Origin of the sequence: Cognaticolwellia mytili (assembly GCF_002104475.1) — a bacterium.
In the GTDB taxonomy this organism is placed as follows: domain Bacteria; phylum Pseudomonadota; class Gammaproteobacteria; order Enterobacterales; family Alteromonadaceae; genus Cognaticolwellia; species Cognaticolwellia mytili.
Genome location: NZ_NBOF01000001.1, coordinates 1 through 922,746, shown reverse-complemented (window position 1 = coordinate 922,746; position 922,746 = coordinate 1). Strand labels below are relative to the sequence as shown.

772 protein-coding genes, 4 tRNA genes, 1 rRNA gene, 5 pseudogenes and 3 riboswitches (1 of these 785 only partly in view) are annotated in these 922,746 nt (G+C 37.8%); of the genes and pseudogenes, 362 read left to right on the top strand and 420 right to left on the bottom strand.

Going from position 1 to position 922,746, the window contains the following annotated elements:
• A protein-coding gene (locus B7C41_RS03900; RefSeq protein WP_143764277.1) for a LysR family transcriptional regulator crosses the window boundary here: on the bottom strand, window positions 1-651 show its 5' portion. 267 nt of this gene lie to the left of the window's left edge; the window shows 651 of its 918 coding nt (coding positions 1-651); its start codon is at window positions 649-651; the stop codon falls past the left edge of the window.
• Window positions 652-723: 72 nt separating this feature from the next.
• On the opposite strand from B7C41_RS03900, the gene B7C41_RS03895 reads away from it, so the two are divergent.
• Together B7C41_RS03895 and B7C41_RS03890 are read left to right on the top strand one after the other, a co-directional pair.
• A complete protein-coding gene (locus tag B7C41_RS03895; RefSeq protein WP_158089077.1) occupies window positions 724-1,782 on the top strand; it encodes an NAD(P)/FAD-dependent oxidoreductase in 1,059 nt (352 codons plus the stop codon).
• A 51-nt stretch (window positions 1,783-1,833) separates the two neighbouring features.
• Window positions 1,834-2,688 (top strand): pirin family protein, encoded by an 855-nt coding sequence (locus B7C41_RS03890; RefSeq protein ID WP_085297472.1) that lies wholly within the window; start codon window positions 1,834-1,836, stop codon window positions 2,686-2,688.
• 128 nt (window positions 2,689-2,816) lie between these two features.
• On the opposite strand, the gene B7C41_RS03885 is transcribed toward B7C41_RS03890, so the two are convergent.
• Complete coding sequence (locus B7C41_RS03885) at window positions 2,817-3,281, bottom strand: Lrp/AsnC family transcriptional regulator (RefSeq protein ID WP_085297471.1); 465 nt, start codon at window positions 3,279-3,281, stop codon at window positions 2,817-2,819.
• Between the two features lie 151 nt (window positions 3,282-3,432).
• Here B7C41_RS03885 and B7C41_RS03880 point away from each other — a divergent pair, with 151 nt between their 5' ends.
• Window positions 3,433-4,395, top strand: a complete 963-nt coding sequence (locus tag B7C41_RS03880) for a hypothetical protein (RefSeq protein WP_085297470.1) — start codon at window positions 3,433-3,435, stop codon at window positions 4,393-4,395.
• Window positions 4,396-4,574: 179 nt separating this feature from the next.
• Here B7C41_RS03880 and B7C41_RS03875 read toward each other — a convergent pair whose 3' ends face one another.
• Both B7C41_RS03875 and B7C41_RS03870 read right to left on the bottom strand, forming a co-directional pair.
• Window positions 4,575-5,456, bottom strand: a complete 882-nt coding sequence (locus B7C41_RS03875) for an alpha/beta fold hydrolase (protein ID WP_085297469.1) — start codon at window positions 5,454-5,456, stop codon at window positions 4,575-4,577.
• A gap of 159 nt (window positions 5,457-5,615) precedes the next feature.
• Window positions 5,616-6,515 carry a LysR family transcriptional regulator gene (locus B7C41_RS03870; RefSeq protein WP_085297468.1) on the bottom strand — a complete coding sequence of 300 codons (900 nt, stop codon included), beginning with the start codon at window positions 6,513-6,515 and terminating at the stop codon, window positions 5,616-5,618.
• Between the two features lie 184 nt (window positions 6,516-6,699).
• Between B7C41_RS03870 and B7C41_RS03865 the strand changes: the two genes are divergently transcribed.
• The gene (locus B7C41_RS03865) at window positions 6,700-7,677 is read left to right on the top strand and encodes a zinc-dependent alcohol dehydrogenase family protein (protein ID WP_085297467.1); all 978 of its coding nucleotides are present in this window, start codon (window positions 6,700-6,702) and stop codon (window positions 7,675-7,677) included.
• Here B7C41_RS03865 and B7C41_RS20125 read toward each other — a convergent pair.
• Window positions 7,674-7,847, bottom strand: a complete 174-nt coding sequence (locus B7C41_RS20125) for a hypothetical protein (protein ID WP_158089076.1) — start codon at window positions 7,845-7,847, stop codon at window positions 7,674-7,676. The genes B7C41_RS03865 and B7C41_RS20125 overlap by 4 nt on opposite strands.
• 256 nt (window positions 7,848-8,103) lie before the next feature.
• Between B7C41_RS20125 and B7C41_RS03860 the strand changes: the two genes are divergently transcribed.
• On the top strand, window positions 8,104-9,747 hold the full coding sequence (locus B7C41_RS03860; RefSeq protein ID WP_085297466.1) for a B12-binding domain-containing radical SAM protein: 1,644 nt from the start codon (window positions 8,104-8,106) through the stop codon (window positions 9,745-9,747).
• A gap of 92 nt (window positions 9,748-9,839) precedes the next feature.
• On the opposite strand, the gene B7C41_RS03855 is transcribed toward B7C41_RS03860, so the two are convergent.
• On the bottom strand, window positions 9,840-11,945 hold the full coding sequence (locus B7C41_RS03855) for a S9 family peptidase (RefSeq protein ID WP_085297465.1): 2,106 nt from the start codon (window positions 11,943-11,945) through the stop codon (window positions 9,840-9,842).
• A gap of 211 nt (window positions 11,946-12,156) precedes the next feature.
• Between B7C41_RS03855 and yiaY the strand changes: the two genes are divergently transcribed.
• Complete coding sequence (gene yiaY, locus B7C41_RS03850; RefSeq protein ID WP_085297464.1) at window positions 12,157-13,305, top strand: L-threonine dehydrogenase; 1,149 nt, start codon at window positions 12,157-12,159, stop codon at window positions 13,303-13,305.
• Window positions 13,306-13,525: 220 nt separating this feature from the next.
• Entirely contained in the window at window positions 13,526-13,975 is a 450-nt protein-coding gene (locus B7C41_RS03845) for an SMI1/KNR4 family protein (RefSeq protein WP_085297702.1), read from the top strand.
• 51 nt (window positions 13,976-14,026) lie between these two features.
• Here the strand turns inward: B7C41_RS03845 and B7C41_RS03840 are convergent, their stop codons facing one another.
• Window positions 14,027-14,935: a LysR family transcriptional regulator gene (locus B7C41_RS03840; protein ID WP_085297463.1), complete on the bottom strand. Its 909-nt coding sequence runs from the start codon at window positions 14,933-14,935 to the stop codon at window positions 14,027-14,029.
• Window positions 14,936-15,042: 107 nt separating this feature from the next.
• Here B7C41_RS03840 and B7C41_RS03835 point away from each other — a divergent pair, with 107 nt between their 5' ends.
• From B7C41_RS03835 to B7C41_RS03805, 7 genes are all read left to right on the top strand, one after another.
• Window positions 15,043-15,876: a CmcJ/NvfI family oxidoreductase gene (locus B7C41_RS03835; RefSeq protein WP_085297462.1), complete on the top strand. Its 834-nt coding sequence runs from the start codon at window positions 15,043-15,045 to the stop codon at window positions 15,874-15,876.
• Window positions 15,877-16,019: 143 nt separating this feature from the next.
• A complete protein-coding gene (locus B7C41_RS03830; protein WP_085297461.1) occupies window positions 16,020-17,141 on the top strand; it encodes an alkene reductase in 1,122 nt (373 codons plus the stop codon).
• A gap of 370 nt (window positions 17,142-17,511) precedes the next feature.
• A complete protein-coding gene (locus B7C41_RS03825; RefSeq protein ID WP_085297460.1) occupies window positions 17,512-17,961 on the top strand; it encodes a GyrI-like domain-containing protein in 450 nt (149 codons plus the stop codon).
• A 10-nt stretch (window positions 17,962-17,971) separates the two neighbouring features.
• On the top strand, window positions 17,972-18,352 hold the full coding sequence (locus B7C41_RS03820; protein ID WP_085297459.1) for a hypothetical protein: 381 nt from the start codon (window positions 17,972-17,974) through the stop codon (window positions 18,350-18,352).
• Window positions 18,353-18,381: 29 nt separating this feature from the next.
• Window positions 18,382-18,702 (top strand): cupin domain-containing protein, encoded by a 321-nt coding sequence (locus B7C41_RS03815; RefSeq protein ID WP_085297458.1) that lies wholly within the window; start codon window positions 18,382-18,384, stop codon window positions 18,700-18,702.
• A gap of 437 nt (window positions 18,703-19,139) precedes the next feature.
• A complete protein-coding gene (locus B7C41_RS03810; protein WP_085297457.1) occupies window positions 19,140-19,298 on the top strand; it encodes a DUF3012 domain-containing protein in 159 nt (52 codons plus the stop codon).
• A 172-nt stretch (window positions 19,299-19,470) separates the two neighbouring features.
• On the top strand, window positions 19,471-20,361 hold the full coding sequence (locus tag B7C41_RS03805; protein ID WP_085297456.1) for a radical SAM protein: 891 nt from the start codon (window positions 19,471-19,473) through the stop codon (window positions 20,359-20,361).
• Between the two features lie 41 nt (window positions 20,362-20,402).
• On the opposite strand, the gene B7C41_RS03800 is transcribed toward B7C41_RS03805, so the two are convergent.
• A complete protein-coding gene (locus B7C41_RS03800; protein WP_085297455.1) occupies window positions 20,403-21,158 on the bottom strand; it encodes an ABC transporter permease in 756 nt (251 codons plus the stop codon).
• A 275-nt stretch (window positions 21,159-21,433) separates the two neighbouring features.
• Here B7C41_RS03800 and B7C41_RS03795 point away from each other — a divergent pair, with 275 nt between their 5' ends.
• The 8 genes from B7C41_RS03795 to B7C41_RS03760 all read left to right on the top strand — a co-directional run bounded on the left by B7C41_RS03795 (window position 21,434) and on the right by B7C41_RS03760 (window position 30,655).
• On the top strand, window positions 21,434-21,838 hold the full coding sequence (locus tag B7C41_RS03795; protein WP_085297454.1) for a hypothetical protein: 405 nt from the start codon (window positions 21,434-21,436) through the stop codon (window positions 21,836-21,838).
• Window positions 21,839-21,929: 91 nt separating this feature from the next.
• On the top strand, window positions 21,930-22,268 hold the full coding sequence (locus tag B7C41_RS03790; protein ID WP_085297453.1) for a hypothetical protein: 339 nt from the start codon (window positions 21,930-21,932) through the stop codon (window positions 22,266-22,268).
• 254 nt (window positions 22,269-22,522) lie between these two features.
• Window positions 22,523-23,725, top strand: coding sequence for a TolC family protein (locus B7C41_RS03785; RefSeq protein ID WP_158089075.1), 1,203 nt, complete (start codon window positions 22,523-22,525; stop codon window positions 23,723-23,725).
• 12 nt (window positions 23,726-23,737) lie between these two features.
• Window positions 23,738-24,976 carry an efflux RND transporter periplasmic adaptor subunit gene (locus B7C41_RS03780; protein ID WP_085297452.1) on the top strand — a complete coding sequence of 413 codons (1,239 nt, stop codon included), beginning with the start codon at window positions 23,738-23,740 and terminating at the stop codon, window positions 24,974-24,976.
• A 9-nt stretch (window positions 24,977-24,985) separates the two neighbouring features.
• Window positions 24,986-28,132, top strand: coding sequence for an efflux RND transporter permease subunit (locus tag B7C41_RS03775; RefSeq protein WP_085297451.1), 3,147 nt, complete (start codon window positions 24,986-24,988; stop codon window positions 28,130-28,132).
• A gap of 338 nt (window positions 28,133-28,470) precedes the next feature.
• Window positions 28,471-28,830, top strand: coding sequence for a DUF6488 family protein (locus B7C41_RS03770; protein WP_085297450.1), 360 nt, complete (start codon window positions 28,471-28,473; stop codon window positions 28,828-28,830).
• 493 nt (window positions 28,831-29,323) lie between these two features.
• A complete protein-coding gene (locus B7C41_RS03765; protein ID WP_085297700.1) occupies window positions 29,324-30,007 on the top strand; it encodes a HupE/UreJ family protein in 684 nt (227 codons plus the stop codon).
• A 111-nt stretch (window positions 30,008-30,118) separates the two neighbouring features.
• A complete protein-coding gene (locus B7C41_RS03760; RefSeq protein WP_085297449.1) occupies window positions 30,119-30,655 on the top strand; it encodes a hypothetical protein in 537 nt (178 codons plus the stop codon).
• Window positions 30,656-30,722: 67 nt separating this feature from the next.
• Here the strand turns inward: B7C41_RS03760 and B7C41_RS03755 are convergent, their stop codons facing one another.
• On the bottom strand, window positions 30,723-32,186 hold the full coding sequence (locus tag B7C41_RS03755; RefSeq protein WP_085297448.1) for an MATE family efflux transporter: 1,464 nt from the start codon (window positions 32,184-32,186) through the stop codon (window positions 30,723-30,725).
• A 264-nt stretch (window positions 32,187-32,450) separates the two neighbouring features.
• Here B7C41_RS03755 and B7C41_RS03750 point away from each other — a divergent pair.
• Window positions 32,451-32,541: transfer RNA gene (locus tag B7C41_RS03750), tRNA-Ser, on the top strand.
• Window positions 32,542-32,943: 402 nt separating this feature from the next.
• On the opposite strand, the gene B7C41_RS20120 is transcribed toward B7C41_RS03750, so the two are convergent.
• Window positions 32,944-33,111 (bottom strand): hypothetical protein, encoded by a 168-nt coding sequence (locus B7C41_RS20120; RefSeq protein WP_158089074.1) that lies wholly within the window; start codon window positions 33,109-33,111, stop codon window positions 32,944-32,946.
• A gap of 681 nt (window positions 33,112-33,792) precedes the next feature.
• On the opposite strand from B7C41_RS20120, the gene B7C41_RS03740 reads away from it, so the two are divergent.
• Complete coding sequence (locus tag B7C41_RS03740; protein WP_085297446.1) at window positions 33,793-34,110, top strand: hypothetical protein; 318 nt, start codon at window positions 33,793-33,795, stop codon at window positions 34,108-34,110.
• Window positions 34,111-34,202: 92 nt separating this feature from the next.
• Here B7C41_RS03740 and deoD read toward each other — a convergent pair whose 3' ends face one another.
• The 3 genes from deoD to add form a co-directional block, all read right to left on the bottom strand.
• On the bottom strand, window positions 34,203-34,907 hold the full coding sequence (deoD, locus tag B7C41_RS03735) for a purine-nucleoside phosphorylase (RefSeq protein WP_085297445.1): 705 nt from the start codon (window positions 34,905-34,907) through the stop codon (window positions 34,203-34,205).
• A 124-nt stretch (window positions 34,908-35,031) separates the two neighbouring features.
• A complete protein-coding gene (locus tag B7C41_RS03730; protein ID WP_085297444.1) occupies window positions 35,032-35,202 on the bottom strand; it encodes a XapX domain-containing protein in 171 nt (56 codons plus the stop codon).
• Window positions 35,203-35,521: 319 nt separating this feature from the next.
• Window positions 35,522-36,526 (bottom strand): adenosine deaminase, encoded by a 1,005-nt coding sequence (gene add / locus B7C41_RS03725; RefSeq protein ID WP_085297443.1) that lies wholly within the window; start codon window positions 36,524-36,526, stop codon window positions 35,522-35,524.
• A gap of 229 nt (window positions 36,527-36,755) precedes the next feature.
• Between add and aroG the strand changes: the two genes are divergently transcribed.
• The 14 genes from aroG to B7C41_RS03655 all read left to right on the top strand — a co-directional run bounded on the left by aroG (window position 36,756) and on the right by B7C41_RS03655 (window position 56,934).
• Complete coding sequence (gene aroG / locus B7C41_RS03720) at window positions 36,756-37,811, top strand: 3-deoxy-7-phosphoheptulonate synthase AroG (protein WP_085297442.1); 1,056 nt, start codon at window positions 36,756-36,758, stop codon at window positions 37,809-37,811.
• Window positions 37,812-38,016: 205 nt separating this feature from the next.
• A complete protein-coding gene (imuA, locus tag B7C41_RS03715) occupies window positions 38,017-38,784 on the top strand; it encodes a translesion DNA synthesis-associated protein ImuA (RefSeq protein ID WP_085297441.1) in 768 nt (255 codons plus the stop codon).
• 40 nt (window positions 38,785-38,824) lie between these two features.
• Window positions 38,825-40,423 (top strand): Y-family DNA polymerase, encoded by a 1,599-nt coding sequence (locus B7C41_RS03710; protein WP_085297440.1) that lies wholly within the window; start codon window positions 38,825-38,827, stop codon window positions 40,421-40,423.
• A gap of 57 nt (window positions 40,424-40,480) precedes the next feature.
• Window positions 40,481-43,591 carry an error-prone DNA polymerase gene (locus tag B7C41_RS03705; RefSeq protein ID WP_085297439.1) on the top strand — a complete coding sequence of 1,037 codons (3,111 nt, stop codon included), beginning with the start codon at window positions 40,481-40,483 and terminating at the stop codon, window positions 43,589-43,591.
• A gap of 235 nt (window positions 43,592-43,826) precedes the next feature.
• A complete protein-coding gene (locus B7C41_RS03700; protein ID WP_085297438.1) occupies window positions 43,827-45,293 on the top strand; it encodes an efflux transporter outer membrane subunit in 1,467 nt (488 codons plus the stop codon).
• The gene (locus B7C41_RS03695; protein WP_085297437.1) at window positions 45,293-46,627 is read left to right on the top strand and encodes an efflux RND transporter periplasmic adaptor subunit; all 1,335 of its coding nucleotides are present in this window, start codon (window positions 45,293-45,295) and stop codon (window positions 46,625-46,627) included. Before B7C41_RS03700 ends, B7C41_RS03695 begins: the two co-directional genes overlap by 1 nt.
• Window positions 46,624-49,722 carry an efflux RND transporter permease subunit gene (locus tag B7C41_RS03690; protein ID WP_085297436.1) on the top strand — a complete coding sequence of 1,033 codons (3,099 nt, stop codon included), beginning with the start codon at window positions 46,624-46,626 and terminating at the stop codon, window positions 49,720-49,722. Before B7C41_RS03695 ends, B7C41_RS03690 begins: the two co-directional genes overlap by 4 nt.
• A 108-nt stretch (window positions 49,723-49,830) precedes the next feature.
• Window positions 49,831-50,199, top strand: coding sequence for an HIT domain-containing protein (locus tag B7C41_RS03685; protein ID WP_085297435.1), 369 nt, complete (start codon window positions 49,831-49,833; stop codon window positions 50,197-50,199).
• Between the two features lie 110 nt (window positions 50,200-50,309).
• A riboswitch (TPP riboswitch) is annotated at window positions 50,310-50,444 on the top strand.
• A 136-nt stretch (window positions 50,445-50,580) separates the two neighbouring features.
• Window positions 50,581-52,716 (top strand): TonB-dependent receptor, encoded by a 2,136-nt coding sequence (locus B7C41_RS03680; protein ID WP_085297434.1) that lies wholly within the window; start codon window positions 50,581-50,583, stop codon window positions 52,714-52,716.
• Between the two features lie 86 nt (window positions 52,717-52,802).
• Window positions 52,803-53,069 (top strand): hypothetical protein, encoded by a 267-nt coding sequence (locus tag B7C41_RS03675; protein ID WP_085297433.1) that lies wholly within the window; start codon window positions 52,803-52,805, stop codon window positions 53,067-53,069.
• Window positions 53,069-53,767: a nicotinamide riboside transporter PnuC gene (gene pnuC, locus B7C41_RS03670; protein ID WP_085297432.1), complete on the top strand. Its 699-nt coding sequence runs from the start codon at window positions 53,069-53,071 to the stop codon at window positions 53,765-53,767. The genes B7C41_RS03675 and pnuC overlap by 1 nt, the downstream gene beginning before the upstream one ends.
• A 55-nt stretch (window positions 53,768-53,822) precedes the next feature.
• Window positions 53,823-54,944, top strand: a complete 1,122-nt coding sequence (locus B7C41_RS03665; protein WP_085297431.1) for a phosphotransferase — start codon at window positions 53,823-53,825, stop codon at window positions 54,942-54,944.
• A 95-nt stretch (window positions 54,945-55,039) separates the two neighbouring features.
• Window positions 55,040-56,113, top strand: coding sequence for a sensor histidine kinase (locus B7C41_RS03660; RefSeq protein ID WP_085297430.1), 1,074 nt, complete (start codon window positions 55,040-55,042; stop codon window positions 56,111-56,113).
• The gene (locus B7C41_RS03655) at window positions 56,110-56,934 is read left to right on the top strand and encodes a LytR/AlgR family response regulator transcription factor (RefSeq protein ID WP_085297429.1); all 825 of its coding nucleotides are present in this window, start codon (window positions 56,110-56,112) and stop codon (window positions 56,932-56,934) included. Before B7C41_RS03660 ends, B7C41_RS03655 begins: the two co-directional genes overlap by 4 nt.
• Window positions 56,935-57,059: 125 nt before the next feature.
• On the opposite strand, the gene B7C41_RS03650 is transcribed toward B7C41_RS03655, so the two are convergent.
• Window positions 57,060-58,145 carry an NADP-dependent oxidoreductase gene (locus tag B7C41_RS03650; protein WP_085297428.1) on the bottom strand — a complete coding sequence of 362 codons (1,086 nt, stop codon included), beginning with the start codon at window positions 58,143-58,145 and terminating at the stop codon, window positions 57,060-57,062.
• A gap of 98 nt (window positions 58,146-58,243) precedes the next feature.
• A complete protein-coding gene (locus B7C41_RS03645; protein WP_085297427.1) occupies window positions 58,244-58,945 on the bottom strand; it encodes a type 1 glutamine amidotransferase domain-containing protein in 702 nt (233 codons plus the stop codon).
• Window positions 58,946-59,140: 195 nt separating this feature from the next.
• On the opposite strand from B7C41_RS03645, the gene B7C41_RS03640 reads away from it, so the two are divergent.
• Together B7C41_RS03640 and B7C41_RS03635 are read left to right on the top strand one after the other, a co-directional pair.
• Complete coding sequence (locus B7C41_RS03640; protein ID WP_085297426.1) at window positions 59,141-60,061, top strand: LysR family transcriptional regulator; 921 nt, start codon at window positions 59,141-59,143, stop codon at window positions 60,059-60,061.
• A 276-nt stretch (window positions 60,062-60,337) separates the two neighbouring features.
• Complete coding sequence (locus B7C41_RS03635; RefSeq protein ID WP_085297425.1) at window positions 60,338-62,356, top strand: HAMP domain-containing methyl-accepting chemotaxis protein; 2,019 nt, start codon at window positions 60,338-60,340, stop codon at window positions 62,354-62,356.
• A 191-nt stretch (window positions 62,357-62,547) separates the two neighbouring features.
• Here the strand turns inward: B7C41_RS03635 and B7C41_RS03630 are convergent, their stop codons facing one another.
• The 3 genes from B7C41_RS03630 to B7C41_RS03620 form a co-directional block, all read right to left on the bottom strand.
• Window positions 62,548-63,576, bottom strand: a complete 1,029-nt coding sequence (locus tag B7C41_RS03630; RefSeq protein WP_085297424.1) for an ATP-dependent 6-phosphofructokinase — start codon at window positions 63,574-63,576, stop codon at window positions 62,548-62,550.
• Between the two features lie 650 nt (window positions 63,577-64,226).
• Entirely contained in the window at window positions 64,227-65,681 is a 1,455-nt protein-coding gene (pyk, locus tag B7C41_RS03625) for a pyruvate kinase (RefSeq protein ID WP_085297423.1), read from the bottom strand.
• A 79-nt stretch (window positions 65,682-65,760) separates the two neighbouring features.
• On the bottom strand, window positions 65,761-66,609 hold the full coding sequence (locus B7C41_RS03620) for a MurR/RpiR family transcriptional regulator (protein ID WP_085297422.1): 849 nt from the start codon (window positions 66,607-66,609) through the stop codon (window positions 65,761-65,763).
• 338 nt (window positions 66,610-66,947) lie between these two features.
• On the opposite strand from B7C41_RS03620, the gene zwf reads away from it, so the two are divergent.
• From zwf to B7C41_RS03595, 5 genes are read left to right on the top strand one after another with little or no spacing between them, the layout of a single operon-like run.
• Window positions 66,948-68,417 carry a glucose-6-phosphate dehydrogenase gene (zwf, locus tag B7C41_RS03615; protein ID WP_085297421.1) on the top strand — a complete coding sequence of 490 codons (1,470 nt, stop codon included), beginning with the start codon at window positions 66,948-66,950 and terminating at the stop codon, window positions 68,415-68,417.
• Window positions 68,417-69,106, top strand: a complete 690-nt coding sequence (gene pgl / locus B7C41_RS03610) for a 6-phosphogluconolactonase (protein WP_085297420.1) — start codon at window positions 68,417-68,419, stop codon at window positions 69,104-69,106. Before zwf ends, pgl begins: the two co-directional genes overlap by 1 nt.
• Before the next feature lie 3 nt (window positions 69,107-69,109).
• Window positions 69,110-70,954 (top strand): phosphogluconate dehydratase, encoded by a 1,845-nt coding sequence (gene edd / locus B7C41_RS03605; protein WP_085297699.1) that lies wholly within the window; start codon window positions 69,110-69,112, stop codon window positions 70,952-70,954.
• A 2-nt stretch (window positions 70,955-70,956) separates the two neighbouring features.
• Window positions 70,957-71,934 carry a glucokinase gene (locus tag B7C41_RS03600; RefSeq protein WP_085297419.1) on the top strand — a complete coding sequence of 326 codons (978 nt, stop codon included), beginning with the start codon at window positions 70,957-70,959 and terminating at the stop codon, window positions 71,932-71,934.
• 18 nt (window positions 71,935-71,952) lie between these two features.
• A complete protein-coding gene (locus B7C41_RS03595; protein ID WP_085297418.1) occupies window positions 71,953-72,600 on the top strand; it encodes a bifunctional 4-hydroxy-2-oxoglutarate aldolase/2-dehydro-3-deoxy-phosphogluconate aldolase in 648 nt (215 codons plus the stop codon).
• Window positions 72,601-72,703: 103 nt separating this feature from the next.
• Here the strand turns inward: B7C41_RS03595 and B7C41_RS20495 are convergent, their stop codons facing one another.
• On the bottom strand, window positions 72,704-72,832 hold the full coding sequence (locus B7C41_RS20495; RefSeq protein WP_268875392.1) for a hypothetical protein: 129 nt from the start codon (window positions 72,830-72,832) through the stop codon (window positions 72,704-72,706).
• A gap of 171 nt (window positions 72,833-73,003) precedes the next feature.
• A complete protein-coding gene (gene gap / locus B7C41_RS03590; RefSeq protein ID WP_085297417.1) occupies window positions 73,004-74,002 on the bottom strand; it encodes a type I glyceraldehyde-3-phosphate dehydrogenase in 999 nt (332 codons plus the stop codon).
• A 244-nt stretch (window positions 74,003-74,246) separates the two neighbouring features.
• Between gap and gndA the strand changes: the two genes are divergently transcribed.
• Entirely contained in the window at window positions 74,247-75,776 is a 1,530-nt protein-coding gene (gndA, locus tag B7C41_RS03585; RefSeq protein WP_085297416.1) for an NADP-dependent phosphogluconate dehydrogenase, read from the top strand.
• Window positions 75,777-75,853: 77 nt separating this feature from the next.
• Here gndA and B7C41_RS03580 read toward each other — a convergent pair whose 3' ends face one another.
• A complete protein-coding gene (locus B7C41_RS03580; RefSeq protein WP_085297415.1) occupies window positions 75,854-76,657 on the bottom strand; it encodes a DUF2989 domain-containing protein in 804 nt (267 codons plus the stop codon).
• Between the two features lie 153 nt (window positions 76,658-76,810).
• Here B7C41_RS03580 and B7C41_RS03575 point away from each other — a divergent pair, with 153 nt between their 5' ends.
• The gene (locus B7C41_RS03575) at window positions 76,811-78,259 is read left to right on the top strand and encodes a glyceraldehyde-3-phosphate dehydrogenase (RefSeq protein WP_085297414.1); all 1,449 of its coding nucleotides are present in this window, start codon (window positions 76,811-76,813) and stop codon (window positions 78,257-78,259) included.
• Between the two features lie 139 nt (window positions 78,260-78,398).
• Here the strand turns inward: B7C41_RS03575 and B7C41_RS03570 are convergent, their stop codons facing one another.
• The 6 genes from B7C41_RS03570 to B7C41_RS03545 form a co-directional block, all read right to left on the bottom strand.
• Window positions 78,399-78,731 carry a TusE/DsrC/DsvC family sulfur relay protein gene (locus tag B7C41_RS03570; RefSeq protein WP_143764274.1) on the bottom strand — a complete coding sequence of 111 codons (333 nt, stop codon included), beginning with the start codon at window positions 78,729-78,731 and terminating at the stop codon, window positions 78,399-78,401.
• Window positions 78,728-79,024 carry a sulfurtransferase complex subunit TusB gene (tusB, locus tag B7C41_RS03565; RefSeq protein WP_085297412.1) on the bottom strand — a complete coding sequence of 99 codons (297 nt, stop codon included), beginning with the start codon at window positions 79,022-79,024 and terminating at the stop codon, window positions 78,728-78,730. The genes B7C41_RS03570 and tusB overlap by 4 nt, the downstream gene beginning before the upstream one ends.
• A 7-nt stretch (window positions 79,025-79,031) precedes the next feature.
• Complete coding sequence (tusC, locus tag B7C41_RS03560) at window positions 79,032-79,421, bottom strand: sulfurtransferase complex subunit TusC (RefSeq protein WP_085297411.1); 390 nt, start codon at window positions 79,419-79,421, stop codon at window positions 79,032-79,034.
• Window positions 79,421-79,798, bottom strand: coding sequence for a sulfurtransferase complex subunit TusD (tusD, locus tag B7C41_RS03555; protein ID WP_085297410.1), 378 nt, complete (start codon window positions 79,796-79,798; stop codon window positions 79,421-79,423). Before tusD ends, tusC begins: the two co-directional genes overlap by 1 nt.
• Before the next feature lie 135 nt (window positions 79,799-79,933).
• The gene (locus B7C41_RS03550) at window positions 79,934-80,599 is read right to left on the bottom strand and encodes a Bax inhibitor-1/YccA family protein (protein WP_085297409.1); all 666 of its coding nucleotides are present in this window, start codon (window positions 80,597-80,599) and stop codon (window positions 79,934-79,936) included.
• 174 nt (window positions 80,600-80,773) lie between these two features.
• Complete coding sequence (locus B7C41_RS03545) at window positions 80,774-81,370, bottom strand: DNA-3-methyladenine glycosylase I (RefSeq protein WP_085297408.1); 597 nt, start codon at window positions 81,368-81,370, stop codon at window positions 80,774-80,776.
• Window positions 81,371-81,532: 162 nt separating this feature from the next.
• On the opposite strand from B7C41_RS03545, the gene B7C41_RS03540 reads away from it, so the two are divergent.
• Window positions 81,533-81,623: transfer RNA gene (locus B7C41_RS03540), tRNA-Ser, on the top strand.
• Window positions 81,624-82,006: 383 nt separating this feature from the next.
• Here the strand turns inward: B7C41_RS03540 and B7C41_RS03535 are convergent.
• A complete protein-coding gene (locus B7C41_RS03535) occupies window positions 82,007-82,189 on the bottom strand; it encodes a hypothetical protein (RefSeq protein ID WP_085297407.1) in 183 nt (60 codons plus the stop codon).
• A gap of 451 nt (window positions 82,190-82,640) precedes the next feature.
• On the opposite strand from B7C41_RS03535, the gene B7C41_RS03530 reads away from it, so the two are divergent.
• From B7C41_RS03530 to B7C41_RS03515, 4 genes are all read left to right on the top strand, one after another.
• Window positions 82,641-84,524, top strand: a complete 1,884-nt coding sequence (locus B7C41_RS03530; protein ID WP_085297406.1) for a class I SAM-dependent methyltransferase — start codon at window positions 82,641-82,643, stop codon at window positions 84,522-84,524.
• Window positions 84,525-84,899: 375 nt separating this feature from the next.
• Entirely contained in the window at window positions 84,900-86,252 is a 1,353-nt protein-coding gene (locus B7C41_RS03525) for a hypothetical protein (protein WP_143764273.1), read from the top strand.
• A gap of 312 nt (window positions 86,253-86,564) precedes the next feature.
• Complete coding sequence (locus B7C41_RS03520; RefSeq protein ID WP_085297404.1) at window positions 86,565-88,712, top strand: NACHT domain-containing protein; 2,148 nt, start codon at window positions 86,565-86,567, stop codon at window positions 88,710-88,712.
• A gap of 1 nt (window position 88,713) precedes the next feature.
• Complete coding sequence (locus B7C41_RS03515; RefSeq protein WP_085297403.1) at window positions 88,714-89,592, top strand: RelA/SpoT domain-containing protein; 879 nt, start codon at window positions 88,714-88,716, stop codon at window positions 89,590-89,592.
• A gap of 93 nt (window positions 89,593-89,685) precedes the next feature.
• Here the strand turns inward: B7C41_RS03515 and B7C41_RS03510 are convergent, their stop codons facing one another.
• Together B7C41_RS03510 and B7C41_RS03505 are read right to left on the bottom strand one after the other, a co-directional pair.
• Window positions 89,686-91,656 carry a DEAD/DEAH box helicase gene (locus B7C41_RS03510; protein ID WP_085297402.1) on the bottom strand — a complete coding sequence of 657 codons (1,971 nt, stop codon included), beginning with the start codon at window positions 91,654-91,656 and terminating at the stop codon, window positions 89,686-89,688.
• 237 nt (window positions 91,657-91,893) lie between these two features.
• On the bottom strand, window positions 91,894-92,631 hold the full coding sequence (locus B7C41_RS03505; protein WP_085297401.1) for an AraC family transcriptional regulator: 738 nt from the start codon (window positions 92,629-92,631) through the stop codon (window positions 91,894-91,896).
• A gap of 145 nt (window positions 92,632-92,776) precedes the next feature.
• On the opposite strand from B7C41_RS03505, the gene B7C41_RS03500 reads away from it, so the two are divergent.
• From B7C41_RS03500 to B7C41_RS03470, 7 genes are read left to right on the top strand one after another with little or no spacing between them, the layout of a single operon-like run.
• Window positions 92,777-93,958 carry a Gfo/Idh/MocA family protein gene (locus B7C41_RS03500; RefSeq protein ID WP_407919550.1) on the top strand — a complete coding sequence of 394 codons (1,182 nt, stop codon included), beginning with the start codon at window positions 92,777-92,779 and terminating at the stop codon, window positions 93,956-93,958.
• Window position 93,959: 1 nt separating this feature from the next.
• Window positions 93,960-95,018, top strand: coding sequence for a sugar phosphate isomerase/epimerase family protein (locus tag B7C41_RS03495; protein ID WP_085297400.1), 1,059 nt, complete (start codon window positions 93,960-93,962; stop codon window positions 95,016-95,018).
• 47 nt (window positions 95,019-95,065) lie between these two features.
• A complete protein-coding gene (locus tag B7C41_RS03490; RefSeq protein WP_085297399.1) occupies window positions 95,066-96,301 on the top strand; it encodes an MFS transporter in 1,236 nt (411 codons plus the stop codon).
• Window positions 96,302-96,326: 25 nt separating this feature from the next.
• Complete coding sequence (locus B7C41_RS03485; RefSeq protein WP_085297398.1) at window positions 96,327-97,184, top strand: sugar phosphate isomerase/epimerase family protein; 858 nt, start codon at window positions 96,327-96,329, stop codon at window positions 97,182-97,184.
• Window positions 97,185-97,206: 22 nt separating this feature from the next.
• On the top strand, window positions 97,207-97,932 hold the full coding sequence (locus B7C41_RS03480; RefSeq protein WP_085297397.1) for a 3-keto-disaccharide hydrolase: 726 nt from the start codon (window positions 97,207-97,209) through the stop codon (window positions 97,930-97,932).
• Between the two features lie 14 nt (window positions 97,933-97,946).
• The gene (locus B7C41_RS03475; protein WP_085297396.1) at window positions 97,947-99,629 is read left to right on the top strand and encodes a GMC family oxidoreductase; all 1,683 of its coding nucleotides are present in this window, start codon (window positions 97,947-97,949) and stop codon (window positions 99,627-99,629) included.
• 2 nt (window positions 99,630-99,631) lie between these two features.
• Complete coding sequence (locus tag B7C41_RS03470) at window positions 99,632-100,393, top strand: gluconate 2-dehydrogenase subunit 3 family protein (RefSeq protein WP_085297395.1); 762 nt, start codon at window positions 99,632-99,634, stop codon at window positions 100,391-100,393.
• Window positions 100,394-100,721: 328 nt separating this feature from the next.
• Here B7C41_RS03470 and B7C41_RS03465 read toward each other — a convergent pair.
• A pseudogene (locus B7C41_RS03465) lies at window positions 100,722-101,036 on the bottom strand (DEAD/DEAH box helicase); the annotation flags it as partial.
• A gap of 273 nt (window positions 101,037-101,309) precedes the next feature.
• On the opposite strand from B7C41_RS03465, the gene B7C41_RS03460 reads away from it, so the two are divergent.
• The 3 genes from B7C41_RS03460 to putA all read left to right on the top strand — a co-directional run bounded on the left by B7C41_RS03460 (window position 101,310) and on the right by putA (window position 107,725).
• Window positions 101,310-101,789, top strand: coding sequence for a hypothetical protein (locus B7C41_RS03460; RefSeq protein WP_085297393.1), 480 nt, complete (start codon window positions 101,310-101,312; stop codon window positions 101,787-101,789).
• Window positions 101,790-102,191: 402 nt separating this feature from the next.
• The gene (locus tag B7C41_RS03455) at window positions 102,192-103,481 is read left to right on the top strand and encodes a DEAD/DEAH box helicase (RefSeq protein ID WP_085297392.1); all 1,290 of its coding nucleotides are present in this window, start codon (window positions 102,192-102,194) and stop codon (window positions 103,479-103,481) included.
• A gap of 419 nt (window positions 103,482-103,900) precedes the next feature.
• Window positions 103,901-107,725 carry a bifunctional proline dehydrogenase/L-glutamate gamma-semialdehyde dehydrogenase PutA gene (gene putA, locus B7C41_RS03450; protein ID WP_085297391.1) on the top strand — a complete coding sequence of 1,275 codons (3,825 nt, stop codon included), beginning with the start codon at window positions 103,901-103,903 and terminating at the stop codon, window positions 107,723-107,725.
• Between the two features lie 107 nt (window positions 107,726-107,832).
• Here putA and B7C41_RS03445 read toward each other — a convergent pair whose 3' ends face one another.
• The 4 genes from B7C41_RS03445 to B7C41_RS03430 all read right to left on the bottom strand — a co-directional run bounded on the left by B7C41_RS03445 (window position 107,833) and on the right by B7C41_RS03430 (window position 112,363).
• On the bottom strand, window positions 107,833-109,851 hold the full coding sequence (locus tag B7C41_RS03445) for an alpha/beta fold hydrolase (protein WP_085297390.1): 2,019 nt from the start codon (window positions 109,849-109,851) through the stop codon (window positions 107,833-107,835).
• Between the two features lie 276 nt (window positions 109,852-110,127).
• A tRNA-Pro gene (locus B7C41_RS03440) sits at window positions 110,128-110,204 on the bottom strand.
• 109 nt (window positions 110,205-110,313) lie between these two features.
• Complete coding sequence (locus B7C41_RS03435) at window positions 110,314-112,005, bottom strand: DUF3413 domain-containing protein (RefSeq protein ID WP_085297389.1); 1,692 nt, start codon at window positions 112,003-112,005, stop codon at window positions 110,314-110,316.
• Between the two features lie 136 nt (window positions 112,006-112,141).
• Entirely contained in the window at window positions 112,142-112,363 is a 222-nt protein-coding gene (locus B7C41_RS03430; protein WP_085297388.1) for a YejL family protein, read from the bottom strand.
• A gap of 80 nt (window positions 112,364-112,443) precedes the next feature.
• Here B7C41_RS03430 and yejK point away from each other — a divergent pair, with 80 nt between their 5' ends.
• The 5 genes from yejK to B7C41_RS03405 all read left to right on the top strand — a co-directional run bounded on the left by yejK (window position 112,444) and on the right by B7C41_RS03405 (window position 117,171).
• Window positions 112,444-113,541 carry a nucleoid-associated protein YejK gene (yejK, locus tag B7C41_RS03425; RefSeq protein ID WP_085297387.1) on the top strand — a complete coding sequence of 366 codons (1,098 nt, stop codon included), beginning with the start codon at window positions 112,444-112,446 and terminating at the stop codon, window positions 113,539-113,541.
• 96 nt (window positions 113,542-113,637) lie between these two features.
• A complete protein-coding gene (gene pyrC / locus B7C41_RS03420) occupies window positions 113,638-114,666 on the top strand; it encodes a dihydroorotase (protein ID WP_085297386.1) in 1,029 nt (342 codons plus the stop codon).
• A 13-nt stretch (window positions 114,667-114,679) separates the two neighbouring features.
• Window positions 114,680-115,561 carry a 6-carboxytetrahydropterin synthase gene (locus B7C41_RS03415; protein WP_085297385.1) on the top strand — a complete coding sequence of 294 codons (882 nt, stop codon included), beginning with the start codon at window positions 114,680-114,682 and terminating at the stop codon, window positions 115,559-115,561.
• Window positions 115,554-116,384, top strand: coding sequence for a M23 family metallopeptidase (locus B7C41_RS03410; RefSeq protein ID WP_085297384.1), 831 nt, complete (start codon window positions 115,554-115,556; stop codon window positions 116,382-116,384). The genes B7C41_RS03415 and B7C41_RS03410 overlap by 8 nt, the downstream gene beginning before the upstream one ends.
• Before the next feature lie 31 nt (window positions 116,385-116,415).
• Window positions 116,416-117,171: a substrate-binding periplasmic protein gene (locus B7C41_RS03405; RefSeq protein WP_085297383.1), complete on the top strand. Its 756-nt coding sequence runs from the start codon at window positions 116,416-116,418 to the stop codon at window positions 117,169-117,171.
• A gap of 94 nt (window positions 117,172-117,265) precedes the next feature.
• On the opposite strand, the gene B7C41_RS03400 is transcribed toward B7C41_RS03405, so the two are convergent.
• Both B7C41_RS03400 and B7C41_RS03395 read right to left on the bottom strand, forming a co-directional pair.
• Window positions 117,266-118,429, bottom strand: coding sequence for a murein transglycosylase domain-containing protein (locus B7C41_RS03400; protein ID WP_085297382.1), 1,164 nt, complete (start codon window positions 118,427-118,429; stop codon window positions 117,266-117,268).
• Between the two features lie 130 nt (window positions 118,430-118,559).
• Entirely contained in the window at window positions 118,560-119,321 is a 762-nt protein-coding gene (locus B7C41_RS03395; RefSeq protein ID WP_235839587.1) for an isocitrate lyase/PEP mutase family protein, read from the bottom strand.
• A 176-nt stretch (window positions 119,322-119,497) separates the two neighbouring features.
• On the opposite strand from B7C41_RS03395, the gene B7C41_RS03390 reads away from it, so the two are divergent.
• Window positions 119,498-120,412, top strand: coding sequence for a LysR substrate-binding domain-containing protein (locus B7C41_RS03390; protein WP_085297380.1), 915 nt, complete (start codon window positions 119,498-119,500; stop codon window positions 120,410-120,412).
• 49 nt (window positions 120,413-120,461) lie between these two features.
• Here B7C41_RS03390 and B7C41_RS03385 read toward each other — a convergent pair whose 3' ends face one another.
• The 6 genes from B7C41_RS03385 to B7C41_RS03360 all read right to left on the bottom strand — a co-directional run bounded on the left by B7C41_RS03385 (window position 120,462) and on the right by B7C41_RS03360 (window position 128,872).
• Window positions 120,462-121,370 carry a DMT family transporter gene (locus B7C41_RS03385; protein ID WP_211279481.1) on the bottom strand — a complete coding sequence of 303 codons (909 nt, stop codon included), beginning with the start codon at window positions 121,368-121,370 and terminating at the stop codon, window positions 120,462-120,464.
• A gap of 128 nt (window positions 121,371-121,498) precedes the next feature.
• Window positions 121,499-122,830 (bottom strand): sensor histidine kinase, encoded by a 1,332-nt coding sequence (locus tag B7C41_RS03380; RefSeq protein ID WP_143764272.1) that lies wholly within the window; start codon window positions 122,828-122,830, stop codon window positions 121,499-121,501.
• Window position 122,831: 1 nt separating this feature from the next.
• The gene (locus tag B7C41_RS03375; protein WP_085297378.1) at window positions 122,832-124,238 is read right to left on the bottom strand and encodes a sigma-54-dependent transcriptional regulator; all 1,407 of its coding nucleotides are present in this window, start codon (window positions 124,236-124,238) and stop codon (window positions 122,832-122,834) included.
• A 151-nt stretch (window positions 124,239-124,389) separates the two neighbouring features.
• Window positions 124,390-126,810 carry an ABC transporter permease gene (locus tag B7C41_RS03370; protein WP_085297377.1) on the bottom strand — a complete coding sequence of 807 codons (2,421 nt, stop codon included), beginning with the start codon at window positions 126,808-126,810 and terminating at the stop codon, window positions 124,390-124,392.
• 11 nt (window positions 126,811-126,821) lie between these two features.
• Window positions 126,822-127,535 carry an ABC transporter ATP-binding protein gene (locus B7C41_RS03365; RefSeq protein WP_085297376.1) on the bottom strand — a complete coding sequence of 238 codons (714 nt, stop codon included), beginning with the start codon at window positions 127,533-127,535 and terminating at the stop codon, window positions 126,822-126,824.
• 80 nt (window positions 127,536-127,615) lie between these two features.
• Window positions 127,616-128,872, bottom strand: coding sequence for an efflux RND transporter periplasmic adaptor subunit (locus B7C41_RS03360; RefSeq protein ID WP_085297375.1), 1,257 nt, complete (start codon window positions 128,870-128,872; stop codon window positions 127,616-127,618).
• Window positions 128,873-129,406: 534 nt separating this feature from the next.
• Between B7C41_RS03360 and B7C41_RS03355 the strand changes: the two genes are divergently transcribed.
• Entirely contained in the window at window positions 129,407-130,411 is a 1,005-nt protein-coding gene (locus B7C41_RS03355; protein ID WP_143764271.1) for a HEPN domain-containing protein, read from the top strand.
• Window positions 130,412-130,904: 493 nt separating this feature from the next.
• On the opposite strand, the gene B7C41_RS03350 is transcribed toward B7C41_RS03355, so the two are convergent.
• A complete protein-coding gene (locus tag B7C41_RS03350) occupies window positions 130,905-131,561 on the bottom strand; it encodes a nitroreductase family protein (protein WP_085297373.1) in 657 nt (218 codons plus the stop codon).
• A 428-nt stretch (window positions 131,562-131,989) separates the two neighbouring features.
• On the opposite strand from B7C41_RS03350, the gene B7C41_RS03345 reads away from it, so the two are divergent.
• From B7C41_RS03345 to tehB, 5 genes are all read left to right on the top strand, one after another.
• The gene (locus B7C41_RS03345) at window positions 131,990-132,592 is read left to right on the top strand and encodes a flavin reductase family protein (RefSeq protein WP_085297372.1); all 603 of its coding nucleotides are present in this window, start codon (window positions 131,990-131,992) and stop codon (window positions 132,590-132,592) included.
• Between the two features lie 179 nt (window positions 132,593-132,771).
• Complete coding sequence (locus B7C41_RS03340; protein WP_085297371.1) at window positions 132,772-133,173, top strand: NUDIX hydrolase; 402 nt, start codon at window positions 132,772-132,774, stop codon at window positions 133,171-133,173.
• Between the two features lie 240 nt (window positions 133,174-133,413).
• Window positions 133,414-135,657, top strand: a complete 2,244-nt coding sequence (locus B7C41_RS03335) for a TonB-dependent siderophore receptor (protein ID WP_235839586.1) — start codon at window positions 133,414-133,416, stop codon at window positions 135,655-135,657.
• Window positions 135,658-135,728: 71 nt separating this feature from the next.
• Window positions 135,729-136,931: a PepSY-associated TM helix domain-containing protein gene (locus B7C41_RS03330; protein WP_085297369.1), complete on the top strand. Its 1,203-nt coding sequence runs from the start codon at window positions 135,729-135,731 to the stop codon at window positions 136,929-136,931.
• 155 nt (window positions 136,932-137,086) lie between these two features.
• Entirely contained in the window at window positions 137,087-137,653 is a 567-nt protein-coding gene (gene tehB / locus B7C41_RS03325; RefSeq protein ID WP_085297368.1) for a tellurite resistance methyltransferase TehB, read from the top strand.
• Between the two features lie 110 nt (window positions 137,654-137,763).
• Here the strand turns inward: tehB and B7C41_RS03320 are convergent, their stop codons facing one another.
• Window positions 137,764-139,866: a dipeptidyl-peptidase 3 family protein gene (locus B7C41_RS03320; RefSeq protein WP_085297367.1), complete on the bottom strand. Its 2,103-nt coding sequence runs from the start codon at window positions 139,864-139,866 to the stop codon at window positions 137,764-137,766.
• 210 nt (window positions 139,867-140,076) lie between these two features.
• Complete coding sequence (locus tag B7C41_RS03315) at window positions 140,077-140,718, bottom strand: pseudouridine synthase (protein WP_085297366.1); 642 nt, start codon at window positions 140,716-140,718, stop codon at window positions 140,077-140,079.
• A 269-nt stretch (window positions 140,719-140,987) separates the two neighbouring features.
• Here B7C41_RS03315 and B7C41_RS03310 point away from each other — a divergent pair, with 269 nt between their 5' ends.
• The 10 genes from B7C41_RS03310 (at window position 140,988) to B7C41_RS03265 (ending at window position 153,958) form a co-directional block, all read left to right on the top strand.
• Window positions 140,988-141,323 (top strand): hypothetical protein, encoded by a 336-nt coding sequence (locus B7C41_RS03310; RefSeq protein WP_085297365.1) that lies wholly within the window; start codon window positions 140,988-140,990, stop codon window positions 141,321-141,323.
• Window positions 141,313-141,588, top strand: coding sequence for a hypothetical protein (locus B7C41_RS03305; protein ID WP_085297364.1), 276 nt, complete (start codon window positions 141,313-141,315; stop codon window positions 141,586-141,588). Before B7C41_RS03310 ends, B7C41_RS03305 begins: the two co-directional genes overlap by 11 nt.
• Complete coding sequence (locus B7C41_RS03300; RefSeq protein ID WP_085297363.1) at window positions 141,585-143,216, top strand: PepSY-associated TM helix domain-containing protein; 1,632 nt, start codon at window positions 141,585-141,587, stop codon at window positions 143,214-143,216. The genes B7C41_RS03305 and B7C41_RS03300 overlap by 4 nt, the downstream gene beginning before the upstream one ends.
• A gap of 155 nt (window positions 143,217-143,371) precedes the next feature.
• Window positions 143,372-145,651 carry a TonB-dependent receptor gene (locus B7C41_RS03295; protein WP_085297362.1) on the top strand — a complete coding sequence of 760 codons (2,280 nt, stop codon included), beginning with the start codon at window positions 143,372-143,374 and terminating at the stop codon, window positions 145,649-145,651.
• Window positions 145,652-146,112: 461 nt separating this feature from the next.
• Entirely contained in the window at window positions 146,113-146,724 is a 612-nt protein-coding gene (locus B7C41_RS03290) for a cold shock domain-containing protein (protein WP_085297361.1), read from the top strand.
• Between the two features lie 250 nt (window positions 146,725-146,974).
• Window positions 146,975-148,768 carry an anti-phage dCTP deaminase gene (locus B7C41_RS03285; protein ID WP_085297360.1) on the top strand — a complete coding sequence of 598 codons (1,794 nt, stop codon included), beginning with the start codon at window positions 146,975-146,977 and terminating at the stop codon, window positions 148,766-148,768.
• 15 nt (window positions 148,769-148,783) lie between these two features.
• On the top strand, window positions 148,784-149,611 hold the full coding sequence (locus tag B7C41_RS03280) for a hypothetical protein (RefSeq protein ID WP_085297359.1): 828 nt from the start codon (window positions 148,784-148,786) through the stop codon (window positions 149,609-149,611).
• Entirely contained in the window at window positions 149,608-150,402 is a 795-nt protein-coding gene (locus B7C41_RS03275; RefSeq protein WP_085297358.1) for an FRG domain-containing protein, read from the top strand. Before B7C41_RS03280 ends, B7C41_RS03275 begins: the two co-directional genes overlap by 4 nt.
• 340 nt (window positions 150,403-150,742) lie before the next feature.
• A complete protein-coding gene (locus B7C41_RS03270) occupies window positions 150,743-151,984 on the top strand; it encodes a tyrosine-type recombinase/integrase (RefSeq protein ID WP_085297357.1) in 1,242 nt (413 codons plus the stop codon).
• A gap of 126 nt (window positions 151,985-152,110) precedes the next feature.
• Entirely contained in the window at window positions 152,111-153,958 is a 1,848-nt protein-coding gene (locus tag B7C41_RS03265) for a monovalent cation:proton antiporter-2 (CPA2) family protein (protein ID WP_085297356.1), read from the top strand.
• Between the two features lie 125 nt (window positions 153,959-154,083).
• Here B7C41_RS03265 and B7C41_RS03260 read toward each other — a convergent pair whose 3' ends face one another.
• Window positions 154,084-154,734: a DUF3313 domain-containing protein gene (locus tag B7C41_RS03260; RefSeq protein WP_085297355.1), complete on the bottom strand. Its 651-nt coding sequence runs from the start codon at window positions 154,732-154,734 to the stop codon at window positions 154,084-154,086.
• A gap of 159 nt (window positions 154,735-154,893) precedes the next feature.
• Window positions 154,894-155,463 carry a hypothetical protein gene (locus tag B7C41_RS03255; protein WP_085297354.1) on the bottom strand — a complete coding sequence of 190 codons (570 nt, stop codon included), beginning with the start codon at window positions 155,461-155,463 and terminating at the stop codon, window positions 154,894-154,896.
• Window positions 155,464-155,657: 194 nt separating this feature from the next.
• Here B7C41_RS03255 and yghU point away from each other — a divergent pair, with 194 nt between their 5' ends.
• Window positions 155,658-156,530: a glutathione-dependent disulfide-bond oxidoreductase gene (gene yghU, locus B7C41_RS03250; RefSeq protein ID WP_085297353.1), complete on the top strand. Its 873-nt coding sequence runs from the start codon at window positions 155,658-155,660 to the stop codon at window positions 156,528-156,530.
• 73 nt (window positions 156,531-156,603) lie between these two features.
• Here yghU and B7C41_RS03245 read toward each other — a convergent pair whose 3' ends face one another.
• The 6 genes from B7C41_RS03245 to B7C41_RS03220 all read right to left on the bottom strand — a co-directional run bounded on the left by B7C41_RS03245 (window position 156,604) and on the right by B7C41_RS03220 (window position 162,722).
• Window positions 156,604-157,815 (bottom strand): EAL and HDOD domain-containing protein, encoded by a 1,212-nt coding sequence (locus B7C41_RS03245; protein WP_085297352.1) that lies wholly within the window; start codon window positions 157,813-157,815, stop codon window positions 156,604-156,606.
• Between the two features lie 133 nt (window positions 157,816-157,948).
• The gene (locus B7C41_RS03240) at window positions 157,949-158,374 is read right to left on the bottom strand and encodes a hypothetical protein (RefSeq protein ID WP_143764270.1); all 426 of its coding nucleotides are present in this window, start codon (window positions 158,372-158,374) and stop codon (window positions 157,949-157,951) included.
• Between the two features lie 46 nt (window positions 158,375-158,420).
• Window positions 158,421-159,617, bottom strand: a complete 1,197-nt coding sequence (locus B7C41_RS03235) for an alkaline phosphatase family protein (protein WP_085297350.1) — start codon at window positions 159,615-159,617, stop codon at window positions 158,421-158,423.
• 275 nt (window positions 159,618-159,892) lie between these two features.
• On the bottom strand, window positions 159,893-160,450 hold the full coding sequence (locus B7C41_RS03230) for a phosphoribosyltransferase (RefSeq protein WP_085297349.1): 558 nt from the start codon (window positions 160,448-160,450) through the stop codon (window positions 159,893-159,895).
• 85 nt (window positions 160,451-160,535) lie between these two features.
• Window positions 160,536-161,495, bottom strand: coding sequence for a M20/M25/M40 family metallo-hydrolase (locus B7C41_RS03225; RefSeq protein ID WP_085297348.1), 960 nt, complete (start codon window positions 161,493-161,495; stop codon window positions 160,536-160,538).
• Window positions 161,496-161,504: 9 nt separating this feature from the next.
• On the bottom strand, window positions 161,505-162,722 hold the full coding sequence (locus tag B7C41_RS03220) for a tetratricopeptide repeat protein (protein ID WP_085297347.1): 1,218 nt from the start codon (window positions 162,720-162,722) through the stop codon (window positions 161,505-161,507).
• A 425-nt stretch (window positions 162,723-163,147) separates the two neighbouring features.
• On the opposite strand from B7C41_RS03220, the gene B7C41_RS03215 reads away from it, so the two are divergent.
• The 3 genes from B7C41_RS03215 to pepE all read left to right on the top strand — a co-directional run bounded on the left by B7C41_RS03215 (window position 163,148) and on the right by pepE (window position 166,019).
• A complete protein-coding gene (locus tag B7C41_RS03215; RefSeq protein ID WP_085297346.1) occupies window positions 163,148-163,951 on the top strand; it encodes a hypothetical protein in 804 nt (267 codons plus the stop codon).
• A 714-nt stretch (window positions 163,952-164,665) separates the two neighbouring features.
• Entirely contained in the window at window positions 164,666-165,070 is a 405-nt protein-coding gene (locus B7C41_RS03210) for a type II toxin-antitoxin system HicB family antitoxin (RefSeq protein ID WP_085297345.1), read from the top strand.
• A 232-nt stretch (window positions 165,071-165,302) separates the two neighbouring features.
• Window positions 165,303-166,019 (top strand): dipeptidase PepE, encoded by a 717-nt coding sequence (pepE, locus tag B7C41_RS03205; protein WP_085297696.1) that lies wholly within the window; start codon window positions 165,303-165,305, stop codon window positions 166,017-166,019.
• A 22-nt stretch (window positions 166,020-166,041) separates the two neighbouring features.
• Here the strand turns inward: pepE and bioD are convergent, their stop codons facing one another.
• Genes bioD through bioB form a run of 4 tightly spaced genes read right to left on the bottom strand, consistent with a single transcriptional unit; the run spans window position 166,042 to window position 169,765 of the window.
• On the bottom strand, window positions 166,042-166,719 hold the full coding sequence (gene bioD, locus B7C41_RS03200) for a dethiobiotin synthase (RefSeq protein ID WP_085297344.1): 678 nt from the start codon (window positions 166,717-166,719) through the stop codon (window positions 166,042-166,044).
• Between the two features lie 41 nt (window positions 166,720-166,760).
• Complete coding sequence (gene bioC / locus B7C41_RS03195; RefSeq protein ID WP_085297343.1) at window positions 166,761-167,546, bottom strand: malonyl-ACP O-methyltransferase BioC; 786 nt, start codon at window positions 167,544-167,546, stop codon at window positions 166,761-166,763.
• On the bottom strand, window positions 167,546-168,703 hold the full coding sequence (locus B7C41_RS03190; protein ID WP_085297342.1) for an aminotransferase class I/II-fold pyridoxal phosphate-dependent enzyme: 1,158 nt from the start codon (window positions 168,701-168,703) through the stop codon (window positions 167,546-167,548). The genes bioC and B7C41_RS03190 overlap by 1 nt, the downstream gene beginning before the upstream one ends.
• A 6-nt stretch (window positions 168,704-168,709) precedes the next feature.
• Window positions 168,710-169,765: a biotin synthase BioB gene (gene bioB / locus B7C41_RS03185; protein WP_085297341.1), complete on the bottom strand. Its 1,056-nt coding sequence runs from the start codon at window positions 169,763-169,765 to the stop codon at window positions 168,710-168,712.
• Between the two features lie 100 nt (window positions 169,766-169,865).
• On the opposite strand from bioB, the gene bioA reads away from it, so the two are divergent.
• Window positions 169,866-171,170 carry an adenosylmethionine--8-amino-7-oxononanoate transaminase gene (gene bioA, locus B7C41_RS03180; RefSeq protein ID WP_085297695.1) on the top strand — a complete coding sequence of 435 codons (1,305 nt, stop codon included), beginning with the start codon at window positions 169,866-169,868 and terminating at the stop codon, window positions 171,168-171,170.
• A 6-nt stretch (window positions 171,171-171,176) separates the two neighbouring features.
• On the opposite strand, the gene B7C41_RS03175 is transcribed toward bioA, so the two are convergent.
• Complete coding sequence (locus tag B7C41_RS03175) at window positions 171,177-171,554, bottom strand: hypothetical protein (RefSeq protein ID WP_085297340.1); 378 nt, start codon at window positions 171,552-171,554, stop codon at window positions 171,177-171,179.
• A 146-nt stretch (window positions 171,555-171,700) separates the two neighbouring features.
• Here B7C41_RS03175 and asnS point away from each other — a divergent pair, with 146 nt between their 5' ends.
• Window positions 171,701-173,101 (top strand): asparagine--tRNA ligase, encoded by a 1,401-nt coding sequence (asnS, locus tag B7C41_RS03170; protein WP_085297339.1) that lies wholly within the window; start codon window positions 171,701-171,703, stop codon window positions 173,099-173,101.
• A 111-nt stretch (window positions 173,102-173,212) separates the two neighbouring features.
• On the opposite strand, the gene B7C41_RS03165 is transcribed toward asnS, so the two are convergent.
• Entirely contained in the window at window positions 173,213-173,761 is a 549-nt protein-coding gene (locus B7C41_RS03165; RefSeq protein WP_085297338.1) for an NAD(P)H nitroreductase, read from the bottom strand.
• 381 nt (window positions 173,762-174,142) lie between these two features.
• Between B7C41_RS03165 and sppA the strand changes: the two genes are divergently transcribed.
• The gene (sppA, locus tag B7C41_RS03160; protein ID WP_085297337.1) at window positions 174,143-176,005 is read left to right on the top strand and encodes a signal peptide peptidase SppA; all 1,863 of its coding nucleotides are present in this window, start codon (window positions 174,143-174,145) and stop codon (window positions 176,003-176,005) included.
• A 433-nt stretch (window positions 176,006-176,438) separates the two neighbouring features.
• The gene (gene ansA / locus B7C41_RS03155) at window positions 176,439-177,449 is read left to right on the top strand and encodes an asparaginase (protein ID WP_085297336.1); all 1,011 of its coding nucleotides are present in this window, start codon (window positions 176,439-176,441) and stop codon (window positions 177,447-177,449) included.
• 198 nt (window positions 177,450-177,647) lie between these two features.
• Here the strand turns inward: ansA and B7C41_RS03150 are convergent, their stop codons facing one another.
• From B7C41_RS03150 to lrp, 12 genes are all read right to left on the bottom strand, one after another.
• The gene (locus tag B7C41_RS03150) at window positions 177,648-180,509 is read right to left on the bottom strand and encodes a HEAT repeat domain-containing protein (protein ID WP_085297335.1); all 2,862 of its coding nucleotides are present in this window, start codon (window positions 180,507-180,509) and stop codon (window positions 177,648-177,650) included.
• Window positions 180,506-180,790, bottom strand: coding sequence for a YeaC family protein (locus tag B7C41_RS03145; protein WP_085297334.1), 285 nt, complete (start codon window positions 180,788-180,790; stop codon window positions 180,506-180,508). The genes B7C41_RS03150 and B7C41_RS03145 overlap by 4 nt, the downstream gene beginning before the upstream one ends.
• Window positions 180,791-180,815: 25 nt before the next feature.
• Window positions 180,816-181,145, bottom strand: coding sequence for a hypothetical protein (locus B7C41_RS03140; protein WP_085297333.1), 330 nt, complete (start codon window positions 181,143-181,145; stop codon window positions 180,816-180,818).
• Window positions 181,146-181,222: 77 nt separating this feature from the next.
• The gene (locus B7C41_RS03135) at window positions 181,223-182,719 is read right to left on the bottom strand and encodes an alanine/glycine:cation symporter family protein (RefSeq protein ID WP_085297332.1); all 1,497 of its coding nucleotides are present in this window, start codon (window positions 182,717-182,719) and stop codon (window positions 181,223-181,225) included.
• A 127-nt stretch (window positions 182,720-182,846) separates the two neighbouring features.
• Window positions 182,847-183,974 carry a M14 family metallopeptidase gene (locus B7C41_RS03130; RefSeq protein WP_085297330.1) on the bottom strand — a complete coding sequence of 376 codons (1,128 nt, stop codon included), beginning with the start codon at window positions 183,972-183,974 and terminating at the stop codon, window positions 182,847-182,849.
• 65 nt (window positions 183,975-184,039) lie between these two features.
• Window positions 184,040-184,447, bottom strand: coding sequence for a TlpA family protein disulfide reductase (locus B7C41_RS03125; RefSeq protein ID WP_235839585.1), 408 nt, complete (start codon window positions 184,445-184,447; stop codon window positions 184,040-184,042).
• Between the two features lie 451 nt (window positions 184,448-184,898).
• Window positions 184,899-186,179 carry a serine--tRNA ligase gene (gene serS / locus B7C41_RS03115; RefSeq protein WP_085297328.1) on the bottom strand — a complete coding sequence of 427 codons (1,281 nt, stop codon included), beginning with the start codon at window positions 186,177-186,179 and terminating at the stop codon, window positions 184,899-184,901.
• A 26-nt stretch (window positions 186,180-186,205) separates the two neighbouring features.
• On the bottom strand, window positions 186,206-186,607 hold the full coding sequence (crcB, locus tag B7C41_RS03110) for a fluoride efflux transporter CrcB (RefSeq protein WP_211279480.1): 402 nt from the start codon (window positions 186,605-186,607) through the stop codon (window positions 186,206-186,208).
• Window positions 186,600-187,955 (bottom strand): replication-associated recombination protein A, encoded by a 1,356-nt coding sequence (locus tag B7C41_RS03105; protein ID WP_085297327.1) that lies wholly within the window; start codon window positions 187,953-187,955, stop codon window positions 186,600-186,602. The genes crcB and B7C41_RS03105 overlap by 8 nt, the downstream gene beginning before the upstream one ends.
• Window positions 187,942-188,667, bottom strand: a complete 726-nt coding sequence (gene lolA, locus B7C41_RS03100; protein WP_085297326.1) for an outer membrane lipoprotein chaperone LolA — start codon at window positions 188,665-188,667, stop codon at window positions 187,942-187,944. Before lolA ends, B7C41_RS03105 begins: the two co-directional genes overlap by 14 nt.
• Window positions 188,668-188,671: 4 nt before the next feature.
• Complete coding sequence (locus B7C41_RS03095) at window positions 188,672-191,149, bottom strand: DNA translocase FtsK (protein ID WP_085297324.1); 2,478 nt, start codon at window positions 191,147-191,149, stop codon at window positions 188,672-188,674.
• A 150-nt stretch (window positions 191,150-191,299) separates the two neighbouring features.
• Window positions 191,300-191,782, bottom strand: coding sequence for a leucine-responsive transcriptional regulator Lrp (lrp, locus tag B7C41_RS03090; RefSeq protein WP_085297322.1), 483 nt, complete (start codon window positions 191,780-191,782; stop codon window positions 191,300-191,302).
• A gap of 123 nt (window positions 191,783-191,905) precedes the next feature.
• Between lrp and ald the strand changes: the two genes are divergently transcribed.
• From ald to aat, 3 genes are all read left to right on the top strand, one after another.
• The gene (gene ald, locus B7C41_RS03085) at window positions 191,906-193,027 is read left to right on the top strand and encodes an alanine dehydrogenase (RefSeq protein WP_085297320.1); all 1,122 of its coding nucleotides are present in this window, start codon (window positions 191,906-191,908) and stop codon (window positions 193,025-193,027) included.
• A gap of 261 nt (window positions 193,028-193,288) precedes the next feature.
• The gene (gene trxB / locus B7C41_RS03080) at window positions 193,289-194,248 is read left to right on the top strand and encodes a thioredoxin-disulfide reductase (RefSeq protein ID WP_085297318.1); all 960 of its coding nucleotides are present in this window, start codon (window positions 193,289-193,291) and stop codon (window positions 194,246-194,248) included.
• A gap of 3 nt (window positions 194,249-194,251) precedes the next feature.
• Entirely contained in the window at window positions 194,252-194,980 is a 729-nt protein-coding gene (gene aat / locus B7C41_RS03075) for a leucyl/phenylalanyl-tRNA--protein transferase (RefSeq protein ID WP_085297317.1), read from the top strand.
• On the opposite strand, the gene B7C41_RS03070 is transcribed toward aat, so the two are convergent.
• Window positions 194,977-196,104, bottom strand: a complete 1,128-nt coding sequence (locus tag B7C41_RS03070; RefSeq protein WP_085297315.1) for a GGDEF domain-containing protein — start codon at window positions 196,102-196,104, stop codon at window positions 194,977-194,979. The genes aat and B7C41_RS03070 overlap by 4 nt on opposite strands.
• A 223-nt stretch (window positions 196,105-196,327) precedes the next feature.
• Between B7C41_RS03070 and B7C41_RS03065 the strand changes: the two genes are divergently transcribed.
• Together B7C41_RS03065 and infA are read left to right on the top strand one after the other, a co-directional pair.
• On the top strand, window positions 196,328-197,029 hold the full coding sequence (locus B7C41_RS03065) for an arginyltransferase (protein WP_085297313.1): 702 nt from the start codon (window positions 196,328-196,330) through the stop codon (window positions 197,027-197,029).
• An 84-nt stretch (window positions 197,030-197,113) separates the two neighbouring features.
• On the top strand, window positions 197,114-197,332 hold the full coding sequence (gene infA, locus B7C41_RS03060; RefSeq protein WP_011043571.1) for a translation initiation factor IF-1: 219 nt from the start codon (window positions 197,114-197,116) through the stop codon (window positions 197,330-197,332).
• A gap of 128 nt (window positions 197,333-197,460) precedes the next feature.
• Here the strand turns inward: infA and clpA are convergent, their stop codons facing one another.
• Both clpA and clpS read right to left on the bottom strand, forming a co-directional pair.
• Window positions 197,461-199,713 carry an ATP-dependent Clp protease ATP-binding subunit ClpA gene (gene clpA, locus B7C41_RS03055; RefSeq protein ID WP_085297311.1) on the bottom strand — a complete coding sequence of 751 codons (2,253 nt, stop codon included), beginning with the start codon at window positions 199,711-199,713 and terminating at the stop codon, window positions 197,461-197,463.
• Between the two features lie 28 nt (window positions 199,714-199,741).
• Complete coding sequence (gene clpS, locus B7C41_RS03050; protein ID WP_085297310.1) at window positions 199,742-200,062, bottom strand: ATP-dependent Clp protease adapter ClpS; 321 nt, start codon at window positions 200,060-200,062, stop codon at window positions 199,742-199,744.
• Window positions 200,063-200,264: 202 nt separating this feature from the next.
• Here clpS and cspD point away from each other — a divergent pair, with 202 nt between their 5' ends.
• The gene (gene cspD, locus B7C41_RS03045) at window positions 200,265-200,486 is read left to right on the top strand and encodes a cold shock domain-containing protein CspD (protein WP_085297309.1); all 222 of its coding nucleotides are present in this window, start codon (window positions 200,265-200,267) and stop codon (window positions 200,484-200,486) included.
• Between the two features lie 88 nt (window positions 200,487-200,574).
• On the opposite strand, the gene icd is transcribed toward cspD, so the two are convergent.
• Both icd and B7C41_RS03035 read right to left on the bottom strand, forming a co-directional pair.
• On the bottom strand, window positions 200,575-201,825 hold the full coding sequence (icd, locus tag B7C41_RS03040; RefSeq protein WP_085297308.1) for an NADP-dependent isocitrate dehydrogenase: 1,251 nt from the start codon (window positions 201,823-201,825) through the stop codon (window positions 200,575-200,577).
• Between the two features lie 271 nt (window positions 201,826-202,096).
• A complete protein-coding gene (locus B7C41_RS03035) occupies window positions 202,097-204,328 on the bottom strand; it encodes an NADP-dependent isocitrate dehydrogenase (RefSeq protein WP_085297306.1) in 2,232 nt (743 codons plus the stop codon).
• A gap of 178 nt (window positions 204,329-204,506) precedes the next feature.
• On the opposite strand from B7C41_RS03035, the gene B7C41_RS03030 reads away from it, so the two are divergent.
• From B7C41_RS03030 to B7C41_RS03000, 7 genes are all read left to right on the top strand, one after another.
• Window positions 204,507-205,118, top strand: coding sequence for a pseudouridine synthase (locus B7C41_RS03030; protein ID WP_085297692.1), 612 nt, complete (start codon window positions 204,507-204,509; stop codon window positions 205,116-205,118).
• Entirely contained in the window at window positions 205,111-205,635 is a 525-nt protein-coding gene (locus tag B7C41_RS03025) for an NUDIX hydrolase (RefSeq protein WP_085297305.1), read from the top strand. Before B7C41_RS03030 ends, B7C41_RS03025 begins: the two co-directional genes overlap by 8 nt.
• A gap of 64 nt (window positions 205,636-205,699) precedes the next feature.
• Window positions 205,700-206,845 (top strand): tRNA 2-thiouridine(34) synthase MnmA, encoded by a 1,146-nt coding sequence (gene mnmA, locus B7C41_RS03020; RefSeq protein WP_085297303.1) that lies wholly within the window; start codon window positions 205,700-205,702, stop codon window positions 206,843-206,845.
• A gap of 12 nt (window positions 206,846-206,857) precedes the next feature.
• On the top strand, window positions 206,858-207,481 hold the full coding sequence (gene hflD, locus B7C41_RS03015) for a high frequency lysogenization protein HflD (protein WP_085297302.1): 624 nt from the start codon (window positions 206,858-206,860) through the stop codon (window positions 207,479-207,481).
• Window positions 207,482-207,502: 21 nt separating this feature from the next.
• On the top strand, window positions 207,503-208,873 hold the full coding sequence (purB, locus tag B7C41_RS03010; RefSeq protein ID WP_085297300.1) for an adenylosuccinate lyase: 1,371 nt from the start codon (window positions 207,503-207,505) through the stop codon (window positions 208,871-208,873).
• Between the two features lie 105 nt (window positions 208,874-208,978).
• A complete protein-coding gene (locus B7C41_RS03005; protein ID WP_085297299.1) occupies window positions 208,979-210,124 on the top strand; it encodes a cupin domain-containing protein in 1,146 nt (381 codons plus the stop codon).
• A gap of 6 nt (window positions 210,125-210,130) precedes the next feature.
• On the top strand, window positions 210,131-210,592 hold the full coding sequence (locus B7C41_RS03000) for a GNAT family N-acetyltransferase (protein ID WP_085297297.1): 462 nt from the start codon (window positions 210,131-210,133) through the stop codon (window positions 210,590-210,592).
• 28 nt (window positions 210,593-210,620) lie between these two features.
• Here B7C41_RS03000 and B7C41_RS02995 read toward each other — a convergent pair whose 3' ends face one another.
• A complete protein-coding gene (locus B7C41_RS02995; RefSeq protein WP_235839584.1) occupies window positions 210,621-211,022 on the bottom strand; it encodes a DUF4826 family protein in 402 nt (133 codons plus the stop codon).
• A 206-nt stretch (window positions 211,023-211,228) separates the two neighbouring features.
• On the opposite strand from B7C41_RS02995, the gene B7C41_RS02990 reads away from it, so the two are divergent.
• Window positions 211,229-212,281, top strand: a complete 1,053-nt coding sequence (locus B7C41_RS02990) for a Leu/Phe/Val dehydrogenase (protein ID WP_085297294.1) — start codon at window positions 211,229-211,231, stop codon at window positions 212,279-212,281.
• Window positions 212,282-212,690: 409 nt separating this feature from the next.
• On the opposite strand, the gene B7C41_RS02985 is transcribed toward B7C41_RS02990, so the two are convergent.
• The 10 genes from B7C41_RS02985 to gyrA form a co-directional block, all read right to left on the bottom strand.
• A complete protein-coding gene (locus tag B7C41_RS02985; RefSeq protein ID WP_085297292.1) occupies window positions 212,691-212,993 on the bottom strand; it encodes a ComEA family DNA-binding protein in 303 nt (100 codons plus the stop codon).
• A gap of 145 nt (window positions 212,994-213,138) precedes the next feature.
• Window positions 213,139-213,834, bottom strand: coding sequence for an orotidine-5'-phosphate decarboxylase (pyrF, locus tag B7C41_RS02980; RefSeq protein WP_085297289.1), 696 nt, complete (start codon window positions 213,832-213,834; stop codon window positions 213,139-213,141).
• Window positions 213,835-213,959: 125 nt separating this feature from the next.
• Window positions 213,960-215,129 (bottom strand): lipopolysaccharide assembly protein LapB, encoded by a 1,170-nt coding sequence (lapB, locus tag B7C41_RS02975; protein ID WP_085297287.1) that lies wholly within the window; start codon window positions 215,127-215,129, stop codon window positions 213,960-213,962.
• 1 nt (window position 215,130) lies between these two features.
• Entirely contained in the window at window positions 215,131-215,382 is a 252-nt protein-coding gene (locus B7C41_RS02970; protein WP_085297285.1) for a lipopolysaccharide assembly protein LapA domain-containing protein, read from the bottom strand.
• A gap of 70 nt (window positions 215,383-215,452) precedes the next feature.
• Window positions 215,453-215,740 carry an integration host factor subunit beta gene (ihfB, locus tag B7C41_RS02965; protein ID WP_085297283.1) on the bottom strand — a complete coding sequence of 96 codons (288 nt, stop codon included), beginning with the start codon at window positions 215,738-215,740 and terminating at the stop codon, window positions 215,453-215,455.
• Window positions 215,741-215,837: 97 nt separating this feature from the next.
• The gene (gene rpsA / locus B7C41_RS02960) at window positions 215,838-217,508 is read right to left on the bottom strand and encodes a 30S ribosomal protein S1 (protein WP_085297281.1); all 1,671 of its coding nucleotides are present in this window, start codon (window positions 217,506-217,508) and stop codon (window positions 215,838-215,840) included.
• Window positions 217,509-217,630: 122 nt separating this feature from the next.
• Entirely contained in the window at window positions 217,631-218,311 is a 681-nt protein-coding gene (gene cmk, locus B7C41_RS02955; protein WP_085297279.1) for a (d)CMP kinase, read from the bottom strand.
• Between the two features lie 86 nt (window positions 218,312-218,397).
• A complete protein-coding gene (gene aroA, locus B7C41_RS02950; protein WP_085297277.1) occupies window positions 218,398-219,678 on the bottom strand; it encodes a 3-phosphoshikimate 1-carboxyvinyltransferase in 1,281 nt (426 codons plus the stop codon).
• 1 nt (window position 219,679) lies between these two features.
• Complete coding sequence (gene serC, locus B7C41_RS02945) at window positions 219,680-220,765, bottom strand: 3-phosphoserine/phosphohydroxythreonine transaminase (protein WP_085297275.1); 1,086 nt, start codon at window positions 220,763-220,765, stop codon at window positions 219,680-219,682.
• A 323-nt stretch (window positions 220,766-221,088) separates the two neighbouring features.
• Window positions 221,089-223,815, bottom strand: a complete 2,727-nt coding sequence (gene gyrA, locus B7C41_RS02940; protein ID WP_085297273.1) for a DNA topoisomerase (ATP-hydrolyzing) subunit A — start codon at window positions 223,813-223,815, stop codon at window positions 221,089-221,091.
• A gap of 478 nt (window positions 223,816-224,293) precedes the next feature.
• Between gyrA and ubiG the strand changes: the two genes are divergently transcribed.
• From ubiG to yfaE, 5 genes are all read left to right on the top strand, one after another.
• The gene (ubiG, locus tag B7C41_RS02935) at window positions 224,294-225,001 is read left to right on the top strand and encodes a bifunctional 2-polyprenyl-6-hydroxyphenol methylase/3-demethylubiquinol 3-O-methyltransferase UbiG (protein ID WP_085297271.1); all 708 of its coding nucleotides are present in this window, start codon (window positions 224,294-224,296) and stop codon (window positions 224,999-225,001) included.
• A 98-nt stretch (window positions 225,002-225,099) separates the two neighbouring features.
• Complete coding sequence (locus B7C41_RS02930) at window positions 225,100-225,777, top strand: HAD family hydrolase (protein WP_085297269.1); 678 nt, start codon at window positions 225,100-225,102, stop codon at window positions 225,775-225,777.
• Window positions 225,778-226,479: 702 nt separating this feature from the next.
• Window positions 226,480-228,753: a class 1a ribonucleoside-diphosphate reductase subunit alpha gene (nrdA, locus tag B7C41_RS02925; RefSeq protein ID WP_085297267.1), complete on the top strand. Its 2,274-nt coding sequence runs from the start codon at window positions 226,480-226,482 to the stop codon at window positions 228,751-228,753.
• Between the two features lie 137 nt (window positions 228,754-228,890).
• A complete protein-coding gene (gene nrdB, locus B7C41_RS02920; RefSeq protein WP_085297265.1) occupies window positions 228,891-230,021 on the top strand; it encodes a class Ia ribonucleoside-diphosphate reductase subunit beta in 1,131 nt (376 codons plus the stop codon).
• Window positions 230,022-230,087: 66 nt separating this feature from the next.
• Window positions 230,088-230,405, top strand: coding sequence for a class I ribonucleotide reductase maintenance protein YfaE (gene yfaE / locus B7C41_RS02915; RefSeq protein WP_085297263.1), 318 nt, complete (start codon window positions 230,088-230,090; stop codon window positions 230,403-230,405).
• A 419-nt stretch (window positions 230,406-230,824) separates the two neighbouring features.
• On the opposite strand, the gene ydiJ is transcribed toward yfaE, so the two are convergent.
• A complete protein-coding gene (ydiJ, locus tag B7C41_RS02910) occupies window positions 230,825-233,896 on the bottom strand; it encodes a D-2-hydroxyglutarate dehydrogenase YdiJ (protein ID WP_085297261.1) in 3,072 nt (1,023 codons plus the stop codon).
• Between the two features lie 156 nt (window positions 233,897-234,052).
• Complete coding sequence (gene ppsA, locus B7C41_RS02905) at window positions 234,053-236,431, bottom strand: phosphoenolpyruvate synthase (RefSeq protein ID WP_085297690.1); 2,379 nt, start codon at window positions 236,429-236,431, stop codon at window positions 234,053-234,055.
• A 219-nt stretch (window positions 236,432-236,650) separates the two neighbouring features.
• Here ppsA and ppsR point away from each other — a divergent pair, with 219 nt between their 5' ends.
• Both ppsR and B7C41_RS02895 read left to right on the top strand, forming a co-directional pair.
• On the top strand, window positions 236,651-237,460 hold the full coding sequence (gene ppsR / locus B7C41_RS02900) for a posphoenolpyruvate synthetase regulatory kinase/phosphorylase PpsR (protein ID WP_085297260.1): 810 nt from the start codon (window positions 236,651-236,653) through the stop codon (window positions 237,458-237,460).
• A gap of 131 nt (window positions 237,461-237,591) precedes the next feature.
• Window positions 237,592-238,641: a 3-deoxy-7-phosphoheptulonate synthase gene (locus B7C41_RS02895; RefSeq protein WP_085297258.1), complete on the top strand. Its 1,050-nt coding sequence runs from the start codon at window positions 237,592-237,594 to the stop codon at window positions 238,639-238,641.
• A gap of 203 nt (window positions 238,642-238,844) precedes the next feature.
• Here the strand turns inward: B7C41_RS02895 and B7C41_RS02890 are convergent, their stop codons facing one another.
• Both B7C41_RS02890 and B7C41_RS02885 read right to left on the bottom strand, forming a co-directional pair.
• Window positions 238,845-241,106 carry a TonB-dependent receptor gene (locus B7C41_RS02890; protein WP_085297257.1) on the bottom strand — a complete coding sequence of 754 codons (2,262 nt, stop codon included), beginning with the start codon at window positions 241,104-241,106 and terminating at the stop codon, window positions 238,845-238,847.
• A 100-nt stretch (window positions 241,107-241,206) separates the two neighbouring features.
• On the bottom strand, window positions 241,207-242,418 hold the full coding sequence (locus tag B7C41_RS02885) for a phosphopentomutase (RefSeq protein WP_085297255.1): 1,212 nt from the start codon (window positions 242,416-242,418) through the stop codon (window positions 241,207-241,209).
• Between the two features lie 286 nt (window positions 242,419-242,704).
• On the opposite strand from B7C41_RS02885, the gene udk reads away from it, so the two are divergent.
• The 4 genes from udk to B7C41_RS02865 all read left to right on the top strand — a co-directional run bounded on the left by udk (window position 242,705) and on the right by B7C41_RS02865 (window position 246,149).
• The gene (gene udk, locus B7C41_RS02880) at window positions 242,705-243,346 is read left to right on the top strand and encodes a uridine kinase (RefSeq protein WP_085297252.1); all 642 of its coding nucleotides are present in this window, start codon (window positions 242,705-242,707) and stop codon (window positions 243,344-243,346) included.
• Between the two features lie 66 nt (window positions 243,347-243,412).
• Window positions 243,413-244,657 carry a NupC/NupG family nucleoside CNT transporter gene (locus B7C41_RS02875; protein WP_085297251.1) on the top strand — a complete coding sequence of 415 codons (1,245 nt, stop codon included), beginning with the start codon at window positions 243,413-243,415 and terminating at the stop codon, window positions 244,655-244,657.
• An 89-nt stretch (window positions 244,658-244,746) separates the two neighbouring features.
• Window positions 244,747-245,520 (top strand): deoxyribose-phosphate aldolase, encoded by a 774-nt coding sequence (gene deoC, locus B7C41_RS02870; RefSeq protein WP_085297250.1) that lies wholly within the window; start codon window positions 244,747-244,749, stop codon window positions 245,518-245,520.
• A gap of 53 nt (window positions 245,521-245,573) precedes the next feature.
• On the top strand, window positions 245,574-246,149 hold the full coding sequence (locus B7C41_RS02865) for a thymidine kinase (protein WP_085297248.1): 576 nt from the start codon (window positions 245,574-245,576) through the stop codon (window positions 246,147-246,149).
• 207 nt (window positions 246,150-246,356) lie between these two features.
• Here the strand turns inward: B7C41_RS02865 and deoA are convergent, their stop codons facing one another.
• From deoA to B7C41_RS02850, 3 genes are all read right to left on the bottom strand, one after another.
• Entirely contained in the window at window positions 246,357-247,673 is a 1,317-nt protein-coding gene (gene deoA / locus B7C41_RS02860) for a thymidine phosphorylase (protein ID WP_085297246.1), read from the bottom strand.
• A gap of 12 nt (window positions 247,674-247,685) precedes the next feature.
• Window positions 247,686-248,105 (bottom strand): cytidine deaminase, encoded by a 420-nt coding sequence (locus B7C41_RS02855; RefSeq protein ID WP_085297244.1) that lies wholly within the window; start codon window positions 248,103-248,105, stop codon window positions 247,686-247,688.
• Between the two features lie 181 nt (window positions 248,106-248,286).
• A complete protein-coding gene (locus B7C41_RS02850; protein ID WP_235839583.1) occupies window positions 248,287-251,397 on the bottom strand; it encodes a TonB-dependent receptor in 3,111 nt (1,036 codons plus the stop codon).
• A gap of 679 nt (window positions 251,398-252,076) precedes the next feature.
• Here B7C41_RS02850 and B7C41_RS02845 point away from each other — a divergent pair.
• The 3 genes from B7C41_RS02845 (at window position 252,077) to B7C41_RS02835 (ending at window position 255,419) form a co-directional block, all read left to right on the top strand.
• Window positions 252,077-252,709, top strand: coding sequence for a TetR/AcrR family transcriptional regulator (locus tag B7C41_RS02845; protein WP_085297240.1), 633 nt, complete (start codon window positions 252,077-252,079; stop codon window positions 252,707-252,709).
• Between the two features lie 94 nt (window positions 252,710-252,803).
• Window positions 252,804-253,952, top strand: coding sequence for an endonuclease/exonuclease/phosphatase family protein (locus B7C41_RS02840; RefSeq protein ID WP_085297238.1), 1,149 nt, complete (start codon window positions 252,804-252,806; stop codon window positions 253,950-253,952).
• Between the two features lie 84 nt (window positions 253,953-254,036).
• Window positions 254,037-255,419, top strand: coding sequence for an alkaline phosphatase (locus B7C41_RS02835; RefSeq protein ID WP_085297237.1), 1,383 nt, complete (start codon window positions 254,037-254,039; stop codon window positions 255,417-255,419).
• Window positions 255,420-255,511: 92 nt separating this feature from the next.
• On the opposite strand, the gene B7C41_RS02830 is transcribed toward B7C41_RS02835, so the two are convergent.
• The 3 genes from B7C41_RS02830 to B7C41_RS02820 all read right to left on the bottom strand — a co-directional run bounded on the left by B7C41_RS02830 (window position 255,512) and on the right by B7C41_RS02820 (window position 258,316).
• Window positions 255,512-256,687, bottom strand: coding sequence for a cystathionine beta-lyase (locus B7C41_RS02830; protein ID WP_085297235.1), 1,176 nt, complete (start codon window positions 256,685-256,687; stop codon window positions 255,512-255,514).
• A gap of 383 nt (window positions 256,688-257,070) precedes the next feature.
• Window positions 257,071-257,718, bottom strand: a complete 648-nt coding sequence (locus B7C41_RS02825; protein WP_085297233.1) for a glutathione S-transferase family protein — start codon at window positions 257,716-257,718, stop codon at window positions 257,071-257,073.
• A gap of 52 nt (window positions 257,719-257,770) precedes the next feature.
• Entirely contained in the window at window positions 257,771-258,316 is a 546-nt protein-coding gene (locus B7C41_RS02820) for a cysteine hydrolase family protein (protein WP_085297231.1), read from the bottom strand.
• A 182-nt stretch (window positions 258,317-258,498) separates the two neighbouring features.
• Between B7C41_RS02820 and B7C41_RS02815 the strand changes: the two genes are divergently transcribed.
• Window positions 258,499-259,413 (top strand): GlxA family transcriptional regulator, encoded by a 915-nt coding sequence (locus tag B7C41_RS02815; protein ID WP_085297230.1) that lies wholly within the window; start codon window positions 258,499-258,501, stop codon window positions 259,411-259,413.
• Window positions 259,414-259,617: 204 nt separating this feature from the next.
• Here the strand turns inward: B7C41_RS02815 and B7C41_RS02810 are convergent, their stop codons facing one another.
• A complete protein-coding gene (locus B7C41_RS02810) occupies window positions 259,618-261,957 on the bottom strand; it encodes a CocE/NonD family hydrolase (RefSeq protein WP_085297228.1) in 2,340 nt (779 codons plus the stop codon).
• A gap of 189 nt (window positions 261,958-262,146) precedes the next feature.
• On the opposite strand from B7C41_RS02810, the gene B7C41_RS02805 reads away from it, so the two are divergent.
• Both B7C41_RS02805 and B7C41_RS02800 read left to right on the top strand, forming a co-directional pair.
• Window positions 262,147-264,246, top strand: a complete 2,100-nt coding sequence (locus B7C41_RS02805; RefSeq protein WP_085297227.1) for a winged helix-turn-helix domain-containing protein — start codon at window positions 262,147-262,149, stop codon at window positions 264,244-264,246.
• A 434-nt stretch (window positions 264,247-264,680) separates the two neighbouring features.
• Complete coding sequence (locus B7C41_RS02800; RefSeq protein WP_085297226.1) at window positions 264,681-265,607, top strand: hypothetical protein; 927 nt, start codon at window positions 264,681-264,683, stop codon at window positions 265,605-265,607.
• A gap of 48 nt (window positions 265,608-265,655) precedes the next feature.
• On the opposite strand, the gene B7C41_RS02795 is transcribed toward B7C41_RS02800, so the two are convergent.
• Window positions 265,656-268,148, bottom strand: a complete 2,493-nt coding sequence (locus tag B7C41_RS02795) for a DNA polymerase II (protein WP_085297689.1) — start codon at window positions 268,146-268,148, stop codon at window positions 265,656-265,658.
• Window positions 268,149-268,254: 106 nt separating this feature from the next.
• On the opposite strand from B7C41_RS02795, the gene dinG reads away from it, so the two are divergent.
• Complete coding sequence (dinG, locus tag B7C41_RS02790) at window positions 268,255-270,357, top strand: ATP-dependent DNA helicase DinG (protein ID WP_085297225.1); 2,103 nt, start codon at window positions 268,255-268,257, stop codon at window positions 270,355-270,357.
• Window positions 270,358-270,438: 81 nt separating this feature from the next.
• Here the strand turns inward: dinG and B7C41_RS02785 are convergent, their stop codons facing one another.
• Window positions 270,439-270,639 carry a hypothetical protein gene (locus tag B7C41_RS02785; RefSeq protein WP_085297224.1) on the bottom strand — a complete coding sequence of 67 codons (201 nt, stop codon included), beginning with the start codon at window positions 270,637-270,639 and terminating at the stop codon, window positions 270,439-270,441.
• A 110-nt stretch (window positions 270,640-270,749) separates the two neighbouring features.
• Here B7C41_RS02785 and B7C41_RS02780 point away from each other — a divergent pair, with 110 nt between their 5' ends.
• The gene (locus B7C41_RS02780; protein WP_143764268.1) at window positions 270,750-271,619 is read left to right on the top strand and encodes a LysR family transcriptional regulator; all 870 of its coding nucleotides are present in this window, start codon (window positions 270,750-270,752) and stop codon (window positions 271,617-271,619) included.
• A 36-nt stretch (window positions 271,620-271,655) separates the two neighbouring features.
• On the opposite strand, the gene B7C41_RS02775 is transcribed toward B7C41_RS02780, so the two are convergent.
• The 5 genes from B7C41_RS02775 to pdsO all read right to left on the bottom strand — a co-directional run bounded on the left by B7C41_RS02775 (window position 271,656) and on the right by pdsO (window position 274,797).
• Window positions 271,656-272,168 (bottom strand): hypothetical protein, encoded by a 513-nt coding sequence (locus tag B7C41_RS02775; RefSeq protein ID WP_085297222.1) that lies wholly within the window; start codon window positions 272,166-272,168, stop codon window positions 271,656-271,658.
• A gap of 179 nt (window positions 272,169-272,347) precedes the next feature.
• Complete coding sequence (locus B7C41_RS02770) at window positions 272,348-272,719, bottom strand: VOC family protein (protein WP_085297221.1); 372 nt, start codon at window positions 272,717-272,719, stop codon at window positions 272,348-272,350.
• A gap of 178 nt (window positions 272,720-272,897) precedes the next feature.
• Window positions 272,898-273,056 carry a YqaE/Pmp3 family membrane protein gene (locus B7C41_RS02765; protein ID WP_085297220.1) on the bottom strand — a complete coding sequence of 53 codons (159 nt, stop codon included), beginning with the start codon at window positions 273,054-273,056 and terminating at the stop codon, window positions 272,898-272,900.
• Between the two features lie 94 nt (window positions 273,057-273,150).
• On the bottom strand, window positions 273,151-273,690 hold the full coding sequence (locus tag B7C41_RS02760) for a DUF924 family protein (protein ID WP_085297219.1): 540 nt from the start codon (window positions 273,688-273,690) through the stop codon (window positions 273,151-273,153).
• Between the two features lie 225 nt (window positions 273,691-273,915).
• Window positions 273,916-274,797: a sortase-associated OmpA-like protein PdsO gene (gene pdsO, locus B7C41_RS02755; RefSeq protein ID WP_085297218.1), complete on the bottom strand. Its 882-nt coding sequence runs from the start codon at window positions 274,795-274,797 to the stop codon at window positions 273,916-273,918.
• A gap of 316 nt (window positions 274,798-275,113) precedes the next feature.
• Here pdsO and pdsR point away from each other — a divergent pair, with 316 nt between their 5' ends.
• From pdsR to B7C41_RS02715, 8 genes are all read left to right on the top strand, one after another.
• Window positions 275,114-275,839 (top strand): proteobacterial dedicated sortase system response regulator, encoded by a 726-nt coding sequence (gene pdsR / locus B7C41_RS02750; protein WP_085297217.1) that lies wholly within the window; start codon window positions 275,114-275,116, stop codon window positions 275,837-275,839.
• 12 nt (window positions 275,840-275,851) lie between these two features.
• A complete protein-coding gene (gene pdsS / locus B7C41_RS02745; protein WP_085297216.1) occupies window positions 275,852-278,074 on the top strand; it encodes a proteobacterial dedicated sortase system histidine kinase in 2,223 nt (740 codons plus the stop codon).
• A 133-nt stretch (window positions 278,075-278,207) separates the two neighbouring features.
• A complete protein-coding gene (locus B7C41_RS02740; protein WP_085297215.1) occupies window positions 278,208-278,627 on the top strand; it encodes a hypothetical protein in 420 nt (139 codons plus the stop codon).
• A gap of 192 nt (window positions 278,628-278,819) precedes the next feature.
• On the top strand, window positions 278,820-280,649 hold the full coding sequence (gene secD, locus B7C41_RS02735) for a protein translocase subunit SecD (RefSeq protein ID WP_085297688.1): 1,830 nt from the start codon (window positions 278,820-278,822) through the stop codon (window positions 280,647-280,649).
• A complete protein-coding gene (gene secF / locus B7C41_RS02730; protein WP_085297214.1) occupies window positions 280,646-281,566 on the top strand; it encodes a protein translocase subunit SecF in 921 nt (306 codons plus the stop codon). Before secD ends, secF begins: the two co-directional genes overlap by 4 nt.
• A gap of 324 nt (window positions 281,567-281,890) precedes the next feature.
• Window positions 281,891-282,505 (top strand): ATP-binding cassette domain-containing protein, encoded by a 615-nt coding sequence (locus B7C41_RS02725; RefSeq protein ID WP_158089073.1) that lies wholly within the window; start codon window positions 281,891-281,893, stop codon window positions 282,503-282,505.
• A complete protein-coding gene (locus B7C41_RS02720) occupies window positions 282,502-283,605 on the top strand; it encodes a DUF6136 family protein (RefSeq protein WP_085297212.1) in 1,104 nt (367 codons plus the stop codon). The genes B7C41_RS02725 and B7C41_RS02720 overlap by 4 nt, the downstream gene beginning before the upstream one ends.
• A 284-nt stretch (window positions 283,606-283,889) precedes the next feature.
• Complete coding sequence (locus B7C41_RS02715) at window positions 283,890-285,317, top strand: M28 family peptidase (protein WP_085297211.1); 1,428 nt, start codon at window positions 283,890-283,892, stop codon at window positions 285,315-285,317.
• A gap of 177 nt (window positions 285,318-285,494) precedes the next feature.
• Here the strand turns inward: B7C41_RS02715 and queE are convergent, their stop codons facing one another.
• A complete protein-coding gene (gene queE, locus B7C41_RS02710) occupies window positions 285,495-286,169 on the bottom strand; it encodes a 7-carboxy-7-deazaguanine synthase QueE (protein ID WP_085297210.1) in 675 nt (224 codons plus the stop codon).
• Window positions 286,170-286,238: 69 nt separating this feature from the next.
• Between queE and queC the strand changes: the two genes are divergently transcribed.
• Complete coding sequence (gene queC / locus B7C41_RS02705) at window positions 286,239-286,898, top strand: 7-cyano-7-deazaguanine synthase QueC (RefSeq protein ID WP_085297209.1); 660 nt, start codon at window positions 286,239-286,241, stop codon at window positions 286,896-286,898.
• A gap of 246 nt (window positions 286,899-287,144) precedes the next feature.
• On the opposite strand, the gene lysC is transcribed toward queC, so the two are convergent.
• Window positions 287,145-288,521, bottom strand: a complete 1,377-nt coding sequence (gene lysC, locus B7C41_RS02700) for a lysine-sensitive aspartokinase 3 (RefSeq protein WP_085297208.1) — start codon at window positions 288,519-288,521, stop codon at window positions 287,145-287,147.
• The gene (locus B7C41_RS20490; protein WP_268875390.1) at window positions 288,512-288,643 is read right to left on the bottom strand and encodes a hypothetical protein; all 132 of its coding nucleotides are present in this window, start codon (window positions 288,641-288,643) and stop codon (window positions 288,512-288,514) included. The genes lysC and B7C41_RS20490 overlap by 10 nt, the downstream gene beginning before the upstream one ends.
• Window positions 288,644-288,783: 140 nt before the next feature.
• Window positions 288,784-288,977, bottom strand: a riboswitch (Lysine riboswitch).
• Between the two features lie 332 nt (window positions 288,978-289,309).
• Here B7C41_RS20490 and B7C41_RS02695 point away from each other — a divergent pair.
• Together B7C41_RS02695 and B7C41_RS02690 are read left to right on the top strand one after the other, a co-directional pair.
• Window positions 289,310-290,185: a helix-turn-helix domain-containing protein gene (locus B7C41_RS02695; RefSeq protein WP_085297207.1), complete on the top strand. Its 876-nt coding sequence runs from the start codon at window positions 289,310-289,312 to the stop codon at window positions 290,183-290,185.
• Between the two features lie 88 nt (window positions 290,186-290,273).
• Window positions 290,274-291,137 carry a nuclear transport factor 2 family protein gene (locus B7C41_RS02690; protein WP_085297206.1) on the top strand — a complete coding sequence of 288 codons (864 nt, stop codon included), beginning with the start codon at window positions 290,274-290,276 and terminating at the stop codon, window positions 291,135-291,137.
• Window positions 291,138-291,270: 133 nt separating this feature from the next.
• Here B7C41_RS02690 and B7C41_RS02685 read toward each other — a convergent pair whose 3' ends face one another.
• Window positions 291,271-291,759 carry a helix-turn-helix transcriptional regulator gene (locus B7C41_RS02685; RefSeq protein ID WP_085297205.1) on the bottom strand — a complete coding sequence of 163 codons (489 nt, stop codon included), beginning with the start codon at window positions 291,757-291,759 and terminating at the stop codon, window positions 291,271-291,273.
• Between the two features lie 159 nt (window positions 291,760-291,918).
• On the opposite strand from B7C41_RS02685, the gene B7C41_RS20115 reads away from it, so the two are divergent.
• The 5 genes from B7C41_RS20115 to B7C41_RS02660 are packed head-to-tail and all read left to right on the top strand — an operon-like array spanning window position 291,919 to window position 297,525.
• Window positions 291,919-292,995, top strand: coding sequence for a hypothetical protein (locus tag B7C41_RS20115; RefSeq protein ID WP_085297204.1), 1,077 nt, complete (start codon window positions 291,919-291,921; stop codon window positions 292,993-292,995).
• Window positions 292,996-296,070 carry an efflux RND transporter permease subunit gene (locus tag B7C41_RS02675; RefSeq protein WP_085297203.1) on the top strand — a complete coding sequence of 1,025 codons (3,075 nt, stop codon included), beginning with the start codon at window positions 292,996-292,998 and terminating at the stop codon, window positions 296,068-296,070.
• Window positions 296,063-296,365, top strand: coding sequence for a DUF3240 family protein (locus B7C41_RS02670; protein ID WP_085297202.1), 303 nt, complete (start codon window positions 296,063-296,065; stop codon window positions 296,363-296,365). The genes B7C41_RS02675 and B7C41_RS02670 overlap by 8 nt, the downstream gene beginning before the upstream one ends.
• 29 nt (window positions 296,366-296,394) lie before the next feature.
• Window positions 296,395-297,108, top strand: a complete 714-nt coding sequence (locus B7C41_RS02665) for a cytochrome b/b6 domain-containing protein (protein ID WP_085297201.1) — start codon at window positions 296,395-296,397, stop codon at window positions 297,106-297,108.
• Window positions 297,109-297,111: 3 nt separating this feature from the next.
• A complete protein-coding gene (locus B7C41_RS02660) occupies window positions 297,112-297,525 on the top strand; it encodes a hypothetical protein (protein ID WP_085297200.1) in 414 nt (137 codons plus the stop codon).
• Between the two features lie 69 nt (window positions 297,526-297,594).
• On the opposite strand, the gene B7C41_RS02655 is transcribed toward B7C41_RS02660, so the two are convergent.
• The 14 genes and pseudogenes from B7C41_RS02655 to B7C41_RS02595 form a co-directional block, all read right to left on the bottom strand.
• On the bottom strand, window positions 297,595-297,834 hold the full coding sequence (locus tag B7C41_RS02655; protein WP_085297199.1) for a thioredoxin family protein: 240 nt from the start codon (window positions 297,832-297,834) through the stop codon (window positions 297,595-297,597).
• A gap of 21 nt (window positions 297,835-297,855) precedes the next feature.
• The gene (locus B7C41_RS02650; protein ID WP_085297198.1) at window positions 297,856-298,845 is read right to left on the bottom strand and encodes a permease; all 990 of its coding nucleotides are present in this window, start codon (window positions 298,843-298,845) and stop codon (window positions 297,856-297,858) included.
• A gap of 164 nt (window positions 298,846-299,009) precedes the next feature.
• Window positions 299,010-300,236, bottom strand: coding sequence for a ferredoxin reductase family protein (locus tag B7C41_RS02645; protein WP_211279479.1), 1,227 nt, complete (start codon window positions 300,234-300,236; stop codon window positions 299,010-299,012).
• A 558-nt stretch (window positions 300,237-300,794) separates the two neighbouring features.
• Window positions 300,795-300,944, bottom strand: a pseudogene (locus B7C41_RS20650) (DUF1275 domain-containing protein); the annotation flags it as partial.
• Between the two features lie 177 nt (window positions 300,945-301,121).
• Window positions 301,122-301,817 carry a hypothetical protein gene (locus B7C41_RS02640; protein WP_085297196.1) on the bottom strand — a complete coding sequence of 232 codons (696 nt, stop codon included), beginning with the start codon at window positions 301,815-301,817 and terminating at the stop codon, window positions 301,122-301,124.
• A gap of 1 nt (window position 301,818) precedes the next feature.
• On the bottom strand, window positions 301,819-302,610 hold the full coding sequence (locus B7C41_RS02635) for an FTR1 family protein (protein WP_085297195.1): 792 nt from the start codon (window positions 302,608-302,610) through the stop codon (window positions 301,819-301,821).
• Complete coding sequence (locus tag B7C41_RS02630; RefSeq protein ID WP_085297194.1) at window positions 302,600-302,947, bottom strand: cupredoxin domain-containing protein; 348 nt, start codon at window positions 302,945-302,947, stop codon at window positions 302,600-302,602. Before B7C41_RS02630 ends, B7C41_RS02635 begins: the two co-directional genes overlap by 11 nt.
• Complete coding sequence (locus B7C41_RS02625) at window positions 302,940-304,253, bottom strand: ATP-binding protein (RefSeq protein WP_085297193.1); 1,314 nt, start codon at window positions 304,251-304,253, stop codon at window positions 302,940-302,942. The genes B7C41_RS02630 and B7C41_RS02625 overlap by 8 nt, the downstream gene beginning before the upstream one ends.
• Entirely contained in the window at window positions 304,254-304,913 is a 660-nt protein-coding gene (locus tag B7C41_RS02620) for a response regulator (RefSeq protein WP_085297192.1), read from the bottom strand.
• A 203-nt stretch (window positions 304,914-305,116) separates the two neighbouring features.
• Complete coding sequence (locus B7C41_RS02615; RefSeq protein ID WP_085297191.1) at window positions 305,117-305,773, bottom strand: tetratricopeptide repeat protein; 657 nt, start codon at window positions 305,771-305,773, stop codon at window positions 305,117-305,119.
• The gene (locus B7C41_RS02610) at window positions 305,760-306,557 is read right to left on the bottom strand and encodes an SDR family oxidoreductase (protein WP_085297190.1); all 798 of its coding nucleotides are present in this window, start codon (window positions 306,555-306,557) and stop codon (window positions 305,760-305,762) included. Before B7C41_RS02610 ends, B7C41_RS02615 begins: the two co-directional genes overlap by 14 nt.
• Entirely contained in the window at window positions 306,541-307,236 is a 696-nt protein-coding gene (locus B7C41_RS02605) for a TenA family transcriptional regulator (RefSeq protein WP_085297189.1), read from the bottom strand. The genes B7C41_RS02610 and B7C41_RS02605 overlap by 17 nt, the downstream gene beginning before the upstream one ends.
• Window positions 307,233-308,693, bottom strand: a complete 1,461-nt coding sequence (locus B7C41_RS02600; RefSeq protein ID WP_085297188.1) for an AMP-binding protein — start codon at window positions 308,691-308,693, stop codon at window positions 307,233-307,235. The genes B7C41_RS02605 and B7C41_RS02600 overlap by 4 nt, the downstream gene beginning before the upstream one ends.
• The gene (locus B7C41_RS02595) at window positions 308,693-309,373 is read right to left on the bottom strand and encodes a thermostable hemolysin (RefSeq protein ID WP_085297187.1); all 681 of its coding nucleotides are present in this window, start codon (window positions 309,371-309,373) and stop codon (window positions 308,693-308,695) included. Before B7C41_RS02595 ends, B7C41_RS02600 begins: the two co-directional genes overlap by 1 nt.
• Window positions 309,374-309,605: 232 nt before the next feature.
• Here B7C41_RS02595 and B7C41_RS02590 point away from each other — a divergent pair, with 232 nt between their 5' ends.
• Window positions 309,606-310,364, top strand: a complete 759-nt coding sequence (locus B7C41_RS02590) for an ElyC/SanA/YdcF family protein (protein WP_085297186.1) — start codon at window positions 309,606-309,608, stop codon at window positions 310,362-310,364.
• 172 nt (window positions 310,365-310,536) lie between these two features.
• Here B7C41_RS02590 and B7C41_RS02585 read toward each other — a convergent pair whose 3' ends face one another.
• Window positions 310,537-311,295 carry a Nif3-like dinuclear metal center hexameric protein gene (locus B7C41_RS02585; protein ID WP_085297185.1) on the bottom strand — a complete coding sequence of 253 codons (759 nt, stop codon included), beginning with the start codon at window positions 311,293-311,295 and terminating at the stop codon, window positions 310,537-310,539.
• 69 nt (window positions 311,296-311,364) lie between these two features.
• Window positions 311,365-312,120: a class I SAM-dependent methyltransferase gene (locus B7C41_RS02580; RefSeq protein WP_085297184.1), complete on the bottom strand. Its 756-nt coding sequence runs from the start codon at window positions 312,118-312,120 to the stop codon at window positions 311,365-311,367.
• 59 nt (window positions 312,121-312,179) lie between these two features.
• Here B7C41_RS02580 and gloB point away from each other — a divergent pair, with 59 nt between their 5' ends.
• Window positions 312,180-312,989 carry a hydroxyacylglutathione hydrolase gene (gloB, locus tag B7C41_RS02575; protein ID WP_143764267.1) on the top strand — a complete coding sequence of 270 codons (810 nt, stop codon included), beginning with the start codon at window positions 312,180-312,182 and terminating at the stop codon, window positions 312,987-312,989.
• A gap of 78 nt (window positions 312,990-313,067) precedes the next feature.
• Window positions 313,068-314,720, top strand: a complete 1,653-nt coding sequence (locus B7C41_RS02570; RefSeq protein WP_085297183.1) for a LysM peptidoglycan-binding domain-containing protein — start codon at window positions 313,068-313,070, stop codon at window positions 314,718-314,720.
• A 91-nt stretch (window positions 314,721-314,811) separates the two neighbouring features.
• Here B7C41_RS02570 and B7C41_RS02565 read toward each other — a convergent pair whose 3' ends face one another.
• Both B7C41_RS02565 and B7C41_RS02560 read right to left on the bottom strand, forming a co-directional pair.
• A complete protein-coding gene (locus tag B7C41_RS02565; protein WP_085297182.1) occupies window positions 314,812-315,999 on the bottom strand; it encodes a hypothetical protein in 1,188 nt (395 codons plus the stop codon).
• 155 nt (window positions 316,000-316,154) lie between these two features.
• A complete protein-coding gene (locus tag B7C41_RS02560; RefSeq protein WP_085297181.1) occupies window positions 316,155-316,637 on the bottom strand; it encodes a hypothetical protein in 483 nt (160 codons plus the stop codon).
• 157 nt (window positions 316,638-316,794) lie between these two features.
• Between B7C41_RS02560 and B7C41_RS02555 the strand changes: the two genes are divergently transcribed.
• The 3 genes from B7C41_RS02555 to B7C41_RS02545 all read left to right on the top strand — a co-directional run bounded on the left by B7C41_RS02555 (window position 316,795) and on the right by B7C41_RS02545 (window position 320,635).
• Window positions 316,795-317,670, top strand: a complete 876-nt coding sequence (locus B7C41_RS02555) for a LysR family transcriptional regulator (RefSeq protein ID WP_085297180.1) — start codon at window positions 316,795-316,797, stop codon at window positions 317,668-317,670.
• Window positions 317,671-318,014: 344 nt separating this feature from the next.
• Window positions 318,015-319,679, top strand: a complete 1,665-nt coding sequence (gene asnB / locus B7C41_RS02550) for an asparagine synthase B (protein ID WP_085297179.1) — start codon at window positions 318,015-318,017, stop codon at window positions 319,677-319,679.
• A gap of 170 nt (window positions 319,680-319,849) precedes the next feature.
• Window positions 319,850-320,635, top strand: a complete 786-nt coding sequence (locus B7C41_RS02545; protein ID WP_085297178.1) for a coiled-coil domain-containing protein — start codon at window positions 319,850-319,852, stop codon at window positions 320,633-320,635.
• 240 nt (window positions 320,636-320,875) lie between these two features.
• Here B7C41_RS02545 and pyrD read toward each other — a convergent pair whose 3' ends face one another.
• The 20 genes from pyrD to B7C41_RS02445 all read right to left on the bottom strand — a co-directional run bounded on the left by pyrD (window position 320,876) and on the right by B7C41_RS02445 (window position 351,456).
• Window positions 320,876-321,886: a quinone-dependent dihydroorotate dehydrogenase gene (gene pyrD / locus B7C41_RS02540; RefSeq protein ID WP_085297177.1), complete on the bottom strand. Its 1,011-nt coding sequence runs from the start codon at window positions 321,884-321,886 to the stop codon at window positions 320,876-320,878.
• 116 nt (window positions 321,887-322,002) lie between these two features.
• Window positions 322,003-326,844, bottom strand: a complete 4,842-nt coding sequence (locus tag B7C41_RS02535) for an NAD-glutamate dehydrogenase (RefSeq protein ID WP_085297176.1) — start codon at window positions 326,842-326,844, stop codon at window positions 322,003-322,005.
• Window positions 326,845-327,091: 247 nt separating this feature from the next.
• Entirely contained in the window at window positions 327,092-329,440 is a 2,349-nt protein-coding gene (locus B7C41_RS02530) for an efflux RND transporter permease subunit (protein WP_085297175.1), read from the bottom strand.
• A gap of 5 nt (window positions 329,441-329,445) precedes the next feature.
• Window positions 329,446-330,447 (bottom strand): WD40/YVTN/BNR-like repeat-containing protein, encoded by a 1,002-nt coding sequence (locus B7C41_RS02525; RefSeq protein ID WP_085297174.1) that lies wholly within the window; start codon window positions 330,445-330,447, stop codon window positions 329,446-329,448.
• 218 nt (window positions 330,448-330,665) lie between these two features.
• Window positions 330,666-332,054 (bottom strand): DUF1329 domain-containing protein, encoded by a 1,389-nt coding sequence (locus B7C41_RS02520; RefSeq protein WP_085297173.1) that lies wholly within the window; start codon window positions 332,052-332,054, stop codon window positions 330,666-330,668.
• Window positions 332,055-332,076: 22 nt separating this feature from the next.
• Window positions 332,077-334,170, bottom strand: coding sequence for a DUF1302 domain-containing protein (locus tag B7C41_RS02515; protein ID WP_085297172.1), 2,094 nt, complete (start codon window positions 334,168-334,170; stop codon window positions 332,077-332,079).
• Between the two features lie 307 nt (window positions 334,171-334,477).
• Complete coding sequence (locus tag B7C41_RS02510; protein WP_085297171.1) at window positions 334,478-334,693, bottom strand: DUF2835 domain-containing protein; 216 nt, start codon at window positions 334,691-334,693, stop codon at window positions 334,478-334,480.
• A gap of 9 nt (window positions 334,694-334,702) precedes the next feature.
• A complete protein-coding gene (pepN, locus tag B7C41_RS02505; protein WP_085297170.1) occupies window positions 334,703-337,258 on the bottom strand; it encodes an aminopeptidase N in 2,556 nt (851 codons plus the stop codon).
• 112 nt (window positions 337,259-337,370) lie between these two features.
• Window positions 337,371-338,828: a Na+/H+ antiporter NhaC gene (gene nhaC / locus B7C41_RS02500; protein WP_085297169.1), complete on the bottom strand. Its 1,458-nt coding sequence runs from the start codon at window positions 338,826-338,828 to the stop codon at window positions 337,371-337,373.
• A gap of 242 nt (window positions 338,829-339,070) precedes the next feature.
• Complete coding sequence (gene prc, locus B7C41_RS02495; protein WP_085297168.1) at window positions 339,071-341,107, bottom strand: carboxy terminal-processing peptidase; 2,037 nt, start codon at window positions 341,105-341,107, stop codon at window positions 339,071-339,073.
• 15 nt (window positions 341,108-341,122) lie between these two features.
• Window positions 341,123-341,848 carry an RNA chaperone ProQ gene (gene proQ, locus B7C41_RS02490; protein ID WP_085297167.1) on the bottom strand — a complete coding sequence of 242 codons (726 nt, stop codon included), beginning with the start codon at window positions 341,846-341,848 and terminating at the stop codon, window positions 341,123-341,125.
• Window positions 341,849-341,869: 21 nt separating this feature from the next.
• Window positions 341,870-342,157: a hypothetical protein gene (locus B7C41_RS02485; RefSeq protein ID WP_085297166.1), complete on the bottom strand. Its 288-nt coding sequence runs from the start codon at window positions 342,155-342,157 to the stop codon at window positions 341,870-341,872.
• Complete coding sequence (locus B7C41_RS02480) at window positions 342,157-342,633, bottom strand: GAF domain-containing protein (RefSeq protein ID WP_085297165.1); 477 nt, start codon at window positions 342,631-342,633, stop codon at window positions 342,157-342,159. Before B7C41_RS02480 ends, B7C41_RS02485 begins: the two co-directional genes overlap by 1 nt.
• Window positions 342,634-342,727: 94 nt before the next feature.
• Window positions 342,728-343,522 (bottom strand): SIMPL domain-containing protein, encoded by a 795-nt coding sequence (locus B7C41_RS02475; protein WP_085297164.1) that lies wholly within the window; start codon window positions 343,520-343,522, stop codon window positions 342,728-342,730.
• A gap of 40 nt (window positions 343,523-343,562) precedes the next feature.
• The gene (locus B7C41_RS02470) at window positions 343,563-344,210 is read right to left on the bottom strand and encodes a DUF2057 family protein (RefSeq protein WP_085297163.1); all 648 of its coding nucleotides are present in this window, start codon (window positions 344,208-344,210) and stop codon (window positions 343,563-343,565) included.
• Between the two features lie 219 nt (window positions 344,211-344,429).
• Entirely contained in the window at window positions 344,430-345,608 is a 1,179-nt protein-coding gene (gene prpF, locus B7C41_RS02465; protein WP_085297162.1) for a 2-methylaconitate cis-trans isomerase PrpF, read from the bottom strand.
• A 181-nt stretch (window positions 345,609-345,789) separates the two neighbouring features.
• On the bottom strand, window positions 345,790-348,393 hold the full coding sequence (gene acnD / locus B7C41_RS02460; RefSeq protein WP_085297161.1) for a Fe/S-dependent 2-methylisocitrate dehydratase AcnD: 2,604 nt from the start codon (window positions 348,391-348,393) through the stop codon (window positions 345,790-345,792).
• Between the two features lie 179 nt (window positions 348,394-348,572).
• Complete coding sequence (gene prpC / locus B7C41_RS02455) at window positions 348,573-349,712, bottom strand: bifunctional 2-methylcitrate synthase/citrate synthase (protein ID WP_085297160.1); 1,140 nt, start codon at window positions 349,710-349,712, stop codon at window positions 348,573-348,575.
• A 91-nt stretch (window positions 349,713-349,803) separates the two neighbouring features.
• Window positions 349,804-350,709 carry a methylisocitrate lyase gene (prpB, locus tag B7C41_RS02450; RefSeq protein WP_085297159.1) on the bottom strand — a complete coding sequence of 302 codons (906 nt, stop codon included), beginning with the start codon at window positions 350,707-350,709 and terminating at the stop codon, window positions 349,804-349,806.
• 66 nt (window positions 350,710-350,775) lie between these two features.
• Window positions 350,776-351,456 (bottom strand): GntR family transcriptional regulator, encoded by a 681-nt coding sequence (locus B7C41_RS02445; protein ID WP_085297158.1) that lies wholly within the window; start codon window positions 351,454-351,456, stop codon window positions 350,776-350,778.
• A 542-nt stretch (window positions 351,457-351,998) separates the two neighbouring features.
• Here B7C41_RS02445 and B7C41_RS20110 point away from each other — a divergent pair.
• Window positions 351,999-352,253 (top strand): hypothetical protein, encoded by a 255-nt coding sequence (locus tag B7C41_RS20110; protein WP_158089072.1) that lies wholly within the window; start codon window positions 351,999-352,001, stop codon window positions 352,251-352,253.
• A 53-nt stretch (window positions 352,254-352,306) separates the two neighbouring features.
• Here B7C41_RS20110 and B7C41_RS02440 read toward each other — a convergent pair whose 3' ends face one another.
• The 15 genes from B7C41_RS02440 to yceD all read right to left on the bottom strand — a co-directional run bounded on the left by B7C41_RS02440 (window position 352,307) and on the right by yceD (window position 365,550).
• On the bottom strand, window positions 352,307-353,200 hold the full coding sequence (locus B7C41_RS02440; RefSeq protein WP_085297157.1) for a hypothetical protein: 894 nt from the start codon (window positions 353,198-353,200) through the stop codon (window positions 352,307-352,309).
• Window positions 353,201-353,496: 296 nt separating this feature from the next.
• Complete coding sequence (locus B7C41_RS02435) at window positions 353,497-354,726, bottom strand: nucleoside recognition domain-containing protein (protein WP_085297156.1); 1,230 nt, start codon at window positions 354,724-354,726, stop codon at window positions 353,497-353,499.
• A 548-nt stretch (window positions 354,727-355,274) separates the two neighbouring features.
• Entirely contained in the window at window positions 355,275-356,051 is a 777-nt protein-coding gene (locus B7C41_RS02430) for a TatD family hydrolase (protein WP_085297155.1), read from the bottom strand.
• A gap of 116 nt (window positions 356,052-356,167) precedes the next feature.
• Window positions 356,168-356,494 carry a PilZ domain-containing protein gene (locus B7C41_RS02425; RefSeq protein WP_085297154.1) on the bottom strand — a complete coding sequence of 109 codons (327 nt, stop codon included), beginning with the start codon at window positions 356,492-356,494 and terminating at the stop codon, window positions 356,168-356,170.
• A gap of 2 nt (window positions 356,495-356,496) precedes the next feature.
• Window positions 356,497-357,465 (bottom strand): DNA polymerase III subunit, encoded by a 969-nt coding sequence (locus B7C41_RS02420; RefSeq protein ID WP_085297153.1) that lies wholly within the window; start codon window positions 357,463-357,465, stop codon window positions 356,497-356,499.
• 2 nt (window positions 357,466-357,467) lie between these two features.
• Window positions 357,468-358,103 (bottom strand): dTMP kinase, encoded by a 636-nt coding sequence (gene tmk / locus B7C41_RS02415; RefSeq protein WP_085297152.1) that lies wholly within the window; start codon window positions 358,101-358,103, stop codon window positions 357,468-357,470.
• 51 nt (window positions 358,104-358,154) lie between these two features.
• Window positions 358,155-359,255, bottom strand: a complete 1,101-nt coding sequence (gene mltG / locus B7C41_RS02410) for an endolytic transglycosylase MltG (protein ID WP_143764266.1) — start codon at window positions 359,253-359,255, stop codon at window positions 358,155-358,157.
• 11 nt (window positions 359,256-359,266) lie between these two features.
• A complete protein-coding gene (gene pabC, locus B7C41_RS02405) occupies window positions 359,267-360,079 on the bottom strand; it encodes an aminodeoxychorismate lyase (protein ID WP_085297151.1) in 813 nt (270 codons plus the stop codon).
• 121 nt (window positions 360,080-360,200) lie between these two features.
• Window positions 360,201-361,433: a beta-ketoacyl-ACP synthase II gene (gene fabF, locus B7C41_RS02400; RefSeq protein WP_085297150.1), complete on the bottom strand. Its 1,233-nt coding sequence runs from the start codon at window positions 361,431-361,433 to the stop codon at window positions 360,201-360,203.
• 167 nt (window positions 361,434-361,600) lie between these two features.
• Window positions 361,601-361,834: an acyl carrier protein gene (acpP, locus tag B7C41_RS02395; protein ID WP_085297149.1), complete on the bottom strand. Its 234-nt coding sequence runs from the start codon at window positions 361,832-361,834 to the stop codon at window positions 361,601-361,603.
• A 161-nt stretch (window positions 361,835-361,995) separates the two neighbouring features.
• Entirely contained in the window at window positions 361,996-362,730 is a 735-nt protein-coding gene (gene fabG / locus B7C41_RS02390) for a 3-oxoacyl-ACP reductase FabG (RefSeq protein WP_085297148.1), read from the bottom strand.
• Between the two features lie 5 nt (window positions 362,731-362,735).
• The gene (fabD, locus tag B7C41_RS02385) at window positions 362,736-363,671 is read right to left on the bottom strand and encodes an ACP S-malonyltransferase (RefSeq protein WP_085297147.1); all 936 of its coding nucleotides are present in this window, start codon (window positions 363,669-363,671) and stop codon (window positions 362,736-362,738) included.
• Window positions 363,672-363,782: 111 nt separating this feature from the next.
• On the bottom strand, window positions 363,783-364,817 hold the full coding sequence (plsX, locus tag B7C41_RS02380) for a phosphate acyltransferase PlsX (RefSeq protein ID WP_268875396.1): 1,035 nt from the start codon (window positions 364,815-364,817) through the stop codon (window positions 363,783-363,785).
• 9 nt (window positions 364,818-364,826) lie between these two features.
• Window positions 364,827-364,997, bottom strand: coding sequence for a 50S ribosomal protein L32 (gene rpmF, locus B7C41_RS02375; protein WP_077286058.1), 171 nt, complete (start codon window positions 364,995-364,997; stop codon window positions 364,827-364,829).
• Between the two features lie 40 nt (window positions 364,998-365,037).
• Window positions 365,038-365,550: a 23S rRNA accumulation protein YceD gene (gene yceD / locus B7C41_RS02370; RefSeq protein WP_085297146.1), complete on the bottom strand. Its 513-nt coding sequence runs from the start codon at window positions 365,548-365,550 to the stop codon at window positions 365,038-365,040.
• A gap of 119 nt (window positions 365,551-365,669) precedes the next feature.
• Here yceD and B7C41_RS02365 point away from each other — a divergent pair, with 119 nt between their 5' ends.
• Complete coding sequence (locus B7C41_RS02365; RefSeq protein WP_085297145.1) at window positions 365,670-366,272, top strand: Maf family protein; 603 nt, start codon at window positions 365,670-365,672, stop codon at window positions 366,270-366,272.
• Window positions 366,273-366,427: 155 nt separating this feature from the next.
• On the opposite strand, the gene B7C41_RS02360 is transcribed toward B7C41_RS02365, so the two are convergent.
• Together B7C41_RS02360 and rluC are read right to left on the bottom strand one after the other, a co-directional pair.
• Window positions 366,428-367,093, bottom strand: coding sequence for an HAD-IA family hydrolase (locus B7C41_RS02360; RefSeq protein ID WP_085297144.1), 666 nt, complete (start codon window positions 367,091-367,093; stop codon window positions 366,428-366,430).
• A gap of 20 nt (window positions 367,094-367,113) precedes the next feature.
• Window positions 367,114-368,073 carry a 23S rRNA pseudouridine(955/2504/2580) synthase RluC gene (gene rluC / locus B7C41_RS02355; protein ID WP_085297143.1) on the bottom strand — a complete coding sequence of 320 codons (960 nt, stop codon included), beginning with the start codon at window positions 368,071-368,073 and terminating at the stop codon, window positions 367,114-367,116.
• A 648-nt stretch (window positions 368,074-368,721) separates the two neighbouring features.
• Between rluC and rne the strand changes: the two genes are divergently transcribed.
• Complete coding sequence (gene rne, locus B7C41_RS02350; RefSeq protein ID WP_211279478.1) at window positions 368,722-371,817, top strand: ribonuclease E; 3,096 nt, start codon at window positions 368,722-368,724, stop codon at window positions 371,815-371,817.
• A gap of 188 nt (window positions 371,818-372,005) precedes the next feature.
• Here the strand turns inward: rne and B7C41_RS02345 are convergent, their stop codons facing one another.
• From B7C41_RS02345 to B7C41_RS02310, 8 genes are all read right to left on the bottom strand, one after another.
• Window positions 372,006-372,485: a low molecular weight protein-tyrosine-phosphatase gene (locus tag B7C41_RS02345; protein WP_235839582.1), complete on the bottom strand. Its 480-nt coding sequence runs from the start codon at window positions 372,483-372,485 to the stop codon at window positions 372,006-372,008.
• Between the two features lie 410 nt (window positions 372,486-372,895).
• Window positions 372,896-375,958, bottom strand: coding sequence for an efflux RND transporter permease subunit (locus tag B7C41_RS02340; protein WP_085297142.1), 3,063 nt, complete (start codon window positions 375,956-375,958; stop codon window positions 372,896-372,898).
• Window positions 375,958-377,073 carry an efflux RND transporter periplasmic adaptor subunit gene (locus tag B7C41_RS02335; protein ID WP_085297141.1) on the bottom strand — a complete coding sequence of 372 codons (1,116 nt, stop codon included), beginning with the start codon at window positions 377,071-377,073 and terminating at the stop codon, window positions 375,958-375,960. The genes B7C41_RS02340 and B7C41_RS02335 overlap by 1 nt, the downstream gene beginning before the upstream one ends.
• A 146-nt stretch (window positions 377,074-377,219) precedes the next feature.
• Entirely contained in the window at window positions 377,220-378,050 is an 831-nt protein-coding gene (locus B7C41_RS02330; protein WP_085297140.1) for a TonB family protein, read from the bottom strand.
• A complete protein-coding gene (locus B7C41_RS02325) occupies window positions 378,047-378,460 on the bottom strand; it encodes a biopolymer transporter ExbD (RefSeq protein WP_085297139.1) in 414 nt (137 codons plus the stop codon). The genes B7C41_RS02330 and B7C41_RS02325 overlap by 4 nt, the downstream gene beginning before the upstream one ends.
• Complete coding sequence (locus B7C41_RS02320) at window positions 378,447-378,851, bottom strand: ExbD/TolR family protein (RefSeq protein WP_085297138.1); 405 nt, start codon at window positions 378,849-378,851, stop codon at window positions 378,447-378,449. The genes B7C41_RS02325 and B7C41_RS02320 overlap by 14 nt, the downstream gene beginning before the upstream one ends.
• Window positions 378,852-378,860: 9 nt before the next feature.
• A complete protein-coding gene (locus tag B7C41_RS02315) occupies window positions 378,861-379,472 on the bottom strand; it encodes a MotA/TolQ/ExbB proton channel family protein (RefSeq protein WP_085297137.1) in 612 nt (203 codons plus the stop codon).
• Window positions 379,473-379,593: 121 nt separating this feature from the next.
• Entirely contained in the window at window positions 379,594-380,265 is a 672-nt protein-coding gene (locus tag B7C41_RS02310) for a response regulator transcription factor (protein ID WP_085297136.1), read from the bottom strand.
• Window positions 380,266-380,415: 150 nt separating this feature from the next.
• Here B7C41_RS02310 and B7C41_RS02305 point away from each other — a divergent pair, with 150 nt between their 5' ends.
• Both B7C41_RS02305 and B7C41_RS02300 read left to right on the top strand, forming a co-directional pair.
• Window positions 380,416-380,949, top strand: a complete 534-nt coding sequence (locus tag B7C41_RS02305; RefSeq protein WP_085297135.1) for a PepSY-associated TM helix domain-containing protein — start codon at window positions 380,416-380,418, stop codon at window positions 380,947-380,949.
• Between the two features lie 4 nt (window positions 380,950-380,953).
• Window positions 380,954-381,442 (top strand): DUF2271 domain-containing protein, encoded by a 489-nt coding sequence (locus B7C41_RS02300; protein WP_085297134.1) that lies wholly within the window; start codon window positions 380,954-380,956, stop codon window positions 381,440-381,442.
• Here the strand turns inward: B7C41_RS02300 and B7C41_RS02295 are convergent.
• Window positions 381,426-381,662, bottom strand: a complete 237-nt coding sequence (locus tag B7C41_RS02295; RefSeq protein ID WP_085297133.1) for a DUF2798 domain-containing protein — start codon at window positions 381,660-381,662, stop codon at window positions 381,426-381,428. The genes B7C41_RS02300 and B7C41_RS02295 overlap by 17 nt on opposite strands.
• A gap of 135 nt (window positions 381,663-381,797) precedes the next feature.
• On the opposite strand from B7C41_RS02295, the gene B7C41_RS02290 reads away from it, so the two are divergent.
• Window positions 381,798-382,601 carry a DUF4198 domain-containing protein gene (locus tag B7C41_RS02290; protein ID WP_085297132.1) on the top strand — a complete coding sequence of 268 codons (804 nt, stop codon included), beginning with the start codon at window positions 381,798-381,800 and terminating at the stop codon, window positions 382,599-382,601.
• A 277-nt stretch (window positions 382,602-382,878) separates the two neighbouring features.
• A complete protein-coding gene (locus B7C41_RS02285) occupies window positions 382,879-384,927 on the top strand; it encodes a TonB-dependent receptor domain-containing protein (RefSeq protein WP_085297131.1) in 2,049 nt (682 codons plus the stop codon).
• Between the two features lie 105 nt (window positions 384,928-385,032).
• Here the strand turns inward: B7C41_RS02285 and B7C41_RS02280 are convergent, their stop codons facing one another.
• Window positions 385,033-385,755: a type 2 periplasmic-binding domain-containing protein gene (locus B7C41_RS02280; protein ID WP_158089071.1), complete on the bottom strand. Its 723-nt coding sequence runs from the start codon at window positions 385,753-385,755 to the stop codon at window positions 385,033-385,035.
• A 122-nt stretch (window positions 385,756-385,877) separates the two neighbouring features.
• Window positions 385,878-386,780 (bottom strand): porin, encoded by a 903-nt coding sequence (locus B7C41_RS02275; RefSeq protein WP_085297129.1) that lies wholly within the window; start codon window positions 386,778-386,780, stop codon window positions 385,878-385,880.
• A 265-nt stretch (window positions 386,781-387,045) separates the two neighbouring features.
• On the opposite strand from B7C41_RS02275, the gene B7C41_RS20485 reads away from it, so the two are divergent.
• Window positions 387,046-387,174 carry a hypothetical protein gene (locus tag B7C41_RS20485; protein WP_268875389.1) on the top strand — a complete coding sequence of 43 codons (129 nt, stop codon included), beginning with the start codon at window positions 387,046-387,048 and terminating at the stop codon, window positions 387,172-387,174.
• A gap of 34 nt (window positions 387,175-387,208) precedes the next feature.
• Here the strand turns inward: B7C41_RS20485 and B7C41_RS02270 are convergent, their stop codons facing one another.
• From B7C41_RS02270 to B7C41_RS20020, 4 genes are all read right to left on the bottom strand, one after another.
• Window positions 387,209-387,478: a DUF3325 domain-containing protein gene (locus tag B7C41_RS02270; RefSeq protein WP_085297128.1), complete on the bottom strand. Its 270-nt coding sequence runs from the start codon at window positions 387,476-387,478 to the stop codon at window positions 387,209-387,211.
• Complete coding sequence (locus tag B7C41_RS02265) at window positions 387,472-388,986, bottom strand: PepSY-associated TM helix domain-containing protein (protein WP_085297127.1); 1,515 nt, start codon at window positions 388,984-388,986, stop codon at window positions 387,472-387,474. Before B7C41_RS02265 ends, B7C41_RS02270 begins: the two co-directional genes overlap by 7 nt.
• Window positions 388,980-389,276: a hypothetical protein gene (locus B7C41_RS02260; protein WP_085297126.1), complete on the bottom strand. Its 297-nt coding sequence runs from the start codon at window positions 389,274-389,276 to the stop codon at window positions 388,980-388,982. The genes B7C41_RS02265 and B7C41_RS02260 overlap by 7 nt, the downstream gene beginning before the upstream one ends.
• A gap of 291 nt (window positions 389,277-389,567) precedes the next feature.
• On the bottom strand, window positions 389,568-389,816 hold the full coding sequence (locus B7C41_RS20020) for a hypothetical protein (RefSeq protein ID WP_143764265.1): 249 nt from the start codon (window positions 389,814-389,816) through the stop codon (window positions 389,568-389,570).
• A 617-nt stretch (window positions 389,817-390,433) separates the two neighbouring features.
• Between B7C41_RS20020 and B7C41_RS02255 the strand changes: the two genes are divergently transcribed.
• Together B7C41_RS02255 and B7C41_RS20645 are read left to right on the top strand one after the other, a co-directional pair.
• Window positions 390,434-391,402, top strand: coding sequence for a c-type cytochrome (locus B7C41_RS02255; protein WP_085297125.1), 969 nt, complete (start codon window positions 390,434-390,436; stop codon window positions 391,400-391,402).
• Between the two features lie 110 nt (window positions 391,403-391,512).
• Window positions 391,513-391,832, top strand: a pseudogene (locus tag B7C41_RS20645) (TMEM175 family protein).
• A gap of 333 nt (window positions 391,833-392,165) precedes the next feature.
• On the opposite strand, the gene B7C41_RS02235 reads toward B7C41_RS20645, so the two are convergent.
• Both B7C41_RS02235 and B7C41_RS02230 read right to left on the bottom strand, forming a co-directional pair.
• The gene (locus tag B7C41_RS02235; protein ID WP_158089070.1) at window positions 392,166-393,239 is read right to left on the bottom strand and encodes a cytochrome-c peroxidase; all 1,074 of its coding nucleotides are present in this window, start codon (window positions 393,237-393,239) and stop codon (window positions 392,166-392,168) included.
• A gap of 146 nt (window positions 393,240-393,385) precedes the next feature.
• Window positions 393,386-393,760, bottom strand: coding sequence for a GtrA family protein (locus B7C41_RS02230; protein WP_085297121.1), 375 nt, complete (start codon window positions 393,758-393,760; stop codon window positions 393,386-393,388).
• Between the two features lie 134 nt (window positions 393,761-393,894).
• Between B7C41_RS02230 and B7C41_RS02225 the strand changes: the two genes are divergently transcribed.
• The 5 genes from B7C41_RS02225 (at window position 393,895) to B7C41_RS02205 (ending at window position 399,903) form a co-directional block, all read left to right on the top strand.
• On the top strand, window positions 393,895-394,893 hold the full coding sequence (locus B7C41_RS02225) for a glycosyltransferase family 2 protein (protein WP_085297120.1): 999 nt from the start codon (window positions 393,895-393,897) through the stop codon (window positions 394,891-394,893).
• Window positions 394,886-396,319 carry an ArnT family glycosyltransferase gene (locus tag B7C41_RS02220; protein WP_085297119.1) on the top strand — a complete coding sequence of 478 codons (1,434 nt, stop codon included), beginning with the start codon at window positions 394,886-394,888 and terminating at the stop codon, window positions 396,317-396,319. Before B7C41_RS02225 ends, B7C41_RS02220 begins: the two co-directional genes overlap by 8 nt.
• A gap of 24 nt (window positions 396,320-396,343) precedes the next feature.
• Entirely contained in the window at window positions 396,344-397,018 is a 675-nt protein-coding gene (locus B7C41_RS02215) for a response regulator transcription factor (RefSeq protein WP_085297118.1), read from the top strand.
• A complete protein-coding gene (locus B7C41_RS02210; RefSeq protein WP_085297117.1) occupies window positions 397,015-398,274 on the top strand; it encodes a sensor histidine kinase in 1,260 nt (419 codons plus the stop codon). The genes B7C41_RS02215 and B7C41_RS02210 overlap by 4 nt, the downstream gene beginning before the upstream one ends.
• Before the next feature lie 171 nt (window positions 398,275-398,445).
• Entirely contained in the window at window positions 398,446-399,903 is a 1,458-nt protein-coding gene (locus tag B7C41_RS02205) for an NAD-dependent succinate-semialdehyde dehydrogenase (protein WP_085297116.1), read from the top strand.
• Window positions 399,904-400,015: 112 nt separating this feature from the next.
• Here B7C41_RS02205 and B7C41_RS02200 read toward each other — a convergent pair whose 3' ends face one another.
• A complete protein-coding gene (locus B7C41_RS02200) occupies window positions 400,016-401,260 on the bottom strand; it encodes a bifunctional alpha/beta hydrolase/OsmC family protein (protein ID WP_085297115.1) in 1,245 nt (414 codons plus the stop codon).
• A gap of 238 nt (window positions 401,261-401,498) precedes the next feature.
• Between B7C41_RS02200 and B7C41_RS02195 the strand changes: the two genes are divergently transcribed.
• From B7C41_RS02195 to B7C41_RS20635, 7 genes are all read left to right on the top strand, one after another.
• A complete protein-coding gene (locus tag B7C41_RS02195; protein WP_085297114.1) occupies window positions 401,499-402,719 on the top strand; it encodes a M24 family metallopeptidase in 1,221 nt (406 codons plus the stop codon).
• A gap of 155 nt (window positions 402,720-402,874) precedes the next feature.
• Window positions 402,875-403,426, top strand: coding sequence for a septation protein A (locus B7C41_RS02190; protein WP_085297113.1), 552 nt, complete (start codon window positions 402,875-402,877; stop codon window positions 403,424-403,426).
• Window positions 403,427-403,478: 52 nt separating this feature from the next.
• Entirely contained in the window at window positions 403,479-403,781 is a 303-nt protein-coding gene (locus B7C41_RS02185; protein ID WP_085297112.1) for a YciI family protein, read from the top strand.
• 40 nt (window positions 403,782-403,821) lie between these two features.
• Window positions 403,822-404,226 carry a lysozyme inhibitor LprI family protein gene (locus B7C41_RS02180; protein WP_143764264.1) on the top strand — a complete coding sequence of 135 codons (405 nt, stop codon included), beginning with the start codon at window positions 403,822-403,824 and terminating at the stop codon, window positions 404,224-404,226.
• A 126-nt stretch (window positions 404,227-404,352) separates the two neighbouring features.
• Window positions 404,353-404,844 carry a kelch repeat-containing protein gene (locus tag B7C41_RS20640; RefSeq protein WP_407919549.1) on the top strand — a complete coding sequence of 164 codons (492 nt, stop codon included), beginning with the start codon at window positions 404,353-404,355 and terminating at the stop codon, window positions 404,842-404,844.
• Between the two features lie 24 nt (window positions 404,845-404,868).
• Window positions 404,869-404,991: a Kelch repeat-containing protein gene (locus tag B7C41_RS02170; RefSeq protein WP_085297110.1), complete on the top strand. Its 123-nt coding sequence runs from the start codon at window positions 404,869-404,871 to the stop codon at window positions 404,989-404,991.
• Window positions 404,992-405,018: 27 nt separating this feature from the next.
• The gene (locus B7C41_RS20635; RefSeq protein ID WP_143764299.1) at window positions 405,019-405,258 is read left to right on the top strand and encodes a Kelch repeat-containing protein; all 240 of its coding nucleotides are present in this window, start codon (window positions 405,019-405,021) and stop codon (window positions 405,256-405,258) included.
• A 15-nt stretch (window positions 405,259-405,273) separates the two neighbouring features.
• Here B7C41_RS20635 and B7C41_RS02165 read toward each other — a convergent pair whose 3' ends face one another.
• A complete protein-coding gene (locus B7C41_RS02165) occupies window positions 405,274-406,089 on the bottom strand; it encodes a lipoprotein intramolecular transacylase Lit (RefSeq protein ID WP_085297109.1) in 816 nt (271 codons plus the stop codon).
• Between the two features lie 521 nt (window positions 406,090-406,610).
• Window positions 406,611-406,802, bottom strand: coding sequence for a hypothetical protein (locus tag B7C41_RS02160; RefSeq protein WP_085297108.1), 192 nt, complete (start codon window positions 406,800-406,802; stop codon window positions 406,611-406,613).
• A 140-nt stretch (window positions 406,803-406,942) separates the two neighbouring features.
• Here B7C41_RS02160 and B7C41_RS02155 point away from each other — a divergent pair, with 140 nt between their 5' ends.
• Together B7C41_RS02155 and B7C41_RS02150 are read left to right on the top strand one after the other, a co-directional pair.
• Window positions 406,943-407,398 carry a hypothetical protein gene (locus B7C41_RS02155; RefSeq protein WP_085297107.1) on the top strand — a complete coding sequence of 152 codons (456 nt, stop codon included), beginning with the start codon at window positions 406,943-406,945 and terminating at the stop codon, window positions 407,396-407,398.
• Window positions 407,399-407,495: 97 nt separating this feature from the next.
• Entirely contained in the window at window positions 407,496-407,984 is a 489-nt protein-coding gene (locus B7C41_RS02150; RefSeq protein ID WP_085297106.1) for a YchJ family protein, read from the top strand.
• 66 nt (window positions 407,985-408,050) lie between these two features.
• On the opposite strand, the gene B7C41_RS02145 is transcribed toward B7C41_RS02150, so the two are convergent.
• From B7C41_RS02145 to B7C41_RS02135, 3 genes are all read right to left on the bottom strand, one after another.
• Complete coding sequence (locus B7C41_RS02145; RefSeq protein ID WP_235839581.1) at window positions 408,051-408,584, bottom strand: VC2046/SO_2500 family protein; 534 nt, start codon at window positions 408,582-408,584, stop codon at window positions 408,051-408,053.
• Window positions 408,585-408,707: 123 nt separating this feature from the next.
• Window positions 408,708-409,964, bottom strand: a complete 1,257-nt coding sequence (locus tag B7C41_RS02140) for an ATP-binding protein (protein ID WP_235839580.1) — start codon at window positions 409,962-409,964, stop codon at window positions 408,708-408,710.
• 112 nt (window positions 409,965-410,076) lie between these two features.
• Window positions 410,077-410,793: a response regulator gene (locus B7C41_RS02135; protein ID WP_085297103.1), complete on the bottom strand. Its 717-nt coding sequence runs from the start codon at window positions 410,791-410,793 to the stop codon at window positions 410,077-410,079.
• Window positions 410,794-411,206: 413 nt separating this feature from the next.
• Here B7C41_RS02135 and B7C41_RS02130 point away from each other — a divergent pair, with 413 nt between their 5' ends.
• The 3 genes from B7C41_RS02130 (at window position 411,207) to rlmA (ending at window position 414,611) form a co-directional block, all read left to right on the top strand.
• Window positions 411,207-412,460, top strand: coding sequence for an MFS transporter (locus B7C41_RS02130; RefSeq protein ID WP_085297102.1), 1,254 nt, complete (start codon window positions 411,207-411,209; stop codon window positions 412,458-412,460).
• A 411-nt stretch (window positions 412,461-412,871) separates the two neighbouring features.
• Complete coding sequence (xthA, locus tag B7C41_RS02125; protein ID WP_085297101.1) at window positions 412,872-413,681, top strand: exodeoxyribonuclease III; 810 nt, start codon at window positions 412,872-412,874, stop codon at window positions 413,679-413,681.
• Between the two features lie 108 nt (window positions 413,682-413,789).
• The gene (rlmA, locus tag B7C41_RS02120) at window positions 413,790-414,611 is read left to right on the top strand and encodes a 23S rRNA (guanine(745)-N(1))-methyltransferase (protein WP_211279477.1); all 822 of its coding nucleotides are present in this window, start codon (window positions 413,790-413,792) and stop codon (window positions 414,609-414,611) included.
• A 20-nt stretch (window positions 414,612-414,631) separates the two neighbouring features.
• On the opposite strand, the gene yfbV is transcribed toward rlmA, so the two are convergent.
• Window positions 414,632-415,057, bottom strand: coding sequence for a terminus macrodomain insulation protein YfbV (yfbV, locus tag B7C41_RS02115; protein ID WP_085297100.1), 426 nt, complete (start codon window positions 415,055-415,057; stop codon window positions 414,632-414,634).
• A gap of 170 nt (window positions 415,058-415,227) precedes the next feature.
• Between yfbV and B7C41_RS02110 the strand changes: the two genes are divergently transcribed.
• The 7 genes from B7C41_RS02110 to B7C41_RS02080 all read left to right on the top strand — a co-directional run bounded on the left by B7C41_RS02110 (window position 415,228) and on the right by B7C41_RS02080 (window position 421,939).
• On the top strand, window positions 415,228-416,430 hold the full coding sequence (locus B7C41_RS02110; RefSeq protein WP_085297099.1) for an acetate kinase: 1,203 nt from the start codon (window positions 415,228-415,230) through the stop codon (window positions 416,428-416,430).
• Between the two features lie 2 nt (window positions 416,431-416,432).
• Window positions 416,433-418,541, top strand: a complete 2,109-nt coding sequence (gene pta / locus B7C41_RS02105; protein WP_085297098.1) for a phosphate acetyltransferase — start codon at window positions 416,433-416,435, stop codon at window positions 418,539-418,541.
• Between the two features lie 466 nt (window positions 418,542-419,007).
• Window positions 419,008-419,388: an ACT domain-containing protein gene (locus B7C41_RS02100; RefSeq protein ID WP_085297097.1), complete on the top strand. Its 381-nt coding sequence runs from the start codon at window positions 419,008-419,010 to the stop codon at window positions 419,386-419,388.
• A gap of 13 nt (window positions 419,389-419,401) precedes the next feature.
• Entirely contained in the window at window positions 419,402-419,746 is a 345-nt protein-coding gene (locus tag B7C41_RS02095) for an ArsC family reductase (protein WP_085297096.1), read from the top strand.
• 33 nt (window positions 419,747-419,779) lie between these two features.
• Window positions 419,780-420,928 carry a succinyl-diaminopimelate desuccinylase gene (gene dapE, locus B7C41_RS02090; RefSeq protein ID WP_085297095.1) on the top strand — a complete coding sequence of 383 codons (1,149 nt, stop codon included), beginning with the start codon at window positions 419,780-419,782 and terminating at the stop codon, window positions 420,926-420,928.
• A gap of 10 nt (window positions 420,929-420,938) precedes the next feature.
• Window positions 420,939-421,622: a M15 family metallopeptidase gene (locus tag B7C41_RS02085; protein WP_085297094.1), complete on the top strand. Its 684-nt coding sequence runs from the start codon at window positions 420,939-420,941 to the stop codon at window positions 421,620-421,622.
• Between the two features lie 86 nt (window positions 421,623-421,708).
• Complete coding sequence (locus B7C41_RS02080; protein ID WP_085297093.1) at window positions 421,709-421,939, top strand: hypothetical protein; 231 nt, start codon at window positions 421,709-421,711, stop codon at window positions 421,937-421,939.
• Window positions 421,940-421,998: 59 nt separating this feature from the next.
• On the opposite strand, the gene bamC is transcribed toward B7C41_RS02080, so the two are convergent.
• The gene (gene bamC, locus B7C41_RS02075) at window positions 421,999-423,084 is read right to left on the bottom strand and encodes an outer membrane protein assembly factor BamC (protein ID WP_085297092.1); all 1,086 of its coding nucleotides are present in this window, start codon (window positions 423,082-423,084) and stop codon (window positions 421,999-422,001) included.
• A 369-nt stretch (window positions 423,085-423,453) separates the two neighbouring features.
• Between bamC and B7C41_RS02070 the strand changes: the two genes are divergently transcribed.
• Together B7C41_RS02070 and bcp are read left to right on the top strand one after the other, a co-directional pair.
• Window positions 423,454-423,981 (top strand): glycine cleavage system protein R, encoded by a 528-nt coding sequence (locus tag B7C41_RS02070; RefSeq protein ID WP_085297091.1) that lies wholly within the window; start codon window positions 423,454-423,456, stop codon window positions 423,979-423,981.
• A gap of 94 nt (window positions 423,982-424,075) precedes the next feature.
• On the top strand, window positions 424,076-424,546 hold the full coding sequence (gene bcp / locus B7C41_RS02065; protein ID WP_085297090.1) for a thioredoxin-dependent thiol peroxidase: 471 nt from the start codon (window positions 424,076-424,078) through the stop codon (window positions 424,544-424,546).
• A gap of 607 nt (window positions 424,547-425,153) precedes the next feature.
• On the opposite strand, the gene B7C41_RS02060 is transcribed toward bcp, so the two are convergent.
• The 11 genes from B7C41_RS02060 to B7C41_RS02010 form a co-directional block, all read right to left on the bottom strand.
• On the bottom strand, window positions 425,154-426,761 hold the full coding sequence (locus B7C41_RS02060) for a cytochrome D1 domain-containing protein (protein ID WP_143764263.1): 1,608 nt from the start codon (window positions 426,759-426,761) through the stop codon (window positions 425,154-425,156).
• A gap of 61 nt (window positions 426,762-426,822) precedes the next feature.
• Window positions 426,823-427,725, bottom strand: a complete 903-nt coding sequence (gene cobA / locus B7C41_RS02055) for a uroporphyrinogen-III C-methyltransferase (RefSeq protein ID WP_235839579.1) — start codon at window positions 427,723-427,725, stop codon at window positions 426,823-426,825.
• A 132-nt stretch (window positions 427,726-427,857) separates the two neighbouring features.
• The gene (gene nirJ / locus B7C41_RS02050) at window positions 427,858-429,054 is read right to left on the bottom strand and encodes a heme d1 biosynthesis radical SAM protein NirJ (protein ID WP_085297089.1); all 1,197 of its coding nucleotides are present in this window, start codon (window positions 429,052-429,054) and stop codon (window positions 427,858-427,860) included.
• Window positions 429,055-429,128: 74 nt separating this feature from the next.
• The gene (gene ahbB, locus B7C41_RS02045; protein WP_085297088.1) at window positions 429,129-429,674 is read right to left on the bottom strand and encodes a siroheme decarboxylase subunit beta; all 546 of its coding nucleotides are present in this window, start codon (window positions 429,672-429,674) and stop codon (window positions 429,129-429,131) included.
• Entirely contained in the window at window positions 429,649-430,134 is a 486-nt protein-coding gene (locus tag B7C41_RS02040) for an Lrp/AsnC family transcriptional regulator (protein ID WP_085297087.1), read from the bottom strand. Before B7C41_RS02040 ends, ahbB (B7C41_RS02045) begins: the two co-directional genes overlap by 26 nt.
• Complete coding sequence (gene ahbB / locus B7C41_RS02035) at window positions 430,127-430,702, bottom strand: siroheme decarboxylase subunit beta (protein WP_158089069.1); 576 nt, start codon at window positions 430,700-430,702, stop codon at window positions 430,127-430,129. The genes B7C41_RS02040 and ahbB (B7C41_RS02035) overlap by 8 nt, the downstream gene beginning before the upstream one ends.
• 1 nt (window position 430,703) lies before the next feature.
• Window positions 430,704-431,186, bottom strand: coding sequence for an Lrp/AsnC family transcriptional regulator (locus B7C41_RS02030; protein ID WP_085297086.1), 483 nt, complete (start codon window positions 431,184-431,186; stop codon window positions 430,704-430,706).
• A gap of 2 nt (window positions 431,187-431,188) precedes the next feature.
• A complete protein-coding gene (locus B7C41_RS02025) occupies window positions 431,189-432,433 on the bottom strand; it encodes a cytochrome D1 domain-containing protein (protein WP_085297085.1) in 1,245 nt (414 codons plus the stop codon).
• A complete protein-coding gene (locus B7C41_RS02020; protein ID WP_235839578.1) occupies window positions 432,417-432,770 on the bottom strand; it encodes a c-type cytochrome in 354 nt (117 codons plus the stop codon). The genes B7C41_RS02025 and B7C41_RS02020 overlap by 17 nt, the downstream gene beginning before the upstream one ends.
• Window positions 432,771-433,677: 907 nt before the next feature.
• Complete coding sequence (locus tag B7C41_RS02015; protein WP_085297084.1) at window positions 433,678-434,751, bottom strand: AI-2E family transporter; 1,074 nt, start codon at window positions 434,749-434,751, stop codon at window positions 433,678-433,680.
• 5 nt (window positions 434,752-434,756) lie between these two features.
• Window positions 434,757-434,981, bottom strand: a complete 225-nt coding sequence (locus B7C41_RS02010) for a sulfurtransferase TusA family protein (RefSeq protein ID WP_085297083.1) — start codon at window positions 434,979-434,981, stop codon at window positions 434,757-434,759.
• 123 nt (window positions 434,982-435,104) lie between these two features.
• On the opposite strand from B7C41_RS02010, the gene B7C41_RS02005 reads away from it, so the two are divergent.
• The 5 genes from B7C41_RS02005 to B7C41_RS01985 all read left to right on the top strand — a co-directional run bounded on the left by B7C41_RS02005 (window position 435,105) and on the right by B7C41_RS01985 (window position 440,606).
• Window positions 435,105-435,740 carry a hypothetical protein gene (locus B7C41_RS02005; protein ID WP_085297082.1) on the top strand — a complete coding sequence of 212 codons (636 nt, stop codon included), beginning with the start codon at window positions 435,105-435,107 and terminating at the stop codon, window positions 435,738-435,740.
• Window position 435,741: 1 nt separating this feature from the next.
• Complete coding sequence (bepA, locus tag B7C41_RS02000) at window positions 435,742-437,199, top strand: beta-barrel assembly-enhancing protease (RefSeq protein WP_235839577.1); 1,458 nt, start codon at window positions 435,742-435,744, stop codon at window positions 437,197-437,199.
• A gap of 43 nt (window positions 437,200-437,242) precedes the next feature.
• The gene (gene arsC / locus B7C41_RS01995; RefSeq protein ID WP_085297080.1) at window positions 437,243-437,590 is read left to right on the top strand and encodes an arsenate reductase (glutaredoxin); all 348 of its coding nucleotides are present in this window, start codon (window positions 437,243-437,245) and stop codon (window positions 437,588-437,590) included.
• 8 nt (window positions 437,591-437,598) lie between these two features.
• The gene (locus B7C41_RS01990) at window positions 437,599-437,991 is read left to right on the top strand and encodes a DUF2069 domain-containing protein (RefSeq protein WP_085297079.1); all 393 of its coding nucleotides are present in this window, start codon (window positions 437,599-437,601) and stop codon (window positions 437,989-437,991) included.
• A 668-nt stretch (window positions 437,992-438,659) separates the two neighbouring features.
• A complete protein-coding gene (locus tag B7C41_RS01985; protein WP_085297078.1) occupies window positions 438,660-440,606 on the top strand; it encodes a hypothetical protein in 1,947 nt (648 codons plus the stop codon).
• Window positions 440,607-440,643: 37 nt separating this feature from the next.
• Here B7C41_RS01985 and hda read toward each other — a convergent pair whose 3' ends face one another.
• Complete coding sequence (hda, locus tag B7C41_RS01980) at window positions 440,644-441,369, bottom strand: DnaA regulatory inactivator Hda (RefSeq protein ID WP_085297077.1); 726 nt, start codon at window positions 441,367-441,369, stop codon at window positions 440,644-440,646.
• Window positions 441,366-442,463 (bottom strand): DUF2066 domain-containing protein, encoded by a 1,098-nt coding sequence (locus B7C41_RS01975; RefSeq protein WP_268875395.1) that lies wholly within the window; start codon window positions 442,461-442,463, stop codon window positions 441,366-441,368. The genes hda and B7C41_RS01975 overlap by 4 nt, the downstream gene beginning before the upstream one ends.
• Before the next feature lie 209 nt (window positions 442,464-442,672).
• On the opposite strand from B7C41_RS01975, the gene purM reads away from it, so the two are divergent.
• The 3 genes from purM to B7C41_RS01960 are packed head-to-tail and all read left to right on the top strand — an operon-like array spanning window position 442,673 to window position 445,161.
• A complete protein-coding gene (purM, locus tag B7C41_RS01970; protein WP_085297075.1) occupies window positions 442,673-443,719 on the top strand; it encodes a phosphoribosylformylglycinamidine cyclo-ligase in 1,047 nt (348 codons plus the stop codon).
• Window positions 443,720-443,725: 6 nt separating this feature from the next.
• A complete protein-coding gene (purN, locus tag B7C41_RS01965) occupies window positions 443,726-444,370 on the top strand; it encodes a phosphoribosylglycinamide formyltransferase (RefSeq protein ID WP_085297074.1) in 645 nt (214 codons plus the stop codon).
• Window positions 444,371-444,393: 23 nt separating this feature from the next.
• A complete protein-coding gene (locus tag B7C41_RS01960) occupies window positions 444,394-445,161 on the top strand; it encodes a DUF3108 domain-containing protein (protein WP_085297073.1) in 768 nt (255 codons plus the stop codon).
• A 71-nt stretch (window positions 445,162-445,232) separates the two neighbouring features.
• On the opposite strand, the gene B7C41_RS01955 is transcribed toward B7C41_RS01960, so the two are convergent.
• Window positions 445,233-446,033, bottom strand: coding sequence for a class II glutamine amidotransferase (locus B7C41_RS01955; protein ID WP_085297072.1), 801 nt, complete (start codon window positions 446,031-446,033; stop codon window positions 445,233-445,235).
• A gap of 150 nt (window positions 446,034-446,183) precedes the next feature.
• On the opposite strand from B7C41_RS01955, the gene fadE reads away from it, so the two are divergent.
• The 3 genes from fadE (at window position 446,184) to B7C41_RS01940 (ending at window position 451,789) form a co-directional block, all read left to right on the top strand.
• Complete coding sequence (gene fadE / locus B7C41_RS01950) at window positions 446,184-448,601, top strand: acyl-CoA dehydrogenase FadE (protein ID WP_085297071.1); 2,418 nt, start codon at window positions 446,184-446,186, stop codon at window positions 448,599-448,601.
• A gap of 698 nt (window positions 448,602-449,299) precedes the next feature.
• Window positions 449,300-450,667: an aldehyde dehydrogenase family protein gene (locus tag B7C41_RS01945; protein ID WP_143764262.1), complete on the top strand. Its 1,368-nt coding sequence runs from the start codon at window positions 449,300-449,302 to the stop codon at window positions 450,665-450,667.
• Between the two features lie 69 nt (window positions 450,668-450,736).
• A complete protein-coding gene (locus tag B7C41_RS01940; RefSeq protein WP_085297070.1) occupies window positions 450,737-451,789 on the top strand; it encodes an aldo/keto reductase in 1,053 nt (350 codons plus the stop codon).
• A gap of 54 nt (window positions 451,790-451,843) precedes the next feature.
• On the opposite strand, the gene B7C41_RS01935 is transcribed toward B7C41_RS01940, so the two are convergent.
• The 5 genes from B7C41_RS01935 to B7C41_RS01915 form a co-directional block, all read right to left on the bottom strand.
• A complete protein-coding gene (locus B7C41_RS01935) occupies window positions 451,844-452,242 on the bottom strand; it encodes a DUF1801 domain-containing protein (RefSeq protein ID WP_085297069.1) in 399 nt (132 codons plus the stop codon).
• A 57-nt stretch (window positions 452,243-452,299) separates the two neighbouring features.
• Window positions 452,300-452,665, bottom strand: a complete 366-nt coding sequence (locus tag B7C41_RS01930) for a DUF3703 domain-containing protein (RefSeq protein ID WP_085297068.1) — start codon at window positions 452,663-452,665, stop codon at window positions 452,300-452,302.
• A gap of 252 nt (window positions 452,666-452,917) precedes the next feature.
• Entirely contained in the window at window positions 452,918-454,738 is a 1,821-nt protein-coding gene (locus tag B7C41_RS01925; protein ID WP_085297067.1) for an acyl-CoA dehydrogenase C-terminal domain-containing protein, read from the bottom strand.
• A 458-nt stretch (window positions 454,739-455,196) separates the two neighbouring features.
• Window positions 455,197-455,325 (bottom strand): hypothetical protein, encoded by a 129-nt coding sequence (locus tag B7C41_RS20565; RefSeq protein WP_328590752.1) that lies wholly within the window; start codon window positions 455,323-455,325, stop codon window positions 455,197-455,199.
• Between the two features lie 82 nt (window positions 455,326-455,407).
• Window positions 455,408-455,920: a hypothetical protein gene (locus B7C41_RS01915; protein ID WP_085297066.1), complete on the bottom strand. Its 513-nt coding sequence runs from the start codon at window positions 455,918-455,920 to the stop codon at window positions 455,408-455,410.
• A 438-nt stretch (window positions 455,921-456,358) separates the two neighbouring features.
• Here B7C41_RS01915 and B7C41_RS01910 point away from each other — a divergent pair, with 438 nt between their 5' ends.
• Window positions 456,359-457,090 (top strand): hypothetical protein, encoded by a 732-nt coding sequence (locus B7C41_RS01910; protein WP_085297065.1) that lies wholly within the window; start codon window positions 456,359-456,361, stop codon window positions 457,088-457,090.
• A 144-nt stretch (window positions 457,091-457,234) separates the two neighbouring features.
• Here the strand turns inward: B7C41_RS01910 and B7C41_RS01905 are convergent, their stop codons facing one another.
• From B7C41_RS01905 to B7C41_RS01875, 7 genes are all read right to left on the bottom strand, one after another.
• Window positions 457,235-457,777, bottom strand: a complete 543-nt coding sequence (locus B7C41_RS01905; RefSeq protein WP_085297064.1) for a GNAT family N-acetyltransferase — start codon at window positions 457,775-457,777, stop codon at window positions 457,235-457,237.
• Between the two features lie 132 nt (window positions 457,778-457,909).
• Entirely contained in the window at window positions 457,910-459,265 is a 1,356-nt protein-coding gene (locus B7C41_RS01900; RefSeq protein ID WP_085297063.1) for a M20/M25/M40 family metallo-hydrolase, read from the bottom strand.
• A gap of 130 nt (window positions 459,266-459,395) precedes the next feature.
• Window positions 459,396-459,812 carry a hypothetical protein gene (locus B7C41_RS01895; protein WP_143764297.1) on the bottom strand — a complete coding sequence of 139 codons (417 nt, stop codon included), beginning with the start codon at window positions 459,810-459,812 and terminating at the stop codon, window positions 459,396-459,398.
• 592 nt (window positions 459,813-460,404) lie between these two features.
• Entirely contained in the window at window positions 460,405-460,584 is a 180-nt protein-coding gene (locus B7C41_RS01890; RefSeq protein WP_085297062.1) for a DUF3545 family protein, read from the bottom strand.
• Window positions 460,585-460,812: 228 nt separating this feature from the next.
• Window positions 460,813-461,703: a cation diffusion facilitator family transporter gene (locus tag B7C41_RS01885; protein WP_085297061.1), complete on the bottom strand. Its 891-nt coding sequence runs from the start codon at window positions 461,701-461,703 to the stop codon at window positions 460,813-460,815.
• Window positions 461,704-461,878: 175 nt separating this feature from the next.
• Complete coding sequence (locus tag B7C41_RS01880; protein WP_085297060.1) at window positions 461,879-463,183, bottom strand: inosine/guanosine kinase; 1,305 nt, start codon at window positions 463,181-463,183, stop codon at window positions 461,879-461,881.
• Window positions 463,184-463,421: 238 nt separating this feature from the next.
• Window positions 463,422-464,303 carry a LysR substrate-binding domain-containing protein gene (locus tag B7C41_RS01875; RefSeq protein ID WP_158089067.1) on the bottom strand — a complete coding sequence of 294 codons (882 nt, stop codon included), beginning with the start codon at window positions 464,301-464,303 and terminating at the stop codon, window positions 463,422-463,424.
• 114 nt (window positions 464,304-464,417) lie between these two features.
• Between B7C41_RS01875 and B7C41_RS01870 the strand changes: the two genes are divergently transcribed.
• The 3 genes from B7C41_RS01870 to B7C41_RS01860 all read left to right on the top strand — a co-directional run bounded on the left by B7C41_RS01870 (window position 464,418) and on the right by B7C41_RS01860 (window position 467,067).
• Window positions 464,418-464,753, top strand: a complete 336-nt coding sequence (locus tag B7C41_RS01870) for a hypothetical protein (RefSeq protein WP_085297058.1) — start codon at window positions 464,418-464,420, stop codon at window positions 464,751-464,753.
• Between the two features lie 265 nt (window positions 464,754-465,018).
• Window positions 465,019-465,597 (top strand): DUF5610 domain-containing protein, encoded by a 579-nt coding sequence (locus tag B7C41_RS01865; protein ID WP_085297057.1) that lies wholly within the window; start codon window positions 465,019-465,021, stop codon window positions 465,595-465,597.
• Between the two features lie 537 nt (window positions 465,598-466,134).
• Window positions 466,135-467,067 (top strand): DHH family phosphoesterase, encoded by a 933-nt coding sequence (locus B7C41_RS01860; RefSeq protein ID WP_085297056.1) that lies wholly within the window; start codon window positions 466,135-466,137, stop codon window positions 467,065-467,067.
• 113 nt (window positions 467,068-467,180) lie between these two features.
• Here B7C41_RS01860 and B7C41_RS01855 read toward each other — a convergent pair whose 3' ends face one another.
• The 12 genes from B7C41_RS01855 to sdhC all read right to left on the bottom strand — a co-directional run bounded on the left by B7C41_RS01855 (window position 467,181) and on the right by sdhC (window position 480,808).
• Window positions 467,181-467,885: a porin gene (locus tag B7C41_RS01855; RefSeq protein ID WP_085297055.1), complete on the bottom strand. Its 705-nt coding sequence runs from the start codon at window positions 467,883-467,885 to the stop codon at window positions 467,181-467,183.
• 391 nt (window positions 467,886-468,276) lie between these two features.
• Window positions 468,277-468,600 carry a ribonuclease E inhibitor RraB gene (locus tag B7C41_RS01850; RefSeq protein WP_085297674.1) on the bottom strand — a complete coding sequence of 108 codons (324 nt, stop codon included), beginning with the start codon at window positions 468,598-468,600 and terminating at the stop codon, window positions 468,277-468,279.
• A gap of 1,344 nt (window positions 468,601-469,944) precedes the next feature.
• Window positions 469,945-470,349, bottom strand: a complete 405-nt coding sequence (locus tag B7C41_RS01835; RefSeq protein ID WP_085297052.1) for a hypothetical protein — start codon at window positions 470,347-470,349, stop codon at window positions 469,945-469,947.
• The gene (locus tag B7C41_RS01830; protein WP_085297051.1) at window positions 470,339-470,836 is read right to left on the bottom strand and encodes a hypothetical protein; all 498 of its coding nucleotides are present in this window, start codon (window positions 470,834-470,836) and stop codon (window positions 470,339-470,341) included. The genes B7C41_RS01835 and B7C41_RS01830 overlap by 11 nt, the downstream gene beginning before the upstream one ends.
• 110 nt (window positions 470,837-470,946) lie before the next feature.
• Window positions 470,947-471,819, bottom strand: a complete 873-nt coding sequence (gene sucD / locus B7C41_RS01825) for a succinate--CoA ligase subunit alpha (RefSeq protein WP_085297050.1) — start codon at window positions 471,817-471,819, stop codon at window positions 470,947-470,949.
• Complete coding sequence (gene sucC, locus B7C41_RS01820; RefSeq protein WP_085297049.1) at window positions 471,819-472,985, bottom strand: ADP-forming succinate--CoA ligase subunit beta; 1,167 nt, start codon at window positions 472,983-472,985, stop codon at window positions 471,819-471,821. Before sucC ends, sucD begins: the two co-directional genes overlap by 1 nt.
• A 178-nt stretch (window positions 472,986-473,163) precedes the next feature.
• Window positions 473,164-474,657, bottom strand: a complete 1,494-nt coding sequence (gene odhB / locus B7C41_RS01815) for a 2-oxoglutarate dehydrogenase complex dihydrolipoyllysine-residue succinyltransferase (RefSeq protein WP_085297048.1) — start codon at window positions 474,655-474,657, stop codon at window positions 473,164-473,166.
• A 51-nt stretch (window positions 474,658-474,708) separates the two neighbouring features.
• Entirely contained in the window at window positions 474,709-477,513 is a 2,805-nt protein-coding gene (locus B7C41_RS01810; RefSeq protein ID WP_085297047.1) for a 2-oxoglutarate dehydrogenase E1 component, read from the bottom strand.
• Between the two features lie 88 nt (window positions 477,514-477,601).
• Window positions 477,602-478,312, bottom strand: a complete 711-nt coding sequence (locus B7C41_RS01805; RefSeq protein WP_085297046.1) for a succinate dehydrogenase iron-sulfur subunit — start codon at window positions 478,310-478,312, stop codon at window positions 477,602-477,604.
• A gap of 10 nt (window positions 478,313-478,322) precedes the next feature.
• Window positions 478,323-480,092, bottom strand: coding sequence for a succinate dehydrogenase flavoprotein subunit (sdhA, locus tag B7C41_RS01800; protein ID WP_085297045.1), 1,770 nt, complete (start codon window positions 480,090-480,092; stop codon window positions 478,323-478,325).
• Window positions 480,093-480,440 carry a succinate dehydrogenase, hydrophobic membrane anchor protein gene (gene sdhD, locus B7C41_RS01795; RefSeq protein WP_085297044.1) on the bottom strand — a complete coding sequence of 116 codons (348 nt, stop codon included), beginning with the start codon at window positions 480,438-480,440 and terminating at the stop codon, window positions 480,093-480,095.
• A complete protein-coding gene (gene sdhC / locus B7C41_RS01790; protein ID WP_085297043.1) occupies window positions 480,434-480,808 on the bottom strand; it encodes a succinate dehydrogenase, cytochrome b556 subunit in 375 nt (124 codons plus the stop codon). Before sdhC ends, sdhD begins: the two co-directional genes overlap by 7 nt.
• Window positions 480,809-481,212: 404 nt before the next feature.
• Between sdhC and B7C41_RS01785 the strand changes: the two genes are divergently transcribed.
• Together B7C41_RS01785 and B7C41_RS01780 are read left to right on the top strand one after the other, a co-directional pair.
• Entirely contained in the window at window positions 481,213-482,499 is a 1,287-nt protein-coding gene (locus tag B7C41_RS01785) for a citrate synthase (protein WP_085297042.1), read from the top strand.
• A 150-nt stretch (window positions 482,500-482,649) separates the two neighbouring features.
• Window positions 482,650-484,164, top strand: coding sequence for a hybrid sensor histidine kinase/response regulator (locus tag B7C41_RS01780; RefSeq protein WP_085297041.1), 1,515 nt, complete (start codon window positions 482,650-482,652; stop codon window positions 484,162-484,164).
• Window positions 484,165-484,177: 13 nt separating this feature from the next.
• Here the strand turns inward: B7C41_RS01780 and B7C41_RS01775 are convergent, their stop codons facing one another.
• On the bottom strand, window positions 484,178-485,164 hold the full coding sequence (locus B7C41_RS01775) for a GlxA family transcriptional regulator (protein ID WP_085297040.1): 987 nt from the start codon (window positions 485,162-485,164) through the stop codon (window positions 484,178-484,180).
• A 458-nt stretch (window positions 485,165-485,622) separates the two neighbouring features.
• On the opposite strand from B7C41_RS01775, the gene tcdA reads away from it, so the two are divergent.
• A complete protein-coding gene (tcdA, locus tag B7C41_RS01765) occupies window positions 485,623-486,426 on the top strand; it encodes a tRNA cyclic N6-threonylcarbamoyladenosine(37) synthase TcdA (protein WP_085297673.1) in 804 nt (267 codons plus the stop codon).
• A gap of 26 nt (window positions 486,427-486,452) precedes the next feature.
• Here tcdA and B7C41_RS01760 read toward each other — a convergent pair whose 3' ends face one another.
• Window positions 486,453-488,174, bottom strand: a complete 1,722-nt coding sequence (locus B7C41_RS01760) for a SufS family cysteine desulfurase (protein WP_085297038.1) — start codon at window positions 488,172-488,174, stop codon at window positions 486,453-486,455.
• A gap of 183 nt (window positions 488,175-488,357) precedes the next feature.
• On the opposite strand from B7C41_RS01760, the gene B7C41_RS01755 reads away from it, so the two are divergent.
• Complete coding sequence (locus B7C41_RS01755) at window positions 488,358-488,597, top strand: hypothetical protein (protein ID WP_085297037.1); 240 nt, start codon at window positions 488,358-488,360, stop codon at window positions 488,595-488,597.
• 120 nt (window positions 488,598-488,717) lie between these two features.
• On the opposite strand, the gene B7C41_RS01750 is transcribed toward B7C41_RS01755, so the two are convergent.
• The 12 genes from B7C41_RS01750 to rimP all read right to left on the bottom strand — a co-directional run bounded on the left by B7C41_RS01750 (window position 488,718) and on the right by rimP (window position 502,789).
• Entirely contained in the window at window positions 488,718-490,121 is a 1,404-nt protein-coding gene (locus B7C41_RS01750) for a tetratricopeptide repeat protein (protein ID WP_085297036.1), read from the bottom strand.
• 30 nt (window positions 490,122-490,151) lie between these two features.
• Window positions 490,152-491,132, bottom strand: a complete 981-nt coding sequence (gene nlpI / locus B7C41_RS01745) for a lipoprotein NlpI (protein ID WP_235839576.1) — start codon at window positions 491,130-491,132, stop codon at window positions 490,152-490,154.
• Window positions 491,133-491,263: 131 nt separating this feature from the next.
• The gene (gene pnp, locus B7C41_RS01740; RefSeq protein WP_085297034.1) at window positions 491,264-493,387 is read right to left on the bottom strand and encodes a polyribonucleotide nucleotidyltransferase; all 2,124 of its coding nucleotides are present in this window, start codon (window positions 493,385-493,387) and stop codon (window positions 491,264-491,266) included.
• A 317-nt stretch (window positions 493,388-493,704) separates the two neighbouring features.
• The gene (locus B7C41_RS01735) at window positions 493,705-495,015 is read right to left on the bottom strand and encodes a hypothetical protein (RefSeq protein WP_085297033.1); all 1,311 of its coding nucleotides are present in this window, start codon (window positions 495,013-495,015) and stop codon (window positions 493,705-493,707) included.
• A 98-nt stretch (window positions 495,016-495,113) separates the two neighbouring features.
• A complete protein-coding gene (locus tag B7C41_RS01730) occupies window positions 495,114-495,374 on the bottom strand; it encodes a DUF2249 domain-containing protein (RefSeq protein WP_085297032.1) in 261 nt (86 codons plus the stop codon).
• A gap of 12 nt (window positions 495,375-495,386) precedes the next feature.
• Entirely contained in the window at window positions 495,387-495,839 is a 453-nt protein-coding gene (locus B7C41_RS01725) for a hemerythrin domain-containing protein (RefSeq protein WP_085297031.1), read from the bottom strand.
• A 290-nt stretch (window positions 495,840-496,129) separates the two neighbouring features.
• On the bottom strand, window positions 496,130-496,399 hold the full coding sequence (gene rpsO, locus B7C41_RS01720; protein WP_085297030.1) for a 30S ribosomal protein S15: 270 nt from the start codon (window positions 496,397-496,399) through the stop codon (window positions 496,130-496,132).
• 158 nt (window positions 496,400-496,557) lie between these two features.
• Window positions 496,558-497,505 carry a tRNA pseudouridine(55) synthase TruB gene (gene truB / locus B7C41_RS01715; protein WP_085297029.1) on the bottom strand — a complete coding sequence of 316 codons (948 nt, stop codon included), beginning with the start codon at window positions 497,503-497,505 and terminating at the stop codon, window positions 496,558-496,560.
• A gap of 2 nt (window positions 497,506-497,507) precedes the next feature.
• The gene (gene rbfA / locus B7C41_RS01710) at window positions 497,508-497,924 is read right to left on the bottom strand and encodes a 30S ribosome-binding factor RbfA (RefSeq protein WP_085297028.1); all 417 of its coding nucleotides are present in this window, start codon (window positions 497,922-497,924) and stop codon (window positions 497,508-497,510) included.
• A gap of 172 nt (window positions 497,925-498,096) precedes the next feature.
• Entirely contained in the window at window positions 498,097-500,781 is a 2,685-nt protein-coding gene (gene infB / locus B7C41_RS01705) for a translation initiation factor IF-2 (RefSeq protein ID WP_085297027.1), read from the bottom strand.
• Between the two features lie 21 nt (window positions 500,782-500,802).
• The gene (gene nusA, locus B7C41_RS01700; protein ID WP_085297026.1) at window positions 500,803-502,299 is read right to left on the bottom strand and encodes a transcription termination factor NusA; all 1,497 of its coding nucleotides are present in this window, start codon (window positions 502,297-502,299) and stop codon (window positions 500,803-500,805) included.
• Between the two features lie 28 nt (window positions 502,300-502,327).
• A complete protein-coding gene (gene rimP / locus B7C41_RS01695) occupies window positions 502,328-502,789 on the bottom strand; it encodes a ribosome maturation factor RimP (protein ID WP_085297025.1) in 462 nt (153 codons plus the stop codon).
• Window positions 502,790-503,576: 787 nt separating this feature from the next.
• On the opposite strand from rimP, the gene rsxA reads away from it, so the two are divergent.
• The 27 genes and pseudogenes from rsxA (at window position 503,577) to B7C41_RS01560 (ending at window position 527,297) form a co-directional block, all read left to right on the top strand.
• Window positions 503,577-504,158: an electron transport complex subunit RsxA gene (gene rsxA / locus B7C41_RS01690; RefSeq protein WP_085297024.1), complete on the top strand. Its 582-nt coding sequence runs from the start codon at window positions 503,577-503,579 to the stop codon at window positions 504,156-504,158.
• A complete protein-coding gene (gene rsxB / locus B7C41_RS01685; protein WP_085297023.1) occupies window positions 504,158-504,712 on the top strand; it encodes an electron transport complex subunit RsxB in 555 nt (184 codons plus the stop codon). The genes rsxA and rsxB overlap by 1 nt, the downstream gene beginning before the upstream one ends.
• An 11-nt stretch (window positions 504,713-504,723) precedes the next feature.
• Window positions 504,724-507,201, top strand: coding sequence for an electron transport complex subunit RsxC (gene rsxC / locus B7C41_RS01680; RefSeq protein WP_235839575.1), 2,478 nt, complete (start codon window positions 504,724-504,726; stop codon window positions 507,199-507,201).
• Between the two features lie 9 nt (window positions 507,202-507,210).
• Complete coding sequence (gene rsxD / locus B7C41_RS01675) at window positions 507,211-508,275, top strand: electron transport complex subunit RsxD (RefSeq protein WP_085297021.1); 1,065 nt, start codon at window positions 507,211-507,213, stop codon at window positions 508,273-508,275.
• Window positions 508,275-508,913, top strand: coding sequence for an electron transport complex subunit RsxG (rsxG, locus tag B7C41_RS01670; RefSeq protein WP_085297020.1), 639 nt, complete (start codon window positions 508,275-508,277; stop codon window positions 508,911-508,913). Before rsxD ends, rsxG begins: the two co-directional genes overlap by 1 nt.
• The gene (locus B7C41_RS01665) at window positions 508,913-509,617 is read left to right on the top strand and encodes an electron transport complex subunit E (protein ID WP_085297019.1); all 705 of its coding nucleotides are present in this window, start codon (window positions 508,913-508,915) and stop codon (window positions 509,615-509,617) included. Before rsxG ends, B7C41_RS01665 begins: the two co-directional genes overlap by 1 nt.
• An 85-nt stretch (window positions 509,618-509,702) precedes the next feature.
• On the top strand, window positions 509,703-510,362 hold the full coding sequence (nth, locus tag B7C41_RS01660) for an endonuclease III (RefSeq protein ID WP_085297018.1): 660 nt from the start codon (window positions 509,703-509,705) through the stop codon (window positions 510,360-510,362).
• A gap of 563 nt (window positions 510,363-510,925) precedes the next feature.
• Window positions 510,926-511,807, top strand: a complete 882-nt coding sequence (locus B7C41_RS01655) for an FRG domain-containing protein (protein ID WP_085297017.1) — start codon at window positions 510,926-510,928, stop codon at window positions 511,805-511,807.
• Window positions 511,808-511,925: 118 nt separating this feature from the next.
• Window positions 511,926-512,324, top strand: a complete 399-nt coding sequence (locus tag B7C41_RS01650; protein ID WP_085297016.1) for a hypothetical protein — start codon at window positions 511,926-511,928, stop codon at window positions 512,322-512,324.
• A gap of 549 nt (window positions 512,325-512,873) precedes the next feature.
• Window positions 512,874-514,127, top strand: a complete 1,254-nt coding sequence (locus B7C41_RS01645) for an AAA family ATPase (protein ID WP_085297015.1) — start codon at window positions 512,874-512,876, stop codon at window positions 514,125-514,127.
• Entirely contained in the window at window positions 514,120-514,869 is a 750-nt protein-coding gene (locus B7C41_RS01640; RefSeq protein ID WP_085297014.1) for an HNH endonuclease family protein, read from the top strand. Before B7C41_RS01645 ends, B7C41_RS01640 begins: the two co-directional genes overlap by 8 nt.
• Before the next feature lie 122 nt (window positions 514,870-514,991).
• Entirely contained in the window at window positions 514,992-515,936 is a 945-nt protein-coding gene (locus B7C41_RS01635; protein WP_211279476.1) for a putative phage abortive infection protein, read from the top strand.
• Between the two features lie 510 nt (window positions 515,937-516,446).
• Window positions 516,447-516,734 carry a hypothetical protein gene (locus B7C41_RS01625; protein ID WP_085297012.1) on the top strand — a complete coding sequence of 96 codons (288 nt, stop codon included), beginning with the start codon at window positions 516,447-516,449 and terminating at the stop codon, window positions 516,732-516,734.
• 124 nt (window positions 516,735-516,858) lie between these two features.
• Window positions 516,859-517,386 (top strand): hypothetical protein, encoded by a 528-nt coding sequence (locus tag B7C41_RS01620; protein ID WP_143764261.1) that lies wholly within the window; start codon window positions 516,859-516,861, stop codon window positions 517,384-517,386.
• 116 nt (window positions 517,387-517,502) lie between these two features.
• Complete coding sequence (locus B7C41_RS01615) at window positions 517,503-517,850, top strand: DUF6404 family protein (protein ID WP_085297010.1); 348 nt, start codon at window positions 517,503-517,505, stop codon at window positions 517,848-517,850.
• 77 nt (window positions 517,851-517,927) lie between these two features.
• A protein-coding gene (locus B7C41_RS01610) for an IS3 family transposase (RefSeq protein WP_143764260.1) occupies window positions 517,928-519,120 on the top strand; the annotation gives its coding sequence in 2 pieces (ribosomal slippage) (window positions 517,928-518,233 and window positions 518,236-519,120; 1,191 coding nt in all).
• Window positions 519,121-519,266: 146 nt separating this feature from the next.
• Complete coding sequence (locus tag B7C41_RS20105) at window positions 519,267-519,419, top strand: hypothetical protein (protein ID WP_158089066.1); 153 nt, start codon at window positions 519,267-519,269, stop codon at window positions 519,417-519,419.
• Between the two features lie 93 nt (window positions 519,420-519,512).
• Window positions 519,513-521,021: a serine hydrolase domain-containing protein gene (locus B7C41_RS01600; protein ID WP_085297008.1), complete on the top strand. Its 1,509-nt coding sequence runs from the start codon at window positions 519,513-519,515 to the stop codon at window positions 521,019-521,021.
• Window positions 521,022-521,176: 155 nt separating this feature from the next.
• Window positions 521,177-522,379: a dipeptidase gene (locus tag B7C41_RS01595; RefSeq protein ID WP_085297007.1), complete on the top strand. Its 1,203-nt coding sequence runs from the start codon at window positions 521,177-521,179 to the stop codon at window positions 522,377-522,379.
• A 73-nt stretch (window positions 522,380-522,452) separates the two neighbouring features.
• A pseudogene (locus B7C41_RS01590) lies at window positions 522,453-523,643 on the top strand (IS3 family transposase).
• A gap of 152 nt (window positions 523,644-523,795) precedes the next feature.
• Window positions 523,796-524,245: a hypothetical protein gene (locus B7C41_RS01585; protein ID WP_085297006.1), complete on the top strand. Its 450-nt coding sequence runs from the start codon at window positions 523,796-523,798 to the stop codon at window positions 524,243-524,245.
• Between the two features lie 160 nt (window positions 524,246-524,405).
• Window positions 524,406-524,774 (top strand): hypothetical protein, encoded by a 369-nt coding sequence (locus B7C41_RS01580; RefSeq protein ID WP_085297005.1) that lies wholly within the window; start codon window positions 524,406-524,408, stop codon window positions 524,772-524,774.
• A 32-nt stretch (window positions 524,775-524,806) separates the two neighbouring features.
• Complete coding sequence (locus B7C41_RS01575) at window positions 524,807-525,154, top strand: hypothetical protein (RefSeq protein ID WP_085297004.1); 348 nt, start codon at window positions 524,807-524,809, stop codon at window positions 525,152-525,154.
• A gap of 133 nt (window positions 525,155-525,287) precedes the next feature.
• On the top strand, window positions 525,288-525,635 hold the full coding sequence (locus B7C41_RS01570; RefSeq protein WP_085297003.1) for a DUF6559 family protein: 348 nt from the start codon (window positions 525,288-525,290) through the stop codon (window positions 525,633-525,635).
• Window positions 525,636-525,749: 114 nt separating this feature from the next.
• Complete coding sequence (locus tag B7C41_RS01565; protein ID WP_085297002.1) at window positions 525,750-526,493, top strand: HEPN domain-containing protein; 744 nt, start codon at window positions 525,750-525,752, stop codon at window positions 526,491-526,493.
• 73 nt (window positions 526,494-526,566) lie between these two features.
• Window positions 526,567-526,695, top strand: a pseudogene (locus tag B7C41_RS20010) (IS3-like element ISCps9 family transposase); the annotation flags it as partial.
• A 182-nt stretch (window positions 526,696-526,877) separates the two neighbouring features.
• Complete coding sequence (locus B7C41_RS01560) at window positions 526,878-527,297, top strand: VOC family protein (RefSeq protein ID WP_085297001.1); 420 nt, start codon at window positions 526,878-526,880, stop codon at window positions 527,295-527,297.
• A gap of 174 nt (window positions 527,298-527,471) precedes the next feature.
• Here the strand turns inward: B7C41_RS01560 and B7C41_RS01555 are convergent, their stop codons facing one another.
• The gene (locus tag B7C41_RS01555; protein WP_085297000.1) at window positions 527,472-528,602 is read right to left on the bottom strand and encodes a pyridoxal-phosphate-dependent aminotransferase family protein; all 1,131 of its coding nucleotides are present in this window, start codon (window positions 528,600-528,602) and stop codon (window positions 527,472-527,474) included.
• Between the two features lie 257 nt (window positions 528,603-528,859).
• On the opposite strand from B7C41_RS01555, the gene B7C41_RS01550 reads away from it, so the two are divergent.
• Complete coding sequence (locus tag B7C41_RS01550; protein ID WP_085296999.1) at window positions 528,860-529,393, top strand: YaeQ family protein; 534 nt, start codon at window positions 528,860-528,862, stop codon at window positions 529,391-529,393.
• 105 nt (window positions 529,394-529,498) lie between these two features.
• Window positions 529,499-530,848: a M28 family metallopeptidase gene (locus tag B7C41_RS01545; protein ID WP_235839574.1), complete on the top strand. Its 1,350-nt coding sequence runs from the start codon at window positions 529,499-529,501 to the stop codon at window positions 530,846-530,848.
• A 106-nt stretch (window positions 530,849-530,954) separates the two neighbouring features.
• Here the strand turns inward: B7C41_RS01545 and B7C41_RS01540 are convergent, their stop codons facing one another.
• The gene (locus B7C41_RS01540) at window positions 530,955-531,410 is read right to left on the bottom strand and encodes a GNAT family N-acetyltransferase (protein ID WP_085296998.1); all 456 of its coding nucleotides are present in this window, start codon (window positions 531,408-531,410) and stop codon (window positions 530,955-530,957) included.
• Window positions 531,411-531,660: 250 nt separating this feature from the next.
• On the opposite strand from B7C41_RS01540, the gene B7C41_RS01535 reads away from it, so the two are divergent.
• Window positions 531,661-533,511, top strand: a complete 1,851-nt coding sequence (locus B7C41_RS01535; protein ID WP_085296997.1) for a DUF885 domain-containing protein — start codon at window positions 531,661-531,663, stop codon at window positions 533,509-533,511.
• 145 nt (window positions 533,512-533,656) lie between these two features.
• Here the strand turns inward: B7C41_RS01535 and B7C41_RS01530 are convergent, their stop codons facing one another.
• Window positions 533,657-534,547, bottom strand: a complete 891-nt coding sequence (locus tag B7C41_RS01530) for a DMT family transporter (RefSeq protein ID WP_085296996.1) — start codon at window positions 534,545-534,547, stop codon at window positions 533,657-533,659.
• A 787-nt stretch (window positions 534,548-535,334) separates the two neighbouring features.
• Here B7C41_RS01530 and betI point away from each other — a divergent pair.
• The 6 genes from betI (at window position 535,335) to B7C41_RS01500 (ending at window position 542,961) form a co-directional block, all read left to right on the top strand.
• Window positions 535,335-535,901, top strand: coding sequence for a transcriptional regulator BetI (gene betI, locus B7C41_RS01525; RefSeq protein WP_085296995.1), 567 nt, complete (start codon window positions 535,335-535,337; stop codon window positions 535,899-535,901).
• A gap of 14 nt (window positions 535,902-535,915) precedes the next feature.
• On the top strand, window positions 535,916-537,379 hold the full coding sequence (gene betB / locus B7C41_RS01520; protein WP_085296994.1) for a betaine-aldehyde dehydrogenase: 1,464 nt from the start codon (window positions 535,916-535,918) through the stop codon (window positions 537,377-537,379).
• A 78-nt stretch (window positions 537,380-537,457) separates the two neighbouring features.
• Window positions 537,458-539,116, top strand: a complete 1,659-nt coding sequence (betA, locus tag B7C41_RS01515) for a choline dehydrogenase (protein ID WP_085296993.1) — start codon at window positions 537,458-537,460, stop codon at window positions 539,114-539,116.
• A gap of 194 nt (window positions 539,117-539,310) precedes the next feature.
• Window positions 539,311-540,528 carry a choline transporter gene (locus B7C41_RS01510; protein ID WP_085296992.1) on the top strand — a complete coding sequence of 406 codons (1,218 nt, stop codon included), beginning with the start codon at window positions 539,311-539,313 and terminating at the stop codon, window positions 540,526-540,528.
• Window positions 540,529-540,575: 47 nt separating this feature from the next.
• Complete coding sequence (locus B7C41_RS01505; RefSeq protein ID WP_085296991.1) at window positions 540,576-541,280, top strand: TorF family putative porin; 705 nt, start codon at window positions 540,576-540,578, stop codon at window positions 541,278-541,280.
• Between the two features lie 358 nt (window positions 541,281-541,638).
• The gene (locus tag B7C41_RS01500; RefSeq protein ID WP_143764259.1) at window positions 541,639-542,961 is read left to right on the top strand and encodes an aspartate aminotransferase family protein; all 1,323 of its coding nucleotides are present in this window, start codon (window positions 541,639-541,641) and stop codon (window positions 542,959-542,961) included.
• Between the two features lie 205 nt (window positions 542,962-543,166).
• Here the strand turns inward: B7C41_RS01500 and B7C41_RS01495 are convergent, their stop codons facing one another.
• The 20 genes from B7C41_RS01495 to rpsB form a co-directional block, all read right to left on the bottom strand.
• On the bottom strand, window positions 543,167-543,736 hold the full coding sequence (locus B7C41_RS01495) for a PhnA domain-containing protein (RefSeq protein WP_085296989.1): 570 nt from the start codon (window positions 543,734-543,736) through the stop codon (window positions 543,167-543,169).
• Window positions 543,737-543,926: 190 nt separating this feature from the next.
• Window positions 543,927-545,117, bottom strand: coding sequence for a dicarboxylate/amino acid:cation symporter (locus B7C41_RS01490; RefSeq protein ID WP_085296988.1), 1,191 nt, complete (start codon window positions 545,115-545,117; stop codon window positions 543,927-543,929).
• A gap of 82 nt (window positions 545,118-545,199) precedes the next feature.
• Window positions 545,200-546,582, bottom strand: coding sequence for a tRNA lysidine(34) synthetase TilS (gene tilS / locus B7C41_RS01485; RefSeq protein ID WP_085297671.1), 1,383 nt, complete (start codon window positions 546,580-546,582; stop codon window positions 545,200-545,202).
• Window positions 546,583-546,629: 47 nt separating this feature from the next.
• Entirely contained in the window at window positions 546,630-547,586 is a 957-nt protein-coding gene (accA, locus tag B7C41_RS01480) for an acetyl-CoA carboxylase carboxyl transferase subunit alpha (protein WP_085296987.1), read from the bottom strand.
• Between the two features lie 52 nt (window positions 547,587-547,638).
• Window positions 547,639-551,211, bottom strand: coding sequence for a DNA polymerase III subunit alpha (gene dnaE, locus B7C41_RS01475; protein ID WP_085296986.1), 3,573 nt, complete (start codon window positions 551,209-551,211; stop codon window positions 547,639-547,641).
• Window positions 551,212-551,219: 8 nt separating this feature from the next.
• Entirely contained in the window at window positions 551,220-551,870 is a 651-nt protein-coding gene (rnhB, locus tag B7C41_RS01470; RefSeq protein WP_085296985.1) for a ribonuclease HII, read from the bottom strand.
• An 18-nt stretch (window positions 551,871-551,888) separates the two neighbouring features.
• Window positions 551,889-553,055 (bottom strand): lipid-A-disaccharide synthase, encoded by a 1,167-nt coding sequence (gene lpxB / locus B7C41_RS01465; RefSeq protein ID WP_085297670.1) that lies wholly within the window; start codon window positions 553,053-553,055, stop codon window positions 551,889-551,891.
• A gap of 46 nt (window positions 553,056-553,101) precedes the next feature.
• On the bottom strand, window positions 553,102-553,884 hold the full coding sequence (gene lpxA / locus B7C41_RS01460) for an acyl-ACP--UDP-N-acetylglucosamine O-acyltransferase (protein WP_211279488.1): 783 nt from the start codon (window positions 553,882-553,884) through the stop codon (window positions 553,102-553,104).
• A gap of 1 nt (window position 553,885) precedes the next feature.
• Window positions 553,886-554,338 carry a 3-hydroxyacyl-ACP dehydratase FabZ gene (fabZ, locus tag B7C41_RS01455; RefSeq protein WP_085296984.1) on the bottom strand — a complete coding sequence of 151 codons (453 nt, stop codon included), beginning with the start codon at window positions 554,336-554,338 and terminating at the stop codon, window positions 553,886-553,888.
• Between the two features lie 36 nt (window positions 554,339-554,374).
• A complete protein-coding gene (gene lpxD / locus B7C41_RS01450; RefSeq protein ID WP_085296983.1) occupies window positions 554,375-555,403 on the bottom strand; it encodes a UDP-3-O-(3-hydroxymyristoyl)glucosamine N-acyltransferase in 1,029 nt (342 codons plus the stop codon).
• Window positions 555,404-555,571: 168 nt separating this feature from the next.
• The gene (locus B7C41_RS01445) at window positions 555,572-556,090 is read right to left on the bottom strand and encodes an OmpH family outer membrane protein (RefSeq protein ID WP_085296982.1); all 519 of its coding nucleotides are present in this window, start codon (window positions 556,088-556,090) and stop codon (window positions 555,572-555,574) included.
• A 141-nt stretch (window positions 556,091-556,231) separates the two neighbouring features.
• Window positions 556,232-558,706: an outer membrane protein assembly factor BamA gene (gene bamA, locus B7C41_RS01440; RefSeq protein ID WP_085296981.1), complete on the bottom strand. Its 2,475-nt coding sequence runs from the start codon at window positions 558,704-558,706 to the stop codon at window positions 556,232-556,234.
• A 27-nt stretch (window positions 558,707-558,733) separates the two neighbouring features.
• The gene (gene rseP, locus B7C41_RS01435; protein WP_085296980.1) at window positions 558,734-560,089 is read right to left on the bottom strand and encodes a sigma E protease regulator RseP; all 1,356 of its coding nucleotides are present in this window, start codon (window positions 560,087-560,089) and stop codon (window positions 558,734-558,736) included.
• Window positions 560,090-560,098: 9 nt separating this feature from the next.
• On the bottom strand, window positions 560,099-561,316 hold the full coding sequence (gene ispC / locus B7C41_RS01430) for a 1-deoxy-D-xylulose-5-phosphate reductoisomerase (RefSeq protein WP_085296979.1): 1,218 nt from the start codon (window positions 561,314-561,316) through the stop codon (window positions 560,099-560,101).
• Window positions 561,317-561,321: 5 nt separating this feature from the next.
• A complete protein-coding gene (locus B7C41_RS01425) occupies window positions 561,322-562,188 on the bottom strand; it encodes a phosphatidate cytidylyltransferase (RefSeq protein ID WP_085296978.1) in 867 nt (288 codons plus the stop codon).
• A gap of 32 nt (window positions 562,189-562,220) precedes the next feature.
• Window positions 562,221-562,985, bottom strand: coding sequence for an isoprenyl transferase (locus B7C41_RS01420; RefSeq protein WP_085296977.1), 765 nt, complete (start codon window positions 562,983-562,985; stop codon window positions 562,221-562,223).
• Between the two features lie 99 nt (window positions 562,986-563,084).
• A complete protein-coding gene (gene frr, locus B7C41_RS01415; protein WP_085296976.1) occupies window positions 563,085-563,642 on the bottom strand; it encodes a ribosome recycling factor in 558 nt (185 codons plus the stop codon).
• Between the two features lie 19 nt (window positions 563,643-563,661).
• The gene (gene pyrH / locus B7C41_RS01410) at window positions 563,662-564,402 is read right to left on the bottom strand and encodes a UMP kinase (protein WP_085296975.1); all 741 of its coding nucleotides are present in this window, start codon (window positions 564,400-564,402) and stop codon (window positions 563,662-563,664) included.
• A gap of 274 nt (window positions 564,403-564,676) precedes the next feature.
• Window positions 564,677-565,513 carry a translation elongation factor Ts gene (tsf, locus tag B7C41_RS01405; protein ID WP_085296974.1) on the bottom strand — a complete coding sequence of 279 codons (837 nt, stop codon included), beginning with the start codon at window positions 565,511-565,513 and terminating at the stop codon, window positions 564,677-564,679.
• Window positions 565,514-565,607: 94 nt separating this feature from the next.
• Window positions 565,608-566,336, bottom strand: a complete 729-nt coding sequence (rpsB, locus tag B7C41_RS01400; RefSeq protein WP_085296973.1) for a 30S ribosomal protein S2 — start codon at window positions 566,334-566,336, stop codon at window positions 565,608-565,610.
• A gap of 362 nt (window positions 566,337-566,698) precedes the next feature.
• Between rpsB and B7C41_RS01395 the strand changes: the two genes are divergently transcribed.
• From B7C41_RS01395 to B7C41_RS01375, 5 genes are all read left to right on the top strand, one after another.
• Window positions 566,699-567,325, top strand: a complete 627-nt coding sequence (locus B7C41_RS01395; protein WP_085296972.1) for a hypothetical protein — start codon at window positions 566,699-566,701, stop codon at window positions 567,323-567,325.
• A 268-nt stretch (window positions 567,326-567,593) separates the two neighbouring features.
• A complete protein-coding gene (gene map, locus B7C41_RS01390) occupies window positions 567,594-568,382 on the top strand; it encodes a type I methionyl aminopeptidase (protein ID WP_085296971.1) in 789 nt (262 codons plus the stop codon).
• Window positions 568,383-568,482: 100 nt separating this feature from the next.
• On the top strand, window positions 568,483-571,107 hold the full coding sequence (glnD, locus tag B7C41_RS01385) for a [protein-PII] uridylyltransferase (RefSeq protein WP_085296970.1): 2,625 nt from the start codon (window positions 568,483-568,485) through the stop codon (window positions 571,105-571,107).
• Between the two features lie 32 nt (window positions 571,108-571,139).
• Window positions 571,140-571,970, top strand: coding sequence for a 2,3,4,5-tetrahydropyridine-2,6-dicarboxylate N-succinyltransferase (gene dapD / locus B7C41_RS01380; protein WP_085296969.1), 831 nt, complete (start codon window positions 571,140-571,142; stop codon window positions 571,968-571,970).
• A gap of 329 nt (window positions 571,971-572,299) precedes the next feature.
• Window positions 572,300-572,629 (top strand): hypothetical protein, encoded by a 330-nt coding sequence (locus B7C41_RS01375; protein ID WP_085296968.1) that lies wholly within the window; start codon window positions 572,300-572,302, stop codon window positions 572,627-572,629.
• 88 nt (window positions 572,630-572,717) lie between these two features.
• Here B7C41_RS01375 and truC read toward each other — a convergent pair whose 3' ends face one another.
• A complete protein-coding gene (gene truC, locus B7C41_RS01370) occupies window positions 572,718-573,485 on the bottom strand; it encodes a tRNA pseudouridine(65) synthase TruC (protein ID WP_085296967.1) in 768 nt (255 codons plus the stop codon).
• Window positions 573,486-573,950: 465 nt separating this feature from the next.
• Between truC and B7C41_RS01365 the strand changes: the two genes are divergently transcribed.
• From B7C41_RS01365 to B7C41_RS01355, 3 genes are all read left to right on the top strand, one after another.
• Window positions 573,951-574,991: a DUF3549 family protein gene (locus B7C41_RS01365; RefSeq protein ID WP_085296966.1), complete on the top strand. Its 1,041-nt coding sequence runs from the start codon at window positions 573,951-573,953 to the stop codon at window positions 574,989-574,991.
• An 8-nt stretch (window positions 574,992-574,999) separates the two neighbouring features.
• The gene (locus B7C41_RS01360; RefSeq protein ID WP_085296965.1) at window positions 575,000-575,302 is read left to right on the top strand and encodes a DUF3301 domain-containing protein; all 303 of its coding nucleotides are present in this window, start codon (window positions 575,000-575,002) and stop codon (window positions 575,300-575,302) included.
• Window positions 575,303-576,039: 737 nt separating this feature from the next.
• Window positions 576,040-577,176, top strand: coding sequence for a hypothetical protein (locus B7C41_RS01355; protein WP_143764258.1), 1,137 nt, complete (start codon window positions 576,040-576,042; stop codon window positions 577,174-577,176).
• A 760-nt stretch (window positions 577,177-577,936) separates the two neighbouring features.
• Here the strand turns inward: B7C41_RS01355 and B7C41_RS01350 are convergent.
• From B7C41_RS01350 to B7C41_RS01330, 5 genes are all read right to left on the bottom strand, one after another.
• Window positions 577,937-578,782 carry an ABC transporter six-transmembrane domain-containing protein gene (locus B7C41_RS01350; RefSeq protein WP_085296963.1) on the bottom strand — a complete coding sequence of 282 codons (846 nt, stop codon included), beginning with the start codon at window positions 578,780-578,782 and terminating at the stop codon, window positions 577,937-577,939.
• Between the two features lie 54 nt (window positions 578,783-578,836).
• A complete protein-coding gene (locus tag B7C41_RS01345) occupies window positions 578,837-580,045 on the bottom strand; it encodes a B12-binding domain-containing radical SAM protein (RefSeq protein WP_085296962.1) in 1,209 nt (402 codons plus the stop codon).
• A 119-nt stretch (window positions 580,046-580,164) separates the two neighbouring features.
• A complete protein-coding gene (locus tag B7C41_RS01340; RefSeq protein ID WP_211279475.1) occupies window positions 580,165-580,347 on the bottom strand; it encodes a hypothetical protein in 183 nt (60 codons plus the stop codon).
• Between the two features lie 16 nt (window positions 580,348-580,363).
• Window positions 580,364-580,588, bottom strand: coding sequence for a hypothetical protein (locus B7C41_RS01335; RefSeq protein ID WP_085296961.1), 225 nt, complete (start codon window positions 580,586-580,588; stop codon window positions 580,364-580,366).
• A gap of 1,096 nt (window positions 580,589-581,684) precedes the next feature.
• Complete coding sequence (locus B7C41_RS01330) at window positions 581,685-582,152, bottom strand: hypothetical protein (protein WP_085296960.1); 468 nt, start codon at window positions 582,150-582,152, stop codon at window positions 581,685-581,687.
• Between the two features lie 233 nt (window positions 582,153-582,385).
• Here B7C41_RS01330 and B7C41_RS01325 point away from each other — a divergent pair, with 233 nt between their 5' ends.
• Window positions 582,386-582,703 (top strand): hypothetical protein, encoded by a 318-nt coding sequence (locus tag B7C41_RS01325; RefSeq protein WP_085296959.1) that lies wholly within the window; start codon window positions 582,386-582,388, stop codon window positions 582,701-582,703.
• 336 nt (window positions 582,704-583,039) lie between these two features.
• On the opposite strand, the gene B7C41_RS01320 is transcribed toward B7C41_RS01325, so the two are convergent.
• The 3 genes from B7C41_RS01320 to B7C41_RS01310 form a co-directional block, all read right to left on the bottom strand.
• Window positions 583,040-583,690, bottom strand: a complete 651-nt coding sequence (locus tag B7C41_RS01320; RefSeq protein ID WP_085296958.1) for a GNAT family N-acetyltransferase — start codon at window positions 583,688-583,690, stop codon at window positions 583,040-583,042.
• Between the two features lie 286 nt (window positions 583,691-583,976).
• Entirely contained in the window at window positions 583,977-584,786 is an 810-nt protein-coding gene (locus tag B7C41_RS01315) for a choice-of-anchor H family protein (protein ID WP_085296957.1), read from the bottom strand.
• Window positions 584,787-584,902: 116 nt separating this feature from the next.
• Entirely contained in the window at window positions 584,903-585,109 is a 207-nt protein-coding gene (locus B7C41_RS01310) for a hypothetical protein (protein ID WP_085296956.1), read from the bottom strand.
• A gap of 164 nt (window positions 585,110-585,273) precedes the next feature.
• On the opposite strand from B7C41_RS01310, the gene B7C41_RS01305 reads away from it, so the two are divergent.
• The 4 genes from B7C41_RS01305 to B7C41_RS01290 all read left to right on the top strand — a co-directional run bounded on the left by B7C41_RS01305 (window position 585,274) and on the right by B7C41_RS01290 (window position 589,483).
• Complete coding sequence (locus tag B7C41_RS01305; RefSeq protein WP_085296955.1) at window positions 585,274-585,585, top strand: PepSY domain-containing protein; 312 nt, start codon at window positions 585,274-585,276, stop codon at window positions 585,583-585,585.
• Window positions 585,586-585,588: 3 nt separating this feature from the next.
• Window positions 585,589-586,263 carry a response regulator transcription factor gene (locus B7C41_RS01300; protein WP_085296954.1) on the top strand — a complete coding sequence of 225 codons (675 nt, stop codon included), beginning with the start codon at window positions 585,589-585,591 and terminating at the stop codon, window positions 586,261-586,263.
• A gap of 115 nt (window positions 586,264-586,378) precedes the next feature.
• The gene (locus B7C41_RS01295; RefSeq protein ID WP_085297667.1) at window positions 586,379-587,704 is read left to right on the top strand and encodes an ATP-binding protein; all 1,326 of its coding nucleotides are present in this window, start codon (window positions 586,379-586,381) and stop codon (window positions 587,702-587,704) included.
• Window positions 587,705-587,977: 273 nt separating this feature from the next.
• The gene (locus tag B7C41_RS01290) at window positions 587,978-589,483 is read left to right on the top strand and encodes a DUF3300 domain-containing protein (RefSeq protein ID WP_085296953.1); all 1,506 of its coding nucleotides are present in this window, start codon (window positions 587,978-587,980) and stop codon (window positions 589,481-589,483) included.
• Window positions 589,484-589,607: 124 nt separating this feature from the next.
• Here B7C41_RS01290 and B7C41_RS01285 read toward each other — a convergent pair whose 3' ends face one another.
• Entirely contained in the window at window positions 589,608-589,964 is a 357-nt protein-coding gene (locus B7C41_RS01285; protein ID WP_085296952.1) for a DUF3192 domain-containing protein, read from the bottom strand.
• A gap of 174 nt (window positions 589,965-590,138) precedes the next feature.
• On the opposite strand from B7C41_RS01285, the gene B7C41_RS01280 reads away from it, so the two are divergent.
• On the top strand, window positions 590,139-590,456 hold the full coding sequence (locus B7C41_RS01280) for a hypothetical protein (RefSeq protein ID WP_085296951.1): 318 nt from the start codon (window positions 590,139-590,141) through the stop codon (window positions 590,454-590,456).
• Between the two features lie 93 nt (window positions 590,457-590,549).
• On the opposite strand, the gene syd is transcribed toward B7C41_RS01280, so the two are convergent.
• Window positions 590,550-591,140 carry a SecY-interacting protein gene (syd, locus tag B7C41_RS01275; protein ID WP_085296950.1) on the bottom strand — a complete coding sequence of 197 codons (591 nt, stop codon included), beginning with the start codon at window positions 591,138-591,140 and terminating at the stop codon, window positions 590,550-590,552.
• Window positions 591,141-591,215: 75 nt separating this feature from the next.
• On the opposite strand from syd, the gene queF reads away from it, so the two are divergent.
• The 6 genes from queF (at window position 591,216) to B7C41_RS01245 (ending at window position 597,914) form a co-directional block, all read left to right on the top strand.
• Window positions 591,216-592,067, top strand: coding sequence for an NADPH-dependent 7-cyano-7-deazaguanine reductase QueF (gene queF, locus B7C41_RS01270; RefSeq protein ID WP_085296949.1), 852 nt, complete (start codon window positions 591,216-591,218; stop codon window positions 592,065-592,067).
• 183 nt (window positions 592,068-592,250) lie between these two features.
• Window positions 592,251-593,885 carry a GGDEF domain-containing protein gene (locus tag B7C41_RS01265; protein WP_085296948.1) on the top strand — a complete coding sequence of 545 codons (1,635 nt, stop codon included), beginning with the start codon at window positions 592,251-592,253 and terminating at the stop codon, window positions 593,883-593,885.
• Window positions 593,886-593,906: 21 nt separating this feature from the next.
• On the top strand, window positions 593,907-595,253 hold the full coding sequence (gene ppnN, locus B7C41_RS01260) for a nucleotide 5'-monophosphate nucleosidase PpnN (RefSeq protein WP_085296947.1): 1,347 nt from the start codon (window positions 593,907-593,909) through the stop codon (window positions 595,251-595,253).
• 5 nt (window positions 595,254-595,258) lie between these two features.
• On the top strand, window positions 595,259-596,080 hold the full coding sequence (gene xni / locus B7C41_RS01255) for a flap endonuclease Xni (RefSeq protein WP_085296946.1): 822 nt from the start codon (window positions 595,259-595,261) through the stop codon (window positions 596,078-596,080).
• Between the two features lie 145 nt (window positions 596,081-596,225).
• On the top strand, window positions 596,226-596,603 hold the full coding sequence (locus tag B7C41_RS01250) for a DUF3192 domain-containing protein (RefSeq protein WP_085296945.1): 378 nt from the start codon (window positions 596,226-596,228) through the stop codon (window positions 596,601-596,603).
• Between the two features lie 303 nt (window positions 596,604-596,906).
• Complete coding sequence (locus tag B7C41_RS01245; RefSeq protein ID WP_085296944.1) at window positions 596,907-597,914, top strand: isocitrate dehydrogenase; 1,008 nt, start codon at window positions 596,907-596,909, stop codon at window positions 597,912-597,914.
• A 178-nt stretch (window positions 597,915-598,092) separates the two neighbouring features.
• Here the strand turns inward: B7C41_RS01245 and rlmM are convergent, their stop codons facing one another.
• Genes rlmM through B7C41_RS01225 form a run of 4 tightly spaced genes read right to left on the bottom strand, consistent with a single transcriptional unit; the run spans window position 598,093 to window position 601,241 of the window.
• A complete protein-coding gene (gene rlmM, locus B7C41_RS01240; RefSeq protein ID WP_085296943.1) occupies window positions 598,093-599,247 on the bottom strand; it encodes a 23S rRNA (cytidine(2498)-2'-O)-methyltransferase RlmM in 1,155 nt (384 codons plus the stop codon).
• Window positions 599,248-599,252: 5 nt separating this feature from the next.
• Complete coding sequence (locus B7C41_RS01235) at window positions 599,253-599,654, bottom strand: DUF423 domain-containing protein (protein ID WP_085296942.1); 402 nt, start codon at window positions 599,652-599,654, stop codon at window positions 599,253-599,255.
• Window positions 599,641-600,324, bottom strand: coding sequence for an alpha/beta family hydrolase (locus tag B7C41_RS01230; RefSeq protein ID WP_085296941.1), 684 nt, complete (start codon window positions 600,322-600,324; stop codon window positions 599,641-599,643). The genes B7C41_RS01235 and B7C41_RS01230 overlap by 14 nt, the downstream gene beginning before the upstream one ends.
• Window positions 600,324-601,241, bottom strand: coding sequence for a transcriptional regulator GcvA (locus B7C41_RS01225; protein WP_085296940.1), 918 nt, complete (start codon window positions 601,239-601,241; stop codon window positions 600,324-600,326). Before B7C41_RS01225 ends, B7C41_RS01230 begins: the two co-directional genes overlap by 1 nt.
• A gap of 283 nt (window positions 601,242-601,524) precedes the next feature.
• Between B7C41_RS01225 and B7C41_RS01220 the strand changes: the two genes are divergently transcribed.
• Window positions 601,525-601,791, top strand: coding sequence for a hypothetical protein (locus B7C41_RS01220; protein WP_085296939.1), 267 nt, complete (start codon window positions 601,525-601,527; stop codon window positions 601,789-601,791).
• Window positions 601,792-601,919: 128 nt separating this feature from the next.
• On the opposite strand, the gene tmpT is transcribed toward B7C41_RS01220, so the two are convergent.
• The 3 genes from tmpT to B7C41_RS01205 all read right to left on the bottom strand — a co-directional run bounded on the left by tmpT (window position 601,920) and on the right by B7C41_RS01205 (window position 606,290).
• Complete coding sequence (gene tmpT, locus B7C41_RS01215; RefSeq protein ID WP_085296938.1) at window positions 601,920-602,573, bottom strand: thiopurine S-methyltransferase; 654 nt, start codon at window positions 602,571-602,573, stop codon at window positions 601,920-601,922.
• 66 nt (window positions 602,574-602,639) lie between these two features.
• Entirely contained in the window at window positions 602,640-603,692 is a 1,053-nt protein-coding gene (gene sohB / locus B7C41_RS01210) for a protease SohB (RefSeq protein WP_085296937.1), read from the bottom strand.
• Between the two features lie 189 nt (window positions 603,693-603,881).
• A complete protein-coding gene (locus B7C41_RS01205) occupies window positions 603,882-606,290 on the bottom strand; it encodes a VolA/Pla-1 family phospholipase (protein ID WP_085296936.1) in 2,409 nt (802 codons plus the stop codon).
• Between the two features lie 279 nt (window positions 606,291-606,569).
• Between B7C41_RS01205 and B7C41_RS01200 the strand changes: the two genes are divergently transcribed.
• Window positions 606,570-607,307: a YciK family oxidoreductase gene (locus B7C41_RS01200; RefSeq protein WP_085296935.1), complete on the top strand. Its 738-nt coding sequence runs from the start codon at window positions 606,570-606,572 to the stop codon at window positions 607,305-607,307.
• Window positions 607,308-607,424: 117 nt separating this feature from the next.
• On the opposite strand, the gene fadD is transcribed toward B7C41_RS01200, so the two are convergent.
• The 7 genes from fadD to B7C41_RS01165 all read right to left on the bottom strand — a co-directional run bounded on the left by fadD (window position 607,425) and on the right by B7C41_RS01165 (window position 614,684).
• Entirely contained in the window at window positions 607,425-609,080 is a 1,656-nt protein-coding gene (gene fadD / locus B7C41_RS01195; RefSeq protein ID WP_085296934.1) for a long-chain-fatty-acid--CoA ligase FadD, read from the bottom strand.
• Window positions 609,081-609,249: 169 nt separating this feature from the next.
• Window positions 609,250-610,101, bottom strand: coding sequence for an alpha/beta fold hydrolase (locus tag B7C41_RS01190; protein ID WP_085296933.1), 852 nt, complete (start codon window positions 610,099-610,101; stop codon window positions 609,250-609,252).
• A 123-nt stretch (window positions 610,102-610,224) separates the two neighbouring features.
• On the bottom strand, window positions 610,225-610,914 hold the full coding sequence (locus B7C41_RS01185) for a M50 family metallopeptidase (RefSeq protein ID WP_235839573.1): 690 nt from the start codon (window positions 610,912-610,914) through the stop codon (window positions 610,225-610,227).
• Entirely contained in the window at window positions 610,907-611,287 is a 381-nt protein-coding gene (locus tag B7C41_RS01180) for a hypothetical protein (protein WP_085296931.1), read from the bottom strand. Before B7C41_RS01180 ends, B7C41_RS01185 begins: the two co-directional genes overlap by 8 nt.
• A 151-nt stretch (window positions 611,288-611,438) precedes the next feature.
• Window positions 611,439-612,128 (bottom strand): tRNA (adenosine(37)-N6)-threonylcarbamoyltransferase complex dimerization subunit type 1 TsaB, encoded by a 690-nt coding sequence (tsaB, locus tag B7C41_RS01175; RefSeq protein WP_085296930.1) that lies wholly within the window; start codon window positions 612,126-612,128, stop codon window positions 611,439-611,441.
• 137 nt (window positions 612,129-612,265) lie between these two features.
• Window positions 612,266-614,209: an ATP-dependent DNA helicase gene (locus B7C41_RS01170; protein WP_085296929.1), complete on the bottom strand. Its 1,944-nt coding sequence runs from the start codon at window positions 614,207-614,209 to the stop codon at window positions 612,266-612,268.
• A gap of 139 nt (window positions 614,210-614,348) precedes the next feature.
• Window positions 614,349-614,684 (bottom strand): hypothetical protein, encoded by a 336-nt coding sequence (locus tag B7C41_RS01165; protein ID WP_085296928.1) that lies wholly within the window; start codon window positions 614,682-614,684, stop codon window positions 614,349-614,351.
• Window positions 614,685-615,250: 566 nt separating this feature from the next.
• On the opposite strand from B7C41_RS01165, the gene hisG reads away from it, so the two are divergent.
• The 11 genes from hisG (at window position 615,251) to B7C41_RS01110 (ending at window position 626,463) form a co-directional block, all read left to right on the top strand.
• A complete protein-coding gene (hisG, locus tag B7C41_RS01160) occupies window positions 615,251-616,150 on the top strand; it encodes an ATP phosphoribosyltransferase (protein ID WP_085296927.1) in 900 nt (299 codons plus the stop codon).
• Window positions 616,151-616,188: 38 nt separating this feature from the next.
• Entirely contained in the window at window positions 616,189-617,550 is a 1,362-nt protein-coding gene (gene hisD / locus B7C41_RS01155) for a histidinol dehydrogenase (protein WP_085296926.1), read from the top strand.
• On the top strand, window positions 617,547-618,671 hold the full coding sequence (gene hisC, locus B7C41_RS01150) for a histidinol-phosphate transaminase (protein ID WP_085296925.1): 1,125 nt from the start codon (window positions 617,547-617,549) through the stop codon (window positions 618,669-618,671). Before hisD ends, hisC begins: the two co-directional genes overlap by 4 nt.
• Window positions 618,668-619,738 (top strand): bifunctional histidinol-phosphatase/imidazoleglycerol-phosphate dehydratase HisB, encoded by a 1,071-nt coding sequence (gene hisB, locus B7C41_RS01145; RefSeq protein ID WP_085296924.1) that lies wholly within the window; start codon window positions 618,668-618,670, stop codon window positions 619,736-619,738. Before hisC ends, hisB begins: the two co-directional genes overlap by 4 nt.
• Window positions 619,707-620,378, top strand: a complete 672-nt coding sequence (gene hisH / locus B7C41_RS01140) for an imidazole glycerol phosphate synthase subunit HisH (RefSeq protein ID WP_085296923.1) — start codon at window positions 619,707-619,709, stop codon at window positions 620,376-620,378. Before hisB ends, hisH begins: the two co-directional genes overlap by 32 nt.
• Before the next feature lie 3 nt (window positions 620,379-620,381).
• The gene (gene hisA, locus B7C41_RS01135) at window positions 620,382-621,119 is read left to right on the top strand and encodes a 1-(5-phosphoribosyl)-5-[(5-phosphoribosylamino)methylideneamino]imidazole-4-carboxamide isomerase (protein WP_085296922.1); all 738 of its coding nucleotides are present in this window, start codon (window positions 620,382-620,384) and stop codon (window positions 621,117-621,119) included.
• Window positions 621,101-621,889: an imidazole glycerol phosphate synthase subunit HisF gene (hisF, locus tag B7C41_RS01130; RefSeq protein ID WP_085296921.1), complete on the top strand. Its 789-nt coding sequence runs from the start codon at window positions 621,101-621,103 to the stop codon at window positions 621,887-621,889. Before hisA ends, hisF begins: the two co-directional genes overlap by 19 nt.
• Complete coding sequence (gene hisIE, locus B7C41_RS01125; protein ID WP_085296920.1) at window positions 621,883-622,506, top strand: bifunctional phosphoribosyl-AMP cyclohydrolase/phosphoribosyl-ATP diphosphatase HisIE; 624 nt, start codon at window positions 621,883-621,885, stop codon at window positions 622,504-622,506. The genes hisF and hisIE overlap by 7 nt, the downstream gene beginning before the upstream one ends.
• 328 nt (window positions 622,507-622,834) lie before the next feature.
• A complete protein-coding gene (locus tag B7C41_RS01120) occupies window positions 622,835-623,128 on the top strand; it encodes a hypothetical protein (RefSeq protein ID WP_085296919.1) in 294 nt (97 codons plus the stop codon).
• 485 nt (window positions 623,129-623,613) lie between these two features.
• Window positions 623,614-625,902: a putative bifunctional diguanylate cyclase/phosphodiesterase gene (locus B7C41_RS01115; protein ID WP_085296918.1), complete on the top strand. Its 2,289-nt coding sequence runs from the start codon at window positions 623,614-623,616 to the stop codon at window positions 625,900-625,902.
• Between the two features lie 96 nt (window positions 625,903-625,998).
• Window positions 625,999-626,463, top strand: coding sequence for a GNAT family N-acetyltransferase (locus B7C41_RS01110; protein ID WP_085296917.1), 465 nt, complete (start codon window positions 625,999-626,001; stop codon window positions 626,461-626,463).
• Between the two features lie 67 nt (window positions 626,464-626,530).
• On the opposite strand, the gene B7C41_RS01105 is transcribed toward B7C41_RS01110, so the two are convergent.
• Window positions 626,531-626,935, bottom strand: coding sequence for an MAPEG family protein (locus B7C41_RS01105; protein ID WP_235839571.1), 405 nt, complete (start codon window positions 626,933-626,935; stop codon window positions 626,531-626,533).
• 400 nt (window positions 626,936-627,335) lie between these two features.
• Here B7C41_RS01105 and B7C41_RS01100 point away from each other — a divergent pair, with 400 nt between their 5' ends.
• Window positions 627,336-630,464, top strand: a complete 3,129-nt coding sequence (locus B7C41_RS01100) for an EAL domain-containing protein (protein ID WP_158089065.1) — start codon at window positions 627,336-627,338, stop codon at window positions 630,462-630,464.
• Between the two features lie 307 nt (window positions 630,465-630,771).
• On the opposite strand, the gene adk is transcribed toward B7C41_RS01100, so the two are convergent.
• Together adk and htpG are read right to left on the bottom strand one after the other, a co-directional pair.
• Window positions 630,772-631,416 (bottom strand): adenylate kinase, encoded by a 645-nt coding sequence (adk, locus tag B7C41_RS01095; RefSeq protein WP_085296915.1) that lies wholly within the window; start codon window positions 631,414-631,416, stop codon window positions 630,772-630,774.
• Between the two features lie 162 nt (window positions 631,417-631,578).
• Window positions 631,579-633,540: a molecular chaperone HtpG gene (gene htpG / locus B7C41_RS01090; RefSeq protein ID WP_085296914.1), complete on the bottom strand. Its 1,962-nt coding sequence runs from the start codon at window positions 633,538-633,540 to the stop codon at window positions 631,579-631,581.
• A gap of 314 nt (window positions 633,541-633,854) precedes the next feature.
• On the opposite strand from htpG, the gene B7C41_RS01085 reads away from it, so the two are divergent.
• Window positions 633,855-635,045 carry a YbfB/YjiJ family MFS transporter gene (locus tag B7C41_RS01085; protein ID WP_085296913.1) on the top strand — a complete coding sequence of 397 codons (1,191 nt, stop codon included), beginning with the start codon at window positions 633,855-633,857 and terminating at the stop codon, window positions 635,043-635,045.
• Window positions 635,046-635,418: 373 nt separating this feature from the next.
• Here the strand turns inward: B7C41_RS01085 and B7C41_RS01080 are convergent, their stop codons facing one another.
• The 3 genes from B7C41_RS01080 to recR all read right to left on the bottom strand — a co-directional run bounded on the left by B7C41_RS01080 (window position 635,419) and on the right by recR (window position 638,207).
• A complete protein-coding gene (locus tag B7C41_RS01080) occupies window positions 635,419-636,192 on the bottom strand; it encodes a substrate-binding periplasmic protein (RefSeq protein ID WP_085296912.1) in 774 nt (257 codons plus the stop codon).
• A gap of 249 nt (window positions 636,193-636,441) precedes the next feature.
• Entirely contained in the window at window positions 636,442-637,494 is a 1,053-nt protein-coding gene (locus B7C41_RS01075; protein WP_085297665.1) for an MBL fold metallo-hydrolase, read from the bottom strand.
• Between the two features lie 107 nt (window positions 637,495-637,601).
• Window positions 637,602-638,207 carry a recombination mediator RecR gene (recR, locus tag B7C41_RS01070; RefSeq protein WP_085296911.1) on the bottom strand — a complete coding sequence of 202 codons (606 nt, stop codon included), beginning with the start codon at window positions 638,205-638,207 and terminating at the stop codon, window positions 637,602-637,604.
• Between the two features lie 216 nt (window positions 638,208-638,423).
• Between recR and B7C41_RS01065 the strand changes: the two genes are divergently transcribed.
• From B7C41_RS01065 to B7C41_RS01035, 7 genes are all read left to right on the top strand, one after another.
• Window positions 638,424-639,686, top strand: coding sequence for an MFS transporter (locus B7C41_RS01065; protein ID WP_085296910.1), 1,263 nt, complete (start codon window positions 638,424-638,426; stop codon window positions 639,684-639,686).
• Window positions 639,687-639,691: 5 nt separating this feature from the next.
• Entirely contained in the window at window positions 639,692-640,240 is a 549-nt protein-coding gene (gene def, locus B7C41_RS01060) for a peptide deformylase (protein ID WP_085296909.1), read from the top strand.
• Between the two features lie 206 nt (window positions 640,241-640,446).
• Window positions 640,447-641,949 (top strand): MFS transporter, encoded by a 1,503-nt coding sequence (locus B7C41_RS01055; protein ID WP_085296908.1) that lies wholly within the window; start codon window positions 640,447-640,449, stop codon window positions 641,947-641,949.
• 436 nt (window positions 641,950-642,385) lie between these two features.
• Entirely contained in the window at window positions 642,386-643,606 is a 1,221-nt protein-coding gene (locus B7C41_RS01050) for an EAL and HDOD domain-containing protein (RefSeq protein ID WP_085296907.1), read from the top strand.
• 678 nt (window positions 643,607-644,284) lie between these two features.
• A complete protein-coding gene (locus tag B7C41_RS01045; RefSeq protein ID WP_085296906.1) occupies window positions 644,285-644,689 on the top strand; it encodes a GNAT family N-acetyltransferase in 405 nt (134 codons plus the stop codon).
• 39 nt (window positions 644,690-644,728) lie between these two features.
• Window positions 644,729-644,932, top strand: coding sequence for a DUF3565 domain-containing protein (locus tag B7C41_RS01040; protein WP_085296905.1), 204 nt, complete (start codon window positions 644,729-644,731; stop codon window positions 644,930-644,932).
• Between the two features lie 40 nt (window positions 644,933-644,972).
• Window positions 644,973-645,566, top strand: coding sequence for a LysE family translocator (locus tag B7C41_RS01035; protein ID WP_085296904.1), 594 nt, complete (start codon window positions 644,973-644,975; stop codon window positions 645,564-645,566).
• 67 nt (window positions 645,567-645,633) lie between these two features.
• On the opposite strand, the gene B7C41_RS01030 is transcribed toward B7C41_RS01035, so the two are convergent.
• On the bottom strand, window positions 645,634-646,656 hold the full coding sequence (locus B7C41_RS01030) for a LacI family DNA-binding transcriptional regulator (RefSeq protein WP_085296903.1): 1,023 nt from the start codon (window positions 646,654-646,656) through the stop codon (window positions 645,634-645,636).
• A 546-nt stretch (window positions 646,657-647,202) separates the two neighbouring features.
• Here B7C41_RS01030 and B7C41_RS01025 point away from each other — a divergent pair.
• From B7C41_RS01025 to B7C41_RS00995, 7 genes are all read left to right on the top strand, one after another.
• On the top strand, window positions 647,203-649,710 hold the full coding sequence (locus B7C41_RS01025) for a glycogen/starch/alpha-glucan phosphorylase (RefSeq protein ID WP_085296902.1): 2,508 nt from the start codon (window positions 647,203-647,205) through the stop codon (window positions 649,708-649,710).
• 90 nt (window positions 649,711-649,800) lie between these two features.
• Window positions 649,801-652,074 carry a 1,4-alpha-glucan branching protein GlgB gene (glgB, locus tag B7C41_RS01020; protein ID WP_085296901.1) on the top strand — a complete coding sequence of 758 codons (2,274 nt, stop codon included), beginning with the start codon at window positions 649,801-649,803 and terminating at the stop codon, window positions 652,072-652,074.
• A gap of 4 nt (window positions 652,075-652,078) precedes the next feature.
• Window positions 652,079-654,430, top strand: a complete 2,352-nt coding sequence (gene glgX, locus B7C41_RS01015; RefSeq protein WP_143764257.1) for a glycogen debranching protein GlgX — start codon at window positions 652,079-652,081, stop codon at window positions 654,428-654,430.
• A 1-nt stretch (window position 654,431) separates the two neighbouring features.
• Complete coding sequence (malQ, locus tag B7C41_RS01010) at window positions 654,432-656,597, top strand: 4-alpha-glucanotransferase (protein ID WP_085296900.1); 2,166 nt, start codon at window positions 654,432-654,434, stop codon at window positions 656,595-656,597.
• Between the two features lie 29 nt (window positions 656,598-656,626).
• Window positions 656,627-658,462, top strand: a complete 1,836-nt coding sequence (locus B7C41_RS01005) for an alpha-amylase family glycosyl hydrolase (RefSeq protein ID WP_085296899.1) — start codon at window positions 656,627-656,629, stop codon at window positions 658,460-658,462.
• Between the two features lie 443 nt (window positions 658,463-658,905).
• On the top strand, window positions 658,906-661,182 hold the full coding sequence (locus B7C41_RS01000; protein WP_085296898.1) for a collagenase: 2,277 nt from the start codon (window positions 658,906-658,908) through the stop codon (window positions 661,180-661,182).
• A gap of 119 nt (window positions 661,183-661,301) precedes the next feature.
• Window positions 661,302-661,823, top strand: a complete 522-nt coding sequence (locus tag B7C41_RS00995; RefSeq protein ID WP_085296897.1) for a GNAT family N-acetyltransferase — start codon at window positions 661,302-661,304, stop codon at window positions 661,821-661,823.
• Window positions 661,824-661,918: 95 nt separating this feature from the next.
• On the opposite strand, the gene B7C41_RS00990 is transcribed toward B7C41_RS00995, so the two are convergent.
• Entirely contained in the window at window positions 661,919-662,623 is a 705-nt protein-coding gene (locus B7C41_RS00990; RefSeq protein ID WP_085296896.1) for a glutathione S-transferase, read from the bottom strand.
• Between the two features lie 116 nt (window positions 662,624-662,739).
• Between B7C41_RS00990 and B7C41_RS00985 the strand changes: the two genes are divergently transcribed.
• A complete protein-coding gene (locus B7C41_RS00985; protein WP_085296895.1) occupies window positions 662,740-665,040 on the top strand; it encodes a peptidase U32 family protein in 2,301 nt (766 codons plus the stop codon).
• 91 nt (window positions 665,041-665,131) lie between these two features.
• Here the strand turns inward: B7C41_RS00985 and B7C41_RS00980 are convergent, their stop codons facing one another.
• The 7 genes from B7C41_RS00980 to B7C41_RS00950 all read right to left on the bottom strand — a co-directional run bounded on the left by B7C41_RS00980 (window position 665,132) and on the right by B7C41_RS00950 (window position 676,487).
• On the bottom strand, window positions 665,132-665,491 hold the full coding sequence (locus B7C41_RS00980) for a VOC family protein (protein ID WP_085296894.1): 360 nt from the start codon (window positions 665,489-665,491) through the stop codon (window positions 665,132-665,134).
• A 312-nt stretch (window positions 665,492-665,803) separates the two neighbouring features.
• Window positions 665,804-666,826, bottom strand: a complete 1,023-nt coding sequence (locus B7C41_RS00975; RefSeq protein ID WP_085296893.1) for a patatin-like phospholipase family protein — start codon at window positions 666,824-666,826, stop codon at window positions 665,804-665,806.
• Between the two features lie 278 nt (window positions 666,827-667,104).
• Complete coding sequence (locus tag B7C41_RS00970) at window positions 667,105-668,025, bottom strand: aldo/keto reductase (protein WP_085296892.1); 921 nt, start codon at window positions 668,023-668,025, stop codon at window positions 667,105-667,107.
• A 69-nt stretch (window positions 668,026-668,094) separates the two neighbouring features.
• On the bottom strand, window positions 668,095-670,089 hold the full coding sequence (locus tag B7C41_RS00965; RefSeq protein WP_085296891.1) for a vanadium-dependent haloperoxidase: 1,995 nt from the start codon (window positions 670,087-670,089) through the stop codon (window positions 668,095-668,097).
• A 69-nt stretch (window positions 670,090-670,158) separates the two neighbouring features.
• A complete protein-coding gene (locus B7C41_RS00960; protein ID WP_085296890.1) occupies window positions 670,159-671,856 on the bottom strand; it encodes a CRTAC1 family protein in 1,698 nt (565 codons plus the stop codon).
• On the bottom strand, window positions 671,846-673,390 hold the full coding sequence (locus B7C41_RS00955) for a tryptophan halogenase family protein (RefSeq protein WP_085296889.1): 1,545 nt from the start codon (window positions 673,388-673,390) through the stop codon (window positions 671,846-671,848). Before B7C41_RS00955 ends, B7C41_RS00960 begins: the two co-directional genes overlap by 11 nt.
• Before the next feature lie 121 nt (window positions 673,391-673,511).
• Window positions 673,512-676,487, bottom strand: coding sequence for a TonB-dependent receptor (locus B7C41_RS00950; protein WP_085296888.1), 2,976 nt, complete (start codon window positions 676,485-676,487; stop codon window positions 673,512-673,514).
• Between the two features lie 531 nt (window positions 676,488-677,018).
• Between B7C41_RS00950 and B7C41_RS00945 the strand changes: the two genes are divergently transcribed.
• Window positions 677,019-679,154 carry a pullulanase-associated domain-containing protein gene (locus tag B7C41_RS00945; protein WP_158089064.1) on the top strand — a complete coding sequence of 712 codons (2,136 nt, stop codon included), beginning with the start codon at window positions 677,019-677,021 and terminating at the stop codon, window positions 679,152-679,154.
• 245 nt (window positions 679,155-679,399) lie between these two features.
• A complete protein-coding gene (locus B7C41_RS00940) occupies window positions 679,400-683,596 on the top strand; it encodes an alpha-1,6-glucosidase domain-containing protein (RefSeq protein ID WP_085296886.1) in 4,197 nt (1,398 codons plus the stop codon).
• A 322-nt stretch (window positions 683,597-683,918) separates the two neighbouring features.
• On the opposite strand, the gene B7C41_RS00935 is transcribed toward B7C41_RS00940, so the two are convergent.
• The 3 genes from B7C41_RS00935 to B7C41_RS00925 are packed head-to-tail and all read right to left on the bottom strand — an operon-like array spanning window position 683,919 to window position 687,933.
• Entirely contained in the window at window positions 683,919-686,339 is a 2,421-nt protein-coding gene (locus B7C41_RS00935; protein ID WP_085296885.1) for a putative bifunctional diguanylate cyclase/phosphodiesterase, read from the bottom strand.
• Between the two features lie 3 nt (window positions 686,340-686,342).
• A complete protein-coding gene (locus tag B7C41_RS00930) occupies window positions 686,343-687,512 on the bottom strand; it encodes a hypothetical protein (RefSeq protein ID WP_085296884.1) in 1,170 nt (389 codons plus the stop codon).
• Window positions 687,493-687,933, bottom strand: coding sequence for a hypothetical protein (locus B7C41_RS00925; protein ID WP_085296883.1), 441 nt, complete (start codon window positions 687,931-687,933; stop codon window positions 687,493-687,495). The genes B7C41_RS00930 and B7C41_RS00925 overlap by 20 nt, the downstream gene beginning before the upstream one ends.
• 807 nt (window positions 687,934-688,740) lie before the next feature.
• On the opposite strand from B7C41_RS00925, the gene B7C41_RS00920 reads away from it, so the two are divergent.
• From B7C41_RS00920 to B7C41_RS00905, 4 genes are all read left to right on the top strand, one after another.
• Window positions 688,741-690,786 (top strand): glycoside hydrolase family 97 protein, encoded by a 2,046-nt coding sequence (locus B7C41_RS00920; protein WP_085296882.1) that lies wholly within the window; start codon window positions 688,741-688,743, stop codon window positions 690,784-690,786.
• A 460-nt stretch (window positions 690,787-691,246) separates the two neighbouring features.
• Window positions 691,247-692,278: a hypothetical protein gene (locus B7C41_RS00915; protein WP_085296881.1), complete on the top strand. Its 1,032-nt coding sequence runs from the start codon at window positions 691,247-691,249 to the stop codon at window positions 692,276-692,278.
• A gap of 71 nt (window positions 692,279-692,349) precedes the next feature.
• Complete coding sequence (gene lgt, locus B7C41_RS00910; protein WP_085296880.1) at window positions 692,350-693,138, top strand: prolipoprotein diacylglyceryl transferase; 789 nt, start codon at window positions 692,350-692,352, stop codon at window positions 693,136-693,138.
• Between the two features lie 45 nt (window positions 693,139-693,183).
• Complete coding sequence (locus B7C41_RS00905; RefSeq protein WP_085296879.1) at window positions 693,184-693,996, top strand: ribonuclease H family protein; 813 nt, start codon at window positions 693,184-693,186, stop codon at window positions 693,994-693,996.
• Between the two features lie 86 nt (window positions 693,997-694,082).
• On the opposite strand, the gene B7C41_RS00900 is transcribed toward B7C41_RS00905, so the two are convergent.
• Window positions 694,083-694,832 (bottom strand): peroxiredoxin-like family protein, encoded by a 750-nt coding sequence (locus tag B7C41_RS00900; protein ID WP_085296878.1) that lies wholly within the window; start codon window positions 694,830-694,832, stop codon window positions 694,083-694,085.
• Between the two features lie 166 nt (window positions 694,833-694,998).
• On the opposite strand from B7C41_RS00900, the gene yegD reads away from it, so the two are divergent.
• From yegD to B7C41_RS00880, 4 genes are all read left to right on the top strand, one after another.
• The gene (yegD, locus tag B7C41_RS00895; RefSeq protein WP_085296877.1) at window positions 694,999-696,357 is read left to right on the top strand and encodes a molecular chaperone; all 1,359 of its coding nucleotides are present in this window, start codon (window positions 694,999-695,001) and stop codon (window positions 696,355-696,357) included.
• A 122-nt stretch (window positions 696,358-696,479) separates the two neighbouring features.
• A complete protein-coding gene (locus tag B7C41_RS20560; protein ID WP_085296876.1) occupies window positions 696,480-696,989 on the top strand; it encodes a type II secretion system protein in 510 nt (169 codons plus the stop codon).
• A 21-nt stretch (window positions 696,990-697,010) separates the two neighbouring features.
• Window positions 697,011-697,991, top strand: coding sequence for an SEL1-like repeat protein (locus tag B7C41_RS00885; RefSeq protein WP_085296875.1), 981 nt, complete (start codon window positions 697,011-697,013; stop codon window positions 697,989-697,991).
• On the top strand, window positions 697,966-698,715 hold the full coding sequence (locus tag B7C41_RS00880; protein WP_085296874.1) for an NAD-dependent epimerase/dehydratase family protein: 750 nt from the start codon (window positions 697,966-697,968) through the stop codon (window positions 698,713-698,715). The genes B7C41_RS00885 and B7C41_RS00880 overlap by 26 nt, the downstream gene beginning before the upstream one ends.
• Here the strand turns inward: B7C41_RS00880 and B7C41_RS00875 are convergent.
• Window positions 698,684-699,175 (bottom strand): GNAT family N-acetyltransferase, encoded by a 492-nt coding sequence (locus B7C41_RS00875; protein ID WP_085296873.1) that lies wholly within the window; start codon window positions 699,173-699,175, stop codon window positions 698,684-698,686. The genes B7C41_RS00880 and B7C41_RS00875 overlap by 32 nt on opposite strands.
• 66 nt (window positions 699,176-699,241) lie before the next feature.
• Window positions 699,242-700,135 (bottom strand): LysR family transcriptional regulator ArgP, encoded by an 894-nt coding sequence (locus tag B7C41_RS00870; protein ID WP_085296872.1) that lies wholly within the window; start codon window positions 700,133-700,135, stop codon window positions 699,242-699,244.
• Window positions 700,136-700,444: 309 nt separating this feature from the next.
• On the opposite strand from B7C41_RS00870, the gene B7C41_RS00865 reads away from it, so the two are divergent.
• Window positions 700,445-701,056 (top strand): LysE/ArgO family amino acid transporter, encoded by a 612-nt coding sequence (locus tag B7C41_RS00865; protein ID WP_085296871.1) that lies wholly within the window; start codon window positions 700,445-700,447, stop codon window positions 701,054-701,056.
• Window positions 701,057-701,225: 169 nt separating this feature from the next.
• Here B7C41_RS00865 and B7C41_RS00860 read toward each other — a convergent pair whose 3' ends face one another.
• Window positions 701,226-703,046 carry a tetratricopeptide repeat-containing diguanylate cyclase gene (locus tag B7C41_RS00860; protein WP_158089063.1) on the bottom strand — a complete coding sequence of 607 codons (1,821 nt, stop codon included), beginning with the start codon at window positions 703,044-703,046 and terminating at the stop codon, window positions 701,226-701,228.
• Window positions 703,047-703,351: 305 nt separating this feature from the next.
• Window positions 703,352-703,657: a putative signal transducing protein gene (locus tag B7C41_RS00855; RefSeq protein WP_085296869.1), complete on the bottom strand. Its 306-nt coding sequence runs from the start codon at window positions 703,655-703,657 to the stop codon at window positions 703,352-703,354.
• A gap of 257 nt (window positions 703,658-703,914) precedes the next feature.
• Here B7C41_RS00855 and B7C41_RS00850 point away from each other — a divergent pair, with 257 nt between their 5' ends.
• Window positions 703,915-705,288, top strand: a complete 1,374-nt coding sequence (locus B7C41_RS00850; RefSeq protein ID WP_085296868.1) for a hypothetical protein — start codon at window positions 703,915-703,917, stop codon at window positions 705,286-705,288.
• A gap of 8 nt (window positions 705,289-705,296) precedes the next feature.
• Here the strand turns inward: B7C41_RS00850 and B7C41_RS00845 are convergent, their stop codons facing one another.
• Together B7C41_RS00845 and B7C41_RS00840 are read right to left on the bottom strand one after the other, a co-directional pair.
• The gene (locus tag B7C41_RS00845; RefSeq protein WP_085296867.1) at window positions 705,297-706,190 is read right to left on the bottom strand and encodes an alpha/beta fold hydrolase; all 894 of its coding nucleotides are present in this window, start codon (window positions 706,188-706,190) and stop codon (window positions 705,297-705,299) included.
• Between the two features lie 177 nt (window positions 706,191-706,367).
• Window positions 706,368-707,204, bottom strand: a complete 837-nt coding sequence (locus B7C41_RS00840) for an MBL fold metallo-hydrolase (RefSeq protein WP_085296866.1) — start codon at window positions 707,202-707,204, stop codon at window positions 706,368-706,370.
• Between the two features lie 281 nt (window positions 707,205-707,485).
• Between B7C41_RS00840 and B7C41_RS00835 the strand changes: the two genes are divergently transcribed.
• On the top strand, window positions 707,486-707,749 hold the full coding sequence (locus B7C41_RS00835; RefSeq protein ID WP_085296865.1) for a CBU_0592 family membrane protein: 264 nt from the start codon (window positions 707,486-707,488) through the stop codon (window positions 707,747-707,749).
• A 209-nt stretch (window positions 707,750-707,958) separates the two neighbouring features.
• Window positions 707,959-709,128: a hypothetical protein gene (locus tag B7C41_RS00830; RefSeq protein WP_085297663.1), complete on the top strand. Its 1,170-nt coding sequence runs from the start codon at window positions 707,959-707,961 to the stop codon at window positions 709,126-709,128.
• 85 nt (window positions 709,129-709,213) lie between these two features.
• Here the strand turns inward: B7C41_RS00830 and B7C41_RS00825 are convergent, their stop codons facing one another.
• Complete coding sequence (locus B7C41_RS00825) at window positions 709,214-709,444, bottom strand: hypothetical protein (protein WP_085296864.1); 231 nt, start codon at window positions 709,442-709,444, stop codon at window positions 709,214-709,216.
• 196 nt (window positions 709,445-709,640) lie between these two features.
• Here B7C41_RS00825 and B7C41_RS00820 point away from each other — a divergent pair, with 196 nt between their 5' ends.
• Together B7C41_RS00820 and B7C41_RS00815 are read left to right on the top strand one after the other, a co-directional pair.
• On the top strand, window positions 709,641-711,476 hold the full coding sequence (locus B7C41_RS00820; protein ID WP_085296863.1) for a GNAT family N-acetyltransferase: 1,836 nt from the start codon (window positions 709,641-709,643) through the stop codon (window positions 711,474-711,476).
• A 48-nt stretch (window positions 711,477-711,524) separates the two neighbouring features.
• The gene (locus tag B7C41_RS00815; protein WP_085296862.1) at window positions 711,525-712,448 is read left to right on the top strand and encodes a histone deacetylase family protein; all 924 of its coding nucleotides are present in this window, start codon (window positions 711,525-711,527) and stop codon (window positions 712,446-712,448) included.
• An 83-nt stretch (window positions 712,449-712,531) separates the two neighbouring features.
• Here the strand turns inward: B7C41_RS00815 and B7C41_RS00810 are convergent, their stop codons facing one another.
• The gene (locus tag B7C41_RS00810) at window positions 712,532-712,828 is read right to left on the bottom strand and encodes a DUF6172 family protein (protein ID WP_085296861.1); all 297 of its coding nucleotides are present in this window, start codon (window positions 712,826-712,828) and stop codon (window positions 712,532-712,534) included.
• A gap of 292 nt (window positions 712,829-713,120) precedes the next feature.
• Here B7C41_RS00810 and B7C41_RS00805 point away from each other — a divergent pair, with 292 nt between their 5' ends.
• Entirely contained in the window at window positions 713,121-713,930 is an 810-nt protein-coding gene (locus tag B7C41_RS00805) for a transporter substrate-binding domain-containing protein (protein ID WP_085296860.1), read from the top strand.
• 293 nt (window positions 713,931-714,223) lie between these two features.
• On the opposite strand, the gene hpf is transcribed toward B7C41_RS00805, so the two are convergent.
• From hpf to B7C41_RS00785, 4 genes are all read right to left on the bottom strand, one after another.
• Complete coding sequence (hpf, locus tag B7C41_RS00800; protein WP_085296859.1) at window positions 714,224-714,559, bottom strand: ribosome hibernation-promoting factor, HPF/YfiA family; 336 nt, start codon at window positions 714,557-714,559, stop codon at window positions 714,224-714,226.
• Between the two features lie 145 nt (window positions 714,560-714,704).
• A complete protein-coding gene (locus B7C41_RS00795) occupies window positions 714,705-715,655 on the bottom strand; it encodes a DUF808 domain-containing protein (RefSeq protein WP_085296858.1) in 951 nt (316 codons plus the stop codon).
• 73 nt (window positions 715,656-715,728) lie between these two features.
• Complete coding sequence (locus tag B7C41_RS00790; RefSeq protein ID WP_085297662.1) at window positions 715,729-716,073, bottom strand: YajD family HNH nuclease; 345 nt, start codon at window positions 716,071-716,073, stop codon at window positions 715,729-715,731.
• A gap of 115 nt (window positions 716,074-716,188) precedes the next feature.
• Window positions 716,189-717,103 carry a LysR family transcriptional regulator gene (locus B7C41_RS00785; RefSeq protein ID WP_085296857.1) on the bottom strand — a complete coding sequence of 305 codons (915 nt, stop codon included), beginning with the start codon at window positions 717,101-717,103 and terminating at the stop codon, window positions 716,189-716,191.
• Between the two features lie 120 nt (window positions 717,104-717,223).
• On the opposite strand from B7C41_RS00785, the gene B7C41_RS00780 reads away from it, so the two are divergent.
• Window positions 717,224-717,943 (top strand): SDR family oxidoreductase, encoded by a 720-nt coding sequence (locus tag B7C41_RS00780; RefSeq protein WP_085296856.1) that lies wholly within the window; start codon window positions 717,224-717,226, stop codon window positions 717,941-717,943.
• Window positions 717,944-718,139: 196 nt separating this feature from the next.
• The gene (locus tag B7C41_RS00775) at window positions 718,140-718,673 is read left to right on the top strand and encodes an Mpo1 family 2-hydroxy fatty acid dioxygenase (RefSeq protein WP_085296855.1); all 534 of its coding nucleotides are present in this window, start codon (window positions 718,140-718,142) and stop codon (window positions 718,671-718,673) included.
• A 233-nt stretch (window positions 718,674-718,906) separates the two neighbouring features.
• Here B7C41_RS00775 and B7C41_RS00770 read toward each other — a convergent pair whose 3' ends face one another.
• The 8 genes from B7C41_RS00770 to B7C41_RS00735 all read right to left on the bottom strand — a co-directional run bounded on the left by B7C41_RS00770 (window position 718,907) and on the right by B7C41_RS00735 (window position 735,214).
• Window positions 718,907-721,105 carry a bifunctional diguanylate cyclase/phosphodiesterase gene (locus B7C41_RS00770; protein ID WP_158089062.1) on the bottom strand — a complete coding sequence of 733 codons (2,199 nt, stop codon included), beginning with the start codon at window positions 721,103-721,105 and terminating at the stop codon, window positions 718,907-718,909.
• 58 nt (window positions 721,106-721,163) lie between these two features.
• Window positions 721,164-723,143, bottom strand: coding sequence for a methyl-accepting chemotaxis protein (locus B7C41_RS00765; protein WP_085296853.1), 1,980 nt, complete (start codon window positions 723,141-723,143; stop codon window positions 721,164-721,166).
• Between the two features lie 349 nt (window positions 723,144-723,492).
• On the bottom strand, window positions 723,493-724,935 hold the full coding sequence (locus B7C41_RS00760) for an alanine/glycine:cation symporter family protein (RefSeq protein ID WP_085296852.1): 1,443 nt from the start codon (window positions 724,933-724,935) through the stop codon (window positions 723,493-723,495).
• Window positions 724,936-725,227: 292 nt separating this feature from the next.
• Entirely contained in the window at window positions 725,228-728,395 is a 3,168-nt protein-coding gene (locus B7C41_RS00755; RefSeq protein WP_085296851.1) for an efflux RND transporter permease subunit, read from the bottom strand.
• 38 nt (window positions 728,396-728,433) lie between these two features.
• On the bottom strand, window positions 728,434-729,684 hold the full coding sequence (locus B7C41_RS00750; protein WP_211279486.1) for an efflux RND transporter periplasmic adaptor subunit: 1,251 nt from the start codon (window positions 729,682-729,684) through the stop codon (window positions 728,434-728,436).
• Between the two features lie 301 nt (window positions 729,685-729,985).
• A complete protein-coding gene (locus B7C41_RS00745) occupies window positions 729,986-730,336 on the bottom strand; it encodes a hypothetical protein (protein WP_085296849.1) in 351 nt (116 codons plus the stop codon).
• A 370-nt stretch (window positions 730,337-730,706) separates the two neighbouring features.
• Window positions 730,707-733,238 carry a glycoside hydrolase family 31 protein gene (locus B7C41_RS00740; protein ID WP_085296848.1) on the bottom strand — a complete coding sequence of 844 codons (2,532 nt, stop codon included), beginning with the start codon at window positions 733,236-733,238 and terminating at the stop codon, window positions 730,707-730,709.
• Window positions 733,238-735,214, bottom strand: a complete 1,977-nt coding sequence (locus tag B7C41_RS00735) for an alpha-amylase family glycosyl hydrolase (protein ID WP_085296847.1) — start codon at window positions 735,212-735,214, stop codon at window positions 733,238-733,240. Before B7C41_RS00735 ends, B7C41_RS00740 begins: the two co-directional genes overlap by 1 nt.
• 307 nt (window positions 735,215-735,521) lie before the next feature.
• On the opposite strand from B7C41_RS00735, the gene B7C41_RS00730 reads away from it, so the two are divergent.
• Window positions 735,522-736,358, top strand: coding sequence for a DUF417 family protein (locus B7C41_RS00730; protein WP_085296846.1), 837 nt, complete (start codon window positions 735,522-735,524; stop codon window positions 736,356-736,358).
• Window positions 736,359-736,411: 53 nt separating this feature from the next.
• Here B7C41_RS00730 and B7C41_RS00725 read toward each other — a convergent pair whose 3' ends face one another.
• From B7C41_RS00725 to B7C41_RS00710, 4 genes are all read right to left on the bottom strand, one after another.
• Window positions 736,412-737,623, bottom strand: a complete 1,212-nt coding sequence (locus B7C41_RS00725) for a lipocalin-like domain-containing protein (RefSeq protein ID WP_235839569.1) — start codon at window positions 737,621-737,623, stop codon at window positions 736,412-736,414.
• Window positions 737,620-740,175, bottom strand: a complete 2,556-nt coding sequence (locus B7C41_RS00720) for an ABC transporter permease (RefSeq protein WP_085297660.1) — start codon at window positions 740,173-740,175, stop codon at window positions 737,620-737,622. The genes B7C41_RS00725 and B7C41_RS00720 overlap by 4 nt, the downstream gene beginning before the upstream one ends.
• Window positions 740,176-740,179: 4 nt before the next feature.
• On the bottom strand, window positions 740,180-740,848 hold the full coding sequence (locus B7C41_RS00715) for an ABC transporter ATP-binding protein (protein WP_085296845.1): 669 nt from the start codon (window positions 740,846-740,848) through the stop codon (window positions 740,180-740,182).
• Between the two features lie 79 nt (window positions 740,849-740,927).
• Window positions 740,928-741,512, bottom strand: a complete 585-nt coding sequence (locus tag B7C41_RS00710; protein WP_085296844.1) for a TetR/AcrR family transcriptional regulator — start codon at window positions 741,510-741,512, stop codon at window positions 740,928-740,930.
• A 139-nt stretch (window positions 741,513-741,651) separates the two neighbouring features.
• Between B7C41_RS00710 and B7C41_RS00705 the strand changes: the two genes are divergently transcribed.
• Window positions 741,652-742,695, top strand: coding sequence for an alkene reductase (locus B7C41_RS00705; protein ID WP_085296843.1), 1,044 nt, complete (start codon window positions 741,652-741,654; stop codon window positions 742,693-742,695).
• Between the two features lie 77 nt (window positions 742,696-742,772).
• Here B7C41_RS00705 and B7C41_RS20220 read toward each other — a convergent pair whose 3' ends face one another.
• Window positions 742,773-742,922 (bottom strand): hypothetical protein, encoded by a 150-nt coding sequence (locus B7C41_RS20220; protein ID WP_169712423.1) that lies wholly within the window; start codon window positions 742,920-742,922, stop codon window positions 742,773-742,775.
• Between the two features lie 274 nt (window positions 742,923-743,196).
• Here B7C41_RS20220 and B7C41_RS00700 point away from each other — a divergent pair, with 274 nt between their 5' ends.
• Window positions 743,197-743,712: an NUDIX hydrolase gene (locus tag B7C41_RS00700; RefSeq protein WP_085296842.1), complete on the top strand. Its 516-nt coding sequence runs from the start codon at window positions 743,197-743,199 to the stop codon at window positions 743,710-743,712.
• Window positions 743,713-743,889: 177 nt separating this feature from the next.
• Window positions 743,890-744,621, top strand: a complete 732-nt coding sequence (locus tag B7C41_RS00695) for an EAL domain-containing protein (RefSeq protein ID WP_085296841.1) — start codon at window positions 743,890-743,892, stop codon at window positions 744,619-744,621.
• Window positions 744,622-744,867: 246 nt separating this feature from the next.
• Here the strand turns inward: B7C41_RS00695 and B7C41_RS00690 are convergent, their stop codons facing one another.
• The 10 genes from B7C41_RS00690 to B7C41_RS00645 all read right to left on the bottom strand — a co-directional run bounded on the left by B7C41_RS00690 (window position 744,868) and on the right by B7C41_RS00645 (window position 753,192).
• Complete coding sequence (locus B7C41_RS00690; protein ID WP_085296840.1) at window positions 744,868-745,059, bottom strand: hypothetical protein; 192 nt, start codon at window positions 745,057-745,059, stop codon at window positions 744,868-744,870.
• A gap of 11 nt (window positions 745,060-745,070) precedes the next feature.
• A complete protein-coding gene (locus B7C41_RS00685; RefSeq protein ID WP_085296839.1) occupies window positions 745,071-746,909 on the bottom strand; it encodes a nitric oxide reductase activation protein NorD in 1,839 nt (612 codons plus the stop codon).
• 161 nt (window positions 746,910-747,070) lie between these two features.
• On the bottom strand, window positions 747,071-747,361 hold the full coding sequence (locus B7C41_RS00680) for a hypothetical protein (RefSeq protein WP_085296838.1): 291 nt from the start codon (window positions 747,359-747,361) through the stop codon (window positions 747,071-747,073).
• Window positions 747,362-747,492: 131 nt separating this feature from the next.
• Window positions 747,493-748,881 carry a cbb3-type cytochrome c oxidase subunit I gene (locus B7C41_RS00675; RefSeq protein WP_085296837.1) on the bottom strand — a complete coding sequence of 463 codons (1,389 nt, stop codon included), beginning with the start codon at window positions 748,879-748,881 and terminating at the stop codon, window positions 747,493-747,495.
• Window positions 748,882-748,885: 4 nt separating this feature from the next.
• The gene (locus tag B7C41_RS00670; protein WP_085296836.1) at window positions 748,886-749,326 is read right to left on the bottom strand and encodes a c-type cytochrome; all 441 of its coding nucleotides are present in this window, start codon (window positions 749,324-749,326) and stop codon (window positions 748,886-748,888) included.
• A 486-nt stretch (window positions 749,327-749,812) separates the two neighbouring features.
• Entirely contained in the window at window positions 749,813-750,079 is a 267-nt protein-coding gene (locus B7C41_RS00665; RefSeq protein ID WP_085296835.1) for a cytochrome C oxidase subunit IV family protein, read from the bottom strand.
• 69 nt (window positions 750,080-750,148) lie between these two features.
• A complete protein-coding gene (locus tag B7C41_RS00660) occupies window positions 750,149-750,781 on the bottom strand; it encodes a cytochrome c oxidase subunit 3 family protein (RefSeq protein WP_235839568.1) in 633 nt (210 codons plus the stop codon).
• Window positions 750,774-751,592 carry a CbbQ/NirQ/NorQ/GpvN family protein gene (locus B7C41_RS00655; protein ID WP_085296834.1) on the bottom strand — a complete coding sequence of 273 codons (819 nt, stop codon included), beginning with the start codon at window positions 751,590-751,592 and terminating at the stop codon, window positions 750,774-750,776. Before B7C41_RS00655 ends, B7C41_RS00660 begins: the two co-directional genes overlap by 8 nt.
• Before the next feature lie 211 nt (window positions 751,593-751,803).
• Window positions 751,804-752,121 (bottom strand): cupredoxin domain-containing protein, encoded by a 318-nt coding sequence (locus tag B7C41_RS00650; protein ID WP_085296833.1) that lies wholly within the window; start codon window positions 752,119-752,121, stop codon window positions 751,804-751,806.
• Window positions 752,122-752,274: 153 nt separating this feature from the next.
• The gene (locus B7C41_RS00645) at window positions 752,275-753,192 is read right to left on the bottom strand and encodes an MBL fold metallo-hydrolase (protein WP_235839567.1); all 918 of its coding nucleotides are present in this window, start codon (window positions 753,190-753,192) and stop codon (window positions 752,275-752,277) included.
• 233 nt (window positions 753,193-753,425) lie between these two features.
• On the opposite strand from B7C41_RS00645, the gene B7C41_RS00640 reads away from it, so the two are divergent.
• On the top strand, window positions 753,426-754,133 hold the full coding sequence (locus B7C41_RS00640; RefSeq protein ID WP_085296832.1) for an MOSC domain-containing protein: 708 nt from the start codon (window positions 753,426-753,428) through the stop codon (window positions 754,131-754,133).
• Here B7C41_RS00640 and B7C41_RS00635 read toward each other — a convergent pair.
• A complete protein-coding gene (locus B7C41_RS00635; protein ID WP_085297657.1) occupies window positions 754,130-754,684 on the bottom strand; it encodes a MarR family winged helix-turn-helix transcriptional regulator in 555 nt (184 codons plus the stop codon). The two genes, B7C41_RS00640 and B7C41_RS00635, sit on opposite strands and share 4 nt — an antisense overlap.
• 128 nt (window positions 754,685-754,812) lie before the next feature.
• On the opposite strand from B7C41_RS00635, the gene B7C41_RS00630 reads away from it, so the two are divergent.
• The 3 genes from B7C41_RS00630 (at window position 754,813) to B7C41_RS20555 (ending at window position 756,233) form a co-directional block, all read left to right on the top strand.
• Window positions 754,813-755,559, top strand: a complete 747-nt coding sequence (locus B7C41_RS00630) for a hypothetical protein (RefSeq protein WP_085296831.1) — start codon at window positions 754,813-754,815, stop codon at window positions 755,557-755,559.
• A gap of 306 nt (window positions 755,560-755,865) precedes the next feature.
• Window positions 755,866-756,093, top strand: coding sequence for a DUF2024 family protein (locus tag B7C41_RS00625; RefSeq protein ID WP_085296830.1), 228 nt, complete (start codon window positions 755,866-755,868; stop codon window positions 756,091-756,093).
• A gap of 38 nt (window positions 756,094-756,131) precedes the next feature.
• Complete coding sequence (locus tag B7C41_RS20555; protein ID WP_211279474.1) at window positions 756,132-756,233, top strand: Rho-binding antiterminator; 102 nt, start codon at window positions 756,132-756,134, stop codon at window positions 756,231-756,233.
• A gap of 349 nt (window positions 756,234-756,582) precedes the next feature.
• On the opposite strand, the gene B7C41_RS00615 is transcribed toward B7C41_RS20555, so the two are convergent.
• The 4 genes from B7C41_RS00615 to B7C41_RS00600 form a co-directional block, all read right to left on the bottom strand.
• Window positions 756,583-757,509, bottom strand: a complete 927-nt coding sequence (locus B7C41_RS00615) for a DMT family transporter (RefSeq protein ID WP_085296829.1) — start codon at window positions 757,507-757,509, stop codon at window positions 756,583-756,585.
• A gap of 101 nt (window positions 757,510-757,610) precedes the next feature.
• Window positions 757,611-758,318 (bottom strand): helix-turn-helix domain-containing protein, encoded by a 708-nt coding sequence (locus B7C41_RS00610; protein ID WP_085296828.1) that lies wholly within the window; start codon window positions 758,316-758,318, stop codon window positions 757,611-757,613.
• A 166-nt stretch (window positions 758,319-758,484) separates the two neighbouring features.
• Entirely contained in the window at window positions 758,485-759,108 is a 624-nt protein-coding gene (locus B7C41_RS00605) for a tyrosine-type recombinase/integrase (protein WP_085296827.1), read from the bottom strand.
• A gap of 217 nt (window positions 759,109-759,325) precedes the next feature.
• Window positions 759,326-761,566, bottom strand: a complete 2,241-nt coding sequence (locus B7C41_RS00600) for a winged helix-turn-helix domain-containing protein (protein ID WP_085296826.1) — start codon at window positions 761,564-761,566, stop codon at window positions 759,326-759,328.
• A gap of 620 nt (window positions 761,567-762,186) precedes the next feature.
• Here B7C41_RS00600 and B7C41_RS00595 point away from each other — a divergent pair.
• Window positions 762,187-763,410, top strand: a complete 1,224-nt coding sequence (locus B7C41_RS00595) for an alpha/beta hydrolase-fold protein (protein ID WP_085296825.1) — start codon at window positions 762,187-762,189, stop codon at window positions 763,408-763,410.
• A gap of 502 nt (window positions 763,411-763,912) precedes the next feature.
• Here the strand turns inward: B7C41_RS00595 and pdxR are convergent.
• Window positions 763,913-765,376, bottom strand: a complete 1,464-nt coding sequence (gene pdxR, locus B7C41_RS00590) for a MocR-like pyridoxine biosynthesis transcription factor PdxR (protein WP_085297656.1) — start codon at window positions 765,374-765,376, stop codon at window positions 763,913-763,915.
• A 115-nt stretch (window positions 765,377-765,491) separates the two neighbouring features.
• Here pdxR and B7C41_RS00585 point away from each other — a divergent pair, with 115 nt between their 5' ends.
• Entirely contained in the window at window positions 765,492-766,268 is a 777-nt protein-coding gene (locus B7C41_RS00585; RefSeq protein ID WP_085296824.1) for an aldolase, read from the top strand.
• Between the two features lie 9 nt (window positions 766,269-766,277).
• Complete coding sequence (locus tag B7C41_RS00580; protein WP_085296823.1) at window positions 766,278-767,165, top strand: dihydrodipicolinate synthase family protein; 888 nt, start codon at window positions 766,278-766,280, stop codon at window positions 767,163-767,165.
• Window positions 767,166-767,288: 123 nt separating this feature from the next.
• Here B7C41_RS00580 and B7C41_RS00575 read toward each other — a convergent pair whose 3' ends face one another.
• Both B7C41_RS00575 and B7C41_RS00570 read right to left on the bottom strand, forming a co-directional pair.
• On the bottom strand, window positions 767,289-769,082 hold the full coding sequence (locus B7C41_RS00575) for a NapC/NirT family cytochrome c (protein ID WP_085297655.1): 1,794 nt from the start codon (window positions 769,080-769,082) through the stop codon (window positions 767,289-767,291).
• A 111-nt stretch (window positions 769,083-769,193) separates the two neighbouring features.
• Window positions 769,194-770,822: a cytochrome D1 domain-containing protein gene (locus B7C41_RS00570; protein WP_085296822.1), complete on the bottom strand. Its 1,629-nt coding sequence runs from the start codon at window positions 770,820-770,822 to the stop codon at window positions 769,194-769,196.
• Window positions 770,823-771,241: 419 nt separating this feature from the next.
• Between B7C41_RS00570 and B7C41_RS00565 the strand changes: the two genes are divergently transcribed.
• The gene (locus B7C41_RS00565) at window positions 771,242-771,808 is read left to right on the top strand and encodes a bacteriohemerythrin (RefSeq protein WP_085296821.1); all 567 of its coding nucleotides are present in this window, start codon (window positions 771,242-771,244) and stop codon (window positions 771,806-771,808) included.
• A gap of 1,434 nt (window positions 771,809-773,242) precedes the next feature.
• On the opposite strand, the gene B7C41_RS00560 is transcribed toward B7C41_RS00565, so the two are convergent.
• The 8 genes from B7C41_RS00560 to rlmE all read right to left on the bottom strand — a co-directional run bounded on the left by B7C41_RS00560 (window position 773,243) and on the right by rlmE (window position 780,253).
• A complete protein-coding gene (locus B7C41_RS00560) occupies window positions 773,243-773,494 on the bottom strand; it encodes a hypothetical protein (RefSeq protein ID WP_085296820.1) in 252 nt (83 codons plus the stop codon).
• Window positions 773,495-773,737: 243 nt separating this feature from the next.
• Window positions 773,738-773,822: transfer RNA gene (locus B7C41_RS00555), tRNA-Leu, on the bottom strand.
• 77 nt (window positions 773,823-773,899) lie between these two features.
• Window positions 773,900-774,295: a preprotein translocase subunit SecG gene (secG, locus tag B7C41_RS00550; protein WP_085296819.1), complete on the bottom strand. Its 396-nt coding sequence runs from the start codon at window positions 774,293-774,295 to the stop codon at window positions 773,900-773,902.
• Window positions 774,296-774,299: 4 nt separating this feature from the next.
• Window positions 774,300-775,067 (bottom strand): triose-phosphate isomerase, encoded by a 768-nt coding sequence (tpiA, locus tag B7C41_RS00545; protein ID WP_085296818.1) that lies wholly within the window; start codon window positions 775,065-775,067, stop codon window positions 774,300-774,302.
• Between the two features lie 126 nt (window positions 775,068-775,193).
• Complete coding sequence (gene glmM, locus B7C41_RS00540; RefSeq protein WP_085296817.1) at window positions 775,194-776,531, bottom strand: phosphoglucosamine mutase; 1,338 nt, start codon at window positions 776,529-776,531, stop codon at window positions 775,194-775,196.
• A 58-nt stretch (window positions 776,532-776,589) separates the two neighbouring features.
• Complete coding sequence (folP, locus tag B7C41_RS00535; protein ID WP_085297654.1) at window positions 776,590-777,378, bottom strand: dihydropteroate synthase; 789 nt, start codon at window positions 777,376-777,378, stop codon at window positions 776,590-776,592.
• A 228-nt stretch (window positions 777,379-777,606) separates the two neighbouring features.
• On the bottom strand, window positions 777,607-779,565 hold the full coding sequence (gene ftsH, locus B7C41_RS00530) for an ATP-dependent zinc metalloprotease FtsH (protein WP_085296816.1): 1,959 nt from the start codon (window positions 779,563-779,565) through the stop codon (window positions 777,607-777,609).
• 58 nt (window positions 779,566-779,623) lie between these two features.
• A complete protein-coding gene (gene rlmE / locus B7C41_RS00525) occupies window positions 779,624-780,253 on the bottom strand; it encodes a 23S rRNA (uridine(2552)-2'-O)-methyltransferase RlmE (protein WP_085296815.1) in 630 nt (209 codons plus the stop codon).
• A gap of 213 nt (window positions 780,254-780,466) precedes the next feature.
• Here rlmE and yhbY point away from each other — a divergent pair, with 213 nt between their 5' ends.
• Both yhbY and B7C41_RS00515 read left to right on the top strand, forming a co-directional pair.
• Window positions 780,467-780,763 carry a ribosome assembly RNA-binding protein YhbY gene (gene yhbY, locus B7C41_RS00520; RefSeq protein ID WP_085296814.1) on the top strand — a complete coding sequence of 99 codons (297 nt, stop codon included), beginning with the start codon at window positions 780,467-780,469 and terminating at the stop codon, window positions 780,761-780,763.
• 324 nt (window positions 780,764-781,087) lie between these two features.
• Window positions 781,088-781,432, top strand: coding sequence for a rhodanese-like domain-containing protein (locus tag B7C41_RS00515; RefSeq protein ID WP_085296813.1), 345 nt, complete (start codon window positions 781,088-781,090; stop codon window positions 781,430-781,432).
• Between the two features lie 64 nt (window positions 781,433-781,496).
• Here B7C41_RS00515 and greA read toward each other — a convergent pair whose 3' ends face one another.
• The 8 genes from greA to B7C41_RS00475 form a co-directional block, all read right to left on the bottom strand.
• Window positions 781,497-781,973: a transcription elongation factor GreA gene (greA, locus tag B7C41_RS00510; protein WP_085296812.1), complete on the bottom strand. Its 477-nt coding sequence runs from the start codon at window positions 781,971-781,973 to the stop codon at window positions 781,497-781,499.
• A gap of 159 nt (window positions 781,974-782,132) precedes the next feature.
• Window positions 782,133-785,351 (bottom strand): carbamoyl-phosphate synthase large subunit, encoded by a 3,219-nt coding sequence (carB, locus tag B7C41_RS00505; RefSeq protein ID WP_085296811.1) that lies wholly within the window; start codon window positions 785,349-785,351, stop codon window positions 782,133-782,135.
• A 29-nt stretch (window positions 785,352-785,380) separates the two neighbouring features.
• The gene (carA, locus tag B7C41_RS00500) at window positions 785,381-786,514 is read right to left on the bottom strand and encodes a glutamine-hydrolyzing carbamoyl-phosphate synthase small subunit (protein WP_085296810.1); all 1,134 of its coding nucleotides are present in this window, start codon (window positions 786,512-786,514) and stop codon (window positions 785,381-785,383) included.
• Between the two features lie 299 nt (window positions 786,515-786,813).
• Window positions 786,814-787,620, bottom strand: a complete 807-nt coding sequence (gene dapB / locus B7C41_RS00495; protein WP_085296809.1) for a 4-hydroxy-tetrahydrodipicolinate reductase — start codon at window positions 787,618-787,620, stop codon at window positions 786,814-786,816.
• Window positions 787,621-787,645: 25 nt separating this feature from the next.
• Window positions 787,646-788,074, bottom strand: coding sequence for a hypothetical protein (locus B7C41_RS00490; protein WP_085296808.1), 429 nt, complete (start codon window positions 788,072-788,074; stop codon window positions 787,646-787,648).
• A gap of 141 nt (window positions 788,075-788,215) precedes the next feature.
• Window positions 788,216-788,839, bottom strand: a complete 624-nt coding sequence (locus tag B7C41_RS00485; protein ID WP_085296807.1) for an FKBP-type peptidyl-prolyl cis-trans isomerase — start codon at window positions 788,837-788,839, stop codon at window positions 788,216-788,218.
• A 164-nt stretch (window positions 788,840-789,003) separates the two neighbouring features.
• Window positions 789,004-790,020, bottom strand: a complete 1,017-nt coding sequence (locus B7C41_RS00480) for a ketopantoate reductase family protein (RefSeq protein WP_085296806.1) — start codon at window positions 790,018-790,020, stop codon at window positions 789,004-789,006.
• 627 nt (window positions 790,021-790,647) lie between these two features.
• Window positions 790,648-792,342, bottom strand: coding sequence for a hypothetical protein (locus tag B7C41_RS00475; protein WP_085296805.1), 1,695 nt, complete (start codon window positions 792,340-792,342; stop codon window positions 790,648-790,650).
• 559 nt (window positions 792,343-792,901) lie between these two features.
• On the opposite strand from B7C41_RS00475, the gene B7C41_RS20360 reads away from it, so the two are divergent.
• Entirely contained in the window at window positions 792,902-793,579 is a 678-nt protein-coding gene (locus B7C41_RS20360; protein WP_235839566.1) for a PEP-CTERM sorting domain-containing protein, read from the top strand.
• Between the two features lie 382 nt (window positions 793,580-793,961).
• On the opposite strand, the gene B7C41_RS00465 is transcribed toward B7C41_RS20360, so the two are convergent.
• The 3 genes from B7C41_RS00465 to B7C41_RS00455 all read right to left on the bottom strand — a co-directional run bounded on the left by B7C41_RS00465 (window position 793,962) and on the right by B7C41_RS00455 (window position 795,848).
• Window positions 793,962-794,357 (bottom strand): universal stress protein, encoded by a 396-nt coding sequence (locus B7C41_RS00465; RefSeq protein WP_085296804.1) that lies wholly within the window; start codon window positions 794,355-794,357, stop codon window positions 793,962-793,964.
• A 392-nt stretch (window positions 794,358-794,749) separates the two neighbouring features.
• Window positions 794,750-795,400, bottom strand: coding sequence for a DsbA family protein (locus B7C41_RS00460; RefSeq protein WP_085296803.1), 651 nt, complete (start codon window positions 795,398-795,400; stop codon window positions 794,750-794,752).
• On the bottom strand, window positions 795,393-795,848 hold the full coding sequence (locus B7C41_RS00455) for a disulfide bond formation protein B (RefSeq protein ID WP_085296802.1): 456 nt from the start codon (window positions 795,846-795,848) through the stop codon (window positions 795,393-795,395). The genes B7C41_RS00460 and B7C41_RS00455 overlap by 8 nt, the downstream gene beginning before the upstream one ends.
• 430 nt (window positions 795,849-796,278) lie before the next feature.
• On the opposite strand from B7C41_RS00455, the gene B7C41_RS00450 reads away from it, so the two are divergent.
• Window positions 796,279-797,628, top strand: a complete 1,350-nt coding sequence (locus B7C41_RS00450; RefSeq protein WP_085296801.1) for a Na+/H+ antiporter NhaC family protein — start codon at window positions 796,279-796,281, stop codon at window positions 797,626-797,628.
• A gap of 79 nt (window positions 797,629-797,707) precedes the next feature.
• Here B7C41_RS00450 and B7C41_RS00445 read toward each other — a convergent pair whose 3' ends face one another.
• The 3 genes from B7C41_RS00445 to B7C41_RS00435 form a co-directional block, all read right to left on the bottom strand.
• Complete coding sequence (locus B7C41_RS00445) at window positions 797,708-800,203, bottom strand: ABC transporter permease (protein ID WP_085296800.1); 2,496 nt, start codon at window positions 800,201-800,203, stop codon at window positions 797,708-797,710.
• 26 nt (window positions 800,204-800,229) lie between these two features.
• The gene (locus B7C41_RS00440; RefSeq protein ID WP_085296799.1) at window positions 800,230-800,910 is read right to left on the bottom strand and encodes an ABC transporter ATP-binding protein; all 681 of its coding nucleotides are present in this window, start codon (window positions 800,908-800,910) and stop codon (window positions 800,230-800,232) included.
• 81 nt (window positions 800,911-800,991) lie between these two features.
• Entirely contained in the window at window positions 800,992-802,341 is a 1,350-nt protein-coding gene (locus B7C41_RS00435) for an efflux RND transporter periplasmic adaptor subunit (protein ID WP_158089061.1), read from the bottom strand.
• Window positions 802,342-802,599: 258 nt separating this feature from the next.
• Between B7C41_RS00435 and B7C41_RS00430 the strand changes: the two genes are divergently transcribed.
• Together B7C41_RS00430 and B7C41_RS00425 are read left to right on the top strand one after the other, a co-directional pair.
• Window positions 802,600-804,066: a sigma-54-dependent transcriptional regulator gene (locus B7C41_RS00430; protein WP_235839565.1), complete on the top strand. Its 1,467-nt coding sequence runs from the start codon at window positions 802,600-802,602 to the stop codon at window positions 804,064-804,066.
• Window positions 804,056-805,477 carry a sensor histidine kinase gene (locus B7C41_RS00425; RefSeq protein ID WP_085296797.1) on the top strand — a complete coding sequence of 474 codons (1,422 nt, stop codon included), beginning with the start codon at window positions 804,056-804,058 and terminating at the stop codon, window positions 805,475-805,477. The genes B7C41_RS00430 and B7C41_RS00425 overlap by 11 nt, the downstream gene beginning before the upstream one ends.
• A 50-nt stretch (window positions 805,478-805,527) precedes the next feature.
• Here the strand turns inward: B7C41_RS00425 and B7C41_RS00420 are convergent, their stop codons facing one another.
• The 12 genes from B7C41_RS00420 to B7C41_RS00365 all read right to left on the bottom strand — a co-directional run bounded on the left by B7C41_RS00420 (window position 805,528) and on the right by B7C41_RS00365 (window position 819,798).
• Window positions 805,528-806,844 carry a sensor histidine kinase gene (locus B7C41_RS00420; protein ID WP_085296796.1) on the bottom strand — a complete coding sequence of 439 codons (1,317 nt, stop codon included), beginning with the start codon at window positions 806,842-806,844 and terminating at the stop codon, window positions 805,528-805,530.
• Window positions 806,828-808,180 carry a sigma-54-dependent transcriptional regulator gene (locus tag B7C41_RS00415; protein ID WP_085296795.1) on the bottom strand — a complete coding sequence of 451 codons (1,353 nt, stop codon included), beginning with the start codon at window positions 808,178-808,180 and terminating at the stop codon, window positions 806,828-806,830. Before B7C41_RS00415 ends, B7C41_RS00420 begins: the two co-directional genes overlap by 17 nt.
• A 134-nt stretch (window positions 808,181-808,314) precedes the next feature.
• Window positions 808,315-810,732 carry an ABC transporter permease gene (locus tag B7C41_RS00410; protein ID WP_085296794.1) on the bottom strand — a complete coding sequence of 806 codons (2,418 nt, stop codon included), beginning with the start codon at window positions 810,730-810,732 and terminating at the stop codon, window positions 808,315-808,317.
• The gene (locus B7C41_RS00405) at window positions 810,729-811,451 is read right to left on the bottom strand and encodes an ABC transporter ATP-binding protein (protein WP_085296793.1); all 723 of its coding nucleotides are present in this window, start codon (window positions 811,449-811,451) and stop codon (window positions 810,729-810,731) included. The genes B7C41_RS00410 and B7C41_RS00405 overlap by 4 nt, the downstream gene beginning before the upstream one ends.
• A 13-nt stretch (window positions 811,452-811,464) precedes the next feature.
• Window positions 811,465-812,712 carry an efflux RND transporter periplasmic adaptor subunit gene (locus B7C41_RS00400; protein ID WP_085296792.1) on the bottom strand — a complete coding sequence of 416 codons (1,248 nt, stop codon included), beginning with the start codon at window positions 812,710-812,712 and terminating at the stop codon, window positions 811,465-811,467.
• A gap of 544 nt (window positions 812,713-813,256) precedes the next feature.
• The gene (locus B7C41_RS00395; RefSeq protein WP_085296791.1) at window positions 813,257-813,823 is read right to left on the bottom strand and encodes a YdeI/OmpD-associated family protein; all 567 of its coding nucleotides are present in this window, start codon (window positions 813,821-813,823) and stop codon (window positions 813,257-813,259) included.
• Window positions 813,824-814,373: 550 nt separating this feature from the next.
• Window positions 814,374-815,168, bottom strand: a complete 795-nt coding sequence (locus tag B7C41_RS00390; RefSeq protein ID WP_085296790.1) for a M48 family metallopeptidase — start codon at window positions 815,166-815,168, stop codon at window positions 814,374-814,376.
• A 98-nt stretch (window positions 815,169-815,266) separates the two neighbouring features.
• The gene (locus B7C41_RS00385) at window positions 815,267-816,748 is read right to left on the bottom strand and encodes a sensor histidine kinase (protein WP_085296789.1); all 1,482 of its coding nucleotides are present in this window, start codon (window positions 816,746-816,748) and stop codon (window positions 815,267-815,269) included.
• A complete protein-coding gene (locus B7C41_RS00380; protein WP_235839564.1) occupies window positions 816,745-817,470 on the bottom strand; it encodes a response regulator transcription factor in 726 nt (241 codons plus the stop codon). Before B7C41_RS00380 ends, B7C41_RS00385 begins: the two co-directional genes overlap by 4 nt.
• 101 nt (window positions 817,471-817,571) lie before the next feature.
• Window positions 817,572-818,306 (bottom strand): spondin domain-containing protein, encoded by a 735-nt coding sequence (locus tag B7C41_RS00375; protein ID WP_085296787.1) that lies wholly within the window; start codon window positions 818,304-818,306, stop codon window positions 817,572-817,574.
• Between the two features lie 9 nt (window positions 818,307-818,315).
• Window positions 818,316-819,014: a spondin domain-containing protein gene (locus B7C41_RS00370; RefSeq protein WP_085296786.1), complete on the bottom strand. Its 699-nt coding sequence runs from the start codon at window positions 819,012-819,014 to the stop codon at window positions 818,316-818,318.
• A 115-nt stretch (window positions 819,015-819,129) separates the two neighbouring features.
• Window positions 819,130-819,798 (bottom strand): hypothetical protein, encoded by a 669-nt coding sequence (locus B7C41_RS00365; RefSeq protein ID WP_085296785.1) that lies wholly within the window; start codon window positions 819,796-819,798, stop codon window positions 819,130-819,132.
• Between the two features lie 169 nt (window positions 819,799-819,967).
• Between B7C41_RS00365 and B7C41_RS00360 the strand changes: the two genes are divergently transcribed.
• Window positions 819,968-820,339, top strand: a complete 372-nt coding sequence (locus B7C41_RS00360; protein WP_085296784.1) for a hypothetical protein — start codon at window positions 819,968-819,970, stop codon at window positions 820,337-820,339.
• A 31-nt stretch (window positions 820,340-820,370) separates the two neighbouring features.
• Here B7C41_RS00360 and B7C41_RS00355 read toward each other — a convergent pair whose 3' ends face one another.
• From B7C41_RS00355 to smc, 4 genes are all read right to left on the bottom strand, one after another.
• Window positions 820,371-820,694 (bottom strand): DUF3392 domain-containing protein, encoded by a 324-nt coding sequence (locus B7C41_RS00355; RefSeq protein WP_085296783.1) that lies wholly within the window; start codon window positions 820,692-820,694, stop codon window positions 820,371-820,373.
• A 130-nt stretch (window positions 820,695-820,824) separates the two neighbouring features.
• Window positions 820,825-822,870 carry an NAD-dependent DNA ligase LigA gene (ligA, locus tag B7C41_RS00350; RefSeq protein ID WP_085296782.1) on the bottom strand — a complete coding sequence of 682 codons (2,046 nt, stop codon included), beginning with the start codon at window positions 822,868-822,870 and terminating at the stop codon, window positions 820,825-820,827.
• A gap of 105 nt (window positions 822,871-822,975) precedes the next feature.
• A complete protein-coding gene (gene zipA, locus B7C41_RS00345) occupies window positions 822,976-824,118 on the bottom strand; it encodes a cell division protein ZipA (RefSeq protein WP_085296781.1) in 1,143 nt (380 codons plus the stop codon).
• Between the two features lie 27 nt (window positions 824,119-824,145).
• On the bottom strand, window positions 824,146-827,640 hold the full coding sequence (gene smc / locus B7C41_RS00340) for a chromosome segregation protein SMC (RefSeq protein ID WP_085296780.1): 3,495 nt from the start codon (window positions 827,638-827,640) through the stop codon (window positions 824,146-824,148).
• A 218-nt stretch (window positions 827,641-827,858) separates the two neighbouring features.
• Here smc and cysZ point away from each other — a divergent pair, with 218 nt between their 5' ends.
• Complete coding sequence (gene cysZ / locus B7C41_RS00335; protein WP_085296779.1) at window positions 827,859-828,614, top strand: sulfate transporter CysZ; 756 nt, start codon at window positions 827,859-827,861, stop codon at window positions 828,612-828,614.
• 551 nt (window positions 828,615-829,165) lie between these two features.
• Here cysZ and B7C41_RS00330 read toward each other — a convergent pair.
• Together B7C41_RS00330 and B7C41_RS00325 are read right to left on the bottom strand one after the other, a co-directional pair.
• Entirely contained in the window at window positions 829,166-831,025 is a 1,860-nt protein-coding gene (locus tag B7C41_RS00330) for a M1 family metallopeptidase (RefSeq protein WP_085296778.1), read from the bottom strand.
• Between the two features lie 81 nt (window positions 831,026-831,106).
• A complete protein-coding gene (locus tag B7C41_RS00325) occupies window positions 831,107-831,973 on the bottom strand; it encodes a flagellar protein MotY (RefSeq protein ID WP_085296777.1) in 867 nt (288 codons plus the stop codon).
• Between the two features lie 194 nt (window positions 831,974-832,167).
• On the opposite strand from B7C41_RS00325, the gene rnt reads away from it, so the two are divergent.
• Window positions 832,168-832,845, top strand: a complete 678-nt coding sequence (gene rnt / locus B7C41_RS00320; RefSeq protein ID WP_085296776.1) for a ribonuclease T — start codon at window positions 832,168-832,170, stop codon at window positions 832,843-832,845.
• A 45-nt stretch (window positions 832,846-832,890) separates the two neighbouring features.
• On the opposite strand, the gene B7C41_RS00315 is transcribed toward rnt, so the two are convergent.
• From B7C41_RS00315 to B7C41_RS00305, 3 genes are all read right to left on the bottom strand, one after another.
• Window positions 832,891-833,265: a hypothetical protein gene (locus B7C41_RS00315; protein WP_085296775.1), complete on the bottom strand. Its 375-nt coding sequence runs from the start codon at window positions 833,263-833,265 to the stop codon at window positions 832,891-832,893.
• Between the two features lie 413 nt (window positions 833,266-833,678).
• Window positions 833,679-834,284, bottom strand: a complete 606-nt coding sequence (locus tag B7C41_RS00310) for a peroxiredoxin (protein ID WP_085296774.1) — start codon at window positions 834,282-834,284, stop codon at window positions 833,679-833,681.
• Between the two features lie 84 nt (window positions 834,285-834,368).
• The gene (locus tag B7C41_RS00305; RefSeq protein ID WP_085296773.1) at window positions 834,369-834,710 is read right to left on the bottom strand and encodes a Grx4 family monothiol glutaredoxin; all 342 of its coding nucleotides are present in this window, start codon (window positions 834,708-834,710) and stop codon (window positions 834,369-834,371) included.
• Window positions 834,711-834,970: 260 nt separating this feature from the next.
• On the opposite strand from B7C41_RS00305, the gene B7C41_RS00300 reads away from it, so the two are divergent.
• The 4 genes from B7C41_RS00300 to B7C41_RS00285 all read left to right on the top strand — a co-directional run bounded on the left by B7C41_RS00300 (window position 834,971) and on the right by B7C41_RS00285 (window position 840,655).
• Window positions 834,971-835,552, top strand: coding sequence for a Fe-Mn family superoxide dismutase (locus tag B7C41_RS00300; protein WP_085296772.1), 582 nt, complete (start codon window positions 834,971-834,973; stop codon window positions 835,550-835,552).
• Between the two features lie 298 nt (window positions 835,553-835,850).
• A complete protein-coding gene (locus B7C41_RS00295; RefSeq protein ID WP_085296771.1) occupies window positions 835,851-837,785 on the top strand; it encodes a PrkA family serine protein kinase in 1,935 nt (644 codons plus the stop codon).
• A 42-nt stretch (window positions 837,786-837,827) separates the two neighbouring features.
• A complete protein-coding gene (locus B7C41_RS00290; RefSeq protein ID WP_085296770.1) occupies window positions 837,828-839,105 on the top strand; it encodes a YeaH/YhbH family protein in 1,278 nt (425 codons plus the stop codon).
• 23 nt (window positions 839,106-839,128) lie between these two features.
• Window positions 839,129-840,655 (top strand): SpoVR family protein, encoded by a 1,527-nt coding sequence (locus B7C41_RS00285; RefSeq protein ID WP_085296769.1) that lies wholly within the window; start codon window positions 839,129-839,131, stop codon window positions 840,653-840,655.
• Between the two features lie 124 nt (window positions 840,656-840,779).
• On the opposite strand, the gene fadR is transcribed toward B7C41_RS00285, so the two are convergent.
• Window positions 840,780-841,490, bottom strand: coding sequence for a fatty acid metabolism transcriptional regulator FadR (gene fadR / locus B7C41_RS00280; protein ID WP_085296768.1), 711 nt, complete (start codon window positions 841,488-841,490; stop codon window positions 840,780-840,782).
• A gap of 380 nt (window positions 841,491-841,870) precedes the next feature.
• On the opposite strand from fadR, the gene nhaB reads away from it, so the two are divergent.
• Both nhaB and dsbB read left to right on the top strand, forming a co-directional pair.
• A complete protein-coding gene (gene nhaB / locus B7C41_RS00275) occupies window positions 841,871-843,460 on the top strand; it encodes a sodium/proton antiporter NhaB (RefSeq protein ID WP_085296767.1) in 1,590 nt (529 codons plus the stop codon).
• Between the two features lie 140 nt (window positions 843,461-843,600).
• On the top strand, window positions 843,601-844,119 hold the full coding sequence (gene dsbB / locus B7C41_RS00270) for a disulfide bond formation protein DsbB (RefSeq protein WP_085296766.1): 519 nt from the start codon (window positions 843,601-843,603) through the stop codon (window positions 844,117-844,119).
• Between the two features lie 225 nt (window positions 844,120-844,344).
• On the opposite strand, the gene B7C41_RS00265 is transcribed toward dsbB, so the two are convergent.
• From B7C41_RS00265 to B7C41_RS00255, 3 genes are all read right to left on the bottom strand, one after another.
• Window positions 844,345-845,721, bottom strand: coding sequence for an SLC13 family permease (locus B7C41_RS00265; RefSeq protein ID WP_085296765.1), 1,377 nt, complete (start codon window positions 845,719-845,721; stop codon window positions 844,345-844,347).
• A gap of 70 nt (window positions 845,722-845,791) precedes the next feature.
• Window positions 845,792-846,811 carry a beta-N-acetylhexosaminidase gene (gene nagZ, locus B7C41_RS00260; RefSeq protein WP_085296764.1) on the bottom strand — a complete coding sequence of 340 codons (1,020 nt, stop codon included), beginning with the start codon at window positions 846,809-846,811 and terminating at the stop codon, window positions 845,792-845,794.
• A 189-nt stretch (window positions 846,812-847,000) separates the two neighbouring features.
• Window positions 847,001-847,627, bottom strand: a complete 627-nt coding sequence (locus B7C41_RS00255; RefSeq protein WP_085296763.1) for a TetR/AcrR family transcriptional regulator — start codon at window positions 847,625-847,627, stop codon at window positions 847,001-847,003.
• Window positions 847,628-848,401: 774 nt separating this feature from the next.
• Here B7C41_RS00255 and B7C41_RS00250 point away from each other — a divergent pair.
• Both B7C41_RS00250 and B7C41_RS00245 read left to right on the top strand, forming a co-directional pair.
• A complete protein-coding gene (locus tag B7C41_RS00250) occupies window positions 848,402-850,246 on the top strand; it encodes a M2 family metallopeptidase (RefSeq protein WP_085296762.1) in 1,845 nt (614 codons plus the stop codon).
• A gap of 354 nt (window positions 850,247-850,600) precedes the next feature.
• Window positions 850,601-851,251, top strand: a complete 651-nt coding sequence (locus tag B7C41_RS00245; protein ID WP_085296761.1) for a LiaF domain-containing protein — start codon at window positions 850,601-850,603, stop codon at window positions 851,249-851,251.
• Window positions 851,252-851,394: 143 nt separating this feature from the next.
• Here B7C41_RS00245 and B7C41_RS00240 read toward each other — a convergent pair whose 3' ends face one another.
• On the bottom strand, window positions 851,395-852,615 hold the full coding sequence (locus B7C41_RS00240; protein WP_085296760.1) for an Nramp family divalent metal transporter: 1,221 nt from the start codon (window positions 852,613-852,615) through the stop codon (window positions 851,395-851,397).
• A 215-nt stretch (window positions 852,616-852,830) separates the two neighbouring features.
• Between B7C41_RS00240 and B7C41_RS00235 the strand changes: the two genes are divergently transcribed.
• Entirely contained in the window at window positions 852,831-853,334 is a 504-nt protein-coding gene (locus B7C41_RS00235) for a MarR family winged helix-turn-helix transcriptional regulator (protein ID WP_085296759.1), read from the top strand.
• Here the strand turns inward: B7C41_RS00235 and B7C41_RS00230 are convergent.
• On the bottom strand, window positions 853,331-855,283 hold the full coding sequence (locus B7C41_RS00230; RefSeq protein WP_085296758.1) for a BCCT family transporter: 1,953 nt from the start codon (window positions 855,281-855,283) through the stop codon (window positions 853,331-853,333). The two genes, B7C41_RS00235 and B7C41_RS00230, sit on opposite strands and share 4 nt — an antisense overlap.
• 223 nt (window positions 855,284-855,506) lie before the next feature.
• On the opposite strand from B7C41_RS00230, the gene B7C41_RS00225 reads away from it, so the two are divergent.
• From B7C41_RS00225 to B7C41_RS00200, 5 genes are all read left to right on the top strand, one after another.
• Complete coding sequence (locus B7C41_RS00225) at window positions 855,507-858,161, top strand: TonB-dependent receptor (protein WP_085296757.1); 2,655 nt, start codon at window positions 855,507-855,509, stop codon at window positions 858,159-858,161.
• A 130-nt stretch (window positions 858,162-858,291) separates the two neighbouring features.
• Window positions 858,292-860,301, top strand: a complete 2,010-nt coding sequence (locus B7C41_RS00220) for a tetratricopeptide repeat-containing sulfotransferase family protein (RefSeq protein WP_328590750.1) — start codon at window positions 858,292-858,294, stop codon at window positions 860,299-860,301.
• Between the two features lie 452 nt (window positions 860,302-860,753).
• Window positions 860,754-861,158 carry a helix-turn-helix transcriptional regulator gene (locus B7C41_RS00210; protein ID WP_085296754.1) on the top strand — a complete coding sequence of 135 codons (405 nt, stop codon included), beginning with the start codon at window positions 860,754-860,756 and terminating at the stop codon, window positions 861,156-861,158.
• A gap of 113 nt (window positions 861,159-861,271) precedes the next feature.
• Window positions 861,272-861,808 (top strand): DUF4199 domain-containing protein, encoded by a 537-nt coding sequence (locus B7C41_RS00205; RefSeq protein WP_085296753.1) that lies wholly within the window; start codon window positions 861,272-861,274, stop codon window positions 861,806-861,808.
• Window positions 861,805-862,140: a DUF1801 domain-containing protein gene (locus tag B7C41_RS00200; RefSeq protein ID WP_211279473.1), complete on the top strand. Its 336-nt coding sequence runs from the start codon at window positions 861,805-861,807 to the stop codon at window positions 862,138-862,140. Before B7C41_RS00205 ends, B7C41_RS00200 begins: the two co-directional genes overlap by 4 nt.
• A gap of 298 nt (window positions 862,141-862,438) precedes the next feature.
• On the opposite strand, the gene B7C41_RS00195 is transcribed toward B7C41_RS00200, so the two are convergent.
• On the bottom strand, window positions 862,439-869,587 hold the full coding sequence (locus B7C41_RS00195) for a pentapeptide repeat-containing protein (RefSeq protein ID WP_158089060.1): 7,149 nt from the start codon (window positions 869,585-869,587) through the stop codon (window positions 862,439-862,441).
• A 285-nt stretch (window positions 869,588-869,872) separates the two neighbouring features.
• Here B7C41_RS00195 and B7C41_RS00190 point away from each other — a divergent pair, with 285 nt between their 5' ends.
• A complete protein-coding gene (locus B7C41_RS00190) occupies window positions 869,873-870,436 on the top strand; it encodes an ECF-type sigma factor (RefSeq protein WP_085296751.1) in 564 nt (187 codons plus the stop codon).
• A complete protein-coding gene (locus B7C41_RS00185) occupies window positions 870,433-873,228 on the top strand; it encodes a serine/threonine-protein kinase (protein ID WP_085296750.1) in 2,796 nt (931 codons plus the stop codon). Before B7C41_RS00190 ends, B7C41_RS00185 begins: the two co-directional genes overlap by 4 nt.
• A gap of 413 nt (window positions 873,229-873,641) precedes the next feature.
• Here the strand turns inward: B7C41_RS00185 and B7C41_RS00180 are convergent, their stop codons facing one another.
• Window positions 873,642-874,463, bottom strand: a complete 822-nt coding sequence (locus B7C41_RS00180) for a cupin domain-containing protein (protein ID WP_085296749.1) — start codon at window positions 874,461-874,463, stop codon at window positions 873,642-873,644.
• Window positions 874,464-874,578: 115 nt separating this feature from the next.
• Here B7C41_RS00180 and B7C41_RS00175 point away from each other — a divergent pair, with 115 nt between their 5' ends.
• The 6 genes from B7C41_RS00175 to B7C41_RS00150 all read left to right on the top strand — a co-directional run bounded on the left by B7C41_RS00175 (window position 874,579) and on the right by B7C41_RS00150 (window position 878,071).
• On the top strand, window positions 874,579-875,046 hold the full coding sequence (locus tag B7C41_RS00175) for a YHS domain-containing (seleno)protein (protein WP_085296748.1): 468 nt from the start codon (window positions 874,579-874,581) through the stop codon (window positions 875,044-875,046).
• 83 nt (window positions 875,047-875,129) lie between these two features.
• Window positions 875,130-875,447, top strand: a complete 318-nt coding sequence (gene trxA / locus B7C41_RS00170; protein WP_085296747.1) for a thioredoxin — start codon at window positions 875,130-875,132, stop codon at window positions 875,445-875,447.
• Window positions 875,448-875,462: 15 nt separating this feature from the next.
• Complete coding sequence (locus B7C41_RS00165) at window positions 875,463-875,750, top strand: BufA1 family periplasmic bufferin-type metallophore (RefSeq protein ID WP_085296746.1); 288 nt, start codon at window positions 875,463-875,465, stop codon at window positions 875,748-875,750.
• Between the two features lie 53 nt (window positions 875,751-875,803).
• Window positions 875,804-876,775 carry a DUF692 domain-containing protein gene (locus B7C41_RS00160; protein ID WP_085296745.1) on the top strand — a complete coding sequence of 324 codons (972 nt, stop codon included), beginning with the start codon at window positions 875,804-875,806 and terminating at the stop codon, window positions 876,773-876,775.
• Complete coding sequence (locus B7C41_RS00155) at window positions 876,765-877,583, top strand: HvfC/BufC N-terminal domain-containing protein (protein ID WP_085296744.1); 819 nt, start codon at window positions 876,765-876,767, stop codon at window positions 877,581-877,583. Before B7C41_RS00160 ends, B7C41_RS00155 begins: the two co-directional genes overlap by 11 nt.
• 47 nt (window positions 877,584-877,630) lie before the next feature.
• The gene (locus B7C41_RS00150; protein ID WP_143764254.1) at window positions 877,631-878,071 is read left to right on the top strand and encodes a DoxX family protein; all 441 of its coding nucleotides are present in this window, start codon (window positions 877,631-877,633) and stop codon (window positions 878,069-878,071) included.
• 163 nt (window positions 878,072-878,234) lie between these two features.
• Here B7C41_RS00150 and B7C41_RS00145 read toward each other — a convergent pair whose 3' ends face one another.
• The 4 genes from B7C41_RS00145 to B7C41_RS00130 all read right to left on the bottom strand — a co-directional run bounded on the left by B7C41_RS00145 (window position 878,235) and on the right by B7C41_RS00130 (window position 883,806).
• On the bottom strand, window positions 878,235-878,810 hold the full coding sequence (locus B7C41_RS00145; RefSeq protein WP_085296743.1) for a YceI family protein: 576 nt from the start codon (window positions 878,808-878,810) through the stop codon (window positions 878,235-878,237).
• A gap of 108 nt (window positions 878,811-878,918) precedes the next feature.
• Window positions 878,919-879,467: a cytochrome b gene (locus B7C41_RS00140; protein WP_085296742.1), complete on the bottom strand. Its 549-nt coding sequence runs from the start codon at window positions 879,465-879,467 to the stop codon at window positions 878,919-878,921.
• A 249-nt stretch (window positions 879,468-879,716) separates the two neighbouring features.
• Window positions 879,717-882,758: an efflux RND transporter permease subunit gene (locus B7C41_RS00135; RefSeq protein ID WP_085296741.1), complete on the bottom strand. Its 3,042-nt coding sequence runs from the start codon at window positions 882,756-882,758 to the stop codon at window positions 879,717-879,719.
• 1 nt (window position 882,759) lies between these two features.
• A complete protein-coding gene (locus tag B7C41_RS00130) occupies window positions 882,760-883,806 on the bottom strand; it encodes an efflux RND transporter periplasmic adaptor subunit (RefSeq protein WP_085296740.1) in 1,047 nt (348 codons plus the stop codon).
• A 151-nt stretch (window positions 883,807-883,957) separates the two neighbouring features.
• On the opposite strand from B7C41_RS00130, the gene B7C41_RS00125 reads away from it, so the two are divergent.
• Window positions 883,958-884,530 carry a TetR/AcrR family transcriptional regulator gene (locus tag B7C41_RS00125; protein ID WP_085296739.1) on the top strand — a complete coding sequence of 191 codons (573 nt, stop codon included), beginning with the start codon at window positions 883,958-883,960 and terminating at the stop codon, window positions 884,528-884,530.
• A 36-nt stretch (window positions 884,531-884,566) separates the two neighbouring features.
• Here the strand turns inward: B7C41_RS00125 and B7C41_RS00120 are convergent, their stop codons facing one another.
• Window positions 884,567-885,460, bottom strand: coding sequence for a LysR family transcriptional regulator (locus B7C41_RS00120; RefSeq protein WP_085296738.1), 894 nt, complete (start codon window positions 885,458-885,460; stop codon window positions 884,567-884,569).
• Window positions 885,461-885,720: 260 nt separating this feature from the next.
• Here B7C41_RS00120 and pgi point away from each other — a divergent pair, with 260 nt between their 5' ends.
• On the top strand, window positions 885,721-887,364 hold the full coding sequence (pgi, locus tag B7C41_RS00115; protein ID WP_085296737.1) for a glucose-6-phosphate isomerase: 1,644 nt from the start codon (window positions 885,721-885,723) through the stop codon (window positions 887,362-887,364).
• A 535-nt stretch (window positions 887,365-887,899) separates the two neighbouring features.
• Here the strand turns inward: pgi and B7C41_RS00110 are convergent.
• Window positions 887,900-888,748 carry a DUF417 family protein gene (locus tag B7C41_RS00110; protein WP_085296736.1) on the bottom strand — a complete coding sequence of 283 codons (849 nt, stop codon included), beginning with the start codon at window positions 888,746-888,748 and terminating at the stop codon, window positions 887,900-887,902.
• Between the two features lie 906 nt (window positions 888,749-889,654).
• On the opposite strand from B7C41_RS00110, the gene B7C41_RS00105 reads away from it, so the two are divergent.
• The 4 genes from B7C41_RS00105 (at window position 889,655) to B7C41_RS00090 (ending at window position 898,439) form a co-directional block, all read left to right on the top strand.
• Entirely contained in the window at window positions 889,655-890,107 is a 453-nt protein-coding gene (locus B7C41_RS00105) for a M48 metallopeptidase family protein (protein WP_235839563.1), read from the top strand.
• A gap of 521 nt (window positions 890,108-890,628) precedes the next feature.
• On the top strand, window positions 890,629-891,738 hold the full coding sequence (locus B7C41_RS00100) for an efflux RND transporter periplasmic adaptor subunit (RefSeq protein WP_085296734.1): 1,110 nt from the start codon (window positions 890,629-890,631) through the stop codon (window positions 891,736-891,738).
• A 3-nt stretch (window positions 891,739-891,741) separates the two neighbouring features.
• On the top strand, window positions 891,742-894,891 hold the full coding sequence (locus B7C41_RS00095) for an efflux RND transporter permease subunit (RefSeq protein ID WP_085296733.1): 3,150 nt from the start codon (window positions 891,742-891,744) through the stop codon (window positions 894,889-894,891).
• A gap of 509 nt (window positions 894,892-895,400) precedes the next feature.
• The gene (locus B7C41_RS00090) at window positions 895,401-898,439 is read left to right on the top strand and encodes a hybrid sensor histidine kinase/response regulator transcription factor (RefSeq protein ID WP_085296732.1); all 3,039 of its coding nucleotides are present in this window, start codon (window positions 895,401-895,403) and stop codon (window positions 898,437-898,439) included.
• Here B7C41_RS00090 and B7C41_RS00085 read toward each other — a convergent pair.
• Window positions 898,431-901,502, bottom strand: a complete 3,072-nt coding sequence (locus tag B7C41_RS00085) for a ligand-binding sensor domain-containing protein (protein WP_085297649.1) — start codon at window positions 901,500-901,502, stop codon at window positions 898,431-898,433. The two genes, B7C41_RS00090 and B7C41_RS00085, sit on opposite strands and share 9 nt — an antisense overlap.
• 190 nt (window positions 901,503-901,692) lie before the next feature.
• Window positions 901,693-903,378: a S8 family peptidase gene (locus B7C41_RS00080; RefSeq protein WP_085296731.1), complete on the bottom strand. Its 1,686-nt coding sequence runs from the start codon at window positions 903,376-903,378 to the stop codon at window positions 901,693-901,695.
• Between the two features lie 643 nt (window positions 903,379-904,021).
• Here B7C41_RS00080 and B7C41_RS20550 point away from each other — a divergent pair.
• Both B7C41_RS20550 and bluB read left to right on the top strand, forming a co-directional pair.
• A complete protein-coding gene (locus tag B7C41_RS20550; RefSeq protein WP_085296730.1) occupies window positions 904,022-906,451 on the top strand; it encodes a S8 family serine peptidase in 2,430 nt (809 codons plus the stop codon).
• A 193-nt stretch (window positions 906,452-906,644) separates the two neighbouring features.
• Window positions 906,645-906,907: riboswitch (cobalamin riboswitch) on the top strand.
• A gap of 42 nt (window positions 906,908-906,949) precedes the next feature.
• Window positions 906,950-907,744 carry a 5,6-dimethylbenzimidazole synthase gene (bluB, locus tag B7C41_RS00070; protein ID WP_085296729.1) on the top strand — a complete coding sequence of 265 codons (795 nt, stop codon included), beginning with the start codon at window positions 906,950-906,952 and terminating at the stop codon, window positions 907,742-907,744.
• Window positions 907,745-907,790: 46 nt separating this feature from the next.
• Here bluB and B7C41_RS00065 read toward each other — a convergent pair whose 3' ends face one another.
• Entirely contained in the window at window positions 907,791-908,792 is a 1,002-nt protein-coding gene (locus B7C41_RS00065) for a GGDEF domain-containing protein (protein ID WP_085296728.1), read from the bottom strand.
• 325 nt (window positions 908,793-909,117) lie between these two features.
• On the opposite strand from B7C41_RS00065, the gene B7C41_RS00060 reads away from it, so the two are divergent.
• Entirely contained in the window at window positions 909,118-911,277 is a 2,160-nt protein-coding gene (locus tag B7C41_RS00060; protein WP_085296727.1) for a S46 family peptidase, read from the top strand.
• 237 nt (window positions 911,278-911,514) lie between these two features.
• On the top strand, window positions 911,515-912,219 hold the full coding sequence (locus tag B7C41_RS00055; RefSeq protein ID WP_085296726.1) for a substrate-binding periplasmic protein: 705 nt from the start codon (window positions 911,515-911,517) through the stop codon (window positions 912,217-912,219).
• A gap of 1,013 nt (window positions 912,220-913,232) precedes the next feature.
• Here the strand turns inward: B7C41_RS00055 and B7C41_RS00045 are convergent.
• The 5 genes from B7C41_RS00045 to B7C41_RS00030 all read right to left on the bottom strand — a co-directional run bounded on the left by B7C41_RS00045 (window position 913,233) and on the right by B7C41_RS00030 (window position 917,854).
• The gene (locus B7C41_RS00045) at window positions 913,233-914,396 is read right to left on the bottom strand and encodes a helix-turn-helix transcriptional regulator (RefSeq protein ID WP_085296724.1); all 1,164 of its coding nucleotides are present in this window, start codon (window positions 914,394-914,396) and stop codon (window positions 913,233-913,235) included.
• Between the two features lie 182 nt (window positions 914,397-914,578).
• Window positions 914,579-914,767, bottom strand: coding sequence for a hypothetical protein (locus tag B7C41_RS20005; RefSeq protein ID WP_143764253.1), 189 nt, complete (start codon window positions 914,765-914,767; stop codon window positions 914,579-914,581).
• Window positions 914,768-915,264: 497 nt separating this feature from the next.
• Window positions 915,265-915,951 (bottom strand): DUF4386 domain-containing protein, encoded by a 687-nt coding sequence (locus B7C41_RS00040; RefSeq protein WP_085296723.1) that lies wholly within the window; start codon window positions 915,949-915,951, stop codon window positions 915,265-915,267.
• A 266-nt stretch (window positions 915,952-916,217) separates the two neighbouring features.
• Complete coding sequence (locus tag B7C41_RS00035; protein ID WP_085296722.1) at window positions 916,218-917,111, bottom strand: DUF2306 domain-containing protein; 894 nt, start codon at window positions 917,109-917,111, stop codon at window positions 916,218-916,220.
• Window positions 917,112-917,503: 392 nt separating this feature from the next.
• Entirely contained in the window at window positions 917,504-917,854 is a 351-nt protein-coding gene (locus B7C41_RS00030) for a hypothetical protein (protein WP_085296721.1), read from the bottom strand.
• A gap of 314 nt (window positions 917,855-918,168) precedes the next feature.
• On the opposite strand from B7C41_RS00030, the gene B7C41_RS00025 reads away from it, so the two are divergent.
• Window positions 918,169-919,233: a tetratricopeptide repeat protein gene (locus B7C41_RS00025; RefSeq protein ID WP_085296720.1), complete on the top strand. Its 1,065-nt coding sequence runs from the start codon at window positions 918,169-918,171 to the stop codon at window positions 919,231-919,233.
• 169 nt (window positions 919,234-919,402) lie between these two features.
• Here B7C41_RS00025 and B7C41_RS00020 read toward each other — a convergent pair whose 3' ends face one another.
• The gene (locus B7C41_RS00020; protein WP_085296719.1) at window positions 919,403-919,720 is read right to left on the bottom strand and encodes a VF530 family protein; all 318 of its coding nucleotides are present in this window, start codon (window positions 919,718-919,720) and stop codon (window positions 919,403-919,405) included.
• 284 nt (window positions 919,721-920,004) lie between these two features.
• On the opposite strand from B7C41_RS00020, the gene B7C41_RS00015 reads away from it, so the two are divergent.
• Window positions 920,005-920,373: an RNA-binding S4 domain-containing protein gene (locus tag B7C41_RS00015; RefSeq protein WP_085296718.1), complete on the top strand. Its 369-nt coding sequence runs from the start codon at window positions 920,005-920,007 to the stop codon at window positions 920,371-920,373.
• A 224-nt stretch (window positions 920,374-920,597) separates the two neighbouring features.
• Here the strand turns inward: B7C41_RS00015 and B7C41_RS00010 are convergent, their stop codons facing one another.
• Window positions 920,598-921,812 carry a DEAD/DEAH box helicase gene (locus tag B7C41_RS00010; protein ID WP_085296717.1) on the bottom strand — a complete coding sequence of 405 codons (1,215 nt, stop codon included), beginning with the start codon at window positions 921,810-921,812 and terminating at the stop codon, window positions 920,598-920,600.
• Between the two features lie 714 nt (window positions 921,813-922,526).
• Window positions 922,527-922,641 (bottom strand): 5S ribosomal RNA (rrf, locus tag B7C41_RS00005).
• Between the last annotated feature and the right edge of the window lie 105 nt (window positions 922,642-922,746).

The following is a 922,746-nucleotide window of genomic DNA, read 5'->3' as shown; positions in this document are numbered from 1 at the left end:
TATCCATTCATTCCATGGGATATGCGCTAACCTTTCCGAATTAGCGACAAACTTGTGCTTATTAAAATTTTCCGGTGTAGGAAGCCCATGCATATCGATATATTTTTGATGAGCGCACAGAACCAATTCAATTTTCATAAACGGAATAACAATATTATCTAAGGTATTTGGCTTTTCGCCAGTACGTATTGCTAGATCAGCCTCGCCATATTCAAGATCATACTTTCTTATGTCGCCAATAATTTCAAACTTAACTTGTGGGTAGAGTGCTTGGTACTTTGTTATCGCTGGAAATATCAGTTGTGCTAACTCATTAATACAAGTGACTTTGAGCGTTCCTTCTAAAACATCTTCCTTACTTTTGGCTTTATTGGCAAATTGAGTCAGCTGAACATCCGTTATTTCACCTAGTCGCATAACTTCTAAACCAGCTTCTGTTGGAATGTACCCTTTGTCATTTCTTTGAAATAACTTAACACCTAAGCTTTCTTCTAGTACATCAATTTGGCGCATGACTGTCGAGCGATGTATACCCAAATCTTCTGCTGTGGCACTTAGTGTGCCGAATTTTGCCAGTCGATAAGCCGTTTTAAACTCTGTCCATTTGTCCATATAACCACCGTGTTGCGTATTTGCGCATATGTGTACCATATTCACTCATTCAAAGCATTATAGCAACAATTTAATATGGACCTATTACTTAGATTGAAAGCAGGAATGACGATGAAAACACAAGTACTTATTATTGGTGGTGGTTTTGCTGGTGTAGCAACAGCGCAAAAACTTGAAAAACAGGGTATTGAAACGACCCTTGTTGATAGAAAAGATTACTTCGAAGTGACTTATGCCGTATTGAGAGATGTCGCTGCGCCAGAGAAAACTAATGGACAAGCACGTCAATATTATCAAGATATTTTGAAAGGTAACTTTATACAAAGCGGCGTTAAAACATTAAATAAAACCACAGCTTTGTTAGAAAATGGTGACACCGTACGTTTTGAGAAAGTTGTTATTGCTTCTGGCTCTAGATATCCGAGTTTACCTCTTGCAAAGTCTTTAGAATCAACTCAGTTAACAACCCGTGTTGAAGAGCTTAAAAGCCATAATAGTAAGTTACGCTCAGCTTCTCATGTACTCATTATTGGTGGTGGCGTTGTAGGTGTTGAGCTTGCGGGTGAAATTGCTTACGCAATGCCTAAAACGAAAGTAACACTTGCACATAACAGCGATACTTTACTCAATGGCTTTAAAGAAAAAGCACAGAATAAGGCATTAAAACAGTTAACTGACTTAGGTGTTATTGTTGAGTTTAATACCCGCTATAAAGAAAATGATGAAGTCTATACTGATGAAAACTCGGGGAGATATATTAACCCTGATGTTGCATTTGTTGCCATTGGCACTATGCCAAATAACGATTTTTTACAGCAAAATTTTTCCCATATTCTTAATGAAAAAGGCTTAGTTAACGTTGACAGTAATCTTGCGGTTGACGGTCAACCAAATTTTTACGCCATTGGAGATATAGCAGATGTAGGTGAAGCAAAACTAGGCTATTTAGCGCTAGAGCAGGGCAAGTATCTTGGCAAAGCGCTGGGAAAAACATTTAAAGGTAAGCCAACTAAAGCGTATAAAAGAAATCCATTTATGGCCTTGGTACCGACAGGACAGAAGACTGGCGTAGTACAGCTTCCTTTTATGGTGTCAACATGGAAAGGATTGGTAAACATGAAACAAAAAGATTTGTTTATCAGCAAAACCTATAAAGAATTCGCAAAATAACCTTCCATTTATTCAGTTTTCTAGTTATCAGTGAAATAGAGGAATACAGCAATGAAACACTTTGAATCAATAATATCTTCAGTATCTCATGCAATGGGATCTTTTTCCGTAAACAGGGTTATGCCACAACAAGCAATGACACCCGTTGGTGCATTTGTATTCCTTGACCATTTTGATATTCGTGCAACGCCTGAGCAGCTGCCAAAACCGGATGGTAAACTTGCTCATCCGCACAGAGGAATTGCGACGCTAACGTATTTGTTAACAGGTGAAATTACCCACATAGATAGTTATGGGCATAAGGGAACGGTTGATTCAGGAGGTGTTCAATGGATGAAAGCAGGCAAGGGCATAATTCATGATGAGTGGGCTAAACCTATCGACAATAAACTTATTGGATTGCAATTTTGGTTAAACCTTAGTGCAAAAGGAAAAGCTGAAAGCCCTGCGTATAAAGCCATATCGAGTGAGCAGTTGCCGGTTGTTAACATTGGACAATTAGGCAGTATATTAAAGGTTATTATCGGTAAATATAAAAATAGTAGCTCTGATATACCAGTAGAGTCACGACAGTCGTTATTTCATCTTAGTTTAAAATCTGGTGATAAAATTCATTTAGCGCTTAATGAAAACGATCAATATGCGGCATTTCTAGCTGATGGGTTAATAGAAATTTCAGGCGAAGAGTTGCAAGCTTCACAGCAAGGCTTTTTAAGAAATGGCGTTAAAGCCGTTTCAATCGTAGCAAAAGAAGATAGCGAACTATTTGTTTATGGTGGTGAAAAGTACCAAGAGCCTATTGTCTCTGGTGGCCCATTTATCATGAATAGTGAGCAAGAAATGGCAACAGCTTTTAAAGACTATCAACAGGGAAAATATCGGGCAATAGACTACAGTGCAATTTAGTCAACGAGCTGAGACTAAGCAGTTTTAATTATAAAGGCTGCTTTGTCAGAAGAGCTGTTTATTTCACGATGCATTCAGTCTAACTCTTTGCTTGCACGCCGATAAAGGATGTTATATTTGATCAATTGCTATTCCGTTAACTCAATCTCAGTACTAAACTTTACTGTTCGTAAAGACACTGAACTATGGAACTTACGGATATTTAAATCAGTATGCAAAACACGCTCGACAAAATGCTCATAACCTTGAATGTCTTTCACCTTTACTACCAACATAAAGTCGTAGTTGCCTGAAATTTGGTAGCATTGCGTTACTTCAGGGGCTTCTAATATCGATTTTCTGAACACTTGATAAATGTCGGCCCTGTCTCGCTCCATTTCTACAGATACAATTAAGGTCATGGCATTGCCTGCCAGTTCAGGATTGATGATGGATACATCACCAACGATAACTTTTTCTTCTCTCAGTCGCTTTACACGTTTTAAACATGCGGGAGGGGATAAGCCAACCAATTCTGCCAATTCAAGGTTTGGAATGCGATTATTTTTTTGCAAAATGATTAATATTTTTTTATCAATTCGATCTGTTTTCATAATTTCTATTTATGTTGTTTTTATGTCTTTATATTTCTTTATTGTCCATAAATAACAAATTTTACACGTCAATACTATCAAAAAAGAAAATCTTAATGTTTCGTTTGTATGTAAAATTAGCCCATAAAACTCACGTAAGTGGAATAAGTAAATGCAAGCTGTTCAAATATTTTTTAAGGAATTAACACGAGATATTTTCGATGTTACTTTTACTCTCTTCAAGATAATGATCCCTATCATCATTATTATCAAAGTCATCGAAGAAATGGGCGGTATAGTGCTACTAAGTGAGTGGCTCAGCCCAATTATGGAATTAGTCGGCTTACCCAAAGAACTCGGCTTAGTTTGGGCGACGACTATGCTAACCAACATATACGCCGGTTTGATTGTTTTCGTTAATCTAGACATGCCGCTAACGGTTGCTCAGGTATCGATACTAGGTAGCATGATGCTCCTTGCTCATTCTTTACCAATTGAAACTGCGATTGCTACGAAAGCCGGTGTTAACCTTTTCGCTACACTTGTTATTCGAATTGGGGGAAGCTTGTTACTTGCTTGGTTATTAAACATCAGCTACCAATTTGGTGATTTTTTGAACCAGCCAGCAATAACGCTATGGCAAGTTGAAACTTCCGTTGATACTGGTTATTTAGGCTGGGGCCTGGAACAAATCAAAAATTTCGGAGTGATTTTTGTCGTTATAGCAGCTTTATTATTTGCACTTAAATTATTGAAGATTTTAGGTGTAGAGAAGTTGATGGCTATATTACTTAGACCGTTATTGAAAATTTTAGGTATTAGTAAAGAAGCCACTAACCTGACCATTATCGGTATTACTTTGGGCTTATCTTTTGGTGGCGGCTTATTAATTGGCGAAGCGAAACGGGGTCATATTGCAGCACGAGATGTTTTTACCGCGATAATGCTGCTTAACCTACTTCATAGCCTGATAGAAGATACCTTGCTTATCATGCTGATTGGTGCTGATTTCTACACTATTTTCTGGGGACGATTAGTGTTTTCGGTATTAGTTGTGGCACTTGTTGCACAACTTACTAAACGCTTAGACGACCAGTTCTGCAAACGTTACTTTTATCGAAGTGTCGCTCAGTAATTTGCAAATACTTAGTGATTGAAGGCAATTGAAAGAGTAGTCACTTATTAATGATTAACTGAGCATATTTAAACTCGAACTTAGGTGTAAATTTATTACTTATTATATGCTCTAATGCGTGATGTATAGGCTAGTGTTATCGCCAGCGAAATGACTGAACTTATTGGTTATATTTCTGATTAATAAGGTTTTACTTGCTTGAGAATATATTTAATTTCTTTTACTACTGCATTAGGTTCGTAGTAATAAATATTATGTTCACTGGTATTAGCAAAGCGAATTTTACGATTAACAGACAAGTTATGCATATCATCAATAGCCTTTTTATACATGGTTTTCATTCTATCCCAAACCATCGGGTGCCAATTTTTTGGTGATTCTCCACCATTCCAAATACCATCTTTAGCCCATAGCAGTACAAAAGGTTTTTCCCCAAAATCGTTACTGTTTTTTATTAACTTGGCGGTCGCACTTAAATTTATTTTTTCAGGGTTTTGTGATGGATTATTCCAACTCGCCAATTCTGCAATTCGCCTTTCTTCGAAAGTTTTAGTGTAGTGTTCTTCATTTTTATTCCATTTGGCCATGTTGTTATAAAACATGCCATATTGAGAGGGATCTACAAGCAAAATACCTTTAACTTCATCAGAATATAAATGGTTAAAAAGTTTAATCGGGTACGAGCCAAACGAATGACCAACCATGATATATGGCGGTGAGATGTTCGCAGAGTTTAATAATGAATGAAGCTGTGAAACTGCTATATTTAAATCATAGTCATTAGTAAAAGCGTCACTCTTGCCAGTATTTGCTCGGTCGTAGACACAGATTCTATTTTTTCTATGCACAGTTTGGATTACTTCTTCCCACTTTCCGTTTGAACCAGCTCCACCAAAACCAGAATGCACGATAATTGTAGGAGAGCCAACGCCATAACATGCTAAATATAATTCCACACTATCCGCTTTAAATTTTCCACTAATAGTTGGTGTCAGCTTCTCCTGACTAAAAGCCAAAGAGGTTGTACAAAAAATAAACAGGGTAATGATAAAACTTTTCATGTAATTTCCTTCTGTTTTATGCTGTGATTACAACTGTAATGATAAAGATTACAGTTGTAATTCTTGTTGTCAATATTTGTTTTTTTCATCGCCTGCTTAATGAGCTTAATTAGGCTTTATTTGAATTATATGGACTATTGGGCATATATAAGCACATCACTAAATATCAAGCCCAACGATATGCTCAGCTAAAAAATCTAAGAAAACTCGCGTTTTTGGCGAGATCAGATCTCGTTTCAAATAAATGGCGTAGGTTGCACTGAGTTCTTCGTAAGGGCTGAAAACATGTTCAGGCATTACTTGGATTATCGTGCCATCGGCTAACTCGTTCTTAATCGCCCAAAAGGGCATTAATGCTAGTCCGCTACCATTTAGCACCAGTTGCTTTTGACCGTTTACCGAGTTAACTGAAATTGTTTTATTTATAATTAGTCTAGTTCTTTCTTTAGCCATTAAATACCAATCTTTCCAACGTGAATAACCGTATCGAATACATTGATGGTCTACTAAGTCTTCAGGAGTATGAGGTGTACCGTTACTAACTAAATACTGTGGGCTGGCGCATAATAAAAAGTTATTAAAAGCTAATCGCTTTGCAATCATCGTTGAATCAGGTAATCGACCACTACGAATGGCGATATCAATATTCTCTTCGACAAGGTCGACAACGCGCTCGGTTAGCTCTAGTTTTATATCAATATCGGGGTACAACGACATAAACTTGGCAATAAGTGGCAGCACAACACTTTCGCCAAACCCTACGGTCATGCTTATTTTAAGTTTACCGCTTGGCTTTTCTTGTAAATCATTAACGACTCTTTTGGCTTCGTCAAACTCAGATACAATGCGCTGAGAAAACTCATAGTATTTGTAACCAGCTTCAGTTAGCCCTGTGTTTCTCGTGGTTTTATTCAAAAGGCGAACGCCAAGCTCCTGTTCAAGAGTAGCTAGCTGCCGAGAAATAGAAGAGGGCTGCACATCAAATATTCTGCTGGCCTGTGAGATGCTACCCGTCTCTACCACGCAGTTAAAATACAATAACCGATTCAGTGAACTCATTATTTTCCTATATAGCCTTGCTGTTAACTAAATTTACATTCGTATTACGTTAAATTTAACTTGGTGTTGCTTAAAAGGCAAAGGTAATTTGCTATTTAGGTTGTTGGTTGCTCTATTGGCATGTAATAGAATGGCCCCACTGAAACGAATTATCAAATCAACAGAGAAATAAAGAGTAAATATTATGAAAGCAATGATCATTAAAGAAATTGGCAGCACAGATGTTTTTCAATTGGCGGAGAAAGCAAAACCTGTTGCTAAACCAGGCCATATGGTTGTAGAAGTAAAAGCAAGCAGTGTAAACCCGATTGATACTATGCTTCGCTCAGTTGAGTTGCCTTGGTCAAATAACTTACCAGAGGTACTACACGGTGATGTTGCAGGCATTGTTACTGAAATAGGCACAGACGTTACCGACTTTAACGTTGGCGATGAAGTTTACGGTATGGCTGGTGGTGTTAATGGTGTCGATGGCGCTTTGGCTGAGTTTATGTTGGTTGACGCTCGATTAATGGCCCAAAAACCAAAAACATTAACAATGAAGCAAGCTGCAGCACTACCGTTAGTTGCCATTACTTCATATGAAGCACTTGTTGAAAAAATGAATGTTCAACCAGGTGATAATGTACTTGTTCATGGCGCAACAGGCGGCGTTGGTCACATTGCGGTTCAGTTGGCAAAAGCGCTCGGTGCCAATGTAACTTCAACTTACTCTCCAGCTAATGAAGCATTAGCTAAAACAGTGGGTGCAGATAACTTAGTTGATTACACCTCAGAATCTGTTTCAGACTACGTACGGGCATATACTGACGGTGTTGGTTTTGACAAAGTTTTTGATACAGTTGCAGGTGATAATATAGAAAAATCATTTGAAGCAGCTAAGTTCAATGGCCATGTAGCAACGATTTTACCGATTGCTGATCCACTACAAATCGCGCTTAAAAGCTTATCGTTTCATAGCATTCTAATGCTTATTCCATTATGCCATGGCATTAATCATTCATCACACGGCCGTATTCTTACTGAGATTGCCGCGCTTGTTGATGCCGGTAAGATTATCCCGATTCTTGATGAACGTAGTTTCTCAATATGGGAAGTAGCTAAAGCACATGATTTACTAACGTCAGGTAAAGCGGTAGGGAAGATAACCTTAACTGCCTAAGCTTTTGCTTTTACAGGCGCTAAATGATTGTTAGCGCTTTTTTCAATGATTATTTGATAATTGAAGTGATAGTGTTGGCATGGATTAATATCGTTTGGCTCAGCACCAGTTGATAAATTAAAAAGCAAAGTGCTAGGTGCTGACTTACCGGTAAAACATTCTAAAGCCATGTTAATAAATTGCTTTTATTAAATTTAGGAGTGTCAATTAACAGCATATATAGAATCGACTCAGCTTGCACAACAGTGTATTGCTAAATATTATTTTAGTCAGTATTAATGCATCTAGTATAAGGGGGTATTTTTTATAAGTTTCTGAGCAATGTTTATTTTACTTCGCTGAAATAAGATTACTGAATAACCTCAGAAATCACAGTATAATTCTGGTAATAGCGCGATAAATATTTAAAGGTAGTTAAAGTTTCGTATGATAGAGCAAAAGCATTATTCTGAATTAGCCATTAAGCAGATCCCCCTAACTGAAGATAGTTTGCGAAACTCGATGAAAAGTGAGCCAGTAAAAGAGCGTTCAGTTGTTAATCATGAAATAGATCAAGCAGCACCTAAAATTGTGCTTGCGACACTAAATGCTAGGTACTTTCATACCAGTTTTGGCTTACGTTACCTTTATGCTAATTTAAGTGAGTTACAGCAATTTTGTGAAATTAAAGAGTTTATCATTCAAACTCGTGCCATTGATATTGTTGAGCAAATTTTAGCCGAAAAACCTGATATTGTCGGCTTTGGCGTTTATATCTGGAATATTGTTGAAACTACTGATGTGGTTAGCTTATTAAAAGTGATCGCGCCTGAAATCAAAATTGTTTTAGGTGGGCCTGAAGTGAGTTATGAAACTGAGCAGCAAGCCATTGTTGCCAGTGCCGATTATGTTTTAACTGGTCCGGCAGATTTAAGTTTTTATCAACTGTGTAAAGACATTATCAACAATATGCCACCAGATAAAAAAGTACTGAATTCCAAACCTGTTGAACTGAAAGAACTAGCTTCACCTTATCAGTATTATACTGATGAAGATTTACAACAGCGTTTGCTTTATGTTGAAGCGTCACGCGGTTGCCCATTTAAGTGTGAATTTTGCTTATCGTCGTTGGATAAAAATTCGGTACCATTTGAAATAGAATTATTCCTTGAGCAAATGGAAGTTCTCTACCAACGTGGCGCGCGTAATTTTAAATTTATTGATAGAACCTTTAATTTAAACATTAACACCACCATGCGAATCATGCAGTTTTTTTTAGACAGAATGACTGATGATCTTTATTTGCATTTTGAAGTTGTGCCGGATCATTTACCGAGAAAACTAAAAGAGTTATTGGCTCAGTTTCCTGATGGGAGCTTACAGTTTGAAATTGGTATTCAAACCTTTAACATTGAAGTACAAAAGAATATCAGCCGTAAGCAAAACAATGCTAAGTCAAAGGAGAATTTACTGTGGTTAAGGGATAACACGTCGGCCCATATTCATGCTGATCTTATTTTTGGTTTACCTGGCGAAACCTTCGAGACCTTCAAAGATAGCTTCAACCAACTTTATCATTGTCGCCCACATGAAATTCAAATGGGTATTTTGAAGCGTTTGAAGGGTAGCCCAATCATTAGACACACTGAAGCGTTTGATCTGCGTTTTAATCCGTTGCCACCTTTTAATATACTTAGTACAGATAGGGTCAGCTTTGCAACCATGCAACGTATTAATCGCTTTGCACGTTATTGGGATATGATTGGCAATTCCGGGCGCTTTAAATACGCCTTACCACATATATTGTCAGATGAACCATTCGATAACTTTATGGCGATTACAGAGTGGATTTTTAATAAAACAGGACAAATTCATAAAATTAGTCTGAAAAAGCAATTTGAGCTTATCTCGCAAGCCGTAGAAGCGTTATATCCAGAAAAGCATCAGCTAGTGATTAAAAAAATTGCAGAAGATTATGAGGCCGCAAAATTAAAAAGTTTGTTTAGTAGCTTAAATCTTTACGCTGTTTCGCAAGTCAAAGCCGTCAGTAAAAATAAGGCATTAAAGCGCCAGCAACAACATATGAGTTAACAAGAAATAAATCAATAAGCTATTCACAAGTGTAGTTTTAAAACTTGTGAATAGTGCTTTGTAGGTTTACCATCGTTAATGGTTTGGGCGCTTTATTCGTTTAACAACGAGATAAAGAAGCTCATTTCTAAGGCTTTTTCTTTTAAACTTTTAAAGCGCCCTGATGCACCACCATGGCCAGCATCCATATCAGTCTTAAATAATAGTAAGTTATCATCAGTTTTAAACTCACGCATTTTTGCTACCCATTTCATCGGTTCAAAGTATTGTACTTGTGAGTCGTGCAGCCCAGTCGTAACCAAAATATTAGGGTAGGTTTGGCAACTGATATTATCGTATGGTGAATAAGCTAAAATATCTTGATAAGCTTTAGCTTCATTCGGATTACCCCATTCATCATATTCATTGGTGGTGAGGGGAATGGTTTCATCTAGCATAGTGGTTAACACATCTAGAAATGGTACATGCGCGCCAATACCCAGGTATAGCTCTGGTGCTTGGTTTATCACTGCGCCCATCAGTAAGCCGCCAGCACTGCCGCCGGTGGCAAATATTTTATCTTTAGCGCCGTAACCTTGCTCTACTAATGCTTTTGTAACATCAATAAAGTCATTAAAAGTATTCTGTTTATATGCCATTTTGCCAGTGTCGTACCAGTGTCGTCCTAGCATTTCTGAGCCACGAACATGAGCGATAACGTAGACAAAACCCCTGTCAAGTAAGCTTAACGTTCCACTTGAAAAATTAGGATCTATGGTGACGCCGTAGGCACCGTAACCGTATTGAAGTAGAGGATTAACGTTATCTTTTTTAAAGCTATCGCTTCGATAAACAAGTGATACAGGCACTTCTACGCCATCGCGTGCAGTAATAAATAAGCGCTCTGATTGATAATTATCTTTATTAAAACCACCTAATACTTTTTGCTGCTTTAGTAGTTTTCGCTCACCTGTTGCTAAGTCAAACTCAAATAAAGATCCTGGTGTTGTTAAGCTTGAATAATATAACCTTGCGATGGTACTGCTCGGCTCTGGATTATCGTCAAGACAAGCAAAGTAACATGGATCATCAAAGGATAAGGGATACTGTTGACCAGAATTTTCACCAACAGTGGTATGAACAATAAAACGTATTTGACCATGCTCACGCTCGGTTACTACAATGAAATTTTTGAATAGTTCAATACCTTCAAGTAATACATCTTTTCTGTGTGGCACAACTTCTTGCCAGTTGTTGATATCGTTAATCTGATCAAGCGCAACTTTCATTACCTGAAAATTTTTAGCTTGGTAGTTAGTGACAATATAGAAATAATTTCCCATTTTGTCTGCGTGATATTCATGTTGCTCTCGATAAGGTAGTAGTTCAATAAAATCGCCATCAGCTTTATCAGCGCTGAGTACTAAGTAATGCGTTGATTCAGTGGCGTGTAAGCAAATATAAATTTGTGAGTCATCTCTGCTCTTATCTAAACTAATATAAAAACTATGATCCTCTTCTTCATAAACCAACACGTCATCAGCTTGTGGTGAGCCTAATTTATGACGATAAACTTGTGTGCCTAATAACGTTTCAAGATCTTTCTTGACATAAAATACAGTTTTATTATCGTTGGCCCAAACCACTTGTCCTTCAGTTTCCTCAAGGACATCGGTTAAATAAGCATCTTGTGTATCAGAAGGTTGGTTTAAGTCTTTAAAAAAGATGCTGTAAATGCGACGGCTGTCAGTATCTTCCGATATTGACATTATTTGATCATTAGGGCTGAGTGATAAATCACCTAAATCATAAAACTCATGGCCTTTTGCGCGTTCATTAACATCTAATAGCAAAGTTTTATTGTTGCCAGAAAAGCTTGTTGCTCGGTAATAATTTGAAAACTCTTGCTCACCACTTATTTCACTGTGATACCAGTATTTACCGTCTTTGGTTGGCACAGAATTATCGTCCTTAACAATTCTACTTTTAAGCTCATTGAAAAGTAATTCTTGCAAAGATTCTTGCTCGGCTAGTACCGCATCGGCATAATTATTCTCATCATTGAGGTGCGCTAGTACTTGTTTGTCACTACGCTGATCATCGCGCATCCAATAATAATTGTCCACTCGTTGGTGATCATGCTTGGTCATTTTATGTGGGATTTTCTTCGCTATTGGCGCAGTAATGTTGTTGTTTGATGAGCGTAAAGATGCTGGCACTAAGTACTCCTATTTGAATGATGTTGCAATTAAAGTTCAGGATAAATTTTAATATGTAAGTTTATCGATTTTTGGCAATTTTAGTTAGTTATTTTTGCTAAAAACAAACCTAGGTACAGGTTTGCAATTTAATGTTCGAGCCATGCTTTAGATCAAACTTTTTATCAATTCATCATGTTAAAAAATAACTAACTAATTAAAGGAGAACATCATGAGTTCAACATTTTATATGCCATCTTTAAACGTCATGGGCAGCGGTAGCGTAGCAGAAGCGATTAACTATATAAAAGAGCAAGGATTTAAGCAGGGATTAGTTGTTAGCGATGAAGTATTAAATAAAATTGGAGTAGTAAAAAACTTCACTGATTTACTGGATAAAGCACAAATTAGTAGTATCGTATTTGATAAAGCACAGCCTAACCCAACAGTGGGCAATGTTAATGATGGCTTAGCGCTACTAAAACAACATGATTGTGATTTTGTTGTCTCTTTAGGCGGCGGCTCGCCGCATGATTGCGCTAAAGGTATTGCCTTAGTTGCCAGTAATGGTGGGAAAGTTGCTGATTATGAAGGGGTTGATCAATCTAGAAAACCGCAACTGCCATTAATAGCTATTAATACGACTGCAGGTACAGCATCGGAAATGACACGTTTTGCGATTATTACGGATGAAAAACGTCACGTAAAAATGGCCATTGTTGATAAACATACCACGCCAGTATTATCTGTTAATGATCCCTCTTTAATGGCGGGTATGCCAGCTTCATTAACGGCTGCCACTGGTATGGACGCATTAACGCATGCGATTGAAGCATATGTTTCTACCGCTGCAACACCTATTACCGATGCAGTGGCATTAAAAGCTATTGAGCTTATTCAAGAAAATTTATTGACAGCGGTCGATAATGGCGAAAATATTGTTGCAAGAGAACAGATGGCTTATGCCCAATTTATGGCCGGAATGGCATTTAATAATGCCTCATTAGGTTATGTTCACGCGATGGCTCACCAGTTAGGAGGTTTTTATGACTTACCGCATGGCGTTTGTAATGCCGTGTTATTGCCACACGTACAGCGTTACAACGCACGAGTATGTCCTAAACGTTTAAAAGATATAGCTCGCAGTATGGGCGTTGATGTGCTTTCCATGTCAGCAGAGCAGGGGGCAAATGCTGCCATTAGCGCTATTGAAAAGTTAGCTAAGCAAGTCGGTATTCCTGCGGGCTTAGAAGTTTTAGGTGTTAAAGTTGATGATATTTCATTATTGGCTGATAACGCTTTAAAAGATGTTTGTGGCCTAACTAACCCTAAACAAGCAAGCCACGAAGAAATCTGTCAAATTTTCCTTGCTGCGATGTAGACCTAAGCAAGCAGGAATGTCGTGAGATATGACTTATAGATAAAAACTTAAAGCAGGCCTGTTACGAAAATAACAGGCTTTTCATTTGTTAGTTTTACTACAACCATCTATTGATGGCCATATTATTCATACAATATGGCCTATTTCAAAGTGTTTTAAGCTAATATATGTCAGTATTTATGCGGGCATACATCCCTTAATTTATTTTCAAGGTTACTTAATGAACAGTATTGATTTATTTGTAAAAAACTGGGGTAGTAAAAACGCTATGGTGCCTATTAATAGCAATGATATTGCCGAGCTCGAAGCTAAATTTGAAGCCGTATTACCAGATGCTTATAAATATTTATTAACCACTTATGGCTTGGTGCACTCGCCCAATGTATTAACCAGAATTTGTGACTTAGGTGTTGATGTTTCTGAGGTACAAGATTTTTTAAGTTTGGATGACGTATTTTCATTATCTAAACTTTATGAAATGACGGGAATGGAACAAGGCCATATTTTGTTTGCCTCTGACTGTAAGGGCAACATGTTTTGTTTTAAACTCAGCAACTGTAGAGCCGAGCACGAAGATTCACCTGTATGGTTTTTTAACCAGGGATTATGTACTGTGCAAAAGGTCTCAGACTCTTTTTCGCAATGGCTCGATGAATTTAATAATCTTTAAGTGGTCAATTGTGCCGCTTCAAAAACACTTGTTTTAAAGGCGAATAACTCACTAGTCACTTACCTCAGCAGCGCAGAAAGTACTATCCAATAAACTTAATAGCCATTGATGTAATGGATTGTTGTTTGAACGCGGATGCCAGGCAACAATAACATCGAACTTTGGTGGGTTTTGCTCGAGCTCAATCGGTACTAATTTAGGGTCAGGTAATAGTCTTGATGGCAAAAAGGCAATGGTGTTGGTTGCGTCAATAATGGCTGATGCTGCAGAGAAGCTTGGCACTGACATTAGTATATTTCTTTTTATGCCTTTTTTGCCAAACCAAGAATCGTGTGAGCCTTTTAAATTAGGCCTTGAAGGTGAAATAACAATTTGTGGCAGCTGCGCTATTTCTAGTAAGCTGTATTTCTTACCACGATAAATTGAATGCTGTCCCGTTACACAAACATGGTGATCTTCAAATAAACGTTTGTTCGGATAGTTTTCAGGAATAAATTCAGGGAAGGTGAATACCAGATCAAGTTCGCCCGTTACCATCAATTGGTTTAAATTATCTGATTCAAAATCCCTGATGATAACCTTCAAGTTCGGCGCTAAGTTATTTACTTGTGTTAGTAGCATCGGCAGAATAGTGACAAGCGCATAGTCTGAGGAACTTATCTGTAATATTCCTGAAAGCTCGGCAGGGTTAAACTTTTCACCGGTTATTAAAGTGTCGATATCTGCCAGTATTTGATTTACCTGATGCTCCATGTTTTCTGCAACTTGCGTAGGAATAACGCCATTACTGGTGCGTATAAACATTTCATCATCAAAACTATGTCGCAATTTTTTCAGTTGTTCACTAATCGCCTGTTGAGTTAAGCCCATAATATTAGCGACTTTCGACAAGTTTCTTTCTTGTAGCAATAACTGTAAAACCCGCAGTTGTTTAATGTCCAGTCGATGGATACCACTCATTTTTGTATCTCTAACAAGTTTATATTGTTTTTAATTGTATTGAAGAGAGCTTAGCATACATCCCATCAAGTTTATCCGTTATTTACCGAGCTTAATTGGGAGTTAATATGTTTTTGAAGTCAGCAGAGCAGCATCAGTTAGCAATTACCGCTGAAATTAATTACATCAAAGCAAATACTCAAGCGACCTTTGATTTATCCACCATCAAAAAAAGTGCCGATAAACTTACCGAGCAAGTCGATAAACGCATGGTGGATATCGTCAATGCTCGATTATTAACAAAAGTGCCAACACTAAATGAAGATGGCTTTGGCTTGGTTGCCAATGAATACCAAGTAACTGACTATTTTGATGACGCAGCCGTAAGCACTGAACTTTACCCGCAACTTATTAAACACCTAACTAATTTAACGCATGCCAGTCAGGGCATGGTATTTGACCATACGATTCGCTCGGTTGAAGATACGCTTAATCGCAGTGAAAAACGTTCGCCAATTCATACAGTACATAACGATTATATTGCGAGTTCAGCAAAAAATCGTTTGGATATTGAACTGGACAAACAAGGCCTCAAAGCCAGTGACTATCGTCATTATCAATTTGTTAATACCTGGATACCGTTAGTTGATGTAGTTTTAGATAGCCCACTTGCTTTTGTCGATGCTCGCACAGTTTCTGCAACGCAATCGCATGTGCTGCAGGTTGCATATCCTGATCGGATTGGTGAAATAGAAGGCTTTAGCTATAACCCAGAAAATCGCTGGTTTTACTTTCCCAAAATGACCTCAAAAGAGCAGCTTAATTTTAAAGTGTTTGATAGTGACGAAAGCAATAGCGTGAAGAGAATTCCGCATAGTGCTTTCTCACTACCTTCAGCAAATAAAATCTTAGAGAGGCGAGTCAGCATTGAGCTGAGAACTATTTTGCTATTCAGTGAGTAAGCCAAACTAACAAAGCTAAGAAAAGTTAAAAAGTAATTTGCCACATGAGTGGTGCTAACAATGTTGTATAGCGGTATCTGCATTGGAACTAATTTATTAATTACCGCGTTGATGATATTAACTTTATTTTGGAGCAGTAACACATGACATTTTCCCCACTATTTAAGCCAACAGCGCTTGGCCCTTACACCCTTAAAAACCGTATTGTATTACCACCATTAACCCGCTCTAGAAGTTCACAACCGGGTAATATTCCTAATGAGTTGATGGCTAATTACTATTCGCAACGTGCAGGCGCTGGTTTTATGGTAACGGAAGGCACGCAAATTGAACCAAGAGGGCAAGGCTATGCATGGACGCCTGGTATTCATAGTGCAGAGCAAGTAGAAGGCTGGAAGCAAGTAACAAAAGCGGTGCATGATCAAGGCAGTATTATTTTTTGTCAGTTATGGCATGTTGGCCGTGTTTCTCATACGTCATTACAACCAGACCAAGCAGCACCTGTTGGACCATCGGCAATAAAAGCTGATGCGGTTAAAGTGTTTATTGAAACTGCCCCTGAGCAAGGTGCATTGGCTGATCCAAGCGAACCACGTGCATTATCAACACGTGAGGTTGAAGAACTCGTGCAAATGTACAAGCAAGCGGCAATAAATGCTAAAGAAGCAGGTTTTGACGGTGTTGAATTACATTGCGCCAATGGATACTTAGTCAATCAGTTTATCTCTGAACATACTAATGACAGAACCGATAAATATGGTGGTAGTTTAGAGAATCGTTTACGGTTTTTAAAAGAAATTACCCAAGCAGTTGCAGAGGTGATGGGCGCCGACAAAGTAGGCGTAAGATTCGCACCATTATTCGAAAGTACTGATGAAGTGCGGGTTTATTTAGGTTTAGTCGAAAGCGATCCACATGCAACTTACATAGCAGCGATTAAAACACTCAATGATATTGGCATTGCTTATTTATCACTTGCTGAAGCTGATTGGGATAATGCTCCTGACTTGCCAGAAGGCTTTTACAAAGCAGTAAGAAATACTTTTGATGGCTTAGTGATGTATGCGGGTAAGTACACTCCTGAAAAAGCTTTGAAAATTTTAACGGAAGGTAATGGTGACATCTTTGGCTTTGGTCGCCCATTCATTGCCAACCCTGATTTACCAGAACGTATTAAAAATCAATGGTCATTAAATGATGTTGACCCAACAAGCATGTATGGCGGTACAGATAAAGGTTATACTGATTATCCTGTTTACGGGTAGCAAATTTAAAGTAGGGTGCGAGTTGAATTAGCGCGCGCCCAACGTATAGAAAGTAAACCAAACTAACCAAGTGTGATTGATATATTTCCCCTGCGTATTTTTAATATGTTTAAAAATAAAACTTCACGCTAACACTCTCCAAATGCTTTTATGGATCCCCCATTTTACAACTTGAAGGTTATCTTGAATAACAAGAATACTTTGTATTGGCCGGCAATAAACACTCAAATTGTGAAAATACTTTACAAATCGCAGTCTAATTTATTACTTTTATTTTGAAATTGTATGGATTACATTTTCTTTTGAAGTAATAATTACCTTTCAGTTATCCGTAGTACTTTCGTTAACTATCAACAACAAGGATTGTTAAATGCTGTTAAAAGACTTTCAGAGCACTAACATTTTGGGTTTGTCTATTCGAACATCAAACCAAGATGAAATGATACCCTCAGAAGCTAAAATAGGTGATTTATGGGCTCAGTTTTATAGTGAGTATGGAGGTAAGTTAACTGAAAAATCTAACGTTTATGGGGTATATACTGACTATGCGTCTGACTTTAATGGCCAGTATAGTGTTTATGCTGCCGCGGATACGTTGGATGCCAGTGATGAATTAATAGCATTAACCTTAAGTGCGGGCAAGTATTTGGTTTTTTCTGCGCAAGGTGAAATTCCAGGTTCAGTGATAGCACTTTGGAAGCATATTTGGCACTATTTTAGTAGTGGTGAAACTGCTCACGAACGTGCTTACACGACTGACTTTGAACATTTTAAAAGTGCGACATCGGTCGATATTTATATTGCACTAAAAGAAACCTAAAGGTAATAATATGAACAATAAAATAAAAACTACATGTGCTATTGCTTTTTTAGTATTAAGCAGTTTTTCAGCAAGTGCTGCAACAGAGCAACATGGAGCTTTTAAAACCGATAGCTCAGAGCAGGTATGGAATAGCGAGCAAAATATCTGGGTAACACCTGAACAATTTTGGCAAAACTTTACCACCAGCAAAGGAGGCCTAACTTGGCCGAAAAGTCGAGATTATCCGCTTTATAGCAAAGTAAATGAGCATGATACTTTTTTAGTCGAACTTGACTCAGGCGTTTGTTTAATGGAGTTTTTTCATGGCCGATGGCGCCGTGCAAATGATGTTCAGCGTTGGGATGATAAATTTAATTCCTATGGTGGTTGTGAAAAGGTGTTTGAATAATTTACCTAATATGTAATTAAGGAAGATAAATGGCTGGTCAGTATCCAAATAAAATAAAGCAGTTGCCAATATTTGATGGCAAATTTGACGCTTATAAACTTGCAGCAAAAGACAGTGATGTCTTATTTGCATCTTATCCAACGGGTAGTGAAATAGCGGCGCATACACATGATACTGATAATCATGGTGTAATTACCCGTGGCGAACTGATTTTAACTATGAATGGTGAAACGCAGCGTATTAAAACAGGGCAGTGGTATCATGTGCCTGCAAATGTTGAGCATAGTGCGAGATTTGAACAAGAAACCGATGAAATAGAATTTTGGTTTCATCAACCTTCTGAATTATAGGCACTTTGATTTAACGTTTTTATAGTTATGATATTTAAGATAAATAACCTTAATCATGCTTTGGTATTATTAGTGGTTTGGACTGTTAGTTATTAATTTTTTGGTATATAGTTTTTTAGTTCATTTTCCAATATAGCAATGTAATCGAAGATACTAAAAATATTATTTTTGCTAAACTATTGGATGAAATATTATTATATGGTGGTTAGCATCGGCTTTACCTTGTTAGTTAATGAAGTGAATAACAAAGCTAAATACTTTTTATATAGCTTATCTTTTTGACTTTTAACGTCAGGGTGTTATGCAATAGTGATGCGCTTATAAAGCCAACAGTGTTGGCAGGACGTTTTTAAACGCGAACGGAAATATTCTGAGTCCAATGTTTTTAATATGATAAGTCTTTGAAATAAAAATAAATATCTACAAAAGGAAGAAAAATGAAAAAACTATCATTAGTAGTCATGTCCATTGTGTTGTTAAGTGCATGTGCACCAGAAATTGGCAGTGAAGATTGGTGTACACAATTAAAAGAAAAGCCAAAGGGTGATTGGACAGCAACTGAAGCTAAAGACTTTGCCAAACATTGTATTTTTTAATGATTGATTGTTAACCGTTAAAGCTAAGAAAGTTCAACAAGATTAGACCGGTAAACTTAACTAAGTTTTACCGGTTTTTTTAACCCTTTCATCCAACATTAGCCAAGCTAGTAGAAATTAAGGTTGATATAATAGCGCCTTGTCTTTTTGCTCATTGCTGGAATTTATCATTATGTACCCATTAAGTTATACCGAACCTGTATTTAGGCCGCCAAGCGAATGGAAAAGCCTTATTTTACAGGTTACTAACGGTTGTTCGTGGAATAAATGTACTTTCTGCGATATGTACACCAGCGACAATAAAAAATTCAAACCTAAGAAACCCGAGCTAATAGAGCAAGAGCTTGTGACTATTGCTGAATCCAATCTACCTGTTGGTCGGGTGTTTTTAGCTGATGGCGATGCCATGATGTTGCCATTTAATCGTTTGAAAGAAATACTCTTGTTGATAAAGCAATACTTTCCACAAGTGACTCGTATTTCAAGCTATTGCTTACCGCGTAATTTAACCAATAAAACTGTAGAGCAATTAACAGAGCTTCGTGCGCTTGGTTTATCACTGCTTTATGTTGGTTGTGAAAGCGGTGATGATGAAGTTTTAAACTTAATTGAAAAAGGTGAAAGTTATCAAAGTTCGTTAGTCGCGCTAACAAAAATTAAGCAAGCGGGTATGAAGTCTTCGGTTATGATCCTTAATGGCTTGGGCGGCCCAAAGCTTTCAAAACAACATGCGATTAACTCCGCTCGTTTAATGAATGAAGCTCAGCCTGATTTTCTCTCAACCTTAGTGGTTTCCTTTCCTTTAGGTGAAGAACGCTTTGCCAGTAACTTTAATGGTGATTATCGGCAGTTAAATCAACAAGAACTGTTCCAAGAAATGTCGACTTTATTGCAAGCTTTGGAGTTAGATAAAACCATATTTCGCTCTGATCATGCTTCAAATTATTTAGTGCTAAAAGGCATACTAGGTAAAGACAAGCAACAGTTACTTGATAAGGTAAATATGGCCATTACCCAACCACAGCAAATACCGCTTAGACAAGAGTGGCAACGTGGTTTGTAGAAGCCCTTTATAACGGGAAACTTCACGACCAAGGCCGGTGTTCAATCACTTTGTTTTTTAATAATGTTGGTAATGTCTTTTTCAGATAGTAATAAAAACACCACCGCTGAAAGTATAGCTGACGCGAAAATCATACACATAACGATGATTTGATATCGAGCGGCTATGAGCGGTGAAACGCCAGATAAAATTTGTCCTGTCATCATGCCTGGCAATGACACTAAACCAACCGCGAACAATGAATTAATCACAGGAATAGTCGCCGCATTTAAGGCGTTGTTACGGGCTGATTGGTAGGTTGTTGTTTTAGATAACTTAGGCGGTAACTGAGATGAAAGTTCAGAAAAAATACGCTCAGCAGACAAGCTAACACTATTCATGGCATTAGCAAAGATCATCCCAGCTAACGGAATAATAACTTGTGGTTGATACCAAGGAGTCAACCCCAAAGCACCTTGGCTGATCACCAATAATGTAAAACCTCCACCAAGCAATATAGCAATGAAGCCGTGTTTTATTAATATTATGCGGTATTTTTCTAATGTCCTTAGAGCTATCCAGCTTGAAATACTCACCATAGATAATAAAATTATGCCGATAAGCCAAGGGCTATCTGAATAGAAAATGTAGCTCAGGACATAACCTATCAACAGTAACTGAACTAACATCCGCGCTAAAGCATAGCCTGCTTGCTTGATGTTTAGTGACCATAAATAAATGAAGAACAGGGCAACAATCACTGGGATAAAAGCGATAGCAAGATCAACTAAACTGAGTACTTGTAGGTTATCGTTCATGAAGACTTAGATTAATGTTTTTATATGCTTGTAATCATATCAAACCGAGTCATGAATTAATTCGTATGGCGTAATTTATTACCAACTTAAACTGAAAATTAACTAATAAATTTACAGTTTAACCGATGAAATTATCTATAAGTGATGGACAATTGAAAATTACTCTGGTTAAATGGCGCGGTTCAAATCGTGGTTAGTTAGCTATTTTGCTAACGTTACTACTAAATTGTCTTTAATTTGGTTTTATTTTGATAAACAAAAAAACGTTTTCCAACATGGCTTTAAGCCAGGTGCGCCCAACGTTTACATTAACGATTATGTTAATGATGTTTGTTTGCCAAATTTTTGCCACTTTTGCAAGTGCCTCTGTGCAATACGCAAGTAGTGATCACCCTTTAGGTGATCAAATTGCTCATCATCATAGCCATAATCATGCTGATGAACACCATCACGACCGAGATAATACAATCACTGAACTTTCAGTTAGTGAAGGTATAGATGTGAGTGAAAATGATTCTGAGCATGAACATGAACAGAATAACCATTCGCACTTATCTTTTTTTCCGCCAGTTGATAATAGTTTAGCTTCTAATGCTGTCATTGCTGACGTGATTGATAATATCCACAGTAAATACCCTAACTGTAAATACGCACCACCTATACCGCCTCCGAGTGTATAACTTCCCCAAACTGATCAATTAATTTATTTATTAATCAATTTATTCAATAGTTAAGTCTATAGCTTTATCTGTTGAACATTGGAGTTATACCGTGAAAATTTACCACAAAGCTGTTTTATCAGCGGTTGGTTTTTGCCTGTACGCTAACTTAAGCTCAATAAGTTTCGCGCAGTCATTAGAACCGACAATACCCACAGCTGCACCTGAAAATATTTTGCTTGAATCGGCATTAGCAATACAAGCCAATTTGACACCTGAGCCTGAACTCGATATCGAAAACGATTTCGATCGTGGGCAAATTAGCGGTGTTAATCGGGTACAAACCATCGTGACTTTACGTCAAATCATTGCAATGGGCGCTAAACGTCAAGGTCAATTTGAGCTTGTCAGCTCGAAAGACCCTTACAGCCCACGAGAATATATTAATTAAATTGATCGATAGTCTTTAGATTCACTGTTTTTCTTGTTGTCTTAAAAAGAACATTCTAAAGCACTAGATAATTGATTTTTATTTCTTACAAAACAGATAACTAATAGCTTTTGTAGGCAAGTAACGTCATACAACATTAAAAGTATGTCGTTAATTAATAATATTAAATTGGAAATATAATGATGAAAATTAAGAATAACTTATTTTACCTGATGAAAAGAGTAAATTCGAAGAGCGTTTGTAAGCTAAGTATCATGAGCTTACTTATTACTTCTCTAAATACCTTTGCACAACAGGTTGTTACCTTTGAAAATGCTATAGGGCTGAGCCTAAAGCAACACCCAGATCTAAAGTCTTATGTCTACATGAAGCAAGCTTCAGTAGGAATGATAGAGCAAGCGGGCATATCTAGTCCGATGGCCTTAAATGTTGAAGTCGAAGATGTTGTAGGTACAGGGCGCTATTCGGGCATTTCAGGTATGCAAACGACACTGAGTATTTCTTGGTTGCTCGAACAATCTATTATTGAATCAAGAGTGAATGTTGCGAATAAACAAGCGAATATCATTGAATTTAAAAGGGAAGTTAAAGCATTAGATGTTGCGGCTGAAACGGCAAAAATATTTATAACGCTTTTATCTCAAATGGAACAAGTTAAATTAGCAAAACTTGCAAAAGTTCAGTCTCAAAAAGTACTGGTGAAATTGGCCGCTCGTGTTAAAGCGGGTAAACAAAATATCATCGATGAGCTAAGAGCCAAGGCAGATGTTTCTAAAAAAACATTGATAGTGGAAGATTTGGAACATGAAATTGAAGCGAGTAAATCTCAACTAGCAGCGCAGTGGCAAGGAGAAAATGAGTTTATTGTCGATGGTTCTCTACTTGACATTCCTACGATAATTGAGGTTGAAGCTGCGTATGAAAAATTAACATCGAACCCTAAATTCAAAGTTTTCACCTCTCAGCAGCGAATTACTACATCTGAGATTGAATTAGCTAAAGCAAATCAAAAACCTGTTTGGTCAGTTAATACGGGGATCAGAAGAAACGAAGCTGTTGATGACTTTGCTTTTACGGCTGGTGTTTCCATTCCGTTTGGAACAAAAAATATCAATAGAGGCCAAATCATGGCCTTGCAAGCGAAACAAAATCAAGGTTTTGCAGAGACTGATGCTTGGCTTAAACGTATTTCCACCCAGCTTTTATTACTGACGCACAAGCTTAAACATAACCGTCATGTTATTGAAGGACTTTCCATTGAAACAATACCCCTGTTAGAACAAGCAAGTATTAAAGCAGGGGAGGCTTATAGCATTGGCAGTTATCGATACTCTGATTGGTATATTGTTCAACAAGAGCTCGTTGCATCACAAAAAGAATTAATTGCTGCGTATACCAACATCCATTTATTAAATATTGAGTTAGAACGTTTAACTGGCTCATCAATTTCTATGTAAGCGAGAAAAATTATGAAACTTAAATCAATTGTTACGGCTTTTTTAATTGGCCAATTATCTATCATATCTGCTTCATATAGCCCAATAGTTGCTGCGCAATCTGCTGATGAATTAGTTAAAAACGAGGTAGAGAAAGGGCCAAATAATGGCCGTATGTTACGTGACGGAGATTTTTCTATTGAACTTGCCATTTTCGAAGATGGTGTTGCTCCAGAATTTAGAGTTTTTGCGAGCAATGGCACCAAGGAATTAGCACCAGAAGATGTGAAAGTAACGGTTAAATTGTCACGCTTGGGTGGTGTCATAGATGATATTGGATTTTTCAATGAAAATAATTACTTACGCGGAGATATGGAAATTTACGAACCACACTCTTTCCAAGTCACTTTGACTGCTAAATACGGCAACGAAACACATCAATGGTCTTACGATAATTTCGAAGGCCGTACAGCGATAAACGATGATATTGCTGATGCGATGTTAATAAAAACAGAGTCGGTTAACAGCCAGGTTTTTAATGAAACGTTGAAAGTTTATGGGAAATTGAAAATAGCCCCTAATGCCGTTAGAAATATTAGTGCAAGGTTTCCAGGGGAAATAAAAAGGCTTCATGCCGTACTTGGGCAGCGAGTCAAAAAAGGCCAACTTCTCATGACTGTAGAGGGTAATGAAAGCCTTCAGAAGTATAAGATTTATGCGCCTATTAATGGCTTGGTAACCAAGCAAGATGTTGGTGTAGGAGAGCAAACGAATGATAGAACACTGTTAACAATTACCAATACTGACATGCTAATCGCAGAATTGAGTGTGTTCCCAATGGATCAGAAAAAAGTGAAATTAGGTGCCTCGGTTAATATTTCAATACCAGGTACTGAAAAAGTTATTACAACACAATTATTTGATGCACTTTTCGATGTTACTAAAGAGCAAGCCAAATTATTTCGTGCTGAAGTACCAAATCCCGATGGTTCACTTAGAGCTGGTCAATTTCTATCAGCCGAAATTTTGATAGATGAATATAAAGTCCCTTTAGCTGTTAAAGCTGATGGCTTGCAGTCCTTTCGTGATTTCACTGTCGTCTATGCAAAAGTGAATGAAGAATATGAAGTAAGAATGTTGGACTTAGGTAGAAAAGTAGGCCCATGGGTTGAAGTCCTAGGTGGCATATCTGAGGGGACTGAATACGTGGCTAAGAACAGTTATATCATCAAAGCCGATATTGATAAATCTGGCGCGTCACACGATCACTAAGGAAGTAGTATGTTGGAATCAATTTTAAAATTTTCTATCGAGCGGAGTAAGTTAATACTTGTATTTGTATTAGCAATTACAGTGCTTGGACTATGGAACTTTACGAAGTTACCTATAGATGCCGTACCCGATATCACGAATGTGCAGGTAATAATTAATACAGAAGCTGCTGGTTATACACCTTTAGAGGTAGAACAAAGGGTCACATATCCATTGGAAACAGCTTTGGCTGGTGTTCCTGGTTTGGTCAGTACTCGTTCAGTATCTAGGTATGGGTTGTCTCAGGTGATTGCCATTTTTACAGATGACACAGATATCTATTTTGCACGACAACTTATCGGTGAAAAGTTAACTGCTGCTGTCGCTGAATTGCCTTCTGGATTATCACCCGTTCTTGGACCTATTTCGACGGGGTTAGGTGAAATATTCATGTTCACTGTTGATGCCGAAGAAGGTGCAAAAAATAAAGATGGGAGCGAGATCACGGCAACAGATTTAAGAACAGTCCATGATTGGGTTATAAGGCCGCAATTAATTCAGGTTGAAGGCGTTGTTGAAGTCAATCCAATTGGTGGTTTTAAAAGGGAGATATTAATAGCGATAAAGCCAGAAAAGCTGTTAACGCATGGGGTAAGTCAACAAGACGTTATTTCTGCGATTAGTACACATAACCAGAATCGTGGTGCTGGTTTCATCGAAAAAAATGGTGCTCAATGGCTTGTACGTATTCCCGGACAAGTTAAGAATGTTGAATCTTTAGGCAATATTCCAATTGCGACTAATTCAGGTCAATACTTAAAAGTAAAAGATGTTGCCCAAGTTAAAGAAGGTAAAGAGCTTCGTACAGGTGCGGCAACTCAAGATGGTCATGAAGTAGTTCTCAGTACTGTATTTATGCTGATAGGAGAGAATAGTCAAAAAGTTGCAAAAGGTGTCGGTGAAAAGCTTGCTGAAATAAATGCAAGCCTACCTCCCGGTATAATAGCTAATGCAGTATACGATCGAACAAATCTCGTTAATAAAACATTAGACACAGTAAAAATGAACCTGATTGAAGGTGCTGTTTTAGTCATTGTTATATTGTTTCTCGTCTTAGGTAACTTTAGAGCGGCCTTACTTACTGCGGCCGTAATTCCTTTCGCTATGCTGATGACTGTCACGGGAATGGTTCAGACTAAAACTAGTGCAAATTTAATGAGTTTAGGTGCATTAGATTTTGGTCTTCTTGTCGATGGTGCAATTATTATTGTTGAAAATTGTATGCGAAGACTAAGTCAAGCTTCGAATGGAAAAGTTATTCCTGTCAAAGAAAGATTAGCTTTAGTTTTTAGTGCAACACGTGAAGTTATTCGCCCGGCATTATTCGGTGTATTTATTATCACGGTTGTCTATTTACCTATTTTTGCTTTATCTGGCGTTGAGGGAAAAATGTTCCATCCGATGGCGATTACCGTTGTTATCGCATTGGTAAGCTCTATGTTTTTATCAATAACATTTGTTCCTGCTGCTATTGCCTTAATGTTCAAAGGTCCAGTAGTAGAGAAAGAAAATATTATTATGAAAACCAGTGAGTCTTTATATAAACCGGTTTTATCTTTTGTACTGAAAGCTCGTTGGTTAGTCGTTGTGATTGCATTTTCGCTAGTAATCATCGCTGGTGTAATGGGCAGTAAATTAGGTAGTGAATTCGTACCTAATCTAGACGAAGGGGATATTGCCATGCATGCACTTAGGATCCCTGGAACATCACTTTCACAATCGGTTGAAATGCAAAAGGTTTTAGAAGCGAAAATTAAAGAACTACCTGAAGTTGAATTGGTTTTTGCCAAGGCCGGTACAGCAGATGTTGCTACAGATGCGGTTCCACCCAGTGTGGCAGATAACTTTATTATGCTTAAACCGCGTGATGAGTGGCCAGATCCTAACAAGACAAAAGACCAATTTGTAAGTGAACTTGAGGCTATGGTAACGCCCATACCTGGAAACCGTTACGAATTTTTGCAGCCGATTCAAATGCGATTCAATGAACTACTGGCAGGAGTCCGTTCTGAACTGGCAATAAAAGTGTTTGGCGATGATTTTGATACGCTTGCTAGTTTAGGCTCAAAGCTTGAGAAAGCAATTGAAGGTGTCGATGGTATTCGCGATATCCAAGTTGAACAGATAAAGGGGTTACCTATTCTTACCGTCGTGCCGAATGATGAAAAACTAGCGATATACGGCATTACAAAAGCTGATTTTCAGGAACAAGTAGGCGTAGCTATTGGGGGAGAAACGGTTGGTAAGTTTTATCAAGGCGATAAAAGATTTGATATTACCGTTCGTTTACCTGAAATAGAACGCAATGATGTTGACAATTATGGGCAATTTACTATCGCTTTACCTGACGGTGGCTATGTTCCTTTACAAGAATTAGCCTCTATTGAAATGATTAAAGGCGCTAATCAAGTAAATCGAGAAAACGGAAAACGTAGAGTCGTTGTTACAGCTAATGTTCGTGGTCGAGATCTAGGTAGTTTTGTTGGTGATGTTAAGAAATCAATCGAAAGTAAAGTTGATATGCCAGCAGGGTACTGGATTGAATATGGCGGCACTTACCAAAAATTACAATCGGCTTCACAGCGACTAAGCATAGTTGTGCCTATCACACTGGTGTTAATTATCGGTTTGTTGTTACTTGCTCTTGGTTCATTCAAAGACTCAATGATTATATTTACAGGGATACCGTTAGCATTAACGGGAGGTATATTTGCCTTAATCTTAAGAGACATCCCTTTTTCAATTTCTGCCGCGGTAGGTTTTATTGCCTTGTCAGGTATCGCAATATTGAATGGTCTTGTCATGGTTTCTTTCATCCGAGATCTTCGTAAAGAAAACTTCGGACTCGATGAAGCAATTACTAAAGGTGCATTAACTCGCTTACGCCCTGTAATAACCACTGCTTTAGTTGCCTCCCTTGGATTTATTCCAATGGCGTTTAATACCGGCATTGGATCTGAGGTTCAAAGGCCACTCGCTACTGTTGTCATTGGTGGTGTTATTTCATCAACGATATTGACGTTATTTGTGCTTCCTGCTCTTTATCGCTTGTTACATTCAAGAGGCACTAAAATTTCAGAAGAAAAAGGCGTTTATTCACTTGAAACAAAGGGATAAGGATTAGGGGAATTTAAGCCAACGTATTTGCTGTATCCCTTACTCATGCCATGTGTGAAGGCTCCTGTAGAAGCCTTCACACACGAAGTCGGACAATATACAAAATATTCCGGCAGGTCAGGGATTAAGCACGAGTTGGCAATGAACAAACCCAGCAAAATAGTATATGAACGAATAAAGGGCTGAGAAGAACAATATGTTGATTTACGCAGCGATCTTACAGGAGGTATAACGGATTATTTTTAGTCAGATACGGGTATTCAAGTACAACTGATTTTTATTGGTGGCTATACCATTGAAAGTCTCAAACAATTAATTCAATCAAAGAAAGGTAAAATATGAACATTTTTAAAAAAATCATTTTAATCTCAACATTAGCTATGTCAGCTACAACGCTTGCGCATTCAGATGACCATGGGAAAATTAGTGCTGATAAAGTGATATCAATCGCCCAAAAATCAGCAAAGATGCTTACTTTTAAAGATCATGGGATGTCTGTTGGCAAGATAGATAAATCGTGGAACGATCTAGCTAAAGCGCAGTTTAGAATCGTTGAAGAAAGGAAATCTAATTTCATCGTAAAAGCAATTAACACCAAAACGAAAAAGACACTTTATTTTAACATTAGTAAAAATGGCGAAGTTAAAGACGTAAAAGACGGCAGGGCTTTTAATGATGGTCACGGTCATTCACATTAGTTTCTAAAACTTCTTAATTTAAGAGAAATTTCTAAACATTAGCTTTAACACAAGTATGTGGTTGTTAGTTATTTTATAGTACATTGGTTGATCCAGCAGCGATTAATCGTTGTACTATTTTGGTTGATAACACCATTGCCATTATACAAAAAATATTTTTGGAAGGTGCTGTGATGCGATTTGTTTTAGTTAGATAATTTTAAAATTGAATTTATCACCAAATGTTTATTCCATTTAGTACGTTACTGGCGATATCAAGTATGGTGATTAATCATGTTTCTAAAAACTTAATGAGTTTGTGTGCTATCAGCATTAACGAGGTTATTTTTGCTAACGAGCTTAGCGTATGAATTGACGCATAAAAAATAATATAACGCGTGCCATTAATTATTCTCAAGTTGATTGGATATATATGGCACGCTTAGTGATAAATTTTAACTGTAGAGAAATGTAAAATGAAAACAGTACCAAGGAGTACTAAGTGAATAATGTTATGAAAAACGCAATACTTTTACTGTTAATGATAACGGGATTTTTTGCCTCGTTTTCGTTAATGGCACATGGTGTTGATGATGCCACTAAACAGTTTTTAGAAGCTAACCAAGGCGCAGCAATATTTCCGTTTATTTATATCGGCGCAAAACATATGGTGACAGGTTACGATCACTTGTTGTTTTTAGTGGGCGTGATCTTCTTTTTGTTTCGCAGTAAAGATGTCGTTATCTACGTCAGCTTATTTACGCTAGGCCATAGTTTAACCTTACTTTACGGCGTATTTAGTAATATTCAAATCAATGCCTATTTAATTGACGCCATTATCGGTTTGTCAGTGGTATATAAAGGTTTTGATAATTTAGGTGGCTTTAAACGCCTACTGGGTTATCAGCCTAATACTAAATTAGCGGTGATGATATTTGGTTTATTTCACGGCTTTGGTTTAGCAACAAAAATTCAAGAGTTTAAGCTACCTGAAGACGGCCTAGTGACCAATATATTGTCATTTAACATAGGTGTAGAAATAGGGCAATTTTTAGCACTTGGTATGGTGTTAATCATACTGAGCTTTTGGCGTAGACATCGCAGTTACTTAAGTTTTGCAACATTAACTAACACTGCCCTGATGAGTGCTGGTTTTATGTTAATCGGCTTACAACTTACTGGATATTTTATTAGTTAAGCGCTATCAGAATTGGCTCAGCTAATTGAGCCGAACAAAATACATAAACTCATTAAAATTAGTTCTTAAATAAGAGCTAAAAAACCAAATAAGACTTAAATAGGATTTTTCATGAACGATTATAATGTTCCCGTACATTCAACCCGTACACTAATTAAAGCTGGCATTATTGCTGTCATTATCGCATCACTGGTATTGATAACTTGCATTTTACCGGCTGAATATAATATTGACCCAACAGGTGTTGGTAAAGCGCTTGGCTTAACCGCTATTGCCGAAGCGTCAGAAAAACCACCTACCTTAAATATCGACCGCGGAGTACAAGAAAAAGCGCTTCGCACTGATAATGTTGAAATTATAATTCCAGCAGGTAAAGGCTTGGAATATAAACTATACATGGACAAATACGCCCATGTTGAATACGAATGGACCACCGATGGTGCTGAGCTTTACTTTGATTTTCATGGCGAGCCAGAAGGTGATACTACTGGTTATTTTGAAAGTTTTGCCATTACAACATCAAACAATATGAAAGGCTCGCTTACTACGCCATTTAAAGGCGTGCATGGCTGGTATTGGAAAAATAAAAGCGACAAGCCCGTTGTTGTGTCGTTAACCATGAAAGGTTTTTACACCATTAAAGGCTAGGTTTCCATCTGAAACATAAGCCGCTAACCTTGTTCGAATGGTTTAGCGGCTTTTTTTTGTTATGTGCTTATTCGCTTTCTTTAGGTTCTATAAACGTGGCATCGTTTAACAGCGCTTCCTGACAGTCATTTGCTTCTTGGCAATCAATGCTTTCATTAATACTTGGCTCGTGAATGGGAACTTCTTCGGCATACACACCTTTTGTTCGCCATTTCCCAGTTTGCCAACGTTTCAAGGCAATAAAACCACGCATACATTCATCTATGCTGGTTGCCACCCAAATACCGACTAAACCGTAGGCAAAGTGAAGCCCAAAAAGCCAAGCCAAAGGCAGGGCGATAAACCACATAATAATAAAGCCGGCAGTTGAAACATATTTGGCATCGCCAGAGGCTCGAAGTGACGCACCAACAATGAGATTAAAACTACGACCAAACTCTCCAACAATAGCAACTAATAGTATAAGCTTACCCATTGCCCAAATATCAGTATTGCTAGTAAACATGGCAAACCAATGATCAGAAAATATTAATAACACAAATACAAAGAACATAGCGCCAACAATGCCGAGCTTTATGCCTGACATCAACTGGTTATGGGCATCTTCAAAACGTTTGGCACCAATATAATGTGCCACTTTTATTTGCACGCCAGAGCTAATGGCAAAGCCGTATAAAATAGCGGTAAATAGTAAGTTAAAGCTATAAATGCGTGTTGCTAGTGCTAATTCCCCCATGGTTACGACCATTACTGTCATTAAGATTTGGGTAAACTGCCAAGACATAGGCTCTAAAACCGATGGCGTGGCAATTTTGAGAATGGGAGCCGCGTCTTTCTTGAAAAACGTCCAACTACTCGGTAACGAAATTTTAATTTTTAAATGCTTAGCAATAATCGTTAAGGTGAAGCATAGACTAATGACCCAAGCCGTAACCGAAGCGTAGGCAACACCTTGTACGCCAAGAGCAGGGAAACCAAACTTGCCATCAATGAGTAAGTAGTTAAAAAGTATGTTCACTACCGTCATCACGGCGGTTGACCACATGTTCCAGTGGGTTTTCCCTTGCGATGTCAGAACCGCTGCAGCAGCAAATCGAATGGCTAGCACCCAAGTACCCATGCCAATGGTGTGTAAATAGATACTTGCCATACCTGCCATGTCATCTTTAAGCCCCATCCATTGGGTAAAGTCTGTGGCAAATAGCGTCATGAGTATGGTTAACAAAATACCGACGAACAACAGTATTACAAAAAGCACGCCATAGGTTGTTGCCAGTTTGCTATGATCGCCTGCGCCTATACGTTGGGCTGCAACACTACTACCACCTTGATGCAAAGTAGAGTAGAGCGCAAAGGCGATACCTAAAATTGGCATAATGGCACCGATAGATGCAGCGGCAGAGTCTGATATGCGGCTTAAAAACCAAGCATCAGTCACATTGATCATAAAAATAAAAAATAGATCAATAAAAATTGGCCAAGTTAAACTGAATAAACTTCGATCAGCGACTGACTGACTAGATTTAGGCACAATATTTCCTCGAAAATTAACGACATGAAAGTATAACAGTTGATCGGCGCATTGTTATTACATACGAATGTTTCAATATGTAAGGGCCGTGTTCAGTGGTATCTGTTGATGAAATGAGGATAATATCACCTATTTGCTGTTTTAATCAGCAAACAGTAAGAAAAATGAAATAAAATGGCAATTATTGCAAATTAGCACTTTACAAACAGCCGCACAGTATTTAATATTCGCCTCGTTCTGAAGCAGCAATGCTTTTTAACTTCAGGTGAGATGGCTGAGTGGTCGAAAGCACCGGTCTTGAAAACCGGCAAGGGTTTGTAGCCCTTCTAGAGTTCAAATCTCTATCTCACCGCCACATTAAGAAAAGCCCGTTAATTCAAAAGAATTAACGGGCTTTTTGCTTTCTAAGAATTGAAAATGTTCAGAAATTAGGGAGCGCAGCGCAGTACCTTGTTGTAGAGTTCAAATCTCTAGCCCAAGTTTTTATTACACTCTTGTGAAAACCACATAACACCACCCTTGAAGTTAACCACCACATTGATATGAAAATGGGCGCTTCATTAGAGGTGCCCATTTTTGTTTTAGAAATAGCATGAATCATACCCATGCTTGATCCAACAATAGTTAGTTGTTCAGATGAAACATTTGTCCTTTCTACAACTGTTTTGAATAATGACTTTGTTAGCGTCGTCTCGTCAGAAAAGAGAACTCTTTTAACAATCTCTATGAATAAATTTAGTTTTTGTCTCCAAACTATTCAAATAGATAGTTGAGATTTTTGAGATATTTTATTCAACTCATTCTTTAAAGTTTTCCGTTTACGTTTTAAATCTTCTATTCGTTCTTCCAAATCCTTGTCAATTGCAGTTTCTTCTGTGCTTAGCATTAGAAATAATATTTTTATTTGTGGTTTTGTTTCGGCCAATTGACCTTCTTTAGATAGCCTTAATCTATTGCTCCTTGAAACTTTTGCTTGAGTATGTTCTTTACAGTATCGCAAATGTCATTCAAATATCCCTTATTAATGAATTTTGTAGAGATGTTTTACAATCCTAAAAAGCGTCACTCACATACAGGCTGTGTTTCACCTGCTAAATTTGAGGCAGCGTACTTTTCTGAATTACAAACTGTCTAGTGAAATCCGGGAAGTTCACTTTCAATAAATTAAGCATATTGAATGTTTATTTGAAATAGATCAAAGTGTTCATTATCTCTTTGAATTAACAATAATATTTTAGAGACTTTATAGTAATTGATACTTATAATCGAAATGTAATAGGTTATGAAATTAGCGAGTAAGTGAGACTATGCTTACTACTTATACTTTACAATGGAAGTATTAAGTTAACTGTATAAAAGGTTAGGCGCTTAAGCCATCTATCTTTCATGAAAAACTGCCAATGTATTTTAGGACAGAGCATAGTAAGTATTTATGTAACTGTATCACTATATTTTTTACTTAAAAAACTACAGGGCAAAAAGTAATGAAAATTTACTTTCATTACTAGGAAGGATTATGGTAAAAATAGTTAGTGCTACGATATTGAGACTATAGTAATTTCAAATCGAAAACACATTTTAAAATAATAATTAAAAGGGGCAAATTATGAAGCTTAAAGCATTACTAATAGGATCACTTACGTTAACTTTTTTATCGTTATCAGTTAACGCGAATGATGATATGACGACATATTCGACAGAAGGCTATTGTCTTATTAAGAAGTCCGGTGAATCAACAGGTCTATTAAAAGCATATGCTAAAAAGCTAGGGGTTACGCCAAGTCAGTCTGCATGTAAAGTTTTTAACGAGTTTGTTATGAAATCTCAGCCTAAAGATTGGGATTATAAGGGGGGGAAGCCATATCCTGGTAGCGCACTTCGCTTAAGCCCATCACAAATTAAAAAATTGAAAGCATCACGATAAAATAATCTTAGGTTCATCATTGAAACTTTATTTTTCAATGAATATTAATAGCTTATAATATTACGAAAATATTATAAGCTATTTTTTTATGCTTATAGCAAGCTATCTAATGTTAGCTCCATCATATCTTTGAATGTTGTTTCTCGTTCATCAGCAGTTGTTTGCTCACCAGTTTTAATATGGTCACTTACCGTTAATACCGTCAATGCTTTTTTACCGTATTCTGCGGCAACGCCATATAAGCCAGCAGCTTCCATTTCCACAGCTAAAATGCCGTACTTTTCCATTAAAGCAAACATTTCAGGTTGTGGTGTATAGAATAAATCAGCAGTGAAAATATTACCCACACGTACAGCTTTACCTGTTTTTTCTGCCGTTGTTACTACTTTGTGTAGTAAATCGAAATCAGCGGTTGCTGCGAAGTCATAACCATTAAAGCGTGAACGGTTAACATTTGAGTCAGTACTAGCTGACATACCAATAACGATATCACGAATGTTGATATCGTCGCGTACTGCGCCACAAGAGCCAATACGAATAATGCTTTCTACGCCGTAATCTTTGTATAATTCTGTAGCATAGATGGAAATTGAGGGTACGCCCATGCCTGAACCCATTACTGAAACAGGTTTGCCTTTATACGTTCCGGTGTAACCGAACATATTACGTACGCGAGTGACGCACTTTGCGTCATCAAGAAAAGTTTCTGCGATATATTTCGCACGTAGTGGATCGCCGGGCATTAGAACCGTTTTTGCGAAATCACCAGTGTTTGCTTCTATATGTGCTGTTGCCATGAGTGTTAACCTTTTTTAGTGGTGTTCAATCACAGTAAGTTTCTAGCCGTTTCCAAATGGAATTACTTTAGACGCTATCAAGGATTTTTTACTGATATGTATGTTAAATTTTTAAAATATAATTCTAACTGAAAAAGCGCTCGATAATCCAGTGATAACCGATGCCACCTAAGTAAATGCCGAAAATACCCGCAATACCAGATAAAACTGGTGGAGCAGGTATTGGTAGTTTCAATAGTGAAAATATCAAGCCAACAATAATACCTGTTATTGTCGCAATAATGACTTCGAACATATGTTCTCCTAATTGTAGTTAATTTGTTATTTTAACCCAATAGCTATACCCAAGCCACTTGAAGATGCAGTTTCAGAGCTAAGCTAGGAAATCAGGGTAAGGCGCAGTACGAAGGTAATGGTTATTCCCTTATCAAGTGCTGCAACGCTGAACTGTTTTTCTAGCTTGGCTCCCGTCGGGCAAGGCGAGAAAGGGTCATCTCCGGCGTTATTGATTTTGACAATGGAACAACCATTCTCTTCAATCAATGCCTTGATGCTGCCCCTTTCTCGACTTGCTGAACCCTGTATTTTAAGGTGGTTTGGGTATATCAATAGCTCTAGCTGTTATTTAATACTTTTTGTTTTAATGCTGATTTTTCACTATCAGATAAGAAGCTAGCCTTGAGCGAGTTCTCTTGTAATTGCTGAATATCTTTATCAGAAAAGCCGAGTGTCTTACGGGCAACAAGGAATTCATTTTTTAATTCTATCCCTTGCACACCAGGATCATCTGTATTTAAACAAACTAATAAACCTTGCTTGAGGAAGTGTTTAATTGGGTGTTGTGATAAATCTTTTATCGTGCCTGTTTGAAAGTTTGAGGTTAGACAAGACTCAATGGCAATATTATGCTCACGCATATAATCCATTAGCTTTTCATCTTTATGACAAGCTACGCCATGGCCAATACGTTGTGCGTGCAATTGGTTTATTGCTTGCCATATACTTTCAGGGCCTGCTGCTTCACCAGCATGAACGGTAATATTGAGATCAGCTTGTCGTACTTGTTTAAAGTGTTCGATAAAAAGTTCGCCAGGGTAGTTATACTCGTCACCAGCTAAATCAACACCAATAAGATGTTGCTTATGCGTTAATAGGGCATTTAGCTCCGCTTGGCATTTCTCAATACCAAAAGTACGACTTAAAATACCGATAAGATTAATTTTCACATCGTAAACTTTACAAGCTGCATTTACGCCGTCAATTACCGCGGCAACAACATCAGCAACCACCAAATTATTCTTCATCGCCATGTAATAAGGTGAAAAGCGCAATTCAGCATAGTGAATGCCGGCATTGAAAGCATCTTCAACATTTTCAAAGGCAATGCGCTTACAATCGTCTAATGTTTTAAGTACTGCAACACCCCAATCAAGCTTACTGAGAAATGCGAGTAAGTCACTTTCACTTCCTTGAATTTGTACATGAGGAATAAAGGCTTCGAAGTTAGTCTCAGGTAAAGCAATATTATGCTCTTGTGCTAACGACCAGATAGTTTTAGGGCGGATATTACCATCTAAATGACGGTGTAAATCAATTAAGGGTAAAGAGGGATGAGTCATGAGAATGGCAACCTATATGAATATGTCTAATAAAAAATACGACCAAAGCACTATAGAATATACCTACTTATGTTTCTTTGATGTCGAATAATTTTATTATACCGCTTTTTTCGTATTATATGTTGCTATTAGCGTCAGAACACTGATAAATTAAATGCGGGACTAATCATCTAGGTGTCTAGACGTAAATATTAAATAAAAACTATTCGTAGTATAAAGAGAAAAAATTATGGTTGATCAAACCGACGACGTTCGTATTAATAAAATCAAAGAGCTTTTACCTCCTATCGCGCTACTTGAGCGATTTCCTTCATCAGAACAAGCTACAAAGTCGGTTTTTGCTGGTAGACAAGCCATCAGTAATATTTTTAATAATCAAGATGACCGCCTACTTGTTGTTATCGGCCCATGTTCAATACATGATCCTAAAGCGGCGTTAGAGTATGGCGAGCGCTTAGCTAAAATGCGCGTTAAATATCAAGACACACTAGAAATTGTAATGCGTGTCTATTTTGAAAAACCAAGAACAACGGTTGGTTGGAAAGGGCTTATCAATGACCCTTATATGGATAACAGCTTTAAGCTCAATGATGGTTTACGTATTGGACGTAAATTGTTGCTTGATTTGAACAATCTTGGCTTGCCTACTGCAGGTGAGTTTTTAGATATGATCACACCACAGTACATGGCTGATTTTATGTGTTGGGGCGCTATTGGTGCGCGCACGACAGAAAGCCAAGTACATCGCGAACTGGCTTCAGGTTTGTCTTGCCCTGTTGGCTTTAAAAATGGTACTGACGGTACGATTAAAGTAGCTATTGACGCTATTGGTGCTGCCAGCGCTTCACATCACTTCTTATCAGTAACAAAGTATGGTCATTCAGCTATTGTTGAAACGACAGGTAATGAAGATTGCCATATTATTTTACGTGGTGGTAAAACAACAAATTTTGATGCTGATAGCGTTAAAAGTGTTACCCAGCAATTAGACAAGTCAGGTTTGAACACTAATATCATGATTGACTTTAGTCATGCCAATAGCAGTAAGAAATTTGAAAATCAAATGCTAGTTTGCCGTGATGTTTGCCAACAAATGAGTGATGGCAATCATAATATCTTTGGCGTTATGGTAGAAAGCCACTTAGTTGAAGGACGTCAAAACTTAGTTGATGGTAAAGCTGCAACCTACGGACAAAGCGTTACAGATGCTTGTATTGGCTGGCAAGATACTGAAACGTTATTGGCTGAACTTGAACAAGCGGTTATTCAACGTCGAGAAAAATAACCGTTGAAGTGGAAATATAAAAAGATAAAGCAGGCAGTTAGCCTGCTTTTTTATTATCTAAAATATTAATTTTATCAATCAACTAGTTAAATTCTAATCAATATAATGCCTATATCACTAAGTTTTATGTGTTGTTACATTGTTAATTTTTCACAACCTCACTATACTGTATAAAAGTACAGTATAGTGAGGTTGTGTGACTATTATGAATAAAATGCTTAAACAATTGCATCACCAAGGCAAGATTTGGTCAGCTGACCAAGTTAAAAATGTTGTTGAAACAATTGATAGTGGTTACCAAGAATTAAACCAGCACCTCAATGGTGGCCTACCTCGCCAGGGTGTTATAGAAGTACAAACCATTAATGGTATTGGTGAGCTAAGGCTATTTCTGCCTTATTTACTTAACTTGCTACATGCAGATTTAGCGCAACAGCAGCAAAGCCGACAAATTGTTTTTATTGCGCCACCAGCACAAGTAAATGCCTTAATGTTATTACAAGCATCTATTCCACTTGATAACTTGTTGATTATTTCATCACAAAAACCTGAAGAGTCATTATGGGCAGCAGAGCAATGCTTAAAAAGTGGCTGTTGTTTCGCTGTATTGTTGTGGCAACAACTATTAGCAGTGCATCAGGTTAAACGTTTAAAACAGGCTGCAGTAACAGGTAGTGCAGTACAAATAATTTTCCGCTCTCCACATAGTGTTGATTTAGCCTTACCTGTTTCATTATCTGTAGCACTAGAGGCACGACCAACAGGTATAAAAGTAAAAGTTAAAAAGCAGCTAGGTGGTTGGCCTTGTAAGCCTTTTGTTGTCAACATGCACAAGCAATGGCCAAGTTTAACAAGCGCTACCGATAGTACTAGTGATGGGGTTATAAGCAATGTTGTAGTGCCACTATCTAGTCGACAGCGGTTTAAACATGTAGCTAAAACGACAAATACTCAGCGTATTAGCGCTAACTAGTACTGCTTGGCTTATCTTGTTTTATGATTAAGTTTTACTGATGCTTTGGTTATATATTGATTTTCCGTCTTTACAGCTTGATTGCTTGCAGGGTGATACGCCTGTATCGACAGTAACAGAAAGAAATTACAGCAATGACCAAGCTATTGTTATTGTCGATAGTAAAAAAAATTGTATTGTTCAGTTGAATGAAAGCGCGAGGGCAAAAGGGATTCAACAGGGCATGGGACTAGGCATGGCGGTATCTCTGACTCATGAGCTTTGTGTTGTGCCATATCAAATGGCAGAAGAAGAGGCTTATTTGCTGACACTGGCAGAGCAGCTTTACAGCGTTACCGCTAGCATAGCGCTATTTCCACCCCATGGTTTAGCGCTTAAAGTGGGCGATATGTTGCAGCTTTATCAGCACTTAACTGCATATATTAAAACAATAAATACCGTACTTTCATCTTTTAACCTTAAGACGAACCTTGCCTGTGACTATAGCGTTATGTCAGCGCAATTACTTGCTTGTGCAGGTGTTAATTTGATCACCACAGATCAAAATATTATGAGCAAGAAAAGTGCTTGTTTAAGCATTGAACAGCTATTTATTACCGATAAAGCGAAAAATAGCCTTGCGCGTTTAGGGATTAAAACATTAGCGCAGTTGCAGGCATTACCGGTAAAAGAATTAACTAAGCGCTTAGACAGTACCACTATGGAGTATTTAGCTCAGTTAAAAGGGCAAACGGATAAATCATTACAATTTTATCAGCCGAAACATCTGTTTGAGCATAGTGTTGAATTGCTATACGAAATGATTAACCTTGATCTTTTGCTCCAACCTATTAAGCAACTGTTGGCATTATTAGAAGTATTTTTACTGCGTCGCGATTACGTTTGCCTACAACTTGAATTCCACTTATATCATCGTATTGACGGGATCAGTCATGTCTTACAGCAGTCATTAGTGATTAACAGTGCTACAGGAGAGTATTTGTCGGCTCAATGGTTGAAGTTAGTAAGCTTAAAGCTCAGCAGTATCAAATTACTTGCCCCTATCACTAAAGTGAACTTACTTGTTCAGCATTTTCAGTCAAATACTGGCGAGATCAATGATATTTTTTTAGGTAAAAGAGGGCAGTTATCATTTGCACAACTCGCCTCGTTATTGGCCAATAAGTTAGGCAATGAAAAAGTGTTGCGTTTGCAGCAAGGTAATGATCATAGAGCGGAGTTAGCATCATGTTATCGACCTTTTATTAATTGTTCGACAAACAAAGTTGATAGAAATAACAATAACACTGGGAAAACTATCAGCAAGAAAATTGATGCGCGTCATACTGATAGCAGTGCTACTTACTCTGTTGATAAACAACTACTAAGACCGAGCTTTATTTTAGCTGAGCCTGAACTATTACTATCCAATATTCGTGTTTTACATGGTCCTGAACGTATATCTACTGCTTGGTGGGAGCAATCAAAAGATAAAGCAACAATACAAAGTTTTAATGGCGAAGCGACGGATGGCAATGAGCCGATTGCTGAACATGGTTACCAACGTGACTACTTTGTGGCGAAAAATACCCAAGGACAATGCTGTTGGGTATATAGAGAGTTAAACAATCAATGGTACATTCATGGCTACTTTTCATAAAATAATAATCTGCAACCCCCTAACAGTTCGTCATATATTAGTTGTGCGTCGCCTTTAATGAGTTACGCAGAGCTTTATTGCCAATCTAATTTCTCTTTTCTACAAGGGGCTTCTCATCCAGAAGAGCTTATTCTGCAAGCCGATAAACTTGGTTATAGTGCACTTGCCATTACCGATGAATGCTCAGTAGCTGGGGTAGTGCGAGCCTACCGTGAAATAAAAGATAAAAAATTAGCCATTAAACTGATTGTTGGTGCAAGTTTTCAGTTAGAAGATGGACTAAAACTGATATTACTAGCACCAAACCGACAGGGTTATGCTGAGTTATGCCGTGTTATCACCAATGCAAGAAGGCGATGTGAAAAAGGTCATTATCAATTTACTTACTGGGATTTACACTCTATTAAACACTGTTTTGTACTTTGGCTACCTAGCGGTGAATTGGAAAAAGATCAGCAAGATATTACGATATTATTACGCTACCATCGAGCCCGATTGTCATTAGCATACACACGTTTTCTACATAGCAATGAAGTTATTTTCAAACAACACTGCCAACGTTTGGCCAAGCAATTTCAGCTGAATATAGTTGCCTGTGGTGGGGTGTTAATGCACGTTGCTCAGCGGCAAAAACTGCAAGATATATTAACCACAATACGACATGGGAAAATGCTCAAAGACATGGGCGTTTTACTTGAGAGAAACGCTGAAAAGTCTCTCAGACCGATAAAAAAAATACTAAAAATTTACCCGAATGATTATATTGTTGCCAGTATTGAACTAGCGAACCAATGTCAGTTCTGTTTATCGAGTTTACGATATGAATACCCTAAAGAGCTTGTTGCTAAAGGTTTTTCTGCCATTGAATATTTAAAAGAACTAGTAATAAAAGGTATCGCGTTACGTTTTCGTGATGGAATAGCGAGTAATATTCAAGCAATTATCGATAAAGAGCTAGTGCTTATTGAAGAACAAGGCTACGAGTACTTTTTCCTCACCATCTACGACATAGTTCAGTACGCAAAATCGAAAAAAATACTGTATCAAGGGCGAGGCTCAGCTGCTAATTCTATTGTCTGTTATTGCTTAGAAATCACCTCAGTTGACCCTAGGCAAATATCGGTATTGTTTGAGCGTTTTATTTCAAAAGAAAGAAACGAACCACCAGATATTGATGTTGATTTTGAACACCAACGCCGAGAAGAAATCTTTCAATATATTTATCAAAAATATGGTCGTGAGCATGCAGCGTTAGCAGCAACTGTGATCACTTATCGATTAAAAAGCGCCATTCGAGAGGTTGGCAAAGCTTTCGGTTTTAATGAGACACAACTGAGTTTTTTCATCAAAAATATTAATCGTCGCCAAAGTAAAGTTAGCTGGCGAGAACAAGTGTATGAATTGGGCTTAAACAAAGGTAGTTATCAAGCACAGTTATTTATTCAACTTGTTGATGAAATCATTGGTTTTCCACGACACTTATCGCAACATGTTGGTGGTTTTATTATTTCATCAGGTCCGTTATATGAGCTTGTACCAGTAGAAAATTCCGCCATGGCCGAACGTACGGTTATTCAATGGGATAAAAGTGACTTAGAAACCTTAGGTTTATTAAAGGTTGATGTGCTAGCTTTGGGCATGTTAACGGCAATTCGTCGTGCGTTTAGCTATATTAAACAACATTATCAACAACAGCTAACTATTGCTGACATCACCCGTTTACCTAAAGATCCACAAGTTTATAAAATGTTACAGCAAGCAGATACCGTCGGCGTATTTCAAATAGAGTCACGCGCGCAAATGAGTATGTTGCCTCGGCTTAAACCCGAATGTTACTACGACTTAGTGGTGCAAATTGCCATTGTAAGACCTGGGCCGATCCAAGGTGATATGGTACACCCGTATTTACGCCGTCGAGCAGGGCTTGAGCCCGTGGAATATCCATCTGAGGCGATTAAAAGTGTGTTGAGTCGAACACTTGGTGTGCCGATATTCCAAGAACAAGTGATCAAAATTGCCATGGTTGCTGCAGGTTTTAGCGGTGGTGAAGCAGATCAGTTACGCCGAGCAATGGCGAAATGGCAACGTAATGGCGAATTAAGCCAGTTTCGTAACAAGTTAATATCAGGAATGAAAGCCAGAGGTTACCAAGAGAGTTTTGCAGAACGTATTTATCAGCAAATTTGTGGTTTTGGTGAGTATGGCTTTCCTGAATCTCATTCTGCTAGCTTTGCTGTGCTAGCTTATGTGTCTGCTTGGCTAAAATACTATTATCCTGCTGCTTTTTATAATGGGTTGCTTAATAGCTACCCGATGGGTTTTTATTCCCGATCACAATTAATACAAGACGCACAACGACATGGTATTACCATTAATGAAATCGACATTAATCAATCATCGTTAGAGCATCAAATGCGTTACGAGAAAAAGTCTAATAGTTACACCATTCAGTTAGGCTTGAACATGGTTAAAGGTTTGTCCGATAAAAGTGCCCAGCAATTGCTTGCGCAAAGGCCGAAGCAGGGCTACCAAGACTTTGCTACATTAATGAAAAAAGCCTTAAGGCGTGATGATGTCAACCTACTTGCTAGCGCGAATGCTTTACAATCATTAGCCGATAATCGTTATCAAGCGCGTTGGCAACTAATGGATTCAGAGCACAGTTTACCTTTGTGGCAAGCTGCCAACGAGAACGTAATACAGCAGCCAGCACAAAGTGAGTTTAGCTTTACACCTAGCGCAATGGATAACTTAATTGAAGACTATGCTAGTACTGGCGTGAGCGTAACCCAGCACCCCATTGCTTTGCTATTAGCTGATAGTGGGCAACAAGCCTATATTGGCCGTTATACTTTAGCACATGACTTAGTCAATATTGCCGGACAAACCGTGGTATCTGTTATTGGTTTAGTTACTGGCCGCCAAAGTCCTGGTACAGCATCAGGTGTGACCTTTGTGACTTTAGAAGATCATACGGGGAATTGTAATGTCGTGGTATGGCAAGCGACAGCGAATGCACAAAAAACTGCTTTTTTAACCGCTAAAATATTAAAAGTGACGGGTATTCTTGAGCGAGAAGGTGATGTTATTCACATTATTGCTGGTCGTTTGCTCGATCTCACTGATCGCATTAATGGACTCGACTGTAAATCAAGAAACTTTCATTAGTCGCTGTTCTTGTTAATGAAATTGTTATTAATCGTAAAAAAATAACCATTCACCGCAGTAAATCAAAAACAATGTAAAGCAGTGTAAAGAACGTTGTTTGCCTTAATAGCGAACAATATTATAGTTAACAGAGATGTAGTGGTGTAGTGAGTATAAATTTGAACATTCGTTGTAATAATAACAAACGAAAAAAGCAATTGGGCAAGGTAAAACGCTTAGCCAAGGAAAAATCAGCATGTTAAGAGTAAATAGAAGTGCTATTGCTATGGCTGTACTAACCGCAGTCCTCAGTGCATGTAGAGCGCCCAGTGGTTTGTCGTCAAAAAATCCTAGCGTAAACATAGCGCAGAATAGCCCAGATGTTTGGCAAACAGAGCAAACAAAAAATAGTCAGCAAAATACTGTGGTAGATGGCTGGTTAAAAAGTTTTAATGACCCCGCGCTCGAACAAATGATTGCATACGCTTTATCACATAATTATCAATTACGTGCTGACAGTATCAACCTTGAAATTGCTAAAGAGCGTTTGCAAGTTAGTGAAGCAACTGACTTTCCTGAATTGTCACTGGCAATTGGTAATTCAAGACGTAAGCAGGTATCCGCTAGTACGGTAAATTATCAAACTGATGCCGACATTAGCGTCGATTTACGTTATGAAATTGACTTGTGGGGCAAACTGTCTGATGAGCAAAATCAAAGCCGTTTAAACTATGCTGCGGCACAAGCTACTTATCAACAAAGCACTTTGACCCTAGTTACCAATATTAGCAAAGCTTGGTTTGATTTAACGCAAGCACAACAACTGCTTATGCTGTATCAAGAACGTGCCGAAAACTTACAGCGCAACCTTGCAATGATCCAATCATCTTATCAATTAGGTTTGAACGATGCTCTAGATGTTTATTTAACTAAAAATAATGTAAATCAGGAGCTTGCTAGAGTTGCTCAGCAAGAGCAAACGGTAAAACTGCAAAGCCGGGCTTTAGAACTGTTATTAGGTGATTACCCTTATGCGCAGAAAGCAGCAAAGCAAAACCTACCTTTTATTGATAGCGATATTGAATTAGGTATACCGGCTCAGTTGCTAGCGCGCCGTAGCGATATTCAAGCAAGTTGGTTTGAATTAATGGCATTAGATGCTGGTTTGGCGGTTGCACATAAACAACGTTTCCCAAGTTTTAACCTGAATGCAAGTGTTAGCGACAATGGCACAGAGCTAAGTGACTTACTTGACGGTGGCTCACTTGCTTGGTCGTTAATAGGCAACATCACTACGCCATTGTTTAACGCGGGGCGCTTGGAATCATTAGAGCAGCAAGCCAAATTAACTGTTCAACAAAAAGAGCAGCAATACTTACAACAGGTTTATCAAGCTTTTGCCGATGTTGAAAATAGTATTAGTGCACGAGAGTCATTAACCAAGCGTTATGCTTACTATGGTAAAGCGCAAGAAAATGCATTGGCGGCAGAAAAACTGTCATTTGATCAGTATTTACGCGGCTTAGTAACCTACACCACGGTATTGGAATCACAGCGTCGTTCTTTTGATGCGCAAACTACCGTGATCCAACTCACTAATCAGTTATTACAAAATCGTATTGAAATTTATAGCGCTTTAGGTGGTGACTATCTTAGCCCCGTAAGCCAACCAGAAAGCATAGCGTCTGTATCGTCAACTAACCGCACAAGTTTGGAAAAGTAATGTCACCTAAAATAAAAAAAATTCTTCCTGTTATTGTTTTATCTTCACTGGTATTTGCGGCTTATATTGTTAGTAGTAATCCGCCATCAACAAAACGTGGGCGTCCAAGCACTGCACCACAATTGAATGTGCAAGTACAAAAGCTTACTCGTGCGGATCTTGCTGTCACCATTAGTAGCTACGGTACGATTAAACCTCGCACGCAAAGTATATTGTTGCCACAGGTTTCAGGGCAAATTATCAAAATTAGTCCGAAGTTTCGTGAAGGTGGCTTTTTTGAACAGGGCGATGTGCTAGTACAATTAGATCAACGTGACTTGCTAGCAGAAGTAAAAATTTCTCAAGCAAGTTTATTTAGTGCCAAGCAAAGCTTAAGTGAAGAGCAAGCGCGCGTAGAACAAGCAAAGCAAGACTGGCAACGCTTGGGTAACAGTGAAGATGCACCAGATCTAGTTTTACGTAAACCTCAGCTTTTAGCGGCACAAGCAATAGTTTATTCAGCTGAGGCGGGTTTAGCAAAAGCTGAATTAGCACTAGAGCGCAGTAATATTGTTGCGCCATATACCGGGCGAATATTAAGTAAATCAGTTGATGTTGGTCAAGTGGTTAGTGTTGGTACCGAGCTGGCTGAAATTTATGCGGTTGATTATGTCGAAATTCGTTTGCCGCTGAAAAACAAAGATTTACCTTACATGGTATTACCTGAAAATAGTCGTTTTCAAGATGAAAGTGTTAATCAGCAACCAGCGGTTACCATTCACTCAGATTTATCGGTACGTCAAAGTTGGTATGGCAAAGTTGTTCGTACTGAAGGTGCATTTGATCAAGACTCACAACAGTTATTTGTTGTCGCACAAATTGATGATCCCTACGGCAAAAATGAAAATGGTGGGTTACCACTTAAAATTGGCCAATATGTTAGCGCTGAAATCAAGGGTAAAGTCATTGAAAAAGTATTAACTATTCCTAATAAAGCCATTTATCAGGGCAGTTATGTCTATGTTGTAGAAGGCAATATACTTAAGCGGAAAAATATTACCATTGCTTGGCAAAATGATGATGTAGCGGTAATACAAGATGGCTTAGAAGCACAACAGTTATTAGTTTTGACACCGTTAGGGCAAGTGACATCAGGCACCATTGTTAGTATTAGCAGCATGGACGGTAAATCGGTAAACATGCAAGCCTCGGGTCAAAAGGGCTCTAAGAAGGGGACAAAAAAAGGCGAAAATAAAGCCCGCAAAAATGGCAAGCAAGGTGAATCACGTAAGCCACTAAATGCGGACCAAGAAAAATCATCGCAAACGGCTAGCAATAATGGAGTTGAGTCATGATCGCCTGGTTTGCTAAAAATCATGTCGCCGCTAATTTATTAATGATCACCATTTTATTGGCTGGCGTATTTTCCATTAAAAGCAGTATTCCGTTAGAGGTATTTCCATCATTTGAGTCTGAAATTGTTAATGTTACCGTAGCATTACGAGGCTCTACGCCTGAAGACGCTGAGCAAGGTGTCGCTATTCGTATTGAAGAGGCAGTACAAGACTTACAGGGTATTGAAAAAATCACCAGTACCTCAGTGGAAGGGGCTGCAACCGTTCGTATTGAGGCTGATGCTGCTACTGATGTGCGTGACTTATTGGCTGATATCAAAAGTAGAGTTGATGCGATAAACACCTTTCCAGTCGATGCTGAGAAACCAGTAATTGCCATTGCTCAGCGTATTCGTGATGTTATTTCAGTCACTATCGCCTCTGACTATGGCGAAAAAGAAATTCGCGAATTTGCTGAACAAGTACGTGACGACTTATTACGCTTACCACAAGTTACCCAAGTGGCACTTGACGCGGTGCGTGATTATGAAATCAGTATTGATGTTAACCAAAGTAAGCTTGAACAATACCAATTAACGCTTTCTGAAATATCAACAGCAATTAGCAATAGCTCAATTGATATTTCTGCCGGTAATGTTCGCACCGATGGTGGTGATGTTTTAGTACGTAATATTGGCCAAGCTTACCGCAAAGATGAATTTGAGAAAGTGGTAATAAAAACCAATACCGATGGCACTTTTTTATATCTTGAAGATATTGCTCAGGTAAATGATGGCTTTGAAGAAACACCATTAAGAGCCCGTTTTAATGGTCAACAAGGTGCTTTAATTGATGTTTTTCGTATTGGTAGCCAAAGTGCAATAGATGTTGCTGACGCAGTAAAGAATTATATTGATAATCGCCAAGAAACCTTACCTGAAGGTTTTGTTTTAAGTTATTGGGATGATGACTCTGAAATCGTAAAAAGTCGTTTAAATACATTGATAACCAATGCCTTACAAGGTGGTTTCTTAGTATTGATATTGCTGACTTTGTTTTTACGTCCTTCCATTGCCTTTTGGGTTTCTATCGGTATTCCTGTCAGTTTCATGGGGGCATTTATTGTTATGCCGTTTTTTGATATTTCAATTAATATCATGAGCTTATTTGGTTTTATATTAGTACTGGGGATAGTGGTTGATGATGCCATTGTCACCGGAGAAAACATCTATCGTCATACCCAAACCGCATCAAGCGGCATAGAAGCAGCAATTAAAGGTACAGAAGAAGTCGCAACACCCGTTACCTTTGGTATTTTAACAACTGTGGCGGCGTTTATGCCGTTAGCTTTTATTGAAGGTCAGCGAGGGGCATTATTTGCGCAAATTCCAGTCATCGTTATTCCGGTGCTTTTATTTAGTTTAATTGAATCAAAGTTTGTTTTGCCGTCGCATTTAAAATCATTACGTTTACGTAGTGAAAGCACTAAACAATCTAAGTTTAGCGCTTGGCAACAACGTTTTGCTGATGGCTTCGAAGCTTCAATTTTACGTTATTACAAGCCGTTATTATCATTAGCTATTCGTAACCGTTTAACCACTATTGCCTTATTTGTTGGCGTGTTCATTTTAATTTTAGCTTTCATTACCAGTGGTTGGACACGCTTTGTTTTCTTCCCTCGTATTGCCAGTGAAACTGCTCGTGGCAACGTCACTATGCCGGTTGGAACTAGTTTTGATGTCGTTGATGCTTATGTTGAAAAAATGTCTAATGCGGCGAAAACCTTGCAAGATAAGTATCGTGACGATAAGGGCGACAGTATTATTTTGAATACCTTAGCGATTACCAGCCAAGAAAAAGGCCGAGTACGCTTTGAAATACTACCTGCTGATCAAAATGAATCTGGTATAGGTACCGCACAACTTGTTAAAGAATGGCGAGAATTGATAGGACCATTACCTGGCGCTGAGAATTTAACTTTTAGGGCTGAATTTGGTCGTGGTGGTGATCCTATTGATATTCAGTTATCCGCAACTGATTTACAAACCTTAGAGCAAGTGGCTAGCGAAGTAAAAGAACGCATAAGAACTTATCCAACGGCCTTTGAAATTGCTGATAGTTTGTCTGATGGTAAAGAAGAACTACAAATAGAACTGACCGAGCAAGGTTATGCCATGGGAATGAGTAATTCATGGATAACGCGGCAGGTACGAGATGCCTATTTTGGCTCACAAATTCAGCGTATTCAACGTGGGCGAGATGACGTGCGTGTTATGCTGCGCTTTCCTTTGTCTGAACGACAATCGATTGCCAAGCTTAATGACATGCTAATTAATACGCCAACAGGTGGAAAAGTACCGTTATCACATGTCGCGACATTAAAACCGGGTAAAAGTCCGTCAGCGATCAAACGGATAGATAGGTACAGGACGGTTAATGTCACAGCTGATGTTGATAAGAACGCGACTAATATGACTACGCTCAATGCCGATTTAAATCAGTTTTTGACCGAGTTAATGAGTAAGTATCCGGGGGTGTCTTATACCTTAGAAGGGGAAGCGCGTGAGCAAGCTGACTCTTTTAATAGCCTTGCTTGGGGCTTAGTATTTGTTTTCTTTATTATTTACTGTTTATTAGCAATACCATTTAAATCTTACTTACAACCGATAATTGTTATGTCAGTTATTCCGTTTGGCGCGATAGGAGCCATTATTGGTCATTGGATCATGGGTATGGACTTAACTATCATGAGTTTACTTGGTTTGATGGCACTTATTGGTGTAGTGGTAAATGACAGCTTAGTATTGGTGGACTTTATCAATGGCAAAGTTCGCGCGGGAGAGAAGGTATTTGATGCGGTATTAATTGCGGCACAATCGCGTTTTCGTCCGGTAATGCTAACTTCATTAACCACCTTTATTGGTTTAATGCCACTATTGTTTGAAAAAGCGACACAAGCACAGTTCTTGATACCAATGGCGGTATCGCTTGGCTTTGGCATTATCTTCGCGACTTTTATCACCTTGATATTAGTGCCAGTAAACTACTTATTAGTTGAAGATGTTAAGAACATAACAACCCGTGGCAAGGACAAGCTAGTCACTCAACTAAGCTAAGCTATTTTCATGGTAGTATTATTAAAGCGAATGGCATTTTTCGTTGTCATTCGCTTAACAATCGTTAAACTATCAAGTAAATACCAATGATCATATAAAGGCTAAACCATGGCTGATAACAACACTCCAGAAGAAACAATATTTTCCAAGATTATTCGCCAAGAAATCCCTGCACCATTACTTTTTCAAGATGAACTTGTAAGTGCTTTTCGTGATATTACCCCGCAAGCGAAAAGTCATATTTTGATTGTACCGAATAAACTTATTCCAACGGTTAATGATATTGAAGAAGAAGACGAACTCACCATAGGTCGTATGTTTACAGTAGCGAGAAAGCTAGCCAAAGAAGAGGGCATTGCAGAGGATGGTTACCGTTTGATCATGAACTGTAATAAGCACGGCGGCCAAGAGGTTTACCACATCCATATGCATTTAATTGGTGGTCAGCCATTAGGGCGTATGCTAAATCCTAAATAGTCTAAACGCTGAATAAGTAATTAAAACCTTAATCTAAAAACCAAATATAACTTATAGCGTAAAATTAAATGTTTACGCTGTACTTTTAAATAAATATTGTTAGTATGCACACCGAAACCAAGGGGTGCCTTAAAATCGACAACGATTTAAAGGCTGAGATGCGCTGTCATTAATGAATGTGACATAGCGAACCCTTAGAACCTGAACCGGATAGTACCGGCGTAGGAATGGTTACGCTAATTGCATACCATTCTGTAAAATTGTCTTTTGCCGTTTAGCGTATGCTGACAATGACAATTCTACAGATTGCCAGTGAACAGCTATCTAACTTCTCCATGCCGGATCCCATAACGTATTCTTGACCGAATTTATGAGATCATAATGAAAATTTCTAAATCTGCTATTTCAATAGCAATTACCACCTACTTAGCATCTTTTAACAGCTTTTCACAAAATAATACCGCAGATGAGCTTGAGCATATCACTGTAAGCTCAAGCTTTACTAAACAGTCTTTAGCTCAAGTTCCTACTAGTATTGCCGTTATTGACCAGCAAAAAATTGATGATCAAGCTATTCAGCATTTTGAAGAGTTGATCAGTAGCGTTGCAAATCTAAATTTCTCTGGCGGTACGTCTCGTCCTAAATATTTGCAAATTAGAGGTGTCGGTGAACGTTCTGAATATCGAGGTGCACCGAACTCATCAGTAGGCTTTATTGTTGATGATATCGATCTTTCTGGTTTAGGTATGGCTGCTTCGATGTACGACGTACAACAAGTGGAAGTATTGAGAGGTCCACAGGGAGCTCGTTTTGGTGCAAATGCTTTAGCAGGCTTAGTGTATATTAAATCAAATGATCCAAGCCAAACACCAGAGTATGGATTCAAAGCAAGTCTAGGCAATGATGACTTAATTGATATTGCAGGTTACAGCTCAGGAGCAATTAACGACAAACTTAGTTATCGTATTTCACTAGAGCAGCACCAACAAAATGGTTATAGAGACAATACATATTTAAGTAGAGATGACACCAACGCTATTGATGAGTTTTCAGGTAAGTTTAAATTACGTTATATCGCCACTGATGATCTAACGGTAGACTTTACCTATTTGTTTGCAGATAACGATAATGGTTTTGATGCGTGGACACTTGATAACAATGGTTTTAATACCATTACCGATGATCCTGGTGTTGATAAACAAAAATCTCACGGCTCAGCACTAAAGTTTACTTATGACGGGTTATCTTTTGCACAGCTAACGGCAATCAGTAGCTATACCACCACTAAACATCAACATGCTTATGATGGTGATTGGGCAAATACTGATTACTGGGCAAGCAAGTCTTGCGAAGATGATGACGGTGCTGTTCCATGTGAATATAGTTATTTGTGGGATAAACAGGCTGACCGTGATGTTTGGTCGCAAGAATTTAGGTTAACTTCTAATGACTCATCACGCATTTTCTCCAATACAACCGCGTGGTTACTAGGTGCTTATATTAGTAAACTAGACGAAAGTAATGATTTAGATTCATCGTATAATGGTTGGCCAGATGAAATTCTAGACTCGACATATTCAGCTAATAATTACGCTATATTCACACAGCTGGATAGTATCTTAGATTATGGTCATCAACTTTCGGTTGGGCTTAGAGTCGAAAAACGCAAAACTGAATATTCAGACAGTGCAGGAGATGAGTTCGATCCTTCTGAAACTATGTGGGGCGGTCATATCGCATTAAGTAAAGCGATTAACAGTCAACACGCTGCTTATATTAGAATAGCCCGAGGCTATAAAGCTGGCGGTTTTAATATGGGTTTACCAGAACAATTAAGTCAATTTAAAGAGTTTGATACTGAAACGTTAATGAATTATGAATTAGGGCTTAAATCTACTATGTTAGACAGTGCATTAACTAGTCGTTTAGCTATATTTTATATGGATAGAAAAGACCAACAAGTTAATGCCTCACAGCAAAATCCTGATAAACCTCAGCAGTTTACAATATATACAGCCAATGCAACGAGCTCAAATAGCTATGGATTAGAGTTAGAGCTAAATTATCAGGTCACTAATAATTTATCAATAGACTCTACCATCGGTTATTTGAAAGCGACTTACGATGATTATGCGTATATGGATAAGTACGGCACCAGTATTGATATTTCAGGCCGAGAGCTTGCACATGCCCCTAATTACACTTTTAGTTTAGGGACAACTTATCGCAATGATGCAGGATTTATTGCTAATATAAACTGGTCAGGCAAAGATGAGTTTTATTTCTCTGATAGTCATGCTGAAAAATCGGCGAGTTCAAACTTACTTAATGCAAAAGTTGGCTATGAGATTAATGATTGGTCGATATCATTGTGGGCAAGGAACATAACCGATGAAAAAGTTGCAACGCGTGGCTTTTTCTTTGGTAATGAACCTGATCAAGGTTGGGCTGCTAAAAAGTATTTGCGCTATGGCGCGCCAAGACAAGTTGGTGTGACACTAGATTATAATTTTTAATAACGTAGAACATTAAACAGCACTTTACTCAAATGACTTTGAGTAAAGTGCTTTATTAATAAATAAAATTTACCAAGAGTATCGATATGAAAATATCAATTGAAATTAGTTTATATCCATTAGCAGAAGAAAAATTTAAAACTGAAATTTGGGCTTTTATTAAACGTTTACGTTTAGTGGAAGGACTAAATGTTGTTACTAATGGTATGAGTACACAGGTTTTTGGTGATTATGACTTAGCTACAAGTCATGTAATGGCTGAAATAAAGCACGTACATCAGACCTTAAATGCTGCAGTATTTGTTTGTAAGTTTATTGGCGGTGATCGCTCAGTTGTTGAAGCAGAGTCGTAATGGCAAGCTCAATCAGTGCCACTACTGAAATTGTTACTTATTTCACAACACTACCAGTATTAGAGCTTATTGCAGTAGTCGCTTCACTGCTATACGTGGTTTTAGCAGCAAAAGGTAACCTTTGGTGCTGGCCGGCAGCAATACTAAGTACCGTGTTATATACCGTTATTTTTTATGATGTATATTTATGGATGGACAGTGCATTACAGCTCTATTATTTATTAATGGCGGTGTATGGTTGGTTATGCTGGCGTAAAAATACTGTTGCTAGTAATCTCGAAAATAATGATACTTTAGCGCCCAGAACCAACAGTAAAGAACTGCTTTATAGCCAATGGACGCTGCAACGTCATAGCGTCATGATTCTTGCTCTGTCAGTACTGTCAATCGTATTAGGTTGGTTAATGGCGACATATACACCAACACATTTTCCGTATCTTGATAGCGCGACAACCGTATTTGCGATATTTGCGACTTATTTATTAACACAGAAGGTGTTAGAAAATTGGCTTTATTTTGTCGTTATCGATGTTGTTTCAATTTATCTCTATATCGAGAAAGGCTTAACTCCAACAGCTGCTTTATTCGCTTGTTATGTGATATTAGCAAGTTACGGTTATTGGCAGTGGCGTAAACTGTATTTACAGCAGCAACAAAGCGCTGTGAACGACAGTGATATTTCGCCCGTTCTCGGCTAAAAGAGAAGTTTAATGGTACTGCTTACGATGGTATTACTGATGAGTACGTACTGAAATGGTGACTGACTTAACTTCAGATGTTTATGAGCAATATAAGCCGCTTATAAAAAATTTATGTTTATTGCCTTGTTTTGCCAGTAGAAGCATTAACAGTGTAGCAGTTATTGATTCAGGGCTAAGTCAGTCATGTTTTCGTGTACAGGTTGATGAACATCAGTATTTTGCTAAGCATATCACAAGTGGTGCTACTGAAATTTTAGCAAATAAGCTTGCAGCTGATAGTGGTGTTGCTCCCAAGCTTATTTACGCTGAAGATGATTGGTTGATCAGTGAGTTCCTCTCTGGCGAGCTATTGGAAAATACTCAACTTAGTGAAGATGAACAATTAACGGTTATATTATCATTACTGACGAAATGTCATTGGTTACCTTTTTCTTCTAACAACTTCACTAGCCAAATCACAAATACCAAGTCTGCTAATACTTTAGCAAATCATTCTGCTTCAGTTCTTCCACGCTTAGAAATAGAGCAAACTATCTCGCAGTTATTTCAAGAGTTATCAAATCAACAACCGGATGTTTTAAACCAGCAAATGTCGTTAACTGAAATTAATTGTTTAATGGCAACAACTGAATCAGTGTTGAAAGAACTTACTCAAATAAGACAAGAAGTAGGGCAGAGTAATGAGGTGTTTTGTCATGGTGATGTAAACTTCAGCAACGTAATTAAGCTCGAAAATAGCACCACTAATAATGCTGACTTTCGTTACCAATTGATTGATTTCGAATGCGCTTGTATTGCCCCGATTGAGTATGAATTGGGTATGATGATGGCAGTTAATGAAATTGAAGTCAGTAAAACTAAGTGGGTGATAACGCAGTACACGGCTGAGCAAAATCGTCAGCAATACTCGCGAAGTAGTAGTGATATTTGTCCCGATAACCAGCAAGCAAATCATTCTGAAATTGTCGACAATCTAGAACAAATGATGACTTTTCCACGTGAAATCATCGCCAAGATGGTTACGTGTTACTATATTTTGTCATTAATTATTAATGGGTTATGGTATCTTTTTAAGTTTCATAAATGTCAGGGTGAAAAATACAAGGAATTAGCAAATAAACAGTTTTTACTACTGGCAAAGCAACATCCTGAGACAGATATTGTTATAAAGTAAATGAGATAAGGTGCTGAAATCTTACGATTAGTGGTAGTGCGAGAATGACTTGCATAGCGCATAATTAGCTTAATAGAGTTTACTGGCTGTCATGTGTGAATTGGAAAGAATTTATAGAAAATAGAAATCGCTTATTCTGGTTGGTGCATACCGCTGGTTGGTGTGGTTTTGCCTTGGTACATTACTTAGGTTCATTGCTACATGATTTGCGTGATATCTTTTTAGTAATTATTTTGCTTAATGCTTACGCGGGTTGGTTGTTTACCATTCCGCTTAGATATATCTATCGTCGCATCTGGAATTTTACTCCGTTAAAAATTGCCATTGTAGTGATACTCACCTCATATTGTACCGGTGTGTTTTGGCAAATTATTAAAAATATTAATTATTGGGAAATATATAAACACGGTTACCGTCCAGACTTCATTCTTTTTTATACCAAAAATAGTTTGCTATCTTTTTTCATTATTCTTAGTTGGAGTGGACTGTACTTTGGTACTAAATACTATCAAATGTTACAAAAAGAAAAGCAAAATGTATTACGTGCGAATACTGTTGCCCATCAAGCTCAATTAAAAATGTTGCGCTATCAGTTAAACCCTCATTTTCTGTTTAATACTTTAAACGCAATATCGACACTTATTCTGGTTAAAGAAAACAAAACAGCGAATGGTATGGTAACAAAATTAAGTGAATTTTTGCGTTATTCATTAGATAAAGACCCAATGAAGAAAGTAACGCTTGATAATGAACTACAGGCCTTAAGGCTGTATCTAGATATTGAAAAGGTGCGCTTTGAAGAACGTTTGCAAGTTAGTTTTAATATTGCTAGTGATTGTAACTTAGCATTGGTACCTAGCATGATATTGCAACCTTTAGCTGAAAATTCGATTAAACACGCTATTGCTGTACAAGAGGAAGGTGGGGAAATCAATGTTTCGGTACACCGTTTCGGTAATGATTTATTGATTGAGCTGTCCGATAATGGTCCCGGAGCGGAAATAACTAATGGTAACTTATTCAGAGAAAATGGTGTCGGTTTGGTCAATACACGAGAACGACTGCATGCACTCTATCAGGATGATTTTTCATTAGTTGTTGCCAACAATGTACCTACTGGTGTTAAGATAAGTATACGAATGCCATACGACATTGGAAGCAAGATATGAGCAAAAAGCTCACAACAGTTATTGTTGACGATGAGCCACTAGCAAGAAAAGGCTTAGTGGTTCGTCTTGAAGATCACAAAGATATCGATATTATCGCGCAATGTACTAATGGCCGAGAAGCATTAGAAGCTGTTCGTGCCTATCAGCCTGATCTTATTTTTCTTGATATTCAAATGCCGGGTTTAAATGGTTTTGAAGTGGTTGAAGCAATTGTTGAACAAGGCTTGCAACTACCAATGGTGGTATTTGTTACTGCATTTGATCAATATGCCATGCAAGCATTTGAAGTACACGCACAAGATTACTTGCTTAAACCAGCTGATGATCAGCGTTTAGCACAAACCTTAGATAAAATCAGACAAAGTCTTAGTAGTGAAGTGAACGCCATTCATAAGTCTAAACTAGTGCGCTTAGTTAGTGACGTTACCGGAAATGATTGTGACAAAATACTACAAGAGTTAGACAACAATGAACCTGTTAGTATTTCTAGTTATTCTGACGTATTAGCGATTAAAGATGCCGGCGAAGTTAGCAGGGTGCCAGTAAAAGATATCTTATGGATTGATGCCGCTGGTGATTATATGTGCGTGCATACACAAAGCAGTACTCATATTCTACGTAAAACCATGAAACAACTAGAGGAAGTATTAGATCCTCGACAGTTCTTGCGTAGTCATCGCTCTACCATCGTAAATAAAAACTACATTGATAAATTTTGCAGCCAACTAAATGGTGAATACTATTTAGTAATGTCTAACGGCAAAGAATTGAAAGTTAGCCGCAGTTATAAAGATAAAGTGAAAAAGGCTGTAGTTGCATAGCGGTTTAGTTGCTTAGCATTCGTGCCGTAGTGTTATCATAATGTTATGAAATGAACATATAAAAGGTAAACAATGTGTTTACCTTTTTTTGTCTCTGGCGTTAGCACTTAACGGTTAAAACCGTATTAAGTTAACTCTAAAGGACCTACTTCAACCACAAGTTTACCGAAGTTTTCACCTTTTAATAAGCCGATGAAAGCATTAGATGCTTGCTCTAAACCTATTACTTTATCCTCACGGTGAATAATTTTTCCTTCAGCAAGCCACTGGCCCATCGCTTGGCTAAATTCGTTATAACGATGACCATAGTCATCAAATACGATAAAACCTTGCATTTTTATGCGCTTAACCAGTAATAATCCCATTAGTGATGATAATCTATCTGGTCCTGTTGGCAGCTCAGTGGCATTGTATTGTGAAATTAATCCACATAGCGGCACACGTGCACAGGCATTTAGTAATGGCATAACAGCGTCAAATACTGCGCCGCCAACGTTCTCAAAATATACATCAATACCATCAGGACATTGTTCGGCCAATTGTTGTGCTAAATTGCTACTTTTATGATTCACACAAACATCAAAACCTAAGGTGTCCGTCACGTAATGACACTTTTCTTCGCTACCAGCAATACCAATAACGCGGCAACCTTGTAATTTAGCAATTTGACCTACTAAACTGCCTACTGCGCCACTGGCTGCTGCAACCACAACAGTTTCACCTGCTTTAGGCGCGCCAATGTCAAGCAAGCCCATATATGCTGTTAATCCTGGCATACCCAATACGCCAAGGGCATATGACGGTGACGTCAACTCTTTTGGTAATTTTAACAACTCTACGCCATCTGAAATGGCATAATCTTGCCAGCCGGTATAAGCAACTACTAAATCGCCAACTTGAAAATTGTCATTACGTGACTCTTCCACTCGACACACTGCACCGCCAACCATTACTTCACCAATGGCTACCGGCTCTGCATATGATTTTGCATCACTCATACGGCCACGCATGTAAGGGTCTAATGAGAGGTAAACCGTTCGTAGTAAGACTTCACCTTGGCTTGGTAATGGAATTGCTGTTTCAACTAAACTAAAATTTTCTGCCGTAGGTGCGCCGACAGGGCGAGAAGCTAAGGTAAACTGGCGATTTTTTTGTTTATTTTGTTGTAATATTGAAGAAAGATTTAAATCGGTATTTGCGTTCGAGGTCATTTAATTATTCCAAATAATGGCTTAATGATTAATCAAACCTAGCAGATAAATTTATACAATGATTTTCTGCTAGGTTATTTGTTTTCTCGTATTAATTTTTACGCTAGTTTGTTGATCAAACGGTTAGCTACTTCACTAGAGCTTGCAGGGTTTTGACCACTGATGATTAAGCCATCTTCAACAGCAAACGGTGCCCAATCCTGACCTTTATGATAGTCAGCACCTTGCTTAATTAACTCATCTTCAAGTAAAAATGGCACGATGTTCGTTAGCTGTACTGCATCTTCTTCACTGTTAGTGAAACCTGCAATTTTTTTGCCTTTAACTATCGCAGTACCGTTACTGTCTTTTACCTTAAGTAATACTGCTGTGGCATGACAAACAACGGCTACAGGTTTGTTTTGCTCGATAAATGCTGAGATCAAGTTGATTGAGTCTTGGTTGTCAGTTAAATCCCAAAGTGGACCATGACCGCCAGGATAGAAAACGGCAGCGTATTCATTAGCATCAATAAGGTTTAATTTTGTCGTTGTTGCCAATACTTGCTGGCTTTGTTCATCACTTTCAAAACGGCGAGTTGCATCAGTTTGAAAGTCTGCTTCAGCACTTTTAGGATCTAATGGTGGTTGTCCGCCTAATGGCGAAGCCAATGTTACGGTAAAACCGGCATCAATTAATTGATAATAAGGCGCGGCAAATTCTTCTAACCAAAAGCCTGTTTTTTCGCCAGTATTACCTAGTTTATCGTGCGAGGTTAATACCATTAATACTTGCGTGTTTTGTCTTTTTGTCGCATTCATTTTAATTTTCCTATGCAATTTTATTATCGTACTTATTGATGTCATTGCTTGATGACTTCAGTCTATGGGAAATATTATATGCCTATACAGTTTTAATACAATGCAGATTAATTTGATAACTTTGTTCTAATTATTGATACAATAGAGTGCAAATGTTTATTTTTGAATAAACTCGTTTTGATAAAGGTGATGTAAGTGGATATTTCTTTTGAACAGCTAAAAAGTATGGTGGTTTTTTCTCAAGTGGTTGAACAAGGAAGTTTTAGTGCCGCGGCTAAGCATATTGGACTTTCACGAGCCGTTGTTAGTTATCACATTAAAAAACTTGAAAAACAGTTAGGTATTACGCTCTTAAATCGTTCCACGCGCTCTATTATGTTAACGCAAGCTGGTAGTGATTATTATCAACGTTGCAGAATTATTGCTGAGCAAGCAAGTGCGGCTAACCAGCAAATCGAAAATGTGAAAAATGAACCTGAAGGGTTGCTAAAAATTACTTGTCCGGTCAGCGTTGGGTTACATACGATAGTACCGGCATTGGATAAGTTTCGGAAGTTGTACCCCAAAATTGAACTCGACCTAATGTTAACTGATGAAGTGGTTAATATTGTCAAAGAAGGTATTGATCTTGCTATACGAGGCGCGCCATTAGCCGATTCAAATTTACAGGCCAGAAAACTAGCGGTGTTAGAAACATGCTTATGCGGTTCGCCGGATTATTTTGAGCGTTATGGTCGGCCAACAACACCAAGTGAATTAGTTGAACACACTTGGGTTATTTATAAATTAACCAGTAATAAACTGATATTAGAAAAAGCAGGGCGATCTCATACCATTGAAGTTAAGGGGGCCATAGCAACTAATAATGCTTCAGCACGCACCGCATTTGTTGAAGGAGGACAAGGTTTAGGACGTATTCCAACCTATGATGCTTGGCCAAAAATTAAAGCTGGGCGCTTACAATCTGTGTTAGATGATTATCAGTTAAAGGCAATCAATGTTTTTGGTGTTTTCCCCCCAGGGGCTGCCAGCTCGAAAAAGCTACGTTTATTAATTGACTTTTTGATTCAATTTTTTGCACAACAGCAAGTTAAGTTAACTGATAAGTCTAGTTAACCAATGAAACTCTTTTTAATTGCTAATTTACTGTTAGTGGCAATAATTTATTTTTTTGCACTAAACTGTTATTAATATCGAAAACATTTAGCAATAGATAATGATTTTTGATAGCTACTTGTTTGATTTAACGAGTGAATAAAAATTTCAACTAGACCACATATACGGTGACATCAATGGAAGCTTTAACTCAAGCTGTTATGAGGTAATACCTACAATAGTAAAGCTAGTTTATTAAAAGGAAAATGGAATGATATTGATATTAGGAGTAAATGGATGATTTTAACCATTGGAAAAAAATTAGGGTTTTCATTTGGCATAATTCTAGTACTTATGATTATATCTGCTGTAGTTACTTATTCACTTATTGATGATAACGAAGAAATACAAGACCAAGTTATCAATTTACGTATGAAAACAGTACTTCTAGGTAAAGACGTTATTAATGGCGTCAATCAGTCACTTGCCGGTTTACGTGGTTATATTATTTTGGGCAATGACCCAAAAAAAGCGCTAGCGATGAAAGAAGCCAGAAAGTCAGCTTGGATTGCGATTGAAAAGGCGATTAAAGAGTTCGATATTCTTGCAAAAAGCTGGACAGATCCTACTAATGTTAAACATTTACAAGATATTAAATTAGCGCTTGAAGCATTTAAAATTGCTCAGCAAGAAATAGAAAGTATTTCACATACGGATCGTAATATTGCTTCTTATCAGTTACTGCTCACCGATGCCGCACCAAGAGCGGACCAAATGCTTACCCATATTACTAATATTATCGATGAAGAAAGCTTTTTAGAAGCGACAACGGCTAGGAAGTCACTACTTAAAAATCTTGCTGACATTCGAGGCTCTTTTGCCGTGGGCACAGCTAATATTCGTGCTTATTTATTATCAGGTGAGGATGTTTTTAAAAATAAATTTGAAGCCAAATGGCAGATAAATCAACAACGAGTTGATACTATTAACGAAAATCAAGTATTACTATTTACACCTAGCCAGAATAAATCATGGACGGAATTTATTAATGTTCGTAATGAATTTATCGATCTACCGGCACAAATGTTTAACTTGCGTAGCCGTGATGATTGGAATACAGCCAATTATTGGCTGGGCACTAAAGCTGCACCAAGAGCCATAGAAATTTTATCTTCACTAGAGAGAATGAAAAACTCACAAGATCAATTGCTTAAGAATGATATTGAAAAAGAAGCAAACTTGGTCGAAACACTAAAATCTACTTTAATATTCATTACGTTGGTATCACTATTACTTGGTATTATTTGTTCAGTTATATTTAGCCGAAACTTACTAACTCGTTTAGACAACATATTAACGCGAGCTAAAAGCATAGCTGAGGGTGATATGTCAGGTGAAGTGTTAAAAGTTAAGGGTAATGATGAGTTAAGTGATTTGACTAAGGCGATTAACCAGATGTCAGGTTCATTATTGCAATTAGTGAAAAAAACAGCTGATTCAATGGCAGAAGCCTCTAAAGGAACCACAAAAATTTTGATTGCTAATCAGACAATGGCCTCAGGTGTGAACGATCAAACAGCGCAGATAGAGCAGATAGCCACAGCAATTGAAGAACTTTCAAACTCATCACTAGAAGTTGCGAATAATTGTGTTGATGCTTCGGACAGTTCATCAGCCGCTTTGAGGTTAGTGAAATCAGGTGGCGCAATTGTCAAAGAAACACTGGTTCAAATGGTTTCAATTAAGGACGCGTTTAATAGCAGTTCATCAGCGATTACTTCTTTAAGTACGCAAAGTAAGGAAATTGAAGATATTTTAAGTGTCATTAAGAGCATTGCTGATCAAACTAATTTGTTGGCACTTAATGCAGCAATTGAAGCGGCAAGAGCTGGGGAGCAAGGTAGAGGTTTTGCCGTTGTTGCTGATGAAGTACGCCAATTGGCAAAGAGAACGACTGATGCAACCGCTGAAGTAGAAGAGGCTGTTGAATCAATACGCCGAGAAACGGAACAAGCTGTAACCATGATGGCGGACGGAGGGACCAAAGTTGAACGGGGTGTTGATATGACTAATGAAGCAGCATCATCATTGAATAATATCATTGGTAGTGTTGATATTATGGTTGAAAAGATACAAGCAATAGCTGCTACAGCTGAAGAACAAAGTATGACAATCGCAGAGGTTGCTAAAAATACAGAAAATGTTTCCACCGTTTCGCAACAGGTAGAAAGTGGTATTAGCAATGTCGTCAGTTTATCTACTAATGTGACTCAAGAAACTGAGAGTAAAGCGAAAGAGTTATTAGCAATGGTTTAATGAAGGCAGCAACTCATCATAAGCTGATATTAGAAAATTCAAATTATTCTAATATCAGCCGAGTTAATTGTAAGTTAAGCATGGTGGCTACTTAAAAATACTAATATTTATCAATTCAAAGCAAGTCCTTTTCTATCTGCGTTTAAATCAATTTGCTTACTCTGCTAGATTAATTTGAGCGAGTACCTAAATCAACACTGACGCTGCGCTGTTAATGCTAGAATACTTTCTTGTGCTTGTATCAAACTATCACTAACACCTTGTTGATGTTGTATCGCAACAAATAACGGCACATGAGTGATAGTGTTATTACATTCGGCGATCATAATACTTGATTGATCATCAATTAACGCTTGCACAGCTGCTACGCCCATTTTTGTTGCTAAAATTCGGTCTTTAGCAACCGGTGAGCCGCCACGTTGAATATGACCCAGTATACAAGCGGTACAATCAATGTTAGCTACTGTTTGTAATTGCTGAGCCAGAGTTGAAGCACCGCCTTGCCATAAGTTTTCTGCAATAACAATAATATAACTTGCATGTCGTTCAGCTTGTGCTTGTTTAATTTCCTTCACAAGCGCTTTAAGCTTGTGTGCTTCATTATCGACAGCATTACCTTTTGATGGAAAATTTTCAAAAGATATAACCTGTTCGGCGGCGCACGCTATACCAACATTAAAGGTAATGTGGCCGCTATGTCGTCCCATGAGCTCAACAATAAAAATACGTTCAAATGCTTCAGCGGTATCACGTATTTTGTCTATCGCTTCAATAGCGGTATTAATCGCTGTTGAAAAGCCTATAGTGAAGTCTGTACCATCAATATCATTATCAATGGTACCAGGAATACCGATCACCTTTCCTGGCCAGTGCTCATTAAGCGCAAGCAAACCGGTAAAAGAGCCATCACCGCCAATGACAATGAGTGCGTCTAATTTGTTTTTCAATAATGTTGATGCAGCTTGCTCCAAGCCTAATGGTTCTTGCATAGCGGGGCAGCGAGCACTTTTTAATATCGTCCCTCCTTTATGAATGATATTATCCACGCTTTTAAGTGTTAGTGGCATGAAGTTGTCTTCAATTAAGCCATTAAAACCAGCAATAAAGCCAAACACTTCTATTTTGTAATGATGGGCGGCAACGACAATTGCTCTAATTGCTGCATTCATGCCGGGGGCGTCACCACCGCTGGTTAAAATACCAATCCGTTGAATAGTCATATTTATTTGCTCATTAAGGGGGAGTAGTTTAAAGCTTTAGTTAAAATAACAGTCATTTATCTGAAGGTGAATTAATTTTATAGTAAAACTGTTTATTTTAATGCAAGTCGAGCACTGTCACTTATATTGATTCAATCAGCAACAAATAAACCTCTGTCATTCTACTCTTTGAGTATCAAAAAAGAATCTATTGCTGAAAGTAGGTATAAAGGTCACAGCCTGAATTTAGCTAGAAAAAACATAAAAATACGAAAAGTTACATAAACGGTTTAAGATTTAGGTTATTTTATTAGTAAGGAACCTGAACTCTGGGTAAGCAATATTACTCAACATGCGCTTTTGTTCCATTATCTGTATTAAGATATTGATAAACAAACTATTATTTATCAATGCCTCGCCTTGACAATCGGATAAAACATTGATGGTACATACGGTTACTTTTATCTTTGAGAAATTTTTGTAATAACACATAGGTTATTGATTTTAAAGAAAATAAAGTGCTTATTGCCTAGGGGGGCAGGTTGATAAATAATGACTATAACAATTAGCACAATTCTAACAAGTAAATTGCTTAATATAATTGACTAAAAAATTAAAAAGGTAGCTTGATGCTACCTTTTTTAACAAATATATATCTGATTTTTTAATGATTAAGCAAAATGCTTTTTAGTTAAAGTTAGTACCTTTAACGTATTGGTTGCACCAACAGTTTCCATTAAATCACCGTGAGTGAACATCACTTTATCGCCAACACTTAATTCAGAGTCTTTTGCTACTGCAACTAGAACGTCTTGTGCCATCGCTTCAGCATTATCAATGCCTGTAGAATCAAAAGAAACAGGATAAACGCCGCGATAAATAGCGGTTTTAGTTAATGTTTTGGCATGGCGGGATAATGAATAGATTGGTAAACCAGAAGAAATTCGCGACATGATTTTACTAGTGTGGCCAGACTCTGTTAAAGCAATAATGGCTTTAACGCCATCTAAATGGTTTGCTGCATACATAGCTGACATCGCAATGGTTTCAGAAACTTCAGCAAAGGTCATTTCAACGCGGTGCTTTGATGTGGTGACTGAGCTTTGTTGCTCTGCACCAATACAAACATTTGCCATGGCTGTGACCGTTTCAACAGGGTATTTACCGGCCGCTGTTTCCGCAGATAGCATGACGGCATCAGTGCCATCTAAGACCGCATTGGCAACATCCATCACTTCTGCACGTGTAGGCATTGGTTGCTCAATCATGGTTTCCATCATTTGAGTTGCGGTAATAACCACACGGTTTAACTGACGACTACGAGCAATAATATGCTTTTGTTTACCAACTAAAGCGGCGTCACCAATCTCGACACCTAAATCACCACGAGCAACCATAACAACGTCGGAGGCAAGAATGATACCGTCTAAAACCTTATCGTCATTTACCGCTTCAGCTCGTTCAATTTTTGAAACTAAACGAGCATCACAACCGGCTTCTTGAGCAAGTAAGCGAGCTTCGCGCATATCAGCAGCATCACGCGGGAAAGATACAGCAAGAAAGTCGACATCGATTTTAGCGGCAAGCTTAATATCTTCTTTATCTTTAGCGGTAAGAGCAGGAGCCGTTAAACCACCACCTTGACGATTAATGCCTTTGTTATTGGACAAAGGTCCGCCAACAGTGACTTCAGTAAATACCGATTGACCTTCCGTTTTAAGTACTCGCAATTGTACGCGGCCATCGTCAAGTAATAAAATGTCACCAGCAATAACATCTTGTGGTAATTTCTTATAATCAATGCCTACTTTTTCTTGGCAACCTTCGCCTTTAGCTAAGTTTGCATCTAGTTCAAACTTGTCGCCAATAGCTAACTTAATAGGGCCATTTTTAAAGGTTGAAACCCGAATTTTAGGGCCTTGTAAATCACCTAAAATACCAACATAAACACCAAGCTCTTGTGATATTTCACGAACAGCTGTCGCGCGGTCAATATGATCTTGTGGGATACCATGAGAGAAGTTTAATCTAACAACATTTACACCGGCTGCTAGTACTTGTTTTAATATCTTTCTATCGTCAGTTGCTGGACCTAAAGTCGCAACAATTTTGGTTCTTCTAGGCATCTTAATCCTTAAATTTATTCTATTTATTACTAATGTTATGTGTCTATTTAACTATCGTCACTTTGAACAATGTCAGCATTTATTCTTTTCTTTCAAAGCGTGAACTGCGCAGGCTATCTTTTACTTTTTTCAAGTTATCTCTAAATTTAGTGCCTCGACGTAATGTAAACCCTGTAGCCAAACAATCAATTAATGTGAGTTGTGCAATACGTGACGCCATTGGCATATATAAATCAGTATCTTCAGCGACTTCAACAGAAAGTACGATATTACATTCTTTCGCTAACGGTGTGCCTGCCGTAGTAATACCAATAACGGTGGCATCGTTTTCACGGGCTAAACTGGCAACATCAACTAAAGACTTCGTTCTCCCTGTATGTGAGATAACCACAACAACATCACCTTGTCGGCTATTTATAGCACTCATACGTTGCATTAATATGTCATCGAAATAAACGACAGGAACATTAAAACGGAAAAACTTGTTTTGTGCATCGTGAGCAACAACAGCAGAAGCTCCTAAACCAAAGAAAGAAATTTTATTGGCTTGTGTTAATAAGTCGACTGAACGATTAATTGTAGAAGTATCTAAACTTTTACGGGCAAGCTCTAAGTTAGCCATGGTTGATTCAAAGATTTTTGCTGTATATTCTTCAGCCGAATCATTTTCATCAACATGACGATTAACATAAGGTGTACCATTAGCTAAACTTTGTGCAAGATGCAATTTAAAGTCAGGGTAACCCTTAGTATCAAGACGTCGACAAAAGCGGTTTACCGTAGGCTCACTGATATTAGCTTGTTTAGCTAATGCAGCAATGCTAGCGTGAATCACGGTTCCAGGTGACGATAATATAACTTCAGCCACCTTACGTTCAGATTTGCTGAAAGTATCTAATTCGTTGGTGATCTTTTCTAATATATTCATTACGTTTAAGCCCTAGTACATTGCTTAGTTGATACTTATTGGTATCAAATTAAAGAATGCTGTAATTTATTTTCTGTAAAAATACAGTAAATATGAAAATTTATTTCATATTTTACGTTAATATAAATCAAAAGCGTTAGATTTTGCAAACCTTTAATATTTTTTTGCCATAAAGTTGCCTTCTAGCTCCTGTTATTAATTAAATCACATTAAATGTAGTAATATTACAAAAAGTACTTTACTGATGCTGCTATAGCAGATAAATTAGCCTTAAATGTAGTTTAGTTACACTGAAACTAATTTAAAAATAAGTTAAAAAATAATTGAGTAGATAAGATATGAATAACATCGATTGCCCAGCTGCTAGTGAAATCGTTATTTTTGGTGCCCTCGGGGATTTATCACGCCGTAAACTTTTGCCGTCTTTATATCAGCTAGAATTAGCTGGTTTATTAACGGATGATACTCGTATTGTGGGTGTCGCACGAAATGACATAACACTTGAGCAATTCGCACAACAGATAAATGACGGTTTAAATGAGTTTATTCCTGAAACGTTAGATACAGACGCTGTGACTAAGTTTTTAGCGCGACTAGTTTATCAACAACTCGACTTTAAAAATATTACCGCTTATAGCGAACTAGCAACAACATTAGCATCTGAAAAAACGCCTCGTGTTTATTACTTTTCGACTCCTCCAGCTATATATGGCGATATCAGTGAAGGCTTAAAATCGGCCAAACTCATAAGAGATAATGATCGCGTTGTCATGGAAAAGCCAATTGGACACTGTCTAGAATCATCAAAAGTGATTAATGACCAAGTTTCTCAATACTTTAACGAAAATCAAATCTATCGTATTGACCATTATTTGGGAAAAGAAACAGTTCTTAATCTATTAGTGCTACGTTTTGCTAACTCATTATTTACCAATAATTGGGACCGAAACAGTATTGATCATGTACAAATTACTGTTGCAGAAAGCGTTGGTATTGAAGGTCGTTGGGGCTTTTATGATGAAGCCGGACAAATGCGCGATATGGTGCAAAACCATTTACTGCAAATTCTTTCGTTGTTAGCTATGGAGCCACCAGCTGATTTAAGTGCTGATAGTGTGCGTGATGAAAAATTAAAAGTCATCAAGGCATTAAAGCCTATTACGCGCCAAAATGTTAAAGAAAAAACGGTTCGCGGACAGTATGCTGACGGTTACCTTAACGGCTTAGCCGTGCCGGGTTATTCAAATGAAGAAGGTGCTAATGCTAATAGCGGTACTGAAACTTTTGTCGCAATAAAAGCTGAAATTGATAACTGGCGTTGGGCAGGGGTACCATTTTATTTGCGTACCGGTAAACGTATGCCGAAAAAACACAGTGAAATAGTGGTGCATTTTAAGCAACAGCCACATAACATTTTTAGTGAAAGTTATGCCGACTTACCATCAAATAAATTAACTATTCGACTACAGCCCGATGAAGGCGTTGAATTGGAGATGATGAATAAAATACCTGGTATTGCTTCACAAATGCAAATTCATGAAAACAAGTTAGATTTAAGTTTTTCAAAAGCTTATGACAATCAGCGGGTCGTTGATGCCTATGAGCGCCTATTACTTGAAGTGATTAATGGTAATCAATCATTATTTGTTCGTCGTGATGAAGTTGAAGCCGCATGGCAGTGGGCTGATGGCATTATTGCAGCATGGCAATCAACCAATGAAGCACCTAAACCTTATGCGGCAGGATCATGGGGACCAGTTTCTTCTATCTCTTTAATCGCCCGCGATGATCGACAGTGGGTAGAATAATGTATCAAATTAATGAATTCGAACAACGCCAATTACTAGATGAAGCATTGGCTGACAAAGTTGCTGATATTTTGGCTAGTGCGGTTAAGCAAAACGGTAAAGCCAGCATTGCAGTATCAGGTGGTTCAACGCCTAAGGGTTTCTTTAATGCTTTATCAAAAAAAATATTGCCATGGCAGTCAATCACAATAACTCTTGCTGATGAACGTTGGGTTGATATCGACTCTGCTGATAGTAACACCAAACTAGTGCATGAAAACTTGCTACAAAATGAGGCGATGAAAGCAAAATTCTTTCATTTAAAGCAAGGCGCAGAATTAACTACGGAAACCCTAGTTGATTTAAATATGGCTGCTAAGCAGCTATTGCCATTAGATGTGCTTATTTTGGGCATGGGTGAAGATGGCCATACTGCTTCTTTATTCCCATGCAGTGACGAGATAGATAGCTGTTTGTCACTTGATAGCCCTGCGTTATTAAAGGTAGTGCCAAAAACAGCACCGCATCAACGTATAACCTTTAGCTTTGCAGCATTAGCACAAAGTGAGCATACGATTTTACATATCAGTGGTAGTAATAAAAAGCAGGTAATAGCAAGAGCCATCGACGGGCAAACTGTTAAAGAAATGCCTATTCGCGCTTTTTTACACGCCGCAGATGTTAATACACAAATTTATTGGGCCGAGTAAATGATGAAAAAAGAAATATTACAGATCACTCAGCGGATCATTGAGAGAAGTAAAAATACACGTAAAGCTTATTTGGAAAAAATTTCGGCAGCGAAATCAACTACAGTACATCGTGCAAGTTTATCCTGTGGTAACTTAGCACATGGCTTCGCGGCCTGTGGTAAAGATGATAAAGCAACCTTACGTGGCGTAAATCATTCTGATGTTGCAATTATTTCTGCATACAACGATATGCTTTCAGCGCATCAACCGTACCAAACATACCCAGATATTATTAAAGCGGCTGTTAGAGACACTGGCGGTGTTGCCCAATTTGCCGGCGGTGTACCAGCCATGTGCGATGGCGTGACACAAGGTCAGCCAGGTATGGATTTGAGCTTAATGAGCCGTGATGTTATTGCGATGTCGAGCGCTGTTGCGTTATCGCATAACATGTTTGATGGTGCGTTAATGTTAGGGATTTGCGATAAAATCGTCCCAGGTTTGATGATTGCCAGCATGACCTTTGGCCATTTGCCAACGGTTTTCGTTCCTGCAGGCCCAATGCCGTCAGGTATTCCGAATAAAGAAAAAGCGCGTGTACGTCAGCAATTTGCTAAAGGTGAAATTGGTGAAGATGAGTTATTAGAAGCCGAATCTGCTTCATATCACAGTGCGGGTACTTGTACTTTCTTCGGCACTGCTAACTCAAACCAATTAGTAGTTGAAGTGATGGGGCTACATTTACCTGGCGCTTCATTTGTCGCACCTAACACTCAATTACGTGAAGAACTCACCAAAGCCGCTGCTCGCCAAGTCACACGCTTAACTTTGCAATCAGGAAATTATACCCCTGTGGGTAAAATGATTGATGAACGTTCTATCGTTAATGCGATTGTTGCATTGCTAGCGACAGGTGGGTCAACAAATTTGACTATGCACATTATCGCCTTTGCTAAAGCGGCCGGTATTATTGTTAATTTCCAAGACTTTAATGATCTATCTGACGCGGTACCATTATTAACGCGTATTTACCCCAATGGTCATGCTGATATCAACCACTTCCAAGAAGCCGGTGGTATGGCACTATTATTTAAAGAGCTCATTGATGCGGGTCTAGTACACGAAGACGTTGATACGATTTGTGGTCGCGGCCTAGCACGTTATACACAAAAGCCTGTACTTGAAAACGGTGAGCTGAAATGGGTTGATGGCGCAACAGTCTCTGGTGATGATGAAGTGATCACGACGGTTGATAAGCCATTTAAAACGGATGGTGGTTTAAAGGTGTTAAAAGGCAATTTAGGGACCTCAGTGCTAAAAACGTCGTCTTTGCGTGAAGGAAGTTTTGTTATCAAAGCTCCTGCAGTCGTCTTTGAAGATCAGCATGAACTAGAAGAAGCGTTTAAAGCGGGTGAGTTAGAGAAAGACTTTATCGCCGTTGTGCGCTTTCAAGGGCCCAAAGCTCGTGGTATGCCAGAACTACATAAATTAACGCCACCATTAGGCGTGTTGCAAGATAAAGGTTTTAAAGTTGCCTTAGTGACTGACGGTAGAATGTCTGGTGCATCCGGTAAAGTACCTGCTGCCATTCACTTATGTCCTGAAGCATTAGATGGTGGTTTGATCGCTAAAATAAAAACAGGTGACATGATGTTACTTGATGGTGAAAGTGGCGAGCTAACATTATTAGTTGAAGATAATGAATTAACCCAGCGCATCAATGCCAAGTTTCAGGTAAACGGTCATCATCAAGGCATGGGGCGTGAGTTATTTGGCTTTATGAGACGTAACCTTAGCTCTGCAGAAACAGGCGCTTGTTCATTATTTGATGATAGCATTGAGAGCACAATCGTAGGTGAGGTTTAGCCATGGTAAATAGTGCAGTGAATATTATTGCTGACATCGGTGGCACCAATATGCGTGTTGCACAAACCAATGAGCAAGACGCTATCTTTAATGTGGAGATATACGCTTGTGCAGATTATGTCGGTTTGGCAGAAGTCCTATCGGACTTTATAACTCGTCATCAGCTGCAGGGTAAGCAAATAAGTGCTTGTTTAGCAATTGCATGTCCGGTTGATAAAGACTTAATTGCTATGACTAATTTACCCTGGCAATTCTCTCAGCAAAAATTAAAAGTGCAATTGCGATTGCATGAACTTGTTTTGATTAATGATTTTACTGCTATTGCCCATGCTATTCCGCAACTCGACAATAGCCAGAAAATTCAAGTAGGCACCGGCCATGTTATTGCCGACAAACCTATTTCAATTTGCGGTCCGGGTACAGGGTTAGGTGTGGCTAATTTAGTCGCATTAAACCATGGTTGGTTAAGTTTAAGTGGTGAAGGTGGTCATGTTGATTTTGCTCCAATTGATCAACAAGAAATTAAAATATTAAATTTTTTGCTCACTAAATATAACCATGTTTCTTATGAGCAACTGTTATCAGGTCTAGGCTTAGAACAAATTTATCAAGCACTTAGCTTTATTCAAAATGGCGTAGCCTCAGAGTTAACTGCCAAAGAAATTACGACGAAAGGTTTAGCCAAAACTTGTGAGTTATGTGCTGAAACCATTGCACAATTCTGCCGTGTATTAGGTAGTTTTGCCGGTAATTTAGCTTTAACGCTTGGCAGCTATGGCGGAGTGTATATCGCAGGTGGCATTGTCCCGCGCTTTATTGAATATTTCGAAAGTAGTGATTTTAGAGCAAGGTTTGAGGCTAAAGGGCGTATGTCAGGTTTTAATCAGCCGATAGCTACTTTTGTTGTTACCGAAGAACAGCCAGGTTTAATGGGCGCTGCTGCGTATCTTAAACAATTAAATACAGTTGAAAAACACTAAAGAGTATTAAGAGGGAATATGACGTTATCAAATAATTGGCAAGTACAGCCAAGCGACCTTTTTGCCATGGGTCCAATTGTACCTGTGTTGGTGATTAAAGATGTTAAAGATGCATTACCGATCGCAGAAGCTCTATTAGCGGCAGATATTAAAGTACTGGAAGTGACTTTACGAACACCAGCAGCACTAGATGTTATTAGTACGATTGCAAAACACTTACCAGAAGCGGTAGTGGGCGCAGGTACAGTGACAAATCGCGAATTATTGCAACGTTCAGCCGATGCAGGTGCTAAATTTGCTATTAGCCCAGGTTTAACGAAAGACTTATTACAAGCGGGTAAAGAGGGCAATACTGCTCTGATCCCTGGTATTTCATCTATTTCAGAATTGATGGATGGTATAGATTTCGGCTATGATCACTTGAAGTTTTTCCCTGCTGAAGCATCGGGAGGCGTAAAGGCTATACAGTCTATCAGTGGGCCGTTTCCGGACATTAAGTTTTGTCCAACTGGCGGTATCAACCTAAATAATGTACGTGATTATCTGGCATTGCCTAATGTTGCATGTTGTGGTGGCTCATGGCTTGTATCGGATGAAATTGTTCAAAATGGCAACTGGCAAGAAGTGACTCGCTTAGCTAAGCAAGTGCTAAACCACGTAAAATAACTGTAATGGTGTGATTGTCTAGTTTAATTACATGGCAATTTATGACATATATTTAATAAAAATCAGGCTTTTGACTGATTTTTTTATGCCTAAAATTTAATAATTACATAGCTAGTGGACCTAATGTGGTGATTTTTATAAGGCGAGCGTGTAATTCAACCTTTAATTTTTGTTGCTTTCTTTCATTAAAGTATGGAAAACGACCAACTCGGCGGTTGTTTCGTAATTTCAATGATGAAAGTCCCTAATATATTCGTTTAAAAGCTAAACACTTGCTAGCACACATATAAACATGAAGTTTACTTGGACGCAGAAATAAAGAAATAGACATAAAAAAGCCAGAAATTAATCTGGCTTATGCTAAGTGCTGCTTTAACTGTTAGTACTTAACTTCGTAAAGTGCCTACTGTGCGGTAACGTAACTTGCTAAATCTAATATCTTGTTAGAGTAACCAATTTCATTATCGTACCATGACACAACTTTAACGAAAGTATCTGTAAGGGCAATACCTGCTGTTGCATCAAACACGGATGTGCAACGCTCACCAACAAAGTCGTTAGATACGACGGCATCTTCTGTATAGCCAAGAATACCCTTTAACTCATTGCCTGATGCGGCTTTCATTGCAGCACAAATTTCATCATAGCTAGCGGGTTTTTCTAGGTTAACCGTTAAATCGACTACAGAAACATTTGGTGTTGGTACACGAAATGCCATACCGGTTAATTTACCGTTTAGTGCCGGGATAACTTTACCTACCGCTTTAGCTGCACCTGTTGACGATGGGATAATATTTTGTCCTGCACCACGACCACCGCGCCAGTCTTTAGCGGACGGACTATCGACAGTTTTTTGTGTTGCTGTAGTTGCATGTACAGTGGTCATCAAACCATCTTGAATACCCCAATTATCATTTAACACTTTTGCAATAGGTGCTAAACAGTTGGTTGTACAAGATGCATTGGAAACAATGTCCTGCCCTGCATATTCAGTGTGATTCACACCCATTACAAACATTGGTGTATCATCTTTAGATGGCGCTGAAAGTACAACCTTCTTGGCACCAGCAGTGATGTGTTTACGAGCTGATTCATCTGTTAAGAATAAGCCTGTTGATTCCACAACAACATCAACCTCTGCTTCGTTCCATTTTAAATTTAGCGGGTCACGCTCAGCGCTAACTCGTACATTTTTTCCGTTAACAACCAAGTGACCATCAACAACGTCAACAGTGCCATTAAAACGGCCATGAGTAGAGTCATATTTAAGCATATAAGCAATATAATCAACGTCTATAAGATCATTAATTGCTACAACTTCAACATCATCTCTGGCAAATGCTTCTCTAAATACGAATCGGCCGATACGACCAAAACCGTTAATTCCAACTCTAATTGTCATAATCAAACCTCAAATATAATTATGTAGTAAAATTACATCATTTTTAGTAAATTACAAGTAATAAATCCACGGAATAGAATAAATGTTGATTTAAGACTTGTTTTATTACGTATTGTTACTAAAATACCGGCTATTAAGCCAGACAACAAAAAATGTTGGTATACTCGGCACTTTAAATACGCATTTATTCACCTTAGTCAAGTTGGATCATCTGCACTTTACCTTTATATAATGTGGACTTTTTATGACACAGCACAACAACTTATGTGATATTGGCTTTATCGGTTTAGGCGTCATGGGTAAAAATCTCGTACTTAACCTTGCTGATAATGGTTTTAGTATTGCCGCTTTTGATCTTGATATTGCCAAAGTAGAAGATGCTATCGCGCAAGACAAAACAGAAAGTGGTTCATCAACAGCGCGAGTTATTGGCTGCTCTTCTTATACCGAGCTATTATCGTGTTTAAAACCACCGCATTTAATTGTTTTATCTGTTCCTGCCGGTGCTCCTGTTGATCAAGTCTGTGAAAACCTGATAGGCGCTGGTATTCAACCTGACGACATAGTTATTGATACAGGTAATAGCTTATGGGTTGATACCGTTGCACGTGAGAAAAAGTATAAAAACAATTTTATTCTTTTCTCTTCAGCGGTATCTGGTGGTGAAGTGGGTGCGCGTTTTGGTCCAGCGCTTATGCCAAGTGGCTCACCATATGCGTGGACAAGAATTAAACCTATTTGGCAAGCGATTGCCGCAAAGGTTGATGCTGAGACGGGCAAGCCTATTGAGCGTACCAAACCTGGCGATGTGGTTACTGAAGGCGAGCCATGTGCAGCTTATATTGGTCCTGCTGGTGCGGGTCATTATGTAAAAATGGTACATAACGGTATTGAATATGCAGATATGCAAATTATTTGTGAAGCTTATCAAATGTTACGCGATGGTTTAGGGCTAGACAGTTCAGCAATAGCCGATATATTTGAGAAGTGGAATAATGGCCCATTAGATAGCTATTTAATGGAAATATCTGTTGAGGTATTACGCCATAAAGTTGGAGATGACAATACACCACTGGTTGATTTAATTTTAGATAAAGCAGGGCAAAAGGGGACAGGGTTATGGACTGCCATGAGCAGTTTAGAGCTAGGCACACCAGCGCCCACTATTGCACAAGCAGTTTATGCGCGCTCTATCTCGTCATTTAAAGACTTACGTGTGCACGCCTCATCGGTATTGTCTGGCCCTGAAGCACAAAGCTTTTCTGAACAAGAAAAAACAGATTTTACTGACCAGCTGCAAGATGCTATTTACTGTGCAAAAATTTGTGCCTATGCACAAGGTTTTCAATTAATGAAATTAGCGGAAAAAGAGCATAACTGGCAATTAGACTTTGCTAGTATTGCTAAAATTTGGCGGGCAGGTTGCATTATTCGCGCAGTGTTTTTACAGTCAATCACCCAAGCGTTTGAGCGTAATCCCGAACTTGATAATTTATTGCTTGATGATTTTTTCGCTGAACAGTTATGTAAGCACCAATTAAACTGGCGCAAGGCAGTTTCAAACTCTGCTTTAATGGGTATTCCAACGGGCGCTATATCTTCAGCGCTATCCTACTACGACTCGATGCGCTGCGCGGTATTACCGGCAAACTTATTGCAAGGCCAGCGAGACTTCTTTGGTGCACATACTTTTGAACGGGTTGATAAACCTGTTGGTAAGAAGTTTCATGTTAATTGGTCAAGCAATAAACGTGATCTGAATGAAATTGGCTAGAGAGTTAATGTAGCTAGAAAATTAAATATTAAAAAGGCAGCTAAGGCTGCCTTTTTAATATTTACCAACAATAAAGCTTAAGTATGAGGTGAGACAAATGTCCCTGTGCTAATTTTATTGAGAGTGGCATCAGCTACTTTATTAAGTAAGTCCCCATTTAAGCCATAACCTTCAATATAATTTTTTAATGTTTTATCACTAATTTCAGTGTCTTCTGGCGCATATGTGTGCAATATTTTCGACCAAACATAGGCTTGTTTATATTCTTTTCTGTCAGCAAATATACTGGCGATTGACTTAAATATTTCCGTATCTAACTTAGCTTCATTGGGATAAAGCTCTAATGCATGATAAAGCAATTTTAATGTTTTAGTTGGGTCACGTTTAGCATAATAGCTAGCCAAATTAACTTGTCGGTTTGGTCGTTCTAATAGCTCACTACCTTCTAGGGCTACAAATTTATCAAGTGAGGCCTCGTTTAAATAACGTGACCAATGATAATAAAGTAAATCTGGGTGTTCAGAATCACGTGTGGCAAGTGATATAGCTTTGATTTGATCACGAGCTTTAAAAACATTATTAGTTCGAATCGTTTTTTTTATTTTAAGTTTGATATGCTCAATCATTGAAGCGTGATGCATACATTTCTCATAACCTTCATAAGCAATAAGTTGTTGGTATTTATTACCGTCACTGGCTTCAAGTTTGTGATCTAAGTTAGCAAAACCAACAACAGTACGTTCTCGTTTACACCAAGTGTCTTCTTGAAATTCTTTACATATTTCGGGGTGTTGTTGACATAGCTCAGCAAAATTAGGTCCGTTATCGCAAGCCATTAAAGTGAAAAAAGGTAAAAAAGTCGCTAATTTATAAAAATTCATCTTATTCTCTATATATCCCTGAAAAATTTTTGTAACTGGTGGCGAAATAATTCATGTTAGATTACAATATGCGCCGCATTTAGTTATTAGTACTTATATTCTTTATAATATAATAACCCATCGTTCAATTGACTGAAATAAAAGGTTTACGCAATGACTTCTCATCTTGAGGAACAATATCAATCTAGCTGGCAAGAACGTCAAACATTCGCTGAAAACATGCAGCCGATCATCGGACAACTATTTAGAAATAACGGTATCGAAATTTCTATTTATGGTCGCCCGCTAGTAAATGCTTCTGCTATTGACATAATTAAAGCACATAAATCTGTAGCTTTACATGAAGAAAATAAATTACGTTTGCGTGAGAGCTTTCCATTCGTTAAAGCATTAGCAAATATGTCATTAGCTCCTGCGCGTATTGATGTAGGTAAACTGGCTCATCGTTACTTATATCAAGGTGAAGCAAACGGTGTTTCAATTGAACAATTCTTAGAAAAAGAATTAGCGACAATTTCAAAAAATGATGATGCTATCGAATCTAAAGATGTTGTACTTTATGGTTTTGGTCGTATTGGTCGTTTATTAGCGCGTTTACTTATTGAACGTGCTGGTCCAAGCTCAACATTAAATTTACGTGCAATTGTTGTGCGCCCAGGTAAAGAAGGTGACTTAGCAAAACGTGCTAGCTTACTTCGTCGTGACTCGGTTCACGGTGCATTCAACGGTAGCATTACTATCGATGAAGAGAACAATGTAATAAAAGCTAATGGTGCTTTCATTCAAGTTATCTATGCAAAATCACCTGCTGATATTGATTACACGTCATATGGCATTAATGACGCATTAGTAGTTGATAATACAGGTATCTGGAGTGATGAAGATGGTTTAGGCCAACATTTACAATCTAAAGGTGTTGCTAAAGTATTGCTTACGGCACCTGCGAAGGGCGACATTAAAAATATCGTTTATGGCGTGAATGAAGATATGATTCTAGCTGATGATAAAATTGTATCAGCAGCAAGTTGTACAACTAACGCAATTACACCTGTACTTAAAGCATTGAATGATGAATTTGGTATTCGTAACGGTCACGTGGAAACAGTTCACTCTTATACCAATGACCAAAACTTAATTGATAACTATCATCCTTCGCCACGTCGTGGTCGTAGTGCGCCATTAAATATGGTTATTAGTACGACTGGTGCAGCAAAAGCAGTAGCAAAAGCGTTACCAGAATTGAAAGGTTTGTTAACAGGTAATGCGATTCGTGTTCCGACACCAAACGTTTCAATGGCTATCATGAACTTGAATTTGAAAAAAGAGACTGATAAAGAAGCGTTGAACGATTACTTACGTAACATCTCTTTACACTCTAAGTTACAAAACCAAGTTGATTACACAGCATCTACTGAAATTGTATCTACTGATTTAGTTGGTTCACGTTACGCTGGTGTTGTTGATTCACAAGCAACGATTGTTGATGGTGATCGTGCTGTACTATACGTATGGTATGACAACGAGTTTGGTTATAGCTGTCAAGTGGTACGTGTAATGCTAGAAATGGCAGGTATTCAAGTACCAACATTGCCATTAAAATAATTCAGCTTTTGTAAGTACTGAATTTTTAAAAGCGCTTATCTTTTAGATTAGCGCTTTTTTTGTGCCTGTTTTTATAAAGTAATAATATTTAGTCAGTATTAGATATGGGTAGCCTTGTACGAAAAGGCCCAAGCATAAATTAAATACATCGTGCTGGTTTAGGCAAACCCGCATACTTTGTTGCTTGTTTAGCTGGGCCCTCTTTAAAAAGTCGATACAAATAGCGACTGCTGGCTTTTTCTTCACCAAATTCCGCTTTCATGGCTTTCGTTAACGCACGAATAGCAGGTGACGTGTTGTAAGTGAGGTAAAATTCTCTAACAAAGCGAATTACTTCCCAATGGGCTTCACTAAGTTCTATTTCATCTGTTTGTGCCAATAACACGGCAACATCTTCATTCCACAAGGTGAAATCAAGTAAGTAGCCCTGTTTGTCGGTGGCTAACGTTTCATTGTTATAGTTAATTGTCATGACCAAGTAATCGAATTGTCGTGGCTAAAAAGTAGTTCAAGCACGTCATCTAAGGTACTTGAAACAAAGGAAGTGTTACTTGTTTTTTGTGCTCGGGCGCTGGCATGTAGGCTAATAAAATATACCTTTAACGCGGGTTGTTTTACTAACGCAGCAAGTAACAAGGGGTGATTTAAATTATAACAGCCATCATCCATTAGCAAAATGCTGTCTTGTGGTAAATTCATGCTTAAGCATTGCATTAATGCGCTGCTACTAAAGCCTGAGTTTCTAATAATATGTAACATTGCCATAGTAAAACTAAAACCTATATATCACGTTGTGTTGGTGTAAACGCTGGCTAAACGCTTCGTTTGCTAATACTTGAACATTATCAATATGAAAATTCGCCATTAAATTACGCTCCGTTAACGACTGTTGGCAAACATATATATTTTCAATGTCATAAAACTCAAGGGCAGAGAATGTTTTTAAATAGTCTTTAATCTCGATTGCCGAGGCATTTTGCTCCCCGATCACCTGAAATACCCCATCACCGATAAAAAACAGCGAGGTTGCTTGTTCATAAGAGCCAAATATTAATGCCGCGTCTAAGGCTTCTTTACCATCAGCGCTGGAAAAGGGGGCTTGAGTATTGACTATCGCGATAGTTTTATCGGTTTGTTTTTCTTCATAGATTGCTGCTGACATTATAATTGCACCACACGTTCTGCCTTGCTAGTTAATTCAACTAGCTCGCCTAATCCTGAAACGATAAAAGCTTTGTCGATATTTGAGTTTTCGTTGTTACTAAGCTCATCAGTTAAACCACGCTTTTCTGCTGCGCTAACACATAAATGTAGGGGCACATGGTATTCGTTACTAAGCTGTTGCCAGTGTTGCAATGCTTGGTATTCGTCATTGGGGATTGATAAATGCTTGGCGGCATTTAACACACCGTCTTGATAAAAGAACACACCAACAATAGCGACGTCTTTATCAATAGCACGTTTAACTAAGTTAATTGCAGTGGTTGTTAAATTGCTGTTTGGCGGGGTGGTTACCACTAAAGCCAAAGTGTTTTGCATAGTCTGCCTTGCGTCACGCTACATCAGTTAAATTTAGGTAATAAAAAAGCCTCAATATTGAGGCTTTATATTTTATACGTAAAGTATAAACAATTACTAATCACATTACGTGATTTTTAACTGTTAAGAGCAAAATTAGTCATCGCCGCCTAAAACGCCTAAAAGGCTTAATAAGTGTACGAAGATATTATAAATATTCAAGTATAGAGAAACAGTTGCACGAATGTAGTTTGTTTCACCACCGTGAATAATACGGCTTGTATCAAATAGAATCAAACCAGACATGATCATAATAATTGCAGCACTAATCGCTAATGAAAGTGCCGGGATTTGGAAGAAGATGTTCGCAACCATGGCAATAAGTGCAACGATTAAACCTACCATTAAAAAGCCGCCCATAAATGAGAAGTCTTTTTTGCTCGTTAATGCGTAACCAGAAAGTGCAAAGAAAATTAATGCTGTGCCGCCTAATGCTTGCATGATTAATGACGGACCGCCAGGCATTGCCGCATAGTGGTTAAGCATTGGACCTAAAGAGGCACCCATTAAACCAGTGAAAGCAAAAATCCAAAAAATACCACTCGCTTTATCGGCATTTTTATTTACAACAAATAATAAACCGAAAGAAACTAAGGTCATTACTAAGGCAGCCATATGAGACAAGCCCATCGCCATAGAAACACCAGCAGTTACGGCACTAAACGCCAAAGTCATTGAAAGTAACATATAGGTGTTTTTCAATACCTTGTTAATCTCAATCGCTGAACTTCTACTAGCATTTAAACTAATATTTGATTGCATAAAATTTCCTCTAAGTATGCTAATTATATTTTTTAGATGTGGGCAAATGTTAAAAGTTCAAGGTTAAATTAAACATTAAACACTTGTTTACCACTTATTAGTGATAATTAATCATAAACCACAATGACATATTATGGCACGCTATTTTTTTAATTACTATCACAAAGGCTACATTTAACCTTGTTGAAATTCATCAATAATTTGTGAGCGTTTGTAACAGTCATGACTGTGATCATTAATCATTCCACAAGCCTGCATGTGTGCATAACAAATAGTAGAGCCGACAAACTTAAAGCCGCGCTTTTTTAAATCTTTACTCCACGCATCAGATTCTTTCGAGGTGGCGGGGTAGTCTTCAAGCGTTGTCCAATTGTTTACAATCGTTTTATGATTAACGAAACCCCACATGTAATTACTAAAACTACCGAATTCCTTTTGAATGCTGATAAATAGCTTTGCATTATTAATAGCGGCGTTAATTTTACCTCTGTGGCGAATAATACCAACATCAAGTAGTAGCTCTTCTACTTTTTCTTCTGTAAACAGTGCCACCTTTTCAACATCAAAATTTTCAAAAGCAGCTCGGTAACCATCACGACGCTTTAAAATGGTATACCAACTTAAACCTGCTTGTGCAGATTCAAGTGTTAAATATTCAAATAGTTTCTGATCATCAAAAACAGGCACACCCCATTCATCATCATGATAAGCAACATAATCTGGTTTTGTGATATCTAACCAAGGACAACGACAAATTTCTTTTTCACTCACAAACATTCCTTAAACACAGAAAACAACCATATTTGTTTAAATAAATGACAAATTGTTGTTTTTTTTAGCAAACAAACTTTTTTATAGAATAAATGCTTTACAAGAGAAGATCGAGCCTTTAATATCCGCCTCGTTCTCAAGCAGCAATGCCTTAGAACTTCAGGTGAGATGGCTGAGTGGTCGAAAGCACCGGTCTTGAAAACCGGCAAGGGTTTGTAGCCCTTCTAGAGTTCAAATCTCTATCTCACCGCCACATTAAGAAAAGCCCGTTAATTCGAAAGAATTAACGGGCTTTTTGCTTTCTAAGAATTGAAAATGTTCAGGGGGAGGTGTTGCAGCGCAGTACCTTGTTGTAGAGTTCAAATCTCTGTCTCCAGGCGTTTATCACATCCTTGTGAAAACCACATGACTTCATCCCTGACGTTAACCGGCACATAAAAAAACCGCTAATCGAAAGGTTAGCGTTTTTTTTGCTTTCTAGCGTTTAAATATTAAAACAGTTTTATTTGCACAATGTTTTTTTGTTTGTTACCAAATTCCGTGATCAACCCTAACAATAATCCATCTCTTACATGCTTTAAATATGAAGAAATTAAGGTGAGTATCCACGTTAACCCCATTGTTTAATTAAATAGCTTAGAATTTTCGCTCTTCTCCATCTTCAAGTTTAGGGATGAAAAGTGCTAAAACGATAACGGCTGAGATAACGCCACCGGCTATATAACCGAAGCGCTCTAGGCTAACGCCTTCAATGCCATATGCATGATAGAACAGAAATGCTGCCAAGCAAGCTACCACGATGGCTATAAATATTTTCATAATGTATCCTTAAGTTTTACTGCTATTTACCGCCACATACTACTAAATTTAGGCTTATTAGCCACCTTTGTTTTCATGAACGAAAGAGCTGATATTAAATTTGAAAGAAATAGAATTTATTGAAGTAATCGCCAATTTATCAGGTCACCCACAATAATCTGTTAACTATGTACTGCTCCATTTATTTTAATACCATGCTCAGGAGGTAAGGTGAGTGTCCACGTTAAATTTCAAGACAAGCCAATCTCTATAAATATGTTGTTTTATTTTCTAAATCTAATCTAGAGGATGATAAAGTATATAATGTGTTTAATAAGACGTTACTTATCAATTGATTTTTATAGGTTTATTCAATAGAACAATCGTACAATTCATTGACAAAAAACAATAATCATTAGATTATATTGTGGCAAAATGCAGTGTACAAATATTTAAGCGAAGGAATACGCAATTGTCACCAAACTTCTATAATGTAAATGCCACAGAATTAGCACAGCAATACCTTTCAAAATCATTTGATGAAGTACACCAAAGCTGGTCTCAATTCCTTCCCTCTATTATAGAAAATCCCAATGCTCGCATTCTTGATTTAGGTGCGGGCTCTGGCAGAGATGCTAAATACCTTGCAGAATTAGCCGCTAAAACTCATAACACAAAAAACAATATTCAAGTTTTTGCTGCCGAGCCAGCAAAAGAGCTATCTACCCTTGGGAAAAGTACTACCCAATTCTTAAAGGTAAAATGGCTAGAAGACTCACTACCGGCATTACATAACATTACTAAACAAGAAGTCAGTTTTGATTTAATATTACTTAGTGCCGTTTGGATGCATATACCATCAAGTGATCGCGCACGTTCAATTCGTAAACTTGCCAATATTCTCAAGCCTGGCGGTAAATTAGTTGTTTCTCTACGCCACGGACAAACTAATGAAGAATGTAAGCAACGTAAAATGCATGCTGTTTGTGCTGATGAATTAAAGCAGTTAGCAACCGATGTTGGCTTATTTACTAAGCTAGAAACACTAAAAGAAGAAGATAAGCTCGGAAGAAATCACGTTTCTTGGCAAACTGTAGTATTGCAGATGCCTGATGATGGCTCTGGTGCTTTTCCATTTATTCGCCACGTAGCAATTAATGATGGTAAGTCGGCAACACATAAACTTGCTTTGTTAAGAGTTCTGCTCCGTATTGCGGATGGCCACCCTGGTGCTGTATTACGACGAGAGTCTTCACCATTAGGCGACCGGGTTATTTTACCTGTAGGATTAGTTGCGCTTTATTGGTGTCATCAATATAAAGATTTAATTGATAAACATAATATATTTCAGAGACCGGGTAATGATCCAAACATGGGATTCATGAAACCTAATGGCTGGCATAAGTTAACACATCGTACAGCGTCAGATTATCGCATTGGTAATTTATTTGTTGGCGATGATGCAGTATCACTACATAAAACAATTTCGGCAGCTGTAAGTAATATTAAAAGCATGCCTTGTCGCTTCATAACATTAGCTAATAGCGATGCAACGGTATTTGAAGTTGCTAGTAAGACAGTTAAAGCTAAAGACAGTATTTTTCTTGATTTGCAAACACTCGAACAATGGGGTGAATTTTCACTGCCAGAATCAACATGGCTGGCTTTTAATCGCTACGCTTGTTGGATAGAGCCTGTACTCGTTAGTGAATGGGTAAAAACAATGGCGAATTATACTGGTAATAGCCAATATAAATCCCCTGAAAATCAATATCACTTACATCAAGCATTAAATTGGGAAGAGCCTAAACGTACAACAACCGAAGTTCGTAACCGCTTTGAGCAACTTAAAAAGCAACAGTCTAACAGTGAACTAATGCAATGTGTATGGTCGGCAAAATCATTAAAGCAGAATTACGATATAGATCACAGCATGCCTTTTGCTCGTTGGCCTAATAATGATCTTTGGAATTTACTGCCGACAGACTGCAAAATTAACAATCAGAAAAGCGATAGATTACCGACTGAGCATAAGCTGATTGAATCGAAGGCACGCATTCAACATTGGTGGCAAGAGGCTTGGTTGAATGACTCAACGGCAACGAACAAACAAAGTAGAACCCCAAAATCTAAAAAATTAGAAATAAACGAGCAGCCAATGAGCTACAGAATAAGTACACAATATTTTGTTACTCCAACAGATAGTAATCAATCGCAATATAAACGCTTTTTCGCAGAAGCGAATATTGCTTTGCCGGGGTTAAATTCAGCTAATGAATCAATTGATGATTTGTTTGAAGCTTTGGTGATGCAGCGAGGAAGATTAAAAGAAATGCAGCAGTTGAGAGAATGGTGAATAAAGCATTAATAGGGTTTAGCATGACACCCACTGTAAATGGTTCAAAAATTGAAAAATCTATCAAGTGTTAATACATGTCATGCCGTGACATGTATTTTTCTTATCAACTATGCGATATTCATTTTTAGTTTGAATGAATGTTAAATAACGACAAGAGTAGAGCAAATGAAAATTTATAAAATAGACGTCTTTAATTAACTATGGATTTCTTCATTTATCTTAATACGATGCTCAGGAATTAAGGTGAGTGTCTACGTTAAATTTTTTATTACTCGTTACTTTTAAGAAAAGTAACTCTATACGCATGATAAGGAACATCGTTTAGTGAAAAGGGTTATTTATATTTTTTGGATGTTAACTTTAGTTAGCATCATGATTTTTTCTGTTTTTATTTTAACGGCTGATCGGGCCTATGTTGATAAATATGTTACGGCTAAGCGCAAGAGTACCGCGCCTTTGTACTTAAAAGTAAATTCAACAGACCCAGCAACGCACCAACTTAAAAATGGAGAAAATGTCAAGTATCAGTATTTAAGTACTTCAGGTAATTGGATGTATGTGAAGTTTAAAGAAAAAATATTAACGACCAAAACAACTGGCGTGTACCCAAGCTATTTTCATTATAAATCTTACATTATTGCGAGTGGTAAGCTCTATTTAGCCTTACTCACTTGCTTCATTTTATTTGTAATAACGTCTTTTAAATTTAGTATTAGAAAAAAGGTCTTTTTAAGAGTAAAGCGACGGTTAGACGATACGCTATCAGAAGTTAAACAGGCCAAACAACAACTACACAACCATAAACAACGATTAAATCAAAGTACCGATAACCTTCTTCATGCTAAGTCTAGCAATAGGGCATTAGTAGATGAAAAGTCACAACTTAGTAATGACAATAAACGGATACAAAAAGCATTCAATACAGTGAACGATAGCTTAAAAATAGCGGCAGCTAAAAATAAGAAGCTGATCAGCATAAATGGTCAACTTAGTGAAGAAATTGGCATTGCTAAGCAACAATTGATTGAAGCTAAAATGGTTAAACAGCAACTTATTAATAAGCTTAAAAATGAATTAGATGAATTTTATAAAAAAGAAAGTGCTATAAAATATGAACCCACTTTACATGAAATGAAAGCATCAGAAAAACGTTTAATCAGCCAATTAGATAAACAAGTTGCTGAGGGTAAAATCTTTGGTGTTGATTTTAAACATAAGCATTATGAAAGCATATTAAAAGGGCGCCAGTTTGAGATATACATCGCGACATGGCTGACAAAAGAATTGGGCTTCGAAATTGAAGAGTGGACACCTGATAAGGGGGTTGATCAAGATATTACAGTTAAACAAAACTTAAACCCAGATTTGATTGTTTCCAATCATAGCGGTGATATGTTTGCCATTGAATGTAAATATCGAGGAAAATTTAGCGTTATCGAAGACGTTAGTGAGTCTGTTCGTTGGAGCTATATGTATCAGGGGTGTCGTTACAGAGACTTTCAAAAAGAAAAAAATCATCCTGTTTATGTCGCGTTAGGTGTTGCTGGTCCAGCAGATAAGCCAGATATGGTCGCTATGATGCCAATAAAGCCTCTGATTTCTAATTCTAGCGGAACTATTTTCCCCGGTGAAACTAAAAAGCAATTTGTTATTACTAAACAAAAAATAAAAGCGCTTGATGAAATGAAATCTACACTGTTTTCTCAATGTGAGCCCGTATTGTAATCATTAAATAAGATCCAGAATACGTGTCATGCCGTGACATGTTTTTTTCTTATCAACTATGCGATATTCATTTTTAGTTTGAATAAATGTTAAATAACGATAAGAATACGGTAAATGAAAGTTTATAAAATAGACGTTTATAGTTAAGTGTGAATTTCTCCATTTATCTTAATACGATGCTCAGGAATTAAGGTGAGTGTCCACGTTAAATTGTTGTAAAATGATTAAAAGAGACTTGTCTTTGTTATTTTCTGAGCCTTTAATCCACAGCCTCTTACCTAAAAAGTAGCTTACGCTACATGGAAAATTAATATGTCATTGGAATCGTCACAAATCATCGAAAAATACAGGAAATATGGGTTTGAATACAAAAAGAATTATTCAAATAACTCTTACCTCACTTTTACTTTCAAATCAGGTTTTTTTCATAATGCTGAGGTTGTTCAGTTAGGGAATGATCCAGATGATAAGCAGGCTATAAATAAAAAAATTGACAGCTTAATGGATTTAGGGGTTTCTGTTAAAACTAAAACTTATCAATCTTTTGAGGAAATTGAAAAAAGTTTATTCGAAGGATTTTTTGATGTATCTAGTTGGAAGGAAAGAATTCAAGGCGAATATGACGAATACGTCAGTGGTATTTTAAAGTCACTACCTGAAGGTGATAATGAATATAGTTATATTAACGCACCTTATGATACTCATAGCAGTCCTATTAAATGTGATGGAGATATAATCTCTGACATATTAACTAACGTTGGAAATGATGGTGCCCAATTAATTCTTGTTGAAGCTCCTGCAGGGTTTGGTAAAACATGTACTTCTTATGAATTGATTAAAACTTTAATTAACAAAGACGGATATCCAATACCCTTTTTCACTGAATTCTCTAGGGATCGTCAGGCTAAAATTTTTAGCCATGTTTTTATACGTGAAGTTGATCGTGCTTTTAATCAAGTAAAGTCTCATGTGGTGGAATATGAATTAAAAAATGGTCGAGTGATAATGGTGCTTGATGGCTTTGATGAGCTTTTAAGCGATACAGCAACAAAAGATGATATAGATAATTATGAAAATGCTGAACCGATGCTTGAGACTATTAGTGATTTGCTCAGCGGTAATGCGAAAATAATTATCACTTCTAGACGTTCTGCAATGTTCGATGGTGCTGTTTTCAATGAATGGGTGGAGAAATATGAGGATAAGTTTAAATTCAGAAGGTTTCGTTTAAATTCTCCTCGTATAGAAGATTGGTTAAGCTTTTCTCGTCGTGAACAGCTAATCAACTGTGGTATTAAAATCGAGAAACTTTCAAATCCAGTATTATTAGCCTATTTGAGATCTTTAACTGATGATAGTTTCTCTAATCTTTGTAAAACACCTAATTTAATAGTCGAACATTACTTTTCGGCAATGCTTGAGCGCGAGCAGAATAGGCAAGATTTATTGATGCCTCCTGAAAAGCAATCATTGTTGTTAACTAAGCTTGCTAGTGATATGTGTTCTAAAGATTACACATCTGATCAAAAAGAAAAAGTTGTTGATTTCTTTAAAAGTGAATGTGGCTTATTACTTGAAGATACTAGGAAGTTATATTCAGCTAAAAATCGTCCAACCATAGATTCATTAGCAAACACTCTTGCTACACATGCTTTTTTTGATAGAAGTAATCAAGGGGATGGACGGATTGAATTTATCAATGAGTTCGTGTTCGGAAATTATATCGCTCAGGATATTTTAACATCTACTAGCGAATGGATAGCTAGTGACGAAAGGTTTGTAGAGCCCGCAATGTCTTCATTTGAGCCTAGAACAAAAGAAAATAGGTTCGCTTTATGGAATAAACTAAAACCTATGAGTGAATTTTTATCAGAATCTGACCGTTTTAAATATGAAATAAAAATGCTTGCAGGGGTGACGAGTAATAAGTTTAGCGATACATCTATAAATTCTATCGATATCAACAATATTGATTTCTTCGATACTGTCTGCGTGAACAACATTTCTTTTAGTAATTGTAGTTTTTCAAATGTTACTTTTTATGTAGATAATATTAAGAATATTACTTTAATAAGCTGTAAATTTTATGATTGTGTTGTGGTTGGTGAATTTAAAAATAGTGATTTATTTATTTTTCTTAACTGCGTGGACAATAATGGCTTTATCCATGAAATTGAAAACCAAAGTGTTGATGATTCTGATGATGGCATAAACCCATTGGCGAAGTGTATATTTGAAAAGTTCTGGAATGTGGGATCAAACAGTTTTGATCGGTTACATATACCGTTATCTAGTATTTATAAGTCGTTACAAGCACAAGGCTATAATAAGAGAGAAATAACAAAAGAGATAAAAATATTAAAAAAAGTCAATTACTTAGCTAATGCTTCTGACGGTGGGTACATTGCAATAGATAAATCAAGATTAACTGACATCAAAGTTCTTTTAGGGAGAGTTTAGTATGAAATATAGTCCTGAAACTTTTGCTAAAAAAATAGAGAACGATATTAAAAATGCATTAGATCAAATGGGTATAATGTTTAGGATTTTTTCACGCGTTAAAGATAGCAACTCATTAGATAAGAAAATAAAGTCTGATCCAAAATACGGGACTACATGTAAAATTCAAGATTTGATAGGTGTTAGGATAGTTTTATATTTTGCTGATGATGTTAAGGTTGTCCATGATGTTATTTCAAAATGTTATTCTGAAAGAAAAAAAGATGCCAGTATTGATGATTTAAATCCTGAAACATTTAAACCTGTTAGGTATAACTTAGTATATGATATTCCGAAGAGTCAAAATATTACATTAAAGTCAGGCGTGCTTGATTTTGTTGATCTGACTTTTGAATTGCAAATACGTACTGTTTTATCTGAAGGTTGGCATGAAGTCGAGCATGATTTTAGATATAAATATCAAGATGATTGGAATGACTACCCTGACGAATCTAGAAAATTAAATGGTGTTTATGCATCGTTAGAAACTAATGAGTGGACAATGGTTCAAATCTTTGAAGGGATTTCATACGGTCATTATAAGAGCCAACAATGGGAGCCGATGTTACGACAAAAGTTAAGAGTAAGAATGCCCAACGTAGCGTTAAAAGGTGAGTTTGTTAAGCTGTTTAATTGTGATAATGAATTAGCTAAAAGTTTTTTCAGGCTTGACCGTGCAGCTTTAATCTCGGAATTACATAGGCAGAATTTTGGTTATCCGTTGCGTATAAATAATATAATAATGTTTGCCAATATTGTATTTATTAGAAATGAGGCCATTTTGGATGTTACTCCAGAGGAGTTTATTGAAGAGTATGAACCCTATGTAGCGGTAAAATAGTCGAAAATTAGCAGCGTAGAAGTTATTCTGCCACCATAATGTATTTTGGCTAGACACTCACTTATAATTTTATTTTGCATCTAGCCATTAAATTTACTTAAGCTCATTGGCTTTTCGGTATTTACCTTGATAGTCAAAAAGTCTGTCTTTGATACGCCAGTAGAACTTTTGTTTTCTGGCAATAACAAAGTCAGGGCACGGCAATATGTTAGCTAACTTTAATGCTTGTTCAAGCGTAGTTACTTCAAACGATTCAGTAGCGCCCAATTGAACACTAATTTTAGCGCTGAGGCGTTTAGCAAAAATGGCATTGAACGCTTTAACTTGATTCGGCTTAGCGAAGTCAAAAGACTCGGTAAGCTCAGCGCCTTCCTCATCATGGTAAGTAATTTTTAACTTATCAGCGCCTTTATCAGCTCTCGCATCACCGAGATTATTACTGACCTTGCCATTCACTCTGGTTAAATTAAGACCAGCACAGCGAATAATTTTTGAATCTTTAAGTTTCAGTGCCTTTTTTAACATATCATCGGGGTCAACCAATACTTCAAGGCACTGTAAACAGTTACGAGCCGCTATGTCATTTTCACCACCGCAATGTGGACATTCTTTAAATACAAAACGATAGTCACATTGACGCTGGCTTTCTACTAAGTATGCTTGCTCTTCACTGCCAGCATCGACGAGGCCTTTGCATCGTCGGCCGTAGTGTTCCACTAAATAACCGGCATCGTCACAAATGCCCCAAAATATATTGGGAAATTCACAACTTGGGCAAACCACTTGCACCGGCTGACTTTTACTGTTCGGCTTTTTTTCACCAACTTCGGGATGATAGAGATCAAAATCATTACCGGTATAGTCAATTACTAAGCAATCTTTTTTGTTATCACTCAAACGTAAACCACGACCGATGATTTGTTGGTAGAGACTCACTGATTGTGTTGGACGTAATATGGCAATCATGTCGACATGGGGCGCATCAAACCCCGTGGTTAATACAGAAACATTTACCAGGTATTTAATGTCTTTACGCTTGAATGCTTTAATTAACTTATCGCGTTCAGTGTTGTCGGTAGCGCCGGTAATTAACGCACTCAGTTTGGCAGGTAAATAACTAAAGACTTCCTTTGCATGCTCAACGGTAGCGGCAAACACCATAATACCTTGGCGTTTATCGCCTAACTCAATGACTTGCTCAATAATGCTTTGCGTCACCCGGGGATTTTTGTTTAATAGGTGATTCATATCCGTAGGACTATATTCGCCAGAGGCGTTTGCTCGCAGACTACTAAAATCATAGTGCTCTATGGTGGCATCGACTAAATTGGGCTCGGTTAAATATTTACGTTTAATTAAGTTACCAATGGGGAGTTCATAAATACAGTGCTCAAAAGGTCGTTTTTCTTCACTTCGCATAAAACCACGATAATGTTTTTTATAAATCCAGCCCATGCCTAAACGATAAGGGGTTGCGGTTAAACCTAGTAATTTTACTTCAGGATTAACTTGCATCAGTTTTTCAATGATTTGTTGATACTGATTACTATTGGACTGCTTGCTTGCACTTTCTTGTGATTGCTCTTTATTTTCTTCTTTAGAGCCGTTTTGAGAACCGTTTTTGGATTCGACTTTAGTTTTATCTTTAGATTTTTCATTAGCTTGTTCATTAGACATGTCAGCGCTAGCTAAGTTAACTCTATGACATTCGTCAATAATAATTAAAGAGTAGGGCTCATTAAAGTCTTCTAGATTGCGGGCTGCCGATTGTATGCTGGCGAACGTGACTTGGTGCTGAGTTTCTTTAAGTTTTAATCCGGCAGAATAAATACCGGCGGTAACACCATAGGTTTCATATTTTTGATGATTTTGCTCGACCAATTCTTTCACATGGGTGAGTACCAGTATTTTTCGTTTTGCCAAGCGAGCAAGCTCGGCAATGACCAAACTTTTACCTGAGCCAGTAGGTAATACAATCACCGCAGATTCGTTGGTTTTTCGAAAGTGTTTCAGCACCGCAGAAACGGCTTCTTGTTGATAATCTCTAAGTTGAAAAACTGCCACGCAGTGCTGCCGCCTTATCGGGAACTAAAAACAGGCATAATAGCAAAATTGCGGATAAGTCCAAAATTTAAAACAAACTTTAGGCCTTCTATTTAGAGTTCAAATCGCTATTTCAATTCGATTTTTGATAAATTCGTTGTAAGGTTTAGTCTTTTTCAAAGATGCTCTCTATCCTAAAAAGTATTAATATTAACAAATAACTATTTTACAATTACCGAAGAAACATGGATAAAGTGCCTATAAATGAATATTGTTACGTCTGAAATCTGAAGGCAGTTCACCGAAGAATAAGCGGAACTGCTTACTGAAATAACTATGATCACTAAAGCCGGTTTCGTCACCAACTTGCGAGATAGGCATATTGGTTTCTATCAGTAGCTTTCGTGCGTTCTCAAGCCTTACTTCATTGATAAACTGTTTCGGTGTTTTAGCTAAGTATTTTTTGAAACGTCTTTCTAAAGCACTTACCGACAAATAGGCGACTTCAGCAAGTTCTTCAATCGTAAAAGGATGCTGAAAATTCTGTCGAATATAATCAACAGGTGCTTTTACTGCATCAACATTTGACAAAGCTTTGGCTTGTTTTTCTAAATGACGAGTAATGCCATAAGTACCAATAATATCGCCATTTTCATTGGTAATCGCGCGCTTTGATGTGGCATACCAAGCGGTATCTCCCGATTGAGTCATATTCATTTCTAATCGCTCAGTAACATTTTTACCCGCTAATACTTTCTCATCATCTCTGATAAATTGCTGTGCGATGTGGGCTGGGGAAAAATCATAATCTGTTTTACCTATAATCTTCTCTATGCCTTTAACACCTTTGTGCTCTATAAATGTCTGGTTTGCATGTATAAAATTATGTGAGTTATCTTTAATCCAAAAAAGCACATCAGGTAATAGATCAAACATGCGGATCAATTGTTCAACCCCCATCTGATTTACAAAACTATCAAAATTTTTATCGTTCATTTCAACTCTATTTTATATTTTTGCACTCGACTAAAAAATCAAACGCCGAATTTGTTGCATTAGAAACCGATTTATTAATAACACAGTTTTTAGATAAACCCCTATAGTATTTGTGAGTATTAATTTAAGTGTGTTGAGTTTCATGATGAAAAAAGTTCGTATGGGTATGGTTGGCGGTGGGAAAAACGCCTTTATTGGCGCGGTTCACCGTATTGCTGCGTTTATAGATGGTGAAATAGAATTGGTCTGTGGTGCGTTTAGTTCAGATGAAGCACGAAGTAAGTCTTCAGGCTTGTCGCTTTATTTGCCTGAGAATCGTTGTTATGCCAGCTATGATGAAATGTTCGAAACTGAAGCCTCATTACCCAAAACACAACGAATGGAGTTTGTCGTTATTGTTACGCCAAATTATCTGCATTTCCCTATTGCCAAAGCAGCAATAGAAAATGGTTTTCATGTGCTGAGTGACAAACCTGCTACGTTAAATTTACCTGAAGCTTTAGCGTTAGCAAGCTTAATTAAGCGCCATGAATGCCTTTACGGATTAACGCATACCTACAATGGTTATCCTCTAATCAAGCAAGCTAAGCACTTAATTGAAAAAGGCGATTTGGGCAATATTGTTAAAGTGGTTGTCGAATATAGCCAGGGCTGGTTGGCGTCAAAAAATGACGAACAAAGTAAGCAAGCTAGCTGGCGTTTAGACCCTGAAAAGTCAGGTGTTAGCTGTTGTATGGGCGATATAGGGGGGCATGCCGCTAATTTAGCCGAATATGTTTCTGGCTTACAAATAACTGATGTATGTGCTGACTTAACCTCAACTATAGTAGGGCGAACCTTAGACGATGATGGCACTGTTATGCTTAAATTATCTAATGGTGCTAAAGGCGTTTTATTAGCTAGCCAAATATCACTTGGCGATGAGAACAACTTAAAGCTTCGTATTTACGGTGATAAAAAAAGTATTGAATGGTCACAGCTTGAGCCTAATACGTTATGGCTGAAATCTAACACCGAAGCAACATTGCAAATTCGTGCGGGTGTCGGCGAAATGTGTATTGAGGCACAGCGGGCAATGCGCACACCAGCGGGACATCCTGAAGGTTACCTTGAAGCATTTGCCAATATCTATCAGAATTTTGTTGCTCAGATCAGAGCGCATAATAATGGTGAGCAAAGTGATAACGCTACTTTTGATGTACCTGGAATCGAGGAAGCTGTGCGTGGTATGGCATTTATTGAGAATGTCGTGATGGCGAGTCAATCAGATCTAAAGTGGCACCCTTTTGCTTTAGATCTAAATCAAAACCTTCCGGAGCAAAACTAAGATGACACAAATAAAAGGGCCCGGGATTTTTCTCGCACAATTTGTCCAAGACCAAGCACCGTTCAATAATTTAAATAATATTTGTCAGTGGGTGGCGAGTTTAGGTTACAAATCCGTACAGATCCCAACATGGGATAAACGATTATTTGATTTAACACTGGCCTATGAAAGCCAAACTTACTGTGAAGAAGTTCAAGGCGTTGTCAGTGAAGCTGGCCTTGAAATAAGTGAGTTATCAACGCATTTACAGGGGCAGTTAGTGGCTGTTCATCCGGCTTACGATAAGCAGTTTGACGGTTTTGCTGTTGATGAAGTAAAGAATAACCCACAAGCCAGAATGGAGTGGGCAATAGAACAAGTAGGTATGGCAGCAAAGGTCAGTGCTAATTTTGGTTTGAAAGCACATGCCACTTTCTCTGGAGCGTTACTTTGGCAAACTATTTACCCTTGGCCGCAACGCCCTCTAGGGCTAATAGAAGATGGTTTTGCTGAACTGGCAAAACGCTGGTTACCATTATTAGATAAATTTGAAGATGCGGGGGTTGATGTTTGTTACGAACTTCACCCGGGTGAAGACTTACATGACGGCGTGACGTTTGAACGCTTTCTTGAGGCTACTGGAAATCATCCACGGGCTAACATTTTATATGACCCTAGCCATTTTGTTTTACAACAACTTGATTACTTAGCTTTTATTGATATTTATCATGAGCGCATTAAAGCTTTTCATGTTAAAGACGCTGAATTTAGGCCTAATGGACGCAGTGGTGTGTATGGCGGGTATCAAGATTGGCAAAACCGACCTGGACGTTTTCGTTCTTTAGGCGATGGTCAAATAGACTTTAAGCAAATTTTTAGTAAGTTGACGCAGTATGGTTTTGACGGGTGGGCGGTGCTTGAATGGGAGTGCTGCTTGAAACACTCTGATGATGGTGCAAAAGAAGGAGCTCCCTTTATTACCAACCATTTAATTAGAACACCAGAACATGCTTTTGATGACTTTGTTTCAAGTGATGAAAACCCTTTATTGAACCGTAAAATTTTAGGACTTGAGCTTTAAGGTTGATAAAACTAGAAGCGCTTAAATGGAAACAGGAACAGGAAATTATGACAGCAGAAATCAATAAAAATAGGCTGTTTATTGCTAGCTGTTTAGCATTAACAGTAACGGCAATGACTTTTGCAATTAGAGCCGGAATTTTAGGGCAACTGAGCCAAAATTTTGCTTTATCGGATACCGAGTTGGGTTGGATAAATGCTATGGCATTTTTAGGTTTCCCCATTGCTACTATGTTTGGAGGCTTACTTTATAATTTTTTAGGTGCTAAAAAATTAGTCCTTATTGCCTTTGTTGGTCATATTATTGGTTTGCTCTTAACCATGTCTGCTGAGGGCTTTTGGACATTACTCATTTCCAGCTTTTTTATTGGTTTTGCCAATGGTGCAGTCGAGGCGGGGTGTAACCCGTTAATTACCGATATGTATCATAAAAACAAAACAACCATGCTTAATCGTTTTCATGTCTGGTTTCCAGGTGGCATTGTCATCGGAGCGTTAATTTCTAAAACCATGACTGATATGAGTTTTGGTTGGCAAGCACAAATCGCCATTATGCTTATTCCAACAGTAATTTATGGTTATTTAATTCTGAGTCAGAAATTCCCGATAAGTGAAAATGTTGAAACCTCAACAGGTACAAATATTAAAGCACTTTTCTCGCCGTTATTTTTATTTATGGCCTTTTGTATGACCTTAACAGCAACAAGTGAATTAGGTACACAACAATGGATTGAACGTATTCTTGGCGCATCTGGTGCTTCACCAATGCTAATAATGGCAATGATCACAGGTGTTATGGCAGTAGGACGATATTTTGCAGGGCCAATAATCACTAAGTTTAATCCTGCTGGCGTACTGCTTTATTCTGCCATTGTTACCACTTTAGGTATTTATTCGATGAGTATAGCGACTGGTAATATGGTCTATGTTTCAGCTTTATTATTTGCGCTTGGTGTTACTTATTTTTGGCCAACTATGATTGGCTTTGTTGCTGAAAATATTCCGCAATCGGGTGCATTAGGCATGTCGATGTTAGGCGGAGCAGGGATGTTTGCCGTGAGTATGTGGAACCCAGTTGTTGGTGGCTGGATTGATAACGCACGCCAACAAGCATTAGCGGTAAATAGTACCCCTGAAGTAGCTGAGCTCGCGGCAGGTCAAGCGACATTGGCGAATTTGAGTCTGTTTCCATTGGTACTTGTTTTTGCTTTTATTGGACTTGTTCTATTTATGAGAAAACAACGTTTACAGCAAAGTGCGGCTGTATGGCACCAAATAAAATAATAAAAATCTAACGAAGAGCTCAACTATGAAAATATTCACCATATTAATGTCGGCATTATTAGCCTTTTCACCGATATGTTTTTCTAAAAACATCGTACAGAACAAATTATTAATGCCTAAAATAAGTGTGCAACTTTGGTCGTTAAAAGACGATGTAAAAGCTGACTTTAAAGGCACATTAAAGCAATTGGCAGGGATGGGGTTTTCTGGGGTTGAGTTTGCAAATGAATTCGGAGAGTTTTCGGGTGATCCTCAACGCATAAAAGCAGTACTCGATACCTTTGGTCTAGAGGGCAGCGGTGCTCACCTTTCATTTGAGCAGCTAAACGAAGATAACTTTGCTGAAACCGTCAAATTTTATCAAATACTCGGTGTCGATATACTTATTGTTCCTTGGGACGAACGTGCTTGGCACCCTCAAGGCATAAAAGATGTTGTTACTCTACTTAACAAACTGTCTAAAAGGCTGGCGCCGTTGAACATGAAAGTTGGGTTTCATAACCACCAACATGAATTTAATGCTTATAAAGGTTCTACCTATTGGGATTATTTAGCTAAAAATACAGTTAAAGACGTTATTCTCCAACAAGATGTGGGTTGGACAACCTTCGCAGGGAAAGACCCTGTTGATTATGTAAAACGTTATCCACAAAGAACGCTAACTACTCATTATAAAGCTTTATACCCAGAAGATACCCAAGGTAAGTTGCCGATTATTGGTCAAGATACGATTGATTGGTTAACGTTATCAAAAACAAATATTACTGTTGGTGGCACACTTTGGTTTGTTATCGAACAAGAAGAATACCCTAATGATTTAACGCCATTACAGGCAGTAGAACAATCAAAAATCGGTTTAGATAGCATTCTTAAACAACTTTAATTTACTTTAAAAGAGTCAATAAATGAATAAATTAACCTTTTCGAAAAAGTCAGTATTTAGTGTTATTAAAACAAGTTTTCTGTTGTTTTTTATTAGCACACCCATATTAGCTTCTGCCCATGATAATACGCTGACTAAAGAAGAAAAGTCTCAAGGTTGGCAGTTACTCTTTAATGGTAAAGATATGTCGCAATGGCGTAACTTCAAAAAAGAAACAATTAGTAATAAGTGGCAAGTGCAACAAGGCGAAATGAGGCTTAGCGAGAAAGGTGCTGGCGACATTCTAACTAAAGAAAAGTATGAAAATTTTGATTTTACCTTAGATTGGAAAATATCAATAGCGGGTAATAGCGGTATTTTTATTATGGCTGACGAAAGCGGAAGCCAAATATATTCCCATGCCGTAGAAGTGCAAATTCTTGATAATGAACGCCATAGCGATAACAAACTCGCTTCTCATTTGTCAGGTTCTATTTATGACATTACCGCATCGCCTGTGAAGTCTCATAAGCCTGCGGGTGAATGGAATACTGTACGTATTCGTATGTTTAATAAATCACTTAAAGTTTGGCAAAACGATGTACTCACTGCCGATGTTGTTGTCGGTAGTGAAAAGTGGCAGCAACTTGTTGCAAAAAGTAAATTTAAAAATTGGCAAGGCTTTGCCTTAACAGACGTAGGTCATATTGGTTTGCAAGACCATAACGATACAGTTGCTTTCAAAAATATAAAAATAAAAACGTTATAGCGTAGGGATAAACAATGAAAGATTTTTATTATGAAGTAGTGGTCGTTGGCTCTGGAGCTGGCGGCGCAATGGCTGCATATACGTTAGCCAAAGCAGGTCATAAAGTTTTAATGTTAGAAGCAGGTCGAGACTATGACCCTAAAACTGAAACGCCGATGTTTAAAACAAATGCTCAAGCACCATTAATGGGCGCAGGCAATGTTGATAAAGACTTCGGTTTTTATGACGCCACGGTTGATGGCGGCTGGACAGTGCCTAATGAGCCTTATACCACCGGTGAAAATTCAGATTTTATGTGGTGGCGCGCACGCATGTTAGGCGGACGAACTAACCATTGGGGAAGATATTCATTACGTTTTAGTGAACATGACTTTAAAGGAAAAACTCGAGACGGTTTAGGTGCCGATTGGCCATTTGAATACGAAGAGTTAGCGCCTTGGTACGATAAAACAGAAACACTTGTGGGGATTTGTGGCACCAATACCGGTTTAGACGATATGCCTGATTCTGCAGAAGGCGTTTTACAACCGCCACCCAAAGCGCGTGTCCCAGAACTTTTAGTCGCAGCTGCAGCTAAAAAATTAGGCATTGCCACCGCGCCAATGCACAGGGCCGTTTTAACTAGACCTAAAGATAACAGGCAGGCATGTTTTTATGCGACACCTTGTGGTCATGGTTGTTCAATTGGTGCAGCTTTTCAAACGACTACGTCATTACTGCCCATGGCAAAGGCGACCGGTAATTTAAAAATTATTACTGATGCTATGGTTCGAATGGTCGATGTTGATGAAAATGGTCAAGCTAACGCGTTAACTTACGTCGATAAAAAAACGGGCAAGGATATTAAGCTAGCGGCCAAAGTTATTATTTTAGCGGCAAGTGCATGTGAATCAGCAAGATTATTATTGAACTCTAAAAATGCTCATCATCCAAATGGTTTAGCTAATTCTAGCGGTCAAGTCGGCAGGAACTTAATGGACTCAACCGGCACAGGTGTTGGGGCTCATATTCCTGCGCTTGAAGGTCGTCCTATTTATAATGAAGACGGACATACTGCAAACCACTTATTTATTCCTTGGTGGGGACATAAACAACACGCTAAAGGTGAACTCGATTTTCCTCGTGGTTATCACTTTGAAATAGGCAGTGGTTTTAGAGCTCCAGGCTCTGGTGTTAGTGGTAACTTGCAAGGTTATGGTAAAGAGCTTAAAGACCAAGCCAAGCAATATTATGGCGCTGGCGTCTATTTAGCACTGCGTGGTGAAATGCTACCTAATGAACATTGTTATATGGAAATTGACGACAAGGTCACTGATAAATGGGGCATACCCGTTGCTAAGTTTCATTGGAAGTGGGCTGATCACGAACTTAAACAAGTCGAACATGGCTTAAAAACCGCAAGAAAGATATTGGAAACCATGGGAGCAACTTTTACCAGTCCTTTGCCGAGTGCAGATAAAGCTATTTTAAAAGGTGGCCAAATTATTCATGAAGTGGGTAGTACTCGCATGGGCGAGTCGCCTAAAGATTCGGTTACTAACCAATATGGCCAAACATGGGATTGTAAAAATGTCTTTGTGATGGACGCGGGTGTTTTTGCTTCTAATCCTCATAAGAATTGCACCCTTACTATTATGACGTTAGCCATGAGAAATGCTTCTTGGCTAGCAACTCAACTCAGTAAAGGAGCACTGTAATCATGGCTAAGATAATTAAAGAAAAGAATGATGTTCAATACAAATCTACGATTACTCGCCGTGAGTCATTAAAATGGTTAGGTATTTTATCTGCTAGTGCGTTATTACCTTCTCTGGTCGGTTGTGAAGATAGTGATAGTACGAGCACGATAGCTAATGCGGTAGGTGATTCAATAAAAGGTCACTGGCCTGATTTAACGTTGCCGCCGATAACGGTGAAAGGTTATGGTAAAGATCCCAGTATGATCATTCCGCCTAAATCACCTTGGCCTAAAACATTAACGGCCGAACAACTCACCTTAGTTGCGGTACTTGCTGATATTTTAGTCCCTCGAGAGGGTGATGTACCTTCAGCAACTGAAGTTAATGTTCCCGATGTGATTGATGAATGGGCTAGTGCGCCTTATGAAAGGCAGCAAGGTGATCGTTTAACCATATTGTCTACTTTGGTTTGGCTTAATGATGAAGCCCAGTTAAGGTTTACTCAAACTTTTGTTGCGTTGTCACCTATAGAACAACTCAACATAGTGGATGATATCGCTTATCAAAAAGATGATTTAGCTGAAGAGTTTATCCGAATTGCTCGAGCATTTAGTCGATTTAGAAAGTTGGTTTTAGCTGCTTTCTTTTGTACTCCAGAAGGTACTAAAGATTTGGGTTACTTGGGGAATGTCCCTATTGCAGGTGATTACCCTGGTCCTACCGATGAAGCGATGGTTCATCTAAATCAAACGTTAGAGCAATTGGGTTTAACACAGGCTTAACTTTGAAATGAATTTAAGTTGAATATATCTAGTTAGTATTTATTAATTATAAATAGATAGTGCGAGCTATTCAGTTATAGTCATTGTTATGTCCATACTAATTGTAGTGGTTAAGCTAAATTGGCCACTATTTTTTGTGTTTATATGCTGCTTTGGGGCGTTACCAAGATAGAATGTTTATTCTAAAACTAGTAAGTAGCCATTAATAATTTTCCGAATATTGTTAACCTTTATTGTGATTATATTGACTTGTATGAGAGTTCTTTATTTGGAATGTAAGAACTAACTAATTGATTATTATCGCTTAGGTGTAGATTTTGAAACTGGCGTTGGCCTTTAGAAGAAGTTTGCCAACGATGGCAAATACTCTATCATTTAACTGTTTTAGTTTTAATCCTGCAGAATAAATACCGGCGCTAACGCCATAGGTTTCATATTTTTGATGATTTTGCTCGACCAATTCTTTCACATGGGTGAGTACCAGTATTTTTCGTTTTGCCAAGCGAGCAAGCTCGGCAATGACCAAACTTTTACCTGAGCCGGTAGGTAATACAATTACCGCAGATTCGTCGGTTTTTCGAAAGTGTTTCAGCACTGAAGAAACGGCTTCTTGTTGATAATCTCTAAGTTGAAAAGCTGCCACGCAGTGCTGCTACCTTATAGGGAAAGCGGTCATAATAACAATGTTAGGGCTTTTTTGCTTTTCAAAATTTAAATTTTTATATCAATACAGTATTGATTTTGTTTCATGATGGCCTTCAACTTAGGCCGCTTTAGTAGATGTTTGATGAGTATCTAGACAAACAAAAATGTGTTACGTTTCATCATGCTATCCCGTTATTAGGCCCCATTTCGTCTATATGACTAAATCAAAACACCTAATATAACTATTTTTAACTTTAAAAGGATAATTAAAGTGTTACACAGCCTTGAATCAGAACAAGTAAATACAAAGTTTTCAATCACGTTAAATAAGCTTGTTCTATTGGTTTGTTTATTTGTGGTTGCCTATTTTGTCTATGGAAAATATGCATTTTATAAGGTAGAGCAAGCAGAAGCTTCCATTTTGATTTTGACCCCCAAAGTGAATGATATTTACTTTTTAGACATGAGGCTAATCGGTGATGTACTCAAAAGTAAGCATAAATATAGATTAGCTAAGGTAGTCAATGTTACTGATGATACTGTGGCGATAGTTTATGGAAGGGTTACCTACCAATGGCAAAATGCTGTGGTAAATAGTATTAAATTTGATGATGTGAATAACTATGATTATTTCAAATTGATACCTGATTACCTATCTTTTAGTAAAATTAAGGAAATGCGAAATAATGAAGCTATTTACTTAGTTAAACGACCGATTAAAAATAAAATCTACGGCGGCTTTGTTAACTAAAATCCAATCGGCTTTGTATTCTAGTAAAGCGCTATGTCAGGCTACTTGATATTTATGCAAACTATTCATCAACAAAAAGGACTTTTATGAAGGAATCTATTAACGAGTTAAAGAGTGAGTTTAAAGCTAAACTCCTATTTTGGAAGAATATTCAAAGTATGAAAGTTAAAATAGCGCTGTTATTTTTGTTTATATCTTTAATCGCACTTAAACTTTTTACTACAGTCTTAACTTTTGACTGGCTAGTAGGCTTATTTAATTAATTTGATGCGCTAGGTTAACTCTGAAATTGCATCTTCGAAGGGAAGGGGTATAAAAGCTTTTGTCGATTTTACTAACTTAACACAGCATAAATACGGTAAAATACTCAGCCATAATTTTAGCTTTGAGCTCTTTATATTAATGACCACTGTCACAACACCTGCAAGCTTTACAGAACTTGGCCTAATTCCTCCTTTATTAGCACGATTAGCTGAGCTGGAATATCAGCAGCCAACGCCGATTCAAGCGCAAGCTATTCCAAGCGTTATCGCTGGGCGTGACTTAATTGCTGGAGCAAATACGGGGTCAGGTAAAACGGCAACATTTGCGCTGCCTTTATTGCAGCAATTACATACTGAAAAGTCATCAGGTAATAGTGTTAGCAAAGGTAACTATGTTACTGGCTTGGTTTTGGTACCAACTCGTGAACTGGCTAAACAAGTTGCCGACAGTATTAAATCTTATGCTGTGCATTTTAATGGTGCAATTAAAACACTTGCAGTTTTTGGTGGAGTATCAGCAAATACACAAATGCTAGCATTACGTGGTGGCACTGATATTTTGGTGGCGACGCCAGGTCGACTGCTTGATTTGATTTCAAGCAATGCGATTAAGCTTGATAAAGTGAACACATTAGTACTCGATGAAGCTGACAGAATGTTAAGTTTAGGCTTTACTGAAGAGCTATCACAGCTGCTAGCATTAACGCCAAAGAAAAAACAAACCTTACTGTTTTCTGCAACTTTTCCAGAGCAAGTAAAAGCCTTAACGCAAGAATTACTCAATAACCCGATTGAAATACAATTACAAAGTAGCGACACCAGTACCTTAGTGCAGCGAGTTTTTACCGTTAATAAAGGTGAGAAAACCGCATTGTTAGCTTTTTTGATTAAACAACATCAATGGCGACAAGTACTTATTTTTGTTAATGCTAAAAATAGCTGTGAGCATTTAGCAGCTAAGCTTTCTAAACGTGGAATTACTGCAGAAGTATTTCATGGTGATAAAGGCCAAGGCGCTCGTAGCCGAGTTCTTGAAGAGTTTAAAGCCGGCGAAATTGATGTGTTAATTGCCACTGACATTGCGGCCCGTGGTCTTGATATTGAAAAGTTACCTGTTGTGATTAATTTTGACTTACCAAGAAGCCCGTCAGACTACATGCATCGAATTGGCCGAAGTGGCCGTGCTGGTGAAGTTGGCTTGGCATTATCGTTAATTGATTATGAAGACTATCATCATTTTAGTGTTATCGAAAAGAAGAACAAAATTCGCTTAGAACGAGAGCAAATAGAAGGCTTTGAAGTTGATGATAGTATCAGTGAAGAATACTTAGCCGCAACTAAGCCAATGGCAAAACCTGAGGGCAGCGGTAAGAAAAAGCGTAAAAACAAAACCTCAGTCAATGCAGATATTTGGTTGCAAAACTCTTAGTCAGCATAATTAGCAGCTACAAACATAGCAAAGTAGAGTCACGAATAGCTGTTGACTCTGTTTTGCTATGAAATTTTTACCAAATTCCACACACCAAACTTCAAATAACTTTCCTAAATAACCCGCTATTATTACAGCATCGTATCCATAATCCGCATCCATTTAGCTTACCTAGTGTATAAAAATGGCCTGTTAGACTTTGTTACTAATGTAATTAAACGGTAAATAAATCTACGTTAATTGTATGAAAGTCAGCTTGTCGTGAATAATATGTTGTCTTGAAGCAATATATTCTGTTTAAAGGCAATATTTAAGTAGGACATTCTGTAGCGTTTGAATTAATATGCGCGAATAATTTTTATTGTAATTAACTTTGAATGGTTTTGAATACTATTTCATCTTATTTTTAGGGCAAGCACATGCTTTTTAATGGTTCTTTTATTACTGACTGTCCAATTCGTCAGAAAATTCGTGAATTTTATCGTATTGATGAGAATATAGCCGTAGATCATATTCTCCCTTTAGCAGAAGTTAATGTTAGTGCCAGGAGTAGGGCTTGGGAAAGAGCTCGAAAAATGGTATTACAAATTCGTCAAGACCAAGCCGGTAACGGCGCAATAGATGCTTTATTAAAAGAATACTCGCTTTCAAGTGAAGAAGGTGTGGTATTAATGTGTTTGGCCGAAGCTTTACTACGCGTGCCAGATAAACATACCCAAGATGCGTTAATTCGCGACAAAATATCTCAAGGCCAGTGGAGCACTCATTTAGGTGGCAGCGATTCATTATTCGTTAATGCTTCTTCGTGGGGACTTCTAATTACTGGCTCTATGGTAAATTATGCCGACAATCGCAAGCAAGATAGCTTCGGGTTATTAAAAAGAACTATCGGGCGTTTAGGTGAACCCGTTATTCGTAAATCAATGAACTATGCCATGAAAATTATGGGGCAGCAGTTTGTTATGGGCGAAACTATTACCGCTGCAACCGAACGTGCCGCCACGAAAGAGCAACAAGGTTATGTTTATTCTTACGACATGCTTGGTGAAGGTGCTCGTACCATGGCTGATGCTGAGCGCTATTTAAAATCTTACCAAGATGCCATTGTTACTATTGGTAATGCAGCTGTTGTTTCAGGTAAAAACGATCCACGTAAAGTACCGGGTATTTCAGTAAAACTTTCGGCTATTCATCCTCGGTATGAATTTACTCACAAAGAACGTGTAATGGCTGAAATAGTGCCAAAACTTAAAGCACTTTGTTTGCAAGCAAAACACTATAATATTGGTTTAACGGTTGATGCAGAAGAGTCTGAGCGATTAGACATTTCGCTTGATGTTATTGAAGCGGTATTTAGTGATAGCGAACTAGCAGGTTGGAATGGTTTTGGTATTGCGTTACAAGCTTACCAAAAACGTGCTATTTTTGTTGTTGATTGGTTACGTGAATTAACCGTTCGTGTCGACCGAAAAATGATGGTTCGCTTAGTAAAAGGCGCATATTGGGATAGTGAAATTAAAAATGCCCAAAAAGACGGCCATCAGCATTTTCCTGTTTTTACGCGTAAGTCATCAACTGATGTTTCTTACCATGCCTGTGCGAATAAATTATTAGATTACAGAGATACTATTTATCCGCAATTTGCTACCCATAATGCTTATACGGCGGCAACTATTGTAGAGCTTGCGGGTGATGATAAAGAAGGTTTTGAATTCCAGTGTCTACACGGCATGGGTGACTCTTTGTACGATCAAATTGTTAGCAATGAACGGATTCAATGTCGTATATACGCGCCCGTTGGCCAACATGAAGACTTATTAGCATATTTAGTCCGTCGTTTATTAGAAAATGGCGCTAACTCTTCTTTTGTTAATGCTATTGTTGATGAATCTCAGCCAGTTGAATCTTTACTTGAAGACCCAGTTGAGAAAACGCAGCGTTTAAAAGATAAGTACAACAAGCAAATAACCAAACCTATCGCCTTATATTATGGCGAAGATGGTGCTGACCGCGATAACTCTAAAGGTTTAGATTTAACCGATATTAATGCTATTACTCCGTTAAAAGCATCATTAGATAACTGGTTTGTTGATAACTTACTGAATAAGAATGAATTGCCAGAGGGTACTAGCGCCGTTAAGAACCCAGCCAATCATAGTGAAATTATCGGCTTTCATAAGCATCACGATAAAGACGACATGCTTGCGATGATAGATACCGCAGAAACGGCATTTGCCACTTGGTCGAAAACACCGGTATCTGATCGCGCTGATTTATTATGCCGTGTTGCTGATATTCTTGAGCGTCATACTGACGAACTTATTGCGTTATGTATTAAGGAAGCGGGAAAAATTGCTCAAGATGGCGTTGATGAAGTACGTGAAGCAGTTGATTTTTGTCGTTATTATGCCCAGCGCGCTATTGAATTAGCAGAAGACGAACGTGTAGAAGCTCGTGGTGTAGTGTTATGTATTAGCCCTTGGAATTTCCCATTAGCGATATTTTTAGGACAAGTTGCTGCTGCTATTGCAACGGGTAATACCGTACTAGCCAAACCTGCTGAGCAAACTAGTTTAATCGCTTTACGCACCATTGAATTAATGAAATCTGTTGGTTTACCTGAAGGCGTTGTGCAAGCAGTTATTGCTAGAGGTAGCCAAGTAGGTAGTGTGATCATTCCTGATGAGCGTATTCAAACAGTAATGTTTACCGGCTCTACTGAAACAGGTACGGTAATTTCGCAGACCTTGGCTGAACGTGGCGGTGACCAAGTGCCATTGATTGCGGAAACCGGTGGTCAAAACTGTATGATAGTTGACTCTACCGCTTTGCCTGAGCAAGTAGTTGATGATGTTATTTCTTCAGGTTTTCAATCAGCAGGTCAACGTTGTTCTGCATTACGGGTATTGTTTTTACAAGAAGATATCGCTGATAATGTTATTACCATGCTTAAAGGTGCATTAGCAGAATTACATGTTGGCAACCCTGCAAAATTAAGTACTGATGTAGGTCCGGTTATTGATCAAAAGGCGTTAGATGCACTTAATGCTCATAGCGAGTATATGAAAACCAATGGCCAACTCTTGTATCAATGTAATATCTCAGAGGAAGTAGCAGACAATGAACACTTTTTCTTCGCGCCGAGGTTATATGAAATTAGTGATATCAGCGTACTAAAACAAGAAGTTTTTGGCCCTTGTGTTCATGTAGTACGTTTTAAAGGCAGTGACATAGAGCAAGTGGTTGATAAAATTAATGGTACTGGTTTTGGTTTAACCATGGGTATTCATACCCGTATTGAACACCGTGCTTTTGACTTAGCCAAGCTTTCACGCGCAGGTAATGTTTATATCAATCGTAATATGATTGGCGCAATTGTTGGCGTACAACCTTTTGGTGGTCGTGGCCTTTCGGGTACAGGCCCTAAAGCGGGTGGTCCGAACTATTTAACACGATTAGTTAAAGAAAAAGCCACACCAGATGCTGAGCAATTTAACTTGCAACCATCGCATTTAAAAGCCTTAGTTTGTGATGAAAAATCACGAGCTGAAGCAATAACGGTGATGGAAAACGCCAGTAATGCTGAGAAAAACTGGCGTTTAACAGATTTAAATACCCGTATTTCTAGTGTGCGTCAGTTGTTAGCAAAAATTGCTCACGTTGATATTGTTGACGACTTAGCTGATGATTTAACGCTGACGTTAACAGCAGCGCGTTCGCAATTAATCGATATTGAAAAACGTTTGAAAAAGCCGAAAGTATTACCAGGGCCAACAGGTGAATCTAATATTATTTATCTGGAAAACCGTGGTAATGTTATCTGTTTCGTTGATAAAAATTCGACCTTTCACTTTTGGGTACTTTCAATTGTTACCGCACTAGCAACAGGTAATACCGTTGTCACCGTGGTTTCTGATTTGTTTTATGATGAAGCATTAGCCTTTAGAGATAAGTTTATTGCTACAGGTGAAGATAAAAACGTTTTCCAAGTAGCAAGACTGCGCCATTTATCAACAATGTTAGCTCACCCAACGTTATCGGGTGTGGTTGTTGATAGTCAGTGTGATCGTAAGCATTATATTAGTGAAGAATTAGCCCAACGAAAAGGTGCTATTTTACCGGTGATAAGCTCAGAATATATGGATAATTTAATTCAACGCTTAATAACCGAAAAAACCATTAGTATTGATACTACGGCATCGGGCGGTAACACGTCATTGATGACTTTAGTGGAAGAAGACTAACGGCTTAATTGACGTTAACATTTAAAAAGCCGAGCATCGCAAGATACTCGGCTTTTTAGTAAAAGACTTAGTGGTTTGTTTCTAACCTATAAGCTATCACTATGTGTCTAGTCCGTTAAAATATTATACTGAACGATTTCTTCAGCTGTCATCCAGTGGATACTGTCAGCAGGTGCTGCTTCTAAGGTATACCAATAAAAATCAGTAGGAATGCCGATAACCCTATAATAATCTAGGTATTTAACATGCTCTTGATGATCTCTTGGATAATCAAGCGCAGCTTTTCCGCTACCGTCACTCCATGAATGAACGCCTAATCTAGCACCTGTATCAATTGTACGTTTAGTACCAGCTAAAAACATATCGGTACCGCCAGAAGCGACCATGCCGTCGGCAGGGATATGCGTGGCAATACCGCGATTTCTGATTTCTAACGACGCTTTCAAATTAATGTCATCATCCATAGACCCTGGAACATTTTGCATCACAATCGTTTTAATTTGTGGGTATTTAGTTAAAAATTCTCGCATTACATCTAAAGTATCTGAGCCAATAACACCATTCATATAAACAGTATCCGCACTGTCATCATTATCTTTAAAAGTGAAATTCGCAGATGCTTCTTGATCATCATTGGCATAAATTAATTTAGGAATAGCGGCTACACAACTGCTATCAACTGATTGACTAGGCGAAGTTAAAAATTCATCAGCTAAACTCTCAAAACATTCAGAGCCTGTGAATAACTGCCCGTGTCCACCTTGTGGATTAGTGATGTTTTGTGAGTTAGGCATGTTTTTAGCCACTAATGCTCCCCAAGATGCAGGTGTTTGTGTATCTTGCAAGCCATTAAGAATTAATACAGGCAAGCTGCTACTAACGGCTTGTGTTTCAATATCGTTTGCGGCACCAACATTCCACGCTTTACATGAAGCGGCATCAAAGCCCATGTGGAACATCCCATTGACAGCGAGTTGTGTACTGGCTGACCAACCTTCACTGTTATCGCCAACTAAATCGGTAACGTTAAGAAATGGATATTCTTCTGCACAGACCGTTGATAAACCCATAGCAACGTAAAATTGATCTTCTTCTTGCTCATCACTTTGTTCTTGCTCGTCACTTTGTTCAGACATTAAATCATCTAAGGCAGATGCATATTTACTGATGTCCTCATTAACGGCTACTAAGTAATTGATGATCACAGGCTCTGCAGAAAGGTTGAGTAAGTTTTGGATGAACACTCGACTTTCTTCGATCATATTTTCATTATGCATACGAGCGATAATATCTTCTATAGTCGTTTTGAAATCATCAGCAGGGCAGCTATCTGTATTGTTACAATTCTCAATTATTTGATTTAGCTGTTCATAGTTCGCCCATGGTGTATCTGAAATACCATTTACTTCTATTGGAAACACACCATCTAAAATAACACTACGTACACCCGTGCTATTTTCGCGCATGATAGTTGCGGCTAAACGTGTGCCATAAGATATACCATATAAATTCCACTCAGATATGGCTAGTGCTTCTCTTAACTTAATAATATCTAGGGCATTATGTACACTATGATAGGCATTTAAATCAACGCCTGAACTTTCTAATCGAGTTTTACATGCGGCCACTTGCGCAGGCGTACCAGCTTCACCAGTATATTCAGTGCAAAGCAGTGCCGGTTTAGAATAGCCTGTACCACGTTGATCTACTAAAAATACATCTCTTTCATTAATAAAAGTACCTGACTCAATAATTTGAGCAATGCTTGAATTTCCGCTGCCACCAGGACCACCCTGAAGGAAAACAATTGGATCCAATTTTTTATTTGCCGACGTAGAAGCTAATTTTATTACTGCTATTTCAATATTTTTCGTTGAAGCAGGTTGGTCGTATATAGCATGCTTTTCTGGCACAGTAAGAAAACCACAACTCGAGCCTGCAGTTAATAAGGCTAACTGAGATGAAGAAAGCATGCTGTTACATTCGATTGATTTATACGCACTAGTGGGCGGAACAACCGGTGGTGTAATCGTAGGTTCTTTTTTTGAACTAGAGCTGCCACATGCTGTAAGGATACTTACGGCCATTATTGCTGAAACGATAAGTGCTGGGTTTCTTTGTACCATTGAACTTTCCCTTTGTTTTAATTCATTCATAAACTTGGGGGGCATTCTACTGTTGGTTATAGTTCAAATCTGCGGCTTTAGTTTTTATAAAGTGTTAGTTTTGTATTGAGGAGTGTGAGATTTTGTAAATACTGTTATTTGAACGTACTATGATAGAAATTTATGACTTGTTTATTCAAATAGATACTTTGCTTAGCTGTATGAAAGTAAGACACAAAAAAACCACTTGAACAATTATTGAGTTGTTACTAAGTGGCTAATTTATAATGCTTAATTTGGTCGGAGTAGCAAGATTCGAACTTGCGACCTCACGTCCCCCAGACGCACGCGCTACCAAGCTGCGCTATACCCCGAAACATAAGTTTAATGGGGATAAAACTTATGTTAGATATACTAATGATTTATCAACTGAATGCAATAAAATGCAGTTAAAAAACCATTTTATTGCAGCTAAGTGGTTAATTATTGTGCTTTATTTGCTTGTTCACTAAATTGCTTAATAAAATGCACACCATCAATCATCAGTGGAAAATCAGTTTTTGCGGTAATCGGGGCCGCAAGTTGAATTGAGTAGCTTTGAAAATTACCATTTTGGTCGATAAACATTGATTTGTCTTTGTTAAACACCACAATGCCATCATCCATGGTATTAGCAATAATACGGTCTTTATTTAAGCGTTGAATATCAGTGCCGTTACTGTAATAGCTAACGTCAATATCACAAGCTAACCAACGTTTAATAAGCGTTGGCTGTACGTCCATGTGACTGGTGAGCTTATTGACAGATTTATTCTTGTCCGTAGGAATTACTAATAGCGCAGGTTTGATAGATAAACTTGTCTCTGCACTTTGATTACCAATAGAGCTGATCCAAAGAATATCTTTTTGTTGTTTCTTATTCTGCGCTGACATTAATGCGTCCAAGAATAATTCAAATTGATAGCTGTTCTTACCCTTGAAATAAAACACGTGTAAGCCTGGAACACGACTATTTAGCTTGTCTGCAAAAATTAAGCTAGAGATATCATTGAGCTTGGTTGGTGTTGGAAATAGTGTATTAATCGGGTTTGAAAGTGCAGGTTCACTTTCACTATTAGTTTTACTATCGCCAATAACGGTAAAGGTTTTGGCTAAGTTTTTCTTGTCAATTATTTGTAATAACAGTGGTGAAGTGTTTTGTGCTAAAACATCAGCTTTATAAATGCTTGGTAAACTATAAAACAAGTTAAACCATGCATCTTTAGGTAACGCGTTATCAATGTGGTTATCAAGCGAAAGCCTGCCAAGATTGACTCTCTGCTTTATTTTGTCTAATTGTTGGCTAGTTAGTGTCTCGTCGGTTAACACCATAAATACCGACTGTGTTAGTGCTATATTATTCGGACACTGACCTTGGTAAGTTGGATATTTGGGTATTAAATCAGTAAAAGCGAGTGGGCTAGTACGGCGAGCCATATAGTCAACCTCATCAAACATTCCATACTTGGTAAGTAGGGTTTTGGCAGTTGATGGATACGATAATGGTAGTACAGTATCTTGACGTAATACATCGTATTCTAAGTTGGCATCTGCCCAAATGTGAACGATATGGCTAAAGAAGAAAAATACCACTAAAGGCACAACAACAAAACGAGCAAAGATTGTTTTTTGTAATGTTTTAAGATGCTTCCATGCGTAGTTAGAAGCGATCAATTCAAATGATAATATAACAAGCCAAAGTACTAGACTGACAAACCAAAATATTCGACTGTTCTGCTGAATTTCATTGCTTATTAATTCTAAAATTGGCGCGCTTGAAGAAATATTTAAATGGTATCCCAAACGCGAATAAATGAAGGCGTCGAGTAACAGCAGTAATAGTTCTGCGGTAAAAATAATGGAAGCGACAACCCGTATAAAGCGTGTATGGGGAAACAACAAAGTGATCGGAAACAATATCAGCACAAAACTCATAAAGGTTAAAAAGGCCATATGGCTTAACCATGTGGTGACTAAATAAGTTTGGCCGAGCAAGGTTTCCGGCATAGATTCATTAAAGACATAAATTGACGATAGTAAAATCGCAGCAATTATGTTGAAAAATGTAAACCAGTGGCTCCAACTAACGAGCTGCAATAGGCGCTTACTATAGGGTTTTGATTCAAATGAAACCATTGCGTCTTAAAATTCTCTTATTATTGTTTATAATTGTCACTTTCTACTGCTAGATAATACTTATATTGCTGTAATCATTCAAATTGCACTTTTCCCTAGGGAAAATTATGCATTTTAAATGACTACGATATAGGTTTTATTTAGATTTTTGTATAGATTGTTTTAATGCACTGGTAAAATTGTCTACTATTGCTTCACGTCTTGACTCTGGCACATTATTATTAATAATTTCTGTCAGGGTATTTCCTAGGCACATCAGCGCTAGATCAGGGGTTGCAGACTCTTTTACGAGTACGTCATGCAAATCTTGGATAATTTTTTCTACACGTTCGTTGGAATACTTGGATACAATAGGCATCTTAAACACTTAATTGGTAATTGAATAAACTAATGTTAAGTTTATCAAATGCCCGAACAATATAATACTGACCTTTATCTATGAGCTTAATTATTTCGAACATTGCACTGCATTTTTTAACTAAAAAAGAAGAAACTGGTGAAGTTGTACTCAGGTTAGGTCCTGAAAATGTTGCGGCTAGCAGTAAAATAGAAAATTTTGTTGATGCCTTACACAAAATTTATAACAGCAAAGGCAGTAAAGCATACGGTCATTTTTCTTCGATGCCTGCAGAAGGCGAAAGTGCCCGTTTTGTTGATATTATGGAAAGTTACTTAGGCGATGTGCAAAGTTTCTATCAATTTAGCAGTCAAGCCGCTAACTTGCTTAAAAATGAAATTGAAAAGTACGACCTAGCCGAAACAGGCTATTTAATTATTTGTCACTATGAATATATGGGCGGTCGCTACTTGCTAGCAGCGGTTATACCTATTTCTGAACATTATTCAGTCGACGGCGAACTCAATATTTCTGCCGATCAACATCTTGATACTAATAAGTTGCAATTAGCGGCGCGTATTGATTTGTTTGATTATCAAGATAATGCTGAAGGTAATCGTTATATTTCTTTCATTAAGGGTAGAGCCGGTCGAAAAGTGTCTGACTTTTTCTTAGACTTTTTAAGTTGTGAAGAAGGCTTGAACTCCAAAGAGCAAACGCAAACCTTAGTGCAAGCCGTTGAAGATTATGTTGCTGTTAACCAGTTTGATGCCAACGAGAAGCAGCAAACACGTAAAGAGCTATTAACTTATTGTAAAGAGCAAAAAGAGTCTGCCCAAGATGTTTCATTGCAAGAAATTGGTAATGTCATTAAGTCAGAAGAAAGTGGCTCAGATTTTTATAAATTTTGCCAAGAGCAGTCGTACCCGATTGAAGAATCTTTTCCTCATGACCAAGCGGTAGTGAACAAAGTTACTAAATATGCCGGTTATGGTAATGGTATTAGCTTGAGCTTTGAGCGTAGTCACTTTGGACAAGACGTGGTTTACAATCCATCTAACGAAAGTATTACTATCTTTAAAGTGCCGCCAAATTTAAAAGATCAACTATTAGCGTTAATTGAAAGCAATGCTAAACAGGCTAGTCAAAGCCAAGCAGCTATAACGTCAAGCAGTGAAGAATCAGAAGACGAATTCTAGCTTCGCTGTGCAATAGCTATAACAGTGAGCTTGCATATATAAACAAATTGCCCAATAAGGGTAATCGAAAATGAACAGATTTAATTAGGAAGTATAATGACCACATTAACAATTACTCGTCCAGACGACTGGCATGTACATTTGCGCGATGGCGCGGCATTAAATACCACAGTACCTGATATTAGCCGTTATTTTGCCCGCGCTATTGTTATGCCAAATCTTGTACCACCGGTAACTAATGCTGAATTAGCTCGTGAGTATCATCAACGTATTATGGCCGCGAGCCCAAGCAAACAATTTCAACCGTTAATGGTTTTGTATTTAACTGACCAAACAACTGCAGAAGATATTAAAGCTGCAAAAGCATCTGGCATTGTTTACGCCGCGAAACTTTATCCTGCCGGTGCCACAACAAATTCATCTTCTGGTGTCACCAGCGTTGATAATATCGCGCCAGTATTAGCTGCAATGGAAGAAGAAAATATGCCGTTGTTGATCCACGGTGAAGTAACAGATCACGATGTCGACATTTTCGATCGTGAAGCGGTATTTATTGATACTATTTTACGTCCGTTAGTAGCGAAGTACTCAACGTTAAAAATCGTTCTAGAACATATTACCACTAAAAACGCGGTAGACTTTGTTAAAGCCGCTGGTGATAACGTTGCTGCAACGATCACTGTTCACCATTTATTATTTAACCGTAACCATATGTTGGTTGGCGGTATTCGTCCACATTATTTCTGTTTACCGATTTTAAAACGCAATATTCATCAGCAGGCACTTATTGAAGCAGCAACTAGTGGTAGTGAAAAGTTCTTTTTGGGCACAGACTCTGCTCCGCATCCACAACATGCAAAAGAATCTGCTTGTGGTTGTGCTGGTTCATACACGGCACATGCCGCTATTGAACTTTATGCTGAAGCATTTGAAGCTGCTGGAGCGCTTGATAAGCTTGAAGCCTTTGCTAGTTTAAATGGTCCTAAATTTTATAATTTACCGGTTAACACTGACAAAATCACTTTAGTGAAAGAAGAATGGCCAGTACCTGCGACGATGGCGTTTGGTAATGATGAAGTTGTACCAATTCGAGCAAACGAAAGTATTGCTTGGCAAGTGAAATAGTAGGTGGCGTTAAATGCAATTATTTGTAAATGATTTAACCGTTATTGACTTCTCTTACTGTTGTCCGGATCGCGGTATTGTTGGTGAAAGCTGGATAGTCGATGTATTACTCGACGGTAGTTTAAATGAAATGAGCATGGTGCTTGATTTTGCCGTTGTAAAAAAGCAAATTAAAGCCATTATTGATGAAGCTGTTGATCATAAACTGCTTTTACCTATGCAAGATGATTCAGTTAACGTAAGTGATTCAGATGCACGCGAAGGGCATGAATATGTAAATTTTAGATCGAAATTAGGTGATTACTTTTTACAATCACCTCTTTGTGCCTTTGCTAAAATTGCTGCTAAGCAGATTGATATTGCGTCGGTAACCAAGCATCTTACAACCATCATATTGGCTGAGTTGCCAGAAAACGTTCAGGGCTTAACACTAAACTTACGACCTGAAATAATCGACGGTGCTTATTATCACTATACTCATGGTTTAAAACTACATGACGGTAATTGCCAACGTATTGCTCATGGTCATCGCTCAAAAATTCATATTTATAAAAATGGCCAACGCTCGGCAACATTAGAGCAAGATTGGAGTACACGCTGGCAGGACATTTATTTAGCAAGTGAAGCTGATCGCATTGCGCTTGTTGATATTGAACTATCAAATGACGCTAAAGCTAATTTGACACCCGATCACCAATTATTTTCTTATTTCGCGCCACAAGGACGTTTTGATATTGCCGTACCTAGTAAAATTTTAGACGTAGTTGATTGTGACTCTACCGTTGAATTACTTGCCGACTTTATTGTTCGTCAACTGAAACAACAATCGCCAAATGATGAATTTAAAGTAGTTGCATTCGAGGGTGTTGCAAAAGGAGCTATTGCTAATGGTTAAAAAGTTTTCATTATTATTTTTAGGGGCATTGCTTGCCTCTTTATTAATCTTGCAGCCTTTGTCTGCCAAAGAGCAACTTACTGAGCAATTTTTTCAAGGGGCTTTAATTGTTGGAAAAACAGCGCCGGAAAATAAAGTCATGCTTAATGGCAAGGCCATCAAAGTATCAAGCACAGGTGATTATGCGCTAGGTTTTAGCCGAGATGAAAAAAACAATAGTGAATTAGTGATTACTAAACCTGATGGATCGCAAGAAAAACAGTTACTTAAACCGTTAAAACGTGAATATAACATTCAGAAAGTGACGGGTATTTCTAAAAAAATAATGAACCCTAACAAAAAGGCCAATATTCGTGCAGGGGAAGATAATAAGAAAATATCAGCAGCACGAAAAGTTGATAGTGATTTAACTGCCTTTGCACAAGGTTTTATTGCGCCAATTGAAGGCACTATTACCGGTGTATATGGCAGTCAGCGTTATTATAATGGTGTACCTAAACGACCACACTACGGTTTAGATTATGCTGGTAAAAAAGGCGATCCGGTTAAAGCACCTGCTGATGGTACTATATTAATGTACGTGCCTGATATGTTTTATTCTGGCGGTACGATGATAATCGACCACGGTCATGGAGTTAGCTCAACATTTTTGCATTTAAGCGACTCTTATGTCAAAGTTGGTGATAAAGTAACCAAAGGGCAATTGGTTGCAGCCGTCGGTTCCAGTGGCAGGGCAACAGGCCCACATCTAGATTGGCGCATAAATTGGTTTAATATGAGATTAGACCCCGCATTAGTATTAAAATTAAAGCCTTTAAAATGATATAACTTGTAAAGGCGATTACGGACAGTTAATGAAATATATCCTTCTCGTCTTTTGTTTAATATTGATTTCTCCTACTTATGCAAAAAAATTGCATGTCGGTTGGGAAATTTGGTATCCCTATATTTCTAGAAATAATCAGCAACAGCTAGTCGGCTTAGATGTAGAAATTTTAAACGCTATTTTAGTAAAAGTCGGCTACACATCAGAATACACTGAACTACCTTGGAAGCGACACTTACATTACCTTAAAACCGGTGAAATAGATGTTGCTATGGGAGCTTCAATTAGCGAGGAGAGACTACGGTATGCTGTGTTTACCCAACCATACCGTAAAGAAACTATTAAGCTATTTGTAAAAACTGGTAGCAAAGATAAGATTAAATTGACCACATTATCAGATATATCGAAAAGCGATTATATGATTGGTGCTGAAAGTGGTTACTATTATGGTAATGAGTATCAAGCGCTAATGAAAGCTGCAGAGTTTCGAGAGCATATTATTGAAGTGAACGATATTGAAGAAAATGTGACTTTATTATTAAAAGGGCATATTGATGGTTTTTTAGTAGCCCCTGCAACCGCAAAAGCATTTTCTAGCAAATATCAAATGAAGGGGGAATTTGAACAACATACGTTAAAAATTTACCAAGCAGATATTCATATTATGTTCAGTAAAAAATCCGTTAAGCCTGAAATTATAGAAGTAATTGATAATGCTATTAGTGAATTAAAGCAATCAGGTGAATTGGATAAAATTATTGAAAAATGGTATCAGTTAAACTAAATGAAAAGTGGCGTTAATAAACAGTAAATTACTACCTATTACCCAAGCTGCCTAAAAACGCAGCAGGGTATATTGTCTAGAGCCAATCGCTCATTTATAAATACTCTTTTTCAGCTTTAGTGACTTTCTCCAAATAACGACGAGATTCTGCTTTTGGGTGTTTATTGGTTAACAAATAATAAACATCTTTAGGTGCTTTATCATTAATGACATTCATCGCTGTTTGTCGATTACTATGGAAGGTTTTTAATACATTACCAGCACCGCCGTTATAGGCCGAAATAATGGAATAATGTCGGCTAGTGTTGTTTTTTACGGCTTTCAAATAATTATTATTGAGAATATGTAAATAGGCTGAGCCAATATCAATATTAAATGCTGGGTCAAAAAGTTGTTGCTTGGTTGGCATGCCTTTTTTCTTTTTAATACGTTGATAAACATCAGCTCCAGCAGTTTTAGGCACAACTTGCATTAAACCGTAGGCATTAGCACTGCTGACAGCAAAAGGGTTAAAACTGCTTTCAGTTTCAATGATACCGTATATCAGCTGTGGTGATAGTCGATAACGTTTAGCGGCGGCAAGTACATAACGACTGTATTTTTCTTCTCGTAAATGTTGATGTTTTTCAACCATTTTAATGCGCACAGCATAAATTTTTTTTTGGTTTTTACTATATTTTTGTAAATTGAATTCCGTTAAATACTTTGAAAACCGGTTAGCACGCCATTGGTATTGAATTGGCTGATTATCGCGATCAAGTACTTGTAGGTACAAATAAGGCTTTCCTGATAATTGTGGGGCATCACTGGAAAAAATATCGGTTTTTTGAGGATCTGATGTTGATAACAATGTTGTTACTATTGCTTGCTGTAAATTATGTATAGTTTTAGCCGGGGAGCTATCTGCTAATGTTTCAACTAAAATTGAGCCTTTTTCAAAATCAACAATTGCCCGTGCCTTATATTCATTGGTGTATTTGACTAATTTTTTATTGTTAGATACTTTAGGTTTAGCTTCGCCCCAAACATCATTGATGTGCTTACTTAATTCTTTGAGTAAATCTTTGATGTTATTAACGTCTTGTTGAGCCAATTGTTTGGTTTTTACGGTTTGTTGAGCAATGCTAATAAGATCGGGATTATTAGCATTAATTTGTTTAATTAAAGTCTCTGCGCTGCGAATTGACGCTAGGTTTGGCGTGCTCTTACAACTCGTTAAACTAATAACAACAAGTAATAGCATTACTTTTTTCAACATAAAACAATACCCTACAACGTACTTAACAATATTGCATTGTATAGACTTGCCCGTTAATAATAAATACGACAGTAAATATATAAAACGTCGAATGAATTAGCTTTGTTTCGCAGTACACTCATTATTACGGTTAATTAAATACGGGCGAAAAGCAGTTTTTATTAACTATGTTTTTTAACGTTACTTCAAAGTCGTTTTGTAGCTTATCAAATAAAAAATTACCCATACTGATACGCTTTATACCGAGTGTTGATAACGTGTTAAAATCAGGTAAGTCAGGCATACACATAACATTTACTGGCAGTTTGGTTGCACTGACAACGGCTTGAATATCATCCACAGCGGTAATGCAGGGCACGAACAGACCGTCCGCTCCAGCGCTTTGATATAAACTCGCACGTTTTTGTGTTTCTACTAAGGCATTTTCTTGCGCAAGTAAAAAGGTATCAGTTCTAACATTAATGAATATATTGATTTTTCCTTTTGTTAGTTGTTGCCTAACCTTTGATAAATAATCAGCAAATATTTCGGCATTTAATAGTGTACGTGCGCCAGTGACTTTACTATCTTCGAGGTTAACACCAACAACACCAGCTTCCGTCAGTGCTTTTATATAGTTTGCGGTCGTTAGAGGGTCATCACTGTATCCTGCTTCTATATCAACAGTTAGCGGCAGGTCGCAACAAGCAACTATGCGCTTAACAATAAACAATACCTCTTCAAAAGACATTCCTTCACCATCTTCATAACCTAGCATGTTTGCAATAGCGGCGCTTGAGGTACCAATGGCATTAAAACCTAACTTTTCTGCTGTTTTTGCACTAGCAACATCCCACACATTACAAATGACTAAAGCTGTCGCTTGTTGGTGCAAAGCACTAAATTTGTTCACATTCACATTCATATTATTGTTCTCATGTTTTTAAATAGGTTAAAAGTCGATGCTACTAGCACTTGTGGACATTTTGATCTGACTCATCGACAAAAACCAGTGATAAAAATAGATTTGTAATATAAGCTGAGCTTATAATAGTTTTGTTGTAATTTTTTATATTGGCTGAGTGTTCTATGAATAAAGAGTTAAAAAACTTAAATTTATTACGTAGTTTTGAATGTGCGGCTCGCCATCAAAGCTATAGTAAGGCTGCGTCAGAATTATGTATTTCACAAGCCGCTGTTAGCCAACAAATGCGGCAATTAGAAGCTTTGCTTGATAGTCAGCTATTTATTAGAAAAGATAAGAAAATGCTGCTTAGCCAAAAAGGAAAAACTTTGTTTCAAGCTTCAGAGCAAGCATTCCATATTCTACAAAAGAGTATCAATGCAATAACACAAGAGGGTATTGCTGGTAGTTTAACGATCACTTCAACCCAAGCTTTTATCGCTTTGTGGCTGATGCCAAAACTGCATAAATTTTCTGCGCTGTATCCTGAAATTGAAATTAGGGTGACAACATCGCCTGGTTTTGAAGATCTAAAACAACAGCACATTGACCTTGCGGTTCGTTTTGGTACCACTGTTGAGAAGAATACACCACCAGGATATAGCTGTGAATATTTTGGTGAAGACCCTGTATATCCAGTATGCTCAGCGCAGCTTGCGAAAAAATTGAATTTCAATCAACCCGCCGATTTATTGCAAACTTGGCTTGTCAGTTTAGAAAATCCTGGCCTATATAATTGGCCATCTTGGTTCGAAAATTGCGGTATGAGCTCATACCAAGAGCATCAACGTTGGACTAAAGTTCACAGTACTGACATGGCATTAAATGCCGTATCAAATGGCCATGGTTTTACATTGGCAGCCCGTTATTTATGTATTGAACAACTCAAATCAGGAACGCTTGTTAAACCCATAAACATTGCACACCCAGAAGTGGTTAAGCGCTATTTAGTTTTTGATGCTAATTCGGCAAAAATAGCGCGACTTAATATTTTTATAAAATGGTTAAAGGCAGAGATGGCAGCCAATGATCACCAGTAAAAAATAAAAGAACGGTAAATCTAAAAACAGCTTTCATATAAAGCCGTATTTATGTCTTCTTTGGGGCTATTCGAACAAAATAATATCGACCCAAAATTACCATTAACATACCGCCAAGTACCAATGCCGAAGCCTCTACTAAACGTAAGGTAATAACTTCACTAGTAAAAACCACACCGCCAATAGCCGCTATTATTGGCACAAATAACTGAACAACTGCAGCTTGCGTGACAGAAAGCCCGCTAAGTGCGATATACCAAATGAAATAACCTATTCCAGATGCTAAAGCGCCTGACAATACTGCAAGAATAATTCCTGTTGATGTTATATGGCTATTATTAAAGCCAAAGAAGAGTAAAGCTAATAGCAGCGGTACCGTGCGAAGAAAGTTAAAAGCAGTGTCATTGAGCGGGTTTTTAGAAGCTCTTCCAACCAGTGTATAAAATCCCCAAGCCATGCCAGAAATACTCATTAGCATAAAGCCAACCAGTGATGGAGTGGTTAAGTCAGGTAAGATTAAATAAACAAAACCAGCAAAGGCAATGGCTAACCCTAACCATTCTGTTAAATGCAGTTTATTACCGAAAACAACACTCGCTATGATCATGGTGATTTGAACGGCACCAAACAATATCAGTGCGCCCGTACCGGTATCTAAAGACAGATAACCGAATGAAAATGCGATCGCGTAGGTAAATAACATCGCTGCGGCTAGCCAACTTCCCTTTGATTCATTATTTGACTTTAATTTAACATTTGACGTGTCTTTATTAGTTTTATTGCTCAACTGCATCAAGGCGAATAAAACAACGATACCTGAGAGTATGCGTATAACGGTAAAGCTGCCCGCATCAATAGAATTATCACCTAAAGCTAATCGACATAGTACGGAATTAGCGGCAAAAGCCAGCAGGGCGAAAACAGTACTTGTGATAATTTTTAACGGATTATTGGTCAAGTAAAAAGGTACCTTTTGTGGAAAGGCTGCTGAATTAGCCAGTGAATATTACGAAGTATAATTGTACGTTTATATTGACCTTGTAAAACCACCAAAAAGTTCAGTACTTTATTGTAGAGGGAATATCGCTAATGAGATAAGGGTAGTTTAAGCGTAACTTTACAACCTTGCTTATTTAACCGATTAGTCAGCGACAATTCTCCGTTGTGTGCCTCAACTATCTGTCGGCAAAACACTAAACCGATACCAGAGCCTTGCTTTTTAGTGGTATAAAAGGGCACAAACATATTAGTGTCATTAGCAATACCGACACCATCATCGGTAATGGTCATAACGAGCAAACTATTCTCAACCTGCCAGCTAATCACTATTTCACCTGCAGTACCGGCTGCTTTTATCGCTTCAACGGCGTTCTTCATTAAGTTAATTAACACCTGTTCAATTTGTACCGCATCAATAAATAAGGTTAAATCTTGGCTAGTTGCTACGGTAATCGTGTTTTTATGAAAAAGTTTCGTTACCTTTTCAACTAAACTTTTCAGTGATGAGGGGTGTTTTTTGGGTTTAGGTAAATGAGATATTTGCTTGTAGCTGTTAACAAATTCTTTTAGGTTATTGCTGCGCTGCGCAATAATGCCAAGCCCTTCAAGTAAATCTTCTTTGTGTTCTTGAATATTTTCATGCTTATCTAAAAATCGCTTAAGTGTTTGACTAATTGAGTTAATTGGCGATAGTGAATTGTTAATTTCATGACTTAACACTCGCACTAAGCTTTGCCAGGCATTTTGTTCTTCACTACGTAGCATATTACTGACATTGGTAATGAAAAATAATTTTCGTTGTTTTCCTTCTTCACGAAATTCTTCCATATGAATGTTAAATTTACCGTATTGGCCAGAAAAACTTAACGGCATAACTTTATTTTCGCCACATTCAAGCACTGCAAGTTGTGCAAGTTGAATATTCAATTCATTTTCATCTGTTTTTATCTCGGCTAATTGCAGCAGTTTTTTGGCCGCAGGGTTAAAAAACATCAACTCATTATTATCATTGAGTGCAATAATGGCCACATCAATATGATCTATAACCGTGCGCAACAGCAATTGACTTTCAACTGATTCAAGTCGTTGTTTATTAAGTCTTTCTGCTAGGGTGTTGATTGCTATTATTAACTCTTTTAATGCTAAGTCATGATTTCCAGCATGGGCGCGTAAGGTGTAATCTCCTTGAATCATAGCTTCAAGAATATTACTTAAGCTACGAAATTGATAAGCAGATTTTCGATGAATTTGACTATGACAAAACACTATACTGATGCTCGATAACAACACAGTTAATAGAACGATGTAAATTGAAATATCAGCGTAGATCATCAACCCTACAGTTAAAAAAAACAAAGGTAATGAAGCTATCAAAGATAAGCGCGTTAATTGGCTTTCAAATGATTTTTTATTAGACAATTTATTTTTCAAATTGGTTTTGTATCTTATCTAATCTACGGTAAAAGGCACTTCGGCTCAATCCTAACGATTTTGCAGCTTTGAGTGCATTGCCGTTAAAGTGAGTCAAACGTTTATCAATGATATCAAGTTCAATTTCTTCTAAAGAGGCTAATGACGCATGTTCTGTTAATTTAATATCATTTTGTTTTTCAGCTTTTGATTGTTTACTTTTCATTAGCTCAGCAGGTAAACCTAAGTCTGATACTGCAATGGTAGCATTTTGGCAAAGTATCAGTGCACGCTCAATAACATGGCTTAATTCTCTTATATTACCTGGCCAACTGTATGTCATTAGTGCATTTTTTGCCTCTTGCGATAAACTGATTTCATTTAAGCGATGATTCATTAAAAATGATTTAGCAAGCGGAATAATATCCTCAACTCTATCGCGCAGCGGTGGAATTTCTATCGCAATGGTATTAATACGATAAAACAAATCTTTTCTGAATTTCCCGTCTGCCACGGCTTCAGTTAAATTTGCATTGGTGGCCGATATTAAACGTACATTCACCAACTGAGTTTTATTTGCTCCAACTTTTTCAAATTCACGGTCTTCTAGTACCCGTAACAATTTTGCTTGCTGGGAGTATGGGGTATTGGCTATTTCATCCAAAAATAAGGTGCCATTATCAGCTAATTCAAAACGGCCAATCCGATTTGCTTTGGCGTCGGTGAATGCACCTTTAATATGGCCAAACATTTCGCTTTCGAACAAAGTTTCAGTGACCGAGCCCATATTCACTGAAATTTGTTCGTTACCAGCACGCTGCGAATGTTGGTGAATATAGCGCGCAAACATGCTTTTTCCAGTGCCATTTTCACCCGTAAGCAATATATTAGCGTTACTTTTGGCTACATGTTGAATGATACTCATCGTTTGTTTCATTGCTGGCGATTTTGTGATTACGTCACCGTCAAATTCTTTATTGATTTGTTGTTGTAATAAATTATTTTGCTGGCTGAGTTGCTGCGATTTTTTCTCTACACTAGCAAGCTTTAGCAAGTTATTAATAATTGCGATAAGGCGGTCAATATCCCACGGTTTTTGAATGAAATCGTTAGCGCCATGTTGCATGGTCGTCACGGCGACATCAATGGTCGCCCAGCCTGTCATCACTACTACAGGTACTTGTTCATCAAGTTTTCTGATCGCAGCGATTAACTGTATGCCCTCATCACCAGATGTAGTATCACGGGTAAAATTCAAGTCTGTTAGGACCAGGTCAATACTTTCCTTTGCCAAAAGTGCTGTCGCTGCTTGCGGTGTTTGAGCAAGTTTAATAGCAAATCCTTCACTACTTAGTAGCATTTTCAGTGCCGCTAAAATATCTTGGTCATCATCAATGAGTAAAATAGTTTGTTTCATTACTAAATATATTTACCTTAAAATCAATGAACTGCATGCTAACAAGTTAATAAATATGTAATGTATCATTGATCAACTCGTTAGCGTTACTACGTAATCCTACCAAATACTTTTATTGCCATGGACATTTTTAAGCCACAGTATTAAAGATTTATTGATAGTGTAATGCCTGACTTGGCTCTACTATCAGTGCTCTTTGTGTCGGCAAGTATGTTGCCAATAACACAACGCTACCTACAAGTATTGTCATCAATGTTGCAATAATAATTAATACTGAATGATCAGTACCAAACATTTGCGACATGCCAAAGCCCATAAAGCCACCAGCCAATAAACCAGGAATGCCTCCCCACAATAATAACTTAAGTCCAGCCAATAAGAATTCTTTTGTGATAAGTTGCTCATCTGCACCTAATGCGCGTTTTATCCCTATTTCATGTGTTCTTTGGTTAATAGTATTCGACATTACGCCATATATACCACTTGCCGCAAGTACAACAGCCGCTAGTGCAAATAATGCCGTCAAATTACTAATAAAGGTAATAGGCGCTGTAATACGTTCAACACTTTGCTGATAGGTTTCTATTTTAAAAGATGGTAATTCAGCATCGATACTTGCCATTGTTTTTCTTAATGTTTTAGTTGCTAATGCTTGACTAGCTGTCATTTTCATCGCGATGGTTAATTTGTTTCTAGGCGCTTGGGTAAACGGCCTATATACACTAGGGAAGTTCTGGGTTTCTCGTTCGCCATGTAAAGTTGTTTCAACAACACCGACAATAGTAAGCCAATCAATATTGTTATCACTGCTTACTGTGCGAACACGTTTCCCTATTGCAGAGGTTTCATTAAAGTATTTTATGGCAAAGCTTTCGGTAACAATAACTGATTTTTTATCTAAACCGTCATCGCCACTATTGAAATAGCGACCTTGCTTGAGTTCTACGCCTAATTTATCTAAGCTTCCTGGCATAACAGCAACGTAGTTCATCACTGGATAACTAAGAGCCGATTGTTCAGTGTATTCGAAACCATCAATCGCAAATGAAGTTTCATAACTAAAATTACCAGGCAGGGCAGATGCAATAATTACTTCGCCAATACCTGTACTATTTTCTATAAGTGATGTTAGCGTTTTAACAAACTGAACTTGCTCTTGCTCAGATGGGTATTTCGAATTTGGCAGTACCACACTGGCATTGAGAATGTTTTTTGTTTCTGCACCAATGTCCGCACGGCTTTGAGTGTATGAGGCAAATACCATCACGGCGGCAGCAATAAGCACGGTCATTGAAATGAATATTTCACTGATAACCAACATTTTATTTACGCGACCAGACTTTTTACTTAATGCACCGCGGGTTCCATCACGTAATACGGCATTAAAATCGCCGCCTGAATTCTTCCAAGCAGGTAGTAGGCCGGTTACAATGATGGTAGAAAAAACGATGATGAAAAAAAGCGTAATGGTGTAGCTGTCTAAGCCGAATTTCCACCAAAATGCCGGAGGATCAGTAAAGAATGTTGCTACAATTGTTTCTGTTACTTCTAAGCCCCAAGCCATCACTAATAGACCAATAATTCCGCCTAAACTACAAATAATAATGCTCTCCCATAGCATTTGGCTAATTAGTCGTGAGCGCGGAGCACCAAGTGCAACCCTTATTGCTGTTTCTTTACTGCGCTCTACCGCACGAGACAATAGCAAATTTCCGACATTAATCGATGCTAAAATAAGGATTAATATAGCAACGATATGCATCGTGTATATCACTGGTTGACCATCGCTGGCACCTGAACCGGGAATAGAAACCGCGTATGCACTAAGGCCATTATTGGTTTCAGGATACTGCTGTTTGATACGTTGCATCACAAGATTTAACTGACCGTCAATATCGGCTATTGAATTGCCATCAACAATATGCGCTAAACCATGTACTGAATTGGCATCTTTTCGTGATATTTGCGCAACATTTTCTGTATTGGGTAGCCAAAGTTGGGCAATGTTTGGGAAGAAGTAATCTTCTGGCATAACGCCAATAACACGGTAGTTTTCGCCATTTAAACGCATTAGTTTATCGATAACGTTATCATTACCGGCAAATTGGTTTTGCCAAATATCATAACCTATGACCACGACCTTTTCGGCGCCTGCATTACTTTCAGCTTGATTATAAGAGCGACCAAGTAATGGCTTGACGCGTGTTAAAGCAAACATGTTTGGCTCAGAAATAATGGCTGGGAATCTTCTAGCACCATCTTTAGATGACACGATAACATCGGTATTGTAATAGCTACTAAATTCAGACAAGCCGTTAACGTTGTTTTTGATCTCATTAAAGTCGTGCAGTGATAATTTTTCGTTATCATGTGTACCGTTTACCGAGGCATTTATCACGACTAATGACGCACCGTCTTCAAAGGGGAGATCTTTATATAAAATAGTATTAAAGAATGAAAACATGTAAACGCTGACCCCTATACCTACGGCCATAACTAATGTGGTTAGTACGGTAAAGGCTGGCTTTTTTGACAATAATCTAAAGGCGTAGTTTATATCTTGAATGATCATGGTTATGCCCCCTATGCTGCTTCAACGCTATTTTTACTGGTACTTTTGTCTGAAACTATTTGCCCATCGAGGATGTCAATATTTCTATCAGCTCGTTCAGCCGATCTAGGGTCATGCGTCACCATACAGATGGTGGCGCCTTCAGCATGTAAAGATGCTAACAATGCCATAACTGCTTGAGCATTTTCTGAATCTAAGTTCCCCGTTGGTTCATCGGCTAGTATTATTGAAGGATCACCTGCAATAGCACGTGCAACAGCAACACGTTGTTGTTGGCCGCCTGATAATTGTGAAGGGAAATGCTTAGCTCTATGGGCCATATTGACTTTCTCTAAGGCGTTTTTAACCATCTCCTTACGTTGTACTTTTGTTAGATCGTGACGATAGGTGAGTGGTAGCTCAACGTTTTCCTCTACGTCTAAATCACTGATCAAATTAAAAGACTGAAAAATAAAGCCAATTTCTTTATTACGAATATGTGCACGTTGTTTTTTTGAGATAGAAGAAACATCATGTGTTGATAAAATATACTGGCCAGATGTGGAAGTGTCTAATAAACCAAGTAGCGATAATAATGTTGACTTGCCACAACCAGAAGGACCCGATATTGAAACATATTCACCTTTGTTAATGGTCAGTGATATATTACTTAAGGCATGTGTTTCCACCTCATCAGTAAAAAATATTTTTTTAATATTATCTAATTTTATTAATGTGTTAGTCATAATTTATTCCTTCGATGAACCATTAAATACTGTCTGTTTACGCTGCGAACTTCAAATTTTTTATTTGAGTAGTTGTTAAATTAGTTTATTCGGACTTTTTGATAGCTTTCCCATGTACTCGGGTCTGAAACAATAATCTTATCCCCGACTGACAAGCCTTCTAAAATTTGTATTTTATTTACTGAACCTTTACCTAGCTTCACTGGGATCCTTTGTGCGAAACTACCATCAGTCGACATTTTATATAGCGGCGCGACACTTTGACTTTGTGCAAATAAAGGCCGGTTAACAAAAAGAGTATTCGATATTTCAGTAATTTTAATTTCGCCATCAACAGTCAAATCAGGGCGTGCATCGCGAGGTAGTGTTTCGCTAAAGCTGACATCTACTTGTACATTACCGTTAACAACAGCGGGATCGATTCTAGTCACGATCCCCTGAATTTTATTATTACGAGTGTCGATAACAACACGTTGATCAATAGCTACATCTTGAATATGTAACTCTGGAATTTGTAGCTCAGCAATCAGCGAGTTTTGTGCTGCAAGCTTTGCAATATTAGCGCCCATACTAATACGTTGGCCAGCCTCAATAGGCACATCTTGTACTACGCTGTCTATGCTGGCGTACACCGTCAAGCTATTAACTTGTTGCTGGGCGCGTTCTAAGGTTTTTGACATTTTTTTGATACGAGCGGTGAGGGCATTATGTTGTGCTTGTGTATTCTCTAGCATCGAGTTTAATACGTCTTGTTGAATTTCCCAACGCTGCTTTAACTGAATAGTTTCAAGTCGAGTTTGTTCAAAATCAATTTTAGAAACAGCGCCCGTACCTTGCGTAAATAGCTCATTGTGGGCCTCTTGCTTTAATTTGCTGCTTTCATAATTTAGCTTAGCATTTATCATTAACGACTTTTGCAGCAACAAGGCTGTTTTTTGCGCAACCTTTTCAGCTTTGCTTTCAGCAACTTGTGCCTCTAGCTCCCATTTGGTTTCTTCTAATAATTGTTGCAGGCGTGGATTACTAAGTTCAGCAATTAAATCGCCTTTTTTTACTAACTTACCTGGCTTTACAATAATACGATCAACGCGTGCATCAACATTTGCCGACAACCACTGAATATTTTCTGGTACCAGTATGCCACTACCTCGCACTGAAACGGTGAAGTCGCCACGTTTAACTTCGTCAATAATAACGATACTCTTACTAATAGCAAAACCGGCTTGAGTGAATGTAAATAAATACTTTATGACAAATATTGATATCACCAAAACGGGTAACAAATACCAATAACGTTTCAAGATAGTGTTACTTGGCTTTTTAATTGTAATATCCAATAGGGCTTCCCGTTACATGAGTAGTATATATTTGTAGAGGCTATTGCAGATGATGTGCCAAGTAGAAAAGTCATTGATTTATATGTTAATTACTGAAGTTTTAGCCTGTTTCTCTTTAAGCATCCCATTTTTGGGAAAGCGAAAAAAAATGATCTTCCCATCAATGGGACAATTTATATGCTTAATTGTTGTAGAGGAGGTATGTGACTACACATAATTATTGAGGTTAATCATCATTGATGATTGTTAGTTTTTAAAGGAATACCGCCAAGATAATATTTTTGAAACGACGACTTTACAGTCATAATATCTGAGACTCAATCAGTAATATTTAGGAACACTTTGTGCGCTAAGTGGAAGCTGGCAACTCGTTAATTCTGAGGTCCGCTTCAAGTTCATTGATGCCATTGCTGTTTTAATAATTAAGGGCAACTGTAGCGGTTAGGAGTCATTTCTGTAATGTGATAGGGCCTTGGAAGAGACAGTGCAGTGCACTACAATATTTGAAGTTGACATAAAGTTGGATTTAATTGCATGGAGAATATTATGGTACGCAAGGATCAGCAATATACACTAGTCGTTCCATTTCAAATAATGCTGGGCGATAAGCTGAGTAATGTAGACCGTGATGGGGTCGAATTGAACTTACCTAGTGGTCGAACTATAAAGCTTAGAAATTATGGCAATTCTTGTGACATCACAACGAGCGGCTTTGAATCAGTTCAGGTAGCTGAAAAGCATTTCAACTCTGTTCTGCTCTATATCTATTGGCTATCTCTGACTACAAATTTTAAAGTTTCAATTAATAAAAGTTTTCAAAAGCCATATTACCCAAAAGACCCAGAAAAAGCCTATGAAAACCACTTTCTAAGAAAGGGTGGCCGAATAGATGCCATGGTCTGTAATTTGGAACCGTATGCTATAGAGACAGGGTCCAAAGTATCAATGATGCACGGACATCCTGCTAATATTACGCTTGGGCACGGTACTGAAAAGATGTTCAAAGCATTAAACGAGCTCGACTTGGGTGAATCGGAAACTCTGATTTGTTCAGATGAGAAGTTGATGCTTGCACTAGAGTTATATAATAATCTTACTGAAGAAAAGACCTTAGCATCCAAATTTCTGCAAATGAACTCTGTCGTTGAATCTTTACTTGAGCCGAAGGGGAAACCTGAGCAGATACTAAAAATAATTAAAAATTTCGATGGTCAAATCGATGAAGCTATCGAATCGGCTAAGAATGATCATAAAGGTATTGAGCAACTTAAGGGATTTAAGCAAGGGTTGGGGAGCATGAGGAAGGAGTCTATCAGAAGTAGCTTAGCAGCTTTAACGGAACAAGCATTCGATATTTTGGGTAAGTCGGATGGCGATCAATATGGAATAAAATGCAAAAAAGCATATGATGTTCGGAGTCACTTGGTTCACAATGGGTCTGTAGATCAAAGTAAACTTAGTGTCGCGTATAACGATTTAAAAGAGGTTGTTGAATCAATTTTGAGAGCTAAAGTTTTACATTATTCCAAGTTCAATTAGGGCACATGAATAAAAGCCTGACTTCATAAATACTTACTATCCTTATTGAATTCGGCGAGAGTAGTAGTCCACCAATATTTACTATGTGTTAATGCCTAAAATTCAGTTCGACTTTAATTAGCGGCCTCTATTGAATGTAAGTTCAACCGATCAACGCAGCGCATTGAAGTCATACCTAAACCTTTAGCGAATGACAGCGATGGTGGCTAAGCGGACTATTTATTGCTGTGAATTCAAGGCGAAATTAGGTTTCGAATGTGGCAACAGTGCCCATAAAAGATCAATCTCATTTGGTGCGTGCTAGTCTCAAACATTATGCGCAGTCACAGATATTTGAGAAGATAGGTTTGAAGAATAAGTTGAAACTAATAGGATGATACTTTTAATAAATGGCCGGGGTCATGTTTAAACTTGCAGAGCTAAAAAACACCTTAACGTACTTACTTATTACAAAGTGAGTACGTTAAGCGTATATAGCGATAACTGCAGTAGTTTATAAAACTTGGATTACTTGCTCGGCTGGCAGGCGAGATTTAGGTAGTTTAGCGTTATAGTCTTCAGTTTTGTCGTGGTAGCCAAGTACCAGAGCAACATCACATACATAACCATCAAGTTCTTCTGCAAAAATTTCACCGATAAGTTCAGCATCAACGCCTTCCATAGGAGTCGAATCAATACCTAAGCGCGCTGCTGAATGCATTGTGTTGCCTAAAGCGATGTATGTTTGTGCTCTAGTCCATGCGGCGTTATTGCCATCTTCGCCAGTATTTAAGTCAACAAAAGCGTAACCACCAAAGGCTTGTTCACGATTCTCTTGTTGTGTACGACCATTCTTAATATCAGCATCAATCACTTGTCCGTAACTTTCACGGGTATATTTAGGGTTATGTGCAAATAAAACAGTGTGCGAAGCAGCTTTAATATGTGGCTGATTAAATTGGAATTTATTCGCAAAAGTATCGTGCATACGCTGTTTCGCTGCGTCGGACTCTATCACGATAAACTTCCAAGGTTGCGAGTTAATCGACGATGGAGAAAGGCGCATTGCTTCATAAATTACTGCTAAGTTTTTTTGAGAGATACGTTTAGTAGCATCGTAACGTTTGGCCGTGTGGCGTGTTTCTAAATCATTAATAATTGGGTGTGTCATAATTCTATCCGTTAAATTGGTGTTTTCAACAATGATGATTATTTTGAGTCAATTTTCGTAGAAACCAACCCTTCTAAAAATACTTGTTGTAAATTAAAAGTTAGTAAACTTTGTTATATTCAGTTTCAACAATGTAAACATAATGCGTAGTTTACTCATTCTGATACATCATAAAGTTATAAATTGTAATGATGCTTGCTTGATAGGTATTTTATGACAATATTACGACGACAATAAACAGCAGTTGCTTTGAATCATTATCAAATATTTTTAGATAATGATAGCTTACTCCGTTTCATTAACCGCAATAAATTTTTATATTTATTATACGATACATATACTTATGCTATATTCCTAATATATTGTTCGTACGATGTTATCGGCAGAACTTATACCAATTGGTATTAGCAAGATTAAATGGAAAGTTCATGATTTTTGATGTTTCAGCACTAGAAAACCAAAGTAAATATCGTCTACTCAATGGTGGTATTACACCTAGGCCTATTGCATGGATCAGTACCCGTTCAAAAAAGGGAGTTGATAACTTAGCGCCTTATTCCTTTTTCACCGTGGCGAGTTGTAATCCTCCTGTACTGCTTTACACCCAAGTAACACCAAGAAGTGGACTTGATAAAGACACCCTAAAAAACTTAGTTGAAACGGGGGAATGTGTCGTCAATATAGTAAACACTGATTTGTTAGAGAAGATGAACATAACCAGTGCAAACCTTCAAATTGATGAAAGTGAATTTGATTTTGCTAACGTTGAAGGTTGTGCAAGTCATAAAGTAACGCCAAAATCCGTTAACGGCTCTCCCATTCGTTACGAATGTACTTTAAGAGAAGTAATACCGGTTAGTAACTTACCAACAGGCGGCACCATTGTGCTTTTAGATGTGAATTATATTTACGTACGTAATGATTTAGTTGAAAATGACAATATTAATCAACAGTTGATTGATTCTGTTGGTAAAATGGGTGGTGACCACTTTAGCTTAACCTCAAAGACTGTTGAGCTTAATCGCCCTTAAATAACCTGCTGTTATTGACTGAACACTGCTAATAGCGTTTAAACTTGCAGTGGTGATTGCCTCAACAGTTTACCTTCATCAATCAGTAAGAGTTAAAGATAAAAACAGCACTACATAACTTGTTAGAAATATTGTAAAGCAATAAATAATAAAAAACAGTTGAACAAAAAGGAACATTTGTGAGTAAAGAAATTGATAAATTGGCATGGTTATATATTCGAGACGGCAAACTCTTAAGTGCTCGCTCGAAAAATAAAACGCTTTTCTATATCCCTGGTGGTAAGCGCGAATTAGGTGAGTCAGATGAACAAGCACTAGTGCGTGAAATTAAAGAAGAGATTTCTGTCGATTTGATCCCTAGTACCATCAAATATGCAGGGACATTTAGCGCACCAGCAGATGGCAAAAGTATTGATACCATTGTTAAGTTAACCTGTTATTTTGCCGAGTTTAAAGGAGAGCTTTGCTCTGACGCCGAAATAGAAGAAATTGATTTTATAAGTTATGAAAATAGAGCGCTTTGTTCTCTTGGTTCTATTAAAGTGATGGGCTGGCTAAAAAGTCAGAACTTAATATGCTAGAGGAAGAGCTTATTTTAATTGCAATAATTGCTGGAAAGCTAATACAGTTCGCTACTTCATAGTTAATCCATGTGACTAGTATTGACTAACTTCTCTATAAAAATCATTTACTAAGTTCACGTTCTTTTAGCTGGTTTATCCTTCACGCAAATAAGCCAGTATTGCAAATGAGAATAAGTTGCATTAAGATGTGCGCAAATTTTAATGACAATAATTCTCATTATCAATCTAAGGAAAGTCGTGAACGTTAAATCAGTAAATTTACTCTATAAAAAGTCTTTATTAGTCTTAGCTATTTCATCAAGTCTTGCCACTCCTGTTTTTGCACAAAATAGTGTAACAAAAGAAAATGCTGAAGAAGAAATAGAGGTTATCACGGTCAAAGGGCGAGCAGCGCAATTTTATTTTGTTGACGAAGCAACTATGGCAACAAAAACACCGACTCGCTACATGGATTTACCACAATCAGTGCAAGTATTAAGCAATGAACTCATGCTTGATCAGGCTGTTAGGCAAACAACAGATCTTTATCGTTCAATTTCAGGGGTCACGCAGTTTAGTTATTCTGGCATTAATGCCCGTGGTTTCCGCCAAGATCAAGTGAGATATGATGGCGTTCAAGGTGACCCTTATTCTGGTTTTTCTATTCCGCAGTTATTCAATATCGAACGTGTAGAAGTGTTAAAAGGTCCTACAGGCATGCTTTACGGAGCTGGACAGCCTGGTGGATTACTTAATTATGTAACTAAAAAACCTAAATTCGAACAAGCGACAGAGTTTGCCGTATTTACGGGCAACGACAGTTTGTTCGGCGCTAGTGCAGAAACCACAGGCGTGCTTAATAAAGATGAAACTCTTGCGTATCGTGTTGGGGGGTTTCATCAAAGTAAAGACGGCTTCCGCAATAACGCCGATGAAAAAAACACATTACTTTCTGCTGGTTTAACTTGGTTACCTAATGATAAAACTGAATTAGTTTTTCAATATGATTATATCGATCAAGACTTAGGTGCGCATCGTTTACGTGGCGTGCCCGTTGATGATAACGGAAATTTTTTAACTGATATTAGCTACAACGCAAATGAAAAGTCAGACTTTCAACGCCTAGAAGCGGATGTTTTTCAAGTTACGTCGAATATAGAATTGGCGGATAACTTCACTAATACCACAGTGATAAGAACATTAAGCAATGAGCGTGATCAGCAGTATCATGAAAATGCGGGTTTAGTCGGTGATCTTGACCCGGCAGTCAAAGCCGCGTCTTTACCATTGTTAACCGCATTAGGATTTCCTGCGCAAGACACTGCAATGCTGCGCCAATTCCGTGATCAAAAACGTAAAAATGACGAATGGAGTATCACCACAGACTTCGTCTATGAAGCAACACTTTCAGGCTTAGAGCATACCTTATTATTTGGTGCTGATTATGCTGAAGTCGAAACTGAATTTCATAACAAATTTAGCGACTTAACAAGAACAACAAATGCAAATAATTTTGCAGATCCAAGACAAATATTTGATGCTTCTATTCATGTGCAAACTATAGACATTCTAAACCCAGTTTATGGGGTTTCTGATAGCAGTACATACAAAATATTTGACCGTGGTATTACTGAAACGAAGAGCACACGTTTAGGTGTTTACGTGCAAGACCAAATTAGAATTAATGAACAATGGATCGCTATTGCGGGTGCACGTTTTGATCGCTTTGAAGACGAAGACGTTACCAACAATCAAAAAGTGGATGATGATAAAATTAGTCCACGACTTGGCGCCATTTATCAACCGAATGAAAACATGTCGATATTTGCCAATAGAGCAGAAGGCTTCAACCCGCAAAGGTTATCGAGTCAACCAGATATTGGGGAAATTTTTGATCCAGAAACTAGTATACAGCATGAAATTGGCATTAAAAATATTTGGTTAGATGGCAGTATCACGACAACTTTTGCCACTTACCACATCGTAAAAGAAGACGTTAAAGTTGCTAACCCTAGCTTTATAGAAGGTAGTGATCGTCCGGCACAAGTTCAAATTGGTGAAGTTACCAGTAAAGGCATCGAAATTGACGTTGTAGGTGATATCACCGAGCAATGGACAGCTATGATTAACTACGCATATAACGATGCAACGATTACAGGCGGCAATCCTGATGATATTAGAAATTCAATTGGTGATGAATTTGCCAATGCGCCAGACCATACCTTAGGACTATGGACACGTTACGAATTACCAAGCCTAAATTCTTCTTTTGCTATCGGTTTTGATTTTGTTGATGATCGTTTAAGTTTAGATGGTCAAAAAGTGAAGTCTTATACAACTTGGGATGCAAGCTGGCAAACACGAATTGATGATTTCCATGTTCAGCTGAACTTAAAAAACATCTTCGATAAAGAATATGCAACCAGTGGTTTTAATAAGCGCAACGGTCATTTTCCGGGTGAGCCACGCAGCATTTTATTACAAGTAAGTTATTCCTTGTAATTTCTTACCGCTAAATTAACAACAGGCCTCAATGAGTTGAGGCCTTTTCACTTTCTTTAAAACGATAAGTTATGAATAAACAACAGTGGTATGCTTGGCACAGTGTCGCCGGTATTAAGTTATCAATTTTAATTTGTTTTATATTGATCACGGGCACCTTAGCTGTGGTATCGCATGAGCTTGACTGGGCAACGAATCAAGCCAAACGCGTGTTTCCTACTGTAGAATCATCAAAAATTAACTGGTCACTGGTTTATCAATCAGCCCGCCAACGCCAAACTGACCATGTTATTACGACCATTAATGCCCCCATCGATAATTGGTTTGCTGTTGAAGTCATACGTATCAATGACGATGAACAACGTTACCGGCAATTTTTCCATCCAGAAACCGGAGAATATCAAGGAGAAGGGCGCTGGTATAACTGGCAACGTTTTTTCCGTATGACTCACCGACACCTTATGATGCCGACCATTATTGGTACAACCATTGTTTGTATTGTGGGGCTGTTGATGTTTTTTTCATTAATATCAGGCTTCTTTCTGATCCCTAAATGGTGGAAAAAGTTTTTTGTAAAACCAAGAACTGGCAATAGCAAAACATTTTGGAACGACTGCCATCGCTTATTTGGTTTATGGTCAAGTTGGCTTCTGCTTGTTGTTTGTTTAACTGGAGTTTGGTATTTAGTTGAAATTTGGGGATTAAATGCTAGCTTTCCAGAACAAGTTGACACTATAACAACAGAAAACCAGCCTATTGTTATACCAAGTCAACAGGTATTTAATACTATGGTTACGAGTGTAGCTCGCCACCATGACATGGCAATAAAACAAATTATTTTACCCAGTAAGCGCCGCAATGCGGTTATCATACAAGGGCAAAACGATACAATGCTTGTACGTGACCGAGCAAATAACCTTGTATTTAATCCCGTTAATGGTGAAGTGTTATCAAAACGCTTTGCACAAGATCAATCTATCCATATACGTATATCCGAAGCCGCAGACCCGTTACATTTTGGCGTTTTCTACGGTATTTCTACAAAAATACTGTACTTTTTTTTCGGTATTGTACTCAGTGCTTTAGCGGTATCTGGTACATATTTATATGGTTTAAGACATGCTAAATTACACCGAGAAGAACTACGGCGTATTAAAAAAAGTTGGCAAGCGGCATACAAAGGCATGTCATTTGGGAAGTGGTTATCGATATTATTGATACTGATTTCAATCGTGATAACCATTATCCTGTTTAACCATTTTGCTTTGATTTAATGGTTATTGGCCCAATCTTAATAGATGTCTTAAAAAACATAGTTTGCTAAGTTAATACTTAGCTTCAAATAGTAAGTGCTGTTGATATGGGTCAAGTTGAATCTATAAGTTAGTAGTAAGATAATCACCCATATTTCAAAACCTAAGTAGTTACCATGATAGTTGATCTAAATAGTCGTTACGGCTTAAATCCAGCCCACAGTGAAGTTGTTGAAGCGTGCAAAGTTATTCAGCCGTGTACCACCCTAGATATGGGCTGTTCAAATGGACGTAATGCACTATATCTTGGCCAACATGGGTTTAACGTTACCGGTATAGACGCTAACCCCGGTGCCATTGATGTGCTACAAAGCATTATTAATGACGAGGCACTGAGTAATATTAAGGCGCAAGTATACGATATTAACAATGCCAATCTTAGCGATAACTATGGCTTTATTTCGTGTACTGTTACATTAATGTTTATCGACCCATCTCGTATTGATGCGGTTATTGCTGATATGCAAAACGCTACTTTAGCGGGCGGTTATAACCTCATCGTTTGCGCCATGAATACCGAAGAACATCCATGCCCAGCGCCGTTCCCGTTTACCTTAAAAGCAGGGCAGTTGAGTGAAGCTTATCAAGGTTGGGAAATGATTAAATACAATGAAGATGTCGGCACTATGCACAATGGCGCAAAATTACAGTTTGCTACCATGTTGGCGAGAAAGCCTAGCTAATAGCACCAAAGCTAAAATATAAAATTAAGAAAATAAAAAGGCGTGAGTTATTTACAGAATATCTCACGCCTTTATTATAAAGCTCAAAAACTAGATGAGTTTAATTGCTATTAATTTATTGCAGGCAATAAACCATAATCCTTTGAATACTCTAGCATTTGCTCTTGAAAATTATCCGGGTAACTGATGGTAACATCAATTATTTTTCCATCAGCTTTACCATTTTCATAAACCGCTTCAAGTTTTGGATTAATGAAACCTGAAAATGGCGCAAGATTTAACTTTTCAAATCGATTAAGCACTTCTTGATGTAACTTAACATCAACTTTAACGGCATAATTTTCGATTAACGCTTGGCCGGCAGCAAAATCACCTTCTGATTTGATACGTTGTAATTCACGTAATAATTCACCAAATAAAGTCCGTAACCTATTATAATCATTTATAACAAAATAAGTTTTCCCGTCACGTACTCTTTTTTCAATAACATTATCTTTGGCGCCTTTTTCAAAAGCCCAACTTGCGACTAATTGACGATTGCGCATATGCGCTTCTTCAATTTGTTCACCCATTTTAAGGCGATTCAATTGCACCATCAATCCGTTACGAATATAACTGTCATAACTGGCTTTGCCAACTTCAATGCTTGGCATAATGCCCATATCAACTAACTTGTTATCCAAAAGATAATAGAGACCAACCAAATCAGCACGGCCTTCTTCAAGTGCAGAAGCATATTGCTTTAACGTTTCTTTTGGCGTACCTACACCAGCATTAATTTGCCCTGAAGCATGTCCTATCACTTCATGTAAATCCGTGTGTAAATGAGAAGCTAACGGACCAAACTCTTTCGCTCGATTAAGCTCTGCTTCATCCCAAACAAACTCAGATAAAGAGCCACCTTTAACATGGTCATACGCATCAACAATATTAGTCAAGCTTACCGATTTTGAGCCATGCTCAGCGCGTATCCAGTTAGCATTAGGTAAGTTGATACCAATAGGGGTTGATGGTGACGCATCACCTGACTCAATCACCACGGTAATTGCTTTACCTGTTATACCTTTAACTTCTTTCTTTTTATGCGACTCAATAAGTGGCGAGTTATCTTCAAACCATTGCGCTTGATCAGCAATAGCTGAAATAACTTTTGTTGCGTGATGATCTTTTACTGACACCACAGATTCAAATGAACCACGATAGCCTAAAGGATCGTCATAAACTTCAATAAAGCCATTAACAACGTCAACGTCTGAATTAATATCTTTAACCCAGGCAATTGAGTATTCATCAAAGTCTTTCAAATCACCAGAGCGGAAATATTTTGCTAATAAAGTTAATGCCTTCTTTTGCTGTTCATTTTCAGCAACGGTGGCTGCTTTATCTAACCAATGTACAATCTCGCTGATAGACTTGTCGTACATACCGCCAACTTTCCATACTTGTTCAACAAGTTGGCCATCTTTTTTGACTAGTTTTGAGTTTAATCCCCATGAAACAGGGCGTTTATCATCTGCATTTTTTTTATTTTTATAAAAATCAATAACTTCTTCTTCAGTCACGTCTTCATAGTAGTTAACCGATGATGCCACAACGTTATCAATGTTAGCTGATTGGTCAACCATTTTTCTGGCAATGTTGCTATCAAACAAAATAGTTGTTAATTGCGTCACTAATTGCTCAGCGGTTTGATTTTCAGCTAAGGGTAAGTTGCCTTTATCTGCAACATTCGTGACATAGTCGTTAAAAGATTTCGCTAAAAACTCAGGCATAATTTTACCTGACATATAATGATGGTGAATACCGTTAGAAAACCAAACTCGCTTGGTGTACTCATTGAATTTTTTAAATTCTTCAGTACTTCTATCACCTGAATAATCACGTATAACCGCTTCAAGTGTTTGACGAATAGTTAAGTTGAACTTGTAGTTTTGATCCCAAGTAATATCACGGCCAGAAAGGGCCGCTTTATATAAGTAAAACAACAGCTCTTTGGTCTCTAATGGTAAATCTTCAAAACCAGGCACTTGGTAACGTAAAACGCGAATATCAGCAAAGCGCTCTGCTTGCCATTTAAATGAAGTTGCTTCAGAGGTTGAAGACGCTGAACTTTCATGGCTTACTTGTGGAGTTTCTACTTTAGCTTCTTGCTCAGAACATGCTGAGAAAATAAATACAGCGCTTAAAGCAACTGCAATTTTGGTTAATTTCATTTTTAATATTCCAGATTTCCTTAGAGGGACTTCTAAGGTTTTTTTATTAGTTTCTTATTAATACTCTGAGTGCAGTACTAAATTAACGGTAAAAGGTTAACAGCTTATCTCAGTGATGTGTAGAGGCAGAGAAATCAGCATTGGGCAGGCCTAGCGTATGTTTCATTTAAAATAATGAGTATATTTAGCTGAGTACCAGTTCAACTCTGTTTAACTTTGATCATTACTATTAAGTGCAGCGTCTAAACTAGGTAGCGTAATAACGTCACCAGCAATTAAGCTATCGATATGAATGTCGCCAATGCGAACTCTTACCAGCCTTAATGTCGCAAATCCGACAGCAGCGGTCATTTTTCTTATCTGACGATTTTTTCCTTCACAAAGTGTGATGGAAACCCAGCTAGTAGGCCCGTGCTTTGGATCACGAATTTTACGACCACGAGAGGGCAGTTCAGGCTCTTCGTCCAGCTTGAACGCTTTACAAGGCAGAGTTTGATATTTAGTGCCTTTGATACCAATATCAACACCATTTTTTAGTTTTAACATTGCCTCTTCAGTGATCTCGCCATCAACTTGCGCGTAGTATTCTTTTTCTATGCCTTTATCTCTGACTTTGTAGCTCATCATACCGTCTGTTGTCAGTAATAATAAGCCTTCGGAGTCGTGATCTAATCGGCCAATCGCCATCGTTTTATCAGGAAAGTTGAATAGCTCGCCTAGTAGATGTTTCTTCTTTCGTGATTCCGGTACAAATTGGCTTAAAAAACCATAGGGCTTAAATATTTTGAAATGCTGATGATTTTGGCTCGGCTCAATGAGCGCTGCTAAACTGTTTTGACTAGTAATGGGCATTAAACATAGCTTGAACGTAAGTCTGGATGGTAGCGCATTATACAGCGAAAGGTAGTATGGGCAAGGTGCGCGGTCTCTGTAGGAGGGGGGTGATCGAGTAATATAGATATACTAAGTTTTGATTCCGTGAATATCTAATGAACCTACATTTTAAGATATTTTTTTACCTATTAATGCAAATGATAGTGCTTATCGTTAACATTAACACTTCTCTTTGTTGAGAGGATCTATTAACATTCCGTTATTATTTATTTTACAAAATATATTTCATGAGTTTTTTGATTAATATTGCTGCACTTTGTTTATGTTGGTTCGGTAGTGCCAGTGCATATGCCTCATCTGAACGACAAATGGTTTTGTCGAAACCAATTTCTAAAAATGTTGGCTGGTCATTATTCTGTATCAGTATGATTGCTGCATTTATATTGTTGCTAAACCTGCATCATTGGTTATCAGCCATGTTGATTCTTATCGTAATGGTCATGTTGGTTTGGATTTTACTTTCCTTGGCTATGCCATATTTCCCACACCAAAGAAAAACGCTAATTTTCGGCACGGTTATGACTTTAATCACGGCGCTGATCGGAGGTTTTTATGTGGTTTGAATCATTATGGTCGAAAACTTTTATAGGTCTGTTTCTTGGATTTTTTCTGAGTATGAGCCTGTTCATGAATATTGGCTTTATCGTTCCGCTAGCAAAGGATGTTTTTTTGTTTATCGCAGTCATCGGTGGATTTACGGTATGGAGTGCACTGATTAGCTGGTTTTATTGTGTTCAATCAATTAAAAGGCCGGCCTTGATTTGTCTGGCTAGTTTTTTAGTTACGGCGTTGATTAATGCTTGGTTTTATATTCAGGAGGGCGTATGAAGTCTGAAACATTGAAGAATGCGCTAAATGCCCATGGTTGGGTAGGTTTAATTATTTCATTACCACTCTTTATCGTATTTTGGGCTGGTGCAATCACTTTTTTTCAACCGGAGTTAGAGCAATGGGCTACGTTGCCTTATTACAATATTGATACCGAAGCGAAAACACGTGGTGATTTTATTGATTACAATAACTTGGTTGAAGAGCAAATAAAAATTCATGGTGTTTTGCCCGGCGAACGAATTTCATTGCTTTTTCCAAATGAAAAATCACCTTTTTTGAAGATGTATTTTCCTGTACCTGTAGTATCTGAAAAGCAGTTTGAAAAAGAAAATATTGTAGAGCAACCAATTGAAGCCAAGAAAGTAAAAAAGAAATATCTTGGCCTCCTGATTGACCCATACAGTGGTGAAGTATTCACTGAGCATAGCCCGTTTGAATTTGCTCATTTTTTGTATGAATTACATTACAACCTGCAGCTGCCACAGGGTTTGTATATTGTTGGTATTATTACTTTATTTTTTTTCGTGATCACCATTACTGGTGTTGTTGTTCAGCTTAAGAAAATAGTTAAAAACTTTTTCTTGTATCGAAAAGATCAAACAACACGCTCACAAATGACTGATATGCACAATGTGATTGGCGTGATAAGCCTGCCATATGCCATCATGTATGCGCTTTCAGGCGTTATATTAAATTTACTGATTTTGGTGCAAATACCTAGTGTATTAGTACTTTACAAAGGCGATTTAAATGGCGTGACCCAAGATGCGGGCTTTTATACCCATAAAAGTGAAGCTAGCGATGAATCAATAAAAATGCCTGATCTTAAAGCCTTTGCTGATAGCCTTTCACAAAAACACCAAGCCGACATTACCCAGCTTAATATTTATGCCTATGGTGACAAAAATGCCGTATTGCAATTTAGGGGATTCTATAACAACGGCTTTCATAAATCGTTTTCACGCTTCTATCAAGTATCGACAAATAGCTATCCCGAAAGTATGAATCTACCTGAAGATAATGTTTTCGCAGAAGGTTTGCAAATGCTGTATTCCATGCACTTTGCCAACTATGCCGGTACAGATATGCGTTTGATTTATTTTGTATTGGCCATCGCATTTTGCTCCATGATAATCGCCGGTAATGTTTTATGGGTAGTTAAGCGTCAAAAGAAAAATGAATACCCAAAAACGCTTGCCTTTACTCGTGGCGCAACGCTTGGTGGCTGTATTGGCGTAATAACCGCAACATCTATTTGTTTTTTTCTAGAGCGAAGCTTGCCTGAGGCACTAAATGAAAGAGAGCACGTTATTGAATATGCTTTTGGCATAATACTTTTGCTATCGACTATTGCAGGTTTTTTCGTTAATAAATTACGTCCTTTCATTGGCTATAACTTGATAGCAAGTGGCGCTTTTCTGTGCGCCACCGTTGTTTTTGAGTGGTCTGTATTTGGTCAGAAAATGGCGTTGATGATAGGAAATGGTTATTGGATGGTTGGTTGTGTAAGTGCAGGAATGGCTTTGATTGCCGTGCTGCTTTTATGGATAGGGTTTAAAACCCTGAAATATGTCAAATCTGAAGAACTCACCATAATCGATAAAACAGATAAGGCACTGGCCTAAGGTTATTTTTAGCGGCGGTGGCTAACCGTCGCTATAGATAGTTGTGCCTGAGTAGATAAGTGGTCATATCACATTTCACTTAAATAACAGTTACGTACCTAGATAAATAATTAGAATTAACTTTAATAAACATAAAAACTTAAGAGAAAATAATAATGAAGATTTTTGCTAAAAGTGGCTTGGCAATTGCCGTAAGCCTTGCGTGTTTTTCTGCTTCAGCAGAGCAAATGAGTGCAGATGATAACGAGGTAGAGCGTATTGTTGTTACAGGACAAAAAATTGCCAATACACTGCAAGAAACCAAAGAAAGTGTTGTTGTTTTCACTGAAGAATTACTTGAAGAGCGCAACTTAGATAATTTAACTGATGTTTTCTTACAAACGCCAGGGGTTAGCGGCAGCCAGTTTGGTTTTCGTATTCGAGGTGTCAGAAATAGCGATGGTGCTTCACTGCCAAACCGTGGCGATTTAGCCTCGGTTGTTGTTGATGGCGTAACGCTGTCTGGTTGGGTAAAGAGTGAAGCCGCAGGGCAACTTTGGGATGTAAACCAAGTTGAAATACTTCGTGGTCCTCAGTCAACTAACCTTGGGCGTAATGCGCTAGCTGGTGCTGTAGTAATTAATACCGCAGATCCAACATTTGAAAATGAAGGAAAAATTCGACTTGGTTTTGGCGAATATGACAGACAAGAAATCAAAGGTGTTGCTAACTTCAACATAGTTGACGATGTTTCGGCAATACGTTTTGCCGTAGAGCAAAATAAGTCTGATGGTTATGTTAACAATATTACCCGCGATGAAGATGATTATGGTCATGCCAATAGCAATGTTTACCGCGTGAAATGGTTGTATCAACCAGGAGATAACTTTAAAGCTGTTTTCTCTTATCAACGTATTGAAAGTGAATACGGTAGCTCACGTACTTTTTTGCTTGATGGTTACAACAAAGAAGACCGTGTTACCACAGCAGATGCTGATGCAATTTTTGACACTGACGCCGATTTATTCTCACTAAATATTGACTATGATATTAATGACAATTGGTCACTAAAAAGTATATCTGCTTACCAAAGTGGTGAGCGGGTTCGATTTAATGATTCAGACCAAACCTTGCGAACGGTAGAAGATGGTGGCGGAATCGTTAACCGACAAAGCGAAGATAATAATTGGTCGCAAGAATTTCGCTTTAATTATGAAGGCGAGGGCATACGTGGTAGTTCAGGTTTGTATTTCTCAGGCATTGAAGCAAAACGTAACCAAACGAATACCATCAACTTTAACTTACCTGTTTTATTTGACGGATTTATACCGGGGTTAGGTGCTGTGCTAACAACAACAGCAGTATTACCTGTTGCACTTTACGAACCTTTTTTCCCAACAGTTAATTACGGAAAGACTAACGTAGATACATCAACTTGGGCAATATTTTCTGAATGGGAATTTGACTTAAGCGAACAATGGATACTAAATGCGGGTCTTCGTTACGATAACGAAAAGCAAGAATATTTAACCGCTTCAAGTACTGACAGCACTTATACACTGCCACAAATGGGTGGCCCATTTGGCAGCATCGACTTAGGTGGCGGCACGACCATTGATCAGGTCATATTTTTAATTAACTCTCAGTTAACAGGATTAGTTAACGAAGTACCAGAAACAAATAAAAGTGAAGATTTCAGTAATTTACTTCCTCACGCAGGCATAACGTATAAATGGAACGATGATGTATCAACCAGCTTTTTTGTTAAGAAAAGCTACCGTTCTGGCGGCTCAGAGCTGACATTATTAAATGGTATCAATAACTTCGATGCAGAAGAACTATGGAACTATGAAGCATCACTTCGTGCTGTTGTTTTAGAGGGTAAAGGTGTATTTAACGCCAATGTTTACTACAGCGATTGGACTGATCAGCAAGTTGCTATTAGAGAGCCAGGCACAACGAATGATTCGTTTACGATGACAGTGAATGCCGGAGAGTCTACTTTATCAGGCGCTGAAGTTAGTTTTAGTTATGAAATAAATGACAATTTTGATTTATACACTGGGTTCGCTATTTCTCGTACTGAATACGATAACTTTGTATCGCCAGATGGTTCGCAAGACTTTAGCGGCAGTGATTTTAGATTTGCTCCTGAAGAAACTGGTGTTGTTGGGCTAAGTTATGCAAACGATGATGGTTTTTTTGGTAATGTAAATGTTACGTACACAGGCGCTTCATACTCTAATGTAGAAAACACACGTGAAATGGATAGCTACACTTTAGTAAACCTAAACGGCGGCTATGAACTCGACCAAATGAAATTAGAAGTTTACGTTCGAAACTTAACTGACGAGTTATATGATTTAAACAACAATATTACCTCATCAGATGGTACGGCAGGTGTAAGACTTGGCGCACCAAGAGAAGCCGGGGCTAGAATTACCTACTCATTTTAATCTCTTAGTATAGTTTCTTATCGTAGTTTTAACCCTGCTAAGTATTTAGCAGGGTTAATGTAAGCATTAAACGAAACTTACCAATGTTTTCACAAGCCAATCATAAAGCCGATCAACAAGCTTAAATAAGCCAGTTCCTTCTAAGTGTTACTAATCGAGTTAATTGAGAGTTATGTATGGTAACTTTTTGGTGTGCCAAAAGTATTTGAGATAGGTGCAAACAGAACAATATGCACTCCATCACAACAGGTCTTTTCATATTCAATGGGTCATAACGCTATAAACCCAATAGAAATGAACCTACCTAATTCAATTGGTTTAACTAATGTGGTTTAAAGCATGATACAAAACAAACTTTCATAAATTAACCTTATTTCAACGCTACCTAAGTAACTGTTATTATGAAATATTAGGTTAGTATATTAATATGTAATTTAAATGACACTTGCAATGGAACTGTGATGCATAAAGGACAACTAAAAAACTGGATAGATGGTAAAGGCTTTGGCTTCATTGAATCGAGTGAGCTTAATCAAGATATCTTTATTCATATCTCTGCCTTAAGAACCATGAGTCGAAAGCCTAAAGTAGGTGATTTCATCTATTTTGAGGTGGAAAAGCAGGGCAATGGTAAATCTAGAGCCATTAACTGCCGCATTGAAGGGGTTGCTGTTAAACCAGAAAAACATAAATCTCGCCATAAGCCAAGAATAGATAGAAACACTTCAGCGCCTAAAAATAAATTTGTTTTACTGATTATGATCATAGGTATTGGAGCTTTTAGTTATCAACGCCTAGGTTTATCGCCAACAAGGACACCAATTCAGCAAACACCCAGCATAACAGTACCTAACACTATACCGAGTGAACCGTTATCAAATCGTGCTTTTTCGGATACAAATGCAGATATTGATACAAATTCTCAGTTCTCGTGTGATGGCAGACAATATTGTAGCCAAATGACATCTCGCGCAGAAGCCGTGTATTTTATTAATCATTGTCCAAATACAAAAATGGATGGCGATAGAGATGGTATTCCTTGTGAAAATGACACAAGATTTCGAAAACAATGATATTTATCAAACAAAAATACAATTAATAACTTCTGCCTATTGAAGTGGCTTTTATTTAGGAACATACTTAACAATTGATAAGTATAGACTTTTTTATTTGTATGCTAATTTATAATCCCTCAACAGTTTATTAAACTTGGTTGTTTCAAATTACAGGGCAATCGAAGTAGTAAATATTTCCAAACAAGAAATCATATAAACATGCGTTGTTCAAAATGCAGTTTGATAAAATTAAGGCATTAAAAAGTATATGGAAAATACAAATTTGATCTCAAATTTATTAGGCGAACGTAGTAACTTCATACTAATTGGCTTAACCGGTCGTACTGGCTCTGGCTGCACTACAACAGCTAACTTATTAAGTGATGAGTTACAGTCCCCTACAGTTAATGAGGTTAACTATAACAATCAAACGTACTTTACGGGTATGGACACTAAACGCTATGAGATTGTTAGAAAGTATGCTGTTGAAAACAATGAACCTTTCAAAATAATAAAAATCAGTGAACTTATTAGTGCTCAAATTTTAAACCTTGAAGTAGATGATTTTAAAAATTTTATTAAGTCGGTAATTAATAAAGATTTACATCAGAAATTAGACGCAGTATTGAAGAAGTCTGAATTCACAAAAAGTCAGAAAGCCTTTAAAAATCTATCGAAAGAGTGTGATTTCTTTGTACATGGTACAAGTACTCTAGATCATGATCTAAAAGACTTAGATATATCGAAATGGTTTGGAGTGATTAAAACATTTACTTTGAAATTAAAAGAAGTGTTAAAGTCAGACTTAGCTAATAGCTACGTTCCTATCTATCAAGGTGTAGGGGACTCCATACGTAGAACAACCAAAATTATTCCTAATTATCGGGAGCAGCCATTTGAACCACAGGGCTTGTTTTCATTACCTAGAATGGTCAACAGACTCGTTAAGTTTTATCGTTATAAAGACAAAAAAGATAATAAAAAAACCTATATCGCGGTTGATACGATTCGTAACCCATACGAAGCAAAATATTTCAAAGATCGTTATGCTGCGTTTTATCTTGTTTCTATTAATGCACCAACCGATGATCGGAAGAAATATTTACAAGATAAGTATAAATTCACCGTTGATCAAATAAATGAAATTGATAAGCATGAGTCAGGTAAGTTTCCTGATGACAAAAATGAGTATAAATGTGGTGCATGTGAACAAGAAATTAAAGCTAAATCAGCATACGATAAATACGATGAACTTATTATTTCCAATGTAAAAAAATGTATTGAGATATCTGATATTCATATATTTAATCCAAGAAATGAAGCACAAAATCATAATGTTTTAAAATCTCAATTAGCTTGGTATTTAAGCTTAATCAAACATCCAGGACTAGTAACGCCGACCCCCCAAGAGCGTGTTATGCAAATAGCTTTTACTGCCAAAATGAATTCGGGTTGTATTTCAAGACAAGTAGGTGCGGTCGTAACCGATGTTCATTATTCAATAAAATCAGTTGGTTGGAATGATGTAGCCAAGGGCCAAGTTCCTTGTAATTTACGCTCTTTGGAAGACTTGGAAAATTTTTCTAGTGACACTACATACAGTAAATATGAGCGAAATAATGAAAAATTCAGGAAGCAAGCTGCAACAGAATTAATCAAAATTAAAGATCTAGGAAAGAAGGGACGTAATTTGGCATATTGTTTTAAATCAATTCAAAACACAATTGATAATGAAAAAAATCAAGTACACACCCGCTCATTACATGCAGAAGAAAATGCATTTTTACAATTAGCTAAATATGGTGGTGTTGGTATAGAGGGCGGAAAGCTATTTACAACTGCTAGTCCTTGTGAATTATGTGCTAAAAAAGCATATCAACTAGGAATTAAAGAAATTGTGTATATTGACCCATACCCAGGTTTAGCTATTGAGCACATTATCTCTATAGGTGTAAATCCTCCTAAATTAATTCAATTTAGAGGGGCTGTTGGTAAAGCATATCATCAGTTATATGAACCTTTAATGCCTTATAAAGACGAACTAGATTATTTATCAAGCTAACAGGAAGTAATCATTTTGGGACTAAAAGAATATCATCTATACAGAGCAAAATTTATTAAACCAGCTCAATTACCGTTATTGGCTGAAAATAAGACATCTGCTCAACTATTTTTGGACTCTATTAATGATAAACCAGAGTTTACATTAAACGCATTTAGTGAATGGCATTTAGGTAATGTTCATTATCTTGATGAGTTTTCAGGATCTTTTGCAGTAGGAAAAACAACCACAACTACAGTTGAAAGATTTGATAAAGAGACCGGAAATTTTATTGACCAATTAGATGATTCAAGCCCTTATACGGTCATTATTTTTGATTCAAGTATTGGATTACTTGGTATAGCAAAGAAGTCAAAACTAGCGCCAGATGCTAGTGTTATAAGTCGAAGAGTTGTAGATCTTCTTTCTTCAACGGATACAATAATTAATGCAGGAGTGGAAGTTAGAATAGACGTAATACCAGACCCTTTAGACTTTATTGAAAAATTAAGGGGAGCATATTCAATTAGAAAATTTAAGGCTACTTTCACAGGGCCAAACCCTGTTGATGCAGATGAGTTGTTTCAAAAACCTTTATCTGTGTATGCTCAACAGATGGGAGCAGTATCTGGAACTCTTGAAGTCACAGGTGATACTTTGAATGAAAAGGTTGCTGAATTAGTTGCAAAATCTTCTGCGGCCACTGGTAATACGGCATCCGCAACAGTTGTTCCTATCGAAGGTAAAAAGGCAAAAAATATTAAGATGAAAGGAGAAGCTGTAGTAGTAAATGTAGAAGAGGGGGCTGAAATTAGTGAAATTTTGGAACAAATGAAAGATGAATATTCTAGGGTACGAGGATGATCAAAGAAATTAGTATAACGTCCTCTGATGAATTAATCAGATCTTTGAATGAACTCCCCAATAACTATATATATCGTGGCCACGCTGATGCTAATTGGAAATTGGAATCAACTCTTGAACGTACTTTAGGAGGCAGTTGGACAAACGATAAAGCTGGTCAGTTTGAGGAACATTACCTAAACCTTTTTAAGTCAAAGTATCATATTTATAATAAAAGCGAACATAAACCAAAAAGTAAATTAGCTTGGTTGTCTATTATGCAACATTATGGTGTACCTACAAGATTGATCGACTTCACTGAAAGTCCATATGTAGCGCTGTATTTTGCACTAGAGGCTTACAATCCATTAACTAAATTAGATTTAGCCATATATGCTATAGATTACAGTTCAATAATGAAATCCTCTCTACAGAAGATTAGAGCTTATGATTCAGAGTTTAAAAAGACTGAAAGTGAAATAGTTGGCAGGCAGGATGAGCTATTTGACGAGGTTGTTGATCGGTTTTCGTATGATGTAATCTGGATTACTGAACCTTTGGAGTTAAATGCAAGAATTGATCGACAATCTGGTACATTTTTAATTGCAGGAAATAAAGACGTAAAAATTGAAAACCTTTTATTAGAAGATATTTATTCTGACACCAATATTTTGAAATTTAATATTCCTTTTATTTTATATGAAAATATTTATGCATTACTTCGTAAGATGAACATAAATGCTAAAACAATTTACGGTGACTTAGGAGGTCTAGCCAAATCTATTAGAATGGATATGCAGGTTCACGTATAAGACCAACGCTTCAGGTCTAATAAAGTTAAAGGGGAAATATAACACTACTTGAAAAATCAATAGGTTAGTCATGAAAAACTAATTTTTATATACGCAGTGTTAACAATAATTTTTCTTTTTTCAAAGAATACTTATTAACTTCATTATATCAATAAGTACAAACGCCAGTTAAGAGTAGAGCCGATCCAGTGTTAAAGTTCGAATGACAATAGACGACAAGGTAAGCGCTCTCCCTATCAATACACCCCACTATGTCCGATACTCTTCAGTATTGGACATAGCGTATATGATGCATTAAACTAACTTCATTCCAATATTGATACTCAGAATTAAAAATAATATGTCGTTAAATAAGCCTTTTCCTTTATTCCCACCATACGTTGATTTGTGTGAATTCGATCTTGAAGATTATCCTGAACTAAATGAATTGTTCTCTGCAAACGAACCTTGGTGGCTTGAGCAATTTAACTGGGGAAAAGTTTTTCTTACTTATATAGGTCGAAATAAATCTGAGCATACTTATGACCGTTTTAGAAATGACGTTGAACGTTTTCTTTTATGGGCGTTTATCGAAAAGCAAAAACCTATCGATCAATTACGTAAATCTGACTTTCTAGAATATGCTGACTTTTGTTGGCAGCCACCAGTTCATTGGATTGGTACGTCAAATCAAGAACGCTTTAGGATCACCCATGGTTATTCATCAGCTAACGAACATTGGTTTCCATTTAAAATTCAAGCGCCTAAAAGTCTAAAATCTCAATATGTTGTAGACAAGAAAAAATATCGTCCATCGCAGCAAACGCTGACATCAATGTTTACCGCTATTATCGCATTCTATAATTACTTAATGTCTGAAGATTATTGCGTTGGTAATCCTGCACAAATTGCTAAAAAAGATTGTCGTCACTTTATCATTGACTCACAAGTTAAAGAAATCAAACGCTTAACCGCTAGCCAATGGCAATATGTTTTAGATACCGCTGTAGAAATGGCTGATGAGAACCCTGTTTTTGAACGTAATTTATTCGTTATTGCTGCCTTAAAAACCCTATTTTTAAGGATTTCTGAGCTGTCTGAACGACCAAATTGGTCTCCTGTTATGAGCAACTTTTGGCAAGATGAGGATGAAAACTGGTGGCTGAAAGTGTTTGGCAAAAGTAGAAAACTGCGTGATATTACTGTGCCTATCGATTTTCTGCCATTTTTAGAGCGTTATCGTACTTCTCGTGGTTTATTGGGTTTACCAGCAAGTAATGAAAACTCGATTCTGGTTGAAAAAGTACGTGGTCAAGGCGGCATGACTTCACGCCATTTACGGCGTTTAGTGCAAAGCGTCTTCGACCAAGCTTATGAAAACATGAGAATATCTGAAAGCGCTAACAAGGCATTAAAGCTAAAGGAAGCCTCTTCACATTGGTTAAGACATACCGGTGCAAGTATGGAAATTGAACGTGGGCGCCCTCTTAAAGATATTTCTGAGGATTTGGGTCATGCCAGTATGGCAACAACTGATACCGTTTATGTGCAAAGTGAAAACAAAAAACGTGCAGAAAGTGGTAAACGCCGTAAAGTTGATTAACCTTATTACCAGATAAATACACTATACTGATAGTGCTTCCTGGCTAACTATTGCTTGGCAAGCACAACAGAATTAATTAGATAAAAATCAAATAAATAATAAGTAAAACAAACAACTAGGAACACTATGTTAGAAAGTGCTTTAATTTACCTTGCTGCAGCAATAGTTGCTGTGCCAATTGCCAAACGTTTGGGGCTTGGCTCTGTATTAGGCTATTTGTTAGCTGGAATTTTAATTGGGCCATTTTTATTTGGCTTAGTTGGTGACCAAACAGATACCATGCATTTTGCAGAATTCGGTGTCGTGATGATGCTATTTTTAGTCGGTTTAGAGCTACATCCTTCACGTTTATGGAAACTTAGACACTCGATTATTGGTTTAGGTGGACTGCAAGTCACCCTTTCAACATTGCTAATATTTGCCGCTTGTTTGTACATTTTGGATTTAAGATGGCAAACATCAATGGCAATAGGTTTGATGTTAGCGCTTTCATCTACGGCGATTGTGTTACAGACACTAGCGGAAAAAGGTTGGATTAAACAAGAAGCTGGGCAAAACGCTTTTTCGGTTTTGCTATTTCAAGACATTGCGGTCATCCCTATTCTCGCGCTTTTACCGCTTATGGCCTTTGCTGATTTGTCTGCTACGGCAAGCGATCAAAGCCATGGTAATTGGGTGGAACATTTTCCCGTATATGGCCAAGTACTGATTTCTGTTACCGTTATTGCGGCAATTATTTTAGCCGGTAAATATGTTTCAGCACCCGTATTTAGATATATAGCTGATACTCGATTACGTGAGCTCTTTACCGTATTTGCCTTATTTTTAGTGATCACCATTGCAGTATTGATGCAAAAAATAGGACTATCTCCGGCCTTAGGTACTTTTTTAGCCGGTGTCGTTTTAGCAGAAAGTGACTTTAGGCATGAGTTAGAAGCAGACATTGAACCATTTAAAGGCTTATTACTTGGTTTATTCTTCATTACTGTTGGCGCATCGATTGATTTTCAATTATTTGCCGAACAATTTAGCAGTATCATTTCCTTAGTCATTGGCCTCATAGTAATTAAAGCGATTGTGCTTTACTTCCTCGCTACCTTGTTTAAGTTGCCCGGTAAGCAAAAGTACTTATTTACTTTAGCATTAGCGCAAGGTGGTGAATTTGCATTTGTTTTACTTTCATTAACTACGTCATTACAAATACTTGATGATACGCAAACTAAATTTACGACCTTAGTTGTCGCTATGTCTATGTTGCTATCACCACTATTGTTAATTTTCTACGACAAAGTTATTGATAGAAAAGCAACGGCTGACAATGCTTATGAATCAAGTGAAGAAATAGAGTCTACAACTCAAGTGATCATTGCTGGGTACGGACGCTTTGGGCAGATAATCGGTCGTCTATTAGCTGCTCAGGGTTATCATTTATCAATTTTGGATCACAGCCCTAGCCAAATAGAATTACTGAAACGCTTTGGTAATAAAGTTTATTACGGGGATGCTTCAAGGCAAGACTTATTAGAAGCTGCTGGTGCAAACGAAGCTCGACTTCTAGTCATTGCCATTGATGATGCCGATAAAATTATTGAGCTGTCGAAGCTTGCACAAAAACATTTTCCAAATTTAAGAATAGTCGCTCGAGCGAGAGATAGACGCCATGCTTATGAGTTGATGAGTATCGGGGTTACTGCTTTTAAACGTGAAACTTTTGATTCCGCATTAAACCTTGGGATAGAAGCATTAAAGCTATTGGGTAATGATGATAAAACGGCTGAGCGTGCGGGTACATTATTTTCTGATCATGATCACGAGTCAATGAACTTACTGGCTGAACTTTGGGGTGACGACCATAGCTATGGCGTGGCAGTTAAACAGCGTAAAGAAGATCTTCAATTAGTTTTAGCTAAGGATAAAGCCGAATTAGCCAAGCTTAATACCTGTCATGGTGAAAACTGTGAAGAGCATAATTAAGCTAAACACTTACATTGAATTAGTATTGACGCTAATCATTTAAATTAAGACAAAATTAGATATAAAAAAGGCAGCCTTTTTGTGGCTGCCTTTTTATTTAACACCCTGTGTTAAAATAGAATTAATTACTCGTCATAAATACTAGCGACTTGTTGCTGAAAAAATTCTAACCAATCGTCCAGCAAACCATTAACGTCTTCTTGAGTGATTTCTTCATTATCTGACTGACCACTAATGCCTTTTCTTAATACCTCACCTTTAAGGATATTATCACCATCGAATAATTGTGCTTCTAAATAAATAGCAGCAACGGCATCACGTCGATCGGTGGCAGACTTTATTAAAGTTCTCGCTATAGCAATGGGCAAAACATATTGGTGTGCTTTTAACTGTTCAGTTTCTGATGTTATTGCTGTTATTGCCGGTTTTATCGTTAGTACGCCAGGACCAGGCGCTGTGGCTAAACGACCTATTTTTGATAACCGATCACTAAATCCATTATTTAAATATTCTGTAATTTTTTTAGCTTGTTCAGTATTAACTTGTTCGTTTACGTTAAAACCAGGCAGTAACTCTATCGGTGCCATATAAATTTTATCGTACTGCTTTAAATCGCCTGATAGCCAACGCATTGCTGTTTCATCTTCAAGCGGTTGCAGTTTTTCATAATGACTCAAATATCCGCTCAACTTCATTTCTTCTACAACTAACTTATGCTGAGTTGTACAAGCACTTAGTAATAAACTCGCGGCAATTGAAAATAATGCAACCTTCATAAAAATTCCTTTATTGTGGGCAATTTAAAATCCTAATGGATATAAAAATATTGGCACACATAGTCGTTATGTCAAACATAGTTTAGCTTTTATAGAAAATTAAACGGTTGAATCTTCGTTACTTTTCAGTAATTTTTTGTATCTACAATGCCTCAAAATTTAGTCATTGTTTTGAGGACACTTGGCTTCAAGTGATCTGCTATCGCAAACATAACTTTGTTCAAGTCTACTCTGCCACAATGAAATTTCTTCTAAAGAATATTTATCCTGCCAAATTTTTTGAATGTGATAAAGGCTATCATTTCCTTGAATAAGCAAGTGTAGAATTTTTGCTTCACTGCCATTCTTTCTTAAACAGGTTGTTTGCCAAAATTCTTTTGGATAATTTGTGTCGATAGTTGAGTTGATGGTTTCACTACTAAAATTGATACAAGACTCAATACCCGGTTTGTCGATAATATTTCGAAAGTATTTGTTATTGTGTTTTTCTTTTGGTGTGACACTAACAACGTAAGAGCTCTTAAAACCAAGCGCGGGGTGTTGCCACATTCTAGAATGATAATGCGCTTGGTTTTCAATAATGACTTTCCAGCCAGCAAGAAAACCCGTGTATGGAGTAATAAGGTTTTCTCCCAAAAATACTTGCGGCGTGTGACTAACATTTGTACAGCCAAGTAGCGATGTTAGTAAGCCAAATAGCGTTAAGCGCTTTACATTATCAATGATCATGAAAAATACATTACCTTATACGAATTATTATTTTATCACTTGCCAATATATTCTTTTTTAAATTGCTTTCATACACTTATCATCTAACTGATAGCTACGTGCTCTTAAAATTACTGTTAAAGCCCTCGCGTTTTTTACTCTTTAGGCTTAACGTAGCTATTCATGTAATATTTTAATAATTATAGGAAAATCCCATGAGTGCTGATAATTCATATATTCCACCCAAAGTATGGCAATGGAATACAAGCAATGGCGGGAACTGGGCAAGTATCAATCGGCCTATTTCAGGCCCTACTCACGATAACGCGTTACCAAAAGGGAAGCATCCTTTCCAGCTACATTCGCTCGCAACCCCTAATGGGGTAAAAGTTACGATTATGCTGGAGGAGTTACTAGCCCTGGGTTTCGATGAGGCTGAGTATGACGCTTTTTTAATTGATATTAGTAAAGGAGAACAGTTTGCTAGCGGGTTTGTTGATATTAACCCCAATTCTAAAATTCCCGCACTGTTGGACCAAAGTAATGAACAACCCATTCGCTTATTTGAATCAGGCTCCATTTTGTTGCACTTAGCTGAGAAGTTTAATGCGTTAATACCCAAGGGCGAAAAACGAGCAGAGTGTATGTCGTGGCTATTTTGGCAAATGGGCAGTGCACCTTATTTAGGTGGTGGCTTTGGGCATTTTTATGCTTATGCTCCGGAAAAAATAGAGTACTGTATTGATAGGTTTTCAATGGAGGTTAAAAGGCAGCTAGATGTTTTAGATAAACATCTAGCAAATAATGAATACATTTGTGGAGATGAATATAGCATCGCTGATGTTGCAATATGGCCTTGGTATGGCGCACTTGTGTTAAATAGATTATACGATGCTGCAGAATTTTTAGATGCCGGCTCATACAAAAACTTGATACGTTGGGCTAACCAACTGGACCAACGCCCGGCAATTAAACGTGGTGTGATGGTTAATAAAACGTGGGGAGATTTATCAACTCAACTGCATGAGCGTCATGATGCTAGTGACTTTTTAAAGCGTACACAAGACAAGCTTGAGTTAGAAAATTAAATTAAGCGTAGGTTTTTATTGATAAAATAAAGGAGTATTTAAGTACTCCTTTATTTATATTCATTCAAGTAATTTAAATCCCTAAAGATTTACACCAGTTGCTCGCCTGAACAAATTCTTTATGAATAAAATTTGCATCTAGCCCATAAACATCAATTAATTGTTGGATGTTCTCACCATGACCTGTGATGTAGTTTGTGGTTAAATCTAATAACTCACCAAGTAAACCACTATGATTGACTAAAGCTTCTTCAATTGGCTTGGCTAATGGCATTGTTTTGAGTATTTCATCCATTGGCATACTCAAAAGCACTTCAACGGTACTGAGTAACCCTGTAATAAATGCTAAGTCACTAATTTCTAAAAAAGCACTTTCTTTCGCCAAACTTGACATCAGCTTAGCCGTGATAAGTGATTGCTTAGACACTTCACTATTTTTATCTGATGTAAGTTTTGATAGCGCCAAAATAGTAACGTATTGCTTGAGTTTATCTTCACCTAAGTAGGCAGCCGCTTGCTTTAATGATGTAACTTCAATACGAGTACCCGTGGCAACATTATTGACTAGCTTTAAAAAACCGACGGTTAAATTGACATCATGACTGATAATCTCGGCGATATGGTCAAAATCTAATGGCTTATTAAAGGTTTCACTGATCAAATGTAACATCTGTGATTTTATTGGAGATAGTGTTTGCCCTCTAATTATTTCTGGCTCGTGATAAAAATAACCTTGATAATAATTAAAACCAACTTCTGCTAGTGATTGTAACTGATAATTTGTTTCAACTTTTTCAGCAATTAATTTGATATTAAAAGATTTCAAACGCTCCAGTACCGGCCTTAAGCGTTTAGCATTAGTGACTTCAATATCGATTTTTATCATTGAAATATAAGGGAATAGTACATCCCACTTTTTATCTAAGTCATACTCGGTTAATGCAACCTGATAACCATTTTCATGATAATACTTAACAATTTTCAATAAACGTTCTGTTACTGATTTATGACCAACCAACTCGATAACAATTGACGATTTATCGAACATTAATGGGTACTTATTAATCAAGCATTTTTCAGTAAAATTGATAAAAGCGAGTTTTCCTAAACTAATAGACTGAATATCACCTTGAAAATGATTTTGTATCACTAGCTTAGAACTAGCAATATCTTGATCTATCTCAGGAAATCTATTTTCTGGACTATCCCTAAACAACAATTCATAACCTATAGTTTGATTGTTACGGTCCAGTATGGCCTGACGTGCTATGTAGCTTAATTCCATGGCAAAACTTCAATTTTATTCTTTAATTTAAAACATACCTTATTATGCATGTTAATGAAAAGTTATTTAAGGTAAATTTAATAATATTTTCGCTCAACAAGCAAAGTAAAAAATAGGTATGAGCACTCAAAAATCAGCACTGTAAATTTATACTACTGCTTTCAATATATAAGGTGTCACCGTAATTTACATTTTTAATATAAGGTGCTAATACTTCTAGTTGATTGTGTGGATGAAAGTGTGCAACTTTTGTTGCTATTTGAGGTTGATAAATCAAGGCTTGATAAGCGATATTTTTGTAAAATAATTGGCAAGTGAAAAACTTGAAGTCTTCTGCAGGAACTGATGAATGCCACTTTACCTTTTGAAAATAAAAGGTTGGCTGGGATAACGATATTTTTTGACAATCAAAGTGAATATTAAGTGTTGCAGGAAAAAAACCTGTCAGGCTTAAGCCTAACGCTTCAAAATAAGGTATTTGTGCATTAACAGTACCATTAGGAAATAAGGAGTTTTTGGTTAATCCTGAAGCAACTTGATAGCCTTTTACTAAGCTCACTTGGTATTTCCCCATAAATCCCCTTTTCTTCCAGGTTAAAAGTATTTTATTTACGGACAATCTCGTCTGCTATTTGATAAGTGCCATCAATATTGTCTACATCTTTTAAACCCAATGCACGGGTAATAATAGGCAACACATTAACGTTATTAAAAGCATCTATTTGTACATTTTTTTTAAATGATGGCCCTGTCGCAATAAAAATCGCATCGAGATCTCGTTGTGATTTAGGGTCATAACCATGAGTTTCTGGGTCAATATGACTACGGCCTTTATCGAAGATATATGACATTTCAGCATCAATAATTGCATTAGGTATGGAAGGGCCGTCGGTGTTTAACTGCCAATGCGCGGGAAAATTAGGGTGTTGATATATCTGGTAGCCCTTTTGCTCTTCTTGCTGGCTTTGAAAAAGTGTTAAGCTTTCTTGTAGTTTTTGATTATTGTCGCTATACAAATAAAGCTGCGTCGAGCCATTAATAACTTTAACATCATCAATTTGCATATTTTTCCACTTGATCACATGTTTTTTATCTATTTTAGTCATACCGTGATCAGAAACGATAACCAAGTTAACCTGGCCAGAAAATTCAGTATTAATTTGCTCAACAAATTCAGCTAACAAATTATCAAGTTCAGTTATTGCTTGAATAAGCTCTGGTGAGTTTTCACCAAAATCGTGGCCTGCATCATCAATACTGGCAAAATATCCAGTAATGAAGTTTGGTCGCTCAGCGGCGGGCAAACGTAACCAATTTAATATCTGGTCAAAGCGTGTTTTATTAGGTGTGGAGTGCTTATAAGGATAATAGTAACTTGCGGTTTTATTTTCTCTTGATGTTTCTGATTCTGGCCAAAAATATACTGCGGATTTATTGCCTTGTCGTTCATTAATATGCCAAAGGGGATCTGCAGTTAACCAGCGAGCATCGTTCTTCCCAGCGCCGAGCTTATATTTTTCGTTAATATCTCGATTAAAAAAGCTGTTATGTACGATGCCATGGTTAGCAGGATATTGTCCGGTTATTATACTTAAATGGTTTGGAAAGGTTTTACTGGGGAAAACTGGTAACAGTGCTTTTGCACTTGTACCTTGCTCAACCAAGCTATTTAATGCTTTAGGTTGATAAGTTTCTAAATAACGCTGTGCAAAACCGTCAATAGACAATAAAACTAATGGTGTTTTAGCCGAAGTAAAGGCTGAAAAGAGGCAACAAAAAAGTAAACCTGTACTGATTTTCATGCAATATGACCGTTTAATATGCTTTTAAAAGCGTAACATAATGCATTAATTGTTTTTGTACAAGTTAGCTGATCTAAACACTGGGTAAACAGTATTTGCTCATTGTTAAAACCCAGAAGAATAGCATGCTATTAATTAACTTGTATATCAAGCACTCAGTATCAACAACGCAAGTATCGCCACTATTATCTTGCGATTACTTAATCGTTTAGTGGGTAAAAAAATAGCGCACCATTTACAGCGTGCGCTATTTTCTATCTAATTAAAGTTAAAGGTTAAACAAACAAATCTAAAATATTAGCTAAATCTTTTTTACCATCAGTGATTTCTTCTGGCGTTAAGCCTGATAATTCATGAGGGAAAACTAACCATTCTGAAGATTCATGGACATAATAATCAGGAACTAAATCAACCTTAGAGTTTTGAGGTTTATACCATGGGCATGCAATACGCACATCTGTTGGCATATTGTTGCGGCTTAACTTTTTCAATTGAGTTATTAATGCTTCAATACTGCGACCAGAATCAAAAACGTCATCAACGATTAGTAAACCGTCATCAGCATTAGCATTTTCAATAATATAATGTAATCCGTGAACTTTGATTTCTTTGCTTTGCTGATTAATACCATAATAAGACGAAGTACGAACGGCAATATGATCCGTTTCTACTTTTTTAAAATCAAAATATTCTTGCACTGCAATACCAATGGGCGCACCACCTCGCCATATTCCAACAATAAATTGTGGTCTGAAACCGTCTTCATATACTTTCGCTGCCACACGAAATGAATCTTCAAGCAATTCCTGCGCTGTTATAAATCGCTTTTCCATTGATGAGCTAACCTTAGTTTTATATTTAATCGTGGTGGCTATTATAACGTATTTTTCTTTGTTCTGAGTAGCCTAGCGAACTTTTTTATAGATTTCGATCAAGGAAGATGATTTGCTGATAAATGCTATCAACAGCTTTGATAAAAAAGGGATGATTGATGTTGTCATAAGTATCTGATGTTTTATGGTAATTATTATGTGTTCCAACACCAAAATAAATGAAAGGAATGCCTTGTTGATAGAAAGCACCATGATCACTGGCCATTTGCCACTTTATCTTGTTATCTGGGTGATTAAAGCCCTGCCTAAAGCCTTTTTTAATTCTAATCAAGGCGTGCTGCTGATTGACAGTGTATGCGGATAGTTGATTGGCGTTAAGTATGGTATCTAAGTCATAGCTTATGTAACGCAGTTTTTTTGTATGCTTATTGCCTGCAATCATATCAATATTAATATTTAGTATAATATTGCCCAGTATGTTCTGGTTTTGCTCAACAAACGCTTTTGCTCCCTTTAAGTTGGCTTCTTCGCCATCAGTAAACAATAAAATAACGCTATAACGTAAGGGCATTGTTTTCAAAATTTGTGCATAGTGTAATAAGGCTGCAGTACCAGAAGCATTATCATCGGCGCCGTTAAATACTCTTTTACCACGGCCACCAAGATGGTCAAAATGCGCACTTAAGACAATAAACTTATCAGAATATTCAGAGCCCGGTATTAAAGCGACAACATTATTTCCTTGCGTTGATTTTAATATCCCATCGATCGAAAAAGGTGCAAGATAACTTTCTCCAAATGGTAATACCCCCTTTTCAGCAAGTTGCTCTACAAGGTAACTTTGAGCTAACTTATTGCCATAACTGCCAACTTTTCGGCCTTGTAAACGATCAGAAGATAGGTATTTAAGGTGTTGCAGTAAACTAGGTTTTACTGCAACACCAGCCTGAGGTACTTTGCTAAAATCCTCGGTTACAATATTTCGATTTGAACAAGCCATTACCACCTGTATTAAGACAAAACACGAGATCTTTTTAAAGTTCATATATTATTGTTATCCTTTGATTTTTCTTAACATATTTAACTTTGTAATATATTGTTGGTCAATCTGTTTGATACGATTTTTGGCAATCGCTTTTTTCATGTAATTTTGTGATTTTTCTATATCATCTAACATATAATAAATTTTTGCTAAACCAAAATAGAATTCATGGACATTTTTATTTAGTTGTATTGCCTTACGGTAATGATGTATCGCTTGGTGATAATCACCTTTATAAAACTTTTCATCACCAAGTAAAGCATAGTAATAGGGATTATTGGCTCTTTTTCGCATAATAAAAGCATCCAATTGTTTGGCTTGCTCATAATCACCATTACGATGTAAAAGTAAACTCAAGTTAGACATTGAGGTTAAGTTATTGTCGTTAATACTAATGGCGTATTGATATGTTTCAATTGCGATTTTTTCATGGCCGTTAAAACGGTATAAGATCCCTAAATTCCCCCACGCAGATGAAAAGGTGGCATCTATTTTCGTTGCAGCCTTTAAATATGCATAAGCGGTAATATAATCTCCATTTACCATAGCATTAGCGCCTTTATTATTATAAAACATAGCGATAACTCGATTTTTGCTGATAATTTTTTTAGGGAAAGTTTTTTTTAAGACAAAAGGGTCAAAGTCGATTTCAGCTATACTTCGCTCAAAAAAAACAACTTTATTAGGGGAACTTTTCTCCATTACACGTAAATTAACATGCCCTGTCAGCATATTCATTCTGCCATTACGCATCCAGTATTCTGGTATTTTGACACTTTGAAAAACTACATCTAAGTCCGAAGCTTTGGCAATGGCATAAGCCATAATAGTTAAGGATAAACAATTAGCTTCTTTGTTTTGATACGCTCGTGAAGCGATGACATTAGCGCCCTTATTATAAGTTAAGTTGAGTTGTTCAGGGCTAAAGAAATATTTGAGTAGTTTTTTTGCTTTTTTATGGTTGCTTGATTCGCGAGTTAACTCCTTGGCAACCATAGCTTTCATGTCACTATCTAATTCAAAAATTGACTTTTCACTCTCTACTTCCACACTAGCAAAATTTTTAAACTGCTCATCTAGGTATATCGGCTCAACTTTTATTAATTTTTGTTGATATCCTGAAGTTGATTGGCAACCTGTTAACGATATTAAAGTCAGGCTGATAGTAATTATCATGATAATAAAATTCATAAATACTCCTACAATGCAAAACTTGATATATTTAAGCATAATAGGAATTGTTCAAATCAAGATCTTTTTTTGAGAGTATTAATAAAAGATTACAATTTAAACGGACTTCTATTAGGCTGTACCTTCCATACTAAGTACTAGCGAAACGATGGTTTTTTCGGGTAATACTTACCACTTTAATGCCGCAATAACTTTTACAGCGAAGACTATATTTTTTTGTCTATAAAAACATTTCGTGCCATCACAGTAGTCAACATACGTTCGTTTTTATAGCATTAGGAAATGTAAATTATGATATAACTGGTTACGCGATACCGCATAACTCGCAACATCGTTCCAGTAAAGTATTGAATAGTGTGGATAAATACCCATTAAGCGATCAACCATTGGAATGTTGTAGAAGTTGAGCTAAATTAGTATCTAGATAATTAAATGCTAATTTATCGTTAATAAAGGATTTGCTTTTGAAAACTAAAAAACTCTTTTTGTCATCACTTATACTAATTACGGCATGCAACTCCTCAACTTCATCAACGAGCTCTCCCCCAACTAGCCCTCCTCAAGTTAGTTATGATTTTTCGAATAGTACAAATCTTTCAATTCCAATTAATTCAGATAAACAAAAGTATAAAGTTCTACTTTTCGGCAATAGCCACATTTCAGGTCTCGAACAGATAATAGAAAAATTAATTACAATCGGTTTGCCTGAAAAATCGATTGAGCTTACCAGTGCATCAAGCCAATTATATTTAAAAGAGCGGCTTTACGATGGATCATCATTAAACACTTTACAAAACACTGATTGGACTCATGTTATTTTTCAAGCACAGAAATATTCACAAAGTGGCACTGTAGATTATCCAATTGATGGCACAAAAAAGTGGCTGCAACTTACCAAGGAGCAAAATGCGACACCTATTTTATTTCCAGAACACCCACAACAAGGAAATGCGGTCGAGGGAATAATGGTCCATAATATTCATACTCGTATCGCTGAGCAAGAGTCTAGTTGCGTAGCGCCTATAGGGTTAACATGGAATGAAGCTTTAATGCTTAAACCGACGCTGCAGTTACATAATGCTGATGGTAACCATGCATCAATGGTTGGTCGTTTTTTATCTTCACTTGTTTTCTATGAAGTTATTACGGGCAGCTCTGCCGACCTACTACCTTATATTGAAAGTATTGATTTAGACGTCGAATCACAAGATTTTCTTGGTCAAATTGCTTCACAAATTATCGCAGAAAACCCTGCTTGTCAGTATTAAATTGACTCAAGATTCAGCAAAGCGAAAAAGAGCTAACACTATGACGCTGAATAACTAGCGTAATTGTTATTGGCAATTGCTTCAAAATTGCTCTATCGCCTGAATTAATTCGGGCGCACTTAAAAATCAATAATGCCGAAGGTTGATTTCCCCGCATGAATTTCATAACACTCAATGAACTACTGTGATTATAGAAAATATCTCCCTAGACTATTTCAGCTCTAAAAATTAAAGCAGTAAAATAGAGCCTGTCGTTTTTCATGTCATGCGCTAAAGTTTGGTGCCATTAAATGGCGAGTAGCCATCAAAGGTACTTCTTCGAGATTATTAGAAACCAAGAATATCATCAACAGTTACTTTACCAATTGCCCTCAAATAGCCTCCACTTTTATTAGCTTAAAGTAAATCATACTCACTGTCGCAATAACCCCTACAACCCCATGCAGAAGCCGTATACTAAACCACTGATAATAAACACTTTAAATACAAACAAAAGTTTTAAAAATAATAACTCCCTTAATAATAACACGATAAAAAATAGTGAATGTTCACAAACTCAAAAAATAAGAGTTACAAGGGTTATAGAAAATACTTTATCCGGAGTTACTGGAGTCCATGATCACGAGATCTAGGACACCCGGGAGTTATTAACAATCTTTACTTTTGGGGGTATAAGAGTTACAGTTGATATAGATGAAAATTGAGGCAAACATCATGCAGTATCCTGTTCAGGCGATAAATAATATTGAAGAAAAAGGCTATATTCTTTCTGTAATTGACCTACCTGGTTGCCAGGTAAAAGCACTTACGCTAGACGAAGGATTAGCCAAACTTAATGAAGCAATGGCCGCACACTTAAGTGTTTTAGTGGAGTATGGTGAACCAATTCCGCCAGCAAAATCGATAGAAGAGCATATGCTGGTGGCAAATCAGCCAACAGTCATTTGGGCATTATTAGAGTTCGATATCATTCCCTACATGGGGAAGAGTCATAAAATCAATGTTACCTTGCCAGAGCTTTTGATAAAAAAAATTGATGATCGGGTGGCTAAATCGGCCCAATACAACACACGCTCTGGCTTCATTGCTAATGCATGTATAGCAGAGCTTGCAAAATAATTTGTCAACGGCTGCTCATTTTCAGGTAAAATATATATGCCCAAGTTACGTGAAAATACAGTTTTAGAGTTAATCTAGGAAATCAGAGCAAGAACAAGCACGTAGGTAATGAAATTGTCAGTTTATTCAATTAATACCTTGTGAATACCCCTTTCTCTACTTGCTGAATCGAGTCTTTTCAGGTGCCTTGGTTATACTCATAACGAAATACTCTTAAGGTAAGAATGTGACCATTAAAAATGCAAATCTGCTATTACTTAGCAGTTCACGAGTTGGTGATACAAAATATTTAGAACACGCTTTAAATATGATTAAAGCTAAGCTTAACGGTGTCACTGATTTACTCTTTGTCCCCTACGCTGGTGTCACCGTGAATTATGATGAATATACGCAAACGGTACAAAATGCTTTAAATACAATTGATGTGAAAGTTACCGGCATTCATCAATATGACGATCCTATTGCTGCAGTAAATAATGCTCAGGCCATTGCTGTAGGTGGCGGTAATACCTTCCACTTATTACATCAATTATATAAACAAAATTTGATTCCAGCGATACAAAGTAAAGTAGCAACTGGAATGCCTTATATTGGTTGGAGTGCAGGCTCAAACATTGCTGGTTTGTCAATTAGAACTACCAATGATATGCCAATTATTGAACCAGAAAGTTTTACCGCATTAAATCTTGTTGATTTTCAACTCAACCCTCATTACACAGATTACAACCCTCCTGGCCATAATGGTGAAACAAGAGCACAACGTTTAGCAGAATTTATGGTTTTAAATCCCAAGACACCAATTGTTGCGATTGTTGAAGGTACAGCATTAGACATTGCTGACAATAGCCTTCGTTTGACTTGTGATAATGGCAGTAATTCAGGCTACATTTTTAAGGGTGGCCATAAATCAACAATCACGACAGAAGATAATTTGAACGATTTATTATAATTTTTTGCAGACACAGATAAACCTAAAGTAACGCAGTTAAAATAGTAAGATCTATTTTCTGCGCTGCTTTTGCTATATCAGGTTCAAAACCTAATTCGGCCAACTTAGGCATGGGTAATAAAGTAGTAAGCTCTGCCATATTCTCTGTTAAGTACGGCATATCTTCTTGGCAATTTGCTACCCAGCCAACGCATGCCAAACCGTCGGCGATTATAGATTGATAGGTTAAAACGGCATGGTTTAAACAACCTAGTTTCATATTAACTACTAAGATAACTTGTTGTTTTGTCAATTGTGCAAAATCAGAAAGGAACTTACCGTTTCCTAAAGGTAATCGCCACCCGCCGGCCCCCTCACAAATGAGTATATCCGCGCCAAACTTACAGATTTCTTCATAACCTTTTTCAATACTTGTAAGAGAGATTTCTCTTTGTTCTTTAGCTGCGGCAATGTGTGGCGCGATCGCAGGTTCAAAAGCTATTGGATTAACTTGCTCAATTGTTTGCTGACAGTTCGACTGCATTTGTAGTAGCTTTGCGTCTTCATTGACTAAAACACCATTAATTCGCTCGCAGCCTGCTGATATTGGCTTATAAACCGCTACTTTTTTATTTTCTGCAATAAAAGCATTTATCAACGCTTGTGCAACATAGGTTTTTCCTGCATCAGTATCAGTTGCGGTAACAAATAATTTTAACATCGTTGAATATTCACTTAATCATGATTCTAGAATTAATAAAGCTAGCTACTTAACTTCACCACTAAACCAGAAAAAACCTTATAGGTTGCTGGATAAATGCCACTTGGCTCTTGGAAATCTTGATAGCTTGTGGTCATTTTTTTCCATTTTTCTTTACCTGCAAGCCCTTTCCCCTGTTTTTTAGGAACATGGCTAGCTCCTAAGCCTTTTAATTCGTGAGCTAGATGTAAAACATTTTCATATTCTAGGATTATATCTTCGGCTTTATCGTTCAGTAACTTTCTATCATTGCCATTAAGTAATGAGCGAACTTCTTGTACGGGTTTAAAATCAATTACGTGTTTATCGTTATCTACTTGCGCCCACGAAGATTTAAGTTCAAATAAGGTGCCATCAACTAAAGTACTAAAGATGAATAGGCCACCAGGCTTTAATACTCGCATCACTTCATCAAGCACAAGATCTAAAGGGTCACACCATTGGATCATCAAGTTGGAATAAATAAAATCTACGCTGTTATCTTGCAATGGTATTTTATAAGCGTCAGCCTCAAGCCAATGAATCGAAGAGTTTCGACTATCTTTGGCAAAATTCAGCATTTTATTAGAAATATCTAAGCCAATGACTTGTTGATATCTACTTGCCAATAGGTCAGTAAAAAAACCTGTGCCTGAACCTAGGTCTAAAACACTTAAGTCGTTTCTATTCGGTAACCAAGGCATTAAATGTTTACCACAATATCGTTGCAAGCGTGCTGATATATCATAAGAAGCACTAGCCGAGCCAAACGACCTTGCTATTTTGTAGCGACTACTCAATTCGGACATTAAGCTATAACCTCATTAATACAATTAGCTAGGTAATTGATATCTTTAGCATTGTGACTAGATGTTATCGTAACGCGTAACCGAGAGCTATTTATTGGAACGGTTGGCGGACGTATTGCCGTTAGCCATATCCCTTTCTCTCGCAATTTTTGACAAACATTTAGTGTTGAAGTCTCATCACCTATAACAATGGCATGTATTGATGATGCACTTTGAATTAATTTTACTTTATTACTAAGTTTTGACATTAATAATAGGCTCAACTCTTGAATTTTTATCCGCCGCCAATGCTCTTTTTGAGCTAACTCTATGCTCTTTTTTGTTGCCCAGGCTAATGCAGGAGAAATTGCCGTCGAATAAACATAGTGCCGTGAGAAATTAATCAAGTAATCTGCTAATGACTCATCACAGGCAACAAACGCTCCGCTTGTTGCTAAGGCTTTACCAAAAGTTGCCATTACGACATCTACTTCAGTATTAGCACTACTACCTTGTCCCTTTTCACCTACTACGCCAATACTATGTGCGTCGTCTAAATAAAGCATTGCTTGGTGTTGTTTAGCAATTTGGGCTAACGATGAAACCTTAGCTTGGTCGCCATCCATACTAAAAACACCTTCTGAAACAATAATATTATTAGTTTCTTCTGCAGAAGTGTTCGTTTGACTTTTACTGAGTAAACGCGAGAGTTGGGCAGTATCGTTATGTAAAAAGCGTTTAATTTTCGCATCGCTTGCTAATGCTCCATCAATTAAAGACGCATGACTCAGTTTATCTAAATATATATGACAGGTTTTATTACCTAAAACTTGCATCATTGCAGTATTCGCTGAAAAACCACTAGCAAAGAGTAAACACTTGGGCTTGTTCAACCATTCACAAATATCATTTTCTAGTGATTGATGCGCATAGGAGTATCCGGTGATTAAACTTGAGCCGCTAGCACAAGTACCAAAACGTTCAGCGCCCTCTTGCAGCGCCTTATTTATCTCGCGGTGGTGATTTAAACCCAAATAATCATTAGATGAGAAATTTAGATACTGCTTACCATTGATGGTAACTTCACGGCCACTTTGCTCAGCAACACATTGACGCGCTCGATATCGAGCACGTGCTTTTTGTTGCTTAATGTCGTGCTTTAAAAACTCAAACGTCATTGCTATTTAGTTAACAGCGTTGTAAAAAAGATCGCTATTTTGCTGATCAATAACCGCCGTAGTCAATCGCTGTTCATCGTCATCTGAACCGGCAATGGTTTCAGTGTTAATGCCTAAGCGTTTGAATAACATCATATCTTTATTCGCTTCAGGATTACCTGTGGTTAATAATTTACAACCGTAGAATATTGAATTCGCGCCCGCTAAAAAGCACATAGATTGCATTTGTTCATTCATTGCATCACGACCTGCTGATAAACGTACATGGCTTTTTGGCATCATAATGCGTGCTACAGCAATACAGCGAATAAATTCAAAATGATCTAAATCTGCAACATCAGATAATGGTGTACCTTCGATTTTCACTAACATGTTAATTGGTACACTTTCTGGTTGTGGAGAAAGGTTCGCTAATTGAGCAAGTAGTGACGCACGGTCTTTACTTTCTTCACCTAAACCAACAATACCGCCACTACACACTTTCATACCGGAACTTCGTACATTAGATAAAGTATCTAATCGGTCTTGGTAAGTGCGTGTAGTAATTATTTGGTTGTAATGCTCTGGAGATGTATCTAAGTTATGGTTGTAATAATCGAGCCCAGCATCTTGCAATTCATCTGCTTGCTCTGAAGATAACATGCCGAGTGTCATACAAGTTTCTAACCCCATGGCTTTTACGCCTTTTACCATTTCTACAACATGTGGCATGTCGCGAGCTTTAGGGTTACGCCAGCCAGCGCCCATACAAAAGCGGGTTGAGCCTTGATCTTTAGCTACCTGTGCAGCTTCTAATACTTTTTCAATCTCCATCAAACGTTCTTTATCGATATCTGTTTTATAACGAGAGCTTTGTGAACAGTACTTACAATCTTCTGGACATGCCCCAGTTTTAATCGATAACAAAGTACTAACTTGTACTTCATTCGGATTGAAGTTTTCACGATGAATAACTTGTGCTTTGAACATCAGATCATTAAATGGCATATCAAACAAAGCTTTCACTTCGTGAGCTTGCCAATTGTGACGAATTTCGCTTTGGTTTAATGTCTGCTGGGTCATAGTATTTCGCTCGTTTTGAAAATTGCATCTAATAATATTAACGGGTAGTCTATGCACCAACACCAAGATGTCAACTAATTTACCTACTCAAGCCTTACATATGAACAAAAAACAAACAGAATTACTCGAATTTGATAAAAATCACGTTTGGCACCCATATACCTCTATGTCGAACCCACTACCTTCCTACTTAGTAGAGTCAGCAAATGGCGTGCATATTACGCTAGCTAGTGGCGAAAAAATTGTTGATGGTATGTCTTCATGGTGGTCAGTTTTACACGGTTATAATCATCCGGAACTAAATAACGCCTTGCTCAAACAAACAGAAAAATTTGCTCATGTTATGTTTGGTGGTTTAACTCATCAACCCGCAGTCGATTTATCTAAAACGCTAATAGAAATAACACCAAGTGGTTTAAATAAGGTATTCCTCAGTGATAGCGGCTCGGTTGCTGTGGAAGTGGCGTTGAAAATGTCGTTGCAGTATTGGCACAGCAGAGGTAAAGCTGAGAAACATAAAATATTGACCGTTAAAAATGGCTACCACGGTGATACTTTCGCCGCGATGTCGGTTTGTGACCCTATTAATGGTATGCATCAATTATTTGAGTCAGTTTTGATGAAGAATATTTTTGCTCCTGCACCGAAAACAGCCTTTAATGAAAAATGGGATGCCTCAGAGCTTGATGAGTTAACCTATTTATTTAAACAACACCACCATGAAATAGCAGCCTTTATTATTGAACCTATAGTTCAAGGTGCTGGCGGTATGCGTATTTATCACCCTGAGTACTTAAAAGCGTGCCGTTCATTATGCAATGAATATAATGTATTACTAATAGCCGATGAAATTGCTACCGGCTTAGGACGAACAGGAAAATTATTTGCCTGTGAATGGGCTGATATAAGTCCTGATATTATCTGTCTAGGAAAAACATTAACCGGCGGCTACATGACACTAGCTGCAACTTTATGTACTGACGAAATAGCAAATACCATTAGTGACGGTGAAGCTGGTTGTTTTATGCACGGGCCAACCTTTATGGGTAATCCATTAGCTTGTGCAGTTGCTAATGCTAGCTTAGCAATTTTAAAGCGTGATCAATGGCAACAACAAATAGCCGACATAGCATTATTATTTAAAGAACAGTTACTGCCACTAAAACAGCATAAACGCGTAAGCAGCACACGTGTGTTAGGCGGTATTGGTGTGGTAGAAGCGACACAAAATGTTGATATGGCGGTGATCCAAAAACGCTTTGTTGAACTAGGTGTTTGGATCCGCCCTTTTGGCAAGCTAATTTACATTATGCCGCCATTTGTTAGCAAAACTGAAGACTTAGTACTTTTGGTTAACGCCATTACGAATGTACTAAATGACGACAGTTGCTTTAAGTGCGACTAAACTTAATCAGTCCACTTTAACTACCGATATCTGTACTAAGACAAAACTTATCCAAGCGATGGTAATGACAAGTAGTAGTAAAATATTAAAATGCTTGCCATCGTTTTTACGTCGACTACGATATTTATCTAGAATTAAACATAAATAGCTGCTTAGTGCGCTTAACCATAAAATAATGTAAAGATAACCCGTTAGAGGTGTTAACCAGAATTTTCTAATTTCGATGTCTCGATACCGCAGATAGCCATAGTCAGCTTCAGGCGCCGCGTAATATGACACTATAAGTGCAAAAGCGAATAAACCCCAACCAATAATTGCCAATGTTCTCACCGTATAAGTCCATATATCAGTCGAACTTCTTCGCTCTTTTTTCAGTATATTCATATATTACTCGGCCTTTTATCGCTAATTTTCAATTTTTCCTTTTATATAGACCGGATTTAGCAACTTTTACTTGTTAAACCTTATAAGCAAGGTAACATATCAATCCTTAAAAACTGAGCACATTTTGACAGAAAAGAGGTTTGTAAATGTCAGTCATTGCAATTACTGATATCTTGGCAGGAAAACATCCTGTTAATGAATCAATTACTATCCACGGTTGGATCCGAACACGTCGCGATTCAAAAGCCGGTATTTCATTTTTAGCTATACATGACGGTTCATGTTTTGATGCTATTCAAGCAATTGCTCCGAGTAATTTAGATAATTATCAGACTGATGTATTAAAGCTTACTACGGGTGCAGCGGTAAAAGTTACCGGCATTTTGGTTGAGTCTCCTGGTAAAGGTCAATCGTTTGAACTTCAAGCAGAACAAGTTGAAGTATTAGGTTTAGTTGAAGACCCTGATACTTACCCTATGGCAGCTAAACGTCATAGTATAGAATTTTTACGTGAACAAGCACATTTACGTCCGCGCACGAATATTGGCGGCGCAGTAACACGTGTTCGCAATACTTTGGCACAAGCAGTACACCGTTTCTTACATAGCAAAGGTTACTTTTGGATCAGCACACCATTAATTACCGGTAGTGATTGTGAAGGCGCAGGCGAAATGTTTCGCGTAAGTACCCTTGATATGGAAAACTTACCATTAAATGATCAAGGCAAAGTTGATTACGACCAAGACTTTTTCGGTAAAGAAACATTCTTAACGGTTTCAGGTCAATTGAATGTTGAAACTTATTGTTGTGCCCTTTCTAAAGTTTATACTTTTGGTCCAACATTCCGTGCTGAAAACTCAAATACTACTCGCCATTTAGCTGAGTTTTGGATGATCGAGCCAGAAATTGCTTTTGCCGATTTAGCTGATGCTGCAGACCTTGCAGAAGAAATGCTTAAGTATGTTTTCCAAGCGGTACTTGATGAACGTGCTGACGACATGGCTTTTTTCCAACAACGTGTAGATAAAACTGTTGTTGATCGTTTAAATTCAGTGATTAATAACGACTTTGTGCGTTTAGATTATACTGATGCAATCACCATTTTAGAAAACTGTGGTAAGAAGTTTGAGAACAAAGTCGCTTGGGGCGTAGATTTAAACTCTGAGCACGAACGTTATTTAGCTGAAGAACATTTTAATGGTCCAGTAGTTTTACAAAACTACCCGAAAGATATTAAGTCTTTCTACATGCGCCTAAATGATGACGGTAAAACTGTTGCTGCAATGGATATTTTAGCACCAGGCATTGGCGAAATCATCGGTGGTAGCCAACGTGAAGAACGTTTAGATGTTTTAGATAAGCGTTTAGCTGAAATGAATTTAGATCCGGCTGACTACAGCTGGTATCGTGACTTACGTCGTTACGGCACAGTACCTCATTCTGGTTTTGGCTTAGGTTTTGAACGTTTAGTGGCTTATGCAACAGGCATGCAAAACGTTCGTGACGTGATCCCATTTCCAAGAACACCAAACAACGCTGCATTTTAGTTCGCCGATTTTGTGTAGAACTTAATCCAAAAAAAGCCCTCAATTGAGGGCTTTTTTATGTCTACAATATAGTTAATTTCACGACAGAGCTGTGGGTAATGCCAATTTGACTTATAAATAAGTGACAAAATCTTCCGGTGACTTACTCACTTTCAATGGTAATTCCTTTGCTTTGTCACCTATATATAAAAAGCCTACAATCTCTTCATGCAAAGCAATATTCAAACGCTCTTTCACTAATGGATGATAACTCATTTCACCTGTACGCCACATCGCACCTAGGCCTAAACTCGTCGCGGCCATTTGCATTGCATAAGCAGCACAACCTGCAGAAACCAGTTGTTCTTGTTTTGGCACTTTAGGGTGTTGCTGAAACTTGGTACTAATAACAATAATTAAAGGAGCGCGAAACGGCATTTTTGCAGCTTTTTCAGTTTTTGTCTCATCTGCACCGTCACTTACCACTGCAGATTTAAATGCTTTACTCAATTTTGTTAAGCCATCACCTTTTATCACAGTAAAATACCAAGGAATTAGTCCTGCATGGTCTGGCACACGCATTCCAGCCTTGAGAATATTATTAATAGTCTCTTCATTAGGCGCTAATCCTTGCAGATGAGGATTTGATTGACGAGTATGTAAAAACTCTAAAACATTCATAAAACGATAATTCCCTTTTAATTCAAATTAAGATATTGATTTCTACAATGGAATAACCACTATCTTTAATCAATACTTGGAGCTACCCCTTTTCGGCTTTCTAAAGCTTGCATTTTCAAATGACATGGGTGTAGTTACTTAATAGCGGATACATTAACATTTTTTAGTGATAAAAATCACAGGTGAATAGCTGTTTTTTATGAATTGTTTAAAACAGTTATCTATCTCTCTATTAACAAAATATTGAAGCGGTATTTTTCTCATGAAACTAATACCCCTTATACATCAGACAAAAATATTTACATTTTCCACTACTTTAGCAAGAGAATATTAAGTAGCATATACCTATCTAACTCTAAAATAACCAAACGATGAAGTTTTATGAAAGAAAATAGAGGTACGTTTGCCAGAATAACCTTAGGTTTATTCAGTTTGTTAAACACGTCACGAAAAATAATTGTCAATTTAGTATTTTTCACTGTGCTGTTATTAATATTTATTGCAATTTCTAGCGACCAAGAAAATATTACCGTTAAGCAAGGTTCAGCTCTTGTACTAAATTTACGTGGCGATATAGTTGAACAAAAATATGAAATTGATCCTATGGATGCTTTTATCAATGAAGCATTAGACCAACCAGAAAAAGCGCCTGAAGTTTTATTATCTGATGTGCTTAGCGTCATTGAACACGCTAAGAACGATGATCGTATTTCAATGTTGGTGCTAGATCTTAAAAAGATGCAAGGGTCTGGCCTTACCAAACTTAAAGATATCGCTCAAGCATTAGTTGAATTTAAGGAAAATGATAAAAAAATTATTGCTATTGGTGAACAATACAGCCAAAACCAATATTATTTAGCAAGTTATGCTGATGAAATATGGTTAAATCCAAAAGGCTGGATGTTACTTGATGGCTATGGCCGTTATCAGCTTTACTTTAAGTCCGCATTAGAAAAGCTTTCAATTAGCCAACATATATTTCGTGTTGGTACTTATAAATCTGCTGTTGAACCATACATACGTGATGACATGTCAGACGCCGCTAAAGAAGCGAACCACCTTTGGCTGAATGATTTATGGCAGCAATATAAAACTGATGTTGCGCTTCAGCGTAAATTTGCAATCAGTAACTTCGACGAAGACGTTAATGTACTAGTCGCTAAATTAAAAGCTGCTGATGGTAATGTTGCAGAATATGCATTGCAAAATAACTGGGTCGACGATTTAAAAACCCGTGCGCAAATAAGTAAAGACCTTATTGAACTCGTTGGCAGTGATGGTGATGATAGCTACAACCAGGTTTCATTTAATGATTACTTAACAACGATAACACCAGAGTTTGTGCCTGAAAGTATGAATACTGAAAAAGTAGCCATTATTGTTGCCAAAGGCACTATTTTAAATGGTAACCAGAAACCAGGTGCAATAGGTGGAAGAAGTACAGCTGCTCTTTTACGTCAAGCACGAGAAGACAGCAATGTTAAAGCCGTGGTACTGCGAGTTGATAGCCCTGGCGGCAGCGCATACGCATCTGAAGTAATACGACAAGAAGTTGAATTACTTAAAAAAGCGGGTAAACCAGTAGTTGCCTCTATGGGAACCTATGCTGCTTCAGGTGGTTATTGGATTTCAGCGCCGGCAGACAAGATATATGCATCGCCTACTACAATCACTGGCTCTATCGGTATTTTTGGCTTTTTCATGACCTTTGAAAATACGTTAAGCAAGCTAGGTATTTATACTGATGGTGTTGGTACAACTGACATTGCAGGCTTTGGCTTAACAAGAGAATTAACACCAGGTATGGCAAGCATCGTACAACTTAATATTGAACGTGGTTACCGTGATTTTATTGAGCTAGTTGCTGAAAACCGCGACATGAATACCGCACAAGTTGATGCAATTGCCCAAGGCCGAGTTTGGTCTGGTAAAAAAGCAAAAGAACTTGGCTTAGTTGATGAACTAGGTAATTTAGATGACGCTGTAAATGCCGCCGCAGAACTTGCCAGCTTAACTGACTTTGAAACCCTTTTAATTGAAAAAGAAAAAAGCAACAGAGCACAGTTTTTACAAAACTTATTGGGACAAGCATCCGTATTATTCGGTGACTCTACAGAGCCGGTTTACAATGAAAATAGTTTGACCAAAGTGATCACTAAATTATCTTCTGAGTTGAAACAAATAGCTGAGCTGAATGATCCTCAAGGAATTTATTCTTTTTGTTTAGCCTGTGAAGTTGAGTAATCATCTAGATTAATCTCCTTCGCGGATGATGAAAACAAGCAAAGCCTCGATAATTCGGGGCTTTTTCTTGCCTTAAATTAACCAATCTACAACTACTTAACCTGAACTCGGGATAATGAGAATGAAAAACACAACTATTTCAAAGCATTATCAAAACTTAATTTACAGTAGTGGTATTTACGTCTAGTTCAAGGCGTTTGAGTGTGCCCAATAACAAGTTATTGGTAACTTGAACAACGTAGAAATAGGCTTTAATAGCGCTGCTGTAGCATTTTGCTTATCCCGAGTTCAGGTTACTTAGCCTCTAAAAAACTTAAAGGGAAATGTATATTTTAGCTAGCTTGTTAGTATGCCCTTTGTGTTACAATCCAATTTTACGCTTCTAGGCTTGAAGCTAAGAGTAACTCAGGCCATTTACCATAAGATTCTTACGATGAGAAAACGCATTTATATTGCCTACACAGGCGGTACCATTGGTATGAAACCCAGTGAAGATGGCTATATTCCACAAAAGCAGCATTTAACAGACGCTATTATGAAAATGCCTGATTTCCATCGTCAGGAAATGCCAGAGTTTACCATTAATGAATATCAGCCATTAATTGACTCATCAAATATGTCGCCAGCTGATTGGCAAAGAATCGCAAATGATATAAAAGAACATTACCAAGAGTATGATGGCTTTGTGGTATTACACGGCACAGATACCATGGCATACACCAGTTCAGCCTTATCGTTTATGTTGGAGAATTTAACTAAACCTGTGATCGTTACGGGCTCTCAAATTCCATTAAGCCAACTAAGATCAGACGGGCAAGAAAACTTATTAAATTCGCTCTACATTGCGGCCAACTTTCCCATTGCTGAAGTCGGCTTATATTTTAATAATAAATTGTTTCGCGGAAACCGCAGCATTAAAGCCTATGCTGACGGTTTCAATGCCTTTGACTCACCAAATATGGCACCACTTTTAGAAGCTGGCATTAATATTAAATTGGTTCAAGGGGAAATATCACAAGCAAATGAAGAGCCATTAAAACTCGCGGACATTACGCCTCAGCCTATTGGTGTGGTGCATTTATACCCAGGAATTTCGACTGAGCTAATAAAAAACATTATCAAGCAACCTGTAAAAGCACTAATCATTCGTAGTTACGGCGTAGGTAATGCTCCACAAGATAAAGACTTGCTAGAGTGTTTAAAAGAAGCCAATGAAAATGGTATTGTGGTAGTAAACTGTAGCCAATGTATAAAAGGCACAGTGAATATGAAAGGTTATGCTACGGGTAACGCCTTAAGTAAAATTGGCGTGATCAGCGGTAATGATATGACTTTAGAAGCAACGCTAACTAAGTTACATTACTTGCTAAGTAAAAATTATTCACAAGCAAAGATTTGTCAGTTGTTACAAGAAAATTTACGTGGTGAACTGACGCTAAACTAGTGTATTTGTAAGATAAATGATCTTTGAGTTGTTTACATAGTTTCCTTAACAATTAGTTTAACTATTAATTATTAAGGGCTTACATTGATTTTAAACACTATTTTAGATGAATGTAGTAGCGAAAAATTAGTCACTAATATAAAAAGCCAGCAATAAACATTGAGTTTATTGCTGGCTTTTTCAATATATATTCAATAACTAATTGACAAATATAGCTTTAATTCGTTGTAGTAAACTAACATCTGCTTGCTCAAGTTTACCTAGCATTAGCCATTGGTTAAATTTAGCCGGTAGGTCGATGGTATTACCAGAAGACATTTGTTCTTGCATAAGGTTTACCTGCACCGTCATGCGCTTTTGTTGCAACGCTTTCGGTGAAGGTACGCCAGATAATATTTCTAATTCCAATGTTAATTCATCACGACTAACTGGTTTATCTTTATTATCAAGTTCTTGTAATTTCTTTTGCCAGAACGTAGTTAACTCAGAAAAAATCTCGTGTGACGTAAAACTAATACCGCTGACTAAACTCTCTTCTATGACGTTAAATATATTTGTCCATTGTTGCTTTTCAAGCGTAACTTTTAATTTAGCAATTTTATCAGTACATAACTTTTCTTTTTGGTCGATCAGATTTTCTAAGTTTGTAATTTTAGGTTTTTGTTGTTTAACACTTTGTTTTAACGACTGTAGTGCTTGATCAAATTCTTGTAGTGCGGGTAAGTTGTCTGCGTGTTCAAATTCTTTTTCAAGTGTTTCAAATGCTAGTTCAAATTCAGCAAGCCTAATTGAACTGGCATTTTTTGCTACAGCATTTTGTTGTTCACGTTTAGAAAAAATTTCATCATTTATTTTTCTGAAATTTTGCCATAATTTATTTTCAACTTTACTACCTGCATAACCTGTATCACGCCATTGTGATTGCAATAACTTTACTTGTGTCACGGCTAAATAAACATCTTCTTCAAGCAATAATTTTTCAGCATTTTTAATAAACGAAAGTTTTAATTGCTTATTGTCATTGTGAAATTTTCTAATAGATGATTTAACTGGCTGTAACGCTTCATTAAATTCAGTGTTAATTGCTCGAAAAATATTGCGATCGACCTGCCCCGAATTTTGCCAAAGTTTGATTAGTTTATTCAATTCATTATCAAATAATTTAAAATCGACAACCGCTTCTTGATTATTTGCTTGTGAAGTAACTAAACTCTCTGATAATTTTTTAGCCTGCGTTAACAATGATTGACGAGAAACTAAGTGTTGTTCACGTAACTTTTCTTGTTCAGCAAAGTATAAACGACATGGTGCAAAAGCGGTTTCACAAAGCTGATTGAATTCGTAATTTAAACCCTTCTCTGCATCATCATCTGCATGGCCTAAACTGTTCCAAGTTTTTCGATAGTGTTTAACTTTTTCAGCTTGTTCATTTGGATTATCCAATGGCGTTTCAACAATTGCTTTTATCTCAGTCAACAATTGTTGCTTACGAGGTGTGGCAATATAATGTTCCCAATCCGCTAATTCAGCGATTTTTTCATTAACGCTATCAAATTCTCGCTGTAAACGCAGTTGTTGTTGCTCTGACAATGATGCAAAAAGATGTTTGGCTTTTTTGAAAACACCGAAGGCGGCATTATATTTACCACCAGCAATAAGACGTTTAACATCATTAATTTTCTTTTGCGTTGCTGAAAACTCTTGTTTTTGAGTTTGTTGCAATGGTTTTAATGCTTGACGCCAATTATTTTGAATTTCTTTTGAAGCATTCTTAATTGAATCAGGCAATGTACCCGCAGATTGCTTTTCAGCATCTTTCCAATTTTTTAGCCATTCTTGATAGGTTGGTAAACGTTCATTCATCTCTTCAACATTAGTCGGTAATGCTAATTGAGATACTTTTGAAATAAGCTGAGTTGCTTCGCTTACTGATTTTGCTATTTCAGGTAACCGCTGTAACTTTTGTTGCTGCTGGCAAATTTTAGCAATAAAATCATTTTGCTCACTTTGAATTAATGGTGAAGCAATAATTTCGCTAGTTAATTTATCAAATACTGTTTGATACTGTTGCTCGTCAACCTCTTCATTTTCAAAAATGCTGGTAGACAATGTTTGATCAACAATAGCTAAAGTTTTATCAAAATGAATACGACACTGCTGTTTATCTTCCTCTAATCTACGACCAAGTTCAGCTTGGGCAAACTGCTCAGCTTTAACAGCAAATATTTTTGATAAATTAGTCGCAATAGTTTGCTGTTTATTGGTGAACTCTTCACTCACCGTCATTTCCAAGCAAGAAAAATCTTCAGTCAGTGCTTGCCACTCACTTTCAAGGCTCTTACGCTTATCAAGATAAACGGCATAATCACGCTGATCTTTCAATGCCTGTAGCTTAGCTAAAACCAAATTAACTTTTTTGCTTAAAATGATTGGTTGCTCAAGTGCAAATTTCAGTGCAGAAATTTTTCCTTCTATTTGACTGCTAATTTCATTATTAACAGCTTTTTTCTTCAATTTTTCTAAGGTATCGAGATCATGTACTTTATTAACAATGTACTGTTGAACTTCTACACTTTGCTTTTGATTAAATAAATTGATTAATAACTGAGGCTTTAAGTTTGCCGTTGTCGTTTTTTCAATGGCTGATGGTTTAGTGGCAATTTTTTCAAACAAAGCGATAATCAAATTCGCTTGCTCAGTCTGTTTTAACCAGTTTTCGAATAATGCGTAATGGTTATAGCCCGCAATGTAATTTAATTTTTCTTGCTCAGAAACTTTAACATCGTCTTGATCTGTTAAGATTGCTTCAACTTTCTTCTGGGCATATTGTTTTACTTTTGGCATCGAGTTTTCTTGGCTTTGTGTTAACCAAGTTTGAAAAGAGCCAAGTTTAATTAACGCTGCACGTCTTACATTTTCGTTATCATCATGCATTGCAAGTTGTGAAATAATTTCAAGTTGCTCAGGCTCGTCAATCGACAAACTACTGGTAATAGCTTCTACGCGTACAACACTGTCTTTATGTTGCCATTTCTTTTTTAAAAACTTGGAAAAAATCATAGATTAGAAAACCTAGCAATATCGTTGCTATCTTTAGCTACAGGGAAATCTGAACGTAGTTCACTTTTTGTTTTAATTATCATTTCACCACGAGGTCCAATGGAAAGCGTTTGATCTGAGTCTAGATGCTTAGATTGATAAGCCATCGTGATTTGTACGGCAGATAATTGTTGCTCTTTATCTACTGAAGTACCTTCAGGCCACTTGCCTGTTTCAGCTGCACATTTTAAACGTAAATACATTTCTTCTGACATATTGTCGACTAACTCAATGATATCCATGAAAATCTCTTTTAAATAAATTTGATTACTTACGACTACGTTTGACTAATAGAAGTCTGACACGTGTGACAATATATAAAATAAAGCCAACAACTGCACTGGTAATTGAGCCAACGTATTCCCATGTGCCAGGTTGAGCGTTTTGCCAATATAAATAAAGGAAACCACCACAAAATAATAACATGGCGATAAAAGAATGATTCATTAGCTGCTGTGATTTTTCAACCGCGCTAACTTTTTTTAATAATGCCAATTTATCGGCATCGAGCCCCGCTAGCTCCAACTGACAATGCGTACATTTTTTCGCTTTATCGGATATTTTCTTCTGACAACCCGGGCAATTAATTACAGCCATATATTTCCCTTTTTTTCGATGCTTTATTTTACCTAAAAAAAACGCCCTTGCGGGCGTTTTTTTAAAGTAAATGGTATTTATTTTTTGTTTTTCTGCTCAATTCTATCTTCCCAGAAATCAGCTTTTTCAATTCCAAGCTTTTTCGGGTCAAAAGTAAAGTTTTCAACACCCGCTTTCTGCTGACTTTCATAATCTTTCAATGCTTTAATAGCAGGCTTAGCCATAAAGAATATTGCGATAATAGCAAAAATATTCAACCATGCCATCAAACCAACACCAATATCACCCATGCCCCATGCCGCGCTTGGCTGTGCAACGGTACCGTAAAATACCGCAGACATAATGATCACTTTAAGCACAAATCTCAGAGCAGGTACCTTAATGGTTCTATTAATGTAGGACACATTATTTTCAGCAATGAAGTAATAAGCTAGCACTGTTGTAAAAGCAAAGAAGAATAACGCTACGGCAATGAATGGCTTACCAACGCCAGTTAATACACTGTCTACAGCAATTTGAGTAAAAGCGGGACCATTAATAACTACGTCACTGGCTAAGTTACTAACAATCATGCTAGTTGAACCTTCAGGCATTACGTTGTAAGAGTTGGTGATCAGAATCATAAATGCGGTCGCAGAACAAACAAATAAAGTATCAATGTAAACAGAAAATGCTTGCACTAACCCTTGCTGCGCAGGATGGTCAACTTCAGCTGCAGCTGCAGCATGAGGACCTGTACCTTGACCTGCTTCGTTAGAATATACACCACGCTTAACACCCCAACCAATTGCAGCGCCAAAACCCGCCATCGGCGTGAAAGCATCTGATATAATCAACATAAATACATCTGGTAGCATATCAATATGTAGCGCAATAATTGTACAAGCAATGATGATATAAGCTAATGCCATAAATGGCACTACAATTTGGGTAAAGTTAGCAATACGCTTAACGCCGCCAAATATAATGAAGCCAAGTAATAAAACGATAAATGTAGCGGTATACACTTTAGTTAATGGTAAGTCACCCATAAAAGAGCTAACTGAACCACCAGCACCAAATACATTTACCATTGCATCACCAATGCCATTTGATTGCACAACTGGTAATAATACACCACAGGCAAGAATTGTCGCTAATGCAAATGTCCATGCATACCATTTTTGTCCTAATGCTTTCTCTATATAGTAAGCTGGACCACCACGATATTGGCCATCTTCTTCTTCTTTATAAATTTGTGCATTAGTTGATTCAATATAAGCCGTTGCAGCGCCTAAAAATGCGACAATCCACATCCAAAATACTGCGCCTGGACCACCAAAACCGATAGCGGCAGCAACACCTGCAATATTACCAGTACCGACACGCCCAGAGAGAGAAACCGCTAATGCTTGAAATGATGAAATTCCTTTTTCTGAACTTTTTCCTGACAGTAATAGTCGGAACATTTCACGAAAATGACGCACTTGCACAAAACGCGTTAAAATCGAAAAAAATACACCTGTTCCTAAACAAAGATAAATTAAATATGGGCTCCAAATATAGCCATTAATGTTATTTACAATTTCCTGCACGCTAGACTCCTAATAATTATTATTTTTTTAAAGTTAAATTTGCGTTGTAAAGCCATATATTCACCAAGTAACCTGAACTTTTAGTAAAAAAGTACAAAGTCGCTCAGTGAATGTATATTCTTATTTTCTATCGTAAATCATCAACAACATGATAAATAGCCGTTAAGAAGTCACGCCCGAATAAGCTACTACGTTCATCAGACCAACCAACACTATAATCAGGCAATAAGTCATTATCTTTAAAGGGCATTTCTACTGTGTAAGATAAGCACTTAAATTGCTCGCCAACCCAATTCGCACAAACCGTCAAGTTAGCTTGGCCCGCTTCATCCTTATCATAACCTTTGTCATCTTGAAATTCTGGTGTAATAGCAAGAAGTACATTTTTGAACTTTTCTTCAAGTGCTTTATGACGTTCGTCATATGAAGGAATGCCTTCACAGCCAGCAACAAAGTTAAATGGTAGCGCTTCATCTCCATGAATATCAAGTAGCATATCAACGCCTGTTGCAAGCATTTTTTCGCGTACAAGATAAACTTCAGGGCTATTTTCCATTGATGGAGTTTGCCATTCACGATTCAAATTAGCACCATTAGCGTTGGTACGTAAATGACCACGAGCAGAGCCGTCTGGATTCATATTTGGCACTAGATAAAATACGGCGCTGTTAAGTAGAGAGCGCGCAACACCATCATCTTCATCTAATAAACGGTCGATAAAACCTTCCATAAACCATTCAGCCATTGATTCACCTGGGTGTTGGCGAGCAGTTATCCAGATAATTTTTTTACCTTCGCCCTCTTCACCGACTTTTAACACTGACATATCACGGCCATCAAGGGTTTGTCCCAAAACTTGCAGCTGACAGTCAATATCTAATTGTGCGCTATGAATTAAGTCTTGATGACGTTCATAGCTATAAGGTGCAAAATAGGCGAAATAAGTGGAATCATGCTCTGGTGTGAAGGTGATGGTTAGGTTTGTGCCATCAAACTCTGTCGGTACACGGAACCAGTGTTGACGGTCATAAGAAGCGACAGCTTGGTAATTTTCCCAGCCTTCTACATAAGCTGACTTACCCGCATTATTTAAATGCATAATATGCTCGGTATGGTCTGTATTGTGAAGTTTAAAGTGGAACCATTGATAAAACTCTGAATTACGATCTTTTTTAATTGCTAGTTGAATATCTGCCGGGTTTTGTGCTGAGATGACATCAATATTACCTGAGTCAAAATTTGCTGAAATTTGCATAAGACTATCTGCTCACTATTGTTTCGATAGCCATAGTGTACACAAACATGCATTAGATCAGAAGTCTAAAAACTCCTTAAATACAAGCCTATTTCCGAAGAATAGCCGAGAGAACGTGCAATTATCGTATTTTCTTCATCCAAAACATAATAACTTGGGTAACCCATGACTTTATAGTCACTTTTAACGGTTTCATTTCCGAGCGCTATTGGAAAAGTTAATTGATGATTCATGGTAAATTCTTTCACTTGCTCAACATCGACAAAATCTAAAGCAACCGCAATAACTTCCACATTAGGTGTTTTTTGATAAACATCTTGCAGGTTATCTATGCTCAAATTGCACACTTGGCACCAAGGTGCAAAAAAATAGACAATAGTTTTTTTACCATCGGCCTCTAAACTAATGTCACTATTCATAATTGTTTTCAATTGGTGTTTCGCGGGCACAACATCTCCACTTGACGATAGCATGCTAGTTTCTCTCAACATGGAAACGCTATTAAAAATAAATAAGAAAACAATTAGTTGTATTAAAATACTGCGTAGCAAAATGAAACTCTTCCTAATTAATTACGCTATAGCTATTAAGACCTGATAAGTTATTTTTTCATTCGCTGAAATAATGAAAAACTTTCTCATTGGGCGCTATATATTTAAATCATAAGGCTATATTTCCCTAATTATGAAACCTGGTTATATCACTGAATTATTGACGCCAAGGAAACTTAGCGAGTATACCTACATGGCACAAGTTAATTTTTTACCAACTTTAGCAATTGCGTTATGTTGTTCTTCGATTATTTTAAACGGTATATTTAATATGCTTTTTTGTTGTCGACAAAGCGATTATACGCTAGAAAAAATCGTAAAAAAAATCCAATACCTAAGTATTGGATTTGTTTATCAAATTAACGCAGAACGCTTAGCTGATGTTAGTACAACCTTTCATGTAAGGCTGTAAAACTGTTGGTATGTTAACGCTACCATTGGCTTGTTGGTAGTTTTCTAACACGGCAACAAGTGTACGTCCTACTGCTAAACCTGAACCATTTAATGTATGAACTAATTCTGGTTTATTGGTTTCACTGCTGCGATATCTTGCTTGCATTCTACGCGCTTGGAAATCACCCATGTTTGAACAAGACGAAATTTCACGGTAAGTGTTTTGTGCTGGTAGCCACACTTCGATATCAAAAGTTTTAGTGGCGCTAAAACCGATATCACCCGTACATAAAGTAACCGTACGGTAAGGCAATTCTAATTTTTCAAGAATTGTTTCTGCGTGACCTGTTAGGTCTTCAAGTGCTTTAAATGAATCTTCTGGTTTAACGATTTGTACCATTTCAACTTTATCAAACTGGTGTTGACGAATAAGACCGCGAATATCACGACCGTATGAGCCGGCTTCACTACGAAAACATGGTGTGTGTGCACACATTTTAATCGGTAGTTCTTGCTCTTCAACAATTTCGTCACGCACTAGGTTAGTTAGTGGTACTTCTGCTGTCGGAATTAACGAGAATTTTTTACTGTTTAAATCAGTATGGAATAAGTCTTCACCAAATTTTGGTAACTGACCTGTGCCGTATAATGAGTCTTGGTTGACTAAATACGGTACGTACATTTCTTGGTAGCCATGTTCTTCACTGTGCACGTCAAGCATAAATTGCGCTAGAGCTCTGTGAAGTTTAGCGATTTGTCCGCGCATTACCGCAAATCGTGTTCCGGCTAGCTTAGCACCACTTTCAAAGTCGATGCCTTTATCTAAACCTAAACCAAGATCAACATGGTCTTTAATTTCAAAATCAAACTCACGTGGCGTACCCCAACGTTTAATTTCTACATTGTCGTCTTCACTCGCGCCAGCAGGTACTGATTCATGGATCATGTTTGGAATAGCAGCGGCAATATTTTCAATTTTCGCTAAAACTTCATTTTGCGCTTCTTTAGCTGCTTCTAACTCGTCGCCTAATTTACTCACTTCTGCAAGCAATGGCTGAATGTCTTCACCGCGAGCTTTTGCTTGTCCTATAGACTTAGAGCGAGTGTTACGCTGACTTTGCAAGTCTTGCGTTTTCATTTGAATCGCTTTACGTTGCTCTTCCAACTCAACCAATTGAGCGGTGTCTAACGTGTAGCCTCTTTTAGCAAGTTCAGTTGCGGTGTTTTCTATGTCTGTTCTAAGTAGTTTTGGATCAAGCATGATATGTCACGTGTTTTCTTTATTATTTACTTGTTAAAAATAGATACAATAAACATACCTAATGCTGCTGCGAAAATACACAAGCTAACATTAAGTAATATGTTTACTGACGCTTTTATTACATCACCCTGTTGAATTAACAATAAGGTGTCTAATGAGAATGTTGAAAAGGTAGTAAAAGCACCTAAAAAACCGATACCGATAAGCGTTCTGTGAACACCGACCTCAATTACACCTTGCTCAATTAGCCCATATAGTGCTCCCATGATAAGGGAGCCGGAAATATTAACCGCCAGCGTCGCAAAAGGGAATCCTTTTCCGAGCCAATTTAAAATTAATTGTGAAATATAAAAGCGAGAGCTAGCACCAACGGCTCCGCCTAGGGCAACTAATAGATAAAGTGAGAAATTGCTCATAGTATTAGTCATATCGACGATTGGCACTCTGTTGGTCTAATTGGTTTAAGTAATTCAATTTATCACGCAGTTGTTTTTCTAAGCCACGATCAGTTGGTTGATACAATACGGTATTAGCAATATCTTCTGGAAAGTAATTTTCACCCGCCGCAAACCCGCCAGTTTCATCATGAGCATAGCGATATTCACTGCCGTGACCTAGCTCTTTAGTGATGGCACTAGTGGAGTTTTTCAAATGAATTGGTACGTCTAAATCACTAGTGGCTTTTGCCAGTACTTTGGCCTGACTAAATGCACTATAAACTGCATTGCTTTTTGGCGCTAATGCCATATAAACAGCAGCTTGTGCAATAGCACGTTCTCCTTCACTTGGGCCAACACGTTGGAAGGTATCCCAAGCATTAATAGCGAGTTGCATAGCACGTGGATCAGCATTACCAATGTCTTCACTGGCAATAGCTAATAAACGACGAGCAACATATAACGCATCACCACCGCCAGTCAAAATACGTGCATACCAGTACAAAGCTGCATCTGGATTTGAACCACGAACCGATTTATGAAAAGCGCTGATCAAATCATAAAAGGCATCACCACCTTTATCATAAAGGGCAATTTTATTACCCGCAATTTGAATTAGTTGCTCTTTATTTAAGATTTGTTTGTTATCAATAGTTGGTGATATCTCTAAACAATTTTCCAAAAGGTTTAGTAGACGTCTAGCGTCACCGTTGGCAAGTGCGATTAATTGCTTTTTGGTTTCCACAGAAACTTCAACTGCAACCTTGCTATTTTCTTTTTGGTAATTAAGCGCCCTTGCTAGTACATTATTTAGGTTTTCTTCACTGAGTTTTTTTAAGGTATAAACTCGTGCTCGCGATAAAATAGCTTGGTTAAGTTCAAAAGCAGGGTTTTCGGTGGTGGCACCGATAAAAATTATGGTTCCGTCTTCAATGTGCGGTAAGAAAGCGTCTTGCTGACTTTTATTAAAACGATGTACCTCATCAACAAACAATACTGTTCTGCGCTGTTGGTGAATGGCCCGATCTTTGGCATTATCGATTGCTTGACGAATTTCTTTAATGCCAGATGTTACTGCCGAGACACGTTCAATATCGGCATTGGCATGGTTGGCAATTATTTCTGCAATGGTAGTTTTACCTGTTCCCGGCGGACCCCAAAAAATAATGGAGTGTACTTTGCCTTGCTCAATGGCTAAAGGTAAAGGCATGCCTTTAGCAAGGATATGTTCTTGACCTTCATATTCAGCAAGCGACTTTGGCCGTAGTTTAGCGGCTAAAGGCTTAAAGGTATCGTTTTCGGCAAATGCTAAATCAAGCGAGCCATTAACGTTGGTCATCTAAATAAACACCTTCAGGTACGGTAAACTTAAATAAATCTGTATTCGTTTCATTATCATGCTCTGACAATGAAATAATACTTAATTGCCCTGTTGCATCAAGAATGTTGAAAGCAATTAATTTTTCACTAGTATTTTTCTCTTCAGCACTATCATTATTTTCAAATGTTAGTTCTAACGATTTAACACGAGAGTTGTCACTACTTGCTTGAATTAAATAGCGGTTATCAGCTAGTTGACTGACATTATAATCTTGCCAAAGCTTTGGGTCGTTATTAGTGATCAATAAAATGGGCGTATTAGCGATAGCGCTTTCTAACGTATAAACACTGACTTGTTCTACGAAAGGGTCGTAAAACCATAAGTTACTGCCATCAGAAACAATTAATGACTCATCCGGTAATTTAGTTTCCCAGTTAACTAAGTTGGGTTTACTCACCGATAACTGCCCACTACCCTGTTGTAATTCGTTTCCGCTTTCATCAAATATTTTTTGACTAAACTTTGCACTGAAAAAATCTATTTTTGCTAACTTTGACATTAAGTCAGTTTTGCTATTACTTTCATTTATTTGAGTTGTACTCATGACAGTGTTTTGGGCAACAACATTGTCTACAGTAACACTATTTTCAGCAAAACTAGAAGTTGATAATACGGTATTAAATAATGTTGCGATAACAACACTACGCTTTACCAAGTTCACTTTTGACATTTACTTATTCCTTAATTGGTGGTGGTGCTAAAACTTCTCGAGCACCATTATTACCCGGTCTACTTACGACACCGTGTAATTCCATTTGTTCAACTATACGAGCGGAGCGGTTATAGCCAATTCTAAATTTACGTTGGATGCTGGAAATAGATACACGGCGGCTTTCAGTAACAAAAGCTAGTGCTTCGTCATATAAGGTATCAAGCTCTTCTTCGCCACTACCTTCTGCTTGCTCGCCTGGTAATAAAATTTCTTGCTCAGTATCACCCGATAATATCTCTTCAATATAATTTGGCTCAGCACGAGACTTCCAATCGCTCACTACGGCGTGCACTTCATGATCATCAACAAACGCGCCGTGTACTCGAATAGGAACCGCTTCTCCGGGAGCTAAGTAGAACATATCTCCCATACCGAGTAATTGTTCAGCGCCTTGCTGATCAAGTATAATTCTTGATTCTATGCGAGACTGTACTCTCAATGCCATACGCGTTGGAATATTAGCTTTAATTAAACCAGTAATAACATCAGCTGAGGGACGCTGTGTCGCAAGTATTAAATGGATACCCGCAGCACGGGCTTTCTGTGCAATTCGCGCTATCAGCTCTTCAACTTTTTTACCAACAATCATCATCATGTCGGCAAACTCATCAACGATAATAACAATTGATGGCAATTTCTCTAACGTTGGAGGCGTTTGAGTGAAGGCATCACTTGGCTGCCATAGCGGGTCTATCATCGGCTCACCATCAGCAATCGCTTGAAGTACTTTATCGTTATAACCTTTTAAATTACGAACGCCCAGTTTCGACATCAACTGATAACGACGTTCCATTTCACCGACGCACCAACGCAACGCATTGGCTGCCTCTTTCATATCAGTAACGACTTCTGAAAGTAAGTGTGGGATGCCATCGTATACCGAAAGCTCAACTTGCTTAGGGTCAATCATGATCATGCGTACATCTTCAGGTGAAGATTTATATAAAATACTGACAATCATGGTATTTACCGCAACAGATTTACCTGAGCCTGTAGTACCGGCAACTAATAAGTGCGGCATTTTAGCCAGGTCGGCAATAACTGGTTCACCCGATATATCACTACCAATTGCCATGGCTAAATTAGACTTTGATTGCGCAAATTTATCGTGCGATACCACATCGGAGAAGAAAACAGTTTCGCGATGTTTATTTGGCAATTCAATGCCAATAACCGATTTACCTTCAATAACTTCGACAACACGAACACTTTTTGCCGACAATGAACGCGCTAAATCTTTTGATAAGTTAGTTATTTTGCTAACTTTAACACCTGGCGCTAAGTTTAATTCAAAACGGGTAATAACTGGGCCAGGAAAAACATCGACCACTTCAGCTTTAATACCAAATTCAATCAGCTTTGCTTCTACTAAACGAGAAACTTTATCAAGTTGCTCTTGATCGATTGGGTTTTTAACACGATCTGCTCTGTCTAATAAGTCCAATGATGGCATGTCAACATAATTAGGCTCTACAGGTTTGTCTTTTTCAAGTTGCTGATAAATTTTGTCATGTAAGGTAGTAGGTTCATCTACAACTATCTTTTCAACAGGCTCAAATGCGGCAGCTATCTCTTCGTCGCTTACATGCTCTTGTACATTTATCGCTAAAGGCTCGCCCATAAGTTCATCAATATCGACAAAAGGTTCACGTTCACGGCTATTGTAAGCACTGTCGTCTTCACTTTGAGCGAATAGGCTTTCATGCTCTTCTTCACTTAGTGCAGCCAATGCTTCTCTAACTTCTTCTGGCTCTTGTTCAAATGCAATGTAGTGGTCAGTCGCTGCTTTATCAGTGGACTGATTATCAACATCATTACTTTCAATAGCAGCAATATTATTTGATAATTCACAATCGCTATTCTCCACAACCTCATTATCTTTCGGTTTTTTCTCTATACCACTGCCCAAGTGCCGCTTGATAAATGCAGGCAATGCAATCAAATATTCTAATGCAGCTATTGTGTATTCACCGATTCTGTCGATAGTTTTAAGTAATGACACACCTGTGAGTAACACAAAACCTGAGCCACAAAAAGTTACAAACAGTAGTGTACTGCCAACAAAGGATAAATAAGGTAATAGAGAGTTACTTAGTACGTCACCTAAAATGCCACCAGCAGAAAAATAAAACACATCATCAAAGTTCATACTGGCAATGGACGTAATACCAATATAGAACAGTATAAAACCAATAAATTTTAAACCTAAGGTCAAGTAATCTAATTGAATTAAACGGTGATACTTTTGAAACAGTAACCAACCGGTAACAGCAATAACAAACGGTAAGCTGTAGGCAATCAAACCAAATAAGTTTAGTAGCAAATCGGAAAGGTATGCACCTATTGCACCACCTAAGTTTCTAACAGATGTTTGATAACCTGTTTGCGACCAGCCTGGATCAGCCGGATCGAAGCTAAATAACGCCAGCATAATGAACATAGCGAAAACGCAAGACACTAATAGTCCTGCTTCGAGAAGGCGCTGAACGCCGTTTAACTTGGGAGATGGTGAAGACAAATGCGCACTCTCGTGAAAAATATCATTATAGTGGAGCTAAAATACCAAACATTAGCGATGAATTAAACGTTATTAACGTTTAATTGGTAAGTGATTCGCGGACTTAACTTCTTCCATAACAACATAAGTTCTGCTTTCGCTCACTGCAGGCAGCCTAAGTAACGTGTCGCCAAGCAATTCTCGGTAGGCAGCCATATCTGCTACACGTGTTTTCAATAAAAAATCAAAGTCGCCAGAAACCAAGTGGCATTCTTGTATAACATCTAAGTCGTGCACTGCTTTGGAAAAGTCATTAAATACATCTGGGCTAGTTTTAGTTAATGTGATCTCTACAATCACCAGTAGCGCGGCTTCAAGTTTATGTGGGTTTAATATCGCTTGATATCCTAAAATATAATCTTCTGCCTCAAGCTTCTTTACTCTTTCTAAACAAGGCGTTGCGCTTAACCCAACACGTTTAGACAATTCTATATTGGATAAGCGGCCATTTTTTTGTAATTCGACTAAAATGTTTCTATCAATTCGATCAATTTTTTTAGATGCTGACGAAGTCACTTATATATATCACTATTTAAATCAACTTTGACAGGATTATATCCTAACAATAAAGCAATAACGACAGGTTAATCCGTAAAAAACTCACTATACTAGTTTCATATTTTTGAGGAGAGATATATTATGATTATTGGCGTACCAAAAGAAATAAAAAACCACGAATACCGCATTGGTTTAACTCCAGCAGGTGTTAAAGAGCTTGTTGTAAATGGCCATAGCGTTATCGTAGAAAATAATGGTGGTGCTTCAATCGGTTTTGATAATGAGCAATACATTACTGCCGGTGCAAAAATCATCGATTCTGCAGCAGAGATATTTGCTACAGCTGAGATGATTATTAAAGTTAAAGAGCCACAACCTATTGAATGTAAAATGCTTCGCCCGGGCCAAGTATTATTTACTTACTTACATTTAGCACCAGATCCACAACAAACTGAATTATTAGTAGCATCAGGCGCAACTTGTATTGCTTATGAAACCGTTACTCAAAACGGTGGCGGTTTACCGCTTTTAGCACCTATGTCTGAGGTTGCTGGCCGTATGTCTATTCAAGCAGGCGCACATGCTCTAGAAAAAGCACAAGGTGGTTTAGGCGCATTATTGGGCGGTGTTCCTGGCGTAGCTCCTGCGAAAGTACTAATCGTTGGTGGTGGTGTTGTTGGTACTCAAGCGGCACGTATGGCTGTGGGCATGGGCGCTGATGTAACTGTTTTAGACCGTTCATTACCACGTCTGCGTCAACTTGATACTGAATTTGATGGTCGATTGAAAACCGTTTATTCCACTGCTGATGCAATGGACCAACTTATTATTGAAGCTGATTTAGTTGTTGGTGCGGTATTAATTCCAGGTGCAGCGGCGCCGAAATTAGTCACAGCACAGCATATTAAAATGATGAAGAAAGGTGCGGTAATCGTTGATGTTGCAATCGATCAAGGTGGTTGTTTTGAGACTTCAAAAGCCACAACGCACCAAGATCCAACTTACGTTGTTGATGATGTTGTACATTACTGCGTGGCTAACATGCCAGGTGGTGTTGCAAGAACATCAACAATGGCGCTAACAAACGCAACAATGCCGTTTACAGTAACTTTAGCAAATAAAGGTGCTAAGCAAGCGATGCTTGATGATGCTCACCTTATGGCGGGTTTAAACGTTTTAGGTGGCAAAATAACTTATAAGCCTGTTGCTGATGTATTGGGTTACGAATACGTACCTGCAGAAGATGCTATTGCCACTCTGTAAGAACATAAAAAATTAAACATTAGAAACCGTTATCGAATAGATGGCGGTTTTTTTATCTCTTAAATAAATCGAATACAACAGTGGTAAAAGCGCTAATTACCATTTATCAGTATGATCCTAAGGCTATTTTGTAACTTTAAGCTTGCAGTTTTGTGAAATAAGTAATTATTTATAATTATTTCTTTGTTGCTCTCTTGAGATAATCCCTTAGAATCCCAACCATTAAAAACATCAATATATTTTTCTTTTTTGGAGTAGTTCATGAGCGAAGCAAGACATTGCCCGTTACTCATCTTGGGTTCAGGCCCTGCTGGTTATACAGCCGCTGTTTATGCAGCACGTGCAAATTTAAAACCTGTAATGATCACAGGTTTACAACAAGGTGGCCAATTGACTACCACTACTGAAGTAGAAAACTGGCCAGGCGATGCTGACGACTTAACGGGTCCAGCATTAATGGAGCGTATGCAAAAGCATGCTGAAAAGTTTGATACTGAAATTATTTTCGATCACATCAATGAGGTTGATTTTAGTGAAAAGCCTTACAAACTAAAAGGCGACTCTGGCAACTTTACTTGTGACGCGTTAATCATTTGTACAGGTGCATCGGCACAATACCTAGGTCTACCTTCTGAAGAAGCCTTTATGGGTAAGGGTGTTTCTGCTTGTGCTACTTGTGACGGTTTTTTCTACCGTAACCAAAAAGTTGCTGTCGTTGGTGGTGGTAATACGGCTGTTGAAGAAGCGCTTTACCTTTCAAACATTGCTTCAGAAGTCCATTTAGTTCACCGTCGTGACACTTTCCGCTCAGAAAAGATTTTAACTAAGCGTTTAATGGACAAAGTTGCTAACGGCAACATCATATTACACCTAGATCGCACTTTAGATGAAGTGTTAGGCGACAATATGGGTGTTACAGGCCTTCGTCTTAAAGACATGAAATCTGATGCTACCGAAGAGTTAGAAGTAATGGGAGTATTTATTGCCATCGGTCATAAACCAAATACTGATATTTTCAAAGACCAATTAGACATGAAAGACGGTTACCTTACGATCCAAAGTGGTACGAATGGTAATGCAACACAAACTAACGTTGAAGGTATTTATGCTGCTGGTGATGTTGCCGACCATATTTATCGTCAAGCGATTACTTCTGCAGGTGCAGGTTGTATGGCTGCATTAGATGCAGAGCGCTACCTTGATGCGCAAGGCAGCAAGTAATATATGAATGGTGCTATCCCGTGGTTATCATTGGATAGCACTACCTTCCCCGATTTATCAACAGCATTAACTGATCCTAATGGCTTACTTGCCTTTGGCGATGATTTAACCCCGAAAAGAATATTTCAAGCCTACCAACAAGGTATTTTTCCTTGGTTTAGCGATGGTGATCCTGTTATGTGGTGGAGTCCTGATCCTCGAGCTATCATTGATATTAGCCAACTAAAAATTAATAAAACCTTAAACAAAGTCTTAAAAAGGCAAGAGTTTACCGTTACGGTAAATAAAAGTTTTCTCCAAGTCATCGAATACTGTGCAGATGCCCCCTTTCGCACTGAAGAAACCTGGATTGTGCAACCTATGCTAACCGCATACAAGACACTGCATCATGAAGGTAAAGCCCATTCTATTGAAGTTTGGCTTGAAAGCGAATTGGTTGGTGGTTTGTACGGTGTGGCAGTCAATGGCTATTTTTCCGGAGAATCAATGTTTTACACTCATAGTAATGCGTCTAAAGTAGCGTTAGTTTATTTGGCAAAGCTACTGAAATCAGTTAACGTGAATCTAATTGATTGCCAAATGTTGAACCCTTTTCTTGCTTCAATGGGCTGTGTTGAGATTTCAAGAGCGCAATTTATAAAGCAGCAGCTACAAGCTAAAAGTATCCAAATGCCCAAAGATTTCTGGTTGCCTAGGCAATTAACCTTGTTTAACTCGGGACGCCAGAGTTAGTTAACGTTTGAATTCTTGACATTCAACTGGCTCTCATTCGACAATATAACACTGCCATTTCTACCTTTAGACTTTGCTTGATAAAGTGCCTTATCTGCGCGGGCATAAATTGAGGTTTCATTGTCCTCAGATTTAAATATTACGCCACCAATACTAACGGTTAACGTTTTAGCAACTGATGAATTTGGATGAATAATAGCTGCGTCAGCAATTGATTGATGTATACGTTGGCAAATTTTATTTGCAGTATATAAGTCAACATCGGGTACTAATATCGCAAACTCTTCTCCACCTAACCGCGCTACAATGTCAGTTTCTCTCTGAAAACTATCAGTGAGTATTTTTGCAATATTAACCAAGCACTTATCACCCTCAGGGTGACCAAAACTATCGTTATATTGCTTAAAATAGTCGACATCGAGAATGAGTAATGTAAAACCTAAATTGAAACGTTTTGCACTCGCCAATAATGAAGCTAATGCTAACCTAAAGCCTTTTCTGTTCTGAATTTGAGTTAAGTCATCAATAATACTGAGTCGCTGTAACTGGCGCTTTAACATCTCATTTTTAATCACATGATACTGGCCTTTAGTTAATAATTTTCGAATCGTTAACATGAACAAGAACAGTAAAACAGGAAACTTACTAAAGGAAATAAACAAATCAAATGTTGTTAGCTGCATTTGTAACTGTAGTAAGGCGAATGCCGTAGCAAAAGCAATAGAAGATAATAGCAACAAAGATATATTGGAGTAGTTAGCGAGAAGAGAGCATATAAAAGCAATGATAAGTACATCTACTGCAGATCCAGCTTCTCCCCATTGGTCATGGATAATAAAGGCAATACCTAGCCAAGCGATAGTCAACATCACCGATGATAAATAAAAATTAATAAAACGATATTTATTCGTTCGAAGATATATACATGAAATAATAATACTTAGGCCAATGACTATAAATGCGAACATAGCGGCACTACTAAGTGGCTGACTTTCTATATTCAAATAAAGTGTGACAATAGCATGAAAAAATATTACTAAAATCAACATCCATTGAATACTGGATTTATTGACTGTATGTTGAATTTCTTTGGAATATTCTTTCCATTCTGCAGATTTTTTCAAAGAATATCATCCGTAGATTAACCTAACTTAATTATATCTTAAAATATTTAGGTTCGTTAAAAAGTTGTATGTTTATTGATATCTAACAAAGAATTACACATCGAGCATTTTTATAAGCAACTAATTCAATTAACCGTTAAAATTGTTATAGTTAAGGTGTAGTTTATCAACTTAACTATAACAATATATTTCAGTAGCTTAAGAACATAGATTAAGGTAAACAATGAATTCCAATTATAAATTTGGTGTTACACAATCTTTTCAGTGCAATTATTTAGACGATCAATATGAACGTCTGTTAATTGCTGTAGATCCCATTTTGCATGATAGTGAACATTATAGTTGGTTGATGCACCAAGGCTTTAGACGTAGCGGCAATGATATTTATCGTCCACACTGTTTGTCTTGTCAAGCCTGCCAATCTCTGAGAGTACTGGTAGCTAACTTCACTCCTTCAAAAAGTCAAAAGCGTTTATTAAAACGTAGTCAAAGTTTTGTGGTCAAACTAAGTGATAACGTTAAAAGCAGCTATTACCCACTATACGAAAAATATATTAACGAAGTTCATACAGACGGCAGCATGTTTCCTGCATCACCAGAGCAGTTTCGAAGTTTTACAGAAAATGACGTTACCGAACAAATTTATATAGAGATATGGCATGGTGAAGAGTTGATCAGTGTTGCCGTCACTGATGACATTCCCAATGCCTTATCGGCCGTATATACTTTTTATCACCCTGCGTATAGAAAGTATGGCTTAGGCGTGTTGTCAATTCTTAAACAAATTGATATTTCCCATCAGTTGTCTCGTGATTTTCTTTACTTGGGGTACCAAATAAATGACTGTGAAAAAATGAATTATAAAAACCGCTATAAACCACACCAAATTTTAATAGAAAACCAGTGGAATACCGTAAATAAATAACACTATAGCTTTACATTAGGCCTGCAATTCGGCATTATCTGCGCAGCTTTTTATTTACGCATTACTTTAGAGGTTTAGCGCCCAATGGCGAAAGAAGAAAATATTGAAATGCAAGGTACTGTTTTAGATACTTTGCCAAATACTATGTTCCGTGTTGAATTAGAAAATGGCCATGTCGTTACCGCTCATATTTCTGGAAAAATGCGCAAGAACTACATCCGTATTTTGACTGGCGATAAAGTCACAGTTGAGTTAACTCCTTACGACTTGTCTAAAGGCCGTATTATCTTCCGTGCTAGATAAAAAATAACTCATTTTTAAAAAACGCTTTAATTAGCGTTTTTTTATATCTAAAATACAGAGGAAGCTGTTAGTTTATTCAATAAAAAAGCCGAGTCATACTCGGCTTTTTCACATTCAAAGTTCAAAATTTAGTGTTCAACTAACTCCTTTTTAGGTTCATAGTTAATTACTAGCTTCTCTTTCTTGACAGCAACTTTAGCAACACCGCCCTTAGCTAACTCACCAAACAATAGTTCATTAGCGAGTGGTTTCTTCAGTTGTTCTTGAATTAATCGAGCCATAGGTCGTGCGCCCATCGCTTTATCATATCCATGGATTGCCATCCATTTCTTAGCACCTTTAGTAACTTCTAACGATACGCCCTTCTCATCAAGTTGTACTTGTAACTCAACAATAAACTTATCTACCACTTGTTGAAGTACATCATTATCTAGGTGATTAAACCAAACAATATTATCTAAGCGGTTACGAAACTCTGGCGAGAATACTTTATTGATTTCTTCCATTGCATCTAAGCTGTTATCTTGCTGCTTAAAGCCAATCGACTGTTTCGTGGTGTGTGCAACACCTGCATTCGTTGTTAACACTAATATAATATTTCTAAAATCAGCTTTTCGGCCATTATTATCAGTTAAGGTCCCGTGATCCATTACTTGTAATAGAATGTTATAAACATCCTCATGTGCTTTTTCAATTTCATCTAATAACACCACAGCATGTGGGTTTTTAATTACCGCATCGGTTAATAACCCACCTTGCTCGTACCCAACATAACCAGGTGGTGCACCAATTAAGCGGCTAACAGCATGTTTTTCCATATACTCTGACATGTCGTAGCGTAACAACTCCACGCCTAACACTTTCGCTAATTGTTGTGTCACTTCTGTTTTACCCACTCCTGTCGGCCCGGCAAAAATAAAAGAACCAACCGGTTTACGTTCATTACCTAAACCAGCACGAGACAAACGAATAACTGAAGATAATTCATCAATAGCATGATCTTGACCAAACACTACTAACTTCAAGTTTCTATCTAATGTCTTTAAACTATCAATTTCAGTTGAAGAAACTGATTTTTCTGGAATACGGGCAATTTTAGCAACAAGATTTTCAATATCAGTATTGCTAATTATTTTTTTTCTTTTTGATGGCTCAATTAATTGCTGACGAGCACCCGCTTCATCAATAACGTCAATCGCTTTATCAGGTAAAAAACGTTCATTAATATACTTTGCTGATAACTGAGCCGCCGCGCGTAATGCTTGATTAGAATAACGAATGCCATGATGAGCTTCATACTTATCTTTTAAACCATGTAATATTTTTGTTGTATCATCAACACTAGGCTCAACGACATCAATTTTTTGAAACCTTCGAGCTAAAGCGCGATCTTTTTCAAAAATACTTTGGTATTCTTGATAGGTTGTTGAGCCTAAACAGCGTAATTTCCCTGAGGAAAGTAAAGGCTTAAGCAAGTTAGATGCATCCATCATGCCGCCAGATGCAGCACCTGCCCCTATAATGGTATGTATTTCATCGATAAATAATATTGCATTACCATCTTGCTCTAATTCTTTTAACAAGGCTTTGAAACGTTTTTCAAAATCACCTCTATATTTAGTACCTGCGAGTAATGCCCCCATATCAAGTGAGTAAATTGTCGCATTACGTAAAAATTCAGGTGCATCATCAGATATTGCCAAATTGGCTAAACCTTCTGCGATTGCTGTTTTACCAACACCGGCTTCGCCAACGTATAGAGGATTATTTTTACGACGACGGCTCAAGACCTGTAAGGTACGTTCAAGCTCACTATCTCGCCCTATTAGTGGGTCAATGTTACCTTTTAATGCTTCTTCGTTAAGATTAGTAGAAAAGTTCTCAATGGTACGAGGCTCTTCTTCACTTGTTTGTGCTTGTTCTTCACTATTAGCGTTGTTTTGCTCTATTTTTGCAATGCCGTGAGAAATAAAATTAACAATATCTAATCGGCTAATATCTGACTTTTTCAAAAAGTAAGCCGCTTGTGATTCCTGCTCACTAAAAATAGCGACCAAAACATTCGCGCCATTTACTTCACTTTTGCCTGATGATTGAACATGAAATACTGCCCGCTGCAATACGCGTTGAAAGCCTAATGTAGGCTGAGTTTCTCGCTCTTCTTCACCTGTTGGAATAACAGGGGTCGTTTCAGCAATAAAAGCTAACAACTCTTTTTTTAGCTTGACCATATCCGCACCACAAGCATGTAGAGCATCAATGGATGAAGGGTTGTCTAAAAGCGCCAATAATAAATGTTCAACCGTCATAAATTCATGGCGAGACTCTTTAGCCTGACGAAAAGCCACATTTAACGATACTTCTAAATCTTTATTTAGCATAGGTTACTCCAATTAAAATCTTGCGTAATTACGCTTTTTCCATTGTGCATTTTAGGGGGTGCTCGTTGCTGATCGCGTAACTTAAGACTTGATCAACTTTAGTTTCTGCTACCTCAGCAGTATAAGTACCACATCGCCCTTTTCCTTTGTAATGAACTGCTAACATTACGTCAGTTGCTTGCTCTGAATCCATATTAAAAAACTTACACAGTACATCGATAACAAAATCCATTGGCGTATAATCGTCATTTAGTAAAACAACGTCATACATTGGAGGTTTCTGATGCTTCTCAATAGTCTCATCATCAAGTACCGCTTGGTCATCTACTAACTCTTTCCATTTACTCATAATTCTATATTAGTCTGTCAGTCAAATTTTTGCTTTAAGATTTGAAAAAATAATAAGGTTAAATTGCCACTTTTCTCTTGACTATTCTGTTTTATTATCTACGATTTACTTCAGTGGGCATTTTTTACCCACCTATAATGAAAACTGTATGCTTTAGGGAAAGCATACCTAATTACCGATGATTTTAGAAGGATGTTGAAGTATGGCTCACGGTACAGTGAAGTGGTTTAATAATGCAAAAGGGTTTGGTTTTATTCGTCCAGAGGATGGTGGTGAAGATATATTTGCTCATTACTCTACAATTCAGATGGAAGGATACCGTACTTTAAAAGCCGGGCAAGACGTAAACTACGAATTAAATGCAGGACCAAAAGGTCATCATGCGGCAAGCATTACCCCATCAGAATTAGAAGCAGAAGATTAATTAAAAAAATTCTTTTTGGCGTAAAATAAAAAACACAGTATTGCGACTGTGTTTTTTTATGCTAAACGAATATCAAACAGTTTTTATTTTACATATGCTCAATAATACAATCACCAAACTCAGAACAAGTAACCAAAGTTGCATCATCCATTAAACGTTCGAAGTCATAAGTAACAGTTTTTGCGTTAATTGCACCTGACATGCCTTTTAATAGCAGGTTAGCAGCTTCAGTCCACCCCATATGGCGCAACATCATTTCCGCTGATAAAATAACTGAACCAGGATTAACTTTATTAAGTCCTGCATATTTAGGCGCAGTACCGTGTGTAGCTTCAAAAATTGCTACTTCATCATTTAAATTAGCACCTGGTGCAATACCAATGCCGCCTACTTGCGCAGCTAAAGCATCTGATAAATAATCACCATTAAGGTTTAGCGTCGCAATAACACTATATTCTGCTGGGCGTAATAATATTTGTTGCAGCATAGCATCAGCAATAACGTCCTTAATAATAATTTCTTTACCCGTTTTAGGATTTTTTAAGCTACACCAAGGTCCACCATTTAATAAATCAGCACCAAATTCTTCTCGAGCAAGCTCATAACCCCAATCTTTAAATGCTCCTTCGGTAAACTTCATAATATTACCTTTGTGCACTAAGGTTACCGATTCTCGATCATTATCAATAGCATATTGAATAGCTTGTCGCACTAATCGTTGTGTGCCCTCTTTCGAGACAGGTTTAATACCAATGCCACAATTCTCTTCAAAGCGGATTTTGGTTACGCCCATTTCTTGCGTTAAAAAGTTAATCATTTTTTTTGCTTGATCAGTGCCCGCTTGATATTCAATACCAGCATAAATATCTTCTGAATTTTCACGAAAAATAACCATATCAACTTCACTAGGCTTTTTAACTGGGCTTGGCACCCCTGTAAACCATTGCACTGGTCGTTGGCAAACATACAAATCTAAAATTTGTCTCAAGGCAACATTCAGTGAGCGCATACCACCACCTACTGGCGTAGTTAACGGCCCTTTAATGCCTACCTTATATTCTTTAAACATTGCCAAGGTTTCATCAGGCAACCAAGTTTCAGAGTCATACATTTGTGTTGCTTTTTCACCAGCATAAACTTCCATCCAATGAATTTTTTTATCACTACCATAAGCTTCAGTAACAGCAGCATCAACAACTTTCATCATTGGCGGTGTTACATCAACACCGATACCATCACCTTCAATAAAAGGAATAATTGGGTTGTTTGGCACATTTAAAATACCATCAACAAAGGTGATTTTATCACCTGCACTAGGAATTTTTACATGGTTCGGCATCTGACGTCTCCAAATTTACTAATGAAAATAGCCGTTTGCTAGTTTCTTTCTCATTTAAACTAAATGAAAAAGAGCAAAGACACTAATACTTAAAAGGTGATAGTCAATATCACTGCTATGAATAATTAAAACGGGTGTTTTAATTATTTGCAAATTTTTATGACTCTATTTTTAAATTAATTTATAAATGAATAGGCTTTTCCAGTTAAAACCTTAAATTTTAGGCAAAAAAAAGCTAGGCATAAGCCTAGCTCTTAATAATTAGTCTAATCTATAACAAGCTAGACAAAATAGTGTTTAACGTTTCACTTGGACGCATCGCTTTAGCGGCTAGCGCTGCATCAGCAAAATAGTAACCATTGATATCCATGCTAGGACCTTGTGCAGCGTTTAATTCTTCAACAATTTTAGCTTCTTGCTTAGTTAATGCTTGAGCAATCGCAACAAAGCTAGATTTTAAGCTTTCATCGTTAGTTTGCTCTGCAAGCGCTTGTGCCCAGTACATTGCTAAATAGAAGTGAGAACCACGGTTATCTAATTCACCAACACGACGTGACGGTGACTTGTTCTCTTGTAAAAACTTAGCCGTTGCGCTATCAAGCGTATCAGCTAAAACTTGTGCTTTAGCATTACCGGTATTAACACTTAAATGTTCAAGTGAAGCCGCTAACGCAAGAAACTCACCTAAAGAATCCCAACGTAAGTGGTTTTCTTTTTCGAATTGTTGTACATGCTTAGGCGCTGAGCCACCAGCACCTGTTTCAAATAAACCACCACCATTCATAAGTGGTACAATTGAAAGCATTTTTGCACTTGTACCTAATTCTAAAATTGGGAACAAGTCAGTAAGGTAATCACGTAAAACGTTACCTGTTACTGAAATAGTATCTTCGCCTTTAGCTACACGAGCTAAAGTAAATTCACACGCAGCAACCGGCGCCATAATTTTAATATCTAAACCAGTTGTATCGTGATCAGCAAGATAAGTATTTACTTTCTTGATCATCTGAGCATCGTGGCCACGATTTTCATCTAACCAAAATATTGCTGGTGTATTGCTAGCTTTAGCACGTGTTACGGCTAATTTAACCCAGTCTTGAATTGGAGCGTCTTTTGCTTGACACATTCTCCAAATATCACCTTCGGCAACAGCATGTTCAATTAACGTTTCGCCATTGTCATTAACAACGCGCATTGTACCTTCACCTGTCATAGTGAATGTTTTGTCATGCGAACCATATTCTTCAGCTTTTTGCGCCATCAAACCAACGTTAGGTACTGTACCCATTGTTGTTGGGTTAAATGCACCATTTTCACGACAAAAATCTACAACAGCAGAAAAGACACCTGCGTAATTACGATCAGGGATCATAAATTTAGTTTCTTTTTGCGTTCCATCCGGTGCCCACATCATACCCGAAGCACGTAATGCCGCTGGCATAGAAGCATCAATAATAACATCGCTTGGTACGTGTAAATTCGTAATGCCTTTATCAGAATCAACCATAGCTAATTCAGGACGAGTTGCGTATACCGCTTGAATATCAGCTTCAATTTCTGCTTTTTTCTCTGCCGATAAACGAGCGATTTTAGCGTAAACATCACCAATACCATTATTAGCATCAACACCTAGTTGGTCAAATGTAGCGCCGTGTTTAGCAAAAACGTCTTTGTAGAAAACTTTAACTGCGTGACCAAACATAATTGGATCAGATACTTTCATCATGGTTGCTTTAAGGTGCAACGATAACAAAACATCTTCAGATTTTGCTTTTTCTGTTTCAGAGGCAAAAAACTCAACAAGGGCTTTTTTGCTCATTACAGATGCATCAATAACTTCTTGGTCTAATAATGCTAAATGTTCTTTTAATAAAGTCACTTCGCCATTTTGAGCAACGTATTCAATTTTAACGTTCGTGGCACCGTTAATCGTAACGGATTTCTCGCTACCGTAAAAATCGCCAGATTGCATATGTGCAACGTGCGATTTTGTTGTTGGTGACCATGCGCCCATAGAATGAGGGTTGTTACGAGCATATTGCTTTACAGAGCCCGGAGCACGACGGTCTGAGTTACCTTCACGTAAGACCGGGTTTACTGCAGAGCCTAAAACTTTTGCATAAGTCAGTTTAATTGACTCTTCTGCTTCGTTTTGTGGCTCTTCAGGAAAGTCTGGTAAGTTATAACCTTTAGCTTGAAGTTCTTTAATTACCGCTTGTAACTGCGGGATTGACGCAGAAATGTTAGGTAACTTAATGATGTTAGCTTCAGGTGTTTTGGCTAATTCGCCTAACTCAGCCAAAGCATCATCCATTCTTTGCTCTGGTGTTAAGTATTTTGGAAAATTAGAGATGATACGACCGGCCAATGAAATATCGCGTGTTTCAACAGCAATAGCAGAAGAAGCTGTAAATGCTTTAACGATTGGTAAAAAAGAATGCGTTGCTAAAGCTGGCGCTTCATCGGTAATAGTGTAAATAATTTTTGATGTATCTGTGCTCATTTAAAATCCTTTGCTGATTTGCTATTAATCGATAAAATGAATAACTACGCAATTAGAATAACTATTCATTTTATCGATAAAAAAATATTTTTGCGCGCGCATAGTATCGGAATTCAAAGCGCATTAAAATAGATGAATTATCGACGAGTAAAAATCAACAAGGCAGAAAATTGTGACAATTAAGCAAAATCAGGCGTTTGCGCGCAATAATAAGCGAAAGCCTATAAAGGTACGACCAGTTAACTTTAAAGTCGAAGTTGTGCTTTTTAACAAGCCTTTTGATGTTTTAAGCCAATTTACTGATGATCAAAACCGAAAAACCTTAAAAGATTACATCGACGTAAAAGATGTTTATGCTGCTGGCCGCCTTGACCGCGATAGCGAAGGATTATTGCTACTAACTAATGATGGTAAACTTCAACATAAATTAGCGAACCCAAGTCAAAAAACAAATAAAACCTACTGGGCGCAAGTTGAAGGAGTGCCTACTGATTTAGATATTAATGCACTTTGCCAAGGTGTCGAATTAAAAGACGGCATGACCAAACCCGCGAAGGTCAGCATAATTTCTGAGCCAAAAATATGGCCACGCACCCCTCCTATTCGTGAACGCGCAGCAATTCCCACTACTTGGTTAGAAATCACCATTCAAGAAGGTCGAAATAGACAAGTGAGGCGTATGACCGCCCATATTGGCTTCCCTACCCTTAGGTTAATTCGTTATCGCATAGGACAATGGACGATAGATGGCATTGAGAATGGCCGTTATAAAAGGTTAAGCAATGTCTAAATCAACATTTAGTAACGATATCGAAATCGACAAAACGCTTGATAAGCAAGAAATTAATTCACATGGCAGTGATCAGTTCAAGCCTAATACAACTGTCGCCGTTGTGGTGGCTTATCAAAATAAATTTCTCCTAGTAGAAGAATTAGAGCATGGAAAAACGGTCTACAACCAACCTGCTGGGCACTTAGAGAGTAATGAAAGCTTAATTAGCGCTATTGAGCGTGAACTAAAAGAAGAAACTGGAATTTCAAAATCGCCAGAATACCTTTGCGGTATCTACTATTATTACCGCGCTGCTATCAATCTCTATTATTTGAGATTTTGCTTTGTTATAGAATTAGATACTATCTTAGCCACACAACCTGAAGACGATGAAATCATCGCTTGTCACTGGTTAACCTTGGCTGAAATTAAAGAAAAATCAGCGCAATTACGTAGTCCTTTGGTATTAGAATGTATTGAAGACTACCTTGAAGGAAAAAAAATACCATTAAGTCACTTAAAATCTAATCTTTAATCTATCATCGTGATAATTGACCGTGCTATAATTTCGCGCCATTTTCCATTGTAATGTAGTTGTAATGACCTCTAACAAACATGTAAATATTAACTCAACAGAGCCTAACGAAAAATTGCCACAAGATACGAAAGTTATTGTTGGTATGTCGGGAGGTGTTGATTCATCCGTTTCTGCTTATTTATTACTAGAACAAGGCTATCAGGTTGAAGGCTTGTTCATGAAAAACTGGGAAGAAGATGACAACGATGAGTATTGTGCAGCGGCAGAAGATTTAGCCGATGCGCAAAGTGTTTGTGAAAAATTAGGCATAAAACTACATACTATAAATTTTGCTACTGAGTATTGGGATAATGTTTTTGAGTATTTCCTTGCTGAATACAAAGCAGGTAGAACACCTAATCCTGATATTATGTGCAACAAAGAAATTAAGTTTAAAGCTTTCTTAGAATTTGCTTGTGAAGACTTAGAGGCTGATTACATTGCTACAGGTCATTACGTACAACGCAGATTCAGTGATGATAAATGGCAAATGATCCGCGGTTTAGATAGCAACAAAGATCAAAGCTACTTTCTATATACTTTAAGCCATGAGCAAGTTGGCAGAACCTTATTTCCCGTTGGTCACATTGAAAAGCCAGAGGTTCGTGCTATTGCTGAAAAAGCTAATCTCATCACGCATAATAAAAAAGACAGCACAGGCATCTGTTTTATTGGCGAACGTAAGTTTAAAGACTTTCTTGGTAAATATTTACCAGCGCAACCTGGCGTTATCGAAACAGCCGAAGGTGAAGCGATTGGTGAACACGATGGCTTGATGTACCACACATTAGGACAACGTAAAGGCTTACGTATTGGCGGCTTAGCTAATGCTGGTGAAGAGCCTTGGTACGTAGTTGAAAAAGATTTAATTCGTAATGTGTTAATTGTTGGTCAAGGTCATAATCACCCTCGCCTATTTTCTAAGGGCTTAATTGCAAATCAATTGCACTTAGTTGACCGATTAGACGTTACCACGCCAATTACTTGTACGGTGAAAACACGCTATCGCCAAGAAGATGTTGCTTGTAATTTATCACCGATGGCTAATGGTGAATACTTAGTGATGTTTACTGAGCCGCAAAGTTCAGTAACACCTGGGCAATCAGTGGTTTTTTATCAAGATGAAGTTTGCCTCGGTGGCGGCATCATCAACTCTCTTATTCGGTAGCTTAAGAAATTCATGAATAGTATTGAAAAACAAACAATAACGATGGCAGCAATTTGCCAAGTTGCAGCATTAGTGCAAAAAATTGCTCGTAACGGTAGCGGTGTCGATAGTGAGCTACAGGTCATGCTAGAAAGCATTGTTGTCACTTCGCCAGATAATACCTTAGAAGTTTATGGTAACGACATCGCCAACCTTAAAATGGGTTTAAACGCACTCGTTGAACAACTAGGTAACCAAACTAAACAAAAAGATCCAGAGCTAACTCGCTACGTTGTCAGTTTACTGGGTTTAGAGCGACGCCTTGCTAACAAGCGAAACCAGCTTTCTTTGCTTGGTGAACGCATTGAGCAATGTCAGCGACAGCTGGCTCATTACGATATTACTAGCGATACCCTTATTGCTAGTTTAGCAAGCATTTATAGTGATTTACTCAGCCCTATTGGCACGCCGATACAAGTTGCGGGGGAACCAGAGCGACTTAAACAAACGAATAACCAGCATAAAATTAGAGCCCTATTACTTGCCGGTATTCGCTCAAGCGTGTTGTGGCGTCAAGTCGGTGGTAAACGAAGAAATATTTTATTTGGTCGCAGCAAAATGGTTGCTTGCGCCCAACAACTACTTAAACGAATTTAATAATAACTTCAGGAATATACTATGGAACTTTCAGCATTAAGTGCAATATCACCGGTTGACGGTCGTTATGGCAGTAAAGTTAAAGCATTACGCCCTATTTTTAGTGAGTTTGGCTTAATTAAATACCGTGTCACAGTTGAAGTACGTTGGTTACAAAAATTAGCAGCCACTGCCGAGATTAATGAAGTTCCAGCATTTTCTGCTCAAGCAAATGCACTATTAGACGCTATTGTTGCTGATTTTTCTGAAGCCGAAGCACAGAAAATCAAAGATATTGAAGCAACAACTAACCATGATGTAAAAGCGGTTGAATACTTCCTGAAAGAAAAAATTGCAGATAATGCAGAATTAAACGCCATTACTGAATTTATTCACTTTGCTTGTACCTCAGAAGACATTAACAACCTTTCACACGGTTTAATGCTTGCAGAATGTCGTGAAGAGGTTTTACTTCCTATGATCGATGACATTCTTGCTGATATCAAAACGCTAGCCGTTGAATATAAAAATATTCCAATGATGTGTCGTACTCATGGCCAACCCGCTTCTCCAAGTACACTTGGTAAAGAAATGGCTAATGTTTACATTCGTTTAAAACGTCAACGTCAGCAAATTGCACAAGTTGAAATGTTAGGTAAAATTAATGGTGCTGTTGGTAACTACAACGCTCATCTATCTGCATACCCTGAAGTCGATTGGCATGGTTTTGCTAACGAATTTGTTAACTCTTTAGGCTTAACTTTTAATGCATTTACTACGCAAATTGAACCGCATGACTATATTGCTGAACTTTTTGATGCTATCGCACGCTTCAATACCATCCTTATCGATTTTGATCGTGATGTTTGGGGCTATATTGCACTAGGTCATTTTAAACAAAAAACTATTGCTGGCGAAATTGGCTCTTCAACAATGCCACATAAAGTTAACCCAATTGACTTTGAAAACTCTGAAGGTAACCTAGGCATTGCTAATGCCTTATTTACTCATTTAGCACAGAAACTACCTATTTCTCGCTGGCAGCGTGACCTTACCGATTCTACGGTTTTACGTAATTTAGGTGTAGGTTTTGCACATGCGTTAATTGCTTATCAAGCAACACGCAAAGGTATTAGTAAACTACAAGTGAACGAAGAAAACTTACTCGCTGAATTAAATTCAAACTGGGAAGTGCTTGCAGAGCCTATTCAAACAGTTATGCGCCGTTACGGCATCGAAAAGCCATACGAGAAATTGAAAGACTTAACGCGTGGTAAACGTGTAGATGGTGATTCAATGCGTGAATTTATCATGAACTTAGATTTACCAGATGCAGCTAAAGCGCAGCTTTGTGAAATGACACCAGCATCTTACATTGGTCGTGCAGTTTCATTTATTAATGAACTAGACTAACAACACACCAACTGTGTAACAAAAAGGGAACCGTAATGGCTCCCTTTTTTATTTAGCACTATCATAACAAACAATTTTAAACGCTTTATCTTGCAAGGCCAAAATATGAACATTGAATCATTACATTGGGGTGAATTAAGCCCGGAAACTTTTCTCGCAGAATATTGGCAGAAGAAGCCACTACTCATCAAACAAGCCTTCAAAAATTTTCAAGACACTATTCCTGCAGACGAGTTAGCCGGTTTAGCGATGGAAGGTGAAATAGAATCGAGAATTGTCAGTAATGATGGCAATAATAATTGGCAAGTCGATCACGGGCCTTTTACAGACTTTGCTCAATATGGCGAAGCAAACTGGACTTTATTAGTACAAGCGGTAAATAACTGGTCACGCCCAACTAACGCCTTGCTGGCACCATTCTCTTTTATTCCGCGCTGGCGCATTGACGATGTTATGGTGAGCTTTTCAACGCCTAATGGCGGTGTTGGTGCGCATTTAGATCAATACGATGTATTTATTATTCAAGGCAGTGGTAAAAGAAGATGGCAAGTCGGCGCACCTAACAGCGAGTTAATAACTCTACTGCCGCACCCAGATCTTAAACAAGTGTCAGCATTTGAGCCGTTAATTGATGAAGTGACAGAAGCCGGCGATTTACTCTATATTCCACCAAACCATCCGCATAACGGCGTATCAATAGAAAATTCGGTTAACTTCTCTATTGGTTTTCAGGCACCGTCAAGTCAAGAGTTATGGTCGAGTTTTGCGGATAAACTAATAGATAACAATTTAGGTGAGCAACGTTTTAGTGATTCAACACGTAAAACTACCACTACGAGTACCTTGATCAGCAAAGACGATCAACAACAACTAAAAGCTTTTATGTTAGAGCAGCTTGAAAATACAGAGATGTTTGAACAGTTTATTGGCCAGTACCTAACGCAAAGTCATCATGCGCTAGAATTATTAATGCCCGTAAATGATATTGATGAAGAAAAGCTTATTGATATTCTATCAGAGCCAGAGATCCGTTTCATGCCAGTATCTGGCTTAAAAGCGGCTATTACACAAACAACACTCTTCTTAAATGGCGATAGTTTTCCTATAACTGCGAAAATCTTACCTTTAGCTGAATTATTGGCGCAGCAAACGCCTTTGACCACTGAGCAAGTAAAAAGTTTCAATACAAGTTTGAAAAATAGTCAGTTGTTAACTAGTGTTTTAAATAAGGGTTATTGGTATATAGAATAGAGAGCAATGTCATACACAGTGAGCAGAGTACAATGGGAGCAAGCAGCTCCCTTATTAAAAAACGTAAGAGAACAAGTTTTTGTCTGTGAATGGCGTATTCCAAAAAACGTCGAATTTGATCAAAAAGACCGTTACGCTTTTCATGTCCTCGCTTGTAAAGATATAAGTCAAGAGCCTATCGGTACTGGACGCATTCTATCAACGGGCGAAATTAGCCGTGTTGCAGTATTAAAGTCGTGCCGTAAAGACGAAGTTGATAAAGTGATTTTACAAGCGCTTTTTACTATAGCAAGAGAGATGAGTCTAAAAGAAATATTTATTTATAGCCCTTTAGACTCGATAGCTTATTTTAGAAAATTTAATTTTAATACCGCCGGAGCAGTATTTATGGAAGCTGGCTTGCCAAAACAAAAAATGATTTGCCCACTCGATAATGCAAGCCTCGCTAAGTACTACTTAAGCCACTAAATAATCCTTAACTTCTGCATTTTATCGCCTAAACCCAAAGCTCATCTTTGCTATAAAGCTCGTAAAGTCCCTCTGCTCTGCCAATCAAGAACTTTCCATAATTTACTTGCTCTTGATTATCACTCGCTAATAGGCCATCTGCTTGTACCTGCCATTTAAAAGAAAAGTGCCTTAACACATCGCGAGCAGGTTCATTTTCCGCTAATGCTAAATGATCAGTAGGTAAATCTCCGGTGATAACCCATACTTTGGTTTTATCAAGTAAATTTATTTTCCAAACAGCCATAGTAGGCACTAAATAACGACTTTCAGTGTCAGCAACACTTTCAGTTACTAAACCTTTTTCAGCAAGATATTTAGTGGCTTTCATATACTGTTCTCTTGTCCACTTTTGGAGTTCTTCTTGCGTCATGACTTTTTTGTTTTTCATTTTTATTATCTTTTTTGTTAATTATATTAATGGGATGTTAACTTTGGAAAGCTGTATGAATTAATTCACAGTATATTTCAAATTTATTTATGGCTGCACTGGCGAACCACCTCCCTAGATGGTATTGTGCCGAGCAAATTATTACAACCTCTGTTCAATAAAAATTTTACATTGGACAGTTTCTATCATCATTGGAGATTACGATAGTGGCCGTTTTTGATTTAGTTGATTTTGATAACCATGAGCAAGTCGTTTATTGCAGCGACAGCGCATCAGGATTGAAAGCAATCATTGCAGTGCATAGCACAGCGTTAGGACCAGCAGCTGGCGGTTGTCGCTTTTGGGATTACGCAAGCGACGAAGCAGCATTGAAAGACGTTTTACGTTTATCTAAAGGCATGACCTACAAAAATGCGATGGCTGGTTTGAAATTAGGCGGCGGTAAAGGTGTCATTATTGGTGACCCTAAAAACTTAAAGTCAGACAGCTTATTCAAGGCGTTTGGTACTGCTGTGAATAACTTAAATGGTCGTTATTATACTGCTGAAGATGTTAATATCACTACAGGTGATATGGCAATGGTAAACCAAAATACAGAGTTTGTTTCTGGCCTTGAAGGAAAAAGTGGCAATCCAGGTCCATTTACCGCTTTAGGTACGTTTTTGGGCATTAAAGCCGCTGTCAAATTTAAGCTAGGTAAGGATGACTTAACTGGTATTAAAGTAGCAGTGCAAGGCCTTGGTAGCGTTGGTTATTCTCTTTGTGAAAAGTTACATAACGCCGGTGCTGAATTGGTTGTTACTGACATCAATCAGGTAGCGCTAGATAAAGCGGCATCAGAGTTAAATGCTACTGTTGTTGGCTTAGATGAAATATATAATCAAGATGTCGATGTATTCTCTCCGTGTGCACTTGGTGCCTCTATTGATGACAATAGTATTGCTCAACTAAAAGCAGTAATTATTGCTGGTTGTGCAAACAATCAGTTAGCAGAAGCTCGCCATGATCAAGTATTACAGGAAAAAGGAATTTTATACGCACCTGATTATGTTATTAATGCTGGTGGTATTATTAATGTAGCATTAGAAATTTATCCTGAACCATACTGTGCTGATAGCGCTACAAAGCTAGTTGAAAAAATTTATCATACTTTAATGAATATTTTTGAAACTGCCGTAGATAAAAATATGCCAACGGGTTTTATTTCAGATCAAATGGCACGTGATATTATTACGAACGGTCACATTCACAATAGCTAAGTAGGGTATAGATTATCTAGATACTGAATAAATAAAAAACCATATAAAAATCCCCCTATCTATTGAAAGTGCTATCTTTTATATGGTTGCTATGAGTAAAAATGAATCTAAGATCATGAGAAATTCAAAAACAGAGATATTAATTAAAGTTCGTGTCCTAATATTACAACTGAAATACCATTGTGTCAGACACAAATTTCCAATTCAGTAATATCACATTCCCATATTTCTGGGAGCGACCGTACATTTTAACCAAGACGCGGTTAAATTAGTGTGATTGGTCACGTGGAATAAGCATATTACTCAGGTGATTCAATCATGATTGTTTAAAATTTTAGTCAAAAAAAGCCAGTCAAATGACTGGCTTTTTTACACCTAAGCTTCTACAACTAAATTTTTCGATAAAGTCTTATAGCTTAATTTTTTCCCTATTCTGTTTTAGCATCTTTTCACCTATACCTTTAACATTAAGCAAATCATCAACGGAGTTAAATTCACCATGTAACTCACGATAAGCGATAATTGCCTGAGCTTTTTTTTCTCCAATACCTTTTAATAAAATTAAGCTTTCAATGTCAGCGTTATTTATATTAACAATTTGTGTTTCTAGAGGAGAAATGACGTCTGGCGTTTCGTTTAATGCTACAGCACGAAGCGGTAATGACATTAGAGTAAATAAGATGATGAGAAAATAACAAATATGCTTTTTCATTTTACCTTCCTTCTAATAATTAATATCCATATAAGTGAACTATCATTGATAATAATTCACTCTATTAGGTTTAGAAGTTTTACTTTTATTTGTCAAACAAACACAATAAAAAGCGATTTATTTGACAAATAATTTTAGCAAAAAATTAACTTATTGATTGGTTAATTTCTTGCAGTACAATATGAGGGCTTTCTGCTTTCGTTATAGGGCGACCAATTACAAGATAATCAACACCGACATCAACAGCTTCACGCGGTGTCATAATACGCTTTTGATCATCGGCATTAGTACCTACAGGACGTATGCCAGGCGTGACAAGGTTAAAATCTTTCCCTAGCAACTGCTTTAAAGATTGTGCTTCCATTGCCGAACAAACTACACCGTCTAAACCAGCTTTTTTAGTCAACAGCGCTAAGTGTTGCACTTGTTCAGCGGGTGACTTAGTGATACCTAAGCCAATAAGATCGTCTTCACTCATACTGGTTAAAACGGTAACAGCAATCAATAATGGCGCTTTATCACCGTACGGTACTAAAGCTTCTTTGGCTTTTTCCATCATTTTAAGGCCACCCGAAGCGTGAACATTTACCATCCAAACGCCTAAGTCAGCAGCAGCTTTTACGGCCTTGGCAACTGTATTAGGAATATCATGGAATTTTAAATCGAGAAAAACATCAAAATCACGCTGAACTAATTCTTTCACAAATTCTGGGCCAAAGTGGGTGAACATTTCTTTGCCAACTTTTAATCGACACTCACTCGGTTGAATCTTATCTACAAAAGATAATGCCTCATCTTTGTTATCAAAATCTAAGGCGACTACAACTTTTGCATCTCTCATGCTGTTTTCCTTAATAGGTAAATATTTAAAATAATAATCTTTTGCGATATATGCGCTAAGTGCTTGATGATTACATGTGCCTTATATGATTAGAGCACATGCAAATTTTATTTTATAATGCAGGCTTATTCACCGTCTAAGCCACGCACAGGTTTAAGTTGTTCCCAGTCATGACAAGATGGACAAGACCAATAATGAGTACCTGAATTAAAACCACACGTTCTACAACTATAACGATGTTTAACGTTTAAGTAAGCTGAGACCAGTTCGCGAATCACTTCTAAATTCTCAGAAGTATTTTCGGATTCACTATCAGTCATTTGCATTTTAACAAAATGTTTAAAGCCACGGATTGTTGGTCGACGTTTCAAAGCTGTTAAAATAAAGGTCTTCGCGTGGCTAACCCCTTTAGCTTTCTCTACATGACTTAAATACTTAATCAGTGCACTAGTGCTGCCCGTTTCGTCATAAACTTTTCTGATAAACTTAAAAAATTCAGCTTCTGCATCAAGTGCTTTATAGCAAAGAAACATTTTTTCAATAACGTCAGGGAAAAATTCTTTATCCTGCTCATAAATAGCCTTATAACATTGGCAGGCTTCATTATATTGCTGATGATTTTCATAAATTTGTGCCATCAACCAATTTGCTCGTGATGAATTTTGATCATGACTTAGCGCCTGTTCCAACAGTTCTATCACTTCAATAAATTCATCTTTTTCTAACGCAAGAGAGGCAAGCTCACAATAGAAATTGGCTAAGCTGTGTAGCAGTTTTTTATCACGAGTTTTAACAATCGCCTTCTTTAACACTATGCCCTGTTGCCAATCTTTTGTGGATTGATAAATTTGCATTAAAGAGGTTAATGACTTCAAGCCATAGATTTTAGATTTAAGGAGTTTATGGAACATAGCTTCAGCACGGTCATACAAACCAGCACTGAGAAAATCTTTTGCAAGCTCAAATACTGCCTGCTGCTTTGCACTATTAGGTAAGTGCTTTTGGCGCACTAAATGCTCGTGTACTTTTAAAGCTCTATCGAGTTCGCCACGACGTCTAAAAAGGTTTGCCATGGCAAAATGTGCTTCTACGGTATCATCTTCTACTTTCAACGCTTCAAGTAAGTAGTCTATTGCTTTATCTTGTTGATTCGATAATAAGTAATTTAGACCTGTAGAATATTTAATGGATAGCTCTTGCGTAGCAGAGTGATCGTTTTGCTTAACGCTGTTGCGCCCCATAAACCAACCATAGCCCATGGCTACAGGTAACAATAAAAATAATAACCCTAGCATACTAAAATTTCTTCTCAGCAGTCGGTTGACTATTTTTTGTAGGCTTTATCATGCGTAGTAATTTCCAAAATAAAGAAAATAATAACCCCAGCACAAAGCCTATTGAGGTAAATATGCTCACTGCAGCCGCAACGGAAAGATTAGTTTTTGCAATCAAATAATTTAATGTCAGTACTTGATCATTTTGACTGCCGAAAATAAACGCAATGGCAAGTAAGATAAGAAAAAGGATAATAGTAATATAAAGGCGCATAGTGGTTCATCCAAAACAACACAAAAAAAAGGCATGCTGATAGCATGCCGTTTATTCACTAACTCTGCAATTACGCGATTGAAAGATTTACTCTTTCACGTAACTCTTTACCAGGTTTAAAATGCGGAACATACTTTCCGTCAAGTTCAACTGACTCGCCAGTTTTTGGGTTCCGTCCCACGCGTGGAGCACGATAATGCAACGAAAAGCTGCCAAAACCTCTAATTTCAATACGCTCACCTTTTGACAAAGTTTGCGCCATCATTTCAAGAATTTCTTTAATAGCTTCTTCAACATCTTTTGCAGATAAATGATTTAATTTCTCTGCTAATCTTTCAATGAGTTCTGATTTGGTCATTTGACCTCCAGTGTTCACTATAGCTTCGCGCCATCGGATTTTACATTTAAAGAAGAACCGCAGAAAGCAGTTCTTCTTCACTTGGTATTGCTATGAATTAAAGCTTAGCGTTTTTAAACGCTTCAGCCATTGCACTCAAACCAGAAGTATCTTCTGCTGGAGCTTGGTTCAATGTATCCATAGCTTCACGTTCGTCAGCTTGGTCTTTAGCTTTGATTGATAAGCTAATAGTGCGGTTCTTGCGATCTACACCAACAAACTTAGTTTCAACGCTATCGCCTACAGATAATTCAGTAGTCGCATCTTCGATACGCTCACGTGAAATATCAGCTACACGAAGGTAACCTTCAACGCTATCAGCTAATTCAATTTTAGCGCCTTTCGCGTCTACTTCAATAACCTTACCTGTAACAATAGCACCTTTTTTGTTATCTGCAAGGTATTGATTAAACGGATCATCTTCAGTTTGTTTAACACCTAAAGAGATACGCTCGCGCTCTGGGTCAACTTGTAATACAACAGCTGAGATTTCATCACCTTTCTTGTATTCACGAACAGCTTCTTCACCGCCAGCCCATGAAATATCAGATAAGTGAACAAGACCATCAATGCCGCCGTCAAGACCAATGAAGATACCGAAGTCAGTGATTGACTTGATCTTACCTGATACTTTATCACCTTTGTTGAAGTTCTTAGCAAACTCTTCCCAAGGGTTAGGGATACATTGTTTAAGGCCAAGAGAAATACGACGACGTTCTTCGTCAATTTCAAGAACCATAACTTCAACAGTGTCACCCAAGTTAACAACTTTAGATGGGTGGATGTTTTTGTTAGTCCAATCCATTTCAGAAACGTGAACAAGACCTTCAACGCCTTCTTGGATCTCAACGAAACAACCGTAGTCAGTTAAGTTAGTTACGCGACCAGAAAGTTTAGCACCTTCAGGGTAACGCTTAGCGATAGCAACCCATGGATCTTCGCCTAACTGCTTCATACCTAGAGATACACGAGTACGCTCACGATCGAATTTCAATACTTTAACTTGAATTTCATCACCAACATTTACGATTTCACTTGGGTGCTTAACACGTTTCCAAGCCATATCTGTGATGTGAAGTAGGCCGTCAATGCCGCCTAAGTCTACGAATGCACCGTAGTCAGTAAGGTTCTTAACGATACCTTTAACTTCAATGCCTTCAGCAAGAGAAGCTAATAGTTCATCACGTTCAACACTGCTTTCTGATTCGATAACAGCACGACGAGATACAACTACGTTATTACGCTTTTGATCAAGCTTAATAACTTTAAATTCTAAATCTTTACCTTCAAGGTGAGTAGTGTCACGGATAGGACGAACATCTACTAATGAACCAGGTAAGAAAGCACGGATATTGCTAACTTCAACTGTGAAACCACCTTTAACTTTACCGTTGATAACACCGATAATAGTTTCTTTTTCTTCATATGCTTTTTCAAGCACTTGCCATGCTTCATGACGTTTTGCTTTTTCACGAGAAAGAATAGTCTCACCGAAACCATCATCAGTCGCGTCTAACGCTACATCAATTTCATCACCAACACTTACTTCAACTTCACCAGTCGCGCTTTTAAACTGATCAATAGAAATAACTGATTCAGATTTTAAGCCAGCGTCAACTAATACGTTGTCTTTGTTTACGGCAACTACAGTCCCTTTAATGATTGAACCAGGGCGAGTTTCGATTGTTTTTAAACTTTCTTCAAAAAGTTCTGCAAAATTTTCAGTCATAATTTGTCTATGAGCTCAGAGTTAATCCAATCAACTTACATGTTTCATGGGGTTGTTAATAAGACCTAACGCATCCTTACTTTAGGTTATTTTTAAGCATTATTGCTTAGTTAATTTCAACTTTACATTAGTTTTTCATTACTAAATGAAAGGATTTTGCTGACCACTTCATCAATAGAAAGATCAGTAGAATCAATAACCAATGCTCCTTCTGCAGGGACAAGCGGCGCCACCTTACGGTTTTGATCTCGCTCATCTCTTTGACGTATGTCATCCAAAAGGCGCCCGATTTTAACATCAAAGCCCTTTTCTTTCAACTGATTAAATCTTCTTTGCGCTCTTTCTTCTGCGCTAGCGGTCAAAAATACTTTTACTGGTGCATCAATAAAGACAACAGTCCCCATGTCACGACCATCAGCCACTAAACCAGGAGTAACCTTAAAAGCACGTTGACGTCTTAATAACGCTTCACGAACGCGTGGAAAAGCCGCAACTTGAGACGCAAGTGCGCCAACTTCTTCAGTGCGAATGGCATTTGACACATCCTCACCTTCTAAAATGACTTTACCTTCACCTTCACTACAAATTTGAAACTGTACATCCAAATGCGCTGCAATAGGTAATAATGATTCTTCATCATCTACCGCTATATTATGGTGCTCAGCTGCTACAGCAAGCACACGGTAAATAGCGCCACTGTCGAGTAAGTGCCAGCCTAATTGTTCAGCTACTATACGCGCAACAGTTCCTTTACCCGCACCGCTTGGTCCATCAATCGTAATGACTGGAATGCTTTCCTGCATACATCTTTCCCCTAAAATCAAAAATCGGCGGCATTATACGGGATTTATCGTTCAAAATCGCGTAAAAAAATTATTCTGTAACAACTTTAACAAGAGACTTGCGATAGCTTCTCAAAATAATCAGGGAATGTTTTAGCCGTACACTTTGGATCATTAATAGTGACAGGTGTATCACTTAATGCGACAAGCGAGAAACACATGGCAACTCGATGATCATTATATGTATCAATTTCTGCATGATTCAAAGTCGCTGGCGGTGTTACCGAAATATAATCTTCACCTTCGATAACCGTTGCACCAACCTTTCTCAGCTCAGTTGCCATCGCCGTTAAGCGATCGGTTTCTTTTACTCGCCAATTGTAAATATTTCGAATAGTCGTTGTGCCTTGGGCAAACAAAGCTGTTGTTGCTATTGTCATCGCTGCATCTGGAATATGGTTCATATCCATATCTACCGCAGTAAGAGGCTTACCAATAACAGTTATAGATTCATCATGCCAAATAACTTTTGCACCCATTTTTTCAAGTACATCAGCAAAGTGCTTGTCGCCCTGAACGCTCAGCTTACCAACGCCGTGTACCGTGACTTTTCCGCCTTTTATCGCCCCTGCAGCTAAGAAATATGATGCAGAAGAAGCATCTCCTTCCACCATATACTTTTCGACAGCTTCGTAAGATTGGTTACCTTGAACATTAAATGATTGATAATCATTATTTTGCACCTTAACACCAAACCTTGCCATTATATCGAGTGTAATATCGATATATGGTTTAGAAACTAACTCACCGTTAATTTCGATATTGGTGTCTGTTTTCAGTAATGGAGATACCATCAAAATAGCGGTTAAGAATTGACTTGAAATAGAACCATCTATTTTTACTGTGCTTCCAGTTAGTGCCCTGCCGTTAATTTTAACTGGTGGGTAATCTTTATTTTCCAAATATTGAATATCAGCATTAAGCTGAGCTAGCGCATCCACTAAATGACCAATTGGTCTTTCTTTCATTCTTGGCTCGCCAGTTAAAACAAACTCGCCTTCACTAGCAGCAAGCGCCGCACATAAAGGACGCATTGCTGTACCAGCATTTCCTAGGTATAACTCTAACGTTTCGTTAGTACTAAAAAATCCGTTATTACCAACAACCGTACATTCCGTACCACAAGTACTTAAGCTATATTGAATGCCCAGACTTTTTAAGGCGTCTAGCATATGGTTAATATCGTCACTCACTAGCAAGTTAGTAATTTTAGTTTCACCATTAGCAAGTGCCGCGATTAACAACGCGCGATTAGATAAACTCTTTGAGCCTGGTAAAAATATTTCGCCATTAATTTTATCTATTGGGTTTAAAGTTAATTGTTCCATATTATTTAGTTCCTGCTGCGAATTTTTTCATAAAGTCGACTAATGCTTGCACACCTTCAATTGGCATTGCGTTATAAATGCTGGCACGCATTCCACCAACCATTCGGTGGCCTTTAAGTGCAGTTAGCCCTTGTGTTTGTGCTTGTGCTAAAAAGTCAGCAGAAAATTCATCATTGTTTAGCCAAAATGGTACATTCATTAAGCTTCTGTTCTCTGGAACAATCGAATTTTGATAAAAATCACTTTGATCAATATAGTCATACAATAACTGTGCTTTTTCGGCATTAATTTCAGCGATAGCACTAACACCACCTTTTGCAAGTAACCATTCAAAAACAAGTCCAGCAAGATACCAAGCATATGTAGGAGGTGTGTTATACATAGAGCCATTTTTTGCCAATACTTGGTAATTCATAATAGATGGCGTATCAATATGCGCTTTACCTAACAAATCTTCTCGTACAATCACTAATGTTAAACCTGAAGGTCCGATATTTTTCTGTGCACCCGCATAAATAAGTCCAAATTTACTGACATCAAATTCACGCGATAAAATCGTTGATGACATATCAGCCACTAGAGGAACATCACCAGTATCTGGCACCTGAAAAATTTCGATACCGTCAACAGTTTCATTAGGGCAATAGTGCACATAAGCGGCGTCTTGACTGATCGGCCACTCGTTGCTTGGCTTTACACGTTGAGTGCCATCACTGTTATCAATAACGTTAACAGCATTAATATTACCGTAATGACTTGCTTCTTCTGCGGCGGACTTAGACCAAGCGCCTGTTACGATGTAATCAGCTTTTTTAGTCTCGCCTAGTAGGTTTAACGCAATAGCTGAAAACTGGCCGCGACCTCCGCCATGACAAAAAAGTACTTTATAATTTTCAGGAATAGCCATGAGGTTGCGCAAATTAGCTTCCGCTTTCTCAGCAACAGCAACAAATTCTTTACTACGATGGCTAAGCTCCATCACTGAACTGCCGGTATCAGCAAAGTTTAAAAATTCACTTTGCGCCTTTTTCATTACGTCAACAGGTAACATTGCCGGACCTGCGCAAAAATTATAAACACTAGACATTTAACATTACACCCTTCTTCAATTAACTTGCTATGTCGGTTTTGCCCTATTTTTGTCAATACCAACCTACGAATTCACTAACACTAACGTTTATACCCATGTTTCTGGGTATATAATTATCAAATATTTTTATTATTATCGTTTCGTTTTACAAACTTAGTTACCGTTACCACAGCATACCAATTTAACTTTACGCATCAATTCTTAAATAAACTTTGATATAACTATTTTTACCCAATGCCATTAGGCTTTTCTCTTACTTAATATAAATTTCACTCATAAAAAAAGGCGGTAAAAACCGCCTTTTATTATGTTAACAACGGTTACTCAGGAGCATCGTCATCGTTGAGCGTTGAATCATCACTCTCAACATCAGTTTCTGGCGCATCAGTTTGCTCGCCTTCTACTGCTTGAGTTGGAGTTTCCACGCCATTTTCGTCTTCTTCAAATACTTCTGGCTCTTCAATTTCATCAATACGTTGTAAGGCAACTACATGCTCACCTTCAACAGTACGAATAATTCGAACACCTTGAGTATTACGACCAATAACACTTACTTCACCAACACGAGTACGAACTAAAGTACCGTTATCAGTAATAAGCATAATTTCGTCTTGCTCTTCAACTTGCACTGCGCCAACAACTGGACCGTTACGCTCACTGACTTTAATTGAAACAACACCTTTGGTTGCTCGACTTTTTGCAGGGTACTCATCTAAAGCAGTACGCTTACCATAGCCATTTTCAGTAATTGTTAAAATTGGACCATCGTTTTTAGGGACAATAAGTGAAACCACTTTTTGATCACCTTCTAACTTAATACCGCGAACACCCGTACCAGTACGACCAATAGGTTTCAATGCCCAAAGTTGTTCGCCCGTTTCAGGATCAATCTTTATTTCACCTGTTTCGCTATCACGTTTCTTCTCGTTAAAACGGACAACTTTACCAGCATCAGAGAACAACATAATGTCGTTGTTACCATCAGTAATATCAACGCCGATTAACGTATCGTCATCACGTAGGTTCAAGGCAATAATGCCGTTTGCACGTTGGTTCTTATAAGCCGTTAACGCTGTTTTCTTCACAGTACCAGACGCCGTTGCCATGATGATGAATTTATCTTCTTCATATTCACGTACTGGTAAAATTGCGGTAATACGTTCACCTTCTTCAAGCGGTAATATATTAACAATTGGACGACCACGAGCAGTACGACTAGCCAATGGTAATTGGAACACTTTCAACCAGTACAGTTTACCGCGATCTGAGAAACATAAAATCGTATCATGGGTATTAGCAATCAATAAACGTTCGATGAAATCTTCTTCTTTCATCTTAGTCGCTGCTTTACCTTTACCACCACGGCGTTGTGCTTGGTAATCACTTAATACTTGATATTTAACGTAACCTTCATGCGAAAGTGTTACCACAACATCTTCTTCAGTGATTAAATCTTCCATCGATAAATCATGTGAAGCATTGGTTATTTCAGTGCGACGTTCATCACCAAACTCATCACGAATAACTTCAAGCTCTTCACGAATAACTTCCATTAAACGTGCAGGTGTCGCTAAGATATAAAGTAACTCAGCAATCACTTCTAATAACGCTTTGTATTCACTTAAGATCTTCTCGTGCTCTAGACCCGTTAACTTATGTAAACGTAAATCTAGAATCGCTTGTGCTTGTGGCGGTGTTAAGAAATATTGACCATCACGAATACCAAACTCTTCTTCAACCCATTCAGGGCGGGCAGCGTCATCACCAGCAGCAGCTAGCATGTCAGAAACTAAACCTAAGTCCCAGCCACGTGATAACAATTGTTCTTTTGCTTCACTTGGTGTTGGTGAATTCTTAATTAACGCGATGATAGGGTCAATATTAGAAAGTGCTATCGATAAACCTTCCAATAAATGTGCACGTTCACGGGCTTTACGTAATTCAAATATTGTTCTACGTGTAACGACTTCACGACGATGCAAAATAAAAGCATCAAGCATTTCACGTAGGTTGAATAGTTTTGGTTGGCCGTTAGTTAACGCAACCATATTCAAACCAAAAGACACTTGCATTTGGGTTAGCTTATATAAATTATTTAAAATAACTTCGCCAACTTCGCCGCGCTTAACCTCGATAACCATACGCATGCCGTCTTTATCAGACTCATCACGTAGTGCAGAAATACCTTCAAGGCGTTTCTCTTTTACCAAATCAGCCATTTTTTCAATCAAACGGGCTTTGTTAACTTGGTATGGTAATTCGTGAACAACAATAGTTTCTTTGCCAGACTTGTCATCAACTTCAATTGACGCACGGGCACGAATTTTAATTTTTCCGCGACCAGTTAAGTAAGCTTCTTGAATACCCGCACGGCCACTAATAATACCGGCAGTTGGGAAATCAGGGCCTGGAATATATTCAAGTAATTCTTCAAAACCTATTTCTTCGTTATCAATAACGGCTAAACAGCCATTAATAACTTCAGTTAGGTTATGTGGCGGAATGTTCGTCGCCATACCAACTGCAATACCTGAGGTACCATTAACTAATAAGTTAGGGATACGTGTCGGCATAACTGCTGGTATCATTTCCGTGCCGTCATAGTTGGCAACGTAATCAACAGTTTCTTTATCTAAATCGGCTAAAATTGAATGAGCGATTTTCGACATTCTAATTTCGGTGTAACGCATTGCTGCCGCTGAGTCGCCATCAACAGAACCAAAGTTACCTTGGCCGTCAACAAGCATATAGCGTAATGAAAATGGCTGTGCCATACGAACAATTGTGTCATAAACAGCAGTATCACCATGAGGGTGATACTTACCGATAACATCACCAACGACACGTGCTGATTTTTTATACGGCTTATTAAAGTCGTTACCTAAAACATTCATCGCAAAAAGTACGCGACGATGCACTGGTTTTAAGCCATCACGTACATCTGGTAATGCACGACCTACAATTACACTCATTGCGTAATCTAAATAGGAGCTTTTTAGCTCATCCTCAATATTGACAGGAGCAATATTATTCGCTAAATCGGTCATAAATTGATGGTATCCCTTAAGGTAAATCTAATTCAAAAAAATTCGAAATTATTATTTTTAATTAACATGGCATACTAACATAAATAATTGTCATGCCCTATCGCTTTATATTACTTCATTTTGCCGTTAAAAAGGCAAAGTTTCAAGCCCCGGCTACTATTTACCTAATAGTCAACTATATGGCTGTTTTCATAGGTATTTATCTTCATAAATTAGGTGAAAAAGATATTCATAAAAAGTCATTGTTCGCATTTTGAACATATGTCACGTTTAAGCGTTTATTTTATCGACATTATTTTGCCTAAAAGCACTAGTTCCGCACACTAAAGCCCTGCTTATATATAAGCAAAGATAAAAAGAACACTAAAAATACAGCTGCATTTCACTTTTATTTAAGTTGAATCAATTTTCACGCTAGGCTTGCTGTAATTATTGGTTTAGAATCGCCAACATAAACAAGACAAATAATGATAAAGCCATGTCCAATTCTCTAAATGTTAATCAAGACGAAATCGCAAAATTTGAACAAGTTGCCAGCCAATGGTGGGAACTAGATGGTGACTTTAAACCGTTACATCAAATTAACCCGTTACGTCGTCAATTCATTTGTCAACATGTTGGTGACATATTCGATAAAGAAATAATCGATGTTGGTTGTGGTGGCGGAATTTTAGCTGAAAGCTTAGCGCAGCTAGGCGCGAAAGTGACCGGCATTGATATGGGGCAAGAGCCTTTAAATGTAGCTAAATTACATGCGTTAGAAGCGGGTGTTAATGTTGATTACCTTAAAATCACAGCCGAAGAACAAGCACAACAACATCCAGAGCATTATGATGTAGTCACTTGTATGGAAATGCTTGAGCATGTGCCAGACCCCGCTTCAATCGTTAATGCCTGCGCACATATGGTAAAACCAGGTGGTTATGTTTTCTTTTCTACCTTAAATAAATCATTAAAAGCTTACTTATTAGCGATAGTAGCCGCCGAGAAGGTATTTAAACTTGTGCCAAATGGAACACATGATCATAAAAGTTTCATTCGCCCTTCTACGCTTATTTCATGGGCTGAGTCTTTCGACTTAAAGTGTATCGATGCTGCGGGTATTCACTACAATCCAATCACTGAAAATCATAAGCTAACCTCATCACTTGATGTTAACTATATACTTTGCTGTCAACGCCTTTAAGCTAACTAAATTGACTAAATACGCGTCGAAATGTAACTGGCTTACGTTGGCGCTACTCCCCTTGCTAAATTATCACCATAACAAAATCGAGCGATATTATGCCCAACGCTAGTAACTTAACAAATCACCTTGCCGCGGTTCTTTTTGATTTAGACGGTACATTATTAGATACCGCTGATGATTTAGGCGCCGCGTTAAATTACGTATTGGCAAAGTACAATAAACCGGCCGTTGCCGCTAAATATTATCGTCCAATAGCTTCAGATGGCGCATTAGGCTTATTAAGCTTAGGCTTTGGCGAAGATATTGCGCAGTATGACTATGAAAGCTTACGCCAACAGTTTCTAGACTATTACGAACAAAATATTGCAGACCATACTTGCCTTTATCCTGGCGTTGCAGAACTTTTACAACAGTTAGAAGATAATAATATCCCTTGGGGCATAATTACCAATAAACCTGAAGGCTTAACCAAAACATTAATGCCGTATTATCCAGAATTTGCAAACTGTGCTGTAATGGTCGGCGGTGATACCCTAGTAAAACGTAAACCTGATCCTGAGCCAATATTATACGCTTGTCAGAAAATCAATGTTGATAATCAGCATTGTTTCTATGTCGGTGATGCCCTGCGTGACATTCAAGCAGGTAATAGCGCATTAATGAAAACTTTTATTGCCAATTGGGGCTATATTTTAGCTGATGAAAATTGTCAGGCTTGGCAAGCAGATCACATCATTAATACACCAACTGATTTACTCACTTTTATAAAGTAAATTTTGCAACTAGCACAAAAAGATACGTTATTATTCGTTGTGCTAGTTCTCTATCAGAATTACTCACACACCACTTTTTATTAGTGGATAACAAAACAATTTAGACAGTTCTATCCTTAGCAAAATGAATATTATTTACTTTATAGTATCATCAACTAAAAATTATCATTTATCGTTGATGAAATCTTAAATTTAATAGGCTTGTTTTATTAAGGATCACAATGTGATCCTTAAGCGATGATAAAATAATCACTCGTCAATTACTTTGTTTAAGATTTGGACAAAAAACATAAACCATTGAGTTTTATTGTTTTTTATTTTTATATTACCTTTGGCGATATAAATCGTCAAAATTCACCTAAAATAATTTAGTACTTAAAAAAAAGTAAAAATAAATGAAAATAAGCGTTGCGTTTTTGAAAAATCAAAATAAAAAAGCGCTACTAAGTTAGTTGTTACTAACAGAACTTTCTCTCCTAAAAAAGCAACTAAAATTCAACATTTTTTAACACTTGCATTGTAGTGAAAACCTCACTATCTTGTGTTTAGTTTTTCAAACCCCCCAATATATAGTGCATTTTTCATTCATTGCTTTTTGAATGTTATACGATTCATCTCGTATAATTACGCTCTTGGGGGTATTAATAATATAAACACCTATTTCCGGGTGGTTAAAACAATAAATAGATTTACAGGTCTTTCATGAATAACAACCTTTTTGTTACAAAACGTAATGGCTCAAAAGAACCTATCGACTTAGAAAAAATCCATAAGGTAATTGCTTGGGCTGCTGAAGGCCTAGACAATGTTTCGGTATCTCAAGTTGAATTAAAGTCACATATACAATTTTATGATGGAATTAAAACCGGCGACATTCATGAAACGATCATTAAGTCTGCTGCTGATTTAATCTCGGAAGAAACACCTGATTATCAATACTTATCTGCACGGTTGGCAATATTCCATCTACGTAAAAAAGCTTATGGTCAATTTGAACCCCCTAAGTTATACCCACATGTAGTAAATTTAATTGAAGCAGGTAAATACGATCAACATTTATTAACTGATTATACTGCTGAAGAATTTGAACAATTAGAAGGTTTCTTAGATCACCGTCGTGACTTAGATTTCAGCTACGCAGCGGTAAAACAGTTAGAAGGTAAATATCTGGTTCAAAATCGTGTAACTGGTGAAATCTACGAAAGTGCACAATTTCTTTATATTTTAGTCGCAGCATGCTTATTTGCAAAATATCCAAAGGAAACACGTTTAGATTATGTAAAAGGCTTTTATAACGCCATTTCTACATTTAAGCTTTCTCTGCCAACACCAATAATGGCTGGTGTACGTACCCCAACACGTCAATTCTCTTCTTGTGTGTTGATTGAATGTGGCGATAGCTTAGATTCAATTAATGCAACATCAAGTTCAATTGTTAAGTATGTTTCTCAACGTGCTGGTATTGGTATTAATGCGGGCCGCATTCGTGCTTTAGGTAGTACAATTAGAAATGGTGAAGCATTTCATACCGGTTGCATTCCATTTTATAAATTATTTCAAACAGCCGTTAAAAGTTGTTCACAAGGTGGCGTTCGGGGTGGTGCAGCTACCCTATTCTATCCACTTTGGCATTTAGAAGTTGAAAGCTTACTGGTACTTAAAAACAATCGTGGTGTTGAAGAAAACCGCGTACGTCATTTAGATTACGGTGTACAGTTTAACAAGTTAATGTACCAACGCCTGATCAAAGGTGAATCAATTACCTTATTTAGCCCAAGTGATGTACCTGGCTTGTACGATGCTTTTTTTGAAGATCAAGACAAGTTTGAAGAGCTTTACGTTAAATACGAAGCAGATGATTCAATTCGTAAGAAGCGCATTAAGGCCATTGAATTATTTACTTTGTTTGCTCAAGAGCGTGCAAGTACAGGTCGTATTTACCTACAGAACGTTGATCACTGTAATACCCATTCTCCGTTTGAACCAACAGTTGCGCCAATTCGTCAAAGTAACTTATGTTTGGAAATAGCACTGCCAACTAAGCCGATGGAAGATGTAAATGATCCTAACGGTGAGATTGCGCTTTGTACCTTATCAGCTTTTAACTTAGGCGCTATCGATAGTTTAGACGAGTTAGATGAGTTAGCAGATTTAGCAGTACGAGCTCTTGATAGCTTATTAGACTATCAAGATTACCCCGTTCCTGCAGCGTATAACGCAACCATGGGACGTCGTACACTCGGTATAGGTGTTATTAACTACGCTTATTATTTAGCTAAAAATGGTGTTTTCTATTCAAATGGCAGTGCCAACAACTTAACACATAGAACTTTTGAAGCGATTCAATTCTATTTGTTAAAAGCGTCAAACCAATTAGCTATTGAGCAAGGTGCTTGTCCTAAGTTTAACGAAACGCGTTTATCTCAAGGCATTTTACCTATCGATACTTACAAGAAAGAAATCGATAAAATTACTGGTGAAGCATTACACTTAGATTGGGAATCTTTACGCACTAGTATTAAAGAGCACGGCGTTAGAAACTCAACCGTATCAGCATTAATGCCGTCAGAAACTTCATCGCAAATTTCTAATGCGACCAATGGTATTGAGCCACCTCGTGGCTTGATCAGCATCAAAGCCAGTAAAGATGGCGTATTAAAGCAAGTAGTGCCTGAGTATCAACGCTTAAAGGACAACTACGAATTACTGTGGAATATTCCAAGTAATGAGGGTTATTTGCAATTAGTTGGTATAATGCAGAAATTTATTGATCAAACTATTTCAGCTAACACCAACTACGACCCTGCGCGCTTTGAAGGGGGTAAAGTGCCTATCAAGCAAGTGCTAAAAGATATTTTAACAGCATACAAATTAGGCGTTAAGACCATGTATTACCACAACACACGTGATGGTGCAGCTGATAGCCAAGTTGAAATTGAAGATGATAGTTGTGCAGGCGGAGCTTGTAAAATTTAACATCTGCAAAGAGGGAAACAATCAGTTTTCCTCTTTTTTTGCATTATATTGCAAAACTAAAACTTATAACAATTAGTTTACTAACCACTAAAGTGACGAAATATAGCTATCAATAGCAGTATTTCCAGGAGATATAAATGTCGTACACCACGTTTAACCAAACACCTAACAACGCTTTGTTAGAGCCAATGTTTTTGGGAAACAGTGTTAATGTTGCACGATACGATCAACAGCGTTTTATCGCGTTTGAAAAATTGATAGAAAAACAGCTATCTTTTTTTTGGCGGCCAGAGGAGATTGATGTTTCAAAAGATCGTGCTGACTGGCAGAGTTTAACCAACTCTGAAAAACATATTTTTATTTCTAATTTAAAATATCAAACATTACTTGACTCAATGGCTGCTCGCTCTGTGAACGCGGTATTACTACCATTAGTATCATTACCTGAAGTTGAAACTTGGGTTGAGACTTGGGCATTTAGTGAAACCATTCACTCTCGTTCATATACTCACATTCTGCGTAACTTGTTTACTGATCCAAGCGAAGTTTTTGACGATATCATGGTTAACCCTGCGATATTGAAACGCGCTTCAAGCATCGCTAAATATTTTGACGCCGTTATTATCACCACCCAATTATTACAGTCACAAGGGGCTGGTAGCTACGAAGTTGATGGTGAAACTATTGAAGTGAGTGAGCGTAAACTAAAAGAGCGCTTATTCTTAGCCATTTGCTCAGTAAATGCTTTAGAAGCCATTCGTTTCTACGTAAGTTTTGCTTGTTCATTTGCCTTTGCAGAACGTGAATTACTTGAAGGCAATGCAAAAATCATCAAACTAATTGCTCGTGACGAAGCTCTGCACTTAACCGGTACTCAACATATATTGAATAATTGGATGTCAGGCAAAGATGATCCTGAAATGCAAGAAATTGCGACGGAGTTGCGTGAAGAAGGTAAACAAATCTTCATGGATGTAGTTGAACAAGAAAAAGAATGGGCTGATTATTTATTTAAAGATGGCTCAATGATTGGTCTTAATGCTGCCATCTTGAAACAATACATTGAATACACGAGTAATCAACGTATGGCAGCAATCGGGTTTGATGCACCGTTTGATATTAAGAGTAATCCATTACCATGGATGAACGCATACTTAGTGAGTGACAATGTTCAAGTAGCGCCACAAGAAACTGAAATATCAAGCTACCTTGTTGGCCAAGTTGATTCATCAGTATCAAGTGATGACTTTGACGACTTCGATTTATAATCGTTTGTTAGTTATATCAAAAATATGATTATTATTAGTCTATTTAAGTTTTTCGGATAATTTATTATGCCGAAAGATTTAAATAGTGCTGATGAAGAAAAAATTGACTTAGCCAGAAAAGAAAAATCTATCATTAAAATCTCTGTTGCCAACCAAGAAATTATCTACTTAGACTCTCATCGTAACCTATTAGAGTGTCTGGAGTCAGCAGACGTTGAAGTGCATTACCACTGCCGTGATGGCTACTGCGGCGCTTGCCGTGTTGCACTAAAAAGCGGAGAAATAAACTACCCACAAGGCGAGCCACTCGCTTTTATTGGTGATGGTGAAATTCTGCCTTGTTGTTGTATCCCCTGCAACGATATCACCATTGAGGTCGACTAAAGCACGACTCTCCAAGTACCCCTTAGAATTAACTCAACCTCTGAAATTAAGCATAGTTTTTTATACCTATAAATTTTAGTGTTTTTTGTAAAGTTAACTCAATAATCCCCTGACGTATCGCATCCAACTCTCACATAACATACTTCAACCATAGACGGCATAAATACATTTAGAAGTGATGTAAACCATGATCAGTTAGAATAGCTGAACCTGCGGCATTACCTAACTACAGGCAAAACAACGATGAACTGCGGGCTATTTATCACTATTTTAACTATCTGCTAGTTCAAGGTCTTTAAGTTTGCCCAATAACAAGTTACCGGCAACTTGAACAACGTAAGAATAGACTTTAATAGCGCTGCTATAGCATTTTGCTTATTACTAGCTTAGCTTAATGATTCTAGTGCAAAATCGTATAACTAATTAAGCGCATTTAATAATGCCTGAACTGGATGTAAAGTGACTTTATTATCTAAGCGTTTTATTTGGCTACGACAAGAATATCCAGTTACTAATATTTGCTCTGTAGCTAATTCACTTACTTTATTCTTCCAGCTCATGTCGTAAAGTGCTTTAGAGTTATCTAAGTTTACTTTTTCATGACCGTACGTTCCCGCCATTCCGCAGCAACCGACTGAAACATTGGTTAATGACAAACCAAAGTGTGCAAAAATTCCTTTCCATTGCCCTTCACTACCAGGCAATGCCGTTTTCTCAGTACAATGCGCAAAAAGTTTATAAGATATTGATTTCGCTATTTCAGTTTCATTCTCTGCCTTATTTTGATGATCGAGAATAGTAATTAGCCATTCATGGGCAAGCTCTACGCTAAATTTACCTCTGCTATCACCTAATATTTGGCAATACTCATCGCGGTAACATAAAGCTAATGACGCATCTAAGCCAATCATAGGTATGTTTAATTCATGCACCTTGTTAAGAAAATCTGCTGTCGATTTAGCCGTTTTCGCAAATTTTGCTAAGAAACCTTTTACATGCTGTGGCTTACCATTGGGTTTAAACGGCAACAATATTGGCTGAAACCCTAGTTTTTTAACAAGCAACATAAAATCCTCAACTACTTTTGCATCATAAAAGGACGTAAAAGGATCTTGAACGACTAATACACTTTTAGCACGCTCTTGCGAAGTCATTTTATGTAGTTGCGTTAAATCGAAAGTAGCAAATTGATGCTGCTGAGCTCTTTCAGCTAAGGTTGGAATAGATAACAAAGGTGTATCAACATAGCCAATGGTGGCACGAGATAATTTATTATAAATATTCGAGTTTAGAACACTATTTACAAACTTAGGTGCTTTTGCCATTATCGGCGTCATCACTTCAACATTCGCGACTAAATGATCTTTAGCGGGCCTAAAATATCTTGAGTGATAAAGGTTAATAAATCGGGCTCTAAAATCGGGTACATCCACTTTAATTGGACACTGACTTGCGCAAGCTTTACAAGCTAAACACCCTTGCATAGCTTCCATCACTTCATGAGAAAAATCATCATTTTCCTGTGCTGAATTTGAGCTGTTAAAACTGTTTTTTACTTTATCTAGTAAGCGTTTTACTGACCAATGCTGAATATCTTGCTCTAAAGCAAGAATATCTACACCTTTAACCTCGACAAGCCTTAACCACTCTCTCATCAATCCTGCTCTACCTTTCGGGGAATGACGACGGTCACGCGTAACCTTACTTGAAGGACACATAGGACTATTTACGTCATAATTAAAGCATAAGCCGTTGCCATTACAATCAAGCGCCGATTTAAAAGAGTCCTTAACGGTAATTGGGATTTGCCGGTCATAAAAACCGCGTTTTTTATCATCAACGGAAACTAAATTTTCTGTCGATTTATATGGCGTACAAATTTTTCCTGGGTTCATTTTATTTAGTGGGTCAAACGCCGCTTTGATTTTTCTTAATTCGGTAAATAGCGCATCACCAAAAAATTCAGGTCCGTATTCACTACGATAACCTTTGCCATGTTCACCCCACATCAAACCGCCGTATTTAGCGGTTAACGCGACAACTTTATCAGATATTTCTCGCAGTAAAACTTCTTGCTCTGGATCACACATATCTAGTGCAGGTCTTACGTGTAAAACACCGGCATCAACATGGCCAAACATACCGTAATGTAAACCATAACCGTCCAGTAGTTCTCTAAATTCAGCGATAAAGTCAGCCAAGTTTTCTGGTGGCACAGCAGTATCTTCAGCAAACGCTAAAGGCTTTTTGCTGCCTTTGGTGTTCCCCAGTAAACCCACGGCTTTTTTACGCATGGTATAAAGTTTTGCAATGCTGCCTAGATCAGAAGTAACTTGATAACCGATAACCCCCCTACCGTTTGCAATATCTTCATCAAGCACAGCACAAAGGTCGTTTACCTGCTGAGCAACGGCTTCTATACTTTCACCGTTATACTCAACCATATTGATGCCATCCATGACAGCACCTTCAACATCTTGCAACATATCGCTAACTAATTGCCAAACAATATCCTGTTTAGCTAAGTTCAGTACTTTACTGTCAATGGTTTCAACAGAAGTCGCTTTTGCTTTAACTAACGATGGAGAATGACGTAGTGCAGAATCAAAACTGTCATATTTAATATTGATCAGTGTTTTAGCATTGGCGATTGGTGTTAAATTTAGTTTTGCTTCACAAACAAAGGCTAAAGAGCCTTCAGAGCCAGTAATGATGCGGCTTAAATCGACCTGAGTTAAATCAGCGTTAAAAATATTTTCTAAATCATAACCGGTTAAAAAGCGATTTAAACGTGGAAATTTTTCAAGAATAAGTTCGCGGTTATCGCGGCAAGAGCTCAGCACTTGCTGCATTAATTTTGCCACCGTGCTTTCTTGCGTTGCTAATATCTCTGCTTCTGCCATCGACATAGGTGAAGTGATTAACATTTCGCCATTAGCCAATACACTTTCTAGCCCAAGAACATGATCTGAGGTTTTACCGTAAACCAAAGAGCCTTGTCCAGAGGCGTCAGTATTGATCATACCGCCTACTGTCGCTCTATTACTAGTTGATAAATCTGGAGAAAAGAAGAAACCATGAGGCTTAAGATAATCATTAAGTTGGTCTTTAATAACACCGGCTTCAACACGCACCCAGTTTTCTTCTACGTTTATCTCCAATATGCGATTCATGTATTTAGATAAATCAACCACAATACCTGGCGTCAAACTTTGGCCGTTGGTACCTGTTCCTCCACCACGGGCACTAAATTTAATGTCATTAAAGCGTGTTTCAGCGCCAAGTGCAGTGATCAATTGAATGTCTTGCTTACTGCGCGGATGCAGCACTAATTGCGGTAATTGCTGATAAATACTGTTATCTGTGGCGTGTGCTAGTCGCGCGCTATATTGAAAATTAACGTCACCACTAAAACGTTTTGTTGCCAAAACTTTAGCGTACTCTTGATACAACGGGGAAACGAGCTCTTGCGGGGCTAACCTAGGTAACATGAATGAAATTTTCTATTAGCAAATATGGTGCAAACATTATATCACGGCAATGTAACATTTTGCTCTGTTAACAAAAAAAGCCTAAGAACTTTTTTATCATGATAATGATAAAAAGCACCTAGGCTTATTGACGACAAAAATTAGCGATATGGTTAACTATTTTTTGTTATGTTGCTCTGCTAAATATAACCAAGTTGGTAATACGGTATCAGGGTTAAGTGAAAGGCTTTCAATACCTTGTTCAACTAACCATGCGGCGAAATCTTCATGATCTGATGGACCTTGACCACAAATGCCAACATATTTACCACGCGCCTTACAGGCTTTAATGGCCATCTCTAATAACAATTTAATTGCTGGATCACGTTCGTCAAATAAATGAGCAACTAAACCAGAATCACGATCTAACCCTAAGGTTAATTGTGTTAAATCGTTTGAGCCAATAGAGAAGCCATCGAAGTAATCTAAGAATTGGTCAGCAAGTAACGCATTAGACGGTAGTTCACACATCATAATAATGCGTAAGCCATTTTCACCACGTTTTAAGCCATGCTCGGCAAGAATATCAATGACGGCAGCTGCTTCTTCTAACGTACGTACGAATGGGATCATGATTTCGACATGCGTCATGTCCATATCGTTGCGAACACGTTTTATCGCTTCACACTCAAGTGCAAAGCAATCTCTAAAGTCTTTAGAAATATAACGTGATGCTCCACGGTAGCCAATCATCGGATTTTCTTCTTCCGGCTCAAATGCTTCACCGCCAACTAAATTAGCATACTCGTTAGATTTAAAATCTGACATGCGCACAATAACTTTTTCTGGTGCGTATGCAGCTGCTAACGTTGAAATACCTTCAGTTAATTTAGCAATGTAAAACTCGATTGGGCTTTCATAACCGGCGATAATATCTCGAATTTCATCTTGTAAATCAGCAGGCTGATCGTCGAAATTTAATAATGCTTTAGGATGCACACCGATCATTTTATTAATAATAAATTCAAGTCGTGCTAAACCAATACCGGCATGTGGTAAACGAGCAAAAGCAAAAGCTCGGTCTGGGTTACCAACATTCATCATTATTTTTAATGGTAAATCAGGCATTGAATCTACTTCAGACGTTGTTACGGTAAAGTCCAACTTACCTTGATAAATAAAACCAGTATCACCTTCAGCACATGAAACGGTAATTTCATCACCGTTGGCAATTTTACTGGTTGCATCGCCACAACCAACAACGGCTGGAATACCCATTTCACGAGCAATGATAGCTGCGTGACAAGTACGGCCACCACGGTTAGTCACAATCGCAGAAGCACGCTTCATGATAGGCTCCCAATCAGGGTCTGTCATGTCAGTAACTAATACGTCACCCGGTAGAATTTTGTCCATTTCATCTAATGAAGATAAAACTTTCGCTTCACCACTACCAATTTTGTGACCAATTGAGCGACCTTCACAAACAATATCTGCTGTTGCTTGTAATTGAAATTGTTCCATTACATTAGCATTTTCACGACTTTTTACTGTTTCTGGACGTGCTTGTACAATATAAAGCTTACCGTCTAAGCCGTCTTTAGCCCATTCGATATCCATTGCACGGCCGTAATGCTTTTCAATCACTACCGCTTGTTTGGCTAATTCTTCAACTTCATTATCGGTTAAAGAGAAAGTATCTGATTGTGCTTGTTCAATATCAACAATCTCAACCTGTTTGCCGTGTTCTTGAGTGTCAGCGTAAATCATTTTAATTGCTTTACTACCGATATTTCGGCGAACAACCGCTGGCTTACTTTTAGCTAATGTAGGTTTATGAACATAGAATTCATCAGGGTTAACTGCGCCCTGCACGACCATTTCACCTAAACCATAGCTTGAAGTAATAAACACTACATCTTCAAAACCTGATTCTGTATCAATCGAGAACATTACGCCACTAGATGAAATATCGCTACGCACCATACGCTGAATACCAGCAGATAAAGCGACACCGCGATGGTCATAGCCTTGGTGAACACGATAAGAAATAGCACGGTCATTAAATAAAGAAGCAAAAACGTGCTTAATCGCAATCATTACTGCGTCTAAACCACGTACGTTAAGAAAAGTTTCTTGTTGGCCAGCGAAAGAAGCATCTGGCATATCTTCAGCGGTTGCTGATGAACGAACAGCAAAAGAAGCATCATCAGCAAAATTACCCGCTAAGGTTGCATATGCTTGCTCTATAGATTGCTGCATTTCAGGAAGAAATGGCGTATCAATAACCCACTGGCGAATTTTATGTCCACATTCAGCTAAAGCATTAACGTCATCAACATCTAAATCATCTAATAAAATATAGATTTTATCGTTCAGACCGCTTTGTTCGAGAAATTCATTGAAGGCAAACGAAGTAGTAGCAAACCCACCCGGCACCTGTACACCCATATTTGAAAGATTTGAAATCATTTCGCCTAATGATGCATTTTTACCACCTACGCGGTCAACATCATTCATGCCTAAATCTTCATACCAAAGTACATTTTCTTGCACGACAACTTCTCCATTCGCAATAAAAGAATTTAAGAAAAGTATTTTAACGTCTGAGTAACAAAACAAATCTAAAATAACTTTCTTAAATCTTTTATCGAAGGCACCTAACATTTAATAGTAGTTTTCGCGTCGAAGACATTTTACACTGCTAACCTCTAAACTAAAGCACTATTTGAAAGTTTTCATATTTCATTACAGAATAATATTATAGGACTCATTATGCGGGCAGCGTTTTATATATCTGACGGCACGGCCATCACTTCTGAAGTTTTTGGTCATGCCCTGTTATCACTTTTCCCTACAGAATTCGAACACGATACCATTTCATTTGTTGAAACCGAAGAAAAAGCCCTAGAAGCTTGCGCACGCATCAATAAGGCAGCAAAGCGAACCGGTGAGCCACCGTTAGTATTTCATACTTTTGTTAACCCTGAAATACGAGAAATAATAGATGGTTGTGATGGTATAATCTATAATTTTCTTGAACACTTTATCGCCCCGCTTGAGCAACAACTAGACCTTAAAGCCAAACCTAAAGCCCATAGAACACATAGTATTCATGAAAATAGCTATGACTATCGTATTGATGCCGTCAACTACTCACTTGCGAATGATGATGGTTCAAACGTAACTAATTATGAGCATGCTGATGTTATTTTGGTTGGTGTTTCTCGCTCGGGTAAAACACCAACATCACTCTACCTTGCACTACAATATGGTATAAAAGCGGCAAACTATCCGTTTACCGATGATGATATGGACGAATTGAAGTTACCGACATTTCTAAAAATGCATAAAAAGAAAATTTTTGGTTTAACCATAGATGCACAACGTTTAGTTGATATTCGAGACGGCAGAATGGCTAATACAAAATATTCATCGGCACGACAATGTCGTATGGAAGTGCGCGAAGTAGAAAAGCTTTATAAGAAAGAAAAAATTCCTTTTTTAAATACCACAAAGCTTTCGGTCGAGGAAATTACTGCAAAAATATTGTCTAAAACAGGTCTTCAGCGCTATAAGTATTAACTTATGACAAATTAGTTGCAGAAAAAATCAGAAAGCGGTTCACTTAGCTGATTATATTCGTTATGTTAGCGCGATATTATTATTGCGCTGCATATAGATAGATATGCAAGCTAACCAGCATTTGATAGCACATGACCATAAAAACAGATGAATTTAGAACCACGCTAATTGAAAATTTAGTTTCTCCTGCTGAACTTGCCCAGCAAATACCGCTTGACGATGAAACCGCTAGTTTTATTATTAAGAGTCGCAAAGACATCGAAGCGGTTATAAACGGCGAAGACAAGCGTTTGCTCGTTATTATCGGCCCTTGTTCAATACACGACACAGACGCGGCCATAGATTACGCTAAAAAATTAAAAGTATTACATGAAAAGTACGCTGATGAATTACTCATCGTTATGCGTGTCTACTTTGAAAAGCCCCGCACAACCGTAGGCTGGAAAGGTTTAATCAGCGATCCCGATTTAGACAAATCATTTCGTGTTGCCAAAGGCTTAGACTTAGCACGTAATTTATTAATGAAAATTAACAAATTAGGTTTACCAGCGGGCACTGAGTTTTTAGATATGGTAACGGGCCAGTATATTTCTGACTTGATCAGTTGGGGCGCTATTGGCGCGCGTACTACTGAAAGTCAAGTTCACAGAGAACTCGCTTCTGCACTGTCATGCCCTGTTGGTTTTAAAAATGGCACTGATGGTAATATACAAATCGCTGTTGATGCTATTAAGGCATCAAGCGTACCACACGTGCTTTATTCCCCAGATAAAAGCGGTCAAATGTGTATTTATCAAACGCATGGTAACCCCTATGCCCATGTTATTTTACGCGGTGGTAAAGTACCTAATTATCATGCAGATGATGTGCAAGGTATTTGCGCTTCACTTACCAAGGCTAACTTACCTAAAAAGGTTATGATTGACTGTAGCCATGGCAATAGTTTCAAAGATCATAATAAACAGATTAATGTTGCTCGCTCACTTGCTACGCAAATTGAAAATGGCGATGAGTCAATTTTCGGCGTAATGATCGAAAGTTTCTTAGTCGAAGGCAATCAAAAAGTGATACCTGAGCAACCGTTGATATATGGACAAAGTATTACTGATGCTTGCATCAACTTAGATACCAGTGAAGAAGTGCTAAGCGTATTAGCCAAAGCGATTAAATCAAGAATGTAATTAAATATCTACCGTGTTGATAAATTAAGAACAAATAAAAGCCGGTTATCAATTTGATAACCGGCTTTTTTATGTTCAGGAAGAACGGTATGCCACGATCACATGGATGTGAAATAGTGGCGATGTTCAGGAAGAACGGTATGCCACGATAACACGGATGTGAAATAGTGGCGATGTTCAGGGGACTTCTATTAAATTAGGCTTTAAAAGAAGTTAGCTTTAAACTCTACACCCCAAAAGCGAGGTTCATTAACATAACCAGTTAGATTGTTAAAATCGATTGCACCTGTTAGTTGCTCTTCATCGGTAATGTTACGACCAAATAAAGCTACTTCATATTCAGCGTCATCACCGAACCACTCGTAACCTACCCGTACGCCACCTTCTAACAATGCATCACCTTTAAATTCAGTAGATTCATACAAGAAGAAGTTAACTTCACTACGGTAAGACCAATCGGTATAGAAATATAGCTCGCCGTCTGCAACTTCTTTAGTCCAACGCGCACTAATATTACTGATCCACTCAGGTGATTGTGGTAATGAATTACCATCAATAATTGCTAAACCGTCTGCATTTAACGGGTCTGTGACGGTACAACCACCACCACAGCCGGGTACTGCGACACTGCTATCTTTTAATTCAGTGTGGTTATAGCTCACACTAGCAGCAATAACAAAATCAGCCGTTAGAAAGTACTCTGAATCCAATTCAAAACCATAGCCGACTGATTTATCTGCATTCAATAGGCTAGCAACGTTACCGGTGCCACCAACAGCAGTGAGCTGCTGATCTTTAACTTCGTAATAGTATACTGAACCGTCTACACGCGCTGTATTTTCTAAAAATACAGATTTAAATCCTGTTTCTACTGAATCTACAGTTTCTGAATCAGCTGTGGTTGAGTTTGCAGAGAATAGTAAGCTACGACCTTGAATACTTGGGGCGCGGTAACCACGAGCTATACGAGCATAAATATTTGTTTCATCATTCAATTTATATGATGCACTTAAGTCACCGCTAACTTGTGAATCTTCAACATCATTACTTTCAGTAAAACCCGGTGCGCCAAATGGTGATTGAACTAATTCTCCGTCCCATTTTCGTTCGTCATCTGAGTAACGTAAACCACCATTGATGCTTAATTCTTCTGATACTTGATAATCAAGTGAAGCAAATACTGCCCAAGCAGTCGTCTCCATATTTTGAATAGCTAGGCCATTTGGTGCGCCATTAGCCAAAGTATCAAAGCTTAAGTTATTGATGGTTAGGTCTTCATCGAATAAAAAGAAACCAAATTGATAATCAAAATCACCTAGATCATTGCTAGCAATGCGTATTTCTTGAGTTGATTGTTTGTGGTCTGGCATTTTTGCGCCAGTCTCTGAAGGGAATGGTATAAAACCTGGCCCCATGTAATCTGGCAAAAATGCTGCACCATAACCGCCATCTATGTCACCTACTGAAAACATTTCAGCAGACTCATGACCTGTGATTGACGTTAATGTATGGCTGCCAAAATCATATTCAATTTTTAAACTCGCACCCTTCATATCAACTGTTTGGTTGTTACGACTGGCAGCATCATGAAATACTGTTTCACGATCAAAATCATCAACTAAATCATTTGTGCCTGGCTTGATAATATTAGCCCTAAAAACACGAGCATCTGCTTCTGCATCTCTAAAATGATAGTTAAACAACGCTGAAAAATCGTCATTTGGTTCCCATAACAATTGCAAACGAGCAGCAGTTTCGCCATAGCCACCTAATTGATCATTTTGCTCAAAGCCGGGAGCTTTATTATCAATCCAGTCATCACGGTCTTGCTGTAATAATGAAAAACGAGCAGATAAGGTATCAGTTAAACCACCACCAACAGCCAGACGAAAATCTGTAGAGCCAAAACTGCCGTATGAGCCAGAAACTGTTGCGTCAAAATCTTGTGTTGGCTTTTTAGACTGCACCTTGACAATACCTGCCGGTGTATTACGACCAAACAAAGTACCTTGTGGACCACGCAAAACTTCTACGCGCTCAATATCAAACATTGGCATGCCTTTCGTTAAGGCATTTTCTAGTACGACATCATCATAGATAAGAGAAACAGGTTGTGATGCTAATAGATCGAAATCTGTATTGCCTAAACCACGAATGTAAAAGCGCGGGAAGGTACGGCCAAAAGAGGATTCGATTAGCAAGCTTGGTACTTTAGCAGACAAAGATCTGACATCCATGCCTGAAGAGCCCAATACTTCCAATTTTTTAGGGGTTAACGCTGAAACTGAAATAGGTACATCTTTAACGTTTTCTGTACGTTTACGTGCCGTAACTTCGATAACTTCGATGCCAACAACTTTATCAGCATTCTCTTGCGCAATTGCCGAGCCAGAAACGCTAGCAACAGACGCAAAAATAGCCGCGTTTACACAAAGTGCAAGCGACGTTTTTTTAAAAACATTCATTAAGTACTCTCCCAAGAACTGTTTATGTTTTGTGTGGAAACTTTTGCTACTTAAATTGCGCACAAGATTGTGCACAATTTTTCATCAAATATTCAACTTCCTATAAGTCAAGATCGGCGAGAAAGCTTTTGCCATAAGGCATCTTGTTTAATTTAAACAAATCTGCAATCGTCTGACCTATATCTGCAAAGGTATTTCTTTCGCCAATATTAACAGATCGTATCTGCTTATGAAATGTTACAACCGGAACATATTCACGTGTATGATCATTGCCATGCCAAGTAGGGTCACATCCATGATCCGCGGTTAAAAATAATACATCGTCATCATTCATCACCGCAGTAACTTCAGCTAAGCGCTCATCGAAGTTTTCTAATGCTAAAGCAAAGCCAATAGGGTCACGACGATGGCCATAATCTTGATCAAAATTGACTAAGTTAGTAAATATTAAACTATTATCTTGTGCGGTATGAATATGTGCAATTGTGGCATCTACTAAAGCATCAATACCCGTAGCTTTAGTTTTTTCACTAATCCCTTGATGAGCATATATATCGGCAATTTTACCAATACTAATAACATGACCACCAGCTTGGGTTAATGCATCTAATACCGTCGGCGCTGGAGGCAAAATAGAATAATCTCGACGATTTCCCGTTCGCTCAAAGTCTTCCGGGCTTTCACCTACAAAAGGCCTAGCAATAACACGGCCTATATTCATATCGCTAAGTAATTCACGTACGGTTTCACAATATTTATATAAGTTATCTAAACCAAAATGTTCTTCATGGGCTGCAATTTGAAAAACACTATCAGCAGACGTGTAACAAATAGGTAAGCCTGTTTTAATGTGTTCTTGGCCTAAACTATTGATAATGTCAGTGCCTGAAGCATGACAATCACCTAAAATTCCGTCAAAACCTGTTTTTTTATTAATTTTTTCTACCAGCTCAACTGGAAATGCCTTTCCGCCTTTAGGAAAATAACCCCAATCGAATAATACTGGCACGCCCATCATTTCCCAATGACCGCTTGGAGTATCTTTCCCTGTGCTAATTTCTGCAGCATAGCCATAAGCACCTTGTTCTGGCTTTTGCTCTACAATAGGAAAGCTACCCTTGCCCGCCTCAAAAGCAGCTTGAACTAAACCCATTTTTGCAAGGTTAGGCAGGTTAATTGCGCGTTTTTCTTGCTGGTAGAATGCTTTAGACAAGTTGGCAAAAGTATTGGCTGTAACATCACCAAAATCTGCAGCATCAGGCGCATGCCCAATACCAAAACCGTCGATTACTAAAACTATTGCTCTTGCCATGATACTTTCCCATATTTTTATAAATGCATTTTAACAAACTTTTTTGAATTTTCCTCGATATACTCGATAAAATTCATGACCAATTGGTCAACATGTGATACTTTACCAAGCAATAAATTATAGACAACTGATATTTTGTAAATATTTAACATTTCCTTAAAGTGGTTAAGGTGAAAGTTATTAATTTCAGTATAATTGTTCCATAATATGACGTGATACTTTGGCGAGCTAAAGTATCACGTTCAATAACCCTAAATATTAACCACACATTTTAAGGCTCTTTGTTTTGCAAACCAATAAACCGACAATTATTGCGGTAACTGGTGCGTCAGCATCCGGAAAATCCCTTTTTGCGCAAACTATTTACGATGAACTTCTTCCTGAACTTGGCCCTGGCGGCATTTCTATAATCAAAGAAGATTCCTACTATAAAAGCCAATCTCACCTTTCGATGGAGGATCGGGTTAAGACTAATTACGATCACCCTAGTGCATTTGAGCATAGTTTATTAACCGAACATTTGAGCGCCCTTAGTAGTGGCGATAGTGTGGATATACCGACTTATTGCTATAAAACACATACTCGTTTAGAGGAAACATTACATTTATCATCAACATCAATAATTCTAGTTGAAGGTATTTTATTGTTTTCAAACGAAGAGTTACGCAATAAATTCGATATTAAAATTTATATTGATACACCACTAGATATTTGTTTAGTTCGCCGTATAAGTCGCGATACAGTTGAGCGTTCACGTAGCATTGAATCGATTACACAGCAGTACTTAACAACAGTCCGCCCTATGTATCATCAATATATTGAACCCAATAAGCCGTTTGCTGATGTTGTGGTAACACGCGGTGGTAAAAATAGAATGGCTATTGAAATGCTAAAAGCAAAAATTCGTCAAATAATGCAAAGAAAATAATAATACTTTTAAGCGAAAGAACTTTAAAAATATAATAACGATAACAAAGTGAATTATGAGGTAAGTATGGATTTAAGTGCACTTCGAGGCGTCATGGGCATTATTGCCCTATTGGTTATTGCCTTCTTATTGTCAAAAGATCGTAAAGCAATTAATTGGCGTACCGTTGGATTTGCATTTTCTTTGCAAATTTTACTTGGAGCCTTTGTACTTTATGTGCCATTTGGCAAAGATGTTTTAGGTTCGGTAACCAATGGCGTTCAACAAGTTATTGACAGTGCTAAAGCCGGAATAAACTTTTTGTTTGGTGGTTTAGGCACTGATGCAATGTTTAGCAACGGAGTTGGCTTTGTTTTCGCTGTTCGCGTACTGCCAGTCATTATCTTTTTCTCTTCACTTATTGCTGTCCTTTACTATTTAGGCATTATGCAATGGGTAGTTAAAATTATCGGTGGTGGTTTACAGAAACTATTAAAAACCTCAAAACCAGAATCATTGTCAGCAACAGCCAATATTTTTGTTGGTCAAACGGAAGCGCCACTCGTTATTCGTCCCTATATTGCTAGAATGAGTCAATCAGAATTATTCGCCATTATGGTTGGCGGTTTAGCTTCGGTTGCAGGTTCAATACTTGCTGGTTACGCTGGTTTAGGCGTGAAGCTTGAATACCTTATTGCCGCGTCGTTTATGGCAGCACCTGGCGGCTTATTAATGGCAAAGTTATTAATTCCAGAAACCGAAGAAATTAATGATGACTACAGTGATGTTGAAATGGCTCAAGAAGGTGAAAAACCGGCCAACGTTATTGATGCAGCAGCCTCTGGCGCTGCTTCAGGTTTAAAGCTTGCAGTCAATGTTGGCGCTATGTTACTCGCTTTTATTGCGATAATTGCCCTACTAAACTCCATGGTATCTGGTTTTGGTAATTTATTAGGCTTTGAAGGCATTACCATTGAATGGATGCTTGGCTATATTTTCGCGCCATTCGCTTTTCTAATCGGCGTTCCTTTTGAGGAAATGCTACAAGCGGGCAGCTTTATTGGTCAAAAAGTTGTGGTAAATGAGTTTTTTGCTTACGTAAACTTTGTTGAAATTAAAGATACTTTATCACCTGTAACACAGGCCATTATCACTTTCGCGTTATGTGGTTTTGCTAACTTATCTTCTATTGCCATTTTATTAGGCGGAATCGGTTCTATGGCACCAAATCGTCGTCCTGACATTGCACGCTTAGGCATGAAAGCTATGTTAGCAGCAACAATGGCAAACTTAATGAGTGCTGCTATTGCTGGTGTATTTGTTAGCTTGTAAACCAGCTAACAGCCATTAAAACAACGATAGCCCACTCAAATTGATTGGGCTATTTTTTAAAATCTACTTTTATTAATACGAGGCTTATCATGAGTACAATAGAAACCTATGCGCAACGCGCGCTTGAAATGATGGACTTAACCAGTTTAACCGATAGTGAAAGTGCGGCAGATATTATTGCGCTTTGCCAAAATGCAAAGTCACCTAAAGGTAACACCGCTGCTATTTGTATCTTCCCTCGTTTTATTCCTTTAGCTAAGAAAACATTAGTTAGCCAAGGTACACCAGAAGTAAAAATAGCCACAGTAACAAACTTTCCTCACGGTAACGACGATTTAGAAATTGCGGTAGCAGAAACAAAAGCTGCTGTTGCTTACGGCGCTGATGAAGTAGACGTAGTATTTCCATATCAAGCATTAATCAATGGTAATGAGAGTATCGGTTTTGAATTGGTTAAAGCTTGTAAGCTTGCTTGTCCGAAACACGTAAAATTAAAAGTTATTATTGAAAGCGGCGAATTAAAAACTGATGCATTAATTACCCAAGCGAGTGAGATTTCTATCGCAGCAGGTGCTGACTTTATCAAAACATCAACGGGTAAAGTAACAGTGAATGCGACTCCTGAAACTGCTAGATTAATGTTAACTGTTATCAAAAACAACAACACCGATGTTGGTTTTAAACCAGCAGGTGGCGTTAAAAATGCTGAAGATGCTGCGGTATATTTAGACTTGGCAAGTGAAATTTTAGGTACTGATTGGGCGAATAAAAATAACTTTAGATTTGGTGCAAGTAGCTTGTTAACTAATTTACTTAACACCTTAGGTGCAAGTGATAAAACAGCAGATCCGGCAAGTTACTAAGCTATATATTCAGAAAAATATACCCATAAAATAATAATAAGGTTTTATAAAGCATGGCACAGTTATACTTTTACTATTCAACGATGAATGCCGGTAAATCTACCCATTTATTACAGTCTTCTTATAACTACCGTGAGCGTGACTTAAATACCTTATTATTTACTGCAAAAATCGATGACAGATTTGCTGAAGGTAAAGTATCATCGAGACTAGGTATTCATGCCGATGCACAATTATTTGATGAAGAGACAAATGTATTTCATCAAGTTAAAACGCATATTGAAAGAAATAAACTGGCTTGTATATTAATTGATGAAGCACAATTTTTAACTAAACAGCAAGTTAAAGAGCTTACTGATATTGTTGATGAACTTAAGATACCAGTTTTGGCTTACGGTATACGTACCGATTTTCTTGGAGAAACCTTTGGTGGTAGTGCTGCCCTTCTTGCTTGGGCTGATAAGCTTGTTGAGCTAAAAACTATTTGCCATTGCGGTAAGAAAGCCAATTTTGTTATTCGTTGTGACGCTGATGGTAATGCAGTTAAAGGCGGTGAACAAATCGAAGTCGGTGGTAACGAGCGCTATGAATCACTTTGTAGACGTCACTTTAAAGCACTCGTTTGGTAAAACTAGCTTCGCTTTAGCAAAGTTCAGCTACACCCAAGCCACTTGGAAATGCTGTTTGGGTATACATATTGTTAAAAAGGGATGACATCAGTCATCCCTTTTTATTTATCTTCTTTATTCGCTAGCTTGTTATACAACTCTACCAAGAAATTTAAGTGCTACAGCGAACACCTAATATTGCTAACTCACTAAACGAATAAAGAGGAATTAGGCTGTTATCGTTTGATAGATAACAGGTTGTTCTTCTACTGGCTGGCTGTTAATCGCCAAAGCAGCAAGGTATTGTTCACTGGCTAATTTTGCTGAATCTTCATCTCTAGCGTGTAATCTTGCAACTACATCACCACGATTCACTAATGTACCAATGGGTAGTATTCTATCAAAACCGACACTGTGATCGATTTTTTGACCGTTAGCGGTACGACCGCCTTTCAAGCCAACAACAGACATACCAATATCGCGAGTTTGCATTCCAACAATATAACCATGGTCTGGTGCAATCACATCAACAATTACGTTAGCGCGTTGCATAGCAGCCCATGGGTCTTCCATAAAGTCACTTGGGCCACCTAGTGCATGTATCATTTTACCAAAAATTTCTGCCGCTTCGCCAGAAGCTAACACAGCATCAATTTTTTTCATCGCTACAGTTTCATTTTCCGCAACTTTTGCACTGACTAGCATAGCCTTTGCCAGCGAAACAACAACAGCATGTAAACGTGGCTCACGTAAAGTACCATTTAAATATTTTACTGTTTCTGCCATCTCTAAGGCATTACCAGCAGTAGCACCTAATACCTGATTCATGTCAGTAATAATTGCTTGTGTTGGAACACCTGAGCCATTGGCAACATTAACAATACTTTGCGCTAACGCTCTTGCATCATCAATGTTTGACATCATGGCACCATTGCCGACTTTAACATCCATCACTAAAGAATCTAAGCCCGCAGCTAACTTCTTTGACAATATCGACGCTGTGATCAAAGGAATTGATTCAACCGTTGCCGTAATGTCACGTATACCATATAGGCGTTTATCCGCGGGAGCCAAGTTATCTGTTTGTGAAATAATCGCAACACCTAGGTCTTTAACTATACGTTTAAAATCACCAATACTTGGTTGAACATTAAAACCAGCAATACTTTCTAATTTATCCGAAGTACCGCCAGTATGCCCTAAACCACGGCCTGAAATCATCGGCACATAAGCACCACAAGCAGCAACAATAGCTGCAAGCATAAAGCTGACTTTATCACCAACACCACCTGTTGAATGCTTATCAACAATTGGACCATCTAACTCAGGCCAACTTAATACGTCACCGGAGTTTTTCATTGCTGAAGTGAAGTCAATAATCTCAGAGGTTTGCATCCCCTTTTGAAATATTGCCATTGCCATTGAACCAACTTGAGCATCATTAAAATTCTTTGTTACTAAACCATCGACAAAGTATTGTATTTGTTCTTGGGAGAGTGAACCACCGTTACGTTTGGTGCGAATAATTTCTTGTGGTAGTAACATTAATTTTTATCCTTATCGTTCAAGTAAGTCTTTTGGCGTAAAGGCGTCAGGCAATAATTCGCTAACAGTCCATTCCTTAGTATCATTATTATGATTAACAGCTTTAACAAGTGCATCTGGCGCTAAAAATTCTGCAATCACTTGTCGACATGCGCCACACGGTGGGGTTAATTTTTCTTGATTGGTATAAATAACAATTGCGGAAAACTCTTGCTCACCGGCAATAACACCTTGCGCCAAACAATTACGCTCTGCACAGACGGTTAAACCATAGGAAGCATTTTCAACGTTACAGCCCTTTACAACGTTACCACTTGCTGTTAATGCAGCGGCGCCTACGTGAAAATTACTATAAGGGGCGTAAGCTTTAGCAAAACCATCTTTCGCTGCTTCAACAAGTTCGGTTATTTTATTATTTTCAATCTTTGACATTATTAAACCCTTTAACTGACCAAATGGTCAACTTATGCATATCCTAATGAATTAGTGTTACAAATGCAACCTAAGAATTATAAACACGCTAGTTTATAATTCTTAAGAAACCAATATATTCCAAGCGCTCAAAAAAAAAGCCAACATTAAATGTTGGCTTTTTGGGTACTTATTAACTTATTTAGAACTTGTAGCTAACACCTACTTTTACGCGCCATGTTGAATCAGCTGCATAAAATTTATCAGTACTAGTTGTAGGATCTGCATACTGATATTTTCTCGTTTCTGGGTCAATAGTAAATTCTACCAACTCAGACGTGCCAAAATCATTTCCGTAAACTTTACCCTTACTGTGGTCAATCATGTTAAGGAAGTTATCAACGGTAAAATAAACAACTGCTTTATGATCTTGAGAAAACCCAGGAATTTCTTGACGAACACTCAAATCAAGTGTAGTTACCCAAGGTGTGGTTATCACGCCTTTAGGTAAATAACCACCTGCATATCTATCTAAACCAAGTGCGTTAATATTGTTGTAGAAATCAATTCTATCTTGCTCAGATGCAAACGTAACATTTTGATCATCTTGCGTTGGTATATAAGGTAAGAATGAATCATTAGTTGTACCAGGGCTCAATAAACCGTATGGGTCGCTTAAGCCACCTTCACGATTTCCGTCAGCGAAATAGGTTACTGGACGGCCAGAGCGACGTTCAAAGAACATATTAATACTGGTTTTATAACCGGCAAAAAATTCTTTTTCATAACCGAGGTTTACTACAAATCTATGCTCTGTTTCATAACTAGAACGACCTACTAGCGCTTCATTACGGTTAATTGTTGGATTAAAACCGTAGTTACTACTCGCTGTTGAACTACCACTTGCATGAGAGTCTGTGATGTCTTGATTAGTATATGACGTAGTCATACTTACACCACTATCCCAGTTTTTGCTTAATACTAAACTTAATACTTTTGAACGTCCGTCACTATCAGCATTCGTTAGCATTAAATCTTTTGTGCGGCCAGTTGGGTCATCATAAATTATTCTGCCGCCATCTGCGGTAGTGCCATCTTCATTGCCTGTTAGTGTTACATCTTTCCAAAACGCAGTATTTTCAGCTTTCTTATATAAATACTCTGCACTAAAGAAATAGTCATTGCCTAACATTGGGATATCAAAGCGATAATCCATAGCAATTTGGTAACGCCAATCAGATGGGATCTCAAAGTTTGGATCGCTAAAGTTAGTACCAGTAAATTCGGTAGAATTAGCTACGGCATCCATATCTTCTTGGCGTGGACCAGAAATATCAGTATTTTCAAATGCGCCATTCAAAAATACGTCACCAATACCAACACCTGGATTAGAATAAGCATTTGAAATCCAAACAGTAGGTTGTCCGCCAGCGAAACGACCGAAACCACCTCGGATAACTAATTCATCAGTTGCATCCCAGTTAAAGCCAAAACGCGGTAATACAATATCTAAACCATCAAGGTTTTCAGTATTATTATAACCCGTACGGTCATACATTTGTTCATTAAACTTAGGCTTATCATCAGAAGATAGGCGTTCGTAACGAATACCAAAGTTCAATGTTAGCTCATCGGAAAATGCCCATTCATCTTGAATATAAAGTGAATGTTCATCACGGACAAATTCAGCAGCTGCATCATTTGGGTTTAAACTAGTTGCATTTTTATAAATAATACGTTCAGCAATTTTATTTTCAAAATCTTCAATACTACCAAATACGTAATCACCTTTGGTATTTTGTAAGAATAAGTTAAAAATATCCAAACGTTTAAATTGATAACCTGCGGTAATACTATGATCACCTACTAAATAATCTGCATCAAATGCAGTGATAAAGGTTTTCTTATGCAAATCATTTGAATGACGAGAGTGATCAGCACCGATCGCAATATCGCCTGACTCAGCTTTAATCACGGTATCAGAGAAGTTACCTAACGATGCTTGTGTCGTTGGGTTATCTAAGTAAGTCATACTAAATTGCGTTGATAAATCATCATTCCAATCAGAATAAACTTTAAACGCATAGTTATTTAATTCTTCAGTACGGTTGTACCAGTGAGATGAAAGTCTCAGCTCTCGACCACTAGTTGACTGGTTGCGAGTACTATTACCTTTAGAAAACTGATATGTAAATGCTGCACGATGATCATCGTTAATATTCCAATCTAGCTTCAACAATATTTTTTCATCATCAACTGTCGGCGCAGAATTCCAGTCACCGGCATCAAGGCCATAAACTTCTTGAGCTATTCTCTGTACAGCAGCAACGTCAGCTGAATTAGCATTTGCACCGTTGACAACATTTGCATCACTTGGACCCCACTCTACAGGAGATGTAGCATCATAGTACTCATAAGATGCAAAGAAAAATAGTTCATCTTCAATGATTGCGCCACCTAAAGTGCCGCCAAATGTTGTTTCATCAAACTCTAAAGTTTGCTTGTTGCCATCATCATTAGGCTTTCCAGCTAGGCCATCATTCTGTGTTTCATAGAAAAATGAACCTGATAATTCATTGGTACCAGATTTAGTAACAGCGTTTATTTTTGCACCTTGGAATCCGCTATCTTTTGCATTAAATGGCGTAACATCAATTGTTACCTGCTCAATAGCATCAAGAGAAATTGGAGAGCGTGTTGTTGGGTAACCATTAGCATTCAAACCAAAATCATCATTTTGCCCAATACCATCAACACTGATGCTGTTGAAGCGAGGGTTTGTACCTGCAACACTCAATTGGCCATTTACAGGAGAAAGAACCGCTAAAGGATTATTACGAACAATATCTTTAATATCACGATCAAAGCTTGGAGAGTTAGTAATATCTTCAGAGCCAAAATAACTATTGCTACCGATATTACCTTGTAAAATACGACTGCCTGTTACTGAAATTCTCTCAATAGCTTCTTTAGGATCAAGTTGCACATTTAATTTAAATGTATTACCCAATGTTAAATAAACATCATTGTAAGTGTTCGCGCCGTCTTTGCCAGTGACCGTGACTTTGTAAGGGCCACCTACACGCAAACCACGACTAGAAAAAGCACCAGAATCGTTTGTCGTTGTTATTGTTTTTCTGCCAGACGGTAAATGTACTATTTCAACTTTAGCATTTACTGAGCTTTCACCCGCCGGATTTAAGATGCTACCTCGTATAGCTGAAGAGGTATCATCAGCCATAGCTGATGCAGACAAACCAAGCGCAATTACAACTGCGCCGGCGATATTAGAGAGACGATGATTTTTCATCATTTAGTTCCTTGGTAGAAGTTTATTTATGTTTTATAAATTGTTTAATTTTAGTTTCACTTAATTACTTTTAATCTAGTTATTATTTTTTTAAGTGTATTTCAGCGGAAATTAGACCAGAATTTTATTACATTTTCATTACAAACTTTTACAGCCTTGATTTTATCAAGTTCTGTTTTTTATCAAAATAAAACAACCAAACAAAAACAACACAACATAATCAAATAAAAACAAAGACTTAAATTAAAACGTCAAATAATTATAAAAAATCAATATAACATTATGTGCTTCATATATAGATAACTATAACAAAAAATCATTAAAACAAACCATTTGGTCAGGATAAAACCTTGTATGCTTCAATGGCCTTTTTTAAAGGTCTATAAAAAAACAATTTTATTAACCAAGTACACATACTTAATAAAAATGGCTGTATAGATTACAATAGCAACATAGAAAATGTATTAAAACAGTGTCTTATACCGAAAATTGACTTAAACTCGCCATTTTAGGACGAACAAGAAATGATTTTTTGGATATAAAATAGGTTTTTATTCGAAAAATTGATTAGAATCGAAATTCTAAATATTACTACTAAGACTAAAATATAGTACGTTCAATAAATGTAACATTAGTGTAATAGAATAAAACCAAATAGAAATAAAAATGAAAGGTTATTAGTGTGAGTAACAATACAACAAATGATAAACAAGGAAGCATCAGAGTGCGTAGTGAAGCCGTCATTTTAGCGGCTGCTCAAAAAGAATTTATTCTGCAAGGTTATAAAGGTGCTACCGTACAGTCTATAGCTGACTCAGCCGGTTTGCCAAAAGCCAATGTGCTTTATTATTTTAAAAATAAAGAAAATATTTATCATGCTGTGCTGCAATTAACGTTAGACACTTGGGATCAAGGCATTGGCGACATCGATAGTAGCGACGGTCCAGTTGTAGCTATTGAAAAGTTTATTGCAGCTAAAGTAAAAATGTCTTTTGAACATCCACAAGCTTCCAAAATTTATGCGTTAGAAATTATTCAAGGGGCATTACATTTAAAAGAGTTTGCCCGCACTTATTTACGACAATGGGTACGAGAAAAAGCAAAACTATTCCAAGTATGGATCGATAATGGCGAAATGGTGAATGTTGATCCCGTTAAATTAATATTTCTTATATGGTCTTCTACTCAACATTACGCTGATTTTGAACAACAAATATTAACCATAATGAACCGTGCTGATTATGAAGAAGATGATGTTACGCAAGTAACCGATTTTTTAACGGATTTCATTTTACGTGGCTGCGGCCTAAAATAACTACGGTTTAAAATAAGGAAAACACGTGCGATTGTTCACCACGCTTTTTGTAAGCACATTTGTAACAACTCTATTATTAACATCTGGATGCAATATGGCGAGTTCAAAAACTTCAATTCCATCGAAACTCCGTATTGCGACATTTAATGTCAGTATGGAAGCGCTTAACTACTTACCTGCTGAGCAAAACCAGAATACAAAAGTGACAGGTGATGAATTAGCACTGGCATTAAAAAGTAATCGTCAACAAATAAAAAATATTGCGGAAATCATTCAACGAGTAAACCCTGATATTATATTATTGAATGAATTTGATCGTTCTGATAACTCGCACCAATCATTAAAGCATTTTATCAAAAATTATTTGAATAAATCTCAAAATGGCAACACAGCTGTCAACTATCCATACTTTTATCAAGGGCCGGTTAATACCGGTGTTCCAACAAAGTACGACTTAAACAATGATAACAAAGCAGGCACTTTGCCAAATGATGCTTATGGCTTTGGCCATTTTCCTGGTCATTTTGCTATGGCATTGCTATCTAAATATCCTATCGATGAAGAAAAGATCAGAACCTTCCAGTTATTTAAGTGGCAAGATATGCCTAATGCGTTAGTGCCTGTTGATCCTGAAACAAGCAAGCCGTGGTATAGTGAAAATGCATGGAATAATTTTCGTTTATCTTCAAAGTCACATTGGGATATCCCCGTTAACATTAATGGCAATGAACTCCATGTTTTAGCTAGTCACCCTACACCGCCAGTGTTTGATGGCCCTGAAGATAGAAATGGCAAACGAAATTTTGATGAGCTGCGCTTCTGGATAGATTACTTAACACCAAGCGCTGCCAGCTACATTTATGATGATAACAAACAACATGGTGGTTTAGCACAAGATCAAGCCTTTGTTATTCTTGGCGATTTAAATGCCGATGCTATCGACGGCAACGCGATTAAATCTGGAATTCATCGTTTAACACATCACCCACGTGTTATTGATCCGCTGCCAGAAAGTGAAGGTGGAAAATATCATAGAATAGACAACCCGAATGCAAAAAATCATACCGCGTTTTGGGGTATGCGAGCCGATTACGTTTTACCTGCTAAAGCACAAATGTCAGTACTCGACTCAGGCATATTTTGGCCAAAAGTTGATGAAGATGAGTTTCGTTTAATCAAAAATCGTGCAGCGTCATCTGACCATCGCTTAGTATGGGTTGATGTTGAGTTGAAAAGTAAATAGTCACCATTTTCCAATTTGTAGAGCCTATTAAGCACTCGTCAGTGAAAGGCGCTATTAAATATTAATTTTACCGGACAAAAAAAGATGAAAAAATTCGTTCCTAGTATATTAGCCAGCATGATGGTCATGTCATGTAGTCAACTATCAACTAACGATAGCAATGAATTAATCGCAAAAGATAATACACCTAAAAACATTATTATGATCGTCGGCGATGGCATGGGACCAGCCTATACAACGGCCTACCGCTATTTTCATGACGACCCGACAACAGCCCAAGTAGAGCAAACAGTTTTTGATCGTCACTTAGTCGGTAGCGCTAGTACGTACCCAGCAAGAGTATCTGGGTATGTCACTGATTCAGCAGCTGGTGCAACTGCACTGGCAACCGCAACTAAATCATATAATGGTGCTATCGGTGTTGATGTCGATAAAAAGCCGGTTGAATCTGTGCTTGTATGGGCAAAAAAGCAAGGCAAAAAAACAGGTATGGTGGTTACATCACAAATTAACCATGCAACGCCAGCATCATATTTAGCTCACAACGAAAGTAGACATAATTACAATCAAATTGCTGATAACTTTTTAGCTGCACACGACAATATCGACGTTATGTTAGGTGGCGGTTGGCAGTACTTTATTCGTGAAGATAAAAACCTTGTTGAAGAGTTCAAAACACAAGGCTTTAACTATGTTGACAATTACAACCAGCTAACACAGTTACCACCTGGTGAAAAAGTATTAGGCTTATTTGCCGATAGCGGCTTACCTTGGGCGTTAGATGATAGTAATAAGCATCGACTATCTACAATGACTAAAGCAGCTGTTAGCCAGTTAGAAAACAAAAATGGCTTTTTTATGTTGGTTGAAGCGAGTCAAATTGACTGGGGTGGTCATGGTAATGATATTGCAGCTGCAATGGCGGAAATGGACGATTTAGCTAAAACATTAGAATTTTTAGAAGGTTATGTTAAAGAGAATCCTGATACCTTAGTAGTATTAACCGCTGATCATAGCACTGGTGGTTTCACGCTCGGCAGAGACGGTGACTATTTATGGCAACCTGATGTACTAAGAACGATGACTATGTCGCCTTCAGCGATTGCTAAAAACTTAACTAAAAACTCAATAACAATTTCATATGTTAATGAAATGCTGAATTTTACTATCACTGACAGCGAGCTTGAAGCGTTGAAAAAAAATAAAGCATCTGCGCAAAAATTATTAGCTGAGTTTAAACAATCAACTAAAAAGAAAGGTAAGAAAGCACCTTCGGTTGAAAAAGCCTTACATATGAATATCAATCACATCATAGATCAACGTACCGTGACAGGTTGGACAACATTTGGTCATACCGCCGTTGACGTACCTGTTTTTGCTATCGGTAAACAAAAAGAATTATTTCAAGGTTTAAGTGATAACACCGAAATTGCTGACAAAATATTTTATTTATTAGGTAAAAGTTAATAGCCGTTCGCACCTAAAAAACACAATAAAACGCCAAATAAGACTTCATTATTCGGCGTTTTTCGTTTATTGAATATTAACTCACCACAAGACTAATCTAGTACTTCGTTAAAGCGCTGAAAACCTTGCTCAAGATCGTTAATGAGATCACCTACATTTTCTAAACCAACATGCAAACGTATAAGAGGGAATTGATACGACCACTGCGTTGCCGAGCGCATATTATTAACATTAGCAATACCAAGAATTAAGCTTTCAAAGCCGCCCCATGAATAGCCCATTTTAAAATGATCCATACCATCCAAAAATGCCGTTAACGCCGCGGAATTGCCTCTATTCAAAACAAAAGAGAACAAACCATTTGAACCGGTAAAGTCACGTTCGAAGACTTCATGTCCAGGGCAAGAAGGTAATGCGGGATGAAGGATAGTTTCCACTTCTGGTCGTGTAGACAACCATTGTGCAACTTTCAATGCACTCGTTTGATGTTGCTGTAAACGCACACTCAAGGTTCTGATACCGCGCATGGCTAGATACAAATCATCTGGTGAAGTGCACTGCCCCATAATGTAACTACTTTCTCGTAATTGCGGCCAATATTTTTCTGTTGCTGTTGCAGTACCTAGCATCACATCCGAATGACCAACAATATATTTAGTCGCTGCTTGAATAGAAACATCAACCCCATGATCAAAAGGCTGGAAATTCACGCCTGCTGACCAAGTATTATCTAACATCACAACACAATCATGATTATGTGCTACTTCTGCAATTGCAGGTACATCTTGAACTTCCATGGTAATTGAGCCCGGAGATTCAAGAAAAATCACTCGAGTATTTGACTGAATTAACGCTTCAATACCACGACCAATAAGTGGGTCGTAATAAGTTGTTTCTATGCCTAACTTAGCCAGTATTTTGTCACAATAATCTCGTGTCGGCTCATACGCGGTATCAACCATTAAAATATGATCACCCGTTTTAACAAAAGCTAAAATAGCATTGGTAATAGCGGCAGTGCCTGAAGGATATACTGCACAACCAGCACCGCCTTCTAACTCTGTCATAGCGTCACTAAAGGCAAAAGAAGTTGAGGTGCCACGGCGACCATAAAACAAGACTTGATTGGCTTTATTCGCTGTTGCGTGCTTCATTTCTTTAACAGAATTAAATACCACCGTTGAAGCACGTTCTACAGGAGGGTTTACCACGCCGCGAGTCCACTGGCTTTTACGACCAGCATTAATGATTTTTGTTTCTTTTTTCATTTGCACGCATCCCACAGTCAAAACTTAGTAAAAGGTAAACATATTTACTACAGCTTACATAAATTCACTTTAATTTGGCTATCTAGCCATCCATAATCTTTTATAGCTTGAATCAATACAAGAAGCACGCTTTTTTTTGCCATGACATAGTGTTATTTGATATTACGAGTAATTTATTCAAACTATCTGAAGTTACATATTGAGCGTTAAGCCAGAACATTAGATCAAGACGCAATGCAAAACTAATAATTATTTTCAGCACCAGCTCCGATGCATTCTACTAATATCCCACATCCTTGTGAGAATATAGCAAGTATTTGATGTATCATTTTTCTAGCCTAGCTCTCTTAGAGCAAAGCGATAAAAAGTAAAATAGTTTTAAGTTATTCAGGGATAATTTGCTGATCCATAGCTAAATCTTTAGCGCGATCGCTTTCAATTAACGCTTTAATTTTTGGTCGCGCTAACATTCGCTCACTATAAACGTGCAAATGAGTGTAACTAGAAGCATCAAGTTTTGCATTTTTGACCAAAACAAAAAACCACGTTAGATAAGCATCTGCTGCAGAAAATGTATCGCCTAATAAAAACTCACGATCGGCTAAGTGATTATTAAGTACTGCAAAACGCTCTGGCGCTAAACACCTGACTTTGTTTTTTACCTCATCAGTCGCTTCTGGATAAAACACTACACGAAATATTTGTTTGTGTAGTTCAGTAGCACAAAACCCTAACCATCGAACTAATTGAAAATAATCCTTATCTTCAGGACCTCTATAAAAGCCCTGCTTTGTTGACTGAGATTGCAGCCATAAAAGCACGGTAGCGGTTTCTGTTAATAATTCACCTGCGGGTAAAATCATGGTACTGACTTGCCCTAGCGGATTAATATCAAGTAGCGAACTACCATCTTCAAATAGTTTTGTGCGTAAATTAACATAATTAATGTCTAGTGCTACATCGCCTTCTGCTGCGGCAATGCGAGCAGCTAATGAACAAGTTAAAGGTGCATGCATTAAGGTTGCCGTCATATAATATCCTTACTAAATTAGATAACTTTAGGGTAAAAGTACGTTGTTTTACTTACGAAATATATTGTGCTGTAGTCGTTATGTTTGCATAGGCAAAACCAAGTGCACTTAAATATGCATGATGAACATCTTTTGCAGATACTTCATGACCGTTATGCTCTAACGCTTTTGCCGCACAAGCATCTCCAATAAGTGTAACTGCATAACCAAAGTCAGCTGCAGCACGTGTTGCAGCATCAATACACATATGTGTCATGGCACCGATAATGGTTAATTGTGCAATATTATGATCATCAAGTATTTGCTTGAGATTAGTTTCATGAAATGAGTTAACTTGGTGTTTTAAAACCGTTAACTCTCCTTCAATAGGCGCTAATGTTTGATGAATATTAGCCCCTTCAGAGCCGGCAATGAAAAAAGGTGCATCGTCATTTAAAAACTCATGGCGTACATGAATGATTAAGCTATTATCAGCGCGGTGCTTTAATAAAACTTGCTTAGCATTCGCTGCTGCTTGGTTAATATTATCTAGTGGCCATTTGCCTTGGCTAAAATAGTCATTTTGAAAGTCGATTACGATTAATGCTTGAGTGCTCATGTTTCACCTAGTGGGTTCAAATAAATATGACACAATTATAAGGGTCGAGATAAATTCGACCATTGTCATATATGACATATTTCAGGTAAAATTTGACAAACATTGAAATGACGTAATAATCAATGTCGTCACTTATGGCTTTCTTTCTATGATATTTAGTCACAATAATAAAAGATAATGAAATGCAAAAAACACCTGTCATAGCCATTCTGGCCTATAGCAACGCACAAAAAGCGGCAATATATGGCTTAACTGATTTACTTGAAACCGCCGCTAAGTTTCAATTAGAAGATAAAAATAGACAAGAATTTACAGTTTGTCAGCTTGAAGAGCCTGACGAAGAACAATATTTAGCGATCATTATTCCGCCAAGTTTAGGTCCAGAGCAAAGCCAACAATCTAAAGCTGCGTTAGTAACTTGGTTAACTCAGCAACACCAACAAGGCGCAATTATTTGCTCTGTGTGTGCTGGAGCCTTTTTACTTGCACAGACCGGCTTACTGAATAATAGAGCCGCAACAACCCATTGGGCGCTTAGCGAAAAATTTAGCCAAAGTTTTCCTGCTGTATTATTAGACAGTGATAAGTTGCTAATAGACGAAGGGGATATTATGACCGCCGGTGGTTTAATGGCTTGGGTTGATTTAGGTTTACGATTGGTTGATAGATTTATTAGTACCAGCATAATGCAACAAACAGCACGCTACTTCTTGGTTGATCCTGGGGGTAGAGAGCAACGCTTTTATCGCACATTTTCACCCGCTTTACACCACGGCGATCAAGCAATTTTAGGCATTCAACATTGGTTACAGCAACATAGCAGTACCAAGTTCACCATGGCAAATTTGGCAGAAAAGATTAACTTAACTGAACGAACGTTTTTACGACGATTTTTTAAAGCAACAAAACTAAACCCATCAGAATATCTGCAGTTTCTACGTGTTGGCAAAGCAAGAAGCTTAATGGAGTCGAGCACTTTCTCGGTTGACGAAATTGCCTGGCAAGTAGGCTACCAGGACTCTAGCGCTTTTAGGCGCATTTTCCATAAAACAATGGGTTTAACACCAAGAGAATATCGTAAGCGTTTTATGCCATGAGTCGACTATGGGCACTGTTCAATGAACCCACATATGTATTTGGCACTGCCTTGATGATGTTTAAAATTGAGTTGCCATTGTTAAACCGTTTTTAACGCTTATATATCAAGAAAGCATAAATTCCCATGAAATATGAGTAAAGAAGGTCAGAAGTCTCTGGCCTTCTTATCATCACTTTTACACTTGACTTACGATAGTATGAAATTAACCATGCCAAGGTTTAAGCGGTATATTAATTTGACTATCACTAAACCATTTAACCTCTAACGGTACTCCTGCGTCTGCAACTGTTTCCTCACTGACGTCTTTCCCAGTGCCCATATTAACCTGCGCGCCGGAGTTCTTATTCACGTTTAGTACAATCACCAAACGACTACCCTTTCCGATTAGTTTGGCCGTTACGGTACTATTAATAATCGGCACTGTGGTTTTTTTATTTGGCGTGAGTAACGCTCGCTTACTCATATCATTGGCATAACTGGCACGACTAATATAGCGAGCCAGTTTAAATGTTTCACCATTGGGTTTTAGTTCATAAAACTTAAAGCCAATATCAACATCTTTTTTATTGATTGCCAAAGAAAAATTGCCCGTAATTGCACCGGCTAGCTCTTGTGCTTTATCAAAGGGCTTTGTGGTAAAGATTAAACCATTCGGTTCCTGTAACTTTTGCTTTATTACTTGCCAAGAATATTCATTATGCTGATTTTTTCTATCACTCATATCTACCGTCAGCTTAATGAAGTCTGATGCGTTTTGTTTATTGGTGGTTAGCTGATAATGCTTATCTTCATTTTGTTTATTACCTAAATGATAAGTCACAAACGCTTGATTAAGTGCTGACAACGACGCTTTATGCTGCCAGGTGTTACTGCCCATCAATTGGTAATTAACTCTATCTTTTAATAGCTTAGGTTTTGCTTTTTTGAACAGGACATGATCAAACCATGCAAAGGTGATTTCTTTGGTATCTTTTTCTAGTGCAACTTCGTCTAATTGATAATTGCTATGATGTGAGCGTGGAATGCCTTGTGCGGTGCCATGACCGTACGGACCAATTAATAACGTATGATCAGCATTTTCATTAAATTTTACATGATTAGTTAAAAAATCAATAGCTGAAATTGAAGCGCCAAAATACCCCGTAATGGTTAGTACGGGAATATTTATTTTCTTATAGTCATGTTCATAAGGCACCATTGACTGATAATAATCATCATAACTGGGATGTGACAACCATTTTTGAAACCAGGGGTTAGGTGTGCCTTCAATTTTATCTATATCTTTAAAAGCTCTACCACTTTTAAACAGTTCATTATAAGTGTTTTTCCAATGCTGCCAATCAGCATATACCGAATGATCCATAGTTTTATTGTTAGTAACATGAAATGCCCACTGGTAGTTAGGCGTGATGAAAATATTATTTTCAACCGGTAAACCGGTCATTAAATTGGCCGCTTCATAAGGAACAATAGTTTTTAATGCGGGATGCATATATTTAGCTGCGGCCCACTGAGTGAATCCGAGATAGCTACCGCCATACATAGCTACTCGCCCATCACTCCATGACTGCTTTGAAATCCAATCAATCACAGCAGTCGCGTCTGCCCCGTCATACTCCCAAGGGATAATTTCATCTGTGCTTCGTCCTTTACCACGGGTATTGGCAACAACGCCAATATAACCATGAGAAGCTGCATGCATCGCTTCTTTAATCTCCCACTCTTCATCAGCGTATATTGAAAACTGAAATGCTGTTGGACGTTTTTTTGTGTTACCTTTTTTTCTCACCACAATCGCCGAAATAGTAGCGCCATCAGGCGTTTTAATGAGTACATCCGACATCACCAAATAACGACTATTTTGCTCTGCACTAACCAAAGGTCTCGCTATAGGTAAAACATGCTCATAAACTTTATACAACTGATAATTTGCCAGTAAATTAATTGCTTGTTCAACAGTTAAACTTTCGTGTTTTTTGTAGCTTTTGAATAGTCCAAGCATATAATCTTGTCCCATCGGTAATGACCAACCTAACGTATTGCTAACTTTATGTAGCCGTTCTCCAGTGATCCCTTCAAGCGATTTACTAGCAAAAAACGCTAGCTTTTGTTTAAGTACCTGTTCATCTTGGCCTTGAAATTCAACCTGTGCCTTAGTAAATAAACTGTAATGATAAAAGTTTATGGGATAGTTGTTTTTATTTATTAGCGTTAGCACCTTATCGCTTTGACCGAGCAAAGAGCTGAGCGCAATCTTGTTACTGTCACTTGTTTTAATCGCTGCCTCATAATCAATTTGATTTGCAATAGCTAATAACTGTTGCTTAAGCTTTGTTGATTGCATTAATGTAATTACGTCTTGCTTGTTTTCTACTTTGCTCGTTTTTAGTATTTCTGGTGTACTGTATGTTGCTGACGCTGGCTTTAATTCGACAAACCCTTTTGCTTGTATTTGGCTGAAAAATGGTACAAGTATTAATAGCGATAAGGGTATTAATCTTATTTGCCTGATAGTTTTGCAACCTCGTTGAGTTAATGTCATGTCTTATTTCCCTTAGTATGTGTTCTAACGTTGTTTGGTAAATATCAATTTCTGACTGCAATGGTAAATTTTGTCTGCGGTGATGTAGTGACAACGTAGTGATTTATCGTGACTTTTGATGACTAAACCTTGGGAATATGTTAATTTTTAGCGACTTACTGGGGTTTTATAAGATTTTGTAGAAAAATAATGCATTGGCAAATAGAAGAGTTTGTTTTTAGCGAAAAACAGCAAAACCTCACATCGGCGGAGCATGTTCAACAACTCGAGCCTATGGTTGTGGAGTTGTTAGCTTATTTTTGCCGTAACAATAATCAAATAATCAGTCGTGATCAGTTAATCGAACATGTTTGGGCAGGACGCGTGATCACAGATAACGCTGTTAGTAAGGTGGTAACCAAGCTACGTAAGCATCTTAATGACGATGCCAAAAAGCCAAAATTCATTGCCACTTTTCCTAAGAAAGGCTACAAATTTGTCGCGTCAGCAACTTCTTTTAATAAGCTCGAAATTGCTGAAAACCCTATATCGGCTGATGAAAACACAACTTCTTCAGATTTAAAACAGTGTGAAGTAAACAAGCTAAAAAGTAATAAAAAGCTTATCAATAGAAATATTTTAATCTCCTGTTTACTCTTTCTATTTGTACTTATCACTGCCACTACTTGGCAACTCAGCCATGATGAGCCTGAAACTTTTACCCAAGTTAAAGCATTAACACGTGACTCTGGACGAGAGTCCAAACCACAAGTGTCACCAAACGGGCAATATTTAGCTTATATTGAATTTCGTGATAAAAAAATGCGTCAATGGATCAAAGATTTAAATAGTCAAAACAGTATTGAAGTGAATCATGGCAAGGCTAATAATATCTGGGTAGATTCAGCATCTTGGAATAGTGATGGCAGCAAAATAGTGTATTTAGTCACCAATACAACTTCCTGTCGTTATTTCATTCGTGAATTTAAAGCCATGAAGCTGGGTAAGCCTACGTTGCTACACAATTGTACATCTGGAAGTTACGGTAAAATAGCGTATACCCACGATGATAACAAAGTAGTGTTTAGCGAAAATGAAGGCAGAAATACTGCATTTACCTTATTTGAAATGAACTTAACCACAAGAGTTAAACGCAGGCTAAACCAACCTAAATTATTTCTAGGAGGTAATAGCCAATTCGATCTACACCCAAATCAAAACAAATTATTAATATCATCACCCGATAGGCAAATATGGGAAGGCTTTTACGCGCTTGACTTAGATACTGATGAATTAAAATTACTCTTTAAACAAGACGCTTTTATTTGCTGTGGCCGATGGTCTCATAATGGTGAACGCGTGGTGTTGATGGGAGAGCATCCTGCCAATCAATTAGTGAGCTTTGACTTAACAGGCAACGATAAACGTATTATTTATACCGGTAGCGAACAAGTAAGCGTGCCAGAAAGACATTCCAACGGAAGGGATTATTTATTCCCTATTGTGCTGTTGAACCAAAATGTAAATTATTTTAATTTTGAATCCACAACTTCAACTTTAACGGCTCACAGTTCAGTTGATGACCGCTTAGCAACGTTTGCCCATCACAATAATCAGCTATTGGCCTATATCAGCTTAAGTTCTGGAACAGAGGAAGTATGGTTAACGGATACTGAAGGCAAGCATCAGAAAAAGCTCACCAGCTTTAACGACAGTCGTCATTATATTGATTTACTTTGGTCATACAATGGTGACAACTTGTTAGGCGTAACCCTCAATGAAATTCATTTGATTAGCAAGAAAGCAGGTCATGCTCAAACGCTTAAAATACCACAAGTAGAAATTCGTGGTGTCTCTTGGAAAAACGATCATACGGTGTCTTATAGTATTAAAAGCAATAGTCGCTGGCATGTTCAATATTATGATATTGAAACACACCAAGTAAAAGATGAATTAGGTGATTGGCAATATATTCGCTATAGCCAACAAAAAAGCGACATTATTTGGCAAAATAAAGGCAATAAATTATATTATGGCTCGGTGCCGATAGAAATTATTGATGGTCAATTATTACAAGCGGACCTAATGAATGGCCGAACATTTAATCTTAAAAAATCGCAATCGAAATGGGCATGGACAAGCCGAATTAATGATAAATATCAATTGATGTTAAAAAATAGTGTCGACCTAAAGGCTACAGAAATTGCAAAGTCAGATAGTTTCCATTTCGATATATCGAATCATGGAGTGCTGTTTCAAACGCAAGAATTTTTAGCCGCTGATATTTATCAAACTGTGAGTAGTCATTAAATTTGGCAATATACTTGCTAGTCATTGATAAACCTAATAATTTCCACTGTGTATCTCATGAACATGGACTTCATCAGTATTCATAATTTTGCATATTGGATGCAGTCCTTTAAAGTAGTGCCTTAAAATCATTAGCAACATATTAAGGGTACATAGCCTTAATATGTTGCTAATGATTGTCGACTGACATGTTTCCTACTGTAGGCTTTTCTTCTAACTCGTTTATAACAAACTTATACAAAGCTCATGTTTAACAACTACATTCTGAGCATAGAATAAATGTCTTGTTATTTTACATATCGTGTATTCTTATCTTGTTTTTTTTGTTAATTTAACCTATTCCATTGATTATAATGACTTTATTTTTATGGGAATAGTTCTTGCATTTTGTAATAAGAAATCTATTCTTGAATACGTTAAAATGAGGTGTTTTCATGTTAAGAAGATCTTTTGTTACTTTCTTACTATATACTTTTTCTTCAATTAGCTACGCTAGTGTTATTACGGCCCCTCAAGCATGTAATATTGAAAATGCCCAATTAACTTCAATAACTTCAGTATTAGATACCGATAATCCTAAAGCTGAATTGTTAAGCTCTCAGCATAGTGCTACCGGTTGTGCTGGTGTGTTTTATGGTGCAAACGATGACCCATTATCATCTCCTTTTCTTAATATAGGTCAATTGGGTGATGGATTATTAAATGGGGGTAATGATTTTTTAACCGGTATGGAGTTCATTGAAACAAGTGATTTACAAGATGTTGATGGTATAGATGGTAAAAACGATCCAGGTTGGATTAGACTAGCTCATTTTGATGCTGAAGATAGCGATAATAGTGCTTCAGGGATAACCTATGATACAGCGGGCCCTATAGCCAATAATCTAGAATATCCAGAACTAGTATTAGACATTGGCGATCTTCTAACATTGGGGTTAACTTGTAGTAATGGCGGTTTAGGTGATTGTAAGCAATTAAGTTGGACATTAGCTACTAATGCTTTGATTATACCTACAGTTCAGCAACTATTAGGAAATGCAACATTCGATCATCTAGCTTTTTCAGTGAAAGCCGGCAATAGATTCGCTGTTTATGATTTCAATTTTAATGATATTTTTCAAGATGAGCCTTTGTTAAACTTCCAAACTCCTTATATTTTAAGTGGCTCTATATCCACTAATGATTTTATTAATAGCTATGACAAAAAAACTGGTAACCCCAAAAGTTTTGCTGGAATTTCACATTTAAATGTATGGGCGAGAGATCCTGCCAACAATTCAGTTCAAGTTACAGAACCCTCATCTTTTGCAATACTATTATTAGGGATGATTGCTTTCACATCTCGACGGTTTATAAAATAGGTCATTCACAAAATCAATTAGTTAAGCCTAAGGTATTATACATTAGGCTTAACTAAACAATCCCATTTGCTTACTAGTAATAGAGTCAAAGTCTTTACCAATAAAAGGTAATATATCGTTCGCTATAGGTTTGAGTTGCTTTTCAACATAAAAATCATAATCTAATGTACTTTCGCTAAATTCTAGCGGTTGAACGCCATCAAGTGTTATGACATAACGAATGGTTCTTCTATGCTCGTATTTTGGCGCTAACCCACTTTCTTTCAGCTTATTATTAGCAATTAAGGCGGCTCTAATATGCGGAGGTGTATTTACGTAGTCGGCAAGTTTGCGCCTAATTTTTTTCTGATAAATTAACTTGGTGTCATATAAACCTGCTTTTAGTTCGTTCACAACTTTAACAATGTACTCATCAATCGGCTGATCATTAAAAATCAGTCGGTATAGCTCTTGTTGAAAATCTTTACTAATCTCTGTCCAATCACTTCGCACCGTTTCTAAGCCTTTAAATGTCAGCTTATCACCGACAAGGCCGGCGTATCGCTTCTTAGTGCCAATACTTTTTATTCCTCTACTAATTTCTTGACCACGCACCGTTGGCATTAAAAATTTACTAAAGTGTGTTTCAAATTCGATTTCAAGTTCGCTAACAATATCAAACTGCTCTTTAAGCGTACTTTGCCATTTATTATTAATAAAATCCTGCAAGGTTTTGCCCAAGGCTTTACTCGACGCTATTGTTTGATCATCGCCAATATGGACAAATATTGAATCGGTATCGCCATAAATGACTTGATAGCCTTTTGCTTCAATCCACATTGAAGTGGTTTTTAAAATGCTATGGCTACGCTTAGTAATTGAACCTGACAAACGAGGATCAAAAAATCGACAGCCTGTTGAGCCTAAAATGCCATAAAAGGAATTCATAATAATTTTAATTGCTTGCGACAAAGCCGCATTGTTATCTTTTTTCGCTTTGTCGCGCTCTTTCCACAGCTCAGTGATGATATTAGGTAAAAAATGTTGCTCTCTTGAAAAATAAGCGCCATCAAAGCCTTCTATCGCAGTTTCTGGAAACTTTAAGCCTTCAATCAACCCCATAGGGTCAATATTGAAACAACGAATAATACTGGGATATAGGCTTTTAAAGTCTAATACCAAAACATTGTTGTAAAGGCCTGGCGTCGAGTCCATGACAAAGCCACCAGGAGACTCAAAACCTTGGTCGCCATCGCCCATATTCGGCGCCACATAGCCACTGCGATGCAACTTAGGCAAGTATAAATTATTAAAAGCTGCCACTGAGCCGCCGACTCTATCAATGGCTAAGCCAGTAAGTTGTGCTCTTAACATCGCAAATTCGAGTAATTGTGTATGTTCAAAAATCAATGAAACTAAACGGCAATCTTCAAGGTTATATATGGCGAGTGCAGTTTTATTGTGATGAAAGTTGTCAGTTATTTCCTGCACTCTATTTTCAACGTCAGAGACTTTTTTGCCTAAGCCTAATAAGGTATTGGCGACATTATCAAGCGAAAAGCTCGGAAAACTGTAAGTGGCTGATTTTAATAAATCGATACCATCAAGCACCACACGGCCATTAATTTCAATAAATAGCTGTTCACTGGCCTTATTTTTTCGCCAATGTGGTGATTTGCCATCTCGGCCGATCGAAAATTCAATCCCATGTAAATCATAACGCTTTTGCAGTAAGTTAAAATCAAAGTTGATAACATTCCAACCAATTACAATATCGGGGTCATGTTGTCTAAACCAATTTAACAAGCTCAGCAGTAATTCTTGCTCGTTTGCTTGCCAAATTATTTCTATCTCTGCACCAACACCCTTTTGGGCTTTTTGCTCACGTGCGACTTCTTCAGCACTGGCAATCATTAACACTTGTTGGCAAGTGTTGCTATATAAGCCAAGAGAGTACAAATCGCCAGACATTGAACATTCTATATCTAGCGAAACGACGTTGAGTTTAATATCATTTTGCTGTGCTTTATCAATACGCTTGCATTTAACTTGTTCAAAACGTTGATAACCTACTTCAGCTTGTTGGTGTTTCGTTTCAATTGATGAATGCTTTGCTGCAACACTGTTGCCGGTGAACATCAGATCAGCAGTAATAAAACGTTCCATTAAAAATCGCTCATCGGGACGAAAGTCATCTTCGTAGCACTTTATACCATTACTTTTCAGCGCCTCCCTTGCCTGATAAAACTCTCGCAAAGTTGAAAAATAGACGGCAGTAACCGCTACTTGGTTGAACGCCTTAAGCGAAACCGGTTTTATCTCCGCTGCTTCTAACTTTTGATTAGAAAGAATAGCTTCAATTTTATCAACTGCCGGATTCTCTACAAAAAGCACCACACGTTCATGATTAACAATAAGTTCTACAGGACCATTTGGTGTTTTTAGCCACAAAGTTATTTCCAATTTATTACCGCGATCGCGAACGGAACGCGTAAGAATAAATCCACGAAAGGAATTAGCGACACTTGTTTTTTCGGCGACAACTTGTGAAGAAATTTGCATTAAACGACTAATACCCGATGGATTAATTAGTATAATTAAACCTAACAAACTGTTAATATATACAGCAGTGTAAATCATCTGTTCCCGATAGGAAACCAAAGCCGCGATGTTAAGCGATAAAATTAAGCAAGTGATCCGTGCTTCCTACAAAAGCATAGGTGAAAACTTAACCAACTTTAACCCACGTAAGCAACAAACATTCTTAATTGCTGAAATAGCTAAAACCCTTGCCGGAGAATATGACAAGCAGCGCAAAATTATTACCATTGAAGCTGGTACCGGTACCGGAAAATCTTTAGCCTATGCTTTAGGGTCAATTCCATTAGCAATAAGTCGCGATAAAAAAGTGTGTATTGCAACAGCGACCGTGGCATTGCAAGAGCAATTAGTCGACAAAGATTTACCTTTCTTAAAAAAGCACAGCGGCCTTGATTTTAATTTCACCTTGGCAAAAGGTCGGCAACGTTATGTTTGTCGACAAAAATTAGCTCAAGCGGTAGCCAATGATGACAGCCCACAAGTAGGTTTTACTTTCGCTGAAAAACCGCAAGCGCATGATATAAGAATGCTCAATAATATGCATAAAGCGCTAACCGATAACTCATGGTCTGGCGATATAGACTCTTGGCCTGATCCGGTTAATCACAGTATTTGGCAACAAATACAGGCCGACAAACATAGCTGTTTAAAGCATTTATCCGATCACACTCATTGCCCATTTCACAAAGCAAGAGAGACCATGGAAGCTGCCGATGTGCTCGTGGTAAACCATAGTTTATTACTTGCTGACTTAGAGCTAGGCGGTGGTAGAATATTACCCAGCCCTGAAGATACTTTTTACATAATTGACGAAGCACATCACCTACCAAAGGTTACGCGTGACCACTCCAGTGCAAGCCTAACCATCAAGGGAGCCATTGATTGGCTTGGAAAGTTGCAAGAAACCGGTGATAAAATTGCAAAGTTAGTAAAATCGAACAGTGCAATATCTCCGTCGATAAAATTAGCTGATGATTGCCAAGATATTCTTGTTGATATGCAAAAGGTGCTGGCTTTTATTGACAATAATCGCAGTATATATTTTCACGAATCTGCAGCAAATAACAGCAAGAATCAAACACCTTTGTACCGCTATGAAAATGGTGTTATTCCACCAACGCTAAAGAATTGGGCAGAAGATTTAAGCGAAAGCTCAAAGAAATCTTTAAGCCATTTAAATAAGCTTTATAACTTATTAATGGAATCGGTGAAGGATGGTGAAACCCAAATGTTTTTAGCTGAACCACTGTTAGCCGAAGCGGGATTTATGATTCAGCGGCTAGAAAATTTTAATGCGCTTTGGTTGTTATATGCTAAAACCGATAGCGAAAAAGGTGCCCCAATGGCACGTTGGATGGAACAATTAGAAGGTAAACGCAGCGACTTTTTACTTTGCGCTTCACCGATTGAAGTGGGTTTTGCCTTAGAAGATATGCTGTGGTCAAAATGTGAAGGTGCCGTATTGTGTTCGGCAACTATTTTAGCACTTAATTCATTTGACCATTTTCGCCGACAAGCTGGTTTGCGAACCGATGATGGTAGCCAATATCTAAAAGTCGACTCACCATTCGACTATCAGAACAATGCCCAACTCATTATTCCTAAAATGCAGTATGAACCCAGTGCTGATCAATTTACTGACGAGCTTATCGAAAAACTGCCAACCATGCTTAAACGCGGTAAAGCAAGCTTAGTGTTGTTTTCATCTTATTGGCAAATGGACAAGGTTGTAACTGCCCTGCGCGAAAAAACTAAACTGAGCTTTTTAGTACAAGGCGAACAATCGCGACAAAAAATTATAGAAACGCACAAAGCATTATGTGACAAAGAGCAGGAAAGCATTATCTTTGGTACCCAAAGTTTCTCGGAAGGATTAGATTTACCCGGTGAATACTTAACCAACGTTATTATTACCAAACTACCTTTTTCAGTGCCTTCTTCTCCGGTTGAAGAAGCACAGGCTGAGTATATAACGGCTAAAGGCGGTAATCCTTTTATGTCGATTTCAGTACCAGAAACCTCGAAAAAATTGATCCAAGCAACCGGACGATTACTCAGAAATGAGAAAGATTTCGGCTTCGTGACCTTAATGGACAAGCGCGTTGTCAGTAAACGTTACGGCAAAGACTTATTAAACTCTCTTCCGCCATTTAAACGAGTGATAGAGTAATTTTTATACCTTCAGTTTTCATAATCTTATCGATGTTTTTTAGTTACATTTTACCAATAAAAAAATTTATTCAAGCTACTGTTAGTGCTCTATACCCAAACCACTTGAAAATGCAGGATTCAGCAAGTCGAAAAGGGTTAGCACCAAGGCATTGATTGAAAGGAATGGTTGTTCCATTGTTAAAATCAATAACGCCGGAGATGACCCTTTATCGCCTTGCCCTGCGGGAGCTAAGCTAGAAAACCAGTGCAGCGTTGCGGCACTTGATAAGGGAATAACCATTATCTGCGTGCCGTGCCTTGCTCTGATTTCCTAGCTTAACTCTGAAACTGCATTTTCAAGTGGCTTGGGTATATAATAGCGAAAGTGCTATTAGCTGTTTAGGTAAAAAAATGGAAAACTGGGATGATTACCGTCTTATTTTAGCGCTGCACCGTGGAAAGACATTAAGAAATGCAGCGCAACAACTAACGTTAAACCACAGTACCGTTTCACGTCGTCTCGCTAGCTTAAATCAAAAGTATGGTTCAGATATATTTGATTTAAGCCCTAAAGGATATGTACTGACTGCTTTAGGACAGAGTTTACTGCTATCAGCAGAAAAAATTGAACAATTTGCTTTTAATGATAATCGGCTTAAACGCGCGCATCAACCGGACTTAACAGGGGAAATAAACCTTTCAATTCCCCCTGCGATTGGACAGTACTTATTGCTTGATGAGTTACATAGTTTTCAACAGCAATATCCGCAAATAACACTTAACGTGCAAACTTCGTATCAAATAGTCAATTTGGATAGATGCGAGGCAGACGTAGTGATTAGAGTGTCCAACCAACCGAGCGAGCACTTAGTAGGACATAGGTTATTTCCGATTATATTAAGTTACTATGCCAGTAAGCAGTATTTAATGGATAACTCTATTGATGATTATCAATGGATAACAAGTACGGCAAATTTAACACCAAGTTGGATTGAACAATCGCCTTATCCTACGGCAAATATTGCCATGAGAATTGAAGACCTTGTTCTGCGTCATCATGCTGCAGCGCAAGGCCAGGGCATAATATTAGGCGCATGTTATATTGCTGATTCAATGGCAAACCTTCAACGTATCGATAATAAAAAAACCTTTCCACATCAAGATATTTGGGTATTAACTCATCCTGATTTAAAACAAATTCCTCGTATTAAGTTATTAATGACCTTTTTAACAAAAGCTTTGAGAGCAAAAGAAAAGCTAATTAATGGAACATTAACCTAAAACGCCAGTCATCTAACAATGATAAAGAAAAGTTGACTAACTCTTAGGTAAAAAACTAACGGTACTTTCTGGCTTATGTAAGGCAAATGCGGTTATCTCCCACCCTTTTGGATTTTTATTAAGAAAGTACGTTGCGCCAGCACGATCATACACCTCGCCATTTGCTAAATACCGAACGGCAACATTGCTTGCTAACGCGATGTTTTCAGCTAAAAGTTTAATTTCTACTTTTTCCCAAGCGACTTTGTTAACACCTTTTTCTTTAAGACCGTTTAAAAAGCCAGTAACACCTTTGTTCATACTTTCAGGTGTCAATATCACAGGTTTACCACCAGTCATTAGCATAATTTGATCTGCATAAAGTACAGGAGACTGCTTTAATTTCTGATTTGTTATGAAGTGGTTATACTTAGTCATGTAGCTGTTGAATAGTTGCTGAACTTTCGATTTTTCATCAACAACACTATCGTTTGTCGATTCATTTGCAGCAGTGCTATAGCTAGCAATCAGCATGCTTAAAGGTAGTAAAAATAATAATGGTGAATTCAAAATTTATCCTTAATTGATATCAAGTTACTTGGTGTCAATTACATTATCATCGGAAAATTTTGCTGTCGTGGATTAAAAACTTTACTCGGTGTTGCAAGAATGCAACACCGAGTAAACTAATGGAATATGTTGAAACATTTCAAAAAAATTTAATGCTTTATAAAATTTGAATATTAACGTTATCGATGTTGGTCAATAAGAATAGCGTTACCATCAGGGTCTACAAATGAAAAGCTTGCAGGCCCTTGCTCGCCTTCTATGGTTTTATGGGTGACTTCAATGCCTTGTTGCTCTACCTGTGCCAGTAACTCTCTAACATCAGTAAACTTATCTACGTTGCCCGCACTTTGATCCCAACCAGGATTGAAGGTCAGTATATTTCCCTCAAACATACCCTGAAAAAGGCCGATATTGGTTGCCCCGTTTTTCATAATCAAATAGTTATGCGCCATTTCACCAGCAAAAACACTGAAACCTAGTTTCTGATAAAAATCTCTTGATTTTTCTAAGTCTTTTACCGCTAAGCTTACTGAAAAGCAATCTAGTTTCATCGTCTTGTCCTCATAATTGGCCGTTATTGACAAATAAAAATGCCAAATCGGTCTTTAAAAATGAAAATCCCATTGTAAGTATCATTATTACAATGGGAATTAAATATGCATGGTTTACTGCGCTGTAAAGATTATTAAGTGCTATGCACTATCTTAAAAGCATCAAAAGCTAATTTTTTTACTTTGTGATCAACCATATAGCGTGTAACACACCGGGTATAAAGAACAGAAAACATAAAATAATATTGATCAATAAATCTTTTCCTACACCAGATTTTAAGAACACCGCGACTGGCGGCAACAAAATCGCAAGAATGATATGTACTAACTTATTCATATAGACTTCCTTTTTTAATTGTTTTTTGGGTATTTATATGAAAAACGAATTGTATTTCATCCTCTTAATTATTAGCACAAATGACGATTTTTGCTTAAAAAGAAGAATCAGGCTGTTGTAAAAACACTAGCTCTTCCGCACTAGACTCGCGCGATAAAATGACATTTCGATGTGGATATCGGCCAAATTTAGTAATGATGTCTTGATGTTTTATTTCAAATGCTAAATTAGATGCATTACCTAATTTGCTATATAGCTTCAGAGCTTCTTGATGAATAATAGCTGACTCGCTGTGCATATAGGGTAAATACATAAAACTACGCCTATTTTCAGCAATATCTTGATCTTCTTGCCGTGATACGGCTTCTTGTGCCAAAACTAATGCAAGTGTATCGCAAGCAAAGGCCTTTGCATTATCACGAAAAATATTACGAGAAAATTGATCTAATACAATTATTTCTGCCAATCGCCCTTCTGCAGTTGCACGCCACGGGTATAACTCACCACGATTGGCACGCTGATGAATATCTAAGAACCGTTTTCGTATTTCTTGATCAAACGCTTCATCTTTAACCCACCATTGTACAGGTGATATTTCATTAAACCAAAAATCAATAACCACTTTATAATCCATACACATTCTCTATTGTTAAACTGACCTTTCTTAGCTTAGGTTAACTCATTCATTAAAGTCTAGTGTGATTAAAGCGTATAAATTAAGCAAAAAAAACCAAGGCGGGAGACCTTGGCTTTATATTCAATGTAAATTCAATATTACTGGTAATACTTAATTTTTTTAATGGCGATACACCTCCTTTATTCTAAATACAATAATCTACGAGTTAAATTTAAAAAATACCTAGAAGTTGTTTGCCATCTGCGCACTATCATCATTGAGAGGTGTGCTTACTACAGCTTCATTTTTAAGCTTAATTACCACTCGACGGTCGTAAAAACTGACTTCTTTGTCATTTGAAGCAACCACAGGTTGCTGCTCGCCGAAAGCATATAGGTTAATTCGGTCTGCTCTAACTCCTTGGTCAATCAAAGCGCTTTTAACCGCGTTGATGCGTGCTAATGAAAGCGCTTGGTTTAATTCATCACTTCCTTGTTTATCGGTATAGCCAGAAAGATCTATGGTTAACTCAGGTGACTGTTTTACAATACTGACTAAGGCTGTTAGTTGTTCTTGATAGTGATCTTTAATTTCACTAGAGCCAGTTGAAAATTGTAAACTCATCAATAAGTTTTGTGCTTGTAATAAGCTTGTGGTTTGATAGCTTTTTTCTAAAGCAAGTAACTGGCGTTGATATGCTTGTTCCGTATGTGCAATTTTATCCTGATAAGCAACTAATGCTGTTTCATTACTTTGTTTTTCTTCTTGATAAGCGACTGAAAGTGTTTCAATTTCATCTTCGGCATTGATGTTTTTTGCAATAAAATTGCCCGCTAAGCCAGTAATGAATGCCCCGGCTGGACCGCCAAAAATTGCCCCAATAACCATACCTGTGCCAAAGCCAATTTCTTCATTAAGTTGCGCATCTTTTTCTTGAGTAGTTTTCTCTTGTTGCGAGCTCTCCTGCCAATCATTATTTTGCGTATTAGCAAATGCCGGCGAGATTGATAAAACTGAGATTAAAGCGGCACTGATAAATGTATGTGCCAAAGGCTTTTTGTTTGCAGTTTTCATCACTTTGCCTGAATGAGTTAGTTTATTGTTTGTGAATAATTGAGTAGTCATAATATTTCCTCTAATTTAACGTTGTTTTTAAAAGTCATTTCAAAAAATAAAAACAGATAAGAATATTTACTTCATTGGTTAGCGGCATCTTTCGATTGAGCTTCTTATTCGGTATTTCTTTTCGTTCTTCTTTTCGCCTTTCTTTTTGATGAAGCTATTAAACCGCAGGAAAACGACCACTTACCGACGCAAATATGGCAATTCACTGAACAAATGTGGCAACATTATGGCAATTGCAACAATTAGCAGCATCGCTGTGATTTATTCGATATGATGCAAGCGAAAATGACCATTGATAACAAGGTAACTAACAAAAATGTCAAAACGGATCGCGATTGTTGAAGATGATGCCGCAATTAGAGAAAACTATGCAGATGCTTTACGTTTACAGGGCTATCAGGTACAAACTTATCCTAATAAAGCCACAGCAATGCAGGCATTTGCTTTACGCTTACCCCATTTAGCGATATTAGATATAGGTTTAGAGCATGAATACGATGCCGGCTTTGAAATATGTCAATGGTTAAGAACTATGTCGAATACCTTACCAATTATATTTTTAACCGCACGCGATAGCGATGTTGATACCGTTTCAGGCTTAAGAATTGGCGCTGATGATTACTTAACTAAAGACATTAGCCTGCCACATTTAGCCGCGCGCATAGCCGCGTTATTTCGTCGACAAGACGCTTTAGGGAAACCTCAACAAACTGATCACTTACTAAAACTTGGCGCGTTAACGATAGACAGCCAACGTATGACGGTAGAGTGGAATGAACAGATGGTTGATTTAACTATTACTGAATTTTGGATGCTTTATGCCTTGGCAAAACACCCCGGTCATGTCAAAAACAGAAGTCAGCTAATGCAAGACTCAAAAATCTATGTTGATGACTCTACTATCACCTCACATATAAAACGTATACGGAAGAAATTCAACCGTTTAGACGCTAATTTTAATTGTATCGATACTGTCTATGGCATGGGTTATCGATGGAATCAAAATCCGGTGCAAAATGAAGCAGAACAACTAGGTAAATAACGAGTAATAACGATGAAATGGCGCTTTGGCTTAAGAAGTAAATTACTTCTCTTATCAGGATTTCTATTTACCATCCCGTGGTTTGGCTACCAATATGTTTGGGAAATGGAAAAATACCTGCGCTACGGCCAAGAGCAAACCATTATAGGCACTGCGAGAGCACTTGCCACCGCCATGCATGAACGGGCGAATTTATTTAATAATCAAGCAAGTTTTCTACCCAGTGTCGAAAAAGGCAAAGATTTGTACAGCTATGGCCTTTCAGCCCCCATACAACTTGACGGTTTAAATAATGACTGGCCAGACTTTGCTAACAAAGCACATTTTTATCAGCAAAATAATCAACTATATACCCAATTACCGCCTGAGCAATTATCAATAAACTTTACTGCAGCGGTAGGTACTTACGGTAAATACCTCTACTTATACTTTTCGATAATAGACAACGAAGTCATTTACCGTAATAGTAACGCACGTAGCATAGTTAATAACGATCACTTAGAATTGGCTTTTATCAATCCCGACGGAGTTTTTAGTCGATTTATCATCAGCAATAAGACCACAGGTTGGATAGATGCCTACCGTATTACTGATGTTCAAAGCGACATTCCTGTGCCAGCAACACAAATTCAAGGTCATTGGCGTGATACTAGTCAAGGCTACAATGTCGAAATCCGTATTCCATTAACCGAATTTAACGACCATATCGCTTTTGCTGTACATGATGTTGACCGCCCTTTAGGTAATGTTATTGCGTCATTAGGCTCAGCAGATCCGAGCTCAGCAGAAACCTTAGGGACAATTTTGGTACCCTCGCCTGAAATTGAACGTATTGTTAAAGGCATGAGTTATACCAACTCCAGTATTTGGGTGGTTGACCAACACCACAGAGTATTAGCAAAAACGGGGGACATTAAGCAAGCCAGCGGCGTGTGGAATAAGCGTGTTAATAACAACGAAAGTGATGCTTCATCAGATAACTTTATCTTAAATGCTTTGATGCGTACTTGGTATAGCATTGAAAGAAATTGGCTAAAACCGTTCTACGAAAAAATACTGACTCAACCACCACGTAACTTTATTGACCAATTGTATGATTCTGAAAACTTAACCGGCAAACATATTGAAAGTGCATTAAGTGGCGAGCCAATGTCGCAATGGCGTTTATCAACCGATCAACAAGCCGTTGTGTTATCTGCCGCTTACCCTATTTTTATTGATGAAAGCGTTAAAGGTGTGGTGATCGTTGAAGAAACCACAAACGGTATACGCACTTTAAGAAATCAAGCACTTGAGAAACTATTTAGTTCGATACTCAGCATTATGCTCTTAGGCGCTTTAGCATTTTTCCTTTTTGCTTCACGCATATCTAATCGTATTAGAACCTTGAGCAATCAAGCTGAGATGGCCATTGACGAACATGGCCGCATTAGTGGTAATGTTGATACATCAACCACTAATGATGAAATTGGTGATTTATCACGAAGCTTTGCTACAGCAGTAAATCGTCTCGGTCAATACAATCATTATCTAGAGAATATGTCTTCAAGACTTTCCCATGAATTACGAACTCCGATTGCTGTGGTGCGTACCTCATTAGAAACCTTGGCAATGCAGCATCAAAGTCTCAGTAATAATGAAAGTCACGATACAACGGCGTTATCAGAAGAAAATCCTTACTTAACGCGAGCACAGCGCGGTGTTGAACGACTCAGCCTTATTCTAACCAATATGAACGAAGCCACCAGAATTGAGCAAATCCTGCAAAATACAGACAAAAGCCAATTTGATATCGGTGAAGTTATCAATGGTTGTATGCAAGGCTATCAGTTGATTTATAAGGACATTGACTTTACTTGCACTGATATTCCAGAAGGAAAGTATCAACTTATCGGTTCACCTGAGCATATCGCACAACTACTTGATAAAGTCATCGCCAACGCGGTTGAATTTTGTGATGATCAAAAAGTTCAGCTGGAATTTAGCTCTACTACACAAGAATGCTGCATTACAATTAAAAACAATGGTGAGTTATTACCTGAGCAAATGAGTGAGCAACTTTTTGATTCTATGGTGTCGATTAGGCAAAAACATAACAATGAGCAGCCGCATTTGGGCTTAGGATTATATATTGCTCGTTTAATTTGTCAGTTTCATCATGGCTCGATAAAAGCTATTAACAATACGCTAAAACAAGGGGTTGACGTGAAAATCAGCTTACCGTTAATTAAGTAGCCACTCAGTCACCGTAATTTCGAAGTCTCAGTTTGGTATTTACTCACTTAATTTATACTAAAATAAGTAAAGCTGTTGAAATATAGACAAAGCCCCCTATATCATTGGGTATCTTAAAGAAGTGTTTGTTCTTATGTGGCGTCAATTAGCAGTAATGTTATTTGTTTTAGTAGTAGCTCACACAGCTAGCGCTTTGCCGATCCCCGATGCTTTTAATGATGGATATTCAACTCATACTAAAAATTCTCAAATTGAGCAGCAAACAACTTCAATTTTTGATGACGTAGAGCCAAAAGATTTATTTAATCTTCAAAGGCTAAATCGGATCAGCCCGGCTTTATTCAATGCAGAAATACAAACCACACCAAACTATGTCTTAGTCGTCGAGTTTTTTAAAGTTAAGCTTACCGCTGGCTTGTATAAAAACTTAATCAATCCACCGTTAATAACGCCTTGGTTTGAACAATTAAGCCATAAAAATAATTCATCTCGACTTTCTGGCTGGAAAGACGGCAACTTTTTATATTCATCTAGCACTACATACCACAGTTAATTCATTAAAAGCAGTTCAATAAAACAATAACGTTTTAGCTTTTGGACTGTAAAAATCAACTATTTACCTTTTTCAATACCAATATTAATCCATTGGTTACTTGTCGTATTTGCTATTTTTTAATTGGCTTTTTCAATGGATTTTCACATTAAAAAAGCAATTTACGACAAGTCTTTATGTAGAGATTTTATAATGAATTCACGTACAACTACCCAAGAAAAAAATGTGAAATGGCAAAACATTGTCATTATTTTCATCTTGCTATTTATGCTTGTAAGCGCCTTACCAAACTTATATACCGACAAGATGAATATCCGCCTTGTCAACAACAACGCTCAAAGCGAAGCAATAGCTCCCCAAGATATTAATGCTTTGCTCGCCAACAAAAATATTACTGTTGAGGGAATTAAAACATCAACGAGTGGCACAACCATTACCTTGAAAAATAAAACCGATCAACATGCTATAGAAAAACTGTTAACAAAAAACTATGGTGATGATTATACCGTTGAAAGTTCAATAAGAAATGATTCACCAGCATGGTTAACGTCATTAAACGGCAAGCCGATAAAATTAGGCTTAGATCTTAGTGGTGGTGTGTTATTTGTACTCGATGTTGATACTGAACGTGCATTATCCGACAGGTTAAAAGGCATCGCTTTAGATATTAAATCTATCGCAATAGAAAACAGAATTCGACTAGGCAAAGTATCACAGCCCAACAACCATTCAATCATCATTGATTTTTCTTCTGCTAAACAAGCGGCTAATGAACAGTTATTAACAAAAATTAATAGCAACTACCCTGAACTTACTGAAAAAAAATTGGCTGAAAATAAAATTGTTTTGAGTTTTAGCTCACAGGAACAAACTAAGTTTCGCCAAGAAATCATGAAACAAACGCTTAAAACCATGCGCGGCCGCATCGAAGAATTAGGCATCACGGAAGCGGTTACTCAAAAACAAGGTAAAAATAGAATTCGTATTGAATTACCTGGTGTGCATGATCCTGAAGAAGCAAAAAAGATTATTGGCGCTACCGCCTCATTAGACTTTTATCAATTGGCAGAGAATGCTAGAGCCGCAGGTATTTTACAAATGAGTGACAAAAATGGTCGTAAACTCAAAATGAATAGTCAGGTGATATTTTCTGGTGCCAATATTAAAAACGCTCGCTCAGGTCAAGATGAAATGGGTATGCCGTTAGTTAATCTAACGTTGGATGCTGTTGGCGGTAAAAAGATGTCGCTTTTTTCCAAGAAAAATGTCGGTAAGCCCATGGTTACCGTATTCTCTGAATTTTATCGTAATACTCAAGATGAAATGGTGAAGAAGAGTAAGGTGATTAATGTTGCCACTATTCAACAACACTTAGGCTCACAATTTAGCATTACCAATATGTCGAGCCTTCAAGATGCACAAGAGCTAGCGTTATTGTTACGTGCAGGTTCATTAACGGCTCCTGTAACCATTGTAAAACAACGCAGTATTGAAGCAACACTTGGTGTTGATAATATAGACAACGGCATTAAAGCATTAACCATAGGTATTACTTTTACTTTGTTATTTATGGTTTTTTGGTATCGAGCGTTAGGTGTTATCGCTAACATTGCCTTGGCATTAAATTTGGTCAGTTTACTTGGCTTAATGTCATTATTACCTGGCGCTGTACTGACACTTCCCGGCATTGCGGGCTTAGTGCTAACAGTAGGTATGGCGGTTGATACCAACGTACTTATTTTCGAGCGGATAAAAGAAGAATTAAAACGTGGTCGCAAAGTAATTTCTGCCATTGAATTGGGTTATAAAAGTGCATTTTCAACTATTTTAGATGCCAATATCACCACCATGATCACCGGTATTATTCTCTATTCCATCGGCTATGGTCCAGTAAAAGGCTTTGCCATCATTTTATGCTTGGGCATTTTAACCAGTATGTTTACCGGTGTTTTTGTTTCAAAAGCACTGACCAATTTATCTATTCGAGAAAACAAGTCACAGCTACTTGGAGTTAACCTATGAACAATTTCCTATTAAATCAAAGCCAAGCATTAAGTAAGTTTCGCATGATTAGCTTCTATTTTGCTGCAGTGCTTGTGCTATTTTCATTATTCGGACTCTTTAGTCACGGACTTAACCTTGGTTTAGACTTTACCGGTGGTTACCTGACAGAATTCTCGACACAAGAATCGCTTAGCCAAAAGAAAATGACTGCGCTATTAACCTCATATTTACCTGATACCTTTGGGTTGTCTTCCGCTGAAAATGGTACACATTGGAGCGTACAACAAGTTGATAATGATACCAGCTTAAAAGGAAAAGCATGGTTAGCAGAGTTTTCCCAACAAAGTGGCTTAACCATTACACCACAAGATGCTATTTATATCGGTAGTCAGGTAGGTGAAGAGCTAATTAACCAAGGTGGCTTGGCATTATTAACCGCGGTGATCGTGATACTGTTCTATCTATCGTTTAGGTTTGAATGGCGCTTGGCTGCGGGCTCAGTCATTGCTCTTTTTCATGACGTTATTATTGTACTTGGGCTATTTGCTTGGTTCGGCATTTCATTTGATTTAACTATTCTAGCGAGCCTACTCGCCATTATTGGTTATTCATTAAATGACTCCATTATTGTCGGTGACAAAATACGAGAAATCATGAAAAGAAATCATGAAAAAAATATAGAAAACATTATTAATTTAGCGATAAAAGCCACCATAGTGCGAACATTAATCACCTCAGGCACGACGCTTGCGACAATATTAGCCATTTACTTTTTTGCAGGGGAATCATTAACGGGCTTTGCTATCGCGCTATTTTGTGGAATTTTAGTGGGTACGTTTTCATCCATTGCTATTTCGGCAACGGTACCGCAGCTACTGGGCTTAACGGCTGATTATTACAACAAAAAAGAGCAAGAGGTTTGTCAGTTACCTTAATTATTTTTAACAGTTAACTTCTGACTTGAATACACCTATTTGTCAATAAATAGGTGTATTCACTAGAGCTATTTTGGCGCTAAACATCTCATTTTTTACCAACAAAACATTTCATTATTATGATTAATCTGTAAATTTTGCCTTCGAACAACCATAGCTAATAAAATAAATATTAAACCATGTAACAATCAAACCACTGATAAATAAAGTTAACCTACAACCATAGAGTATAATTACACTCCCTCTCCTTTACATATTTAAACATTGCAGATAGTGGCTTTATTTTGCATAGTGCGCTTGTCACTTTTAGCTTTAGGAAGTTTTTTGCTTAGATTCAAATCTGTTTCAAAGTTTTATCAAAAGAATGTAGTACTTCATAACCTGACCTGCAATTTTGATGCTAAAAGATATTGTATTGTTGGTCCTAACGGCTGTGGCAAAACGACCATGTTAATGCTGGCTGCTGGATTAGAGGCAATAAGTGCAGGACAAGTTACTTTTAATGGTGAACCTGTCAATTTAACCACTACTAAGCGACAGTTAGGTATTTCATCAGACAAGCTAGTACTACCCGACTTTTTAACAGCGCAACAGTTGCTGGATTTTCATTGTTCACAACACAACTGCTCCTTCCCTAGTAACATCATTAACCACTTAGAGTTTACTGCCCACTTAACGACTCAAGTTTCCGCTTTATCGTTAGGTAGTTTGAAAAAAATATCGCTGCTTCTAGCCTTAGCGCATCAGCCAAAATGCTTACTGCTTGATGAACCAACTACTGGACTAGATAAAAATAGCCGAGCATGGATACTTGATTACCTCGACGACTATCAAGGACAAGTGATCGTTATAAGTCATGAAAAAGTATTTACCGAAAACTCAAATTACCAGCAAGTAGCACTCTTGGAATTAAATCAAGCGAGTAGTATCACTTTATGACTAAATATCTGCTACTAAGAGGACAGATTTATTATCATGAGTTAAAACAAATGTTGCCTTCTGTTGGACAGTTGCTGGCATTTTTATTATCAATATTGTACTTGGCTATTTCAGCAGCCATATTAACGGCCTTAATATCATTGAGTGTTATTGCGGATCTAAACACCTCATTTGAGCAACGAATTATCTATCAATGGAGTTATTTCCTGCTGCTTTATTTTTTAATTCGCATACAAAAAAGCGCTATTTTAGGTTTGAAGCACCGATACTATTTAGCGAGCTTACCGATATCGCCGAAGTTAAAACATGCGAATACCATATTGTTGACGCTCATTGCCGGTAACTTACCCTTATTAGCGCCAATATTCTTATTATCCTTTATTCCTGACTGGGTTACTTTCGGCAGCCAATTACATTTCCCACTTTTTGCTTTGTCAGTATTGCTTATTGCTTGGCTCAGCCTTAAAAATAACACCTTACCTTGGTTAAGCTTATTGTTGACGCCGTTCGTACTTTTGTTCGCGTTCAAAGCATATACAGTGAGCGCGGTGGCCCTCAATAGCTCAATAATACTGTTATTGTTGATAGAAATTTATTATGAGCCTTTGTCTTTCCTTTCGAACGTATCTTGGAAAGTTAAGTATTACTGGCAAATTCGTTGGATTGCGATAATGAAAGTACCTGAAAATATTCTGATCCGAATATTCTTTTGTGGACTGCTTATTGGCCTAACCGCATACGTGCAGTATAAAATGGGCCAGACAGCTAACGGATATATACAAATATTATTTTGCTGGGTTTTAGCAATATTGATAGGGTCTTATCAATTTGATAATGAAGAGTTTTATCAAGATTACGCATATTATTTAGCTAGTTTATTAAATCAATTTCGTGTGCGTTATTGTTTAGATATTCTACCCGGAATGCTGATTGCATTAATCTCTTGTTTAGCCATGTACTTATGGCTAAATTTTTCAATAAAAATGATCGTGTTATTACCACTAGGTGTTTTGCTGACCATGATAAGTGTTAGTAAATTCCATCGAAATTTCTTTATTCCTCCAAGCCTATTTTATGCTGTTTTTATGTGGATAGAGTAGCAGTGACTTTTATTCAGGAATTATCACCAAAGTAAAACATGCTGTTAGTCAAAACCCGGCGAATGCTGCTATAAATATTTTGACACCGCGCAATACATTTCAATGTAAGTGTAATAATGACCTTGTCACTGAGAAAATAAAATTTCATCACATAGCTTTTGTTTTTTATAAATTCAAAAGTGAGTTGAACTGAAATATTAATAGGATAGACGGACTCGCCAGCATAACTAAATATGATAATCTTTTAGTTGAATTATAATAACAATCAATATTAGGCTGGCATTATGTTTAACCCTTTTGATAAACCAAATAATAAATCACTTCATTCATTTCCCCGAAAGATACTTGGTGTGGTTTGCGTACTTGCCACTTCTCTACCTGTATATGCTTCTACAACCGTTGTGCCACCAAATGAGCAATTAGTATTACGCGAAATACAAAAAAAAGTCAGCGCAGCAAGACTTAAAGCCGATGTCACAACATTAGTCGGTTTTGGCACAAGACACACATTGTCAGAAACAAAATCAACCACCCAGGGTATAGGCGCTGCACGTCGTTGGATTAAGTCAGAATTCGATAAAATTTCAGCACAATGTGGTGGTTGTTTAGAAGTTATCTATCAAAAACAAACATTCTCAGAAGAAAAGCGCATTCCAGAGCCGACTGAAGTGGTTAATGTTATTGCTATTCAACGCGGTCAATTAGATCCAAATCGCTATATCGTGATGTCTGGCGATATAGATTCGAGAGTGACAGACCCGCTTAACTTTACCAGTGCATCTCCAGGCGCTAACGATAATGCCTCGGGCGTTGGTGGAGTCATTGAAGCTGCACGAGTATTGTCACAGCATAAATTTGCAGGAACAGTGGTTTATGCCGCATTATCGGGTGAAGAACAAGGGCTATTTGGCGGAAAAATAATGGCAGGTATTGCCAAAAAAGAAGGTTGGCGAGTTGAAGCCGTTATCAACAATGACATGATTGGTAATATTTCAGGGATTAACGGCGTTATCAACAATACAACGGCAAGAGTATTCTCTGAAGGTGTTCGCTATGTTGAAACATCAGAAGAAGCTAGAAAACGTAGATTTACCGGTGGTGAAGTTGACTCCCCTTCACGAAACGTTGCTCGCTATATTGATCAAATAGCCGATCAATACATACCTAATTTAGACGTTATGATGGTATACAGGTTAGATAGATTTGGACGAGGTGGTCATCACCGTCCATTTAATGCCGTTGGATATCCTGCAGTACGCATTATGGAAACCAATGAGCACTATGATCGCCAACATCAAGATATTCGCACCGAAAACGGCCGAGAGTATGGCGATGTGCTTTCTGGTGTCGACTTTGACTTTACGGCTAAATTAACCTCATTAAATGCCGTTACTATGGCCGCGATGGCTTGGGCGCCACCACCACCAGCACAAACTGAAATTTCAGGTGCTGTTAAAGCATCAACGACACTAAAATGGCAACGCCCTGCTGGCAGCATGGCAAAAAACTTGGCGGGTTATCGAGTGCATTGGCGACTAACCACTGAGCCAACATGGACACACAGTCAATACGTTGGTGATGTCACTGAATTTGAATTAAAGAATATTGTTATTGATAACTATTTCTTTGGTGTTAGCAGCGTGGCTAAAGATGGTTTTGAAAGCCCTGTGGTCTTTCCTGGTCCAGCGGGCTCTTTTGGTGGTTATAAGTAGTTCTTTAAATACACTAAAAGGGTTAAATTAATTAAAAATATAAATGAAATAGTTGTGTTTCAATTCTTACTCAGCGATGGGTAAGAATTGAGGCAAAAATATCAGCACTAACCACTAACAAGTTTATCTACATAACCGCACTAAACCACTTCCTTGATTAAACTACGCGTTATAGAACTATTCAATACCAATATATTTATGCACCTGCACCGACAAACGCCAGTTGTTTTCAATACAAGTGGCAATGGCAAGTTCTGTCGCTCGCTGTTTTTGACTTATTGGTTGCAAGTATACTTGTTTATTTTCTACCTTAAATCTTGTTAATAAGGCTTTAAGGTCGTCAATATGTTGCTCGGTACCAACAGGATGCTTAATTTCATTAGCACGTTCCATTGCACTGGCTAAAATATCGTAACCGCCGCGCATATTAACTTTTGGTGAAACTGTCACCCAACAATCATCAGAGACACGAATTTCAAAGGTGCCAGAAGTTTCGACCTGGCAACTATAGCCTTTCGCTTCAAAGTATTTACACAACTCGGTTAAGTCAACCATACAAGGCTCACCACCCGTAATAACAATGTGCTTAGCTTTAAAGCCTTGCTGTGCGAATACATTAGCAATATCGTCAAGTGATAAATTTGACCATTGCTCAGTTTCTTCAGACTTATCGACTAACTGCTGACTGTTAATTTCAAGTTCAGGGTGAATTTCCCAAGTATGCTTGGTATCACACCATGAGCAGCCAACGGGGCAACCTTGTAAGCGAAGAAAAATCGAAGGTTGGCCAGTAAAAGAGCCCTCACCTTGTAGGGTTTCAAACAATTCATTTATTTTATAACGTGTGGTCATTACTTTAATGCTTAGATAATTTCGAGTAGAATGCGCAAGATTTCATTATACCCCAAGAGATAGATAAATATGAGTAATAAAGTTGTGGTAATTTTTTCCGGCGGCATGGATTCCTTCACTGTGCTTAATCGCGCCCTAAAAGACGGTAAAGAAGTTTATGCCTTAACTTTTGATTATGGCCAGAAACATGTGAAAGAAATAGCCTGTGCCAGCAAAGTGTGTACACAACTTGGCGTTGCTCATAAAGTTATTGATATTTCGGCTATTAACCAATTACTTGCTGGTTCTTCTTTAACAGATGATATTGAAATACCAGAAGGTCATTACGAAGCTGAAAGCATGAAATCGACCGTTGTGCCAAATCGTAATATGATTTTACTATCACTTGCGGTTGGTTATGCTGTTTCAGTTAACGCTTCACAAGTGTATTACGGCGCGCACTCTGGCGACCATGCTATTTACCCTGATTGTCGTCCTGAGTTCGTTATGAAAATGAATGACGTGTGTAAAATTGCTAATTATGAAGCGGTAGAAATATTTAGCCCGTACCTAAGCGTAACTAAAACTGATATTTTAACTGACGGTTTAGAAATGGGTTTACGTTACGATGATACATGGACTTGTTATAACGGTCGTGAAAAAGCGTGTGGAAAATGTGGTGCTTGCCAAGAGCGCTTAGAAGCATTTGCTGATAATAATACGACAGATCCTTTAGCTTACGAAGCATAACTAATAGCGCAATATATAGAAATATTGACCATATATGCTCTTAACTTCCATGTGAGCGCATTATACCGTACATCCTGTACATACACGCTCCTGTGCATCCATGCACTCGCGCTATACCGTACATCCTGTACATACACGCTCCTGTGCATCCATGCACTCGCGCTATACCGTACATCCTGTACATAAAAAAGGGACAATCAATGTCCCTTTTGTGTTTTTATAATGGTAATAAATAACTCAAACGTTTTAATGACTAAATAAGGTCTCGTGTAAACGTTCTACCACTTGGTTGGCGTCTTCTTCAGGAACAAGAAAACACAAATTATGTTCACTTGCGCCGTGGCAAATCATACGAATATTGAAATCATTAACCTTATCAAAAATACTGCTGCCAACCCCTTTCGTGCCATGAATTTTATTACCGATCACCGCAATTAAACTCAGACCATGCTCAACACTCACCTCACACAGCTGTTCTAACTCTTCCACAACCGCTTTTGTTAATAATGCTTGCGTTGAACCTAACGGATTATCAAAGGTTAAGGCTACACTAATTTCACTGGTGGTGATCAAATCAACACTTAATTGGTGTTTAGCTAATACGGTAAATACTTTCGCTAGAAAACCACTGGCATGTAACATTTCAGGGCTTTTCACGGTAACGAGTGTTTGCTCACGACGTAAGGCTATTGAGCGATACGTTGGGTTAGAATCTACTTGGCGCTGAATGCGAGTACCGCCGGCATCAGGCTCTTTACTCGAACCAACAAACACCGGAATATCTTGACGCATCGCCGGTATAAGCGTGGCAGGATGCAATATTTTAGCGCCAAAAGTCGCCATTTCAGCTGCTTCACCAAAACTAATTTCATTAATTGAACGCGCTTGGTCAGTAATACGAGGATCGGTCGTAAAAATACCAACAACATCAGTCCAAATACTTAAATTACTGGCTTGAATAGCTTCAGCTAACAATGCTGCACTATAATCTGAGCCGCCTCGACCTAACGTCGTGGTATTTCCTTGTTCATCACTACCAATAAAGCCTTGCGTTACAATCACTTTATTAGCCAGTTGTGGTAAAAGCAGTGCTTGGGCATTCGCTGATAACTGTGCTAAATCAACCTGTGCTTTACCGTATAAGTCATCAGTTTTCATCACTTGGCGAGCATCAAAGTAATGACCATTAGCGCCAACACTTTGTAGCACTTGCGCAAAAATACGCGAGCTCATTTGCTCACCAAAACTGAGTATTTCATCACTATTTTGTAAGCAATGTTGACCCGCTTGTTGCTGTGCACAATGCGCTAAAGCTTTTAAAAGCTTATTTATTTCAGTATCGAGCACTTGATGACAAGCCAAATGGTGCGTAATAGCAAACTGAATTCTGCCAATATCTGCGATAATATCTTCACGTTCTTGCTCTGGAACATTTTCTTGACTGAGCCTAACTAAATGATTGGTTACACCCGCGCTAGCAGATACCACAACCAAACGGTTACGACTGTCTTTTTTAATGATTTCTGCACAGCGAAGCATTGCTTGAAAGTCGGCAACACTGGTGCCGCCAAATTTTGCGACGGTAATTTCATTCGCGCTTGCTTGATTAACCACTACTGACATGCAAGTTCTCCATGATCTTGAGATTGAAATAATGTCTGTGCAAAACTGACTTGGTCGTTGTATACAGATGATGCTGCGACAGCAATTGAGTCACAACGATTTACTTGATGAGATACTAACATAAAAATTCTCCCTAATAGCTTACTGACCGTCTATTTAATTAAAATAAGCTGAGTAAATTAAGCTAATAAAAAACAGGAAGAGCATGACTGAGCGTAGAGTGAATAACAGCTGAGAAAGGTGATTATTCAGGCGATACTTTTCAGCCAGAAGCTCTCCACCCAAATCTAAAAAGCTCTTTGCTTTCTAGCGGTGACAGCCCTAAGGATTCAGCCCTAGCGACCGAATGTGATATGCCACCCATATCAACATTCTCGGCAATTGTCCCCATTAGTAACCGTTGACGGATGTGGATCCTCAAGTTACCTACCTGGCAATTGCACCTCTTCTGGTGAGTAAAATAGTATATTTATTCAATAGCTTTTATCTGCCGTTACTACCAAGCCGATATAATTATTGAGTAAAAGTTCTAATTTACTGCGCTGTTATTAAAACCCATTTAATTAGTAAGGTCAATAGACTTTTAGATGTCTAAAGTGATTATTTACAATAAAGGATTTAGAGTGAGTGTCCGATTAATGTAATTCAAATGAAATAGAATATTCATTGGTGCAATGTACATTCAACTCAGTTAATTTACAGTCACCTCAGTAAAAGTTAATTTTACTATACAAAAATAACTTATTATTTTAATAATGAGTTATTCAGACAAGTTTATAAATTTATTCATGAAAATACCAAAAATTAAATTTAGCCCTAAACATCACAAAGATATTGGCATAGAAATAATTGAATTATCGGAAATATATGAACGTTCAGATAGTGAAAAAATAAGTTTTCTGGCAAAACCCCACCAAATACAATTTAATAATTTGTTGTATATAACACAAGGGGTTGGTGAACATTTTATTGATTTTAACACATATAGTATTCAAGCAGGGAGTGTAGTATTCATTAATAAAAGTCAAATACATGCTTTTGATTTGGTAAATAAGCCACAAGGAAAGGTGATTATTTTTACTGATGAACTTCTTGATACTATTTTATCAACAATGAAAACAACTTCATTTACCTCTAACTATTTACTCGCCTCTTATAGCCCTACTTTTACCCTGACACATAACATGAAAGAAACTTGCGATGTATTGTTAGCTGAAATTGAAAAAGAGTACCAATTGATAGCGCCTAATCTCAGTTTTTTACATTTTTTATTTTCTGCTGTACTGACTAAGCTTACGAACGCACGACCACAATCTTATAAGCAGTGTATCAGCGCATCTCGTGCTAAAAAATTTAATCAATTTATAAGATTACTAGAAAAAAATTACACCATGACACGTGATGCAAAAAAATATGCGGAGATGCTTAATATGACTTATAAATCGCTTAACCAAATATGCAAGCTAGCGAGTAATCAAACAACAAAGCAGTTAATTGATGCTCACACCATTTTAGAAGCTAAACGGAAGCTGACTATTGAAGGTATTCGTATTCAGCAACTTGCTGATAACTTAGGTTTCGATGAAGTCACTAATTTCGTGAAATACTTCAAAAAAAATGCACTGATGACCCCTTCACAATTCAAAAAATATAGTAAAGGTTAGATATTTACCATTTTCTCGCTTTGATTCACCTGAATACTTATTAGACATGGATTCATAATACCTTCATCAAATTTCTAAGGGGAAAGTTATGAAAAAAAGCCTTTTAACTACTATGTTAGCCGGGTTATTAACAATAACGGCTTGCAACTCAACGACAATTAATTCGGAGAAAAGTATGAACTTATCAAATAAAGAAAAAGCAGTTGCCTTGCTTAACAGTATAGAAACGGGTGACCAAGCCGTCGTTGGTTATATTAATCCAGCAAAGTACACGCAACATAACTTAGCGGTAGGTGATGGTCTAGCGGGGTTTGGTGCCGTTTTACAAGCCTTACCTAAAAACAGTGCTAAGGTGAATGTCATTCGATCATTTAGTGATGGTGATTATGTTTTCACCCACACAGATTACAATTTTTTCGGCCCTAAAATTGGTTTTGATTTATTCAAATTCAAAGATGGTTTAATTGTAGAGCATTGGGATAATCTTGATGAAAAATCAACTACACCAAACCCTAGTGGACGTACTCAGATTGATGGCCCAACGGCAGTTCAGGATTTAGATAAAACAATAGAAAACAAAGCGCTAGTAGCAGATTTTGTAGACACTATTTTAGTGAAAGGTCAATTTGATAAATTAACCTCATATTTTGATGGCGATAATTATCATCAGCACAATACTATGATCGCTGACGGATTATCAGGCTTAGGTCAAGCATTAGAAGCGATGGCAAAAGATGGAATAAAAATGATTTATACCGCCAACCATAAAGTACTAGGCGAAGGTAACTTTGTTTTAAGTATAAGCGAGGGTGCTTTCGCCGATAAACCAACCTCATTCTATGATTTATTCCGTCTTAAAAATGGAAAAATCGTTGAACATTGGGATGTAATGGAAACCATTATCCCTAAAGAAGAATGGAAAAATACTAATGGTAAATTTGGTAATTTATAATTAATGACTTCTGTTTTTTTAAAGAATGTATCGTCTTTATCAACGCGATACATTCTTTTACTGTTTAATAAATAAGAGATGAATAACGAGAATTAATATTATGGTGCTTACGGCACTATTCAAAACAAATAACTTACATAAAGTCTTCTAGAAACCATGCAGCGAATTCATGCCTTCCTTCAACATTGGCCTTACTATAAATAACAGACGCTTGCTGCCTAACCGTTTTTTCTTTGGTATTTCTTACGCCACTTATTTCTTTAAAACTTAGCCCTTTTAACAGTAACATCGCGACTTCTCGTTCACTTGGTGTAAGCGACCATTTTTTAAATTGTTCGTGAATAACTTCGCTATATGCGTGGCGAGCACTTTTCATTTCGTCAGAAATATTTCTAAATTTATCATCTGAAACGAGTAACTCTTGTTTTAATCTTGAGATATCAGATGTTCGTGCACTGATATCTCTAATTAAAAATAATGCACCAACACCTGAGACTAAAACAATCAAACTTTCAGAGAAAATATGCCAGACCGGAACACCTAAAGAGATATCAGTAAGGACATCGAAAAAATTTAAACACATTATAACGAGCAAAACTATTGCTATTAACTTGTCTCTCATTAAAACCTCATTTTTCAATCACATAAAATAACAATAGACATATGTACCATAGTATAAAAATAGTCATAAAAGTAAATAAAGCTGGCTTATGTCCAATGATTTAACTGCATTTAAAAGTAATCATTAAAGCATAAAACCATTTTGCAATGACTCAATCATATGATGCTAAATATTTTAAAAAAAACATCCATAATCATTAACCGTAAATATACACTATTTTATTTTTTAGTGGTTATCCTAACTCAAATTTATCAAGTAAATGCTGCCAGTGATGTGAAAATGGTTGAGCTTTCGTCATTGGGTTCTTTTGAAACTAAGTTTTCAGCAGTAAAAAAAGTTGCTTTAATGAAAGGTCAAATCTTGATAGGTGAAGTTGCTTACATGCCAGGCAAAAATTTTTCTGTAACATTTCCATTTGATGTACAACAAGTTAGTTATTTAGTAACGAATGGTAGCTTAGTCAATCAAGGGGATAAAATTGCATTGGTTGAAGGTTATGATGTGCATCACTTCATCGATAATTATGAATCATCAAAAACTCTGCTAGCTATCCAAAAAAAGCACTTTCAAACGAATAAGCAGTATTTTGAAAATAAAACCCTTAAAAGCTCACAATGGATAGAAATAACAAAAAGCTACTATGAAGCCAAACTAAATTTTGAACACCTTCGGCATCTAATGTCTTTTTTGCATATTGATAAAAATGAACAGATTAGTCTTATCAGTCCTAAAAACGGAATAATACAGATACCAAAATTAATGACCAGTAAATTATCTGGTGGGCTTGCCTTTGATGTATTAAGCCCCGAGGACATTAAAGTTAAAGTGACTTCCCCACTGTTATTATCATCTAATTTATCCCATCTTGAAATTAGCCCTACGTGCACACTCAGTGTGAAATATATTGAAAGAATTGCAGATAAATTCCATCAAAGGTTATGGACAGAGCCGACAACAACAAACTGTAAATTAACCTTAGGCCAATCCATAAAAGTTACTCCAATTCAAAGTATTGATGGCTATACAATTGCCAAGTCAGCCATTTTTGAATTTGAAAACAAAAATTATATTGCGATCAAAGTTAACGCAGCCCTTTCATTAGTTCCAATCAACCTTATTGGGACAAGTGAAGAAGGGTATATTTTTACTACAGTAGAGAATATTGATGCCAAACAAGCACTGATCAGCTCTGTCAGCATTCTTCAGGGAAGTTTGCTTAGTTTAGGAGCTGAGTAAATGTTAAACCTCCTCATTAAGTTTTCCCTTACACAACGCTTATTTGTCAGTATTTTTACTGCGCTAGCGATGTTCATTGGTGTTAAGTCATGGTTGGAAATACCTGTTGATGCCTTTCCTGAAATATCACCTACTCAAGTTAAAATAGTGCTTAAACTACCCGGCATGAATGCTTTAGAAATAGAATCTCAAGTGACGCGTATTATTGAGACTGAATTACTGGGTATACCCGCTCAAGAAATGCTTCGTTCCACAACAAAGTACTCTATTACAGATATCACCATCGACTTTAAAGATGGAACTGATATTTACTGGGCAAGACAACAAGTAAATGAGCGATTAGTTAATATTCTCCCCACACTTCCTGCAAATATAACTGGCGGTATGGCTCCGATGAGTACGCCATTAAGTGAAGTGTTTATGTTCACCATCGACCACCCTACATTATCACTGACAGAAAAAAGAGAATTACTTGATTGGCAAATTCGCCCTTTGCTCAGAACAGTACCGGGCGTCGCTGACGTAAATAGCCTAGGTGGTTTCGTAAAAACCTATGAAATAGTACCTGATATTTTATTAATGCAACAATACGACATATCTTTTGAGGAGATTGAGTCTGTCATTACGGGCACCAATCAAAATGGGGGAATTGGACGTATCGTGAAAGGAAACGATACATTAATCCTGAGAACAGAAGGTAAATTTGCCAACATCGATGCGATTAAAAACACGGTGATAAAGAGCGTTGATAATAAGGTATTACGACTTCATGATATTGCAAAAATTCAGATAGGTAGCCTAACAAGGTATGGTGCCGTCACTAAAGATGGCAAGGAAGCAACACAAGGGTTAATAATAGCGCTAAAAAATAGCAATACCGCACAGGTTATTACTGAAGTAAAAAACAAACTTAAAGTGATAGAAGCGTCATTACCTCAAGGCACTAAAATTAACGTTTTTTATGATAGGTCAAACTTAATTGATACCGCGATTAGCACAATAACAAGCGCATTAGGCCAAGCTGTTATTCTAGTTATCGTTTTATTGGCTATTTTTCTTGGAGATATTCGCTCTTCTTTAGTAGTTTCTCTGTCACTACCAATGGCGGCACTAATGACATTTATTCTAATGAAGCAGTTCAATTTATCTGCAAATTTAATGAGTCTTGGAGGGCTCGTAATTGCTATAGGTATGTTGGTAGATTCTTCCGTGGTTATTGTCGAAAATATCGTAAACAGACTAGCCAGTAATCAACACTTGCCTAGGTTACATGTCATTTTCAGAGCATGTAAAGAAGTGGCAATGCCTGTATTTTCTGGCACGATAATAATAATAATAGTATTTTCGCCTCTATTGATGCTTTCAGGTTTGGAAGGAAAACTATTCACTCCTGTCGCACTTACGATTGTTTTTGCGATGCTAAGTGCATTGATTTTGTCACTGACTATTATTCCAATACTCGCCTCTTTGTTATTAAAAAATGAAGCGATTAAACCACCTAAACTTGTTGTGATTTTACAAAACTTCTATGCAAGCACATTATCTAAAGCGACTAATAAGCCTGGAATTTTAGTTTCATTATCATTTAGTGTCTTAATTATTAGTCTTATACTTTTCCAAAGTCTCGGCAAGAGTTTTATGCCAGTACTTGATGAAGGTGACATTATTGTTCAACTTGAGAAATCACCCAGTATCTCATTAGCTTCATCTGTGAATATTGATGAACAAGTTGAAACGACGCTACTGAAAAATATTCCTGAAATAGTACAAATTGTTGCCCGTACAGGCTCTGATGAACTTGGCCTTGATCCTATGGGGTTAAATGAAACAGATGTATTTATGGAGCTTGCAGCCAAAAGTGAATGGCGTTTCGACACTAAACAAGAGCTGATTGAAGATATTCGTAAAACACTCGTTAAATTTCCAGGAATGAATGTAGGTTTCACCCAACCAATCCAAATGAGAGTGTCTGAAATGTTAACCGGTAGCACTGGCGATGTTTCTATTAAAGTTTTTGGCAATAACATTTCGACCCTTGCTGCTTTAGTTGAAAAAATTGCCACGTTAGCCAATAAAACTCAAGGAGCTTCTGACGTACAAATGGCAATCATTGAAGGTGGCAAGTATGTAAACATAAAACTCATTTCAGAAATTGCCAGTCAATTTGGTTTATCAACTCAGCAACTAAGCCGCTACTTAACATCACAACTTGAAGGACTACAAACCTCTTCTTTACTTGAAGGTAACCGTTCTATCCCCATTGTTTTTAATGGTGCAAAAAGTAACGCATCAAATTACGGTGAAATATCTTCTATTAGCGCATTAAAGAAAAAACTTATTCTTATGCCTGATAATACGTTATTGCCACTTGAGCAAATTGCTGAAATTACTTTTAAAACAGGTCCTCTGCTCATTGAAAGAGAGAAAGGTAATCGATTTGCCTCAGTAAGTGCTAATGTTATTAATCGTGATGTCGTTAGCTTCGTAGAGGAATTAAACGCTAAAATCAACGCGACTATTAAGCTACCACCGGGTTACACTTTATCTTTTGGTGGTGAATTTGAAAGCCAGCAAAGAGCGACAAGAAATTTATTAATACTCATTCCCATCGCCCTTTTATTAATCTTTATTATTTTATTCACTACCTTTAATTCAACGGCTAAATCAGCACTAATTATTGCAAATATTCCCTTTGCTTTGATGGGCGGAATTATTGCTTTGTATCTTAGTAAAGAATATTTATCAGTACCCGCTTCAGTTGGCTTTATCGCTTTACTCGGTGTTGCAGTGTTAAACGGCATCGTCATGATAAGTTACTTTGAACAAACTAAGTTATCCTCAAGCAACTTAATCAAACGTGTTATTGATGGGGCAAATCGACGGTTAAGACCTGTTTTGATGACCGCCACAACCGCCATGTTTGGATTACTACCTTTAGCTTTTGCAACAGGCCCTGGTGCTGAAATTCAGAAACCGTTAGCCATTGTTGTCATCGGTGGCTTAATAACGTCAACGATTACTACGCTATATCTGTTGCCTATATTTTACTGTTGGTTGGAGAAAAAAAATGACTGAAGAACTACTTTTCACCTTGAATGTACCAACAAGCCTGAAAGATGAAATAGTTGATAAGTTGATTAGCTTGCCAAACATCACTGGTTTTAACTTAACAAAGATGAATGGCTACAGCAAAGAGCACAGCTTATACGACATATCAGAGCAGGTTGAAGGATATAGAACATTTTATCAATTTGAAGTGCTTATCGCTTCGCATGAAGTTAATAGCCTTAAAACGAGTCTTAAGCCCATTTGCCAATATGCAAAGCTAAGATATTGGTTAACTCCAGTAGTAGACAGTGGACACTTTTAATATAATTTACGATAAAAGAGATTATTGATATGAGCATTGAACGTAAGCAAGTTTTTGTCTGGAGTCGTAATATACGCCTATTTCATTGGGTCAATGTAATCGCTATAACATTACTCATCTTTATAGGGTTAGTCATTTTAAATGGAAAGTTATTTGGTGTTAGTACTGATGGGAAGATTCTTTTAAAGACAATACACGTAATTGTCGGCTATGTATTTGCAATCAATTTACTCTTTAGATTGATTATTGGCTTCATAGGAAATACACATGAGCGTTGGAGCAAAGTATTACCTTTCGGTAAGGGGTTCTTAAAAGCGTTAGCTGATTTTAAACAACACAAAAAATCGACCTATAAAGGACATAACCCCGTAGGTAAACTGATGGTTTTAGCATTATTATCGCTAATGTCTATTCAAATGATTTCAGGTTTGGTGATTGCCGGTACCGACATTTATTACCCTCCTTTTGGCAACTACTTTTCACAAAGCATTGCCATAGATAAGCAAAACATTGATGTTATTAAGCCTTATTCGAAAATTAATGTTGATGAAGCAGCCTATAAAGCAATGCGAGAGATCAGAAAACCATTTATTACGGCTCATGTTTATGCATTTTATGGACTATTTTTTCTGATCCCATTGCACATTTTAGGTGTCATTGTAGCGGAAAGAAGAGAAAAGTCAGCTTTAGTCTCAGCCATGATCACAGGCTACAAACACCTGCCAAATGATAAGGAAGACTAGCTTATGAAGATAAGTCAATTATGTGTGATAGCTTTACTCATTACTCTTTCTGGTTGTGCAGGAATACCTGTGGAGACCAACATCCTCAACCAAAACAATCAAACATGGAAGCTAGAAACGGTCAACAGCCATTATAAAGATGGGATTTTAACGGTTAGTGGTTATATGAAAGCATCGAAACGTTTTGGCAATCGAAAAGGTCATATCGACATCATTGCGTATTCGCCAGACAACCAGATTATTTTTGAAAAATCAGCTACGTTAAGCAAAAAAGTGTTCCGTATAGGCAGCGATTATTTTTCACTAAAATACGAAATTGACCTTCCCTTAACGGCAAGAGTAACCGTTGAATATCATCACCAAAAGGAGATTCATGACTCATTCAGTTTAAGGGGGCTTCAAACCCCATACTTATAAAAATGATTAAGCGTAAAAGTCACAATTTCTATTTCTGGAATAGCATAGCGAAATATATTCAACTGACTTTTACTCTTCCTGCAGCCATACCTCAATTTCTTGACGATGAGGAATAGAGCCGCTATGTACATTAACTTCATCAATAATTACAGCAGGAGTGCTCATTACGCCATACTCCATAATGACCTCAGGATCAGTTTCTTTAATAATATTTATATCTATATTTAATTCGTCCGCTATTTTTGAAATAGCTTCAAGCGTTTTAGTACACTTTGCACAACCGGTACCTAATACTTTAATTATTTTCATAGTTTTTCCTTAAATTATTGCCTAAATAAATGGGGTTAGATAATTAAAAAACCAACCAATTAACGTGAATGCAACGAGCAGAAGTACAAAAAGTATTGCCAGTAATCGCCACTGCATAACTTGTTTTAATAAAATAAATTCAGGGAAACTAGCGGCAACCGTACTCATACAAAAAGCGAGTGTTGTACCAATAGGAAGTCCTTGTTTAATTAAACTTTCCATCACAGGAATTACCCCTGTAGCGTTAGAATATAAAGGGATACCTAGTAATACGGCAGCAGGCACTGACCACCATTGACCATTACCTAAGTGCTCTTCAATCCAACCCTCGGGGACAAAGCCATGTAATGTGGCTCCTAACCCAACGCCAATAATCACCCATTTCCATACTCGGCCAAAAATCTCTAACATTTCTTCTTTGGCAAAGGTATGTCGCTGTTTTAAAGATAAGATTTTAACTTGCTTAGCTTGAACAACAGAAGAGTTTTTACCTCGCTTTAACGCTTTGGCAGCAAAAGATTGTAACCAACGTTCCGCTTTAATAGCATCAAGAAATACACCACCTAACACCCCTACTGACATACCAACAACAACGTACAGTAAAGTAAATTTCCAGCCTAATAAACTCAATAGTAACAGGACCGCCACTTCATTAATCAACGGTGATGTTATGAGAAATGACATGGTTATGCCAACAGGAATACCTGCTGACGTGAAACCTAAAAATACAGGAATGCTGGAACATGAACAAAACGGCGTTATTGCGCCAAAACTAGACCCTAATAGATAACCAACCCCCTTATGCTTGCCTGCTAAGTAATCACGAACACGTTCTACATTCATTGAAGCTCTTATCAAGGCAATCGCGTAAATCATCACTAACAATAAAAAGAAAATCTTAGTAGTATCTTCAATAAAGAAATGAAGCGCATCACCTAACTTAGTTTCTTTCGACAAGCCGAAAATATCTACAACTAACCATGTGGCTAAATCAGTAAACATCTCAAACATAGCTTTCTCCAAACCGGTATTGTTTTCAGTTAAAGGCACAAGCAAAATAAAAAAACACTTACAAATTCAATTGGTTACACAAGCTTCAGTTAAGAACTTAGTAACTAAAAACCCTTCAACTCTCTTTTCAAACAACTAGCTATTAGCAGGTTGTGAAATGTTCACTACCTCATATCAAACAGCTCATAATGAAAGTTTTCATTGGCAATACCTTTATTCATGAAGTCTTGACGTAATGCTTTACCAAAATTTTTGGGACCACAAAACCAAATAGTGGAGTTTTCCCAATCATCTACTTGCCTACATATTTGCTCTGTATTTAATAACCCGTCTTTATTCGCGACTAAAACATGAAGCCTTACCCCTGCCATCTTTGAAGACTTTTTAAGTGCATTAATAAAAGATTCGTCTGGTTCATTAGTGCTGTAAAACAAATCTATACATTGGCCAACTTGACTATCATGCTTACTTGTTGATAAGGCCTCAATACGCGCGATAAATGGTGTAATACCGATGCCCCCTGCAACCCAAATTTGCCGAGTGCTACCTGTACTAAAATCGAACTGTCCATAAGGACCTTCAATTTCAACTTTATCTCCTGTTTGTAAAACACTCGGTAGCCTTCTTGTATAGTCTCCGAGACCTTTTATAAGAAATTCAATCCTAGCATCGTTGTTCCACGCTGATGAAATCGTAAAAGGATGAGGCCCTTCTTCTTTATCAAAAGTAACAAAAGCGAATTGGCCCGCCTCATGTCCATTCCAGCTATTTTGAATGTCAATACTGAGATTAAGCACTCTATTGTCACTGTGATAGTGTATTTTATTTATGCTGCCCACGGCACGTCGAGAAACACCAATTTTTCGTGATAACGACAGGAATGCGCCAATAGTCCCACCGAGCATTAACAACACTAACAACGAAGCGATAACCTCTCCCCAATAATTAGATTTCATTAATATAATCGAGTGAAAAACTAAAAATAGATAAATAACAGCGATAAACCGATGAGTTTTAAAGAAGTATCGGTACGGAAACCATTTAACCAATGCTAAAATCATAAAGAGTATCACGGCATAAAATGCCCATTCACCAATGGATTCAGCAAGACCGTGCTGTTCTTTAAAGTAGCGTAAAATGGTGATTGTTTCTTCATGCGATCTGTGACGAGCAGGCTTATTCATTAAGCCCCAACCAACTAACCACTTCGGTACCATTACCCATAGATAATGTAAAACTGAAAAAATGAGTCCGGTGATCCCCAACCATTTATGTAGACGGTATGTTTTATCAAGCCCACCAAGTTTAGCTTCGATTATAAGAGGACGAGTTGCCAATATCATACCAATGCTCATAACAGCAATTGCCATAATACCGGTGTAACTGATCATGGATTTTCTCAGAGAAAAAAACTTATATGACGACCATAAGATTGGATCAGCAAGGAGCCACAATAGAGTCAGGCTGAGTAGAATGATAAAATAGCTTAATTTAATGTTTTTCATATTGATAATACCTTTCTGCGAAATGTAAAACAGAGGTTGTATTAGCTTCGTTACTCCATAGTAAATTTAAATTTTTTATCAAATTTACTATGTGTAATAAAATGTGAAAACACTGAGCTTCACATCGACTAGAATTGGTTCTTCAATATAATTTTATCCGGTACAACCGTGTGATTCTTTGATCGAAAGCTTGTTTTATAAAACAAAAAATGATTGTATACTTTTCGTTTAATGCCTCTTTAAACTACCTGCTTGAGAGTTATCAATAGAATAAGCTAACGCAAGTAAAGAATCACTAGTAAGGAATTAAATCGAACTGACAATAAATACTGCTTCTAAATAAAGTAACCCCGCGTGATTACGTCCTTATTTTAAAGCGTCACTGCATAAAAAAAGCCAAAAATATAATCGCAAATTAAAAAACTAATGAAAACTTTAGTTAGAAAACCCTATATCAAGAATTGTCGCTGTGTCAGATAAATGTGAAATTAATTGGTGTTTAAAATCTAATAATCCGATGGAATTTATAAGTCCTGCAACTAAAGCAAGAATGAATGCTCCATATTCCATCCAACGCAGTAATTTAGAAATCACGAAAAACCTAGAAATAGTAATGCCACAATAAGAGGTTAAAATAGTTGGTTAGCATCATTAATCTGCGAGCACTAAGCAACGACCTAGCGCTATGCTCGTAAAAACCTTAACGATAGAAGCTTACAGGTATTGATTATATTTCGATAAACTACAAATCATCATAGCGATACAATTAGGTTAAAACTCATACTCTAACGTAACTCTGAAGCTGTGATCTTTACCAGAGCTGGATAACTCACTAATAAATCCAGCTTCCCATTTGAGTTGTTTTTGACCATCAAAACGCTGAATGCCCATAAAAGCAGGACCGATGCCAAAATATCCTTCTCCGGTATATAGCTCAATTGCGGGTTGTACTTGAGGTAACCAGCGGTAACGATACTTCAGTCTAAACTCGGTTTCAAATTCTTCTTGCAGATTGTCACCCCATTCATATATACCAAACAGGTTCATCGTAAGACTCGTTCGACCGAACTCTTTCTCGAATATAATCCCTGTTGTAACTTCCCAATCATTGCTAGCATGATTTTTTTCAACCTCAAATAACATGCCCCAGTCAGCCCAAAGCTCGCCTTGCTCTGTCATCATCCAACGAATTTCTATTTCATAAGCTTGTAAGCCGAAATCATCAGTTTCTGTTTTCTCTCCGATTAGATAACCTTCAACCATAACTGTGTCACTAATAGAATGACCATAAGCTATTCGTTGACCAATTAAACTATTAGCATCTGTTTGCCTAGACATTAACCGCCATTCGAACTCCCGTTCATTAGGAAGGACATAGGGATGATAAACTTTATCAACAACCATGCCGTCCGCTAGCACCTTAGTTGAAAATAGTATTAATATTATAGAAAGCATCCTAGAGCACATGCTATTTCTCCTTAATCTGATCAACTGGACATTGACGCTTTAATAAAACAAAAATAAAATAACTGAGAAATAAAAGTAAACTCACAGCGTATAACACCACAAACTCAAATGACGGGCTCGCTTCGTAGCCAAAAAGTGTATTGAGCATGTGTCCATACTCCGAACTGTCTTTGATTATGTTAGTACTATCCCAAAGTGCTCCGCTACTTTGAATAATATCCACTTGTTGTAACAAGTTAACAATCTGGCTGATATGACCAGATAAAAATAAGCTCCAAATAAAATAAATGATAAAAAGCTTACCTTTCTTAACAAACCAAAGCATTGAAAAATACATTAAAGCACTGAAGCTTAGGCAAATTCCAAAACCTATGACTAGACCCACGATAATATTTCGTATCGATTCACTATTAACGATATAACTATCAAGAAAAACGATAAACTGACTTGCATTGACGACGGTGAATAACACAATTGCCATAATGATTAAGTTACATTGAAACTTGGTTAATTTATTTTGAGTTACCAAGTAAGAGCTACTAAATAATAAGCAAAAATATATCAGTAACAATTCAATAGACTGTATAACTTCTATACCAACACCACCGAATAATTCGCTCATAGTAGGCATAAAATGAAAGGTAGCAAAAACACCGACAAAGCTCAGAACAAGAGCAGTAAACAATCTGTTTTTAGATAAAACACTGGGTGCAACACTGGTATTAAGTAAGCACAGTAAAATGAAAATTGGCAATAAATCTTTAATAAATAAGATAACGATATTAATTAGCATTATTTACCTCAACGATAATCATTCCCCGTGCTGTTCCTGGATTATATTCACCAAAGTATTCATACTGGCCGGAAGAAAGTGGACCGATAAATATCGTGGTTTTTTTATTTGGAAATAATACTTTTTCTCTATTTAAATCAAAGCTATCGAATTCTTCAGCCGTTTTGTCTTTATTATAAATGATCAGTTTTACTTTTTCATTGACGGGAATGGTTAACTCAGAAGGAGTGAAAATATTATTTTCTAATGTTAAATGATATTGTGTGGTGTTAGCCGAAAGCTTTTGCGATACAAAACACAAAAATATACACAACAAATAATAAATATATTTAAGCATTGTTAAAATCCAACGACATGACTTTAGGTAATGTTATAGCAACCTTTAATCCACCTAAGTCTGAAGCCATTAACTGAATATTTCCCTCATGTAAGTCAACAATATGTTTAACGATAGAAAGCCCTAAACCACTACCTGTTTCAGAGTGCTGCTTTACCCGATAAAAACGAAGAAATACTTTATCTAAATGCTCTTTGGTTATTCCAACCCCTGAGTCTTCAACTATGACCTGTACATCATGCTGATGTTCTTTTATAGCTATGTTGATATTAGTGCCGTTCCCACTGTATTTGATGGCATTTTTGAGTAAATTATCAAAAAGGACTTCAAGAGAGAATTTATCCCCTAGTAATGATATAGGTTTTGCTTCTAGTGACACAGTTTGCTGTGCTAACTCTATTTGATCATAGTTTTCACTGATAACACTTTGAAGAAGTTCTCTTAATGCTAATGTAGTTTTACTCTCGCTAAAGCTTTCTGGCGTCGTTCTATTAAGCGCTATAATTTGCTCTATTACATGCGCCATTCTAATAGTATTATTATGCAGTTCATTGATATGGTGACGTTCAATACTATTGTTTTCAAAAGCAGTTTTAATATTATGTGCGGTTATTTTAAGTACACTTATCGGTGTTCTCAACTCGTGGGCCGCATCACTTGAGAGTCTTTTTTCTCGCTCAAAAGCATTGGTTAACCTTTCAAACAGACTATTCAATGTTTGCTCTATTGGTTTTAGTTCTGTCGAATTTTCTTTAACCTGAATAGCGGTTAAATCATTAGCACTCTTTTCTTGCAGTTGTTTCGATAAGGTATGCAGAGGTTTTAAGCTCCTGTTGATTGCAAAAAAAACTAGTAACCCTATCAGTGGAATCGCATACACAATTGGCAATATTGCCTCTAACAAAACCTCTTCAACTGACTCTAGTCGTTGTTCTACCGGTTGTGCAACAACAACTTTAGCACTACCTTCCACCAAAACAAATACACGCCACCTTTTCCCCAAAAAACTACTATCACTATAACCTTTATTATTTTTTGTAATATGCTTATCCGGTGAGTTATGACTTTTTAAACTTAACTTATTGTCTATCCAAATTTGATACGCAAAAATAGAATGTAAAACAACATTAGTAGAAGATTGTTTGATAGGGCTATGCAATAACGCAATAGCAAAAGAGCGCATTTCTTCGTCAAAAACATGATTGAGTTTGGCTTTACTGGCTTTATATCCCTGTAAGGCTGCACCAAAAGATGCCAAGGTCACAACGGATAAAATAACGATCAATAAATACCGTTGAATGCTCATTTACACCTTACTCACAACATATCCAACACCCCTAACCGTTTTGATAAAGCTATTAGGTAATTTTTTTCTTATGTTGCTGACGTGCACTTCTATGGTATTTGACGCAACTTCTTCTCCCCATTCATAAAGACTGGTTTCTAACTGTTCTTTCGATTGAATACGGCCCAGATTTTCTAATAGCGCTTTTAAAATCATATATTCACGTCGAGAAAAGCTCTGCATTGAGTCATTAACAGAAACAGTATGTGCTTGAGTATCAAGTGCAACATTATTATGAGAGATAACTGATGACGAGTGCGTGCCTAACCTTCTTTCGATTACCCTTAACCGAGCAAAGAGTTCTTCTAAACTAAAAGGTTTGGCTAAATAATCATCGGCCCCGAGATCGAGCCCTTGTACTTTATTTTCAATACCATCTCTTGCTGTTAAGATTAAAATAGGCAGGCTTTTATCGATTTTCTTGGCTTGTGTTAAAACCTCAAGACCATCAATGTCAGGTAAGCCTAAGTCAAGTATTACAACATCAAAGTCACCACTTTTAATCGCCAGCACGCCCTCTTTGCCATTAAAAACAAGATCAGCACTATGGCCATCATTTCTTAATGATTCCCGTAGGCCATTAGCCAGATGAACATCATCTTCAATCAGTAATAATCTCATATCTCAATCAATTCCTGTATATTTGTAGAGATACTCTACCGTATAGACCAATGGAATATATTCTGCTCTTTAAGAAAGTCTTCCACATTAAAGCCTTAAAGTAATGCTAGTGTTGCTAGAATCTAGCTTGAATACATTTAGGTGCAGCGGCCGTAATGGAGTTTAACGGAAGAAAACCCCATTACGTACTAAAAATTTAATTTCTACCGCTTTAATTTTTTCTCAACTTTAGTCAATAAGGTTGAGACTTCCTCTCGTCGATATTGGTCTGCTAATGGTCTTGATGCTCGTTTTGGTGCGTTTTTAGCTTTCAACAAATGCTCATTAGCTAACTTATATTCCCCGTCATCAAACATTAATTCCCCATAGAAGTAATTCGGGTCTATGCCATCAGGATTTAGTTTTAGGGCTTTTTCCAATAAATTCTTAGCATCATCATCGTCACCAAAGGCTATAGGCCAACCAGGTACTTTATGGTACAAGACGCCTAAGCTGGTATAAGCAGAGCCGAGTAAAACAGCGTCGTCAATTTCAAGGGCTTTTTCAAATGATTTTTTGGCTTTTTTGGCTAAAGATAAAGCCCCTAAGCCCCCCTTAGCTCCGGCATAGCTAGATTGAACTATCCCCTGCCAAACCCAAGCTTCTGCCCTTTGAGGAAATAAGTAAACTAATGAGCTTGTTTGCTTTTCTAATTGTTCAAAGTTCTCCTCTTGAGTATTACCCGATAATTCATAATTCACCTTAGCCCAGCTATGCTGAATTGAAAGTAGTTGCTTTTCAAAACTCTCTTTTGATTGAGCATAAACACTCATTGACCCTATGCAGATTGCGAGTATTGAAATATATTTAACTAAGTTCATGACTTTTCTCCTCTGTAAACTTTAATATCGTTGGCAGGCTATTTTTCATAGATAAATCAACTAATTCAGGAAATACACCATTTAAGCGCGCAAAAAACTTTTCAGGCCAGCCAATAAAACGTCTATTTTTTTTTCCTTCAAGCAAATAAATCAACTCCTTTGCAACCATTTCTGGTGAATCAATTTTACTCCCTAATGCTTTATTCATCCCGATGACGTTATTAGAATTAATACTTGTATCTGTTGCTCTAGGAGCCAAATAACAAATTCTAGTATTTGTGTTGGCAACCTCTCGACTGAGTGCTTCAGAGAAACCTTTAAGACCAAACTTACTTGCACAATATAAGCTATACCCAGGAAAACCAATTGAGCCAAGCGTTGAGCCGACATTAATAATTGTCGACTTTTGCACACTTCTTTTGTTGAGGAACGCATGCGTTATTTGCATTGTACTCAAAAGGTTAGTCGTCAATACGTTGTTAATATCGTTATCGGATACTTGATTAAATGTCGAAAAATTTGATATCCCAGCATTATTAATAAGTACGCTAGCCTCTTCATTATGAAAAGATTTAGCAATTAAATTGGCTCTATCGGCATCATTCGCTATATCACATGTAATCAGTTGATATTCGCCTGGAATTTGATTTCCTAACATCTTTAGCTTATCTATATTTCTGCCCACTAAAACCAATGGATAACCTTTCTCTGATAACTGTTTAGCTATTGCTTGGCCAATGCCGCCAGTAGCTCCAGTTAATATGCATTTAGGCAACTTTTTCATGATCTCTCCTTGGAAACGCTGGTATAGAAGTTTGGCAATCTAATGTACGGAAAATATTGCTATACAGTAGGTAAAATTTCTTTGCACTTTCAACAATAATATCTTGTTCATCCTTATCGGTAATTTTCGACATAAGCCGTTCAAAAAACTCAACATGCTCAATATCAAGAGCGCCATGAGATTTGAGATAGCTAAAAGCCTTGTCAGGTAAAGACAATGCCTGACCTATCGCTGAAGCTGCATTATCAGCCATCGCAATACTTGTGCCTTCAAGCACATGTACCATGCCAAAGAAGCACAAAGGGTTAATTCTTTGAATAGCATCATATGCGTATGACACCATTAGTTCAGTGGCATACGAAGGTTTGCTATTTCTAACCGCCTCCTTATCTGATCCACTAACTGCAATGTCATTTAATATCCACTCTTGGTGACCGAGCTCTTCTTCGATGTATTCGGCTACAGCCTCGCGTAACCACTCTTTATTTTCAGGCAACTTTGCACCTACTAACATGAGTAATGGCACTGTATGCTTAACGTGATGGTAAGCCTGAGATAAGAACTCAACATAATCATGTAACTCAATTTCACCTTTAAAACACCGGTTAATAATAGGGGAAGAAAGTAGATACTCTTTTTCTGCTTGTGTTTCAGTTAATAAACGTTGATATAAGTTCATGACAGCTCCAAATTAGCCTTAGATTGTTTATAGATAGTTGAAATTTCTTTTTGAAAGCGCTTTTCTATTGCATGACGTTTAGGGCGTCCATTTGTCGTAAATAGTCCATCTTCAACGTTCATCGCTGACTGTAAATTCACTTGGTATTTGACTTGTGCATAACCCGGCAATCCTTTGTTTACTTGTGCCATGACCTGATCTATATCACGCTCTGGCATATTACGATTTAAAGGAACAAGAATAGCGATACAAAACGGCTTATCATCTCCTAACACCACTGCCTGTTGAAAAAATCCCAAGGACATAATTTCAGACTCAATCCATTCAGGTGATATATTGCGACCATATGAATTAATAATAATATTTTTTTTACGACCGATAATTTCAATAGTGTCGTTGGTAAGCTTTGCAATATCGCCTGTGTTTACTTTAGTGGGATACCAAGTATTTTCGTCGTTGATGTAACCAAGAAAAACATTACCTTCTACCACTAACTCCTCATCAACTATTGCGACAGAAACGTGCGAAAGTACTTGTCCACAAGAGTGAGCAACCTTATGGTTGCGTTTGTTAATACTAACGACTGAGCCACACTCAGATAAACCATAGCCCTGATACACAGGCAGCCCTAGCGCTCTAGCTTGTAAAATAAGTGTTTCAGATACTCTGCTGCCCCCTACCGCAATAAACTCAAGTTCTGCAGGAGCTGTCCAGCCCTTACTAAGCCCTATGATAAGCACTTGCAGCAATTCAGGTACAAGAATTAAACTTTGAGGCTGCACTCGTGAAATAGCGCTGAGAAAGCTATCTATATTAAATAACTCTGCACCATCAAATCCGAGTTCTTCACTATCTAATAGCCAAACAGTTCCACCTGCGATTAACGGTGCATAAATACCTGCTACGTTTTCAAGTAATGTTGATAATGAAAGTAAACAAAGGTGAATTGGAGATTGGATATCAACCGCCTCTACTATTGCATGCGCCACATTGACTTGATTTTCGCTACTTAAGCAAACGCCTTTAGGCTGACCTGTAGTCCCAGAAGTAAAAGTCACTTTAGTTGTCCCTTTAGGCAACTTACGAGGTCTTTCTAATGCAACAATGTATGCTGACAAAGACGAAAATGGGGATTGAATCTCTGTATAGAAAGAAAGCTGTTCATTTGAAATGACAACATCAGGCCTTACGCTACTTATTAGTTCATCAATTTGAAATTCAGAGAAAAATGGCGGTACAGGTGTAAATACAATATTCGCTTTTTGGCAAGCTAAATCAATAAAAACCCATTCAGCTTGGTTACCACATCGTAAAGCAACTGACTGTATTTTATGGTTTTTCAACCATTGTGAAAACTGCTCTATGTTGAAAATAAGTTCTTCATAAGTAAATGAGTCATCAGTTGTTCTAATAGCTATTTGCTGTTTAGGATGCTGGTTTATTATTTTCATCATCATTAACTTGCTCCTAAACTTTTGGATACATTGGCTATATCTTTATCTAAGCCTTGAAATAATTTCTGATAATAAGGTTGGCTATCGATTACTCGAGCAACTTCTGCCAAAGACAATGCAACGACTTTAGGAGATGTTTCATAGTAACTCCCCCATTCGTCACCTGATTCGTTTAGTAGTTCAGCGTCCGCATCACAAATATATTGACAATTAATACCGGCCTTAGAAATAATCCCTATGACTATTTCTGTACCGGAAAACACCATATATTTAAAGCCTAAACAAAATAATGCTATCGCAGTGACAAGAAATAAAGGAACGGTAAAGCGCTTTGAATTGCTATATAAGCTGCCAATTTCTACTATATCGTTACGTTGAATATGCTGAGATTTAAATAAATCTAATTCATTAATCGGTACATCTAAATATTGCTCAATAAATAAAGGCGAAGACGCTGATCTTATGCCTAAAGCAGCCTTGAGCTTGCCTTCGCTAACCGATAATAAAAAAGGCATCGCGATTGATATATTCGCTTTATATGATTTTTGATAACCGTGCCGAATGAATGATTCAACTTCTGCTCTTCCTTCTTTGTTTTCTGAAAAAACATCCATGGTCAACGTTTGGGTTTTGTTGAACGACGCTGCTGTCGTAGCAGTGTTGTTGTATATTAGATTTAACATATTAGCGCCTCATTCAATGTCTATGAGGAAACTATAAATGAGTTTACTTAACGCAAACTTAAGATAAATTTTTAAATGGCTGTTTATTTCTAGTAACCACCACACTGATAATAAACACTAAAAATATTATTATCTAACTGAAGCGCTGCGATTAAATTTTCGTGTAGCATGCAAGTTAACTTGTTATCATTTAAAGGATAATTTTTAAAACTACAGTATTGTTGGATTGTTTATGGATTTATTTCTGCTCAAGAAAATCATTGGTTTACTTGTCATGCCACTTAGCGTGGTGATGATACTATTGCTCGTTGCTATTTTATTTTACCGTAAGCGCACTAAATTAAGCTTCAGTGCTCTACTTTCTGCTACTATGATTTTGTTTGTGAGTTCATTCCCACCAGCTTCAGATACTTTTATGGCACCGCTGGAAGATAGTTATCCTGCATTTACCCGCAGTAGCGATCCTGTTGATTATATTATCGTGTTAGGCTGCGCTCATACGACAGTTCATAGTTTACCCGTAACAAGCCAGTTAAAGGCCTGTTCGTTAGAACGTTTAGTCGAAGCGATACGTATCTATCAAATTCACCCGGAAGCACGTATTATTACCTCAGGTTATGCTGGTGGTGATGAAACTTCCAATGCTGAAAAAGTTAAACAAGCAGCGATATTATTGGGCGTACCGGCACATAAAATTATTACCGAAAACTTTCCGCAAGATACAGAAGAAGAAGCTGAATTAATAGCGCCAAGAGTTCGTAACAAGAATGTGGTGCTCATCACTAACGCAAATCACCTGCCACGTGCAATGAAGTATTTCGAAATGCAAGGTGTAAACGCTATTCCTGCCCCAGCAAGCCCATGGGTAAAAGAAGATAATAATAGAACCTGGCAATACTATGTGCCAAATGCCAATAAACTAAAACAAACTTCAATAGCATGGTATGAAACATTAGGCCAAACGGTTCAGTGGTTTAAAGGCTGGCTATAACACAACGCTAATATAGCCTTAACTCTGGTTAATATAATTAAAACTAAGAGAAAATCACAAATAACCATTTATGATTATCTTTTTAATATTTTGAATTGGTCGTTATTTGATTAATGCTAGCTATTAAACACTAAGTGAATGTTGGCGCGTTATCGACATTCTCTTAGTTAAGTTAGGCAGGGTTATCAATATCAATAAATTTAGCGGTCACTGGCAAGTTTTCATTGACGTGCTGTGCCAATGCCTTGGCACCATAGCGCTCTGTTGCATGATGACCCGCACAATAAAAATGAATATCCATTTCTCTAGCAACGTGTGTCGTTTGCTCAGAGACTTCACCACTTATGAAAGCATCTATACCTAATTCAGCAGCGAGTTCAATATAACCTTGACCACCACCGCTGCACCATGCCACCGTTTTAATGGCTTTATTCGATGGTGCGGCAATATGTAAACATGAACGATTAAGTTGTTCACTAATGCGCTGTTGTAATGCCTCGCTTGAAAGTGCAGAACTAAAATCACCGCGTACAGGCACACTTAATGCGTTACCAACTTCCAGTGGTGCAACATTTTCTATATCAAATAATTTTGCTAGTTGTGCGTTGTTGCCTAAGATTGGGTGAATATCTAACGGTAAATGATAGGCAAATAGGTTAATGTCATGTGCAAGCAAAGCTTTAATACGCTTATGCTTCATGCCACGGATAACATAACTTTCATTTTTCCAAAAAAAACCATGATGAACCACTAAGGCATCAGCTTTTTCTGCAATCGCTCGCTCTATGAGTTCCTGTGTTGCTGTCACGCCAGTTATCACTTTAGTGATATTTTCACCTCCTTGAATTTGTAAACCATTGGGACAAAAGTCTTTTATCTGCTCAGGTTTTAATAAAGTATTGAGATAATTTTCAAATTCATGACGTTGCATGTTTTCTTTTCACCTATTATTGGAATTATTAATTTACGTTTATTATATACTGGCGATACCAGTACAACGTTATTGTTTATGATTTTTCTTGTTAGAAGAGTTCATTGTAGGCACTTTCACCGGTTCAAAACGCGGTCTCAGTTGCCACTTTGCTTTAATCGGCGTTAAAGGGAGCACGCGTTTTTTGGCCACAATAACATAAACAGAGCCTAAGCTTGGAAAATAACGTGCAGCTAACTTTCGCCACTGGCTACTGATCATTCCTTCGCTGTATTGGCCTGATAACGACGAATGTAAAAAACGGTGGTCGAGCTGTATTTCAAAACCCATCAAATGTAACCAGTCTTTAACCCGCATTGGCGAAAACAGCCTTTCATTCCAAGGCGTTTGTTTACGTCTATAAGGGATAAACTTATTTAAGCCCACTAAACTAAAGGGATTAAAGCCTGTGATGACCAAGTAGCCATTAGGAATCAACACTCTATTTGCTTCACGTACTACGTGATGTGGGTCGAGCGAAAATTCTAAAGCGTGCGCTAAAACACAAACATCAACACTGTGCTCTAATAAAGGTAGGTCATCAACTTCAGCAACAATATCACCGCCTTCTGGCTGATTTGTTAAGGTTAATTGATGTTTTATAGGACTTGATGAACTGTCTATTTCGCCACTTAATGAGCCCAGCTTTAGCAAATGATAACCGAAAAACTTTGGCCACCACGATGACAAAACTTGATCGATATTTTTTACTATCAATTCACCATTAGGAAGAGCTTGCCATGACTTTGGTAGATCAGGGTGCCTAAACGCTAGTGCCGGTTTCATAGTTTAAACTTGAAAAAAAGTGGGTATAATCATTCTTTCAGTATACTCAGGAGCCGCACATGCTGCAAAGTCAAACCACCTCTAATATGCAAGTTTCGATGATAAAAGCCTTTTCCGACAATTACATCTGGGCAATTTCATCAAGTAACAGTAATGCATTAGCAATAGTCGACCCTGGCGATGCAGACGTTTGTATTAAATTTATTGAGCAAAGCAAGAAACAACTCAGCAGCATCTTAATCACTCACCACCATAGTGATCATGTCGGCGGTATTGAAAAGCTACTACAATATTGTCAAGAAAAAGCATGGCCATTAACTATTTATGGCCCTGAAAATGAAAAGATCCCGCACTGTGATATTAAATTGAATGGTCACTCAGTTGTTAGACTAGACGATTTAGCGCTGGAATTTTCTGTTATTGATTTGCCTGGCCATACTAGTGGCCATATTGCTTACTTAGCGCAAGACAACCTGTTTTGTGGCGATACGCTATTTTCAGGCGGCTGTGGCCGCTTATTTGAAGGTACGCCTTCACAAATGTTAACTTCATTAGAAAAATTAATGGCGCTACCAGAGAAAACCCATATTTATTGTGCACATGAATACACTCAAGCTAACTTAGATTTTGCGTTAACGGTTGAGCCTAGTAATAGTGAACTGGTTTTTTATTATAACCAAGTAATACAAAAACGTGCTGAAGGCATAGCAACCATTCCAACGTCAATGTTACAAGAGAAAATGATCAACCCATTCTTACGGTGTGATAAAAAAAGTTTAATGGAAAGTGCCAGTGAGTTTAGTGGTGAAACAATAATAGATCCCTTATCTGCTTTTACCGTTATTAGAGCATGGAAAGATAATTTCTAATGGCTTTTCAAAGCGAAATCTTGAATAAGCTTGCTAAATAAGTAACACTGGCGGCAAGTAAATCTAAATAGAACATTCATGAAGTATATATCGTTATCAATTGCAGCTGCCCTGATGTTATCCGGCTGCCAATCAACATTGAGTCAAAATAAGCCAGAAAGCCCTGAGATCCGACAAGAAGAACAAACCCCAATCGATATTGCATCGGCTATTGAAATTAACCAAGCGCTGCTAGCAGATGAAGCCATTGATGTTATTCATCCTGTAGAAGATGTTAGTATCGATCTCGGTAACGAGATAAAAGAAAGCTATTTAACTGATGATGTTTGGCAAAGAATTCGCAGTCAGCTGAATTTTCAGATCCCAGAAAATCGCCGTATCACGAGCCAACGAAATTGGTTTGTTAAGCACCCTGACTATTTAACCCGTGTGGGGAAACGTGCCGCGCCTTTTTTGTATTATATTGTTCAAGAGCTAGAAGCGAACAATATGCCATTGGAAATCGCTTTATTACCTATTGTTGAAAGTGCGTTTGACCCGTTCGCTTATTCTCACGGTCGAGCATCGGGTATGTGGCAGTTTGTGCCAGGCACAGGTAAACGTTTTGGCATGAAACAAAACTGGTGGTACGACGGACGACGTGATGTTGTCGCTTCCACCCAAGGCGCTATCAAATATTTAAAATATCTAAATAAATTTTTTGACGGCGACTGGATGTTAGCACTGGCCGCTTATAATTCAGGTGAAGGTCGGGTTCAACGCGCCGTACGAAACAACAAGAAGAAAAACCTTCCTACCGACTTTTGGTCTTTAGATTTACCGAAAGAAACACGTGCTTATGTACCAAAATTATTAGCCCTAGCTGATATTGTCAAACGTAGTGATGAATTAAAAATTCAACTACATAAAATTGATAACAAAGCCGTTTTAACAAAAGTTGATATTGTCTCGCAATTAGATTTAGCTAAAGCCGCAGGTCTTGCCAACTTGACGCTAACAGAGCTACAACGCCTTAACCCGGGCTTTAATCGTTGGGCTACCGATCCCAATGGGCCACACTATTTATTATTGCCTAACCATAAAGTGGAGCCATTCAAATTAGCATTAGCCAAACTTGAAAAGAAAGACAGGTTAACTTGGCAGCGATACAAAATTAAAAATGGTGATAATTTAGGTTTAATAGCGAAAAAGTTTAATACCGAAATTGCGCTGATCCAACAAATAAATAAAGTACGAGGTAATCAAATAAGAGCAGGGAAATTTTTACTCATTCCCGTTGCAACTGCATCTTTAGACAGCTACATTTTATCGCAAGACCAACGCTTAGCAAAAACGCAAAATCGTGAATTAGCGGGTACAAAGCGTATTCATATTGTTAAGTCTGGCGATACCATATGGGACTTGAGCCGCAGCTATAATGTATCAATGCGTAATATTGCCAAGTGGAATGGTATGGCGCCAAGAGATACCATTAAGCCTGGTCAAAAGTTAGTTATTTGGCAAAAATCTGCCGTTAATAAAATAGCAAATAAGCAGGCGATTCCCAATACACAAGCCATTATACGTAACATTACATATCGTGTTCGCAAAGGTGACTCTTTTGCACGTATTGCGAACAAGTTTAATGTCACCATCACTGAAATCGAGCGTTGGAATAGTCTAAAACGTAATAAATATCTACAACCTGGGCAAAAATTAAAGTTGTCGGTTGATGTAACAGATAATATCTAACCTTTACTTTAGATAATAAAAAAAGGGCTAATTAACTTAGCCCTTTTTTTATACACGAATTAAAATATTGATCGTAATGCTATTCATATACTTATAACTTAGTAACACCTTGAGTGATTATGTTCTTCGTTTGATTAACGATATCCATAAGTATCTGTTGATCAAATGATTTAATTCTAGGGGTATGAATATGCCCGACAGGTAATAACGGGTTATACTTTTCTCTAAGTAAAATACTGCGGTAAGATATTTCATTAGAAAGGTAACCACCTCCAGAGCCACTAACAGAAGTTTTGTTCTCTATCTCTGCTAATGATTGTGCCGGATATGATTTATCTAATGTACTAATGTTCCTATTATCATTAACTTGATACTTACCTTCCCCTTTTTGCATTGCAACAATAGGCAAGCTGAATTCAACAAATTCAGGTCCGTTTAAATCAGATGATTTAAACTTTGGTAATAATGGCGTGCTTTTTGTCGCACCAGTAAATACATTCAAGTTATCAGGTGCTTTAGCGCTTCGACGTAATGCTGGATAACGCTCTAAATCAAAATTTTCTCTACCCATACTAACAGTAATCACCATATCAATATCTTTGCCTGCTATATACGGTGTTAGTAGTTCTTCTATCATACCTTGATCAAAGTCAGCAAAGCGAACAGGAACAATTAATACTTCAACTTCAGCAGTTTTCCCTGCAACACTTAGCACCATATCATCTAGCGATAATGCTACCACGCCAGAAGGGTTACTTTGGTCAATATGTCGATCGAGGAAAAAAGGGTCGAAGCCTGTGATTAGAATTTTTTTGTCAGTTTTTTTATCAAATATCACATCACTTTGACCACGAGACAATAATTCAAATTGCCATAGCAATTGGTATTGCTGATCAACAGCTAACTTGGCGAACCCCTCAGATGAGCGTAATATTTTACTCATCTGTAACCGTGACCAGTATAGTGGACGGTCGTCATAATCAGCCAACTCAATAAAGGATTTTTTAGCATCAAGCCAAAGTCCTTGCCCATGTTGTAATATTAACCGAGTAAGCATAGCAATATTGTTCGCCTGTTGTACTTGTTGCTCAAATAACTTGGTTCTCGTAGCTAAGCGCGCTGCGACATCTGGTATTGCCGCAAGTGCCATTGGTATACGTAACTCCTCCACTGTCTTTTGATTATATTCTAATGCTTCAGTAAAGCCATAAGGACTGAACACAAGTGACAAGGCGAGAGTAAGCGGCTTCAATTTACTGATTTTAAAAATGTTTGCCATAGGACCTCTTAGCGTTTTCTATAGTTGTATGATAAGCATTAAGTCACTAACACCGACTCTTTAATTTGATAATAATATAAGTAAAACATTAACTTCTTTTCTAGTTTAACTGCTTATTAAACTTCAAACTAAATTATTTTAAAATTAATAAATATTTAAAGTTCTGTAACCGTATATTTAACGGATACAATCTTCCAGCTTGATTCAGTTCTCACTAAATCCCACGCTTCTGTACCAAACGCTTTCTTTACACCATTTCTATGATCACTATATTGAAAATACACATTGCCAAGGTAACCATCTGTTTCAATTTTTATATCCCAAATTTTTTCCTCTTGCGCCTCAGTCTCCGAAATCATTTTTTCTGGTGGTCCATATTTTCCAAAGTTTACCGTGCGCGGAAAATTGGCTTTTTTCTTGCGCTTATTCATCACCATTTCATCACTAAAGACGGCAATCCACGGTGTATTTTCACTATAAAAAAGTGATTTGAATAATCTTTTGTCTTTCTCAATGATAGCGAGTCTAAAGCTTTCAATAACTTCTCTAATTTCCTTTTTAAAGTCAGTATTACCATCTCTTGCGGTTGCTGGCATACAGTACGCTAAAACAATAATCGCTATATAACTAAATTTCATCTCTTCTCCATTGTATGATTTCTAAGGTTTACTTTTCAAATAAATGAGACAACACTCATCGGCCAGTAGCCATAAGTTCAGTACAAATTTACAGTACTCTACACATGTAATAAAATGATATTAATTTATCTTCCCATGAATAAAACTAATATCAATTATGAGTAAATTACCATCACTAAAATCAGTACAAGTATTCGAAGCAGCAGCAAGGCATTTAAGTTTTAGTTTGGCCGCGAAAGAGCTTTATGTTACTCAGAGTGCGGTTAGCCACCAAATAAAATCACTAGAGAGCCACCTTGGTAAGAGCTTGTTCACCAGAGCTAATAATTCTGTTGTCTTAACGCAGTATGGTGATATCTATTTTTCGGTGATCAGAGACAGCTTTAGCCGCATACAAACAGTTACAGATCACCTCATGGATAATAAAGAAATAAAATTAAGAATTGTCGCCCAATCATCATTCGCAGTGAGTTGGTTGGCCTCAAGAATTTCTTCTTTTAAAAATGAACATCCTAATATTGAATTAACCTTGTCAATGGCAACTAGTGCTGAACACTACGAGCCTTCAGAATACGACATTAGCATTGGCACTTGGCCTACGCCTGAAAATTATAAGAGCCAATTAATACGTCAGGAACGCTGGTATCCTGTTCTGACAACAAAGCTTAGTGGGCAAATAAACAATCAAGATCCATATTCAATTCTAGCACTGCCACTTTGGAGCTCGGAAAACGGTCAAGACTGGAAATTGTGGATGCAAGAGCAGAAACTCGACCCATCAATAAACCTTGATATTATGCACTTAAGCCACACCTTACTCGCAGGAAGAGCAGCCTTAGATGGCCTGAGAGTGGCGCTATCTTGCGATTTTATTGTCTCTGATGATATTGAACGAGGTGATTTAATTGCGGTAAAAGAATTGAGTTATAGCCCTTCATGGGGAAATTATTATATTCACTATCATGCTGGTAGCCATTACATCAATAAAATAGAGAAATTCATTACTTGGCTAATGAAGCTGTGTAATAAATAAAATGACATCCACATTTAGCGTTACTATTACCACTCCTTTCATAAACGATGTATAACTAACATAGTATGTAAAACAACCAGGCAAACTCGCTAATGGTTAATTCATGCGCCGCGAAAAGGCAAATTTATATTTGCCCTTTAATTTGTCTTTTTTTCTTTTAGAGTAAAAATTCTATTGATTTTTTATCAAATGCTGTCAAAGTGTTTGGGCTGTGTTTATTTACCAACCGCTAACAGTTACTTGTCAATGGTTGAATAATATACAAGCGCACTTGTACTTCACATTGTCAAAAGAGTATAAGTTAACAATTTGTCATTTTTCAAATATAAAGGGGTAGCACTTCAATGTGTTCGATTTTTTGTATATTAGATATTAAAACCGGTGCAGATGCACTACGTCCAAAAGCATTAGAATATTCTCGTTTACTTCGCCATCGTGGTCCTGATTGGTCCGGTATATACAACAATGACCATGCCATATTAGTGCATGAACGTTTAGCCATTGTTGATACTGAGCATGGTGCACAACCATTGTATAACAGCGATAAATCATTAGTTTTAGCCGTTAACGGTGAAATTTATAATCATAAACCACTCGCTAGCCAACATACGCCTGATTATCAATTTCAAACAGCCTCAGATTGCGAAATTATTATTCCAATGTTTGAAAAGTTTGGTAGCGACTTTGTCGATAAATTACAGGGTATGTTCGCCTTTTGTTTATATGATGCTGCCGATAATAGTTACTTAATAGCCCGTGATCATATGGGAATTATCCCACTTTACACTGGCTATGATGAGGAAGGAAACTTCTACGTTGCTTCTGAAATGAAAGCACTGATGCCAATTTGTAAAACAGTTGAAGAGTTTCCACCGGGCCATGTTCTTGAAAGCAAAGATGGCAAGCTAAAAAAATACTATAACCGTAACTGGCAAAAATTTTCAGCAATTAAAGATAATAACACTAGCAAAGAAAAGTTACGTGAAGCACTAGAAGATTCAGTTAAAAGCCACTTAATGACTGATGTTCCTTACGGTGTGTTACTTTCAGGCGGTTTAGATTCTTCATTAATTTCGGCTATTACACAAAAGTTTGCGGCTAGACGCATTGAAGAGAACGATCTATCTGAAGCATGGTGGCCAAAAGTACATTCTTTTGCATGTGGTTTAGCTGGCTCTCCAGACTTAGTTGCAGCTCAAACTGTTGCTGACAGTATTGGGACTATTCATCACAGTGTCGTGTTTACTGAGCAAGAAGGCATTGATGCCTTAAAAGAAGTGATTTATCACTTGGAAACTTATGATGTTACGACTATTCGTGCATCTACTCCAATGTATTTAATGGCTCGTAAAATTAAAGCCATGGGTATTAAGATGGTACTTTCTGGTGAAGGTGCTGACGAGATATTTGGCGGTTATTTATATTTTCATAAAGCGCCAAATGCTCAAGAGTTTCATGAAGAATTATTACGTAAATTAGATCGTTTACATAAGTTTGATTGTCTTCGCGCCAACAAATCTATGTCAGCGTGGGGCATTGAAGCACGCGTACCATTTTTAGATAAAAACTTTATGGATGTTGCCATGCGCATCAACCCAGAAGACAAAATGTGTGGTAATGGAAAGATGGAAAAAGCCATTTTACGTGAGTCTTTCGAAGGTTACCTACCTAAAGAAATATTATGGCGTCAAAAGGAGCAGTTTTCTGACGGCGTGGGTTATTCTTGGATAGATGGCTTAAAAAGCTACGTAGAATCACAAGTGAGCGATCAACAACTTGCCAGTGCAAACTTTAAGTTCCCCATAAATACACCTGATAGCAAAGAAGCATACTTTTATCGTTGCGTTTTTGAAGAGAAGTTTCCATTAACCTCTGCAGCTGATTGCGTTATAGGTGGTAAGTCTGTTGCTTGTAGCACGCAAGAAGCTTTGGCTTGGGATGAGAGCTTCCAAAATAACGCCGACCCTTCAGGCCGAGCAGTATTAAGTGTTCATAATGAGAGTTATTAATCTCTGATATCTGATGATGTAGTCTCACTAAAGTTACAATATTAACGAGACAATGCAGAAAAATAATAAAAACCGGCTAATTTTGTCGGTTTTTTTGTACAATATTTTCTAAATATTATACAGTTACAGTCTTTATATTTTATCTATTTCATTGTTAATAGGACACTCTCTTGTCAAATCGTGTAGAACCTGAAATTCCCACTATTACCTTAGATCATGACCAAGTAAAATCGGCGCGTGTAAATACTACAAATTCTAAAAAAATAGATAATGCTAAGCCAACTGAGAATATCGCTAAAGCGTCAACATCTATTGCTACTTCTCTATTATTGTTCATGTCATATTTGGCATTAGCGGGTGGCGGTTGGTACTTTTATCAACAACAACTTAAATTAACTAGCGCTTTGAATGGTAGTGACCAAAGAATTCAGCAGCTTGAAAATCAACTCTCCGCTACTGGCGAAGAGATGGGCGAGTCAACCGTTGCGTTAAAAGTAAAATTAGAAGCCATAAGCGAGAAAACTGAGTTATTGCTAACAGAAATGGACAAGTTGTGGGCATCTGCCTGGCGTAAAAACCAAAAAGAGATAAAAGAATTAAATTCTCAAAGTAAAAAAATAGCGTCACAACAAAGTAAAAATACTAACGCGGTTAAAGCACAAGTGGCGGCAACAAACGAATTAAACGATAAAATTACTGCCACTGAATTTTCAGTTGATGCAGTATCAGAGCAAATTGTTGCAGCCAATGCCATAAAAGATCAAATCAATAAGCTAGCATCACAATTTAATACCTTAGACGCAAATTCAAAAACTCGTGATAAACAACAAATGATCACAGCGACAAGTATTAATGAATTCGATACGAGCCTGCAGCTAATGCTTGAGCGTCTAGAAACGGTTGAAGCAAGAGTAGCGAAACGTCAGAAAATATCATCGACCGTAATAAAACCTTAACCTGTGATTCTGCGCACCACCACGATCATGTGAATGCGGCATACCGTATATCCAGTGCATCCATGCACCCGCGACATACCGTACATCCTGTACATACACGCTCCAGTGCATCCATGCACCCGCGACATACCGTACATCCTGTACATAAAAAACGGTAATCACTAAATATGACTACCGTTTTTATTTATTTAAAGCTTACTAGTCGATGTGTAACTAAGTGTAAAATTTTATACAAGGCTCTTATAAAGATTTTACAATATCTTGAACTAGTTCAGGCCCTTGGTAAATAAAACCGGTGTAAACTTGTACTAATTTAGCCCCTGCAGCAATTTTTTCTTGCGCATCTTTACCAGAAGCAATACCGCCAACACCAATAATTGGCAGTTTGTTATCTAATGCTGTGGCAAGTAATTGAATAACCTTAGTACTTTGCTCTTTCACCGGCGCACCACTTAAACCACCTTGCTCGTCACCAAACCGTAAATGAGCAACTTTATCACGTGCCAACGTGGTATTCGTCGCAATAACGCCATCAATATTATTAGCAATTAAACATTCTGCAATAGAGCTAACCTCTTCTGCGGTCAAGTCTGGAGCAATTTTTACAGCAACGGGAACATATTTACCATGTTGCTCAGCTAAAGAGGTCTGCTCAGCTTTTAATGCTGACAATAGTTCGTTTAACGCCTCACCATACTGTAATGAGCGTAAGCCTGGGGTATTAGGTGATGAGATATTTACGGTAATGTACGTCGCATGGTCATAAACTTTGCGCATACAGTGAATATAATCATCTTTGGCATCTTCATCAGGCGTATCTTTATTTTTACCAATATTAATCCCCAATACACCATTAAATTTCGCTTTGATGACTTGATCAACTAAGTAATCAACACCCTTATTATTAAAACCCATACGATTAATAATGGCATTAGCTTCTGGTAATCTGAATATTCGCGGCTTTTCATTTCCTGGTTGTGGCCGTGGCGTTACCGTGCCCACTTCAACAAAACCAAAGCCCATTGCTTCAAAGGCTTTAATACATTCGCCGTTTTTGTCGAGCCCTGCAGCTAGGCCAACAGGGTTAGGAAATTTAATTCCCATAATTTCTACTGGTTTGTTAGGTACGTTTTGTTTGTAAAGTAAATTAAGTGGTGTTGCTCCCGTCGCTTTAAAGCTTTTTACCGTTAACTCATGAATAGCTTCAGGATCGAATTTGAAAAATACTTTACGTATAGCTGAGTAAAACATAATACCTCTTTAACTAAGTTTAAATACCGTGCTACCCACGCGTTATAACTAAATCGCAATGGCCAGCACATTTTTACGACAAAAAAATCCCCGCTCATTGGCGGGGATCTTAACACCTATTCTACGGTGTCGCAGTGTAAGCTTAATAACATTAACTCTCTGAGTGCAACAGAGAACTTTGCAAACTCATGAGTTTGACCAATTCTAAAATCAGCCAAAATATGCTGCCAACGCTCTAGCGGCTGAGTACTAGCGGCGAACCAATTCTCCAGCATTTCGTTTACATCGGTAGAGTTTTTATTACTACCTAAAATAACTAAAGTCAGTGAGCGTTGTTGCCAATCAAGCTCTTCTCTAAAGGAAGCTCTGGCAAGCGCTTGCCAATGGTTCGATACTGGCTGAGACGTTATTTGATCTAAGAACCAATGTAAGTCTAGTTTTGCACCAAGTTGGAAGTAAAGCTCAGTGACTAACTCGATAGAATGGTTATCAGACTGAGCAATCTCAGCTAGATCCATTGCAGAGAATAAAGTACTTAGTAGTGAAATCCTCAACGCCACTGATGCCGGAGCACCTGCTTTGATAAGATCATCTTCAACACGTTTTAGCTGTGCTGCTTCTTCGTCAACCATAAATTTCGTAATGTTGCTCGACAATGCGGCAAAAGTACCATGGTAAAACTCAATTGACTGAGCAATATTAAGCGCTTTGTTACGGTGACGTAAGAACCAACGTGTTGCACGACGAACTGTACGACGTAATTGGAATAACATCTCTGTTTGAATTGACGTAGATATTTTATTATCTAAGTCACTAATTTGAGTCCAAATATCAGATAATTCAAAAACCGCACAAGACATTGAATAGCAAGTGGTAATTTCAGCGGTTGTGGCGCCAGTTTCTTCTTTCATACGGTTGACAAAGTTAAAGCCCATATCGTTGCCAATATTATTAGCTAATTTAGTAGCAATAATTTCTGCACGTAGTGGGTGATCTTGCATCTGCTCAGTGTACTTATCTTGCAACTGCTGAGGAAAAGCTTCAATTAATAAACTTTGATAATACTCATTGTCGGTAATTTCAGGACAAACGAGTTCTTCTTTCAAAACCATTTTACTATAAGCAAGTAGCACGGAAAGCTCAGGACGAGTTAAGCCTTTGCCTGATGCTAAACGCTCAGCAATCTCTTCATCACTTGGAATAAATTCTAACGTTCTATCTAACTGACCAGAACGCTCCAAAGCAGTAATAAAGCGTGCTTGTTCTTTAAGCTGACTACCACCACGTAGCTCAGTAATAGAAAGTGAATGTGTTTGACGGTAACAATCATCAATTACAATATCACCAACTTCATCGGTCATATCATAAAGAATTTTATTACGTTGCTTAACAGTTAAATCCCCACTGCGAACTAAACCATTCAACAATATTTTAATGTTAACTTCATTATCCGAACAATCAACACCACCCGCGTTATCTACTGCATCAGTATTAATTCGACCACCTTTAGCGCCAAATTCAATACGACCCATTTGTGTTAAGCCTAAATTACCACCTTCACCAACAACTTTAGCGTTTAACTCAGCACCGTTAATACGTAACGCATCGTTTGCTCTGTCGCCTACTTCAAGGTGAGATTCTTTAGAGCCTTTAACATAAGTACCAATACCGCCGTTCCATAACAGATCGACTTGCATTTTTAATAGTGCTTGCATTAAATCAATGGGGGACATGCTTTGTTTTTGCGTGCCAATCATTTTTTTGATTTGTGGCGTCAGTTTAATTGATTTTGCATGGCGGCTAAAAATAGCACCACCTTCAGAAATTAGCGCTTTATTGTAATCTTCCCACGTACAGCCTGGTAAATTAAATAAACGCTCACGTTCTACGTACGAACTTGCAGCATCTGGATTTGGGTCAATAAAGATATGCATATGGTTAAATGCAGCTTGTAAACGAATATGCTTTGATAGCAACATGCCATTACCAAAGACATCACCCGCCATATCGCCAATAGCAATACAAGTAAAGTCAGTTGTTTGACAATCAATATCCATTTCACGAAAATGGCGTTTCACTGACTCCCAAGCACCTTTTGCGGTAATGCCCATGGCTTTATGGTCATAGCCCACACTGCCACCTGAAGCAAAGGCATCACCCATCCAGAAGTTGTATTCTTCTGAAATAGCATTTGCAACATCTGAAAAAGTAGCGGTACCTTTATCGGCTGCTACAACTAGGTAGGCGTCATCTTCATCTAAACGAACAACGTTTTCTGGTGGCACAATTTCACCGTCAACAATGTTATCAGTGATATCTAATAAGCCACGAATAAAGGTTCTATAACACTCTTTACCTGCTTCGAAAATTTCATTTCTATCACCTTTAGGTAATTGTTTACAAACAAAGCCACCTTTAGCGCCAACCGGAACAATAACAGTATTTTTAACTTGTTGCGCTTTAACTAAGCCAAGTACCTCTGTTCTGAAATCTTCACGACGGTCAGACCAACGTAAGCCACCACGCGCAACTTTACCACCACGTAAATGCACGCCTTCTACTTGCGGAGAATAAACAAAGATTTCAAATGCCGGTACAGGCAATGGCACATCAGCAATTTGTGAAGGCAATATTTTAAAAGAAATATATGACTTCTCTCCGGTTACTGGATGCGGTTGGAAATAGTTAGTACGAATAGTGGCATTGATCATTTCAACAAAACGGCGAATAATGCGATCATCGTCTAGGTTAGCGACCTTGTCTAGTGACGTTTCAATACTCGCTAATAATTTCTCAATTACTTTCTCACCAGTTTTTACCTTCGGAGAGAAGCGCTTATTAAATAATGTAATAAGCAGCTCAGCAATACTTGGGTAACGAGCAAAAGTATCTTCGATATAACTTTGACTGAATGTACCACCAATTTGACGCTCATATTTTGAGAATGCACGTAAAATTGATACTTCACGGCCACCAAGCTCAGCCCCTAAAATTAGACGGTTAAAACCATCATCTTCTAACTTCCCGGCCCAAACTTTAGCAAAAGCGTCTTGGAATAAACTTTGCACAACTTCAAGATTAAATTTGCCAGTACCTGTTAGTAACATTGAGAAGTCTAAAATCCAGCAAACCTCACCACTTAATGTTCTAATCGCATACGGGCTTTCACCAATAACACGTAAACCAAAGTTTTCTAACATTGGTAAAACATCAGATAAATGTAATGGTTCACCAGCATGGAACAATTTCAATTTAACGAAACGGCTATCTGCATCTTCTTCTTGTGGTTGGTAGAACAACATTTCAAGTTGATTATCAGCAGTCAAAGCTTCTAATTTTTCAATATCAACAATGGCTGTACCCGGTAAAACTTCATCTTTATAAGCTTGAGGAAAGCTAGCGTACTTACGGCTTAATGCTTTACCTTTTGCTTCACCTTTATGCGAATTTAACGCATTGGCTAAATTATCATCCCAACTACGTGCGGCATGATTCAAATTCTTTTCAATTTCTTTCACATTAATGTCTGCTTTTGTCGAGTTAACTCTTACTATATAGTGCGTTCGTGCTTGCGCAGATTCTGAGAAATAAGTCGTAAACTCTACTTCCTCTGTACTTCCTAACGCTTCTTGTAGTAGTTTTTGCGTATTAATACGTAAAGCCGTGTTATAACGCTCACGCGGCACATATACCATACAAGAATAAAAACGGTTAAAAGAATCCCGGCGCATAAATAGGCCCGAATAATCACGTTCTTGCATTTGGAAAATACCCATCACATTATGCAATAGTTCAGCTGGTGAGCTTTGTAAAATCTCATCTCTTGGGTAAGTTTCAAGAATATTGATTAGTGCTTTATACGCATGTGTGCCTTTAGCATAACCAGAGTCATTACAAACACCGGCTACCTTTGATTTAATCAATGGTAAATTTAAGGCGCTGTTGGTGTAATACGCCGAGCCAAACAAACCAACAAAGCGCTCTTCACCAATAACGTTACCCTTGTCATCAAAGCGTTTTACACCGATGTAATCAAGGTGCGCTGGGCGATGTACACGAGATTTAGCATTAGTTTTAGTTAAAATAAGTAAATTATCACCTAAAGCAATTTCACGTGCAGATTCACTTAAACCAGATATTAAACGTTCTTTTGTGCCATCATATTGATTCATCAAGCCTAGACTCGACTCAACATCAGCAGATAATGCCATATCACCTTCTAAGGTTTTAACATGATATGAGCGATGACCTAACAAGGTAAAATTATCGTCTAGCATCCACTCTAGGAAACTCACACTTTCCTTTTGCTCTGCTTTTGAGCAAGGTAATTTAGCCTTTTTAGCTTCTTCAATAACACTACGCAAACGCTCTTGCATTGGTTTCCAGTCAGATACTGTCACGGCAATATCACTAACAACTGAATGTAATTCTTTCGTAATATTTTCTAGCACTGCAGCGTCGTTTTGACGGTCGATTTCTATAAAGAAAACGGTTTCTACGGATGTAGATTTAAATGAATGATCAACAGCTGCAGATAGCTGAGTAATATTTTTACTTTTATCGCGAATAATTTTAATTGGCGAATTTAACATTAGATGTGGAGTCAGGTTTAGTCGGCTTAGAGCAATACGCACAGAGTCGACTAAAAAAGGCATATCGCGCACAATAATTTCAATTATGGTATGACTTGATTTCCAACCATTTTTTGAGATTTGTGGATTAAACACTTTAATAACAGGTTTATCGTCTTGATGATCGCTCAATGTATTCCACAAGCTTAACGTTGCGCCATACATATCACTATCGTTTCTATGATCTAAATCTAAGGTTGAAATGTTGTTATAAAGCAACTCTGCAAATTGATTAACAAGAGGAGCTGTTGTCGCTGGAACTTTTTGTTGTATTAATTGTGCTACGTTCGAAAGTATCACTGAAGGTAAACCGTCTACTAACGCCATGCCTTTTTCCTTTTTGGATAAAACGCTTGAAATAATTGGAATCTTTTTAGTCTTTTTAATCAGAATAGACTATTACGGCAATTTTATTAATAAACTTAAGCGATTGCGAGTACTATTTTAGATATATTACTTTAAAAACTGTGCTTTTATGTAACTCTTTTGATTACAAATAAGTGTTTATTCATTAGTTATAAATAGAAAATGACCTTTCGGTCATTTTCTTGTTTATTTATGCATAAAATGTTTTTTAATCATTGTCAGTTTTTTTTTGCTCCGGCCAAAGAAATGCAGCTATAGCAGGTAGTACCAGTACAGCAGCAATCATATTAACCAAAAACATAAAGGTTAATAAAATCCCCATATCTACTTGAAACTTCAAATCAGAGAAAAACCAAGTTGATACACCAATAGCCAAAGTCACACCGGTAATCAACACTGCGCTGCCACGTTCTTTTAAAGCGTCAAAATACGCACTTTGCACGCTTGCGCCATTGCGTAATTTAACACTCATAGTCGAAAGGATATAAATACCATAATCGACACCAATACCCACACCTAAAGCAATTACGGGTAATGTAGATACAGTTAAGCCGATATTAAGCTCAGTCATTAACCATTGCGCTAAGGTCGAAACAACATATAGGGGCACAACAACAGCAATAGTAGCTCTTAAACTTCTAAAACTTAGTAAGCAGAGAATTATAACCGCACCATAGACATATAACATCATAGGAATTTGAGCAGCCTCTACAGCTTCATTCGTTGCTGCCATAACGCCAACAGGCCCAGAAGCTAATTTAAAGCTTAAGTCGTCGTTATCTAATTCAGCAGCAACTAATTTAGCCGCATCAACAACGCGATTAATAGTTTCTGCTTTATGGTCTTGTAAAAACAAAATAACAGGCATAACACTACAGTCATTATTTAATAAACCACTTGATGATGGCACGCGAGCAATTGATTGCACCAACGTTTGTTGATTACGTGATAATGCGCGCCACTTTGGGTTCCCTTCGTTATAGCCTGCATTCACAAGTTTTGCGATTGAAGCTAAGCTAACCGTTGACTGTACTCCTTCAATATTTTCCATGCGCCACTGAAATCTATCAATAACATCCATATGTTCATAATAAGTACAAGCATCTGCAGTAGTTTCAATAATCACAGACATATAATCGACACTGATAGCATACTTATCAGTGATCAAGAAAGTGTCTTGGTTATAGCGAGAGGTCTCGTGCAATGAGGGAGCACCTGCATGCAACTCACCTATTTTCATCTCTTGTGCTTTTTGATAACCAACGGCATAAAGTATTGCCGTGGCAATTAAGATGACCAAAGCGACTTTACGCGTGGCAAAAGCAGACATAAAATGCCATACACCATCGCCATTTTCGGCGCGAGTGTCACTTTGGCTTTTGACACTCTCATCTTTAGTATCTCTAGGGACATGGATATAAGAAACTAATAATGGTAGTAATATCAAGTTTGTTAGAATTATCATGGCAACACCAAGTGATGCCGTAATAGCCAACTCACGGATAATACCAATATCGATTGATAATAAGGTCAGAAACCCGACAGTATCAGATAATAAGGCTATACCACCAGGAACTAATAATACCCGAAAACTTAATTGTGCCGCTTCTTTGCTAGTTTTGCCATTATTAACCATTTTCGATATGGAGTTAATCATTTGAACACCATGACTGACGCCAATCGCAAAGACTAAAAATGGTACCAAAATAGACATTGGATCTAAACCAAAACCAATGGTTGATAACATGCCTAATTGCCAAACTACAGCAACCAAAGAACAAGTGATCGGTAATATCGTAAGGGCAATTGAGCGACAGAACCAAAATACCATTAAGGTAGTAATCGCAATCGCAATACCAAAAAACGTGACAACCCCTTTCGCACCTTGTGCTACATCACCAACCATTTTTGTAAAACCGATGATGTGAACTGAAATATTGCCTTGTTCGAACTCGCCACGAATATCGTTTTCAAATTGCTCAGCAAGCACGATGCTATCAAGCTTTTCACCGGTATTAGGGTCAATTTCCATTAACGATGTTTTCACCATCGAACAGCTATAATCATCTGCGACGATACTACCGACAATACCCGCTTTTTCAATATTACCTTTGACTACCGACAAACCACGTTCATCTGGCTTGAAATCGGCAGGAATTACAGGACCACCAGCAAAACCATCTTCAACAATTTCAACAAAACGGGTGCTCGGCGAAAATAAAGACTTCACCTGAATACGGTCAACGCCTGGAATAAAAAACAGTTTGTCATGCACACCTTTTAAGGCAGTAAAAAATTCTGGGTTAAATATATTACCGCTACTATCACAGACTGAAATCAAAACATTATTTGCACCACCGAAATTTGCTCGATGCTTTAAATAAGTTTTCATGTAACTATGGTTAAGCGGTATGTGCTTAGTAAATGCGGCATCAAGCTTAATTTGAGTTGCTTGAAATAGTAAAAAAACGCTAGTTAGGGCAAAAAATATCAGTACCATTAAACGGCGACGGAAAAGTGTTGCTTCGACAACATTTATAAAAAAATTCAATTTCATGAGCGTTACTTCGTTACGTTAATATTTTTGATGCCAACATCTGACACAGCGATTATTTTATTGTTAAACCAAACACCGCTAATCAAGGCTTTCCCATCTTTTTGCGGATGCTCAACAAATGTTACCCCATCATCTCGGCTTTCTAACAACACACCGTTATTGCCAAGAATAAAAATACGCTGATCATTAGTTAATATTATACTGCTCAGCAACGCAGTAACCGCACTATTACTTACCTGCCAAGAGCTATCACCTTTTGCGCTGCGAAAAATGTTACCGCGAAGCCCTGCAACAAGAGCAGTCCCGGTGTTAGTAAGACTAATATCATAAAACGAGCCAGGATATATTTCATCGAACTGTTGCCACGTAACGCCAAAATCATCGCTTTTAGCAATCAAACCGATTTCGCCAACCATATATAGATTGTCGCCATTTGCGAACATGCGGTTAAAGTGCGGTAAAATACTGCTTTGTTCATCTAAGAAGGCTACTTCATCTTCTAGTTTTAGTTCAGCTAAATATTCTTGATCTTCAGGAAAGAGGAACTCATTATGATATTCTATTGCCCAATGCTGGCCGCCATCAGTAGTGCGATAAAATAAACCATAAGCACCAATGGCAATACCATTATTTTTATCAGTAAAAAGTATATCTAATAGTGGTTTTTGCACTTGTGGTAAATATTGCTGTATTTGCCATGTTTCTCCACCATCTTTAGAGGCTAATATAGTGGCGTCATGCCCCACTGCCCAACCATGAGTTTCATCAAGAAAAAAAACTGCTGTTAGGGTTGATTGTACAGGTACATTGGCTTGTTGCCACTGCACACCGTCGACAGATAAAAGAATATGACCACGTTCACCAACGGCAACTAACTTGGATTGCGCTATATTGGTAATATCAAGTAAAAGTGACTGGCTTGCTAACGGGGCTTGTCGCGCGCTAAGCAGTTGAGCATGAACAACATTGCTACAAAGAAAAATGATTAAAATAACGAGAAGACGCATAAGTTAGGATATTAGCTCCATGAATTCTACCTTTGAGGACACGCCTCAATAAGATATCGATGTTTAGGAAAAGTTTAACGCGATAAATGCGCATCAATACCATAAATGTTTATGTCTTTTTAGCTTAGCTAAAAAATACAGTAATGAAAATTCTAATTGTTTGAAGACTTTGTAAAAAAAACGGCTAGCATTTGCCAGCCGTTTTTAAAGTGATTAGCTTATCTTCGGCCTTCACGACGCAATGCCGAAGAGGTAAAGTTTACATCCTTCAACGCTGCCGAGAAATCATACATTTTCGCTTCATTATCTAAGCCCATTGCAATATAACGACGAGACTGTAAATCATGAAAAACTTCCAGTGTTGACCATTGCGTAGGTACTTCATAGTAATTAATACCATGGGCAACACCAACACGGTATAACTCATCACGGTTATCATAAATATCTGTTACCGCAACTTGCCAGCTATCTTCATCAATATAAAAAACACGTTTCTTATAAGTATGACGGGTGTCTGATTTCAAGCTCGCTTCAACAACCCAAACACGGTGTTTTTCATAGCGTACTAAGTCAGGGTTAATATGGCCTGGTTGCAAAATTTGATCATATTTCAAGTTATCGCTATGTAAACGGTAATCATTGTAAGGGATCAGTAGTTCCTGCTTACCTTTAAGTTTCCATGTATAACGATTTGGTGCGCCGTTAAACATATCAAAATCATCTGTAGTCCTTAAACCATCCGAAGCTGTACCAGGTGCGTCATAGGCAACATTAGGTGCACGACGGACACGACGTTGACCAGTGTTATAAGTCCATGCTTGACGAGGGGTTTTTATCTGGTCCATCGTCTCATGAACTAATAATGCCGTACCAGCCAAACGAGCTGGTTCGGTAACTTTTTGCTTAAACTTAAACAAAATGTTGGTTTTTTGTAAGTCTTCAGCTTTAACGCCCTTTACACCATATGGGATCAATAGTTGATCATCAAAGCCCATATAAGTGTAGTCACCTGATGCAGTGGGTGCTGCTTGGCCCCCCTCCCGGATAATTTTTTCACCGCGATAGCGAAGAATATGATTCCAAATTGCCTCTAAGCCATCCTTTGGGATAGGGAATGGTACGCCAACTGCCGCTTCAATAATTCCATTTCCGTCCTGAACCAATTCAGATTTAGTCGCATTATCAAGTGTTGCTTGATAAACATGTTCTGGATATGAAGCTGAACGACGTGACTGATATACGTCCATTTTATAACTATCAGGGTAAGTCTCAAATAACTTGACTTGTCCCGGTGTTAATAACGCTTTATATTCTGCTAAATTTTTTGCCGTAATAGTGTAAAGAACTTTATCGCCAGTAAACGGGTCAATATGATGATCGCCAACTGTGTAACCTGCAGGAGCTGACGTAATACCCCCTGTCCATTCTGGAATTGATCCGTCTGCATTCGCAGCACGTACAGCGCCAAATGGTGTCAACTCTGTTTTCAGTTTAGCTGCTTCTTCTGTACTAATTTTCGCAGAAGCAACCGTTGACGTTAACGCTACAGTCACCGCCATTGATACCAGCGTGGCTTTTTTAAATGAATTTTTTAATAAATTTCTCATGACAATAATCCTCAAACCTGTCTTATATAGAATACTTAATGTTAAAAGACACGTAATCGCGATCTTCCAATTTATTAGTTGTTCCTACACCACCAAAAAAGCTGTTGTAGTTTATGTCTGCCGACCAACGACTTTGATAGTCAAAATTTACACCAAGCGACATTGACTTTCTATCTTCTACGAACAAAAACAATGGATCTGGAGTAATACCATTAACGTCATGTGAAAATACAATTTTTGGTGAAATATTAATTCCAGCGAAGACATTGCTATAATCTAATTTACCGACAAAGCGATAACCCCAGGCAAATGCACTTGGAAATGGGTTGCTTTCAACGCCATCTTGTATCGCAATATTTAATCCTGAACGATTATTAGAAACACCACCACTTCTATCAGTACCCGGTCCATTTAAACGTAAAACATCTTGATCAGGCATGTCGCGAATATCAATACCACCGACTTCAAGTAGTGTCGTTAATTGACCAGCACCAAATGAAGGTCCCCATAAATGAGTTAAAGTTACTTGCGCTTGTAAGGTATCAGAAAGAATAAAACCATTAGCTCTTGAGCCACCTGGGAATATATCCATCTGTGAAATTCCATTAAGATCATCACGACCTTGATCATTGGCTAACTGCTGAGGCATTGCCGCAAACAGTAATTCAACATCATCAATTTGTAATGGCTCATCTTGACGGAATGTCACTTCACCTGCTACTGATGTAGTACCAATCGCCGTGTTAAAGCTCAACGCATAAAGTTTTATATCTTCAACATAGTCGAGCTCAACACGAGAAAATGCACTCAAATTAGTATAGTTTTGCTCTGTAATCTGATTATTCACGATATAACCAAGATCACCACCTAACTCTCCGGTAGTTAGTAAATCCCCTACTAGTGCTTGTGTGGAAAAGTCAGCCGTTATACCCGAGAAAACTGGGCGTCGACTATGATAATTCATGTGATATAGACTAATTTCTGTATCATTTAATTCTGGTAAGAACCAAGATAAACGCAAACCATATTGGCCACCATCATCAGGTTCATTTTCAGCGCCAGCTTCTCTTAAAGTGACTTTTGCCGGAAAAGCACCTAAATAAGAAGATGCCGCATTGGCTAAAGAAACTGTACCATTTGCAATATCACTTCGGAATGCATTTAAATGCTGGATCATTCCATCAAGATCCATATCTGGATTGCCGGAAAAACCAAGTTGAACATTATTATACTGCCCACCATCACCAGCAAAATCATTGCTTGAAAAATAACTACCTGGTGCTGGTAATACTGTCTTTTCCCAGCTGTACTGATAAAACATTTCAACATTAAAGTTTTCAGTAACACCTAAAGAAGCCCAAACCGCCCCAAAAGGAATAAAAGCTTCTTTTAATTCAGAGCCTGGCGCTTTTAAACGAGCAACATCAATTGGATTAAGTTCACTTATGCCATGAGAAATTAAGGTGCTTTCGCCCCAACTAATCACTTGTTGCCCAACACGCACTGAAAATGGCATTTCACCAATATCAAAATCACCATAAACAAAAGCATCTAACAAGCGAATATCACGACACAGTTGATCACGCGCTTCATCGTCACGACATGGATCATTAACCTTGCCCGTACTAGGGTTAGCCCAAGCTCGGTCATTGTCCATCATTTCAAAATCATAAAAATACATGCCACGAGCAAAAAAGCCTAAATTTTCGTAACGCACGTCTAACTCATGAGAGCCTTTAATTAATTTTGAGAAGCTTTCACCAGCATCGTAATTTAAATTGCCATTGTCACCATTAGTAGAATAGCTGCCAGCACCATTCCAAACCGTCGCATTGTTTGGCGTTGGATTTGGGTTTAGGCTTGTTGCATATGGACTATATTGGCTAAAATCAAAGCCATTATTCACATTATTCGATTTACCTGTATTGTCATTCCAATTACGATTTTCCACACGCCAGCTCGAGCCTGCTGAAAATGTTGAATCGAAGCTAATATCAAACTTTCCTAATTCAAAGTTTTTTGCTTGAGCACTAGCGCCTGCCAATGTCATCATTGCGGCTGCAATACTCAAAGCCAAAGGCTTTTTATAAAAACCGTTACGAAGGTTTTGTTTCATTTGTATCTCCCCTGGTGCTATTTGCATTTTTATTTTTATAAATCCATGTAAATGGTATGAAACAATAATTACATCATTTCTACTATGAGGCAAGTGCTAAAACATCACTTAAAGCCCTTTATTTTAAAGACTTGAATGAAGTCATCTGATGAGAGGAAACCCCTGTTTTAAACTTACGTTTAAAACAGGGGTTTCTAATAAGGTGAAAGTAGCAGATCGTGAACAAAATTAACCGTCGTAATAACATCGGCGAATGATTGTAATTAAAAAATAATGGTCTGACCACTGTTTAAAGCAAAGGCTCTAATTAAGCGATTTTATCCAAAGATAAAAACTTGTTATCTCGTGTTTGTAGACAAAACTGCCCTCTTATACCACTAGAAGTTAAATAGCCTCGTAAATGCATTGCTGGAAATTCTACCCTTATGCCTTCGTTAGAAACAACAATAATACTTTGAGCTTTTCCTTGGTAATAAGGCAAATATTCCTGGCTCGTCATATTAATACCAAAATAATATTTCATTACACTACCCTAACCGGCCAATGCGGCATCTAACTTTTCTTTTAAATCTTTTGATAAGTTTTCTTGTTTAGATAAATCAACAAGTAAAGTTTTAATCATTTTTTGTCGCTTTTGATCCAATGACGAAAACTGAATTAATGGCGTGATCATTCGAGATGCTACTTGTGGGTTGATAATATTAAGTAGTTTTATTTGTTCTATTAAAAACTGATATCCACGCCCACTACTACAATGAAAATAGCGCGGATTATTCATGGTAAACGCACCAATCAATGACCGAGCTCTGTTTGGATTATTTAACGTAAATAATGGATGTTTAATTAATTTTGCCAAATTGGCATAAATAGTCTCATCACATACACTCGCTTGAATGGAAAACCATTTGTCCATAACTAATGCTGTAGAATTCCATTTCTGTTCAAAATCAGCCATCATAATGGTAAAACTCTCTGCGTTACCTTTAGCAGCACTATTTAACGCTGCTAAACTGTCAGTCATGTTGGTAGCATTTTGATATTGCTCAGCTAATAGGCTCTGTTGCGGTGCTAACGTTGTCAAATAAGACAAACAGATATTTTTTAACGCACGTTGGCCAATAGCTTTGCCATCATTAGCAAACTCTTGTTGAATATTTTGCTGATAGTGCTGTAAAAACAAAGCTTCTAGCTCAGTGGCTAAACCGAGTTTCACTTTATCAATAGCGTCTAACAATGCTATTGGATCTACTTCTTCAATGCTGTCAGCTAACTCACTAAAACTAGGTAAAGTTAACTGCTCGGCTTTAAATGCCGCAGAAGCATCGCTATGAAGTATATTTCGAACCGCATCAATCAAGTTACTTGGCAACGTTAACTCAGGCGCTGCCATAACTCGTTTAATGTAAGTTGATAATAACGTTTGACCTGCATCCCATTGACAGAATTCATCATCAGCATGGTTCATGATGGTTTCTAAGTCTTGATCAGACTGTGAAAGTTGACTTTTTACTGGCGCCGTAAAGCCTGTTAATAATGCTAATACTGGTTTGCGTGCAAAGCCTTGAAATGACCAAGTTTGCTTCTGTTCAGTTAATTGCAATAAATGCGCTGCACTTTTTTTCGATTCAACACTAATAAGCTCAATACCGATAGGGATATGCAATGCGGTGTTTTCACCGTTACTCTGCGTGATTGATATTTGATAGGTATTGCTATCAGCATCAAAGCTTTCTTCAACATTAAGCTGAGGTGTGCCCGCTTGTTCATACCAGCCTTTAAATTTCGTTAAATCGACAGCCGAGGCATCAGCCATGGCATTGATAAAATCATCACACGTCACTGCCATGCCATCAAAACGCTCAAAATAAAGGTCAATACCTTTTCTGAATTTTTCAGCTCCTAATAGCGTATGGATCATACGAATAACTTCTGCGCCCTTTTCATATACAGTTAAGGTGTAAAAATTGTTCATTTCCAAGACTTTCTCTGGCCGTATTGGATGAGCCATTGGTCCGGCATCTTCCGCAAACTGCATCGAACGTAATACTCGAACATTTTGAATACGAGTAACAACAGCAGAATGCATGTCAGCACTAAACTGTTGGTCACGAAAAACCGTTAATCCTTCTTTTAAGCTCAATTGAAACCAATCTCGGCAAGTTACTCGGTTACCTGTCCAGTTATGAAAATACTCATGAGCAATAACCGCTTCGACATTAAAGTAGTCGGTATCAGTAGCGCTTTTTTCATCCGCTAAAACAAACTTGCTATTAAATACATTTAGCCCTTTATTTTCCATTGCGCCCATATTAAAAAAGTCGACAGCGACAATCATATAAATATCGAGGTCATACTCTAGACCAAAGGTTTCTTCGTCCCATGCCATAGAATGCTTTAACGACGCCATCGCATGATGAGCTTTATCAAGGTTACCTTTATCAACAAATATTTCTAAAGCAACATTTCGTGCTGAACAAGTACGAAAACTATCCGTTAATACATCAAAATCACCTGCAACGAGAGCAAATAGGTAGCTAGGTTTCGGAAATGGGTCATGCCATTGAACAAAGTGCTGACCATTGGCTAAATCGCCTGCTGCCACTTTATTGCCATTAGATAATAAGTAAGGGAATTTTGCTTTATCAGCAATAACTTTAGTGGTGAACGTTGCCATAACATCAGGACGATCAAGGTAGTAGCTTATACGTCTAAAACCTTCTGCTTCACATTGCGTGCAATAGGCATCACCTGACTTAAACAAGCCTTCAAGTGCCGTATTTTCAATAGGATTTAACTCAGTCACTATTTCTAATAAGAATTCAGCATCAGCTACATTGATGGTAAGTGACATATCATTGACTTGATAATCATCATCACTTAATAGTGCTTTATTCAACGAAACTGATAATAACTTTAAATGCTCACCATCTAAAATTAAAGGTGCATCGCTGGGTTGTTTTTTCGAGATCTGCATCCGATTAATAACACGAGTTTTGTGCTCGTTAAGCTCAAAGGTTAATTCAACCGTGGAAATAGAAAAATTTGATTCGCTGTAGTCAGCCAAATAGCGTGGGGTAAAATCACTCATGAAAATCCTTAACAAGGTACTTTTATTATTATTGCAACAGAACAGCAATAATAGAAATTAAAAAGCCTGTGGTAAACAGGCTTTATGAATATTTATTAATTTTGAAAATATTTTAGTTATTTGTCACTATTTTTTTAATTTTAAAGCCCATATAACCGTAAACAATCGCTATTACCGGATTGATCAGGTTAAAAAAACAGTAAAATATGTAGTCATAGGATGTTAATGCTAAAGCACCAAACATAAATGCACCACAGGTGTTCCAAGGAATTAATGGCGATGTTATGGTACCAGAATCTTCCAGTGTTCTACTTAAAAGAACAGGGTGTAACCCTCGTTTTTCATATTCTTCTTTATACATACGACCAGGCATAACTATCGCCATATATTGATCGGCTGTAATTAAGTTTGTGCCGATACAAGTAGCAGCAGTACTTGCTATTAAACTACCTGTTGATTTAGCTGCTGCTAGAATTGACTCAACGAATTTTTTTAGCATACCTAAGTGCTCTAACATCGCACCAAAACTCAATGCGCTGATCACAAGCCAAATAGTATTTAGCATACCTGACATCCCACCTCGACTAAGTAATTCGTCAATTTCTGGATTACCAGTTTCTACAACAACGCCATCAAAAAACGCTGTCCAAACAACCATAATAATTGCTTGTGTTGACTCTGCACCGTCTTTAACCATGGTAAGAATTAGTTCTTGTTGAAAAGCTACAGCCCATATTGCACCGATAATAGCGCCAATTGCGACAGCTGGCAACGCAGGCATTTTCTTATAAGCTAGCATAAGCAAGATTAGCAATGGAATTAAGTTTAATACAGATATATTGTATGTATCTTCTAACGTATTTGTTAACAATAAGATGCTATCCGTATTACCGACTTCGGTTGATGAATGATCAAAGCCAATTATAAGAAACAAAATCAGTGCGATAGTAATCGATGGAATTGTCGTCCATAACATATAGCGAATATGCTCAAATAGCTCACTACCAGCTACAGCAGGTGCTAAGTTAGTTGTTTCTGATAATGGTGATAATTTATCACCAAAGTAAGCTCCTGAAATCACCGCACCGGCCGTAACCGAAGCAGATAACTCAAACCCTCCAGATATTCCAATAAAAGCAACACCAACAGTAGCAGCCGTAGTCCACGAACTCCCAATGCTCATAGCAACAATACCGCATACCATACAAGCAGCCGCATAAAACCAGCTCGGGTCTATAACCTTTAAACCATAGTAGACCATTGTTGGTACTGTACCCGATAAGAGCCAAGTACCAATCAACGAGCCTACTGCTAACAAAATAAGAATTGCGCCTAGTGAAATTGATATCCCATGAACTATCGCTTTTTCCATTTCATGCCAAGTATGCCCATTTTTCAGCCCGATAATCGCCGCAACACCAGTTGCTAATAACAAAGCAATTTGGTTAGGACCCGAAGAAGAACTATCACCAAAAAAAGTAACCGCTGCCACTAATAAAAAAATCAGAACAAAAATTGGAATGAGTGAATCCAACATTGAAGGTTGTCGAATGGTTTGAGTTTCAGACATAGAGAAATTTACACCTTATTATCTTAGTTATTATAGTTATGATGTTTTTCGTGTTAGTTAACATGCCGACTGTTGACAAATTGTGCAAGTTTTATCTTTAGAGCAACAACTAAGTAGCCTTTATTTACAAGGCATACAAGAATAATTATGCAAAAATTGTAATTAAAAATTATCGACAATTTTATAATTAACACAATAAAAAACCACCCTTGGGTGGTTCTTATTAATTAGTTCAAATTAATTTATTTTTTTGCTACTTTACCTAGTGAAACTAAATCAAAAGTAATTTTAGCTGTTTCATCTAGAAATGGATCTAGTGCTTCCAAATCTTCTGGTAAATTATCTAGATCGGCTACTTTTTCTTTACCCATTAAGGTCAAACGTTCATTAGCACGAGCTAATTGTTTCGTTTTACGTTCTTCCCTTTTAGCTTTTCTTTTTGCTAGGTTAAGCGAAATCGTTTTATCATCTTTCTCTGCTTTATATTCTTCGATATCTGATAGCAAATAATTAAACTCTTGATTTTCTACAACACGAGAGCTATGTAAAGAGTTTAGATAGTTTAAATCTTGGCTAATATCATTAAGTTTATTATAGCGAGCTTTTGGTATTTGATCCCACGGCAAAGCATTCTCTTCTTTACTTTCGCCCCAGTCAGCAGGATCTACAGCTGATGGAAATTCAATATCAGGTAATACGCCGCGATGTTGAGTACTGCCACCATTAATGCGATAAAATTTTGCGATCGTAAACTGAATACTACCAAACGGGTTTTCATACAAATCATAGACACGACCTAAACCACGATGTTGTTGAACAGTGCCTTTACCAAACGTATGTTCACCAACGATAACGCCACGTCCATAATCTTGAATCGCCGCCGAAAATATTTCTGACGCAGAAGCACTATAGCGATCAACCATTACCGTTAACGGTCCTTCGTAAAAGCTAACGCCGTCTTTATCACTGTTTACTTGTACTCGGTTTGCGCCATCACGCACCTGAACTACAGGACCTTTATCGATAAACAAACCTGTTAACAGTGTCGCTTCTGTTAATGAACCACCACCATTCCCACGTAAATCAACAATAATGCCTTCAACGTTTTCTTCTTTAAGTTTAGCGATTTCTAATTTAACATCACGTGAAAGGTTATTGTAAAAACTAGGAATAGTAATCACACCTAACTTCTTACTATTCTCATCACCCTTCTTGTCGAAATAAACTTCAGATTTAGCAGCACGGTCTTCAAGTTTAATCGTGTCACGAACAATCGAAACTATCTTAATGCTGCTGTCGTCTTCAGACTCTGCACCTAGTATTTGTAAACGAACTTTACTGCCTTTTGGACCTTTAATAAGTTCTACTACATCATCAAGGCGCCAGCCAATAACATCAACAAAGTCTTTTTCATCTTGTGAAACGCCAACAATACGATCTTTGGGCTTTAATTCATTTGATTTATCAGCAGGTCCACCGGAAACTACACTTTGAATAACAGTATAATCTTCTTCAGCACGTAGTACTGCACCAATACCTTCTAATGATAAATTCATTTCCATTTGGAAACGTTCAGCATTACGTGGCGATAAATACGAAGTATGAGGCTCAACAACACGGGCAAAACTGTTCATCACAACTTGAAATACATCTTCACTTTCACTTTGCTTTAAGCGTTTAATAGCATAACGATAACGTTTACCAAGTACTTCTTGAATTTTAGGCCACTCTTTACCTGCTAAGGTTAAGTTCAGCGCATCATATTTAACTTTTTGGCGCCATAATTTATTTAACTCATCGACAGATACAGCACGCTCAGCATCTTCTCGGTCAAAATTATATGACTCTTCAAGTTCGAAATTAAATGGGTCTTTGTTTTCTAATAGACTTAATGCAAATTCATAACGCTCCAAGCGACGTTGTAAATTCAGATTATAAATTTTATAGGCAATATCTAATTTACCGCGAGCAATAACGGTATCAAAATCATCACGATACTGTTCAAAGCCTTGAACGTCAGCAGCAAGAAATACATTACGTGCATAATCAAGCTGTTTAATATAACGATCAAAAATTTGTTCTGATAAACTATCGTCTATCTTAATTTTTTTGTAATGCGCACGCGTAAATTGTGCCGTAATTCGCTTTGTAGATGTTGCATGCTGGCTCTCAGGAGCCAGTATAGGAAGCGTTAAATTTTCTTCCTTGGTTTCGGCAAAAGCCATCAAACCGGAAATTGATAATGACACTGCAATAGCTATACGACAAAATTTATGCATACACATACTCCAAATTTATTCAGTAAATATATTTTTAACTTGTGTTTTGACAACCATACCAGAATTTAATTGCACACTAACATCATTACCTGAAACTTCGGTAATCACAGCATCCATTGATGACTGTCCAAGCTGTACTTTAATATGCTTGCCAACAACAACATTACTTGTTTCGACAGGCTTAAGTTTAACAACGGCTTTCGGTGCACGTTTAGCTGATTTAACCGCATTAAACTTTTCTTTACGACTATTATCTGTAGAGTCTTTCTTTACAGGTTTAGTTCCCTTATTAGCATTACCTTTATAAGGTTTTTTCGCAATTTTGTCTTTAGTGTTTTTGTTACCAAATTTTTCTTGGCTTTCTTTTAAGGTTTTGCTCGCATAATCAGCTTGTTCCTGATCTATTTCCGCAGAGTCATTACCGTCAATATCAATTCGAAAACTTCCTAATTTAATCGCTTTCAAATAACGCCAGCTGCTGGTGTAGTGTCTTAACGCTTGACGTAAACGTGTTTTACTCACCGTTTCGTCTTCGGCTAATTTTTCAGCAAGATCTTGAAAAATACCAATTTTAAGTGGTTTTGCATGACCTTCTGTTGAAAAGCAAGCCGGAAATTTCTCAGCTAAATAAGCGATAATTTCCTTCGTACTAATACGCTTAACTTCAACTTCAGCACTTTCTGTTGTTTCTACAGGTGCTTGTGCGGCGATTTTTACTTCACTTTCTGTTTTAGATTCCATAAATACAACTTTTAAAAATTTTTAATTTTGCTCTGAAAGATATTGCTCTCGATTTTCCAACAAATGTCGGCACCAATCATATATATCTTCACTTTCAATTTCAGCTAAGGCTTCTTGCCCTATCCACGTATCCCACACCAAAGCAAGCAATTGCTCTAAGATCTCTGGCGCAATATCTTCTTCAGCTAAGTCATAAACGGTATGATAAATTTCGTTAATACGCTCAGCAACAACTTCTTCTTGACCATCCCAGTCACCAACGACGGCTTCTGAAACTAAATAGTCATGAATGACAACAATCTCTTTCATTAGTTTACCACGCCATGCTTGATCATGGTATTTTCAAATAAACTAATTATCTTTTCTAAGCCTACTTGGTCATCACTATCAAAGCGATTAAATGCAGTACTGTCAATGTCAAGTACTGCCATCACTTTACCATTTAATGTTAATGGAATAACTATTTCTGCATTACTAGTCGCATCACAAGCAATATGACCATCAAACGCATGCACATCATCAATACGTTGAGTAACATTATCACTTACCGCTGTACCACAAACCCCTCGACCAATAGGTATACGAATACAGGCGACTTTACCTTGAAATGGTCCAAGTACCAGTTCATTATCGACCAAACGATAGAAACCTACCCAATTAACTTGTGTTAATTGCTCAAATAATAGAGCACTCACATTTGCCATATTGGCAATGACGTCAGGCTCATCGCTGATTAATGCTTCTACTTGAGTGTATAATTCTTGATAAAAGGTATTTTTAGTCATTAATAATACTGCCAAAGATAAAAACGCATAACATACCTTGATAGTACAATAAATTAAAGTGCTATCGACAGCAATTCATCATTATATAACGAATTTATCGCGGTTTAATCGAAAATAGTACTTTCACTTGTGCATTTACCGTCCGTTCGTCGCTTTGTAGTTCATTATTTCTATGGTTTTTCAGTTTATCTGCATTGCCATTAAAATAATTTTTATCAACAGTCATTTCTTGCACAGCAATGACCCCTGCTAAGGAAATATCAAGATGATTAACCATCTTCTTAGCTTTAAATTTAGCATCGGCCAAGGCATTATTGAGCGCTTGCTGGTAAAGCAGTTGATATTCTGCATGAGAAATATCCATAGTATTAACGTCATTCACGCCAATTTTCATTAGATAATCGATTAAACGTTGATAAGCATTAATGTCATTAACACTAACAATCATGCGTTGGCTTCCTGTTATAACAACGATACTAGTATGGTGTTTATTCTGCCGGTTATCTAATTTAGGGTTTAGCTTAGTATTAATTTTCACAGGTCGTTCATTAGGTAGTCGAGTGAGAAATTCAACATCATCAATAGTGCTACTTAGGGCAGGATAAGTAACTTTTAATACAACTGAATTCGTCGCCTCTATGTTAATGTTACTTCCATGTTTACCGGCAAACTGCCTAATTAATTTTATCTTTTGTTCGACGTCTTGCCCTATTTTTACCGCACTAACACCACGTTCATTGACTAGAATATCAAGTGAATGAGTGGTTGTTTGTAGCTCTACTTGCCCAGAGCCTATGACTTCGATTCCATTTTCGGGCAATTGCTGTTGAAAACCCCCACCATAAACCATTGAATTAAATAGAAATAATAAAACAATATATAAACGCATAATTCACTCCTATTTGTTCGCTTTCAAGGTTTGTAAACAGCTATTGCTGTGCCGAAATATAATGGAGAAAAGCTTCTTTCTCAGCTTTATTAGCTTTGTTCCATAAGCACTTTAATCGCTCAATGCTTGATACTTTATGTGCTTGCTGCCTATTATCAGAACATTTTTCCTTGAGCATATTATGCTTATTTATTGTTTGGCTATTCGCAATAACACTCTCATTTAACTTTGCTGATTTATTATTATGGGTCAGCTTTACAAACTGACCTTGTGCATTAAATTTGATTAATGATTGGTTAACACTAGCAATTTCTTTTCCACTTTCCATTAATAATTTAACTTTAGGATTTTTAGCAAACGCTTTTGCTTGGCTCAACTCCTCTATCCTAGGGGTAACGGCCATAATTTTATTTTTAGCATTCAATAATTCATTTAAGGTAAATAAGACAACAAATGGCTTAGACTTAACTTTTGTATGATCATCGTCACCTTCAAATAAATCTTGGTACTTTAGTACGACAACTTGATTTCCAGTAGAGAATTCAATCTGGGTTTCACGAGCAAAAAAATGGCTTGATTGCTCAATACCATTAACGCTGAGTACAGTAATATTTTCAGGAAAAATGATGACATTGGCACTAACGTTAAATGACATTAAACAAATCAAAAATAAAAGTATTGAACGCATATGAGGCCTTAATTAAATTTTTAATAAATATATTCAAGCCAAATAGACTTAAAATCGCTTAGAATGTTTCTATAATAATGGCTAAAAAGACACTTTACTTGCTTTATTAACAGAACATGATGAAAAAAAAGCGCAAACACAGTTACTAGTTGTTCACGCTTAAAATTTATAGGATCTGTTGATGTCTATAGACAGGCTTTAAAAGGATATTTAATACGTTCAAAAAGAATCACCAGGAATACGTACCCAGCCTTCCATCAATACACGGGCGCTTCGGCTCATACTTACTTTTTTAACTGTCCAGTTATCATTAATACACTCAGCTTCTGCACCAACTTTTAATATGCCCGAAGGGTGACCAAAAGTAACATTGTCTTTATCGCCTCCACCTGCTACTACATTAACTAATGTACCTGGAATAGTCGCAGCTGTGCCAATGGCAACCGCAGCAGTCCCCATCATAGCATGGTGTAATTTCCCCATCGATAACGCACGAACATGTAAATCAATTTCACCTACAGCAATGTCTTTACCACTAGAAGAAGTATAAGCTTGTGCTGGTGCAACAAATGCCACTTTCGGTGTATGTTGACGAGATACTGCTTCAGAAATATCTTTAATTAAGCCCATTTTTATAGCGCCGTAGGCACGAATGGTTTCAAAACGTGTTAATGCTACTTCATCACCATTTATAGCTTCTTGCAATTCAGTTCCAGTATATCCAATCTCATCTGCATTTAAGAAAATAGTAGGAATACCCGCCGTAATCATAGTTGCTTTGAATGTACCAATATCAGGTACAACAAGATCATCAACCAAATTTCCCGTAGGGAACATTGCTTCACTTGGATCAACCGGTGCTACGAAATCAACTTGTACTTCAGCTGCAGGAAACGTTACGCCGTCAAGTTCAAAATCGCCAGTTTCTTGCACTTCACCGTTTGTGACTGGTACATGGGCAATAATAGTTTTACTGATATTCTTTTGCCAAATACGCACTTCACAAATGCCATTTTCTGGTATTCTATCTGCATCAACTAATCCTGAGCTGATAGCAAAAGAGCCTACCGCAGCAGTAAGGTTGCCACAGTTACCACTCCAATCAACAAACGCTTTATCAATAGCCACTTGACCAAATAAGTAATCAACATCGTGATCTGCTTGTTCTGATTTAGCTAGAATGACCGTTTTACTGGTACTTGAAGTAGCGCCGCCCATACCATCGGTTTGTTTACCATACGGATCTGGACTGCCAATAACACGTAATAACATATTATCGCGTGCTTCACCGGGCACCTGACAACGTTCTGGTAAATCCGTTAAATTAAAAAATACACCTTTCGACGTACCACCACGAATATACGTAGCAGGAATTTTTACTTGAGGAACATTAGACATTGAACACCTCTGAATTTTTCAATAAAAAAGCAGTAAGTTATTATTTGACTTACTGCTTTATAAATAATTGCACATAATCTATTTGCTTAAAGCAGGGTTTTAGCTTTAGTTCAAGGCAGAAGCGCGGAGTTGACGAACGTCAATGAGCACTTCTAACGATGAAATAAGGCTAAAAAGCCATTTAAGCATTAGATTTCAAGAAATCTGTTGCAAACTTTTGAAGAACCCCACCACCGTTGTACACGGTAACTTCTTCAGCTGTATCTAAACGACACTTCACAGGAATTTCAACAACGTCGCCATTCTTACGTGTCATTACAACTGTCATCGCACCACCTGGTGCTGTAGTACCGATAACGTCATAAGTTTCAGTACCGTCAATGCCGTAAGTATTACGTGTATCACCCTGGGTAAATTCAAGAGGTAATACACCCATACCAATTAGGTTAGTACGGTGAATACGCTCAAACCCCTCTGAAACGATAACTTCAACACCTGCTAAACGAACACCCTTTGCTGCCCAGTCACGTGATGAACCTTGACCGTAATCAGCACCAGCGATGATGATTAATGGCTGCTTGCGGTCCATGTAAGTTTCGATAGCTTCCCACATACGAGACTCAGTTCCTTCAGGCTCGATACGCGCTAATGAACCTTGCTTAACTTCACCATTTGCGTCACGACACATTTCGTTGAACAATTTCGGGTTAGCGAATGTTGCACGTTGCGTAGTTTCATGATCGCCACGATGCGTTGCGTATGAGTTAAAGTCTTCATGCGGTACCCCCATTTTATCAAGGTAAGCACCTGAAGCACTGTTTAACTGAATTGCGTTACTTGGAGATAAATGGTCGGTTGTGATGTTGTCACCAAGTACCGCTAACGGACGCATACCTTTCATAGTACGCTCACCCGCAAGCGCTCCTTCCCAGTATGGAGGACGGCGGATATAAGTACTCTTAAGGTCCCAGTCGTATAATGGACTTTCAGCAGGCTCAAACGCACCTAAATCAAACATTGGCGTGTAGATTTTTTTAAATTGCTCAGGTTTTACTGCAGAAGCAACAATTGCATCGATTTCTTCATCTGATGGCCAAATATCTTTCAAGGTAATGTCGTTACCGTTCTGGTCTTGACCAAGCACGTCTTTTTCGATATCAAAACGCATAGTACCAGCAAGTGCATAAGCAACTACTAATGGTGGCGATGCTAAGAAAGCTTGCTTGGCATGTGGATGAATACGACCATCAAAGTTACGGTTACCAGATAATACAGCCGTTGAATATAAATCACGGTCAATAATTTCTTGTTGTATTTTCGGATCTAATGCACCCGACATACCGTTACACGTAGTACATGCATAACCAACAATACCAAAGCCTAGTTTTTCCATTTCAGATAATAAACCCGCTTCTTCTAGGTAAAGTTTTGCAACTTTTGAACCTGGTGCAAATGAGGACTTAACCCATGGCTTACGAACTAAACCTAACTCATTTGCACGTTTTGCAACTAAACCTGCTGCAACTACGTTGCGAGGATTAGAAGTATTAGTACAAGAAGTGATTGCAGCAATGATAACTGCGCCGTCTGGCATTTCGCCATTAGCTTCCTGTGCTTTGCACTCTTCTAAGTTTTTAGCGATGTCTTTAGATGCCAAGTCAGCTGTCGCTAAGCGACGATGCGGGTTAGATGGACCTGCTAAATTACGACATACCGTTGATAAATCAAACTCAATAACACGTGGGTATTGTGCTTCAACTAAATCACTCGCCCATAAACCAGTGTGTTTTGCGTAAGTTTCAACTAATTGAACTTGTTCTGGCTCACGACCGGTAAGCTTCAAGTAGTCAATGGTTTGTTGATCGATATAGAACATACCTGCAGATGCACCGTATTCTGGTGTCATATTTGAGATAGTTGCACGGTCACCAATGGTTAAATCTTTAGTGCCTTCACCGAAGAATTCTAAATATGAAGACACAACTTTTTCGTTACGTAAGAACTCTGTTATCGCAAGCACCATATCAGTTGCTGTGATGCCTGGTGCACGTTTACCCGTTAACTTAACACCAATAATATCAGGTAATCGCATCATTGATGGACGACCAAGCATGACTGTTTCAGCTTCTAAGCCGCCAACACCTATTGCAATAACACCTAAAGCATCAACATGTGGTGTGTGAGAGTCAGTACCAACACAAGTATCCGGGTAAGCAACACCATCACGTGCTTGAATAACCGGTGACATTTTCTCTAAGTTGATTTGGTGCATAATGCCGTTACCGGCAGGAATGACATCAACATTTTTAAAGGCTGTTTTGCTCCACTCAATAAATTTAAAACGGTCTTTGTTACGACGGTCTTCAATATCACGGTTTTTCTGAAAGGCGTCGGAGTCAAAACCCGGCGCTTCCACAGCAAGAGAGTGATCAACAATTAACTGTGTTGGCACAACAGGGTTAACTTTAGACGGATCGCCACCTTGGTCAGCAATTGCATCACGAAGACCAGCTAAATCAACTAAGGCGGTTTGACCTAAAATATCATGACAAACAACACGTGCTGGGTACCATGGAAAATCAAGATCTTGCTTAACGTTGATAAGTTGTTTTAATGAATCGGTTAATGCTACAGGATCACATTTACGTACTAATTGCTCTGCTAATACACGTGATGTATAAGGTAGTTTTGCGTAACTGCCTGGGGTAATGGCTTCAACGGCTTCACGCGTATCAAAGAAATCAATATTGGCGCCTGGAAGCGGCTTACGGTAATCATAATTCATCATTTATTCCACATTATTTTTACGACAAAGGCGAATTTCAAAAAATGAATCCGCCTTTGTATATTAAGTAAACTCAAGACGAAGGGAGTTGGCTTTAGTTCAAGGCAGATGAAGCGACGCATAGTGTACTATGCGAGCTAACATCTAACGCAGAAATCAAGTCAAATACCAAGTCTCTCCTAACGTTCTGAGATCGCATTAACCTTACGTGGTTCAGCACCGGTATAGTCAGCCGAAGGACGTATAATACGGTTATTAACGCGTTGTTCCATTACATGCGCTGCCCAACCCGTTAAACGTGAACAGACAAATATTGGTGTGAACAACTTAGTTGGAATGCCCATATAGTTATAAGTAGATGCATGGAAGAAATCAGCGTTACAGAATAATTTTTTCGTGTCCCACATAAATTCTTCACACGCGACAGATATATCGTATAAAGAGGTATTACCATTTTCAGCGGCTAATTTTTCAGACCATGCTTTGATAACAACATTACGAGGATCAGAGGTACGGTAAATGGCGTGGCCAAAACCCATAATTTTTTCTTTACGTTCAAGCATACCCGCCATCTGCTCTTTAGCGTCAGCTGGAGATTTGAACTTAAGGATCATATCCATTGCTGCTTCGTTTGCGCCACCATGAAGTGGTCCACGTAAAGTTCCAATCGCACCCGTAATACATGAGAACATGTCTGATAACGTAGATGCACAAACACGTGCTGTAAACGTCGAAGCGTTAAATTCATGCTCAGCATATAAGATTAAAGAAACATCCATAACACGTTTGTGTTGCTCTGAAGGCTCTGCTTGATTTAATAAACGTAAGAAGTGACCACCTAATGAGTCTTCATCAGTCATACAGTCAATTTCAACACCTTCGTGTGAAAACTTATACCAGTAACACATGATTGCAGGGAAAGCGGCTAATAAACGGTTTGCCGCATGACGTTCTTCAGAAAAATCATTTTCTGGTTCAATATTACCTAACATTGAACAGCCTGTACGCATAACGTCCATAGGATGTGTTTCTTTAGGAATAAGTTTTAACGCTGTTTTTACCGCTTCAGGTAAATCACGCATCGCTTTTAATTCAATTTTATAAGCGTCTAATTGCGTTTGGTTCGGTAATTCACCGTTAAAAAGTAAGTAAGCCACTTCTTCAAATGTTGAATTTTCTGCAAGATCGGCAACATCGTAACCACAGTAAGTTAAACCTGAACCTGATTTGCCCACGGTACATAACTTAGTTTCACCTGCACTTTGGCCACGTAAACCTGCACCACCAATCTTTTTCTCAGAAACGCTTTTATCACTCATTGTATTTTCCTCAAATTTGTCATTATTTTTTAATCGCTCAAAATATTGCTGAGTAACTAAATTTATTTTTATTTGTCTCGCACTTTATGTGCTATTTATTTTTACCTTCAGAAAAAAGCACATCAAGCTTTTGCTCATAGTCGTGATAACCAAGGTAGTCGTATAAATCCATACGTGTTTGCATATTATCGATTTCTGCTTTTTGGTCGCCATCCGCTAATAAAGTTTTATAAACAGATTCAGCAGCTTTGTTCATTGCTCTAAATGCTGATAATGGATAAAGCACCATCGCACAACCCCATTCTCCTAACTGCTCTTTATTCCATAATTCCGTTTGACCGAACTCAGTAATGTTGGCAAGTACAGGTACATCTAATGCTTGTGTAAAAGCTCTGTAGTGCTCCTCAGTTTTAACCGCTTCAGCGAAAATACCATCAGCGCCTGCTGCTACATAAGCTTTAGCACGTTCAAGTGCCGCTGCTAAACCTTCTTGAGCAAACGCATCTGTGCGCGCCATAATGAAGAAATCAGGGTCTATACGTGCATCAACAGCAGCGCGAATACGATCAGCCATTTCGTCTGTTGAAACAATTTCTTTGTTTGGACGATGACCACAGCGTTTTTGTGCAACTTGATCTTCAATATGCACCGCTGCAGCACCGGCTTTTTCCATATCACGAATAGTTTTTGCAATATTGAATGCGCCACCCCAACCGGTATCAATATCAACTAATAACGGTAAACTTGAAGCTGAAGTAATACGAGCAACATCTGCAATCACATCATTAAGTGATGTCATGCCTAAATCAGGTAAACCATAAGAAGCATTCGCCACACCACCGCCAGACAGATAAATAGCTTGATGTCCTAACTGTTCAGCCATCATTGCGCAGTAGGCATTAATAGTACCTACAACTTGTAAAGGCTTGTTATTTTCTAATGCTTGGCGAAACTTAGCGCCAGGAGACAGGTTATTTGAAGATAAATTTGTAGACATATCGTTGTCCTTTTAAAATGATAAATGTTGTAATAAATTAATTAAAACGTTCTATATATTCTGACGTTATAATTGCTGACTAATCTTGTTTTCAATGTTTTTTCTTGACGCGGCGATATGTCGCCTCATTAGCATTTCAGCTAATTCACCATCCCTGTCAGCGATAGCATCGATAATGCGCGAATGCTCATCAAAGGCTTTAGTCGCACGCGGACTGTTCATGCCAAACTGGCATCGGTACATACGAACAAGGTGATATAATTGCCCACATAAAATGTTGATTAATTGTTGATTATGACTGCCTAAAATGACTTTATAATGAAAGTCTAAATCGCCTTCTTCTTGATAATAAGAAACTCCATCACGTAAAGCCTTAGAATTTGCGTGCTGTGCAAGCATCGCTTTCATTTCTATAATTTCATCATCAGTCATGTTGTGTGCCGCTTGTCGACATGCCATACCTTCAAGTGCTTCTCGCACTATATAAATTTCTAACAAGCCGGCAATTGAACATTCAACTACACGTGAACCGACATTGGCTTTTCGCTCAATTAAATGACATTTCTCAAGACGATTTAGCGCTTCTCGCAATGTTGAACGACTAATTTGATAGTGCTTTGCTAGCTCGGGCTCACTGATTTTACTGCCAGCTTTTATCGTGCCTTCAACAATAGCATGTAGCATTTGATCAAATACTTTATCTGCGGTAGTCACTACCGCTTGTGTGGTGGGGTTATCCAAAGCCATAATTGTCGACACATTTGAAAATACTGAAGCAATAATAGCGTTTTACAGCAAATAGTCAATGCACCAACCTAAATATTGTCGACAATATTAATTAGACATTAGTCGTAATAAAGCGCATAAAATACCCACTTAAGATAACAAATAGCAATAATAAAATGGCAATAACCGTTTGTAATGTAATGAGAATAACTAATATTCTATTCACTGGACTAATATTTTTCCCTCTAAGATGCAGTATTTCACCTACCTCAAGGAAACATTTTTGCAATAAAGTCCAATATGAGTAACAAGGGGAGCGTAGGCTGCTCAGTTCACTCAGCGTGCGTAATTTGACATATCTTCTATTGCTAAGCTGTATGTGAATTCATACCAAATAAAGTAACTTTGCCATTTTATAGATTCGGAGCCAGTAGCTGTATTTATACATAGGGGTATTGCTCTCGTCATGACCGAGATTGTTCAATGTGCCAAGATAAATAATTAATAGTACACCCACTCTAAATTGAACAATACTAGCTTTTGTACTAGGCCAAATTCGCACTATGATTTCATCTCGTGACTTATGGTCTCCCAAAAGGAAGCAACAAATCAGTTTAGTGAAAACGTCTTATTACCATTGTGTTCGATGGGCTTTTTTATATGGTGAAGATAAACTGCATTTTCTCACACAAGTGTTCATCATTGATGTTTGTGTCTATGCGGTAACGAGCCACCATTACTATGTAGTGTTATTTATTGATGAAGTGAAAACGAAGCAATGGAATCTGCAAGAGGTACTTGAGCGATGGTACAGATAAAACCCCCTTACAATGAAGGGGACTTTTCAAAAAATCAAAGTATAGCTAATAAACTAATCACTATTTTCTTCATTAGGAAATAAGGCTTTATTAATCAACGTTCGTAATTGCAGCCAAGCCGTAATTTCATCGGTGATTTTTTCATTGCCAAAATCATAAGCTTCTAATAGATCATCCAAATGCTGTTTCGTCGCAAGTAAATATTGTTCACTATTATGATTAATAGTTTCAACTTCTTTAGCCGAGGAGTTATAACAATAAGATGTACGACACAGTGCCAAGGCTTTTTCGAATTGCTCAACAGCGTTATTAACAATTGCTATCGTCGTGCTACTTTCTGATGTCAAAAGCTGTTCAAGCGTTGTTAACCAGTACTTGTTATTAATAAGTTCGAATTTGAAGAAGTGGGTATTTTTTTTCGCAAGCGCTCTGGTGGTGGCTTCCAATAGAGCAATGTTAATTTTGCTCTGCTCGGCAAGTTGCTCGATTTTTATCTCGTTGTCAACGGTTGTGGCAATCAATTGACAGCCAGGTTTTATCGCTTGAAAACCACTGCCACCTTCCATTTTTATTAACTTAAAAGTGTAATCAGCCGCGAGGCTATTTAATGAAAATGATGACCTTTCATCACTATCACGCGTACCTGCAAGATTCCCGGTTGAAACAATATTGCCATCTCGGCTAAGTTGGTACTGAAAACTTAATGGCCGCATAGATTGACACTGAAAATTAACCTCTAAACTTGGGCTTTTTACGGTGTTATTGTTTTCAGGCAAACTGAATGTATATTCGCGGTCAGGTAAAGTACAAGGTGGAATATAACGTACACCTTGAGTTGTTTCTCTAGACTGACAATGTTCTTGAACATCAAACAATACTTTTGATTCGGCATTGGCAGGGTTTATTGTTAGCAGAGTTGCGCTTAGCGCGGCAAAAAATAACTTCATTACTATTCCTTTAGTAGGTGTCACTTAAACTTAAATAAATCTGAAAAGATAATCGTTCATTTATTCTACGAAACGCTAGCTTAACAAACAACATAACCAAGTGGCGAGTTATTTTTGTAACCAATTGTAATAATTCAACAATCCCATAAATTTGTGATGGAGGTAACCTATTTGGTCATCGCTTTTATTCAATATAAGGGCATGTAAATAGGCCTATATAGTTCCCTGCTGTGATAAGCATGGGCTTATCACAGACAGAACGCCAAGATGAGTAAACGCCGCCATGTTAAAAACAACTAACCAAAAAACCAATAACACACCCCAATTGCGGCACTAATACCAGCAAAGTCGGCAATAAGGCCACAAGCTAAAGCATGACGACTGTAACGTATTCCCACTGAGCCGAAATACACCGCCAAGACATAAAAAGTAGTTTCTGTCGAGCCTTGAACAATAGAAGCTAATCGTCCGGCAAAAGAGTCCGCACCATGGGTACTCATGGTTTCAATCATCATAGCTCTAGCACCTGAACCACTCAACGGATTCATAAACGCGGTAGGTAAGGCATCAACAAATCTTGTATCAGCATTAAAATAAGTAACCACCGTTCTAATCGCTTCAACGATAAGATCTAATGCGCCACTTGCCCTAAATACGCCAATCGCACACAGCATAGCTAATAAATAAGGGATGAGTTTTATACTGGTTTCAAAACCCTGTTTTGCCCCTTCGATAAAGCTGTCATAAACATTTACTTGCCGCTTTAACGCGAAGAAAATAAAACTTATCAAGGTTGAAAAAATTAATAAGTTGCCCATCAAAGACGACTGCTGCGCTAATAAGTCGGCACTTAACGTGGCAAAATATGCTGCGACACCACCAATTAAAGCAATACCAGCAGAAAGATAAAGCATAACAGTTTGTTGGTAGAGTTTTATTTTTTGCACAAAAGCAACGGCAAATAAACCTGCAAGTGTTGATGCCGTTGTCGCTAATAAAATCGGTACAAAAACATCGGTTGGGTTTAATGCACCTTGCTGAGCACGATAGACAAAAACGGTTATGGGAAATAAGGTTACAGAAGAGGTATTTAACACCAAAAATAATATTTGTGCGTTAGTTGCTGTATTTTTATTGGTATTAAGCGATTGTAAGTCTTGCATCGCTTTTAATCCCAGCGGAGTCGCTGCATTGTCCAAACCAAGAAAATTGGCCGATAAGTTCATGGTCATCGAACCAATGGCTGGATGACCTTTTGGCACACCTGGCATTAATCGCGTAAATAACGGCGAAATTATTTGAGCCAGCTTATCAATAATACCGGCATGCTCAGCAATTTTCATCATACCAAGCCAAAAGCTCAACACACCAATTAAACCAATCGCAATATCAACGGTCACTTTTGACATATCAAAAATAGCATTGACGATTTGCTCAAAAACTAATACCTGATCAAAGACTAACCATTGTATTAGCGCAGAAATAAAGGCAACAAAGAAAAAACCACTCCAAATACGACTTAACAAACCTACTCTCTTATATACCCAAGTCACTTAAATATGCAATTTCAGACATCTTCAGATGGCTTGGGAATAACAATTAATGTATTTTTATTATAAAAATATCATGACACACAAAACTATTATTGCCTAGCTAACGACCGCTACCAACCTGTAAGAAAACTGTGCAAAAGCAGTAGACAAGCGGTGGGTAATATTTTCAACATATCAATATCATCAAACAAAAATCCATTCTAAATTCTTATTTTTCAATATCATAGTTATTATAGAAATATTTTTGCATTTAATTAAGCTTACACTACACTTAATTCTACAGGTTACTTATCAACCTGTTGCTCGCAATATATAACTCTACCGCTAGTCAGTAGAGTAATTTTTAAAGTAGTTTAGATTTTACTGGTTATCGTTAATTTTATTTGACAGTTTATTAGCGCAGGCTCATCTCCTTTTGAGCCATCCCCTGAGCCCAAAATCAGCAGTGATTTTGGGCTATTTTTATGCCTTTATTCTAAATAACCTACTAATAACCTTCCCAGTAAATGCTCTAGTAAATATTACGCTTTAGTTTGCGCAAATAAGCGATGGAAGTTATCAGTTGATTGCTTAGCAATTTCAGCAACAGATGTGCCGCGAATACTAGCAAGGTGCTTAGCTACTTCAACAACATAGGCTGGTTGGTTTTGTTTACCTCGATGTGGCACTGGCGCAAGATAAGGCGCATCAGTTTCAATAAGGAATCGATCAGCAGGTACTTTCTTTGCCACTTCCCTCAATGCACTGGCATTTTTAAAGGTGACGATACCTGAGAATGAAATATAAAACCCCATAGCGATTGCTTGCTCTGCCATTTCCCAACTTTCGGTAAAACAGTGTAATATGCCGCCAACATTTTCTGCATGCTCTTCACGTAATATTGCTAACGTATCTTCCTGAGCATCTCGAGTATGAATAATTAATGGCTTGTTCAATTGATTGGCGACACGTACGTGTTTACGAAAAGAATCTAATTGAACTTGCTTAGTTTCTGGTGCGTAAAAATAATCTAAGCCTGTTTCACCAATAGCAACAACCCTTGGATTTGTCGCCAATTCCTGCAATTGCTCTGGGTTTATTTCATCATCTTGATTTAGCGGGTGTGCACCACAGGTTAGCCAAACATTGTCATACTTAGCTGTTTTCTCAGCCATTGCAGGAAATTCTTCTAGCGTCACACTGACGCATAAAAGTGTGTTGACGTTATTTTCAAGTGCCGCGTTAACGACGTTATCTAAATTATTATCAAATTCTTCAAGTTTTAATCTATCTAAATGACAATGGGAATCTATAAACACAAGGTTACTCCACACGAAAGTGTTATTTTATTATACAATTTTTATTTTTAGCGTTTTATCTAATGATGAAGACCAGATTAGCCAGTACTACCGTCAGAAAATATATCGCTATTTTCTTACATTGATAAGGTGGGATCAGAAGAGTTAAGTAAACGACCAATAGCTTTATCTATTTGACTGCGAATATTATCTGGGTCACTAATAAAGCTGACGCCAATGCCCGCCGGCGTACCGCTTTGTACACCAATTGGCGTGATCCAAGACACTTTACCAATAACCTCCGAAGATTCTAAAGAGTCTGGCAGTATCACAATTAATTTTACATCAGTTGCCAATTCAATCGGCTCAGTGGTACGTATAAACAACCCGCCCTTTTTCATAAAAGGCATATAGGATTGATACAAATCACGATCGGTAATAAATTCAAGCCTGATATTTTCCAAAACTAGTCCCCTGCACTATAAACTATGCGGCTGATATCAACCAAAAGCTTCTCACTTAAAAATTGTCGGTTCACTTGTACTAGTGTTTTCAATTTCATATTCGCAGTTTGTATTAAACGATATATTTGCCAAAGTTGCTCAGCATCTAAGTTAATTTCTACACCACTTGATTTAGTCATGCTCCAACGCCATTGCTCACGTGTTAAATCGACAATAACTTTCTCAAACCAGCGCATCGCGTTGCTGTTATCAACCAGTGCTTTAAGTAATTCAGCCCGGTGCGCATGATAGCATAGGTACTGTTTGATATTATTACGAAATGTTTGAAAGTCGTTGGCAACACTTGCATCAGACAATTCACTATAATGACTAAGGTTAGCAAATAAATCAGATTTTTTCTGATTGTCTTGTAAGCTAGCCTGTTGACCATCATCTGTAGAAAATGCTGCGAATAGGTTTTCGCCCATCGGCGGACGTATTTTAAACTGCTGACATCGGCTTATGATAGTTGGCAACAAGGTTTCAGCGCTATTGGTTGTTAATATAATAAAACTATTAACTGTTGGCTCTTCTAAAGTTTTCAATAAGGCGTTAGCTGCTGAAACAGTCATGGTATCAGCTTGTTTAACCCAAGCAGTTTTCGCAGTGCCAATATGCGCTGTTTTCTCAAAAAACTGGCTGAGTTTGCGAACCTCATCAACACCTATCGTCGCTTTATCTGTACTTAGAGTTATATGATCAGGATAACTATTACTGGCAGACAATTTACAAGCTTTACATTGCTTACAAGCATGCAATATATTTAGATCATCAACATAATAGTGCTGACATAGCAAAATCTGAGTTAACCACAAAGCAAGCTCTTCATGCCCTGCACCTTTTACACCAGAAAACAACAAAGCATGCGGCAACTTGTTCGATTGTACTTGCCTTGAAAGCTGTTGCTGAGTTGTTTTTAGCCATGCTTGCATGATTAGCCTTGCTCTTTTGCTATGAAACTTTCTACGGTACGAGCGACATCTTTATGCACTTTGCCCATTGTCTGACTAGCATCAATAATATCAGTGCTTTCTGAGGCTGTTGCCAATTCAAGGTACTTATTTCGTACTCGCTCAAAAAACTCAATTTTTTCTAATTCGATACGATCAAGTTCACCACGTGCTTGCGCTCGACCTAAACCTAATTCGGGTGCAAGGTCTAAATAAACCGTTAAATCTGGTGTAAATCCTTTCAGGGTAACATCAGCAATCGCATTCATTATTTCATCATCAAATTGTCGACCACCACCTTGGTATGCACGAGAAGATAAATCATGACGATCGCCAATCACCCAAGTACCTTGTTCTAATGCTGGTAATATTCTATTTGCTAAAAGTTGGCTGCGACTTGCATACATTAGCAATAACTCAGTTTCTTGCGTTAAGACTTCATCATGGCTAGCAGATTTAACAATATCACGTAATGATTCGGCCAACGGCGTACCACCCGGTTCTCGGGTTTTTATATAAGCAATACCATGCTTTTCTAATACTGCTTCAATAACGCTAATTGCTGAAGATTTGCCAGCACCTTCAATGCCCTCGACAACAATAAACTGACCTTTTTTCATGGTTAAATGTTCCAAAATACTTTGATTAAACGTTAAATTTAAATACTAAAATTACTTTTTCTTACGCAGATAATCAGTCACCGCGCGATTATGATCGGCTAAGTTAGTCGAAAATATGTGTTCGCCGTTACCGTTACTAACAAAATACAAGAACTCTGTTGTTGCAGGTGAAAATGCAGCATCTAAGGCATTTTTACCCGGCATTGCGATCGGCGTAGGCGTTAGTCCTTTAATTTTTCGGGTATTGTACGGCGTTTTACCTCGAAGGTGCTTATATTTAATATCGCCATAGTAGTGCTCACCTAAACCATAGATTACCGTTGGGTCGGTTTGTAAGCGCATTTTTTTATGGAGTCTGTTGACAAAAACCGAGGCAATTATTTCATGTTCAGCATACTTGCCACTTTCTTTTTCAATAATCGACGCCATCGTTAGTGCTTCATGCTTCGTTTTATAAGGCAAGTTGGTATTACGCTTTTGCCAGCGTTTATCAAGTTCTTGCAGCATTTTATTATGTGCCCTGCTAAGAATGGCAATATCTGAGTCGCCCAGCGAGAAAGCATAAGTATCAGGGTAGAAGTAACCTTCAGGGTTTTTACTTGTAATGTTAAATTGTTGAGCAAGTATAGCTAGCGCCTGCATCTTTTCGTCATTATTGACAAAAGAAACAGAAAATTCATTCGCGACGCCTTCATTGAAAACAGCCGGTAATTTATGGGTTATATTTTTAGTTTTTGCGAGTAGTTCAAGCCATTGCTTTATTGATGTTCCTTCGATAAAAGTAATACTAAATTGGTGCTCTTTTCCAGCGACAACCGTTTTCAGTAAATCAATAAGCGATGTTTCAGGTATAACTTGATAAGTACCTGACTTTATGTTTGCAAGTTCTGCATTAAAGCGCACATAATTGCGTAGCCAAAAGCGATTTTCGATCCAACCTTTTTGGACCAATTGTTTTGAAAATTGATTAAACGAACTGCCTTTTTCAATAGTAATAAGTTCAATTTTTTCAACTGCCATCGCTTGCTGAATTTTCGTTTGTGCGGTATACACTAAAGTAATAATGGCAATACTAGTTACCACAAACATAACTGCAACAAATGCCAGTATTGTACGGATGATTTTTGGTAAGCTTTGCATAGATATCGTCATGTATTGGGTAATCAACTATCGAAGGTTAAGCATTGTTTTTGAATATCTTCTACCAAGGAAATATCTAATACTTTTAAGTTAAAGATTTTGACTGGCACTATACCTAAAATAGCATTACTAATAAACATAGCGTCGATATTATCTATATCCGTTAGCCTATAGTCTCCTACCAAAACATCTGGATTCAAATTCATAATTCGCGTGCGCATTATCCCTGAAACGCCAGCACTGGCTAATGAAGGTGTATGCCATTGTCCATTTTTTTGCCAGAAGACATTAGCGCTGCAGCATTCGGTAATATTGTCATTAATATCTGTAACCAATAAGTCATCTTCTGAGCGTTGGTCTAGTTCCTTCCTCAATAACACTTGCTCTAATCGATTTAAGTGCTTTAAGCCGGCTAACATAGGATTGACACCTAATTGCTGCTTACTAATGCCAACGGTGATGCCGTGTTTTTGCCATTGATCATAAAAGTTTGGGTAGTCATGACGGCTAATAATAACTTGTGCTTGGTTAGCGCCAAGTCGTGAATATCCGCGCCCACCACTGCCACAAGTCACAATGACTTTCACAACACCTTTGTTGACATCTTTACTCACTTGGCACATTTTCTCGGCAATTGAGCTGGTATTAATGTCAGGCAAGCCTAGTCTTTGGCTCTGCAGTGTTAAGCGAGCTAAGTGCTGCTCTAACATAACAACTTTGCCGTCAAGGACTAACGCGGTGGTAAAGCAGCCATCACCATACGCTAAACCACGGTCGTAAATTGAAATAACATCGAGTGCTTGTTCATCAACAAAACTTAAGGTCATAATTTCCATAAAAAAAACCTGAATACTTAGGTTAAGTATTCAGGCTTAATGCGGTTAGTTCAAGTGGTATTACAACAAATTTCACATTTATTAGAATAAACAAGCAATAGTAATTGCCACTATACGTTCATTAAACTTTTTTAAAGATTAATGAACCATTAGTGCCACCAAAACCAAATGAATTACAAAGTGCATACTCTAAGTTCACATCACGCGCTGTATGCGCAATATAATCGAGATCACAACCTTCATCAGGGTTATCTAAGTTAATGGTTGGTGGAACTGCATTATTCACTAAAGCTTGGATACTAAAGATTGCTTCTACCGCGCCTGCCGCACCTAACAAATGACCAGTCATTGACTTAGTCGACCCGACCATAACGCTATTTGCTAAGTCGCCAAATACAGATTTCACCGCATTCGTTTCAGCAATATCACCGGCAGGTGTTGATGTACCATGAGCATTAATATAACCAATTTTAGCAATATCAACTTTAGCATCGTTAATGGCATTTTTCATTGCCAACGCTGCGCCTGCACCATCAGCAGGTGGTGACGTCATATGATACGCATCGCCACTCATGCCAAAGCCTGCAAGCTCTGCATAAATGTTGGCGCCACGAGCCTTCGCATGTTCATACTCTTCAAGTACAAGTACCCCTGCACCGTCGCCTAAAACAAAGCCGTCTCGGTCTTTATCCCAAGGACGAGACGCTTGTTGTGGTGCGTCATTACGGGTTGACATTGCACGTGCTGCGCCAAAGCCTCCCATACCTAACGTTGTTGAGGCTTTTTCTGCACCACCAGCAACCATGGCATCAGCGTCACCGTATGCAATCATACGTGCTGCGTGGCCAATGTTATGTACACCACTCGTACAAGCAGTAACAATAGAAATATTAGGGCCTTTCATACCAAACATAATTGATAAGTGACCTGCTATCATATTAATAATGGTAGAAGGTACAAAAAATGGTGACAGCTTGCGCGGACCACTTTTTAATAACTTAGTATGATTTTCTTCAATTAGACCTAAACCACCAATACCCGAACCAACGGCAACGCCGATACGCTGAGCATTTTCTTCTGTGATTTCTAGACCTGAGTCTTTAACAGCTTGCACACCAGCTGCAACGCCATATTGAATAAATAGATCCATTTTTTTGGCTTCTTTACGAGCCATGTAATCTTGTGCATCAAAATCTTTTACTAAACCTGCAAAGCGCGTTGGATACAATGAAGTATCAAAATGCGTAATGTCAGAAATACCACTTTGTCCAAGTAGTAGGTTTTGCCAGGTTGATTCAGGGCTGTTGCCTAAAGGGCTAAGCATGCCAAGACCGGTAACTACAACGCGTCTCATGAGATGTGCTGCCTCCGATAGGGTAGAATAAGAGAAGGTGTTTTATATCAGCGTACTTAACGCTTAGTTTAACTTAGGTTAAGTGTTAGCTTATCAATATTTTAAAACGGTAAAAACAAATCAGGCGGTAATTAAACCGCCTGAAATCAACAACGTTCGTTTACTTATTACTGGTTAGCAGTAACGTAATCGATTGCAGCTTGAACTGTAGTGATTTTCTCAGCTTCTTCATCTGGAATTTCAGTATCAAATTCTTCTTCTAACGCCATTACTAATTCAACAGTGTCTAACGAGTCAGCACCTAAGTCGTCAACAAATGAAGCTTCAACTTTTACTTCGTCTTCGCTTACACCAAGTTGCTCAATAGTAATTTTTTTAACGCGTTCTATGATAGTACTCATTTTTTTTCCTTTACTAGAAAATACAATTTTTCAGAATTGTATGTAGTTTATTCGTCATGAGCCAACCATGCAAGCTTCTAATTTTACTTTTTTGCTGGTCGAACCTGTGACAGTTTATTATTTGTTCGAATTTAATACAACACCCAAATGAGCGAGTATGATTAAACCATATACATGCCGCCATTTACGTGTAATGTTTCACCCGTAATGTAAGCTGCTGAGTCTGATGCTAAAAAAGCAACTGCATTGGCAATTTCTTCTGGCTTACCTAAACGGTTAGCAGGAACTTGCGCAAATATACCTTCTTTTTGCTCATCAGTTAATGTTTGAGTCATGTCCGTATCAATAAAACCTGGAGATACAGTATTAACAGTAATACCACGAGACGCTACTTCACGCGCTAATGACTTAGTGAAACCAATTAAGCCCGCTTTAGCTGTTGCATAGTTAACTTGACCAGCATTACCCATAGTCCCGACAACAGAGCCAATATTAATAATGCGACCGTGGCGTTTCTTCATCATTGAACGAAGAACCGCTTTACTAATCTTAAATACTGATGAAAGATTGGTATCAATGATATCGTTCCATTCGTCATTTTTCATTCGCATCATCAAATTATCGCGTGTGATACCGGCATTATTCACCAAAATATCAACTGCACCGTGCTTTTCTTTGATTAAATCAAACATTGCACTAATGGAATCATCATCAGTTACATTAAGCACTAAACCGCAATCTGCGCCCAAGTATTCACTGATATTAGCAGCACCATGCTCTGATGTTGCTGTACCGATAACTGTTCCGCCTAATTCTTTTAGTTGTGTTGCAATAGCTTTACCTATGCCACGACTAGCTCCGGTCACTAAAATGACCTTTCCTTCTAATGAAAACATATCTTTTACTCTACTGATTCTAATGCTTTGGTTAATGACGCACTGTCATTAACAGATTGACAACTAATGGTTTTGTCGATGCGCTTTAACAGACCTTGTAATACTTTACCTGGGCCCGCTTCAATTACTTGCTCAACACCGTTTTGTGCTAAATACTGAATGGTTTCAGTCCAACGTACTGGACTATATAATTGCTTTATTAAAGCAGTTTTAATTGCTTGCGCCGAACTTTCAATGGCAACATCAACATTATTAACCACTGAAATATTTGGCGTATTAAAGGTAATATTATTAAATTCTTCAGCTAACTTATCAGCAGCATCCTTCATTAATGCACAATGCGAAGGCACACTCACAGGTAAAGGCAACGCTCTTTTAGCGCCTGCTTCTTTACATAACTCACCAGCACGCTCAACTGCCGCTTTATTACCAGCAATAACAACTTGTCCTGGAGAGTTAAAGTTAACTGCAGAAACCACTTCTCCCTGCGCTGCTTGAGCACAAGCTTCAATAATTTTATCATCCGCCAAGCCGATGATAGCGTACATAGCACCAGTTCCTGCAGGAACTGAAGCTTGCATAAATTCGCCACGTTTTTCTACTAATTTAACCGCATCAGCCAGAGAAAACACACCAGCACACACTAGTGCAGAATACTCACCTAAACTATGTCCGGCTAAAATAGTAGGTTTTACAGATGAAGATGCTTGCCACAAGCGCCATATAGCAACACTAGCTGTCAATAAAGCGGGTTGTGTGAAGTTTGTTTGGTTTAACTTTTCAACAGGCCCCTGCTGAACTAATTGCCACAAATCGTAACCCAAAGCATCAGATGCTTCAGAAAATGTATTTTGCACTACTTCGTGATCAGAAAAATCCGCTAGCATCGCTAGTGACTGTGATCCTTGACCAGGAAAGACAAACGCTAAATTGTTTTGCATTGTTAGACCCAAATTATTGTAATATTTTGTGTTTGTGCAACATAGGTAATTAAAACACCTATGTCGTCATAATTTTTCCAGCTAGTTTAAACATGTGGCGATAAAGTAAAACTAATCTTTATGGCAGAAACTATGTTCAAGCTGGTCTTTAATTTTCGCTGGAACTTGTCTTTCGATCTCTGTCACAGCTTCTGTAATCGCGGTATAAAAAGCAGTAACATTTGCGTTACCGTGACTTTTCACCACAATACCGCGCAATCCTATCAAACTTGCACCGTTATACTGGTCGGGGTTCATGGGTTTAAACAGTTTTTTTATTGTACCAGACAGTAGTTTGCCCATAATTTGAGCTAAAAAATGTTTTTTGATGATTTCTTGCAACTGCTTATAAACCATTCTTGCCACACCTTCACAGGTTTTTAATGCAACATTACCGACAAAACCGTCACAAACAATAACATCAGCTTTATTAGTAAAAATATCATTACCTTCAATAAAACCGATATAGTTGATGTTTTCGTTAGCTAATAAATAACTAGCCGTTTGCTTGATGTGATCACTACCCTTGTTATCTTCCTCACCCATATTCAACAATGCCACTTTAGGGCGCTCAATACCATCCACCTCTTTCGCCATCACAGAGCCCATTATGGCAAACTGATATAAGACACTAGAGTCGCAAAATACATTGGCACCTAAGTCCAACATAAAGACATGTTGCTTAGGTTTATTGGTTGGTAAAGCAGAAATTAACGCGGGGCGTTCAACACCAGGTAAAGTTTTTAAAACAAAGTGAGCCATAGAGAATAGTGCGCCAGTATTACCCGCACTAACACAAGCTTGTGCTTGACCATCATGTACTAAATCCAATGCTTTTCGCATTGATGATTTCTTTTTATGACGTAAGGCAAAAATTGGCTTATCATCCATCGCAACAATTTCAGTTGTTGGATAAATAGTTATTCTTGGATGAGGATAAATTTGTGATTTTTCTAATGCTTCGACAATGACGGACTCGTCACCACAAAGTAATAAATGTAGATTAGGTAAATTCGCTACTGCTAGAATTGCAGCAGGAAGTGTTACATGGGGGCCTTGATCGCCCCCCATAACATCTAACGCTATGGTTAGATTAATCAAAAGAATCGTTACAGATTACTTATTGATTACTTTAACACCTTTGTAAAAGCCGTCAGCTGTTACATGGTGGCGACGGTGAGTTTCACCAGATACTGGATCTGTTGATAAATGCGTTGCCGTTACTGCGTCATGTGAACGGCGCATGCCACGTCTTGAACGAGACTTTTTGCTCTTTTGAACTGCCATTGCCTACTCCTAAAAAATTCGGTTGTTTAGTTAAAATTAACTATTTAAGTTTTTTCAATACATCAAATGGGTTCGGTTTTTCTAGCTCTTCCGGCAACTCGCCCCAAACACTATCAGCTGGAGACTGACAATCTTTAATTGAGTGCCTTGGAATTAGAGGAATCGCAAGTAAAAACTCGTCTTCCACTAATTCTAGCAAGTTAACTTCGCCATTTTCATCTAATTCAATTGCGTCATAATATGACGGCAACTCAGCTTCAGCTTCTTCGTCTTTCACTGGACTAAAAGTAAAACTCACTTCTAGTGCCAAATCAAACTCATCAGTACATCGCTGACAAATCAATGCAACCGTTGCCGATGCAGTGCCTGATACTACTACCAAACCCTGTTCATCCACACCAAAATTAACATTCACTTGGACTTGCTCACATTGTGCATCACACACAGCAAGCAATCTATTCATCCCAGATACTTCAAAGTATCCGTCACACACTAACTTTCGTTGTGCGCTTCTAGATGGGTCTATCGTTATCGGGAGTTTAAGATTTTTCATAAGGCGCGCATAATAAAGTGCCTACCGTCTTGTGTCAAAAGAAAAATAGCTAAATTTGTTTAAAAATTCAATATAGCCCATATATTAACTGCAATCTGTTTATATTTTGAGTGATATTAATGAAAAAACTAATTTTAGGCTCTACCTCCCCTTTCCGTAAAGAAATTTTAGCAAAACTTAATCTTCCTTTCGATTGTGCGAAGCCAAATATTGATGAAACCGCATTTGAAAATGAATCACCTGTCGAGTTAGTCGAGCGTTTAGCGATTGAAAAAGCTAAAGCTGTTGCTAATGAACATTCTGACGCGCTCATCATAGGTTCAGATCAAGTCGCCTTGTGTGATGGTGAAATATTAGGGAAGCCCCATAACTTTGAAAATGCCGTTAAGCAATTAGAAAAGTTTAGTAATAAAACCGTAGTCTTTTATACTGGCCTATGTGTTTATGACAGCGGCCTAGATTATACCACAGCATTAATTGAACCTTTCTTAGTGCACTTTAAAGAACTTTCATATGCAGAGATAGAAAACTACCTACACGCAGAACAGCCTTACAACTGTGCCGGTAGTTTTAAAAGCGAGGGCTTAGGTATTTGCTTATTTGAAAAGCTAGAAGGTAATGACCCAAATACACTAATCGGCTTACCACTTATTAAACTTGTAGAGCTTTTAAAGCAGCATGGTGTTGATGTACTTGCTGAACAAAGTAATACGATCATGTAATAGGAAGGGTAAGGCTGTTATAAAATTTATAAGAAAAATATTGGTACTTATATTAGTAGATATATAAGTACCAAACTAGATTAAAGCTAAACACTTAAAATAAGAGTTGCTATAAAGAATAGTATTCTTTAGCCATAACAAGACAAGGAATAATATTAAATGCTAAATAAACTTTGAATCTCAGCTAAAGAATCAACAATCGCTTTTGGCTGATATAACGCTAATACGTCTTTATCGTGCACACCATAAGTAACACCAATACTCGCAACACCGGCATTACGCGCCATTTCTAAATCATAACTAGTATCACCTATCATAATAGCTTTATCGGCTGACACTGATAATTCTGATAATATACTCAGTAACATTTCTGGCTCAGGTTTAGACAGCGCTTCATCAGCGCAACGTGAGGTGTGGAAAAAATGTTTGGTTGCACTTATCTCCCATACTCGCTCTAAACCATTTCGTCCTTTACCTGTTGCAACGGCTAATAACTTGTCACAACCGCGTAACTCAGTTAATAATTCAACCGCATTATTAAATAACGGCGTTGGCGTTTTATCTTCAATTGTATAGTGGTGTTTATATTGTGTGATAAGCGCTTCTGCTTGTTGTGCGCTACAACTTGGAAACAATATCTTGATAGCCTTAGGTAAACTTAAGCCAATAATATTTTTGATCTCTTCAACATCAGGTACACTCAACTCGCTTTTTTTTGCTGCAGCTTGCATACAAGAAACAATGCGAGCAACGGAATCCATTAAGGTGCCGTCCCAATCAAAAATAATCAGTTTATAGTCTTTCAGGTTAATTTCATTCATAGGTTGATTCAGAGCTCTTATCAATTATCAGCTTTAGTTAACTTGGTCAGTAATTTTTCTAATGATGGCTCTAAAGGTGCTTCTATTTTGATACGTTCGTCGCTTAAAGGATGAGTGAATTCGATACTCGCTGCATGTAAAAATAAACGTTTCAAGCCAAGACTTTTCATTTCTACGTCAAAATCTTCATGGCCATATTTTGCATCACAAGCAATAGAATGGCCTTTAGTTTGACAATGAACACGAATTTGATGCGTACGACCCGTTACCGGGAAAGCTCTGACTAATGTGGCATTCTTATAATGTTGCAGTACTCGAAAGCGCGTTTCAGACTCTTTACCATCAACGTTATCTACGACAACAACGCGCTCACCAGATTTTAAATCATTTTTCCGTAAGCCTTCAGTAACACGAGTGAGCTTTGTCGACCAACGCCCCTTTACTAAGGCATGATAAAACTTTTGCACGGTTTTACTTCTTAATTGCTCGTGTAAATGCCGTAATGCAGAGCGTTTTTTCGCTACCACTAAACAACCAGACGTGTCGCGATCAAGGCGATGCACAAGTTCCAGCATTCGAGCGTCAGGGCGTAATGCTCTTAACGCTTCAATTAATCCAAAACTTAAACCGCTACCACCATGCACAGCCATACCAGACGGCTTATTGATAACGATGAGTCGCTCATCTTCAAACAATATTTGCTTTTCTAGATTAGCAACAACATTTAATTGTGTTGAAACAGTATTGGTATTTTCAGAAACACGAATAGGTGCTACGCGAATAATATCTTCATCGACAAGCTTATATTCTGGCTTTTTACGTTTTTTGTTAACGCGAATCTCACCTTTTCTTAATAAACGATAAATCATGCTTTTCGGCACACCTTTAAGCGTTTTAACAAGAAAATTATCGATGCGTTGTCCAGCATCTTCGCTATCTATAGTAATGAATCTAACTTGGGGTTTTGGGGTGTCGGTCATAAGTATTATACAAAGAACTTTAATTGTTCGGAGTTTAACATATTTTTTCTGCATTTCGCGCAATTAAAACATGGATTTAATTGGCTTATCTGAAAATAAAGTGTGATAATAGCGTGGTTACCGCTATATTTTAGCCGTAATGATTAAAAAGGATGCTTTAAGCGAAACGTAAGAGGCAAAATGCGGCCACGTTAATATGAGACAGTTTGATAACACTCTATGGAGAGATCAACGTCGAGATATTAAAAGTAAGGCCTATTGCGAAATTGACGCGTGTAACTTGTCAAAAACACCGCATGAACATATTGTCCAGCGCAATAAAGCGATTATGTAATTAAACAGAAAAATTAAGTCAAATTTTCTACCGTTAAATTATTAGAAAACACGATAAAACTATCGAACTAAAATTAACGAGAAGCTTAATTTTCTGTTGCGCACAGCACACTCGCTGAGCACATGAAGAATCAATTTCACTGTGGTGTATACACCGCAGTTATATTAGACAATCAGAATTTTTAACAGCTTGCTGCGTATATGGCGTAGGAAGATTGACACCCGTGAGGCTGACAAAATGCTGTTACCAGAGCGATAGATTACTTTGTGTTCTAAGCAATGGTGTGTTGTGACTAAAAATGAGTCACACAAACTATGAAACGTATGTTAATTAATGCTACCCAATCAGAAGAATTGCGCGTAGCACTTGTTGATGGTCAACAGCTTTACGATTTAGATATCGAAAGCCCTGGTCACGAACAAAAAAAATCAAATATCTATAAAGCTAAAATCACTCGTATTGAACCTTCTTTAGAAGCGGCATTCGTTGATTACGGCGCTGATCGTCACGGTTTCTTACCAATGAAAGAAATCGCGCGCGAATACTTTCCTAAAGGTTATAGCTTCCAAGGTCGTCCAAATATCAAAGAAGTATTGCATGAAGGCCAAGAGGTTATCGTGCAAATTGATAAGGAAGAACGTGGCCAAAAAGGCGCGGCATTAACAACCTTTATCAGCCTAGCTGGCAGCTACTTAGTTCTTATGCCAAACAACCCTCGCGCTGGTGGCATTTCGCGCCGTATCGAAGGTGATGAGCGTACTGACTTAAAAGCTTCATTAAGCAAACTAACGTTACCTAAAGGTATGGGACTTATTGTTCGTACCGCTGGTGTTGGTAAAGAATATGAGGAACTTGAATGGGATTTAAACGTACTACTACACCACTGGAATGCAATTTCAGAAGCTGCAGCTAGTCGCCCTGCACCCTTTCTAATTCATCAAGAAACTAACGTAATTTTACGCGCTATTCGTGACTATTTACGTCGTGATATTGGTGAAGTACTAATTGACCGTCCAAAAACGTTTGAAAGTGTTAAAAAGCATATTGAAATCGTTCGTCCTGACTTCTTAAGTAAAGTTAAACTTTACAATAATGACGTACCGTTATTCACTCATTACCAAATTGAAACGCAAATAGAATCAGCCTTTCAACGTGAAGTACGCCTTCCTTCTGGTGGTTCAATTGTAATTGATCCTACAGAAGCAATGACCTCAATTGATATTAACTCTGCCCGCGCAACTAAAGGTAGTGATATTGAAGAAACGGCATTTAATACTAACTTAGAAGCTGCAGAAGAAATTGCACGTCAATTACGTTTACGTGATTTAGGCGGTTTAGTGGTTATCGATTTCATCGATATGACTCCTGTACGTCACCAACGTGAAGTAGAAAATAGAATGCGTGATGCTGTTCGTCAAGACAGAGCCCGTATTCAATTAGGCCGTATCTCTCGTTTCGGTTTACTTGAAATGTCACGCCAGCGTTTACGTCCTTCAATAGGCGAAACAAGTCAAAGTGTTTGTCCTCGTTGTAGTGGTACAGGTCACGTTCGCGGTGTTGAATCATTAGCATTATCAGTGTTACGTTTAATGGAAGAAGAAGCCATTAAAGACAACACTCAACAAGTACAAGCTCAAGTACCAGTGCCTGTTGCTACCTACTTATTAAATGAAAAGCGTCGCTCAGTTTTTCATATCGAGAAGCATCACAGTGTAAATATTCTGATTATTCCTAATCCGAATATGGTAACCCCTCAGTATGAAGTCATTCGAGTAAGAAAAGACGAAAGTATTGAAGAAGCTAGCTATGACGTTGCAGTTAAGCAATCTGCACCTGAAGAAGCAGTTATGCCTAAGTTCGATAAAGAAGCTAGTAAACGTGATGAACCTCTTCTACAGGGTATGTCTTCACCTAAACAAGCAGCAAAACAGCCTACTGCCAAGCCACAAGCAAAAGTTGAAACTCCAGTAACAAAAAGTTTATTTTCAGGTATTGTTACTTGGATTAAATCTCTTTTTGCTGCAGAAGAAGAAGTGAAAACTGTTGCACCTAAAGCACCAGAGCGTAACAAACCGAAAAGTGGTGAACGTCGTCCTCAACGTAGTCGTCAAGGACAGCGTAGGAATAACCGTAATGATTCTCGTAATGAAAACCGCAATGACAATCGTAACGACTCTCGCAACGATAAGCGTAAATCACAAGAAGTAACTAATGAGGCAAAAGATAATAAGCAGAATAAATCGACTAAACCTCAAAAAGAACGTGTTCAAAAACCTAAAGAAGAAAAGGTTGCAGAACGTCGTCAACGTCGTAATAATCGCAAAAAAGTGCGCATAAATAACGGTGAAAAAGTTGTAGCTAATACAGCTGAAAAAGCACCAGTAAATGAAAACAAAGCTGTTGAGCGTTCAGCAAAAGAGAAAGTCACCATTGTTGAAAATACTGCTGTTGAGACTTCTCCTGTTGAAGCTAATGTTGCGGACAACAATAATGTTGACCAAACTGCTAAGACGAAAGATGAACAACGCCCAAGAAGCCGCCGTTCTCCACGCCATATGCGAGCACACGGTCAACGCCGTCGTCAAAACGCAGATGCCGTAGAAGCAAATCCGGAAATTACAGAAGATCCGGTAACAGCTCGTTACCCTGACAAAAAGACAGTTAAACCTCAGGATACAGTAGTAGAAACTCAAGCTCCTGTGGAAACCATTACGCCTGCACCTGCAATTGAGAAAGTGGAAGTAGCAGAAGCGGCTGTCGTAACAGAAACTACTACTGTAGCAGAAGCGGCTGTCGTAACAGAAACTACTACTGTAGCAGAAGCGGCTCTTGTAGTAGAAGCAGTTAACGAAGTTCAGCAAAACTTACCTTTTGATGAACCTGAAGTAGCTAAACCTGTTATATCAGAAACTAAGAACGCCGAAACTGTTACTAGTGAAGCAGTTCCTGTTGAAGCCGCTCCTAGTGTTGCAGTCGAAGCAGAAGTTGTTGAAACTGTTGTTGAAGTTAAAGTGGAGCCTGAAGCTAAAGTAGAGCCTAAAGTACTGGTCGCTGAAAAAGCACCAGAGCAGCCAGTTCAAGTGACAGAAAGCAATTCAGAAGTAGCTACAATAGAGGCTTCAAATGAAGCACCTAAAGTAAAAACTAAAAAGTCTGAAGAGCAACCGAAAAAAGTACGTGCTAAAGAGAAAAACATTAAACGTAAAGTGAAAGCTGCGTCTAAGAAAGCTCCAGGGAAATCATCAGCGCCAATGGCTAAACCAGAAACGATAATTAGCAGTGGTATTATCCCTAAAGAATTTGTTGCAAGTGAACAACGTGTTACTCACAGCAAGTCAAATAAATTAGCGTCAATGGCACATGCAACTAGTCGTCACTCAGCAGGAGCAACTAAGCCAAATATGGATTAGTTTAACCTGCACTGCTAACAAGTTGTTTAAGCAAATAACTTGTTAGACAAACACTAAAAAGCCAATTGCATCATACAATTGGCTTTTTTATTATGTTGTGTTTTTTAATCTGTGGAGGATAACGATTAGTGTAAAAGGATGATCGGCTTAAACAATTAGTACTGTTATTTTACGAGTTGCATACGCAGTTAACTTGTTAAACGTTTTATTAAGCCTTCACTTGCATCTTCAACTAAATCTAAAACGTACTGGAAACCACGCGCACCACCATAATAAGGGTCAGGAACCTCTGAATCTTCAAAGTTTTCAGCATAATCCAAAAATAACCGGACTTTATCACTATAGCCCTTTGGAGCAACTTTCATTAAATCTTTAACGTTTCGTTCATCCATCGCTAAAATCAGATCGAATTTTTCAAAGTCTTTAACTGTCACTTTCCGTGCTTTCATATTATCAAACGAATACCCTCGAGCAATACCAGCCTTTTGCGCTCGATGGTCAGGTTTCTCACGTACGTGTGAGCCTACTGTGCCTGCTGAATCTAATGTTAGCGACAATGCCTTGGATTTTTGACGAAATACCGCCTCCGCGCTTGGAGAGCGACAGATATTGCCCATACAAACAAAAAGAATGCTATTAATTTCTTTTAAACTCAATTCATTAGACATAACTGCACCTTATTTTACATGTGAATATTTACGCTTTGTATAGTAAGAAAATAAATCGCTTACATTATTATTTTTAGGAATTTTACGGCACTATTTTGAGTTATTTTGTCAAGAAGGTAAAGTCCAGCTTACGATAGACAGCTCCTTATAATCAAATTGTTAAATAACGCTAACTGACCATTGAGCTCCAACGAAACTAAATTCATTACAGTATGTAAATAATTTGGCTCTAATGGTCTGGACTTCTTTTAGCTCTTAAGGCAGAAAATTACTCAATAAAATGTACTGACTCGAGTTCAACTCCGTAATAACAATAAAGCTTGAGGTATTAGGAGCTAGCGCTGTTTTATATTAATTTCATAAATTAAAAAAATGGATATAGAGCCGATGGCAAGCGAAATAGCAGCTTACTACTTTTTCGCTTGCTCAGACAAAGTAAACATCGCAGGGCTAAGTATTAAGATGGTTGCCATCGAGAATACCGAACCAAAGCTTAAACTTATCACCATAGGCACTAAATACAAGGCCTGAGTCGATGTTTCAAACAACATGGGAAACAAACCCGCAGCGGTAGTTACTGCGGTTAATACGACCGGGCGAAAACGATTTAAAGCGCCTTCTATGACTGCATTTTTATAATCCATGCCCTCTTTGCGCAAGGCTTTGATTTTAAGTAGCATAACGAACGAGCCATTGATGACTAAACCAGATAGCGCAATCATGCCAAATAAGCTCATTACACTAAACGAATACCCCATAACAATATGCCCTAACATAGCCGCCGCTAAACAAAACGGGATAATAAGCAGTACGAGAATAGCATCAATATAGTTTCTAAATATTATCGCTAACATGGCAAAAATAAGCGCGAATGCTAGGCCTATCCCCTTAATTATTTCTGAATTAACTTTTGACTCAATACGTGCAGCGCCACCTAGCTCTACGTCAAGCTCAGGGTATTTTGCACTTAAATTGCTTAATAAGTTTTCTTCAACCGTCGTCAGTATCAGTGATGCACTCGCCACTTGGCGCAATATGCTGGCAGTAACTTCCACTAACTGGATACCGTCAACACGGTTAATGCTCGTGGCGGCCTTAGTGGTGGAAATGTCGGCAACTTGTGCTAACTCAACACTGTCGCCATTAGGCGCGGTGATGATGAGTTGGCTGAGCTGATTAGCATAGTATTGCTCGCTTCTTTGCATCATCACTCTTACTTTAACCTCATCTCCGGCCACTATTTGTCGAATGGCTTCGCCACCAAAAAAGCGTAAGCGAATTTGCTCGCCTAAATTGTCAGAGGTAAAACCAAGACTTTTACCTAAAGGTGTTGGCGTAAGATTATATTGCAGCTTACCGTCCATTAATGCGCTATCAATATCAGTAACGCCTGATAATCTATTTAGGCCATCCATTAATTCATTAGCGGCTAAGGTTAATATTTCTGAATTTTCATGTCCTAGTTCAATCACTAGCTCTTTGCCGCCACCTGGGCCTACTTGGTAGTCAAAGAAAATTGATTTTACGCCCGGCACTTCACCTATATGAGTGCGCCATGCGTTAACAAATTCTTTGGCGGTAAAAGCACGTTGGTCATCAGGCACAATCATAAAGGTTGACGAGCCACTGCTTGAACCAATATCTTGCATGCGAAACTTATAATCGTTTTCTCCGTTTAGACTGGCAATGGCTTCAATACCAGCGCGTTCAATATAATTAATAATACTGATTTTATCTTTTAACGGCGCACCGGTGGGGAACTCCACTTCAGCATCAATACGTGTTGATTCAATTTTAGGGACAAAGCTTGAATCAACTCGGCCACTATACACCCATGAAAAAACTAAAGTAGACAGTGATAAAAAGATGATGATGACGGTAATAGGGTTCTGGCAACTGGTGCGTAACCACCGGGCATAAAACGCACTTTTAAAGTGGTCAAAGCGTTTAAAGCAATAAGCTTGAATTTTCGTTATCGCACCAAAACGCATCGGCTTATCAATATGTCTTAAATGCAAAGGTAGTATTAATAGTGCTTCAATAAGTGAGACGATAAAAATGGCAAAAATAAGCAAGGTCATGGGTTTATACATAACACCAAGTTCACCCGGCACATAAAGTAGTGGAATAAAGGCAATAATATTGGTGGCCACTGAAAAAACGACAGGTAAGGTCATTTCTTTTACGCCATCTTTTAGCGCAATATTCATGGCAATGCCTTGCTGAACTTTCAGGTAAATGTTTTCAGCCACTATTACCGCGTCATCAACCAATATTCCTATAGTGATGACAAAAGCAAATAGTGTCACCATGTTAATGGGAATATCAAGTATTGGCATCAGCCCTAGGGTGCCAACAATCGAAATAGGTATACCCATGCTGACCCAAAAAGCTAACCTTAAATCGAGAAATAGTGATAACACTAAGATCACCAACAAGATGCCAATAAGACCATTACTGGTCAGTAAATTAATGCGCTGACCAAAAGGCTCTGACTCATCTTGCAATATAGTTAAGGTTAAACCTGCGGGAATTTCTGCTTGGTAGTCCGCGATAAATGCTTGAATATCTTTACTGATATCCATCGGCTTACTGCTTTTATTTTGATAAACCTTAAGCTCTAATCCTGGCTCACTGTTGACTTGAAATGGTCGTATTTGCCCCTGAAAACTGTCACTAATGGTAGCAATTTCAGCTAAGGTCACACGATTGCCATTGCCGTCATTAATGATATCTATATCTGTAAATTGTTCGCTTAGTTCTTTTCGACCTAGCGTACGAATTAAAATTTCACCACCTTGCGTATTAATGCTGCCTGCGGGTATATCGGTCACCGAAGCTTTAACTTTCGATAATACTTGCGATAATGTCAGTTGATATTGGCGTAACTTCTCCTGATTAAGTTCGATAACGATTTCAGGAGAGCGCGCACCTTGAATGCTGATTTTGGCTAAATCGAGTTCATCTAACATGCTTTGCTTTAACTGCGAGGCTTCACGGTAGAGCACTAATTCTGAGAGGTCACCATGGAGTCCAATTTCTACAATACTGTCGAGCTCTTCAACAAAAGTAATGGTTGGATTTTCCATTTCAGCGGGAAAGCTGTTAATACCATCAATACTGTTTTTAACTTGTGACAAGATGGTATCAGGATTAACACCTTCAATTAACTCCAAAGTGATACGAGCCGAGCCTTCATAGGCATCGGCACTTATTCGGTCAATATTCGGATTGTCTCTTAATTGATGCTCAATACTTAATACGATACCTTGCTCGATATCTTTAGGCGTAGCACCGGGATAACTTGCTTTGATTAAAATCTCATTAATCTGAAAAGAAGGACTACTTTCTTGATTGATGCTATTAAAAGACAGTAAGCCAAGAATAATTATGCCAAAAGTTAATAAGCTTGAAGCAATAGGGTTATCAATCATCCAGATAGAAGGTGCTGATAACATGCTTTTTTTGGTCATTATAAAATCCCCGTCACGATATTCGCAAGCATACCTTCTTGTGCCCCTGCTATTGCACTGGTAACGACGGTGTCACCTTTAGCAATATTGTTATTAACAATTGCACTACGCTCATCTTGCCAAATAACGGTTGCGGCTCTTGCTGATAACTTTTTGTCTTGGTCTACAACCCAAAACATTCCGTTGTCAATTGCGCTAAGCGGTATTTTTAGGGTGTTTTTTTGCGGTGTTAACTGTAAATCGACCGTAATAAATTCATCTAGAATAAAAACCCCATCGTGATTTTCTATGCTTAAGTAAACTTGTCTTAATTGGCTATTCGCGTATAAGTTTGGCGACACCTCTGACACTGCGGCTTGGCGCTTTTGCTTATTTTGACCGATAGCGGCAACCTGTTGCCCTACCGTTAGCATACTCGCAACATCATTAGGCACAGGGAGTGAAACACGTAGCGGTGAAAGTTGTACTAATTCACCAATACTATCGCCCTTATTAACAAAGCTACCCAGATAAATTGTTTTTGCTAATACGGTATAGGTGCCATTACTGACAACCTTGCATCTTTTTAAGTCTCTCATAGCAAGATTTACATTATTTTGGGCAATCGTGACGTTTGCTTTTGCAGTGGCTAACTGTGGCTCTCGTAACATAAGTGACTTTTGCAATACGCTATTATCACTAAATTCACTTTCAATACGCAGATACTCTTGCTTGGCAACCTTTTGCTCACCCAATTCAACTTGTAAATTTGCTTGCGCTATTTTTAACTCGCTATTTTTTTGATTTAATTTGAATAAATAGTCTCTATCATCAATTTCATAAATCAGCTCACCTTTTTTAAGTTGACTACCGGCAATAAAAGCTTGGTTAACATAAATAACTTCACCTTCAATTTGCGAAGTTAATGACAATTTTTGCACTGACTCTGTTCGGCCAAATACCTGATAAGAAGGCACGAAACTTTGAGGTTCAACATCAATAACACTCACTGATAAGACTTTTTCTGTTTGTGGTGATAACGCTTGTGTGGGTGCTGTTGTGAGGATCACGGTGGCAAGTACCAGCGTTAATACAACAATACATGCAGTTAATGGCTTTAAACTATAGTTTTTCATGATAATTTCCGTATTTCCTCGAGGACAGATGTTGTTGCTAATGTTATTTTTATTGTTAATTTAATGCAGTAGGGGTCTAAATTATGTCAATTAGACATAAGCAGATATATATGACCTATATTGAGCGTATATTTATTGCGCTACGGCTAGCCAAATTGATAATTGACATCTAATATCACCGTTTTAGGAAATTGATCCCTTATTGCCGCTGGCGCTACGTTAAACCTGAGTTTTGAAAGTAACACTTTGACACTTTTATTAATGTAGCGACTTTTACATGTTTTGATGATTTTAGATTCAGATACATGGCCGTCAGCATCAATAACAAAGCTAATAGTGACGTTGCCTTGATGCCGTCTTATTTTTGCCTCTTTAGGGTAGCGCTTTTGCTTGGCAATATAATTGCGTACTTGCGCCATATAATCCTGCATAGCTGATTCCACACCAGCACGTTGTAAGCTTGCAGCACTACTGGTATTTTGAACAATAGCGGGGATTGACGATGGCTGGCTATTATTTTCAATACTGGTCGGTTTATTGCTTTTTGCTAAGTCTTTATCATGAGGCTTTTTATCGTCATTATGCTTAACCTGCGCTATCTCTATATTTTTTTTAGCTGTAGGCTTCTTTTTTACGATTGGTTTTGCTTCCGGTTTTTTTACGGGTACAGCAGCTAAACGTTTCACTGGTTTTTTCGGCTTAACTACAGGTTTAACCATTGGTTTAGGTATAAGTTTAGGCGCTTCAGGCTCAGGGGGGGTACTTACAGTTTTAGGCGGCGTATTTTGTTGGTTTTTTTTAGTATTAGCACTTGGCGGCGGGCTTGAAAAGGTCAACTTCATATCAACAACTTGCAAAGTCTGCTGATTTTTTCTTCCGCCACGATCCATTTCTTCGCAAAAGATCACATTAAAATAAAGCGCACAAACTAAGGCTGTCACACCGGTCGCAATAGGTTTTGGCCGCCAATTCATCATTCACCCTCTTTTGTAGGAAGTGATAGTTGCGTTACTAACTTGAAGTTCTTAACACCCGCTTTACTGAGCTCTTTAGCAATTTTTTCTAGCGCCCCTGTGGTTATCTCGCTATCAGCGAGTATTGACAGCTCTGCCCTATCGTGAAAAGTATCTGCTAATGCGGAAAGAGCCATGACATTTTTTTGATAAGTTAACTCACCGTCTTTACTGACAAAAAGCCACTTGTCTTGCGAGTTATCTTTATGCGCTAAAGGATTTTCTTTTGACTGGTTAGGTATTGAAACCCCAGTAATCGGCGTGGCAATATGTGCAGAGACCATAAAAAATATCAATAATAAAAAGATAATATTAATTAGCGGTAACATGGGTTCAATAACCGGCGCTGCGGTGACTGTTTTAGTTAACTTCATAGCCAATAAATTCACTGTTAATTTTTTTAATACCCAAACGTGATAAACGTTCTTTAACGTTAATAAATGTTTGCAAGCTTATATTTGCTTCTGGCATTAATAACACCTCAGCAACCTTATTATTTTGCAAATAAACCGCTAATTCTTGCTGCCGCATACTGACACTATTTACCTGATAGCTGATTGCACTTTGGTTATTAATGATACGAATACTGACGCTGTCACTAGCGGTATTTGAAGCCTCTCCTGCAACACTGAGCGGCATGCTTTGCTGTTGTAGCTGCATGAATTGGCTAACTAACATAAAGAAAATCAATAAGATAAATACCACATCAATCAATGGCGTTAAACTGACTATCGGTGAGTTTTTAGGTTTTTCTGACAGTTTCATATGTGTTGATTACCACTGAACTCTGATCGATATCTCTGTTAATACCGTTTCAATTTGACGTTGTGCTTTGGCTAACATGCGCTCATAAAGGTGCCACAGAGATAATGCCGGTAAGGCAACAATAAGGCCTGCTGCGGTTGTTAATAACGCTTGGGATATACCCGCCGACAAAATACTTGGATCAACTTGCATACCTGAACTTTTTAACTGGTCAAAAGCGTTTATCATGCCAAGTACTGTACCTAAAAGCCCCAGTAGAGGGGCAGTCATACTGATCACTTCAAGGGCTTTTAACCCACCACGCATTTGTTCTATTTTATTGGTAGCGTATTGCTCCATCACCACTTCAAAATCATCTTTGTTGCCATGATTTTTTGACTGTATCAGCGCATAGTTTGTGATCTCATTTAAAAGGTATACATCACTGTGTTTTTCGCTATGAGTTTGCAACAGTGTTCCGGTATTCAATCTTTCTAACCACAGCGTGTAGTAACGGCTATTAGCGACGCCAAACCAGATAAACTGTGCCAGTTTATAAGTGGCAATTGATACTGAAATGACAGAAAGTGCGATCAGCACCCATAAGCTCCATCCGCCTTGGTCTACCCATTGAGGGATCATATTATCTCCTGATAAATATACTTTGTTTTGTTGTGATGATATTCATAAATCTTTGTTATCAGACTTATTTTTAAATACTAACAGCCTAAGGAAGTTGGCCTGAAAAAGTCAGTTTCATTTGTTAAATTTGATGAATGAGGTGATATCCTTGCCCATAAACCGTATCAATAACAGGCTGTCGAAAAGGTTTTTCGAGTGCCATACGTAATCGATAAATATGTGTTCTCAAAGGAGAGCTTGCCGGTGAGTCTTCTCCCCAAATTTCTTGTTCAAGCATTTGGCGAGATACAACATTGGGGTAATGTTGAACAAGTACTTTTAAAATATTCATTTGTAAGAAATGCAGTTTGACGGTGATTTCATTACAAGTAACGGTTCTTAAATTATAGTCAATTTCAATATTTGCTACGATTTGCTTACCGATATCCCGGCGTGGTCCACGTAACGATAAAGCCTTAATTCTGCAATGTAGCTCTTCATTTGACAGCGGCTTAACAATAAAGTCATCAGCGCCCGCTCTAAAAGCTGCTATTTTGTCTTGCACAACATCTTCTTCGCCAAGAAATATAATCGGTGTGCTAATAAAAAGTTCATTACGGATTTTATGACATAGCATTAAGCTATGTAGTTTAGGGATTTGGTTATTTATAATAATAACATCATATTTATTTTTCGATGCCAGTTCAAAACCAGCAATGCCATTAAAGGCGAAGTCAACCTCAACATGATGAGTCGACAAATAGCTACCAATTAATTCGGCACTATTCGAGTTGTTTTCAATGAGCAAGATCATATCTAAATGCAAACAATTATCAATATTAATACTGTTTGATTATAATACTTAGTGCGATGTCTAATAAATGTCAACCTGCTATGATCTAGTCAAATTGATCATTGGGTGAATTTGTTAATGCTATAGTGCGCTTTTTAATTAGTAAGCACGATGAAAATAAAGAATAAACACCTTCGTAAAATCCATATTTATTGCTCCTTGTTTTGTTGCACCTTATTATTAATTTTTTCATTAACGGGGATCACACTAAATCATCGTTCAACATTCGAAGGAAAGCCAAGTCAAACTCTTAATGAACATAAGCTTGACGCTATTAATAAAGCTACAATTAGCGTAGCTTTAAGCATTAATAACATTTCACTCAATGATGATGAACTTAAACGTTTAATATCAATGCAAGAGCTGTCTCTAGCAAGCCCAGGGAAAAGACTTGAAGTATATATAGAAGATAAAAAATTGTTTATTGAAGCGAGTGACTTTGGTTTTATCAGTCAACTAAATGAACTGCATCAAGGACGTTATACCAGTGTTATTTGGACAGTCGTTTCTGATTTAACTGCACTCATTTTTATATTTATTGCCGTCACTGGCGTTTGGTTAAGCTTAAGAGACAATAAACAACGCCGTAATTATTTATATTTTTTATCAGTAAGTCTAATTACCTTTATATTATTCATGGAGTAAAGCATTGAGAACAACACCGAGTTTATGCATCATTTTATTATCTGCAATACTGCTTAATGGCAAGTTATCAGCTAAAGAGCACGCTTTGATACAACAGAAGGTCATTGTTCAGATCGAACTTCCTGCTTTTGAGAAAAAACACCAAAATCCTTACTTCGCCCTTTGGTTAAGTAGAGCAAACAATGAAAATAAAGCCTTAGTCGTCGTAAGACAAAAAGTAAAATGGTTAAGAGATTTAAAAAAGTTTTGGCGTAGTATTGCCCGAGAAAATCGTGCTGAGAGTGATGCGGTGACCGGAGCAACAAACAAAAAAAAGAAATTTAACTATGAGTTTATCCTTGACGAACCTTGGGATAGCATATCCCTTGAAGTGGCAAGGGAACATGGTAAAAAGGAAGTAATAAGTCTGCCTATATCAATCGAAAAGAAATGTTCAACCGGTAAGCTTGAAATAGAAAATATTTGTGTGCAAATAACTAACCATCAACGTTAGGTAATATTTTTTTGACTAGGTATTGTACAACAGGGCGCATAAAAAATGCCGTAGGGAAAGCGATTGGCCAACCAAATTTAAAAGCATTAAGCCACGCAAGTAAAAAGGTGCTGTCAATCGCGCTAGCATGTGCAGCGCTAATGCTGCCGCTCATGACCAATGCCATAAGAAATGACATTAACCCAGCATTCAGTAATTTAAATTTTAATTGATTACTCATTTTTATCTTTAGGTAAGTTATCTATAACACCATCATAAATAGTACAGTGTCTAAAACTTGTCATGAAAAAGTGACAATTAAGTGACTACCTTTGAGTAATAATGAAAATTACTATTATTTAAAGGAAGTCATTTAATGAAAAAAGTTATATTAGCTAGTATGTTAGCCACCACTTGTGCATCTGTTCACGCTCACGACATCTGGATAAAAGCCGATACTCATGAAATTAATAGCGAAGAACAAAAAGTATTTGCGTTAGATGTATCTCGTTCAGGCCAAGCATATGTTGCTGAATCAAATCATGAAGTTAAGAGTCTTAAAATGACTTCACCAAAAGGTACATCAACAACGTTAAATGCTGATTATTCAGGTAAGGTCAAAGAAGTTTTTGAAGTAGAGTTTAAGGAATCTGGTACTTATCATTTCGAAAGCCCAATGACACAAGTATTTCTTTCATTCTATTTTGATGAAGCGGGCAAAGAGCATAAAATTAGAATGCCAAAAACGGAATATCATACCTTACCTAAAGGTTCTAAGCCTGAGAAAACCGTAGAAAAGAGAATAATTACAGAAACATACGTTACCTACAATGGTTTTAGCGACGTAAAGCAAACCAGTAAAGATGGTTTACAAATTGTATTAATGCAACACCCTAACAAATTAAGAGCAGGAAAGCCGTTTAGCTTTAAGCTTACTTATAATGGCCAACCTATACCAGAAGCTGAAGTTGCGTTGAAAAGCCTAAATGAATTTTATTACCAAGACAGCGATAAAGTTGAAGTTAACTTAACAGCAAAAGATAAAGGCCTGGTTACTTTTAATGCAAAGTATCCAGGACGCTATCTAATAGGTGTTGAATTTGAGGAAGAGCTTAAAAATGATGCTAAAGCTGATTTTAGATCGATTGAAAAATTCTTAACATTTGAGATCACTCAATAATCACAATGTAAAGTCCAAATAGGCGTGGGCTATGTTAGCCCGCGTCATCCCCTTCTTACGCTAAGTACCAATATTAACAAATCTGCTTATAGCGATTAAATTAATTCTTCTCCTTTTTTAATGCTAATCCTCTAGTTATCCTTTTTTCTCATGCAGAAATAGCTCATATACGGCATGTTTTTGGAAACTTTCCCCTCTAAATACATCCATGTGACAATTAGAACACATACTCTAAAGTATAATAGTTCTCATTTGCAACACCATTTAGGGAATTCACATGAAAACATCAAAAGTATCATTAGCTGTTTGCTTAGCTTTGAGCAGTCAATTAGCGATAGCAGCAGACGAAGATAAATACTTACTTGATAGCATTACTGTTATTGCAAGTGACTCAGAAGAAAGTAAACAAGATTCCGTTAGAGCGCCGCAAGCAACTTCAACGGTTAATGAAGCAACAATTAAAAACATGGCAAGCAAGAACGTGCCTGCTGCGTTACGTATTATTCCAAATGTTGATATTTTGGGTGGCCCAACGCCAACCAGTGAAAACATTTCAATTCGTGGTTTGCCGCAATCGCACGCTTATGTGGCTATTGATGGTATTTATCAAAGTTACTATGCAACTAAAAAAGGCAGTTGGCAATTAAACCCTAACTTTGTTAAAAACATCAAGGTTACGGCTGGCCCTACTTCAGGTGCTGCTGCGGGTAAAATAACGATTGAAACGCTTTCTGCACTTGATTTATTAAAAAATGATGAAACTTTTGGCGCTAAAGTTGATTTAGGTTACCGCAGTAACAATGCACAAAAAGATTACGGCTTATCTTTGTACGGTAAAGCAGATACGCTTGATTACTTAGTTGCAGGCCAAACAAGTGATCGCGATGGCTACGAAATAGGTGGCGGCGGCGTTAATGAAAGAACGCGTGGCGACCAAACGTCTGGCCTTATTAAAGTAGGTAACCAATTCAGTGCCGATCAACGTTTAGTATTTACCTTAAACTATGATGATAGCCGCTCTTTTCAAGTAAGAAACGATATTGGTTTCCGTGACTCTAAGTATACTGGTAGCTCATTAGTGTGGACTGACGCGGCAAGTAATAATGATTTAGTCGATTTACAAGCATCACTGTACTTAAACAATGTTGATTCATTCACGTGGGAAGATGAAGGAGACAACGAAGAAGGTATTCAAGATATTCAAGATGAGAGCTGGGGTTATAGCGTAGGTAACAATTCATTAACTGACTTTGGTTTATTACACTACGGTACTTCAGGTCACTTTACAACGCATACTGGCGCAATAATTAAAAGTGATTCTACCACAGGTGAAATCATTGAAGATGAAAGCGCGGCTAGTGAAGCATCAAGTAAAACCCGTAAACTTGCTGGTTGGGTTAACCTTCAACTACCTGTTGGTGAATCGTTTGAAGTGATCCCTGGCATTCGTTATGACTCATTTTATGTTGAGTCATCAAATGCTATTGGTTTAGATGGTGAAGCATTATTAAGAGATGGCCGTACTGAAACGCGTACCTCTAAATCACTAAATGTTATTTATAACGCCACTGATGAAATCAAATTCTTTGCTTCATATGCAGAAGCGATTAATAACCCTCGTGATGGTGAGTTATTTACCTCAGGCCGTGGCTTTAAGCCTAACCCAGAGTTAAAGTCTGAACGTGCTGATAACAAAGAGCTAGGTGTAGTTTTTGATTACCAAAGTGTTTTTGCGAATAACGATTCTTTAGTAACACGATTCAATATCTTCCAAAATGATATCAAAGACTTTATTACTGATATCTACAGTGTTGATTGGCCAGATGGTGAAAAAGTTAATATTGGTCAAGCGAAATTAAAAGGCTTTGAGATAACATCAAGTTATTTACTAGGTGATTTCGACTTCTCTGCTAGCTACGGTAGAACTCGCGGTACAGATACCAATACAGGTTGGTATTTACAAAGCATGCCATCTGATAAGATTAACCTTGTCAGTAACTACACAGTCAACGAGGAGTTAATTATTGGTACTAGTGCAACATTTTCATTCACACATAATAATGTACCGACAGAGCAACTTATTGAAGGTGGTGGCAGCGAAACAATTCCAGCTGAAGGCTCAGAATCTTGGTTTACCATGGATATTTTCGGTACTTACGAGCCGAAAGCTGTTGACGGCCTAACGGTTAAACTATCTGCAACAAATCTATTTGATCAAAGCTATGCACGACGCCTTGAATATGAAAGAAATGGCGATCTTAGCAATCCGATTGAGTTTTATGAAGAAGGTCGTAGTGTTAACTTAAATGTAAGTTATGCGTTCTAGTTTGTTAACATAACAATATTTCATAAATGACCACTGTTTTAGTTACTTTTTAACAGTGGTCATTAATTTTCAACAGCTGTTCATCCCTCTTTTTATATTCATTTCTTATGCTGGATTTCGTAAAATACAGTCTTTAACATTCGCATTAAATATAATTAGAAACTCTGGATTACGTTGAATAAACGCTTGCGAAAAAAACACATATTGTGTTCTTTTATATGCTTGGGCTATCGTGTAACGACTATTTTGCTGATCGGTATTGTAATCATTTAAACTTTCTTTTGACGCTAGCACCTTGTGCAATCTGCCTAGATTTAACATAGTAAAAAGTGCGCGTTGATCGTTAACTTCATGTATTTCTATCGCTTGCTTTTTAGCCCATCGAAAAGCATTGGTTCCTCTAACAGCTCCTACCTTTATATGATTAAGTAAACCTTCGCTAAAGTCATGATTTTTAAGTGATACCCAACATATATAACCTTCATTGATTGCCTGTGATTTAACAAAACTCAGTTCTCGTTTCGCATTGCTCGAGCCAGGAAAGAAGCCTTGCACTATATTTTCTTTCACACTAGCTTGTGCCCTTAACCAGGGATACTCCATAATTTCAACGTTATAATTCATCTTTTTCAATGAACAAATAACACGCTTATATACATGTTCTGACGATTTAGCAATATTATAAGGAGAGTGAGTTCGCATCGCTAACTTGATGGTTTTAAAGCCAGTATCAGCATATACATTTACGCAAGGAAAAAGGCTCGCAAACAACATAAAACTCAATAGAGTTTGTACAACTATCTGCTTACCCCCGAATAATATAAACATGACTTTACCTAAAACTGTCGTGATAATGATATTTAAAATAACAACTATAGCACTCCTGTCATTCATTTAAAGAGGATTTCGACTTAGTGCTTGCAACAATATTAAAACCAGTGAGCAAGGCCTCAACCTAGACTATGCTTGGACTTTTTATGCGCATTTTCAGTTCGTGAGGTATAAAAAAAATATAAGGTCGTTGCCTCGGCGAGTTTGTGATCCCAACCTAATGAAAACAGTTCGCGCCCTTTGGATAAAGTGTCGGAGGCAGCAAATTGAACTTTAAACTTATGGTCTTCAAATCGGTATGAAAAACTAACCATATAGCCACTTGATGTATGATAATTTTCAGTCGACTTTTGCCATAACATTCCCAATTGCATTGCTTGTAAACTGTATTGCAACGTCAGTCGAGTATTGTCTATTCCTGCGATATTTATATCGTTTGCAAGTCCTAAGAAAAGCCCTTGGTCAAGATAAGTGAAAGCAATAGAGCTTGGTTGAGCAGACGAGTGGCTGTTGTTTTTTTTAGCGCTTGCCATCATATTAAATTGCAGACGACCAAAATATGCTGGTGAAATGTAATGAGCCGTATTATTTAATCTCTGATCACCTGTGAATGCGTGCTTAATATCGCCATCAAGCGAATTAAACAAATCAACTTTATTTTGTGACACTTTTAACGAAGTATTTTTTCGACCTATCAAGAAGCTCCCCCAGTTGCCTTTTATACCGACATATTGATCACGCGATTTTACCTTCTTATCGGCTCTTCCTGTCATATCGACTTTCCAGCCAAAATGATAAAAAAAGCTCAGCTCCTCTGTCACGACTTTTTGACTTTTCAAACCCAAGCGTGATCCATGACTTCTGGTTTGCCATACACTTTGTGGCTTATTTTCATCGTTAATATGGCTATGACTGAGATTGATTTTTGCAAAAAAGATCGAATCATCACTTTGGCATTGTGCAATATGCGGCAAAAATAATAGCAATAATGCGTAAAAAACATTGTTTAAGCCAAGTCGCATGCATCTACTTTTGTCATGTGGATTACTTATTTAGCATAGCATTTAACCGTGCTACTATTATTTTATCGGCCCTATTTGGGCTAAATAGCTCTTCTAGCAATTAAAAAGCTCCCGCCAGCAATTTCGCTTGATCTAAAGTAACAACCTTAGAACACGTAAAATAATAGCGGTAGCCAAACTAGTTGAATAGGAAAAGCGAGGAAGCTAGCACAAGATGATAAATTGCATCTTCAAGTGGGACGGAGATAATTCCAGCAGCCCTCATATGTCTAAGCGACTTGAAGTTCAACGTTCAAACCGCTTGGAATTGAATTATACCCACGGCGTATTAATGACGATATTATCTAGCCAATACTACAAAATAATATCAGCTAGTATTAATGTTACCGCTTAGCCAGTTTATCTATCATTTATATCCAGTTTAAAAGTTAACGCTTAACGTTTCTAACACTATGCAGCCCAGCAACGATGACAATGTTAAGACCTAGCAGTAAAGTCCAATACACTATCATTAGTGGCCGCGGAGATAACTCTGTTAATAACACTATTGAAAGCGCTAAGAACAACCACCCAGTGACGGTTAACATTCTATCTTCACGTACACTGAGCACGCGTTTAAAAAAACTCTTAAAGTGCTTATGCATAGCCAATGATAAACTTATCAGGCCAATTAATTGCACAACATACATCATTAACATTGTTGCTTACCTTTTAGGTAACGGTAGATACTTGTACATAGTATGCCGGTAGTAATAAAGATCAGATTGACACTTAAGTAATTAATATTAGCATGACTCAAAGCCTGCATAATAAAGCGTGAATCAATCAAAAAGTCTGCTATAGGTAAGGCAAAAAAACCAATGGCTAATATCAATAATAACGGTTGGTATTTACCTCGAGTTTCACCGATATTACTATACGCTATCACCGTAAGCCAAATGCTAAAAAACGCCACTAACTCTAGTATGTCACGATCTTCAGTCTGAGCAGGAATTAATCGGTTAGCATAGAAATAGGCCATTATTGCCAGCGGTAATCCCACTAACACACTCACATTTAGTCGTTCGACTAGTGCATGACCGCGATGGATGTTTTTTACTTTTTCAAGCCGTTTTGTTAGCCAGAGAATTAACCCTGATGCAATTAAAAATGTCCCTGCTGAGCCCATTAAAAATAAAATGAAGCGCATCAACACGGGTGCATATTCAGCTTCATGTAGCCCTGTTAACACGCGTTCAAAAGCCAATGAAAAGTTATCATTGTCATCATAACTCGCCAATAATTCACCGCTGTTTGCTGAAAACACTAATTCCTTGGCTTTATTCGTTAAGGTATTTTCATCGAGGCTGATAACAGAAATAACACCCGCTTTATCAAATGGATAAGTAAATAAAATTTCTTTAATTTTACCTTCCCCCCAATGCTCATTAACCACAGCAACTATCACACTAAAATCAGTAATAGGCTTAGCCACTATGCCTGATGGCTTAGGATCCTGCAGGCGCGCTGATATCGCGGAAGTAAGCTCACGCTTACCTTTATCAAAGTGATATTCCATGCTCCAAGGCGTAACTGTATCATTGTTCATGACGACGCCACTAAAACAAATAATAGAGAAAAAAGGCAGAGTAATAATCCCAACAACGGCATGGACATCACTAAGCGCTTGCGATAATCGTTTGAAGCGCATAGTAAAAAAATCTTTGAAAAAACGACGATGAGTGAATATTCCGCTAAACAGTGCTACTAACATAAACATGGCGACGATAACCACGATAACTTTACCGACATCATCAAGTAACAGTGTGTAATGAATGTCTGTAAAAAAATCAGCACCTTCAGTCTCTCGCGGCGTTATGCTTTCTAAAGTGTCAACGTCTAGCACCATGACAGTACGAGTACGCCTACTTCCACGCCCCGTACGATCAGCCATACTGATTTTAAATTCATTACTTCGGGCAAAAGGAAGCTTAATACTCCAATGCTTTTTATCCTGTCCATTAACATGTAATAAAGCTAACGCTTGATTCACATGATCTGGCGCAGAAGCTTTGCTACCATATTCAGGCTGCATCCACTGCGTGATTTCTGTATTATAAAAACTAAGAGTCCCGGTTAAAAAAACAGTAAAGCAGAGCCAACCAAGTACTAAACTTGAGTAGGTGTGCAGCCAGATCATTGTACGTCTAAAGTCGCTCTTTACCATTGAAGCAGGCTCCCACTAATTAGTACAGCATAAATCAAGCTATTGATTACAAAAAAGATAAAGACATTCCGCCACGCACGTTGCGGGCTACTAGCACAAAAGGCTAAAACGGCAAAGGTGATGTAGATAAAGTAACTCAGGTTGGTCGCCAACAATACCGCTTCACTTTTAGGTAAAGCAAATAAAAACGCGATTATTGTGGCAAGAGAAAAACTACTGATAACACAGCACATATAACCGCCTACTATTGCAGCAAGCGTACGAACGGCAATATTTTTTTGATAATTCATATTACGTCTTATAAAAGGTCAATTGTAAATCAAAGGTCAATTATAAAAGGTCTAATGTGTCACAATTATCACAATCGCTAAGTAATGTTATACAGAAAAATAACAAAAAAACGAAATGACCTTAATGGTCATCTCGCTCGTATGTTACTGCTGTACTTAAAAGTTGTAACTTACATTAATGTCCATAGAACGTGGCTCACTCGGTAAAATATCAACATAGCGCATTCCCGCTTGCGCATGATTTGCATCAAGTAAATTACGCATACTTAACGTGGCGGTTATGTTATCAACCTAATAACGAGCACCAATATCAAATTCAACATATGAAGGTAAGGTTAAGCCTTTAGTGTGATCACTACCGCCGCCAACGTTGCGTTCGCCTTCATAACGAACACCTAAATTTAAACTCAAATTCGTGTCATATTGATATTCGTTAAACAAGGCGATGGCATTTTTAGGTGTACCACTTACCTGCTGACCTAAATATTGTCCCTGTGTATAGCTTGCATAGACATTGCCGATGAAGTAATAGCAATACAAAGAGAAGATAATTTAAATAGCGGGGTGTGACTCGTTGATTTTACATTCAACATAGCGGCCTCAGTTAGTGTAAGTTAATAAAGTAACTTCGTAGAAAAATTAAGAAGTTACGTAGCGGCATTATTGAATTTCCACAATACTTACAAATATTGAAAGCGACTCCCGCCAAAAATAGTGCGAATGCCCATTGTTGTCATTAGCACTATTAAGATGTTTTTTAATTCAACAATAGAATAAGCAAAAAAACTCTCAACCTATTGATATTTAATTATATATTTTAATTTTCTTGTCACATTACAAGACATAAACATGATGATTTCAGCATAATGTAATCACCATTGTTAATGATTAATTATAACCAAACGCAAAAATTAGTGTAAAGGTGTAATAAAAATCACATCGAGTTGTATCGCTATTTAATTCATTAAAAGTTTAAATGTTAATCGCGATAAATTTTCAGAAACAAAATATTTTGATGTTTATTCTCACCGGTATTGCTCATTGGCTTAAGCCAATTGCTATTATCTGTTTTAAGCATTAACTTTGTAGTAGACATTTAAATGACATTGTTTAGCGTATTGTCTATATAAGAATTAATAAAAGTAGGTAAATTATTTATGAGTATGCACAAAATATATGGTGGGCTGATGCTAGGCGCTATGTTGACCTCCTCTGTATACGCAGATAATAAAATATTGGGCGCACCTTCGTGGTCTACGCCCGAGCGTGGTGTAAGTTTAGAAAGTAGCGCTGTCGTTAAAGCGAATGCAACAACTTCATTCAACGTTGTTGGCAGTTCACAGCATTATACGCAGCAAGAAATTGATGATAAATTTAGTGCACCAGATTGGTTCCCAAGCCAACACGAAGCAATGCCGAGTATTGTTAAATCAGGTAAAGCTCCAAAGGTATGGGCTTGTGCCTCTTGTCACTTAGCTTCAGGGGCTGGTCACCCTGAGTCAGCAACTCTTTCAGGGCTTAGCAGCCAATATATTCAATCACAGATGAATGCCTTTTCTGATGGTACACGACTTGACTATTCAGGTCATATGAACCGTATGTCTGCCGTATTAACAAAAGATGAAATAACAGCCGTGAGCGATTGGTTTGCAACTCTTACTTCCAAAAAAGTGACTGACGTAGTTGAGGTGGCACAGGTGCCAAAAACCTACCTTGATGATACCCGTATGCGACTCAAAGGGTTACCAGCTGAAATGGAAGACATTGCCGGTAGAATTATTGAAATTCCTGCTGATTTAGAGAAAGTAAAAAAGCGTCACCCTGAAAGTAGCTTCATTAGCTATGTACCCCAAGGTAGCATAGCGCGTGGTAAAAACTTGGTAACAACAGGTGGAGGAAAAACTATTCCGTGTGCAAGTTGCCATGGTGCAGATTTAACTGGCAGTACTATTGGCCCTGCAATAACTGGAAATTTTGCCAGTTATACCGTGCGCCAACTGCATGGTTTTAAAGGCGGCACTCGCAAAGGTGGACAATCTGCGCTTATGCTCGGTGTCGTTGGCGCATTAACCGATAATGATATTGTTGATATTTCAGCTTACCTGACGTCGCTACCGGTAAATTAAACACAAGGTCAACAATGGATGAAGCAATCACGGATAAGTAGTTTAATATCACAGCCACCTAATTAGTCACTACTTCTCGGTGAGCATATTCATCAAACAAACGAAACTGGATATTTTATAATTGTTCGCATAAGTTAAATAAGAGATACGATGAAAAGTTCAAGATTAGAGCATTTAACGATGCCGTAATTGCTATTATTACCATCATGGTATTAGAGTTTGATTTACCAAAAGAACCAACAATAGCAGGTTTGATGAGCATACTGTCGGTAATACTAGGTTATTTGATGAGTTTTTATACATAGGTAGTTATTGGAATAACCATCAGCACCTTTTTCAAGGCACAAAGGTTATTAATGGCAAGGTGTTATGGGCAAATCTTAACTTCCTTTTTTGGCTATCGCTACTTCCGTTTTTACTATATGGTTAGAAGGCGGAACAGAAGCTGTACCACTGGCCGCTTATGGTTTCACCTCATTGATGTGCGGTATTTCATCGCCTTTTTTTCGATTGTGTATCATGCACGTAAATAGCTATGAAAGACAAGAGTGTAAAAGAATAAAAGCCGCCATCTCAATCATTACTTATTTTGTCGCTATTGTTTGCTCTTTTTACGCACCTTTCATTGCCATGCTATGCTATGTATCAGTACCATTAATGTGGTTAAAACCCAGTGATGAGATACCGCTAGCTGTACAAAATAACAATTAGACATGTTAAGTTGCGACTCCTCTTTAAGTAGCAACTTATTCGTTACCTTAATTTAGTCGATATCTCCGCCTACCGTTAAACCGCTAGGAACAATGCCAGGTTTTCCTTGGTATACATTATTACTATCAAGTGTTCTTAAGAATACTTGAATATCATTAAAGTCATCATCATCGATATCGACCTCAATATCACCTCTGTTTTCATAAGCAGCAATAGCATCGATTAATCTCGCACTTGATCCATCATGCATATAGGGGGCTGTCGCAGATATATTTCTTAAGCTCGGCGTACGAACGACGACATCATCAATGATAGCTTCCCCCAGATGTATTTCATTATCAGACAGCATTGGGCCAGAATGACAGCGAGCACAACCACCATCAATAAACTTATTGAGACCGATTATTTCTTGCTGATTAAAAGCCGCTTGATTACCCGCCATAAAGTCATCGAATCGAGTATTCGGAGTAATAATTTTCCGTTCAAAACTCGCAAGCGCTTTTGCGATATTTTGACTATTGATGGCGTCACTTGTGGTAAATGCTTGCTCGAATAATTCTACATATTCGGGTACAGCTTGCAGCCTAGCTACTATCTCTGCCATGATATCTTGCTCGTCAATATTGTAACCGAGCATTTCAACTGGGTTTTTAATCGGCCCAACCGCTTGCTCTTCTAAGGTACTCGCTCTTAAGTCCCAGAAATAACCTCCTGATATAAAGTCATCAGTCAAATCAGTGTTACCCACACCAGTAAATGCAACATTCATAATCGTAGGAGAATGAATAGGAGTTACTTCTTGTCCATATCTTGCTGGCCCCAACCCAATACCATCAGAGCCGATAGAGAATGCTCTGCCATCAGCCCAACCAAAATCAGGATGATGGCATGAAGCACATGAAGTGTTTTTATCGCCAGAAAGTAAAGGGTCCCAAAACAATAACTCACCAAGTTGCTCTCTTGCTTTATTATAAGGATTACTATTCGGGTAAATTGATACGGTAGGCAATGGAGTAAATATTGCTGAGTAGTCTCTTATCTGATTATCAGCACCTACTCCGCCTCCTCCACAACTAACAATACTGATGCATACAATGGGAGCTAGAGAGAATTTTAATAGTTTCATAAGCGAATACCTCATTATTTTAAATCGGAAAATGCTCACTCGATGATGAGTTAAGCAATAAGATTTTGGCTAAGGTCTTGTCTATAAAGTGTCTAAGCTATATGAAGTTTCATATCAGAGTCTGCTATTTAAAGAGATAATAATGGTTAGTTTTGATTGTTGACAAAAACAAATCGATTGGCAAAAAAATAATTACTGAACAAACCGGCAATAATGCCGAAACAAAATGCTACCGGCATAGCAATATGATCTTTTGTGCTCCAAAATATGATTAAGTTTATTCCGCCAGAAAAGTGCGCAATTAGCATATGCTTGTACCATTGGTATATAACATCTGTAAATTGCTGATGCTTATAAGTGTAAATACGATTACCAAACCAAGTAACGCTAACAGCTATCCAAAATGATAGTAATCTAGCCAACATTATATTGTTCGTTACTTCATTTAACAGTAAAAAAAATATGCTATCAACTACGAACCCTAAACCACCTATCAAACAAAACTTTTTAAATTGTTGCATAACTGCCTAAACCAAAAATCATCATATTGAACAGAGTCTACCTAGACTGTGGTCTACAAATTGTCACTTCACATTGACTTTTTTTAGACCTTACTGATTTTAAACTAGTTGCGGAATAAATTTTGGAGATATAAATGCAACTTGTAAACCCACAGCTATCCATAAAAAATGAAATAACTTTAAGTATCATTGTCCCAGTTTACAATGAGCAGGAAATGCTACCTGTATTTCACCATCATTTAGCAAAAGTATTAAGTACTCAACCAGAGTCCACTTTTGAGATCGTTTATATTAATGATGGTAGTACTGATAACAGCTGGAATACCATGCTTAATTTAACCAGTCATTACGCCAACATTGAATGTATAAATTTAAGCCGAAACTTTGGCAAAGAAGCGGCAATGACCGCTGGAATTGATCATGCGAAAGGCCAAGTAATTATTTTATTGGATGCTGATTTACAAGATCCCCCTGAACTCATTCCTAAAATGTTAGCTGCATGGCGTCAAGGTTTTGATGTGGTCAATATGAAACGTAGCACAAGGTTAGGAGAGTCTAAGTTTAAACGCTGGTCAGCGCATGTTTATTATCGCTTACTTGACTATTTATCTGATGTGCCACTTCAAAAAGATGTCGGTGACTTCAGATTAATTAGTCGACGAGTAATAGAAGATATCAAACAACTGTCAGAACGAAGTCGCTACATGAAAGGTATTCTTTCTTGGCCTGGTTATAAACAAACCACGATTAGTTTTGAGCGTCCAGAGCGAGTTGCCGGTGAAACTAAGTGGTCATTTATACAATTGGTTAAATTAGGATTATCTGGCATTACCGCATTTAGTGTAAAGCCCTTAAGGATTGCTACTTGGGCTGGTGCGCTCATTTCAGCTTCTGCTTTTCTATACGGATTTTGGATCGTAGTTAAAACGCTTATTTTTGGTGAAGTCGTCGCCGGCTATCCTTCTATGATGTTAATTCAATTATTTTTAGGTGGCGTACAACTACTAGCCATAGGTATCTTAGGCGAATATGTCGGCCGTATTTATGCAGAAGCCAAAGCGCGTCCAATATACTTAATTATGGATAAAGAAAAAAGCAGTATGATCAATTCAATGGAAAAGAAACATGGTTAATGTAAATAACAATGAGGTACCAAGCTCACTATTATACTGGGCGGCTTTACTTATTTTGTCTTTAATTGCTACGCGTTTAATTTCGCTAGGGTTATTCCCACTCTACGATACAACAGAAGCAAGATATAGTGAAATAGCGCGTATAATGCTGGAAACAAATAATTGGGTAACCCCTCAGTTTGATTACAACATTCCCTTTTGGGGTAAGCCCCCCTTTCAAACATGGATAAGTGCGTTGAGTTTTTCTTGGCTCGGTATTAACGAATTCAGTGCGCGTTTGCCACACTTCATCTGTGGCTTAATAACATGTGCCTTAATTTTTCGTTTTACTCAGTCGTTAACCAATAAAAACACCGCTATTTATGCCTTGTTAATCATTACCTCAAGCCTTGGATTTATTCTAGCTATTGGCATGGTCATGACGGATAGTGCTCTATTAATGGCAAATACTTTAGCTATGGTCAGCTATTGGCAGTGTTACAGTAAAAGCGATAAGATATTTTATGGGCATTTATTTTTTTTCGCTTTAGCCTTAGGCATGTTGATTAAAGGCCCTGTCGCGATTGTGTTTATTGTTTTATCTTTACTTTGTTGGAGCTTATGGCAAGGCAATTTTAAAGAAGCAATAAAACGATTACCTTGGTTAACTGGCATGTGCTTATTTCTGTTATTGACCCTACCTTGGTATATCTGGGCTGAAATTCGTACACCAGGATTTATAGAGTACTTTATTCTTGGTGAGCATATACAACGCTTTCTTGTTTCAGGTTGGCAAGGTGACTTATACGGCACTGCACATGTAAAACCTAGAGGCATAATTTGGTTATATTGGCTAATTTGTGCCAGTCCATGGTCGTTTGTTGCATTAAGCCTGCTAGTGAAAAAATATCGTGGTATTGAATTGCCTCACAACCCAAGCCGAATATTAGGCATTAATAAATATTTAATTTGTTGGATGATATCGCCATTATTACTTTTTACTATGGCTGGTAATATTTTACCTATTTATGTACTTCCAGGTTTTAGTGCTTTAGCTGTTCTCGTTGCCATAAATAGCAATTGGACGAGGACAAGTAACTATTTTGCATTAATTTCATTAGTACTATTAGGCATCGTTATCGTAATATTAAATTCTGGTGCAATGGACAAAAAAACGGAAGCTAAATTACTTGGCGTTGATCGTAGCTTTTCGCAGAATAGTCAGCTTTATTATTGGAATAAACGACCATTTAGTGCACAATTTTACTCCAAAGGTCAAGCGCAATTACTTAATAGTACTGATGAGCTACAACGGATGTTAACAGCTAATGAAAGGTTTTTAATTGCCATCAAAAACAATGAGTTTGACAACTTGAAAAATATGTTAGCAACCGCCTGTGTACTTAAAAAACAGACTGAAGTACGAATGCTGTTACAGTGTAATTAAATTATTAATATAAGAGGCTTTATTTTGAAAATTCTCCTAGTAGAAGATTGCCAGAATGTCGCAGAAGTTATTTTTGATTATTTTGAAGCGTCTGATATCAGTTTAGACTACGCGGCTACCGGCACCTTAGGGTTGGCATTAGCCCAGTCACAAAAATTTGACTGTATTATTCTCGATATCATGTTGCCTGGAATGGATGGGCTTAGTGTTTGTCAGCAACTTAGATCAGAGGGAAATAACACCCCAATTATAATGCTAACGGCTCGAGATACAGATAGTGATATGTTGTCTGGACTTCGCCAAGGCGCTGATGACTATATTATCAAACCTTTTAATTTAGAAGTATTGGAAGCTCGTATTCATAGTCTTATTCGTCGCAATTCTGGTACGGGCTTTGTCAACCAAATAACCTCTGGCCCTATTATGCTAGATATAAACACTCATCAGGTTTGGCGCGGTAAAAATGAATTAAAACTAACCCCCATTGGTTTTAAAATACTAAAAATTTTAGTGCATAAGGCACCTAATGTGGTCTCCCGTCAAGAAATCGAAGATGTACTTTGGCCTGATGATCTGCCAGACCAAGATATATTGCGCAAGCATGTTTATCAGCTTCGTAACAAGGTAGATACTCCATTTACTGAAAATATTATAGAAACAGTTCCTAAACTCGGTTACCGATTGGCTGTACAACAATGATTAATACCAAACCGATGAGTAGTAAAATAATCCAAGTCTATTTGCGTGGCATAATAGTCTTATTAATCTTTTATGGTGCAATTTTCTATCACACAATTTTATATACCGAAAATCAAAATAGCGAGCGACGATTGGCACTAGTGGCACCATATCACTTTAAGCTATTCAGCCAGAGTAGTGCAGGAGAAATCAAGATTGATCCTATGCTGACAATTTACGATCAATACGACATATTACCTTCATTAATTAAACGAAGGCTAAATAAAGATTGGCAAGGTAGTATCAGTTTTCATTTTGAAGATGATAGTGAATACGGTGTCTATGCTCAGCAAGTGATGACCAAAAAAGGATTAGCTATTGCATATGCAATAGAAGATGTAGATGCCATTGAATGGGATGATATGAGCTTCGCTCTCTTTCAATTGGTAATATTTTCCCTTGCTTTACTTATTTTCGTAATTTCCGTTATTGTCAGTATTAAAATGGCAAGACGCATCAGTGAGCCATTTTCAAACTTAACTGAGCAGTTAAAAAATAATAATGAAAGCTATGCGCCCTTATCTCTTGATGGAGAATTATCACTTGAGCTAGTACAAATGCTCACAGGCATCAATACTTATCGCAGTAGAATTCAAGATGCCTTCATAAGAGAAAAAGCGTTCACACGTTATGTAAGTCATGAATTACGGACGCCAATGACTGTAATTCGTGGCGCTATTAGCGTCCTACGTTTGCAAAAAAACGAAAAAGCCGAAAAACAGTATAACCGTATTGATGTTGCAATTGTTGAAATGGAGCAGCTAATTCATACTTTCCTCTTACTAGCGAGAGATGAGAACCTATTAGGTTTGAACACTACTGTATCAGATGAATACATTAGCAACTTATTAATCGATATTGAGCCGACAATACAAGCCAATCAAGTTAAATTTCATCAACAAGTCCAATGTGAATTTAATCTAAGTGCCCAACCTTTGCTTTTTTCTGCAATAATTAAAAATTTATTAAAAAATGCTGTTAATTGCACCGTAGGAGGAAATGTTGATTTATTCATTTCTCCTCAAAGAATTGATGTCATTGATAATGGCGTAGGCCTTGACGCAAAACCTCGTGGCTATGAAGGATTTGGCATAGGCCTTAATATTGTTCGTGATATTTGTGAAAAATATCAATGGCAATTTAGTATTGAAAATAATTCAGGTGACGGTTGCACAGCATCAGTGATTTTTAATTTTATTAACGATGAAAACAGTTAGTTTTATACTATTTTTGCTTTAGAGTTATATAAAATACTTACCCTAACTGTTATATGACTACCAGTAATTTTTAAAACAATGTTAAAGCGAAAAAGTTGATTTACATCAGCAATTTTATAACCTACTAGTATAAAACCCGCCTCTCTTTGTCGCAGGATTAAGGAAAATATTTTGTATAAAATTAAAGACCAAGCATTGATAAAAACCTGTTCATATATTGCGGGTAATTGGCAAAGCAGTCAGACATCATTTGACGTATTGAACCCAGCCACAGGCGAAACAGTTGCGCAGGTAAGTGATGCTAGTGTTGAAGAAGCTACACTTGCAGTTGCCGCAGCCAACAAAGCTTTTAAAGCTTGGTCAGCGTTGCCAGCACACGAGCGAGCGAAGCTTTTACGCAATTGGTTTAATTTAATGATGGAACATCAAGATGATCTTGCTCGTATACTGACGCTTGAGCAAGGCAAGCCTTTAGCTGAAGCAAAGGGTGAAATTGCCTATGGCGCTGGTTTTATTGAATGGTTTGCTGAAGAAGGCAAACGTGTTTATGGTGATACCATACCAAGTCTATCACCTAATCAAAAAGTAATTGTTACTAAACAAGCCGTTGGTGTCGTTGCCTCGATTACGCCATGGAATTTCCCCAATGCCATGATCACCCGTAAAGCTGCCGCAGCACTTGCTGCTGGTTGTACTTTTGTTGTTCGTCCTGCGACTCAAACCCCATTATCTGCATTAGCGATGGCAGAATTAGCAGAGCGTGCAGGCATTCCTGCGGGTGTGTTTAACGTAGTAGTTGGGGAAGACGCTGTTGGTATTGGCCAAGTACTTACTACTCACCCTGATATCGCCAAATTTACCTTTACCGGCTCAACCGCGGTAGGAAAAATTCTTATCAAACAATGTGCTTCAACGGTTAAGAAAGTTTCTATGGAGCTAGGTGGCAACGCGCCTTTCATTGTTTTTAATGATGCGGACATTGATGAAGCAGTTAAAGGCGCAATAATTTCTAAATATAGAAATGCTGGCCAAACTTGTGTTTGCACCAACCGTATTTTTGTTCAAAAAGAGGTACTGGCAAGCTTTACTGAAAGATTTGCTGTCGCGGTTAAAAATTTACAAGTTGGCAATGGCATAGAAGACGACATACAAATAGGCCCAATGATTTCTAGCACTGCTGTCGACGGCGTTATAAAACTGGTCGATGATTCTATTAGCCAAGGCGCTATTTTACATACCGGAGGCAATCGACACCATGCGGGCAGCCATTTTTATCAACCAACAGTATTAACCAATGTAACACCCGATATGTCCGTAGCACGTAATGAGATATTTGGCCCCGTTTCACCAATTATCTCTTTTGATAGTGAAGATGAAGTGATTGCCATGGCAAACAACACCGAATATGGCTTAGCTGCTTATTTTTATGCTCGTGATATTGGCCGCGTATGGCGTGTTGCCCAAGCCCTTGAATATGGCATGATAGGTATTAATGAAAGTATCATATCAAATGTTGCTGCACCATTTGGCGGCGTAAAGCAATCTGGCAGTGGCAGAGAAGGCTCAAAATACGGCTTGGACGATTACTTAGAAATTAAATATCTTTGTATGGGTGGCATTAGTCAATAAAGAATCACTAAGTAATACCAAATAGATGAGTAAAGAGGCTAATTATATAAGCGAATACTCTAATCAGAACATTCGCTGTGTTTTATTTTATGGCTTTAGTTATAAAATAAAGCTAGTTAAGCAACTGACTAACTACGGTGACATTATTATGTAGCGTTTTATGTACAGGACATTTGTCAGCAATTTCTAAAAATCGTGCTTTTTGAGCTATATCTAATTCTCCTTCATAACTAATTTCTCGCACTATCGCTTCAATACCATCACTTTGATTTTCACACTGCTGACAGTCTTGCTGATAATTTCGACTATGTGTCAACTCAACTTTAATATGCTTAATGGGTAAATTTTTACGTACAGCATACATGCGTAATGTCATTGCCGTGCATGCCCCTAATCCGGCAAGCAAATGTTCATAAGGATCGGGGCCCATATTATTGCCACCAACATTTGTCGGTTCATCAGCAAGCCAATAATGACTATTGGTACTAACATGTTGAGTGAACTTATGGTTCTTCTCTTCGACTAGCACATGCCCTTTCGCAACATTATTTTTAACTCCAGTAGTGTTTTCACTGTCGGTATGATTTGAAGCAACATGATTTTCCTGAGAGTCAATATAACGCCCTGACCACGCGGCAATAACATCAGCAGCGTACTCCGCATCACGTTTGTTAGTTAGTAGATGATCGGCATCATCTAAACTAACAAAGCTTTTTGGATGTAAGGCTGCTTGATATATTTTTTCGGCTTCACTTATTTTTACCGTACTATCGATTGGCGAATGCATAACTAAAAGCGCTTTTCTTAACTGTCCGATATGACTGGTATCATAACGTTTAATATCATCTAAAAATTGCTTTTCTATCGTAAACACACGTCCCGCTAAATTAACTTCCGCTTTGCCATTTTGTTCTATATCGTCAAGTTGTAAGGCAAAGTTATGAGCAACATGTGCAGCATCTGATGGTGCACCAATGGTGACTACCGCCATTGCTTCTTCAACGTGTTGAGCAACACCCAATACAGCGGCGCCACCTAAGCTATGACCTATTAGCAATCGAGGCGCTTTATATTCTGTGCGAAGAAAGTCAGCAGCCGCAATTAAATCCTGAATATTTGATGAGAAATTACTATTAGCAAAGTCACCATCGCTATTACCTAACCCCGTAAAATCAAATCTTAATACCGCGATGCCCTTACTGACCAACGCCCGACTAATACGTGATGCCGCGGCAATGTCTTTGCCACAAGTAAAGCAATGAGCGAATAGGGCATAAAACTTAACATCCGACTCAGGACTTTCAAGTAAGCCACTTAATTTATGTTCTCCGCTAACAAATTCTACTTTTTCGCGCATATAAAAAGATCCTTAATTGTAAATTATAGTAATAATTTGGCTTGTCTTACGTAGTTTCATATCTGACCGACAAGCTATGAGATAAATTTCCTTATTATCATTCTAGGCTACATTAATCGAGCCAAGGTTTTACTTAGATAACAAATTAATCCAACGAAATTGAATTAATCACTTACTTTTTACAGGTTTTTGTATAAAATATACAACTTAGCTTTTTAAGTACTTTAAAGGAACAAATATGACCATAGGTGTTGGCGGCTCTACCGCAGAAGTTGAACTAAATAAATTAGTCAATATGACTCAAAACGTGCAGGCAATCAGTCAGGCTGAATTCAACCAACGTATTGCCAAAGCACAAGCCATCATGGTTGAGAATAATATTGCTGCCACCTATGTAAATGCCGGAACTAATCTCGCTTATTTTACGGGTACTCGTTGGTACGCTAGCGAGCGTATGGTAGGTGCTATTATCCCAAAAGAAGGAGATATAACATATATCAGTCCTTTCTTTGAAGTAAGCACTTTAAGTCAATACATGACTATTAAGGGTGATATTAAAGGCTGGCAAGAACACGAAAGTCCTTATCAACTATTTAAAGAAGCTTTAAACGATTACGGTATTCATTCAGGTACAGTGGCGATAGACGAGTCTACCGCTTTCTTTGTTGCTGACGGTATTAAAAACGCAGCACCTGAATTTGAATTAATTGATGCAAAAGCGATAACCGCAGGCTGTCGCGCCATAAAATCTGATGCTGAAATAGCTTTATTACAACAAGCAAAAGATATGACTATTGAAGTACATAAAGCGGTTGCTCGCATTTTGCGTGTTGGTATTTCCACCCAAGAAGTGACTAACTTTATCGATCAAGCGCACCGCACAGTGGGCGCTCCTGCTGGCTCATATTTTTGTATCGTACTTTTTGGTGAAGACTCTTCTTATCCACATGGTGTTAAATCACCAAAAGTACTGGAAGAAGACGATATTGTATTAATTGATACTGGTTGTCAGATTGAGGGATATAACTCAGACATTACCCGCACTTATGTTTACGGCGAGCCAAATCAACGCCAACGTGATATGTGGTTAGTTGAAAAATTAGCGCAAAAAGCCGCTTTCGATGCTGCTAACATTGGTGTGCCTTGTGGTGATGTAGATGTAGCGGCAAGAGATTATTTGGCAAGTCAACATATGGGGCCAGATTATGAAACGCCTGGTTGTCCACATAGAACGGGTCATGGTATTGGTTTAGACATTCATGAATGGCCGTATTTAGTGCGCAGTGATAGAACGCCACTAGCAAAAGGCATGTGTTTCTCAAATGAGCCAATGCTGGTGCTACCAAATGAGTTTGGTGTTCGTTTGGAGGATCACTTCTACATGACAGATTCTGGTGCTAAATGGTTTACAGAGCCTTCTTATTCTATTGATGACCCATTTGGTTACGAGCAAGTTTAAGCCAAATTAAGGGCGTTAAACATATCTAAAGCCAGTATTAACTGACTTACTAACACTGGCTTTTAAAAACTATTACACTTTTCATTGTTAAATAGTTTGGCGTATGGCCTAGCTTTGGATAGAATTCAGTTATTGTAATTTTAGAACTTGAACCTATGCATGCTTTTTTAGAATATATCCCTTTAGTCATTTTTTTTGTTTTCTATAAATTTGCCGATATTTATTGGGCGACAGGTTCACTGATTGTTGCCTCAGCCATTCAAATTTCTTATTACTTAATAAAAAAGCAACCAGTACCCAAAAGAAATCTTGTTTTCTTTGGCCTAATTGCTGTTTTTGGCGGCCTGACTATCTATTTACACGACGATACATTCTTAAAGTGGAAGGTCACTATTATTCAAGGCTTTTTCGCCATTGCACTTATTGTTAGTCAAAAACTATTTAATAAAAACATAATCAAAGAGTTTTTAGGTGAAGCACTAACCTTACCAGAAGAAATTTGGAATAAACTTAATCTTTCTTGGGCAATATTTTTTGCTACTTGCGGTCTACTTAATTGGTATATTGCTTTTAACTTTAGCTTAGAGACTTGGGTTAATTTTAAAGTATTCGGTTTAACGGCATTAACCTTTGTTTTTGCTATTGGTTCAGTATTATCTTTACACAAATACATGCCAGATGACCCAGAAGAAGAAAAGAAAGAATAACTGACCACGTACCATTCGTCGTTTTTAATAAAAGAATAATATTGGAATTAAAATGCTTTATCTTGTTTATAGTGAAGATGTAGAAAATAGCTTAGCCCTTCGATTAAGTGTGCGTGAAAACCATTTAGCTCGATTAAAAGATCTGCAAGCACAAGGGCGTTTAATTGTTGCTGGCCCTTGCCCTGCTATTGATAGCGAAAACCCAGGTGACGCTGGATTTACTGGCTCGCTTATTATCGCCGAATTTGATAGTTTAACTGATGCAAAAAATTGGGCTGACCAAGATCCATATATTGCAGCAGGTGTTTATAAAAACGTTACTGTTAAACCCTATAAAAAAGTACTTCCGGCATAAGTTTCGGTATTCACTTTTCCATAAGAACTCATGGCTAGCAATGATTAAAAAAACTCATATAAAATATTTTTTACCGCTATCTTTGATGCTATCTAGCCCTGTTTTGGCTAAGAACACCATCGAAATGTGCGAAATGAACATGACAACGACAGCAGATATATCACAATGTTTAGACGGTATCAAAGCGAAGAAAGATCGTGAACTACAAACTTGGGTAAATAATCAATCATTTATCTTACAAGAGCTATCCGCTGATACTGGTAGGCATGCTGCACTTAATATGTTTAAACGTTCGCAACGCAACTTTATTAGTTATCGCGAAAATAACTGTCGTTGGCAATACTTAGCTGTTTCACCAGGTACTGGCGCTGCTGCAGCCTTTAAAAAGTGCTTTATCATGCTGACCCAAGACCGTATTGACGAGCTAGCTAGCCTAAGTAAATAATTTTTTGTTATTAAGGCATTTTACAATGATAAGTGCCTTAGCATTTAATTAACCTAATAAATAGCTTCATAATTTAACGGAATAAATTAATGTCAGTGCATAAAAATAATCTCTTAATCTCTTTTTATCCTGGTTACGCTTACCCTTTCAGGTTGTGCAACTCAGCCTGTCGCTGGTACTAACTCTTTTTCCTTAAAAACAGCGCGCTATGGTCATGCTGCGGTCAACGACGGTAATAAAATATATGTTATTGCCGGCTCTAATAAAGCTAACTTTCTTTCAGGCATCGAAATTATTGCCCCTAAAACCAAAGAAATTCAGGTCCTAGCAGATAAGATTATTCCAAGACGCTACTTTTCTGCAGTCTGGGATGGTCATCACTCCATATATATCATTGGTGGCATTAGTCTTCAAAATAAGCAGTATAAATACGAAGATCGAGTGGAAATATTTAATACTCAAACACATGAAGTAACTTTGGGAAAAAACATCCCCGTGTCAGCAAGAATAAATACAGCCGTTTTTTCAAATAAGAGGATATTCGTTTTAGGTGGCGCCCACCCTAAAAATAGAAAGTTAACCGCAACATCTTTGATTGCTATGTTAGACATAAAGTAGAATAAATGGATACGAACAGCTGATATGCCAACAGCTAAAACAACTAAAGCGGTTGTTAGAAACGGTTTAATTTATGTTGTTGGCGGCTACGATAGAAGCTCTTCGCTTAATGTCTTTGAACGCTTTGACCCAAAAACTAACCACTAGCAATCTCTTGCGCCACTTCCTGTTAACATTAGTGCTCATTCCGTTAGCCTAGTACACAATAAGTTATTAGTTTTTGGTGACTATACTAATTTAAGCTCAGTTTACGCCTATGACTTCAACACTGAGCAATGGCAAAAGCTTAATGTAAACTATAAAGCTAGTCGCCATAATGCAACCACAACAGTAAGTGACATGACCTACGTTATCGGCAGAAATATTGGTGGTAGTGGCCCATATCTCGATTATATCCAGCAATTCAAACTATAGAGGCTGCTTATAGCATTAACTACGTTGAAAGCGGGTAACTATGGCATCAATTCCAGCAGCTAATAACAAGGCTATAATCAAAAGTTGTCCAGCAATTGCTGAAAATATGTCAGGTGCTTTCATAATAGTTGCCATCAATGAATCTTTATAATAAAAAAACCATTGATGATCAGCAGGAAAAATTACGGTATGCAAATAATAAAACAGCGATGTAAACCCCCACAGGGATAAAACAATAACAGTAACTAGACACAATAATAACACCGCAATCAGCTTGTGTTTTCCTGTCGGTAATGTCGTCACTAAAGCAATCACTAGACCAAATTTCGATGGTTCACCTTTAGCCAATTTAGTGTTCGAAATATCGCTTTTGCGATTGACATAAGAATAACTCAATAGTTGCTTACGGGTATAAATTGCTAATAAAAACAATAGCAGTAATAAGTTACTCAACCATAGCTGGCTCACTTTATCTAGCAAGTTGGCCACGTCTTGCAAATGCACTACTTCGCTATCCGTTAATAAGCGGCGTATGTGTCCCGCTGAATTTAGATAACTAATACGATCAAGCCCCTCCCCTTGTCGGTGGATAGCTTGAACAATATCAGAAAACTTTTCTTGATGTAAACGAGCGTTTTCGACAGGAAAATCACGCTTACCATAAGTATTCTTGACAACATTTTTTTTGATCGTGGCATCAATTTGTAAGTTTTGGTACCAAAAACCATAAAAAAAATTGACCGATTTGCTTAACTGCCAACTTACTCCTAACGAAAAAGTAAGGAGTGAAAGTGCAAATAGCAACCAAAGTAACTGCTTTATTATTTTCATAAATAAATTCAATTCCAACACATTAATCAGTAGTACTCATATTCAATTAGTATATATAAGATGGTTTATTATTAATGTTTAACTGCTGCTCCAGAATCGCTGTATCGAATTCAGAATTGGCTAATGTCGCTGATATACCATCTTCAATATAACAACAGAGTCCCATATATTGATGACAACTGTAATGCTTTCATCGGCGAAAAATTATTTCCAATCAATAAAATTGTATCTCGTTATTTTATAATTGATCAACAGAGATTTAGTGTGGATTTACTACCATCGACATGATTTGTCATTATTAATCCACAATAAGCAACAATATGGTTACTATTGCTCTTCGCATACGTTTTTTGTAATAGATTAATTTTAATACTAGCTAAGCAGAATTAGCAAGGTCAGGTTGCCCAAAACAAGTGAAACTCTAATGCTACTAGCGTTAAAGTTGCATTCTCTAAGCGTTTTAGAATAGCAGCCATACTGAAACTAACATTATAGAGATGAGTATATACGGAGGTAATTGACTACTTATTTATTGTTTCCATTTGTATAACATTGTTCAACATATTTACTTCTTCATTAATATCGGCAAGCGCATACCTCAACCTCGTTAATGTTTCATGTGAACAACGATCACTTAAAACTATTGACTGAATATCATCCAATGAATTTTTCGCCTCAGTCACACTTATATTAATAGCCCCTTTCGGCTTCATTTACTCAAACTCCATTTTAATTAAGTAATTTTACAATATAGACCATGAAATTTTGATTACAAAAAATATTTCACATAATGCTTGAAATAACACCATAACCGATATACTGTACATCTATACAGTATATCGAGATAAATACTATGATCAACATTAACAAAGTAAATTTAAAACCAAATAACAAAAACTTAGTTGAATTTCTATGGGAAAAGCCACCTTTATCTGTTAATAAAAAACAGTGGTGTAATATTATTAACGTGGAAGATTCACTGGATTTATCTAAAGAATATCAAAATATTTGTCAAAACCATTACACCGACAACAAATGGATTTTGATGATTAATCCCGAAAATGAATCTTTAGATCAGCTTGCAGACATGGGTAAAATTGACCCAGCGAAAATATTGAAAGTGAATGCTAATAAAGTAAGTGTTAATTTTGAGCACATAAAAAAAGCATTATTGAAAGGTAATTGCTCCGCGTTAATTTTATCGAACGCACAATTTAACCAAGCTGAATTAAATGAACTTTCAAGCTGTGCAGCTTTAGGGAAAACACAATGTATTTTGCTGCAACAAGTCACTGAGAAAATGCATTAATTGTGCCTATTATACTTATAGACGAATCGGTATAAAATTTAAAAAGCTATCGTGGGCTGTGATAGACTCACCTTTTCATATTTTATAAGGTGTCTACATGCTATGTCCATGTGGCTCAGAGCAAGCGTTTAATCAATGCTGCGAAAAAATAATTACTGGAAATAGTAATGCCAATTCCCCAGAGCAACTTATGCGTTCTCGTTATTCCGCCTATGCAACAAATCAAGCAGAATATATTTTTCATACTTATGCGGATATCAGTAGAAAAACTCAAACTATTGACGACATTGCACAATGGGCTAATGAAACCAAATGGTTGAAACTCGTTATTCATCATGCCAGTAATTTTCAACACGACTTATTAGAAAATAATAGTGCTCAAGTAGGATTTTCTGCATATTATTCTCACCAAGATCAAATTTTCCACATGCGAGAAAACTCCAACTTTATTATGGAGCATAACCAGTGGCGTTACTTAGATGGTGACGTTTCAGAGAGTTCTACAATTGATAAGCCTACGCGCAATCAACACTGTTTTTGCGGTAGTACGAGGAAATTCAAGCAATGTTGTGCAAAAGCTTTTTAGTAAAAATTTCGTTGAATGACCGCTTTAGAGCGGATAGCAGTATTAGCTATAAGGAAAGTATTGATATTAAGCGTACGCTTCCATTAGCGGTGCTTTAACAATAGTTGTTTGTACTGCACTTAGCCAAGCATTAACATTAAAGTCAGCTCTAGGCGCTTTTTTCTCTAGTGTTTGTTCATTGTACTTTTGTTGACAATATAAACTGGTATTAGTCAGTACTTGCTGATCAATATGCTTTACATTATCGCGAAATGCCAATGCTTTAGGGTTAAGCGTGTTGGTTAAACGCAAATGTTCTAACTGTTGCTTTTCAATCAATTCTGCTTGGTTAAATGATGCTAATTCTGCAACATCATTTAATGCTAAAGGCGCTTCATCAGGGAGTTGAAACTCTTTTCTAAGTTGTTCCGTTGAAGTATTTTTTTCGGCAACTTGCGAAAGTGGTAATTTAAATTGGCTATGAGCTCTAACGTCATCTGTTAGCATGGCTAGCATAAGTGAGAAATCAGAACGACGCTGATTATGAACACTTTCATTAAGCTGTTCGCCTAATTGAAGTTCATGTATCAGAATGTCATTTGATAATACGTCTAAAGCCAAAATTTTCTACTTATTTACCACTAGTGTAATAAGTATCGGCATAAAATTATTATTCTTTAGTAAAAAAACTAAAATAAAGTGAGTTTATCTAGACTTTACAATGGTCTGGCTAATTTTTAATCGCTAGACCATCACATGCTTCATTGGCCAAGAAAGAATAAAGCATGAACCACCATTTTCACAGTCAACCACAGAAGCACTACCGCCGTGCCATGCCATGATTCTACATACAATGGCTAAACCTAAACCAAAGCCACCTGTCTCACGGTTTCTTGAAGCATCACCACGAGAGAAGGCATCAAATATCGTACATTTAAAGTCATCACAAACACCGTCACCGTTATCAGACACTCGAATTTGACAATGATCTTCACTTTTAACAATAGCGATATCTATTTCGCCATTGCCGTATTTGATCGCATTAGAAATATAATTATTTAGCGCTCGGCTGATAAAGTGCCGGTCAACATCAACCTTACACTCGCCGATGGTATTATTAATACTAATTTTTTGTTCAAATTGTTGATAATTATTAACTTGATGCTGCACTATTTCAACAAGGGATTCTTGCGAAAAATTAAGCTCTGGCTTGTCATTATCAAAACTAGCGTAAATAAGCATTTCACTGATTAACTGTTCTAATTCACAAATATCTTGGCTGATAGCATTACAATATTTTGCTTGCTTTGTTTTATCGTCAGTACACGCTAGCATTTGTAAAGCAAATTTAGAGCGTGCTAATGGTGTTCTCAGTTCATGCGCGACTGCGGTAGATAATTCTTTATGTGCATCAATTAAACGCTTAATTCGGCCGGCCATTGAATTAAAAGCAGTAAACATTGGTGCTGTCATGTTTGACCTAGCCTTTGGCGCAACGACATCAAAACTATCTTTACCAAACTCAACCGCACTTTTTCTAAGTAAATCTAAATCTCGAGACAGAGGACGTAGCCAAAAGAATAGTAAACATGCCAAACTTGCTAATAAAACAACGCGAACCAAGGCCTCAGCTCTTGGTCGAGTTGGCATTTTTACAGGTCCGAGTACAATAACGGCAGAAGCGCTTTCAATACGATGATGAATGTTTACATTATCTTCATCATAATAAATATGAGTATTTTCTTCACTAATAACATCATGATTGCGATGACTTACCTTATTTACTTCCTGCTCCGACATTAACTCTAGTGGCATTTGCCATTGTTCAGCAGCACCTGCAATAATTTCTTCCCATTCATCATTCGGATGCTTTTCTAAATAGTTAGAAAGCGCAAACAACATACTTTTATAACCAGTATATGATTCGATATCTTGTTCAAGATAAGAGCTCCAAACTTCATCAAGCATCCAAGAGAATACGATAAAGATGGATATTATCAAAAAGTATAAACTAAAAAAGGAACGTCCGAGTTTCATCAAAAAGCCTAGAGAATAAAATTAAAAGCTGACGAGTAGCACTTACCAACCGCCAATTTAAAAGGAAAGCTAAGAGTTAATTCCACGCATCAGGGACAAATAAGTAACCTTGGCCCCAAATTGTTTTAATACGAAATGGAGTCTCATTACTGTCATGAAGCTTTTTACGAAGTCGAGAGATACGCACATCAACACTTCTATCCATACCATCATACTCACGACCGACAACGGCTTTATAGATATAATCACGATTTTGTACTTCACCAGCTCTGCTAGCAAGCAACCAAAGTAAATCAAATTCTTGGCTAGTTAGATCAATATTTTCGCCATGTAAAGTAACTTGCCTTGAACCACGACTAATATGTAATTCACCACACTCAATTTCAGCATTTTCTTTACCGTCGGTAGGTAACTGACCTCGACGTAATAATGCATTGACTCTAGCGAGTAATACACGCGGTTCAACTGGTTTAATAACGTAATCATCAGCACCAATTTCCAAACCTAATACTTGATCAAAGTCAGTGCCTTTTGCTGTTAGCATTAAGATTGGGCCTTTAAATGCAGGACGTAAATCTTTACATACTGCAAAGCCATCTTTGCCTGGCAACATAATATCTAGAATAATTAAGTCAGGTGTAAACTTTTCAACACGCTTTTCGACAGTATCACCTCTAAACTCTTGTTTAACGTGATAACCCTCACTTTCTAAAAATTCAGAGACTAAATCCGACAACTGACGGTCGTCCTCTACGAGTAAAACCTTCTTAACTGATGATTTACTATCTGACATAATTTGCTCCTACATTATTACACTGTTACTACAGCTATTTCATGGCTCTGCTCACAATATGACTGCGATGACATCACATCAATAACAACATCCATCAAATGTATAATTTGCTTTGATGTTTGTTAGCTTAAAATGTTTATTGTTAATTAACAACGCCATGTACAAGGTGTTACCTCAATAGTACAACTTATTACCCACAAATTACACTTAATTACATACAAGCTAACAAACTGAGTTTTATTGTGTTTTTAAAACTTACAAAGAAAAAATTCGCATAAAACTATGAATAAACTCATACATATATAAAGCAAAAACTTTACATAACTATAAGAATAACTCATGATATATGCTTGTGATTTAAATCAAATTAAGAAATGTAACCCCAGCTCGCTAGGGTATAAGTTATCGACAACATGAGCTTTTCAACTATCAATAACAAAAACACGCCCAAAAAAACAAAAGGTAATGAATCAAAAGCTAAGCAGGCTTTATTTGCCGTTATGCTTGTTGTGCTATTTAGTAGCGCAGGTATTGCCTTGCCCTACCCAGTGTTAGCCCCCATATTTCTTAATGAAGTTAATGCCTTAACAACTTTCGCCAATATACCGAGTAAATTATTATTGGGAATCATATTAGCAATTTTTCCTTTAGGGGTTATTTTAGGTAGTTCGTTTATTGGCGCAGCCTCCGGGCTTTATGGCAGAAAGAAAACATTAGTCATCACCCTAGTATTAACTGCTGTTAGTTATGTATTATCAGCTTTTGCGGTATTAGCTGAAAATTTTTTGTTATTTACGTTAGCCAGATTTATTACTGGTATTTTTTCTGGCAATATCAGCATTGCCAAGGCTGTAGCAGTAGATTTGTCACCAACACTCGACAAAACCTACACCTTCAACTTAGTTAACGCCACGGGCTATTTGGGCTGGCTATTAGGGCCACTAGCAGGTGGATTACTCGCGATTTACGGCCTTGATGTTATATTCTATCTTGCAGCATTTGCCATTGTTGTCGCACTTATTTGTGTTGCCAAATTACTACAACCCGACAAGTTGAAAAACTCAACGCCGACACTAAAATTTTCAACGTTGTTTGCTAGCCAGAACTCTTTTGCTCTATTAGCTAATAAAGACATTAGACATATCTTTCTTATCTATTTACTGGCCACTTTAGGCTTAAATGCCTATTACGAATTTTATCCTGTGTGGCTAGTCGAAAAATTTGATTTTTCTAGTTTATCTATCGGCTACATTACGGTTGTTTTGACACTGTTTATGACCATGACTAGCGTGTTTTTTGTCAAACAGTTAAAGTTTATATTCGGTTTGAAAAAAGGGGCAATTTCCGGCATGTTATTAATGGCGTTGCTCTTTGCGCTACACCCAATATTATCAGTGAACAGCGTTTGGCCTATTTATGCGCTAACGGGAATTGCTATTGCCATTTTCAACGGCTTATTACCGGTTTATATTTCAGAGCAATATGCAGATATAGAACAAGGACAGTTAATGGGGTTAATCACCACCACTTTTAGCTTAGCCAACGTTATTATTGCGCTAGTTGGTAGTTTATTAGCACTGATAGCTGCGCACTGGGCGATTATTTTTGGCGCTATATTACTTATTATCGCTGCAATTGATTTTCACTTCAGCCAAAAAGAGCATTAGTTTACGGCTGCTATAGAAAATTAGCCAATAAGCCATTTTCTTTCTAGCCACAAAAACGTTAAAGACAGTAATAATATTAACTACGAATAGCGTTTTTTATCTCTTGGTATTGAGCCATTGCCGTTGTTTTTATAGCAGAAAAAGTGTTAAAGCTACTATTTCTTATGCTAAGTCATTGATAATACCACCTCTATATCGACTTTCAATTTCACACTTATTCATTCCCAAATAACCTGAAGATGAAGGCCTAGAAAAGAAATTCAGCGCTGCAGCACTAGATAAAGAAACGACCATAACCTTCTTATTGTGCCTTGCGCTGACTTTCTAGCTTAGCCTTGAAACTGCATCTTCAAGTGGCTTGGGTATATAACTTCTGTTAGCATTAGCGCAAAATAATTATTGAGTTAGCACATGAAAATCATCTCTTTTAATATTAACGGCCTACGTGCCCGCTTACACCAGCTTCAAGCCATTATTGATAAACATGAACCTGACATTATTGGCCTGCAAGAAATAAAGGTTCATGATGATGCATTTCCACTAGCTGACGTGGAAGCAATGGGCTATCACGTCTGTTTTCATGGGCAAAAAGCACATTACGGTGTGGCTATGCTGTGTAAAAATCCTGCTGATGTGGTGATTAAAGGTTTTCCAACCGATGATGATGAAGCGCAAAAGCGCATGGTGATGGTACAAACCACAGACGAAAATGGTGATAAAGTTACCGTGCTTAATGGTTACTTCCCACAAGGCGATAATATTAACCATGAGACTAAATACCCTTATAAACGCCAGTTTTATAAAGACTTAATGCAATACTTAAATGAAAACCATACGCCTGACGAAAACGTTGTTGTCATGGGTGATATCAATATTTCTCCAACAGAATTAGATATAGGCATTGGCGAGTCAAACCGTAAGCGCTGGTTAAAAACGGGCAAATGTAGTTTCCAGCCAGAGGAGCGTGAATGGTTAGCAACATTAATGGATTGGGGTTTTAAAGATACTTTTAGAGAGTTACACCCAACACGCGAAGAAAGGTATTCATGGTTTGATTATCGCTCACGTGGTTTTGATGATAATCGTGGTTTACGTATTGATGTTGTACTAGCAACAAAGAGCTTTGCTAGTCGTTGTATCGAGTCAGATATCGACTATGAACTAAGAGGCATAGAAAAGCCGTCTGATCATGCACCAATATGGTCAACGTTTAAGTCTTAAACATAAATAACTACTAACTTTAGTTACGCTTAAGCTTAATTGGGACTTGTGCCCTTTTAAGCTTAAACAGCTAACAATCTTTGAATTCAACTAACATTACTGATAACTATGACTGCTCTGCACTACACATGCCCACTTTGCAATTTGTCACTTGTTGCCCAAGAAAAACTATACCGCTGTGAAAACAACCATAGTTTTGATCTCGCCAAAGAAAATTATCTCAACTTATTACCAGTGCAATTTAAGCATTCTAAAAACCCTGGTGATAATAAAGCGATGGTAAATGCCAGACGCGAGTTCTTAGAAAAAGGTTACTATCAGCCTTTAGTGGATAAAATTGTTGCACTCTATAAATCAACAATGATTGATAGTGATTTGCCAAGTACCATATTAGATGCGGGGTGTGGCGAAGGTTATTATACTCACCAACACAGTTGTGCTAAAAATACCGTGTACGGTGTTGATATTGCCAAAGAAGCGATTAAAAAAGCAGGAAAGAAATATAAAGAATGTCATTTCAGTGTTGCAACATTGTCAAAGTTGCCTTTTGCTGAACAGCAATTTTCTTGGATATACTCGGTGTATGCGCCAATTTTAGAAAACGAGTTTACTCGAGTTCTGGCTAAAGATGGATATTTACTAACAGTTACACCAGCTAAGCAACATTTAATGCAATTGAAACAGTGCATTTATAATGACGCTAAAGAACATGATGAAGAAAAATTACCTATTGAACACTTAACCTTAGTACATCAAGAAAGTGTTTCTTATGCTATGAACTTGCAAAGTGGTGAAGACACCTTAAACCTGTTATCGATGACGCCATTTGCATTTAAAGCCAGTGAAGCCGTAAAAGCAACACTCGCTAAAACGAATGACTTTACTTGTCAGGCAGATTTTTTGATCAGGCTTTATCAAAAGCCAAGGTAATAGATTTAAAACGTTTAGTGTCAGTTGTGATTATTTTGAAAAGTTAAATTTAGTAAGCTCGCTAAATCTAAATAACGTGGTCTTTGCGTTGATAGTTTTACCTCACCACCACTTTGATTAACTTTAGCAACACTTTCTTTGTACCAACTCGCTAGCGCCGGAGGCAAAAACTTATCTGCCTTTACGCCCATAAACATCAACGCTTGTAGCGGAAAACTTAAGATACAAAGGCTATACAATAGTGCTTGCGGTAAAACGGTCATTGAGCCTAAGTACAATTGAATTACAAAGCAGAACGCGGCTAATCCTGGCATAACTTGGCAAACCAAACGGCTCATTTTAACCGCTTGGTAGTCGACAAAATACTGATCCAATTCAGCTCGCACAGGCCATAAATGCATATACTTTCGACCAAGCTTAATAATTTCGAATACAGATAGTTTCATAGGCGACACACTACAACAAGGTTTAGTTAAAAGATAGCACAAACTTATGCCTAGCTAATTAAAATGAGCTGAGTTAATTACATTTTATTGCACAACATCAACACTTTTAGTAATTTATTAGATTATAATGAGTATCATTAAGATATTGTAAACACGGCGTTTTGTTAATTATGAAAAATAATTTTATTTTAGTTTTAAATTGTGGCAGTTCATCGCTGAAATTTTCTTTGATCAATCCTGAAAACGGTGAAACGTTACTATCAGGTTTAGCTGAACGATTGCTATCCGAACAAGCGATCATCAAAATTAAGCATAATGGTAAAAAAGAACAGCAATCAATTTCATCTCCTTTTGATCATCAAGCCGCTATTCAGTGTTTGGTTACTCACCTCAGTGAACATCAATTAATTGCTTGTATCTCTGCGATCGGACATCGTGTTGTCCATGGTGGCGAGACTTATTACCAGCCAACATTGATAAATACTGATGTTAAAGCCACTATTGAAAAGCTTGCTCGCTTAGCTCCTTTGCATAACCCTGCCAATTTAACTGGAATTTCAGCAGCTGAAGCCGCATTTCCGACATTACCACAAGTTGCTATTTTCGATACTGCATTTCATCAGGCCATGCCTGAAAAAGCCTTTATTTACGGCATTCCGTATAAATTATATAAAGAGCATGGCATTAGGCGTTATGGCTTTCATGGTACCAGTCACTACTTTGTTGCACAGCAAGCAGCAAAAATGCTACATAAACCTTTAGAGCAATGCAGTTTCATCAGTGCTCATTTGGGTAATGGCTGCAGTGTTGCTGCAATTAAAGACGGAAAAAGTGTTGATACCAGTTTAGGTATGACGCCGCTTGAAGGTGTTATGATGGGCACACGCAGCGGTGATGTTGATCCAGGTATTATTTTCCACTTAGTAAACCAACTTAATTACACGGTTGAAGAAGTTGATACCATGCTAAACAAACAAAGTGGGTTATTAGGTGTATCACAACTGAGCAATGACTGCCGTACGATCGAAACAGCCTATTTAGAAGATAACAACCCACAAGCCGCGCTTGCATTGGATGTATTTTGTTACCGTATAGCTAAGTCAATTGCTTCATTTACTGCCAGTTTAACACAATTAGACGGTATTATTTTTACCGGTGGCATTGGCGAAAACTCAGATATTATCCGTGAAAAGATTCTTTCACAATTAATTCTGCTGAACTTTAAAATCGATGTAGATGCTAATATTACCAATCGCTTTGGTAAGTCTGGCCGTATTACCCTTGAAGGCTCGCGCGCTGCTTTGGTGATTGCCACCAATGAAGAGTGGGTTATTGCCGAACAAACCTTTGAATTATTGAATCAGGAGCCCTAGTCATGGCACATCGTATCATGTTAATTCCCGCAGGCTTTGGTGTGGGATTAAGTAGTATTGCTTTAGGTCTAGTTCACGCTTGTCAGCAAAAAGGCATCAATGTTGGCCACTTTAAGCCTATTTCGCAGCCGGCTCGCAATGTTCGCTCACAAGCAGGAAAACTTGCCCACACGCCAACATCTGACTCTATAGCACTATCCTATGTTGAGCAGCAAATTGGCGATGGACATCATGACATTGTATTAGAGCAAATTGTTGAGAACTTTAATCTTATTGATAAAGCACATGATGTGGTTATTATCGAAGGTTTAATTCCAACAACACGGCAACCTTACGCCGGTCGTATCAACCGTGATGTAGCGCAAGCCTTATCAGCAGAAATTGTTTTAGTTGCCGCACAAGACAATGACTCGGTAGAAGAGTTTGAAGATCGCATAGAAATGAGCGCAGAAACATTTGGCGGCATTAAAAACCCTAAGTTAATCGGTTGTATCGTTAATAAAATTAATTCGCCTGATAAAGATGAGTTTGGTTTATTGCCTCGAGAAAATGAATTTAATCAAGAATTTGATTTAACACCTCTTATCAACTTGTCTATTTTTAAAAACAGACATTTCGATTTGCTTGGCACTGTGCCATGGGAAATGGATTTAATTGCTCCTCGTGTCTTAGATATAGCAAATTACTTAAATGCTGACATCATCAACAGTGGTGATATGGAGCATCGACGCATTCGCAGTATTAGTTTTTGTGCCCGAAGTGTTGGTAACTTAATGAGTCATTTACAACCAAGTCGTTTAATTGTAACTCCTGGGGATCGTACGGACATTATTATTGCTACTTGTTTGTCTGCACTCAATGGGACTAAGGTTTCGGCTTTAGTCTTAACTAATGGCTACGTACCAAACGACAATATACTGAGTCTTTGCCAACAAGCATTAGATGCTGGCCTTCCTGTGATCTCAGTGCCTTGGGATACTTGGCAAACCTCGCGCTATTTAATGAGTTTTAACCCTGAAATACCGCAAGATGATGTTCAACGCCAAGACAAAGTAAAAGAATATGTTGCTGATAACTTATCGAGCGATTGGCTGACATTATTGAGTAGCAAAGCAACAATTACTGACAAAATGTCGCCGCCAGCCTTCAGACATAAGTTGACCGAATTGGCCCGACAAGCTAACAAATTAATTGTTTTGCCTGAAGGCACCGATATTCGTACAATTAAAGCAGCAGCAATTTGTGTTGAACGTAACATTGCCCGCTGCCAGTTAATTGGGGAAAAAGAAACAATTTTGCGCATTGCAGAGCAACAAGGAATTAATTTGCCTGCAGGTTTGTTAATTACAGATCCTGATAATATTCGCGATAACTATGTAGCGCCTATGGTTGAACTTAGAAAAGCAAAAGGTTTAACAGAAGTTGTCGCCAAGCAAGAATTAAAAGATAACGTTGCTCTTGGTACGATGATGTTGCAACTAGGGCAAGTTGACGGCTTAGTTTCTGGAGCAGTAAATACTACTGCCAATACTATTCGTCCGGCTTTACAATTGATCAAAACTGCAGAGGGTAGCTCACTCGTTTCGTCTATTTTCTTTATGTTATTGCCGGATCAAGTACTGATATATGGTGATTGTGCGATTAACCCTGAACCAAATGCTGAACAACTCGCTGATATTGCCATTCAATCTGCTGATTCTGCCATTAAATTTGGTATCGAGCCTAAAGTTGCCATGATCAGTTATAGCACCGGAACCTCAGGTTTTGGTGCTGATGTTGAAAAAGTAGCCGCCGCAACGAAAATTGCACAAGCGAAAAGACCGGACTTGATTATTGACGGGCCATTACAATACGATGCGGCTATTATGGAAAATGTTGCACGTAAAAAAGCGCCTGATAGCCCTGTCGCTGGTCAAGCAAATGTCTTTGTATTTCCAGATCTTAATACAGGTAATACAACGTATAAAGCCGTTCAACGTTCAGCTGACTTGGTCAGTATTGGTCCTATGCTGCAAGGTATGCGTAAACCTGTTAATGATCTTTCTCGTGGCGCGCTAGTTGATGATATCGTTTACACCATCGCATTGACTGCAATTCAGTCACATATGTAATTGAAAGATCTAAAAGTGCGTATTAATGAAGATTTCTTTAAATGATAAAGAGATCTTCGGTTAGATTTAATGTCAAATATATATTTTTGTACATTATCTAATTATTACTGTCGAAAACTTAGGGTGGCACTTTTTAACCAATGTAAAAAACACTTTTAATACATTAACTTAAATAGTTAAACAATAGTTGCACACAATGATATCCACAGCTTATGTGGATATCATTTATTAACCACTAAATGACTTAACTCGCTACTATATCGCGCTATAACCGATATAAAGCTATAAATATACTTCTAATATAATCATATTGCAGCCAAGAGCATGTTATTACTGGTTTACCAGAATATTAATTAATATACTCTATATAAAACATCAGTTTTTATCATAACGTTAAGTGCTAGAGTTCCTTTCCTTTAAACGCTATAGTAGCGAAATCATCTATTAACAATAGGTAACTTTAATTATGAGTACTTTAACTCTACGCCGTTTAAGTGAAACATTTGCTATTCATAGTCTACAACGTGAAAGTTCAGTACCTGATGCAGTATTTAACGCGCCGATATTTTTCCTAGCAAAAACTTATGACGAAATATCAATTGTGCTACCTGAGCATATTGAAATAGACAGTGAAGAAGTTGAAAATGGTTGGCAAGCTTTTGAAGTGGTTGGCCCATTGGACTTCACTTTGACGGGTATTATGTCGAATATTTCAACCGTATTGGCAAATGAGAAAATAAGTATATTTGCTATTTCCACTTTTGATACTGACTATGTTTTAGTAAAATCTGATAAGTTTGAAGAAGCGAAAGCCGCCCTCATAAAAAATAATTACCAAGTAATTTAATTCTGGACACCTAATGACAATAATCTACGGCATCAACAACTGCGACACAGTTAAAAAAACACAAAAATGGTTAACTGCTAATAATGTTAACTACACATTCCATGATTTTAGAAAAGATGGTTTTTCAGACACCTTATTAACTCAATTCTTTGAGTTAATTGACTGGAATGATTTACTTAACAAGCGCAGTACTACTTTTAGAAATTTAGACGAAAGCATGAAAAATAATCTTACAAAAGAAACTGTATTCAAAGCTATGTTAGAGCAACCAACATTAATCAAACGCCCAGTACTAATCAAAGATGGCAAATTAACCGTTGGTTTTAAAGCTGATAATTACCAAGTAATATTTAATTAAACTTAACAAGACCTCGAGTATAAGATAGCAATAATGACAATTCATCCTGACCAAACTATCGCACTAACCGAAGCACTTATTAATCGCCCTTCAGTAACACCTGAAGATTGTGGTTGCCAAGAAATGATGGCTGAACGCCTAGTTAACCATGGTTTTAATAATGAGACTATGGTATTTGAAGACACCACCAATTTATGGGCACGGCGTGGTAAATCCGGGCCAGTGTTTTGTTTTGCCGGTCATACTGATGTAGTGCCAGCGGGTAATTTAGAATTATGGCAAACACCGCCTTTTCAAGCGACAATTAAAGATGGCATGCTTTATGGTCGTGGTGCTGCAGATATGAAAGGTAGTCTAGCTGCGATGATTATTGCCACCGAACGTTTTGTTACCGACTACCCTGATCATAATGGCTCGATTGCTTTTTTGATCACCAGTGATGAAGAAGGTCCCTTTATTAATGGTACCACCCGGGTGATCGACACCTTAGAAGCTCGTAATGAAAAGATAGACTATTGTATTGTTGGTGAACCTTCTAGTACTAAGCAACTCGGCGATGTAGTAAAAAATGGTCGACGTGGTTCAATTTCTGGCGAGCTTCGTATTCATGGTAAGCAAGGCCACGTTGCATATCCAGATCATGTCATTAACCCTATTCATAGCGCCATGCCGGTATTAGCAGAGCTAAGTCAGTTACATTGGGACGACGGTAATGACTATTTTCCACCAACAAGCTTTCAACTATCAAATATTCAATCAGGTACAGGTGCAACTAATGTCGTACCAGGTGATTTAACCGCATCGTTTAATTTGCGATATAGTACTGAATTAACTGCCCAAATGATTGTAAATAAGGTTGAAGCCTTGCTAACCCAACACCAACTTGATTATGACATTAGTTGGATTTTTAATGGCCAACCATTCATTACAGAGCCAGGGACATTAGTCGATTCAGTCACTAAAGCGATTGCAAAGTGTAGTGGTATTAAAACTCACTTATCAACGAGTGGCGGCACTTCTGATGGGCGCTTTATTGCACCTACAGGCGCGCAAGTTATTGAATTAGGCCCATGTAATGCAACCATTCATCAAGTAAACGAAAGTGTTTGCGTCAATCATTTGATCACCTTAACGGATGTTTATTATCAAACATTGGTCAATGTCTTAACGACTGATAGGTAATTGCAAAATAATGACAGAGCTTGAAAAAATATTAACCGGCCAAAGTCATCAGCATATCTATTGGCTCAGTGATAATGTTGGCATTCATCATGATATGCTGCGTGACTATAAATCAATGCAAGCTGCAGCAAAAGCAGAAAATATTGAGCTAAAAATTGCCAGTGGCTTTCGTGATTTCTCACGGCAATTAGCGATTTGGAACAATAAGTTCATTGGTAGAGCTACCGTAAAAGATCAGCAAGGTAACTCAGTGAGTTTATCAGCACTAAACGATAAAGAAAAAATCCACGCCATTATGTTGTTTTCAGCATTACCGGGAGCAAGTCGTCACCATTGGGGTTGCGACATTGATGTCTATGCGCCCAATTTATTAGCTATTGAGCAAACGTTACAGCTAGAGCCATGGGAGTATCAAGCAGCAGGTCCATTATATCCATTAGCACTTTGGCTAACAGAAAACGCAAATAAGTTTGGTTTCTACTTTCCCTATAATAAATTTCGTGGTGGTGTAGCTGCTGAGCCTTGGCATTTATCCTATCAACCTATCGCAAAGCAATATCAGCATCAGCACAGCGAAACATTGTTAGCCCACACAATTGCCAACAGTGACATCCAAGGTAAAATAGAACTATTACGCTCATTACCTAACCTTTATCAACGCTATATCTGCAATGTGGCAAGTTATCAAGCATAATACTTCTAAATTAGATCATTAGTTTGTTATTATTAAGCTTAGAATTAAGTGCTGTTTGCAAAGAAAGTAAAACGGAGAAGTGTTAGATGGGTAGTATATTAAACGAGAGTTGGGTGGCCCCAGCTATTATCATTATCGCGTTGGTCATATTGATTGGGAACTTAAGTACCTTTCAAAAAAGTGCAAAAACACCATTGCGTAAAAAAGGTTTAAATGACTTAAAAGAAACATTACCACGTTCAAATAAATCAGAGCCAAAAATGGCAAGCTTCTCTTCAAAATCTCAACAAATAAGTAAAACAAAAAACTCCGATTAACGGAGTTTTCAAAGTAAGTTACTAGCTACCGCATGTGCTATAAAGCACTGTAATTAGAACTAAAATACGTCTTTAAACGATAAACCAGGTCCAATTACATCGAATATATTTTCTAAAGTACTCTTAGGTAATGCGACGTTTTGAGCATCATAAATAGTAACTGATGATTTTTCGCCTAACGCTTCAAGCTTAAACTGGTATTTACCGTTAGGCAAATCGGCGACTGGTAAGTCGTCCCCCCAAATACTATCCCAAAGACTAGATTCTGGCTGAACATAATCAACAAAGTAAACTTTATCTGTTTCATTGAGATCTTCGATATTAAAGCCATGATCTTCAAAAAATAGCGGTAAATTAGACCATAATAAATCTGCACTAATTTCGACAATATATGTCGCTTCAGCTTTACTATTCTCACCTAAAGAAACGAACTGTTGATTGGCACGTAATAAACGATTTTCTTGCTGCTGCAAACGGTACTGATAATCAACTTGTGAAATGACTTCGTTGAGCATGTTCATCTCAGCACGTTGCTGATCAATTACATCTATTGTTTTACTACCGCCATCTTCATCTGTTTTTAAGTACTCAATCAACTCAACTTTTAACGCAGCACTACGACCATGGGATTTATCTTCAAGTGTAAAACGGAAACGAATGCTTTCTGACATAGATACCGCTTTAAAAGGCCAAGTACCTTCCTCAACTTCATTATGGTACCAATCTGATTCATAAACTCGCCCAAGCTTATCGATTCTTTTTAATGCTACATTGTCGGCAAGTAATTGTGCATTCAAAGCATCTACGATAAAGATCTTTAGATCATTATCTTCAAGCACTTGATCAAACCAAACTTTCGCTTGTGCAGAGCCATTTTCTACACGTGTGGAGGCCGCAACTGGCAACACTAGAGAAGGAGCTCGAACATCAACATCTGCACCAACAGGGCCAGCTTTATTAATTTTATCAGTAATAGCAAAAGTTTTTGCCCGAAATGGTTGTTCTAACCCAGCGGGTATTGCTAATGCTTTTGCTTCTTTTTGATTTGCGTACTCAAAATCGCCTACTGCTTGCTTATTATTAATAGTACCGCAACTTGCTACTGCAACACTTAATAATGAAAAATAAAATATCTTGCGATTCATTAACACTCCCGAGGATACAAACCTGAATCTTATAAATGTAATTTTGCTTTTGGTTATTTTTGATTAACACTACTAAATAGCATTATATTACTGACAATTTTTATTCACTAAAAAACGTTATAAAAACTGCCAAAAAATCGATAACGCCAAATTTGATTACTTAAGCTTGACTAAGTTCCCTAAAATTTGGCTCATTAGGAAAAACAACAGCGACAACACCAAATTAATTAGCGCCCCATGGTACTTGCCTGAAAATATAAACACAAGATACACGAGCCTTTTTATCAAAAAAAATCAAAGTAATTAGTGGGTTTTTAAATAATGAATATACGTTACAATAATGCCTCTGCATGGAAACTAGGTTTGTAAATGAGTGAGTATTTAGTATTAACAGCGATGGGACCGGACCGCACAGGAAGTGTTAGTGAATTAACCAAACTTGCCAGTGAATGCGGCTGTAACATTGTTGATAGTAGAATGGCAATTTTTGGCTTGGAGTTTACGCTAATCATGCTACTTAACGGTTCGAATAAAGCTATTTACCAGTTGGAAAGTAAACTGCCTATTGTCGCTCATGAACTTGAATTAATCACCATGATGAAAAGAACCTCTGGTTATCACGAGCGTGACTTTGTCCATCATTACCAGGCTAATTATGCCGGAATAGATCAGCCAGGTATATTAAAGGCCGTAACCGCTTTCTTTGCTACCCGTAATATTGATATATCGTCATTAAAGTCTGAAATTGATCAAGAAACTAATCATATGAGCGCAGCAGTGTTAATCGCTTTACGTGAAAACACGAGTATAACGCAATTAGAAGCTGACTTTGTCGAGTTATGTGAGCAGTTTGATGTGCAAGGTTGTCTTAAAAGCGTGCAATCGAATTTATTTTAGTCTGAAATTGTGTAATAAAAATCTAGCTGACGTCGAAGCTAAGCTACTGTAATAATTATAGTAAAATTTAAAATAATAATAAGGGAAATATCGTATGTTAGAAATAGGTAAACCAACACCACAATTCACCTTACAAGATCAAAACGGTGTTGTAGTTGCACTCGACTCATTTAAAGGAAAAAAGGTTCTCATCTACTTTTATCCACGAGCTTCTACCCCAGGCTGCACCGTACAAGCTTGTGCACTAAGAGATACAAAATCAGAACTCGATGCATTGAATGTGGTTGTGCTAGGTATAAGCCCTGATACACCAAAAAAGTTAACTAACTTTATCAATAAGCAAGAGCTAAATTTCACCCTATTATCAGATGAAGATCACGCGACTTGTGAAGCTTATAATGTTTGGCAACTTAAAAAGTTCATGGGCCGTGAAAATATGGGAGTGGTAAGAACATCATTTCTTATTGATGAAAATGGTAATTTGGCTCATATTTTTAATAAATTTAAAACTAAAGACCATCATCAAGTAGTTCTAGATGTATTAAATGACCAGAACTCTGAGTAAACTACACTTATTCAATATTTTATTTTCACCTATTCTCAGCGTTAAAGTGTCGATAAATAACATACACAGTTAAAGCTAACTTTAAGGTTGATCGCGGCATAGTTAAAGTTGTCGCTTTTTTATATCTGAAACCTCGTATCAGTGAATATTTTAGTTTAAAAATTAGTAGCTTGATACAAAGCAAGATGATTCTTTCCTCGGTTTTAATTAAGCAGATTAGGGGCTTTTGATCTTTATTTAATAATTAAGCTGTGAGATAAAGTCGGTTTAATTAAGGCAAAAGTGGTGTAATTTAGTCACCTAAATCAACTATTTTCAACACAAAGTAAAACGACTTTAGCCTCAACCCTTAGGCAATGCTTTTTAACGCTAGCTGCATTAGAATTTCATTTATTTGGAGCAACTAAACCTCGTTCATTCTGCTTTACTAACCTTAATAGCAGCCTATTGCCGAGAATATAAACAAAGATCAACAATCTCTAATATAAGACCGAAGTATAACTTGGCTCACATTCATTATTCGTTATAAAAACAACAAACAAAAAAAGACTTAACATGATGATTATTAAGTCTTTTTATAGTAATACTATTAACTTATATAAAACGATTAGTGGCTAGTGCCCTTTTCATAGTTAATTTTATTAAAAACATTATATTTACCTGAAGGTTTTTTCATCGGCAAACGTTTAATTTCTTCTAGGGTATTAGCATCGTAAATAACGACTGCGCCGTCTTTGTCCCAAATACTTAATAATACGTACTTGCCGTCTTTTGTGAACTCAACATGCGCTGCGGTTTTATTTTCCACTGGTGCTAAGGTTTTCACAATTTCTAAGGTACTTTTATTAATAACATGTACTTTGTTTTTATTCGGACCAAAGAAAACATCAACCCAAGCATAAGGTGAGTTACTATGGCTACGCATAAAGAAACCTGGACCTAGTGTTTCAATTTCTTTGATCACTTTCCAATTATCCATATCAATAACGGTAACAAGCCCTTCTTTAATATTCGGTGATGCGAAAACCGTTTTCCCTTGATACTGCCAGGTAATGCCTGAGCCCAAATGCGGCATACCTGCCATTGGAATTGTCGCCACTTTCTTTTTAGCGTCAAGGTTAATCACTTGCCCTGTGTGACTGTCACGCGATGCACCAATTAAATTAATATATTCTGGGTCAAAGAAAAAATCATCTAAGAAATCAGAGGTGCGAATACGTCGAACAGGAAATGAATCTGTGACTTTCCAATTTTCTACTTTTCCTTCACCGCTGTCTTTACGGTAGTCATGCGCCCACCCTTTAAAAACCTCAACACCACCTTTATCGCTATATGGAATTTCCCAAACTTCTTTGACATCTTTTAATGCAACAATAAAACTGTGACGTGGTGGCGCATTATAAACGGCACTCACTCGTGAGCTAACACCATCACTATCTATCGTATCAATGGACTTGATTGGCGATAAGTCTTTAGTATCTAAAATAACGACATTATTCGGTAAGTAATTGCCAATAATGGCATATTTACCATCTGATGATATGGCTATATTTCGGGTATTAATACCAGCACGCACTTCTGAAACAACTTTCATGTTGTAAATATCGTATTTGCTTATCCAACCATCACGCGAGGCAAAGTAAACGTATCGGCCATCAGGTGAATATTTAGGACCTCCATGCAATGCAAAGCGGGTTTTAAAGCGTGTTATCGGTTCAAAAGTATCACCATTTAGTAAAGTAGCTGAATGATCTCCTAATTCGACAACGATAAACAAATTCATCAAGTCAGCTTCAAATAATGGCTTATCTGACAGTTCACTTTGATCAAAATACTGAATGTTACTCGTATTAATGTCAGCCATTGACCATTGCAGCTTCATTTTCGGTTTAGTGTAAATATAATCAACTAACTGTTGAGTTTGCTCTGCATCTAACTTCTGACTAAATGCTGGCATTTGCGTGGCTACACGACCATTTTGGATAACCTTAACAGCTTTATTTTTACGTAACCTTGATAGATTTTCAGGAAACAATGCCGGTCCCATAGCGCCCATTCGACCAACACCGTGACAACTTTGACAATGTTCTTCATAAAGCGCTTCACCGCTTTGTTCTTGTGCGCCGGCAACCAAAGAGAGTAACAGTAATGAAGAGACAAATATTCCCTTCATTACATTAGGTAATTGGTTTACTAAGCTAAATTTTTTTTCCATGACACGTTCACACTTAATACTTTGCAAATAAATGGTTAGAGCAACCCTAACGCAACTTAACCTAACCCGCTTTTGCTGATAACTGCATTTGCGTCTGATAATCTTTAGCATCCAAAAACCCTGGTTTTGCTAAAGTGCTATCAGTAAGTTGGTTGACAACATCACCGATAACAATCAAGGTTGGCGGCGTTATATTATGCTCTTCAACTAACGCTGCTAATGTCGAAATGTCGCCACGGAAAATTTGCTGCTCAGGCTGTGTACCTTTACGAATTAATGCTGCCGGTGTAGTCGCTGCTCGGCCATGTTTGATTAACTGTTCAGCAATACTTGGCAAGGTATTAATACCCATATAGAACACAACCGTTTGTGAGGCGCAGCTTAAGCTCTGCCAAGGTAAATTAAGTTGACCGTCATTTTGCATGTGGCCAGTAATAAAAGTACAGCCTTGCGCTACACCGCGATGCGTTAATGGAATGCCTGCATACGTTGTACAGCCAGATGCAGCGGTAATACCAGGACAAACATGGCAACTAACCCCATGTTGTAATAAAAATTCAGCTTCTTCACCACCACGACCGAAAATGAAAGGATCCCCACCTTTTAGGCGTAATACTTTGCGCCCTTGTTGTGCATACTGCACCAACAACTCATTGATTTTACCTTGCGGTACACAGTGTTTAGCTTGCTCTTTACCCACGTAGAAACGTTCACAATCATCGGGTAAAAGTGCCATGATTTCATCGCTAACTAAGCGGTCATAAATAGCAACATCAGCTTGTTCAATAAAACGTAAAGCACGTATTGTCAGCAATTCTGCATCGCCTGGCCCTGAGCCTACTAACGCAACTTCACCAGCTTGTAAAAAAGATTTTTTAGTTAACTTACTTAATACATCGGTGCTCATTTGCTTTCCATTAAATACTTTTTGATTAGATACTTTTTCATTAGATAATTGTGTCATTTTATACATTACCTTGTCAGCTATTGTTCAATTATAGAACGTTAACTACTAAACTTATAAATTATATTTCAATAACTTAACTTTTTTTGAACTAAGTTATTTGTGAATAGTGTTCATCTACAATGGTTTTTATTAAACAGCTACAAACGGAATCTCTGCGCTTTGTCTAACAGTGCTTTGCACGCCAATTTCAGCATCTGTTAGATAACATCCAGGATCTTCTGCCCAAGCATCTTTTGATTGCGCAAAAGCTCTGGTGCGAGTATTACCACCACAAATATTAAGGTACTGACATTTTGCACAGCGACCTTTTACTGGCCGCGGGCTTTGTCTAAAGCCTAACATTAGAGGATCTTGCGTATCACGCCAAACATCAGAAAACTTTTCCGTTTTCACATTACCAATAGGATGATTCCACCAGTATGTGTCAGGATGAATGGTGCCGGTATTGTCAATATTTGCAACATTAATGCCACTAGAATTACCACCCCAATTTATTAGTCGCTGTTTTAAATTAGCAATTCTTTCTGGGTACTTATCACCAAACCTTTTTTCAACCCATTGCAATAAAAATGGCCCATCAGCGTCATTATTCCCTGTAACAAAGTCTGTATCTATACCTTTGGAAATATGAGACCAAGCGCGCTCATATAACATTTCCATTGCGTCTTTAGTCATTTTAAATACGGCATCGTTCTCTGCGTTTCGCTTACCACGTCCGGAGTAATTCAAATGAGATAGGTAGAATTTATCAACTTTGTACTCTTCCATTAAGTCAAGCATAGCGGGTAAGTCAGCAAAATTATCATGTGTTAAACACAAACGCATACCCACTTTAATTCCTGCTGCTTTGCACAGTTTCAGTGCATTCATTGATTGTTTAAAGCTGCCCTTTTGTTGGCGAAATTCATCATGAAACTCTTCTAAACCATCGATACTGATACCGACATATTGATAATCAGCTGCTTTAATTTGCTCAATGTTCGATTCATCAATGAGCGTGCCATTGGTTGACAACGCAACATAGAAACCTTTTGATTTAGCATATGCCGTAATTTCAAATATGTCCGGACGCATTAACGGCTCGCCGCCAGATAAAATTAGCACTGGAACGTTTGCTACTTTTAAATCATCAATGGTTGCTTTAATTTCTTCAGTGTTTAATTCATCCTTGAAATCCATATCTAGCGATGTTGAATAGCAGTGTTTACAGCGTAAATTACAGCGTCGGATCAAATTCCAAATAACTACGGGTCCGGGCATTTTGTGGGCTTTATTAGCCGGTAAATCATCATGGAATGTTTTTAATAATTGTGAAATTCTAAACATCGGCTTTGATCCTTATAAGTTCTCATTGCAGCTATTGCGCAGCAAGAACAAAAATTTTAATTTTTTAATTATAGCTAGCGCTTTAAACGCAAGCCTGTTTTCTTCAATATCTCTGTACTGGTTAACATATCACTGCTTTGAAACTGACACGCTTGATCTGTGTCATCATTCCTAACCTCCAATATATTTTCGAGTAAATCTTTGATTTGGGTCCTATATTGCTGAACTTCCAGCTCAGTTTTTCCATGCACCATGGCAAATAAATTATAGTTCCACTGCGGTAAATGTCTTGGTCGCAAATAGCAGTGACTAACAAAAGGTAATTGCCCAACAACCTTGCCAAATTCACTAACATGCTCATCTTTTACATCCCAAACCGTCATTCCATTAAAGCGATAGCCCAATTTATAATGATTTGGTACCGCTGCAATTCGGCGAATAATGCCTCGTTCTTTCAAGTCGGTCGTCATAGCGAGTACTTCTGCCACAGATATTTTCAACTGCTCGGCAACATGCTGATATGGCCGTGAAACAATAGGTAAACCTGATTGAGTCAATAAGACATACTGACGCTCTAAAGGCGATAACTGTGCGCTAGGCTGGGAGGTATAATTGGACATAGAATTCTTCTAATTTTGGCGTATTAAGAACAGGCAATGAGGTTTTTTTCTCGATATTATCAATCACTTGATTTACTTCAGCTTCAGACTCAGCTCCCACGACAAACCACATGTTAAAATCATGAGTTCTACGATAATTGTGCGCAACTTCGTCAAAGCTATTCACTTGTTCAGTCACTTCTTCAAAGCGGTCTTCCGGTACTGCTAATGCCGCTAAGGTAAATGCACCGCCTAAACATACCGCATCAAACATTGGGCCAAATCGAGTTAATACCTTACTGGTCATTAAATGATTTAAGCGTTCGATAACTTCGTCTTCACTGCTATTTAATTGCTCAGCGATTTCCAAAAAAGGTCGTTCAGCAATCGGTAAACCACGCTGTAATAAGTTAATCAACTTTTTATCTAATTCACTTAACTCAGCCAATGCTGTCCTTGAATGACGTGATGATTTATCCATTAGTAAGACCTTTTTTCCCGTAACGAGCACCTTGCTGTTTATACGCTTTAAAACTAAATAAAATATCTTTTTCAATGTTTTGTAGCGAAAACTTCTCAACCATGGCTTCAATTTGAGCTAAAACTATGCTGCGTTCTGTACCGTGGATCATGCAAAACAAATTGTAAGGCCAATGCGGTAATCGGCGTGGACGTCGATAACACAAGGATACCTCAGAACAGCTAGAAAACATTGCTGCAACACTAGATACTTTCTCATCAGGAATATTCCATACCACCATGGCATTAGCCTTGTAACCTAATTGACGATGTTTAACGACTAAACCAAAACGTTTGACTAAACCGTCCGTTTGCCAATATTCAATTTGCGATAACACTTGTGCTTCTGTAGCTAATATTTTCTCAGCAATAGCTAAATAAGGCTGCGCTACATGTGGTAAACCACATTCTAAAATTGTGCGCAGTTTTTGCTGTTGCAAAGGTGATAATTGCTCAGCGATAGACTCATCTCGTCTACTTTCACAGCTATAACTTTCTTGTGGCTTATGTTGGCTAGATAGTTGACTCATTTTAATGGCTACCTAGTTGATGCTGAGAAAAGTTGATGTTGAAGGCTAAATCGATGTGATATGAAGCTTCCATTGGCAATACCAACACTTGATAGCCGGTCAACTGTTCAATTTTCGTTATCACTTGGGCTAATGCATCATCATCACTCGCCGTCACGACAAACCATAAATTATAACTGTGCTCTCTGGCATAGTTATGATTGACTTGCTCAAATTGATTAACAATTTCAGCTATTTCATCTAACAACTCAGCTGGTACCGCTAATGCTGCCAAGGTACTAGACCCAGCTTTTTTATGGTTAAAAACTGGTCCAATACGAGACAATATGCCTGCCTCATCTAATTTAAAAATGGCAGAGAGTACTTCCGATTCGGAGCTATTAAGCTCTTCTGCAATCACTTTATAAGGCTGTGAACAGAGCGGGAAACCTTTCTGATATTGGTTAATAATATTTTGCTCTAACGTAGATAATGAAATAGTCATTATTACAATCCTATTTGATGCGCACGATTAGTGAAGAAAATACCACTCGGGCTTTTCACTTGTAACTTATCAATCAAAGTTTGCGTTGCCGTATCGTATACATGCACTTCGTTATTATCACGTACTGAAATCCAGACATTTTCACCGCGTGGTGTGAATTCCATATGCAAAACAGCAGGCCCTGGTGTTAATGTTTTAACTAACTCAAAGGTTTCAGTATTAAATACTTGAATAGTATTATTATCAGGGAAAGCGAAGTTTACCCAAATTTGACGATTATCAGGCTGCGCCATGACAAAAATAGGCTGGCTATGCGCTTTAATCTCTGTGACTTGTAACCAAGTATTTGTATCAACTACCAACACACTATGCTTACCGACCGCCGGTAAAAAGGCATAATCTCCAGCCATTGCCCAACCTTCTAAATGTGGCATTTTGTAAACCGGTAATTTTTTATCACCTTTACCGTAGTTGGGTAAAATACGTTGAACGCCCTTTTCAAGATGCCATAAGTCTAATTTAGCTAAACCATCCTCACCAAATAAACCCGCAATATAAAAACGGCCGTCAGGGCTGATCAAACCATCATACGGAAACAAACCGATATCTTTAAACTTCGTAAGTTCCATTTCCGGTTTAGAAAAATCAGCAATCCAAATCTCATGGCTGTCAAACAAGCTAAAAACAAATTTTTGTCCCGGAGCATCAACTAAACCAACCACCTTAGAACGAACAGGACTGCCATCTTCATTCTTTGCTTTATTAACTAATACTGTACTGTCTATTGTTGCGACTAATTCTAAGGTATCACTATTAAAAACCTTCACGCCGCCTGGGGTATAATTAGAAACAGCAATAAGTTTCCCGTCCTGGCTAATTGCGCCACCAATGCTATTACCTGATTGCATTACACGGTTATCAATTTTATCTTTTAGCATGTCTATTTTAGTCAAACCGCCGTCGCGACCAAAAACATAGGCATAACGTTCATCTCGAGAATAAACAATAGAGGCATGCGACAAGTCACCTAACCCATCTATCTCACTCAACATAGTGTTATGACTGTGGTTTACAATTTGAACTTGCGACGTTGCTCTTTCAATCACAACACCAAGATCTCCCGTTGCTCTTAACGGCGATGTAGTCAATTGCTCATTTTGATGCTGAGCTGTAATATTTGACTGTGAGCATGCGCTGACAAACATCGACAACGCCATTGCCGCGAGCACCTTATTTAGATTGATCATGTGATTCGATACCTTGTTGTAATTGTTGACTGATCCACAATGCTTCTTGCTCCGTCAATATTGACTTCCATTCTGGCATTGCTGTGCCTGGGCGACCAAATAGTATGGTATTTTTAATTGCTGCCAGGGGTAATTTATTCATCGCTTTTGGTAAAAGTGTTGGGCCAAGTCCACCTTTAAGTGTCATGCCATGGCAAGAGCCACAATCTTGTTTCACCATATGAATAAGCTGCGTTTCACGATCAGAAGTTAACTCCGCCGCCTTTAAAGAGAAACTACAATTGAGCACTAATATAGTCCCCAACATTGTGATTAAAGTTTGTTTTACAATTGTCATGCTTTACCCTTATTAGCACCTTTTTTACAATCTAATATTGGCATAAATGTGATAATTTGCTTTGATTTAAATCACATTATGCAAATATTAGAATAATTACATGATGCAATTCGAAATATTAATACTCATACAAAACAAAAAGATAGCTTAACAAAACTCTAATTCTAAACGATTCTCATTCATCAACTTTCAAAAAAATCAGCAAGTAAGGCTAACTGCCAAAAATATTAGTGATAGTAAAAAAGTAGTATGAAATTGAATGTGCTTTACAAATAAAAAATAACGAGAGGGGTTGGAATATAATTATCAGATTCTGGTGATCTTTCGATATTGCTTTTGCAGCGATTTATTGCCCACATGAAATTAGGTACTTAGCCTTAGTAGAATGTAAAAGCTGTAAGCAGTATTTATTTAGAATGACGAGGAAATGTTATTTTTTATTGTTCAGCTGAGAGATAAATTCAACTTAATTAGGGCGAAAATAGTATAATTTAGTCATCTAAACTAACTATTTTCAACACAAAATAAGGAGACTTTAGTCTCAGCCTTTGGACAACGGCTGAAAACATAAACAAAGCTCAGCAGCCCCTAGATGAAGTTTGAAATAAATGTAGCGTAAAATTCGGATGATGAAATTTAGTGTAAAACTAATTTTTCGGAATTAAGTTCAGCGTAATATGGATGGTAACGATTTTCAAAAATTCAGCCCTATTGGATAAAATTCTTGGAATTTAGCCTTCCCGATTGACTTAACTTTGTATACTCAAGCTTGGTATTGGTATTGGTATTGGTATTTAAAGCTTAATAGAAAACTTTGTCTTATCTTGCATCAAACAGTTTTATTTGCGACAGACGACTTAATCACATTAAGTCGTCTTCGAGAGTAAACGAAATATCTAATCACGCATTAATCGACTGTTATAACATCATGTTGCGTTGTAGTTGACCAAGCATTCAGTACAGCCTTAACCAACGTTGCTAATGGTATGGCAAAAAATACCCCCCAAAAACCCCATAAACCGCCAAACAATATTACCGCAATAATAATAGTGACAGGATGTAAGTTAACCGCTTCAGAGAACAGCAAAGGAACTAAAAGATTACCATCTAAAGCTTGAATAATACCATAAGCCAACATTACATAGCCAAATTCTGCCGTTGTGCCAAACTGAAATAACGCTACCAGTAATACGGGTAATGTAACAATTGTTGCGCCAACATAAGGTACTAATACAGATAAACCAACTAGTACACCTAGCAATACCGGGTAATTCAAACCTAAAGCAATAAACGCAATGGTTGAGGCAGTGCCAATAATAGTAATTTCTATTAGCTTACCGCGAATATAGTTCATGATTTGTTGATTCATTTCATTACCGACTTGCTTAGCCATACGACGATCATTCGGTAAAAATTGACGGAAGCTATTAAACAATGCGTCTTTATCTTTTAAGAAGAAAAATACCATCAACGGCACAAGAATTAAATAAATTAACAAAGCAACGACATCAGAAATAGAATTCAATGATGCCTTTAAAGCGACTTGGCCCCACTCAATAAACTTATCATTAACTAGCGTAATCACTTCACCAATTTGCTCTGCACTAACTATCTCAGGGTATTTTTCAGGCAATGCAAGTAAATAAGTATGCCCTTGTCCCACCATTTGCGGTACTTCCTGAAATAAATTGCTACTTTGTTGCCAAATAACAGGCATTAATCCCAAGATACCCAGTAATGAGAAGCCAACAAAGGCAGAAACGACAATCACAACTGAAAGTGAGCGTGATAAACCTAATAAGCTTAATTTGTTAACCGGTAAGTCAAGTAAAAAAGCAATCGCAACCGCAACAAATACCGGCATCAATAAATTACTAAAGAAATATACGAATAAAAACGTGCAAATTAAAATAACCAACAAGGTTACCGCATTGGGATCTGAAAAGTTTCTTTTATACCAATCACTGAACAGTGTAACCATAATTTCTATTTTTCCAATTTGATCATCAATTCGATAGTTTGTTCGTTCATTTTACGCTGTTCAAAATAAAATCCTTGTTTCGTTAACAATTTAGGAATATCTTTTTTAGAACCAATATCGCAAATTCGCATCAAACAACTATCATCGGGTGTCATTTTTCTTAATAGCAAGCGTAAATTCACCAATGGAACAGGACATTTATCTTGCGTGGCATCATATTCATAGAGCATAAATAAAAATATAGACAGTGCTTTAGTTTAATTATCTAATTTGCGACAATTGATTACAATGCCATAGTGAAATTCTTTTATACTATTTACTATAAAACTACTTATCTAAAATAAAGAGGTTGAATGAGCGAACTTTCTGATAATCCAAATCTTAAGGAAATTAACGCCTACAAGAAAAAATTAAACTGGGGTGATATACCGAACATTTATCACTTGGCCGCTAGCTCTTTGGGTGACATTGATGGCATCTTGACTCACGGTTTTGATAGCGCCTATAAACAGATACTCAACAAAAATAATTGGAACATAGAGCTTTTAAATGGTGAGAAAAAAATTACCGGTGAGATTATCGTCTCTGAAAAGCCGAAGATATCGCTACGCCACATTTACGATGAACAAAATTATGAATTGCATTGCTATCCAATAATTAAAGATGAACGTGCCATTATTGCGCACCGTAATAATCCTGATTGTCCATTTACAAAATGGATACCAGAAATAATGCAAATGCTCTTTAGAGTGAACTCTTTGATACCATTTATTGTCTATACCTTTCAAAATGGCGATAAAGCAGATTTTGCTCTCATGCGTTATGCAAATGCAAGAGTTGAGCAGTTAATCGAACAATTGAGCCAGTCCTTTGATATAGTTGAAATAAAAGGCTACTCTGTAGCCGAGTTTTGTAAAGAATTATATCGTAACCGCCCACACTTTCATCTCACTGAACTGTTGGATGAATCTGAAGAAATGGAAGATTAATTTGCTCAACTTGAAACCATTGGTTCTTTCTTGTGCTTTATCTACGTTAATAGCAACAAACGCGTTGGCAGCTGAAATTTCAAGTGACAAAAATAAACTTCCTGAAATTGGCTCAGCCGGTTTCAGTGTTTTGTCAATTGAAAAAGAACGCCAAATTGGCGGCGAAATGATGCGCCAGATTCGCGCCTCTCAACCGGTATTAAATGATCCTGTTTTAACTGAGTACATAAATGATCTCGGTAATCGTATGGTACGTAACGCGAATGATGTGAACTACAGTTTCGAGTTTTTTGTAATACAAAACGAAGAATTAAATGCCTTTGCATTTTTTGGTGGCCATATTGCTGTTCATAGTGGCTTAATCACTACGACTAAAACTGAAAGTGAACTGGCATCGGTTATCGCACATGAAATTTCGCATGTAACACAACGACACTTGGCAAGACGTCTTGAAGCACAAAGTAAATCTCAACCCTTGGCTATGGCAGGATTAATTTCGAGCGTATTGCTAGCTTTGGTAAATCCTAGTGTCGGTATTGCGGCCTTGAGTACAACAATGGCTGCATCAAAACAAGCCGGAATAAATTATACTAGAGGTAATGAGAAAGAAGCAGACCGAGTCGGTATCATGCTATTAGCTAATAGTGGTTTCAACCCTCAAGGTGCGCCTGATTTTTTTGCAACCATGGCAGCTAAATATCGTTACAAATCTAAGCCTCCAGCAATGCTATTAACACATCCATTGCCAGAATCTCGTATTTCTGATGCTAGATTAAGAGCACAAAGCTTATCACCACGGCCACTAGCGCCAAATTTACAGTTCGAACTTGCCAAAGCTCGCATTAAAGCTAGGTATGAAAGCGATGCCTTAAGAAACATTACTTATTTTGAAGATATATTGAATAAAAAACGCTATGCCGTAGAATCAGCGGCAAAATATGGTTTAGCTCTGGCTCATTATGAAAATAAAGATTATCAGTTTGCTATTACACTGCTTAGTGAGTTACTAGCGCAAGATGATAAAAATCTATTTTATGTCGATGCACTAACTGACGCTTACATTTCAGTAAAAGCGTTTGATAAAGCCATAAGTATGCTAGCTGAGCTAAACCTACTTATGCCTAACAACCAAGTAGTCACACTTAATTATGCTAACGTCTTACAAGAAGCGGCCAAGTTAAGTGAAGCAGAAGTCGTACTACAAGACTTCATAACGTTAAACCCTCGAAATTTTATTGCCCATGATTTATTAACTACTGTTTATCGCAAGCAAAATAAAAAAGCTCTGATGCATGCTAGTAAGGCAGAGGTTTTTGCCTTGTTAGGTGCCTACCCTAAAGCCGTAGATGAGTTACAAACTGGCTATAATTTCGTCGAAGAAAATCCGTTATTGAAAAAACGGATGAAAGGTCGAATATTACAATTACAAGCACAGCAAGAAAAACTAAAGCGTTTATAAACTAGATACGAAAATCAAACTACAAATTTACTAAGAGAAAAGCATGTTAACAATTTACCACAACCCTCGCTGTTCAAAAAGCCGTCAAACATTGGCGCTAATAGAAGAAAATAAGCAAGAAGTAACTATCGTGGAGTATTTAAAAACGCCACTTAATAAAGCAACAATTGAACAGCTATTAGCACTGTTATCACTTTCTCCTAGGGCAATGATGCGTACAAAAGAAAGTGAATATAGCGAACAAAATTTGGCGACAGCTGATGATGCCACATTAATTGCCGCGATGGTTACAACACCAAAACTTATCGAGCGCCCTATTGTGTCAGATGGTAGAAATGCCATTATAGGTCGTCCGCCAGAGAACGTTCTTTCGCTTATCAACAAAAAGTAATTGCCAAAATGACGAACAAACAGATATTTTCAACCACACAATTGAAAAAAATAACATTATTTGGCTACTTTTCGTTATTAATTTTTATGCCCGTATGGCTGATATTGATCACTGAAGACCGTGCATTATCAATACCATTAACATTAGCTATGTTTACACTACCATTATTATTCCCATTAAAAGGTTTGCTGCAAGGGAATCCATATACCTATGCATGGTCTAACTTCATTGTGATGATTTACTTTCTTCATAGTTTGACCACGATTTGGGTATCTGTTAATGAAAGACACTGGGCATTACTCGAGTTTACTTTTGCAACAATCATGTTTATCGCTGGTAGCTACTATGCAAAATATCGTGGCCAAGAACTAGGCTTAAGTATTCGTAAAAAGAAAGAATAATACCAATTAAATTAATTTACAGCTCACTTGATTGAGCAATGCTCTTCAATATAACTATCAATCTATAGCACTAATTAATAGTGAATTACCTAGTTAGTGCTAATTTTCCTTCTTAATACTTAATTATACTCATGTTACTTAGAAATTAAGTTTTAAAGTTAAGTTAGCATCGAAAAGCTTCGCCTCTGAACACTAGGTTCTATTGTTCTTTAAAAATTGTTTTTGCAACGAGTTGTTGGATACTCATACAATTTCGTTTCCTTGTTGTTTAGTTACTCTACATAGAAGGGTAATAACGATGTAAAATTTCCGACAAACACTGTTCGAATGATTCGGCTAAAAGCTCTTTACTCTTTATTGCCTAAATGGACGTAGGTACAAGCGTGAGTAGGATGCAGAAATTGTGAATAGTGTTTGCTTAAAGTGACTAGGCTGCACTACACACCACTAGCCCCGATTAAAACACTTTATTCTCGTTAACTAAAGCGAACAAAATACAACCACAAAAGTTCAACAGACCCTACACATCAAAAATATCCCGCTTTACTCTCTCAACAAAATTGTATACAACTAAGGTTAAGGACTAATATAAGAATCTTTAACAATTTTTATGAACTTAATTAAACTTATGATGGTCAATTAATAAAATGGAAATCATAGAGGCTTAAATGAATAATATGCTATTTACGACCCGCAATATTTTTTTTGCATCCTCACTTTTACTTTTACAAGCTTGTGGCGGGGGAAGTGGCAATAGTGTAGATTCAACCCCAAGTGATTTTACTCCTAATGCCATAAATACCGGCATCATCTCTTTTGACAAAGAAATAAAAACGTCACAACCGGTTGATTTATTTATTTATTTTCCAGATGATAATCTCAGTAATATTCATTGGACACAAACCGCTGGGAGCAATGTTACTTTTCATGCAGGAACATCCAAGGGGATTGCCTTTACGCCTGAGGTAGCTGGGGAATACAGCTTTCAGGTGAGTTTTACACGTAATGGTGTAAGCGAACAATTAACTCACAGTTTCAGTGTTAGTAATGAAGTTAGCAAAATAGGCGCTCGTCTAGGCCATGCAACACTTGAAGGTAGTGATGTTTCATTGCGTGTCAGTTTAGCTAATAGCACAATCAGATATAATAGTATTAAGTGGCAACAAATATCAGGTCCGACGGTTACTTTTACTGAGCCAACCGATGGCAATAGCGCCATCTTCTTTAATGCTCCCGCAGTCAATGCCGATAGTTTTGTCGAATTTAAAGTTAGCGCTTCAGATGGTAGCAGTAGCTATAATGATATGGTCACTATACTCATTGAAGATGCAGCGACTATTATAGCTGATGAAAACATTGCTTATGGTAACCGCTTAGCACGTGTATTCCCGTTCAAGGCTAACTCCCCTTACGCAGACGTATTAACAAAGTGTATTTACGATAATACAATAGATTTTCGTTCGACTTGCCGTCTAAATGAATTGCCGTTAATTGCCCAAGACACAACAAACCCAAAAATTGACGACATCATGAACCGCGTTTTAGTTTCACATCAATGGATGGGAGAAAGGTTTCAAGCGTTTTTACAAGACAACGATAGCCACGGTGATTTTAAAAATTTATTACGGGCAACAACCGCGATTGTTATCTCATACGACATTCGTCCCTCTTATTATTGGGCAGTAACTGGTGCTATACATTTAGATCCAAGTAACCTTTGGCTCACCCCTGAAGAAAGAGACACAATTAACCAAGCACCAGATTTCAGAGCTTCATATGGTGACAGTTTGAACTTTGTCATGCCATGGCGCTATGTAAAAAATAATAGTTATGCAAATTTTTTCTATCCAGAGGATGTCAGAATAGGCCGCGACGCAGCTGATGGTGTTCATGAATTAGCGGCTTTGATGTACCATGAATTAGCTCATGCTAACGACTACTTTCCACAAAGTGTTTGGGCTAGCTTAAATCGAAACGATCGTATTCTCGATGCTGTTGAGCGACAACAAAAGACGGGAGGGATTCAGTCAGATAAATTAGCCACAGCATTACCATTAAACGGTACTGAAATGTACCGACTTGCGCAAGTACGCTACCAAGGTGATACAGCAACTGCTACAGAGAAAAATTATAGTCCTAGCGATGTAGCAGGTTTTTTTAGCCCTGAGCACTCACCACACTTTTATAATTACTCAAGTCTGCGCGAAGACTATGCCATGTTATTCGACGAGCTGATGATGAAGGTGCGCTTCGATGTAGATCGAGATATTGCTATTACTAATCAACCGCAAAGTGCAGCAGAAGAATACATAGTTGAATGGGGCCAGCGTGGACGTATTGGTGAAAACAATATAAAACCACGAGTTGATTATGTTACCCGACGAATATTGCCAGAATTTACCACAGTCAATGAAGCCATTAATAATTTGGCCACGCCAATAATAATGCAAAATGGTAAAACTTGGGCTGAAAACCTTACAATTAGTCCTGTAAGTAAAAAAGCAACTAATAAGGATGCTAATGAGTCGCCACTAAACCGAACTATTCATTATCGAATTAATGCTGATGGCGAAGTGTTTTATGAAAAACCAATGCCATTAAAGCTAGGTAGATAGAGTAACGTCAATATTACGTTAAGTTCCTCTATAGAATTTAATTGAAAAGAATATCTTTAACAAAAGGAATAGTGATACGTCGCTGTTCCCTAATGGAAGCTTGATCTAGTTGTTCGAGTGCGGCAAGTAAGCTGGTCATATCACGTGATAATCGATTAATTAGAAAGCTTGCGACATCGTCACTTATAAATAAACCACGTTGCTGCGCGCGATATTGCAAAGCGAAAGACTTTTCTTTATCTGTTAACGGTTTAAGTTGCTCAGTTAGGCCCCAACTTAAACGAGAAACCAAGTCTGGCAAAGTGATTTTCAATTCTGCAACACTCTGGTCACCGGTAATAATTAAACATTTATTTTGTTCAATCATACGGTTATATAGATCAAAAACAGCTTGTTGCCATTCTATATTGCCCGCAATCAGTTGAATGTCATCAAGGCACACTAAATCGATATTTTCTAGCCCTTCAAGCACGTCAACCGACAGTTGGGTTAACTCTGAAAACGATAAACAAAGACTCGTAGCACCTAAAGTGTCGGCATACACACAACTTGCGTGTAATAAATGACTTTTGCCCACTCCCATAAGACCAAATAAATATAAGCTGTGTACTTTTTTATTGTGCTCTGGTGCCGACTCAGAAATATGCTCTAAATAATGTTGCAGCTGCTGCACTACCAATTGATTACTTTCACTTTGAAAGCTAGCAAAGGTTTCATCATCAGGCAGCTGAACAGATAAGGTTAATTGGGATACTTTTTTCACTTTGTTCCCCAATAAAAAACTGCAATTTGATCTTTACTCACTGGGGCGGCTAGAGGATCAATATAGCGATTTAATTCTTCGCTTAACTTTAATGAAGCTAATAAGGCTTGTTGTGAGCCAATAAGTGATAATTTAAAACGACGATTGCTCCCTTGTACTCCCACTAGTTGCACTGATTCAACCGCTGACAATTCACTCAGGAAATCGGATACGGCAATTAACTCATCTAATGATTCAATATTAGCGACATCCATTTGAAATTCATTGCTATTAGTCGTCGACAAGGCATATTGTTGATAAATAATATCGGTGATATCCGCTAATGCTTTGTTCAACATTAACAAAATATCATCACCTTGATACTGCTCGCTAAATATTTGTGAATGCTGCTCTTGGGCATCTGCCATCAAGCTCCAATCCAAAACTAAAGGCTTAGTTTGACAAAGTGGTTGGCACGCGCTGTTTTCATCTTGCTCAAGCATTACACTATTGCTTGAAATTCTCAGTACTACCACTGCTTCAGCTAAATAACGCGTCGACGCTTGAGCAACAGGATGAGCAAAGCGCCCCCATACATCTGTGATAGTTAGCGCCGATAAATCGGTTAAATCCATAATTGGCATTATTAATGGTAAGCCACGTTTTTGTGAAAAATCATCAATCGCTTTAGGTATCAAAGAGTTTGATGTTGACGAAAGCAACTTGCGCTCAAATCCGTCTTCTTCGACGACCCAAATCATCACTTGCGGACGTAAACGCCCCCAAATGGCTAAATCACTTTGTTTAAATAAACTGTTAATTTTCTCTTCATTAAAAGAAACATTTAAATAAGTCACATTATCACTACGAAGGTATTGGTATTGGTTAACGTACTCATTGTAATTTCTTATTGCTTGAGAAATTAAAGGGTGCTCAATTTTCTTGCCACCAATTTTCATAATGACACCGCCAAGCGCTTTTTTAAGTGCTTTATTACGATCGCTTGCTGATTGCGAGGTCACTAGAACTTTCGCACTGTATAAGTTTCCTACTTCGATAGCGTTAATTCTAAACGACAGTATAAAAATTAATAAAATCAGACAATTTCTGAACATATATGGCTTTAACAAGTGTTTCATAATGAAGATCTTATCATAATGTTACTGATTTTTATCACTTATAAAAAATAATTTCTTTTAAAGATTTTCAGCGCGTCTTTGCACTGGTAGAATATGCGCGATTATTATATTCCTAAGCCACTTGAAAGTAACAGGGCAAGTGGCTTAGGAATATAATCTACTTAACTAAATAATTGAGGTTTCCCGTGAGCGAAGAAAAACAGTCTTTAAGCTATAAAGATGCTGGCGTTGATATAGATGCAGGTAATGCCCTAGTTGAAAATATTAAAGGTGCGGTAAAACGCACTACTCGCCCAGAGGTTATGGGCGGGCTAGGTGGTTTTGGCTCAATCTGTCAACTTCCAACGGGTTATAAAGAGCCTGTACTTGTTGCAGGCACTGATGGCGTAGGTACAAAATTACGTTTAGCTATAGATTTAAAAAAGCACGACACTGTTGGCATCGATTTAGTGGCAATGTGTGTTAATGACTTAATCGTTCAAGGTGCTGAGCCACTATTTTTCCTTGATTATTACGCAACTGATAAACTTGACGTTGACGTAGCTTCTGCTGTTGTTTCAGGTATTGCTGATGGTTGTGTACTTTCAGGCTGCGCTTTAGTGGGTGGTGAAACTGCAGAAATGCCAGGTATGTACCACAAGGGCGATTACGATATTGCAGGTTTCTGTGTTGGTGTAGCAGAAAAATCTCGTGTTATCGACGGAACAAAAGTTGCAGCCGGTGACCAACTTATTGCCTTAGCTTCTTCTGGTGCTCATTCAAACGGTTTTTCTTTAATTCGTAAAGTATTAGAAGTTAACAACACTGACACCAACGAATTATTAAATGGTAAATCAATTGGTGACCATTTAATCGAACCAACTAAAATATATGTTAAATCAGTACTAGAGCTGCTTAAACAAGTTGATGTTCATGCATTATCACATATTACGGGTGGTGGCTTCTGGGAAAACATCCCTCGTGTTTTACCTGAAAGTGCTCAAGCAATTGTTGATGGTAATAGCTGGCAGTGGCCGGAAATATTTAACTGGTTACAAGAAAACGGCAACATCACGACACATGAAATGTACCGCACCTTTAACTGTGGTGTTGGTATGATCATCGTTGTTCCAGCGGATGCTGTAACGCAGAGTATTGATATTTTAACTGCTCACGGTGAAAATGCTTGGCATATTGGTGAAATTGCTGACCTACAAGCTGGCCAAGAACAAGTTATTATCAATAAAGGTTAATTAACCATGCGAAGCCGAATTGTAGTACTCATTTCCGGCGGCGGCACAAACTTACAGGCGATTATTGACGCCTGTAAGCAAGAAAACTATGGCGGTGAAATTGTCGCCGTAGTTTCTAATAAAGCTGACGCATATGGATTAACACGAGCACAAGATGCAGATATTGCAACCGCAGTGCTCTCACATAAAGACTTCGATAGCCGTGAAGATTACGATAGTGCTCTCATCACTGAGATTAATCACTATCAACCTGATCTTGTCGTGCTTGCTGGCTTTATGCGTATATTAACACCTAAGTTTGTGCAAACTTACCGAGGTCGTTTAATCAATATACACCCTTCTCTTCTACCTAAATACCAAGGATTACATACTCATCAGCGAGCAATTGACGCTGGCGATAGTGAGCATGGTGTTAGCGTTCATTTTGTTACTGAGGAACTTGACGGCGGTCCGGTGGTCTTACAAGCTAAAGTGCCAGTATTCCCTGAAGACACTGCTGAAGACCTTGCGCAACGCGTTCACCAACAAGAACACCGCATTTACCCACTTGTGGTCAATTGGTGTTGTAGTAAACGTGTCACCATGACTGGTGAAAATGCAATGTTTGATGGTCTGATTTTACCAATTTCAGGGTATGCTAGCGAAGAATAGACCTTATTTTTAGAGAATTTTATATGTTGAAATCATTACCTTATGTCACATTGTTAGCTTCTACTTTAACATTGTTAAGTTCCATATCTTTTGCTCAGGCAACAGATCAAACAAGCAAGGTAATGGTTCCTGCATTTAATGCAAATTACACTATTTTACGCAGCTCTAAATCCGTAGGTAAAGCCACACGTAAACTTAGTTATTTAGACAATGGTATGGCGAAATATAGTTACCATACTGATATTGAGTGGTTAATTTTTTCGGATACGCGTGATGAAACCTCTACTGTTAAGCTTAACGGTAATAAAGTTACACCAAAAAACTATGTTTTCAAGCGTGAAGGTACTGGTCGAGACAAGTACTATGAGTGGAGTTACGACACTGCTAACGGTACTGCAACTGATGAAAAGAAGAACAAAACTAAAACCATAGATTTTCCTGATAACATTCAAGACTCACTAAGCTATCACCTACAACATCGCCTTAACTTAATAAGTAAACCTGAACAAAAGCAATTTGTTTATCCTGTCATAAAATCATCTGGCTCACTGAAAAATTACGTCTATCAATATGATGGCGAAGAAGAAATCATGCTGCCATATGGTTTGGTAAAAACAGTTAAATTTAAGCGTGAAGTGGTTGAGAAAAAGCGTATTACTTATGCGTGGTTTGCTCCTGAGCTTGATTATCTTTTAGTAAAACTTTATCAAATCAAAGGTGATGTTGAACAATTTGAAGCTCAGTTAGAATCTGTAGATATTATTGACACTAAAGAATCTGCTAGCAAATAGCACCACCTAAAAAATATGCTTTCATCAACGAGGTAAAACAGTTTAACTACAAACCACTTTACCTCAGCATTTTATTTTATTGTGGCTTCATCAAGCCGGCTTTCACAAATCAATTGTCCTTTGCTAAACAGTAAACCTTCTCCTGGATGCATTTTTTCCCAAGTCTCATCATCAGTTAACGGTTGAGTTGCAATCACAGTAACTATATCGTTCTCGGTTGTTTCTTGCTCGAAATTCACCACCATTTCAGCATCAATCAAGCTTGCCTTACCAAATGGCGCACGTCGCGTTAAATAGTGTAATTTATTAGCACAATAAACAAATAAATTATCACCATCGGTGAGTAATAAATTAAATACGCCTAACTTATTAATTTCTCTACATTGCTCAACAATATAATCAAACAGTACTTCTGTGTTTGGCTCTTCACCATCAAACTTCAACAATAATTGGTCTAATAACCAACAAAAGGCATGTTCACTATCCGTTTCGCCTACAGGTAGATGATATTTTACTTTTAATTTATCTTTAAAATCAGCTAACTGACCATTATGCGCGTAAGTCCAATTTTTACCCCACATCGGTCGAATAAACGGATGAGTGTTCACTAATGAAATTTCGCCTGAGTTAGCTTGTCGGATATGACAAACAACCGTTTCACTTTTAATAGGGTAGTCTGTTACGAGTTTTGCAATCGGTGAATGTGCACTAGGCAGTGGGTCTTTAAAGCTACGACAGCCCTTACCTTCATAGAAAGTTATTCCCCAACCATCTTTATGCGGCCCAGTATTACCACCACGCTGCATTAAGCCACTAAAACTAAAACAAATATCTGTTGGTACATTGGCACTCATCGCCATTAATTCACACACGTTCTAAACTCCAAAACAAAGTGCACTATACTGTGGAAAGAAATCAGTAATAAATAATTTGAAATTATCTATTAGACGATTTAAGCTTAACACATCAATCTGGTCTGACCTCAACGTATTTACGCTAAACAATAACATTAAGGAAAATTTGTGGACTACTTAACTTGGGCATTAATTGCCATCGCATTATGCGGTTTTATGGCCTATTCAAGGGCCTCGCTTACATCATTTACCATCGCCTTTACTCTACTTATGGTCGCGGGAACATTTTTTAATGTTGTCTCTTTTTTCTCATGGTTAGTATTTGCCGTTATTGCTATTCCGTTAAATGTTAGCGATATACGCAAACAGTACATCACTAAACCGCTGCTGACTATGTTCAAGGGTATTATGCCAGAAATGTCAAAGACCGAACAAGAAGCAATTGACGCGGGAACCACTTGGTTTGAAGCAGAGTTATTTCGTGGAACACCCGATTGGAAAAAACTGCACAATTATCCTAAACCTCGTCTTAACGCCGAAGAACAAGCTTTCCTAGATGGCCCTGTAGAAGAAGTTTGTCGCATGACAGACGATTGGCAAACAACCCATGAGCTTGCGGATTTATCACCTGAGGTATGGCAGTATTTAAAAGATAATAAATTCTTTGCTATGATCATTAAAAAGCAATATGGCGGATTAGAGTTTTGTGCCTATGCTCAATCACGTGTTTTACAAAAGCTTTCTAGTGTTAGTAGCGTATTGTCATCAACCGTTGGTGTACCAAATTCATTGGGCCCTGGTGAATTACTACAACACTATGGTACTAAAGAACAGCAAGATCACTACCTGCCAAGGTTAGTTAAAGGTGACGAAATTCCGTGTTTTGCCTTAACAAGCCCTGAAGCAGGTTCAGATGCCGGCGCTATTCCCGATTTCGGCATTGTTTGTCGTGGTGAGTTTAACGGAGAAGAAGTATTAGGCATGCGCCTAACATGGAATAAGCGTTATATTACCTTAGCACCTGTTGCGACCGTATTAGGCTTAGCCTTTAAACTGCAAGATCCTGATCACTTGCTAGGCGAACAGGAAGACTTAGGTATTACATGTGCCTTAATACCAACTGATATTGATGGTGTAATTACTGGCCGCCGACACTTTCCACTGAACGTACCCTTTCAAAATGGTCCAACCCAAGGTGATGGTGTATTTGTGCCTTTAGACTTCATTATTGGTGGTCCAGAAATGGCTGGTCAAGGCTGGCGCATGCTCGTTGAATGTTTATCGGTAGGTCGTGCAATCACACTGCCATCAAATAGTGCTGGCGGTATTAAGTCACTAGCTTTAGCAACCGGTGCATACAGTAGAATTCGTCGTCAATTTAAAATATCTATCGGTAAAATGGAAGGTGTTGAAGAAGCACTGGCGAGAATTGGTGGTAATGCATACTTGATGGACGCCGTCACAACGATGTCAACTGGTGCTATCGATTTAGGTGAAAAACCAAGTGTGATTTCAGCTATTTCAAAATACCACTTAACCGAAAAAATGCGCAACTGTGTTGCCGATGCGATGGATATTCATGGCGGTAAAGGGGTTTGTATGGGACCGGGCAACTATATAGCTCGCGGTTACCAAGGTGCACCCGTTGCTATAACGGTAGAAGGTGCGAATATTCTTACCCGTAGTATGATTATTTACGGCCAAGGTGCTATTCGTTGTCATCCGTATGTTTTAGCTGAATTGTCTGCTGCAAGTAACAAAGATGAACAGCAAGCATTGAACGATTTCGACCATGCTCTGTTTGGCCATGTCGGTTTCGCTATTAGTAATATCTGTCGTAGTGTTTGGTTCTCATTCACTGGCAGTTACGCGCTTAGCGCACCTTACAACGATGAAACTAGACGTTACTATCAGTTAATGACCCGTTTTAGCTCTAACTTAGCGATGCTATCAGATATTGCAATGTTGACACTAGGCGGAGACTTAAAGCGCCGTGAACGTATTTCTGCTCGCCTCGGCGATATTTTAAGCTTCTTATATTTAGCCTCTGCAACATTAAAACGTTATAACGACGAAGGTCGCCAAAGTGCTGATTTACCTTTTTTACAGTGGGCACTTGAAGACAGCCTTTATAATATTCAGCAAGCAATCAGTGAATTGATTAGTAACTTTCCGAATAAGGTAGTTGCAAAAATGCTAACAGCAATCATTTTACCGTTAGGTTGTAATTTGAAAAAACCATCGGATGCTACCGATCATAAAGTGGCTAAATTAATGCAATATCATAATGAGAGCCGTACTCGTTTAGGCCAAGGTCAGTATTTAACCAGAGAGCCTGAAAACGTATTGGGGCAATTAGAGCAAACGCTTGAAGATATTATCGCTTGTGAACCTATTTTTGATAAGGTTTGTCGTGAGCTAGGCGAACGACTACCATTCTATAACCTTGATATAGTTGCAGAAAAAGGTTTATCGGCCAATATTATTAGTCAAGAAGAAGCTGATTTATTAATTACGACGGAAGTGAAAAGAAAAGTGACTATTAATGTTGATGATTTCGATTCGGACTATTTAAAGGCTGGCTAAACTGCATTTTCAAGTAAATTGGCTCAGATACCTCATCATTGTTCCATATTATGCTGAGGTATTTTTTTACCCTCCTCTAACTGTAATCTAGCCATTTGAGTATATATTTATCTAGTCTATCTAACCTGAACTATTCATAGTAAGTGTTTGATACAAAACCGGAATAAAAACTTAGACAATAAAATAAATACTATAACAAGGTAAATGCCACTGCAATCACCATCACTGCTTAGCTTTATGCACTTATAAGCCAACATTTTTATGAATAGTGAGCATTTTTTGACCCTAATAAGTACTAACGTCAGCAATAACCGTCAACAACTGTTCGTATAGCAACAATTATTTAGTGAAACTTTAGTAACACCTGCGCTAGATTTTATCGCCAAGCAGCACCAATTAGCGCAATTAAAACCTTGTCTACAGCTATGTCAGTATTTCACTCAAGATGATATTGAGATAAATGCTGAAATATTATTAAATCAAGTCCGACAGGTGACTTACCAACAACTATCAACAGATAACAAACGTGCCAGCAGCCACATTCGTCGTATTATAAACCAAATTTTAACCGTTGTTATTAGGATAAAGCCATAGTAATTAAAGCTTTGTACTAACTTAGTAAATGGGGTAGATTAAGTCATCCGACCACAAATACCAAATGGGTTATTCCTGTTGGTATGCCCAACTAAGGAGTCTTGATGGATTTTAGCGAACAATTAATCAAGCATCAGCAATTTTTTAACCGTAATTGTACCCGTGACATCACATGGCGAAAACAGCAGCTTCAGCAAATAAAAAACTTGGTCATAGAAAATGAGCAAGCTTTTCTCGACGCTCTTGCCAGTGACTTAGGTAAGCCAGCACAAGAAGCTTGGATCACTGAAGTTTCTTATGTTACCGGTGATGTCGATCATGTTTGCAAAAGCTTAAATAATTGGGCAAAAAAACGCCGTGTTGCTACGCCAATAGTGGCACAGCCTGGTCGTTCATATATCCAGCCAGAGCCACAGGGAACCGTATTAATTATTGGCGCATGGAATTATCCAATGCAATTAATACTTGCGCCTTTAGTTGCCGTTATTGCTGCAGGTAATTGTGCTATCGTCAAGCCTTCTGAACTTGCACCTGCCACTTCTGAGTTGTTAGCAAAACTTATCCCACAATACTTAGATTCACAGGCCATCTCCGTTGTTGAAGGTGCTGTTGAAGAAACCTCAGCTCTGCTATCGCTGCCATTTGATCATATTATGTATACTGGAAATGGTCAGGTAGCACGTATTGTAATGACTGCAGCGGCAAAAAATTTAACGCCCGTAACTTTAGAGCTTGGTGGTAAAAGTCCTGTTTATGTTGACAAAAGTGCTGATATCACAATAACAGCGCAACGTATTGCTTGGGGGAAATGGATGAATGCAGGGCAAACTTGTATTGCTCCTGATTATATTCTTACTTCCGCTGATATGGTTGCACCACTTGTTGAAGCGTTAAAAAAACAAATTGAAAACATGTTTGGTAAAAACCCTAAAGAAAGTAAAAGTTATGGCCGTATTGTTAACACTCGCCATACTCAACGAATTAGCCAATATATTGCCGATATTGCCGTTGAAGTCGGTGGTGACGTTGATCTTGAAGATAAATACATTGCCCCAACCATTGTTATTAACCCACCATTAGATAGCGCTTTAATGACAGATGAAATATTTGGTGCGATATTGCCTATCATTACTATTGATAGTTTTGATGACGTGAAGCGTTTTGTTAAAGAACGTGACAAGCCTTTATCTTCATATATTTTCAGTAAAAATAAAGAGCAATGTCAAAGTTGGGTCAATGAAATAAGTTCGGGCAGCCAATGTATTAATGACGTTATTATGTTTAATGCCGTACCTGAATTGCCTTTTGGTGGCATAGGCCCAAGCGGTATGGGGCAATATAGTGGCAAAGCAGGCTTTGATAACTTTAGCCATTTGAAGTCTGTACTAACACGACCGTTTGTTAAAGATTTACCTGTTAGATTTGCCCCTTATAGTAAAATGAAATTTAAATTTCTAAGATGGATACGATAAAGTAAATGTTAAATGTTAAATGTTAAATGTTAAATGTTAAGTTAATAATAGTGGCCTGAGGTTAAGCTGATGAAGTATGTAAGATTAGGGTGCAGCTCGTTGAAGGTGTCTCGCATCTGTTTAGGCAGTATGACCTGGGGCCTGCAAAACAATCAAGCAGATGCTAATGCACAACTTGATTATGCACAAGCACAGGGCGTTAACTTTATTGATACCGCTGAAATGTATGCTGTACCGCCTTCGGCTGAAACCTATGGTAAGACTGAAGTTATTATCGGCAATTGGCTTAACGCTAATCCTTCTCGAAGAGAAAATATTGTTTTAGCGTCAAAAATTTCCGGTCCTGGATTTTCTTATATTCGTGATGGTAGCAAGATTTCAGGCGCCAATGTTATTACCGCTGTAGAAGCGTCACTAAAACGCTTAAAAACTGATTATATTGATTTATACCAATTACATTGGCCGAATCGTCAGTCCCCACACTTTGGTAATCATTGGCCAAATGATAGCAATTACACGCAAGTTAATGCAGTGCAGCAAAACGAAGAAATGCTCGATATTTTGCAAGGGTTAGATAATTGCGTAAAAGCCGGAAAAATTCGCTATTGTGGTTTATCTGACGATACCCCTTGGGGCATTAATCAATACTTACGTTTGAGCAAAGAGCATAACCTCCCCCGCATGGTGTCAATTCAAAATGAGTTTAGCTTATTACACACGAAAGACTGGCCCTACTTAATTGAAAATTGTGTCCATGAAGATATTGCCTATTTACCTTGGTCGCCATTAGCAACAGGATTGCTTACTGGTAAGTATCTTAATGGTCAACGTCCTGAGGGCAGCCGCTTTACCTTAATGCAACGTCACGGACTGTTTCGCGATACGCAACACAGCGACAATGCAGTTAAAGCCTACATTGAGATTGCCAAACAGCATAATATCTCGCCGGCACATTTAGCATTGGCTTGGTGTGACCAAGTAAACGGTGTCACTTCAACCATTATTGGTGCGACAACGATGCCACAATTAAGCGAAAATATTTCTGCATTTGAACAGCCATTATCAAAAGGGGTTATTGGCGATATCAATCAAGTTTTACGCCAGTACCCAAGTCCATTTTAATCACACATGAATAGGTTGATTAAAATGGAAAATGAGTAGCTTTGATTGCAAGTATTAACTTGCGATACAAGTATATTTTCTTTGCATCTCTGTAACCGATAATCTGGCTATTTCAGTTAAAACATCAAGGTCAACATCATCTAACTTATTAATATACAGACATGATTTACCCAGCTTATACTTTCCTAATTGTTTAAGCTGAGTTTGATACGCACAAAACCCCGGCATAATATAAAGCACTATATTTTGCTTGCGTGGTGAAAAAGCAATGACAGCAGCATCACCTTCTCGGCAACTTTCATATTTATAATGATATTGGCCAAAACCAATGATACTGCCTTGCAATTTTGCAGTGTAACTAGACACTTCAGTCAGCAATTCTAGTAAGATGACTGCGTCATTCCGTTTTGCTTCGTTTTCTATATTGGCAATGAAGCTCTCAACATCATTCATATCAACAACTTCTAAAAGTGTTCAGTATGCCGCTTTGGCCATAAGTTAAAATAATATTTAAGAGCGCTTAGCTAGGTTAATCATATTTTGATGCTTAGGTTTAATTTCCATCACCTTAAACGGACTAACGTTAGCACCGCCAGTATTGCCTTGTGGTACTAAACCCATGGCTGTTTTAGTTGCAGCACCAATTATTCTTAACGCCTGCCCAAGCACCTCTTTAATACTATTGTTTCTATAACCCCAAAATAACATTAAGCCATGCACTTTAACATGTAGAAATGTCGATTCTTGCCCTATCACATGAGCATTTTCTAGATGCTGAAACTCAAGTTTAACCAAGCCAAGTTCTTTAGCTTTTCGTGCCAGCAAAAGCTCTTCATCAACATATGGCATAACATTTTTGGTAAATTTATCTAACATTTTCACTCTCTGTTCTTATAACCAAGCCATTTGGATATGCAGCTTCACTATATTTTCTCTATTTCATTAGATTAGCAGTTAATTAATGCCTTTATGCTAAAAATTGAGCGTTATTGCTTTTTGTTATTGTTAAACATAAATTTAAGATCTTATTTCAAGATCAAAAAAGCCGTATTCTACTAGAATACGGCTTTAAAATTTCATTACTTAACTGTTTTTACTACTGAGCTTATAGCCAGGTTTAAGCAGTTACTATAAGAAAGATAATAACTCGTCATCTAACTGCATTAACGTTTTAGGATCAGCCATCATGGTTACTGCAAGTGACTTAGTACGCGGTAATAAACGTTCAAAATAAAACTCAGCCGTTTTAATTTTCGCTCGATAAAAATCTCGATTCTCAACATCTGTTGCTAATTTTTCATATGCAGCTTGAGCCATTTGCGCCCAAAAGTAAGCCATAACCACGTAGCCAGAATACATTAAGAAGTCAACAGAAGCAGAGCCGACAACATCGCGGTCTTTTTTAGCTTTTAGACCTAAACGAATGGTATATTGCTGCCATTTTGCAACGGTTGTGCTTAATGGCCAAATAAATTTATTCATTTGACGTTTATGTGGATTACTCGAAATCATACTTTGGTCTTTACAGAAGATTAGAACTTCTTTAGCAAAAGCATTCAATGATTGACCTCGAGTCATCAGTACTTTACGGCCTAATAAATCAAGTGCTTGAATACCAGTCGTACCTTCATAAAGTGTCGAGATACGAGTGTCACGGACAATTTGTTCCATGCCCCATTCTTTAATGAAGCCATGGCCACCAAATATTTGTAAACCATGGTTAGCACTTTCTTGACCTAATTCAGTTAAAAACGCTTTTAAAATTGGTGTAATAAAGCCTAAACGATCATCCGCCTTTTTACGGTCTTCGTCAGTTTTAGCGCTTTCAATTTCATCAACCAGTTTCGCCGTATAGTAAATCATGGCACGACCACCTTCACTAATCGCCTTTTGTGTCATGAGCATTTTACGTACATCAGGATGACAAATAATCGGGTCAGCCACTTTATCAGGGTGTTTAGTGCCTGATAACGATCGCATTGATAAACGTTCTTTAGCATAAATCAATGAGTTTTGATAAGCCAATTCAGCTGCACAGACACCTTGTAATGCAGTACCTACACGAGCCGTATTCATAAAGGTGAACATACATTCTAAACCTTTATTTTCAGGACCAATCAACACACCTTTCGCATTATCAAAGTTTAACACCGCCGTTACTGATGCTTTAATGCCCATTTTGTGCTCAATAGAACCACAAGAAACATTATTAAATTCACCAATATTGCCTTGTTCATCAGTTTGCATTTTTGGCACGATAAATAATGAGATACCTTTAGTACCTGCAGGTGCATCTGGCAATCTTGCTAATACAATGTGAATAATATTATCAGTTAGATCATGTTCGCCGGCTGAGATAAAGATCTTAGTACCCGTAAGGTTATAAGTACCGTCGCCATTAGGCTCAGCTTTGGTTTTAACTTGGCCTAAATCAGTACCACATTGTGGCTCTGTTAAACACATAGTGCCGGTCCAAGAACCTTCAATTAAACGAGAAAGATAGAGTGCTTTTTGCTCTTGGGTACCATGAGTATCAATAGTATTCATTGCGCCATGACTTAAGCCTGGGTACATAGACCAAGACCAGTTAGCGGTGCCCATTAACTCAGATACCACCATACCTAATGATGATGGTAAACCTTGGCCGCCATGATCAACAGCGTGTGATAAACTAGGCCAGCCGCCTTCAACAAATTTTTCGTACGCTGCTTTAAAGCCTTTTGGCGTTGTTACCGTACCATTATCAAAAGTACAGCCTTCTTCATCGCCACTTTGATTAAGTGGTAATAGTTCATTTTCACTGAATTTTGCACACTCTTCCATAATGGCATCAACCAAATCTGGGGTTGCTTCTTCAAATTCAGGATGCTTCTTGTAGTGACCGTAATAATTAAATACATCTTCAAACAAAAATTTGATATCTGCGATTGGCGCTTTATAACTCAGCATGGTTAACTCCTAACACTTTTAATAATAATTTTTTTGCATTTCTGCATAAGTGCTATCGAGTATACACACATCCGACCAGTGGTCCAACCACTAATTTAAATTTCAACGTAATTTAAATTAAAAAGGCAAAACATCTCAATAAAAACATCAAGTTAAATATAAACAAACATTTTCATTTGTAACTTAAGCTGTCATTTCACTAGTAATTAATTAACAAAAACATCAAATAAACGTACTTTTAAGTACCAGATATTACTCAGTTTTAAACTAAAATTTGATTAGAGCTTAGGATAAGGTTAACCATGCCTGTTTTAGGCCAATAATATGCGTCACAGCAATAATCAAGCAGATACTTGAGCTCCAAAACCAAACTTCAGGCGCTCTACCAAGTGGATTATAAATAAGAAAAAAACCTGCAATGCCACGAAGTAGATACACAGTAGAAATGAACACTAACACTATACGAGCGAAAGGAAACTGTCTTGTTCAGCCATCATCGCCATTTGTTCACTCGCGCCTAAATAGCGATACCAAGATGCACCAAAATATATACAACCTAAATGCATAATCGCGGCGAGTAAACTCAACAAGCCGGCGATAATGAGTATTATACTCTCTGTGGTAACCTCCTTTATCGCTTTAATCTCAGCAAAAATTTGATAAATACTGCTAGTCTTCTAATAGCCAATCTTGATAACAATTAAAGAACATTTTCCAAAATGATTGATTGCCAGCACATTCACTTAATTCTTTTTGCAAACTAGCTAAAACAGCTTCATCCACGATAGTGTTATCATCGGGAACAAACTGAGCTTCAGCTTGCTCGCCATTACTGTGCAACAGGTTCATACAATGAATAAAGCCCAACAAAGATGTGGCGACTAGCTCGACCTCCCAGCCAGATTCTCCCAAAAATGCTGTATAAACAGGATATTCAGCCTGGCTTGCATCAATGAAATAAGGGTCGCCTAACTCAGTATCACGCGCAATAATTAGCCAAGATGCTTGCCAGTCACCCGTATTACTGCCAGATAAATCATTCCCAGCTTCGTCTTTACCAAAACCATATTGCGCTTCTTCTAATCCCGCTGGCGTATCTACGATCATAAAGCCTTGTGGACCAAAAAATATCGCTTGATTGCTCAGCTTATTCAAAACACTTACTAATTCTTTTTCTATCATATCGACCTAATAAAATTACAAAATAATAATTAAAATTAACCAATACACAACCACGTATATTGAGAGTGATATTATACCAAGTGAATTAAATAAGTGAGAATAAATAATCAATAGCAAGGCGCTTGATTGATTAGGACACGGATACCTGTAAGTAGAACACTGCAGGAGCAATTGTCGAGTAATAGCTGGCTATTGGGGGTGAAAGCAACACAGATATTGAATAACTAGACCACTTTAGAATGACCTATAATTGATTTCAATAGGTATTTAGCCAAAACCACAGGAATTAAAAATAATTAGCTTAATGAAGCACATTGTACTCAAATAAGCATAGTATTTAATAAATCCATTACGCGACAATAACAATCCCTCATCAATTCTAACGGTTGGCCTATATTTTGCTTAAAACTTACATGTCAATTTTTTGAAAAACATAACATGATTAGCAACTTAAACCCTTATAGCACACTTTCAAATACTGCAACTCCAGCAACTACGACTAGTACCTCAGAGGTTGACAGCATTATTGCGAAGCACAAAGAGAGTAGTGCAGAAAAAGTTGCTGAGGCTAACAGTAATCAAAGCAATTTATACCTTTCAAATAGAGCACAAAAAATAAATACTATTAGTACTGAATTTTTTAGTGGTAGTGATCTAAGTTTAGCCAGTGTTGAAGACTTAAAAGAGCGCGTTTATCAACTAGGTTTAATTTCTAAAGAAGAATATGCCAAGTTAACAAACTCAGCCGCAGAGGCTACAAGTGAAAGCTCAGGTAATGAAAACGCGACCACAAGCTTGACTAGTTTTCTCGGTAACTTACTTGAGCGCTTGAAAAGTGATGATGACAAAAAGAAGGAAAATGATAGTGATGATTCAGCAGAAGGAAAAAGTGAAGCCTTAACAATATTAATCAGAACATTGGAAGCAGCAAAAGAGATCATATCAAACGTTGATGAGGCAAAGCGGGAAACAGATTTCCAAACAACACTAAAAGATACCTTATCACTACTTAAAGAGACAATTGAAGCACCAACATTTGAAAAAATCCCCCTAGACGATAAAGTAGGATTGAGCAAAGTTTACCAAACCTTAGAAATAGTCGAAAAACTCTCCCCACAACGATTAAATAATGAAAAAGTAAATAAATACCTTGAGTTAGCTTTTCGTTGATTACTACAAGCTTTCTTCTTTACCCCCTTAAACCGCTAAAAATCACCATTTACAGTTTATTATGATATTCGGTGACTTAAAGCTACTTGGTGATTATCAGAACCTCTACGAAATCCAATGGTAAAGCCGATTAGTCAGCCAGAGCTATTGACCGCAAATTAATGTTTTAGCTGAGTGCCAACCATAAACATATTCTTTTGTCTGATTTCCACAGGGCGTATGCCAATATGCTGTCGCAATCTGCTTGGCTCCTAATGAGGCATAAAAACCCATCGCCTTTGTGTTACAAGCCAACACTTCTAAATACAATGGTAAGCTTGCGTCAAATTGATAAGCCCATTTCGCCGCAACTTGCAGCAATTTAGTACCTATACCACAACCTTTAAACGTGGCCGCAACATGTAAATTATCGATAATCGTACCGTACTTTTCATGGTTGTCAGCAAAAACACAAATAAAGCCAGCTAACTCTCCATCAACTTTTGCAACAATAACCTGTTGATTATTTTTAGGAAAAGTTGACCTTTCTATCCATAGCGTATTTCGTTCGCTGAAAACTTTATCTTTTAAATAATCTGCTGAAAGTACCTCATGATAGTTTTCCTGCCAGCTCTTAGCATGTAATGTAGCAATGTCACTAAAATCATCCTGAGTGGCATCTGTAAGCTGGGGTACTACGCTATCCATTTAATTTCCTTATCAATGACTTACTATTATTGTGCTCTACTTTTATATTGTTGACTTATACCAAAACCATTTGAGAATACAGTTCCCAATCACCAGGGCATATATAACAGAAGCAAAACTTAATAGTTATGGTTAATGTACAGCAATAGCATTATCGGCTAAGCGATAAATTAATATTGCCGTTTTTTCGATATTCTTATGCAAGCTAGTCAAGTCTGCTACTTCGTTTTTTGTGTGAGCGCCACTGCCCATAAGCCCTAAACCATCAAGCGACATAGCAACATGATTAGCAGCGAAGGAAATATCTGCAGCGCCTGCATTTCTCGGGTTTGCGATTCCTACCACGTTGTATCCTAAATCTTGACTAACTTGACTATATAGAGAAAGTAAGCGCTTGTTGTTCGATGTTAATGCCATTGGCGGATAACCTTCAGCAAAAACTAATTCGGCAGTGGTTTGATTTAAATTATCAGCTACAACGGCTTGCATAATTTTCTGCGCGCGGAGCGCTTGTGTACTTGATAATGCACGCAAGTCTCCTTTTACCGTTACTTGTTGGGCGATTACATTGCTTTTCCCGAAGGTAGTGCCCATTGATTTTGCACCATCAATATCGACTTTGGTACCACCAACAATTAAGCCAGGATTAAAAGTTAGCCCTTTTTCATCGGCTAACTGTCGACGAAATGCTTCTAATATTCGCGCACTTTCATAAATGGCGCCGTAGCCGACTTGTGGACTAAATATTTGCGATGAATGGGCCGCTTTTCCTGATACATTCAAAGTCCAACCAACATAGCCTCTACGTGCCGCCATAGCTGTTGCTATATTGTTATCACCATTTTCAAAACCCAATGCAATATCAGCCCAAATTGCACCATCTACAATGGCCTTTTTAGATAAACTTAATGGTCTACCACTACTTTCTTCATCACCCGTTAATATCACTTGAATACTTACATTGTCGAGTAATTTTAAGGTCTTAAGTGCTCTCAAAGCGGAAATAATAATAGTGTTGCCGCCTTTCATATCTGCGACACCTGGACCGGACGCTTCTGTCTGACTAATGCGTTTAAAGCGTTGAAAGTCATCATGTTGGGCAAATACGGTGTCTAAATGACCGATCATTAAAATCTTTATCGCATTAGGTTGCTGACTTTTATGCGTTGCAACAATATGCCCTGCTCGATTAAAGGCGCTACCATCAAGCCATTGCACGTCAAAACCTAATGCAGAAAGTTGTTGTTCAGCAAGTTGGCCAACTCGCTTAACGCCAGCTAAATTCATTGAGCCGCTATTGATATTTACTGCTTGCTCTATTTCTTGTAATGCTAAAGGAAGGCTAGCGTTAACTTGTTGCACGATTCTTTCTTCATGTAAATCAAGTTTATTGACTGAAGAGTTTTTGGCATAACTTAAATTACTACTTAGGATTAAAGTAGCAACAACTAATAATGAAGGCAGTGATAAATCGATTATTCGTAACATTAGATATAATCATAAAAATAAGGGAGCTTAATATCTCCTAAAACATAAAGAATTACAAACGACAAGTGTTAATAAGTATTTATAAGCTACTAAAAAAGTTAATTTTTATATTTGGAGGCGTAGATCAAAGTTAATCTATCGAAATGCTGTCTAAATCAGGTTTCAACTTTTTCACTTGTTTGATTTCACTTTCTGAAAGTTCACCATAAAGCTTCGGGTACGACCAACCATATCCCCAACGAAATTTAGTTGGTAAGTAAGGTGTGCCCCCTACCCGTACGCCAGCAAGCATCAAGGCAGCTATTTCAGGTTGGCCAACCGTTGCAACACACAATTTCAAATCAAGATCAGAGGTCAACCGTTGTTGATACGTGCCTCCTTGCCAGTAATCATAATCATGTCGAATACAGCAAGATAGCCAAAGTTCTTTTTGTTCAAAAGTGCCGTCCGGAAAAGCACTACAGCCATCGCTACTAAAAGGCTTTAAAGTATCAGCATGTACTGCGTTGATATTAAACAACGTTGTTATTACCGTTGCTACTAACATTATGATGGTAAATGTTTTCATTTAAAAATCACCGTCATTATTTCCCTGAACATTCCGAATATAATATTATTTATTCAGCCGATATTTCAATCACAGTTTATAGAACACCGCATTACAAGTCGAGTTGTCATCCATTTTCTACCTCGGTTACAATCTGGGCCAGTCAATACTTTAACAATACCTTTTTCGTATTCTTCAACATCACGTTGTACCATTGGAAGACGTAGTGGTTACTTTTTACGAATTTTTAATAAATGCATCAACGCATTTAAACAAGACTAATGATTCTTTACTCATAATTTTACTGACATCGCCGCCAAAAGAGTCAAACAAGATTAAAATGAATAAGCATGAAACATACTTAAACGGGCCATAAATAAAATTCAGAGTTTGGGATATTATGAGGTTTACCTAAAACCATGGTATTTAGTGGTAGTTAAACTCATTATGATTACGCCTATATAACAGCAATTATTTCCATAATAGTTCACTTTGACAACAGTTAGCGAAGCGCTGGTTTACTTGTGTTAACACTTCGCTCTTTTGCAATACATCAATTTGCTGCAAAATTTATGCATAACTAATTAGCGAGCTAAAGGATCACAAAGTTATCGAAATAGGCAAGCTCACGCTGCTCACGTCTGCGGTCTTTATAGGCTTCTATTTCTCGCCATTTTCGCTTGCTTTGTCTATTTACTTTCTTTTTCTGAGTTTCAAGTTGATCATCAAACTCGTCGAATTCTTCAATCTGCCAATATTTATTTTTCATCATTAAGACTCATTTAAAGTGTTTGTCTTAAACTAATAAAATGATATGACAATAATTTGAATGAAAAATGACAATGGCATGACAATAACCCTTATGAGTTCATAGATATTAAACGAAGAAAGGTTTAAGAAAATAGAGTTGATAATGAATTAACCTGGAGAATATTACTTTATCCTGGCTCCAATTCGTAAAGTCTTTACAAAGGAAGATAACTAAATATAAGTGCTGAAATTACGGGTGCTGACAGCCGCCGGTCTCTATTTGTAGTACGCTCTCTTCAACATTAAATTGCTCTTTCAGCATTTTTTCAACTTGAAAGCGGCAAATTTCATCATGTTTCTCTAAAGTGCACTTATGCTTTAAAACGATATGCGCACCAACGACTACAGCGCCATTTTCACTTTTAACAATTAAATTATGTACGTTATCAATATGCTCAACATCGTGTAATGCTTGCTCAATTTTCTTTAGTGCAGGTAGCCTAACACCATTAAAAAACAAGCCTTTAATACACTTATATAATAATTTTGAACCAGTAAATAGTACAAATACAGAAATTAAAATGCTGGATAAAGAATCAAAAATTGTCCAACCCGTGGCATGGATCACAATACTGGTGACAAAAGTGACAACAGTCGACAATAAATCAAAGAAGGTATGTAAAAACACCGCGTAAACGTTAACGCTATCTTTACGACCTTTATATAATACAAAAGCAGAGGCGGCATGAAATAAGAAGCCTAGTGAGGCAACAGCTGACATAACAAAGGTATTTATTTCATGTTCATCATGATGTTCATGGCCCAGTAATCGTTCAGCACCTTGCAATAATATCCAGCAACTAATCACTAGATATAAAAAGCCATTAATTAGACCGCCAGAAAGCTCTAAACGGCGATAACCATCACTAAAAGTACGACCAAATTTTATTGCTAATGTCGAGGCAATAAGCGCAATAAACAAAGAGCTATTATGAACAAACAAATGCCCAGCATCAGCATATACTGCCAAGGAATTAGCATAACTTGCACCAATAACTTGTATCAACATAAAAACACTGGTGATTGCTAATGCAATAAGCAAACGTCGTTGTGATGATTTATGTGTGGTTAATGTTGTCATAGAAGATCAGTATTCTCAGCTAAAGCGTTCGCTTAATGGGCAATGCGATTTACTTTGCCATTAAAACAAAGCGCTATTGTAGTCGTTATCGCTGCACAGTTATAGCGAAGCAGATAAAACCTTATTGAATCCAGCGATTAGATAATCTATTCAATAAGGCTTTATGAAATGGTCGTTACTTAGCCCAGTATGCTTGATCTAAGCTATCTTCTCGTTCCGGTAAGCCACGAGATAAGCGTGGAGAATGCTGCACTAATACTTCATAACTAGCTCTATTAGCATATTTACTCATCTGTGATAACGAAGAATAAGTCAACGCGGGTTGATCATGCTTACTTGAATTCGCCATGGTATTTTTGTGATAAACATTAGCACTTAAATCATGTAATACAGCCGCAAGCGCAGCATCACCGGCACCATTAGTATTTTTAATACTTTCAGGCCCGCCCATATATGGCGCAGAATGTGTATAAATTCGCCTTGGATTCTCACAGTCTTTTAACGACATTGGTCGCGAATACTCATAACGATTAAAATCACTGATACAACCTGAAATAAGCGGGTGTTCACTTTCACGCTTAAATTTTTCATCAACATAACCCGCCATGTATAAACCTTCTTTACCGGCAGTACAAATCACCATATCAACCCAGTCTAAACATTTATCAGCCGCTTCCAATGGATCAGAAATACCCGTGATTGCTAATGCTTCTTCTTCATTCATCGTTAATATATTGACATGTTTTTTAACAAACTCGCGCCAAAAATCAGGCTCTTCTTCAATTAAGAATTTTGTACCTAAAGTCAATACAACAGGTACATTAGCAGCATTAGCACACTCGACCGCTTTAATCGCGGCTTGTGTCATGGTGTCGCCTTCTTGCGTACGCATTAAATAAGAGCTGATCACCAAAGCTGAAGCTTCTGCAATTAATGCTTCATCAATTGAATCAGGATGCAAGCGATTGATGAGTCCTGCGTTAATGCCAAAAGTACGTTCGCCAGTATCATCAATCAAGGTAAAACAACGACCAATTGGACCATCAACGGGTTGCAAATAATTTAAATCAACACGAGAAGAAGTATTACTGATAAACCGATAAGCATAATCGCCAACATGAATGTCTTTTGACATAACACCAAGCAATACCGAGCGGTCATCAGCTAATACAGAATAGTTATGTACTGTATTCCCTATAGTACCACCGGCAAACTCATAGTTAATTAATGACTCATCTTTTAACCGTTGATATAACCGAGCAGTGACTTCATCAGAAATAACTTGCGACATACCACGGTGTAAATCAAATTCATCTAAAAACGCTTGATCCACTTTCGCTTCAATATCAACCAAAACTTGATCAATACCGACAATATAGTTTTTCACTAATTGTTGACCACTATTGATTTGGTTGGTTAAAGGATTTTTATGATCTACAGGGAAATAATGTTTGTGTTGACGGCGTCCGGGGAACTTCATGAAGTATTACACGGTTATTTTCAAAAAAGCGATTATAGCGCAATGGGATTTACTTTGACCAGACATCATCGCGAGAAAATCCCCATCAAGTGCTGTTTTCTGTTGTTCTAGCTTAAATTCTGCCCACTTTACTGGCTACTTTTTATTAATAGCACTAAATATGGTGATTAACATTAGCGATAACTGTCAGAGCTGTCGCCAATAACTCGGAGGTTTAATAGCTTAGAAACCAACTACTTTATGGTTCGCTTGAAAATAGTTTCTGTGCCCATTGCTCAAAGCGTTTAACTTTTGGCCAATTAAAGTGCTGTGGTGGCGCAACTAAATACAGTGTCCGTGGGCTATCAAAAGCATAATCTAAAAGGTTAAGTAATTGCCCTGATTGAATATTTTTATTCACCAATGCTCGACTAACAAAAGCAATGCCCTGCCCAGCGAGCACATTTTGAATAATAGGCAATGCATCAGTGGTACGTAAGCAAGTATTCAAATCAGCTTTTACAAAACCAAATGTTACACAACAATCATCAATCGCTTCTTGAATATCACTGCTGGTATCTTCAAGTAACGTTAAGGCTAAAATAGTTGCTGGATCTTGACTATCAACACCGGGTAATAAAGGGCTCGCCACTAAAATTATCTCATCATCAATAAGCTTACGACTTTCTAACCCATCATAATCGCCAAGCCCACGTCTAATGGCGATATCTACATTGTGTAACATAAAAGAATCGAGATGATTATTCGGAATAAATTGTACGCAAACATCTGAATTTTTCTCTTGGAAGTCATTAATGCGCGGGATCAATATTAGCGATGTTAATGAATGCAAAGCACTGACTTTCAATTCACTGGCATTGGGCTCACCACTAACGGCATTAACGCCTAACTCAATTTGCTCAAAAGCGTTCTCTATATAAGGAAATAGCCGTTGGCCTTGGGCATTAAGACGTGTTTGCTTATTTTCTCGAATAAATAACGGTGTATCAAAATAGTTTTCTAATAAGCGAATTTGCTGGCTGATAGCGGCTTGGGTAACAAAGAGTTCTTCTGCCGCACGTTTAAAACTATGATGGCGAGCAGCACAAAGAAAGACTTGTAATGATTTTAACGGTGGCATTCGCATAACAATACTTTAGAAAAACTTAAGTGTAGTTAAATTTATATCGTTTGTGACTTGCTTATACAAGCTTTAATTTACTTAAGGTCATTCACTATCAACATCGAGAACCTTATGAAATTATTTTTCAACACATTACTAATTTTAAGCCTTTTATTACTCACTGCTAGCGCAAAAAGTAATGAAAATACAGAAGGTTTGACAGAAACAAAACTGACTTCAGCAATGGGCTATCCCTATAAGTTGCTGATCACACGTACTGAATCAATTAAGATAATCTATAGTGAGGATGAACATGGTGTTAAATGCAAAGTTAAAGTACTTTGGCAAGCACAAGCAGTGCAGTCTCAACCGCAGCAAGTGAGTAAGAAGAAATTTAGTGAAAAGCCACTGGCTAGCTGCCTACCTCGACAAAAAGCAAAAGCTATTTTAGCCATGACATTTCAATAGCGACAAGCTCACTTACCCTTACTAAGCATTAAGGTTATGCTATCAGATATTTTACGTTTGGCTGTTGCTCGCATCAACGCGCTCAACAGCTGAAATAAAATCCAGATATTTATGTAAAGAAAATTTGAGATCAGCCGATAATAGTTTCAGGTAATTATATGACTTATGATCTAGCCCAGATAACATCTGACTGCTATTTACTCAGTATCTCGCTATAATTATAAACGATGAATTTACTTTTATTCCAATTCAATAGGCCGTCACTATGCAAATTCAACCGAAGGGTCAAGAAGCAGTTACCCCTAACAAACCTCAAGCAAACGTGAACACAACAGAGCAAGTAAAATTGAGCGCTTTTCAGCAAACTAAAAAAATGCAGAATGCTGCCATACTCGAAGCCGCGGCCAGTAATAGTGCCGCAGGTAATCCGATGCAGTTGCTGTATAAAACCGCTATTGAAGAGATAAATAAACAGTTAGAGCCGGCATTAGGAGAAAATGCGATTCAAGCTGCTTACGAGTCAGAAGTAGACGTATCACCTGAGGCTACCGCTAAACGCATAGTACAAGGAGCAACCGCATACTATGAGGCCTTTAAAAGCCAAAATAGAGATCTGAGTGAAGAAGAGTCGCTAAATGAATTTTTAAACGTTATCAGTTCTGGTATCGATACCGGCTTTGACGACGCGAAAGACATTTTAGAAAGTTTATCGGTACTTGAAGGCGATATTGCTACTAATATTGATAGTACTTACGACTTTGTCCAACAAGGCCTTAATAGCTTTAAAGAGCAAGTCATAGCCAGTTTTGCAAGCAAAGAACAAAATGATGACGTTACAACCTAAATACAACAACAAAGTAAATTATAAGCTTCAACAACCAAGGGCTAGAAGTTTGTTTTATATTTTGCAGCAGCGCAGCACAATCTACATTCATAGCATGGCTGCTCTGCTAACAAAAATGCTTCTCTTGGGGAACTATAGCCTAAAATCCATTTAAGTGTTCTGACGTTCACAAGAGGGCTAATACCACACTTATTTAAAAATAGCGCCCGTAAAAGTGCTTAACAATGCATACACCTAACATGCTGAATTAAAATAGCATTTTACCTTTAAATTTTTAAACCTTTATGACTTCATTTCGTAATTCATTAGCTTGATAACTACCTCAGTAAGCTTTCACGGTTTGAATTGGTTTCTCGTACATGATAAAAATCAAATCTAAAAATCCGCTATTTGTCACTATTGAGAAACTAAAACCAAAAAATAAAAAAGCCGACTTTGTGGATAAAATTGATCTCCCCCTAATCAATCCTCTGATATTGTGCTTAAATAAACAATGTAGTGTTAAATCATAAAAGTTATAACTCCTGGAGATAAGAAATGTCAGATAATAAAAAATACCGTTTGGTAACCCGTAGTGATTTTGACGGCTTAGTTTGTGCCATTCTCCTCAAACATATAAAGCTAGTAGACGATATTATCTTTGTTCATCCTAAAGATATGCAGGATGGTGTTATTGAGGTGGGTTCAAACGATATTTCCACTAACTTGCCATTTGTCGACGGCGTTCATATTGCTTTTGATCACCACCACAGTGAAACGCTGCGTAATGAAAAAAAAAGCAATCATATTATAGATCCCGATGCACCGTCAGCAGCACGCGTTGTATATGATTACTACGGCGGAGTAGATACCTTTCCATCAAGTTGGCAAAGTATGATGGAAGCCGTTGACAAAGGTGATTCTGCACAATTTAACATGGCTGAAGTTTTACATGCTAAAAGCTGGGAACTACTCAATTTCATCATGGATTCACGTACTGGTTTAGGTCGCTTCAGAGATTTTCGTATTTCAAATTATGAATTAATGATGGACTTAATTGATTTCGGTAAAGATCACACCATTGACCAATTGTTAGCACTACCTGATGTAAAAGAACGAACAGATCTTTATTTTGATCATGAAGAAAAATTTCAAGAACAAATTAAGCGTTGTTCGACAGTTCATGGCAACTTAGTTGTTTTAGATTTAAGAGAAGAAGAGATTATTTATTCAGGTAATCGTTTTGTCATTTATGCTTTATTTCCACAGTGTAATATTTCAATTCATATTATGTGGGGGCTTAAAAAGCAAAATACAGTTTTTGCGACCGGAAAATCTATTTTTGACCGTGGCTCGAAAACCAACGTTGGTGAATTAATGCTAAAATATAATGGCGGTGGTCATCATGCAGCAGGTACTTGTCAGGTACCGCATGAAGAAAATGAAGCTTGCCTTGCAGCGTTAATTTCAAGTATAAACGCCGACGGCTAATAGTAGCTTGCTTGAAAGTACGTATTGAAACGCCTTTAAGAGAGACAATGTGTCATATCTCAAAGGCGTGTTTATTAATTTCCTATTCGAGTTAATGGCTTAGTAGGGGCTATTTAGAAACGATAGGCTGCGTAAACACCGGCGACACGATCAAAATTGTTATCTAGTTTATAACCATTTTGTTGTGCATCAAAGCTTGAATAGCCAGCAAACATGCCAACATCGGTACTTTTACTATAAGCATAATTGAGACCCACATTTACTTCATGAGCATCGCTTTGTGTGAAGTCTTTTAAATCACGGTAAGTATAATTCACACTAGTAGTCCAGTCCTTTGCAACATTTGTTTTTAAGCCTATTGAATAGCGATACTCGTCTTTATTTTTTTGTTTCTCTTCATCCCACTTTACATAGCCTAAAGAAAAAGTCATCGCAATATTTTTATTAAACACATACTTACCATTTAAATCCGCACCGTAAGCTACAGAGTCACCGTTGATAATTGCTTTGTTAAAGCCTCTAACGCCTGCACCTACGGCTAACTCTAGGCCCATTGCATTATTTTCACGAGCTAAAACTCGATAATTAAGCCCGCCAAGACCAATTGTTAAATCATCTGTTAAGCCATATGCCGCATTTAAGTTAAGTACGCCTCGGCTATCGTCTTGCTCTTCTCCCCAGCCTAAAGCTCCACTTACAGCAATAGTGCCATCAGTTAAAGTAAGTGGTCTCAATACTGGATTTTCCGGATACTCAGTTTCTGCAAAAACAGATGAAGATGCTATAAGTAATGCGACGCTAACAAGTGATTTTTTCATAATATTAATTCCCAGGAATTGTTATTTCGTTGTTGATAAGGGAATGGTAGAGCTAACTGACGTTCATTTCTTTATGTCTTTTGTGAGTGAAATGTGGGAGGAGTGTGAGAAAATGTAATAAAAGAGCCCGCTAAAAATAGTCTTTGATATTTTACAGTTAGTTGTGAGTAAGAAGGTGTGAGCAACGTTAGTCTCACTTTTCTTTAATAGATAAAATCAGCACCTCAACACCAAATAAAGCTTTCTCACCCAGCAATTATTCGCTTCCTGAAACTTCGACGAGTAAATTAGCTTATCTTATCTCGTCGGAGTTACTCGCATTTACCATCCAATTACAAATACAAAAAAGTAAATGCAACACCTGATAAGTTTCAGCTATAGCATTAGCAATTTAAGCTTCAATTCCCCAGCCATCAGTATGACCGTAAAACTGAGTTACGATTTGTTCAAACTGAGCTTCTTGAGCAATGATTGCATCATAAAGCGGGACTGTTTTTATTGAACAATCTAAATCCCATACTTTTGGATTCTCATTAATGTGAACATCACAAGTAATATTAGGTGCAATTTCAGCAAGATGAGCCGCCATAGCCTCTGCTTGTTCTTGTTTTTCAAATAAGTGAAAAAAAACAATTGTATGCATCACGGTTAAATCGATACCTGCTTTTTTCATTTCAAACAATACTTTACCAGTTTCATCTTTTGGGAAGTTCATATTACTCTTCAAGGCTATAAAATTAATGGCGGCATTATAAACGGCAACGCTCAAAATGAATAGAATTGAAAAGTAAGTAAACGCCAAACCTGAAAATTTATAGTAGGCGCCTGTCTAATTATTAACTTAAACAATCCAAACGCTTGGAGTTTGAATCACAGCTTGGCGTCGGGGTGCCGACTACACGCAAGGGGGAAATAGACACAGATCTCCCCCTTGCATCCCCCACTGTGCCCTGCTCAGCTCAAACTGAAATAATAATTTTTGCAGTTATAGATTCCTGACGAATGCTCGTCCCTGCGCGACGTCAGCTCCAGCCATCCATGGCTGTCATCGATTAACTGCTGACAAAAAATTAACATTTCAACGCTGAGATGGGACTAAGAGATCGTTGATATCACAAACTCTTAATAACCTTTTGGATAATTATCAAAGGTAGAAACAAACATTAAGTCTGCTTCATTAAACGCCGGAATATTGGTCATCATGGAGGAAACACGTTTAATGTTGCAGCGCCGGGTGAGTCCAGAGCCAAGGAAGTATGAGCGGCGTTAGCCTCCCTTTTCTTATTTGGGTGTAGTCGGCACCCCGACGCCAAACCAGTAGACAAACTCCAAGCAGATAATTTACAGCGAGTGTCCACCTAATTTCTTTAATATAGCGACGGCAAGTTACTGTGAGTGTCACTGTTATTGCTTTTAAATTGAATGGCTTGGAGCTTAATTCACTGCTTGGCGTCGCAGTGGCGACAACACCCAGAGGGGCGTTGCACGCCAAACGCCCCTCTGGACTCCCCGTGGCGCCCTACTCAGCAAAAACACTACAACTCAATTTAGGTGCAATGTTCAAACCTGCCGAAAACCGTCCATTCACACGGCAGTCTCCGCCATCCGTGGCTCCGATAAACATCGCACTTATCTAAATTCAGTTTCCGTAGCTGAGATGGGATCTAGTGATCGTTGCAGTTTTGTTTTCTAAATAAACAAAAGGAGAATTACGAACGATGAATCAAACACTAAGTCTGCTTCATTAAACGCCGAAATGATGGCCAATATTCACGTATCACTGGCATGGATGCCAGTGAAAGCGCAGTTAGTACATGGATGTACGTTCTGCGCTGGTACGTCGAAGAATATTGGACAGCATGGAGGAAACACGTTTAATGTTGCAGCGCCGGGTGAGTCCAGAGAGGGTTCGGCGTTTAACCCTCTTTGGGTGTCGTCGGCACCCCGACGCCAAACAGGTAAACGAGCTCCAAGTCATTAATTTAGAATGAGTGTCCGTCTAATTATTATTAGAGTGAGTGCCCTTCTAAAATTATTAAAATTAAGTAGGTTTGATGTATCAATTTTGCAATGCATTTTGAGCTACACCACCGACTTGTACTGCATCAGCTTTAAAAAGCATAGGTACAATATTAGTTTGAGCAAAAATTGTTTGCTGCTTATCCCAGTAAGTACTATATAATTTATTTCCATTTTCCAAATCTGAGACAAATGCCTTACCAGGTCCTGTATAAATGAAAATCCAATCATTTTTATTTAAAATGGCATCGCCAAACCAAAATAAGTGATCTTTTATAGGTATCGCCATTTCAACTGGACAATTAACTGTTTGATGACCAACCATAACCCCATATTGACCCGTATTTATAGTCTCATTTACTTGAATAGCTATTCTTTCACTATTAGCAATACCTCTATCAACAACACCAGAAATCGTCAATTCAGACAACATATTAACTATCATCGTTATCTCCTAAATCTGCAAACCAACCTATTAGAAGCAAAAGAGCACCTAGCGCAGATAAAACAATGGCAATTGTATTGAATTTATTTTTATATAGTTCAACACCAATACCTATTACTGTAGCTCCGATGGTAATTGAAACCATGCCTATCTTTCTAACCCTAGAGCTAGCTTTTAACTTTTCTAAACGTTTTATAGCTGTCTCTTTCCAGTCTTGACATTCACTTGATTTGGCGTCCAATTTATTTCTTAGTTTGATAACGTCTTTTCTGCTTTCATTAAGATCTTTAGTTAATTGAGTGAAGCTTCCTGCTAACAACTTTGATGCAAGCTCTCCCCCCAAACTTTTTGTATGATTTGCAGCTAAACCTTGAACAACTTGAGACATGTCATTGAAAGGAGGTGAATCAGTAACATCTAAATTTTTAGACTCTGCTACCTGAGCACCTTCTGAGCCTTTATTATCTACATTAGGTATTTCGTTCACTATGACACCTCTATTAAAACAGCAAAAACAATACTAACTAATTAACAGGCAAATAAAAACCCGCTAATCAGCGGGTTTTTATCAAGAACTACAAGCTGTAAGCGAATCGCTTACCATCCCGTTTTCTCTTTAAGTGCTACACCGATATCCGCTAAAGAACGAACCGTTTTAACACCAGCCGCTTCAAGCGCAGCAAATTTCTCATCAGCTGTACCTTTACCACCAGCGATAATCGCGCCAGCGTGACCCATACGCTTACCTTCTGGTGCAGTAACACCAGCAATGTAAGATACTACAGGTTTAGTAACGTTAGCTTTGATGTATTCTGCAGCTTCTTCTTCAGCAGTACCACCAATTTCACCAATCATTACGATTGCTTCAGTTTGAGGATCGTTTTGGAACATTTCCAATACGTCGATGAAGTTAGTTCCTGGGATAGGGTCACCACCAATACCTACACAAGTAGATTGGCCAAAACCAGCATCAGTAGTTTGTTTTACGGCTTCGTACGTTAATGTACCAGAACGTGAAACAATACCAACTTTACCTGGTAAGTGAATGTGACCTGGCATGATACCAATCTTAGTCTCGCCTGGTGTGATAACACCTGGACAGTTAGGACCAATCATGCGAACGCCAGTTTGCTCAAGCTTAACTTTAACGTCAACCATATCTAAAGTTGGGATACCTTCAGTGATAGTTACGATAAGTTCGATGCCAGCATCGATAGCTTCTAAAATAGCATCTTTACAAAACGGTGCAGGAACGTAGATAACTGTAGCTGTTGCGCCAGTTGCTTCTACTGCATCACGTACTGTGTTGAATACTGGAAGGCCTAAATGCGTTTGACCGCCTTTACCTGGGCTTACGCCACCAACCATTTGTGTACCGTACTCAAGCGCTTGTTCTGAATGGAAAGTACCTTGACCACCAGTGAAACCTTGACAGATTACTTTAGTATCTTTGTTAATTAATACAGACATTATTTGCTCTCCGCAGCGGCAACAACTTTAAGTGCTGCGTCAGTTAATGATTCAGCAGCAATGATGTTAACATCAGAAGCAGCTAATACAGCGCGACCAGCTTCAGCGTTAGTACCTTCTAAACGTACTACAACTGGTACTTGAACGCCTACTTCTTTAACAGCAGCGATAATACCTTCAGCGATCATGTCACAACGTACGATACCACCAAAAATGTTAACTAAAACAGCTGATACGTTATCATCGCTAAGGATGATTTTGAATGCTTCAGCAACACGTTCTTTAGTTGCTCCGCCGCCAACATCTAGGAAGTTAGCAGGCTTGCCGCCGTGTAAGTTAACGATATCCATAGTACCCATTGCTAGGCCTGCACCGTTAACCATACAACCAACGTTTCCATCTAATGCTACGTAGTTTAATTCGTAACGTGCCGCATGAGCTTCACGTTCATCTTCTTGAGATGGATCGTGCATTTCACGGATTTTAGGTTGACGGTATAAAGCGTTACCATCAATACCAATTTTGCCGTCTAAACAGTGAAGATTACCTTCGTCAGTGATAACTAACGGGTTGATTTCTAATAATGCGAAATCGAAATCTTCAAACATTTTAGCAAGACCTAAGAAGATCTTAACAAATTGCTTCATTTGTACTGGGTTTAAACCTAGTTTAAAACCTAGTTCACGAGCTTGGTAAGGTTGAGCGCCAACTAATGGATCAATTTCAGCTTGGTGAATTAACTCTGGAGTTTCTTCAGCAATCTTTTCAATATCAACACCGCCTTCAGTAGATGCCATAAATACTACTTTACGAGAACCACGGTCAACAACTGCACCTAGGTATAATTCGTTAGCAATATCTGTACAGCTTTCAACTAAAATTTTAGCTACTGGCTGACCATTTGCATCTGTTTGGTAAGTAACTAAGTTTTTACCTAACCAGTTTTCAGCGAAATCTTTGATTTCTTGTTTAGTTTTAACTAGCTTTACACCACCAGCTTTACCACGTCCACCAGCGTGAACCTGAGTTTTAACAACCCACATATCGCCGCCGATCTTGTCAGCAGCTTCAGCAGCTTCTTGAGCGGTATCGCAAGCGAAACCTTCAGAAACTGGTAATCCATATTCAGCGAATAATTGTTTCGCTTGATACTCATGCAAATTCATGGTGTTTTTCCATTTATCTGTAGATGAAGATGACAATAATTAGAAAATCTAATGATTATCATCGAAAAAAGTCGATCGATTATAGTATAAAAGCTCTAAGGAACATAGTCCTTAGAGCCTAATACTATAGTCTAAATCAAACTAAAGTTTTTAATTGATAAAGCCTACTAAATGATAACTATATGTTTAGTAGTAAGCGTGTTGGATCTTCTAACAATTCTTTAATTGTTACTAAGAAACCAACAGATTCTTTACCATCAATTAAACGATGGTCATAAGAAAGTGCTAAGTACATCATAGGTAAAATTTCAACTTTTCCGTCAACAGCCATTGGGCGGTCTTGGATTTTATGCATGCCTAAAATTGCCGCTTGTGGCAAGTTAAGGATAGGTGTTGAAATTAAAGAACCAAAAACGCCGCCGTTAGTGATAGTAAAGTTACCACCTTGCATTTCGTCCATGGTTAATTTGCCATCACGACCTTTTATCGCTAAGCCACGAATACCGTTTTCAATGCCCGCCATGCTTAATTGATCAGCGTCACGTAGTACTGGAGTAACTAAACCACGAGGTGTAGATACGGCAATAGAAACGTCAAAGAAGTTATGATAAACAATATCGTCGCCGTCAATTGATGCATTAACTGCTGGGTAGCGTTTAAGCGCTTCAGTTACCGCTTTCACGTAGAAAGACATAAAACCTAAACGGGTATCATGTGTTTTCTCAAAAACGTCTTTGTATTGCTTACGAAGATCCATAATTGGCTTCATGTTAACTTCGTTAAAAGTTGTTAGCATTGCCGTTGAGTTTTTAGCTTCAAGCAAACGTGTTGCGATAGTTTTGCGTAAGCGTGTCATCGGTACGCGTTTTTGTGTGCGCTCGCCTAATGCTGCAGAAGCTTGTGCTGCTGGCGCTGGTGCTGCTGCTTTTGCTGGTGCTGCTTTTGGCTTGTTAGCTGCAGCTTCAACATCTTCTTTAGAAATACGGCCGCCTTTACCAGTACCAACAACATCATTAGCTGTTAAGCCTTTTTCTGTCATTAAGCGACGTACTGAAGGGCTAGCTAATTCATCTGAGCTAATCGCTTCTTCAGCTGATGCTGCAGGCGCTGCACTTGCTGTTGCACCGGCGTTAAGTTCACCAATTTTTTGTGCGCCAAGTACAGTATCGCCTTCAACATGAATGATTTTACCGATAACGCCGTTTTCTTGCGCTACTACTTCTAAAACCACTTTGTCTGTTTCAATATCAACTAAGTTTTGGTCAACTGATACCGAATCACCTTCAGCAACATGCCATGTAGCAACGGTTGCATCAGCAACTGACTCTGGTAATACAGGTACTTCGATATCAATTACTTTAGCTGACGAAGTTGCCGCCGCAGGTGCTGCTGCACTTGCAGGAGCAGCAGTTGCAGCCGTATCGCCTTCACTACTACCTTCGGATAGGATAGCAATAACTTGCTCGCCTAAAACCGTAGCACCTTCAGCTTCAGAAATGCTAGTAATAACACCATCTGATGTGGCCGGTACTTCAAGTACCACTTTGTCAGTTTCGATGTCAACGAGTACTTGATCACGAGAAACTTTGTCACCAACTTGTACATGCCAAGTCGCTACCGTTGCATCTGCAACTGATTCAGGTAAAACGGGAACCTTAATTTCGGTTGTCATTTATAATATTCCTTACACACTCTTAATTAATCTCTTTATAAAAAAGAGGGTCTATTCTACATTAAGCGCGTCATGAACTAGCGCTTGTTGCTCTTTAACATGAACTGACATATAACCTACAGCCGGAGCTGCAGAAGCCTTACGACCTGCATATGACAAATAAGTACCCGCTGGAATAGCCGCTCTAAAGTGATGCTGTGAACAGTACCATGCACCTTGATTTTGCGGTTCTTCCTGACACCAGACGAATTGCTTCACGTGGCTGTATTTTTCAATCTCAGCTTTGAGCTCTTCTTCTGGGAATGGGTATAGTTGTTCGATACGAATGATAACAACATTAGTTTGTTCATTCTTACGACGTTGCTCAAGTAATTCGTAGTAAACTTTACCACTACAAAATACTACACGTTCAACACCGCTAGGTTCGATATCATCAACTTCACCAATAACATTATGGAAAACACCTGTCGACATTTCTTCAAGTGAAGAAACCGCTAACGGGTGACGTAATAATGATTTAGGTGACATCACTACTAATGGACGACGCATAGGACGAACCACTTGGCGACGCAACATATTAAATACTTGCGCAGGTGTTGATGGTACACAAACTTGCATATTGTAATCAGCACAAAGCTGCAAAAAGCGCTCTAAACGTGCAGATGAATGCTCTGGACCTTGACCTTCATAGCCATGTGGTAACAACATAGTCAAACCACATAGGCGGCCCCACTTTTGTTCACCAGAGCTTATGAATTGGTCAAATACCACTTGTGCACAGTTAGCAAAATCGCCAAATTGCGCTTCCCAAATAGTTAAACCTGCAGGCTCAGCTGTGGTATAACCATATTCGAAGGCAAGTACAGATACTTCTGAAAGTACTGAGTCATGCACATCAAATGGACCTTGGTCTTTACTAATATTTTGTAATGGCAAGTAACGAGAGCCATCTTCTTGTCCGTGCAATACGGCATGACGATGGAAGAAAGTACCACGACCGGCATCTTGACCTGTAAGGCGTACACGCTTACCTAAATCTACAATTGATGCATAAGCAATATTTTCCGCCATACCCCAATCAAGTAGCTTTTCACCGCTCGCCATTTTCGCGCGGTCGTCGTAAATTTTCTTCACGCGATTATGCACAGTATGGTCAGCTGGAATTGTAGCAACTTTAGCCGCAAGCTCTTTTAGCTTATCAATCGAGATTTCTTTATCGTAATCGTCATCCCATTCATGGCCTAAGTATGGTGTCCAATCAACAGAGTGCTCTGTCATTGGGCGCCATTGCTCTACTGTACATTGACCTTCATCAAGTAATTTACGGTAGTAAGCAGTTAGCTCGTCAGTCTTCTCTTTATTAAGAGAGCCTTCAGCATTAAGCTTATCAGCATAAAGCTGGCGAGGAGTAGGATGCTTTTTAACTTTTTTGTACATAACTGGCTGGGTAGCGCTTGGCTCATCAGCTTCGTTATGTCCGTGACGTCGGTAACAAACCAGGTCTATAACCACATCACGTTTAAATTCATTACGGTAATCTAGGGCAATTTGCGTTGCTAAAATCACAGCTTCTGGGTCGTCACCATTAACATGAAGAATTGGCGCAGAAACCATTTTAGCGATTTCAGTACAGTATTCACCACTGCGTGTATCTTGAGGGTTAGACGTTGTAAAACCGACTTGGTTATTAACCACAATACGGATAGTACCGCCAACTTTAAATGCCCGTGCTTGCGACATATTAAAAGTTTCTTGCACAACACCTTGACCGGCAATCGCAGAATCACCATGAATAGTAATAGGTAATACTAAATCACCTTCATTACAATCACGACGGTCTAAACGTGCACGCACAGACCCGATAACAACAGGATTAACAATCTCTAAATGCGATGGGTTAAATGCTAATGCTAAATGAACATTGCCGCCAGGGGTTACAAAATCAGATGAGTAACCTTGGTGATACTTAACATCGCCAGAAGACAGTATTTCATCATGCTTGCCGCCGAACTCATCAAATAGCTTTGATGGGTTCTTACCCATTACGTTAACCAACACATTGAGACGACCACGATGAGCCATACCCATAACCACTTCTTTAGCGCCTTGTGTACCGGCACGCGTGATTAATTGCTTTAACATAGGGACTAAGGCATCACCGCCTTCAAGAGAGAAGCGTTTTGCACCAGGGAATTTAGCCCCTAGATACTTTTCAAGACCATCAGCCGCAACTAAGTCCTTAAAAATTTCTTCTTTCTCTTCAACGCTAAGCACTGCTTGTGACTGCACCGACTCAAGACGTTGTTGTAACCAACGCTTTTCATCAGTTGACGTAATATGCATATATTCTGCGCCAATAGAACCACAGTAAGTGGTTTTAAGCGCTTTATATAATTCACCAAGTTTCATAGTATCTTGGCCGATAGCCAAAGAACCTATTTTAAATTCACGATCGAAGTCATTTTCCGATAGTTCATGGTGAGATAATTGCAGGTCACGTACTTTATCACGTTGCCATAACCCTAATGGGTCAAGGTTAGCATTTTGATGTCCGCGAAAACGAAAGGCATTAATAAGTTGTAAAACTTTAACTTGTTTTGCGTCAGAGCCGCCTGAAACAACCACGGTTTTTTGTGTTTGTTGGGCTAATTCTTTAAATTCGTCACGGATTTCAGAATGCCGATATTCAACGTCAGCACCTTCAATTTTAGGAAGTTGTTGGAAAATATCGCGCCACTCTGTAGAAACAGATTGCGAGTTATCCAGATAAGATTCGTATAATTCTTCAATATAAGCAGCGTTTGCACCACTTAAATGGGAAGACTCTATCCAAGCCTTCATAGCACCTTCGGGCATTGCCTGTTCCTTTATGGGATAAAAGCAATAAAACAAATTGTTTAACGAAAAAAGCAGAGTACAACAAGGTTATACTCTGCCGTTTAAATTAAACCGCTCTTGTCAGCAACATTGACTTAATATGGCCAATGGCTTTTGTTGGGTTCAACCCTTTCGGACAAACATCAACACAGTTCATGATACCGTGACAGCGAAATACGCTGTAGGCATCTTGTAAATCATCTAAACGCTCTTCTGTTGCTGTATCACGGCTATCAATAAGAAAACGATAAGCATGTAATAAGCCTGCTGGACCGATAAATTTATCAGGGTTCCACCAGAAAGAAGGACAAGATGTTGAACAACATGCACATAAAATACATTCATAAAGACCGTCTAACTTCTCACGTTCTTCAATTGATTGTAAATGTTCACGCGCTGGTTGTTCTTTACCATCATTAATTAGGTAAGGTCTGATTTTTTCATATTGATTATAGAACTGAGTCATATCAATAATTAAATCGCGCACTACCGGTAAACCAGGTAATGGACGTAACACAATTTTATTTGCAGGAATTGCAGATAAAGGCGTGATACAAGCCAAACCATTTTTACCATTCATGTTCAAACCGTCAGAGCCACAAACACCTTCACGACATGAACGACGGAATGATAAGCTTGAGTCTTGCTCTTTCAGCAAAATTAGCGCATCTAGTACCATCATGTCTGAGCCTTCTGGAACTTCCAGCTCATATTCTTTCATGTAAGGTTTGTTATCAACATCAGGGTTGTAACGGTAAATAGAAAAAATTTGTTTCATTACAACGCTCCTAGTAAGTTCTTGCTTTCGGTGGGAAAGCTTCACGGTGAACAGGTGCCATGTTAACAGTACGCTTGCTCATTTCTTCGTTATCTGGTGTGTAGATTGAATGACATAACCAGTTTTCATCATCACGTTCCGTGAAATCTTGACGGGCATGAGCACCACGAGATTCAGTACGGAAGTTAGCTGCTTTTGCAGAACAGAAAGCTGTTTCCATCAAGTTATCTAATTCTAAACACTCGATACGTTGTGTATTGAACTCACTAGACTTATCATCTAAGTGGGCATGTTGTAAGCGTTCACGTATTTCCGTTAACTCTTTCATGCCTTGTGCCATTGCTTCACCTTCACGGAATACCGAGAAGTTAAGTTGCATACACTGTTGCAAATCTTTACGTATTTGCGTTGGACATTCACCTTTAGACGATGTTTCCCAGCGGTTAGTACGTGCTAAAGAAGCTTCTAAATCAGACTCAGATGCATCTTTACCGTTTTGAGTTTCATTTAGGTAGGTACCTAAGAAGTTACCTGCTGCGCGGCCAAATACTACTAAATCAAGTAATGAGTTACCACCTAAGCGGTTTGCACCATGTACTGATACACAAGCAATTTCACCAACAGCGAATAAACCATCAACGATTGTTTCAGTACCGTCTGCGGCAACATTAAGTGCTTGACCATTAACGTTACAAGGTACACCACCCATTTGGTAGTGACACGTTGGAATAACTGGAATTGGCTCTTCTGCTGGATGAACATGAGCAAATGTTTCAGATAAGTCACAAACACCTGGTAAACGTTTCATCAACGTTTCACGACCTAAGTGATCAAGTTTAAGCTTGATATGTGGTCCGTATTGAGGATGGTCACAACCACGACCTTCACGGATCTCTGTCATCATTGAACGAGCAACAACGTCACGACCTGCTAAATCTTTAGCATTTGGTGCATAACGTTCCATGAAACGTTCGCCGTCTTTATTTAATAAGTAACCACCTTCACCACGACAACCTTCGGTCACTAGTACACCAGCGCCTGCGATGCCTGTCGGATGGAACTGCCACATTTCCATGTCTTGCATTTGAATGCCAGCACGAAGTGACATACCAACACCGTCACCAGTATTGATGTGAGCATTAGTAGTGGATGCGAAGATACGACCAGCACCACCAGTAGCAAGCACGGTAGCACGGGCTTTAAAGTAAACAACTTCGCCAGTTTCGATACAAATAGCAGTACAACCTACTACGCCGCCGTCGCTGTTTTTAACTAAATCTAAGGCATACCATTCTGAATAAACGTTAGTTTTGTTTTTAACATTTTGCTGATATAAACAGTGCAATAATGCATGACCTGTACGGTCAGCTGCAGCTGCGGTACGAGCTGCTTGCTCGCCACCAAAATTCTTAGATTGACCACCAAATGGACGTTGGTAAATTTTACCTTCTTCCGTGCGAGAAAAAGGTAAGCCCATTTTCTCAAGTTCGATAATTGATTCAGGACCTGTTTTACACATATATTCGATTGCGTCTTGGTCACCAATATAATCAGAGCCTTTAACGGTATCGTACATGTGTTGTTCCCAGTGATCTTCATGGGCATTACCCAAGGCGACAGTGATACCACCTTGTGCAGAAACCGTATGAGAACGAGTAGGGAATACTTTTGAAATCAAAGCACAAGATTTGCCAGATTCAGAGATTGCTAGGGCAGCACGCATGCCTGCACCACCGGCGCCAATTACAATGGCGTCGAATTCACGAATAGGAACGCTCACTTACACACCCCACACTGTTAGTAGGCCTGCTGCGAAATACACTAGCAGCAAAACCGAAAAGAAAAATTGTAAACCACCGCGTAAAAACGCTGGCTTAATGTAATCAGAAAGTACTTGCCATACACCAATCCATGCGTGAATTAATAACGCGATAATGGCTAAGATGGTAAATATTTTTGTGCTGATACAACCAAAAAACCCTTGCCAAACTTCAAATGTTACATCCGAAGTTGTAACAAAAAAGCCAACAAGAAAAAAGGTATACAGTGCTAAAATAATGGCACTGGCACGAAGAAGAATAAAATCATGTACGCCACTACGGCCTACTGTTGCTGCGTTGTTTACCATAATCGAACTCCTACTACTACAGTAAGCACCAACCAAAGTGCGATAATAAGTTTTGCCGTAGCATTACCCGAAGCAAGTTCTTCAAAGTGACCTAAATCCATAAACAGGTGACGAATACCGCCAAGTAAATGATAGATAAGCGCAGAAAGCGAACCAAGGATAATTATTTTGAAGAATACACCGCTAAGTAGGGATTCTACTTGGGCGAAACCTTCAGCAGAAGATAGAGATAAAGAAAGCGTCCACAATAAAATACCGATAGCGAATACCATGATCACACCAGATACGCGGTGTAATATAGATGCATTTGCTGCTGCATGCATTTTGATTGTTGACAAATCTAGGTTTACAGGACGTTGTTTTTTCACGATTGTTGCCTAAGGAGCTCTTAGAGCCTTCAACTTATTGTAACGTTATCTAAATGCATTATTATGCTAGATAACCCCCCTCCGATTTGAATTATATTTTTACACTTTACATACGAATGCAAAAACAGAATTCAGATCAGCTTGATTATATAGATGAAAATCATTAATTACAATTTTCTTCACCGACAAGTTTTAGCCTATATTCAAGGCTTTCGACTAATTATCAACCATACTCGACAAAAATCATTCCATACATTTGACTTTAGTCTAAGGGTTTAACAAACGAATTGACTTATGGGGGGTGATCTGAAGTAGAATAGTCACAGTTTAATATTCACAAAAATTGACTAAACATTTGGTTTTGACAATTTCAAGATAAATAAATTTTAATGGGGATGAAACATATGGCTGACTCAAAAGCCTCTCTTAGTATCGACGGTAATGTAGTTGCAGACTTGCCAATTCTTAAAGGTAGCGCCGGTAACGATGTAATAGATATACGTACACTAGGTGGTGCAGGCTACTTCACATATGACCCGGGTTTTTTAGCAACAGCCTCATGTGAATCTGAAATTACCTTTATTGACGGTGACAAAGGTGTGCTACAGCATCGTGGTTACCCAATTGACAGCCTTGCTAAGCAAGCTGATTACTTAGAAGTTTGTTATATTTTACTAAATGGTAGTGCGCCAACTAAAGCGCAATACGATGAATTTACTAAAATTATCACTAACCATACGATGGTTCATGAAAAGTTAGTACATTTTTTCCATGGCTTCTTGCCTGATGCACATCCGATGGCCATGTTATGTGGTGTTGTTGGTGCTTTATCTTCGTTTTACCACAGCGACTTAGATATTAACGAGCCCGATCAACGTATGCGAAGTGCGCATCGTTTAATCGCTAAAATGCCAACTATCGCAGCAATGGCATACAAGTACAGCATCGGCCAACCATTCGTTTACCCACGCAATGACCTAAGCTATGCAGAAAACTTCTTACACATGTTATTCTCAGTACCAGCAGAAGAATACGTAGTTAGCCCAACTGTTGCTCGTGCAATGGACCGTATCTTTACTTTACATGCTGACCACGAACAAAACGCTTCAACGTCAACAGTACGTTTAGCAGGTTCTTCTGGTGCTAACCCATACGCATGTATTGCGGCGGGTGTTGCTTCACTTTGGGGCCCTGCTCATGGCGGCGCTAACGAAGCTTGTTTAACCATGCTTGAAGAGATTGGTTCTTTAGACCGCGTTGATGAATTTGTTGCTAAAGCAAAAGATAAATCAGACCCTTTCCGTCTTATGGGCTTTGGTCATCGTGTTTACAAAAACTTCGATCCTCGTGCCACCGTAATGCGTGAAACTTGTCATGAAGTGTTAAGTGAATTGGGTATTAAAGATCCACTACTTGACGTAGCAATGGCGTTAGAAAAAGTAGCGTTGGAAGACCCTTATTTCATCGAGAAAAAACTTTACCCTAACGTAGATTTTTACTCAGGTATTATCCTAAAAGCCATTGGTATTCCTACCAATATGTTTACCGTAATCTTCGCCATGTCTCGTACTGTTGGTTGGATTGCTCATTGGGACGAAATGCTAGGTCAACCAGGGCAAAAAATTGGTCGTCCTCGCCAAAAATACACTGGTGAAATTGATCGTGAATTTGTACCACTAAGTGACAGATAGTTTTTGTTTTACTTAAAGCTATAATTAAGGGCAGTCTATTGGCTGCCTTTTTCTTATCTAGTGCTTTTATAAACAAATAAAATTCTGTACATTTCAGTTATAAACACTATATCCTTGTAATAATTTTATCATTTTAGTGGCGTTTCATCAGTGCTTGACCCTATTTTAATTGTTGATGAGAGTCGACTTGTTCGAGAAGCAATTGCAAAAATCTTGCTCTCTTGTGGGGTAAATAAATCAGCTATTGCTTGTATAGAAAATATGGACGATGCATTTGAGTTTGCGCAATTCTCACCAATTAGCTTATTAATATGCTCTGATAGTTATAGCGATAGAAATCCTAGAGATTTTCGCGAACAATTAGTTGGTATATTGACAACAAAAGCTTTACCACTACTCATTTTGTCCCAGCGAACATTAGATGAATCAAAAGTACCAGCAACACCTTCATTCAAAGTAGTGCAAAACAATAGTATTAGCTTATATAAACCTTTTAAGCGACAGCATGTCATCAGTGCACTTTTTGCTCTTACCCAGTATGATAAATTCACACCTATAGTAAGTAATACTACTCCAGAAAAAATCATAATTAATGAAGCTAAAATAACGAAACCTAGCATCTTAGTTGTTGACGACGAAAGTAGTAACATAGATGTTGCGGCGGGTAATTTACGTCAATATTATCAGGTAATTGCAGCAAAATCTGGCGAGCATGCCTTAAAAATAATCAACAACGGTAAACAGAAAATAGAATTAGTGTTACTTGATATTATGATGCCTGAGATGGATGGTTATCAAGTGTGCTCGATGCTTAAAAAGAATCCAAAAACCACCAATATTCCAATCATATTCCTCAGCGCAAAGTCTGAAGTTGCTGATATGAAATATGGCTTCGAATTAGGCGCAGTTGATTATATTACCAAGCCGCTCAACGGTGATTTACTAAGGGCTCGTGTCGCCACACATATGCGCTTACAACAGCAAAATACCGCATTAGCCGAGCAGGTAATGATGCTACAAGAAAATGCCAAGTTACAAGAAGATATTGAGAAAATCACTCAGCATGATTTAAAAGGTCCACTCAATAACATTTTGTTTGAGACTTATCGTTTAACAGATAAGGCTGCAGCAAACTCAATTAATAAAGCCGTTAATAACGTAGTTGATATGATTAATAACTCTCTCAATCTCTACAAAATAGAGCAAGATATTTATCAGTTAACACCGCAGCGTATAAACCTCAACCAAATGATAAATGACGCTATTAATGCCGTTTCACGTGTATCAAAAGAAAAGTCTTTAAATATTACCTTAACTGGATTTGAGCAAACACAATATATCTATGCTGAGCCACTACTTTGTTTATCTATTTTTAACAATCTGATTAAGAATGCTGTTGAAGCATCTCAGAATAGTGATTCAATAATGCTTTCTTTAGCATACGAAAAGGGTTATGTAACTTTTCAAGTAATTAACAACGGCGTTATTCCTAAAGCACTACGTGCAACCTTATTTAACAAATACACTAGCTCAAACCATCAAACAGGCACAGGCTTAGGTACCTATTCAGCGAAGCTAATGACAGAGGTTCAACACGGTGAAATTTACTTTGATATCATCAATGAACAACAAACACTATTTGTGGTAAAACTGCCCTCCGCCTAACTTTTACGATCAGTTAGGCATATTTCTGTCGATAATCTTTTGGTGTTACGCCAGTAAAGCGTTTAAACAGCAGTCGAAAGCTGCTGATGTCTTCATAGCCTATCGACCAAATAATTTGATTAATTGGTTCAGTAGTTTTTTCTAAACGCATTTTTGCATGTTCAACTCTTATTCGTTGTAAGTAGCTCAGCGGTGTTTCTTGGGTTGCTTGTTTAAAGCGCCTTTTAAACGTTCGTGCACCTAAACCGACAAGTTCAGCAAGCTCATCTATAAGTATCTCATTGCTAAAATGAGATTCAATCCACTCTTGCGCCTTTAAAACCGGTTGGTCATCATGAGATTTTTGTGCTTGAAATGTTACATAGGGTGATTGTTTTTGTCTAACGGGATCAAAAACCATTAATTTCGCACAATCAGAAGCGATATCTTTGCCGGCATACTTATCAATTAAGTACAATGCCAAATCGATATAAGACATTGAGCCACCTGAACAAATTACATCATCATTGTCGATTAACATTTGATCACAATCCAAACGAATAGACGGAAATAATCGTTTAAATAAATCAGCACTACGCCAATGTGTTGTTGCGATTTTACCCTTTAATAAACCACAAGAAGCGAGTATAAAACTGCCAGTGCAATAACTGGCAATAATTGTTCCTTGCTGATGGCATTGAGTAAGCCATTGTTTAACTTTAGGTAAATTATCAACAAGCACATCATCAGCACAGCAATCAATAACCGCACGCACTGAAGAAGATACAATGATAATATCAGGCTTTTCAACCGCAGAAATATCAACGGTGGGCTTAATTTTTATACCGTTATAGCCATGTACAGGGTGGTTATCTATTGTGACAATTTGACAAGATATTTCGCTGTCTGTATCGGTAGTATAGCGCTGTTGATGACAATAACTTGCCGCATAAAAGACATCAATCAAACCATAAACAGCAGAAACGACACATTGATCAGAGGCTAAAACGGCTACTTTCATTTTTATTTACCTAGTGAATTTGACATTATTGCCAGTAAAAATGTCAAATATGCCACCTCTAATTCAGTACTACAAGTACTAAAATAAGCTTTCTATCAATAGATGCGAATTTAATAAGGACTTTATCTATGAAAACTTTGATCAGATCGATAAAAATATTACATTTTATACTGCTTTTTCTCTCATTGTTCACGCTTTCGCTGCTGCCATTATTGATAAATGCAGAAATAATCACCAACTTGGTCCATTTGCCTGTCGGATTTGTACTGTTGGGTATCATAAGTTTTAATATCGAAAATAAACTAAATAAATACCAAGCAACAATAAATAGCCATCAACAATTATTTGATAAAAAGAAATGCAAAATTTATCGTGGTATTTGCTGCTGGCACTCTTAATGTTTTCTTCTTGAGACTGCTATAATACGCGAGCATTTTTAGTTAATGGTTTTTAAAGTTATGTCTGATTATCAATTAAGGTTTGGCGGTATATCCCGTTTATACGGTAACAATGGTGCTGAAGCGCTTAAGCAAAGTCACTTTTGTGTTATCGGTATTGGCGGGGTTGGTTCTTGGGTTGCAGAGGCGTTTGCCAGAAATGGCGTAGGCGAAATAACCCTTATTGATTTAGATGACTTATGTATCACTAATATCAATCGTCAAATACATGCACTTTCTGACACCGTTGGCCAAAGTAAGGTCGATGTTATGGCTCAGAGAATAAAACAGATAAATCCTGAATGTCAGGTTAATATTGTCGAAGATTTCGTGACATTAGAAAATATTCGCGAGCTATTAAGCAATTCCATCGACTATGTTATCGACGCCATTGACTCAGTGAATGTAAAAAGTGCGATTATTGCTCATTGTAAACGCAATAAATTACCAATAATCACCATTGGTGGCGCAGGTGGTCAAGTTGACCCAAGTAAAATAGCCATTGCCGATTTAAGCCAAACTTTTCAAGACCCATTACTTGCAAAAGTACGTAATCAATTACGCCGTGAATATAATTTTTCTCGTAATGTAAAACGAAAGTTTTCAATAGACGCAATTTTCTCTAGTGAGCAATTACGTTACCCCGACAATGAAGGTAATGTTTGTCATGCAAAACAATCAAATGATGGAGCAATGCGACTTGATTGCAGTGGTGGCTTTGGTGCAGCTACCCATGTTACTGCCTGTTTTGCATTTTTCGCGGTTGGAAAAGCAATCGATAAGTTTTTAAAGCGAGCATTAGCAAAAAACAGTGTAGTTAAGTAATTGTTATTTAACCTGTCTGAATTGGTTCAAGCCACTATCTGATAGATTTTATCAACAATAGCTCTAAGTCCATTGCCTCGAGATGGACTTAAATGCTGCAATAAACCAATTTCATCAAAATAAGCTTGCATGTTAAATACTGAGATTTGCTCGCGGTTTTTATTATTAACTGCCGCTAATACAATCGTAAGTAAACCACGAATAACCTTAGCATCACTATCACCTGAGAATAAATAAGTACCCGATGCTTGTTTTTGATAACTAAGCCACGCCTTGCTTTCACAGCCTGAAATTAATGATTGCTCATTTTTACGCTCTGCAGCTAAGGTACTTTTCTTTTTCCCTAACAACATAATTTCACGATGTTTACTATCCCAGCTTTTAGCTTTTGCAAACAAAGCTAAAACATCTTCAATAGTCAACTCATTCGCTATATCACTGGCCTTGATTTGCTCAAAAGCTAAGTCCTTTGCTGCTTCTAAGTTACCATTTAATACGACATCCCCCATAACAGTTGTATTGTTATCTGAATTCAAGCCGCTAATTTTCTTAAGTGCTAACACTGCTTGATCAATTTCTTCAATCGTATTGTACGCTGCTAAAGACAAACGAATACAACCTTCAAGGTTTAAATACTGCATCAGAGGCATTGCACAGTGATGTCCAGCTCGCACAGCAATACCATGGCTATCAAGCTCTGCAGCTACGTCATGATTATGCTGTCCTGTCATAGTAAATGAAAACACAGGTATATCGGGCTGCCCATCAACAACAAAACTTAGTCCTGGCACTTGTGACAACTGCTCAAAGCAATATTGCGCTAAGCTTTTTTCATACTGAGCTAGCTTCTCTAACTGCTGAGTTTTAATAAAGTCTAACATTGCGCCAAAAGCAACAATACCAGCGATATTTGGCGTTCCTGCTTCAAATTTATGCGGTAAATCATTAAAGGTGCTCTGCTCAAAGCTAACTGACTTGATCATCTCTCCGCCAGCCTGATATGGCGGCATTCCCTCTAATACTTCACGTTTGCCATAGAGTACACCAACACCTGTTGGACCATACATTTTATGGGCAGAGAATACATAAAAGTCACAACCTAATGCTTGAACGTCCACAGGTAAATGAGCAATAGCTTGGGCACCATCAATCAATGTTAATGCTCGATATTGCTTTGCAACATTAATAACATCAACAATTGGATTAATGCGCCCGAGTACATTAGAGATATGAGCACAACAAACAATGCGGGTCTTATCTCCTATTGTTTCCTCTAATCTCGTTGTATCTATTCTACCTTCACTGGTTAATTGCAGAACTTTAATCTTTGCGCCAGTTTGTTCAGCTACAATTTGCCAAGGTACGATGTTAGCGTGGTGTTCACTGTAACTTAATACAATTTCATCATTGGGCTGTAAGTTTTTCCTACCCCACGACTGTGCAACTAAATTAATGCTTTCTGTACTACCTTTTGTCCAAATCAGTTCTTTATCATACTTGGCATTGATAAATACTTTTAGGCGCTGACGGCTTTCTTCATAAGCAGCTGTCGCTCTTGAGCTCAAAGCATGCGAAGCACGATGAACATTAGCATTACTAGTTTGATAGTATCGCTGGTAACAATCAATAACCGCTATTGGTTTTTGAGTACTGGCAGCATTATCAAAGTAAACCAGAGGCTTACCATTAATAGCTTGAGCTAATATTGGGAATTGCTGACGAAAGAGAGAAGGTGAGAAACTTGCCATACAATTTTCCATAAAAACGTAATACGGGTAACATGAAATTGTCATCATTATATATTAACTTCTGGTTTAAAATATTTTTATAACAATAAAATTTCTGTTAATTAGCAAAAGTTCTGTTCATAATCAGCGAAAATTAGAAAGTTGCGCTATAACTTAATATGAATAATACAAGGAGTCCCCTGTATGTCATTATTTTCATGGTTTATTCGTACCACAAGAGTAAAATCACCTAAAAATAATAAAGTATCATTAGAGCAAGAACTAACAATATTTAATAACAACACCATGTGGCCTGTTGCTAAAGTCAGAAAAAACACTGTTTTACGGCAACAAGAGTATATAAACTCTGTCAGGCATTTAAAAAATATTAAAGATAACAGTGCCTACGAAGAAAGTAGTCCTTCAGCACTTGAACAACACTAAAAGTCATAGCTAATGCAACTTAAGGTTGAGTTAATTTAGCTAATGGCTATTAAATTAATAACACTCATCCATCGCCTCGGCTCTTACACCTCTTCACAATCATAGAACCGTCGCTGTTTTTTACTGAAAAGTTATGGCTTTTAAGGCTTCTCTCGCTCGACTATATTCACCTTGCAGTGCCAAGTCTCGACTGATATTAAAGTGGTAACTTGGCATCAAGTATTGCTTAGGGGCTAGCGCCATAATATCAATATAAGTTTGTGGAAAGTTCAATTCAAAATACTCTAGTTGAGTACGATGAGCATAAGGTTTATATGCCTGTACTTTATTGTTTTTATCACAAGACCTTGCTGAAAAGACGCCAACTTCATGCTGAAACTTTAAGGGTGTAGTTAACTTCCAACCTTTACCGTGCTTTATTAAAATTGGTGTAGTGTCTTTAATTAAACTTGCCCACGGTAATTGCATCAATATGCGTTTTCTAATCTTATCTCTTTCACCGTAATAGCGTTCAGGTAGCGTCGCCAGGTTATAAGAGAATGAAGTTTGCTGGTTTCGTTGACACTTTTGATGCTGGCTAGGCAAAGGATATTCATCAACGAAGCCAAGAAAGTGTGAAAGTTCATGGGCCAGAACATCAGCATCGTCTTGTTGGTCAATATACATAATACCATTATCAACGTTGGCCCCTCCTTGCTCGACAATTAAACCAATATATCGACTTGAGATATCGGCTCGCGTAGCCCATACATTGGCTCGACAAGTAATTCTTTGCTTTATTTCAGTTTGGCAACTCAGCTCTTGGCTAGGAACATATTTAGGACTTTGTAAACAAACATACCTTGCTAACTTATGCTGGCGAAACTGCTCAGTTAAGTTTTTCCCGTGTTGTAGGCCTGCTAAATTAGTTGCAAAAAGTTGTACGCTAACATGACACTCTTGGTTGATATTGCTTTTAGCAGCAGAAAAGACAGAAAAATCGAGCAATAGTTGATAGAAATCCCTATTTTCTATGTTTGCCAACTTAGTTTTATTTTGTGAGATAAATTCAGTATCACCTAACTGAATAGCAAGTTTATACGATAAAACCAGTGCCCTATCATTATCTAAAATAGGCAATAATAAATTTCTGCTTTCAAGGTACTGTTTGGTTTTAAAATAGTGATTAGCTAATGTTAGCCTAGCTTCTTTGTGCTGCTGGCGAATAGCTTCCTTTAACCACAATTGCGCTGAAATTATATTGTTTTGTTGTAAGTAGTATTCAGCCACTTCAAAAGCAATGTCGGCATTTTGTTTTGCATACAATTTAGCTAAATGCAGCCATGCCCGACTATTTTCAGTCGTCAATAATTTGCTCAGCCGTTCATGAGGACGGGTAAAAAATTCTATTGAGTCTAAACGTGATAGTTGTTCAGAAGATATAATTGCTTGTGTAATTTTTTCTCGATGGCTATCGATGAAGAAAAATAAGCTTAGTAATATTATTATTACTAAGCTTATTAAAATACGGACCTTTGAAAACATTAAGGTTAGTCGATAAAATTAATCAAAAGGTTAAAGCGCTTTATTTTGTTGCATTGCTTGCCGCATAAGGTCTAATTCAAGTTTGGCATACCTGTGTTCAACAAATTCATAGACATTAGTGCTCAACGCCAATTTAAAAAAGTTAATCGCAGCATTTTTATCACCTTGCATCTGACTATATTTACCCAAGTAAAAGTAAGCTTCACATAAACGTTCAGTTAAGGCTTTATTTGAACTAACATTATCAGTTAAATGATTAATGAATGTCTCTTGATCAATTTTACCCGAATACAAAGCAATAATTTTTTTCGCCCAAACTTTCTCATCAATAAATTCTGCGTGTAGTGATAAATCTTGCTTGGCTTGTTGCTGATCAGCTTCTAAATCTGCTAAGTACTGCCACAGCACACGATAAGGGTCGTTCTGCTGATATTGTCTAAACACTTTAAAATCTTCAGATGCTAAGTTTGCCCGCCCACCATAATATAATGCAATTCCACGATTTAAATAAGCATATTCGTGATCAGGTGCTAATTCTATAGCTGAGTCAAAAGCATCATAAGCTTGATTAAATTCTTGTAGTTGCGTGAAGTGAATACCAATAAAATTGTAAGCATCAACCATATCAGGCTTTAAATTTATTGCTTGATTAAAGTCAAAGCGCGCTAAAGCGCGTAAACCAACTTTGTCATACTCTACGCCGCGTTGATAAAACAGCTCTGCACGTTGGCCATCGCTAATTTCAGCACGTTGTAAAACCTGTGTTAATCGCGCTAAAGCAATTTCGCTTTTGTAACTAATGGTATTTGGCTCAGCAATAACAAGCTGACCAATAACAGAGTTTTTTTCAGCCGATGTGCTAGCACAACCTTGAGAAAGTAATAAACCAGAAACCAACAATGCCTTAGTCAATGAAGCATTGGAAAGTGATGTTTTAGAGAATACTGCTTTGGAAAGTACAGTTTTTGAAAACTGTGTAGCAGAGAATAATTTTTTATAAAATAAGTGCACGAAAAACATAACCTTTAGTAAAGATGAACTATCTGAGTATATAAAAAAGGGAGCTAATAAGCTCCCTTTTTATCAACACAAAAACGTTATTAATTGTTACTTAATAACGTTGAGGTTATTTACCTTATGCATTACTCAGCAGCGTTAGCTTCTGGAGCAGGAGCAGCTGGCTTTTCAGCAGCTTCTTTCATGCTCAAACGTACACGGCCTTGACGGTCAACTTCAAGTACCTTAACAGTAACATCTTGACCTTCTGTTAATACATCGCTAACGGCGTTAACACGTTCTTCAGAGATTTGAGAAATATGAACTAAGCCATCTTTACCAGGTAAAACGTTAACAAATGCACCAAAGTCTACGATACGTACAACTTTACCCGTATAAATAGTACCTACTTCGATTTCTGCTGTAAGTGCAGTAATACGTGCAATTGCGTCTTTCGCTTGTTCGCCGTCAGTTGCCGCAATTTTAACTGTACCGTCATCTTCGATTTCAATCGTAGTGCCAGTTTCTTCAGTTAATTGACGAATTGTTGCACCGCCTTTACCAATAATGTCACGAATCTTATCTTGGCTAACTTTCATTGTATGAATACGAGGAGCAAATTCAGAGATATCATCACGATGTCCGCCAATTGCTTCATCCATTACACTTAAGATATGAGTACGTGCAGCTTTTGCTTGGTTTAAAGCAAGTTGCATGATTTCTTGTGTAATACCTTCAATTTTAATATCCATTTGAAGAGCAGTAATACCACCAGTTGTACCCGCTACTTTAAAGTCCATGTCACCTAAGTGATCTTCATCACCTAAAATGTCAGAAAGAACAACAAAGTCATCGCCTTCTTTAACTAGACCCATTGCGATACCGGCAACAGAAGCTTTAATTGGCACACCAGCATCCATTAGTGCTAATGAAGTACCACAAACAGAAGCCATTGAAGAAGAGCCGTTTGATTCTGTAATTTCAGAAACAACACGAACTGCATATGGGAATTCTTCAGCTGAAGGCATTACAGCTAACATGCCGCGTTTCGCTAAACGACCATGACCGATTTCACGACGCTTTGGAGAACCAACAAAACCTGTCTCACCAACACAGTATGGAGGGAAGTTGTAATGAAGCATAAATGCATCAGTTTTCTCACCCATAATAGTATCAAGACGTTGAGCGTCACGTTGCGTACCTAAAGTAGCAGTAACTAAAGCTTGAGTTTCACCACGAGTAAATACAGCAGAGCCATGAGTACGTGGTAATACGCCAGTCATTACGTCCAATGCGCGGATCATTTCAGGATCACGACCATCAATACGTGGTGAACCTTGCGTTATACGACCACGAACAACCGTTTTTTCTAAGTCATGGAATAAATCTTTTGCTTCTTGAACGTCAAGTTCAGCATTTTCAGCCAATAACGCTTCAACAACGCCATCACGAATTTCTTTAATTTTTTCGTAACGTACTGCTTTTTCGGTAATTTGGTAAGCTTCGTTTACTTGACCTTCAGAAAGTTCGGCAATTTTTGCTATTAAATCAGCGTTTTTAACTGGTGCAGTCCATTCCCATTTAGGATTGTTAACTTCTGCAGCCATTTCTTTAATTGCTGTAATAGCAGTTTGCATTTGCTCATGGCCGTACATAACAGCGCCAAGCATGACTTCTTCAGACAACACGTCAGCTTCTGATTCAACCATTAATACAGCAGAATCAGTACCTGAAACAACTAAGTCTAATTGCGACGACGCTAATTCAGATTGTAATGGGTTAAGAATATATTTGCCGTCAGTGTAACCAACGCGCGCTGCACCAACAGGACCACTAAAAGGCATACCTGAAATTGCTAATGCTGCAGAAGTACCTAATAAAGCGATGATATCAGGGGCAATTTCTGGGTTAGCAGAAACAACAGTGATAACCACTTGCACTTCGTTAGTGAAACCTTCTGGGAATAATGGACGAATTGGACGGTCAATTAGACGACAGATTAATGTTTCTTCTTCTGAAGGGCGACCTTCACGCTTAAAGAAACCACCTGGGATTTTACCGGCAGCGTAAGTACGCTCTTGGTAGTTAACTGTTAATGGGAAAAAATCTTGACCTGGTTTTGCTTCTTTCTTACCAACAACAGAGACTAATACAGAAGTATCGTCCATGCTTGCCATAACGGCACAAGTAGCTTGACGAGCAATAACGCCCGTTTCAAGAGTTACGGTATGTTGGCCGAACTCAAATGATTTAGTAACTGGTTTGAACATATTATTAGTTCCTTAAATATTTTTGATTTTAATCAATCTGTACAATTATTTATTCACTTAGTCAGTCATCTTAATATTTATTTAAAGATTAAGGTGTTAACCAAATTCACGCGTTCGCACACGCTAAGTAGAACAAAAAATTATACAGGCTGATTGATTAGTTTTTTGCAATTATAAATTTTGCACGCACATTATACTTAACGATTAGGTTTTTACTAGCGTCAAAGCACAAATGTTGATACTAAAATATATATATATCGAGTGCGGATGACATATAGCTCTGCTTTTAGCATTTTTTCTCTTGCGATAAACAATATTTACTTAGCGCCAGTTATTTTTTCTAAGCTTTGCATATATAAAAATAAACCTCGTAAAATCAAAAACAGCAGCCAACTAAATTCTGCTAGCATCGCTAATGCAAACAACCAATATAATTGCGAAGATGTTAGTGTGACAATTAATGTACAGCAAGAAAAAACATGAAGATAAAGCAACAAACGCCCATGTTTTTTAAGCAATAAATCATGCATGTGAGGTAGGTGAGCCATGGCAGAAAAATTACTTAAGCACAAATTTTGTAAATGGGTATAGGTTAAAAATGGCGTAATTTTTAATAGCATGGCCTCGATGATGCTTACTAGATAAAAATAGATAAAAATCGCACTTAGCACTAGCCCTTTGTTACCATCAAAGACTTTGATAAAAAAAGTGTCAGAGAAAAAATATAAACAAGTCAGTGCAATAAAACTACCTCCAGCTAACTGCCAAAACTGAATGCTTGTATCAGCGACCTTACGCTTTCTTTGCTTAAATAACTTGAGAAAACTCAGATTAAAAATGCTGTACATAGCAAGAATTACAGCAATAACCACCTGTCCGCCTGCGCTAATGGGCGTAAATACAAACAACAGCAATAACAATAATAATAGAGCCCAGGACATATATTTCGCCAACAGCTTAGGGAAGCTCGGCGTAACATGGAACATTGGAACTATTTGTAGGCTTACCGCTAGAACTAATACGCCAGCCCAGCCAAAGCCTCCGAGTAAAGCATGAATATCAGTAAAGTTTTTATCATTAATAAAACCTAAATCAATATAGGGTATTAAGGTTTTTTGTCCGAGAAAAAGTATGCCAAGTATCACAACAGCTACTAGCGACAACATAGCCAACCGCATCCCAATAATGGTGTGTCCTTGACTTAGCTTTTTAATCAATACATTAGTAACAGCATAAATATAAAGTGTGAAGCCTACGCCTAAAGACAACAATGCAATAACGTGTATTATGGTACTTGGGACAGTGAAGCTCCACGATAAAGCTAAAGTACCAATAACGTGTAAACTATGGGACACAGTGGCAACCATGCGAACATTGGCAACACCCACGCCACCAATAACTGGCAAAAATTGATATATTGCCCCCATCATCACCATAGAAATAAAACCTAGCGTGAACAAATGGGTGATCGCCAGCAGAGTTGGTTGCCAACGATTGAGCCAAACTTCTTCACCAGAAAACAATATTATAACGGCAGTAAAAATGAGAAAAATAGCAGCACTGATGAAATACCGAAAAGGCACGCTAATCGGCGGTAAAGCACTAAAAGATAAATTAGCGATATTCATAATTATGATAACTTTAGGTGATTGTTGGCAAAAAGATTGTTCGTATGTTTAGTGATGTCAACAAGCAAAAGTAAATTTTGCCACTAAGCACTTTGCTCTTAAATATTTGAAGCAATAAAATCAGAAAATGTTAACTGATCTTTTTCATTGGCGATATAGATAGCAAAACTTTCTTCTGCCAATCGCTTGCAGTGGTAAAGCCAACCAGTAGCAACTAACTGCTCATATAAAGGAAATGGTTCGCGGCGATGTACAACCTTCAACACAGCACCATTTGGCAATGTTGCAAGCGAGGACAAAATCACTTGCATTGGCTCTGGTGGTGCTAAAGCACTAACATTCACTTCAATAATATTCATTAAACTTTATTGCTAATCGCTTACAGGGCTTTGACAATGTTCAACAACACTGGCTAATAAAGCTTCTGGTGCTGGTACACGCTGTTGTGTCATTGGGTAAAGCATCATTTCTTCTTTCATATTATGCTGCTGCATAAGTACCATTAAGGTTTCAGAAGCGCCAATGTATCCGTCTTTATCATCCGCGCTAAGTGCTTGTAATAAATCAGCGACCAACGCACGCATTTGCTGATGCTCGCCACGCATTACTTGGGTTGGGCCTTGAGTAATACCGGTTGCTTGTTCAAACTCAGGAAATAAAATAGTTTCCTCCGCTTGAAAGTGTAACTCTAACTCTTGAGAGAATTGGCTAAAGGCTTGTTTAGCTAACGACCAGTTATTGTCTGCAACCGCGTTTTCTGCTGCAATAAAAAATTCATCGCACTCGCGATGTTTGGCGGTCATAAATTCAGGGATAGATGTCATAAAATTTTCCTCATCAAAAGTTGAGGATATCTTAGCTTGATTGATAAATTATTCTTTGACTTAGCGTAATAATAACGTTGACCATAGCTAAAATTGACCAGCTTTAATGCAGGTTGCAGTCAACTTAATTCGATTCGTCATTAACTTGCCAAGATTATTGAGCTGGATTTATCATTACCGACTTTGCAGATAGTATTGTTGAGATTTCAAAGGATGGTCAAAATTAAGACATAAAAAAAGGAGCGGTTAGGCTCCTTTTGAAGATCTTTGCTTTTTAAATAAAGCTTGTCTTAACGACGTAGACCTAATTTACCGATTAAAGACGTGTAACGTTCAACGTTTTTGCCTTTTAAGTAATCAAGTAATTTACGACGTTGGCTTACCATGCGTAATAAACCACGACGAGAGTGGTGATCATGGATGTGCTCTTTAAAGTGACCTTGTAAATGGTTGATTTGTGTAGTTAACAAAGCAACTTGTACTTCTGGAGAACCAGTATCACCTTCTTTTTGAGCATATTCTGCAACGATTGCAGCTTTTTCTACAGCATTTAAAGACATAATATTTACCTTTATTTTAGTGTTTTAAAAATCGCGTCGAGCCGAACACTAAATCAGCAGGACGTTCTAAAGAGCGCATATTCTAGCAATATACTCTGTAATTGCAACTAATATCCATCAGCAAAGCTTAAAAGCAAACGAGAGGTTAGCATCAGACTCTACGCAGGTAATACTACAATACGCTTAGGTGCAACTAAGCCATCATCATCAATGTGTCCGACACCAATAAATTCACCCGTTTCAACATCATCACCAATAAAGACTTGTACCAAGCCATCGCTAGGTGCGTTTGAACACTGAACGGGGTTACCATGACGTAAGAAGTTAGCCGACATATCATCAATAAATACGGCTGGAATACCATCACATGCAGTGGTCATTGGTAATAACAATGGATCTAAATATACCGACGGTGCAACTTCTTCTGCTTCTGCCTTTTCAAGTAGTGCTTCTAAGTCTGCAAGAGTTATCATACGATCTGTTGGATAATTACCAACCGCACTGCGGTGCAATTTGGCAACATGAGCGCCACAGCCCAATAACTCACCTAAATCATCAACAATAGTACGAATATAAGTACCTTTAGAGACATGAATATCTAAATCAACTTCATCACCTTCAAAGCGTAATAAATCTAGATTAAATACCGTAATATCACGAGACTCTCTTGGTACTTCAATACCTTCACGTGCGTATTTGTAAAGCGGTTGCCCTTGATACTTTAACGCTGAATACATAGAAGGAATTTGTTTTGTAGTACCTCGAAATGAATCTAGCGCTTTAGCTAATTGCTCATCAGAAACCTCAACCGGTTTTTCAGCAACCACTTCACCATCAATATCACTAGTCGTCGTGCGAACACCTAATTTAGCCGTTACTTGGTAAGTTTTATCGGTATCAAGTAAAAACTGTGAAAACTTTGTTCCTTCACCTAAACATATTGGCAACATTCCGGTCGCTAATGGATCAAGGGCTCCGGTATGTCCTGCTTTCTGCGCAAAGTAAATGCGTTTAACTTTTTGCAAAGCACTATTTGACGACATGTCATAAGGCTTATCAAGCAGCAGCACACCGTTAATCGCACGGCCTTTTCTTTTCTTCGCCATTGTTATTCACTCTCAGGGCTTTCGTCAGCTTCAACTTCGCCTGTTTCGCCTTCATGATTCTTAACGTCTTGTGCAACGGCTTTATCAACCAAGTTACCCATGCGTACACCCTCAACCATAGAGCTATCATAAATAAACCTAAGCTCCGGCATAATGCGCGCTTTAATACGTTTAGCTAACAATGTGCGTATGTAGCTTGATGCTTCGTTTAGTACTTCGATTGAATGATCAACATTTTGACCTTCCAGAGTAAAAAACGTTACAAAGATTTTAGCGTAAGCCAAGTCTCGAGTAATTTCTACTGCATTGACCGTTACCATACCTAAACGCGGATCTTTTACTTCGCGTTGAATAATCATCGCGATTTCTTTTTGAATTTCTTGTGCAACTCGATCGGTTCGAGCAAATTCTCTAGCCATCATAAACTCCTAACAAAAACGGAGGCTAAGCCTCCATTTCTAAATATTATTCCAAATTTCTGTTACTTTAAACTGAAGTTAGCAACTTTTAGAACAAAGAGGAAGTACGCAGTTGACGCATGTCAATGAGTACTTCCGATGCCATTATTAAAGTTACTAGCAAAATATAAAGTTACAGTGAGCGTTTAACTTCAACTGTTTCAAATACTTCAATTTGGTCACCAACACGTACATCATTGTAGTTCTTAACACCGATACCACATTCAGTGCCATTACGAACTTCTTGTACATCGTCTTTAAAGCGGCGTAAAGATTCTAATTCACCTTCGTAAATTACAACGTTTTCACGTAATACACGAATTGGTGCTGAACGTTTAATAATACCTTCAGTAACCATACAACCAGCGATAGCACCGATTTTAGGCGATTTGAATACATCACGTACTTGTGCCAAACCAATGATTTCTTGTTTAAATTCAGGAGCAAGCATACCGCTCATTGCTGATTTAACTTCGTCAATCAAGGCATAAATAACGCTGTAGTAACGTAAATCAATTTTTTCTGCTTCAATCACTTTACGTGCAGTAGCATCAGCACGTACGTTGAAACCAACAACAATAGCATTTGACGCTGCAGCTAATGTTGCATCAGTTTCAGTGATAGCACCTACGCCGCTACCAATGATTTTAACTTTAACTTCGTCAGTTGAAAGCTTAACTAATGAATCTGAAATAGCTTCAAGTGAACCTTGAACATCAGATTTAAGTACCACATTAACTTCAGAAACATCACCTGTAGCCATGTTAGCAAACATGTTTTCAAGTTTAGATTTCTGTTGACGAGCAAGTTTCACATCACGGAATTTACCTTGACGGAATAAAGCAACTTCACGTGCTTTTTTCTCATCTTTAACAACAGTTGCTTCATCGCCTGATTGTGGCACGCCACTTAAGCCAATAATTTCTACAGGAATTGATGGACCGGCTGATTGAATAGTACGACCATTCTCATCACGCATAGCACGCACACGGCCATATTCTAAACCACAAAGTACGATATCACCTTGGTTCAATGTACCTTCTTGAACAAGTACTGTAGCAACTGGGCCACGGCCTTTATCAAGTTTAGATTCAACAACAACACCATTCGCCATTTTATCAACTACTGCTGTAAGTTCTAAAACTTCAGATTGTAGCAATATTGCATCAAGTAATTCGTCGATACCTAAACCTGTTTTAGCTGATACGTGACAGAATTGAACGTCACCGCCCCATTCTTCAGATAAAACATCGTGTTGTGATAGTTCACTTTTAACGCGATCTGGGTCAGCACCCTCTTTATCCATTTTGTTTACAGCGATGATAATTGGCGCTTCAGATGCTTTCGCATGCTGAATAGCTTCAATTGTTTGTGGCATAACGCCGTCATCTGCTGCAACTACAATAATAACAATATCAGTTGCTTTAGCACCACGTGAACGCATCGCGGTAAACGCGGCATGGCCTGGAGTATCAAGGAAAGTGATCATACCATGACCCGTTTCAACGTGATAAGCACCAATATGCTGAGTAATACCACCAGCTTCGCCGTCAGCTACTTTCGCTTCACGAATATGATCAAGTAACGATGTTTTACCATGGTCAACATGGCCCATAATAGTAACCACTGGTGCACGAGTAATCGCATCACCTGAAGCTCCACGGTCAGATAATACCGCTTCTTCAAGGGCATTTTCTTTCACAAGTACCACTTCACGGCCCATTTCTTCTGCTACTAATGCCGCAGTTTCTTGGTCGATCACTTGGTTAATGGTTGCCATAGCGCCCATTTTGAACATCGCTTTCACAACTTCAGCACCTTTAACAGACATTTTATTTGCCAATTCTGCTACTGAAATCGTTTCACCAATACGTACTTCATTAAGTTTAACTTCAACAGGTTTAGTGAAACCATGCTTCAAGCTTTGAGGTGAAGATAAGCTTAACTTGCCTTTGCCTCTAGCATTGCGGCCACGATTATTTCTGTCTTGGCCAGCAGGTTTTTTCTTCTTGCGTCGACGTCCACTTTCATCTGCAGAATCACTTTTATCTTCCGCTTCTTGTGCGTACTTAGAAGAAGTTAAATGTACTACTTCTTTTTCTTTCGCTTTACGTTCAGCTTCTTGCTCTTTCCAACGGGCTTCGTTTTCTTCAGCAAGTTTACGCGCTGCTTCTGCTGACAATCTAGCTTCTTCTTCAGCTTTTGCTGTTAATTCTGCTTCTTGTTGCAAACGTAATTTTTTCGCATCTTCAGTTTCAGCTGCCGGAGTTGGCTTAGTTGCCGACTCTTCTATGCTTTTCGCTTTTGCTACTGCTGCTTGCTTAGCTTTAGCTTCTGCTTCTGCTTTAGCTTCTGCTTTAGCTTCTGCTTGTACTTCAGCTTTAGCGGCTGCAACTGCACGTGCATTTTCAGCTTCTTTAGCATCTGCTATCGCTTTAGCTGCTGCATCTGCTTCAGCTTTGATACGTGCTTCTTCAGCAATTCTTGCTTCTTCTTCTGCTTGTTGTTGCTCTTCTACGTCGCTACGTTTTACGTAAGTACGTTTTTTGCGAACTTCAACTTGCACTGACTTAGCCTTGCTACCATGACCAAGCACTAGTGTTGATTTTTTCTTACGGCTAAGCGTCATTTTACTTGGGCTAGCGTTTGAATCATCACCGTGTTGCTTTTTCAAATGATCAAGCAGGGTTTCTTTTTCTTCTTGCGAAACAGAATCAGTGGCCGATTTATTCACGCCAGAGTCAGCCAATTGGCTAACTAAGCGATCCACCGGTGTACCGATTTCATTGGCAAGTTGTTCTACTGTTACGGTTGCCATCTATATTTTTCTCCCGGTGAGTTATTCTTCGTTAAACCAACAAATGTTACGAGCAGCCATGATTAGCTCTCCCGCTTTGGTTTCATCTAATTCTTCAATGTCTGATATTTCATCAACGCCTTGTTCAGCAAGGTCTTCAAGTGTTCTAACACCTCTACTTGCTAATACAAACGCTAAATGACGTTCTAAGCCAGCAAGATTTAATAAATCTTCTGCAGGCTCAGCACCTTCTAGAGTTTCTTCACTTGCTAACGCTTGAGTGGTAATTGCTGCTTTAGCACGTTCACGCAATTCTTCAACTGTATCTTCATCCATACCATCAATATCAAGCATTTCAGCTACAGGTACGTAAGCAATTTCTTCTAATGAAGTAAAACCTTCTTCTACTAACATCAAGGCAAAATCTTCATCAAGATCTAGCTTTTCAGTGAATAGTGTTAATACTTTATCGTTTTCAGCTTGATGCTTCTCGTTCATGTCTGCAACAGTCATAACGTTAAGCTCCCAACCAGTAAGTTGGCTTGCTAAACGTACGTTTTGACCACTACGGCCAATTGCCATCGCTAAATTACCTTCTTCAACGGCAATATCCATGGTGTTTTTGTCTTCATCAACAATGATTGAAGCAACTTCAGCTGGAGCCATTGCATTGATAACATATTGTGCTGGGTTATCATCGTATAAAACGATATCAACACGTTCGCCACCAAGTTCGCCTGATACTGCTTGAACACGTGAACCACGCATACCAACACAAGCACCAACTGGGTCAATACGTTTATCGTTACTTTTTACAGAAATTTTCGCACGAGAACCAGGGTCACGAGCTGCTCCTTTGATCTCAAGCATCTCTTCGCCAATTTCTGGCACTTCAACACGAAATAGTTCAATTAACATTTCCGGTTTAGTACGGCTAACAAATAATTGTGCGCCACGTGCTTCAGGATTAATGTCATAAAGTAAACCACGAATACGATCGCCCGGACGGAAACTTTCGCGTGGTAACATATCATCACGGTAAACAATCGCTTCAGCGTTATTACCTAAGTCTAAAATTACGCTATCGCGGCTAGCTTTTTTCACTACACCGGTAATAATCTCACCAATTTGTTCTTGGTAAGCATCAACAATCAACCCACGTTCTGCTTCACGAATTTTTTGTACAATAACTTGCTTCGCTGTTTGTGTTGTTACACGATCAAATTTAACTGACTCAATTTGATCTTCAACAAAATCACCAACATTTAATTCTGGATCATCATATTGTGCTGCTGCCAAACTAATTTCAGCATATGGGTTTTCCATCGGCGTTTCGTTTTCATCAACAACTAACCAACGACGGAAAGTGTCAAATTCACCACTTGTACGGTCAATACTGACTCGAACTAAAATTTCGCCTTCATATTTCTTTTTAGTCGCAGTTTCTAAAGCGGTTTCCATCGCTTCAAAAATGCTCTCTCGTGGTAATGCCTTTTCATTAGAAACAGCATCTACAACCAGTAATATCTCTTTACTCATGCTAGTTAGCCTTTCTCATTATTTTAAATTATTTTTTGTGGTTATAAACAAGGTGAGCCTTGTCTATATTACTGATAACAAGTTCATACTCTTCATTATCAACCATGACGATTAAACTATCGTTTTCAATAGCAACCAATTTGCCTTTGAATTTACGACGACCATTTAATGGCATTGAAATTTTTACTTCGATAGTTTCATCAATAACCGCTTCATATTGCGATTTTTCAAAAAGAGGACGATCAAGTCCTGGTGATGAAACTTCTAAGTTGTACTCACTACTAATAGGGTCTTCTACATCTAAAATTGCCCCTACTTGACGACTAACTTCTGCGCAGTCATCTACATCGATACCATTTTCGTGGTCGATAAATATTCTTAAAACCGAGTGGTTACCCGCACTGATAAACTCAACGCCTAATAACTCCTTGCCAGTTTCTTCAACGGCAGGACGCAACATTGCAGTCAGTTTGTGTTCAAATTTAGCCAATCATTTTTCTCCAATTTGGAAGAGTTCAGAAACAAAAAAAGGGCATATAGCCCAGCGATACACTTGCTGTTATTGCACCTTTTCATGTTCTTAAGATACAAAAAAGCCCCATTACGCGGGGCTTATTTCACTGAACCCACGATGTAAGTCAAATGAAAATTTGACTTTTTACAACAATATCTTAGATAACTGAATCTACGTTGATTTAATTATCTTCTCAGTGAAATATTGCTATATTTAAGCTAGGCGGATTATATAGAGTTGAACAAGCTATAGCAAGCTAATTTTATCCTCATTACTCACATAAAACTGTAGATAAAAAATGCTGCCTCAACAAATAAGTTACACATACTCAACTACAAAGGTTTATTATTTTTTATTAATAATAAGGTACTAATAAAATCGTGCAATAACGTCGTAAACTTATCATTCAACATAGCCTAAACAATGTTAAGTCATAGGCAGAAGGTAAACTAAATGCTCTGCTTTTATATGTATGCTCAAATCGCTTAAAATACACTACCTAGCGAGTCGATGAGGACTACCACCAAGACACTAATTGAAGAAGCTAACCATTATCTGCATGCTACACGCCCTTTAGCACCCTCGCTCAACTTTATCACTATGCTTCCAAGTGACTTGAATATATAACTTAATCTTTTTGACTGTTTTTCAACCACAATTTATTTCTTCAGAAGAAAAATCAATAACCTTACGCTTACTATGTTGTTTATTCCTTGATAAACACGGATAATGGCATGAATTTTTATTGCAAAATAACTCTAAAATGACTGATTACCTATTGCTGTTAGTTGGCACAGTATTAGTAAATAACTTTGTTCTGGTTAATTTTCTCGGCCTATGCCCTTTTATGGGGGTATCGTCTCGTACAGAAACAGCCATAGGCATGTCGTTTGCCACAACTTTTGTTATGACTTTAGCTTCATTATTAAGCTATGTTGTTAACACTTATATACTCGCTCCGTTAGGTCTTGAGTACTTGACAACGATGACTTTTATTTTGGTCATTGCCGTTGTCGTACAATTTACTGAAATGGTGGTACATAAAACCAGTGCCAATCTCTATCGTTTGTTAGGTATATTTTTACCCCTAATTACCACTAACTGTGCTGTGTTGGGTGTGGCGATATTAAACCGCGATAAACAGCATAATTTTTTCGAATCAGTCATTTACGGCTTTGGTGCTGCAGTTGGCTTTTCACTGGTATTAATTATGTTTGCTGCTATGCGCGAAAAATTGGCCAATGCTGATGTACCTAGCCCTTTTAAAGGCTCTGCAATTGCCATGATTACGGCCGGGTTAATGTCATTAGCCTTTATGGGCTTTACTGGCTTGGTAAAATTTTAATGAGCGCTATTATTGCAATTTTAGTTCTCGGCGTTATCGCCGCCTTATTTGGCGCTTTACTAGGCTATGCTTCAGTACAGTTTAAAGTTGAAGGTGACCCGCTTGCCGAACAACTTGACGCCCTTTTACCACAAACCCAATGTGGCCAATGCGGTTACCCTGGTTGTAAACCGTATGCAGAAGCCGTTGCTAATGGTGAAGCCATTAATAAATGTGCACCCGGTGGCGAAGACACCATCAAGAAAATTGCCGACTTAATGGGTGTTGAGGTTCAGCCTTTAGACGAAAATCATGAAACCGATAACACACCAAAAGTTGCTTTTATTATTGAAGAAGATTGTATTGGCTGCACCAAATGCATTCAGGCTTGCCCTGTTGATGCCATTTTAGGTACCACAAAACAAATGCACACTATTATTGCTGACGAGTGTACCGGCTGCGATTTATGTGTTGCTCCTTGCCCGGTCGATTGTATTGAAATGATCCCGCTTGCAACAACAACACAAAATTGGCAATGGGATTTAAGTACTATCCCCGTTGTACAAATAGATTAGATGAGGTCTGGGTGGAATCAGTAATAGAACGCATACAAAAAGGACACTTTTCACATTTTCACGGTGGTATTCACCCACCAGAGCAGAAGTTTCTTACTAGTACTAAGCCTATCGCCAGTGCTCAAATTCCTGAGCAATTAATTATCCCTGTTCGCCAACATATTGGTCAGGCAGGTGATATTATTGTTGCTGTAGGTGACAAAGTACTTAAAGGCCAAGCATTGAGTGCGAGTAACAGCCCAATGCAACTCCCTGTTCATGCCCCTACTAGCGGCATAATTTCAGCCATTGAGAATGCGGTAATACCTCATCCTTCAGGGTTAAGTGAACTTTGTATTATTATCACCCCTGATCACGAAGATACTTGGCGCAAGCGCACAATATGCCCTGATCACCATTTACTAAGTAAAGATCAAATTTTAGAAAAAATTGCAAATTCTGGTATTGCAGGCATGGGTGGTGCAGGCTTTCCAACACAAGTAAAAGTAAGTACCTTAGCTAAAATTAATTACTTAATTATAAATGCCGCTGAGTGTGAACCTTATATAACTGCTGATGATTTACTAATTCAAGAGCATAGCCCTACAGTTTTGGACGGCATAAAAATACTTGATCATTTATTAGCACCAAAAAACATCTTAATTGGCATTGAAGACAACAAAGCCAAAGCGATAGAAACCTTGCAAAAGGCCACCGCTGATATTGCACACATTCATGTTTGCGTCATTCCTACTAAATACCCTAGTGGCGGTGAAAAGCAACTGATTAAAATTTTGACCAACCAAGAAGTCCCTAGCGGCGTATTACCGAGTTCCTTAGGAATTGTGATGCAAAATGTCGCCACCTGTTTTGCTATTGCCGATGCGGTAATTAATGATACCCCCTTAATTAAGCGTGTCGTCACGGTCAGTGGCCAAGCACTAGACAAGCCACAAAACATTTGGTCATTAATTGGCACTCCTGTAGGCTTTCTAACCCAGCATTGTGACTACAAGAATCGGCAGCATAAACACTTGATTATGGGTGGCCCTATGATGGGCTTTAGCCTTTCTAATGATCAAATCCCAGTGATAAAATCAACTAACTGTATTTTAGCGCCAAGTGAAGCAGAAATTGAGTCACCTTACTCTACGGGAACTAAAGAAGTTGAATGTATTCGCTGTGGACAGTGTGCAGATGTTTGTCCTGCGCAGTTATTACCGCAAGAATTACAGTGGAGCGCAAAAGCTAAAGACCAACAACAGCTAACGAAACTTAACTTATTTGACTGCATAGAATGTGGCGCTTGTGCATATGTGTGCCCAAGCCAAATTCCACTCGTACATTATTACCGTGTCGCCAAAGCAGAAATACGTCAGCAAAAATTACTCGATATCAAAGCCGAAAAAGCCAAGGTTAGATTTGAAGCACGTAAAGAGCGACTCGAACGTGAAAAAATCGCACGAGCCGAAAAACATAAAAAAGCTGCAGAAGCTCGAAAAGCGAGAATGAATTCAGGCACCAGTGAAGCTAAAACTGAAAAATCAGCTGTAGCAGCTGCACTGGCCCGTGTAAAAGCTAAAAAAGCACAAGCATCCACAGATGACCACAAAATAAACAGCGAACCAGAAAGTACTAACGAGCAAGCTAGTGATAAAAAAGACCAAGTGGCAAACGCTATTGCCCGCGCTAAAGCCAAAAAACTGGCTAAGCAAGCTCAGCTAAAAGAAGGACAAGCAACAGAAAATCTCACCACTGATAATGACAAAGAAGCATCTATCAGTGCCAAGCTAGACAATGTCACCGTATCAGACAAAAAAGCTAAAGTTGCTGCCGCTATTGCTAAAGCGAAAGCAAAAAAGTTACAGCAAGCAGAGAATAGTAATGATTCACTAAGTACAGACACTCAGGCAAAATCTGATGAAGACAAAAAAGCTAAAGTTGCTGCCGCAGTAGCCAAAGCTAAGGCCAAAGCGAAAGCAAAAGCCGCGGAAAGAACTCAAGACGATAAACCTGATGTGTTAGTCGCTAATGATAACGTAGCGTCAGCTATAGACGTTGATGCTTCATCAGCAAAAATTGACATAGCATCAACGCAAAGTGCAGCTGAATTGAAAAAAGCAAGAATAGCCGCAACTATTGAAAAAGCTAAGGCAAAAGCAAAAGCAAAGTCATCACTAACAGAAGAAACCATTAAAACAGAAGCAAAGTCATCACTAGCAGAAGAAACCATTAAAACAGAAGCAACGGCAATAACAGAAGCACCAATACCAGGTGCAGCCGAATTGAAAAAAGCTAAAGTAGCAGCAGCGGTAGCAAAAGCTAAGGCTAAAAAGTTAGCCGCACAGGCACAAAAGGTCGCAGAGCCAGAAAATAGCGAGCAAGGTGATGACGACAATGTAATAGCGTCAGCTACTGATAGCAAAAAAGCGCGTATTGCAGCAGCAGTCGCAAAGGCTAAGGCCAAAAAACTTGCTGCTGACACAAATAAATCACCAACTTCAGAGTAATTAACAGCCATGGCATTTTGGATAGCAAGTTCCCCGCATAATCACCAACAGAGTGAAACATCAGGCCTGATGAGACTGGTTATTTATGCCACCATTCCGGGCATATTCGCACAGTGGTATTTTTTTGGTTGGGGCAATTTAATTCATATTGCCATGGCGATTACTATCGTTTTAGTTGCAGAGTTTGCTGTTCTTTCGCTTCGAGAGAAAAAAATTCGCCCACAGCTATTTGATGGTAGTGCCATACTAACTGCCGTATTGCTGGGTATTAGCTTACCTGCTCTAGCGCCTTGGTGGATAACAATCATTGGTAGCCTATTTGCTATTATCGTTGTTAAACAGCTTTACGGTGGTTTAGGCCATAACCCCTTTAATCCGGCAATGGCTGCATATGTTATGTTGCTTATTTCTTTTCCTGTGCAAATGACACAATGGCAGCCTCCTCTACCACTGCTGGCAATTGATTTACAATTTGCTGATACATTATCATTAATTTTCTCCGGCTATACACCACAAGGTTATTCAGTAGAGCAAATACGTACCCATGTCGACGGTTTCACGATGGCAACACCACTCGATACTGTAAAAACTAATATTACTTTAGGCTTAACTGTCGTAGAAAGTATGGAATCACCGATCATCGGTAAACACTTCGGCATTGGCTGGGAATGGATAAATGCGGGCTTCTTATTAGGTGGCTTATTTCTCCTAACAAAAAAAGCCATTCACTGGACAACCCCTTTAAGCTTTCTAACAAGTTTATTTATTTGTAGCTTTATTGCTTTTATTCTTAGCCCCGATAGCAGTGCTTCAACCATGTTTCACTGGTTTAGCGGCGCAACAATGCTCGGCGCGTTTTTCATATTAACTGACCCAGTATCTGGCGCAACAAGCGTTAAAGGCCGGCTCATATTCGGCGCTCTTGCCGGTTTATTGGTTTATTTAATCAGAAAATTTGGCGGCTACCCTGACGCCGTCGCTTTTGCCGTGCTGCTTTGCAATATGGCCGCACCATTAATTGATCAATATACACGCCCTCGTACATACGGTCACAACTTGGGAGTGAAAAAATAATGTCAGCATTAGCACCAGCTATTAATAAAAACGCAAAACTATTGATGTTGTTTGCCGTTGCTTGTACCGCCGCCGTCAGCTTAGTTCACTTATTAACAAAAAGTCGTATTGAACTACAAGCGCAACAGCAATTAATTAGGCAACTAAACGAAACCATTGATGAGAATCGTCACGACAATGCAATGTTTCGCGACTGTATTATTGCCCCTCAAGGTGACAAAGAGAACTCGAGCGTAGATGTTATTTATCGAGCAAGAATGAACAACGCCCCCATTGCAGCAGCAATAAAAACCGCTGCACCTGATGGCTACAACGGCAATATTGAGCTACTGATTGCCATTAACAATGATGGTAGTGTTAGCGGTGTTCGTACCTTATTACATAAAGAAACGCCTGGCTTAGGCGATAAAATAGAATTAAGAAAAAGTGATTGGATCACTAAATTTTCAGACAAAAAAGTAATCGGTGAAAATGATAACCGTTGGGCGGTTATCAAAGACGGTGGTATGTTTGATCAATTCACTGGCGCGACGATTACACCAAGAGCAGTAGTCAAAACAGTCAGAAAGACGGTTGATTATTTTAAAGCCAACCAAGACGTTATTTTTAATACAGAAAGTAATTGTGGAATTAAATAATGAAAATTGATGCAGAATATAAAGAATTAGCATGGCAAGGTTTGTGGAAAAATAACCCTGGCTTAGTGCAGTTACTTGGGCTTTGTCCTCTGCTTGCCGTAACCTCTACCGTCGTGAATGCTTTAGGTTTAGGCATTGCGACTATGTTTGTATTAATTTGTTCAAATGCTACTGTTTCTGCTATTCGCCAATGGGTACCAAAAGAAATTCGTATCCCAATTTTTGTACTTATCATCGCCGCATTCGTCACGTGTGTGCAATTACTAATGAACGCTTTTACCTACGACTTATATCAATCATTAGGTATTTTTCTGCCGCTGATCGTTACTAACTGCGCCATTATTGGCCGAGCTGAAGCTTACGCATCTAAAAATCCGGTAAAACAAGCCAGCTTTGACGGTTTAATGATGGGACTTGGTTTTTTAGCTGTGTTAGTCATTTTAGGTGGCATACGAGAAATACTAGGCCAAGGTACTTTATTTGACGGTGCAAACTTATTATTAGGCACTTGGGCAACAGAGCTTAGAATAGAAGTATATAAACTCGACAGTCAGTTTTTATTAGCCATTTTACCGCCAGGAGCGTTTATTGCCATGGGCTTTTTAATCGCCGGTAAAAACGCTATTGATAATAAAATTGCACAAGCAAAACCAAAACAATTAGAACAGGCCATTGAGCGCGTTAGAGTAAACTTTGAAAACTAACTTTACTGAATAGTTACCTAACTTGTTATTGGTTTTTAGTAACAGTAACTTTGATACATAAAATAGCTAAAGTAATACCAATCAAATGAATAAAGACAAACGATTAGAAATGCTAACCCGCTTGCGGGACAATGACCCAACACCAACAACTGAATTGAATTTTTCAAGCCCATTTGAGTTGCTAATCGCGGTATTGCTGTCGGCGCAAGCAACAGATGTTAGCGTCAACAAAGCCACAGATAAGCTGTACCCAATCGCCAATACACCACAAGCAATTTTAGACTTAGGCTTAGATGGCTTAAAGTCTTATATCAAAACTATTGGTTTATTTAACACTAAAGCAGTAAACACGATTAAAACCTGCCAAATGTTAATTGATTTACATGCCGGTGAAGTACCTGAAGATAGAACGGCTTTAGAAGCCCTGCCCGGTGTCGGCAGAAAAACGGCCAATGTGGTACTTAATACCGCCTTTGGTCAACTAAAAGATAATGAAGGTAATTACTTTCTGGCAGTAGATACTCATATCCAAAGACTGGCCAATCGCACAGGTTATGCTAAAGGCAAAACAGTAGAACAAACAGAACAAGCTATCATTAAAAACACCCCTAACAAAACAGAGTTTATGTTCAATTTACACCACTGGTTTATCTTACATGGCCGCTATACCTGCGTTGCCAGAAAGCCGCGCTGTGGATCTTGTATGATTGAAGACTTATGTGACTTTAAAGAAAAAACCGAATAATTAGAGACGTTCATTTTCATAAGTAATGTAGGTTATCACTTGTAGTGTTTTCTTATCTAACGACAGCCCTTCCATGTTAATGCACATAACTAAGCAGTTATTTTCATCGATAGTTTTTTCCTTTATCAGCATTCAAGAAATATAGAACTATCTTTATTCTAATAGCAGCTAAGCGGTCAATACATTTGCTCACCATAAAACTGCTAATGCTAATTTTTCTAGCATTGAAGACATTTGCCTAAAGTTTCTAAACTTAGGTTTTTTAATTGTATTTATAAAAAATACAAATAAAGAAAAAATTCATACTCATATCAATAAAAACATTTTTTATCATATGTGTTTTTGTACAGTTGAAGTGAATTCCCTATTTCTACCAATAAAAAGGAATACTTCTCGCTTTCAAGCAAAACCGATTTAAACGTATCGATCTAATATATTGATATATATAATATATTTAAGTATCATCATAAAATGTAAATTTGAAAGTAGGAAATAATCCTTATTTAAACAAGGATTATTTCCTACTAATAAGTTGTTAGGGCACTAGGAGTATAATTCAACCTATGTATGATGTAGACGAGTCATTTGAAACAGCCCGTGAATTTTTCAATTTCTTACTTGAAGATAATATTTTTGAACCTAAAAGTGTTTTTGATGTAAGTGAAAAAGTGACAAATAGTTATATTTTCCGTGGTCAAGCTCAGAAAGATTGGGATTTATTACCAACTGCTCATCGAGAACCTAATAAACTAGAGAATTATACGCCTCAGCCACCACACAAAGGCGAAAAAGAGCGCAACGATTATGTATGTTCACACACACATGCTGAAATAAGATCGGTATATCTTTTTTTAGAGGCAGCGGATCATGTAGGATTAAAAACCCCTATTGATTACAGCCTTTTTAAAGGCCAAGTCGATGGTTCCGATGATATATTTAAACCAACACTTTTACCTAGCATAGCCTTAGCTCAACATCATGGTGTATCGACTAGGCTATTAGATTGGACAGAATCACCTTTTATTGCAGCCTATTTCGCTGCAAATTCAGCATTATCTCAAGACGATGATTCACATTTTTCGATTATTTGTATGTCTACCCATTTATTAAAAGATCTAAGTAGTATCAGCGTAATATCTGCGCCAAAAGTAAATAATAGATTTTTAGGCGCTCAACGTGGATTATTTACAATAATCAACAGTGCGAATAGTTTTTTTAATACTAATGGTAAATGGCCTTCATTAGAGGATATTATTAATGGAGAGAGGCCTAATAAATTTTATATGAGGCACGGTGTAATTCGTTTCTCTTTACCTGTATCTGAAGCAAAATCATTATTAAAGTTACTTTATAAACTAGACATCTCAGAATTAACTATTATGCCGTCCCTTGAAAATGCAGCAAAACATTTCAAATATAAAAAAGACCTTTGGGGTAAAGTATAAAAGTGCCCTAACAAGCACTTCAAACGGAACAAAAACAGTTGGTTAGGTTCCGCTTCGCTTCACATTTTAACCAACAATTTTTGTCCGCTTAAGTGGGCGTTAGGTAACAAGGAGAGTTATGAGAAACATTCTACTACTGGTTCTACTTTCAACTATTTCCTATTCTTCTTTTGCAATAAATGACTTTAGCTGTGTGGTCAAAGACGTATACAAACTCGATGATTCAGGCACGCTAATTACTAAAGCTGGCTTTGTTACTCCCGATGTTGGTAGTACCTTTATTGTTAATCGCCAATCAGGTCAAATTACTGGTGAAAAAATCACTAATACAATGTCTGGTGTTATGCCAAAAGTTTACGATGTTTTACCTAGTGAAAATACTTATAAAGCAATCACTGTTTATCCGTATACTATTGATTATATAGAGATCCAAACTCACAAAAAATCTCAAGAAAAGCCTTTTGTGTACAAAGGTGCGTTTGGGGAAGTAATTACTGGTCTATGTACGGTGTCATAGTTACCTAACAAGAAAATAAAGCGGGACTGCTAACAGTTTGCTCGGTTTCGCTTCGCTTCACATTTTAGCAAACTATTAATCAGCCCCTTATTTGGGCGTTATGTTTTTAGGGAGGTTGGTTGAATATTTTCCAAAAATTTATCGTTGGTGAGAGTACAATCGTTATTTCTATTTTTTTGTACACTAACCAATATTTACATGCAGCACTCCATCTAGGTTTAACTATATATTTAGTGAATAAACTTAAAAATGTTAAAACGGAATTTAGTAAGGAACAATAACTCATGGAATTATTAGGTTTATTATTTCTAATTTTTATAATCATTGCCCAATTTGTAGAGGGGTTTGCTTTGGTTAATATAGTGCAATTTTTCAGAGGTAAAAAAACGCCTTTGGAGTCAATTACTGAGAAATATCAGGCATCAAAACATAACAATAAAATCAACAAGGACACGTAACAGTTGGCTACGTTTCGCTTCGCTACACAATTTTAGCCAACCATTACTTAGCCTGTTATTTGGGCGTTATGCAGCCAAAAGGAGTTTTGCATTGTCATCTAGCTTTATAGAAAATCTACACGTAAAAGAAATGCGTCAATTTAAAGAACTAAATGTATCTTTTAATAAAGGTTTTAATTTTATTTCAGGTCCTAATGGGTGTGGTAAAACATCTATTCTTGCAGGCATTGCACATTGCTTTGATCATTCTGGTTTTCAATATTCTAGCCTGAATGAAAACTCAGAATTTTGGACTGATCTGACTATCGCGGGTGAAAAGAAAAGAGTAGGTATTGGTAAGAACTCTATCCAAAATGCGGGGTATAGAAAAAGTTCCATAAAGAGTTGGGAACCTCCTTTACACGAAGAACAAAGAGAATCAATAAAAATACATGAGGTTAAGCAAAAGCTTAAACAGTTCTGCCCTTTATTTATAGGTACGAATAGAAATATTAAGTATCAGCAAATAAGTGGTATGCAACGTGAGGCAGCCTTAGATGAACAGTTAAATCGAAGACTTTCGTCAGGTGCACAATCCCTATATGGTGATAGCCAAATCAATATTAAGCAATGGTTTGTCAATCGTTACTTTATGATTGACAAAGATTGGGCTTTAGAAGAACGAAAAAACTGGGTTCATATGGTCAATAACTTATCAAGCCTTGGACCTTTCCATAGTAATTTTCGCTACGTAAGAACAGGAAAAGAGTTAGAGCCAATTTTTTCAATTTATAATAGTGAGTGTTTCTTAGAGGAATTATCGGCAGGTTTTCAAGCTGTCTTATCAATTATTGCAAATATCTTTGAATGGATAGAGAGTACAAAGCCAGAAGGGAGCAGAGATGCTTCAACGGCTGAAGGAACTGTATTAATAGATGAACTGGATCTTCATTTACATCCAGAATGGCAGTTTACTCTTAGAGATGGTTTAGAAAAAATTTTTCCGAAACTTCAATTTATTGTTACTACTCATTCTCCTCACCTTTTAGCGTCTGCTCGAGAAAATGAAGTGATTATTATGGCAAAAAATGAGTATGAAGATAAATACTCTTTAGAACCATCAGCTTTGAGATTTTCTGGGTGGAATACTGATCAAATCTTGTCGGAAATAATGGGAGTTAAAAGCTTAGATAACAAAGATTATGAAAAGCTAATAAACTTGGCATTTCAAGAGATTGAAAATAAATCCCTTGCTGGACTCGAGCTGGCAATTGATAACCTCAAAAAAGTATGTCACCCAAACGACTCTATATTAACAGTTCTTAATGCTCGGTTTGCTTCAATGTTGGCGGTGTCTGATGATTAAATTACAAAGACCAAAGAAGCCAAATATATTGGTGTTAAATGAATACTCATGGTTGTGTAAACTGCAGGCGGCGATAGCAGCTTATGGTAGTTATAAAAAAATTCCAAAGGAGCAAAAAGACAAATTAATTTCTCATTATAGGCACCAAGAAATAAAGACTCCTTTGTTCGAAAGCTCTTCACAAAAATGTGCATTCTGTGAATGCATGCCTGCTGAAGGTGGGCATATTGAAGTTGAACATTTCAAGCCAAAATCTATTCACCCTAACTCTACTTTTGAATGGATTAACTTTTTACCTTCTTGTAGGAAATGTAATGGTTATAAATTAGATCATGACACTGTTAAAGAACCTATTATAAACCCTTACGAAACTGACCCTGAAGAAGTATTTGATTATGAGGCATTTAGAATTAACGCTAAAAAAGGACCTCATGAAATTGCAGGAAATAAAACAATAGCTATTTGTGGTTTAAATTCAGCAGGGTTAATGCAACCTAGAGCAAATATATTAGTTAGCTTATTTTCATTTAGTGATTCACTTGAATTAGCTATTACTGATTATCATGAAGCAAGTACGGATATTAAAAAGAGAAATCGAGTCAGAAACATCAATCAAGCTATAGAAAGAATTGAACTTTTGGTAGATCCGGGAGAGAAATATTCTGGTTTTTGTAAGGATTTTTTGAAAAAGTGCGAAACCTATCAAAAGGCAAAAGAAATTGTTGAGCAAGTGGCTGCATAACAAGTCATTTCAGCAGGACAAATAACAGTTGGCTTTGCTCCTGCGTCGCGATTTTAGCCAACAATTATTTGCCTCTGAATGAGGCGTTAGATTTCCTCCGTTAATAAATTAGTTTTGAGTATATGAATAAAAAAATATTAGCTGTAATCATAACCGTAGTATGCCTTAGCTCAATGGTTCCAATATCCTATGTTATAAATTTTGGGCATATGGATATCTCTAACAAACCCGAAATATGGGGGGCTTTTGGTGACTTTATAGGTGGCATATTAAACCCTTTTCTAAGTTTTGCCGCTTTTATTAGTGTTCTAATTACCGTTTTTATGCAACAAGCTCAACTAAAGCAAAACGAAAAACAGTTAGAAATGACAAGGTCTGAACTTACACTTTCCACCGAAGAGCTGAAACGTAGCGCTGATGCACAAAACATACAAATAGACACTGCCAAGTTGCAAAACTTTGAATCAACATTTTTTAATTTGTTAAACCGATTTGAATCTCAGGTTGCTCATTTAATTAGGGTATATATTGAAGAGGACGTTGAAAATGACTCAAATGTACCGAGTAAATTTGAATTAGACAGAGACACTAGATATTGTGGTTTTGAGCATCTTCGCTACGAACTATATAAATATCAAAAATATTATAGTTCTGAAGAGTACGGTGGAGAAAATCCTGAAAGGTGTGATTCTAAAGAGGCTTATGATGGTATAAGCAACCAAGGACACCACAGTATTGTTCTTAATTCGTATTTCATGCATTTTAAATTCCTTATAGATTTCATAGAAGAAAGTGATATATCTGATAAAAGAAAATATTATCGCGTATTGTTTTCTGAACTAACTAATGGAGAGTTAATTTTTGTATTTTATGAAGTTTTATATGGTACAACTTTAGTAGAACTGAAGGTGGAAATAGAAAAATATAGCCTTTTTGAATACATTGGCTATAGAGGGTTAATTGATGAAGCATTGGACCTCAGCAAGTATAAAATGGCTGCTTATGGAAACAATAAAGCTATAAATATCAATATGGAGTATTACTTTAAAGAGAAATCTAACAAGTAATTAAACAGGGACAAAAAACAGTTGGCTGTTTTCGTTCCTCAACATTTTAGCCAACAATTTTTTGCCCGTTAATTGGGCGTTAGAGTGTTTATCGAAGGAGTGTGCATTTGAAGCTTGTTTTAATAATAGGAAGTTTAAATCACTCAATACTTCTAATGTTTATTTTATTAGGCTGCACTCTGAGTGGGTTTCAGTGTAGTGGAGATTCGATGGGTGGTTTAATGATGGTGTATGGAATAATCTTTTTTCCATTTGCCGTTCTTATAGAGGCCATTGTTATAATTGCGTTGCTAGTTTTCTTGGTAAAGGGAAAGGCGAAAGAAGTGAGTAATAAATTAATTTTACTTTTTTCAAGTACGTTTTTATTGTCATTTTTCGTTGGTTCAACACTCTAACAAGGCAATCAAGCGGGACTGCTAAAGCTTGGCTCGGTTCCGCTTCGCTTCACATTTTAGCAAGCTATTATCAGCCCCTTATTGGGGCGTTATATTTCAAAGGAAGGAATCTACTATGAAGCCGTACAAAAATTTATCATCTAAAAACCTATCGTTATTGTTGTTAATTACGAGGCTCACAACTGTAATGGCAATTGCCGCAATCGTACTTTCAACTATTGGATTTTTTAGCCAGTTTTTTATGCAAACAGGTTTTGGTGTAAATCAATGGTCAGTCATTAGTATTGCCATTTTACCATCATCTCTAACGGTATTATTTTGTTCTGGTATAGTTGCTTCTATTATCGCATTTGAAGAAAGCTATAGAAAAAAGTCAGAAGCCTATATTTCATCATTAAACTGAAATATAACAAGTCGCTTAAAAGGACAAAAAACAGTTGGCTTTTGCTCCTTCGTCGCTAATTTTAGCCAACAATTTTTTGCCTCTTAGCGAGGCGTTAGGCATATTATCAAATTGAGAGTTCGTGTTGAATCAAGATAAAGCAATAAATCACCAACTATCACAACTTAACCGTGTACTCATTTCATTAGTTGATTTTGAGCATTGTCATGGTGTTACAAAACATATTTTAGAGAAAAAGCTACATGAATTGGATACACATTCTAATCGCTACTTATTAGAAGGAATGTGCGTAGGAATGATCGTTGCTTATTGTCGACCATTTTCTGGGAATAATGGTGGAGATTTACCGAATCGATTTATTAATAATTTAAATGATGATGAGAAAGAAACACATCATCATGCATTGCTATTGCGACACAAAGCTTTGGCTCATTCAGATAATGAAGCTTGGGAAATGTCTCCTCACTACATCAAAACAGAAAGTAATGAGCGTATTTTGGTTCCGTTTTATAATTGTGTGCACGACCCAGTTTCAATTTCTTTTACTACTAAATTAATGCATCTGGCAAAGAAACAATGGAAACAATGTATTAAGTTTCAAAAAGAATTAGAAGAGCTTGTAGGTGAACATATCCCTATTTTCGAGATATAAATGCCTAACAAGTCATTAAAGCAGGACAAAAAACAGTTGGTTTTTGCTCCTTCGTCGCTTATTTTAACCAACTATTTTTAGCTTCTTAATGAGGCGTTAGCTACAAGGAGTGTAAAATGTCGTTTCAAGATAAATTAGAGGCTGCACAAAAAGAGCTTAATGAAACTAATATATGGAAATCCAATCATAATCCGCCTTTTTTAGTGTTACTAAGAAAGCTTGGTTTCAATATTCGTCCCTTTCATTATGGTTCATTTATAAGTAACTTTCTGAATTCCTCGGTGTGGTTTAGTGTTGTTTGGGGGGGAATTATGTGGTTTACCATTTGGCAATCTAATGGCATGTCTGCTCAAGCTGCTTTGATAACTAGTTTATCTGCTGGCTTGTTGTTTGGTTTTATTATGGCCGCTTACTACAAATATAGCGCTAAGAAAAACAACTTAAGTGGTTGGCATAAATTGTAGCTAACAAGCAATTAAACAGGGACAATGAAGTTCCCCCGTTTTAGTGGACACCTCCTCATCACATTGAGGAGGCTAAAATGCCTAGATATACCCAACCTAAAAAGACATGGTTTTATCCTGTTAATTTCAAAATTAAAGCAGTCGAGCTAAGCTTAAAAGACGATGTCATGTCCAAGGATGTTGCTCAAGCACTCGATATTCACCCGCTAATGCTCTCTCGTTGGCGTAAAGAATACCGAGAAGGTAAGTTTAAAAAACCTCAACGCTATCAAAGCAATAATGAATTAATGAGTAAAGTTCCCGCAAAGAAAGAGCTGAATAAAATCAAACAGCTACAAAAAGAAAATGACCGGTTAAAACTGGAGAATGATCTACTAAAAAAGTGGCAACGGTATCTGGCGGAAGTCCATCAGAACGATTTGGATTCATTGAAAAACACAAAGAAACCTTAGGTGTTAAATACCTTTGTTCATGGCTTGATGTTTCTCGTAGTGGCTTCTATGCATGGCGACAACGTCCACGTTCAATGCGCGCGATTAATGATGCGGATTTACTTTCAAATGTTAAACAAGTCTTTGATAGCAATCATCAAACCTACGGTAGCCCTCGCGTATTTCATGCGTTAAAAAGAGCAGGAATTCGAACGAGTGAAAAGCGTGTCGCGCGTTTAATGCAAGAAAATGGTTTAAGAGCTCGGGCACTTAAAACATACAGTAAACCTGCCAAAGTAAAGTCTTTCTATAAAGAGATTAAAAATAATCGTAAAAATATCAGTAAGCCTGATGCTATCAATCAGCAATGGTCGGGCGATATTACGTACCTAAAAGTAGGAACGCGTTGGTATTACTTAGCCGTTGTATTAGATTTGTTTTCACGTCGCGTTATTGGTTGGGCTTTTGGTCAAAACAAATCAACAACCCTGACGCTGAAAGCGTTACAGTTAGCAATAAAGAAGCGAAAACCTACACAACCCGTTTTATTTCATACTGATAGAGGCGCTGAATATCGAGCACATATAATGCAGCAATTCTTAGTTAAACATAATATTACGGCTAGTATGAACCGGCCAGGTTGTTGTACTGATAATGCCGAAGTTGAATCATTTTTTCATTCATTAAAAGCCGACTTAATTAGAGGGAATGTCTTTGCGACTACAGATAAATTACATTCAAAATTAAAAGGTTACATGAACTATTTTTACAATAGACAACGACTGCATTCAAGTTTAGGATATAAAACACCTGCTGAGTTTGAATTGGCGGTGAATTAAAGTGGATGGTGTCCACTTTATCGGGGGAAGATCACAAAAAAATAGATTCTTTGTTAGTTGATTCGAAAGTTAAGAGAGCAACATTTTTGTTTTCGTTGGAAACATTTATTAAGTTATTCTTTGTTTTATACGCAATTTACTTTGTTATGAGTAAGCAACAAGAAGTTTCCCCTTTCATTTATTATGTAACGCTGGTTGAAGAGTTAGTAGGAATTGCTCTGTGTGGCGTTATATTTTTTGGTAATTATTTAAAGCTTCAAAAACGCTCACTTAAGTTAAAGAGTGTCAAAGGCACATAACAAGGCAATTAAATGGAAACTTTACAGTTGGCTTACCAATGTCTGCACTCGTCAAAGTTTAAGTACAAAAGTCAATTTAAAAGGAATTAAATAATGAAATCTTTTCCCCTTCTAGTGTCGTTGTCAATCTGGGCAAGTAGCGCTTATGCTACCGATGATTTCTCTGCCATTGATAAATATGTAAACGCAGCGAAAAAAGAAATAGGTTTGCCTTCTGGCACCGCTATTGCCGTTGTTAAAGAGGGTAAAATTGTTTATGAAGGATATTTTGGTTACGCGAATATCAAAGAAAACAAGAAAGTAACTGCTGAAACAGCATTCTATATTGCCTCAATTACAAAACCTATGTTCGCTTTGTCCACTTTACTGTTGGAGCACAATGGAGATATTAAAGACAGCACTTCAATGGCTGAAATGTTCCCTAAGCAAGACTTTCTGAAATTTGATGCAGATAAAGTTCAATTAAAGCACTTAATGTCGTGCTCTTCAGGCATCGAGAATGATGCACTTTTAAATACTTTAGCTTTCACAGGCAACCATAATCTTAAGCAGCGCCATAGGCTTTTAAGTGCTTCGGTTAAAAATCAAAGAAACCCTTTGGGGCAATTTCAATATACCAATCTTGGTTTTAATATTGCTAGTATTTGGGTTGATGACTTTTACTCGCAAAGCTGGCAAAAGATATTATCAGAGACAATTTATCAACCACTTGGCATGAATCATACTAGTTCCTACATGAGTGATGCCGCTAAAAAAAGTATTGAGGTAGCTCGTCCTTATGGATTAACAGGTAAAGATCCTACAGCAATTTTACCGTTTGAAAAAAGCGATATAACTATGCATGCAGCTGGTGGAACTATTGCAACTGCATCTGATCTTGGGTTATTTTTAATCGCGCAGCTCAATCAGGGAATAGTAAATGGCAAACAAGTATTCCCTGCTGAAGTAATTAAAAAATCTCACCAACAACTAGTCTCACACAATGGAAGTTTTCTTGATTTTAAACGTACTGGTTATGCATGGGGCTGGCAAATAGGCCCATACAAAGGAAGTAGAATGCTTCATCATTTTGGTGGTGTTGCTGGTACTCATACCCACAGCTCTTTTATTCCAGAGCATAATATTGGTTTAGTGGTATTGAATAATGAAAATAATATTAGTCAATATTTGACCAATGCCATAAGTGATATCGTTTATAGTATTTTACTTGATGATGGTGATGCCAATAAAAAGGCAGAAAAGCATATTTTAGCGATGCGAACAATAGCTTCTGAAGAGCAAGCAAACATTAAAAAATGGAACGATATAAAAGCAAAAAAAGCATCCTCTAGAGTTATGCAACTTAGTCTGGATAAACAAAAATATGTTGGAGTATTTCATCATCCTCTTTGGGGAAAACTAAATATTAAACTGCTTAAGTCTGGTGCTTTTGAAGTAAGATTAGGTGAAGTTAGTACAATAGCAACAGCTTATACTAAGTTGGATACAATGCGGGTCGAGTTCTCTGAAATGAATGAAGGAGGCAAAGTTTTAACATATAAATTAAAAAATGGTGAAGTTAAAGGCTTAACGCTTTTCGGAGAAAACTTTAACAAGGTATAACTAAAAACAGTAGCGTAAAAGCCAACTAACAAGAAAATCAACAAGGACACGTAACAGTTGGCTACGTTTCGCTTCGCTACACAATTTTACCCAACTATTACTTAGCCTGTTATTTGGGTGTTAGGTGTGTTTATCATATATGGGAGTTAAACCGTATGTTTAAGGAATTTTCAATAATAGTATTATGTTCAATTCTATTGAGTTGTTCTTCTCTAGAGCCTACAAAAGATGTTCTTATCGCAATAGAATCTCAAAGAATCACACAAAAATCGTTAATAATTGATACCCATATTGATACACCAAGTCGTCTTATGAATTACCCCTTAGATATTTCCAAGCGCACGTCTGGTGGTCACTTTGATTTTGAAAGGGCAAGTGAAGGCGGATTGAATTTAGCTTTTATGTCATTATTTGTGCCGCAAATTTATGAGAATGATCAAGAAGCAAAAAATCACGCTGTTCAACTTTTACAAATGATAGAAGGTTGGGTACAAGAACATCCAAATAAATTTAGTTTAGTGCGTTCAGTAAGTGACACGAAACAGTTGCTAAGTAGTCCTAAGGTCGGACTTGCCATTGGTTTAGAGAATGGCGCTGCAATAGGATCTGATTTATCTAATATATCTTATTTTGCAAATCGAGGTGTTAAGTACATTACTCTTACTCATAGCAAACACAATCAAATGGGAGACTCTTCCGGAGAATATAAGCCAAAGTGGAATGGACTAAGTCCATTTGGTCAGCTTGCTGTTATAGAGATGCAAAAAAAAGGCGTAATGATTGATGTGTCTCATGTCGCTGATTCGACTTATTATCAAGTTTTAGAGCTTGTAGATGTTCCTGTGATTGCTTCTCATTCTTCATGTCGGAAGTTGACACCTGATTACAAGCGTAACATGACAGATGAAATGCTTAGAGCTCTGGCAAAAAATGGCGGCGTTATACAAATTAATTTTGGGGCTGCTTTTTTAAAACCGGAATATAAAGACTTGAACGATAAACTTTGGATAACTTACGAGAAGTACTTGGAAAAACATAATATTGCAGATTTTAGCAGAAAAGCAGCAGCATACTTAGATCATTGGCAATCTGTTATAAAGTTGGGAAGCGTGAGAGATTTGGTTGATCACATTGACCATGCAGTAAAAGTTGCTGGTATTGATCATGTCGGGCTTGGGTCAGATTTTGATGGCGTTATACCAACTCCAACTGATGTACCCGATGTATCGGGTTATCCTAAGGTGGTCGCTGAACTTTTGAAACGTGGTTATTCTGAGTCTGATATACAGAAAATCCTTAGCGGTAATATTCTTAGGGTCTGGAAAGAAGTCGAACTTTATTCTAACGAACACACCTAACAAGTAATTAAACAGGGACAATGAAGTTCCCCCGTTTTAGTGGACACCTCTTCATAACATTGAGGAGGCTAAAATGCCTAGATATACCCAACCTAAAAAGACATGGTTCTATCCTGTCGATTTCAAAATCAAAGCAGTACAGCTAAGCTTAAGAGACGACGTTTTATCTAAGGATGTTGCTCAAGCACTTGATATTCACCCGTTCATGCTTTCTCGCTGGCGAAAATAATATCGAGAAGGTAAGTTTTCAATCAAACCGCGCTACAACAGCAATAATGAACTCATGGTTAAACTCACAAATAAAAAATTGAATAAAATCAAACAGGTGAAAAAAAATAAAATGAACGTTTAAAGTTGGAGAATGATTTACTAAAAAAGTGGCAACGGTATCTAGCGGAAGTTCATCAGAGCGATTTGGATTCGTCCAACAGCACGGACCAAAACTAGGCGTTAAATACCTTTGCACTTGGCTCAAGGTTTCTTGCAGTGGCTACTATGCTTGCCTCAAGCGACCTAAATCCTTAAGAGCAAAAGCAGATATTGACTTATTTGCACACATTAATCATATTTTCATCGTGAATAGATGAACCTATGGTAGCCCTCGCGTATTTCATGCATTCAAACGTGAAGGCATCTTTACCAGTGAAAAACGTGTTGCGCGGCTGATGCAAGAAAATGGTTTAAGAGCTCGGGCACTTAAAACATACAGTAAACCTGCCAAAGTAAAGTTTTTCTATAAAGAGATTAAAAATAATCGTAAAAATATCAGTAAGCCTGATGCTATCAATCAGCAATGGTCGGGCGATATTACGTACCTAAAAGTTGGCGCTCGTTGGCATTACTTAGTTGTTGTGATTGATTTATATTCTCGGCGAGTAATAGGCTGGGCATTGGGTAAAAACAAAACCACCGCATTAACGCTAAAAGCATTACAGCTTGCTATCAAGAAACGAAAGCCTACAGAAACCGTGCTATTTCATACCGATAGAGGGGCTGAGTATAGAGCGCATGTGGTACAACAGTTTTTAATTAAACATAACATTAAAGCGAGCATGAATCGTCCAGGCTGCTGTATTGATAATGCCAAAGTTGAATCATTTTTCACTCACTCAAAGCTGACATCATTCGAGGAAATAATTTTGAGACGATGAATAAATTACGCATAAAATTAAAAGGTTACCTGAATTATTTTTACAATAGACAACGACTGCATTCAAGTTTAGGATATAAACCACCTGCTGAGTATGAATTAGCAGTAAATTGAAATGGAGAGTGTCCATTTTATCGGGGGAAGATCACAAAAAACAGTTGGTTTTGCTCCTGCGTTCAACATTTTAGCCAACTATTTTATTACCGCTTAGCAAAGCGTTATATTTTTTCAACACTTGGCTTCGGCGTTTACAAGGAAGGTAACTTATGAAAACTTTATTACTTATATTAATATTTTTTATTGCAGGCTGTGCATCTCCAATTGATTGGAAAGAAAAAACAGTTCACGATATTATTTCTAAAACTACTAAAAATAAACATGTACGCGCTATTACTCAATTTGAAGTCAAAAGTGTTGGAGTCGCTAGTGGAACAGAAAGCGGTCGGTGGTACCTAAATTCAGGGCTGAATTACAGATCTTCTTTTAGCCTTAATGTACATTTAACGCCAAAAGTTGTTTCGCAATTTTCACAAAAGTATAATATTAAAAACGAAGCAGAATTATTAGGAAAGAAAATCAAAGTAAAAGGCACAGCCTTAGCCAAAACGTATTGTGTGAAATTCGGCTGCCCAGTTAGAGTTAACCAAAACACTCCAGAAATGTATTTACAAACTCAACTATTGATCACTGATTTAAACAATATTTCATTACAGTAACAGATATTAAAATAGCATGTAGGCTTTATGTTACGGCAGACAGAACCAGCTAACAACCTGTTAAATAAGGACAAAATACAATTTACTATTTTCGTCCCTCAACATTTTAGCCAACAGCAACTTGCCGCTTAAAACGGCGTTATATGCTAATGGAGTTCGCATGAAATTTTTGTTCCCGATCATATGTTTTCTTTTAAATGGCTGTTCGACAGCTACATTTAAGTCTAATGCTGGCATTTATGCTGAAAACAAAATTAGAAAGAGTGTAGTGAAAAGATATACGAACTATGAAGTATGGAAATTAGGTGCTTCGCAGGTAGGCTATGTTGAAACCCAATATTGTCAAAAAGATATTAGAGACTACAAACCCAGTAAAGAAGGTCTAATTTCTGATTTAAAAGTTAAAACTCAAAAATTAGGCGGTAATGCTTTAGTTTTTGATTCTTGTTTGGTTAATAGAAGTACTGCCAGTTGTAATACCCATATTCAATGCAATGGTATGGCTTATCTAATCACATATAACAAATAATTAAACAAGAAATCAAACACAAGGATGAAAATATGACAGATTCTTCTGAAGTACTGGCCATCGCTGAAAAATACCTGAAAGAAATGCTCGAAGCAGATGACACGGAAAACTTCGACTTGTATACGAAGCGATATGAAAAAAAGTACCTTGTTAATTTTTCGAGAGAGAGGTTTTCAGATGACATCAAGGGTATGCATGAAAGGAACGGCATGAATACGGGCTACGAGTTTCTATGTAAGTTAAGAAATTGTAGCTTCGATGGTTTAGATATTTTCAGGCTCGTTTGGAAAGGTATCTATGAAAAGCGGGATGCAGTGATTGAATTTGACATATATAAAAAAAACGATAACTGGTACGTTATTCAGTCGGCAGTTCATTAAAGTGTGAGATAAAACCTAACAAAGGTTTTCAAGTCGGACAAATTACAGTTGGCTTTTTGTTCGTGCCTCACTTATTTTAGCCAACTGCAATTTTCCTCTTAGTGAGGCGTTATGCGTAAAAGGAGTTACATCAATGTTTGGTAAAAAGTCGACTATTCGAAAGTATAAGCACAAACTTCGTCCTGCATTAGCTAAAAGGTACGGCGGCTCAAAAACGTACACAAAAGGTCAAGTTGATAAAGCCATAGATGAAATGGGTTTTGATAAAAGGCATATACATTACGCATATTTAATGTACTGCGACGTAGCAACTTCCACAGCTAACACTCCTGATAATGAATCTACCGAATCAATGAACAATACAATTACTTCTATATCAGGGGTCGGTATTTTTGGGGCGTTTTTTGGTTCTTCATCTTATAGTGGAGGAGACGATGGAGGCGGCGGTTTCGGTGGTGGAGATGGCGGTGGTGGCGAGTGATTTACACATAAAAAGCCGTTCAAATGGAAAAAACAGTTGGTTGTGCTCGTACCTCGCTATTATAGCCAGCCATTTTTAGCCGTTTAGCAAAGCGTTATATTTTTTAGGATTAATATGCCACATACACACTTATTCAATGGTGATTTTTTTCGATTTAAGTCTTTAGAGGATTACTCTGCCTTTATGCACTTTTCTGATTTTGTAAATAATAAAGAGGCAATAAATGCCCATATAAATTCTTATGAATATATGGCTTTAAAGCCCTCGCTTCATCATGAAGACACTCATAAAGATTTGAGTCATATGAAAATGAATAGTATTACTTCTGCATTGAATCACTTTGCAGGTCTGACTATAACAAGTCTGTGTACAACCTTTGAAATTACAGTAAAAGAATTTCTTAGGTGTTATTTTATCCAAAACCCAAGTTCTATGTATGAATTTATAGGTAAAGAAGATAATAAAGGGTTGGTTTCGCTAAAGGAAATGTTGAAAGTAGATACATACCAAGACTTAATGAATTCTCTGGCCGAGAAAGCGGCATCTTCTGCTTCTAAGGGGAAGTATGGACTTGTGCTTTCAAAAATAGCTAAATTATGTAAAGAGGATGTAGACTCTAAACTAGTGATCGATTTAAACCAGCTTCAAGCTCAGAGAAATAAAATAGTACATGAGAAATTATCTAAAGATTGGAACTTAGGTGATATTGAAGTTGCCGAATCAACTGTAAGTAAAGTAATTGAACAAGTTTGTAGATTTGGTTTGAAAAGAGACATTCCTGGTCTTTATTCATGCGTTGATAATAAAACTGTTTTAGAATTCGAAAGTTTTGCCGTTTTAGGCAATGAAAAAATCTAACGAGTCAATCAAGCGGGACTATGAAGTTCCCCCGTTTTAATAGGCACCTCCTCATTACGTTGAGGAGGCTGCAATGCCCAAATATACCCAAGCTAAAGAGACATGGTTCTATCCAGTCGATTTCAAAATCAAAGCAGTACAGCTAAGCTTAAGAGACGACGTTTTATCTAAGGATGTTGCTCAAACATTAGAGAATAAACCAGGCACCCACTCCACATTCAATGTTAAATGAGCACCACGTTAAGTGCGTAAATTGCCCCAACTCAATTCCCACAAAATGAATTAACTAAAATTTAGTTTCATTACTTGCCGCAAGTATCTTCTCTACAACCTATACAACAGTGTAAACTCAAGCACACTTGAAGATTATAGGATCCTATACAAATGAAATTTTTACACACTATGGTTCGTGTTAAAAACGTTGAACAGTCGCTAGACTTTTACATAACTAAACTGGGCTTAGTTGAAACAAAGCGCGTAGATGTACCAGAAGGAAAATTTACCTTAATTTTTTTAGCGACAGAACCAGGTGCTGCTGAAATTGAGCTGACTCATAACTGGGGCTCAGAAGAAGATTATACTACCGGCCGTAACTTTGGCCATTTAGCCTTTGAAGTAGATGATATTTATCAAACCTGTGAAAAATTGATGGTGGCTGGTGTTACCATTAATCGTCCACCACGCTGTGGTCATATGGCATTTGTAAAATCGCCAGATAATGTTTCTATTGAGCTATTACAAAAAGGCGAGCGTTTAACACCACAAGAGCCGTGGTTAAGTATGGAAAACTCAGGTAGTTGGTAGTTAATAACTTTCATAAAATGGCTAAAACAAATACCTAAATAAAGTTTGCATTCTAATCGTCATTTTATTCAAGCCCCGTTAAAACAAAAAAGCCATACTGTTCAAAATAGTATGGCTTTATAACAACACATGCATTTCAATTGCGTAAAGTATTAACTCCTTAATTAGAGTTAGTTAACTACGAAATTTATTTAATGCATCCGCTAGGGCGCTTAAACATAATGCGACATTTTCGCTACGGGCCGTATAGCCCATTAAGCCAATTCGCCATGCTTGCCCAGCAAATTGACCAAGGCCAGCACCAATTTCAAGATTGTATTCCTGCAATAAATATTGACGCACTTTCGCATCATCAATACCTTTTGGAATATAAACTGAGTTAAGTTGTGGTAAGCGCTCTTCTTCTGGCACAATAAAATCCAATCCTAGATTAACTAAACCTTTCGCAAGTTTTTCATGCTGAAGTTTATGTCTTGCCCATGCGTTTTCAATGCCCTCTTGTTGTAGCACTAACAAAGACTCATGTAATGCATATAAAGAGTTTACTGGCGCAGTATGATGATATGCTCGTTTGCCCTCACCTGACCAATATCCCATTACGAGTGATTGGTCCAAAAACCAACTTTGCACAGGTGTCGTTCTATTGGCGATAACTTCACTGGCTTGATCACTAAAACTTATTGGCGATATTCCCGGCACACAAGATAAACATTTTTGGCTACCTGAATAAATAGCATCAATACCCCAATCATCAACTCTCAGTTCAATGCCGCCTAATGAGGTCACCGCATCAACAATTGTTAAACATTGATGGCGCTTAGCAATTTCACATAAGGTTTTTGCATCAGAAACGGCACCTGTTGAAGTTTCAGCATGTACAAAAGCCACAAAATTGGCTTGAGGGTTCGCGATTAAGGCATCTTCCAAAAGCTGAGTTTCAACAGCTCTACCCCACGGTGAGTCAACAACAACTAACTTAGCACCAATACGTTTTACGTTTTCAATCATGCGCGCACCAAACACACCATTACGACAAACAACAACGGTATCATCGGGCGTAACTAGGTTAACAAAACAAGCTTCCATACCCGCAGAGCCTGGCGCTGATATTGCCATAGTGTTAGCGTTGCTTGTTTTAAATGCATACTGTAATAGCTGCTTTAGCTCATCCATCATGGTGATAAATGTTGGATCTAAATGGCCAACGGTTGGCCTTGCGAGTGCAGACAAAACACGTTGGCTAACATCTGATGGGCCTGGCCCCATTAAAGTACGCTGTGGCGGAATAAATGATTGAATAGTCATAATTGCTGCTTCCATATGAAAAAGGGGTTTGAACTTTATTAGTTTTATATTTTAGCGTGTGCTTGTTAGCTTTAAACTAAAATGAATTGAACGTAGTCTATCACTGATAGTTATATCACCTAAATTAATCCACATTATGCTAGCTATTCACCCAAGATATAACAATTTATCGATTAAGTGACTATAAGTTGCTATCACATGAAGAAAATACACGTTAATATGCTGAATTAGCTAATCAAATTTAACAATAAGACGTTATGGCCTTAAAATCTACCATCAATAAAGCAACGATTCACCTGTCTGATATGGATCGTAACTATTACGACACTTTACAATTAACCGTAGCGCAGCATCCTTCTGAAACTGACCGTCGCATGATGATCAGGCTTATTGCCTTTGTGCTTAACGCTAACGAACACTTACAATTTGGTAAAGGTGTTAGTGATGAAGATGAAGCGGCGATCTGGCAAATAAATTACAGTGAAGAAATTGAACTGTGGATAGAGCTTGGTCAACTTGACGAGAAACGTTTAAAGAAAGCTTGTAATCGCTCTCAACAAGTAAAATTGTATTGTTATGGCTCAAGTGTTGATACTTGGTGGCAGCAATCACAAAGTAAACTAAATCAATTCAATAAATTATCAATAGAAAGCTTTAGTGAAGAAACGGCTCAAACTTTAGAGTTACTTGCTGATCGTTCAATGGAGTTTCAAATTAGTATACAAGACGGTCAACTGTGGTTAACCAGTGGCGATGAAACATTGTTAATAGAATTAACTAAGCTGAAATAACCACTTTAGCCATAACAAAATCACTATTACTTACTGTACTAAGGTATTGATTTATTAATTCAAATACTCAATAGTATTGGCTCATAAATAACGATGATAATAAATATGATGAACATTTTTAATACTCAAATGAAAACAGCTAACAACTTTCGACTGAAAGCTTTAGTCGCTGCAATTGCTATAACAAGCAGCTTTTCTAGTTTTGCAGAATTAATTTCGTCAAAGCAAGTGATCAAAGACATTACCTACTTGGCTGGAGATAACTTAAAAGGTCGTGCTAGCTTTAGTCCGGAAATAGAAAAAGCGGCTGATTACATTGCCAAACGTTTTGCTGATATTGGTTTAAAGCCTTTAGCTTCAAATGAAAACAGTAGTTTTCTGCAAAGCTTTACTGTCCATCAAATTAAGCCCCAAGCACTTGCTGTTTCATTGAATGAAAATAATATCAGTAGTGAAAATTTGGCCATAGCATCAACAATGAAAAAGCTTAGTTGGCAGCAAGGCAATGCTCAGACACATGTTATCGCTAAAGACGATGATATGCGTGCAACCTTAAGTAAGCTTAACCAAAGCGGTGGTCAGCATTTAGTTATTATTAACACAGCTCATGCAAAGTTATTTAAGGGTTATCAAGGCTATTTTAAGCGTGGTTTAACTAAACTTTCACTTGAACACCGTGGCGCTATTGTCATGGTACTAAGTGACGAAGCAAACATCGAAAAATATAATGTCAGCGCTAGTGCAGAAATCACTCAGCAGTCATTAACCAATGTTGTTGGTGTTTTACCTGGCGTAGAAAGCCCAGAAGAAGTTGTTCTATATTCCTCACATTATGATCATTTAGGGACAACACCCGACGGAAAGCAGATATACAATGGCGCAGATGACGATGCTTCAGGTACCACTGCCGTGCTAAACTTAGCGCAATATTACCAAGAAAAAGGTCGCAACAAACGTACCTTAATGTTCAGCGCATTTACTGCAGAAGAAATTGGCGGCTTTGGCTCTAAATATTTTTCTCAGCAGTTAAATCCAGACGATGTTATCGCTATGATTAATATTGAAATGATCGGTAAACCATCAAAATTTGGTGCGGGAACGGTATGGATGACAGGTATGGAACGTTCAAACTTAGGGGCGCTGCTTAACGAGAAGTTAGTTGCTCTAAATACTGAAATTTACCAAGACCCCTACCCTGAGCAAGGTTTGTTTTATCGCTCTGATAATGCCACATTGGCACGACTAGGTGTACCAGCACATAGCTTTAGTAGCACACAGCTTGATAAAGACCAACATTATCATCAAGTATCTGACAATATTGCCAGCTTAGATTTAACCTCAATGCACAAAGTTATCGAATCATTGGCAACAGCTACTCAATCACTCGTTGATGGTGAGGTAACGCCAACACGTGTTGATAAAGAAAAAGTGCGCGCGCAAGGCAAAATTTATTAAGCGCTACATTCAACAATAAAGTCAAAAAATCCAGATGGGTAACCCTTTCTGGATTTTTTATTGGTAAATTTTATTAGAAAAGAATTCAGGTTGTTTTAAGTCGATATTACTGTGGCCTTTGCCAACGCATATTATATTCAAGTTCATTAACACCATTAACAACAAAGTCATGGCGCAAATACAATTGCTTTGCCGGGTTATCCAATAATACATTTAAGGTGATCGAAACTTGTTTTTTAATAGCTTTACGTTTAACCATATCGAGAATGAGACTACCAATACCTAAGCCATGATAGTCAGGCAGTAGTTGAAATTGTCTAATATGAATACGATCAGAGAACATGCCAAGTTTTAATAAACCTATTCTTTGATTGTTAACTAAAATTAAGTGTGAATCACTAAAGAATTCATCTATACGCTGCATATGCTGTTGGTCATTCAACGTAATGCCTGCAGTAATAAGGTGCTTATCCATTGATGCTTTACGTAACGCCAATAAAAAAGCCCTATCTGTTCCACCTGCCAACTTAAAGGTAATTGTTGATTTACTTTCTTTACCCATATTTCTAAATAATACTCTTATTCACATAAAACCAAAGACAACGCTGAATTATCTACCTAACCTGGGGTCAGGTTAACTATTTACTTGCTGAGCTTAAAATACAGCAAATGTAAGTATCGTAATAATAAGGGATGTTGCAAAAAGTTGCAGCAGGAGATTGTCGCAATAATTAGACAACTGAGCGTTCATTACTTGATCCATCCTGCTTTATAACGGCAAAATAGTCCATTGTTCAAACTAGGGAAAAAGCATGCGCTTAAAAAAATCACTACTTGTTATCGCTATTTCAGCTTCGTTATCCGTTGCCTGTAGTAATGAAACCACAACAAAAGTCACTAACACAGCAAATACTGTTACTGAAGCCACACAATTAAATAAAATAACTAATGCTTCAAAAGCAGCAAACGAATTATTTGATACTATTTTTATGGAAGGTGTTAATCGTAACCCGGTTCGTCAAACCTACTTAGGCATCAAAACTGATTACGATAAATGGCAAAACCTTTCAGAAGAAAACAGCGCTTTAGAATTAGCATTTGCCAAAGAAGCACTATTGCGAATTCAAGTAATTGATATCAAGAGCCTAGATAAGCAAACAAAATTAAGCTATCAATTGTTGACCCAAAAATTAGAACAACAAATCGCTGATTACCAATGGCGTCATCATAACTATCCCGTTAATCAAATGTTCGGTATACATTCTCAAATACCTGCGCTACTAATCAATCAACATAGTATTAAAAACACTAAGCAAGCACATGATTATATTGCCCGTGTAAAAAATGCCAAGTTATTGCTTGAACAGTTAATTGATCAACTTAAAATCAGAGAAAATAAAGGTATTATTGCGCCAAAATTTGTTTTTGAGCATGTGGTACGTGACTCGAAAAACTTACTTGTTGGTGCACCATTTGATCAACAAAAAAATAGCACCCTGTATGCTGACTTCATCGCTAAAGTTAATAAACTTGATATCGCAGCATCTGATAAAAAAGCTTTAATGAAAGAGCTAGAAAAAGCATTAACGGTAGAATTTAAAAGCGGTTACCAGCAACTTATTCGTTATTTAACGAAACTTGAAGCCAAAGCTGACAATACTGATGGCGCATGGAAGTTTCCGCAAGGTGATGAGTTTTATAATAACGCTTTAAATCGTACGACAACAACAGACTTAAGCGCTGATGAAATTCATCAAATAGGTTTAAATGAAGTTAAGCGTATTCATAACGAAATGCGCGTGATTATGCACAAAGTTGGCTTTAAAGGCTCATTAAATGAGTTCTTTGAATTTATGCGCCACGATAAACAGTTTTACTATGAAGGTGACGATGCCGGTCGCGAACAATACTTAACTGAAGCAACCGACTTAATTAACACCATGAAAGGCGAATTAGATCAGTTATTCATTACTAAGCCAAAAGCAGATTTAAAAGTTAAAAAAGTTGAAGCGTTCAGAGAGAAGTCAGCGGGTAAAGCCTTTTATCAACAGCCTGCACCTGATGGCTCTCGCCCCGGTATTTACTACGCTAACCTATATGATATGGCAGCAATGCCTACGTATCAAATGGAAGCATTAGCTTACCACGAAGGCATTCCAGGTCATCACATGCAGATTGCCCTTAAACAAGAGTTAGAAGGCATTCCTAAGTTTAGAAAATTTGGCGGTTATACCGCTTATAGTGAAGGTTGGGGTTTATATTCAGAAATGATCCCAAAAGAAATTGGCTTTTATCAAGACCCATATTCTGACTTTGGTCGTTTAGCGATGGAATTATGGCGTGCATGTCGTTTAGTTGTAGATACCGGTATTCACAATAAGAAATGGACCCGAGATCAAGGTTTAAAGTATTACATTAGCAATACGCCTAATGCTGAATCTGACGCAGTGAAAATGGTTGAACGCCATGTTGTGATGCCATCACAAGCAACTGCATATAAAATTGGTATGTTAAAAATACTCCAATTACGTGCTATGGCTAAAGAGCAATTAGGCAGTAAGTTTGATATTCGCCAATTCCATGATGTTGTATTAACCAATGGCGCAGTACCACTTAACGTACTTGAAGATATGGTCAATGACTATATTGAGTTAACCCGTTAAGTTAATTTGCTAAAGTTAATTTGCTAAAGTTAATAGGTTAATAGCTAAAAATGAATAAACAACGCCAAAGGACTAACCCTTTGGCGTTTTCATTTAAAAAGAAAGTACCGTCACCACCACTTAAAGTGCCTAACTTTCGCTTACTTTATGCTGATTTTTCTTTCAAATACGCTAATTTACCACTTCGCTGATAAAGCGCTAAACCGCACATGACAAGTAAGGCACCAAAAACTAAATTAAAGCTCACGGTTTCATTATTCAACACTGCGCCTAGGTAAAGCGCAAATATCGGCGTCATCATCGTGATTAATGCCACAGTGCTCGCTCTTAATCTTTGCAAAATGAAAAAGTACGCTAAAAAACCTACCAAAGAGCCAAGTATGCCTAAATATAGAATCGCCCAAATAGATCGAGCATGCCATTCTTGATACGGTAAAGTGCCATCCACTAAAAACCACACTATAGCAAATAAAGGCACGCTAAATGTTAAAGCGCCGACTGTAGTTGCTAAAGGATGAATTTCAATATTCACACTTTTCACCAGCACACCACTAATACTAAAGAAGAATACAGCAAGCAGTATGGATGCTATACCAATCACACTATTATCATTTAGCGACATGCTATCAGAGCAAACGACAAATAATCCTAATAATGCTAATGCCAGCGCCAACTTTTTTGCCATACTGAATTTAGGCTCGCCAAGAATTTTTTGAGCCAAAACTCCCGATAATATTGGTGATAGACCAAAAATTAGCGACATCATTCCCGAAGCTAGGTATTGTGCTGCAAAGTAGGCAAATAACATCCCACCAAAAACCCCGACGCAGGAATAGGTATATATTTTTCGCGCTTGTGCAGACCAAGGTAAATTTATATTAGCAAGTTTTAAAATGATCATTCCAGGTACTATTGCGATCAACATACGTAGAAGTACTGCTAGCGTAGGACTTACTGTTTCACTACTCCAGACAATACCTAGTGGGGTTGTCGACCAAATTATCACTACTGCTAAATACGCCACTGAAACTGGCATTACCTTTCTCCTATTGTTTATTTTGGTGAAATTGGGGGCTGATAATATTTTTTAAATGTTATCAGCTCCTAATTAGACATAGCGGTTTAATTGCTATGAACAAAGCAGAGAGAAAAAGGGATTTCGAGAAGAGTTACTAAACAAAAGCCGCTGTATTTTTCTCTGCGGCTTAAGTAACAGTATTGTTACCTATTTACCCGACAAAAAGCATACACATGCGATAACCAGCAATTGACCAAATTCGGCTGCTGATTATTCATTGTTAGTCGCACGAAATTTCGTGCTTGCTTGTGATTGTCAGTGAACATTATTATTTATTAAAACTTTAATGATGATATTTATTTAAAGGATTTGTTAATAAAAGAAGTACAACTTATTACTACTATGTTTAACAAAAACCAGCGATTTAATTTCAATTGAAATTGCCCCAAAACGACTTGAGGATAGCCATCATACTGGCGATAATGCAAACTAATGTCAACAAGCTATTAGAGATTTTAAGTATTTTCTTTAGCGTCAATTTACACTTATATAATTAGCCCTGAACGAATACAGTTCAATATATAGTTTCAATACGAACCTTTCCTTTTAACAATAAAATTTTTTATTAGCTCATCAATACGGTTTAAAATGCCATTTTTAGCCACTTTTTAACTGTATTTAGAACTAGGGCTTGATCTGCATTAATGATCTTTACTTGATAAATAAAGCAAAAATCATTAGAATTATAATTAATTGAACGTTCAATTAAAAATAAAATTCTGAGAAATTAGTGCCTAAAGTCGGTATGAAACCCGTTCGTGAACAACAATTGATTAATGCTACATTAGAATCTGTTGCACAATTTGGTTTACAAAAAACAACCATAATCACCATTAGTAAAATTGCAGGCTTGTCTTCTGGAATTATCAGTCATTATTTTGGTGGTAAACAAGGTTTGGTTGATGCAACGGTTAAGCATCTGCTTGAACAATTGAAACTTGCTTTACTTGAACGTGTTGAACAAAATAACTTAGGGGCCGTCGAACGGCTTAATATGATCGTTGAAGCCAATTTCACTCCTTTCCAACGATCTATTCCTGCAACAAAAACTTGGCTTAGCTTTTGGGCGCAATCAATGCATGAACCTGGCTTAGCTAGGCTTCAGCACATCAATAGCAAACGTTTATACAGCAACCTACTATACTCTTTTCATCAGTTACTTGATGCAAAGTCGGCCCGTAGCGCTGCTAAACAAATGGCCGCAATGATTGATGGCTTTTGGTTACGCAGTGCATTAAGTGCGAAGCCTGAAGAAGAATTTAAACAAGCTGAACAGTTATGTAAAAAATTTATAGCTGATCTTATCAAGTAGTACGGAGAAGTAACTTGTCATTAAAAACTTATAAGAACTTTATCAATGGTGCCTACATGGCAAACGACAGTGGTGAAACATTTGATGTGATTAACCCTGCAACGGGTAAAGTTATTTATCACGTTGAAGTTGCAGATGAAAAAATTAAACAGCAGGCGATTGAGAGTGCTCAACGTGGTTTTGCTACTTGGTCAGCAATGGATGCGATGACGCGCAGTCGACTTTTACTCAAAGCAGTTAACTTATTACGAGAGCGTAATGACGAGCTAGCAAAAATTGAAGTACTTGATACCGGTAAACCTTGGCAAGAAGCCTCAGTAGTTGATGTACTTTCTGGTGCCGATTCAATCGAATTTTTTGCTGGTTTAGCCCCCGGAATTGAAGGAAATCAGCAATCAGTTGACGGTGATTTTTATTATACCCGTCGTGAAGCACTAGGTGTATGTGCTGGCATTGGTGCTTGGAATTACCCATTGCAGATAGCTTGTTGGAAGTCGGCGCCAGCGCTTGCTTGTGGTAATAGCATGATTTTCAAACCATCAGAAGAAACACCATTAGGGGCGTTAAAACTTGCCGAAATATTTACTGAAGCCGGTATTCCTGACGGCGTATTCAACGTTGTACAAGGCGCCGGCGACGTAGGTGCATGGTTAACTCACCATCAGGATATCGCTAAAATTTCTTTTACTGGCGAAGTCGGCACTGGTAAAAAAGTAATGGCTGGTGCAGCAACATCACTTAAAGATGTCACTATGGAGTTAGGTGGGAAATCCCCGCTTATCATCTTTAACGACGCTGATGTTGATAACGCCGTTTCTGCAGCAATGCTAGGTAACTTCTACACACAAGGTGAAATTTGTACTAACGGTACCCGTGTTTTCGTTGAAAAATCAATTTATCCAGTATTCATCGAAAAGTTACTGCAACGTACTCGTGACAATATCATTGTTGGTGATCCTATGGATGAAAAAACCAACTTTGGCGCGTTAATCTCAGCTAAGCATTTCGAATTAGTCATGAAATATATCAATATTGGTATCGATGAAGGTGCAACCCTGGCGCATGGAGGAAAAGCATTACAACCTGCTGATGCGCCAAATGGCTATTTTATTGCGCCAACCATTTTTACAGATTGTACAGATGAGATGACCATTTGTCGGGAAGAAATATTTGGCCCAGTAATGTCAGTATTGACCTTTGACGGTGAAGAAGAAGTTATTGCCCGCGCTAATGCAACGGAATTCGGTTTAGCAGCTGGCGTTTTCACACAAGATATTACTCGCGCTCATCGCGTAATTCATAAAATGGATGCCGGGATTTGCTGGATAAACAGTTATGGTTTATCCCCTGCACAAATGCCAGTTGGTGGTTACAAGCAATCAGGGATAGGTCGAGAAAATGGCTTAGCGACGCTCAACCATTATACGCAATTAAAAGCAGTATATGTTGGCTTACAACCATTAGACAGCCCATTCTAGTTGAGCGAAGAAGCTCTCCCTGAACTTAGATTGCCTCAAAATAACTTTGAGTCAATAACATGATTAGTAAGAAATATTATGAATAATAAAAAGTTTGATTATATTATTGTTGGTGCTGGCTCTGCTGGCTGCGTACTCGCGAATCGTTTAAGTGAAGATGCCAACAATAGCGTTTTGTTACTTGAAACCGGTGGTAGTGATAAAAGCATTTTTATTCAAATGCCGACAGCCCTGTCTATTCCGATGAACACTAAAAAGTATGCATGGCAGTTTGAAACTCAGCCTGAGCCTCATCTTGATGGTCGCCGTATGCATTGTCCTCGCGGTAAAGTGTTAGGCGGATCTTCATCAATTAATGGTATGGTTTATGTTCGTGGCCATGCAAAAGATTTTGATGAATGGCAGCAATACGGCGCTAAAGATTGGGATTATGCCCATTGTTTACCCTACTTTAAAAAAGCCGAAACCTGGGCGTTTCCTGGTGATGAATACCGTGGCAAAGAAGGCCCATTAGGGGTTAACAACGGTAATCAAATGAAAAACCCATTGTATAAAGCCTTTGTTGATGCCGGTGTTGAAGCGGGATATCTAGCTACTGACGATTATAATGGTGCAGCGCAAGAAGGTTTTGGCCCAATGCACATGACCATTAAAGATGGTGTGCGTAGTTCTACAGCAAACGCTTATTTACGCCCTGCTATGGCACGTAATAACTTAACCGTAGTGACTCATGCCTTAGTACATAAAGTATTACTCGATGGCAAAAAAACTGTCGGCGTACGTTACGAGCGCAAAGGTAAGTTATTCGATGTAAACGTTAATAAAGAAGTGATTCTGTCTGCAGGCCCTATTGGCTCTCCGCATATATTACAACTTTCTGGTATTGGTAATAGAACGACACTTGAAGAAGCTGGCATTGACGTTAATCATGAGTTACCTGGTGTTGGTGAGAACTTACAAGATCACCTTGAATTCTATTTCCAGTTTAAATGTAAAAAGCCGATTTCTCTCAATGGTCAATTAGGCTTATGGAATAAGTTTTTAATTGGTACCCGTTGGATTTTGACCAAGCAAGGCTTAGGTGCAACAAATCATTTTGAATCATGTGGCTTTATTCGTTCAAAAGCTGAAGTTGAATGGCCTGACTTACAGTATCATTTTTTACCTGCAGCGATGCGTTACGATGGTAAAGAAGCTTTTGCAGGCCATGGGTTTCAAGTTCATATTGGTCATAATAAGCCGAAGAGTCGCGGAGCAGTCAAGGTGCTATCGGATGATCCTAAAGCTCATCCACAAATTTGTTTCAATTACCTTGAACATGAAGATGACAAAGAGGGCTTTCGCGCTTGTGTACGTCTAACGCGAGAAATTATTCATCAAACTGCCTTTGATGAATACCGTGGTGAAGAAATTCAACCCGGTATTGAAGTTCAAACTGATGAAGAAATAGATACTTTCGTTCGTCAATTTGTTGAAAGTGCCTACCACCCATCATGCTCTTGTAAAATGGGAGAGGATGAGATGGCTGTTGTTGACTCTGACACTAAAGTACATGGCATTGAAGGCCTACGAGTGGTTGACTCATCAATATTCCCAACGATTCCAAATGGCAATTTGAATGCACCAACCATTATGGTTGCTGAACGTGCCGCAGATATTATTCGTGGGCACAAAGTATTACCACCGTCTGACGCTGAGGTGCGTATGTCGCCTAATTGGCAACAACAGCAGCGTTAAAATAACCGAAAAATATAATAACAATAACCGCGAGTACTCGTTCAGATATTAATTATCGCAGTCAAGAAATGATTCATGGTTGCGACAATTGAGATTTGGCACTTTAATTAAGTGTTTCCGAGTACTCTTTTTTAAAACTAAAAGAGGAGTTTATACTTGTTTACATCACTTAGCATCACTACTAGGAGACCATTATGACCACTTGGTTATCTGCTGGCATCCTATTTACTTTTGCCGCTATCGCACTGATATTATTTCGTTGGGGAAATATTCGCTGCGTAGGTGTTACACCCGTTAAAACATTTACCTTCATTGCTATCTTATTCACTTCTGGACTTGATGTTGGACTTATCATGTTCCCGTTAACTGAGTTTGCTGGCTACGCTGATTTAGCAACAAGCCCTGAATATGGCTTTACTAATCCGTTATCGATTGAATTTGGCTTTTGGGCTTTCCTTATTTGGGGTTTCTACTTTTTAACATGTTTTTATTTCTGTGTTATTGAACCTCGTGTGAAGTTTTTCGAGATACCTTTAATTAAGCTGATCAATAATGTTGTGATCATAGGCACTTGTGCTTTCACGGCTTACTTGCTATTAACGAACCTGCCTTGGTATGTACCATCCTTAGGCGACGGTGAATCAGTCATCGGTAGTTTTTACCTTATTGTCTTCCTTGTTATTGCTGCAGCGGTGTATTCAAGTACCAGTATTCGCTATGTAAGAATTTTAAGTCTAGCAACTACCTGGCTATTTATTGGCTTAATCGCGTTAATGTGGGCTGGTGCTTTCTTATCAGAAAATTCAAGCATTGCCGAATTTGCCCAAACAGTTTCTTTACTTGGCGGCTATTTTGGTAATATCCATGAATTTGTTCTACCACTTAATGATTACCATGAGTTTTACCTTTACTGGTGGTTTGCATGGAGCATCATGATCGGTCAATTTACTTCTCGTTTCGTTGGAGGCTTACGCACCTATCAAGTGTTAGTAGCGATGTTAGTATTTCCATCTATTCCTATCGCAATTTGGTTCACTGTCTTGTACTACTACAGTGCAAATGGCTTGGATACCGCTGGTTTTTACAACCTAGCAATGGCCTTTGTTGGTATAACATTCGTTATTAATTCACTCGATTCATTGATCCGTTTATACACAGATAATCTGAATTTGGGCGTAGCACGACTAGGCCGAGTTAAATATTTCTTAGGTAATTTGGCAGCGTTAAGTCTATTAACTTTATTATTCAAATTGGACTTCTTACAAATACAATGGGTTGGCGCAATTGTTATCGGACTATTTTTCACATGTTTTGGCTACATTTTATTTACAAAGCTGAAAGTGGTAAGTGAAATAGAATGTGCTCCAAAAGAAAATGAACTAGATTTTAATAAAATAGAATTAATAAAATAACACTACAATTTTTATATAAATATACTGAACAAAAAAGAGAGTATGAAATGAATAAAAGTATTATCGCCATAGCAACAAGCTGCTTATTAACATTATCTGCTGGCGCTGCTGCTGAGCTATCTACGACAGTTAAGTTAGCGTCTGATTACACCTTCAATGGTGTCAGCCAAACAGGTAACGATCCAGCATTACAAGCAAGTTTAGATTATGCTAATGATAGCGGGTTTTATGCAGGTACTTGGGCGTCAAATGTTGATTTTGGTGGCGCGGATGATACGAACATCGAATGGGACGCTTACATTGGACAGTATTTTCAATTAAATGAAAAAATTGGCTTAGATGCAGGTATTGCTTATTACACTTACCACGGTGATTCAGCTTCTGATACTTATAACTACCCTGAAGCTTACACTAAGTTCAACTACAGCTCATCGATGGGTAGTACTGAATTAAATTTCTGGTATAGCTGGGATTACTTTGGTGTCGATGCAAACCATTATATTGCCATGATTGCTCATACTTTTGAAGTTGCTGAAGGCCATAACGTTAAAGTTAGTTTTGATCGCTCAACATCGAACAACGAAAATAAATGGGCTTGGAATGGTAAAAGCGCTTACAACCATTACCGTGCTGAATACATGACAAGTTGGGAAGGTTTTGATCTTAACCTAGCGCTTGAAGACACTAGCATGAGTATTGATACCGCTGATACCCGAGTTGTATTCTCAGTATCGCGTACATTCGGCTTATAAGTTTTCAGCCTAGTTACTCAAGCTAGCTTGAGTAACATAATAACGAACAGCCTCTATATCTTATAGAGGCTGTTTTATAATTTCTCGGTAGTTTTTAACTAATAAAAATTAGGCACAGCAAACTTCTCAGTAAAGTCACCTCTCGACGCAATGACGCTTAGATAATAAAGTCAGAAATATAGCAGCACATATACATTACCGATACAGTCTTTCTTTAAAAAACTAGTGACAGAAATCATGATTAATATAGCATTTTAAATGTGCTTAACACTTCCAGAAACATTAGCTTCCCTGTATTATTGCCCACATTAAATTTCAGCGCATATTAAAACACTTAGCAAGATAAAGAGTACCCATAATGAAAACAGAAAAACCACAAAGTAACGCTATGCTCAAAAGAGCTCACACCAATATGCCAATGGGCGTAGCTGATAGTTATCGTTATTGGGGTGAAGACAACACTGTATTTTTAAGTAGTATGAAAGGCTGCACGATTACTGATTGTGACGACCAAACCTTTGTTGATTTTCGTCTTGCCTATGGGCCAATTATTCTTGGTTACCGTGATGAGCGTGTTGATAACGAAGTAATTAATGCGATTACTAATGTTGGCACTATTTCTGGGTTTTCTACTGGCCTTGATTCAGACGTAGTCGAGTTAGTGAAGTCACTTTGTCCTAACATTGATAAAATGCGTTTTGCAAATTCTGGCACAGAAGCGGTTATTGGCGCGGTACGTACTGCTCGTGGTTTTACTAAACGTAATAAAATAGTTGTTGTTGAAGGTGGTTTTCACGGTCTTCATGATGAAGTTATGTGGAAGTCAGATGTTGATAACTGGGATGACAGTACAGAAAAATCACCTGAAATCATTCCATTTGGTGCAGGTATTCCACAAAGTACTCGTGAACATCAAGTCAGCGTGCCACTAAATGATATTACCGCTATCGACGCTGTATTTGCAGAACATGGCGATGATATTGCTGCAGTTTTGATTGAGCCTATTATGGGTAACTGTGGCTCAATCGCCTCAACTCAAGACTACATGCAAAAACTACGTGACGTTTGTGATACTAACGGTTCATTACTGATTATGGATGAAGTAAAAACAGGCTTTCGTGTTGCTAAAGGCGGGGCACAAGAGCTTTATGGTATTTACGCTGACTTAACTACTTACGCAAAAGCCATGGGTAATGGCTACCCTGTTGCTGCTTTTGGTGGTCGCGCTAAAGTCATGGATACCATTTCTTTTGATAAAGGCGGCGTAACACACGGCGGTACTTATACGGCAAATATGGTGGCACTAAGTGCAGCTAAAGCTACATTAACGTTATTAAAAGAAACTGATGCATTGGCAACTATTGCTAGTGTTGGTAAAAAAATTCAAACAGTTCTTTCACGTGTATTTACAAAGTTTGGTATTGAGCATTGCTTTGCGGGCCCAGATGCTATGTTTGGCGTACATTTTGGTAGTGAAGTACCACAAAACTATCGTGACTGGAAGCAAACGAATAGCGACCTTTATACGCAATTTGCGATGAATTTAATTGATAATGGCTTAATGCTAGAACCAGATTCTCGTGAACCTTGGTTTATTTGTGAAGCCCATAAAACCATGGATTTGAACTGGTTAGAGCAAGTAGCAGAGCAATCAATGGCGGCAGCAATTAAAGCACAGTAGCTTTAGCTTTACTTACTCTGTGAATAATATCAGGCAAAAACTATGTTCTTTGCCCTAACACGTTAATTAGTCAAAGATTAATTAACTAATTTGTATAAAAAAAGCACCGGCTGTAGGCGAACTACTCTCGGTGCTTTTTATTAGCTATTTAAAGTTATCATTATCGTTATTTAAGTATTCGCCTTAAAACGATTGATTGAAAATCTTATGCTTTCTTTAAGTACGCAGAAACTAACACAATACGCGTACCATTAACTTTTCCTTCAATATGCTCAGGGTTATCCGTTAAACTGATACCACGTACCATTGTGCCTTGTTTGGCAGTAAAATTAGCCCCTTTAACCTTCAGATCTTTAACTAAGGTAACATTGTCGCCGTCATGTAATTCAGCGCCGTTACTATCGCGGGTAGGCCCTTCTCGTTCAGCTGCAGCAATACCCTGTTCAGCCCAAGTTTTAACGTCGTCTTCCAAATAAATCATATCAAGTGCATCTTGTGCCCAGCTTTCACTAGATACTTTATGTAGCATACGATAAGCCATTACTTGCACTGCTGGTTCTTGATTCCACATTGCATCGGTCAAACAACGTAAATGGTTAATATCAAGCTCAACAGTACCTTCTACTTGTCCTAAGCAATTACTACATAAATAAATACTTTGTTGTGCGCTTAAGTCACTTGTCGGCGGCACCGGATGAACACTTAAACCGTCAGTTGATGCACAAAATTCACAGCTTGAATTACTGCGTTGCTTTACTGCTTGCTCTGTTACCATAATAAATATACCCACAAAAAATTTGTCGCTATTATGCCAATGTTGCCAATGCTATGGTAGAACATTTAGCATTTAAATAAGCGTTATTGATTTAAAATCAAGCTCTGTCGCGTTGATGAAGGTATTAAGATCAAAAAAGGTGGCTAGCGCCACCTTTAAATTTAATTAAGCTACTAAGGCTTAGTGAAAACTAGGTTGATTCTTTAACTTCATTGCTTTGATTCGCTAACGCGCTATCTTCACCAGCAAATTTATCTACCCAAATAGCAATAGCGCCATCACCGGTAACATTACACGCAGTACCAAAGCTATCTTGAGCTAGATATAACGCTATCATTAACGCTAACGCTGCATCGGTAAAGCCAAGCATACTTGCAAGTAAACCAATTGCTGACATTACTGCGCCACCTGGAGCACCTGGTGCTGCAATCATGACAATACCTAGCATCAATATAAAGCCCATCATGCCGCCTAAACCAGGTAATGCAAGTTCAGGCGTTAATAACATAACAGCTGTTGCACAAGTTACTATGGTAATTGTTGAACCACTTAAATGAATTGATGCACAAAGTGGTACGGTGAAATTAGCAACACCGTCACTAACATCATTAGCTTTAGTTGCACGTAAAGACACAGGAATGGTCGCTGCACTAGACATAGTACCTAACGCTGTAAAATACGCTGGCATCATGTTTTTCAATAATACCATAGGCGACTTTTTCATCGCCATTGCAGTGGCAACATAAAGAATTGTGATCCAAAGCCAATGCATGATTAATGCAAGCACTAATACTAAACCAAAAGTTTGAAGTGTGGAAAACACAGTGCCGTCGACTGTCATTTCGGCAAATACACCCGCAATATAAAAAGGTAATGCCGGAATAATAACTTTGCTTAATAGCATTTCAATTACATCACGCGCTTCGTTTAAATTAGTACGAAGCGATGTCGCATTAATTGCGCTAATACCAATACCAAAAATAAAGGCTAATGCTAACGCTGTCATCACATCAAACAAAGGCGGAATGCTAATATCTAAAAAGCCTTTTAGCTTTTCACCTTCTGCCGCTGCTTCTAATGCATTGCCAGAAATTAAACCAGGTAAAATAGTACTTGCAACAATAAATGCTAATGCGCCAGCAACAATGGTTGAACCGTAAGCTAGGCCAACGGTTTTACCTAGTAATGCACCCGAACCTTGAGGTAATGACGCAATACCGCTAGCAATATAAAACAAGATAATTAATGGGATAGTAAACTTAATTAGTTGCCCGATAAAAGATTGAATAGTAAAAGTTAATTGTATGAGAAAATCAGGGGCAAATAGGCCAATGACGATACCCGCGACTATGCCAGCAATAAGCTTTAGCACTAAATTCATAAGAACTCCGATTGTTATAATAATATTGAAGATTAATTCGCAACCGTTTCAAGGCAGCGATAATAATTCTATTCTACCCTAATTATTTATGTTCAAGCCAGACTAGCGTTAACTTGCTGTCTTCTGGCTGCGGTATATGGTTTTTACAAACAAAAAGCCCAAGCGCGGCTACCAATGTTTCATCGTAATAAACAAAAGGTATGCGTTGACGCTGCCACGTTGGTATTTTTGCCTCTTGTAATATTTTTTTAAGAGCACGCGATTTATCACGAAAATGCGGTAAACATTTTGGATTATCATGACTAAATCGAACACTTACCGTTTGCTCAGCTTTTGGCGCTATTATATCAATGTATTGATGAGAGTCATTGGCAGCAAAATCATTATTAACAATATCACTCTCACCATCGACAACAGAAAATTGAATGTTACCTAAGTTATCAGGCAGTTCAATTTTCTTGTCTTCTAAAGTCACACCTATCTTCCTACTCCATTCGCTAACATCAACAAAGTTATCAGTTAAATAAAGCTTTTGCTGATAACGGCGCAAACAATAAGTTGCAATTTGTACACAGGGGTTTTTATCACTATTAGCATGTAATTGTTGAGTAATTTGCATTAACTGAGCGCTACTTGGCATTAATTTATCATGCTTGGCGAGAAAAAATCGTATGACATTATTAAATCGTAATGCACTTAAACTTAGTAGCATCGGAATCGACAAAACTTCACTCGAAAATGATACTTTATTAAAGTCTTCTTCTGCAATTTCATTTAGTAACAACTGTGCGTCTTGGCAATGGCCAACACTACGACTCAGCGTTTGATTAAAACTCGGCCAACGGCTAAATAACTCAGGTGCGATAGTATGGCGAATAAAATTTCGATCGAAGGTTTGATCTTCATTTGATTCATCTTCAATCCAGTCTAATCTTCGATGTTGAGCATAGGTGACAATATATTCACGAGAAATAGCTAACAGTGGTCGCACTAGTGAATGTTGCGCAAGTGATGTCTGTTGCGCCATTGACGATAAACCTTTTAAACCTGCACCACGCTTTAATGCTAATAAAAAGGTTTCTGTTTGGTCATTTTGATGATGACCTGTAACAATGAAGGCTGGCTCAACATTTGTTTCAATCAAACACTGGTAGCGCGCGTCTCTGGCTATTGCTTCAAGACTTTGCTGGGGTAGTTTTTTTAATGCTAACTGATGAATAGTCAGCGGTAATTCAAATTGTTGACATTGCTCAGTTGCAAACTGTTGCCAGGCGGATGCATTAGTACTTAAACCATGATTTACATGACAAACCAAAATAGGATTTGTTAGCTGCTTTTGCTGTTTTAATGTCGATAAAGCGGCAAGCAATACTTGTGAGTCAACACCACCACTGTATGCAACGACAATAGTTTTATCATTGGTATTTTTAAAAAACGCTAGTAGCGCTGATTCGATTTTATTCATGAATGGAAAGTAAAAAGCGACCATTGAGTTGGTCGCTTTTTATTAAGTTAACAGTAACCGAACGACATGAGTTTGTCGTAGCGCTTGTCAATTAACTCTTCTTTTGAAAGGCTTTCAAGCTCGGCTAAATTACTTTTAAGTGATTGTTTCAAAAATGCTGCCATCTGATCCATATCACGATGCGCGCCACCTAAAGGCTCTTCAACAATATTATCAATAAGATCTAATTCTTTAATACGCTTGGCCGTAATACCCATAGCTTCAGCTGCAGTTGGTGCTTTTTCTGCAGTTTTCCATAAAATTGACGCACAACCTTCTGGAGAGATAACTGAATATGTCGAATATTCCAACATGTTAACTTTATCACCAACACCAATAGCCAAAGCCCCACCGGAGCCACCTTCACCAATAACTGTACAAATAATAGGTACACTTAAGCGTGCCATTACTTTCAAGTTAGTTGCAATAGCTTCACTTTGACCACGTTCTTCAGCGCCAATACCCGGATATGCACCTGGCGTATCGATAAAGGTAATAATAGGCATATTAAAACGTTCCGCCATGTTCATTAGACGTAACGCTTTACGGTAGCCCTCTGGGCGCGGCATACCAAAATTACGTTTTACTTTTTCAGTTGTAGAACGACCTTTTTGATGACCAATAACCATCACGGCTCTTCCGTCCAAACGTGCTGTACCACCAACGATAGCACTATCATCTGCATAGGCTCGGTCACCGGCTAACTCATCAAATTCCGTGAATATAAGTGGTAAGTAATCTAAAGTGTAAGGACGCTGGGGATGACGAGCCACGCGTGCGGTTTGCCATGGGTCTAAGTCTGAAAATATTTTTTTTGTTAACTCATTATTTTTTGCACGTAATTGAGTAATTTGTTCTTCTAAATCAAGATCTAATTCTTGGCCATTGTTGACCGACTCTAGTTCTTTAATTTTTGCTTCAAGCTCTGCAATTGGCAGCTCAAAATCTAAGAAATTTAATGACATATGATTATTCTTACCTATGTTGTCAAGGAGTACCGTTCTTTATGAACACTACTTATTTAAATTTTAACTCGACTTGCTCATCACCCAGCAGGGTTTTCAAATCGTATAATAGCATGTCGCTTGGCGATACGCGCCACTGTACGCCCAATTCTAGCATACCTTGCGCTTCATCTCTTTGATAAAAAACGCGAATTGGGCAAATACCTTCTTTGTACGGCGTTAACACTTCAATAAACCGTTCAATAAAGTTATCCGAAAGTTTACTTTTATCAATCTGCAAATCAAGTGAAGCGACATAATTTTCACGGGCATCTGCAACTGTCATGATATCTCGGGCGGTCATTGTAATACCCCCAGAGTAATCATCAAAGCTGACCTGTCCGCTACAGACTAAAATAGCATCAGAAACTAGCAATTCTGCAAACCTATCGTAGTCATCTGGGAATAAACGTATGTCCATTCGAGCACTTTTATCATCGAGTGTAACTAATGCCCAACGACGACCACGTTTATTGACTAAAACTCGCACCCCTAGCACTAAACCTACCGCGACGGAAGTTTTGTCTTTATTCGTCGGTTGTAAACCAACGAGGCGGTTAGTCGCGTAACGCTTAATTTCACTTAAATAACGATTAATGGGGTGGCCTGTTAAATAAAGCCCTAAGGTTTCTTTTTCACCGTCTAACCACTTTTCCTCTGGCCAAGCATTTACTGTTTTAAATTCTTGTCTATCATCCGTTTGTTCGTCGTTAATCAAACCAAATAAGTCATTTTGACCTAAAGATTCGGCCTTAGCATGTTGCTCTGCCGCTTTAATGGCTTCAACCAAGGTTTCAAATAACGCGGCGCGGTTTTTCCCCTGCTCTAACGTTGAGCCTATTTGATAGTGCGGGCCTAAGGCATCCATAGCACCGGATTTAATTAACTTTTCCAGTATTCTTTTATTGGTTTTCTTTAAATCTAAACGGGCGCAAAAATCAAATAAATCAGTAAATGGACCGCCAGTTTGACGTGCAGAAATAATGGCCTCTATTGGCCCTTCACCGACACCTTTAACTGCGCCAATACCGTAAACGATTTGATCATCTTCATTTACTGTGAACTTGTATTGGCCGGCATTCACATCAGGGGGCAATAGATCAATGCCCATATTGCTACATTCATCGACTAAGGTAACAATTTTTTCGGTGTTATCCATATCTGCTGACATCACCGCTGCCATAAATGGCGCAGGGAAATGTGTTTTCATCCACAATGTTTGATATGAAACTAAAGCATAAGCAGCTGAATGCGACTTATTAAAACCATAACCAGCAAACTTTTCAACTAAATCGAATATTTTCATGGCGAGTTCGCCATCAACGCCACGGCCTATCGCACCGGCTTCAAAACCAGCACGCTGCTTAGCCATTTCTTCCGGTTTTTTCTTACCCATCGCTCGACGAAGCATATCAGCACCACCAAGAGAATAGCCGGCAAGTACCTGAGCAATTTGCATCACTTGCTCTTGGTAAAGAATAATACCGTAAGTCGGTTCAAGAATTGGCTTTAAGTCGAGATGTTGCCATGTTTCATCGGGATAGCTTACCGCTTCTCGACCATGCTTACGTTCAATAAAGTTATCAACCATGCCTGATTGCAATGGCCCCGGTCTAAACAAGGCCACTAAGGCGATTATATCTTCAAAACAATCGGGCTTTAATTTTGCAATCAGTGACTTCATACCACTTGATTCGAGCTGGAATACTGCTGTAGTTTCTGATTTCAATAAAACTTTAAAGCTGGCTTTATCTTCCAAATCTATCGCGGCAATATTGATTGGCTCTTTACCTTGCTTTATCAGCTTGGCATCCGCCATTTCAATGGCCCACTGCAAAATAGTTAGCGTACGTAAGCCAAGGAAATCAAATTTAACTAAACCGGCATCTTCAACATCATTTTTATCAAACTGCGTAACCGGATTTTTACCTTCTTCGTCACAATATAATGGTGCGAAATCAGTAATAGTGGTTGGTGAAATAACCACACCACCGGCATGTTTACCAGCATTACGTGTTGTACCTTCTAAGATACGGCACATATCAATAAGATCTTTTACATCACTGTCCTGCGCATACACTTCAGGTAGTTTTGGCTCTTCCTCGAAAGCTTTCGCTAAAGTCATGCCTGGTGTCGGTGGAATTAATTTTGATATGCGGTCAACAAAGCCATAAGGATGACCTAGTACACGACCAACATCTCGAATAACCGCTTTCGCGGCCATGGTACCAAAAGTAATAATTTGCGATACCGCATCACGGCCATATAACTCTGCAGTATGGTCAATGACCTCATCTCGTCTGTCCATACAAAAATCGACATCGAAATCAGGCATTGAAACACGTTCAGGATTTAAGAAACGCTCAAACAGTAAATCGTACTCTAGCGGATCTAAATCGGTAATTTTTTGCGCATAAGCGACTAGTGAACCGGCACCAGAACCACGGCCTGGTCCGACAGGAATATTGTTATCTTTACTCCACTGAATAAACTCCATAACGATCAAGAAGTAACCTGGAAAGCCCATATTATTGATAACTTCAAGTTCAATGGCTAAACGTTCATCATAGGGTTTACGTTTTTCAGCAAAATCTGGCGCGTCTTTATCAAATAAAAACTCTAAACGTTCTTGTAAACCTTCTTCGGATACTTTAACTAAGAAGTCTTCAATCGATAAGCCTTCGGTTGGAAAGTCAGGTAAAACGTATTCACCTAGAGTAACGGTTACATTACATCGCTTGGCTATTTCTACGGAATTCTCTAGTGCTTCTGGAATGTCGGAAAAAAGCTCCAACATTTCCTCTTCACTACGCAAATACTGCTCTTCACTGTACTTTTTAGGGCGACGTTTGTCGTCTAAAGTGAAACCGTCATGGATAGCTACCCTAATTTCATGCGCATCAAAGTCTTCTGGACTTAAAAACATCACTTCATTAGTGGCAACGAGTGGTAAATCACAACGAGAAGCAAGTTCAACGGCTAAGTGCAGGTAATTTTCTTCATCACTACGGCCCGTACGGATCAATTCTAAGTAATAGCAATTAGGAAAATATTGCTGATAAAAACTTAGCATTTCATCGACAACTTCTACATTGCCTTTTAATAAGGCTTTACCAACATCACCCTCTCGACCACCAGAAAGCAGAATTAGTCCATGTGCATGTTCAATTAACCAGCTTTTATCTAATACCGCTCTACCTTGAATGTGACCGCGTAAATACGCTTTTGAGATCAGTTCGGTAATATTTTTATAACCAACATTATTTGTAGTTAATATCACTAACCGGGATAATTCATCACCTAACTCATCACTTTTCACCCAAAAATCACAGCCAATAATAGGCTTAATACCTGCGCCATGTGCTGCATGGTAATACTTAACTAAACCACACAGGTTGGTTTGATCGGTTAATGCCAGTGCCGGCATATTCAAATCTGCTGCTTTGGCAATTATTGGCTTAACTTTTTTTAAGCCATCACACATCGAGTAGTCACTATGAACTCTTAGGTGAATAAATTTAGGCTCGCTTGATGTTACAACATCAGTAGTGTCAATTACGGCAGGTGAATGATCAGGTTCAGACATTAATGGCTCTAATTATTTTTATGATTGCTGGCTGAATTAGCAATAACATTTGCTACAGGTTTAAAACTTCGGCGGTAATTATCTAAAACACCATGCTCAATGATTTTTTCTAAATGAGCTTTGGTGGGGTAACCTTTATGCTGGGCAAAACCATATTCTGGGTGCAACTTATCTAAAGCAACCATTTCATCATCACGTGCGACTTTAGCCAAAATAGATGCAGCACTAATTTCTGCAACTCTCGCATCACCTTTTACGACGCTTTGACTGGCAATATTACCGCCTTCTGCAGCAAATGTCGGACAACGATTACCATCGACAAGTACATAGTCAGGTAAAACCTTTAAGCCAAGTACAGCACGTTGCATAGCAAGCATAGTTGCATGAAGAATATTTAAGGTATCTATTTCTTCAGGGTTTGCTCGGCCAATTGACCAAGCAATGGCATGCTGCTTGATTTCAACCGACAAAAGCTGCCTTTTCTTTTCGGAAAGTTTTTTTGAATCCATCAATCCCTCAATCGGATTTTCAAGGTCTAAAATTACTGCCGCAGTCACTACATCGCCAACTAATGGCCCGCGCCCTACTTCATCGACACCAGCGATACAATAGGCAACAGGGTATTCAAAGGGTTCAAAACTTTTCTTTGGAGCAGGCATAATAATTCACAACCAATATTATAATAAATCAATGACGGCATTTGCCGCTTGTTTACTCGCATCTTGCTTAAGTGTTTGGTGAATAGTAGTAAAAGCCTGATTTAAGGCTGATTGATCTTGGTACAAACGCTCTTCCACTAAGGGGATAATATTATCTACTGTGACTTGCCCTTGCAGTAACTCAGGGACAAGTGATTTATTAGCAAGTAAATTGGGGAGAGAAAACCACTTCAATTTCACAAAACCTTTGAACATATGGTAAGTCAGCGGATTAAATTTATAACAAATCACCATAGGGCGTTTCACCAGTGCTGCTTCTAATGTCACTGTGCCTGATGCCGTTAACAAACAATCACTTGCCGCCATTACTTTTTGCGTTTCGCCAATAATAATATTGACCGCAATCTCAGGAGCAAATTTTTTATGCAGTTCTTTAAATTGCTCAGCGCGTTTTTCACTGATCATGGGGACAGCAAATAGTAACTCTTTAATATGCTCAGGCTTATTTAATAATAACTTTTTAGCTGTTAATAAAAATGGTTCAACTAATCGAGATAGTTCACCACCTCGACTACCTGGCATTAATGCAAGAATTGTTGCAGACTCAGATAAGCCAAGTGAATTTCGTGCGGCAGATTTATCAGAGATCATAGGAATATCATCTGCTAACGAATGACCAACAAAGGTACAAGGCACTTGATGCTTATCATAGAATGCTTTCTCAAAAGGCAACAATGACAAAACCATATTAGTTGCTTTAGCAATTTTAAATACGCGTTTCTCACGCCACGCCCATACTGAAGGACTAACATAATGGACGGTTTTAATGTTCTGTGCTTTTAGTCTTTCTTCTAGGGTAATATTGAAATCTGGTGCGTCAATACCAATAAAAACACTTGGTTTGTTCGCTGAGAAGTAGTCGGTTAGTGATTTGCGAATATGAAGCAATCGGCGCAGTCGCCCTAATACTTCAAAAACACCCATCACAGATAACTCGTCCATATCGAATAAGCTTTTAAAACCCAACGCTTGCATTTTTGGTCCACCAATACCAATAAACTCGGCTTGTGGATAGGAGTTAAGCAATTGCTGCATCAGGCCGGCGCCTAGAGTATCACCTGAGTGTTCGCCAACAACAATTGCAAATATAAGCGTTTGCTCGCTATTTCCCTGTTTTAGAACCATTTGACTATCAAGCTTTTGAGTTAAGTTTTCTTTTAAGTGCATAATACTAACGAATAATACCGCGACTAGAATGTCGAATAAAATCGGTGAAGGTATCTAATTCAGTCATATTGTGTTTCATTTCACTAATCTTCGCAATTGCCCCATCCACGGTTAGCCCTTGGCGATAAACTAACTTATAAGCTCGTTTAATCTGAAGAATTACGTTTTTGTCAAAACCACGACGTTTTAAACCTTCACTATTTAAACCAAATGGCTTTGCCGGCTGACCAGAAGCCATTACGTAAGGCGGAACATCTTTTAATATTAATGAATTGGCGGCAACAAAGCTATGATCGCCAATATGACAAAATTGATGTACACCTGCCATACCACCAATAATGACATGATCACCTACATGAACATGACCGGCAATTGAGGCACCATTCGCCAAAATGCAATTACTACCTATCATACAATCATGGGCAACATGAGTATAAGCCATAAACAAATTGTTATTACCAATTTTGGTCAAGCTGTGGTCTTGAATAGTGCCTCGGTGAACAGTACAATTTTCTCGAAAGGTATTGTTATCTCCGATAACCAATTCTGTTAATTCACCAGCATATTTCAGATCTTGACAATCTTCACCAATAGAGGCGAATTGAAAAATACGATTTCCTTTACCTATTTTCGTTGGCCCATTGATAACAACATGAGAGCTAATTTCGCAATCATCACCAATAATTACATTAGCTGCAACATATGTCCAAGGACCAATTTTTACGTTGTCACCAATAATAGCGCCGTCTTCAATTATTGCTTGCGGATGAATCAATGTATCTACCATATTATAATGCTCGCCTTGCGCACATGAGATCAGCTGAGCAGACAACTTTTCCGTCAACTCTTGCTTCAGCATAAAACTTCCACATACCACGGCGTTCTTTAACAAACTCTAAATGCAAATGCATGGTATCACCAGGGTGTACCGGCCTTTTAAACTTAGCTTTATCAATAGAAGCAAATAAAAACAATTCACCTTCATTTTTATCTTCAACGGATTTAAAACCGAGAATGCCACTTGCTTGGGCAAGTGCTTCAAGAATCAAAACACCAGGGAAAATAGAGTAACTAGGAAAATGTCCCATAAATGCAGGTTCATTAACCGTAACATTTTTTATAGCATGAATAGACTTACCAGGCGTGTAATCTAAGACACGATCTACCAATAAGAAAGGGTAACGATGTGGGATAAGTGTTTTAATTTCTTCTACATCAATAATATTTTTTTGCGCTTCCAAGATTTATTCCTCAATTTCCATAACGATAATCAATAATTACTTATTTTTATCAATTGATATTTCTTTTTCTATGTTGGCCATACGCTTAGTCAGTGATTCAAGTTTTTTAATACGAGCGTTATTCTTATGCCACTCTTTATTCGGCTGACAAGGCATTCCTGATGAATAAACACCTGGCTTTTCAATAGCCTTAGTAACCATGGTCATGCCTGTGAAAACACAACCATCACCGATCGTAATATGTCCATTAATACCCACTAGTCCAGCAATAACACAATTTTTCCCAACTGTGGTACTGCCGGCAATAACACTACATGCCGCAATAGCTGTATTTTCACCTATCTCTACGTTATGGGCAATCTGTATTTGATTATCGAGTATCACACCATCTTTTATAACGGTATTTTCTAGTGCGCCGCGATCAATAGTCGTACTCGCCCCAATTTCAACATTATCGCCAACAATAACAGTCCCTAATTGAGGTATTTTAATCCATTTACCTTTATCATTTGCATAACCGAAACCATCAGATCCGATAACAGTATTAGCATGTATTTGGCAATTATGACCAATTTCAACACAGTGATAGATACTTACATTTGACCATATCACCGAGTTAGCACCTATTTTAGCGCCAATGCCAATGAAGCTTCCAGCCCCAATGCTAGCATTATCAGCAATATTAACGCCTGCTTCTATCACTACATTGGCTGCTATTGTAACGTTTTTGCCCAAGATGACACTTTCATCGATAATGGCAGATGCGTGAATGGCATTTGCTGGCTTAGGGCTGGTATCAAGTAGTTGAGCAACTAGGGCATATCCCATGTATGGATTATCCATTACGAGGGCATTACACTGACAATTTTCAATTTCTTTACTTGAAATAATAACCGCACTTGCCTTAGTCGTTGCAAGTTGATCGCCATACTTACTGTTAGCTAAAAAAGCTATTTGGCCAAGTTGAGCAGTATTTAATGTCGCAATACTATCAATTTCACATTGCCCATCACCATGGAGCACAGCGCCTATTTTATTTGCGATATCTGCGAGCTTATAACTCATAAATAATAACTTCTTTTTAAGTTTAATCTAAAGCATAGATTGAAAGATGAACGTTTACCATCATAGGGCTAAACGCAATATTCCGAATCAAATTGATTCGGAATATTGAAGTAAAAGACAACTGGAGCGACAAAAGTTAATTTGTCTAAACCAAGTTAGGTAGGAAAATTAATTTAGTTTGCTAACTTGTTTAACTACTTGTTCAGTGATCGCACTGCCAGGCTTAGAATAAACTACAGCACTTTGTTCAAGCACTAAGTCATAGTCGCCTTTAGCCGCAATGTTATCAATGGCTTGTCGTACTAAAGCAACAATTTTACTTTGTTCTTCATTTTTACGAACGCCGGTTTTTTGTTGAAATGCTTTACCTTTAACTTGATATTCTTGAAAAAGCGTACCAATTTTTGCGTCTAAATCTTCAATTTCTTTAGCACTCATCAAAGAGCCGTCACGCTTCTTTTTTTCTTGTTGATATTTAATATCTTGCTCTAGTTGTGCAAGTACCGCTTTATCATCTTTAAATTCTTCTTCTAAACTTTTCATAATAGTAGCAGTTTGAGGGATTTTACCCATCACTTCTTGAAAGTTTACTACCGCTATTTTTTGATCCGCTGCCATTGCTGAACTTGCTAATAAAAAACCTGAAGCTGCGGTTGTCATGACGATAGATTTAATCAATTTATTCAATTTCTACTCCTAAAATATTCTTTTATATTGTTACTATAATTTTATTATGCGGTAGTTATACCGCCTCAAGTTGTTTGGTTCAAGCCTAAAAGGGAAAAGCTCATCATTTTCCTTAATTATTAGGCTCTAATCACGATTTTACTAAAATGTTTGACCAATATTAAAACTAAAGAACTCAGTGTCATCACCTTCTTCTTCTTTTAACGTTTTAGCGAAACTAAAAATCATTGGTCCCATAGGTGATAACCATTGCACAGAAATACCTGCAGATGCACGATAGCGTCCAACATCAGAGTAATCAGCAAGCTTTTCAAACTCGATAGGAGCTAAGTCTTTGTAATCGTCAAAACTAAACTCCGTATCCCAAACATTGCCAGCATCAACAAATATACTACTTCGAACACTATTACTAAAACCTTCATCTAAGAATGGAGTAGGTACAATTAACTCTATACTTGCTAGTGCAATGGCGTTACCGCCAACAGACTTCTTGGACGTTTGAATAAAGTCATGATCTGGCCCTAAACAACAACCACTTGCGCCACCAGCCGAATCAGGAGTGCCAGGAATGTTAGTTGGATATCTGTAAATAGCTCTTGGACCAACAATATTCGATTCAAACCCTCGAAGTGTGCCAGAGCCGCCGGCTCTAAAGTTTTCCCAGAATGGTAGAATTTGATCATTTCCTTCTACCGAGCCATAGCCATTACCATACCCAATTTGAAATTTGGTTAAAACAGTCCAACGTTGATCCTGAGTTAATGGAAAATACCATTTTGTGTCCAAATTAACCTTAAAATAGTTTACATCCGAATTTGGTGTAGTCATTTTATACGATAAGCTTTGCTGCGAGCCATCAGATGGAAATGTGCCACGATTCAATGTTGATCTTGATATTGATGCATTAATATCAAAGCTTTCAAATTCTAATCCGCCATCCGGATCATTAGGATCTGAATATAACTCATAAAACTTTTGAATTTGCTCATAACTTTGTAAACGTGTAATACCATTACTTTTATAGCCTACACCAAAGTTTAAACGAACATATTCATTAATCGGAAAACCTAACGTCATTCCGACACCGTAAGTTTTATTATTGTATTCAACAAGATTGGCATTACCAGCATCAAATTCTTGATAAAATATATTGCCGCCTAAAGATACACCATCAACTGTAAAATAAGGATCTGTATAAGAGATGTTAGCACTTTTCGAATAATTAGAAGTGTTAATGCTAAAGCCTAAACGGTTACCCGTACCCAAAAAGTTATTTTGTTGAATGCCTGCATTTAAACTTAATTGACTTGTTGAACCATAGCCAATACCCGCTGTAAATGAACCTGAAGGTTGCTCTTTAACCTCAAAGTCGATGTCAACTAGATCATCTTCACCTGGTAGTTGATTGGTTTCAAATTCAACTGTTTCCATATAAGGTAGACGTTGCAACCAGGCTTTTGAACCTTCAACAAGGTTGTTTGATAGCCAAGCTCCTTCCATTTGACGCATTTCGCGACGCAAAACATGCTCTGCAGTTACGTGGTTACCTTTAAAGTTAATACGATTAACATAGATACGCTTGCCTGGATCAACAGATAATACTAATTTAACTGTTTTATCTTCTTCATTAATTTCAGGAATGGTTACAACTTTAGGATAAGCATAGCCATAGCGACCTAAAAACTTACTAATTAATTCTTCTGAGTAAGTAATGAGTGCGCCATTATAAAGCTCTTCAGTTTTAATTGGTGTTATTGCTCTAATAGTATCTTCAAAACCAGCCATATCGCCAATAAAATCAACTTCACTAACAGTATAAACTTCACCTTCAGTAACGTTCAATGAAATATAGACTGCTTTTTTATCTGGCGTCATGGATACTTGAGTTGAGTCAACTTTATATTGCAAATACCCTCTATCAAGATAGTAACTTTTAATCGTTTCCATATCTCCTTGCAGAGTTTGTTTTTGGTAACGATCTTGTGCCATAAAGTCCCACCAAGGTGAGTCATAAGTTAGCTCTATTCGTTCAAGTAATTCAGTATCAGAAAATTTTTCATTACCAACAATATTGATTTGCTCAATAGCTGCTGCATCACCTTCAATGAAGGTAAAGGCGATATTAACGCGATTACGCGGTAAATGAGTCACTTCTGCTTTTACATCTGCGTTATATTTACCAACACTATGATAAAAATCTTCAAGCCCAGTTTCTATACCGGAAATAACCGTCATATCTAATGTTTCACCAACACGAATATCACTTTTATCAAGGCTTTCTGTTAATTGCTCTTCTTTTAAGTCCTTATTACCTTCAAAGGTAATAGCACTGATGGTTGCTCTTTCCCGCACTCGGTAAATAACGGTGTTACCATCTCGTGAAACCACGACATCACTAAAATGACCAGACTTATACAGTGCCTTAATCGATTGCGATACTCGAAATTCGTTTAGGCTATCACCGACATTAAATGGGATATGTGTTAACGCAGCACCTAACGCAACACGTTGTAGACCTTTAACTTCAATATCTTCTACTTGAAAATCGTCAGCCGCTTGTACTGAAGTTCCCAAACTACCTAATAATACCGCCAGGGCAATTTTTTTAATAATCATATAATATTAACTTTATACTTCTTTTAGTTATAATCGCGATAAATCGTTAAATATGGCGATACTCATCAAGCTCAGTAACGCTATAGTACCAAATTTAAAACCTATTTCTTGTATTTTTTCCGGTACAGGTTTCCCTGTAAAAAGCTCTATAAAATAATAAAATAAATGGCCTCCATCTAGCACAGGTAAAGGTAAAAGATTAATAATACCTAGGTTAATACTAATTAATGCTAAAAAACCTAAAAAGTATACAAAACCATAGTTTGCACTACTACCTGCACCTTGCGCTATCGAAATAGGCCCACTTAAATTTTTCACTGAAACATCGCCAGTGATTAACTTGCCAATCATATCAAAGCTCAACACTACTAAATTCCATGTTTTATTAACACTTTCATGTATCGCAGATATAGGGCCGTATGCTTGCTCAAATAAATATTCTTCAGGATAAGGTTCAGAGACTGGTTGAACGCCTAAAAAACCAATAATTTTTTCAGTGTGTTTCCTAGCCTCAGGCTTTACTATGAGCTCTATTATTACATCATTTCGTAAAACCGTTACACTCACCGTTTTATCGGGGTATAACTTAATTTGTTCGGAAAACTTTTGCCAATTACCATTAATCGCTTCGCCACCAATTGATATTAATTCATCGCCCACTTGTAGGCCCGCTTTCTCTGCAGGACTATCTTTACCAATCACAGCTAGCTTTGCGTAGGTAATAGCACGAAACGGCTTTATGCCTAGGCTTGCAATTGCGGACTCTTTATCTGGAGAAAATAACCAATCTCTCGTGTTCAAATAAAATTTATTATTTGAAACGCTACCATTAGGTTTGACCGTTATGACAATCTGTTCATCACCAATAGCACTAACTAAGGCCAAATTTACTTCTTGCCAATCTACGGTTGTTTTTTCATCAATAGCAATAATTTCACTGTTTGTCGGAAGTGATGCTTGTGCAGCTATGGAGTTCTTTTCTAAGTCGCCAATAATAGGTTTTATACTGGGAACACCAATAAGAAACATCAAATAAAAGGCGAAAATAGCAAAGGCAAAGTTTGCCAAGGGGCCTGCAGCAATTATCGCGATTCGCTGATACACCGATTTACCGTCGAATGTTTGACTAAGCTGACTTTCGCTAACATCATCCACTCGACTATCAAGCATTTTTACATAGCCCCCTAATGGGATCATGGCAATAACGTATTCAGTGCCGTATTTGTCAACCTTACGCCACAGCACTTTACCGAAGCCAACAGAGAAGCGCTCTACTTGCACACCATTCTTGCGAGCAACCCAAAAGTGACCATATTCATGAACGGTAATCAATACCCCTAAAGCAACAACAAAAGAGGCTAAATTCCAAAAAAACTCTAACATATGGTCACGCTATAACTGCCCTACTAATTCATTATTTTCCAACAAAGATTGAGCAAACACTCTTACCTTCTGGTCTAACGTAATAACATCTTCTATTGTTACCACCCTTTCTGAGACAAATTTATTCACAGAAGTTTCATTTATTTTTACAATATCAGTGAATTTAATTTTTTCGTTCAAAAAAGCATCAACTGCAATTTCATTGGCCGCGTTAAGCGCAGTACAGGCCCCTTGGCCTTGTTTACAGGCATCAATAGCCAATTTCAAGTTTGGATATTTAACGTAATCCACATCTTGAAATTCAAAGGATTTAGCTGAAAAGAAATCCAATGGCTCGACCCCTGACTCGATACGTTCTGGAAAGCTTAAGGCATGAGCGATAGGCGTACGCATATCGGGATTTCCCATTTGCGCTAATACTGAGCCATCTTTATATTGCACCATTGAATGAATAGTACTTTGTGGGTGTAAAACCACTTGTATGTCATCAGCTTCGACATTAAAAAGCCATTTAGCCTCAATAAACTCAAGGCCCTTATTCATCATAGTGGCAGAATCAACAGAAATTTTTCTACCCATATCCCAATTAGGATGAGCACAGGCTTGTGCTGGGGTAACGCTGTCTAAGTCAAAATTTTCCCAAGTTCTAAATGGACCACCAGAACCAGTTAACAGTATTTTGCTTACGCCATTGTCATCAAGGTCACAGTAACCTGGTTGTTGCTGTGCCGTTAACGGTAAACATTGGAATATAGCATTGTGCTCGCTATCAATGGGTAATAATTGAGCACCAGATTTTTTTACCGCATCAATAAAGATTGCGCCTGACGTCACTAGTGCTTCTTTATTGGCTAGTAGTACTTTTTTACCGGCAATTACTGCCGCTAATGTCGGCAATAAACCAGAAGCACCAACAATGGCTGCCATAACGGTTGTGCTTGCAGCGGCCTTTGCAATATCTTCTAATGCATTGGTGCCAGAAAACACTTCAATTTCACTTAAACCTGCCTCCACTAGCTTCAAGGTTAATGCATCTGCATGTTGCTTAGAAACCATCACTACTTTTTCAGGATGAAACTCCTGACATTGGACAAGCATTAAGTCGACATTAGCGTTGGCTGACAAACTGACAATGTCAAACTTTTCAGGATGTAATCGCACAACATCAAGTGTGCTTCTACCAATTGAGCCCGTAGAACCCAATATACATAAGGTTTGTTTTTGCATTTATTTTACCAACCCAAGTATGCATAACATAAAGCATAAATTGGTGCGGTAGCTGTTAAGCTGTCAATACGGTCTAAAATACCACCATGACCAGGTAAAATAGTACCGCTATCTTTAACTCCCGCTTGGCGCTTAAACATGCTTTCATTTAAATCACCTAATACAGAGATAGTCGTGATCAGCATAGTCACCGGGATCACGACACGATATTGTTCAACTGTCCAACCAATAAAATAACCTGCTAATAAAACCATAAGACAAGCAAATAATACTCCACCTAAAAAGCCTTCAAGAGTTTTCCCTGGACTAACATTCGGCAGTAGCTTTCGCTTACCAATAGATTTACCAACGAAGTAAGCACCAATATCAGCACTCCAAACCATTAAGAATAAGACCATTAATAATTGCGCACCATGGTAGTTGTCCGTGCTATATTCGCTGCTTCTCAGTACGATGAAAGCTAGCCAAGTTGGTACTAACGTTAACCAACCAAAAACTCCTCTTACTGAGCGATGACTAGACCAAAAAGAACTACAACGTGGATATAAAAAAGTTAAACCTGCCGATAGCAGCCACCAAGCAACTGCGAGCCACAAAACAAGGTTAACTTGGCTAAGTAATTGTTTTGGCGCTTGCCATAATTGCTCAATGGGTAACATATACCAAAGAGCGCCAATGAGTAATACCGAAACCCCGACGAAAGCCAATCGACGGCGCTTATTAGGGAACCCCATTAAAGGTCCCCACTCCCAAGCGCCTATGGCCATAACGACTAAGATAACCGCAGCAAAAGTAGGCAGCGATAAGTAAAATATTGCCCAAATAGCGGCGGGGGCAAGTAATAAAGCGGTTATTATACGTTGTATTAACAAACGGGAATCCTTAAATTACGTTAGTATTTATTTTAGTTATTAGTTACTTGTTCACCAGTTTGACCAAAACGCCGTTCACGTAAGTCAAACTGTGTGATCGCTTTAGTAAATTCTTCTTCATTAAAATCAGGCCATAAAACATCAGTAAAATAGAATTCAGCGTAGGCTGCTTGCCACAATAGAAAGTTACTTATGCGAAAATCACCACCGGTTCTAATTAACAAATCTAACTCAGGTAATTCAGCTAAACTTGTCTGCTCGTGAAGTGACTCTTCGGTAATATCTTTTACTGTAATTTCTTGTTTAACAACTTGCTCGGCTAACTTCTTAGCAGCGTGGGTAATGTCCCACCGTCCACCGTAGTTTGCTGCAATAGATAGCACCATACCCGTATTATTAGCAGTTAACGCTTCAGAATCTGAAATCATTTTTTGCAATTTTGACGAAAATTTACTTAAATCGCCAATAACACTAAATTTAATACCATTCTTATGTAGGCGTTTAACTTCTCGAGTTAACACAAACATAAACAAGTCCATCAGAACACTTACTTCTTTTTCTGGACGTTGCCAATTCTCACTACTAAAAGCAAACAATGTTAATGCTTTAACGCCATGTTTTGCCGCTGCAGATACGGAAGATCTTACCGATTCAACACCAGACTTATGACCAACTACACGCTTCTTACCACGTAATTGCGCCCAACGTCCGTTGCCATCCATAATAATAGCGACATGTTGAGGAACTTTGACGATATCTTCTATCACTTGATTTTTTTGACTATCCGCAGTACTCACATATTCTCCGCTGTGCACTTATCCATTGAAACTTTAACCTTTATATGCAAAAACGCCGTAGTCATTATCTACGGCGTCGTTGATTAAGCAATGAAAATATTAAATTTCCATTAATTCCTTCTCTTTAACGTTCAAAACTTCATCAACTTGTTTAATAAATGTATCAGTAATTTTTTGCACGTCATCTTCAGCTTGATGCATTTCATCATCACTGATTTCTTTTTCTTTGTTCAAGGTTTTAATATCTGAGTTAGCATCACGACGAATATTACGAATAGCAACTTTACCGCCTTCAGCTTCGCCACGTACAACTTTAACTAAGTCTTTACGACGTTCTTCAGTTAATGCAGGTAATGGAATACGAATTAACGTACCTTGTGATGATGGGTTTAGGCCTAAATCTGACTTTAAAATTGCCTTTTCCACTGCACCAATCATACCTTTATCAAAAACGGTAATAGCTAAGGTACGTGCATCAGGAACTGAAATGTTGCCCACTTGGTTTAGCGGTGTATCCATTCCGTAATACTCAACAACAATGTTATCCAACAGAGAACGATGTGCACGACCTGTACGAACCTTGTTTAAACTAATTTTTAATGACTCTATGCTCTTTGTCATTCTTTCTTGGGCGTCTTGCTTTATTTCGTCTATCACTTTTTTATTCCTGCAATAATTAATTTAAATTTTCAGCGTGGTCGATAGTTGTACCTTCTTCACCACCCATGATGACTGACTTTAATGCACCAGGCTTATTCATATTAAATACACGAAGTGTCATGCTATGATCTCGTGCTAAGGTAAATGCGGCTAAATCCATCACTTGTAATTCTTTCTCTAGCACTTCTTGGTAGGTCAAATGACTATATAAAGTTGCTTCAGGATTCGCAACAGGGTCTTCTGAATAAATGCCATCTACTTTTGTTGCTTTAAGTACAACGTCAGCTTCAATTTCTATACCACGTAAACATGCTGCAGAATCTGTAGTAAAAAATGGATTACCTGTTCCTGCACTAAATATCACCACACGGCCTGATTTTAATAAACTGATAGCCTCAGCCCAGTTATAACGGTCACATACGCCCGCTAAATCAATCGCAGACATTAAACGCGTATTAACAAAGGCTCTATGAAGTGCGTCGCGCATCGCTAAACCATTCATTACTGTTGCTAGCATTCCCATTTGGTCACCAACAACACGATTCATGCCCGCTTCAGCCAAACCTTTGCCACGAAACAAGTTTCCGCCGCCAATTACAAGGCCGACTTGAATACCCATTTCGATCAATTCTTTAATTTCTTGTGCCATACGATCCAAAACTTTTGGATCTATGCCAAAACCTTCTTCCCCCATGAGGGCTTCACCACTAAGTTTTAAAAGGATTCGACGATAAGTTGGTTTGGGATTGATGCTCATGTAATAAACATTCCTTCAGAATTTTTTAATTAAAATAGCCTAGGTCTGATCGACCGCAGCTATTTTAGTACGTTTAGCTGTTTATCGAAAGCCCAATATGAAAAAAGTCTATGGTAGGCCATGCTTATCTTATTAACACCACCAATAAATTGTTCGATATTTCAGTAAATCCGTGACCGACTTATCAATTACACTAAGTTTTAGCGATAAAAAAAGCGCCTTTATTAGGCGCTTTTTTAAGAAAGTTGCATCAAGCAATAATTCATTAAATGAATTAGCCTTTAGCTGCAGCGATTTGTGCTTCTACTTCAGCAGCAAAATCTTCTTCTTTCTTTTCAATACCTTCACCAACTTCTAAACGAACAAATGAAGTAATTGTTAAGCCTTTCTCTTTCAAGATAGCGCCAACAGTTTTCTTAGGTTCCATAATGAAAGCTTGACCAGTTAAAGAAACTTCACCAGTGAATTTCTTCATGCGACCAGTAACCATCTTCTCAGCGATTTCTTCAGGCTTGCCTTCGTTCATCGCCATTTCGATTTGGATACGCTTTTCATTAGCAACAACATCAGCTGGAACATCTTCTGGAGTTAAGAATTCTGGCTTGCTTGCAGCAACGTGCATTGCAATGTGCTTAAGTGCTTCTGCATCACCTTCACCAGCAACAACAACACCAATAGTAGCACCGTGCTTGTATGAAGCTAACGTAGTACCTTCAACATAAGCTACACGACGAACATTGATGTTTTCACCGATTTTAGTCACTAGAGTAACACGCTCTTCTTCAAACTTAGCTTGTAAGTCTTCGATAGAAAGCTTTTCAGCGGCAGCAACATCAGCAACTTTGTTAGCAAACGCTAAGAAGTTATCATCTTTTGCTACGAAATCTGTTTGACAGTTGACTTCAACTAAAGTGCCATCTTTGATTATAATTTGACCTTCAGCAGCGATATTACCTGCTTTTTTCGCCGCTTTCGCTTGACCAGACTTACGCATGTTTTCAATCGCAAGTTCCATATCACCGTCAGCTTCTTGTAAAGCGCGTTTACAATCCATCATGCCCGCAGCTGTGCGTTCACGTAATTCTTTAACTTGTGCAGCAGTAATTGCCATGAGTTTATTCCTCAATATATAAAAATGTCAGTAATCGCCACAACACATTACGGTTGTGGCAATAGCAAAATAAAACGTATATTAAAAACTGAAATTATTCAGCTTCAACAAAACCGTCTTTTTCAGCTTGTACTGCGATGTTTTGCTCACGACCTTCTAGAACAGCATTTGCAGCTGAATCTAAGTATAAAGTCACCGCGCGAATCGCATCATCGTTACCTGGAACGATGTAGTCAACGCCATCTGGGTTTGAGTTTGTATCAACTACAGAAATTACTGGAATGCCTAAGTTGTTAGCTTCTTTAATAGAAATGTGCTCGTGATCCGCATCAATGATGAATAAAACGTCAGGTAAACCACCCATGTTTTTGATACCACCAAGGCTTTTCTCAAGTTTTTCCATTTCACGAGTACGCATTAACGCTTCTTTCTTAGTAAGCGCTTCAAAAGTACCGTCAGAGCTTTGAGCTTCAAGATCTTTTAGACGTTTGATTGATTGACGAACTGTTTTCCAGTTAGTCAACATACCACCTAACCAACGGTGATTTACGAAGAATTGATCACATTTAATTGCTGCATCTTTTACAGCATCGCTTGCTGCGCGTTTAGTACCTACGAATAAAACTTTACCTTTCTTCGAAGAAACGTTGCTTAATACAGCAAGAGCTTCGTTGAACATTGGAACAGTTTGTTCAAGGTTAATGATATGAACTTTATCGCGAGCGCCAAAAATGTATGATTTCATTTTTGGGTTCCAGTAACGAGTTTTGTGACCGAAGTGAACACCTGCTTTAAGCATATCGCGCATAGAAACGTTTGGCATGTTTTTTCCTTTGTGGGGTTAAGCGTTCATACATCCAATATACACGACCCTTATTGCGTTTTGTCGAATGACAAATTCGCTGAGCACCCCGGTATACCTTTGCTAGATGTATGTGAGTTTAGTTTTAATGTATCGAATAACTTATTAAATTAAATCAATACGGGTTAAGGCTAAAAACAGTCGAAAACTCTCGAAAGAATTTAACAAAAGATTTAGCGGCGCACTTTATACCATAAAGGGAGATATTTGACCAGTTTTTTGCTTACATTATGCTCATTAAAAGAAATTATGCATTCAGGGGTAGGATAATTGAAACTAGCACGGTAAAATTAGCATAATTTCTCCATTAAATTAGTTAACTCATGTCATCAAACACACAAAATGCTGAACTTTTCTTTATCTACGATAGCCATTGTCCATGGAGCTATGCTTCAACAGTGCTTGTCGAAAAGATACTAAGTGCCTTTCCTTCAATAACCTTTAGAGCCATGCATATAAGCTACTACGATGGTGACAACCAAGTATCACCTACGACTATTACTGCCGTAAAAGAATTTAGTAAAGTACCTTTCGGCGCTAACTACATGGATACGCTTAATTATTCTAAAGATTCAACATTAGTAGCAAACTTGATGGCTTGGGTGCAAAACAAATCAACAGGTTCAGCGTTTGAACTACTTACTAAGTTGCAGCATGCACACTTTGTTTTAGGTAATGAGTTAACCGACAAAGACAGCGTTAGCGAAATAATTGATGAGCTTAAATTGTCGCCACCGGCAAAAACCTTACAGGTAAACAAGTTAACAAAAGATGCTGAGTTTGCTATTCATGATATTACTGAAATTCAAGACATTATCGGCACACAAGCCATTCCTGCAATGTTGCTTGCCTATAATGAAAATTTGGTGTTATTAAATCACGATCTTTATTTAGAAAACCCAAGTGCAATCGTCGACGCAGTAACACTTGAACTTGAAAACTTATCTTAAGTAATACTGAATAAGAACATATCAAAAAATAACAGGTTTTATCAAACGATAAAGCCTGTTTTCTTATCTAAAATTGAATTTCCCCCAGCCTTTTTTATTATTTCAGCAATTAATTAGTTTATCTTTTGCTTTACGATTGGGAAAAATCTAAAAAGCATGTAAAATCACGAACAATAATTATTTACACTAGCGCTTGGCTTTTTAACGAAAAATATCGACAACGTTATCTTCGCTAGCGACATTAAAAATACAGGTATATTGAGGTTTTATGACAATTACGATTAAAGATCAGCAAGAAATTGAAAAAATGAGAATTGCGGGAAAACTTGCTGCAGATGTATTGGAAATGATTGAACCTCATGTAAAATCAGGTGTCACAACTGATGAGTTGAATACCTTATGTGCTGAATATACGGATAAAGTACAAGGCGCAATCTCAGCTCCTTTAAATTATCATGGCTTTCCAAAGTCAATTTGTACTTCAGTTAACCACGTTGTTTGTCATGGTATCCCGAATGATGTGCCACTCGTTGATGGCGACATTGTTAATATAGATATCACCGTTATTAAAGATGGCTATCATGGCGATACTAGTAAAATGTTTTTCATTGGTGAAACTTCTGCTGAAGATAATCGCTTATGTCGTATTACTCAAGAAGCTTTATATCTAGGCCTTAAAAAAGTTAAGCCGGGTAACACCTTTGGTGAAATTGGCACTGCAATTCAAAAATTCATTAAAAAATCTGGCCGCTATTCAATTGTAAAAGAATACTGTGGTCACGGTATTGGCAAAGAATTCCATGAAGAACCGCAAATTGTTCATTATAAAAATAATGATAAAGAAAAAATGGCTGAAGGCATGTGTTTTACCGTTGAACCGATGATCAACTTAGGTCGAGCTAACACGTTGCTTGATAAAGAAGACAATTGGACGGTGTACACGCTAGATGGTAAAAAGTCAGCACAATGGGAACACACAGTTGTCGTAACAAAAACGGGTTGTGAAATTCTAACGTTACGTAAAGATGACACTATTTCTAGAATGCTACACAACTAATAACGTGAGACTTTACTAACGTTATTAGAGAGGCTTAATAGCTTGGGTTTATTTCAATTAATAAGTAAACCTTTTTCTTGGCGAACATGAGAGTTTATCTTTGAATACATCCGACATTATTCCAGAACAGTATATCGACGCTCTCGCCGTTAGTGCTCCAACATTAACCAGTCAACAAATTTGCGCATTAAGCCAAGAATTCCAGCAATGGCAAAAAGAACAATTTCCAATCAGTGAAATTACCTCACTCGTTGCAGCAAGAGCTTTTTATGTTGACCTAATTCTCACCAAGCTTTGGTGCCAGCATCACCTAGACGAATATCAAATTAGTTTAGTAGCTGTTGGTGGTTATGGTCGCCGTGAACTACACCCCTATTCTGATGTTGATATATTATTGTTAACACAAGAAAGTGTAGAAGTTGACTTAGCAGAAAGTATCTCGGCATTTATTACCCAACTATGGGATGTAAAACTGGATATCGGACACAGTGTTCGTAGTGTTAAAGAATGTTTAAAACAAGCGATTGACGATGTCACTATCGCCACTAATCTAATGGAAATGCGGAAAATATGCGGACACGAATCACTTGTTGCACATTTACAGCCGCTGCTAAATGAAGATTACTTTTGGACTTCTGAAAAGTTTTTTCTAGCAAAAAAAAACGAACAGTACAAACGCCATGAACAATACCACGGCGCATCTTATACCCTAGAGCCTAATTTAAAAGCAAATCCCGGTGGCTTACGCGACATTCAAACGATTGGTTGGGTAGCCAAACGTCATTTTATGGCCGATACCCTCGAACAGCTAATTGATCACAACTATCTCACTAGCAATGAATTTTTCGAACTACTTGAGTGTCAAGATTACTTATGGCGTATGCGTGGTGCTCTACACTTTATTGCTGGTCGTAATGAAAACCGATTGTTGTTTGATTACCAGGCTGATGTTGCCGAACTAATGGGCTTTGGTGATGGTGGAAAACTCGCTATTGAACGGATGATGAAGCGCTTCTTCCGAATTATTTCACGCGTGGCCGAACTCAATAAAATGCTACTACAGCACTTTGAATACGCTATTATAAATAAAAAAGAGCACAGCAAAGAAACATACATAAACGAAGACTTTGTCATTATTGATGGCCAAATAAAAGCACTTAACAAACGTGTGTTTACTCGTTCAACTATGATCATGGAGTTATTTTTACTGATCGCTGAACATGAAGAAATTACCGACTTACATCCTGATACCTTGCGCTTAATGCGCAATGCCCGCAGACGCTTAGTCTCAGGGATGATTGACTATGCTCGTTGTCGGACAATTTTTATCGAATTAATCAAACACCCACGCGGATTAGGTTTGGCATTTACCTTAATGCATCGATACTCAATTATTGGCGCCTATTTACCACTATGGCGTAATATCGTTGGCCAAATGCAATTTGATTTATTTCACGCTTATTCAGTTGATGAACATAGTTACCGACTACTTAAAAACCTTTATAGATTTAGCTTACCCGAACATAATGAAGAATTCCCATTATGTAGCAAAATAGTACAACGGGTACGTAAGCCTGAACTACTATATTTTGCCGGAATATTTCATGATATAGCCAAAGGTCGTGGTGGTGATCACGCCAAACTTGGCGCTGCAGACGCGCTAGACTTCGCTAAAGTTCACAAACTTGGTGATCACGATGGCCGTATGATCGCTTGGTTAGTTGAGCAACATTTATTAATGTCTGTTACCGCACAGCGCAGAGACATTTCAGATCCAGAGGTCATTAAAGCGTTTGCTGAAATTGTTCGCGATGAAGCCCACCTTGACTATCTTTATTGCTTAACTGTTGCTGATATGCGAGCTACCAATGAGAGTCTTTGGAATAGTTGGAAGGCAAACCTACTTGAAGACTTATATTTTAGTGCCAAGCGTGCTTTTAGACGTGGCTTAGAAAAACCAGTAGATTTACGAGCTAAAATACGCGAAAACCAGCAGCAGGCATTAGAAATACTACAGGCACAAGATATTGACCATGAACAATTGCAGCAACTTTGGAAAGAGTTTAAAGCTGATTATTTCTTACGTTATTCACCTGAACAAATTGCTTGGCATTGTCAGCATATAGTTCAACATGGTAAAGACAGGCCTTTAGTACTTATTAGTGCTATACCCTACCGTGGTGGTACTGAAGTGTTTGTTTATACCAAAGACAAACCTCATATATTTTTTAATATGGTGTCATTGCTAGGGGCGAAAAAACTCTCTATTCATGACGCTAAAGTAACCACCAGTAAAACTGGCTATATTGCCAATACCTTTGTCGTGCTCGATAACCAAAATAAAGCAATTACCGATAGTAACCGAGCAAAAGCTTTAGCTAAATCATTAAGTGCTAATTTAGCTTCTGAAAAAAGCCGTATCAAAGCTAGACCACTAGCAAAGCGCTTTAAACAATTTAAAGTTAAAACTCAAGTCAGTTTTATCGAAAGTACAACCAAGAATCGTACGATGCTAGAGATAGTAGCACTTGACCATCCAGGCCTATTAGCGAACATAGCCGCTGTTTTTCAAAAATGTAAATTACAAATACACTCAGCAAAAATCACCACGTTTGGAGAAAAAGCTGAGGATGTATTTACCGTATCAAATAAAGATAATGAAGCACTAACAAAAGCGCAAGAGCAAGCATTAGAAGTGATGCTTTTCGCCGACAGCCACCAATAATTATACAGCATTGAACCATTAGGAAATCCCAAATGTCAGAATTACAAACAGTTATTGAACAAGCGTTCGAAGAACGTATGAATATTACGCCAGCAAGCGTATCCCCAGAAGTAAAAAAAGCTGTGCTTGACGCATTAGCAGCATTAAACAATGGCTCAGCACGTGTTGCTGAAAAAATTGCTGGGGAATGGGTAGTTCATCAGTGGTTGAAAAAAGCTGTACTACTTTCTTTTAGAATTTGGGACAACGAAGTTATTGATGGCGCCGAAAGCAAGTTTTTCGATAAAGTACCAATGAAATATACAAGCTACACCCAAGCTGATTTTGAAGCAGACGGGGTCAGAGTCGTACCTGGCGCGTCAGTTCGTACTGGCACCTATATTGGCAAGAATGTTGTAGTAATGCCTAGCTTTGTTAATATTGGAGCATACGTTGATGAGGGCTGTATGGTTGACGGCTGGGCAACAGTTGGCTCGTGTGCTCAGATTGGTAAAAACGTACATTTATCTGGTGGCGTTGGTATTGGCGGTGTGCTTGAACCATTACAAGCAGGCCCAACAATCATTGAAGATAACTGTTTTATTGGTGCTCGTTCAGAAATTGTTGAAGGTGTTGTCATCGAAGAAGGTGCGGTTATTTCAATGGGCGTTTATATTGGCCAAAGTACACGTATTTTTGACCGTGAAACTGGTGAAACACATTACGGCAGAGTACCTGCTGGCTCAGTTGTTGTACCAGGTAATTTACCGTCTAAATGCGGTAGTTATAGTTTATACGCAGCAATTATTGTTAAAAAAGTTGATGCAAAAACACGTGCTAAAGTTGGTATTAATGCGCTACTTCGTTCTGTATCTGAAGAATAACAGCAACCGATTTTCAACTTGAATAGATCAAACCATAACGGTGTAACGGCATTAAGCGTTACACCGCTTTTTTTGTGTTAACAAATGCACAACTGCTATTTTTTTGACGCTTAATTGAACAGTCATTAAAAACAACATTTCTTCTGTCAAACAACCGTTATCGACATATTTTTCAAATTACCCACCTAAAAACAAATAAAAATTATATGAATAAAATCAAATATATAATTGTAAATTTAAATTAATATTTGTTGTCTTCACCTTTAATATAAAAATTGGCAAAGCCTTTGCAGTAATCATAATTAAGATACTTAAACACTATTAGCATTATGAAAAAACTATCTATAATTTTTGCGTTATTACTGATCACACTATTATCAGCTTGTAGCTCTACATCAAAACTAGCTGTTGAAAAGAAGCCTTTAATATCAGATCAGTACCTTTTGCTAAGTTTGCTCAATCGCCCGGTAACTCAAGATCAACAAATGATGCTAGCTTTTGCGAAGCAACGTGATAATTTTCAAAATTTATACTTTGTAAATAGTGTTGCAATTAGAGGTCCTAAAAGTGATGATGCTAAATCAACTAGAGCAACGCATACTTTTAGTAACTTAATTGCTCAAGATTTTAATTCAGTGCGTATTAGCGGACCAGAGTAAGTTGAAGATTTAAACCGAATTAGTATATAAGGCTAACAAAAAAAGTTAGCCAATAGACATAACGAACAACAAAAGACTAACTTTTGTATTACAAATTTAATTCTTGCCAATTCAATTCATTAAGCACTTGTTGCCACTGCATATCAAACTTCGCACTAATGGTAAGTTCCTGCTGCGTTATCGGATGAATAAAGTTTAAACTTTTAGCAATGAGCATCAAACGTTTAAAGCCAAAATTCTCACCAAAAAATGGATTCTGTTTATTATCACCATAGTTAATATCGCCAATAATCGGATAACGAAGATGAGCTAAATGTCGACGAATTTGATGGCGGCGCCCAGTACGAGGCTGACATTTAACCAATGAATATCGCACACTCGGGTATTTACCTAACGGTACATGTAAAGTCGCTGTAGCTATCGACTGGTAATGCGTTTGAGCACTTTGTGCTTCTTTATCGCGACTAACATTTTTATCGCCCATGTCATCTAGCTTTTCTTTTAACGCATAATCAACCAAACCATCACCTAATAAGTGCCCACGCGTTAGCGCATAATAAGTTTTATGAATATTTCTTTCGCTAAAAGCCTGCCCCATTAAACGTGCAATATCTTGTGATAAGGCGAAAAGTAAAACCCCTGAGGTTGGACGGTCAAGACGATGTAACGGATAAACATATTGTCCAACTTGGTCACGAATAAGCTGTAATGCAAAGTAAATCTCATCTTTATCCATAAAGCTACGATGCACGAAAAGCCCTGCAGGTTTATCAACTGCTACTAGGTATTCATCTTGATATAATATAGTTAAAACGGGCTTTTCAAGGATCACCGCACCAGCATTTTCAATTGTCATGATTCTAAACTCTTTTCAGTCGTATCAATTTTACTTTGCTAAGACCTTTGCACTAACTGGTCACTAAACAACTCATCAATGTCGGCAACAACGTTACTCACCTTAAACAGGTACGCGTACTTAAATACTTCAGCAACTATAGGGTAACCGAAATACTGCTGAGTAACGTTTGCTTATTTCTGACTAATGGCGAGAATTGTTCAATAAAAACAAACTCTAACCATTACTCAACGGTTAGAGTTTCACTGCAAAGTTTGTTGTAATTTGCAGTGCAGCCACTGTTGATATTTGTTTACCCCGCAACTTTGCTTTTTTCAATTCAAGTTTAAGTTTGCCTAATCAAAAAGCAGTTGAATAAATTGACGTACATCAGCCATGATTATCGGTGGAGATAAAGTGCTATTATCTCTATAATGGCGCGCTATAACAACCTATCTCAACCATTTATAGCGATTGCATTTTACTATGAGCACAACTTCAAACCACATTGCTTCAATTTCAGAGTTACTGAATTTATCTGGCTCTCAATATCGTATTTACGACATTGGCCGTCGTGTTGATAAAATTTCTAAGGAACAATTTGAGAAGATTGAGTCTGCTCAGCTACCTTATCCATTTCCATCACAAGGACACGCACAACTTGCTATCGCATTTTGGCAAAAGCAATCAACAACACCTTATTTATGGTTTGTAAAACTTCCTTTAGATGAGCGAGGCTTATTAAATCAAGGCGCGAGAAATCATTTTATCGCGATCATTGTGGAAGCACTAGGTAGTGACTTGTCAGTCAGCCCTACAGAGCAACAAGAAACACTGCTAAAAAAGAATCCGTACCACTTCACTCCACCACAATATAAATTGGCGGCAGTAAATAGTATTATTTCAGTAGCATTGAAGCAACCGGCGAGTAAATTCTACCAGCCTGCAATAAACTACCTTTCGGGCATAAATGGCTGGGATGCATGGCATGAAGTTGGTGTGCAAGGCTTGTCTGACGTAGCCATTCGCATAGATGACAATAGCAATGCTGAGGTACTAACTAGCGCTTTCAATAATTTACCTGAGCAAGTACTATCACCATTATGTTCTACATTAGAAAATATGGTATTACCTGCTGAGCTGATTGAAAAAATAACTCAACGTTATGTGTTAGCAAATAGTGAAAATGATACATCACTTGCTTTATCATTATTGCGAGCACTTGCATCAAGTACTCAACATCCCTATAGCGAGAAGTTTATTGTTGAGTTGATTAACAGCCAAACACTATCAGAGGATACATTAATCATCATTGCGGGCCGTTTATGGTCGATATTAAATCATGAAGAAATTCTATTTAACTATCTGGAACAATTAATTAAAAGTGATGACTTAGAGTTATTTAAAGCAATATTTAAAGATTTAGTTGCAATTCCAACTACCCGCCCTTTACTATTGCAAGCAATTCGTTCGCCTAATCGAAGTAGTGCTTTAGCACATGCTATCGGTGAGTTGTTTAAACAATAAGGGATCACGTGGAAAATATTTACTATTTACTTTTTGTCGGCTTGTTATTTTGGTATTTCGTCTATTTACGTAAAGTCTCTGAGTATGCTCGATCGCACGCCAATAAATACTGCAAGCAAGAAAACTTACAGTTTTTGGCAATTGCTCGGTTATCAAGTCGCTTTAGATTTTCAAAACGCCATGGACCACATTGGGTTAGTCAATTCGATTTAGAGTTCAGTGGTGATGGTGAATCAAACTATCACGGTATTATGACTTTACGCGGCTATAAGCTAGATAATATCGATACTCCGGCGTACCGTGTAGGTTAAGTACTAACTTTAGAGTTTAAACAATATCACCTGTTCGTATATAGACATATTTTTTATTAAAAATCAGGCAAAGAAAAAGCGACATAAAGTCGCTTTTTCTTTTTAACACTTAACTAGATTATTGTTCCGCTAATCCTTAGCTAATCTTCCATAAATGTTTATTCATTCCATAAATAACTTATGCATCCTGCATGATATCCGTATCGAATCTAGCTTAAGTGTATAACTGCCCTGTTAATAAATGTATATCCTTTTACACAATAGTGACTATGCATCCAATACTAGTCACTATACTAAAGGTTTTCCGTAACCCTGTGTCTTCTTGACCTGAGTAAGTTTACTGAATTGAGTTATGCAAAATACCCTTATAATATTATTTTTTACTACTCATTAGATAACCAGTAACAATAAAAAATTAAAATACGTTTAAATCAATTAGATAGAATTATCGTACGCATAAATAACAAAATCAGTACGTATCAACGGACAGCGATTGCAGATATGTCTTACAAAGATAAACGGAATTACAGAATACCACAGTTAAACTACATATTGTCACTGGCTTGAATCATCAGAAAATTTCAGCTGCAACAGAAAAATATAACAAATTTCAGCGATACACTGACATCACGGACAAAATTCGTTACCCTCCCTGCTATGCAGTTTTTGCATGTTTTCCAAGCTAACAAAAACGCTAATATTTTTAATATATTATGCTAGCTTTTACCGGAGGTTTTGTGCAATTTTTAAAGTCATTATATTGTTTACGCGGTTTTGATAGCCGCGTTCGTTTTATCACTATCAATTTCTCTTGCTTACTTGGCTTCATTGTTTTAAATGAAATTTTTATTGATACCACATTAGCGGCTTTGGCTAGCTTATTCATTTGTCTTTCATTATATGTTATAGCGACACAACGCCGTTTAAACGATGCTGAATTACATCGTAATTGGGTACTCGCACCAACAGCTAGCTTTTTAATCTCGGGGATAGTCATCATACTCATTGGCCATGGTAGTATTTATTGGCTATTAATTATTCCATTATTGTTATCATTATTATTGCTAACATACCCTAATGCTAAAGCGCGACACTATATTCTAGGCTATTGTGGCCCGATTGACTTATCTCAGTATTTACAGAAAGCACAAAGTTGTTCCCGAACAAGTCAACGGATAGAGCCGACAATGCATCAAGTAAGTGCAATAGAGCAACCTATTCACTCTGAACAAAGTTGCATATCAACAACGAACTCGCGTAGCGTTTCTAACATACAAAGCTCTCATTATAATGGCGCTGAAAATACCAATCCCCCTGGGCAGCACGGTGATATTGGTGAATCAATTCGCCTAGCACTTTTTAGCAACAGAAATGCTCGAATGACCGTATCTATTGCTGGGGTTTTACTTTTTTTAGCCATTATTATTTCATCAATTTTTACAGATGACAGTAGTTCTACCAAAACGGAGAATACACAAGTTGTAGACTCGAAAGCTGCGGAAGTTGAATTACTTCATCATATTATTTTACCTGATAATTTTTCTCTGATGGTGTCGACATACAATGGTTTAGTGATCAGCTGGCAGACAGATAATACGGAAAATAAAGATTTATGGAGTATTGAAAATGCACAAGGAGACAGTAGTTGTCAAAATATCCAATTCTATAAAGGTGATACAATTCGTAGCTATCAAGTAAAGATAGAAAATAACAACCAATACTTTGCTTACTTCTCTCCCTTGGATACCACCACATTAGTTAAAAACATTGCCTTTAAGAGAAAGTTTTCTTTGTGTGGATATGAATTTTCTTTAAAAGGAAGTCAGTCTACATTGAGTAAAACAGAATTTTATGCAAACCTGATAGAGTATTAGCCAGATTTATTAATTATTTAGTAAAAAAAAGACAAAAAAATGCGGTTCAACGAACCGCATTTCTATAACTAGCTTTTATGCATCCTGCATAACAAATAATGATCCCGCTTCATCCATAAAGAGCTATCCTTAGCCTATCCTAGCAAATCATTTGCTGTCCTTGTTAATCCCTAACAGTAACTCCAAGTTACATCTGTTGCCTATATTTCATCATCCTGATGACGTTTCCTTGACAACGTTTCCATCTATCCTTGCGAGATATCCTATCTCTTCGCTATACTAAGCGTCCTTCTGGTAGTTACCTACCTTTTGAGGTAAACCTCATGTCGTCCTGACAGTTGTAATATTAGAACAATCACTAATTTTTCAAAGGAACTTTTTACAAATAAAAACAGTGATATCCAAACACAACAACGACAAAGAAAAATAACAGGTTAAAATACAATAACTTACGATCACCTCATGGTATTCTAAAGCCTTACACTAGCAACATATCCTACATAAATGTGAGATATGTCTCACAGTTAGTTGGCATTTTTAGGCGTACAATAATTGCACTGTTTTAGGTGCTATAGTTTTACTTGCCATATTGTGATAATTCAAGTCACTTTTCAGCTCAATATTAAATAAAACTGAGCGCAATAATTGTTTAGATTTAGAAGGTATATTGGAGGTTTTCGTGATTAGCTTTTGTAAGGAGGGACAAACTGACTTAGAATATTTTGAAACGTAGGTGATTTTTTATTCACTCTACCCAGTTCTACATAGATAAACGTTGAGAGATCTCATTTAAACGAATCGCTTGCTGAATATGCAAAGGCATTAATGTTAACTTTTCGATGTAGCCAAAAACATACATGAGAATAGAAAAAACTAAACCATAGGTTAATACACCATCACGAATAACTGTCATGGGGGTATAGATGAAAAGCGCAATTACGCCACACCAGACAATAAAGTAATTAGTAGTCTCTAAATCCGATAAAGCTATATTCCAGCGCATTAATGCATTGAAATGCTGTTTGCTTTTCGTGTTGCTTTTACTCTCAATGGCTTGGACCTGTCGTTCTAATTCATCGTTATAACTTTTATTTAAGTTGAAGTTTTTATTTCCTGTCAGCAAGTAAATACTCGCTATTAATAATAATAATGCCAAACAAGCAAAAAACACCTGAATATTTAGCATTGCTATGATTATAGATATGCCGATAATAGCTATAATTGACTGCACAATCTCAGGTATAGAATTTTCAAGAAATTCTACAAATTCTGTCATTAAATGACTCCGAGCAGAAATAGTTGATACGGAACGCAACTTTTTATGTTCGGTATCAACCATGTTACTCGCTGTTTTGCGATAAATATTTGCATATATTCTGGTATCGTAAAAACGCCTCACTGTACCTATGATTAAAGATAAAGCCCCTAAAACAGTTAGCCAATATAGACCTTGATGGCTATTTTTTAGTAAGTCATTAATAGCAACACCAATAAGTAAGGGATAAAAAATTCCCAAAACAGCTTCAATAATAACTAAGCTTAAAGTTAACGATATTTGCCATTTAAATCGGTAGAAAATGGTTTTTAATATATAAGTATCCTGCATGGACTTAATCTTTTCCCAATTTTTATATTTATTAATTCTGATGGCAAACTTTAGTTAAAAAATATATTTTAACTTTTCCATTAAGCTAGATGTTTGCTTCCATACCCAATAAACACCGTCCTCTAACTCAGTGGTAGACATATTTTTAGGTTGGTATACAGAATGGCTACCATCATATTTTGACCAGTCTTTAGTTAAAATTCTGTTATCTAAATCTAACTTTTTAAAGGATTCAGATCCCGGAAATGGGATCATAAAATGCGGGATCACTTTATCTACTTTAATATCTTTTACAAAATCTACCGTTTCTTGAAATATTGTTGGTGTATGCTCATCAAAGCCAAATAGGAAATCGCCCCAAACTTCAATGTTATATTTCTTAATAATTTCCATGTAACCTTTCATTTTGTCTGGTTTAACAAAGCCCTTTTTCTGAGCTTTTAATGCTTCGAGTGAAGGTGTTTCTATTCCTAGTAATAGGGCTTTGACGCCTGCTTTTTTTGCTGCTTGCAACATTTCTTCATCACGCGCTACTAACACGGTGGTTTCGCCATAGAATTTCAAGCCAATTGGAGCTATCGCTTTAAAGAGCTCAATTGCATAGTCTCTGTTATGAGTGAGATTATCTGAATGAAGCTCAACCCACTCCACACCCAGTGATTTTAATTGCCGTAATTCGTCAACAATATTTTCAATGGGCCTCATTTGAAATTTATTAAAGAATTGATGCACTAAACAAAAGTCACATTTAAAAGGACAACCACGTGTCACAACAACCGACCAAGTATAATTATATTTTTGGGGCGTAATTACCTCTGTTGGATAAGGGTTGAGTTGACTTAAATCTAGTGGCGTTTTGCTTTCATATACGCTTTTCAAATTCCCACTTTGAAAATCATTCAGCAACACTTCCCAGTAGTTTTCAACTTCCCCCAAAATAAGCACATGACTATGTTCCTCGGCTTCTTGTTGATTAAACATAACGTGTAACCCACCAAGCACGATGGTTTTTCCTAGTTCAATAAACTTCTTTGAAATTTCATAAGCCCGATATGCATCAGGAGTAGAGGCAAATATCACAATTAAATCAGCATCTGAGGAGAAATCAGTTTTCATACCTATAGTTTCATCAACCATTTCAAGTTGATAACATTTAGGAGTTGCTGCTGCCGCTGCAAAAATATTTTGTGGTGGCCCACCAGTTTCAGCTTTATACTTTGAATAATCACTGCTAGCAGAGGCTTTAATAAGATAAATTTTCATTATAATGATCCAAATACATAACGCTTAATAATGAAAAATAAATTATCAAGCTAAACAAACTTATAATAAACTTGTAGTACTTTCTCTCACTACAAGCCATGCCCAATACGTAAAATCAATTACTCTTCTTTAGTATAAAAACAGCTTAGGCCCAAGAAAGTCCACACAGATAAAGTGATCCAATAAAGTGTTGGATCTTGCTCTTTATAAATAACATCATATAAGAATGTGTAGCCAAAATAGATGTCCCATGCTGCCCATAAAAACAGCCCAACCCCAACAATACGCCAAAAATTATTCACAACTTCTAACCCTTTATTAATATTGAAAAACAGAAATAAGATAAAACTCAATTGTGCCGAGTACGATAAATATTGAAAGCATATGCCACCATTTTACTGAAGCATCCTTAGCGACCACTCCTTCACTCCAACACCAAATAAAAATAAATCCAAGCCATAACCAATTTGAAGTGATTGGCATAATAATAAAGACGAATAACAATGCTGCAAAAAATGCATTAAGTGAAATTAGTTTTAGCATTAGCTCGTTATCCTATTCAATCCAAGACCTCAAAAAGCACATCTAACCTTCACCACTAGCAATTAACTAACTATCTGCAACAAAGCTAACTAGTTTGCCATTTCTATAGTAAGTATCCCTTAATACAATAAAGGTAGTTAATTTTTTGCCACTATAAATCATTGCTTTAGTGGAGCATAAATTCTGAAAATTACGCTACAGCTATTTAATATTACGGCAGCTATAAACATTCTATGTTTCAATCCAAACCCATAAATTGTCAATGTGATAATTTATATACTAAGTTATTGCTAGTTATATTGTCAAGATGACAATTAACTTTTTTATCTATTGTAGTATTAAAAATAATATATTGAGGTTAAATATGAGTGCACTAAGTGTAGTAAGTGTAGTAACTCAGCATATGAAAGGGCTTCTCGATGCGCTAGAAGCTTGCATTATAAAAAGGAGATACAAGCAATGCCTTTAGAGGATACTACAAACAAAGCTAGTTTTAAGCGAAATATACTGTGTTACTACATAGATAACTGAGATGAAATCATTTGTATGTTCAGTGCTCTCTGGAGTCAGCTTTACACAGCGAAATGAGGAGAGTTAATTAAGTTGGCTTCCTAATGGAAGTCACTCAGAAGGTTCGATTGATGCAATATTTATACTAAGTTCAAAAGAGAGAGTAAATGAAGGCTATCATTAGTGATGCTCCATTTTCAGAAGTCAAAAAGCCACCTTCCATCAGACAAAATCAAGAACGACTATATAAAACATTTTAATAGCGCTTTAAGTGCTGATTATTCGCATGCTGACATTTCAAATATTAAGCTTATCAGTCATTGTATTTATGTAAATCACTTACTTGCGGGTTCACTCTGAGCATTGAAGTTAATCAATCAAAGACACCGATTAAAATAATGCTCAAAATTATTCTTACTGCACGAAAAAACAACTCGCTAAATATTTCCCCACCGTTAGATATGAAATTTCAAGACCAGCAAGGTACATTAAAATTAATAGATGTAGATCATATAGCCATTACAATTGATTGCACTAGTTTACACACAAGTAATGACAACTAATAAAAATAGCAACAGAGGTCCGGTTAGTAAAAAAGTCCGTGCACACCGGCAACACCACTAAAAATAGCTATTAGACTAATAGATAACAAAACTATATGCATAACTTGCAAGACTAAAAATGTTCTTTCATCATTTATTTTAGCTTGCCGATGAAACCACTTGTGTAGAAATAATGGTTCAAGTAAAAACAAGACAACACTAAATACAGACCAAATGAAAATCATTAAATACACCCACCATTGCATCGACGACCATGTATTCATGATATGTAACATATAGAAACCCGAGAGTCCGGTCACTAAAGTAGTTAGTTTCGCTTGAAAACTGAATTTACCTTCCAATACTTCAAATAAGTTCAAGCGATTTTCAGCTGATTGGCTGTTTCTTATCGCCGGAATTAAAATTGTAGTCACAAAAGCAACACCACCAATCCATAGTACGACAGCAATAACATGCAGTGTTCTTGCAATTATAAAGTGATTATTTTCCATGTATCCAATAACGCCTTAATAAAATTATAGATAATACAGAAGGTACGCTGCCCCACATCTGTGATTATTTTTACTACCCAATATTGATTGAATATACAAATGTTATCCAGCAAAAATTAGTCACGTCGTACTATAATTTAAATATATTAAAAGTCTTTAATCTGTAATGATGTACCAAAATCGTTAAGTTCTATATATTGAGCACATAAGCATTTTCTTTGGTTAAGAAACCTATGACATTAAAAGCAAATTTAAGCCACTTTCTTGATGAAGAAGGTAACTCACTTGATCTTACAGAACAAGCAAAAAAAGTGTTCAATTTTATAACTAAAATAATCTTATCTGTTTCTCACAATATAGAGCATCCATTGAGCGATTTTGACTTAAAATGCAACGCTCGAGCAACAGGGTTGTACTGTGAAGGCGAAATTTCAGCTGCGGTTATATCAAATGAAGTAATTGAGTGGCATTGCAGTACATGCGAAGCTTCTGGAACAATTTCTCATTGGCGAGGAAGCTCCTGGGACAAACAAAAGCGTACTATCCATTAGCTTTTTCTGCCAAGGAATCAAGTTAAAAAGCAGATAACCATTATAATCAACTCTTTTTTATTCATCTTCGCCCAATCACGATGAATTACATCACAACCACAATAGAATTATTCTCATCAATAATAAACTTTGAATCAATATTCCATGAAAGCGCAAAGTACTGGCATTTGATATTGGCAACATTGCAAATGTTCAATATAATTTCCACACGTTATGATTTTTTTTAAAAAAAGCTGTGCATAAATTTACTGTAGCAATGGTAATAAAAATAACCGTAATTAAATAAAAGAGAGCATTAGTTCCCTGTTTAGTAAGTTCCACGCTACATTCAAGTAGTTATATTTGCTTATCATCACGATAATAAACCATCAACGATCCTGAAACATTACCAACTTCAACTTCTTTTATAAATTGATAACTTACACCATTAAAAAATTCTTTATATTTTTTACTGGTAGCGTAAACAGCTACCCCTTCACTATCTTTATGTTCAGTTAAAATGGTCTTAACAGCCGCCATCAAGTAGTGACCAAAGCCATGGTGTTGATGTAAAGGGTGAATGGCAATAAAAGATAACATGTGGAATTTTTTAAGTGGTACTGCAGCTAAAACCACCTTCTCTTTTTCAATCATTTGCTTAGTGCTAAAATAACCTGCACCCAATAGCATTTTCAAACGCCAATGCCAGAAACGTTCTGAAGTCACTCCCTCTTCAGGGTTATTTAGGCAGGCGACACCAACCATGGTTTCTCCTAAGTACAAGCCAATCATCGGTTGCTTTGCTTGCCAAAATGCGTTTAACTCTTCACGAATTGATGCGCGTAGCCGTTGTTCATAATCACTTTTTTCTGAAGAAAATATTTCTAAAAACACCGGGTCATCATGGTAAGCCTGATACAGCAAAGACGCCGCTAACTTTAAATCTTCAGCTGATAAGTAGGCTGCTTTTATGTCGACACTTGTTTCGTCAATGACTTCTGATGACATTTAATTTCCCTCATAAATGAATCGAATTATTATAATTTTTATCGCTTCACCATATCAGTATTCTTGAAATCAGGTCAAATTTTATTCTCAATTATTGATGAAGATTAATAAGCTAAATAGCGCTATCATGCTTAATTTAAAGGCTTACTTCGCTTAAACCTTCAAACTTTTCATCTTTGTAGACTATTTAATTCAGTGCTCATAATATAACGACTAATTATGCGGTATTCACATGACTAGTCGCTTTATTGACTGCATACTTAGTAATATAATTAACCATATTAAGCTATCGACGACGTGCAACTAAAACCAACAACAAAGAAAGCAAAAACCAACTTACGCCACCACCATGCTCATCATGAAATTCAACTTCATAGTATTCAGGGTCATAATCACTACTTTCCAATGGCAAGCCGTATAAGGTATTGCTATTGTCTGAACTATACGTAGCGACCACATCACTATAACCAACTTCATATAAGTCAATCAGCACATCATAATTATCAGGTGCATAACCAGACTCAAGTCGAGTAACGACCTCGAACTCATCATCAGTACTTTCACCTGTTATAGTAAAGTCATCTGTTGAAAAGTATAAAATCCAAGGACCACCAACTTTGCGTAAATATAAGTCTGCGTATACAAGTGCTTGTGTATCACTAAAAGATGACAGTATATCCGCATCAAAACTGACTTTAAAAGTTTGATAATAGCCATCGGCATCAATATCGGTAATTAATTGGCTATAGCCGGTATAAATTGAAAAACTGTGGTCGAAATTCACTGCTCTGGACGCCTGTTCTGCAGATTTATTCACCTTAACAGTAGCGTCTACTTTGCTAGCTTGCGCACGGCTAAGCATAACCGCGTCTCGTTGCAGTCCTTGGTGCTGTTTTGTTCTTTGGGCAGTCTCAGTGTCAGCTAACAATTTATCAGATTTAAGTTCGCTCCCCGCAAGTGTACGTTTAAGCTTACCTACTGAGTGGTTGATTTTATTGTCCTGTGCCACTGCTTGTTCAGATGAATTGGCCCACACGGGTTGGCTGCTTACTAACAAAGTAATAATTAGGCTAAATGTAAGGTTATGATTCAACATATCTGCAATCTCCTTTTAAATGATGAGACAATTAAAGCGTAACCTTGATGAACCTTTGCTGAACAAAATGAACAACATATACCCAAGCGACTCGCAGGTGCAGTTTCAGAGTTAAGCTAGGAAATCAGAGCAAGGCGCAGCACGCAGGTAATGGTTATTCCCTTATCAAGTACTGCAACACTGAACTGGTTTTCTAGCTTAGCTCCCATAGGGCAAGGCGAGAAAGGGTCATCTCCGGTGTTATTGATTTCTACAGTGGAATAACCATCCTCTTCAATCAATGCCTTGGTGCTAACCCTTTCTCGGCTTGCTGAATCCTGCATCTTCAAGTGGCTTGGGTATAGTGCTGATAGAAAATAAAATAGTATTCTTGAATAACTTATGTTCAGTAACTGTTCAGCTTTACTATTTTAGATTAGCGGATACTTGGATTACATCAGCCATTATTTTACACTGGGTGATAATATAGATTTGATCAGGTGCAATAATGAAAAAACAATTACTTATTTTAAGTGTTATCAGCATACTCATAGCGGCGCCAACGCATGCTAAGCTTGAGGATGGCTACGACACTATAAGAATTGTGCCAGCCAAATATGCAAAGTCTAGCCAGTCAAAATCGATTAGTGCTCAACAAGCTGCCCGTATTGTAAAAAGTAAATATGGCGGCAAAGTATTAAAAGTTAGTAGTGGTGGCTCAAAAAACAATCCTAGTTATCGTGTGAAGTTACTGAAAAAAAATGGTCATGTAATTTCTGTCAATGTAGATGCCAAATCAGGCAGAGTTTCAGGACGTTAATCAATGCGTATTTTGCTGATCGAAGACGATGAAAACCTCCAATTACAAATTAAGAATCAATTAACCGACGCAAAATATAGCGTCGATGTTGCCAGTGATGGAGAGTCAGGATTATTTCAAGGACAAGAGTGCCCGTATGACGCCGCAATTATAGACTTAGGCTTACCAAAACTTGATGGTGTTAGCATTATAAAAGCCTTACGAGAACAAGACTTTGACTTTCCGATACTCATATTAACCGCACGTGGTAGTTGGCAAGATAAAGTATCTGGGTTGGATGCAGGTGCTGATGATTACTTAACCAAACCATTTCATTTCGAAGAATTACTCGCAAGGTTAAATGCCTTAATAAGACGAAGTGCAGGTCAAGCCAGTCCACTAATTGAAAATGGACCATTTGCAATTAATACTTCAAGCATGCAAGTTTCAGTTAATCAACAAGTTGTTTCGCTAAGTAGTTACGAGTACAAATTATTTGAATATCTAATGCATCATTTAGGTGAAGTTAAATCCAAAGCGGTACTTACCGAGCACATTTATGATCAAGACTTCGATTTAGACTCCAATGTGATTGAAGTATTCATTCGACGCTTACGTAAGAAGCTCGACCCCGAGAATCAATTTAAGTTTATTGAAACCTTACGTGGTCAAGGCTATTTATTAAAGAAGTTTGAATAATGCGCATGAACTGCCCTACGCTAAAGCTGTTCTACTTGGATAATATTCATTGCTAAATACCTTAAAAAAAACCTTTAATTCGTTGAGAAACAGAGTGCTGTTTAGTGCGCTGTTAATGATTTTTGTATTATTGCCTTTAGTTGGGCTGATTATCAGTAATGCTTATGAAAAGCATATGATTGCAGGCATTAACAATGAACTTTCAGCCTATTCTTACTCTATTTTAGCCATTGTAGAAGTTGAAAATAATCAGTTGCTCATGCCTGAGCAGTTACTAGAAACACAATTTAATGTAAGTCAGTCCGGTTTATATGCTGTGCTTACATCAATACCAAATACCATCAATATAAAACTTGAAGAGAACGAGAATAATCCCTCCCCTGTAGCCGAGATTTTATGGAGTTCTCAATCATTACTTTCTTTATGGCAGCCAGAGCAATATCGACAACCGAAGTTAGGACAAAGTGAGTTCTATCAAATCGAAATAGAGTCGACTCGCCATTTTGTTTATAGCTTAAGTGTTAGCTATGGCAGTGAGTCTGAGCCGTATACCATGACTTTACACATCATTAAGCAGCAAAATGATTTGGCACTTATGATGAAAGAATTTCATCATAAACTCTTACTAGGTCTAGCTGGCTTAATGCTGATATTACTATTATTTCAATATTTGTGGTCACTTTGGACACTTAAACCACTAAAAACATTGCGCTTAGAGCTAAAAGATGTAGAACAAGGAAAAAGTGAGCGTCTAGCGGGCTTCTATCCAACAGAGTTATCTCAGGTAACCGATCAACTCAATCTATTGTTAAGCGCTGAACAAAAACAGCGTCAACGTTATCGAAATGCCCTTTCAGACCTTGCTCATAGTTTGAAAACACCGTTAGCAGTAATACAAAGTCAACAACAGCTTTCACAGTTAACCATTGAACAGTTGGGCGTGATTAATTCAATGGTTGATCACCAATTACGTAAAGCGCAAAGTGCAGGACAATCGTCATGGCATTTAGGCACAAAAATAGCGCCTATTGCCAATAAACTAATTTCCAGCTTAGAAAAAATTTACCAAGATAAAGCAATAAGCTTCACTGTTAATATAGCATCAGAAGCAGTTTTTAGAGGCGACGATGCTGACTTACTTGAGGTATTAGGAAATTTATTAGACAACGCCTGTAAAGCCGCTAAAGCTAAAGTTTCACTCAAGGTCACGGACGAAGAAAAAGTGGTACAATTCATTATTGAAGATGATGGTTGTGGTATCGCAGAGGCGCTACGTCAAGATATATTACATCGTGGCACTCGCGCTGATACCTACCAACATGGTCACGGTATTGGCTTAGCAATTGTACGAGACTTAGTTGATAGCTATCAAGGTAGCATTGCAATTGGAGAATCGTCTTCACTAACAGGCGCAAAATTTATTCTTAACTTCCCGCAGTAATACATATTAACCTGATCCTAAAATAGTATCTGGCATATCAATAGACGATTACGTTTTGCGTTACTGCCTACTCTAACATCATAATTTAAATCACTATTCTACCCCCAAACAATACCAAAACAATACAAATTCACCTCCTCTAAGATCATTTTATGAAAAGTAATGTTGATGTTCAGGTTGCGTTCAGTTTACAAGGCGTATTCTTGTATGCATAACTTGAAAAGTAACTTTTAATATCATTGCGTTTCAGATTATTCGCAAAGGAGTGGTTATATGAAAAAGCTTAAATTTAAACAGTCGTTAAGTAACTTGATTATATCTCTTTCAAGTGCAGTGGTGCTGTCTTTCACGGCAACAAAAAGTTTTGCACTCGAAAATTACACTTTAACAAATGACGCAAAGAATCAGCAAAGCCAAGTTGAAAGCATGACTAAGTTCACTGAAGCTGAACTTGAGCAAATGCTAGCGCCAATTGCCTTATATCCCGATGCATTACTTAGCCACATTCTAATTGCTGCTACTTATCCTATTGAAGTTGTTGATGCTGAACGTTGGTTAGAAAAAAACAATCAATTTACGGATCAAGAACGTGCAGACGCAGCGGAGAATGAAGATTGGGATGCCAGCGTAAAAGCATTATTGCCTTTTCCTAATGTTCTCAAAAAGCTCAGCAACGATTTATATTGGATGCGCAATATTGGTGATGCCTTTTTACAAGATCAGGCATTAGTATTAGCCAGTATACAATCATTAAGACAACAAGCAGATATTGCGGGTAACTTAGAAAAAATGGACAACGTTAATGTTGTTCGTGAAACTAAAACAATTATCATCAATCCAGCACAGCCTGAAGTAATTTATGTGCCTTATTATGATACACGCGTTGTTTATGGTGATTGGCGATGGTCACGCTACCCGCCAATTTATTGGAATTACCCGCGTCATTATGCATCGCATCACGGTCCATATTATTGGCACAACCCTGTTCATTTAACGCTAGGTTTGTTCTTCGGTAGTGTGCACTGGAGTAATCATCATGTGGTTGTCCATCATCACAAATCCCGTTACTACAAGCATCATAGTAATAAGCGAGTATCGACTAGCTATCAATCGAAAAAATGGCAACATAACCCACGCCATAGAAAAGGTGTAGCTTATCGTAGCACTAGCATTCAAAAGAAATACCGTAGTCATACACCAAGCGTACAACACCACAAAGCAATACGTTCAAAAAACATTCACTCAGAAAAAGTACATTTAGCGAATAAGAGTAAGCATTACACTAAGCGCACAAGTAAATTGCATAAAAACGTCAGCCATAAGTTAAAAGTGAATCAAGCTGTTAAGGTCAACAAACATAACAAGACAAAACATACCGTAACCAAACGCGAACCTTATAAAGATTCGAAATGGCGTGAAACTAAGGCTAAACAAACAAAATATAATCGTGGAGAAGTAAAACGTCATAGCAATAAAAATGTTCATACGAAAGTTAACAAAATTCAGACTAAGCCTTACGCTACTAAGCACAGAGATGTGAAGCAGTATAAGCATACGAACAAGCAAACAGTTAAGAAAAGCTATGCAAATAAAAATCACGTAAAAGCCAACTATGTAAAAAGTAAGCCGGTAAAAACTAGAAGTACGGCTAGTAACCAACGTAAGCAGCAAAAAAGCTATAAAAGCTCAAGCAATCGCTCTGTAACTAAAGTTGCTCGTACCAGTAGAAAAAGTAGTTCTGCAAGATCTCATAGCGGTCAACAAAAGAAACACCATTAACATATGAAGTATTATAAATAGTAAGAAAGTTCAGGGGAGGTAAAGGAGCAATACCCGTAATGGGATATTGCTCCTTTTTTATTCTTAAATGCAATAATTTTACTTAACAAATTGACTTAGTGAATTAGCGACCTTGTTCGATAGCGTTAAGAACATTATCGATAAAAACTAATTTTGTACATTCGTCTTTAGTTGTTAAGCCGTCTTTATGTAAACGGTGCGTGCGGTAATAAACAACATTAACTGTTTTGCCGCCATCTAAATATGTTTCGTTAAAATCGGCAACACCCATTTCACGAGATACGTCTGAAAAGTTACTATTTAGCTGAATACGGGCAATTTTTTTTCTATTTTCATATTCTCTATCTTCAAAGTCGCCAGTAATTGAATGACCATCTTCTCCGCCAACAGCAATAACACAGCCTGTTAATCCAAGTGTTAAAGGCGCTACAACGATTAATGCTAATAAAGATTTTTTCATTTTATTTTTCTCTCAGTAAAAAGTAGTTATTTTGATAATACACCTGCAAATGCCAAACCAACACGCTAACGCATTGAAATTAAATACAATATTGTGATTAATATTAAAACAAAGCAAGACAAGGTTAGTATTTTTCGCTAAAATGTTGCTACTTTAACATTTGAGTTATTCTTTATGACGATATCTGATGAAATATCCATCATTGCCAATCAACTGGCGAATCAAGGAAGAACGCCCACGGTTGCTCTAATAAAAGGCAAATTAAGCCAACCAACACCACTGCCGAGAATCATTTCAGTATTAAAATCTTGGCAACATGAGCCTGACTTTATAAAAGCAAAAAACGATGTCATAGGAGCTAGTGAGCAAGAAGTTACGGTGCCAGAAAATGAAGAGCTTTCAAAGTTAATCACACAAGCTATTTTGCCATTGCAGCAAGAGTTAGCCGAAGTAAAAGCTCTATTAGAGCAGCTGATGAGTAAACATAAATAAAAATACTCAGTAGCTTGAGTTTTAACCCTGCTACTGAGTTAAATAGAGATTATATTAACTAAATAAAGTTAAGCACAAATTCAGAATAATACTTTATTTAGTTTGTGGCCCTTCGGCTTCGTTAGGTGGTAGGTTTGGTGAAAGTTGTGTAATAAATTCTGCGATTGAATCAGCTAACTTTTTATGGGCTTCACAACCTACTTTTTCAACCCATACTTCGCCAGACTCATTATCCACAGAAATAATATGATCTTCATTATCAGTAACCGCAAAAAAAACTGTTAACTTTTGTTTTAATTTGCCCTTCATTAAAATGTGACCAATAATATTTTCTTGTAAGCGGGCAAAGTCGTCTTTATTCCAGGCAAATAATAATGACAGATTGCCCTCTTCGCAGCTTGCATCTATAGAGTCACAATAAATGCTAGTAAAATAAGTTTTAATATCACTATGCAGTGTTGCTTCAAGTGCTGATTCGACGTTGTCAAACGTCAACTCATTATCAGCTTTAACTGGCTGCCATAAAGAGTAATTTTCTTGATGAACGCTCTGTTCGCAAGGTGAAAGCCAATTTTTATCTTGCTGGGTAATTGGCAAATGTTGAAACTTTTGTTGATACGCTTGCACGTAATCTTGAGAGAAACGCCAAATTACGTCGGAAAGGGAAACATTTGATATTTTCATCTAGACACTAATTCCTATAAAATAAAGAAAATACGATTAAAATTGTCACAACCTAAGAAGATACTACATAAAAAAATGAGCACTTATCAAAACGCGAAAGAACTAAGTAACTTAACGCTCGGAAAAACAACTGATTATATCAGCCAATATAACGCAGATTTGCTTCAAGGTGTACCAAGAAGCTTAAATCGAGACAGCTTATCAATAAGCGCTAATAATTTGCCTTTTTACGGTGAAGATATTTGGTATGGCTATGAACTATCTTGGTTGAACAGTAAGGGCAAGCCAGTAGTTGCCGTCGCTGAATTTAGATTTCCGTGCACAAGCGCAAACATTGTCGAGTCGAAGTCATTTAAACTCTATCTAAATAGCTTTAATCAAACTAAATTTGTTTCTTGGCAAAGTGTTGAAACTACATTAGTTAAAGATTTATCAGCTATTGCGCAAGCTAACGCTCAAGTATCACTTTTTGCTGTTAATAAGTGCCCTGCGCTGGCAATAAAAGAGAGTAAAGCAGTTTGCATTGACGAGTTAGATATTGAAATAAAAAGCTTTACCCTTGAACCTGAAATATTAAAACCTGAATCTGGTACTAATGCTGAAATTGTTTCTGAATACCTAGTCTGTCATTTACTAAAGTCCAATTGTTTAATTACCAATCAGCCTGATTGGGCTAGCGTATATATTGACTATACTGGCACAAAAATTTGTCATGAACGTTTGTTAAAGTACTTAATTTCATTTCGGGAACATAACGAATTTCATGAACAGTGTGTTGAACGGATTTACTGTGATATTCAACAATTTTGTCAGGTTAAAGAGTTATCAGTATTTGCTCGCTATACGCGACGAGGAGGACTGGACATCAACCCTTTTCGCTCGTCATCGAAGGCAAAAGCACCAAATTTAAGAACAATTCGTCAATAACAGAAATTAGCCGTATATTTTTTCTGCAACCTGTATAAGTTTAACGACTTCTGCTAGCTTTTTATACGGTTATGTTTATTATTAGCCTATGAGGCAAACGGTTTTAGCATCAATACTAAAATCTAATTTAAGTGCCGAAGAAGTTAATAACTTTTTTTTGAACATTTTTTAGGAATAGTTTTTATGAGCGCAAATACAATTGCGGAAAAAACCATCAGCCAACTAAAATCAAAGCTTGATACCGCTATTAACGCTCGCAGTGAATTAGAGAATGAATTTAGTGCGCAGTCGGCATTGCTGACTAATTTCATCGGCAAACTTTCATATACCTGTAAAGGTATCGACAAATTACTCGATAATAAACTTGCCAATCTTCGTTCATTACTAAAAAAAGCAACAAGTTTCGCTGATTTGGAAAAAGAGATAAAAACTATTACCGCTCTTTTACAGCAGCATTCCTTGCATAATGATAACAATATTAAAAAAATACATCAGCAGCTACAAGTTTCAGCCACTAGTTTACAGAAAATTAAAAATCAACCTTTAGCTAATCGTAAGCAACTACAAACGCTTATTAAAAATAACGAAGAGAGTCAAGATTCACTGATTCAGTACGTGCCACTATTAAGTGAGTTCATCGCTGTTTATGAAAGTGTATTAAATGTCAAGAATGAAACAACAGCAGTTGGCTTACTCAACTCAGGAAGTACGGCCTCTCTTGAGAAAATTAATAAAGTTGATACTACAGCTAAAAACAGTGACGTTAATATCGCTGCACAGCTTGCACCTAAAAAATTATTAGAACGTTTTAATCATATTCTTAATACTCTGATCATTTCAGAAAAACACAAAACGGACCTTAATAAAATTAAGTCAAGTTTGAGTAGCACAACCTCCAATCAAATGTTAATGACTAAATGCCTGAATGTTTTTGATCTTATTATTGAAGATTTAAAACAAGAGCGCTGTACTGCTAAAATATTCCTCTCAACCTTGAGTGAAACCTTAGCCACTGTACAAGCATCAGTTAGCTCAACCATTGCAAGTTCTACAGAATCAGATGTAGCTAATGATAAAATAAATAAAGAACTAAAAGATAAAATAAAAGACATGGGTGTCGAAATAAATAGCGCTAGTTCGTTAACTGATATGAAAGTTGATGTAAACGACAAGCTATTACAAATTGCTAAGGCGCTCGAGAAGAAAACGCTATTGGAAAAGCAGCAACGTCAAACATTGCAAACAAAGCTTAGTGATATGTCGGCGCAAGTTGAGCAATTAGAGCATCAAAGCCAAAGTTTTGAAAAGCGTATTAAAGAACAACAGAAAAAAAGCTTACAAGATGCATTAACAAAACTCAGTAACCGAGCCGCATTTGATGAACACTTCGCAGAAGAAATCGTGCGTTTTCACGAAGAAAACTTTGATTTAACAATAACCGTTATTGACTTAGATGATTTTAAACGTATTAACGATACATACGGTCATACCGCTGGTGATAAGACATTGCAAGTGATTGCAAATACCTTAACCAAGATTGTTGGCAATGATGCCTTTATCGGCCGCTACGGCGGTGAAGAATTTGTTTTAGTTTATAGTGGCGTCGACAAAATTACCGTTATGAACAAACTCAATATTATACGAAAAAAAGTGGCTAGCCTACCCTTTACCTTCAAAAACACTCGCGTCAGTATTACCTTATCTATTGGCGTTTCTTTAGTACAAGAAGGTGACAATGCCCATTCATCATTTGAACGCGCGGACGCGGCTTTATATCAAGCGAAAAAAGATGGTAAAAATAGAGTTGTTTACGGATAGAACTATTGAGGAGGTAGAGCAATGCACACCCAAATAAACCCAGTAGGTAATATGAATTTATTATCTCAAGCTGAAGTTGACCATTTACAGCAATCAGCCACTAGCAAGCTTTATAACCTTTATCGTAATTGTTCTTTGGCAGTTTTAAATGCTGGCAGCAATACTGATAATGCTGAAGATATATATCAACAATTTCTAGACTTTCAAATTCAAGTATTACGCCGAGAGCGTGGCGTAAAATTAGCATTAGACAATCCACCTGAACACGCTTTTGTCGACGGTAATATAATCAAAGGCATTCAAGAGCACCTTTCTGCAGTACTGCGAGATATTTTGTTTATCAGCAACCGCTATGATGAAAATATTGAGTGCTCCGAAAGTGCTACCAATATTACCTTTGATATTTTACGAAATGCAAATGCGATTATTCCTGACAGCTCACCAAACTTGATTACCTGTTGGGGTGGCCATTCAATTAACACCATTGAATATAAATATACCAAAGAAGTTGGCTATCAATTAGGTTTACGTGGCTTTAATATCTGTACCGGTTGTGGTCCAGGTGCGATGAAAGGACCAATGAAAGGCGCAACTTTTGGTCATGCAAAACAGCGTAATAACACTGGCCGTTACATTGGCTTAACTGAGCCGAGTATTATTGCCGCTGAGCCGCCAAATCCGATTGTTAATGAGCTAGTCATAATGCCCGATATTGAAAAGCGCTTAGAGGCTTTCGTTCGTATGTCGCATGGTATCATTATATTCCCCGGTGGTGCAGGAACAGCTGAAGAATTATTATATATACTCGGCATCATGCTTAATCCAAAAAATCAATCACAAAAGTTGCCGATTATCTTGACAGGCCCTAGTGAAAGTGCGGAATACTTTAATCAAATAGATAAATTTATCGCAGCAACCTTAGGTGAACAGGCACAACAACTTTATACCATTATTGTTGACGATCCAGAGCAAGTAGCAAAAACCTTAAAATCAACCACTCAAGATGTTGTAGCGCACAGAAAGCAAACTGGTGACTCGTACCACTTCAATTGGTCATTAGTCATTGAACCTGACTTTCAACAGCCTTTTGAACCAAATCATGACAATATTGCGTCACTTAATTTACATTATGAGCAAGATATCGCTTCATTAGCAGCCAATTTGCGTCGTGCTTTCTCTGGCATTGTTGCAGGTAATGTAAAAGCCAACGGTATAAAAGCAATTCGAGAAAATGGTCCGTTCGAAATTAGTGGTGACAAAACCATGATGACTTTGATGGATACTTTACTAGGCTCATTTGTCAAGCAACAGCGTATGAAGCTACCAGGCAGTGAATATGTGCCTTGCTATAAGGTTATCGAAGGTTAAGTTTTATGGCTGTAAATCTGGTCTTAATTGACGCACTGAACTTGATCCGAAGAATATACGCCGTTCAAGAACGGCCATTCTTACTGAACAATGAATTAGCGGAGAACACCAAGCAACAAGTGCTATTTAACACCGCGAAAGGTTGCGAGCAAGCACTCAATAAAATTATCGAACAATTGCAGCCTAGCCATGCTTTAGCTGTATTTGACTCACAAGCCCCGTGTTGGCGCTATGATATATTTCCTGACTATAAAAAAGGGCGGAAAAAAATGCCCCAGCATTTAGCTGACACCTTGCCCAACATTCAAGATTTATTCATGAAGAAGTTCGTCGACTCATTAGTATCAGAGGCCGACGAAGCTGATGATTTAATTGCCACACTAGCAGTCAAAGTTGCATTGCGTAGTCAAAACGTCACCATTATTTCAACCGACAAGGGTTTTCTATCATTACTTTGTCCAAATATAAAAGTTTACGATTATTTTAATCGACGTTATTTAGATGATGAGTATGTCGAAAATAAATTTAACGTAAAACCAAATAAATTGATGGACTTATGGACATTAACTGGCGATAGCACCAATAAAATACCCGGTGTTGCCGGTATTGGACAAGTAACCGCGTCAAAACTTCTGAATCAATATGGTTCGATAAAAAGCATTCTTAGCGCAGATGACTTAAAAAGTAGCGTCAAAGAGAAACTAGAGCAACATAAAGAGCAAATATCACTCAGCAAACAGTTGCTGACGCTTAAATTAGATATTTCTTTAGGCTTTAATTTAAAAGACATTAGATTACCTATTGAAAATACGCTTGCCAGCACTTAACAATCTGGTAACATTCAGCGTGATTACTTGAATTGCGATTAACCCTCAAAGAAATACGATAGAATAGCCCCTAAATACAAAAATTTAAATTATAGTTAGTAGGTAAAAATTTAACCTCTTTGTATATAAGGCTAAAGGAAAAAAAGTGAATAAAAAAGTCATTGCCAGAATATTAGTTGCATTAGCCGCCTATGGCATATTTGTCGGCTTAGTTGTTAATTTTTATGATGACAGCCCAGCAAAAATGCAGTGGGAAGATCGTGAAGCCTATAATCGACAGTTTATCGCAAAACTTGCCTTAGAAAAATTTAATTTTAATAGCGCCATTGAGCAATTAGGTAGTCCTGATATCACCGAAGCAAAAATTGTTGATGAAGTTAGTTACCAAGTCAGTTTTTACCGCACACAGCATGTTAAATCAGATGGTATTACCACTCAAGATGAATGTACCGCGCTATTATTCGCTAATGGAATATTAACAGCCATAGGCAAAACAGCTTATCAACAGTTTCAAAACTTATAAGTAATTGCGATTATATTTAATACTAAACTTAAAAAGCCTACTAAAAGGCTTTTTATTTACGCCTTTTCAAACACCAAAAAATTATTGTGATGAATATCTCATCGTTCTCAAACTATCAGACTAAAGTTTAAAGCAAAATCTTACTAACTGCTCCGATTAGTTGCTATAATTCCCAACATTAAGGCGACAAATCAATAAAAGTAGTGTTAGATCAACTATCTTGGCTTACTTTTATTGTATATTTAATCAACGATTTTGATTCTCATCATTCAAGAAAAGCAATACTCATAAGGTAATTAAACAATGGCTAAACAAACTATCACAGTGATCCCTGGCGATGGCATAGGTCCAGATATTATAGACGCAACGATTAAAGTACTAGATAAAGCTGGTTGTAACTTTGCCTATGAATATGCTGATGCAGGATTAACAGCATTAGAAAATCACGGCGATCTCGTTCCTGAGTCGACATTAGACCTAATAAAGAAAAACAAAGTTACTTTAAAGGGTCCTCTTACAACACCGGTTGGCGAAGGTTTTACCTCGATTAATGTTACGTTACGTAAGCAGTTCAAATTATATGCTAATTTACGTCCTGTACTTTCTTTTAAAGGTACTAAGGCTCGTTATGAAAATATCGATATTCTAACAGTACGAGAAAATACTCAAGGTATGTATTCCGGTGCGGGTCAAGTGGTGTCTGAAGATGGTACACAAGCAGAAGCGATGAGCATCGTGACACGAGACGGTGCTGAAAAAATATTAACTTTTGCTTATGAAACTGCGCGAAAAGAAGGCCGAAAAAAAGTAACGGCTGTGCATAAAGCGAATATTTTAAAATCAACATCTGGTTTATTCTTGAAAGTTGCGCGTGAAGTTGCTGCTCGTTATCCTGATATTGAATCAACAGAAATGATTGTTGATAACTGCTGCATGCAGTTAGTGATGAATCCTGAGCAATTCGATGTCATCGTTACCACTAACCTTTTTGGTGATATTTTATCTGATTTATGTGCAGGTTTAGTTGGCGGTTTAGGTATGGCACCAGGCGCTAACATAGGTGAAGATTGTGCAATTTTTGAAGCTGTTCATGGTAGCGCACCAGATATTGCAGGTAAAAACTTAGCAAACCCTACTTCAGTAATTTTAGCTGCATTACAAATGTTAGAATATCTAGAAATGAGCGATAAAGCTGACAATATCAGAAAAGCACTAACTGATGTAATTGCCACAGGTGATCGCACTACTCGCGATTTAGGCGGCACACACGGTACTACTGACTTTACAGACGCGGTATTAGAACGTTTATAAAAGCAAACTAATTATCAATAATGATGAAACCAAGCTTAATGCTTGGTTTTTTTATACTTCCCTTTTCATACACTAAACTTAAACTGCTGCTTTGACAAATGAACCTTTCAAACAAACTGAACAAGCATAAAAAAAGAGCCGTTAGGCTCTTTTTTTATAACGAATGTGTGACTTTAAATTAGTTGCGTTGATTAACTCTGTGCACTTTATATTTAACAAATAATGTTATTTCATCACGATCATAATACAAGTGTTTTGCCTCGTAATAACAGTTTGGCAATGCCTCATGTAATTTTTCAAGTAGTTCTTTTACTATATCGTATTTTTTAGCCATAGGCAGCTTTAAGTTAATAACGGCTTCTCTACAATATCCCTCAGTAAACCAGTTGATAACCATATCTATTACGCGTTGTGGCTTTTCTATCATATCGCAAACAAGCCAGTCAATTGGGGTCTGATCTGGAATGCTCACTTTTTTACCTGCACCCGTTTCACGTACTATCCAATACACAGCCTGTTTTTGTGGCACATATTTGAAACCATCCATCATGCGATGTTTAACTTGCCCGGTTTCCATTAATGATTCTGCCATCGGGCCATTATCAATAGACGTAACCATCATACCACGACGAACTAGTTGATAAGTCCAGCCACCAGGTGCTGCGCCTAAATCAACGGCAGTCATGCCGGAGGTTAATCTGGTTTCCCACTCATCGCGAGGAATAAAATGTAGGAATGCTTCATCTAATTTCAATGTTGAACGGCTTGGCGATGCGTTGGGGAATTTCAAACGCGGAATACCCATCACATGCGCTGATGTATTGTGCACCAGAGAGAAACCAAAAATAACTTCTTTGCCCGAAAGAAATAAAGCATGCAATATTGCACCTTCTTTATTGCTCCCCTCTTTATTACCTTTTTCGGTCAATACTTTATTTTTTCTTAATGCTTGACGCAAAGGTACTGCTAACTTACGGCAAAACTTAGACAGTTCTTTACCGTCATTAGTATCAGGGGTTTCCATGCGTAAATCGGCATACTGCCATTCGCTACCCAATGCTTCAACAATGGCTTCAACACGATTATAGTCAGGTAATGCAATTTTTTCAGTTACGGTCATAAACCATTGACGAGCAAAAATAAGGCGTCGTAATGGCATACTTTTCATTAATGTCTCACCATCTTCGGGGTTATTCAAATGAAAATAAACCACACCTTGGTTTTTTGTCAGTTGCAAGTAACCATACACTTCGCTCCATGCCGCTTTTTCTTGAATTTCTGCGCCACATTCTTTTTCGAATCCTGGGCGACAATATAAAACTATTGCAGTCATTTAAATTAATTACCTAACTTATGTTGAAACATTTTGGCACCTGAAAAACCGAGTAACAGCCAAGCAAGTGCAAATGAAAGCCCACCTGAAGGGGCCAGTTTTCCGATCATCGTCAGATCGAAAAATGTTTTAATATATAAACTACCACTAAACAATATAATACCTAAGGCAAAAAATATCGCGGAAAATATCAATACAATGTTGCTATGAACTTTGTATAAAATAATCGTTAATATTAATGCAAGTGTATGAATAAATTGATATTGAAGTGCTATCGACAATCTATCTTGTAGCTCAAGTGGCAACGCTTGTCCGCCATGTGCTAACCAAGCGCCGAATAATACCGAAAAACAACCGCTGATACCAACAAATAGTGCCAGAAGTTTCGCTATACTAGCTGCATACATCGATAAACTCCTTTATTTTAAGCACTGCTGAATTTCTATGTTGCTCAAGCGTGAAACCAGACTTTACTCTTGGCTTTAAGTCATGGTCCCCATCATTAAAATAGTGTACTTGACACTTAGACGGTATTTCATAACTTTCAATCTCACTTTTACTGCCCAGAGCATCACGATCACCTTGTAAAATCAAAACTGGTAACTGTGTTTCTTGTAATGGCGTTAAACGTAATTTATCTAGTTTTTTAACTGGATGAAATGGGTAGCCTAAACAAATCACACCTTTTACTTGGCTATCCAACATAAGGTCTTTATCACTTGCTATCGTTGCAGCTACTCTACCACCCATTGATTTTCCGCCAATAAAAATAGGTAATGAACTATTCATGCTTGCTAGCACTGACTGATAGCATGCTATGAGGCTTGGCATTTTATCCGGTGGTCGTCTTTTTCCATCAAGTTTTCGCTTATCCATGTAGGGGAAGTTAAAACGCAACACATTAATTTTTTGATTGTTCAGTAAACGATTAATTTCTGAAATGTACTCATGTTCCATATCCGCGCCAGCACCATGGGCAAAAATAACTAATGCTTTAGCATCATCAACTGTGCTCAATAGCTGACTAGCTGTTGTTTTATCAATCACACTGTTTGTTTTATCACCGCACTCAGTCATTATACAATTTGTCCTTCTTCCAATAGCTCTTGTTCATCCGCAACGGTTTTTAATACCCACTCACGAAACGCTGCAATTTTACCTATTTCGAGTTGTTGCTCTCGACAAACTATGTAGTAAGAGTTTTTACTTACTAGCACATCATTAAATGGGCAAACTAATCGACCTGCATCAATATCAGGTTTGGCTAAAACACTATGCGCTAGCGCAACACCTTGACCATGAATTGCCGCTTGTACCACCATTGCAGAATGACTAAATATCGGGCCATGATTTACATTTGCCCCTCGTACATCAACATGCTTGAACCAACGTTTCCAATCTCTTCGTGAGGTATCATGCAATAGCGTATGGTTGGCGAGATCTGCAATTTCATCTAAAGGTTTCTTACCCGTCATTAACAGCGGAGAGCAAACAGGAATCAAATACTCTGTATGTAGTTGCTCAGCATGAAAACCGCTCCAGCGCCCTCTTCCGTAATAAATAGCAAGATCAACATCCTCTGTTAATGAGTTCTCGGGTTGGTCAACTGCTTTAATACGCACATCAATATCAGGATGCAATAAATTAAAAGTATTCAGTCGCGGTACTAACCATTGAATAGCAAAACTTGGCTGCATACTTACTGTAATAGCGCCTTTTGCCCCCCGGGCTAAAAGGCGCTCTGTCGCTTCATGCAAAGCGTTAAAGACATCTTTTATATCAAGGTAGTAAGACTGTCCTTCTTCTGTCAACAAAAGGGAGCGGTTTTTACGCATGAATAACTTTATGCCTAAATTTTCTTCCAAAGCTTTTATTTGATGACTTATCGCCGCTTGAGTAACGAATAATTCTTCTGCAGCACGGGTAAAACTTAATTGCCTTGCTGATGCCTCAAACGCTCTTAATGCGTTTAGTGGCGGGAGTCTGTTAGCCAAATTACACCTATAACTTTATGTTGATGGAATGCATTCTGCTGCATAAACCATCACTTTACTGACATAAGTAGTCAGATTAGTTTTTCTAATGGATAACATTATAAATTGTCATTTTAAAAGTTACCAGCTTTACCGTAATATACTCGCCATAGATGAAGGACTTCATCTTTGTCCCGTATTGAACGGGTAGAAAACAAACAGGTTCCCAACCCTTGTTTGCATGTGAAAAGAAAAAGTCCCAAAACATCTATAAGGACTATTGACGTTTTATTACAGGTGACTTATGAACAACATTTTAAAATTATCGGCTATTGCCGTTTTAGCTTTTGTGGCGAATAGCAGCCAAGCAACAGAGTTAGTAAAAGTACAAGCAACTAATACATTTGATTTTATGGAAATGGCTAAAGTAAATTTAGCACAATCTATCAAGTTGAATACGGTAGAAATAAACACTATCGAAATTAAGACTCATGCACAAGTTGCTATGACGAACACTAAAGCTAAAAAACACAACGATGAAAGCGTTAAAACTTCATCACTAGCCGAATAAACATTATTTCGGTAGCAAATTAATTTCTCTAGAATTAATGCTCGCAAAGAAAGGTGCCTTTTGGCACCTTTTTTGTTATTTCAGCAATACTAAAGTGCACTTACTTTACTCCGAACTAATCAGCCCGATTAATCAACTAAGGAAATGATGTAGAGTTTTTCTTGTAAATAATCAACATCAAGGCTTCGTTGCGCGAATTGCTTATCCTTTAACTCATTAGTCGCCACACAGGTTACTTTGAAGCCTGAAAACAGTTTTTCTACATCATCAGCTGTAATGGCAAATGGTGGTCCTTTTAGCTGCTTTGATGGAAATTCAAGTGTGACAAGAAAGAGTCGTGTACAAGCAGAAAAAAACGTTTTTAAATGCTCTACATATTTTTGCTGCATTGACACAGGTAAAGCGATTAACCCAGCTCGATCATATATCCAATCAACATTGCCAATTAGATTTGTAGATAGGCCAAAAAAGTCACCTTGTAATAAAGATAGTTGTGCACAGGAATATTGTGTGAAATCACCAATGTGCTGTTGCTGATACTCGAACCCATTATCGAGAAAGAAGTCACGACATGCAATTTCGCTTAATTCATTGCCAGTAACACGGATAAACTGCGCTAAGTATGCCATATCAAGTGTTTTGCCACATAAAGGCACGAAAACATGCTTATCTGAAGCTAAGCACATAGACTTAAAATAATTGGTTAAAAAAGGGTGCACTTGCTGTTGATGAAACCCTAATGCGTTTCGTTCCCAACACTTATGCCAAAAGCTACTTTCCATGGTGAATGCCTAAATGTTCAAAACTATGACTCAGTACACTACTAGGTGTACTGAGTATCTCCGATACTAACTAGGAAATATACGATTGTTTTGCCACACTTTGCTAATAATCGTGTCAAAAGACAAAGATGCCGCTTTTGAAAACTTTTCCGCTAAACCTTTCTTAGTGGCATATTTAATTTGCACAAGCTTATGAGTTTTACAACGCTCCTGCAAGTAATCATCACTGGTTTGTAACTCATCAACTAAACCTAAGTCTTTAGCTTGTGTGCCAAACCAATGTTCACCCGTCGCAACTTTAGCAATGTCTAATTCTGGTCGATGTTCACTAACAAAGTTTTTAAATAGCACATGAGTATCTTCTAACTCTTCAACAAACTTCTCACGACCTTTGTCAGTATTCTCACCAAACATGGTTACTGTACGTTTAAATTCGCCGGCAGTAAACTGTTCAAAATCAACATCATTCTTTTTAAGTAGTTTGTTAAAATTTGGTACTTGCGCAATAACTCCAATAGAGCCAATAATGGCAAATGGCGCAGAAACTATTTTATTTGCAACACAAGCCATCATGTAACCGCCACTTGCCGCGACCTTATCTACTGAAGCCGTTAATGGGATATTATGCTGGCGAATACGGTCAAGTTGTGACGATGCTAAGCCATAACCATGAACCATACCGCCGCCGCTTTCCAAACGCACAAACACTTCATCCGTTGGTTTGGCTACGGTTAAGATAGCACTGATTTCTTCACGTAGTGAACTCACTTCTTTTGCATCAATACTGCCATTAAAATCAATAACAAATAATCTAGATTCAACTTCTTTAGCGTTATCTGAATCATCCTTAGCGGCTTTCTTATTTGCTTTAGCTTGCTCTTTCTCTGCTTTCTTATCTTGTTTTTCTTTATTTTTTAATTCTTCTTTTGTCAGCAAAAAATGAACAATATCTTCTTCAACTTCTTTATATTGTTCAGATAAATCAGTTATCTCTAATTCGCCCGCTTTACCCCCTTGCTTCATCGCTGAAGAAGCGATAACGGCAATAATAGCGCCAACAGCAACAACAAAAGTGATCGCTTTAGCTAAAAATAATCCGTACTCGTACAAAAATTCCAATGGTTTTCTCCTAGGACAACATTCAGCCGTGTTTAAAACAGCTATTTATCAAATAATTATTAACTTGATATGGGGGACAAAGTTAGTAATTAAAAGGCCTAATGCTTAATCTTATCATTCTGTTAACTTTTTAAAGTTAAAAAAAAACCCTCAAAAGAGGGTTTTATAAACAATAACGCTAATCAGCTATTATTGCTTTACTACATCTGGATCAGTTATTTTTATCAACTGTCCCATTGAAGCGAAAAAAGTTGCTACTTGCGTTTGCATTTCTTGTGTCGCTTTAGCGCTTAATGCTGCATCTGGTGATGCTGCATTAGGGCGAGGGTCTAAAATTGAACTATGATGACCATTAACAAACCTAACTGCACCTGAACCATTTGTGTCTCCACTTACAGGCTGCAGGCCTAGTAAAGCAATTGCTGGTTCAGTTCCGCCCATAGGTGTAAATGGCGCTGTATTAGTTACCGTTTGATCCGAAAGATTATCAACACCATTACCGACAACTTCAATTAAATGTGTTGGCGTATTGGTTGCCGCAAGCGCTTGCACATAAGCTACAGGATCACCTGAATCAGTCACTGTTTGCGCTGCAAAAGTAAACTGTGCAAAGCCAGCATCTAATGGCGCTTTTTGCTCAGCAGTCAATGCATCATAGAAGTTAAAGTAGAAAGCACTTAATTGTTCTTGCGTATAATCAGCCGGTAAATTCGCGGCAACTAAAGCTGCAAACGCTGGTGAAAGCTGTAACGCTAAGTTAGATTTCGCTAAACCTTCAAACGCAGGAGACTCTAAACCAAAGTTAGCTAACATTAAACCAGGCATCGCTAAAGAAGTACTGGCGATTTTAAATAAGCCATCAATTTGTGGGTTTAGTTCGGTATTTGCTAAGCCAACCGTATTCATGCCATAAATACCACCTAAAGAATGCCCTAGTAAGTGCACTTTAGTTGAATCTATTTTTATCTGGTTACCTTCACTATCAAAACCACCTAGAAAGTTCATTCCTAAACGTAAACCTAGTAAATCAGCCGTGCTTTGACGAGTATTATCTCGCATGGTCAACATACTAGCTAAATTGACATAATGTAATGTTGAAACAGTACTAGTATTAATGTCATCTACACCGTCACCATTTAAATCAAAGCCTCGGCTACCATGCAGAGGCTGATCAATAGCAATAGTTGCTATGCCGTATAGTGAAAGTAAGCCGGTAATCGGTAACATTTGCTCTTTAGTTGAAGTAATACCGTGCACTAACATCGCAACCGGCCAACCATTTGTAGGCTCTTCTAACGCCGGCAGTTGCATACTTGCACGAACAGCATTGGCGACTGCTAAATCAGGTGTTGTCATTTGCACATCAATTGGCAATACTGCGCGCGTTACTGGAATTGGATTGAACTTGGTCAAGTTACGCTCTGTATCAATAGCGAGAACTGAGCTCAAATCACGTAAACCAAAATTCATACAAAAACCGTCATTTTCATCTAACGGACCTGCTGGAATAGCTGCAGGGTTTGAAGCCGCTAGACCAGCAAGCGTTGCTCCTGAATCACAACGTGCGCGCCACCAATCATTAGCCGGTGCTAATGGATTTTCTGCAGAAGGAATACCCGAATAATATGGTAAATCAATTTTGCCACGAATATAATTAGCTGCTGAATATAAAGGTACTAATGAAGCGGGAATATTGTCACCCAAAACATTAGCCACTGACATACCTGTGTCAGCTACACCAATAGCAGGAATACCTTGTTGTGCATTAGCCAACATTTGCGGCACACCGGCAGCCATAACAGCTTTTACCGTACTTAACACTTTCGTGGTTGATTGTGTTGTCATTGCTGCACTATAAATAATAGTATCACTGTCAACACCTGCAGCTACCACTGCAGATTCGTAACTATTGATAGTTTCTTGCAGTGCTAACTGTGAGACACTTCCAAGCGGTAATGTTTCGAAATCTTGACGAGCTAATTCATAAGTTGTAGAGCCAGCAACAGCCTTGCCATTATTATCACGAAGATTATTAGTCATCACCATAAGATAAGTTGTTTCTGCCTTAAGTGGCTTCATCGGTACAACAACAATACTATTACCCGATTTTTGTGTAACAAAATCTTGGGTGTAAACTAATTCACCAACAACTTTACACGCTAATGCACGGTTAGCACCTGCACAATCACTATCGCTGGCATCGCCAGTCATTACGGCTTCAAAAATTCGAACTGATGCGGGATCAAAAACGCTGTCACCATCTAATGATGTGCCCTCTGGGAATTCAATATCGAGAGGGAAAGGTTGAGAAATAGACCAGCCATCCAAAGCACTAATGGCCACAAAAGGATCAGCACCATTTGTTGGATCTGCTACTGGAATATTTAATGTACCATCAACGGTGCCTGAAAAAATCAAATCATTCGGAATAGAAAGTCCGGCAGCACCTTTACTTGGGTCAAACTTAACACGCGCTGATGGAGTTACAGCACTACCATTATCAACGACTTCTTTTTCAACGTCTTTTATAGTTTCGCTGCCACATGCACTTAAACCTAATGCGCTGGCAATTGCGAGACCGAGTACTAGCTTTTTCATTTTATCTCCCCACGGACTAATCTTTTATTTTTATAGACTTAACTATTTTAAGAATATGTTTTTATTGTTCTATAATTTTGTTGACTTTCATACCTATTTTAACGTTTATTCAACTTGTTAGACCAGTTAAAGTTAACTCAAGAGTAGCTCAAGTGCTAGTGATTTTTTGATTTATTAACAGTTTTTGTTAATGAATTGTCGTTTAAAGTCGAAAACACTCGTCAGCATAGTACTGAAAGTAGTAGAATTATCAGCAAATTTTATCAGCAACTTATTTACATGTTTGACTATTCAATTACTCCAGAAATATTAGCAAATAAAACTATACTTATCACCGGTGCTGGCGCAGGTATTGGGCGCCAAGCTGCATTAACTTATGCTGAGTTAGGCGCAACCGTCATACTATTAGGTAAAACTGTTGCAAAGCTTGAATCCGTTTACGATGAAATATTAGCTAGCGGTTACCCTGAACCCGCCATTGTTCCGCTTGATATGAAGGGAGCAAGTAAACAAAATTACATCGATTTAACCTCAACAATAGTAGGCCAGTTCGGTAAGCTAGATGGCGTATTACTAAATGCTTCTATGTTGGGTGAGTTGACGCCTTTTACACAAGTTAACGAGCAAATATGGCATGACGTAATGAAGGTTAATGTCAGTGCGCAATTTTTACTTGCTCAAGCATTAATACCAGGATTATTAAAAGCAGATAGCGCTTCATTAGTTTTTACTTCATCTGGTGTGGGCAGCAAAGGTAAGGCATATTGGGGAGCTTATAGTGTTTCCAAGTTCGCCACTGAAGGCATGATGCAAGTTATTGCTGATGAATATGAAAACAGTTCACTTAGGACTAATGCGGTTAATCCTGGGGCAACTAATACTAATATGCGCTCAAGTGCTTACCCTGCAGAAAACAAAAGTAGCATAGCATCTCCTGAAGATATTATGCCACTTTATGTTTATCTAATGTCTGATGATAGTAGAGCTATTAATGGTCAGTGCTTAAATGCCCAATAATGGTTCTTACCAAGTATATTCTTATGCTTAGCATTACTTACTAATCGTTCATAGCAGTAAGTAAAACACACCGTCATTCATGCACATGTGTTATACCGTTCATCCTGAACGGTATAACTAGCGAAGCTCTCGACGCAATATTTTACCAACATTTGTTTTTGGCAAATCATCACGAAACTCAACAAGTTTTGGCACTTTATAATTTGTTAAATTTTCACGGCAATGAGCAATCAAATCTTTTTCAGTTAAATTAGGATCTTTGCGCACAACAAATATTTTCACTACTTCACCGGAGGCTTCATGTGGAACACCAATAGCAGCAACTTCTAATACACCTTCATTACTGGCAACAATCTCTTCTATTTCATTAGGGAAAACATTGAAACCAGAAACGATAATCATGTCTTTTTTACGATCAACTATTTTAAAGAAACCATTCTCATCCATACAGGCCACATCACCAGTCGCAAGCCAGCCATCTTTTAAAATTTCATCTGTTGCTTCTTGACGATTATAATAGCCCTTCATTACTTGTGGACCTTTAACTAACATTTCGCCTGCTTCATCGACACCAGCTAAGCTACCATCTTCTTTAACAATGCGAATATCAGTAGAAGAAGCAGGCAAGCCAATGCTACCACTGTAATGCGCTTGATTATAAGGACAAAGCGTAACTAACGGCGCACATTCAGTTAAACCATAACCTTCAAGTAAACGTGTATTAGTGACACTTTCCCACTTTTCAGCTACAGGACGTTGCACCGCCATACCACCACCAAGTGATAGTTTTAAATTAGCAAAATTAAGGTCGCTAAAGCCCGGTGTATTTAATAAACCATTAAATAAAGTATTTACCCCGGTGATCGCTGTAAAAGGATAGCGCGCTAGCTCTTTAACAAAGCCTGGCATGTCACGTGGATTGGTGATCAGTAAGTTAGTACCACCTAGCGTAATAAAAGTTAAGCAGTTAGCCGTTAATGCAAAAATATGATAAAGCGGTAAAGCCGTTACTACTAGCTCTTTGCCCTCTTCTAATTGCGGCTTAATCGCAGCTTTAGCTTGTTCTAGGTTAGCGACCATATTGCGATGCGTTAACATCGCACCTTTTGAAACACCTGTAGTACCGCCGGTATATTGTAAAAACGCTAAGTCTTCACCCTGAAGTTCAACTGGCACAAATGTCGATTTATAACCTTTCACGAGCGCTTTATTAAAAGATATCGTATTAGCAATGTTAAACGCTGGTACCATTTTCTTAACGTATTTAACAACACCGTTAACAACGGCGCCTTTAACAGTGCCTAGGCGATCACCAAGCGACGTTAAAATAACTTTTTCGACCGGAGTTTTATCCAACACCTTTTCCAAAATACTGGCAAAGTTTTGAATAATCAAAATCGCTTTCGTATTAGAATCTTTTAACTGGTGTTCTAATTCTCGGGCAGTATAAAGTGGATTAACATTGACCACGGTTAAACCCGCAATTAAGGCACCAAATAATGCGATAGGATATTGCAAACAATTCGGCACCATGATGGCAAACTTGTCACCTTTCACTAAACCTAAATCATTTTGTAAATATGCAGCAAAGGCGGTGGCTTGTTCAGCAAGTTCACGATAACTAATTTCCGCGCCCATATTGATAAACGCACTACGTTCTGCATATACCTTGGTATATTTATGGAACATATCTACGATTGAAGCATATTTATCAGGGTCGATTTCATATGGAACGCCAGGAGGATAACTCTTTTCAAGCCAAATTTTTTCCACAGTGCCTTTCCTCTTTTATTTCTTATTCTTAATTTTAGTGGTACGTTTTATCAAATTTTCACTGGTCGATCCAGTAAATTTAAACACTTGTTTAAATTTAACTTCAAATCATTAAATTCATTATAGTAGAATCGAGTGAAAAACTTGTTCAATATATAGTCACACCTTACTAATTAACAAATTTAATAATTAACTTTGCCATCAGCTCTGGCTGTTCCATATGCACATGATGACCACCGACAAGTTCATGAACCTCTAATGATTGAAATAGTTTACGGAAGTCTTTCAACCCAACCGTTACCATATCCATGCCCTTATTGCCGTATAATAACTGCGTTGGCAGCTTAACGTCTGTAATAATTTGTTGAGCTTGAGGTAACGTAAACCGGTATGGCGATGTTGAACGTAAACGGCTATCCGAACGCCACTTATAACCCAACTCGGTAGCTTCAAGACCTCGATTAACAATCAGCTGTGCATTTTTTTCAGATAAGTCAGACACTAAGGTTCTCGCTTCAATCGCTGACGCAATACTCGGATGATAACGAATACTACTATCTCTGCGTGATAAGCGACTTAGCATACCTTTACGCAATTGTGTGGTGGTTTTTTCACTGTTCAGTGCTAATAAGCCAATTGAATCAATTAAGCTTAGTGATTTTACTCGCTCAGGAAAAGCAGCAACAAATGCAGACGCAATCATGCCTCCCATAGAATGAGCAACAATATTAACGTTTGACCATTGTTGTAATTTAAACAGCTGAACTAGGTCGTATATCCAATCAATAAAATGATAATGCGCATCCTCACTGCGATGGCTTGAAAAGCCATGGCCTGGCCAATCAATCGCAATAACATGATAATCAGCTAAATATGGCATCAGTGGTTGAAAACTCGCCGCGTTATCCAACCAGCCATGTAAACATAGCAATAGCGGTGCTTGATCATTGCCATTAGTTAATGCTGCAATTTTTTTTGAGCCCAAGTTAAATGCTATTTCTTTTATACCGTCAGACAACATATTTAACCTCAATAAACTTTGTTTAACTCAATAACTATGAAAAAGTTTATGAATTAGGTGCAAAAATATCATCCAATTCACACAAATTTATCAACTGATAAATTAAGGGTTTATAAACTAGCGTTAGAATTTAGTTTTACTTAATCGATAAGTCACAAATACCGCAGAAATAAACCATATAGAAACCCAAACAATTTCAGGGATTAAGGTAATGTCAGCTAATGCCGCGCCATCACCTCTAGCTTGTCCGTCAAGTAAATATAATGGGCTCATTAAACTATTAATTAATACCAATAAGCCTGTCACTTGCAGCATTTTTTGCAAACTCTTATGCGATGAAAACCTAACTTGTGCGGCAACCAACAGTATTAATACTAATACTATAAATAAGGTCAATATATCCCTAACCCATAATAAAATACTGCTACTGAGTAAGCACAATAAAATAATTGAAAAAACTCTAGCAACATTACGGTGAACAGACGCTAAAGAAAAAAGCAAACCGCCCCAAATTATTGCACCGCCGTACCCCATAAAGCTAATCAAAAATGACGAACCACCACGAGTAGTGCATAAACCTGCACCATTAGGGAATAGCTGTATTTGCACAATAGTGCCACCGGTAATTATTGCAGTTAAGCCATGGCTAATTTCATGAAAATAACTTTCTAGCCATTTAAAAGGAATAGAAACTAGCGGAATTTGTAAAACAATAATGGCAAAAATAAATAATAACCAAAATTGATACCTTTGGCTAAAACCTAACGTGTGATTATCCGATGATTGGGAGGCTTTCTTTGAAAAATCAAGCAAACAAGTCAACGCCAAATACTTGTTGAATATTATCGCGTTGAGCAATCGAATCAACAGACTGATAAGCAGCAACTGCTGACTGATTTTGATTTGATGGTGCATCATAACGACTATTGCCGTCATTTGAGCCAGTAGTTTGCTGTTGATTATTGCCGTTGTTATCAAGCTGCAATTGTTCACGTTCAATCAAAGCAATAGCTTGTTGATCAACATCGAAACGTTGTGGTGAACTTGTATCAGGTTGAAGTTTTTGAGCTTGACTTTCTTCTTGTGCAAGTGTTCGAGTACGCAGCTCTCGGGCTTGTACTGGTAAAGTATTACTAGGTGCCACAATGGATTTAGTGGCTAAATTAGTGTTATTTGTTACTTGCATAAGAGTTAATCTAACAAATTTTATTCAAGGTTAAAATATTTTTATATTTAAAGCTTAGTTTATCTCAGCATTAGTTCGACACTACGAATCATAACTTAATGCAGTTTTAAACTGCTTGATGGGGAAACTAACCTTCATCAAGCAATTGCAGTTATTCACGACCTGGTAATTTTTTCCATGAAACAGTATCACGAACATACTTAGGCTGGGCATTTTCTGCATCAACACTATGCTGAGAAAAATCGATCTGCCCTATAGCCAACATTGCTTCTGCCGTTGGAAATAATATTTCAGGTGAATCAGGGTTCGATTTTAATGCGGCTAAATCCTTATATGCATCCCACCCCGTTCCGACACCGTAAGCAGGTATAGCCATATCATTATAATATTGCGCTACCAATTCTGGTTTTAATACAGCCTCAGCTGTTTTAGCCTGCATCACACCTTGTTCATCTAATTCAAAATAGCAGGTATAAACTTCAGACATACGTGCATCAATTACAGCGATAACGCTTCTTTCGCCTTTTTCAATGTAAGCTTGTTGTGCCATCGCTTGTAACGTTGAAACACCTCTAGCACGCAACTGCGCTGAGAAGGCTAACCCTTGTGTTACCCCGATACCAATACGCACACCGGTAAAACTGCCTGGCCCTTGACCAAAAATAATACCGTCAAGCTCAGCTAACTTACAATTAGCCTGTTTTAATACGCTATCAACCATAGGTAGTAAACGTAAACTATGAGACTGAGGGCACAGTTCATATTCGTTAAATTGTGACTCATTAAATGTTATTGCGACTGAACAAGCTTCAGTAGAGGCATCGATGGCCAAAAAATTCACGTCAAAAAAACCTTTTAAAATTTGTATTATTGCTTGCCGGCAAGTTTATCATTAATTTTTGCCGTGGTTGAGCAATCTTTGCGTTAAGACTAATTTATTACAACATTTAACTAATATACGGCATTAACCGAAAAAAGTTAGCCCAGTTTTGAGAGAAAATTTGCGGCCTGTTTAATGTCTCGGCTGCGTTTCATTTCAGGTAAACTTTTTAAAAATACTTCACCATAAGGACGATTCACCAATCTATCATCACAAATAACTAATACGCCATTGTCGCTTACATCGCGAATTAAACGACCAACCCCTTGTTTTAGCGCGATAACCGCTTGTGGTAATTGAATTTGTGCAAAGGGGTCTTTACCTTGGCGCTTAACATCTTCGCTGCGAGCTTGTAATAACGGGTCATCAGGAGAAGCAAATGGCAACTTATCGATAATTACACAGGTTAATTTATCGCCACGAACATCAACACCTTCCCAAAAACTTGCGGTGGCAAGCAACACGGCATCAGCTTGCTCAACAAACTCTTCAAGTAACTTACGTTTACCCATTTGCCCTTGAACCAATAAGCGATTATCAACCTCTTCAGCTAGTAGTTCAGCCACTTGATGCATCACACGATAACTGGTAAACAGCATAAAACAAGCGCCTTTACTGGCTTCAATTAACGGTTTTGCTAAATCACTTAATGCTTTTGCCCTGTTCCTATCATTTGCTGCCGGTAAATAACGTGGAATAACTAATTGTGATTGTTTGGCATAATCAAATGGGCTATCAAGTAATAAACTTGCAGAATGCTCTATGCCTAAATGACTAGAGAAATGTTGGAATGCGCCATCAACCGCCAACGTTGCAGAGGTAAAAATCCAACCTGCACCTGACTCTTTTACATAATGTCCAAATTTATCTGCCACCGATAATGGTGTTTTATGTAGCACGACATGACGAGGTGTGGTTTCATACCAAAAGCTCATGCCCATAGCATCAACATCGGCCATCACTTCGTATTGTGTTAGCAAATTAACCGCCCGGTCGAAACAGTTATCAATCGCCTCATTGCGCGAAACACAAAGTTTGATCACTTGATACAAAAAATCTAAATCTGTTTTCAACAATGTGAAGGCATGAGAAAAGCGTTGTTGTTTGTGTTTTTCGCGCCAATTACCCCGTTCGGGATCGTAGTTAAACAATAAACGAAATTCTTGGCTGGTTTTTAATAACTTTTCAGCCGCTTTACCGAGTTGTTTAACATCGGTTAATTCACTGCGATAAACTTGCAAGACATCAGTGCATAAATCCAATAATTGCCGAGTTGAAAATGCTTCACCAAAATACTCACTGGCAATATCTGCAATTTGATGGGCTTCATCAAATATCATCACATCGGCTTTGGGGATCAATTCACCAAAGCCGCTATCTTTTAGCGCCATATCAGCAAAAAACAAATGATGGTTAACCACCACAAGGTCGGCATCAATTGCTTTTTCACGTGCTTTAATTAAATAACAATCATCAATATTAGGGCAATCTTTTGCCAAACAATTATCAACGGTACTGGTAACAAAAGGAAAAACCGGTGAACCTTCCATCACATTAACGACTTCACCAATATCACCACTACGTGTGCCATTGGCCCAAGAGCGAACTTTAACGAAGTCAGCTAATGTTTGTGCATCAAGTTGACCGCGTGAATTTTGATACTGTTCAAGGCGATAAATACAAAGGTAATTTGCTCGTCCTTTCAAAAGTGCCACTTGAGCATTACTCGCCAATGCTTTGCGAATTAACGGCAAGTCTTTATGAAATAATTGTTCTTGGAGGTTTTTTGTCCCTGTCGAGACGATAATTTTCTTTTGCCCTTGATCGCTTTCTGCATCGGCTTTATTGGCCAGTAATGCAGGTATTAAATAGGCGAAAGTTTTACCAGTACCTGTGCCAGCTTCAACAACGAGAGAATTTTTTTGCTCGATAGCCTTGGCAACTTCCATCGCCATATCAAGTTGAGCTTGACGAGGAGAAAAACCATTAATGGCTTTGGCTAAAGCACCTTGATGTGAAAACGCGTGTTCTACAGCACTCATTAGGAAATGATATTAGGGAGTTTGCACTCATTATACCCAAGCTACTTTGAGATGCGAGCCTAGAATTGAATAGAAAAATAGTGGGGATTAATATAACAATAATATCGAATATTACGTAAGCAGGACTGCACTGAAATTGTTAAACAAAAAGATCTAAATGAGGCTCATCATCTTTATCGTTTTTAATTTTTTCTTCACTGTCATCAAACAAGTCGACATTTTGGCCGGTATTATCAGAAGGTACAGCCGTTGGCTCAATAGTTTCATCTGCCGCAAACTTCGCTTGCTTTTGCTGTTCCTGCTCAGTTTTGTCATTTACCTGCTTGTTCAGATACAATTCATGATCTTCTAAACCTTGAAGGTCATCCGAAACACCATTTGCGGCAGCTTCTTTAGCTAGGGCTTTCACTTTTAAATTAGCCGGTTTAATGGGTACGGGGACAACACGTGTTAGCACTGTAGTGAAAATGTCCATTCTTACCCCCTTTTTTATTTCATTGTAGAAATCATATATCAATACATCCAAAATATAATCACTTTATCGACTAGATAAAACAAAGCTTTAACGTTCGCTACTTTTTCTTAGATAAAAACTTGACTAGCTTAGTTCAAATTATCATATCGATGTAAAATTAAACACTTGCCTTAGTAATAAAATCAACGTAATGTAAAAATCATAAATTAAAGTAGTTACTTTAATTTATGATTATTGCTTGAAAAAAAGCGAATAAAACTTACGCCTAATTAACTTAACGAAAAGTAGAGTAACGAACAAATGATAATAAACTTGAACGCCATCCATCTTCATCACCATCACACGGATTAGCTGCTCAGGTTTATTCGCTGAGGGGCTATGAACCTTTCAGCGGTGTAAGATAAATAAAAATTAATTTCTAAACCCCCGAAAGAGTTCACCTCTCTCGGGGGTTTTCGCATTTTTATGGGCTTAGAATTGTATATACATGATATTTTTTGAACAATTTTTACAACATAAAAAGCGAACTAATAAGAACATAATTTAAAATTTAATAGGAAAATAAAATGACAACAGAACCACGCTTACGCATCGCAATGCAAAAATCAGGTCGTTTAAGTGACGACACGCAAGCCCTACTAAAACGTTGCGGCTTAAAACTCAATGTTTCTGATCGCCGCTTGCTTGCGCATGTTACTAACATGCCAATTGATATCATGCGCGTACGTAGCAGTGACATTCCAGGCTTAGTCATGGACGGCGTTTGTGATCTGGGTATTGTTGGCGACAACACGTTAGAAGAAACGGCTTTAGAGCGTGAATTAATGGGACAAAAATCGCAATACATTCGAACTTCTGGCTTGAACTTTGGCGGCTGTCGTTTATCTATTGCCATGCCTGAAGGTTTTGATTATCAAGGCGTTGAAAGCTTGAATGGCTTGAGGTTTGCCACTACCTACCCGCAACTGCTAAACCGTTATGCGAAAGAAAATGGTATCAATGTCGATTTTTGCTTATTAAAAGGCTCTGTTGAAGTTGCCCCCCGTGTTGGTTTATCCGACGGTATTTGTGATTTAGTTTCAACCGGTGCCACACTAGAAGCAAACGGCTTAGTTGAAGTAGAAGAAATTTTTCGCTCTAAAGCTTCATTAATTCAAACATCTACCGCCTTAGCGCCAGAAAAACAAAGTATTCTCGATACCTTATTACCGCGTATTCAGGGAGTAATGAAAGCAAAAGAAAGTAAGTACATTATGTTACACGCGCCAAAAGACAAAATTGCTGAAGTAAGTGCATTAATGCCAGGCAAGGAAACACCAACTATATTGCCTTTAGCGGGACGCGAAGATCTTGTTGCCGTACACGTTGTAGCAACAGAGACCTTTTTTTGGGAAACGATGGAACAGCTTAATGCCTTAGGCTGTAACTCCATTTTAGTAATGCCAATTGAGAAGATGATGGGATAGCAGACCTTTCTAAACAACATTATTAGAAGTTGAATGATATGAAAAATAAAATAATCAGTTGGGAAAACTTATCAAGTGCAGAACGAAAGTTTGCACTATCGCGTCCGGCAATTGCCGAAAGTGGTTTATTGTCGCAGCAAGTAGAAAATATATTAAGCAATGTTAGAAAGAATGGTGATACGGCACTATTTGATTTAACTGAAAAATTTGACGGCGTAAAGCTTGAAAGTTTACAGGTTACTCAAGCGCAAGTTAAAGCAGCGAAAGCCAGATTAACCAGTAAGCGACTACAAGCGATTAAAAGTGCCTATGACAATATTAAGCGTTTTCACCAAGCACAAATAACCGATGACATTCGGGTTGAAACCACCCCTGGTGTGGTTTGTACCTTAAAAACAGAGGCGATTGCTAGTGTCGGTTTGTACATTCCCGCCGGCAGTGCGCCGCTACCATCAACGGTATTAATGTTAGGTGTGCCAGCACAGTTGGCGCAATGTCCGCGTAAAGTATTGGTTTGTCCGCCCAATAAAAGTGGCCAGCTAGCGGATGAAATTCTTGTTGCAGCATCACTTTGCCAGATAGACGAAATTTATAACATTGGCGGCGCACAAGCCTGTGCTGCTTTAGCTTTTGGTACAAATACGATTAAGCCAGTCAATAAGATATTTGGCCCAGGTAATAAGTATGTAACTGAAGCTAAAAAACAACTATCGCAACAGGTCAATGGCTTTGCTATTGATATGCCGGCAGGCCCTTCTGAAGTACTAGTCATTGCCGACAAAAATGCCAACGCAGGCTTTGTTGCCGCTGACTTACTTTCACAAGCAGAGCACGGTCCTGATAGCCAAGTCATATTGTTGTCTGACAGTGAAACGCTTATTAGTGAAGTGCAAGACGCATTAGTTAAGCAATTAAGTGAACTTTCAAGAGCAGATATTGCCAAGCAAGCCTTAAAGCAAAGTCGTTTAATATTAACCACAGATTTGGCTCAAGCGGTTGACGTTTCAAATGAATATGGCCCTGAGCACTTAATTATTCAAACTGAGAATGCGCAAGTATTACTAGCACAGTTACGAAATGCCGGTTCTATTTTTGTTGGCGCTTATACCCCTGAATCAGCCGGTGATTATGCTAGTGGCACTAATCACGTATTGCCAACCTATGGCTATTCAAAAGTGATCAGTAGTTTATCATTGGCAGACTTTTCAAGACGCTTTACTGTGCAAGAAATTACACGCCAAGGTTTGAGCAACTTAGCTGAATGCATTTGCGAACTCACTGACGCCGAAGGCTTAGACGGCCACAAGCGCGCCGTAACGATTCGTTTAGAAGAGCAACCTATTGCTGAGAAAAAACTATTGAAAAGCGAACTACTAATGAAGCAGGAGCTGCATAAATGACTATTGCGAACAAACTTGCCCGCGAAGAATTAGTTAATATGGTGCCTTATCAGTCTGCACGTCGTTTACATTCAAGTAATGGCGATATGCAAAGTAAAACCTGGCTAAATGCGAATGAAGCTTCAGGCTCGGGCACCTATCAAGTGAACAGTAACAATATTAATCGCTACCCTGATTTTCAGCCGGAGAATTTAATCAATGCTTACCGTGATTATTGTGGCGTAAGTACTGACAATATTCGCGCTGAAAATATTTTAGCAACCCGCGGTGCTGATGAAGGCATAGAGTTATTAATCCGAACATTTTGTCGAGCTTATCAAGATAAGGTATTAATTTGCCCACCTACGTATGGCATGTATGCCATTAGCGCAGAAAATCACGGCGTAGACACCATTAAAGTGCCGTTAACCGACAAACTGTCATTAGATTTAGCGGGGCTAAAACAACAAGTTGACCAAGCTAAAGTAGTCTTTTTATGCTCTCCGGGTAACCCAACCGGCAATTTATTATCACAACAAGATATTCAAGCAACGCTAGAGTTATTTGCCGATTCCGCCATGGTTGTTGTCGACGAAGCTTATATTGAATTTAGCCCAGAGCAATCCGTTGCTAGCTGGTTAAAAGACTATCCGCATTTAGTGGTATTAAGAACATTATCAAAAGCTTTTGCTTTAGCAGGTTTACGTTGTGGCTTCACTTTAGCTAATGAAGACGTAATAACCATGCTCAGTAAAGTTATTGCGCCTTACCCTATTTCCGCCCCAGTTGCCGAAATAGCAAGTGAAGCATTGGCACAAAATGGTTTAAGGCAAATGAACAATCGTGTGCAAGAAACAGGTACGTTACGAGACCAACTTGCTCATTGGTTAGCTCAACAAAAATGGTGCGAACAAGTATTTGCTAGCGACGCCAACTTTGTGCTATTTCGCTGTGAAAGCGAAGCCACAAAAAGCTTTATTTTTAATACTCTTGCTCAGCAAGGTATTTTAATTCGCGACCAATCTAAGCAACTAAGCTTAGCCAATTGCTTACGGATCAGTATTGGCAGTGCAAACGAACTATCACTATTAAAACAAAAAATTATCAACGCTATAACACCAGATAAAAGAGAATTAGTATGAATCAGCAAAATATTTTATTTATCGACCGTGACGGTACCTTAATTGAAGAGCCGATAACGGATAAACAGGTTGATAGCTTGGAGAAGTTAGTTTTCGAACCTAATGTTATTCCTGTGCTAATTGCCCTACAAAAAAAAGGCTTTCGCTTAGTGATGGTATCGAATCAAGACGGGCTAGGTACCGATAGTTACCCACAAAGCGATTTTAATTTACCACACGATGCAATGATGGCAATGTTTTCATCACAAGGCATTAGCTTTGATGAAGTGCTGCTTTGTCCACATTTCGATGAAGATAATTGTAGCTGTCGAAAGCCTAAATTAGGGCTAGTTAGCGATTACCTGCAACAAGGTAAAGTTAACTTTGCCAACTCTTATGTGATTGGTGACCGAGAAACCGATATTACACTTGCAGCCAACATGGGCATTCAAGGTATTAAATATAATCGTCAATCGCTTAACTGGCAGGATATCGCCGAACAGCTACTAACAAAACCTCGTATTGCGAATGTCACTCGAACAACAAAAGAAACTGATATCAATGTCGCGATAAATCTCGATAAGGTTGGCGATATTAAGATCAAAACAGGCTTGGGATTTTTCGACCATATGCTTGAACAAATTGCCGCTCACGGCGGCTTTAGCATGAACGTCAACGTTGATGGTGATTATCACATTGATGAACATCACAGTGTTGAAGACACAGCTCTAGCACTTGGGCAAGCGCTAAAACAGGCCTTAGGCGATAAACGCGGTATTGGACGCTTTGGCTTTGTTTTACCTATGGATGAATGCCGAGCAGAATGTTCAATCGATTTATCTGGTCGTCCTTGGTTAGAGTTTGACGCAACATTTACCGATAGTAACGTCGGGCAAATGTCGACACAGATGGTATCGCACTTTTTCCGCTCTTTAGCTGACGCCATGGCAATAACCTTACACCTTTCAACCACTGAAGGTAACTGTCATCACCAAGTAGAAAGCTTATTTAAAGTGTTTGGTCGTGCATTACGTCAAGCAATTACTATATCTGGTGATGACTTACCAAGCACAAAAGGATGTTTATAGCGTGACAACTGACCAAGTAACGCAAACAGCTGATTTTGTTATTGTTGATACGGGATGTGCAAACCTCTCTTCGGTAAAATTCGCCGTTGAGCGTTTGGGCTATGCCATCGTTATATCTGATGATATTAAAACAATAAAAAATGCTAAAAAAGTAATTTTACCTGGCGTTGGCACTGCCCGTCATGCCATGGAAAATATTCGAGCAAAAGGATTAGTAGCAACCTTACAGCGACTTACTCAACCAGTATTAGGTTTTTGTTTAGGTATGCAATTAATGGCTCGAAGTTCAGTAGAAGGTGCTAATTCTAATAGTGACGATCAAATTATCGAGTGTTTGGGCGTAATTCCCACTGATGTTCGTCCACTTGATGCTAAAAGCTTACGCCTGCCACATATGGGCTGGAATACTTTAAGCCAGGTTGAAAGTCACCCCGTATTTAACGGAATAAACGTTGGAGACTATTTTTATTTTGTTCATAGCTTTGCTGCACCAGTGTCTGAATACACGGTTGCACGCTGCCAATATGGTAGTGAGTTTTCAGCAGCTATTGCCAAAGATAACTTCATTGGTTGTCAATTTCACCCTGAACGCTCAAGCGATCTTGGTAGTAAAATCATTAAAAACTTTTTGGAGATGTAAACGATGATGATCCCAGCAATCGATTTAATTGACGGTGAAGTTGTTCGATTATTTCAAGGTGATTACCGGCAGAAAACTAACTATCAAACCACCGCCAAAGAACGCCAAGATTCATATGCTCAATCTGGTGCTACCGTGATGCACTTTGTTGATTTAGATGGCGCAAAGGATAGTAATAAACGCCAACTAAGTTTACTGAAAACTTTAGTAAAGCACGAAAGCATGATTATTCAGGTTGGCGGTGGTGTACGCTGCAAGGAAGATGTTGAACAATTATTAACGCTAGGCGCTGATCGCGTGGTGATCGGCTCACTCGCCATTAAAGAGCCAGGCTTGGTTCGCACTTGGCTGACCGAATTTGGCGGTGAGAGCATTGTTTTAGCACTTGACGTAAAAATTGATGCCTATGGCAATAAAACCTTGCCAACACACGGCTGGATAAAAGACAGTGGCGTTAATTTAGAGTCATTATTAGATGATTATATTGCCGCAGGTTTAATTCATGTTTTATGCACTGACATCAGTAAGGATGGTACGTTAACAGGCAGTAATGTTGAAATGTATCGAGAACTTTGTCAGCAATACCCGAATATAAAATGGCAAGCCTCTGGAGGCATTGGCTCATTAGCTGATATTACTGCACTGATCCCAACTGGTGTTGATGGCGTAATATTAGGCCGGTCATTGTTAGAAGGTAAATTCACTCTCGAGGAGGCAATCGCATGTTGGCCAAACGCATAATTCCTTGTCTAGATGTTAGGGATGGTAAAGTCGTTAAAGGGGTTCAATTCCGTAATCATGAAATTATTGGTGACATAGTTCCGCTAGCGCAAAAATACGCTGAGGCAGGTGCTGATGAATTAGTTTTTTATGATATTACTGCCAGCTCAGACGATCGCGTGGTTGATAAAAGCTGGGTCAGTCGTATTGCACAAGTCATCGACATTCCCTTTTGTGTTGCCGGCGGCATTAAGTCAGAAGAAGATGCTCGACAAATTTTAATGATGGGCGCCGATAAAATATCGATTAACTCCCCTGCACTGCGCGATCCTGAATTAATATCAAGGTTAGCCGATGTATTTGGCCAGCAATGCATTGTGGTTGGCATTGACAGTTACTTTAATCAAAACGCCAACAACGGCCAAGGAGAGTACCAAGTTTATCAATTTACCGGCGATGAAACCCGAACACAAAAAACTAAATGGCGCACCTTAGACTGGATACAAGAAGTGCAAAAATTAGGTGCTGGAGAAATAGTACTTAATTGTATGAATCAAGATGGTGTTCGACAAGGTTACGACATTGAACAGCTTAGACAAGTACGTGAAAAGTGCAATATGCCACTAATCGCTTCAGGCGGCGCAGGTGACATATCACACTTTATTGATGTTTTTCAGCAAACTGATGTTGATGGCGCACTAGCAGCGAGTGTTTTCCATAAAGGCATCATTGCCATGAGCGAATTAAAGCAAACCCTTAAAAATGAAAAAGTTGAGATAAGATTATGCTAATAACAAAAGATAATATTAGCCAATTGGCATGGGACAAAATGTCAGGAATGATCCCAGTAATCATTCAGCACCAAGATACCGGTGCAGTATTAATGCAAGGTTACATGAATACTGAGGCTTTGACACAAACCTTAAACACGGGTTTAGCGACATTTTATAGTCGAGCTAAGCAAGCACTTTGGTGTAAAGGTGAAACCAGTGGCAATTATTTAAAAATCAGCCAAGTGATCACTGATTGTGACCAAGACAGCTTGCTTATCGCTTGTCGTCCACAAGGACCAACATGCCATTTAGGTACAGAATCATGCTTTCCTGAACAAAAGCTTAGCCAGCAAAATTTTCTTAGCCAACTAGAGCAAGTCATTGCTAGCCGCAAAAATGATGCACCTGAAGATAGTTATACCGCACATTTATTTTCACGTGGCACTACTAAAATTGCGCAAAAAGTTGGCGAAGAAGGTGTTGAAGTTGCATTAGCAGCGGTTGCTGAAACTAAAGAAGACTTATTAGGCGAATGTGCGGACTTGTTTTATCACACGTTAGTGTTACTACAAGATCAAAACATCGACTTAAGCGAAGTGATGGCCGTTTTACAAGCAAGGCACAATAAAACCTAACATTCTGCTTAATATCAGAATAACATTGTTATTCTGCCTGCTGGTTTACTCGTATGTCGCTATCACATAACAAAATACTGATATAGCGGCATGTGTTTTTCAATAAAATTCAAACACATTCAAGTCGTAATTAATGCCACCTAAAAGGAGTTTTTATATAGTTATACTCTTTCTTCCTTGTAAGAGAACTGCCAAAAAATTTGTATGATTTTTCCATACAGCCCAATAAAAATGTGACTTACCTCAATTTTGGAGTTGACGTCGTAAAAACGCAAGATTATAATACCCGCCCTCACTTAGGATGTAATATGACGCTAGGGATTAGCATATGTTTAAATACTATTCGATCAAAAAATACGGGGTAAAGTTATTACCCGCACTTGAGAAGCGTTACGGAATAAAACCCCATTATAACCCTTCAGAAGTTAGAGCTACCGTATATCAAAGTAACTTCAACCCTAAATATTTACCGCTAGCTTATTTACTTTTTCTAGAGCAAAATGCGCTCAAAAATGTTCTATATACTGAGTATCCTGAGCTTAACATTGGTCAGTATAAGCAAGAGATTATCAATTACTTAAATCGTAAACGTTATCACGGTTATTTACAGAAGCTAGCTTAAATACAACATATTAATAATGTTGAAAGTAGTTAACTCCGCTATTTGCCACTACTTATACATGAACCTTATATTCTATGTGCTTAATCGAACTGTAATTAGAATTTTTTTATCTTTCGAGATTACTTTTGCAACAAACATTGTCCAAAGGATCCGGCTAAAAGCCGTTTTACTCTTTGTTGCCTACATAGAGGTCGGTGCTTAGCGTGAGCAGGATGTGGAAACGGTGAGTACTATTTACTTAGAATGACTAGACTACACACTACTCGGCTCAATTAAAACGCTTTATTCTCGTTAAATAAAGCGAACAAAGTTCAACCACAAAAATTCAACAGCCCCTAACTTCACATACAACTTTATATCTCTTTTTATATAACAATTCACTACCATGAGAGAGATCAATTATATTCACGATATAATTGATACTCGCGACGCTTAGAGATAAAGTTATACTCTATATGACTTAAATTTATAGGGACTTTTTTGGTATGATGAGACGCTCACGTGAAGATAAGATATTACTCACCGTCACAGCATTTGCCCTATTAGGTTTATTCCCATTTCTTGTTTTGAGTGTAAAAGCTCAAGATAAAGTGCAAATCATCATTGACCTTGTTGCAATACTTGGCATTACAGTAATCTTCTCTGGGGTTTGGTTTACTAAAAAAACTCAATTTTATAGTGGCCTTTTAGCTATATTTATCCAAATTACGATGATCGGCGCCATTTATGCCAAAGGGGCAATATTAATTTATTGGGTTTTCCCTATAATTATTGCTGGCTTTTATTTGTTACCAACAATCATTGCCAGTATATTGAATGCCCTGCTTATTTTTATCGCTTGTTTTTTAACCTATACGCAATTCAATGATTTTGAACTACTTCGGATTATTGCCGCACTCATTTTAACCAATCTATTTTCTCTCGCCTTTTCATTATTTATGAAGACTAGAAATCAACAGTTATTCAACAATGAAAAGCTAAGTCGCTTGCGTAATAATATTTTAGAATTAATCGCCAGCTCAGCAAAATTGTCAGAGATTTTACCTGCTATTTTAGTCAGCGTTGAAAGAGAGTATCACGATGCAAAGTGCAGCATACTGTTACTTGATGACAGTAAAAAACATTTAATCATAGGCGCTGCACCAAGCTTTCCAGACTTTTACAATGAAGCCATCGATGGTGTAGAAATTGGTTATGGAGTCGGTTCATGCGGCACAGCTGCTTATACGGGTAAAAGAGTAATTGTTGAGGATATTAGCAGCCACCCCTTTTGGTCCCCTTGGACTGAATTAGCTAAAAGAGCAAACCTAGCATCATGTTGGTCTGAGCCTATTATTGATAATCAAGGGAATATTTTAGGCACCTTCGCCATTTACCATAAGAAAATATCGGCACCAAAAGCGATTGATTTCATTCTAATAGAGCAATTTGCTAATCTGGTCCGTATAGCTATGGAACGAGAAAAAGCAGATAAGTTGATTTGGCAGCAAGCAAATTTCGATAGTTTAACCCATTTACCTAATCGTAATTTATTGTACGAACACCTTATAGCAGCGATGAAGAATGCGAAACGTGATGACAAACAACTCGCGGTTGCCATGCTAGATCTTGATAACTTTAAAGATGTAAATGACTCATTAGGTCATGCAACTGGCGATGCATTATTAGTAGAATGTTCAAAACGCATTAAAAATAGTATTAGAAAAAACGATATTGTCGCTCGTTTAGGCGGTGATGAATTTGTGGTATTATTCGTCGGGGCGCAATTTGTTGAAAACATTGTACAAAAGCTATTAGAAAAACTCGCTCAACCTTATGAATTAGAACAAAAAAATATTTATTGTAGCGTCAGCATTGGCATTGCAATTTATCCTAACGACGCCCTAGATCGAGATACATTACTTAGAAGCGCAGACCAAGCAATGTATGGTGCTAAAGCACAAGGTCGAAATAACGTACATTACTTTACTGAAAATATGCGTACTGATGTTCTTCGGCGCATAGAAATGGTTGAAGACTTACGTGTTGCACTTGTAAAAAATCAATTTCATCTTGTTTATCAGCCTATTACTAATTTAGAGACTGAAGATATTACTAAAGCAGAAGCACTAATTCGCTGGCAGCACCCAACAAAAGGATTAATATCGCCACTCGAATTTATACCACTTGCAGAAGAGACAGGACTAATTATTGAAATTAGTGACTGGATATTTTACGAAGTAATACGACAAGTTAAACGTTGGCGAAAGAATTACTGCTCGAACCTAAAAATCAGTATTAATACCTCTCCAATACAATACAAAAATAAAGGTGAGCAAATTATCAATTGGATTGATGCACTAGCTCAAAAAAAACTGGCTCCACAAGCAATTGGTATTGAAATAACAGAAAATTTACTGATGGAAAATCAGGCAGAAGTAGTTACTGTGCTCGATAAAATTCGCCTTAGTGGTATAGCTATATCAATTGATGATTTTGGTACTGGCTATTCCTCCTTTTCATATTTGAAAAACTTTTCCTTTGACTACTTAAAAATAGATAAAAGTTTTATACAAAATATGTCTGCTAATAGTAATGACTTGGCTTTATGTGAAGCCATCATTGTCATGGCTAAGAAACTTAATATTAAGGTCATAGCTGAAGGTATTGAAACTGAGCAACAAAGACAATTACTATCTACTGCAGGTTGTGACTTTGGGCAGGGTTATCTATTAGACAGACCTCTTTCAGCAAATGATTTTGAAGAATTACTAATCAGTAATCACCAAACGTAGGGATTAAAATATCTATCAGTTTAGATTTTTAACCTTTATGTATGTACACTTTATATTGTTCATGAAAAATTTAAAAAGGGTTAAAGATAATAATTTATGTGCACGACAAAAAACTGGCAAGCCAAGAAGTTTATCCAATTAACTACAGACGAGTTATATGATCTTCTCAAACTAAGAATTGATATATTCGTTGTTGAGCAAAGCTGCTTTTATCCAGACTTAGATGATCATGACCGACATTCGGAAACACTACATCTTTTCTGCTATCAATGTGGTCAAATGACTGCTTATTTACGCATATTACCTAAAGGGTCAACGTATCGAGATCATATCAGCATTGGTCGTGTAGCAATTTCATCACACGCTCGTGGCACAGGGTTGGGCCATAAGTTAATGAAAGAAGCATTAATGGTTTCTAACAAATACTTTGCACAAGATACGATAAAAATATCAGCACAGGAACATTTAGAAAAATTTTATAACCAACATGGCTTTGAGCGTGTTAGTAATATGTATCTTGAAGATGGTATTCCTCATATTGGAATGTTGAATACAGATTAGCTTGAATATACATTGTCATAAAAACTGCAAGCCGCACCTGCAGTTTTTAATTTATTTTTATTTCTTATTAACCAATTGAACCTATGACAAATAGGCGAATATTTTCGACTGCTAATACCAAAATAACGAGAAACGTCAAAAGCATGCCATAAACTCTTTGCTTTGAAATCCCTATAGTTCGATTAAGCCCGACCACATGTAACGCTCGCGCTAAGACTAAAATACTACCAAGCGCGTGTAACATTACCGATGATGCATTATTTAACTCATAAATCCCTAGTAAAATAAGAGCCAACGGCACATACTCAGAAAAATTACCATGAACTCGAATAGCCTTGGCTAAAATGTCATTTTGACCTGTACCAATACCTATTTTAAAACGCCTACGCAAACGAATAATGTTAATTGTTAATCCAATATATAAAATTCCTAGCAGACTCGCATAAAGCCCAGTTAAAGATAAAGTTATCATTGTACTTCCTTTATTAAACTTATTTATAGACCACCATTAACGACAGAATATAACGTATTGTTTTTATTGATTTAAATTATGATACCTATTTGATACAGTAATTTAAAGTGGCATTTAGGAAATAAAAAACTGCAGATAGGTCAAAAGATCACTAGTGTTAATAGCCTATTAATACGCTTTTGTATAAGATAGCATCAACGGGCTAATACAACTCATTAAAAACAAAGAATATATTATTAATAGATTGTAAATTTTACGTAATTACTTTTTATAACATAAATCATAGTTAGTTTTGATCATAAACAGACCTAAATGGATCTTAAAAAATTCGATGGATATTTTTCGCATAATAAAAACTCAGTTTAATCAGTTTAAAATCAAAACAAAGCTATTAATATTTATGGCACTACCCTTCATCGTAATAACACTGCTTGGCGCTAACCAAATTAGTCAGCATTATCAAGCTTACGTACAATCAAAACAGGGCAGCCAGTTTGTCGCTATGTCATTAAAACTTGAGGCATTGATGGTTGAATTGCAAAAAGAACGTGGCTTAACTGAGTTTTATATCACTGCTCCCTCAAATCTATTTAAAGAAAAAGTTCACAGTCAAAGAAACATTACCGATCAAGCTATCAAAGCGTTTGACTCTATTAACGGCAATATTGATAAGCAACAATATATCAGAAACCACCTTACTGATAATAGAATCGTTCAATTGAAACTCAACAAGCTCGCAAAGCTTATTGAACAATTATATTTAATTCGTTTAAATATAGATAAAAATGATGAAATAAATTCATTTAATTTCTATTCATCTTTAATCACAAAAGCAATTGATATTATTGAAAATATTGAAGTTGCACAAAGTAATCCTATTCAAAGTCGACTAACAAGTGAGTTTATCAATCTGCTGTGGCTCATTGAGCGCTCTGGTCAAGAGCGAGGGGCATTAAATGGCATTCTCGCAAGTAAAAGCTTGGATGTAAAAGAATTACAATATGTCTTAAATTACATTGCCGCACAAGACGAAATAGTAGAACGCTTCTTATCAACAGCAACCAGTGAAAAGCAAAAATTATTAAAACGAATATTGGCATCAAAAGAGCATGAAGACATCGTTGTTATTCGCACAAAAATACAGCAAAAAATTGCTCGAGATTCAGCCATTAGCCAAATTAAAAGCTTAATAGGCTTTAATGGTATTATTCATCACCTGAAAGATTATGCGATCACGGGTAACCTAAATTATTTAGGGAAAGTTAATGAAAAATTAACCATATTGAATCAAATCATTAAACAATTCGAGCATAATTATCTGATTAATCAAGAGGATATCGTTGCTATTAGCGCAATGAAGGAGTTAAGTACTTTATTTTCGTCAGCAACAAACGGTGCTCAGGATATGAGCATAGTACCCAGTATGTCACCGCAATTATTTAACACTGAGCATGTTCAACAAGCGTTAGAACACTTACAGCGCGGGCAATTGGATATGTCTGATAGCCAGTGGTGGCAACTAACGACTAAGCGGCTTAACGCTATTATTAAAATAAATAATGGTATCCAAAACCAACTCGTACAAAATGCAAAACTGCTAGAAACCAAATCAATTTATGCGCTAGCAAGTAGCACATTGGTTATTATCTTAACCTTAGGTATTTCATTTCTCTTCTGTTATCTCATCCTTCAACGACTCGTTGGAGAAATAGGGAATATAGTACGTTTTATGAAGCAGACTAAACATCATCATGAGTTTAATAATAAAATCACCTTAACAGGGAATGATGAAATAACAGACATGGAGCGCGCTTACAACGAGCTGTTAACAGAACGGCAAGAAGCTGAACACCTCACCCGCATTTCTGCTGCAGTGTTTCAGCATGCTTCTGAAGCTATCTTTATCACTAATGCCGATAATATTATCGAAGAGGTTAACCCAGCATTTACCTATATTACAGGCTACAGCGCAGAGGATGCCGTAGGAAAAACCCCAAAAATGCTTACTTCTGGGCGTCATGACAAGGAGTTTTATCAAGCCATGTGGCACAGTATTACTCGTACAGGGAGCTGGCAAGGCGAAGTATGGAATCGCCGCAAAGATGGTCAAATATATCCTGAGTATTTAGCAATAAGTGCTGTAAAAGACAATAAGGGCAATATAGTACAGCATATAGCTTTATTCTCTGATATCAGCAAACATAAGCAATACGAGCAAGATATCTGGTATCAAGCAAACTATGATGCACTAACTAAGCTCCCTAATAGGAACTTATTATCAAACCGCCTTGAACATGAACTAGGCTTGATGCAACGACAAGAAAAAAAATTAGCTGTATTGTTCATTGATCTAGACCGATTTAAATATATTAATGATACATTTGGTCATAGCTACGGCGATGAGCTAATAATTAGTATTGCTGAAAAGCTCAGTAATTGTATCCGCAAAAGTGACACTATCGCTCGCTTAGGTGGTGATGAGTTTATTGTTTTACTACCGAACATCGCACAGCTATCCGACCTGGAAAGGCTGGCAACAAAAATACTAGAAGAAGCATCAACTCCTGTCGCATTATCAAATGGCCATCAAGCAACGGTGACAGCAAGTATTGGTGTTAGTGTTTATCCAAATGATGCTAATGATGCTGAATCTTTATTAAAGAATGCTGATACAGCCATGTACCGGGCGAAAGAGCTTGGTAAAAATAGGTTTTGTTTTTATACCAATGAAATGAACAATGCGATGTCTCAACGTATGCATTTAGATATGGAGCTACGTCAGGCGATCATAAATCACGAGTTTTTATTACACTATCAACCTATTCTTGAAACCGAAAAGAATACAATATCAGGTGTAGAAGCACTATTACGTTGGCAGCACCCTGAACGAGGAATGATATATCCAGACGAGTTTATCGAACTTGCAGAAGACACCGGTTTGATTATTGAAATTGGTAGGCAGGTATTAAAGCAAGCGGCTACAGATCTTAACCTTCTTCATCAGCTTGGTTATAAAATTAAAATGGCTGTAAATATCTCCGGGCGCCAGTGTAGTTCAAATTCAACGCCAATCGAAATAGAACTTAAAAATATACTATCGGACTTTAATATTTCACCAGCATTTTTTCATATTGAAATCACAGAAAGTCTATTAATAGAAAATACCCAGAAAACTAAGAACACATTTCAAGCAATCAAAGATCTGGGTATTGATATATACATGGACGATTTTGGTACTGGTTATTCATCGCTAAGCTATTTGAAACAATTTCCCATTGATGTATTAAAAATTGATCGAAGTTTCATTTGGAAAATGCTAGAGAACGAAGCTGATGCAAATCTAGTTAAGGCCATAATTATGATTGGTCACAACTTCCAGCTTAAGCTTGTCGGAGAAGGTGTTGAAACAAAAGAGCACTACGACTGTTTAGTTAGCCTTGGTTGTGATTATGTTCAAGGCTATTATATTGCTCGTCCGGTTGCATTAGAGCAACTAACGACATTACTAGCATCATCACCATTAGAGTAAAGTAAACATTTTAATGCTGCTTACTTAAGTAATAGCTAGCTACAGTGATTGAGAGCAACACCGTTATGGATATTTTAAGCCGCCTTAACTCTCAATTAGCATTGATATTGGTAAAAGTATTAGAAGAATATAAAGTGGTATAAAATGTAGCCTTGTTCATTATTTGCTTATTCAACGTCCATTCGCATAGCTTTAAACGATCTAATTATCCCAAATAATGTGGATTAAATAATAAAGCCTTTTTAAAAACAAAAAAGCCGCTAATGCGACTTTCTTAAAATGCTATCTATGCAACATTTTCATAAAATCATGACAATGTAGTATCTAATAATCTACTCACCTGCTCTACAGGCTGGGTACCGTCAATTGTTAAATATGCACATGCGCCACTACCAGCTTCAGCTTGGTAATATTCAACTAAGGGTTTCGTTTGTTCATGATAGATACCTAAACGCTTACGTACTGTTGCTTCTTCATCATCTGGGCGTATTGATAAATCATCGCCAGTTTCATCATCTTTGCCTTCTACCTTCGGTGGATTGTAGACAAGATGATAAACACGACCAGAACCCGCATGAACACGACGTCCCGCCATACGTTCAACAATAACTTCATCTGGTACGTCAAATTCAACAACATGATCAACTGAAACGCCATTTTCTTTCATCGCATCAGCTTGTGGAATTGTACGAGGGAAACCATCAAGTAAGAAGCCTGCTTTACAGTCATCTTGTGCTATGCGCTCTTTAACTAAACCAATAATTAATTCATCAGAAACAAGCTGACCTGCGTCCATGACTTCCTTGGCTTTCTTACCAAGTTCAGTTCCTGCTTTAATCGCAGCACGTAGCATGTCACCTGTAGATATTTGTGGAATGCCAAATTTAGCCATTAAAAATTGTGCTTGAGTACCCTTGCCTGCACCCGGTGCACCTAATAAAATAATGCGCATTTAGTATAACCCTATTTAATTAATGAATTGGTTTTGCATAAAGGCTGTCACTATACATATTCAAAGGGTTTCAAACAAGTGGCTAGCTGTGCAAAAAAACAAAAAAGGAGCTAAAAAGCTCCTTTTTTTGACTAAAGTCTAACGACAATATGACCTAAGTCACTATTTAGTTAGGCTCAACATTAGTTTGTTCAAACGTGTAACAAAAGTAGCTGGGTCTTTCAAGCTACCGCGCTCTGCTAGCATTGCTTGTTCAAATAATACTTCAGCCCATTGTTTGAACTGTGCATCATCTTGTTCATCAGCAACGTGTTTGATTAAATCATGCTCAGCATTGATTTCAAAAATTGGCAATGAATCAGGTACTTCTTGACCAACAGACTGCATCAATTTCATCATTTGGCTGCTCATATCATGTTCATCGGCAACGATACATGCTGGTGAGTCAGTTAAACGCTGTGAAAGTTTCACGTCTTTAGCTTTGCCATCAAGCGCTGCTTTGATGCGAGTTACAACTGAATCGAATTCTTGCTCAAGTTTTTCTTGTGCTTCTTTCGTTTCTGCATCATCCATATCACCAAGGTCTAAACCACCACGCGTCACAGATTGTAATTGCTTGCCGTCAAACTCTGTTAAGTGGCTCACTAACCATTCATCAATGCGGTCAGACATTAGTAATACTTCAATGCCTTTCTTGCGGAACACTTCTAAATGCGGGCTATTTTTAGCGGCTTCAAAGCTATCAGCAACTACGTAGTAAATTTTGTCTTGGCCTTCTTTCATGCGCTCAATGTATTGCGCTAAAGAAGCACTTTGCATGCTGTTGTCTTCATGAGTTGAAGCAAAACGCATTAACTTAGCAATGGCATCTTTATTGGCAGAGTCTTCTGCTGGACCTTCTTTTAGCACTTGACCAAATTCGTTCCAGAATAATTGATATTGCTCAGCGTCTTTTTTGCCTAATTTCTCAAGCATTTTCAATACGCGTTTCGTACAACCTTTGCGAATTGCTTGGGTAATTTTGTTATCTTGCAAAATTTCACGTGATACGTTTAATGGCAAGTCATTAGAATCTAATAAACCTTTAACAAAACGTAAGTAACTTGGCATAAATTGCTCAGCATCATCCATAATGAATACGCGTTGAACAAATAATTTTAAACCATGCTGTTTTTCACGATTATGCATATCAAACGGGGCTTTAGATGGAACGTAAAGTAATGAAGTATATTCAGTTTTACCTTCTACTTTATTGTGTTCCCATAATAATGGGTCACCAAAATCGTGTGATACATGCTTATAAAATTCTTTATATTCTTCGTCAGAAACTTCTGATTTTTCACGTGTCCAAAGCGCTGTAGCTTTGTTCACAGGTTCCCATAGTGCAGAAACTGCGTCACGCGCTTCAATAGCAGGCGTAGTTACATTACCTTCTTCATCTTTTACTTCAGCAACGGCTTCAACTGCTGGAACCTCTGGTGTTAACATCTCAACAGAAACAGAAATGTGATCTGAGTATTTAGTCACAATTGACTTTAAACGCCAATCATCAGCAAACTCGCTTTCTTCTTCTTTTAAGTGAAGAATAATATCTGTACCACGGCTGGTTTTTTCAATTGCAGTAGTGGTGAATTCACCTTCGCCATCACTCGACCATTCAACGCCTGCAGATGCATCAACACCAGCGCCACGTGAGCGTACAGTTACTGAGTCAGCAACAATAAATGCTGAGTAAAAACCAACACCGAATTGGCCAATTAATTGTGAATCAGACGCTTCATCACCAGAAAGCTGTGAGAAAAACTCAGACGTACCTGATTTTGCAATAGTACCTAAGTGATCAACGATTTGGTCATGCGTCATACCAATACCATTATCAGAAATAGTCACCGTATTGTTTTCTTTATCACAACTTACTCGAACACGTAAATCGCCATCACCTTCATATAAATTGTCATCTGAAAGCGCTTTAAAGCGTAATTTGTCAGCAGCATCGGCAGCGTTTGATACCAACTCACGTAAGAATATTTCTTTATTTGAGTAAAGAGAGTGGATCATTAATTTTAATAGCTTAGCGTTATCAGTTGCAAACTGATGATTTTCTTTTTGGCCTGTTTCTGACATGTGAAATTTTTCCTACATTTACTAGTTTAAAACGATTATTTGTCGTGGCTATCAAATTTAACCATTCAATACTCACTCGATAGTTAACATGTGGGGGTAGTGAAAACTTTTTCAAGCAAAAATCTAAAAAATTCACAGATAAAATCTATTGCTCGCTTTATTCTTAGCACGGTTAACGTTTATTTGTATCTATTATTCGCATATTCTTCATCACAAATAATGATTTGCTTTCAACGACTATAGCCCTTACATTGCTACACTCTAAAAGCTACGCTAGCGACGTATTTATCAAAGTACGAATACAGGGATTTAACATGTTACTCGACCGAAATAATAATGCTGCCATTTTATTAGCAGGCATTCTCGCTTTGGTGGTTGGCGTAGGTGTCGCCCGTTTTGCATTCACTTCATTACTACCGGCCATGTTAGATGACTATTTAAGTATCGCTTTTGCCGGCGTACTCGCATCCATCAATTATGTTGGTTATTTATCAGGCTCAATTTTTTCAATTTTCATTAAAGATGTCCATTCAAAGGTACGGTTTTTCAGGTTTGGCTTAGCGTTGTGTATTATCACCTCACTAGTATTGGGCTTTACTGAAAACAATATCATTTGGCTAATAGCACGATTATTAGCGGGTTTTGGCGCAGCAATGGCATTGGTAGTTGGCTCTGCTATCGTGATGTCAAAATTACAAAACACCAATAAAACTAAAGCAATGGGCATTCATTTCAGTGGCTTAGGTTTTTCAATATTAGTATCTGACTTGATTATGCGTGCAGTATTTAGTGTCAGTGACTATTGGCAACATGCTTGGGTTGCCCTCGCCTTAGCCGGTATAATTTTTGCCAGTTATTCCGCTTATATCCTGAGCTTTGATAAACAACCAGCAAATAAAGTGGTTAAACATGCCTTCGATAAATCGTTATTTAATCCATTAGTTATTATTCTTGCCCTCGCCTACTTTACAGAAGGTGTTGGTATGGTGGTGCAAGCAACATTTTTGCCTGACATTGTTAATTCATTAGAAGGATTAACTGGGTATGGCGGCTATGCATGGCTAGCTGTGGGTTTAGCAGGCGTTCCATCTTGTATCATTTGGATGCGTTTGGCACATCGCTATAACAGTATCGATATTATGATGCTAGCCATGGCGCTACAGGTAATTGGGATTTTAATTCCAACCTTTTCTAGCAACATTATTTTGAATTTAATAAGCGGCATATTATTCGGAGGGACGTTTATTGGTTTAGTGGCTTTATTTATGAATTTTGGTGGCCAATTAGCGGGCAAAAACCCCGTATTTATTATGGGATTAATTACTGCCGCTTACGGAGTTGGTCAAGTAGTCGCACCATTATATTGTGTTGCATTAATTGAACAGTTTAATAACTATAATGCCGCGCTTTATGTTACAGCCATTGTTGTGATTATCGGTATCTTGTTACTAAAATACGCTAAAACTAATTTAATATTTAGCAGTCACACAGCTCATGGCCTGTAAAAGTTCGTTATTGTAATTTTTACGCTGTATCTAAACATCAACTCGTTACTAAAGGCTATTGTTCTGTGATTATATCTTCAGTGATAGGTGGATTAAAATGCTAGTAAAACAGAGTAAGTGGAGTTAGTTGTTCCGCATAAATGAAATACTGATGCTGCTAGCGTTAAAGCAGTTATTGCCCAAGAGATTGGGGCTAAAACCATCTTACTTTGTGTTAAAAAGTTGATTTTAATGACTACATTGCACCATTTTCATCTTAATTAGGGCGGACTTATCTCTCAGCTGAATTATTAAGCAAAGAGTCCCCTAATTATGTTTATTATATTGCATCTATTATACAGCCAGAAATAATCTTAATTTTTCAGTGTATAATTTACTTCGATTGCTGCCAATCTGGTACCCCATACTTTTCTAAAATAGCCTTTAAAATACCTCTTTTGCGAATGATTAAAAGCCCATTATCAATACTGTTAATAACTTCAGGCGAGGTTGTCGGAGAGTAACCTAAAAATAGAGGTACAAAATCACCTTCACTACCAGCATAAATAATGTTATCAACATTATTTTTCTTCATCACATACTCAACATTATACCTGGAATCAAGGAAAGCAGACATGCGCCCTTTTTGTAACATGTTAATGCTATTTTCTAACGGTGATAGTCCTGATGCTTGATAAATTTTTGTTGAGTATTTGCGTTTTAACTTGTCAATAAATGAACCGTACTCATAACCATCAATTATACCTAAGGTTTCACCTGCATTTAAAAAATCTTCGATATCCTGCTGAGAGTCAAAGGTCCAATCATCACTTTTACGGATATAAATATCATTGTACCAACCACCAAAGTAGTGATTACTACGCTGTAATTTGTAATTTAAAATATGAGACTCTGTAACTGCTAAGACTATATCAACTTTGCTATGTTGAGCCATAGTAATTGACCGAGATAGAGAAACTCCTTTAAAGCGTATATCTAGTTTTTTTACTCTGGCTATTTCAATCAAAGCATCCACCAAGATACCTGGGTTTTCTTTGTTATTACAGATATAAGGACACCAAACGTCTGAAGCAACGACTAATGTTTCAGCCCTGAGACCAAAAGTAAATAAAAGGAGTAAAGGAACATAACTTACTATCTTTAACATTTATTTAAATCCTTTTTATAATTTTGTTAGTAAACAACGTTATGTATAAATTACAGTTTATATGGCTAACACCTGCTCTAAATAAGCGAGTAAACTAATGACCCTCAGCTTGGTTTAAGCACCGTCACATAGTAAGCAGGTTCATTAAACCACTAGTTATTTGACCATTGTGATAGCCATGAAAGTGAGCTGAGGTTAATAATATAAAGGCAAAAAATACTGATGTTAATAATTACTTCTGGTTGCAACTTAAAATGTCACTTCTTCACCTTCATTCAATATGTATAAAGGTATTTTAGAGCCCATTTCCTTATGTATTTTCAACAGTCTAAGTAAAGCTGAATGCGAGCTATGGTCGCCCATTTTCCAGCTTGAGTTGCCGTAACCCCAAGGGACCATCACTTTACAATTGAGCTCTTGCGCTGCTACTAAAGCATCTTCTGGCGTAGTGTGAACATAGCGATACCAATTACCATTTTCTTGATGAAAATATGACGCTATTGGCATTAAACATATATCCATATCACCATAACGCTGCTGGATATCTTTAAAATGCTTTGAATACCCCGTATCGCCGGCAAAAAATATACGCTTATCTTCGTGTTCTATTACCCAGCCGCCCCAAAGCGTAGCATCATTGTCTTCATAAAGGTAAGGAACTAAAATTCGACTGCTAAAATGGTGTGCAGGTACAAAATTAAAGGTAAGTTCAGCTAATTTTTTCGCCGAAAACCATGCCATTTCATTAATACGGTAACCATCATTAGCAAAGTGCTCAGCAAAACCTAAAGGCACGAAATATTCAGCGCTTTGCCCTATTCTAGCAATATCATCCTTATTGAAGTGATCGTAGTGAATATGTGAATAAAGCACCGCATCGGTATCGGAAATTTCATTGACTGATGGCCATTCTGGCTCATTACGAAAAAATCCAGCACTTAGCTTAAAAGCCCAATTTACTGGCCAATCAAACTGCTTGCTAACGGGATCAAGTAACACCGTGCTTCCTTCAGGGCTTTTAAGATAAAAGCTAGCATGTCCGAGCCAGCGAATAGTAAAACCCGTATTTATCACAGGAGTAGATTTTCTCCCAATATAACGACAATTTTCAGCCGGTGATTCACATTCGAGCAATGGAGAGGGTTGATAACAATTTTCTTTACAGGTAAATGGGTAGTTCTTCTTTTCAGAATATAAATTTGAGTAACGTGATGGACTCGTTGATTTGGCTTTATATTTTATAATTGAATCAACTTGTTCAACATGTATCACTTGGTTAGGGGTTGAACACCCCGTAAACATAAACAAACTGACAACGACACTGGTTGCTGCACCAATAATTATACTAATTTTTCGCAAGCTACTAATTCCCAATAGTGGCGACTTAACTAAACCGAAGAAGGTTAACGCTACAAGTTATAATTTTTCCGACCCGATAATGCGTGCGATAAGGTGTTGCCATCAACATATTCCAGTTCACCACCAACAGGTACACCGTGAGCTATGCGAGATATTTCAACATCGTGTTCTTGGGCAAGTTCAGCAATAAAGTGTGCTGTTGCCTCTCCTTCTACAGTAGGGTTAGTTGCTAAAATAACTTCGCTAAACTGCCTTGTCGCCAATTGTTTTTCTAGTACATCTAGGCCTAAATCGTCTGGACCAATACCATCAAGTGGCGACAAATGTCCCATCAAAACAAAGTATCGCCCTTGGAATTCGCCCGTTTGCTCAATCGCAATAACATCTGCAGGCGTTTCAACAATGCATAATTGAGTGGCGACCTTACGTTTTGGACTTTGGCAAATATCACATAATGTTTCTTCAGTAAAGTTTCGACACTGCTGACAATGACCAATATGTTCCATTGCTTGCCCTAACGTTTGAGAAAGCTTACTACCGCCTTTTCGATTTCGCTCGAGCAAATGAAATGCCATACGTTGTGCTGATTTTGCGCCAACACCTGGCAAACATTTTAGTGAATCAATAAGCTCTTGAACTAAAGGACTAAATTTCATTACGACTCTTTATAATTTAAATAAACTAAATAAACGCTACATACTAAGGGTTGGCAGTTTAGCACTGAGATAAAAAATTTATAATCTTTAATTAAAAGATTTTACTTCTAATTTTGGTCTGTAATTTTACCTAATTGCCAAAAATTTCAGTATGATAGTTTTCAATATATATAAATAACAACCACGTTCTCACGAAATTTAAATCAAGGGCAATTAATGCTATCTAACATTTTTATAACGCTAGCAGTATTGTTCGCTGCTTTCTTTGGTTTACAGCAAATATTTACGCTCCCCAAAAATGTTTGGTTGTTATTTTTAGTGCAACCTTTGGTAATGGCAGCATCACCGGTGATTGTTTTTATTGGCGGCATACTCGCCACTAGCATGAATGCCGATCCTGCACTAGTCACTTTGCCAGTCACCGTGATGATTTTAGGTGTGGCAAGTGCCGCAATTCCAGCCGCTTTACTGGCTAAAAAGTACCGGCGACGCTTTGCCACTTATACAGGCCTTAGCTTAGGTTTGATGGGTACTTTGTTGGCGATGGTTGCGGCATTAAATGCCAACTTCGAGTTACTTGTGTTAGCCAGTTTATTGTTTGGCACCAGTACAGCTTTTATTCAGCAACTGCGCTTTGCCGCCATTGAAAGTGTCCCAGAAAGTAAAGATGTACCGACTGTTTTATCAATACTCATGCTAAGCGGTATTTTTTCTGCCTTTTTAGGACCTGAAATTGCAGTAACAGCAAAAGACTGGTTAAGCTCGCCGCATGGTTACGCGGGCTCATTTTTATTTCTTGCGGGACTATTTATCATAGCCATGATGTTAATGCTAAAATTCAAAAATCCCGAAATTCAACAAAATGAACACCATGGCAGTGCACGACCATTAACTGAAATTATTAAACAGCCGATATTTGTTATCGCAATATTGTCTGCCGCTATTGGTTTTGCGCTGATGAGTTATTTAATGACGGCTACCCCTATTAGTATGCACCACTTACGCGGCCATAGTTTAAATGATACAAAATGGGTGATACAAAGCCATATCGCTGCGATGTTTATTCCATCACTTTTCACAGCGCTGTTAGTAAAACGCATCGGCTTACAAAACTTGATGCTCGCGGGTACCATTATTTATGCACTAGTTGCTGTCGTTGCTTTATCAGGTGAACAGGTTATGCATTATTGGTGGGCTTTGATTTTACTCGGCATTGGCTGGAATTTTCTTTTTCTTACCGGTACATCCCTGCTACCGCAAAGCTATCGAGCCAGTGAGCGCCACAAAGTTCAAGCCATTAATGATTTCATTATTTTTGGTTTTCAAGCGACCGCATCATTAATGGCGGGATGGATTTTATTTAAGGCCGGTTGGCATGTTGTGGTATTAACCAGCTTACCGTTTATTATTATTTTATTTGTAGTGAGTTGGTTTTACTTTAAAAAAGAGCACGCTCACCCAGTACCAGAAAAGGCATAAAATCGATGGTTAATAATCCAGATAATCTACCTATTTTGCAACGCGGCGAGCCAATTTTAGCGCAAGTTGCAAGCGCTATTGAAGATATTAATAGCCATGAGATAAAGCAACTAATTAGTAACCTTAAAGTTACCATGCAAAACGCAGGTGGTGTTGGCATTGCTGCGCCACAAGTGGGTGTAAGTTTACGGGTGTTTTTAATGGCATCTGCACCAAGTGAGCGCTACCCTAACGCCCCCCTACTTCCGCTGACGGTGGTAATAAACCCGAGTATTATCAATAAAAATAGCCTGCAAGAGCTTGATTGGGAAGGGTGTTTAAGTGTTAAAGGTAAGCGTGCGCAGGTATCAAGGTACACTTGCATTGAAGTGAAATTTCAAGACGAAACTGGAAAGAAACATCATCAAACACTTAACGGTTTTATTGCTCGAATTTTTCAACATGAATTAGACCACCTCGACGGCATTACTTTTATTGAACGGCTAAACCATGAAGCTGACGTAATAAATGAACAACAATGGCTTGAACAAACGCAAATTACAGAGGCTAGATGAATTTATTGAGATATTTTCATCTATTACCAAATTTCATATCAAACTTTACCTTCGCCAAATGGTGAATACGTATGCATTCAATGTCGTATATTAATGACTATTGCTAAGATGCTAGGTAATTTCGTTAGTCATGGTTCGATGAAGTAGAAATAAATTTCTACTTAGTGTAACAGTTCACCCCACATTAAAATAATAAGAGTTCATTTATGACCACAAAACCCCAGCTTAATTTTTGGCAAATTTGGAACATGTGTTTCGGCTTTATGGGCATTCAGTTTGGCTTCGCCTTGCAAAACTCCAATGTTAGTCGAATATTTCAAACCTTAGGTGCTGATTATTCAAACATGGCAATTTTATGGATTGCTGCGCCAATAACAGGTTTAATTGTTCAACCTATTATCGGTTATTTCAGTGACAACACTTGGAATAGATTAGGTCGGCGCAAACCTTATTTTCTATTCGGTGCTATCGCCGCTAGTTTGTCATTATTCATTATGCCTAACTCGCCAACCTTATGGGTCGCTGCCGGTATGCTGTGGATAATGGACGCTTCAATTAATGTTTCAATGGAACCCTTCCGTGCTTTCGTTGGCGACATGTTACCGAGAAAGCAACGAGCGATGGGTTATGCAATGCAAAGCTTCTTTATCGGTGTTGCTTCAGTCGTTGCCTCATCTTTACCGTGGATGATGACTAATTGGTTCAATATCAGTAATGTCGCAGAGCCTGGAATGTTACCCGACACAGTTAAGTTTTCTTTTTATGCAGGCGGTGTACTGTTTTTACTAGCCGTATTATGGACTATCTACTCAACTAAAGAATATTCTCCGGCTGAGCTCGAAGCATTCCATAAAGCAGAAGATAAGGACATAACTGAAGAGTCTTTTATCTCTCGTAGCGCTAAAAAATACTTCACTGGCGGCGCTATTTGGTTATCCGTTGGCGTAATTAGTTTTACGCTGGTTGCTTTAAATATTGAAAAACTAGATAAAAGTTTATTTATTCTTGCCGGTGGTTTTTGTTTCTTTGCTATATGTCAGTTAGTGGCAGGCATAATGGCAAAAAATAATAGCCATAACGGTTTTGCCCAAATCATGTCTGACTTGTTTTCAATGCCGCAAACCATGAAGCAATTAGCTTTTGTACAATTCTTTTCATGGTTTCCGTTTTTTGCAATGTGGACATACACTACCGCAGCGGTTACTGAATTTCATTTTGGTAGTTCTGATGTGACATCGGCCGCTTTTAACGAAGGCGCAGACTGGGTCGGCGTACTATTCTCGGCATACAATTTAACCTCAGTTTTTGCCGCTATTTGTATTCCTATGGTGGTTAAGCACTTTAACTTACGCATTGCCCATATGATCAACCTATTTTTAGGTGGTGCAGGCTTTATCTCTTTCTTATTTATTAAAGACCCGACCTTACTTATTGTTTCCATGGTAGGTATTGGTTTTGCTTGGGCTTCTATATTGTCGGTACCTTATGCAATTTTGGCCAACGCATTACCAGCTAAAAAAATGGGTTTGTACATGGGAATATTTAATTTTTTCATCGTATTACCGCAAATTTTAGCGGCAAGTATATTAGGGTTTTTAATCACAAAAGTATTCGATAATCAGCCTGTTTACGCTTTGGTCATTGGTGGTGTTAGCATGGCGCTTGCGGGTATTCTAACACTGCGGGTAAAAGAACCTGAGTATAAGTAACAAGAAATGTCATTGCATCACATTGAAGAAGCCTGCAATCGGTAGGCTTTTCCGCATAAATTTAACTATTGATAACAGTGTTTTAAAGTCACTAGAAATAAAGGGTAGTAGCCTACTCTGGCATTTGAAGATATTGCCGCCGTTGTATCAAACTCGTTACATCCCCTTCCCTTGAAAGCTAAAACAAATGCGAAAAGCGATCAAGTAGTAAAAACTCGCTTTATTTAGCATCAAAAAATGGTGGATTTTTAGCTTTAAACTAATATTATGGATAACAAATGATTTTTAGTTTTCTGCGAAGAAACTTAAGCAATCCAGTTATGAATATTGAGTTTCTATTACAACATCGTAAATTATAAGTAGCTCTAATAGATAGAATTAACATCATGTTTTTATTCATAATAGTTTGGCAGTTATATAGTAAGTAAGGATAAAAATGGAATCAACTCGTAGTACATTTATAGCAAGACAAGCAATTTTAGATAGCAACCTTAATACCTTTGGATATGAACTTCTTTATCGAGATAGCTTAGATAATATTTTTAAAAGTGCTTCACCTGAAAAAGCAACTTCGAGCGTGATTTTACAGAACCATATACTTGGCGACTTATCTAATGTTTGCGCAGACAAAGTTGCATTTATTAATTTTGACAAAACCACTATTTTACAAAAATCTGCATTAGTATTTAGCCCTGACAGTATTGTTATTGAACTATTAGAAACCATAGAACTAAACGATGAAGTGATTTTCAACATTTCTCAACTTCATAAAAAGGGTTACTTGGTTGCTCTTGATGATTATGATTTCTCCCCTAAATGGGACGTACTATTCTCATATATCTCTCTAATTAAGATCGACATTGAGGACATATCTTTTGATCAAGTCCAGATGTTAAAAATAAAACTACGAATAATCAAAAGTAAAATTAAAATCGTCTGCGAACGAGTCGAAACACAAGAACAATTTCAAACACTCAAATCGATGGGGGTTGACTACTACCAAGGATATTTTTTTCACAAGCCAGAAATGAAATTAGGTCACTGTATATCGCCTATTGAGCTAAACCTAATTCAATTATTTTTAGAGGTATACAAACCTAATTTAGACTTTGATCGAATCTCTGAAATTATTACCCATGACATCACCCTAATGAGTGGAATATTAAAACTTGTCAATGGTGCTGCAGAGTGCGCAAATAAAGAGATAACATCTATAAAACAAGCTGTAACATATTTAGGTGCAGATAAAGTCAAACAGTATATCGCCATTATATCAATGTCGACACTATCATCTGAAAGCCCTAGTGAACTATTCAATGAATCAATTATTCGTGCAAAAATGATGGAGTTCATAGCCAATACACCAGCATTTTCCAATGTAAAAGAAATGGCCTTTATTACTGGCATTTTGAGCAATTTAGGCATAATTTTGAATGTGCCAATATTTGAATTAATAGAAAGCTTACCGTTTCCACAAGAAATTAAACAAGCTTTGATAAATCATCAAGGCAAGTTGTATGAATTATTACAATTAGCAATATACTTTGAGTCTCCTGATGATAAAAGCATAGACGAAATATTAAAGACAGCAAAAATATCAAAAAGAGAGTTACTTAATTATTATCATGAGGCTTTAAAATGGAGCATGACCGTTTAAGAATTTTATGTAGTTGAAGTCTTTGATAATATATAACTCTTTTAAGAGTATGGCTAACAAACACAAGCCTTACGAAAAACTCAGCTTGTAGATACAAATTGAGTTTTCATTTCTTCAGCGTTAACTAATTACAGTAATTTATCAACTAATGACTTACCTACCAATACAGTGTCCTACTTAATTGCCGTTATTGTAGGAAGAGCAAAGCTTATTACTGCAATTTCATGAGAAATATTATGGGCCGTTTTGTAAAGTCTGTTTACTCGCGTTTTGTCATATCAATAGTGTACCAATGAGTATCTCACTGTAGGTGTAGACTCTTTAAAAGGTGACAATAATTCACTTACTAGTTTTGTTGATATTTTAACGACTAAAAAATTTAACTCTAAGGCTTCATGAACAGTGCTAAGGCTTAATATTCTATTACAAAGCGTAACTACTTCTATATACAGAACGGTGCGTTGCAATATAACTATGATATTATCGATAGCAGTAAAACAGCTCTAGTGGTGGTAATTGGAAACATCAATATAATATGAAGATATACCTAAAAGCAGACTATGATACCGTAAACCTTAGTAGCAATATCCCATTGATGTTTTCAGTGTCGAAGCAGGTTATCTATCGATGCTAATATTTGATAACATTGATAAGCATTAGCCCTAGAACAAGACAATTATGAAAATAGCTGTTATTAAAGAGGTTGCACCAGTAGATGATTATTTACGCTTAAGAGTAATTTCAGGTTTAACTCCTCGCCCTATTGATGCTGCGAAAACAGTCTTACCTAACAGTTTGTTTGGTGTGCACCTTGTTATTAGCAATAATACGATTGAGATGGACGGAGTTGTCGGTGATGGTGCGCTTAATTTTGAAACTGTTGATGTAGCCATTGGTCCAAAATATCAAGGCTTAGGCCACATCGTCATGCAAAACATTATGGAATATCTAAATGAGAACGCGTCAGAAGGTGCTTACATTACCTTGCTTGCTGATGTGCCCGAGCTTTATAAGAAATTTAAATTTGTTCTAAGCCGCCCAGAATGTGAGGGAATGCACTGGCAAGAAAATACTGTGAATTAAATTACAATTCCCTCAACACTAACCGAAGAAAGTTCCTTTATGTTACAAACAATTATCGGCTTTGATACCGATGAAGAAAATCACTGGTTTGCTAAATTGCAATGTGGGCACAATCAACATGCTCGCCATCAACCACCATTTATCAATCGCCCTTGGGTGCTTCAAAAAGCAACAAGAAAGGCAATGTTGGATCAGAAGTTAAATTGTACTAAATGTGAAACTGAATCAGCAAAGCGCTTTTAAGAAAACAACACGTAACATAGAAAGACTAGGAATCAAACCAGTGCATGAAGCATTAATTACCCTAATAACAACTACCGCACTATTACTAGGCTCCCCAGGGCCTGCGCCATTGGCATTAGCAGCAACTAGTGCGGCTTTTGGCACTAAAGAAGGCATACCATTTCTGCTCGGTATATTATCTGGACTTGCTGTAGCAATATTTTGTGCAAGTATCGGGTTAGCTACGTTATTTGTAACCTTTCCTACCATGAAACTAATATGCCAAATAGTAGGCACCGGTTATATCCTATTTGTTGCATATAAAATTGCAACAGCACCAACAAATATTACCGAAACTGCAGTAAGCCCGCCAAGCTTTAAAGATGGTTTTATATTAAACCTACTAAACCCAAAGGCATATGCCGCATTTTTAGCGATTTTTTCACAGTTTTTATTGCCACTTGCATCAACAAATCTCAGTTATTTAGCTACAGGGTTAATTTGTTTACTTGTCGCTGCACTCGTTGATATGTTGTGGTTATTTTTTGGCGGCCTATTACGCCCTATTTTTGCTGAGCCTAAACAAGCACGTATTATCAGAATTCTATTTGCTTTACTTATGATTATTGCCGTTGCTTTTGCACTATTTGAATAACAAAAAAAGACTGATAACCGGTGATTAAAAGCCCTTCCTGTGACTCGTGGTATTATAAACAGTCGCGTTAGCTACCGCATGATTTACGAACAACTAAGGTTGTTGGCATAAGCTGAGTTTGCGCTTCTTCACCGCTCACTAGTTGCAGCAATTTATCAACCAATAGTTCTCCAGCCAAAACAGTATTTTGTTTTGCTGTGGTCATAGGTGGAAAAGTAAAACTTGCCGTGGCGATATCATCAAAGCCAACTACTGCGATATCACCAGGCACGTTATAACCTGCTTCTTGAACTGCTCGCATCGCACCAATAGCAATTAAATCACTTGCAGCACAAATAGCATCAAATTTAATTTTTGTTGCTAATAGTTGCTTCACCGCTTGATATCCAGACTCATCAGTCGACACTGCATCGATTTGCAACTGTTCATTTACATCAAGACTGTTATCTTTAAGTGCCTGACAATGCCCTTGATAGCGATCTAAGAATTCAGGAGAACCTGTAGTTACGCCACCTAAGAATGCAAAGTTGCGACGATTTTTCTTAATGAGATGTTCAGTTACTTGATAACCGCCATGAAAATTATCACACCCGACAGAAACAACCGATAAATTTTTAACATCAGCGCCCCAACGCACAAAATGCGTTTCTTGCTTAATCAACTGTATCAGCTTTTCTTCATAGTCAGTGTAATCGCCATAGCCCAACAAAATAATACCATCAGCTTTACGTGTATCCTCAAAATCAGCATGCCAATCATTACTCATTTGCTGAAATGACACCAATAAGTCATAGCCTTTTTTAGCACTAGCACGGGTAATACTGCCTAGCATCGACAAAAAGAAAGGGTTAATTAATGAATCGTCATTGGTTGGGTCTTCAAACAATAAAAGCGCTATAGTGCCACTTTGCTGAGTGCGTAGACTGCTAGCATTTTTATCAACCTTGTAATTTAGCTCTTTAGCTATTTCTTGTACACGCTTACGTGTTTCTTCATTAACTAAAGGACTATTACGTAATGCTCTAGAAACTGTCGACTGAGAAACGCCAGCACGATAAGCAATATCAAATGATGTTTGTTTTGATTTCACATTTTACCTATAAGTGAAAATTATTAACTCATCTTAACCGAGCACTTTGGCTAAGTATATAATTTAATTAGTGATGCCATATAGTAAATATCATCGAAACTATCTACTTTTTTGTTTAACAACCCAGAGAAAGGTTTTTCTAGAAGCCGTCAATATGTGTTTACTATATAGATAGACCAACAATAGATAAATTTACTTCCACGAACGACAAAAAATACATACGTATGCATGCAAATTATCAAAAATATCTATTGTGCATACGTATGTAGTTTATTGCTCTACTCTCAGACATCGGCATAATTAATTCATCAGTTAAATTGCAGATTAAATAAATATATTGAGCGTTAAATTGCTACTAGCCAATTTTGGCTGCAGCGCAATTTAAAAATAATAACTTGATAGTCGCTCTATCAATTACATCTTGTCTCATTAAAGGATTAATACAAGGCATGCCGTACCTTTATTTCATTCTTTAGCAGTTGTTGCTACACAGTGAAATAAAAATTTACCGACATAACAATGTCCGAAAGAAGAGTTTGTAGTTATATGGTTTCCAAAACAAAAGCGTCAACTAAAAAGCCTGCAGTAAAAAGCAATAAACAATCAATCACTGTGGCAGACATTAGCCAGCGTATCGAACACCATTTACAGTTCACCATGGGTGAGCAAAGCAGTGCTAATCAAAAACCCGCTTATTGGCGTGCAACGTCACTCGCGCTTAACGACATTATCGTTGAAAAATTACAGAGCACTAAAGCCCGTCAAAATCAAAATGAAGCAAAGTCAGTTAACTATTTATCACTCGAATATTTAATGGGCCGTTTGCTATCTAACAATTTACATAACTTAGGTTTATATACCAATACAGAAAAAGCGCTACAAAAAATGGGCTTTGAGTTGGCTGACCTATGTGAAGAAGGTGCTGATCTGGCCCTTGGTAATGGCGGTTTAGGCCGTTTAGCAGCGTGTTTCTTAGATTCATTAGCAACACTTGATTACAATGCTATGGGTTACGGCGTGCATTATCAACACGGTTTATTCAAACAAAGCTTTGTTGATGGTCACCAAATTGAAACACCTGATATGTGGCGTGAATTTGGCAGCCCGTGGGAAGTTTGTCGTCTTGAATCAAGCCAAACTATTCCGCTTTATGGTCATGTTGAAGAAATTGCCCAAGCTGACGGTACCACCGCATCAGTTTGGCATGCAGGTAAAATGCTCAAAGGTGTTCCTTGGGATGTGCCAATTGTTGGTTACAACTCACAAACGGTAAATGCATTACGTTTATGGGAATGTCGTGCTGACAGCGCTTTTGACTGGGACCTATTTAACAATGGTGATTATTTAAATGCTCACCAACAGCAAGTTGCCGCTGAAACCGTTTCAAAAGTGCTATACCCAAATGACGAACACGACGCTGGTAAAGAATTGCGTTTTGTTCAACAATACTTCTTCTGTGCCTGTTCAGTGCAAGACATTATCGCGCGATTTGAAAACCAATACGGTTTAATTAGCGAGAGTAAAAACTGGCCAACATTTTGTGAAAAGGTAGCTATTCAATTAAACGATACCCATCCAACGATCGCCATACTTGAACTGATGCGCACTTTAATCGATAACCACAACATCGATTGGGACAACGCTTGGGGCATTTGTCAGAAAGTTTTTGCTTACACTAACCACACATTATTGCCTGAAGCCCTTGAAAAATGGTCAGTCGCGTTATTTGAACGTGTATTACCGCGCCATTTAACTATTTTATACCGTATCAATGAAGCGTTTTTAAACAACGACGTTGAAGCACTTTGGCCAAACAATGACGATATGCGTCGCCGTTTATCGTTAATTGAAGAAGGTCATGAGCGTAAAGTACGTATGGCACATCTTTGTGTGGTGACTTCTCATAAAGTTAACGGTGTGGCACAAATTCACTCTGATTTAGTGAAACAAGATTTATTCCCTGAATTTGACCAATTATGGCCAACAAAATTAACTAACGTGACTAACGGTATTACGCCACGTCGTTGGTTAAAAGCTTGTAACCCTTTACTCGCTGAATTACTCGATAAAACTATCGACGGTGACTGGGCGAAAGACCTTAACAGCTTAAGTGAGTTAGCAAAGTTTGCTGATGACGCAACATTCCAGAAAAAATTTATGGCAATAAAGCATCAAAACAAAATTGCCTTAACTAAAGAAATTAAAACACTAACCGGTGTGACCGTAAGCCCTGACGCTATTTTTGATGTGCAAATTAAGCGTTTGCATGAATACAAACGTCAACATTTAAATTTGTTGCACATTATCGCGTTATACCGTCGATTGTTAGCGAACCCAGAATTAGATATGCAACCTCGCGTGTTTATCTTTGGCGCTAAAGCCGCTCCGGGTTACGAATTAGCGAAAGAAATCATTTACGCAACCAATAAAATTGCGGAAAAAATTAATAACGATGTGCGTATTCAAGACAAGTTAAAAGTAGTGTTTTTACCGAACTATCGTGTGAGCTTAGCTGAAAAAATCATTCCAGCTGCCGATGTTTCTGAGCAAATATCAACCGCCGGTAAAGAAGCCTCTGGTACTGGCAATATGAAACTAGCCCTAAATGGTGCAGTGACTATTGGCACACTTGATGGCGCTAATATTGAAATTGCTGAAGAAGTGGGCGACGACAATATCTTTATTTTCGGTTTAACGGTTGATGAAGTTAAAGCATTAGATGCACAAGGTTATAACTCAGCTGAGTATTACGAAAATAATGCTGAAATTCGCGCTTGTTTAGATTGGTTAGACACTGACTACTTTACGCCAGGTAATCCAGGTGAGTTATCAGCAGTTAAACGCTGTTTTCTAGAAGGCGGCGACCCTTACAAAGTATTAGCTGATTTTCAAACCTATGCTAATGCGCATCAAGCGTTAGATAGTGCATACAAAAACCAGCAGCAATGGGCAAAAATGGCGATTTTAAACACCGCCCTAATGGGTAAGTTTAACTCTGATCGCTCAATTGAAGATTACGTGCAAAACATTTGGAATCTAACGCCTAGCGTTTAAAGCAGCGGCTTAATCGACAAATAACACCTCACAATGGTTGTAGGTGTTATTGCAATCAAGAATGAATAAAGAGCATATAAAGGACAAACCATGGCAATAACAAACTGTGATATTTCTAGCCTATTAAGCGCTAGTCACCCTAACCCACATCAGGTTTTGGGCTTACACCCAGAGTCTGAAAAAGGCTATTTGGTGATCACAGTTTTCATGCCTCATTTAATTAGCAACAATTCTACTGATTGCAACACTGATTCTGTCATTGAAATACTAGATTATAAGACACAAAAATCGCTTGGTAAGCTTAAACGACTTAACGATGAAGGTTTGTTCTCACTCAAGCTAAGAAGAAAGAAAGCTTTTGATTATCAGCTGAAAATTACCCGTAATATAAGCGGCGAAGAACAAAGCGTTATCTGTGATGACGCTTTTGCGTTTTCATCAACACAGGTACTAGGCGAGCTCGACTTACATTTATTACGCGAAGGTAATCATCAAAGCGCTTATAAAAAACTTGGCGCACACTTAACAACATTAGACACAAGCACTGGGCGAGAAGTTAGTGGTTGTAGTTTTGCTGTTTGGGCGCCCAATGCGAGTAATGTCAGCGTTATCGGTGATTTCAACCAATGGGATGGCCGCTGCCACGCTATGGCTAACACCGTTCATCACGGCGAAAATAGCGGTTATTGGACGCTATTTATTCCAAACATTGAAGCCGGTGCCCTATATAAATTTGAAATTAAAGACCATGACGGTAATTTACAACCTGCAAAAGCGGATCCCTTTGGTATACAAGCGCAGTACCGCCCTGATACTGCATCTATTGTTGCCAATGAAAAAGACTACCCATGGCAAGATCAACAATGGCTAAACGAGCGTGCACAGCGTAACGCACGTAACGCCGCAATTTCTATCTATGAAGTACACTTAGGCTCATGGCAACGAGATGAAAACAACCAGTATTTAAACTATCGCACCATTGCCGATAAGCTTATTCCATATACCTTAGAAATGGGCTTTACTCATATTCAATTAATGCCAGTAAGCGAGTTTCCATTTGATGGTTCTTGGGGCTATCAACCCGTAGGTTTATTTTCACCCAGTTCACGTTTTGGCAGTCGAGAAGACTTTCAATACTTTGTTGACCAATGTCACCAAGCGAACTTAGGTTTGCTAATTGACTGGGTACCCGGCCATTTTCCAAGTGATCCGCATGGTCTTGCCCAATTTGATGGCAGCCATTTATATGAACATGCTGACCCTCGCCAAGGTTACCACCCTGATTGGAATACCCTAATTTACAACTATGGCCGTGTTGAAGTGGCAAACTTCTTACGCGCCAGTGCCTTACATTGGCTTGATACTTTTCATGTTGATGGCATTCGCGTTGATGCAGTCGCTTCAATGTTGTATTTAGATTACAGCCGTAAAGAAGATGAATGGATCCCAAATAAAGACGGTGGTCGAGAGAATTTAGAAGCTGTTGATTTTCTACAACGCTTTAATGAAGAGCTTTACTCGCTCTACCCTGGTACTTTTTCTGTCGCAGAAGAATCAACCTCATGGCCGGGGGTTTCACGCCCTACCGACAACGGCGGTTTAGGTTTTGGTTATAAGTGGAATATGGGCTGGATGAACGACAGTCTAGAATACATGAAGCGCGACCCTATTCATCGTCAGCATCACCATAATGAATTAAGTTTCGGTTTAGTTTACGCGTTTGATGAAAACTTTGTCTTGCCGCTAAGTCATGATGAAGTTGTTCATGGTAAAGGCTCTCTTATCGCTCGTATGCCAGGCGACGCTTGGCAGCAGTTTGCAAACTTACGTGCTTATTATGGATTTATGTGGGCGCATCCGGGGAAAAAATTACTCTTTATGGGTTGTGAATTTGCCCAAGGTAAAGAATGGAATCACGACCAATCTCTCGACTGGCATCAACTCGATATCCACTGGCATAGCGGTATACAACGCCTAGTAAAAGACTTAAATAAGGTCTACACCACGACACCTGCGCTTTATCAAAAAGACTGCCAGCAGGAAGGGTTTACTTGGCTTGACCATGAAAACGCACAGCAGTCTATTTACAGCTTTATTCGCTTTGGCGATAACACCGCAGCACCAGTTGTTGTACTTTGTAATTTCAGCACTCAAGCTCAACATAACTTTGCCGTTGGTGTACCTGAGACCGGACATTATAAAGAATTAATCAATACCGATATGGAAATTTATTCAGGCTCAGGCCAAGGTAATGCTGAAGTAGTACAAAGTATTGCATCAGCATGGCAAGGACAGCCTCATCAGATAAACGTTACCGTACCGCCAATGGCAACGGTGATATTTAGCTTACAAGGAGCGAATTGATCCTGTGAGCCAATTTGCTATCACATCAGGTCGTTGTTTTCCGCTTGGCGCGAGTTTTACCTCTAGCGATCAACTAAACGCTAGCGCAGAAAACGACGGCGGCACTAACTTCGCACTATTTTCGGCTCATGCTGAAAAGGTCGAGTTATGCTTGTTTGATGACAGCGGTGAAAACGAAATACAACGTTTAGTATTGCCAGAATATACTGATGATGTTTTTCATGGCTTTGTTGCAGGTATCAAGCCCGGTGCGTTATATGGTTATCGTGTTTACGGCCCGTTTGAACCACATAATGGCCATCGTTTTAATCCGGCAAAATTATTACTCGACCCCTACGCGAAAGCCTTGCATGGCGAGATTAAAAATTCACCTTTACATTATGCCTATCAAACTGCTTACCAAAAAAGTATGGATGACGGAAAATTGCAGCAATGTCCGCAGCAAGATCTCACTTTAGATCTTCAAGATAATGCTAGGGCTATGCCTAAATGTATTGTTGTTGACGCAAACATTTTAAAACCTTGTAAAACCCATCCACAAGTTCGCCAACGTGACAGCATACTTTATGAGATGCACGTCAAAGGTTTTACTGCCCAACATCCAAATGTTCCAGTCGAATTAAAAGGAACTTTTGCTGCATTGGCAGATGAAAGCATTGTTGGATACTTAACTTCATTGGGTGTCACCAGTATAGAATTAATGCCCGTTCATCAGTTTTTAAATGAAGCATTTATCGAAGAAAAAAAGCTCAATAACTATTGGGGCTATAATAGCGTGTCATTTTTTACACCGCAGGCAAGTTATTGTTTTGCCAATGGCGCTGCAGAAAGTATCAAAGAATTTAGAGCTATGGTAGAAACTTTCCATCAGCATGGCATAGAAGTAATCCTCGACGTTGTTTATAACCACAGTGCCGAAGGCAATGAGCTTGGTCCTACACTCAGTTTCAAAGGTATTGATAATGCTAGCTACTACCGCTTACAAAGTCATGACAAGCGCTTCTATGAAAATTATTCAGGTTGCGGTAATACCTTAAATATTGCCCAGCCACGCGTCTTACAGTTAGTGACTGACAGCCTACGTTATTGGGTAGAAACCATGGGTGTTGATGGTTTCCGTTTTGATCTTGCAACAATTCTAGGCCGGGAAACTCCCCATTTTAATGCCAACAACCCTTTTTTCGCAGCATTAAAACAAGATCCTATTTTAGCGCAAACGAAATTGATTGCTGAGCCGTGGGATATTGGTCAAGACGGTTACCAACTTGGCCGGTTTGATAAAAACTGGCTAGAGTGGAATGACAGATTTCGAGACACTTGCCGACGCTTCTGGCGAGGCGACGCAGGTATTGCGCCTGAGTTTGCCGCACGTTTGCATGGCTCAAGTGATATTTTTGAACAACCGAGTCGCCGCCCTAGCGCTAGCGTGAATTTTATCACCTCTCATGACGGCTTTACGCTTGAAGATTTAGTCAGTTATCAAACGCCAAATAACTTAGCCAACGGCGAAAACAATCGCGATGGCCACGGCAGCAACTTTAGCTGTAACTTCGGCCATGAAGGTGACTCTGATAACGCAACTATTGTTCGCCTTAGAGCCCGACAAAAACGCAATTTATTAACTACGTTATTCATTTCTCAAGGCACACCTATGCTGCTTGCCGGCGATGAAATGAGTAATAGCCAACAAGGTAACAATAATGCCTATTGCCAAGACAACGAAATATCATGGCTTGGCTGGCCTCATTTGACTGCAGAAAATATCAACAAAAATACCAGCACAAATACCATCGTCAGAGATGATATCGCGTTTGTTAAACAGCTTATTCAATTAAGAAAACAGCACCCGTTGTTGAATCGCAGTCATTACCACCATGGCCAACAAATATCGAATAAAACCGGCTTAAAGGATATTGATTGGCTCAATTGCCGTGGTGAGATCATGCAAATGTCTGACTGGCAAGACCAAGAAGTTAAATGCTTTGCCATGCTCCTTGCACAAACTGACGAGCAGTTATCAGAAAATAGCGATAACACCATCCAAGATGATGCATTACTGGTTATTTTTAACGCTCACCCATGCGAAATAAATTACCAACTACCAGTACTTAATGGTTACTGGCAGCAATTAATTAATACCGCTGATGAGGCAAATGTTTCATCAACAAGTACAACAAATACTGAGCAAACCAATATTACGGCATCAACAATCACTGTTGCTGCCCATAGTTGCGTAGTACTGAGCTTTTTTGGCCCACAATATCAACTAAATATTGACTCAACATTATCCGAACCAAATTTGACAAATAATAGCGCTAGCGCGAATCTGCGTAGCGATAAGCAAAGAGAAGCATAGAATGAATTTAATTGAGAAACTTGCAGAGCTCGTTGGTTTTCATCCGACATACATTAACTCATATGGTGAACAAGTTTACGCCAAAGATGAGGCGAGACACTCGTTACTTAACGCTATGGGTTACGACCTTTCATCTGATGAAAAAATCAGTGCTAGCATTGTCGAGTTAGAGCAAACCACATGGCGCAATATGCTGCCACCAGCACACATTGCTAAACTTGAAGCACAGCAACATCATATTACCATTAGCCTTGCTGATGCAGATATCGAACAACTTAGCTGGGAAATCAGTTTAGAGTCTGGTGAAAAAGTTAATGACACACTTTTACTTTCGCAATTAACGCTTGTCGAGTCTGCAAATTTTGACGGTAATAGCTTTAACAAATATGCATTAGCGTTACCTACATTAGCGCAAGGTTATCATCAACTAACGCTGCATTACGGAGAGAACACCGCAAGTTGCCCACTAATTTATGCACCGCAGACTTGTTACAACCCAGAAGAAGCGTCAGCTGATAAAATGTGGGGCTATGCCGCACAACTTTATTCTTTAACCAGTAAAGACAATTTAGGTATGGGCGACTTTGGCGATTTAGCTAAACTGGTTGAGAAATCAGCCGCGCAACAAGCCTCTGCCATTGGTTTAAATCCACTGCACCCTTTATATCAAAATAATCCAGCGCATCGCAGCCCATATTCACCAACGAGTCGTTGTTTTTTAAACACACTTTACATTGACGTAAAACAAGTACCAAACTTTACTTCATGCCAAGCAGCACAAACACGTTTTAATAGTGAAGAAGTACAAAACAAAATTGCTTACGCAAAACAAACTGACTTGATTGACTACCCTGCTGTTGCGGATATTAAATTCGATTTATTAGAAATTTTATATCAAGACTTCATCAGCGTTGAACAAAATGAAACAGCAGAGTTTAACGACTTTATTGCTAGCCAAGGTGCTGACTTATTGCAACTTGCTACCTTTGAAGCACTTTATGAACATTTTAGAAAAACTAACTTCAATGCTTACGGCTGGACAAGTTGGCCAAGCGCTTACCAATCGCCAAATAGCGAAGAAGTAAAAGCTTTTCAGCAAGACAATGAAATCCGTATTAATTACTTTTGTTTTGTTCAGTGGCTTGCTCACCGTCAATTAAAATCAATTGCAAACCAAGCAACTGAATTGGGTATGCCTGTTGGTTTATACCTTGATTTAGCCGTAGGTTGTGATGGCTCTGGTGTTGACGTTTGGTCTGACAAAGATGTTTATGTTGCCGGTGCTGCCGTAGGTGCGCCGCCTGATGCGATGAACACATTAGGACAAGATTGGGGCTTAACGCCAATTAACCCCGTTGCCCTACAAAAACAAGGTTACCAACCCTTAGTAAAAGCTTTACGTAGTAATATGCAATATGCGGGTGCGCTACGCATTGATCACATTCTAGGGTTGATGCGCCAATATTGGGTTGCCCCAGGCATGAAAGCTGATGAGGGTGTTTATATCACTTTCCCACTAGAAGACATTTTACGAATTATTGCGCTAGAGTCTCGCCGTAATAACTGTGTAGTTATCGGTGAGGATTTAGGTACAGTGCCGGACGGCTTTGGCGACATAATGGCACGTGCAGGTTTGTTGTCATACAAAGTATTATTTTTTGAGCGTTGGGACTCAGGTTTCTTTATGCGTCCAGACTTATACCCAGCACAATCTATGGTGACAGTATCAACCCATGACTTACCTACGCTTGCCGGTTGGTGGACAGGTAAAGATCTTGAATGGCGTCAAAAGCTAAACCTATATCCGAATGAAGCAATGGGACAAAATGAACGTGCCGGCCGTATTGAAGATCGCCAATTACTAGTCTCAGCATTAGATGACTTAAATGTTATAGACATGAGTAAAGCGCCAATGCAAGCGCCAGCAAAAATTAACCGCGAATTAAGCTTAGCGGTACAAAAATACATGGCACAAGCACCGAGCCATATTCAATTAATTCCTATGGAAGATGCTTTAGAAATTATTGAGCAAGTTAACATTCCAGGCACCATTGATGAACATCCAAATTGGTTACAAAAATTGCCAGTCAGTATCGAAGCGTTTGATCAAACTGAATCTGTAACTGATTTAGCAGCGACGATGAGAGCAGCACGTCCTCGCACATAACTAGACAAAAACTTAAATAGGATAGATAAATGTATAAAAAAAATAAAATATCTACATTACTGTTTTCAACAGCTATCTCACTGAGCCTGATGGCTTGTGAAGATGCCGACAGTACTACCAATAAAAGTGAAGCTGCGACTAAAAGCAAACCTACTGTTGAAGTAAAAAAGTCGCTGAGTAAAGCTAATAAAACAGCTGCAGATTTGCCACACTATCTTGAACGTGACGTACAAGAAGAAGTATTTTATTTCGTCATGCCTGATCGTTTTAACAACGGAAATACTGACAATGACTTAGGTTCAAAAACTCAGCCTATTTCTGCTGGTGGTTTAGACAAAACCAACAAAGGCATGTTCCATGGAGGTGATCTTCAAGGCTTAAAAGACAAGCTTCCGTATTTAAAAGAATTAGGAATTTCTGCTATTTGGTTAACTCCTATTCTACGTAATCAAGCGATGCAAGCAGATAGTTCAGGCTATCATGGTTACTGGGTGTTAGACTTTACCGAAATTGACCCACATTTAGGCAGCAATGACGATTTAAAAGATTTAATCGACAGTGCTCATAACGAAAATATTAAAATCTATTTTGATATTATTACCAACCATACTGCTGATGTTATTAAATACACCGAATGTCATGGTGAAGACGGCTTACAATGGTTAGTTGAAACTGACAAAGGTTGTCCTTTTAAATCAGCCGCGCAACTAGCAGCAGGTAATAAATACACCACAGTTATTCCAAAAGGCCAAGAACAATTAAAAACACCCGCTTGGTTAAACGATACCCAGTATTATCACAACCAAGGTGACTCATTTTGGCAAGGCGAAAGCTCAAAGCGGGGCGACTTTTCTGGTCTCGATGATATCAATACTAACGACCCTGCTGTCGTTAAAGGCATGACTGAGATTTTCAAGAACCTTATCACAGAATTTAAACCTGACGGCTTTCGTATTGATACCGTAAAACATGTTAATACTGAGTTTTGGGCTGAGTTTTCGCCGGCATTAGTTGAGCATGCACAAAAAGAAGGTATTAAAAATTTCTTTATGTTTGGTGAAGTGTATAGCTTCACAAGTAAAGAGTTGAGTGAATATACCACTGACGGTAATATGCAATCGGTATTAGACTTTGCCTTTCAAAGTGCTATGACACAAAGCTTGATAGATCAAAAAGGCACCAAAGTATTAGCGACATTATTTGCTAACGACGGTGACTACCTTGATCACGACAGCAACGCTAATCAACTGATGAACTTTACTGGCAATCATGACATGGGACGCTTTGCCTATATGCTCAAGCAAAGTGAATTCAACTACAGCGAAGAACAAATGGTCAAGCGCAGTTTACTTGCTCACGCCATGACTTACTTTATGCGCGGCGTGCCAATTATTTACTACGGTGACGAGCAAGGTTTTGTTGGTGACGGTGGTGATCAAGCCTCACGTCAAGACATGATGCCGTCATTGGTTACCAGCTATAATGATGATAACTTGCTAGCAACCGATGCAACAACCGCTGACGATAATTTCGATACTAATCATCCAATTTATCAGAGCTTTGCTAACTTTGCCGATATTTTTTATCAATATCCGGCACTACGTCGAGGCGAACAAACAACAGTATTTCAAGCTGATGACAGCAATATTTTTGCCATCACGCGTACGATTAGCAATGAGCAAACCATGTTAGTGGCTTTTAATGTTGGCGATAGTACTGCAACGGCAAAAATTAGCGTTAATGGTAATGAATATAAACAAGTTGCAGGTAGTAGTAAGCTTGTGAAAAATGCTAGCTCTGGAAGTAGTGAGTTCAGTATTGAAATGCCAGCACTTAGCTTTGCGATATACCAACAAGTGAAATAATCACTAATAGAAAAACTTATCAAGCTCATTGCTAGTTATTAGTGATGGGCTTTTTCATTGCTCCCTTATGCTGACTTAAACCCACTAAAATTCAGTATAACTAACCCTTTTTTGACTTTTTCACTGCCGTCTTCTTTAGTTCATTCTTTGTATTTATTCTGCTATTTATCAAATAATTTTTAAACCTACACTATTAATACCTGCCACTTTTAAGCACATATTTGCATTTTACTTTATTTATTATTTCAAAATAATATATTGCATACAATTTACAATATATTTTAATTTATGTTACAAATGTTCACGTTGAAAAAAAATAGAACTTTCAAAATCAATATTTAAGAGCAATAGAAGTAAACCATTGAAAGAAAAAACGTTAACCAACTGAATATAAGTAATAAAAAAAGATACTCATAACAACAAGAAACACGAGGGGAAGTAAAATGTCTTTTAAAACACTAACGTTAACCAGTGCAATATTAATAGCATTAGCTGGTTGTGGAGGAAGCGACTCAAAAAAAGCAGAGGTTGAAGTAAGCCCACCAGCTCCAGTTGTTACGCCTGAGCCTGAGGTTGACTATACCAGCGCCGAAGTTGAAGCAGTTAAACTTGGCGTAGTAAAAACCCATATTAACACGACTGAGGGCGAAGGCGTTTCCTACTATGTTGATGTTACTGAAGACGCAGAAACCCTTGTCGTCAGTTTGTTCAGCGGCACTGAGAATAAAGCTTTAGGTGATCCAGATGTTTATGTAAAATTTGAAGAAGCAGCCAGTGCCGGTGAAAATGGTGTATTTGACTGTGTTTCTTACAACGGCTCAGACTACAACGAAACTTGTATCATCGATAAGCCTGCTGCAGGACGTTATCACATATTCATCGATGCCTATGAAGGTGGTGATGCAGTTGACGCTTCAATGTTTGCTACCACAGAATTATTTAGCGCTAACATACTTTGTGATGAACCTGTACGAATTCGTGCACAAGCAATGACGATGGAAGAGCTTGAACAAGCTTGTGCCGTTATTAGCCAAACTAAACGTGTGTTCGACGAAGTATTGAGCTCAGACATTACGCCTGAATTTCAACAATCCGTTGAGTTTGATCTTAACGAAGTTACCAACATCCATATTTTCGAAAGCTTATCTAATCATGCTTCGTGGGCTGAACACCTTTTTGAGACCAGCAATACTAGTGGTATTTACTTCGAAACTAGCCCAACAGACTGGTGGCATAGCTCAGACATACTCACCTTTAATGCTTTAGAATGGAGTGATGGCCGCACGGTCATACGTTCACTTAATCATGAATACATTCATGCACTAGACGGCAGATACAACAAAGAAGGTGGTTACAAAAGTAATATGGGCTGGTGGAGTGAAGGCCTTGCTGAATACTTAAGTACCTTCTACCAACTACCTTATACTCGCGTAACAACGGCTAGTAGTGATAATCCGTATACCTTGGCAGAAATATTTGCTGGTGACGCTAACTACTACACATGGGGACAACTTGCTGTTGCCTTTTTAATTGAATCGCACCCTGAACTAGTCAACCAAATGCTAGTACACATGCGCGCTGGCGAATGGACTGAGTTTGATGCCCTACTTGCCACAATTGCTAGCGATAACCAAAGCGAATTTGAAACATGGTCAACTACCACGCTACCTGAACAATTTAAGGAAAGCGTTGAAACATTAACTTTAGGTGACTATCAACAAATTAATGGTCGTGGCGGCTGGTTATTCTCGGTCGACATCCCCCCAGGGTTAGAAGCCGTTAGTTTTGCCACAAGTGGTGGCTCAGGTAATGTTGATATGTGGGTAAATAAAGGCGAAGCAATGCATCCTGCGCTTACCGATACCTTTACCTGCACATCAATCACTGATGACAGCAATGAAGAAAAATGTACGTTAACCACACCAGAGACTGGGAAATATTATGTCGCCATTTCATCTGACTTTGTTGGCTCTGATATTATCGACCTAAATTTTAGCGCTTGTGCCGGCACCGACTGTGAAGTGATGTTACCTGAGCAATTAGCTGAAGTTGTTGCAACAGAACCTTACCTACCACATTGGCCAGAAAAAGGGACTATTGGTACTTGTAGCTTAGGCGAAACTTATTATGACTCAGCCAAGCCAGCACTTGATCTGTCAATTACTAACCCAACTGACAAACTTGTGAAAGTGTACTGGTTAAGCCGCAGCTCAGGCGATAAATCAGGTAACTCATACGCCACATTAGCAAAAGACGAAAGTTACACGGCTGACGATTGGGATATTGGTCATCGCATCATGCTTACCGATGGCGCAGACAACTGTTTAGGTGTTGCACTATTAAACGACGAAAACAATGGCTTTACCGTCACTGAAGCTATGGTTGAAAATGCGATGGACGAAGCACCACCAGTAGAAATTCCAGAGCCTACCGCTGAAATTGGCAGTTGTGATTTAGCAGTATCTTATACCCGAGGTTCAGGAAATGCACCTGATTTACAAGTAGCGAACACCCTAACCACCGCAGTGAAACTATATTGGATCAACAATAACACTGGCGAACCATTACTAAGTAGCGTTTACGCCACCCTTGCAGAAGGTCAAATTTATACTGAAACATTTTGGGCTGTTGGCGACCGCATGATGGTAACAGACGAAAGCGATACCTGTATTGGCGTGCTAGATCTAAATGACACTAGTAATATTTTTGTTGTTAAGTAAGATCTAAACCGACAAGGCAATAACAATAGCTGGCTAAGTTGTTAAAGAACGTCCTAGCCAGTTATGACTGTAAAAATAGTAATTATTTTCCACACTCAACAATAAATAAAGGGGCTTTAGTGAAACAAATTTGCCAAACATCAAGATTAATTATCAGAGAGTTCACCCGCAATGATGCCAAGTTTATTGTTAGACTACTGAATGAAAAATCATTTATAGAAAATATCACCGACAAACAAGTTAGAACGATTGCAGATGCAGAAAACTATTTAGCCACAGGGCCTATGGCAAACTATAAAGATTATGGCTTTGGCTTACATGCAGTGGTGCTAAAAAGCGACGAAATTTCAAATAAAGAAACACTAATAGGCATGTGTGGATTGCTAAAAAGGCCAGAGTTAGCTTACCCAGATTTAGGCTATGCTTTTTTACCTGAATATTGCGGCAAAGGTTACGCCTTTGAAGCTGTCGATGCCACACTGAGAAATGAAGTCACAAGGCATTCACTAGCTAAGGTTTTAGCGGTAACCTCACTCACCAACCAAAGCTCTATTAATTTACTAAAAAAAATAAGTTTTAGTTTTAAGGGCTCTATGGAAATCTATGGTGAAACAAGTAATGTATATGAATATAGTGCTTAAAACGACCCTTAGCAAAGTTAATAAATGGTTTCTAAAAATCAAACTTTTGTAAGTGTAAGTGTTTCTAGTCCTCACTTTTATTTTTATTTTTACTTTTATTTACCAACAAAAACAACCTCTTCACCACTTTCCAACCAAAGCGGATATTTAGCCATCACTTTGGTAAACATTGGGCTTTGCAAGTAACTATTTAACCAACGTTGCAAGTTTGGATATGGCGATTGTAAATACCACTGGCGCTCTACTCGGGCAAATTGTCGAATAAAGGGTAACAAGGCAATATCTGCTAAGCTTTCTTTTGTAGAGAATAGAAATTCATGCTTAATTAAACGTGTTTCTAACAACTGAATATATGCTTCACAAGCTACTCTACAATCAATTAACGTGCTTTCATGGTAGCGTTTTGCACATTTATACGCTTCTAGGCGGACTTTAAATTCAACATCAAAATCGCTGATCAGCGCTAACATTTCGTTTAATAATTCCGAATTGCTTTTGTGCAGTAAATTATCGGGGTCAGCACGATTAAGCGCCCACAGCATAATATCGAAGCTTTCATCGATAACCTGTTTTATCTCGCCGCTTTGCTCCCCGACTTCACTTTCACATGTTTCTTGTCTCGATTCAGTCAACATCAAAACCGGTACTGTGGCTTTAGGCGAGGCAATAGTCATTGCTTCGGGTTTATTACTCAACACGATATCGCGTAGCACAATCGGTTGTTGTGACTTATAAATCGCGATCCTGGCCCGCATGGCATAAGGGCAATTTCTTAATGAATAAAGGATAGGTAGTGCCATGATTTTCTTCTTGTTAAAGTTACACACATTATAAAGTGCAACTTTAACGGTATTCATTCGGGAAATATACGGGTAAAATCCCTGCTCTTAAATTTAGCGAAAAATAAGTTGTAAAAATGGAACAGAAAATTGAATTATTAGCGCCCGGCGGTGATGTTGATGCCATCAAAGCGGCCATTATTGCAGGGGCTGACGCGGTATATTGTGGTTTAGACACGCTCAACGCCCGAAATCGTGCTGCTAATATTTCCTTCGAGCAACTTATCGGCATTATTCGTTTGGCACATCAATACAATTGCCAGATTTTCTTAACGCTAAATATTATTATTTTAGAGCGCGAATTTAAGTCTATTGCCAAATTATTAAGTAAATTGGTTAACACCACATTAGATGGCGTTATCGTGCAAGACATCGGCATGTTCAATATTATTAAGAAGCACTTCCCAACCTTAGACATTCACGCGTCTACCCAGTTAACCACCCATAATATTGGCCAAATTCCCTTTTTGAAAAAACTGGGCGCGTCTCGCGTTAACCTATCTCGCGAGTTAAACTTACGCGAAATTACCGCCATCAATAAAGTTTGTCTTGAGCAAGATGTACTGACCGAAGTGTTTGTCCATGGCTCACTTTGTGTTGCCTTTTCAGGTTTGTGTTATTCAACCTCTGCCAGTGTTGGTAATTCTGGAAATCGTGGCCGTTGTAGCCAAGCCTGTCGTGAAGAATATGAAACCACACCATCAGGCCATAATTTCCCACTGAATATTAAAGACAATTCAGCATTTTTTGATTTACCGGCGTTAATCGATGCTGGAGTGCATTCATTTAAAATTGAAGGCCGAATTAAAGGCGCTAACTATGTTCATACCGTGGTTGATAGCTTTCGCAAACAAATTGATGGTTTCCTTAATACGGGCGAATTAACCGAAGATGGAGAGCGTTTGTACAAAGTATTTAACCGCGATTTTTCCAATGCATTTTTGCGTGGCGACTTAAACCAATCAATGTTTATTGATAACCCACGTGATAACTCAAAGGTACATGCGGTAAATAAATTTAAGGCTGACGAGAGCCAGGCTATTTCAGTGGTACAAATTCAAGATGTAGAACAAAACCTACAAGCGGATAAAAATACTATTGAAGCAGAAGTGGTCGAAAAGATTAAACACTTAAGCATTGAAAAAGTGCCGCTAATGCTAAAATTTTCTGGTCAACTTGGCCAACCATTGTCAGTAACAGTTACGACAGAAGGTTTTTCTGTGGAGCAAAGCACTTTTACTTTGCAATCAACCAGTTTGCTAAGAACCAGTGACAAAGCTTTTATTGACTCGACCACCATTAACAAGCGCTTTAAAAGCTTTAATAATGCCGAATTTTTATTAAAAGACATTAACTGCGATAACTTAGCTAGCGGCTTAAGCATTCCTTTTAAAGAGCTAACTGTTTTGAAGAACGATGTCGCTAGTCGATTAAACAACTCAGTGACTGTATTACCTGAAGTGACGTTACCACCATTGGTTAGTCACCCTAAAGCTGACGCTCAACACGATAAAAAAGCTAAATTATCACTATTAATTTGTGATGAAGCCGATGTTGAATTGGCTAATGTTACCAATGCCGACATTTACTTTAAATTACCTGACGCTTACAAGCGTGGCTGTACTAAATATATTGGTTTTTTACAGCAAAACCCACGCTTAATTCCGTGGTTTCCAGCAGTACTCATTGGTAAAGATTACGATGTCGCGGTTAATATTTTAGAACAAGTTAAACCCGCCTTAATTGTGACTAACAACACAGGTATTGCGTATCGCGCTAATGAGCTTGGTATCAAATGGATTGCAGGGCCGTTTTTGAATACTACCAACTCCTACGCATTATTAGCCTTAAAAGAAGACTTTGACTGTAGCGGCGCCTTTATTTCTAATGAAATTAACGCATCGCAAATGAGAAATATTGCTCGCCCTGAAAACTTTAAATTATTCTACAGTATTTACCACCCTATTTTACTGATGACCAGCCGACAATGTTTCTTCCAGCAGAGTGTTGGCTGTGAAAAACCCCGTATCGACAATGGTTGTATGCTGTCATGTGATAAATCAACCAGCATCACTAACCTTAAAGGTGTGTCATTTGCTATTGATAAGCAAAAAGCAGGTTATCCGAGCATTTATAACCAAGATCAGTTTTTAAATATGGAAATTATTGCAGATTTATCGCACTTGTTTGACGGTTTTATGGTTGACTTAACTAACATTGGCGCAGGCGATAGAGAATCTCCTGACAAAGCTTTGTTAATTCAGCAATTTGAAGAGTTATTGTCAAACCAAACAATAGACAACGATTCCGCTGTTACGCAGCAGCTCAATAACTTAGTGCCAGAGTCAACGAACATTCAATACCATAATGGCTTGTAATTACTATCAACGGTAATTATCTAAAATAAAAAAGCACTGTTATTGCAAAATAACAGTGCTTTTTCGTTTAACACTAAAATATCTACAATGGTTAAGTATTTTCTATAATCCACACCGCAAATTCATTACCACTTGGTTCAATAAAGTGAAAACGGCGACCACCAGGGAATGAAAAAATAGCGGTAGATATTTTGCCTCCAGCAGACTCTACTATTGCTTGAGTACCTTCTAAGTCATCACTTTTAAGTACCAATAATGCCGAACCTTCAGCGGCCAAAGATGTAAGCTCTGATTGATAGAAGCCGCCGTCTAAACCTTGGCCAATAAAAGCTGTGTATTCAGGGCCAAAATCTTGAAATATCCAGCCAAAGGCCTGCTCGAAGAACTGCTTTGTTGCCGGAATATTACAGGCTGGAAATTCAACATAATTTAATTTTAAGTTCGCTGACATAATTTACGTAATTCCTTTTAATAGCTTAACTTTATAAACTCTTGTAAATACAAGCCCAATGCCGACATCAATAGATATAGCTGATGCCATTCTATTAGGCTTTTTAACATTGCGCATTTTTCGTTTTATCCATTGTACAGCCCAATTAAATAAGCTCAACTGCAATACATAAAGCACATAATGAGCAAAGAATAAATCAATTGGTTAATTCACTCATCAAAGGCTAGCTGAACGATCACTTCATTATACAGATTGGCATAATTGCTTCTGCTTCTGACAACATATTTGAACGTTCAGCATTTTCGCCACCTATTAACCATGCTCTATCGGCCTACCCGTTTTAGGGTCAATACGATCGAGCGATGGGCCATTATAATCACCTAATAACAACTGAACCGCCGCTTCACCGTATTGTTCAAACCAAAAATCGCCTAATGCCTTTAATTTTTTAATATTGGTTCGACTCACATCATCCATAGCATCATCAGGTGGGTTTGGTAGGCCTGGTTGTTCTAAAAGCTTGGCATTGACTCGGATATACGTCCCTTGATCCATCAGTGTAATCCCTTGATAGGCAACCACACGTTCATCACTGAGAATGTCGAGGATTTTCCCTTTCGTCATCCATTGTAATGCGCCCCAACCTCTCGATGCTGGACCATTAATTTTTCGCGTCATAAAACCAGTGCCAATTGATAGTACTCTTAGATCACTAATTGATTCTTCCTTCCAACACCGCCGAGCCTCAGCAATTGCACACATGGTGGGGTTATTCGCAATAACACCACCGTCAATTAGCCATGACTCATCCATCTCAGGAGGCATCTCTAACTCTTTAGTTGGAAAATAGGTTGGCGCGGCGCTTGAGGCATCAGCCACTTGATAAGAATACAGCGACTGATAATCCGCTTTACTCGATTTAATAATCATAGGTCGGCGCTTCTCTATCGCATAAGTCACTGCTAGAACATGTTTATTATTAGGTAAATCATCAATTCTTGCTGCTTTAAACTTAGCTTGTAGCAATTCTGTTTTACTTTGTCCTTCATATTTAGGTGCATTCACGCCGTCTATTTCGAACCAACCTTTATTTTCAGTAAATATTTTCTGACCATTGTCATAATTATATAATTCGTTAATCTCAGCCATTTTCATATTGGTTGTGGCAAGTGCTAAGGCAATGATACTGCCAGTGCTTGTGCCCGCATAGAAATCAACACAGTCTCGAATGGTTGTATCGTTAAGTTGTAATTGTTCTTCAACCTTAGAGAGAAATTGCGTAGTCGCGGCTCCCCGAATCCCTCCTCCATCTAATGATAAAATTAGTTTTGGCATAATAAGTTCCTTTATTTAACAAATGTAGTTTTAGTGTTTACTTAAACATTGACTAACGTTCGTTTGAAAAATGCTCAGGATATTTATGACCCCGTTATGGCAAGCGATAACTCCTTTCATCGACAATGTTACATGCGAAAGCTTAGTATTTTTTAATTAAATGTCTAATATTCAGATGCTGCAAACTTCTGAAAGAGTAATGTAGCAAGGTTAATAGTTTTGTGAAGAGAAAGGCTACAAAAGGTTCACTGCAGCCTTATAGATTAAAGGGGATTTAGTTATGGGACTTGCTGACCATTTCTTGCTTCTAGCAGGCGATACCAATCTTCACGAGAATAATCTAGCGTTAATGCCAATTTAGCCGCCACAATACGCTCAGGTGTTGTTGAACCAATAATTGGACAGATGCCTGCTGGATGCTTTAACAACCAAGCTAGGATAACTTGCCAAGGCGCACAGCCATACTTTTCACTTTGCTTCGCTAATTCGCTTTCGATACGCTGTTCATCTTCAACAGCAAACGTATTACCCCAAGCCGAATAAACAACACCACCTAAAGGACACCAAGCAATTGGTGTTATGCCGTATTGCTGGCATTGATCCAACGTTCCATCAAGCAAAGTATCAATATTGTGAATATTGATTTCTACTTGATTAACCAATAATGGCATTGAAACCGATGATTTTAGTAATTCAACTTGCGACGGTTTGAAATTACTCACCCCAAAGTGCTTAACTTTACCACTAGCTTTTAATAGTGCAAAGGTTTCAGCGACATCATGCACATCGAATAAATAATCTGGACGGTGCAACAAAAACATATCCAAATAGTCGGTATTTAAGCGTTTAAGGGAAGCTTCAACACTTGCTAATAAATACTGCTGACTAAAGTCATAACGTGTTGGTGCATAAGCGTCATCACTATTTCGAGGACGAATTCCTGCTTTAGAGGTAAGAATAATTTTCTCGCGTAGCTGTGGGCTTTCTGCTAACACTTCGCCAAAAAGGCTTTCACACGTGCCACCACCGTAAATATCAGCATGATCAAAGTGATTATAACCAGATTCTAAGGCTGCCATTATTGCACGCTTACCTTTACTACGATCTTCTGCGCTATTATCACCAGCAATACGCATACAACCGTATATGAATCGAGATGATTCAATATTAGTGTTACCGATTGATACTTTTTTCATCATTAACCTTATTTTTCACTATACACTTGGTTACAAACGGCCCTTTGAGCAACCAGCTTGCAAAAATCACTATTATTCAATAAAACCTTGAATAAACTCAAAACTATTCTTGCCAATTTTTTCGCCAATGAGCCTACCGGGAATATCATCTACAGGGGGATGTATTCCGCCCCAAATGCGAGAAAGACTACATTGATCAGACGCATCACGATATGTCGCCCATTGTAATGTCATATCAACACTAGGCCCTTGTTCAAAAACCAAGAATTCGTTTGCCGTTACTTTAAACTCACTCATGCCACCTGGAAAATAAGCATCTCCTGTCATTCTAGTCATTAATTCTGCGGCTGCTCGAGAATAAGTAGAGTGCCCAGAAACATAACCAGCAAAAGGAGGAGTAACGAATGATGGTCGTTGATACGGCCACCAATTTTCTGCCAAAATCCAACCAACTCCGGCTTGTTCCACTTCAGGGTTATCAATATAACTTGGGCCTTTCCAACTATAGAGCTTAATTTTGTCAATATTTTCGCCATTAGCTCCTGCTAATGCATCTCCTTGTTTCACTAATTCAATATAGTTGTCGACTAACGTTATGCCATTTTTATGATAAGACGGTAACAATAAATCACTACTTTGCCCTAAATCAGCCATTGCTCGAATAGCTGATACAGGACGGATGTAATCATAGCGTCCTTTGATACTCCAAGCAGAAATTGCTGCATCGTGCATCGTACCACCCATCGCAAAATAAGACTTTACATCCCATTCAAGGTTACCTAGAGTCTCTCCTTCGCCTTGCCAGCGTTTTTCCAATTGAGGATGATCACTAACGCTATTTAGGATAACAAACCAGTGACCTGGCGGTGTTTCTGAATCGGGGCCATCCGCCCAAAATTCAGCTAAAACACGGCCATAATCACCGCGAGGAACTAGTTGCTCTTGATAAGGTTCATTAGTGGCGGGATTGACAGTATAACCAGTGCTAGTATCACCACCAGAAAATTGTTGATAAAACTGGCGGTAGTCTTCGAAACTGCTTGGCAAGCTGGTAATATTACCTAAGTTTTTTGGTGATATATCCCACATAACCCCATCTGTTTGATCTAGGTGTGCAGACCAAATGGCAACGGTAGCAAAGCCCCATTTATACTCTTCGCTAAGCTCGTTATCTATCAACGGTGGCATACCAGGATCATGATAGACTTGGTATTCATTACCCGACCTTAAGAAAATGCTTTTGTCATTTTCGGATAAAGAGAAAGGCTTAACATTACCCCACTCAGGACTCAAAAAACTTGGCGCTTCATCGACAGGGTTACCTGCTTGGTCAATGTAACCTGCAATTGACAGTGGCTGCCAACGATTAAGATTAACAATATCAGGATTACCCGCGGTTTCATTACTTAACACTAACGGCGGATTTACCGGTTGATAGTATTGATTTGCGTAGAATTGACGTTCATTGGCACCATCTTGGAGACCATATTCGATATAACAATTGGCGATATAATTACCCAATGCTGCCGAACCGTCTTGTTTATAGTCCTGACTTTCCTCGTTAATATCAAAACCTAGCTCTGTCATTAACTTATTCGCAGAGGCCATAATGGTATCTACGCCTGGCGCTAAACGAAAACGATGTTCAAGCAAGCGATAACTTGCATAACTTAGTGCTCGCTCTTGTTCTGGTAATGTATCAGCAGGTATCGTGATACCTTCTGCATTACAACTGTAGTCATTCAATGTTTGGCTAAACAAATAGTGATGGCTGCTGGTATCAAATACTGCCCAGCTGTCATACATAGCAGCAGAGATGTGAAATAGGTTACGTGCATGCACTGTCGGTCTTGCATAATCATTTCGTATCGCCTCAAGCAGCACATTATTCCATTGGCGTGCAACCGAGTAGCCACTGCGCTCAGGCGTTAATATTACCTCAACAATCGGCGGTTCAGGGACAACCGTCGGTTTACTGTCACTGCCACCACCACATGCGACGAGTAACAACGAAGTCAGTGTGGTGGTGAATATCGATTTTTTATAGTAATTTTTTGTACTGTTCATAATACAACACACTAAAAAATAACTTCTTAGTGTTTCCCCTAGTTATAAATTTACACCAATAACACAATACTAGCTGCGCTCGATTGTCAAAAACTGATTAATATCGACTTGTGTTACAATAGTTTCGTTACCATCAGGCCAAACTATACGCACTTGTTCTATGGCGTCATTCGATGCTAAGCCAAAGTGCGCCTCAACTGGATTTTGAGAGGTATAATTATTACCCGAACGTAATTCTCGCATTTGTTCCATGGTTGAGGTTTTTAGGTAAATTCTGGCACCCAATGCTTGATTGTTCGCTGACTTTTCAATTAATTTTATATTGATGAAGTTATTGGTGTTGCCATGATTACAATAAAGTTTTGGCGCTTGGCCATAATTGGCAACAAATAAATCTTGATCACCATCACGATCGTAATCAAAACAGACAATTCCACGCCCCATGCCTTGATCATCAATGCCTGATGCAACCGCTGACTCAGTAAACGTGCCATCACCATTAGACATAAATAACCTTGATGGATCGGTCGCAAATTGCTCGTCTATATTGTCGCCAAACATGCCATTAACATGGAACAAGTCGAGAAAACCGTCGTTATCAAAATCATTAAAGCAAGTCGCCCAGCCCCAATAACCATGACGTACGCCAGTTTCGTCAGTTTTATCAATAAAACTGCCATCGCCTTGATTCTGATAAAAGCGATTACCCGGTGTTAACCAACCGAAATGTTCAACACCATCTTTGTAAGAAATCGCGGTAACAAACCAATCAAGGTCGCCATCATTGTCATAATCGCCAATGGCAGAGCCCATGCCTGAATTGTCTGTGATCACATTTTGATCGGTTATATCTTTAAAAGAGCCATCGCCATTATTGTGAAAAACTCGAGTCTGGCTGTTATCAGCAACTAATAACAGGTCTTGCCAGCCATCGTTGTCGATATCAGCAAATGACGGCGTGAAGGTTTTGTCTTGTTGACCTAGTTTATTTATGCCTGCTTCAAAACTAACATCAGTAAAGGTCAAGTCACCATTATTGCGCCAAAAATAAGCATAATATTCATTTTTATCATCAGTCCAATGGGTAATAAAAATGTCCAAATCACCATCTTTATCGTAATCAGACCAAGTGCCGGTAAAATTATTACCTGGTAAATCTAAACCAGAGCTGTCAGTAATATCTAAAAACTTTTCATTACCTTGATTTAAATACAATTTAGCGTCATCTCCGCCAACGCTACCGACAAATAAATCGAGTAAGCCATCGCCGTTAAAGTCACCGAATGCAGGACCACTACTTTTCGCTGTTAATGACAATTCTGAAAATTCAGTAACATCTTCAAAACTACCATCACCTTTATTTTTGTATAATCGATTACTTCCAGCATCGCCACCTAAAGTATATAAATCGACAAAACCATCACCGTCAAAATCGCCTGAAGCAACACCACCTGACATGCCCAAAATACCATCACCGTTAACGTGCTGGTGACTAAAATCAATCCCGGCTTGCAGAGAGACTTCAGAAAATTGTACGCCACTCTCATTACTGTTGCTCGCATGACATTGATGGCTGCTATCATTTATCGCGTCTGCTTGGCTTATAATCACCGAAACGCCGGTGACTTGCGGGCCAGTTGGCGTTACCACAACAGGAGGCGGTGTTGGCGTGACCTGAGTAGTAGATTTACCACCCGAGCCACCACAAGCGGTTAAAGCGCTTAATACACAAAGTGTAATGATATTTTTAATATGGTTATTTTTCATCTGCACACTCTCTTGTTTTTATGAATGCATAGTGATCTTGAAAGTTACTGCGACTGCGCTCAATAAATTGATCTATATGGGCCAAGTCATATTTGTGAACACTTGAATTTTCATCATTTTGACTAGCTAGCGGAGGAAAGACACCATAACCAGCTAGAATAGCATGCCATGATATTGGAGGATAAAAGCTCACGATATCACTCGTGGTTAGCGTTTTATTAAGATCCTCGCCTTTAACCCATGACTGGACAATACGCTTAAGATTGTCTGATATGTTGGGGTTAACGCTATTGTCGCGCCAGTATTGACTGTCTTCACGAGAACTTAAGCGGTAATGCGCAACAATATAGTCTCGTATGCCTTCAAACCGAGCATTTATTCTTTCATTAAAACAATTTTGCTCTGCGCAAGAAAAAGCATTCTTAGTTAAATTTTCGATCAGTTGCTCAATGGTTTCTTGTACAAAATGTAACGCCGTTGCTTCCAGTGGTTCAATAAAGCCTTGTGATAAGCCAATGGCGATACAATTTTTAAACCAATGTTTCTCTACTCGCCCTACTTTCATCGCTATATGTCTGGCGGGAATACCTTCGCTACTAGCACCTAATTTTTCTCTAAGTTCATGCTCTGCAGCTTCTTTAGTGCAATACTTTGAACTATAAACGTAGCCATTACCGGTGCGATTTGTTAGTGGAATATCCCACGCCCAGCCACATTTCATTGCGGTAGAAATAGTCTGTGAATTGATACTTGTTGCTGATTCATCATTCGGTATAGCAATAGTTACTGCACTATCATTAAATAAATTATCGTCAAAGCTGATAAACGGTACTTTTAATGCACCCTGCAATAAGATACTTTTAAAGCCGGAGCAATCTATAAATAGATCGCCAGTAATGTTTTGTCCATTATCAAGCCTTAGCGCTTTTATATCGCCATCTTCCATAGCACTTTCTACTGCACTATTTTTTTTCAATTCAACACTATCGACGGTTGCCTGGATACGGTTAACACCATTTTTGGTGGCTATTTTTGCCAGAAATTGTCCTAGTAAGACTGCATCAAAGTGATAGCCATATCCGATATCGAAAGGAAAATTGTAATCTCCAATAGGTACCTGTTGATTGGCCGCTAAAGCCGTTGATAAGAAAAATCGGTCAGGGTGACTGTCGACATTGTAACCACGACGTCTAAAAAGACTATTGTAAGTAAAAGCTGGTGCAGTATGAGCGTCGATTAATGAGGTAAAAGGGTGAAAATAGGATTCAAAACCTACTTTCGTTGACCAGTTTTCGAATCTTATACCATTTTTATAAGTCGCATTGCATGCTGGCATCCATTGCTCTTCACTGACAGCAATCTTCTTAAAAAATGATTGTAAGTGTGGTGTCGAACCTTCGCCAACGCCAATAACGCCGATAGCTGGAGATTCAATTAAGGTAATTTCAATGTTATCTTGTGGCCATGCCTTAGCCATTAAATTTGCGGTCATCCAACCAGCGGTACCACCGCCTAAAATAATAATTTTAAACATTCAATTGCCTGTTAGTAAACTATTTGTCTGATCAGAAAATTGATAACTCATGGTTGATATCAAGCTAAATTTTTTGAAAAAAAAGTGCAACTCTAAGGTTGCACTTTATTAACTATCTTGATTAAAGACTGTAATTTACACCAAAGTAAATCGTTCGACCAAAGTACTGAATTGTACCTGTTTTGCTGGTATCACCAAAATAAGATCTATTCGGTTCATCAGTTAAGTTATCAACTGAAACTACACCTTGCAGATTTTCGCTAAATCGATAAGACATTTGCGCTGAAACGATAGTTTCATCATCAAAAAATGCAGATTCTGGATTGCCAGTAGCAATTTGCTCACTAACATAAGCGGCACGATGACGTGCACTTACTCGCGCCGTAAATGTTTCTTCCCAATCATAAAAAATCGTTGCGCTATAAACACGTGGAGATAAACCAGGAAGAGGGCCTTTTGTTCCTTCTTCGAACCCTGGAACATCAGATTCAACTTCAATCTCACTTTCAGTATAAGAGAAGTTAACGTTTGCGCCCAAACCAGACCATAAGCCAGGTAAAAATGAGAATGTTTGTGTATAAGCAATCTCAACACCACGGATATACCCGCTATCTGGGTTATTACTTGCTACCTTCAAAGTGCCATTTTCAAATTGAATTGGCGCTCCGTTATCTCCTAGAATTGTACCAAAGTCATAACCAGCTGCGGCATAATCAAAATTATTAACTATTTTATCTACGACTAAACTTTGTACGTCTTTATTCCATACTGCAAAAACAAACGCGCCATCGGTGTCAGCAAAATAGTGCTCATAAGAAATGTCAATTTGATCAGCGTAAAATGGTCTCAGTTCTGGACTAGTGTCACTATTAAAATCTAAAAAATTAACACCATTTCTTTCATTTAATGAAAAATTACCACTGTTAGCTAACTTTGGTAGATCAGGGCGAGCCATAACTTTGGCGAAAGCAAAACGTAATTGATCTTCATCAGTAAGTGAGAAGTTTAAATTTAGTGATGGTAGATAATCACGATATTTTATACCACGCGTATCGTTGATCCATGCGTCATTTGTTACACCGCGGCCATCAGTAATGACGTCACCATTACCTGCGCCAACATTCACTAAACCGGTACTTTTCTGCTCTGTTTCAATAGCACGAATACCAACATTACCGGAAACAGGGATACCAAATACTTCAGCATCAATATTTAATTGTACATAAGCAGCAGTAACATCTTCTTCAACTTTGTTATCGTTAGACAATGTCCAACTATGACGCCAATCATCAATCGGTGTGCGATCAACATTTGGTATCCAAGCATTTAAAATTGCATTATTATTAATGGTCAAAAAGCTAGGTAAACCTGATAGGTCACCACCAATAGTGGTTGCAGTAGAATTATCAGCATTTAGCTGATACGGAGCGAAACGTGCAACTTCAATAGGGTTACCATCAGCATCTTGACCTTCATAACTAATATACTGACCATTACGCATCCTGTCGTCACTCGTACCGTAAAGAAAACGAGCACGTTTCAGATTATATTCGCGCTTAGATACTCTAAAACCAGCATCAATTGAACTAAAATATTCATTGTCCAGCTGGTATTCAAAATCTACACGTATTGCATCTGATGTATTACTTTCAAAATGAGGATAAGACTCCGCACTAGTTACCATCACATGATTTGTGTCAGTGAAGTCTTGATTAAAACTAACTGATGGGATGCCAAGACCATTTAATTGGTAGTCAAGTACCAAGTTGTCGTCAATAACAGGGGTTGCAGCACTCGAGTCCTCAAAATATGCCATGCGTAAAACCTGATCTTTATAGGTTTCTTCACCTTCAGAATGCGCTAAATCAACAGTTAGCAACATATCATCTTGAATATCCCACTCCCCCTTTAAGCCCCATGAACGCACAGAACTATTAGTGGTATTATTATCAGCTTGTGTTTGTACATTTAGGCTTCGCTGAGAGTTTTTATATGGCGGAGCTGCAACAACACCATTTGGATCTCTTGAAAACGTCCCGCCAATAAGAGCACCATTCGAAATTCTGGCATTGCTTAATAATAATTCATTATTAGAGCCATTAAGCTGACTACGAGCAATATTATTCAAACCTGAGACTCTCAATCCTCGGTCGAATTTTTCTGAATCAAAGTCAGAGCTAAAACCATCAAATTGAAATCTTAAGTCATCACGAGGTTCCCAATTTAGTGCTAAAACAAATGCATTACGAGTATCTTCACCACCACGCTCATTTATTTCAAAACCATCAGAAATTTTTAAATCTTCTGGCGCACCATCATAGAAGTCTGACACCGGGTTATTCGGTTTTTCAAACTTATAATTAACAAAGCGACTTGAAACGGTCGGCTGAAACAAGTGGGCAACACCAAGTGCAACACCGAACGTATCATCTAATAATTTTGTTTGATATGAAGATGTAATACGGCGACCAAAAGAGTCTGAATCGTCATTATCTGCGGCGGCTTTATTCCAATTGCCGTGTGCTGAAAAGCGAAATGAGCTATCTTCTTCATTCTGTAAAGCATTAGCAGTTTGTAATTCAATTGTTCCGGCAACACCACCTTCAATCAACGAAGCCTTTTGGGACTTATAAACTTGTGCTTGTTGAATAAGTTCCGAAGGGAATTGATCAAACTGCACTGAGCGACCACCAGCAGAAGAAACTTGCTCACGACCATTTAAGGTTGAAAAAACGTAGTTACCTGAAAGGCCACGAATATTAAGTTCACTTGATTGACCATCAATACGTATCGACGTTACACCCGGTAAGCGAGTTAATGAGTCAGCAATTGACACGTCAGGCAAACCACCAATATCGTCTGCTGATATAGCATCGACTACTGTATCTGAGTAGCGTTTAGTATTTAGGGATTTTATAATACTGCCACGGAAGCCTTTAACTTCAATGACTTCAATTTCATCTTTTTCTGTTTCTTTTTTTTCTGATGTTATTGCTTGTTGCGCATCTTGGGCTTGTGCAAGTCCGGGAACAGTAGCAAACGACAACCCAGCTGCTATAAGGCTAAGCGTCAATATACTCGGTTTGAAATTATTCATTGTTTGATATTCCTAATAATTACTTATTGAGAAGCTCCATTATTAGACTATTTATTCATATAAAATAGCTGGAGACATTTATTTGGACAATCCATATCCTTTTATTTGTTTCAAGACTTACAGTGACAAGCATAATATTAATCACTTTCAAACGAGTTACAACCAGTTACAGCTTGCCTAATTTTGATTTAAAACGCTAAAGAGATGTATCTTATAAGAATAAACAACTAAAAAACAACGGGATAAAGGATAAAGAAAGTTAAAGAGGCCCAGCCCCCAAAATTGTTGAATACGTATTCATAACAACATTGTTAGATTTTGTCTCTAACGAGGAATAATATTCAGATGCGGTGAATGGGTGATGTATTAATATTTATCAGAGCCTGAAACTACATTAAGATGGATAGAATAAGACGTTTTTTGACTACGTGACAGTATCATTTAAAATTATAAAAATTAACTAAATTATATATGCTTGAGTTATTTAATCATTAAGCCAAGCCTTATTAAAATTATGCGGAGATGTCATTTATGACAAGTTATAAAAAACAATTTACGTCTGTAATCCTAGCCTTAACGGTTGGTGTGTTATCAGGCTGTGGGGGCGGAAGTGATGATAAAATCGTTATTGAAACACCATTATTTTGTAAGTCACCAGAAACTATTAATGATGCTGGCAATGCTTGTGAGCTCGTCATTACACCATGTAACTATCCTGAAGTTGCCAATCCAGAGACATTACTTTGTGAAATGAACACTGAAGAATGGATTGATGGTTCAAATGGCATCACTATGCCAGAGCCTGTATACATTGCAGGTGCTGGCGAAGTAGTTTATTACTACAACATCGCTGATGCTAGTTTTGATGGCTGGGCACTGCATGCTTGGAATAACACTGACTGTGATTCATATGCAGCCTTTGATCATCCTGAAGGTGGTACTGCGTGGGGAGTTGGTATACAGCCAAACGGTATAGATCCTAACTTTGGCGCATACTGGGTTATGGACCTAGTTGAAGCACCTACTTGTGCAAACTTTATTCCTTATAACTTTGAAGGTGAAATACAAACACCAGATATCCAAGTTACCTTGTCAAATACTATAGATAACCCAACGGGTAATTTTTATGTACTTGAAGGCAATGAGGACATTGTATTCCCTCACCCTCGCACCTTTGAATCACTTGTAGTCCCAGGCGGCTCAACGGCTCCACCACTGACATGCGAAGCGCCTCTTGTGCTTAATGAAGCTGGTGATGAGTGTATTACAGACCCAACAGCATTAGAAACTTTCGATCCTGAAGCAACAACGTTATACCTTAAAGGTGGCTTTAATGATTGGGCTAACGATGAAAACTTTGTTTTCGCCTATGAAGATGGCATTTTCATCATGGTTGCATCTCTAACGGCATCTGCTGAACCTTATGAATTTAAAGTGGCTGATGCTAATTGGTCAGAGCCTACATCATTTGGCGTCGCAGATGGCGAAGCAGAAGTTGTACTTGGTGAGAGTAAAAACTTAGTTGTTGGTGAAGATGTTACAGTTAATATGAGTATTACTGTTGCGAGTGACGCTAACTACCAATTCTACTTTGATGCTAAAGATCCTGAAAACCCAACACTAACAGTGACTGAAGTTGTTTATAATAAGGTCATGTACGTAAGAGGTTCATTAAATGATTGGACTGCAACATCAGCTATGGCTTATCAAGGTGATAACATTTATGAATCAACATATACATTAGAAGCAACTGATTACGAGTTTAAAGTAGCGGATGCAGCATGGACAGAAGCGACTAACTTTGGTGCAGCGGCTGGCAATGAAGCCATTTCGCTAGAAGCAGAAAAATCTTTAGTATTTGGTGAAGGTGTGGCGATGAATATCACCATGACGATTGCTGAAGCAGGAAATTATAAATTTGTTCTTGATGCGACATTGCCAGAAGCACCTGTATTAACGGTTAGTAACGCCGTGCCTTACGGTAGCTTTGAGTTGTACATGAAAGGTAGCATGAATGGCTGGACTCAAACTGAGGGTTACGGTTTTTCTTACGCTGATAACCATTACACCTTAGTTACTTTGCTCGACGCTGCAAGTCATGAGTTTAAAATCGCTCCTGATGGCTGGGAAGATGAAGCCACTATTGGTGGTTTCCCTGATAACAATACAATCGCGGTTGATACTGCACTAAACGTAGCAGTCAAAAATGACGGTGGTACTGAAAACCTAGCTTTCGCTATCGATACTGCAAAAATGTTCTCATTTGATGTCGATGCAACCGATAAATCAGCACCTACACTGCTTGTTAGTGAGTACATTCCATTTGAAGCTCGCCCTATGTTATTAAAAGGTAGCATGAATGGCTGGTCAAATGACGATGCATACGAGTTTACTTATGAAGCAGGTATCTTTACGTTAGAAACAACGTTAGAAGCAGCGGCTCATGAGTTTAAAATTGCCTCAGCGGATTGGGAAGATAATTCAACCATTGGTGCTTTACCTGAAGCTAGTGTTGTTACCGTAGATTCACCTCTAACGGTAGCAATTAAAGATAACGGCGGAGCGGATAATTTAATGTTGACAGTCGATACAACAACTACTTATATATTCACAGTTGATGCAACAACAGTCGGCGCGCCGGTACTAACAGTGTCAGTTAAACCATAAATTATCATGGCTAAAAGTCAAAGTTAGTGACCATTAGGTTAGTAACAATTAAAAAGCCGTGATATTCACGGCTTTTTCATACCAAAATTTCAACACAGTTTACTCAAAATTATCTTTAAAAATTTTAGCAAGATCCATTCTGATAAAAAGCTGCGCTGAATACGTATGTAAGCACTGTTCAGCATTTATACAAATACATTAGCATAAAGTTATTACCATAATTCCTATAATAAAGGTGTATTACTATGTTACCTGTTGGTATCAAAAAATTATCTATTTTAAGCGCAATATCCATCGGGATATCAGCTTGTGGTGGCGGTGGAAGCGATAGCAAAAACACACAGCCCCCTACTCCTGTGCCAACACCAAACAATGCACCTATAATTAGCAGTTTCACTGCACAAGCAAGCACAAATAATACTTTAGAATATACTTATGCATGGTCAGTAAGTGATAGTGATAACGATACTTTGAGCTGTACTTTGATAAAAGGTGATGGCTCTGCAGATATCATTATTAATGACTGCGCAAACAATAGTAGTTCAGTAGCAAGTTATCAGGCGGCCGGTGAATTTAGTGCAAGTTTAACAGTATCAGACCCAAGTAATGCCAGTGATAGCGACTTAATTGCCCTCAATGTTGCCGATAATAGTAATGAACTACCTGAACCGGTAGTTAGCGCTGAAACTGATGAGTTAGTCATCTTTTATAAGAGAGCAGATAACAACTACACGGATTGGATAGTTCATCTATGGAATAACGACAGTTGTGATGCTTATGCCAACGGTGATACAGAATGGGCGACAGGCCAAGCACAATCAGGTATTGACCCGAACTACGGAGCATATTGGGTTATCGACTTAAAAACTGAGCATGACACTTGTGCAAACTTTATTGTTCACAAAGGCGATGATAAAGATTTAGGTGGTATAGATCACCAAACAGACTTAACTGGCGAGCGTATGATTTGGTCGCTTTCTGGAATTTCAGAGTTATATTCTGAGCCAACATCATATCCTTCCGGTGTTTTAATACAAGATACTGCAGCTCATTGGGCGAATGAAAACACCGTTTTTTGGAATACTCCTAGCGAGACAAGCAGCGTAAGAATATACAGTGCTGATAATGATGATCTTGCCTATGATAGCGAAAACGGTATTAGTGGAGATAATTATTTAGAATATATAGCAGATTCAAGCGCCGAACATCCAGCCGAAAAATTAGGTCTAGCTCGTTATGAAGCATTAACTGCGTTCAGTTCTACTAACGCATCAGTAGAAAAAGCAAAAGAAATGTTAACAGGTAAATTACTTGCAATTGCTTATGGCAGTGATGACACAATACTTGCCGCCACTTATGTGCAGTCACCTCGTATTCTAGATGCACTTTATACTTCAGGGAATGACGATGCCAACGAAAAACCATTAGGTATAATCTATGATGGTAACAGCATTAGTGCCAATGTTTGGGCACCTACTGCCCAGCAAGTTAAATTAAAAATCTATGATGCTAATAAAGCATTACAATCAACTGAAGATATGACTGTTGATACAAGTACTGGTATTTGGACTTTTAGCGGTGACAACACTTTAGATAGAGCCTTTTATCGCTACGAATTAACCGTTTACCACCCGTTAAATCAAAAATTTGAAACCATCGATGCAACAGACCCATACTCAGTATCTTTAGCCACAAATGGTGAATACTCACAATTTGTTAACTTATCAGATGATGATTTAAAGCCAAGTAATTGGGATGAACACGCAATACCTACAATTGACAATCCTGAAGATGCCATCATTTACGAAGGTCATATCCGAGATTTTAGTGTTTCTGATAGCAGCACCACAGAAGAAAACCGCGGTAAATACTTAGCTTTTACCGAAGAAACATCAGCGCCCGTTACCCACCTAAAATCATTAGTTGATGCAGGATTAACACACTTTCAATTTTTACCGGCTAATGATATTGCCAGCATTAATGAAGACTTAGAGAACAGCGTAAATTTATCAAACACGGTAGCTGAATTGTGTGCAGCAAATAGTACAGCGCCTGTTTGCGGTGTTGAAAATAATACCGCAATATTATCAGATGTTTTAGCAAGCTACGCACCTACTTCGAATAATGCTCAAGCACTTGTGCAATCAATGCGCGGTTTAGATAGCTTTAACTGGGGTTATGACCCTGAGCATTTCACCGCTCCTGATGGTAGCTATGCTTCAAACCCTGATGGTGTTGCTCGTATCAAAGAAATGCGCGCAATGAACCAATCATTACACGAAATGGGCTTACGAGTAGTATTGGACGTTGTTTACAACCACACCAACTCTTCTGGTTTATGGGAAGATTCAGTGCTCGATAAAGTAGTTCCTGGGTATTACCATCGCCGCAACTTAATATCAGGTGACGTTGAAACATCAACCTGTTGTCAAGATACTGCACCAGAGCATGAGATGATGCATAAACTGATGCAAGACTCATTAATAACGTGGACGCAAGCGTATAAATTCGATGGTTTCCGTTTTGATATCATGAGTAACAACTCTTCAGAGTCTATTTTAGCAGCACGCGAAGCAGTACAAGCGATTGACGCCGATAATTACTTTTACGGTGAAGGTTGGACACGTGATGAACGTGGTTATGTTCAAGCAAATCAAGCCAATATGGCCGGTACTGAAGTAGGTACATTTAACGACCGTCCTCGTGACATTATTCGCAGCGCTTCACTATTTAGTGCAAATGGTACGCTTAATGATCAAGATATCATTCGTTTAGGCTTAATCGGTACTATTGCAGATTATCAACTAAAAGATAAAAACAATATTGTTAAACTTGCTAGCACATTTTCTAAGCCCTCTTATGCGCAAGACCCAGCGGATATCATTAATTATGTGTCGAAGCACGACAATGAAACCTTATGGGATCAACTACAATATGGCATCGAACCTGGCGTCAGTGTTGCCAATCGAGTGCGAATGCAAAATATTGCGGGTACTTTGCCACTAGTGAGCCAAGGCATTACATTCTTACAATTAGGTGGCGACTTAATTCGTTCCAAATCAATGGATCGAAATACTTACGATGCAGGAGACTGGTTTAACAAAGTTGATTTCACTAAAACATCTAACAACTGGAACGTTGGCTTACCATTAGCGCAAGACAATGAGAGTAAATGGAACACAATAGGCTCACTGATCAATAATAGTGAAACCGCGGTAAGTGCTGCAGATATCACTTTCTCAGGTGATATTTTCAAAGAGTTTATGAGTCTTCGTCGTTCAAGTCCGCTATTTAGACTAACCACTAAGCAAGATATTATTGAGCGAGTAGGCTTTCACAATACCGGGCCAAGTCAAACGCAAGGCGTCATTGTTATGAGTATTGATGATGGTACTGGTTTAACCGACCTCGACGCTAACAATGATGCACTTGTTGTTGTTATCAATGGTAGTACTGAGCAACAAGCATTAACCGTTAACACCGCTGCTGATTTTGAATTGCATAGCATCCAGCAAAATTCTGCAGACAATACCGTAAAATCAGCGAATTTTACTGCTAACGCTGAAAGTGGCACTTTTACTGTACCCGCCCTAACAACCGCGGTATTTGTTAAACCTCAAGGTGCAAGCCAAGGAGCTGGACTTGCTGCTGATGCAACTTCAAATGCTCCTGATGCCACCCCATTTGGTGACGTAGAAGTATACCTACGCGGCAGTATGAATAATTGGGGTAACGATGGTTTAAATACAAGCGATCAATTTATTTATGACAGTAACGGTATTTACGAGCTGAACTTTACTCTTGATGCCGGCACCTATCAATTTAAAATTGCTGACAATGCGTGGGACGCCGTTAACCTTGGTTATAGCGATTTAACTTTTGCTAACGGCTCTATTAGTATTAGTGACAATGGTGGCAACCTTGAAATGACCATAGCAACAGCTGGTAATTATGGCTTTACGTTAAATGCCTCGACTGCCATCCCTGAGTTGAATATTGCTAGTAAAAATGAAACTGTAGATTGTGATGCGCTAGCAGATTCATCAGATCCAATTCCTTTTGATATCACTGGAGGCGGTCAATTATATGTACGTGGTGATCATTCAGGATGGAACGCTGAAGAAGCCTATCGATTGCATTACAAGGGAAATAATCAATACCAAGCCGTTGCTGATTTTGATGGCGCAATGCAATTTAAACTCGCTTCAGACGATGGCAGCTGGACCACTCAACTTTGGGCACAAGCGAGTAATAGCAATGACTTATTAGATAGTAACCTTGAAGTGGGTGTTAGTTACCCTGTTGCCTTTAATGATGCTGGACAAAGTAATAACAATACAACACTTCCTGCGGGTTCATATAGCTTCTTGCTTACTTTAGAAAGCGACAATCCAGCTAAAGGCTTCAATGTTGGAGATATTATAATTCAGCAATGTCAATAACACGCAAGCGATAAGGCGATAAATAACCTCAGATATTAAAAAAGCTTATTGCAAAACAATAAGCTTTTTAGTTTTAATAACTTTAAATTGTGCGATGCCACAAACTTTGGCATAAAACACTCTACAATCAAATTTTAGTAAGAAATTTATCCAAGAATTTTAGTTATCATTATAAATTTTAAGCGCGGTTCGAGAAAGGATCTTCATAGTCTAATGTATATTTCTGATATGCTTTTTGGCAAACGTCATTGAGAATATAAAAATTGTCACTCTATTTGCCAAAATATCTAAGTGCCATTGATTGATATAAACTTAGGCATAACTACTTATTTTCAAACCATTTACCTGACTTTTGATAGTTTTTAAGTTTGATCTTTAAGTTTTCTAAACTCAAAGGTTTAGAAATTAAATATCCTTGGGCTGTATTTGAATTTATATCCCTCATAAATATAAATTGCTCACGATTTTCTATGCCTTCAACAACAATATCTAAGCCTAAATTTTTTATCATGCTAACCATTGAGGTGACCACATTTTGATGTTTTTCTTCTGTGGCTATGGAATCTATTAACGAGCGATCAAGCTTAATCGTATCAAATGACATGTTAGTCAAATACGACAAAGACGAGTAACCTGTACCAAAATCGTCCATCGCAACTTTAAAACCAAACTTTTGTGCTTTTTCAACCCACTCTTTAGCAATATCAAAATCATTCACTAATGTTGTTTCAGTTATTTCCAACTCAATGCGATTGGAGCTTACTTCGTAATATGCTAATTTTTTAGAAATTTCATCGATAAAATTCAGATCAGTTACTTGTCGGCCACTAATGTTCACTGAAATAACAACATTATTTAATCCCATACTATCCAGTGTTTTTATCATCGCAAGGGTTTGATTAAGTATCCAATTTGTCAGTGGTACTATTTGCCCTGTTTCTTCAAGAATCGGAATAAATTGATCAGGGTAAATATGGCCAATTTCCTCATGATGCCAACGAATAAGTGCTTCCATCTTAACCAACTTTTCACTCCAAAAGTTAATCATTGGTTGATAATTTAATGAGAACTCCCCCTTTTCCAATGAAGATGAGAAGTCAGACTTTATTCTAAATAATAACTCCGATTTGGCTTCCATCTCAGGCGTAAAAAACTGATAAGAATCGCTACCATTATTTTTTGCTTCATGAAGCGCTATAGCCGTTTGGCTGATCAATTTATGAAAATTATTATCTGATGTTTCAGCATAACCAATGCCAACATTCATATTAATCGCTAATGATAACTTATCAAATTGAATATTTTCATCAAATAAGCGCAGCACATCTTCAACAAACATCACAACTTGATTTTCAGATTTCTTATTCGTACAGCAAAAAATAAATTCATCGCTACCAAAACGGTAGACTTTTCTAAAATCATTCTCAAACGTTTTAATTTTATTCGCAATTTCAAGTAAAACTCTATCACCAACTTCATGTCCAAGATTATTATTTAACGCTGTAAGGCCAAATACATCAATAAGAATAAGGGTTACTTCAACACTCTCATCACCTATCGACAGTTGATCAAAATAAGTAGAAAAAGCATAACGGTTTTTCAGTCCGGTGATAGAATCATGTGAGGCGACATGCTCTAAATGACTATTATACTTTTTTAAATCATGTTCATAACTTTGTAGGTTTATTGTCGTTTCTAAAAGTGCATTTTGCACAGTTGAAATTTCATCTATAAACAGTGACTTTTTGGTATTTCTCTCTAAAATATCAATAGCTTTAGCATATTCTTTCTTACCTGTTTTCTTAACAACATATGCTAGCCTTCGCAAACGTATGACAGGACTAGAGATAAAGCTCACTACCGCGATGATAATGGCACTGAGTAAAACTATAATAAATATAACCTCAAAGATAAAACGATCACGTTGCTCTTGTCGCAAGATGGTTGTATCTTCAATAAACAGTAAATTCAAACCTGTATTTTTTCTCGTGTTATATTGATATTGCCAAACAAAATGATTGCTTTGTTTATACATTGTATGAACACCATTGAGCAATGCAGCTTTTGGTTCACTTGCCAGCATATTCATTATAGGCTGAGTATGTTTATTATTAGTTAATATTGGCATGTTGTATTGCTGCCATTGTCGACCTGTTATATTTTTTGAGTTGCCTTCGGTAAGTAATGCGATATTTATATTTCTTAATAAGCTAAATGAAACAAGTGTTTCGTCTAGCTCTACAGTGATTACAAATGCCCAAATTATTCCTTCTAACTCCACCGGGATCGCAACACTCATATAACAATCACTGACACAAGAAATATTAAATACGGGAGATTCTGTCTTAATTAAGTGCTCATACATAGTATTAAAATTGGTTCCCCTTGGCTTCCCGATATTTAGGGTTTGTTGCGTGGGGTTTATCAATTTAATATCGCTGACGGGGTAGCTCATTTGTAATTTAGGTAGTGCAAGCATTAATTCGTTTGATGCCATTGCATAATCAAGTTTATTTACATTGCGTAAAAAAATTATTTCTTCTGCAAGTACAACAACTAAACGAAATTGTTGCTGAATAAACGAGTTAAATGCCTGCTCCGTTTCACCTTTCGTTTTTTGCTGAGAACTCTCTATTTGTTGCTCAAAAAGGCTACTCTCTATTTGGTAGGCAATAATCGATACTGGCACAAAAACTGCCATTAATACGCCCAACCCTATCGATTGTAAACTAATATGCCGCATTAATTAAAAACGCCATGAAACTTCAATTAATGAGTACTTAGTATCTACGTGCATATTTTTTCGAATGTGGTAATCAGCAGCGATTTGCCAATTTTCATCAATTAGCCAAATCAATGATAAACCGTAGTTTTCGCTGTCTGATAGTGCATTTCCTGTAAGACTATTTACGATCTCGGGCATATCCTTCAAATCTAAGTCTAAATTTTCATACCTTGCCATCATTGACACTGTTGGCGTTATGAAATACCTAGCTTGTAAATAATATCCAAACGCTTTATATGCAAGATCTTTTGAAGAATATGAGGAGAAAATGTCAATCATAGGAGTCGTTGCTTTTTGCTTAATTAGCTCTGCCGTAATTTCGAAATCTTTTGTCAAATATTGAACACCAAGCAATAAGTTTTCTAACTGCACTTTCATGTTTATATCGAAATTAAAATTAGGCACACCGAAGCTATCTCCAGCTATTGCCCCAGCAAATTCTATTTCAACATTATGATAAGTAGATACAATGAGCCAATTGCTATTTCTATACCTCAAATCAAGAAAATACATGCCATCAGCACTAATACTATCTGAGTTATCTCCCTGTAAAAGCGATGAAATAAAGTTGTCACTCAATTCATTATCGCCAAAGCCTACTTCGACACTATAATCCCCTTGCGAGGTAAAAATTGTCGAATTAAATCGAATGCCATCTATATGAGAATTTATTGACCTTGACTCTTCAGTATAAATGGGTTGTGCCAATAAGATGCTAGGGCGTGTAAAGGGAATATCTCGTGTATTACTATATATACCGCCATTAGATTTAAAGCGACCAATACTAACAACCTGTTCACTATTTTCACTGCCGCTGTATCGCCAATCAAAAGTTAAATAGTCCAAACTAAAAGCTTTAAAGTTTGAATAATTAGATAAGTCACCCACATCGCGATAAAGTACTTGACCGTTCATCTCAATATTTTTAGGTAATATTGCTGATAAGTGCAAGCCCCCTTCAACTATCGAACTTGACTTAGTTGCCTTATCATCTTCGTTAGATGATATATTTAATGCTCCTGCGGCGATAAAACCTGAAGTTGAGATATTGTCTACCCAGTCAGTGGTATTAGCACCAAAAGAAAGTAAAAATGCTGAGGCTATTAATAGCCTAATAAACAGCGACGACATTTATCTGTCCTTTATATTCTGTAAGTAATGGTGAGTTTGCTGAAATATAACCTAAGGCGTTAGGATAAGAGGCAACAAGTTTAATTACCTCTGATTCTGAATTAGCTTGCTTTGGTGCAGTCGCCTTACCTGAGAAAACAAGTCGGTCCCACTGTCGTTGTAGTTGATAAGGATAAAGTTCGTAAATATTTTGGCAAAAAATTTTACTTACATCATGTGAAAATGGAAGTCTCACAAGTACTGCACGGGTATTATTAGGAAGAAGTTTCTTTTTTAAACTGAATAGATTGCGAATTTGCCGTTCATTCAACGCAACAATATTAACACTAGAAATAATAGCAATTTTACTATCTACTTTAATTTCAATGCTTGATGCATTGAGGCTGTAAAATAATAATAAGATAAAACTAATAATCTTCATTTTTATCGATTCTTTATGCCAAGTTTAATAAACGATATTATCTACTACACCAGTTGAGTATTATCAGGGTGTGCTATTAAGTCAACCCAATTGAAAAAGTGATAACCAACTTTTTGTTTAAGATCAAACATGCTAGAAAGTGTGACTTTATCTCCCTATTCTTTCTCGAATATTGCGTAAAACTCAATACTTAAGCAATAATAGAAAGCACTTTAAAAGTATTATTATACCCGCAATTTTTTAACTAGACGAGAGAGTTAGCCACTCAATTAAGCATAATGATAGGTAAACTTAAAAACAAAGATTCTTAGAAATACAAAATAATGGAACGTTGAATTCATAGTTGACTTAAGCTCACTAGGAACACTACAACAAAAACATTCCACTTTAGCATAATATAGGCTAATGTTTTTTCGATGTCTATTCTATATCAAAGACATCAGCTAAACGCATAAATAAGCCAATGTTCTAACCAATAGTTACATTTTCTAAAAGCATGAACTTTAGCCCCGGGTAATGGCTATTTTTAACGTTAGCTGCATTAAAATTTCACTTATTTGGAGTAACCAAACTTCGTTCATTCTGCTTTGTTAGCATTAAAAACAGCCTACCACTGAATAATATAAACCAAACTCCCCCTCCTAGCGTATACAGATAAATTTTTCACTATCAAATCTACAAATTTGAGTACAATATAGCTCAGCACCTAATTAATAGCAGATTAATGATTTGAATACGTATGCAAATTACTGAAACTCCTTCTATATCAATTTATTCTTAAGCACTGTCTTACAAGAACAAAATAAAATGAAAAATTACTCTTTATATTCCTCCCTATTTTTTATTGGATTACTTTCACCCTTTGAAGGAATAGCCAAAACGGTCAGCGTAAGCTCTCCTGATGAGGCTATTACCATTAGTATTAGTGATGAAAAACATCCAAACTACCAAGTAACTTTTAATAACGAAACTGTCATTACATCATCAAAGCTAGGCATGTTGTTTAAAAACACTCATGGTTTTAGTGACGGTTTTAAAATAGCTGAAGTTAGCCAAAAGCAAGTTGATAGCCATTGGACGTTACCCTGGGGAGAGCGTGAGAATGTTTCTGACAAGCACAATGAGTTGCTACTAACGTTTACTACCTCTCGCGACAGTGCTAATAAATATAAAGTTCGCTTTCGTGCCTTTAATGACGGAATTGGCTTTCGTTATGAAGTGCCTAAACAAAAAGGTTTGGCACATGTTGAAATTACCAATGAGTTAACAGAGTTTTCTTTGGCTAATGCAAAGCAATCGACTGCTTGGTGGATTCCTGCTCGTGGTTGGAACCGATATGAATATACCTATAACACCACAAATGTAGAAAGCGTTGATAGAGCACATACGCCTTTTACTTTTAAATTACCGTCTGGCACACATCTCAGTATTCATGAAGCAGCACTTGTTGACTATGCCGCAATGACGCTTAATCAAAAACGCCCTGGTACATTGAAAGCTGATTTAACACCTTGGTCAGACGGTAGTTTAGTAAAAACTACCGCGAACTTTAAATCACCATGGCGCACCATTCAAATCAGCAAAGATGCAGTCGGATTATTAAATTCAAACCTAATTTTAAACCTTAATGAGCCAAATAAACTGGGTGACGTTTCTTGGGTTGAACCGGGTAAATATGTCGGTATTTGGTGGGGAATGCATATTGAAACCAATACTTGGGGTAGTGGAGATAAGCATGGCGCTACCACCAGTGAAACTATGCGTTACATGGACTTTGCTGCTGAACATGGTTTTTCAGGTGTACTAGTTGAAGGCTGGAATAAAGGCTGGGATGGCGCATGGTTCAGCAATGGTGATGTTTTTAATTTCACGAAATCTTATGATGATTTTGATATTGAAAAAATCAGTCAATATGGCGCTAAAAAAGGTGTGCGTTTAATTGGTCATCATGAAACGTCAGGCAGTGTTACCAATTACCGTAATCAAATGTCTGATGCTTATGCGCTTTATCAAAAACATGGTGTTAACCAAATAAAAACGGGCTATGTTGCTGATGGTGGAAATATTAAGCGTATCGACGAAGATGGCATAGTGCGTAAAGAGTGGCACGATGGTCAGTTTATGGTTAATGAATACTTACACAGTGTTACTGAAGCCGCTAAACATAAAATTAGTATTAATACCCATGAACCAATAAAAGCGACAGGGTTGCGTAGAACGTATCCTAACTGGATCGCTAGAGAAGGTGCTAGAGGCCAAGAATTTAACGCATGGGGCACGCCGCCAAACCCACCTGAACACACCGCAATATTACCTTTTACACGTTTATTAGCTGGGCCAATGGATTTTACGCCAGGTATTTTTGATATGAGCTTTAATGGTTTAGGCAGTGACACTAACCGACCACAAACCACCTTAGCTAAGCAGCTTGCTCTGTATGTTGTGCTTTACAGCCCAATTCAAATGGCAGCCGATTTACCAAAAAATTACCAAGCCAATATGCCAGCATTTCAATTTATTAAAGATGTTCCTACCGACTGGCATGAAAGTATCGCGATTGCTGGCGAAGTTGGTGACTACGTTGCTTTTGCGAGACAAGAGCGCAATGGAAGTGATTGGTTTGTAGGTGCGCTAACCGATGAAAATGCTCGCGAAATAACATTAAAACTAGACTTTCTAGAAAAAGGTAAACGCTACCAAGCGCAAATTTATCGCGATGGTAAAAAGGCTGAATGGGTTAATAACCCTTATGATTTAATTATCGAAAATAAAGCTGTTAAATCAAGCGACAGTATAACGTTACCATTAGCAACAAGTGGCGGTGCTGCAATTAGATTTAAAGCTCTTGATTAAGAAAATATAAACAATGTCTAAGCAATAAAACCACGCGAATACGCGTGGTTTTTTATACTGATAATTAATACTTCTCACACCCTCCCTCTTATTTTCACTGTTTAAAATTCCACTTCAAGCACGATTAAAACTACCTTATACTCTCTCAGCAGTGAAAAACTGCACTTATACCCAAGCCACTTGAAATGCAGTTTCAGAGTTAAGCTAGGAAATCAGAGCAAGGCACAGCACGCAGATAATGGTTATTCCCTTATCAAGTGCTGCAACGCTGCTCTGTTTTTCTAGCTTAGCTCCCGCAGGGCAAGGCGATAAAAGGTCATCTCCGGCGTTATTGATTTCGACAATGGAACAACCATTCCTTTCAATCAATGTCTTGGTGCTAACCCTTTTTCGACTTGCTGAATCCTGCATTTTCAAGTGGTTTGGGTATCTAATAAGAACGATTACAAAAGGAATGCTTGTGAGAACGTCTGTTAAATACCGTCTACTGTTTCTATTCATCGCGATAAGCTGCTATTACCTAGGCTTTGAATTTATCCCTGAAACTACCAATGCTGAGTTTGGCTTATACCCTGTCATCATCGCGAGTGTAGTGTACTTTGCAATTTTACCCGTACTTTATTGGTTTTTTATTATAAAAGCTGGCAAACAAAAACCATGGAAGCTATTGATAATTTTGAGCCTTTCTAGCGCTATTGCGCGTTACAGCTTCCCTGAAGACATAGCACAATATTTCGACTTTATTTTATGGCTACGTTACCCAATTATTGCCGTATTACTTATCATAGAATTTTATCTCATGTTTATTATTGTCAAAGGACTTTGGCAAGCGCGTAATTTATCAGGAGATCCACGTATTGGCGCGATAGAAAAATATGATGACGATAAGAAACAAGGCTTAGCGCTAACCTTTGCTACCGAGCCTGCCAGTTGGTACTACGCTATTCCTCGCTTATCAAAACGCCATATCAAATCACTCAATACCATTACCTTACTGTCAGGTAAAGCGTGGCATTTTTTCGCTATCACCTTAGGGCTAATCATTGCAGCAACCATAAGCTATAAATTATTAGTCGACTGGAGTGAAATTGCGGCCACCATGGCAGCAACTTTTATTCTATATGGTTTTATTTTAATGACCGCAAACTACCGTTTGTCACGCCATTACTCAATCTATGTGCAAGACAAGAAATTGATTATTAACAATTCTATTTTTAACTTTATGCCTGTGCCGTTAGCTGATATTGAATCAGTTGCATTAAATGACCTTTCTGAAGACGAAAGCAGTGAAACAAAAACTGATGACTTATTAAAAATAGGTCGTGCTAAGCAGCACAATGTAAAAATTATTTTCAAGCAGCCAATTAAGTATTGGGGCATGATGGGCGCGTTTGTTGAGTCCTTTGAACAGGTTTTAATCAACGTTGAACAGCCTGAAGCGTTCATTAATGATTTGGCACAAATTAATTCACCACAGCAACAAGTAGCTTGATAGAATGTCAAAAATCAAGTCGATATTCGACATCAATAAGCATTTAACGTACACATGATAAGGGTTATTCTTTGCAACATTTAGTTTGGGATCTCAATCCGGTATTTTTCTCCGTCGGGCCACTTACCATTCATTGGTATGGTGTACTATTCGCAACTGCAATTTTATCGGGTTTACAGGTAATGAAATGGATATTTCAAACTGAAAAACAAGATTTAGCCGCACTTGATAATTTACTCGTATACATAGTGATTGGCGTTATTGTTGGTGCCCGCTTAGGTCATTGTTTCTTTTACGACCCTAGTTATTACTTTGCCAACCCAATGAAAATTTTAGCAATTTGGGAAGGTGGACTTGCCAGCCATGGTGGCGGCTTAGGGGCTATTATTGCTGCAGGTATCTACAGTAAGAAAAATAACATGAATTTTATGTGGCTGCTCGACAGACTAGCCATATGTACCGCGTTATTTGGCTTTTTTGTTCGTAGTGCCAATTTTGTCAATTCAGAGATTTTAGGAACGCCGAGCAATGTACCTTGGGCGGTTATTTTTTCTCGTATCGATAATGTTGCTCGCCACCCTTCTCAACTTTATGAAGCCATTGCATATTTAACCATATTCTTTGTTTTAATGATTTTTTATAAGAAAAAGAAAGCACAAACGCCACAAGGTTCAATTTTAGGTGTGTTTCTTATCTTAATCTTTACTGCTCGTTTTCTTATTGAAATGTTAAAAGAAAAACAAGCCGCTTATGCTGCTGATATCGCTTTAACGGCCGGACAAATGCTAAGTATTCCGTTTTTTATTGCCGGTATCCTATTGGTTATTTGGTCGGTAAAAAATAGTAAGCAAGTGAAGTAACAGCAATTAAAAATAAACAAACACTAGAGTTACGGTTAACAATTTATGAGTAAAAAGTATTACGTAGTATGGAAAGGCGCAAAAACAGGTGTATTTGAACGTTGGGACGATGTTAAAAGTCACACGCAAGGAAGACCCGATGCACAATTTATGGGTTTTCCATCAAAAGCAGACGCTGAACTCGCTTTTCAATCAACCTACACTAAAGCACTAACCAAACGTTCTATGGGTAAAGAAAGTAGCTCAAAGCCTGCAGGCTCAGCAACTTATACTAAAACCGCAAGCGTTAAGGCTGGAAATGTTAAAGCAAGCAGTGCCCCGTCAGCAGCAAAAGAAGAGGCCGATTTCAATATATATTGCGATGGTGCCTGTTCACCTAATCCGGGAAAATCAGGTACCGGTATGGCCGTTTACCAACAGCAGCAGCTAATTGAACTTTGGTATGGCTTGTATCAGCCTATGGGCACCAATAATACTGCCGAGCTTAATGGCTTATTAGCGGCCTTTAAATACGCCAAAATGCATATTGAGCAAGGTAAAACGGTACAGGTTTTATCTGACTCTAAATACTCAATTGACTGTGTAACCAAATGGGCAAAAGGCTGGCAAGCAAAAGGTTGGACACGCGGTAAAGGTGAAGAAATTAAAAATCTTGAGGTGATCAAGCAATGTTTTTCACTTTATCAAACGCTAAAAGCAAACTTGATTATTAGTCATGTTAAAGGTCACGCTAATATTGAAGGTAATGAGTTATCAGACCGTATGGCTGTATTAGCTCGAATGGAGTGTGAAACCACTTTTGTTCGATACAAAGAAACTATCGATATTAAAACAATATTGGCCATGCCATCAGGATAATTAAGTTTTAGATATTATAAAAAGGCAGCTTTCCAGCTGCCTTTTTTATTTCAGTATACAAATTACTTTATGATAGTCAGTCTATTTTAAAGCTTAGCCAACGCTTTTAAGATATCTTCAGGTGCCATACGAGATTTATAATCAACTTCAGCCTGCATAGTGCGAATAACACCATTGGTATCAATAATAAAAGCACCTGGTGTTGGTAAACCATTGCTACCTTTACCATTAAACTCTTCAAGATCTAAACCGTGCTCTTGGTAAACCCTCATTAAATCGCTTGGTAATTCAAAGTAAAGTTTGTAGTCCTTCATTACTTTTGAGGTGCTATCACTTAAAACTTCAAATGGGAAACCGTCTTTTTTAACTTGTTCAGCTGACTTATCAGGTGACTGCGGTGATATAGCAATAACTTGCGCACCATATTTTTCAAAATCAGGTAAGCTTTTCTTCAGAGCATGTAAATGGATATTGCAATATGGACACCAAGCGCCGCGGTAAAAAACCAACACTACAGGGCCTTTTGCAAGTTCTTTGCTTAATTCTATCGTTTTCCCGAAAGCATTTTTCAATGCAAAATTCGGTGCTTTATTACCCGCTTTTAACCCAGGGTTTGGTAAGTCGTTAGCCAATTTATCACTCGCAGCTTTCATTATCGCTTTATCTTCGGCTGTCCAAGTGGTTCTTTTTTTCTGCATTTTTTCCATGCTTTTCTTGGTTTTTTCAGCGTAGCTTTCAATAGTTTCCGCAGCAAAAGAGTTCACGCTGGCAAAGCTTAATGAAAGCAATATCGGTAACGATACAATTGACGTTATATTTTTAAATGAAAAGCGCATTATGTTTCCCTATTGGAATAAATTAATTATTTTTATTGTCTTACTAATGTCATTAGGTGGAAATATAATCGGATAATAAATCTATTACATCTAATCATATAAAAGCACTTGCCTAGTACCAAATATCTCAGTATTCTACGCGACCTTTTTTACATCGGACCTAAACATGATCGGATTTGACTATGGCACTTCTAACTGTGCTGTCGGCGTTATGCAAAACAACACTCCTGAGCTTTTATCACTGGGCGATCATGGCCGTTATATATCTTCCACCTTGTATGCGCCTAGTCGAGATATCATCTCAAACTGGTTGCACAACCACTTGACCTTGGAAGAGCAAAAAAACTTTCAACAACAACGTCAATGGCAACTACAAAAAGGACAAAATGCATTACGAGAGTTAACATTAGACGGTTACCCAACAGAATTATCATTTGGGCAACAAGCGTTAAATGATTACTTGGAAGAACCGGATGAAGGCTATTACATAAAGTCGCCTAAGTCATTTTTAGGTGCCAGCGGGTTAATGCCTCAACAAATTGAATTATTTGAAGACATTGTTGCCGCTATGATGAGCAATATAAAAAATCTTACCGAAGAAAAACTTGGTAGAAGCGTTACTCAAACCGTTATTGGTCGTCCAATTAACTTTCAAGGTCTTCGAGGTGAAGAAAGTAACAGTCAAGCAATTCAAGTATTAACTAACGCGGCTAAGCGTGTCGGATTTAAAGATATTGAATTTCAATTTGAGCCAGTTGCTGCAGGTTTTGAATTTGAAGCATCACTTGAAAAAGAAACGAAAGTGTTAGTGGTCGATATTGGCGGTGGTACTACCGATTGCTCTATGTTGCTAATGGGGCCTGAACAGGCCATTCACTCTAACCGAGAGCAAGACTTATTAAGTCACAGTGGCGAACGTGTTGGCGGTAATGATTTTGATATCGCACTAGCTCTAAAAGGCATTATGCCAAGCTTTGGTTTAGACTCTTACTTAAAAACTGACAAACCTATGCCTTCAAATAGTTTTTGGCAAGCGGTCGCGATTAACAACATTAGCGAACAAACAGAGTTTTATAGCGCTGCCAACGGCAGGTACCTAGAACAACTTATTCGTGATGCTAAACAGCCTGAATTACTTAGACGTTTATTAACAGTTCAACAGCATAAATTGAGTTATAAAGTAGTTAACGCCGCTGAACAAACTAAAATAGCGTTAACGAATGATATTAAACACGATATTTCATTAGATGATATTGCAGAAAATTTATCTATTACATTGAACAGAGATAGCTTTTCTACCGCTTGTCAGCGTGAGCTAACAAGTATTGCAAAATTAATGAGAGATGCAATTCAGCAAGCAAATACGCAGCCTGATGTTGTTTTCGTTACCGGTGGTACCGCAAAGTCGCCAGTTATTAATGAATTTTTACAACAGCAATTTAAGCAAACACCAATAGTGATTGGTGATCACTTTGGTAGTGTGACTGCAGGATTAACCCGCTGGGCTAATAAGATATATAGATAACCCCGCCTCTGAATAAACAACACTTGCTCAATGATGATTAACCATCTGATATCACTATATTTAATTGTCATATTGGGCAATATGGTTTAAATTATGTAAAAATATATTATAAATTATTTTAAATGAATAAGAGCCAAGGTTTTACATTAATTGAATTAGTGGTTGTTATTGTTATTCTTGGCATACTAGCGGTGACCGTATTACCTAAGTTTATCAATTTAACTGATGATGCACTGCAAGCTAAAGTATCAGCAAATGCTGGTGCACTTCGCTCTGGTGTAAAGTTAGCTAACATGAAGTGGCGGGTACTGGGTTCGCCGAGTGACTTTAGTAAACGTGATAATATCCAACTATACGGCTCTGATACGTCAGGACAAATTGACATTAATCCTCAAGGTTACCCTGCACAAAGTTTCTCAGGCAGTGACAGGATAATATCAACCGATAGTGATGCTGATTGCCTTTCGCTATGGCAAGCGCTTATCGAGAATGGCAATAGTAATGCTGCAGTTGATGATTCTACAGAGTTTATTGTTAATTATGAAAATAGTATTTGTTCATATAAATTAACTAAAAATTTAAGCTTTGGGTTTACTTATGAGCCAAGAACCGGCCGAGTAGCTTTACTATAACCTCGCCTTCTTGAAGTCCATATGTTAAAAAATCAAAAACTAAAAAAACACTTAAAAATAATAACATTAGCACTATTCGTAGTCATTGGCTTTTATGGAAAGTCTCTATTGTCAAACGAAAGCGAAAATTTTACAAAACAAAATTTACCGCTCCCTGACTCTGACCTCTCAACAAATTCAATATCAAGCAATAATGATCAGCCCAATGATTTCGTACCTCCTGTTACAATGGAAAATGATAGTTATTCCGAAATTAAAACTAATGCCAACTTTGGGGCTCCTATATTTCAAATTCGCCCCAACTGGCATATTGATGGCAAATTAATCGAGCAAATTAAAGATTTAAAAACCCGCTTTGAAAATGGTGATAATGAGGCTGGCTATATACTCGCAATGAATCTGAGATATTGCTGGCACGCCCCTTTTGATCAAAAAAGCTTTGATGCACGTATGCAGAGTGCCGAGGACAACCATGAAGTAGATTTTTTTATCCGTCGATTAGAAGACAGTTATGAGAAGTGCCAGGGTGTTGATACGACACAGAAGCAGAGATTTTATCAGATTATGCAAGTAACGGCCGAACAAGGGTATGTTCCAACTCAAGAGAGCTACAGCCAATTTAATGCCGAATTTTATATGACCTCACAAGACAAAAAGTCTTTGCCAAGAGATGAGTATATTACTGAGCAAAAAAAATTCATTGCTGAGAAACTTAACTTTTTAAGTCGAGCAGCAGAACATGGTAGTCTAAAAGCTATGGCCAAATTAGCCAACATGTATAATTCACAAAACTATGGGGAAAAAGGCTGGGTTAAGACTTATGCCTATAATCAAGTTATTTTAAACTTCACTGACGATAATGCGCTTTATCGCCGTTACCAATGGCTAATTGAGAAACTCACAAAAACCATGACCACCGACGAAATTTTTCAGGCACAAGAGTTGGCTTTGCAATTAACAACAAAAATTAATGCTCATGGCACGTTATACCATATTCATTGATTCAGGAGTTACCCCATTGGTAAACATTAGTAATAACAGAAAAAATACAAAAACAGCCTTAATTATTGGCGCCAGTGGTTTAGTTGGTGAACAGTTACTTTTATTACTATTAGCTTCTCAACACTACAGCCGTGTTATTGCTATTGTTCGACAGCCATTAGCACTAGAGCACAACAAATTAGAGCAATTCACTATTAATTTTAAAAACCTAGATGAGCAATTAAACACCCATTTCGCAATCGCTAATGAAACAAATTCTGAGCAACTAAAAGTTGACCATATTTACTGCACCTTAGGCACTACCATTAAAAAAGCAGGTTCTAAAGAAGCGTTTTACCAAGTTGATCACAATTATCCATTGACCATTGCTGAGCATTTCCATCACCGAGGTGCTAGCTTGTTCGCCATTGTTTCTGCTATTGGCGCAAATAAGCACTCTGCTGTCTTCTACAATCAAGTTAAGGGAAAAGTTGAAGCCAATTTAGCCGATATCGGTTACCAGCACTTGGGAATTTTTCAGCCATCGATGTTAGTTGGAAACCGTAAAGAGTTTAGATTAGGTGAGTACCTAGGTACTATTTTCATGAAATTATTTGCGCTTATTATCCCGAAAAAGTACCAAGTAATTGAAGCAATAAAAGTCGCAAACGCGATGATGGCGTTTGCAGATAAGCCAAGTAAAGAAATAAGTATTATTCAGTCAGATCAGATGCAAAATCACTAAGCGTTTTCCCCGCCATACGATAGCCAACCCACTCGTCTTGCGACACGGCACCTAAAGAATGGTAAAACTCCCTTGACGGTGTATTCCAATCTAAACAACTCCATTCAAAGCGCGCACAGTCTTTTTCTTTAGCAATAGCAGCCATAGCCTTTAAAAGCATAACTCCTGCGCCTTTACCTCTATATTCAGGCATAACGTATAAGTCTTCTAAATAAAGTCCTGACTTAGCCAGCCAAGTTGAATAATTAAAAAAGTAAATTGCTGAGCCAATTGCTACACCATCTAATTCACAAATAAGCGCGAAAACATGGCTATCATCAGCAAAAATTGTTTTACCGAGAGTTTCTTCAGTTGCCAATACTTCGTGCTCGGCTTTCTCATAAATGGCGAGATCAATGATAAATTGGTATAAAATACTAATATCTGCCGGTGTTGCCTTTCTGATGACTACATTACTCACATTATTCTCCTAATTGAACGGGGTTATACTATTTGATGCTAGTGGTATGTTACTGTAAACAGTAAATCATTGCTTACTTAAAGCGTATTGAGCACGCTGAATTATCGCTTTAGATAATTCTTTAAAAACACCTTTAAGCAATACCCAGTGATGCCAATAAAGCGTTCGAGTAATTGAGTTTTCCGGCATTAAATCAATTAATTTACCTGCTGTGAGCTCGGCTTGTATTTGTAACTTAGGGATCAAGCAATAAGCTAAACCTTGTAGAGCAAAGCCTACAAAAGCTTCCGACGAGCGTACAGTATGACAAGGGTAGGAGCCGCCTTTTAAACCAAAGGTTTGCTCAATATATTTGATATGCATATCATCTTTTTGATCATAGGCAACTGCTGGAGCACTTTCTAAAGCATTTTCACTAATACCATTAGGAAAGTATCTTTCAACAAAACTTGGCGCTGCAACAAGTATATAGTGCATGTCGCCAAGCTTATCTAATGTGCAGCCAGGCAAAGCCTGATCATGGGTGCTAATAGCACCAAACACTTCACCATCTTTTAAGTAGTTAATGGTTCTATTTTCATCAGCCAATCGAAAATTCACGGCAACATTATATTGATGGCAAACATCACCAATGGCTGTAATCAACCATGTTGCTAAGCTATCGGCATTACTGGCAATGTTCGCTGTAATGGTTTCAATTTTACTATTAGCGGAAATATCAGGAATGATGTCTTGCTCGAGCAGTTTCACTTGTTGGTAGTGTGCCAACAACTTCTTACCGATATGGGTTGCGACTAATGGTTGTGCTCGTACTAATACAGGTTGGCCAAGTGTTTGTTCTAAGGTTTTAATGCGCTGAGAAACAGCCGATTGCGTTATAGATAAAACCGAGGCAGCTTTAGCAAAATTTTGCTCATCAACGACAACACTAAAGGCATGCAGTAATTTGTAATCTAACATTGGGCTTTACTCAATCTGTTTGCTCAATCTAAAAACAAGCATCAACATTAGCAAAACTAATCAAAGATAAAAATCATTAATTATATTTATCTTTGATAATTAGTTAAATTGCCCCTAATAACTCAGCACAATATTATTTATACCCGTAGTCATTGGAAGTAGAAATTTTTAGCATGATTAAAAATTTTAGCTACAAGGCGCCTGATTGAGAAATAGCTGGCTATTACGATTGAATGCAACGAAGTAGATGAGATTTTTAAACGGATGAAAAGACGCAATTTGAATGAATACGGGTATCTAGGAGAACAAATGTTTTCGCCACTATTTCAAGGCATATTCCTTGGCGCCAGTATGATTTTGCCTATTGGCGCACAAAACTCACATATATTGAATCATGGTATTAAAAAGAACCACCACTTTTTAGCCGCAACCATTTGCATGTTTTGTGATGTTGCCCTTATTGCGCTGGGCGTATTTGGTGGAGCAAAGCTTATCGCTTCATCACCAACGTTAGTTATTGTTATTTCCTGGGGCGGCATCATTTTTTTATTAACTTATGCAGCGTTGTCATTTCGCCAAGCTTGGCTAAACGGTTACGAACAACAACTTTCTGGCACTAAAAGTAAAAAGCGCCCTTGGCTGGTTGTCGCTTCAACCTTAGCTGTAACTTTACTCAATCCGCATGTCTATCTTGATACTGTAGTGATCCTAGGTAGTGTTGGTGGTCAGTTTCAAGGTAATGAAAAACTAGCTTTTGCTTTAGGCACTATGTTGGCTTCTATACTTTGGTTCTATAGTTTGGCGGGAGCAGCAGCAAAACTTTCACCTTGGCTTAGTCAGGAAAAAGTTAAGCGTAGCATCGATATTATCGTGGGCTTAATCATGTGCGCAATTGCTTTATCGCTATTCAATAGCTTATAAGCTATTACTTAACTTCAACTCAAAGCTTGGCATTAACTTTTCAAATTAATGCCATAAAGCGGAGGTTAATATATTAAAAAACTATTAAAATGAACTAAGGTTAAGCTAAATTAACTTATCTAAGCTTTATCAGTTAAGAGCAGCTTTAAGCATAAGTACACCAGGTATTTTAAGAGAAATTGTTGGAGTAATTATCTTGACTTAACTCGGTAAAGTTATCGCCTAGGTAGCTATTCTTACCTCGTTTCTTTGTTGCTAGTAAAAATTCATCGGCTGCTTTTATTAAGCCATCAAAATTAAAATCTTCTGTTTTATCATGCAGAGCAAAACCAGCAGAAATCGTTACCGTAAGCGTCGTCTCATCATATTCTATTAATAAATCACTAATACTTCGCGTAATTCGCTTAGCAAGCTCTTGGATTTGTACCTGACTAACTGACTCACAAATCAAAACAAATTCATCCCCTCCCCAACGTAACAACAAATCATTTTTTCTAATTTGAGTTTTTATCGTATTGACGATAGCTTTTAGTGCTTTGTCGCCGCCTGCATGACCAAAAGTATCATTTATAAATTTAAAATCATCACAATCAATTATTACCGCTCCTAGCGACAACTCTTGATTAGTCTCACGCTCAAAACGTGACTTCACAGCGGGTAAATAGTTTTTCAAATAACTTCGACAAAACACACCGGTTAGTTCATCTTTCATCGATGAGACGATTTGTGTCTTTAGCATTCTGTGATGAACAAAAAACACAATAATAAAAAAGCAAAAAAACAATGCCAAAGCAATAATAATAAAGATAAAGACTTGTTGCTTATTTTTGTTCTTTTGACTGGTTACTTTGCTGCTAAGTAATGAATTCTCTAATTGAGCGAGCTTTTGTTGGCGTTTAATATTTTCAATGCGTTTATCCATTGTTGAAATTAAACTGACCGTGCCTTTGTCACTTGCAGCATTTTGATAATCAGCATAAGCACGCAAGAACTTTAATGAATTTTTATCATCACCTAGCTGCTGATAAATATTGCTTAGTAGATAATGTAAGGTTGCTTGTGTATTAGCATGCTGCAGTTGGCTATTATATTCTAAACTTGTTATGGCATAATCAAGCGCAATCCATAGTTGATTCGTTTTTAAATAAAGTTCCGATAGACTCAGACTAACAATTTGCAACAAACGCACATCATGGCTTGATTTAGCCCTACTTTCCGACAATTTGAACCATTTTTCAGCGACATCAAAATTACCTAATTGTTCATTAACCACACCTTTTAATCGAGGTAAATAACCATCATCGCTGTTAAACTTGGATGGGATTCTTTCAGCAACAAGGGTTAAAGCCAAAGTTTCGTTTGGATCAACATCATCGAGATTGATTCGGGCACTAATTAAGTATAATGTTGCTAAAAACTCACTGTCATAATTTTTCGTTTTACGTGCTAGCTTTAAAGCTAACTCTAAAGGCTCAATAGCTAACTCATACAAGTCGAGCTCGATATAGCTCAGTGCTAACCGATTTAATGCAACAATTTGACCTCGCTGATTAGCAGTTTCGTATGCATGTTCAGCCATTTTTTGCACATATAATATTGCCTCACTATAATCGCCACGTATAAAAAATATCCAACTAATGCTTTCAAGAGCGTCAATAAGCAAGTCATTGTTTTTAATAGTCGAGATGGTCGAGACAGCTTTATCCAAATAGTGCTTTCCTTCAAGCCAATTACCGTCATTTGTTTTTAACCTAGCAATATAGGCATAAATGGGGGCTTGCAAAAATTGATATTCTTCGTTACTCGCTTCAATCATCAGTTGGTTGACAAGATCACGATTCTTCTCAGTGTTTAAATGTTGTAAGTTTTTTAATGCTTGGTAGTTTTCTAGTGGTGTACTCGCATATGAATATGCAGGAAAAGTAAGCATTAATAGCAAAAGTATTCGTGCTGAAGATCTAGAGGGAATCATTCTAATAAAAAACATCATTGTTCTACATTCCATTGTTGTAAAAATGTTTTATTTCCAAACATGAACTCTACATGATTATCAAACAGAAGTATTCATTTTGGAATAAATTAAAGCTAGGTTTTCTGTGAAATAATGTAAAAATTAAAGTTGAATTTTACTTGTGTATTTTGTTTCGATTAATGTATTAATACTCTGATTTTTAAACATCTTTCAAGTGCTTATTTTTTACTGTTGCTATTGCGTTTCATTCTAATTTTTTCAAGTAAAAATTCATGACACCTACTATACCTCTATACTCGATATCACTATTGATAAATTAAAGGCTATTCGATATCTTCACTACATTGCCAGCATATCTCAAACGAGGCATCATTTTCCTCTAAACAATGATTACAAATCCAATCATTCATACTACGTGATTTATTAGCCTCATCAAGAGCTTCTTTTGCCCGTTCAAAATCACTATCATCAACAACCCAAACTTCTGGCCAACAATCAAAAGCAGCAACTTCACCAACCACACCTTGTACAAATTCGTTTTTTAGAAAAGTAACAATACCAACAGACTCAATAATGTTTTTGGCGTTATTGGCTAAAAAGTGATTTTCATTTGTATAAACCATTTTCATATTACTTACCTCTGGACGTTGTTCTTTATATTCAACACCTGAATTATCTTAAACGTCTACTGAAAAAATTTTATTAATTATTAAGTTAGACCGAATTAAATCAGATTAAATTCATCTAAAAACTATCAGATAAATAGCGTATAATACAATTTATGAGTTCTAAACTGATAAACTTAATATTAGTCATTACTTTTTATTCAGTCTTTTAATCAATTTAGGATTTATAAAAACAATATAATAAGGGGTACAAACTATAAGTGAATAATACTAAACTCATTCAAGACGAAAACCTTTCCCTAAAGGTTAGTTACCAGCTATTACCTAGTGACTACCAGAGACTCGATTTATATTTCTCTCTACCTGTTGAAATGGGTATTAGCCCTAAAACACTTTCTGAAGAGCAATACTTTCACAGTAGTATAAAAAGCCATAGTGCTTACTATTCTGATCAACTGCACTTACCCTTAGTACGTAGTCGCTTTATCAGTCAAACTAAAGGTGAGATAACCGATTATCGTCTAAATTTAAACTTGTTTTCTTATCAAATCCGTATCGCACTAGACACCGACATTAAGCAAACCATCAAACTTAAAGAAAGTGAAGAGTTTTACCCTCAAGCTATCGTCGTTGCAGAGCAAATTACTGGTTTATTGAAAAAATTAAGACGTTATACGCCACCAGACAAAAAGCTAAGCCCATTCTTTGAAAATGCTGATAACTACTTAAGTTGGCATGTTGAACAGTCGTTTTTGAAAATATTGTCACGAGGCCCTAAAAGTAGTGACTTTACTGCTGAGCGAAACTTTTTATTAGCCCTATGTAAAAGAGAAAGCGAATATAGAAAAACTAGCCAGTATAACTCTCAAACGACTTTAGCTGATCCTAACCGTATCACCAATAAAATGCGCTTGTTGCAGCGCTTAGTAGAGTATGGCGTGGTATTTCAAAAGGAAGTTAAAAATCTCAATACTAATTTAAAACGCTTGGTGCGCGGCACAGTGACTACCGTGATAATGACTTTTGTTATGGTACTAGTATTGAACGCTCGTGCAAACTTCACAGAAGTCACCATAGCACTTGTTGGCATGTTAGGGGTGATTTACGGCTTAAGGGAAATATTTAAAGATGATATCACTCGGATAATTTGGCGCAGTATTCAGCGGGGCTTACCAAAGTGGCGAAATATTTTCACCAATAGCGTTAATAAAAGTCGCATTGCTAGTCAAACCATTTGGCTTGAATATATTCGTAATAAAGATTTACCCACAGAAGTAGACAAACTATTCCAAACCCGTCGCCAACAAAATAAACAAGCAGCTCAGTTACTACACTTTCGCAGTGATACTAGGGTTCACGCGAAAAGTTTTTTACCTGGTTACGATGAAATACAACAACGAATTTTCTTCAATTTAACACCTTTTATTCGCTTTTTGAAAAAGGGAGAAGGCCGCTTGTACACACTCGACGGTACTAAAATAACTAAACAGGCTGTTGAACGGCGTTATCAAATAAATACCGTATTAGTGCAAACAGATAAACAACATCATCAACAGATACAACGTTTTAAAATAACCTTAAATCGTTCCACTATTATTAATATTGAAGCGATGGCAATGGATAATGATGATTAGATACTTATTTACATCGTCTGCTGTTCTAATAGCCAATTAGCCAATATAGGAAAATGATCATTAACGGTATGAGGATGGGTTAATATATTAATATGATCATAATCAACATAACTCCCAGCCTGTTTTGATAGTACAGAAAACTTTGCCCTATGGTTACCACACTCTTCAATAAAAAGTTGCACATCTTGCTGGTGACCTAAAGCATAGTCTTTGATGCCAGTGAAATGCCAGGTCGGTGGCCAAGTTAGCGTTTGTGCTGCATCAAAATAGTTAAAACCATCGGATTGATCTTGCCATTGCCCTGGTATTACCCAGGTAATACTTTCCTTTAGAGATTGCTTCGTTTCATTATCAGAGCCAAAACGAAATTTTTTCGCATCTAAATAACCACCGATTTTAGCCAACTTGGGAGCAATATAACGCCAAAATATGCCTAATTTGATATGAGCTTCGAGTGTTCTTGCAGTGACGACCCGTTTTGTGCCAAAGCAGGTTTTACTATGTATTTTATCGAGCCACTTCGGGTAGCGAGCTAAAAAGCTTGATAATAATACTCCGCCCCAAGAGTGCGCAATAAGATGAATTTTTTGAACGTTTAGCGTTTGTATCTTCTCTAAAAATAAAGGGATATCACGAGTAATTGCTTCATATTGTCCAAATGATGACTTTGCATTAATACTCGGTGTGCTTTTTCCGCGGCCACGTAAGTCAGCAACATACACATCAAAGCCTTGCTCAGCAAGAAAGCATGCTAAACCTTTACCTTTCTCTGTATAAAAAATACGACCATTTTCTATCAGGCCATGAAGCATAAAAATTGGCACTCCACTTTGCTTTTTCCAAATGTGGCGTAAATGAAGCTGATGATTGTCATCACTGATAAAAATTGATTCTTGCTGCATACACTATTATTCCCATACGATAATCTAATCTGTTTGATTAATGCCTATAAAGCCGCATAAATGGTCAGACCAGAAATAGAGTACTAACATCGAGAATAGATAACAAGTAATGAATTATGTACTTTAAAGTATATAAAACAATGTATTCACAGGATTCACAGAAATAATAAATTTAGCTTAATGTTGATGAATTTTTTTCGTTTGACTTGGCTTAGAAAAAAATAACTTTTTGCTGCTGATCAGGCGTTTTGGTACCTCGACTGGCACGTGTACACCGATATACTGCTTTGCATTGATAATGTCATCAAGAATGTCGCGTCCTTCCGCCGAAAAGAAGAACCAATAAGGTGGAAAAGCAGTATCTGTGACTTGCTGTCGCCAATGGGTCTTATAAGGTAAGTAGTGGTCATCATTTGGATCAGCATCGCCCATATGCATAACTGTTACACCATCATTAAGTGTTACTCGAAAAACTAGATTTTCAACTCCCGCTCGGCTCGGCCAACCAGCATGAGGAATACGCACTGCAGATATATGAGTGTTGCTAATTGTTTTCGACCAAGCCATATCACCATAACCCAGCGGAACAGTATGTAAACGTGGCATCAAACTTTTCTCATTCTCGCTAAACTCGCTTAATGCCATCAGCTGAACAATCGCTTGTTTTGGCGCTACAAGCTGCACTTGAGAGTGATGTTTTAAATAGTTTAGTAAATCGATAGCTGAGAAATGGTCATCATGAGCATGGCTAATAAAAACAAAGTTAATATTGTTATAAGGCGGAGTTCCTTGGAAAATTGCGTGGCTAATGTCTTTCGGCACTAATTGATAAATACCAAAGTCTTTATGAAAGAAGGGGTCAAATAGCAATTTAGTACTCTCATCTTGTACTAAAATAGCGGCATTACCCAAATAGGTAGCACTACTCGTATGGTTATCATGCGAAACCGCAACACGACTAACGAATAAAAATAGTAACGTTACCGCCAAACTAACTATACGTAATCGCTTCATTAAACCTATCCCTTTTAAATTTTTATCATTGATATGCAAACAAGCTTATAAAAGTGCTTTTTATTGTCATAGCGGATTTGGCTATCGGTAAAGTAATACGGTAAAGCTTTACCTTTTGAAAAAGCCTACATACAATAGCAGCGAAATTACCTAAATAACCATCGATAATTACTAAGTTGCGTTATTTACGGTAAGCGACAAGCTGTTTCATGGACGAAAACGATCCTACCCACGGACAGGGCCAGCATTTTGGATCACACCTCTATAGCTTGGAGTTTATCATGATCGATATTTTATTCGATATCATTGGAATGTCAGGTACTTTTTTAGTGGTTGGCGCATTTTTTTTGCTACAACTGGAAAAGTTAACACCGAAAAGTTTGGCCTATAACCTTATCAATCTAACTGGCGCGATTTTGCTGCTTATTAGTTTGTGTTACAACTTTAATTTGGCAAGTTTTGTCATTGAATTATTTTGGATTGCTGCCTCTATTATTGGTTTAGTGAAGTATTATTCTAAACCGAAACAAGCAGTAACTTCGTAACAGTTATTAGTCACTCCCCCAATGTTCAAACCCTTTGCTAAAGAAAATCAATGGCATAGGGTTTGCTGAATATTACAACACATAGCGTTCACAAAAGCACCAGTTCTTCTTTTCTTAATTAAATTACACTTTATCACTTGCGTTAGGTAATTTTACACGTATTATGCCGCCCTATTTTTATGTTTTTACCGTCGGAAAATATCAGTTTCATGAGAAAATTACTTACCTCTCCAAATGCGATGTCGCTTAGTTCTACCGAACAAACTATTTACCAAAATGCTTTATCATTTGTTGCTGATCTCAGCCTTAATTTAATGGCGGTAAAAGTTGAAAACCACCCAGAGAATTTTCTAAACTGGTGTGCAGAACTTCATCGAATTTGTGTGCATGACGTAAATCGTGAACTTTTAGAGTCAAATCAAGAAAAACCACTTAAAAAACTGCAAGAAACTTTATCTACAGGCGTTAGTGCTTGCCAATTAAAAATGGCACGTGTTATTCCTTGGCCGATGTTTGCAGGATTTTTGCAAGACTCCGCAACACTGCAAGCATTATCTGAGCGTTTAAAATTACTCGATTATGTTGCCGGAATGCACGATAAAAGCTTAGTAGAAATGATTGAAGAAGACCGCTTAGCATTCGCAGGTAAGCATACGGCTCAACATGACGTTAGTGTTTATATGTTTGATGTTGAATGGTTTGCCGGCACGCGCGGTGCAAAAACTTTTCATCAACTTTTAAAGTCACATCCTGCAACCTTTGATAGCGCACTAGCAACAATCCCGTTAGAAGGTGAAGTAACTTTAAGTCATTACGAAAATTTTGTTAGTGCTTATAAAGCCATTTTTGCTGAACACGCAAGCGATGAAAAAGCGCCACTAACCGCTGCAACACGTTTACTAGCGATGCGTAGACCAGACCAGTTTGTTGCGCTGACCAATGCTAAATTAGATATCCTTTCACAAGGCTTAGGCTTGGTGAAATTGAACAACCAAAGCTTTGGCGATTACTGGCATGAGTTAATCGCAACAATCAGAAGTACACAATGGTGGAATTGTGAAATGCCAAGTGATGAAGTTGAATTGCACCTTTGGAAAAACCGTGCAGTATTAATTGACTTATTTTTGTTTGCTGATGATTCATTAGCAGCAAGCTCAAATTACATTAGAATGCGCGACAAACCAAAGAAGATAAAAATTGGCGTAGCCAAAGCAGTTAAACGCAGTAAAGCATCAGCAGAAGCTATTGTTGACAAAGCATTTGAAGCCGATGATATTCCAGAATTTATCATTAACATGCGCAGCACCATAGTCAATAGCGTAAAAGACGGTAAAACAGTCGATCAAGCTATCACCTTAATGCGCAATATTTTTGGCTAAGTAATAACGCTTACTTTTAGGTTCTATTGAATCGGGAATTGCTATAAGCTCAACTTTGTTGGGCTTTTTTATTGCTATTTTTTATTTACTTTTTTTCAATCTGTTCACGTTTCATTAGTAAGAAAGTTAAATACATTTTTGTTGGTAGAGAGAATATCAAGCCAAAAGCAATACAGGCAGCAGAAATAACAATACCGGTCACGCCCATTGAGGCCGGTAAATCAGCATATGATAGTAAATAGTGGCCTAAAAATAATAACGAAACACCAATAACAATACATACTTTCAATAAACGTATTTGTACTATCTCCGACATAAGTCCTTCCATTTACCTGATAAAAAACTATCGCATAGTGTGCTAGTGCTGATAACAACAATGCAAGAAATACCTCTGTTTTTCAATTTATTAAACTACACCTTTAGTCTAAAGCTGCTTCAGAGTTGACTCGGATCAAAAAATAACTTATTGATTAATACATAATCAAATAAATACAGTACAAACAGAGAAATTTATGGCGTTAAAGAGAAAGGAAAAGTCAGCTATCGATTGGTCAAAATATCTCAAATCGGGTAATCGAATATTTATTGGCTCTAATGCCGCCGTGCCAAATGCACTTATTGATGACCTTATTGCCAATAGCGCCGGCTTGCACGATATTGAAGCAGTACACATTTTAACGCTGTCCGAAAATGTTTGGGCCGATGTCGAGCACAGAGATTTATTTAAGGTCAATGCCTTTTTTATCGGTGGTGAAAAAATTAGAAAGGCCATACGAGAAGGACGAGCCGATTACACGCCATCATTTTTATCAGAAATTCCCAAATTATTTAATGAAAATATTTTACCACTGGATGTTGCATTAATCATGGTCAGCCCACCTGATGAGTACGGCTATTGCTCGCTTGGTGTCAGCGTTGATATTGTTTCCGCAGCAATTAAAAAAGCAAAATATGTTATCGCGCAAATCAATCCGAACATGCCTAGAACCAATGGTCATAGCTTTGTTCATCTAAACCAAATTGATGCCCATACAACAATGAAACAGTATCTGCCTGAAGTAATTGAGCCTGAAGTTGATCAAGTCACCGAACAGATTGGTCAATATGTTGCTATGTTGGTGGAAAACGGTGCGACGATACAAATTGGTGTTGGTACTATTCCTTCTGCAGTATTACAGTATTTGGCCAACCATAAAGACTTAGGCGTGCACAGCGAAATGATCTCAGACGGTATCATTGATTTAATGTTATCTGGCGTCATTAACAATCGTAAAAAAACCTTTCATAAAGGTAAAACAGTGGTAAGTTTTTGTGTTGGTACAAGACGACTTTATAAATTTGTTGATGGTAACCCGCATGTTGAATTTTACCCGAGTGAGCATGTTAATTCGCCAGTCAATATTGCGCGTAACGAAAAAATGGTCTCAATTAATAGTGCCATCGAAGTAGACCTAACTGGGCAAGTGGTTTCAGACTCAATTGGTTACCATTTTTACAGTGGTATTGGTGGCCAAGTCGACTTTATACGTGGCTCGGCCTTGAGTAAAGGCGGTAAGCCTATTATAGCATTACCATCGACGACTAAAGACGGTAAGATATCACGTATAGTACCTCATATCACCGAAGGTGGTGGTGTTGTAACCTCTCGTGGTCATGTTTCTTATGTCGTAACCGAATATGGTATTGCCTCACTACAAGGTAAAAGCATTCGTGAACGCTCACTAGAGCTTATTCGCATTGCACACCCTAAATTTAGAGCTCAGTTGTTAAAAGACGTGCGTAAGCATTATTGGGTACCTGAATATCAAGAAAATACCCCAACCTCGGTGCCTGAGTTAGGGAAAATTGAAATCAAGCGTTTTACATTTGCTGACTCTGAATACTTCCTTCGCCCATTAGCACCGGCTGATGAACGTAAATTACAAGAGTTCTTTTACTCCCATAACAAAGAAACCTTGATGATGCGCTACAATCATCATGCGACACAAATGACGCGTGAGAAATCATGTAACTTGGTAAGTGTCAACCAACATGTTGATTTAGCCTTGTGCTTAACCGAGCGCGATCACTTAGGTGAGTCTATTCAAGCGGTTGCCCGTTATTACTACTTAGAATCCAGTAATAGTGCAGAAGTCGCTTTTGTTATCAAAGAAAGTAAACGCGGTAAAGGCATGGCAAAAGCTCTGCTTTCAGAGTTAATTGCTATTGCCAAAATTCGTGGTTTAACTCAACTGGTTGCTTGTGTCAGACGAGATAATGCACCTATGCTGAAAGTGTTTGAAAATGCGGGTTTTCTGCGAAAACCATCTGATGATTATGACGAAGTTAGCTTAGCGTATACGTTATAACACAGACTAATAGAGCACAATAAATAAGTACATTTAAAGGATATTAATATGACTGTCGGCGTTATAAGTCACCATCAATGTTTAACTCACCATATGGGTGATCATCACCCTGAAGCCCCTGCGCGTATGGCGGCAATTCAGGATCAACTTATACGTAGCGGTTTAGATTACGTAATTAGGCAATTTAATGCCAAGCCTATCGACAAGCAGTGGCTTTATTTAGCTCATGATAAAGATTACATTGACTCTATTTTTTCTAATGCCCCAGAAGAAGGGCTTTATCATCTTGACGACGACACGGTGATGAACCCTAATACACTTAATGCAGCTTTACTCTCTGCTGGTGCAGCGAAAGACGCGGTAGACCTGGTTATGTCAAAAGAGCTGTCTTCAGCATTTTGTGCCACGCGCCCGCCAGGACATCATGCAGAGCACAATAAAGGCATGGGCTTTTGCTTTTTTAATAATGTTGCCGTTGCAGCAGCTTACGCAAAGCAGCAATACAAAATGAAACGTGTTGCCATTGTCGATTTTGACGTACATCACGGTAATGGCACTGAAGATATCGTTAAAGATAAAAAAGGTTACTTATTTTGTTCAACCTACCAATACCCTTTTTATCCATTTGAAATTAAAGAAAGTACTAAGCCTCCTATCATCAATACACCACTTGATGCGACCGCAAAAAGTGCTGACTTTCGTCAGGCAATTCTTGATACTTGGCTGCCAGCATTAAATAAATTTAAACCACAAATAATTTTTATTTCAGCGGGTTTCGACGCTCATGTTGAAGACGATATGTCGCAAGTGAGTTTAGTTGATGAAGATTATCGTTGGGTGACTGATCAGCTAAAAGATATTGCTGATAAGCACGCTGACGGCAGAATAGTTTCCGTACTTGAAGGAGGCTATTCGTTAAATGCGCTTGGTAGAAGCGCTGTTGCACATATAAATGGTTTGATTGGTTATTAAAGTTATAGAATTAAAAAACCTCATGATAGTGACCATAAGCGAGGTTTTTTAATTTAATGTAGCTTAGTTATGTTAAGCACATTTTATGATTCTTTTTCTTCGAAAGTACGCACTGCTGGTTTTACTAATATTTCAAGGTAAAACGAAGTCAAGCCATCCGCAGCAAGAATATCGACTTGCTTATTAATCGTTGCCACATGGATAACATCAGCAGTTTGCGCAGACGCTCCAATTTTACAATCAAAATCCCAATAATCAGCATCTTCTGGCAATGTTTTATTGCGTTCACGCTTTAGGTATTTTTTAACTTCGTGTTTCACCGCTTCAACCATTCTTTCAATTTTAATTTTAGGGTGTGTTAACTCGAATGTTTTTTTCATGGGATTCCTTGAGGATTTTAAAAGTAACGCTTCAACTATCTTTTACGCAGAATAAAGCTAATACGCTATTTTACGAGAACAAGCCACCAATAGCCATTATTTCGTCCTATCTAAGTAACATTAGCAATAATCAGTTAATTTAAAGGAATATTAAAACACTAGTACTTTTATCGTCGAGCACAAATAGACAGCTTTGCTACTATACATAAAGTTAACGTCATAAATGAACACAATAGCAATTACACATATCTAGATTATAGTTAGTCTATCAAGTACCAACAAAAATGCGTATATGAATAGATATGCTTTTTTCTATCAAATGTTATTCGTTGTATTATTGTTTTTTCCGACTTTCTGTCTTGGAAAAAACGTAACCATTTGCTATGAAAATAAACATAATGCTCCTTTTGTTTTTAGCCCAAATGATGCTGAACATGACCCTAAAGGTCTAGCAATCAACATCATCCGTTCAGCTGCAAAAAAAGCAAATTTACCGATCCAGTTTATTAGTCGCCCTTGGTTACGCTGCCAACAAATGGTAAAAAACAACCAAGCTCAAGCCCTATTCGCCATGATAAAAACACCAGAACGAACACCTTTATTTAAATTTCCAACGAATAAGGATCACGCATTAATGACAGCAGACTATGGCTTATTCATTAAAAAAGACGGCATATTGGATAACAAAGACACGTTAGCTGATATAACATCTGTAGACAATCGCCTAGATGTTAGAAAATATAAAAAATATTTAAAGTTTGGTCTAAGTGGGCCAATAGGCTATGTTGTAAATGATATTTTACTTAAACAAAAAATATTATCTAATTTTGAATATACCGTAAACACCGGACTAGTTGCAGTAGCCGAAAATAGACTTGATGGCTATGTGATTTCCAAAATGGTCGGTCTTAATAAAATTAACGAACATGGCCTATCAAACTCAATATATTGGAGTAATATCATACTAACTTCAAATGAATGGTATATCCCTTTCAACAATGAATATTATCAACAACACGAAAAACAAATTGAAAAATTCTGGTTTGAAATAGGCCATGTTAAGACAAAAGAAATTGAACGCTATTTTTCAGAGTTCGATTAGCTATCTATTCAAACTAAATTAACTCGATAATTGTCACCTTGGAATGTTCAATTTACTTAAGAGTGGGTAGTCTGTTGCAAGTTCTTTGTGGAGCTTCTAATTTACCCCCTAAAGGCTTAGTTAAAACCCCTCTATCAATAAACAGATAAAATACATTCGCACGCCTATACTTTCAAGCAGTCACTGTTTAGCCATTTTCGCCCCTATACGACAGTGGTATGCCAGTAGCACTAAACGTAAAAAAGGCCGTTAAACGGCCTTTTTCTACTTGAAACAATAACTAAAAATTTACATTAACTGTTTTCGAATGCGTTTGATTGCTCTACTTCATATTTTTGTTTCTGTTTAGCTAACAGTACACCTTTACGATGCGATAATGCTGCTTCTAGTTTACTCGCTGCACTAGCAATTGCGGCATATAACTCTTTGTCTGCTGCGTTTACTGAAACGGTTGCACCTTCATAGGTTGTGGAAACTTCAAGTTTTTGTTGGTTTGGCTCTACGGTAATGATGACATCTAGTGTCATTAGGCTAGGGAAATGTTTGGCAACTTTTGCAAATTTATTTTCAACTGACTGATTAATACCTTCAGTGATTTCAACGTGATGACCGGAAATGATTATTTTCATATTGCTACCTTTTTTGTTGTCTTCAATTATATACTCAGGGCGTAGGCAACAAAAAACAATAGCAAAAGTGTAAAAATTTTAATTAATTTACTTGTTAACTGAAAACATTGTTTTAAATCAACGAGTGCATAGTTTTTCTTGCCGGTTACTCAATCCTGGCTTGCTTGTTTTTTAGGCTCGATACCGCACTAACGAATAACAACACTAAACCACCAGCAATAATGCCAATTACACCATCAAGTAGGATTGGTAAAATGCTGTCAGACATACCACCAATATATTGATGTGCCCAATGTTCCAGCTGATGAAATTTATCACTCAGCCATGAAAAACTATGAACAATAATGCCACCACCAACAAGGAACATCGCAATAGTTCCGACAATCGTCAATAATTTCATTAAAAACGGAGCAAACATTAACAGTCCACGACCTGCCGCACGTTGTAATGCATTGAAGTTACCTGAAACAGACTTTCTCAGTAAGTAGAGCCCTAAGTCATCAAGCTTAACTATTGCCGCCACTAGGCCGTAAACACCGACTGTAATGGCAATAGCTAAAGCAGATACCACCATCACTTGGGTTTCAAAAGCAGCCTCTTTCACTGACCCCAGCACAATAACCACAATTTCAGCAGAAAGAATAAAGTCGGTACGAATAGCGCCTTTAATTTTCTCTTTCTCTAACGCAACAATATCAATACTTTCATCTGCCACCGCGTTCAGTGTTTTCTGTCGCTCTTCGGCAATAACCTCTTTGCTATGCAGCAATTTATGAAAAACTTTCTCAAATCCTTCAAAGCAAAGAAATAGACCACCTATCACAAGCAATACGGTAATTAGTGGTGGCGCAAAGGCGCTGATTAGTAATGCCGCAGGCACTAAAATGAGTTTATTAAGAAAAGAGCCTTTTGCTACAGCCCATATTACTGGTAATTCCCTGTCAGCTTTTACCCCAGAAACTTGCTCAGCATTAAGTGCTAAATCATCACCTAATACCCCTGCTGTTTTTTTTACAGCAACTTTTGATAATACGGCAACGTCATCTAAAACGACGGCAATATCATCAATCAAAGTCAATAAACTCGCACCTGCCACATTCAACTCCTTTTTATTTTATATCCTGCTTTTATATTCTGCGTATCACTGCATACATGTTGTCACTAAAATGCTACTTTTTTAGCATCGACTTTAGGTCAGCGAATGGATTATAAGTTGCAGTGTCTTGATTGCTATCGCCAGCCTTCACTTCGGTTTGGTAGCTCGCATGGTCGGTGTATTTTGCATGTTCGTTGTCATGACAATAAATGCATAATAATTCCCAGTTACTGCCGTCATTAGGATTATTAGTATGATCATGATCGATATGATGAACCGTTAGTTCTTTAATATTAGAATATTCAAATGCACGAGCACAACGGCCACAAACCCATGGATATAGTTTTAATGCTCGGTCACGATAACCTTTTTCTTGGCTTTTATAATTGGCGCTAGTACCAAATCTATCAGATGACATAAAAGTAACTTTTTCAATAAATAATCCCTGCATTGTATGAGCTAGCCAAGATGACTTCAATATTTATGCCGATAATTATCTTAACGTACGATATAGCCAGTAATAGTTTTCATTATTACAGTTCAATATATTGCGTGAATTTTTCCTTAATAAAATCAACCAGTGTTTTTAAGCGAATCGGTTGAAATTTATCTTTCGCGTAAACTAAATATAAAGGTGTTGAACTAACGTGCCACTCTTCAAACACCTCAAGTAATGCTCCTGTTTTAAGGTGTTGTTGGCAATATAAACTTGGTACTCGAATAACACCGTTACCTGCTAATGCACTGGTCAGCATGGTACGGCCATTTTTACATTGTATTTGCCCGGTAACATTTACATCACACTGCTTGTTAACATCGAGCCTATGATAAAAATGCCATTGCTTTACCGACCCCGTGATACAAGCATGTTCAAGTAAGTCTTGTGGATGAGATAGCTTACCTGCTCGTAATAAGTATTCAGGGCTAGCCACTGTACTTACTGCTATGTCCATTAATTTTCGCGCAACTAAGTTTGAGTCAGGTAAATCCCCCATCCTAAATACCAAATCAAACTCGCCTGAAATTAAATCAACACGCTGGCTACTAAAATCTAAGGTAATTGAAATATTTGGGTGCAGCTTAATAAAGTCATTAACCAAAGCACTGACAACATTTTCACCGATGAAACCGCCAACACAGTTTATTTTTATTTGCCCTTGAATACTGTCACTACTATCAAGCACCTTTTCCACCGCACTGTCTATTTCATCTAACGCTCTAAAGCACTTATCAAAAAACAACTTACCTTGCTCAGTTAAACGTTGGCTGCGAGTGGTGCGAATAATAAGTTTCACCCCAAGTGCTTGTTCTAAACTTAGCAACTGCTTAGAAACATGTGAGCGCGAACAATTTAATTGTTCAGCGGCAAGCGTAAAGTTTTTTGCTTTTGCAATAACGACAAAGGCTCTAACGTCTGCCAAATTAACCTGATTATCAACTCTTTTCATTTCTACACACTTTAGGCTTCATATGGAAACAATGATATTACATTGAAGCCATATATCAACAAACGGCTTTGTTTTATTATTTATCACAATTCACCAACATTGACGAAAGAGAAAATTCAAATGAAAAAATTAATTGTTGTTACGGGCGCAAGTTCAGGTATCGGTAAAGCCATTGCACAGCACTTTAGCGCTTTAGGTCACCCATTATTATTAGTTGCTCGACGTGTTGAAAATTTAGTGGCAATGAACTTACCCAACACCTTATGTGAAAAAGTTGATGTTACTGACAAAGCAAGTTTTGACGCTGCAGTCACAAAAGCCGAAGCACAATACGGCCCGGTGGATTGTTTGGTCAATAACGCAGGTGTGATGTTACTTGGTCAAATTGATGATCAAGCAGCGAGTGAATTTAAAACCATGTTTGATGTGAATGTATTAGGTTTATTAAACGGTATGCAAGCCGTGCTAGCGCCGATGAAAGCAAGAAGTACAGGCACTATTATCAACATTAGCTCTATTGCCGGACGTAAAACATTTGGCGCACATGCCGCTTATTGTGGAACAAAATTCGCGGTACATGCCATTACTGAAAATGTACGTGAAGAAGTTGCTGACAGTAATGTACGTCTCATCACTATTGCACCTGGCGCAGTTGAAACAGAATTATTATCACATACCACTTCTGAAGATATTAAAGCTGGGTACGAGTCATGGAAAGACAGCATGGGCGGTGTGATCAGTGCTGACGATATTGCTGGTACCATCACTTTTGCTTATAGCCAACCGCAACATGTTTGTATTCGTGAGATTGTTATCGCTGCAACACGTCAACAACCTTAAATTTTCAGAGACCTCAAAGTAAATGATTGTTATTTGTGCACCAAACAGCGTTTGTTTGATGCACAAGTAAATCAAACACAATCAATCTACCTTCAAAAAGTTAAAGTTTAACCGATTAGTTATCTTCTGGTCCGCTCTCTTTACTTCAATGACATTAATTGCCATTATATTTACATAATAATAATGAGGAACTGTCATGAAAACAGTCGAAGAACAACTATCAAACTATAAAAGTGTACACTTTAACAAAACTAATATTAAAACCCATTTCATCGGTATACCGCTTATTGTTTGGGCCATTACCGTTTTATTAAGTTTAAATACCTTCACAATCGATGTTTCAGGCAACTTGTTAACTTACACGCCTGCCATGGTGTTATTCGCTATTGCCCTACTCTACTACCTTAAATTACACCTTAAATTGGGACTTGGCATGCTGCTATATATAATTGCCAATATATATCTTGCTAGCTTGATTTCGACAATAGAAAGCGCACTTTGGATAGCCATACTTGTCTTTGTTTTAGGTTGGATCATTCAATTTATTGGTCACATTTATGAAAAAGCAAAACCTGCATTCTTCGACGATATTATGGGCTTAGTCATTGGACCATTATTTCTAATGGCGGAAATTTATTTTGCCTTTGGTTGGGAAAAAAAATTGCACGATGACATTACCCCAATGGCGATAGAGAAGCGCCGCACTATTGAAAGAAATAAAGCTCAGTAAGCATAAAGAAATGAGAAGCGTACTGCCAAATCTAAAAGAATGATTAGTTTAATCCTTTAAGTTTAACAGCTCAATTCACTGGCTATTATGCCTAAGGACTAGACTTATTGATTTTTGTTTATATTTTCAGCAACAAAGCGGTTTTAATACAAGTAAAGTAGAATACATGAGGTATGGTTGTGCCAAACAATGAAACTCTAATACCGCTAGCATTAAAAACTAGCAATGGAGTTTTAAGCATTCACAGCGATATAATCTTCTAACTCTTTTGCTGGTAGCGGCTTTGAGTACAAATACCCTTGAATTTTACTGCACCCCAGAGCCAACAAAACTTCAGCTTCTCCTTGCCTTTCAACTCCCTCTGCCAAAACTTCTAGGCCTAAATTATTGGCCATCGCTATAATAGTTTTCACTAACACCGCACTTTTTTCTTTTTTGTCTAAATCAACGACAAACGTTCGATCCATTTTTAATTTATGCAATGGCATTGAGTTTAAATACTCAAGTGAAGAGTAGCCAGTACCGAAATCATCAATGGCGATTGAAAAACCTTGATGATTCAATTTATTCAATATTTCTATACTCGTTTTGGGGTCTTTTAATAAGGACGTTTCTGTAATTTCAAATTCAATTTGACTTGGTTTGATATTAAAATAATTTATATTGACTAGAATATTATCATAAAAATTATTTGCTAGAAGTTGCTGAGGCGAAATATTAATGCTCACCGAAGGAACGTTAATACCGAGCTTATTCCACTTGGCTACCTGACGAAAAACTTGACGAATAATGTTATCGCCAAGCGAGTTCATTAAGCCATTGGACTCAGCAATAGGGATAAATTCAGCCGGGGATACCATCCGATTTAGCGAATTTGAATACCAACGGACCAAAGATTCAACAGCAAACAACTTATCGGTTAAAACATCAACTTGTGGTTGGTATACCATGCTAAATTCTGCAGCCCTTAACCCCTTTTTCATCGCGTTGTGAATTCGCTGCGCATCACTAAACTCTTGGTTAATTTGTGCAGTAAAAATACTATAATTATTACAGTTTTGTCGACTTATACCACTTAAAGCAGAGAAGGCATTGTCAATCAATGTCTCAATATTTCCACCATGCTCAGGATAATCACTAGCCCCGATTCTAAAGTTACAATATATTTCACTCCCCGCAATCTCATAACGCTCTGCTAACGCCTCTGATAACAGATCTAGTAGGTCATTACTTTCTGAATCATTCTGTTGGTAATAAGCGATATAACGACTCTCAGAAAAGTTACCTAATAAAGCAGAAGTGGTCAATTGTGCTTGTATTCGATCTTTTATTTTATTTTGTAATAAGCTGACGTATGCAGTTGAATATGAAGCCGTAATACGATTAAAATTCTCCATATTTATAATCAGTAAGCGTCCATGAATTCCTGGCAATAGAAACTGCTGTTTAACTTGTTGTTTGAAGTGTTTTTTACTAGGTAACTGAGTAACATTATCTAATTCAAGATAATCAAAAAGTGGCGCTAATATATGACGATTCGATAAGTACAAAGCAATAAGTACAAGAATAAAGATAAATAAAAATTTACTTAACAGTTCAAATGTTTCTCGAAATATTTCTTTAGAAATGAACTTTTTCGGCGTAGCAAAAACAACATTACCAGCATAGCCTTCAATCGTTTGAGTAATATGAAACACATAGTCTGCCGACTCTATTCTTGGCAGAAGAGCTTTATCTGTATGCGCTATAAATTTTTTTCTAGTATCTTCTTGCCAAATAGCATCAATATTTTGCCGTTCCGGTAGCACTACCTCTCCATTTTGATCGACAAGAAACACCGAACCCACTATATTGCTATCAACATTATTCAATACTGACAATATATAGTCGAATGTTACATGCGCAGATGCTAAACCAACAAACTCCCCATTTTGTATTATTGGCGATGTAACTGCTAGCCAAGCTTGTTTATTACTTTCAATACTAATATAGGGTTGACCAAGTATTGCTTTGCAAGCTGTTTTACCAGCTTTATACCAACCACGCTCTCTAACATCATAACCAGGAGGGGCTTGCCAATCATTAATGTTATAGTAGCCTGTACTATCTAAAATATAACCTAAATACTGTAAACCAGCAGGATTAGGGTGCAATGCTAAGTATTCATTATATTTTGTTCTTTTTGCTAAGCTAACATTTGAGCTTTCAAGATGTAATGCAAAGTGCTCAACTTGATCGACAGTTACTTTCACCCACTGTGTTAATTCTGTTAGCACAAAACTAGCTTTTAGTTGAATGTCTTTTTGAATAGCAGTTTCAGAGCTTTTTTTTACATGATGATATGCAACAATTGTCGATGCTAAAAGTCCAAAGAGTAATAAAGCAACAAAACTTACAACTAAAATATTTTTATTACTGCAATGTACTTTCAACTTCACAACCTAAAGTAAGCAAGAAAAATAAGAACGCAAAACAAGGCTACCAAGCGCTCTAAATTTTAAATTGATTAGCTAAATCTTGCATAGTGGTGGCTAAGTAGGCTTGTTCTTTTGCTGTTGTAGAAATTTGTAAAGCTCCGGCGGTAGTTTCTGTAGACTTTTGCTCAATATTAACAATATTGTGAGCTACATCCTGTGTTACCACTGACTGCTCTTCAATTGCCGTAGCCACTTGTTCTGTCATTGAAAATATTTGACCGATGGCATTGGTTATATCTTCTAATGTATGCTCAACATTTTTTGAGTTATCTACTGCAGCATTGGCCTTTTTCTGGCTTTCTTCAATAACATGATGAGCAGCGTTAGCATCAGCTTGTAGAGTGCCAATAAAGGTTTCAATTTCTAATGTCGATTGTTGTGTTCTTTGTGCCAGAGTCCTGACCTCATCAGCCACAACAGCAAAGCCTCGCCCCTGCTCCCCTGCTCTCGCCGCTTCAATAGCTGCATTTAGTGCCAACAAGTTTGTTTGCTCCGCAACAGACTTTATAACATCAACAACTTTTGTAATGTCACCGCTGCTCTTATGCAAATTATTAATCTGTTGGGCAAGGCTATCAATATCTTTAGATAAAACTTCTATTGAATTATAAGAAACCTGCACAACATCAAGACCATTTTTAGCTTGACTATCAGCTTCTCTTGCCGAGTCAGCTGTCAACTGCGTATTGCTCGCAACTTCTTTTACCGTAGAAGACAACTCTTCAACAGCTGCGGCTATTACACCAATACTTTCTTGTTGTTCGGTTAATGTTCCAGAGCTATATTCACAAGTGGTTGAAGTTTCTTCCGATGCCGCAGCAAGTGTCAGACTTGAACTCGAAATCTCACTAATAGTTTTTGAGAACTGAGCTAAGGTTAGGTTGAGAGCGTTAGATATATGCCCCAATTCACTCTCGCCTAACAGTGTAGCCCGAACAGTTAAATCGTTTTCGTCTCTCACCAAGCCTAATATATGAGTTAGTTCATTCACACGTGAGGTTAAATCCCGAACCGAAACCACAGTAATAAATAAAACTAATATCAATAAAAATGCTGTGCCTATGATATCAACCAATAGAATATTAAACGCAGCTTTATATTTATCTTCAGCAAGCGCAAGTAAATCTTCAGCTACTTTATTCTCAACTTTTTTTAGTTGACCAATTCGTTGTGTTGATTGCTCAAACCAATGGACAGCATCAACATCAAAACCTGATGTTTTACTTTCAGCTATACCACGTAAACGTATTACTTCCTTTACAGAAGAGTGAGACATCTGCTCTTGATAATAACTTATATTTTCAGGCGTCGAAAAAGCTAAAAAATTACTCATATAGGTGCTTTGCTGTGTTACTAAAGACACAAATTTAACAAAGACACCCTTGGTATATTCATTTAAAGCAAATGTATTACTCATAACCGCACGTTCAATACCCGCACGCTCTTTACCTTGTAAAAAGTTATAGTATGCAACAGTTTGCTTAGCTATTGTGGCATCAGTACTCAGTTCAGTAATCAATGTTGATACCGACAGTAATTTGGCATTCAAATTAGTATAATAACCTATCGCTTTTGCCGCTTCTATTTCAAAGTTATTCACTTGTTGGCGTATAGAGGTCAATTTATTAAGTTCAGAACTTACCTCTTGATTTAAATTTACAATAGCTGTTTGGTCAAAGTCATTTTCAATTAAAAATGCATCACGATTAGATTTTTTACTATCTGTAGCAAGACGTTGCTGCTTTATCTCTGAGGTAAATTTTTTCCCTTTAGAGCCAATATATCCTGCTGTGGCTCCGCGTTCTTTTTGTAACTCATGCACAAGATCGCTGTATGTTATCGACAATTGCGTGAGTTGAGATAAGCGTTCCATTTCATTATTAACGCTATAATTTTGTTTTACTGCCAAAATGCTTAACCCTAAAAAACCCAATAATGGCAATGCTAATAAAATGAATATTTTATTTTTAAATGAGACATCAGAAAACTTCATAGCTATCCTTTTCACTGAGTAATTTTAGCTTATTTTAAAAGCTAACGGCACAAGAGGCACAAATTATAGGTAGACGACCGGCTGCTTCGCCAGCAAGGCGAAAATATTACCACATCTACTCAAGTTTGATTTATGATGTAAATCAATTATGTCAAAGAAACTAAAATGATAATAACAATCATTTTTATAAAAAGTATCTTTAACTTTCTATAAGTTACTAGTCTAGATGCAATTTTTTTAAATTAACAAATTTATAATTGAAAAAGTATGATGAAATTGTATTTAGTTGTTATCAATGTGTAACTAGAACATTAATTATGCATCGAAATAGCACTTAAGTATTCAAAGGTTACTTAGACCAAATGTCTTTATGAAGTCGACCTTGGAATTTTATGTCATCAGACTTAAACTCCATATTAACGTCGATTGAATTTTCAAGCTTACGCTTAGCATTATAATCTTCCATCAGCGCAACAATGGTTGGGGTAAGTTGCACAATTGCTACCACATTAACTAAGGTCATCAACCCTAATGCGACATCAGCCATGCTCCACACCTGTTTTAAACTGGCGCTTGAGCCCCAAAATACCATAGCTAAATACATCACCGTGTATATTGTACGACCAACTTTATTGTCTAGCTTAAAAAAGTGTAAGTTGCTTTCCGCATAAGCGTAATTGGCAACCACTGAAGTAAAAGCAAATAAGCTAATGGCGGCAGAAACAAAATAAACCCCGCTTTCACCTAAGTGATAAGTAATGGCATTTTGAGTCAGGCGAATACCTTCCATTTCACCACCAATATTAATATCAGCAAGTAAAATAATCACCGCAGTACAGGTACATAACACAATAGTGTCTAAAAACACGCCAAGCATTTGCACATAACCTTGTGTAACTGGGTGGTTCGGTACTGGTCTTGCGCTGGCAGCTGCATGCGGTACACTACCCGCGCCGGCCTCATTAGAATACAAACCACGTTGTATACCATTTTTAATTGCTGCACCTAACATGCCCGCTCCCGCTTCTTGTAAACCGAAAGCCGAGGTAATAATGTCGTAAAGCATGGCCGGCACAGCACTAATATTCATCAAGGTGATTGCAACAGCAACAAGAATAAACGCTATGCCCATAAATGGCACAATTAACTCTGCAAAGCGGGCAATTCGTTTCAAGCCACCTAAAACAATTAGCCCTGCTAATATGGTAATAACAGCACCAGAGTACATACTAGGAATATTAAAAGCATGATTTAAAGAATCAGCAATAGTATTAGCCTGCATGGCACTAAAACTAAAGCCGTAACCGAGGAATAAACATAGAGAAAATAGAATTGCTAACCAACGCTGATTAAGCCCTTTTTGAATGTAGTAAGCCGGTCCGCCACGATATTCCTTATGATCATCGTTTACTTTGTAAAGTTGACCTAAAACACTTTCCGCAAAACCGGTTGCCATGCCGAGCAAGGCAATAACCCACATCCAAAATATAGCGCCACTACCACCAAGAGAAATAGCAACAGCAACGCCCGCTAAATTGCCAGTACCAACACGTGCAGACAGCCCTATAAATAACGCCTGCAGTGAGCTAATACCTGAGCCATTCTCGCCACCTTCATCAGTACCCTTAGTACTATTTCGCATGACAGAAAACATATGTCGAAAATTAAGAAATTGTACGAATTTTAATTTAACGCTAAACCAAAACCCGGCGAATAGCAGCACATAAATCAAAACCTGGCCATCGCCCCAAAGTACATTGTTAAGACTGGCAATGACTTGCTCTACATTCATGCGACTTATCCTTATTTCTTAGGTGGATATTTCTATATATAACCAATAACTCTACACTACTATAAATAGCTACGCTGATTCAATTTGATCACAAAATAATGTTGCTAGTAACAATTTACTGCGACTTGTTGGCTCAATGACAAAGAGTTAATCAAGCAACTATTACTTAAAAAAGTTAAGAAAGTCAGTAGTATTTACGGTTAATAAAACCTAATACTACTGACCTGTTTTCAATACGCCTACGCGTTATTTAGCACTTATACCCAAACCGCTTGAAAATGGCTTGGGTATATTACCGATTGGTTAATTCAGTTATTTTTGCTTTTGAAAACCAACTAAACAATACAGGTAAAACAAACAATGTCAGTAATGTAGCAGTGACTAAACCACCGACAATAACACTGGCTAATGGTCGCTGAATTTCTGCGCCAACACCGTTTGACATTAACATTGGAATCAAACCTAACGCGGAAGTAATTGCCGTCATCAATACCGGACGTAGGCGCGATGTTGCCCCTTCAAATACTGCCTCTGATATTTCTAAACCATCTTGTATGCGTTGATTAATGCTCTCTACCATCACCACACCGTTTAGCACTGCAACACCAAATAGCGTGATAAAACCAACTGAGCTAGGCACCGACAAATACTGACCAGAAATATAGAGTGAAAATATGCCGCCAATAATCGCTAACGGGACATTGACTAATATCAACATCGCTTGACCTGTTGAACCAAAAGCAAAATATAGCAATAAAGCAATTAAGCCCAATGAAACAGGCAAAACAATTGCTAAACGAGCTTGTGCACGTTGTTGGTTTTCAAATTGACCACCAATAGCCACCGAATAACCTGCGGGTAAGTCTACATTTTCAGCAATAACACGGCGAATGTCGGCAACAACACTGCCCATATCACGACCTTGCACATTAGCTTGGATCACTACTCGACGTTGCACATCATCACGGCGCACTTGTGGTGGCCCTGACTCAAGTGAAATATCAGCAATATCACCTAAACGCACCCAAGCACCGGTTGGTGACTGCAAGCGCAGCTCTGCAATAACTTCACGGTTGTTACGACTTTTCTCTTGTAAACGAACATAAATATCATAACGTTCATTGCCGTTAATCACTTGCCCTGCCGTCGTGCCACCAATACCGTTTTTAACCACATTCATAACATCGCCAACCGAAAAACCATAGCGTGAAAGTTGCTGTCTATTGGGCTTTATCACTAATTGCGCTTCACCCACAATTTGCTCCATAGCAACATCACGCGCACCTTCAACGGCTTTAATTGCGGCTTCTATTTCTTGTCCTTTCAACGCTAAGGTAGCTAAATCAGGACCAAATAATTTAATCGCTAATTGTGCTTTAACCCCAGAAAGTAGTTCATCAACACGTGTGGCAATGGGTTGTGAGAAATTCAGTAGTAAACCAGGGAACTGCTCTAGTTCAATTTCCATCAACCGCTGTAATTCATAGCGGTCATTTGCACTCGTCCATTCACTAACTGGCTTTAAACCAATATAAATTTCAATGTTATTAACCGGCTCAGGATCACCGCCAATTTCTGCTCGTCCCATACGGCTTAAGGTATATTCAACCTCAGGAAATGCCATCAACTTTTCTTCTAAAATTGGCGCAACTTGCAAGGCAGTTTCTAAACTTGATGATGGCGCTAGCGTCGCTCGAAGGTTAATGGTGCCTTCTTCAAGCTCTGGCACAAATTCAGTACCAATTTGTGGCACTAATGTAATCGCCGCAAGCAATAAAATAACTGAAGAGGCAATAACCAACTTAGTGCGCTTCATTGCTATCGCTAAACTTTTGCGATACCACCTATCCAATGGACGTAAAATAACACTTTTGCGCTCTGTAACGCCTTTAGTAAATAAGTATGTTGCCATTGCCGGTACCACAATTAAGGCAACAAAAATGGCTGAAATAACCGCTAAAATAATACTAATCGCCATCGGTTGAAATAGCTTAGCTTCAACACCTTCAAAGCTAAATAATGGCATAAACACCACCAGAATAATCGAGGCTGCAAAAAACACCGGACGAGCAACTTCCTTTCCCGCTTGCTTTAAACGTAGTGGAATACCGCCATTATCATTTCTAGCAATCGCATCTGAAATATGGGCTTCGTCAGGACGATTAAGGTGTTTAAACATATTCTCAACCATCACCACAGAGCCATCGACCAACATACCAATAGCTACGGCAATGCCACCTAATGACATTAGGTTAGCTGATAAGCCTAAGTACGCCATAATCATCAAAGTAATCGCGATGGAAATAGGAATAGAAATAAGCACTAAGAATGTCGCGCGCAAGTTCATCAAAAATAACGCTAAAACGATAGATATAAAGATAAAAGCAAGAATTAATGAATCAACAACCGTGCTAACCGCTTTAACAATTAGATCAGATTGGTCATAGAAAGGTTCAAAACGAACGCCTTTTGGTAACGCTTGTTCAATTAAAGGTAGACGAGCGTTAATACCATCAATGGTTGCTTTAGTATTAGCACCCATACGTTTAAGTACAATGCCTGAAACCACTTCACCTAAGCTTTCAATTTCGCCATTTTCTGTGCGGCGTGTCATTGTTACCGCGCCCTGACGAATTTCACTACCCAACTCAACCGTGGCAACATCAGCAACCGTAATAACCGTACCAGCAACTGTTTTCACTGGCACTTGCGAAATATCTGCAATACCAGCTTCACCACCACTGAACCAACCGGTACCACGAATAACCAACTGTTCTTGACCGCGATTCATGTACCAGCCACCAACATTGCTATTGTTATTGTCTAAGGCAGTAACAATATCGGCTTGCGTTAACTCGTAAGACAATAATTTACTGGCTTCAATATTGACTTGGTATTGACGAACATCGCCGCCAAACGACAGCACATCGGTAACACCATCAACAGGCATCACTAAAAGTTTCACTATCCAATCATTAAGGCTACGCAGCGCCATCGCATCATAACCAGCATCTTTATCAGCTATCAGTAAATACTGAAACACCTGTCCTAATCCTGAGGTGTTTGGCCCCATTTCAGGCGTTCCAACACCTGCAGGAATAAGCTCTTTTGCCGCTTGTAAGCGTTCAAAAACTAATTGACGGGCAAAGTAAATATCCGTACCTTCTTTGAAAACAACCGTAACACCTGACAAACCCGTTTTTGAAATTGAACGAACTTGCTCAACATCAGGCATAGCATACATTACCGCTTCTATTGGGTAGGTAATTAATTGCTCGACTTCTTCAGCCGCTAACCCAGGGGCTTCGGTATTTACCGCCACTTGTACATTGGTAACATCCGGAAAGGCATCCAAATTAAGTTTTGGAATGATAAATACCGAACCGACAAGTGTTGCCACTAACATCAACATCACCAACAGGCGATTATTGACAGAAAAATCTATTAATTTATTAAACATGAATTTCTGCTCCAATTTCTTTCGCTACTGATGATTGACTAGTGGCCATGCGGGTCAAAGCCACCTTTTGCAATTTCAGAGGCAACAAAAAATGCGCCTTTAGTGACTATTCGTGTGTGTGGAGCAAGCCCTAATATTTCACGATAAGCGCCTAATGAACGTCCTAATTCAATTTCTGTCGCAGCAAATTCACCTGGGTGATCTTCAACAAATACCGTCCAATCACCATCACTGGAGCGCATGAGTGCTGACTCAGGTACTGCCATCACTTTTGTTTGTGTATTGAAACTAAAGTTAACGTTGACGAACATACCCGGATGTAAGCGATCATTTATGTTTTTAACCACTAAACGAACAATGCGAGTTCGCGTTTTAGGGTCGATAGTATGAGCTTCTTGAATAACGGTTGCCGCAAATGACTCATTAGCCATTTCAAGTACCGCTTGAGTGCCTTTAGGTAAGTTCAATTGTTTACTGGGTGACACTCTGGCTTCTACCCAAAGTTCACTTTCATCGGCAAGTACCATAATAGCTTCACCTGCTGAAATACGCTGACCTTGGGCGAAATCATCACTGAGTACAGCACCTTCACGTTGGGCAATTAAGGTGTATTCCCCTAGCTCTCCTAAATGAGCATTTGATGAGTGATCTTGAGCTACTTCAGCAATTGCAGTTTCAGTTAAGCCAAAGGCTTTTAAACGGCTATACGCGGAAACATAATCAGTTTGAGAGCTTAACAAGCGACTTTCACTAACCGTTGCTTTACCGAGCTTTTTGTTTCGTTGCCAATCATTGTAAGCCACACGGTAATTCGCTTGTGCCTCGGCTACCGATTCACTAAAAAGTGTCACTAAAGCATCACCTTTTTCCACATGTTGTCCCAACGTCGCATGTCGAGCAACAATCACCGACTCAGTGCGCGGTGAAACAACATAACTGTTATAACCATTGGCTTTTATTTCACCTGGCGCATACACGTTATTGGCAAATACTTGCGGCACAACAGGAGCAACTTCAATACCCGCAATAGCCATTTTTTCAGGGCTAAAACTAATACCCTCTTCATGTGCTTGTTCATCCGAAGTTTCCACTTCACTATGTTGATGATCATCGCCTTTATTTTCTGTTTGATGCTTTGTTTCTTGAACTGTGCTAGCTGCATGTGAATGATCATGTTCTACGTTTTTATTTGATGCACTTTCATTTGAGGAACTTTTGCTTACTAATTGCTGGTGTTCATGACCTGATTGAGGTTCACTTTCTGCTCCCTCTACCGCAGCACTTAACATGATGCTAAGGAGTAAAATTACCTGGTAAGGCTTGTAACTTGAATGTTTACTTTTATTAAAACCATCGAACCATGCATTTTTTTTGTAGCGTTTAATATTGGTTGTTGTCATTTTAAAAATCTCTTAATTTTCTATTTGAGATCATAAATCTAGTTAAATAAGCACATTAAAATCACAGCAACAGCTGGATGCTACTCATCTGTGAACTCATCAATGAGCACACGTAACTTACTAGATTTACAATATGTCATTGCCAGCGGAGCTAATTAACAGTTCCATTTGGCAAAATAATTACAGAAAATTAAGCGATTGGAGGGCGGTGTTCTGGGGAGATCCAAAGCGAAAATAGCGCGGTTTTACCGGCTAATATATTGTCGTTACCTTTGTACAATAAGCTTGATTCAACATTACATGCGATGTACACGCCCGATGGCGCATGACAATGGCAGCAATGATGACAATCAAATTGGTTTTCTTCAGTATCATTACTCACTTCAAAATGCGCAGCGGTTAATGCGCCTTCTTGATGTGAATTGTGCGATTCATCCAAGGTTCGATGAGATAAGCTTTTATTAGTATCGTTTTCTTGGTGGGTACTGTGAGAATCAAACGCAGCAGTAATTGTTTGGCTAGCAAACAAAACAGCAAACATTATAACTAGCAGGCGATTAAACACAAATAACACTCAAATTTAAATCATTTTAAAACGAGTGAGTAGTGTAGTTTATTTATTAGCAGCCTACAACGCACCATAGCTACCAACAACTTGAATAGTGTAGGTAATAATCACAACAATAATTATATACCCCAAAAAAATAAAATATAACCATAAATTACAGCAGGTTAAAGAATTCACGAATTATCACTCATTGTAAGTATTGTACAAAACTTAACAATTTAGTGTGATCTGATGTCTAATACTCATTATTTAAAGGTGGGGGCTGGCATTTTACTTGACAGATATAAAATATTAATACAAAAGCGAGTCTGTCAAAAGTTAATTTGACAGACTCGTTATCAACTTATTTATGAATTACTAATTCTACATTTTCTTGCCAATTGAATTTGACTTGTAATTGTTGCTTAGCATGGTCGTACCAAGCACCACTTTCACTTGCTGCATATTGCTGAGCATTTGCTAAGCGTTTGATCGCTTTACCAAAAACATAAACTTGCTTTACGCTACTTTGCCAATTATGTATCACAAGATTAACCGCACGCTGTGCTGGCATTTCCGCATATTGACCATTGCGCTGCAATTCGATGTTCAATTGCTTGCCTGTTTGCGTCGCGGTAAAAGATAATGTTTCAAAAGCACTGTTAAGCAATGACTTGGGATCTTTACCATCGTCGTTATACATAGTTGAGGTGGCTGATTTAACAGAGTCATCAGCGTAATAATGTAAGGTTAAGTTTTTCGTGTGGTAATCTTTGGTCGATTGCACTGCATCAACCATAGGAATAAATGCACCTGCGCGCACTAACACCGGTGTTTGCGTTAATGGCGCTTCAACGGTGATTTTTTGACTGCCTTGATAGCGCTTATCATTCCAAAAGTTGAACCAAGTACCTGATGGCAAGTTAACATCTACTGAACGTGCTCCCTGCTCAGTTACAGGTGCAACTAATAATGCGTCACCATAAAAATAACTATCTTTTTCATCAATTAAACTTAAGTTAGTTTCATCTTCAAAAAACATCGGACGCATAATCGGCATGCCCGTTAAGCTATTTTCGATACTTAATGAGTAAATGTAAGGCATTAAGCGGTAACGTAATTTTACGTACTCGCGCAGAATATCTTTTGTTTGTGTATCATGGAAAATAGGCTCAGGTTTAGCATTTTCTTGCGCATGTGGACGAAATACCGGTTGGAATACCCCATATTGTAACCAGCGAATATATAGCTCTTTATCAATTGGACTATCGCCAGCAAAACCACCTAAATCAGAATGAGTGTAACTTAAGCCCATTAAGCTCATTTGTAGTGCCAGCTCTACTTGTGGCTTAAAACCGCCCCAGCTACGGCTGACATCACCTGTCCATGGCACCATGCCATAACGCTGCGAGCCAACAAATCCTGAACGCATTAAAATAAACGGACGAGTATCTGGCTGAAACTTTCGTAGGCGTTGATAAACCATTTCAGCCCACTGATGACCATAAACATTATGCACTTCATCACCGGTAACATTTTCACCGGCTAAGTTATGTAAGCCATTGGCAGGATGCACTTCTGGCTCACCTAAATCGCCCCACCAACCCGCAACACCTTGCTCTGCTAATTGCTGATAGTATTGCCAAAACCAATCTTGTGCCTTGCTGTCAAATACATCAACTAAGCCAGTATTGCCAAAGTAAAAATCAAACTTTTCAGGTGCGCCCAGCTTATTTTTCATTAATGCCTTATTTTCAACAGCACTTTGCCATTGGCTTGATGACGTTAAAATAAACGGCTCGGTGATCATAATGGTATTGACACCATCAGCTTTAAAATCTTTGATCATATCAACAGGTGTTGGAAAGGCTTTTTCATCCCAATTCAAGTTCCCCATATGGCCTTTAATATCTGGGCCAAACCAGTATAAATCGAAAACGATAGCATCAAGTGGAAAGTCTTCATCTTGATATTTTTGCACAACACTGCGTGCTTCTTGCTCGCTATGGTAACCAAAACGGCTAGCAATATTACCTAAGCTCCAACGAGGTGGTAATGGCTGTTTACCACTAACCGTGACTAAGTTTTCGACTAATTTAGGGTAGCTCTCACCCGTCATAATTAAATATGAACTGCGGCCTGCAACAGCGCTAAACTGTAGAATACCTTTCTCAGTAGCGGCAATATCAAGCTCGCCGTTGGCAGAATTATCAAAAACAATAATGTATTTATTGCTCGACATAATCGCTGGTAAACCATAATACATTTGGCTTGATTGGGTTTCATAGCCATAATGTGCGCGGTTATATAACGGCATTTTCTGACCACGGCGGTCCATACCTAATACCCGTTGACCACCGCCAAGAATTTTTTCTTGTGGCTGTAACTTGAATCTAAAGCCAAGGTTTAAGCTTGTTTCTTGCGGCGCGTTACTTGCACCTTCGCTAGCTTGCACAGGAGTTTTTGAGAAAAAACCTTGTTCTTCTTGCGCAATAAGTTCACCAGAAGGCTTTTGATAACTAATTCTTAATGGCGACTTATCAATGCGTGCAACAAGCTCGCTTGTAGAGAACATTAACTGCTTAGCTGAGTCTTTAATCGTTAGCGATTTACTTGACGTATTTGTTAATACCGAACTTTGAGATTGTTTATCAATGGCAAACGATGGCAGTTGCTTCACACCAGTCAACTGATAATGCACTTCAAATGCGGCTTGATTAAGCGCGTTAATTTCAACTACGCCATCGGTTGTTGTAATGACTAACTTGTTACTCTGTACTTGATGACTAACATAGTCACTGGCAAATAACGCAGCACTAAAAAGGCTAAATAACAGCGCAGTAAAAGCACTGAACATTGCTGATGAAGGTCGTTGGATTGTTATTCTATTTAGCATTATTTAGCCGCCTGTAGTTGAAAGACGAAAGAGGCAAGTGGTGCTAATTTCACATCGATACTCGCTGTTTTATCGTCACGTACGGTTAAGATATTGGTTGCGCCATAAAGTAAGTCTTCAACTTGATATTGCCCAGCTGATAACTGCCATTGATTAATTAACTGCGCAGGCACTTCAAGCTGGTATTGAGCACTATTTTCACTATCAAAATTGCTCACCACTATCAATTTTTCTTGCGCTGACCAACGAGTAAAAGCAAATTGTAAATGGTTATAGCTGGTTAATGCTTTGCGGTTTACTTCGTGTAAGCTGGCATATTGCCCTTGCATTGCGCTATTTTCGGCTGAAATATTAAGCAAGCGTTGATAAAAGTCGCGTAAGCTTTTCTCCTCAGCTGAAAGTTGTCCACCATCAAACTTGCCACCATTCATCCAACGTTGATGCGCCGGTACGCCAGCGTAGTCAAAAATAGTGGTACGCGTTGGGTCACCAAAGCCGGTTTCTTCACTGCCATCTTCGCCAACTTCTTGACCAAAATATACCATTGTCGGAGAACGACCAATCAAAGTCGAAACCACCATGGCAGGTTTTGCTTTTTCGGCGCTGCCAGCAAAGTCCTCACTGGCAATACGTTGTTCATCATGATTTTCCAAGAAATGCAGTAAGTGCTGTTCAATATCACTATAACGTTGTTGAATATTGGCTAAATCCCCTGTGTTACCATGACCTTGCATAATATCTTTTATGCGATCATAAAAATCGACTTTATCATACAAGTAGTCCATTTTTCCTAACTGAATATAGTTCCGATATTGTTTAGGGTTATAGATTTCGGCTAACAAAAAGACATCTTTATTAGTCATTTTTATCGCCGAATTTAAGTAGCTCCAAAATTCAACTGGCACCATTTCAGCCATATCGTAACGGAAGCCATCAACGCCTTTGGCTAACCAATATTGGGTAATGTCACGGAATTTTTTCCATGAACTAGGTACGTCTTTATCAGCCCAAAATGCTGCGTGGGCTTGATAACTTTTAAAACGGTAAGACTCAGGTAAGCGGGTAAAAGCATAGCTACCATCAGGCTTTACGCCGTAGTTAACTTTTACTGTTTCATACCAGTCATTAAAGTGCGGTTGTGCGGCACGAGAGCCATTGCCGGTCCACTTTGCAGGTGACTCAACAAAAGTCGCATCAGTTAAAGCATTACTTTCACCACCAAGCGGAGCATAATTATTCATCGTTTTCGGTACTTTAAAATCTTGCCCAACAACATAGTAAAAGTCGTTATCTCGATCAAATTCAACGGTTTTATTATCATCTGCACCGAAGTCTCTAACGCCTTGCGGCTTATCAATCGAGTGATATGCGCGCGCAACATGGTTCGGCACAATATCAATAATCACTTTCATGTTGTGATCATGGGTGCGTTTTATCAGTGCTTCAAACTCTGCCACACGATTTTCGGGGTCATCTGCTAAATCAGGATTAACGCTGTAGTAATCTTTTACTGAATACGGCGAGCCTGCGCGTCCTTTAACCACATCGGGATCATCATTATCAATGCCAAATTCTGTGTAATCGCCAATTAGTGCATGGTGTGGCACGCCGGTATACCAAACATGACTAACGCCGAGTGACTTAATGCTATTTAGTGCAGTATCATTAAAATCGCTGAATTTTCCTACGCCGTTATCTTTTATCGTTCCCCAAGGTTTATTGGTGGTATTTTGATTACCGAATAGGCGGGTAAAAACTTGGTATACCACGGGCTTGCCCATAACTTTTTCATCGCTGACAGTGCCACTAGTCTTAGCGGTCGTCAAATGGCTAACATCAGACGTTATAGACGGTGCTTTTATCGCAATAATGCAACCAGTCAAGCCACTGCCTAAAAGAACAGCACAAGTGATCGTTTTTAAGTTATTTAATTTCGTGGGCTTTGACAATTTAAATTTTGGGAAGTAACGACGCATTTAAAAACCTTACAAAGTAAACGCCTGCTTCGATTAGATACGAGAACAAGGCGATAGGGTCAACAAAGACAGTACCTCGAGAGTACACATTTAATTATTGCCTTACCAACTGCATACGAATTCATAAAGTAAATTATTTTGTAATAACTAAAAAAATATCAACGTAGGTAAGTTCTATTGAAATATTTTTACTGCCTGTGAGGTCTTTTGCACAAGTTATTAGGATGTATACCTAAATGCTATGCGCTTTAACTTGCTGTCGTTAATTCTAATATTGATAAACTTACACTGACAAAAGATATTAAAAATGAAAAATCTGCACTACACCGCACTACTGATATTACTTGCAATCTCTATGGGATTGTTAGGCACAAGTATTTTACTCATGGGGCACCATAGCCATATATCGATGACCACTGACTTTTTCGCAATAAGTGAGTTGTTACCAAACACCATATTCAATAGTATCGCAGGTGTCGCTTTCATTATCGCTGCCGCTTTATCAGTGATAGCGATTAAGCGCATTAAACTAAGAGCCAAACTTGGTGTGTTTATTATTGTATTAAGTACGATTGCGCTGTTACCACTGTTAGGGAGTAGCATGTGGATAGAGTCTCTGGGCGGATTTCCGGCGATTGGCTCTGGTCAAGGCGTGATCAAATATTTTGCCCTACTTTCTATCGGTATTTTCCTTACTAGACCTTATTTAGAAAGCCGTAAAGCGATTTGGTTAAATGCTTTTCCCGTAGTATTAGTATTGCTGTGGATTGGTGGGATGAAATTCACTTTACTTGAAGCAAAAGGTATTGAAGCTTTAGTCAGTAGCTCACCGTTGATGTCGTGGATGTATAACGTTTGGGATCTTCAAACCACTTCTAACCTTATCGGTGTTTACGACCTAATAGCGCTAACACTGTTGATATTAGCGATATTTAATCAAAAGCTATTAATACCTGCGGTATTGATGTCTGGTGCGGTATTTGCGGTAACACAAACCTTCTTTTTAAGTTGGCCCGCAGCATTATCAAGTGAAACACTGCTTTCTACCGGTGGTCACTTCCTGATTAAAGATCTTTGGTTTGGTGCCAATTTATTGATATTTACTACCTTACTTCGCAGCAATAAACAGCCGCAAGCGCACTAATTATCCAATAGTTAGCTATAGGATCTCAAGCCAATTGCTTCCAGCTGAGATCCTTATTTTTCATAACCTGTCATTTCTAAAAACCCTTGGCCTTGATGGCTGCCACTAAACGACACCATGCCTTCAAAATACTCAATACCAAAACGCATAATTTGACTTTTATTAATCACCTTCACTGTTATATCAATTCCTTCTTGCGCAATTTCAATTGCAAATGAGTCTGGATACTCAGCGTTAACGACTGACTGGTTGGAAAAGCGACTTTTAATAATAATATCTTTTGATGACAAGGTGCGAATAGTGCCGTCTCGCTGCATTAAACTGCCATAAAGATAATCTTTGTCGGTAGAACGAATACGATAAACCATCAAAGCCGTATGCTCATTTAAGCGCAGCGAAAACCAATCCCAACCTTGTTGGTCTTCAGCCAACATTTGCGAGCCCCACTCGCGATCAAACCAAGCATTCCCTGTCACTTTTTGCCATTTATTTTGCCAGTACACTTCACCACTAACCTTTATAAAAGGCTGAGAATAGTAATGACTGGCAATAGCTAAGTGGTGATGTTTTTGGCTATAACCATTATCACCCTGTAAAAAGTAATTTTCTTTTGGATTAGCCGATGAGCTTTTATCAAGCGCTAGGTTCAAGTTAACTTGCCAAAGTTCTTTACCTTTACGCGCCTCTTTTGTCGCATCTGGGCTGGCATTATCGCTAGCGTCTTTGCTAACAAAGCTGCCGTAATGTAAGTTCGCGGGTAAAAGCCCTTTTGATGATTGCCATTGCCAGTCATCAATTTTGGCATTGAAAGGCTTAGCCTCGGTAACTTTGTTATTGATCGTGAGGTTGCCTAGTCCTGCTCTTGCACTGCGAAATGCCGACTGATGATGCTGTGTATCAGCCAATGCGGCATGGGCAAAGTACCAGTGTTTGCTCTCAACGCCACGACGAAATAAGGTCCATTGTGTTGCTAATGCCTCACCACTTTCAGTAGTTAAATTTGCCGTTAAATACCACCATTCTTGCTGATAAGACTTTTGCGGCGCATGTGCAGCGGGAAACTCAATAATATTACTTCTAGCAGGCTTTTCAAATTCGCCAGTAGTATCGCCTAGCCCTTTTAATGGTGAGCGTTTTGTCGCTTCCTTATCGCTACAGGCACTAGTAAACAACATGATAAGCACTGAAAACAAAACCATGTTGCAAGTGTTAACCTTAACTTTTTTCTTAAGGTTTTCTCGATATTTTATTGGTTTAATATTCATGACAAACTCGCTCTAATATTGAGTTTATAAAGCGGGATGGCTAACGCTGGTATCAGTATTACCAAACCAATTAAGCTGCTAACACCAAACGAGGTTACATCTAACACCAGCGGCATTGACCAACCAAACGATGCTGGCAAAATTAGGCTTACTAAAGCATTAGCTAAAACAATCGCCACAGGCCAACTCAATAAAATGGTGCCCAAAGCCAAAATAAACCACTGCGACAACATATGACTGAACAGCCCAATTCGGCTATAACCTAAACTACTGAGAATATGTAAATCAGACTTTCTCGCTAGCTCTAAACCATTCGCTGATAGAAAAAGTCCAAAACAAGCAATAGAAAGCAGCACAAACGCAATCGCTTGGGTCAGTAGAAATGTTTGTTTGAAAATAGCTAACGCCAATGCTTTAATTTCTTCTGGCTGATAAATTTGACTCTCATCTAGCCCAAGTTCATCGACCATTTTTGCCTTTTTAACTTCTGAAGCGTTGGCTTGTGAGTGTTCAGCTAAAAACACACCAAAACCGGTTTCTTGCCAGCCAGACAGCGCCACGATACTTTCGTGTGACGGTATTTTGATAGCAAAACCCTGATTACCATAGTCATAAAAAATGCCCTGTACGTGGCAAGTCAATCCCTGTAGCCCTTGTGTAATATCAATAGTTTGTTGCAATGCAATTGAGCGTTTGTAGGCCAATTGTTCGTTGATATAACAATTTTTTATTGTGTTATCGGTATCTATTTTTCCATTATTCGCAGTACTTACGCCCTTAGCAATACTTCCAGCTGTACTTTTATTTTCGAAAAACGGAACAAACGCCCCCGATTTAAGTATCAAGCTTTGCTGCTGTTTATTTGAAGCCAGTCGGTATACTTCAACTGTGTCTTGTTGAGATTTTTGTTGAGAGCTTGGTTGAGAGCCATCTTGATATTTCGCAATGGTACTTTCAAATAACACATATTCTTCAACATCAGTTTGCTTATCAAGCCATTGCGCTACTTTAGGTTTTTGCTCATGGTTAAAACGAACAAACAAATCAGCACTGAGTAGTTGATTTAAGTAAGATTCAAATGAATTTTGAAAACTATTTACCATTAACGCCGCTGCGATACTGGCGGTTAGTGCTAAGTAAAAAGCCGCAATAGGTAAAAAGCGCCGCCCCACTTGTTGTCGAGCATCCTGAAAAATGAATTTCAGTCGAAACGAGCGCGTAAAAAACGCCATTGCTGACAGTAAATATCGCAATACATTCGGTAGAATGACCACACTAGCAATAAGTATCACGCCGTACTTAAGCATTAATTGTGTCCATGAATCATCAGGCCATAAAAAATGAACAAGTAATAATGCCAAGGCAATAAAACCAGTCACTTGAAAGTTAAATGGCTTAGTATGAGCGCGCGCAGTAAAAGCGACTTTAGCTGAGCTTATCTGTCGAAACTGTTTTATTAGCGCCGCAACAACAGCAACAAATGAAATTAAAAATGCCCATAAGCTATATTCGCCGCGCCACTGAAAATGACCACTGACTTGCAAACGATAAAGCTGCTCTAAGGTCAGCCCCAACATAGGTAATAAGAAAGACACTAAAATCACGGCAATGAAAACCCCAAGCACACTGGCCAAAAGCGTTAAAATTAACGACTCACACAACATGACTTTTTGAATAGTGCTAAGCTTTATGCCGAGTAACCTTAATTGTGCTGCTAATTCACCACGTTTTGCCCACGCCTGATTTGCTGCTTGAAAGGCAATAAACAAGCTAACAATAAAACCCAAAATGGCCAATGCTGATAAATTAAGATGTAAAGCATCAGCAAAGCCTTCACGCTCTTGAATCGACCAAGCTTCTTGTATCGCAAGGTGCTTAGGTAAAGCCGCTTCGAGCCGGGCAACTTCACTACTCGGCATTTGCCCAACCATCAAGTGACTAAAGCCGTTAATATCAGGAAATAACTGCCAAGCTAAGCTAATATCGATTAGCGCCACCTGTCCCCAATCATTCACCTGATTAATGTTTACTGCAATACTTTGCTGATCAGCTAACAACAGTTGAGCTTTTTGATTTGGCAAAGCGACAATACCGAGTTTATTTGCGTAGTCTTGGCTGATATTAACAGCCTCACTGGTAAAGCTTTCAGGGGCAGTGAGTACAAAAGGCAAAATATCGAGCGCGCGAAAAGAAACTTTCTTGCCATTGGCCAATGATTGTTGAAAAACATGCGCCGCGTTTACCTGTGAAAAACCTAATTCACGTAATTTGGCAAAGTCATTAATCGATATTGTTTTGCCTTTCTCAGGCAAAATATTAAAAGCAATTGGTGATTTTAAACGGCTATTGGCGGTTTGATATTGTTGTTTACTGGCATCATTTAATATCAGAATACAAAGCAAGGTACTGGTGGCTATTGCTAAACTAAAAATAAAGCCTAAATTCAGTAAAGGTTTACGAAAATATTCGGCTGCATAGGTTTTCGCTATTAGGAAGAATTCTGAATACTTGTTCGCCATATAAGCTTGGTCACTGGTTAAATTTTTGCGCATTAGGCTATGCATCTAACAAAGTTAACGTACCGTTGGCTAATCGATAAACTTTGTCCATGCGCTGTGCAACTTCAGCGCTGTGCGTCACCATTAGTAAGGCCGTGTTATTAGATTTTGCCAGTTTTACCAACTGTGAAACAACATGCTCACTGTTGGTGTCATCTAAATTACCTGTTGGTTCATCAGCTAATAATAAATGTGGTTTAGCATTTAAAGCCCGAGCAATCGCCACCCTTTGCATTTCACCACCAGAAAGTGTTGCGGGGAATTTTGCTAGTAAGCCAGTAATGCCAAGCTCTTTTGCTAACGCTAGGCCGTAACTTGCTTGAAATCGACCAGATAATTTGGCGCTAAAGTCAATATTGTCTTGTACTGATAAGCCAGTTAACAAATTAAATTGTTGGAAAATAATGCCAATGTATTCTTTTCTTAATTGACTTAATTGCCCGTCTGACGCTTTTGCTAACGATAAATCAGCAACCGCAATGTCGCCTTGTTGAATAGGCTCTAAACCAGCAATAAGATTAAGGAGTGTGGTTTTTCCACTGCCACTATCACCCATTAAAGCAATACATTCACCTTGTGCAATGGCTAATGAAAGCTTGGAGAGTAGGCATCGAGAGTTATTGCCATCGACAATGTGATGGCTAAGTGCAGTTATCTTTAAAGACAAAGTTATTCCTTTTAACGATTCTTTTTAAGCTAGATTATCACTTGGTTACACTAAGTAAATTGTCTTCTCTGGTCAATAATTATTCCTGACACAAATCGGAAAATAATTGCTCAGCCAGTTCATGCATAACATCAGCTTGAGGATGGGTTTGCGCATAAGTTCTTAAGCCATAAATCCCCATAATAAAAAATCGAGATAATTGCGCTGCTGAGCGCTCCCCAACTAATTCCTTATTAGCTATCGCCTGACTAAATACACCTTCAATTGAGGTTTGCCAGTTTGTTATATTTTCTATCAAAATGGCTTGTACTTCATCATCTTGCTCAGCCAGTTCATTTAACGCCTTAATTAGTAAACACGCCTGCGCGGCCTGACAACTAATACATTCTTGCACAACATGTTCGAGATAGTTCTTTAATTGCACTAATTTTGGTCGTTCAGCTGAAAAGAAATGTTGAAATTCTTGCGCTCTATCTTCGCGATATTGCCCTAATGCTGCCAATAGTAAGCCACGCTTATTTTCAAAAGCACAATAGATAGAACCCGGATGCAAACCCGTAGCGGCTTTTAAGTCTTGCATACTGGTTTTAGCATAGCCCTTATCCATAAAGGCGATCATGGCAGAACGCAGTACCTTTTCTCTATCAAACTCAGCATTTCTCATAATTTTTCAAATTCTAACATGGCATTATTAACGTTAATGATTACATCATACCTTTATTTGAATGCTTGTTCAAAATAATACTTGAACGCTTATTCAAATAAGAGTATCTTGAATAAACATTCAAGATAGAGATAACATCATGACCGATAACTTATTCCAACCTTTTGCGTTGAACAGTATTATTACTTTAAACAATCGTATTTTAATGGCGCCACTAACACGCTGTATGGCTGATAATGAGTTAGTACCAACACCAGCCATGGCAGAATATTATGGCCGCAGAGCAGATGCAGGCTTGATCATATCTGAAGCCGTTATTATTCGACCTGACGGACAAGGCTACCCAAATACGCCAGGGTTATTTACCCAAGCACAAATTACTGGTTGGAAAGCAGTTACAGAAAGAGTTCATGGCAACGGTGGTAAAATTTTTGCTCAACTTTGGCATACTGGCCGAGTTGCACACCCACACTTTTTTGAGCAAGGCGATGTCCTTGCGCCATCAGCAATTGCTGTTGAAGGCAGCGTTCCTAGAATGCGTGAATTAACTTACCAAGTGCCAAAAGCAGTTACTCAAACTGATATTGATGGCCTAATTAATGACTATGCACAAGCTGCTGCCAATGCTATTGAAGCGGGGTTTGATGGTGTAGAAATTCACGGTGCCAATGGTTATCTTATCGATCAGTTTTTACATTTTGACAGTAACAAACGTCAAGATGAATACGGCGAAACGCCAGAAAATATGGCACGTTTTCCATTAGCGGTAGTAGACGCCATCATTGAGCGTATTGGCAATGACAGAACCGCTTTACGTGTTACACCAGGCGCTTATTTTAATATGGCAACAGATGCCAATGACCGAGAAGTATTTGACTATTTATTACCAGAGCTAGAAAAACGCCAATTAGCATTTTTACATATCGGTATATTTGATGATGCGATGGAGTTCGATTATCTTGGCGGCACAGCATCTAGCTACGTTAGAGCAAACTACAACAATACTTTGGTTGGCGTCGGCAGTTATACCGCTGAAACTGCCAGTAAAGCCATTGAAAATGATAACTTCAACTTAATTGCCATTGGTCGACCGTTTATTGCCAACCCAGATTACGTTGAAAAAATTCGTAAAGGTGAAGAAATAACACCTTATTCTGAAGAAATGTTAGCAAGTTTAGTTTAATAACTCGTTCAATAGCGCAAAGAAAAAAGGTCGATATGAATATTCATATCGACCTTTTTAAATAATAAATTCTGGTTTTATTCGTAAGAGCGCTCTAACCAAGCAATTTGCATTTTTAAATCTGCAATTTCATCATTGGCATCAGTTAATTGCTGTTCAATCGTTTTTGACATATCCATAGCTTGCTCGCTAGGCTCAATTGCTTTTACAGTTTCTTCGTGAGACATAATACTCTCCTAATTAACGTTACAACAACTGTATTATTACACAACAACTTTCATTTTACCTTATAAATTTAAATTTAAATTTCACTTCGAAACTTATTAACTATAAAAAGAAAGGAAACGAAACATAAAATTAACAACAAATACGTTTGAAACAGTAAAATCTTACCATACTGAAAGTTTTCACACTTAAACTCAAAATATAGATTTCAATTTATGTTGAATTCACTGCTATCTATCCCCATTTATCAAAAACACTTCGTAAAAATAACCTGTTATGCGATTATTAAAATCTACTAAAGTTACTAATCTTCACACGAATATTGACAACAACTTCACCCGCAAAGCCACGCGTGCCATTGTAATGAAAGGTGAAGATATTCTTTTACTTTTTACCGAGCGTTATCACGATTATAGTTTGCCTGGTGGTGGTATAGATGAAGGCGAAGATAATATTACGGGTTTAGTTCGTGAATTGCGTGAAGAAACCGGTGCCCATAATGTCAGTAATATTAAAGCGTTCGGCTGTTATGAGGAGTATCGAAATTGGTATAAACCTGGTTTCGATGTAGTTCATATGCTGTCATATTGCTATACCTGCGATATTGACGCGAAATTACTAGCACCTGAACTTGAACCTCATGAATTGCAAAATGGTATGAAACCACTTTGGCATAATATTCACGATGCAATAGCACACAACGAGTCGGTTATTCGTAATAGTGCCAAAAAAGGCTTATCAATTGAAAGAGAAACATTTCTGTTGAAATTGATTGTAGAGGAGCTATTGTAACTAAAGTAATTGTAATATTTTTATATAATTCGAACAATATGTTGCTTTATTCTTCGCTGAACAAATGAATTTGTATAAGCTGGACATAAAGTCTTTACATGATAATAGTTCTTATTTAAAGTTGAGGAAATCTAAGTATTAGGATGATGCGAGTAAGCTATTTACTTGCAATAATGGATGAATAACAAACAAATCTCCCCACTGAGCTTAATTGAACTAATTGAGTCGCAGCGTTATGGCGTAGAATATCAACCTATTGTCGACTTAAAATCTAAAGATATTATGGCCTACGAATGTTTAGCAAGGTTCGCAGATAAAGATAATAATAACATTCCGCCAGATGTAATTTATGCGGCTTTACATGATAGTCCGCTCAGCCTTTTCCAAGTGGAATACCAACAAAAATTGCTACAACTAGACCATGCCCCCACTAAAAGCGATATATTTGTCAATTTAGATCAAGACTCTTATTTCTCTACTGGCGAAGACAATGAAAAGAACCCATTCCTAAGACTGTTTAAGAGCTTTAAAAGTGCCAACATTGTGGTTGAACTAATAGAAAATTCAGAAATTAACGATGCGATTAAAAGCTTGGCAATGATTGATACTTTATCAAAAAGCAATATTAATACTGCCATCGACGATGTTTGTAACCCGCTTTCGATGATCTCAACCTCTGTAATTCAGCTAGTTGATTATATAAAACTAGACAAACATGTAGTGGCTGAGAAACACAATACCGACTTTATGTTATTAGTTGAAGCTTTGATCCGTTATGCTCACAGTGCTGGCAAAAAAGTGATTTTAGAAGGGATAGAAACAGAGGCTGACATTATTTTTGCTCGCAAAATAAATGTCGATTACGTTCAAGGCTTCATCTTTAAAAAATGGTTTCATTACTATAAGTAACAGTGAAATACGAGTAAGTAAGCTACTTATAAGAACATAAGAATAATTCATCACAAAATATTCTTAGTCAGGAGGTTTACTTGCCAATCATTGATGCTAGCAAGTATCTACCCAAGCTACTTGCTACAAAATTTAGTCAGTAGACACTCAAAATTAATGGTTACAAGGACTAAAACAACAGTAAGAACGTTTATTGCGCACTGAGTATTTTTTAAGTAAAGCTCAGTGCTCGATATCTTCGGTAGTTTATCGTGGTAAATAGTACATCATCACAAGACAAAAAATCACAATGCCCCAAAACGCTTTTTGAAAAAAACTCCAGCGCGCTTTCCCTTCGGGATGATTTTCAGCCAGTGCCATACCGCAATTAGCACAGTTTTTAAGTGTTTTGTCATTTTTGCTTTGACAAAACAAGCAGGTAATTTTTTCGTGAGACATGATAACCCCTTTTACTGATTTGTTAGCTGATGATAAAGTTGCGGCAACCTAACGGGTAACTGCTCAGGTCGTAAAATAACGGTATAGCCGTTACTTCCAAAAATATAAGGTAGGTAACTTTGCGCTTCTTGGTCAACCGTTATGCAAAACGGTTTGATACCAAACTTAGCCGCTTCTTTTATTGCTTGATGTGTATCTTCAATACCAAAACGCCCTTCGTAATGATCGATATCATTTGGCTTGCCATCAGTTAGTATTAATAACAGCTTTTGTGAGCTTTTTTGCTCAACCAAAATTTTAGTCGCTTGACGAATAGCAGCGCCCATTCGAGTATAAAAGCCAGGGCGAATAGCTTGCACACGACCACGAATAATATCATCGTACTTTTCGTTAAAGTTTTTTAATAATGAAAAGCGAACATTGCTACGTTTTACCGAAGAAAAACCATACATAGCAAAGCTATCACCAACACTATGTAATGCTTCGCCGAACAGCAACATAGAATCTTGTACAACATCGATAACACGGTTATTGTCATCTAAATAAGAGTCTGTCGACATCGATAAATCGGCCAATAACAAACTTGAAATGTCGCGATTATTACCACGAAAACTTCGGTATAAACCTCTTTCTTTGGTCGGTGATATTTTCGATTCTATATGAAAATCAAGCCAAGCCGATAAGTCTAACTCTTCCCCCTGCTCTTCACCTTTTAGCCAATATCTAACACTACGTAATTGCTCAAATTGCGCTTGAATTGTTTTTGCCGTTTTTTGTAATTTAGCCGGCAGTGGTTTAGCTGCCGCATCTTTTGGCAGCATCGGGTGTAATAAACAACGGTCTTCCTCTAATCGCTGCTTTTTATAGTTCCATTCCGGTATTTTAATGCCTTCACCTAAAGGAATATCGTCTTCAGATGCTGACGGCAAATCCATATCAATTTTAATACGAGCACTTTTTTGGCTTTGCTCTTTTGAAACAGTAATTTTATCTAAATCTTCAGCAACGCGTTGATTATCTTCATCATCGTCGTCACTATCATCGGTACCACGGTCAAGCTTAGAAAACTCACTCCACGAAAACATGGTCTCAAGGCGAAAGATCATCATGCCATCTTTTTCATCACCTGAGTCTACGCGCTCTGCTTTTTTACGACTGGTATCGCTTTTTTTCGCTTTACCTAATTCTGCCGCTTCAACGTCCTCATCATCTTCATAATCTGGTAATACTTGTGGATCGACTTGTGCTGACGGGTATAACCATAAATAGACCGCTTGTGGGGCGTAATTTACCATGGGGAATTCTTGCACTGAACCAGGATTAACGATGGCTTTAATGATAGCTTCTTCCATCATACGTTCTGACTTTGGTCGTTTAGAATGATCTGCACGACTATTAACAAAAGCAGCAGCTAAACGGTCATAACGCTGTTTCAATGCAGGATAACGAGCAAGTACATCAACAACCAACTGTTGATTATCAATCGCCCAATGACGGAACTTGCCATTATGCTGTGCAGCCAATACCGCTAGCCAAATATAAAGGTCGTGATTTAATTCTACGGTAGGAAAAACTGCTAAGGTTTCTGGCAGTCGTAAACTATCTTCGTCTTGCCATGCTAGGCTAATTTGTTGGTTTTCACCGGCAATTTTTTGAAGGAAACTACGACGGACAATATAGTCACGATCACTTGCTGCTTCAACGCGTTTAATCGCATCACCGCCTAACGCGCGAAATACCATCCCAACGGCATGGCCTATTTCAGAAAACTGTACTGCCGCATCAGTATATTCAGTGCTAGCTTTACGTGTTATATATTTGTGCCAAAGACCGCCAACCCACTCTTCCATTTTGCTCTTCCTAAAAAGATTACTACATGATTCACTTAACTTTTATATGCTAGCAAAAATGTTAAAGGCGTATTGTGATGTATGTCAAATTACTTGGTAATGAGAAGTACTTAAATTGCTATTAAAGTAATACCTATGCTTAAGTTAAAACAGCCCTGTAACTATTTTTCATCTCCAGTTTCACGTTCAGCTTCTTGCTCTACTTTGTCTTTTGGTACAGTAAGATCAGGTAAGTTGGCGCTACCAATACTTTGCAGTACTAAGCCCATCATAAAACAGAAAAATGAAATCGAGCCAAAAAACGCTTTCATTACTTTATCTTCACTGTCAGTTAAAGACAGTAAATATCCCGCACATACAAGAGCGACAATAATGCTAATAATTCCAACAATTTTAGCAAAGCGTTGCAATATGTGTTTATTTTTACGTTGTGTTAGTTGCTCTTCAATCAAACGATTCTCCAATTTATCCAGTTATGGTTATTCAGGCTTTATCTGAAAAAAAATAAAGCCGTGATATCACTACCACGGCTTTATACAAAGTAGCATAATTTTCATTCAATAAGCTGAATGAAGTTTATTGCTTACGCTGCTTTCTTTTCTGTAACGAAGAAGCTGTAAAGATAAGCAACAAGACCTAATAAGAATACAACACCGGCGATTTCACGCAACCAGTAGAAAATAGCTAATTTGTCTTGTGTCGCCATAAAGCTTAGTGCTTCACCACTTTCAGGTAAACGTTGTAACCAAACTTGTAGTACACCAGCACCTGTTAGGAATAAAGTAATAAATACCATACCTACAGTCATTAGCCAAAAGCCCCACATTTCAACCACTTGCGCTCTATTGCAATTTGCTTCACCAACACCACGTAACTTAGGCATAGCATATGACATTATCGTCATAACAATCATTGCGTATGCGCCGTAGAATGCCATGTGACCATGAGCGGCAGTAATTTGTGTACCATGAGTATAATAGTTCACAGGAGCAAGTGTATGTAGGAAACCCCATACGCCAGCACCTAAGAATGCCATTACTGATGTACCAAGCGCCCATAATGTAGCCGCTTTATTTGGGTGTTCACGACGACGACGGTTAACCATATTAAAGGCATATAATACCATCGCGAAGAAAGGTAACGGTTCGATTGCAGAGAAAATTGAACCAACCCACTGCCAATATGCAGGCGTCATTAACCAGTAAAAATGATGGCCAGTACCTAAGATACCTGAGATTAACGCCATAGCAATAATCACATATAACCATTTCTCAATAACTTCACGGTCAACACCGGTAACTTTGATTAATACGAATGCTAAGATTGCACCCATAATTAATTCCCATACACCTTCCACCCATAAATGAACAACGAACCACCAGAAGTACTTATCAAGTGCTAAGTTGGTTGGGTTATAGAAAGCAAATAAGAAGAATACAGCCAAACCAATTAAACCAGTCATCATTACCATATTGATAGCTGTTTTACGGCCTTTCAAGATAGTCATACCAAGGTTATATAAGAAACCTAACGCTACAACTACAATACCAATTTTAGTAATGGTTGGTTGCTCAAGGAATTCACGCCCCATGGTTGGCCACAAGTCATTGCCTGTGATGTGCGCCAACGTCGCATAAGGGACAAGTAAGTAACCTAAGATTGTTGCTACACCAGCAGCAGCAAATATCCAGAATAAAGCAATCGCTAATTTAGGACTGTGCAATTCAGTTTCAGCTTCTTCAGGTACTAAGTAATACGCAGCACCCATAAAGCCGAAGAGTAACCATACAATTAGCAAGTTGGTATGAACCATACGTGCTACGTTGAAAGGTATTAAGCCACCGACGATATCGCCAACAACATATTGTAAACCCATCAGTAAACCAAATAGTATTTGGCCTACAAACAAGATCATAGCAAAAACAAAATAAGGTTTTGCAACGGCTTGTGATTGATATTTAAGAGTATTCACGCCATTATCCTTCTATGTTTGGTGGCCAGTTATTATCGTCCATCTCTGAAGTCCACTTAAGGAACTCAGCTAAATCATCAATTTCTTGATCATTTAAGTTGAACTGTGGCATTTGGCGACGACCTGGAATATTTAATGGTTGAGCTTTCATCCAACCGCTGAAGAATGCTTTAAAACCAGCTTCCCCACCACGACGGTCATAAACATTAGCAAGTTCAGGAGCAAAATAAGCACCTTCACCAATCAATGTATGACAACCGATACAGTTGTTGTCTTCCCATAGTGCTTTCCCGCGCACTACAGACTCAGTGATATTTTCTCGATGATCCCGTTTGGGCATCTCTTTTGTTGTGTGGAAAGTCAAAGCAAGAAATATTAAGAAGAAGAAGATACTTCCACCGTAATAAATATTTCGAGCCATGCCTTTTGTAAAACGCTCTGACATGGTGTTTCCCTTATTAGAAATAATGTAATAAAGCAAATTAATGATAGGACAAGATCACCATACTCACCTTGATAAGAATCAAGTTTTTGAGGATGTGTAACAAATAAATTCAAAAAAAAATTGAACTTGCTTAAAAATAGACCGTTATAAATTCCAGAACCACTAATTTAACGACTACAACACTAAAACCATATTTTAAATAGGGTTTTAGTGTTGTAGTAATAAGTTTATTATGGTGGTACTGGTACTGTTGGAAAGGAACATCTGCGTTATAACGACATCATCATATACGACCTCAAATAAACCTGATTTAGCGTATAGTCTATAAAATAAGAGGTGCTAACAAACTCTGAGAAAAATTCACTCTATTTGTCAACTATGGTGTAAAAGTTAACGAATGATAGAGGCTGAAATATGAACGCATAAAAAGTAATATCAATTTACTTTTTTGTGGTAACTCTAGTTTGCTATTTGACATCTGAATAATTAAATATAAATAAGCGTGATGATCAATGGTACTACAATAACGTAAGAAAGCATGATATTGCGCCAAAGGCTAGGCGCGTGCTTTAGCTCCATAAATACATCAACTATTTGCTGGCCTTTTAAGGCAATAATCAACATAACTATCGCAATAAACAGCACAGAATTCAAAGTAGCATATTGAAAATACTGGCCAATAGCAACAGAAGCCATAGTCAATATAATCAACCAACCCCAACTAAGTGCATAGCGCTGCCAAAATTTCATCATTTACTTAACACCTAATTATTACAATCATTAGTAAAATAATATTGCTCGTTGTTAGTGACTTTTAAGTGATCAAATGACATATATTAGTGGAAAAAGAATAATCCACAACAAGTCAACCATATGCCAATAACACGCCCCTGATTCAAAACCTGAAAATTCACTTTCCGAACTTGAATCATTATATTTACCTTGATAAGCATTTTTAGCCATGTATACCAAGATCACCATGCCGAGCAGAATATGCATAAAATGGAAGGCTGTTATTAAAAAATACAAGGTGAAAAAGGTATTAGTTTCTATATCAATACCTTGCTCAAACAATGATTCATATTCCCACAGTTTGATTACAATATAGACTGCAGCAAAAACCAAAGCGAGTATTAATCGAAAGACCGCTTGTCGGTCGTTCCGAACTCGCATTGAATGTAAGGAGATAGCCACAAAATAACTACTGGTAATTAAAGCAATAGTATTGATCAGACCTGCCACTTTATGTAGTTGAGCCTTACCTTCGGCAAACATCACAAGGTTAAGGTTTTCCGCGATGGCAAAACCAATAAAAAAGATAGCAAATACTGTGAGTTCAGCCAAAATAAAAAACCACATGGCTAAGTCGCCAGGCAGTTTTTTCAGATTACTCTTTGAGGAAGCTGTTGGTTCATTAGTAGAAGCACCCAGCGCTTGCTGCAGGTTATCAGGCATCAAAGTAAATTTTCGCCACTTCCATAATTGAATTTACAGTTTGTATATCATCAGATAATGGCTCAGCTAAACAACAACGACACACTTCAATAGGATCCATACCTGAAGACATCATTTTTGCCGCGTAAATAAGTAAACGTGTTGAGGCAACTTCTTCAAGATCATTTTCTTCTAATCGACGTAGAGCTTGTGCCAATTCTACCAATTTACTAGCAATATTTGGTTCTACACCCGTTTCTTTAATAATGATGTCTTGCTCAACTTGGCGTTCAGGATAATCAAAACGTAACGCAATAAAGCGCTGTCGAGTACTGGGCTTCATACCCTTAAATAAGTTCTGATAACCTGGATTATATGATACCACCAACATAAAACCAGGTGCGGCCTCAATTAACTCGCCAGTTCTTTCTAATGGTAAAATACGACGATCATCCGCTAAGGGATGTAAAACGACTGTCGTGTCTTTTCGTGCTTCAACTACTTCGTCTAAATAACAAATACCACCTTCGCGTACTGCTTTCGTTAATGGGCCATCTTGCCAGTAAGTGCCTTCAGGCCCGACAAGATGACGCCCAACTAAGTCTGCAGCGGTTAAATCATCGTGACAAGCAACGGTATACAGCGGTTTATTTAATTTTTCTGCCATATGGGCGACAAAACGCGTTTTACCACAGCCCGTAGGTCCTTTAATAAGCACGGGTAATTGATGGCCATAAGCATACTCAAAAAGAGCAACTTCATTGTCTTGCTCTTGATAAAATAATGCACCATCACTTGTTTCATCTATCGAATTTAAATTTACAGTAGTCATAATTTCCTATTTGCACGCTTTCACTTAAGAATAACGAAAGTATCAATAAAAAGTGATTTTGTTGGTACTAGAATATGCCTGTAAAGTACGCTCATTTTTCTATGATGGCAATCAACAATGTAATGAGAATGAATAGTGTTTGATTCCGATCAATCAAGCCGGAAAATTTAGTTCACTTGTGAGTAATATCACTTAATTACAACATTAGGTATTATTTTTCTACAACAGTAATGATACCAGTCATTTTTGGATGAGGACCGCACTCATAAGGAAATTTACCTGTATCCTTAAATGTTCGCTGATAGCTTTCGCCAGGGAAGAAATAGTCGGGTTCTTCAGTATCAAACTGTTTAAACCAAACATTATGATACTGTCGCTTTTCAATATTTTTCCAAATGATGGTATCGCCCTGCTCTATTATGACTTCTGCCGGCCTAAACTTCTTTTTGTAAACCTCTACAATAACTTCTTTGGCATAAGCAGAACTAAAAGTGCCTAAAAACAAGCACAGTAGAATAAATACACGCATATTATCTTTCCTTTTGATAAATCCATTAACTTACTTAGTTATGGTAACTATTAATCCAAACTATTGCATCGTTTAGATTATTAAAGTGACTTAATCCACTCGTTAATACACATTGAGTAAAACAACAATCATAAAAGCTCTAAAGCAATACATTTAAGGTCTGAATTTGTCTAAGTCATTAGCAAAGAAAATAGGACCTTTATAAGATTGCTCAGTCTGCTGTGTTGTTACCTTTTCTTTGCCTAAAGTGCGATTCATTCGATGAGAAATCACTAACTTTTTAACTTTAGCTTTTTGTGCAATACGGCCAATTTGCGACGGAGTCATATGTAAATGAGTTGCTACACCACTTGCTGTTTCAGGAACAGCATTGTGCATAACCAAAATATCGCTATTTAATGCAAGCGTTTCCAAGGTTTGATATTGATTGTTCATATCCCCTGAGAACGTAATAGCACAGCCCGCTATATCAACCCGCCAAGCCACAGCAGCAATAGGGCCATGATGAACAGGAATTGTACTTAATATCAGGTCTTTACCAACAGGAAAATGACTTACTGCTTTTAAACCCAATGCTATATCTTTGGTTTTCAGTTTAAAAGCGCTGCGTTGTTCAGGCTCGAGGTAATTTGATAAGTAGGCATACGCACCTTTGTTGCCGAATAAACGCGAAACAAATTGTGTCGTCGACGGCATCAATGCATTTCCCTCTGGTCCCAATATAGTAAGGTCATCTTCTCGGTCACTAAAGAAAGCACCTTTAACAAAAGCGGGTAAGTCAGCACTATGATCTACATGTAAATGTGTCAACATAATAGCGCTAATATCTTCTAAACGCGCATTCGCTTGGCCAAAATTAACATTTGCGCCTGAACCCAGATCAACTAAAGCTCTTGCCTTCCCGTCTAACCAAATAAGGTAACTGCTTGAAGCTCGACCATCATCTAACTCGGGTCCGCCAGAGCCCAGTACTTGCAGTGTCACCCTATCTTGATTACAAACAGAATTTGCCATCACAAACGGTGAGAATACCAACGACAAGGCTAGGCCTTTTATGATGTTTTTTAACACTTTTCTTCTCCTGCTTAACAAAATCAACAACAATTCATTTATGATATACCACTTATAAGTAGCGACAAAGATTGTTCGTCTTAGCTTGGATTTTATATGGAAGGTTACTCCACGATTTCTTTGATTTGGTTCATCGAAAAATTAATGCTTTCATATACACATAACCCGCTTTAAATACGATGCTTTATACATATTATTAATACTTCACATTCGTAACACAGTAAGGACAACTCATGCAAAGTAAGTACTATCTAACAAAAATTTACTGTGGAAAAGTAAAGAAACGTTATGGTATTGAAACCGCGATAGACAAGCAACCAGTTACCACTAACCTTTATTTATCAATCGAAGGATTAGCGGGTGATGAATGTGCTGATAAAATTCATCATGGCGGACTAGACCGCGCATTGCACCAATATCCGTCTGAGCACTATGCTTATTGGCAGGATAAGTACGGTGCTAACAGTATGATAAGTAATGCTGATAACGATAATAAGCAAACTGCGGGTATGGGTGAAAACCTGAGTTCGATTGGTATGACAGAACTTACGGTCTGCTTGGGTGATCGCTATCAATGGGGTGAGGCTATCATCGAGGTTAGTCAGCCACGCTCGCCTTGCTTTAAACTAAATAAACGTTGGGATATAGAAAATTTATCAATCGACATGCAAGGCGTTAGCCGCTGTGGCTGGTTATACCGTGTTATTCAACCAGGAACAGTAAGTGTCGACGAACCGTTGAAATTAATTACACGTGTTACCCATGCGATGACCATTGCTGAAGTATGCGAGATATTTTTTGGTGATCCGCTAAACTATGAAAAGTTGCGGGTATTGAAACAGCAAAGTACGCTATCCGACAGTTGGATGGATAAAGTCAAACAACGTTTAGCAACTAATGAAATCGAAAATTGGAATTTTAGATTATTTGATCACACTTAAACCGCATACTCCTTACAAATAAGCATTATGTCATCGTTACTTAAGGCTTCTTTGGTTAAGCCACATACAATACCGTCACTTGTCTGTTGATTAAATTTACAATGCTGACAGACTCCAAAAGCCGTGCGACCTGTCGCCTGCTGGTAGTTATTTAATACTTTTTTAAGTAAGGTTTTCGTTTCAAACTCTTCATCAACAGACAAACTCGTTATAGCATCAGTAAATTTCTGTGGTGGGCAAGTTTTCATCAAAAATTCGCGCCCTGCTTTAGTCACTTTCAAATGGGTAATGCGTTTATCTTTTTTGTCTTTTACTTTAATAATTAAGGCATTGCTTTCCAGAATTTTTAACGATTGCGATACCGTGCCTTTAGTCAAACCTAAAAACTCAGTTACCGCCAGCATGGTGTCTGAATAGCGGTTACAAGTCGAGAGATAATACAAAGCTTCTTGCTGAACAGGTTGTAACCCTAAGCTTTGCCCCTCAAGTCGCGTTTCTTGCCTTAATAAATTAGCCAAACGCTCGATTAAATTAAATAGTTCATCATTCATACCACAATAGTATCGAGTCAAAACATATTTGACAAGTGAAGATTTACTATGTTCAAATAAAATAGTTTCGAGTCGAAACATTTATCAAAAAATAAATAACAGTTAATAATTTATACAAAGGATACATTATGAAAGCTTCACATTTACTTATCGCTACAACCCTAAGCACAACATTGTTAGCAACAAATAGTTATGCGCACAATAAACATCATGGCCACATTCAAGCACTAGTTTCAAAAAAGGTTACAACTGAATTTGACATTGTTCATGCTAAAGTTGTTACTCAAGGTAGCCACTTAATATTTCAACAAGCTGTTACTGGCAAAGTTGGTGATAAGCAACCCCAGAAAAATGGCCAGTTAGCCGGTGCTGAGGTATATAGCTATGTATGGCCAACATCACTCAATAGTTCAGCCGTTGGTTTTGAAGCGGATCAAGGTATTTTATCTTTAGCCTTAACCGTACATCCTGACTTTGACGACACGCCTTTATATGACGAAGACGGTGATGGCAACAAAACCAATGACGGTGACAAATGGCATAGTCATTGGGTAGTGCTAGTGCCTGATAATGCCTGTGGTGAAGGCGCTTTAAAAGTTAAAGATATTGCGCAAGGAAGCTCACCTAAACTACCAGTAACTTGGCCGAACTTACCACTTTTCATTGACAGCCCTGGTTTTGACTTCTCTTTAGAACAATCAGAAGTTTTAGTGCGCGTACCATTATCTGCGCTTGGCTTTCCAGAAAGTTTTTCTTTTGATGGCGTCACTGCAGGATTAAAAATAAACCAGCAAGTACACGCACCTTTATTATGTGTTACCGATGTATTTGATGTCGCATCAGGTGATCTAAGCTTATCCGGCAAAAGCCAATAAACATTGGTGCTAGGAGTAATTATTATGCAAATTCATGTTTACGACACCCATGTGTATACCCAAACCACTTGAAGATGTAGCTTCAGAACTAAGCTAGGGAATCAGCGCAAGGCGCAGCATGAAGATAATGGTTATTCCCTTATCAAGTGCTGCAACGCTGAACTGTTTTTCTAGCTTATCTCCCTTCGGGCAAGGCGATAAAGGGTCATCTCCAGCGTTATTGATTTAGACAATAGAATAACTATTCTCTTCAATCAATGCCTTGGTGCTAACCCTTTTTCGTCTTGCTGAATCCTGCATCTTCAAATGGCTTGGGTATTTACCACTTCGGGTCAATATATCCATTTTGATGTTTTGGTCAGTAATGAAAACGTTAAACAGGTCGATAGATATGCCGAACAATATCTCGCAAGCTTGGGTGTAAAAGTAGATAATATTAAGCAAAGTCGCTGTGATTTTTGTCATAGCGAAATAGCAAATCCTGAGGTGCAGCAGAATATTGCTAACCACGGGCATAGTATTATTCGCTTATAACTTACACAAAACTAAATAAAACTTTTGGGAGTCACACAATGACCAAGAACATAAGCTGTGATGCCCATGATTATTTTGAAATTGTCTGTATGCGCCGTAGCCAAATCAAGGTTACGGCTAAAGACAACAAATACGGTTAAGTGATGTAAAACAACTTGAGGCAATAGGAAACAGTGTTGCTCAGCATAATTTTTCGATCACATGGTAACGTTTGATATCAAAAAAAACGCATCTCAGTTGTACTTATTTTAAAATTCGGTCGCTTGAGGCCGTGATTTTGATCAACTAGATTCCGATCTTACAAATGGTAAAAATAGAACTTAGCAAAAGCCGGTAACTAAGTGCGCTAAGCGGAAGTTAGTGCACTGTTATGTCTAACGCCTGCTTTAAGCTCATTGCTGCCGTTGATATTTTTTACACTAACTATGGTTGGCAGCTAAAAACGTTATGAACTTTCTGTCACAGCAATAATTAAATCAGGCTTTATCGCTAAGTTGATTTGAAGGCTAATCTAAGTTGATTTTGAGGTTTGATGGTTTGCATCAATAGACATAGAGAGACTAAAGCGACCCCTACCCAACCAATGACTTTAAATCTTTCACCAATAATGAAAACAGCTAAAATAGTTGCAACCAATGGTTCAATTAGGGTTATTAATGTCGCTTTACTTGCATCTATATAATTCAAGCCAAAACCAAATAATAAGTACCCTAAAAACATTGGTATTATTGCCATATACAAAGATACCAAAGCATTAGTTGAGTTTGAAAATAAGTTATCACCCGTAAACCATAATGAGGGGAGTAACAATAGTGCAGCACAACCGAACAGTCCTGACATGGATGATTTTGAATGAACGCCACTTTCAATCAAACGCCTTGCTGCCCATGAATAACCAGCATAAGCTAGTCCAGCAATACAACCCAATAGAATGCCTAAACTCTGTTGATTAATGCTATAAGCAATATTATTACTCTGGTCTCTGCCTAAAGTTAACAGAGCAATACCTATAGCCCCAACGACAAAGCTCAATATCCATTGCAGGGATATGTTCTTTTTACTAATTAGACGTTCAAGGACTGCTGCAAAAAAAGGGGCTGTAGCTATAGAGACTACAGTACCGATGGCAACACCAGATAAACGCATTGAGGTATAAAAGGCTAATGGATATATAGCGACAGAAGCGGCACCTAAAAGTAATACCTTAGGTTGTTCGAGCATCAGCTTATAATCTATAAGCAGCTTTTTTCGAGCTGTGATCACAAGTAAGACTCCACCTATTCCCATAGAAAACGCACCAATTGCCAAAGAGCTTACATTAGGTGAGTAGCTTGCTGCCGTGCCTGTTGTTCCCCATATAAAGCTAGCAATGATAATAGCAATAACACCTTTAAAACTTCCGTGATGATTTTCCATAATGAAACCTAAAAATGATAACTTCAATACAGAAATAGTATGCTATTTACAAATGTCGTTTTTAACAATTAAGACGCAATCGTTAACAATTCAGACTACGTTTACTTTTTAAACTTAGTAGGTGATAGGCCAAAGTATTGTGAAAACTTACGGCTAAAAGCTGATGGTTCTTTATAACCTACTTTTTCACCAATAATTGGTAACGGGTAATCTGTATGCGTTAGTAAAGCTTGGGCTTTTTCCATCCGAAGTTTTGTTACGTACTTCATCACCGTCAGGCTTGTTTGTTGCTTAAATAGTTTTTTAAACTGCGTCTCACTTAAAAAAGCAGATTCAGCCAAGCGTTTGATTTGCAGTTGCTCAGCAATATTTTGCTCTATGAAAGATATTGCTTTACCAATACGATTATCTACTTTTGGTAATAAAGTTTGCTCTGCAAGCAGTAAACTAAACATTTCAAACATCGCCTGCTCTAATTGAGCATTAACTTTGTTTTCTAGTTGGCTTTCGATAAAAGTTAAGTAACTTCTAAGGGACGGGTTAATCGCAAAAACAATACAGTGAGAAGATGAAATATTTTTGGGGAGGTTTTCTATATCTACAACTACAAACCTAGCTTCAGTATCAGCAGTAAACAAGTGCTCTTCGTTGGCTTTAACTACAACACATTCACTCGGTGCAACCTTACCATTGAAATTACCAACACATATATTTATAACACCACGCAAGGGTAAAACCAATTGATTAAAACTATGTGAGTGACTAGCTGGTTTTGTACTATAAGAGCGAATGGATAATAGATTTTTCATAATAATAGAAAATGTGTGGCCTTACTTCACCCTGATTCTGGTTATACATGTTAGAGCAATTGATAATAAAGTGAAGTGTTAGTTTTTACTGGTACTTTATTTTAAAGTATCTATGACCGCTTTGGTGGCGTAGATGCCAGTTCTCAAATGTAGAACTGGCACATTATTAAGAATCGATACTTTCTGAAATCTCAAGAGCATCATCAACCTCTATCCCTAAATACCTGACAGTGCTTTCAAGCTTTCGATGACCTAGCAACAATTGGCACGCTCGTAAGTTTTTAGTTTTTTTGTATATCAATGATGGCTTCGTTCTTCTCATCGTATGAGTCCCATATTGGGTTTGATCTAAACCAATCATGGAAACCCAAGCATCAACAATTCTTCCATACTGACGTGTTGATAGGTGTTCTGATGAATGAATTCGAGATTTGAATAAATAATCATTTGAACTTAGTTGAAAATTTGTAATTAAAGTTTGAACTGAATTACGAGTGTTTTCGGTAAGTTCAAATTGAACGGGTAATCCTGTCTTTTGTTGAACAATAATAGCTCTCGACTGAATAGTTTTTCCGTGAGCAATATCTCTTATTTTTAGAGTTACTAAATCGCATCCTCTTAATTTACTATCGATAGCAAGGTTAAAAAGTGCAAGATCTCTTATATTATTTACTAATTCTAGCCTGATTCGGATAGCCCAAATTTGTTGAAGCTTAAGCGGTAATTTTTGCCCAACAATTTTGTTTTTATTCCAAGGTTCGGTTGGTTTATAAACGGTTAAAGTAAACATGATAGATCTCCGTTATTAATGGAGAACTAAGTATGGTCGATTGTGAGATTCAAGCTCATTGCTGCCGGTGTCGCAGCTCAACCGAATAGCACAAGTCGGACACTTTCTACTTTAGGATAATCATTGAAAAAGCATAACAATGCGAATCAGAAGTTAGCAGCAAGCACTCACCAGTAGCTTGCACTCCTGCTGGCTGCGTTGAAGTTGAAGGTGCGCTCTATTTACTCAACGAGAGTTCAACCACTTCTTTTTTTGCGGAAACCTGAATAGTCATCAAAAGCTGCGTCTGATCAATATCAGTTAGATAATCGACATTGTCACCTACCTCTCCTAGAATTTTAAAATCGTCGTTATTAAGATCGTAGGACCACAATTGATTATCATCGTTGATATCATAGATTATATTGTTTTTAATCACGAAGGATCTGGATTTACCGCCCTGTTTGTTTAATGCTTTAATTTGCTGAGGCTCAACAGGGCCGGGTTTCCAAAATTGACCCATGTGATCGTAAAGTATCAATCGACCATCCTCACTTTTAAGTGTCCAGAACACAAACTTATCGCTTACTTCTCTGAAGTCTGACTTATTTAAGTCGAACTCCACAATTTTTATTATCCCTTCGATCCTTACTGCCATTAATGCACTATTGTTTTTACTTTCCCATTGGTAGAGTTGACTCACCGGATGTTCCATTGGAAAGGTTTTTTGAGTTGAATCTAGAAATACCTGTGTAAGCACGTTGTTGGCATTGACTAAAAGGCTTTTACCATCTTCCGCCCAATCGATTCCATTGATATAAGTATCCAGTGGGAAATTAGTGAGCTTTTGTGAATCTTTCCCATCACTTACCCAAAGCTGCTCTTCGCCTGAACGTTCTGACAAGAAAGCAATTAGCTTACCTCCAGGTTGAAAAAGTGCATAGTCCTCTCCAAGATTTGTGCGTTCAAATATTGCATAGTTAGTTGGCTGATTCGACGAGGACAACTTCGATTGGGACGATTCGGGTTGAGATTGGCTAGTTTGTGTCTCAGAACGATGTGTTTGCAGTCCTATCCCAGTGATTTCATTCAGCGGTACTTTCACAATATCACTATCATAGGGTCCCTTTAGCATGAGTAACTTTTTACCGCTTGGATGAAATTCAGGTTGCGTCATTCTGTCGCCAAAGGGAGAATTGATTTTGGTGACCTTACCTTCATAGGAAAGCGTAAAGAGTTGTCTGCCCGTGCTAAAGAAAAGCTGTTTGTTTAAAGGATCAAAATTAGGGTAGAGAGAGCGGAATTTCGATATTTCCGGTAGGCGCTCAATCGGGTGGCTGGATAAAAGTTTACCATCAGGACTGATGAGTTCGATATATTGCTTACCATCTTTATGAATACGAGCCACAGCGATCAAGTCATCCGCGACCGAATAAGCATAATCGATTACACTCCCGTCGTTGGGAACATATAAGTCAGTGCTTTTATTCAAGCTTGGTGAATAATTAATTAACTTCCAACCGTTTGAATCTCTTTGTTTCAGGGTAATACTGCCGTCATTTAACCAGGAGGGTTTCTTTAGGATTGAGTTTTTACACTTCAGTATTACGCTTGGCTGTTGAGGGCTTTTAAGCGATTTATCAAAGTCTAAACTCACCAAATCGTAGCAATCTCTTTGGGTAACAGGCTGGTTACAAGGTTGGGTTGCTAAAAATACCAATTTCTTGCCATCTTTAGAAAAACTATGACGACCATAAGCCCCCCAATCATTGGTCAGCTGGATTTCTTTTTGAGTGCTTATGTTTTTGGCCCATATTTTATTCACGCATAACTTATCTAAATAACGATGAAAAACAATGTAGTTTCCGTCAGGTGTATAGGTCGCATCAAATTCTTTGTCGTCAGTGGCGGTAAGCACGCGTAACTTATCAAAAGTTAATTGTGGCGTTTGTTTGGGAGTTAGATTCTGATAGCCAATAATAGCTAGAATAATGCCCCCAGCGACCATAGAAATCAGTTTTAAAGCCACTCGCGATGGCGCAGAATGCTGAGCTGAATCTGGGGCAGTGCTGTCTTTAACCTGAGAGTCGTCGACTGTATCTTCTTGGGAGCTGTGGTTGCTTGTAAAAGCATCGCTTGTAACATCAGTGCTTGTCGAATTGATATTGTTCTGCCATCGAACTTCAACCTCCAGGCTATAACCTTGTTTAGGGTGGGTTTTAATAAAGGACAGGTTGCCCTCACCCAGTGCTTTTCTTAATTGAGCGATGCTTCTATGCAATGTATTTGGTGTCACCACAGTATCAGGCCACACTTCTGATAATAATTCATCATGGCTAACAACTTTATTAGCGTTTTTGGCTAGGTAAGTTAATACAGCCAATGCTTTAGGTGGAATCGTCTGTGAGTGCATTTTCTGGGTGATTTGATTTCGAGTTAAATCAATAAAAAAATCACCGACCCAATACTGCGTGTCCATGTGTTTGTTTTCCATGATGAATGTTGACGTTTAAGAGTCAATTAAAACAAGAGGGTCACCTTAGCATGAAGTCTAATTTTTGCTAAGCCTTACTTTGTTACTGAAGCTGAAAGGATATCCACTGTCACTAATATGTTAAATAACCTCAACTCGGTTTACTGAATGTCATAATATATTGATAATCAAAATTTTTAATAAATCCGGTATCTCCAATGATGTTAGTTAAGTGGATATCAAGGCGTTTATGTATCCGAATAGCGAGCTATTTGGCACATCAACAACGTAGATAGGCGCTTAACTAGCTTTATTGGATGACGATGCTTAAGCCGAGTTGAGGTTAAATAATATGGAGTAAGAAGCTTTAGCTCACGCAATTTCAGAATAGACCCTTAGTAAAATGGGGTGCTAATCTGACGCTGTCGGAAAAATTAAAGCAGGCGATATAACTGCAATCAAAAACGTCCTTATCGCCGTCAGAACAAAATCATCTAAAAGTCATAAGAACGTCAGGTATTTTAAAGTCGGTTAGCTTAAATTGACTCTTCAATCACATTAAAGCAATAGAAAGCGACTTCAATATGGAAGTTAAATAACTCGTTGATTTGAAAACAGGAAACAATATGAAAATCTACTCAATGCAAAAACTACATTTTATTTTAATACTTGTATTCGCCATATTTTTAAGTGCCTGCACTACAAAACAAGTATCAAAAAACAATGATTCACCAATTATAGAAAAAACACATGGGGTAACTCCTGAAGTCTCCGCGCCCAGTATGGAATCTACAGAGCGCAGTGAGCCGGCAGTTACCTTAGGCGAAATATCTTCACTTAAGTCAAAAGTGTTAAACAAAACTATTCCACTATCAATCCATTTACCTGCTAACTACGATAGTTCAAGGAAAACCTATCCCGTACTCTATATGTTGGGTTCAGATTACCGAGCTAGGTTCGCCATGTTAGCTTCTACACTAGACTACATGGGCGAAGGACAAATTCCTGAGATGATACTTGTTGGAATAGATTTACCCGAAGGAAATAGTATTTTGTTGCCAACAAGGAAAAATCAAGACACAACAATTCCGGATAATTATATTAACTTTTTTGAGACAGAGCTGATACCGCACGTTGATAGTACATACCGTACTGCTCCATTCAGAGTCCTTTTTGGCGGCTCTAACAGTGGCTTTTTCACTGTTTACACGCTACTCAATAACCCCCTTTTGTTTAATAGCTATTTTGCAAGCAGCCCATCCCTTATGATTATACCGGAAGTGCTTCAACAAAAAATAAAATCAGGTCCGTTAAAAACGCTTTCGGAAAACAGGTTTCTACACATCATTTACAGCGATGATGAAGGGTTAACAAATCACGTTTCTGAATTCACTCGCGTTTTAGCAGACCATAAACCAGAGAGTTTTACCTATAAAGTGGATGAACTGGTGAATCAAGGTCACGTACCAGCGATGGATTTCACACAGTTTCTTTTTGCGTTGTATCCTGACTACAATCCCTTCAATTTCCGTGAAAACCTGGAATCGTTAGATAAAGTGACACAACATTTCGATAGGTTATCAAAACGATACGGGTATGAAATCCAGACACCTATATCGGTCCTATTTGACCTTGGTTTTGTCACTACAAGAAGTAAGAATTTAATTGCCGCAGAAGAAATCTTTCAATATTCCTTAAAAGTGTATCCCGACGGGAAGTACTCTTATCTCGGAATGGGTCTTGTACGCCAAACTCAAGGGCAGCTTGAAAATGCTAAGGCCATGTACGAAAAAGCACTGACAATTGATCCAGATTTTTCGCTTGCTAAACGGTGGCTGCAAAGACTATAGAACCTATTATCCGTCGAATAGTGAGAACCTTGCTCTAGTAGGCTATTTGTATACACCTAGACTTTTTGTGTGTATGAATGGCTATCCACACTACGTAATTCTCCCATTGAACGGTCGGAAATATTAGCCATTTTATATAAACCGTAATTGGTACCATTAGCTAAGATAGAAGAAAAAATAAAAAGGACATCAGGTATAAAATCTAGCCACCCACCCAAACAAAAAATCATACTGGCTTGCTAAAGCAAAAAGTACTGAAAGTTACACAATTATTTGAATGACCGCTTTGGTGGCATTTTTGCCAGTCATTCTATCCGATTAATTGGCAATATCTATGGTTAAACAATATATTTATATCTGTGTAGAACGTCCGCTATCGTATCAAAGTGATCATTAGAAACGATGGTTTGGGTTCATGAAAAGCGTCGGCTTTGTGGCAACATTAGACCTAACTAACTGTAGGATTAAGTTAGAACCAGTATCAGTTTTTAGTCATTACCCCTTATTCCCCCTTTAACATTTTTGACAATTTAACAATTGAATGTGTAATTTCTTTTTCATTAATCGCACCAAACCCAAAACGAATATGGCTAGGAGCAACTAACTCATCTGTATAAAATGTATTCGAGGTAGAATCTTCGCTGTGTAGCGTTTTAAATTCCTGTCCTTTAACAAGCTTCGATATGTCGAGCCATATCGCCATTCCTCCCGTAGGTAAAGTAAATGAAACTTTATTGCCAAATATTCGGATAAATTCTTTAGCAGCAAAGTTTCTTCTCGCTTCATATTGTTTTCTTGTTTTACGGATATGTCTTCTTACCTCCCCTGATTCCATTAAATCTGATATAACATGTTCAGTGACAATATTGCCCTGTCTGTCGATAAGTACAATCTCTTGTGCTGCTCTTTCTATAAATACCTTATCGGCAGCGATATAGCCTAGCCTTAAGCCCGGTGCAAAAACCTTTGACATAGAACCTATATGAATAACATTCTCTGAATTCGGCAGGCTTATCAGCGGTGGAATCGGATTAGCTTCATAGTGAAACTCGTGATCATAATCATCTTCTATTACGGCAAATTTATGGCGTTTAGACAATTCCAATAACGTTAACCTTCTATCCATAGTCAAGCATACCGTTGTTGGATATTGATGATGGGGAGTAATATAAACACCGGCTACTTTATTGCTAAGCAATAACTCTTGTAAATGGTCAACGTTTAAACCTTTCTCATCGAGCTTACATTTCAATATTTTAAAACCATTAGACTCAAATGCAGCTCGTGCTGGTGAGTAGCATAACTCTTCCATCACAATAGCCCCTTTACTTGGGTCTAATACTCTTGAAGCCAAATATATACCCATTTGGCTTCCTCTCACTATGCATACTTGCTCAGTAGAACAGTTCATAAACCTATCTTCAGATAGCATTTTTTTCACCGAATTACGTAACTCTATTGTTCCACGAGGATCACCATAACCAAGGTTTGAATGACGACCTAAGTTAAGACAAACTCGGCGATAAGCTTTTGCTAGCAACTGGTAAGGAATTAGCCGTGTATCGGGAGTACCATCATTGCTAACAGCCATATCACCATAGGAATCAAGAGCGCCTTGATAAAGTGTTTCAATTAACTCAGAAGACGATTTAGTTTTATATTTTTGATTGGTCAGACTCGCATTTTTAGCGGTAAGCCCTTGCTCTGGTAGCACTCTTGATACAAAAGTGCCAGATCTTGGTTTTGTTTCCAACCATCCTTGTGATTCGAGTTCCTCATAAACCTGTTGTATCGTTTTCCTATTCACTTTTAACTGACTTGCTAAAGAACGTGTTCCGGGCAACATACTGCCGGGGTTCAGTCGACCATCTTTAATGTCTGTTGTTAGCTTATTCAAAAGTTTTGAATGTAAGGTTTTACCTGGGCTATCTTCTAACCAAAACTGTACTTCCCATGGTCTTAACATACCACCCTTCACTTGACCCATCTGGACCACAACACTTAGCAAAACTGGATGTTATCACAGGTCCAGATTAACGCTAAATTATATCTCTAGTTAAAAATAAGTAAGGATATAGAAATTGAAAACAAGTACATCAAGCAAACAAGAGCTTATGCAAAGTGCGCAAGCTGACATGAAGAACATCATTAAGGATATTGACCTCAGTGATCGACAAAAACTCGCGCTAACCTGCCGTATTTTATTTGATAAGGGCCACGACGCAGGCTTAGCGGGACAAATTACCTGTCGTGCTAAAAACCCAGATTCATTTTTAACACAAAAATTTGGCTTAGGTTTTGATGAAATAACAGCGAATAACTTAATGGAAGTAGACCAAGATCTTAAACCATTAAATGGCGAAGGCATGGCTAACCCTGCTAACCGCTTTCATACTTGGATATACAAAGAACACCCTGAAGTTAATTGTATTGTTCACTCACACCCAACCCATATTGCAGCACTATCAATGCTTAAGGTTCCTTTGATTATTTCTCAAATGGATACCTGTGGTTTATATAACGACACTTCCTTTGTAGCTGACTGGCCTGGTGTGCCTGTAGGAAACGAGGAAGGCATACTTATTTCAAAAGCGCTAGGCAATAACCGAGCTGTATTTCTCGCTCATCATGGCCAACTTGTTACCGGAAAAACGATTGAAGAAGCTTGCAACCTAGCAATTTTAATTGAGCGTGCTGCTAAATTGCAGCTTCTCGCAATGGCCGCTGGTGAAGTACAGCCGCTGCCTCATGAACTCGCTCAAGAAGCTCATGATTGGGTTTCAACAGATAAAAGAAATAAAGTTAATTTTGCCTATTACGCAAGACAAGCACTTAAAAAACATAACGATTGTATATAAGGAAATAAGATGAATTTATCCGGAATTATTGGTTACCCTATTACGCCTTTTAGTGATTTAATTAAAGGCGTTGATCTTGAAAAACTAGGTACAGTTATAGACATTCTACTGACCTCAAAAGTAGATGCTATTGCGGCATTAGGCAGTGCTGGCGAAGCAACTTACTTAACTAAATTTGAATGGGAACAAGTTGCAAAATACACAGTTAAGTATGTAAATAAAAAAGTGCCGGTTGTTATTGGTATCGCTGAATTAACTACTGAAAAAGCAATAGAACGTGCCAAATATGCTCATGCTATCGGCGCTGACATGATCATGGTTTCGCCATTTTCTTACTACAAATTAAATGAAGCTGAGCTATTTCAACACTATGAAAACATTTCAAATGCAACGCCATTGCCTATCATGATATATAACAACCCTGCGACCTGTGGTGTCGATATGTCTCCGCAATTCATGCTGACTATGGTTGGCAGCATTAAAAACGCCTGCGTGATTAAAGAGAGTACGGGTGATATTCAACGCATGCATAAAATTCACAAGTTATCTAAAGGAAAAGTGCCATTCTTCAATGGCTGTAATCATATGGCTTTGGAAGCGCTAACGGCTGGGGCAAGTGGCTGGTGTACTGCAGCACCTTGTTTAATTGGTGATCAACCCAAACAGTTATTTGATGCAGTTAAACAAGGCAATAAAGATAGAGCTCAAGCCTTATTCTATCAACAATATGAATTTCTTGAGTTTATTGTAACCTCAGGATTGGCTGCCGCCGTTAAATCAGGTTTATCAATTCAAGGAAAACTAGAAGGTGAGCCTAGAAAACCGTTATTGCCTTTAACTGAATCTGCTCAAAAAACACTAAAAAACATGTTAACTGAGATGAATTGTGTCTATTAAGGTAGAGTAAAAAGTTACGCTATTAAAAAAGCCTTTTGTTTTCACAAAAGGCTTTTCATTTTCTTGGCTTATTTCACGTAAGCTAGTTAATTACTTTACAGCGTTGTACTTTATCCCAAAAGATTAAAGTTTTGCTGCATTAATTTCGGCTTCATCATTATCAAGTGCTAGCTTGTAGCCAAATGATACATGGTGATAGCGACCGTTAGTGTAATCATCATGGATAGCAAAACCGAAGTTGTATACTGTGCCCGCTTCAATGCTTACATCGCCTGCTTTGTCTGACTTAAGCTTACGCTTTACCATAACAGTCCAAGTGCCGTTTTCAAGTATTGCGTTAACTTCGCCACCTTGTCCACCGTGCATTTGACGTTCAGCTAAAATATAACCATCTTCAACTTTACCTTCACCTGCTTTATAGCGAACGATGTCCATAAACTTGTTCGAATCGACAGCTGCTTTAATGTCAGCTTCATCTTTTAACTGGTCCCAGCCACCAAGTGCTTTACCACGACGACCTTTCAATTCAAGTTTAGTTCGAGACTCTTTAGTATATTTAGTTAAACCGTTGCTAAAATCCAAACGTTTAGCTAAGTCTGAGCCCATTAATACATCTTTTTCTGGTACGAACGGCATACCGTTAACGTCTGCATGACATGTACCCCAACAGCCGGCTCTATCAGCATACTCAACTTCATCTGTTGCTACCATGAATGCTAGTTTCATTGAGTTTGCTGGATCCATTTTACCGCCATCTACAAATGGTGCAGGCGTATGTTCACCGTCGGCCCAGCTAAATTTCAGGTATAGATTTTCTGCATCATGTGCGGCATTAATAGTAACGTCAAAACTGCCGCGTTTACCAGGAATGAGTGCCGGGTCTTCAACCTTTTCACTTTCGCCAGATGCTATATTATTGCCAATATCAGCAATCTCTTCACCATGACATTCTACACAACGGTCGCCTTTGGTAAACGCACGTTTGCCACCATGCTTACGACCTAACACCCACTCAATAGATGCTGTACCTGGGTAGAATACCCCGATATCGGTTGCATTAGCTTTGCTCCAATCAACATTAATATCGCTAGTGCTTGCTGATGCCGCCGCATTACTTTCTACAACTGCTGCCTGAGGCGCTTTACTCAATTTACTTGTCGCGTCAGCAACTGCTTTTTCAATTTGTGCTTGAACCTTAATTTTCTCAGCTTCTTTTTCAGCTTTTAAAGCTGCTTTTTCAGCGGCTTCTTTTGCTTCTACACGCGCTAAGCCATCTTTGTACATTTGAGGAACTTCACGAATATAAGCAGGATTTGGTGCTTCCAGCGCTTCTAGTTCTTCGTCCGATAATTTGTCTCTTACCCCGTGATGCGCAATCCCTTTATGGCAATCAATACAAGTTTGGCCTGTTTCGAATGCGTTTAAATGTTGCTTACGTGCACGTGGTTTTTGAAATTCTGGATTCATCGATTCAAAGTTATGACAATTACGACATTCTCTTGAATCAGTTGTTTTCATCGCTTTCCAAACGCTTTTTGCCATGGTAAATCGATGCGCATCGAATTTCTCTTTAGTGTCTAATTTTCCTGTTAACCAACCATAAACCTCATATGATGCTTGAATTTTACGGACCACTTTGTGGATCCAAGGTCTTGGCACATGACAATCAGGACAACCTGCTCTTACACCCGTTCTATTCGAATAATGTATGGTCGGCTTATACTCTTGATACACATTGTCTTTCATTTCATGACAATTGATACAGAATTCTGTTGTGTTCGTTGCTTCCATTGCAGTGTTAAAACCACCCCAAAAGACAATACCTACAACGAAGAACATCACTGCGCCAGCTACTGTTGTACCTAGAACTAATCTACGTGACCAAAAACTAGGTTTATTTATTGTGTTATTTACCATAATTAACTCGTACAGAATAAAGCGAAAAAGCGTAGGCATAGCACTGCTATACCTACTAACCTAAAATAAAAGGATGATATTTATATATCATCCTTTAAATTAAGTTACTTACTAGGTTTTGTGGTTCATACGGTTATATACGTTGAACTTACCTGTTGGTGTTGTTAAACCTTTAATACGATGTAACTCTTTAAGTGTTTTAGCATCATATACTACGATTTCACCTGTTGGGTTCTTCGCATCTTTACGGTTCCAAACTGAAACCCAAACTTCTGTGCCATCATCGTTGAATTCCATGTGAAGAGCTGCTTTACCTGGCTCAGTTGTTACACGGATAGTTTTAACAATTTCGTGAGTATCTTTATCAAATACTTGTACAGACTGTTGAATTTCTGGCTCAGGATGTTTCAGTTGATCAGCCCAAACATATTGTGACGTTGGATGAGTACGGATGAATGCGCCAGCACCATCTGTTTCAACTTCATAACATAGTTTCCAAGCACTATCAGGGTGATTGATTGGGTCATTACCCCAAACAGATACTAAACCAGTACCTAAGTGAGTTGTACCGCCAACAGGGCCACATTTTTTATCAATCCAGTTAGCGCCTGGACCAGGATGTGGTAAAGAATCAACATCAATTTGTGCTTCTAATTTACCTGTTTCAGTGTCAACAACTACCATTTTGTTTGATGCGTTAGCAGCAATTTGGAAATAACGGCCTGTTGGATCGTAGAAACCATCGTGTAAGAACTCAGAAGACGCGATGCTGGTAATAGTTAAGTTATCTAAATCACTGTAGTCAACTTGTAACATTTGACCTGTTTCTTTAACAGCGATAGTAAACTCTGATTTATTAGGAGAAGTGTAAACAGCTGCTACACGTGCTTCATTAACAAATTCACCTTTAGTGTTATAACCACGAGTTGAAACAACTTTAAGTGGGTTTAACGTTACAGCGTCCATGATAACGAAATGTGCTGGCCAGTAACCACCGGCAACAACGTATTTACCGTCACCCGAAACAGCGATATCACGAGCGTCATATGCCATTTTAGTTTCAGCAACTAACATTTTTTCAGGCGTTTGCCATAAATCGATTTTATTAACTTTACCGTCGCGACCGATTGTGTACCAAAAACGACCAATATCTTTTGCATGGTCAACTTTATGATGTTCAGTACCTTTGATTACGTGTACTGCGTAACCCGTATCGATATGTGTGATAACTTTTTTAGTGTCGCCATCAATGATTGCCGCAGTACCTGCGTCACGTTCAATAACAACAAAGAAATTTTTCCAATTTAAACCATGCAATGGCTTAGTTGGGTAATCTTTCGGCGCAATATACTCTTTAGTATGTGAACGCATTTGCTCTAAAGACATTTCCGGCGGAACCGGTGGAGTCATTTGAATAAATGTTGCCATGTTTGAAATTTCTTGTTTAGTAAACAAGTCATCAAAGTTATTCATACCGCCTTCAGTACCTAGAGCAATAATTTTCTCTAGACGTTTTTGGCCTTTTTTAAGCGTGTTTTTTGGCTCTAAGTTTTTACCTGTAGCTCCTTTACGCAAAGTACCATGACAACCTGCACAACGTTGAAAGTACTGTAATTGCGCTTTTTCAAAATCAGCTTCAGACAGCGTAGGCTCAGCAGCAGACACTGACATACTAAGGCCTGTAGCTGCCATACCAATTGCTAAACCAAGTGCTGAAAGACTATATTTAATCGTTTTCATAGGATCATCTCCATTTACAAAATTAACTAGCTTTATGTTTTAATGTGTGTATTTCTTATCCATCTAAGTTTTCTATCAGCTACATTCTTATTTGATACCTTTAACAATGTAGACAATAGATAGACAAATTTGTAGTTTGTATAAAATGTATTAGGCTTTAATTTTTCAACTAGCAACAATTAAGTATTTAATGCTGACTAATTGTTCAAGCCGAGAACAAATATAAAGTAGTGTAACTATTCATTACTTTGCAAAGAAAAAACCTGACACAGATCAAGTTTTAAAAACTTTGAAGCGGAATGCATTTACAACTTGATCGAGGTCAACAAATAAAAAGGTTTTACGCGAATTAATCGCAATTCGTATTAGAATTGCTGAGAACTTAATAATTTAACCACATTTTGATATGAGTATTATTTATGAATAGTCGCAGTAAATCGTTAATATACGCCGCCATAGTAGGCTTAATTATTGTCGCCATATTTTTGGGGTTTTTATCAAGTATTACCAACCCTATTTCATGGATACTTATTACGGTATTAGTGCTGATTCCAATATTTTATAAAAAGACAGTAAAAACAAATGAAATGGTCTGGAAGGACGAATATAGTGTCGGTATAGATAGCCTAGACAATGATCACAAGAAGCTAATCAGCTTGTTAAACCAATTCACCATGGCCTATGATTATGCCATGAGTGAAGAGTATGAGCGTGACGCATTAAATGATTTGATCAACTATACAAAATATCACTTTGAGCGTGAAGAACAATTGTTAGAACAACACAATTATCCTGATGTTATCGCCCATAAAGCACAACATAAAAAGATGATTGAGCAAGTAAATAGTTTTATGGATTTATATAACGAAAAAGGCCATGACTCATTAAATGAAATCAGTAGTTTTCTATCTAACTGGTTGATTAACCATATTAATGGTACTGATAAAGAATATACTTCACACTTAAATCAACACGGTGTGAAATAAGCATCCAGCTTTATTATGGGTAAAAGAAAGGGCCAGCGTTAACTGGCCCTACCTATCATGAATGATTTATTCATGATAACTCTCAAACTCCTTGTTTTACTTCGTCCTTGAAAATTTCCAGTCCATGTGGAAATAACGATTTCAAACCATTAAGTTAGTGCTAACTTAATGGTTATCCTTCTTACTACTTTCGCCTATTTATTGCATAATTTAACTCTAAAGGATTTGAGATCCTGGGCAAAAACACTCTAAAGAAAAATTACTCATTTTCAACGAAATATCGATAGAAATTTACTTTTAACTAAATATTACACACGTGCTAGTTTTGGAGTTACCTCCGAACATAATAATTAGCCGTTGCTATTCACATTAAAATGAAACACACAATTCACTGTTAATATAAAGACTAACTATCATGGTTGTACTTACTTTTCCGTTTTCGGCAACGTTTGAGTAAATACGATACTAAGCCAATTAAACGATATTATTGCTATCATCCAATCAACCTAATTCTGCTTTATGAACTTAGCAACTGTACTAAGTTCATATAAAATCATCTTTGCTCAAACAAGTACTACCAAATGAAATAGAAACCTATTTACGAGAAATTACAAACAACTAACATGGCAAAATAATATTGCTGTAGAGCCTAGTTAAAATGACCTTTTATTAAACTCGTGAAAAATCTAATAAAGGTATTAAACCAACTTAGGTCAACTATTGGAGGAAATAGCAACCTCAGCCTAGCTCTGTTAACTTTTGTTCTTATACTCGTAAATAGGACCTATATTGCTTTATCAATGTTAGAGCCTATAACTTCTTATTTTTGTATTACAATTCGGCTTTGCAATACCTAAACAAGAATGATTCTCATTATCTATTATTTTATTGTGATGTCAACAGATAAATGAGAATTAATTGTATTTAGAGTAAAAAAGGGAAGCAATACCGTGAATTGGCAACTTAATAATAGTAAAAAGTCTTTCTAAACTATATGGCCGACAAATTAAATATTACGTAATATCTTTAATTTTAAATAAGTTAGGCATAAAAATCATTTCTTGTTAATTCACTTACCGTATAATTAAACCATAATTACTAAGCATCCATACAAGGCAGTAATTTAGATAGCTAACCAGCTTATAAAGCTATCGTCACTATAAATACTAACAATGCTCAGTACATTATTAACACGGTAATATTTATGACAACAAGTGGTGATGTAGTAAGCCTGTATTAATGGCAAGGCACATAACTTGATAAATACCAGCTTATGTCTTATTTGTAGCCCTCAGCCCCCCTTTGGCGACGAGAATCCTTAATGTTCTCGTAGCTTCATCCATAAATGATTTATCAATAGGACAATGGCCCTATATTAAAAACCCTTTCAAAGTTACGCCAAACAATCGTATATTTCAGTTCAAGACCATTATTCTACGATACACTCAAGCGTAAAAATAATTTTAGACTTTTATCACTTAATAAATACTCATAGAGTGCTTTAGTGAAAATATTATTGGCGAGTAATTCTTTTGGGTTTGAGCGTAGCTTCCTAACATCAGCGAATTTTACTGTTAGGTGCGGTTCTAAACTAAATTTTTTATTTTTTCGTGGTGAAGTGGTCGTCGCTAAAGAGCCTGCTTGTCGTTCTCTTGGTACTACCCCATAACTGTAGTCTCTCACCATCTAAAAAATCATAATTTTTCTCTTTTGGTTTAGCTGTTTTAACGCCTATGTTAGCCCGCGGTTGGTCATTCTAACTATTTTAATAGCAACTAGATCATCCAATCTTATCAGTGTTACCACTGATGGTGATAAATATTCCAGATACTGCAAATCTTTATCAGAAAAGTACAGACATAAAAAAACCCGAGAACCTTGTTTTAACTAGGCTTTCGGGTCTTTAACGGTTCTTGTTGAACCTGTATTTGGTGCAGATGGAGAGACTCGAACTCTCACGCCCTAAGGCACCACCCCCTCAAGGTGGCGCGTCTACCAATTCCGCCACATCTGCATTAAACTTTTTAAACTATATATTTTATTAAGTCGTTTTGCTTATTCTGAGGAAAACAAGCTAACTTAATTTTTAGACTAGTTTGGTATGTCGCTATCTTTTTCTGCTACAGCGTCGCTACTAGGTACGTCAGCATTGTCTACTTTAGGCTCAAGGCTTTCAGTAGGGATAGCATCTGTTGCTGGAGCAACTTGGCCTGCTGGTACAGCTAAGTTATCAAAGTCAGCACCTGATTTAACACGATTCGCTGTTAAGTTACCTAATATTAAGCTGATTACAAAAAATGCAATAGCTAGATAAGTAGTCGTTTTAGTTAAGAAGTTACCAGAACCACTTGAACCAAAAATGGTGGCTGAAGAACCAGCACCGAATGATGCGCCCATATCGGCACCTTTACCTTGTTGAATTAGCACTAGACCAATTAAACATAAGGCAACGATCAAATACACTACGATTAACACTTGATACAACATTTTATTATCCCTTTGCTGCCGAACAAATTATTTTAAATTCATCGGCTTTTAAACTAGCACCGCCGATTAATCCACCATCGATATCAGCTTGTGCAAATAATTCTTCACAGTTTGTCGCATTGACACTGCCACCATACAACAACGGCAGTTTAACTGCGATGTTTTCATCAACTTTCGCGATAAATTTACGAATAAATTGATGAGTTGCTTGTGCCATTTCTGGCGATGCTGTTTTTCCAGTACCTATTGCCCAAACAGGCTCATACGCAATAACAACATCTGTAAATCTTTCAATACCGATTTCGTCTATAACCGGCTGCAATTGTGCGGCTAAAACAGTTTCGGTTTGCTCTGCAACGCGCTCGTCTTCACTTTCACCTATACATAAAATAGGCTTAAGACCAGCATCTAAAGCAGTTTTAACTTTATGTGCCACTAGTGAGCTTGATTCATTGTAAATACTACGACGCTCTGAATGTCCTAATATTACATAATTCACGCCAACTTCTTTTAACATTGAAGTTGAAATTTCACCAGTAAAAGCGCCTTTAGCATGCTCATTTAAGTTTTGAGCACCTAAGCTAAATGCTTTAACTAAGTTCGCATTAGCACTTGCCAAGCTAAATGCCGCTAAGTAAGGAAAGCTAGGACAAACAACGACTTCAACATTTTCATTTAACGTTACGTTATTTAACTCTGAAACCATTGAGTTGACTAAAGCTAAACTGCCATTCATTTTCCAGTTTGCTGCAACTATTGCGCGTCTATTCATATTTCATTCCTAAATCAAAGCGGCGAGATATTAACTAACCTGTAGGCAAGATACAAGTTTTTCAAGCAATATCTCGTTCAATTGCTCAATATTCGTCCGACAAAGCAAATCAGTAAACAATTATCGTTAACAAGCTAGCTTTACGGCATCAGCAATTTCGTTTGCTAGTGCGGTCACTTCATCATGTTCAGGCCCTTCAACCATTACGCGAATAAGTGGCTCTGTGCCTGATTTTCTTAGTAATACTCGGCCGCGACCACTTAGTTTATCATTCACTTGATGCACAGCAGCAACAACAGCGCTGTTCACTAATGGGTCGCTATCACCGGTAAAACGAACGTTCACTAAAACTTGTGGTAATTTCTTCATGCCTTGACGCAATTCAAATAAGGTTTTACCTGTATTGCAAACCGCTGTTAATACATTTAATGCTGCGATAATGCCATCACCTGTAGAGGTATGATTAAGGTTAATAACATGGCCAGAGTTTTCTGCTCCTAACTGCCATCCTTTCTGCTTAAGCATTTCCATTACGTAGCGATCACCGACCTTACTTCGCGCAAATGGTACGCCCATGTCTGCAAGCGCAAGCTCTAAGCCCATGTTGCTCATTAACGTGCCAACAACACCACCGCGAATACTACCACTTTGTAAATCATTACAAGCAATAACATACACACATTCATCACCGTCCATAATGTAACCGGTGTGGTCAACCATCATTAAACGATCACCGTCGCCATCAAGGGCAATACCTAAATCAGCATTATGTTCAACAACGGCAGCGCTAATAGCAGCCATAGAGGTAGCACCACATTCATAGTTGATATTAGTACCATTCGGTGCAGTACCAATTTCAATAACTTCAGCACCTAGTTCACGAAAAACGTTGGGCGCAATGTGATAAGTTGCGCCATGTGCACAATCAACCACCATCTTAATGCCTTTTAATGAATACTGGCTTGGAAAGTTACTTTTACAAAATTCGATATAACGACCAGCAGCATCGTCAATTCGATTCGCTTTCCCTAAGTCAGCTGATTCAACGCAGCCCATTTCCTTATCCAATTCTGCTTCAATAGCTAACTCAACAGCATCAGGTAACTTTTGCCCGTCTTGTGAGAAGAACTTAATACCATTATCATAAAACGGGTTATGTGAAGCACTAATAACAATGCCGGCTTCCGCACGAAAAGTTTTTGTTAAATATGCAATACCTGGTGTTGGCATTGGCCCTAGTAAGCCAATATCAATACCTGCCGCTGAGAAGCCAGCTTCTAGTGCAGATTCCAACATATAACCAGAAATACGCGTGTCTTTGCCTATCAATACTTTTTTAGTACCTTGTGCCGCTAAAACACGACCTGCGGCATAACCTAGCTTCATGACAAATTGCGGTGTAATTGGGTATTGACCTACCAAGCCACGAATTCCATCAGTACCAAAATATCTTCTTTCTGACATTATTGTCTCCATTGCGCTTAACGCTTTGCTATTAGCATTTCACTGCATAAATTTATGCTTAACTGACTATTTGATTATCAGCTACAGCTTTTAGTATTTTTAATGCGTCTACGGTTTCTTCGACATCATGAACACGAATGATTTTTGCACCTTGCTGAGCAGCAAGAATTGCGGTACTTAAGCTACCCGCAAGACGTTGTTCAACATCTCGACTTAATAAATTACCGATCATAGACTTACGAGATGTGCCTACAAGTATTGGGCAACTTAGCTTTTCAAACGATGATAAATTGGCCAACAAATGAAAATTTTGCGCTAACGTTTTACCAAAGCCAAAGCCGGGATCTAAAATCAAACGCTCTCTGGTGATACCTGCTTCAACACAAGCGTTAATACGTTGTTCAAAGAATAAAATAATATCGTCAACAACGTTACTGTACGTTGGCTCGTTTTGCATTGTTCTAGGCAAACCTTGCATATGCATTAAACAAATAGGTACGTCACTATTTGCCAACACCGCCAAACAGCCTTCATTTTGCAGCGCACGTACATCGTTAATTATATCAGCGCCACTTTCAATAGCTGCTTTCATCACTGATGCTTTGCTAGTGTCGATAGAAACCACAACATCAAACTTTTGCTTAATAGCTTTTAATACTGGAATTACACGCTCAAGTTCGTCTTTTTCATTAACGTCTTTGGCACCAGGTCGTGTCGATTCACCGCCAATGTCAATAATTGTCGCACCAGCAGTAATCATACTTTCAACTTGATCGAGTGCATGATCAAAATGAGTGAATTTACCACCATCAGAAAAAGAGTCAGGAGTCACATTAAGAATCCCCATCACTTGCGGCGATGATAGATCTACGATTGAATTAGGGCAGTTAATTTGCTTAAGCACAATTTTCTCTTCATTTAGCTTATATTCAACCAAGCATATGGCCAAACTAGCATTTATTATTTTAGCGTTTACAAGCTAGTAGCTAACGGGTAAACGCTAAAATAATAAAGCCTCAATAAGTATTAAATCAATTGATTTAAACCATTGAGGCTTTAGACTTTTATGTATTATCTATTTAGCTGGAATGTCTGAAGTATCAGTTGAATCTGATGGTTCAGAAGACTCCTTTTTTTCGCTATCAACTTTTGCTGATGGCTTGCTTGAGTCAGCATTATTTGAACTGTCATCAGAGCTAGTTGCATCAAAGTCAGCTGGCGGGCGAACCTTAGTACGATTCATTAAGTCATCAACTTGCAATGCATCAATTGTTTCGTATTCCATTAAGGCGTCTTTCATCGCATGTAAAATATCTTCATTTTCTTTCAATATTTTTGCTGCTCGCTCATAGTTACGGTTAACAAAAGCTCTAATTTCTTCATCAATAGCATGTGCAGTATCGTCTGACATATTTAATGATTTAGAAGATGTTCTACCTAAGAATACTTCACCTTCTTCTTCAGCGAACAACATCGGACCCATTTTCTCAGAAAAGCCCCATTGAGTTACCATTTTACGAGCAAGCTGCGTAGCACGTTCAATATCATTTGAAGCGCCCGTGGAAACTTTTTCAAAACCATAAATCATTTCTTCAGCAATACGACCACCATATAGTGATGAGATATTACTTTCCAAGTGTTGCTTGCTATGACTAAACCTGTCTTGCTCAGGTAAGTACATCGTTACACCCAATGCACGACCACGCGGCATAATACTCACTTTATAAACAGGGTCATGATCTGGCACTAAACGACCAACAATGGCGTGACCTGCTTCATGATAAGCAGTCATTTCTTTTTCAGATTCATTCATTACCATTGAACGACGTTCTGAGCCCATCATTATTTTATCTTTAGCTTTTTCAAATTCAGCCATACCAACAACACGACGTGCTGAACGAGCAGCAAACAATGCAGCTTCGTTAACTAAGTTAGCTAAATCAGCGCCAGAAAAGCCAGGTGTACCACGGGCAATAACTGATGCTTTAACATCATCACCTAATGGAACTTTACGCATATGCACTTTAAGAATTTGTTCACGACCACGAATATCAGGTAAACCTACGGTTACTTGACGATCAAAACGGCCTGGGCGCAGCAACGCAGGGTCTAACACGTCTGGACGGTTAGTCGCAGCAATAACGATTACACCTTCATTACCTTCAAAACCATCCATTTCAACTAACATTTGATTAAGTGTTTGCTCACGTTCATCATGACCGCCACCCATGCCGGCACCACGTTGGCGACCTACAGCATCGATTTCATCGATAAAGATAATACATGGCGCTGATTTTTTCGCTTGCTCGAACATATCTCGAACACGTGAAGCACCAACACCTACAAACATTTCAACAAAGTCTGAACCAGAAATAGTAAAGAAAGGTACTTTCGCTTCACCCGCAATAGCTTTAGCTAATAAAGTTTTACCTGTACCAGGTTGGCCTACCATTAAAACACCAGATGGAATGCGTCCACCAAGTTTTTGAAAGCGCGAAGGATCTTTTAGATAATCAACTAATTCTGAAACTTCTTCTTTGGCTTCATCACAACCAGCAACATCAGCAAAAGTCGTTTTAATTTGATCTTCGCTTAGTAATTTTGCTTTTGACTTACCAAAACTCATTGCCCCTTTGCCACCACCGCCTTGCATTTGACGCATGAAGAATATCCACACCCCAATAAGCAGTATCATCGGAAACCATGAAATGAATATTGACGTAAGTAAACTTTGTTCTTCTGGCAACTCACCAGAAGCGTTAACACCTTGCTTAACTAAATCGTTAATTAAATCACGATCATAGCCGCCAGGGATAACAGTAACAAAGTTTTCACCACTACGTTTAATACCATTAATAACGCCATTTCTATCAACGTCAACTTCTCGAATTTGCCCTTGACGTACGTCTTGGATAAATCGTGTGTAATCTACTTGTTGTTCATTGTCGCTTCCAGGGGTAAAACTCTGGAAAACAGACATTAATACAACTGCAATAACTAACCATAAAATAAGATTTTTTGCCATATCGCTCAACTTAATGACCTCTTGCTAATGTTCAAAATGGTGCGATGAAATAATTCCATCTAATTTACTACAATTTAAAGCCGGTCGCCACAAGATAAACTTCACGTGAACGAGCACGTGACGATTCAGGCTTGCGAGTCTTAACGGTTTTAAATGCGGCTCGAGCATCTTTCATAAACTGCTCAAAGCCTTCTCCTTGGAACACTTTCACAACAAAAGCGCCATCTTTCTTTAATACTTGATTACACATATCTAGCGCTAACTCCACTAAATACATGCTACGCGCCGCGTCTGCAACTTCGTTACCAGTAAAATTTGCTGCCATATCAGACATCACAACATCAATATTTTTACCGTCAATTCTTGTCAATAATGCATCTAATACTGCTTCTTCACGAAAATCACCTTGAAGAAAGTCAACACCTGCAATCGGATCCATAGACAAAATATCACAGGCAACCACTTGACCATTATCACCAACAGCCTTAGTTGCATATTCTGACCAACCACCAGGAGCCGCACCTAAGTCAACTACCTTCATGCCTGGCTTAATAAGTTTATCTTTTTTATTTATCTCTTCAATTTTAAAAACAGCACGCGAGCGAAGCCCTAATCTTTGTGCTTTTTTAACGTATTCATCATCAAAATGCTCTTTCAGCCATCGAGCACTACTGACACTGACCTTATTTTTACTCATCTAGCTCACTTATATATTCATGCTGCTTAAAGCGCTGCAACCTTAGTTAGGGTTTATTTTACTATTATTCCTTAAGATAAAGACACGCTATCTCAAATAAAATTGCTAATAAAAAATATTAAAAATGTATCACTTTGCAAACAATATTAGTATTACAAACTAGATGGAGGTAAAATAGTGATAATTCAAGCTAACTTGTAACGAAAATTGTTAATGATCTTAAATAAAAAACAAATCCAATATTTAAAAGGCCTAGCACATAGCCTTAAACCCGTTGTATTACTTGGTAACAACGGCCTTACAGAAGCGGTAGTTGCAGAAATCGATTTCGCTTTAAATCATCACGAATTAATCAAAGTTAAAATTCCAACCGATGATCGTGAAACTAAAGCACTTATTGTTGAGGCTATTTGTCGTGAAACGAAGTCAACAAAAGTGCAAGTGATTGGTAAAACACTTGTTGTTTTCCGTCAAAGCGAAGAAAAGAAAATTCGTGTGCCGAAAATTTAATCATTTTCTAAAATTGATTAAGTTTTATTTTAAAAAGGGCTACTGCCCTTTTTTTGTATCTAAAATATTATCAAAAATAGCAAAGCTCCTACATTAGAAAAAACTAATATACATTATTTTTACCTTGGCATAGAATGTTATATCAATTTCATTAAGTTTGTGTTCTTGTTTTGCGTAGAAAAAATAAATCAAGGCAAGGCGCTCGATTAAGCAATAGCTAGCTATTGTGATTGAGAGCAACGCAGCCTAGAATTATTTTAACCAGCAAAAGTGGGCACTAGTTTAATGATATTAATATTATATAAATGATGAAAAGGTTTTGAAATGATTTTGTCTATACCAGAATTAGTTGCCCAAGCGAAAGCGTCTGTTGAGTGTATTAACGCTGAGCAAGCCTATAAAAACAAAAATGCAATTTTTATTGACGTGCGTGAACCTGCGGAATTTACAAACTCACCGGTTGAAAACTCAATTCAAATACCACGTGGTGTACTAGAAATGAATATTACTAAACATTGTCCCAACGCTGATATGGAGATTTATTTGCATTGTGCTTCTGGTGGTCGCGCAACATTAGCAGCAGAGCAACTTCAACGTATTGGCTACACAAACGTTAAGGCCATTAGCTGCAAACATGATGATGTATGTCAGGCACAAAAAAACCAGTAACATTAAAAAATACTGGTTTCAGCTTAATTTAGCACTGTCACACAAACAGTGCTTATTGGTATAGTTAAATATGCTCTACCGAAACAATCTCATACTCAACAATGCCACCTGGCGTAGTAATCTCAATTTCAGTATCCACTTCTTTACCGATTAAACCACGAGCAATAGGTGAATTTAAGGATATACGACCAGTTTTAAAGTCAGCTTCATCATCACCGACTATTTTGTAAGTTACTTCAACTTCAGTATCAATATTTAATAAGGTTACTGTGGTGCCGAAGATAACTTTGCCATTGTTTGGTATTTTCGTTACATCAATAACTTGTGCATTACATAAGCGACCTTCAATATCTTGAATACGACCTTCACAGAAACCTTGCTCTTCTTTTGCAGCATGATATTCAGCATTTTCTTTTAAGTCACCATGTTCACGGGCATCAGCAATGTCTTTAACAATGCGTGGACGCTTTTCGGTTTTTAAAAATTTCAGTTCTTCTTTTAATTGTTCAGCACCAAGAAGTGTCATTGGGTATTTTGTCATTTTACTCTTCTTTCTATAACAAGAAAGGCGGCTTACCTATTTCTATTAATAGAAGGTAACCACCTTTATAAAATAATTCGCCAATAAATAATTTTCTTACTTAAGTAAATAGCGAGTTTGTTATGAATACAGCTTTAACAAACTCATCGCTTAAGTAACTTATTTACAACGTTTATGTAACTCTTGAATTGACGTTACAATGTTACGGTCATCGGCAGCATGTGACTGACAAGCAGCAAATGCAGCATTCAATGTTGTAGTATATGCGACTTTGTAACGTAAAGCACCACCACGTAACACTTTAGAATCTTCAATAGCTTTGCGACCTTCTGTGGTGTTAATAATGTAGTTGTATTCGCCATTTTTAATTCTATCTAGAATATGTGGACGACCTTCGTGAACTTTATTTACTAGACGGCACGGTATATTCGCTTCACCTAGAATGATCGCGGTGCCATGTGTAGCATCAAGTTCATAACCTAAGGCAACCATTTGTTTCGCTAATTCAACTACACGACCTTTATCACTATGACGAACAGAAACCAATGCTCGGCCATCTTTGGGTACAGATACACCAGCGCCTAAATTAGCTTTTGCATACGCTTCTTCAAACGTATCGCCTACCCCCATAACTTCACCCGTTGAACGCATTTCTGGGCCAACAAGAGGATCACTCCCGTGGAACTTGTTAAATGGAATAACCACTTCTTTAACAGAGAAGTACGGAGGAATAACTTCTCTGGTAATACCCTGCTCTTTCAAAGTTTTACCCGCCATAACGCGAGCGCCGACTTTCGCTAAAGGCACAGCCGTTGCTTTTGAAACAAATGGAATAGTACGTGCCGCACGTGGATTTACTTCGATTAAGTAAACTTTACCGTCTTTAACGGCCATTTGCGTATTCATTAGGCCTACAACGTCTAATTCAAAGGCTAAGTCAGTTACTTGCTTGCGCATAACATCTTGCACTTCTTGGCTTAAGCTATAAGCCGGTAATGAACATGCTGAGTCACCGGAGTGAACACCTGCTTGTTCAATATGTTGCATTATGCCGCCAACAACCACATCAGTACCATCACATACCACATCAATATCAACTTCAATGGCATCATCTAAGAAATGGTCAAGTAGTACTGGTGAATCGTTAGAAACACTTACAGCTTCGGTCATGTAACGACGTAAATCATCTAAGTCGTAAACGATTTCCATTGCACGACCACCTAAAACATAAGATGGACGAACCACTAATGGAAAGCCAATGGCTTCAGCTTTTGCCATGGCTTCATCAAGCGATGTTACCGTAGCGTTTTCAGGTTGTAATAAACCTAAGCGGTCAACCGCTTGTTGGAAACGTTCTCTGTCTTCTGCACGATCAATCGCATCTGGTGAAGTACCAATAATAGGTACGCCTGCAGCTTCTAAAGCACGCGCTAATTTAAGTGGTGTTTGACCGCCGTATTGTACAATAACGCCTTTTGGCTTCTCGATACGAACAATTTCAAGCACATCTTCAAAAGTGATTGACTCAAAATATAAACGATCAGAGGTATCGTAATCGGTTGAAACCGTTTCAGGGTTACAGTTAACCATGATAGTTTCATAGCCGTCTTCACGAAGTGCTAATGCAGCATGCACACAACAATAATCAAACTCAATACCTTGGCCGATACGGTTAGGACCGCCACCTAAGATCATGATTTTGTCATTATCAGTTGGATTTGCTTCACATTCTTCATCGTACGTTGAGTACATGTATGCTGTATCTGAACTAAACTCTGCCGCACAAGTATCAACACGTTTGTATACTGGGAAAATATCAGCATTATGACGTTTCTTACGTACTTCAGCTTCTGCAACACCAATAAGTGCCGCCAAACGAGAATCAGCAAAACCTTTACGTTTTAGTTTACGTAAGTATTCAGGAGTTAGAACTTTCAAACCGCCTTCTGCTACTTTCGCTTCTTCTAAAATAATGTCTTCGATTTGCACCAAGAACCAACGGTCAATTTTGGTTAAACGGAAAATATCATCAACACTCAACCCCAAACGGAAAGCATCGGCTACATACCAAATACGGTCAGCACCAGCTTCTTGAAGCTCATGCATAATTTTAGTTTTAGCGCCAGGTTGGGTAACATCAACCATAGAGTCAAAACCATTTACACCCACTTCTAAGCCGCGTAGCGCTTTTTGTAGTGATTCTTGTTGGTTACGACCAATAGACATCACTTCACCAACAGATTTCATTTGGGTTGTCAGTCGATCTTCTGAACCGGCAAATTTTTCGAAGTTAAAACGTGGGATTTTAGTCACAACGTAATCGATAGTCGGTTCAAATGATGCTGGTGTAGCACCGCCGGTAATATCGTTAGTTAATTCATCAAGCGTGTAACCTACCGCAAGTTTCGCTGCAATTTTAGCAATTGGGAAACCTGTTGCTTTTGAAGCAAGTGCTGACGAGCGAGATACACGTGGGTTCATCTCGATAATAACCATACGACCAGTATCTGGACAAATACCAAATTGCACGTTTGAACCACCGGTTTCAACGCCAATTTCACGTAATACCGCAATCGATGCGTTACGCATGATTTGGTACTCTTTATCGGTTAGCGTTTGTGCTGGAGCAACGGTAATTGAGTCACCGGTATGAATACCCATAGGGTCAAAGTTTTCAATCGAACAAATAATGATACAGTTATCATTTTTGTCGCGAACCACTTCCATTTCATATTCTTTCCAACCAATTAATGATTCATCAATCAATAATTCTGAGGTTGGAGAAAGATCTAAGCCACGAGTACAAATTTCGTCGAATTCTTCACGGTTATAAGCAATACCGCCACCCGTGCCACCCATAGTAAATGATGGACGAATAATACAAGGGAAACCTAAGTTTTTACTTGCTTCGTGGGCTTCTGCAATAGTATGTACAATCTCAGCACGTGGCGTATCTAAGCCAATCGCTTTCATTGCTTTGTCGAAACGACTACGGTCTTCCGCTTTATCAATAGCGTCAGCGGTAGCGCCAATCATTTCAACATTAAATTCTTTTAATACGCCTTTAGCTTCGAGTTCAAGCGCACAATTTAATGCCGTTTGACCACCCATAGTCGGCAATACTGCACAAGGACGTTCTTTTTCAATAATTTTACGAACAACTTCCCAGTGAATAGGTTCGATGTAAGTCGCATCGGCCATTTCAGGATCTGTCATGATGGTTGCAGGATTAGAGTTAACTAATACTACTCGGTAACCTTCTTCGCGTAGTGCTTTACATGCTTGTGCGCCTGAGTAATCAAACTCACATGCTTGACCAATAACAATTGGGCCCGCGCCTAAGATCAAGATAGTTTTTAAATCAGTACGTTTTGCCATTTTATAATCTCTCTTCTCTTGTCTAGGGTCTACGCTTTTTTAGCAGCAACGATTAGGTCAATGAAATGGTCGAACAACGGCGCTGCATCGGCAGGACCAGGGCTCGCTTCAGGGTGACCTTGAAAACTAAATGCTGGCTTGTCCGTACGATGAATACCTTGGATTGAACCATCAAATAATGATGTATGTGTCACAGCCAAGTTTTCAGGTAAGTTGTTTTCATCGACAGCAAAGCCATGGTTTTGTGCAGTGATCATCACAACGTTACGTTCGAAGTCTTTCACTGGATGGTTACCACCGTGGTGACCAAATTTCATTTTGATGGTTTTAGCGCCACTGGCTAAACCAAGCAATTGATGGCCTAAACAAATACCAAATACAGGGATATCTGTTGTTAAGAATTTTTTGATTGCCGTAATAGCATAATCACAAGGCTCAGGGTCACCAGGACCATTTGATAAGAAAATGCCGTCAGGATTCAATGCTAATACATCTTCGGCAGAAGTTTGTGCAGGCACTACGGTAAGTTTACAACCGCGGTCAACTAACATACGTAGAATATTGCGTTTAGCACCGAAATCGTAAGCAACTACATGAAACTTAGAGTTTTCTGGAGTGATGTGCCCTTTTCCAAGCTCCCAGCTGCCTTCTGTCCACTGATATGCTTCTTCAGTAGAAACAACTTTTGCTAAGTCCATACCTTTAAGGCCAGGGAAGTCTTTCGCTTGCGCTAAAGCCGTTGCTTCTTCTAGGTTGTCGCCAGCAAGTATACAGCCGTTTTGCGCACCTTTTTCACGTAAAATACGGGTTAATTTACGTGTATCAATATCAGCAATACCTAAAATATTTTTAGCTTTTAGGTAGTCGCTTAAACTTTGTTCATTTCGAAAATTACTCGCTAATAGCGGTAAATCACGAATAACTAAACCTTTAGCCCAAATAGTGCTAGATTCTTCATCTTCGCTATTGGTACCTGTGTTACCTATATGTGGATACGTTAGGGTAACAATTTGCTCTGCATACGAGGGATCGGTCAGAATTTCTTGGTAACCCGTCATTGAAGTATTGAATACTACCTCACCAACAGCCGCCCCTTCTGCACCGATAGCGGTGCCCTTAAATACAGTGCCGTCTTCAAGCACTAAAATAGCAGATTTAGTCAATTTAACCTCCGTTAAGAAGAAAGAATACTAATGATGAAACAACTAATAACTTCACCATTAATTACAAAAGCGTTACGCACAAAAAATGCCAAAAACTAAAATCAGTTCATCATGAACAGTAAATTTTTGACAAAATCCACTCATTTTACGCTTGGAAGTTTCTTTCGTCTAGTAAAAAATGTAAAAACCCATCGTTTTTGACGAAATCACTACAAAGACGCCAAAAACCATACTTATCTATACAAAATAACCGAAAATACTAACCATTTAGTCAAGTTTTCGTTAACTAGATAGCTTGATTAATCTTTCAAGCCTAAAACATCTTGCATGTCGTAATAACCTGCAGGCGCTCCACTTAACCAAAATGCTGCTCGCATAGCACCAAGTGCAAAAGTCATTCTTGAACTGGCTTTATGTGTCAATTCTAGTCGTTCACCGATATCAGCAAAGTAAGCCGTATGTTCACCAACAATATCGCCTGCACGCACAGTTGCAAAACCAATAGTGCTTGAATCTCTTTCACCAGTGATCCCTTCTCGGCCATAAACGGCTACTTTATTTAAGTCTCTGCCTAAAGTATCAGCAATAACTTGCCCCATTTTCACGGCAGTACCAGAAGGAGCATCTTTTTTAAATCTGTGATGCGCTTCAAAAATTTCTATATCAGTATAGTCGCCTATAGCTTTAGCGGTAATTTCGAGCAGTTTAAACAGTAAATTTACCCCGACACTGGTATTTGGCGCTAACACTAGCGGAATATGTTCGCCAGCCGCTTTAATAGTTTCTACTTGTTGGTCTGAAAAACCGGTTGTACCAATAACTAACGCTTTATTATGTTGCTTGCACCATTGTATGTGCTCAAGCGTGGCTTCAATTGAAGTGAAGTCAATTAACACGTCTGCAGCCAGTAACGTCTGATAGTCAGTTGTGGTTTTGTTGCCAATTGCGCCAATACCTGCTATTTCACCAAGATCAAAGTTTTCAAATGATGAGCCTTTACGAACACTGCCGCCAACGAGTTCTATTGATTTATGCTCGATAGCCGCTTGTATTAAATTGCGGCCCATACGTCCACTACATCCTAAAATAGCTACTTTCACTTTCATGACTACTTCTTCCTACTTACTAGTTTTATAAAGATATATTAAAAGGGGTATTTAACTGAACCGACTGACTTAGCTCTTGTGAGACAACATTGAAAATCTTCCATTGCCCATCGTTAAATGCAATATGGTAAAAAGCTGAAAAGTCGGTAAAAACCTCATCGTTCGGGCCAATAAACTGCCAATCAACACAGGCTAATAGCAGATTTTCGCTTAACTCACTAAAACTCGCCTTCAACGCGACAAACTGCGTTATATCAGCATGGCTAAGTACGGTAAATATATCTAAAAACTCTCGCTCAAATGCACTATCATCTTCAATAAGTACTACTTTATCTGGCGTGTGCAAAGTACACGGTAGTTGATAGCATTGCTGCGTCTGCACCATATTTTGCTGATGAAACGCTTTTAGATAACGTTGAAATAATTGTTCGAGTTCTTGCTGTATAGAATTCATATGAGCTAACTTTGCTAATATTTGGTGAGTAGTTAGATAATCTCGTGCATCGTCATTCTTTCACATCCATGTGATCATGACATACCGTACATCCTGTACATAAAAAAGCCCTCAATTGAGGGCTTTTAAAAAATAGCTTAATTAGCTAACGATGGTTAATAACTCAACCTCGAAAACCAAAGTTGCATATGGAGGAATGGCACCTTGAGAGCCACGTTCGCCGTACGCTAAGTTGTATGGTACGTATAAACGCCATTTTGAACCTTCAGTCATTAACTGTAATGCTTCAGTCCAACCAGCGATAACGCCACCAACTGGGAATTCAGCAGGTTGACCACGATCAACAGAGCTATCAAAAATATCGCCGTTGATGAAAGTACCGTGGTAATGCGTACGTACAGTGCTAGCAGCTGTTGGCTTTTCGCCTTCGCCTGTTGCTAGTACTTCATATTGTAAACCAGACTCGGTTGTAGTTACTTCATCACGCTTAGCATTTTCTACTAAGAAAGCTTCGCCTTCAGCAGATTTTTCTTTCGCTTCAGCTTGTTCTAGTTCTTGCATCTTCTGAGATACAATACCAAAAGCTTCATTTAAGTCTTCATCTGATACTTGGCTAGCTGCGTTAGCAATCGCATCAGCTAAACCTGCTTGAACAGCAGATACATCAAATTCTTTAAAAGGGTTGTTACGTAATTGGTCACCTAATTGACGACCTACACCGTAGCTTACGCGTTGTTCGATAGTTTCGATTTTATTTTCAGACATTATTTAATCTTCACATTAATTGATACGATAAAAATTCGCGAAATAATAGCATAAAGTTAAATCACTCTGTAGTGCTTGCACGAGTAATTTTGTTATTTATTATAATTTTTTTGCTTTTGCTTATGCTCAATTTAATGATGACGACGAGCTTACTTAATTCACTGCTATTTACTCATGCTAGCAATTAACTTTTGATAACATTGTGTTAACACAGGTGCCGATAAATTAAGTGCCGTTACTTGTGCCATCGGATACGCAACCAAAATATCAAATTCCGATTGTTGCCCGGCGGCAATATCACGCTGCATTGATGTTTCACTGGTTTCAGGTAAACGAGAAAGAAAGGTTAAAGTTTCTTTAATATGCTTATTATTAAGGTTCACGCCCATTTTACGGGCAATATCAGCATACTCATTAATAATACGTTCAAGTAAAAATTCAATATGGCTTTGCGTGCGCATTTCCCCTAAGTTAAGTTTTCGGGCTGACGCTAATGCACCCCATGCAGCAACAAAAATAAACTTTCGCCATAATGCCAGTTCAATATCGCTGGTGACCCCCACGCTAATACCAGCTAGTTTTAAGCACTTAGCAATATTGCTAAGTCGCCCTGTGTCAGCAGTTTTCGCCATCAATACTAACTCTTTGCTCTCATGTGCCAGATTTTTATGAGTAAAAGCACCTAAAGTGATATGAGGTTTTGCGCCAGTATGCTTTATTACGCCTTCAGTCGTTTTCTCAGCAATAATTTTAGCTAAACCGCCAAAAATGTTTTCAGGTCTAACCCCCTGCTCTTGTATTACGTCAGCAGCATTAACACCATTCAATAACGGAATAACACGAGTATTCTCATGTATTAATGGTTTAATCTGAGCAATGGCAGACAACAATTGGTACGACTTAACACAAAGAAAAATAACATCAGCAGGCGTTACTAAACTTTCAACAGTTAAGTTTTCAGCATCAAGAACATTAACTTTATCTAGCGTTACATCGCCATCAATACTATTAATGGTTAACCCTGATGCTTGCATCGATTGAAATTGCTTTCCTCGTGCTACAAAAGTGACGTTTTCACCATACTGTGCTAAACGCCCACCAAAATACCCACCAACGGCACCACAACCGACAATAACAAAATGCATTTCACTTCCTTTACTATTGAATTTATTCTTACTCATTAAATTACCTGAAGTTTACCACGCTAAAGCTAAAATGGTCAGGCAGTTAAGCTGAAAACAACGGTAAGATTCAATTTATTTGAAAAGGTGACCTAAGATAAATAGTTTTAATTTGGCGTGTATGACTGGCTATGCTTTTTAAGATTGCTAATTACTTAATGAGTCCACTTCTTAGATAGTTACTAACGCTTGATAACCATTTGTGATTGGCAAGGATCACCTAGCCTAATGTTCGCGTTAATACAGAATCGGACGTTAGTTCTTATTTATCGTAATCACGCTAATAAGCTGATCATTTTTCACGGTCAAAATGAAGTAGAGAAAATTACTTTTCCTCGCTACAAAATAATTAACGTAACCGGTATTATTTAAAGACAACTATTATCAAAGCACTTCCATGAACCTTATATTCTCCTCAATAAAAATCGTATGCCAGAACGCCAAGTTTTAGCAACAGATAATGATGTACTAGTGGAAGTTTTAATGAGAATTTCTAGTATTTATGCGAGTATCTCAAAAAAGGTCAAACGTTCTCAAAATACAAAAGCTGAGATATTATAAACTTTTAAAGAAGAATACCAACGAGTTGCCTAGTTGGTATTCCATAATAAAAATAACTGATAATGATTAATATGACCAAACCATACTATTGAACGTTGAGAGTTCTAATTGCACTAAAGCTCCATGGGTTAACACACCATATACGATATCTGGATTTTTAGGATCAATCATCATCCCCCCCATATTAATACTGTTTCCATTGCCAAGCGAACCATTCATATTTACACTTCTGCGAACACCATAACGAGATTTTAAAATGGGGTCGTCCATATCTTTTACATCGGATTTAATAGGTTCCCGCGTGCCAACGCCTAACTCAACTATGGCATGAGCACCCGCATCATTACCGGTTGCCATGACAAAGCCACGCCCATCTCTTTCCATATAAACCATTCTTGTATAACCTATGCCACTGTAAGTTCCATTTTCAAATGTCTCTAATGCGCGAAAGCCATCTTCAAGAGCGAATGAATACATATCGCCTTTTGATACACCCAAAATCATAGGCCCATTTTCTGGGTCATCATGATAGAGCATACCTTTCACCGGGAACTGAATAAACTTACCCTTGCCAATCTTTGTATACGCCGGTGCCTTTTTTTGCTTTCCTCCTGGATTATGCCCTTTGGCATTACCCCAAACAGAGATAGGTGTGCACGTTTTAGCATCTGCGCTAATTCTTAAAATGGCATCACCTGCACGTACATCATGCATAGAGAGGTAAAATTCATCTTTTGGCCCCATAGCAAAAGCCAATGCCATTATTTCTACACTGCTTTGCTTTGGATACTTGCCATTAGGTCGGTAACATTGGCCATACTTTTCATCTGCTGTAGGGGAAAACTTTTTGTTTTTTGCTTTCCAAACCAATGAACGAACGCCTGTGTCTGGATTAATTTTAATAATTTCTGGACGCTTACTTGTAGACTCACCCGACCCACCCGCTAAAAGATAAATCATACCATCACTGCCCCACTTCATAATGGACGCGCCAGTAAGCGGTTGCTTGTCATGTTTTTTTTGTATTCCATCTGACAAATAGCCAGAACCATACTCTTTCATACCACGACGCTTATCAGGATAAAGCCCAGATACCACTCGTCTGTCTTTAGTGTCTATGTTCCATGCAACAATAGTTGCTGTTTTCTGATAGTTTGGATTAGTCCATCTAACCACTGAGAAAAACTCTCGAGTTTCCGGACGAAATATTCCTCCAGTCCATCTAGTGGCGCCTTTTTGTTTTCTCCACGCATCAAATTTTGGTCCCTTACCATATTTAACCGGCCATCTAGTTTTCATTTGTTTATTTGGATTAGCGCAGTTAACAATACCTTCTTCAGGATCAGTATTTTTATCAGAAGGATTTAAATACTTATGACCAGTCCCTGTTACACGACAACGACAATCAACTTCAAGATTTGTTTGAAAAAGCACGTGCTCCGTGTATGCACCACAAGCATAATTGTAATAAGGACTTTCTTCGTTAGTCGTTGAACGAATACATTGCGCCTTACCATTGTCTAACCTTGCATCTTGCCGACAACTTGAACCAAAGTCACATTGTTCGATTGGCGTTGCAGGATCTGACTTAAGCGCGACAAAGCTATTATTATAAAGTGTGGTACCGCCTAAAGGCCCTGGATAAACACAGCGTGTAGGCTCTGATTTTGGAGAAGAGTTGGCAACAACATTGTTAACAAAAAGAGCTAGAATGGTGACTAAAATAGCACCTAAAAAATTCCTTTTTTTGAATTCATTCATTTAAAATCCTTTTTTATTTTTTTAATTTCAATCTGCAGTTAATTCACACATCGCAATAGTATAGAGCACCTCTATCTCATAACAATATCACATACTTCTTTTATTCATACATATAACTGTTCAAATAACAGACATTTGTGCGGGTGTTAAAAGTAACTAAGGAAGTTATCGTGGTTAAATTTAAATGCTAATTTTTAATGGCTCTAGGATATCCATCCTATAGTGTCAACGATTATGAATGTCTTTGCTGGTTAGTGGGCAGTCATATCAACCATCAAATAACAGGCAAAGAAATAAACCACTTATTATTGTAAATTACTAAAATATAAATAGAATATATGACGCCATGGTAGGGAGAAACAACTTTTAAGGCTTTCAGCACATAAAATTGTTCTGCTAATTTATATTTATCTGGAACAGGCATAGTCATTCCATTTGAAACTTACCATAAATGTCCGTATTTTTTACACCATATACTAATAAAAAGAGAATGCTCTGGTATATTTTTTTATTCTTTTGTATTAAAAGGATTAATGTTTTTTGGCATGATTTCTGCTGAATGGAAATCGTTGATTTTTGGTACATAAAACAACAACCTAATATTAAGGATAATAAAATGATAATTAAGGATAATAAAATGATAAAAGCCATCTTAAACTTTCGAGCAGCAATTTTGAGCTTATTGCTAACACTTCCTCTAGCAGCCAATGCCACATTCATAGCAACAACGGGTGATGGACTAGGGGTATTTGCCTCTTCCACAAGTGATATTATTGCCACATATAAAGGAAACTCCGCCAGTTATAGTAATAATTTATATTTAGTTGATGGAGTTAGCCCAGGTATTGATTTGTTTATTTTCAACAATCATACGAGTTCAATAGGGGATACATTAAATCTTGGCTCCTTCACAATTGGCATGGAGCTTATTTTTCGATTAGAGGTAACTAATACGGGTCAGAACTATTTCACAGGGGCAGCTAGCCGCAATCCTGATGCATCTATCCATGCACGAGTTCAAGCATCTGGGTTACCTTCACCGGAATTTCAAACAAACGAGGTTCTAGTTAGCTTCGAAGATTTATATAATGGACCGTTTATATACAATGACCTTGGATTCTCTTTTACTAATACATCAAGCGGCCATTCTAATGAAGTACCAGAGCCAACAACTCTGGCCATATTAGCATTGGGAATGATTGGCTTAGCATCACGTAGGTTTAAGAAACAATATTAATATAGTTTTTTAATATTCGATTCTAGAAAACATCAATTGTAATGATTGGTGTTTTTTTGTTTCTGGGGTTTGGTAATAATTAATTTTATATTGTGGTGCGCCTGGAACAGGTATTTGTGTTACCTACAATTTCAACTAATGTCTTAGAGCTGCACCCAACAACAATTATTTAGTAAAGGCATCGATTTTATTAGAAAAGCGGGCATACGTTTTATTTGAAGTGAGTGTCATGTCAAAATATCCACCAACAACTCCACAAGCAACAATAACAAAATACACTCCACTCCCTTTACATTTTGAATTGCTTTTTACTGTCTACATTATGCTGAATGTTTACCATGCTAAATAATCAGAAACTTGAAACTGAAAAATAGCTAACAGGTTAAATTTTAATTAATGAAACATCGCATTGCGCATGATTTGCTACAGCATTCGCCGTAGAGCCAATCAAGGCATTAAGACCTTTTTTTGAATGCGTGCCTAGCACAATCAAATCTGCACTCTTGCTTTCTGCAAGGTCACAAATTTGCTCGTACGCTTTGCCAAACTTTATGGTCACATTTTTCAATGGTATATCTAAAGCTGCCGCTTTTGCTTCAATTGCCGGTTGAGCATTTTCTTTTAGCTCTTTCTGATAGTCACTAGGAAGCAGTGTATAAGAGATTATATGGGTAACAAACAGCTTAGCATTACATAATTGAGCAAGCTGATATGCTTTAGCCAGAACTTGGTCTCCTTCATCACTATTTTCTATTGCACAAATTATAGTTTTATACATTTGATATCCTTAAGTTTTACTATTGATATAAAGAGTAACTAATCTCAGCTAGAGATAAACCCAAACGGTTCATTATTTTTCAATCTCTATTACAACGTTTTCAATCTATTTATTTGCAATAGCGACTATTTAAACTTATCAGACAGGTGACAAAATTCAACCTAATAAATTGACGTATATCAACGAACAAAGGAGTTTTTAATCTAACATTTAGGCTCAAGGTAGCGCTCAAGTTGGAAGTTTGAAATACAACGTTATGTGGGTGTTTAGAAGTAATGACAATAATGATATGTTTGAGCCCGCTAAGGCATTATATTTTAAAGTGATGATACACCAAACAGTGTTCGATATATCATCACCAAATTAGTTGAGTCTGCAGTTAAAGGAATAACCTAGTAAGCAATCACAATAGCCTCTTCAACCATTTGAACCAATTCTCGATAACCAAAGCGCGTTAGTGGTTTGCCGTTGACAAAAAATTGTGGCGTTGCACGTACTTCAAGCGTTTTAGCATCGACAACATCTTGTGCAATAATATTCATGACTTTCTCACTCATCATATCCGCTTGTAGCTGTTGCTGATTTAACGGCAAAGTCGATAATAATTGTAATGCTAGCTCAGGCTGCGCGGTATGATGGCGTGTCCAACCTTGCTGATTAGCAAATAACAGTTGTATTGCAGGCCAAAACTTTCCTTGCAAATGAGCAGCTTCAAGCATAGCAACAACTTTGTCCGCACCTTTGTGAAATGGTGTGTAACGCATTTCAACTTTTACTTTTCCTGGATAATTTTTAATGATGTCATTAATTAACGGATAAAATTGTGCACAAGTTTCACAAGCGGGATCAAAAAACTCAACAATAGTGACCTTAGCATCAACAGCACCTTTGCTTGGCGACCCCATTCGACTTACGGCATTAACGTTATTATCAGCCAGCTCATTTCCTTTCGTTTCTTGTTGTGTTTGAAACAACGATGTCGCAGCAATAAAAGCCAGTAAAAGTACAACGGCTGTGCTAATAAATAGTATTTTTTTATTCAAGGTAACCTCGGTTAGATTTAGTGTTTGCAAAAAACAGTAGTATGCCGATAACGGCGAAAGTTAATAAAGACATCATTGGCATATTAAGCCAACCAAAAATATTTAAATGGGTTTCCGAACACGGAATATCAGCAACACAAGGTTGTGCACTTTCAGGGATAGCGCCGGCAACAAGTAGCACATGAAATAGTGCTACGAAGCCGCCAAACAATGTTAGTACGCCTGCATATCGAATTATTTTATCGTCAAATGGAAACAATGCGACAGGCAGCATTAACACCAATGGATACATGGCAATACGTTGATACCAACATAAAACACATACCGGTAATTTAACGACCTCACTAAAAAATAGGCTCGCAAGCGTCGCGATTGTTGCAATTAACCAACAACCGAAGACTAAAAGCCAAGCCGATGAAACACTAGTACCAGTGTCGGTGTTTTTCATAGTACCTCAATTTACGTAACGTCAATTCATATAACTTCAATGTCAAAGTGGTCACCCATTATAATATAGCTACCGTTGTTATTAAAACGCTCGTCACTCAAATATTAATAGGCATCAATAAACTTCGGTTTAAACTGAATATTATTTACTCAGGATTTATCAAGTTAAGCATTACTTATGAAAATTCAACACGTTTAGATGCTTTATGCTCTAAAAGTGCAATTAATAACTCTAGGATATTTAGGATTTAATACATATAACAGTTGTTGCAGGCGATAAAAGAGTCAGGCCACCTTCAACATAAACTTCTAGACGTCTAGATTGACAAAGTTTAATAACACCATATAATGCATTCCTTCATAGACATTCCACAAAAAATCGTTATTGTTAAATTCGATTAAAAATAATAATAACTAATAAGATCTTATTCATGACAACTGAACTATCTGACAAGCTCTCTGCTAATCCACCGTTGAAAAGTAACATTAAACCCAGCTTAAAAAGCCTACTGCCTTTCGGGGTTTTCCTCGGTTTATTTCTCGGCACAGGCATTGTATTAACCCTACAAGGTGTCGAGTTTGCCTTTTATCAACTCCCTGCCAGCATCGCCATTATTCCAGCGATATTGTTGGCAATTGCCATGGGACGAGATACCGTTAATGAAAAAATCAGCCAGTTTATTCAAGGTGCTGGCCATCAAAACATTATTACCATGTGTATTATTTACCTGTTAGCAGGCGCCTTCGCTACGGTAGCAAAAGCCACAGGTAGTGTTGATGCTAGCGTGCAACTTGGCTTGTCGATATTTCCTGACTACTTGTTATTACCAGGGCTGTTCTTAGTTGCTGCTTTTCTTGCCACTGCTATGGGTACTTCAATGGGTACCATCGCTGCAATTGCGCCCATTGCGTTAGGCTTTGTCGAGTCATCTGATATCAGTGCCAGTGTTATTGCCGGTTGCATTATTTCAGGCGCTATTTTTGGCGATAACTTATCCATTATTTCTGATACCACTATCGCGTCTACTCGAAGTCAAGGCGCACATATGAAAGATAAGTTTAGGGTTAACTTCAAGTTTGCCGTGCCAGCAGCAATAATTTGTTTAATTATATTCGCAGCGAATGGTGTCACCTTAGATCATCAAGCGAGCCAAGATCTCGATATTATTGGCTTCTTGCCTTATATCGTTATATTAGCGTTAGCACTTAGCGGTATGAATGTATTCATGGTGTTGATTATTGGCATCGTTCTAGCGGCCGCTATTGGTATGTTAAATAATGGTTATCACTTGGCAAGTTGGGTAAGTGACATCAACAAAGGCTTTGCAGGCATGCAAGACATCTTTATTTTGTCATTATTTATTGGTGGTTTAAGTGAGTTAATTAAACGCCAAGGTGGCTTAAGTGCACTAACAGCCAGTATTGAGCGGTTAACACATAAAATTAGTCCCAATAATAAAAAGCGCGCTGCCGGTATTGGTATTGCGTCGTTAGCCTTTAGCTGTAACTTCTTTACCGCTAACAACACGGTTTCTATTATTGTTACCGGTGAAACAGCAAAGGACTTAGCACAAGATGGAGAGTTAAGCCCAGCCCATTCAGCCAGCTTATTAGATATTTTTGCCTGTATAAACCAAGGTTTATTACCTTACGGCGCTCAGGCATTATTGCTCGGTGCAACCTTAAAAATATCGCCTTTAGAAGTTGTTGCCAATGCTTATTACCCGATGATTTTATTGGTCGTTGCTAGCTTCGCTTTTTGGCGTATAACCAAGAAGTAGCATGGTATTTTTAAACAAAAAACGGCGAGTTAATTCACCGTTTTTTATTTTAGTTAAACCGAAAGTCTACGTAAAATGACTACTCATAACGTAAAGCTTTAATTGGGTTCTTGCGAGCTACTTTTGCCGCGTTACCACCGACAGTACTCCACGCTATTATCAACGATAATAAACCGACGCCTAAGCAAATAGGGATCAGCCATAGTTCGCTTAATCGATAAGGGAAGCTTTCTAGCCAAGACAACATCGCATATGCCGCTATTGGCCATGCAAGTATATTAGCAATCGCGACAGGTTTTGAAAATTGCCATATCAGTAAGCTAACGATGTCTCTAACACTGGCGCCCATCACCTTTCTAATACCAATTTCTTTGGTTCTACGTTCAACGGTAAAAGCTGATAAACCATATAAACCTAAACACGCGATAACAACAGCTAACAATGAAAACACTAAAAATAATTGCGCCGTGGTCACTTCATCATTATATTGCGCTTTCATCATTTCACTCAAGAATTCCAACTCAATTGGCTGCATAGGGACATTACGCTTCCAAATTAATTCAATTTTGTTTAGCAAAGAAGAAATATCGTCAGTACTGAACGTTAAGCTTGCCGCTCTTAAGCGCGTTGGATTTAAGGTATATGCAGTCGGTCGTACATCAAATTTAATCGAACGAAAGTAAATATCAGGAATAACACCAACAATTGTCAGATGTTGTTTACCGCGAACTTCATGCGCTAAGGTTTTTCCTATCGCTTGTTCTGCACTAGTAAAGCCAAGTTCTTTTAACGCTGTTTCATTTAAAATTACACTGCCTTTACCTGGCTCAGAGCTATTTTCAGGCACCAAGTTAATTTCATCACTACCATAGTTTTCATCAAATAAACGACCCGCAATCGGCGTAACTTTATAGGCTTCAAAAAAACCAAAGTCCATATTATGATAGTTCAATAAAACTTGCTCATTGGCTGTGCCATCACTGTGGGTTTCCAATAACTTAAAGTAATTATTATTTTCATCGTCTTGCGTTGGCGCTTCAGAAGAATAAACCACTGAACTTATTTCAGGCAGACTTAAAAGCTCCTGCTTTAAGCTCGCTAAGTTTTCACGTGCCGGACGAACATTTAAAACCAGCTTATTGTCGCTTTGATAACCAACATTAATATTATTTGAAAAAACCGTTTGACCATAAACCACTAAGGTTGAAATCACTAAAATTATCGAGATAGAAAATTGAAAAACAACCAATAAGCTACGCATTTTTGTTGAACTTTTTGATTCAACACTTTTTGTTGATTTCAGTATTTGCCCGGGTAAAAACTTTGACAAATAGAATGCTGGATACATCCCTGCACCAAGGCCAACTAGAATGGCGACCAATAGTAAAGACAGTAACAAAGCGGGATCAGAGAATAAGCGCAGCTCTAGTGTTTTTCCTAAAAGCTCATTATAAAGTGGTAAAACTATCTCTACCGCAACTAAGGCGAACATCAACGACAATATAACAATGGCAATAGCCTCTCCTAAGAACTGCAGTGCTACTTGTGTTCTGCTTGCTCCGAGCACTTTGCGCATAGCGACTTCTCTTGCTCTTTTACTCGCTTTAGCGGTAGAAAGGTTCATAAAGTTAATACAGGCTATCAACAACACTAAACCTGCAACAACAATAAAGGTACGGATCATATTGCTGTCACCCATCGGGGTTAAATCACCCATATTTCCGGCATGTTGTTTAGCGTTCAAATGCAGATCAGGTACGGGCATCAATCGTTGCTGAACAAAATCAGTTACGGTTTCATTATTGTCAAACATATCTCGTAAAGGGCTTTCATTGTCCATCCAATAGTCAATACGCTGCTGAAACTGCTCCATAGTCACGTTGGGCTTAAGCTTAAAATAGGTATAAACATTAAGGCTGGTCCATGTATGTAAGGTTCCGTCATCTTCGCTAAAAAGTAACGGCTGCAAACGAACAATCATTTCAGTATTTAAATGTGTTTCGTCTGGTAAGTTTTTAATCACACCCGTGATAGCAACTTCAGAGGTATTATCACTGACACAACAAATAGTTAATGTTTCACCGATAACATCTGTACGGCCGAAATATTTCAGTGCTAAGCGCTCAGTGATGATCAAATCCATCGGTTTATTAAAAGATGATGTTTTAGAGCCTTGAACAAAGGGTAAATCAAAAAGAGAAAAGAAACTGCTATCAACCATAGTCGCTTGCTCAGCGAAAGCATCCTCGCCTTTACGAACGGTAATACCAAACTGAATAAAGCGCACACCAGTTTCTACTTCGTTTTTAGCGTAATCTCGAATAGCGGGCATCATGCTGCCCGCTGAACGAACAGTTTCAAACTTGTCACGATTCGGCATCGAATATGAAGTGTGCATACGCACTAGTCGATCACTGTCCGTTAACCAACTATCAAAGCCGATTTCTTGACGAACGAATAGCATAATCAAGATGCAACTCATTAAGCCGACCGCAAGACCAAAAATATTAATCACAGAAAAAATACCATTCTTGATAATATTGCGCCATGCGGTGATCAGGTAATTACGAAACATTGGAAACTCCTTGCTGTATGGTTAAATCAGGCTGCACGAACATTTTCATTCACCACATGACCATCAAATAAATGAATGGTGCGGCGGGCATAATCGGCATGTGCAGGGCTATGTGTCACCATGACAATAGTTGTTCCTTCGGCATTTAATTGCTGCAGCATTTCCATGACTTCTTGGCCATGAGCACTGTCTAAGTTACCTGTCGGTTCATCGGCTAATATCATCGGCTGATCGCCAACAACAGCCCGAGCAACGGCAACACGTTGTTGTTGACCACCAGATAATTGGTTAGGTAAATGTTTAGCACGATGAGCAATGCCAACCTTATCCATTACTTTTTCAACGCGTTGTTTTCTTTCTGCTGCTGGAATTTTGTGATAAATCAATGCTAGCTCGATATTTTCCTGTACTGTCAGTTCATCAATCAAATTAAAGTTTTGAAAAATAAAGCCAATACTTTTCTTACGAATTTCTGACAGTTGTTTTTCAGAGTAACCGGCAACATTTTCACCCGCAAAAATATAGTCGCCGGCACTTGGGTTATCAAGCATACCAATGGTATTGAGTAAAGTAGACTTGCCACAGCCTGATGGCCCCATAATGGCAACAAATTCGCCTTTTTTAATTTCAATGTTTACATTGTCTAGTGCCATTGTTTCAATATTATCTGTTTGGTAACTTCTCGATAAATTATGTAATTTCAACATGTTATTTATTTCCTTATGGGTCTTTTTATATTAGTAACTGCGTACTAGTAATTTAGTTTGTGCTTGTTTATGGATTATTGTTTACTGATTAAATTTGAGACGCTGCATATCTTGGTAGCTACTATAAGGGCTAGTAACCACTTGCTCGCCAACTTCAAGACCTTCAATAACTTCAATAAAGCGACTATTTCGTCGGCCTAAACGCACTGTACGCTTAACAGCTTCATTACCGTTTTCAGTGACTACGAAAATCCAGCTGCCACCGGTATCTTGAAAGAAGGCACCATTAGGGATTAACAAGGCTTCGCTAGCATCACCTAATGTCAGTTTGACCTGAATAGTTTGACCACGACGGATGCCACTTGGCTGTTGTTTAATGAAGGCAAAGTCGACTTCGAATTGGCCGTTTTGCACTTGTGGATATATTTTTGCGATACGTAATTGGTAATCGTTATAGCTTGCACGTTGGCCAATATCGACACGACCTAAATAAAACTCATCGATAAAAGCGGTTAATTTAAAATCATCCGGTGTATCAATTTGCCCTAACCTTTCACCCCTGGCGATACTTTGCCCGACTTCAACATTAAAACCTGATAACTTTCCAGCCACTGGCGCCTGAACGTTAAGTTTTTCAAGGTTTTGTCTTGATATTGCTAAATTACTTTCTAAGCGCGTGCTCGTTGCCTTAAGGTAGCTTAATTGCTCCCCTTGCATCCGAGCATCTGACGCTTGGCTTTCTTTTGTTAGCTGTAAACGGTTTTTATACCAAGTTAGTGTATCTGTCGTATCATCAGCGATAGATTGACTGACAGCACCACTTTTAATCAATGAGCTTTGACGAGCCACTTGCCTAGTAAGTAATTTAATTTGATGTTCAATATCGACAACATTACGTTTATGTTGCAGTTTATTCTGTTCAAGGCTTAACTCAATTGAACGCATATTATTAAGTTGTTCGGCAACACGAGTTTCGTTACCTAGCACACTTAATTGCAGTGTAGTATTTGATAACTCGACGATTAAATCACCAGCCGTTAAATTGGTACCATCTTCAACTAATACCCGCTCTATTCTCCCCCCTTCAACCGCATCTAGGAAAACCGTTTTTGCCGGTGTTACTCTACCGCGTAAAGGGATAAAGTCTTCGAACACACCAGAAGTCACTGTAGAAATAGCAATGCGATTTTGTTCAACCACTAAACTATTGCCCGAAGATTTATCTACAATAAAGTATGCCGCCACTATCAGTAACAAAACGACTGTAATAATAACTAGCCATTTATTTTTTGAATTATTTGCGCCTGCAATTTCTCTATCCATGCCTGCGCCTGAAACGATTGAACTCACTGCAGCAGTTGCTGTTGCTTTGCTTTGTGCGTCCAATTGATTTGCTTGATTTGACATAGCGTTATCCTGATTTTTATTCATTAATCACTCTACTGTTAACAACGTAATATTCGGCGTACATTACAACGGTACCTTTATTGCTTTAATCTATTACAATAATCATTCCAAAACATAACCTATTGTTATTAAATGATTTACTAAAAATAGGTTCTAAAGATTTTATAAAGAACTGTACGTTTATGAACACTTACTGTACGTTAATGAACACTTTAAAAAATTAACGGCTATTGAGTAATTTGAATACCAAGCGACAGTGGCAGGGGAAAAACGGTAAATAATATGATGAAAACAACAGGGAAAATACTCATTGTTGATGACGACAATGATATTTTGGTAGCGAGCAAATTACTGTTAAAACGCAAATTTACCGATGTTAGCACCTGTAATCAGCCAGAGCATATCCCCACTTTTTTTGAAAAACAGCATTTCGATGTGGTATTACTTGATATGAATTTTGGCCCAGGAGAAAGCTCTGGTGCTCAAGGTTTTTATTGGTTAAAAAGAATTCGTGAGATTGCACCACAAAGCATTATTATTATGATCACCGCACATGGCGGTGTTGATGTCGCCGTGGAAGCGATGAAACTCGGCGCAACCGATTTTATTGCGAAGCCTTGGCATAACGAAAAAGTTATCGCAACCGTAACTACCGCAGTAATGCTAGCGCAATCACAAACACAAGCAAAAACGCTACAAGCAAAAAATGATGTTTTGGTACAAGTGAACAACCTAAATCATCAGCAAAATATTATTGGTAATTCTGTGCCAATGCAAGCAGTGCATACCCTTATATCACGCTCGGCACCAACCGATGCTAATGTATTAATTCTAGGTGAGAACGGCACAGGCAAAGAGCTAGTAGCACGAGAAGTTCATCAAAAAAGCTTACGAGCCAATCGACTCTTTATGTCTGTCGATCTTGGTGCCTTATCTGAAAGCTTATTTGAAAGTGAATTATTTGGTCATAAAAAAGGCGCGTTTACTGGTGCTAACCATGAGCGCATTGGTCGTTTATTAGCTGCCGATGGCGGTACCCTTTTTCTAGATGAAATAGGCAATTTGCCATTGCACCTACAGGCAAAGTTATTAACAGTACTAGAGCAACGTAAGGTTATTCCGCTAGGCTCGAATGAAGCTATCGCATTTGATGTTAGAATTATTGCCGCGACCAATGTTTCAAAGCATGCCTTACAAGATGAAAATAAGTTTCGCCAAGATTTATTATTTCGCTTAAATACCGTTGAATTAACGCTACCGCCACTGAGAAAACGCAGTGAAGATATTATTCCACTTGCCGAGCATTACTTGCAGCACTACGGAAAAAAATATCACAAGCCAACTAAAACGCTTTCTAGCGATGCTATTCATGCACTTAATACTTATCAATGGCCGGGTAACATTAGGGAATTGCGCCATGTTATTGAACGAACAACTATATTGTCTGCAACTGAGACGTTAATGGCGCAAGACTTTCAGCTCAGTACAGCGGCTCCCCAGCAAGTGTCTAATCACATTGAATATAGCAATGAACAACCATCCAGTGCATTTACAGAAACAGCTAACAATAATGTTCAAGAAAACAGCAGTCCAACAACATTATCGCAAGAGCTCAATCTAGAGAAATTAGAGAAACAAGCGGTGAGTTTAGCGTTGAAGAAACATAAATATAATATTAGCCATAGTGCAAAAGAGCTTGGATTAACACGCGCTGCACTCTACCGTAGGATGGAAAAGCATGGGCTTTAAAAAGTTTTCTTGGTTAATTATTTTTCGCACGATATTAACCATAATAACCGTCATTATCTTAACGCAAGTTTTAGTCAAAGATGGCTACCATATTACTAGCATTATGCTATTGCTTTTGTTAGTAACACAACTCGCTGAATTAGTTAATTTTGTCAGTAAAACCAATGCAGAATTAGTCAGGTTTTTCGATGCGGTTCGCTATGCCGATTTTTCACAGCGTTTTGAACTTAAGCATGTTGGCTCTGGTTTCGATGAGATGGGCAAAGCGTTTAACGATATTTTAGCGCGTATGCAAGCAAGTCGTCGTCATCAAGAACATGAAATTAAGCACTTAAAAGCTTTGATAGAGCATGTACCCGTACCATTAATCAGCATTCATCAAAATGAGCAAATTACTTTATGGAATAACAGTGCTAGACGATTATTTGGTAGTCATAATGTCACCAAATTGGAAGATTTGACACAATTCGGTCAATACTTTTCTGAGCAATTAAAGGCTTTACCAATAGGTAAGCGTGACTTAATTAATATCATAATTGACGGTCAAGAACATCGCCTTAGTATCAGCGCAACGCAAGTGGTCAGTGCCAACAGCACTGAAACACTGTTAAGTTTACAAGATATTCAAAGCGAATTAGATCTAGCACAGCTGCAAGCTTGGCAAGATTTAGTACGTGTGCTTACTCATGAAATCATGAACAGTATTACCCCTGTCGCATCATTGGCAAAAACAGCCACTGACATTGTTGAAGAAGTTAGAAATAATTCTCAGCTTCCCCAGCAAATAAATGAAGACCTTGATGATGTTTCACAAGCCGTTGCCACGGTCGCAAGGCGAAGTGAAGGTTTAATGAAATTTGTCAGTAGTTACCGACGCCTTACTCGCCTACCAAAACTCAATAAAAAACTCATCAAAGTTTCAACATTAATTCAGCAAGTACAAGCATTAGCGTGCCAAGACTGGCATGAAAAAGGTATCAGTTTAGACGTTAATATTGATCCACCGACCCTGGATATCTCAGTTGATATCAACATGGTTGAGCAAGTATTACTCAACCTGCTGCAAAACGCAGAACAAGCCTTTATCAATCAAAACACCAACAACAAGATAACCAATCAAGCTAAAGTGATGATTTCTGTATTTTTAAACTTGCGCGGTAGAGTAGTCATCGATGTCAGTAACAACGGTCCCATCATTCCAGAAGAGATTGCCAAAGAAGTTTTTGTGCCGTTCTATACTACTAAAATCGAAGGCTCAGGCGTTGGCTTAGCACTAAGTCGACAAATAATGCTTGCCCACCAAGGCAGTATTCTATTGCGTAACAACAATGATATAACGACAAGAGCAGATACTGAAAATAAAGTAGAACAGCACGATAGCAAGGGCGTTACTTTTAGTTTAACGTTTTAGTGCTTTGACGTTTCGACATTAAGCTGTAGAAAAACATTAACAATAGCATGTTAACAAAAATCAACCGGAAAACTAATCATCGCAACAGCGCCTTGTTTATCTGTTCGATTTATTAAAGATAGTTCGCCTTTGTGATTGGTTATTATTTGTCGGCTTAAGGCTAAACCAATACCTGAGCCTGCGGCTTTGGTGGTGTAAAACGGAACGAACAGGTTTGCAGGGTTGGCAATGCCACACCCTTGATCTAATACTTTAATGACCACCTGTTGCGCGGTTTTAAACAACTGAATATCGACGTATTTATTTATACTTTGATTTAAGTCTTTGTTTGAATTTTGTGCTTCATGGGCATTTTTAATCAGGTTCAAAATTACTTGCTCAAGCTGAGCTTTATCGGCATTGATAAATAAAGGCTCGGACAAGTTAATCGTGACATGTTGCACTAAGCTGGCAATTCCCTGCAACAACTCGACTAAATCAAAGCGCTGATAATTGGGTAAAGGTAATTTTGCTAAGTCTGAATAACTGTCGATAAACTGCAATAAGTTATTACTGCGACTGTCTATAATTTTAATCGCTTTTTGGCATTGCGCCGACGTTAAATCAGGCATTTCAAGTAAATTTTGACTTAGCGCTGAAATCGGTGTTAATGAGTTTCGTACTTCATGATTGAGAATTCGGATAATATTTTGCCAAGCTTGTTGCTCATTCTTTTGCAGCTCTTGGGTAATGTTATTCAACATGAGTAGATGATAATTATTGTTATTTTCTTTAAATTCACTTTGCCTTATTTGCCATGTTTTTGTCATATTAAATGGATTATCTTCTGATAAATGCCATAACCCATTTCGCTTATCTAAACCGAGACTTTTAGCTGGGCTTTGTTTAAGTGTTTGCCACGGCACAGAAAACAAGGTGCTTACTGCTGGATTAGCATGCTTAAGCTGATCTTTTTGATCTAGAATGAGGACTGGAGAGTCTAACTGTTCAATAAGACCATACAATAAAAACATCTGTTGGTCGTAACGGCTTTTGTTGATCTGCAAGCTTTGGCTGAGCGAGGATAGCTCATCAAAAAGTGTCGCGACAATACCCTGAGTAAAAGGCGATTTAGCTCGAAGACTATAATCTTCCATTTTCAGCGCTTCAGTTAAACTGGTTAAGCTGTAATAAGGCGCGAGTACTAATCTATAAAGCGCCACCAGTAAGCTGGTGTATATGACGATAAGCAACAAAATTGATGTCGACCAATTTACCCAGTCAAAACCGAAAGCAACGCCTGTTGTCACCAAAAGCACTATTGGCGGTAGCAGGATTGCAATGAGTAACCAAGCGAATTGACGCTCTAAACTATAACTTTGGATCAATTTGATATTTCTCTAACCTTCTATAAATGGCGTTTTTACCTAAACCCAACAATTCCCCTGCTTCAATGACGCGTCCGTGAGACTTTTGTAAAGCCTGTTTAACTAATTGCTCTTCTGCCTCATCAATCGTCATAAACGGTATTTCACCACTTGATTGTATCGCTAGCTGATCATCTAGCCCACTTACTTGTATTTCAGCCGAATCATTTAATAATACAGCACGCTCAATTACATGGCTGAGTTCTCGAATATTTCCAGGCCAATCATATTGGCATAAAGCTTTCTTTGCTTGTTCTGACAAGAAGAGTCCACTTTTATGGTACTTGTGACTTTTCTCCACAAGGAAATGTTCAGCCAAAGGTAAAATATCCTCTTTTCTTTTTCGTAACGGCGGAATGTCGAGCACAATGGTATTAATTCTATAATACAAATCTTGACGGAACTCACCGTTAGCAATCGCTTGCTGAAAATCGATATTACTCGCGGCGATTAACCTAACTTCTGCCTGCTGTGTTTTGCTTGAGCCTACGGCTTCAAATTCACCGGATTCAAGCACACGTAAGAGTTTGGGCTGTAAACTCATCGGGATCGTGCCTATTTCATCAAGAAATAAACTCCCTGATTGTGCGGCCTCAAAACGCCCCATACGATCTTTTTTTGCGTCAGTAAACGCTCCCTTAGTATGGCCAAACAGTTCACTTTCAAACAAGGATTCAGGAATGGCTCCCATATTCACCGTAACGAAACTCTCTTGATTCCGGGCAGAGTTTTGATGAATATAACTCGCAAGCAAACTTTTTCCGGTGCCGTTTTCGCCGGTAATTAAAATTGGCGTGTCTGTTACGGCAAGCTTTTGAGCTTGAGCAAGCACCAATTGCATAGCCGAAGACTCCCCTAGCATGAATACTTCGTTGGTTGAACGCTGTGCTTTTAAACGTTTATTTTCTAATTGCACTGAATCTAATTCAAATTGTTGCTCAATTAAACGGATTAAACGCTGATTTTTCCACGGTTTTTCTATGAAGTCTTTTGCGCCAAGCTTAATAGCCTCAACCGCAATTTCAACAGTAGACCACGCTGTCATAACGATAACGGGGAAGTGATGATTTTTTTCTTTCAAGCTCTTCAGCATATCCATACCTTCCTGACCAGACGTGGTATCGTACTGAAAATTCATATCAAGCAACATTAAATCAACCTGTTGCTCAGTTATTTTATCTAATGCTTGTTGCGGTGAATCCGCTTCAATAACAGTAAAGCCATAATTTTCGAGGATAAATCTAGCGGAGAGTCTCAGGTCACTTTGGTCATCAACGACCATGATTGTTTTTTGCATCTTGCCTTCTTTTCTATTAATTTTTATTTTTTATATAGACACTAGAGTTTGTGGCTTTGAGTCATAGCAATTGAAATGTATAAAGCGCAGTAGCAACATGCCTATTGCGCATTTTAATTTCACTTATTTAATACTTATTCGTTTCTCAATGCTTGGATCGGATCCGTCGCGATAATCTTCTTAGCAGGGAAGTAACAAGCGGCTAACGCGATGATAATTAACACCAGTATACAGCTAGCAGTCATTAACCAGTCAATAGACAACCACTGATTAATATGTTGTTGTGCCCAACCATAAAGTATAACTGCTAATAATAAACTTAGAGCAAAACCTGAGATAATTGGCGTAAATGACTCTTTAATGAAATCAGTCAATATGTGTCGACTTTTTGCTCCTAATGCCATACGAATGCCTAATTCGTAACGTCGCATTTGACTGTTGTAACTGATCACGCCATAAATACCTACCGCCGCTAATAATAACGCGAAAATAGCTAGCGTTAGGCTTAACCATAACGTTAGTTTTTTATGATAAACCAAATCACTATAAATGTCAGAAACTGAAGTAAAGCGCCAGACCTTTAAATCCGCAAATTTATCATCAATTAAATTAAGTAAGGTCATTTTATCTAGCACTTTGCCTGTCTGCATTCTAATGATGAAATTTGTTTTAGATGCAGAGAAGCCAAAATACATCATCGAACCTTGAACTTCCTGATGCGTGAAGGGATTGTATACATCTTCGACAATGCCAACGACTTTGTATGCCGTACCACCACCAGAATATATCATAGTACCAACGATATCTTTCTCACCCGCTATTTTCTTCGCTGCCGCCTGACTTAAAATCACGGACTCTTCGTCATTTCTAACTTCTTGGGCGGTAAAGCCTCGACCGGAAAGGAATTTTAGGCCAACGGTATCAAAATATTGAGTATCAATGGTGGTAAATGGAAATTGCCCTAAACCATTACCAGCACCATCTGAGATACTGGTGCTAGAATTTCCTCGACGAATAGGTGGATTAATTGCTCTCGAAACTTGTTTTACCCCCTCAATATTTTGTAATTCATTAATAAGCTCTCTTGATAGCTGCATCCTGTCAGCTTTCTCTGGATATGCGTCGCCGATATCTAATCTCACGCTGTATAGGCCTTTATCTTCAAAGCCCAACGGCTGACTTAATACACTTAAGACATTATTCATAATAAGGGAGGTCACTATTAACAACAAAGTCGCTAAGCAAATTTGACTAGTAACCAGTAAATTACGTACTTTCGCGTTAACCTGAGCTCCAGTACCTTTACCACTAGATTGTAACTGTGAAATTAGCTGTTTGTAATTGATGAGTTTTAGCGTAATGGTGGCAAATATAAGTGATAAAACTATGGTTAGCAGACCCGCAAAAACGACCGCTGTCCAATCTAAAGAAAGCTCTGAAAGCCTCGGCAACACACTACCCGCCGTGTTACGCAGTAACTTGATACTCCAACCAGCAATCACTAAACCAATAGTCATAGACGCGCAGCACAGTAAGAAACTTTCTAGCCAAATGCTAAAAAATAAATGTTTCAGTTTTGCACCTAAAGTGGCTTGAATAACCAAGGCTCGTTGTCGTTGCGCCGCTCTGGAAAAGAATAAGTTAACAATATTTGCACAAGCAATAAGTAACAATACGCCCGCGCCTAATAAAACTAATAAACCTATGTACTTATTATCACCAATAATGGCGACTTGTAAGTTTTGAAAACTTGCCACCAGTGCTTGATGTTTATCTTTGCCTACACGACCATTTTGCTGGAACATAGGATCAATTAACTGATTAAACTCTGCACTCGCCTGAGCCTGTGATGAATTTGGTAATAATTTACCAATGGCTGCTGTACTTGAATAAGCATTGTTCCAACTGTCAGCTTCTTGAGCATGAAAGTCCCATGGCAACCAGATTTGGCTTTGTTCTTCATCATTAAATAGATTAGGCTCGATAAAACTTTTTGAGATAACACCAACAATACGATATTGTTTATTACCTATTGTTATACTTTCATTCAAAATATTTCTGTCGCTAGCAAAACGTTCCCGCCATAGTTGTTCGCTGATCATAGCAGTGGGGTTATGGCTACCTACTTGTTCTTGTTGGTTAAATGCTCTGCCCATTAATATAGGCGTCGCTAATATGTCAACATACTCAGGACTAATGTAACTGACTTCTGTCAGTGGTTTTTCACTATGGCTAGCTAATACACTGCGGTTGCGATAAACCAGCGCCATTGACGTTAAACTCTTTTGCTTTTGATACATTAATCGTTGTGCGACAAAAAATTGCGAGTTTTTATAAACTCGTTCACCCTGCTGTATATCTTGCTTCATTAAAATTAGGCGCTCAGCATCAGGATAAGGTAAGGCCTTAAAAATCAACAGATGATTTAGACTAAATGCAGCCAACAATACCCCTAAAGTCAGTGCCAAAGTAAAGACAGTAGTTACCACAAAACCAGGCACTCGAGATAAACTAACCGCGGTTGTTTTCACTTCACTTAGTAAGGTACTCATACGGCCTCCTGTAAAGTACTGTCATTTAGAGTAATGTCATCTAAAATAACACCATCTAATAAATTCAGTTTTATGCTAGCGTGATCGGCATATCTAGGGTCATGGGTAACCATACAAATGGTCGTACCTGCTTTATTTAGGTTGTCTAATAAGGCCATCACCAAATCGCCATTTTTAGAATCTAAGTTACCGGTCGGTTCATCCACTAATAATATACTTGGCTTGCCTACTAGGGCTCTAGCTATGGCAATACGTTGTTGCTGACCACCAGAAAGTTGATTAGGTTTATGTGAACACCTGTGTTGCATTTCAACTTTTTCTAAACTTTCCATCACTTGTTTATTCACTTCTTTGGCTGACAATTTAGGCTCTCGGTATTTTAACGGCAAGGCGACATTGTCATAAACGCTGATTTCATCAATTAAATTAAATGCTTGAAAAATAAAACCAATATGTAAGTTTCTAATTTCCGCTCGGTCATCGGCGGTTAAATTAGCCACTTGCTCATCTTTAATTAGGTAACTGCCTGTTGTTGGAGTGTCTAGTAAGCCTAAAATAGACAATAGTGTTGATTTTCCACAACCCGACGGACCTGAAATAGAAACATAATCACCTTCATAAATAGCCATATTAATGTCACGAAGCGCGTGGGTTTCCATATCTATTTTTGAATAAACTTTACTGATATTTTTTAGTTCGATAAGAGCTTGCTTGTTCATAATTCAGTCCTTGTTAATCTGTGATTATCATTGTTTGGTTTTGTAGATAAGCAGTAGTATCGGAAACAATAAATTGTTCACCTGTACTTGCACCTGAAAGTAGTTCGATATTGTTGCCAATAATGCGGCCAAACTTCATTGTTCGCTGCATAGCACTTTGCTTGTTGTCAGCAAGAGTAAATAAAGGCTGGCTTGAGTTAGCTTTAACTCCGACGGGATGTTTGACATAGAGCGCATTGCTTAGTAGGCCGATTTCAATTTTTCCTTCAACTTTCAGCTCAGGTCTTGCATTGGCTGGCAGTGCTTGTGTTATATCGATATCAATAATGACACTACCGTTAGTAATAACGGGGTCAATACGGTTCACTACGCCTCTAACCAAAGCTCCACGAGTATTTATTTCAGCTTGATGACCAATGGCAATCTCTTGTGCCTCTCCTTGTGGAATTTGAAGTTGCGCCATCATGGTTTTATTACTGGCGACTAATGCTAATTGCTCTCCTGATGCGACACTTTGTCCTAACGTTACCGGTAATGACTGTAATACCCCTTCGATATCGGCATGAATCACTAGACCGGCCTGTAAAGATAATTTCAATGCCAAATTAGCTTCAAGTTGCTTAGCAAACTGCCCTTGTACTGCTATTTTTTCTTGATGTGCTGTTTTTAAATGAGCCAATCTTTGTTGTTCAATCTTTAGTTGTTTCTCAAATTGTTCTTCGGTTAATTTTGAACGCTTAAAATCTATTGCCGAGACAATACCGTTAGCGGCTAAGCTAGTTTGTGCCTCAACTTTTAGTTTCGCCGCGGCTAAATTAGATTTAATATTCACCAAGTTAGCTTGATACGACAAATACTCACTTTTTTGATTAACTTTCAACTCACGTAAACTGGCATTATGTCTGACTAATTCCATTTCAGCATTGTTAACTTGTAATAAAAGATCGGGATTACTTAATCTCATAATAATAGTATCTGCCGTAACCTGCGTTCCAGGTAATACAAGAACCTCTTCTATCGTAGCTACCGTTGGTGCTGTCAGTAACCGTTTATGCTTTGAAATAAGCTTACCAAAGCCAGAAATAGTAAAAGGTAAATCGCTTTGTTGCACTGAAGCCACTCGAATGTCACTTCTGGCGAGTTTATTTTCTGAGCTGGGGCTATTAAGTTGCCAACCAGCGAATGTTAGTGCACATATTAGAAAAGTTAAACGCTTTAGCCATGATACTTTTTTAACTTGAATGTTTCTCTTTATATCCATGATGATCCCTAGACAATAGTAAAGTTTACTTAATGTCTATATAGCCATTTACATACCAACACTTAATACATTGATTTTAAACAACTTAAATAAATCACAATACGTTGTTAAATATAGTTCTTACCGAAAAAGGGAAAGCTTTCTGAAAAACGTGAAAGGTATATAGGTGGATCAACTGACTCGAGAACTAAGCAGGAAAGTTCGACAAAGATAACGTACTTCAAGAACTTTAATACCATGGAATAAACCTTTCATCTAAAAAAGGGGAATTCAAAGCAATATTTCAATCGCGTTTTACACAAAAAACGTCTTAGAAAACTTATGCACTTAGTTCACGGCATCGATCAAATTGTGGCTAGCATTGATGTATTCCCTCCATTATGAGGAGAATTATTATCGGGAAAGGTAGGCGACTAAGAGGTAAAAATAACTGATTTTCTTTATGGGAGATTCATATACACGGTATGCACTATGCCGTCATCATTTTCTTGATACATTGAACAATTCCATTACCGCTTTATCTTGTCTTATTCTGTAAAGATTATTATTTTTTTCGCAAGGTGGGGATTTTTAACCCAACCTCTGATGACGCGATCAATATACTAAGTCTTCTTAATTGTGTTTCTTCTTTTTTGGCACTCATTACCCACCAGATAGAGTCTCTTTTATAAGACGGTGCTAAATTAGTGAAGAATTGCCATGCGGACTGATTAACCTTGATTTGCGCTTCGTACTCACTAGCAAGTGGGACTTTTCTATCCTCAGAGGAATAACCTTTTTCATCACTTCTATTATTAAATACGTGTATGCCTGCTGGTCTCATCTTGCCAAGCGGTATGAGCGTTTTAACCTTATTTACGTTCACAGCACTCCAAACACTTTTTAATTTACGCGGAGTAAAGCGAATCTTATAGCTTTGTTCATCGATGGTTTTTCGTATGCCGTCAACCCAACCAAAGCAAAGAGCAACATCGACAGATGAAGACCAAGTCAGGTTTGCTCGCCCTGTACTTTTCTTTAAATATCCTACCCAAAGCTCACTAGCTTCAGAGTTTTCTTCTAACCAATGACTAAACTCTTCTTGGTTGTTAAAAAAAATTACATCTCCCATTCTTTACTCTCCGTGTTTTACCACTAATTTTCATGTCACAGTCATATTATTTTTCAAAATCCCAGATACTTTCATAACAAAACGCCAATACGAGCGTAGTTGATTTATGATATCAAATATTGATATTTCCTAATTAAGAATATTCGGCTTGGCCACTCATAATAACTACACCAAAATTGGCTTAATTAGTAGGTTAACAATGCCTTAGCGTGCAGTAGTGATCGTGAAAAATAAATTCAATGTCTTTGCTCGAGCTTTGTACCTTTTTCGCATTTTTGAAACAGGTTCACTAGTACTTGCTCTAGCTGGCTTTTATAAGCATATAAAACCAAGGTGTTAAATAAAGCAATAGATATTTGTTGAACTAAATTGGCAATGATTTTTAGCAACTTGGTTAAATACGAGCGTTAATATTTTCCTAACTTTCACTGTACAATACTCCGTAAAAGAATTAATTTACTGAGCGATATACTAATCAATTGTTACTTTATTAAATAGAATTAAACTAGCAAAAATGAGATATACCTTATAGGAAATATAACTGTGAAAGCTAAATTTTAGGTTTAGTGCATTTGGGTGCTATTGCTCGCTTAAAAAGCGGTGCTGATTTTGGCAAATGTTCACTTAATTGCTTGATACGTGTTGCATTTGACGGGTGAGTAGACATAAATTCGGGTGGCGCACCTTTTGAAATTTTCGCCATATTTTGCCAAAGTTTAATACTTGCTTCGGGATCAAAGCCTGATTTAGCCATTAAATCTTGACCAACAATATCCGCTTCACTTTCATGACTACGGCCATAAGGCATTAACACGCCGTATTGAACACCTAAGCCTAAACCTGCCATGACGGTATTGCGACTTTCAATATTCTGACTTTCTAGTAAAACATTAACCAAGGACAAGCCCATTTGACTGGCCTGGTTTGATGATAAGCGCTCATTTGAATGACGCTCAATAACATGGCCCACTTCGTGACCAATAATTGCGCCTAACTGGTCTTGATCTTCTGCTACTTTTAAAATACCTGTATAAACACCAATTTTCCCACCCGGAAGCGCAAAAGCATTTACTTGTGCAGAATCAAACACCACAACTTCCCAAGCACCATCGTGAGCAGATTTTGGCACGTTGACAGTAATCGCATTGGCAACACATTGCACATAACGGTTGATTACTATTGATTGACTAATTTTTTCTTTCGTTTTCATTTCTTCAAATGAAGCACTGCCCATTTTATTCAGTTCGCTATCAGACATCATCATTAATTGTGAACGGCCGGTAGAAGACTTTGCACAGCCTGTTAGTACTATAACGGTAAGACAAATTGCTAATTTAATTTTCATGGTACTTCTGCTTGCTAAAATAAATTATTTATTGGCTTATATTAAGGAATGAGAATGGAAATATCTATGATTAATTTATAAGAATTTACGTAAACTTATTAATGATTTACTCGCCTGAGATTAAATGAGAATGAGGTACCTTCGCCAAGTGTACTTTGTACTTTAATGTCAGACTTTAATAGTTCTAACAATTTTTTGGTGATCGCTAAGCCTAAACCTGTGTGTTTATTCTCGTCTTGTATCGCATTGCTCGCACGATAACGAGTGTCAAAGATATAAGATAACTCTTCTGCTTTTATACCAGTGCCGTTGTCCGCAATGGTCAATCGACATTGATTTTCACTAAATTCGTCAATGGCAAAAACAATTTTACCATTATCAGCAGTATGACGAATTGCGTTCTCAAGTAAGTTACTGATCACCCGCTCAAGTTTAGCGATATCACTGTGCACTTGAGTATAAGAACTGCTTGGTTTTACCGAAATATCAATATTTTTTGCACTAGCTTCTAGATTAAATTTAGCCATAACATCATATAATAATTCAGCTAAATTAAAGCCTTCAAAGTTTAATGAAACTTGTCCACCTTCTAAATGAGCAAGCTCAAATATTTGATCAATAAGCAGCTTCAATTGTAAGGTGTTTTTTAGCACGGTATTAATATACTTACCGCGAGTTTCACTACTTAGTTCATCACCTTTATGGGCAATCATTTCAATATACCCTTGTAAAGATGACAACGGAGTTCGTAAATCGTGCGAGATATCAGCAAGCAGTTCTCGTCGTTGGACATCACTTTGTTGTAACAAGGTTAATTGACCATTAATTTGATTAACCATTTCTTCAAACGCAACACCTAACTGATGTACTTCATTACTGCTGTTTGCCATCCATGACGTTATACTAATTTTAGATTTATCAAAGCCCGCTTCTTTAAGCTTTTGAATATCACGATTAAGGCGACGAAGTGGTCGAGTGAAATAGTAGAATATCCCAAGCATAACAATGAAAAGGAAAAGTAATGCACCAACTAGCATCACCATTGAAAGCTCTGTTTGACGATCAGAATCTAATCGACTGTAAGCTGATTCGTAACGTTCGCCAGCTACAATAACATAGAGGTACCCCCTTAATTCACTACCATTAAAAACAGGCGCAGCAGAAAATATTTTTTGACGAGTTTCATGTTGAGGATCATCGCCATAAATAGGCAAACTCATTTGGTTTTGCGTTAGCTGAATAAGAGGTTTTAGATCAATCCGTTCACGTTTTATTAAAGAAGGAGTTATTGAATGCGTTAAAATATCACCGCTAGGATTAACAAAATAAAACTCGAACGCTGGTCCTAATACCATCAGGGTATGAAATAAATTTTTCAGCGCTTGATGGTCGTACGCTCCTTGTTGTAGCAAAGGGTTATCACGTGCCAAACTAGCGGCAAGTGAAAGGTGTAAATGCTGCTCTGATTCATAACGTGTGGTTTGCTCTAAATGCTCGGCCCAAACAAAGAACACACTGATAATGACAATAAATACCACTAACAATGACAAGGAAAGTCTGTGGTAAAGAGATAATTTCACGCAGCAACACCTTGACGACTTAATTTATACCCAACACCCCAAACTGTTTGCACTATCTCCGGCTTAGTGGCATTACGTTCAACTTTATTTCGTAAACGATTTATATGTGAATTCACAGTATGCTCATAGCCGCTATGATGATAGCCCCAAACAGAACTGAGTAATTGCTCACGAGAAAATACCTGATCAGGGTGTGAAGCTAAATAGAATAATAAATCAAATTCAGTTGAGGTTAGTTCAACGCTTTTACCATTAAGCTTTGCACTGTGAGAAATATTATCAATTTGCAAAGCACCTAATGTAAGATATTGTTCAGGCGTTTGTTTTTCTAATTGTTGCTGACTAATTTTTGATAGCAAGTGCACTCGGCGCAATTGGCTGCGCACACGTGCTTGTAATTCTCGAACACTAAAAGGCTTAGTCATGTAGTCGTCAGCACCAAGCTCGAGACCCAATACACGATCGATTTCACTATCTCTTGACGTTACCATTAGAATTACCTGCTCGGGTTTTTGCTCTCTTAATTGCCGACAAACATCAAGCCCAGACATTCCGGGTAGCATCACATCAAGCAATACTAAATCATAATGTTGGGTCGCTAATTTATCTAAGGCGGCTTCACCGGACAAACAATGTTCTACTGTCACGCCTACTTCTTCTAGACTCAAAGTGACTAAATCGGCAATATCTTGTTCGTCTTCAACAACCAGTATGGTATCCATGCTTTGCTCCAGCGTTATTATCATTATCTATAAGAACATTGGCACAGATACAAAATTAGCGGCTAAACCATGAAATTAACATCATGGTTTAGCATTAATGATTACTCTACTCGAGTAACTGATATCGCTAAGGTTGGATTGTCAAAACGATGTGCTTGAGTTAGTACTGATTGCATTAAGCCGTCATCATTACTAACAACACCTGAGTGCATACTGATAAAATCAACATCATCACGTTCAACATTAAAACCTTCTCCGCCAGCAGCAGGACCTGGTATTGTTGCCATCGTTTCACTATTTTTCTCTGTGCCTGAATCATAAGAACTTGTTCGCAACGAAATACTTTCGCCAACAGCCATATTTTCTAATGACATCGCATTTATTCCACTAAAAGCGTCATTAGTATTCACTAGCATAGTTGCTGTAGACAACATCATAGGTTTTGTATCAATTAGACTCACCGATACAGTATCGCTCATACCAGGCATAATAACACCAGAACCACTAGCACCAGCTAGCACCATATCCTGTGCAAGCACTTCTGAATTATCACCACTTTCAGCCAAGTTTTCTAATGCAACAGTGGCGCTAGCACCGAGTTCAAACAAAGCACCTTCATTATGTAAAATAACAGCAACAGGTGATAATGGTTGAGCATTGGTTAAGTTTGTTACGCTAACTTCATAAGTATAAGTTACCGGTGCTGGAGGCGTTGGAGTAACTGGCTCTGGTGTTGAATTGTTATCACTACCGCCACAAGCTGATAATAAAATCGTAAAACCTATTGCCGACCAGGTACCTTTACGGGCAAACTGATTTTTATAAGAAATAGTCATAATAGTCCCCTATTTTACTGTAACAGTGACACGAGCAACAGGGTTTAACCAACGATGTACCGTATTATCTAAATCGCTTTTACCTGCAGTTAAATCATCATCACCTAAACTACCACGATGAATATGAACCGTTTTATTTGACTCTTCAGTAGTAACACCCGTACCACCTGTACCTGCATCCATACCTGGGGCAACAGGAATGCCTAAAGCGCCAGGAGCGCCAGCACCATTAATAACTTCATTATTAGCTTCAGTACCGGCATCATATGCGTTGACATTAAAAGTATAAGTACCTGCTTCAGTTGGGATTTTCCAACCACTTACACCAGCAAAGCCGTCATTGGTTGGTAATAACATAGTAACAACTGACAGATAACCATTGCCTTCATCTGTACTTAACATCGCTGTTGTTGATTCACCTGGAGCAAGTAATCCTTCGGCAGGATTTGCTGCATTATTGGCATTTACACCTTCAAGTAAAGTAACGAGGCCCGAAATATTACCGCCTTCAGCCATCATCTGTAATTCTGGTGTCGCAGCAGTGCCTGAACTAAATAATGACATGCTGTCATCATGAGCTGACATTAAAATAGGTGTGTAATAAATACCTTGAGTAAGGTTAGTAAATTTTATTTCTAATTCTTGTGCCATTAACGCTGAGCTTGAAAGCGCTAATGCTATAGCTGATGCTGTTTTAATAAATTTCATAAGTTTCCCTTGATGACTAAATAATTTCGTCTTTAGTATGCAAAGGAAACATTGCTAAACTTTCACAAATTTATCACAAATTTATCACAAATACTTAAATTAAAAGTAATGAAATTTATTTGTTGATTAGCGTGTCTCGACCCTTTCCTACACCGTAAACATCGTTAGGATAAAAGCCAAGAGTAACGTGAAAGTTTTTGTTTTTTAAGAGTAAGTTTTGACGCATAAATTGCCCGTCACTTGAAGATGCCACGACAAAGTAACTAGTCTTATTGTCTTTTTCGACCTTACCTAAACCGTGTAACGTGACACGAATTTTTTGTGATATTTTTAATTTTTCTTTATTAATTGTTTGATATTCGTATGGGTTTACGAAAGTAACATGAAAAGATTGATGATCACGCGCGGCTTGATGCTCACGATAAGTGATATATTGCTCTTTACCTAACTCACCTTTTAGCTGTGATAAGTAACGCTCCAATTCAACTTCAGAAACTTCCCCCCCCAAATAAGCCAAACCCGTACTGTCTTGCAACTCACGAATATCAAGCGTTAAGGTTTTCTCAAAATTAAGAAGTAGTTGCTCTTTTTCCTCGGTATATTCTGCCATTGCTCTTGCTAATGTACTGGCTTTTTTAGCTACTGGTAACTGTTCAATTTCAGCAGTTTTCGCTACAGGTAAGTGCTCTGGTGTAACCGCTAAAGCAAAGGTCGTATTAGTTAAAGTAACTGATGCGATTGCAACAGCACAAAAAAACTGACTTATTACTGGCTTTCCGATCATAATTTTCTCAATGCTAATTATTTTATTAATTAATGCAAATTAAACTGTATTAACTTGCGCTCAGTGCATAATTAAATTTAGTATTTCTTTTTTGACGCTGACAATTACCAATATTAAACGATATACTGACGATATAATTCACAAAAAAAATCAAAGTATTATTTTCCTAATGAAACCACCTGTTAGCCCTGAACTGTTCAATTATATCGCTATATCTTTATCACGATTTAAGTGGCAATTATTAGCTTGGAGCGCATTCTTTTTCTGCTTGTTTATTTTATTGCAAAGTCAAATACAGTTTAATACTCCAAGCCCATTGGTGTGGCTAGCAATATTTATTTTATTTACCGCGATAGAGAGTTTAGTTATTGCCGCGTTCATTTTTTTCTTTCAAGTTCTTCCCTCAAGTCGAGAAAACAATGTGAAATGGCAGCAATTTTATCGCACAATTGAGTGGTGTGAAGCACTACTTTTTACACTGTTGTTACCTCTCCCTATCATCTTATTTATTTATGCCTTCATACAATTAGCCATAATATAACAACTCAATGGTAGAATAACTTTGTTAAGTTTTATATATGTCTATGCTTTTGTGCATAAGCACCTAGCAGCACAAAAATAGCGAGTACTAGTGGGAAAATATAATGCGTCGGCACTAAAGCAAACTGTTGGGCTAATAACTTGGTTAACCAGATGGTTAATAAACCATAACCAAAAGCGCAAACTGCAACAAAAGTTAAACACCGAACAATAAAATGCTGCTTGGAAACAAGCCTACGAACAACATTATTAATATCATTGCCGAATATCACTAAGACTGTTGCAACAATCGCCAAAGCCGTTTGATATTGGTAACCGCGAAACCATTGCCCTACTTCAATTAACAATTCGGTCATAAATCCTCTAAAAATTATTCAAGTGAAACCAGTTTATGGTTTGGATTATGGCTCAAAATTAGTGCTAAAAACGCCAAACCGGTTTACTTCAAATATCACATAGCCATTAAAGCGATATATAGCATTAAATTTAGGCGTTAATCAACGTTATCATTTCATCTTCAGTTAACACCGCCACACCTAAACCTTGTGCTTTAGTCAGCTTTGAACCAGCTTTTTCGCCAGCAACTAAATAATGTGTTTTAGCAGAAACACTACCTGATACTTTTGCGCCTAAGGCTTGTAATGCCGCCTTAGCTTCACTTCGGCCCATTTGATTTAACGTGCCAGTAATCACAAAAGTCTGATCTTTTAACGGTAATTCATCATCACTTTTCACCTCAATTACTGGCCAAGACATAATCGCCTCAAGCTCTTCTACGACTTCAATGTTGTGGCTTTGACCAAAAAAGTTAACAATATTTTTTGCCACAATAACGCCAACATCAGGGACTTGTTGCAGTTGCTCTTCAGTCGCTAACTTAATGGCATCAAAGCTGAGAAAGTAAAGTGCTAGGTTAGATGCTGTGGTTTCACCAACTTCTCTGATACCTAAAGCATAAACAAACTTAGCCAGTGTGGTCGTTTTAGCTACTAAGAGTCCGTTAATCAGGTTATCAGCAGATTTTTTCCCCATGCGTTCCATGGTGCTAACATCAAGTTCAGTTAGTTTAAATAAGTCTGCAGGTGTTTTTATTAAGCCTTCATCAACGAGTTGCTCGACTAACTTATCGCCTAAGCCGTCAATATCAAGCGCTTTACGAGAAGCAAAGTGCTTAATTGCTTCTTTACGTTGTGCTTGACAGTACAAACCACCAGTACAACGCAATACAGCTTCGCCTTCTGCTTTCATCACTGCTGATTGGCAAACAGGGCACTCGGTTGGAAAGCTAATAGTTTGTGCATTTTCAGGGCGACGTTCAATTACCACACTAACGATTTGTGGTATCACATCACCAGCTCTGCGAATAATTACGGTATCGTTAATTTGTATACCAAGGCGGTTAATCTCATCTTGATTATGTAACGTAGCATTACTGACGGTAACGCCACCAACAAATATCGGTTTAAGACGTGCTACAGGCGTAATCGCGCCAGTACGACCAACTTGAAAGTCAACCGCTTCTAGAAGTGTGAGTTCTTCTTGCGCCGGAAACTTATAAGCGGTTGCCCAACGTGGCGCTCGTGCCACAAAGCCGAGTTGTACTTGTAACTCAATATTATCAACTTTAAAAACAGTCCCATCAATTTCATAACTTAAGTCATCGCGCTGCTGCAAAATGTCTTGATAAAAATTCTCTACTTGTTCAGCGTTATCAAGTAATTTAACCTCAGGACACATAGGCAAACCTAATGCTTTTATTTGGCATAAACGTTGATAGTGAGAATTAGCTAGCCAAGTTTCGTCAATACCTTCGTCGTCATTAGCCTCACTTGCGCCAACATAGCCAATACCGTACGCGTAAAAAGCGAGGTTACGCTTAGCAGCCACTTTTGAATCTAATTGACGTAAACTTCCTGCAGCAGCATTACGCGGATTAGCAAAGCCTTTTTCGCCTTTTTTAATTGCTTGTTGATTTAAACTTTCAAAACTCGCTTTTGGCATAAAGACCTCACCGCGAACTTCTAGAATATCCGGATAATCACTGCCCTGTAATCGCAGTGGGATTGATTTTATTGTGCGAACATTCTCAGTAATATTTTCACCGACATTGCCATCACCACGAGTTGCGGCTTGAACAAAGACACCATTTTCATAACGCAAGCTCACTGCTAAACCATCTAACTTAGGCTCGGCGCAAATAGAAAAGTCATACTCAGATTTCAAACGATCTTTAATACGTTTAACAAAAGCCTGCCACTCATCAGGAGAAAATACATTATCGAGTGACAACATAGGTAACTGATGAGTCACCTGGCTGAATGATTTAAGCGCTATTCCGCCGACTTTCTGGCTTGGAGAGTCAAGTGCTTTTAATTGCGGAAATTCAGCTTCCAACGCCAATAGTTCACGCATTAATCTATCATATTCAGCGTCAGGGACACTCGGCTCATCAAGGACATAATATTGATGGTTGTATTGATGAATAAGCTGACAAATTTCAGCCATACGAATAATAGTAACTTGTTCAGACATATTGAATTAACTTTAGATTATTTTAAGGTAATGAGAATAATTAAATTCAACAAGGCAGCAGTATTTAACAACTGACCTTGTTGATATGATGATGATGTCATAAAGCTAGTGTGAAGCTATGCGACTTTTACGTTCAAACTCACGAATAATACCCATGTAATGCTGTTCAGCTTGTTTAGTCATAACATTGCGTTTGTCATCAAGTAACTGTGCTTTAAATTCAACCGCTAGCTGTTTCGCAGCATTTAACATTTTTTCAAACACCTCAAAAGCATCGCCGGTATTTGGCAAAGTCATAAATAAAGTGACACCTTGAGTACTAAAATTTTCGATATCATCAAGGTCAAAGGTGCCCGGGTTCATCATATTAGCTAAACTAAAAGTGACTTGGCCGTTACCTGCATTGTCTTGGTGACGATGAAAAATATTCATTTCACCGTACTTTAAACCCAAAGTTAATAATGTGGGCAGCAAAGCAGCCCCTGACATAGCTTGCCCTTCTGGCATAACAACAGAAAGTACAATAACTTGTGGCGTTATTTCAACAGTTTTCTCTGCAGATTTTTCTTCCGTTGCTGACATGCTCGGCATATCTCTTACGGCTTCATCACCAAAGTTGATTTCCAATTGATTACGCTTAATAGCAGCTTTACGCGTATCCTTCTTTTGAACAGCAGATGATGCCACTGCTACCTTAGGCTTAGCCTGAATAACAGGTTCTTGATAAAGCGGCTTCGAAATAGTTTGCTCGGGCTCTAGTATTGTTAAATTTTCTTCAGTTTCTGATTCTGTCGATTCAGGAAAAAAGTTTTTTCCATAATTATCTTCATCAGAATAGTCTGGCGCATCAGACAGGGCCTGTTGTTTTAAATGCTCAGGGACTTCTTCGGTTTCATTTAGCAAAGCACCAAAGTTAAGCCCTCGTTCTTTTTCTTCAAATTCCGCTAAAGGAACATTATCAGGCATAGGCTTACCCGAATGAAACTCTTTACCATCTTCAACAGTATGTGATTCGAGCGCGCTTTCATCATTTTTTGGGTTATTCCCAATAACTTTTGGCTTGCTGACACCGTCTTGATCAAAGCCAGATCCGTCAAAGCCTCGTGATTCAGGCACCACAGGTTCATCTTTAGTTTTTAGCTTATAAGGATTTTTTTGTTTTCTTATCGTCCAATAGCCATGAATAAAAATGGCTGCTATCACAATAGCACTGATAATAATTAATGTATTTCTGAAATTACCTTCCATTACCTAACCTATTCTTTTACTTTCTTTTTATGCTTCTGACATCGCGACAGCTTCATCAATATCAACCGCTACCATACGTGAAACTCCAGGTTCAAACATAGTAACACCTGTTAAATGTGATGCCATCTCCATTGCTATTTTATTGTGACTTATATATATAAATTGTACAGTTTTCGACATTTCTTGCACTAAATTACAAAATCTGCTGACATTGGCATCATCTAATGGCGCATCAACTTCATCCAACAAACAAAATGGTGCAGGGTTAAGTCGAAAAATGGCAAAAACTAATGATAATGCGGTCAGCGCTTTTTCTCCACCAGATAATAGATGAATCGTACTATTTTTTTTGCCTGGCGGCCTTGCCATTATTGTAACACCTGTATCAAGTAAGTCTTCACCGGTTAATGTTAAGTATGCCTGACCACCGCCAAATACTTTTGGAAAAAGCTTTTGCAAGTCATTATTAACCTGATCAAAAGTCAATTTAAACTTATGCCGACTTTCTTTATCTATTTTTGCTATGGCGGATTCTAACGTCGCAATAGCACTAATGAGATCTTTATCTTGTTGATCTAAATAGTTTTTACGTTCAAATTGTGTTTCGTACTCTTCAATGGCAGCTAAGTTTATCGCACCTAATAGTTGAATATCTTTTGCCAATTTAATGAGTTGTGCCTGCCAAAGCGATTCTTTTGCATGCGCTGGCATTTCGATAGCTACACTATCAATGTTTTGCTGTAGTTCGGTCAATACCTCCATGGCATTTTCCGCTCGTAATTTGAACCCTTCGCTGTCTAACTGTAAACGAGCAAGCTGCTCATTAAGTGTACTCACCTTGTTATGGCTGGTTTTCGCCGCCAACTCTAATGCTGATAACTGCGTTTGGCTATCATTTAGTGCTTGCTGATTAAATTGTAACTTTTCATTAATTGCTGACAGGTTATCAAGCCATTGCGGCAAGTTTTGTTCAAACTCCTGCAAAGGTGTATTACTTTCACTGACCACTTGAGTGTTAGCTGCAACTCTTTGCGTTAGAATATTAATGTTTTCTTGGTTTGCGCGAATCGTTTGTTCACGCTGTACTTGCTGGCTTTTTAATTGTTCTATTGTTAAACCAAATTGATGACGTTGACGATGTAATTCTTGACTTCGTCGCTGAATTTTTTCTATCACTGTTTGTAATTTTGATTGTTGCACTGAATAGTCTTGTGAAACACCTTCACCTTCATTCGATAATACCGCAAGCTGCTGCTGTGAACTCGCTAGTTGCTGCTGAGCATTCGCTTGGTTTTTTCTTTCATTGTCAATTTGACTCTGCAAGCTTTCTCGCTCACGTTGCTGATGTTGTTGCTCTTGCTGATATAAAGATAAAGCTTTTTCAACTTGATGTAACTCATTTTGTTGCTGTTCAATGCTGGCACTTGTAGCAATTTTATCTTGCTGCAATTTGTTTAACAGTTTCGATATTTTAGTTAGCTGTTCTTCAAGAATAGTTTGTTCACTAATCAATGACCGCAATTGTGCTTGTTCTGACTCTAGATGACGTTGCAAGCTAATATAGTCGTAACCTTGCTCAAATTTACCTTTTCTTAAAGTGTACTGACTTAACCAGGTGCCATCAGGGCAAATTAAGCTTTCATAACTGGAAATATTAACTAATTGCTGTTTAGCATTATTATAGTCAGTGGCTAGTAATATATTATTAAACCAAGGAATAAGTTCACTAACGCCCGATATTTTGCTGGCTAAGCTATTAACAGTTATTTCACTACCTACCGGGTTATTAATTTTACTATTGTTGAAAGCAAAACACAGAGTTGCAGGCGTTAAATTTTCACCATTATCTGCTTCAGGCAAGATGTCAATTAAATGACCTGCTAATAAATGTGATAATACCACTTCAACAGCAAACTCCCATCCAGGCGCAACATCAAGTTGACTTTGTATGCCTTCATAAGCCAAGTTATTTTGTTCAGCAAACCATTGTGCTTGGTTTTTACTCCACAAAGATTTGTCAGCAAGTTTAGCGTTAATATCAGCAATAATTTGCTTTTTAACCGCTTGTTGTGCAGTTAAAGTTGAGAATTGCTGATGTAATGCTTGGTTTTTCGTCGTTGATTGATGCTCATCAACAGCAAACTCATTCACTTGGCTACGCGAACGTTCAATAGCACCAACAATACTATTTCTTTTTTTCTGATGCTCAGCACTGACTGAATCATTTTTTATCGGTAATTCAGCAAGTTGCTTATTGAATTCTTCAAGTCGAGATTGCGTTTGTTCAAGTATTGTTTTTTGCTGCGTAATATCCGCATGCACTTGCAGTTTTTTCTGTTGGTAGTCATCACGCTTTTGTTGTTGCTGCTGCCATAAAACATGCAATTGCTTCTGCTGACTTTGCTGCTCTGCTAACTCATTTTGCTTACCATTTAATTCCGTTTCAATTGTTTGTAATTGCGGTTGCTGCTCTACTAATTTTTTAACACATGTTTGTAACTGTTCTTGCTCAGTTAACACCAGTTGTTGAGCATTCAATAATTGCTGCTGCGTGAGCACATTATCTGATTGCGACTTTGTTGCCTGTTCTTTCAAATGCTTTATATTTTGTTCTGCACGGGTAATATCTTGTGTTAGATTAAGTTTTTGCTGTTGTAACGCTTGGTTACTGTCATTACAGTTAACCACCACTTCTTTTAACTTTATAACCGCCAATTCATGCTGACTAATTTGGGTGTTTTGACTGGCGATTTTATTATCAATTTCAATAATGCGCTTTTGATGTTGTTCTCTTTGTAGATCAAACTTTTGCCAACGCAAAACGGCAAGCTCCGCTTTATATTTTCGCTCTTGTTGTTTCAAGGCACGAAAACGTTTAGCTGCTTGTGATTGCTGGTGTAATTTATCGATTTGTACGTCAAGTTCAACACGAATATCATTCAAACGCGCTAAGTTTTCTCTAGTGTGACGAATTCGGGTTTCAGTTTCTCTACGGCGTTCTTTATATTTAGAAATACCCGCAGCTTCTTCAATAAAAATTCTTAATTCTTGCGGTTTTGATTCTATCAAACGCGAAATAGTACCCTGTTCGATAATCGCGTAACTACGAGGCCCTAGGCCTGTACCAAGAAAAATATCGGTGATATCGCGTCGACGACATTTTGAACCGTTTAGAAAGTAGGTATTCACACCTTCTCGATTCACAACACGACGCACAGCAACTTGGTTGCGATCAGCCATATTCCCTTGAATGCGGCCTTGAGTATTATCAAAGAGTAATTCAACACTGGCTTGTCCAATTGGTTTGCGACTTGCCGCACCATTGAAGATAACGTCGGTCATAGCATCGCCACGAAGGTTTTTTGCTGAACTTTCACCTAAAACCCAACGAACAGCATCAATAATATTCGATTTTCCACAGCCATTGGGTCCAACAATCGCTGTCATTTGTTTTTCAAATGGTACTTTGGTTGGATCGACAAATGATTTAAAACCTGCCAATTTTATATGCTTCAGTCGCATTAAATCGAATAACCTAATTGTTGCACTTTACTGTTAATTAATTCAGCAAAAAAATGCCAAAATTTAAACAATAAAAAAGCAGTAAATAAAAAGCTTAATAATTGCGGCCACTGTAGCAGAAATTGATGTACTTTGTAACATCACAATGCTGTTCATCTGTTAGCTAGGATCCTATAATCGAGCTATGAAGATCAAATAGTTAGGTTAATAAAACATCAATGAACAATAATGATAAAGCTCTTTTAGCAAACGGCGGCGCAGGCTATTTTATTAAAGGCTTTGAACTGATCCGTACCCGCGGTATTCGCCGTTTTGTTTTTATTCCGTTAACGGTCAACCTAGTGCTTTTTGCCAGTGCTTTCTATTATATGTTTCTGCGATTAGAAAGCTACATGCTAACAATTGAAGACTGGCTAGGTGACTCTTTTGCTTGGTTGAGCAGTTTTATTTGGCCATTAGCGGTGTTATTCGTACTGATTATTTTTTCATTTATTTTCAGTTCAGTTGCTAACTGGATAGCAGCGCCTTTTAATGGTTTATTATCAGAAAAAGTAGAAGCGTTATTAACCAATCAATCATTGCACGATGGCGGCGTATTAGATGTTGTTAAAGACATCCCTCGAACCTTAGGCCGTGAAGTGAGTAAACTTGTCTATTATTTACCGCGCGCAATTGGCTTCTTTTTACTGTATTGGATGTTACCTGTTATCGGGCAAGTGCTTTGGTTCTTGTTTCTTGCTTGGATGATGGCTGTACAATATAAAGATTACCCTTTTGATAACCATAAAATTAGCTTTGATGAAATGCGCCTAGCGTTAAAACAGCGACAAGGATTAAGCTATAGCTTTGGTATTACCACTGCAATATTCTCGATGGTTCCGTTTATAAATTTAGTCGTTATGCCGGTCGCCATTTGTGGGGCAACAGCCTTATGGGTCGATCATTATAGAGAAGATTTCGTTGACCGTTCATAAAAATCAAATAACAATCAATAGTTTGTTACTTTTCAAACAAACAGAACAAGCATCAAACATTTTTTGATGCTTGTTTGAACGCACGATAAAATATTCATAAAAACACACGGCGACTATTTTCAGCTCAAATTTGACAGTAAAAAGTACAACGTGCAGACTAAAACAGCTATATCATGCAAGTTATCTATAGATTTACTACGGATCCTTTAATGCCGCCATTACGTTTGCTCCGTAGAAGCCTCCCCTAAGTAGCATATTATTTTTGCTTGTCATACACGCATTGCACATGAAGGAAAGTAAGGATGTTTAACGGTAAATGATTCAGCTGTAGGACGGTAAACTCGCATTCTTACTTCACCGAGAAACGGTATGCGTCATGTTGATATTATACTCGATAAAGAGAGCAGAATGTAAAGCTGGTTCTAATTCTTAAATACCTTTACTCATACATAAAAAAACACCGCCTAATGCGGTGTTTTCTATGCTTTATATACTATTTCGCTGAATAACCAGCAACGGTGTTTAACCAAAGCATTCAGCAGTGAAACAAACTAGTTTAATAAAATAGCGTCAACAGTACCTTGTGCTAAAGGATGGTAACCAGGACGTGCTCTCTTATATACGCCTTGTGCCCACAGCTTGCCTTTAGCTGACTTAGCAAGTTCTTTATACAATGGAACAATCAGTTTTCGACGACCAATAGATTCTAAGTAGTTCGCCATAGCTGGATATACCACATCATAACCTGAGCGTAATGCTAGCAAGTACCAAGCATGTGCGACTTCAGCATTCGTACTATTAGTTAAGTTATATGCCTTATCTAAACTTTCCATACGTTGCTTAGTAATGTCTAATGGCAAGTTATTTAGAAAATGCAACCATTCATGTAATGTCCAAGTTTTAGTTGGCATTTGCGCTAATTCAAGTTGTCCGCTCGTCCATTTTGTAATGTAGTCATCAACAATGATAAATGCATCTGAAGTAGGTTTGGGTGTGTAGCTTGGCAAGCCTTGTTCGTAAATCCACTCATTAACTTCAGCATCACTAACAATACCTGCATACTTATGAGTTAAATTAGCTTTTAAGTATTTAACAAAGTTTTTAGTGCCTAAACTTTGGAATGCGTGATCATCAAAATATTGCATGATAAAAGTATCAAACTTTGCACGGCCAAATTTTTCTTCTAAATACACTAAAAACAACTGACCTTTAGTGTATGGTACACCAGAAAAAGCATCATCTGGATCACGACCTTTTAAATCAATATACAACTGTGTATCGCCTGGTGACAATTCAGCAATTTCGTAACCTAAATTTTGGGCATCAAGCGCACGTTCCATTAATGCACGATCAGCACCAAATACCGCTTCCATAATGCGGTTTTCAACATAACTGGTAAAACCTTCATTTAACCATAGGTCGTGCCAGCTTTCGTTGGTAACTAAGTTACCAGACCAAGAATGTGCTAGTTCATGAGCAATTAAATTAACTAAACTTTTATCACCAGCAACAACCGTTGGGGTAATAAAAGATAATCTTGGATTTTCCATGCCGCCAAACGGGAAACTTGGCGGTAAAATAAGTAGGTCATAACGACCCCAGCGATAAGCACCGAAAAGTTTTTCAGTTTCATCAATCATCACTTGCGTATCATCGAACTCAGCAACTGCACGATCTAGAATGTACTGCTCTGCATAGATACCAGTTTGTTTGCTCATTGCTTTGAATTCTAAATCACCAACACCAATAGCAATTAAGTAAGCAGGAATAGCTTGTGGCATTGAAAATGAATAATCACCATCACGTGCTGTATCTGGTACGTTATTAGCACTCATTACCGCTAAAAGATCATCTGAGGTAGTAATACGCGCATTGTATGTCATGCGAACACTTGGCGTGTCTTGAATTGGTATCCATGAGCGAGCATGAATAGCCTGGCTTTGACTAAACATAAATGGTTTTTCTTTGCCTGCAGTTTGCTCTGGGGATAACCACTGAAGACCTGAAGCTTGTGGTAATGAGTTATAATAGACTCTTAGTTTCGGTGTTTGAAATGAGGTCTTAACGGTAAGTTTAGCGCCCATAACATCATCGCGTTTTGCTAAGCTAAACGCTACATTTCGCCATTGGCCATTTGCTGATTTTGCCATAACACGGTGAACTTCTAGATCACGAGTATCTAAATAAACATTAGCAACATCGTTGCTTAGCCAGTTTAAACTTAACTCAGCAAAGCCTTTTAAAGATTTCTCTTCAAAATCAACGGCTAAATCTAAATATAGGTGGCTAACCTTAACCTGATCATAGTTGGCATAGGTTAAAGCATCATTGACTTGCGCCATCGCTAATTGAGCCCAAGCAAGCTGCGCAAGACAGCAAATGGTGGCGACAAGACGAATAAAAGTTTTCATAAATTGTATCCAAAACGAAAGAGGCCTGTAGATTACAGTGAATCTACAGGCCTCTTCAAGTGCTAATTGTGGCTTAATTTATTAAGGTTGTTCCATACGAATGACAACACGACGGTTTTTGTTACGACCAATAATGGTTTGGTTCGATGCTACATGGCGTTTTTCGCCATAACCTTGGGCTTCTATTCTGCTAGCATCAATACCACTACTAACAATCAAATCTTTAACATTATTTGCTCGTAATTTTGATAGCTTAAAGTTGACGTTTCTAGGACCATAGCTATCAGAATAGCCATCCACTAAAACCAATTCTAATTTAGGATCAAGCGATAAATATTCAACAATCATATTCATCCGCTTTTGTGATGACTTGGTCAGTTTATCTGAGCCAAATTGATAGTTGAGTACGGTATAAGAAATATCATCGAAGCTGAAGTTTAATAAATTACCAACACAGCCAACGAAGTCTTGATAAGCTTTTTGAAAACGCGCAGTTGACAAACCAACGCTAATTTTTTCATTCTCGCTATACCAATCATTATAATAAAAAGTTGGGCTCATGCCCTGGTCAAGCTCATTAAGCATGTTCCAAGCAATTTTCTTTGGCAAGCCAGGTGAGAATTGTTTATGTAACTTCATGTTTGCCATGATTCTACCGCTAATTCCAGGACGCCAATTCGGCGCCTCAGAGCGTACTTCTGCTAACGAGTAACTGTCTGGCAATCGCATCATATCTAATTCAAATTCCATATTCATTTTTCGATTAGCAGAGCTATAAAATTTAGCTTCACCATAACGTGGGATTTGATGTGACAAGGTACATTGTAGACGCGAATTATCAGTTAACTGCCAATTTGAGTTTTCTATATCGGCACTATACTGCCTGATGCCAGCATTTGTCTGGGCAACAATCAGTGATAAGGCAACTAAAGTAAGCAATTTTTTCATAACTATAATCTTCATGCTCGTTAAGCTAATGTAGATAGCGATAATGACTCTATCGACATAATTATTAATAACTTTAGCAGCAAAACACTATTTACCAAAATAAAATTGCCTGCTTTGAACTTTCGTGATGCCTTAGCCTTCAATCTCTGAGATAATCACATCAATTTATTATCTAAGCAAAATTTACCTACTCTATGTCTGACAATTCAAATTCTAAAAAATCAACTACCGACAAATCATTATTTGCTCAACGCTTTCGCGGTTACTTTCCTGTCGTTATTGATGTTGAAACTGCAGGATTTAATGCCCAAACCGATGCCTTGTTAGAAATTGCCGCCACGACATTATCATTAGACGAAAGCACAGGGAAATTTAGTTTAGACGAAACTATACACTTTAATGTTGATCCATTTGAAGGGGCAAATTTAGAGAAAGCAGCGCTTGAGTTTACCGGTATTGATCCAGCAAATCCATTACGTGGAGCTGTTGATGAAAAAGAGGCAATGACAGAAATATTCAAATTAGTGCGTAAGAAAATGAAAGCAGCAGGTTGTCAACGCGCAGTTATGGTCGCTCATAATGCAGCTTTTGACTTAGGCTTTGTTAATGCAGCTACTGAGCGTTGTTTAATAAAACGTTCACCATTTCATCCTTTCGTTAGTTTTGATACCACCACGCTTTCCGGTTTGGCCCTCGGACAAACTGTACTAGCAAAAGCTTGCGCAGCTGCTGGAATTGACTTCAATAATAACGAGGCCCATTCAGCCCTCTACGATACAGAGAAAACAGCTGAGCTATATTGCCATATCGTTAATAAGTGGCAACAATTAGGTGGTTGGCCTTTAGCTGACATTACCGACGAAGCCGAATAATGAGCTTTATAAAATTAGCTTTTCAAGCTCAATATAAGTTAACGATTAAAATAATGATTTAGCCCTTCGTCGGTTATTTACTCTAAAAAGCAAATTCCTAAGGGCAAAGATCATTAAGCACAAAGCTAAGAGTTGCAATGCTGCAACTGTCGTATTTAATATCAAAATGATTGCTATGGCAAAATAAGCATAAGGTAAGTATTCGTAAACAATAAGTGGTAGTGCCTGCTTATTACTATTCCCCTTAAAACGATCAACTCGACGATTAGCTGAACGAATCACCAAGGTAATACAACCTGCACAATAAAATAACGCTACTGAAGCATAAACTATACCAGTATCATGATATAACAACAGATATGCACAAATTAAAAAATATAAAAATGGCAGGTTTTCATAAATAAATTTTGGATAAAACATCACAGCCTCCTTGCTATATTTTACCTACTACTACTGTTAATTCTGGCCAACGGTCATTAAACCATTTTACAGTCAATTTTATTCCGCTTTAATACAAATATAGTCCTATCGCTCACGATTAACAATTCGTATAGCAAAATACAAATCAGCCAATGTTGTAACGCAGCCTTAACAATATGGTTTTCTGCCTGGTGCACCTCAGCATATAGCTTCACAGCAATATAATAAAACAACTAAAAGGACGTTATTAGTTCTCAGTGACTTTAAGAGTTAGCCGAGTAATGTAATACTTTTTAGGTACATCGCCATTCATTCACATCCCTGTGATCATGGCATACCGTTCCTCATGAACATAAAAAAGCCGCGATAACGCGGCTTTAAACTGATAATTTATTTAAAAATAAAGTTCTTAATTAAAGTGTATCAGCATTATCTGTAAGGTAAGAAGCAACACCTTCTGGAGAAGCTGTCATGCCTTTATCACCTTTATTCCAACCAGCTGGACATACTTCACCGTGCTCTTGGTGAAATTGTAATGCGTCAACCATACGGATCATTTCGTCAACGTTACGACCTAGTGGTAAATCATTAACTACTTGATGACGAACACTACCTTCTTCGTCAATTAAGAAAGAACCACGGAAAGCAACACCTGCTTCTGGATGCTCAACGTCATATGCTTTACAAATTTCATGTTTAACATCAGCAACTAGCGTGTATTGAACTGGACCAATACCACCATCGTTTACTGGTGTGTTACGCCATGCGTTATGAGAAAATTGTGAATCAATAGAAACACCAATTACTTCAACACCACGGCTTTTGAATTCTTCCATGCGGTGATCAAATGCTAAAAGCTCTGAAGGACATACGAAAGTAAAATCTAGTGGGTAGAAAAATACTACCGCTTTTTTACCTTTAATCGCTTGTGCTAGGTTAAAGCTATCAACAATTTCACCTGAACCTAAAACTGCTGCAGCTGTGAAATCAGGTGCTGGACGACCGACTAATACACTCATTATATTCTCCAATTTTTTAAAATATTATTATTTCTTTAACGTTAACATCACCTAGTATGGTGGCGTTAAGTTGTAATTCAATAGCTACTCAGCACTTTCTTCTGAGCTATGCTTAGCAGCTGTTTCTTTAACTAAAGTTTGTAATTCACCTTGTTGGTACATTTCCATAATGATGTCACAACCGCCAACTAATTCGCCGTCAACCCATAGTTGTGGAAATGTTGGCCAATCTGCATACTTTGGTAATTCAGCGCGAATATCAGGATTTTGTAAAATATCAACATAAGCAAACTTTTCGCCACAAGCCATTATTGCTTGTGATGCTTGTGATGAGAAACCACAGCTTGGCAATTTCGGGGAGCCCTTCATATAAAGAAGAATATTGTTTTCGCTGATTTGTTCTTTAATACGTTCGATAGTATCCATAATAACCTCTAAAAATTAATACCTATTGCGCTCAATACTTAATGAAAACTGACTAAATACACAGAACAATAAATACTAAAGCAAAAAATTTATATATTAAAACGAAATAGCCTTGATAAAATCTATGGTAATACCTATATACTTGGGTAAACTATGCAAGCTTTAATACCCGAGTAGTTTACTAGGTTTTAGAAAAAAACAAACTACTTCTTTACGTTTGCATAAGAATAAATTTTTATAATAATATCCTGGAGAATATAATGGCTATCGAATTACCGGCACTACCATATGCAATGGACGCCCTAGTACCACACATTTCACAAGAAACATTAGAATTTCACTACGGTAAGCACCACAACACTTACGTTGTAAAATTAAACGGTCTTATTGAAGGTACTGATTTCGAAGGTAAGTCTTTAGAAGATATCGTTAAATCATCTTCTGCTGGTGTTTTTAACAATGCTGCACAAATTTGGAACCACACATTTTACTGGAACAGCCTAAGCCCAAATGGTGGCGGTGAGCCAACGGGTGCATTAGCTGACGCAATTAATGCAAACTTCGGTTCTTTTGACGAATTCAAAGCTAAATTTACTGATAGTGCTATCAATAACTTTGGTTCAAGCTGGACTTGGTTAGTTAAAAACGCTGACGGTAGCCTTGCAATTGTAAACACTTCAAATGCAGCAACACCATTAACTGAAGAAGGTGTAACGCCACTTTTAACAGTAGATTTATGGGAACACGCATACTATATTGATTACCGTAACCTTCGCCCAAGCTACATGGCAGGTTTCTGGGCATTAGCAAACTGGGATTTTGCTTCAGCAAACTTCGCTTAATAGCTCGAGAAAACGTTTTTCAAAAAAATAAAGAACCAGAGTTTATTCTGGTTTTTTTTATCATTAATTTTTTAATACTTCCCAAAGTTAACCATTTATTCAATAACATAGCTTCCTATCTTTTTTCTATCGTTACAATTTATTTTGCTATTTTTTAACTGCTTTATAAATTTACAACTACGCTTATAAATAGAAATTGTTAAAAAACACGGTCTAATTATTTATGTAGAGTTTGATAAGTAACGCATACGGTCGAATTATCAGCTCGGTCTGAACGATTTATCTTCTGGAGGCGGTTATGAGTATATTTCAACATTACCAATCACGTTACGATGAAGCACAAGAAGAGTGCTATTCAATTCAAGACTTTCTAAGCTTATGCCAAAGTGACCAAACAGCGTACGCAAGTGCCTCACAACGCTTGCTCAACGCCATTGGCGAACCTGAAATGGTCGATACATCTACCGAGCCTTGCCTAAGTCGAATTTTCTCTAATCGTGTTATTGCCCGCTATCCAGCTTTTAAAGAATTCTATGGTATGGAAGAAGCCATTGAACAAATTGTTGCTTATTTAACCCATGCCTCACAAGGATTAGAGGAACAAAAACAAATTTTATACTTACTTGGCCCTGTTGGTGGTGGTAAATCGTCATTGGCTGAAAAGCTTAAAGCGTTAATGCAGCAAGAGCCAATTTACGTATTAAGTGCCAATGGTGAGCGCAGCCCGGTAAATGATCACCCATTTTGCCTATTTGATGCCAGTTCTGACGGTAAAATTTTACAACAAGAATATAATATTCCTGAGCGTTATCTCAGCACTATTATGTCGCCTTGGGCTGCAAAACGTTTGCATGAGTTTAAAGGTGACATTGCTAAATTTGAAGTTGTTAAAGTTTATCCATCTATTCTCGATCAAATCGCTATTGCGAAAACAGAGCCTGGGGATGATAACAATCAAGACATTTCAGCTTTAGTTGGTAAAGTTGATATTCGCCAACTAGAACATTTCGCCCAAAACGACCCTGATGCCTACAGCTATTCTGGTGCATTATGTCGAGCTAACCAAGGCTTGATGGAGTTTGTTGAAATGTTTAAGGCGCCAATTAAGGTCTTGCACCCGCTTTTAACTGCTACGCAAGAAGGAAATTATAACCCAACAGAAGGCCTTTCTGCCTTGCCATTTAATGGTATTTTACTAGCCCATTCAAATGAGTCTGAGTGGCAAACCTTTAGAAACAACAAAAACAATGAAGCATTTTTAGACCGAGTGTATATTGTTAAAGTGCCTTACTGTATGCGGGTTTCTGAAGAAGTTAAAATTTATCAAAAACTATTAGAAAACAGCGAATTAAATAACGCACAATGTGCTCCTGACACCTTGGAAACCTTAGCGCAGTTTTCAGTGTTATCACGTTTAAAAGATCCGGAAAATTCCAGCGTTTATTCAAAAATGCGTGTTTACGATGGTGAAAGTTTAAAAGACACAGATCCAAAAGCAAAATCGTATCAAGAATATCGTGATTATGCCGGAGTAGACGAAGGTATGTCGGGGCTTTCAACACGTTTTGCTTTTAAAATTCTGTCTCGTGTTTTTAACTTTGACCACCTAGAAGTTGCAGCAAACCCAGTGCACTTATTTTATGTACTTGAGCAGCAAATTGAACGAGAACAACTGCCACAGGAATCAGCAGAACGCTATTTAGAGTTTATTAAAGGCTACTTATCACCACAATACATTGAATTTATTGGTAAAGAAATTCAAACCGCATACCTAGAGTCATATTCAGAATACGGACAAAACATTTTTGACCGTTATGTTACCTACGCAGACTTTTGGATCCAAGACCAAGAGTATCGCGACGCCGAAACAGGACAACTATTTGATCGCGAAGCATTAAACAATGAGTTAGAAAAAATTGAAAAACCGGCAGGCATAAGTAACCCAAAAGATTTCAGAAACGAAATTGTCAATTTTGTACTGCGTGCTAAGGCCAATAACAACGGCAAAAACCCATTATGGACTAGCTACGAAAAATTACGCACCGTTATTGAGAAAAAAATGTTCTCAAACACTGAAGATTTATTACCCGTTATTTCTTTCAATACCAAAACCTCAAATGACGACCAACAAAAACATGATGACTTTGTTGAACGGATGATGACCAAAGGTTACACCAAGAAGCAAGTCAGGTTGCTTTCTGAGTGGTATTTACGGGTTAGAAAATCTTCATAAGTTGTACTTAGTTACAGCCCTTGAACTAAGTTGGGAGCAATTATGGCAAACTTTATTGATAGGCGATTAAACAGCAAAAATAAGAGCACTGTCAATCGACAGCGTTTTATTAGGCGCTATAAAAGCCAAATTAAAAAATCAGTTGCTGATGCGGTGAATAAGCGTGGTGTTACTGACGTAACCAGTGGTGAGAGCATTACAATTACTAAAAAGGATTTAGGTGAGCCGGTTTTTCATCAAGGTAATGGTGGAATTAAAGACCGAGTACACCCTGGTAATGATCAATTTAGTACCGGCGACAGAATAGCGCGCCCGCCACAGCAACAAGGACAAGGTGGTGGCCCAGGCGATGCAAGTAACTCTGGTGACGGTAGTGATGACTTTGTTTTTTCTATATCTAAAGATGAGTATTTAAATTTACTTTTTGAAGATTTAGAGTTGCCAAATTTAGAAAAAAATCAATTAGATAAACTAATTGATTATAAAACCGTACGCGCTGGGTATTGTGCTGACGGAGTACCATCAAACATTGATATTGTTAAGTCTTTACAAGGCTCTATTGCCCGCAGAATTGCGATGACAGCAGACAAGCGCAGGCAACTCAAAGAACTTGAAGCAGAGTTAACGCAACTTGAACAAGCCCCCCATGACAATGTCCAGGCCAAAATAACTCTTAACAAAGCCATTAAAGACATTAAGGAACAAATCAATAAAGTGCCATTTATTGACTCCTTTGACTTACGTTATCGCAATTATGCCAAGCAACCGGTGCCAACTTCAAAAGCCGTGATGTTCTGCCTAATGGATGTTTCAGGTTCAATGGACCAAGCAACAAAAGATATCGCCAAACGCTTTTATATACTGCTATACCTCTTTTTAAGTCGTACTTATAAAACGATTGATGTGGTCTATATTCGCCATCATACCCAAGCCAAAGAAGTTGATGAGCATGAGTTTTTCTACTCGCAAGAAACTGGCGGCACTATCGCATCAAGCGCACTTGAGTTAATGATTAATATCATTGCTGATCGCTACAATGAAAATGAATGGAATATATACGGCGCACAAGCATCAGACGGAGATAACTGGGCTGACGATTCACCTCACTGTCAAAACCTTATGCGCAATAAAATATTGCCTAAAACTCGATACTTTAGTTATATCGAAATCACACAGCGTGCCCATCAAAGCCTATGGCAGCAATATGCTCAACTTGCTGACGGTGATTCTTCATTTTCAATAGAACACATAAAATCGGTAGAAGATATCTATCCGGTATTTCGCTCATTATTTAAGAAAAAAATAGAACAAGCAGCCTAATAGCATTTTAGTAAGGGGGTTTTATGACGAAACGTAAACCACTTGACGACAACAGTGATTGGACATTTAAAAAGCTTGAGCAGTATCAGAGCGAAATTGCCCGCGTGGCTGAACATTACCGCTTAGATACTTACATTAACCAAATAGAAGTGATCACGGCTGAACAAATGATGGATGCCTACGCTAGTGTCGGCATGCCTATCGGCTATAACCATTGGACTTTCGGGAAGAAATTTATTCAAACAGAACAAACTTATAAGCGAGGTCAAATGGGACTAGCTTATGAAATTGTTATCAATTCAGATCCCTGTATTTCTTACCTAATGGAAGAAAATTCCATGGCAATGCAAGCTTTAGTCATTGCTCATGCTTGTTATGGACATAACTCTTTCTTTAAAGGTAATTATTTATTTAAATCATGGACTGATGCCAGCTCAATTATTGATTATTTATTATTTGCTAAAAAGTATATTGCTGACTGCGAGCACAAACATGGCATTGATGAAGTAGAAGCTTGCCTTGATGCCTGCCATGCACTGATGAACCACGGTGTTGACCGCTATAAACGTCCGCAAAAAATATCCATGGAAGAAGAGTTGAAACGCCAAAAAGAACGTGAGTCTTACTTACAGTCACAAGTGAATATGTTGTGGCGCACTATACCAGATAACGATAAATCGCATGATAAAGCGAAAGTAAGCTTTCCTTCTGAGCCTCAGGAAAATATTCTTTATTTTATTGAAAAAAATGCCCCATTACTAAAGCCTTGGCAGCGAGAGCTGGTGCGTATTGTTCGTAAAATCTCACAATATTTCTATCCACAAAAACAGACACAAGTCATGAATGAAGGCTGGGCTTGTTTTTGGCATTACACTATTTTAAATCATTTGTATGATGAAGGCTTAGTGACTGAAAAGTTCATGCTGGAGTTTTTGCATAATCACACAAATGTAGTTGCACAACCTGAATATAACAGCCCATATTATTCGGGTATAAATCCTTATGCCCTTGGCTTTAACATGTTCATTGATATTAGAAGGATATGTGAGCACCCGACAGAGGAAGACAAAGCTTGGTTTCCCGAAATTGCCGGCAGTAATTGGCTTGATACCTTGCACTTTGCAATGGAAAACTTTAAAGATGAAAGCTTTATTAGCCAGTTTTTATCACCTAAATTAATGCGAGATTTTAAACTATTTCATTTACACGATGACAATAGTAATAACTATATTGAAGTTGGTGCTATTCATAATGAAAGTGGTTACAAAAAAATTCGCATGCAGCTATCAGAGCAATACAATTTGAGTAATTTAGAAGCAAATATTCAAATCACTAATGCAGATGTAACCGGTGATCGCTCATTAACACTGCGTTATATTCCTCATCAACAAGTCAATTTAGCCGACTCAAAAGATGAAGTACTAAAGCATCTGTACTATCTATGGCAATTTGACGTGAAACTTATTCAGGAAGACAGCCATGGTGTTGATGAAGTAATAGCCCAATGTCCAAAAGCTAAAATTCAGGGAGAAAAAAAGGCAACGGTATAATCATATAGATATGATGCGTCAGTTGCCCTATTATTTTCTCAACAGCTAATTATTTTTGATCAAACACTTGTTCTGATTAATAACGAGTGCATGTAAGAAATAAAGAATAATTAGTTGAAGATAATTACTCTGCTAATTCTTTCAGTACTTCGTCTTTTAACTCAAGCCACAGTTTTCCTGATTCAACACCGTATTTTCTAACTGCAAAAACCGACTCGTCGAATTGCCCTGCTTCTGCAAGTTCGATTAGCTTTTTATAATACTCACGAGAAATTTCACGACCACTTGGGTGCGCGAAATACAAACTACCTAAGCGTGAATATAAGCCTCTAAAACCATTTAAAATTAACAAGTAAATAGAGTTGCCTGATGCTACAACTAATTCTTTGTTCAGTCGATAGTCAAACTCAGCAAAAGCTTCTCCGGTATCCTCAACATCATCAATCGCAGTTAATAACTCGATAACTTTTTCTGGATTATTTTTAATGGCACCACGCACATAAATAGCGCTGATATTGGTCCGAGCAGACATTAAGTTATCGACTAAGTCAGGAATACCTTCTTGATCGAGTTGTGCTAATGTTTCAAGAATATTAAGGCTCGATGTTTCCCAGAAATTGTTAACCTTAGTAGGCTTACCGTGTTTTATTGTTAACCAGCCATCACGGGCTAATCGCTGTAAAACTTCTCGTAATGTAGTACGAGTAACACCAATAAGCTCTGATAATTCACGCTCAGCGGGTAATATTGTACCTGGAGGAAAGCCTCCATTCCAAATAGACTCAACAATATATTGTTCGGCAAATCCTGCAGGACTGTGCGCTTTTATAACCATGGGACTCCACATCAATTAGAGTTATTTGTAATTGAAACTGATTGTACCAGAAGATGCATTTCGTACAAGCGCTATAAAAAGCATGATTTTAATGAATGAATACACATTGTGAATGACTCATACAAGCGAGCATCCTCTTAATTTTTCTTCTTAATACTTAACATAAAATAATTTTAAATTTATTTATGAAGTTGATCTAGATTATTGAAAGCGAGTTTACCGCTGCCTTAATGAAACTCTATAACCCTATGCTTAATGTGACATATTTACAATATCGTAAATAGCGCTTAAACTGCTATTAGTCATAAATTTATATAAAAATAATTAAATAGATTAAACCAAACATTAACCCTAGCTCTTAATTTTTTAAAAGGTTCATTATGCAGCAATCATTTATGAGTGCGTTTTATAAAAACTTTCTTGGCAACTCGCCTGAATGGTACAAACTCGCAATAATTTCATTTTTAATCATCAACCCAATATTATTTTTCTTTGTTGACCCTTATATTGCGGGTTGGGCCTTAGTTGTTGAATTTATATTTACCTTAGCCATGGCGCTAAAATGTTATCCATTGCAACCCGGTGGTTTACTAGCCATTGAAGCGGTTGCGGTCGGGATGACTTCCCCCGGACAAGTTATGCACGAAATGGTCCTTAACTTTGAAGTAATATTATTATTAATCTTCATGGTGGCAGGCATCTACTTTATGAAGAACTTGTTACTGTTTTTATTTACTAAAATAGTCACTAAGGTTCGCTCTAAAGTATTAGTTTCCTTATTGTTTTGTTTCTCAGGTGCTTTCTTATCCGCCTTTCTAGATGCCTTAACCGTTATTGCTGTGATTATTAGTGTTGCTGTTGGCTTTTACTCGGTTTACCACAAAGTAGCCTCAGGTAAAGATAGTAACCATAATCATGATCATACAAGCGATCACGAATTACCAGAATATTCACGTGATGATTTAGAACAATTTCGCGGCTACTTACGTAACTTATTAATGCATGCGGGCGTAGGTACTGCATTAGGTGGTGTATGTACAATCGTCGGTGAACCACAAAACTTAGTTATCGGTAAGCAAGCAGGATGGGAGTTCCTTGAATTTGCCATACGCATGTCACCGGTCACCATTCCAGTATTTATTGCGGGCATGATAACTTGTGTACTTTTAGAAAAAATAAAATGGTTCGGTTACGGTGTTGCATTACCAGAAAATGTTTACAAAGTTTTAAATGACTTTGATATCGAAGAAAGTAAAAAGCGTACCAAACGCGATAACGTAAAACTGATCATGCAAGGCGTCATTGCAGTATGGTTGATTGTTGGCCTAGCACTACATTTAGCGCCAGTAGGCATGATTGGCTTATCTGTTATTATTTTAGCAACAGCCTTTACGGGCATTACCGAAGAACACCAAATCGGCCATGCTTTTGAAGAAGCTCTACCTTTTACAGCCTTACTTGCGGTATTCTTCGCTGTAGTAGCGGTTATTGTTGATCAACAATTGTTTACCCCTGTTATTACATGGGTACTTACCTTTGAAGGTAATATGCAGCTAGTAATGTTCTACTTAGCAAATGGCTTATTATCTATGGTAAGTGATAACGTGTTTGTTGGTACGGTTTACATCACCGAAATTACTAAAGCTTTGGCTGCTGGCCAAATAACACGTGACCAATTTGATTTACTAGCTGTTGCAATTAACACAGGTACTAACTTACCAAGTGTAGCAACACCAAACGGTCAAGCGGCATTCTTGTTCTTATTAACGTCAGCATTAGCACCGTTAATTCGTTTATCATATGGTCGTATGGTTATCATGGCATTCCCATATACAATTGTGCTCACTATTGTTGGCTTATTAGCTATTTCGTCAGGCCACTTAGCAGATACAACACAGTCTTATTACGACTCACATTTGATTGAACATCATAGTGCTAATCCAGCGACTAAAGCACCTGGTGGACATTAAGTAACCGATACATGTAAGTTGATATAAAATCTAACAAAAGCGCCCTTGTGGCGCTTTTTGATTATTGGTAGCATGCATAAAACTGTATATCCACCTGTATGGGTATATAACACTAACAACCCAATCATAGGTGATATTTCGTGAACGTCTTAAGTCAGTTATCTCTTAATCAGCGTGCATGGCAACTACTTGCTTTTAGTGCATTTTGTTTTGAGCTCAGCGCATTATATTTTCAATACGTTATGGGGCTAGAGCCTTGTATTATGTGTATTTATCAGCGAACAGCCATATGGGGAATATTTCTAGCCGGTGTTCTCGGTGCCTTAGGTTGTCAATTCGTACTTATACGTATTGTATCTTTTGGTTTGTGGGCTACCGGTGCTATTTGGGGCTTACTCATTGCGCTAGAGCATGTTGAGATGCAGTCAACAACCATGTCATTTTTATTTAGCTGTGAGTTTATTCCAAACTTTCCGTCTTGGGCCCCTTTGCATGAGTGGTTACCAGTTTTATTTGAAGCAACTGGCGACTGTGGTGATATAAAATGGCAATTTATGGGCTTTACCATGCCACAAGTTATGGTGGTTATTTTTGCGGTTTATAGTTTAGCCTTTGCTGTTATATTGTTAGCGCGTTTATTAAAGCAAAGAATGTTTTAATAAACATTAATAACTAAAACTCAGCCATTTAGCAGTACGATAGTTAAATAGTTAACATAAAATAAGTAAATCAATAATATTGGTTTACTTATTTTTTTGTGCTTAAAAAGTGTTTTTTCGAACCTACATAATAAGCAACATATAAAAAAGCAGCACAATGTGCTGCTATAAAGAGGCTTTCTAACTTATGATTTTAACCTATATTGCGCTAAACTTGAGTCGTTATTATATCAACAGCAAGTAACAGACAATACCGACTAAGCAAGCAACAATAAAACTCAATAGTGCTCCTTCTCTGACCATATCTTTAATTTCTATTTCGCCAGTACCATAAGCAATAGCATTTGGCGCTGTTGCTACCGGTAACATAAAGGCACAGCTCGCGCATATTGCCGCTGGTACCATTAGCACTTTAGGATCATAACCTGATGCAATGGCTGCTGCAGCTAAAATAGGCATTAATAAAGTTGCTGTTGCCGTATTACTGGTGATTTCAGTGAGGTAAGTCACCACTAAACAAATAGTAATCAACATGATGATAACTGGTAAATTAGAGAACGATGCTAGCCACTCACCTAGTAAACCACTTAACCCTGAAGCAACGAAGCCTTTGGCTAAGGCGATACCACCAGCAAAGAGTAGTAACATGCCCCACGGAATAGTTTTAGCACTATCCCAATCTAATAAGCGAGAGCCTTTGCCGTTAGGCACGATGAACATTAAAATTACCGCAAACAATGCTACAGTGCTATCACCTGCAATATTAATATCTAACGCGCCACTCCAGCCGCCAAAGGGTTCTTTGCGCGTGATCCAGGCCAAAGCCGTTAAGCCAAAAACCCATAAGGTTCGCTTTTCTTCCTTACGCCAAGGACCTAATGTCGGTAAGTGTACTTCATGCTCGAGTTTTACCTTTCTGGTTAACCAAAATGCGATAAGAGGTATCGCTAAGACAACAACAGGAACACCAATTTTCATCCATTCCAAAAAGCCAAACTCTACACCTGTCTGTTCTTCATATATTCCCATAAAAATAACGTTAGGCGGAGTACCTATCGGCGTACCAACACCACCAACGCTAGCGGCATAAGCAATACCTAAAATTAAAGCAACCTTTAGGTTTTGATTATCAATGTGTTTTAGAATTGCCAAGGCAATAGGTAACATAATCAAGGTCGTTGCAGTGTTAGATATCCACATGCTCAAAAATGCACTTGCCAACATAAAGCCCATCACCATACGCCTGCCGCTAGTAACACCGACGACTTTAACCATGTACACTGCTAACCGTTCATGTGCACCACTTTTTTCAATGGCTTTAGATAGCATAAAAGCGCCCATCAGCAATAAAATAACATGGCTGCCTAACGCAGAAGCTACGGTTTTATGGTCTACAACATTAAACATCGGCAATAATGCAAAAGGAACTAACGAGGTTGCCGGAATTGGAATAGCTTCAGTTACCCACCAAATAACGGTTAGTAAGGTGATAGCCGCAGCAATAGATGCTTTGTTTTCTAGGCCTATTGCTTGTAAAAAAAAATAAAAAATAACCGCCAAAGCAGGTGCCAGCGGTATAAACAATTGTTTAGTCAATTTCATAATTTCGTCCGGTTTTTTATTCTTATGTTTTTTCTTTTTATATTTTATTTGAACGTTTTTTATTTAAAACTTATCGATAACGATTAATAAGTTCGCTTGCTTCTTGCCACTTTTGATTGCTAGCAAGTGTTGAAAAATCATTACTTTGATGTGGATTTTTTAGCAATTTAGCAAGCCTTTCACTACTTTGCACATTGGTAGATATATTTGCGCCATCTAAAACTTCAACACAGCCTTGACGATTATTACAAAGTAACAACATATCGCAGCCAGCACTTTGCGCAGCTTCTGCACGCTCAATATAGCCACCAACACTCGCCGCCCCTTCCATTGATAAATCATCACTGAAAATAACACCGTTAAAGCCTAGTTGTTCGCGAAGAATATTTTGCAGCCAATAGCGAGAAAATCCAACAGCTTGGCTATCAACTTCTGGAAATATCACATGCGCCGGCATTAACGCGTCAACCTTTCCTTTAGCAATCAGTTGCTTAAACGGCATAAGGTCTTGCTGAAATATATCGGCTTTAGAGCGAATATCTATCGGTAAATCAATATGAGAATCAGCTTTTACGCTGCCATGGCCAGGAAAATGTTTACCTGTTGCTTTCATGCCCACTAAATGTAAACCACTGATAAACGCTTCAGCTAGCTCTGTAACGTAGTCAACTTCACGGTGAAAGCTTCGATCACCAATGACATCACTGATGTTATTAATATCGAGTACTGGCGCAAAGCTAATATCAATACCAACCGCTTGTACTTCAAGTGCCATTAGAATCCCACTTTGTTTCGCTAGTGACTTTGCAAGCGATAAATTTTGCTTTGCCATTTGCCAAAGGTTACCCATAGCAGGGATCAGTGAAAATCTGTCACGAAAACGCTGCACACGGCCACCTTCATGGTCTACTGCTATTAACAATGGTTTTCGCGCTGTGCTGCGAATTTGAGTACTTAACTCGGTGATTTGTTCCGGTGAATGGTAGTTGCGAGTAAAGAAAATTAAACCTCCGACCAATGGATGTTGGAGGATTTCTTTATCTTCTTGTGAAAGTGATGTGCCTTGCACATCAATCATAACCGGGCCCATAGCAGCACTTCAATAATTTAAGATGCTGCTACTCTACCGAATTAGACTTAACAAACAAAGGCCGGTAACTAATTAAATGCTAATAATTTTAACAATCTACACGTTCAGCCGCCACAAGCTTTATGTTGTTGGTGATCTTGATCTCAAAGTGTTATGCCACAAGGTTACGTCTGCCAGCATTAACACCTATTAAAGTTGCGGCATAGGAGCGCCAACACCAGCGGCGACATATGGAATAACATTACGTATAACATCTGATATTTGTAAGCTGCGTTCAAAATCACTTTTGGCAATATCAATTAAGGCATCACTTGAAGACATCGTAAATACCACAGTTCCCATAGTAAAATGCAGACGCCAGAACATTTCTTCTGCACCTAATTCCGGGTAAGCTTTTTGAACAGCTAGCACAAAGTTATCAATAACACCCGGATATTGCGTGGTTAAAAACCAACGCAAGAAACCTTGGCTATCAGTGTAACCTCGCCCCAATAATTGCAGAAAGTTACTGGTTCCGTTATCTTTAAAATCATTTAGCGATAACAGTGGCTCAATAAAAGCAGAAAAAACATCGACTAAACTAAGTTCATCATTACGGCAAACATCTATTAAGGCACTCTCTAGGCGAGGCGATAACTCATTCATGTAGCGCGACATTACGGCTTTAATTAATTCTTTTTTCGAGCCAAAGTGGTAATTTACCGCAGCTAGGTTTACTTCCGCTTGACTAGTGATTTCACGTAGAGAGGTTCCATTAAAACCTTTATCAGCAAACAGGTTCTCTGCGGCATCTAATATTTTGTTCTTTGTGCTCATAGGTCTATAGCGCCATATATCGAATGTTTATGAAATTAATACAGTCAGTTTAAACAAGCGTTTAAAATAACGCAACCATCTGTTATGAGAATTATACATTACAATTTTTTACTTAATTAACACAGTAAAAAACACACTTAGTCGATATTATTATCTTAGCTTTTAAACCCCAAACGTTTGAATAGTGATTTTGTTTACTCTCCCTAGTATACTTTTAGCTCAACTTATTGGTTGAGCTTTTTTTTCTCTAAAATTCTTCTTTCACCAATTTGATTTCATACCCAACATTTTAAATTAGCGGGGCTCTTTACAAACTTTTACCTAATTAACACAGTAAAAAACACACTTAACCTATATTATTATTTCAACTTTTAAACCCAAACGTTTGAATAGTGATTTTATTTTACTCTCCCTAGTGTATTTTTAGCTCAACTTATTGGTTGAGCTTTTTTTTGTTCAAAAATTCACTTGTTACGCTAGTTGATTACAAACTGTTACAGGAAGGTCACAGTTAAAAACAGCAATTACCGATATTATTATTTTGCTTTTCGTTTGAAAAGCAGATTTCATACTTTCCCTAGTATATTTTATATAGCAGCTCAGCCCTCTTTCGCTGAGCTTTTTTTTATACAAAATTTATCAAGTCTACCAAATTTAGTACGATAAAATGCAATACTATTGCTAACCATTCAATCTCATTCTACTATAGCCACGAGCTTATTCTTACGTTAACTAACGCGCTGCCTAAGCGCTAACAAAAAATAACGGATAATTATGAAACCAACATTTAAACTAACCACTGCAGCTATTTTAGTTGCTGCAAGCTTGGCTGCTTGTAATGGTGATAGCAAAGTTGCAACAGAAACTGCAGCAGTAAAAAGCGTAAGCCAAGTGCTTACGGCAAAAGATGCTGAAAAGTTTTTAGCAAGTACAGAAAAAGAACTCGTACAGTTGAACCTTGAAGGCAGTCGTGCCGCTTGGATTAATTCCAACTTCATTACTGAAGATACTTCTTCGCTAGCTGCTGCTGCCGATCAAAAATCAACAGAAGCGGGTGTTCGTTTTGCGATGGCTGCTGCAAAATTTGATCACGTTGAAGTCAGCGCAGATCAACGCCGCAAGCTAAATATTTTGAAACAAAGTTTAGTAATGCCAGCCCCACAAGACTCAGTAAAATCAGCTGAATTAGCAAAGATAGGTGCTGAACTAGGTAGCATGTACGGTAAAGGCTCTTACACTACAAAAGCAGGTGAAACTTTAAGCCTCGGTCAAATGACAGCCAAAATGGCAAGCTCTCGTGACTACAATGAGTTATTAGAAATGTGGCAAGGTTGGAGAACAATCAGTCCAGACATGAAACCATTGTATATTCGTCAAGCAGAGCTTGGTAACGAGGGTGCTCAAGGTTTAGGTTACAAAGATCTAGGCGCAATGTGGCGTTCAAATTACGATATGCCTGCTGATGAGTTTGCTAAAGAACTTGACCGCTTATGGGGACAAGTAAAGCCACTATATGATGACTTACATTGTTACGTGCGTTCTGAACTAGGTGAAACTTACGGCGAAGATAAAGTACCACAAGACCAGCCTATTCCAGCACATTTACTAGGTAATATGTGGGCGCAGTCATGGGGTAACATTTATGACTTAGTTGCACCTGAAAATGCAGATCCAGGCTATGATGTTACTGAGCAGCTTGCTGCAAATAACTATGACGAAATCAAAATGGTTAAAGGCGCAGAAACTTTCTTCACCTCACTTGGTTTTGATGCATTGCCTGAAACTTTCTGGCAGCGTTCATTATTCACCAAACCAGCGGATCGTGATGTAGTTTGTCATGCGTCAGCTTGGGATCTAGATGCTAAAGATGATATTCGTATTAAAATGTGTATCCAAAAAACAGGTGAAGAATTTTCTGTTATTCATCACGAATTAGGGCACAATTTTTATCAACGTGCTTACCAAAATCAGCCAGTATATTATCAAAACAGCGCCAATGATGGCTTCCATGAAGCCATTGGTGACACCATTGCTCTTTCAGTGACACCAAAATACTTAAAAGAAATTGGCTTAATTGACACTATTCCAGATGAATCAAAAGATATTGGTTTATTGATGAAAATGGCATTAGAAAAAATAGCCTTTATTCCATTTGGTTTAATGGTTGACCAATGGCGTTGGAAGGTATATTCAGGTGAAGTTACACCTGAAAATTACAACACTGCTTGGTGGGAATTACGTGAAAAATATCAAGGAGTAGCAGCTCCTATTGACCGTGATTCCGATGCATTTGATCCAGGTGCCAAGTACCACGTACCAGGTGGTGTACCTTATTCTCGTTACTTCTTAGCTCACATCCAGCAGTTTGAATTTCATAAAGCTCTATGTGAAATATCAGGTAACACCGATCCAATCCATCGCTGTTCTATCTATAACAATAAAGATGCAGGTAAAGCGTTAAATACAGTGCTTGAGATGGGTTCTAGTAAACCATGGCAAGAAGCGTATAAGGTATTGACTGGTAGCGAGCAAATGAATGCAACCGCAATTACCGATTACTTCGCACCTTTACACACTTGGTTAAAAGAGAAAAACCAGGGTAAACAGTGCGGCTTTTAGAGTTCAAAAATATTAGCAAGTAATAAATAAAGCCCTTAAGTATCAAGCCTAAGGGCTTTTTAATAAGTACTCCAGCGGGAAATATTAATACTCGTCATGTAAAAATCAATATTACCGTCACTCAAATTACCACTAATAGTAGTGAATATAGTAAAGTTATAATTTTAATTTTATTCATTATGCTTTTTTCACCAATTAGTAGTAAGTTTTACATTAAAAAGCACAAATAAAAAAGCAAATAAAATATAAGCAACTGAATTTTATATGTTTTAAGTTTTGGCCCTATCTTTGCTTCTGTTCATCACATAAGTGTTTTAACGAAGTAATTAAAACAGAATCTACGGAGAGATGAGTATGCCAGTAATTCTTGAAGATCGCCCAATAGAGCAGGTACGTGAAGAAACAATTGACCAATTAATACATAACTACAGCCATGGTATTATTTCATCAGAGGCATTTGAGCGTCGATTAGACCAAGCAATGAATAGTGAGTCTCACCAAGAAATTGTCGATCTCGTCGAAGATTTAACGCTAAAAGCTGATAGTAATTACACTGATAAAAAAGAACATCAATTTACTCCTAGCTATTCAACAAATAGTAGTGATGACGTTTTACATTTAAAAAGTATTCTAGGTAGCATTGAACGCAGTGGCCAGTGGTATGTGCCGAAAGTTATTACCTTACAGAATATTTCAGCAGAATCGACCCTCGACTTTACCGATGCAATTTTTCAACAACAAAATGTAACAATTAAAATTAACTGCATTCTCGGTAGTAGTAAAATTTACGTGCCTGAAAACGTCAATGTCGTATGTAAAACCTATGGCATCATCAGTAGTATTGAAAATAAGGCCCCTTCTATGGCAAACAGACAAGCGCCAATTATTACCATTGAAGGTAAAGTTGTATTGGGTTCATTGAGTGTTGCGATTAAAAGAACGATTAAAGAAAAGTTTATTGCTTTCGCTAATAATTTGAAGTCAGCTTTCGATGTCGAAAAATAAATAGCTAAACTTTATAGTCTTAAAACTCACATAAAAGCATAATGCCATATAATGGTGTTTGGCATTACGCTTTTTCATTGAAAAATTTATAAGTGACTAAACTAAACAGTAAGTAGAGTAAAGAATAAACAGATAGTAAGTATTCACAATAAACCAAATGCTGACATCAGACTACGCCCACTCAATAGTAATGTAATAAAAATCACTACAATCGCTGCAATATTCTGCCATAAGTTATTGCGATGTTCGCCTAGTACACGCGTATTCATAATCCACAATAAGAAAATACTGATCAAAGGTAAAAGTACGCCGTTAGCCACTTGTGCAAACCAAATAACCGCAACAGGCTTAAAGCCAGCACTACTAACTACAACACCAATAATTAGTATCATCATCCAAGTCATTTTAAAGCCAAGGGCATTAAGGCTCTTTTCTAAGTTTAAAATACCGCTTAAAGCAAAGGCCGCCGCTAAAGGCGCTGTTATTGCAGATGATATTCCAGCAGCAAACAGCCCTAAACCAAGAAAAATACTAGCAGACTCGCCAAACAGTGGCTGTAGCGCAGGCGCTAAGTCAGCGGCACTTTGTAAACTCAACTGCTGACCAAAAAAAGCTGATGCCGCCGTTGAAAGAATCGCTACTGATATCAAAGCACCCAACGGAATAGAAACAAATAAATCTTGTCTTGCTGATGATATCTCTTTTGCACTATGCCATTTTTTACTTGCCGTTGAGGCGTGTAAAAATAAATTATAAGGTACAACCGTGGTACCAATTAACGCGATGACCGTCAGTGTTGCTCCTGTTGGCAATTTAAAAGCAACAAAACTAGTCATTAACTGCTGCCACTGAGGGTCACTTAAAAAAAATGTCACCACAAAAGCTACACTCATCAGGCCAACTAAAACCACTAACGCTCGCTCTATTACTTTATAACTACCAGTAATTAATAGTAAAAAAGCGATGATACCGATAACAATAGGGAAAATAATATTGGAAAAGTTAACCTGCCAACCTAGTTGTTCTGTAACGCCGACTAAACCTAAACTTGCTCCCGATATATTGCCACTTTGATAAGCACCGTTACCAACTACAATGGCGCTAACCACTAAGAAAACAACTACTGACTTAACAAAAGGTTGGGTAAACGCTTGGCGAATATTTTCGCCTAATCCTTGTTGGCTAACAATGCCTAATCTTGCTGCCATTTCTTGTAGAATTAACGTGGCGAACATAGCAAAAAGCAGTGCCCAAACTAAAGATAGGCCATAATTAGCGCCAGCCATCGATGCGGTAATCACCGTACCGGGACCAATAAACGCAGCAGTCACTAAAAAAGCGGGGCCAATTTTTGGAAGTTTCATATTTGCATACCTTGTTATTTTTATATTTATAAGGTTGTTAGCTTTAACTTCATCATACCTATTCGGTAATTGAAGTACACATGATGTTTTTCAAGAGTAAAATATGTCGGTCACATTCACTGTTAAAATTAGACACTAAATTTTTAAATTATTTTCTAGGCGCTACTTTTAATTTTAAGTAAACTACGACAATTCAAAGTTAAAAGCGTAATGTCATGGAAAAACATCAAGAATTATTAATTGCGTTAAGAAAAGTAATTAGAGCAATAGATTTACATTCAAAGCAACTTAGTAAAACATCGGGCCTAACTAGCCCACAATTACTGATAATGCTAGAAATAGAGAAAGTAGCTGGGGTGAACTCAAGCCAAGTCGCAAAAAGTGTAAACTTAAGCCCTGCTACGGTCACAAATATTTTAGATAGATTAGCAAATAAGGGGTTGGTATCAAGAGTACGTGATACCCAAGACAAACGTAAAGTAGGTCTGTATTTAACTGATGACGGTAAGGCGATTTTACTGAAGGCTCCGCAAGCTTTGCAGGAGCACTTTATTGATAAATTTTCAAACTTAGCTCAATGGGAACAGTCTCAACTATTGTCGTCAATGGAACGATTATCAGAAATGATGAACGCTGATAAAATAGATGCCGCGCCATTATTAGAGCTAAATGCGATGAGCGCCAGCAGTATCAATAAAGCCGACGCTCCAAAAGGTTAACGTAACAAGTGTAAGAAATGTAGATGCTTATGGTATTGATCAATAATGTTATTGATCACTGCCATTTTTGACCAGCCCATAATATCGTAATCTTGCCCGCCTTCTTCTAAGTGAACTTCTGCACGATAATAGCTTTGCTCATCATCATCGTCAGCTTCTGACACAAAATCTGGCTGTGAATGTTTGCGTGCTAATACCCGATAAACAAATTTCTGCTCTTCACCATGGTCGACAATAAAACTCAGGCCATTTTCATGTGAGATATCAACATTGATTTGGTTTTCTCGTAGCTCTTTAGCCACTAATTCAAATGCAGGTTCAATAGTTTGACTAATGAATTTATTAACATTGGTTTTGTTTGGGTAATCCACTATATTTTTCAAACGTGCTTGCCAACTATCAATATTCTCATTACTTGAATGCGGTATTGCCGCAATAAGCTGACTGTCTTGCTTAAAAGCTTCAACTCTAAGCGCTTTAATTAAACCGATAATCGCCAACAGCAACACAATAGCAAACGGTAAAGCACTAGCAATGGTCATGGTTTGTAAGGCGCTAAGCCCCCCTACTAGCAACAATATTGCCGCAACTACACCAATACCAACAGCCCAATAAATACGTTGCCATAGCGGCGTATCATTTCGCCCATGCGAACAAAGCATATCTACAACCATAGCCCCGGAATCACATGAAGTGACAAAAAATATCACAATCATTAACACGCTAAAGAAAGACAATACTGTCGCCAATGGGAAGTTTTCTAGAAAAACAAATAAAGCTACGGAAGAGTCTTTACTTACCATCTCTCCGAGTGCTACAACTCCTTGGTCGTAAACCAAATCAATGGCACTATTACCAAAAATAGTCATCCACAATAACGTGAATACAGTAGGTATTAGCATAACACCTAAAATGAATTCTCTAATTGTACGGCCACGTGAAATTCGAGCAATAAATAAACCGACAAAAGGTGCCCATGCTAGCCACCAGCCCCAATAAAATATTGTCCAACCACCTATCCAGCTAGTCTTTTTATATGCAAATAAATTAAAGGTGTTGTGTACTATATCAGCTAAATAATCACCGATGTTTTGCAAATAGGCCTGTAATAAAAACACCGTAGGGCCAAGTACAAAAATTAGCCCTAGCAAAACGACAGCTAGAATCATATTAGCTTCAGACAACCTTCGAATACCCTTATCTAAACCAGACATAACCGATATCACCGCGAGTGCAGTGATACCACACATGATTATAATTTGATTAGTAGTCGAAACATCAATACCAAATAAATAACCAAAGCCAGAATTAACTTGTGAAGCCCCTAAACCTAACGAGGTAGCAACACCAAAAACCGTACTAACAACAGCAAAAACATCAACTAAGTGTCCTGGCCAGCCATATATTTTCTCGCCAATTAACGGATACAGCGCTGAACGTAAGGTCAACGGCAAATTATGTCGATAACTAAAGTACGCTAACACTAAGGCAACAATGGCATAAATAGCCCATGCATGAAGCCCCCAATGGAAAAAGGTCATTTTCATCGCTTCTTGCACTGCTTCAATCGAGCCAGTTTCAGCTGTCGGCGGTGATAAGTAATGCATCAGCGGTTCAGCAACACCAAAAAACATTAAGCCAATACCCATGCCTGCGGCAAAAAGCATGGAAAGCCAAGTAACTAAAGAATAGTCAGGTGTCGCGTGATCGGGGCCTAAACGTATTTCCCCATAGCGAGAAAGCCCTAAAAAGATCACAAAAAAGAAGATAAATGCAACGGTGAGCACATAAAACCAACTGCCGTTATCAATAATGCTTGCTTGAATAACTGCAAAAAAGTCCTGAGCTTGTTTGGGCATTGCTGCTGTAAATAGTAAAAGAGCAATAATAATGGATGAAGCACTAAGAAATACGTGCTTATTTAATAGGCTCTTAGTGGATGAATGCAAGCTGTTCCCCTAAATTTAATTTGTATTGATATTATATCTGGTTAAATCTTCCTGTAAACAATCACCCTAGCCCTTAGCTATCACAATTAAACAAATAAACATGAATTCGCTAAGTTTTTGAAAAAATTAATATATATTGCTAAGCTGTAGTTGAGGATAAATATAGTTAGAACTCTAACAGTATTTAACCGATAAACAATAAAAATGCCAGGGGATAATAAATATGAAACTTACTAAGCTGCATTGTGCCGTCTTAACAGCGCTCGCAGCATCAGGCTCTCTCTACGCCGAAGAAACAAAAAAGAAAGACAAAGCAGCAATAGAAATAATTGAAGTTACCGCAACTAAACGTTCTGAATCCATTCAAGAAGTTCCCGTTACTGTCACTGCAATAACAGGCGACAACTTAGAGCGACTTGGTGTATCAAACTTTGACGAGTATGTTGAGTTTTTGCCCAACGTAGTTTTTCAAGGCACAGGCCCCGGACAAAATGAAATTTATATTCGCGGCGCTGCAACAACACAAACCAGTATTGCAGTTTCATCAGTACAAGCATTACAACCATCGGTAGCCTTTTATTTGGACGAACAGCCAGTATCGATGCAAGGCCGTAATTTAGATATCTACGCGACCGATGTTGAGCGGGTCGAAGTATTGCCAGGGCCACAAGGTACCCTCTTTGGTGCTAGTTCACAATCAGGTACAGTGCGCTTAATCACTAACAAGCCTAATCATGATGGTTTTTCAGCGGGTTTGGATACCAGTACTGGTTTCACTAAAGGTGGAGATATAAGTAATTCGCTTGAAGCATATTTTAATATGTCTTTAAGTGACTCACTTGCTATACGTGTTGCTGCCTACAATGATCATCAAGGTGGCTGGATAGATAATATCTTAAATGTTCCAGGTCAAGGCGGTTACACCGGTAGTCCAGTTGTTATCAGCCGAGTTTCTGGTGGCGCATTAACAAACCCTGAAGATGTTCCTGTTATCGCGCCCAAAAATGATGCTTTAGTTGAAGATAATTTTAACACTGCAGATTATGCTGGAGCCCGTTTTGGCTTATCTTATTTGATCAATAATGACTGGGACCTATTAGTTCAACATACTCAGCAATCTCTCGATACAGAAGGTGTATTTGCTTACGATCCGAACCTTGAAGGTGAGTCATCTACCAATCGTTTTGTACCAGAAAATAATAATGATGATTTTGGTTTAACGACTTGGACGTTAGAAGGCCGACTTAAGCACCTTGATATTGTTTATACCGGTGGTTACTTAGACAGAGATATCAATTCAACCATTGATTATACCGGTTACACCAATGGCGGCTCGTTTGCTGCCTACTATGCTTGTAATTATGCAGGTACACCAGAAACACAAGAATGTGTTGACCCAACTAAGTTTTATAAAGAAGAAACCAGTACTTCACGTACCACCCATGAGTTACGTTTAAATACCTCAGCTGAAAATCGCTGGCGTGTTACCGCTGGTGTTTTCTACGATTCCCAAGAGTTATCAACCGTTGGTCAATTTCAGTTAGGTAATACTGATTTACCTTATTTTGCCAACTTACAAAAAACACTTGCGGGTACTGAAGGCATCAATAGTAATGGCGGGCCTTTTTCTTCTGAAATTAGCTTCGTTAATGATATAACCCATACCATAGATCAAGTAGCGCTGTTTGGTCAGCTAGAGTTTGATATAACCGACACTGTTACCGCAAGTTTTGGCGCTCGTTGGTATGAAATTGAAGACAGCTTTAAAGGGGCGACAACAACTGTTGATGTCAGTGGCAGACTTCGCGCCTTTGGAGATGGTAGTGATGCCGCATTAACAGAGTTTTTTGGCGCTGATGAAGCGGCGGCAATTCAAGCAGCCATTACCAGTGGTCAGTTAGACACCAGTTTACTTGATAGCAATGGTTCGCTAACCGTTGATGACACTATTATAAAAGCATCGATTGATTGGCAAGTATCAGATGAAGTAATGTTGTTTGCAGCCTATTCCGAGGGCTTTAGGCCGCCTGTCACTAACCGCGTCGGCGGCGGTTTAGCAAAAAATCAGGAAGGTGCATTTGACGGTTTTCGCATTCCGGTTTATTCAACCACTGATAGCTTAGACAATATTGAATTTGGCTTTAAGTCTACCTTGTTGGATCAAACGCTACGCTTCAATGCAACAGCTTATTATTCGAAAATATCCGACCTGCAAACATCGCGATTTGATCCAACGAATATCAGTTTTTTAGTTTTCACCGATAACGTAGGTGACGCTGAGATTAAAGGTATTGATGGTGACTTTACTTGGGCAGCGACTGATAATTTGATTATATCGGGTGCTTTTAGTTTTATTGATACAGAGCTCAGCTCAATCAATGCTGAACTTGAAGGCATTGCACCATCAGTTGGTAGTCGGTTACCATATTCCGCTGAATTTTCAGGAAATTTGCAAGCACAATACTTCTATCATATATCGAAAGATATGACAGGGTATGTCAATGCTTCGGTTAGTTACACCGGAGAAAGACTTGCCAGTATGACCATGGATGCATATGTACTAGAAGATACCACTAACTTGGTTTACGGCACGGGTTCAGGCTTAAGCATTGAAAAAGAAGCTGATGTTTATTCTGGTGTTAACTATCAAGATAGTAACGGTCAAACGTTCGCAGGCGGACGCTACGTTCAAGATAGTTATGTACTAGCAAATTTAAGCTTTGGCGTAACAAACGACGAATGGAAAGCGGAGTTTTTTATCGACAACTTAACCGATAAAAGCGCTGTTTTGTATATTGATACGCAGCAATTTACTCCAAAAGTTGTCACCAATAGACCTCGTACTGTCGGCTTTAGGTTTTCTTATGACTTTTACTAAACATTAATAACGCTTAATAAATCTATAAAGCCTAAAAGCCGTTTGGTATTTGTATCAAGCGGCTTTTTATTGCTAAAGTACTGCTTGCTTACAATAACAATAATTCGCTAATTTTCCATGGAGTTTACCGTTGAACAAATCCACCCAGCCAATAATGGCATCACAATTAAAATCTCTTCAACAGTTAATACAAACGGCAAAGTTCGACCAAGCAATTAAGCAAGCGGAGCAATTACAACAACAAACAACCGATACAGAGCAACAAGTAGAGTTATGGTATTTAATTGCCGTTGCTCAACGTTATGAAAAATCATTTTCTCAAGCGTTTATTAGTATTCAAGAACTGCTTAAACTGAATAGTTCACACAGTAGGGCTTATCAAGAACAAGGCTATATTAATCTCGCCTTGAAACAATCTACGGCAGCTAAAACTTCTTTTGAACAGGCAATACAGCTCAACCCTAGCTTAGTTGCCAGTTGGCAAGAGTTAATTCAGCTATATCGTGAAGCTAAGCAAATGGATGAAGTGCAAAAGACGGCAAATCATCTAGCTAAACTAAAGCAATTACCACCCGCTCTACTCGCCGTTACAGAGCTAATGCATGAGGGTAAATTACTAAAAGCTGAACAAATCTGCCGACAGTTTTTACAGAACAATAAACGACATATCGAAGGTATGTGCTTACTGGCTGAAATAGGTATTGAATTAAAAATTTACGATGATGCAGAGTTTCTACTTGCCAGTGCGCTTGAGTTAGCGCCAACACATATTTACGCTCGCTCACAATACCTCAATTTACTAATCAGAATAGGTAAATACAAAGCAGCAGAACAACAGGTTGAAACGTTATTGCATGAGCAACCAGAAAACTTAAGTTTTAAAGTGGCTAAAGCTAACGTTTTAACGGGTTTAGGCGAAATAAGCCAAGCCACCACTTTGTTTGAACAAGCTATAGCACAAAGCGAGTTGCAAAATAGCCCTGTTGCTGGCTTTCACTTACAATTAGGTCATGCCTTTAAAGCCAAAGGCGACATAACAAAAGCCATTGCCGCATATCAGCAAGCCTATAAGCTAGAGCCAAGTTATGGTGATGCTTTTTGGAGCCTAGCCAATACAAAAACTTACCGCTTTAGCGACGAAGAAATTACGCAAATGCAAGACCAGCAAGATCTAGAAGGTTTAGCGCTGACGGATAAAATTCAACTGCATTTTGCTACCGGTAAAGCTTATGAAGACAGACAAGAATACAGCCAAGCTTTTCGGTCATATCAACAAGGCAATGACCTACAACATGCTCACAATGGTTTTGACATTAATAAAATAGAACAGCAGGTTGCCGAACAAGTAAAATATTGTACTCCTGAGTTGTTTAAAAACCGTGGCGATTTAGGCCTTAACGCACCAGATCCTATTTTTATTGTCGGCCTACCGCGTGCGGGCTCAACATTACTTGAACAAATACTCGCCTCACATAGTCAAGTTGACGGCACTATGGAATTGCACAATATTTTGGGCTTGGCAGCGCGCTTACGTGGACGTAGCAATCAAAGTAATAACCCAGAGAGCCAATATCCAAAAAACTTGAATGAAATAAAACCAGAATATTTTCAACGGTTTGGCCAACAGTTTATTGACGAAACTCAAGTGTATCGAGAGCAGGCACCATTATTCATCGATAAAATGCCGAACAACTTTCTCCATATTGGCTTAATTCGATTGATACTCCCCAATGCAAAAATCATTGATGCTAGGCGCTCTCCTATGGCATGTTGTTTCAGCGGATTTAAGCAATTGTTTGCCGAAGGACAAGACTTTAGTTACAACCTTGAAGATATTGGTCGTTACTACCAAGCTTACCTAAAATTGATGGCGCATTGGGATGAGGTATTACCAGAATACGTTTTAACTGTGAATCATGAAGACGTTGTTGATGACTTAGAGACGCAAGTGCGAAGAATGCTTGATTTTTGTGGTTTAGAATTTGAACAATCTTGTCTTGATTTTCATAAAACCAAACGTAACATTAAAACACCCAGTTCTGAGCAAGTGCGACAGCCCATTTATAAAAGTGCCACTGAACAATGGCGTCACTTTGAGCAGCATTTAGCACCATTAAAAAAAGTGCTAAATATTGATTAAGCTAAATAAAAGGCAAAACAGTGGAATACATATTTATATTTACCTATTCAATAATGCTCGCGCTCATGGCAGGAGTACTTTTAGGCGCTATCGTCGCGTTATTTAGCAAAGAACGTAAACTGAAAAAGTTTCAGGTTACGCTGTGTTATACCAGTGCGGTAGTGGCTGTCGTTTTAATATTTATGACTATTGTTAACTGATAGTAAAACCTCAAAAGATAAGTAACGCCATAAAGGTTAATCTCTACGAAATATTTGTTTCCTGCTTTCGATCTATATAACATCCACAAGCAATAAATAAATTCTATTTCCCCCCCTATAAATGGCATATTTATGTTTATTTTAAAACTTTATTTAACTCAACATTAAGAATAAAATTCATTTAAACATAGAGCAGATCAATTACAAAAACTATCTAGTTAGAGTATTAAACCAAACTTGTCGGATATAAGCATGAATATAAAAATTGAAAACAAAAACCTTTTCCTTTTTGGACTTATTGCCTTAATAGTCGTTTCTGTCTTAACTTTTAATGTTATTTCTTTTTCGACCTACTACGGCATCGCACAGGTTAATTATATTGATTCTCTTTTATTAGTGCCGTTTCTTCTTCTTACATTATCATTTGGTATATTTATCGAGCAAAACAAACGAAAAGAAACGCTTAAAAGCATTGATAAATTTGGCTTAACAGCACGAGAAAAAGAAGTTACTCAGATGATTTTAAATAAAATGAAGAACCAAGACATTGCCGATACTATGTATGTTGAACTTTCTACAATTAAAACTCATATTAATAAAATTTATAAAAAAGTTGCTGTAAAAAATCGTAAAGAACTAATAGCGAAACTAAACTAGCCGATTAATTAACCACAAAGTGAGAATCAACCCTTTTATCCCCCCTTAAAAACTAGATTTTTCAACCAAAAGTGAATTAAGTTTATCCACTTCATACAATAGGAAATGACATCATGGATAAAAGTACTATGTATTCCATCAAAGCAGGAATATTCATCGCTAGTGCAGGAACACTCTTAATGCTTATTCTTTTATCATTAAGTTTAGTTGGCCCTGAATCTGTTAGTAATAATAAATTAACCATTGGTGGAACAATTTTATTTATTTTTCTTTACGTATTTTTGTTACTGGGTATTTATAAAAGTATTTTAATTGCTAAAAAGCTTAATGGTGCAAAGTTAACTTTTAAAAAAGCTCTATTAACAGGGGCTGTAGTAAGCATTTCAACTGCGACCTTTTCAGCCATATTTACAATATTTTTTTATAACTGGATTTATCCAGAATACAATTCAGATATGATAAAAGTAATAACTGAAAAGCTTTCAACCACAAACTTAAGTGAGGAAGAAATAGGGGCTAAGATAAATGAACATAAAAAATATTACAGCACTCAAATTCAAGCGCAATTTTCATTTGTAGGAAATTTAATAACTGGATTAGCGTTTTCATTAATTCTTAGTTTATTTTTAAAATCAAAGGATATTAAATGATAAATATCGAAGTAAGCACTTATATAGAAAGCGCAGAAGAAATTCATAAAGAGATATTAATTGCATTACGTCAGCTAATTTTTTCTATTGTCAAAGATGTAGATGAACAATTTAAATGGAATAGACCCGTCTATGCCGTTGAAAAGGATTTTTGTTATTTAAAAACAACTAAAAAGCACGTAACACTTGGTTTCTTTGAATTTGATAAAATCACAACGAACAAAGACATCATTGAAGGAACTGGAAAATCTATGCGACATATTAAACTGAGTAAGTTAAAAGATATCACTGATTTAAAGTTAAAAACAATAATAGAAGAAGTATTGAAATAATTAACAATAATAAGAAGCTAGCTAAGTCTTGCTCTGACTTAATGCCTTGGCGACTTGCTTAGCACATGCTTCTAGTTCTTTCTTATTCATAGTCTGCCTATCCTAACTTATATGGATATTAATGATAGGCAGTTACACAGGTTTTGTTACAGAGTTAAATCTAAACGTACAAATAGTTTTAGCTTGCCATTTGATAGCTTATTGACTAATCAAACAGCAACTAAAACAAATGAAGTGACGCATAAATCAATTTAATATAATGGTAATGCGTCGTTCATGCACTTTACAGAAAACTCAATTATGCAGCACGTTTAAGGTTGAATCCCCTTGTCATTCGACTTACTAACACCACAAGCACAAGCCACCCCATTGAGCCACCCCCTTCTTTTTTCTTCGGAGCGACTGTTTGTGGTGTAACTGTTTTCGGCGTAATGGCAATACTAGTAATACTCGTTGCAGCCGCCTCTCCATCAGAGGCGGTAACTTGAATCTTAACAACTTCGTTGCCGGTAACACTAGGTAAGGTAAAACTTACTTGAGCATTAGTTTGACTATCAAAACTAATCGCAGGCCCAGACACTTTTTCCCAAGTATAACTAAGCTCATCACCATCAGGATCACTAGCTTGTGCTATTAAGGTGATATTACTCCCTTCTACATTGCTATTCTCATGCTCATTAATAGTAACAACAGGAGCTTTATTGACTTGCAATACAGTCACTTCGATTGTCGTAGAGCTCGTATCTAAGCCGTCATCAACGGTTAACTCAAATATCAATACTTCATTTTGGCTTACCGATGGACTGATAAAGTTAAGTTGAGCACTATGAGTGTTATCGAGTTCAATGCTAACACCAGATAGTTGTTGCCATAAATAAGTGAGACTATCTCCTTCCACATCGCTAGAGCCTGATGCATCGATCATAATGGGCGTGTCTTCCTTGATAGAAATAGCGCGGGCTAACACTATTTCAGGTGCATGATTTTGTACTTCAATGGCAATAGCACCTGGATCTTCTACTGCACCATTAACACTCAAGTCAGTGTCATTCGGGCCGCCATCTTCAATGAATAGCTGAATACAGTTATCACCGGCTGTTAATCCCTGGCTATAATTATCGTCATTCGCTGCCGGACAATTGCCATTCTCATCGGTACTTGCTGAACTAAGATGATTATCATTATCTTCAACAAAGGTATGCCAACCATCCTTGATATTATATTTACGATAGACCGCACTTTCAGGCAACGAACTGCCTTTAGCTAGTGGAACAACAACCGCAACAGACTCACCTTGTTCAATCGCACCTTCAACCGTAAAGTTATAAATCGGGCTCGCCAGTTCATAATGAGCATCACGAGTTTGCGCTGCACCTTCATCGACGAGGGTCGCTAATTTATCAAGACTCAAACCCGAACCTTGCACATCAATACCTTGAGCAGATGCTAAAGTCCCTAGCGACATGCTTAAGCCTAGAGACGTTTGTAAAGGCTCTACTCCTTGCACACTCGGCAATCGTGTGGTATCTGCATCATTGTCTAAGTAATCGGCAATACCATCACCATCACTGTCATTATAGCCTTCATCACTATCTACAATACCATCATTGTCAGTATCGGCTCGGGTATCTAAGGCAGCAAGATGATCAACAACAAACTGAATTGATTTTGTAACAGATAATAACGCTTGGGTATTATTCTCACTAACATCAACTTGCAATGAATAGACCCCAACAGCTAAATTTTCAGGGTTTAATAAGTAAGTAAACTCGCCAATCAATTCTGGGAAATTTCCACTCACATCACGCCAAACAATATCATGATTATCACTTTGGTTAACATCAGTAATAGCGGCTTTAAGCATAACCAGGCCTTTGCTCGGATCAACAATAGTGACCTGCTTTTCGCCTTGATAGAGTGTTAACAATAAGTTGGGGGCAACATTATTATCAACAATCACTAATCGACTCTGGTTCATATCACCAACAGTGGCATTATTAACTTCAACTAATGTCAGCACTAAGTTATCTTTAACCTCTACATTATCAGGTATATCTACCGTAAAAGTTGTTTGAATACCTGAATTCAGTGAACCTTGCGCGTCAATGATTACATTTTCATTACGTAACACTTGGTAGTTAAAAGTTACCGGATAAGCTGGTGCAGCGCCATTTAATGCAAAGGTGGCTTCATAATTACCACCGGCCATAACTTGTAGTGAAGTGGGTAAACCAGCTTGCGGTAGAATATCAATAGGTTGCGTAGCAATAACACTATTTAGAGCCTTATCCATCGATGTCAGCACAACTTCATGGCGACCAGTTAGAAGTACAGTTTCTGTTGTTATCATTGGGGATATTTCACCATCGACCAGATCATAAGATTTAACGGTTAGCGCTGATGAAATATCAGTCAACCGCCCTTTGGCCGCCAGTGTTATAAGCGCAATATCATCGAATACTGGCGCCGTTGTATCAACAACATTCACCGTCTGCTCTGCAACAGATTGATTATTAGCAAAATCAATCGCTATCCACCTAATAATATGCTCTCCTACAGGCAAGGGGTTACTATAATCTGAGGTTAGCGTTAACGGATTAAGATTATTATCATTCACCTCTGGCATAGGTAAATCAATCGCTGTTTTCTCTGCCGTCGCTTCAAACGTCAAGGTGTTTAATTCAGTAAAAATTGGAGCTTGAGTATCACCAATTGTAGCATCCAAAGGCGCCTCATCTTCAGCGTCAACAACGCCATCATTATCATCGTCATTATCGGCATTATTACCAATACCATCGCCATCTGTATCAATCGATTCGCGACTGTCTAATGGGAAAGCATCGGCGCTATCAACAACACCGTCATTATCATCATCATTGTCGGTATTGTTACCAGTACCATCTCCGTCTGTGTCTTCAGACTCTGTTACATCAAACGGAAAAGCATCGGCACTATCAGCAACACCATCGTTGTCATCGTCACTGTCAGCATTGTTACCAATACCATCTCCGTCTGTATCTAAAGATTCAGATGTATCAAGCGGGAAAGCATCAATATTATCGTTAACACCATCAAAGTCTGAGTCTACATGAATCAATGAGGTAGCATTTCGATACTCTGCTAAATTAGATAAACTATCACCATCTTTATCTAATTTAGCATCGGACGGGTCTTTAGGTGCCAAACCAGATAACACCTCAATACCATCACTAATACCATCAGCATCGGAGTCTGATGCACAAAGGTCTGTTCCTAATATAAGCTCATCGACAGAGGTAAGTGAATCCTTATCTGGGTCAACACTTGAAATAGCATTACTCGGGTCCAAAACGCATGATTGGTTTACTTCTATCCCATCTCTAATTCCATCACCGTCACTATCATTATTAAGTATTGATACTAAGAAATGCTCTTTTTCAGAAAAACCGTCAACCATACTTTCGCTATAATATGTTACTTCACCTTCTGCGATGTTAATTAACTTGGTACGAATTTCTTCACACAAAACTGGCGTTGTATTTTCAGGCACAAACTCATTTGGGGAAATTGTTGTCAAACGCGATGCGGTAACTAACGGCTTGTTTGCTGAACTAGCATTATCGTACGCCTGATCTTCTGCCTCATTTAAAAAACTGTACAAAGCCTTACAGGTCTGTGCAAAGTAATTTAATTCTTCAACCACATTAAGAGAATCACCGTCACCATCACAATTATACGTTTCGTCACAAGTATTATCTGGTAGTGCAGGACGAATGTATAATTCAGGCGTAGTACTTATTAGCGTAGCTTGTGCGTAAAAATAAGATTCCCATAAATCTGAAATCCCATCACCATCGGAATCCGCCAATTTCGGTGATAAGCCTAACCGTGCTTCATCTATATTTAAAACGCCGTCATTATCATAATCAGAAGCAGCTGCCATATCGGCATTAGGATCGTCAATACCAACATTTTGGCTTATTGGATTAAAGCCATAACGCACCTCAAAACCATCATCCATACCGTCTTTGTCAGTATCACTGCTATAAGCATCTGTTGCATAATATGGATGTGTAACAGAAGGTTCCCCATCTACACCAGCGATAAAATCATCACAATATTCCCCAGCAATAACAGCATCAATCAAAGTATTTTCACAGTTAATGATTTCTTCACCGTTAATAAGCCCATCTGCATCGAGATCTAAATTCAATTGCGGAACTTGAGGAATGCTACTTGTATCAACTGCGCCTGTACATAAGGGGAAGCCGTTGCTTTCGTTATACCAATTAAGATTGAGACCGTCTAAATTTGGCAGTTTCCAATCAACAACCACATATGATCCTGACTCCCTTAATACTGAGATTTCTATAGCACCTGGTATATCGGGAAACGCAATGTCGACATTCGGAATTTTACTTGTTAGTTGGTCCAACGCAGGATCGAGTAACTGCCATGCCAAACGACTAAATTTATCTATTAATGGAATATTATTAAAAGCCGTAAGGATATCAAGAACAGAATAACTTCCAATCAGCCAAACATTGACATAAGTATTAAAAACAATGTTTACTGTGCCAATAACTTGAGAAAATCCATCAGCATCTAATACCGCATTAATCTCATCTAAAAATGTATCTAAATTATCTAAAGATAATCTTGTTCCGTCTGGCAAAGTCGTGCTTTTCATACTTTCAAGTCGACTTATCAGAGCATCTATTTCAGCTATTTGCGTAGCAACTTTATAGTCCATGCCATCGAGTGCGTCGATGGGGAAACTACTATTATTTTCGTCAGCTTGATAAACTGAATCTGAGCCAACGAGGGTATTATTTGCACTTTCTAAATCGAAAACGGTTGATATTGGCGCAGCAAAACCCTCTAACTTAATTACGCCAAATGTATACTCAGGTTTTATTTCGCCGTCCTGTGCTAGACAACTAACCTCATTCTGAAAAATATCATTAACATTCGATAAATAATCAAGAATAGAACTCACAGATCTTGATTGATCATTTATTTCAGAACTTAATTGAGTTAATTTCTTTCGAATAGGTTGATAGCGTAATTGGTCTAGCAAATATAAATTTGCGGTTGTTTTTGCTAAATATTTCCCCGATTTTTTTACAAAAGTATCTAAAGGCCCGGTTAGCTTAGTTATAATATTTTTTACTTTGGTATTATAAGGTACAGCTTCACTTAACTCTTTCAATGTAAATGTTGCTACCCTTAAAGAAGTTAGCTTACGCTTTGTAATATTTAGTTTTTTTATGAGATTTTTAGCGATTACGGTATCACTTTTTGCTGCAAGTGTTCTTCCACCTAGTACCCCTAAGTGTTCTTGGTAGCTTGTTAAGTCTGCCATTACAACGGTATTTTTAGTTAATACATTACCTGAAAAACTTAAACTAGAGCCTTTAAATACATCAGGTCGAATAGTGCTTGGTATCACAGTGCCTTCAGAAGTCGTAGCTTTAATAGCTGAAATAGCCAAGTGGCCGATGGTCGCGGCATCTGCTTGAATCGCTATAAATCGCCCAGTTCGACCAACCGTATAAGTATCAGCCTCTCCTACGAGAGTGGTAACAGCAATTTCAGCCCACCCATCTTCTGGATTGAACATCGGATTTGAAGGGATAGTCCAGTCTGAAATAAACATCTTAGTTTTACCATCACATGCGGTGCAGTCTGCGGCAAACGTTAAATCAATACTGTCAATGTCAAAGGTAGCGCCTATATCTAATATCCACCAAGGGGAAGTATCTGCCGTTGTTTTAGAAGATTTATTTAATTCATAGGCATAATTAGCAGGACGGCTTTCATCTGTAGAAGATTGTCGCGCATAGCCAAATAATTTATTCGCATTAGTTAAAACAATAATTGGTTGATTATTACCTCCGTCATCACTATAGCCACTAGTACCAAAAGGACCTGTACCATCATCACGCCAAGTATCGCGACTAAAGCATGCTCCTGATACTTCAATTCTGTCAAAATTTACATTGCTATCATCAGCAGCATCCTCTGTTAATTCAGTTTCAGAAAACGTCGCACCTCGAAAATCAGCACCATATGCAGTAGCGCTGTCTAGGCGAGAGCCGATCAACTTGGCGCCACTAAAATTAGCATTGGTTAGTGTCGCTCCAGAAAAATCAGCATTTGTTAGATCAGCACCACTAAAGTCAGCATTAGTCAGTTCTTTACCACTAAAATTTATACCCACTAATGAATTATTTTTATAGTTACAATTACTTAAACCACCTAAGTCACCACTACCAGAGTCCGCATCTCTTGGATTTCTATTTTCACATGCCTCAATTTCACTTGGCTCACTAACTACTTTCGCTTCGTCAAACAAGCCACATTTAAATGTTTCATCGGCGGGTATTGGTGTGTCGTTCGAAGTTGAACGTAATTGGCCGATAATTTCTATTTCAGCAAACGCTAACTGGCTTTCACCTTTAGCTTTTGCTAGGCGAATATAACGAGCGCTATGGCCTACTTCAAAAGTTACTGCTCGGTCTGCATTCATACCGCGATAACGACCAATATAATCGTAGTTTTTTTCAGTAAACCAGTCATCACCTTTAAAAGATGAATCAGATAACAATAATTCAGCGTCTAAAACTTTATCTTTATGCTCAGTACTTGGGTGAGGATGAACTATTATTTTTTCGATGTGCTGATATTGACCTAAATCCAACTGCCAATATGGCGAGGTATCACTATCAGTCATTTGTGATACATAGTTATATCCAGCATCGCTATCGGAACTAATTAGATCAACAGCGTTAATTGCTTTTGTTGACTCGATAGCTGGTGTCGCTGAAACAGGCACAGTAAATAAATTAAACAAACGATAAGGCTCACTGCATGGATTACTAAAGTTACACCCATAAAATTTTTCAGCTGTTGCTATGTATGCCCCCAAATTAACAGTAATATCTTTAGGGACGCTATTAATACGGCCATCATATTCAGTATCGGTTAGCGTTTTAATTTCGGTAACAAAGCTATAACTGGTGGTTCCAGTCCACCTATATTCACCAAAAGCGCTGTTAGGCTTTGAATATTCATTACCTTGAATTAGTGTAAATTCAGCGTTATCAGAATTTTTATTGTAAAGTACCTGATCCGGTGAAAATGTAATTTTATTAGCCCAGTCATTTTCATTATTATGTGGGAGATTAATATTTGCTATTCTGGCCCCTCTAAAATCGACTACGCTATCACCATCATTAAAACTTGCCCCATTAAAATCAGCTCTAATTAAGTTTGCTTCTGTAAAGTCAGTTTCCCCTATAAATTGTGAATTTCTAAAATTAGCATTTTCAAGGTTGGCGCCATTTAAATTCAAATCAGTAAAGGTTATGCCACTTTTATTACAACCTGACCAGTCAACCTCAGGCGCTGCGGGGTCAGAACAAGCAGCATAAACGCTCGTGCTATTAATAAAAAAGCAAGCCATTATGCTACCCAGCACAATCTTTTTATTTGGCCATAAAAAAATATAGTTCATTGCGACATTTAGTCCCTATTATTGGTTTGAGCTAAACAAGTGTTAATTCACTGATGCTCAGTATGTTTTTATCCCTACTTATTAATGCGCAAAACATGATAGTTTTTCGTCAAATTAATTTTTATTCTTTGTAGATGCTTAATTTTATTGACAATACTTGTTTTAAAATTGTATCTTTGCAGTGCACAGTGGCGTATTAACTTGCTGAATAACGGATATAAAAATAAAATTCATATGAATAAAAAACAATCCATTACCCATCTATTAATTAATGCCTCAGATAAAGAATCAGAAGTTTGGCAACAAATAATGCCCTTGGTGTACGACCAATTACATTCACTTGCCAGTGCACAATTTAAGTCAGAGCGCTCCAATCACACACTGCAACCAACTGCTTTAGTAAATGAAACTTTCGAGCGTTTGGTTGATAGCAAATTAACCATCTCAGACCGTAAGCATTTTTTTAATTTATGCTGCCAAATGATGCGCAGAATTTTGGTTGATTACGCTCGTGGAATTAATAGCCAGAAAAGAGGCGTTGAAAGTGAGCGCTTCAGCTTAACCTTGTGCAATGAAGAGTTAAGCAGTAGCCAACTGAATTTGATCCAATTAGATCAGTTACTAGATAAACTACAATCTTTGCAGCTGAGGCAATCACAAATTGCCGAGTTGCATTATTTTGGTGGTCTTAATCAGAGTAAAATAGCTGAGCATCTTTCGATATCACCAGCAACTGTTTTTAGGGAATTACGTTTTTTAAAGGCTTGGCTAAACATGCAAATGGATAACGGCGTATGACCCCAGAAAAATGGCAAGAACTACAGCAAGTTTTTGAACAAGCACTAGCGTTACCGCTTAATGAGCGCCAAGCATTTTTGAAAAACTATTGTCAGGGTGATGCCACATTATTAGATGAACTTACTCGCATGATAGCCCAAGCAAACAATGACAAAAGCTCGCTGACTCAGATAATTGAACAAACGGTAGAACAAGTACTTGAGACTCAGTTGCTTACTGGAAAAACGTTAGGAGCCTTTGAGTTAACCCAGCGTATTGGTATGGGGGGAATGGGCGAAGTCTATCGTGCTAAACGCGTCGACGGTGAGTTCGAACAACAAGTAGCAGTGAAAATAATTCGTTCTGGCTATATAAATAATGATATTAATCTGAGGTTTCAAACCGAACGTCAAATATTAGCTAAGCTTAACCACCCCAATATAGCACGGGTAATTGATGGCGGTCGCTTCGATGGTGAACGACTTTATTTAGCGATGGAGTTTGTCGACGGTATTCCTATTGATGTTTATTGTCAGCAACAGCAGTTAAGTAAAGCACAAAAATTAAGATTGTTTTTAAAGGTGTGTGCGGCAGTATCATCAGCACATCAAAATAGAATTATTCATTGCGATATTAAGCCAAGTAACATCCTCGTCAGTGAAAATGGTGAACCCCACCTGCTTGATTTTGGTATCGCTACATTTATTGATATTCAACCAGATGAGCAGAACGACACAACGAGCAACAATAGTGTTAATGCTGTTACATGGGATTACGCAAGCCCTGAGCAGCAAGCGGGTGAGGGCTTAAGCACCGCAACCGATATTTATGCGTTAGGCATTCTACTTTACGAACTTTTACTCGAAAAGCGCCCAGAGATTAATCAACAACGTCCAAGCATTGAGAAATTTGCTGACTTAGTAAATATAGACCTTCAGATGATCGTTAATAAAGCTTTACAATTTACGCCTGCTGATCGATATTCATCGATAGATAAGTTAGCTGATGATATTCAATTTCATCTAAATAAATTACCCATCAGTTTACGAGCAAATCAGCGAGGATATCTTTTCTCTCGCTTTTTGCAGCGCAACAAAACAATAGCAGCGGCCACTTTTTTAACTGTATTGCTACTCAGTGGCTTTAGTTATCGTGAATATCAGTTGCGTATAGTTGCGCAATTAGCACAAGTTAAAGCACAGCATGAAAGTAAAAAGTCACAACAAGTTATTTCTTTTCTCACGAATATTTTTAAGATATCCGATCCTGATCACGCTAAAGGCAATACAGTAACGGCAAGAGAAATTCTGGATAAAGGTCGTGACAACATTAGCGAAAACCTAAAAAATCAGCCAGCCATTCATACTGATTTATTACTCACTATTGCAAATGTCTATGAAAACTTAGGCTTGTATCATGACGCTAAAAAAGTATATAACCAAGGTTTACAGCTGGCGAAAGATAACTTCCCAAACGATTTAGCACTACAGCTGAATTTCATCAACCGCCTTGCATTTACCAATATTTCACTATCACAATTTTCAGAAGCTGAAAAACAACTACAGCTAGCGTTAACTTATGATCTCCCCCAAGAGCATCCTGTTTTTGCCAGTATTTTTAATCACCTTGGACTACTACGTAATAAGCAAGGCAATACAGCAGAATCAATAACATTATTTAAAAAATCCCTAAAGATAAGGCAGCAACATAGCACAGCAGAAAAAGGGAACACTTTTCGAATACAACATAATCTGGCTAATAGTTATATAGATATTGGGCAATATAAAAACGCTGACCACTTGTTAGCTCAAGTATTGACAGACAAGCAACAAGCCTATGGTAAACGTCATCAATCTTATATTCGTACGTTAACGTCATATGTTAATTTAGCGCAATATCAGGGCACGAATAAAAATACCTTAACATTGGCCCAAGAAGCATTATTTTTAGCTCAGGAGGTTTTAAATGAAAACCATCCTGATGTGATTAATAGCCTCAATACCGTTGCTAATGTACTGCACGATCAAGGTAACTATAAGCAAGCTGAACAACACTATAAACAACTGCTCGAATTAGATCGAAAATATACCGGCGAAGATACTATTTCCTACTCAGTTAGTCTCAACAATTTAGCCTCTTTATATAAAGATATGCAAAGTTATGATAGAGCTGAGCCATTATTCCAGCAATCTTTGACTCTTAGAAAGAAGCTTTATAAAAGTAACAACCCAAGAGTCGCTAACGCATTCGCAAATTTAGGACAGCTGTTAAACCTCACAAAACGTTACGATGAGTCAATGATATTAAACCAGCAAGCATTGGATATACTTCAAAAATCAGACAATCCAATTCCGTATCTTGTATCAACAACTAAAATGAAGTTAGCGCAAACATTTTTAGGACAGAATAACCCTCAAAAAAGTGCAGAAATGCTGCAACAGGTAAGCATAATCTTAACAAAGAACTTTAAACCTCAACATAAGCTATTTGCAGAATTGTACCTACAGCAGGCAAAACTAAATGCTTATAAAGGTAATACACAAAAGGCCATTGTTCTTCTTAAAAAAACATTAGAAATTCAATCGAAAAGGCTAGGTACCGCGCACCCACTTTTAGCTGAATACAAAGTGCAACTTGCTCAATGGCACGCAACACAAAAACAATGGTATAAAGCTAAAAAATTAATAGAAAAGAACCTGCCAAGCTTAACTAAACATTTATACGAATATGCTCCAGCATTACAGCAAGCAAAAGCATTACTAAAGCAGATCGAAATTGAGCTGTCTATGGCGGCTAGTCATAAAACTACTTAGCTATATGGATAACAATCGGTAGATGAAAAGCAGGAGTAATAGCTAGGAAAGCTTTTACTTCTGTACTTAGATTGAAGCAGATGTTCTATCCTTTATTTACACCTACGCTGTTACTTAAACCTGTAAACTTAAGCCTGCAAACGTAGACCTAATCTACCATGATATTTATTAAGCTTTAATATGGACTAATGGATTATACGTTTTTCTTTATCCCACACGCTACTTTGCCAATTCGAGATTTTTCCAGAAGCTTCACATGTATCGCAACGCCATTCAATCAGGTCAGTTTTCGCATGTGACGCATTAATACTTCCTTCACAAAACAGTCCATCCGCTCGGGTATTGCATTTCAAATCAACATCAATTACTGGATCGGATACTAGCTGCTCGATATTCTCAGAAACCGATAAGACTTATTGCTGCTCTAACCACTCTTTTGGCGACATATTAGTTTGCTTTCTAAAAACACGCGCAAGTGCAGAAGCCGTTTCATAGCCAACACTATTAGCGACGATACTGACATTTTTGCCTTGCTTTAATAACGACTGTGCAACACCTACTCGCCAACTGACAAGATAATCATTAGGTGTTTGGCCAATAACACCTTTAAATACTTCAGCAAACTTTGACCGAGACATTAACGCTAACCCTGCCATCTTTTCTAATGACCAGTGTTCTTCCGGATGATTATGCAATTGTTGTAAAACATTCTTTAAATGCGGATGCATTAATCCCGCCAGCATACCTTGCGCAATATCACCTTTAGTAATGAGCGAACGCATCATATTAATAATGAATATTTCCATCAGTCGATTCATTACAGCTTGACGTCCTTGCAGTTCTTGCCCTGCTTCAGCAATAATCCAATCAATATTGGTCTGTAAAAAAGGCGACTCTACTAAAGGGAGAATTAATAAATCGGGTAAGGCATCTGCTAATAAGTTAGAACTATTACTACCATAGGTCACCGTTGCACAAATAAGTTCAGCATTATCAGTATCTCGTGCTTGCAAACCATGCTTAACCGGGCGAGGAAGAAAAATAATAGAGGGCTTGTCTAACACTATAGTGGTTTTATCTAAACCAATAATAGAAAGCGTACCACTGCGTAATAGATGAATATGCCCTTCTAATGCAGCCCCTTCATTAAAATGGGACAAACCACATATTTTTCCGGTGTAAAACACACCTGCTTGTAGGCTAAATCGGTTAATTATTTCGGATAGATGGTCCATAAATAGGCAACTTGGACGATTTGGTTCAAAGTGCGGACGATTGTATCCCACTCACTTAGCGATCAACACTATTATTTACCCCGTCACTAACAATCAAACAAATTTAGGAAACAACATGTTCAAAACAACTTTAAAAACAATCCTAGCTGGCTCTATTTTAGTTGCAAGCAGCCTTTCATTCGCCGCAGATATTGACATGAATGCTGATGCCAACGACTTAGCAATAAAAGGTTACGACCCTGTTAGCTACTTCACTATGTCGACTCCTAAAATGGGTAACGCAAGTTACACAGCGACTTATAAAGGCGGTATTTATCGTTTTAGCAATGAAGAAAACCGTGACATGTTTAAAGCAAGTCCAGCTAAATATGCTCCACAGTACGGCGGCTTCTGTGCTTTTGGTGTAGCAATGGAGAAGAAATTTGATACTGATCCATTAGCTTGGAAAATTGTTGACAACAAATTGTACTTAAACCTTAACAAAGACGTGCAAAAGAAATGGTTAACGGACGTACCAGGTTATTTAAATAGTTCAAACGATAACTGGGGTGACATCAAAGGTGTTGCTGCTGACAAACTTTAATTAACACTTTGTGACTGTGAAGCTTTATTAAAAACTTAATTTAGTTTCACAGCTAAAACCATAAAAGTAAGTAGGAAAAAGCGATGAATGTAGAAGAAATCAGAAGTGAACAACACTTTACCGACGTTTTAGCATCAAACACTGAAGTGTTAATCGATTTTTGGGCACCTTGGTGTGGACCTTGTAAAACAATGGCACCAATATTTGAGCAAGTTGCCGACGAACAATCGACTAAAATGAAAGCGATTAAAGTAAATATTGATGATATGCCGGCCTTAGCACAAAAATACGGTATTCGAAGCATTCCATCGCTATTGCTTTTAAAAGATAAACTAGTAGCATCTGAACATGTTGGCGCCGCGCCAAAGAAAGAAGTACTAGACTGGTTAAACGAACATTAATAAAAGGAAATGAACATGAATCATAATATTGCACTATCAACAGCGCTAGCAGCCGCTTTAACATTAGGTGTTATTTCCGATGTAGAAGCCGCAGACAAACGCGCGAAAAAAGAAAAATGTTACGGCGTATCTTTAGCAGGGCAAAATGACTGCAGTAATATCGCAGGTACTCATTCTTGCGCCGGACAATCGAAAATAGATAACGATCCAGGTGAGTGGCGCTTAGTCACCAAAGGTCTTTGCAAAACCCAAGGTGGTTTGACACGTAAAGAAGCTCGCGAAAAATTAAAGCAAAAAGCTTAAGTAAATTAAAGTCGCTATAACGACTAACTTTTTCGATGTTACTGGAGAAAATTATGTTTTCCTTGAACAAAAAAACACCAACTAACTTACCTTTAATTGGTGTGGGTTTAAGACATAATCATTTTGAAGATGCCTTAAACACTCCAGCTAACATCGACTTTATTGAAGTACATGCAGAAAACTTCTTCGCCAATGGCGGTGCTAGTCATGCGGTACTAACTGACATAAGTCAGCATTATAAAATTAGCCTTCATGCCACATCATTAGGCTTGGGTTCAGCTTTACCTGCGCCACAAAACCAGCTTGACCAACTCACTAATTTAGTTGAGCGCTATCAACCGATACTATTATCTGATCATGCTTGTTTTAGCTGGGCTGAAAGTGAAAATGCTAGTGTACACGCCGGCGATTTACTTCCTGTGCCATTTAATGACGAAAGTTTAAGTATTATGGTGCGTAACGTTGAGCGAGCGCAAATGCAATTGGGTCGAAAAATATTGGTCGAAAATTTGTCAGCGTATATTGAGTTACCTGGTTCAACTTACAGTGAGGCTGAATTTCTCGTCAAGCTTTGTCATCAATCAGGTTGCAAGCTACTGGTTGATTTGAATAACTTGATTGTTAATGCCATTAATCAGCCATTAACCACGTTAACCTCAGAACAAATCGATTCAGAAAGCACAATTGACGTGTTAGCACATGCAAAGCACTGGCTTGATAAGATTCCAGCGGAGCTTGTTGGCGAAATTCACTTAGCTGGTTGTACACCAGTGGGCTCAGAGCAATTAATGATAGATGATCACGGACAACCAGTATCTGATGACGTTTGGCATTTGTACCATTACGCATTGCAAAAATTTGGTCCTATAGCAACATTAATTGAATGGGATGAAAATTTACCCACTTGGCAGGTATTAATTGCTGAAGCGGATAAAGCTAAAAGTATCGCTATCAATGTTTTTTCTGCAGAGTATGAAAAATCTGACAGTAAGAAAACGTTAGAGGTAGTCCACAATGACTCTTAAGCAGCAACAAACACAGATGCTATCTACTATATTTTCATTAGATGCTTTACAAAAAACAAGCAACGAAGGAGACAGTAATAACTTATCTGCTGGAATGAAAATTTATCAACACAGTTTATTGGCCAATGCTAGCCGCGCATTAGCAATAACCTTTGCCACTGTGCATTCATTTGTTGGCGAAACTGATTTTACTTTGTTGGTTAAAACATACCTGAAAAAACATTTAAAAGCCCAATATGATTGGGGCGAATTAGGGCAAGAGTTTGCTGACTTTATTCGCCAACAATCACTAAAAAACAGTGGCGTTTTAGCTGCAATAGCGGATTTAGACTTTGCTTGCCATCATACGGAGCGAGCTGAAGACGTAGAAAAAGATTTAACAACGTTATCATTGCTAAACGATTTTGATGCATATCAGCTCACGATTAACTTTAGTGCCGGTTTTAAGGTATTAAAGCTAAATTATCCTGTAGATCTAGTTGTTGAAGATATCAAACAAGCTAATGAAATTAATAGCAAATTAACAACCCATGATATCGAACAGCAACTTAATAATACTGAAAATGGTGAGTATTACTACCTAATATGGCGGCCCAATTTTCAAGCGCAATATCAACAAATAACACAACATGAGTTCCAATGGCTAACGTTATGGCAATCGCTACCGTCTTTGGCTGCTCGTTCACAGCCCAGTATTGGTAGTGCATTAGATAAAGTAACTAATGAGACGTTTTCAATCATAGATTGGCTGCCAAAAGCCATTGAACAACAACTGGTTAGTTCAATTTCAACACTAACTTCAGATTAAGTTAACCCTAAATACAACAACACTTCAGTGCATAAAGAGGAATATTTATGATGGCTTTGCAAAAAGTTAGAGCATTACACAACCAAATTTTAGACTATAGCGATTACTTACGTATTCCCGCGATACTATTTGTCCGACTTTATGTCGCCAGTATATTTTTCAAATCTGGACTGACTAAAATACGTGATTGGGAGTCGACCTTGATGCTATTTGAATATGAATACGAAGTACCATTATTATCTCCTGTTGCTGCAGCATGGGCAGGGACAATCGGTGAATTAGTCTTACCAGTATTATTGGCGATTGGTTTATTCAGCCGATTATCAGCCGCGGGGCTATTTGTGGTTAATGTCATCGCGGTATTGAGTTTAGTAGATATTAGCCCAGCAGCGATGAATGAACATATATTATGGGGTAGCTTATTAGTCTTTGTAATTTTACTTGGTGGTGAGAAATTATCGGTAGACAATAAACTTAAACTTTCATAAATCTAAGTTTTTATAAAGCTAAGCTTCATCCGTTTACTGTAAAGCCAAAGTGTTAAATCAAACTTTGGCTTTTAATCGCTTTTTACTTTCACTGTATGTCGATTAACATACCTCAGCATTGTTCAATCAATTAACAGCTATTGGTAACCATTGACAACATCGCTTACTGACGAATGCCTTCAATATGTAAAGCAAGTTCAATTTTTCCAAAGTCTTTTTTAAAACCAAAATCTGCCATACTGATCGTGCTCGTGCCACTAAATCCTATACGATAACCGCCCCAAGGATCATTACCTTCACCAACTTTAATCGCGTCAATTACCATAGGTTTAGTCACACCATGTAATGTAAAGTCACCCGATATTAATAAACTTCCGTTACCTTTATCTTCAACTTTATTGCTATCAAATCTTGCTTGCGTGAACTTTTTAACATCAAGAAAATCATCAGAACGCACATGTTTATCACGTAAGGCATGGTTAGAGTCAAAGCTAGAAGTGTCCACAGTTACCGATATTTTCGCCGCCGCAATATCTTTCCCATCATATGAGAAGTTGCCGCTAAAACTATTAAAGCGCCCTGTTAAAACGCTAAAACCTAAATGGCTAGCTGTAAAATTTATTGATGCATGTGCACCCTCATGATCAATTTTATAATCCGCAGCTACTGCAGGTAAAAATATACTTGAGGTTAATAGTGATACTGCTAATAGCGATGGTGCTAATGTAAATTTTTTCATTGTTTTTCCTGTTGTCGTTATAACGATTTATTATTGAGTGTTAAATAACCTAAACTATTGACTCACTTTAGCTTCACGCACTCATCATTCAGAGTTCAGATTAAATAATTATTTGTTGGATTTAATCATTCTTGCCAAGGTACGATCTTTATCAATAACATGATGCTTGACTGCAGCTACGCCATGTAACAACGCTGTAGTTATTAAAATATAGGCGACATATTCATGAACTAAACCAGCTAAATCTTCTTGATTTTCAATCAACTTTTCTAGTCCCGCAACGCTGAACCAATTAAAAATATCGATTGCTCTACCGTCTGCAGTTGAAATTAAATAGCCACTAATGAAAAGCGTAAAAATCAATACATATAAAACAAGGTGAGTAGTGCTAGATGCACGCCTCTCTATTTTTGAATGATTGATTATTGCTTGTGGTTTTACGCTGAATAGGCGCCAAAATAGACGTAGTAATGTTGCGCTTAACAATAAGATGCCGACACTTTCATGCCAGTGAGGTGCTTTTTGATACCACGGGCTGTAATAAGTTAAATCAACCATCCAAAAGCCTACACCAAACATAGCAAAAACACTGATGGCACTTAGCCAATGCAATAATTTACTTACTAAGCCGTAGTTTTCAGCTGTATTTTTCCACATCATCAATGCCTTACTTTTAAATAGAAACTTGTCTTTAAATAGAGAAGGCTATTTTAGACAAGTTCATTTATGTAATAAATATGGATTAAGACAAATGATAGTTACAGTAAATGCAACAATAGAATAGATTTAAAAAGCGTCTATGCACTAGCGATATACCGTACATCTTGTGCATAAAAAAGCGAGCAGTTAACTGCTCGCTTTTAGAGTGTATTCTATATAAAAATAAGGTTTACATATTGATTAAGGTTAAGCCTTTTCTACCTTAATTTTATAAAAAACACTATATAATACGGGTACCGCTATCATGGTTAGAATAGTCGCAAATGCTAATCCCCCCATAATGGTCACTGACATGTCCGCAAAGAACGGGTCAAATATCAATGGCATAACTCCCAGAATAGTTGTTATGGCTGCTAATGAAACCGGCCTTAAACGACTCAAACTTGCTTCAACAATAGCGGTCGCTTTCTCTTTGCCTTCATCAATTTGCAGATCAATTTCTTCTAGCAGCACAATGGCATTTTTAATTAGCATTCCGAATAAACTTAAAAAGCCTAATAACGACATAAAACCAAAAGGCAAATCAGCTAACAGTAAACCAGCTACAACCCCCACAACAGCCATCGGCACAATAAGCCAAATAATAATAGGTTGTCTTGCACGACCAAAAAGCAACACACTGATGATAAACATAATCAAAAAGCCTAATGGTAAACCTTGCCCTAGTGCCGTTTGCGCTTTGCGAGCTGATTCATATTCACCACCCCACTCCAATGTGTAGCCATCTGGTAAATCAATAGCTTCAATTGACGCTTGCGTACGGCCAAATGCCTCACCTGTCGTTTCGTCATAGCCTGCTTCAGCTTTTACAGTAATAGTTCTCACTCGATCACGACGATTAATTAATAACTCTTCGCTCGAATAAGTCATTTTTCCACTGACTTGCTTAAATGGAATATACGTTCGTTGACTACTACTCCATACTAAACTATTTTCTAGCCCCACTAACTGATCAGCATTGCCATTACTATTTCTAGCAATAATTGGATATAGATAATCACCGTCTTGCAATTGCCCTATTTTCAAACCTTGCGTGTAAAACGCTATTGCTTGACTAAAGTCACTGCGAGAAACGCCAGCAATACCTGCGGCAATGTCATCATATTCAGGCGCTAAAACAATGCCTTTGTCACGCCAATCATCTCTAATATCGCGAATTTTTCCATCTTCGAAATATATGGCTTTTGTTTGGTCTGCAAGCCGACGTAACACAGCAGGATTATCACCAGAAAAACGTGCTTGTATTTTTGCACCAGCGCCGGGACCAAACTGCATAATTTCAGCGTAAAAATTTACTTTCGGATTGGCTTGCTTCAATTCATTCGATATTTCCTGCGCTAAACGCGGAATATCGGCAGCGTCAAAAGCACGTACTAAAAATAAGCCATAGCTTTCATTCGGTAGCTCTGGCGCAAAAACCAAAGTAAAGCGCTCCGAACTTTCACCAATAAATGTGGTTAATGATTCTATTCCTTCGGTAGCTAAGATAAGCTTTTCACCTTGCTTCATATACTTTTCAGTAGCGCGAATATCTGCGTCTTGTGGCCCCCAATAATGAATAAAAAATACTGGAGTATTTGACGGCGGGAAAAAACCCTGCTTTATCAAACCAAAACTCGCATAAGCGGTAATCGTAATAGCGACTAAAATGCCAAGGGTTAGACCACGCCAATGTAAAGCTGTGCGTAAAACTACTAAATAAGCTTTATGAAACAAAGAGTGGCTGTCATCGTCACTAGTTTTAGTGCCTACTTTATAAAAATACTTACCCAACAGGGGCGTAAGTGATACTGCCAGTATCCAACTTAATAATAACGAAATTAGCACCACAGCAAATAAAGAAAATAAAAACTCACCTGTCGCATCATCAGACAAACCAATTCCCGAAAATGCCGCAATACCAATAACGGTTGCACCAAGCAATGGCCACTGTGTTCTTTTGACAATAAAGCTAGCTGATTCCATTGCAGACTTGCCTTTTTCCATCCTCAGCATCATACCTTCAGCGACAACGATGGCATTATCAACCAGCATCCCCATGGCAATAACCATGGCACCTAATGAAATTCGTTGTAACTGTAAATCATAAAGCCACATAATTAGCACAGTGCCTAACACGGTTATTAATAATGTACCTCCCACCACAACACCTGAGCGCCACCCCATAAATAAACACAATGCTAGCGTAACTACAGCAACAGAAATTTCAAGGTTAAAAATAAAGCCATCAACTGATTTATCTACAATTTTGGCTTGGTTATATATTGATGCAACCTCAATACCCGTTGGTAACTTTGCAATAACTTCTGCTAGCTTAATTTCAATTTTCTTACCAACTTCAACGACATTAATATCGTTTTGTGCCGACACAGCTAAGGTTACTGCGCGTTCACCATTAAAGCGTTTCAATCCACTAGGAATATCCACTGGTTGAATGCTCAGTTCAGCAATATCTTTAATTTTAATTGACGCGTTTTTGCCTGGGATAACAATAGACAGGTTTTCAATTTCTTCTATTTTATTGGTTGAGCTTTCAACTGGAATACGTATTTGCTTATCACCAACGAATAATCGGCCACCATTAAAAGGTTTTAAGTTACTCGCTAATACTTGTTGAATATCAGGAAAAGATAAGCCTAAGCCAGCAATTTGGTAGCTATCAATTTTAGCAACAATTTCTTCTTCAAGAATACCACCCACCTGCACTTTTGCCACGCCATCAACGGTTAATATTTCACGCCGAATAATACGAGAAAATTCTCGCATTTGATGAGCGCTAAAATCTGGCGCTGACAAAGCATAATAAATACCATAAACATCGCCAAAATCATCGATAACCACAGGCGCACTTGCCCCCAACGGTAAATCGTTTCGAATATCACTAAGGCGCTTTCTCAGTTCGTCCCAAATTTGCGGTAACAACGGACCATCAATATTGGGTTGTATCTCCATGGTTATTCGAGAAAATCCAGGTTTACTAACTGATTCCAAAATATCTAATTGCCACATTTGCTGTAGGGCTATCTCAACTTGTTCGGTAACTTCTTTTTCTACTTTTTCAGCACTTGCTCCTGGGTAATAGGTGAAGATAACCGCTTGCTTAATGGTAAAAGCAGGGTCTTCCAAACGGCCAATATTACCCATAGCAACAATACCACCAACAATAAAGCATATTGATAGCAACCAGATATTAATCGGCTTGGTTAACGAATAACGCGCGATGTCCATATTAAAAACCCGCCTTGTATTCTTTGACCACAAGCCCTTCTCGCATCTGACTTACCGCAGCAGAAACCACTTTATCGCCATCTTTCAAGCCTGATTCAATCAGAGCAAATTCGCCTTGTAATTTAGCAACAATAACTTTTGCTTTCGCCAGCGAGCGTGTAGATTGCTCATAACGCCAAACACTAAAACCCGCATCATTGTCACCCATTAATGCATTTATCGGTAAGAGTAGTGCTTGGGATTGAATATGTTTATCTTTAATATTAACAATTGCACGTGAGCCAGGATAAAATAAATTAGTGATTTTACCGTCAAGTGCAAATGTTACATCATAGGTTTGGGTAATAGGATCTGGCGTTGTTTTATGTTCAACATAATGAATATCAAATACTTTATCTTCTTGACCGATAATATGAGCAGTCGCTTTAACATCTTTGTTGCCAGCATTTGCTGTCATAATTCGCTCTGGCACTTCAAAAGAGAAGTAAAGCTCAGATCTATCTTGCAAATTAGCAAGTGTATCACCAGTGCGAATATAACTATTATTTTCAATATACCTTGCCCCAATTACGGCATCAAATGGGGCAGTAATTGTACAATAGCTTAAGTCTTGTTCAGCATTTTCCAATGCGATTTTGGTAATTGAAAACTGAGATTTTGCTTCATCGTAATCACGTTGAGATGCAACATTCTTTTCAAAAACATCTTTTATTCGTTTTAAGTCTCGCATAGCGTCTTGATGGCGAATTCGACTTTCATCAACTTTACGCTGAAATGGCGCAGGATCTATTTTAGCAAGCACTTGACCTTTTTTGACTTTACTACCTTCCATAAGGCTTTGATAAATCAAGCGCCCCGAAACTTCAAATTTAACATCAACACTCTTTACTGCTGAGATTTTCGCTGGAAATTCAAAATCATTGGCTAAGCTAGTTAAAGTTACAGCAGATAACTGCACAACTACAGACGTATTATCTTTTACTGACTCTGCAGGCTCAGAGCATGCTTGTAGCATTAAAACCATCGTCATTACAAAAATTCGAATCACATTAACTCCAGAAGAATTTAAACTATAAAAATATAATAGTGGCGATTATAACACAGGTTTACACATTAACAACTACTGTAAACCTGTTGTCTATTTTTGTCATTCGCGTTATTATCACGTTGTCACTACTTTACCCTTAAGAGAAAATGTTTTGCCAAGTACAACTGAAAAAATACTCGATACCGCAATGGATTGCTTTTTTCAACACGGCTACAGCACAGCCAATATATCTATGGTAAGCCGACACGCTGGAATATCTCGTGTCACTATCCATAAACAGTTCAAATCTAAAGAAGTGTTATTTAGAGCAGTTGTTGAAAAGCACTTTCAACAGTACAACTCATTAATTAATAACTATTGCATATCAAAAGATAATTTTTGGCCTGAAACACAAGCATTAATAATACAACGCTGTGAAGGTTTCTTTAATGATATTTCTAGTAATTTAGTCAGAGCAGATCTATTGCATGCTGGACAAGCGTACTGTACAGATTTAATTAAAAATGAAGAAAAGTTAATTAAAGAAAGTATTAAAACGCGAATTGACCAGGAAGTTTTAGCTAATAGACTAACATTGAAAAAAATTAATTTAACGGCAGAGCAATTAGCAGAGACACTACATTTTGCCCCGTTTGGTATCACAGTTTCAGTATCAGAAAAAGATGACATTGCTTTTGTAGAAAACTTAATGGCTATATTTAAAGCTTCAACAACAAAAAACTAAAACACCATTGAAGCAACAAAAGCAACTGTACAAGCATCAACCCTCGGCATAATATGCTTTTAGATAGTCAATAAAAGCAATCACTTTTGCGGAGGTAAATTTTCGAGATAATTTAATAGCATATAAGCCAATACCGTCCGATTTATAGCCTGATAGCACTTCAATTAACTGCCCATTTTTTATCGCATCACCGATAATAAAGTCTGGTGAATATAAGACTCCAAGCCCTTCAATCGCAGCTTCTTTAAGCGCATTTCCATTATTACATGTTAGCGTACCACTGACATCAATACTGCGTTCCACGCCATTTTCTTCAACTATCCAACCTAGTTTTGGATCTGTTAAACTGTAGCGTAAGCAATTGTGATTAAGTAAATCTTCAGGTACCTTTGGCTCACCGTATTCCTTCAAGTAGCTAGGCGCTGCACAAAACACGGCTGAAATATTGGTGATTGGCAGCGCCACTAATGTAGAGTTTTCCAGTCGTCCAATTCGTATCCCCACATCAATACCTTCAGCAACAAAATCAGTACGATGATCTTCAAGTTGCAAATGAATTTTAAGTTCAGGATGCAATTTCATAAAGCCAGTTAGAATGAGATTTAAAGAAGTAACTCCAAAACTCAATGGTGCTGAAATACGCAAATTACCTTTTAAATTCTGGCTACGAGACTGAATACGTTCTTGTGCTTCATCTAACGATTGAAAAACATTTACTACATCTTGATAGAATTGTTGCCCTGCTTCCGTTAATTCAACTCGCCTTGTTGTTCGGTTTAAAAGTCTGACATCTAATGCAGCTTCTAAACCAGATACACGCCGACTAACCGCAGCAGTACTGGCATTGAGTAATTCAGCAGCTTGATTAAAGCTACCTGTATCCACTACAGCAATAAAACTGCGTAATGCTACTAAATCATATTGTTGCATAAAGTAAATCTAATAATTTCGTGTTGAAAAATTATTGCACACTGATTAAAAATGGTAAAAGTTATTTAGCATTCAGCCATAAAATGTTTTAATAATCAAAACTTGACCATATGGTCAAGCAAATAACTAATTAACAGCTTAATAGATCAATTAATTATTGGTACACAAGACTGCGATAGTAATAGTATGTTGAATAGCGTTCAAGTCGTTTATAAGTCATAGCGACTTTACTAACGCTCAAATACCCAACTGGAGAAAAAATGCAAAATAGAACCTCGTTACCTAGCTGGAAAAAGTTAACAAGTCATGCTGATGAAATTAAACAGCAACATATGAGTGAGCTATTTAAGCAAGATCCCAAGCGTTTTGAAAAATTTTCCATACAACTTGCACCTTTTCTAGTCGATTATTCAAAAAATTTAATCTCAGACTCTACAATGGATTTGTTAATAAACTTAGCAATAGAAAGTGATGTAGAAGCTTGGCGTGAGAAAATGTTTAATGGTGAGAAAATTAACCGCACCGAAGATCGCGCGGTATTGCATACGGCATTAAGAAATCGTAGTGAAACCCCTCTTATACTCGAAGGTAAAGATATTAATGTTGACGTGCAATTGGCACTAGACAAAATGAAAAAATTTAGTGATAAAGTGCGCCAAGGGCTATGGAAAGGTTATTCAGGTAAACGTATTACTGACGTGGTAAACATTGGTGTTGGTGGCTCGAATTTAGGCCCTCAAATGGTTACTGAAGCACTTAAGCAATATAGTGATAATAGCGTTAATGTTCATTATGTTTCTAACGTTGACGGTACGCAAATTGCTAATGTTCTTCGTCCATTAAATCCAGAAAAAGTATTGTTTATTGTTTCAAGTAAGACCTTTACGACAACTGAAACTATGACTAACGCTAAAACAGCAATGAAATGGTTAGTCTCTTCTTCTTTTGATCAGTCCGCTATTGCTAAACACTTTGTCGCAGTATCATCTAACAAAAAAAATGCCACTGAGTTTGGCATTGATGAAGAAAATATTTTTGACATGTGGGATTGGGTTGGCGGCCGTTTCTCGCTTTGGTCTGCTATCGGTTTACCTATTGCTATTGATCTTGGCTTTGAGCGTTTCATCGAACTACTTGAAGGTGCGTATGAACTCGATCAACACTTTTGTAATACGCCATTGGAAGAAAACGCCCCCGTTATATTAGCTTTGCTAAGTGTTTGGAACTGCACATTTTTAGGTGCGCAGTCTCAGGCAATATTACCATACGATCAATCATTACACATGCTGTCAGCCTATTTACAGCAAGCAGAAATGGAAAGTAACGGTAAGTCAGTCGCTTGGGATGGTAAATCTATTTCTTATTCTACTGTTCCTTCAATTTGGGGTGAATTAGGTATCAATGGCCAGCATGCTTTTTATCAGTATTTACACCAAAGCAATAACGTTGTTCCTGCCGATTTTATTGGCTCTGTAGAAAGTGTTACACCTGTGCAGGGGCATCATGAAACCTTAATGGCTAACTTTTTTGCCCAAACACAAGCACTAATGCAAGGGGTTGATGAAACTCAAGTACGAGCGGATTTGAAAGCCAAAGGCCGCACACAAGACTACATAGACAAAGTAGCACCGCATAAAGTACACAAAGGCAACCGCCCTACCAATACCATTTTAATGAAACGTATTTCACCACGTTCACTAGGTAGCTTAATTGCTTTGTACGAACATAAGATATTTGTTCAAGGCATTATTTTACAGATTTGTTCTTTTGATCAGTGGGGTGTGGAACTTGGAAAAGGTTTAGCCAATAATATTCAAGAAGAGTTATCTACTGGGCAACTAAGCGAGCAACACGATAGCTCAACCACCGGCTTAATTAACTTTTATCAAAGCTACACCAAATAATCATTATTTTGCTTATCAAAACACTTTATATTCATGTACACATAATATTGCTTAAGAAATCAATATATCCCAGATAATAGACTCTATATTATCTGGGAAAGTAAAATGATGCATAACATAGGTTTAAATTAAATATCGTTAACTTACTATTGAGGTGATCTCATATAAAAGCAACGGCTAGCAGTTAATTTAGTTTTAAGAAATGTTCTTAATTGAAGTATTGCTTCGTGAATAAAAAAGCAAAGTTTTTTTGCATTAATCATAACGAGTTGAAGCACTGATGAATTTATTGGGATAATATTAAAATTTAAAATATTTCTTTGTTTTACAGTAAGTCACACTCAATTGAGAAATAAACAAATTGGAGAAGATTGTTTCTATACAGTTTTATATTTTATTTACGGAACATAACAAGTATATAGATATTGATGGTAGATAATTGAACATAAGTGTTGGCCTCATTTATAGTAAAAAATACAAAGCACCCATCAGTGATTAGCTGACAGGTATTTTCAAATTTAATTTTTACTTATTTTTATTCCGGTTTTCCAATGAGCCAATCACGATTAAAATAGGTAACAACAACTAAATTAGCAATAAACCAAAGATCTTTAAGCACAAACTGACCCAGCCTCCCAAACAGTGTCTCTGTAGAGAAAGTGTCTGGAGTAGTGAACAAAAAGGTTTGTGTCATTATAAATACGCTGGCACATGCTAATCCCGACACAATTGCGACTACCTTCCATTGCTTATATATTGCAATACCAAAAAATATAAATGCAATAATATCAAACAAGCCAATAAGATTCGATGCCATTTGTACGCTAAACAATTCGTAAAGCCATGACATAAAAGGTGAATTTTCAACTAACCTTACAATTCCATTGGCTTCAAAAGTCATAAACTTTAAACCACCAATCCATAAAAGAACCAGTGCTACAGGTAAAAAGTTCAACCAAGAAAGCACATTCATTGTCATCTTTTCTCTACCATACAAAAACAAACTAAGGGCTATCAAAGAAAAATACTTGATAATCCCCTGGCCCGAGCCCAGTACAGGAAATCCACCTTCAGCAGGTATATACCTCGTTGGGCTTAATAACGTAAGTAATGGAATTATGGCAATTAAAATAAGCAAAACAAAGCCTTGAGGCTTTAAACTTTCATATTTTAAAGACATTAATACAACAATTGCGCTAATAACCATTACCGCGCCTGTAATATTTGATAATAAATTAACAGATAAGATGTTAGTTAAATTAAATATAGAATAAGTTGCTTCTATTGCCTTTGGATTAGCGCCAAGTAAAAAAGAGATACCTATCAAAGATAAACTTATAAAAATAAGTGTTGAAACTATTTTTCTAGTAAATAAAGTATTCATTTGAAACCTTGTTTTTAACTTTATGGTAATAAAGTCAAGTAAAATAAGAGTTACTTTTTATTGTGATTTTAAAAATGTAATCATTTTTCTAACACAAAAAGCAATATTAATGAGCATGCGCGTACACAAAGTTTATCGCTGTAAAATTAGTCCGACTAAACGCGATGTGTGCGAGGTTGATAAAGAAAGGCTGTCGATGTAAATTATTTCAACAAAGGTATTAAAAAAATATAAGTTAAGCTGCTACATCTTTTAATTTGTGGGAGGTGAATTAAAGATACCTACAACACCATTCTTGTGACAATAAAGCAGAGTCAATAACCGTCATTTACCCTGCTCTCATCTTCATATCACACTAGGGTGTGTTGATATTTTCAGCAATAGGAAATTTTTAACAATAACAAAGCAGCATGAATATGGTTTGGTTGTTCCAAATGAGTGAAATGCTAATGCAGATAGTGTTAAAAGTAGCCATTGCCTATTAGGGCTGAGGCTAAAAGAGCCTTACCCTGCGTTGAAAATAGTTAATTTAGACGACTAAATAGCACAATTTCCGCCTTGATTAAGGCGACTTTATCACTCAGCTGAATTATTAAACAAAGATCAACACCCCCTAAATAAGTCACTGCCATCAAGAGCATAATATAGGCCTATGCAGCTCATTCAGCTGGTGTTACGTAAATACGATTAAACATTTTACGCGCTAGTGTATAATGTGCGATGTAGCAAATTACTCTTGAGCTATTAACGTTGTACAACGACCTCTATATCAAACAGAAAATAATAAATGCCAAGGAAAAATGGCGTAAACTAGCGACCTTACTACTAATAAAGACATAATTAAACAAAATGCCAAGAACGTTAAAATACTTATCTCATTATTCTAATGACATACAACAGCAAGTAATGAAGCTCATTAAAGAAGAAAAATTGCAGTCGTATTTATTAGGCCAATTTCCAGTACCACACGAGATAACAACAGACAAAGCATTACGCCAATATACCTTAGCGCTGAAGCAACAATTTCTTAAAAAATCAGCACCACTAAGCCAAGTTAAATACGATGATAAAATTCATATTGTTAACAATGCACTTGGCTTACACACTTATGTTTCTCGCGTGCAAGGTAATAAATTAAAAAGTAAAAATGAACTTCGTATCGGTAGTTTATTTAAGAAAGCACCTGAGGCACTATTGAAAATGATCGTAGTACATGAACTTGCTCATTTGAAGGAAAAAGATCATAACAAAGCATTTTATAAACTTTGTGAACACATGCTGCCAGATTATCATCAGCTAGAATTAATGACGCGAATTTACCTTACTGAATTTGAAAATAATGGTGATATATATCTGTAATCAGTACCCCAAATAGATGCCATACTTTAGAAGTGACAATTTATTTAACTAAAATTATATTTAACTGAATAATTAGCAATAGCGACGATTGTTAATTATACTCATTACCAAACAGAGCTACTGCAATTAAACCAATGATTTTATTTGGAAAATTCTTTATATTCATCTACAGTAAAAAATTTAGGCACTACAATCTTCATAATTTGCTTTCGTTTACATTTTGTAGTGTATTTTCTATTAATAAAACGTTCTAATGACTAAGGAAATATACCTAGCGAATGTAATAAAGTTAGAGTTAAAGCAACATGCCTTAGCATTTATGAGAACCAAACGATAAGTTCATTACCTAGACCATATATTGATTGAATGGCACAGCTTTAGCCATTCTAGTTATTACTAAGCAACTCATAAAACTAATAACTAGTTAAGTCGTTCTTATACTATATTTTCTGATTGTACATTGCTCAAAGACAAGCCTTATTGTAAGTTTAAAATAATATTTATTTAAAGGAATATATACTGTGACCAACTCCTTAACTTTTAGAAGAAAATTTTCTTCTTTTATTGTTTTTAGTACTCTATTCACTATTTTAGGTGTTGCTAATGCCCAAGATGCCCCTTCTCCTAGCGTCATTGTGCAAACTGTTCAACCGAAAGGTGTAACACCATCATTCCAATTGGTTGGACGAGTAGAAGCGCAAAGCAAAGTAGATATTAGAGCACGAGTCAGTGGTTTTTTAACTAAGCGTGACTTTCAAGAAGGTACGCAAGTTACTGCGGGGCAGTTATTGTTTGAAATTGAGCCTGATGTTTATCAATTACAAGTACAACAAAGTGAAGCAGATCTTGCTAGTGCTAAGGCTAATTTATCACGAGCTAACGCTGACTTTACACGACAAAAAGATCTCAAAAAGCGTGGTGTAGCGTCTCAGGCTGACTTTGATAAAGTTAAGGCGGAACAATTAGTTGCGAAAGCTAATGCACTGAAAGCGCAAGCACAGTTAAAAAAAGCACAACTTGATTTAAGTTACACAAAAATCTATTCGCCTATTGATGGCCGCGTAGCCCGAGAAAAATACAGTGTGGGTAATTTGCTAAGTACAAATTCAGAAGTATTAACTACCGTAACTCGTATGGATCCTATTCATATAACGCTGTCAGTTAGTGAAAAATCTATGTTAGAGGCACGTCGAAGAGGAATAAATTTAAAGAACCCACCAGTAGCGCCGACGATAAAACTATCTGATGGCTCTTTTTATCCAGAGCCAGGAAAATTTAATTATGTTGATACCTCAGTAAACACCTCAACAGACACTATTTTAGTACGGGCTGAGTTTGCTAACAGCCGTGGCGTTTTACTACCTGGTGAGCTAGTACAAGTTGTAATAACTGATAAGAAAACGGTCATGGGCTTGGTTGTAAAACAGTCTGCTGTACAAAAGGATAAACAGGGCTACTTTGTTTTAGTTGTTACTCAAGATAATGTTGTCAGTGTTAAACGTATTACTGTTGGCCAACAAATTGATGGTGAGTGGGAAGTACTAACTGGGTTAAATGAAGGAGATAAAGTAATTATTGAAGGCCTGCAAAAAGTAAGAGCAGGTGGCAGCGTGAACCCGATGGAGGGCTAGGCAATGTTTTCAATATTTTTTATAAATCGGCCTAAATTTGCCTTTGTTATCGCCATCGTTATTATGATTGCTGGCACATTGGCGCTTAATGCGATTCCTGTTAATCAGTTTCCTGAGATTACACCACCACAGGTACAAGTGACAACTTCTTACCCTGGTGCAAGTGCTGATGTCGTAGAGCAATCCGTCGCTTCAATCATTGAGGCAGAAGTAAATGGCGTGGAAAACATGCTATATATGTCGTCAAGTAATGGCAATGATGGCAGCTATGCACTAACCGTTACTTTTGAAGTTGGAACCGACCCTGATATTGCCGCAGTAAATGTGCAAAATAGAGTGGCACAAGCAACGGCTAAACTACCTTCAGAAGTAACACAACAAGGCGTAACCACGAAAAAGCAGTCATCAAGTATGTTGATGGTAGTTAATCTTATTTCATCAGATGAAAGCCATGATGATGTATTCTTAAGTAATTACAGCTCTATATATGTTCAAGATGCGATATCACGAATTAATGGTGTCGGAAATGTCAGTCAATTTGGGGCTAAAGATTATGGCATGCGAGTGTGGTTATCACCTGAGCGTTTAACCGCACTTAACTTAACAACATCTGATGTTGCCAGTGCAATTCGCAGTCAAAACATTCAAGCTTCAGCAGGCCAAATAGGCGCTCCACCCTTTGAAAATAGTCAACAGTTTCAATATACCTTGCAAGCTAAAGGACGTTTAACCTCTGTTGAAGAGTTTGAAAACATCACTATTCGAGCTAATGCAGATGGGTCATTTTTGCGACTTAAAGATATCGCTCGTTTAGAGCTCGGTTCGCAGTCTTATAGCTCTAGTAGTACTTTAAATGGAAAACCTTCAGCGGCAATTGCTATTTATCAATCACCAGGTGCTAATGCATTAAACGTGGCTGATGACGTCTATAAAACTTTAGATGAGTTAGCTGCGCGCTTTCCTGAAGCGCTTGAATATAAAGTACTTTACGACACGACTAAATTTGTCCGTTCATCAATTAGTGAAGTTATTACCACTTTATTCATTACCTTTGTGTTAGTTGTTTTAGTAACGTTTTTATTTTTAGGTGATTGGCGTTCAACGCTAATTCCGGCTATTGCTATCCCGGTCTCATTGATTGGTACCTTTGCAATACTCTATGCCGCGGGCTTTACCGCCAATACCATTTCTTTATTCGCGATTGTTTTAGCAATAGGCATTGTGGTTGATGACTGTATTGTAGTCGTTGAAAATGTTCAACGACATTTGGATACAGGTAAATATACCGCAAAAGAAGCAACAGCTATTGCAATGAAAGAGGTATTTAGCCCTGTAATAGCAACTACTTTAGTGCTTATGGCAGTATTTATTCCCGTTGCTTTTATGCCCGGTATAACAGGTGAGTTATATAAACAATTTGCTATTACTATTAGTGTCGCTGTTGGTATTTCATCAATCAATGCCTTAACTTTAGCGCCTGCATTATCTGGGCTATTACTTAATAGTGATACAGGTAAAGCTAAAGGCTTTTTATTACTCTTTAGCCGTTTAGTCGATAACAGCCGTGATAAGTACATTAAAGTAGTTGATAAACTTAATCGCCATATTATGGTAACAGTCGTAATAATGGTAGCTTTCATTGCTGGTACGCTAGGGTTATTTAAAGTAGCGCCAACAGGCTTTTTACCACTAGAAGACAACGGTTATTTTATGTCTCATATTCAACTGCCTGATGGTGCTTCACTTAACCGCACTGAAGAAATAATAAAGCAGGCAACAGATTTAATGTTGGAAGTTGATGGCGTGTCAGACGTTATTGCTATTTCAGGTTTTTCTATTATATCGGGAGCAGCCTCTAATGCAGCTTTAATTATCCCAATACTTACCCCTTGGGATGAGAGAACAACTGCACCGTTACAGTGGTATAATATTCTTGGAAAATTAAATCAACAACTTGCAACAATTCCTGCCGCTGACGGCTTTGTTTTTCCTATGCCTGCGATTATGGGTTTAGGTACCGGTGGAGGTTTTGAAGCCAAGCTGTTAGATCTTAATGGTGGTAGCGCTGATGAATTGGCACAAGCAACACGTAGCTTAGTGTTTGCCGCTAATCAAGACGCTCGGTTAAATGGCGTTTTTAGTACTTACAGTGCTAACGTTCCCCAATATTTTATTGATATTGATCGTGATAAAGCCGAAACATTGGGTATTAGCGTTCAAGAAATATTTTCAACTCTGCAAAGTAATTTTGGCTCATCTTACATTAATGACTTTAACCTTTACGGCAAAGTTTATCGGGTGATGATCCAAGCTGAAGCAGAATACCGCCAGTCTATTACAGACTTGAGTCGTATTCATGTTCGTAACCGTGATAACGGTATGGTGCCATTAAATGCTTTAGTTGAAGTATCACCTATTTTGGGTCCACAAGTTATTAATCGTTACAACATGAGAAAATCAGCAACTGTGCAAGGTAATGCTGCTGCTGGTTTTAGTTCAGGTGATGCTTTAATCGCTTTTGAAGAAGTTGTAGAGCAAGCCTTACCTGACGGTTATGCAATTGAGTGGACAGGAACAGCAGTACAAGAGCAAGAAGCGGGTAGTTCTGTTGTACTTATTTTCTCACTAGCCTTTATTTTTGCCTACTTATTTCTAGTAGCTCAATATGAAAGCTGGAGTGCTCCCATTGCAGTAATTTTATCTGTTGTTATTGCTATTTTTGGGGCTCTAATACCTATTATCCTTTTTCCGTTTATCAATAACGATCTCTATGCACAAGTCGGAATGGTAATGTTAATTGGTTTGGCAAGTAAAAGTGCAATTTTAATTGTCGAGTTTGCGAAAGAGCAACGAGAGAGTGGTATGAGTATTATCGAGGCCGCTCATAGTGCAGCTAAACTGCGCTTTAGAGCGGTATTGATGACAGCTTTATCATTCATTTTAGGTGTGTTACCACTCGCTTTTGCTTCAGGTGCTGGCGCTTCTAGTCGTATGGTTATTGGTTGGGTCGTGCTAATGGGTATGATAATGGCGACCTTTGTAGGTACACTATTCATCCCATCTTTGTATGTTTTGATGCAAACCATTAAAGAAAGATTTAACCCTGTGAAAACGTTATCTTCAAAGAAAGAAGTGGAAGATGATAACAGTTAAATTGCATTAATAAATAGCGCTTAGTAAGAATCAGGATTTAGCCCGCCTTAACTGTATAGTTCAAGGCGGGATTTTTATCATCTACTTGGCTGACAGAACACCCAACCGACTCTTTAATTAATTTTATAATGCTAGGGGCTGTTGAACTTTGTTCAATAATTAAGCTGCGAGATAAAATCTACTTAATTAAGACAAGATGGGGTAATTTAGTCATCTAACTTAACTATTTCCAACACAAAACAAGACGACTTTAGCCTTGGGCAATGTCTGTTTTAACGCTAGCTGCATTAGAATTTCACTTACTTTGAACAACCAAATCTCATTCATTGTGTTTTACTAACATTAAAGTCAGTCTATTGCTGAACATACAAACAAAAAGCAGCAGCCTCTAATATCCACGTCACAAAGATTCACAAAAAATTAACATAATGTATACTGCTAGCAACGATAAAAATGCCAACTCGAATAAAGCTAATATAAGTGTTGTCATCATCTAGTGGGTTATAGATTTGCAGATAACAAGTAGAAAAGTATTTTTAGCACTTAGTATCGTACTAACGTTGCTGCCATATTATTTCATTGGTCAATTTTTTGCACCAAACAATGATATTTGGCAAGTTATTACCTTATTATTACTACAAATGATCAGCGCATCTTTTGTTGTTATCAGTTATTTACGTATTATCAGTAAGCAATTAAAATTATTTTGGCAATTTATGTCATTAGCAGTGACATCTGCGCTTATTTCTCACTTTTTACTTAACTTTACGCTTATTACACACAATTTATTCTTGGTAGACTTTTTTAGCCTATTTAGCTATTTTTTCATTCTCTTAGCCATAGAAACGAAACCACATATAAGTAAAACGCGGATAAATAGAAATATAAGTAGCCGCGTACCAGCAATATTTTTCACTCTTACTTGTTTTAGTTATCTTGTGGTACTACCACTCGAATTTGCTGCGACTAATGCTGCTAAAGTACTATCCTCTAAGCTATTTCATTTATTAATTGTTACATTAATATTTATGAGACTGGTAGTGACGAGTTATCAATGTCGAGGTAAGCACTGGTGCCAAATTTATTGCATGCTCGCCATTGCAGCTGCCGCTATGCTAGTCAATAACTCGATAACCTACTTTAATCTATTTGACACTTTCAGTTATATTGGTGCAAAAAATATAATTTCCCTGCCTAGTTATTTTTTCAATTTATTAACTTTACTGCCCTATTGTGCACTAATTTTTGCAGCAAATAGTTCTTTAGCATTTTCGGTTACAGCTACAGAAACCCAAGAAAGATCTATGCCGGAGCTATACTTAATATTACTAACAGTGACTTTAATATCATTTCACTTAGCCGGTATTGAGCTAAACTTACATTATAAAACCCCTTCATATCTGCAGTCGTTATTAGTTATCACTTGGTTAGTTATTGCTTTTTCGCTGTTAACCCTCATTGCTTATCGTAAAAATAAGCAAAATATCACAAACGAACAACAGATAAGCCTGCAAAAATCGGCACAAGATGAATTAGTAAAATTGAACTTATTATTAACAAACTCGATGATCAATAGCGAAGACAAAGCCATCGTTAATGTATCAAGTAATGCTATTTTAACAACAGCAGTCGATGGTAAGGTACTTTCAGCAAATCCTGCCGCAGTGCAACTATTTCAGTGTCTTGAGCGTGAAATTGTTGGCTCTAGAGTGAATAGTTTTTTTTCTAGCGATGATGAGATGCATTACTTTTTTGATTTCAAAAGTAATGTTTATACCTTACAACGCAAAGAGGTCGGCATTTCGAAAGAGTGCACTGCGATAAGAAAGGATGGAACAAACTTCCCTGTACAGGCTGAACTACAATGGGCTGATAGAGATGAAAAACCACTAGTTGTGATTACCTTTATCAACCTGACTGCCCGTAAACTCGCAGAGCAACAAGCATTAGACTTAAAAGACAAGTTCATTGCGAATATTTCCCATGAATTTAGAACGCCGCTAACCATTATTAATGGCATTTTAGACCGCTATTTAATTAAGCAGCATACCGATGAAGAAGGAAAAGAATTACAAACAGCTAAACGAAATGGTTTACGTTTAGTGCGTATGGTTGAACAGTTACTAGAGTTATCTCGGTTATCTGACAATCCAAAGCTAACCATAGCCACGTATCGTTTGCACACGTTAATGGCAATGCCCGCAGATTCTTTTGCTCGATTAGCTAAACAAAATAATTTATCACTTAGCTGTGATATTCCTGACGATATATGGCTTGAATGTGATGCTCAAGCTTTTGAAAAAATAATATTTAATCTTATCGCCAATGCGATTAAATATACGCCCGCAGGTGGCGATATTAAGGTTATGGCGCATAAAAGTAATGATCACTTCACTCTCGATATTATCGATACAGGCATTGGGATAGATAGCGCTTCACAAGCGAAAATATTTGAACGTTTTCAAAGAGCTGACGATGAGAAAAACCGAGGAGTGTTCGGTGTTGGTATTGGCTTATCTTTAGTTAGCGAACTCGTTAAAGCCCATCAATGGAAAATAAGTGTGGTTAGCGAATATAATAATGGCAGTAAGTTTTCACTTACTATTCCTTGTACACCTGCAATAGAGGATGAAAAGTCTACACCTACAAGCATTTCTCAAACTGAAGTTTCATCGCTTTTAGTTGAACAACATCAATCTCATCAAGAAAAAAAACCAGCACACCAAAAAGTAATTTTGGTCATCGAAGACAATCTAGATATGCAGACCCATATTAAACAGGTTATTGAGCAGCAGCACCATTGCTTGTTAGCCGATAGTGGCGAGCAAGGGTTAGTTTTGGCACAAGAATACATGCCAGACTTAATTGTTTGCGATATTATGCTCACCGGCATTGATGGCTTTGCAGTATTGAAGCAGTTAAAAAGCCATGAAATGACCTCTCACATCCCTGTTATCTTGCTAACGGCTCGCTCTGATTTAGATAGCCGTTTATACGGTTTGAATCTACAGGCAGATGAATATTTAAGTAAGCCTTTTAACCATCAAGAATTATTAACTCGAATTAGCAACTTAATTGCCGGACGTGCACAGTTACAAAAGAACTACTTTGAAAACTTTAAGAAAGACTTACAAAAGACCCGCAAAGACAATAGTTTCAACAATGTTGCGGACTTAACTCAGGTCGACAGCGAAGAGTTAACATTGGATAGTAAATTTTTAGAAAAGCTAGAAATGATGACAGCCAAAGTGTATATGGACACTGATTTGGATATCATACGGCTAGCGACTGAAATGGCGATGAGTGAACGTCAATTACAAAGAAAAATTAAAGTTTTGCTTGGTATAACGCCAAACAATTTCATTAAAGAGTTCCGCCTTAAAAAAGCTAAAGTGTTATTGCAAAATGGTTCACAAATAGGGCGAATCGCGCTTGATGTCGGCTTTTCATCGCAAACGTACTTTGGCCGCTGCTTTAAAGAACATTATGCATGTACGCCGAAACAATACCAGCAGCAACTTCAACAAAAGCAGCGTTTATCAAGCTAAACCAGACTTTACGTTCACATGCTCTTTTAAACTGCTTAAGCTTTTCTGTTGCATCAAGGTCAAATAATCAAACGTTGTTGATTTAGGCCCACAAAGCCCTAACCAAGCTAACTGCTCATCTTGTTGGGTGAAACCTAAAGCTTGTTCAACAAGAACGCTAATTTGATCCCAGCTCAACCCTAAAGTGTTTTCGTGGTTAAAAGGATAAAAGGCATAAGCCATATTCATAGCTGTTTCACCACCGACAACACCGCTAAAGCGCCCTGATAATCGAGAGGCTAACTCACTAGCATTATTGTCCTTCTCATAACCAATAATGGCGAAGGTATCATCTGACCAACGAACGACAAGATCATCTTTATTTCGGGTATACAACAATAAGTCGGTTAAGTTAATCAACAGACTATTGCTAGACGCTGAATAATCACTAACTTGCACCATTAAAATATAAAGTCGAGGTAACATCTCTCGTTGAACGGGGAGTAGACTTTGGTGCATTTGATTCATCAACTGACTAGTTTGCTCGATATATATATCCAAGTAACGACGACTTTTAACCCCTGTTACTTTGTCAATTATCGCCGCTTTCTCTAACTGTTTATTTGCTTGTGCTAACTCCAAATTTTGAGATTTAAATTTATCTGTTTTTTCTTGAACTTGCTGCTCTAAATGAAGTTTTTGTTGCTGCTCGATCACCAACTTTCGATTCAAAAATCGTGAATAAACCAGTAGCAACATTGCAATTGCTAAGGTATACAAAATATAAGCCCACCAAGTATTCCAAGGTGCAGGCTTAACAATTATATTTAGCGTCCGTCCGGGTTCACTCCAAACATCATCGCTATTGCCAGCGATAATCTGTAATTGAAAATCTCCAGCGGGTAAATTGGTATAGGTTACACGGCGAGATTTCCCCGCATCAAGCCACTCTTGATCAAACCCTAAAAGACGATACTTATATCGTGTCGATTCTGGGTTAGCATAGTTCAGCCCTACATACTCAAATGAGACAAGTTGATCACTATAATCTAATTCTAAATGTTGTAAATTCGCAAGAGGGATATCGAGTGGTAAAGATTCATTTAATTTTAATATATTAGTCAATCGTACTTTTGGGGCCTCGGTTTTTTGATTAACTTTTTCGGGGTTTATACTATTAAAACCTTTTCCTGAACCAAAATAGATTGCACCGTTATATCCTGAAAAAATGGCTGAATGGGTAAACTCTAGATCGACTAATCCATGGGTAAGATCAAAATGCTGAAAACTTTCTTTTAAAGTCGAATAGTGAGAAATCCCTTTGCTCGTACTTATCCATATATCGCCATAACTGTCCTGTGCGATACCATACACTGTCATACTTTTCATGCCATCTTTAATATCTAAACGCTTAAAATTAAATGTTCCATTCCTTCGTTCTTCAAAACTCAATACATTCAAACCCGCGGCTTGACTGCCTACCCATAAATTATTACTTTCGTCGAGAGCCATTATCCATGCATGATCCGTTGATAAACTTTTGGTATTTTTTTCATCATGTTTAAGATGTAAAAATTTTTCAGTATTAGGATCAAAACGATTAAGCCCACCACCAAATGTTGCAAGCCAAATAATACCCATTTCATCTTCTAGTAATTGCAATACATGATTGCTACTTGGCCCTAGATTAGACGTTATCTCATTATTTAAAAAGCGAGTGAAGCTACCATCTTTATTTAACCTGTTAATTCCTTGATGAAAGGTAGAAACCCAAATACTCCCATGCCTATCTTTAATAATATCAGTGACACTATTTGCTGAAATGGATTTTTCATCATCTGCATTGTTTTGAAATTTAGTAATTTCATTTGTAGCCAAGTCAACGTGAAATAATCCTGACGCCCTTGTGCCAACCCACAATGTATTTCCATCAGCAAGTAAGTTCATGACACGAAAATCAGTAAAAAAATCACTAAAAGAAACAGAAGAAATACTATTATCAATTAAAGACAGTTGATAAATCCCCCCACTATATGCACTAAAAAACAAATGTTTTTCGTCAAACTGTGCGAAGCTAGTTATATTAAAATTTTGAACTTCTGGATTAGTTTGCAAACTATATTGGCTGAACGTTGCCATATTAGGATCCCAACGATTAACACCACTAAAAGTACCAACCCACATGATATTATTACTGTCTTCAAAAAAAGTAATAATATAATCACTGTTTAAACTATATGGATTGTTTACTGAATGAGTATAACGATTAAAGTCATCCGTTGATTTATCGTAAATTGACAAACCATTATCTGTCGCAATCCAAATGCTTTCTTCGGAATCTTGATAAATTCTTATTACTGAATTACTGGTAAGAGATGCTGTATCATTTGCACTAAATTGATAATGAGAAAAGACTTCGGTAGTTAGATTATACTTTAAAAGCCCACTATCACTTGTGGCAATCCAAACATTACTATTGACATCAAGGTATAAATCATTGATGAATTTATTTACATAGGTTGAACTACCGTTATTGTTAAATTGAATGGTTTTTAGAAACTGTCCGTTTTGAGAAAATACAGAAATACCACCACCGTTTGTACCAACCCATATATCACCATTATCAACTTCAATAACTGAATGTATGGTGTTGTGGGTTAAACTTTTTGGATTACCTAACTCTTGGTATAGTCTTTTTACTGCCCACATCCCATTTTCATTTGATAGAATATTTAAACCATCTTCAGTACCTATCCAAATTTTCCCTTGGCTATCTTCAAATATCGTATTTACTGTGTCATTGCTAAGTTCTGTGCCTACCGTTTTTGTCGTAAAGCGGACAAAGTCTTGGCTTTTTTCTCTGTATAAGTTGACCCCACCTCCAAAGGTACCAACCCACATTCTATTATTGTGATCAATAATGATCCGGCTTATCACATCAAAACTTAATGAATTAGGTAAAGTAGCATCGTGATGAAAACTTAACGATTGATGGCCGTCAAATCTATCAAGTCCTTCTGAAGAGCCAAACCACATAAAACCATGTTTATCTTCTACAATCGTGCGAACAAAATTGTATGACATGGGATTATCAATACCAAAATTTTTAAATAACTTAACATCTTGCGCAATGCAATTAATAGAAAATAAAAAGCTTAGCAAATAGATAAATCGACAATTCACGTGGTTAACTCAGTATAAGAAATGAATAGGGTGGTGGTAAGTAATGAAAAAATAAAAGCCACTATTTACCAGTGGCTTGATCAAAAAGTTGTTATTCTGGAGCAACCCAATTATTAATGTTAATGGTTGCTATCTCGTTATCTGCCAAACTATAGCGCCAGAGTAACGCATCGGTTTCAAAGCTATAGCGCCAAAGTAATGCATCAGTTTCAAAATTATAACGCCAGAGTAACGCATCAGTTGAAGCCATATCATTCCACTGAGAACCACTTTCAGTAGCACTCATTTGCCATGTTAATGCAGAACCATCAAGCTGAGGATCATCTAAACGCCAAACATACTCATCACCTAAACCTTCAACATAAAAATTCCCATCGTCATTAATATTTGCAGGGCCAGAGTAATGTACTTCACCATTGAGATCCTTTTCAATATCTAAATTAGTATTAGCACAGTCATTCTCAGTGCTAGCTAATGCATAGTATGCACTCACTAAACCAGCTCCCTGTTGGAAGACACTATATCGAAGACTACCATCATTATTTCTCGCTTGATATGCGCCATCTAATATTCGACACTTAACCTGATCCGGCGTTAATAAAGGCTCTTCGGCTAATAACAGAGCAATAACACCTGAAACAACAGCGGCTGATTGTGATGTGCCAGACATTTCGAAGTAACGCCCACCATCATGATATTCAGGATGCTCTGATACGATCTGGGAGTCAAATGACATCAACCCCGATATATGACCACCAGGGGCAATAACATCAGGCTTAACAAAACCTTCAGGTGTTGGGCCTGCAGCACTAAAACTTGCCACCTTGTCATCATTGTAACTAAAAGCAGTATAGTCGTCTGTCATCGCGCCAACAGTAATAATATAAGGAACATTACCTGGAACACCAATAGTCATAGGATCAGGTCCACTATTCCCTGCTGATGCCACAACAACAATTCCTGCCTGCCACAACTTCATAACAGCTCTATTTAGCGGATCATCCCAATAATTTGAACGAACTGGACCGCCAAACGACATATTCAATACACGTAAATTAATTTGATCTTTAACTTGTAGTGCCCAATCAATACCACGAATTACATCGGCGTAAGTCGCCTTACCTTCTGAGTCAAACGCTTTAATGCCGACATGTGAAGCATTAGGGGCAACACCATATATTCGACCATCAATATCAAAGTCACTATTAGTCGCGATACTTGCTACATGAGTGCCATGACCATTTTCTTCAATACCATTATTGCTAATAACATTATTAATTGCGTCGTATGTACCCCAAGCTTTATCTTGACCATTTAAGTCAACCGACATACCTGGCAATTGATCAAGACCAGTATCAAGAAAACCTATGGTAACTCCACCACCGAAGTTACCAGTGCGATGTACATAAGTTGCATCAACTTGTTCGGTAACAACAGATTTTGGTTGCCATCGGCGTTGTCCGATGCCTAAACCACTTAATTCAACTTTGTGGTTAGTGGATACTTTGATTTCTTGCTTCTCTTGAAGCGACTTTAATTGTTCAACAGTTAATTCAACAGCAAAAGAATCTATGATTTTTAATTCATGAGTCGGAGTTGCTCCTAATTCTTTTAGGTTATTCTTCAATAATATGAAGTTTTTTGCACTAATGATATATGACTGAGCTTCTTCATCCTTAACAGCGGCAGATTTAAAACCCATTAGCACAACTAAAGTTAGTATGCTTCCCGCAACTGAAATTAGCTTTATTTTATTTTTATTCGAAGTGAACAACATTTATATCCCCTTTGCCCATGACATCTTTTTTAATTATTTTAAAACATTAGGGTGTATAACTACACATATTTGAATTCAGTAAACGATGATAACTAACGATAGAAATCATAAATAAACTGTATAAATACTAAGTTTTAACCTAAGTATTTTATCAAACAATATCACACCAACTGACGACTTTTAACCTCACATTAACAATTGAATGTTATATAAACACCAACTATCTCTTTTCAAATAAAAATCAAAGAAAGTTTATTCCAAAAACGATAAGAACATGAAAGAGGCTCACCCATTCAAATTAAGTTAATTGCTTTGGCTTTTACTATTTATTGCTAAACCGACAGTAAACCTAACAAGAAATTTGATATTATCATTTGAAATATTTATCCCTAGTAAAATTGCGACATTTTTTATCAATTATCCGACAACAAAGGATTTATTACTTATAAAACAATAAAGTGAATAAACACCCATGGATTCTCAATGTCGTTTTTTTAATAAAAAAAGTCTGTGAATTGCTATTCAAGTTAAGCAAGAGTCGAGATGATTAATCTCGATGAATCATCATCCAACAATAAAAATATACGTCCGATGCTGCAAAAGTTACTGCATTCAGCGTAAAAACAATTGGAGTCTTACTTAGATGAGAAATAATAAAGCACTAGGGCTAAGCGTATTAACGCTCTCAATACTGGCCGGAACAAGTAATCTAACAAGCGCACAAGCACTTGAAGCTTCAGCAATAGAGTTAGGAACTTCAGTCATTAAGCCGATTCTTATTGGCGCTAATAATACAATGGAACCTGTCAATACTGACTTTAGCCAATGGCCTGAAGAACAAAAAATTAAAAGTCGATCTTTTACTGACCGTATAATCGTAAAGTATAAGAGCGGTTTCGAAGCTCAAAAGTTAAATGGTTTTGCTTCAGAAGAAGCTATGCCATCAGGTTTAACAAAAAAAGCAGGAAAAAGTTTAAAGCATGTGAAAATACTTAAGAATGGCCAGCATGTTATTTCATTAGGTAAACAAAAACATATTGATGATGTTAAAGCGATGTTACTTGAGATTAATAGCCACGCTGATGTTGAATTTGCAGAACCAGATTATAAACGTTATTTTATGGCGCAAAACCAACCTTGGGGTATTTCGGATACACAATCTGATTTGTTATCTGATGGTGATGCTGCCAACATGACCGTTTGTATTATTGATTCTGGGTATGAGCGTGCAAATCCAGACTTAAATGCTAACAATGCATCCGGCACTAATAACTCAGGCACCGGTAACTGGTATCAAAATGGCGGCTCTCACGGTACGCATGTTGCCGGCACCATTGCTGCGGTAAATAACTCAGAAGGTGTTGTTGGTATCATGCCAAACACTAACGTCAACTTGCACATTGTTAAAGTATTTAACTCAGCAGGTTGGGGGTACACGGGGGAATTAGTTGATGCAGTTGACACGTGCGTAAATAACGGTGCTAAAGTTATTAACATGAGCTTAGGTGGTGCAGGTTCAAGCAACGCTGAACGTAACTCATTAAAAGCAGCTGCTGACGCTGGCGTTTTATTAATAGCAGCATCTGGTAATGACGGTGACACAACACTATCTTATCCTGCATCATATGATTCAGTTATGGCGGTTGGTGCACTCGATCAGAACAGGCAACACGCAGAGTTTTCTCAATATACCGCGCAAGTTGAAATTTCAGCTCCTGGTGAAGCAATATTATCAACAGTAGCTGGTGATGGCCGTTTAGGCTATATCACACTTGGGTCAACGGTATACGGCAATGACGAAGTAGTACCTCAAAACCATTATATCGAAAATGCAGGTAGCTTAACTAAAAGTAATGTGAACGGCTCTACTAATGGCGTTTTAGCTGCCTGTACAATTTCAGGCAGTAGTTATAACTGTTCAAATGTATCTGGTAATATTTGTTTAGCTGAACGTAATGACAACCAAAAAGGTAATAATCGTCCGGAAATTAATCCGGCAAAAGCATGTGCTGATGCGGGTGCATCAGGTGTAATCGTTTATAGTAATAGTGAGCGTCCAGGCCTACAAAATCCATTTTTAATAGATGCTACTTCTGCAGTAACTGTGCCCACGGTATCAGTAAATCGTCAGTTAGGTTTGCAGCTAATGAGTCAATTAGGATCAAATGCAAATTTAAATGTTGTTGGCGGTCAAAACTATGCTTATTACAACGGTACTTCGATGGCAACTCCGCATGTAACAGGCGTTGCAGCGTTAGTATGGAGCAACAACCCGAACTGTACAGCAACACAAGTACGAAATGCATTAAAATCTACAGCAATTGATTTAGGTACACCTGGGCGTGATGACAAAACTGGCTACGGCTTAGTACAAGCAAAAGCAGCTTCAGATGCTTTAGCTACGAGCTGTACAACGACACCACCTACAGGTAGTGGTGGTATACTGGAAAATGGTATAGCTAAAACAAACTTAACTGCCACAACGTCTGCTGAATTAAACTTCACGATGGAAGTTCCTGCAGGAGCAACTAACTTAAGCTTTAGTACGAATGGTGCAAACGGCGATGCCGATCTTTATGTTAAGTTTGGTTCAGCGCCAACGACCTCGTCGTCTGATTGCAAGTCAGAAAGTAGCAACAGCGTAGAATCATGCAGCATTTCAACGGCACAAGCAGGTACATACCACATTAAAGTAATAGGTTATTCTGCATTTTCAAATCTGAGCTTAACAGGTAACTACACTGAAGGTTCAACAGGCGGAGGAGCTACTGGTGGTAGCGCTTCAGTAACTGATGTTAGTGTTGCCCGTAGAGCTTGGACCTATTATAGCTTAGATGTACCAGCAGGTATGGCTACACTTGACTTTACAACAAGTGGCGGTACAGGTGATGCGGATTTATTCATTAAAAAAGGTAGTAATCCAACGTCATCTAGTCACGATTGTAAATCTGAAAATAGCAACAATAGCGAGTCGTGTGCTTTCACTAATCCAACGGCAGGTAAATGGCATATCGGCATCTATGGGTACCGTGCAGCCACAGGTATTAGTTTAAATGTTACGTACAACCCGTAGTAATTTAAAGTCAGCTCCTAATTAATATTGTAATTAGGGAAAGTGCATTATGGCTTTCCCTTTTTTATATCTACAACATTTTAATCGTATCCCCCCCGTTAACTACCCTTCCGAAGATGCCTTCAAATTTTATCATATGGCTAATGAGCATGAGTAAACATAACGTTTTCAATTTAATCACTCAATGGTATAGTCACGCCGTAATTTTTTAGGTGCTTATTACATTACTTTTTGAGTCGTAATCAAGAGAATAGGGAAATTGGTGTAAATCCAATACGTGCCCAACGCTGTAATGACGTATATACCTGTTCCACTTGAAGGTACTCTTTCAAGTAACTCGGGTATAAGTTTGTATAAAAACCACTGGTGATATTCACTGGGAAGGTGTCAAACCATAATTCATTGATCATGAGTTTACGTTTAAGTCAGAAGACCTGCCTAAAAAATCTAAGAAAGCGAAAGGCCGATCGCTGTAAAGATTCATTTAAGGGGAATACCATGGATTTCAACGTACAAAGAATCAATCAAGAACAAACTCATAATGCTGATGGCTATCAAGAGCAGCATAATTTCAGTGAACAAGACCAACACGGCTTATATAAAGCTATTTTTAATCGTCGTGACGTTCGTGGACAATTTTTACCTAAAGCAATCCCAAAACAAATATTGAGTCGCATACTTTACGCTGCCCATCACGCTCCATCAGTGGGCTTTATGCAACCTTGGGATTTTATTATTATACAATCGCCTGAAGTTAAAAATAAAATACATCAAGACTTCACTCTTGCTCATCAAGAAGCGCAGGCAATGTTCGATAACGATAAGCAAAGTAAGTATAAAAATTTAAAGCTCGAAGGCATTATTGAGTCACCAATAAATGTTTGTATCACCTGTGACCGAGAGCGTACCGGGAAAACAGTTATTGGCCGCACACATATGAAAGAGATGGATCTTTACAGTTCAGTTTGTGCAGTACAAAATTTTTGGCTTGCCGCGCGTACCGAAGGTGTTGGTGTCGGTTGGGTATCTATTTTACATCACGACGCACTAAGAAAAACACTTTCACTACCTGACAATATCGTTCCTATCGCCTACCTTTGTTTAGGCTATGTTAGTCACTTTAAAGAAAAGCCAGAATTAGAAACGGCAAACTGGTTACCGCGTAGACCAATTGACGAACTAGTGAGTTTCGATGCTTGGGGGAAGTCAGCAAGTAACAGCGACGAAAAATCTTTAATTGCTCAATTACAATCAGATGAAAAATTTCCGCACTCGTTTACTGATAAAAAATAATGTTGCGTTAATAAAAGTCCAGTTATCCTTATAGAAATAAAGGTGTTTACAAACAAACGCTTTTGTTTCTACCATTGCTTTTTGCTTGATATAATGCGGTGTCAGCTTGTTCAAATAACGCAGTCCAATTGAGTTCATCCTGTCGTTCAGCAATGCCAATTGATACCGATATTTTCGGTAAATACGCTTTGGAATCTCGCTGTTTCAAGGTTAATCCAGCTATTGCTAGTCTTATCTTTTCCGCTACTTCATAGGCCTGTGTCATGGTTTTGTTAACCATCACTACAACAAACTCCTCACCACCAAACCTGACAGCAATATCTTGTTCTGAAATAGTCGCCTTTATAACCTTAGCAATGCGTTGAATGACTTTGTCACCAATAAAGTGGCCAAATTGGTCATTAATATTTTTAAAGTGATCAATATCTATCGCTAAGGAAGAATGTACTTGTTCAATATCCAATGCTTGCAACTTAGTATCACAACCGCGACGATTAAATAAACCGGTCAGTGAATCAATAATAGCTTCATGCCTTGCCGCTTCTAGTTTTGATTTTAAAAAGCTCACTTCACCACAAGCGCGGGTTAACTCTAACGATAAGTCATTATGCTGCTGCTGAGATGTCGCAATACTCTTCATGAGAAAGGCCACGATATTTTGCATAGACTTCTGATATTCGTGCTGAGAAAGTGCTTTTTCTGCTTTTTTAAGATTCGAAGCAACCACTTTATCACTATCAACTTGTTCATTAATTTTTGCTAATGTCGATGTTAGTGACTTTTCAATCGGAGCAAGTATTTGCGTCTCAATAGCGTGGGAATTGGAAATATATTTTTCGAATAAGCTCTCAATGAAAGTTAAGTCTATTTCTTGATAGCTTTGAATATGCCGGTCCAATTCAGCAGTTAACTTTTCGTTGCGTTTACTGACATATAAGTAAATAACAGAATAATTCACAGGACTTGGTGGGATCTGATAATGAGATAAAAGCTCATTAGTTGATTCACTTATCTTCAAAGCTTCATCAAAATTATCTTTAATAAGCACAAACTTTCCTATTTACAACAAATAATTAAGTTAAATTCAAAAGTAACTGTAAACATTATGTTACCTATTATATAAGAGTATCTAAACAAGAACCTTTCAACAAGTACTATACGCCTAATCATTTAATAAAATCAGTATTTAGTTCAATAATTATTATTAATATCTAAGAAAAGTATTCGTGCACGCTTCGTTATAGAGCTTTTTTGCCAATTTATTATCATCGCCCTCATTTAAAAAGCTTAATTCGGTGTTTTTTTTGACTAATTTATGGTGATAAAGCAGAATCTGTTCAGCTTTTAACTTTAAAATTTAGAGAATATACATCATGAAAAAATTCGCTTCACTATGCTTTGCATTAGTGTCTACAGCAACGATAGCTGATGAAGGAATGTGGCAGCCGCATCAACTACCCAGTATTGCTAATAAATTAGTCGATGCAGGTTTAAAACTAGACCCTAATAGCCTCACTAACCTTACAAGCTTCCCAATGGGTGCTATCGTTAGCTTAGGGGGCTGCACAGCCTCATTTGTTTCCGATAAAGGCCTAGTTGCCACGAATCATCACTGTGTTTATGGCTCAATACAATATAATTCGACTGAAGAAAATAACTTACTTAAAAATGGTTTTTTAGCTAAATCATTTAAAGAGGAATTACCTGCAACTCCTGGTAGTCGTATTTATGTCACAGAAGAAATAACACCTGTGACGAAGATGATTAATGCTGCACTTAGTGAAAGCATGACTGGTGCAGAGCGCTTTAAAAGTATTGATAAAAGCTCAAAGTCTTTAGTTGCCGAGTGTGAGAGTGATAGTAAATATCGTTGTAGCGTCGTTAATTTTCATGGTGGATTAGAATATTACCTATTTAAACAACTGACCATTCGTGACGTACGTCTAGTACATGCGCCAGCGAGCAGCGTAGGCAAGTACGGTGGTGATATTGATAACTGGATGTGGCCACGCCACACTGGCGACTATGGCTTCTACCGTGCTTATGTTGGTAAAGATGGTCAACCGGCAGATTACAGCACTGATAACGTGCCTTATGAGCCTAAACATCATCTGAAGGTTAACAAAAGCAGTGTTGATGAAAATGATTACATCATGGTGCTAGGATACCCAGGTCGTACGAACCGCTACCGCACCGCGCTTGAAGTGGAAAACCAATTTACTTGGACCTATCCAAAAGCAAAAGCATACCGCGAAGAAATCATTAACCTAATTCATGACAACTCTGCACCAGGTAGTGACGCTCGAATTAAATATGAAAGCACACTAGCAAGCTTAGCCAACTACGCTAAAAATTATGGCAGCATGGTAGAAAGCTATAATAAGGGCACTACTCTTTCACGCAAGCAAGCACTAGAAGCAAAACTTAGTGCTTGGATTAATGCTGATGCGGCTCTCAAAAAGCAATACGGTGAAGCACTGAACGGCTTAAATAGCTTAATCAAGCAAGACCAGAAAAATCAAGCAAGAGATCTAATTTTAGGCTATTTCAACTATGGCAAAATGTTAAGCACAGCCAACCGCTTGTACCGTTTGTCACAAGAAAATACCAAACCCAACATTGAACGTAAGCGTGGTTATCAAGAACGTGATCTCGCTCGTTTTGAGCAAGGTATGAAAGCCGTTAATCGTCGTTACGATGCCGAAATTGACCAAAAAATAGTCCTCGCAATGTTTAGACATTACGTACAACTACCAAAAGCACTGCGTCTACAATCATTAGATATGTTTTTCGGTCTCGATAAAGGCTTTAATGAAGAACAATTTCAAGCCAAACTTACTAAGATGTACCAAACGACAGAATTGGATAAAGAAGCCACCCGTCTTAATTGGATGAGCAAATCGTCAAAAGATTTTGCTAACAGTAATGACCCGTTCATTCAACTTGCTGTAGCAACATCTGCTGAGCGTAAGCAACTTGAAGAAGCAAGCGAAGAACTTTCAGGCAATATTCAATCTTACCGTCCAAAATATATGGCGGCATTGATTGCTTATTTCAACTCAAAAAATCTTCCAGTATATGCTGACGCAAACAGCACACTACGAGTTACTTACGGAAATGTAAAAGGCTATTCACCACAAGACGGCTTAGTCGCTACTCCTTTTACTACGCTTGAAGGTATTGTAAGAAAAGATACGGGTATCAGCCCTTTCGATGCCCCTGAAAAAGAGCTGTCTCTTATTAAAAATAAACAATACGGTGAATATGTTAAAAAAGAACTTGGCAGTGTGCCAGTAAACTTTTTAGGCACGCTCGACATCACTGGCGGTAATTCTGGCTCTCCAACATTAAATGACAAAGCTGAATTTGTTGGGCTAGTTTTTGATGGCGTATATGAAAGTATTATTGGCGATTGGGATTACGATACTAAATTGAACCGCTCTATTCATGTTGATATTAAATATATGCTTTGGGTAATGGAGCACGTTGACGGTGCTACGAACCTAATCGAAGAAATGGATATTGTTGAATAAGTAATTATATTCGAACTAAAAATCCAGCTGTCGCTGGATTTTTTATCTTCGTACAAAAAAGTATTTGTTAGTTATTTTGTTCGCTTAAGTGCATTACAAATATGCAAAGTAACGTAGGGCCATAAACAGATAACTGACATACACCTCACCCCATGATTGAAAGCACCGCTAGTTTAGAAAGAACACACTATAGTGTAGACTTACAACTCCGTATCACGAAGGTTTAAGCACGAAGCTATGAGAAATATTACTTTACTTTTGCTAAGCCTATTCTGGGCGTCATTTACACAAGCCCAAAGTAAAGTCATTATTGCCTGTATTGACGATCACCCACCTTATCAATATTTGGGAAATAATCCACATGGAACTCATATTTCAGCACTTGAGGTACTCGCCAGTCTACTAGATAAAAAGTTGATATTTGTGCAGTCCCCCAACTTCGCAAGGTGTATTGCCATGTTGAAGAAAGGTGATGTAGATGTGATTGCTGGACTTAGTAAAACAACGCAACGGAGTAAGTTCGCAATTTATGCACCATTTAAACCCGCCGATGAGCTGAAGGTTATTTCAAAAGAAGGCATAGTCATCAATACTTATGATGATTTCAAAGAAAAAATAATTGGTGTTTCCCGAGGTGCAGCATACTTCCCTCGTTTTGATCATGACAATACTTTAGATAAAGTTTCAGTGCAAAGTGACCCTATTGGTTTTTCTCTGCTGCTTAAAGGTAGAATTGACTTGATAATGTTAAGTCCTGAATTATTGAAAACTTTTTCTGAAGAAATTAATAGCAAAAAGTTAAAAGTATCACCTATTGTTCTTGAAGAAGTTAGAAACAACGCAACATTTTTCGGTTTTAGCAAGTATCACAAACTAGGTTTAAGCAATAAAAATCTAGTCGAGAAAATAACAAGTGCCTACCAGAAAGGGCTTTTCAACTAAATGATAAGTTCTATAGATATAATATGGTTAATATTGCCTTTTTGATACATTAAGTTAAATTCTAACCGTCAATTTATGTAGTTAACTTCAGCTCTGCTTAAGCAACGCTATAGAATCAATTAGTTAAACGTCCATTTACGTTGTTGAAGAAACCAAATAGCTCACTATTTGGACACATAAACACCGATTAATAAGCTCTATTCCCTGCACTTCTTTAATAAAAGGCACATCCACTGCACCAGAAGTCAAAAATAAAACTAACTAAACATAATTGACGACGTTATTTAAATTTACTTTGCTTTAAAACAGTTTATTGAACTTTAAATACCGGAAAGACAAAATGATCTACACCGAAAAATCCTTTACGAACGTATACATATTTCTCATCAACGGCATATCCTCAACGCTTCCAACGCATAAAAATAAGCACACAAACGAAAACAAAGGCACTGGTGATAGGTAATACTAAGGAGTAATTTTCTAAAATAACCAACAGCGTTAGTACGGCTAAATAAATTGGCGCGGATAACACGCCAATGTAATGAATAAAAAAACGTTTACTAATCGCAGCAAAGTTAATATACCTAAAGCATTTTTAGGGTAAACATCAAGCGTAAGTCCAGCAAGCAGAGTTTCATGCCAATCAAACCAAGGTTGCAATCTGATAAATGTCAGTATTAGCACTAGTAAAATCATAAGTGCTGAAGCAATTTTGAAGCTTGTTGTCGCATAGCTAGACTCCAACGATTGCATTTTTATTTCATAAACATCAGGCAACTTAGCATCATATACTTACGGATTACTTTCAGCGGCGAGATCAATCATGAAAAATTCCTTATTATGCCAATATCTAAAGGTTGGTTTCTATATATTTTATTTACTACATCAAAGGTAAGTAGAATTTTAAGATAATTATAGCCACCAAATAACAAGCACAGTCATTACCAAGTATATTCTCAGTTCAGGCTCTTAACTAAAAAACAACAGAATAAGGTTTCAAACAAAGTGTTTATTCAAAGTACTTTTTGCTTATTTTCCAGCAGAGAATTTCGATATGCTGATGGACTATAACCCACATTTTTTTTAAAAGCGGTATTGAATGTTGACTTAGAATTGAAGCCAACATCAAAGGCAATACTAGTAACTAATTTATCACTATCCTGTAAAGCTAACTTCGCTTCCTCAATTCGAAAACCATTAACAAACTGAAAAAATTTGGTTTGTAAGAATTGCGAGAGTGTTTCTGATATGTGGTTTTCAGTTTCAGAAATTGACTCGGATAATTTGTTTAACGATAAATTATCCTGCAAGAACAACTTGTCTTCTCTCATTGCATGTTCTAGTTTTGACGCAATCAACTGCATTTTTTCAGTACTAAGTATAGCAGCCCTTTTCTGACCTTGATTCGACTGACTAGCAAGAGGCAACCCCTTATCAGAATCATTAAGCACTTTTTGGTTGAGTGCCTTCTGAATAAAAATCGCCAATGCTATCACCTCTAAAATAGGCAGTAATATGCCAGAGCCAAACCAACGCCAGCCCAAAGCACCAATTGAAAATTCGACGGCATACATTAACCATACTGTTCCCCAAATTAATAGTACGGGTCGAAACCAATCTAATGAACGTTGTTCTATTTCAGAAAAACGCTCCATCAGTTGTTGACGGTGACCATTATGAAGTTTTAAAGCGGCAACTAAATACAATAGCGTGTAGAAAATAAAAACAAAAGTGGTGAAAAAACAGGTAAATACGGCGATTTTCCAGAGTTCAGGGTCTCTCATTGATGGAGTAGCTAGAGCAATTTTCTCCGCTGGGCTGATCATAAGAATAAAGGGCAGCATACCCAACAACACAATAATGGGCCCAGACAGTGCCAATACCACCATACGTTTATCGGTACCCTTATCAGGAGACATAGAAGTATAAGCATAAAAATAGAGCGCCGGTCCAAGTAAAACTCTAAAGGGGCCGTGCACACCAACTAAGTTTGGCGCATAAACAAAAGCGCCTGAGTATAAAAAAAGCTCACCAGCAGAGTGTATCAGCAATAGCAACAACAGGCCTTTTAGGCATAAGTTTTGTCTATCGTTCGGCCTTTTGAAGACTTCTAATAATGCGAGTATTGTTATTCCCATGATGCAGGAATATAAAACTGTGGCTAAAACGTGGACCATACTATTACCAAAGAAAAAATTTATGACTCATTGAAATTATAAACCCAAAACCTACCCGAATCTACATATCACTTTAATGGTAATTCTGTTTACAACTAAAGAATGCACGAACAAGTCTACCTTCTTTTTAATTCGCTTTTTCAAGGTAATCATAGAGCAAATAATCAATTTTTTGTTGTGTACTAAAACGTAATTGCATTAGTGAAAAACGCTAATGTCATCGCCACCATGAATGTCATCAAGACAAGAAGCCGTTGGGATTGCTGTTTTTTCATGCTTTCATCAAATGCCGATACGATAAAAATCCACAGTGCAACTAAACTTAACGAAGCAAGTGCCAACAATGTAAAACTGGCACCACTTTTGGCCACTAGCAGGGCATTAATAGAAGCTCGCGAATAAAGCTTTAATTATCCGAACACGTTAGATACTAACCCTATATTCGCAGGTATAGCGGGCCATAAGGTTGATAACTAATGATTCAAGTAATGGCGAATCCACAAAAGCAGCGGATCTATCAACGTAAAACACCCTGCGATAATAAAAAACTGAAAGTCTCAACGATTAACGTTACTTGTGCTCATAGTTAAGCTTTCCATTTTTCACCTTCAAATTATTAATAGCTCTTCACTTTAAATGTTTGGCATTGGTAAAGTTAAATACGAGCACTTATGCCGTTAACTTCTTTGAGGAAAGAGCTGTTAATGAACTGATATCACTCTATTTTTTCCTTCTAATTGTTAGTAAAACAACCTGAACAGTTTTCAAAAAAAGTTAGAGGTTGTATGGATAATTGGCTTTCCACCCTTAGTTTCTTTACCGGTTTAAAAATAAAATCCTAATAATATCAACGACAATTGAGTTGAAACTACTCTACCGTTTCTGATTGTTTCGGTTTTTCGTCCAAGTTAAACCCTTTTACAATTAACCAAAGTGGTAGAATGAACTCAAACAAAGCGCCAGGAATATACAGCAATGCTCCGCCTAAACTAACGTCAAAAAAGTCAAACAGAATTTTCAGCAAAAGAGCAAAATAGCCCAATAGACCTAAACCCGAGAGTAGTCTTGGCACAAGTCGGTATTGGTAGAACGTTATACATAGAATAAAACCGCACATTGCCAGAGGAATCATGCCCATTTGAAAGTCATAATAACGTTCGGCTCTCAGAACGGTAGCCATTGTATGCAAATGTTCAACGTTATTGACAGTAGTTTCAACGAGCTCTTTACTCAATCTCATCATTGACAATAAAGCGACAGCCCCTATTAGTAACATAACCGCTTCGATGAGCCTAAATGCGACATAGCCGAGTGCGATCCTTTCATTGTATTGCTTAACGATGGGGTAAATAACTATCGCAATACCTACTACAGCCGCTGAGTTTATAAACTCCAGTAGCACGGCGGTGGTCACAGAATATTTATTAGGATAAAACAGTTCCAGATAATCGGGAGAACTAAATAGCTCACCGATGAGTGAACTAGCAACCATATACGAGGAAGTTGAAATAAGAAATAATGCGCCCACCATACGTGCCGCGAATAAACTAGACATAGTGTATTTCCTTAAAGTTATTAGTATTAAAAATTATCAACAGCGATGCGAGTTTAATTTCTTAACTTTCTGCCCTGCTTACATAATTTGTTGAATGAAGATTAGTTACTTATAGACCTGCTGTCGTTCAAATGGGCCTATTCGAACGTGTTTTTTAGTACTTTTTACTTTTTTTATAGTCAAATAACAAAATAATACGGTTTAAAAATGGAGCAATCCCAATAAATGAATTGCCCTACTTCATTGTCTCTAACTTGAAACAACATTTAGAATGTAATTGGTCCGCCTGACAAGACCTTTAATAAGAAAGGTATATAGCCAACCATGCCCATAATCATAAGCATAGTAATTACTAACAACAAACCACTGGTTGCATACTTAACACTGTCACTGCCTCTTTCCTTCGCGTAAAAATATAATTGCAACGTTAGTAGCGGTAAAACATAACAGCCAAATGTCCACATATAAAAAAACGGGTCGCCAAAAGCAGGGGTCATTCCCAATATGTTTCCTGTTACTAGGTAGCTAAATGTACCCACTCTTAATATCCATTGAGCATTTGAGACGAAAAATAGTCTCAAGGCCCATTTTCGGTGGTTAGCAATATCCTTTTTAATCGCTAAGCGCACGGTTAAATAAGCAAATGCTAATATTAAAAAACCATTAATCGTTGTACCTATTTCAGGAACACCTATTGGGCTGGTGTCTCTTATCCATACTAGATAGAAGCCAGAAACGGCTAAAAAGAAGACCGTTATGAGATAGACATAGCCATTAATTTTATGAAATTTTGGAAAGGAGTTTCGAACTTTGGGTATGAGCTGCAATGCACCACCAAAAGCCACTATACCGGCACCGATAGCGTGGGCAATAAATGCAAGGTTACCAGAAAAATCTCCTGCGCGGTAAGGAGTGACGCCGAAGCGTTCAAACACGACATTCAAATATTCCATATTATCGTTTATTACTGAGTCCCCGTAGAACCCCATAATGTAGTAAAAGAAAAACCATTGCCCAAATAACGCCGTAACAAACCAAAACACGGTAACGTATTTCAAAGATTGATTAGCAATTTTCTTAGGTTTTCTTTGCTGTCCATCTGCTTTTATCGTCTCATTTCTTATTGGCGAGCCAGAAACACCACCACGTATATTTTCCATTTTAACCCCTTATTCTCTACATCAATGTTGAGTAGTATGGGGAAATGACTAACAAATTCGCCCAAATGGGCCTATTCGAACGTATTTTTCAATTAAATCGCTTTTTTTGCTGTTTCTAAAGGCTGGGGATACACCTATTGATTTTAAGTCAACGTGTTATTCATCAATATAAAATTAAATAAAACCGCTCATTGACAAGCAATAATCAGCTGTGATTTAAAGAGATATATTCAAGTGACATCATTAAAAAAGGCCAACCAATTGCAGCTTGCCTTTGAGGTTATTTTACCGGGGAATTAACCAACTTAATTATAGATATAGGAATAAGCTTGGCATTGAATCATAGATTTAGTGTTGTCAAAAGTCATTGAGCATTACTCTGCGCTCAATAACTAATGAGGATAAGCAACAACCCAATCAGTGCTCTCATCACCCTGCTTATCAAATTTATATTTAATAGAAGAAAAACCACAAACCTTGACCAGACCATTAAAGTCAAAAGGTTGTTTTACTCCCTCTTTTGGTGCCATGAATGCAGCATCGCTTGGTATCGCAATATTTTCATGTTCGGCAGAGATAACAAATGCGGCTTCAGCTAATATTAGGTCATTATTATGACGCTTAATAAGCTCAGCATTCCCTAAACTATTGCCGTCTAAATCTTTAAACTCAAACTCTTCTGGATGATTAATTTCAATAACATCCCCCTCATTAAGTTGATATGCAATTAACATGTTTACCATTACTTACTTCTCCTAGTTTAATTTACTTCTTAATGATTTAAAGGTGCTTACTTGGCTATAACCTAGTAGATATATTACGCTAAAATAACAGACGATTATTGATATGAACACACCCAAAGCCAGATACTGTTAATAATTAGGTGCTAGTTACCATAGTAGGAGAAAATAATGTTTTTTAGTGGCATGACAAACAATGAATAAATCAGTTAACGGTAGCCTACGAAATGATTAGTATAAAAAGCTTGTCTGCTTTATATACCAATGCTATAAAAATAACACTCTTGAAAAAGTAACAATTAACCGTAGGTTTAGATATGGATTATCGCGAGTCAACAATAAGCTTAGGCACAACTGACAAATTACTTTGCCCTTGTTGTGGTAGCCACAAACATCGTGTCAATTCAGTTATCACTTATGCTTTTTACTTTTTTGAGTACCTACCTATTTTTCCGGTAAAGCGTGATACACAAGTACAATGTTCGAAGTGTCAGCACTTTTCTAATAACACAGCTGATCGAAAATTAATTTTTTCTGATTTTGGCTTAGCACTTTTCAATAAGCTGCGCTTACTTAGCACTTTTGCAGGTAGCATCCTTATCATCTTATTGCTGAGTTATTACTTTTCTGAAGAGCAGCAAAAGAATCGTCAGAGCCAAGCTTATATTGAAGCCCCCAAAATTAACGATTTTTATTATTTAGACTATCGAAAAGTATCAGGTGATCTACGTCCACATAACAACTATCGACTTGCTAAAATTGTCGATATTACCGGTGGTATAGTATCGCTTACTTATGGTAACTACTTTTACCCGATGAAAAGTTCTTTAAGCAATAGTCTACGTTTTGGCCATAGTACTAATTTTGATTATTTCGAACAAAGGCGTCAAAACTTTTCTTATGCTGAATTAGATAAATTATTCCAGCAAGGTTTCATTGAGCGCGTAGTACGGCCAGAGTTTAATATGATCGGTAGAAATAAAGCCGTTTATATGATTAATGGTAACCCTGTGACCAACTCAACAATGGCAAAAGAAGAGTGGCGTTATATTTCAGGAAAACGACAAAACACTCAGGGTATGGCTTTCCTTAAAGAAATTTATATTGAAGATAGGTTTGAACAAGCTTTTGTTTTATTGAAACAATCAGCAGAATTAGGCTACGCACCAGGACAAACTAACTTAGCTGAACTCTACTTAATGGGTATTAAAGGAAGTCGAGACATTGAAAATGCTACTCATTGGTTATTCCAGGCAGCTTTGCAAGGTTATCAGCCAGCAATAGAGAAATATCGCATACTCTGCCAATCAGAAGAAGTGTGTCAAATTGAAGACTTTTATCAAGCATTAAATGAATCAGGTACAAGTTATCGAATAAATTAGAAATCAGACTAATTAAGTATTAGATCTAATAATACTAGACCGTACTTTAAGCGACCAGGCAACATTGACTTCAATAACTTAACCATAGATTTAAATACGGCACTCAATTCAATTTTTTAAATTACACCCTGCTAGCGCCGATTTTTATTTATCTATCTTTTTGATATTGCTATGTTGGCCAAACAAAAGGAGTCGGCTTCTCAGAAGTAGTTTGAGTTACTGCTGTTTTTTGAGCAAGTATTCCCCTAATTGCGTTACCGGTTCCCTTATGTTTGCTACAAAAAGTTTTCAGATATAAAATTTCAACTCTACTGCGTGCCCAAGGGGTTGTGCGGAGAAATTTTAAACTTGATTTAAGACGTGGCTTATTAAGGAAACAACGAATATTAAGCAACTCACCCATCTTATCCCAACCAACTTCTTTCTCCAGTTCTGTTAGAATTTGCTCAAGTTTCACGCCGTGTAGTGGCTCATTACTTTTATTCATTTGCTACCTAAAATCAAAAAGTAGTATTGTACCAAGTTTCTTAAATATAAACAGGCTTATACTTTTGACACAGGTAAAGATATATTGATGAATATATATTCAAATAGCCGAGAAAACTTACTACGTTCCAGCTCTCACCTTATTCTACTGAGAAAAACAACGCCGACGATAAAGTACCTTCCGAAAAATACAATGATGGTACGATGAACTACTTGCTACTGGCTTAGGGTTATATATGCTAGAATTCAACAATATTATTTATTTAAAATTATTAGGCCTATTTCATGTCTGAACATTCAATTTTCGACATTTGTGTTGAACCGATAGAACTTTATAAGTTACTCAAAATATCCAACATGGTTGGTGGCGGCGAAGCTAAAACCATGATCAGTGAAGGTAATATTTCAGTAAATAATAAAGTTACAATTCAAAAACGTAAAAAAATTCGCCACGGCGATATTATCGAATTGAACGGTAAAACAATTGAAATCGCTTATAACCCAAGCAAAAAATCAGCAGAATTTATCGATGCTGTAGTTTCTGTAAATAAAAATGCCAAAAAGAAGAAAAGAGCTAGAATCAAATCGTTCGCTACTTCATCAAAAACAGCGGCAGAGCCATCAACAGAGTCATCGAAAAAAAATCCGACTTAGCGTTAATTATTCGTTAAAAATTGAAAGTAGTTAAAAATAAACTAAAACGAAAAGCTTAATATAGAGGCTTTTCGTTTTTTTGAAAATAACTAAATAACCACCTTAGAAAAATGATGCTTTGTTTCGCCTCAGGCTAGACTGTATCAATACAGAAGAGCTTGCCATCGTATCCCCTCCAATCCCAATGAAGTGAAACTCATTAACGAGCTAATTTATGCTTGTTCCTATTTTCTTTTATTTCTTGTTCTCTGAGGTTTTTTAACCGGTTTCTTTTTCTTTATTTTCTGAGTCACTTTTAAAAACTCTTTATGAAAAGGCTGCTCTGTTTCGACAGGAATAACTTGCCCTATGCTGTTTTCAATCGTCGTTAGTTGCCTTACATCATTTTCTACGGCAAATGAAATCGCCATACCACTTTTCCCTGCACGAGCCGTTCGCCCTATACGGTGTATATAGTTTCTTGGGTCTTCAGGCAGATTATAGTTAATAACTAACGTTATGTTATCCACATCAATGCCACGAGCAGCGACATCAGTGGCAACTAATACTCTTAAATTTTCATCTTTAAAGCTTTGCAAGGCTTCTTCCCTCATGGCTTGGGTTTTCCCACTATGAAGACTCGCCGCAGTTATTGACGCTTCTTCGAGTGCTTTGACAATAATGTCAGCGCCATACTTTGTTTTACAAAAAACAAGTACTTTTTCAAAGTCAGGATTTTTCAATATGTAAAATAGTAAAGAAACTTTATTTGATTTTTCAAGGTGATATACACTCTGGTTAACCAAATCAATGGTAACTGTTTGCGCAGCAATTTCAATTTTGGTTGGTTTGATTAATATTGCTTGTGCAAGTATCTCTATTTCAGCAGGCATAGTCGCTGAAAATAGCAGTGTTTGTCGGCGTTTTGGCAGCTTAGATATAATATTTTGAACATCATTAAAGAATCCCATATCAAGCATTGTGTCCGCTTCATCTAACACAAAAACTTCCAACGCTTCAAAATGTATATCGCCAGTTTCAATTAAGTCTAATAACCGTCCAGGAGTAGCCACTAAAATATCAAGCCCGAGTGCAATAGCATCTACTTGCCCTTGTCTGCCGACACCGCCATAAACAACTTTAGTTTTAAGTCCTAAGCCCTCAGAATAATCATCAATGTTTTGCACAATTTGTGAGGCTAACTCTCTTGTTGGCGTAAGAATAAGCGAGCGCGTACTCTTCGCTTTGATATCAATTTTGTTTCGTCCAAAGTTATTGATAATAGGTAATGAAAAGGCCGCCGTTTTACCTGTACCCGTTTGCGCTATACCCAACAAATCATTGCCATTAATAAGCGCAGGAATACATTCTTTTTGGATCGGTGTCGGCTGTTTGTAGCCTTTAAGGCTAAGGCGGTCAATAATTGACGCTAAAAGTGAAAAGGCTTTAAATTCTGACATGCTACTTCGTTATGCTTTAATCAATAGCCCAGTATTCTAACAGAATGCTTTAACGTATTTAAGTCGTATTCTAAATGACTATTCCTCCCAAATACTTCTGAGCATATGTTGAATCGTTGTTCTGGATATGGACACCTAATCTGAAGTATGCATTAGCATCCATATTATCAAGGCTAGATGGCAATTTGTCACAAAGTTAATGATTGATAATTTATCAAAGCGAGTTTATAAAAGATAAGTAATAACTTAATTATTTTACACTCCACCTCAAATGCGTAGTTAATTTTGGCACATAGCCATAATATCAAGGCATATAGGAAATACTAATGCGCTATGGAACTGCATGGATGTAGTCATTAGAACAACGCTGAAGTAGTTCTCGAGATGGCAAGAAGCGAGTGACGCTATAGTAAGTAGTAAAAGTGTAGACGACAAGAATCCCGACTCTTTCGAATCGGGCTTTTCTTAATAGAAGTCTAGCAATGACGTGCATGGATTTTCTAATGCAACGATGCCAGGATGGCAATGAATTGTGTGCTACTGACGCATAGGACATACAAACGCCGTAAGCACATGGATGTGCAGGAACGGACTCACATAATAGAGAACAACTCCCACTCGCTATGAACCAGCGACGCTAATTCATATTTTAAAACTTTAAACGCCTAACAGCAAAAAGCCCGACTCTTTCGAGTCGGGCTTTTCTTAATAGAAGCCTAGCAATGTCCTACTCTCACATGGGAACTCCCACACTACCATCGGCGCTAACACATTTCACTACTGAGTTCGGAATGGGATCAGGTGGGGCTATGTCGCTATTGTCGCTAGACAAAAAAGTTAATCTAGAAAGCATTTATAAATACGTTAGTGTCTTATTCAATTCTTTATGTACGTGTCACTCTTGCGAGTATTGTCAAACTTACCTACAAAACCA

Coding starts and splice junctions, on each gene's coding strand:
- B7C41_RS03895 (WP_158089077.1), top strand. CDS start 724: ATGAAAACACAAGTACTTATTATTGGTGGTGGTTTTGCTGGTGTAGCA.
- B7C41_RS03890 (WP_085297472.1), top strand. CDS start 1,834: ATGAAACACTTTGAATCAATAATATCTTCAGTATCTCATGCAATGGGA.
- B7C41_RS03885 (WP_085297471.1), bottom strand. CDS start 3,281: ATGAAAACAGATCGAATTGATAAAAAAATATTAATCATTTTGCAAAAA.
- B7C41_RS03880 (WP_085297470.1), top strand. CDS start 3,433: ATGCAAGCTGTTCAAATATTTTTTAAGGAATTAACACGAGATATTTTC.
- B7C41_RS03875 (WP_085297469.1), bottom strand. CDS start 5,456: ATGAAAAGTTTTATCATTACCCTGTTTATTTTTTGTACAACCTCTTTG.
- B7C41_RS03870 (WP_085297468.1), bottom strand. CDS start 6,515: ATGAGTTCACTGAATCGGTTATTGTATTTTAACTGCGTGGTAGAGACG.
- B7C41_RS03865 (WP_085297467.1), top strand. CDS start 6,700: ATGAAAGCAATGATCATTAAAGAAATTGGCAGCACAGATGTTTTTCAA.
- B7C41_RS20125 (WP_158089076.1), bottom strand. CDS start 7,847: ATGGCTTTAGAATGTTTTACCGGTAAGTCAGCACCTAGCACTTTGCTT.
- B7C41_RS03860 (WP_085297466.1), top strand. CDS start 8,104: ATGATAGAGCAAAAGCATTATTCTGAATTAGCCATTAAGCAGATCCCC.
- yiaY (WP_085297464.1), top strand. CDS start 12,157: ATGAGTTCAACATTTTATATGCCATCTTTAAACGTCATGGGCAGCGGT.
- B7C41_RS03845 (WP_085297702.1), top strand. CDS start 13,526: ATGAACAGTATTGATTTATTTGTAAAAAACTGGGGTAGTAAAAACGCT.
- B7C41_RS03840 (WP_085297463.1), bottom strand. CDS start 14,935: ATGAGTGGTATCCATCGACTGGACATTAAACAACTGCGGGTTTTACAG.
- B7C41_RS03835 (WP_085297462.1), top strand. CDS start 15,043: ATGTTTTTGAAGTCAGCAGAGCAGCATCAGTTAGCAATTACCGCTGAA.
- B7C41_RS03830 (WP_085297461.1), top strand. CDS start 16,020: ATGACATTTTCCCCACTATTTAAGCCAACAGCGCTTGGCCCTTACACC.
- B7C41_RS03825 (WP_085297460.1), top strand. CDS start 17,512: ATGCTGTTAAAAGACTTTCAGAGCACTAACATTTTGGGTTTGTCTATT.
- B7C41_RS03820 (WP_085297459.1), top strand. CDS start 17,972: ATGAACAATAAAATAAAAACTACATGTGCTATTGCTTTTTTAGTATTA.
- B7C41_RS03815 (WP_085297458.1), top strand. CDS start 18,382: ATGGCTGGTCAGTATCCAAATAAAATAAAGCAGTTGCCAATATTTGAT.
- B7C41_RS03810 (WP_085297457.1), top strand. CDS start 19,140: ATGAAAAAACTATCATTAGTAGTCATGTCCATTGTGTTGTTAAGTGCA.
- B7C41_RS03805 (WP_085297456.1), top strand. CDS start 19,471: ATGTACCCATTAAGTTATACCGAACCTGTATTTAGGCCGCCAAGCGAA.
- B7C41_RS03800 (WP_085297455.1), bottom strand. CDS start 21,158: ATGAACGATAACCTACAAGTACTCAGTTTAGTTGATCTTGCTATCGCT.
- B7C41_RS03795 (WP_085297454.1), top strand. CDS start 21,434: ATGGCTTTAAGCCAGGTGCGCCCAACGTTTACATTAACGATTATGTTA.
- B7C41_RS03785 (WP_158089075.1), top strand. CDS start 22,523: ATGAGCTTACTTATTACTTCTCTAAATACCTTTGCACAACAGGTTGTT.
- B7C41_RS03780 (WP_085297452.1), top strand. CDS start 23,738: ATGAAACTTAAATCAATTGTTACGGCTTTTTTAATTGGCCAATTATCT.
- B7C41_RS03775 (WP_085297451.1), top strand. CDS start 24,986: ATGTTGGAATCAATTTTAAAATTTTCTATCGAGCGGAGTAAGTTAATA.
- B7C41_RS03770 (WP_085297450.1), top strand. CDS start 28,471: ATGAACATTTTTAAAAAAATCATTTTAATCTCAACATTAGCTATGTCA.
- B7C41_RS03765 (WP_085297700.1), top strand. CDS start 29,324: ATGAAAAACGCAATACTTTTACTGTTAATGATAACGGGATTTTTTGCC.
- B7C41_RS03760 (WP_085297449.1), top strand. CDS start 30,119: ATGAACGATTATAATGTTCCCGTACATTCAACCCGTACACTAATTAAA.
- B7C41_RS03740 (WP_085297446.1), top strand. CDS start 33,793: ATGAAGCTTAAAGCATTACTAATAGGATCACTTACGTTAACTTTTTTA.
- deoD (WP_085297445.1), bottom strand. CDS start 34,907: ATGGCAACAGCACATATAGAAGCAAACACTGGTGATTTCGCAAAAACG.
- B7C41_RS03730 (WP_085297444.1), bottom strand. CDS start 35,202: ATGTTCGAAGTCATTATTGCGACAATAACAGGTATTATTGTTGGCTTG.
- add (WP_085297443.1), bottom strand. CDS start 36,526: ATGACTCATCCCTCTTTACCCTTAATTGATTTACACCGTCATTTAGAT.
- aroG (WP_085297442.1), top strand. CDS start 36,756: ATGGTTGATCAAACCGACGACGTTCGTATTAATAAAATCAAAGAGCTT.
- imuA (WP_085297441.1), top strand. CDS start 38,017: ATGAATAAAATGCTTAAACAATTGCATCACCAAGGCAAGATTTGGTCA.
- B7C41_RS03710 (WP_085297440.1), top strand. CDS start 38,825: ATGCTTTGGTTATATATTGATTTTCCGTCTTTACAGCTTGATTGCTTG.
- B7C41_RS03705 (WP_085297439.1), top strand. CDS start 40,481: ATGAGTTACGCAGAGCTTTATTGCCAATCTAATTTCTCTTTTCTACAA.
- B7C41_RS03700 (WP_085297438.1), top strand. CDS start 43,827: ATGTTAAGAGTAAATAGAAGTGCTATTGCTATGGCTGTACTAACCGCA.
- B7C41_RS03695 (WP_085297437.1), top strand. CDS start 45,293: ATGTCACCTAAAATAAAAAAAATTCTTCCTGTTATTGTTTTATCTTCA.
- B7C41_RS03690 (WP_085297436.1), top strand. CDS start 46,624: ATGATCGCCTGGTTTGCTAAAAATCATGTCGCCGCTAATTTATTAATG.
- B7C41_RS03685 (WP_085297435.1), top strand. CDS start 49,831: ATGGCTGATAACAACACTCCAGAAGAAACAATATTTTCCAAGATTATT.
- B7C41_RS03680 (WP_085297434.1), top strand. CDS start 50,581: ATGAAAATTTCTAAATCTGCTATTTCAATAGCAATTACCACCTACTTA.
- B7C41_RS03675 (WP_085297433.1), top strand. CDS start 52,803: ATGAAAATATCAATTGAAATTAGTTTATATCCATTAGCAGAAGAAAAA.
- pnuC (WP_085297432.1), top strand. CDS start 53,069: ATGGCAAGCTCAATCAGTGCCACTACTGAAATTGTTACTTATTTCACA.
- B7C41_RS03665 (WP_085297431.1), top strand. CDS start 53,823: ATGGTGACTGACTTAACTTCAGATGTTTATGAGCAATATAAGCCGCTT.
- B7C41_RS03655 (WP_085297429.1), top strand. CDS start 56,110: ATGAGCAAAAAGCTCACAACAGTTATTGTTGACGATGAGCCACTAGCA.
- B7C41_RS03650 (WP_085297428.1), bottom strand. CDS start 58,145: ATGACCTCGAACGCAAATACCGATTTAAATCTTTCTTCAATATTACAA.
- B7C41_RS03645 (WP_085297427.1), bottom strand. CDS start 58,945: ATGAATGCGACAAAAAGACAAAACACGCAAGTATTAATGGTATTAACC.
- B7C41_RS03635 (WP_085297425.1), top strand. CDS start 60,338: ATGATTTTAACCATTGGAAAAAAATTAGGGTTTTCATTTGGCATAATT.
- B7C41_RS03630 (WP_085297424.1), bottom strand. CDS start 63,576: ATGACTATTCAACGGATTGGTATTTTAACCAGCGGTGGTGACGCCCCC.
- pyk (WP_085297423.1), bottom strand. CDS start 65,681: ATGCCTAGAAGAACCAAAATTGTTGCGACTTTAGGTCCAGCAACTGAC.
- B7C41_RS03620 (WP_085297422.1), bottom strand. CDS start 66,609: ATGAATATATTAGAAAAGATCACCAACGAATTAGATACTTTCAGCAAA.
- zwf (WP_085297421.1), top strand. CDS start 66,948: ATGAATAACATCGATTGCCCAGCTGCTAGTGAAATCGTTATTTTTGGT.
- pgl (WP_085297420.1), top strand. CDS start 68,417: ATGTATCAAATTAATGAATTCGAACAACGCCAATTACTAGATGAAGCA.
- edd (WP_085297699.1), top strand. CDS start 69,110: ATGAAAAAAGAAATATTACAGATCACTCAGCGGATCATTGAGAGAAGT.
- B7C41_RS03600 (WP_085297419.1), top strand. CDS start 70,957: ATGGTAAATAGTGCAGTGAATATTATTGCTGACATCGGTGGCACCAAT.
- B7C41_RS03595 (WP_085297418.1), top strand. CDS start 71,953: ATGACGTTATCAAATAATTGGCAAGTACAGCCAAGCGACCTTTTTGCC.
- gap (WP_085297417.1), bottom strand. CDS start 74,002: ATGACAATTAGAGTTGGAATTAACGGTTTTGGTCGTATCGGCCGATTC.
- gndA (WP_085297416.1), top strand. CDS start 74,247: ATGACACAGCACAACAACTTATGTGATATTGGCTTTATCGGTTTAGGC.
- B7C41_RS03580 (WP_085297415.1), bottom strand. CDS start 76,657: ATGAATTTTTATAAATTAGCGACTTTTTTACCTTTTTTCACTTTAATG.
- B7C41_RS03575 (WP_085297414.1), top strand. CDS start 76,811: ATGACTTCTCATCTTGAGGAACAATATCAATCTAGCTGGCAAGAACGT.
- B7C41_RS03570 (WP_143764274.1), bottom strand. CDS start 78,731: ATGACAATTAACTATAACAATGAAACGTTAGCCACCGACAAACAGGGC.
- tusB (WP_085297412.1), bottom strand. CDS start 79,024: ATGGCAATGTTACATATTATTAGAAACTCAGGCTTTAGTAGCAGCGCA.
- tusC (WP_085297411.1), bottom strand. CDS start 79,421: ATGTCAGCAGCAATCTATGAAGAAAAACAAACCGATAAAACTATCGCG.
- tusD (WP_085297410.1), bottom strand. CDS start 79,798: ATGCAAAACACTTTGGCTTTAGTGGTAACCACCCCGCCAAACAGCAAT.
- B7C41_RS03550 (WP_085297409.1), bottom strand. CDS start 80,599: ATGCAATCAAATATTAGTTTAAATGCTAGTAGAAGTTCAGCGATTGAG.
- B7C41_RS03535 (WP_085297407.1), bottom strand. CDS start 82,189: ATGAAAATATTTATAGCCATCGTGGTAGCTTGCTTGGCAGCATTTCTG.
- B7C41_RS03525 (WP_143764273.1), top strand. CDS start 84,900: ATGATTTTTTCTGTTTTTATTTTAACGGCTGATCGGGCCTATGTTGAT.
- B7C41_RS03520 (WP_085297404.1), top strand. CDS start 86,565: ATGTCATTGGAATCGTCACAAATCATCGAAAAATACAGGAAATATGGG.
- B7C41_RS03515 (WP_085297403.1), top strand. CDS start 88,714: ATGAAATATAGTCCTGAAACTTTTGCTAAAAAAATAGAGAACGATATT.
- B7C41_RS03505 (WP_085297401.1), bottom strand. CDS start 92,631: ATGAACGATAAAAATTTTGATAGTTTTGTAAATCAGATGGGGGTTGAA.
- B7C41_RS03500 (WP_407919550.1), top strand. CDS start 92,777: ATGAAAAAAGTTCGTATGGGTATGGTTGGCGGTGGGAAAAACGCCTTT.
- B7C41_RS03495 (WP_085297400.1), top strand. CDS start 93,960: ATGACACAAATAAAAGGGCCCGGGATTTTTCTCGCACAATTTGTCCAA.
- B7C41_RS03490 (WP_085297399.1), top strand. CDS start 95,066: ATGACAGCAGAAATCAATAAAAATAGGCTGTTTATTGCTAGCTGTTTA.
- B7C41_RS03485 (WP_085297398.1), top strand. CDS start 96,327: ATGAAAATATTCACCATATTAATGTCGGCATTATTAGCCTTTTCACCG.
- B7C41_RS03480 (WP_085297397.1), top strand. CDS start 97,207: ATGAATAAATTAACCTTTTCGAAAAAGTCAGTATTTAGTGTTATTAAA.
- B7C41_RS03475 (WP_085297396.1), top strand. CDS start 97,947: ATGAAAGATTTTTATTATGAAGTAGTGGTCGTTGGCTCTGGAGCTGGC.
- B7C41_RS03470 (WP_085297395.1), top strand. CDS start 99,632: ATGGCTAAGATAATTAAAGAAAAGAATGATGTTCAATACAAATCTACG.
- B7C41_RS03455 (WP_085297392.1), top strand. CDS start 102,192: ATGACCACTGTCACAACACCTGCAAGCTTTACAGAACTTGGCCTAATT.
- putA (WP_085297391.1), top strand. CDS start 103,901: ATGCTTTTTAATGGTTCTTTTATTACTGACTGTCCAATTCGTCAGAAA.
- B7C41_RS03445 (WP_085297390.1), bottom strand. CDS start 109,851: ATGGTACAAAGAAACCCAGCACTTATCGTTTCAGCAATAATGGCCGTA.
- B7C41_RS03435 (WP_085297389.1), bottom strand. CDS start 112,005: ATGGTTTCATTTGAATCAAAACCCTATAGTAAGCGCCTATTGCAGCTC.
- B7C41_RS03430 (WP_085297388.1), bottom strand. CDS start 112,363: ATGCCTATTGTATCCAAGTATTCCAACGAACGTGTAGAAAAAATTATC.
- yejK (WP_085297387.1), top strand. CDS start 112,444: ATGAGCTTAATTATTTCGAACATTGCACTGCATTTTTTAACTAAAAAA.
- pyrC (WP_085297386.1), top strand. CDS start 113,638: ATGACCACATTAACAATTACTCGTCCAGACGACTGGCATGTACATTTG.
- B7C41_RS03415 (WP_085297385.1), top strand. CDS start 114,680: ATGCAATTATTTGTAAATGATTTAACCGTTATTGACTTCTCTTACTGT.
- B7C41_RS03410 (WP_085297384.1), top strand. CDS start 115,554: ATGGTTAAAAAGTTTTCATTATTATTTTTAGGGGCATTGCTTGCCTCT.
- B7C41_RS03405 (WP_085297383.1), top strand. CDS start 116,416: ATGAAATATATCCTTCTCGTCTTTTGTTTAATATTGATTTCTCCTACT.
- B7C41_RS03400 (WP_085297382.1), bottom strand. CDS start 118,429: ATGTTGAAAAAAGTAATGCTATTACTTGTTGTTATTAGTTTAACGAGT.
- B7C41_RS03390 (WP_085297380.1), top strand. CDS start 119,498: ATGAATAAAGAGTTAAAAAACTTAAATTTATTACGTAGTTTTGAATGT.
- B7C41_RS03375 (WP_085297378.1), bottom strand. CDS start 124,238: ATGAAACAAACTATTTTACTCATTGATGATGACCAAGATATTTTAGCG.
- B7C41_RS03370 (WP_085297377.1), bottom strand. CDS start 126,810: ATGATCATTCAAGATATAAACTACGCCTTTAGATTATTGTCAAAAAAG.
- B7C41_RS03365 (WP_085297376.1), bottom strand. CDS start 127,535: ATGACTAACACATTAATAAAATTAGATAATATTAAAAAAATATTTTTT.
- B7C41_RS03355 (WP_143764271.1), top strand. CDS start 129,407: ATGGAGAATATTATGGTACGCAAGGATCAGCAATATACACTAGTCGTT.
- B7C41_RS03350 (WP_085297373.1), bottom strand. CDS start 131,561: ATGACACACCCAATTATTAATGATTTAGAAACACGCCACACGGCCAAA.
- B7C41_RS03345 (WP_085297372.1), top strand. CDS start 131,990: ATGATTTTTGATGTTTCAGCACTAGAAAACCAAAGTAAATATCGTCTA.
- B7C41_RS03330 (WP_085297369.1), top strand. CDS start 135,729: ATGAATAAACAACAGTGGTATGCTTGGCACAGTGTCGCCGGTATTAAG.
- tehB (WP_085297368.1), top strand. CDS start 137,087: ATGATAGTTGATCTAAATAGTCGTTACGGCTTAAATCCAGCCCACAGT.
- B7C41_RS03320 (WP_085297367.1), bottom strand. CDS start 139,866: ATGAAATTAACCAAAATTGCAGTTGCTTTAAGCGCTGTATTTATTTTC.
- B7C41_RS03315 (WP_085297366.1), bottom strand. CDS start 140,718: ATGCCCATTACTAGTCAAAACAGTTTAGCAGCGCTCATTGAGCCGAGC.
- B7C41_RS03310 (WP_085297365.1), top strand. CDS start 140,988: ATGAGTTTTTTGATTAATATTGCTGCACTTTGTTTATGTTGGTTCGGT.
- B7C41_RS03305 (WP_085297364.1), top strand. CDS start 141,313: ATGTGGTTTGAATCATTATGGTCGAAAACTTTTATAGGTCTGTTTCTT.
- B7C41_RS03300 (WP_085297363.1), top strand. CDS start 141,585: ATGAAGTCTGAAACATTGAAGAATGCGCTAAATGCCCATGGTTGGGTA.
- B7C41_RS03295 (WP_085297362.1), top strand. CDS start 143,372: ATGAAGATTTTTGCTAAAAGTGGCTTGGCAATTGCCGTAAGCCTTGCG.
- B7C41_RS03290 (WP_085297361.1), top strand. CDS start 146,113: ATGCATAAAGGACAACTAAAAAACTGGATAGATGGTAAAGGCTTTGGC.
- B7C41_RS03285 (WP_085297360.1), top strand. CDS start 146,975: ATGGAAAATACAAATTTGATCTCAAATTTATTAGGCGAACGTAGTAAC.
- B7C41_RS03275 (WP_085297358.1), top strand. CDS start 149,608: ATGATCAAAGAAATTAGTATAACGTCCTCTGATGAATTAATCAGATCT.
- B7C41_RS03270 (WP_085297357.1), top strand. CDS start 150,743: ATGTCGTTAAATAAGCCTTTTCCTTTATTCCCACCATACGTTGATTTG.
- B7C41_RS03265 (WP_085297356.1), top strand. CDS start 152,111: ATGTTAGAAAGTGCTTTAATTTACCTTGCTGCAGCAATAGTTGCTGTG.
- B7C41_RS03260 (WP_085297355.1), bottom strand. CDS start 154,734: ATGAAGGTTGCATTATTTTCAATTGCCGCGAGTTTATTACTAAGTGCT.
- B7C41_RS03255 (WP_085297354.1), bottom strand. CDS start 155,463: ATGATCATTGATAATGTAAAGCGCTTAACGCTATTTGGCTTACTAACA.
- yghU (WP_085297353.1), top strand. CDS start 155,658: ATGAGTGCTGATAATTCATATATTCCACCCAAAGTATGGCAATGGAAT.
- B7C41_RS03245 (WP_085297352.1), bottom strand. CDS start 157,815: ATGGAATTAAGCTACATAGCACGTCAGGCCATACTGGACCGTAACAAT.
- B7C41_RS03235 (WP_085297350.1), bottom strand. CDS start 159,617: ATGAAAATCAGTACAGGTTTACTTTTTTGTTGCCTCTTTTCAGCCTTT.
- B7C41_RS03230 (WP_085297349.1), bottom strand. CDS start 160,450: ATGGAAAAGCGATTTATAACAGCGCAGGAATTGCTTGAAGATTCATTT.
- B7C41_RS03225 (WP_085297348.1), bottom strand. CDS start 161,495: ATGAACTTTAAAAAGATCTCGTGTTTTGTCTTAATACAGGTGGTAATG.
- B7C41_RS03220 (WP_085297347.1), bottom strand. CDS start 162,722: ATGCTTAAATATATCAAGTTTTGCATTGTAGGAGTATTTATGAATTTT.
- B7C41_RS03210 (WP_085297345.1), top strand. CDS start 164,666: ATGCAGTATCCTGTTCAGGCGATAAATAATATTGAAGAAAAAGGCTAT.
- bioD (WP_085297344.1), bottom strand. CDS start 166,719: ATGTTAAAATTATTTGTTACCGCAACTGATACTGATGCAGGAAAAACC.
- bioC (WP_085297343.1), bottom strand. CDS start 167,546: ATGTCCGAATTGAGTAGTCGCTACAAAATAGCAAGGTCGTTTGGCTCG.
- B7C41_RS03190 (WP_085297342.1), bottom strand. CDS start 168,703: ATGACGTTTGAGTTTTTAAAGCACGACATTAAGCAACAAAAAGCACGT.
- bioB (WP_085297341.1), bottom strand. CDS start 169,765: ATGACCCAGCAGACATTAAACCAAAGCGAAATTCGTCACAATTGGCAA.
- bioA (WP_085297695.1), top strand. CDS start 169,866: ATGAACAAAAAACAAACAGAATTACTCGAATTTGATAAAAATCACGTT.
- B7C41_RS03175 (WP_085297340.1), bottom strand. CDS start 171,554: ATGAATATACTGAAAAAAGAGCGAAGAAGTTCGACTGATATATGGACT.
- asnS (WP_085297339.1), top strand. CDS start 171,701: ATGTCAGTCATTGCAATTACTGATATCTTGGCAGGAAAACATCCTGTT.
- B7C41_RS03165 (WP_085297338.1), bottom strand. CDS start 173,761: ATGAATGTTTTAGAGTTTTTACATACTCGTCAATCAAATCCTCATCTG.
- sppA (WP_085297337.1), top strand. CDS start 174,143: ATGAAAGAAAATAGAGGTACGTTTGCCAGAATAACCTTAGGTTTATTC.
- ansA (WP_085297336.1), top strand. CDS start 176,439: ATGAGAAAACGCATTTATATTGCCTACACAGGCGGTACCATTGGTATG.
- B7C41_RS03150 (WP_085297335.1), bottom strand. CDS start 180,509: ATGATTTTTTCCAAGTTTTTAAAAAAGAAATGGCAACATAAAGACAGT.
- B7C41_RS03145 (WP_085297334.1), bottom strand. CDS start 180,790: ATGGATATCATTGAGTTAGTCGACAATATGTCAGAAGAAATGTATTTA.
- B7C41_RS03140 (WP_085297333.1), bottom strand. CDS start 181,145: ATGGCTGTAATTAATTGCCCGGGTTGTCAGAAGAAAATATCCGATAAA.
- B7C41_RS03130 (WP_085297330.1), bottom strand. CDS start 183,974: ATGCAAATTTCAGCAAATTTTGACTCAGGTAATATTGATGTCATCTCA.
- B7C41_RS03125 (WP_235839585.1), bottom strand. CDS start 184,447: ATGCTATCGTCAAGTGGAGATGTTGTGCCCGCGAAACACCAATTGAAA.
- serS (WP_085297328.1), bottom strand. CDS start 186,179: ATGCTTGATCCAAAACTACTTAGAACAGACATAGAAAACACCGCAACT.
- crcB (WP_211279480.1), bottom strand. CDS start 186,607: ATGACTAATACTATGAGCAATTTCTCACTTTATCTATTAGTTGCCCTA.
- B7C41_RS03105 (WP_085297327.1), bottom strand. CDS start 187,955: ATGACCAACGTTAATGGCTCGCTTGATTTAGCATTTGCCGAAAACGAT.
- lolA (WP_085297326.1), bottom strand. CDS start 188,667: ATGTCAAAAGTGAACTTGGTAAAGCGTAGTGTTGTTATCGCAACATTA.
- B7C41_RS03095 (WP_085297324.1), bottom strand. CDS start 191,149: ATGTTCATTATGCTGGCGTTATTTAGCTTCGATCCGGCTGATCCAGGC.
- ald (WP_085297320.1), top strand. CDS start 191,906: ATGATTATTGGCGTACCAAAAGAAATAAAAAACCACGAATACCGCATT.
- trxB (WP_085297318.1), top strand. CDS start 193,289: ATGAGCGAAGCAAGACATTGCCCGTTACTCATCTTGGGTTCAGGCCCT.
- aat (WP_085297317.1), top strand. CDS start 194,252: ATGAATGGTGCTATCCCGTGGTTATCATTGGATAGCACTACCTTCCCC.
- B7C41_RS03065 (WP_085297313.1), top strand. CDS start 196,328: ATGAATTCCAATTATAAATTTGGTGTTACACAATCTTTTCAGTGCAAT.
- infA (WP_011043571.1), top strand. CDS start 197,114: ATGGCGAAAGAAGAAAATATTGAAATGCAAGGTACTGTTTTAGATACT.
- clpA (WP_085297311.1), bottom strand. CDS start 199,713: ATGCTAAATAAAGATTTAGAAGTATCGTTAAATGTGGCTTTTCGTCAG.
- clpS (WP_085297310.1), bottom strand. CDS start 200,062: ATGAGTAAATGGAAAGAGTTAGTAGATGACCAAGCGGTACTTGATGAT.
- cspD (WP_085297309.1), top strand. CDS start 200,265: ATGGCTCACGGTACAGTGAAGTGGTTTAATAATGCAAAAGGGTTTGGT.
- icd (WP_085297308.1), bottom strand. CDS start 201,825: ATGCCGAACCATGTAAAAATTCCTAGTGCAGGTGATAAAATCACCTTT.
- B7C41_RS03035 (WP_085297306.1), bottom strand. CDS start 204,328: ATGAGCACAGATACATCAAAAATTATTTACACTATTACCGATGAAGCG.
- B7C41_RS03025 (WP_085297305.1), top strand. CDS start 205,111: ATGTCTAAATCAACATTTAGTAACGATATCGAAATCGACAAAACGCTT.
- mnmA (WP_085297303.1), top strand. CDS start 205,700: ATGACCTCTAACAAACATGTAAATATTAACTCAACAGAGCCTAACGAA.
- hflD (WP_085297302.1), top strand. CDS start 206,858: ATGAATAGTATTGAAAAACAAACAATAACGATGGCAGCAATTTGCCAA.
- purB (WP_085297300.1), top strand. CDS start 207,503: ATGGAACTTTCAGCATTAAGTGCAATATCACCGGTTGACGGTCGTTAT.
- B7C41_RS03005 (WP_085297299.1), top strand. CDS start 208,979: ATGAACATTGAATCATTACATTGGGGTGAATTAAGCCCGGAAACTTTT.
- B7C41_RS03000 (WP_085297297.1), top strand. CDS start 210,131: ATGTCATACACAGTGAGCAGAGTACAATGGGAGCAAGCAGCTCCCTTA.
- B7C41_RS02995 (WP_235839584.1), bottom strand. CDS start 211,022: ATGAAAAACAAAAAAGTCATGACGCAAGAAGAACTCCAAAAGTGGACA.
- B7C41_RS02985 (WP_085297292.1), bottom strand. CDS start 212,993: ATGAAAAAGCATATTTGTTATTTTCTCATCATCTTATTTACTCTAATG.
- pyrF (WP_085297289.1), bottom strand. CDS start 213,834: ATGAGAGATGCAAAAGTTGTAGTCGCCTTAGATTTTGATAACAAAGAT.
- lapB (WP_085297287.1), bottom strand. CDS start 215,129: ATGCTAGGGTTATTATTTTTATTGTTACCTGTAGCCATGGGCTATGGT.
- B7C41_RS02970 (WP_085297285.1), bottom strand. CDS start 215,382: ATGCGCCTTTATATTACTATTATCCTTTTTCTTATCTTACTTGCCATT.
- ihfB (WP_085297283.1), bottom strand. CDS start 215,740: ATGACCAAATCAGAACTCATTGAAAGATTAGCAGAGAAATTAAATCAT.
- rpsA (WP_085297281.1), bottom strand. CDS start 217,508: ATGACTGAAAATTTTGCAGAACTTTTTGAAGAAAGTTTAAAAACAATC.
- cmk (WP_085297279.1), bottom strand. CDS start 218,311: ATGCAGGAAAGCATTCCAGTCATTACGATTGATGGACCAAGCGGTGCG.
- aroA (WP_085297277.1), bottom strand. CDS start 219,678: ATGGAACAATTAACTTTAAACCCAATAGATAAAATTAATGGCGAAATA.
- serC (WP_085297275.1), bottom strand. CDS start 220,765: ATGTCTAGTGTTTATAATTTTTGCGCAGGTCCGGCAATGTTACCTGTT.
- gyrA (WP_085297273.1), bottom strand. CDS start 223,815: ATGACCGATTTAGCGAATAATATTGCTCCTGTCAATATTGAGGATGAG.
- ubiG (WP_085297271.1), top strand. CDS start 224,294: ATGTCCAATTCTCTAAATGTTAATCAAGACGAAATCGCAAAATTTGAA.
- B7C41_RS02930 (WP_085297269.1), top strand. CDS start 225,100: ATGCCCAACGCTAGTAACTTAACAAATCACCTTGCCGCGGTTCTTTTT.
- nrdA (WP_085297267.1), top strand. CDS start 226,480: ATGAATAACAACCTTTTTGTTACAAAACGTAATGGCTCAAAAGAACCT.
- nrdB (WP_085297265.1), top strand. CDS start 228,891: ATGTCGTACACCACGTTTAACCAAACACCTAACAACGCTTTGTTAGAG.
- yfaE (WP_085297263.1), top strand. CDS start 230,088: ATGCCGAAAGATTTAAATAGTGCTGATGAAGAAAAAATTGACTTAGCC.
- ydiJ (WP_085297261.1), bottom strand. CDS start 233,896: ATGTTACCTAGGTTAGCCCCGCAAGAGCTCGTTTCCCCGTTGTATCAA.
- ppsR (WP_085297260.1), top strand. CDS start 236,651: ATGCGGGCAGCGTTTTATATATCTGACGGCACGGCCATCACTTCTGAA.
- B7C41_RS02895 (WP_085297258.1), top strand. CDS start 237,592: ATGACCATAAAAACAGATGAATTTAGAACCACGCTAATTGAAAATTTA.
- B7C41_RS02890 (WP_085297257.1), bottom strand. CDS start 241,106: ATGAATGTTTTTAAAAAAACGTCGCTTGCACTTTGTGTAAACGCGGCT.
- B7C41_RS02885 (WP_085297255.1), bottom strand. CDS start 242,418: ATGGCAAGAGCAATAGTTTTAGTAATCGACGGTTTTGGTATTGGGCAT.
- B7C41_RS02875 (WP_085297251.1), top strand. CDS start 243,413: ATGGATTTAAGTGCACTTCGAGGCGTCATGGGCATTATTGCCCTATTG.
- deoC (WP_085297250.1), top strand. CDS start 244,747: ATGAGTACAATAGAAACCTATGCGCAACGCGCGCTTGAAATGATGGAC.
- B7C41_RS02865 (WP_085297248.1), top strand. CDS start 245,574: ATGGCACAGTTATACTTTTACTATTCAACGATGAATGCCGGTAAATCT.
- deoA (WP_085297246.1), bottom strand. CDS start 247,673: ATGTTACTACCACAAGAAATTATTCGCACCAAACGTAACGGTGGTTCA.
- B7C41_RS02855 (WP_085297244.1), bottom strand. CDS start 248,105: ATGTCAAAGATTGAAAATAATAAAATAACCGAACTTGTTGAAGCAGCG.
- B7C41_RS02850 (WP_235839583.1), bottom strand. CDS start 251,397: ATGATGAAAAATCATCGTCTCTCTAATATCGCCGGCGCAGTTGTAATT.
- B7C41_RS02840 (WP_085297238.1), top strand. CDS start 252,804: ATGGCGAGTTCAAAAACTTCAATTCCATCGAAACTCCGTATTGCGACA.
- B7C41_RS02835 (WP_085297237.1), top strand. CDS start 254,037: ATGAAAAAATTCGTTCCTAGTATATTAGCCAGCATGATGGTCATGTCA.
- B7C41_RS02830 (WP_085297235.1), bottom strand. CDS start 256,687: ATGAAAAAAGAAACAAAAATCATTAATGCTGGTCGTAAAAGCCAGTGG.
- B7C41_RS02825 (WP_085297233.1), bottom strand. CDS start 257,718: ATGACGGCAACCTTAATGCATGCACCTTTAACTTGTTCATTAGCTGCT.
- B7C41_RS02820 (WP_085297231.1), bottom strand. CDS start 258,316: ATGAGCACTCAAGCATTAATCGTAATCGACTTTCAAAATGACTATTTT.
- B7C41_RS02815 (WP_085297230.1), top strand. CDS start 258,499: ATGCAAAAAACACCTGTCATAGCCATTCTGGCCTATAGCAACGCACAA.
- B7C41_RS02810 (WP_085297228.1), bottom strand. CDS start 261,957: ATGACATTAACTCAACGAGGTTGCAAAACTATCAGGCAAATAAGATTA.
- B7C41_RS02805 (WP_085297227.1), top strand. CDS start 262,147: ATGCATTGGCAAATAGAAGAGTTTGTTTTTAGCGAAAAACAGCAAAAC.
- B7C41_RS02800 (WP_085297226.1), top strand. CDS start 264,681: ATGTTAAGAAGATCTTTTGTTACTTTCTTACTATATACTTTTTCTTCA.
- B7C41_RS02795 (WP_085297689.1), bottom strand. CDS start 268,148: ATGCAAATTTCTTCACAAGTTGTCGCCGAAAAAACAAGTGTCGCTAAT.
- dinG (WP_085297225.1), top strand. CDS start 268,255: ATGTTAAGCGATAAAATTAAGCAAGTGATCCGTGCTTCCTACAAAAGC.
- B7C41_RS02785 (WP_085297224.1), bottom strand. CDS start 270,639: ATGGTTATTCCCTTATCAAGTGCCGCAACGCTGCACTGGTTTTCTAGC.
- B7C41_RS02780 (WP_143764268.1), top strand. CDS start 270,750: ATGGAAAACTGGGATGATTACCGTCTTATTTTAGCGCTGCACCGTGGA.
- B7C41_RS02770 (WP_085297221.1), bottom strand. CDS start 272,719: ATGAAACTAGATTGCTTTTCAGTAAGCTTAGCGGTAAAAGACTTAGAA.
- B7C41_RS02765 (WP_085297220.1), bottom strand. CDS start 273,056: ATGAATAAGTTAGTACATATCATTCTTGCGATTTTGTTGCCGCCAGTC.
- B7C41_RS02760 (WP_085297219.1), bottom strand. CDS start 273,690: ATGGATTATAAAGTGGTTATTGATTTTTGGTTTAATGAAATATCACCT.
- pdsO (WP_085297218.1), bottom strand. CDS start 274,797: ATGACTACTCAATTATTCACAAACAATAAACTAACTCATTCAGGCAAA.
- pdsR (WP_085297217.1), top strand. CDS start 275,114: ATGTCAAAACGGATCGCGATTGTTGAAGATGATGCCGCAATTAGAGAA.
- pdsS (WP_085297216.1), top strand. CDS start 275,852: ATGAAATGGCGCTTTGGCTTAAGAAGTAAATTACTTCTCTTATCAGGA.
- B7C41_RS02740 (WP_085297215.1), top strand. CDS start 278,208: ATGTGGCGTCAATTAGCAGTAATGTTATTTGTTTTAGTAGTAGCTCAC.
- secD (WP_085297688.1), top strand. CDS start 278,820: ATGAATTCACGTACAACTACCCAAGAAAAAAATGTGAAATGGCAAAAC.
- secF (WP_085297214.1), top strand. CDS start 280,646: ATGAACAATTTCCTATTAAATCAAAGCCAAGCATTAAGTAAGTTTCGC.
- B7C41_RS02720 (WP_085297212.1), top strand. CDS start 282,502: ATGACTAAATATCTGCTACTAAGAGGACAGATTTATTATCATGAGTTA.
- B7C41_RS02715 (WP_085297211.1), top strand. CDS start 283,890: ATGTTTAACCCTTTTGATAAACCAAATAATAAATCACTTCATTCATTT.
- queE (WP_085297210.1), bottom strand. CDS start 286,169: ATGACCACACGTTATAAAATAAATGAATTGTTTGAAACCCTACAAGGT.
- queC (WP_085297209.1), top strand. CDS start 286,239: ATGAGTAATAAAGTTGTGGTAATTTTTTCCGGCGGCATGGATTCCTTC.
- lysC (WP_085297208.1), bottom strand. CDS start 288,521: ATGTCAGTAGTGGTTAATCAAGCAAGCGCGAATGAAATTACCGTCGCA.
- B7C41_RS20490 (WP_268875390.1), bottom strand. CDS start 288,643: ATGTTAGTATCTCATCAAGTAAATCGTTGTGACTCAATTGCTGTCGCA.
- B7C41_RS02695 (WP_085297207.1), top strand. CDS start 289,310: ATGAAAATACCAAAAATTAAATTTAGCCCTAAACATCACAAAGATATT.
- B7C41_RS02690 (WP_085297206.1), top strand. CDS start 290,274: ATGAAAAAAAGCCTTTTAACTACTATGTTAGCCGGGTTATTAACAATA.
- B7C41_RS02685 (WP_085297205.1), bottom strand. CDS start 291,759: ATGAGAGACAAGTTAATAGCAATAGTTTTGCTCGTTATAATGTGTTTA.
- B7C41_RS20115 (WP_085297204.1), top strand. CDS start 291,919: ATGATGCTAAATATTTTAAAAAAAACATCCATAATCATTAACCGTAAA.
- B7C41_RS02675 (WP_085297203.1), top strand. CDS start 292,996: ATGTTAAACCTCCTCATTAAGTTTTCCCTTACACAACGCTTATTTGTC.
- B7C41_RS02670 (WP_085297202.1), top strand. CDS start 296,063: ATGACTGAAGAACTACTTTTCACCTTGAATGTACCAACAAGCCTGAAA.
- B7C41_RS02665 (WP_085297201.1), top strand. CDS start 296,395: ATGAGCATTGAACGTAAGCAAGTTTTTGTCTGGAGTCGTAATATACGC.
- B7C41_RS02660 (WP_085297200.1), top strand. CDS start 297,112: ATGAAGATAAGTCAATTATGTGTGATAGCTTTACTCATTACTCTTTCT.
- B7C41_RS02655 (WP_085297199.1), bottom strand. CDS start 297,834: ATGAAAATAATTAAAGTATTAGGTACCGGTTGTGCAAAGTGTACTAAA.
- B7C41_RS02650 (WP_085297198.1), bottom strand. CDS start 298,845: ATGTTTGAGATGTTTACTGATTTAGCCACATGGTTAGTTGTAGATATT.
- B7C41_RS02645 (WP_211279479.1), bottom strand. CDS start 300,236: ATGATCAGTTACACCGGTATTATGGCAATTGCTGTTATGAGCATTGGT.
- B7C41_RS02640 (WP_085297196.1), bottom strand. CDS start 301,817: ATGTGCTCTAGGATGCTTTCTATAATATTAATACTATTTTCAACTAAG.
- B7C41_RS02635 (WP_085297195.1), bottom strand. CDS start 302,610: ATGCTAATTAATATCGTTATCTTATTTATTAAAGATTTATTGCCAATT.
- B7C41_RS02630 (WP_085297194.1), bottom strand. CDS start 302,947: ATGCTTAAATATATTTATTATTTGTTGTGTATATTTTTGTGTTTTGTA.
- B7C41_RS02625 (WP_085297193.1), bottom strand. CDS start 304,253: ATGAGCATTCAACGGTATTTATTGATCGTTATTTTATCCGTTGTGACC.
- B7C41_RS02620 (WP_085297192.1), bottom strand. CDS start 304,913: ATGAGATTATTACTGATTGAAGATGATGTTCATCTGGCTAATGGCCTA.
- B7C41_RS02615 (WP_085297191.1), bottom strand. CDS start 305,773: ATGAACTTAGTTAAATATATTTCAATACTCGCAATCTGCATAGGGTCA.
- B7C41_RS02610 (WP_085297190.1), bottom strand. CDS start 306,557: ATGAAAAAGTTGCCTAAATGCATATTAACTGGAGCTACTGGCGGCATT.
- B7C41_RS02605 (WP_085297189.1), bottom strand. CDS start 307,236: ATGAACTTATATCAACGTTTATTAACTGAAACACAAGCAGAAAAAGAG.
- B7C41_RS02600 (WP_085297188.1), bottom strand. CDS start 308,693: ATGATGATGAAAATAATAAACCAGCATCCTAAACAGCAAATAGCTATT.
- B7C41_RS02595 (WP_085297187.1), bottom strand. CDS start 309,373: ATGTTAAATCTAATATACAACAACACTGCTACGACAGCAGCGTCGTTC.
- B7C41_RS02590 (WP_085297186.1), top strand. CDS start 309,606: ATGGATTTATTTCTGCTCAAGAAAATCATTGGTTTACTTGTCATGCCA.
- B7C41_RS02585 (WP_085297185.1), bottom strand. CDS start 311,295: ATGCAACGTCATGAATTTGAAAATTATCTCAATACTTTATTAAAACCT.
- B7C41_RS02580 (WP_085297184.1), bottom strand. CDS start 312,120: ATGAAACCGGCACTAGCGTTTAGGCACCCTGATCTACCAAAGTCATGG.
- gloB (WP_143764267.1), top strand. CDS start 312,180: ATGCTGCAAAGTCAAACCACCTCTAATATGCAAGTTTCGATGATAAAA.
- B7C41_RS02570 (WP_085297183.1), top strand. CDS start 313,068: ATGAAGTATATATCGTTATCAATTGCAGCTGCCCTGATGTTATCCGGC.
- B7C41_RS02565 (WP_085297182.1), bottom strand. CDS start 315,999: ATGGCAAACATTTTTAAAATCAGTAAATTGAAGCCGCTTACTCTCGCC.
- B7C41_RS02560 (WP_085297181.1), bottom strand. CDS start 316,637: ATGAAATTTAGTTATATAGCGATTATTGTTTTAGCGTACTGTATGCCA.
- B7C41_RS02555 (WP_085297180.1), top strand. CDS start 316,795: ATGAGTAAATTACCATCACTAAAATCAGTACAAGTATTCGAAGCAGCA.
- asnB (WP_085297179.1), top strand. CDS start 318,015: ATGTGTTCGATTTTTTGTATATTAGATATTAAAACCGGTGCAGATGCA.
- pyrD (WP_085297177.1), bottom strand. CDS start 321,886: ATGTTTTACTCAGCTATACGTAAAGTATTTTTCAAATTCGATCCTGAA.
- B7C41_RS02535 (WP_085297176.1), bottom strand. CDS start 326,844: ATGGCGTTAGTAGACGGTTTACCTTCAGTGATACTTTCGAACGTAGCA.
- B7C41_RS02530 (WP_085297175.1), bottom strand. CDS start 329,440: ATGAAATTGAATTTTTTTATAAATGTTGTCGAAGCAACACTTTTCCGT.
- B7C41_RS02525 (WP_085297174.1), bottom strand. CDS start 330,447: ATGCGTCTTCTCGTTATTTTAATCATTTTTCTTTGTAGCAATGTTGTT.
- B7C41_RS02520 (WP_085297173.1), bottom strand. CDS start 332,054: ATGAGAAATTTATTAAAAAATTCATTTAAAAAAGCCACGCTGGTATCA.
- B7C41_RS02515 (WP_085297172.1), bottom strand. CDS start 334,170: ATGAAACAAAACCTTCGTAACGGTTTTTATAAAAAGCCTTTGGCTTTG.
- B7C41_RS02510 (WP_085297171.1), bottom strand. CDS start 334,693: ATGAAATATTATTTTGGTATTAATATGACGAGCCAGGAATATTTGCCT.
- pepN (WP_085297170.1), bottom strand. CDS start 337,258: ATGAGTGATTTTACCCCACGCTATTTGGCTGACTACAGCGAATCAAAT.
- nhaC (WP_085297169.1), bottom strand. CDS start 338,828: ATGTCTGAAACTCAAACCATTCGACAACCTTCAATGTTGGATTCACTC.
- prc (WP_085297168.1), bottom strand. CDS start 341,107: ATGCATAAATTTTGTCGTATAGCTATTGCAGTGTCATTATCAATTTCC.
- proQ (WP_085297167.1), bottom strand. CDS start 341,848: ATGGAATCTAAAACAGAAAGTGAAGTAAAAATCGCCGCACAAGCACCT.
- B7C41_RS02485 (WP_085297166.1), bottom strand. CDS start 342,157: ATGAAAGAGATTGTTGTCATTCATGACTATTTAGTTTCAGAAGCCGTC.
- B7C41_RS02480 (WP_085297165.1), bottom strand. CDS start 342,633: ATGACTAAAAATACCTTTTATCAAGAATTATACACTCAAGTAGAAGCA.
- B7C41_RS02475 (WP_085297164.1), bottom strand. CDS start 343,522: ATGCGTTTATATATTGTTTTATTATTTCTATTTAATTCAATGGTTTAT.
- B7C41_RS02470 (WP_085297163.1), bottom strand. CDS start 344,210: ATGCGTTCAATACTTTTATTTTTGATTTGTTTAATGTCATTTAACGTT.
- prpF (WP_085297162.1), bottom strand. CDS start 345,608: ATGTCTAATGTTCCTCAAGTAAAAATTCCTGCTACGTATATTCGTGGT.
- acnD (WP_085297161.1), bottom strand. CDS start 348,393: ATGAATTATGATTACCGTAAGCCGCTTCCAGGCGCCAATATTGATTTC.
- prpC (WP_085297160.1), bottom strand. CDS start 349,712: ATGAGTGATAAAAGCGTTTCTGAGAAAAAGATTGGTGGTGCAGGTTTA.
- prpB (WP_085297159.1), bottom strand. CDS start 350,709: ATGTCTACAAATTTATCTTCAAATAACCTGTCTCCTGGCGCTAAGTTT.
- B7C41_RS02445 (WP_085297158.1), bottom strand. CDS start 351,456: ATGGCTTTGGATAACCCCACCACACAAGCGGTAGTGACTACCGCAGAT.
- B7C41_RS20110 (WP_158089072.1), top strand. CDS start 351,999: ATGATTTCATCTCGTGACTTATGGTCTCCCAAAAGGAAGCAACAAATC.
- B7C41_RS02440 (WP_085297157.1), bottom strand. CDS start 353,200: ATGAAGTTATTTTTTGCCGCGCTAAGCGCAACTCTGCTAACAATAAAC.
- B7C41_RS02420 (WP_085297153.1), bottom strand. CDS start 357,465: ATGCAAGCATGGCTAAAAACAACTCAGCAACAGCTTTCAAGGCAAGTA.
- tmk (WP_085297152.1), bottom strand. CDS start 358,103: ATGAAAAAAGGTCAGTTTATTGTTGTCGAGGGCATTGAAGGTGCTGGC.
- mltG (WP_143764266.1), bottom strand. CDS start 359,255: ATGACGATATCTATGCAAAGCTTACCAAAAATCATCCGTACAATACTG.
- pabC (WP_085297151.1), bottom strand. CDS start 360,079: ATGGAAATTATGACCTTAAGTTTTGTTGATGAACAAGCACTCGATGTT.
- fabF (WP_085297150.1), bottom strand. CDS start 361,433: ATGAGACGCGTTGTAGTTACCGGTCTTGGCATGCTTAGCCCTTTAGGC.
- acpP (WP_085297149.1), bottom strand. CDS start 361,834: ATGAGTACTATCATAGAACGCGTTAAAAAAATTACTATTGAGCAACTT.
- fabG (WP_085297148.1), bottom strand. CDS start 362,730: ATGTTTTCATTAGAAGGAAAGGTCATTTTAGTGACCGGAGCTAGTCGT.
- fabD (WP_085297147.1), bottom strand. CDS start 363,671: ATGCAAAACAATTTAGCGTTTGTCTTTCCTGGTCAAGGATCACAGTCA.
- rpmF (WP_077286058.1), bottom strand. CDS start 364,997: ATGGCAGTTCAAAAGAGCAAAAAGTCTCGTTCAAGACGTGGCATGCGC.
- yceD (WP_085297146.1), bottom strand. CDS start 365,550: ATGAAAAATCTTAAACTCCCGATAACGATAGACCCATCTAGAAGCGCA.
- B7C41_RS02365 (WP_085297145.1), top strand. CDS start 365,670: ATGAAAAAACTAATTTTAGGCTCTACCTCCCCTTTCCGTAAAGAAATT.
- B7C41_RS02360 (WP_085297144.1), bottom strand. CDS start 367,093: ATGAATGAAATTAACCTGAAAGACTATAAACTGATTATTTTTGATTGG.
- rluC (WP_085297143.1), bottom strand. CDS start 368,073: ATGACCGACACCCCAAAACCCCAAGTTAGATTCATTACTATAGATAGC.
- rne (WP_211279478.1), top strand. CDS start 368,722: ATGAAACGTATGTTAATTAATGCTACCCAATCAGAAGAATTGCGCGTA.
- B7C41_RS02345 (WP_235839582.1), bottom strand. CDS start 372,485: ATGTCTAATGAATTGAGTTTAAAAGAAATTAATAGCATTCTTTTTGTT.
- B7C41_RS02340 (WP_085297142.1), bottom strand. CDS start 375,958: ATGACCAAAAAAAGCATGTTATCAGCACCTTCTATCTGGATGATTGAT.
- B7C41_RS02335 (WP_085297141.1), bottom strand. CDS start 377,073: ATGAAAAACTATAGTTTAAAGCCATTAACTGCATGTATTGTTGTATTA.
- B7C41_RS02330 (WP_085297140.1), bottom strand. CDS start 378,050: ATGATGAATTGGCGGCCAAAACCTATTGCGACCGGTGTGACAGCCTTA.
- B7C41_RS02325 (WP_085297139.1), bottom strand. CDS start 378,460: ATGAAGTTAACTAAAACAGTCACCGCAGCGCCGGTTATTGAACCCATG.
- B7C41_RS02320 (WP_085297138.1), bottom strand. CDS start 378,851: ATGAAACTGTCAGAAAAACCTAAAAACTCACCGATAGTCAGTTTAACG.
- B7C41_RS02315 (WP_085297137.1), bottom strand. CDS start 379,472: ATGATCCCTCAATGGGTAGACCAAGGCGGATGGAGCTTATGGGTGCTG.
- B7C41_RS02310 (WP_085297136.1), bottom strand. CDS start 380,265: ATGATCTTGCTCATTGAAAACAACTCGAATAGTGCCGAATTAATTGGT.
- B7C41_RS02305 (WP_085297135.1), top strand. CDS start 380,416: ATGAAAATAAAGAATAAACACCTTCGTAAAATCCATATTTATTGCTCC.
- B7C41_RS02295 (WP_085297133.1), bottom strand. CDS start 381,662: ATGAGTAATCAATTAAAATTTAAATTACTGAATGCTGGGTTAATGTCA.
- B7C41_RS02290 (WP_085297132.1), top strand. CDS start 381,798: ATGAAAAAAGTTATATTAGCTAGTATGTTAGCCACCACTTGTGCATCT.
- B7C41_RS02285 (WP_085297131.1), top strand. CDS start 382,879: ATGAAAACATCAAAAGTATCATTAGCTGTTTGCTTAGCTTTGAGCAGT.
- B7C41_RS02280 (WP_158089071.1), bottom strand. CDS start 385,755: ATGTTTATATTATTCGGGGGTAAGCAGATAGTTGTACAAACTCTATTG.
- B7C41_RS02275 (WP_085297129.1), bottom strand. CDS start 386,780: ATGCGACTTGGCTTAAACAATGTTTTTTACGCATTATTGCTATTATTT.
- B7C41_RS20485 (WP_268875389.1), top strand. CDS start 387,046: ATGTCTAAGCGACTTGAAGTTCAACGTTCAAACCGCTTGGAATTGAAT.
- B7C41_RS02270 (WP_085297128.1), bottom strand. CDS start 387,478: ATGTTAATGATGTATGTTGTGCAATTAATTGGCCTGATAAGTTTATCA.
- B7C41_RS02265 (WP_085297127.1), bottom strand. CDS start 388,986: ATGGTAAAGAGCGACTTTAGACGTACAATGATCTGGCTGCACACCTAC.
- B7C41_RS02260 (WP_085297126.1), bottom strand. CDS start 389,276: ATGAATTATCAAAAAAATATTGCCGTTCGTACGCTTGCTGCAATAGTA.
- B7C41_RS02255 (WP_085297125.1), top strand. CDS start 390,434: ATGAGTATGCACAAAATATATGGTGGGCTGATGCTAGGCGCTATGTTG.
- B7C41_RS02235 (WP_158089070.1), bottom strand. CDS start 393,239: ATGAAACTATTAAAATTCTCTCTAGCTCCCATTGTATGCATCAGTATT.
- B7C41_RS02230 (WP_085297121.1), bottom strand. CDS start 393,760: ATGCAACAATTTAAAAAGTTTTGTTTGATAGGTGGTTTAGGGTTCGTA.
- B7C41_RS02225 (WP_085297120.1), top strand. CDS start 393,895: ATGCAACTTGTAAACCCACAGCTATCCATAAAAAATGAAATAACTTTA.
- B7C41_RS02220 (WP_085297119.1), top strand. CDS start 394,886: ATGGTTAATGTAAATAACAATGAGGTACCAAGCTCACTATTATACTGG.
- B7C41_RS02210 (WP_085297117.1), top strand. CDS start 397,015: ATGATTAATACCAAACCGATGAGTAGTAAAATAATCCAAGTCTATTTG.
- B7C41_RS02200 (WP_085297115.1), bottom strand. CDS start 401,260: ATGCGCGAAAAAGTAGAATTTGTTAGCGGAGAACATAAATTAAGTGGC.
- B7C41_RS02195 (WP_085297114.1), top strand. CDS start 401,499: ATGACCATAGGTGTTGGCGGCTCTACCGCAGAAGTTGAACTAAATAAA.
- B7C41_RS02190 (WP_085297113.1), top strand. CDS start 402,875: ATGCATGCTTTTTTAGAATATATCCCTTTAGTCATTTTTTTTGTTTTC.
- B7C41_RS02185 (WP_085297112.1), top strand. CDS start 403,479: ATGCTTTATCTTGTTTATAGTGAAGATGTAGAAAATAGCTTAGCCCTT.
- B7C41_RS02180 (WP_143764264.1), top strand. CDS start 403,822: ATGATTAAAAAAACTCATATAAAATATTTTTTACCGCTATCTTTGATG.
- B7C41_RS02170 (WP_085297110.1), top strand. CDS start 404,869: ATGCCAACAGCTAAAACAACTAAAGCGGTTGTTAGAAACGGTTTAATT.
- B7C41_RS02165 (WP_085297109.1), bottom strand. CDS start 406,089: ATGAAAATAATAAAGCAGTTACTTTGGTTGCTATTTGCACTTTCACTC.
- B7C41_RS02160 (WP_085297108.1), bottom strand. CDS start 406,802: ATGAAGCCGAAAGGGGCTATTAATATAAGTGTGACTGAGGCGAAAAAT.
- B7C41_RS02155 (WP_085297107.1), top strand. CDS start 406,943: ATGATCAACATTAACAAAGTAAATTTAAAACCAAATAACAAAAACTTA.
- B7C41_RS02150 (WP_085297106.1), top strand. CDS start 407,496: ATGCTATGTCCATGTGGCTCAGAGCAAGCGTTTAATCAATGCTGCGAA.
- B7C41_RS02135 (WP_085297103.1), bottom strand. CDS start 410,793: ATGTCAGATAGTAAATCATCAGTTAAGAAGGTTTTACTCGTAGAGGAC.
- B7C41_RS02130 (WP_085297102.1), top strand. CDS start 411,207: ATGAGCTTTTCAACTATCAATAACAAAAACACGCCCAAAAAAACAAAA.
- xthA (WP_085297101.1), top strand. CDS start 412,872: ATGAAAATCATCTCTTTTAATATTAACGGCCTACGTGCCCGCTTACAC.
- rlmA (WP_211279477.1), top strand. CDS start 413,790: ATGACTGCTCTGCACTACACATGCCCACTTTGCAATTTGTCACTTGTT.
- yfbV (WP_085297100.1), bottom strand. CDS start 415,057: ATGAAACTATCTGTATTCGAAATTATTAAGCTTGGTCGAAAGTATATG.
- B7C41_RS02110 (WP_085297099.1), top strand. CDS start 415,228: ATGAAAAATAATTTTATTTTAGTTTTAAATTGTGGCAGTTCATCGCTG.
- pta (WP_085297098.1), top strand. CDS start 416,433: ATGGCACATCGTATCATGTTAATTCCCGCAGGCTTTGGTGTGGGATTA.
- B7C41_RS02100 (WP_085297097.1), top strand. CDS start 419,008: ATGAGTACTTTAACTCTACGCCGTTTAAGTGAAACATTTGCTATTCAT.
- B7C41_RS02095 (WP_085297096.1), top strand. CDS start 419,402: ATGACAATAATCTACGGCATCAACAACTGCGACACAGTTAAAAAAACA.
- dapE (WP_085297095.1), top strand. CDS start 419,780: ATGACAATTCATCCTGACCAAACTATCGCACTAACCGAAGCACTTATT.
- B7C41_RS02085 (WP_085297094.1), top strand. CDS start 420,939: ATGACAGAGCTTGAAAAAATATTAACCGGCCAAAGTCATCAGCATATC.
- B7C41_RS02080 (WP_085297093.1), top strand. CDS start 421,709: ATGGGTAGTATATTAAACGAGAGTTGGGTGGCCCCAGCTATTATCATT.
- bamC (WP_085297092.1), bottom strand. CDS start 423,084: ATGAATCGCAAGATATTTTATTTTTCATTATTAAGTGTTGCAGTAGCA.
- B7C41_RS02070 (WP_085297091.1), top strand. CDS start 423,454: ATGAGTGAGTATTTAGTATTAACAGCGATGGGACCGGACCGCACAGGA.
- bcp (WP_085297090.1), top strand. CDS start 424,076: ATGTTAGAAATAGGTAAACCAACACCACAATTCACCTTACAAGATCAA.
- B7C41_RS02060 (WP_143764263.1), bottom strand. CDS start 426,761: ATGGAAAAAAAATTTAGCTTAGTAAACCAATTACCTAATGTAATGAAG.
- cobA (WP_235839579.1), bottom strand. CDS start 427,725: ATGACACAATTATCTAATGAAAAAGTATCTAATCAAAAAGTATTTAAT.
- nirJ (WP_085297089.1), bottom strand. CDS start 429,054: ATGTTTAGAATTTCACAATTATTAAAAACATTCCATGATGATTTACCG.
- ahbB (WP_085297088.1), bottom strand. CDS start 429,674: ATGTCCAATTATACCTCCCAGCCTAGCGCACAGTTATCGCCTTTAGAG.
- B7C41_RS02040 (WP_085297087.1), bottom strand. CDS start 430,134: ATGGATAAATCATCACGTCATTCAAGGACAGCATTGGCTGAGTTAAGT.
- ahbB (WP_158089069.1), bottom strand. CDS start 430,702: ATGAGTCAACTATCTAGCCAACATAAGCCACAAGAAAGTTATAGCTGT.
- B7C41_RS02030 (WP_085297086.1), bottom strand. CDS start 431,186: ATGACTATTTCATTATCTACGTTAGAGCAAAATATTATTAACCAATAT.
- B7C41_RS02025 (WP_085297085.1), bottom strand. CDS start 432,433: ATGATCAATCTAAATAAGGTGCTCGCGGCAATGGCGTTGTCGATGTTT.
- B7C41_RS02020 (WP_235839578.1), bottom strand. CDS start 432,770: ATGACAATTGTAAAACAAACTTTAATCACAATGTTGGGGACTATATTA.
- B7C41_RS02015 (WP_085297084.1), bottom strand. CDS start 434,751: ATGGTTACACTGTTCAGTGATTGGTATAAAAGAAACTTTTCAGATCCC.
- B7C41_RS02010 (WP_085297083.1), bottom strand. CDS start 434,981: ATGCTCTATGAATATGATGCCACGCAAGATAAATGTCCTGTTCCATTG.
- B7C41_RS02005 (WP_085297082.1), top strand. CDS start 435,105: ATGAGCGAACTTTCTGATAATCCAAATCTTAAGGAAATTAACGCCTAC.
- arsC (WP_085297080.1), top strand. CDS start 437,243: ATGTTAACAATTTACCACAACCCTCGCTGTTCAAAAAGCCGTCAAACA.
- B7C41_RS01990 (WP_085297079.1), top strand. CDS start 437,599: ATGACGAACAAACAGATATTTTCAACCACACAATTGAAAAAAATAACA.
- B7C41_RS01985 (WP_085297078.1), top strand. CDS start 438,660: ATGAATAATATGCTATTTACGACCCGCAATATTTTTTTTGCATCCTCA.
- B7C41_RS01975 (WP_268875395.1), bottom strand. CDS start 442,463: ATGTTCAGAAATTGTCTGATTTTATTAATTTTTATACTGTCGTTTAGA.
- purN (WP_085297074.1), top strand. CDS start 443,726: ATGCGAAGCCGAATTGTAGTACTCATTTCCGGCGGCGGCACAAACTTA.
- B7C41_RS01960 (WP_085297073.1), top strand. CDS start 444,394: ATGTTGAAATCATTACCTTATGTCACATTGTTAGCTTCTACTTTAACA.
- B7C41_RS01945 (WP_143764262.1), top strand. CDS start 449,300: ATGGATTTTAGCGAACAATTAATCAAGCATCAGCAATTTTTTAACCGT.
- B7C41_RS01940 (WP_085297070.1), top strand. CDS start 450,737: ATGAAGTATGTAAGATTAGGGTGCAGCTCGTTGAAGGTGTCTCGCATC.
- B7C41_RS01935 (WP_085297069.1), bottom strand. CDS start 452,242: ATGAATGATGTTGAGAGCTTCATTGCCAATATAGAAAACGAAGCAAAA.
- B7C41_RS01930 (WP_085297068.1), bottom strand. CDS start 452,665: ATGTTAGATAAATTTACCAAAAATGTTATGCCATATGTTGATGAAGAG.
- B7C41_RS01925 (WP_085297067.1), bottom strand. CDS start 454,738: ATGCTGAGTTATAAAGCGCCAATCGCAGATATCAAATTTTTGTTTGAA.
- B7C41_RS01915 (WP_085297066.1), bottom strand. CDS start 455,920: ATGATAGAAAAAGAATTAGTAAGTGTTTTGAATAAGCTGAGCAATCAA.
- B7C41_RS01910 (WP_085297065.1), top strand. CDS start 456,359: ATGATTAGCAACTTAAACCCTTATAGCACACTTTCAAATACTGCAACT.
- B7C41_RS01905 (WP_085297064.1), bottom strand. CDS start 457,777: ATGGATAGCGTAGTACCCCAGCTTACAGATGCCACTCAGGATGATTTT.
- B7C41_RS01900 (WP_085297063.1), bottom strand. CDS start 459,265: ATGTTACGAATAATCGATTTATCACTGCCTTCATTATTAGTTGTTGCT.
- B7C41_RS01895 (WP_143764297.1), bottom strand. CDS start 459,812: ATGTTAGTAGCAACGGTAATAACAACGTTGTTTAATATCAACGCAGTA.
- B7C41_RS01890 (WP_085297062.1), bottom strand. CDS start 460,584: ATGATGAAAAATAAATATTGGCAGATTGAAGAATTCGACGAGTTTGAT.
- B7C41_RS01885 (WP_085297061.1), bottom strand. CDS start 461,703: ATGACAACATTAACCACACATAAATCATCACAACGACGTTTGCTTATT.
- B7C41_RS01880 (WP_085297060.1), bottom strand. CDS start 463,183: ATGAAGTTCCCCGGACGCCGTCAACACAAACATTATTTCCCTGTAGAT.
- B7C41_RS01875 (WP_158089067.1), bottom strand. CDS start 464,303: ATGCCACCGTTAAAATCATTACAAGTCTTTCTTTGTGCTGCTCGCCAT.
- B7C41_RS01870 (WP_085297058.1), top strand. CDS start 464,418: ATGAAATTATTTTTCAACACATTACTAATTTTAAGCCTTTTATTACTC.
- B7C41_RS01865 (WP_085297057.1), top strand. CDS start 465,019: ATGCAAATTCAACCGAAGGGTCAAGAAGCAGTTACCCCTAACAAACCT.
- B7C41_RS01860 (WP_085297056.1), top strand. CDS start 466,135: ATGTCAGATAATAAAAAATACCGTTTGGTAACCCGTAGTGATTTTGAC.
- B7C41_RS01855 (WP_085297055.1), bottom strand. CDS start 467,885: ATGAAAAAATCACTTGTTAGCGTCGCATTACTTATAGCATCTTCATCT.
- B7C41_RS01850 (WP_085297674.1), bottom strand. CDS start 468,600: ATGAACTTCCCAAAAGATGAAACTGGTAAAGTATTGTTTGAAATGAAA.
- B7C41_RS01835 (WP_085297052.1), bottom strand. CDS start 470,349: ATGATAGTTAATATGTTGTCTGAATTGACGATTTCTGGTGTTGTTGAT.
- sucD (WP_085297050.1), bottom strand. CDS start 471,819: ATGTCTGTATTAATTAACAAAGATACTAAAGTAATCTGTCAAGGTTTC.
- sucC (WP_085297049.1), bottom strand. CDS start 472,985: ATGAATTTGCATGAGTATCAAGCGAAACAATTATTCGCTGAATATGGA.
- odhB (WP_085297048.1), bottom strand. CDS start 474,657: ATGACAACCGAAATTAAGGTTCCCGTTTTACCTGAATCAGTTGCAGAT.
- B7C41_RS01810 (WP_085297047.1), bottom strand. CDS start 477,513: ATGCCCGAAGGTGCTATGAAGGCTTGGATAGAGTCTTCCCATTTAAGT.
- B7C41_RS01805 (WP_085297046.1), bottom strand. CDS start 478,312: ATGAAACAAATTTTTTCTATTTACCGTTACAACCCTGATGTTGATAAC.
- sdhD (WP_085297044.1), bottom strand. CDS start 480,440: ATGGTAAACAACGCAGCAACAGTAGGCCGTAGTGGCGTACATGATTTT.
- B7C41_RS01785 (WP_085297042.1), top strand. CDS start 481,213: ATGGCTGACTCAAAAGCCTCTCTTAGTATCGACGGTAATGTAGTTGCA.
- B7C41_RS01775 (WP_085297040.1), bottom strand. CDS start 485,164: ATGAAAGTAGCCGTTTTAGCCTCTGATCAATGTGTCGTTTCTGCTGTT.
- tcdA (WP_085297673.1), top strand. CDS start 485,623: ATGTCTGATTATCAATTAAGGTTTGGCGGTATATCCCGTTTATACGGT.
- B7C41_RS01760 (WP_085297038.1), bottom strand. CDS start 488,174: ATGGCAAGTTTCTCACCTTCTCTCTTTCGTCAGCAATTCCCAATATTA.
- B7C41_RS01755 (WP_085297037.1), top strand. CDS start 488,358: ATGTCATTATTTTCATGGTTTATTCGTACCACAAGAGTAAAATCACCT.
- B7C41_RS01750 (WP_085297036.1), bottom strand. CDS start 490,121: ATGTTTTCAAAGGTCCGTATTTTAATAAGCTTAGTAATAATAATATTA.
- pnp (WP_085297034.1), bottom strand. CDS start 493,387: ATGTTCAAACCAGTTACTAAATCATTTGAGTTCGGCCAACATACCGTA.
- B7C41_RS01735 (WP_085297033.1), bottom strand. CDS start 495,015: ATGAATATCGCTAATTTATCTTTTAGTGCTTTACCGCCGATTAGCGTG.
- B7C41_RS01730 (WP_085297032.1), bottom strand. CDS start 495,374: ATGAATATTATTGAAGTGAATGTTAGTGCTTTAGCACCACCAGAGCCA.
- B7C41_RS01725 (WP_085297031.1), bottom strand. CDS start 495,839: ATGACATCTATCCCTGAATTTATGACCGCCAAACATCGCGAGTGCGAT.
- rpsO (WP_085297030.1), bottom strand. CDS start 496,399: ATGTCTTTAAATGCTGTAGAAAAAGCTGCAATCGTTGCAGAATATGCT.
- truB (WP_085297029.1), bottom strand. CDS start 497,505: ATGGCGAAGAAAAGAAAAGGCCGTGCGATTAACGGTGTGCTGCTGCTT.
- rbfA (WP_085297028.1), bottom strand. CDS start 497,924: ATGGCTAGAGAATTTGCTCGAACCGATCGAGTTGCACAAGAAATTCAA.
- infB (WP_085297027.1), bottom strand. CDS start 500,781: ATGGCAACCGTAACAGTAGAACAACTTGCCAATGAAATCGGTACACCG.
- nusA (WP_085297026.1), bottom strand. CDS start 502,299: ATGAGTAAAGAGATATTACTGGTTGTAGATGCTGTTTCTAATGAAAAG.
- rsxA (WP_085297024.1), top strand. CDS start 503,577: ATGACTGATTACCTATTGCTGTTAGTTGGCACAGTATTAGTAAATAAC.
- rsxB (WP_085297023.1), top strand. CDS start 504,158: ATGAGCGCTATTATTGCAATTTTAGTTCTCGGCGTTATCGCCGCCTTA.
- rsxD (WP_085297021.1), top strand. CDS start 507,211: ATGGCATTTTGGATAGCAAGTTCCCCGCATAATCACCAACAGAGTGAA.
- rsxG (WP_085297020.1), top strand. CDS start 508,275: ATGTCAGCATTAGCACCAGCTATTAATAAAAACGCAAAACTATTGATG.
- B7C41_RS01665 (WP_085297019.1), top strand. CDS start 508,913: ATGAAAATTGATGCAGAATATAAAGAATTAGCATGGCAAGGTTTGTGG.
- nth (WP_085297018.1), top strand. CDS start 509,703: ATGAATAAAGACAAACGATTAGAAATGCTAACCCGCTTGCGGGACAAT.
- B7C41_RS01655 (WP_085297017.1), top strand. CDS start 510,926: ATGTATGATGTAGACGAGTCATTTGAAACAGCCCGTGAATTTTTCAAT.
- B7C41_RS01650 (WP_085297016.1), top strand. CDS start 511,926: ATGAGAAACATTCTACTACTGGTTCTACTTTCAACTATTTCCTATTCT.
- B7C41_RS01640 (WP_085297014.1), top strand. CDS start 514,120: ATGATTAAATTACAAAGACCAAAGAAGCCAAATATATTGGTGTTAAAT.
- B7C41_RS01635 (WP_211279476.1), top strand. CDS start 514,992: ATGAATAAAAAAATATTAGCTGTAATCATAACCGTAGTATGCCTTAGC.
- B7C41_RS01625 (WP_085297012.1), top strand. CDS start 516,447: ATGAAGCCGTACAAAAATTTATCATCTAAAAACCTATCGTTATTGTTG.
- B7C41_RS01615 (WP_085297010.1), top strand. CDS start 517,503: ATGTCGTTTCAAGATAAATTAGAGGCTGCACAAAAAGAGCTTAATGAA.
- B7C41_RS20105 (WP_158089066.1), top strand. CDS start 519,267: ATGAGTAAGCAACAAGAAGTTTCCCCTTTCATTTATTATGTAACGCTG.
- B7C41_RS01600 (WP_085297008.1), top strand. CDS start 519,513: ATGAAATCTTTTCCCCTTCTAGTGTCGTTGTCAATCTGGGCAAGTAGC.
- B7C41_RS01595 (WP_085297007.1), top strand. CDS start 521,177: ATGTTTAAGGAATTTTCAATAATAGTATTATGTTCAATTCTATTGAGT.
- B7C41_RS01585 (WP_085297006.1), top strand. CDS start 523,796: ATGAAAACTTTATTACTTATATTAATATTTTTTATTGCAGGCTGTGCA.
- B7C41_RS01580 (WP_085297005.1), top strand. CDS start 524,406: ATGAAATTTTTGTTCCCGATCATATGTTTTCTTTTAAATGGCTGTTCG.
- B7C41_RS01575 (WP_085297004.1), top strand. CDS start 524,807: ATGACAGATTCTTCTGAAGTACTGGCCATCGCTGAAAAATACCTGAAA.
- B7C41_RS01570 (WP_085297003.1), top strand. CDS start 525,288: ATGTTTGGTAAAAAGTCGACTATTCGAAAGTATAAGCACAAACTTCGT.
- B7C41_RS01565 (WP_085297002.1), top strand. CDS start 525,750: ATGCCACATACACACTTATTCAATGGTGATTTTTTTCGATTTAAGTCT.
- B7C41_RS01560 (WP_085297001.1), top strand. CDS start 526,878: ATGAAATTTTTACACACTATGGTTCGTGTTAAAAACGTTGAACAGTCG.
- B7C41_RS01555 (WP_085297000.1), bottom strand. CDS start 528,602: ATGACTATTCAATCATTTATTCCGCCACAGCGTACTTTAATGGGGCCA.
- B7C41_RS01550 (WP_085296999.1), top strand. CDS start 528,860: ATGGCCTTAAAATCTACCATCAATAAAGCAACGATTCACCTGTCTGAT.
- B7C41_RS01545 (WP_235839574.1), top strand. CDS start 529,499: ATGATGAACATTTTTAATACTCAAATGAAAACAGCTAACAACTTTCGA.
- B7C41_RS01540 (WP_085296998.1), bottom strand. CDS start 531,410: ATGGGTAAAGAAAGTAAATCAACAATTACCTTTAAGTTGGCAGGTGGA.
- B7C41_RS01535 (WP_085296997.1), top strand. CDS start 531,661: ATGCGCTTAAAAAAATCACTACTTGTTATCGCTATTTCAGCTTCGTTA.
- B7C41_RS01530 (WP_085296996.1), bottom strand. CDS start 534,547: ATGCCAGTTTCAGTGGCGTATTTAGCAGTAGTGATAATTTGGTCGACA.
- betI (WP_085296995.1), top strand. CDS start 535,335: ATGAAACCCGTTCGTGAACAACAATTGATTAATGCTACATTAGAATCT.
- betA (WP_085296993.1), top strand. CDS start 537,458: ATGAATAATAAAAAGTTTGATTATATTATTGTTGGTGCTGGCTCTGCT.
- B7C41_RS01510 (WP_085296992.1), top strand. CDS start 539,311: ATGACCACTTGGTTATCTGCTGGCATCCTATTTACTTTTGCCGCTATC.
- B7C41_RS01505 (WP_085296991.1), top strand. CDS start 540,576: ATGAATAAAAGTATTATCGCCATAGCAACAAGCTGCTTATTAACATTA.
- B7C41_RS01500 (WP_143764259.1), top strand. CDS start 541,639: ATGAAAACAGAAAAACCACAAAGTAACGCTATGCTCAAAAGAGCTCAC.
- B7C41_RS01495 (WP_085296989.1), bottom strand. CDS start 543,736: ATGGTAACAGAGCAAGCAGTAAAGCAACGCAGTAATTCAAGCTGTGAA.
- B7C41_RS01490 (WP_085296988.1), bottom strand. CDS start 545,117: ATGAATTTAGTGCTAAAGCTTATTGCTGGCATAGTCGCGGGTATCGTC.
- tilS (WP_085297671.1), bottom strand. CDS start 546,582: ATGAATAAAATCGAATCAGCGCTACTAGCGTTTTTTAAAAATACCAAT.
- accA (WP_085296987.1), bottom strand. CDS start 547,586: ATGTCATTAAATTTCTTAGATTTTGAGCTGCCAATTGCAGAGCTTGAA.
- dnaE (WP_085296986.1), bottom strand. CDS start 551,211: ATGTCTGAACCTGATCATTCACCTGCCGTAATTGACACTACTGATGTT.
- rnhB (WP_085296985.1), bottom strand. CDS start 551,870: ATGCCTGCTCCAAAGAAAAGTTTTGAACCCTTTGAATACCCTGTTGCC.
- lpxB (WP_085297670.1), bottom strand. CDS start 553,055: ATGGTTCTAAAACAGGGAAATAGCGAGCAAACGCTTATATTTGCAATT.
- lpxA (WP_211279488.1), bottom strand. CDS start 553,884: ATGGTAGATACATTGATTCATCCGCAAGCAATAATTGAAGACGGCGCT.
- lpxD (WP_085296983.1), bottom strand. CDS start 555,403: ATGAGTTATAAGCTCGCAGATATCGCAAATAAAATAGGCGCTGTGCTC.
- bamA (WP_085296981.1), bottom strand. CDS start 558,706: ATGATTATTAAAAAAATTGCCCTGGCGGTATTATTAGGTAGTTTGGGA.
- rseP (WP_085296980.1), bottom strand. CDS start 560,089: ATGTTAGAGTTTTTTTGGAATTTAGCCTCTTTTGTTGTTGCTTTAGGG.
- ispC (WP_085296979.1), bottom strand. CDS start 561,316: ATGCAAAAACAAACCTTATGTATATTGGGTTCTACGGGCTCAATTGGT.
- pyrH (WP_085296975.1), bottom strand. CDS start 564,402: ATGAGCATCAATCCCAAACCAACTTATCGTCGAATCCTTTTAAAACTT.
- tsf (WP_085296974.1), bottom strand. CDS start 565,513: ATGGCAATTACTGCTGCACAAGTTAAAGAATTACGTGAACGCACAGCT.
- rpsB (WP_085296973.1), bottom strand. CDS start 566,336: ATGCCAAACGTTTCTATGCGCGATATGCTTAAAGCAGGTGTTCACTTC.
- B7C41_RS01395 (WP_085296972.1), top strand. CDS start 566,699: ATGTCATCAAACACACAAAATGCTGAACTTTTCTTTATCTACGATAGC.
- map (WP_085296971.1), top strand. CDS start 567,594: ATGACAATTACGATTAAAGATCAGCAAGAAATTGAAAAAATGAGAATT.
- dapD (WP_085296969.1), top strand. CDS start 571,140: ATGTCAGAATTACAAACAGTTATTGAACAAGCGTTCGAAGAACGTATG.
- B7C41_RS01375 (WP_085296968.1), top strand. CDS start 572,300: ATGAAAAAACTATCTATAATTTTTGCGTTATTACTGATCACACTATTA.
- truC (WP_085296967.1), bottom strand. CDS start 573,485: ATGACAATTGAAAATGCTGGTGCGGTGATCCTTGAAAAGCCCGTTTTA.
- B7C41_RS01365 (WP_085296966.1), top strand. CDS start 573,951: ATGAGCACAACTTCAAACCACATTGCTTCAATTTCAGAGTTACTGAAT.
- B7C41_RS01350 (WP_085296963.1), bottom strand. CDS start 578,782: ATGCAGGATACTTATATATTAAAAACCATTTTCTACCGATTTAAATGG.
- B7C41_RS01345 (WP_085296962.1), bottom strand. CDS start 580,045: ATGAAAATTTATCTTATTAAAGCCTCTGCTAGCAGTGATTATTCAAAG.
- B7C41_RS01335 (WP_085296961.1), bottom strand. CDS start 580,588: ATGCTAAAACTAATTTCACTTAATGCATTTTTTGCAGCATTGTTATTC.
- B7C41_RS01330 (WP_085296960.1), bottom strand. CDS start 582,152: ATGGAAAATAATCACTTTATAATTGCAAGAACACTGCATGTTATTGCT.
- B7C41_RS01325 (WP_085296959.1), top strand. CDS start 582,386: ATGACATTAAAAGCAAATTTAAGCCACTTTCTTGATGAAGAAGGTAAC.
- B7C41_RS01320 (WP_085296958.1), bottom strand. CDS start 583,690: ATGTCATCAGAAGTCATTGACGAAACAAGTGTCGACATAAAAGCAGCC.
- B7C41_RS01315 (WP_085296957.1), bottom strand. CDS start 584,786: ATGTTGAATCATAACCTTACATTTAGCCTAATTATTACTTTGTTAGTA.
- B7C41_RS01310 (WP_085296956.1), bottom strand. CDS start 585,109: ATGCAGGATTCAGCAAGCCGAGAAAGGGTTAGCACCAAGGCATTGATT.
- B7C41_RS01305 (WP_085296955.1), top strand. CDS start 585,274: ATGAAAAAACAATTACTTATTTTAAGTGTTATCAGCATACTCATAGCG.
- B7C41_RS01300 (WP_085296954.1), top strand. CDS start 585,589: ATGCGTATTTTGCTGATCGAAGACGATGAAAACCTCCAATTACAAATT.
- B7C41_RS01295 (WP_085297667.1), top strand. CDS start 586,379: ATGATTTTTGTATTATTGCCTTTAGTTGGGCTGATTATCAGTAATGCT.
- B7C41_RS01290 (WP_085296953.1), top strand. CDS start 587,978: ATGAAAAAGCTTAAATTTAAACAGTCGTTAAGTAACTTGATTATATCT.
- B7C41_RS01285 (WP_085296952.1), bottom strand. CDS start 589,964: ATGAAAAAATCTTTATTAGCATTAATCGTTGTAGCGCCTTTAACACTT.
- B7C41_RS01280 (WP_085296951.1), top strand. CDS start 590,139: ATGACGATATCTGATGAAATATCCATCATTGCCAATCAACTGGCGAAT.
- syd (WP_085296950.1), bottom strand. CDS start 591,140: ATGAAAATATCAAATGTTTCCCTTTCCGACGTAATTTGGCGTTTCTCT.
- queF (WP_085296949.1), top strand. CDS start 591,216: ATGAGCACTTATCAAAACGCGAAAGAACTAAGTAACTTAACGCTCGGA.
- B7C41_RS01265 (WP_085296948.1), top strand. CDS start 592,251: ATGAGCGCAAATACAATTGCGGAAAAAACCATCAGCCAACTAAAATCA.
- ppnN (WP_085296947.1), top strand. CDS start 593,907: ATGCACACCCAAATAAACCCAGTAGGTAATATGAATTTATTATCTCAA.
- xni (WP_085296946.1), top strand. CDS start 595,259: ATGGCTGTAAATCTGGTCTTAATTGACGCACTGAACTTGATCCGAAGA.
- B7C41_RS01245 (WP_085296944.1), top strand. CDS start 596,907: ATGGCTAAACAAACTATCACAGTGATCCCTGGCGATGGCATAGGTCCA.
- rlmM (WP_085296943.1), bottom strand. CDS start 599,247: ATGACTGCAATAGTTTTATATTGTCGCCCAGGATTCGAAAAAGAATGT.
- B7C41_RS01235 (WP_085296942.1), bottom strand. CDS start 599,654: ATGTATGCAGCTAGTATAGCGAAACTTCTGGCACTATTTGTTGGTATC.
- B7C41_RS01230 (WP_085296941.1), bottom strand. CDS start 600,324: ATGACTGAGTGCGGTGATAAAACAAACAGTGTGATTGATAAAACAACA.
- B7C41_RS01220 (WP_085296939.1), top strand. CDS start 601,525: ATGAACAACATTTTAAAATTATCGGCTATTGCCGTTTTAGCTTTTGTG.
- tmpT (WP_085296938.1), bottom strand. CDS start 602,573: ATGGAAAGTAGCTTTTGGCATAAGTGTTGGGAACGAAACGCATTAGGG.
- B7C41_RS01205 (WP_085296936.1), bottom strand. CDS start 606,290: ATGAAAAAGCTAGTACTCGGTCTCGCAATTGCCAGCGCATTAGGTTTA.
- B7C41_RS01200 (WP_085296935.1), top strand. CDS start 606,570: ATGTTTGACTATTCAATTACTCCAGAAATATTAGCAAATAAAACTATA.
- B7C41_RS01190 (WP_085296933.1), bottom strand. CDS start 610,101: ATGTTGTCTGACGGTATAAAAGAAATAGCATTTAACTTGGGCTCAAAA.
- B7C41_RS01180 (WP_085296931.1), bottom strand. CDS start 611,287: ATGCAAGTAACAAATAACACTAATTTAGCCACTAAATCCATTGTGGCA.
- B7C41_RS01170 (WP_085296929.1), bottom strand. CDS start 614,209: ATGAGTGCTGTAGAACACGCGTTTTCACATCAAGGTGCTTTAGCCAAA.
- B7C41_RS01165 (WP_085296928.1), bottom strand. CDS start 614,684: ATGGACATTTTCACTACAGTGCTAACACGTGTTGTCCCCGTACCCATT.
- hisG (WP_085296927.1), top strand. CDS start 615,251: ATGACAACAGAACCACGCTTACGCATCGCAATGCAAAAATCAGGTCGT.
- hisD (WP_085296926.1), top strand. CDS start 616,189: ATGAAAAATAAAATAATCAGTTGGGAAAACTTATCAAGTGCAGAACGA.
- hisC (WP_085296925.1), top strand. CDS start 617,547: ATGACTATTGCGAACAAACTTGCCCGCGAAGAATTAGTTAATATGGTG.
- hisB (WP_085296924.1), top strand. CDS start 618,668: ATGAATCAGCAAAATATTTTATTTATCGACCGTGACGGTACCTTAATT.
- hisH (WP_085296923.1), top strand. CDS start 619,707: ATGACTTACCAAGCACAAAAGGATGTTTATAGCGTGACAACTGACCAA.
- hisA (WP_085296922.1), top strand. CDS start 620,382: ATGATGATCCCAGCAATCGATTTAATTGACGGTGAAGTTGTTCGATTA.
- hisF (WP_085296921.1), top strand. CDS start 621,101: ATGTTGGCCAAACGCATAATTCCTTGTCTAGATGTTAGGGATGGTAAA.
- hisIE (WP_085296920.1), top strand. CDS start 621,883: ATGCTAATAACAAAAGATAATATTAGCCAATTGGCATGGGACAAAATG.
- B7C41_RS01120 (WP_085296919.1), top strand. CDS start 622,835: ATGTTTAAATACTATTCGATCAAAAAATACGGGGTAAAGTTATTACCC.
- B7C41_RS01115 (WP_085296918.1), top strand. CDS start 623,614: ATGATGAGACGCTCACGTGAAGATAAGATATTACTCACCGTCACAGCA.
- B7C41_RS01110 (WP_085296917.1), top strand. CDS start 625,999: ATGTGCACGACAAAAAACTGGCAAGCCAAGAAGTTTATCCAATTAACT.
- B7C41_RS01105 (WP_235839571.1), bottom strand. CDS start 626,935: ATGATAACTTTATCTTTAACTGGGCTTTATGCGAGTCTGCTAGGAATT.
- B7C41_RS01100 (WP_158089065.1), top strand. CDS start 627,336: ATGGCACTACCCTTCATCGTAATAACACTGCTTGGCGCTAACCAAATT.
- adk (WP_085296915.1), bottom strand. CDS start 631,416: ATGCGCATTATTTTATTAGGTGCACCGGGTGCAGGCAAGGGTACTCAA.
- htpG (WP_085296914.1), bottom strand. CDS start 633,540: ATGTCAGAAACAGGCCAAAAAGAAAATCATCAGTTTGCAACTGATAAC.
- B7C41_RS01085 (WP_085296913.1), top strand. CDS start 633,855: ATGTTACTCGACCGAAATAATAATGCTGCCATTTTATTAGCAGGCATT.
- B7C41_RS01080 (WP_085296912.1), bottom strand. CDS start 636,192: ATGTTAAAGATAGTAAGTTATGTTCCTTTACTCCTTTTATTTACTTTT.
- B7C41_RS01075 (WP_085297665.1), bottom strand. CDS start 637,494: ATGTTTACGGGGTGTTCAACCCCTAACCAAGTGATACATGTTGAACAA.
- recR (WP_085296911.1), bottom strand. CDS start 638,207: ATGAAATTTAGTCCTTTAGTTCAAGAGCTTATTGATTCACTAAAATGT.
- B7C41_RS01065 (WP_085296910.1), top strand. CDS start 638,424: ATGCTATCTAACATTTTTATAACGCTAGCAGTATTGTTCGCTGCTTTC.
- def (WP_085296909.1), top strand. CDS start 639,692: ATGGTTAATAATCCAGATAATCTACCTATTTTGCAACGCGGCGAGCCA.
- B7C41_RS01055 (WP_085296908.1), top strand. CDS start 640,447: ATGACCACAAAACCCCAGCTTAATTTTTGGCAAATTTGGAACATGTGT.
- B7C41_RS01050 (WP_085296907.1), top strand. CDS start 642,386: ATGGAATCAACTCGTAGTACATTTATAGCAAGACAAGCAATTTTAGAT.
- B7C41_RS01045 (WP_085296906.1), top strand. CDS start 644,285: ATGAAAATAGCTGTTATTAAAGAGGTTGCACCAGTAGATGATTATTTA.
- B7C41_RS01040 (WP_085296905.1), top strand. CDS start 644,729: ATGTTACAAACAATTATCGGCTTTGATACCGATGAAGAAAATCACTGG.
- B7C41_RS01025 (WP_085296902.1), top strand. CDS start 647,203: ATGGTTTCCAAAACAAAAGCGTCAACTAAAAAGCCTGCAGTAAAAAGC.
- glgB (WP_085296901.1), top strand. CDS start 649,801: ATGGCAATAACAAACTGTGATATTTCTAGCCTATTAAGCGCTAGTCAC.
- malQ (WP_085296900.1), top strand. CDS start 654,432: ATGAATTTAATTGAGAAACTTGCAGAGCTCGTTGGTTTTCATCCGACA.
- B7C41_RS01005 (WP_085296899.1), top strand. CDS start 656,627: ATGTATAAAAAAAATAAAATATCTACATTACTGTTTTCAACAGCTATC.
- B7C41_RS01000 (WP_085296898.1), top strand. CDS start 658,906: ATGTCTTTTAAAACACTAACGTTAACCAGTGCAATATTAATAGCATTA.
- B7C41_RS00990 (WP_085296896.1), bottom strand. CDS start 662,623: ATGGCACTACCTATCCTTTATTCATTAAGAAATTGCCCTTATGCCATG.
- B7C41_RS00985 (WP_085296895.1), top strand. CDS start 662,740: ATGGAACAGAAAATTGAATTATTAGCGCCCGGCGGTGATGTTGATGCC.
- B7C41_RS00980 (WP_085296894.1), bottom strand. CDS start 665,491: ATGTCAGCGAACTTAAAATTAAATTATGTTGAATTTCCAGCCTGTAAT.
- B7C41_RS00975 (WP_085296893.1), bottom strand. CDS start 666,826: ATGCCAAAACTAATTTTATCATTAGATGGAGGAGGGATTCGGGGAGCC.
- B7C41_RS00970 (WP_085296892.1), bottom strand. CDS start 668,025: ATGATGAAAAAAGTATCAATCGGTAACACTAATATTGAATCATCTCGA.
- B7C41_RS00965 (WP_085296891.1), bottom strand. CDS start 670,089: ATGAACAGTACAAAAAATTACTATAAAAAATCGATATTCACCACCACA.
- B7C41_RS00960 (WP_085296890.1), bottom strand. CDS start 671,856: ATGAAAAATAACCATATTAAAAATATCATTACACTTTGTGTATTAAGC.
- B7C41_RS00955 (WP_085296889.1), bottom strand. CDS start 673,390: ATGTTTAAAATTATTATTTTAGGCGGTGGTACCGCTGGTTGGATGACC.
- B7C41_RS00950 (WP_085296888.1), bottom strand. CDS start 676,487: ATGAATAATTTCAAACCGAGTATATTGACGCTTAGCCTTATAGCAGCT.
- B7C41_RS00945 (WP_158089064.1), top strand. CDS start 677,019: ATGACAAGTTATAAAAAACAATTTACGTCTGTAATCCTAGCCTTAACG.
- B7C41_RS00940 (WP_085296886.1), top strand. CDS start 679,400: ATGTTACCTGTTGGTATCAAAAAATTATCTATTTTAAGCGCAATATCC.
- B7C41_RS00935 (WP_085296885.1), bottom strand. CDS start 686,339: ATGCGGCATATTAGTTTACAATCGATAGGGTTGGGCGTATTAATGGCA.
- B7C41_RS00930 (WP_085296884.1), bottom strand. CDS start 687,512: ATGTCGTCGCTGTTTATTAGGCTATTAATAGCCTCAGCATTTTTACTT.
- B7C41_RS00925 (WP_085296883.1), bottom strand. CDS start 687,933: ATGAAGATTATTAGTTTTATCTTATTATTATTTTACAGCCTCAATGCA.
- B7C41_RS00920 (WP_085296882.1), top strand. CDS start 688,741: ATGAAAAATTACTCTTTATATTCCTCCCTATTTTTTATTGGATTACTT.
- B7C41_RS00905 (WP_085296879.1), top strand. CDS start 693,184: ATGAGTAAAAAGTATTACGTAGTATGGAAAGGCGCAAAAACAGGTGTA.
- B7C41_RS00900 (WP_085296878.1), bottom strand. CDS start 694,832: ATGCGCTTTTCATTTAAAAATATAACGTCAATTGTATCGTTACCGATA.
- yegD (WP_085296877.1), top strand. CDS start 694,999: ATGATCGGATTTGACTATGGCACTTCTAACTGTGCTGTCGGCGTTATG.
- B7C41_RS20560 (WP_085296876.1), top strand. CDS start 696,480: ATGAATAAGAGCCAAGGTTTTACATTAATTGAATTAGTGGTTGTTATT.
- B7C41_RS00885 (WP_085296875.1), top strand. CDS start 697,011: ATGTTAAAAAATCAAAAACTAAAAAAACACTTAAAAATAATAACATTA.
- B7C41_RS00880 (WP_085296874.1), top strand. CDS start 697,966: ATGGCACGTTATACCATATTCATTGATTCAGGAGTTACCCCATTGGTA.
- B7C41_RS00870 (WP_085296872.1), bottom strand. CDS start 700,135: ATGTTAGATTACAAATTACTGCATGCCTTTAGTGTTGTCGTTGATGAG.
- B7C41_RS00865 (WP_085296871.1), top strand. CDS start 700,445: ATGTTTTCGCCACTATTTCAAGGCATATTCCTTGGCGCCAGTATGATT.
- B7C41_RS00860 (WP_158089063.1), bottom strand. CDS start 703,046: ATGATGTTTTTTATTAGAATGATTCCCTCTAGATCTTCAGCACGAATA.
- B7C41_RS00855 (WP_085296869.1), bottom strand. CDS start 703,657: ATGAAAATGGTTTATACAAATGAAAATCACTTTTTAGCCAATAACGCC.
- B7C41_RS00845 (WP_085296867.1), bottom strand. CDS start 706,190: ATGCAGCAAGAATCAATTTTTATCAGTGATGACAATCATCAGCTTCAT.
- B7C41_RS00840 (WP_085296866.1), bottom strand. CDS start 707,204: ATGAAGCGATTACGTATAGTTAGTTTGGCGGTAACGTTACTATTTTTA.
- B7C41_RS00835 (WP_085296865.1), top strand. CDS start 707,486: ATGATCGATATTTTATTCGATATCATTGGAATGTCAGGTACTTTTTTA.
- B7C41_RS00830 (WP_085297663.1), top strand. CDS start 707,959: ATGAGAAAATTACTTACCTCTCCAAATGCGATGTCGCTTAGTTCTACC.
- B7C41_RS00825 (WP_085296864.1), bottom strand. CDS start 709,444: ATGTCGGAGATAGTACAAATACGTTTATTGAAAGTATGTATTGTTATT.
- B7C41_RS00820 (WP_085296863.1), top strand. CDS start 709,641: ATGGCGTTAAAGAGAAAGGAAAAGTCAGCTATCGATTGGTCAAAATAT.
- B7C41_RS00815 (WP_085296862.1), top strand. CDS start 711,525: ATGACTGTCGGCGTTATAAGTCACCATCAATGTTTAACTCACCATATG.
- B7C41_RS00810 (WP_085296861.1), bottom strand. CDS start 712,828: ATGAAAAAAACATTCGAGTTAACACACCCTAAAATTAAAATTGAAAGA.
- B7C41_RS00805 (WP_085296860.1), top strand. CDS start 713,121: ATGAATAGATATGCTTTTTTCTATCAAATGTTATTCGTTGTATTATTG.
- hpf (WP_085296859.1), bottom strand. CDS start 714,559: ATGAAAATAATCATTTCCGGTCATCACGTTGAAATCACTGAAGGTATT.
- B7C41_RS00790 (WP_085297662.1), bottom strand. CDS start 716,073: ATGTCATCTGATAGATTTGGTACTAGCGCCAATTATAAAAGCCAAGAA.
- B7C41_RS00785 (WP_085296857.1), bottom strand. CDS start 717,103: ATGAAAAGAGTTGATAATCAGGTTAATTTGGCAGACGTTAGAGCCTTT.
- B7C41_RS00780 (WP_085296856.1), top strand. CDS start 717,224: ATGAAAAAATTAATTGTTGTTACGGGCGCAAGTTCAGGTATCGGTAAA.
- B7C41_RS00775 (WP_085296855.1), top strand. CDS start 718,140: ATGAAAACAGTCGAAGAACAACTATCAAACTATAAAAGTGTACACTTT.
- B7C41_RS00765 (WP_085296853.1), bottom strand. CDS start 723,143: ATGAAGTTTTCTGATGTCTCATTTAAAAATAAAATATTCATTTTATTA.
- B7C41_RS00760 (WP_085296852.1), bottom strand. CDS start 724,935: ATGAATGTAGAGCAAGTCATTGCCAGTCTTAACAATGTACTTTGGGGC.
- B7C41_RS00755 (WP_085296851.1), bottom strand. CDS start 728,395: ATGTTTAATAAATTAATAGATTTTTCTGTCAATAATCGCCTGTTGGTG.
- B7C41_RS00750 (WP_211279486.1), bottom strand. CDS start 729,684: ATGTTAAGTGCTGCGGTAGAGGGAGCAGAAAGTGAACCTCAATCAGGT.
- B7C41_RS00745 (WP_085296849.1), bottom strand. CDS start 730,336: ATGTTTGCTGTTTTGTTTGCTAGCCAAACAATTACTGCTGCGTTTGAT.
- B7C41_RS00740 (WP_085296848.1), bottom strand. CDS start 733,238: ATGCTAAATAGAATAACAATCCAACGACCTTCATCAGCAATGTTCAGT.
- B7C41_RS00735 (WP_085296847.1), bottom strand. CDS start 735,214: ATGCGTCGTTACTTCCCAAAATTTAAATTGTCAAAGCCCACGAAATTA.
- B7C41_RS00730 (WP_085296846.1), top strand. CDS start 735,522: ATGAAAAATCTGCACTACACCGCACTACTGATATTACTTGCAATCTCT.
- B7C41_RS00725 (WP_235839569.1), bottom strand. CDS start 737,623: ATGAATATTAAACCAATAAAATATCGAGAAAACCTTAAGAAAAAAGTT.
- B7C41_RS00720 (WP_085297660.1), bottom strand. CDS start 740,175: ATGCGCAAAAATTTAACCAGTGACCAAGCTTATATGGCGAACAAGTAT.
- B7C41_RS00710 (WP_085296844.1), bottom strand. CDS start 741,512: ATGAGAAATGCTGAGTTTGATAGAGAAAAGGTACTGCGTTCTGCCATG.
- B7C41_RS00705 (WP_085296843.1), top strand. CDS start 741,652: ATGACCGATAACTTATTCCAACCTTTTGCGTTGAACAGTATTATTACT.
- B7C41_RS20220 (WP_169712423.1), bottom strand. CDS start 742,922: ATGTCTCACGAAGAAACTGTAAAAGCAATTGAGCCTAGCGAGCAAGCT.
- B7C41_RS00700 (WP_085296842.1), top strand. CDS start 743,197: ATGCGATTATTAAAATCTACTAAAGTTACTAATCTTCACACGAATATT.
- B7C41_RS00695 (WP_085296841.1), top strand. CDS start 743,890: ATGAATAACAAACAAATCTCCCCACTGAGCTTAATTGAACTAATTGAG.
- B7C41_RS00690 (WP_085296840.1), bottom strand. CDS start 745,059: ATGTCTCACGAAAAAATTACCTGCTTGTTTTGTCAAAGCAAAAATGAC.
- B7C41_RS00685 (WP_085296839.1), bottom strand. CDS start 746,909: ATGGAAGAGTGGGTTGGCGGTCTTTGGCACAAATATATAACACGTAAA.
- B7C41_RS00670 (WP_085296836.1), bottom strand. CDS start 749,326: ATGTCAGAGCGTTTTACAAAAGGCATGGCTCGAAATATTTATTACGGT.
- B7C41_RS00665 (WP_085296835.1), bottom strand. CDS start 750,079: ATGATGAAATTTTGGCAGCGCTATGCACTTAGTTGGGGTTGGTTGATT.
- B7C41_RS00660 (WP_235839568.1), bottom strand. CDS start 750,781: ATGCCTGATAACCTGCAGCAAGCGCTGGGTGCTTCTACTAATGAACCA.
- B7C41_RS00655 (WP_085296834.1), bottom strand. CDS start 751,592: ATGACTACTGTAAATTTAAATTCGATAGATGAAACAAGTGATGGTGCA.
- B7C41_RS00650 (WP_085296833.1), bottom strand. CDS start 752,121: ATGCGTGTATTTATTCTACTGTGCTTGTTTTTAGGCACTTTTAGTTCT.
- B7C41_RS00640 (WP_085296832.1), top strand. CDS start 753,426: ATGCAAAGTAAGTACTATCTAACAAAAATTTACTGTGGAAAAGTAAAG.
- B7C41_RS00635 (WP_085297657.1), bottom strand. CDS start 754,684: ATGAATGATGAACTATTTAATTTAATCGAGCGTTTGGCTAATTTATTA.
- B7C41_RS00630 (WP_085296831.1), top strand. CDS start 754,813: ATGAAAGCTTCACATTTACTTATCGCTACAACCCTAAGCACAACATTG.
- B7C41_RS00625 (WP_085296830.1), top strand. CDS start 755,866: ATGGCTTGGGTATTTACCACTTCGGGTCAATATATCCATTTTGATGTT.
- B7C41_RS20555 (WP_211279474.1), top strand. CDS start 756,132: ATGACCAAGAACATAAGCTGTGATGCCCATGATTATTTTGAAATTGTC.
- B7C41_RS00615 (WP_085296829.1), bottom strand. CDS start 757,509: ATGGAAAATCATCACGGAAGTTTTAAAGGTGTTATTGCTATTATCATT.
- B7C41_RS00610 (WP_085296828.1), bottom strand. CDS start 758,318: ATGAAAAATCTATTATCCATTCGCTCTTATAGTACAAAACCAGCTAGT.
- B7C41_RS00605 (WP_085296827.1), bottom strand. CDS start 759,108: ATGTTTACTTTAACCGTTTATAAACCAACCGAACCTTGGAATAAAAAC.
- B7C41_RS00600 (WP_085296826.1), bottom strand. CDS start 761,566: ATGGACACGCAGTATTGGGTCGGTGATTTTTTTATTGATTTAACTCGA.
- B7C41_RS00595 (WP_085296825.1), top strand. CDS start 762,187: ATGAAAATCTACTCAATGCAAAAACTACATTTTATTTTAATACTTGTA.
- pdxR (WP_085297656.1), bottom strand. CDS start 765,376: ATGTTAAGACCATGGGAAGTACAGTTTTGGTTAGAAGATAGCCCAGGT.
- B7C41_RS00580 (WP_085296823.1), top strand. CDS start 766,278: ATGAATTTATCCGGAATTATTGGTTACCCTATTACGCCTTTTAGTGAT.
- B7C41_RS00575 (WP_085297655.1), bottom strand. CDS start 769,082: ATGGTAAATAACACAATAAATAAACCTAGTTTTTGGTCACGTAGATTA.
- B7C41_RS00570 (WP_085296822.1), bottom strand. CDS start 770,822: ATGAAAACGATTAAATATAGTCTTTCAGCACTTGGTTTAGCAATTGGT.
- B7C41_RS00565 (WP_085296821.1), top strand. CDS start 771,242: ATGAATAGTCGCAGTAAATCGTTAATATACGCCGCCATAGTAGGCTTA.
- B7C41_RS00560 (WP_085296820.1), bottom strand. CDS start 773,494: ATGGTGAGAGACTACAGTTATGGGGTAGTACCAAGAGAACGACAAGCA.
- secG (WP_085296819.1), bottom strand. CDS start 774,295: ATGTTGTATCAAGTGTTAATCGTAGTGTATTTGATCGTTGCCTTATGT.
- tpiA (WP_085296818.1), bottom strand. CDS start 775,067: ATGAATAGACGCGCAATAGTTGCAGCAAACTGGAAAATGAATGGCAGT.
- glmM (WP_085296817.1), bottom strand. CDS start 776,531: ATGTCAGAAAGAAGATATTTTGGTACTGATGGAATTCGTGGCTTGGTA.
- folP (WP_085297654.1), bottom strand. CDS start 777,378: ATGGGGATTCTTAATGTGACTCCTGACTCTTTTTCTGATGGTGGTAAA.
- rlmE (WP_085296815.1), bottom strand. CDS start 780,253: ATGAGTAAAAATAAGGTCAGTGTCAGTAGTGCTCGATGGCTGAAAGAG.
- yhbY (WP_085296814.1), top strand. CDS start 780,467: ATGATCTTAAATAAAAAACAAATCCAATATTTAAAAGGCCTAGCACAT.
- B7C41_RS00515 (WP_085296813.1), top strand. CDS start 781,088: ATGATTTTGTCTATACCAGAATTAGTTGCCCAAGCGAAAGCGTCTGTT.
- greA (WP_085296812.1), bottom strand. CDS start 781,973: ATGACAAAATACCCAATGACACTTCTTGGTGCTGAACAATTAAAAGAA.
- carB (WP_085296811.1), bottom strand. CDS start 785,351: ATGGCAAAACGTACTGATTTAAAAACTATCTTGATCTTAGGCGCGGGC.
- dapB (WP_085296809.1), bottom strand. CDS start 787,620: ATGAAAGTGAAAGTAGCTATTTTAGGATGTAGTGGACGTATGGGCCGC.
- B7C41_RS00490 (WP_085296808.1), bottom strand. CDS start 788,074: ATGAATTCTATACAGCAAGAACTCGAACAATTATTTCAACGTTATCTA.
- B7C41_RS00485 (WP_085296807.1), bottom strand. CDS start 788,839: ATGTCTGAAAATAAAATCGAAACTATCGAACAACGCGTAAGCTACGGT.
- B7C41_RS00480 (WP_085296806.1), bottom strand. CDS start 790,020: ATGAGTAAGAATAAATTCAATAGTAAAGGAAGTGAAATGCATTTTGTT.
- B7C41_RS00475 (WP_085296805.1), bottom strand. CDS start 792,342: ATGAATGAATTCAAAAAAAGGAATTTTTTAGGTGCTATTTTAGTCACC.
- B7C41_RS20360 (WP_235839566.1), top strand. CDS start 792,902: ATGGAAATCGTTGATTTTTGGTACATAAAACAACAACCTAATATTAAG.
- B7C41_RS00465 (WP_085296804.1), bottom strand. CDS start 794,357: ATGTATAAAACTATAATTTGTGCAATAGAAAATAGTGATGAAGGAGAC.
- B7C41_RS00455 (WP_085296802.1), bottom strand. CDS start 795,848: ATGAAAAACACCGACACTGGTACTAGTGTTTCATCGGCTTGGCTTTTA.
- B7C41_RS00450 (WP_085296801.1), top strand. CDS start 796,279: ATGACAACTGAACTATCTGACAAGCTCTCTGCTAATCCACCGTTGAAA.
- B7C41_RS00445 (WP_085296800.1), bottom strand. CDS start 800,203: ATGTTTCGTAATTACCTGATCACCGCATGGCGCAATATTATCAAGAAT.
- B7C41_RS00440 (WP_085296799.1), bottom strand. CDS start 800,910: ATGTTGAAATTACATAATTTATCGAGAAGTTACCAAACAGATAATATT.
- B7C41_RS00435 (WP_158089061.1), bottom strand. CDS start 802,341: ATGAATAAAAATCAGGATAACGCTATGTCAAATCAAGCAAATCAATTG.
- B7C41_RS00430 (WP_235839565.1), top strand. CDS start 802,600: ATGATGAAAACAACAGGGAAAATACTCATTGTTGATGACGACAATGAT.
- B7C41_RS00425 (WP_085296797.1), top strand. CDS start 804,056: ATGGGCTTTAAAAAGTTTTCTTGGTTAATTATTTTTCGCACGATATTA.
- B7C41_RS00415 (WP_085296795.1), bottom strand. CDS start 808,180: ATGCAAAAAACAATCATGGTCGTTGATGACCAAAGTGACCTGAGACTC.
- B7C41_RS00410 (WP_085296794.1), bottom strand. CDS start 810,732: ATGAGTACCTTACTAAGTGAAGTGAAAACAACCGCGGTTAGTTTATCT.
- B7C41_RS00405 (WP_085296793.1), bottom strand. CDS start 811,451: ATGAACAAGCAAGCTCTTATCGAACTAAAAAATATCAGTAAAGTTTAT.
- B7C41_RS00400 (WP_085296792.1), bottom strand. CDS start 812,712: ATGGATATAAAGAGAAACATTCAAGTTAAAAAAGTATCATGGCTAAAG.
- B7C41_RS00395 (WP_085296791.1), bottom strand. CDS start 813,823: ATGGGAGATGTAATTTTTTTTAACAACCAAGAAGAGTTTAGTCATTGG.
- B7C41_RS00390 (WP_085296790.1), bottom strand. CDS start 815,168: ATGAAAATTAAATTAGCAATTTGTCTTACCGTTATAGTACTAACAGGC.
- B7C41_RS00380 (WP_235839564.1), bottom strand. CDS start 817,470: ATGGATACCATACTGGTTGTTGAAGACGAACAAGATATTGCCGATTTA.
- B7C41_RS00375 (WP_085296787.1), bottom strand. CDS start 818,306: ATGACTATTTCTTATAAAAATCAGTTTGCCCGTAAAGGTACCTGGTCG.
- B7C41_RS00370 (WP_085296786.1), bottom strand. CDS start 819,014: ATGAAATTTATTAAAACAGCATCAGCTATAGCATTAGCGCTTTCAAGC.
- B7C41_RS00365 (WP_085296785.1), bottom strand. CDS start 819,798: ATGATCGGAAAGCCAGTAATAAGTCAGTTTTTTTGTGCTGTTGCAATC.
- B7C41_RS00360 (WP_085296784.1), top strand. CDS start 819,968: ATGAAACCACCTGTTAGCCCTGAACTGTTCAATTATATCGCTATATCT.
- B7C41_RS00355 (WP_085296783.1), bottom strand. CDS start 820,694: ATGACCGAATTGTTAATTGAAGTAGGGCAATGGTTTCGCGGTTACCAA.
- ligA (WP_085296782.1), bottom strand. CDS start 822,870: ATGTCTGAACAAGTTACTATTATTCGTATGGCTGAAATTTGTCAGCTT.
- zipA (WP_085296781.1), bottom strand. CDS start 824,118: ATGGAAGGTAATTTCAGAAATACATTAATTATTATCAGTGCTATTGTG.
- smc (WP_085296780.1), bottom strand. CDS start 827,640: ATGCGACTGAAGCATATAAAATTGGCAGGTTTTAAATCATTTGTCGAT.
- cysZ (WP_085296779.1), top strand. CDS start 827,859: ATGAACAATAATGATAAAGCTCTTTTAGCAAACGGCGGCGCAGGCTAT.
- B7C41_RS00330 (WP_085296778.1), bottom strand. CDS start 831,025: ATGAAAACTTTTATTCGTCTTGTCGCCACCATTTGCTGTCTTGCGCAG.
- B7C41_RS00325 (WP_085296777.1), bottom strand. CDS start 831,973: ATGAAAAAATTGCTTACTTTAGTTGCCTTATCACTGATTGTTGCCCAG.
- rnt (WP_085296776.1), top strand. CDS start 832,168: ATGTCTGACAATTCAAATTCTAAAAAATCAACTACCGACAAATCATTA.
- B7C41_RS00315 (WP_085296775.1), bottom strand. CDS start 833,265: ATGTTTTATCCAAAATTTATTTATGAAAACCTGCCATTTTTATATTTT.
- B7C41_RS00310 (WP_085296774.1), bottom strand. CDS start 834,284: ATGAGTGTATTAGTCGGTCGTCCAGCACCTGATTTCACAGCTGCAGCA.
- B7C41_RS00305 (WP_085296773.1), bottom strand. CDS start 834,710: ATGGATACTATCGAACGTATTAAAGAACAAATCAGCGAAAACAATATT.
- B7C41_RS00300 (WP_085296772.1), top strand. CDS start 834,971: ATGGCTATCGAATTACCGGCACTACCATATGCAATGGACGCCCTAGTA.
- B7C41_RS00295 (WP_085296771.1), top strand. CDS start 835,851: ATGAGTATATTTCAACATTACCAATCACGTTACGATGAAGCACAAGAA.
- B7C41_RS00290 (WP_085296770.1), top strand. CDS start 837,828: ATGGCAAACTTTATTGATAGGCGATTAAACAGCAAAAATAAGAGCACT.
- B7C41_RS00285 (WP_085296769.1), top strand. CDS start 839,129: ATGACGAAACGTAAACCACTTGACGACAACAGTGATTGGACATTTAAA.
- fadR (WP_085296768.1), bottom strand. CDS start 841,490: ATGGTTATAAAAGCGCACAGTCCTGCAGGATTTGCCGAACAATATATT.
- nhaB (WP_085296767.1), top strand. CDS start 841,871: ATGCAGCAATCATTTATGAGTGCGTTTTATAAAAACTTTCTTGGCAAC.
- B7C41_RS00265 (WP_085296765.1), bottom strand. CDS start 845,721: ATGAAATTGACTAAACAATTGTTTATACCGCTGGCACCTGCTTTGGCG.
- nagZ (WP_085296764.1), bottom strand. CDS start 846,811: ATGGGCCCGGTTATGATTGATGTGCAAGGCACATCACTTTCACAAGAA.
- B7C41_RS00255 (WP_085296763.1), bottom strand. CDS start 847,627: ATGAGCACAAAGAACAAAATATTAGATGCCGCAGAGAACCTGTTTGCT.
- B7C41_RS00250 (WP_085296762.1), top strand. CDS start 848,402: ATGAAACCAACATTTAAACTAACCACTGCAGCTATTTTAGTTGCTGCA.
- B7C41_RS00245 (WP_085296761.1), top strand. CDS start 850,601: ATGCCAGTAATTCTTGAAGATCGCCCAATAGAGCAGGTACGTGAAGAA.
- B7C41_RS00240 (WP_085296760.1), bottom strand. CDS start 852,615: ATGAAACTTCCAAAAATTGGCCCCGCTTTTTTAGTGACTGCTGCGTTT.
- B7C41_RS00235 (WP_085296759.1), top strand. CDS start 852,831: ATGGAAAAACATCAAGAATTATTAATTGCGTTAAGAAAAGTAATTAGA.
- B7C41_RS00225 (WP_085296757.1), top strand. CDS start 855,507: ATGAAACTTACTAAGCTGCATTGTGCCGTCTTAACAGCGCTCGCAGCA.
- B7C41_RS00210 (WP_085296754.1), top strand. CDS start 860,754: ATGAATATAAAAATTGAAAACAAAAACCTTTTCCTTTTTGGACTTATT.
- B7C41_RS00205 (WP_085296753.1), top strand. CDS start 861,272: ATGGATAAAAGTACTATGTATTCCATCAAAGCAGGAATATTCATCGCT.
- B7C41_RS00200 (WP_211279473.1), top strand. CDS start 861,805: ATGATAAATATCGAAGTAAGCACTTATATAGAAAGCGCAGAAGAAATT.
- B7C41_RS00195 (WP_158089060.1), bottom strand. CDS start 869,587: ATGGCTTGCTTTTTTATTAATAGCACGAGCGTTTATGCTGCTTGTTCT.
- B7C41_RS00190 (WP_085296751.1), top strand. CDS start 869,873: ATGAATAAAAAACAATCCATTACCCATCTATTAATTAATGCCTCAGAT.
- B7C41_RS00185 (WP_085296750.1), top strand. CDS start 870,433: ATGACCCCAGAAAAATGGCAAGAACTACAGCAAGTTTTTGAACAAGCA.
- B7C41_RS00180 (WP_085296749.1), bottom strand. CDS start 874,463: ATGGACCATCTATCCGAAATAATTAACCGATTTAGCCTACAAGCAGGT.
- B7C41_RS00175 (WP_085296748.1), top strand. CDS start 874,579: ATGTTCAAAACAACTTTAAAAACAATCCTAGCTGGCTCTATTTTAGTT.
- trxA (WP_085296747.1), top strand. CDS start 875,130: ATGAATGTAGAAGAAATCAGAAGTGAACAACACTTTACCGACGTTTTA.
- B7C41_RS00165 (WP_085296746.1), top strand. CDS start 875,463: ATGAATCATAATATTGCACTATCAACAGCGCTAGCAGCCGCTTTAACA.
- B7C41_RS00160 (WP_085296745.1), top strand. CDS start 875,804: ATGTTTTCCTTGAACAAAAAAACACCAACTAACTTACCTTTAATTGGT.
- B7C41_RS00155 (WP_085296744.1), top strand. CDS start 876,765: ATGACTCTTAAGCAGCAACAAACACAGATGCTATCTACTATATTTTCA.
- B7C41_RS00150 (WP_143764254.1), top strand. CDS start 877,631: ATGATGGCTTTGCAAAAAGTTAGAGCATTACACAACCAAATTTTAGAC.
- B7C41_RS00145 (WP_085296743.1), bottom strand. CDS start 878,810: ATGAAAAAATTTACATTAGCACCATCGCTATTAGCAGTATCACTATTA.
- B7C41_RS00140 (WP_085296742.1), bottom strand. CDS start 879,467: ATGTGGAAAAATACAGCTGAAAACTACGGCTTAGTAAGTAAATTATTG.
- B7C41_RS00135 (WP_085296741.1), bottom strand. CDS start 882,758: ATGGACATCGCGCGTTATTCGTTAACCAAGCCGATTAATATCTGGTTG.
- B7C41_RS00120 (WP_085296738.1), bottom strand. CDS start 885,460: ATGCAACAATATGATTTAGTAGCATTACGCAGTTTTATTGCTGTAGTG.
- pgi (WP_085296737.1), top strand. CDS start 885,721: ATGCAAAATAGAACCTCGTTACCTAGCTGGAAAAAGTTAACAAGTCAT.
- B7C41_RS00110 (WP_085296736.1), bottom strand. CDS start 888,748: ATGAATACTTTATTTACTAGAAAAATAGTTTCAACACTTATTTTTATA.
- B7C41_RS00105 (WP_235839563.1), top strand. CDS start 889,655: ATGAAGCTCATTAAAGAAGAAAAATTGCAGTCGTATTTATTAGGCCAA.
- B7C41_RS00095 (WP_085296733.1), top strand. CDS start 891,742: ATGTTTTCAATATTTTTTATAAATCGGCCTAAATTTGCCTTTGTTATC.
- B7C41_RS00085 (WP_085297649.1), bottom strand. CDS start 901,502: ATGTCATACAATTTTGTTCGCACGATTGTAGAAGATAAACATGGTTTT.
- B7C41_RS00080 (WP_085296731.1), bottom strand. CDS start 903,378: ATGTTGTTCACTTCGAATAAAAATAAAATAAAGCTAATTTCAGTTGCG.
- B7C41_RS20550 (WP_085296730.1), top strand. CDS start 904,022: ATGAGAAATAATAAAGCACTAGGGCTAAGCGTATTAACGCTCTCAATA.
- bluB (WP_085296729.1), top strand. CDS start 906,950: ATGGATTTCAACGTACAAAGAATCAATCAAGAACAAACTCATAATGCT.
- B7C41_RS00060 (WP_085296727.1), top strand. CDS start 909,118: ATGAAAAAATTCGCTTCACTATGCTTTGCATTAGTGTCTACAGCAACG.
- B7C41_RS00055 (WP_085296726.1), top strand. CDS start 911,515: ATGAGAAATATTACTTTACTTTTGCTAAGCCTATTCTGGGCGTCATTT.
- B7C41_RS00045 (WP_085296724.1), bottom strand. CDS start 914,396: ATGGTCCACGTTTTAGCCACAGTTTTATATTCCTGCATCATGGGAATA.
- B7C41_RS00040 (WP_085296723.1), bottom strand. CDS start 915,951: ATGTCTAGTTTATTCGCGGCACGTATGGTGGGCGCATTATTTCTTATT.
- B7C41_RS00035 (WP_085296722.1), bottom strand. CDS start 917,111: ATGGAAAATATACGTGGTGGTGTTTCTGGCTCGCCAATAAGAAATGAG.
- B7C41_RS00030 (WP_085296721.1), bottom strand. CDS start 917,854: ATGGTAAACATGTTAATTGCATATCAACTTAATGAGGGGGATGTTATT.
- B7C41_RS00025 (WP_085296720.1), top strand. CDS start 918,169: ATGGATTATCGCGAGTCAACAATAAGCTTAGGCACAACTGACAAATTA.
- B7C41_RS00020 (WP_085296719.1), bottom strand. CDS start 919,720: ATGAATAAAAGTAATGAGCCACTACACGGCGTGAAACTTGAGCAAATT.
- B7C41_RS00015 (WP_085296718.1), top strand. CDS start 920,005: ATGTCTGAACATTCAATTTTCGACATTTGTGTTGAACCGATAGAACTT.
- B7C41_RS00010 (WP_085296717.1), bottom strand. CDS start 921,812: ATGTCAGAATTTAAAGCCTTTTCACTTTTAGCGTCAATTATTGACCGC.